This is a genomic window from Legionella cherrii (genome assembly GCF_900635815.1).
GTDB classification, from domain to species: Bacteria; Pseudomonadota; Gammaproteobacteria; order Legionellales; family Legionellaceae; genus Legionella; species Legionella cherrii.
The window spans coordinates 347,501-1,207,500 of the sequence record NZ_LR134173.1; the positions used below are offsets into that span (position 1 = coordinate 347,501).

Consider the following 860,000-nt stretch of genomic DNA (forward strand, 5'->3'; position numbering starts at 1 on the left):
AATGATCCGATGTTCCAGCAACTTCAGCAAGAATTTTCAGCGGAACTGGTCAAAAATTCTATTGTCCCGCTAAAAGATGACTTATAATAGATTGAATTTTTAAACCTAAACATATGAGGCCTTAATAATGGATATGAATCAAAATCTTGGCAACCTGATGAAAGAAGCGCAAAAAATGCAACAACGTATGCAAGAGGCGCAACAACAACTAAGTCAATTAGTTGTCACTGGTGAAGCAGGTGGTGGGATGGTCGTTATTAAAATGAACGGCCGACATGATGCTACTGAAGTTAAAATCAAACCTACAATGATGGAAGAAGATGTAGAAATGTTGGAAGATTTAGTTGCTGCCGCGATTAACGATGCCGTACGAAAAATTGAAAAAGCGTCTAAAGAAAAAATCAGTCAATTGACCGCTGGTCTAAACATTCCAACTGACTTAATGGGCGGCGATAAGGAATAGTCCTAACGATGGATATGTTAAACCGTCTGGTAGAAGCGCTACGCTGTCTGCCAGGCATAGGTCCAAAATCAGCACAGCGTATGGTGTTTCATTTACTCCAGCATCAAAGACAGAGAGGGTTACACCTTGCCTCATGTCTAGAGCAAGCGATGAACAACATTCATCATTGTGAACGCTGTGCTAATTATACAGAGCAAAAATTTTGTACTCTCTGCCAAAATCCAAATCGGGATTCCTCCTTACTTTGTGTCGTAGAAAGCCCAGCTGATGTATCTGCTATAGAACAAAGCAACGCGTTTCAAGGGAAGTACTTCGTTCTCATGGGAAAAATATCTCCACTCGATGGATTAGGACCAGAAGACATTGGACTACCCCGACTTAAAAACCTTATCATCCAAGAACAAGTGAAAGAAGTGATATTGGCGTTAAGCCCCAGTATAGAAGGACAAACGACCATTCATTTTATTCACCAGCTTTTGCATAATCTGCCCATCAATATTACGCAATTGGCGCATGGTATCCCTTCTGGTGGAGAATTAGAGTTTTTAGATGGCAACACCATAGGAAACGCCCTTCGCAACAGAGCAATAATTCATGTTTAAAACAGTATTTCGCAGTAAATATCTTCTTATACTAATGCTTCTCATATCAGGGTTAGCAAATGCGTCTTTTTATAAAAATTTATGGCCAAAATGGGAAGTAAATAACCCTTTATCAAAAGAAGTGATTTCTCATAAACTTTGGCAAGATTTTCTAAATCGCCGTATTGTTACCAATGAAGAAAATATCAATCTGGTTGATTATGCCCACATGACTCAAACAGACTTAAATTTACTTAAAGACTATTTAAAGAGCATGTCTGAAGTAAATATTGATAATTACAATCGCGATGAACAATTGGCGTATTGGATTAATGTATACAATGCTCTTACGGTGCAAATTATAGCTAATTATTATCCCGTGACTTCAATCCAAGAAATTAATATTTCACCAGGATTATTTAGTATAGGCCCATGGGGAGCTAATCTAATCACGGTAAAAGACACTTCTTTAACTTTAGATGACATTAATAACCGCATCATCAGAGCGATTTGGAATGATCCTCGCACTCATTATGCCTTAAGTAATGGCACTATTGGCGCACCTAATCTTAGTAGAAAAATATATCAAGGAAACCTGCTTGAAGAACAATTAAATCAAGCTGCCTCGAATTACATTAACTCACTTAGAGGCGTAAATGTTATTGAAGGAAAACTAATCATCTCTAAATTATACGATTGGTATGAAGAGGATTTTGGTGGAAGCAAAAAAGATGTCATTTTTCATTTATTACAATTTGCTAAAGAACCTTTACTGAGCCAACTCAAACACATAAACACCATTGACAGTTATATTTATAATTGGCATTTAAACAGCCCTTCTCATGATCAGGAATAGAGGGCTGTTCCAATACTTACGCCATCTCAAATATCACAGGACTCTCCCTCCGAACATTGCGTTACTGAGTGAAGATTACTCGTTATAGTTGGGTTAACCTTGATGTTCAATACGCTAAAATCACATTATTTTGGCCAATCGTACCAATTGCAAATAGCTCTAAAAATCGCAATAAAAATTACTTTAAACTATGAAAAACAAGAGTATACTCGCCTATTTATCATGAGGAGGTGAGAAAAATGAATCTTGGTGGATTTTCATGGAAAAGATTGGTTGGCATCTCTGCCCTTAAAGCTAAAATTTCACGAAAAATTGGTATTCCACTGACTCAATCGGGCAGGGAAAGAAAGCTAGGAGCTTTAATCATTAAATATTTGCGTTTGTTTCTTTTAGAAGATAAGAAAAAAAATAATAAGGCGAATTAATATTCTAGACCTGTAAAGCCTTCTCAAGGTTGAGTTAAAATGATGTGGCCTTAGAGCACCCATACGCCGTACATGAAGTATTCGAGTATCGGCGTACATAATTGCCTTATTTTGCTAAAATATTAGCGTCGCCAACAGGTTTCATTCAATCAGAACATTCAATAGATTGAAATAATTCTTCAATTACATTATCTGGAATGACGGGAATTTGTTGATAAACTCTTATTACTCGAAACACTGCATCGCGATTACGCTCACCTGCATCGATGTTTGGATCAGCTAAATCATACCTATAAGGCGCAGCAAGCAAATGTCTATTTTTTAATTCGATTCGTAATGCTTCCAGAACACAGCATAAAGCATCAAACACGTTCAGCACCGTAATTCTTTCTTCTGTGTTTAGAATAGGTAACCAGTCAATAGCACTAGCTTGTACGATTTTATAAAAAGTGTACATTAAACAACGCGTATCCTCATTAGCAAAATAACCGTATAAGTCCAAACATTCTGCAGAAGAACGTTGATGGTACAAAATCACCATTTTTTCTCGAAAAATAACAGAACGTTGTTCTTGTTCTATAACTTCGGATAATAAACTTTGCTGTAGCATCATCACTGCATCGATTAAACGATTTGGATTAAATGAGAATTTATAAGCGCGCTTCAGATCATGTAACCAATCACTATCCTCAGGTTTTTCCTGACTTAAGCTCACATTTACTCTAAGTTTTTTAACTGCAGCCAGTATCAGTTGTCTGTGCTCTTCATTGATCTCGATGAGGATACCTTGAGGGGGTTCTTCGTTATGTAAGAAATAATCAACTGCTGGAATTAAATCATTTTTTAAGGCAACTCGATATAATTGTTGTTGTATTAATTCAATGTAATGATGCAATAGCCCTAAACGCATTTGCACCGAAATGAGCTTTTCCGGATGTATTACCTCAGTAAACAATTTGTCAGGGTGGAATTTGTAGAAGAAAATGGCATTCACTAAAGCAGCAAACTCTGGGTTAGAAAAATAGTCCAATACCGCTTGTAGTTGCTCAACATTCCACTCATCAAGTAAAGCAGCCCATGTAATCTGCACCCCATCATTTTTATTCAAAAAATCAACCAATCCTTCCATCCACAAATTAAATTGTCGCCTCGAGAAAAATTGATGCATTTCTTGCGACTGAGGATGGATTTGTTTCCGGTCCTGTTCAGCAACGAACCAATTTGAAAATGGAGCACTTTTATGATTCATCCTCTCTCCTTGAGCGATGTCTTGAGATAATGTATTTTCTTAGCTGGGGAAAAGGTGATGCTCTATTCCTCTCAGGAAATATTTTATAGTAGAGCCAACTTACAGCCACATAGAAAATCGATAGGCTTTCAGCTTCTTTTTCTAAGATAATATCGAAAATAATTGCAAGTCTATATTAATCTTGACAAAATTATGACGAATAGGGCTTATAAAAATCGGGAATAAATTAATGCCACAACCCAGTTATCTATTATTTATTGATAACGATCCTGTGAGTGAGGATCTCAAAAAATACTTTGCTCAATTTAATATAAATATCGTGCAGCAAAATCAATTAACTCCCATTCAGAACGGGTTAGGGAAAGTTGTTGCTATTTTAATTAGCTGGGCTATTTTAAAAAATAGCCCTCAGGCGATTCATCAATTTTATACAGATTATCCAGTACCTTTATTGATTATCAATGATACCCCAGATGAAGAAGCCTGCATCAAAGTACTCGAAGCGGGGGCAGATGATTTTATTGTAAAGCCTCTATTGCCAAGAGAACTTCATGCGCGCGTTAGTGCAATTAATCGACGGGTGTTACGTGCAAAACAGCAATCGGATCATGAAAAAGAGGTTCTTGTTTTTGCCAATTGGCGGCTTTATCCTGCATCCAGGCAAGTGTTCAGTAATGCTAATGAAGAATTATCATTAAGCGCAGGGGAATATGATTTGCTACTTACTTTTGTGCAACAACCCCAACGCATTTTGGATCGTGAGCTCCTGCTGCAGATCACTAAAAACAGTGATTTAAATCCTTTTGATCGCAGAATTGATGTGCAAATAAGCAGGCTTCGCCAAAAGATAGAAGTTGATGCCAAAAAACCCGCCTTAATCAAAACCATTCGCAATGGAGGGTATATGTTCACAGCACAAGTAGTGACCCTCAAACAAAGTGATGAACTATAGCAGGTTAACACATCCGCTGAATTACTTTTAAATATACTGTATATATTTTATACTTAGTATACACGGATTGTGAGGTGCTACAATGGATAGTACAAAAGATCCCATTGATTATAAATCTATTTTTGAGTCTGCTCCTGGACTTTATCTTGTTCTAGATAAAGAGTTTACGATTATTGCTGCCAGCAATAATTATCTGCACGCCACTATGGTAACTAGAGAACAAATTATTGGGAAAAATATATTTGAAGTGTTTCCAGATAATCCAGAAGACCCTCAGGCAACTGGAGTAAGTAATTTAAACGATTCATTAAATAGAGTGTTAAAAAATAAAACTCATGACACCATGGCAATCCAAAAATACGATATTCGCCGCCCTAGCGAACAAGGCGGAGGATATGAAGAGCGTTATTGGAGTCCGATAAATCTACCCGTTTTCGATAACCATAAAAAAATTAAATATATTATTCATCGAGTCGAAGACGTCACAGAATACATTCAGCTAAAAAAAACTCGCTATGATCAACTAAAAGCAATGGAGGCGTTGCGTACCCGTGCCGGGGAAATGGAGATTGAAATTTATCAACGAGCGCAAGAAATTCAAGTCATTAACAAAAAATTACAAATTGCTAATTACAATTTGGCATCGCTTGATCAACTAAAAACGCAATTTTTTGCGAATATCAGTCATGAGTTGCGTACCCCACTCATGTTAATTTTGGGCCCCATAGATACTTTGTTACGAGATAAAACTTTAGCACCATCGCAAGTCAAAAGAATACAATTAATGAAAGAGAATGCACATCTCTTATTAAAACATGTAAATGATTTATTAGATATTGCAAAATTTGATTCGGGTAGATTACAAATTAATTATTATAACATTGATTTTGTCCACCTTATTAAAAGGATTCTCTCTTTATTTGAGGCAGATATTGAAGCAAAAGGGTTACACCTTTCTTACTCTCTCCCCCCAAAATTATGCATTCAAATTGATTATGAAAAAATTGAGCGTGTGATCATCAACTTGCTCTCCAATGCGATAAAATTTAGTCCTTTTCATGGAACCATTAATCTGAAGCTCGATAAAAAAAATGCGCATGCGGAGTTATCCATTGAAGATAATGGCCCAGGAATTCCTTCTGAGTACAGAGAAGCGATTTTTGAACGTTTCTTTCAAATGGAGGAAAGCATGGGGCATTCAGAAGGTACTGGTTTAGGGTTAGCAATTGTAAAAGATTTTATCGAATTGCATCAGGGCAAAATTACAGTGCAGCAATCAAAATTAGGTGGTGCGCTTTTTATCATGCAAATCCCGTTAAATGCTCCAGCAGATCAATTGGTGCATGGTGAACAACCAGTGCACAAAACCATTGAAATCCCTCGCATTGTAAGCCAACGCAAAATAGTGACGAAGCAGCTTAATAGAGAAAATCATGCCCAACTACCTCTTGCTTTAGTGGTAGAAGATAATTCGACCATGAATGAATTTTTGTGTGAACTGTTAAGCAAAGATTATCGTATCGCCAGTGCACGAGATGGTAAAGAAGGTTTGGATATGGCGATTAAATTACATCCTCAAATAATTATTACCGATATCATGATGCCCAATATGAACGGAATAGAATTGGTCCATGCAATAAGACAGCATTCGTCCCTCCTGTCTACCCCTATTATGATTGTCACTGCGAAAGCAGACGAGGAACTATGTGTGCGTATGCTTCAAGAGGGGGCTCAAGATTATATGATTAAACCCTTCTCTACCGAAGAATTTAAGGCAAGAATTGCCAATTTAATTTTAGTCAAACATGCAGAAGATGAATTGGAGCGTTTTGTTTACTTAGCCGCGCATGATTTAAAATCACCCTTACCGGCAATCGAACATTTAGTTTCTTGGATTGAGGAAGATGTAGGTAATCAATTAACTTCACAATCTCGAAAATATCTAACCTTCTTACGACAGCGTGCTTATCGCATGTCCAATTTATTAGATGGGCTATTAAAATATGCTCAAGCCGGAAGCATGCACTCAAAAGTTGAAAAAATTAATTTTCCCGAATTAGTAAACTCTGTCGCCCACAAAGTAGAAGCAGCAAATGACTTTAATATTTGTTGCGAGCACTGTGATTTTATGGTCGAGGCAGAAAAAAAACTATTACAAGAAGTAATTTATGAACTGATTGATAATGGAGTAAAACACCACCATCTTCAAAAGGGGCACATTCAAGTGGGTGTTGTTGAAAAGAATGATTATTATGAGTTTTTTGTCGCCGATGATGGGCCTGGTATTGAACGCGCATATCAAGATCGAATTTTCCAGCTTTTTCAAACCCTGCAACCACGTGACGTTTTAGAAAGCTGCGGGGTTGGGCTCAGCATTGCCAAGAAAATTGTTGAAGCTCAAGGAGGAAGTATTGGTGTCAAATCAGATAAAAATCAGGGAGCAATATTTTATTTTACTTGGCCGAAACAAATAGGAGGTGCAGCGTGACTCATGGAATGACAATCCCTCATATCTTAGTTGTTGATGATGATGAAATTGATCGCATCTATGTAGAAAGAGAGCTTGGCAAATTAAATATGCCTCTTACACTGCAAATAGCACGAAATGGGATTGAAGCCTTGGATATCTTAACGAAGGATGATACTGAGACCCCGGTACTGCCTACGATCATTGTTTTAGATTTAATGATGCCTAAAATGAATGGTTTAGAATTTTTGCAATCTTTTCGCACCCATGCAAAATTTAATAGTATACGAATTTTTGTTCTTACCACCTCAAATAACAACAAAGATAAGATCGCGACAGAACATTTTAATATTGATGGATATTTTATTAAGGATACACAATTTAAAGATTTTCTTAATCAGTGTAAAAAGGTATTGGAACACCTAGGAAAATAAATGCACCCCAATGAAATTGGGTATTATTTACGCTTTTTACTCATTTTAAATACTTTTACACTTTTAATCGTATTATCGCCTACTTTTAATATTTCCATACGATAGTTTTCTATAGCCAAACATGAATCAGCTGGGGGAATATATCCAAGATGTTCCACGATTAAACCACTTAAGGTTTTAGGTCCTATCAGAGGTAAGTGCCATCCCATTAAACGATTTAAATGACGTAATGTAAGTCCGGCATCGACAATAACTGAGCCATCGCTTTGGGGGGTAATCCCGCGACTTAATGCAGCGACATCCGTGGTAAACTCGCCCACGATTTCTTCAAGTATATCCTCCATAGTGACTAGGCCCTGAATATTTCCATATTCATCGACGACAAAAGAACTACGTCTTTTCATTTTCCTGAAATTTAAAATCTGAATGTTGAGAGGGGTTGCTTCAGGAATATAATATGGTTTATCAGCGGCATCCAATAGGCTATCACGATCCAACTCATTCTCAATAGCCAGATTAAGTACATCACGTACGTGAATCATGCCGACCAAATCATCTATCGAATCTCGGTATAAAGGCAAGCGGGTATGCTTTGCTGTTTCTAATTGATAGAGAATTTCCGACCAAGGCTCCTCTATGTCAATGCCAACGATATCTGATTTAGGAATCATGATATCTTCGACTGTTGCTTGTTCCAGATCCAAAAGGCTAATTAACATACTTTTGTGCTCAACAGGTAGCAAACCTCCCGCTTCAAGCACTACGGAACGTAATTCTTCGCCCGTCAATGATTCTTTTTGTATTTTATCAATTGAGACTCGAAATAAACGTAAGACTCCGTTGGACATAAAGCTGGTTATATATACCAGCGGTGCAAGAATCCATTGTAAAATTTGCAAGGGTAGCGATGTAGCAAATGCAACTTTCTGGGGATAAATTGCGGCAAATGTTTTGGGTATCATTTCTGCAAATACTAAAATCACCAGAGTTAAAAAGGCGGTAGCTATGGCAATTCCCGCATCACCATAAATATGTTGGCCGATCAATGTTGCTATTGTTGAAGCAAGAATATTAGCTAAGGTGTTACCAATTAACACCACACTCAATAATCGATCAGGTCGCGAGAGTATTTGATTCACTCTTATTGCCTGTTTGTTTTCTTTCTTGACCAAATGCTTTAACTTATAGCGGTTTAGCGACATCATACCGATTTCAGTGCCTGAAAAAAAAGCAGCCAAAAATATTAAAAAAAGCAGTATGATGAACAATGTAGAAAGATGGTATGCCACCGAATTTCCTTAAGCTTTTATCACCCGAAATAAAGTACCATATGGTTTCAAAGAAAGCGAGATAGAGAAAACAACAAGAGTTATGCAACCACTTATGTCAGTTGGTCTTTGAACGCGTTAAAAAATTTTCTACTCCAGCACGTACTGCACTTTATGCTCGACACCTTGTGTAAAAAAGTTTTTGCGACCATTCCTCTAAATTGGACTCATTGTCATTAGTTATCTACATAAGATTGTCATCTCTGGGTAGGGGGATCCATCTCTTATCGGACAGCAAAGCCAATTCAGTGATGGATTCCTGCCTACGCCGGAATGACAATATCTAGAGATTTTTCGTAAATAGGATAACAAGTACCTATTTTTTCTCTTTATCGTTAAAACGCGCCACACTAGCCAAAATTTCTTCGTAAGCGGCTTCAGGACCAACCCAACCATTAAGCTTAACCCATTTGCCCTCTTCTAAGTCCTTATAATGGCTGAAAAAGTGCTCTAAGGAGTTTAATAAATGTTGCGGAATGTCTTCATGAGTTTTGATTGCTTCATAAATTTTAGTAAGCTTGTTAGTAGGAACAGCTAAAATTTTAGCGTCTATACCTGACTCATCAGTCATTTTTAACATTCCAACTGGTCGACAGGGAATTACTGAGCCACCGACTAGAGGTACTGGAGTTACAACGAGTACATCAACAGGATCTCCATCTTCCGATAAGGTGTTAGGGACGTAGCCATAATTGACAGGATAGAACATCGGTGTTGATAAAAAGCGGTCAACGAATAACACCCCAGACTCTTTGTTTACTTCATATTTTACAGGTTCACTGTGCATAGGGATTTCAATAATTACATTAATTTCTTTTGGCAAATCACGACCACTGCTAATCTTCATTAAACTCATTTATTCATCTCCCCTCTTGTCGAAGTAAAAATAACTCAGCGTTCATTTAGCTTGAAATAAAAGCATAAAATATGTCTTATTAGCTCACTCACTATAAAAGCAATTCTCGTCATACAAAGCGATTTTCATTTTAGAAATGATCATTGCCCCCATGTAGAATGACGCAATAAAGCGGCTATTATGCGAAAAAACACATTAAAAGGCAAAGAGAAGCTGTCGCATTATAACTAATGCAATGTATAATAGCTCTTTTAATTCAAATGAGATTGCCTATGAATTGCTTGTTTTGCAAAATTGCACAAGGTGCAATCCCTGCATCAGTGGTTTTTGAAGATGATGAGATAATGGCTTTTCACGATCTCAACCCGCAAGCTCCTAAACATCTGCTGATTATTCCAAAGCAACATATTGCTACACTGAATGAAGCCAGCGATGCGAACCAGGCCCTGTTGGGAAAAATGATTTTAGGGGCAAAAAAAATTGCTCAAACTGAAGGAATAAGTGACGCAGGATATCGATTAGTTTTCAATATTAATCCCGACGGTGGCCAAACAGTATATCATATTCATTTACATTTACTGGGCGGACGTCATATGACTTGGCCCCCAGGCTAGGAAATAACTATGGAAAAACTATATAAAGAACTGCTAACACAATTAGGTGAAGATATAACTCGGCAAGGATTGGTTGACACGCCTGCACGTGCAGCCAATGCCATCCGTTATTTGACTAAAGGCTATAACGAAAATTTAGATGACATCATCAATGATGCACTTTTTGATTCGGACATGAACGAAATGGTTATCGTGAAGGATATAGAAATGTATTCAATGTGCGAACACCATTTACTCCCGTTCCTTGGCAAATGCCATGTAGGATATATTCCTAATGGAAAAGTAATCGGATTATCAAAGATGGCACGTATCGTTGATTACTACGCTCGACGCTTGCAAATTCAGGAACGTTTAACCACTGAAATAGCAAAATGCCTAGAATCAATTACTGGTGCACGTGGTGTGGCTGTAGTGATTGAAGCAAAGCATCTGTGCATGATGATGCGGGGTGTTGAAAAGCAAAACTCAGTAATGACCACTTCAGTTATGCTAGGTGAAATGCGTAATAACCCAACAAGTCGTGCTGAATTCTTAACTTTGACCCAACGCAAGTAATCCTGCTTTCATTTCATGTCGAACATTATTCCAGCGGTAAGCATTTACGGAAAGATGCTGTACCCTGAGAATGTCAGCATGATGATAAATATGATGCTAACAGCAGGAGCCCCTTCGTCGAAAACGTCTCAGAATAATGTGAACTGTCCAATTGGTGGATTTAAATAGTGGCCTGCTATTGGATTTGATGCGGAATATCTGTTAACGGCACCGTACTCTCTTCAATGTAATAAGCTCTCCAACATCAACATGTCAGAGAGCTTATCAATCAATGTTTACTCTTCTTCGCCTGCACGATCACTTACACTGGGCGCGTCTTGATGTACTTCCTCAAGATGCTCAGCCGCAGCTGGTGTAACTGGAGCGTCTGTTGCTCCTTCTGCTTGGGGCTTATCTTTCCACTCAAGCTTCACACGACCTTGTTTATCGATACCGGCAACAAAGACCTCAATCTCTTGGCCTTCTTGCAATACCGATTCAACTTTTTGAGATCGATCACTGCAGATTTGAGAAATATGGAGTAAGCCGTCTTTTCCAGGTAAAAGATTAATAAAAGCACCAAAATCAACAATCTTACTGACCTTGCCTTGATAAGTTTGACCTACCTCAATTTCGGCAATTAATGCTTTAATTTGCTTTTGTGCTTCTTCCAAGGCATTCATATCTGGAGAAAACAATTGAACTACGCCTGTATCATCAATATCTATAGAAACACCTGTGCTATCAATCAATCCTTTAATCGTTGCTCCGCCTTTACCAATAATAGTTCGAATCTTGTCTTCAGCAACTTTCATAGTAGTAATTCGAGGTGCATGTTGAGATAATTCTTCTCTATGCTCTGCTAATGCATTATTCATGACACCAAGAATGTGCAGGCGGCCAGCTAAAGCTTGATCCAGAGCTTGCTCCATAATTTCACTGGTTATCCCGTGGATTTTAATGTCCATTTGTAATGCGGTAATTCCCTGTTCTGTTCCAGCAACTTTGAAATCCATATCACCTAAATGGTCTTCATCACCTAATATATCCGTTAATACAGCGTACCGGTCTCCCTCTTTGATCAAACCCATTGCTACCCCAGCAACAGGGGCTTTCAATGGAACGCCTGCATCCATCAATGCAAGGCTGGTACCACACACTGTTGCCATTGAGCTGGAGCCGTTAGATTCAGTGATTTCAGAGACCACTCTTAATACATAAGGAAATTCGTTTGCCTCTGGTAATACCGCCATAATCGCCCGTTTGGCCAAGCGACCATGTCCAATTTCTCTACGTTTGGGGCTGCCAACCATACCCGTCTCACCTACGGAATAGGGAGGGAAATTGTAATGCAGCATAAAGCGATCTTTTGTCTCTCCAATAATATTATCGAGCATTTGTGCATCACGTTCATTACCTAAAGTAGCAACAACAATCGCTTGTGTTTCGCCGCGAGTAAATAAAACAGAGCCATGTGTTCTTTCCAAAAGTTTTGTACGAATCGCAATAGGACGAACTGTCTTATGATCGCGTCCATCAATTCGCGGCTCACCATCAAGGATTCGATTGCGCACTGTCGCACGTTCGATTTCAACAAACATAGAACCAATAACATCTGCCTTTAACTCATCATTTTCAGCTTGCAAGGCTGCGATTGTTTGATCTTTTAATTCACCCAAACGTTGGTAGCGCTCTTGTTTGTCTCTAATCAAGTATGCTGCCTCAACCTCATGCTTAACCATATCAGCAACTCGTTGTTGCAAATGACTATCCACTTCTGGAGGGGTCCATTCCCAACGGGGCTTACCACCTTGCGCTGCCAGTTCTTCGATTGCCTTGATTACACTTTTCATCATTTCATGACCGAACATAATCGCGCCACGCATAATGTCTTCGCTTAATTCTTTTGCTTCTGACTCTACCATCAAAATAGCATCTTTAGTTCCGGCAACAACTAAATCCAGTCTGGATTGCTCTAAGTCTTTGCGACTCGGATTCAATAGGTAAATACCGTCCTTATAACCAACACGTGCAGCGCCAATTGGCCCATTAAAAGGGACGCCAGAAAGTGCTAACGCTGCAGAAGAGGCAACCATTGCCACAATATCTGCGGAAACTTCAGGATTTAAAGAAAGAACTGTCGCGATAACTTGGACTTCGTTACAAAAACCATCTGGGAATAAAGGTCGAATGGGGCGATCGATCAATCGTGAAATTAATGTCTCATTATCAGAAGGCCTACCTTCACGTTTGTTAAATCCGCCGGGGATTTTACCCACTGCATAAAATTTTTCTTGATAGTTTACGGTCAGCGGGAAAAAATCATTTCCTTCCGCACCTTCTTTTTTACCAACTACCGTAGCTAATACTTGGGTGCCATTCATACTGGCTAATACTGCTCCATCAGCTTGTCGTGCTATTTCACCAGTTTCCAATATAAGAGTGTGGTCACCAAATGCTATTTCTTTTGTAAACTTAGCCACGTAATCTTCCTCATTTAGTAATTATAACGAAAAAAAGGCGCAGAAAATTGCGCCTTTATTTAAAGTATTTTTTATAAAGTACATTTCTAAAGAAATGTGTTTGCTCATCAATCAATAAGAATCTCTCAGTTCCAGACTTTGGATTAAGGTTTGATAGCGAGCTTCATCGTTTCGCTTTAAATATTTTAACAACTTGCGACGCTTATTAACGAGTTCTTGTAGTCCACGACGCGAATGGAAATCTTTTTTGTGCTCTTTAAAATGGTCAGTTAAATATTTAATACGGCTTGTAATGATAGAAACCTGAACTTCGGGCGAACCAGTATCTTTATCGGAACGCTTGTATTCTTTAACAATTGCTGCTTTATCCGCGCTGCTTAGCGACATTATACACTCCCGGAACTACTAAGTATTCATTTAAAGGCGAACATTCTACCAAGGCATGTCCTACGAAACAAGTACTGAAAATTATTTTTGTGCAAAAAATTTCATATTTAGCTGCGATTGCTTCTTTTATCACATAATCACGACTAAAAAGAAAGCAATCGTTTCGCTTTAATATCACCTTGTGTATTGCGTTCACCTAACCCAATAAATTGTGCATTCTTGTCATAAAGACGTACACAATCAGCTACTTCAACATCTATTTTATTTAGTACTGTTCTGCCTTGACGGATAGTAACTACCTCGTCATCCAAAAGAGTAACTTGCTCTAAATGATTCACTGCTCTATCCATAGGAATTAAGCAATTCATTCTTTCGGACACAGACATTGCCTCTAATGCATCGAGCGAATACATGGGCATATTATCCAAACCTGATGTATAAACTCTATGCAACCGAGTCACATGAGCTCCTACACCTAAAACATCACCTATATCCTCAACTAAGTTACGAATATATGTTCCTTTGCTACAAGTCACTGTTAAGGAGAAGTGAACTCCATCAAAAGCAGTAAGCTGTAAATTGCTAATCAGGATCTCTCGTGCTTTCCGCTCAATATTAATCCCTTCTCGAGCCAAACGATAAAGAGGGGTCCCATTGTGTTTTAAAGCGGAAAACATCGAAGGAATCTGCTTTATATGACCAGTATGTTGCTCCAATACATCCAATAATTGCGCCTCAGAAATAGTAAATCCATCCACACGCGCAGTTACTTCTCCTGTAGCATCAGCAGTATTCGTTTTAACACCAAGCAGACCCGTAGTTTGGTAACATTTATCTGCATCAAGTAAAAACTGACATACCTTCGTCGCTTCACCGAAACAAAGGGGTAACATACCAGTAGCTAATGGATCTAAACTTCCCGTATGTCCTGCTTTTTGCGCCCCTAGCAGTCTTTTTGCTTTCTGTAAGGCTGTATTAGAGGTCATTCCTTCCGGTTTGTTCAGCAATAAAATTCCATCTATTGCTAAAGATTTATTCGCTTTCATTATCTTCTGAAGTCGGAGGATTTACTTCATCAATGAGTCGACTTAAACGTTGCCCGTACTCTATTGATTCATCATATACAAAATGCAATTGAGGAACTGTACGTAATGTAATACTTCGTGCTAAAGCGCTGCGCAAATAACTTGCAGCAGCATTTAAAATGGCTGTAACCGTTTTTTTATCATCATTAAGCACGGTAAAATATACTTTGGCATGCCCTAAATCAGCAGCCACTTTGACTGCTGATATAGTCACAAATCCGGTTAAGCGCGGATCTTTTACTTCCATAGGTATTATCTGAGCTAGCTTACGCTGAATCATCTCAGCGACACGATCTGTACGTTTAAAATTATGACCCATCTTTATAAATCACGCTTAATTTCTACGGTTTCATATACTTCTATTAGGTCGCCTGGTTTTACATCATTGTAATTTTTGACGCCAATACCACATTCAAACCCTTGACGGACTTCAACCACATCATCTTTAAATCTTCTCAGTGATTCCAAAGTCCCCTCATAGATGACCACATTAGCTCGTAGTACACGAATAGGATTGTTGCGCTTAATAACACCTTCAACAACCATACAACCTGCAATTGCACCAATTTTTGGTGATTTAAACACATCACGAACTTCAGCAACACCAATAATTTCTTCTTTAAATTGTGGCGCAAGCATGCCCGTTAAAGCACCCTTGATCTGATCAACGATATCGTAAATAACGCTATAATAATGTAAGGACACTGATTCATGCTCTGCCAATTTCTTCGCGCTGCTATCGGCTCTGACATTAAAACCAACTAGAATCGCATTAGAGGCTATAGCCAAATGCACATCCGATTCAGTGATACCACCTACGCCACTTGAAATAACTTCAACTTTAACTTCATCAGTAGATAATTTCACTAAAGCATCTGAAATTGCTTCAAGCGAACCTTGAACATCCGCTTTAAGCACTACATTTAGAACCTTAGATTCTCCGGCAGCCATATTTTCCATGATGCCTTCAATTGTTGATTTTTGGCGTCTGGCAAGTTTTACATCACGGAATTTACCTTGACGGAATAAAGCCACTTCTCTTGCTTTTTTCTCGTCGGGAACAACAACCGCTTCATCTCCAGCATGAGGAATTGCTGATAAACCAAGAACTTCAACTGGAATTGATGGACCAGCATCATCAACCATATCCCCATTATCACCAACAAGAGCCCGCACTCGACCATACTGAAAACCAGCAAGCAAAATATCCCCTTTGTGTAAGGTTCCACTTTGTACCAGCACTGTTGCTACGGGTCCTCTACCTTTATCCAGGCGTGATTCAATCACTACGCCTTTAGCGGCACCATCAGTAACCGCAGTCAGTTCTAAAACTTCAGATTGCAATAATATTGCGTCAAGTAACTCATCAATACCCATACCTGATTTGGCTGAGATGTTGATAAACATCGTATCACCACCCCATGCTTCTGGAATTACTTCATGCACTGATAATTCATTCATGACACGGTCAGGATCAGCATCTGGTTTATCCATTTTATTAATGGCAACGATGATCGGTACCTTGGCCGCTTTCGCATGTTGAATCGCTTCTATTGTTTGTGGCTTAACGCCATCATCGGCAGCTACAATCAATATAACGATATCGGTGACTTTTGCTCCCCGAGCTCTCATTGCCGTAAATGCAGCATGGCCTGGGGTATCCAAGAAAGTAATATCCCCTTTAGGTGTGCTCACATGGTAAGCACCAATATGTTGGGTAATACCACCTGCTTCACCAATGGCAACTTTAGTCCGACGAATATAATCCAGTAAAGACGTTTTACCATGATCCACATGGCCCATAATTGTCACTACTGGGGCTCTGGATTCAGTACGACTACCCTTAGTAATCGACTCTCCTAGACCGACTTCAATTGCATCCTCTTTAATTACATGCGCCTTATGTCCATCTCTTCAACAACAATCACTGCTGTTTCTTGATCAATAACCTGGTTTATGGTTGCCATTGCCCCAAGGGACATCATGATCTTAATGACTTCGGCAGCTTTTACAGACATTCTTTTGGCCAGCTCAGCTACAGTAATGGTTTCTGGGATTAATACTTCCCTTACTACAGGTGCTGTAGGCAATGCAAAGCCATGTTTTAATGACTCTTCGGCCTCTCTCAGTTTATCTGATTTCTCGATACCTTTACGCTTTTTAAATTTACTACGTCCGCTGCGTCTATGACCTTCTTGATCTTCATCATCACGTTCATAAGCTGCTTGATATTTTGGTTTTTTCTTAACTTTTCTGAAGTCTGATGCGTCCGACTCGGGGACTTGATCAATATGCTTCTTTTTAGATGGCTTTTCTAATCTATGCTCTTCTTTGACTGATATCGCTTCAATATCTTCAGGAACATTTGTATTTTCCACAGATTCTGTAGCCAAAGTGTCCAAGAGATCTTCTGTATTTTCTTCCTGTGGTTTTTCTTCTGACTCAATTTCTTCCTGCATCTGCACAGGAATCTCCGTAGCATCAACAGCTTGTTCAACTGCCTCAGCAGGAGTTTCAGATAAAACCTCTGGCGCAACTTCAGCTGGATGCTGTTCATCAGCGATTTGATTTTCTTCAGGCAAAACCTCGGGTTCTTCAGCCTCATGCTGCTCTACGATAGGAGCTCGCTTTACAAATACTTTTTTCTTACGAACTTCAACATTTACAGTTTTTCCACTATGAGCATCATGGCCAACCGTGACTTGTGATAAACTTTTTCGTCGTAAAGTAATTCTTTCAGGTGAAGCATTCACGTCACGCAGCGAAGCCCTCTTCAAATGATTGAGTAGGATTCGCTTTTGCTCTTCATTCACAGTCTGTTGGTCATCGGTAAAAGATAACCCTGCTTCCTGTAACTGGTTCAATAAGCGTTCAACCGGAATACCAACGACTTGAGCTAATTGTTTAACCGTCACATCCGCCATATTTTGATCCCCTTTCAGCAGTTCTATTCATCTTCAAGGACAGAGCTGCATAATTGCACTACATTAATTTATAATAAATCCATAGTCTTATAAAAACCATGGTTCTCTGGCCTTCATAATTAAAGCTCCGGCCTTTTCTTCTGTTATCCCATCAATTTCTAACAACTCATCTACAGATTGCTCCGCTAAATCTTCCATAGAGGTAATTCCCTTCGCAGCTAATTTATTAGCTAGCTCTTCAGTCATGCCTTCCATTGAGAGTAGTGATTCGTCAGGTGAACCAGATAGCTCTTTACCCGATGAAAGAGCCATAGTGAGTAATTTATCGTTTGCTCGATTTCTTAGTTCTTCAACAATTTCTTCATCGAATTCATCAATTGCAAGCAACTCTTCCTTGGGAACATAAGCGATTTCCTCAAGCGAAGAAAAGCCATGTGCTACTAATAATGTAGCAATTTCTTCATCAATTTCCAGTGCAGTTGTAAATAACTTCACTATTTTACTCGACTCTTCCAAATTCTTATTTTCAAATTCGTCCGTAGTCATTACATTCAGAGTCCATCCTGTTAATTGGCTTGCCAATCGAACGTTTTGACCATTACGACCAATTGCCTGAGATAACTGATCTTTTTCTACAGCTAAATCCATTGTATGTGTGTCTTCATCAACAACAATTGAAGAAATCTCCGCTGGAGCCATCGCATTAATGACTAATTGAGCAGGATTGTCATCCCACAAAATAATGTCTACACGCTCACCACCGAGTTCACTAGAAACAGCTTGAACGCGTGCCCCTCGCATACCAACACAAGCGCCTACAGGGTCAATCCGACCGTCGTTAGTTTTTACTGCAATCTTAGCTCGGTTTCCTGGATCACGCGCAGCCGCTTTAACCTCAATAACGTTCTCACCAATTTCGGGTACTTCAATTCGGAAGAGCTCAATAAGCATTTCATTACGAGTACGGCTTACAAACAACTGAGGACCACGCGCTTGTGGGGTTATTTCATAGAGATAAGCACGAACTCTATCATTCGGACGGAACATTTCATGAGGAAGCATCTCCGTACGTGGTAAAAAGGCTTCTGCTTTACCACCTAAGTCGATGATAATATTATCTCGTGTTACTTTTTTAACAGTACCATAAATCAACTGACCTAACTTGCTTCTAAATTGGTCAATAACGAGCTCACGTTCAGCTTCTCTAACTTTTTGCATAATCACTTGGCGGGCTGCCTGAGCTTCAATTCTACCAAATTCAATCGAGGGGATCGATTCTTCGATACGGTCCCCAATCTTTGCTGCCGGATTACGTTCTTTTGCTTGTTCGAGAGTTAATTGGCGGTCTGTGTGTTCTAACTCATCATCATTCACTACATCCCAATATCGAAACGTTTCATAGTCACCAGTTCGGGGATCTAGTTTAATTCGTACGCCTATATCTAAACCAAAGATCTTGCGAGTTGCAGACTCCAATGCGGCCTGAATGGCAAGTATAATTACATCTTTACTTACACCTCTTTCGTTTGATAACGCCTCTGCAACTAGTAACAATTCTTTGCTCATTGTTCGCCTCTCTATACTGTCAAACTTGCTTTCACAATATTTGAAAAAAGTAATTCTTGATCTTCGCTATTTACATTAAGTACCAAAGAACTCTCAGATACTGAGACAATAGTACCTGTAAATTTACGCTTACCATCAACTGGTTTAAAAGTTTTTACTTGTATTTCATTCCCTATGTAACGTTGATATTGCCAACTTTTAAATAGAGGTCTTGGAATGCCAGGTGATGATACCTCCAAGCTGTAGTTCCCAGGAATTGGATCTTCAACATCAAGCAAAGCACTAACTTGATGACTCACCGCTTCACAGTCATCAATTCCTATTCCATCCGCCTTATCAATGTATATACGCAATAAAGAATGTCTACCTTGCGAAAGATATTCACATCCCCAAAGTTCATAGCCCATATCATTGATTGCAGGCTCTAATATGTGTTCCAATTCATCTTGTATCATAGTATTAACAAACCAAAAAGGGTACATGCCTAATACAAATACAATATAGTAACCTAAGTTCAGGTAAGGACTTAACTCTAGAAAGTGATTGTTGATAAAACTATGTTTCCGAGTACGGCCTTGACTTTACTGGGCTACTACTATTTTTTTAGTGCAGTTACAAATTATACATAATAAAAAACCCCATAAATGGGGTTCTAAATAAGTGGTAGCGGGGGCAGGATTTGAACCTACGACCTTCGGGTTATGAGCCCGACGAGCTACCAGGCTGCTCCACCCCGCGTCAACTGATGGCAAGTATACTGAGAGTCGCTACTCTTAGCAAGTACTTTCGTACAGATTACAAATAAATATTGTTCTGCATTACAAAAAACGAGGTTTTTCTAATGCAGAAGCGGATTATTTACATTTTAGGAACCAAAAGCATTGATACACGCGACAATTAATGCGCCTGGAAAAAGACCTAAATAAAGAAGTGATAAACAATTTAAAGAAAATACTAAAGTATTTCCCTTATTCATAATAACTGGTTCAACCTGTGTTGGTTTGTCAAAATACATGATTTTAACAATTCGTAAATAATAATAAGCGCCAATTACCGTAAAGAATAAACCCACTACGGCAATCCAGGTCATTTGTGCATCGACCAATGCTTTAAGTACGAGTAATTTAGCAAAAAAACCAACAGTTGGAGGAACTCCTGCTAAAGAAAACATAATGATTAACATCATAAATGCTAACCATGGACTTCTTTTGTTGAGACCTCTCAAATCGTCAACATTATCAATTTCCATTCCTTGACTGGACATTAAAACAATCAAGCCAAAAGATGCTGCGGAAGTTATTGCATAAATCAAAATATAATAAAGCGCGGCAGAATAACCTGAGGCAGTCGCAGCTAAAATACCAAACAAAGCATATCCCATATGTGATATGGCTGAATAGGCTAAAAGCCGTTTAATACTGTTTTGTACAACCGCAAATAAATTGCCTAAGCCAGTCGAAAGCAGCGTCATGACCAATAAGATTTGTTGCCATTGCGCGCTGATATCCACTAAGCCAATAGTTAATAATCTAAAGGTCATACCCACAGCAGCAATTTTGGGAGCAGCACTGATGAATAAGGTAACTGACGTTGGCGCTCCTTGATATACATCTGGAACCCACATATGAAAGGGAACTGCCGCTAATTTAAATGCTATTCCAGATAAGATAAAGACTAGAGCAAAAACAACTAAGGTGCTTTGCTGTTGCCAATTCGCAGCAATTGCATTAGCTACCTCCATTAAATCAAGTTTTCCTGTCGCACCATAAATTAGGGAAATACCGTATAAAAGCATTGCAGATGCAATTGAGCCCATGACAAAGTACTTCATTGCAGCTTCAGAAGCATCACTATCAGTTCTACGAATGGCAGTCATGGCATATAAAGGCAATGACAATAATTCCAAGCCAAGAAAAATAGTCAACAAAGAATGCGCCGAAACAAGAAGCATCATCCCTAAAGTAGAAAACATTCCCAAAATATAGTAATCCCCTGAAGGCATTTGACGCTCATCGATATAATTTTTTGAATAAATAAAGCTCAACAATACCGTCAGATAAATAAAGAATTTCATTAAATTGGCAACGTCATCACTAATAAACAGACCATGAAGAGTAATGACTTTATACATGCCAATATAAAGGAAGCTAACAACAGCAGCTAAAACCAAACCAATACACGATATAATATAGGCAATTGATTTATACCGATGCCGTAAAAATAAATCAGCCAGCAGCGCAATACACGCTGCAACCAACACGATCATTTCCGGAAGGGCTACATGGATATTTTCAAGTAATGCTGTCATATTGATTAACCTTGATTACAATTTTGATTGACTTGCTAATGCTAGAGTATGGCTTACTGTTTGATGTATGTACTCTAACAATGGCTTAGGATAAACCCCCATAGCGATAACCATCAAAGCAAGTAGAACGTAAGCACTTAACTCAAAGCCCGAGAGGTCTTTTAATGCAGCAACTTTTTCATTTGCTACGGGACCGAAAATGACTCGTTTATACATCCAAAGATTATAGCCGGCCGCAGTAATTAGAGTCGTAGCAGCCCAGAATGTTATCCAAAAACCGGCCTTCATTGACCCTAAAATCACCATGAACTCACCAACAAAACCCGAGGTTCCTGGCAACCCTGCATTTGCCATACAAAACAGCATAAAGAAAGAGGCGAATATTGGCATGGTATTCACTATTCCGCCCATGTCTGACAAGCGTCGAGTATGCATGCGGTCATAAATATAACCTACACCGGCAAACAGTGCGCTTGAGACAAAGGCATGGGAGATCATGACTACAATTGCACCTTCTAATATCAGGCCTGCAGCACTCAACCCTGTTTGCTTGGCTATAGCAAAGATAGCAAAAGAACCTAATGTTACAAATCCCATATGCGAAATAGAGGAATATGCAATGAGCCGCTTCATATCCTTTTGAATAATTGCGACTAGCGCAATATAGACAATTGCAATTAAAGACAAGGCAATCATGACCCCTGCGTAGCGATTACATGCGTCTGGAACTATTGGTAATGAAAAACGGATAAATCCGTAAGCACCGAGCTTTAATAAAATTGCTGCCAGTACTACTGAACCGCCTGCAGGAGCTTCGGTATGTGCATCCGGCAACCATGTATGAACTGGGAACATCGGAATTTTAATTGCAAAACCAAGAAAAAAGGCAATGAAAATAAGTGTTTGTGCCGTCATTCCTAATTTAATCGAATATAGTGCTTCGATATTAAACGTGCCTGCAATGTAGCCCATATACAAAAAGCTAGCTAACATAAGCACTGACCCTAAGAAGGTATATAAGAAAAATTTTATAGCAGCATATACACGGTTATCTGACCCCCATATTCCAATGATCAGGTACATAGGGATAAGCGTTGCTTCCCAGAAGACATAGAATAAAATAGCATCTAAAGCTGAGAAAACACCGACTAATAGACCTTGCATAATTAAAAAAGCAGCTAAATATTGTGCCACTCTATTGGTAATACTTTCCCAGGTTGCCAATATCACCACTAAATTTGTGAAAATACTCAGTACGATTAAGAGTAAAGACATCCCATCGATACCTAAGCTATAGCTGATCCCTAAGGTAGGCATCCATTGAAATTCCTCCAAATATTGCATTCCCAATACTTTGGGATCAAAACCTGCAACCAGTGGGATACAAAGCAGCAAACAAAGTATTACAGTAAATAATGCCAAATAACGGGAAATATTCGGGCTCCGATCATCTCCAGCGAGAAGAACAAAAACACCGCCTATTACAGGCAACCAAATTAGTAAATTGAGCAAATAATGCATACCTTCACCCTATATTCAGCCGAGTATTAACCAGCATAAAAATCCAAGCAATCCAAAAACCATTACTGCTGCATAATGATACAGATAACCACTTTGTATAGCACGACCTTTAGCTGAAAACCATCTAACAAGTCGACTGCTGCCGTTAACAAACATTCCATCGATGAGCTTTTGATCACCCACACTGTAAAATACAGTTCCTATACCCTTAGAACCTTTCACAAAGAATAAGTTGTTAAATGCATCAAATCCATATTTATTAACAAGTATCTTATAAATGAGTGAAAATTTGCGTGCCAGATAACCTGGAATTGACGGAACAGCGATATAACAAATCCATGCGACAGCAATCCCCGCTAGAGTTATCCAAAGGGTAAGTGAATAAACCGAATGCAACATACTTTCAAAAGGAGAAGTAACTTCATGTGCAAGCTCCGCCAAAACATTATGTTCAGGAAGAACAAACAAGGATGAACCTAAAATTGTCGGGTTATCATATAGCATAGGCATATACAGTACGTAACCCAAGATTATTGAAGGAATAGCAAGAAGAACGAGCGGTAGCCATACGACCCATGGTGACTCATGAACATGGCTCAAGGTATGCTCATCCATTCGTGGTTTGCCATGGAAGGTCATAAATAAAGACCTAAAGGTATACAATGCCGTTACACCGGCGCCAACAAGTACACAGAAATAGGCATAGCCACTTCCAGGTATATGGGATAACTGTGCCGCTTCGATAATAGTATCTTTTGAATAAAACCCTGCCAATGGGGGTAGAGCACAGAGTGCCAGAGATCCAATAACATAGGTTACATAAGTGATGGGCATTTTATTCCATAAGCCGCCCATTTTTCGCATATCTTGTTCATGATGCATTCCAATAATTACTGAACCGGCACCAAGGAATAAGAGCGCCTTAAAACATGCATGAGTGAGAAGGTGAAACATTCCTGCACTATATGCAGAGGCACCCATTCCAACCATCATATAACCTAATTGAGACAATGTTGAATAAGCCACTACTCGCTTAATATCATTCATTACCAATGCTAAAATGCCTGTAAACAGTGCACCGGTTGCACCAATCACCAATACCACGCTTAAGGCAGTAGTAGAAAATTCAATTAACGGTGAAATACGCGCAATCATAAATACGCCTGCGGTAACCATGGTTGCAGCGTGAATCAGTGCGGAAATAGGTGTTGGGCCTTCCATTGACTCAGGTAACCATACATGCAGAGGGACTTGTGCAGACTTACCCATAGCACCCACATATAAAGCCAAACAAATCACGGTAACTAAAGACCAGGGATGTCCATGAAATAACTCGATGCTTTGGCTTGATAAATAATTTACGCTTTTAAATACTGTTTCATAATCGACGCTACCGGTATATGCGAAAACCAGCGCAATACCTATTAGAAAACCGAAATCACCAACTCGGTTCACAATAAATGCTTTAAGGCTGCCTTCAATTGCTGACTCTTTTTGATACCAGAAGCCGATAAGTAGGTATGAAACAAGGCCTACACCTTCCCAGCCAAAGAACAATTGCAAAAAGTTATTTGCGCTTACCAGCATAAGCATCATAAAGGTAAATAAAGAGATGTAACTGAAAAAGCGTTGATATCCATCATCATCTGCCATATACCCAATACTGTAGATATGCACCAGCAATGAGACAAAATTAACAGTCACCAGCATAACAACACTTAGGGGGTCAATCAAAAAACCTATGTTAAATTCAAAAGGAAGGATTAAGCCACCGCTTGCCCAATGATAAAGAACTGTGCTTTCAGTTGGCATGGCACCAGAAAACACTTGCCAAGCAACATACAGTGATACGACAAAAGAAATGGTGACACCAAGGATGGTAGCACTATGGGCCCCGACTCGTCCTATCTGATTACGGAGGAAGCCAGCAATTATGGAGCCTGCCAAGGGAGCTAAAACAATTATTAAACAAAGTTGTTGGATACTCACAATGTTAACCTTTTAAATGATTCATCTTATCTACGTCAATATTGCCTCTATTTCTATAAAGCAACATCACTATCGCTAATCCTATTGCCGCTTCTGCAGCAGCAACTGTTAAAATAAAAAAGACAAAAACCTGACCACTAATCTCACTGTAATAATGAGAAAATGCAATAAAATTAGTATTCACTGCAAGTAACATTAATTCGATACATACCAGCAATAAGATGATGTTTCTACGATTCATCATTATGCCAATAAGACCAAACCCGAATAAAATCGCACCTAAAATTAGGTAATTATTAACCGGTATCATATAGAATTCCCCAACATTATTTTTCTGCTTTCATATTAATTAATTCAACCCGTTCATTTCGACTTGTCAGAATCTGTTGTTTCACATTCTGTCTCTTCGACTTTCTCGGACCTCTATGCACCAGGGTAATTGCAGAAATAATTGCAATAAGCAACAATGCAGCGGCAATCTCAAAAGCCAGTAAATAATCGGTGTACAGAACCATACCTAAGGCTTCGGTGTTTGATAATGACTGTCCTGCGGGATTGTTTTGTGCCACATCAAGAAATTGGGTACTTATGGTCGCGTTGTTTTGTGTTTCAACATTGGACTTAAATGTACCTGCAGGGATAGATACCATTAACAGTCCTGTTAATAACGCAACCAGAATCAAGCCAAAGGGTAAATAACGTTTGTAATGGTTTTTAATTACTTCAATATCAATATTGAGCATCATGACCACGAAGAGAAACAGTGTCATCACTGCCCCCACATAAACCAGTACCAGAATCAGGGCCAGAAATTCGGCCTCTGCAAGTATCCATAATATGGCACTGGCAAAAAAAGTAAGAACCAGGAATAAAACACTACGCACAGGGTTGTCTTGTATGATCACCATAAAGGCAGCACCGACTGCTATAGCCGCAAAAACATAAAAAATAATTGGAACTAATAATTCATGCATACTGTACCCCGTTATCGGTATTTTTCGTCAGCAGCTCGATCTGCTGCAAGTCTTGGCTCCAGCAAATCACCAAGTGCCAGGAGCTTTTCCTTAGTCATAATGTTCTGACCACGTTCGCTAATATGGTAGTGAAGCACTGGTGTAACCACTATCGAATCTACAGGGCAAGACTCTTCACATAAACCACAATTAATGCATTTAAACACATCGATGTCATATCTCGTGGTTCGTCGAGATCCATCTTCACGAGGCTCTGCTTCGATAGTGATTGCCAACGCAGGACAAACCGCTTCACATAATTTGCAGGCGATACATCGCTCTTCTCCATTAGGATAGCGACGTAAAGCCAGCGCTCCCCTAAAGCGAGGAGATATGGGTGTTTGTTCTTCAGGGAATTGAACTGTGGTCTTTTTCTTAAAAAAATATTTACCAGTTAATTTTAAACCCTGCAGTAATTCGATTAAAAGAAAACTGCGTACGTAGTATTTAATAAATTGATATGCTTTTTTCATCGGCTTCTCTATTAACCATTAAAACCAAGGTTTAACATGTGTAACCACCATTAGCGCAGTTACAATAATCCAAACAATGGTGACCGGAATGAGTACTTTCCAACCTAAGCGCATAAGTTGGTCATAACGATAACGAGGAAAAGTAGCTCTTATCCATAAATACACATACAGGAAAAAGCTCACTTTTACGAGTAACCAAACAAAGCCAGGTACAACAAAAAATATATTTTCTAAGAAAGGAATTCCTTCAAAAGGTGACATCCATCCACCCATAAACATAATGCTGAGCAGTACAGAGACAAGAATCATGCTTGCATATTCTGATAAGAAGAATAGTGCGAACCCTATCCCTGAATACTCCACATGGAAACCAGCAACGATTTCAGATTCGCCTTCTGCTAAATCGAAGGGCGCTCTATTGGTTTCGGCAATCCCAGCAATCCAGAATACAAAAAATAATGGAAGAAGAGGAATAAACCACCAGTGTAAAATCCCACCTCTTTGTGAATTGACAATATCTGTGAAATTCATGCTTCCAGCAGCTAATAGTACGCCCACTAAAGCAAAACCCATGGCAATTTCATAAGATACAGTTTGCGCTGTACTCCTTAAAGCACCAAACATTGCATACTTAGAGTTAGATGCCCAACCTGCGATCAGAACACCGTACACTCCGAGGGAACTCATAGCAAAAACGTAAAGTACCCCTGCATTTATATTGGCGAGCACCATCCCCTCTTGAAAAGGAACCACCGCCCAACCAGCTAAAGCCGGAACCAATGCGAATAACGGTGCGGCAATAAAAAGATATTTATTAGAACGGGTAGGGATAATAATTTCTTTGGTGATTAATTTAATTAAATCCGCAATAGGTTGGAGTAACCCTCTTAACCCAACGCGATTGGGTCCTATACGTGTTTGTATATACCCAATAACCTTACGCTCTGCGTATATTAAATATGCAACACATAGTAGCAAAGGTACTACGATTACTAATATTTTAATGATGACCCAAATTAATATGCTAATATCTTGCAGCATTTTCTTACCTGCCTAGCGCTTAATAGTTATTGCAGCAAATGAATGACCCAAATCTACTGTTTCAGGCATCGCGTTTGCTACCCATACAACATCTGCCACAATGCGTTCATCACGTTTTAGCGGCAATGTTATCTCAATATCTCCCTGAGATACAGTAGCAACATCTTCTAATTTCAATCGATCTGCTGTTAGAGGATTGATACGTATGCATGCTTGCTCAGCAGCTGCACATAATTGCAGTTCTTTACTATTTCTGACAATTGCATCGCAGCGATAGAGTGGCCACTCTCCTACTCGAACTAACGATTGATTCATCATTGGTAGGCTCTCAGGATAATAGGGTTTATATTCTTGCTCCATTGTGATTGCAACACTATTTTTAATTTCAGACAAAATATCTTCGGTTGACAAATAATCAAAGCCATCACAATGCAACAAATTACCTAATACTCTCAATATTTTCCATGCTGGTCTTGACTCTCCGTAAGGAGTCAAAGCCCCCTTGACAGTTTGCCAAGTATTATCAACATTAATGTAGGTTCCTGAGGTTTCAGCATAAGGAGCCATTGGTAAAATAACATCCGCATAATCATGCATTGATTCGTGATTGTAAGCAGACATTAATACTACAAACTCGGAAGCAAGCATCGATTGCCTTGCACCATAAGGATTAGCAAAATCAAACCCTGGCTCTACTCCCATTAGAAAATATCCTTTAAGTTTGGCATTTAACGCAGCCTGTACATCCATGCCTGGAGTAGAATCAGCCTTTCCAGCGGTTGTACGATGCGGAACCATGCCCGCCATCCAAGCACCTGCTGTATTGGCACCATGAGTAAGCCGGAGCACTTTGGCACCGCTTAATTTTTCGATATGGGAAATTAAAGTACGGAGTAATGCGGCTTCAGGGTGATTTTCACAAAGAGCACCCGTAATTAAGCACGCTTTATCGTTTTTCAATGCTTTGGCAACCTTTTGAGTAGCCTTGTCAGGTTCAAGTCCTATTAATAATTTTTGTACTGGCGCGGGTAGCGTCTTGAGATCATCAGTAAGCGCTAAAGCAAGCTTTGCAAGTTGCATTGGCATTTCCAATGGTGACACAATGAAACGCTCGCTCAGCTCAAAACGATATTCAAAATCTACTGGGTTTATGGCATAAATGTCGGCACCATTACGATAAGCCTTACGCACCCTTACCCCTGCAAGCGGAACTTCACGATCAATATTACATCCAACCAACACAATCGTATTTTGTTGTTCTACATCTGCATAAGTTAATGAACTTTTTGGAGTCGTTGCCTGAGTTTCTTGATCTCTAAAATCCACTTGTTGCAAGCGGTGATCTAAATTATGAACACCTATTGCACGCATTAATTTTTGCAGCAAGTACATTTCTTCTAATGTAGAAGAGCTTGATGCAAATGCTGCCACTTGTTCTGGGCCGTTTTGTTTTATAACTCGTGCCAAGCCCTCTGCTGCAAATTTTAAAGCAGTTTCCCAATCTACGGTTTCCCATTGGCCATTACGTTTAATTTGTGGCTGGCTTGCTCTTAATGAACTCGTTAAACCAAGGTAGCTAAATCGGTCTCGATCGGACAACCAGGTTTCATTAATTTCTTCATTCTCTTTAGGAACAACTCGCATTAACTGATTACGGCGTGTATGTATATAGATATTAGAACCAAGACAGTCATGGGGCGCGACGCCGTCATGCTGGGTGAGTTCCCATGCTCTAGCTGTAAAACGATATGGTTTTGACGTTAAAGCACCTACCGGGCACAAATCGATAATATTGCCAGAGACTTCTGATTTCATGCTGTGCTGGACATAAGTACCAATTTGCATGTGTTCGCCACGACCGGTTGCACCCAACTCTCTTAATCCCGCTATTTCTTCGCCAAAACGAACACAACGAGTACAATGGATGCAGCGAGTCATTTCGGTTGAAATCAGCTCACCTAAATTATCATCGTCTACTGAACGCTTTGTTTCAGTATATTCTGATGCATCTGCGCCATATCCCATGGATACATCTTGCAGCTCGCATTCACCGCCTTGATCGCAAATAGGACAATCCAGTGGATGATTAATCAGGAGAAATTCCATAACCACTTTTTGAGAATGTAAGGCTTCTTTGGATTTAGTAAACACCTTCATTCCGTCAGTAATTGGAGTAGCACACGCAGGAACTGGCTTGCGGCCATTTTCTACTTCAACTAGGCACATGCGGCAGTTTGCAGCCACAGATAATTTTTTATGATAACAAAAACGTGGAATATGAATGCCTGCTTCATCGGCAACTTCAATAATCATTTTACCGTTTTCTGCTTCAAATGTTTTACCGTCGATTTCAATAGTAGTAGTCATGGTCAAACCTTTTAATTATGCTGCGACAATTGAGCGTTTATGCTTAACGAAATATTCAAATTCATCGCGGAAATGCTTAACAAAACTTTGTACAGGCCAAGCTGCTGCCTCACCTAATGCACAAATAGTGCGTCCTTCGATATTATTCGCAACATTGATTAATTTCTCTACATCCCCAGGTTCTCCATGACCTTCTTTTATACGATGTAATAATCGGACTAACCAGCCGGTGCCTTCGCGGCAAGGTGTGCATTGACCGCAAGACTCATCCATATAGAATTCAGAAATACGATATAAGGCGTCAACCATACAGGTTGTTTCATCCATAATGATTACAGCACCTGAACCTAATCCCGAACCTGCTTTTTGAATGCTGTCATAATCCATATCGAGTTCCATCATGACATCACCAGGTAAAACACGCATGGAAGTACCGCCAGGAATTACTGCTTTAATTTTTCGGCCTTTTATGACGCCACCAGCCAACTCAAGCAGTGTTTTAAATGGTGTTCCCAAAGGAATTTCATAATTGCCAGGTTTATTCACATGGCCACTAACACTAAAGCACTTAGTGCCGCCATTATTTGGTTTACCTAATTTTAGAAACCATTCGCCGCCTTTTTCCATAATCACCGGTACAGAGGCAAAAGTTTCTGTATTATTTATCGTTGTAGGTTTGCCATATAAACCATAATTCGCTGGAAATGGCGGTTTAAATCTTGGCTGACCTTTTTTTCCTTCCAAAGAGTTGAGCAGCGCAGTTTCTTCCCCGCAAATATACGCACCCGCTCCCAAATGATTATACAAATCAAAATCAACACCCGAACCTAGAATATTCTTACCGAGTAGACCGGCTGCATAAGCTTCTTTTAATGCAGCTTCTGTACGCTCATAAGGCAACCAGAATTCGCCGCGGATGTAGTTATAGCCTACAGTAGAACCCATGGTATATCCGGCAATTGCCATTCCTTCGATGAGTTGGTGTGGATTTAAGGTAAGTATTTCTCGATCCTTACATGTGCCTGGCTCACCTTCGTCGGAATTACAGACTACATATTTTTGCACAGGAGTATTACGATTCATAAAACTCCATTTTAATCCAGTAGGGAATCCGGCACCGCCTCGTCCACGCAAAGCAGAAGTTTTTAATTCATCAATAATCGATTGTGGAGAAGTTTGCTCTTTTAATATTTTTCTCCAAGCGCTGTATCCGCCAACACTTTCATAAGCAGATAGTGTCCAGGGCTCTGGTAGATGAAATGTTCGATAACAAACTTGATTTAGTTCAACCACGGCAACCACCTCTATCTTTTTATTGGTATTGTTCCAATACTTTATCTATAGATTCAGGAGTCAGATTCTCATGATAATCCTTGTCCACTTGCATCATTGGTGCGTTAACACAAGCACCTAAGCATTCAACAGATCTTAAGGTAAAACGCCCATCATCTGTTGTTTGACCTAATTTAATGCCTAATTTTTTTTCTAAATGCTCAACAACTGCAGCTGAGTCACGCAGCATACATGAAATATTTGTACAAACATTAATTGAATGTCTGCCGACCTGTTTGAGTTCATACATAGTGTAGAAACTGGCAACCTCGTAAACAGCAATAGCCGGCATATCAAGATAATCAGCTACAGCGTCCATTAATTCTGTGCTTAGGTGGCCATGTTCTTCTTGGACGATTCTCAATGCGCTCATTACCGCAGATTGCTTTTGATCCTGTGGATATTTTGCTATCCAATGATCTATGTCCTTTATTCTTTGAGCTGACACCAATTGATTTAATATTTTTGCTGAATTATCAGACATTTCTAAAAACCTTTTTAAATTGTAATTTTCTGGAACATCTTTTAACGATTATCAAAAATGATATTCCACAAATTAACGATCGATTTCACCAAATACTATATCCTGGCTCGCCAAAATTGCGACACCATCAGCGATCATATGTCCTCTTGTCATCGCATCGTAGCTGGACAGATGCGCAAATCCAGGAGCACGAATTTTCATTCTATAGGGTTTATTAGCACCATCAGATACCATATAAATACCAAATTCACCTTTAGGTGCCTCAACAGCACTATACACTTCTCCAGCTGGCAAACAAAAACCTTCAGTGAACAGTTTAAAGTGATGGATTAAGGCTTCCATATCTTCTTTCATTTCAACACGGCGCGGCGGGGTAATCTTATGATCATCAATGCGAACCGGACCAGGATTTGCTTTAAGCCATTCAATACATTGTCTCACGATGCGATTAGACTGCCTTAACTCTTCTACGCGAACCAAATAACGATCATAGCAGTCACCAGTTTTACCGACTGGAATATCAAAATCCACACGATCATATGCAGCATAACTCTGTTTCTTGCGCAGATCCCATGCAATTCCAGAACCACGAAGCATTGGGCCAGTAAAACCCCATTGCAAGGCTTCTTCAGGGGAAACAATACCGATATCTACAGTACGTTGTTTCCATATTCTATTGTCAGTTAACAAGGTTTCATATTCATCAACGCAATGAGAGAAACGCTCGGTAAATGCCCATAGAAAATCAAGCAGAGTTCCACTTCGATCTTCATTTAGTTTTTCAATTTCACGTTCATTATGCCATCTTGATGCTTTATATTGAGGCATGGTGTCTGGCAGATCACGAGCAACGCCACCAGGTCGATAATATTTAGCGTGCATACGAGCCCCTGATACGGCTTCATAGCAATCAAAAAGGTCTTCGCGCTCTCTGAAACAATACAAAAATACAGTCATTGCTCCAATATCTAATGCAATAGCACCTAACCATAACAAATGATTCAAAATTCGGGTTATTTCATCGAACATGGTGCGAATGTATTGAGCACGAATTGGAGCCTCAATACCTAGTAGCTTCTCTATAGCTCGTACGTAGGCGTGCTCATTACACATCATAGACACATAATCCAGTCTATCCATGTAACCAATCGATTGGAGATAAGGCTTTGTCTCTGCCAATTTTTCTGTTGCTCTATGCAGTAATCCTATATGCGGATCTGCACGAACAATCGTTTCGCCTTCAAGTTCAAGAACTAAACGCAATACACCATGTGCTGCTGGATGTTGTGGACCAAAATTTAGAGTGTAATTCTTTAATTCAATCATTTTTTGCCCCTTTTATCACCAATATACCGGTTATCTTCGCGGATAACCTTGGGCACCAAAACTCTGGGCTCGATATCTACAGGTTCATAGATAACTTTTTCGAGTTTTGCGTCATAGCGCATTTCAACATGACCACTCAGTGGAAAATCTTTACGGAATGGGTGTCCGATAAATCCATAATCAGTTAATATGCGTCTTAAATCAGGATGTCCTTCAAACAAAATACCAAATAAGTCATAAGCCTCACGCTCAAACCAATTCGCGCCCTTCCACAAATCATGTACAGAAGGAACAATTAAATGAGATTCATCTACAAATACTTTAACGCGTAAACGATGATTTTTTTTGGTTGAAAGTAAATGGTAAACTACGGCAAAACGGGGTCTATCCAAAGTATACGCTTTAGTTTCCTGGCGTTCCACGCCTCGAGAGAAGCCACTTCCTGTTGCTGATTCGGTTTCCCAATCATATTCACCATAGAGCAGGTAATCTACAGCACAAAGATCAATAAGTTGATCAAAACAAAATGCGTCCAGATCACGCAATTCCAACATCATTGCTTTTAAAGTTGATATACCACACTCAATAGTTACTTCGTCATAAGCGACAATAATATCATTAATATGGCTTGATAATTCACTTTTGAGTTGTTCAACCAAAGAATCATTTTTTGTCATCTATTTGCACCTTTGATGATCTTAAGCTTCTAAGACTTTTTTATGCCTGATTTTGTTCTGCAATTGAATAATGCCATACAGCAATGCCTCTGCAGTTGGAGGACAACCTGGCACGTATACATCTACTGGAACAATACGATCACACCCTCGAACTACTGAGTAAGAGTAATGATAGTATCCTCCACCATTCGCACAAGAACCCATAGAAATAACCCATCGAGGGTCGGGCATTTGATCATACACTTTACGTAAAGCAGGAGCCATTTTATTGCATAAGGTACCGGCAACTATCATTACATCGGATTGACGTGGACTGGGACGGAAAATAATACCGAATCGATCCAAGTCATAACGTGCCGCACCAACATGCATCATTTCTACTGCACAACATGCTAATCCAAAAGTCATAGGCCACATAGAACCACTACGTGCCCATCCGAGAAGTTTCTCGACTGAAGTCGTTACAAAGCCACTTTTTTGCAATTCTGCAACCGCCATAGCTAGCCTCTAAGCAGATAAATATTAATAAAAAATCACCTCTGACTGCTTCTTCTCGATTGAAGTTGCGTTCAGAAGTGAATTTGGAACCTGTTTACAACGCTACTGACTTGAGCATCTCGTATCGATTTTTAAATATGCTTATGTTTACTTAAAAATCTGGCGATAGGCTCAATCTAGCGCAGTGTCAACAAGCCCTACTTCGCACTCTCATTATCTATTCCCACTCGAGTGCGCCTCGTTTCCATTCATAAATAAAACCAATAACCAATAATCCTAAAAATAACATCATCCCAGCAAAACCAAACCAGCCAATTTTGCGCAAAACTAAGGCCCATGGAAAGAAAAAAGCTGTTTCCAAATCAAAAATAATAAATAATATGGCTACAAGATAAAAACGAACATCAAATGGAATGTGTGAATTTTCAAAAGCTCCAAATCCACATTCATAGGGAGAATTCTTGGCACTATCAGGCTTATGCTTTGAAAATAAGGCGCCTGCCCCAATCATTGCGATACCTAATGCCAATCCGACAATTATGAAAATAAGAACAGGTAAATATTGAGATAGCATTTTTTCACCTTGCACGGATTAAAATGGTGCCGAAGGCCGGACTCGAACCGGCACGGCTTTCGCCACCGCCCCCTCAAGACGGCGTGTCTACCAATTCCACCACTTCGGCATATTCTTTTTTCGGACTGTTTACAGTTTCACTTCTTGACCTATCTGCTTTAATTTCTGCACTTCAGTTTTCAAAAATCAAGCCATTTTGGCCAAGCCAGCATAACGTGAACAAGCTCCATTAATACTATTTTTAACCCTTGGGGTACGCCCTTCAGCGCAACCCAAGGAATCTTATTTATTCTTTTTACTGTTATCTACTGGCACTGGAATTGAATTCGCAGGTGCACTAGTTTGCTGAGGAATTACTTGTTGCTCTGCTTTTTGATATTGCACAGACACCAAGTAAGACAACAATAAACTGGTGACAAAAAAGGTCAATGCTAAGCCACCTGTTAGTTTAAATAAAAATCCACCTGTTCCTTGGCTTCCAAATAATGTATTAGAAGCCCCAGATCCAAAAGCCGCACCGATATCAGCGCCTTTGCCATGTTGGATAAGAACTAAGCCTATTAAAACCACAGCAACGATTACATGAATCATTAATATCAATTGATACATTTCACAATTTCCACAAACTGTTTCGCGTTCAACGATGCACCGCCTACCAAACCACCATCAACATCTGGCATGGTAAATAATGCCTTGGCATTATTTTCATTTACACTACCTCCATAGAGAAGTGATAAATGTTCGGCATCGCTATGATTAACCTCTGCAACCAGTTTTCTAATAAACTGATGTACTTCCTGCGCTTGTTCCGGTAACGCAGTTTTTCCTGTACCTATCGCCCAAACGGGTTCATAAGCTACAACACAATCACGAAAACAATTTTTATCTTGTTCGCTTATTGCAAGCAATTGCTTGGCAATCACTTGCTCTGTTTGTCCTGCTTCACGTTCTTTTAGCGTTTCACCGACGCAAAGAACCGGTATCATACCATGTTCTTTTACATGGTGGAATTTTTGCGCTACAAAATTTTCATTTTCGTGAAAACAGTGCCTTCTCTCAGAATGTCCAACCAATACATAGCGACAGTTGAAATCCTTTAGCATTGGTGCTGATATCTCCCCAGTATACGCTCCAAAATCTTTTGGATAGATATTCTGGGCACCTATTTCAATTTTACAATCAGCAAGTATATCTCGAACCTTCGGGATATAAACAGCGGGTGGCATTACAATAACTTGGACATCATTAATAGAATTAAGTAATTCTCTAAGCTCTTTACTTAGTTGAATTACCTGCTGCAGCTGACCATTCATCTTCCAGTTGCCAGCAACTATCTTATGCCTCATCTATGCCCCCTCGCTTTCAATTGCGGACTATACCCAAAGTCATTGCTGATGTGTAGCCCTAAAGCGATTTTTTTATTTAAAGGTTTAGTAGATAAAAAGTCTATCCGACTGCTTTTATTACTGAAAACCCAAATTTCTCTCAATTTGACTTATATCCTCACAAAGCTTTTGCGCATGTTGTCTCACTCTAGATTCATCCATGCCTTCTACCATAACACGTAATAAGGGCTCGGTACCTGAGGGCCTGAGTAACACTCTTCCTTCACCATTTAAGCTTGACTCCAAAGCCCTGACTACTTCGATCACTTGCGTATGTTCCGCAAGTAAGGTGGCGTAATTGGTTTTTAAATTAACTAAGCTTTGCGGTAATAAATTAATCCCTTCAATGAGCTGCTCCAGGGATTTACCTTGTTTTACCATAATTGAAAGTACTTGTAAGGCAGCCACGATCCCATCACCTGTCGTGGTTTTATCCAAACAAACGATATGACCCGAGGTTTCACCACCAATTTTCCAATCCTTTTCTCGTAAAGCCTCTAAAACATATCGGTCGCCGACCCGTGTCCTTATGAAAGGAATGCCTAAACTTTTAATCGCGATTTCCAGGCCATAGTTACTCATTTGAGTACCAACTACACCGCCATTTAAAACACCACGCTGATGTCTATCTTTAGCAATAATATAAAGGATCTGATCTCCGTCAATCAAACGACCATTAGCGTCGATTAACACCACACGATCCCCATCGCCATCTAATCCAATGCCAATATCTGCCCCCGTGCTCACAACTTTTTGCCTTAAAAGATCAGGACAGGTTGAGCCGCAATCTTCATTGATATTAAAACCATCAGGACGATTGCCTATGGAAATAACTTGCGCACCCAGCTCAGAAAAAACATTAGGTGCAATGTGATAAGTCGCCCCATTGGCACAATCAACTACAATTTTTAAACCAGATAGTCTTGTTAATGATGGAATAGTGGATTTACAAAACTCGATATAACGTCCGCTTGCGTCGTTTATTCGCGTTGCCTTACCTAAATTTTGTGAAGGCACTGTTTGCATTTTCTTGTCCAGTTCTGCTTCAATTGCCAACTCGACACTATCGGGTAACTTCCCGCCCTCTGAGGAAAAAAACTTAATTCCATTATCTTCAAAAAGGTTATGAGATGCACTGATCACAATCCCTGCATTGGCTCTAAGTGTTTGGGTCAGATAAGCGATAGCAGGCGTTGGCATCGGTCCCAATAAAGCGACGTCGACGCCAGCAGCTGAAAGTCCTGCTTCTAAAGCGGACTCTAACATGTAACCTGATACCCTTGTATCTTTTCCAATAACTACTTTTTTGCGATGACCATTAGCCAGCACACGGCCAACCGCCCAGCCTAATTTCAACACAAATTCAGGGTTAATATTGGATAACCCCACATGCCCACGTATCCCATCAGTACCAAAATATTTACGTTGACTCATCCTTAACCACCTTCTTATTAAGAATTTATAGCTCGCGTGAGCTGCTAAACGTCCGCCTTACCAATCATGGTGATCATATGCAACGCTTGATTTGTTTCATCTACATCATGCGTTCTTATGATACTCGCACCTTTCAATGCTGCATAAACTGCGACCGCTATACTTCCTATCAACCGCTCACCCACCTCTTTAGCAAGTACTGCTCCAATTGTGCTTTTACGTGAAACCCCTAAAAGCAGCGGCATTGCAAATGTTGCAAAGCTATCAAGATTTTTGACTAAGAGCAAATTATCTTGTACTTGTTTTCCAAATCCAAAGCCTGGATCTAGGATTATATTTGTTTTTTTAATCCCCACACGCTCACACTCAGCAATACGTTCTGAAAAAAACTGAGTCACTTCAGTAAGCACGCCATGTGGATAATAGGGCTGGTGTTGCATATTGTGAGGCTCTCCTTGCATGTGCATCAAGCAAACAGGAACGGCAAGTTTCGCAGCCATTTCAAGCGCTCCTTGGCTACGTAAAGCATAAACATCATTGATGACGTTAGCACCTGCGGCCACCGCAGCCTCCATTACTTCGGGTTTATTTGTATCGATTGAGATGCAAACATCTGAATTAGCGCGGATTTGTTCGATAACAGGAATAACACGATTTAATTCTGCATCTATTGGAACAGACTGTGCTCCAGGTCGAGTAGATTGTCCCCCAATATCAATTAAATCAGCGCCTTGGCTAATTAAGTGAAATGCATGTTCACACGCCCTGCCTATAGATAAAAATTTGCCTCCATCAGAAAAAGAATCTGGAGTGACATTTAATATACCCATAATGAGTGGTTTTTCTGGGGAATTTTTTAAGAAAGGTTGGCGTTCAAGCCAACCTGAAAATTGCTTTATGTTCACCTGCTTCTCTCACTAATGGTATCAGTGCTCTTCAGCAGGATTTACAATCACTTCATGCTCTGATGGTTTTTCTGGCGAGTTATTTACCACTTCGGCACCATCTAAAGGTTTTGATGAGCCCCAATCTTCCGGAGGAGAAGGCTCTTTACCGGACATAATCTCTTGTATTTGCTTGAAGTCTATAGTTTCGTATTTAATTAGGCTTTGAGCCATTAAGTGCAATTTATCCATATTGGAAACCAAAATTTCCTTGGCACGCTTGTAATTTCTATCGATAATTGCACGTACTTCATCATCAATTTGTTGCGCCGTTCTATCTGACATTTCCTTATGTTTATTCATTGAACGACCTAAAAATACTTCCTCTTCTTCTTCGCCAAAAGTAAGCGGCCCCAAAGTTGATAAGCCCCAAGTCGTGACCATTTTACGCGCGATTTCAGTGGAACGCATAATGTCATTCGACGCACCGGTGGTCACGCTATCCGCACCAAAAATAAGTTCTTCTGCAATTCGGCCACCAAATAAACTCGATAATTGGCTTTCCAGACGTCGTTTACTGTGGCTGTATCTATCTTGTTCTGGTAAGAACATCGTCACACCAAGAGCACGACCTCGTGGAATTATAGAGACTTTATAAACAGGATCATGCTCTGGGACACTTAAACCTACAATCGCATGACCTGCTTCATGGTAAGCAGTCAGTTTTTTCTCATTATCATCCATCACCATAGAGCGCCGTTCAGCCCCCATCATGATTTTATCTTTTGCTTTATCCAGCTCTATCATGCTGACTTTACGTTTATTAGCACGCGCGGCAAATAAAGCAGCTTCGTTCACAAGATTTGCTAAATCTGCTCCTGAGAATCCTGGAGTACCTCGAGCAATTGCCATAATGTCCACATTGCCATCGACTGGAACCTTTTGCAAATGCACTCTTAATATTTGTTCCCGACCTCGAATATCCGGTAAAGGAACTACAACCTGGCGATCAAATCGGCCTGGACGTAATAATGCAGGGTCCAAAACATCCGGACGGTTTGTTGCTGCAACAACAATGACCCCTTCACTGCCTTCAAAACCATCCATTTCAACCAGCAATTGGTTTAGCGTTTGTTCACGTTCATCATGACCTCCGCCAAGACCTGCACCACGGTGGCGACCTACGGCATCAATCTCATCTATGAAAATAATGCAGGGAGCATGTTTTTTAGCTTGTTCAAACATATCACGAACACGAGATGCACCCACACCAACAAACATTTCAACAAAATCAGAACCTGAAATGGTGAAGAAGGGTACCTTAGCTTCACCTGCAACAGCTCGAGCTAAAAGAGTTTTACCGGTTCCTGGAGAGCCAACTAATAATACACCGCGGGGAATACGTCCACCCAGATTTTGGAATTTGGTAGGGTCGCGTAAAAAATCAACTAATTCTTTAACTTCCTCTTTCGCTTCGTCGACCCCAGCAACATCCGCAAAAGTTACTTTAACTTGATCTTCACCTAGCAAGCGTGCTCGTGAACGGCCAAAAGACATTGCCCCTCGACCACCCCCGCCTTGCATCTGGCGCATGAAAAAAACCCATACCCCAATTAAAAGCAACATGGGGAACCAGTTGATAAATAAATGGAGAAGGAAGCTTTCTTGTTGCTTTTCTTGGCCACTTACATCGACTTTGCTTTTCAATAATTCACCAAGCAAAGCGTTATCTTGCATCGGCATGTAGGTAACAAAACGTTTGTTATTTTTCGTCATCCCTTTGATGATTTTATCATCCTCAATGGTGACTGAATTAACCATACCTTGATCGACTTCTTTCAAAAACTGGCTGTAAGAGAGTTTCTCAGCGACCGAGTTTCGAGGGCCGAAATTACTGAAAACTGAAACAAGCACAATTGCTATAATCAGCCATAAAAATAAATTCTTAACCATGTCGTTCAAAGTATTAACCTCGTTAGTGACGTACAGCTTTATTTTATGATCGAATTCCTTTAGATCATAAAGTTACTATAAATTGTATCCCTTTGCCAGCAAATAGGTTTCTTTTGAGCGAGCTCGCGAAGCTGAAGGCTTCCGAATCACGACTTTCTCAAAAGAAGCTCTCGCCTGTTTTACTAAATCATCAAAGCCAACCCCGTGAAAGATTTTAATCAGCATTGACCCACCAGGTTTTAACATTTTTTCCGCAAAATCAAAAGCCAGTTCCACCAAATACATGGCTCGGGGAATATCAATCGCAGCGGAGCCACTCATATTTGGGGCCATATCTGATAATAACAAGTCAACACTGCGCTCTGGAATTAGATCCATCAGTTTTTGCAACACTTCATCCTCGCGAAAATCACCGAGAATAACATCGACATCAGGTAAGGCATCCATAGGCAATATGTCCAAAGCGACGATGCGGCCGCGCCCTTGTAAGCGTTCAGATACATACTGAGTCCACCCTCCAGGGGCCGCCCCTAGATCAACTACAGTCATCCCGGGTTTAAGCAATGACTCTTTCTCGTCAACCTCTTTTAATTTGTATACGGCACGGCTACGATAGCCCTCTGCTTGTGCTTTTTTTACATAAACATCATCAAAGTGCTCTTGCAACCACCGTTTACTGCTTTTAGTACGCTTCATAAATTTATTTATGAGTATCAATTAGACCTATGATACTGAATTTCACTACCTTTTCCCAGCAAAACGTGCAATAATTTGCCATTTTATCAATCAACCTCCAAAATAATTGCATTATTGGAGGGTATTAAGGAAACGTTACAGTGGATACCGCACTCAAAAAAGCGCTTAAAGCACAAGCACATCACTTAAAACCTGTCGTACTTCTTGGAGCCAAAGGATTAACTGAAGCAGTTATCGCAGAAACTGATGTTGCATTACTTTCGCACGAATTAATAAAGGTAAAAATTAACGGCGCTGAAAAAGAAGACCGACTGATTATGGCAGGTGAGCTATGCGAGCAACTGCATGCAGAACTCGTACAAATGATAGGTAATACCGTGATTATGTACCGTAAAAATGAAGAGAAACATAAGTGACAGAACTACGAGTATTGTATACACTAGATTTATTGTTTAGCAAAACACATATTCCCTTCAAAATCCAATCCCTAAATTAATCGTCAAAGGTGCGGGCAGACAAGGGTTATTAAATTATCGTATGGCCTATGATATTAAAATACATTCCAAATGCTCTGACTTTATTACGTCTCCTATTAATTGGGCCTTTCACATTTTATTTATACCATCATGAGTACACTATTGCTTTTTATTTATTTATATTCGCTGGATTAAGTGATGGTTTGGATGGTTTTTTAGCCCGAAGTTTTAACTGGCAAAGTTTTTTTGGTTCGTTCATTGATCCGCTCGCTGATAAATTATTAATTGCCACCAGCTTCATCTCTTTAGCCTTAATTGGCGTTTTGCCTTGGTGGCTGGTCATTTTAGTTTTTCTCAGAGATTTGACAATTTCCTTAGGGGTCCTGGCTTGGTATCGATTTATACGCCGTAAACTGGACTTTCAACCCACATTACTCAGTAAGATTAATACGGCATTACAATTAACGCTTGTTACCTCGTGTTTATTTGAATTAGCTTATTTTGAATTTCCTCCCTACCTCCTTAATGTCTTGATCCTATTAACGACGTTTACTACAGCAATTACTTATATTGATTATATCTGGACATGGGGCAGAAAAGCTTGGCCCAAAAAAGAACCATCATAATGAATAAGCAATTAGCACTGGCTATAAAATTAAATGATGAATCAACCCTAGCTGATTTCAACTGGGGTTCGAATAAACTCCTGCAACAACAATTGCATAACATGCTCACGCAAAGAGAAGATCGGTTGCTTTATCTGTGGGGCAATACAGGTAGTGGAAAAACTCACTTATTGCAAGCCTGTTGTCAAGCCGTTAATTCCACTCAAACCGCCATCTATCTCCCTTTAACTCTTCTTAAAGAATGGGGACCGCAAACCATAGAAGGTGTGGAAGAACAAGAATTAATCTGTATTGATGATATAGACATGATTGCCAAAGATTCTGAATGGGAAGAGGCCTTATTCCATTTATACAATAAAATCAAAGACATGGAAAAAAGTACTTTAATCATTTCGGGAAATCAATCACCAACCACAATCCCCATCCAGTTAGCTGACTTACGCTCTAGATTAAGTTGGGGTTTGGTCATCCAGTTAATGGAATTAAATGATGAAGATAAAATTAATACCTTAAAACTGCATGCTTTAAAACGAGGATTTGATTTACCCAATAGTGTAGGGCAATTCCTCCTCAATCGATGTTCGCGAAATATGCATGATTTGCACAATTTGCTTAACCGTTTGGATGATGCCTCACTTGCCGCGCAACGAAAAATAACCATTCCTTTCGTAAAAGATATCTTAAATATATAACTTCAAAAAGCAGACCAAATTCTAAAGAATGGATTACTTGTATCCAATGCCAACCAGCTCTAGATGCAAAAACATAGGGTCTTATCTAAATTTTCCTGCTCACTGGAAATAGGCGGTAATAAATCCGGAGGTTTAAGGAAGGAATAATAATTACTGCTTGCTTTTATTTTAATGATGACTGCCCGTTCCGCTGTAGGTTCATCCTCGCTAACGCAAACACGGTCCCCTAACTGAGCCAGTCTATTCGCTAATCTGGATGCATTAATTATTTTACTCTCTAAATTAGCAAGCTTTTTTGTTTCCTTTATTATCAAATCCTTATCACATAATTTATGTACATTTTCTTCATTCAGGCCAAACCAGCTGCTTATTAACTTATTTAGTCCAGGGCGCTCAACATACCAATAAAGACTTAATGCGGCTATTCCAACTAGAGTACTAAAAATAAATACCGGCCAAAAAGTCGAAATTATTGAAGAGACAAAGAGACTGGATATAAAAAGTGCTACTGATTGGCCTGCAAAAAAACCGCCGCCCAAGAAAAGGACTGCAGAAGCTCCTGAAATTAGCGTTTTGGCCATTTGCATGTCGTCACTATGAAGCGCCTGCTCAAATTGCTTACTGGCCTCTGTCAGCGATTGAAAACGTGTTTGCAACATGGAAATTATTTTTTTTAATTGTTGTAAATCACTTGGAGACATCTCTGAATCTGAAAAATCGTATCTCTCGACTTTTTTTCTTATGGATTTAATCATCTGTAATTGCCACAAGTAGGCATCTAATAATTTATAAGCCTCGCTAAGCTTGACTCCCAAAGCATTTGATACTTTGACTAAATCAAACCCGCAAAAAACGATTACAGAAAGAAATGAAAATAAAAATCCAGCAGCAAGAATCACTGACGGGGACAACTCGAAAATGCTCAATATGGTGACGATACCATCAAATCCCTGACAAGCAGCGACCAAAATGCCTGCCGCGGTAAGTAAGGCAAACTTGATTTTGTCTGTCACCGACTCGTCTTTATCTTCTTTGGGCAATTTGATGTCATCCCCTTTCATAGCTGCAAATAAATCGCGCAACAGCTCATTTCGTAGGGATACCATAATAAATTCGATTTTTTGTTGTTCTGCTTTTGACTTATTGAAATGATTCAACTGTCCTTTATTTAACCAATTTATCAACGTGATCAGATCAATAGACGACGTAATAGAAGGAAGTTCATCGACTTCAGCACCTGATGCTAACCAATACTTCCTTATCAATTTTTGAGATCGTAGGCTAATTAAGATGTTCATTTCTTTCTCATTATCGCAGTTGGGTGAAGACAAACTTAGCGCTTTAAAAAATCTTGTCTACGTCCCGTGCCTTGTTCCCGGGAGCCAGTGATGTTGGGTTATTCTTGGATTATGAGGGCTCGCCACAGAACGCAGAAGTGGAATATGCTCAGCGATCCTTCAGTTTAATGGCTGTAAACGATTGCCCCAGGGTCTAATATGGAATCTGGACGTCACAACGCTTCACCTCGATTACAATTTTTCAACTTTATTACCTAGTACTGCACAATAGTACAATAGAATCCATCCATATGAACACAGTTTATCCAATTTATCTTAAAAACTCCTTGATAAATATGAAGTTATCAGCAATAAGGCTGCAAAATTTACAACTTTTTTGATTAACTTATGGCCGTGAAGTATAATTAATGTACGAACATTGACGAAGGAAGCGAACATGAAAAAACTTGTTATCGCAGCACTAGTGTTTGTACCTACACTCCTATTAAGCGGTTGTTATGTCTCCTCTTATCCCGGGGGCTACTATTATTCCGGCTATTATCCAAGTTACTACTCAAGTTACTACTATCCAAGTGGTGGTTACTACTACTCTGGCTGGGGTCATCGTGGAAACTGGGGTTATTGGGGTGGGCGTGGCTGGTCTGGTCGCGGTTGGCACGGTGGTGGCTGGCATGGCGGCTGGCATGGTTGGCGCGGCGGTCACGGCGGCCGCGGCCACTGGAGATAAGATTAAATTCAGTTAACCTCAATTCGCGAGTGAATTGAGGTTAAAATGATTCTTCCAAATTAGAACCATGATTTAATCATGGTTCTATCCTGTTATTTTTTATCCATGAAATGACTCGGCTCATGGTTGTACTATAAAGCACTTAGACACAGAGAATTCTGCTTCTTGTGCTTCTTGGTGCAAGTCTGTCTTTTTCACCGCAATATAGCGACTTAATCGCGGCGATAATAACCACATCAGCAACGCAATAATTAAGGTGACAAGGCCAATACAGGCAAATACATAGGTATAAATCATCAATGAGTCCACCCCGGGTTTAATGTGTTCGGGAAGTGCTGTATATGAGGCGACGGTAGCGCCAATAAATCCTGCTATCGCGGAAGTTAAAAACCACATCCCCATCACAAAACCGACGATTTGCGTGGGTACTAATTCTGCAACCATCGCGACACCCAGTGCAGATACCAACAATTCACCAAGACTTTGAAACAAATAACTTATGATTAGCCACCAAGAAGAAACCATGCCCTGGTCTGTATAAAAATAGCGTGCAAAAAAGAGCATTAAAAAGCTTATCCCACACATGGTCATCCCTAACGAAAATTTATAAGGAATAGAAAACTGGATGCCTTTCTTATTGAGAAGATCATAAAAATAGGCCAAAACAGGACTCATTAATACAATCCAGATGGGATTTAATGCCTGAAAACTTTGTGCATCAATAGTGATGCCAAAGAAAACTGGGATTACATTATGTACTGCAAATAAATTTAAGGAAGTGGGCATCTGTTGATATAAAGTAAAGAAAATGATTGCTTCCAGCATCAAGGCCAAAGCAACCAGCATGCGTCTGCGGACAATTTTACTTTCTTTACGGGTCATAAAAAGATAATAAGCAATGACCGCAAGGGTAATAAACCAAAATAAATTTTTAGCAAGCATTACATGTTGTAATAAATAAGCAGAACACTCGGTAAGAATGAATATCCCAATTAAGATCATCAGCCATTGAGAAAAGGATATTTTCCGTTTGTCAGCATCTGTATTGATGTGCTCAATAAATTTACGTTGCAGCCAATAATTGGCCAACCCAATTAACAAACCGATTGCACTCATCAAATAAGCATATGAATAACCATAGCGACTCGCTATGGCTGGGCCTGCAAATAGCGCAATCATACTGCCTAAGTTGATTGCCATATAATACAAGGTAAAGCCGCCATGCAAGCGGGGATCATTTTCTTCATAACACTTTGCCAGCAAATTCGAAGGATTTGCTTTAAATAAACCATTGCCAACACAAATTAGGCCTAAAGCTAGGAAAACATGGGCTTTATCAGTAACCGCTAAAGAAAAATAACCTGCTGCCAAAACAATAAGACCGAGAACGATGGTACGCTTGGTACCTAATAGCCTATCACCCAAATAGCCGCCGACAACCACCATACCGTAAACTAAAGCGGAATAAGCACCGAACGTATAATAAGAAATCGTATCGCTGTAACCCAAATAACGAATAAAAAATAAAGTCAAAATCCCTTGTACAGTATAAAACCCAAACCGCTCCCATAACTCCAACATAAAAATCATGTGGAATGCACGAGGTTGCTCGCGAAGTATATTCACCATGAGGTTTCTTCCTTTGAGGGGTATTTTTTTAACTTAAAGGAGTTTTTCATTTTTTGCAATGAGCTTTAGTCTAAAAAATTGATAAACAAAAATAGGCCGATATAATCGGTTATCGGTTGAAAAAGTTAAGACAATCCATTCATATAGGGTTGATACCCACTGATGTGTGAAGGGGCAGCAGCGTTCTTTCCGGTTTGAAATAGTGGTGTTGTGCTCGCTGATGAATAATCGATATCTTGGGACGGCGCTTTTTTTAAAATATCATTCGCATTTGCTTTGCTGCCCCAAAAACTCTCTAACATCAAATCCGTTGATAGTTCATGCTCAAGGTCATACGTATCGGCATGCTCACTTTTTGCTGCATTGGCGTTGAATTTACTACGAATCCGTCCACTTATAAATTGCGACAAGGGTATTGCCAAACGAACTGCAACAAAGGCAAGTGACATAGCGGATACTGCAGTTAGTATTCCTAAACCTGCTAGTGGAAAAAATAAAGAGACAATCAAACCACTCAACGCCAGTGCAGATAAACTAAAAGCAACGCCTTTAGTCATTACTTGCATCAAGTTCACATTCTCTAGTTTTTTATTTAAATCCAATTCTTTTAACTTAAGTTCAAGTAAGTGTCTCTTTTGTGCTGCAAAAGCTTCTTGAAGCAATGCAATTTGGGTGCATAGGGAAATCAGCTCAAATTCAGTAGGCATTTTATTTAAAGCAATTGTCAATCCCACTGCCTTCCTCTGAATCGCATCCATTTCAAGTTCCGCATCGGAAAGCAACTTCCTAATACCCCTTCTTTCTTTACTTATTTGATAATATTCATGAAGCGCCTTAGCCAATAAAAATAAACTCAAAGCCAAGGAGATTGCAACTGTGGTAAAGGCAATTGCCACGGCTATGGCAGGGACAGCCATCGACGTGATGGTCAGGGCAAACAATACCCCAGAAATAAACCACTTCGCATTATTCTCGCGGGTTACCGGAATTTTTGTATTGAGCAGATAACAGGCTAAATAAATAAAAGGAATAAGTAGAAAATCTAATACAGCCAAAATAATTGAGCCGGCACTCAAGCCGATGGTCAGTGACTTGGTAGGTGGAATATTCTGAAAGGTTCTAGCAGAAGAACCAATCTGCATCATTGCTTTGCTTGAATCACCCGTAGTTTTGATAATCTGTGAGATCCATACTACTTTTTTTGAGACTTTGTCAGAGTCGAACTTAGAAATTGATAGTTCTGCATCATAATCGATTGAGCGCTGAATATCCTGAAGAATTACAGCTGCTTCATGTATCGTATTCGCAATCTCAGACTCTATCATGCTTAGTAATAGCTCATTTTGATGAAAAGATATAATATCCGATTTCGCTGCACTTGTGTAAATTTTTTTCACACTAAAAATGAGAACTTGCTAATCCGGCGTAAGTTCAACTATATTTCACATAGATACTAAATAAATGCGATAAAAATAATCATTATGTCTAAAAAAGCCCTTTATTTGGCAGGTGGCGGCGCTCGAGGCGCCTATCAAGCAGGTGTTTTGAAAGCTATTGGTCATATTTTACAAGTAAAAACATTACCTTTTGAAATGGTCAGTGGGGTTAGTGTCGGGAGTATGAATGCGGCTGTACTTGCAGAAAACGCCGATGACTTCCCAACAGCACTTGATAAACTGGAGACCATTTGGAGTGAAATTCATTGCCAACAAGTATACCGAGCCAGTAATTTAGCATTAAGCAAATCTGTTATGCGTAATATGAGCACCATGATGATTAAACAACGACAGGCGGCTCATCTATTGGACACGACACCACTGAAAGAAATGATTGCCGATGGACTTGATTTCAACAAGATCGCGCAAAATATACAAAATGGACACCTCGATACCTTAGAAATCATCAGTAACTGTTATGAAACACGTCAAACCGTTTCTTTTTATGAACACAACCGTCCTGAGTTCGTAGACTGGAATTACCCAAGACATGGCAGCAAACGCGTTAGTGTTCAGGCAGAACACATTTTAGCATCCAGTGCCTTGCCTTTATTTTTTCCCACAGTTTTGCTTGATGGCTTTCATTATGGAGATGGGAGTGTGGGCTTGGCTGCTCCACTTCGTGGCGCCATTCGTTTCGAAGTAGATAAGATCCTAATTTTAGGAACTCGGGCACTGCCTACTTTTGTTGAACAAGAAAATTTACGCAATCATGACGACATTCCCTTTTCTCATATTTTTGGAAACATGTTAAATGCGCTTTTTTTGGACAATCTTGACCGCGACATTGAAATGGTCAATCGCATGAACGAAATTGCCATGCTGCTGTCGATATGGAAAAAGCGCCGCTCCCCATGGCGTCCCATTACCACATTGCATTTACGTCCCAGTAAAGACCTAGCTCCTTTAGCACAAGCACACTTTAAAGCCTTACCGACATTGCTTCGATATCTTCTCAATTTCTTAGGAGAAAAAAAACATTCCGGCGATCTGTTAAGTTTTGTACTGTTTGAACGAGACTACACACGGGAATTGCTTGAGCTAGGCTTCCAAGATACGATTAATAATGCCAAGGAAGTTATCGCCTTTTTTGAGTAACTCTCTCTAAAAATTTTTTATTCTTTTGAATCATCCAAGTAAAGTAGGCCGCGGGTTACGGCTTCACCTAACCCAGGCCACACATGTATCACAGCTGCGTAGATGTACGTAAAAACATCAGTACCTCTTGGGTTTCTGGCATAACCTTATGCCAAATAAAAAAAGCCTCTGCAGCCTGTTCAACCAACATTCCTAAACCATCTGCCGCATCACAATTAAGTGCTCTAGCGTATTCAACAAAAGCAGTTGTACCGTGTTGTTTGTAGGACAAATCATAACAAAATGGCTTGGCTGACATGCACTGATCAGGTAAAGCGATAAACTCCCCGGCCAAACTCGCGGAAGTTGCGTTAATCACCAAATCAAAGTGGCCTTTAATCTCATTAAAACCCACACATTTTGTTTGTGGAAAAGCTCGTTGAAATTCTTCCGCCTTAGCTAAGCTACGATTGGCTACAATCAGTTCCTTAGGACTATTTTCCAATAAGGGATGCACTATCCCACGTGCCGCCCCTCCAGCACCTAATATCAAGATACGCTTGCCTTCCACAGAAATATAATGATTCAGATCACGAATAAGCCCAATACCATCGCTATTGTCCGCATGCAATTGGTTGGCTTCCATCCATAAGGTATTCGCTGCTCCAGCTTGTTTACAACGCAGACTACGCTGCAGTGCCATTTCAAAAGCTCGTTGTTTAAAAGGTAAAGTAACATTGAGTCCCTTACCCTCCTGAGCAAAAAAATCAGCCACTAAGCGTTCAAAGGATGGGTCATCAGCCTTAATCTTTTCATAAGTCAATTGTATGTTCACTTGTTTAGCAAAACATTGATGAATAACCGGAGATAAACTATGTGCAATAGGATTACCAATAACTGCAAAACGTTGAGACACCTTATCCTCCTATTATGGTTAAATGGAGATACCGAGCTATGGTAGCCGGGTTCGAAGCCGTATTGATTTTGAGATAGAAAATGAAGCCCATAGCCTGGTTTGCGGCTTCGCATCACGCAGGCTATGGCACCAATCGGTTCACTAGCTTACCAGCAAACTTTTAGAAACGACCTCGGCTAAATCACGTGATAGCTCCAGCTTTGCCAACTGTTGCAGTTGCTCTCGCATCAGCTCTTGTCTGGATTGGTCATAACGTTTCCAGCGCGTAAATGGATTGGCTAAACGGGCGGCAATTTGTGGGTTAATTTTATCCAGCGTCACTAACATTTCAGTTAGAAAACGATAGCCACTTCCATCTAACGCATGAAAGTTTCGGGGATTTCCCATACAAAATGCGCCAATCAATGCGCGGACTTTATTGGGATTCTTAATACAAAAAGCGGAATGTTTGAGTAACACCTTGACATGGGTTAATGTTTCGGGGAGCTCACTCATCGCTTGAATGGCAAACCATTTATCTAATACCAGGTCATTTTTAGACCATTGCTTATAAAAATCTTCAATGACTTGTTCACGCAACCCTTGATTCGTGGAGTTAACCAATAAAGAAAAACTGGCGATTTGATCCGTCATCGTTTGTGCGGCGATAAACTGCTGCTCACACCGTTCTAAAGTAGCCGCTTCTTTAGCTTTCATCATGAGCCATAAGCATACATTACGCAATTTTCTGCGCCCATAAGCAAGGCCATTCATGCGATGGTCTTCAATTTGCCATAACTGTTGGTAGAGTGATTGGGCTGTTTCGTATAAATACCATCCTAATTGCTGATGGAAAAAATCACGAACATGCTCCACGGCACTCACATCCACACGATCTAATTGCGTAGCAACATCCTCAAACCCCGGGGGAGTGAGTAATTCTGCCCGTAAATCAGCATCCAGTGAATCATCCAGTAATACATGCTGCAAGGCTGAAATTAAAGCAGAAGGAACTTTCCATGTGTTAGCGGGTTGATTCAAGCAGTCTTTAATGCAATTTAGAATCAGATTTTGCGCCGCATCCCACTTGGCAAAGCCATCCGTTTCATAACGTAATAAAAAGAGTAACTCGTCCTGACTCAAATCCTGTTTCAATTTAATCGGTGCGGAAAATTCACGTAATAATGAAATGACGGGTTTTTCACTCAAGTCCGTAAAAGTAAAACTTTGTTCTTTTTCCTTTAATTCCAAAATATCTTTATCGACTGGTATCTGATGACCATGAGCATCAAATAGTGCAAAGCGAATGGGGATATGGAATGGTTTTTTATCATGGCATTCAGGGGTTGGCGGGCAATTTTGTTGCATCTTGATGGTAAGCTTTCCTTGTGCATATTCACTGCTCACCAGTACTTCTGGGGTTCCTGCTTGACTATACCATCGTTTAAATTGAGTTAAATCAATATGATTGGCATCTTCCATCGCCGCAACAAAATCATCAATAGTGACTGCCTGACCATCGTGACGTTTAAAATATAAATCCATACCCCGTCGAAAACCGTCTTTTCCAAGTAATGTATGCTGCATACGAATGACTTCGGCACCTTTATTATAAACGGTTGCGGTATAAAAATTATTGATTTCTTGATAAGACTCTGGTCGAACAGGATGTGCCATAGCACTCGCATCTTCAGGAAATTGCGCACTTCGTAACGCCCTAACATCCATAATTCGGTTAACATCTCGGGAATTCATATCTCGAGAAAATTCCTGATCACGAAAAACTGTTAAGCCTTCTTTCAAACTTAACTGAAACCAATCGCGGCAGGTGACCCGATTGCCGGTCCAATTATGAAAATATTCATGGGCAACAACCCCCTCAACATCAGCAAAATCTTGATCCGTTGCGGTATCGGGCCGGGCGAGAATGTATTTGGAATTAAAAATATTTAATCCTTTGTTCTCCATAGCCCCCATATTAAAATCGCTGACTGCGACAATCATAAAAATATCGAGGTCATATTCACGCCCATAGACTTCTTCATCCCAACGCATGGATTTTTTCAATGATTCCATCGCGTGCAGGCACTTATCTTCATTTCCTGGCTCAACATAAATACGCAAATCAATGGTACGCCCGGAGCTGGTTACAAATGTATCGCGGATGCAAGCTAAATCACCAGCAACTAAAGCAAACAAATAGGATGGTTTTTTAAAGGGATCTTGCCAAATCACCCAATGACGCCCATCCGCAGTCGTCCCAGTGTCGATCAAATTTCCATTAGACAATAAAACAGGATACTGTTTTTTATCAGCTGAAATCCGAGTTGTATAAGTCGTAAGTACATCCGGACGGTCAAGAAAATAAGTGATGCGGCGAAAGCCCTCCGCCTCACATTGGGTACAAAACAAATGATTGGAACGATAAAGTCCGGATAATTGGGTGTTATTTTGTGGGTAGATACGCGTAACTATCTTTAAGGCAAACTCATCTGGACAATTTTCAATAATGAGTGCATCAGGTTGCAGGACATAGGCGGATGGCTCCAGTTTTTGACCATTCATATGCACACTAACCAATTCCAGCTCATCACCATATAAGTGCAAAGGCCCTTCATGTTGTCGAATTAATTTAAGTTCATTACTGACTAAGGCATGATCATCATAGAGGTCAAAATTTAAATTGACAGTCTCAATTGCAAAAAAAGGGGGCTGGTAGTTTTTTAAATAAACGGTCGTGTCAGGCATGATTAGTACATCCTTTGCAAAAAGCGATTAAGTTTATTGAGTTATATAACAATTTTCTTAGTTTAGCCTATAATGATTATAAAGGGGTAACTTCTTAGGTCAATCTTTATAAGTATTACGAAGTTAGCTGAAAATTCACTTATTGCTTTTACCAGTAAAATGCAATAAATGTAAAGAAACACAAGATATCCTTCATAAGGATAAAAGGGGATGGCATATGAACACTCAAGACTTTTTAACCAGCTATACCAAACGCTTTGTAGATAACAAAGAAGAAGAGATGAGTTTGGAGGAATACCTGGAGTTGTGTAAAAATGACCCGTCTGCTTATGCCAATCCAGCAGAGCGCTTGCTCATGGCTATTGGCGAGCCTGAAATGATTGATACACGCCATGATCCTGTTTTATCAAGAATTTTTTCCAATAAGATCATCCCACGATACACGGTATTCCAAGATTTTTATGGTATGGAAGAACCGATAGAGCAAATTGTCGGTTTTCTAAAACACGCCGCTCAAGGCCTGGAAGAAACCAAACAAGTACTTTATCTTTTAGGACCTGTAGGAGGCGGTAAATCGTCTATTGCTGAAAAATTAAAAGATTTAATGGAGAAAATTCCTTTTTATGCCATAAAAGGTTCGCCGGTATTTGAATCACCATTGTCCTTATTTAATCCAACAGAAGATGCCGAGTTACTCCAAGAACGTTTTGGAATCCCTTCTCGATACTTGCGTTACTTGATGTCACCTTGGGCAGTTAAAAGATTACATGAATACAATGGGGATATTAGCCAATTTAGAGTAGTTAAAGTCAGACCTTCACGTTTAAAACAAATCGCTGTATCCAAAACAGAGCCTGGTGATGAAAACAATCAGGATATTTCATCTTTGGTCGGTAAAGTTGATATTCGTAAATTGGAAAACTTTTCCCAAGACGATCCTGATGCATACAGCTACTCGGGCGGACTGTGTCGCGCAAACCGTGGTCTTTTAGAATTTGTCGAAATGTTCAAAGCGCCCATCAAAGTATTGCATCCCTTATTAACGGCAACGCAGGAAGGCAATTACAATGCGACTGAAGGTTTATCTTCCATTCCATTCGAGGGAATTATTTTAGCGCATTCGAATGAATCTGAATGGCAATCATTTAGAAACAATAAAAACAATGAAGCATTTATAGATCGTATTAATATCGTGAAAGTGCCTTATTGTCTCCGGGTTTCTGAAGAAATCAAAATTTATCAAAAACTGATTGATAACAGTTCGCTAACTCATGCTCAATGTGCTCCAGGAACTTTGGACATGTTAGCGCAATTTTCAGTCTTAACCCGCTTAAAAGAGCCACAAAACTCCAGTATTTATTCCAAAATGCGTGTGTATAATGGAGAAAGCTTAAAAGATACTGATCCCAAAGCAAAATCATATCAAGAATATCGTGATTTTGCCGGCGTTGATGAGGGGATGAGTGGGGTATCCACTCGCTTTGCTTTCAAAATTCTTTCCAAGGTGTTCAATTTTGATCACAGTGAAGTTGCAGCAAACCCTGTCCATTTAATGTATGTATTAGAGCGCCAAATTGAGCAGGAACAATTTCCCCAGGAAGTTCAGGAGTCTTACTTAGGTTTCATCAAAGAATATTTGGCACCTAAGTATGTCGAATTTATTGGTAAGGAAATTCAAACAGCCTACTTAGAATCCTATTCTGAATACGGACAAAATATCTTTGACCGTTACATCACCTATGCTGATTTCTGGATTCAAGATCAGGATTATCGAGATCCTGATACCGGAGAAATATTTGACCGTGCTTTATTAAATCAAGAACTTGAAAAAATAGAAAAACCCGCAGGAATATCTAATCCGAAAGATTTTCGTAATGAAGTCGTAAACTTTGTTTTACGTGCTCGTGCCAATAATCGTGGTAAGAACCCAGTGTGGAATAGTTATGAAAAATTAAGATCCGTCATTGAGAAAAAGATGTTTACCAATACTGAGGATTTATTACCAGTAATTTCCTTCAATGCCAAAGCATCAGAAGATGATAAGAAAAAACATGAAGAGTTTATTTCTCGAATGATTGATAAAGGGTATACACGCAAACAAGTACGCTTGCTTTGTGAATGGTATTTGCGAGTACGTAAGTCACAATAATAAAACGCTTTCACTTCCATGAGAGAAAGCCAAGGGTACTGCTAATTGTAGTTGGGGATCTACGTGATGACGCTTACTTGAGTAGGCTCTTGCCCTTACCCAACTACAAATAGTGCAAGATAAAAGATTATTTGGGGCTAAATTATGTCGCAATTGATTGATAGACGACAAAATGCAGGGAAAAAAAGTACGGTTAATCGCCAACGCTTTCTTCGTCGTTATAAAAATCAGATCAAACGAGCCGTCTCCGATGCAGTGGGCAAACGAAGTATCACCGAAATTGATCAAGGTGAGCAAATAACGATTCCAGCCAAAGATATTTCTGAGCCTATATTTCACCGCGGCCAAGGTGGACATATAGAACGCGTGCTTCCAGGAAATGATAATTTTATTACTGGCGATAGAATTAGAAGACCCAGTGGCAGCTCGGGTAGTGGTGGAGATGGTTCTAATGCCAGCGACAGTGGCGAAGGCGAAGATAATTTTGTTTTTGAATTGTCCCGAGAGGAATTTCTCGATCTGTACTTTGAAGATCTGGAATTACCCGATTTAATTAAGAAAGAATTAGCCCGCGTTAGCACCTTCAAAACAGTACGAGCAGGAGTAACCACCAGCGGCATTCCGAACAATATTAATGTGCTTCGCTCTATGAAACAAGCAACTGGGCGTCGAGTTGCTTTAGCCTCCCCCTATAAAAGACAATTAAGAGAAGCAATAGAGGAGCTAGAGCAACTGCAAGCGCAGCCGATTCAAGACACTGAAATCCTAAGAGATCTACAAAAGAAAATTGAATCCCTGAAAAAGAAAATACAAACTGTACCGTTTATCGATACCATTGATTTACGCTATAACTTTCGGGTTCGTGTGCCTTCACCATCCACTCAAGCCGTCATGTTTTGTGTTATGGACGTATCCGGCTCCATGGATGAAGCGAAAAAAGACATCGCAAAACGCTTTTTTATTCTGCTTTACATGTTCCTTACCAAAAATTATGAAAAAATAGAATTGGTATTTATCCGCCACCATACATCCGCTAAAGAAGTGAATGAAGAAGAGTTTTTTTATTCTCGCGAAACAGGAGGCACTGTAGTTTCCAGCGCATTGGAGCTTTTGAGTACGATTATTGAGACACGTTATCCTCCAGAGGCTTGGAATATTTATGTAGCCCAAGCATCGGATGGTGATAATTGGAATGCGGATTCGCCCTATTGCCAGGAATTACTGCAAGATAAAATTATGCCTTTATTACAATATTTTGCGTACATAGAAATCATGCCACGCCATCATCAAAGTTTATGGGAAGTCTATCAATTGGTGAAAGAGTGCTACCCTAATTTTGCTATGGAGAACATTGATACGGTCGCAGACATCTATCCCGTATTTCATGAGCTATTTAAAAGGAAAACTGCATGAAAAAGAAGAAGCCATTATCCACTGGTGCAGAATGGACCTTTGAATTAATTCAAGACTACGATCGCGAAATTGCGCGCATTGCTAAAGATTTTAAATTAGATACCTATCCCAATCAAATAGAGGTGATTACCGCCGAACAAATGATGGATGCTTACGCTTCCGTAGGCATGCCTATTGGTTATCATCATTGGTCTTTTGGCAAACATTTTGTGGGCGTTGAAAAAAGTTATAAACGGGGGCAAATGGGTTTGGCCTATGAACTCGTGATTAATTCCAATCCATGTATTTCTTATCTCATGGAAGAAAATACTATGGCCATGCAAGCTCTGGTGATTGCTCATGCTTGTTATGGCCATAACTCTTTTTTTAAAAATAATTATTTGTTTAAGATGTGGACCTCTGCAGATGCCATCATCGATTATTTAGTATTTGCTCGAAAATACATCAGTGATTGCGAGCAACGCTACGGCATCAATGAAGTCGAAGCAATCTTGGATGCCTGTCATGCACTGATGAACTATGGTGTAGATCGCTACAAGCATCCTGCTCCTTTATCCATACAGGAAGAAAAAATTCGCCAACAAAACCGCGAAATTTACATGCAATCCCAAGTCAATGAATTATGGCGAACCATCCCACAAAGTAGACAAGTCGCCGAAGAGAAAAAGAAAAAACGCTTCCCTGAAGAACCACAAGAAAATATTTTGTATTTTATTGAAAAAAATGCGCCCTTGTTAGAACCTTGGCAAAGAGAAATCGTGCGCATTGTACGCAAAATGGCCCAATATTTTTATCCTCAAGGCCAAACCAAAGTGATGAATGAAGGATGGGCATGTTTTTGGCACTACACGATTTTACATGCACTTTATGATGAAGGTTTGGTTACAGATGAGTTTATGTTGGAAATCTTACAAAGCCATACTAACGTCATTATGCAACCGTCTTATAATAGCCCTTATTATAGTGGCATTAATCCTTACACTTTGGGATATCATATGATGCAAGACATCAAACGGATTTGTGAGAGTCCTACAGAAGAGGATAAAGCATGGTTCCCTTACTTAGCCAATACCGATTGGCTAAGCAGTCTCGATAATGCCATGCGCCATTTCAAGGATGAAAGTTTTATTGCCCAGTATTTATCACCTAAGTTAATTCGTGATTTAAAATTATTCCACATCATAGATGATGACCGCAGTCCAGATTTGTATGTGAATGCAATTCATAATGAGTCAGGATATCAAAAAATAAGGGAAGCATTATCACGGCAATATAATTTGGGTTACTTAGAACCCGACATTCAGATTGATTCTGTTGACTTGCAAGGTGATCGCTCAATGACCTTAAGATACACTCAGCAAAATAGAGTGCCTTTGGGTAGTACTACGGTAGATGTTCTGAAACATCTCTATTCTTTATGGAAATTTCCTATTGTCTTGCAAGCAGTCAATTCCGACAACGAAATCACCGAAGAATATCATTGCCCACCATTGGCTAACCCAGCACTTTAATCTTTTTTCGGGAGACACCCTTCACAACGATGATAACCCGGGTTAAGGCTTCGCCTGACCCAGGCTACAAAAATACTTAATTCGTTTTAACTTCTTCAGGAATTTCAGTACTTGCATACACCTTAATAGCACCCTCCAGATAAGGATCCAGATTAAGCACAGCCGCGAAGGCTTTAGCGGCTACTTCATTTGTATACAGATACCAATCACTAAGATCATCAGAATAATATTGCACAATCATCGGCTTAAATAGTGCAAATGCAGCCTCATCGAAGTATCTTGTGCCAACGCCTGCTCTTACAAAATATTTGTTCCCTTTGAGTGCTTGATTAAGCAACTCCGCCGCTTCATCTGGAGAACTGGGCGCATTTGCTTCAACAGGTACAGAATCAGATGAATAAACCTTCACAGTAACTGCTAATTTATCCCCATATTCATGAATACGATTGATGAAAGAGGCCAATGCATGTGCTTTATCCTCATTACAAACAGTAACTTTGATTTCCATTTCAAGCCCATCACCCGTTAAATCGCTCACCTTCACACATGGATCAGCATTTAGGGTGGCACTTAACTGATTGTTTAAGAGATACCAGGGAGGAAGAAGCTTGCCCGCACTTGCGGTGAACGTCATACTGAGGAAAATGATACCCAGAAATAGCCCTACTTTATTTACTGCTCGATTCATCATTACATCTCACATTTATTGAAGGAAACCATTCGCCTCTATGAGTTCGTCTATCTCTTGATCACATCTCGGTCTATCCCGCTTCACTGTAATTAAATTAAGGAAGTGCCCTGCTCCGCATGGGAGAAGGTCCCATTAGGGTGGGTGAGGGTATTGATTGTGGCCAATGAGACCTCACCCCTACCCCTCTCCCAGAAGTGGGCGAGGGGATTCTTAACTTAATGGCTGTGATCCCCCTACGACTTACTTGTAGAGGTAGGGCATCGGAGAACAGCACTACTGTGCGTTCAGATGCACATAAGATGCGAATGAACTCACTCCGAAGCCATTTCAATAGCAAAAGCCAAGGCTAATTTCGAGAAATTAGTCATGTGCTCAAGGCTTAATCGGTCCATAGTATCTTGTGAACTATGAATGTAAGGATTGTGGTCTTCAAAATTAGACTCACATGGGAACGCGGCTGGAATTCCCACCTCATCCCAAGAAGCATGGTCGCTGCAACCATATCCACATTCTGAATAAGCAACTGGAACCTGGACATAGGTGCTAATTAATTCTGCCACAAAATTGCTTAAGCTCTGGTCGGTATAATCGGTAAATACCCACATGGTTGGATCTTTAGGATTTACACGATAGCCGGTCATATCAAACTGGATCGCGGCTTTTACTGGAATGGAGTTATCCATAAAATGTTCCACGACATATTGAGAGCCGACTAAACCACGCTCCTCAGCAGCATACCAAATAATGTAAATAGGGCGTTTAAACGTTGTTTTGGAAGACAAAAGAATTCGCGCCATTTCCATAACAGATGAAGAACCACTGCCATCATCCCCAGCACCTGGCATACGACCATCAAGCGTATCCATATGGGCACCAATCACCACTGCAGGTGCATTGATGTCCTTACCGATGACCGTTACTAATGACGGTTGCTTATAATAACTGCCTGTTTTCACGAAAAATGAGGTTGTATCAGTGCGACCACTGGCCTCGACCATGCCATCAAAGGTTTTTTTCAACCATTTTGCTGCATCCACTCCCGTATCTTTGGTCGCTGAACGGTTATGAAACGAAGTAAGTTGTGTCAACGTATTCCAGATATTGGCTGGCTGCACATTCTCTAATGCCGCATTGACTTCATCTTGATGCTTAATTTCATAAACAGTGCTTGATGGTTGCGCTGCTTTAATGGTTTTTTTCTGAAGGATTCTTTGTGCGGATTGCTTTTTTGCCTGCAGTAAAGAACCGATGATGTGGTGGCTTACATTCACAAAACGACCACAATTCACTTGATCGGCCAAATGACTTAGGGCATTTACATCAGCTGCAGAAATATCAATAATCTTAAATTGTTTATTTTCTGCCAAGACTTCATAAGGAGTAGTAATCTTTGCTGCAAGACATTGAGGGACTTGCAACTGTTCATGAACAGGGGGATTTGCCGCTAAAACCGGGGTACTAGCAAGCACCGAGCCCACCGCAATATAAGTCATCCATTGATTCAAACGCATTTCTACTCCTAGGTTAAATTAAATTCTAAAAGGTGATTTTATCGTAAAAATTCACTTTACCTAAATTCTGCAGTGGGATCTACTGTTTAATTTAAGTTTTCTTCAATAAAAAAATAACCAAATGATTCATTTTTAATCTTATCGCTATTGATAATCATTTTCATTTGAGATACAGTTTTAAGCCCAATCCATAAGTTGAGCAAATAAATGGCAGCAAATAGAAAGAAGTTCAAAAAAATTCCTCGTTACCTTGCTCTGGGTTCCCTTACTGTAGGAGCCAGTTTAATTCTTGGCTTTTTAAGTTTTGGAGGGATGTATGCATTATATCCAGCTTTATTTTTAGCCTGTGCTACTTTTGGTCTTTCCGTAGCCTATGAAGGTGAAATATATTTACAAAATATTAAAGGCGCTTTTAAAAAGTTATTTAAACAAAATTACTTAGAGAATCACCTGGCCAAAGAATATTTGCTAGAGCATTTCCCTCAAGACATTGATTCTAAGGAAACCCCTCAATTTTTCAGAGATTATAATATCCAACTCAAACTGCTCAGTGAGTTTCATCATAAACCACTCAATAAAGAGAGCAGAAAACGCAAAAAGCAAATAGAAAAAACACTCGCGGATATGGAAAAATGGTTCGCCTTGCAATTATTTGCAACCAAAGAAAAGAAAAAACAATCTGCTTACGCCGAAGAATTAAGTCAATGGCTGAAAAACCATGAACAAAATGAATGGCAAGCACGTTTAGAAAAACGCCGGTCCACATTTCAGATTGTTAAAGGTTTCAGTCTTCTCGCGGCAACCTTTATGGGGCTTGGTAGCACCTACCTCATTGTCGAAGCCTTTAGCGTGATTCCTTTGATAGCCGCCATCCCCTTTGCTTTTTGGCCCATTTTCATTGTGCCCATGGCTATAGTTGCTGGGGCTGCTTATGGAATGTTGATTTATAATACGGTCACCGATCTCATCAACAATGATACCCTCAACAGCTGGTATATGCGACTTCGCAATGACTTGAGCCAAGGCCTAACCGTTCGTAATCTCTTTATGGCCGCCATGGCTGTTCTTTTAGTCAGCTTAGCCATTGCGCTTACTGTGTGTACCGCGGGCACCTGGTGGACTGTAGCAACCAGTGCACGTCCTTTATTTGAGTGGATGAAAAGAATGCCCAGTTTTATTATGGGCGTGATTAATCCGATCATTACTGGATTATCCGCTATATTTTTTAATATACAAAACTCATTAGAATCCTTGGAAATGGTCTATGAGGCAACCGCCCCGGATGCAGATACGGATGCCCAAAAGAAGACCAATGTATTCCAGCGCACGTACCAGGAAATCGCTGATGTACTCGCCCATGTATGGAATACTGAGAATTGGTTGCAGCTACTTAACCCATTCCGCCTCCTATTAAAATTAACGATTACACCACTACGCATCTTGCTTTTTTTGGGGCATTTAGTGAGTGTTGCACTCACTTCTGATCGCATGCCCGGTGTGCCTCAAATCCTGTCTGCACTTGTAGCCATTATCTGTGAGGGCTTCGAAGATGCTCATTATTTTGTTGGAGTGAATCACAAAGCAAAAACATTATTGGAAGAGCGTCTCGGTTCTGAAGCAGACCATCAAAACGCAGATATTCCAACGTTCCTGCTCAAAGTTCTGGCTTCACCAGTGTATTTTCTCGCAGCAGGTTGGGATTGTTTGGCAAGTAAAATGAATCGTTCAGTCTCTGGTGATGTTCACCCCTCGCAACCTAAGATACTTACTCTGACAGAGGCATTGAATAAACAATTAGGTATTGAAAAAGAAGTAGAAGTCAAATTAGCCCAAGATGTGGAACGTCCATCAACAGAATGGCAGGCTGAACATACTGTTTCTCTGATTGAAAAATATGAAAGAAAACATTTGGATACGGTTTGGCTTGGCGATGAAATTGCTGGAAAGAAAAAAGTGGCACTTGAGAACTTGAAAACAGAAATTCGCCAAACAAATGGTTCTTCATTAGCTAGCGTACTTGCGAAGGCAAAAATGAATCCTGTTTATAATCAACATCGATTATTTGCGCTGCAAGAAGATGAGCTCACTGCAACACAAGAATTTATTGCAGACTTACCAGAGCGTGTTAATGCAATTTAATGCATTTTCTTTCTTTAAAAATCCCTATCAACTCAACTGGTAGGGATGGGAATTTGAGTCACATTCCTTACTTTCATTTTTTATTATGCCAAAACAACTCGCTGGATTTTCCATAGAGGCGACGCAACTCGAACTGAATTCTCCTATCCAATCGAGGAAAACAAAGGCATCAAAAACTTTGGTATCAGCTAAACCCAAAATTATATTTCGCTATAAAGCAAATGATTTGTGTTCTTAAATAAGCAATAATGCACTAAAATTGAGAGCGTTAAATTGATTGCCTAAATCATTTATACACTATGAATTTAATATGCTGTTGTTAGCTCAAATAAGCTTTTGGAGGAATCTGTTGCGAAAAACTCTACCTCACAGTATCGCTTTATTTTTTCTATTTATTGGCATTTGCTGTGCACAACAACGTGACATTGCAATTACCATTGATGACTTGCCTCTTATTGATGCGCCCCCACAGGCCATTGAGCAGATGGTCCATAGCCTGGTGAAACATCAAGTTCCTGCAATAGCGTTTATCATTGGCAACCGAGTCAACCAAGAAACCGTAGCACAATTTAAACTATTTCAACAAAATGGATTAGAGTTGGGAAATCATACTTATTCCCATTTGAATTTAAAGCATGTTTCTTGTGAACAATACATTGATGATTTGATTAAAGCAGATGTAATTCTTACCCATTATATGTCAAAGCCTAAATACTTCCGCTACCCATACCTTTCTGAAGGTAAATTGTGGCGGAAAAGTGTTATTCGTCACTATCTCAATGAGAATCATTATATTGTTGCCCCAGTCACAATTGACAGCAGAGACTTTGAGTTTAACGAAGAATTAGTGAAACGTCTCAAACAAAATCCATCTGCCTCGATAACTGATTTTAAAAAACGATATCTTAAATATGTTTGGCAACGAACATTAACTGCTGAAAAAAATACTCCTGGAAAACAAGTCCTACTCATACATGCTAATTTACTAAACAGTTATTTTTTAGATGACTTATTGCATATGTTTGAAGTGCATGGCTATCATTTTATTTCACTAGGTGAAGCATTAAAACCGCAATAAAATAGAGCTTAAGTTCTCTACAAAACGCTCTATCCTTACCTTGGAAAAAGCCATGCCATTAAAGCAGGCTTCCAGACGATTTGTGCCGTGTTGCCATTTCATTAGGCCCTATAACAATGGGGTAATGTCATTGTTATAGGCGCATCGGGAATGGATAAAGCACGGAGCACTTTAGCCAAGACGTAATTTTGCATCACCAAGAATATGTAGCATATCTATCGCAACGGTGGCACCTACTAGAGCAGTTGTTTGAGCTACATCATAGGGCGGAGAGACCTCAACAACATCACCGCCAACCATGTTCAATCCCACTAGGCCCCATAAAATTTCTCGCTGCATTGCAGAAGATAATCCACCTGGCATCGGAGTTCCTGTACCAGGGTGAACGCAGGATCCATGCAATCCACATCAAGGCTTATATAACATTTTCGATCGCCAACTATTTTTTTTATTTGTTCTACTACACCTTGGCTCCCCATTTGGAAACATTGATTTGCAGTAATTACATGTAACTTGGGTGTTTCTGGAACACTTGTACGGATGCCAATTTGAACAGAATACTCAGGATCGATAAGTCCTTCTTTAGCCGCGTAATAAAACATGCTTCCATGAGTCAAATGAGGCATTTGAACTGTATCGGTATGTGCATCAAAATGGATTAATGATAGCTTTCCATGTTTACCTGCTAGCGCTTTTATAGCGGGATAAGCAACTAAGTGATCACCACCCAATCCCAAGGTAAAAATACCGTGTGAGCACAGTTCATTGATAGCGCCCTCAACGTTTTCCAACATATGATTAATTTGACCAGGAAAAAAGCCAATATCCCCATAATCAATAATTTTAAATTTTTCATTTAATCGATATGTATGCGGCCAACAAGTCCCAAGTATACTTAGATAGCATGAAAGATCTCGAATGCTTCGAGGTCCAAACCGTGCACCTGAGCGATTGAAAGTACTTAAATCAAAGGGGACTCCATAAACGGCAAGATCTACACCTTGGAGATTTCGTGTGTACTCCGATCTGAAGAACGTAGTAATGCCTTCATAGGGTACTGATTTCGTTAGTATCGGTTTCTGTGACGCAGGATCATTATTTGACATATTCAACTCATTCCATGTTGTTTGATAGCGTAAGTGCTTATAAATAGACTTCGTACTAAATTATAGACCAAATAGAACTGGACATCGGAAGAGGATGAGCTATATCTGCAGTCATTTTTAAGAATATAATTCACTATAAACCCTTGACCTAATCCCATGATTCATCAAGGAATTGTCCGCATTTTATTGCCTGTTTAACATAGCCGTCTGTTCACATCATCGAGACTTTAAGTGAATAAAAGCCCCATCGTCCTGCACGCACGCTTGCCGAAAACTCCATCTGCTTGGATACAAAAAGAGTTGGAATCGAAATCAAATGAAATCAATTTCTGCTCAGTAGCGTTAGTTGTAGTTACAAACTCTTTTATTTATGTCAAGATTCTTTCAGTAAAACCTCCTGAGTAAGTACTTAATATTCAGAAAGGAGCTAGGCGAAAAAACTGAATGGGACCAACTACTTTTTAACTCAACTTATAGTTTATGGATTAACTGATGATGATAAAAAATTTAAGGAATACAGTCGTTGTATTTCTATTGATGGTGTGTCACAACGTTTACTCTGGGGGGAGTACGTTGTTTAATGTTTCTGCAACAGGGATTCCTGCCCAAGTGAATCTTACCCTATGCTTAAACGGAAAAAGAGCTGTTTCTTGTCAAAATTATAATGTTTCAGCCTTAACATTAAGTATTCTTACAACCATACCCAATCATACCTATCCACAAGCTGGGATCAAATTAAATACACCTGGTTATGCGCTCTCAGGGTGTCACTTGCAAGGCAATGGATATTGCCTCTTTTCGGTGAGCAACACGAAAGCTGCAATTATTCCGCTTACACCGCCGACATGCCAAGCGGATGTCATTGCATTTACGCCAACAGTAACTCAAGTTAACAATCCTATTGGAAATACCCCAAACCCTTCGCAGCAATTTACAATCAGTATGACCATGTGTAATTCGCAAGGAAAGCCAATTATTCCCAGCGAGAGCAACCCAATCCATGTGGATGTTTATGGTGCACCAGACGGAGTAATTTCGCCAACATCAACAACGACGAGCACTGGATCAGTAACTTTTACCTACAGTGGCCAACCATTTCCGAACAACATTTCGATCAATGCCTGGATTAGTGATAGTACCAATAATGGTGCCGCGCTTGGGGTAACCCAGGTGCTGCAACAAAATACGCCGCCGTGTAGTTATGGCAGTACAAGTTATCAAGTACCGTTAGTACAAACACTACCTAATGCCTTACAGATAATGGCTGATGTAGGCTACAATGTGACCTCGGCAACAGATACTCTCACTCATTTCACGATTGATACGGGTTCTTTAGGAGTTATTGTTCCGAGCGATGAGCTTCCTAGAACCCCTGGCGTAATCGGCCCAGGGGCACCGGGCGTTAAATATTATGACAGCAGCGGTAATACTTATTCAGGAAATTACTACCTTGCACCGGTAAGAGTAAAAACAGCCAGTGGTACAGTACAAACTTACCCTATTATGGTTCTTGGAATTGACAAAGCCTACTGTAGTGGCCCCACCACCAAGTCGTGCTATTCCAACCCACCCTTGCCCGTTCTGCATTACCTGGGTGTTGGTTTTAACCGAAACAGTACTACCGCCGGAGATTTATTTAACTCACCTACGGCTAATGCTTTTCTTCATTTAACCAATGCACAAAATGGAACCAATCTAAGTCCAGGTTATTACCTCACACCAAATGATGGTATGACCGCTACAGGATTAACGCTGGGAATTACAACCAACAATCAATACAATGTGGTCAAATTAACACCTGACCCAAACGTGCCTGGTGACTTTTATCCTCAGGCAGGGTGTTATAGTTTTCCCAACTCTCCGCTACCCAATCAGTTCTGTGGTACAGCGCTTCTTGATGTCGGCATTGACTCGATGTTCATAGACTTGCCCAAAGCCCAATGGCCCCCAGGAACTTATAACTCAAAAGATGAGGTGCCTGCAGGAATAAATATGGCGATTTTAATGGGGCCATTAAGTACACCAGCAATGCAATACCATTTCAGCGCAGTTGACGGTAATCCCCCGAGCAATAGTGCAACCCCTACTGTTGTACAATGGATTGATAGCACGACGAGCGGCCAAATCTTCGTGAATACAGGTCGACGACCATTGTACCTTTACGACTATTTCTACAACGGCCAGTGTGGGCAGGTGGGCTTTAAACAGTTACCATAAATTTGGGGACGGACGAAAATAAATGTGTGCAAAAAGAAATGAAACCTCCGAAGGCTCCCTCCAATCTGCAGAGAATGCCCCTGATCGCGTATATCTGCAAACGGAACAACATCTTCGGAATATCATTGAAAATGCCCCCACCGGCATTGTGACTATGTCTATTAACGGAGATCTATTGCAAGTTAATCCCGGCTACTGTGAGATTACAGGTTATTTCAAGGAAGAGTTAGAAGGCATGAATTATAGGGCATTGAGCCTGGATGATGATCTCGCAGTAGATAACTATAATGTGCAGCAATTAATTGAAGGAAAAATCAACTCCTATAGGCTTGAAAAGCGTTACCTCCGAAAAGATGGTAAAATTATATGGGTACAAGTCACTCGCTCACTCATTAGAGATGATTCTACGGATAATCCACTGTATTTTATTGCCCAAATAGAAGACATTACCTTACGTAAAGAGGCTGAAAATACCCGTAAAAACAATGAAGCTTATCTGCGAAACATAGTCGATCATGCGCCATCAGGGATTGTTACTATTTCACTTGATGGTCAATTATTAGATATCAATCCTGCTTTTTGCAGAATTACGGGTTACGATAAAGACGAGCTTGAACGGATGAATTATAAAAAGCTCACTTATGCTGAAGACTTTTCAATCGCTGCATTAAAAGTACAAGAATTGCTAGATGGCAAAATTGATTCTTATCAACTTGAAAAACGTTACGTACGTAAAGATGAAACGATTATTTGGGTATTGGCAACTCGCTCACTTGTTCGTGATATCGACACGGAGGACCCGTTATACTTTATTGTGCAGGTTGTAGATATTACTGAGCGCAAAGAAGCGGAGCTCATGTTAAGAGAAAGTGAAGCACGATTCCGCTCCATTATGGACAACGCACCCATAGGCATGGCTATCCAATCGTTAGATGGTCAATTTTTACAAGTAAACCGTGCTCTTTGTGAGATCACCGGCTATAAAAAAGAAGCGTTAGAACAATTAAGCCTTCATGATATTGTTTACCCTGATGACTTAGCAAACGAGAGTAACCAAATCCAGCGCGTGATTGAAGGCAAAGATCGTTATTATCAAATTGAAAAACGCATCCGTAAAAATGGAACCTTTGCCTGGGTAGCAATTACCCGGTCTATTTTGCGCAATACCCACACGGGTGCCCCCTTATATTTTATTGTTCAAGTAGAAGACATCAATGAACAGATACTGAACAGGGAAAAAATTCGCTATCTCGCTTATCATGATATCTTAACGGGGTTACCCAACCGTCAGCTTTTGTATGAAGAATTAATAAAGACACTTGCCCTTGCCAAACGGCATGAGCGCATTTTTGCGATTATGTTTATTGATCTTGATAAGTTTAAAAATGTTAATGATACCTTTGGTCATGATGTAGGCGATAATCTGCTTAAGGAAGTGACTTCAAGATTAAATAAATCCTTTCGAGCCAGTGATCTGCTTGCACGTACAGGAGGCGATGAGTTCATCGTGGTGCTCACAGAAATCAAAGCACCTCAAGACGCAGCGATTGTTGCGGATAAGACCCTGAAAATCATCAGGAAACCCATCATTATTTGCGAGCAATCCATGCAAATTGGAGCCAGTATTGGCATTGTTACCTATCCTGAACATGGGCATGATATTACTGAGTTAATGAAAAAAGCCGATAGTGCAATGTATACCGCTAAATATGCGGGTGGAAATCAATATCATTTTTATTAAAAATGATTCAGTTGACTTATTTTAGCCTGGGTTCTGCGATGCTACACCCAGGATAGAAGGCGGGTCGATTTTTAATGAATTAATTACTCTGTAGTAATAATTCCTTAGCATGAGAACGTGTTTGCTCTGTTATGGTCAAGCCTCCCAACATACGCGCAATTTCATCAACTTTTTCAGCAGACTGTAACAAGGAAATTCTGGTAAATGTTTCTTTATTATCGCTTCGCTTTTCCACCATAAAATGGTTATGCGCTGAGGCGGCAACCTGAGGTTGGTGTGTGACACAAAATACTTGTAACCGTTCACCTAATTTACGAAGCATCTGACCTACCAGGGCGGCTGTAGCACCACCAATACCTACATCCACTTCATCAAACAATAAAGTAGGTGTTGTCCCTTGTTGGGCGGTAATCATTTGTATGGACAAGCTAATTCGAGAAAGTTCACCGCCTGAAGCTACTTTACTGAGCGAATCAAGTTCCATGCCCGGATTTGTGCATACTTTATATTCCACCTTATCCATTCCATGAACCTGCATTTTTTCCAGTGGAGTGATTTCGATTTCGACCCAGCCTTTAGGCATACCCAGCTGCTGAATGCTGCCTGTAATTTCCTTGGCCAATTTTTTAGCTTGTCCTTGCCGCTCTTTTCTTAATTTAAGGGCAGCGGCTTCATAGGCTGCAACCAGCTGACGATGTTCTGTTTTTAATTGTGCCAATCTGCTCTCGCTGTCTTGCAAACTATCTAACTCTTTTTGCAAGTTCGACGCATGTTCATGAAGCTGGCTGCTATCAATATGATATTTACGCGCAAGCTGATGGATTAGACTCATCCGCGTTTCTATTTCATCTAACCGTTCTGGATCCAGATGCACCCGATCAACAAATTGCTGCATTTCATCGATTGCTTCTTCGCATTGAATCAATGCGCCATTAATTAATTCAAAGGTATTTTTAATCGGCGCTTGTTCTGCTGGTAATTGACTGAGGAGCTGCAGAATCTGATTTAAGCCAGTACACAGGTTAGGCTCATCTTCGGAATTCAATAACCCATGTATTTGCTGACTTTTTTGCAAATACTCTTTTGCATGATGCAGCATTTGATGTTCTTGATACAAAGTTTCAATTTCATTTTCATGCAAGTTCAACGCCGATAATTCTTCAATTTGAAATTGTAATAATGCGATCCTGTCCGCTTGCTGCTCCTGCCCTTGTAATACATCAATTTCTTGCTGAATTTTTTGACATTGTTTATACAGCCGAGCCACCTCATCCAGCAAGAGCTGGTTCTTGCCATATTGATCTAACTGTTGACGATGTGTTGTATGATGCATCAATGTTTGATGCTGGTGTTGCCCGTGAATATGGACCAGTTTTTCACTTAATTCTTTTACCTTTTGTAATGGAAAAGGTTGGCCGTTAATATAAGATTTGGAGCGGCCTTCGGCATAAATCACACGCCGCAAATAAATTTCACCATCATCGCATGGAACATCATGTTCTTCTAACCATAGCGCCGGTTCAGAACCTTGTCCCACAAAAAATCCTGCGGTGATATCACATTTTTCTTGGCCAGGCCGAATCACTGAAGCATCTGCTCTATCACCTAATGCCAACATCAACGCATCGATCATAATCGATTTACCCGCACCGGTTTCACCAGTGAAAGCGGTCATTCCTTGAGTAAAATCTAACTCCAGGTGCTGCACAATCGCAAACTGTTCAATGCACAAAGTAGTGAGCATGTTCTATCCTTGATGTTTGGATTCCCAACCAAGCTTTGATCGTAATGTATCATAATAATGATAATCAAGAGGATGCAACAGACGTAATTGGTGACCATTTTTTTGAATGATGACCTTTTGTCCAGGTTTGACCATTCTTGACTCATGACCATCACAACTCACTCGCAAATCAGATTCGTTAAACTGGCTGATATGCAGTTCTATTTTAGCCTCTCCATCAATAACCAATGGACGTGAACTCAAGCTATGAGAAAACATGGGCACCAAAACGATGGCATTCAAATGTGGATGCATGATTGGGCCGCCTGCAGATAAAGCATAGGCCGTAGATCCTGTGGGTGTTGATAAAATCATCCCATCAGAACGATAATGACTCACCAATTGTTGGTTGATGTATACGGAAAATTCTACGAGATGTGTTTCCTTTCCACGACTCAAAACAACATCATTGAGGGCATCACCCTCAAAATAAGTATGGTCTTCATCGTATATCCGCGTATGGAGAAGAAAGCGCTTTTCTTCTTCATAATAACCAGTTAACACTGCACTCAGCTGGGACTCCAACTCATGAGGCAAAATATCGGTGAGGAATCCCAAGCGCCCTCGGTTAATCCCAATGACTGGCGTATCGACCTTAATCGCCATACGGGCTGCTGAAAGCAGACTTCCATCCCCGCCAACAACGATAATCAAATCATTTTTTTCGCCCATATCTTCTCTGGCTAAGACCGGGATTTTTACATCAAATCCCGTAGCCGTATCGATATCTTGATAGACCTGAACATTTTGTTTTTGCAAAAAATCAATCAAACGGTATAAGCTTTCATTCACCCCTTGATTCGCCCTATGCTGGCGTGCGTACAAGATGATCCGTTTGAATTGAACTTTATTCTTCAATGTTTGCTGTTCTTGATGCTTTTTTTCGTTCATGTTCTTTCAATGATTTTTTTCGTAACCGGATAGAATCAGGAGTTACCTCAACTAATTCATCGTCATCTATAAATTCCAAGGCCTGCTCTAAAGTTAACTTGACTGCAGGAGTTAATATAATGTTTTCGTCAGAACCGGAGGCACGGATATTGGTTAATTGTTTTTCTTTCGTAACATTCACCACCAAATCATTATCCCGAGCATGAATTCCAACGATCATCCCTTCGTAACACACGGTTTGCGGTTCAACAAATAATCTACCCCGCTCCTGCAAATTGAATAACGCAAAGGCACGAGCCATTCCTTGACAATTAGCAATCAACACCCCGTTAGCTCGCTTTCCTATGCGTCCTTTTATAGCTGGACCATAATGATCGTAAACATGATACATTAACCCTGTACCGGAGGTAGAGGATAAAAATTCATTATGAAAACCGATAAGACCGCGAGTAGGAATCATATAGTCAAGACGTACACGACCTTTGCCATCGGGAACCATATTTTGTAATTCACCACGACGCTCACCCAATTTTTCCATAATGGAGCCTTGATGATTTTCTTCCACATCGACAGTCAAATGCTCATAGGGTTCTTGTTGTTCCCCATCGACTTCACGAATAATTACTTCCGGCTTACTGATCGCAAGTTCATAACCTTCACGACGCATTGTTTCAATCAGAATAGATAAATGCAATTCGCCACGGCCAGAAACGCGAAACTTGTCTGGATCGTCACAATCTTCAACCCGTAACGCCACATTATGTAACAATTCCGTTTCCAAACGTTCCCGAATTTTGCGTGAAGTAACAAATTTTCCTTCTTGCCCTGCAAAAGGTGAATCATTGACTTGGAAGGTCATGCTAATTGTTGGCTCATCAACCGAAAGAACCGGTAATCCTTCCACAATATTAGGATCACAAATCGTATCGGAAATTTTGATGCCCTCAATACCGGTAATCGCAATAATATTACCTGCGCTGGCTTCTTCTACTTCAACTCGTTCAAGCCCTTTAAAGCCTAATAATTGCAACAAGCGACCTGAGCGAATATTGCCATCTTTATCAATAATCTTCACTGCAGATTTCGCTTTAATTTGTCCGCGAGTGATGCGGCCTATACCAATTGTCCCTACATAAGAGGAATAATCTAAGGAACTGATTTGCATTTGGAAAGGACCATCCGCATCCACTTTAGGCGCTTCGACTTTATCGATAATGGTCTGCAATAAAGCACTCATATCGGTCGCTTCATCTTCCAAATTTAATTTAGCATAACCATTTAAGGCCGAAGTATAAACAACAGGAAAATCCAATTGGGCATCTGTGGCACCCAAATTATCGAACAGATCAAAAACCTGATCCATAACCCAATGAGGCCGTGCTCCGGGACGATCAATTTTATTAATCACAACAATAGGATTTAATCCCCGTGCAAAAGCTTTCTGGGTCACGAAACGTGTTTGAGGCATTGGTCCATCTACGGCATCAACCAATAACAATACACTGTCAACCATTGATAAGATACGCTCTACTTCACCACCAAAGTCAGCATGTCCCGGGGTATCAACAATATTAATTTGATGATTTTTCCAATACACACAAGTATTTTTTGCAAGAATGGTAATGCCCCGCTCCTTTTCTAAAGCATTGGAATCCATCACGCGTTCAACTTTAGGTGCTCTCTCATTAAGCGTACCTGTTTGTTGGAGTAATTTATCTACTAGCGTGGTTTTACCATGGTCAACGTGGGCGATAATGGCGATATTGCGAATCTGATCAATCATAAATAACCTTCGAAGGAAAAAGCTGAGTGTTTGTTCATAGATTTGACATTATACATCAATAAACAGCTAAAACCTATCTGCTTATTGTATTTTAGCAGTAAACTGCACTTATATCCTGGCGTCCATTGATCTTTGCCTGGACCCTGCAGCTTGTCCGTGGGGTGTGGTTTTTATCGCAACTCGCTTGCGCCATGAGATAATCCCGAGGACAAAACTAGAGTAAGAACTGATTTTTGAGATGTACCGAAGATTCAGCGGCTTACCCGTAACCAGGCTATAACCTATAACGCTACAAATTACTGCTCTTTAATCTACCAATTATTTTTTAGCTGCTAAAATAATAATGAGGGGTTAAAAATAGGGAGTAATTATGAAAAAACTAATTTTACATCCCACTGACATTAGCCAATGGCATGCATTGGTGAATGAGGCGCAAGCCGCAACTCAATTGATACTCACTGAGAATACTGAAAGTTATTTGGTATTTTTATTAATGCGTTTCTCTCAAGGGCCTAAATTGATTGAATCGGTAGTTGCCCTTGATTTTCTTGAGTCCATGCATCGACCAAGAAACTTACAAATGGAATTGTTACGGGATGTAGGTGATAAAAGCTTACTTTTTTGTGGGCTATTTCCTGGAATTGCCAAGAGACGCCATGTCAGCCTTGATTATTTCTCTGGAATGGGGCAAGCAGCCTACCTCACTATTAGTGAGCTAGAAGGCAAGCATACAGCAGATTTGTTTATTCAACTGAGTGAACAGTTCCTTACATTACAACACGTATTACAGGCCATGCGTGGAGAATGTGTAGACCTTATTCAATCAGATCAGGGAGTCTTATCTTCTATAAAATTTACTTTACAATAGTTTTTTTTGTAGCCTGGGACGGCGTAGCTCAACCTGAATACAATCATGTCTGCCAAGAGTGGGAGACATGATTAATAAAATAAGAAATCAATATAAGTTAGTTATGTGCGTATCTATTGGCTATATCTTCTTGAATTTCTTTTGCAGAAAGATTTGCACGAATCAACACACCAATCAATATTAGCTGTTGCCTCTCAGCACTTAGAGAGGGGTCACGAGATAAAACGGCACACATCTCACGCACAAACTGAATTCTTATTTCTTTATCCTCAGTAGTTTGTGGTGCTTTTTGAGTAAATAACTTCAGCTGCATTGACATTCCCCAGCAAAAATATCGAGTCATCTTTAAAAGGCTGCTTATCATAATCAAACCTTTTCGATTCTACAATTCAAATACCTATATAAAAGTTGGATATAATGAAAACCCCAATGTGAAAAATGAACTCATCGATAAAAACTCCCTCCCTTTGCATGGCATCACCATAAACATAGCACCCCTCCTGGCTGGCATCATGGCAAGAAGGTGGGCTGGCATGGAAAATCAATGCCTCCAGGCCATGTTAAAAGAAGCTATATAGAAAAAAGATAATCTTTTCAATGCTTTTTTCCAAGGTGTAGCTTAAAATCCTATTTGTAAACTGAGCATTGATTCTAGTGTTTATGCCGATGATGGATGTCTGGAAAATGAGGATGAGTATGATATAACGGCTTATGTTGATGCCAGTGGGTATGAGGTTCACCAGGTGGATCTGTAGGTTGATGCTCATGTTGATGATGCTCATCATGGGTATGTCGATGCTCATGTTCTATTGCTTCATGTTGATGAGCATGTGAATGATGCTCTGAAAGGTGTAACCAAATACCAATCCCCATGAAAAGGGAGGCAAGAAGCAGTTGCACGCTCACGGGCTCATTTAAAAAAATAATTGCAAATCCGGCACCGACAAACGGCGCCAGTGCAAAATAAGCCCCTGTCCTGGCGGTACCAATATGGCGTAATCCCAAAATGAACAATAATAAACTGACCCCATAGCCTAAGAACCCAACTATGCCTGCAGAAATTATAAACACAGAGGAGGGAAGGATAGCTCCGAAAACCATAGCAATTGTGATATTGGTTAATCCAGCAACGAGACTTTTGATCATTGCAATTTGCAAAGGATTAGCAGCAGAGATTTTTCTTGTTAGGTTATTGTCTATTGCCCAACACAAACATGCTCCGGCAATGAGTGAAGGACCAGAAAGGCTTTGATAAGTTAAACTCCCTTTCCATGACAGCATAAAGCTGCCAATCACAATAGACATCATACCTAGGGCTATATTGCGATCGACATGTTCTTTAAATGCAAACCATGCAATTACTGCTGTAAACACTGATTCAAGATTTAACAATAATGAGGCAGATGCTGCAGGAAGCCTCATTAATCCTACCATCAATAAAACAGGACCAATAATACCTCCAAGTAATACTGCGCTGCTAAGCCAGGGTAAATCACTGGATCGCAGAGAGGCCTCTTTCGTTGCTGATTTCGTCAGGTAACGTTGGAAGAAAAATATAATAAATAAACCCACTGCAGACCCAAGATAAAGTAATCCCGCTAACAATAATGGATGAATTTTATCTAATAAAAATTTAGCAGCGGGGGTCGCCGCACCGAACAGGACCGCAGAAAGAATGGCATACCAGTATCCTGGATTGCTGTACGTTTTATTGCTCATAATCTTTATCATAGCTTAGGGTACTTATTTAATGCCAAAATAAAACGAATGTAATTTACATGAACAGAAATGAAGAGAGTAAACCACAAAAAAACGGCAAACAAGCGTCTAATTGTCACAAACAATCCTTTGTAATAAAAAAGTCATCCATTCGCATTAATCATGAGAAATTGCAACAATTTGGCACAGCAAATAAGTACCATTTAAATCAATTTAGGAGCGTACTAAGTAACAACTCATTGCCCAGTTTTACCAATACAGCCTTTTTAATTTCAAACTAAGGCAATGACATGAATACTCATCCAAAATCCATCATCATAGCAAGTCTAATTGCTTGCTGGCCCCTAATACTGATTTCCCAAAATGCTTCTCTAACAACACAATCAATTTAGGGTCTAAAGGTACTAAGGATATTGTCTTCAATAGATCATTGCGGTCTATTTCTGATAAGCGAGTGTTCCCCGTAATTGACCAATCGATCATCCACGTAATCGCAAAGATTGTATGACGAATTGATAGAATGGCTGCATCAATGTAAAGAATATCATCTGTATGCAAATTTAATGACGCTAAATCGATTTGGGGAAAGAAGTACTCACGAGTTTTACCATTCATTTCGAAGTTTAGAGAAATATCATGAAACAATCTAATATTTCTAAGAGGGTTATAATCATCTGAGAGAACACTCACAAAAATAAGCCAACACTTTTGTCCATATTCATTATCTAACACCTCCATTTCCTGTTCAGTATGTTTACCGTTTGCTGCAAGTTGCGCAAGCGCAAGAAGTTGTTGTAATTCCCTTTTAATATTCTGCTGAAGTGCTATCAGTGTCTTCAAAATAGCGCGACTATCTTCCGCGTGCATTATCCTTAAACGACTCATTTCGTTCGAGCTCAACTGCTGCAAAGCCTCTGGATTAGTAAATTTATTTAATTGATCATGTGATGTACTAGAAGGCAATGAATTATCTATTTTCTGGATTAGTACGGCTAACTGAGCAATCGTTTTGTTCGCCTCATCTACAGAGCTGATACTGTGTCGCAGCAAATCAGAAAAATCGATTGCAGGTACATAAAACATTAAATGGTTTCCAAAGCCATCCTCTTTAATTTCAATGGCTATTTCATGACGAAAAAGTGCGGACATCGATATCTTGGATTTAAGTAGCACATCCGATATCTCCTGTTTTTTCGCTTGGAATTTCAAATTAAGATAATCGAAATCTGTTGTAGGAGAATTGGCTTCTGTTATTGATTTCGCAGCCAAGTTTAATAGTTTATAAAGTGGCTTATCCATATGAGTAATTGTTTTATATGCAGCGAAAACAATCGATTTTGCAACCCCATGATTATTAAAGGTAATCACTGCTGCGGGCTCAACTTCGTTATTTTTTCCAGCAAAACTTAATGAAAAAAAAGCGAATAAAAAACTTGCTCCTATCAATTTAAATGTTCTAGTTAACCACACTTTTGCATCCTCCCTGATGAAAAATCTCTGCCTCCATGCTCACGCCAGCAAATTTCGTTCAATTTGCCTCAAGAGTTCATGAGTTTTTTATATTGTTCTTCGTTAAAACCCACCGCGATTGTTTTCCCATTTTGCAACAAAATAGGTCTCTTGATGAGTGATGGATTCGCAATAATAAAATCAATTTTTTCAGCATCGCTCAATGCTTCAAAATCGTCTTTATATTTCCGGTAGGTCGTGCCTTTTTTATTGATGGGAAGCTCCCCTAAATACTCACTCCAGGCCTGAATTTGGGCTTGGGTTGGCGGCTTTTTTTTGAAATCAATAAACTCGTAATCAATTTTATTACGTTCTAAAAACGTACGCGCTTTTTTCACCGTATCACAATTGGGAATTGCAAACATCAAGATCATTTTTGTCCAAAAATCATAGTTATTTCAAATCCTATCTTATAGTGTTGCATTGAAATCTTCTAGTGGATACTGTGCACTAACGAGACTTCCTTAGAACTCGCTGGATAAGCTTTAAACATAAAAGTTAATTCACTGAGCCATAAAAGTGCTTGTTGACCGCAATGGAGCCAGGCCTTAGGTTTTTTTATGGGGGCTGGATTAAAATGAATGAAATTCACCTGGCATCAGATTCTTTTTATTTTAAGTCGGCAATTGAATGGTTCTTTGACCCAGCTGCGTATCTTTAACTTCCTCATCGTGCTCTCTTATATCTTCGAGTGCATCCTTGAACGCGTGAGTTTTTTTCGATAAATCGGATTCAGATTTTTTTGCTGGTATGCCAGTACCCGCACTAGCCGCTTCGAGTGCATCCTTGAACGCGTGGGTTTTTTTCGATAAATCGGATTCAGATCTTTTTGCTGCTATGCCAGTACCTATACTAGCCCCGGTGAACGCTGCTGCTACAGCAAGACCAACAATTAAACCAATGCCAGTGGGCGCAAGGACCGCCGCGACTATTAAAGCGACTCCAGCCAGAGCCGCGCAGGCTGCTGAAACACCGCTTAATCGCTCAGCTTTCTTCCCAACGACTTCGTCAGCAAGCTCTCCAAGTCTGCAAATGGACTGGAAATTCTCGCGATTTTGCAAATCTGAAGCTATGTTCGCATGATGGATTATTTCATCTATATTTTGGTAATCTTCCAGGGTTAAATCAGGGTTTTCCAATGTCTCAGAAATTGTGGCATGAAGTGCTTGTCTTGCATTACTTAGCCCTTCAATTTTTATTTCTTGGTTCAGTTGACTAAGGCCCCCATTAATCCTGATTTTATAAAGTTCCATTAAAGAAGCTTCTAATTCAGTGCGTTTTTTTTCAGATAAATCACCTTGTAGTATAGAACGTTTTTTATTTATTAAGTCGCTAATTATCTGCTCTTTATTCTCAGTATCTTTAAGTAGCTGCACTATTATTTGACCGCTCATATGGCTGTCATTAAGCAATTTAACGATCCCTTGTCTCTGCATCTTGGCAAATTTTTGAGTAATAAACGGTTCCATTCCATTAAAAGACGTTTCTATTTTTTGACGTTCTTCATCCGTTAATTCGCCTTGCAGCTTAGAAAATTTGTTATCTATTACCTGGTTAATTATCTGCTCTTTATTCTCATCATCTTTAAGTAGCTTCACTATCGCTTGGCCGCTCATTGCGCTGTCACTAAGTGCTGTAGCGAGCGCATCTGCACTCATCTTGGTAAACTCTAGGGGAAGATGCTCTTCGATTCCTTTAAGAGAGGATTCGATTTCATAACGTTCTTGAATAGATAATTCAACATCGTTCAATTTAGAAAGTTTTTTAGCTATTACCAGTTCAATTATCTTATTTTGACGCTGCTCGTCCTTAAGTATTTGCTTTATGGAGTGACCATTTATTTTGCTGTCAACCAGTGTATCAGCAATCTCCTGATTGGTCATCTTGATAAATTTTTGATCAACAAACTCTTGCACTCCGTCCCCAGGAGCGGCTTTGGGATTAGCATATCCTTCCGAGATAAACCGTGCTAGGGTGAAATGTTTTGCTACAGACAGCTTCCGACTAGCATCTAAAAGAGGATCTGTTGACGCCTGACGCATTACTTGAAAAACAGGCTTCCAATCCGTTATTGCTGTTGGAATACTACCTTCTCCGCGTATTGGAGAAAAGGGTATTGGTTTACCATAAGGATAATGCTCTATTCCTCTATTCGATGGTCTTCCTGATGGAATAGGTAAAAAATGTAGCTTTTCTAAAGACCTGTGAATCTCTGGATTTTTGAAGGTTTGTAGAAATTGACGCCCTCCATCCTCAGCAGGGAACTTTTTACTGAATTCCGTGGCGTTTAAATCCAGCTCTTTCTCATCAAAATCAGCAAAGTCCCAATTTCCTTCTTTATTATGTCGATAAATTACAAACTTATCGCCTCCTTCTCCATTAATTTTGATTAAGATGGGACAATTATTCTTTTGGGCAAGCTCCATTGCCTCTTTTGTTGCCGGGCTTGGATTGTCAGTATCCAAACTCGCCGTGGTATGCATTATAAATTGATTAAGCTCTGAATTAGCCTGTTCTGGGGTGGGTATAGGGCCTGAATACGCTTTTATGTTTAAAGTTACGTTCTTAGGAATGAGTTCCGGATTATCGTTTAAAAATTTATTAAGGCCCTCCACAATATCTTTTCGGTCATCGTAAAAATTAAATTCAATGTCATCATCAGGATTTTGCATCGCCGCGAGTTTCATTTGAGCAAATAATAAGGAAACTTTGCTCTCATCATCCAGTTGCTGAGGAAAACCATCGACCCTAAATTGGTTTGACGTTACGGTAGGTTTATAACTGCCGTTATCGTTTAAATAGTCTTTGTTATTAAATTCGCTATACGTTTTCCCTATCTCCACAGACTCAAACTCTAAATCAAGAAGAAGAAAAGGATTAAATGTAGTGTTTTCACCCAATTCCTTGGCGATCGCTTCCATTCTGGGAAAAACGGAACCAGTAGGATACAGCATTGTAAAGCTACTATTTCCGTTACCAAAATCTATCTCGGGATTTTGACGATTAGAACCTACCAAAAGAACTGTTTCTTCTCCTGTTTTGAAAGATTCTATAATTTCACGATTTGCCTCTAGATAGGCTCTATCTACTTCGTCTTTAGATTTATAGTTCTTGTTTGCCTGCTCATCAATTTCCTTTTCTGACCATTTTGTACCAAGTCGGTAGGCGGAAGCTTCATTGCTAAAACATCCATCAAAATCAAAAGAATGATAAACAACCTTTTTACCCATCATGAACTCCTAAACTCAAAGGAAATCGATAGATTTCATGTGAAATCATATATTTTTGATTATAGCACTTAAGTAAGCCTTAAACCTTAAAGAATAGAAAATACATAAGGAAATGAGCGCGAGTTAGAATTATGGATAACATCAAGCATTCTGGGAAATAACGAGAATTCTAGACAAGAGTTACTTGATTTGATACAACAATAACAATGAATCCAAATGAAAGAATTCAAATGAGGAAAATAAATATCCCGTTGTTCTACATTATTTTTTTCAATTACAACCCATTTATGGAAAAATAATAATTGTTTTGCCATGACTCCCTTGATGAAATGGTTCACGATCTCGTTTTAAAGAATGTGCTACAAAAACGATTGCATTTAAGCATCCATTCCAATAGTGAAGCTCATGTTATCACAATCAATAAAGCACTTAAAATCAAGGATCATAGGCGCTTTATCGTCGTGCTATAGCCCATTTTTTGTTTGCATCAAAGCATAATTGCAGAATTAAAAAACCTATTGCCAGAGCAAATTATTTTAATTAAAGGGTTAGCTCTAATATATTGAAAATGAGGTATTATCCTGCTCTAATACTTATAATTGCAGCATCCCAGAACTACAACTGAACACTCAAAATCATTTCATTTAATGGACCAATTTATTGCTAAACCAATTAACATTACTATTTCATAAAAGGACAAAAATTATGTCAGCAAGGAGCTTTTTTTTTAGCTTGGCCAGTTGCCTCTCACTGTCTTCTCTTGCCAGCGCCGGCAGCATGGGCTTAACAGCACCAGCCCAAGGTTTCCATCCAGTCGTAACTCTCTTTGGCGGTGTTGCCGGCCTTGATGTGAAAACAAACTCGACACAATCTTTTAGCGGAACGGATGACGAACAATTCATTTATTTCAGCAAAAAACATAATCAAACCACGGGTTTCGTAGGGGGATTTCTTGGCACTGAATATCAGCTGCCCCACCCTGGGCTTTTCCTGCAAGCGGGTATTGAATACGACTACTTCGGCAATGTGCGCATCAAGGGTCTCAATGCGGTAGGTATCGAGCCAGATACCAGTACGTTTTACAACTACTCTTGGCGTATTCAAACACAACAAGTACTGGCGGTGGCGAAACTCTTTACTACCACCGAGCTGACCTTAGGGGCCCCGCATCAGTTTTTTCCTTACCTTTCTGTTGGATTAGGGGCTGCTTTTAATAACGCCAATGAATTTAGCGCCACCACCGAAGAAACTGGCAGCATCAATATCACACCCACTTTTAATGATCATACCCAATCCGCTTTTTCTTACACGTTGGGTATTGGGGTCGATACCCCAATTAATCAACAAATGCGCTTTGGTGTGGGATATCGTTTCTCAGATTTCGGTAAGGCCTCTCTTGATGAAGGACAAGTGGTGTTCCAACAATATAAAGCCCCGGTACCTTTTGCATTAAGTACCGCACACACTTATGCCAATCAATTCATGGTACAGCTGTCTTACGTGGCTTAATTTATCTAATGACTCATGAAACAGAGGACGTTTTTTATGCACAAAAATTACCATCTTAAGCACTTATCGTTGGCGTTAGCCCTATGCAGTGCCCTGCCTGCTTCACACGTTTATGCCGCAGCTAATTTTAGCATCACGCCCATGAACGGTCCTGTATTCCCAAGCTCTATTTATTCTGGCGAGACGGTTTATGCTTATTACACCATTACCAATAAGACCTCATCCACGCGTGCAGGTTATATGATACAAGGACTGCCTGCTTCTGTAACTCAAGTCACCAATTCAGCGAACCCAGCCTATTGCCAAAATCAAATTAGCTTAACAGCCGGCAGTAGTTGTACGCTGCTACTGAGCATTTCCAAACCGGTAAAGTCTTCTTTCGCTTTGTGTAAAGGAAATAGCTGTACCACTGCGGATACCCCCTTGAATGTCAAGCAAGCCACTTTTTTACCCCCTGAAGTGGTCGGCGGGCAATATTCCGATGGTGCCGTCTTTTACCCCCTGTTAGCCAACAGCCAAAATGACGGCTCCACTTGGACTTACGTGATTGAGAAGAGCAAGAACTTGCCTGCAGGGTTTACTAATTTAGGTGCATTTTTCGCTACGAGCTGCTCAGGATTAAATTGTGTCGCGGGGGGGAATTATGTCGACGGCTCTATCTATTATCCCTTACTAGCCTACAGCCAAAATGGTGGAGGGACTTGGACTTATTCAGTGGATAAGAGCACGACTCTGCCTGCAGGATTTTCTGGATTCGCTAATGTTAAAAGTATAAGCTGTTCTGGGTTAAATTGTACCGCGGGGGGCCAATATTCCGACGGTTCTATCGTTTACCCCTTATTAGCTTCCAGCCTAGATGGCGGTACCACCTGGAATTACGTGATTGACAAGAGCAAAAACTTACCTTCCGGATTTTTTAATTTGAGTAATCTTGGCACGGTAAGTTGCTCAGGATTAAATTGTGTCACCGGAGGGTTTTATACCGACAGCCTTAATACCCAATATCCTATATTAGCTCATAGCCAGAATGGCGGAACCAGCTGGACTTACGTGATTGACAAGAGCAAAAGCTTACCCTTAGGCTATGCTGGTTCCGGTATTTTTTCTGGGGTGAGTTGTTCTGGATTATATTGTGTTGCAGGAGGACAATATGCTGACAACACTATTCGATATCCCTTATTAGCCTACAGCCAAAATGGTGGCGCGACCTGGACCTACGCGATTGATCAAAGCAAAACGTTGCCTTCGGGGTTTGCTAATTTGGGTACTTTTTACAGTGTGGGCTGCTCGGGATTGAATTGTGTCGCGGGAGGCCAATACTCCGACGGCCTTACTCAATATCCGTTATTAGCCTACAGCCAAAATGGCGGCGCGACTTGGACTTACACGATTGAGAAAGGTAAAAATTTACCTGCAGGTTTTGCTAATGGCGGTCTTTTTTTCAATGTGAGCTGCTCGGGGTTAAACTGTGTCGCGGGGGGCCAATATTCCGACGGTTCTATCTTTTACCCCTTATTAGCTTCCAGCCTGGATGGCGGTACCACCTGGACGTACACCATTGAAAAGGCGAAGAACCTACCGTCAGGATTTACTAATGAGGGTAGTTTTCTAGGTGTAAACTGCTCTGGATCACGCTGTATCGCAAGTGGGTTTTATTTCGACAACTCGACTCAATATCCCCTCGTAGCCAATAGTCAAAATGGCGGAGCTACCTGGACTTACACTATCGAGGCGAGTAAGCCCTTACCCCTTGATTTTAGGACTGGGGGCTTCATTAATAGTGGTGTCGTTTCCTCATTACTTCCCGAATCAGTTGCATTGACTTATCAAGTACCCGAAAGTTATCACCCAATGGAAATACCCAATTGGGGTTAAATAGACATGCAGCAGGTCATCTTGCTGCATGTAACACAAGATGCATATGGCCTGGCGGCTATCGATAAACAAGGAGTGTCAATCATGCCAGTAACACGTATTGAAAAAGACAGTATGGGTGAAATTGCTGTAGAAGCAGATAAGTTGTGGGGAGCACAAACCCAACGTTCTCTACAACATTTTAGTATTGGTCATGATTTAATCCCCCGAGAAATGATCACAGCCTATGCCATTTTGAAAAAAGCTGCCGCACTAGCGAATCATGCCAGTGCTCGTTTGGATGCCAAACAAAAACAGTTAATTGTACAGGTCTGCGATGAAATTTTGTCAGGCCAACATCACGATATGTTCCCATTACATGTGTGGATGACTGGGAGTGGCACCCAATTTAATATGAATGTTAATGAAGTGATTGCCAATCGTTGCAGTCAGATTGCAGGCACCCCGCTAGGCAGTAAAACGCCGGTGCATCCGAATGATCATGTGAATATGGCCCAATCGTCCAATGATTCTTTTCCTTCGGCAATGTACATTGCTTCCGCAGTACAAATGAAACAACGCTTAATTCCTGCATTAGAGGCATTATCGAAAGCGATGCAGGTTAAGGCTAAAGACTGGAAAGACATTGTCAAAATTGGACGCACCCATATGCAAGATGCAACCCCCTTGACCCTTGGACAGGAGTGGTCTGGCTATGTAGGCATGCTTAACGATAATCTGCACCATCTCGAGTCTGCCCTAACCCATGTGTATCATTTGGCCTTAGGTGGAACAGCAGTGGGTACGGGATTAAACTCTGCTCCAGATTTCGCAGAAAAAGCGGCAGAAGCCATTGCAAAACTCACGGGGTTACCTTTTATAAGTGCCCCCAATAAGTTCACCGTCCAAGGTGCACATGATGCGCTGGTACAATTATCAGGCACCTTACGTACTCTTGCTGTTTCTTTATATAAAATCGCCAATGACATTCGCATTCTGTCTTGTGGCCCACGTGCTGGACTAGCGGAACTTAAGATCCCTGCCAATGAGCCGGGGTCCTCCATCATGCCCGGCAAAGTCAATCCCACCCAATGTGAGGCACTGACCATGATTTGTGTTCAGGTGATGGCAAATGATGTGGCAGTTGGTTTTGGAGGGGCCGGAGGATATCTGGAAATGAACGTCTACAAGCCACTCATCATTTACAATCTCATGCAATCAATTACCTTACTCTCAGATGGGATGACCAATTTTCGCCAATTCTTAATCGAGGGTACCGAACCCAATTTGAATCAAATTCAAACGTTTGTTGATCGTTCTCTGATGCTGGTCACCGCGTTGTCGCCAGTGATTGGCTATGATAAGGCCTCGGCCATCGCCCATTATGCAATGGACCATGATCTTTCTTTGAAAGAAGCTGCATTGCAATTAAAGTATATTAGCGAGGCAGAATTTGATCGTATTGTTGATCCGAAAAAAATGGTAGAACCCTATGTCTCAAAAAAATGATCTTTCAGCAAGCACGGAATCACTCACTCTTGCAAAACAAGCGGAGATCATTTTGGCTTTCGCCAAGGTGCTTTTTGTTAATGGACAAACAACCACGCAAGTGATTCGTGAAGTAAAAAAAATAGCGCATGTGTTGCATCTGAATGCCTTACTTGGAACACGATGGGGCGAATTATGGTTGCATGTGACGGAACCCAGCGGAGCCCGATTTGAGTGTGTTGTCGTCACAGAACCAGCCAGTGTTCATATGGGGAAGGTTATTGCCGCGCGACAAACCTTAGATGCCTTTTATCAGGGAGCGATCCCCTTAGAACACGCTTATGAAGCGCTTTTAGGAATTAATCGTCAACCGCCCTCTAAAACGTGGTTATTTACGTTAGCTGCAGCCATGGGGGCAGTAGCATTGGGTGTGATTTTTGGCTTAGATGAATGGTCAGCTGCTTGTTTGATCTTCTTAAGTGCTGCTTTAGGTGCAGTAACACGACGTTATTTGGTAACGATCACGCCCAATTTGTTTGTTCAACCGCTAGTAGCCGCCGGCATTGCTGGGATAGTCGGAGCGATTGCGGTCGATTATCATTTAAGCTCTTCATTGCGTCTCGTCGCCTTATGCCCTTGCATGGTATTAGTCCCAGGCCCACACTTTCTCAATAGCGCTTTAGATTTTATTCATAGCCGTTTGCACCTGGGAATCGCGCGTTTGACTTTAGCTGGATTAATTTGTGTGAGCATTTCTCTGGGGGTATTACTGGGAACAACGTTGCTGGGAGCAAGTTTACCTGTTGAGCCTATTACGCACCAGATAGTCCCTCTTTGGCAAGATATGATCGCTGCTGGAATTGCTATCATCGCCTACAGCATCTTTTTCTCTACACCGCTAAAATTAATTGTCTGGCCAATGATAGTTGGCGTACTGGCGCATATGTTGCGCTGGCAGGCTTTAGTTAGTTTTGGTGCCAGTATTGCGACAGCCTCTTTCTTGGCTTGTTTTTTAGTAGGTATCGTGCTGACCTTGGTCGCTTATAAACAGCGGATGCCTTTCGCTGCGTTGGCCTTTGCGGCCGTTGTTTCTATGATCCCAGGGGTCTATTTATTCCGCATGGCCAGTGGGATGGTTGCATTAACGAATAGCCAGCACATTACTTTTACCTTACTCAGTCAAACAATTTATGATGGCTTAAATGCAGTAGTGATTACCCTTGCTATCAGCATAGGACTGCTTGGTCCCAAAGTGATATTGGATAAAATGGCAACAAAATACCCCAAGCTCATACCTTCCTCCCCAAGTTAATGACCTATGAAGATAAGTCCCCCCGCTCCAGCGGGCGTTGTTACAAAATACCGTATACAGGGGCTTAACTGAGAAAGGGCCCCCTAGAGTTCAAGCGAATTGCTCATTTGCTCACGATTGATTCCTGTACAATTTTATTTTTGCTAGATGGCTGCAGTAGCAGTGCCCCAAAATCCTTCATGTACTTTAATCGCCTCTTGCTCAAAATAAGGCCCATTTACCCGCACTATTCTTTTTCCGTGCTTCAATAGCTGATTACTAGGAATCACCAATCCGCCATGAGCAAGCGCCTCTAGTGCTTCAGCGGAGCACCCATAAACCACGCGAGATACTCCTGCCCAATAGATGGCTCCAGAACACATGGCACAAGGCTCTGTGCTCGTGTACAGAATTGAGTGCGCGAGAATTTTTTTGGGAAATTTTTTGGAAGCTGCTCTTAATAGCATCATCTCGGCATGTGCTGTCAGGTCATGAGATGATGTAACTAAGTTTTCTGCCGTCAAAATGATTTGCCCTCGATACACTAATAGGGCACCAAATGGGTGATTTCCTTTATGACGAGCCAATCGTGCAAGTTGAAACGTTTTTTCCAAAAATAATTTATGTGACTCAGGCTGCTCGGCTGCAAAACCCGGTAATGATAATCCAACCAATACCAGAGCTGTAAGATAAGTCAACCCAATTATTTTCCTGGTGTGTTTGTATCGACGCATGATCATGGCTCCTATTGTGTGAACAATAAAAGCCATCACCAAAAATCTGCTAAGGACAGGGACGGCCAGGATGACTTAAAAGAGTACCGAACCCTTACGATTTTCTTAATATGAATTAAATCAATTTGAATTCAGTATGTCAAACAAGATCACTAAGGACAGGGAAAAGCCCTCGCAGCCCTTGGCCCGCAAGAAACTAGATACTCAATTAAAACGCTAAAATTCCTGGATAACCAATTTCGACTCCATATTCCGAATTTTTTCATAATCTAATAAAATTAACTCTCGCTCACCAGCCAACCCAATAATTCCAAGACTGGTTAGATAGTCTACTGTTTGGGGAACAAGGTCACCATTTTTAAACCAAACATGCTGATTAAAAAATGTGGGCAATTTAGAAATGGCAGCAAGGGCTTCGACATTGAATATTCGCCCTTGAGCGGGAGATTTCAAAAAAACAGGCATAACCGTTTTTTTGAATATCATTTTTTTGGTTACCACATCACCTTCGGTATAGATCTCAACTAATTTATCTGCTTGACTACTGCCCGTAGCCTCTCGAGCGAAGCCGACCACTGGGCCGCCACACATTCTGGTTCCTGTTTCTATGAGACGAGGTCCGTCCTTAGTGAGCATTATTTCATTATGCGCCGCGCCCCAGCGAATTCCCAGAGCATCTAATGCTTGTTGAGTATAAGCAAATAATTCACCATACATTTCTTCACTGTAAGGTACAAACTCAACATAGTCGTAAACCGTTTTGCGATGATTAAACAAGGTCTTATTGTATTTAATTAAATGGGCTAAATAATGTTTTCCATGGGCACTCACGGTACCTACTGCAAATTCGATCCCTATAGCCTGCTCCTGCACAACAACGGATTCATTCATTGTTCCAGTTAGTTTAGATGGTTCAGATAAAACGCAGTTAAATGCCTTTTTCCAATCACCTCGTGCTGGAATGTGAAAAACCTTATCGCTGCCAGCAGAAGCTGGCGGTTTAATTATCAGCGGCGACTGAATCAATCCGTTTGCTTTAATCCAGGTTTCCGCTTCATACTCCGATGAGGTATTGAGAGTCTTGAGGGCAGGAACCCCCGCTTCCTGCAACGCTTTTTGCATGAGAGCCTTGTGTAATCTGTGCGCTGATTTGTTGGGATCATTGGCGAACTGAGGGGTTAACGCGCTAGCCAAAGCCTCCGCAAGGGGAACTCCCTCCTCAGCACCAGGAATAATGGCCAGTGGGTTGTACTTTCTAAGCACCTCGACCAAATTAGGTTGTTCTGGAATGATTTCGATAAAATCGGTGGTTCGAATTTTTGTACCAAATCCATCCCAATCTACTGGTTTATGCATGATTGCAAGAGCAGGTATCCCACGCGCTTTAAAAGCTGGAGCCAACTCTATTCCTGATGAGAGGGGATCGACAATGACGACAGGCCTATTCATGAACGATGCTCCGTACCCAATCCAATAAGGACTCCATTTCATCGAGCGGCGCGCAAGAATGGATGTAGGAATCAGGTCTTACTAAAATTGCAAGGTTTTTATAGTACATGTTATGTGTCCAAAAATGGTTATGACAAGGTTGCAGATAAATTGGGATGACGTTGACAAACTCAGGCACGTTGAGAGCCAATTCATAGGAACCAAAAATGAGTAAGGTTAATTTCCTATAGTCCAAAAGAGAGTAAAGTCGTGTTTTGACGAGGCCCTGAAACATTTCAAAATCAAAGAGTCGAGAACCACGAAGTTCCAGCCCCCCATAACGAATCCCCATGCCCGTAATATTTCCAGCATGTTTTTGTACAATCGTGACATAGTCTTTGGCGTGGGTCCCATTAGGTGAATACTTAGTCGAACGGACTAGTTCTCCAGAAGTCTTGATCACATCGCAAGCAACGGGTTTGCGCTCGTCTTCATAACTGAGTAACAGTTCTTTGGGGGCACCGAAACGCATGACTAGGTTCAACTTCCACATGAGATTAAAGGCATCTGCAAGACCAGTATTAAGCCCTTGCCCGCCGTTTACTGAATGAATATGACATGCATCACCGGCAAGAAAAATACGATCCTGCACGAAGAAATTTTCGGCGACAGACTCCTTAACGGAAAATTGTGAAAACCAAACAACCTCCTTAAAATATAAGGCATGAGGCTGCATTGCTTGATTAATTTTGTCGATGGCTTCATTTAAGGTAAAGTCTTTCGTATCCATTCTGACGTAAAACCTGTCGATTTTCCCCTCCCTTGGTATCCACGCCACGTCAGAGGTTTCGGCCTGAAATACGATGATTTCAGGAACTTTTGGAAAATCTGTGGCGATAATGCCATCAATTACGGCCCATACCATTTGTGGGCAGATGATCTCAAAAGGTATTGCAAAGTGATTGCGGACAAACGAATGGGCGCCATCTGCACCAATGACGTAGCGTGACTGAATACGCGCTCCATCAGCAAGGGTGGTGAGACATCCCGTCTGATTAAGCTCAATATTGACGAGGGTTGTTGCGCGTTTTACTGCGGCAGCAATCTCTTGAAGTTTCCTATCTAACAGTTGTTCTACATAAGACTGCCCCAGCATCAAGAAGTGTTGATGCAGACACCCTTCCAGTTCCTCCCACCATGACGATTGCCGGGAAATGAACTTTCCGCCTGCCCACACCGAGCTGGTGTTGCAGGTCTTTCCTAAGGGATAGAGTTCATCAAATAAATCGACCACTTCCAGAAGCTGTAACGTGCGTGCATTAAGTGCATCCGCTTGACCGACTTCTAAAGGACCCTCGGATTTATCAATAATTATCGTATGGAGACCACAAAGTTGTCCCAGGTAGGCGCACATAAGCCCTACCGGACCAGCCCCCACAATCACAACATCTGCAACCTGGGCACTCATTCGTAAGACTCCAGACCCGGGTTATCAAAGGGAGGATTGCTCAACACATGGACGCGTTGAATATGGCGAGGGGACTTTGAGACAAATCCTTCTCTACCATGTAATAGCGAAAAATTATCTGCAATGACGATGTCTCCAGTTTGCCACTCGTGGGCATAGAAATTATCGGGTGAATAAAGTACTGTTTTTATACTTCGATGGAAGCTCTCTAACTCTTCCTGGTTAATACCAGTAAATTGGAGATCAGGTGGATTTACAAAATGACCTTTATCTGCAGAGTGAGGTTCATTGTAGCGAATAACGAAGTAATCCTTTTGAGGATGTTTGGTGATAATTGGCGATACCGTCTTACTGTTATAAAACGCCATTGTTCGTTGATAGATGCCCGTCACTTTCCTCCAAAATTTTTTGACTTCAGGAGACGCAAACTTTAAAGCTAAAATGGTGTTTGAAAAGGTTGTCCTTCCCCCTTGTCCAGGCAAAGGCGCTTTGACACAATGAAAAATCTGATATTCCGGGACTTGGGGTCGATACATGCCATCCCAATGGAGCGGCATATAACTGTGATCAAAAATATGATCTTCCGGCTCTTCGTGCTCAATTAACTCAAGTACCTTGCCAAATGGCCAAAGACTCACTTCGCCCCAAAATTCACAATAGCTGGAAAAATCCTCGCCATTTTGAAATGTCTCAAACCCTCTTAAGACAACGAGTTGATTCTCCCTAAATAAATGACGTAAGTTCTCTATATCCAACTCGTTCACTTTCGTCTTTTCACTTACAGATTCCAGGAGCACACCAAAGGGTCTTAGAGGAGTCGCTTTATAATTCATATTACACCTCGGCCATTAATTGATAATGACTGTGCCGTCCATCAGCAGAATAAATCAATTTTGCCCCTAAAGCCTCGGCTTCGGAGCGCTTCAGCAAGACATACCCTTTCTTGCTCTCAACCGCAACACCATGCCACGGGGTCATCCAGTTTTCATTTCCTATTAAGCGAATTCCTAATTTTTTTGAGCCACATGATTGCGGATGAATAGACAATCGAACTGCCTCAGGAAAATGCTCGCAGATTAGGTTACTCCAAGCATTACTTCTTCTGATGACCTCATAGGCTTTAGAGCGAGACTCTTTTTGGATGGCCGAGCGACTTTTTATTCGCCCCTTATGCATGGCGTCTTCAAATAAAAAACGGGTGATCCCACTGTACATACGATTTGCTTCTTGCTCATCTGGGCTTGCTGACGATTTAGCGCCATTGCGAATCTTGAGCTTAAGTGCGTCTAAGGACTGTCCATAGCGTTTGATCAGTTCCTCACGCATTTGCACAAAATGAAGATTCTTATAAAAGTCATCCAGATTTAAAATTGACAGGTCTGAAAGGCACATTTCCTTTATTAGTCTATCCAGTTCAACTTGGTAGGCAGTCACGTTACTTTCTTTCATTCCAATCACATCACTAAAAACCCTTCCATCGGAACACAAAATAATTTTAATCCCTGGGATATAAAAGTTTTTTATTCGCTGACAGAGTGTGCCCAAAAAATTAAGCGAAAGTCGTTCAGCATAATCTGGCAGGGGACCCAGAACTTTTTCAGGATTCGGAGACTTGCCTGGAAAAGCCGGTAATATAAAGGTAACGGGTTTATTTTTTTCAACTGCGGCAATGATTTTGGGCAAATGCGGCGAAGCACACTTTTGACAATCCCTAGGGCATAAGCGAATCATATCTGGGACACGACGATAACTCATGAGTTCGGCTAATATTCTTTGGGCAATTCCTTCAGCGCAAAGACGCTCTGTAATTAAAGTAAATGCTGTATTGTTCATTTTCCTTCTCTCATCAAATGATTTTGTTGACTAAATTGCTTGGAAAATAAAATTTTTGCCAAACTGGATATTTGTCACTCCTGCAAAGGCAGGAATCGACACATGAATGTGGCATGGCGCCTGATTGATCGATGTAATTCCGCTTTCGCGGGAATGACAGACACTTTTTCAACAAAGCCCCTCACATAGAGAGTACTGATCCTCAACAAATAATTAAAATGATTTATTTTAATGGTTGTGATAAATTTTATTTATGGCAGGTGTTCCCTAGATAATTCATGTCTTTATTATTGGATGATATAAAATATTTTATCGCGGCTAGTGATACCCTCAATGTGACCAGAGCTTCCGAAATTATCGGGATATCACAACCCGCACTTAGTTATTCCATAAAGAGACTAGAAAATAAACTGGGTGGATTGCTCTTTATAAGGCTTAAAAATGGGATTCAGCTAACGAAACTTGGGGAGGAGTTTAAGCAACGTGCTCATCGACTCGTCTATGAATGGGAGCAGGTTCAAAACATCGCTAATCCTGAATCCGGGCTTGTCCAAGGGAATTATACCATTGCCCTTCACCCTTCGGTTGCTCTTTACGCGCTCCAGTACTTTATGCCAAAACTTCAAATTGAATTTCCAAGGCTCGGCTTTAATTTTATTCATGGCCATTCAAGAGAGATGACCGAAAAAGTAATCAGTTGGGAAGCCGATTTTGGTATTGTTGTTAACCCCATACAACATCCTGATCTGGTCATCATCAAGCTGTCCACGGATGAAGTCTCAGTCTTTTATGCCAAGAATGCTCAAAATAAACTTATTTATGATAGAAAGCTTGCTCAATCTCAATACATCCTTAAAAAAATTAACAAAGAGATCATTTTTAATGGGGTAATTAATTCGACTAATCTTGAGGTCGTAGCCAAACTCACCGCTTTAGGTCTTGGATATGGTATTCTTCCTTCAAGGGTTACCCATCAATACCAACATCTTAAAAAATTAAATGATGCACCTGTATTTAATGATGAGATTTGTTTGGTCTATAGACCTGAAAAACATAATAATCCTGTAAGTAAAAAAATCATTCGGATTATTAGATCATCGATAAGCGACAATAACCTTCTAATTTAAAATTCATCCAACTTTCTAGCTGTCTCCTATAAAAGGACATAGGTAGAGAATGGTGGTCAACACTCTATTTTTTGAGCTCAAAAGTGGTGACTCGAGTATCGCCTGTTGATAATTTTACTTCAACCTTATAAGTACCTGCCGGCCAGTTACCCGCAGCATCATTAAACTTAAACGCTTTAGCAATATTGCCACCGATACTGGCAACATTTTCACCATTCTCGTGAATGTTTTTTGATGGGTTGATTAAAAATACCTGTACCTTAAGTCCAGCTTTTGCATGCATAATCTGCACCGTAACGTATATCGATTGAGTGGGTGGGATAGTCGCTTTGCTTTGGCTCACATAACCGTCGCTATTCCCTACATCACTAATCAAAATACCTGCAATACGCGGTGCTCCAATCTCCGGTTTAGTGCCCCCCCGATCATCTTCGGCAATCGCCTGATTCATGATCAATAAAAGTACTATAGATAACAACAGGCTTATAACAGAATTTACCGCAATGCGTATGGATTTAGCACGATCCTGAACTGTATCTTTCATCATGACTCTTCCTGAGTAGTACTTTAAACTAGCATAGTCCGTCGTTGCTCATTTAGCCAATATTGGTCATTGCTGCGGGGCACGAATTGACTCACGCATGGGGCATAGTGCCCATCGGGTGGATACCCACATTCGCGCGAATAACCTACAAGGATTCTGTAAAGCCCCTCAAATGGAGAGTAACGACCTGCAACAAATAATTAAAATGCGATCAATTTTATTTATGATTAATGTTCAATTGATGATTCATCTCTGCGCCCATTAAATATGTTTTGGTCACATTTCGAATGATAAATGCTGGAGTTTTTGGCATTACAAAATCCATTTAATTTGCTTTGTAATCCTTATTGATTGAATGCATTATGAATGTGCATTCAACGACCATAAAACAATCTTTGAAAAACTAAGAATGAAGCTTTGCTTAGGTATGCTCATTAAACTTGGTTTAGATCAAAACTGATTTTTAAGCCCTATACTTTATTTAAGTGGTTCAAAAAATAATGCAATTTCAGCAGTACTCATTAGTGGTTTATTGAGTTTATTAAAACTTACTCTATTATAAAAATAACAGCTTATTTAGATTTTCTTTTATGCACTGACGTTCTGGAGCTTGTCTAAAGAATTTAGAGCTTATTCAGAATGCCCCATCAAAATTGGAGAATAAGCATGGATGCACCTAAATTTTGTACGCATTGCGGAAATAACCTCATATCCGATGCTCAGTTCTGTAGTCATTGCGGGGCAAAAATTGAAACAGACTCCTTTGCCCAGATCCAAAAAACATATCCCCCCCAAGGAAATGATCAAAAATCCCCCACTGTTGTTCTTATCTTCGGATTATTTTTAGGGGTTTTAGGGATTCACCGAATTTATGTAGGGAAAATAGGTACCGGTTTATTAATGCTTCTTACCGGAGGGGGATTTGGTATTTGGTATTTAGTCGATTTAATCCTATTAGTGACGAACAAGTTTGAAGATAAAAACGGCAACTTGATTCAACTGACCCAAAATCCATCCCCATTTAAAAAAGTAATGTTGGTGATTGGAGCCGTTTTTGCCTGGTTGTTACTCTATGTGGGAACGATATTTATGATCATATTCTTCCTGATAAGCGGCTTGACTTACCCCATTAATCAACAACTCAGTGCATTAAAATCTGGAGACCTTGAAAAAGCATACTCCTATACTTCAAAAGATTTCCAGAAAGCGACTTCTCTTGCTGATTTTAAAAAATTTATAAATCAGTATCCTTCATTAAAAAATAATGCGAGTGCTTTTTTTAACGAGCGAATCATTAAAAATAATATAGGCATTGTGAAAGGAACCCTGACTGCAAAAGATGGTGCAAAAACACCGATTGAATATCGCTTAATATGGGAAGATGGAACATGGAAGATTTTAAATATTAAGCTAAGTTCTACGGGAGCAGGAATAAATGTAGCTCTTAACTCCTTCGCTTTATTAAACAATCGGACACCGCAGGAATCTGCATGGATTAATTTTGAGAATAAAGGGAATAAATACGCTCTTAAATATCCTAGTACCTGGGAATATATTAAAGCAGGGAAAGGAACAGTCGTCTTTAGAGGTAAAAAGGATACTGATTCTTATCATACAACGATTACTATCCAAACTCTTTTGACCAAAAAAAATAAAGGGAAATACTCAACCGTTCAAGAACTCAAAGATGATTTAAAATCACAAATTTTTGCGAATACCACCGAGCCTAAATTATTAGCTCAAGGAGAGATGGAGCTGCCTCAAAATCCCAAGAGATTTCATGGAGAATATTTAATATTCACTTATAAATATAAAAATAAAGAATACAAGCAAATGTATGTGATCATTTTAAGGGACGATGAATTAGCTTTTTATACTTGGAGCTATGCATCCTTGATAAAACAATATGATGCAGATCTTCCTGTTGCTAAGGGCATGTATGAATCATGGACTATTTACTAAATCACAGTCTATATGTTTTACCATGCATTTGATTGAGTTAACTGAAGAATATATCTCATAATCAATCTATTGAATTTTATGAGGACTAATATCAGGAGATGGCCAATGGAATTTTTGCGGCGCAAAAGAATGTTTCTCTTGATCATCGCAGTCCTGATTTGTCTTTACTTAATTCTAATGCCAAAAAAATTATCAAAAGAGCCTAAAATAAACCCTCAATCAAAACCTCCAATTGGTATAAAATTACCTAAACCCACATACACAAGTCATATCTCAATTGAAGAAGCATTGAAAAAACGTCGTTCGGTAAGACAGTATAAAAATGAAGCGATAACACTACAGCAAGTTGCACAATTGCTCTGGGCTTCGCAAGGGATGACCTCAAATAATGGCTTTCGTACAGCTCCTTCAGCAGGAGCTCTCTATCCATTGGAAGTTTATTTAGTGAGTGGAAATATAGAAAAATTACCACCAGGTATCTACCACTACATACCGACAAAGCATTTATTGCAAAAATTAAAAGAAGATGATGTACGGAATCAACTTGCTAAAGCAGCTTGGGGACAAAAAGCTATCCAATTAGGGGCTGTTGATATTGTTATAACAGCTGAATTTTCTCGAACAATAGATAAATATGGTGATAAAGGAACATCCTTTGTTTTTATGGAAGCAGGCCATGCAGCACAAAATATTTATTTGCAATCTGTATCATTAAATCTTGGCACTGTATCCATAGGAGCATTTGATGGAATTCAAGTTAAAGCAATCTTGGGTATCCAAGAAGAACCTTTGTATATTCTACCTATAGGGAAAATTTAAAAGGCAAGGCTACGTTGACTATACTCTCCTAGGGAGTATAGGAATTCCGTTCTAAATTTAGCTCCTTAATCATCAAGGCAAACTCAGACACACTGTGTGGCTCTGCCCAAAAATGCAAGCGATTTCTTTTCATTGCGCAAACATCACCTATATCACCAACATATTGGTTTATATCAGTATATTGCGGGTCTTCTTTTTTAAGCCTATTTTCAATAGCAACCAATAAGTTGATTTTCCATTCACTGTTCCTGATGGTTTGGCGACCATTTTGTTGGGTTGCTATATTGTTTTTAAGCGTATTGATGATCATTAATAATTTCTCGTTATTATTGACCTTCTCGGGTTTGTTTTGATGCACTTCCACTGGCAACTGGAGTTCTCGAGCGTTTATTTCTTCATTCTCTTGAACTGGAGCAGAAGGCTCACTAGGCATCATTGCTGGATGAAGGTGTTCAAGGCAAACAGCTTCTGAATACATCGCTACAATTTGATCAATTTTATCGATACACACTCTTCCTGGAACATGATTATCGATAGGCATCATTGAGGGCTGGAAACTCCCAGAGCAAATTGTATTGCCAAAGCAATAGTTAATAATCCCTTCGATCAAATCGATTTTGCTGACATTAAAATACTGACCAAAAAAATTTTGGCCATGAGATGCATCTGTGAGGGGAACTAAAATATTCCACTCCAAGTAATACAAAGGTTCTCTTTCAACTACCCATAATTCTTGTTCCATTTGACTGAGACACTCTTCAATTTCACTCACCTCAAAACTAAGTTTAAGGGCGCCTTCTTTTTTGATTTCAAAAGGTTGTCCAGTGTTTTTAATCTGTTGAATAAAAGCATGCACTCGTTCAATAATAATTTTCCTGGCCGTTTCTACCTGGTTTTTGTCAAAATTTAAAAGGCTGCTATGCAACGATTTGGTTGTTTGTGATTCACTAAATTGACTGGCGTTGGGTTCAATGACTAATTTGGTTTCCATAATATAGCAAAGGAAAGAAATGATAGCGGCATCTTATAGGAAATTAGCAAAGTGCTCTATATTTTTATTATGTGTATAAATAACCGAGCAAATAAAATCCACCTATAGAGAACAAAGTATAGGGTCATGAAACAGCATTGAATTTTGGATTTCACCATCAGTAAAAATAGAACGCCCCCCATTAGCTCATCGATTTTTCCTTATTATCCTTAACAAGAACATCATGGCTATTTTTCAATCAGATGAAATTATTAATGAACAGGTGCTATTATTTAAATAATAGTCTGTAACTTAAATACAAAATACCAATGAAAGACACTGTAAGTTTTTTCTTCTTAGGCACCGACTGTCATCGTAGTAAATATGAAGATGTACTGACTGCTTTTCATCAGGCAGCTGCTTCGGGAGCAGAACAGGCTGGATCCAAGGTTGCAACCCACCTGTTTGATGGCGTAGGTTCACAGCCGGATGCAACGTGTACCAATCATCCAACTCCTGGGCGATACATTTATGATCCCGTTAAAAAAACAAAAGTGAAAGCCACAGATGAAAAACTTGCGGGTATAAAAGACATTATGAAGTTGGTCACCGGCCGCTTACTGGGTGATGGAATGGATGATTTATTGTTTGAAGCAACTTTGTTTCTACAACAACTTATCCTTGAAAATGGTGGGGAAATGCCTAAAACCGTCAATTTGCATGGTTATAGCCGCGGCGCTGATGCCTGTGTGAGGTTAGCTAATTTACTGGATAATTTGTACCCTGATGTCAAGGTAAATTTATTTTTGGTTGACCATGTACCGGGTGCTGGGCGGGCAGATGATCCCAATTCCTATATTATTCCTAAAAACGTACAAAGACTCGAGACAGCAGTAATGTTGCATGAATACAAACCTGGTTTTGATCCTCAAGATAGAAGCAGGTATGTTTTTGCAAGCCCCCATACGACAAAAGTTGCTATAAAAGTGTATCCTGGTTGGCATGGTAAGGCGATGCTGTTAACTCCTGAGAAAAAAACGAATCATGTGCCAAAATTATTACATGATGATTTGTATCGCTTTTGTCAGGAAACAGGTAGTTTGGCTGAAAACGCCCCCCGCCCACCTTATAAGAAAGTCATGAATAATCAATGGACAAAATTTAAAGATAAGCCAGCTAAGCCATTACTCCCGCAGAAACGTTTTGAATATTACAATGAGATGCGAGATTGCTGGTGGCTCTACTCAAAAGGCACTGCCCTCCACGTTCGACAAGTTCTAAGTAACCATAAGCATTATAGTCAGGATCATCGTTTATTTGTGAATCAGGAACATGGAGAATTGTTTCAGAGATTGTATCCTAAGCTCTATCAATGGTTCTATGAAGGAAAGAGTATTGATGAAATAGAAGTACGTATGGAATTAAACCGATTGAGTGAGGAACACGATGAGTTTTACCAAAAATTTTGCAAAATTAATCATATTGAAGAGCCTGGCCCTTTACCTCAACCAAGAAAAGTAACCGTCTATTTTCGTCGTCCTTTGGGTGCGACTTTAGTCGATGATGAACGTTCTTTTCTTGAGCAAGCAATAATTTCAGTCACTAATTATGAAAAACATCTCAAGGAAACTAATTCAGCACCCATCAAATTTGCCCTAGACCGTCTACAGAAATGTTTGGATAAAACTGCCAATATGGATGACAAACGTGCAACGCCGATTTTAAAAAATGAACTAAGAAAGGCTGTTCATTTTTTAAAAAAAAACGATCAGCAAGAATCTTATTTATATCGTCAGTTAAGTAAAGTCTGTCACTCATTTCAATATATTGATGAGGTCAGTGATTTGCTTGCAGCTCATTTAGACAATAATCTTACACTTCATCCGGAACAACAAGAGTATATTACAAAGCTCAAATCAGAACTGAATGCAATCAAAGATGATCCTTACTTAAGTTATATGGAAAAAATGAAAGCAGCTAAATCTAAAGTCAGTAGCTTGTCATTACACCTGCAATCTTCTGATGATAAAGAGTTCTTGTATAATTTAGATGCATATACCCTGCCCGAACTTTTAAAATCGTTAAATCAGTTAAATGCTCCAGGCTTTTCTGAAAAAAGTGTAGCGAGCGATATTGCAAAGAAATTTGAAGCGTACTCTTTGCGCATCAAGTTTTGGGATGCTGTTCATAAGCTCTTATCTAATGTAATTACTCTTCCTCCATTTTTTTCAGCCAAAAAATCAGAATTAGCCCACCACATTTATTTGAAATTAAATGAACTCGATGAGGCTGGTCACGGCAATGATTTAGGGCAAATTTCAACAATACTTACCCAAGGACAACAGGAGTTACACGAAAACTACAGGGAAGAAGGAAAACTTTTTTTACGTGAGTTCGACAAAATTATGATTCAAGCACATGGCCAACTTAATCTGGAAATAAATGCTTTTCCTTTTACAGATGTTAACCCTCAAATCCCTCAAAATGCATAGTATATTGCTCTCATTATATTAGAGGACTTAAAAACAAGAGGCCTATTTTGGAAAATTCGGCTTGTTTTAAAGACCGTCTCTAAGCCATGTCAAATAATGATGAAGATTAAATATGTTTTGCTTATCAATTGTGCCTTGCTGAACATTTATAAATGAACAAATTGATTAAAATAAGATTATAAAATATACTGATATTATTCAAATCAAACACATTGGGTACCTTTGGTGCGAGAAAAATATCAATCTGACAGCCCCGCATGTTATTATAATATTGACCGCAAAGAAGCTGAAAAGCGTCTCCTCAATATGCCCTTTGGAACCTTTTTATTGCGTCCCAGTAGTCAACAAGATGCCGTCGCTGCATTGAGTATGGTGATAAGAGGAAAATCTTCAGATATTAAGGTGCTCCATTTGTTAGTCACCCAAAATCCAGCTGATGAGCATACGCTTACCCTGCAAAGTCACCCGGGCAATTTTCAAGATCTTAAAACAATGGTGCTACGACTTACCAGGGAGAGAAATTGGATTCCTTTAAATCAAATTGAAGCAGTGAAAGGAATGGACTGTCTGCGGGGCTCTTCTTTGATGTCGATGACGTGGAAACAATTGGATCTTAATGAACAGCAAATTGAAAAAGCGCTGACATCTAAGCCAATTGGAACATTCATTTTTTCCCTTGGAAAAATGAATAGCTCGCATTCTTGGGTGATGTCTCTCAAAATTAGTCAGTCTACTATTTGGGATATCGGGCTTTATATTAAGAAGAATGGTTTTTGTGAAAAATCTTTATTATTACCTGATAGCAGGCCGGTAATTGAAATTCCAAAATCAGTTAATGAAATTATTCGTTTTAATGGTGGCCGATATTTTGCAGATGAATGTACTTATAAATATTCTAAGGGAGAACTTATAAGCCAGCCAATATTTATCGAACCATTGAAGCTGAAGAAATCAACTATCGAAGGTTATATTAAATCAATCGAAGAAGGTAATGTAGAGGAAATTAAAAGTCTCTTTAAAAACCTATCTAAACTACAAAAGCGGGCATTGCTTAAGCTCCCTTTCTACATTCACCCCTCTAGTCAAGATAGGGATTTTAGCCAAGGCTACACCTCAAAACCAATTGATTTAGCAACTAGCCCGGAAATGAAAGATTTTCTACATAAAGAAGAAGAGAAACTCAATAATTTGACGCAACATGCGCTTGTGGGAATGTTTAAGGGAAATGCGTTGCCTAAAGATGTTGCTCGCATCATTGCGAGCTATTTGGATTTTACCGATGGCTTGCACATTTCTCAAACAAGTAAAGAGTTACATAAAGACGCAAACTCTGATACAGAGGAACATAAACCTAAGTGTTAAGGCAGAACTTCATCTTCAGGTCCAAAAACATTTGCAAATCGAACCGCCCTCCCCCCCTTTTTTTTCCTTTGGGGAAAGTCATTTTATTGCAAAAACCATCATAATAAAAACCTTCACTGTCTTTATAATGTCTTAAGTCCTTTTTCAATGATAGAAAGTCCAATTTCCAAATCGTTTACATCAGTAGAAAGCGGCATGAGGAGACGAATTACATTTCCATATCCTCCACAGCTAAGCACTACCAGCCCATGTTCCAAACAAAATCGTGTTAATCGGTCTGCTGCTGCTTTATTTGGTTCTTTAGTGGTTTTATCTTCCACAAGTTCAATGGCTTGCATAACACCCAAACCACGAAAATCACCGACTAGTTCATAATTTTCCTTAAATCCAGAAAGCTGAGTGTGAAGTACTTTTGAAAGAGTAGCGACATGTTTCAAAAGCGCTCCTTCCTCAAAGATTTTGAATACTTCTAGAGCGGCCGCACAACTCAGTGGATTTCCTCCAAAGGTTCCGCCCAACCCACCGACCATTGCAGCATCCATCATTTCCGCTTTGCCGGTTACCGCAGCAAGCACCGTCCCCCCCCCTAGTCCTTTTGCTGAAACAGTAAGATCAGGATCCACGCCCATAGTCTGCATCGCAAATAGGTTGCCAGTACGTCCGAAACCTGATTGAATTTCATCGGCAATGAACACCATGTTGTTCGCCGTACAAAACTCTCGAAGTTTTTGTAAAAAAAGGGCTGGAAATTGTATGAATCCCCCCTCACCTAACACGGGCTCTAAAATCACTGCCGCAACATTTTCAACACCCACTCGAAAATTAACGAGCTCAGCAAAATCATGAAAACACTCTTCGACACAATTTGTTCCCGGCCAACGATACTCATAAGGAATGGGTGCCCGATGAATTTCTGAAAGAAATGGACCAAATCCATGCTTGTAGGGTTTATTCTTTGCGGTAAGTGCCATCGCCATGTAAGTACGGCCATGATAAGCATGATCAAAACAAATCACTGCTTGCTTTCCGGTATAGGCACGCGCCACTTTAATCGCATTTTCTACCGCTTCAGCACCTGAATTCAACAGGATTGATTTTTTTTCAAAATTCCCCGGAGTGTGATAGTTTAATTTTTCACACACCTTAATATAGCCTTCATAAGGAAGAATATTAAAACTCGTGTGCATGAATTTATCAGCCTGTGCCTTGAGTGCATTGACCACCGTATCGGGACAGTGTCCTGTATTCACCACACCGATTCCCGATGAGAAATCCAGAAATACATTACCATCTACATCTTCTACAAACGAGCCTTTTGCTCGTTCCACAAAGATGGGAGTCGCATGAAATGGACCTCGAGCAACATGTCTATGACGTTGTTCCATCAACACTTGAGATTTTGGTCCTGGTATTTGTGTTTTAATATTAATTTGATTCATTAGTACCACCCAATTGGTGCATCCTCTAGATTAATATTCACCTGCTTGACTTCAAGATAGCTTTCGATTCCATATAGACCTAACTCGCGACCTGCTCCACTTTGTTTGTATCCACCCCAGGGCATTTCATTATGCGTTGGATGGTAGTGATTAACCCAAAGAATGCCAGCACGAATTTGAGAGGTCACGCGATGAGCACGAGTAAGATCCTTAGTCCACACAGCTGCTGCTAAACCATACTCGGTATCGTTTGCAATTTGAATGGCTTCCTCTTCCGTATCAAAAGGGATGACTGCAAGTACTGGACCAAAAATTTCCTCTCGAGCGATGCGCATGGCGGGTGTCACCTCATCAAAAATAGTTGGCTCAAGAAAATTTCCTTTTGCAAAAGCCTCGCCGCTAGGACGTTTGCCGCCACAAATCAATTTTGCGCCTTCATCAATTCCTATCTTGATGTACTGTTCTACCTTTTCGCGGTGAGCACTGGAAACCAGTGGCCCCATTTTCACCCCATCATCTAAACCATGCCCCAGCTTGATATTGGGAATTTTTTTCAACATCCCATCTAAGATTTTTTTGTGAATGGAACGCTCAACAAGCAAGCGGGAACCCGCAGAGCATACCTCACCTTGATTAGCAAAAGCCCCAAAAAGAGCCCCGTCAATTGCCATCTCAAGATCGCAGTCTGCAAAGACGATATTGGGATTTTTTCCTCCAAGCTCTAATGTTATTCGCTTCAGATTTCCCGTGGCAGCTTGCATTATTTTTTTGCCGGTTACAGTTCCCCCGGTGAATGCCACTTTATCCACCATCGAATTCATGGCTAATTCTTCACCTACTTGCGCACCAGGACCAGTAATGAGATTCACAACGCCTGCTGGAAATCCACATTGATCAATCAGCTTAAATAACTCAAGCGCAGTGATTGGTGTCAGTTCTGATGGCTTTAATATTACGGTATTGCCTGCTGCCAGTGCTGGGGCAAGCTTCCAAGCGGCCATCAGTAGAGGGAAATTCCAGGGAATGATTTGCCCACACACCCCGATAGGCTCCCGTACCACATAACTGAATGAATTCGCTGGAACCGACATTGTTTCACCATGAATTTTAGTAGCGAGTCCCGCGTAAAATTCAAAACAATTGGCTGCATCGGTTACATCATACTCAGCTTCGGCCAAAGGTTTTCCGCAGTTTCGTGTTTCCAGCTCGGCTAACCTTTTTGCATTGACACGAATCAAATCGGCAATCTTGAATAGCAGTTTGCTTCGTTCAAGCGCTAAGGTATTTTTCCACCCACCGTTATCGAAGGCCTTACGCGCCGCTTTGATTGCGAGCACAACATCTTCCTTGCCACTTTCTGGAACTGTTGCAAGCAATTGGCCATTACCGGGATCAATAATATCGCGAGTAGCTCCGCTTTTGGCAGAAGTAAATTTTCCATCAATATACATTTCATAATTTTTCATCTGTTAAATCCCTTTGTATGCAGTGCGTTAAGTTCTTTGCTACTCGATTTGGTTCTGTCGTAAAAAGCGCTTCATCAAATATAATATAGATAGGAGAAGACTGTAAATTAACTCATTGTATTTATAAAAAATAAGAAACTGCGAAAAATTACGGTTTCACACAATGGAGTATTTCAGCCGCTAATCGTATTCAATTAAAATTTAGAATGAGATTATCTTTGTGAGCTATACTTAAAATTAAAATGAGGTAGCTCAATGAAATGCTTTGAAATTTGTACCTCTACTAACTAAAAATAGATCACTCTATTTGGGGGAATTATGGATAAATCAGCAACTCAAATAGTATTTAATAATAAAATTCTAATTCTTGGGTTTGGAAGTATTGGCCAAGCCATATTACCGCTTTTATTTCAATGCATTAAATTAGACCCATCTCAAATCCACATCCTATCAAAACATACTTTTGGTGCCGATGTAGCGAACCATTTTCGCGTCACATTCGATGAACGTGCGGTTAAAGAAAATAATTACCGAGAACTTTTATCCTCTATCCTCAAACCTGGTGATTTTTTGTTAAATCTATCCGTCGGAGTTTCCACTATTGATTTAATCAAATATTGCCAGGCAAATAAAATACTCTATTTGGATGCTGCCGCTGAACCTTGGGCAGAAAGGCATAACGAAAATAATCCTCTACTCTCTAATTATGCTTTACGTGATGCGACCTTACAGCATAAAAAGAAAGGACCTACCGCTGTTTTAACCCATGGAGCGAATCCTGGATTGGTATCTCACTTTCTGAAACAAGCCTTATGGAATTTAGCGAAAGACAATAAGTGGAATGGCGATCGACCACAAAAATCTGTGGAATGGGCTCAATTAGCCCATGATCTTGAGATCAAAACGATTCATATTTCGGAACATGATACGCAAATTTCCTCTCAAACAAAAAAAACGGATGAATTTATAAATACCTGGTCAGTCGAGGGTTTAATCTCTGAAGCGCTTCGACCTGCTGAACTAGGCTGGGGCAGCCATGAACGTCATTGGCCTCATGATGCCAATCATCACCACTTTGGCTCGAAGTGTGGCATATATCTTAGTCAGCCAGGAGCAGAGACTCAAGTGCGTACTTGGACCCCTAACTCTGGCCCCATTCATGGTTATTTAATTACTCATGCTGAGTCTTTATCAATCGCCGAATATTTAACCCTAGAAAAAGACAGTAAAGTGTATTACAGGCCAACTGTTCATTATGCTTATCAGCCCTGTCCTGATGCGGTGTTGTCTCTAAAAGAGCTCGTGCAAAGAAAATACAAACCGCAAACAGAAAAACGAATTATGTTAAACGAAATTGTTGATGGTACCGATGAACTCGGGGTTTTATTAATGGGAAATAAAAACGGAGCTTATTGGTATGGCTCTCATCTATCCATACATGAAGCGAGAGAAATAGTCAGCCATAATAGTGCGACAAGCTTACAAGTTGCAGCTGGAGTTTTATCGGGTGTGATTTGGGCTATTAAAAATCCAGAACGTGGAATTATAGAACCCGATGATATGGACCATGAATATATTCTGAGTATAGCCCGCCCTTATCTTGGAAAAGTCGGTGGTTATTATACCGATTGGACGCCTCTAAAAGATAGAGACCATTCAGATAATCAATATATGGATCAAAGTGACCCCTGGCAGTTTATTAATATTCGCATTGATGCGGGATAGAAAAATCTCTTAGGATAGATCATAAATGATGAGAAAATCCGTTTCAAATTCCAGTTTAGCGTTATTGAGCTTTTCAGCCTTGGGAATTGTTTTTGGCGATATTGGCACAAGTCCGCTTTATACCTTCAAAACCGTGTTAGCCCTCATGGGGGGTACGCTCGACACCAATGCAATACTAGGCTCTCTTTCGCTCATTGTATGGACACTAATCATGGTGACCACAATTAAATATGTCTATTTTGCCATGCGTATTGATAACGATGGCGAAGGAGGCATTTTAGCATTAATGTCATTGCTGGGTGTAAAGCTCCATACCAGGCCCATAATTATTGCGGTGGGATTATTTGGGGCGGCGCTTATTTATGGTGATGGTGCCATTACTCCAGCAATCTCGGTCCTTTCCGCATTAGAAGGTTTAAATATAATTACACCTTCCTTTACTCCTTATGTTGTTCCATTATCCATTGCCATTCTCATTGCGCTTTTCGCCATTCAGTTCAAAGGAACAGCGAAGATTGGCAAAATCTTTGGACCAGTGATGGGAACATGGTTCCTCACTCTGGGTATTTTAGGATTATGGGGTATTATTCAGCATCCTTCAGTACTGAAAGCACTTAATCCCTCTTACGGTCTTGACTATCTGCTTTCCCATGGTCTCAAAGGATTTCTAGTATTAGGTGGCGTATTTTTATGTGTTACCGGAGCGGAAGCCCTCTATGCAGACATGGGACACTTTGGAGCGACACCCATTCGTCTTGCATGGTTGGGACTTGTATTTCCAAGTCTTGTGCTTAATTATGCGGGGCAAGCGGCATTGGTGTTAGAAGGGGTACCATTATCCGATAATATTTTCTATCGCCTATGTCCCCCCATCGCGATGATACCCCTTGTGATATTAGCAACGATTGCCACCATTATTGCCAGTCAATCCATCATTAGCGGTACATTTTCTATGACTCGTCAAGCGATCCAGTTGGGATGGCTGCCAAGATTACGCATCACCCAAACCTCCTCTGAAGGATATGGACAGATCTATATTGGCGTTGCAAACTGGTTGCTTATGATCGCAACCGTTGGTCTGATTATAGCGTTTAAAAAGTCAGATAATCTGGCGGCAGCTTATGGCGTAGCGGTATCCGCAACAATGCTTGCGACATCTACGCTGCTGTTCATCGCTTTTCGTGAAGTATGGAATTGGAGTATTCTGAGAACAGGAATAATTATCGGTATCTTTTTAATAATTGATAGCGCATTTTTCGCTGCGAATTTATCAAAGTTTATGGAAGGTGGCTATGTGCCGGTTATTTTCGCTATTTTTGTATATGGGATTATGCTCATTTGGCATTCAGGAACAAAAGCGGTGTCGCAACGGCTGGGTGAAGCAGTAGTTCCTATCAAAACCTTTATGAAGCATATCGCAGAAGAACAAATTGCCCGCGTGCCAGGGACCGCTGTTTTCCTAACCCGGACATCCGAAGATGCGCCTTCGGCATTGATCTGGCATGTCAGACAAAATCGTGCTTTGCAGAAAAAGGTTTTTATTTTAAGGATAGACACCAGGTCAATTCCTTGGGTAAAAAGCACCGAACGAATCACCTTAAAGAAAATTTATCCTAATGTCTGGCGAATTGTTGCCTCCTATGGATTTATGGAGCGTCCTAACGTACCCAGAGTGATGCGACAAGTCATGAGCAAAAATGATCTGGACCTTAATAACATTATCTACTATGTGGGACATGCAAAAATTATCTCCCGTGAGAAAGGAAGAAATAGATTGCCAACATGGGTAGGTAAGCTCTACGCCTTTATGCAGCGTAATGCATTACATGAAAGTGAATATTTTCAGCTTTCTCCTGATGCAGTTGTGGAAATTGGTAGACAAGTGGATGTTTAGACAAAGTGGTGTTGAAATAACCTGTTTAAATTCGCGAGTACGGTAATCAGATATTTTGGTTTTAGGTTTAGATTCGGCGGCAATAGAGGAAGCTCTATGGAGGCAAAGATCCCCTGCCACCTTCCCTGGTGCAGGAAATAGACTATAAATTGAACATTAGGAAGTCCAAAGCAAATAATCCCGGAGATCTTGTGATTGTTCTTTTTTGGGAGCATCATCAAGATAGTGATGTTTCACTTGTTTTGAAAAAAAGCCCAGCTCCGCTCTTGCTGCTTTCTCATCTCTTGATTTTAAAAGAGCAGCGTCTTTCAGTCGTTGCGCATATTTAAGCTCCATCATGTATGCAATTTCGGGATCTGAAAAATGATTTACATCAAGTTGAGCTTGGAATGCTTGTTCTTTTATCGCTTTCAGTTTTTCTTGTCGTGCCTCTTCACACGCACTGATAACCGCTTCAGGATGATGTTGTAAGCCCACGGTATAATATCTCCCGGTCCTCTTTTCAACACTTTCAACTAATCTATCAAATTTACCACGTCCTGATATGAGAAGACTGGTATTGTCCAGACTTTCTTCTACATGTTGATGATGCAGACAAGTGACGTTATATTCTATACTACCTCTATCCTTAGGCTTCAGCTTATAGTGTAATGCATTATACAATTGACTTCCTTCTCCAACGACCACTCTACTATTATAGGTAGCATCTTGGGTTTCATTGTATACTGTTTCAAAATGCTCATAATGGGGTTGGTGCTCCTGAGCATCTTCAGGGATATCTGCTATTTTATAACCATGATGATGTCCAACTGTTTGTTGTCCCCGACATATACCTAAAAGAGGAATGTCCCGTTTTTGGGCTAATTCAGCAAGTTCACCTTCAAGTCTCATACGCGGATCATTGGGATCATGTACTGGAACATTGGGCCCCCCGGGTAAATAGATGCCATTGACCTTACCGCTAAAAACGGGATGATTTAAGCCATCCTCGGGGGTAACCGGAACCACTTCAAGCCCTTTTTTTTGCAAATACTCAATCGTAAGGTCGCAATAGGTAGTACCGCCTGATTTATCATAAAGTGCGATAACTTTTGGCTTTTCGTCCGCTTGCTTTAATTGCTCTTTTTTTTCCTTGTCTAGAGAATATTCAAATTTTGGTTTTTCTTCGCTGATACTTCGTGCATTGTTAAGAGCTCTGATACCCGATAAAAATTCAGAAAGTTTTTGAAACATGATAGTGTACCTCAATTTAAATTTAGACAATGAGCGAAACAGGATCATTGAATATCTAAATTGTATTCTTATTAGCTTAACTAACCATTATTAGTACATATAATTTTTATTATAGGTTTATAAATTTTATTGAGGCTTGTTCTTTGCATGGGCTCAAAACAAGATAGGCACTCTCTAGGCGGTACCCGAAGATGGAACAAGCAAAGGAAATTCCATGGAGACCAAGCTCCCCTGCCACCTTCCTTGGTGCAGGAAATAAACTATAAATTGAACATTAGAAAGCACAAGGAAAATAATGACTGGGTTCTTGTGCTTGTTCTTTTTTCGGAGCATCATCAAGAAAGTGATGTTTCACTTGTTTTGAAAAAAAGCCCAGCTCCGCTCTTGCTGCCTTTTCATCTTTTGATTTTAAATGCACTTCTCTGAGTTTTTGACTATATTGGTGCTCTGCAATAATCGCCGCATCTGGCTCGAAAAAATTCGAAGTAAATCGGGCTTCTTCAGCTTTTTTTTCTACCTCTTTAATTTTTTCTTCTCTTGCGTCTTTACATAGGGTGATTACCGATTCAGGATGATGTTGTAAGCCCAAGGTATAATATTTCCCGGTCCTTTTTTCAAGACTTTCAACTGATCTATCAAATTTACCACGTCCTGATACAAGAAGACTGGGATTATCCTGACTTTCTTCTACATGTTGATGATGCAGACAAGTAACGTTATATTCTATAGTACTTCTATCCTTGGGCCTCAGCTTATAGTGTAACGCATTATATAATTGACTTCCCTCTTCAACGACCACTCTGTTGTTGAGGTTAGGATCTTGAGTTTTTTCATATATTTCATAAGAATGCTCATAATGCCTATCATAGCTTGGGATGTCTGTGACAGTATATCCATGATGGTGTGCGACTGTTTGTTGTCCCCGACATATGCCTAAAAGAGGAATATCCCGTTTTTGGGCTAGTTCTGTAAGTTCCCCTTCAAGCCTTTTACGCGGATCACTGGGATCATGTACTGGAACATTTGGGCCCCCGGGTAAATAGATGCCATTGATTTTACCGCTAAAAACGGGATGACTTAACCCTTCCTGGGGTGTAACCGGAATCACGTCAAGCTCTTTAGTTTTAAAATACTCAATCGTCATGTCACAATAGGTAGTCCCCCCTAATGGATCATAAAGGGTGACAATTTTTGGCTTTTCTTTCGATTGCTTTAGTTGTTCTTTTTCATCCCTATCTAAAGCGAATTCAAATTTTGGCGTCTGTTCGCTGCTGCTTTTTGCTTTGTTAAGAGCCCTGAAATCCGATAAAAATTCAGAAAATTTTTGAAACATGATAGTGTACCTCAATTTAAATTTAGACAATGAGCGAAACAGTGTCATTGAATATCCAAATTGTATTCTCATTAGCTTAACCAACCATTATTAGCACATATAATTTTTATTATAGGCTTATAAATTTTATATAGGCTTGTTCTTCGCATGGGCTCAAAACAAGATAGGCACTCTCTGGGCGGTACCTGAAGATGGAAAAACCAATAGAGGAGGAGTTTTGATTAAGCAACGGAATTTTAATCAAAATTAATGACGAATCGGGCGGTACTATTCTCTATCCGCTCTTTGCCTTCCCTGGCATAAGAGCTAGAAGCTTAGAATGACTTTAGCACCAGAACTCAAATACATTAGAATGCTCAGGGGTATCTACACCACTAGGCTGTGTTTCTTTTTGTTGTGAACTGTGTTCAAGAAAGCGTTTTTTAACTTGTTTTGTAAAAAAACCCATCTCTGCCCTGGCGGCTCGTTCATCTCTTGATTGCGAATGCGCTTCTCTCAGTTTTTGAGAATATCGATGTTCTGCATAAACCGCAGTGTCGGGATCAAAAAAGTTCGCACTAAAGCGGGCTTCTTCAGCTTCTTTTTCTACCTGGATAATTTTTTCCTTTCGCTTATCCTCACAAGAACTGATAAGCACTTCGGGATGATGTTGTACACCAAATGTAAAATATTTACCCGTTTTTATCTCAATGCTCTCAATTGTATTATCAAATTTATTGCGGCCTGTGACCTGTATCTCAGTAGGACTTGGATTATCGGGTATATGTTGATGATGAAGGCATGTCACAGGATACTCCAGGGGCCCATCATTATTTTCCTTAAATTCATTTTGTAATGCGGCAAACAATTGACTTCCTTTTTCTACAACAACGGTATTATTTGAATCCGGATTACTTCCGTTATTCGCGCCGCCATAATGCTGCTCATAGTCGGGCAAATCCTCCACCGCCAAACGGTTATGATACCCAATAGCTTGTTCACCGCGACATATACCAATGAGAGGAATGTCTTTAGTGCGTGCAAGTTGGGTTAGTTGGCCTTCAAACTTTTTACGTGGATCACTGTCATCCTCGACAGGAATATCGGAACCACCTGGCAAATAAATCCCGTCAATAGTAGTGCTTGTAAAAGTAGGGTGACTTAATCCCTCTTCTGGAGAAACTCTGACAACGTCTAATCCATCTTTTTCAAAGTGCTGAATTGCCAAATCGGCGTTCACTGCCCCATCATGTTCATCATAAAGCGCAACAACTTTAGGTTTATCTTCTGAATGTCTTAGCTGTTTCTGTTCCTCATCATTGAGTTCATATTGAAATTGTGATTTTTCTTCCTGCTTGGTTTCTGAAAATAAAGAACTAATTGACGACAACCCTGATGAAATCATTCGTGAAAACATAATACACTCTCTCCATGGAATACAATTATTTTTTGCAGAAAAGATATAAATTAGCCTTTCTGCGCAAAATATTAAATCATATTAAATATAATTTCAAAAAAGAAAACTCATTAGAGAGAAACCGAAACATACAAGAACAAGCCTTGGATTTTGAATTTAATAGTTTTTTATTATGACTAAAGCATCAATATTGCTAATCCAAAATCCAAGGACTTCACCCTAAAGACGGCTGATTCCCGCACTTATCTGTAAATGAACAGGTTTTGCGCGAGGAGTTTCATCTTCTGCCTTATCTGCTGTAATGGGCAAGCCAAAAAACCGATTCTTTGAACTGTTTTTATTTGACCCATAGGAACCACTACCTGCCATAATGCCACCATCAATATTATATTGGGAGCCGGTGATAAACAAAGAATCATCAGATGCTAAAAAAACAGCAAGTTGGGCGACTTCACTTGCTTTCCCCATACGCTTTAATGGAATGGTATTGGTGTATTCCTCAAGACGTCGAGGACGTTCTTCATCCTGGCCAAATTCAGAGTCCCACATTTCAGTCAAAATGGCTGCAGGAACAATGACATTGCAGCGAATCGTGTACTCCATTTTGGCACAATGCATGGCTACCGTTCTTGTAAGATTCAAGATGGCAGCCTTACTCGATGCGTAAGCAAGATGAGAAGGAATTCCTACCAGACCCGACCGAGACCCCATATTGATAATTGACGCATTGGCGCTTTTTTTCAAAAGTGGCATCAGCGTCTTACACCCAAGAAATGTTCCGTCCAAGTTAACCGCATGCACCATTCGCCAATCGTCAAGAGAGCAATTTTCTATATCTTGGGATTTATCCGATTTGGGAGCAGAATCGATACCGGCATTATTCACTAAAACATCAAGCCTGTGATATTTTTTTCCAACATAAGTTGCAACCTCTTGCCAATTTTGTTCAGAACAAACATCCAGGGTTAGATAATCGCTTGCCCCTATTGATTGGGCAAATTTCTCTCCCTCCGTGGTTGCTAGTCTGCCGGTGACAATGACTGTGGCACCTTTCTTACAAAATAGCTCAGCAATTGCAAGACCAATTGATTTGGTGCTGCCTGTAATTAAGACAATTTTATTCTTTAATTTCCCCATCACGCTCATTCCATAATTGGTTTTATTAGATGAACAACTTATCAACGATAGAACATTGACTCTTCAACCACAATAAAAAGTGATCCCTGGCATTTACTGCCCCTCTCAAACTCCAGCGTATTTGGTTGAATTTAAAAAAATGAGGTATATTGTTCCATCATTTCAATTAAAAAATATCCGTTTCAAAGGTGCTTTGATGAACATTACGGAGATTCAGATTGCGCAATTGACTATTCCATTAATACGCCCATTTATCACGGCCGTAAGACGTACCGAATGTGTTGAGGATGTGGTGGTAATCATTAAAACCGATAGTGGCAATCTGGGTTATGGTTCAGCCGCGTCAACTCCTGCCATCACTGGAGACAGTACGGAATCAATTATTAATGCAATTAAAAGCATCCTGGCTCCGCAGTTAATTGGACGAAGTATTTCTGAATTGAATTTATTACTTCAAATGAATCAACAGGCCATCCTAGGGAATACCTCTGCAAAGGCGGCCATTGACATTGCCTTGCATGATTTGTTTGCTCAATCTTGCGGCTTACCCCTTTATAAATTGCTGGGGGGTAATACGAACAGCATTAACTCATGCATTACTATAAGCGTTAAAGAGGTTGACGCGATGGTGCATGATGCGATTGACCTGGTCAATCAAGGGCACCAAACTATAAAAATAAAATTAGGATTAAATCCAATCGAAGACATCCGACGTGTCCATGCTATTCGACAGGCTGTAGGCGACTCGATCACATTACTTGTCGATGCCAATCAGGGATGGTCTTATGAAGATGCCATAAAGGTTATTGACTCATTGAAACAGCAGCGTTTGAATATCCCTTTGATAGAACAACCAATTAATGCCCAGGATCTTGTTCACCTAAAAACCCTTAGCGAACAAGTTGATTGCCTTATCATTGCCGACGAGGCTTGTTTTTCCCCCGAAGATACACTGAATATTGCAAAAATGAATGCCTGTGATGGCATCAATATTAAGTTGATGAAATCGGGAGGTATTGAGAATGCCCAAGCGATTTACACTATTGCAAAAACGGCACAAATGAAAATAATGGTCGGATGTATGCTGGAATCCCCCATTGGCGTTGCCGCGATAACGAGTTTTGCTTTAAGTAAACCGGATATCTCCTATGCGGACCTTGATCCTATTTATCTGATTCGTGACAATTATATTGTAGGCGGGGCACAACGCCGTGGTAATAAAATTATTTTGTCAGATAAACCAGGTTTGGGAATTGAAGGGATTAACCAAGGATTTAATAAGATTGGAGTGATCCGTTAATGTCTTTTTATATTCAGTTGGCCAGTTTATCCATTATTGTCCTTTATGTTGTGATGTTATTTCGCAATGTTAATCCTTTAATCGCAACGGCACTCTGTGTGGGATTGGGCTATTTGTGGAATCTGAGTAGCCCCATTGCTATCGGAAATTCCCTGGCTGGTGCCTTAGGATCATTCATGGCGTTAGTTGGTTTTATTATCATGCTAGGCCATGGCCTGGGCGAGATCTTAACGCATACTCAAGTCAGTCATACTTTGGTGCACCAAATTGTTTATGGGGTTGGAATCAATACTCAGCGACGGGCTAAAATTGGCATAGTGCTTTCCTCTTTTATCATTGTAGGCTTACTTGGCACCTTGGCAGGAGGATTAGCTATTTTAGCTCCCAGTTTACGTCCTATTGCAGGCTCAGTTGGATTATCACGCCCCAGTTTGGCTGTATTAATGCAGGCTTCAGCTGAAGAAGCGTTAATTATTGGGCCTTTTGCCCCTCCAGTAGTGGCTTTACTGGGCATTACAGGGCTCAACTATGAGTCTGTACTTCTTTATGCATCACTTCCCATCGCCATAATTACTTTAATTACTACCTGGGTTATGGCTAATCGATTGCAACGACAGTATGCGAATGAATCTTGCGAAGAAGAGGACACCTCAGAACCATTTACCCCCAATAAACAACAAAAACGCACCACTTTGCTTTTTTTGATCTCCTTTATAGGATGTGTTGTGTATGGCTTATTGACTCAAGCAAAAACTGCCTACGTTATTTTTGTCATGTTATTTCTAGCCCTGATTACTGGATTGACAAGCAAATTGAGCTTAAATCAAATTTTTAAATTGTTAATTACCGGGATGCAAAAAAGCCTGAATCTCTTCTTTTTGTTTATTTTATTTGATCCGTTTATGGTTTTGATTCATCAGGCGGGGGGATTTAGTGCATTAACCGAACTATTAACCCCATTAATTCATTTAGGTGGAAAACCAGTATTAACAATGCTAATTGGTTTCACTGGGGCTTTTGGCATGCCTGGCGCTGCTGAAGCAACCATTAAAATGCTGCATCAGCTTTTTTTTCCGAGTGTGCTTCAGATGCAATTGCCCATGATCACATTCGCTTTAGCGATGATCTTCGCCACCCGTGTTACGAATTATGCCTATCCTGGTGCGAATATGTTTGCCGCAATGGGTTTTGCTGGGAGCGAGAATATCAAAGCAATGATACAAAACGGACTCACCGTGACTGCCGTACAAATCTTATTCCTGATTGGGTATAGTTTATGTCTATAATTCTGTACACAAAATGGCAGAACTGACCTTTTGAATTTAAAACCCTCTGAAAACAGTTTCCCAGGACTCAGCGTGAATGATTTTTAATTTTTCTGTGAGAAACTATTTTCTTTTTCTTCAAGGTGTTCTCCCCCAAAACATCGCTTCAAAAACGAAAAGAAAAATTCCAAGAAAATAAAATGTGCAAAAAAGGATGGTTTTTCTACAATAGTAAAAGATGGCGTGTAATCATGATTCGTCTTTTCGGCAAATACTCGAAGTATGTTATGCAAATCACCATCTTTATAAATAGGACGCCCCTTAAGGATGCCTTGTAAATCCTCAATAACACTACTCATTTGTTGTCTTTTCGGAGTAGAGCGACTGTTTTTAGAATTAATAGTTGGAGTAAAAATACTTCTTGATTCACCAAAATAAAAATTGGCTACCTCCTTGCCATAAGAAGTAAACGATAGTCGTGCATAACGTTGCAACAAATAATCAGCATTCTGATAATCTTTAAGGAATCCTGCATTATCCCAAGCTTGCTGCCAATAAGATAACCCTTTGCCACTCATATTAAACAAATGAAACAAATATTATGCATTACATTGTATTGAAATTATCAATGCAGTGTCAAACCTCACCTTAGAATAAATTCTCCGACCAGGGTAAGAGCGCATTAAGTTTCGAATAGAGGAAAATGGCGAGATAAAAAATTCATCACAAAGTTCTGCCCCATGCTCAATAGGAACATAGCCTTTAATCAATTGGATTTATCGCGGTTATCAGATTGATTAAAGGGTTACTTGCTGATTGATTCTCTCTCCTATTCTTGTGCGGATAACAGTACATTAATTTACACACAAGGATCAATATTGAATCAAATTGACCAATATTAATTGTGTGGTTATAATAATGTCGTTTCACGATATGGTGTCGTTGTGTTTAGTCAATTTGAAAAAGAAACTAATCGTCCTCCTCCTCGTAAGTTATTTATTAGAACAGATAATTTAACCTCTATTTGTCCAAAACATTTTGAAAAATATAGCGTAAATCCAGCTACCCATTTGAATTTATTGCCTAATCATCAAGGTGGATATATAGATTCAGGATATTTGAGCACCTTTGAATACGATAAAGGAATGGGATTAGCAACAGTACTGGCTTATGGTGGTAAATACATTCATTTTATTTTTTTACATTCTGAAATTGCTGAGATTATTCATTTAACCGGAGGAACAAACGGACTAAACCATGATGGGGATCAAACTGATATCAAGGTGAAAGAAGGAACGGTATGGGACGTTCCTTATTTTCAGCACGAGGTTCCGCAAATTTTTTATACTGATAGAGTTGAGGTGGAACTAGGACCGTCAAATTTTCGCACAAATACTGAGGTTCTTCTTGGTGGGAATTGGCGTGATTATGCCGAAATTATCAGCATTCAGCCAAAGCTTGCCGAAATAATATCAAGGAAAAATGTTAAAACAGAGGACGAGCTTTATCACCTGTTACTCGAATTTGCATCCCCTTATACCCTTAAGGTTGGACTTCAGCAACAGTGGAATTCTGCTTTAGAGAAAGCCAGCTTGCTAAACTGGTGGAATCAATTATCCCTTGCAAAGAAAGATGAATTAATAGCTCTCTATGAACTCCTGCATCAAGAACATAAATATCCTAAACCGAACGATTTTGTTTTTATGAAAGAACTTCATCAATTGCATTCGGTTAATAATCAATTAAAACAAAAATACCCTGAAATAACGAACTATTTTAATCTCATAGGGCTTGCTGTCGACAAATTTCATATGCTTTGTCAAATCGATCCGATGAATGATAGCTCTCGACAAAGATTTATCCAAATTGGGCTAAAGGATATTTTTGCCAATAAGTGTGAACTCCCCTTAAAACCAAATGCTTTTCATCAATTATGCATATCTCTGGAAACTTATATAGGATATTTAATAATTGAAGCTGACTTTCGCCAGCTTATCCGAGAAATTAATTTTTTAAAGCTCAGCTCGGAAGAATTAGAGGAGCACTTCCCAAAACTAGCTGGCATTGTAGTGGTACTTGATTCCAATTGTAAAAAACCAATGGGGAATGTGAGTGAGTTTATCGACAATTACATTAAAAATATGGCCGAAATTAAAGAATACCTCCCTGAAATAAAAGACCAGCTCAAAGCATTTAATTATCGGAAACATTATAGTAACAACCTCAATGTTTATCATTTTTGTCATCATATACAACAATCACATTTCCCTACGGCGGTTTTAGCAGAGTGGTTACTTGATCTATATGAAAATCTAAAAGATATTTTTAAAGCAAATGATGATTATAAAAAAATCATTCGAAATGGTTTATTGCTGGACTCATTATTTGATAATCTAAAAAAATTACACGATTCTATAGTTCAAGTTCATAACCAAGTTGAAATAAGCAAATCATTAAAACAACGTATAATGAGCGAAATGCAAAGTAACATCGAGCATTCATTAGTTTGTTCAAGCAAATCACAGGAGTTGGATCGTTACGCTGATGCCCAGTTTATGCTCACCACCATTAAAGATTCATCTAATCAGGTTGCTGTTCTCGCTACGGAACAATCTAAGGTGACCTTTTTCCCACGCTCAGCCCAAGTATTTTTTGAGCCATCTTATGTCCGTAAAGAAAGTGAGTTATATCAAAATGATTCGCAACACCTGGAGGACCAGCCTCCACCGAGACGGCAAAAATTGAATGGCTAAGTCTTATTGAGTTTGTGCTACAAGCCATTGGGCCCGATTATATTGACAAGTCACATGGCTTTCACCACTGGAATCCATGGAGTCCAATCGATTAATTTACCATGATCAGCTTCTAAGCAGTTATCATCACAGGAGAATTCTATTTTCTTTTAATAATCATGGGATCAAACCAATCGCGTCTGACCTCATTGATATTACCGGAAACAGAATTTAGTTCGCAGAACCAATCTTTTGTGGCAATAGCCAGTGTAGGCTAGACTGCGTCCGATTTTGATGCATTACCTAGAAATGAATGAATTAGAAAAAGTCATTAAGCCTTTCAAAAACATCGATTAAGACTTGGTTCTATATTACTCATCTTAAGTGATTCTTGAATGTTTTTGCGCATCGCTTTTAAAAAAGCGATCAAAATAGCTGCTCACCACTCGGGTTATCTGTCTTGCTTTAGGGTGGACTTGAATGACGTCATTGTTAACTAGCACCAGCCCATCTTTGACTAAATGATCTAGCGAGCGAAGCTCATTAGCAAAATAATCCTGCGGATAATGAAACTCAGTACATTTTTTTTTAAGATCCACTTCCAGATAACACATAATATCGTTAATAATCGATTTTCTTAATTGATCTTCTACTGAAATTTCTATTCCGCGCACAATGGGTAAGACCTGATTTAAAATATCGTTTTTATATTGCCTTAGCTCCGAGGTATTTTGCACATACCGATTGCGGAGCTGACTGATGGATGAAGTCCCCAGCCCAATCAAATGCGAGGCACTCTCAACACTGTATCCTTGAAAATTTCTTTTGAGGCTTTTTGCACTTAACGCGAGTGCCATAGAGTCTGTGGGTTTAGCAAAATGATCTAACCCAACAGGTACATACCCTTTTTGTTTTAACAGTTCGGAAGCCAAAGCAAACATCTCTATTCGCTCCGCAGCATTGGGGAGATCCTTTTCCTGAATCAGTTGCATGTGTTTTTTCATCCAATGGACATGGGCGTAGGCAAAAAAAGCGATCCTGTCTGGATCTAATAAGGTAACAGCTTCTATATTATTTTTAATACTTAATCTGGTTTGTTTGGGTAATCCATAAATCAAATCAAGGTTTATATTGTTCATGCCGTACTGCTTAAAAAGATTGACGCATGATTGAACCAATTCGAATGGTTGCACTCGATTGATCGCCAACTGCACCTCGGGATTAAAATCTTGGGCACCAATACTGATTCGGTTCACGAGGGCGGTAGCATAAGCGTTTATTTTTTCTTCATTGACTGTACGAGGGTCGACTTCTATCGCGATTTCTGCATGAGGAGCTACATTAAAGGCTTCACGAAGAGTGTTCATTAAATGCAAAAATAACTGCGGGGGTAAGATCGTTGGTGAGCCGCCACCAAAATGAATATGAGTGACATAGGGGGTCTGGGGGGATAATCGTTTCGCAACCAATGCGATTTCTTGCGTCAATACTTTAATATATTCTTCAATAGAGTTTTTTTTGTTATTAATTTTCGTATAGCATCCGCAATACCAACACAATTGTTGGCAGAATGGAATATGAACATATAAGGACAAAGTGTCCTGCTCCGGGATCTCACCAAGCCACTGCGAATAAGTTGCCGCGTTAATTTCCGTAGAAAAATGAGGGGCAGTTGGGTAGCTCGTATACCGTGGAAACTGCCCTTCGTAATTTAATATTAAGTGCTCAGATACATCATTTAAAAACATGAACCAACCTTCTCAATAAGCGAGGTGATAGGGCTTGCCCTACCGGCCAAATAATCCATAATAATCCCTTTAAAAGGCAATAAATCCTGATTAGCGAGCCTTAAGCTACACTGACTGAGCAGCTGGGCCACAAGCGAATCGTTAGTCAATAAACTGCTATCCAATTAGGTAACTTATCTATTAAGACTATTAGCAAAGAAGTATGGGCAAGGGACGCTGCAAGGCTTAACCCAGTTGGACCTGCACCAATGGTGACAATATCTTTTTTTATATGCATTTTATGACTCCGTCCTTTCCCTTAATACCCGACCTAATTTGGATTCTTACGTTTTTTTATAGTCATCCCGTAGCTCCAGCCACATGGCATTTAATATGGCAAATGAACAAGCGAGTCCAGTTCCAAGAATCCAAGAGAAATACCACATTTTTTTCTCCTTAGTTTTAGTATGAAGATATTTGTTCTTTAATTGTTTTTTCATTAACCTTTCCACGTAGAACCCGATACACCCATCCGGTGTATGCAAGAACAATAGGAAGAAAAATTACAGTCGCAATGAGCATAATAAATAAAGTCGTTTGACTCGATGAACTATCCCATACCATCAAACTGTATTTGGGATGAGTGGATGACGGCAGAATAAATGGAAACATACTTATGCCTACTGTGGCTATTAATGAGCCAACGCTGAGGCTACTTAAAATAAATGCAATCAAGGCCTTATTCGCTAGCAAGATAGCCACCCAGGCACAGAGAATACTTAAAAGCGGAACCAATTGCGAAATCGGCATATCACTATAGTTAATGAACCAAGCACCAATTTGCCGGCCTACCTCTTTGTGTAAAGGATTAGATGGGCCATCATGGAGCATGGGCTGGCTTAAGGTATAGCCATCAATGAAATGAGTCCAAAAGCCCATCAAGATGAATAACAGCGTCATCAAGAAAGCGGCATAACGCGCCCCTCTTCTTGCTTTTTGTTGCAATACACCTTCTGTTTTTATCTGGAGAAAAAAAGCCCCCTGCATCGCAAGCATGAACACTGAAAGTACACCACAGCACAAGGCATAGGGATTAAGTAGCTGAAAAAACGTCCCTGTATACATCACTCTTAGACTGTCATCATAATAAAAAGGAACGCCTTGTAAAACATTGCCTACCGCCACTCCAAAAATGAGCGCAGGCACAAATCCGCCTATAAAAAGCAGCCCGTCCCAGATGGATCTCCAGAGAGAATTTTCCAGTTTAGACCGGTATTTAAATCCTACAGGTCTTAAAATTAATGACAGTAAGACAACCAGCATCGCTAAATAAAACCCGGAAAAGGAGAGTGCATAGAGATCTGGCCACGCTGCAAAAATTGCCCCGCCGCCCAGAATAAACCATACCTGATTACCCTCCCAAGTAGGTCCCACTGTATTAATTAAAATACGACGTTCGGTGTCTGTTTTGGCAAACCAGGGTAACCACATGGCAACCCCCAGATCAAACCCATCCATAATCGCAAAACCAATTAATAAAACGCCTAGTAATAGCCACCAAATTACTCTTAAGGTTTCATAATCTAAAATCATTGTACACTCCATAATGAAGGTGGGTGATTCACTTTAATCTTCTCGAACCCTAATCGATAAAGAAAAAGATACAGATGTCTAATGGGCAAGCATCTCCTCTGGGCCCAATCGAATGTACTTAACCATGAGGTACAGCTCTACGATTGCCAGCACGGTATAAAATAATACAAACCCAGTTAACGAAGTCAGGACTTGAGCGATTGATAAAGAAGAGGCGCCCATAAAGGTCGGCAACACCCCCTGAACAACCCAGGGCTGTCGCCCATACTCAGCAACTACCCAGCCCAATTCGGCCGCGATCCAAGGCAATGGTAAGGAATAAAATGCCATCCGATGGTACCATGGTGTAACATGCAGTTTATTTTTAGCTGAAAGGTAAAAACCTACAGCAAACAAAAAGATGAAATAAAAGCCACAAGCAACCATCACCCGGAATGAAAAAAAGAGGGGGGCTACCTTAGGTTTCAAGTCATTGGCGGCTTGATTAATTTGTTCTTCAGTTGCCTCAGAGGGATTTGCCGTATATTTTTTCAGCAAAAGGGCATAACCTAAGTTTTTAACATGGCTTTGTAAGTGCTCTTTCGCCGCTTTGTTATCAGGATCACGTTGTAAGCTGCCTAATGCATTATAGGCTAACAGGCCATCTTTAATCCGCTCCTTTCCATCCTCAATGAGCTCATTAATCCCTAATAAAGGAGTGTTCAATGAGCGGGTCGCAATAATTCCCAAAGCATATGGAATTTTAATAGCATATTTTGTAGTTTTTGTTTGCTCATCGGGAATACCCAAAAGAGTTAAGCTGGCGGGAGTCTTCTCGGTTTCCCACATCGATTCCATAGCAGCTACTTTCATTTTCTGATCGTCATTGGCAAGATAGCCGCTCTCATCACCAAGGACAACAACCGATAACGCCGAAGCTAAACCAAATGAGGCAGCAACAGTCATTGATCGTTTTGCGAAATCCTTGTTGCGATTTCTTAACAGGAAATAAGCGCTGATGGATAAAACAAAGATCGAACCGGTAACATACCCAGCGCTAATGGTATGTACAAATTTTGCTTGTGCCACCGGATTAAATAAAATATCAAAAAAGCTGCTCACCTCCATGCGCATGGTTTGATAATCAAAATAAGCACCCACAGGATTTTGCATCCAGCCGTTTGCTATTAAAATCCATAACGCTGATAAATTAGTACCTAAAGCGAGTAACCAGGTACACACCAAGTGTTGAAATTTGGATAAGCGCTCCCAACCAAAGAAAAATAATCCTACAAAAGTTGCTTCCAGAAAGAATGCCATTAGTCCTTCTATGGCTAATGGAGCACCAAATACATCCCCTACATAGCGCGAATAATAGGACCAGTTCGTTCCGAACTCAAATTCCATTGTTAAACCGGTAGCGACACCTAAAACAAAATTTATTCCAAATAAAACGCCCCAATATTTAACCATTTGACGCCAAATTTCTTTACCGGTCATGACATACACGGTTTCCATAATTGCCAATAAGACAGAAAATCCCAGGGTCAAAGGGACAAATAAAAAATGGTATAATGCAGTTAAAGCGAACTGTAATCGAGACAAATCAACTACATCAGTTGCAGGAATCATTTAATCACCTCTTAATTACTTGCTGATTTTTTTATTCACTTTGCCGCATTGTATCTACGTTATCCGCTCAAAAGCCTTGATCTAGGTCATGGAAAAGTACAAAAAAGTCTCAAAACAAGATAAACTATGTCATTTAGCAATCCGTACTCTCTGATGCGCGACACAGTTAATAAAACTCACTCCTGTTCCAACTGCGGATTTTTCCCTTTTTGTACTCTCGAAGAAGGCAGCCCTCACTGGATAAATCAAATTAGTTCGGCTGTAAAACAACAACATGTTCTTAAAAAGAGGCAGGCATTGTATTTTCCTCAAAATACATTTCACAGCCTTTATGCAATCAAATCAGGAAATTTAAAAACTTTTGAAGTGGATCGTGAAGGAAATGAATTAATTCGGGGTTTTTATTTTGCGGGAGAAATTCTAGGATTTGAAGCGATTGCCTCTGGTACTTATCTTTTCTCAGCGGTTGCCCTTTCTGAGACTGTTGTGTGCGAAATTCCCTATAATCATTTTATTGGTTTATTGAATTCTAACTCCAGTCTGCAAAAACATATTTTGTATTTAATCAGTCAAAAATTAACGGTGGGTTCTTACTTAAATTTTGTCACTGCAGAGCAACGTTTAGCCGCTTTTCTTATCGACTTGTTTAAACGGCTACATGGATGTGAACAACATATGGAATTGATTTTACCCATGTCTCGTCAGGATATTGGAAACTACCTGGGATTAACAGCAGAAACAGTTAGCCGCTTATTTTCTCAGTTTAAAGAAAATAAAATAATCTCCATCGAACAGAAGAAAGTTCAATTTCTGCAATTAGACCAGCTCAAGTTAATGGCCGGGATAGTGAATTAGTTCGTTTGGGTTTCTGTGCCCTATGCTTTTACCCAATTTGAAAATTTAATAATCATTCCATGATCTAAATCAAGGTTTTCTGCTAAAAAATCATTTACAATATGCTCAAATAAAATCCGATTCGCAAGAAAGTATTGTGTATGTTGTAATCCTTCTTAAGGAGTATTTATGAGCTTGATCCCCAAAAATTCATGGAAGGATGTGAAGTTAATAAAATCATCTGTTGCACGAACATTGATTCCTCCAGCATGTTATAACCGCTCTTATGTTAAAACATTTTTTTTGGTATTTTTTGGACTTATTTCTTTTCTTATTTGGATTGAGTCTTATTTTTTCATCGTTTAATTTGAAACTGCAGCTGGTCGGAAGTTTAATTTCAGGACTCTCTACTGCGATGCTTTTTGTTTGGGCTCATGATGCAGCACATGGCGCACTTTTTAAAAACAGCAAAGTCGCTGAAGTCCTGGGAACCATAGCCATGCTCCCCTCTTTGAACGTGTATCGGATGTGGAGTTTTGGCCATAATAAAGTCCATCATGGGTTTGCTTCTTTTTCTCCTATCGATTGGATATGGCGCCCTTTAACCTCCGAGGAATATCGAGCACTCTCCGTAATGCAACGGGGGATGTATCGAATTGAACGTTGTTTCTTTACAAGCGCTTTTCATTATTTACGCAGGATTTGGTGGGAACAAATGCTGCGTTTCAACCCAGGTAAAAACAAAAAAGAACGAGGGTATTATAAAAAGGGAAAAATAATGGTGCTCTTATACGCACTTATCGTGTCAATTTTATCCTATTTTTTTGCCGGAGGGGTAATGGGGATAGTACTTTCCATTCTCATACCCTTTATTGTTTTTAATTATTTTATTGCCATTATCGTCTATTTACATCATACCCATCCTAATATTCCCTTTTTTGATGTGAAAAACGAGTGGTCTCATTCTATCGGTGCTTTATATTGCAGTACCATTATCCATTGCTCCAAAATATCAAGGCTCTTACTGCACAATATCATGATCCATGTTCCGCATCATTTGGATCCGCGTATTCCATTTTATAATTTACCCCAGGCACATCATGCTTTAAAAGAAAAATATGGAATCTATTTTCATGAGTATCGTTTTAAATTGAGTCACGTGCTGAGTATTTTTAAACAATGTAAACTTTATGATTTCGAGAAAAAGTTATGGATGACGTTTAAGGAGGTGATGCAACCGGATGAAGCTAAAGCCATTTAGATACCTCAGAAAAGTTGAGATCTTAGAACGCGCTATTTGCCCATAGCGGTTCTTCAAAACCCTTTTAGAGTATTCGATGATTCTGGGTCAGGAGACTCAGAATCGATTGATGTCGACACCTGTGCACCAGCGGCAGTTTGAGGTCCTGCGTCATATTTTTTGACTTGTCGCCAATGAGTAGGCTCTCCTTGTTGAAAAGTTCTACTGAAAATACTTCCCTCATATCGATTTGCAGAATTTTTCTCAAAATGTAGTTTTAAAATTGATTTATATTTCACTAGCGACGCATGTTTATCATCACACTGCTCAATTTCTTGCACTATGGCGGTTTTTATTTGTTCCCATAATTCCTTGTTTTCTCCCTCTCGCGCTCTGAGCATCATATCTTTTAATTGGGCCGGATTATTAAATGGAATATCTTCCTGTGCCAATTTAAACGACATATCCTTCACTTGGGAAAAGTCTTTATCGAAATGGATTTTCTCCAGGCGTTGAATGTCCTTTTGTAACTTATCCCATCGTTGCTTATCACCGCGTAAACGCGCCAAATGAAGCAAATAGCTCAGTTGAGATAGATTGGTGGGGGTATCGCTGTAATTGACACAAGCCTCTTTTGAATTTAAGTTCCCTTTAGCAATGAGACCATGGCAATTTATAAATTCGCCATATTTACCATTAAAATTTATCCCGAAACTAAAACCTGACTCGTCTAAATTTCGACCATTCCCTTGACAAAGATGCAGATTAGTCAGTTGGAATCCTAACTCGGTAAGTTGCTGATCAAGGACATCTAAAATTTCCATATCATCATACAAGCCGTTGGGATAGTGTGAACTGCTGAATCCTATTACCGCGTCAATTTCAGCACCCTTAGGCGCATGAGCCACCATTGCCATTATTACCTCTTTCCCCACTTCGGATTCTAAAGTAGCGCTCGAAATACCCCCTGGGAAATGAATCATAGACAGACGCTTAACTTCGTCATTCTCTTTAATAAAAAAAGCAAACGAAACACATTCAGTCATGCCGGAGGCGAAAATTCCATGAGCCTGGCCTGGTTCAATATTTATTACATTTCTCGAATCGCACTCCGCATAGAAAGGTGCGTATTTATAGGAAATAACATCGTCATCGATCGGATCTATGTACATAATTAACCTCACACAGGTAATTATAGCACTTTATAAATAGCCTTCTGCAGCGAGTCGAATAGTGCTTCGTGCACCTTTTGGGTTGATTAGGTCAACCTCACTCGTCAATTGATTGGTGAAACATAAACATCTAAGGCAGCACCCTGTTCAATAAGCCATTTTATTTGCTCTGAATCACCGAACGAGGCAGTAAGATGTAGTAATGATTGACCAGAAATTTATGATCATTATTAATACAATTTTTATAAATTTAATACTAATTTAATATTCAGATGATAATATTAGCCATGGGATTGAGTTATTTTTGTACTAGTCCGTTCTCATTAAAATTCGGATTAGCACAGGAGCTGCTTGAATGGCTAAATTTAAGTCCTGTTTCTCATAAGGATAATATTATGCATCGTTTAGAAAATCATATAGAAAGTTCGTATATTAGAGCAATTATATCTTATCCTGACGGCCAATGCGGCACAGTAGGCCCAAGATTTGTAATTCAAGATAAGAATTGGAATCATAAAGAATTACCTGTTGCTCAATTGGCTGATTTTTTAAATGATGCAACAGGAATTAATGGTGGCAAGCAGCTAATTGATAAAAATGTTGAAAATGAGCTCGTAAGTCATTTTTCAAATGTTATATCTTTTACAAACGGTCAATATGTCTATAATGGACCGGAATGTAACGGACCAAGTGGTTTTTTTTCAGCAAATTACCAAGAGAGCAAGGTAGGATTCGAAAAAGAAATCAGTCTAATAGCACTTGCAAATTCTGCAAATAGCAGGAGACTTTCAAAAGGAAATTTCTCATCGACAGAGGGGTATGCTGTTTTACAACATGAAATTGGAATTACTAATAATACAAGCTTAAAACCCATTTTAGGCTCGTATGGCGCAGGACCTTGCGTCATTATTGCAATTTGGAATGCTACTACTAAAACTGCTTTATTAGCGCATGTTGATAAGTTCACCTCTTTAACCTCAGTAGAGTCATTATTTAAAAGGATATCCAGCGATGATAATGACATTTTAGAGGTTCATTTGCACGGTGGCGACTGGAGCTCTAAAAAACAAGCAGCACAAATTATAGAACTTGTGGAAAACCATAAAAACGCAAAGATTCTTTCAGCCGATGTTTGTAATGATGGTCATTCTAAATCACTTGCTATTGACGGTAGGACTGGGGAAGTTTTTAACGACTTGTCACCTGCACAACTTGAGCATGGCCGAAATTCTGAGGACCAGCTAAAAAAAATTGCATTCAGATTAATCGAAAGTCCCTTGGAATTATGTTTTGACGGAAGACAAAGAGAACATCAAATAGAGCATCAAGTTGATTCGCGCTGTACAAGTATATAACAGTCATTTAATAGTCTGATATTGGAGTTAATCTTCTTTTTTAGTATCAATTTCCAGTAACACTTAAGATCGGTCCCTAGGCTTTGCAGCCAGCCTACGCTTGGTATGCTTGCTAAAATTTCAGAAGAAAATAGCAAACTAATCGAGTTGTTACCCCATTGATTTATAGCCTTTTTTTTAAAATGCATTACAATCGCCCAATCTGTTTCTTTTAAGAGATTAAAATTATGGCTGTTGAAGTAGTTGTTTTTGGTGGTAAGAACTCAGGTCAAACTACACTTTGCCAATTGCTGACGGGTTGGCCTGTTGACGCATCGTCGAAATCAACCTCTAATTATGAAACTTTCCGTTCAAAAGAATGGGATATATGGAAAACTAAAAATCTTTCACAAAGGGGAAGAATCAATTCCCAGCTGATATCCAATGCACAAATAGCACTCTTTTGTGTTGATGTATCCGAAAACTATGTTGTCCAAGAGATAAAAGAAAAAATTGTTCAATTTAGAGCACACAATCCAAATGCTCCCCTCATTTTAGTGGGTACAAAACATGATAAATGTGTTAACGACCAACGTCTCAACTCTATATTTCAACAAATAAACTCCGAACTTCCTGAAAACACAAAAGGTTTTGCAGAATCTATTTTCTTTTCAGCTCAAGATAATGGGGAAAGTTTAGTCAATCTTTCACAACGCATGAAGGCCCTGGGCCCAGGTGCCTCTCATCCGTTACAACGAGCCAGGAATAAATTAGATCCCAGCTCGCTTCTCTATCAAGCCATAGATGATTTTATTACTGCCGCCGAAAAATTTAATTTATCGGATGAGCAATTTATGCAACTTGGAGTGCAAATAGACCTGTTGATTATTTATCTGCGGACTAATCGTACAGATAAAGAGGAGCTTATCAAGATGTGCATAGAGGAATGCAAAAGAATTTTGAATGATCAACCGGTAACCCTTAAAGATGCGTTTGCTGGTATTGTTACAGCCGTTATTACCAGTCTGCTGGTATTTACCATTGGTTTTGCCATAGGCTGCGCCTCCAGTGCCTGGACAGGGCCTTTTGCCTTGCTAGCAGGTATTGCAACAGGATCTACTGCTGAATTGCTTTTTATCAGTGGCGGCTGTGGGGTCACGGTAGGTGCTTTAACTTGCTTTGGCTTCTTTAAAACTTCTTCAGTTGGCTCAGAGGAAATTGAGCGTATCGAATCTGCAGCAAGAGCCGAACAAAACCTACTTGCCGTATAGTTTTTTCATTGGGCACAGCGCGTAGCAACTGTCTTCAAATAAAATTCAAGACAATTGCTGCGCTTGCTAAATTAATTGCGATCTCTTTTCGAGTTATAAATTTAGTCTAAAAATATCAAAACTTGCCCCTTTTTGTATTGTTGTGCCTTAAAAGCTTTACAAAAAAACACAATTGACCAATTTAAACCTAATTGATTATATTTTGATCTTTTAGTATTATGCTTCGATTTTTTGCCTATATAATTTTTGAGGTTACTCATGCGAGATTTAAGTCAATTGCCCATTTTTAAAAACTCTGAGTCTATTTTAGCCGATCTCAAAGAATATCGAGATCAACCCGAAATGCAGGAAGGCTCCAAGAGCTTAGTTAATGCATTGCATAAAAGAGAAATGTCTTCCTCGGTTTTTTTCCATGATGACCTTCCTAAGTATGCATTAATTGCACTTCAAGACGAAGAGATAACTGAAGCACAATTTATTTCCATGTTACTTATTTGGGCTGCGTTTAAAGACTACCCCCAAAAAGAGCAAATTTCGTGTCAGGCTTATCAGTTAACGGAAGAGGATAAAGGTACAAAACAGAAGTTAAACGAATTTCTGAGTATTCAACATGTGGGGAATAATTTTTTTGGGGATGAGGTATTAAACGATGAAATGGATGATAAGTCGAAGGAACGGTTATTTGAATCCTTATTTAAGAAAGATGTTCCAGAATCAGAGCGTTGCTTTTATACCTTTACCGTTAAAAATCCTGGTGAACAATTTGGAATTTTTGAAGCGATTGCTCGAACTGGTTTTGATTTATTTATGCCAAGGAAAAAAAAGGAAGGGGCATACGAATTTATTATTCCTTCAATGACAATGATTCAGTCTACTCTCAATGTATTAGCACAAAAACCAAGGAAACTCCTCGCACGAATTGGTGATGATGATTTTGATGATGTTTATGAGATGCATAAGCAAGATGCACACCCATTTGGTATAAGTTTTCCTGGCAAGTATGAGAAAACAGAGGCTGATAATCTTAAGTCGGGTCGTTTTGGCTTCGCATTGCATGATCTCTACCATGTTGTGCTCTTATCTTTTACCTCCGAAGCACATAAAGCAGTTTTTAATTCAATGATTGACTTAGGAAAGAAACTACACGCGACAGCAAATAATCAACATAAAAGAAGCTATAGCGAAGCTGTTGGTTCTTTAATAGATAATGAATTTCGGCAGTTTGTTAGGGGTTATACCCTAGGGCAAGTGATCACAGAACAGCAAAAAAGGCTTTTAAACAGTAATGAATATGCTGTGATTACTGGAATGGTGGGTGTTTTAACTAAATCAACATACTATTCTAATCAGATAAATAATTTTTATTTAGAGGTTGATAGAAAGGGAGACGAGGAAGACGAGCTAATTAAAAAACTCGAACAAATTAACCCAAAACATTCACTCGCTGAAAAATTACAGTTTTGCCGCGAGTTATTTGCGCAAATTTTTCAATCTAATGGAATGTTAAACCAACAACAGGTTCAGCTAAATCGTTTAGTTGATATCTTATTTTCAGAAGAAGCCGTTGCAACGACTTTTGAGCTGGATAAATTAAATGTATTAGACTTTACTGGTTTTATGGATGCTTATAAAACTACTTTTGGTGTAGTCCAACAACAAATGCTGCTTTGTATGCAGGATCCTGAAAATCAAAAGAAATATTCCTGGCTGAAAAGTTATTTTGGTATTGCTAAACAATTTCAAGAAGCCGTCCAAGGCAATGATGTTGAGCAAATTAAGCAGCTGCTTTCGGATAAAGAATACCTTAAATATTATCTAAGCATTGACCGAATTCATGGTGTAGAACCTTCGCTGGTAGAACAAGCTGTGCAATTAGGCCATATGGATATTGTCAGATTACTCCACTCCAATGGGGCATCACTAAATAGTCTTATGCTTATTAAAGCCTTTAAAAATAAAGATCTTAAAATGTTGCGTTATCTGTTAGAAGAGGGCGCTAATCCCTCCCAACCCGATGAGAAAGGACTAACCGTTATAGATTATTGTCTCGAGTCAGGTGATATCGAAGGATTAAAAGCGGTTTTAGCTTACACCAGCCTAGGACGACATCATTTGGAATACTTGCGCGCCAAGGGATTGAAAATACATCCAGATTGTTTTCCAGTATTGGAACGTTATGAACAATTTAAGACATCTTTATATGACATAAGGCATTGTTATGATGCAGATAAAAGAATGTTGCTTCTTGAAGAGCTGGTAAAATCTAATACCGATGGCTTCTCTTACCTAACTCAAATGGAATTTGATCGTTCGCCTAGTGCAATATCTGCAAGTCATGCCGAATACTACCAAGCTCCTAACTCTCATATGTACCTAAATATTTTGAGTCGTTTAGAAGTAGAAGAGATTCGCTTTTTAAATAAGCATCAAAAGCTGAACTTCAATCAAATTGATGAACAGGGGGATTCAGTGTTCCTTAAGTTGATTACAGAAAATACTGGCGATGATAAAAAAAAGGAAATTGAGAGGTATCGATTTCTTGTTGCGCTAGGAGCTCATGTGAACTATGTTAGTCCAAAAGGAAAGTCAGCCCTCAGCCAAGTATTCAAAGAAAATAAATTTTATCTGGTTGAACATTTAGTTCAAGATGGCGCTAAGTTTCATTTTGAAGCGGCTGGTTCTATGTATCTCAATTCATTACTCAGTTATCTGGCAAAATATTCTGAAGGTAGCTCATCGTTTAAGGATGCATTTAGATTAATGTTAGCTAATGGATTTGAGCTCAACAAGAAAGAAGCGATTGCTATTCCTAAAGGATGGTTCGATTTAAATCCGAAGATTAAAATTGTTAGCCCATGGGCCCTAATGCGAGACAATAACCTCCAAAATGTCAATCTATCTCCTCAACTCCGCATGTTATGCGTCGAAAATGGAGCAGACCCAAATGAATTGAGCTTTAGTGGCAACCTGGAATTGAATGTGGCCATCAACAATGGATGGGATGACTATGTCATGCTTCTATTGAGCAATGGGGCGGACCCAAATAAAACCGATAGTAATGGCTTAACTCCCTTGCATGCGGCGGCAAAAAAAGGAAATGAAAAAATGATGAGCTTGCTCAAGAGTTTTGGTGCTCAATCGACTGTCAATTGGCGAGGCAAAACACCAGAAGCAGTATTAGAAGAAATTCGATCAGAACCACACGTTTCAGCTCTTAGCCTATTCAAACCTGTAGGTGTTGATATCTCTGAACAACGGGTTAACCATACGGCCTCTTTAAATTAAGCACTTCATTGCGTATACGTATATGGGGTCAGGCCTTGAATCTTGAATTGCAACTCAATAAAAAAAGTTATTCAAGGTTCAAGGCCTACCTCCGAATCTTCTATTATGGAAACTGATTACATCATTTCGTAAAAAAATTGTATTCATCAAGAGATTGTCGGGATTTTTCAAGATTATATACAGCAAGTAGGTTGGCTCGCGACCCAACAACAACCCACTCTCCATATAACTCTTCACTAAAATCATCTCGATAAGCCCAATTTTCAGGCAAAACTCATCTAATATTAACTGATTGTATAGGCACAATAATTTATCAAATACAGAGCCTTTATTATTTAAAATAAATTATCAATAAGCTGGCTATGACCATAACGGTTACTCCTGTGCGCATCTTAAAATAAGAGCGGTCCTCATATTGGTGTTTTAGCAACCAATAATCCAAACACCAAAGAAGCAAGTAAATGGGGACTAAAAATGCTGGATAAGTCAATGTATTACTACTGCCCCATAGAACCCATAGGATTAACACGATTAGAACACTTGCAAGAAGAATCAGGCTGTGAGATGAATTAGAGCGCACCACATATCCCCAAATAGTTCCAGCCATAAAACCAGCAATAAGTGTCGCATAAGAGTTAAGCAAAGGTTGAGTGACACCTAAATAAGGAAGCTCGGTGATTCCTAAAAGAGAGCAAAATGCAGCAATAAGAAAAGGGAGGGCTCCTAAATAGGTTAAATAGATAACGAGACTGTTTTTTTGTACCATTGCATTTTCCCTCTTTCAGCTATTGACTCGTAGGAATGTTTTAATCCAATAATTTTGATTAAATCTCAATAAATAGATTGTTCGTCTCAATGTAACAAAAAATCTTTGCTCACGTAAGTTCTATGTTTTTATGAATATCTTTAATTCATTAACAGAGCGAATTTATCTGCTATTAAATTTAGTGGTTTTTCGATGAAAAATATTGAACTTTTAAACTTCATCAAGCATAGTGAATTTAATTTTCTTTTTTGCGAAATTTCACGATGGGTCATTATTTGATTATTGCAGCAAGCAGTGCAATAGGGCAATCGGTTACAACTTTGTTGACCAGGCGTGGCGATAAAGTATTCACCACGGCAAGGGATAACCATAAGATTCATCCAGACTTTATACTCGATGCCAGCAATTTTGATGCAGTTAGCGAAGTTTTTCATCAAGTCGGCAGCATTGACGGTGTTGTAAATTGCGCAGGTTCGTTACTTTTGAAAAGTGCTCATGCGACAACATTTGCAGACTACCAGGCCTGCATTAATGCTTCTTTAACCACCTCATTTGCAACAGTTCGTGCTGCAGGTCTGATGATGAAAAAAGGCGGTTCAGTCGTATTGATTTCATCCGCAGCCGCATTAGTTGGACTTGCAAATCACGAGGCGATTGCCGCTGCAAAAGCGGGAGTTATAGGTCTTGCTCAAGCAGCAGCAGCTACTTATGCCCCCAATAATTTAAGAGTCAATGTGGTAGCGCCAGGAATGGTCTCGAGCCCATTGACGTCTCCTTTGTTAAATAATCAATTAGCTCATAATGCATCCAAAGCAATGCACCCTTTAGGACGTATTGGGACACCAGAAGATATTGCTCAAGCGATTATATTTTTACTAAGTCCAGAAAATAACTGGATAACCGGACAAGTTCTTGCTGTTGATGGAGGCTTAAGCCATGTCCGACCCAAGATGAAAATTTAACTCACTAATAAAAAACAAGTTATGACAAAACTCTGCTTTATTTTAGGCGATCAATTGAGTGAAACTTTGTCTGCACTGAGTGACATCAATAGGCATGATGATATTGTACTGATGTGTGAAGTTAAAGAAGAAGCAACTTATGTCAGTCATCATCCTAAAAAAATTGCCTTTTTGTTTTCTGCAATGCGTCATTTTGCTCAAGCACTTAAAGATAAAGGATATTGTATTCACTACATAAAATTTGATGATCCAGATAATCAGGGAAGTCTGATCAAGGAACTCATACGGGCCGTTGAAAAAATAAAGCCTTCAGTAATTAATCTTACTGAACCAGGGGAATGGCGCATTCTTCAAATGTTTGAGGATTTGCAAAGTAAATTACCTGTTCCATTAAGAATTTTCGAGGACAATCGCTTTCTATGCCCAATCAACGAATTTAAAGATTGGTCCAAAGGAAAAAAACAACTGCGCATGGAGTTTTTTTACCGGATGATGCGTCAAAAATATCGGATTTTAATGGATAACAAGGGCAATCCAATCGGGGGCTCTTGGAATTATGATGTGCAAAATCGTAATCCTGCAAAACACATTCCCTCATTTCCAGAACGCTTGGATTATCCAGAAGATGAGATTACCACCGAAGTTTTGCAAGTGGTGAAAAAACATTTTTCAAAACATTTCGGTCAATTATATCCCTTTGATTTGGCAGTGACTCGTGCCGATGCATTATCGGAAGCACATTATTTTATTGAGCATTGCCTCATCTCTTTTGGCAACTATCAGGATGCAATGCGAACCAATGAAACCACTTTGTATCATTCAAAACTGTCGTTTTATCTTAATGTCGGGCTGTTATTACCCCTAGAACTTTGTCGTATTGCAGAACAAGCCTACCTAGAACAAAAAGCACCTCTTAATTCAGTAGAAGGATTCATACGTCAGATTCTAGGCTGGCGAGAATACATTCGTGGTATTTATTGGCAATTTATGCCCGCTTACAAAGAAATGAATTACTTTCAAGCTACAAGAGATTTACCTGCTTTTTTCTGGGGAGCAAATACTCAAATGTTTTGTATTAAGGAAGTAGTTCGCCAAACTTCGGTAGAGGCTTATTCGCATCATATCCAGCGACTCATGATAACCGGTAATTTTGCATTACTTGCAGGCATCAATCCTAAACAAGTCTGTGAGTGGTATCTTGCAGTTTATGCTGATGCGTATGAGTGGGTAGAACTCCCCAACACCCTAGGCATGGCACTTTATGCCGATGGGGGGTTGATGGCAAGCAAGCCCTATGCTGCCAGTGGAAAATACATTCAACGCATGAGTAATTTTTGTGAATCATGCTCCTATGATCCAAATGTTTTATTAGGAGAAAAAGCCTGTCCCTTTAATGCATTATATTGGAATTTTCTGAAACAAAATGAAGACAAGCTGAAACATAATCCTCGACTTCATTATGCTTATATGAACTGGCACAAAATGGCCCCTGATAAAAGAGAAGCCATATATACTCAGGCACGAGAAATATTAGCTTCCTTAGATTCAGGCCGTCTTTAGGCTTGCGTATTAAGAATCCAAATGATCCCATTGAGATAACTTGCAAAAACAAGCCAGAAAAAATAAGGGGTTAGGAGTAAGGTAATTTCTTTTTGCTTATTTTTGATGGTCATTAAAACAATGGCTGCATTTAAAGCCACCATAACGACTATCCATAAAAAACTAAATCCCAACCAATGCAGTTGAAAAAAAAGTGGTGTCCATATCCAATTCATAATCAGTTGAATAAGATAAAGACGAAGCACTGTTTTATTTTGAGGCTTATGCCGATTTTGCCACAAGGTAAAACCAACAATCGCAAGAAATGCATATAAAATTGACCACACCAGTGAAAACACCCACCCGGGAGGAGTTAGAATTGATTTATGTAAGCCTTCATACCAAGAATAGATATTCTCTTGGGTCAATAAACCTAAGAAAAATCCAATGACCTCAAAAAATAAAATCCAAACAATCAGTTTAATTCCGCTTTCTTTACGCAAAATGCTCTCTCCATAGTTGCATGAGCCCCTCCCGAAATGAAGGATACTGTAAAACAATATTCAGTTCTTTTTTTATTTTTAAATTAGACACACGACGATTGCTCCAATAGAATTCTTGCTCTCTTGGTGATAATGAGGCTTCTTCAAACGGAATTAGAGGCAATGGCGATTGTTTCAATAACGAAGCAGCATAAGCATCAACCTCATGCGATGCAGCTGGCTCATCATCAGCGACATTGTAGGTAGATAAAGGATGTGGGTTCTTTATTGAAGCAAGAAGCACGGACACAATATCATCAACATGAATACGCGAAAAGACCTGGCCTTCTTTAAAAATACTGTACTTTTTCCCCGATATAATTCGCTCAAGTGGATTTCTTTGCGGTCCATAAATTCCTGCCAGCCTGAAAATATGTAAAGGAAGTTGATTGCTTTCTGCATAAGAAAACCATGCTTTTTCTGCTTCCAAACGTAAAATTCCAGAGGCACTCTTTGGTCTACAAATACTTTCTTCATCAACCCAATTTCCTTGATAATCACCGTAGACACCCGTTGAAGAAAGATAGCCTAACCATTGAATATGCGCCCTATTCCCCTGAATCAATTCTGCATAAGAAGACAACACCAGATCACCAATACGTGCATCAGGCGGAATGCTAATCAGTAGATGAGTGGATTGCCTGAGGTAGTATTCTATATCTGCAGCCTGAAAATCAATCAGGGTGATTTTTGCAGGATGAGTCATCGCTTTTTGGGTTTCTTGGCGTGTTGTTCCAACGACGTTAAAACCGAGTTGAATCAATCGCTGAGCGAGTCGATTCGCGGTATAGCCAAAACCAAAGATAAAGAAAGATGGTGTCATTTGAGATCCTTCTTTTTTAACTGATTGTAATAATTTAAAGCCCTCGTCCTGGCCTCATGGTGATTAATAATTGGCATCGGATAGTTTGTAGTTCGATAAATCTTCTCAGAATCTATAGATTCCCAAGGCGCATGGATTGATTGACTTTTTAATTGAGCAAGCTCCGGAACCCATTGACGAATATAGCTACCATCCGCATCAAATTTCTGACTTTGTAACACCGGATTGAAAATCCGGAAATAAGGTGCTGCATCAGCACCAGAGCCGGCCACCCATTGCCAACTCGCACTATTATTTGCTAAATCGGCATCGACAAGAGTATCTAAAAACCAATCGGCGCCCAAACGCCAATCAATGAGTAAACCCTTGGTTAAGAATGATGCAGCAATCATCCGGACACGATTGTGCATATAGCCTGTTGCCCATAACTCCCTCATCCCGGCATCGATTATTGGATAACCGGTCAAACCTTTTTGCCAGCAAGCTAATAATTTTTCATCGTTGTGCCACGGAAATGCATCAAACTCATTCCTGAAATTCTCGGATGGAAGTCTTGGGAAGTGATACAGTAAATACACTGAAAACTCTCGCCATCCCAGTTCTGAGAGAAAATGGTCCGCTGATGATAAATCACATTTCGGAGCGAGTTTTGCCAGTTCAATTGCTCTTACAATGGTCCATGGGCTGATCTCACCAAAATGTAGATGGGGTGATAAACGTGAAGTTGCATTTTTTATGGGAAAATCTCGGTTTTTTTTATAATCATCCAGTTGATGTTCTATGAACTCAAGTAATTTTTGTTGCGCACCCTCTTCTCCTGGAGTCCAATATTCTCTAAATCGCGCAGCCCAATTGATGGTAGGTAATAATTTCCACTCCAAAAGCTTATCGCTGTTCACTTCAATTCCAGCAGGTCGATGTTCTAAATGCATAGCCGCTTGAATATTAAGATTTTGTTTACAGTGGTTCCAATAGGGCGTAAAAACTTTAAAATAATCACCGTTTTTATTTTTAATTGTCCAAGGTTCATGAAGCACACTTCCGTTAAAACTTAGGACTTCGATACCCTGTTCGAGCAAAGTTGCTTTAATCTTTTTATCACGCAAAATAGCAGCGGGCTCATAACAGCGATTCCAATATACTGAGCTCACAGAAATGTTCTTTATCAAGTCTAAAATAATCTCCAGAGGATCGCCCTTGCGCAGAATAAGATTTAATCCAAGTTTTGCAAGGGAGTTACTTAAAGAGGTAAGACTATGATGAAGCCACCAAGCTTGTGCTCCTCCTAAAACACTATTTTGTGCATCATAAATATACAGCGGGATCACAAACTGATGCCGAGAACAAGCCTCGATAAACGCAGGGTTATCGTTTAATCTTAAATCGTAACGAAACCAGACTAATGCAATAGTCATATAAATCTCAAACAGAAACGATAATTTCAAATGTATCAATTTATCTAATAAATTAATAGAAATACGAAGAACCTTAAATCAATATCAAGAATTTATTACTGGAATAACCTAAAAAAAACGGTTTGAGTTTGAAAAAATTTCATAATGAAAATCGCTAGGCTAAAACCCATCACCGCAAAATTACATTGAAATTTTACTAGAGTCCAACCAGCGACATTCAGAAATGGTTCAATGCGACTTCCATAGCCTAAAATTTCCCTCCATAACGCCCTATCAACAACGAAAGCTCATAATGCTGCAACTGGTAATTCATTCGAGGAAATGGGCTCAATATCCCAATTGGCTTGGTGTTGTATTAATCCTTTTTCAAGTGCTGGCGCGAGAAGCTGGGATAAATGGCTTTCCTTATAGTATTTTATGAAACGAGAAGCGTAAGCAAATCGTTCACAATCAGATATTTTTTCATCACTAAGATGCTTAATAGCTTCCGAGCTTTCCGTACTAGAAAAAAACCAATTTAATCTTAATAGGCCCGATAAACCGCAACATCTTGATGATTTGTACTGATAATAATCTTTAATAACCGAAGCGATTTCACCAAGTGACAGTTTAGGATAATTCTCTTTGCTGTTATACATGAAGCACCTATCCTGTTGTGCTTGCTCTCTAAATAGTTCTAATTTTGTTTTTTTGGTACGGTCCGCTCGATGGGAATTTGATTTTTCTGCCAGGTTATTGGAGAGGAATTGAAGCCTGATTGCTCCGTTTTCGTGTTCTTTGTATTTTTTGAGTGAGTTTAAAAATGAGTGAGTCATGATGGATGCTTCTTTTGTGTTGGCATCAAGATAAATAAGGTTAATCTGTAGCCTCCCTTTAAAGTCATCAAACAAGCCATCTTCTTTCATTTTATCAGCCACTTCAGGAACTAATATTGAATTTTTACTTTCATCAGTGACCCTTAGGTGCAAGGACAAATTTTCAAAAAACCTTAAGGTTTCAGTTTTTACATGCTCAAGCCCTTGAAGGAGAGACTTTTTACCAGGCTTACCCGAGAATAGTACAGAAACTTTGCTGTTGTCCGGTAATTGGCTTAATTTTTTCTCACCATAGTAACAAACTATAACCTCATGATTTTGCTTTGCTTCTAATAATAACCATTCTTCGATGATTTTGTTTAGATTTGGCGGAACTTCTTTCTTTTTAAAAGGAACATATAAATAATAACTCATTCTAAAACCACCCCTTAAAATGTATCATTTGTGTAAAATTTTGTAATAATTATACAAAAATTCAAAACAAATGTATAGTATTTGATCTGCATGAGATAAAGATGGGCATGCTGTTCGGGGTGAATCCTACCTTATGCCTTATTTGAAATAGGCTTTTGCACTGTTCGGCCCAATTACTTTTTACAGTATTCACTCAGGATTTGAGACAATTTGGGTGAGTAAATCCTCTATCCTAGGAACATCTGTTCACCTCCTAAAACCAGGTGCCAAATGACCACAGTGTGCTACACGCCTTTGTGGGTCTTTGATGCATTATTTTCTACTCTGGTAAAAATTGACTCGTAATCCGAGCAAAATGATGAATATCGACTGATCCTTAGAGCTCTTTTCCATTAATTGGTGTCGATTAAAATAGTTCCTGTATTGTGGATTTTACTTTTCCAAATTCGTTGAGGAAAAGAAACGTACTAAATCTTTTAACTCTTCCTGTTGCACCTGGGCATTTATCCAATTAAGTTTCACCTGGGTAGTTAATTGCTCTCGTTGATTCACAAGGAACAAAGTACTGTCCCCTTCAGTGAATTTTTTTGTCTCTCCCTGTTGCACCTTTAGTGCCAAAGAATATTCTTTTTTTAAGAAAGCGACTTGTTGACGCATTCTTCTTATCCCAATATAAAGATTGGTGAGTTCATTTCTAAGCTGCTCATACATAAACTTTTTTTCCGCTCGTATTTGCTCCAGCTCACTTTGGGTACGAATTAATTTTCCTTTGGCTTCTCGTCGTAATACAGGAAATTTGAAAGAAACTCCGATAAAAGCTGCCTGAGGAATTAACGCAGGATATCCTCCACTACCGTTTTGCTTAAAAGTAGATGCTGTAGCATCCAAATTGGGAAGCAACTCATTTTTCGCCAAATCACGCTTAAGTCTTATTATTTTTGAGTAGTTTCGCAGTTTCTGTAATGCAGGATGGCCAACTAACTGAGGGAATCCTTGGGCTAATTGACGTGGCTGCATCAAAAGCTGGGAAGGCAGACTTTGTTCCGATGGGATTTTAGGGTTCCCTCGTTCATCTCGATAATACAAAGATAAATTTATTGCAGCTTGTTCGAATATCATTCTCCCTTGATTCAGCAACTGCTCTCTTTGGACTATTTGTTGTGTGTTTTCAGTGATTGCAAGTCGCGCGAGATCGCCCTGATTTGCTTGCTGTTCAATGGCAACTTGTCGCTTTCGCGCTAATTTTAATAACTCTCTAAAAGTTTTTAATTGCCACCCTGCTTCTACCCATTGCCAATAGGCTTTAATCGTTTCCTGATATATCTTAATTTTTATTGCTTCCATGTCGTGTTTTTTCAACTCAATGGACTCAGCGGTAGTTAATAAATCGGTTCGCTCCTTATCAATCAATCGATCTCGAAGTAAAGGTAATGATAAACCGGCTCGGTATTCTCCACCTGAATTCGTTAAGTAATTTTGATAATAAATAGGCCAGTTTCCATTGCCATTTCGATACCCAGCAAATAATTGGACTCCATTATAAAAAGTAGGAACACTAATCTGGGTATCTCCATAATTATTGATATAACCACCCGCTGGCTGGGATCGAGTGGTTGCATCAAGAGAGGGATCGAACTTTCCCAACGCACTCAAATGTGCACCTTGGGCCTTTGTAATTTCCAAACGTGCTATTTTAATTTTGGGATAATACTGAGTAACGCTCTGAAGCACCTTATCCAGGGTTAATTTATGGTCTTCACTTGCCACACTGACAACCGAGGGAAGACAACACATAAAACCTAAAATGAGCTGATATTTAAAACCAGCATGAGTAAAAAATCGAATCATGACGGATTCTTCCCTGGAGTACTTAACGAATTCTTTTCTGGAGTACTTTCGGGCGGAAAGCCATTAAATTGGCGCCACAATTCATACCATAAAGGGACTTCGCCTAACTGAACCCAACCATGAACACGCACGCCTTGCCTTAAAAATCGAGGTTGAGGCCAAGGCTCATCTGGAACAATGACGGCACGAAATAACCCCATTCCATTGTCGGTGGGATCTATAAAGGCTACCGTACCACCAAAAGTACCTACAGCAATTTCTGGCCAACCTCTAAATTGGATTGCAGGCCATCCTTCAAACTGTAATCGAGCTTTTTGATGAAGTTGAACAAACGGAATATCATTGCCATCAATCCATAACTCCACCGCGCGCGATTGGGTGTCGGGAATAATTTGCGCCAAAACATCTCCTGCTTTAATGACTACACTCTCTTGACCTGTCAACCGTTTAAAAATCACCCCCGCCACATGTGCTTTTATAAGTTGTGTTTGTTGACGGGCGATTCGCACATCAACATCGACTAGATCAATATTTGCTTGCGCTAACTCACTTTGGTATTTCGAATATTCAATTTGTGCCAATTCAAACTGACGCTTTGAATTAATTCCTTGCTGATACAATCTTTTTTGACGTTCTAGATTGGCTTTTCCGGCTATTATGGATTGCTGTGCTGCCTGTATCCGCAGTTCGATAGCTTTTTTTTCCAATTCCAATCGCTTCAATAATTGAGGATCAATATCACTGATTTCAACAATAAGATCACCAGGCTGTACCTTCATTCCCTCATCAACATACCATTTTTTAATGCGTCCATTGATTGGTGAGTTCAATGTATGAAGTCGCTCAGTAGGGGAATAAGCAATCACCTTTCCATTGCCAAGAGCAAACTGTTGCCAGGGAGTAAAAATTAAAAATAAAATGAGAATCAAAGCAATAAGAACAATGATTTTGGCGATTTTTTGGGGCTTGGGGAGTTTTGCGATCATCGTATAGGCATGTAATTTCATGGAAGCACCGCGTAATTTGATATTTCTTTAAATTCATGAGCTTGGCTAACTAAAATCAACAGGGTATTTTTTAAGTTCAGCAATGGTGCCATGAGCAAGTCAATTTTATCGCGCTCCAATCCATCAAAAGTGCGGTCAATAATAAGTAACTGAGGCTCAAGCAAGATAATTCGTACGATCATGAGTGCAATAAGCTCAAATTCTGTAAATTCATTTTGCCAATCATAAATAACCGCTTTTAAACCTAAAGGCTGATGTACTATTTTTTCAGAAAGACCGAAATGATTGAGCTGCTCCATAACCTGTTTAGGAGAGATACTCTTATGGTTTAGTACTAAGTTGTCATAAATGCTACCTACAAACCATTCAGGTCTTCGTAACAATAAACTGTATTGTCGAAGTGCTGCTCGATGCTTTTCATTGCATAATTGTTGATTAACTAAAACGTGCATATCATATTTTTTTCCGAATCCTAAAAGTGATTCAGAAAATGTTTTGCAACTCTGTGCATCTTGAGAATAAATAAATAGAGGATTATTGAAAGAGGCAATTGCTTGACTCTTATTTGGGAATTTTATTTCTATGGTTTGGATAGGCACAAATAAAGCATTGAGATCGATTTTAATTTCTTCCAAGGGTAAATTGAGGACTACATCAATCTTGTTCTTGGAGGCAATTAAATCGTAATAATTCTCAAGAAGAACACCAAAGCGTTTAAATGCATAAATCAATGCACCAAGAACAATTTCAGCAGCTACCAGTTGTCCTAAACTCAATTGATTTTTAATTACAAGATATCCTCCTAATCCCAAAAGGAGGCTACTTGAGAACGCAGCCAGCAGATAAAAACCAATTTGATGCTTAATCAGTTGTTTAAAATGAGTCTTTCTCGCATTTAAAAATGAAACCAAATGCTTGTCGGATTGTAACGTGGCGTAGTGATTGTAATTACTAAACCGGAATAAAAATCGATTGATTAGAAGTTCTTCAAGCCAGGCGCCCACTTGATGTTTTTCGGCACATTCTTTTTTTGCACTTTCTAATCCCTTACGAAAGGGGATAAAAATAATCAACAAGATACTGAGAATGATAGCCACGTCAAAAATGATAAATAGGGGATGATAAATGAGGAGAAGTAATAACCCCAAAAAAAGCTGTAATCCTAAATTAACCCCATAAAGCAAAAGACTGGCAAGTGATTTATTGATGGTAGCCACTTCAAAAAAACGATTGACCAGTTCAGGACCATGATGCGTTGAAAAACTATCAAGCGACAGACGGGTAAAATGATTGGTGAGGTTTAGACTTATTTTTACCATCAATTTTTGCTGAATGACTTCAAGAACTATAGTTTGCCAAACATTTAAGGCACCCAGTGCGGCCATTAAGATGAACACAATCAGACTCAAGGTCAGTACAGGCTGCATTAATTTTCCAAAAGCAATTAAATTGATTAATGTCTGTGCTGCAATCGGAATACTTAATGTGAATAAGCTTGCGATTAAGCTAATGAGGGCAATCGATATCAGTGTTGGTCTATCTAAAACATCAGTAATTGAATTCATTTCTTTACTTATAATCCTTTTTTATTCTTAAAAAACTAGTGCTTTAACTTTTTCAATAAAAAAAACTCAAGGGACTCGATTGCTTTATTGTGCTCTTTCTTTTTTAGCAAGGATACATGAATATCGTTTAATTTAGGTAAAAAATCCTCATCAAGTCGGTCAAGATCATTGGGAATCATGCTGCGTTGTATGGCAGTAATGCCTAACCCTGCACGCACCGCAGCCATTTTTCCAGTATAGCTTTGACTACTGAACACGAGACGCCAGTTTAAATGGTGGCTCTCTAGAGAATCAATCACGTTTCCACGATAAACGCAAGGTGTTGGTGAGAGCACTAGCGGAATGGGTGTGGTTTTATTGAGTTGAGTGAGGAGCTCTCTCTTGCCCACCCAATCGACTGACTCATTCCACACATCTACACCCTCAGCAATTTGATTTCTTTGATTGGTTTTAATCAATATCAAATCAAAATCGCCGTGGTTAAAACGTTCGATTAAATTTAGAGTCAGTTCGCACTCAACATTCAGCATCACCCGTGGATGCAGGCGTGAAAACTCCACCAACACATCCGATAAAAACATTGACGCAAAATCCTCAGGCAGACCAAAACGAAGTTCCCCATGAAGTTCTGGGGCTTTAAATCGATCGAGTGATTCACGATGCAGTTCATAAATTTTTTTGGCATAGCCTAAAAAAAGCTCACCATCAGGGGTCAGAGACAACTCGCGTCCGCGAAGAATTAATGGTTTTTCAATCAACTGCTCCAGTTTTGCAATCTGCTGACTCACTGCGGATTGAGTGCGTCCCACCCGAACGGCTGCTTTTGTAAAACTTTTGGTTTCTGCAACCGCCAAAAAGCATTGTAAGGTTACGGTATCAAGGCTCATTAGAAATCCTAATTGAAGATATAAAAATTATTAATTTTACTAATATAAGTTTATCTTATATATTTCCATTGTAGCAAAACATTTTCTAATGAGGAATGCTGTGAATACAATAATACTTCTTTTATCTGGCGCGCTTCTGGCATGCCCAACCCTCGCCCTGTTCATTAACTGTTTTAGTGGCAGGAAAAGAGCCGCCTCTGCCGCTCGCTGGGCAGGTGTATTGATTGGTTTTGGATTTGTAATCGGTGTTATTTTGTTAAGCTGCTTGCGCTTTTCAGAAATGCCGGTGATTTATCTACTCACCAGCCTTAATACCTTAGCCCTGTTATTGTGTACTTTAGTTTTATTGGTAAGCTTTATTGTTCATCGATTTTCACTAAGGTACATGGATGGCGACCGACTCTATTCGCGTTATTTTTGCACCCTCTCAGCAATTACGCTTAGTGCTGTAGTTATGGTTCTTGCCGATAACCTTTTTCTGTTTTGGTGCTCCTGGTCGCTAAGCAACCTCTTATTAATTGCTTTAATGGTTCACAAGAGCGAATGGACTGCGGCAAGAAATTCAGGCCGGCTCACCCTCAATACCTTGTTAGTAGGGAGTATCGGCTTGTTAGCCGCTTTTATCTTAATCACCTTAAGCACTGACACTGCATCCATTCAAGCGATAAATCAGAAAGATATAGCAAGTTCAGCAGTGTTTGTGCCAGCGATGACGTTGATGACACTCACGGCATTAACTCAATCTGCCATTTGGCCGTTTCATCGCTGGTTGATTAGCTCTTTGAATTCACCAACCCCTGTTTCCGCGCTGATGCATGCAGGCCTTGTCAACGGCGGTGGCATCCTCATTGTCAAATTTGCCCCGCTCTTTGCCGCATCGAGTCACTTACTCATGACTGTATTCATGCTTGGAACCCTCTCGGCATTTTTAGGAACCATTTGGAAGCTCATGCAGCATGACATCAAGAAAATGCTGGCTTGCTCAACTCTGGCGCAAATGGGATTTATGATGATGCAATGCGGTCTGGGATTATTTGCCGCCGCTGTAGCTCACTTGTGTTGGCATGGCTTATTTAAAGCTTATTTATTCCTCAATTCGGGCTCTGCGATTGCTCAAAAAAGGAATGAACCTAAAGCCACTGGATACAACCCGCTTCTCTTTTTAATTGCGTGCAGTGGCGGCTTCTTAGGCATGCTTGGTTTTGCGTTCATGACGAATAAGCCAATCCTGTCTCTGCAGGCAACCTCGTTCTTACTGGTATTTGCATTCATCGCAGGAGCACAACTGATGCTCACCGTAATGAACAATCGCTTGTCCATCATTAACACGACACTTGGACTCTTGATGTCTTCCTTAGCTGGTTTGCTATATGGAGCAAGCATTCATCTGATTGAAGCACTTCTTCCCAACTTAACCCAGTTTTACTTACCCAAGCTATCAATACTGCATCTGATTGCTTTAGTTCTACTTGTACTCCCCTGGCTGCTATTTAACCTTGGGTTTACGAAAAAAATTAAAGAATCAAATTTCTGGTGCTGGCTCTACATGAACTTATTCAATCTAAGCCAACCCGCCCCAAAAACGGTAACCACATTACGGTCTGATTATAAATACTAATTATCCTGAGGAGTAACCATGAGCAGAGCAAAAGCAATGGCGAATAAAGAGAAAATAAATGAGCAGCCTTTGAAAACAACGGCTTCAGTCAAAACGCCAAACAAGAGACTCGAAGTCCGTGCATTAGTGGATAACGCTGCCCAACGGATTGCCCCGGTTTGGCCGCTAGAAACGTTTATCGCATGCAACCCCTTACAAGGATTTGAAGCGCAAAGTTTTGAAGAGGCTTTAGCACAAGGCGGATTTCGACGAAAGGAAGTTGCCCGCAATCGTGCTTTAGAAAACGTCAACCTGCAGATGATTAAATGGTGTGGCGGTTTCTTTGATGCCGGACAAGGCGCTATTGAAATGCCCTATCGAGAAAAAGGGTTCTATTTTGGATTTTTGAAACTAGCGTGTTTTGACAAAAAACTTCATGAGAATAAGAAAGAGGCAAAACAATGGTTAATGAGCTTGCCTGAATCTGCTGAAGAGGCAATTATTCTTTGCCTGCAAAAACTTAATGTACCCAAAGAAAAAGCAGAGGAATTCATCACCCAAACCTTTCTTTATCTGCCAGGTTGGGCGGGTTTTGTGAAATGGAAAACTCACTGGCACCATCCAACAACAGAAGAAAAAATACCGGTTACACTCACTGACTTTCTTGCGGTGCGCCTGGTTATTACCTGTTTGCTCTGGCCTGAGGCTGGCCTGGAAAAAAAAAGCGAAGGAGATGGTTCTTTGGTTCAGGACGCTCTTAAAAAAATAAAAAGCAATGAAGAACACTACGAGCAGGCATTGCTAAAAACACTGTTACCTGCAGTCAATCAGCCGGCAACAAAGACTCAAAGAGCAGATGCGCAACTGGTGTTTTGTATTGATGTCCGCTCTGAACCTATTCGCAGAGCTATAGAGAAGCTGGGAAATTATGAAACTTTAGGATTTGCCGGCTTTTTTGGGATACCTATTCGTGTGCAAGAGTTTGAGAGTGGCAAAACAAAAGACTGTTGCCCAGTATTATTAAAACCCCGTTATCGTGTTGATGAAAAACCAAGCGCCGCAAATAAGGCCTTTATTGAACAACACCAACAGGGAAAGACGATTAAGAGCACCCTTGGCAAGGTCTATCAAGAATTAAAATATAATTTTGCAACGCCTTTTGCTTTGGTTGAAACCCTTGGGGCTTGGTGTGGCCTGAAGATGGTGCTGCAATCGTTAGCGCCTAACTATACCAAGAAAACAAGTCAAGCTTTAAATCACTTAATTGTCCCCCAAATCCATACAGAGCCCTCGTTTGAATTAAATGAGGCTAATTTGGAGCAAGGCATCGCGTTAAGCGAACAGATTGACTATGCCGAAACGGTATTACGCCTCATGGGGCTCTCTTCAGGTTTTGCAAAAGTCATTGTTCTTTGCGGTCATGGAAGTTCCACCGAAAATAATCCCTATGCATCGGCTCTAGATTGTGGTGCCTGCGGCGGGAATCATGGCGGCATTAACGCCAAACTATTGGCAGCAATTCTTAATAAAACGGAAGTAAGAAGGGGTTTAGAGGATAAAGGGATTCACATTCCAATCGATACCGTGTTTTATGGTGCTCTTCACAACACCACAACCGACTCTATTGAGCTTTATAACCTGAAATCAAGTAAAGTCATTTATCCCGCTCTGCTCAATCAGTTACTTGCCGATTTGGAGGAAGCAAAATCAAGCAATAATCTGGAACGGGGTCGCAAATTAAATTCAAAACATGCAGAACAAGACATTCTGCGAAGAAGTCAGGATTGGTCTGAAACACGCCCTGAATGGGGTCTTGCCCGCAATGCAGCTTTTATTGTGGCGCCACGTTCGTTAACCAAAAATATCAATCTTGATGGCCGATGCTTTTTACATTCCTATGACTGGGAACAAGACCCCGAAGGAAGCTTCCTGGAAACAATCCTCACTGCACCCATGGTGGTTGCTCAATGGATTAATACCCAATATTTATTTTCAACCCTCGATAATGTTGCTTACGGCAGTGGCAGCAAAATCACTCACAATGTCACCGGTAAAATGGGCATCATGCAAGGCAATGGCAGTGATTTAATGCATGGACTTCCTTTGCAATCAGTGATGAGAAGTGATAAAACCCCTTACCATCAGCCGCAACGCCTGTTGACTGTAGTTCATGCACCCAAAGCACTCGTCTCAAGCATTATTGAACGTCAAGCGGTTTTAAAAACATTGTTTTTCAATGAATGGGTTCATCTCATCATCATTGAACCAAGCGATGGTCAAGCCTACAAACTGAATCAAAATGGCACGTGGATTTTAGCTCGCTAATGAGGAGAAAAAAATGAAGGTGATTAAAGTTCAAGAACGAAAGGATATTGGCATCAACCTCCACCCCATGAAAAAAATAGAAATAATCGTTTCTGGTGAGCATGAACAGCTCATCAGCTCGATGATGGAAGAGGCAAAAGTCACAGGGTTTACCTTGTTTCGCAACATCTCAGGTAAAGGCCATAATGGATTTCATGAAGGAAAAATATTATTCAACGACCGAGCGTCGCTGATTATGTTTCTTGCCGTAGCTCCTGAAGAAGTCATAGCAACCCTTGCCTTAGGAATGAAAACCTTATTTCAGCAGAATTCGGGGGTCATGTTTGTTTCCGATGTTGATGTGGCCCGAATGGATTATTTCCACTCAATCAATGGAGCTTAATCATGCGCTATCGCAATCAGTCGGTTTTGCTTGCCTCAAAACATGAGAAAGAAAAAGCAATTGCCAAAGCTTTTTTTGATAAACTCTCGTGCAAGCTCGATGTACACGATTTCGATACGGACCAATTTGGGACTTTTACTGGTGAGATAGCAAGGACATTAAGTCCCTATGATACCTGTATTTTAAAAGCAAGACGTGCTGCAGAGCACTACGGCTATGAATTAGCGATTGCTAGTGAAGGAAGTTTTGGTCCGCATCCTGCATTTCCCTTTATTCCCAGTGACCATGAAATCATGGTATTTTTAGATCGCAAAAACAATTGGGTGATTGCAGAGCAATATACAACAACCAAAACTAATTATCGCATGATGACCATTACCCGACAAACAGAGCTTGACGATTTTTTAGAAAAAGCCGGTTTTCCCGAGCATGCTCTAACCCTGCAAACCAACAAGGATAAAACGGTTATTGCCAAAGGAATTAGAGACATCGAGGCCCTTGAGACTGCATTATCTCTTGGCTTCCAACAAGAAAATGAACTCTTTCTTGCAACGGATATGAGAGCCATGATGAATCCATTGAGGATGCAGGCGATTTCTGAACTCGCAGAAAAACTAGCTCATCGAATTCAATGTTGTTGCCCCAATTGTGATGCTCCTGGTTTTGGGTTTAAAGAAACCTCAGGCAGTCTTCCCTGCAATGATTGCACATCACCGACCTCCTTCTACCTTCACGAAGTTTGGGGCTGCATTCAATGTGATTATCGGGAGACTCACCCCAGGAAAGACGGCTTAGAAGCAGCTGAGCCGCAATATTGTGATTATTGTAACCCGTAAAAAAGTAACCCGATTAGGAGTATATTGAAATGCAAGAAAAACCTTTAGTTGGCATCATTATGGGCTCGCAAAGTGATTGGCCGATACTCTCTGAGGGTGCAAAAACATTAAAGGGTTTGAAGATTTCTTTTGACGCAGACATTGTATCGGCGCATCGGACACCAGACAAACTCTGTGAGTATGCACGAAACGCTGAAGAACGCGGAATACAGATTATTATCGCGGGTGCTGGAGGTGCGGCACATCTTCCAGGAATGATGGCCGCGATGACCAGACTTCCTGTTTTGGGTGTCCCAATACCTTCTTCTTTACTTGATGGCCTGGACTCACTGCTTTCCATAGTACAAATGCCAGCAGGTATACCGGTTGGTACATTAGCAGTCGGCAAAGCAGGCGCAATTAATGCAGCACTTTTAGCAGCCGCAATCCTTGCCAACAATAACCCGGAGATTTGCGAACGCTTAAATCAATACCGGGGCGCAACAAACCCAAAAGGTTCTTGATAACAGCAAACCCCAATTGGAGTCATTATGAAACTCGGTATTTTAGGTGGTGGGCAACTCGCAAAAATGCTGGTTTTGGCAGCCCACTCGTTAGGAATTAGTACGGTATGCTTATCCCCCGATCCTAATCCCTGTGTGCGCCATTTAACTCGCCTCATTTCAGCATCATTTGATGACGAGAAAGCACTTACTGCGTTTTGTAATGAAGTCGATTGCGTCACTTTTGAAACAGAAAACATACCCTTGGCTTGTGCTGAGTTCATTGCCAAAAAAGTTCCATTTTACCCCTCTACCAAAGCGCTGCAGATAACTCAAGATCGCTTTTTGGAAAAATCATTTTTAAACTCATTAAAAATAAAAACGGCTCGTTTTACTGCGATTGAAACGCAACAAGAACTGCAGGATGTCTTTATAAGTTGGAATAGCTCTGCCATATTGAAAACAAGACGATTAGGCTACGATGGCAAAGGACAATATGTTCTTCATGAACTGTCTGACTTAGCAACAGCCTGGGAATTGATGCAGTCTCGTGATTTGATTTTGGAGCAGTTTGTGCCTTTTGAGGAAGAGCTATCGCTTATTGCGGTGAGAAATCAGCAAGAAGAGATTCAATTTTATCCTCTCATCAGAAATCACCATCATCAGGGCATCCTTCAATGGTCCGAAGCCCCGTTAGAGAATAATTTATTGCAACAAAAAGCCCAAGACATTGCCAGAAAGATTATGGATTCTTTGGGCTATATCGGCGTCATAACCATCGAATTTTTTCACCACAAGGGCGAACTGATAGTCAATGAAATTGCTCCAAGAGTCCATAATTCTGGGCATCTAACCATTGAAGGGGCAATAACCAGTCAGTTTGAAAATCATTTACGTGCGCTTTTTTCTCTACCCTTAGGCCTTACGGAGCTTATGAGCAATTGCTTTTTAGTCAACTGCCTTGGCAAGATGCCCCCCATCCAAGCGTGCCTTGAGATACCCGGTACCCATTATCATGATTATGGTAAAACATCTCATCCTAAGCGCAAGGTTGGACATATTACTTTAGTCGATAAAAATCCTGACCGATACCAGGACAGCAAGCTTAAGCTCATCAAAATGCAAAATGAGTGGGCCATCGCTGATGGGTAGTTTATGACAGGTACTGTCAACGGCTAAAAAATAATTTTCATCTATCAACAAAAGGGTCTCAGAAAAAACTTTGCAATAAGGAGGTGTCATTAAAAACAATTTGATTCGTACTGAGAGTAAATGTTTATTATTTATTAACAAGCTAGGCAGAATTTAAGGACTATTTAAATTGCTTTAATTAGAAAATAGTCTAATCTTCAAATAATGTTAAAAACTCATAAGGATATTAAAAATGAAATTAATCAAACAGTTGTTCTTGGTTGCACTCATTTCCCTCTACAGCATCGCAGCAAGTGCAAGCGATACAATAGTTAACGTTGCTGAAGGCAACAAAGATTTTTCAACTCTTGTTTCTTTACTTAAAAAAGCGGGACTTGTCAGTGCACTTGAGGGAAAAGGACCTTTCACGGTTTTTGCACCGACCAATGAGGCTTTTGCCAGTGTTCCAAAAGCTGATTTAGATGCCCTGCTAGCAAATCCTGAGAAGCTGAAGGCTGTTTTACTTTATCATGTCGTCAATGGAGACATTACTTCTGATAAAATTAAACCAGGAATGGTTAAAACACTCAGCGGACAAGATGTTGATGTTACGGTTAAAGAGGGTAAAGTTTTTGTCAATAATTCCGAGGTTATAAAAGCTGATGTGAAAGCGTCTAATGGCGTGATTCATGTCATCGATCACGTTTTAATTCCTAAAGAGTAGTTGTATCGAGATGGCACTCATTTTCTTTGATTGCCATCTCATCAAAATACGATAATTTTTATGTATACTAAAAATAAATCACTATAAAATTATCGTTTGCATGACCTTACTATCCAAAAACCCAATTAAATGAAAAAAAACATAGGTCAATTAGACTCCAACAATTCCCCTAAAGATTATCGAAAAGTGACTCGGTTATTGATAGGAAGAGAAGATGAACGCACGTAGGGGTCAGGCCTTGAATTGTGAATTTTCAAAACTACAGCCGTAATTATTTGACTATTTTACTCACACTAGAATAATACAAGCAAAAATATTCCCCAATTCTGCACCATTCAAGGCCTGAACCCATAAAGTGCCCCATTACGTATTTATTTAAAATGGGATATTTACATCAAAGAGGAAAATCTTTTTAATTTTGTTCAAATCAGAACTTTGATCTGATTAAAGAAGAAACCCAAAGAATATAGAAATTAAAATTAGAAAACTAATTGCAATAATTAAGTTGGATACCACTACTGGATTTCTCCAGGAATTAACTGTGAATGGAGTAGTTATCTTATAAATTATTTGAATAGTAAGCAATGCAATTATGATTTGCGAATTAGGCCATTAAAATTAATGCGATAGATAAGACAAAAATTGCTAGATAAATTGATAGTAATATTTGTCTTGCCGGGGTTTTGGGTCCATATGCTTGAGTAATCCAATTAGCATCTAAAATAAGACCCGCGATCACAGGTAGAAGAACCACTATGTTTATAACAAGCGCAGTGATTAATATTAAGTTCATTTTCGATTAATCTTGATTTTGTAAACTTATCATATGAAGTGAAAACATTAACAAAGCCCCCCACCAAAATCTAGATATTTTTATTGATTACTCAGATTTCAAACAGGTAAGGGGTCAGGCCTTGAATTGCAGGTAAGGGGTCAGGCCTTGAATTGTGAATTTTCAAAACGTGTTTTCATTTCGTTTCCTGTATAGGTGAGTAGATTGATGTCTTCTAGATGTAACGGTATTCTTTTTCAAATTAATTAGGAATGGAAAAATGTATGGACGAAATCAGTTATCATTATGAGGCGGTTGTAAAAAAAACTGAGTTGGACATAGTCGAAAAAGGTCATATCGCAGCTGAAGCGGAAAATGGTATTGTTTGTAATTATGCATTATTTTACATTGCAGCTAGAGATAAAGAGAATCATTTAGTTGGGTTATTAACCAGGTAAGGGGTCAGGCCTTGAATTGTGAATTTTCAAAACGTGTTTTCATTTCGTTTCCTGTATAGGTGAGTAGATTGATGTCTTTTAGATGTAACGGTATTCTTTTTCAAATTAATTAGGAATGGAAAAATGTATGGACGAAATCAGTTATCATTATGAGGCGGTTGTAAAAAAAGCTGAGTTGGACATAGTCGAAAAAGGTCATATCGCAGCTGAAGCGGAAAATGGTATTGTTTGTAATTATGCATTATTTTACATTGCAGCTAGAGATAAAGAGAATCATTTAGTTGGGTTATTAACCGCATACACTGCCTTTGCAGAAATTTACGTGGAAGATCTGTGGGTTCACTCCAATTATCGAAAGCATAAAATTGGGAGCACGCTTCTAGAAACTCTTGAAAATCAGTTCAAAGGCAAAGGTTATAATAATATCAACTTGGTAACGAGTGCATTTCAAGCCCCAGAGTTTTATAAAAAATGCGGCTATGAGGTAGAGTTTGTTCGGGAAAATAAACATCATCCCAAACTAACTAAAACGTTTTTTATTAAATATTTTGAGGATGACATTCAACATCAAGGTATTATTCCAAATAAGATCGCTTTTGATAAAAAGCTAAGTTAGCGTTCGGGGTCAAGCCTTTAATTGTAAATTTTTTTGAATTTTTAAATAGAGACATTCAATAAATTTACTTTTAATTTCTTTATCCGAGCAAATGAATAGATATTTATACATTTGTGAAAGAATCTATCGTTTTAAGAGCTTTAACTTTATTTTCCCAAGCAAATAAGGGATAGAGCACCAACCGATAATACCCTCTATAATCAATACAATACCCAATGTGATATAAAAAAACTTTCCCATTCCAAAGATCGCAGCAATACACAATGCAGCACCAATTATTGTACGGTTTATCCGATCTGTTTTATCTATATTACATGCAAATTTCATTTAAATTCCTTTATTATTCAATTCTAAATTAACCCCAGATCCAGAATCGTTGGCTCCTTTACCAGTTTATCTTTCTCACTTCTACGCCGTACGGGGTCAGGCCTTGTATTGTGAATTTTCAAAACTGTAGTCGTAATTTTTGACTATGTTACTCACACTAGAATAATGCAAGCAAAAATACTCCCCAATTTATTCACCATTCAAGGCCTGACCCCATGAAGCATTTTAACAAAAAAGCATTAAGTCTTGGTTTATTCATCAAATCATCTGCCGGGCTTGTCAGTCCAGCGCACGTTCGCTCCTAATAGAAATTTTCTACAATAGAATTATTAATTGTAGTAATACTGTGGTTGCGAGACGTAGTATTCCTCATCTTCATAGCTGTTGGATTCGATTTCTTTCTTCTCCTGCTCTCTTTTATAATAAGCTCTTTCCAGCAAACGAAATTGTTCCTGTGCAACCTCTGATTGTGTTTGGTCACTCTGAGACTGTCCATTCTTTTTATCATTTTTTGCAGAGGAATATAAAGACAACTGACCCAACATATTTTGGGTACTATCCGGGCTAGTTCCTCTCTCTTGGATTTGTAATTCAAATTGAGCATCCAGAAACAATTCCTTCCATGACGCTATGGATTCTTTCATAAGAGGTACGCGAACGGCAGTGTCTAATTGTAACAGGTTACTGATAATTTGAGTCGCTTTAAAATGGGACTGAGAACCTAACGTCCAAACTCCAGCTCGCAAAGCGGTATCATGACTTAGGGACAAGAGATATAAGAGATCAACTCCATTATACTTGGTTGCCGTAGTTAATTTATGACGTGCTAAAAAATCTATAAAATCTTGGCCTAAATTGAACTCTTCTGCCGTAACTGGACCAGCTCCCTTATATTCTGAGGAAAAAATAACTGGGGCAACCGCCTTATAATGAGCTATTTTTTCCGGTGATTGTAGATGAGCGGGGAATGAATGATAAATCAACTCGTCAATGGACTCTGTTGAACAGATTCGACCATTTTTTTCATAGTAATAACGCATTTATTTTCCTTTCTAAAAAATCGAACCAAATATAACATATTTAATCCAATTCGACCGAAACAAGGCAGATGACTGATCTTGTCCTTTGACCTTTATACGTAATGTTTTTTTATAATTCCGCTAATTGTCAAGAATTACTCCTTGACTCGCTGTCTTTGATGAATAAAGTCAAAATGAGCTGAACGCTGTATTCTTTAGATTTTTGGTAACTGACGCCCTTTAACGCCATCAGGGGTCAGGCCTTGAATTGTGAATTTTCAAAATTTTAGTCGTAAGTTTTGACTCTTTACTCACACTAGAATAATGCAAGCAAAAACAGCCCCCTATTTCTTCACAATTCAAGGCCTGACCCCATGAAGTCGTGCAACGTGTTAGGGCAACTACTTTTTAGGCTCTTCTCCAAATTTAAATTCTTGTATGGGGTTAGTGCTTATGTGCTCTTTTGAATGATCAAAAAAGCCTTGTTGACTTTGAGATACACTAGGTAAAAAAACAGCTGATGTATCTTTAGACTTTTCTGGTTCCGAAATTTCAGTTTTCTGTTCTTGAAATTTAATGAGCATTTCAGCAATTGATAGAAATCCTTTGGAATTGGCATACTCGAGTGGAGATTTCTTATTATTGTCCAGAACATCTATTTTAGCTCCTCTACGTACCAGCAATTCTGCGACCTCTTTTTTTCCCTGGGATGCAGCTAAATGCAAGGGGGTTCTATTATCTTTACCACGTATATTGGGATCTGCCCCTAAATCTAATAGGGATTCTACCGAAGAAGCAGTACCGAAAAAAACCGCATAATGTAATGGAGATATTCCTTTTCCTGCTCTATTTGGATCTGCCCCGAACTCAACGAATGTTTTGAGTAACTCAGTATGATTTGATTTTATTGCATGATGGAAAATGGTTAAGTTACTTTTATCTTCAAAATTTGTATTTGCACCCTTTTTTAAAAGGGCTTCTATCATGTCACGATTGCCTTTTCTTAATGCGTATACTAAGGGGGGCAACCCATTTTGATCGGGAGTATTAAGTCCTCGACCTTCTTTAATTAGCGCATCGATTATTAGGTTAAAGAGTGGCATATCACCTGAATTTATCGCGTGATGCAAGGCAGTAAGCCCTTGTTTGTCTTGCATATCAGGATTAGCATCTCGCCTCAAAAGAAAACCGACAATTTTATGTTGCTTCAATTGAATAGCGTAATGTAATGGGGGCAACCCATCACCATCAAGCACATTCGGATTAGCACCATTTATTTTAGGTAAGAGTGCTCTGACAAGATCAGGACTGCCGCTTTTGACTGCGAGATGCAGTGGGCTTTTCCCAGCATTATCCAATATGTCCGGATCCGCTTTCTTTTGCAAAAGTGCTTTAATCATTGCGGGCTTTTCAGATAAAACAGCCAAGTGGATTAAAGACATTCCATTCTCATCAATATGATTTAGGTCTCTTTTACTGGATAAATCTTCATGAGCCTTAGCCAAAAGAATATTGTCTAATTGTTTTTTAACATCTGGGGAGATCTTTCGTATATTTTCCCTAAACTGGTCCATAATCATTTGTGGATTTTCATCGGAAAGTTGGGGTTTTTCCTGCAAGCAATTTTTTAATTGATGATATCCTTTGTCCACATGATCACTAATTTTGCTATTGTCCTTGGGTAATTTTTCAAAACACCGGTCTAGTTCTTTTAATGCCTCGAAAACTTGATGTAATTTATCATTTAACATGACCATCTTGCGGTGGTCATCACCATCAGTATTTCTAAGGTTATGGAGCTCTTTTTCTAAGTGAGAAATGAGTTCATTTCGATTTTCTTGATCCTCACGAGCTTGTTTAAGATACTCAGTGATCCTTTTCAATATGATTTCTCTAATTTCAAGATGAGGTTTATGGCTGTTACGGTAGATTTTTATAAGAGGAAAACCATTTACTTTTGCTAAACTTGTATTGGTTTTATCAAATTGAAATCGCCATTTATTCAAATTATTGCTGGGTATTGAATGTAATGCCTTGGTAATGGAATCAATGATTAAGGATGCATTGTTTTGATGAAACTTCGAAATTCTATGAATATCATCCACATTTTCACGAATTATCTGTTGAACAGAATCCCATTTTGATAAATAGCTATCAAGTGCAACTCGAGGTTGATCTAATTTAGTAGGCGATGCATATAACATCCATGATTCGTACTCTTGACCAACAGGTGCTTTAAAATTATCTTCAAGTGGAAAAGTAAAATGAGTGGTATTATCGGCTAAGCGGACGCTTGCATCTAACGCATATCCACCCTCAGTTGCTAGTAAGAATAAGGAGAAAGCATCTTTAAAGGCCACTCGGTCTACAATTCGATTGCGAGGTTCCGCCAAAAGCTCTCTTCTAACCTCCGACATTTTATTTGCTTTTTCACGGATATAAGGATCCTCATTGTTTTGCATCGCTGCTATGAATTGATCTATTGATTTAACTTCTACAGTGCAATCATGCTTTTTGAATAAATCATGATAATGTTGAACATGTTCATCAAGACAATAATAGTAAATCTTATTCGGACATCTTCGTGAGACCTCAATAACATCCTCAACATCAGCCCCCAACTTATTTTCTCCGGAAGTATCAATTTTAGGAGGACCTATCCATAAATAGTTAACATTGGGTAAATTCTTACTGTCCTCTTTCACAAAGGTATCTTCATGTTTTTTTAACAAAATACGCTACCTCTAATTTTAATTACACTTAAGATTAAGAAAAAAACCAGATGATTTATTATAGTTTAAAATGTGCATAATATTGGCAAGTCAATGTGAAAAATAAAGTTCTAAAGGGGTAGTAACTCAATTCACCCGTGAACTAAGAGGCCTGATTATCAGGGTTTAAGGGGGACATGCGATGTGATACTTTTTTCAATACAGACAAAAATTTTATAAGATTAATTTAACTGGAGAATTAACCCTAAAAAACACTAGGCAAGGAATCAAGAAATAAGTGATGAAATCAATTAGTTATATGGTGGAGGCGGCGAAAATGGAACCCGCTATAGGTTTTTGTACTTTTTGTGAAATACAATCAAAGACTATGACCTACCACGTCAGTTCTGGGTTATCCTCTCTTTTCTCAAAAATGCGAAGTTGTCTTTTCCAGCCTTTAGTTGTCTGCAAATAGTGCCGTTTTGGTGCCGCTATGCTGCAAATCCAGATCTTAAAAGTAGCTTTTAAGAATAAAAACGAGAGCAATGTGCGGACGGGGTCAGGCCTTGAATTGCATGCAGACGGGGTCAGGCCTTGAATTGTGAATTTTCAAAACTATAGCATTTTGAGCATCAATAGATTCATCAATCTTCAATTCAAATTCACAATTCAAGGCCTGACCCCATTAAGTAAGTAAGCATTGTTGATATTTCTTTACAGAAAAACTTAAGCTGCTAGAATCCGCAAAAACAGTGATATGTCGCGGAAAATTATGTAAGCCACGGTTATGATGAGGTGAAGAATGCTGGGCATGGAGAAAGTGGCGAAAAAATTTAGAGCCAAAAAGGCCGAAAAAAAGCAGGGCAAAATTAAAGGGTTCTTGAAAAGTTTAATAGAGATACCTGTTAAAGAAAAGGACGCATTACAAGACCCCGCTGGAATAGATCAAGTAGAACAAGTTACTGAAGCTCAGGATTTTGTTGAACAAAAATCAATAGAAGATACTTTTGCAAGCAGTGAGCAAACGCGTTCGAGAGCTCAATCAAATCCGGACAGGGAAAGACTGAGAGAGCTCGGTTATCGTACACGCTCCATCGATAAATTTTTTATGGGCTCAGCGCTACACTTGGAATCAAATAATACGAACGGAAACGAACAAGATCCCCAGTGGCAAGATTTAGAAACAGACTCTGATAGAAAAATATCTAAAACTGGAAATAATAGACACAGTTATCCAGATAGCTCTATTACCTCTTCTGATACCAGCAATGAGGGTAGTCTTAGCTCTAGCCCTATAGCACTTTTTCAAGAAGTATTTGCGCTGGATCTTGAAGAGCATCTTGATCCCCCTATGCATCCAGAAAAACGACCAGAAAAAGAAAAGGTTAAATTTAATCTTAGCCCTCTTCAACTGGATCAATTAGAGCTCAGAGAGCATGATTTTGTTCGCAAAAAAACCCCAAGATACCTTAGCCAACAAGTTGTTCACAATCAGTCTAAAATTTCCTCAGAGTATTCTACTTTACCTCAAGCAGATGAAAAGAAAAAATCAAAATTTGATTCATTACCTTTTAGGCGTTCTAACTCCAAAATTAAAAAATCTCGTGAACGAAAGGATGTATTAACAATTGGCATCAATGATATTGATCCGTTTACAAGTTCCTCTGAATCAATAACTACTAATTCGGATTCATCAGATTATGAGAGCGAATACTGGAGTAAAGAAGATAGAGAAGAAGAAATAAAGCGTAACAAAATTGGCCGATCTGATAAATTCAAATCACAAACTTTATCAGCGTCTCATGAAAGAGAAGCAAACTTATTAGATATTCCTGATGTACCTCGGGTTGATAGTGCCGATATAGAGGGTTCTGATATTACAAATGGCCCTCAACATCAGGATGCGCAAACTGATTTTTCCGGTTTAACTGGAGACGAAAGTGCTGTGACAGATTGTTCTGAAATAACGGAAAGCTTTACAACTCCAAGAGTTGAATTTGATAAGCAATTGGACGAAGGAGCCAATGGACGAAGGCCATCAGGTAAACTTAAATCTGTAGTATCAAGTAGAGTAATGGTTTTAACACCTCGCAAAGACTCGCTTGCATCTCCTGGCTTCCATAAGCCTGATGAAAAACTGGTGAAAAAGTCAAACATAAAAATAAATTATCCGGGACAAGGAATATTTGGAGCAAAGCAGCAGGATGTAATCTCAGACGAGAATGAATTTGCACTCACGGGGTCAGGCCTTGAATTGTGAACACCACACTCACGGGGTCAGGCCTTGAATTGTGAATTTTTCATTAAAAGTAAATTAAATTCACAATTCAAGGCCTGACCCCAAGGACTTTTACAGAATTGGCTGCACCTTTTTGAAGAGGAATATCAAGCCCGAAATCCGATACTAGTATTAAGAATGAGATGCCAATTAACACTCATTGGAGTTTTGCAGGATCAATATCTTTTATCTCTTTCCATACTTTATCCGCTTTTTCAATATTACCTGGTACATCTTTCAACCACCGTGGTCGTGCATCGGCCTTATTCAGATAAAGTTTACCCTTATAAACTAAAAAAGCTTCTGGATTGGTAAGATGTTTTTTGCCAAGAGTCATAGCCATGGCGCAATAACCACCATAAGCAGGGAGGTATTGTTCTGGATTAGCATCAAATAACTTCTTGTTTCCTTCACTAGCAAATAAATAAGTGACTCCATTAATAAAGCTATAAAAATCCCGACTTCCTTGTACCGGTTTATTTTGCGTATGGTACGCCACGACATCGTAACCATTGGCACCAAAACTCTGAGTTGCAAAATCTGCCCAAGCTTGAACATTAAGTAATAATAAAGTGACTCCAGCAAACAAGCTTCCTATTTTTTTTCGGATGTTCATCATAATGCTCCTTTCAGATCATAGAGTTTTCATCAGTGCATGGTCATTTACTCTTCAACGCACTCTCAATGAGAAGAAACCGCTTTTTGACACACTTTATTCAAAGCGGCTTCCATTTGTTTCAAGATTACCATTGCTTGTGGATCATGGAGATCATAAGCATGAGCAAGTACTACAGGATTAGTAAAACTTAACCAGGTTTGGCCATCAGGATCGGTAGTCGCCATAATGCGTAAAGGCAGATCCAATGCCATTGCAGGCTTGGCGTTCATAATACTCGTACCTTTAGCAGGATTTCCTATAATCAGTACTTGTGTCGCTTGTAACTTTTGCCCGGCCTTCGCCGCTTCGCCGCTGTGATCGATACGAGCAAATACTGTACCGCCTTGAGATTTGATGATCGCTTCAACTCTATCTAATGTTTCTTGGACTGAATAAGGACTTTGGATGGTGTCAGACCAGGAGGCTCCCATAGGTGCAGCAAGTTTAGTATCAAAAGCTCCTGCTACTTTACGCCCCAAAATATCCAAATCAGTGATATCGCCTTTGTTGGCTAACAAGGTGACACATACTAATTCTGTGGGTGCAGTAAATCGACTTAAAAATGCAGAGTAACCAGGTACATTTCCTTTAATTTCCATCATACCTGGATGGCCAGGGAAAAACCAACCGCTATTTCCTGGTATCACTTTACCATTTTTTAATGTGACAGGATGATATAAAAATTCTCTGTCCTTAGGATCTTTTACTAAGATATTACCTGCTAAAGCAATATCCCAGGTACTAATATCCTCAGCAGAAGCAATAAGGCCACTATTGGAAAATGTTGCAGTCCAACTAAGTGGTTTAGCTGGAACATTTGTTCCATTTTCGTCTAAATAGCCTGAAGCCGGTTCTGTAGGATTAATCAGCACAGGATCTTTTAAAAATTGGCTATGTTTGAAGGGATTAGTCCCATTATTCACTTCATTTTTCACTGTATTTATATTTGAAATAAAAAAAGTATGATGCAGACCTACCCTTTCAATTTGATTTTTAGTTACATAATCTTGATAGGACATCCCACTTGTTTTTTCAATAATTAATCCCAGTAGAAAAAAATCAGTCGCACTATTAGACGTTTGTGTTCCAGGGGTGAATAACAGTTTTTTATCTTTTATCAAGGCAACAATTTGTGCAGGGGTGTATTCCTTACTAAAATCAAAATCACTGGCCTCAGTATAGTCCGGTAAACCAGAACTATGAGTCAATAAATCCCGAATGGTTATCGTACTCCAGTTTTTGGGGATATAATCATCACTGAGGTAAGTGCCCAAGCCCTGATCTAATTGCAGTTTTCCATCTTCTTTTAGTTGCATAATAGCAACAGCTGTATAAGCATTAGTCAACTGGCCAATATGAAACACCGTGTTAGTAGCTGCCAAACGTTTGGTTTGAGTATCAGCAAGTCCATATCCCACCACACGGGTAATATAAGGTGCTTGTACAATAGCTAATGACATACCAGGGATATTATGCTCTTTCATAAATTGAATGACCAGATCATCTACAGATTGCCCATGATATACCGTATCAAAGTCTCCACGACCACTTCCTGAAAAACCGAGAGTGGGCATCATAGTGCCAATAAGCCCCAAAGTTACTATTACTAATCGATTCAAACTTATAGGAAACATCCTACTCTCCTTTGAAATTATTGTTCTCTAATCAGATGCCATTAATTGATAGATGTAACCGTACTGAATTAATATGATTTTTAAATTAAATCTAGTCGAAGAAATAGGATATGTCCAAATTACCTTTAATTAGCAAATAACACGTATGGGGTCAGGCCTTGAATTGTGAATTTTTCATTAAAAGTTAATTAAATTCACAATTCAAGGCCTGACCCCTTTAGCTCTTAAACGCTGGAATTATAGAGTTTGCCCCATACAAATTGATCGTGAATTTTCCAAAAACGGGAAATTATTTCGCTCACGTCCCTTAGCTTGAAAATATATACTATATTTTATGAGAGAAAGATTGGAAAAAGTCGTTTAATTCATAAGCTCATTTTCACTATAGGTTAAAGCTCTGGGTAGAGGGAGGTAGAAATGACTACTGCAGGGGTATACTATAAAGAGTGCCCTAGAGGTATGACTATTGACGAATGGGCTGCACGTGTCGATTTAGCTGCACTCTATCGTCTTGTTGCCTGGAAAGGTTGGGACGATCTGATCTTCACTCACATATCTATGCGAGTACCTGGAAGCCAACACCATTACCTGCTAAGCCCATTCGGTTTAATGTTTGAAGAAGTGACCGCTTCAAGCCTGATGAAGGTTGATGTAGAAGGTCATGTTATTGAGTCGGAAAGCAAAATGATCAATCCAGCAGCTTTTACCATCCACAGTGCAATCTATAAGGCACGTGACGATGCAAAATGCGTTATCCATCTTCATACCCTAGATGGTGTTGCGCTCTCTGTGTGTGCAGAAGGGCTATTACCACTGACGCAGAATGCCATGATCATTGGTGGCGAGCTTGCCTATCATGACTATGAAGGTATTGTGCTTGATTCTCAGGAAGGGGAAAAGCTGGTTGCTGATTTAGGCTCCAAACATCTCATGCTGCTTCGCAATCACGGAACCTTAGCGGTGGGACCTAACTGTGGGGCTGCCTGGTTACTGATTTACTACTTGGAATCTGCGTGCTCCATGCAGTTGCGCGCCACAACCCATAGCAGAGAACTTAATAAACCGATACAGGGTATCCCTGAAAAAGTTCATAAAATGAGTCGCGCTTGGTACGATGGAACCTTGGGTACGTTTGCCTGGCCTACTTTTCTGCGAAAACTTGACCGCATTGATCCTAGGTACCGAACCTAAAGAAACCTACTTATGAAAACATATACCACTTTAGAACAAGGCATTCATTTTCTTACCAGAAAACATACCTCAATTCCTACACAAGAGCTTAAAGGCGAATGCGCCTGGAAGGCTAAGGAAATTGGAAGTCCTGAAACATTCGCACATCATTTGTCTTTAGCTGAAATCAACGCTATAAATACTTTAGTTGATGAAGTCGAAGCATTAAATATCAGGCTTGATGAAATCGGGCCAGGAGACTGGGGTAATGTCAATTTACAATTACTCGTTGATGAATGTTGCACTGCATTGTTTCAAGGTCGAGGCTTTGTCCTGATCCGCGGTATTCCGATTGAGCGTTGGTCTATAGCACGCGCTAAATTATTCATGGCAATTTTCGGCAGTCAATTTGGCCATTTAGGCATCCAAAACCCACAAAATGACCTCATTGGCGAAGTATGTAATCACCCCGAGGTAAATATCAACTATGCACGGAATTACCTCACTAACCGGGAATTTCGTCCTCATTGCGACGGCGCTGACCTAGTCGGACTCCTTACCATCCGACCTGCGGCACAAGGTGGGGAAAGTCGCTTGACGAGTTCAGTTTCTGTATTCAATGCATTACTCAGCGAGTCACCACATCTGATACACCGATTGTTTGAGCCTGTATTACTCGACTTACGCAACGAACAAGCTCCAGGAACTCCCCCTGTTGTCTGGATAACACCTTGCGCACACCATGAAGGTCAACTTAAAACGGTTTATCTCTCAGATTATTTCCGAAGTGCAGACCGTCATCCGGGAGTTACAATTGATCCTGAAGCGAAAATTTTGTTTGACCTATATGATCGTCTTGCCACTCACCCTGATCTTGAATTACGCTTCACTCTGGAAGCAGGGGATTTACTGATTATCAATAACCACGTTATCCTCCATGCACGTGATGCATTTGTAGATGCTCCCCATGCGAAACGCCTTCTGCTGCGTTTCCTCGTATCCTCTAATCGCTAATTTGATAACTTATTGGACTTTCGAGTATGCCTGACACTCAGCGTAGATACTGAGTTGATTATCGACAGTATAAATTTGTAACTATTTAACTCGTTTGAGAAAGCAAAAAGATATGTAATTAACAAAGCTAAAAAATGGATTGATAATCAAATTAAATCAGGGACACTTAGACCAATCAAATAATACTCAATGGTGCCGCGATATGGTGGATAGTTGGCTTATAAATCAATGGCTTATATGGTCGGCGGGAATCGAACCCGCGACAATTTTTTGTAACTGTTTGATTTTTATAGGCTTAAATTATTACTTTCTAATTTTGGGGCGTAAATGGGGCATTTTTGATGCTCCTTGTCTATCATCTAAATCACAATCTGTGCTCTTAAGTATAATTCTCTTAACTTGAAAAACATTGCTCTCTGAACTTAACAAAAAATGTTAAGTTTATAAAGTGAATCGCATTGAAACCATTATATACGCAATCAATTATTTTAATCATCTGGCCACGAAGGGCAAAACTATTTTATGCAAGACATCTTTCATAAAATAGTTTAATGTATATTATTATTTGCGCTAATAGACTTAATGTTAATTATAGTATACATTAAGTTATAATTGCTTGTTTTTTAACTTAATGTAACTTATTATTTACGTTAAGATACATAATGTAAAATATAAAATACGTTAAGAGTTAAAAGCATGAGTAAAAAAACACATTTACCCATTCCAGTGCAGAAAGTTTTAAGAACGCTGGGCAAGAACATTAGTGATGCGCGACGCCGTCGTCGTATAGCTATGGAGCTTATGTCTGAACGCTGCGGTTTTTCTCGCCTCACTTTATACAAGATTGAAAAAGGCGATCCAAGCGTATCCATGGGTGCGTATGCATCTGCTCTATTTGTTTTAGGGTTGTCTGAGCATTTGACAAACGTTGCTGATGCTTCTCGCGATATTGTCGGGCGTGAACTTGAAGAAGAAATTCTCCCGAAAAGAATTAGAACGCCACACGGCAATAAAGGGGATGCAAATGAGTAGCCAACAAATTTATGTTTCGATTGAGCTTGGCGAGAAAACACACAAGGTCGGCAAGCTCTGGTTTCATCAGCGTAACACCAGGCAAAGTGCATCCTTTGAATATGATCCTGATTGGCTGAAACATTCGGAAAAGTTCGCTCTTGATCCAGCTCTTCAGTTAACATCTGGAGCATTTCATACCACAGCAGACCAGATATTATTCGGTGCTATTGGTGATTCTGCGCCAGATCGCTGGGGTCGCGTGTTGATGCGCCGAGCAGAAAGTGTACGCTCAAAATCGATAGGAGAAGCACCAAGAACACTGTCAGAAGTAGATTATCTGTTAGGCGTTAATGATGAAGTTCGTGAGGGTGCTTTACGTTTCTCGCTAAAAGATGGCGGGCCTTACTTAACCCCCAAAGATAAAGAAAGCATCCCGCCTTTAATCGATCTCCCCAGACTCCTTTCTGCAACTGAACGCTATCTCAATGACGATGAAACAGCTGAAGATTTGAAAATATTATTGGCACCTGGGTCGTCTCTTGGTGGAGCGCGGCCAAAAGCATCAGTAAGAGATCAAGACAGCCACCTTGCGATTGCTAAATTTCCAAAAAAAGATGACGAATTTAACGTGGTTGTCTGGGAAGCTCTTGCGCTGAGCCTTGCAGAAAAAGCTGGTATTAAAACAACGGAATGGCGTTTGGAAACAATCTTGGACAAGCCAGTGCTGCTTTTGCGCCGTTTTGACCGTCAAGCAGGCCAACGTATTCCATTTCTTTCTGCAATGAGTATGTTAGGTGCTAAGGATAATGACCCTCACAGCTATCTTGAAATTGCTTATGCCATTACACAACATGGTGCAAGTCCAAACAGTGATTTAGAAGAACTGTGGCGGCGTATCATCTTCACCGTGCTGATTTCAAACACAGATGATCATTTAAGAAATCATGGTTTCTTATATGAACGTCATAAAGGTTGGAGATTGTCGCCAGCCTATGATCTCAATCCTACCCCCGTTGAAATTAAAGCACGGATGTTATCAACTTCAATAGATTATGATGATCCAACAGCTTCTATTGACTTGGCGCTTTCCGTCATTGATGAGTTTCGGATAAAGAAATCAAGAGCGATTGAAATTATAAAAGAGGTTGCACTAGCTGTCAGTGAATGGCGAGCTGTTGCTACCCAATTTGGTTTGATAAAGAGGGAGATTGACCGCATGTCTTCAGCTTTTGAACATGAAGATTTGAGGAAAATCTAGCACAAAAACAGTCACCTGAATTTTTTCATTCGTGATATGGACCCATTTTCGATGTCTGGTTTAAACTAGGTCATTAATGATGCAGCTCGGCATATAAAGAGGAGTTTCTTTGCTCTTTGACTGGTGGAGTCATGGAAAGGTACTGAATAATGATGCTACTTTGTCACGCCAAACAATGGTGAGACCCAGTCATTTACTGTTGTATATCCTGCTATGGTTGATGTGTCAGGAATCCATCTACCATAATTTTTAATAATCATTTCTGTATCTTTATGTCCCATTTGCTTCGCAACCCATAAAGAATTTTCGCCAGCGGAAAGCATCATAGAAGCATAAGTATGGCGAGTCTGATATGGGTTGCGGTAGCGAACTCCTGCCTTTTTTAAAATATGAGTCCAGCAGGTTTTTCGAATTTGACCGTCTGTTTCCCAAGCCGTGTTAGTCCGAGGATTATAAAAAACACGTGCCCCCTCAAGGAAAGTAAATTTTTTTTGATTTTGCAGTGCTTCTAGTGCTGGAGGAAGTAAAAGCACATCGCGTTGACCTGATTTTGTTTTGGTGCCTTTTTCTTTTTTAAGAACCACGGCCCTTGATACTCTTACAATCCCATTTAACCAATCAATATCGCCCCATTCTAAAGCAATAAGCTCAGAAGTACGTAAACCGCTATAAAAAGCAAATTGGAATAAATTCCTTGCTTGATCTTTAGCCTCCGAAAGAATGGCTTTAATTTCTTCCTGATTAAAGGGATCTACCTCCCAATTACTGCTGCGAGTTTTTTTATCAACTAACTTAGATAAAACCAATCGATCTAAAGGATTTGATGTAATCATTCCATCATTTAATGCTTGATCTAAAGTATTTCTTAATGGGGTTAGAATATTTCGTATGGTTTTTAGCGTCAATTCGAGCTTTGTCACATAATTACGAATAATCATGGATGACAGATCTTTTATAGGAATATTGCCAAATGCTGGGTATAAATGTGCTTCACATGATTTTCTATAGCCATTAAAAGTACTGGGCTCAAGTGTTTTTTCAGCAATTTCCATATATTCTTTGAGCAACTCACCCACAGTAGATTTCACTACTGAATAGCCAAACATTTTTGACCTATGTGAATTTGGGAAATAATCCTGATAATTAAATGTACCCAGACTAATGCCGTTTAGAATTTCACCTCTCAACCTTTCGGCGTATTTAATATTTGCTTTGGTTGGTTCAATTTTTAAAGTTTCACGACATCTAACACCACGATACGTAAAATCAATTCTAATACATTTACTGGAATCTAACTCTCGAACACTTATCCCACGCGCAACCGGAAATTCGTTGCTTTGTTGCCGTTTTCCACCCATTGTTCAACCTCAACTAAATTAATCCATATATTACCATCAGGTCCCACTTTACATTGTACACCATCTAACCACATACCTCGCTTTCGTTTGGCGTGAACTGCATTAGAAGTGTCCCCCGATATTTCGCAATATTTTTTTAATTTTACCCATTTCATAATAGATTACTCCCACTCATGCACTAAGTTGTCTAAAACTTTTAGGAAGAGGTAAATATTTTTTAAGTTGTTTTTCTCGACTGTTTATTTCAAGAATCATTTGATATAACCGTACTAATTGCATTTCAGAGGAAAAATTATGTGGTAGGAAGTTTTCACGATAAATGGTACTAATATTTTTAATTGAGGAATTTGAAAGATCAGCAATATTTTTTAAGGTGTAGTTTGTAGATTCCAAAATATATTGAATAATTCCTTTGTAAATTTGTAATTTGGAATTGTTCTCCATGAGTAATACTCCTTTGACTATCTTGTTTAATAGTTAACTTATTCATTAAAAGTTAAATTATTCCGCAATTTGTTTGGTAGATTAACCAACAACATGATATATTGGCTATAATTATTCTATTTAAGATTATTTTAGCAGATTAATTGAATAAATTTATTCAATTAAAAGTAATATACATATTTATTGATATTTATGTCAATCTGTTTTTGAATAATTTTATTCATTTATTAGGTTATTAATGACTGAGATGACATTAAGCCATAACTTACAACAACTCATGAGAATACATGGTAATATTTCTGTGAGTGAGCTAGCTCGGTTAACTGGTATACCGCAACCAACAATTCATCACATTCTCACTGGTTCAACCAGAAATCCGCGAAAAAAGGCATTAGAAGAACTATCTCGTTTTTTTTCTGTTTCCATCAATGAATTAATAGGCCAAGAACCTCTACCCGCTGTTATTCCTGATGCAGTTAAGGAAAATTTACAGATCAGTACCATACCTGTTATAGAATGGGAGTCATTAAAAAAGTGGCCTTCAGAAACAGTCAAAATCCAAGATACGCAAGAAATATTAATTGATAAGAAAATTGACAAGAATTCTTTCGCATTAGTTATGCCTGATGCATCAATGGAACCTCTTTTTCAACAAAATAGTCTTTTAATCTTTGATTCAGGTAAAACGCCTAAAGATAGGGATTTCGTAATAGTGTTCTTAGCAAAAGATGGACTAGTCGCATTTAATAGATTATTTATCGAAAATAATACCTTTTATCTGCGACAGGGTTTAGAAGATGGAAGCATTAAACTAACAAAATTAGACAAACCTAATGATCAGATTCTCGGTACTCTTATTGAAGCGCGGATTCAGTATTAAGTTTGTAATCATTTGAGCGTTCTTCATTCAATCCCAATATAAATGGATTAAAGTTTGTATGAATATCGTAATGGTCTACTTGCTCAACTTTCTTTAGATATTTCACTACTAACCAAGCAGGAAAAACCATAATGACTGCACAACACATTTTCCATAAATAACCACAAACCATCATCCATCCAAGATGATGATCCGTTAGCTTTCCAAAATAATTAAGCAGATCAACAATTACTGTAAGCAGAGCTTGCCCTAGAGCTGTTGAGAGAAGGCTTCTCAATATAAAAAATTTACCCTTTAGAAAAATCTTCCATTTTGAAAGGAGGTAAACATTAGTGAGCTCACCTATAAGCAAACCAACTAACCCGGAACCTACGTACCTAAGTGTGGGATCAAACACAATCTCATATGCTGAAGCTTGCGTGAAAAATTCGGGTGCAGGTAGATGAGATACGGTAATTACAACTAAAGAAAATATAAATTCAGCTAAAACACCAATCCAAATAAATAATCTAGGATATGCATATCCGTATACCTCACCAACAATATCACAAATACTAAAAGTGAGAGGGAATACAAAAATACCACCTGGCTCAAGCATCGTACCAATTTGAGTTATCCTGCTTGCCAAGCACACTGTTGATAGCAAAAAAGTTAAATATAGTCCGAGCAATAAGTAAGGGTATTTATATTGCTTTTTGCGAGTTAACGCATCAAAAATTTCCTTTCTCAAATGCCTCTCCTTACATCAACTATTTACTTTTATTAACTAATTCAAATTCCTTAACTGTTTCCCTAACGCCCGCCATATATCCAATTCTATTAGCATCCTCGGGTTTAAACTTTGCTATTAGATCTTTATCTTTTGAAAGTTCAGAGGGAGATTTTTTTATAGTAGTTGCTTTAGATTTTGATTTTATTTCAAGCAAATACTCATCTACTTCAGTGGTCATATGCTGAACTACAATAGAGTAATCAGGTTTTAACCGTTCTACCGTAGCCATATAAGTTAAAGTTCGAATTGTTTTAGGATCCAGATTTTCAATTAATTCATTGTCCATAATAATATCGCTGATATTTTTTTCTTTCGTATGTCTTTCAGACAATTTAATTACTGCTTTTGTAAAGCCAGTTTTTTTACATTCAAAAATATCTACAATTTCATATTTAGGTTTCTTTGCTGTTTCTGCAACAAATTCCTTTAACATGACAGCAAACCATTCATACCAGCTGATCCTTTCTTTCATAATCCCTCACTCAAATTACTCCAATTGCACCAATACTCTCTTTACCATACTCTGGTAACAATAAGTCTTCTGGAAATTGACCACTTCTGTTTATGTACTCTGAGTGCTCAATTGAAAAACCAGCCTTTAACAAACTCCGATCTAATACTTCTTTTGTAATCCAATGTACAAATTTAGGTAATGAACTCGCCCGACCGCTGCTTTCAAACTTTGCTGGTTCAGTAATTTCGCCAGGCCAATCTTCCTTATTCTCCACTCGTCTATTGAATTCAGGAATAAAACGTTGCCAATTTCTCAAAAATGGTGTTTCGCAAACTATATATATCTTACCGCTTGGAGCTAAAAGTTTTGATAATAAGGCCAATGATTCCTCTATTTTGGCTCCAGAGAAAAAATGTAAAACACGACAAATCAAAATAGCATCAAACTGTTTCTCAGGAAGACCAATTAATTCATTTGGCAATTCACCCGGTATAAGAATTAATTTACTACTATCTCCCGTTAATGACTCACTAGGGGCATCTGTTGCTTCCATAAAACGCTGACGAACAACAGCTAAATTTTCCGGATCAATATCATTGCAAAAAACAGTCGCTCCTTTTGCAATAGCTTCCAATGTTGCCGCACCAAATGCAGCGCCTATTTCCAATACTTTACCCCCTGTTTTAGCGGATAAAGCTGCATGCTCAATGAATTGCTGAGAAACTGGATCGCACGGTGTTGTTGTAAAACCTCCAAAAGGATTATGTGTTTTTGTAAAGATACCTGTAGTCTCCCTGGTTAGCGGCGCATCTACGTTCAAAACACTTTTCGGGCAAGTAACAACATTATTATCGTGATCTATACTAAATCCCTCAATTTTTGAGATATACCAAGGAAGATAAATAGGTGGCTCTGCTTCGAGAGTTAATTCATCAAATAACTTTGTTGTTTTATCAATCTGCGTTTTAAACGATAGGAGAAATGTAATTGTAGGAGTACCAAAATGATGCTCCCATCGCTTAGCTCTGATAATTTGAAAATCTTTTTTCAGCGATTCTGTGCTTAGATGACGATAAAAACCTTCAAATAAAATAGTTGCCTGAGTTATGCAGAGAGATTTATTGACCTCATCGCTTTTGATTATCTTATCTAACTCAGCTAGTAAAATAAGATTCTTTTCTGAGACACCATTGATTTTGTTATAATTTTCAACGGATTCTTGAATGGCTTTGCAAAAATCTAAAAACTCCATTTAAATGGTTCCTACTTCGTAAAGTAGGATGCAATATATAATTAAGATCAATTAATTTCAATAATTTTATTCAAATACATTAAGCTTCAATTTAAAAATTTCCGACTTTCTCAAATTAAGCCTCCTCTAGCCTGATCTTAATGCCAGATCTGCTGCATCCAGGACCGGAAATTTGGCTCATTCCTCCGTTTTGATGAGTTACTTGGATCTTAGTACTGTCGTCAAGATCCAGGTCATCCCATAGTATACGCCCACAAAACACTTTAGGATTTAAATGCATTGATCTATAGTATTTAGAAATGTATTGAGAGAAATAATCAGTGCACCACTTAACTAGGTCAAGCGATTAAAAAAATTTTAAGCCATTTCTTGTTGTTCAATCTTCAATTTGATGAGCATGAACGAGAAATACGGTATCAGTTTATTTTTCTTAACATGGAGAAAACTTGCTCACGTCGTTATGGTTGAATCCACAAGAGAAGCCTCTGGTTTTAAAACGCAAGATACGCGTTTTTAGATCACGTCCAGCCTTGCAACGCCAGAAAAACTCTTATTCGCTTCACGTAAACATTGGGGCGTAGAAAACTCTCTCCACTGGACACTTGATGTGACCTTCAGAGAAGATGAGTCAAGAATCAGAAAAGATGCTGCGCCTGAAAATTTTGCTATCTTTAGGCATATTGCGCTTAACATTATTCGTAAAAACACATCTATCGATGCCAGTGTTAAACGTAAGCGACAAATGGCTGCCCTTGATGATGATGTACGAACAGCTCTAATCAGAGGGATGCTCAAAATTTAGATGCGGTTGCCCTGGTACATTGCCACTTAATGCGATACGACTCTTGTCAAACACCCCAAGCAACAATTTGATTTCGGCCATTTTTTTTAGCCCTATATAATGCTTCATCAGCACGCGTAAATAAGGAATCTGTATCATCACCCTGAATAATGTTAGTTAGGCCAAAAGAAACCGTGACAGGGACTCTATTGCCTCGAAAAAGAAAATGGAAGTTTTCGATTTCGAGGCGCAAATTTTCAAGTTTTTCTTTAGATTGCTCTAAAGATAACCCTTCAAAAATAACAACAAATTCTTCACCGCCATAACGCGCAAGAAAATCGACAGGGCGTATTGAGTCCTGGAATATAGAAGCGATTTTCATCAAAACTTTATCACCTGTGAGATGGCCATATTTATCATTAATATTTTTAAAATGATCAATATCCGCTAGTGCCAAAACAATATTTACTCCAGTGGTTTGCCAGCGAGAATACGCTTTTTGGATAGAAATATTATAAAAATTTCGGTTTGCAATTTTAGTAAGTGAATCTGTATTGATTTGAATGCTTTGGTCTAAAATAGTTTTTTTCATTTGGGTATTTTTTTCTTCGAAATTTATCATCTTTTTTTGTAATTCATGAATTTGATTTTCATAGGATTGCAAACGTAAATCTTCCGTTTCTTTATATGATTGAATTTGGCTTCTGATGCAATTCAAATTTTTATTTAAGTAATCAGTTAACTCCTCAATTGAGGTTGTATTCGATATGTTTAATTGAATATTATCCAGTGTAGTCTGAATTCCCAATTCCAGTTTACTTCGTTCCTCTTTGGAAATCTTATTATGTTCAAATGTTGTTTTTAAATAATTGTTTACCTGAAAAAGTTGATTCGTAATGCTCTCAAGAAGAAATTTAAGCTGATATTGCTCTTTACCAAATAATTCGATAACGAAATTTTTTATTTCCTCGATTACCTGAATTAACATGCCAACATTCAAATTATTCTCTAATGTTTTCTCTATAGATACTAATCGATTAGTTAACTCAGGGGGAATTTTAAGACAGTGGAGAAGTTCACGTAAATGCTCATTAATCTTTTTAGAGAAAAAAATCAAATCAGAGTCATCAAGTATATTTTCAGAATTCCTTTCTAATAAATTATTAAGTGCTGAAACAACTGAATTTAATTTTTGCGTTATTACTATTGCATCAACATCATCATTGATTACTTCGTTAAAAAAACATACCTTATCGTCCCAATCACTACTAAATCCCATTTGTAATCGAGATAATTCAGATATACCCTTGCGAAGGTGCTTAATCTCTTTTTGCATATTCTCGCAGTTTTCTTCATAGAATTTGATTGTTCTAACAATTTTATTTTTTAAATCATCATCCATCGACTTCATTGTCAACCTACCTTGTAATCATCCCTTTACAATATTTAATGATTCATCGATACCAAATACAAATTCGATTCTAAATATAAATGATTATAGAGCATAAATTTTAAATACATGTCAATTATACTAAAGAAAATGGTATTAAATTTTCTATAAAATTCAGTATAATGCACTCCTTACATTTGGGATGTGCAGATTAGGGAATAGATAAAAAATGTTAATTGTGATTGGTTATATTTTTATATTACTTTGTGTTTTTGGTGGATTTGCCCTAGCAGGAGGACATCTTGCAGCCATATTTCAGCCCGTTGAGTTACTTATTATTGCGGGGGCAGCGCTTGGCTCATTAATTGTTGGCAATAGTATCAATACATTAAAAGCAATATTAAGTAGCTTGCCAAAACTTTTTAGCAATGATAAGTCCTCTAAAAAAGTACACACAGAATTATTGGGTTTGTTATTCAACCTTCTAAATAAAGCGCGTCAAGAAGGGTTAATGTCTCTAGAAAAAGACATTGACCAGCCAGAAGCCAGCCCAGTCTTCAATAATTATCCATCAATAGCTAAAAACCATCATTTAATTGAATTTATTTGTGATTATTTTCGTCTGATTATTACCTCTAACCTACCACCTTCTCAACTTGAGACACTAATGGATATGGAAATTGAGTCGCATCATGAGGAGCAATTGATTCCTGCACACGCCTTAACTAAACTAGCCGATGGAATGCCTGCTTTCGGTATCGTAGCTGCGGTCCTTGGAGTAGTCCATACTATGGAGTCAATTAGCCTTCCACCATCAGAATTAGGGGTATTAATCGCTCATGCGCTTGTAGGAACTTTTCTAGGCATCTTATTGGGGTATGGATTTATTGGACCGCTAGCTAATGTGATAGAGAATCAAGCAAATCAAACACAATTAATGCTTCAGTGTATTAAGGCAACTATTCTGGCAAGCGTTAACAATAATCCACCAATAGTCGCTGTGGAATTTGGTAGAAAAGTTCTGTTTTCTCAGCAAAGACCTACATTCAGTCAGCTAAATGATGAGATAGAAAACAATAAGGCTTCAGCCAATGCCCCGTCTACGAACGCAGAACCATCAGTAGGTTAAAGTAAACCATGAGTGAGAAAAAAGAAACATCTGAGCAAATTATTCGGAAAGTTATAAAAAAGCACAGCGGCCATCACGGTGGCGCTTGGAAAATTGCTTATGCTGATTTTGTTACAGCCATGATGGCATTTTTTTTGCTAATGTGGCTAGTTGCCTCTTTAAATAAAGCCCAGAAAGAGGGAATTTCAGATTACTTCAAACAACCGTTGAAAGTAAGTCTTTTTGGTGGCAAAAGTGTTGGTAATCGTGAGCCCACCTCTAAAGGAGGAGGAAAAGATATTAAAGATACTAATGGCCAAGTTTCAACAACCAGCCAAATAGCAACAAAAACAATCATTAAAAAAACACCTGAACCGGCTGAGCAAGAACAAAAAAAGCTTGAACAGCTTAAATCTCAAATTAACTTAAGCATCGAAAGTGACCCGGCACTTACAGGATTAAAAAATCAATTACTCATGGAAATAGAAAACAATGGTCTCCGTATACAATTAATTGATGATCAAAAACAACCCATGTTTGAAGTGGGTTCTGAAAAATTAAACGCTGCTATTGAACCTATTTTTGTAAAACTTTCGAAATTACTGAATCAAGTTCCCAATAAAATAATCATTGAGGGATATACAGATGCTCATCCCTATCACAATCCTGATGAATTAGAATACACCAACTGGGAGCTTTCCACGCAAAGAGCCAATGCTGCGCGACGAGCTCTGATCAAATTTGGTCTAAACCTAGATAAGGTAATCCAAGTTTCTGGATATGCTTCTACGGTCTTACTAAATAAGAAAGATCCTTTTGATCCCCAAAATCGTCGAATCAGTATTGTTGTTGTCAAAAATATTAGTGATAAAGACATGCATACTATTGATAAGATAAAAGATACAGCGGCAGAGTTTAATCAATCATCAGGAAGTAATCCCATGCCTAAAAATACCCAACAAATGTCTCCTTAAATGCTTGCGAACAAATGCGGAATATATACCGAATGAAGTGATGGGTTTAAAGCATCTTAGGCTAAATTGTTACAATTTAACTATGCGATAAGTTTTGAGCATCCTGCTTCCTCTAAGGGGCCCATGGGGAGTAACGGAACGGCCAACCGACTTAAGACTTTAAGAATTATACTTTAGAATATTTAATAGCAACGAGCCCTCTGGTTGTAGGTTTTATTTTGCTTTCACCCCACCAATTAAATTCATCCAGGTCATATTTGGAATTTGACATTCTGAGTAGTAGGAGCTTTCATTTCCTGCTTTAAATAAGCCCATCGAGTTGTGGCATTATCTGGCGCAAGTGCTGTATCAAATAATGTATCGGGAAAGATTTTTGACTCATCACTAAGCTTAGCGGTAATGCGCTCATACAATTTAGTACTGGTAAGTGCCCTGGCAGCTCTAGCCACTCGTGCTAATGTAGTAAAACCGGGCAACTCGAATCGTTCCTTAATGAGCGTTTCAATCATATCATTAATAATATCAGCCAATCCTTCTTTGAAAGCCGCAGACTTTAATGCACTTTGCTTCATACAATCACGTTGTTTATGCCCATCATTTGAGATGTTAAGAAAATGCAAAATAATTTTTCGATGTCTTTTTTTGGAGCTCGGTGCATAACCAGTAAGAAGAGGATTAGCAGAACCTTCTAATTCTTTGGAAACATAGCTGATGATTGCTTCAGGAACATCTTTCAGATTAATTGCATAACCTATAGCCAACCCATAATAAAATGATTATAATCAGCTATTTATGACGTACTCATTAGATTTCCGTAAAAAAGTATTACAGATAAGGTCTGAAGAAGCTCTAAGTATCAAAGAGGTTGCTAAACGATTTGGAGTTGGCAAAGCAAGTGTGATGCGTTGGCTTGTAGCGCTCGAACCCAAAAGAAAGCGGAATAAACCTGCGACAAAGATTGATATGGATTTGCTACAAGCAGATGTAGTCAATTTTCCCGATAGTTTTCAATACGAAAGAGCTCAACGGTTCGGAGTCAGTAAATCAGGGATTGGTTTGGCTCTGTTGCGCTTAAAAGTAAGCTATAAAAAAAACATGGAATCACCCTAAATCAGACGATGCAAAACGTACTTTATTTCAAGAAAAGATAACTATTTATCGAAAGCAAAATCGCTCAATAGTCTATTTAGATGAGAGTGGTTTTGCTCATTCTATGCCCCGTACTCATGGTTATTCTCTTAAGGGCGCTCGATGTTATGGGCAACGTGCATGGGGAGAGCAAGGACGAATCAATGTTATTGGTGCATTGCTTGATAATAGATTGATTACAGTCAGTCTCTTTGAGGGAACTATTAACACAGCTACTTTCAATAGTTGGATAGAGCAGGAGTTAATACCCCAATCACTGCAGGCCAAGGAAGGTCGAAGACCGAGGCCTGTAGTCCCTGGTAGCCTTAGGGCCGGATGTTTTGCCGCAGGCAAAATATAAGGCCATACGAGAAGGCGTCAGTCATTGGGGAGCGCAGATTTTGAGCCCCGCAGGGGGAACAAAATCAAGGGGGACCAGGACGGCCAGGGCCGCCGGAGGCATACTTGTCGCGTTGGCGAGTGAATTCTGGGGACTGGGATGTCCCAGAATTTATAACGAGGTAGCGACACGCTTGTACCTGCCAATTCTGTTGTAGTTATGGATAATGCCGCTTTTCATAAAGATAAGCTAATGCAAGACCAATTATTCCGGGCCGGAGTTGCTTTAGAATATCTACCTCCCTATTCTCCCGATCTTAATCCGATAGAGCATAAATGGGCACAAGCTAAATCTATTCGAAGAAAAACTAACTGTACTATTGATGAGCTGTTTCAGAAACATTGCCAATAATCATTTTATTATGGGTTGGCTATAACTTTCATTTTTAATTTTATGAATGATTGGTGCAGGATTACAGACTTGTTTGAAATCCAGAATGGGTATCAACGCGCCTAACCCTGGGGCTTGTTTTAGTTTCCCTTACTTGTCATCAGACAAAACACATTAAAAAAAGCGGGTGCTACCTCAAGGGCATGAGCCAGTTGTTTTATTTCATCTGGGCCTGGGGTGCGCTCTCCACGTTCATAATTGTTAATTCGAGAGACTTTTAAGTTCTTGGTAAGCTCTGCAAGCGCTTTTCGAGTTAATTCTTTGGCGAGCATTCATTTTTAATTTGGTTGCCAATTTTTTCTTTAATGCTCATATCCATTCGCAAAGAAGTAATTTTTAAAAAATATGATGACACATATTGACTGATTCATCTGAGCCAAAACAACACTCTTATATTGCTCTGATAAACACTGAAACTATCCCAATAATTTTGTGTTCATAGGATTGAGTTACAAGAATATTAGCCCAATTTTCATTTACTGCCATCAATTCATATTCTTGAGTTGGGTGGGTTGCTGATAATTGTTTATAACGACGCACTATAACTTCGCTATTTCCCTGTTTGCAAGCAACAACTACCCCGCCAGGCCGAATACTTTGATCGGGATCCACAATTAAAATATCACCAATTTTTAACTCCGGTGCCATGCTGTCATCTTGAATACGCAATGCAAAAGCACTTTTCCCGAGTTGTTTTGATAATTCAGGACTAAGTGGAATAAAAGAAACAGAACTACTTTCTCTGTTTTCCTTGAGCGATTGAATATATGTTTTTGGGTCACAAGCCTGTTGGGCATTCAAGAGAGGAATTAATGCACCCAGCCAAGGGAATTCCTGCTTAATTTGTTTATCATCGGTCAAACACATCAAATACCCAGGTGCAACATCTAACGCCTCTGCTAACTGCTTAATTTCCTCAGGACCAGGAGTTCTTATTCCCCTTTCCCAATTATTAATACGAGAGGGTTTTAAATCGTCTGTAAGCTCTGCAAGTGCTTTTCTGGTCAGCCCTTTAGCTTGTCGCTCTTGAAAAATTCGCTCACCAATTTTTTCTTTGATGTTCATCATTGAGTTATACCTTTTATCAAATAGCTAATAAATCCATTGACAAATCACTTAATGTGCAATATTGTCATGTTTAATTGCACCATTTGTGCAATTAAACAGTCGTTATCTTTCAAATAAAGATAACACAGAATAAAAACAATAACGAGATGTACAACTAGGAATGTGTATCAATCATGGATTTTATGGTTAACAGCGAGGAACTTGAGGCAATTTATGGTTTGCCTCATGCGCAACAACTCGCTTATTTAAGAGGGATACGACCGTATATGGACGTTAAAACAGGACTTGTTGGCGTTAAACGGCGAATTAGTTTCCAGTCGATTGCTGAACAAATTTATATTCAGCCGCACCAAGGTGTAAAAAGCGAAAAATATTCTCGTGCCCAAGTTCGACGTGCTTTGTCTGCTTTAGAACGTGTTGGTTTAATCAGTTTGCAATCAGTGGAATTACAGCTGATTTTAAAATGCAATTTAGCAACTTTGGGTTATTTTACCCAAAATAAAGTAGTCACAAACCAGTCACAGAAAGCCGTCACATTTTGTTCCGACCAACACATTGAAAATAAAGGATTTTACGAAGGTTATTCAGAAAAACCCATCACAGTAGAACCTCCAAAAGCCGTCAAACCTCTTATAAAAGAAAATAATTATATTTATTTATTACAACGCTTCGACCATTTCTGGAATATGTACCCCGAGAAAAAGTCACGTGAGCGTACTTTTGAAATTTTTCAACAAATCAATCCCGATGAGCATTTACTGCAAATCATGTTACAAGCACTCGATAGCCAAATTAAAGACCGTCATGCAAGAGAAGCGCATGGCGAATGGGTCCCAGCCTGGAAGTTTCCAGCTAACTGGCTGTCGCAGAAGTGTTGGGAAGATGAAGTCAAAATCGAATTAAAGCAGGAGAAAAGGAATGAGAAGCATCACGCAAGTACTGGAACAGCCCATGATCCCTTCTGGAACGAAGACACAGAAGACTCAGCAAACACCGGAGAGGATGAATACCAGCAAACCAATGTCGTCAGCTTGCAACGTTACCGACAAGCGGATTGATAGCTTGTTTACCCGCTTTGCTGTTTTTTACGGGCATTTGTGGCGCAGTCAGTTTAAGAGTGATGGATTTTTGGAGTTTGCTAAAAAAGAGTGGTCGGAAGGGTTGGGACAATTTAGCGATGAAATTTTGAATCAGGCCATTCTAGCGTGTCGGGATCATTGTGACATGCCGCCGGGTCTACCGCAGATGATGAGTTTTTGTCGTGACATCAAAAAGCGGAATACTTTTTATGTCTCAGGTGAACCACATCAACCAGCAAGCCAAGCTGTGGTTGAAGAGAATATCAGGCAATGCAAGGCCTACTTACTTAAATAAAAAGAGGAGAAGCACTATGTTACTTTTAACAAGAAAAGTCGGGGAATCCGTGGTTATCGGTGAAGATATTTACTGCACGGTGCTTGGATACCAGCATGGAGAAATTTGCCTTGCTTTTGATGCCCCCAAATCCCTCCCAATTCATCGAGAAGAAATTCAACGCAAAATCAACCGAGATCGTCAAAAGGATGAATGGTATCGCGAACCTGTGCCTAATCAAGAAAGCGTTGTAGATCGCTTAATCAATAAATTTAAACACGAGATGAGTCCAGCATAGAACCATCAACAATAACATGAGGTTACTCAATGATAGATCTGGTTGAACAAGGACTAACGGTTAAAGACCGTGCCCGTGAAAAGCTAAAGCGTGATTTAGGTGGTTTGATTGAACACGCATTAAACGATCCGAAAACCGTAGAAATCATGCTCAATGCCGATGGGAAGCTTTGGCAGGAACGGCTTGGTGAAACCATGCGTTGCATAGGGAATATCAATGCAGCACGTGCCGAATCCATCATCAAAACTGTTGCCGGTTTTCATGGAAAAGAAGTGACTCGCATGAAGCCTTTGTTGGAGGGAGAGCTGCCTCTGGATGGCTCACGTTTTGCAGGACAACTGCCGCCAGTTGTTTCAAGTCCAACCTTCGCCATTCGTAAAAAAGCGTTATCGGTTTTTACACTCAATGACTATGTTCAGTCAGGAATTATGACCGAGGCACAGTGTGCGGTCCTTGAAAAAGCAGTCTTCTTACGCCGCAACATTTTAGTCATAGGTGGCACAGGTTCTGGTAAAACGACATTGGTGAACGCCATCATCAATGAAATGGTGATTCATGCGCCTGAAGAACGTATTTTTATCATTGAAGATACAGGAGAAATCCAATGTACGGCTAAAAATTGTGTTCAATACCATACCACGATTGATGTCAGTATGACTCAGCTTTTAAAAACCACCCTCAGAATGCGCCCAGATCGAATCAGTGTTGGTGAAGTTCGCGGCAGTGAAGCACTGGACTTGCTGGATGCCTGGAATACGGGACATGAGGGAGGAACAGCCACGTTGCATGCCAATAACGCGCTTTCCGGACTTCAGCGGTTGAAATCACTCATCACCAGAAATCCGGCCTCCCCTTCTGAAATCGAACCTTTAATTGGCGAAGCGGTCCATTGTGTTGTCCACATCACAAGAACGCCGCAAGGAAGAAAAATTCAAGAAATCATCAATGTTCATGGTTATGAAAACGGACATTACCTCATCGAAAAACTCGTTTAAGGAGAAAAGAATGAATCAAACAAATCTGTTTAGTCAAAAGAATTACTGGATAATGGGATTAATCGTTTTATTTTTGCTGTTAATCACTCATCCAGCCGCTGCTTCCTCTGCAGGTGGAGGACTTCCCTTCGACTCATGGCTGACTAAAATTCAAAAATCCATTACAGGCCCTTTTGCCTTTAGTGCTGCCATTATCGGATTGGTTGCAGCAGGTGCAACACTTATTTTTGGCGGTGAATTAAATGGATTTATGCGATCCCTAGTCTTTTTTGTATTGGTGCTCTCCTTTCTGGTAGCGGCTCAAAATACGATGACGGCCATTACTGGCAAAGGTGCTGAAATTTCTAAGCCCTCTGTTGGGGTCAAAGCAGCGGAGACTCAGCCATGAGTCTTCGTACTATCCCCATACGTCGATGCGGAAACCGCGCAAGTCTCTTTATGGGCGGAGACCGTGAGCTGGTCATGTTCTCAGGGCTGTTATCGGCCATCCTAATCTTTGCCGCTCAAGACTGGCTGGCAGCCTTTGCAGGTTGTGTCATGTGGTTTTTATCCTTGAAAGGGCTTCGTCTCATGGCCAAATCCGACCCTTATATGAGGGCTATCTATTTAAGACAAAGACGTTACCAAGCCTACTATTCCGCCCGTTCGACTCCTTTCAAAATAAATAAAAGAGGGTATCAATGATGGCCTTAATCACCTTTTTAATCAGCACCACCGGGCTTTTACTTTTAAGCTGCCTCTTTTGGGAAATTCGTCTGAAAAGCCGTCGTAAATATCATTTAAAAAAGCATCGCCATAATTCAGCAGGCACTGCTGATTTACTCAATTATGCCTCAGTGGTCGATGATGGGGTGATTGTCGGCAAAAATGGCTCTTTTATGGCGGCATGGCTTTACATGGGGGAAGACAATGCCAATACCACGGATGAGGCTCGTGAGATGGTCTCGTTTCGAATCAATCAGGCATTGGCTGCTATGGGCAATGGCTGGATGGTTCATATAGATGCGATGAGACGTGCGGCTCCAGGTTATAGTGAGCGAGGTCATTCTCATTTCCCAGACTCAATTTCTTTAGCAGTTGATGAGGAACGAAGGAGACTTTTTGAAAGCATGGAAACCCTATATGAAGGGTATTTTGTGATGACCTTGACCTGGTATCCGCCAGTGATTGCCCAAAAGCGTTTTGTGGCATTGATGTTTGATGACGAAGGATTGAATCTCAGCCACAAGGCCAAGACGCATCAACTAATCGAAGAATTCAAACAAGCCTGCAGAAGCTTTGAATCGCGACTGAGCTGCGCACTTCGACTTGAGCGACTCAATGCGAACCAACATGTTGATGAGTACCACAATACAGTAACTCAGGATAACTTCTTAAGACACCTGCACTATTGTGTCACAGGACTTAACCATCCAATCACGCTCCCTAAAAATCCGATTTACCTGGATGCGTTAATTGGTGGTCAGGAATTAATACCAGGTATTACCCCTAAAATTGGCCGGAAATTCATTCAGTGTGTGGCGATTGAAGGGTTTCCAATGGAGTCCTACCCTGGCATTTTAACCGCCCTAACTCAATTGCCGGTTGAGTATCGTTGGAGTTCTCGATTTATTTTTATGGACTCACATGAAGCGGTAGCACATTTCACCAAATACCGTAAAAAGTGGAAACAAAAAGTCAGGGGATTTTTCGACCAGGTTTTTAACACCAATTCAGGTGTGATTGATGAAGACGCGCTCAATATGGTGAATGACGCACAATCAGCCATTGCTGAAACCAATTCAGGCATGGTCGGTCAAGGGTATTACACCTCCGTTGTCATTTTGATGGATGAAGACCGTGACTTAGTTGAAAAAGCAGCACTTTTGATTGAAAAGAACATCAATGCCCTGGGATTTACAGCAAGAACAGAAACCATTAATACCATGGATGCCTTTATAGGAAGCCTTCCAGGCCATGGCGTTGAAAATATAAGACGACCTTTAATCAACACCATGAATTTGGCTGATTTGATACCGACATCAAGCATTTGGACCGGTGAAAACAAATCACCTTGTCCACTGTTTCCGCCATTATCCCCTCCATTAATGCATTGTGTTACCACGGGGAACACACCCTTTCGCTTAAATCTTCATGTAAGAGACTTAGGCCACGGTATTATGTTTGGACCCACTCGTTCTGGTAAATCAACTCACCTTGGCTTAATTGCACTCTCCTGGCGTCGTTACAAGGATGCACGCATTTACTCATTTGATAAAGGGATGTCCATGTATCCTACGTGTAAGGCCAGTGGTGGCGAGCATTACACCATTGCGGATAAAAAATCGCATCTCTCATTTGCGCCCTTACAATTTTTAGCAACTAAAGCGGATAGAGCCTGGGCTATGGAGTGGATTGATACGATTCTTGCCTTAAACGGAGTACATACCACTCCAGCCCAACGCAATGAAATTGGCCATGCCATTATGAGCATGCATCAAAGTGGTTCTAAAACCTTATCTGAATTGGTTATGACCATTCAAGATGAACCCATTCGTGAAACCCTAAAGCAGTACACGATTGATGGGTTGATGGGCCATTTATTGGATGCCGAAACCGATGGTCTAGGACTGTCCTCATTTATGACCTTTGAAATTGAGCATCTTATGGGGCTCGGTCAGAAGTTCGCATTGCCGGTATTGCTGTATCTGTTCCGACGCATTGAAACATCATTAGATGGCAAGCCAACCCTGATTTTACTCGATGAAGCATGGTTGATGTTGGCACACCCTGTGTTTAAAAACAAAATTGCTGAATGGCTTGACTCCATGGCCAAGAAAAACTGTGTGGTATTTATGGCAACCCAACATTTATCGCATGCCGCGAATTCGGGCATTTTAGATATTATTGTTGAATCAACCGCCACAAAAATTTTCTTACCTAATCTGTATGCGAAAGACCCCGAAACCCGCCTAATCTACGAACGCATGGGATTAAATCCTCGCCAGATTGACATCATTGCATCAGCTCAACCCAAGCGTGATTACTACTACGTAAGTAGCATGGGACAGCGTCTTTACCAATTGGCTTTAGGTCCAATGGCGTTGGCCTTTGTGGGTGCTACCGATCCTGACTCCATCGAACGCATGAAACAGCTTGAGGCGCAACATGGTGCTGATTGGGTTTCATATTGGCTTTTGGACAAAGGAATCACGATGAATCAATTTGGAGAAGCAGCATGAACCAATTAAAACAAAAGCTAAGTATTAAAAAGAAAAAAAGGGACTTAATGGACAATCCTTATCTCAATGCCAAAAGAGCCTGGAATTTTCATACTGCAGGTCTTATGAAATCATTACAGATATGGCAACTGGTCAGTCTAGCTAGTCTTTTAATCACGTTGACTGCTCTTGGCGGACTCATCACGATTGGAAGTCAGTCTAAATTTATCCCCCTGGTATTTCAGCAGGATGCCAGCGGCAATACGTTGTCAGTTACTCGTGCAGACCGTGTTGGTGAGGCAGTCATCGATGATTACCGAGCAGCAGCTGCCCATTTCATTGAAAACATCCGGATGGTCAGTAGCGATGTCGCGCTGCAAAAAAAGGCGGTGTTTCAGGTTTATTCCTATTTGAACCAAAACGATGCGGCATTGACCAAAGTTCAAGCATTTTACAGTGACAAACAACACTCCAATCCCTTTGACCGTGCGGCTCATGAAGTCGTCAGCATTGAAATACGCTCAGTCCTGCAAGAGTCTGCCGATACCTGGCAGGTTGATTGGGTCGAGACCGTAAGAAACCGTGACGGAACCCTCAAAGAAAAGCCGACCCGGATGAAAGCCATGGTGACCATGTATCAGGACAATGAACTGAATGATGTATCCAATGAATCGATTTTAAAAAACCCGCATCTGATTTATGTCCGCGATTTCAACTGGTCTTATGATCTTCAGCATGGAGAAAATGCATGAAAAAAATAATTCTTTCCTTTGGATTGATGCTCCCTTTGACAAGCTTTGCTGTGGACAACACAGAGCTTGCTCAGTTCTATTTTTCCAAAACCATACCGCTACTGTCGAATCAGGAAAAGCAGGCTTTAAGCATTGCAGAAGAATGGCAGAAAGGGGATAAAACCAGCAAACCGTTTCATTCCGCAGATGGTTCGGTCAGTTTTGTTTATGGTTCGGGTCAAACCCGAGTGGTATGTGCGCCATTACAGGTTTGCGACATTGCGTTACAGCCAGGGGAACAACTGAACGATATGAATGTTGGCGATCCACGTTTTCTCGTTGAGCCTTCCATTACCGGTTCAGGCATGGAGGAGCAAATCCATCTGTTAATCAAACCCAAAGATGTTGGACTGGATACTTCTTTAGTCGTTACTACAGACCGAAGAACCTATCATTTCAGGTTGAAGTCCGACCCAAACGATTTTATGCCCTATGTCTCCTTTACTTATCCAGAGGATGCAAAAGCAAAATGGCGTTTGATTCAGCACATGCAAGCAGAACGGCGAAAAGCCAATACCTTCACTGAAACCCACGAATATCTTGGCGATCTTCATTTCAATTACAGGATACAAGGCAATTCCCGATTGAAACCGGTTCGAGTGTATAACAATGGCGTAAAAACCATTATTGAAATGCCGACAAGCTTATCTGAACGCGAAGCCCCTGCCCTGCTGGTCTTAAGAAATGGGGGTTTGTTTAAAAAACCAGAATCAGTGATGGTCAATTATCGCCTGCAAGGCTGCCGATATATTGTTGATAGTGTGTTCGACAAGGCCATACTGATTATCGGAAGTGGCTCTTCTCAAGAAAAAATTACCATTACGAGGTGCTAGAGATGAAGAATTTAGGTGTTTTATTGTTGGTAATTGTTTTGTCGAGCTGCGCAAACATGCCATATGGAAATTTTACCGTTGCCTCTCAGAGCAAAGAGATTTATTTGGCTCAAGATGCTGCAACCCAGCTCACGGAAGTGTATCCTCCGGCGCAAAATACATTTTATATCAGTCAAAAAGTCAGTGATGGTTTTGGCATTCATTTGATTCATGAACTGCGCAACAAAGGCTACGGGGTGATTGAAAGCGTCCAACCAAGACAAAAAGCAAATTTGTTTTATGTGGTTGATGAGGTTCGAAAAGGCTCTCTTTATCGAGTCAGTCTGTATGTCGGCTCGCACACATTAAGCAGGGTCTATGTCAAAACTAAGGAACACATCGCTCCAGCAAGCCCATGGTCACACAAGGAGTAACAAAATGAACCCAAACATCGATTTATTATCACCGAATAGTTCACCGCAAAAACTCAAAACAGCAGGAGTCAAGCGTGTGAATAACCTCCCTTTAGTGATAGCCATTGGCGTGTTGACTCTTTTTGTCGTGTTAATCGTCTTTGTTGCCCATAAGAGAGCCAATGCACAAAACCAAACCCCAGAGATTATAAAGGTCACGGGACAGAAGAAAAATAACATGAATCTGGCCAATGAAATCGTTGGAAATCACAAAACCGGTGTGTTGCCTGCGTCCAATGAGACACTCATTATCAATCATGAGCCAGTACTAGAGTTACCTGTGAATCAAAACTTCCCTCAAAAACAAGACATGGATAGTCAAAATGTATCGGACACAGAGCTGGAACGAATTCGTCAGGAAAAAACACAAGCATTTGAAGAAGCAGTCAAAGCAAAAACATCAATTATGGTTGATAATCCTCGCCTGAATACCAGGGAAAATACAACGACACACCGAGCCAATTCTGTTGGCACATTGGATGTTGATGGCGGCAGTTCCTTTAAAGAGCAACTGTTCGACGGGCAACCAAATGCCAGACCGATGCCACAAACCTTGGGCGGTGAGGAAAATGAAATGCGCTGGCATTTAAATTCACGACTTGAAAATCCCAACAGTCGATATGAGTTAAGAACTGGAAGCGTCATTCCTGGAGTAATGATCAGTGGTATTTCTTCTGAACTGCCCGGGCAAATCATCGGTCAAGTCTCCCAGAACGTTTATGATACAGCGACAGGTCAACATCTTTTAATCCCTCAAGGTACAAAGATTTTTGGCCTTTATTCCAGTGAGGTGAGCTTTGGTCAGAATTCGGTACTGGTAGCTTGGCAACGTCTTATTTTTCCAGATGGAAAAGCTTTGGATATTGGTTCCATGCCAGGAGCTGATAGTGCCGGTTTCGCAGGCTTTCGTGATAAAGCTAATAATCATTATTTACGAATTTATGGTTCAGCCCTTTTGATGTCCGGCATCGTTGGGGGAATCAGTTACAGTCAAAATAGTAATCAGTCCAATCAGTATGGGTTTAGCCCCCCTACAGCGGGCAGTGTATTAAGTCAGGCATTAGGTCAACAGCTAGGCGAAGTAACGTCACAACTGGTGGCAAAAAATCTGAATGTAGCACCGACTCTAAACATTCGTCCGGGTTATCGATTCAACATTATTGTCGTAAAAGATTTAACTTTTAGAAAGCCCTACCGGCAGTTCAGATAACAAAAAAGAGGAACTGTGATGAAACTTCGAATCCTGTTTGTTTATTTATGGACATTTAATGCCTTCTCCAATATGCCTGTATTTGATTTACCCAATTACGTACAAAATGGAAAAATGCTACTGAATCAGATTAAAGAGTATAAAACTCAGGTTGATCAATACAACAACCAGATTCAGCAATATCAAAACATGCTGGATAACACCAAATCACTCACATCGTTTCAGTGGGACAATGCCAATGGGGTAATAGATAATCTGCTTGAATCGACCGATACGATTGATTATTACAAACAGGAAGCAGGTAGCCTCCAGAGTTACCTGGATAGGTATCAAAGTCAGGAATATTATCAAAAAACCCCCTGCTTTAATGGCAGTAACCAGTGTAGTCCCGAAGAAATCCAGAAAATAAGGCAAAGTAAACTATCAGCTTCTGTTGCTCAAAAACGAGCTAACGATGCCATGCTCAAGGGAATTGATAAACAACAGCAAAGCTTAAAGGAAGACTCTGTGAAACTGCGCACCTTGCAATCTCAGGCTCAAACTGCCCAGGGGCAAAAACAAGCGCTCCAGGCTGCCTCGCAACTGGCAAGTCAACAATCCCATCAACTGCTTCAAATAAGAGGACTTTTATTAGCACAACAAAGCGCACAAACCACAAAAGATGCTGCAGCCGCGAATAAAGAAGCCATACAAAACGCTGCTGATGAGCGTTTTAGATCGGGCAGCTACCATAAAAGTTCAGGTAAAAAATGGTAACTCATTTATAACAAGAGGAAGACAACAATGAAACGATTAGGATTATCCATAGCACTTTTAGCATTCCTGCTTACAGGCTGTGACAGCGCTGAAACGAAAGCAAGAAAGAAGGCTGAGCATCTCGCATCATTCACCTGCGACAGCTCCAAAGAAGGTAGGACCGCTGATGAGCTGCAGGCCATAGCGGATGCTTGTTTTAAAGGCGGAAGTTACTCCAAAAGCTCAGGTATAAAGTGGTAATCCTATGAAAAAAAAGACACTCGCTTATTTAATCGTATTCTTTTTAATTGGGTTTTCCGTGTCCGCCCATGCACAAGGCATGGACAGCAGGGATTTGCTGGATAATATTCTGTATCGTTTTTCCAGTACAGCCTCTACATGGAGCCAAACCCTATTAAGTTATGCTCGATACCTCTTCTGGTCTCTGGCATTAATCAGCATGGTATGGACCTATGGTCTCATGTCATTACGAAGAGCTGATATTCAGGAGTTTATGGCTGAAACGGTTCGATTTTTAGTGGTTGTCGGTTTTTTCTATTGGATTTTGGATAATGGACCTGCCATTGCCAGCGCAATCATCGATTCCATGCGACAACTTGCAGCCAAAGCTTCAGGAATTGATACGCACATTTCCCCCTCTGACATTATTGACGTAGGTTTTGATATTGTCTCAAAAGCAATTGATAACTCCTCCCTCTGGTCCCCGGCAGCAACCACGGTGGGACTAATCGTTGCCGGGGTGATTCTGGTCGTCTTGGCACTGGTCAGTATTAACATGCTGATTATTCTGATTACCGCCTGGATTTTAACCTACGGCGGCATCATTTTATTAGGCTTTGGTGGCGGACGCTGGACTTGCGATATCGCGATTCAATACTACAAAACGGTGCTTGGTATTGCATTACAGGCATTTGCCATGATTTTGATTATTGGTATCGGTAAGTCTTTTGTCGACCAATATTATGCCGCTATGGCAAAAGACATTCTGTTAAAAGAAATGTTTGTGATGCTCGTTGTGGCCATTCTTTTGTTGATATTGACTAATAAAATCCCTCCTGTCCTTGCCAACATTGTATCTGGTGGTGGCGGAGGCAGCGGGGGTATTGGCCTGGGTGGTTCTTTAGGTGTTGCCGGCATTGCAGGTGCCGCTTTGGCAAGCAGCGCGGGAGCTGTCAGCGCTCAAAGTGCAGGGGGTTTATCCGCTCTTCATGCGGCATTCAAAGCAGCCTCCCAAAGTATGGGGACTGGTGATTTAGGTTCTGCTTCAGATGGCAATGCCAGTTCCAAAACCGGTAGTTTAGCACAAGCCATGGGACAGGCTTCAACATTCGCCGGTTCGTTTGGCTCTCATTTGGCATCAGGGGCATTTGATGTAGCGCGTGAAAAGGCGAACACTATGAAGGAGGCAATTGCTGCAACAGTGGCCGAAACTACCGGTGGGAAAATTGCCGATGCAATTCATCAACAGGTGGAATCACAAAACGATTTATCACTATCTGAACATCAGGACTCAGCATTTCAAAACATTACGTCGATAGGTGTCCCTGAAGGAAATTTCAGTTCTGGAGAAAATGACGATGAAGTCAGCCATTTTGTCAATCGCAAAGCTTCTGGAGACAACCTATGAATCTGAATAAGCCTAATAAATCTATTGGCCCACAGGTAAGGCAAAAACAGGATAACAAGAAAACCATACGACTCATTGGAATGATTATTCTGGGGTTTTTAATCAGCCTGGAAATTGGCACACAATATGTGGCTTATAAGTTTCATTATCACAATAGTTTAGGTTTTTCATTAGCGCATGTTTATCTACCCTGGAAGCTGCTCTGGTGGAACATGAACTATCATCATTACCATCCCGAATATTTTAATGCCGCCTTTGGCATGGTGGTGATGAGCAGCTGCTTTTTTTTGATGATGCTGTTGTTCGCCAGTCGCCATTTTAAAAAAGAAAACATCAGCGAATACCTTCACGGTTCAGCCAGATGGGCGAATATGGATGATTTAAAAGATGCTGGTTTGCTTTCCCAAGAGGAAGGTGTTTATGTTGGGGCTATTGAAGACAAGCATGGAGAGATTCACTATTTGCGCCATAATGGACCGGAGCATGTTTTAACTTATGCGCCCACGCGCTCAGGCAAAGGTGTGGGCCTTGTAATCCCTACCCTTTTATCGTGGAAACACTCCTGTGTCATTACCGATTTAAAAGGTGAACTTTGGGCATGTACTTCCGGCTGGAGACAAAAGCATGCCAACAACAAAGTGATTCGCTTTGAACCGGCAACATTAACTGGTTCAGCCCGTTGGAATCCGCTTGATGAAATCAGAGTGGGTACGGAATCAGAGGTGGGTGACGTACAAAATCTGGCAACACTTGTGGTTGATCCTGATGGTAAAGGATTAGAAACGCACTGGCAGAAAACCTCACAAGCCCTTTTGGTTGGTTTTATCCTGCATGCGATTTACAAACTGAACAACCAGGGGGAACCGGCTACATTTCCCAACATTGACCGGATGCTGGTGGATCCCAATATTAATATTGCGGACCTACTCATTGAAATGACCCAATACCCCCATATCGAGGGCAAAACCCATCCTGTTATTTCTGCCTCCGCCCGTGACATGATAGACCGACCCGAGGAAGAAGCAGGTTCCGTATTATCCACTTTAAAATCTTATCTGGCGTTATACCGCGATCCAGTAGTAGCACATAATGTCTCGGCTTCTGATTTTTGCATCCGCGATTTGATGAACCATGAAAGTCCGGTGAGCCTCTATATAGTGACTCAACCCAATGATAAGGCAAGGCTTCAACCTCTGGTTCGAGTCATGATTAATATGATAGTGAGGCTATTGGCTGACAAAATGGAGTTTGAGCGTGTATCGGATGATAAAGGCTTATCCTATGTCAGAACGAAAAAAACGTATAAACATCGGCTGCTTTGCATGATTGATGAATTTCCAAGCCTTGGAAAACTCGATATTCTGCAAGAGTCATTAGCCTTTGTTGCAGGTTATGGTTTAAAGTTTTACTTAATTTGTCAGGACATCAATCAACTTAAAAGCCGTGAACGGGGTTATGGTCCTGATGAAACCATCACCTCTAATTGCCATATCCAAAATGCTTATCCTCCCAACCGGGTTGAAACAGCAGAACATCTTTCCAAGCTGACCGGCCAGACGACCATTGTTAAAGAACACATCACCACCAGCGGTAAACGATTTTCGACGTTCTTGAATCAAATATCAAAAACGGTTCAAGAAATATCAAGACCCCTTTTAACCGTGGATGAATGCCTGCGAATGCCAGGACCTAAAAAGGATGTCAATGGCTTGATTGTTGAAGCTGGGGATATGGTGGTTTATGCGGCCGGCTTTCCTGCGATTTATGGAAAACAGCCGCTTTATTTTAAAGATCCGGCCTTCATGGCAAGAGCCTCTGTGGAGGCCCCTGTTCACTCAGATATTTTGCGTACCCGTTTAAGTGACGAGGAGCGTATCAAGTTATGAAAAAACTGTCCATCCTCATCGCTATTGTACTAATCAGTCTTATTGCTGCAGGCGCACTGTTCCATGCCATGGGATTTAGGATAAACCTGACCGAATCAATTCCTATAGGTTTATATCGCATCACCAGTGCAGCGCCTATCAAAAATGCCTCGGTGATTTTTTGTCCTGATGACAGGGAATCATTCAGGTTAGCACGAAATAGAGGCTATATAGACCATGGTCTTAATTGTGGCGGATATGGTTATTTAATGAAAAAAGTGGTGGCTGTATCTGGTGATACCCTCTCGGTGACAAATAAAGGGGTTTTTGTGAATCACATGCTAATTCCCTATTCAAAACCAAAGTTACAGGATGGCTTGAACCGGGCATTGCCTCAATTACAGGTTACGAATTACCCACTTCAAAAAGATGAAGTCATGACGATGACCAGTCAAAGCGAATGGTCATTTGATGGTCGCTATTATGGTCTTATCCACACGAGACAAATCAAGGGAATGCTTACACCCATATGGGTAATTAATAAACGGGAGAACACCACATGAATCATGAAACCGGGTTAATGGATGTGATTGCAGAACAATTCGAGGATTTAGAAGTCCCTGGATTTCTTCTTGAAGTCAGTCCGCTAGAAGCGGACATCATGGGAGCATTTGTAGAAGATGCACTCAATGAAGAAGATGCGATGGAGGCTATTTATGACTAAGAAGCCTTACCATGAAGTCGTTGCCAATCAAATTATTGGAAGCCTGAAAGCAGGAACCGCTCCCTGGTTAAAACCATGGGAGCCATGCCTAGGCACTGGTCAAATTCCATATAATCCAGTCACCGGGAAGCGTTATCGAGGAATCAATGCCTTGTATTTGATGCTGAGTCAAAATGATGACAACCGCTGGCTTACCTACAAACAGGCACAAAGCATGGATGCGCAGGTTTGCAAGGGAGAAAAAGGCACCACGATTCAGTATTGGAAATTTCATGAGGAACAAATCAAACATGATGATGCGGGTAAACCCGTGCTTGATGAGCATGGTCATCCATTAAAAGTGAGCGTGAATCTTGAGCGACCTAAGGTGTTTTATGCAACAGTATTTCACGCCTCGCAAATTGATAATATGCCAGAACTCGTTGCAAAAGAGCCAGACTGGTCCTTAATTGAAAGAGCAGAAAAACTGCTACATAAGTCAGGTGCTAACATTATTCACTCCGAAGCAGACAGAGCTTTTTACAGGCTATCGACGGATAGCATCCATCTTCCACCAAAAGAACAATTTAAATCCGCAGCAAACTATTATGCCACTGCTTTGCATGAGTTAGGACATTGGAGCGGCCATCCTTCAAGACTGGATAGAGATTTAGGCCATCCGTTTGGTTCAGATGCCTATGCCAAAGAAGAATTGAGAGCAGAAATTGCAAGCATGCTTTTAGGTGCCGAACTGGGTATAGATCACGACCCATCTCAACACACTGCTTATATCAAATCATGGATTCGGGTTTTGGAAGATGAGCCTTTAGAAATCTTCAGGGCATCTGCAGATGCAGAGAAAATAGTGAATCACCTGTGTGCTTTGGAGCAAACGCAAGACATTCAACTGGCAGAACTGATTGAAATCAAGGATGATAAACTAAAAGAGGAAGTTCTTATGGCATCTGAAAACACCACTTCGGGAAAGGTCTGGTTAAGCATCCCCTTCAAACAAAAAGAACTTGCCAAATCCACAATTGGAAAACTTCCTGATGGAACACCAGGTATTGCCTGGGATAAAGTGCAAAAATGTTGGTATGCAAACCCTGGTGTTCCTGTTGAGAAGATCAAAGCCTGGATTCCTGAATATCAAGCACAATCTCAGGATAAAGCGCTCATTCCTGCAGATGAATTTAAAGCGGCATTGATAAGCCTCGGCGCTATTGTTTCAGGTGAGCATCCCATTATGGATGGCAAACCTCATCGTATCCCTACGGAGGGTGATAAAAAAGGTGAAAAGGCAGGATTTTATGTGGCTCATTTAGATGGTATTCCTGCGGGATATATTAAAAACAACCGAACTGGTGCTGAGCTTAACTGGAAATCCAAGGGTTACATTTTAACTGATGAACAAAAAGCAACGCTTAAGGCCGAAGCGCTGAAACATCAACAGACTCGCCAACGAGAGTTGGAAGCCAAACAAAAAAGCACCGCATTAAAACTCAAGCAAAAATTATCCATGATGGCAGAGGTTGTGGAGCCCACAACTTATATGCAAGCCAAAGGTATTCAGGTTCATTCTGGCGTGTATACCGATGAAGAAAAAAAACTAACCTGTATTCCAGCAACAGATTGCGAAGGAACACTCTGGACGGTTCAGTACATTGCCGAGGATGGAACCAAGCGATTTGCAAAAGGCTCAAAAAAGGAAGGATGCTTTCATGTTCTGGGCGGCATGGACAATCTCTCTGATGCATCGGTTATTGTCATTGCTGAAGGGTATGCAACCGCGGCAACGATAAAAGAAGCATGCGAACTGCCTGCTGTCGTTTCGGCCTTTGATTCAGGGAACCTTAAAGCAGTATCCAAAGCATTGTATGAAAGATATCCGCATATCCCGATTATGATGGCAGCTGACGATGATAAACATCTTGAATTATCTCAGGGCATAAATCCGGGTAAAGAAAAAGCAGGTGAGGCTGCCGATGCTGTCAATGGCTTTATTGTTCTACCAACTTTTGCACCAGGTGAACAATCATCAAACCCTAGGCAATTTAGTGATTTTAATGATTTAGCCAAACACAGCAAGCTAGGTATTGAAGGAGTAAAACGGCAGATAGAACCCAAAGTTGATAGAATCGCCAAAAGATATAACCGCTTACGCCTGTCGCAAAAAAGCAATATAGTCCATATTTCATAGATTCATAAGATTTGTAACGCTTCAAGCTATCAGATTAAGTTTTGAAGCTTTACATCTAACTGTTTACTAAAAACACCAACAACCTTGGCTTGAATCAAAAAAATCTATATCTGTGACTATAGACTTAAGCTTATCCTTTACATGTTTTTTGAATTTTTGCTCATCATCATCTTGGTAAACAGACACAGCTATGCTTTCAATAGTTTTTTTTGCAACCTTATTTTCTAATTTTTTCCTTTCTTTTTGGATATTTTGGATCCTTTCTAATATATGATAATCCTCACTAGAGAGGCTCCACCCATAAAAAACTAACTTTTGTCCAATTTCTTCAAATCCTTTCTCATATACGGTTCTCAAATAATGGCTTTCATAAATCCGATTCTTTTTTTCGTTATAAGCGCCCTCTGATACAAATACAGGTTCAAGATTTTTATTTTTCCAGGTTTTAATTATCGCTTTTAAGTGCATTTCATTATCTGAGACTATTTTTAAATCAATCTCATTTAAGTGCTTTTGCTTTACCCTGGCTAAAGTTAAATTTCCATGAGGATAAAATATTAAAATAGCTTTTTCTTGACCAGCGGTTGGTTTTTTTAAAAAGCTCCAATCGGAGTTAAATAAGTTAAAATTAGTATCAGTCAACTTTTCCCAAAAGCAATCTTTAAAAATAGTTCCTTCCCGGTTACCTATTGCAATTACCCAATAAAGTATAAGGTCATAATTTAGTGAGTATACGATATTAAAACTCTTTAAAAAGTTTGATGCATTTTGTAGTTTTTCTATAAATACCTCATCGTCTCTATCATATTGAATATGGGCAGCTCTGACAGTTTTTATTAAGGCACTTCTACACAGTGAATAATTTTCATCAACTATATTCGTATTTCCTTGAAGTAAATTTAATACTTCTTTTGCTTGCCACAGTTTATATAAGACAATCTCAAAATTTTGCGTGCCAAATTTCCCGAATAAATTACGTAGTTTGGGGTTGATATATTTATTATCATTCGCCACTTCATATAGTTTGGTATATGCGAACATATCACTGAATGCAATGCTCGCTCCATTCCCTAAAATAAGAGAAGCTCCTTCATATTTCTGACTTATATCATTCCATTGCTTTATCATAATCTTACTCTTTTCCATATGAGTGACAATTTAAGCATACAAAATGCACAAATAATATTCAAATATTATGGTTTTCGATTTTTCCCTTTCTGCTTTAATCCATAAATTTTCCGTCGCACATTGTTATCAGGTTGGAGTCTTTGCCGCTCCAGCTGATCATGTGCATTATCCTGCAATAGCACTTGACCTCCTCCGGTGAGCTGAACCAGATCGCATTTGGACAAGTTTCGCAAGCTGTTGTGATCTTTGGCTGGCGAGCCTTGTCTAATGCTAAAAGAGTTGGACTTTGTGCTCCGGTGCTTTCCATTTCCATTGGCTGTTCCAGCAGCCGCATGGCTTCCTGGATCTCTCCTTCGATGGTTTTGTCGGTTTGATCTTGATTGTTCATGAGATTTCTCCTTTTCTAAATTTAATTTTTGGCGTTGGTTTTCCAAATCCAAATCAGCAAAAGTGATTGGTATTTGATATTGAATAACAATTTGCAAGATAATCTTTTTAAATTGTGGAGACCCGCTCACACAAATACTGTCACCATAGCGCCGCCTTGCCATTTCCAAGGCTCTTTTAAGGACAGGGATAGAACCACCTTTAGAAATTACAATTTCTTTTCCATTGTCTCTGATAACAGCGTTATCCTTTTTATAAATCTCAGTACCCTCTTTAGTAAGAGAGTCGATTTGTCCAAAATTAAAAGAAGAAAAAGCTGAGTCTGTGCCTGATATCGTGTAATTACTGTTGTTTTTTCGATTGCGATAACGCATTGCCATTAAAGCCTTCTGGTCACCACTTTGCGCTTTGTTTTGCAGCCAATCAGCCCAGGTCTTATTTTGATAATTTTCCATTAAACTGTGTCGAGCATGCGTATAATTTTTCCTGATGTTCTCAATGTCGTGCAGGAGAGTTTTGCTAATTTGCTGATAAAGAAACTTCTTGCTCATCTTTGAAAGGTTCATTAACTTTAAAGCGGTTCGTTTCATTCGTCCTCGTTTTTTGGCCTTATCAATCAATTTGGCTTTGGCTTCTCGCAAGTATTTTAGTTTTGCTGAACGTACATTTTGGCTTTGTGTTTTTTCATGCTGGTATTGAGCATAGAGTTCACTACTGATAAACGTTTTGTTTAGTGGTTCATACCGATAAACATTGGATGATGATAAATTAGTTATTGAAAACAATGGTTCAAATTTACCAAGCCTTGATTCAAGACGCTGTTTAGAAAAATTTCTGGATACAGAACTTGCTTTGACTGCAAGACCATCTTCATCACAAAAAATAAAGCCATTAGCCCTGATTTGTATTCTCATATGGTGCTTCGCTAAAACCTTATGTAAGTCGCTCCAATTTTGGGCCGTTTCGATTTGTTCTTTACAATTGCGCTTCATCCAGTTAATCAGGCTCTCAATTCCTGAATGTTGCTCCATATCGTCAGCAAGATTTTCTGAACGACTTTTACGAGTTTGATGATTGGTTATTTTAAGACCTAATTCAATTTCGAGACTGGATGCAATATCGGAAAAAGTTTTATATGCCCTGCAGGGTTCAATCATATTAAAGGTTTTGGGATGAATTTTATTAATCGCAACATGAATATGAAGATTATCTGTGTCATGATGAACAACAGAAATTCTTTGGTGTTCTTTAAATCCAATCGACGATGCCACTTTGAGTTCAATTTCTTGTAAAACTTGTAGTGAAGGGTTTTCTCCTGGAGCGAAAGAAATGAGCATATGGTATGTTTTATCACCAGTCGCTCTCTGGTTCTTGGCTTGTGTTGCCAAAACCTCCTGAACAGCCCAAATGGGATCGAGACTATTGCAGTTTGTTAGTCTGACTTTACCTACACGCTCTTCTTTGTTTTGTTTATTACACAGATATTGGACAAGCCCCGAAAAACTGCTAAGTCTTGTTTTCTTCATAGGAATATGGCGAATAATCATAGTTTTTTCACCACTTCAAACATTGCATCCTGCGTGGTTTGAATACGACTTAACAATGTTCTTATTGTTTGGAGGTCAAAGTGCGCAACACGGTTATCTTGAGTCAGCCATAGTTTTAACAGTCCGCCAAGCCGTCCTAAGTCTCCATTGATTTTGGCCAGCTGTAGTATGTAATCCTTATCAACACTACTTTGAATTTGATAACCGAGGCTAATTCGTCTTAAGTATTCGGCAATTGAAAGGCCAGCAGTAGCCGCATTCGATTTAATTTGAATTTCTTCGGAAGGTAAAACAGGTACGCGAAGATGACGACCATTCTTTCTGGTAGGTGTTTTAAGTTTCTCGTCCATAAGGATGCCGACCTCTTAATTAAGTGGTTATGCAATCCTTTGAGTATCGATTTGATCTCAAAACACAGTTCTTTCGTTGAGCACCGAAGGTGCGAATAAGACTCGTGAGGTTGGTAGCCAGCTTGCTGGTTAGCTAACTTCACCTATCTTGCCCTGCTTTTTAAGTTCATTTAATTTCATAGTATCAGGTAATTTTATGTAATTTCAAGGTTATTTTTGAAAAGCCCTATTAATTACGGATAAATTACATATATGTCTGTTTAAGAAGATGTTTAATTACGACAAAAGGAAAGAAAATAGCATAGGCTATTGCCGAGCAGCGCAATAGTTTGTACCATCAGAGAGAACAATAATAATTGACGGTATGACATGGGAAGCTCCCTCAGCGAACGAATCGCAGCAAAGCAGATGGAAAGAAAAGTCTCTGATAAATCTGTAAATAAAGCCGCTTTTCTTGCGCTAAAAAAAGATATCGCTTCAGCGCTAACTGATGGCTGGTCCATAAAGCTTGTCTGGGAAACCTTAGTTGAAGAAGGCAAAATCTCATTTTCATATAAAACATTTTGTGGCTATGTAGCACGTTTGATTGCTGCTGAAAAAAAGCCATCTAGTCAGGAGAACACCAAGGAAGATGAACAGGCTAAAAGTAAAGCAAAAACCGAAATTCGCGGTTTTATTTTTAATCCAAAACCCAACCTGGAGGAACTCTTGTAATGGCAAAAATTCATATCACACTGCAAGGCAAAGGCGGTGTCGGCAAATCATTTATTTCAGCAACAACAGCACAATACAAATATCACAAAGGCCAAACCCCATTGTGCATTGACACCGACCCCATCAATTCAACCTTTCATGGCTTTAACGCTCTCAATGTCGACCATATTCAAGTCATGAGTGGCGATGAAATCAACCCCAGGCTATTCGATATTCTCATCGAAAAAATTGCCTCAACTACTAATGATGTAGTCATTGACAACGGTGCCAGTTCTTTTGTACCGCTATCTCATTACCTCATCAGCAATCAAGTTCCAGCTTTGTTAAAGGAATTAGATCATGAAATGGTTATTCATACTGTTATCACCGGCGGCCAGGCCTTATTCGATACCATTAATGGCTTTGCTCAGCTGATTAACCAGTTTGCAAATGAAGCACAGTTTGTCGTCTGGCTCAATCCCTATTGGGGAGCTATAGAGCATGAAGGTAAGACATTCGAACAACTAAAGGCTTACCGCGATAACAAGGACAACATATCAGCCTTAATTCAAATTCCTGATCTAAAAAAAGAAACCTATGGTCGTGATCTAACCGATATGCTGCAACAAAAACTGACCTTCGGTGAAGTACTAGGTATGCCAGATAAGAGCATTATGACCCGTCAACGGTTAAAAATCGTTCGTGATCAACTGTTTGGGCAGCTAGATAACGCCAGGGTGATCTAATGAATGATAAATTTGATACAGTTATGCAGGAGATCGCTGTCAAACATGGGGTAGTTTTAAGCAAGGATGATCCAATTCTCATCCTGCAGACCATGAACGATAGATTGATTGAAGAAACCCAACAGGCACAAGCGGCCGTGTTGGCTCAGTTCAGAGAGGAAATAGAGAGTATTTCCTCTCAATGGAAAGATGATGCCAGGGAAAAAGCTGAAAAGATACTCAATATGGCTTTAGCCAGCAGTAAAGAAGCCATGACTCGTTTGTTGCAGGAGGCCACAAATGAATCAGTATCGATAATTAAAAAAGTAATTTCTGATTCAGTAGCAGAGGTTCATGATATGGCAAAGCAAACAAAAAATTATAGTCTGCTGGCCTTATTTGGATCAGCGTTGGTTGTATCTTATGTATTTTTAGCTCTATTTTTAATTTAGCACTGGAATTTGATTTAAGGTTTATGGCACAAATGCCATTTATTACATATTCGCAGGGCGATTTCATCAAAGTTTAAAATCCAACCACTTTTTTGGTATATTGAACAGAAAGAGCGGCTCTCATCCTTTTTAAAGCGATTCCATCGGTATTTGTTTTCTCATCAGTTAACAGTTTAAGCACTATTTTTCTCATAATGCTTAAATTTCTATCTGCATAGCCGCGATAAATGGGGCACTGATCTTCGTTCATTCCCACATCCAACTTGTAATGCAAGCCATTTTCAATTTGCCAATGCTGCCGAATAGCCTCTGGAATTTTCCTATAATTCTTGTAATGCATCGAGGTGATGTAATAACGAGTTGCCATCTCAACTTCGCCAGTAGGTAAATGACGCTCTGACTCCACACGAATATAGGCACTTAAATCCTTCCATTGGTGACTATAGGTGGGTAAATACATTGCTGGCAATAGGGTATATTTCCGGTGTTCGATACGGCTATGGTCATAATCGTTGGACTCCTTTTCCTTATACACCATCGCCTTATAATCTAATTCATCTGCTTTATTAAAAAGAGTGTTCACTTTTTTATATAAACGACCATGATTTTTTTTCAGGGCAAGCAGATAGTGGGCTTCTTTCAAACGGATTAATTTTGCAATACCTTTTTGTGTCCCCATAGCATCTATTGTTATTACTTTATCTTTGATATTAAGTGTCTTTAATAAAAGAGGAATTCCCTTTATTTCATTCGATTTATCAGGCGTCACAGTACTTCCCAATACTGTAGCCAAGCGAGAGCTATAGGCATTTATCAGATGCGTTGCTTTCTTATTACTTCGTTTATGACTGGAGCCTCGTGTGGTTTTTCCATCAATAGCAATAACATCATCCGTAAATAAAGCACAGATTCCTCCTACCCACTCGTGTAAACAGCGTTCAAACTCGATGGGGTCAATTAAAGAGAATACTCGGGCAAGAGTTTGATGACTAGGGACTCCTTCGCTTAGATCTATCCATCGGCTTAACCAGCGTTTACGGGTCTTTGCTAATAACTCCATGGCCTTCCACCCATCACAACCGCAAACCAGCCCACAAAGCACTATCACTAGAATGCTTAATAATGAATAAGTACAACGTCCACCAACTCGCGGATCTTTTATTGTGAGAAAGCAATTAAATAAATATTGATTTTTTCCAAATTTACACGTACTTTGCATGATAATCAGGCTCCTTCTTAAGATTTTAATAATCTACGCCTCGAAACGTAGGTGCCTGATTTTAATCACTTTTAATATATAGCTTCTATATCTTTATAAAAAAAATCCTGAACTTCTCCAGATGGTCGTTTAATTTTTATACTTTGATGAAATCGCCCCTGACATATTCGTCTATTTCAGATGGAAGAACATGCAATCTAATATTTGCTCATCTTCCGCAAGATGCCAAAGAATATTCCAAAGATCTAGATATTTTTATTAACCATGTGTAGCGACAATTATTTTTGCGTTTAGAGGACAGCAATAAATTAAGCTAAAATAAGCCTTTCTGCAGGAACAGAAGTGTACATCAATTAAACTAAATTTGTCTCTATTTTTCGTTATTAATTTATTAGTGATGGGGAGTAATAATTGGGGATTTTCAGGATTTAATTTTATAGGACCTAAGGCCAACTCTTTCCTGATCTATAGGGAAGAGTTGGCCTTAGGTTGACAAGCCTTCACAGAAGGCGCGTCAGTCGGCGTTGATGGGCTCTACTTTATTCCTCTTGGCGCACTCACTACGGTAACTCGATGTATTGAGTTCAAGGATCACTGCATGATGCACAAGCCTATCAATGGCGGCATTCGTAGTCATTTCATCTTTAAAGATGGAGTTCCATTTTGAGAATGGCAAATTACTGGTAATCAATAAACTGCGCATCTCATAACGTGCGGCCATCAGCGTGAATAGTACATCGGTTTCATGACGCTCAAAAGGGACATAAGAGATATCATCAATAATGAGCAACTCAAATCGGTCTAACTTTTTGATGAACTGCTCTAACTTCAATACCTGCTTCGCTTGCAGCAGTTGCTGGACAAGACTCGCTGCAGTGTAAAAACAAACTCGTCTTCCGGACAAACACCATTCACGTGCAAGCCCTATACTTAAGTGGGTTTTTCCAGTACCTGGGTTTCCAAAAATTAATACATTGCCGTATCGGTCAATAAACTCCCCTTCGGCCAATTGAATAATTTGGCTTGGCGCAAGCCCAGGAATACGAGTCATATCAAAATCAGACAGTAACTTGTCGCGCGGTAATTGAGCTGATTTGACGAGCTTATCTATCTTTTTTTGCATGCGATAATCGCTTTCTCTTTGCAGAATTTCATAAAAGAATTCAACATGAGACAGTTTTTCTTTCTCACAACGCTGTGCCACCTCCAGATAATCTTTAAGGCAAATAGGTAATTTTAAATTGGACAGCAGTTGATTTAAATTATGAGTTAAATTCAAATTGATGTTCATGCTTAGTGACTCCTGTAGGAGGTCAATAAGTTGTCATAATCAGCCAGGTTTGGCTCCATGACGTGAACAGCTCTTTTCTCTTTTTGGTAGACATCGATTAACTCCTTAACCCGTTCCAGAAGAGGGATTTCGCGTGCCTCAAGCAATAACTCAAGGGCAAGAGCAACTTGCTGTTCTGATTGAATTTTTGCTAACTGCAGAATCTTTAAATAGACTCTATCAGCACTAGCTGGCCGCTTGTTGCAAAGCTCATCATAAGCCTTACGAAAGCAGCTCCTGGGGAAAAAGGCTCCTTGGTAACGATAATTAGCAAAAGCAGATGGCTTTCGAACTAAAGCATCAATAAGGTGTCTGTAGTTAATCCCTTCAAGCCCATCACCATAGTTTCTTGGCATGACCTGCAGTTGTTTGTTGCCATAGAACAAGATGATTTCTTCAGGATAAATATAAGCTTTTAATGTATAGTGAATTAGCCTGCTGGGGACGCTATAAGGCTTATCCAGAAGCTGGATAATGCTGCCTGAGCTCACGCGTGCAGTAACAATTTCAGGTGAATTCCATTTTCTATCAGGAAGCTCTTGCAGTAGCTCCTCTTCTTGCTCAAACTGAGCCATCCGGTATTTGTTGCGCCCATCAACTATTTTCTGCAAAAACTCAATATAATCTTTTTGAGTTAGGAAATCACGAGAGCCACGCACCATCAAGGTCTGGTCAATCGCGTTTTTCAACAAATCATGGCTTTTTTCTATAGAGCCATTTTCATGGCTTACTCCAGGATTATTAGTAGTTGGTTTGATTTGGTAATGAGCCATAACCATTTGCCAACGCTCGGTGAACTCGCGCCTACTCCCCATCGCTTTAGTTGCTGCAGTGAGGTTATCTGTACGATGCTCACCGGCGACATAACCTAGTTCCCATACTGCCTTTTCAAAACCACTGACTAAACTTTCAAAGCTTTCGCTGAAACATACTTTAATCGACTCCCAGCGTGAATACGTCAGGATAAAATGAAAAAGGAGGTGCTTAAATGGTTGGCCATTAATGGTGATGTTAAGTGAGTTCATGCACGTAAAATCAGACTGGCTTTGCTTACCTGGTTGAATATGTTGCCTGAAAATAACCGCTTGTTCGGCTCCAAAGGCAGCCCGCCAATCGCGAACCCGTCGTTGCAATGTACGTAAATGGCTTTGATTATATTGTTCTGGGGCACGTGCCATAAGATAATTAAGCAGTGTCTTGGCTTCTAGCCCTGGTGCACCCTCCAGCATTTTTGCAAGCTCATCCCAAACATCAGAGAACGCATCAACTCGGGTTTTCCAAGTATGTGGCTTGCTCATCTCTGACGGCAGTTGACCACTCTTAATATATTTCCTTGCTGTATTAGCTGACATTCCTGATTTTGCGGCAGATACTTCCTGGTTATGTTTTTTTAGTTTTTTCATGAGTAATTTTACCTGCTGATTGGTTATTGTCATTCGCCAAGAAGTCCCTTTGTCGATTTTTAAAAAAGACAATCTAATCAACTAATAATAGGTGACTAATAGAACTTTTGACTAACCAGCAGAAAAGGGAATTTTAAGGGGGTATTTTTGCTTCCGAAAAAACGCAATTTTAATTGTCGCTACACAAACCACCCAGATTTCAAAAAACGGCTGGAAGTTTTAATTTACTCTCAAAGTGATTGTTGCATTTTGAGAAAAGATCTTACGGATGCTCACAGCAGTACTATTACTCGATGATCGACATTTTTTATATTGACATTCGCTCTAATCCCCACTCAAGCAGATTTTTGGTATTTTAAACTTTCAGAAGGTCCTAATTTTCCCAAGTCTCTACCACTCATATGTTTCGCTGATTGTCGCAAGGGAATAACTTCAGCAACCTTTGCAGAAATAGAATTAATGAGAGGATTCGCTTTATCAGATGATACCAAGGATTGAATGGACTCTTATTACAGCGTTGATTCTTTCTAAGTCTCGCAGACTACCTACAGTTAATGCAGGTAGCTTGTTATCTACCAAGGCTTTCTGTTGTGGATGTAAGAGTAGGCAGTGGTCAGACAACAGGCTCAGTATCAGGCCTTGGCTTGATCCATCTTCACCTTGCTGCTTGGCTAACTGGCACCACCCTTCATACCCCTTCCAGTCTTGAATAAAAACCTCTGCGAGCCAACGAAGAGTATATGCTGAAGCAATATCAGTCAATCTCCAGGTCAAATCCGAAGCAACTAAATAGCGGTAATTTTCTTCACCTTCATATTTGATGGCTACGATATAGCGTTTACAACCGTGAGCTTTAAGAAGTAGCCGAGCTCCATCTAGAGTAACTAACTGGTTTACCGTACCTCGAATAGCCATTTCTCGACAAGTACCATATGAGTAGCGCTTAAAATATTCTGCAATGGTAATCAACTTGCCGCGAGTTTTTATTTTTTGATTGTGTCTTACCTGAGAAATAACTTGTACACCCCATTGAGCACAAGCCTTGCAGAAGAATGTACTTGAGCCATAAAGAGCATCTGCAAGAATACATTGGATTTTTATTTGGGGAAAAGACTTCCTAAATTCGAATAGTAGATTCAGTGCAATTTGGGCCTTAGTTGGATATTTTTCATAGTTAGGGGTAGGCTTTTCCTCTCTTTGGTGTTTAGGTACTCCATTTTTCTTTTGTATGTTGTATGTCTTACGCCAGGAGGACATTTCTGGTTGAGGTTCATAAAATCCAAAACCTACGGGCATGGTCACTTTCTCTGTTATCAAAAGTAAAAGAACCAGTTCTTGGCCATTAAAATAGCCGCCTGTGCTTTTATCTTTAGTTTTATGTGTTTTGCTAATCATCTTGGTATGCTTGCACCGTTTGTTTGCCGTATCATCAATCGCTAAAACACCATAGGTTATCCCATAACGAGACAGTATCATTTGGATACTAGATTGGAGCAAAGTTGACCAGCTTATTTTGGCTCGTCTAAACATCTTTGAAAGAGCACTGGCCTTGTATCCTCCAATTGTCATTCGTTCTATGCGTTGCCAGCAAACCGAGTTTGTAATTAAAATACCCGTCAAACATAAAGCAAGCCAACCCCTTTGGGTAAGCGTAAGCTTTTTTCCATAGTGAGTATTTAGGGATTCATTGAGTTGCTCAATAAATTCTTGGCATAACGATAACGGCTTTAGACAAAACATCCTGTAACTACTGCTTATTTTTTAAAGGGCTTGAAATCTAGCCTAGTTCTAAGTCATGAGCAAGGTCTAGTATGTGTCAACATAAAAAATGTCGATCATCGAGTAATAGAGTCCATTCAATCCGTGGTATCATCTGATAAAGCGAATCCTCTCATTAATTCTATTTCTGCAAAGGTTGCTGAAGTTATTCCCTTGCGACAATCAGCCAAACATATGAGTGGTAGAGACTTGGGAAAATTAGGACCTTCTGAAAGTTTAAAATACCAAAAATCTGCTTGAGTGGGGATTAGAGCGAATGTCAATATAAAAAATGTCGATCATCGAGTATTAAAGAGATAGTTGATTTTTATCGTTAACTCTATTTCAATCGGTTCCCGCATAATGAATTAATTTTTATCCAATTTTTTGGGGCGCCATTGGGGCATTAAATTAAAATTTGGGGCTTTTTTGGGACATTTTGTAGACAATGATAGACCATGAAATACAACATAAAAATCAATGAAAACCCGCGCAATGCATTGATTTTATTGGGTTTATGATGGTCTTTGGTGGTCAGAAATGGTTTGAATAATTGGTGGAGGCGGCGGGAATCGAACCCGCGTCCGCAAATCCTCTGCCTTCAGCTCTACATGCGTAGCCGTGTCTTTTGATTTAACTGTGCATTCTCCGACGGGCAGGATACTACACAGCGATTCCCTGAATTTCGCATCTTAATACGGGATGGATTAAGACACTAGCTTATCTCTTATGACCGTTGATTCGATACCGATAAGCGGGCTCGGTCGAACGGGATACTGGGTTTATTGGCCAGTACACAGTGATGGTTTAACTAAAGTGCTTATTAGGCAGCGATAGCTTCCCCACCAGCAAAGTTTTCATCGTTTGCATTTATATTTAGTTGAGTCTGATTTACGAGAGTTCTCATTCTCGGCATGCACCTCTGGTTTTGCAACCCACGTCGAAGCCAGGTCGCCCCCAATCTGTACATTTTAAGTATAACATAAAATGGTCGCAGATGAGCAGCTTTTCTTGTGAAAATTCATTGTGATTTAGAAAGGTTCCTGGGCTAAAGCCTCGCTTTCGCCCAGTGTCTCATTACCCCTGAATGCCATTGTGGCGTAGCAACGCATCCACTGTTGCAGGACGTCCTCTGAACTCTTTATAAGCCTCAGCGGCTTTCTTCGAACTGCCTGCTTCTAATATGTAATGCAGGAAATCATGCCCTGTTTTGGAGTTTAATACGCCTTCTTCTTCAAAACGGGAAAAAGCATCGCTGGATAAAACTTCGGCCCAACTGTAACTGTAGTAGCCTGCAGCATATCCCCCACCAAAGATATGGCTAAAGCTCTGGGGAAAACGATTGTAAGGAACCACAGGAACCACACAGGTTTTAGAACGTACATCAGCCAGAATGTCATCAACCAATGATTTACGATTCGGAACATATTCCTGATGAATACGAAAATCAAATACTGAAAACTCCATCTGCCGTAACATGGCCATAGCGGATTGGAAATTTTTGGCGGCAATCAGACGTTCAAAAAGTGAATCAGGGAGTGGCTCCCCAGTATCCACATGTGCAGTTAAAGCAGCCAAGCCGCTTTTCTCCCAACACCAGTTTTCAAAAAATTGGCTGGGTAATTCCACTGCATCCCATTCCACGCCATTAATGCCTGAGGCGCCGAGATAATCGACCTGAGTTAAAATGTGATGCAAGCAATGACCAAATTCGTGGAATAAAGTCACCACCTCTTCATGGGAGAGCATCGCAGGCTTATTGGCTGATGCCTTGGCAAAATTACACGTTAATGTCGCAATGGGTAACTGGACGGTACCATCTTCCAACCTTCTGCGGCTTTGTAATGAATCCATCCATGCGCCACTGTGTTTGTTGGGTCTGGCAAATAAATCGGTAAACACATAACCACGAACATTGTTGTGTTCGTCGACCACGCAATAGCATTGTACGTCTTTATGCCATATATCAACGCCCTTTATTTCTTCAATCGACATCCCGTAGAGCTTTTTAACTAAATCAAATAGTCCCTGCATGACTTTGGGTTGAGGGAAATAGGGACGCAAATCTTCCTGTGAGAGAGTAAATAAAGCTTGTCTGCGTTTTTCAGACAAATACCCTATATCCCAAGGCTTGACCGGATTGAGCTGATATTTTTCTGCGGCAAATTGTTCCAACTGTTTAAACTCAGTTGTTGCCTGGGTATGTATTCTGCCCACCAAATCGTCCATAAAATCGCGCACTTGCTGGGTTGATTCGGCCATTTTTGTTGCGATTGATAGTTCTGCATAATTATTAAAACCCAACAACTTGGCCTTTTCATCGCGTAATGCCAAAATTTCCTGAATCAAGGGCGTATTGTCATAAGTACCCGCATGTGGGCCCTGATCTGAGGCTCTGGTAATATAAGCTTGGTACATTTCTTCACGTAATGCGCGATCTTCCGCATAGGTCATCACGGCTTGATAACAGGGGTACTCCAAGGTCAGCACATGTCCTTTGAGGCCTTTTTCTGCGGCAACTTCTTTCGCAGTATGTAACGCATGCTCTGGTAGTCCTGCCAAACGTGCGGGGTCTTTAATATGTAACGTAAAAGCTTGAGTTGCATCCAAAATATTGTGTTCAAATTGATTGGTCAGATCGTCAAGACGTGTCTGAATTGCTTCAAATCGTTTTTTATGTTCTTTATCCAAAGCAACGCCCGATAATTCAAAATCACGCAAACTATCAGCAATTATTTTTTGCTGCACTGGATTCAAAGTATGGAGATCGATTGATTTAATGGCTTCATACAAGTCATGGTTATGACCCATTGCAGACTCATAAGCTGAGAGTAAGGGCAAACAGGCATCATAGCATTGACGCAACTCAGGAGAGTCCATCACACCATGCAAATGAGACAGCGGAGACCAAAAACGTTCCAGCTCATCAGCCATATCATCTAAAGGGTACATTAAATTGTCCCAGGTATAATGAGGATTTTCTTTGAGCAAACGGTCAACCTGCTCCAAATGCTTTTTTAAGATGGCATCAAGATGCGATTGAAAGTGATTCACATCAAGATGGCTAAATTGGGGTAATCCGACTGGCGCTGACATGCTTTACCTTTGAAAATGAATACAAGACCTAAAGCATAACATTCAATTAATAAAGGCTCTATACCCAAAATGAGATCATTGATGGAGCCGCGGGGCGTGCAGCCAAAACCGCGACCTTTCTATAAGGGCTGATTATTGAAGACAACAAGATGATTCATCCAGTTGCATCTCGTCTTCTTCATCAGAAATCTTATCTAACTCTATGATTGCTGGTTCTTTATTGCCGAAAAATCCCAGCTTTGATAATGCGGATTGGCGATCGATTGTATCTTTGGGGCGACTCTCGTTAATCGAGTCGATTAGAGCAAAATTAACAAAACAAATCACCACCAGGGCAATGGCACCAAGGACAGGAATAATGGGATTTGCTGCAAAAATGGGAAGCGCACAACACATAGCCAGGAAAATGAGCGTGGTCGTCGTTAAATGCGAGCCAAGTCGAAATTGCTCAAATGCAATTTGCTTGTCTATTGCTTGAAGGTGTTCTTTTATTGCTCTTTGCTCTTTTAGACTCGATGTCGTGCTTAACATGGTTGTATAGTGCGACCGTAGCTCAAATAAACGACTCAACTCAATATACGCTCGAGTCAACGACATGATGATGTCAAAAGCAAAAGCAGCAAGCGACAAATAAAAAGCAAATGGCGCCAAGGCGCCCACTAAATAATAACAATTAATAAATCCGGCGCTAAACCAAACAATATCATTACCTAATTCAAACCACCGACGTTTTATTTGCGCATTGAAACGAACAGTCCAACCCAAAGCTTCCTCTTCCTCCTCCATCCACCAACCCGGCACCGTATGTTTGAACACCACGAAGAAGTTGACCAATAAACGGGGTAGAAAGAAAATCCACGCTATTTGCGCAAGAATAGGGTCCAGAACATTATCCATTACACTGACAAAATGAAGGTATGACTCTGATTTGGATATCCGGGAGATAAAATCTAAAGCACGTTTCGTACGTGTGAATAACAATCGAAACGGATTTGTCTCGACCGTCATATTGCGTATTTCTTGAGTAAACGAAAACTCGTCGAGTGCTTTAGGTTTTTTAGGGAAATTGGGTATTAACTGTGCGAGTAATTCACAATATAAATTTTGTTGCTGACGTAAGCGCGCCACTTCTCTTGGCACGATCAAATAGTGCGCGTAGATATGCTCCAAAAGTTCAGCCATCATCAATGCGGCAATCAGCTGCTCTTTGAGTTCCTCTCGATCGATTGGCGTCTCAGACTCAAACTTGGCATTTAGTTGTTGCCCCAAAAGACTATATTCCAGGTTGAGTACCAAATGAAGAGGGACTATCTTACGATAAAAATCAGGACCTAACTTTTTAATGCTTTCTGTGAAGGTCCAATTCATAGGATTTTGCGCAGCCTGTGAGAAAGGAAGTTCAGAGAAGGTTTCTGCTAAAAAAGTTTCATGTAAATGTCGAATAAGTGGGGTCATGATGTCCTAAAATGAATTTTGGGATATCAAATGAACAATCTTATACTGCTCACTTGCTTATTGTCTATTAATAAATTCAAAAGTAAAAAAATAGGTCTGATTATATATAAATTTATACAAAAAGAAAATTTATGAACATTAGTCATACGGCTTGTTGTTTCTGTCAATCGATTCAGTACGCCTGGACTGGTTTTTATCACCCCAAAAATATCCATCAGCTATCTTATCGATCTATAATATAGTTACACAAATTTATCGTTTTGGCATGCTCATTAAACACGGAAATAGAACAAAATTAAGTCTTTTTGCAAAATAATGATCAAAAATGCACTTATTTTCTTGCTGATTCATGTCTTCTGAGCGACAATATCACACCGAGTTAAGCACGAAGAGTACCCATGAATCTTTCCAAAGAATTAGCTAATGCCATTCGCATTTTAAGTGTAGACGCCGTAGAACAAGCTCAATCAGGACATCCAGGAATGCCTTTAGGCATGGCAGACATAGCCACTGTTTTATGGAAGAAGTTTTTAAAGCACAATCCCCAAAATCCTCATTGGTTTAATCGCGATCGTTTTGTATTGTCCAATGGGCATGGATCCATGCTGCTTTATTCATTACTTCACCTCACTGGCTATAAGCTTTCTTTAGAAGACTTGAAGCAGTTCCGTCAATTAAATTCGAAAACCCCTGGGCACCCAGAATTCGGCCATACGCCTGGAGTAGAAACAACTACAGGTCCTTTAGGACAAGGCTTGGCAAATGCAGTAGGCATGGCTCTGGCAGAGCAGGTGCTCGCAACACACTTTAATCGCGATGATTTTAATCTCGTGGATCACTATACCTATACTTTTACTGGCGATGGATGTCTTATGGAAGGCATTTCGCACGAAGCGTGTTCGCTCGCAGGCACTTTAGGTTTAGGAAAGCTCATCGTTTTCTATGACGACAATGGAATTTCGATTGATGGTAAAGTTGAATCTTGGTTTACTGATAATACAGCCCAACGTTTTAAAGCCTATCATTGGCAAGTTATCGAAGCGGTAGACGGCCATGATATGGATGCTATTGAGCAAGCCATCCTTAAAGCACAGGCCAATACTACACAACCCACCCTGATTATCTGCAAAACCGTAATTGGACTCGGTTCCTCGGTAGCAGGGAGTGAAAAAGCGCATGGATCTGCGCTAGGTGCAAAAGACGTTGCCAATGTTCGTGAATTTTTTAACTGGGACTACGAGCCTTTTGTCATCCCTGATACCATTTATCAGCAATGGAATCACATAGAACAAGGGGAAAAAGAAGAGCAACAATGGCTCATGCAACTGAATCAATACCAGCAAAAATACCCACAAGACCACTATGAATTTTTACGTCGCATCAATGGCGATCTGCCTGATGATTGGCAAAGTTACAGCGATGCATTTCTTGAGCAGTGCCGCAGCAATGACAAAGCCATCGCCACCCGTAAATCATCACAACAATGCATTGAACATTTTGCCCGCTTACTGCCTGAAATGCTCGGTGGTTCAGCAGACTTAACTGGATCCAATAATACCGATTGGTCCGGCAGCAAAGCCATCACTGCCGAAGACTTTTCAGGTAATTACCTATATTATGGCGTTCGCGAATTCGGTATGGCCGCAATAATGAATGGCCTGGCAGTCCATGGTGGATTTATTCCTTATGGTGGAACATTCCTGGTTTTTGCGGACTATGCACGCAATGCCGTACGTTTAAGTGCCTTAATGCAGCAACGTATCATTTATGTCTTTACTCATGATTCAATTGGGTTAGGTGAAGATGGTCCAACCCATCAACCAGTAGAACATGCATCCATGCTGCGTATGACTCCAGGTATGCGTGTTTGGCGTCCCGCAGATTTAATGGAAACAGCCGTTGCATGGAAACTCGCTTTGGAGCATCATAATGGGCCGACATCCTTGCTGCTTTCAAGGCAAAATCTTCCTGCATTGCCTCATGGAGCAACAGCGGCTGAGTTAATTAAAAAAGGAGGTTATATCATTCTGGATTGTGATGGAACTCCTGATGCCATCTTAATCGGAACAGGCTCGGAGGTTCAGCTCGCACTTGCTGCTGCAGAGCAGGTGAAAACACGAGGACTTAAGGTGAGGGTAGTCTCTATGCCTTGTGCGGAACTATTCTTGGAGCAAGATCAAAGTTATAAAGAACATGTTTTGCCTCAAAATATTCAAACCCGCATCGCAATTGAAGCGGCCAGTTCTGCTTATTGGTATCAATTTGTTGGTTTACAAGGTGCAGTCATCGGCCTGGATCGTTTTGGCGTATCTGCCCCTGCTGCCCAAGCCTATCAATATCTGGGTATTACTGTAGAACGAATAATTAAGACATTAGAAACATTAGTAGTAAAAAACTAAAATAGGATGAAACAATTTGTAGTCTAGATAAAGCAAAGAAGCATTCCCTCCCCCACTTTTGGGAGAGGGGTTGAGTGAGGCCTTTGGGCACCTTCTACCCACGGGGAGAGGGGAAATTCCTGAGCTTAATGGCGTTAGAGCTACGAATTAGATACTTAACTTGAGATAAAGGGTCTGCTTACCATTTGCTAGATTGTAAACAGACTCCACTAAAATTGGAGAGAAGTAATATGACAATACGTGTCGCGATTAACGGCTACGGTCGCATTGGCCGTTGTATCTTAAGAGCAATTTTTGAATCAAAAAAACAAAATGAATTTGAAATTGTTGCAATCAATGATTTATCTGCGATTGATACTACAGCACATCTGACCCGTTATGATACAACACATGGTCGTTTCGCATCCGATGTAAGTGTTGAAGGCGACATGCTGGTAATCGATGGTCATGCGATTAAAATCATTGCCGAACGCAATCCGCTGAATTTGCCGTGGAAAGAGTTAAACATTGATTTAGTTTTAGAGTGCACTGGCTTTTTTACCGAGCGCGAAAAAGCAATGCAGCATATTACAGCTGGTGCGAAAAAAGTATTGATTTCTGCCCCAGGAAAAAATGTGGATGCGACCATAGTTTATGGAGTAAACCACCATACACTCAAAGCCTCTGATCTCATCGTTTCTAATGCTTCATGCACCACAAACTGTTTAGCTCCAGTGGTGAAACCATTAAATGATGCTTTAGGCATTGAAGCAGGTTTATTAAATACCGTGCATGCCTACACCAATGATCAAATGCTTTTAGACGGAAGCCATGAAGATCTTCGTCGCGCTCGTGCAGCAGCCCACTCCATTATTCCAACCAAAACAGGTGCCGCCGCAGCAGTAGGATTGGTATTGCCTGAATTAGCAGGAAAACTGGATGGTTTTGCGATGCGTGTACCAGTTCTTAACGTATCTGTTATTGATTTAACTTTTACAGCAAAACGTGAAACCACTGCAAAAGAAGTCAACGATATTGTACGCCAAGCAAAAAGCCGCATCTTACAAATCAATGATGATCCTTTAGTTTCCTGTGATTTTAATCATAATCCTGCATCAGCTATTTTTGACACTACTCAAACTAAAGTATTTGGTAAACTAGTTAAAATTGTAGCCTGGTATGACAATGAATGGGGCTTTTCTAATCGTATGCTTGATACAGCTCAGCAAATGATGAGTTGCTAGAACCCCAGTTTGGAGATAACTGATGAATCTGATACAAATGCGCGATATAGACCTGTCAGGAAAACGGGTACTAATTCGTGAAGATCTGAATGTTCCAATCAAAGAGGGGATTATTACCAGTGACCAACGATTACAGGCAGCGCTTCCTACGCTTCAAGCTGCTTTAGATGCTGGTGCTGCAGTTATCGTCTTATCTCATTTGGGACGTCCTGAAGAAGGAAAATTCGAACGACGTTTTTCGATGGCGCCCATTGCAGAATATTTGCAGGACCATTTGGATTATCCTGTTCGTTTTGTAAGTGATTACCTCAATGGAGTGGAAGCCAAACCAGGTGAATTAGTCGTTTGCGAAAACGTACGCTTTAATGTTGGCGAAAAAAACAATGAAGAACAGCTGGCAAGGAAACTTGCCAATCTATGTGATGTTTTTGTCATGGATGCCTTTGGAACAGCGCATCGAGCGCAAGCCTCGACTTACGGTGTCGCTCAATATGCACCAATTGCAGTGGCAGGCCCCTTATTAGTGAGGGAACTCGATGCTTTGAACAAGGCACTTGCCGCCCCCAAAAAACCCATAGTGGCAATTGTCGGTGGCGCGAAAGTTTCCACGAAGCTCAGTTTGTTACGCCAATTAGTCACCCTTGTTGATTATTTAATCCCTGGCGGTGGAATTGCCAATACATTCCTTAAAGCCCAAGGATTTGAAATTGGTGTTTCTCTCTATGAACAGAATTTATTGGATGAAGCACGTGAAATTCTCCAGCTTGCTAAAGAGAAAGGGTGTCATATCCCCTTGCCCACTGATGTGGTAGTCGGCAAATCCTTTAGTGAACATTGCCCAGCCTATAATAAATCACTGCAAAATGTCGCTACAGACGACATGATTCTCGATATTGGTCCGATGACCGTGAGTGAGTACGTTGATATTATTAATCAGGCTAAAACCATCATTTGGAATGGTCCTGTTGGAGTTTTTGAATTTGCACAGTTTGCTTATGGAACCCGGGCCTTAGCTATTGCTATTGCTGAAAGCGATGCCTTTTCAATTGCCGGTGGTGGCGATACGCTTGCAGCAATCGATCTCTATGATTTGAACCAGCAAATTTCTTATGTTTCCACAGGGGGTGGGGCGTTTCTTGAGTGTTTGGAAGGAAAGACCTTGCCCGCTGTTGCCATTTTGCAGGAGCGTGCACAAGATGTTAAGACAAACTAAAATTGTTGCCACATTAGGACCATCGAGTAGCGATCCAATCACACTCCGTGCCATGTTAACCGCTGGTGTTGACGTGGTACGAATTAACTTCTCCCATGCCGATTCCTCTGCAATGCAGCTTATTGCCCTGGTTCGAGGAATTGCGGAAGAGTTAAATTGCCCCGTGGCAGTCATGGCCGATTTGCAAGGGCCAAAAATTCGCATTGGCCGTTTCCAAAATAAATCGATCGCTTTGATTGAAGGTCAAGCCTTCACTTTGGATTGCGATGCCCCAGAACTTTTAGGGACTCATGATGAAGTATCCGTAGCTTACCCCAGTCTAGCTCGGGAACTGGCCCCAGGAGATCATTTATTGCTTAATGATGGCTTGATTGAATTAGAAGTCAAAACCATTACAGGCTCTAAAATTCACTGTATCGTCATTGAAGGGGGTACTCTGAGTGATCTTAAAGGACTAAACAGAAAAGGGGGTGGCCTGGCAGCCAGAACCATGACGGATAAAGACAAACGTGATTTACATACAGCCATTGAAGCGGAGGTAGATTACATCAGTTTGTCCTTTGTAAAAGATGCCGAAGACATTCGCCATACCCGTGCCCTCATCACTGAATTTGGTAAAAAAATACCGATTATCGCAAAAATCGAACGGACAGAGGCGCTGGAATTCCTAACTGAAATTATTCAGGAAGCCGATGCAATCATGGTTGCACGAGGTGATCTAGGCGTTGAAGTAGGTGCTGCAGAAGTCCCTGCAATTCAAAAACATATTATTGGTGAAGCCCGTCGATTGGATAAAGTGGTCATCACCGCAACCCAAATGATGGAATCGATGATTAGCCATCCTCAACCCACTCGGGCGGAAGTATCTGATGTTGCCAATGCCATATTGGATGGAACTGATGCGGTGATGTTGTCTGCAGAAACTGCCAGTGGTCAATTCCCCGTGAAAGTTCTCACCATGGTCAATAAGATCTGCCTCAGTGCTGAAAAGCATGCAAATTTTTACTATCATAGTAGCGAGGAAACCTGTCATTACCAACGTGCCGATCAAGCAATTGCGATGGCAACAATGCATGCGGCGAATCATTTCCCTATCCAAGCCATTATTACTTTGACTGAATCAGGTGATACCGCATTATGGATATCAAGACAACAAAGCGCCGTTCCTATTATTGCCGTATCTGCGAATAAGAGAACTATAGGCCGCTTATGCCTTGTTCATAATGTGTTTCCAGTGTTTATGGATTACCATCAATTCGCTTCTGAAACCTTAAATCAACAAGTACTTGCAGAGTTAATCAAGTCAGGTCATCTGGAGAAAGAAGGCTTTGTATTATTAACACGTGGTCGGGTAATTGGTTCAGCAGGCGGTACAAACAGTATGGAGATTATTCGGGTTTAGAGATTATAATAAATAAAGTTTTGCGGGTGTAGTTCAATGGTAGAACCTCAGCTTCCCAAGCTGATGGCGTGGGTTCGATTCCCATCACCCGCTCATTCAGCTGTACTGATGATACTCGGGTGTCATTAGTACTTTTTAACTCAACAATGAACACTTGTGTGTTCAGATAGCCGCGTGCATCATTAATTTATGAATTTTGTAAGCCCTAATCGACGTGACTCATCTGTTGAGGATAATTATAAAAATAAGATCATTATTTTTATTCCTCGCATCATAATTTTTATGTGGTAGTGCTTATTGTGAGGAAGGCTATGGAGAGGTTTTAATATCGAAGTAACGGATCAACAGACGTTAGCAGATTGTCTTATGACTTGTGATTTTGACTAATAGAAGTTATGCCTTGTAGCCTGGGTAAAGCGTAGCCTAACCCAGGTTCTTTTGCCTCATCTCGGAGGCAAGTGTTCTCTGAGTATGGCATTGTGCTACAACGTAGAGATCCCTTGCAAAAGCTCGGGATGATGAGATTGCGCCACGCAGCTCTCAAGCTACGGCGACAATTATTCTATGACTTCCTTTTTCTCTTCAAGGCTTCTCGAGAGCCCTAATTTCTCTTTCAAACGCGCGACAACATCGGGATCATATTGTCTTGTGGTTTTATTTTTTACCATTACTGCCGTAGCTCGAGCAGGTTGTGCTGGTGCATTTAGAGTATTGTAGGTTGAGGAGCGCACTGGATAAGTAGGAAAGTGGTCTTCCGCAGGTAACGATGGTTGGCCTATTTTCGCTTGGAAACTTGTATTTGGCTGCGTTGAATGGACTGGATTTGGTATTTTTTCCGTCAGAACTTTACGTGCATTTCTTACGCTTTTTTCAACACGCTTCTTAATCTTAACTGCAGCGTGCTCGGCCTCTTCTTCACTGACTTCACCAACGACATTACCGTGCAAATCAATGCGCATTTCCCGCAACTTGAGGCATGCCAAATAATCAAGACGGCGGGTGAATAAAACCACGGCCTCTCTTAATTTACTTTTGGAAATGCCTTGCTCTGCAGCATTATCTGCATGCAGCAAGATATCATCCATAATCCCTATTTTTAATGGACGAATTCGTAATGAATTATCGAATGCTTCAGGAAAATGTGCAGCGAGCCATAACAATGCATCTGTTCGTGCTTTTTTAGACTTATTTTTTTGAGTTTTATTTATAACAGCGGTGCGTGGGTGCAGCTCCTGTTTTCTCATTAGAGTACCCTTGTTAGATAGTAAATGTCATTCCAGATTTGCCTTAAGAATGAGCGCACAATGTACAATGTTTAATGATTGTTTGCAAGCATTCTTAATCATGTTCAGTGACGGTGCATAAAAAAGAAAATAAGGCTGGACAGGTGATTAGTTGATCAGCTTGATCAACAGAGTAGAACGGTGAACGGGCTCTAGTAGAAAAATAGGTAATTATCGACCTATAATGAAACAGGTCTTTTTGCAATGGCCATCGTTTTTTGGCCTATGCATTGATGTGATAACATTCATAATCCTTGATAAAACAGTTGAAACCCTGAGGAGCATCCTTCCCTTGCACAACATGTTTCAACTGCTTTTGCCAGGATTACTGACCGATTTAACGTTTCGATTAAAGCTTATGGGAGCACTATATGGTAAGCTTCATACAAAAAATGTTTATATTCTTCCTCGCTGCATTCTTTCCATGGATCATTTTTCTTATGAATGATAATCCTGGAGGTGCCTTTGTTGCCCTAGCTTTACAAGCAACAGTAATTGGATGGCCTTTTGCAACCATTTGGGCTTTGCGAACTCACTATCCTCCCCAAAAAGAAAAATCATAAACCATTTTATGAGGAGAACTATGTTAACGCGTGTTATTGTGAATGGAGCCAATGGTAAAATGGGCTCTTTAGCTTGTGAAACTTTAGAGAATCACAAGGAATTTGAATTAGTTGCACAACTTGGCAAACAAGATAATTTAGCGCAAGCAATTAAAGAGACTAAAGCACAAATTGTGGTTGATCTCACTCGTGCAGATTGTGTGTATCAAAATAGCCTTACTATTATAAACCATGGCGCACATCCAATTATTGGAACCTCAGGACTTCTTCCAGATCAAATTAAAGAATTAACTGCATTATGTGAAAGTCATCGTCTGGGTGGAATTATTGTACCTAATTTTTCTATAAGTGCTGTCTTGATGATGCTTTTTGCGGCCAAGGCCGCTGAGTACTTCCCCGAGGTGGAAATTATTGAGGCGCATCATCAACAAAAACTTGATGCCCCATCGGGAACTGCATTAAAAACTGCTGAAATGATTGCTGCAGCAAGAAAACATCCCAAAAATAAATTAAATCTCAAGGAATTGATCCCTGGTGCTCGTGGTGGAAGCCATTGTGACGTCAGTATCCATTCTTTACGTCTTCCTGGTGTTATTGCCCGTCAACAAGTGATTTTTGGTAGTGTAGGTGAAACATTAACCATTACTGATGACTGTATTGATCGCCGTTGTTTTATGCCCGGGATTATTTTGTCCTGCCAAAAGGTCTCAGGATTATCTACATTAATTTACGGACTGGAGCATTTACTTTAACATCGAGAATCAGCCCGGCCAACGAAATGCACCGGGCTCTAGTTAATGATGAAAAAGTGACTCACTATGATGTGATTGTTTCGACTTATTAAACAAGCTGTTCCACTCCTCTACGGTCCGGTCGACCAATCCAGCAAAACTGATTTGCTCTTCCTGTGCTTTTAGAAGTGAGCGTAAACGTCCATAAACAGAATTTGTAGCCTCTGAACGGGTTTCATCTGCTATAGGCCTATCTAATACGATTTGCAATATTTTTTCGAGTCGTACAAGATTATCTTTTCCAGAGGTAGGACTTAACATGAGTTCAGAAATTTGTTCTATTCCCTCAGGAGTTGTTGGCGACGTATCAGTAAAGAACAAAGTAGACCAACGTGAACTGGGTTCTGGGGTAAATAAACTTTTTTCGTTAATTAAAGGATGAAGCGCGTCGTAAAGTCGATTACAATTTTTTTTGCCTAATTGTCGGGCCACTAAACGACATTTTAGGGTGTTTTTGGGTAATAGATATTCGTTTACTTTTTTATGACCACCCACAAAAATATTTTTTACTTCGTTATCCGTTGCGGCTCGGTCATCATCTCTAAGCGCTCGCTCACTATCGAGACGCTTTTTAATTTCAGTAGCAATATCTTCTGGTAAATACCATTCAGGAGTTTTAATGCCTTCAGAGCCCGGAGCATTATGTCCTGCATGTTCCTGTTGATGGCGGCTCATATACAGATCAGCGACCAGAGAAACAAAACGAATGCGATCTTTAGCTTCAGGTTCATCGAATATGGGCCAGGAGCCATAAAGCTCTTTATAAAGGAGCATTGCATCCGTATGGATGAGTTCAATGGCTTTTCTATCCTTACCGCTCACACAAGAGCCATAAGAATGCCCTCCAATTGTCAAAATAATTAACTGTTCCAAAGAGCTTAAAAACAACTCTCTACCCGCATAATCAAAAACCGTTGCGGAACCTGGTCTCGACTCTAAAACATTTTTATATTGATCCAGTAGAGTCTGGAGTCCAGGAGTTGTGGCAACATATTTTTTTGCGACAGCCAATAAATTCAAACTGTCGGGATCATTTGACGGAGTATAATATATCCTTTTTGCTAAATTATAAGGATGATTATTTTGTTGAATGGGTTGAAGCTTTTCTCCCCGCTCTTGCGCGGACTTCTCTCGCCGCTCTACCGCAGCCCGTGCTAATTTGTACAACGCCAAATCTGGTGGCAATGTTGGTATAAAGTCTGTAATCCAGGTCGGTACATAGTCCACAGCATGAATTGGACTAATCAGCGTTTGTAATAATGCGGGTTGATCAGGCTGCACCTGCTCCATCACTTTAGTCAAATTCGAGTCGGAATGGCGTTGTTGTACTGCTGCAGGCCACTCCAACCCATCTCGTGTGGCAATATGACTGGAACGGTACCGTTTTTTTGAGAGTTCGCGAATTACTTTCCCATCATGACTCATTCCTAATAAACTATGAGCGGCGTAATTTGCAGGCAAAGGCAGCGTACGATGACGGCTGGATAAAAAAGTCACCGCATCTTCGACTTTATCAACTCCTTGCAGTACGTGTTGCAAAAAAAACTGTTGGTGATGAGGCAATACCCAGTACCATTGTGGAAGACTGGAGATTTGTCCCACTGTATCGGCACTCTCTTTATTAAAACTCTCTCCGGTGATCAAATCTTTAAACTGATCCAGGTTTTTGTCTAATTGAGCAGGATTAGCGGCCAAAAGCCGCATCATTTCTCGCAAATGCGGACTCAGCTCATTAAACCACTTAGGGAGCGGCAACAAATTACTAGCAATTTGTTCCAGGTCCCTCTTTAAACTGATTGCTTTCTTTTTTATTGATGACCAATTGATTTTAAAATCTGTGAAATCCTGAACAACTTTCGTAGGACTGCTAATGGCTGGATCCAGATGGTAAAAATAGGCTTGTTGATATTCAGGCAGCTTGGCTAGCCAGGATGGAGTTTTCGGATATTCCTTAGCTTTTATCTCTTTGAGTTCGTTAATTATTTCATCGTAGTAAGGAGGCAGCGACTCGTCCAATTGAATGATATAACTGATATCCTCGCCCACTTTCATAGGTATTAAAGTGACCAAATCATTGCGACCATTGCGCATTAATTGATATTGTTCTGCCTCATTGAGCAGCTCAATCGCTTCTTCGTTAGAAGTACCCCAAGCCAAAGCAATCACTTCGATTAGTTTGGCAGTATATTTTTCTAACTCCTTATGTAACTTATCTGTTGAGCCTTTTGCATCTAAAGCCGAGGTTTTACAGTCCTCTACGTAATCACGTAAGGTTTGCTTGGCCAAAAAATTGCTCTGAGGAGGTAAAGGGTATGCATCAAGAAGAAAATTGAATGCATTGTTAAGGCTATTGACCCGACGTCCAAAACTCCGATTATAATCAGGCTTCTGTTGGTAAGTTTCTAAAACATAGCCAGGAAAGCGTTTCTGTAATGAATTGAGTAATTCTGATGATAATTCGGTACCATGAGGTACACGTAAAATAATTCCTTTTCCCATCGATTAATTTCCTTAACTACTCGCCTCGATTCAAAAATATTCAACAGAGCGATTCAAATAGAGGTCATTTTTAGTCCTAATCTCTTCGTTATTATTGTATAAATAATTCCATGAAACAATTACAATAATCACTTAATTTGATAAAAATAATAAAAAGGAGTTTGCTAATGGGCTACATTGTACAACATTATATTGGTGGTCAATTTATTAACGAAACGAACGCCACAAGTCACTCTATCTACAATCCTGCTTTGGGAGAAGTGATTGGTCAAGTTCATTTCGCGTCTACAGCACTTTGTGATAAAACAGTTGCTACCGCCAAAGAAGCAGGAATCGAATGGGCCCAGACTCCCCCCATCAAAAGAGCGCGCATCCTCTTTAAGTTCAGAGAATTATTAGAAAAAAATCAATTGGACCTGGCACGTATCATTACCCGTGAGCATGGAAAAACTTTAGATGACGCCAAAGGTTCCGTAGCACGTGCTATCGAAGTAGTCGAATTGCATTGTGGCATAGCCAATCATCTGCAAGGCGATTTTTCAGCCGATGTGACTAATGGGATTGATTGTCACACATTGAGACAACCATTAGGTGTTTGTGCCGGTGTTTCCCCTTTTAATTTTCCTGTCATGGTTCCTGTATGGATGATGATCCCTGCTATCGCTTGTGGCAATACATTCATATTGAAACCCTCTGAACAAGACCCTTCTGCCTCGGTCCGCTTGCTTGAATTATTAAGTGAAGCAGGGTTACCAGCCGGAGTAGCCAATTGTTTACATGGTGATAAAACAACAGTAGACCATTTGCTGGCTCACCCCGACATTGCGGCGTTTACTGCCGTGGCCTCTACACCTGTTGCCCAACATATTTATACTGCAGCCACATCGCATGGAAAACGCGCCCATACGTTTGGTGGTGCTAAAAACCATTGCGTCGTCATGCCTGATGCAGACCTCGATCAAGCGGCTGGCGCGATTGTAGGCGCAGCTTATGGTTCAGCAGGTGAACGTTGCATGGCCATATCCGTCGTGGTTACAGTAGGCGAACAGACAGCGGATGCGTTAATTGAAAAAATGACGCCACAAATCAAAGCGACTCGCATCAACGCCGGGGATGCTCCTAACACCGATATGGGACCATTAATTAGCGGCCCACACCGCGAAAAAGTACTGGCCGCCGTAGATAAAGGAATAAGCGAGGGAGCCAAGCTCATTATTGATGGCAGAGCATTTAAGCATCCTGAACACCCACAAGGGTTCTTCATGGGTCCCTGTCTCTTCGATCATGTGAATGAAAACATGTCCATTTATCAAAATGAGATTTTTGGCCCCGTTTTGGTCATTGTGCGCGTCAATCATTTTGAGGAGGCTCTCGCCCTGGTGAATAGAAACCAATACGGTAATGGCACTGCAATCTTCACACGGGATGGATTTAGCGCTCGCGAATACAGCCAACGTGTCCAGGTTGGGATGGTTGGGATTAACATTCCTATCCCTGTTCCTGTTGCCAATCATCCTTTTGGTGGTTGGAAACATTCTTCTTTTGGAGACAGCAATATGCACGGACAGGAAAGCATCCATTTCTATACCCGACGCAAAACCGTCACCAGTAAATGGCCTGTTACTGAAATCAATGAAAGTGCTTTTATTATGCCAACGCATGATTAAACCAGGAGAATAATTTCATGTAGCCTGGATAATACGACACAGAACCAGGAACGCTTTGATAAAGAATCCCCGGGTTACGGCTTCGCTTTCACCCAGGCTACATTTTACAGCACATGGAGAACGCAATGGCAAAAATAGGATTTGTGGGACTTGGTCATATGGGCTTACCTATGGCCATCAATCTGGTTAAAGCAGGACATCAAGTGACCGGTTATGATTTGCAACAAAGCGCCTTGCATCAATTTTCCCAGGCAGGTGGCCTAGTTGCGCAAAACACCCTTGAAGTCGCTAGAGAACAAGATATATTAATTACGATGCTGCAAAACGGCCAGCAAGTATTAAATGTTTGTCATGGCAATAATGGATTGTTCCATGCAGCAAAAAAAGGAGCTTTGTTTATTGATTGCTCCACCATTGATGTCAACAGTTCGCGTGAACTGCATCTCTTAGCCAAACAACACCAACTTCAAGTCGTTGATGCCCCTGTATCTGGCGGAGTAGCCGGGGCCGGAGCAGCCACATTAACCTTCATGGTGGGCGGTGAAGAACATGCATTCCATGCCGCTCAGCCTATTTTGGCAGCCATGGGACAGAAAATCATCCATACCGGTACTGCAGGCAGCGGACAAGCAGCGAAAATATGTAATAACATGATCCTTGGGGTCTCGATGATTGCGATTTCAGAGGCATTTACGCTCGCAGAACACTTGCAATTATCACCGCAAAAACTTTTTGAAGTAGTCACCAATGCTTCAGGACAATGCTGGGCAATGAGCAAATATGCACCAGTTCCGGGAGTTTTAGAAAATGTACCTGCCAATAATGAGTACAAACCCGGATTTGCAGCAGCAATGATGCTTAAAGATTTATTGCTCAGTCAGGATTCAGCGCGATCAGTCAATGTGCGTACTCCTTTGGGTGCAAAAGCAGCCACCATTTATCAACATTTTATCGACCAAGGTCTGGGTGATTCTGATTTTTCTGCAATTATTAAACTGATTTCTCAAGGTGAAGAGGTATAACATGCATGCTCATTTGCACGATCCAAAATTAACGCCAACTGAGGACTCCCTATGCGAGTTTTGGTCCGAAGTGGCGCAACAAACTGTAGATTGGCTCCAACCTTGGGATACAGTCCTCACCGGCGGGTTCAAAGATGGGGATGTAACCTGGTTCAAAGGTGGAAAATTGAATGTCAGCATGAATTGTCTCGATCGCCATTTACCCCATAAAGCAAACCAGCCAGCGATTATTTGGGAAGGCGATGATCCCAGCCAACATAAAATCCTGAGTTTTGCTGAATTACATGCTGAAGTATGTCGCATGAGTAATGTGCTCAAACAGCTACAAGTAAAAAAGGGTGACAAAGTTGCGATTTACTTACCGATGATTCCTGAAGCAGCAATTGCCATGCTTGCTTGTACACGTATTGGCGCTGTGCATACCGTCATATTTGCCGGTTTTTCTGCCCACGCGTTAAGACAACGCGTCCTTGCTTCTGAATGCACGTGTTTGATCACGGCAAATCATTTTAATCGTGGTGGTAAATTAGTGAGTCTCAAGGAGCAGGTTGATGAAGCATGTAATGATCTGCCTTTGCAAAGACTCCTAATCAAAACGAGTGATGATGTCGTTCCTTTTGATAATAATAAAGATCATTGGTGGCATGAGCTCAAAACAAAAGTAAGCGCGCAGTGTGATCCAGAACCTATGGATGCAGAAGATCCTCTATTCATCTTATATACCTCTGGAAGTACCGGCCAACCGAAAGGAGTAGTGCATACAACAGGAGGTTATTTAGTACAAACCGCTTACACCCATCAATTAATCTTTAATTGTCAAGAAGATGAAGTGTTTTGGTGCACTGCTGATATAGGCTGGGTTACAGGGCATAGTTATGTGGTATATGGCCCGCTTTGTAATGGGATTACCACCCTAATTTATGAGGGAATTCCTACTTGGCCCGATTCTTCCAGGAACTGGCAAATCGTGGATAAGCATCAAGTCAACGTATTTTATACGGCACCCACCGCCATACGTGCTTTAATGCGTGCTGGCGATGAATGGTTAAATTCGAGCTCCCGACGCTCCTTACGATTACTTGGATCCGTTGGCGAGCCGATTAATCCGGAAGCATGGCAGTGGTATTATCAAAAAGTAGGCCAAAACAGATGCCCTATAGTAGATACCTGGTGGCAAACCGAAACTGGCGCCGTGATGATTAGCCCCAGAGCGGATGATGCGACCCATAAACCTGGCTCAGCACGCCAACCCATCCCAGGCATCATTCCTGTATTACTCAATGAACATGGTCACGAAATCATCGGCGCCGGCGAAGGATTTTTAGCAATAAAATACCCCTGGCCTTCTATGGCAAGAACCATTGCCGGTGATCACCAACGTTTTTGCATGACCTATCTACATCATGGTTATTACATTACGGGAGATGGTGCAAAACGCGATGAAGATGGTGATTATTGGATTACGGGACGCGTGGATGATGTGATTAATGTTTCAGGACATCGCTTAGGCACTGCAGAAATCGAAAGTGCACTGGTGAGTCATCCCGCTGTTGCTGAAGCAGCTGTAGTCGGAATTCCCCATGAGCTTAAAGGCCAAGGCATTTACGCCTATGTTATTTTAAAACAAGATTATGTGGCTGATGACCGATTACAGGCGGAATTAATCCAGCAGGTCAATAAAGAAATAAGCCCTATAGCCAAGCCTGATGTCATTCATGTGGTGAGTGATTTACCCAAAACCCGCTCAGGCAAAATCATGCGTCGTATCTTACGAAAGATTGCAGGAAAGGAAATAGAGAGTCTTGATGAATTGGGAGATATATCCACTTTGGCAAACCCAAAAATCGTAGAGAAATTGTGGAAGGAGTCAAATCAACATTAATACATTCATTTATCTATTAAAAAATGTAGCCTGGGTGAAGGCCTAGCCGTACCCCGGGATTTCGAGAATGTGAATTACTTAACCCGGGCTTTTTTTGTACTGCATCCAGGCTAAAGTTGCACGCCCCAATATTGTAAATTTTTGACCAATTTGTCAAGTAAATGCAAAATATGTATTGCTTTATATGCGAAATACCAGTAAAATTAGACACGTTTTAGCTACCAGTCAGATCCACTAAAATGCAAGATGCCCCGGATTGTTTTGATTTTTCTCAGCTGTCCTTGGAGGAAATAGCTCATTTACTCCAACGTTTTAGCTTGCGCCTCACTCCCGAAGAAGCCCTCACCATTCAAAATACCTTACTAAAAAGACCACCAACCTACGCTGAATGTGTCTTATGGTCAATTCAGGGTTCGGAACATTGTTCCTATAAGAGCAGTCGCAAACACCTTAACCAATTTAATACGAAAGCACCCCACGTCATCCTAGGCCCCAAAGAGGACGCCGGGATTGTGGCAGTAGCTACAGATAAACTAAATAGACGCTATGGTATTGTAGTCAGTCATGAATCACACAATCATCCCTCACAACTTGTACCCTTCGAAGGGGCGGCAACAGGAGTGGGTGGAAATGTGCGTGACGTTTGCTGCATGGGCGCTGAAGTCATTGCCGTTGCCGACAGTTTGCGCTTTGGAGATATTAACCGTCCCAAAACAAAATGGATCCATCAGGGCGTAGTGCAAGGAATTGCGGGCTATGCCAATCCCCTTGGCATTCCCAATCTCGGTGGTGATACATATTATGACGAAGCGTATAATGAAAATTGTCTCGTTACTGTAGTGACCTTGGGTGTAGTCAGAGAAGATCACATTATCCACTCCTATGCACCCCCTAATGCAGAAGATTACCAATTTATATTAGTCGGTAAACCCACAGATAACAGTGGTTTTGGCGGTGCGGCTTTTGCTTCAGCCACTTTGAGTGAAGAGCAACAAGAACAAAATAAAGGCGCCGTACAAGAGCCCAATGCGTTTTTACAAAGACATATTCTTAAAGCCAATTATGCGATGTTTGAATTCCTGCGCGAAAAAAAATCTCATTGATCGCGTTGGCTTCAAGGATTTAGGTGCCGGAGGAATTGCATGCGCCAGCGTTGAATTGGCAGAAGCCAGTGGCTATGGGGCAGAAATCAATCTTGATCTGGTGCCAACCAGTATGAACAATTTACTACCCGCTGTGGTCTTATGTTCCGAAACTCAGGAACGCTTTATGTGGGTTGTTCCCAAAGAATTGGTGGAGACCTTCTTAAACCATTACAACACGCGTTTTGCACTTCCAGAAATCTGCGATGGAGCACAAGCAACGGTAGTGGGTAAAATAAGAAATGATGGCTTATATGTCGCTAAAGCCCAAGGAAAAGAAATTGTCTCGGCGCGAGCAGAAGACATTACCAAAGGTATTCTTTACGATCGTCCCTACAGCTCAAAACAACACTCGCACAGTGAACCACAGCCCATTATCGTGAGTGATTTCAATGAAGAATTATTGAGTTTGCTGGCTCATGAAAACATTGCTTCACGTGCCCCCATTTATGAAAGTTATGATAAGCAGGTTCAAGGTCGTTCTGTTGTGGAGCCAGGATGGGCTGATGCAGGAGTAATTGCCCCCTTTAATGAGGATAAGTACCCCGAAGAAATTCAGCGCACGGGCGTTGCTTTATCCGTCGATCATAATCCCCGTTATAACAAAATTGATGCCTATTGGGGGGCGGTGAATGCCGTCATCGAATCCGTGCGTAATATCATCGCAGTAGGTGCCTGGCCTCTGGCTTTGACCGACTGTTTGTGCTTCGGCAATCCCGAAAATAGCGAGCAAATGGGTGAGTTTGTTGACTCTGTGCGTGGGATAGTCGATGCGTGTCATGCCGTAAAAATGTTTACTGATCGCAGTGTAAGCCTCCCTATTATTTCAGGGAATGTGTCGCTGTATAACGAATCAGCCCAAGGCGCCATCCCACCAAGCCCTATAATCAGTTGCCTTGGTGCAATGAATGATTTATCGAAAACAGTCACTTATGATTTCAAGCATCCTAATTCAGTGCTGTTGATGGTTGGAGCACGTAAAGATGAATGTGGTGGCAGCGTGTATTATCAGTTACACAATCAACTGGGCAGCCAACTCCCTAAACCGGATCTTGCTGCATTTGCCGATGAGATCAGCGCAGTACATGCAGCCATGCAGGCAGGTCTAGTATGGTCAGCTCATGATATTTCCGAAGGCGGCATCGCGGTTGCGCTCGCAGAAATGAGCTTTAAAAATGAAATTGGAGTGAATGTTTTTATTTCCGGTGATTTGCCCAATGATAAAAAGTTGTTTTCAGAAAGCGGCGGATTCATCCTCGAAGTTTCCCCGGAAAATATAAGCGCGCTGGAACAAATATTCCAACAATATTCTGTAGCGTTTCAAACTATAGGTGAAACCACAGTAACCCCAACCTTGATAATGAATTCGGTTATCAATCTGTCAATCAGTGCAGCCAAAACTGCCTGGAACAATGGTTTAGTTGAGAGGCTCATATAATGTCAATTATTGATTATAAAGCTGCCGGTGTAGACATAGAAGCAGGCAATGAAGCGGTTCGTAGTATTAAAAAATCGGTAGAAAGCACCTTCTCGCCGCATGTACTGACCGGGATCGGCAGCTTCGGTGCCATGTACGATCTCAAAACTCTGCTGCAAGATTACGAGCATCCGGTTCTGGTACAAAGCATTGATGGGGTGGGCACAAAAATGATGGTCGCCAAAATGATGCAAAAATTCGATACCATCGGGATTGATTTAGTCAGTGCCACAACCAATGACATTATCGTTTTAGGCGCCAAACCGCTTACGCTGCTTGATTACATTGCCAACGACAAATTAAAACCGGAAATCGTTGAGCAAATCATTAAGGGCATGGTCCAGGCCTGTAAAGAAAACCACATCTCTTTAGTCGGCGGTGAAACTGCAGAAATGCCCGGTACTTATTTACCTGGCGAACTGGATTTGGTCGGCGTTATTACCGGGGTAGTTGAAAAAAATAAAGCCATTGAGGGCAAAGCCATCTGTGAAGGCGATCTGCTGGTGTGCTTTCCTTCAAGTGGCTTGCATACCAATGGTTATTCATTAGCCAGAAAATTGCTCTTTGATGTTGCGGGCTACAAAGTTGAATCTCAATTCCAAGATTTTTCCCATAGTATTGGTGAAGAGCTTTTAACCCCTCATATTAACTACACCAGGCCGATTTTGAGCATTTTGGAAAAAAACATTCCCATTAAGGGCATGGCGCACATCACCGGTGGTGGTTTACTGGAGAACATCCCCCGTATTTTACCGCAACATTGTGGTGTAGAAATTCATAAAAATCGGATTCCTGAATTAGCTATCTTCAATTTATTACGTAAATTAGGCCATTTGGATGATGAGCATATGTATCGTACGTTTAATATGGGCGCGGGTTTGGTTCTTTTTATAGCACCAGAAACATTATCTGCTGTACGCGAAGTACTCCGTGATTTTCCATCGTTCCCTCTTTATGAAATTGGACAGGTTGTAAGAGGAGATCAAATGGTGAAACTGTTATGATACGCATTGGTTTAATTCAATTTCCAGGTTCCAATTGTGAACGAGAAACGGCGCTTGCGGTCAAACGTGCTGGCATGGAGCCCGTTGAGTTTTTGTGGAATGAACCTTTAGAGAAGCTACGTCACTTAGATGGGTATATCCTTATTGGGGGGTTTTCTTATGAAGATCGTTCCCGCGCAGGCATTATTGCCGCACTAGATCCGGTAATTCAAGAAATCAAAGCCCAGAGTGAGCAAGGCAAACCGGTATTTGGAATCTGCAATGGGGCCCAAATACTTGTCGAATCAGGTTTAGTGCCCGGCTTTGACCAAGATGAGATTAGTATGGCTCTGACTGAAAATAAGCGTATTGCCAATGGCAAAATAGTAGGCACGGGTTTTTATAATGCCTGGGTGCACATGCGATTAGCAGCAAATCATCAACATAATGCATTTACCCGTCATCTGAAAACCACCGATTTAATTCATCTTCCCATTGCCCATGCGCAAGGGCGTTTTTTAATGCCCGATGCTTTGTTAAAGAAAATAGAGCAGCAAGGTTTAAATTTATTCCAATATTGCGATGCCGAAGGCAAGATCATTGATAATTTCCCGACTAATCCTAATGGCTCTGCAGGCAATATTGCTGCCATTACCAATCAGGCTGGAAATGTCATGGCGATGATGCCGCATCCGGAGCGCACGATTAATGGCGATCCAATTTTTGCGTCCATGCGTGATTATATAAAAGAACGTACTGGTCGCTTGGGTGTAGATGCCGTCGTTCCAGAGTCCTCGCTTGAATTGGATCCTGCAACGAAGGCGCGGGAAGGAATGGCAGTCAACCTCAAAAATTTCAATAAAAATCCAGCCAGTTATCTTTGTCTGGTCAAACTCATTATCACGGACAACCAAGCCTTGACGGTACAAAAAACCTTAAGACGCTTAGGTTTTCCCGTAACAGTGAATCGTTTCGAACACTGGGAAATTGATTGTGATTCTGCAGAAGAGTTCGCTCAGCTCAAAAATACTGGACTTTTATATTCGGATCGAAAGGAGCGTGAAGTTTCCCTTAACGAACTTAACTCGAAAAATACTTTCGCGTATCTCGTTCGTGCAAAAGAAGACCTAAAAGGGCAACAAACGCTACAAACCCTGAATACCCACTATGAATTACCAAAAATAAATACAATACATCACGGTGTTTTATGGCAGTTTACTAGCGAGGAAACTGATGTTTCTACGTTAATAGACCCTATTTTGTTAACTCACATTATTGGAAACCCCTATGCTCATGAATGCTACCGATACATCCACGCGTTATGACAAAGAAATTCGAGAAGCTTTAGCTTTTTGCTTGGATCAAACGAATTTACCTGTAGGCAAAAAATATCAAGGAAAAGTAAGAGATGCATACGATTTGGGTCATTTCATCATGCTCGTTACTACCGATAGGCTCACCGCCTTTGATCGGCATCTTGCCCTCATTCCTTACAAAGGTGCGGTACTTAATTTAACCAGTGCGTGGTGGTTTGAACAAACCAAAAATCTTGTTCCTAATCACATCATTGCGGTTCCCGATCCCAATGTGGTTATTGCCAAAAAATGCTCCGTTTTTCCCATTGAGTTTGTAGTGAGAGGTTACATTAGTGGAACAACCGGCACTTCGCTTTGGACTCAATATCAAAAGGGGGTGCGTGAATATTGTGGGATTACTTTTCCTGAAGGATTAAGAAAAAATCAGCAATTGGAACAGCCGGTTTTGACGCCAACCACTAAAGAAAAAATTCATGACCGCCCTATTGCGCCAGCTGAAATTATTTCTGAAGGATGGATGAGCGAAGCGGATTGGTTAGAAGCCAGTGCTTTAGCACTGAAACTGTTTCAACGGGGTGCTAAAATCGCTAAAAATCATGGTTTGATTTTAGTGGATACCAAATATGAGTTTGGTCGTGATGCGGAGGGGAACATTATCGTAGTCGATGAAATCCATACGCCCGACTCCAGTCGTTATTGGCTTGCCGACAGTTATCATGACCGCATTACTGCTGGATTAGAACCCGAAAATATTGATAAGGAATTCTTGCGACTATGGTTTGCAAAAAATTCAGACCCTTATCATGATGAGCAACTTCCACAAGCACCACAAGAATTAATTGAAGAGCTCTCATCACGCTACATTCAGTTGTATGAACGAATCACAGGCAAAAAGTTCAGCTTTGCGGAACATAAAGAACCTGCTGAGCAACGGATCATGCGTCATATTGCAAATTACTTGGGATAACATAATCAATGTGTGGGATAGTAGGTATTTACAGTCACGAACCAGTAGCCTCTGAATTATATGAGAGTCTTATCCATTTACAACATCGAGGTCAGGATGCCGCTGGCATCCTGACTTGCGATCAGCGGTTCTACACAAAACATGGATTGGGTTTGGTACGTGAAATTTTTACGCCAGACAATGTTTCCCCGCTCATGGGGAACATAGGCATTGGTCATGTTCGTTATCCTACCGCAGGCGGCTATACGGAAACCGATGTCCAACCCTTATGGATTGGTAGCCCCCGTGGCATAGCGCTGGCACATAATGGCAATTTGTCGAATTACCAAGAATTGGCCGATGAAATTCGTTTAAAACAACATCGACATCTCAACACATCCCTCGATTCTGAAGCCCTATTACTGATGCTTGCGGATAATCTGGCCAGTAATGCCGCCAGTAATGAGGAAAACAATGACCGCTTTTTCGAACTACTGACCCAAGCAGTCTCACATATTTTTGAGCGCATGGAAGGAGCTTATTCGATTGTTTCTGTGATTATTGGTAAGGGACTGGTTGCCTTTCGTGACCCGCACGGGATTCGCCCTTTAGTTTGGGGAACACGTGAAAATCCTGATGGCACTGTAGATACAATTTTTGCATCAGAAACCACCCCTTTTTATGCCTTAGGCTTTGAGCCCAAAGGAGATATTTTACCTGGTGAAGTTGCCTTTATTGATTTAAAGGGGACGATGCACCGTCGCGTTTTGAAGACGCAAGAATTCAGACCTTGCGTTTTTGAATACGTTTATTTCGCCCGCCCAGATGCAACGCTCAATAACGTCAGCGTTTACCGTTCACGTTTACGGATGGGACAAAATTTGGCGATCCAATGGAAGAAAAAACATCCCGATCTTATCCCAGATATTGTTATCCCTGCCCCGTTCACGGCCAATACCGCCGCGTTGTCTTTTGCCAGCGAACTAGGGGTACGGTATTCTGAGGGACTGTATAAAAATCCTTTTATAGGCCGTACGTTTATTATGCCCAATCAAAAGGCCAGAAGTCGGAATATTCGTTACAAACTAACCCCGCAACCAACGGAAATTAAAAATAAAATAGTCATGATTATCGATGACAGTATTGTTCGAGGCACCACCTCTCGCGAAATTGTCAAAATGGTAAGAGAGTCTGGTGCGAAACAAATTTATTTTGCCTCCACGTCACCCGCACTTAAAAATCCCTGTTTTAGTGGTATTGATATTCCCTCACGCAAAGAGTTAATTGCTGCAAATCAAAGTGATGATGAAATTGCCAACTATCTCGGTGTGGATGCGTTACTCTATCAATCCCACGAGGACTTGGTTGAAGCCGTAACGCGTCGGGGGGAACATCAAATCAAGAAACCCTGCATGGCGTGTATGGATGGTGATTACTTTTGTAAAAAGCTCACTGCAGAAAAAATGAAGCAACTTGAACTACAACGTGAAACAAGTAGAGGTATTTCCCCAAAAAAAGAGGACATTGAATGAACATTCTTGTTATCGGTTCTGGTGCGCGTGAACATGCACTCATCAAAGCACTACACCGTTCACCACAACGACCTTCATTATTTTGTTATGGGACGGCAATCAACCCAGGCATCCATCATCTCACAGAACACTATGCTGCTGGGGATATTACCGATTGTGCTGCAGTTGTCTCCAAGGCAAAACTCTGGGGAATTGAATTAGCGATTATTGGTCCAGAAGCCCCCCTTGAACAAGGCATGGCTGATGCATTATGGCACACAGGAATCCCAACCATCGGACCGAAAAAAGAATTGGCGCAAATTGAAACCTCTAAAGAGTTTGCCCGTGATTTAATGAAAAAACATCAGATTGCCGGTCTGCCACGTTATCAAAAATTTACAACCCTCAATCAAGTTGAAGCATTCCTCTCTGAGCTTGGGGAAGGCAATTACGTCATTAAAGCCAATGGCTTAATGGGGGGCAAAGGGGTTAAAGTCGCAGGAGAACACTTGCACTCAATTGCTGAGGCCTTGCATTTTTGTCAGGAAATTCTTGATAAAAAACAAACGATTCTCATCGAAGAAAAACTGATTGGCCAGGAATTTTCCTTCATGTGTTTTGCAGATGGCAAAAAGCTCATTCCCATGCCTTTGGTGCAAGACCATAAACGTGCTTATAACGGCGATCGAGGTCCTAATACGGGCGGTATGGGTAGTTATTCAGACACCGACCATCGCTTGCCTTTTTTAACGCCTCACGACGTACACGAAGCGCTAGCGATTAACAATGCCGTCTTTCAGGCATTGTCTTCTGAATATGATGAACCTTATATTGGCATTTTATATGGCAGCTTTATTGCGACTAAAAACGGAATTTATGTCATTGAATTTAACGCCCGTTTTGGCGATCCTGAATCATTAAATGTATTATCGATTTTAGAATCTGATTTTGTTGCCCTATGCCAAGCAATGATTCATGGCGACTTAAGCGATGATAAGGTCCAATTTTCCAAACAGGCTACTGTGTGTAAATATGCAGTTCCTGAAGGCTATCCTGATACCCCAAAGAAGAATTTTGTCGTTGATTTTTCAAAAGTAGTTTGCCAGGATCATCTCTACCTTTCTTCAGTCAATCAGGTCGATCAGCACATCATTGCTGAAGGTTCGCGTACTGCCGCTTATGTAGGAATTGCCGATTCCATTGTTGCTGCAGAAATAAAAGCGGAACGTGAAATTTCATTGATTGAAGGTCCTTTGTTTCATCGTGAAGACATCGGTACACAACAATTAATTCAGCAACGTATTGATCATATGCAAAGGATACGCGCCTCATGATTCGCATTGCCGTACTTGGTTCCACTCGCGGAACGAATCTAAACGCAGTTGTTGCTGCAGTAAAGCAACAGCGCTTGCCAGCAACAATAGAAGTGGTTTTAAGCAATAAAGCAGATGCTCTGATTTTAGAAAAAGCCGCACATTTCGGAATCAAATCACTGTTTATTGATCCTCAAGGATTCAGTCGCAGCGAATTCGATAGTTTTTTATCGGAAACACTCAAACAGCACCACATCGATCTTATCGTTTTAATTGGCTATATGCGTATCTTATCTGCTGAATTTGTCACGAATTGGGAAAATAAAATAATCAACATTCATCCTTCTTTATTACCAGCTTACGCAGGGTTAATGAATCTTGATGTTCACCAAGCTGTTTTAGATGCGGGTGAAATTGAAAACCGGCTGCACCGTGCACTATGTTACTGAGCAAGTCGATGCAGGTCCGATTATTATACAAAAGAAATGTCCTGTTTTAGCAGATGATACCCCAGAGCGGTTAAAAACCAGAGTACAGGGATTGGAAGGAGAGGCTTTGATTGAAGCAATTCAGCTTATTGCCTCCAATGAAAGCCGGGGTTCGTATCGCTACACCCAGGCTACGAATACTTAAATCGAACTGAAATGAAATAATTAACGGGGGCAATATGTCAAATGCACTTGTGTCCATTCTGATGGGTTCAAAATCAGATTGGGCCATTATGGAGGAAGCCAGTTTAACCCTGGAAAAATTTAACATTCCTCATGAGGTGCGTGCTTTATCGGCCCACCGCACCCCTGATGCGTTGTTTGAATATCTCAAATCAGCAGAACAGCGTGGCGTTGAACTTTTTATCGCTGCTGCAGGCGGTGCTGCGCACTTGCCTGGCGTTGTTGCTGCGAAAACCACAGTACCTGTTTTAGGTGTACCCCTGCCCTCATCGACGTTCATTAATGGCCTTGATGCGCTTTTATCCATAGTCCAAATGCCCGCTGGAATCCCCGTTGGCACTCTTGCGGTGGGGAAAGCTGGCGCAATCAATGCAGCTATTTTCGCAGTAACTATCCTGGGTAATAAATATCCTGAATATCGCGAGGCGATTAAAAAATATCGTGCCGCTCAAGCAGAAAAAGTATTGGAAAATGCCGAAATCAAGGGGTAACTCGAGAAAATCATCTCACCCATTCAGTGTGTAGCGTGGTTGCACGCAGCGAGGCTACACTATTTCAAACCATTGATTGAGTAAAGCTATCAATTCCTCAACCCCTGCTTTTTTTAAAGAGGAAAAAGATTGCACCGTAATTAAATGCTCTGCCAATTCATAATGTTTGCGCACTTTAAATACCGTATTTTTTACTTCACTGCGACTTAATTTATCCGACTTAGTCAGTAAAATATGTACTGGAAGCTCTCGCTCTAAAGCCCAATCAATCATCATCAGGTCCAAATCTTTTAAAGGATGGCGAATATCCATTAACAAGATCAACCCTTTTAAGCTTTTTCTAACTTCAAGATAATGTGCTAAATTTTTTTGCCAATCCAGTTTCACTTGTAAGGCAACTTTGGCATAGCCGTAGCCGGGTAAATCGACAAGACGCCGCTCTGCATCAATCTCAAATAAATTAATTAACTGGGTGCGTCCCGGTGTTTTACTGGTTCTTGCCAAATTTTTAATGCCGGTTAAACAGTTTAAGGCACTTGACTTGCCTGCATTGGAGCGGCCGGCAAAAGCAACTTCATATCCTGAGTCCTCAGGCAAATGGGATACGCGTGCAGCACTTTTTAAGAATATTGCTTTAGAATAAGGATTTTCTGACATATGAATTATAATATTTCGGATTTCAACCAAGGCAGTGTACCATTACTTCAAGAATTTATTATGAGAAATCGATGAAAAAATTTGTACTCACTTTTCTTCTCGGTGTACCACTCACCCTTTTTGCCCAAGAAAATGCTAACTCCGTAGCAAATAAAGCAGCGGTTTGTACCGCATGCCATGGTCCACAAGGCAATAGTCCCAATCCCGATTGGCCCAATATCGCAGGACAACATCCCAAATACTTTATAAAACAACTTAAAGACATCAAAGAGGGCGCCCTTCGCAATGTGCCTACCATGCAGGCTATTGTTGCGATGCTGAACGAGCAGGACATGGATGACTTGGCAGCATATTATGCTAAAATGCCTGTTGCTCAAGGCAGCACCCCTGAAAAATTTCTTTCCCGTGGTGAACAAATTTACCGTGGCGGAGATTTTACAAAAAGGATTACGGCATGCATTGCCTGTCATGGTCCTAAAGGGACAGGTAATTCCCAAGCGGGCTTTCCGGTGCTTTCAGGGCAGCATGCTGCTTATACCGTTTTGCAGTTAAATGCATTTAAAGACGGTAAGAGAAAAAATGATTTAAACCATATCATGCAAGATATTAGCAGTAGAATGAGCCAAGATGATATGGAAGCAGTTGCACATTATATTGAAGGGTTACATTAGGAAATTAAATTATGTTAAAAAAATTAATCGCTGTATTCTTGCTCTTGCCCGCAATGGCTCTAGCCGCGTCATTTGTTGAAGGTAAGGATTATCAAGTTGTGAGTAATCCCCAAGCAACAAATAATAAAAATAAAACCCCCGTTATTGAAGAATTTTTTAGTTATGGCTGTCCTTGGTGTTATAAAATAGAAGCACCTTTAGATGAATGGGTGAGTAAAATGGGGAATAACATCCAATTCGAACGCGTCCCCGTCGTCTTCAAACCCACTTGGGAGCTATATGCTAAGGCCTACTACACTGCAAAAACACTCGCACTTTCGGATAAAATGGATCCCTTACTCTTTAAAGCCATACAAGTAGAGAAAAAACCCTTAGAATCAAAACAAGCGATGATCAATTTCTTTATTACTCAAGGTGTCGATAAGGAAATTGCAAAAAGCGCCTTTGAAAATTCGCCAACAATCGATATGCGTGTGCAAAATGGAATGAGCCTCATGGGCACTTATCAAATTAATGCTGTTCCCGCTTTTGTTGTGAATAATAAATATAAAACGGATTTACAAATGGCTGGGAGTCCGGAACGTTTATTGGAAATATTGAATTACCTTTCTCGCAAAGGGTAATCTGCTTTAGGTGAACTATGCGGCCCGTAAACGTGCCGATGCGGTAAATACCCCCTCACCCCTAACCCTCTCCCCCAAGGTGGAGAGGGGGTATTTTGAACCACTAAATGAATGTGCCATCAAGTGTTGGATTTAAAGTACATTGGCCATGGTACTTTTCTGAGAAATCAGTTCTTTTGCGGCAGCTAAACCCAACATCTCCCCTAACACATTGGTTAGCACATTTAATGTTTGTTTTACTATTTTTGTAAGCGGGCTTGAAACAAAGCCACTCAAAACAGGATTGTCCCGTTTATAAAACTCACTCCCTCTTTCCATGAGCTCCGATGCTTTTCTACAAAACGCAACTAACTCCTCCACATTTTTGAAATCATATAATTGTTTAAAATGAGTTTTGAATTCTTCTTGTAGCTTCTCATCACCTTTACTTAATAACAAACCTTGTTCTATAAAAAAACCGGCAAGGTTCCTGGGATTAGTTAATTTTAAATATTCATGAAAATACGCTTCTAAGGTAGGCTTTACCTTATTCAGTTGCTTAGAAATATATATTTGCTCAAGGATATGAGTAAACGGTTGCTCAATATTTGCTTTTTTGAGGGCAGAAACTTCTAAATAATCAATGCCCAACTCATCAGCCAATTGCTGTGCCTGTTCGGTGGGTATTTCTCGACGATGGGTGATATCTGCTTTACAACCCACCAGTAGTATAGGCACATTTTTTTTAGTTGCCCGTAAACGCTCAATATATGCTTTGGTATTCTGTAACGATCCCTTTTGCGAGAGATCAAAGCAAACCAAGGCGCCATCGACCGTACGAAAATAGGAGTCTACTACTTTTTGTAATCTCGGAGCTCCCGATGCGTCCCAGATCCGTAATTGTATTTTCTTATTAAAGGCATTTATCGATTGTATTTTTTGATCAACACCTATAGTACTCATATATTCATCAAAAGGATAAAGGGTACCCCCACAATAGGTGTGCATTAAACTGGACTTCCCTACAGCATTATCTCCAAGAAGAATTACTTTGAAGTGCTCATCATATTCTCTTTTGTGCTCCATGCTAAATAACCTTAGATCAGCTTGAACAAAAATAATAACGAATTATTGGTGTTAATTTAAGTGTTCTTTGAACTTATAGTTATTAACTGGCGGACAGTGAAATCCGCTTTGAAGCGACGAAGATTTTTATTAGGCACCTTTACCAGGGTTTTCCAAACTTAAGATCCCCGTATTAAAATCATAGGCAAAAATCTCGGCATAACGCCCCCAATCAATCATAGTGCGTAATACCCGATCAGCTTCTTTTTCACTTAAATAATCCTCAAGCTTACTCAAAAACCGTTCTTCAGAAACTCGATGACCTACTTTTTCATCTAAAATCCGTCGTATATAACGTGCCAGGGGCACTTTTTCCAATAATCTTTGAGCAAATAGTTGCTTACGTTCTTGAAGATCCGCTTCCGCAAATTGCTTTCCTAAGTCGCTTAATTGAATATCCCCCGCAGAAACTTTAGCAAAACCTAATATCTCCAGAGTTTCGAGTATGGGGAACAGATCATCAATATTCATCATTAATTCATCAGCGAGTTCTGGCAAATCAATCCGCTCTTCAAAAGAAGTCATTGTCTCAATCAAACCCGTTAATTCTGAGGGCTCTACGTCAGGCAACCGATAGCCCAAACCGATTTGTCGTTCTCTTTGCGCTCGTTTTGCCTTTTCTTTAGGGCCGGTTGTCATTAACGTATAAATTTTATCAACCAAAGCCCGAAACTCAGGAGACTCAGGATCACGCGGCTGCGGTAAAGTAACAGGGAGTTCTGCACGAATGTAGCCGGGATCATTACCGAAAATTACAATTCTATCGGCTAAGGTAGCGGCTTCTTCAATATTATGTGTTACTAATAAAATTCCATTAGTATTGGTTTTCTTTTCTTTCCATAATTCCAATAAGTCCGATTTTAGGTTTTCTGCGGTGAGTACATCAAGGGCTGAAAAAGGCTCATCCATGAGTAAGACATCCGGATTAATGACGAGAGCTCGCGCAAAACCGACCCGTTGGCGCATCCCTCCAGAAAGCTCTTTAGGGAAAGCGGACTCAAAACCGTCAAGGCCAATAATATCAATTGCTTCAATGGCGCGATGTCGACGCTCTTCACGGTTTACTCCTTGTGCCTCAAGCCCCAGTTCTACATTTTCTAATACAGTAAGCCATGGCATCAAAGCAAAAGACTGAAAAACCATCGCAATACCATCGACTGGGCGGGTAACCGGTTTGCCTCGATAAGTTACCGTTCCACTGGTAGGCGCTATAAGCCCGGCAATAATACGCAGCAAAGTAGATTTTCCTGAACCGGATTTACCTAGTAATGCAACGATTTCACCTTCTTGCAGTTTAAAATTAACATCCTCAAGCACCAGCAAATCTTGTTCTGCGGCTTTTTTAAATGACTTGCGCAAGCTTTCTATAGCAATAATGGTTTCAGACATAGGTATCTTTTTAATTAAAGTTAAAACGTTCTTCCGCCAACCGATAGAGCGGACGCCAAATCAAATGGTTAAAAGTAAGCACATACAAGCACATCATCGCGGTACCTAAAGCAATCTTTGGGAAATCACCAGTTGCCGTACTGGCTTGAATGTATTCACCCAGGCCTGTGGCTCTAAGGGTAGTATTTCCCCAACTCACAAACTCCGCGACGATACTGGCATTCCATGCACCACCTGCGGCTGTAATGGCACCAGTAATATAAAAGGGAAAAATTCCAGGCAACGCCAATCTTTTCCACCAAATCCATCCTTTCAAACCAAAATTATCTGCAGCAAGATAAAGCTCACGCGGAATAGTAGATGCTCCAGCAATCACATTGAATAAAATATACCATTGTGTCCCAAGAATCATGAGTGGCGTCACCCATATTTCTACATTTAAATGGAACGCGACAATAGCAATCACGAATAAAGGATAGAATAAATTCGCAGGAAACGCCGCAACAAATTGAATGACAGGCTGTATTTTTTGTGCAATTCTTGGTCTTAAGCCAATCCACACCCCGATTGGGATCCAAACGAGGGAGCTCAAGAAAATCAAACAAAGAACTCGAGTGCCTGTAGCAGCCCCCAGTAGAAATACATGTAAAATATCACTGACTTTCAATTCTGCAAGGATAAAGCGTAATAGGAACCATGCTCCTGAGCAAACACTGATAAAGACTAAAATACTCCAAACCCGATCCAGACGTTTCTGTCTTTTGAAATCAACTTCTTTAATGGCTTTAGCCTCATTGATCCTAAGCCAGCGCGCATTGACAAAATAATCAGTAAAAATACTGATGACTTCAGCAAATTGCTTCATTAACCGACTACCGCGTATCCAGTCTATCAACCAAGATTGATATTCCACTTCATCATGAGACTGTTCTGTTTTAAATTTTTCGGACCAAGCAATTAAGGGTCGGAAGAATATTTGGTCATATAAAAAAATAACGATCACCATTGCCAAAATGGCATAGCCCACTGCATGGATATCCCGTTGCTGGATTGCTAAAGCAATGTACGAGCCTACCCCGGGTAATCTGATGTCTTGATGAGCTACGGAAATTGCTTCAGATAAAACCACAAAGAACCAACTTGCAGACATGGAAACCATCATATTCCATAATAAGCTCGACATAGAAAAAGGAACTTCCAGCTTCCAAAAACGCTGCCATGCTGAAAGTCGGAACATAGAAGACACCTCTTGTAAATCATGAGGCAATGTTTTTAATGACTGATAAAAACCAAAAGTCATATTCCATACTTGGGCACAAAAAATAGCGAAAATGGAGGCGCATTCAGGTCCCAACAAACTGTTTGGAAATAGACGGATAAATCCAGTCACGGTAATGGATAAGAAACTAAGGACCGGTATGGATTGCAAAATATCAATCGCAGGGATAATGATTTGTTCCGCACGTCGATTTTTGGCCGCCCAAAGTCCTACAGTAAACGTAAAAATGATTGAAAAAAACAATGCAATAAACATACGAAGTACTGTACGTAATGCATAAAAAGGCAGATTGGCAGGATCTAAAGAAATAGGTATCTGCTGTCCTAACTGATAAGGAGTAGCCATTTGCGAACCGGCCCACCCCAAAAAAAACAAGATAGAAAAAATAAGAATAAGGAGCAACAAATCCCAACGATTTATATATCGGCCAAATCTATCAGGATTAGCAAAGTAGAATCGACTTTCTCGCACCATGCCCCCCTTAATAACTTTGTCGACACCCGAAACACACTCTGCAACGTATGAATCACGCAGTAAAGGGTCTGTTTACAATGCGCTAGATTGAGCCCAAATGGCGTGATATGCGCTTGCATACTATCCCTTGTCATCCCTCGCTGTGCTCGGGGTGACGTAGATTGGGCACTGCGTTTTTAATACTCTAAATCACGTCATTTGGGCTCAATCTAGCGAATTTGAAACAGGCCCTATTTTTATAGAAAAAGCAGTGAAGTTCAACATAACATCAAGATAAGCTTATATCTCAAATTGTGATACAGGTTAAATTGTATTGATGCGAGTTCAGCTGCTTGTTTAAGGGGAATAAAATACCATAAAGACAACATAATCGATAGATTTAAGCAGCGGAATATCTACTTTTCTGCTCAATTAAGTTGTTTTAATCCGACTAAACTTTAAAAAACTCAACGTTTCTAGATAGAAATTTGAAAATATAATAACTGCTTTAATTATTAAAATACGATAATATTCAATACCTTATTTATTGCATTTGATTCTTTATTGATTTAAATGATAAAAATTTGATTAATAATTGAACTTTTTGATATTTTTTGTGTCTAATATAGTGAGCATTTCCCCCGAATGCTTAGCTCCGCTTTACCCCCTCTTAAGCGGGGCAATGTTTAGATTTATTGTCTAAACATCCAATTTGCCCCGGCCGCAGCCGGGGATTTTTTTATGTGTATTGAATAATGCTACACTATGATGTAATAAACGAAGTCTAGCCCTCCTTATTGTAAAAGGACCATACATATGAATAAAAAATTTGCCTTAATTTTATTGTCCATTTTTTTCCAATTAAGTTATGCTCAATCAGAACAGGCTGAATTATCGGTTTGGGTCAATGAAGCAATTGTCGCTACATATACCTACAGCTATCAAAATTACCTCGAAGATCAAAAGAAAATAGCCAAATATTTCACTGCTGATGGCTGGATCGCCTTCAGTAATGCTTTAAATGCTTCCAAATTGCCAGAAGCAGTGCAAAAAAATCAATATAGAGTAAGCTCCGTAGCAACGGAACCCCCGGTAATCACTCAAATTGATCCCACACATTGGAAAGCAAACATGAGGCTGTTGGTGGTCTATCAAAATCCTCAGTATCAGCAACGGCAACATTTGAGAGTAGCCATTAATTTTATGGTCGCGCCTTCAGGCCAAGGTGTCCGCGGATACAGCATGACCAACTTACAGTCTGTCGAAACGAAACCCGCTTGTAAATGCATTGTCGAAGAAGACAGTGAAACACCGACGAGCACACCTTCTCCGAGTACTACAAATAAACCATCAACCGGTACCCCACCTGCCAGCGCACCTACCCCCAATAACGCCAAGCCATAAGACCTAGGTGCACCACAATTAATATGCCAATCAAACTCAATATAATATTTAATTTGGTTGGCATGGAAACGTCTAAAGCAGATTGCTCCGGATGATTAGGATTATAATAGATATCAATTGCCTCATTTTCTTGAAAGGCTACGGCAGCTTTATATGCTACTCCGCGGGAATATTTACTGTTCGGATTATTATGAGCAGTATCCAAAAACAAATATTCACCTGTCAAATTCTGATCGTTAATCTGATAAGTGTATTCAATTTTAGGCCAAACGCTATGGCCGACTGTAGTCCATTCACATGCGGTAATATATCCCTTAACTTTTAGCCATGATTGAGCCTGTATCAAAATTTGTCTATCACGCCAAAAATGTCTGAAGAGTATTAAAAGAAAGAGCAACCAACCTAAATCCAGCATCCAACGCCAAACATTTAGCCCAATCATTAAAGTAGTCCTAAGAAATATGCAGTATGCAATATACAGTATATATCGCAATAGGTATAATCACCCACATCAAGGTGATTGAAAAAGGACGTACAATGATTGCTAAAACCCCTCTTCATGCCACTCATCAAGCATGTGGCGCTAAAATGGTTGATTTTCATGGCTGGGAAATGCCATTGCATTATGGATCACAGATCAATGAACATCACTATGTTCGAAAGGATGCCGGCATGTTTGATGTCTCGCATATGACCATTGTTGACATACTTGGCGCCGGTGGCCGCCAGTTTTTACGTAAGCTGTTAACGAATGATGTGGATCAACTCGAACACAATGGGAAAGCGCTTTATAGTTGCATGTGCAACGAACATGGTGGAGTGATTGATGATCTCATCGTTTATCAACGTGCTTCCGATAATTACCGCGTAGTCCTCAATTCGGCAACACGACACAATGATTTAGCCTGGATTCGCAAAAAAAGTGAAGGGTTTGCGGTGGGTCTACAAGAGCGCAGAGAATTGGCGATGATTGCCATCCAAGGACCTCAGGCAATAGAAAAAACCTTGAAAACGCTTAATCCTGCGCAAATTGATGCAGTCTCTACACTGACACATTTTGAATGTGTGGATGTCGAACAATGGTTTTTTGCGCGCACTGGATATACTGGAGAAGATGGATTTGAAATCATCGTTCCTCAAGAGAGCATCGTCGAATTATGGAATAACTTAATGCAGGTGGGCGTACATCCCTGTGGCTTAGGCGCTCGAGATACGCTGCGGCTGGAGGCGGGCATGCTTCTTTACGGCCAGGATATGGACACTTCCACTAGCCCCTTAGAATCCGGTCTTGCTTGGACCATTAAATGGGAGCCTGCAGATCGTGATTTTATCGGAATGGGGGCCTTATTTTCGCAAAAACAAATAGGTATCAAGCGTAAAATGGTAGGACTTACCTTGTTAGATAAAGGGATTATGCGTCATGGGCAAAAGGTAGTAATTCCAGGCTGCGCAGATGGGATTATTACTAGCGGCAGCTATTCACCCACTCTGGAACAATCGATTGCTTTAGCAAGAGTCCCCGTTGAAACAGGTGATGAAGTCATGGTTGATATTCGTGGCAAATTAGTTCCAGCAAAAGTAGGTAAACCCCGTTTTGTTAAATCAGGAAAAGCGCTTTAAAACACAGTATCGATTCATTATGATTTCATAATCTTAGTGAACAGACAGATTTGAGCGCAGGCTGGGCGGAAAGCGCAGCATAGATGGCTATGCGAGCATTTTTCAGCGTGCTTTTCGCCCAAGATGTGCCCAATATGGCATTGCAGCTGAATCGTTACAAAACATTTTGAATTAAGTGGTTATATAATTAAATAAGGATAATACGAATGAATGAATTGAAATTCACAAATACCCATGAATGGCTCAAAGAAGAGCAAAATGAAGTAACCATAGGCATCACGGATCATGCACAACAATTATTGGGTGACATGGTTTTTGTAGAATTGCCTGAAGTAGGTGATGAAGTGAGCGCAGGTGAAGAGTTAGGTGTTGTCGAATCAGTAAAAGCTGCCTCTGACTTCTATGCCCCCGTAAGTGGCGTCGTTACCGCGGTCAATGAAGTAGTCGTCGAAAATCCAGCGCTTGTTAATTCGGACCCTTATACTGCTGGCTGGCTGGTCAAGCTGAAACCGAGTCATCCTGGTGAAATTGACAGTTTATTAACTGCTGAACAATATCAAAATGAGATTGCTGAGGAACACTAATCATGCCTTATATCCCACACACGTCCGAAGACAGCAAAGCGATGCTTGACGCCATTGGCGTGCAAGATACCCAAACTTTGTTTGATGAAATTCCATTGTCTTTGCAATATGCAGGATTTCAAAATATACCTGCCGGCATCAATGAAATGGATATGTTAAAAGAAGCTCAAGAACTGGCGAATAAAAACCGTAACGGAATCTGCTTCCTAGGTGCAGGATGCTACGAGCATCACATACCTGCAGCAGTGTGGGATATTGCTTCGCGTGGTGAATTCTTAACAGCATACACGCCTTACCAGGCTGAAGCCAGTCAAGGCACGTTGCAATTGTTATACGAATACCAAACCATGATCTGTGAACTAACAGGCATGGAGGTATCCAATGCATCGATGTATGATGGTGCTACCGCGCTTGCTGAGGCTATTTTAATGGCAGTGCGTGTCAATAAGCACAGTAAAACAAACCGAGTATTAATCACCGGTACAACTCATCCGCTCTATCGTGAAACCATTGAAACCATTCTGCGGAATCAGCACATTGAAGTGATTACTTTGCCTTTTGATGAGAAACAGGGCATTACCTCTCTTGCGGCATTGGAACAATATGCAGGAGAAGATATTACAGCATTGGTTATTGCTCAACCTAATTTTTTTGGTTGCTTGGAAAAAGTAGATGAGCTGAGTGATTGGGCTCATCAAAACAAAACAATCAGCGTGGCCTGCGTCAATCCTGTATCACTTGCCTTATTAAAACCGCCAGGAGCCTGGGGCCAACATGGCGTAGACATTGCCTGTGGCGAGGGTCAACCTTTAGGGGCACCGATGGCATCAGGCGGTCCTTATTTTGGGTTTTTAAGCACACGTATGGCTCATGTACGCCAAATGCCTGGACGCATTATCGGATGTACTTTGGATAAAGATGGAAAAAGAGGGTTTACCCTAACCTTACAAGCACGGGAGCAACATATACGCCGTGCCAAAGCAACCTCAAATATTTGTACCAATCAGGGCTTATTGGTTACGGCAGCCACCATTCATATGAGTCTTTTGGGCGCCGAAGGATTACGCCAAGTTGCAAGCCAATGCCACCATAATACTCATGAATTAGTCGACGCCTTAACCGAAATTGATGGTGTAGAACTCGTGTTTACTGCACCTTATTTTCATGAAGCCTTGCTGAAACTCAATCAACCTGTAGAACAGGTCTTAAAAAAATTAGCGAATGCGGGTATAACTGGAGGTTATAACCCAGGAGTTCATTACCCTCAATTAGCGAATACCCTTTTAATTTGTGCTACGGAAATGCGAACGCAAGAGGACATCGCGTTTTATGCAAAAACGTTGAAATCCATCATGTCTCAACGAGGTGACTCATGTTTGTAATTCAGTTGACCTATTTAGTTCCTCTTAGTGAAGTGGATAAATACCTGCAAGCACATAGAGAATTCCTTGATTACTATTATAAACAAGGCTTATTGCTGGTCTCAGGTCCTATGAAGCCTCGCACTGGTGGAATCATCATCGCAGCTTCAAATGATCGAGCTTATCTCGAATCCATATTCAAAAAGGATCCCTATTATCTGGCGGAGATCGCCGAGTATCAATTTATTGAATTTACTCCGGTCAACCATCGCGCTGAACTTAAAGAATTTATTCAAAAAATGGAAGGCAAATTATGTTGATTTTTGAATTATCTAAAAAAGACCGTCAGGCAGCTGCCCAAGCGCCCAAAATTTCAACCAGCAAATACGCCATTCCCGCTGAATTGGAGCGGAAAACGCCTCCCAAAATGCCCGCTTGCTCCGAATTACAAGTGGTAAGGCATTTTACCCGTTTATCCCATAAAAATTTCTCAATCGACAGCAATTTTTATCCTCTGGGTTCATGTACCATGAAGTACAATCCGCGAGGAGTCCACAAAGCAGCATCGATGGCTAATTTTCTTAATCGTCATCCTCTAGCAACTGAAGAAAACAGCCAGGGTTTATTGGAAGCATTGTATCGCTTGCAAGAGCATATTGCTGAAATTACAGGCATGGCAGGTGTTTCTTTGACTCCCATGGCAGGATCCCAAGGTGAATTTGCTGGAGTTGCGATGATTAAAGCCTATCATCAATCTCGAGGCGACACCGCACGTGATGAAATGCTAATTCCTGATGCAGCTCATGGTACAAACCCCGCTTCTGCAGTCATGTGTGGCTTTAAAATTGTTGAAATATCGACTGCTGCAGATGGCGATATCGATCTGGAAGAATTAAAAAGCAAACTAGGGCCAAGAACAGCAGGCATCATGCTAACTAATCCCTCTACTTTGGGCTTGTTTATGCGTCAAATAAAAGAAATAGCAGCCCTTGTTCACCAAGCAGGGGGGTTATTGTATTACGATGGAGCCAATCTCAATGCTATTTTAGGAAAAGTTAGACCCGGGGACATGGGTTTTGATGTCATGCACTTAAACTTACATAAAACATTTGCTACTCCTCACGGTGGGGGTGGCCCCGGTGCTGGTCCTGTGGCTGTAGGCAAACGCTTACTCCCTTTCATGCCATTACCGGTGGTGAAAAAAACGAATTCCGAATATCAGTGGGCAACCCATCAAGATTATCCACAAAGTATTGGCCGCTTATCCTGTTTTATGGGAAATGCCGGCATTTTGCTGCGCGCTTATTTTTATATGCGTGTTCTTGGCAGAGAAGGGTTACTCCGTGTTTCAGAATATGCAACATTGAACGCAAATTATCTGCTTAAAGAACTCACTAAAGCAGGTTTTACCGCAGCCTATCCAAACCGGCGAGCTTCTCATGAATTTATTCTTACTTTAAGTCCAGAAAAGAAAATGTATGGTGTTACTGCAATGGATTTTGCCAAACGATTATTGGATTATGGGGTCCATGCACCAACCACCTATTTTCCACTGCTCATCCCAGAATGTCTGCTGATTGAACCTACCGAAACTGAAAGTAAAGAGGAATTGGATCGCTTTGTGGAGATTATGAAAACCATTAGAGAAGAAGCGGCCACAAATCCTAATTTGGTCAAAGATGCGCCTCATACGCTGCCTGTCAAACGGTTGGATGATGTAAAAGCAGCCCGAGAGTTGGATTTAAATTATTTTGCACATGAGGAATCCAAAGAGAAGTAGCACTATTGTTCCCCCAGGCTCCCTTCTCCCCATGGGAGAAGCTGCCCGTCAGGCGGATGAGGTGATTTAGTCTTAGCGAATAAACCCTCACCCCTGCCTCCTCTCCCACTTGTGGGAGAGAGGACTCTTTAGGTTAGTAGGTTTTTGCTACAGAACTTTGGGTTACACTCCTTGCTCAAACAGTTCAGAAAGCCAATACCCGTTTATAAAGCACCTAGAATAGCTCTTGTACATCAATCTTATAAGGTCTATAACTATAAGATAGAATGAACCATTTCGGCTCCATCTGCGACCCCGGATTTGTGTGCTCAATGATGGTTTTAATTTACAGATATTAGAACTCTTAGGAAACTCGCTGCGGGGGATAAAGTGCAAACAGAGGCGTTGCATCGACGAAATCATTCGCTCCCTTCAGTAAATTTCCGAAAGAACTTTTTAAGGAACCATATAAAGTGCCCCAGCAGAACCTTACAGTTCTCCACTTTCTTTTGCAGGACATAAAAGTCTGTATGGATTTACACTATGTAGAACAAGTTCTGCCCTTGCCTATGCTTGAAATTGTACCGTCTAGCCCTATCTATTTTGTAGGGCTGATGAATCTAAAAAATAAATGCATTCCTGTTATTGACCTGGCAATTTGTACTGGCTTGATACGAAATGAAATATACCCTTTAAATATTCCCATCCTACTGTGCTCCGATGGAGTGCATCAAGTGGGTCTGATTGTTGATAAAGTGCTTGGATTGAGTGATATCGACAAACAGCAAATCGAAGTACATGAAGAATTTACAACGAATAACTCACCGTTCCTGGGCGCTGTCACTTTAGAAACCGGGGTTTCTCTATTGCTCGACATCAATTGGGTTTTAGCTCTAAAGTTAACGCAAGAAATCAACCTGGCAGATACCAATCATGAGTAATATAACATGGGTAATAATACATTAAATGACATAAAAAAACTTGAATCTGCATTTATCGAGTTAATCCATAAGCGCTATGGATTGGTCATCCATGTGAATCAAGCACAAGAGTTAACAAAAACCATTGCTGTCGCATGCAATAAATTCAGTTATCAACCCCAAGAATACTTAGAGCAATTAAATAACTGTGCCAGCAATTCCTCTTTATTAGCTGATTTAGTTGCAGCAATTACTGTAGGAGAAAGTTATTTTTTTCGTGATAAAAATCAAATGCAGTTGCTTGAGAATAAACTGTTACCTGATTTAATTAATCAAAAATCACAAGACTTCTCTTTAAAAATTTGGAGTGCTGGTTGTTCTTCGGGTGAAGAAATCTATACCCTGGCCATATTGTTGGCGGAGCTCATACCCAATATTGACCTATGGGACCTCTATTTATTAGGTACCGATATCAATACCAACTCACTTCAAAAAGCATCTGCAGCTATTTTCGGGCAATGGTCCATGCGTTCTATTCCAGAAAAATACTTACAACGCTATTTCGTGAAAAATGACCGGACTTACGTTCTTTCACCCGAGATTCGTGATTTAGTACAATTTAAATTCCTTAACTTATGCGATAACAGCTACCCCTCCATAATCAATGGAATATTTGAGGTGGATTTGATCTTGTGCCGCAATGTGCTTATTTATTTTGATAATGAACTTGCTGCAAAAATTATGAAAAAGCTAAGTGCATGTATGCATAAAAACGCTTATCTTATATTAGGTGCATCCGATCCTATTGTCACCAATGGGACAAATCTTGTTTTTCATCATGATGGTGCAATCTATTTCTCGCTCGATAGCAGCAGTGAATCAAAGAAGGATATTGAATGATGAATAAAGAACAACAGCACGCTTCCGCTTTGATGCCCAAAACTGAATTAGCAATAAAAATCCTGAAATCAAGGGCCTTGCAACTTGCAAAACAGGAAATTGATACCACCAAGAATCATGGTATCTCTTTTGTTCATTTCAAGCTTGGCCAAAATGAAAGTTATGGCGTTTCATATCAATACGTTCAAGAAATTTTACATAATGCCCCTGTAGAGCAACCTCCTTTTGTACCTCATTTTATCTCCGGGGTGATCAATTGGCGTGGTACGCTGATTACTGTGGTTGATCTCAACAAATTTTTTCATCCTCAACATTCGGAACACAATCCGAAACAGGACAATAAATTTATTATCATTATCCGGGCAAACAATACCACTCTTGGCTTGCTGACTTATCGTATTGAAGGCAGTGAGACTTATCAACCGGACCAGTTAGCGGCCCCATTATCCGCCGTCAACATTGCTAATCCAGAATATATCCTGGGATTACATCATGCGGCCACTGCAATCCTTAATGTGGAAACGATGATATCCAGCTTAAACCAAGAAATTAAAATGCGTTTATACAAGACAGGAGAGTCTCATGGAAACTAATAGTAATAAACGAAGTTTTATTATTACTGTACGTGCTCGATTACTTATTGGTTTTATGACCCTGAGCTTGCCCTTATTGATATTAATGATGTTTTTGATACCAAAAGTAGATACGGTGGTCTATCTAAGTCAAAAAATTCGTAGTGAAAACTTACCCCAAATTCTTGATAGTCAAATATTCCAAGCACAAGATCTTGTTGAACATTGGGCAATGACCGGCGACCAGGAGGCCAGGGAACATTTTGCACTGCTGTGGAATGAAATCAATAAGGTTCGCAATCAATGGGATCAAGCAATGCACTCCCTGGGTAACAAAAACTTAAGGGATGCATGGGATAAATTACAAGAGTTATATATCCCTCTTTATGATATTCAAGCATCCATAATAAATGCCCCTAGAGATCCCAATAATCAAAATAATGTAGAAAATAGCAGACATATGACAAGAACTGTTGAAAATGCAATGATTGACATTTTATTGGGCTCCTATTCTCCAGAATTAGGTAAAAGAAATGGTGGGTTATATGTGCTTTTAGGGCAGGAAATAGAAAAAAATACCCATACAATCAATGACAGCTTAAGCTCTTTAAAGATGATCGCTTATTGGCTATTGAGCCTTACTATTATCCTCACGATTTTAGTTCCTTATATAACACAGCGTGCGATTGCCAATCCTGTAGACAAAGCAATTAATATAGCAGAACGAATTGCTGCGGGTGAACGTAATGTAGTTATCCAAATTCATTCAGCAGATAAATTAGGAAAATTGCTTTTATCCCTCAAAACCATGCAAGAAGCAATTAGAAAAAATGAGGAAATCCTCCGCACCAAAGAAGAGGAATCACGGGAATTATTTGAGAAGCTTGTTAATTCATCGAAAAAATTCAGGCTACATAGCAGTAAAGTTGCAGCGGGAGATCTCAGAGAACGTCTTGAAATCGATAAAGAAGATATACTGCAGGATCTCGGTAAAGATTTAAATTTGATGACGGATGGTTTGGCATCAATTACAGCAAAAATTACCAAAGTCAGTAATGACATTGTCACTATGGTGGGAACCGTTCTCACTTCTGCAAATGAACAAGCAGAAGGGATTACGTCTCAAGCCTCGGCTATCAATGAAATCAGTGCTTCATTAGAAGAAATTGATAAGAGCTCAAAACAAACCATGTTGAAAGCACAAACCCTGCGGGAAGTAGCGAAGAACACCTATGAACAAGGGAAACTCGGTACTGAATCCGTCGAACAAAGCATTCATGGCATTAAAGCCTCAGAAGAAAAAATGAAGCTTATAGCACAAACCATTCTTGATTTAAGTAACCACACCCAACAAATTGGCGATATTACCTCGGTCGTCAACACCCTAGCACAACAATCAAAAATGCTGGCATTAAATGCATCGATTGAGGCATCAAAAGCCGGTGAAGCTGGGAAAGGTTTTGCAGCTGTAGCCACAGAAGTAAGAAATCTTGCAGAACAGTCAGAACAGTCTACTGTACAAGTCCAAAAAATTCTTGAGGATATTCGACGGACCACTGAAAAAGCAGTCACCGTGACCGAGGAAGGAACGAAGTCTCTTGATTCAGGAACAAAACTGATTGAGAAAGCAGGCCAAGTAATTAAAACTCTAAGTAAAATGCTTAATGAAGCGTCCATTTCTAGCCAACACATTGAGGTGGCAATCCGTCAAGAAGCTGTTGGAATTGAGCAAATTGTTGAGAGTATGAATGAAATAAATCGCACTACTTCAACTTTTTCAAGCGGAATAAAAGAGATGATGGCGTTTATTCATAATTTGGATAATATTGCCAAACATCTTAAAGACGATGTGAATATTTATAAAGTTTAGGAGGCACCAATGACTCCAGACGATCACCTATTAAATGAGTTGCTTGAAACGTTCGGCACAGAGCTTGAATCATTATTGACTGTCATCACGGATAATTTAGAAAAAATAGAACGTGGTGGATCAATGGATGATGTAAGTCATCTGATGGAAGAAGTTTCGCGAGCAGGGCGTAATATTAAGGTGTCCGCACTTTCTCTGGGGATTAATGACTTAGGAACCATGGCGGAATACGTTGAAAAGCTGTTTGCACCGTCGCAAAAAGTATCACCAGAAGTCATTAATTTAACGTTTCGCACCATTAATGGGATGCGTGAACTCCTTCATCATTTTATAGAAAAAAAACCGCTTTCAACTGCGCTTGACGAATTGTTACATCAATTACAATACGTTCTGATTTATGAAGAAAAAGAAGAATCGCCAGAAGAACAACCTCCATTATCTGAAGAGAACCCGGTCACCGAAGCCATACCCCTTTCTAAACCATTGGATAATGAATTCATCAAAAAAATTGTTGAAACATTTAAAACAGAACTTCAGGAAAATTTAATTACGATTACTGATGGTTTGCTCCAGCTTGAGAAGGGAACAAATTCAGAACAAGAATTCCAGGGCGTGCTGAATGAAATGTTTCGAGTTGCCCATAACATTAAGGGTTCTGCACGTGGTATAGGAGCTCAAGATGTCGGTGAGATTGCCCATCATCTAGAAACATTATTTACAGCAATTCAGAAAAAAAGTATTAAAGTATCCTCTGAACTTATTAATCTTTGCCTGCAATCGATCGATTACATGAATGAAGCAATGCAATGCTACAGCGAGCAAAGACCGATTTCCTTCGATTTAAAAAAACACTTGCTGCAACTGCAACACTACATGGAATTACCTACTCAAGACCTATCATCTACTCGGGAATTGTATGCAAAAGATATGGAAGAATCTGAAAAGGGCCCACATACCCCAACGATACAGGCTAAAACAAGTGAGTTTGAATCAATACGTGTCTCTTTGCAAAATTTAGATAGTGTTTCAGTTTATACGGAAGAAATTCAAACCATAAAAATCGCTATTGAAGAGTATTATTCCAAATTAAGTAAAATGAATTTCAAAATCGATGATCTACTCCTTTCATGGAAAAAAAATAGAGCTTATTTCAAAACAAATACTGATGGTATCAGTGGACCAATAGATTACCTATTCACCACAAATTTCGTTGAATTATCCGACATCAATAATTCGATGCACTTAATGCAAAGAGAGTTGTCACTATCTATTAATGAACTTTCCCTATTGTTAAATGCCCTGCAAGATGAAATCCGTACCTTACGTCTTATTCCAGTATCCACCCAATTACGTTACCTACCACGTATAGTCCGTGACTTAGCTCAAGAACTAAACAAACAAGTTAATCTTGAAATAAGCAGTAATGATGTAAAAATTGATAAAATTATACTGGATGGTTTAAAAGACCCAATTGTACATCTTTTGCGCAACGCAATTGATCATGGGATAGAAAATGCTGAGGTTCGTAAAGCAGCCGGCAAGCCACCGCAAGGAAATATCCACATCAAGGTCAATCAGGAAGATAATCAGATAGTCTTCAAAATTAGTGATGATGGAGCAGGCATTAATACCAATGACGTGATTCGTATTGCCCTGCAAAAGAATTTAATTACCCAAGCTGAGCTTGGAAATATGAAAAAAGAAGATATTCATGAACTCATTTTTCGACCGGGTTTCTCTACCCGTGAAATTGCAACAGATATTTCAGGTCGAGGTATAGGGCTGGATGCGGTGCGCTCCAATTTGCTCCGTTTAAAAGGCCAGGTGAGTATTGAAAGTCAACCCAATAAAGGGACAATCTTTTATCTCAAAGTTCCACTCACATTGGCTACTGAGCGTGGATTAATTATCTCCTGTTGCAACCAAATATTTGTCCTTCTTACCAGCTCGGTAGAAAGTGTGATGTTGTTAAAGAAAAATGAGATTATCAACGTCGAGGGAATCCCTTCTGTTCTTGTCAAAGAACAGCCCGTTTTGTTATGCTCTTTGTCTAAGGCACTGCATCTTAATGAAAAAAAACAAAATTTTAAAGAATATATCTCTGTTGTGACAATCAAAAATAATGGAGACCGAATCGCCTTGCTTGTCGATGAAATTATTGGTGAAAGAGAAATTGTACTTAAACCATTACAGGAACCATTAACCAATATACCTTGTATAATCGGAGCTACCTTAACAGGCAGCAATCAAATTAATTTCGTATTAAACTCTTCAGAGATAATTAAACGAATGTTGCTATAGTGAATTACGGCCTATGATAAAAATTTTAATTGTTGATGACTCGCCAACAGAAGCTGCATTAATTCAACACATCATAGAATCTGAAAAAGATATGCAAGTCATTGGTATTGCAAAAAATGGCCAAGAAGCAATCGATCTCGCTGCAAAATTAAAACCTGATCTCATTACTATGGACATTCAGATGCCCATTATGGATGGCCTTGAGGCAACGCGCATCATTATGGCCAAAAATCCAACACCAATTGTCGTGATAAGCTCTCTGGTTAATGATGAATCAATTCATGCCACCTTTCATATTCTTGAAGCAGGGGCATTGACTGCTTTAGCAAAACCAGTGAATGTATTTTCTCCCTCTTTTGAAGAAAGTAGAAAACATATTGTTGATATCCTACGAAGTTTTTCTGATATTCGGGTTATAAAAATACCATTGAAAAAACATCTTGAGGAAAGCAAAAGACATCAGATAGCACATGCTAAAGCAACCCATTACGAAATTATAGCGATGGGCGCCTCGATTGGCGGACCTATGGCATTGAAAACCATTCTCGGGCAATTAGCTCCTGATTTCCCTTTACCTATTATGGTTGTTCAACATATGGGTACCGGTTTTATCCGAGGGTTTGCGCAATGGCTTGGAGAAAATATAAGTCTTAAAGTGAAAAATGCTGAAGATCATGAACCCCTGCAAAAAGGGACAGTGTACATAGCGGCTGAACCCAAACATATGGAAGTTGAACGTGATCATGAACAACTGATCTGTAGGTTAGTTGATGGCGCCCCAGTTTCTGGTTTTTGTCCTTCAATTACCCGATTAATGCAATCAATTGCGAAGGTTTCTGGAAAAAAGGCTATTGGAATCCTATTAACGGGAATGAGTGATGACGGCGCAGAGGGTTTATTGGAATTAAAACAGGCGCATGGACATACCTTGGTTCAAGACCAAGAAAGTTCTATAGTTTTTGGAATGGGAGCTGTTGCTCAGTCATTGAATGCTGTAGATCAGCTCATTGGGTTAGAGCATATTGCAAGTTATTTAACAAAAATTTGTACCACTGAACAAGAGTAGCTCTTTATGGAAAAAGAAAGTCCGGTGATTTTGGTTGTGGATGACAGCGCCACCATGCGTTTAATTACCTGTAATGCACTACGCCAAACGGGTTTTACTATCATTCAGGCAGAGAATGGTGAAGCAGCATTATCTTTACTAAAAACTTCGAAACCCGATGCGATTTTGCTGGATGTAGAAATGCCTGGCTTGAATGGGTTTGAAGTATGTGCTGAAATTCGCAAACTACCTGATTGGCGTTATCTTCCGATTATGATGGTTACCGGCTTGGAGGATTATGAATCAATTAATAAAGCGTTCCAGGCGGGTGCGACAGATTTTACCACCAAGCCCATTAATCCCACGCTTTTAGGCTATCGGGTGCGCTATATGGTGCGCACTAATTCTTACTTTCAAGAACTGCAAGTTGCCGAACAAAAAGTCCGGGTACTCAATAATGAACTCATCGATAAGCTAGTCGAGATCCAGCAAAATGCAATTGCCGTAGCACGCTTTGTACCCCAGGATTTTCTGAAGGTGCTGAATCGTAAAAATATTGCCGACATAAAACTTGGCGACTGCGTTGAAAAAGACATGACCGTTCTTTTTTTAGATATAAAATCATTTACCTCTATGGCAGAACAATTATCTCCTGTTGAAATTTTCAACCTTTTTAATACGCTAATGAGTTATTTAGATCCAGCCATTCTTAAAAATTCTGGCCTTATTGATAAATATATTGGTGATGCCATTATGGCATTATTCAATAATGCGGATGAAGCTGTTGCTGCCGCATTAGATATGCTAGAAGCCTTGCATACGTTTAATACCACACGAGCGCGCGATAATCTTCCACTCATCCACGTGGGAATTGGAATAAATACAGGCAACTTGATTGTAGGTACCGTTGGTTTTGAGGAGCGTATGGATTGCAGTGTAATTAGTGATGCGGTCAATATTGCTTCTCGGCTTGAGACCTTAACGCGAAGTTTTAATATCGAACTCATAATTGGTGAAGAAACTTATGAGCAGTTAAAACAAAAAGACAAATATAATTTACGTTTCTTAGGCTTATCGACTGTAAAAGGCAAAAGCCTGCCGATTAAAGTTTATGAGGTGTTTAATCATAATCCCCCCACCGAGGTGCAATTGAAAAAAGACTCTGCCCCTATTTTTGCGGCAGCTTTAGATCATTATGCGGCGAAACAATTTGAGCAGGCGGCAAGCCTTTTTGAACAAATCGTGACAAGTAATCCTAATGACTCACCCGCGAAATATTTTTTGCAGCAGTGCAAGGAGCATAGTGCTTAATATCTAATGTTTTAAAGTAGGTTAGGCCAAGGCCCAACCCACTCGCTCTCTATACGAATTTCTTAGCTTTAGCCCTCTTTAATTTTATCAACAACTTTTTGGTTGAGGTGGGTTACGATAAGCCCTACTAATTTAACAGCTTGGTCATAATCACGCTTATCAAACACCCCGGCTTGTTGATGCGCATAACGAATAGGTACACCGATATTAATACTGGGAACGCCGGAACCAGAACCTTGCACTTTTGATCCATCTTGTCCATAACCTACTTCTGATTCCAACTGAACTTGAATGTTATTATTTTTGGCTAAATCTAAAATCCAATTAAGCAGTTCTTGATGAGGAATCATAGAACGATCGTACACAAATAAAGTAGGCCCTTTACCCAATGCAATGCGGCCTTTTCGTTTTGCAACAAGAGCGGGGTAATCATCGGCAATACCGACCTCAACATTAATTGTAATATCGGGATGCGTGCTTTGATATACGGTGCTCGCGCCACGCAAACCAACCTCCTCTTGTACTGTTGCAGCTGCATACAGTTGATTTGGGCGGTCCTTATTTTTTATGGAATCAAGAACATCGCCAATGAGTGCCAATCCGAGTCGATCATCAAGGGCTTTTGCTAAAAAGCGATTTTCACTTAATGGACTAAATTGACTGGCAGGAGTCACTTGCAATCCTGGGCGTACCATAAATTTTGTTTCGGCTTGTTCCTTGCTTTCTGCGCCAATATCAAGAAACACTGCATTAGCCGCAGGCAGATTATTTTTTTTTAGCTTCTTCGAGAAGATGGGTGGAGTCCATTCCAGAATAGGCCAAAATAGGACCGTTAGGAGTCGATACCGTCCAACGTTGTGCAAAGATTACCGAAGCAGGGATACCGCCCAAGGGGATGATCTTTAAAAAACCATCTGGAGTAATTGATTCAACCATGTAGCCTACTTCATCCATATGCGCCATTAATAAAACATGAGGGCCTTTTTGATCCTCCTTATATTGACCAATTAAATTGCCCATACCATCCACAGTAAGATTACTCATGGATTGCTGCCATTGTTGCTTTACTAGATCACGAACAGACTTCTCAAAACCGGATGCACCTGCCAAATCAGTTAACTTCACCAAAGAATATTCATCTACAACCGCGCCGGTAGTCGCACTGATTAGCATCAACCCTATGGTTAACCCATTTAATTTTTTCATAACAACGTCCTTATTTTATATAAAATTCAAAACATCAAACACATCAGCTTAGAAACTATATACCATTCACTCGATGGAGCCAAAATGGCCGAGAGAGAAGAGTTATAAATGGTCTAATACCGATTATTGTAACCTGATTCCACTATAGTAACCGTATAATATTTAGGCTATTATTGGCTCTTTTTTATCATCGGAACAATTTTTGTCATGTATACGGCCATCGTCATCCCTGCTCGTTACGCATCAACCCGCCTACCCGGAAAACCTCTGGCAATGATTCATGGCCAAACCATGCTACAACGCGTGGTGCAATTATCGCGTGCTGCTGTCGAGGGATTAAACAATGTTTCCGTGGTAGTTGCCACCGATGATGCCCGAATTGTCCAACATTGCGATGAATTAGGCGTTGCCTCGATAATGACTTCAGTAGAGGCGCCCAGCGGAACTGATCGAGTCGCCGAGGCCATCAGCACCATGACGAACAAACCGGATTTTATTTTAAACATGCAGGGCGATGCCCCACTAACGCCCCCTGATTTCTTACGTGCACTGATTGATGCTTTTGCTGCCTCTCCGTGTGACGCAGTAACTCCGGTAACTCAGTTAAGCTGGAAACAGTTGGATAATCTGCGCAAAAATAAACAAGCCACCCCCTTTAGTGGCACTATAGCCGTTTTCAATGAAAAAACAGGCAATGCTTATTGGTTTAGTAAAAATATTATTCCCGCCATCCGCAAAGAAGAAGAATTACGCCAAAAAAGTGATTTAAGCCCAGTATTTCGTCATATTGGCTTGTACGGCTATTCATTAGATATGTTGGAACAATATATTACTTTGCCAGAAAGTCCATTTGAACAAATGGAAGGATTAGAACAATTGCGCCTCTTGGAAAATGGTTATACCCTTCGTTGCATTCCAGTTGATTATAAAGGTCGCGCGAACATGTCAGGCATTGATAGCCCAGAAGATGTAGCTCGCGCTGAGGCATTGATTGCCCAATACGGTGAATTATTAGAGAGTAGGTAACGATGACAACACGATTACTCATTGCACGCCATGGTAATACCTTTGGTCCAGGGGACATTGTTCGACGAGTGGGAGTCACTGATTTGCCCTTAGTGGATAGTGGTCTGAATCAGGGACGCCTGTTGGGTAGGTACCTGAAAAATAATCATCTTATTCCTGATGTCATCTTCACTTCCAAACTCAAAAGAGCCATACAAACTGCAGAACAAGCACAGAATACGATGGGAACCAATTTACCGATTAACACATTGGCCATTTTCAATGAGATCGATTACGGACCTGATGAAAATCAACCCGAAGAACACGTTGTTGGCCGTCTTGGCAAAGAAGCAATCCATGCCTGGGAATCAGGCGCGGTGGTACCTGAGGGTTGGAAGGTAGACCCTGCCGCGCTGATTAAGAATTGGATGGACTTTGCCACCCGTATACGTCAAGAATACCCGGGAAAAACATGTCTTGTAGTGACGAGCAATGGGATCGCCCGGTTTTCACCCTATTTAACTGGTGACTTTGCAACATTCAGTGCACAATACGGAATCAAAATCGCTACCGGAGCCTTGTCTGTCTTTGAACATAGCGAACCCACTCCGACATGGTGTTGTCGTGCTTGGAATGTGAGACCACCACCGGATACTTTGTAGCCTGGTGAAATAAAGCGAAGTTCCTCAATCAGGGAGATGATTAATGAAATTATGGATGATGGTATTTTCTCTATTGATGCACTCCTTTTGCTACGGAGCTTCTGCATATTGTTTACCTAATCAAGCATGTTGGCCCAGCCAAAAACAATGGGATGCATTAAATAGACAAGTAAACGGTCATTTGCTACAAGGATATTCGCCCTTATCTCCTTGTATTAAAAACTCGAATAACATCGCATGTAACGATATGCTCAATAAACTTAAAAATCCTTATTTTATTGAATCGCAACCTGGAGCAACTCAATCCAATGGCTGGGTCGATGCATGGCAATCGGCAGTGAGTCCTTATGTCGTTGCTGTTGAAAATGCACAAGAAATTGCTTCGGCAGTTAATTTTGCACGTCAACATCGAATAAAGCTTGTTGTGAAAGGTACCGGCCATGATTATCTGGGGCGCTCCAATGCAGCCAATTCTCTCTTGATCTGGACGCATAACATGCGCAAGGTCACCCTCCACGATCATTTTATCCCCCAGGGGTGTCCTACAACACAGACACCTAAATCTGCAGTCACCATAGCCGCAGGTACACGCTGGATAGAAGCATATAAAGAAGTCACGACCAATAATGGCCGTTACGTTCAGGGAGGAGGATGCACTACCGTCGGTGCTGCCGGTGGATTCATTCAAGGCGGAGGCTTTGGAAGTTTTTCCAAAAAATTTGGTACCGGCGCTGCAGGAGTTCTCGAAGCAGAAATCATTACTGCCGATGGCATGATACGCACTGCGAACGCCTGCCAAAACCAGGATCTTTTCTGGGCCTTGAAAGGAGGCGGAGGAGGTACCTTCGGCATTGTCAGTAAAATCACCCTACTCACTCATGATCTTCCGAACTCATTTGGAAAAGTTAAAGGGACAATTACAGCGAAATCAGATGCAGCCTACCAACAACTGATTCGTTACTTTATCCATTTTTATCGAGACCATCTCAATAATGAACATTGGGGAGAGCAAGTGAGCTTCACTCCTGGTAATAAAATGACTTTCTCTTTAGTTTTTGAAGGTTTAAGCAAACCTGAAGTTGACACACTGTGGCAACCCTTTCTTGATTGGTTAAGCAAAAAGCCGGAGCAATACCAATTTCAATGGGACAGTGCGACACGTCCTGCAAAACACTACTGGGATTTTGATTTTCTGATTGCGAATGCCCCTGATGCCATTGTGGCCAATCAAGATAAAAATGCATCCCCCAGTGAGTTTTGGTGGGCATCAAATCAAGCTGAAGTATCCATGTACATCAATTATTATTTATCCATGTATCTTCCTTCCAAATTATTTGCTCAAGAAAACTCAGATCATTTGACCAAAACCCTTTTTAATGCATCCCGTTTCACTGAAGTGGTCCTTCATTTCAATAAAGGTTTGTCGGGGGCCTCATCGGATGCTACTGCACGGCAGAAAGATACCGCAATGAACCCAGAAGTACTTGATGCGGTCGCTTTAGTCATTATTTCTGGAGGCCAACAAAATACCTATGCCAACATTGCCGGTCATAAACCTGATTTAGTTAAAGCAAAAAAAGAGATCCATCAAGCGAATAAGGCGATGGAATTACTCCATGGGTTAAGTCCCAACTCAGGAACTTATCCCAACGAAGCAGATTATTTTATTCAGAATTGGCAATCTGCTTTATGGGGAAGCAATTATCCTAAACTACTGCAGATAAAACACAAATACGATCCGCAAAATGTATTTAGTTGTCATCATTGTGTGGGAAGTGAGTAAAGTTTGGAGTGTTTAGAGGCAAACTTTTGGGATTACAGTGCCTCCAGTAGCAAAGATCCCTTCTCCAACCCGTGGGAGAGGGGGAAGGTTCACGCCGTAATCAAGCCCTCATCCGCCCTGGGCACCTTCTCCCCTCGGGGAGAGGGGACACTCAGTGTGATGCAGCTACCGACTCATCAATTACACATCATCAAAATAATTTTTTAAAGTGTACTGTACCTCTAAATTGAGCTCACCTGAATTCGGGTCAATCGCACTGACCGTATCCCCAAGATAGCCAATTGCCCAAAAGAAGATGTTCGAGGTCTCCATATTGGCTTGCAAATAAGGCATTAACGAATCTGTAAAAAAGGCTTTTCCTTTTGCAGTCTTCCAAGAAGCCTCACCCAGGACAACAGGATATCCCGCTTGATATAAAAATCCCCATGACCAATCAAAACGTAATTGACTGGGCATCCCAGGCGCTGTTTCCCATCCTGCAACCTCAGCAGGATAAACATGGGGTGAGAAAACCAAATGACCATTCTGAGCCGAATCATCACCCAGCAACCAGGATAATGCAGAATCATTTATACCTTGCTTGATTAACTCATTCTTGAATTTGTTCTTATCAAAAACAGCAATGCCGTTTTTAGCCTGCATTTCATCAAGCAAAGGTTTAAAGTCCTCACCCCAATTTCCTTTAAAAAACACACGCTCCAAATTGCCACATAAAGAAGGATCTGAAGAATGGCTGTATCCATTGTCATTCACTACTTGTGATTTAGGGATACAAATTACAGGGTTGTTCGAATCGTCATTTCCTGAATCAGGGCCTTCGACAAACAACAATAAATCAGGGTTATTTTTCTGTACCGCATTGGCAGCTGTAGCGATGACTTTGGTCCATGGAACTTGAGAGTCATGAGATTTAAACCAATTTAATCGGTAAGGCTCATTAAAAATGTCAATGCCTATGACATTGTCTAAGTTACGGTTTTTAATTTCTGTAGCTAACAGAGCAATGTCTTGCTCATATTGCTTCATCTCATATACAGTTCCATCGCGCATCGCATCGCCATACCCATGGCGATGGTGGATATCAATCATTACTTTGATACTTTTCTTTTTTAATTCGTGCAAAACAATCCAAAAAGCCTGCTTCGGACTCACTGCTTTTTCACACGCCATACCATTACTTTGCCATGTTTTACAAAATATACCGTTGCCTGCATTTGGGGAAGACTTGTCCGAAATCCATTTATTCAAATCAACCTCATGTTGCTCATCATAAAGCACCTCAGGTTGTATCGGTAATCGTAAGGTCTTAAAATTCACTGCTGTATTTTTATCTACGCCCGAACTTGGAAAATTCCCTGGGTTACTGATTAAATCCATCATTCCATAGGCTCTTGGGTTGGAACTAAGGGTTGGTATGGCGTAAAAAGGATTGCTTTGTAAACCCTGTAGAATATTTGAGTCCTGAAATCCTGACCATGATAAGCCATTGATATGGATAAGCTGGCCTTTGTCATTGTATATTTTACTGTCTCGAGTTTGGTAGGAGTGCGCATCCAATGCAAGCATTAATAAAAACCAACATCCTAATACGCTTATTTTTTTCATTCTCTATTCCTCCAAATTAAAACATGGATAATTTTTAAACGAGCATCATTTAACTACTCATCAATCATTTCAGGTGAAACTTTGAATGGAGTTTACAAAATACAACAAATGGGGTTGTCGATTGGTGCAAAAACAAACATCATGACAGCCTGAGTGAAGCACGTGTAACCCATGGTGGACTCAATCCATGATGACACGTGCACAAGAAGAAAAGTAGTCAACCTACATGCGAAAAGCGACGCTCATTTTCATAAATGGATCTTTTAACCAATTCATCCATCTCTGCGCTTGGCTCACACGATTGAAAAACCATTTTTAGCGGAGACACGTCTACCGTTGATTTACTCACATCATTTTGCAAATAACCATCAAGATTTCTATAGGTAAGATATTTATCTGTAGCAAACTCTTGGCATTGAGCCATAGTTTCATCTTGGCATATTGAAAATTTAATCAAATGTTCTGCATGGAATGGTTCTTGGCTTTTTGAAAACACATACTGTATATCGTATAGAACACTATCAGCGCCAGCACAAAAATAGGTACCTGATTGGAATTTATTATTTTCGAATACATCACTACGGATATAACGACCTTCTCCTGGTTGCAAACCAGCAAGGGATACTTTATGAGTTGCTATTTCTTTAGGATTGTCTGCAACAACGTAACCAGTTAAAACCAAACCCAATATTACAGAGGCTATTTTCATCATTCTGTTTTAACTCCTAATATGAAATAAATATTCCTTGAAATGGATTATTTTCCCTAAGCCGTTACAAAGAATTATAAAAATATGAAGTTGTCTAAAAAAAGAGGGAACCTTCATTAATTTCAGCCCAGCATTATACCCTATTTCATACGAATAGTGCAAAAATTTATAAATTAATTCTCATTTTGCTCGAAAATAGGTTAATTGATCAGCTATAGGCGAATAGGAAATAGAGTTAAAGCGGTTCTCTTCAGACTCAAGATGATCTATTTTTTGGTCTCTTTGGTTTTTTTATTTACCAATTTAAATTTTTTTATTACACTCAGTCACACTTAAAATAAAAATACATTTTTTAATGTCTAGCAATTTTAGCAAAAAATTCAGAGCGTCATTAATCAGGTATTTAAAAAATCCTCACGCTTTGCAAAATAAAAAAAATCTAGCTGCCTCTGCTTTTCTACTCTTTGATCATGCCGCAAAAACCTGCAATAGTATCCAACCTGATAAATTTATGCCCTCTATCGATGACCTGGTCGAAGTTGCAGTTCGTGGAATTAAAATACATCCATACCTTGGAATCGTGTTGGATGCGTTTTGCCGTGAATTAAGCAACTCTGATCTTAATAGGGAGACACAAGCATTTCATGCTCTTACTCTGACTTATAATCTTTATTTGAAAAATAATTTAATTAACCCAGAAAAAGTAGCTAGGGATAAATTAAAAATAATCGAAGAAACAGCTCAACAATTAAAAATTGATAATAATCCTTATACCTCAGAACTAGAAAGTGCACTAGTGAAACTAACTGTTTTAACTGATGAGTATTTTGGACTATTACCCATGCAACAATTTCAAAAACATGCTGAATTTGAGCGAAAACTCAAGTTGGTTTGTTCCGAACATCAAGCCGCCATCGAAAGCGATGCGCGAGTTAAATCTGCTTTTTACGGTTTTCTTGCAGTCATTTTTAGTATTTTTAATTTTTTTGGACTTTCCCTTGCTGGTGAATACCAAAGAAAAAATAGATTTTTTCAAGAAATTTCTTTAAAGCCAAGAAATACATTATCGGGTTTCAAGATACCTATCCTTGAAATTGAAGAGATTCAGGAATCCTCCGAAGCCCGATTATAGGTACGGTTATAACTTTAATGAAGATTGCTGATCATCGATATCTGGAAGCTCCTCAACTCCTTCAACTAGCGTCGAACTTGGCGCTGCGTGAAGATGGTGTTGTCCCTCAGGATTTTTAAAAATTTTAGCCTTAGACTCAGTCTTAGGACTACGTTGAATCGCCGCCAGTTCTTCAAAATTGGATTTGTTGACCAAACCATCGTTTTCAGAATAATGGACTTCTATCGGAATGAGCTTATCAACATCCTCTTTTTTGAAAAATCGGGACAAGTTTTTAAACGCATTGGCTACAAAGGTGATAAAATCCCCAAGCGATGAAAGAGCAGAAGCCCCACCCTCGCGTCTTATTCCTCGTTGTCCTACCAGTTGTGCGTGCTCATCTTTATCGCTTGGATTTCGATAAAGCGTAGGTATATTGCCGATAATTTGCAATAGTGGGTTTTTCATGACTGCTGGAGCGACTAACTGAATCTTTTTGATTTTATTTTTAGCGATACCTTCTGGGGGATTTTCATTCAGTTCATGTATCGTATTTAGTGCGTTGGCAATAACCGCACCACCTAAACTGTGGCCTAGTAAAACGATTTCATCAACATTTGGATCGCGATAGGCTTTTTCTAACATGCTATAAAAATCAAATTGCATTTGTTTAATATTTAAGTCCTCTTTCCCGCGAGACTCATCAAACGCAGCACCCGACTGGTCATAACTGATGACTTTATAGCCTTTTCTGACATATTGATTGGCGACTACATTAAAAGTATTGACGCTGTCCTGTAAGCCATGCACAGCGAGCACTAGTTTTCTTGGTTCTTTGTCTAAAGTAGAATCAGACCATGTCTTTGTTTGCAAGGTTCTTATATCATTGCCAGTTTTGTGGTGTCTTACAGCGTATTCTTTGATGGCTTTCTTAATTAAATCTTCAAATCGACTTGAAAAGCCCCTACTAAAGTTTTCTGATAAAAAATAGTTTGCTATCTCTTTAACCACATCATCAGGGGAGGATTGAGTATCCTGATGTTTTTTTATTATACCTCTTATTGCCTTAAGATCGCCTTGCCGTTTCACATTAGGGTTAGGGTTTAAATCTTCATACTGTTTACACGCGCATTCTATTACTTTGGCAATATTATAATCTATTCTTTCTGTTCCATAACGTGCATAAGGCTCTAATGCAGTCAAAGCATTTTGCATGGTTCTATTTATTTCGTTTTCTGCTTTTAACCTTTGCTCCCGCACTTTTTTGGAACCGCCTTGAGCAACAATCAGATCAGCTAAGCCAATATGCCAATCGTTCGTTGTTGCATAATTTTTTGCTCCAATTTCCTTGGCCTTGTCGACTAGAGAGGTAATTACAGCCTCCATTTTCTCTTTATCATTTTTTATAATTTTCTTTGAAATTAAGCTCGTTAATGCAAGCTGAAATGCCTCTCTTAATGCATCATCTCCTCTGGCTTCCACTACCGCAGCATCTAATTTTTCGTGATACAAGAGAAGAGCCGCCTTATAATAATGAGCAAAATGGGGGTTGTTTTCAGCTAATTTTTTATACGCTTTAATATTTTGTGGTTGTTCTGGATTCTGATCTTTTGTTTCTTTAGAGTCGAGATAAACATCAAATGCTTCATTAAGATAGCCTAATTTAAGTTGATTTCGATCATTTAAAGCTTGCTGATGAAGTTGTTGCACTTTTTCGCTGGCGCCTAATTCCGCATAAATACTTTTATAGCTACTACCCATTTTTACACCTCATTCAAAAATACGGCTGTATTTTTTTCTGACATCATCAAAAGAATTATTATTTATCAGATCGTATATTTATTATACTATTCATTTATCAAATGAACAACAGCCTGTACTCGGTGCACTTCCTTCATTTCACGGGTAGCCTCGCATTCTGCAGGGAATTATCCCTGATTTTAAACCGCTACTGGTCAACTAGTTATCATAATGGCAAGTTAAATAATAACTATATGATTTCATGCTAAAAAACTCTTTGCTATTAAAAAAAAATGAGTTATAACTCTCTTACCTGAATCATGGATTGACAGGTATCTGGGATAGGTCAGCATGATGCTGAATATTTTTTTCATGGAGGAGAAAATGAACAGTAAAGTATTTTCGCAACGCTTTAATCGCGAGTTAGCTTCATTGGGCTTTCCTGAAGATTTAGCGGAGAAAATCAAAGCGGTAGCTAAAGTTTTTGGTGTTTCACGGCATTTAGCAAATTCTTTAATTTTCGGCCATATACTTCCAGGGAACGAACAGCTCAACAAGATTGCAGAAATTTTAGAAGTTTGCCCGCAATGGTTAGGTGGCGCGACTGACAGAAAAAAAACTTATCCAAGCCGCGAAGTTGCAGATAGTGTATAATAGTTAAAGTTGAGATAATTATTATATATTGTAAAATGCTGTACCTGATCCTAATATCGGGTATTAGGTACAGCAGTTTGTATCTCTTTTTTTACCTTAAAAAGCTTTATTTCGCGGGTTATTACCATCATGGAATGCTTGAGTTTTTGTATTGCCAAAACAATTGATTTAGCACGAGTGGACAATCATTTTAAAAGTTCTTCCACTGAATTTACTTCATTGAAGACCCGAGATGTTCTTAAATTAAGTGCAAACCACAACAAAGATCATACGATTTTTATTTTTAAAAATGGTACGGTTGTTTCCTGGGGGATCAAACGTTATCAAATTAATGATTATTTGAATACGATCAAACTGCTGGTTGATAAACCCGTAACTCTTTTAGTGCATGATGAATTTCATTATCAGTTCAGTGATAAAACCACCATAGAGCCACATGATTTTTTCGATGTCGATTGTTTAACCATTGAAGATGACAGTGATGAGCTCAAACTCAGCCTCTCTTATGGGTTTTCTCAATCAGTAAAATTACAATATTTTGAAACCATCATTGATGCACTGATTGAAAAATATAATCCGATGATCCAAAGTCTTTCAATCACGGGTGAGATGGAAATTAGCCGCACCCAAATCCAACAGATTATTGGAGAAATACTTGGTGCGAAAAGTGAAATGAATTTAATTAGTAATTTCCTTTATCATCCAAAATATTTTTGGCAACATCCAACTTTGGAAGAGCACTTTTCTATGTTGGAACGGTACTTGCACATCCAAAGACGTGTCAATGCAATTAATCATCGCTTGGACACGCTCAATGAAATCTTTGATATGTTTAATGGTTACTTGGACAATCGACATGGTCATAATTTGGAGATTATCATTATTGTATTGATCATTTTGGAAATTGTAGTTGCCGTTTTAAACTTACATTTTTAATAAATTTTCAATTTTAATGAGAGCAAATTAAGACAAAACAAGCTATTCTTTAGAAAAACAAGTTCTATTTATTAAATTATGCTTAGTAATACAAATCAACTCAATGAAGATCAACTCAATGATCTAGAACAATTAAAGAACGTCTGTAAAAAAAAGGATGGCAGCGTCCCTAATTTATATACGCATTTGCTCACTCAAAAACGTAATTTACCTACGATTTTACTGCATTATGACAAACACCATTTAGTTGGATTCTTAAGTGTTTTTTTCTTTTATGAGGATGCGGTTGAAATCTCACTGCTTGTTCATCCAGACTATCGACGTAAAGGCATTGCTAAAGAAATGCTTCACACCATTTTGCCTTTGGTGAAAGAACATGGCTTTTTTAAATTGGTTTTTTCTAGTCCCTCGCATTTGAATGAGCAATGGATTGCGGATCTCGGATTCGTTTATATGCATAGCGAATATTACATGGAGCGACATGATTTAAATCCCTTACTGGATTATAAGAAAAATCTGACCTATCGCACTGCAACAGAGCAGGATATTCCTTTACTCTGTGTTCTGGATGAGGCATGTTTTTTTAAAACTCAATCCGAATTAATTCCTCGTTTTGAACACATATTAAGTGATAGAACCTATCAAATAATATTGGCCTTTGAAGACAACCATCTTATAGGTAAGGCACATATACGCTGGCAAAAACATGGCGCTACCCTTTCTGATATTGCAGTTTTGCCCGTTCGCCAAGGAAAGGGTTTAGGCACAGCATTGATTTCCCACTGCATTAATTATGCTTTGAGCGAAGGCAAGCCGGAACTCAATCTCGATGTAGAAACGCACAATCAAAAAGCCTTAAATCTCTATACCCGACTCGGTTTTCTCACACAAAACTCCTGTGAATACTGGGAAATCGATCTCTACACCTTGCAAAAATTAGTTAAGCCAAAACAGCGCCATTAATGTACATCATGGTTCCCCAGAAGCTTTATGTATCTGGGCAAACATTTTTCTGTAAAATAAAACCTCATCGTAGAGCTTGACAGAATTTAAACCCCACCTTTAGTATTGTCCGATCAGCTTTTCACATAGAAGTCGCTCTTTCAACGTACATAAAAAGCGTCATCGATTAAAATTAAAAGGATCATTGATGAAAAAAAGGGTTGTCATAACCGGTATGGAAATAACCTCCTCCATAGGAACAGGCTTAAGTAAATTTTGGGAGGCTGCAAAACAGGGACAATGCGGAATAAAACGCATCCAAGGTTATGATCCTTCTTCATATCCCACTCAAATAGCTGGTGAAATTACTGATTTTTCCCTAGAGCATCTACCCGAACTGAATAAAAACAAGCGTTATCCACGAGTTGCCCAATTCGCTCTTTATTGCACACATAATGCCATAGAACAGTCTGGACTTACTGCCCATGAGCTCAGTAAAGCAGGAACTTTCATGGGTACTGGCATGGGGGGCTATCCCGAATCAGAAGCAAGTTATCAATTTTTCTTCGCTGATAATTGGAAAAAAATGCAACCCCTGACGGTGATCCGAGGCATGGCCAACTCTATTGCGAATTTTGTTGCCATTGCCTTTGGTCTTGGAGGTCCTAATTCAACCATTTCCAATGCCTGTATTTCATCAGCTGATGCCATAGGCGCCGCCTACCATCAAATTGCTCATGGGAGGATTTCCACGGCGATTTGTGGCGGTACTGAAGCACCACTTTGGGAATCAATGATGTCTGCCTGGTGCAAATTAAAGGTATTGTCTACTAACAATGAAAATCCAACAAAAGCCTGCCGCCCTTTTGATTTGCATCGAGAAGGGATGGTAATGGCTGAAGGAGCTGGCGTTTTAATTCTTGAAGAATTAAATCAAGCCAGAGCACGTGGAGCTACTATTTTTGCAGAAATAATTGGTTTTGGCTCCAGCTGTGATGCCTTTCATATTACCGCACCCTCTTCGGAAGGGCAACAACGTGCGATTCAAGAGGCATTAGATGATGCAAAATTATCACCTCGCGATATTCAGTATCTGAAAGCTCATGGTACTGGTACTCCATTAAATGATCGAGTTGAAACGCAAACGATTAAATCACTATTCGGTGAACGAGCCTATGAGATTCCAATCACGGCACAAAAGTCAATGATTGGACATGCGATCGGAGCTTCTGGAGTCATGGAAGTCATTTCCACATCACTTAGTCTGCAACATGATTTGTTGCTGCCTACGATTAACTTAGAAACTCCCGACCCTGATTGTGATTTGGATTATGTAGCTAATGAAGCACGTAAAAAGGCTATTGATATCGTCCTATCCAATCATTTCGCCTTTGGAGGGGCTAATATGGCGTTAATTCTCCGGAGATACATCAAATGAAGAACAAATCTGGCTGCTTTCCGACACGGTATTTAAGCTAACTTTTACTCATTGATGGATTGTAGCGATGTAGGTTGGTCCCTGGCCCAACCTACATCTTTGGATAATCTCTGGTGCAAAAGCAATAGGCTGATTAATACATATAGCCTATGCTGAACATTAAGGCAGTAGTATATAAATGAGGCATGCCTGGACCTTGGTTCAAAGTTGCTCCATCGCCCCCCAAATAATTTTTACCCCAATCGGCAAATTCCACTCCCGCACCTACTTGCCAATTTTGAGTTAACATTTTTTGGACACCCGCGCCAAGAGTGTAAGAAAAGGCGACTATACTGGAGGTAGTAAACCAATACGTTGGATAAAGAATAGGGTCGATTGTTGTAGGCTGCCAGTCATGAGCATGATTCCAACCTACACCAAAACTACCACTAAGATAAGGCTGTAGCGTTTGAAAACCGTTACCGATGAGCTTGCCTTTAAACTCTGCTCGGAAATGACTTACTTTATACTGATAGGTATAAACATCGGGAACTCCATTCACTGTAACTGTACCCGAAAGAGAAGCATCACTGGCTGCTGCAACTCCAAGACCAAATTGAGCAATGACATTGCTCGCACCGATAAAATGTTGCAATCCAAAAAAGAGTTCACCAGTGCCTAACCAATCCGATCTCGAATCGGCAAGATAACGGTTGTATTCGGGTGGCGGGAAAGGATAAAGATATTGATCTTTCCCCGGATTAGACCAAGCTGGCCCACCGCTTGCAATAATAATAGACGACCACACCTGGGGTAAAACAGGGGCATAGAGGTCTTCAGTAGCAAAGGCATTGATTGAAAGGAATGCAAAAAACCCTGACACTATTATTTTTTTAAACATTACATATCCTTTTGATTTTTCATCATGAAATCCTGATTATTCAGGGTAATTTTATACAGTATTTGGATCTACTTTTCTATACCTCCTCTGCGAGAATTGTAGCGTGAACACAGGTGCAGTGGCTATTGAATTAGAAGAGTTAGACTATTATTGCCTCTTTAAAACCTTTAGGCAGTCTTTCTCTTTTCATTTGTTAATGACTTGATTATATGTGACATTTTTATCAGTATGATTACATAAATTCCCAGGGAGCTATAAAAATGAAAACAAAATTTGGCTTTTTTGGTACAAACATTGAACTGCAAGAACTCAAGGAGCAGGAGATACTCCCATCGTTTAAGGTGATTTTTGTCGGGGACGTTTGCGGCAAAACCTCGCTATTACAAACACTGACTTCGGGAAAATACCCTACCTGTGTGAGAGCTTCAATGGGCGCAAATTTTTATCATAAATTGTTTGAAGTCAATGGAAACACAGTAAATCTTCACATATGGGATATATCCGGCGCAGCACGTTATGGCAATTTATGCAGGCTTTATTTTAAAGAAGCAGACATTGCGATTATAGGTTTTGATCTAACCCAAAAAGTAACCTTTGATGGTGCTGTAAAATGGCTGGAAGAAATTAATCGTCATTTAGATAGAAATAGCTTGGGAAAAATTATTCTAGTCGGGTTAAGAAGTGATGCAGTAGCTGATCAAGAATTAGACATTAAAATATTGAACAGCTTTGTTAAGGCTAATCATTTATGTTATATGACCGCAAGCGCAAAAACAGGTCAAAATATAGAAGAGTTATTCGTGCAAGCGGTCACATTAAAAATGGAATCATTACGTCTTGAAGAAGAAGCATTAACGCTCTCCAGTTGATGTTTATCATTAGAACAAAGAGAACAAGAGCTAAATTTTTTTCTACAATTATACCTTGTTGAAATCCTGGGCGAATAAATCAAAAACGGTTAACAAGGGGTTTAACTATTTATCAGTTAAATGGCCTGCATTCTTTCTTTTATGCAGATTTTCATCCGCAAAAATGAAGCAGCCTAAAACATAGCAATGGAGGTTTCTTGAGTATATAATCAGCTATTTTATAAAAAAAGGCCAACAGATGAGTTATTCACTACGTGATATAGCAAACAAAGTACAAGGGGTAGTCATTGGTGATGACTCAATAAAAGTTTCTGTCTTATCACCTATTGATGAAATTAGCCCCGGAAGCATTGTGTTTGCTGATAGTAATGAAAATGTGAAATTAGCAGAAGCCTCTCCAGCAGCTGCCATATTAGTCAACGAACAGATTTCTGTTTCAAAAAAACCATTAATACAGGTAAAGCATCCATTTAAAGCCTTCATTTCTTTGATGCATCATTTTAATCCGCCTCAAAAAACGATTCCTGGCATCCATCCTACTGCAGTCATTGGCGAAGGAGTGCAATTGGGAAATGAGGTCTTTATAGGCCCTTATGTAGTGATTGAAGCAGGCAGCATTATCGGTGATCACAGTATTTTAAAAAGTCACATTCATATTGGCCGTGAAGTGACTGTAGGAAATAATACCACCATACACTCCCATGTCACCGTATACGATAAATGTCAAATTGGCTCCGGAGTCATTATTCATGCCTCTACGGTTATAGGCTCTGATGGGTTTGGTTATACCTTTGTTGATGGCAAACATCTCAAAGTTCCACATGTTGGACGGGTCATTATTGAGGATGATGTAGAGATAGGTGCAAATACCGCAATTGATCGCGCCACAATGGGGCAACGGTTATTGGTGAAGGGACTAAAATTGATAATCTGGTCCAAGTAGCACATTCTGTTAAATTAGGTAAACACAATATCCTTTGTGGTTTTACCGGTATCGCCGGAAGCACCACTTCAGGAAATCATGTAATTTTTGCTGCCAATGTTGGTGTGAGTGATCATGTACGCATTGATGATGGGGTAATTTTAGGGGCTCGTACAGGAGTACCTCCGAACAAACACCTGAAAGAAGGGAATATTTATTTAGGAAATCCCGCTCGTCCCAAAGATCTGGCCATTCAACATGAGTTGGGGGTTAATCGCATTCCCTTGATGCGCAAAAATATTAAAGCGCTTTCGGAACAAATTGAATTATTGAAGAAACAACTTGCCAAAGAAGAGGCAGAGTAACCATGACATCACCCTTGATTCTCATTGATGGCTCATCCTATTTTTTTCGTGCATTTCATGCACTACCGCCTTTGACTAACTCAAAAGGGCAACCCACAGGGGCCATCTATGGGGTAGCCAATATGATTAAAAAGCTCATTAAAGATTATCAGCCGGAAGAATTAGCCGTAGTCTTTGATGCCAAGGGGAAAACATTCAGGGATGAATGGTATCCAGAATATAAGGCTCATAGGCCGCCCATGCCTCATGACTTAAGCATCCAATTTGCACCCTTAATCCAGTTATTGGAAGCCATGGGGCTTCCCATACTGATTATCGATGGCGTTGAAGCAGATGATGTGATAGGAACCTTAGCAAAACAAGCCACAGAACAAGGAATCCCAGTTGTCATTTCTACTGGGGATAAAGATATGGCCCAGCTGGTTAATGAACATATTACGCTAATCAATACGATGAGCAACACCACCATGGATATTGAAGGAGTCCAAACCAAATTTGGCATTAAACCAGAACAAGTAATTGATTATCTTACTCTAATTGGCGATACCGTCGATAATATTCCTGGAGTTAGCAAATGTGGGCCCAAAACAGCTGTCAAATGGCTTACTGAATATCAAAATCTGGATAACCTAATTCAAAACGCAGACGCAATTGGCGGTAAAATTGGCGAGAATTTACGAGCAAGTATTCCACAACTCCCCTTATCCAAAAAGTTAGTCACGATCAAAACCGATGTTGAGCTACCTCTAACTTGGGGTGAATTAAAACCTAATCCAGTGAATAAAGAGCAGCTTATTGAATTAACGCGCCTATTTGAATTCAAAAACTGGCTAAAAGAACTCCTTGGTGAAGAGGGCAATTTCTCCTCGAACAAACCAGGTATCTCCAGTATACCCTTTGACATCATCACAACGAACCAGCAACTCGATCATTTGCTCAATCAACTGGAACAATGCCAAGCATTTTGTATCGATACCGAAACAACCAGCATTGACATTATGTTGGCCGAGATCGTTGGCATTTCTTTAGCGATTGAGGAGGGAAAAGCGGTTTATATCCCGTTTACTCATACAGATGGAACAGTTCAATTAATTCGTGAAGAAGTATTAACCGCTTTAAAACCTGTTTTAGAAAATCCGCAAATAAAAAAAATTGGTCAGAACCTCAAATACGATTATGCGGTGTTGAAAAATCATGGCATTACTTTAAAAGGCATACGTTACGACACGATGTTAGAGTCTTACGTACTCAACAGCGGTGCCGGGCGTCATGATATGGATTCATTAGCCTTAAAATATCTAGGGCATAAAGCAATAAGTTATGAAGAAGTTGCTGGTAAAGGAGCAAAACAATTACGTTTTGATCAAATTCCAGTGGAAAAAGCAGCAGCTTACGCAGCAGAAGATGCAGAAATAACCTTGCAGTTGCACAATAAACTCTTTCCGTTGATCCCGGAATCAGTGCAAAGTGTATTCAATGACATCGAAATGCCATTAGTCACGGTACTTGCCGATATGGAACGATTGGGAGTGCTCATAGACTCCGTGACCTTGGAGCAACATGGGAACCGTTTGAAAGAGCGGATCTATGCCTTAGAACAAGAAGCATTACAACTGGCAGGCAAACCTTTTAATTTGAACTCTCCCAAACAATTACAAGAAATTCTCTTTGAGTCCCATAAACTGCCTGTAATCGCAAAAACACCAACTGGACAACCTTCCACAGCAGAGTCTGTATTACAAGAGCTGGCTTATGATTATCGTCTTGCTGCGGTAATCCTTGAATACCGCAGTCTTACTAAGCTGGTTTCTACCTACATTGACACGTTGCCTAAAAAAATTAATCCACAAACTCATAGAGTGCACACATCCTATAACCAGGCGGTTACTGCTACAGGTAGACTTTCCTCAAGTGAACCCAACTTGCAAAATATTCCAATACGAAGTGAAGAGGGGCGTCTGATTCGTACCGCATTTATCGCTCCCGATAATTGCCTTATCCTGGCAGCAGATTATTCTCAAATCGAGTTGCGAATCATGGCTCATTTATCGCAGGATGAAAATTTACTAAAAGCCTTTGCCCAAGGTTGGGATATTCATGCAGCAACAGCCAGCGAAATTTTTCAAACGCCCTTAGAAGAAGTGAGCAGTGAACAACGTCGCAGAGCAAAAGCAGTCAATTTTGGCTTGATTTATGGAATGTCTGCCTTTGGCCTGGCAAAACAAATTGGGGTGGAACGGCAGGATGCGCAATATTACATCGATACTTATTTCCAGCGTTATCCCAAAGTTTTAGAATACATGAACCGAACCCGTCAACAGGCTCATCAGCTCGGTTATGTAGAGACCTTATTCGGCAGACGTTTGTACCTACCTGAAATTAATACACGCAATATGGTACGCCAAAAAGCAGCTGAACGAACTGCAATTAATGCGCCGATGCAAGGTACTGCAGCAGACATTATTAAAAAAGCCATGATATCCATAGCTAAATGGCAAAATGAGCAAAAAAATCCATCTGCCAAAATGATTATGCAAGTCCATGATGAATTGGTTTTTGAAGTCAATAAAGAAGAGGTAGAGCCCTGCCAAAAAAGAGTTCGCGAATTGATGGAACATGCGGTGACACTGTCCGTTCCTCTTGTAGTCTCTATTGGTACAGGGACTAATTGGGATGCCGCCCATTAAAAATTTTGGCGGAATATAAGGTGAATTAGAATTGTATTCCGCGTGCTCTTCTATTATTCTTTTTGAAACACTTAAAAGGACTAAGAAGATGTTTCATAAGATACTACAAGCCACTTTTGCTATTCTTTGTTTTTCTCTTGGATGGAGCGCCCAAGCAGCTCAAGATCTAATGATTATTAATTCGAGTGACCAGATAGCCGAAGCACGCGTTTTTAACTACGATTGCCTGGACACCGATAGTTGTTCTATTGCTCCAGGCACTTCAATCAGTATTTCTCAAGCCACAATGAATTCTCTTTGTATCGAATCCCCGGAAAAATGTGAAATTAAACTGGGTGTTGCACCAATTATTGCAGCAATTGGAGTCGGGGTTTATCATACTGAACAAGGTTTGTTGTATGTAGCAGGATCCCGCTGGACTGGTTACTCTGCCCGTCAATTAGCAAGTAATGTAATTGAAATTTATAAAACAAATAAAATTGATGAAGTGCATTGATATTATCCTGGCGAATAATGCGATTGTATTTGATACCAAAAGAAAAAAATGAAGATTAAGTGACTTTTTTATGTATGGTGCGTTGCCCAATATATATTCAACGCATCACCATATTCCAAAGGTTTAATAATTTGCCCTCTCACATTTAAATCTTTAATTGCTAGCTTATCTTCCTTAGTATACGCATTTGTCAAAATAAAAACTTCTGTAAATGCTAATGAGGGATCCTTTCGAATAATTTTTAGCAAATCGATACCGTTTACTTTGGGTACATTAATATCAAGAAGTATCACCTTGGGATGGATTTTTTCTTGTCCATAAAGTCCCAATAATTTGTTAAGTGCTTCTTCACCATTGGAAGCCACTTCAATCGCACAAGATTCTTTAACTTTTTTAAATATGCGCTTTACACCCTCGACATCTACGACATCATCCTCGATATACAGAATATCAACGGCGTTTTTGTGAGTTTCCATAACAATTCTCCACCCGCGCATTCCTGTACTTTAAATGATATTTAAAAGTTTGCGGAAATCAGGAACTATTTTGGCTAAAAAAATTTAGCGCCAATGCCTCTATAAGGCTTATTTTAATTATAGTACTAAAAATTTATCAATTTTGAAAAAAATTAAATTAATTGCCTATAATTTATATACATGTAAATAAGGATAAAATTATGTATCAATTAGATAAATCAATTCATTTCATGCTCATTGACGATGATGTAATTGATATCAAAGACGTGCAAAGAACCTTTAAAAAAAATAATATTGATAATCCCCTTCATATTGCAACTAACGGATTAGAAGCATTAAACAAATTATTGGGGCTAAATGGCGAGAAAAAGATTATGCCCACCCCCCAAATTATTATCCTGGACATCAATATGCCTAAAATGAATGGCATAGAATTTATGAAAAATATCCGTGCCAATAAACAATTAAAATCACTGCTGATTTTTATTTTTACTACATCAAATAGTGAGAAAGATAAAATGGAGGCATACAACTTAAATGTGGCTGGCTATATTGTAAAACCTTTTCAGGTGTCACAATTTATGGAAATAATTTCATCATTACATCATTATTGGAATCTGCTTGAATTTCCTAAAGATAAGAGCAAGGACTAATCACTATTTTTTTTCCTGATTTGCTTAGGCCAAGTAAATGAGATCGCCGTTCCATGGCCTACTTGAGATTCCACCATCACTTTGCCTCCCTGAGATTCAACAATTTTTTTCACAATACTCAAGCCAACACCGGTGGACTCCAATTCATCTCTTGATTTAAGTGTTTGAAAAACGATAAAAATTTTATCAAAAAATTCAGGCTCAATGCCTGGGCCATCATCTTCGATCGTAAACTGATAAAATGACTCCCATGAATCGACCTCGATTGTAATTGTGCCCTTTTTTCGATGGTGATGTTTGATGCTATTATTTATCAAATTGGACAACACCTGAATCAATGGAATCTTCGCTGTTTGAAAAACGGGTAATTGTTTAGGGTATATAAACTCAAATTGGCCCTCAGGATTAAGGCCTTCGATAATGTCTTTCAAAATTATTTTAGTATCGACAAGTTCAACATTCAAATCGACCCGACCAGCACGCGAATATTGTAATATGCCATCAATTAAATTGGACAAACGCAAAGTACGTTTACGTAATAATGACAAGTTTTCTTTTGATTTCTCATCAATCTTGTCGGCATTATCCTCTTCAATCCAAGTGGCTAATCGTTCGATTGCACGCAAAGGTGCCTTTAAATCATGTGAGGTAATATAAGCAAATTGTTCCAATTCTTCATTGGTCTTAATCAATTGATTTTCAACTCGCTTCGCTTCTGTAACGTCTTTGGAAATTAAAAGAAAACCAATAGGCTTACCTGAATCGTCTCGACGTAAGCTTAAGGTAACCGAAGCAAGAAAATGTGACCCATCTTTGCGAACCCGTTCAAACACTCCTTCAGTTTTCCCTTCCTGCAAAGCTTTTTGTATAAACTCTTGAACTGCTCCCGATTCAATGTCTTCGGGATATGTAAGAAAAGTAGATTTTTTTTATTTACCATTTCCGAAGCATGGTAACCATAATTGCGGTAAGCTCCTTCATTCCATACGATTATTTTTCCATTTAAATCGGTAGCAACAATCGAATAATCTATGGAACTTTCCAGTATATTTTGCAAAATACTTTTTGCATAAAAGGTGTCTTCGTCTGTTTTAATGGTTTGTGCCTCCAAATTGAGAATGCTTTTTTCCGCGCGCATACTCTCTTTGCTCTTGTGTTTTTCAGTCTGATTTAATTTTTGGCCAAAGGCTCCCAAAGTCTTTTTCCCACTCGTTTTTTTATCCTCGAGTATTTTTTGTGCTTTCTTATCATGGGAGTTTTGCATCCATTCATATTCCATTGTAGCTTCCTCAAGAAATGGACCTTATTAATATGTCCTTAGAATAGATAACTCTAATTATAGCGTGTGTTTTATGCACTTGCTGATTGATCATCAGCTTCAATGCTGAGAATGGAGTCAACATCGGAGAAAATTCAGCCCATGGCTGGTGTCGAATGAGATAACCATCCGGCATAAAGATTACACCCATCGTTTTACGCTGCTCTAATACGAGCTGCGTATCGGGTTAGATGCAATCAAGATGATAATTGGATTGTCTTTTTGTACGAGTATGATGAGAGTATGTGGGTTGCTTTTCATTGACTGCGTCATCAAAATAAAAAGACCAGGTTTTTGAATGCACTCTGGGTTGACTGTTTTTGTCCAGGTATTGTATTCGTTAACTAAACGATTCGATTGAATAAAAACCTTGGCGAAAGCACTACGCATAAACTCCGAATCTGACCAAGCAATTATGGGAAGATGAGGATATTTTTGCAAAATAACGGCTGCAAGTTGGGGACCATGAGTCGATAACTCATCAATCAAATTCAACTCACCATCAATGATAACGAGATCGGGCACATGGGTATCTATACAAGACAATGCGTCTTGACTATTACTCACAACATCTATTGATACCGATGCAATTACTGACTCTAAGAGTCGAGACAAACAAAATGCATTAAAGGCATTGTCTTCAATAATTAATACACGCATCGCATCCGGGCTCCCTGTTAGTTCAGGATTAAGTATAAAGATCAAACCTTAAGGAACAATTAAGAAATTATTTTTATAAATAATTATTTTTTAATGTTGGATTATCAGTCGTTGGTTTCGGTAGAAGAGGTGGTAATTTAAAAAACTTATCACCTCTCAGAGGAAAATATTTTGCTTCAAACCATTGGTTGATGATCGTTGAAAAAGTAATGCAGCACGTGCCTGTATTTCCAAATAAAGAGATAAAGAGCTATCGCGCACCACCGCCAACGCCACCGATGCCACCATGTCCACTACCCCCTTCTCCGGAGCCTTCTCCACCATAACCTTTTTCATTATTCGTTGAAAAAGGGGGATGATTGGTATTACAGGAGCAAACAAATAAGGTGGTTCCAAGCAAACACAACGCAAAAATAGCTTTTTTCCATTGCTTCATAGTTAACATGTTTTTTCCTTATGAATTATTTATTCCCTTATAGCGTGTCTTACCCATTTGTTTCATAAACATAATGGAGTAGCAAATCATTATGTTAACTTTCAATATAATATAAGTTGGGTCAAAATTCATTCTGAATAGAAATCGTCCTCACCTTACTGTAAATTATAATCCGCAATTAACTCGTCAATTACTTTCCATGACTTTTCAATGTCCTCTGGATTAGTCCCAGGTAATCTTGCACAGACAATAAGCGCTTTCCATAGCGCCCATCCGCGAGCACGCGCCCATGTTGCTTTATCGAGTTGCAGCGTTTTACGAAAAACTTGACGACTCTCAGCTTTGAAAAAGGTCCAAGCAATCACCAGGTCACATGCAGGATCACCGACTGCTAATTGACCAAAATCAATTACCGCACACAGACGTCCTTCTTTGACTAATAAATTGCCTGGGGCAATATCACCATGAACCCACACAGGAGCAGAGCGCCATGCCTCACTCAGTGCCTCAGACCAGATTGCAGAAAGAGTCCCACTATCTACTTGGTGACGCAAAATTTTAATTGCCTCTTGTGTCTCGGCATCATACGTTGACAGTGCTCCTCCGCGGTAAAAACTGTGTTCGCCTGCTACTGGACCACCACTCGCGTTAATCCCTTGTAATTGCAGCAAAAATTGAGCTAAATCAGCAGCAAATCGATTCATTTCATCAATACGCGCAATGGAGGCGGTTTGTCCCTTGATCCAGCGGTAAATCGACCAAGGCCAGGGATAGTCCACTGCAGGTTCACCCTTTGCTAAAGGGATTGGGATTGGCAAAGACAAATGGGATGCAAGATAGGGTAACCAACGCTGCTCTTTTTCTACTTGGAGCGCATAAAATGCATCACTTGGAAGGCGAACTGTCATGTCGCTGCCAAGATGAAAGGTTCTATTGTCCCAGCCACTGAATTCTACAGGCTGAATGGATAAAGCAGACCATTGTGGGAATTGTGACTGAATCAGTCTGTGTACAAGTGAAACATCGATAGGTACGGTCATTGTTATCCCCACAAATGTGGTTTCTTGGTCAATTTTTCGTAACAATAAGTCAACGCTTTTGCTGAGAGCAAAAGCCTATACCTCAACATCATGCGCCAATAAACGTCGATTCGCACGAAAATAAGTTGCCGGAGAATGCTCCAACAAATCCGATAGTTTTTCCATATAAATACAAGCAAAGCGATCGACTTGGTATGCAAAATAACTTTCCTCTGCTCCCGCGCGAAAAATACGTTCCCATTTTGGATTAAAATAGGTTTGTTGTTCCTTTAACAATTTTGTAAGTTGTGCATCAATTTTACTGATTTGCGCTTGCAGTTCTTGAATTTCATGGCTGTATTGGTTTGAACTTTCATCAATCATTTTGGTGTATAGATTGACATATTGCTTTTCTAGTTCTTTCTTTACATTCATGGCTTCGCTAATTTTTTTCTCTACCGGCATCGCCCTTGCTTGCGCCGCAATTTCCTCTCCAAGCTCTTCAACAACCAAAGCAGTACGCCAATTGCAGTCTTTCTTTAATCGTAAAATATCACCATAGATATGATCCCCAATATAAAGAATTTCATCGCCACGGACACGCAAATCTTCAGTAAATTTTTTGGCATTGCCCCCTTGATAAACCCCTGGAACGATAGACCCGCTCATATTAGTCATGGTCCCATTCACAGGATTAATCGACAAAAAACGGAGATTATCATAAAAAAAACGGGGTTTATTCGCTAATGTAATGACAAATTCAAATAAATTGATCCAACTCTCACCCTTTTTTAAAAAGGGGTTAATCGCATATTCTAGTAAGAGTTTGGTATAGGAATAGTCGGAATTGGTAAGAATAAAAATTTTTTTCCCATGATGGATAAAATGTTTCAAACCCTCGACTAATGCACGCTCTTTAATCACATAAGTAGGCAAATTTTTACTAATGATTGTTTTTAAACTGCCATCCGAATGTACTTTATCCACACAAAATTGTACGTCTTGAGCTATGGTTTGATAACTAGGAATTTGCTCAGGATATAGGCTGTCTTTCAAATCAACTAATTGGCCATACAAAACACAGAAAGCGATCGAAAAAGCGGTGTCGATTGCCATATAATTTGGATCACCTAAATCAACATAGATACTGCGATAAATGTTCTGTTGCTCGACAAAATCAATCTGTTTGGTGCCATGATAACTTTGTCGAATGGCACCATAACGACTCAATTTCAAGATGTTGCCGTTCTTGCTATCAATGACTAAACCACGAATTGCATCATGGTAATTAAAATTTAATTTTTTAATTTGTTCAGGATAATGTTTTACCTCGACCAATTGTTCTTTGACGAGCTGATAAACCAAGGACTCAAAATTCTCCGAGTTATAACGAATCAAGGTATGGTCCATATCCAGACCAATTAACTTGATTTTTTTCATATTTAGAATTCGATTTACATAAACTTTATGTTCATTCATTAGCCTAAAACCTATTTATTATAAGTAGCCTGGGCCGAGCAGCGGGAACTTTCGTCAACCTCGCATGCTCGTGGGGATGAGGCCTCTACTATTTCACGCGCTTTACACCATCCTGAGAAGCCAATAAAACAACATCCGCCGTACGATGTGCAAATATACCATTTTCTACAACGCCAGTGATGCGGTTAATACGATCTTCCATATCCAATGGTTCATTGATTGTTAAATTAAATACATCAAGAATAATATTACCATTATCCGTTATAAATCCTTCTCTATACTCAGGATCGCCGCCTAATTTTACTAATTGCCGAGCAACCATACTCCGTGCTAAAGGAATTACTTCAACAGCGACAGGAAAACGTCCTAAATGCTTAACTAGCTTTGAGTCATCCACAATACAAATAAATTGCTCTGCCAACTGGGCTACAATTTTCTCACGGGTATGAGCGCCGCCCCCCCTTTGATCATTTGACCATGCTCGGTTACTTCATCAGCACCATCGATATAAATGGGTAGCTCCTGTACTGAGTTCAAATCAATAACGGGAATACCTTCCTTTCTTAAAAGCGCTTCTGTCGCTTTAGAGCTTGATACGCAGGCATCAATTTTATGCTTTATGGTCGCCAATTCTTTAATAAAGAAATTCACTGTGGATCCAGTACCTACACCGACCACCATGTCCTCTTCGATAAATTGCAATGCAGCTTTTGCCGCTTTCATTTTTAATTCGCTCATTAAGAACCGCTCCCTTTTCTTTGCCTTACAATTTCATATAAAGAAACACCAGTGGCTACAGAAACATTCAAACTGGATACACTGCCTAACATGGGCAAAGAGAACAAACCGTCACAGTGCTCACGCGTCAACCGACGTAGCCCTTCGCCTTCAGCACCCATAACCATTGCGATATTCCCAGTGCAGTCTGTTTGATAAAGCGAACTGGTTGCCTCACCCGCGGCACCATAAATCCAAACCCCATGTTCCTTTAAAAGGTTCATGCTACGGACCAAATTAGTCACTCTGACTACAGGGATTGACTCGGCTGCACCACAGGCAACCTTACTTACCACAGGAGTAATACTGGCACTTTTGTCTTTGGGTATCACGACAAAATCAACTCCGGTTGCATCTGCGGTACGCAAACATGCTCCCAAATTATGTGGATCAGTGACCCCATCCAAAATAAGAATCAAAACAGGCTGTTTACTGGACTCCAATAAGGCAAGCAAATGAGATTCATTATAATCGGGTAACGCAGAAGCCGTTGCCACAATACCTTGGTGAGTAAAGTCTGCAAAGCGCTGATTCATTTTTTGCATACTCAATTTTTCAATGCAGACACCCATTTGCATGGCTTTATTAATGAGGTCCTGCAAGCGCAGGTCCGCACGGTCTTCACTGATATAGAGTTTTTTAGTCACTCGATGTGGATTGGCTAACAAAGCAGAAACCGCGTGTACCCCATAAACATACTGCTCACTCATGACTCTGTGGTTTCCTCTACTGGCTCAAAATCAATTTTACGCTCATCCAAATCCACACGGGCGACTAATACCGTCATCTTGTCTCCCAAACGATACACCTGTCCACCTCGTGTTCCAATTAGGCGATGCTTTACAGAATCAAATGTATAATAATCATTTTTTAAAGAAGTCACATGGACCAGACCTTCAACATAAATTTCATCAAGTTCTACGAAAATTCCAAAACCTGTTACTGCAGAAATTCGCCCATTGAATACTTGCCCCAATTTATCTTGCATGTACTCACATTTTAACCAAGCAACTACTTCGCGGGTCGCCTCATCAGCGCGTCGTTCGGTCATCGAAGCATGTTTACCTAAGCGATTCATATCCTCATGGGTATAATCAAACTCATAAATTGGCTTCTTATCCAATAAATGACCAATGGCGCGATGAATTAACAAATCCGGATAACGTCTGATGGGTGAAGTAAAATGAGTGTAGGCAGAATAAGCCAGACCAAAATGTCCTTCATTCGCCTCAACATAGTGTGCTTGTTTCAGAGAACGAAGCATTACCGTTTCAATCAGATGTTTGTCCGGTCGACCCTCAATGGCATTCATAGTACGCTGAAAATCTTTAGGCCCAGGTTTTTTTCCACCACTCAGTTGCAATCCCAACTCACCTAAAAACTGTCTTAAGGCGGTAATTTTGTCTTCTTCTGGCGCCGCATGCACTCGATAAAGTGTAGGGATTTCAGCTTTTTCTAAAAATCGTGCGGTGGCAACATTCGCGGCCAACATACATTCTTCAATCAATTTATGGGCATCATTGCGAATCACTGGAACGATACATTGAATTTTTTTATTTTCATCAAATTCGATGCGCGTTTCCGTGGTTTCGAAATCCATAGCGCCGCGAAGTTTGCGGGTAACTAATAAAACATGATACAAATCATGAAGAGACTGCAATGTAGGCCATAAAGAGGCATGTTGTTCATCCGCAGCGTCCTGCTCAAGCCAAGAGCCCACTTGGGTATAAGTTAATCGAGCATGTGAATGAATGACGGCGCGATAAAAACGAGAGCGCGATATTTTACCTTCACTACTGATCGCCATTTCAGCAACCATACACAGCCGGTCGACATGAGGATTTAGCGAACATAAACCATTGGATAAAGCTTCCGGTAACATGGGAATTACTTTGCCAGGGAAATAAACCGAGTTACCACGGCGCGCTGCTTCTTTATCCAATGCCGAATCGTGCATTACATAATTGCTGACATCAGCGATTGCGACATATAATTGGAAACCGCCTTTGGGCTTTTTATAACAATAAACTGCATCATCAAAATCTTTAGCATCTTCACCATCAATCGTCACAAAGGGCAGCCCACGCAAATCAGTACGATCCTTAATTTGTTCTTCGGTGACATGCTGTGGGATTTTCGCTACTTCAGTGCTAACATCCTCCGGCCATTCAAAAGGAATTCCGTGAGCATAAAGTGCGACTTGAATTTCCATACCGGGAGCCATATGCTCGCCCAAGACATGGATTACTTTGCCTATAGCTTGGGTTCGTTTACTTGGAAAGGCAATTAATTCGACCAAAACAATTTGATCATTTTTTGCCCCATTCACCAGTTCTTGCGGAATAGAAATATCCTGAGTTAAATGTTTGCTATCCGGCAAGACGAAACTCACACCATGATCTGTAAAAAACCTACCCACAATAGTCGCATTAGCATGCTCAATCACTTCGTGGATCTTCGCCTCAGGCCTGCCTTTACGATCGACGCCAACCTGATAGGCAAGGACCACGTCTCCATGCATGACCGCCCGCATTTCTTTAGCAGACAAAAACATATCTTCCGATCCGTCATCAGGGATAAAAAAGCCAAAACCATCTGGATGCCCCTGAACGGTGCCGCGCGATAGGTTAATTCGTTGCATTAAACAAAATCGCCCGCGCCGGTCTTGCATAATTTGTCCATCGCGCAACATTGCTTTGAGTCTAAATCCCATGGACTCTTGTTTGCGTTCATCTTTTATTTGTAATCTATCGAATAATTGATTGCGCGACATAGGCTTACCGTATTCATTAAGAACGTCCATAATGAATTCGCGGCTGGGAACAGGATCGGAGTATTTTTCACTTTCCCGTTTATAAAAGGGATCTTTTGTTTTTTTGCTCACTGTATATCCTGTTTGTATTTTGTGTTCATCGTATTAAATTACTCATCATGTGCTCAGTTCTACCACTTATCTCTGAAAGTAGCAAGATAAGTGGCTCTGCGCTTTACTGGGGTTTTGCGACAGGAATTACAAATCCACGTGTACCCACTGCCGCAGTTAAAGCAGATAAGGACATATCTTCTGCTGCCCAAAACGTACTGCCTTTGTCATTGGCAGGAGTCTTTACACCTTTCCCATTTGCAGACAGCAATGAGGCCTTCACAAGGTACTTGTTGCTCATGACCTGGCTTGGATTCAATGCAATTTAATGCAAATGGACCTTTATTTAAGGCTAAGGCAGACCAATTTCCACCTTGTAACCGCGTTGTCCAACCGGCACTGGCACTAGGATTTGCTACTGGATGAGTAATCCATATATCTGTAGAAGCGAGATTATGAATAAAGACCAAACTGCTTTTTTTAGCTTTTAGTGTCACTGTTTCACCTTGAACAGCAACTGCCTGACATCCACTAGGGAAAGTCGATTCAGCGGTGACACAAAATGACCATAGCGAACAACACAAAAAAGCGAAGATTCTCATTACGTTCTCCCAAAATAAAAAACTGAACCTGTTTGTCCAATATTGTGGAACAGTTTAACAAGAATAAAATTATATTTATACAATAAGCCTATGTCGCTAGTCAGCCTTACTTGCTAAAATCATTCCACTTTTCTTTTGCCAATGTAACGAATATGCATATCTGGGTAGATGCCGATGCGTGCCCCAAAGTAATTAAGGAAATTTTATTCCGTGCCGCAGTCCGTACACAAACGTCACTCACTTTAGTGGCGAACTCCTTTCTTACCTATCCTAACTCTCCGTTCATCCGCGCTGTGCAGGTCACTAAGGGGTTTGATAGTGCAGATCAGTATATTACTGAACATTTAAAACCATTTGACCTGGTGATTACCGCCGACATCCCTTTAGCAGCAGAAGTTATTGCCAAAAAAGGATTAGCAATTAATCCACGTGGCGAGGAATATACTGAAAACTCCATCAAACAACGGTTAAATTTAAGAGATATGCACGAACAATTACGTGCAACAGGAAATTATTCCGGTGGCCCTGCTGCATTAAGCATCAAAGAAAAAACTGCTTTTGCTAATGCCTTGGATAGATGTTTGGCAAAGAAAGTACCCAAATAATTAAATGTCCTGCTCCCTGTCCTCGTCATTCCGAGGCTTGGAGGAATCTCCATGCGCTAACTCCAAATCCGAGTGAGGGGGAGTACTTATTGCTGGCAATAAAGCCTCACCCCTACCCCTATCAAGCGGAGAACAATTCCATACTTCCAGCACGTTGACGAAAGAGGGCTTCATTAAAATTTGACAAATAATTTTCAGCAACCTAGATTTTAAATATGCACAAGAAGGATGATAAACTGCATGAAGCTGCTTCGGCATACCCTGTTTTTTATTACATTAATGAGCAATACACTTGCTTACAGTGATACCATTGTCGTTGGTGTTTCTAAAGCAGCGCCTCCTTTTTCTGCAGTGGCTGGCGGCGGTCATTATTTTGGCTTTTGTATCGATCTTATGAATGAACTATGCAAACGTCTTAATGAAACCTGTGAATATAAACCTATAACCATGAGAAACCAGATGGATATGTTGAACTCAGGTGACATAGACATTACCTTTCCCCCCGCTCCCATTCCGCAAACACCATCGCAAGATTACATTTACAGTTTGCCTTATATGACCAGCAACGGTCAATTTTTAACCATGTCCCCGGACATAAAAACCCTTGACGACATTAAAAACAAAAAAATAGGCACGGTACAAGAAAGCCACCTTCGCGACACGCTTTTACTTTATACGAGTCAAGATAACATCAAAGAATATCCCAAAATTTCGCTCATGATTATGGCATTACTCAATCATGATGTGGATGCAATTATCATGAATGTAAATATCTTTAAGTATCTTACCATTAATAAAGTTATTAATTTTCAAACTGTAGGCCCTCCTATTGTTCTAGGAAATGGCTATGGACTCATCACACTCCCCAAAAATGCCGCTCTAATTGACAGAATCAATAAGGTGCTATTACAAATAGAAAATGATGGGACCTACGAAGCCATTTATAATAAATATTTCGGCTCTAATTTGTAGCTCTATTCAGTATGGGTTAAACTGGCAGCCTTATAAAAAATACAGGATAAAACATGCCAGATAGTATTAATGTCGCAGAAATTACTAACCTCCACAAAAATTCCATCATCACCTGGAAAGCCTCAGGAATAGTCCATCAACACCAAGAATTCTATCGGCTGGTTGAAGAAAATCATGCGTTTAACTATCAACTGTGGCATGCGGAAGATAGGGCTCGTCGTGATGATCAGGGCTATGAGTTTGTATATCAAGCCAAGCGTGAGATTGACCGATTCAATCAATTGCGTAATAACCGTATGGAGGCGATGGATGAATGGCTTTTCAACCAACTGCAACCGGAACACTTTAGTCGATGTCCAGTGAACTCTGAATCACCAGGAATGATCATTGATCGCCTTTCTATTTTGTCCTTGAAATCATACCATATGGACCTACAAACTAAACGCGAAGATGCCACAGAAGAACATCGCAAAAATTGCGCGCATAAGTCAACCATCATCAATCAACAACTGGAGCAATTAGCTCAGTGTTTCAACGAGTTGCTTGCGGAAGTAAAAGCAAAAAAACGTACGTTTCGAATCTATCATCAATTTAAAATGTATAATGATCCTAATCTAAACCCACAATTGTACTGCCGGAATTAGGCATCACGTGATGCGTTAAATCTGAATCACTTTTTGAATGGGGCATTGTTCGATCTGGAGGGGGATTTTGAGGGGCTGTATCGTTATGAAAGAAGAAATTCCAAAGAGAAGAAGTTGAACCTTTCCTCGACAGGGAATCAGAGGCGCTCCTTTTGAAAGAGTCACTTGATCCCCTATGGGACTGGGTCTTGCTTTTATCCGTCGACACTTCATCCTGGCCAGCTTCTTTCGCCTTAACCTGACCTAGAGGTGGACGCCCCAATCCACGTGCCAAAGCTCTAAGGCCTAGAACTAATGAAAATAAGACTGCGTTAGCTATCGCTAATAGGCCCATTACCGGTGTCTCTTGGTAATGTCCCTCTGAATCCATTTCCTGAAAAGGGGTCATGATAAAATTTGAGAAATTAAATCCCTTAGAAAGACCGGAAGCGAGAGAACGACCTACCTCACACCGTTCTTGAAAGAAGCTTTGTGGCGAAGAGCTTATACAAAGACCATCTTTTAATGAGGTTTTAAAATGATCTGCTGTTAAAAGTTCAGCATCTTTTTGCCGCTCTAAATCCTTTTTCATCGCTTTTACTTGTTCATAAGGATGTTCTTTTTCAAGCTCCGCTTTTTCTTTCTGCATATGCTGATAATGAGCATGCAACATATAAGCGGTCATTCCGACCATTAACACCAGACCAGAAACAATAAATGCAGCAAGTAGCGCAGGAGGGAAGACACTTGCAGTAATAAAAAATACCGTAGAGACAGTAAATAAAATACTAGTCAATACTCCATAAGCAAACAAACCATACTTCATTCCCAATAAACCCGCAGTAAGATAACTGTGATTTGTTTGATTTTGTAATAATTGACGTTCTTCTTCAAACTGTTGAATTAATTGACAAAGTTGCCGTTTCAACTGCTTCAATTCGAAAGGGTCTATTTCCTTTCGACTGGCATTTTCTTTTAACTCAATAAATTTGGCATAAGTGAGTTCTAATTCTTTGGTTGTTAACGCCAATTTACAGCGGGTTTGCGTAATTTCCAATCGTAACTGGAAATCATATTCCTCATAAATTCGTGTAACAACACAAGCTAGTGTGTAAAAAGCACTAATGACGGCCATGGCGAGAAAAAGGGGCGGAGAGAGAACTGAAAGACTTACCACACCGATATAAAGATATAGACCATCAAGCAATCCACCCGCTCCTACCGCTAAAAAGGCATAAACACGATCATCCACACTCTGATATTCTATGCGATCTAAATAAGATTTACGCTCTAATCGTGCTAATGAAGTCAACTGCTGGATTTCAAGTAAAAGCTCTTTATTCTCATTCATTTGCTTTTTACGCCGCTCGACCATACTGCGTATCCAGAAGCGATTAGCGGCAGCAAACACACCCAATACCAAACCAACGGGAATAACCATATATTTTAGATCCATCCCGCTGATCATGCTTAAGACTTGTACCGTACTTCGCCATCCTTTATAAGCATTTTTCAAGCCCTTCATTACATCACGAAAATAGGGCCACGCGGCCGCGATGAATTTTTTTACGGAATTATTTTCTTCTCCATCAAAAACACTAGCAAGAAAGGAAAAAGACACTAAAAACATTGCCTCTGCAGCAACTGCGGCAATGCCCTCAGGGGAGGTGAGTATTTTACGGATTAAGTCAGCGTCACTCTTAGCAATAAATACTTCTAAAAAGTATTTAAACATACTGTACGAGGAGCTTAGGGAATCCAGAACGGCATAAGCATGATAGATATAACGTTCTTTATCGAGTTTTTGCGCGAGGAGTCTACTTTGCGCGTCAATACGGCCGGCAATTGCCAAGAGGAAAACGAGTTCTTTTGAATTTAAAGATGAACCTTCTTCGCCCTTAATAGACATTCTTACACACAAAAATGACCGGAGGTTAGGATGGCGCGGATTATATGGATATTTGTGCTTGATGTCAATAATCGTTTCATCCTGAATTAAAAACACACAATTCAGATGGCGGTTGATTAGGATATCACACTCAGTTCGTACAAAAAATATTTCTTTAAACCCAATTACGGGTTGTGACTTAAGAGGCAAAACCTGCTACGATATTGCACTAATAATTATAACAACTCAGGAAAGAGGATTAAATGAGATCGATACTAGCTCTCTTTATTTTTGCAGCACTAATGACTGGACCTGTTATGGCATCGAATGAAACACAAATTTACGGCTATGTTGAGAAAGTTACATTTCCAGATAAAAATTTAACACTCTCAGCAAAACTGGATACCGGAGCTAAGTCAGCGTCATTAAATGCGACCAATATTACCGAAATTACTAAAAATGGCGTTCCTTATTTGCGTTTTACGGTTCCAACGAAAACCGGAGATTTTCAATTTGAGGCAGAATACAAAGGCCGAGTCAAAATTAAAGTTCGTGATGGAGAGCATGGTTCAGAAATACTGGCACACGCCCCCATCAAACGTCCTGTTGTACTGCTCTCCATACAACTCGGAGATAAAGTTAGAACGATTAAAGTCAATTTAACCAATCGCAAACGCTTCCTCTACCCTTTGCTTTTAGGAAGAGATGCAATTATTGCTTTTAATGGTGCGGTAAATCCTGCACTGACATTTACGTTAAGAAATCAGAGTCTTAAGAAATAATGAAAAATAATGCGCGTCATGTATATGGACTTATTTTGACTTTATTTATCCTAGGGACAGGGATTTTTTTATACCGACACTTTATACTTGATGTGCCACTGACTGACACTGAAACAATAAATAGTTGGACGGTTGAGTCGAATTTGCGTTTTGTTGCAGATCCGAATACACCAATTAAGGCGAGTTTTAATATACCCTATTTACCGACACATTTTGCGATTTTAGATGAGTATTTTGTATCAAGGAGTTATGGGGTAACAACCAATTTAAATGGTGATAATCGGGAAACAGTATGGTCTATCAGACGCGCACATGGCCCACAATCCTTATATTACAGGGCAATTTTCCGGCAAACTGAGGGAAATGAATCTTCATTAGGAACCCCACCGGCAGTCAAAACACAGCCGCTTGAAGAAAGCCAAAAATCTGCAGTAGAAACCATTACTAACCAAGTAAGACAATCCTCGGCAGACATTAAAACTTTTGCCCAAAGTACAATTAAGGAACTGAATAAAAAAGATGGGAATGCCAAGTTATTGACCGGCAATGATTTTAGCGATGAACGCCTGATTAATGCAGCAATCCTTATTTTGAACCAGTCTAAAATTGCAGCGATTCCGGTAAAAGGAATTTATTTATCCCAAAAAAGCAAGGCTGAGCTCAGTTCATTTTTGGCCGTCTTTAATGGCAAAAATTGGGTTTATATCAATCCTAAAACAGGTAGCGCCGGATTGCCTAAAGATTTTCTTGTCTGGCAATATGGTAATGAACCTGTATTTAATGTAATTGGTGGTAAAAAAGCTCAATTTAGTTTAACGGTGTCTCCTACCCCCATAAATGCTTTAAGTATCGCCAAATCGAGAGGTCTACAATCAGACTCACAATTATTGCGCTTCTCTTTATTGCAACTACCCGTCAACGTACAGGCAACTTATAAAATTTTATTAACAGTACCTATAGGTGCTTTTATTATCTTGATTCTGCGTAACTTTATCGGGATTAAAACATTTGGTACTTTTATGCCCGTTTTAATTGCTTTAGCCTTTAGAGAAACTCATGTAATCTGGGGGATTTCCCTCTTTGTCATTATTGTATCTTTTGGTCTGCTGGCACGCTTTTATCTGGATCAATTAAGGTTGCTATTGGTTCCAAGGCTCGCGGCAATTCTGACTGTTGTCATTTTGCTGATGATCTTTATAAGTGTCATCAGTCAAAATCTAGGATTAGATATAGGACTATCAGTTGCCTTATTCCCTATGGTCATTTTAACCATGACCATAGAACGTATGTGCATTACCTGGGATGAGCGAGGTGCCTCCGAAGCAATAAAATCGGGGGTAGGAAGTCTGGTCGCGGCCGTAATTTCTTATTGGGCAATGAGCTATGAACCATTACAATACCTTGTCTTTGCGTTCCCCGAGCTTCTTTTAGTTCTGCTCGCTTTGATATTGTGGTTCGGACAATATCGAGGATACCGATTATTTGAGCTGAAGCGCTTTAAATCACTTGCGAGACATGTAGAATGATTACGCTGTTTCGTCGCTTAAAAAATCATGGGATACTCAGTATTAACCAGCGTAATACTGATTTTGTATTACGCTACAATCCAAGAAAATTGTTCCCTCTTGTTGATGATAAATTAAAAACAAAAAAATTGGCTCTAAAGGCAGGAATCGCTGTTCCCCCTTTATACGATATTATTGAAACAGAACAACAAATTAAAACCATAGAAGAACGCTTAGAGCCTTATAACGATTTTGTGGTTAAACCCGCGCGGGGCTCAGGTGGCGATGGTATTTTAGTGTTTAAAGATAAAGTCTATGGACGTTATCGACAAATTAATGGAAAGTTAACCACAACTCAGGAGCTGAGCTATCATTTATCATGCCTGCTCTCAGGGGCGTACAGTCTTGGTGGCTCCTCAGATTATGCAATTATAGAGAAACGAGTAGTAGTTGATCCGGTATTTGCTGAGGTAAGCTACGAAGGCATTCCTGATATTCGAATTATCAGCTTACTGGGTTATCCTGCTATGGCCATGGTGAGGCTGCCAACACGTTTGTCTGGTGGGAAAGCCAATCTACATCAAGGCGCAATTGGTGTTGGAGTAGATCTCGCTACGGGAAAAACCCTTGGTGGGGTATTTCATAATGACATCATTGATTATCACCCAGATACGCTCAATCCTATTGTGGATATAGAAGTGCCTTATTGGAACCAAATACTGGAGATTGCTTCCAGTTGCTACGACCTCACTGGCCTGGGTTATCTTGGAGTAGATATAGTCCTTGATAAAGAACAAGGACCTTTAATGCTCGAACTCAATGCCCGGCCTGGCCTAAATATCCAAATTGCGAATAGGGAGGGTGGTTTGAAACGTTACCGAACAATCGAAGCGCACTATCAGGAACACCCTAACGAATCAGTAGCCGAAAAAGTAGCCTTTAGTCGAGAACATTTTGCCCGCTTAAAATAATAGCGCCTGTTGGTCATGTGTTCCGCCTCCCGAGCGATAATGAGGGTATCTCCCATCGAAGAGCATGATGCTACAGTATGCGTACCTTCACTACCTTGGGTATGAGGTCGCTCAAAAAAATATCTAAGAAGCGCATCAAACTCTGAGGAGTTTACGACCAAGGATCTCCTAATTGATGACACATTTTCGATACAGGATAAATGCCACATTCAAGAGATCCCTGCGTTCGGATTGAAAAAAATCGTCTTAAATAACCATTGTCTTACTTTCTTCGTCCTCGCTCAGTTCAGCGAGCTTCCTTTTTTTGCTCGAATTATTTTCCCCAAATTGGAAGGTGGGACTCCAAGAAGTTAAGTTCGCTTTATGGCTGCTGTCATTATCTGCACAAGCTTCGGCCACAAGTGGAGAAAATTCGTGCTCTAACGCATTGTAATCATAGCCAGGGGTTAGAATTCGCTCATTCTCATCGAACTCAAAATTAGATTGCAAAATCCACTCATTCGTTAGCTCATCCTTAAATGGATTGTACGAGGGCTCCTCAGTTTCTTCTATATTATAACCCGGAGTTTTGGGGATCACATGCTCCATAGCCAGTTCGTTTTCACTCCAGGTAGCCTTGTAATAATATTGTGATTCATTAAAATCAGCGACAATTTGAGGTAAAGAGCTAGGTAAAGCGCCATAATCATAATCACTGTAATAGGCAAGAATTTCTTCCCCAGGTTGAATTTGGCGTGTCGTTACGTATGAATCCGATGCAAAATCAAAACGTACATTCATCTGACTTCGATGTTGGGCACCTTCTATGCAATAGGCTTCTGACGCTTGATTTTTAGTATAGAGATATCCCCCTCCGCCTGATTGAACTAGATAATTCATGTCTAGATCACGTTGTTTCGCCCATAATTTCATCCCTTTTTCTGGCACATCATCCATTTTCTGGCCAACGAGTTGGCAGAGCCGTTTTCTCGCAGGAATTGTCTGGCCACTAAATAGAGAGTAACGGATTTCCCCATTCCCTCTTACCGTAGGTGCTATAAGTAAATGATAAGATGAGTTTCTTTTTAGCTCCATTTTTTGATTTGTCTGAAAACGTGCCACATCTTCTACTTTATTCAAATCATAAATCTTAGGATCTAAATTTCGATCTAAATACAATTGCTTTTTATGTTCTCTTTTGCGCTGAACCGCTTTCTGAGTTAATAAATGAAAAAAGTCTCTTATTTCTTCACGTGTATTTATTTCTTCAGGATTCATTTCTTGATCTTGTGTTTTAGCCAAATCCTGCAGGACTTCAATCAAAGTTTGTGGCTGGCGCCAAATTTGCGGACGTTCTTTTGTAAAATATTCATCCCCGTAAGAAATTGTTAACTCATCAGCAAAAGCAATTTTTTTGGCCGCGACATAATAGGCATGATAATCAAATTGAGTGGTACCATACTCGTCTTTCCATCGACGACAAATGACCTTTACTTCTAAATTAGGCTTTCCCGCGTGATTAACCCAACGTGTATGAGAGCCTGCTTTCAGCATATCAATGACTACTGCATATTCATCATTATCATCTAAATTTAATTTCCACACATAAGTAGAATCACCTTGATAGTCCTTGACCACTCGGTCCATTTTAGAGCCAGGCCTTACACCGAATAAATCTATACCTTTGATTTCACCGACAATTTCTCCTTTAGCAAACGATTTAGCTGCATAGACTCCCAGTTGATTGGAACCAAGATTGGGAATAGCCGCTATAATTACCCCTTGATCATAATCGGTGGGTAAATAATTAAAGTCGGGTTGGTCGCATTGATCCTTTACGTAATTACATAGTCTTAATTGAGACTCTGCACTGTCAGGAAAAAATAACAATTGTTCTGCTAACATTTCTTCTTGGGCTTGCAGCTGAACTCCTTTGTTCAAAAATTTAATATTTTTGGGCATATTGATTCTACGTCATTTTATTTGCCACGAATTTTAGTGAAAAAAAATAACCTGTCCAGCTATTTTCTGGATGAGCAATGAATCTTAATTTTCACCTAACCTCCATCAAAGAGGTGCTCATTGACGTGATCTATGCATGCCCATGCGCGTACCGGAAAATCTCAAGCTCTTTCAGTGCAATCATCAGGAAAAATGAATTTGAATAGTTCATCCATCTGCGAGCTAAAGACATGGCCTAAGACACTATTTTTTGCGGGCACGCCTCCATGCAGGTCAAAGTACGTTAATGGCATTTTTTGGAATTTTATTGGTGAGTGCCCTGCGCATGTTGGATAAATAACCGTTTTATAGGGGATAATCCATTACATACATTTAAACCCAGGCCACGCAAAGTAACAAGGGGCATAAAAGAATTACTGAATAAGCGCTTAAAGCCTTCCATTAACAAAATCGTTTGCCATACAGCATTTTTACGCTCGCGTTGATAAGCGCCTAATGCCTTTTTGGATACCAGGGTACCATGAGCAGCATTCAAACAATCCATCCAGGAATTTACGTCAGCCAGCCCTAAATTTAAACCTAATCCGGCCAAAGGATGGATTGTATGGGCTGCATCCCCCAGAAGTAACCAGCGATTTCCCACATAGTGTTTGACATGTCTCATTTGTAAAGAAAATTGATGACGTGTGCTGATGACTTCGACCTGACCCAGCTTTCTCGCAAAAGCTTCAGTTAAGCAGGCATTAAACTCCGGTTCTGAGAGATTCATTAATTGCTCAGCATGCGCGGGTTTGGTAGACCATACGATGGAGCATTGGTGTGCATCCGCTAGGGGTAAAAATGCCAAAGGACCATCCGCGCGAAACACTTGATAGGCAGTCTGCTGATGCGCTTGCTCTACGGACACCGTTGCAACCAGTGCGTGTTGCGCATACGACCAGCTGTTTAAGGGCACCTTGAGTTGGTGACGGACTGGAGAATGGGCCCCATCGGCCACCATTAACAATTGCCCTTCCCAAGTCTGCTGCTTGCTGCAAACTCGAACTCCAGTTTCTTCGCAAAAAACCTCTTCCACGCGGCACTCAGGGAATAAATGAATGGAAGATTGGGTAGCAACTTGCTGCAGTAAAGCGTGTTTTAAGACGGACTCTTCAATGATATTCCCTAGATTCTGTGCACCCACGTGACGTGAATCAAAATCAATATGGGCTTTACTTTCAGCATCCCAAACATACATGCGACGATAAGGAGAAACGCGGGCACTCTCCAAGTATTGCCAGGCATTTAATTGCTGCAAGAGAGCCTGTGAAGCATGATTAATCGCATAAACTCGGGTATCAGATTGTGAATTTTTGACTTTTAATGAACCCGCATCAATCACTGCTACCGTGAAACCACGTTGAGCCATAGCTAAGGCCGCAGTTAGGCCCACGATACCACCACCAATGATTAATACATTAAATTGCAGACTCATTTCATTTCCTTCATAACTATTTTTGCAGCTTTGGCAAAGCAATTTCACAAACTAAATCAGGAATCACTCCCCCAAATCCTCGGGCATATCGTGCTAAAAGATTCTTCAAGGCAGGGATATTATCAAGAGCAATCAATCCTAACCCACGCACAATTCCCAATCCAGGTAAACGGCTAGTAAACACTTGGATTAAACCATCGGTTAAATGAGTGATGGCTTTTTGGTCATGGGATCTTAATTGCACGTAATGCTGGAGCATTTCTGCATTGAGTCCCCTCTCGGCGATGCATTGTGCAAGCATCGCTACATCTCTAAGTCCAAGATTAAATCCTTGTCCTGCTACAGGGTGCAAGGTGTGTGCCGCATTACCAACAAACACTACGGGCCATTTGGTTTGTATTGGCATTAAAACTTGTTGTAAAGGAAAGGAAAAACGTTTCCCCACTTTGGCAAAACGACCCAAGCGATAACCAAATGCGCCTTGTAACTCTTGTAAAAAATTACCCTCAGATAAAGACAATAGGCGTTCTGCTTCCTTGGGAGGCACAGCCCAAACCAAAGACATGCGATTTTCTTGCATCGGTAAAAGCGCCAAAGGACCATAACTGGTAAAACGTTCGTAAGCGCGATGTTGATGTGGCTTTTGCAAGCCCACGTTAGCTACAATTGCATGTTGGCTATAGAGCTTGGTTTTGGAAGGTAAGGAACAAAAACGACGCGCTTCCGAATGAGCACCATCAGCAGCAACAATAAGGCCTGCCTTAATTTTTATTTCACCCGAATCAGTGAGAACGGTCGCCGAATGGTTTTCATAATCCAACGTCTGTAAACTCGCTGGAGCAATCAACTGGTCATGAGGCAGCAGTTGATGCAAAGCCTGATTGATGTGCTGCATTTCAGCAACATAACCCAAAGGAGAATCCACCTCGCCTTGCAAGCGTGATGTTCCAAAGTGATGTTGATCGGAAACATGAATCATCTCTATAGCGGTTACATGCTCTTTAAGAAGATCCCAAACGCCAAGCATCCTTAAAATACGTCGACTCGCGGGCGATAGTGCTAGAGAGCGTGCATCAAAATCAGGACTTATTTTATCACTAAAAGGCTTAGCTTCTACTAATAAAGTACTATACCCTAACCCTTGCAAGGCAAGCATTAAAGTGGCGCCGGTTAAGCCTCCTCCAATAATCAGTATATCAGTCTCTTTATTAATCACGCATTAATGCCTCAATTTCATCTACATCCACAGGTAATGCGGCAGTCAATACTTCATGCCCTGTTTTCGTGACTACCACATCATCCTCAATACGTACACCAATACCCCACCAACGCTTATCCACTCCCGCACTGTTTGAGCTAATGTATAAGCCTGGCTCAACCGTTAAAACCATCCCGGGTTCTAAAGCACGCCATTCACCATTAATTTTATAAAGACCGCTATCATGAACATCCAATCCCAACCAATGTCCAGAATTATGCATGTAAAACGGTTTGTATGCTTCTTGGGCAATCAATTCCTTTACATCTCCTTGTAAAATACCCAAGGCGCATAATCCTTCAGTGAGAATGCGGACCATGATTTGTTGTACCTCATTCCACTGAAGACCCGGCTTAATCGCCGCAATCCCCGCTTTTTGGGCTTTGAGCACCAATTCATAAATACTTTTTTGTTCGGGGCTGAATTTGCCATTGATGGGAAAGGTTCTGGTGATATCAGCAGCATAATTTTCAAACTCCCCTCCTGCATCAATAAGAACCAAGCTGCCTCGATGCAAAGGTTTGTTGTTTTCTGTGTAGTGCAAAATACACGCATTTTCACCACTGCCCACAATAGGATCATAAGCGACACTTCGGCAACCATGACGACTGAATTCATAAACAAGCTCTGCTTCAAGCTGATATTCATGTTCCAAATGCTTGCAACGACGCATTGCGTGTTGATGTGCTTTCACGGAAATGCTCGCTGCTCGACGCATTAAATCCAGCTCCGCATCGCTTTTAAATAAGCGCATTTCACCTAATATAGGCTCCAAGTCACATAACTGGTCTGGCACCTTAACCCCGCGTCGTACTTGACCTTTAAGGGTTTTCAATGACTGCATGATCGTTTTTTCCATCTCTGGATTTCGAGCCAGTGCGTAATAAATGGCTGACTTACCATTTAACAATTTAGGTAGCTCTTCGGCAACACTGTCTATAGGAAAAGCAGCGTGCATGCCCAACTCAGAAAGCGCCCCATCTTGTCCAAGACGTTTTCCTGTCCATTGTTCTTCCGAAGGATTACGTGTACGATTAAATAACACACTCTGAGTATCTGCTCCTGCAATAAGTACCAATAAAGCATCAGGCTCATTAAATCCGGTGAGATAATAAAAATTACTGTCCTGACGAAAGCGATAATGCGCATCACCGTTACGTAATACTTCGTGCGCCGCCGGGATAATGGCAATACTGCCAGCGGGCAATTTTTGCGCTAGTTTATTTCTTCTTATTTGGTATTCTTGTTGGGAAATCATTGTAACTTCCTTTTTAATGAGTTATTCCAGTATGACCACCACGTTCTTTTTCATTCATAATTAAATCACTATGCAAACGAAGTACTGCCATCCGCGCATATTCACTGACTTCCATTAATGCACGTTCATCTTCTTCATCAACATCCAAGGTATCACAATCAAGTTCAGCAAATTCAATAAGATGCTGAAATGCATCCTGAGCCTCTTCTTCATGCAATTGGTTAAGACCTATGCCAGCTAAAGTTAATGCTTGGGTAAACCCTTCGCACCACTCACTAAAAGCTTGTGCCCTTAACAATAAAGATTCCTCTTCATCAGGAAGCATCATTTGAAATTCAAAATCCAAACTGTTAATTTGTTGCTGGCTTATAGAAAAAACAGCAAACATGGCTAAAACAGCATTGCGACTGGCCTCATCTTTTTTATTATTTAATAAAGCACGTAAATAAGCTTCTCCTTGACTGTCCGCGCCAGCACATAGGTAGCCGCACATCATCCCATGCAATAAGCTGGCTGATATATGCAGCATTAAAACAGAAATGGATGCAGAAAATTCATCATAATCAGGTAAATGCAAATGTTCTCTTTCTTCAGACATATTTAACTCATTTATAGAAAAAATACCCCATGATACCCGATTTAATGCAAGCGTTCATCCTACTAATTGCTGCTTGCGAGCAAAATTGTTACTATTCATAACAGCTCTCTATGGAATTGCAAAGGTCTTATTATGACGCAGATGAAATCGTGTACTGTTAAACTACTCAATAAAACATATGAAATTAAATGCCCGGAAGGTGAAGAACCCAATTTATTGCTTGCGGTGCAAAAATTAAATCATCAAATCATGATTAATAAAAAGAAATCGAAACAGTTGGACAATTTCCAAGCCTTATTGCTCGCGGCACTGGATATTAGTCATGAGTTGATCCTCTGTAAAAACAAACAAGCACACCAGCAACATCAGGTCACTCAATTTATTAACTCCCTAGAAAATAAAATCAATAAAATGGTGGGTGGAGAGATGATAGAACGAATTCCAGAAATGGATTAATTGATTTATTCTGGATTTGCAAAAAATTTTCCCGCGTCTTTCGCGGGAAAGATAGCCCACATAATTCTTCTCTTATGATGCGGGCTTTGTTGATTAGATAGTGTGGAAGAATAGGATAAGCACCAAGCTGTTTCTATAATTCCCATAAAGGTGAGAATCCATACATTAGGCACCATGCCAAATTGGGAATAGATTACCGCCTTCGCTGGAAAGAGCTGCGATTTTTTCAACAATTTTTAATAAGAGGGACAATAGATCTTGATTAAAAGGACTTAAAAATGAGACGCCAATGGTATATAGGATTTGGAGTAGCCTTATTATTTACGCTTGCCCTCTTTGCGATGTTCCATAGCATCGAATGGTTTTTCGCTTTTCTCATTCCCGTTATGGTGCTTTGGATCTACGATTTGATTCAAAAAGAACATACCATTCTGCGTAACTTTCCCGTCTTGGGACATGTGCGCTATTTTTTAGAATTTCTACGTCCAGAAATTCAACAATATTTTATTGCTACTGATGAAAGCGAACTTCCATTTAATCGTGAAATACGTTCTCTTATTTATGAGCGCGCCAAAAATACTCGCGACACAGTCCCTTTTGGCACCGAGCGCGATATTTTAAGTGTTGGCTATACTTGGGCCCTACACTCTTTAGCTCCGAAACATCTTTCGGAGGTCGAACCACGAATTATGGTAGGTGGGCCAGATTGTCTCCAACCTTATAGTGCCTCTCGGTTTAATATTTCCAGCATGAGCTTTGGAGCGCTGTCTGGCAAAGCAATTATGGCCATGAACAAAGGAGCGCAGATTGGTGGTTTTTACCAAGCCACCGGTGAAGGAGGGTTAAGCGCCTATCATTTACAAGGTGGCGATCTGGTATTTCAATTTGGAACTGCCTATTTTGGTTGTCGTGATGCACAAGGGAATTTTGACGAAAAAGAGTTCGCCGCTGAAGCCAATCGTAAAGAAGTAAAAATGATCGAAATAAAAATCTCGCAAGGAGCCAAACCCTCTCATGGAGGCATCTTGCCTGCTGCCAAATTAACGGAGGAAATTGCAAGAGTAAGAAAAGTCCCTATGGGTCACGATGTACTCTCTCCTATAGCTCATTCTGCTTTTACCACTCCTGTAGAATTACTTTATTTCATAAAAAAATTACGCGATTTATCTCATGGCAAACCGATTGGCTTTAAATTATGTCTGGGTCGAAGAGATCAATTTCTCGCCATATGTAAAGCGATGTTAAAAACCAATATCCTGCCTGATTTTATTACTGTTGATGGTGCAGAAGGAGGAACTGGGGCTGCGCCTGAAGAATACATTAATTTTATAGGCTCACCATTGGAAGCAGGGTTAGTCTTTGTGCACAATGCCTTAGTAGGGATTAATGTAAGGGATAAAATTCGTGTTATCTGTAGTGGTAAGATTGCGAATGGATTTGATATTCTGACTAATATCGCTTTGGGTGCTGATATGTGTAATTCTGCACGCGCAATGATGATGGCTACCGGTTGCTTACAAACGAAACAATGTAATGCAAATACTTGCCCCACCGGAGTAGCCACGCAAAATAAACGCTTACAATATGGCCTCGTTGTCGATCAGAAAAAACATTATGTCGCCAATTTCCATAAAAACACCGTGAAAAGCTTTTTAGAAATGGTTGGCGCGCTCGGTTTAGACAATCCCAGCGATTTAAAACCCATCCACATCATGAGGCGAGTCAGCGTGCAAGAAGTCAAAACATTTAATGAAATATATGAATATCTTACACCTGGACAACTATTAGGCTCCGATATTCCTCAGAGTTATAAATCTCATTGGGAAATGGCCGATCCGGATAAATTTTAAGTTTAAAAGCCATAACATGGTTTTTCTGGCGCATGCAGCCAGGATACTGTCTACGAGTAGTCCTGGCCGCACCCAACTCCATCTTCTACACCCGTCGGTATAAGAAAACCTGAAGAGAAAGAGATTTTGTGGCTCAAACCAGCCAAGCAATGCTTTACTTCCATTTAATATTGCATCCTAAACTTGGCTTTTGCTCTGGACTCACTGGTTTTCCAGCAAGGAGATTATCCAGGGCATTTTGTAAATGCGAGCCAGTTACCGGTTTGTTATTTCCCGGGGTTGATTCATCCAAACAGCCGCGATAGACACAAAGCATTTCTTTATCAAAAATATAAAAATCAGGGGTACACGCCGCTTTATAGGCTTTGGCTACTTCTTGTGATTCATCATATAAATAAGGGAAAGAATAATGAAAGTTTTCCGCTTCCATTCGCATTTGTTCTGGGCCATCAGCAGGATATTTTTCGGCATCATTGGAGCTGATTGCAACAAATTGAATCCCTTTTTTCTGATAAGTTTCGGCTAATTCAACTATTTTTGTCTGAATATGTTTCACATAAGGACAATGATTACACAAAAACATAATCACTGTTGCAATGGGTGATTTAATCTGTCCAAGGGAAACCAATTGATCATTGCGTGTATCTACTAAAGTAAAATCAGGTGCTTTACTTCCTAATGGAAGCATGTTTGAAGCAGTTGCTACCATAATTACCCCTTATTAACTCAAAATAGCCGCTAGAACACTAGCGTATTCGTCTCGAGTCCTCGTTGCAGGAGAACATCGACAAATGGATTGAGTGAACATCAATTGAAGTGTCGAGTGCTCTTCAATTTGAACAAAATTTCAAAAAAGAATTGCGGGTGCATGGTAAACGAAAAATCCAGGGTAATCAAATGGCTCATTCTGAATTGCTGAGTGGTGGCTTAATCCATAGAAATCAATTTCCTAAGACTGATATTTTACCGTAGTTCATTTTATTTACATAATAAGCAGTTTAAGGGCAAATAAACTCTATTTTATCTATACTTTGGATACAGGTCGCTTTACAAATTAAGGTGTTAAAAATGGCTTATGACGCATTAGATTTACCCCGAGACAAGATGGAAGAACTTCTTCGAGAATTTGATCGATTAATGGAGGAACTGGAACATTCTTTTGATACCCTCTCTGAAGAAGATAAATCTGTTTTGGATGGTCTAGAGGATGATCTGGCTGAATTAAGCGAACTTCAAGAGGGCAAGAAAGACACGCCACCACTTGCAGTGGAAAAGCTCCTTGAGTTAGATCTTCATACCGCCCTACGCACCGTTATTGCTGAATTCCGACCCACAAAAATTGGTGATTTACAGATGCAATGTCAAAAGTTGATCGATCACCACGGTTTTGCGACCTTCCGAGAAACCTTTGATGCGCTGTTGATTCAGGCTGAATCGTTAAAAAGCCAGGAATTGAGAGCCATGAAGCATATTAATCGCTACATGATGAACAAAATGGCAGATACCTTTGCCGCTATCGCTGCAGAAGGCTCAAAAGACTACGCTAAAAGCGTTATCAATGTGCTTAACTTAAATCAGTATTTTCGGGAAGAAGGACTTGAAGCAGCGAAAACAGACAGTAAAAAAGCCCAGGAAATGGCCATCAAAAGGGTTGAGACGGAAGCGGCTCAAGCACGAGAGGATATAAGAGGGGAACTGAAAGAAAAAATAGAGGCAATAAAAAAACAAGGGCAGCCAGAAGAGGCGCAGAAAGACTTGATTGAAAAAGCCAATGAGGAAGCCACACAGAAATTGGCTGCAATTACTCAGGCAACCGCAAAGAAGGTCACCGCAATTAAAGAACAAAAGGACTGCCTTTATCTCGTTAAGGAACTAGCCATCAATCTCTCTAAGGCTAAAGCAGCTCAAGAAATAGAGCAGATAAAGAAACAAGCGCCTGAAGGCGAGCAGGGGCAGTTGATTGAGCAAGTCAATAAGGCAACCGCTAAGGAGATAGCAGCGATTAATGCCCAAGAGGACCGTCTTCAATTGGCCAAGGAGATGGCTATCAAAGTCGCTCAGACTGAAGCATTCACAAAAATAAGGGAGATAAAACAAAAGGCTATCTCTGAGGCAGAACAAAATCAATTAACTGAACAAGTGAACAAGGAAACCGCCGCAGAAATCAATGCAATTCAAGAGATGGAAGAAATACCACCCAATTATTACATCCTAGCCGAACGTCGTATTTTTGAAGAACAGGTATTTCAGGCCGCAGAGAAAGACGGATACCAAAAGGCGAAAAAACTGACCATCAAAGCCATTGAATCAGAGCGAGACAATAAAATAGAGCAACTTAAACAACAAGAGCCTCCTGAAAATGAACCATTGATTGAGCAAGTCAGAAAAGAAGCCGCTGAACAAATCACTGCAATCGAACAGATGAAAACCATGCCACTGGATTATTACATTGAAGCAGCACGGCGAAAGATGCTCGTAGACGATACACGTAAAAAAACTCTTTTTCAGCGCTATGATAAAATAGCGGATTTCGTACTCAAAGACATACTGTCAAGAGAATCAATCGATGAACGAACCCTAGCGATGGAGCGTTATCTGTTAATCACTGAAAAACTGATGGCGCAAAAACATTATGATGCCGCACTCCCCATTTTTGGAGCATTACAACAAACGCCGATCTTTCGTTTGGCAAAAACAAAAGAGGGATTATCAACTCATGCGCAGCAGGTTTTAGAAAAACTCGGTGAATTGCAGAACGATGCAAAGAATTTTGCTGCGATTAGAGGGCGTTGTGAGCGTGAAAATACCTACGTTCCTTTGAATTTCACAGTGACTGATATTACCTTTTCTACAGATGATGTGAATCCATTTATTTTAGATAGCAAAGGAAAAATCGTTAGGGGCTGTGATAAATTACCCGGCATGGAAAGAATAATTTCGAACTGTGTTAAAGCTGCGGCAACCAAAGCCTCCGAACCTGACAGCACCTTATCCCTAGAGATGGAAGCACACCGCGAGGAATTAGCCACAAAAACAAAAAGAGAGATAGAAACAGCTCAAGATAAAGCGTCACAGAAGTGTGAGACTCGAGGTGCACTTCCTGAAGCCAGCGCCTTATTTTCTAAATCCAAGTTAAAAAAATTAATTCACTTAGGGATTGTTGTACCTCCCAAGAGAAGTGAACAAACACGGAAAATAGAGGAAGCCTTGCACGACTTAAAAAATCGGATACAAAGCAAGTTAGATCATCTAAAAAATGTAGTAGCCCGCTATGAAGACAAAGCCGAACGTAAACTTTCTTCTATTGTAGAAAAAATGCAAAATGCAGTTACCCCTCTTTTTGAACGAATACACACCTCATTAAAAGAGTCCATTCAAAACAGCAGTCAGAGATTTCGTGAGTTAATGCAGGCCTCTAAAAATAAAAAGGAAAATGAAGATCAGGAAGGTGAACGCCCCCATAATTTTTAAGTCTGCACCAGGCCATTCTTGACTTTCATCGAGATGGCCATGGTATAATCAGCTTAACCCGATAGCGAGAGATTTTAGAACCAATGCTAACAGCATGGGAAGCATCCTGAAATCGGCGTTGTGCAAGCCCACCTTGTAGTGGGAAGCCTGAACCGATTCATTCGCTACCCACTTGAACCTCAGGGTTCATAATCCATGTCTGTCGGGCTCCTTTCTTTCGAGATGCAACCCTCTGAGGAAATGCAAAATTTTCGTCATCCGAGGTACTAATCTTGGTAAATAGTCGTGTTGGAGTGACTGATAACGTTACTTCATCAATTGCTCTTTCAATAAAAGATACTCATCTCTAATCTTGGCTGCTGCTTCAAACTCCATGTTTTTGGCATGCAAATACATTTGTTTTTCCAACGTATTGATGTGTTTTACTAATTCTTGAGTTGACCAGTGCAAATATTCTGGACTGGGTTCTGCAACAGCGGTGTTGCGTTTTCCTTGATAAGCGCCTTCCATAATGTCTGTTATGGATTTGCTAATCCCTTTGGGGTGATGCCATGCGCTTCATTATATGCCTTTTGCTTTTCGCGTCTTCTGTCGGTTTCATCAAGCGCTCTTTGCATGGAGCCTGTGATTTTATCAGCATAAAGAATGGCACGTCCCTTCACGTTACGCGCAGCCCGCCCTATGGTCTGAATCAAAGAGCGATCAGAACGTAAAAAACCCTCTTTATCTGCATCAAGAATTGCAACCAAGGCAACTTCGGGCATATCCAAACCTTCACGTAATAAATTGATCCCCACCAAAACATCAAATACACCTAAGCGCAAATCACGAATGATCTCCACTCGCTCCACCGTATCGATATCTGAATGCAAATAACGTACTTTAACGCCATGCTCATTCAAATAATCGGTTAAATCTTCCGCCATGCGTTTCGTTAAAGTGGTCACTAAAATGCGTCCATTTTGTTGAATCACTTGACGAATTTCTGACATTAAATCATCAACTTGAGTGCGCACCGGTCGAATTTCGACTTCAGGATCGACAAGACCGGTGGGACGCACTACTTGTTCTGCAACATTATCCGAATGTTCCTGTTCGTAAGGGCCTGGAGTAGCTGAAATATAAATTGTTTGTGGTGAGCGTGCTTCAAACTCTTCAAACCGTAACGGTCGATTATCCAGGGCCGAAGGAAGTCTAAAACCATACTGTACCAACGTCTCCTTACGAGAACGGTCACCTCGGTACATGCCCCCGATTTGGGGTACAGTAACGTGGGACTCATCGATAATCAGCAGGGCGTCTTTAGGCAAATAATCAAATAAAGTGGGCGGTGGTTCACCCGCCTCACGCCCAGATAAATAGCGGGAATAATTTTCAATACCCGAGCAATACCCCAATTCCAGCATCATTTCCAGATCAAAAAAAGTGCGCTGTTCCAAACGTTGGGCTTCAACTAATTTGTTTTGCTCCTTAAATTCAGCGAGACGCTCTTGTAACTCCTCTTTGACCCAATCTACAGTTTGCAAAATACGATCACGAGGGGTCACATAATGGGTTTTAGGGAAAATAGTAATTCGGGGGAAGCGTTGCAAAATTTCACCAGTAAGCGGATCAAACTGAGCAATGTTTTCAACCTCATCATCAAATAATTCAATGCGTACCGCATTGCGTTCTGAATCGGCTGGAAAAATATCAATAATATCACCATGCACGCGAAACTGACCACGTTCTAGGGACAAGTTGCTGCGAGTGTACTGCATTTCAGCAAGTCGTCTTAAAATTTTACGCTGATCGGATTGTTCTCCACGGGAAAGATGTAATACCATACGCAAATAGGAATCAGGATCACCCAAACCATAAATTGCAGATACGGTTGCGACGATAATCGCATCTTTACGTTCAATTAAGGCTTTGGTTGCAGACAAACGCATCTGTTCTATGTGCTCATTGATGGATGAATCTTTTTCAATAAAGGTATCTGACGCGGGTACATAAGCTTCTGGCTGATAATAATCATAATAGGAAACAAAATATTCGACCGCGTTGTCGGGGAAATATGCTTTAAATTCGCCATAAAGCTGAGCCGCAAGCGTTTTGTTGGGAGCCATAATCAGGGCAGGCCGGCGCATGGTTTGAATAACATGTGCTATAGTAAAGGTCTTGCCCGAGCCAGTAACCCCCAAAAGGGTTTGTTTGGATAAACCAGATTCCAAGCCTTCAATTAATGAGGCTATGGCTGTCGGCTGGTCACCAGCGGGCTTATAATCGGCATATAGTTTAAATAAATCTTTCATATCTTATTAGTATATCGCACAGGAGCAACAAATGGATATCGCATTAGCAAAACGCGTGCAAAAAGTTAAGCCTTCACCTACTTTGGCCGTAGCAGCAAAGGCCACCCAAATGCGTGCTCAAGGGCATGATGTTATTAATTTAGGTACCGGTGAACCCGATTTTGACACACCCGATTACATTAAAGAAGCCGCTATTGCTGCGATTAAGCAAGGGTACACCAAGTACACTGCAGTTGACGGGATACCTGAACTCAAAGAAGCAGTTAAAAATAAATTTAAAAAAGATAATGGCCTTGATTATCAGCTCAATCAAATTTTAGTTTCCGTTGGTGGCAAACAAAGCTGTTACAATCTCTGCCAAGCGCTACTTAATCCTGGTGATGAAGTCATTATTCCTGCGCCATACTGGGTCTCTTATCCCGATATGGTGTTATTGGCCGAAGCGACCCCGGTGATTATTTCTACAACCCCGGCGCAACGTTACAAAATCAATGCTCAGCAACTCGAAAAAGCCATCACCCCCAAAACGAGGCTAATCTTTTTAAATAGCCCATCCAATCCATCCGGAGTAGCATACACATTGGATGAATTGAAGGCTTTAGCCGAGGTCTTACAAAAACATCCGCAAATTATTATTGCGACCGACGACATGTACGAACATATTCTTTGGAGCCAACCTTTTGCGAACATTCTTAACGCCTGCCCCGAATTATATGACCGCACTATCGTCTTAAATGGTGTATCCAAAGCGTATGCCATGACGGGATGGCGCATCGGTTATGCAGCAGGTCCGCTGCCATTGATGAATGCGATGAAAACCATCCAGTCCCAATCAACCTCAAATCCTTGCTCTATTGCCCAAAGAGCCGCTGTAGCCGCACTATCAGGCAGCAATGAAAGCGTCGTCGAAATGGTTAAAGCCTTTCGCCAAAGACATGATTTTGTCGCGTCCAGATTGCAAGAAATACCTGGAATAGAAGTGATTCCAGCGGATGGTACTTTTTATATTTTCCCAAGCGTACAAGCCATCATTAAACAACGTGGTTATAAGAATGACCTTGAATTCTCTGAAGAATTACTCGCCAAGGAAGGTGTGGCGTTAGTACCCGGCTCTGCTTTTGGCAATGAAGGCTGCATCCGGTTATCCTTTGCAACCAGCATGGAAATCCTGCAAGACGCCTTAAACCGTTTACAGCGTTTTTGCAGTTAGATAATCCCTTCTCCCCCGGGGAGAGAAGGTGCCCCTTAGGGGGGATGAGGGAATTAAATTGCAAATAATTCCCTCACCCCTACCCCTCTGCCAAAAACGGGAGAGGGATTTCTACTCAATGGAAAATGTAGAATGTATTCCCGCCACCCAAAAAGCTGCAAATAAAACCAATTTTAAAAAATTATTTATTAAATCTACTTGACCCTCAATCAGAATCGTTTTAAGATTCCGACCCTATTCCCCGGTAGCTCAGTCGGTAGAGCGGATGACTGTTAATCATTAGGTCACAGGTTCAAGTCCTGTCCGGGGAGCCAATTCCAGTCTGGATTTTGGCGAAAATCAATCAAACCTTAAATTTTACGTGTCGAATATGTGTCGAAGTTTGAGGTGAAGTCCGAAAAATATTTTTTAAATTTATAAATAAATCATAATCGATCGGTCCTAGGTTCAAGTCCTAGTGGGGCCACCAATAAAATCAAGTTACTGTAGTTTTTAGAGAATTTCAAAAAAGTCATTTAGACGCAATGTAGACAAGATTTTGTATATCGGACAAGGAATTTAGTTTGAATTGGCTAACTCATCTCAACAATCTAATTAACCATTTAATTAACTTAATAAGCCCAACTTGGCCACAAGCAACTATTATTTTATTTCTTATCTTTATTTTTAAGTTTAAAAATAATATTGCTCGACTTTTAGATCGAATCAATAAAGTCAGCAAGGAAGGAATTAGTTTTGATCCCTCCGAAGAGCAAGTTATTCCTCCATCAACAGTTGATGAGGTAAACACTAGAAATCAACGACTTTCACAGAGCTATAGTTTTACTAGTGTTGCCGAAGCTATTCCAGGGATAACAGAGTATATAAATAGATTGACATCAGATGATGCCCAAAAAATTGAGATACTGACAAAAGAATATGCTGAAACATTTTTTTGCTTACGATGCCAAGCTGTTTATAATTCTATATTTGGGAGCCAGATTTATTTATTAAAAATTCTTAACTCTCATAAACCACATGGTTTAAATAAAAATCGAGTAAACGATTATTTCATGGACATCACTCAAAAATACTCTGATTTTTTTGAAACATGGACTTTTGAAATGTATCTTAACTTTCTGAAACAATCTATTTTGATTACTACTAATGAGGATAATTTTTGCATTACTGAATTTGGAGTAGATTTTTTGGTTTGGTTACAACGAACAGGTTTCACGGAAAATAAATTCTTATAACTCTAAATAACGTAGATATAATATTGAGATCATTCTATGAAGCAATTATCTGATGGATTTGCCCTCATCAATCAAGAAAACTGCCTGTTATATAAAAATGCTACTGGATTCATTAAACTCTCTGCATTAGATGCTATCCAAATCTTTAAGAATCCAACTGTAGAAAAATTTAAAAATAAAATGTCCTTAATAATAGCGCATACAGGAGTATTGCTTATTCTTAAGTCTATACTTTTAGCGACAATAAAACAGGAACAAAAAGATTTTGAACTGTTTGCACTAAATGATCCAGAATTAATCATTCAAGAAGGAAAAGTTTCTATACGTCCTAAAAAGAATACAATTGGCCATCAAGATTTAATTAATCGTATAAAAGACTGTGGCTATGATATTGCCCCAATTAAAGATGATTTTCATTATATAAATGAGGTTAGAAACCAAATTGTCCATCACTTTAACGAATCACCTATTGAGGAATTAAAAACAAATATGATTTCTGTATTCTCAATGGTGAATGCCATATGTGGCCAATATAGCGAAACATTTTGGGGCGAATCTTTGTGGGAAAATCTAAAGAAGCTCTCAGGGCAATCCCTTCATCTTTTGCAAAAATGTAGGGACTCATATCAAAAAATCAGCTTTAAACCAATGGAATATTACTTTAGATGTTTAAAATGTAGCTCTCATCTTCTGCTTATCATTCAAAAGAATAAAGAATTTCAATTTCAATGCCAATTCTGTAAAGCTAATATTACCAAAGAATCATTGATCTCTTCGTTGGAAAGCTCTAATAGTTTTTATAACACCCACCAAATAATTCAATATTTATCAGTATATGGAAAAAATTTTAGCAAAGGTGATATACAAAAAATTTTGGCTGCCAGAGAAAATAATTCCCATCAATGGGGTCAGGCCTTGAATTTTGAATTACAACCACGTGCCAATAAAAACCGGTACAATTCACAATTCAAGGCCTGACCCCACAGGTGTGCATAGGCCCTAACCCCACAGGTTTGCAGGTGTGTGTCCTGCTCATTATTTAAAATGATTTTCGCAAAACACCTTCTAACGGTACAACAATAGAGGCATCCCTCATTAGAATTTGCTCTTGCTTTTCAATCTTTTCCGCAGATTTAATCACATTCTTTATACTTTCTTCCAATACTTTGAAGTAAGCACCAATACCGGGATTCGCTTTGAGCACATCGAGAATATTATTTGCCGCCTTCCTCTTTTCCGTTAAAGAAGCATTAACAAGAAGTAAAGCGTCCAGATCCTTTCTTAATGGTTCAATCAGCTTTCTCTCTGCTTCACTAGTCATTCCAGCAAGCCATAACCGTTTACCCTGTAAATTTTTATCCATTTTTTTCTGCTCACTGGCGATAATCTCGTTAGGAGAAGCCATCTTGTGGGTCACACTAAGATTGGTGGCGGCTGCACTAAAGTCCTGGAACATTGCATTGATGGTGTCTAACTCTTGCTTCTGATTAGCTGTAGGATTAGTTTCATATAGGTTTTTAAGTATTTTTATTGTCTTTTCCAAAAATTCGTTTTGCTTGGCAATGTCGACGAGCGGATGCTTTTCTGATTCCTCTATAGCGCTCATTAATTCCTTCATTAATTTTTTTTGTTGTTGCGTATACTCTCTTGAATATAAATCCTGGGAGGGTGCGCCAAAAGAATTAAAGTTATCGCTATTAATTTGATTTTTCATGGAAGAATTAAAAAATCCATAAAGCGGTTCATTGATTTCTTTATCAACAAAGTTTTTTAAGTAGTTTCTAAGGTCATGAAGGCGAGTGGATTGATAGAGTTGTGTATTTTGAGAGTGAATGCACATGACTTGAATATGATAAATACCCTGTGTTTCAATTATCTCGATAGGAATCATGGCCACGTCATCAGGTATTCTTGACATAAACTCAGCTTCGTTGGGAAGAGCGGATACATTGGCCACCGCATAATAATCAGCAAGTTGTTCGGGATTACAGACATGCAAAACAACTCCTCCATTACCAGCAAAACCCTTGGCTATATCTATGTTAGAAGTCATGCTTACATTCTTTTTTGCGATAATATCTACAATATTAATTTCAACCAGTTGCTCAGGGGCTAAGGAAGCAAGTTGTCCCTTTTTTTGCAAATCCTGCACACGTGCAAATTTTTGTTTAAATATAGGGCTCCCAAAGCTTTGACCGCGGTACAACAAATCCGGCGTTTTATGGACTTCAAATTCCCTTTTCATAAGACCTGCCTTATGAATGGCAATATTAAGTAAAAAAGCCATTTTTCTTTCTTCGTCGGAAGTGCTCGATGGATCATTATAGGCACCGACAATAGCGTTCAATTTCTTATAGAAGGGAGACTCCTTGGAATACATCCTAAGTAGTACATCCTCAAAATTTGGCTCTTTTCCATTTTTAGTTAATTCTGTTTTGCATTGATTGTATAAATCAGATAAAGCAATGGTTTCTCCATTGGCTGTCATTTCAAAATCCGAATTTTTTAATATTTTTTCAATGCCAATGAGAAAATTTTCATCCAGTTGTTTCGCGATAACTGTTAGATGGCCTCTTTTGGTCATATTTTCAATTGAGTCCATTGGAATTTCAGCTAAAAGGGATCTTTGATGTGGGGGTTGACTGAGTACAAGAACTAGTTTTTCAATGGCTTGCTTTACAGCAATTTCCTCTTCAGCAAACTGTTGGGGAGACAAAGTATATTGAGCTGCAATTAATCCTTCTATATCTTTACGTAACTTATCTCTTGCTTCTTCTCGACGTAATTTATCTTCTACCTCTGTCTGGATTTTATCTTTTATCGCTTTGAATTTTTTATTTATATCAGGATTTTTATCTTTGGATGAGGGCATCATATAACTCCAACAACACAGGCAAATTAATCACCTACCCAATTGTATAAAATTATAACACAAAGCATTTATTTAGATCAAATAATTGAGCATTAAGCACAAATAACTATCAATCAGACAAAATTTAACGCGATTAATCGTCCGAAAAAAATTGCAAAGTTTATTTATTCAAATTCAATTTTTAATGAAACAGGTTCATCAATGTATTTATTTACAATCTACAAACAATTCGCTCATTATTGTTTCTGCATCGATGAGTGAAGTGAATTGATGGGGTCAGGCCTTGAATTGTGAGTTGCACCGGTTTTTTATTGGTACGTGGTTGTAATTCAAAATTCAAGGCCTGACCCCACAGGTGTTGTAATACAGGCTACGCTTGCTGGGTTGCCCGAATTAATGAAGTTACAAACCAGCCAGGATGTGCGGAGGATAAACCAAGCTTGGCTCTTTCCATATGTTCGTAATATATTTTTTGTTTTATTAGTTAAGCAGCACAAGCCGGGTGAGTTAAAGTGGTATTCTGTTCATAGAAAGGATTCGCATGTTCCTGTTGCTCGCCTTGAATAAAATGGATCATGCTTTCAATATCAGTGCAGCTAAAATTCAAAGAGCCTAGAAGGACATTATCCCTACCACTAACTGCTCTTAATTGTTGGTGTTGCGCTTCGGTCAATGAGACTTTATAGCAAGATAAGACAGTGTGTGGACCCAAGCGTCCTGATTCCATGCGAGCGAGTACCTCGGGAGAAGAATAAAATTTGCGTGTTATATTGGTTTCTTTCGCAAAATTCCAGATATATGTTTTATTGTAATCACTAGATTTTATTTGTTCCACGATTGGAATGAAATAACAATGTACTTTTTCATCTTCGTTAGTTCTTTTGGGTGTTGGGTTAAAAAACATATTATTCTCCCTTTTAAAATAGCAAATTCAGAGCAGACACAACCGAATGAATCGGCAAACTTCCTAATAATTTTAAATTTATCTAGGAATAGTTCTGTAGAGACAACACAAAAAATATCCTTAAATTATAGGAACTTAGGAGATTTTTCATATCAAGTCCTAAGATGAACCTCTTCAATTTAATATACACTTAATTTTTAAATCATAAAATAGGCATAATGATCAATTTTTATGAGAACAATGATATGAGAACAGAGCAAACCGCACTCGCACAGGTTGCAAGTGAATGGTATAACTTAAGAAAGTTGATTAATAGAAGTCAAGAGAAGAGTTTTTTTAAAAGTGGCGGTAGCTTAACAGCTGTTGATCACTTTTTTAATCTGATAGCACTTGATCGCCAGCCAATGACTATTGGCGAATTGGCTGAAGCGTTGCAAGCTTTAGAACATTTAACTATTACTAATGCAGCTTCTAAAAAAGTTTCTTTTGCGCACTGGTTAGATAAAAATCGCTATCGGACTTCTCAAAACATTGGTATTGAACAGAAGAAAGTGGATGAACGCCCCTCGGATAAAAAAGATGTTCAATGTTCAATACCAGAAAACTCTGCTTTATTTCGTTTACTTCTCAAAACCCATGATGTCTTAATCAGTTATCATGAATTGGCCAATTTTCATGCGCAAGGTGAAATTCCCTGCAGCGAAATTACTTATAGCCAAAGTGATCTCAAAGAGTCACAAGCTATTTATGATATAGAAACATCTACTCAAGAAGAGGAAACGAGCGATAAGTATACGGTTATTAAAGATCTTGTCCGAAAAGGAGTAACAATGGATGGTGCTACGATTATTCCGGGGAATGTGGATGATCATAACGACAGAATAATTCTAGAAGCCATACAAAATTTTGCTGGAGATAAAATTGATACACCTCATTCAAGAGCGAATAAACTTTATCATTTTGGTGGTCAATTTTTACATGGCAGTCTCTTGCGAGAATTTACTAATACAACCAAGTTGACTGAGGGTAATATTCAAGGCTTGGAACGTGGACGAACTACTGGACACATTAATTGGTCTAAAGACAGTAACGGTACGCTCTATGCAACCGTTGATTTGAAAATTCTCTCGTGTTCTTATGCGGATCCTAGTGACACAAATAGTCCTCAACGAATTTTTGCGATGGCTAGTGATGGTATTTCTTTGATAGAGCTTAATGACAATGAACTGGCGAAAACCATGGAGCAATGTCGTAGGGAAGTTACAGGCGAAACAGAAAACAATATAGTTCCGATCGCCGAAATAAAAGCAAAAATCGAGATGGTGAAAAATGAGACCGGGACCGGTTATATGTTTAAGGTTAGCGAGTTCACTACCAAGTATAATACACCGCAATTAGTCTCTACCAAGGCACCTGAACCTATGGAAAACCTCCTTTACAAAACAATGTAATCGTATTTTCCCATTTCTATGATGAACATAATTCATGGAACTATAGTGTGTGCATAGCTTAGCTATGAATCTCAGTATCTCAGGGTCAGGCCTTGAATTGTGAATTGTACCCAGTATCTCAGCAGTATCTCAGGGTCAGGCCTTGAATTGTGAATTGTACCCAGTATCTCAGCAGTATCTCAGGGTCAGGCCTTGAATTGTGAATTGTACCGGTTTTTATTGGCAAGTGGTTATAATTCAAAATTCAAGGCCTGACCCCACAGGTGAGTGTTTCCTGTAAACCAAGTTGGCTATCAAGCTCCTTAGCATGAACCGATTGTGAGAAAATATCGGCTAAAAAATTTGAGATTAGTGATTGATGAAATATAAAATAGCACCAGAATGGATCATAATAATACAACGTGATTTGAACATGATTATCCGTTCTGGTATGATGCGCATTATTTTTCAAAAAAGTGAACAATGCGCGTTATTACTGTGCTTGATAGTTATCCCCCTGATTTAAATGGGGGCGCATATTTCACTCATCGTCTCGCCCTGCAGCTACAGCAACGGGGCCATGAAGTCCTGGTGATTTGCCCATCGCGAAGTGTGCGACAAGAGTATACAACCTATCAGGGAGTTCATTTATATCGCGTTCGTTCCTGGCCTGTGTGGATATATCGACAATTTCGCGTGTGTTGGCCCGTGTTCATTCGCAAAGGAATTGAACAGGCGATAAGGACCTTTCAGCCGGATGTTATTCACCTCCAGGGAAGATTTTTTTTAGGTAGCATCTGTTTTCGTCTTGGAAAAAAGCTGCAGATCCCAATGGTTGCGACGAATCACTTTATGCCTGAAAATTTTTTCCACTATACGCATTTGCCTTCATCCCTTAAACCCTGGTTTGCGCGCCGATGCTGGCGCCCCATTTTAGACATGCTGCGGCAGGTTGATGCAGTAACAACGCCAACAAAAACCGCTGCAGCGTTACTGGGAACGTTGGATAACCGATTCCCTGTGCATGCTATTTCATGCGGTGTCAATCTTAATGTATTTCGTCCCCATCAAGAAGCAGGCCCGTTACGTCATCGCTTATGCCTGCCCAGCAAACCTATCTTATTATACTGTGGTCGTTTAGATCAGGAAAAAAATTTACCGATGGTGATAACCGCATTTGCAAAGGCACGAAACCACGTGGATGCTCATTTCGTATTAACAGGAACCGGGGCTTACGAGTCACACCTAAAGCAACACGTCACACAGTTAGGTATGACGCAGCATGTAACGTTTGCAGGTTATCTATCCGATGCAGAGTATCCTTTAATTTATGGGTTAGCGGATTGCTTTGTGATTGCGAGCACGGCAGAATTGCAAAGCATTGTCACACTCGAGGCAATTGCCTCTGGACTCCCTATTCTGGCAGCCAATGCCATGGCGTTACCAGAGCTGGTACAACCAGGTATCAATGGCTATCTTTTTGCAGAAAATGATGTGGAAGGTCTTTCGCAATTGCTGATGAACATGTTATCGAATCGAGCACAATGCCAGACCATGGGTCAGGCTAGCCGTAAACTTGCACTCCAACATGACATAGAGCATAGCCTCGAACAGTATGAAGCCTTGTATCGTCAAGTGAGCCGCTCATGAGAAATGTCTTTCTGCAATATCGCACCTTATGCCAAGACCGTGATTACTTGTATTACTTAATGACCGGTGGGATATTATTGATTACTAGTTTTGTTGTCATCCATTATGCCGGGTTATATGCTACACGGATGGCAGGATCCTCGGTATCTGATTTATTCCTGGATCACTTGCCTCTATGGGATGTGAATGTTTTACACATCCATGCGGCACTTATTTTTTGGTTGGTTTTCGTTATCTATTTACTGATGCAACCACAATGGTTGCCGTTCGTGACTAAAACAGCCGCTGTTTTTATCTTGGTGCGCAGCGTCTTCATTTGCATGACGCATTTAGGACCACCTGAGAATTTATTAAGTATTCCTCCCCATTTGGCTTCTTATATCTTATTTGATGGAGATTTATTTTTTTCCGGGCACGTAGGCGGGCCTTGCTTGATGCTGATGATCTTTTGGCGGCACATGCTACTGCGTATCATTTGTTTATGCGCCACCGTATTCTTTTCATTAACCGTACTGCTTGGACATATCCATTATAGCATTGACGTATTTTCCGCCCCTTTTATTACGTTCGGTTTATATCAGTTTTGCTATCATCAATTCACAACAGAACGATCATATTGTCAACAAGGAATACTTTAACTCTCCGTCCTTGACTGCACTGAAGGCGGTGCAACTGATTTAGATAAAGATTCGAGGTGAAACTTATAGTTTTTTTCCTTCTTTATTTTCCTCATCAGGATTGAGTTTATCTATTTCTTGAATCTTTCCTTGTAGGTTGGACCGCCACATGCTGTTTTTTATCAAGCGGTTGTGTCTTAGCTGGGTTTCTTCTTTTCGTTGCTCCCAATCGTGCTGCCAGTCCTTGCTTTCCCAAAAAGGGGAAACAGGCTTTAATTTGGTTGGATTAGACTGAGTATCAAGGCTTACAAATTTAACTGTATCCCGAGCAACTTGAGAAAATTCAGCGCCAAATTCCGTTGTGAGTTTATAGACCCTACGTAACTCGGTTAGAGTAACCCACTTTTCATAAGGGTCTTCTTCTCTTTTGGCAATTTGCCGTGGTTCACAACTTTCATCACTGTTACCAATAACAAAAATTAAAGGAACTATGGGTTTTCCTTCTTTTTTCCTTTTATAATTGTCAACGACTAAATCATTTAGAATTAGCTTATAAACACGGTACATCGAATAGGGAATATTATTGTGCAGCTCTTTGTGCTTCAAATCGTAATCGTCATAATTAAAGGCTTTGATTTTATTATTTGCATTGATGCCTTTATAGACTTCTTCGTAGTCATATTTGCTAAAGCCAAATACCACTACTTCGCTACTCTCGCCACACAGGGCATTTACGGACTCTTGATCAATTTTCATAATTAATGACACAAGACCAACATAGTACAATTATAGACCACTAATTCATACTTATTTTGCCAAGGCAACACGCATGGGTGGTTCTGTGCTTGCTTGCAGAGACATCGAAGAACATTGACTCCTCGTGATAAGAGAAGTGATGCCAGATTTAGTTTCGTTAAAAAAACGAGAATTGCTATTGCTCTTAGATTTTTTTAATCACAAACTGAATGCATTAATAGGAAGTCGGAAAAAAACTGATTCTTTTTAAGTACTAATACGATAAATTAAGTAATCCCCAAAATATTCTTTGAGTAAATCGCTCATGATCAAAGCCTTAGCGTGGATAAAGGAAGTCTATACGAATTGGCAAGAAGATCGCGTAGCAAGTCTTGCCGCGGCCCTTGCCTATTATACCCTATTTTCCCTCGCCCCAATTTTATTAATTAGTATTACGATTGTAGGCGCATTATTTGGGGAAGAGGTGGCTCGCAGCCAAATAGTGTCCCAAATCACAATTTTAGTAGGGGAAGATGTTGCTTTGGAAGTTCAAGGAATCATTAAAAATATGACCCTACCAACAACTTTCTTAAACGTACAAATCGTGAGTATTCTTATCTTATTATTCAGCGCTTCAGGAATTTTTAGTGAAGTGCAGGCCGGATTAAATATTATTTGGGGAGTTAAATCAAATCCCCATAAAAAGAGATTTGCTTTCATCAAAAGTAGATTTCTATCCTTTACCATGGTGTTGATTTCAGCACTGTTACTGTTGATTTCTTTGGTAATAACTACCTTACTTGCTGCCTTAAGCAGTCGACTTCACTATTTTATAGGTATTAATATTTTTTCTGAATTAATAATCAGTTACTTTATTTCTTTTATAATCGCCACCCTAGTCTTTGCACTGATGTTTAAACACTTACCCGACGTCAAACTTCAATGGAATAATGTGTGGGTAGGTGCCTTAAGTACCTCCTTACTCTTTATTTTAGGAAAAGTATTAATTGGTTTTTATATACATCACGCCCACATTGCTTCAATCTTTGGTGCGGCAGGTTCTTTAATAATCCTGCTCATTTGGGTTTATTATGCAGCGCAAATTTTCTTTATTGGCGCAGAAATAACCAAAATTTATTCTACTAAAAATAAAATTAAAATTACTCCGACGCGCAACGCGTTCCCCATAAAATCAACGGAGGGATAAGCAGATATAATATTTAGTAAATAAGTGTATGATTTAACAAGAACTCTAAAAATTCCTAGTTGCAGAGACGGTGAAATCAAGCTTTTGGCGGCTCCCGCAGCTCATTAAATATACTTCTGCCTAGGGTAAAAAACACAGTTGACTTTTTTTGAACATTCTGGTTTACTCATTTTGACTCAACTTACTCAATGTTGAATCAAGAAGTAAAAAGGAAGGATACAATTGCTTAGAATAATGCTATTGGAGAGCTAAACATCTTGTTGCATGTTCAAAAAAATTATCAATAAAAACAAAAATCAAGAGTGCTATTTGGATTATGGAAATTCAATCGGATACCACTCAAAGCTGTTGTGTGCTTATGGAATTTGACCTTACTTTATTCTAACTAGAAGTGAACTCTTAATAAAAACTGCGCCAGCGTGTTTTAAAAGCAGAACACCAAAAATAGAATATAAGTATTAGAAATTAAGGATAGAAAATGATGGCGAGGTTTGCTCTATTTAGACCCACATCTTCGAAAGCTCCCTCTGCAATTCGAGATGTATATGCCGCTCATAAACCCCATATCCTCACCGGCTCTTATACCGGTAGTAGATGGCGTCATAGAAGCATGGGAAAAACATTGGATAGCATCGAGGATTCCAATAAACTCCAGGAACTCCACAAACAGGCTCAATTCAATTTAGCTCAATGGGCACGAAATAAATTAGCGCCACCCAAATCGGTTGAAGTAATCCATAAAGATTGGGGGCTGGCAACACTTGAAGCCACCAAGAAGCATGGTAACCCGTATTCTGTACTCAATATGGCCAATCCAGTATTCCCAGGGGGAGCTTCCCTGGAAGGCGGAAGTGCCCAAGAAGAAAATATGTGGCATCGAAGCACCTGTGCTCAATCCTTACTGGATAAAATAATATACGTCGATAAAGACACGATGACCTTTCGCTACCATGAGACCGCAAGCAAATTGTTAGAAGCCAAGATTAAAATGACTGCGGAAGAACGTGCAGTCTTAAAAAAACTGGCAGGGGAAACAGATTCCTCAGGACATAAAGTACTCTTTAGCCGAATCCCTAGGATATGTTTCAGGGGGCCAGAAATAACTCTTCCTACTGATTCGAGTGATTTTACATCAGCAACTCGGGTTGCAGACAGCGACCTGAGTTATTCTTTTCTTCAGCCATCAGAGATCTTCCCATTTTTCGAATTAAGATCAGCCGCCCCTGAATTTGCCATCGAACCCCACGCGCTAACGCAAGAAGCCCGGGCACAATATGCAGCGGATTTGCGAAGACGCATCGCAGCCCAATTAGATACATTAATTATTGAAGGACAACCCAATGCAATTTTGGGTGCTTGGGGTTGTGGCGCATTTAAAAATGACCCTTCTATGGTGGCAAAGATTTATGGGGAAGAAATTGAAAAACGTGCCCATTTCTTCAACCATATTGTATTCCCTATAATTAACACGGGGTCGCATAATAATTTTGCCATATTTGAGCAACATCTAAATGGCATGAAACTTGGAGAGACTCATTCTGCTGTATCGACTTTGAAATTAGACTAAATACCAGGTGTATCGTTTCATAATCATCGATTCATGCATTGCTCCAGCTGAGCCCCAAAAAATTTGGGGCTGAACCGGCTCAGCGTTCATGCTGGCTTATGGAGTAAATGCCCAACCCGCGACAGAGACTTATCCTAAACAAAAACGAAACCAAAAATAAAATAATTAGCCAAGATGCGCAGAATAACCCATAAGCGTCAAAATTTAATGATTTTGAAAAAAATAATTGCATTTTAATCAAGATTTATATTAACCTGATAGGGACTCATAGGAAAAGGAGATCACCATGGGTAAAAAAGCCACAAATGTTCCGCATGTAAATGGAAATAATAAAAGAAAACAACCTGATGCTCATCAAAAATCACAACTTTTCTTTAATCAAAAACAAAGAGCACCATCATCAACCTTACAGAAAACTCAAACCCCACAAGAAGTACAACACCCCATTCAAGAGATAAGATTACAGACGACTACTGACTTTTTATTAGTTGCAATTTTACAGGAATTAAAAGTGCAAAATATGATTGAACTTAGCAAATTAAAAGCGCAACAACAACAAGAGGAAGCGGAGAAACAAGCTGCTGAAAAAATGGAAGAACAAGAGAGTACCCGGTTCGAAGAAATCCGAAATTCAATGTATGTTTGATTTAAATCGCTTTGTTAACCCCCTATAAATGTAGGCCAGTTTTAATCCTGGCCTACGTCTATTCATAAAAAATAATTGTTCATTTCTTGAGCAATTTAAAAAAACGACTAAACTCATAAAATATGAGCAAACTAAGATACCGATACTTAGTATTGTAATTTTGTATTTGAAAACGATTTGGCTATTCGGATGAACTCAAAGAAAAAAATCGAAAGTATGGTTGAGCTGTTCACAGACCGCTGTCTTATGAACCCATCAGCTCCATTGTATTACTTCTCTTCGACTGGATTGTTGGAAAACAGTGAGTTACTTACCTACAGCGAACTGCAACAAAAAATCCACTCCTTAGCGGCATTAATTCAACAATACGTCAAACCTGGAGACCGCGCCTTGTTGATTTTTTCACCAGGAATGGATTATATAGTGACTTTTTGGGCGTGCTTTTTTGCGGGAGTACTTGCTGTACCTGCTTATCCCCCTTTCGATAAAAGTACTGTTGAAAAATTACAGGCAATTATTAATAACTCGCAGCCCGCTATTATTTTATCAAATACAGAAATCATACAAAAAATAAAAAAGCTGGGATTCATAAAAAATCTTGCCTCCATCCCCTTAATTCAAAAATTTGTTACTAAATTCTCAACCCAAGTGAATCATTTAATGGAATGGGATTTTCACCATTTTCGCTGGCTGGATATCAATAAAGCATCAGTGGATATGGCAGATTTATATAAACCTGTATTACTTAAAAGCTCAGATATGTGCTATTTGCAATATACATCGGGCTCAACGGCCATGCCTAAGGGCGTCATCGTACGACATGGAAACCTGCTGGATAACTTGAGCTTAGTCTATGAAACTATCGGTAAAACCAGCAATGAACGTATGGTTTCCTGGTTGCCTCCCTATCATGATATGGGACTGATAGGTAATTTGTTATTCCCAGTATATGCAGGCTTCCGCATTTTTATGATGTCTCCCATTACCTTCCTTAGACATCCCTATTTATGGCTCAAGGCAATTTCTGATTTTGAGGCACATATCAGTGGCGGACCCAATTTCGCGTATGAACTTTGTGAAAAAAGAATTGATGAACAAATAATTGGAAACAACTTGCAATTGCATTCATGGCGAGTCGCATACAATGGAGCGGAATACATTCACCATAGAACTTTATCTAATTTCCATAAGAAATTCAGTAAATACGGCTTCCAAAAAAAATCATTTTATCCAATTTACGGTTTGGCAGAATCCACTGTATTTGTTAGTGGACACAAAAATGGGAATGACCATCCGCAACTATTAAATGTGGATGTCGAGTCTTTGCGTCAAAATAAAGTAGTACTGACGGACGATGTTGAAAATAATAGGCATGCTGTTTTAGTGGGTTGTGGTAAACCAATGGTCCCGATAATGATCGCATCTAAAGCCCCTTTTAGAAAGTGTGCAGAAGGCGAAATCGGAGAAATTTGCTTGCGTGGGCCTAGTGTTACCAGCGGCTATTGGGAAAATGATGAGGCGACTAAGGAAACATTTCATGCTGATTTAGAAAATTCGGATGCCATGAAATATCTTAGAACTGGAGATTTGGGATTTTTATATAATGATAACTTATACATCACCGGAAGAATAAAAGAGCTCATTATAATCAACGGAAAAAATCACTATCCTTACGATATTGAACTATTTCTTGCCACATCAGATTCTCGTTTAAGAACAGGCTGTATTGCAGCATTTTCAATAACTATCAGTGATTCTGAACAATTAGCAATTGTTGCCGAAGTGAAGCAACTTTTTTCCGAGCAAGAGCTTGAAGATATTGTAAATAAAATAAAAGTAAATATTAGTTCTAGTTTTGGATTAAACCCTCAGTTCATTGCGTTGTTACCACCCAAGAAAATTCCAAAAACCACGAGTGGCAAGCTAAGAAGAAACATCATTAAAAAATTGGTGGCTGACAACGAACTCCATGCTTTTTATGTTTGGCAATCTGGAAGTGGAAACGATGATGAGTAAAGATCAGTTAAGTATTCGTGAAATCGAGGATTATTTACAAAGAAATATTGCAACCATTCTAAGCCAGCCTAAGGAGAATATTGATATAAGCTCTCCATTAACACGTTTTGGTTTTGATTCTTTGCATATTCAACACTTCATTGCAAATATTGAAGATGACTTTCAGATGCAAATTGATACTGAGTTAATCCTTAATTTCGAGAATATCCAAGAGCTTGCGAGCTATCTATTCGAGTGTATTAATGAACAACAATTAAAGCCTGACCTAAGTAAGCGGCATGGTTTTTCAGAAAAGAAACAAAAGAAAATAGAAAAAACTGAAGCAAATTATACTGAACTTAAAACATATCCTCCTTACCTTCATCTAAAAAACATGCAAGCGCAGTTAGGGGATAATATTTTTTTTGATGCCCAACAAGGCATATCTGAAAATACCTGCATCATTAATGGAAAAGAATATATTAATTTTACCTCCTATAATTACCTAGGCTTGGCCTCTCATCCAGAGATAATCTCCGCAAGTTGTGATGCAATTAGAAAATATGGAACCTCTGTTTCTGCAAGTCGACTCGTATCAGGACAAAAGGTAATTCATCAAGAGCTAGAGAATGAATTAGCACAACTGCTCGGTGTTGAAGATGCACTGGTTTTTACGAGCGGCCATGCTACAAACGTTATGACTATTGCCCATCTCTATGGACCTGATGACTTGATTTTACATGATGAGCTTGCCCATAACAGTCTGGTCCTCGGTGCGGTATATTCTAAAGCCACCCGCATTGCGTTCCCGCACAACGATTGGCAGGCGGTTGATGCTATTTTAACTAAAGATCGAGGTTTTTATAAAAGGGTATTAATTGTTATTGAGGGTATTTATAGTATGGATGGTGATATCGCCCCTCTTCATCATTTTATTGAGGTAAAAAACCGCCATGCTGCCTGGCTTATGATAGACGAGGCTCATTCCATGGGCGTTCTTGGGAAAAACGGTAGGGGTATTTCTGAACACTATGGCATTAATCCCATGGATGTAGAAATATGGATGGGAACTTTAAGTAAATCTTTTGCAAGCTGCGGTGGATATATCGCCGGTACCAAGGAACTGATTGAATACTTAAAATACACATGTCCAGGATTTGTATTTTCAGTAGGGCTCCCCCCCGCAAATACAGCCGCTGCATTATCATCTATAAGAACCATGGCAAAAGAGCCGGAACGAATTAACCGCTTAAACGATTTAAGTCAATTAGCGCGAAAGACCGCCATTAACTATGGATTTAATATAGGATTAAATGAGCATACCCCGATTTTACCCATTATTTTGGGTGACTCACAAAAATGCATCCATACATCAAGGCAATGTTTTAGCCGTGGAGTAAATGTTAAGCCGATTATTTATCCCGCAGTTCCTGAAAATTCCGCTCGCTTACGCTTTTTTATCACTGCGACGCATACACCAGAGCAAATTCTCAAATCGTTTGAAATTTTATCTGAGTCAATTCGTACTTAAAGATGGGTAAACACTGTTGGCAGCAACCCGATGTTTCAATCGCCGTTATCGATCAGTCAAACCAAGTAGAGGAAGTTTTAAAAGACTTGCTCTATTTTGAACGTTTTTCTCAAAGCATGAGAATTGAAGCAATCCGATCACCTTTCTGTATTCTATACTTAAAAAGTAAATCCCATAGTCAAAGCAATCTGAATTTAAGTTTTTAAAAAGAGAACCAACCAAGCAGAAAAATGAGTACCCGAAATTAAGGATTGTGTCATGTTATCAAGAACGCTGTTTAGAAGAGCACCAAAAGTACCGGCTCTAATCAAAGAAGTTCATTCGGCACATACACCCAGCTTTGTCCGAGGCAGCCTAACTGGGGAAAGATGGCGGCATAAAAGTATGGGCAAAACATTAGATTACATCGTTGATGAGAACAAACTCAAAGAACTTCATAGACAAGCACAATTTAACTTAAGTCAATGGGAGCAACAAAAAGTATCCCCTCCCAAAACAGTTGAAGTCGTTCCTAAAGATTGGGGGCTTGCAACACTTGAAGCAACCCAAAGACATGGCGTCACTTATTCTGTGCTGAATATGGCTAATCCTGAATTCCCTGGAGGAGCTGCCTTGGAAGGTGGGAGTGCTCAAGAAGAAAATATGTGGCATCGAAGCACCTGTGCTCAATCGTTACTGGACAAAATAATTTATCTAGATAAAGACACCATGACGTTTCGCTACACTAATATGGCAAAAAAATTATTAGAAGCGAAGATCAAAATGACGGATAAAGAATATGAAGTCTTAAAGCAACACAACAGCCATGCAGATGCGATAGCCTATAAAGTATTATTTAACCCCCATCCCAGAATATGTTTCAGAGGACCAGAAGTAGTACCTGTGACTTCTGGTTTTGATGACGAAGGGTCGAGTAAACGCGCTGCAGACAGTGACCTGAGTTATTCCTTTCTTCATCCCTCGACTATTTTCCCCTTTTATGAATTAAGATCAGCAGCCCCAGAATTTTCCATTGAACCACACGAGTTGGCTCCAAAGGCTTTGAAAAAATACACCACTGACTTGAGGAGACGGATCGCGGCCCAATTGGATACATTAATCATTGAAAACAAAACACATGCGATTTTGGGGGCCTGGGGTTGTGGGGCATTTAAAAATGATCCATCAATAGTGGCCCAGATATACGCTGAGGAAATTGAAAAACGCGCCCATCTTTTCGACCATATAGTGTTTCCTATCATTAACACAGGTCCACATGATAATTATACCGTATTTGATCAATGCCTCACTGGCATGAAACTAGGAGAGATGCATTCGACTCTACCGAAACTTTGATTTTGCAACAATCAGCTTATTTGCTTCTGCTCAAACGATATAGATTAGCCCCTCAAATCTAATGGTTAATAATTTACTCAAATGAACAAAAAAGATTGAAGAAGATTGTTAAAGACATTATATTGGGCAATTCAAGGAACAAGCTGCCGCTATTTTAATCATGCCGTATTCTGAATTAAACGAAATTTGTTTGGAATCAAAAACCATAATTCTTGGTAATCATAAAGCACATATTGGTGGCACCACCATGCCCTGGAGTGCGCTCAATGAACGCGATGCAACAGGAGCGGTCATTCTCCCCCAAAAAATCGCCGATTCGATCCTCTTTGCACATTTTGTATCGGATACTGGACGTAGTGAAGCGTATGAAGAATCCCATTGGAAGATTCATCTAAGCATCCATCCTTATGACCTTGGGAAGGCATGGGATATTATTTGCCCTATATTACTCGCGCAACAAGTTCCCTGTTTTAAAACAACTCGATTAGCACCCGCGCAAATTATGCTGGAAGAAATGAAAAAAGTTAGCGAAGACTTTTTAAGTCAGCGCAACCTTACGCTACACGATAAAAATCAAGCAATTCAGGATATATTACGTGTATTCAATGGGATGCAAATTACCATTTACATCGAAGAAGGCAAGGAAAAAGACTATAACAATCTATTAGAGCAGATAGAACCATTGCTTTATCAGGCGGGAATTCGTCCTGGTGTCATTGATAGGAGTGACCGCGCGATAGGGATATACAGCTCTATTCGTCATGTTGGCCCGGGCTACACCACCCACGAGAAAGCTGCTGGATATAAATCCGTTGAAGTAACAGATCCCTTCAAACCCATCAAAACTAAATGGCATGATGTCCACATAAAGTGGCACGGTTTAGATTACCCAAGACACCTTGCTAAAGTCAAAATTACATTGCAACAGGTTATGGATGGAAAAAGCAAATACGAGCAAGGTATCATTACCAAACGTGAATTTTTGCAAATTTGTGCGGTCGCAACTGAATTTTTCACACGTTGGCATCATTTACTTTCGAAAGTTCCGGAAAAAACCACTTTATCCAGTAAGAATTGGGCTTCCTTCAATAACTTCAAAAAATGGATTGATGACAGTTATAAGTTGATGCCTCTACTTCGCGAGAATAACATCAAAAAAATTAAAGATGCAGAACATATTCTCTTGCAGACATCACAAATTAATGAGGTAAAGGAGGAGCCATTAAGAAAACTTAAAAGACAAAATGCACGAATTGATTTAATGCAACCTAAAGTATCCCGAGCAAATCCCGATCCTGGACGCAGGACTATCCCGCCAGGAGAAACAAAACACCATGAAAGTACGACAGGAATTTTCACCCAGTTGTATGAATATCGAAAAGAAACATTTAGAAAACTGAAAACAAAATCTGAGACAGAGCTCGGAAAATTAAGCAACAAATCGACGGGTCAATCCAAGATGGCCTATCAATCCCCTGCTTTAAAAATCACTGACAAAACAAAATCAGCACGAAGGAATTATCTAGGATTTTTGGAGCCTTTGATGAGGAGATTGAACGATGGACACAGCAGTAGCCTTGCAGGTATTTTAGCCGGGATCATTATCACTATTTTACTTTCAAAACTTACCCTGGGATTCGCTCTTATCATCCCCCCTTTAGTTGGTGCAATCATCGGCGGCATATACGATTGTCACCTCGATAAACCCACAGACTCCACGCCAACGCCACCAGCTGTCAAGAAAACAGATGAGGTTACGTCAAGAAGTGCGGCTTCTATAAAAAAGGAACGTACTCTTGCTAGCTCAATGCCCAATTTAAATACCGTGCACCAAAAATCTTCATCAGGGATAAGAATGTATGGGCCTCAAGAGCCCAAAATCGATCAAGGTGATCCTCATAAAATGCCTACTCCGCTCATGTAATTTGCTTGATAGTTTAGCTATCTAAACCATATCGAGAGCATTTTGTGATCCGATGAAGCGGATGCCCCTTTTATTATATCTTTCTTAATTCAAGCTACACTTGTTATATAAGTCTTATTTAAGGAAGTTAAGGGAATGAGTAACAAAGCACCCGTAATTATTGGTGATGTAAAAATCAAACCTGGAGAAAGGAAAACCGTTTTATTACCCATGCCCAAGTTATATGACTGGACACCCATCAGTTTACCAATACATGTCATTAATGGTGTGGAGGAAGGTCCTTCTTTATGCATTACTGCCGCAATACATGGTGATGAAATCAACGGTGTTGAGATCATCAGGCGCTTCTTGAAAAAAAAGGGACTAAAAAAAATCAAGGGGAACATCATTGCGATTCCTATTGTGAATGTATATGGTTTCTTGTACCAGAAGCGCTACCTGATGGATCGAAGAGACTTAAATCGATCGTTTCCTGGCAATTCCAATGGCTCACTTGCAGCCATTCTTGCAGAAATAATCAGCAAACAAATTTTATCCCAATCTACCCATGCGATTGACCTGCATACTGGCTCGAACCATCGTTTTAATTTGCCTCAGGTTAGAGCAAACCTGGATATGCCAGGAATTGAAGAATTGGCCCTGGCGTTTAATGTCCCTGTAATCCTGCACTCGACTTTTAGAGATGGTTCAATGCGCGAATACGCCAATGAACAGGGTATCCCCATCTTTGTTTATGAGGGGGGAGAGTCTTTGCGGTTTGATGAGCTTTCCATCAGAACGGGCATTAATGGGATTTTAAGTGTTATGGGCGCATTAGGGATGATCCAACCAGGAAAATTCCGGGTAAAAAAATGCACCCCCACGGTATCCAGAAGCAGTTATTGGATTAGAGCCCCAATAAGCGGCATTTTAAGACACATTAAAAAATCAGGAAATCGGGTAGCTAAAGGACAAACGATCGCGGTTATTGCCAATCCAACCAGTACGGAAGAATACCAATTAAAGTCGCCTATTTCCGGCATTATTATTGGTGAAAATATGTTACCTCTGGTGCATTCAGGACAAGCTTTATTCCATATCGCAAGTTTTGAAAAATTAACCATCGTTGAAGAACAATTGGAAAACCTACAAGAAGCATTTGATTTGAACGACTATGAAGATTAACTTCATCAAAAGTAATCAAGCCAAAAACGTAATAAAGTGGTTACCGCTTGGGGGGATTCCATAGGTGACATATGTCCCGAGTCTTCAATAATCGCTAATTTAGCATTGGGAAGGTGATCGCACAGTTCCTCATGTGTCGCCAAAGAAAAATTTTTATCTTGGCGAGCATGAATTACTAAGGTAGGCATGGTCAAAGAGGAGAGGAAGGAGCGACATTCTTGGCGCGCTAAAAGGATCTTTTGTTGTGCAATAAAAGTTGGTTGGCCAACACTTAAAAACATGGAATAGACTTTTTTTTTGACTCGCTCATCAACAACATAATCATCGGCAAGTGCTGCAGCGACCTCTGCAAATTCTCCTTGTTCAGACTTTTTGATCATTGAAATTCTTTTTTGATGTTTTTCCTTGGAATCGGGTTGTGCCGATGTATTTAACAAACACAGTTTTAAAACGCGTTCAGGGACTCTCCTGGCAAGCTCCAATGCCAGCCATCCCCCCATTGAATGTCCCGCCAAGAAAAAATCACCTTCAACTTGATTTAAAATCTCTTGGATTAATTCTTCAGTGGTATTTCTCACTAATGGGATGCTTTGACAGCGCACAAGATCCTGCAAATGATTGGTTTGATATGACCAAACGCGCTGATCCGATAAAACCCCAGGTAAAAAAATTAATGTTTTTTGCGACACAATTCCCCCTCTCAATTAAGAAGAACGTTTTCAGATAATAGCAATAAAAAAAAAGAAAAACAGTGATATCCTTTATCTTCTTCAGGTGATTTCACTCAATGCCCCGGGAAGTCTAAATGATAATTTCTTAATTAATATGGCCTTAATGTAATAGCAAATAAGAAAAAAATCGTTACATTCGAGAATAGGCGAAACCCAATTAAAAGTATAAAATTTATCAACGCACTTTAATTGCCTTGCAAGGTTTTTGTCTATGCCGAATAAATCATTGGATACTTATTTAAGCTTATGCACCCAAGTCTATGATTTGAGCAAGCCACTCCCACCAAAGGATGCTTGGGATTTTTATCTAAGTTATGCACAAGAGGCGGATGGTCCTATTTTGGAGCCTATGTGTGGTACAGGTCGCTTTCTGCTGCCGATGCTGGGCGAAGGATTTGATGTCGAAGGGTTTGATGCAAGCCAATCGATGCTGGATGCGTTACATGCTAAAGCAAGAGCGCAACATTTAAATCCCAATATCTGGCATGGATACCTTGAAAAACTCCAGCAAGCAAAACAATACAGTTTAATCTTTATCCCTAGTGGTTCGTTTGGTCTTATTATTGATTTGGCTGCAGTGAAGCACGCGTTAAACGTTATGTACGATCATTTAAAAGAAAATGGTCGCTTGATCTTTGAAACAGAAACCTTAAATGCCGTTCCTAAAGAATTAGGCATTTGGCGTGGTTCACGTTGGCATCGAGCCGATGGACAAATCATTTTGCTCAGTCAACTGGCTATGCTCCAGGAATCAATTTGCTATTCCATTGGCAAATATGAATTAGTTGAAGCCAATCAACTGATAAAAACTGAAATCGAGGAATATAAAATTCGGCTTTATGATGATCCATCCCTGTTAGTGGATTTATTGCATGAAACGGGTTTTAAAGAAATTCGCCTGCTTAAAGCATTTGATAGATCTGCATCCCCAGATAAAAATGACGAGACGGTTATCTATGAATGTAGAAAGTAATCCGGCGTTTCTTTGGGCACAAAATTACCTGAATCAACATGGCTATTCCATTGAAGGATCGTTTAAACAAATGCACCATGCTTCCTGGGCCAAGGTGCATCAAATTGCTACTAACAAAGGATTTTTTTATTTAAAACAAATACCGGAAGTATTTGCTATTGAGCCTAATTTATTATTATACCTTCGAAGTTTTTTTCCGGCTTCAGTACCTGAAGTACTGAGTACTCATTTCGGTTTAGGTTGCTTTTTGATGAGTGATAGAGGGACGCCACTTAGAGAAAGTATGGCGATCAACTATCCACTTGAATTGGCCAAAGAAGCACTTAAATGTTATGTAACCATCCAAATAGGGCTTATTAGTCAAATGGACTCCTTGCTGGCGCTCGGGGTTCCTGATTGGCGCTTGACTAATTTACCTGGTTTCTATTTAAAATTGTTGGAGGAATCTGCTTTTTTAAAAGAGGATGGTTTGCGTGCAAATGAGTGGCAGCAACTTATCTCTTTGCACCCCAAAGTGGTGGATCTTTGCCAGCAACTAAACCAATATGCAATTCCTGAAACAATAGAACACAGTGATTTTCACGAAAATAATATTCTGCATCAAGTGCAGCATCTCACCGTTATTGATTGGGGTGAAAGCGTTATTTCCCACCCATTTTTTTCTCTCATTTCATTTTTGATGGACATGATGCACCATCATCAGATCAAGGAGCACAGTGAACTCTATGGCATATTACGTGACAGCTATTTGAGTCATTGGCAGGCTTTTGAACCTCAAGAGCGATTATTGAAGGCATTCACATTAGCAAAACGTTTAAGTCCAATTAAATATTGCTTAAGTTTTTATCGCTTAACCCAATGCCCAGGATGGTATCCCATGGCGCGTCATCAAGGACGAATAGCGAAAGTACTGCGCAGGTTCATCCAGTCAGAAATAAAAGATTAGCTCCCTTCTCCCCATGAGGAGAAGGTGCCTTAGGGCGGATGAGGGTTTTGATTGCAGGCAATTAGTCTTTCCCCCCCTCTCATCGCTGGGAGAGGGATTGGCTTCATTTTTCTTTCTGGATTTTACAACGCAATAATTTCCAATAACCAAAAAGATTGGTCTTTCGAGAATCCAACAGGATTAATGGCTTGTAATCAAGAAGAGATTGGACTGAAAAATCGGATCTAAAACCAACAAGCTCATTAACACGCGCAAATATTCTCTCAAAAAAACGAATTACAGAATGTTCAGAAGCAAAATGATTGACAAAGATTATCTCTGCCGTAGGCTTGGCAACACGTGTTAATTCGCGCAAAAAAGCATTCACATCGGGAACCACAGAGGCCACATACATAGCGACTATAAAATCAAAACTGTTATCAGGAAACTCTAAATGGGCCGCATCCATAATTTTTAACTGCACTCGCTCTTCGAGGTTATTTTTTACCACCTGCTCCTCTGCTTTTTCCAACATTTTTTCAGAAATATCAATTCCCGTAATGTGTAAATCAGCACGATACAGCGGTAAAGACAAACCCGTCCCAATACCAATTTCAAGTACTGTAGCGTGTTGCTTTGCTGCTTTGTTGATTACATCGGTACACAAAGAACGACCTGGGTTAAAAATAGAACCAAACAAAAAATCGTAGAATGAAGCGTAAACATTATAAACTTTTCTTATTGAGGCGACAGACATAACAAACTCCATAAAATGCGAATAATTTAATAATTAAATTATGGGTTCCTACCTATCTAATATAGACCTTAAAAGCAAAAAAAAGATACTTTTAACTCCTTGTTTTAGAGTTCTATTTCTAATAATTAAATAATAATCCTTGGACCCTCTATAGCCATTTCGACTCAAAATTATCGCTTAGATACCTCTCCAGGAGAGGTATTGGGCGATAAATTTTTATGGAGGGGTCGGTGCAGCATATTCCACCTGTTCCTCTTCCTTTTTCTGGGAAAAAAAACGCCCCCTTTGTTTTTCTCTTCTCGCTATAATTCCATCGGCATAACCAGTCCATGGTCGTTGCCTTATTAATGCGTCTTGATAATCCAAGCGTTCTTGTCCTTGATAAGAATCGGGATCATCTGAGGTAAGTCGACCGTTTGGAGCAATATAGGCTACTGATAATTGGCGTTTAAGACCTGGAGGGATGAGTCTTTTTTCCTTTTGTTTACCTGAGTTATCTTTTTGCTTCAACATCATAATCTCCTTTATTCTGAAATTAAAAATCCACAGGCTTTTTTCAACTTTATATCAAATATAAAGAAATGAAACAATGCGATTCAATTTGATCAATAATAAAATTACTGACAAAATACATTTCAGCTTGTTTATTTAATTCAGGTTGCTTTATTTAAAATGTCATTAAAAATTGACTTAAACCATCCTATTTTTTTGTTAAAAAATAAAATTCAGGAAGTCAGTAAAAATTTATTGGACGGATTTGGATTTAATTATTTTCAATATTTACGATGTTTTGCGGATGGCTCAATTAATTGTTTAACCAACAATACCGGTCTCTTTGAATACTTCCAACACATTGAAAATGAACCTGTTGTGTTCTCGTCATTTGAAAACGATCATGAAAAATCTCACTCATACTGGTTTCTTTGGGATGAAGAATTGCCGAGTACACCAGTGCAAATTGCCCGCGAAAAATTTAATATGCACAATGGGCTGACCTTAGTCCGCCGCAGTAAAAATTATTACGATATGATTGCGGTTGCCTTACCCTATGAACAAGAAAATGCAGGATCTTTTTATCTCAATAAGCTCAAAGCAATTGAGCAGTTTACTTTTGATTTTGAACTTCAGAACAAAGAGTTAATCCAAGAACTGAATAAAAACCCAGTCGCTTTACCTGAAGCCTATCGTGATGTGAATTACAAAGATATTTGCCTCACTCAAGGCCGAATCCCTGTAATTGGAAGAAGTGGACCGACCTACCTCACGGTACAAGAATTAACCTGTCTCAGAATATTACTACAAGGAGCAACCCACAAACAAATCGCCCAATTTCTTGAGCTTTCACCTCGAACAGTAGATACCTATTTGCTGCGTATCAAACAACGTACAGGATATTCTTCCAAATTAGAAATGGAGCGGATGTTGTATCTAGGTTCGGCACTGTAAGGTTTTATGGTTGTCCGTGTTCGTACCGGACAGACAACTTTTTTTCCGTTTTCTATACTCCGTCAAAAATTGGTTCAGGAGAATAACTTATGAAACGTCCAGAAATAAAACCAGCAGAGCAACTCTTTAAACAATTTTGTGATGGATATGAACAACGTAATTTACCTTTGTTACTCAGCCTCTTTACTCAAAATACGAATGTCTGGGGATCTGCAGTTGATGAATACCGTATCGGCTTAAAGGAAATAGAAGAGCAATTTAGAAGGGATTGGAGCCAATCAGAACAGGGTAAAATAGAAATAATTCGTTTTGTTCCAACCCCTGATGATGCCCTGTGGGCTGCCGCAGTATGTAATGCACGTATTACCATCGAAGGCAGCGAGCATGTATTCGAACATTTGCGTGGTACATTAACCATCGAAAAAGAGCAGGGAGCCTGGAAGATTGCCCACATGCACTGTTCTTTCCCTGATTATCGAAATCCTGAACAGGGATCTTTTCCAGTAGGAAATGAATCATGAAGAATTAACTGATGTTTTAGCTTGGGTGTAAGTCCGAAAAACCGAAAGCGGTTTCTCATCTACGCTCAGGCTAGCCGTTATGGTATCACTTAAATCCTATCCTTTTTTTTACCGAATCAATAATCACTACGCGTTTCATTTTTTTTAGCGTTTTTATTGAGAAAAAACAAAAATCTCTAAATTGTCTATACTTATTCTGTCCTGTTAATAAAAGTGACAGCCTTGGCTTCATATTATTCATACAAGAAAAAAATGAAATTGTGTTTAAACTTCAACCATGAGGACAGAAAAAATGGATCTGAGTAAGCGTATAGAACCAAAAACCTGGGCTTTCGTTGAAAAAATCAAGAAAGCTGGTGGTAAGCCGATTTATGATCTTCCTGTACAAGAAGGAAGGGCGATTTTTGATAAATTGCAAGAAGCTCCTTCTATTAAAGAACCTGAGGTAGATATTGAAGATCGTTTTATTCAACATGCCAAAGGGAAAGTAGGCATTCGTATTATTCGTCCTAAAGGCTCAAAAGAAAAACTACCCGTAGTCATGTTCTATCACGGTGCAGGTTGGGTTTTTGGGGATTGGCAAACTCATGGACGTCTTGTTCGTGAGCTTTCAGTCGGTGCTCATGCTGCCGTCGTATTTGTCAATTATTCTTTAGCTCCGGAAGCACAATACCCAACACAAATTGAAGAAGATTATTCAGCGTTGAAATACATTGCCGAGCATGGCAAAGAACTCAACCTGGATACTTCTCGTTTAGCCGTTGCGGGTGATAGTGTCGGAGGAAACATGGCCGCAGTGATGACCATTCTTGCCAAACAACGTGGCGGTCCTAAAATTGATTATCAAGTGCTCATTTATCCAGTAACTGATGCCAACTTTGAAAATGACTCCTACAAAGAATTTGCGGATGGTCCTTGGTTAACCAAAAAAGCCATGGAGTGGTTTTGGGACAATTATTTACCCGATAAAGCCAAAAGAAAAGAAATCACCGCATGTCCTTTGCAAGCCACTGTGGATCAACTCAGAGGGTTACCTCCAGCACTGGTAATTAATGGTGAATGTGACGTATTGCGGGATGAGGGTGAAGCATATGAGCATAAGCTTAATGCAGCGGGTGTTCCCGTCACCGGAATCCGCCATCACGGCACCATTCATGATTTCGTCATGCTCAATGATCTTTTTGATACTCCAGCATGTCGTAGTGCAATTGAAACCATCAACAGTCATTTGCGTATGGCATTTGCCAAGAAGCACTAATTAAATACGCTTGAGGGATACGGCCAGTATCCCTCTTTATTTTTTATGACAATTCAAAATTCGAAACGGTTTTTTTATTTCCAGATTCTCTGTTTTTAATGCCTGTAAATAAAGGCTCTTGATACCCACCTGGAAGTCCTTCTTTGGAAAAGACAATTTGCCATAACTGGTTTGTACGAGCACGAAAAGAACCGGCACATGCTAATAAATAATAGCGCCACATACGATAAAAACGTTGGTCATATTGTTCCTTTAAACGCTCCCAATTTTGTTCGAAGCGGTCATGCCAGGCCATTAGGGTGTTGTCATAATAAGCCCCAAAGTTCGCCCAGTTTTCCATAACAAATAATCCTTCTGAAGCGTTACTGATTTGCTCCATAGACGGAATCATACCATTAGGAAATATATATTTATTAATCCAGGGATCACTGGATTTGGTCGTTTCATTTCCGCCAATGGTATGTAACAAAAACAAGCCATTATTTTGAAGACAATCACGAACCTTTTGCAGGTAAACACGATAATTTCGATACCCTACATGTTCAAACATCCCTAAAGAAACCACACGATCAAATTGTTCATAAATATCCCGATAATCCTGGAAACGGATTTCAATAGGCAGCCCAGAACAATTTTGTTTGGCATAGTCATACTGTTCTTTGGATATCGTGATCCCCACCACACTGACACCATAATGCTCCACCGCATATTTGGCAAAAGCACCAAAACCACAGCCTATGTCTAATACACGCATCCCCGGTTCGAGTTTTAATTTCTGGCAACTTAATTCCAATTTATTCAATTGTGCCGTATCGAGATCATTGGCATTTTTCCAATAACCGCAGGTGTAATTCATACGGCTATCCAGCATGGATTTAAATAATTCATTGCCTAAATCATAGTGCCTGCGACCGACTTCAAGGGCTCGTTTTTTAGATTGATGATTAATCAATTTGAGCCAAATTAATTTTGGCCATAACCATTTGTCGGCTTTGACTTTTTCATACAGTCGCGCCCGCAGAATACGGGTAAAGAATTGGTCGAGGCTTTCACAATCCCACCATCCATCCATGTAGGTCTCGCCTAGTGCTAAAGAACCCTCATTAAAAATACGTTGGTAAAATTCTTCATTATTAATTTGAATATCCCAAGGTTCCTTCCCATTAGGTGTAATACCCGCTGAATGCAAGAGATCTGTGGCAATTTTTTTAATTTGCTGATTCATGAGTAGACTCATCCCTTCGTACTACACAATTGAAAAACTTTAAGCTGAGTAATTTTTATTGCTTTCGATCACTTAACTTATCCTGTAAAAAAATAAATACCTCAAACAACAAAAGTATTAATACAATATATTTTCCATACATGAGCACTGTCTGTACTATAAATTTGTTACCTACATTTTGTTTGTATAAAGCAAAAGAAAATGAATAATACATCCCTAAAGTAAAAATTCGGGTCCATTGAGAAAGATTATAAACAAAAATGCCATGAATAAAACCTGCAATCATTATTCGATGATACATTTTAATTAAACTCATTCCCTCAACAAGAAATAATAAACTGGTTGCAAGAATCCAAGTATTAAGAATTACCTTATCATCAAGAGCATGAGTCGCGGTAATGGCCAATCCTGAGATGGACAGGGCACCATGAATGATGCTGTTTCCGTTACTCCAACCTAACAGCAAACGTTTCTTTGAGCATGAAAGCAAATACTTCCCAACAATCTTGATCCCAATGACATAGAACAAATAACCCAAAATAATTAATATCTGGCTAATTAAAATCGGCATTACCGACGCAAACAAAGAATGGGTAAGTAACGCTAATGCTTGCGTACTCACAGTAAGAAGTAAAATATTTCCAGTATGTATTTTTATTTTTTTTAAAAAAATACGCTGTAAATTGATTAATGAAATAACGAGATAAATTGGCCAAAAAAATAACGCGCAAAAGGCACACAACCAAATAACCAAATCCCAGGAGGGGAATTCTTGTAAAAATAAGAGTGTTAACACTGAAGAACCGGCTACCCAAGTCCCGATACCAAATTGATTTATTGCGCGGGTAGTAAACAACTTAAATTGTCCTGTCAAAGAACATTTTACAAAAAAGCATATTAAATAAAGCCCTATAACCAACAACTCCAGGATAATCAGTCGTTTAACCAAAGGGGTTACAAATTGAAATCGCGGCAACACATCAAAAGTGGCAATCCCAATAGCCATGACAATGCTGCCGGCAGAGGTCTGGCAACAGATGCCATTCTTATAAAAGTGATGCACCAAAGCTGAGACTAAAAATAAAATCAAGAGATACAGAACTGAATAATATTCCATAAAGTGATGATCTCAGAGAGGACTCAATTAAAGTCGTATTCCATTCATTCTACACATTTGAACTTATAAGAAAACTCCCTGGCGTGCAAATTGCATGTGGCTACAAAGCTACCTTTTAATTTTTGTAGATCGCTTTTTCCTATCGACCTGATTTAAAGATAGCGCGCCTTAAAATTTTTAGTGAGGAAAAATTATGCCCCTAACCAGTGCATTAAATGGATTAAGCAGTATCAGCGCTCTTAGCCTTTCACAACCTGAAGCCATCGCAGGTTTAGTAGCTCTTGGGATCGTAGGTACAGGAGCAGTCATTGCAATTGCTCATAAAAAATGGGAGCACTATGAAGAAAAAAAACATAGAGATGAAATTGAAGACATCAATCGACGCCATAAACATTTCTTGGAAAAAATTGAAGTCCCTGGTTATGGCGTCATTCAAGGCTTCCCTCCCATTTTCAAATTTACCCTTGAAAATGACCTCAAATCAGTAGATTCCCTGCACTATACCGTGGATGATATTAAGGAAATAGGCAGAAAACTCCCACAAGTACCCCCTGAGTTATCGTCATACAGACAATCCATTCTACATGCGATCTTAAAATTAAAAGAGTATTATTTAAGTCGGGATAATCATAATGATACTACCGCAGGAGTTCTTTCTTATTTACTCAATATCTTACAAAACAGATGCTTAAGCTTCGAAGGGTATGATTTTGATTCGGCATATCTTAGCGCGCTGACTGACTTTATTGATGATTATGCATCTAAAGAAGGTAGGGAAAATAGCCAGCATTTTAAACGTTTGCAACCAGTATATACCTACTTATTAGATGCCAAACAACACTTGGACAAACATAAAGAATCACTGTCATTACGTGAACTGGTCAATGAGCTTAGAGAAACCTGTCTTGATGACAGTAATCGATTGTTACGACTCTTAGTAAAAATGGTGGTGCCCGAGAAAGAAAAGGATTTAGCAGATACAGTAGCCCTTGATGAGCTGGAAAATAATATGGTCCGTAGAGAGTATATTAAATCCGAAGTATGGGGGACAGTTTTTAGTAAATTTCATGAAATCAATTTACCGGAATCTGTATTTAAAGATTGGATCATCGGTTTGGCTGCATACTATCTAAAATCCCTCAGGCCATGTTCCATTTTGAAAGAAAAAAAAGTCATATCACCCGCCGATCTTTTTGCGTTCACCGATTGGGCACAAACCATTCAGCAGCAAAGAAGCAAAACATCAAAAGATAAGGCACGTTTAGACAAAGAATTAAAAGCAATATTGCGGGTATTTAGTGACTCACGCAATTTTATTAACACCAAAAGAGTGGGGCCTGAAAAAAATCCTGAGTTTGTGGTGGTTAATGAGGAGCAGGAGTTGCTGGAGCGAACCGTCATTATGGCAAATTTTGCCCACTTAATTCACGCCATTATTTCCTTACAAGCATTTTGCTCTCACTTATTGCACAGCATAGAACAATTGGGAGCAATTTATATTAATGATCCGCAGCATTTTACTGAAATTTTTACTGTGCTCGACAATTTATGTAGGGTTGTTGAAGCCGACCTGCAACACGTCAAAGAATCGTTCGTCGCGATCTCCAAAGCCAACAAAAATACCATGCGCCTTGCAAAAGAAGGATTATTTCCCAAAGAAATTATCATGGTTCTCGAGTCAGTGGAGCACATGCTATTGAAGCTTGGCACCCAAGTTAAAGAGTATAAAAATCGGCACTCTGAACCATCAGAATCAGCAACTAAGACAGCGGTTTATGAGATGCTTGCCGTCGCTCAGTTTTTTGAAAAAATGTATACCCTCCCTCAAACCATTGCACAACCGATAAATCCAGCTCTGGAAGCTAAAAACAAAATTGCCGACACGCCAATCAAAGTCACTGCCCCAACAAAGTCATTATTAAAAGAAACCATCGCTAAAGATGAATCATTGGACATCAACCAAAAAGAAAGGGTTTTACATCATCTGGATCAGCAAATAAGACAGCAGATTGATGCGATTCAAAAAGAGCAGCCATCCGATTTTAACCGAGCCAAATATCAAAAAATCAGTTATTCCTTAAGGGTCTTGAAAATTAAATCCCTGGCGATGTTAGACGAAAAATCGACAGACGAAGAGCGGGGAGATAAAGCCAATAAAACCTACACGTTAGTGCTCTCTTTATATCAAACAACCCTGGAGTTTTTGATGCTTCCTCAACACGTGCGAACAGAACAGTCTGGTACGTTCATCCAAAAAATTCATGATGAATTAAACCATCATGAAAACAGGGCATTCATTGATAAACATCGAGATCCTCTCCCTAAATTCATAGCAGAACACTTTGGTTTTTTTCATACGGATACTCGCAATAAATTATCTGCATTGCAGCAAGCTTACGAAGGGTTGCACATTCAATCTGCTTAGGTGCACTAAAGGATCCGGAAAATTACCAAACCGGATCCTTTCAAATAATAAAGGTTTTATGTCTGAAGGTTTTTCAGGCTTTATTAATCACAACACGCAGTGCTTGCAACTTTAAAGCGGTACTATGAATGTATCCCTCACTTTCGAGAAGCTGCTTTTTATAATAAGCAATTTCATCCTCACGTATTGAAGGGTTGAGACTTTTTAAAGCTTCAAGCCGATTGATTTCATGAGTGACACTTTGTTTCATCTGTATCGTTGCCTGTTCTATGATCTCCTGAAGTTGGGCTTCAGCAACTTTTTTACTTTGTGCCAATATGCTTTCAAGATCCGTTTGGATTTGCTGAATAATTGGATAGCCTAAATGACGTTTTACAGGCTCACACATTTGATTTAATTGTTTGTAATCCAATATTTTCGACAGATTCTTTCCAGATACATCCATAAGCACCCGAATAGGTGTAAGAGGCAGAAAGCGATCCAATTGCAATTTTTTAGGTGCAGCACAATTTGCTGTAAAAAAGGATTCCAAAAACAAGGTTCCAGGTTTAATACTTTTTATAGAAATGGTGGCTAAAGCGGCATTTCCCAATTCGGAATCCAAAGTCATTTCCATACATTCACTGACCATGGGATGCTCCCAGCTTAGAAACTCAACATCTTCTCGCACAAGAGCTTTAGAACGAGAATAAGTGACCGTTACGCCATCTTCTTTTAATCCTGGAAAATGACTTGTTTTCATATGATCCGTAGGACGCAATATTTCCGTATTTTCAGAATGGTACTCATGATCAATACCGTATTCCTGAAATACTTGAGCCATATAATTTTCTAGCTCCAAACAATTTTCTTCTGCCTCAATAGCGGCAATCAATGCCTCTGCTTGGGAGGTATTACAGGAATTTAATTCCAACAACCGATCGCGGCCTTCGTGAAGTGCTTGATTAATTTGTTCGGCACGAGTTTTTGTTTCCGCAATCAACTGCTCCAATTGGTGTGGGGGTGTGTCTACTGTATCGAGAAGGGGTAATAACCGATCTTCAAATTCTTCATAAAGAGTAAAACCCACCGAACAGCTCTTGGTAAATAAGTTAATTCCTTCTTGATACCAACGAAATAATTTCTCTTGCACCGTATTCATGAGATAAGGGACATGGATTTCAATAGTATGTCGCTGACCAATTCGATCGAGCCGTCCAATGCGTTGCTCTAATAAATCTGGATTTAAAGGTAAATCAAACAATACTAAGTGATGCGCAAATTGAAAATTTCGGCCTTCACTGCCTATTTCAGAACAAATCAGCGTCTGAGCCCCGTTTTCCAGTTCAGCAAAATAGGCTGCAGCACGATCCCGTTCAATAATTGATAATCCCTCATGAAACGAAGTGCTGCGAAGACCTACTTTTAATTTTAAATACTGGTCTAAAGCAATTGCTGTATTGGCTTTAGCACAAATAACAAGAACTTTGTGGGGATGTAATTCATTAATTTTATTCGCTAACCACTGCACTCGAGGGTCATTTTCCAGCCATATTCCTTTATCTAAAAGTTGTTCAGGATAAAGCTTACGTTGGCCTTTTTGTTCATCCATTGAGGAATAAATCGTAGGACACTCCAAAGGATACGCATGCACTTGACGCTCAGGAAATCCTTGAATCGCTGCACGCGTATTGCGAAATAGGACTCGTCCTGTCCCATGCCGATCCAACAGGTCTTTAATCACCTGACTTACACTCGAACCCGTTATATCCCCCAAATACGTTTCCAATTGCGACTTAAGTTCCCCAGGCAAGACGTCCGTCGCCTGTTCCCCATAAGTCATCAACTCTTGCACCAGCATGTTGATGTGCTGATACCCTTCTTCTTCTTTTTTGAAGTTAGAAAAATCATAAAATCGTGATGGATCAAGCAATCTCAAGCGGGCGAAATGACTGGCAATTCCCGCTTGTTCTGGTGTCGCAGTCAAAAGCAATAAGCCTTTACTTTGTTGTGCTAATTCCTCAATGCATTCATACTCAGCACTTTTTTCTTCCTCAGACCAATGTAAATGATGTGCCTCATCAACAACGAGCAAATCCCACTGGCTGGTCAGCGCTTGCTGACGAGCTTGTTCATTTTCCATCAGAAAATCCAAGCTGCACAAAACCAATTGTTCGTTTTCAAAAAGATTCTCTTGGGTTGTACCAATATGCATCCCTTCTTCTTCATCTAGCTCATATAAAAGTTCATAGCGCTCCGCATCGATGATCGAAAAATATAAATTAAATCGGCGAATCATTTCGACAAGCCATTGATGAATCAACGTTTGGGGAACCACAATCAATACTCGGCTGGCGCGACCCGTACCTAATTGATAATGAAGAATCATGCCGGCTTCTATAGTCTTACCCAACCCCACTTCATCAGCCAACAACACCCGTGGTGCATGGCGTTGTGCCACCTCATGGGCAATGTAAACCTGGTGTTTTAAATGACTGGTTCGTGAACCCAATAATCCCCTCACAGGAGATTGTTGCAATCTACTAAGATGATGCAGGGTGTCTATTCTTAATTTAAAGGTACTTAACTTATCCAACAAACCACTAAATAATCTTTGTTCTGGAGTGTTTAATTTGATAAAACAATCTAAGGAAAGCTCGCTAATTTGCAGTTCATTACCCGCCTCATCTTCTCCAGTATAAAATAACAATCCCTGACGCTCTTCCACTTGAGTAATCTGTATTTTCTGTTGGTTTGCGGTAGTGACTTCTTCTCCCACTTTATAAATAATGCGACTTAAGGGAGCACTGTCGGTGGAATAAATACGCTCTTCGTCTGCAGCGGGGAAGCTCACGCTCACCTGCCGACCATTCAAATCAATAATAATACCCAAACCAAGTTGGGTTTCGGTGTTGCTTATCCAGCGTTGGCCAATACGATAGGTCATAAAAATCATCTTTTGAGTTAAGTGTGAGTAAAATAATCAAAAAACCAAATAAACTCAACTTGACTTGTATTCTTTTTTTAAATAGCATGACCCGATTTTAATCAAACTCAAGGGGTTTATTTATGGAATCTAAATTTGCTAGAGAACCAAAAAGTAGTTCAAGAGAATCAGAACAGCGCGATTACCAGGAGCCCTATTATGAGGAAGAGGAAAAAGAATTGCGTCAAGAACCGCATTCAGTTTACCGCACCCATACTTACCGTAAACGAGTATCCCTTGGCGGTGAAAAGGGCGTATTGGATTTATTGTTGGGAAATCCTGAAGAAAAACAACTTGCAATCAATGCAGTTAAAGAGAAGCTACAACAAGGATATGGATTTGTACAACAAACTGTACCCGGATTTTTTACTCCGTTTGGAAAGAAAAAAGAATTAGTAGAGCAACTTGGACTGAGTACTAAATCAGAAGTCGCGACTACAGTTACAGCACCAATTACAGCGCCTGTAGTATTTGCTGTTGTTGCTGGAGTTGCAGCCATTGCTGCCGCAGTCGCTGCACTTACTGCACTTGCAAAATTGGTTATTGCTGCAGGTTTTGGATTACATAGTCTGCGTGCAGGCAAAGAAGAGGCCATAGAAACTGCCAAAGATAACCTCACGACTGCTGCAAAAGCTGGAATTATTGCGGCTGCTTGTACTGTAATTGCTGTTGCTGCATCTATAGTAACCGCTGTTATAGCTCCTATAGCATTACTGTATCTTCTTACCCGTACCGGCGCAACTGCTGCTGCCGAAATTGCTAATTGTGCTGCCTCTTCTGAAGAAAGCGCTGAATATAGACCTCTTAAAATGTAACATGTTCTTTATTAAGTTGGGCTTCCAAGCCCAACTTTCCTTAAAGATACATGAATTTTTTTATTTATATAATAATCACTTAATTGCGGCATCAGCTTATCATTAACGCTAGGGAATAAATTTTTCTTGTTTTTTTAAGATATTCTGGTTAAAAATAGTGGTTACAGGAAGATTATTCAACAGAAAGGAATTCACATGGCTACCAACGAAGAAGAAACTCGGCAACTTATTGATCTGGATACAGTAGAAGAAAGGGATCTTGATACCATACAAGAGCCAGAGCAATATAACGAATCAGCAATACTTGCAATCGAAGATCCAGCATCTAAAGAAATAAAAGACAAGTTAAAAAATCTTAACGAAACCGATCAAGACAAACTTGTAAAAATTACGATTACCAAAGAAATATTTGAGCAAATCAAAAAAAGTCTGCAAGATACCATCAAAAGCATGGAAAAAAATCCGAGTATGTTCTCGCGAGCTGCGGAATACTGGGGTGAACTACCGCTTTGGCAAAAAATTATTGGTGGAGTCGCATTAACGGTTCCCACCCTAATCATGGGCATTGTCGCACATATTGGTTTTCTTTTGGCACTTTGCGGGGTCACGGCGGTTACCTATACAGCAGGAGGGATCATCCTTGACGATCATCATAAATGCAGTACCAGTGCTATTGAAAGTTTGCAACAAGGTATTTTAGGCTTAGCCGACCTCCTGCAATTAACCATTAATGCCCTGGATATTATCCGTCAACAATTAGCAGTAGAAATTCAAAAATTTGCCAATGAAAATGTACGGCTCACAGAAAATATTGAAGCGCTAAGCAAGCGCATTGATTTGATTGACAAACAAGTCATGGCCACCGTTAAAATTAATGAGGCATTAGGTGAAACTAAAAACGGATTAGTAGAAACTTCTGAAGCCCTCAAGGAGGGAGTGGAACAACAAACCGACTTAATGAAAAAAAATCAGGAAAGATTAGACCGCATCATAGAAGGGTACAAAGCCAGTCAAGAGGAGTTAAAGCAAAAAGTTCTGGAAGTGCAGAAGGTGAGAGAAGCACTTGGAGCGGATCTTGATAAAGCGCAATTAATGATCAGTACCTTGCATGCGACCATATCAGAATTAACGGAGGCCGCCATCGGCAAGGAAGAACAACGCCAGGCTTTCCAAGCAAGACTCGATCTGTTTCTAAGTAATAAAGAAACGAGCTTTGATACCATAGTGAGACGCATATGTGATGCGGAAAGCAAACTGGTGCTGGTGCAACAAGAGCTGGAGAAATCGAATGCTCGTTATCAAGAACTTCTTATGATACAAGAAAAACATATAGACACGCTTAAAACACTAAGTACTCTTCCTTCAAATCAAGGCACTCCTCCTACTGTTCAACCACCCCAAACCATACCTGTGAGCCAGTTATTGGGCACGAATGGGTTTTATGCACAAAAACAAGAAACTGGCAATGGGTTAGATGTCACAGTGCAAGCAACACAGGTGTTTAACTAATAATAAAATGACCAAGCCCCCCCCCTCTCCCACAAGTGGCCGAGGGGTATGGGTTCTATCTGCCTTATTTCTTTCTACCTTCCAAAGTCAAATTATATGCCTCTAAAGCCGCTTTCACCGCCGTACGCTCACTGATACGTTGATACCATTCGAGTAAATGAGCAAAACGTTGCGCATCGATAGTCTGTTGATAAAAAATTTGAAAGCAGTAAATCCAGGGCCAAATGGCCATATCGGCAATGGTGTATTCCTGGCCACCAATATAAGAAAATTGGGTCAGTTGTTTTTCCATAACCCCTAACAAACGATCACTTTCATCCGCATAACGTTTGAGAGCATAAGGAATTTTTTCATCCATACGATGAAAATGCCCCAATTGACCAAACATGGGACCTATATGAGCTGCTTGAAAAAAGCACCATTCGACAATAGCGTACTTATTTTGCAGTGAATCGGGTAAAAATTGATGATGTTTTTCTGCAAGATATTGCAATATAGCCACGCTTTCAAACAAATAAAAATCGGTTTGCGCGTCATATAAAACCGGAATTTTATTATTCGGGGAAATTTTTAAAAACTCCGGATTAAACTGTTCCCCTTTAGAAATATCAATTGTTTTAATCACATAGGATTGGGACAACTCCTGCAGCATAATCGTCGGTTTAATACCATTAGGTGTTCCAAATGAATACAAGGTATACATGCGAAACCTCCTTGTTATAAGCTCTGAAATAAAATTATAGTGTAATTTTTTCCTTCGCGTAAAACCAGTCTGGTTAATCACCAGGATAAAAAGTCTTCTTTGAAATAAGCAAACTATAACCCTTCTTGAATTAAGTGGCGCTGATGCATCATTTTAGTCTATTCTTAAAAATCATGAGCAGCGAAAAGGAATTACCCATGAGCTTCAAAGATAAAGTGGCTATTCTCAATAGTTCCCGCACTCCCTTTGTCAAATCACAAACGAACTATTTAGGAAAATCCAATCAGGATATGTTAGGGGCAGCATTAGCTGATCTTATTAATAAAACTAAAATTCAAGGTGAGTTATTGGGTGATTTTATTGCAGGAGCAATTATGAATCATCCTTTTGACTGGAATCTGGCACGCGAAACAGTTTTAGGTAGTGACTTGTCTCCAGAAACTCCCGGATTAACCATACAACGTGCTTGTGGTACGGGTTTAGAAGCAGTCAATTTAATTGCGTTAAAAATTGCTAATGGCCAAATCGCTGCAGGAATAGCAGGGGGATCGGACACCAATTCAGATATTCCATTAATTGGCCAAAGAAAACTAACTCATTTTTTAATTAAATTTCAACAGGCTAAAGGGCTAAAGGAAAAGCTTGGACTTCTCAAAGAATTCCGCTTGGGCATGTTAAAACCTTTATTACCGGAAGTCCGCGAACCACGCACAGGCTTGTCTATGGGCGATCATTGTGAACTAATGGTTAAAGAATGGCTAATTACCCGTCAGGCTCAAGATGAATTGGCTTTGCGCTCACATCAAAATGCTACTCGAGCCTACAATGAGGGTTTTTATGAAGATTTAATAGCCCCCTTTGCTTCTCTAAAGCGAGATACCATTACCCGTAAGGATCCTTCTTTGGAAAAATTGGCTTCCTTAAAGCCTGCTTTCGATAAATCAGAAAAAGGCAGTTTAACTGCAGGAAACTCAACACCGCTTACTGACGGTGCCTCTGTTGTATTATTAGGTTCTCCTGAGTGGGCCAAAAGTCATCAACTAGAACCTCTCGCTTATTTTGTGGACTGCGAAGTGGCTGCAATAGATTTCGTGCATGGTGCAGGGTTATTGATGGCACCAACGATTGCTGTCGCTCGTTTATTGGCAAGAAATCGACTGAGTTTGCAGGATTTTGATTATTATGAAATTCATGAAGCCTTTGCTGGTCAAGTATTATGTACGTTAAAAGCATGGGAATCTGCTGAATATTGTCAAAAAGTGTTACATCTCAAGAAGCCTTTAGGAAGTATAGACACACAAAAAATGAACGTAAAAGGAGGGAGTCTTGCCCTTGGCCATCCCTTTGCTGCCACGGGTGGACGTTTGGTTGGTGCCGCCGCCAAAATCCTAGCCAATCAAGGACAAGGACGTATCCTTATCAGTGTTTGCACTGCGGGAGGAATGGGCGTTGCAGCGATTGTTGAACGCTAGTCCCTTCATCATGATGCAATGAGGAGATCTCCACGACGCAGGGGATCTCTCGCAGGGCATCGATGACAGAAGGTCTCGCACTTCTGGATAAGCTTAATTATTAACTAATGTATAAACACTTGCTTCTGCTTTTTGTATTCTCTCAGCATGAAGATGTTTGGCTTTACTGGCAAAAAAATTACGTGCCAGATAAGCGCCCGCCCCAGTGATTGAAGAAACTGCCTCTGTAACCGCCAAAGGAGGGTTGGGGGTATTTTGGTTTGGTTTAAAGAAAAAACCACCGCCATAGGTAGCCTTTGCAGCCACCTCAACCGTTTTGTTAAGCAAAACATTCATCGTCTCAAAATACAGTGGAATGTTGAAACTACTGGTTCCCAAATCGATGTTGATATTAAAAGGCATTGATATGGTTGGACCATTATAATAGGCGCCAGCTACATAACGTTCGCCAGAGGGAGGATAGGTGATTTTAGGAACCGTTCTGCTTGAAAAATAAAGTGCCGTCGTGGCAACGGTAGTACTGAGCATCGCCATAGATAGTGCACCAGCAAAAGCTTCTGCACTGACATAACCATACTCTTTCCAGTGAGGCTTGGCAATTTGTAATCCATGATTGCGAGCATAATAACGCTGTTCTTCCCTATTTTCCTGCCACTGATTAATCGTTGCGCCTAAAGTTTTTAAGGCAATACCTGATGCCATGCAAATAGTACTGGCTGTTTGCACCATTCCAGAACTAATGTAATCGGTTACATTATAAGCGGTACCATTATTTATATGATTACTGTAAGTCAAAGGAAATGATTCACTAAGACTATAATTTATGTTTGTAAGGTTAACTCCTAAAGTAAAATTACCCGTAGCATTCACTGCACCATAATAGGACGCACTGACTTCTTCTAAATTAAGCATATTAGAGACAGCATATGCTGCACCACCCAGAGTACATGCCAAAGTGCCACATACACTCATTGTATCTGCTACTGCATGAACTGTAGTATCAAATGCCCAACTGGTTGCCGACCAAAATCTATCCGCCCAACGCATAACCTACATCCTTTTTTACAATAAAAAAAATGACTTGACCATAATTTTTCATTATGACAAGTCAAAATATCGACACCCTAGCTGTCTTAATTTCTATCAGAACATATCTAAATCAAGCGGTCAATAATTTATTTAGATGCAGAATTTTATCTATTCGAGGTCATCCCTCGCGCTGCTCGGGTCCGCCCCGGGAAACACAATGTCTCATGGGGCTCTCGCTGCTCCCCGGAGATGAGTTAGATATAAACATTCCCCTAAAGACGGCGCAAATTAAAATTCATTTCATTCGCACGATTGGTGAAAAGCCAATTTATTCCTCGATTTAATTCCCGATACATGCTGAACTTGGAATCGATCATGCCCACACCAACAATTTGTTTGGCGGCTTTGAGTCTATTAACAACCTGATTATTCATTAAAAAATAATGTCCTAAAACGCCCCCATAATTCTCCTTTAAACTGATATTGCAAAATTGATGCACATTATTATGCCCTGCTACCAATAACAGTGCATTTTTTGGAAATTGCGATAAGGAGCTAAAAACTGCGGAATTTAAAGTGAGCAAGTGATAATGTTCGCCAGCAGATAATCCATTCAATGCGCGGACTAAAGCTTCCTCATCTTGAAACGGTGCTTTTAATTCGATCAGCAAATGCATGCTGTGTGCATATCTGGCAACAACTTCATTGAGTGTCGGCACTGCTGGGATCAGTGTTCGTAATTCATTAAAACTCAGTTGAGCAATTGCTCGATCATGTCCCCATAGGCGCTTTAAAGTAGGATCATGATTCACCACAAGCACTTTATCTGCAGTGGCGTGTACATCAAGCTCTATCCCCCAGCACCCCAATTCTTTTGCCAAATCAAATGCCGCGAGCGTATTTTCAATGATACCCTGTGCATGATTGTGCGCTCCCCTGTGTGCAATCAAACGTGTGGATTTAACAATCTCCAATGAAGGTTTCTCCCTGGGAAAGAGCGCAAAATAACCATCCACAGTTCTTTCTATTAGATGAAGTAACACACACTATTCCTAATAATTTATATTTTAGGCCAATAGAATCTATTGTATGTGGGGAAAATTGAAAAGGCAAAACAGCTGATTTCTCTTTCAATTTGTGTAAAAATAATAGGCTTTTTAATTTATGGTCTGTATATGCCTTTAATTACACCCCACATCGATGATGCTATTCGCGATTTGCTTGCTGGAAAACCTGTTGCCATACCTACAGAAACAGTCTATGGATTAGCAGCACCTATTAATAATGAACAAGCAATTAGAGCCGTTTTTGCAATGAAGAACAGACCATTAAACCATCCTTTAATCGTTCACGTTGCGCAAGATTGGGATCTCAATCAATGGGTCAAAGACATACCAGTCTATGCCCAGCAACTCATTAAAAAATTCTGGCCAGGTCCTTTAACTCTTGTTTTACGTTGCAAAACTGAGCAAATTACTCCATTAATTACGGGAGGTCAGACTACGGTAGCCATCAGATGCCCAGCCCATCCTATAGCCCAGGAACTATTAATTAAATTAGGGATCCCGCTGGTTGCTCCCTCTGCAAACCCTTTTGGGAAAGTCAGCCCCACAACGGCTCAGCATGTCAGCGAATCATTCCCGAATCAAGAATTAACCATATTGGATGGAGGTCGTTGTACTGTAGGCATTGAATCCACCATTATTGATGCAACTCATGTAGCAAACTATCAAATTTTACGTCATGGGCTTATTGATGAACAAACCATCGCCGAAGTAATTACAATACCCTCACTGGACCATGAAAATACGCTGCGGGTTCCTGGAAAATTAGACAGTCATTACCAACCGCAAAAATTGTTATATTATTTTACCGACTATGAAGCACTTACCCATTTTTGCCAAAAAAATCCAGATAAAATCTACGTTATTGCCAGCAAAAAACCCATAGGAATCCTTGGAGAGCATTTTCATCGATTGAAAGAACATCCTGAGCAAGTAGCCTTTGATCTATATTATCAATTAAGAAAAGCTGACACATCCGATGCCCAAGTCATTGCGATCGAGCTTCCTCCGGCAACAGGAGCCTGGCAAGGCGTAAGAGAGCGTATCTTAAAAGCAGGAGCTCCCTATTCCAGTTAGTTGAAACATTTTACGCAAGATTAATCTGAAAAAGCCATTGACAGATCCAGCAAATATGAGTAACTTAGCGGCACAATGCCGAGGTGGTGGAATTGGTAGACACGCTAGCTTCAGGTGCTAGTGGGGGCAACTCCGTGGAGGTTCGAGTCCTCTTCTCGGTACCATTAAATCGATTACAAATCCATTTCTAATAGATCCCAATCACGGGAACTTCCAGTCAGCCTCGCTGCTGAAAACCCTAAGTTAACCATGATTCCGCATAAAAATTTTTAAAAGAACAACTTCTGAAGTTAAGATAGGTTGGGTCAAGGCCTAACTTAGCTTAAATACAAAGAGGGTTACCTGATTGCAAGCAACCAAACTACACTTCCGTTATGATGTGTGTTGGTAAGTTAATTTGCTTCAGTTATTATAGACCGACGTGAAAAGGAGGCTGTGCATGAAAATTATTATTGGAGGTGGAACAGGATTAGTTGGTCAAACTTTAGTACCTGAACTGATTCAATCAGGGCATAATGTGTATGTCATTGGGCGAGATGAAGAAAAAATTAAAAAAACCTTTGCAAACACAGTACACGCAATTTCCTGGGATGAACTTGATCTATTAAATCCGAATGAATTTGATGTGATTATTAATTTAGCTGGTGAAAATATTGCGGATGATCGATGGAGTGACGAAACAAAAGAGAGATTACTCTCAAGCCGCATTGAAACAACCAGCCAATTCGTGCTATGGGGAATTAAAGCCGAAGCAAAAAAACCTCATTTATATAATGCAAGCGCAGTAGGCATTTATGGATTACAGAAAACACGAGCAGCAAATAATCTTACGTTTACTGAAACGACCCCCCCCATTGACTCGCCTGAAACCAGTTTTTCGACACAGCTCGTTACCCAGTGGGAACAAACCGCCAAAAAAGGTTTTGAATTGGGAATGCCGGTAACCCTGATGCGTTTTGGTGTGGTTTTAAAACGCGGCGCGGGGATGTTAAAAAAATTGGAATTACCTACAAAATATGGTCTCGGCGCTGTACTGGGTTCTGGGAAGCAACCTTTAGCATGGATTGACAGCACTGATCTTGCTGAGGCCATTATGTTTTTAATCGCTCATCCAGAAATTACAGGTCCTGTGAATTTAGTTGCCCCAGAGTGCGTATCACAAAAAACATTTACCAAAACATTCGCACAGGTGCTAAAAAAACCTGCTTTTCTGCGAATGCCTGCCTGGGTTGTAACGCTTTTATTCGGACAAATGGGTGAAGAATTATTATTGTCAGGACAAACCGTGGCCCCACAACGCTTGTCAGAGTATCAATATGATTTCAAATACCCAACTTTATTGTCTGCTTTAACTAAAGAATTTGGAGGTTAAATTATGAGTCTTCGCTTGTTATCCCTGGAAGAAGTAAAACAAAGTATCACCATGAGCCAAGCAATTAAGGCAATGGAAAATGCATTTATTCAACTCGCAAAACAACAGGTTGAATTACCATTAAGGACAGGGATTACGATTAAAGAAGAAGAGGCGCTTACTTTAACCATGCCAGCATATTTGGCCAAAGATAAGGCTTTAGGTTTGAAAGTAGCCTCCATTTTTCCAAAAAATAGCGCACGAAATAAACCCTCAATTACTGGTTTTATCATGTTGCTTGATGCCAGTACTGGTGAGCCTCAAGCATTAATGGATGCAGGGTACCTCACTGCATTAAGAACCGGAGCAGTTTCTGGATTAGCAACCCAATATTTTGCGACAGAGAACGCAAATCATGTAGCAATCATTGGCTCAGGGGTGCAAGCAGAGACCCAGCTTCAGGCTGTAGCAACGGTACGTGATATAAAACAGGTGTCAGTCTGGTCAAGAAATATTAAAAGTGCAGAACAATTCGCAACAAAATTTGCAAACCAATACCCGGTTAATGTCTATGAGCACATATCATCCGCGGTTAAAGACGCAGACATCATCTGCACTGCCACAGCCAGTACTGAACCCTTAATTCACTTGCAGGACATACAACCTCATGTACATATTAATGCCATAGGTTCCCACAGCGCCAAGATGAAAGAAATCAGTGATAATGTGCTAAAACACAGCGTGGTGATCGTCGATCAATTAGGTGCGGTGATGGCTGAGGCAGGAGAAATTATCAGCGCAGTCCAACAAAATCAGTTAAAACAAGAAGAGCTTATTGAGATTGGTAATTGGTTAATGCATAAAAAACCGGATTACAAAAATCAAATCACGGTTTTCAAATCAGTAGGGCTTTCGATTCAGGACGTAAGCGTCGCTTCCGTTGTTTATGAAAATGCGGTCAATAAAAACTTAGGAACTGCATTTGTGTTAAATTAAGAGGAATTTATCTAGCATGTAGCCTGGGTTACGCGGTGCTAACCCAGGCTACGATATACTCAGACATTTTACATAGAGGTTAGTTAATTTCTCCTAACGCCTGACCAAAGCGTATGGCACTTCCTGCTTTTAAGTCTTTATTCCAATTCATTTGAACACCATTTGCAAACAGCAAAACCACCGTGGATCCCAATTTAAAGTACCCCATTTCATCGCCTTTAGCCATTTGCTGCCGCTCTTCTTGAGTGTATTCAAAATCGATACGGTTTTTGCTGCGTTTGATTTCCCCATGCCAGCTGGTTCCTATCGCACCAACTATAGTCGCACCGACCATCACCATCACCATGGGACCTATTTTAGTAGAAAAAAAGACAGCCAATCGTTCATTACGTGCAAATAATCGGGGTACAACTCGAACCGTCGAAGGTTGGACTGAAAATAAAGCACCAGGCATATAAGTCATTGAAATGAGCTCGGCATCAATAGGCATGTGGACACGATGATAATCTTTAGGTGATAAATACAAAGTAGCGAAACGTCCATTAATAAATTGCGCAGCCAGATCTTTAGGACACATTAAAAGATCTTCTACTGAATAATAATGCCCTTTTGCCTGAATGAGTTGACCCTGCTCTATAGAACCTATTTCACTAACACAGCCATCTACCGGCGAAATAATGTCCGCTTGAGCCAATGGCCTGCATTCTGCTTTTAAATAACGAATAAAAAAATCATTAAAACAAGCGTACGCGGTAGGATCTTCGATTAAAGCTTCACTCATATTAACTTGGTATTTATTGATAAAGCGTTGAATGATGTAATTCTTTACCTTGTGATGTTTCACGTCAGCCAAGCATCCAGCTAGAGTCGTGAGTCCATGTTGAGGAATGAGATATTGAGGCAATGTTTTTAGTAAATCAAAGGACATATAAAGCTCTTGCAACGTTTTAGAAAAAGGGATCATAACCTATACTGCTAATGCTCACAAACTTAGTTGCGAACATTAGAAGTACAACACGCTTAATAAGAACAACCTTCCGTGAGTTGCAGTTGGCGCTGGGTCGCAGTAATTGTTTCATAATGATTTTTCACATCACCCAGATAAAATTTTTTATGTTCTTCCAAAGCAAATCGTGCAATTATCTGATATTTTTGATCTTGTAATAGCTCTGGAAACTTAGTTGTTTCTCTTTTAATCGCCTCTATGATTTTGGTAAACAAACAGTCGTTTAGTGCTGAAGAATCTTGCCCGTTCATAAAGATCAAGGCGAGCGCTTTTGAATGAGAATTTCCGTTTAAATAACCCTCTACTTCCGGTCTTCTGGATGCCCCCCAAATGCTTCCCCATGATGACCCTTCATATTTTTTTAACGATGATTCGATTAAGCTTTTAAATGATCGTTCGGTAAGAGTATCTACCCATTCATACATGCCTTTAAACAACATGGAAATACCTCGATCACTGTAGGGATGAGTAAAGCGTTTGTCTTTCTTGGCAAAGAACACGACATCACGTGTAAAATCGGCAATCCCTTTTTCAAAGCTTTTGTCTCTTATTGCTTGATCAATACTTGGTATAGGGTATTTTTCAAGCATGAACGGAGTGAGACCATTGATAAGCAAGGTATTCAATTCCCCATCTTGCTTTGTGCCCGAACTTAAGATGTACGCCAAACGTTGATCCCCACTCTCAGCAGAACTGGTTTTTAAATACTTTTTAACCGATTCTGTTCTTTTGCGAAAGGAAAATGTTTCGATGTAAGGAGCATATTTTTTATCAACAATATCGGTAATATAGCGTTCCAAATCTTCAGGCTTAATGGATTTGGCCCAAACAAACAGCGAATCATTATATTGATTTTTCACATCTTCATGCGTAAAAGGTAAAACGTCTCTCTTCACCGCAAGTAACGCTTTTTCCATCAGTTCGTCGGTCTTTGTTAAATGCAACTGGAAATTGACCTGTTCAGCAATTAATTTAAGACTTTCAGCGATATTATTAAATCCAGCGGCATGGGTTGTTGTATTTGCCAAGGCTTGGCAAATTTTTAAATTATGTGTTTTATACAGTGAGCCCAGCTTATCTGAAAACTCAAGGTTATCTTCTTCTGTGAGCTCCTTACGTTCTTTTTCATAATAGGTTTCAATAACCGTTCGGAACTCATTAACAAATGCAACCATAGATAATACTGCATCGCGTAATTTACTGTCTTTATCAACGCTAATTTTTGCCGCTATTGTTTCAGCATCGAGTTGAGGGAGGTTTCCAAATAACTCCCAGGCACTGGTTATCGTATCATCTGTAGCCTTTTTGCTATCCAGTTTGGAAATTTGTACGTGCGGAGGATTAGTCGTTTCTTTAAGTAATGAGTTGGTTAGTCGGTATGCACTGTGGATCAGCTCTTTTATTGTTGGAGCAAATGCATCCCGCCAAACCTGATGATATCGTTTTTGTAACTCATTAGGATCAAATTTAAGCTCCTCTTCCTTCGCATAGGTTGTTTCATTTTCTTTTTTGATCCACTCCCCAACGTTCCGATAAAAAGAAGGTTTTTGATACAGCGCCAAATAAGTAGGAGGCAGAGGTAGCCCATAACCATTATCTAAGCATCCCATATAAAAGACGACCACTCGGTATAAGTTATCGTAATGCTCCTGATATAACGCCATCATAAAATCAACAAATGATTTTTTGTCCGTTTCTCCATTACAAAATTGAGGAAATAACTCTTCATATTTTGCTCGTAAGCTGGGATCCGTTTCATCTAAAGAGGTGTAATTTAAAGGTAAATCACCAAAAAGCTCTGTTAAGCGTTTGCGTTGCAGCTCCGGTTGAAACGTTAATAATGCTTTTAGAGCTGCAGCCAATTTCTGTTCTTGGGCAAGGGAGTTCTGAGCCAAACGGGCGAATTCGATAGGGTCTGCATACGCTTTAGGCAGCTTTTTAAGGGCTTGTTCTTGTACCCCTGGGACAATTAGCGGAATGGTAACTTGTCCTGGATGTTGGTAGGGCGGCCAATGATAAGGCATGGACTCCTGAACATTAGGAAAAGCCTCATAATCACGAACTGTTAAAGTGACGTGCGTTTTCGGAACGCCAATCACCGCTCGTGGTACTTTCATATAAATGGTGAACCAATAGAAAAACATATCGAAATCGATATCACCGGCTAAACTGAGATTATGAGGATGAGAGTCGTCATCATCAAGAAACCATCGTCCCAGTAAAAGTTCCATGATGTTATGTTCAATCAGTGTCTTAACACTGGGGGCAACTTGTTCCTTTAACGTACTATTAACAGGAATACCCTGGCTGGCAAAGTGAAACGGTTTAAAATCCTCAATACCAATAGAAAGCGTACCGATCAATTTGTCTTGAGTGTGGCCTCTCTTTGAGGTGATTTCTAAAATACTGCTCTTTACTGTGTGCAGCTGTTCACTTAACGGCAGTTCCGGATTAAAATTGGCGATTTCATTAACGGCTATGGTATCTTTTTTTATTAGGCCTTCAGGAGTCTTAACCAGATATTGGAATGAGTCTTTCTCAAATTTAATATAAAGGGTGTTGTCTTTTATCGTTTCATTGCGATCGGGCATTAATTCAAGGTCGTACTCCTCGAATACCAACCGCTCTTCAGCGGATCTTTTTCCTTGAAATGACCTTTTGAATGATGAGGTTGCAACGCTTATTTTAGCTAATAATTCAGGATAGTGATTTTTAGGTTCTAATTTTTTAAAAAACGCTTTTTTGACAACTCCATCTTCTTCAAAGGTAACCTTAAAGGTTTGATGAGAGCTATCGGATATCGCTGTTTTTTCTGAATACGTGAGTTGACTATGCCTCAGTGCCTTTTTTGGAATTCCCATATTTTAATCCATTAAATCACAGTCGTCCTTTTAGAATAGTTCATATTAGGCAGAAATATTCAAGAAGTTCAAGAATAATTTTCAAGCAGATAACAAGGAAACTAAACAGTAAAAAGCAAACACCAACCCTGTCTGCACTCTTGATGTCAGAAAGGTGTGAAAAAGAGAATTTCTCTTTTTTTTCATTGGGTAAGCCCAGGAGGGAGATGAGTTCCTGGGCTAAGGGTTGTAGCGTTCGAGAGCTACATTGGATTTAACACATTTGAAAACTTGGTATGATTGACCAAATACCATTTTCGTCTGTTTTTTCTGGTTCTACAAGCTTAAGCACTTCCTTATCCAGTGCGCGTATTTCCTCTCCTGAGGTCGTTTGATTGAAAAACCAGAGGTTTCCGGTCATTTTATATTTAACTGCATTAGCACTAAAACCGGACAAGACGGTAATCACTATGTTAGCAAGAACAATTAAAGCATCAATTATCGTTTTATAATTCCCCGGCTCCATTTGTGGATCAACGATATCAAGAATCGCTTTTTCAGTACCCAGTAATCGCTCACGCACCTCTATATCATGCTCGATAAGCGCTTCGTAAGCCAAGGTATATAACTTTCTTCGATACCCTTCTTGTGCTTTTTCCCAGTCTTTGCGCATTGGCTGATAAGTGTCAGAACCTGCCAAACGCTCAGAAATTACTTTGCATTGCGCTTCAACGCGCAAAAGAACTTGTCGAAAACGTTTGGCATCTTCATCCTGTTGTGCTGCGAACGCAACCATCATGTTGTCCCGCTTTAATTTCTGCATTAACGTAACGCAAATAAATCGCTCGCGTAAATCTTCCGCTAAAGCCCTTTGCTGGGGATCAGCCAGTTGCAGTATTTGATTCCCTTGCATTTGTATTCCATGAATAACACCGCTATAAAGAACGTTGATCAATGTCTTCCTATGCGCTTCATCCTTGATATTCACCAGCTGCGGCAAAAACAGACGTAAAGCTTGTCCTTGAGCATCTTTTTCTAATACCAACTGATATTCTTGAGGAGTAATACCTCCTGATTTTTTTAATTGCAGCAATGCCATATTTGCAGCGTCTAATTCTGCAGGAGTTAATTTAAATAATTTCGATTCAAGATCCACACATTCTTTTAGCTCGTCATTGAAATGATGCCTAATGGAATCCTGTAGATGAAGGTGGGGATTTGAAGCACGTTGCTCTAGTCGCTCAATATCAATCGTTTTTGTTTGATCTAAAGCAACTAAACTCGAGGCCATTAAAGGAAATTCCTGCGCTGTATTAGCGATTTGCTGATATCCATCCTCAGATAAAGCGCCTTTGACCCAAAAAATCAAACATAGCATCTTACAGTCTTCATCAGGGAAAGAATGGATAAGCGTTAATTCCTTAAGTTTTTTAATATCATTAAAAAATTCTTTGGCCTCTATTGCCAGAGCTGGCTCCAGATCAACGAGTTTGTTTAAAGCCTGGTAATACTCTTCCTTTGCTAAAATACGGCGAATTTCTTCATCAGTATAGTTTTCTGCCAGTAAGAAGGGGAGTAACTTAATTTGCGTTTCATTCCACAAGAATGCGCTGAATTTTTTTATCAGCTCAGAATTAGCAAATAATTTCCGATTTTCTTCCAGTAGTCCTTTTTCATAAAACACGATAAGAGTTTTTAATAAGCTCTTATTACGCTCATCATCAGTTAATTGAAGCGCCTGAATTTCTTTGCATAAGGGACTGGATTCTGATAAAAGATCCTTAAGTACGCCAGCAGACAAAGAAAGCTCGTCTTGTATTTTATAGTGCAGAATCTTGTCCAGGGCTGGATTATCTGCAAATAGTGCGGGTAGATTAAGCTCTGAAAAGGGTATGGGTCCACCGCGCAGTGCTACGGTTTCTTGCTCTACTTGTAATTTTCGCATCAACAGCGCAATGCGTTGAAAACGTAAATTAACGGTATTATCCCCATTGAGTGCTTGTTGTAACAAAAGGCTTGGCAAAGTAGAGCCAATCTGCGCTAACAGGGGGTCTAGAGAAGGCACTAAAGAAACAGTCAATCCAGAATTAGGGACTTTAATCGACGGGGTTAAATCAAAACTTGATAAACAGAAAAGCGCTCTATCTTTTGGAGCTGCATGGCCATTTTTTTCCAGAGCCATTACCCATTGCGTGGGGTCATCCTTCCGATACATTACCAAAAGCCCACAATTCTCCCCTGCATCGTTAATGTAGGCAAAATTCTGACGCACTAAATTCGCATGGCAAAACTCTGAAGCTTCCCCTACCTTTTTTAGCGGATCAGGCCCAAACAAAAATGCCAAATTACCCGCAGTCATATCTCCTTGCAAATAAAATGTTCCTAGAGCCTGTGTGGTCCAGATCTTAAAATGCTTTATTGCTTGTTTTAGACCACCCAAAAAATGAACGGCAGGAACATCCCGCAAAATGGTTTTTGTGTCATTTTTTTGTTCTGCAATTAGCGGGTCCTGTCCAAATGCATGAAAAATTTGCTGTGCAGTTCCCTGTACCCAGTAAGGCATAATTCATTTCTCAATATGACAAATTGAGAGTATTATAACCAATAATTCAACTGATGGTGATGCTTTTTTGCAAAAATTGCATTATTAATACCGAAAATCCAGTTCGCACCATTCCAGAGCAAGAAAAAGTAGTTTATTGCTCATCATAAAAATTTTTAAAGAAATTCTGTGCACCGCACTTTATGTGCATTGCATAGGTAAAAAAAGTGTTTTTAGGCAAGAAAGAATATGAAATGCAATATCATAGGCGCTGGTCGATTAGGTAAAAATTTAGCCTTGGCTTTATTTCAGGATCAACTCATTACCTCATTTTCGATTTGTAATCGCAGTTTAGAAAGTGCACAAAAGGTCTGCCAAGAGCTTGGTTATGGACAAGCAATCGCTAACCTAGAGCATTTACCAGCAGCGGAGGTAACCTGGATCTGCTGTAATGATGATGCGATTAGCCATGTTGTCGACACCCTGGTGCAACATTCTGTTTTAAAACCGCAGTCTATGGTTATTCATTGCAGTGGGGTTCAAAATTCTGCTTTACTGCAGCCCTTAAAGCAACAAGGGTGTTTGGTCGCCAGTTTTCATCCACTCAAAGCGTTTAAAAGCAATTACCTCGATGCCGCGGCGTTTCAGCATGTGGATTGTGTGCTCGAGGGCGATACCGAAGTCTGTGACTGGTTAATACACGCTTTTACGCCGTTGGGCGCGAATCTCATCGCCATCGAACCTGACGCCAAAGTTGCCTATCATGCGGCAGCATGCATGGCCGCCAATTATTTAATTACTTTAGCAGCCTGTAGTGAGGAATTATTTCTGCACGCAGGAATCCCCCCCCAACGAAGCCGGCAGATGATGGTCAATTTAATGCAAGGGAATTTAGATAACTTATTGCAAACTGAAAGGATTGCCGAATCACTCACCGGCCCCCTGGCAAGAGGCGATGTGCAAACCCTTGCCCTGCATTTGCAGGCCATAGAAAGCCCTGAAATTAAACGTTTGTATCAAAGCGCGGCATTGAGTACATTGCCACTCACGCCATTATCCGCGGAACTAAAAGCAAAAATTAGGGAGCTTTGTGGATGGAAGTGATTTTGTAAACGTTCACATCATGGCGTGAGTTTAAGGACATATACCCCGGTTGCTTGCAACCGGGATTCAATTCCTACAATTACTGTAATATTGCACTCTTGGGAGGGTCAGCTGTTACGATTGGACCTTCCTCATTCGGTGGGGGAGGAACCCCAAAACCGTTATCATGATCTGTTCCTTGCTCAACACGTTTAACAGGCGACTCTGAAAGACCTACACCTTCACCTGGAGGCATCCACTCTTTCATGTCAGCATAGCTCTCTTTTATCTCTGGGTTAACTGCTTGCTCTTTCCTAGCAGGTTCACTCTTGTCGTCGAGCATAGCTCTCTCTATCCTTCCATTTATTTCTTTGTTACTTTGATAACTAGAATAGGCATAGAGTGGAAGGCTCACGAGAAATGCCAATCCTAACGTAATCACATGGGCGAAAGCACCCCATCCTCCAAGGAATTTTTTGAATCCCTTAGCCCCCCAAGAATCGGCCATGAACTCGGTTAAGCCTTTATGAGCTTGCATATTACCTGCTTTACCTTGGCTTAAGTATTGAAGTGAAGACTCTTCCGCGATATTTCTACTTATATTCGAAAAAAATGCCTTAATCGCATCGAAAGGATGTTTTTTCCAATTCACTATTTTGGGGGCATTGACTTTGGCAGATGCTCCTTGGTCCACATCGCTGATCAGTGACACCCCGGATTGCAATCTTTTATCATATTTCATATCCAGTTTTTGTTTTAAGCTGTCAGCTTGCTCGAATACTTGATCTACATTAGTAGCCTGAGCAAGCGCATCTATTGTCCTAAAGAAATGATCCTTAGGCTCACCCTTGTTAGCCTTAGCCGCTTCATGGTCCAAGATGGCAACACGGCCATTAATGGCTTGTGCCCGTTCATTTCCACTTTTACATCCAGCAATCGAAGCCTCTTCGATAAAAATAGATAATGATTGTATCAACTTGCTGTATTCATGTTGATGGTGTAAATCGTTGGCCATCATTGTTTTTAATGCTGCTTTTGCTCTTTCAACAGGATTATTATTGACTACTTCTTCTTCTCGAACCTGCCAAGCCTCTTTAATTTTCCCGATCAACGCAATGGCCGCTTTTCCTTCATCCGATTTTGAAAAGAAAAGGTCATCCTCAGGATAAGCATCGGCTTGATCTAAGAATTTATTATACTGTTCAAATACCTCTTGGACTTTTTGTTTGGCAGCATCATTTTCGCCAACCAAATTGTACAACATCGCCATTTCTGCCATCAAAGTGGCTTCTGTTGTTAAATCATTCCCCCCATAGCCTAAGCTATCACCAAATCCATTCACTGATATATTTTGTACCAGACAATAGGGTTTAGGAGCAACATTTTCTGGTTTCGCAGGTATCTCTTCTTCTGATACAACCCTTTGTTCTTCAATTTTCTTGTTTAATTGGGCTTTGTTATACAAGTGGGCGCCACTCAAAATAATGCGTGCCCCTGCTGATTGATTATTACCGCCTGTATCCCCTAACCAGTCATTAATCGCGGTATGCAGGTTATAGGTAAAGGCTTTTCCTATCCCAGGTTTTTCTGTGACTGCTTCATCGATTGCGTATTTTGTAGCCAGTGAAGCCAGCTTGGAACTGACATCATTAATAGCATCCTTCTTTTTAATGCCTTTTTTCACATCTAAAGAAGGGGTCCTGATTTGTAATCGAGAAGGCGTATAACCATTTTCTTCTAAGGCCACAGTCGCAATTTGTCTATCTGCAAGCGTGTCTATGCCTCGTTCATGAGCAGTATTTTGCGAACCAGAAATCCAGGTAGCCAGTTTGGAGGAGCCATCGGTATGTAATAGGTCGTTAGGAGAGGCGGTTGTTGATTCGGCAAGATGCACGACTTCCTTTTTTTCGAGATCTTTCCTGGAAAGGCGTCTTCCAGTAGCTCGGACAACCTCCTCCATGAGAATACTATGTGCTTCTGCAGAAATACTCGCACGAGCTTTGTCTAAAGCTTTAATAAGCTTAGCCTCATTTTTAGACTCGCTGAAAGCCTTTTGAAATGCCGTCTCAATTAAAGGCTGTACCCGTGTCATTGCTCTTTGATGCGCCAGTGCTAGTTGCGCTTCAAGTTTTGCTTTATCTTCAGCAATTTGCTTTTCTAGCGGCTCATTAAACGTCTTGATAAACTCCTTTTTTTTATTCAATTTTTCTAAAATAGCTTGGTATGTCTTATTATCTTGGCTGAGGAATTTTTCTTGAAATTCTTTTTCTTCTTTGGGCTCGAAGGGTTTTCCTGTCCTTTTTTCCTCATTTTGTATTGCTTGTTTATATTCCTCGTTAAGCTGCTGTCTAAGTGCTGTTATATCGAATTCGCCACCCATGTTACCAAGCGCTTTTCGCAGTTGTTCCTTATGTTGTTGACGAAGGGCTGATTCATTACCAAATTTCGCCCACAATACTTTTGCATAAGTGCGTGAAGCAAGCGCTAGATGAAAATGATATTCTTGTTGTAGAGGGATAATACTGCTTCGCACCTTTGATAACTGCTCTAAATCTCCCCCACTCAGCCCATAATTATCCATATACTTAGCTTTGAGTTCTTGGAGATCTGGATCTTTTGTCACATCCAGGCTAACCGTAGTTACCTTAGTAGGTTTAAAGTTTTTATCCCCAGTAAAGCCTTCTTTGAAAGACGCTTGCTCTTCCTCTGATAATTCAACATCAATTAATACGCGTCCTTGGGGATCATAAAGTAAGTTATCAGGACCTGTGCTCAACGCTTTATTTTTCGCCTTTTGAATAAGCAGGTTCACATACTTTTTGCGTGCGTCAATCTGTTCTGCTGAAAGCATAATATGGATCTCTTATTGAACTACCTTATATAAATTTTAGCATATGAAATATTATGGAAACCTTACGTCCAGAGAAATTAAGTAATCCCTTGAAAGTTGGTCATCCCCAGCAGCGCAACGATCTTCGTGCTTTGGCGCCGTATTAGGATGGGAGATCCCTCGCTACACTCAGGATGATGCAGAAGAAAGGTGCAAAGGTAGACGGGTGCAGTGAAGCAGAACCGGGGAGCAAGGATGATGTAGAACCCGGGTTACGGCTTGTACCTAGCCCGGACTACTATTGATGATCGGAGTGGCTTATAGTTTTTAGGATGTCTAAAGCCCCGCTTCGTTCAAATGGGCGGCATTGGCATTCTTCTTCGCTTTTCTTTTTTCTTGCCAACTGACCAACATGACGAAGAATGCCGGTACAAAGACCACCGCCAGACAGGTTGAGGCCAACATCCCGCTGCACACGGCAATACCAATCGAGCGTCGGGCATTGGCACCGGCGCCGGTAGCGAATACTAAGGGCATCACCCCGAGGATAAATGCAAAAGAGGTCATCAAAATAGGACGAAAACGGGTTTTCGCGCCAATTACCGCGGCTTCCATGATGGACTTGTTATGCAGCTCATGTTCTTCTCGTGCCACCTCAACAATTAAAATGGCATTCTTCGCCGCTAATGCAATCAGCAGTAATATCCCGATTTGGGTGTACATATTATTGGAAAGGCCCAAAGCGGATAAGGCAAAGACGGTTCCAATCAAGGCCAGAGGCACGCTTAACAAAATGGCTGCCGGGGCAATCCAGTTTTCATATTGACCCGCCAAAATCATATACACCAAAACAAGCGACAAGATAAAAATATAATAACTCATATTTCCCGCAATCTTTTCCTGATAGGCAGTACTCGTCCATTCGTATGATATACCTGCCGGTAATACCTCTTTAGCGACCCGCTCCATCGCTTGCATGGCTTGACCCGAGCTATACCCTTGGGCGGCCATGCCATAAATATTACTGGAAGGATATAAATTATAAAGAGAAATAATGGGTGGGCCTACAGTAGGAGACATATCGGTCAGTGTACCCAAGGGCACCATTTCACCTGATTTATTTCTAACATAAAAATTGCGCACATCGCCAACGGTCATCCGTGAATCTGCATCTGCTTGGACATAAACCTGAAATACCTGCCCGAATTTTGAAAAAAGGTTTACGTAGGAGGAGCCAAGGTAGGTTTGCAAGGTTTCGGTTGCATCCCCCACAGTAACGCCCAAAGTTTCTGCTTTGACTCGATTGATGGGCGCCGCCAGCTGCGGTGCTGAGGCACGAAACGAAGTCCTCAACCGTTGCAATTCCGGTTGTTGGCTTGCATAGAGAATCAACTGATCCGTCGCGCTTTGTAATTTGCGATAATCAAATGATCCATCTTGTAATTCAAGTTGCATTTGAAAACCGCCCGAAGTCCCTAACCCTTGAATCGGTGGCGGGATCATCACCAGCACTTTAGCGCCCAAAGTTTTCTCTGCAATCGCATTCATTTTTTTGTAAAGGGAAAGCAAATCTTCGTCTTTACCGCGCACACTCCAATCTTTAAACATCACATAAAGAACGCCGCCATTGGCAAGGGGAGCACTATTATCCAAAAGCGAAATGCCATCAATGGTGATAACGTTTTCTATACCACCAATTTTAGAGACTTGATCACTTAAATCATGTAACAGTGCCTCTGTTCGCCCTAAACTGGCCCCATCAGGTAATTGGACGTTCATCATCGCATAACCTTGGTCTTCCATAGGTATAAATCCTGTAGGGACCCGGCTCAGACCGATAATCGCCAAGACGACAAGGGCTATACCAATAAGACATACGGTTTTATTTTTATGAACAAGTCGGTCGATAAAGCTAATGTAGTTATTTTCTATAGGGTAATAATATTTATCGAATAAACGGAAAATAAAGTTTTTCTCTTTCTGCGTGTCAACAGGTTTCAGCCACAAAGCACATTGAGTGGGTTTTAAGGTCATGGCGTTAATCGCACTGATAAATGCGGTAGCCGCAATAACCAATGCAAACTGGGCATACATCGCGCCAGTTAACCCTGGCATAAACCCCGCGGGCACAAATACTGCCATTAATACCAACGTAATTCCAATAATTGGTCCCATTAACTCCGTCATTGCATTAATTGCTGATTGTTTGGGCGAGGTGCCACGCTCGATATGCTGGGTTACGCCTTCGACGATCACAATCGCGTCATCAACCACAATTCCGATAGCTAAAACCAAGGCAAATAAGGTTAATAAGTTGATGGAATAATGGAGTATGAACATGGCAAAAAATGCACCTATAATGGTCACAGGCACGGTGGTAGTAGGTACCAAAGTAGCGCGGGCGTTTTGTAAGAACAGCAGAATCACGACTAAAACCAAAATACCTGCTTCGAATAGGGTTTTGTACACCTCGTCAACAGATGCTTTTACGAAAATGGTGGTGTCAAATGGAATCGAATACTCCATCCCTGCAGGAAATTTTTTTGCCATTTTGGCTACGGCATTGCGCACCTCGTTGGCGACCTGCAGGGCGTTGGCTCCTGGCAATTGATAAATACCAATTGCCGCCGTCGGTTTATTATTCAATTTTGCGAGTTGGCTGTAGCTATTTGAGCCTAACTCGACACGACCCACGTCACGAATGCGTACGATTTGCGCGCTACTGCTTGCATTAGCGGTTTGATTTGGTGTTTGGGCAACTGTTTTCACAATGATGTTTTCAAATTCACTGACATCAGCAAGTTGTCCTGGTACATTCACAGTAAATTGATAAGGTTGTTTCCCTACCGCGGGTGGTGCGGCAATTTGTCCAGAAGAAACCTCTTGGTTTTGATGGCTAATAGCCTGCAACACATCGCTGGGATTAAGGGAGTAGGCCAACATTTTTCTAGGATCCAGCCAAACGCGCATTGCATAAGTACCCGTTCCAAAAATAATCACATTACCCACACCAGGCAAGCGCGACAACTCATCTTGCATGTTAATTGCAGCGTAGTTATCAAGGAACAATCCATCGTACTCACCATTTTTGGAGGTTAGGGTAATAAATTGTAAAATCGCAGTCGATTTCTGCTGAACTACCACCCCTTGTTTTTGCACTGACTCGGGTAATTGTGCCATAGCCGCTTGCACCCGATTTTGTACCAATACTTGTGCAAAATTAAGATCCGTACCGATTGAAAAGGTAACAATAAGCGTATAAGCCCCACTATCGGTGCTGGTAGATTGCATATACAACATGTTTTCCACCCCATTCACTTGCTGTTCAATGGGCAAAGCGACGGTTTTGATGAGTGTTTTCGCATCAGCACCAGGATAGGTGGTGGTCACCTGAATGGTGGGTGGCACAATAGCAGGATATTGAGAGACAGGAAGTGCAATAATGGCTACCAATCCCAGCAGCACTATGAGTAACGCAATAACGTTTGCCAATATAGGCCGCTCAATAAAAAATTTAGAAATCATTCTGCCGTCTTCTCACTTTTTGTAACAATCCCTGAACCATGCACCACGGCCATTAAGCTAAATAATTTCCCTTCTCCCACGAGCGAGAAAGTGGGTTCTTAACTTAGTGGCAGTAGAACGACACATACCACAATTAATGCTTGGCTTCCTTATTCTTTTTGTCTTTATTATCTTTCGTTGGCACAGCCTGTTGCCGCGGCTCCACCTTATTGCCAGGAGTCGCATACTGCAAGCCATCGACAATTACTTGGTCTTGAGCATCAAGTCCCGTGGCGATCCCACGCATTCCATTCTCTACACTGCCTAAAGTGACTCGCTTCAATACGACGACATGGTTCGTATCGACAGTTAAAACATAAGCGCCGATTTGATCGTAAAGAATTGCAGAATCAGGCACTGTTAATTGCTCTTTGGGTTTGGATATCGCCACCCGTACCTGCACAAAGAGCCCTGGCACAAAAATATAATCTTTATTTTGCAAAACGGCGCGCAACTCCATAGTTCCTGTAGATGCATTAAGGCCTGTATTTACAAAATCAAGTGTTGCTTTGTACTTGAACGTTGTATCGCCTTGTAAGCCAATTTCAACCGGAATTTTTTTAATATCTTTTGGTTTAAAGCCACTCGCACGCGCTGCAGCACGCAATTTGATTAAATCAATTTCATTTAGGTTAAAGTAAACATAGATGGGGTCAATCTGCTCTATGGTAGCTAAATTCGTGGCTTCGCCGTGGCCGACAAGATTACCAACATCAACCAAATGTCGACCAATTCGGCCATCAAATGGCGCTGAAATATGGGTATAACCGTAATTAATGGCCGCATTGATTTCTTCGGCTTCTGATTTATCCAATTGGGCGGCAATTTCTAACGTTTTGGCATACCATTTTTCGACTTCATTGAGCGAGGTAGCATGTTCCTTATACATGCGCTGTTGGCGTGCGTATTCTGATTTGTTGTACACCAGCGAGGCCTTTGCTGCGGCAACAGTTGCCTTGGCAGCCCTAAGTTTTTCAAAATAAGGCTCGGGCTGAATGACAAAAAGTTCTTTTCCTTTTTTAACAAATGTTCCATCAACAAACTCTATTGAATCAAGATAGCCTTCAACCCGTGCAACCAGATTAACTGAATTATAAGCTACCGTATTCCCTGTTTGGGTCACATATTCGGCCATTTCTGCAGGTATTGGTTTTTGCACAACTACTGGCGGCGGCGGGATCGTTGGAACATTACTTTTGCCAAAAAAATGCACCATCAAATAGATGAGAAGTAAAATAGCAACAGCTATCCCTGCCATTTTGACCGATTTAGAATCTTTAAAGTTCATACCTGATACCATTTTATTTATTTTTCCCAAGTTTTCTTTCTCAATTTAAGAAAGAAGGTGTCGCACTGCGAGGGATAAAAAACTATTACTTCACCGACCCCTCACTTCGACCTTACTGCCATTAGAAGAAAATATCCCTTCCTCCCTTGGGGGAGAAGGCGCGCCCGTCAGGGCGGATGAGGGTATTGAGCATGGCTAATGCCCCCTCATCCCTACCCCTCTCCCGGAAACGGAAGAGGGGATTATATTTCTTTCTCCACCATCGTATGTGTCTCTACACCACCCTGATCAATCCCATGCAACCCAGATCAATTGTCTACCATTTAGGTAAATAAAGTTCTTTTATTCTTTCTTTCTTAGTTCGAGGTGCTTCATGATTCTGTTGTTTGAGCAAAGTACCCCAGTTTGTTCGTGCTGCCATTTCCGCTTTAATTTGTTGTGGTACCACATCATGAGTACCGCGGATTTCCCAACCACCGCCAAGTGCACGATAAAGAGCGACTAATGCCTGGGGAATATTGGCTTGCGCATTCACCAATGAAGTCTGCACACTTAATTGTTGCTGCTCAGCATTAAGCACCGGTGTAAAATCTGTTTCGCCGTTAATGTAACGAATTATTGCGAGTTTCAACGTTTTGATTGCAGCAGCGTTTGCTTGCTTTAAGGAGCGCTCCGCTTTTTTTGCTTCAATATAGGCGGTAATATTATTTTGCACTTCTTGCTGTGCTTTTAGAACCAGATTGACATAATTTAATACGGATTGCTGGAATACGGCATCTTGCGCCCGTACCGCGTTGGTGATTTGGCCGTAATTGAGTATTGGCCATGTCAGCGTTGGTCCGGCAGTGATGGCGCGATTTGACCAATTAAAGAGATCGGCAAGGGAGTTTGACCCAATATTGTTTGAAGAAAAAACAAACGTCCCATTTAAAGAAAAAGATGGAAAAAGATTGGCTTTAGTTGCACCGATTTTGGCCGATTGTGCTATCGCATCCAAACGTGCTTGATGAATGTCCGGTCGACGCGCTAATGTTTCTTTAGGAATTCCAACCGCTATCGTTGACGGTGCTTTAGGAATCCCTTTACTTTTCCTTAGTTGTCCATCAACTCCGTTAGGCACCGTCCCTAATAAAAGCGCCATTGCATTCCTTTGTTGCTCTAAACTATTTACCAATGGCGGCAGAGACGCTTCGGTCTGTGAAAGCTCTGTCTGCGCTTGCTCCACATCAATCAGGTTAGTTTGTCCTGCATTATACCGAGCTTTGGCTATTTTTAGACCTTCTCGCTGCACCACGATGTTGGCTTTTGTTACCTTGATTTGCGCTTCATAAGTACGGATTTGGATGTAGGTGCTGGCAACGTCGGCAGTAAGAGTGACTAGCGCATTATCATAAGCAGCTAGAGAAGATAAAAATGTCGCATCATTAGCCTGGATAGCTCGGCGATATTTACCCCAAAAATCTATTTCCCAATTCGCAGTAAAACCCAGCGAAGCGGTCTCAAAGGTTGAAGGTAAAATCGTTTGCAGCTCACCGCCACCAATTTCGTAGTAAGTGAAGTTACCGGTTGCAGCCTGTTGTTGCGGATACAACAGTCCAACTGACTGAGCCAATAGTGCCCGAGTTTGCAAAACCCTTACCCCAGCAATCTGTACTGACAGATTATTGTGATAACCTTGATTAATTAATGAAGTAAGTACTGGATCATGAAAAACTTGCCACCATTTTATCGTTTTAAATGGTGCTTCTTTTACTGAGGCATCCCTTATTGGCCAATGTGCAGCAACCGGTTTTTTCGGCTCTTTATAATTAGGGCCCACCATAAAACAGGCGCTAAGTAGCAAACAAGCAACAAAGGTAAAAATTTTTAACATAAGCGCCAAGATTTCCCTATCTAAACTATTTTCCATTATTGGAAATGATTAGCTATTATTACTACTCAGAACTTTATCACTACTATAAATTATTTAATAGATCATTGGTTTAAATATTGGATGAAACGAGGGCATTTTCTCATTGATGCTTTGCTCAATTTGCAGTAGGTTGCGCCTTGGCCCAACCTACCGTTAGATACTTATTAGAAAATCCTGGTTACGCACTGTCTTGAAGAGATTATTCGGCGGTAATGACTTGTAATTGCGTCACATTCTGTAAGCCACGCGGTAATCGATTGCCTCGACGCCCACGTTCCCCTTTATAATGCTCTAAATCAGCCCCTTTCAAAGTAAAATGGCGTTTACCGGCATGGACGGTGAGCGAATCATCTGCAGTGAGTACTTGCAAATCAATCACATATTCTTCGCGCGATGCCGCTTTAGCTGCAGGAATGCTAATTAATTTATTGCCCTTCCCGCGAGATAATTCAGGGACTTCTTTGGCAGAAAAAATGAGTAATCGACCCACACTTGTCGCGCAAGCAACAAATAATTCATCGTGTTTCGGTAGTATTCGCGGTGGTAAAATAAGACTGGCTTCAGGCAATCTGATGCACGCCTTTCCATTGCGATTTTTTACGTACAAATCGGCGATTTTTGCAATAAAACCATATCCCGCGTCACAAGCTAATAACACCAATTGTTCTGGTTCGCCGCCAACTACCGCTTCAAACAATGCACCTTCAGCCGGATTCAGCTTCCCTGTCAGGGGCTCGCCTTGTCCGCGAGCAGAAGGTAAGACATGGCCAGGTAAGGAGTAGACCTTACCTTCACTATCAAAAAAGAGTATTTGCTGATTTGAGCGCGCCATAGCTTGTGCTTTGAACTCATCCCCCGCTTTATAACTTAGCTCACTGCCTATGACATCATATCCTTTAGCTGCCCTTACCCACCCTTTTTTGGAAAGCACGACCGTAATAGGTTCATTGGGTAAAATATCCTCTTCTTTTAACGCTTGTGATTCCTGGCGGACAATAATGGGGGAGCGACGAGCATCACCAAACTCATCTCTATCTCTTATAATTTCTTCTTTAACCAAAGCTTTTAAACGTTGCTCTGATGCAAGGATGTTTTGCAGATTATCCCGTTCAGCACATAGTTCATCCAACTCACCACGTATCTTGATTTCTTCCAGCTTTGCCAAATGACGCAATTTCATTTCTAAAATCGCTTCAGCTTGACGGTCACTCAGATTAAAACGAGCCATTAAGCCTTGTTTCGGTTGTTCATGTTCACGGATAATTGCAATGACTTCATCAATGTTTAAATAGGCAATCAGTAACCCTTCAAGTACATGAATTCGATCCAGTACTTTGACCAAACGATATTCTAAACGCCGCTTCACTACCGTTAATCGATAAGACAACCACTCGGTAAGAATATCCAATAAATTTTTAACTTTGGGTCTGCCATCAAGTCCTATCATGTTGAAATTAACACGATAACTTCGCTCCAAATCGGTTGTGGCAAATAAATGAGACATTAAACCGTCTACATCAACTCGGTTTGAACGAGGAATAATGACTAACCGAGTTGGATGCTCATGATCGGACTCATCGCGCAAATCCTCTACCATAGGTAATTTTTTCTGTTGCATTTGCAACGCAATTTGTTCAACTACCTTGGCACCCGATACCTGATAAGGCAAGGCGGTGATCACTATATTTTGTTTTTCCTGACAGTAAACAGCCCGCATCTTAATTGAACCATTACCTGTTTCATACAGATTAGCAATTGCGTCAGGTGGTGTTATTATTTCAGCTTCTGTCGGAAAATCTGGCCCTTTAATGTGTTGTGTAATCGCCGCTAAATCGGCTTGAGGATTATCCAGCAAATGCACACACGCATTAGCTACTTCTGTTAAGTTATGGGGGAGGATATCCGAAGCCATGCCCACTGCAATCCCGGTGGCGCCATTTAATAATATGTTAGGTAAGCGTGCAGGCAATAGTGCTGGTTCTTGCAGCGTTCCATCAAAATTATCCACCCAATCAACGGTACCTTGTAATAACTCTGATAGGAGTACTTCTGCATAAGGAGATAATCGAGCCTCGGTATATCGCATGGCGGCAAAAGATTTGGGATCATCCGGAGAACCCCAGTTTCCTTGGCCATCAACAAAAGGATAACGGTAAGAAAAGGGTTGCGCCATGAGTACCATGGCTTCGTAACATGCACTGTCACCATGTGGATGGAACTTACCCAGTACATCCCCAACGGTACGTGCTGATTTCTTATACTTGGCAGTTGCCTTTAAACCAAGCTCCGACATAGCATAAATAATCCGTCGCTGAACTGGCTTTAGACCATCTGCAATATGGGGTAAGGCTCTATCTAAAATGACATACATTGAATAATCAAGATAGGCTTTTTCTGTAAACTCAGTTAATGCTTTTCGTTCTGTGACTTCATTCATTGTTTTTTTATTCATGAAAATAATAATTACTATTTAACCATCGCCATGCTTTATTGCAAAGCAATTTTAGCAAAGTTCGCTTATCGCATATATAGAAACTGCATATATATTGTGAATAACTTTGCTCCATCTACAATGTTTGTAACAGGATTGATTTTAACTTATTGAAATTAAAATCTTTTTATAAAATTTTTATTTTTTAAAGCAATTCCCGCCTGTGGATAACTTTGTGCATGATGATGGAATAAAATGCTAAGCTCCTGTAAGTAAACTAAAAATTTATGGGTCCAGTTCCTCTTGCCCTGAATAAGATGAATAATGATATATAATTGAATAAAGGGAAACCTAATTAATGGCTTTTATGAATGACGGCAAAAATAGAAATAAAGACTCGTTACTTATTAATTCGGACTATCAATCCAGCAAATTTTTGATGTATTTTATTTTTATACCTGCACTCACTCTTGTTTTAATTATTAGCATTTTCTCATATCGCCAAGTCAATAAATTGGTCGAGGCGAATAGTTTGGTCACTCATACTTATCAAGTCATTCAATCCACTGATCAAATATTATTTTTCATTGTCAATCTTAATTCGTTACAAAGAGGTTATCTTATCTCCGGTGATGACCGATTCCTAACCAAAATCGATAAAATAAAATCCGACTTTAAACCTAATTTTGATAATTTATTTGATTTAACCAAAGACAACCCATCCCAAACCGAGCGAATAACACGTTTTGTTGATTTAACGAACCAAAGGATTAGGCAATTAAATCAAGGCATTGAATTAAAAATGAAAAACAAAATCAATACACAAGAAGGGATGGATTTCTTTCGTCAAGAGGTCGACCTTTCAAATCAAATTAAAGACTTAGGCCACGAAATAAAATCTGTTGAATTAGTACTATTAAATGAAAGAAATGAAATCGTACTTGATAACGCGAAACTAGCAAACTTTATTATTATATGTGGTAGCATCATTAGCATATGTGGCTTCATCTTAGCCTTCATCCTAACCAATAAGGAGTTAACCCGCAGTTTAAAAGCGGAACGGGACAGAGAAAATGTTGGGACTCAATTAAGAGGTATTTTGGAAAGCGCCTCCGATATGATCGCTGCTGTTGATAACAACCATTGCTATCTTATCTTTAATGAAGCATACCAGCGTGAATTTAAGCGTTTATTTGGTAAACCTATAGCCATCGGCATGCATGTTGATGATGTCTTTGCTGATGTTACAAGTGCAAAAAGTAAACTGGTGGAGGTATGGAAAGAATCGTTGAAAGGTGGAGAATTTGTCAGAAATATTGAATTTGAAGTACAAAAGCAGCATAACGTCTATGAAATTACCTCCAGCTTAATTAAAAATGAAAATAACGAAGTTGGTGGAGCAGTGTATATTATTCGTAATATTACGAAACAAATTGAAGAACAAATAGAACTTAAAAGGTCTTATGAACAACTCCATGTGGGAATGCAAGCACTTCAAGATAAAAACGATCAAATCACTCTTCTTGTTGAATTAAGTGACATTATGCTTGCATGCAGCTCTCAAGATGAATTGAGTCATGTAATGACAAAATACTGCCAACGGATGTTGAGTTTTGCAAGTGGATATTTATATATCATGCATCCCTCAAGAAACTTTCTGGAAATGGCAACTTCCTGGGGTTCACCCAACATTCAAGATAAAAATTTTTCTCCTGATGCATGTTGGGCAATCCGCTTGGGAAGAATTCATCACGTACGGCCATCCCATAACGAATTAATTTGCAATCATGTGCACGTTACCAAAGAATTCAACTTAACCTCTCTATGCGTTCCGCTCATGGCTCAGAATGATATTTATGGTTTATTGTATTTAGAAATCACTCAAGAAAATCCAGTTGCATTTTCTGAAAATCAGCGCCTTATAATCAACGCGTTCTCCGAATTAACTGCCCTCGCATTTGCTAATGTACGCTTAAGAGAAAATCTCCGCTATCAATCGATGCGTGATCCTTTAACTGGTTTATATAATCGTCGCTATCTAGAGGATTTTCTTTTGAAACAAATTCATCAATCAGAGCGAACTCGAACCCCACTATCAATCTTGATGCTGGATTTAGATCACTTCAAAAAAGTAAATGACACTTATGGACATGATGCGGGCGATGCCGTCTTAAAAGAATTAGGAAAGGTGTTGCAAGATGATATCCGTGTCGGAGACATAGCCGCCCGTTATGGTGGCGAAGAGTTTATTATTGTTTTTTATGGCATCGGTGCTGAAATGATCAAAAAACGTGCTGAAAACATCAGACACAATGTTTCCCGACTGCAAATAAAATATGGCGCGCAGCATGTGGGTCCTATAACTATTTCGATTGGTGCTGCCGTATATCCCATGCATGGACGCAATGCTGAAGCATTAATCGAGTCAGCAGACAAGGCATTATATTTTGCCAAAGCCAATGGACGAAACCAGGTCGTTTTATTTTCAGATATTGAAAAGCCAGATAATAATGGCAAAACAGATCAATAGAACAAATCTTCTAGTAATTAATATGACGTGATCCCCACTATATTGTGAGGACAGAGGATTGGTTTGTAACGAAATGAAGGACGACGACTTTGTGTCGCCATCCTTTATACATACACTATGGATTAGGTTGTGCAGTACTTATGCCTTGTGCCGAGGTAACCACTACACTACTACACCAAGGCTGATCTTCTGCAGCACAACTGATATCTGCTGCTGTTGATGTTAATGGCGCAGGAGCTTTCAGCGTGAAATGGTAAAGTCTTTTAAGTGAATCCTCTAGAGTGATGACACAAGGAAAAGACGTGCTTGGAAGTTGGAATTTAAATGAGCTCCCTCTGCCAAGGCTAGATGACGCCGTTTGTGAACATACACCATAATGGGTAAAGACAGGGAAAGGACTGCCTACTGCGGGAGTGCCTGGACTAACGGTTATCACCTGCTGCGGATTGTATTGTTGGGAATTGGGTAACCCTGTCGCGCCACCAACGGTGATCACAAGTCCATTGCCTAAAGTACTGATAAAACCTACCGCGTCATCTACGGAATACGCATAAACGTTCATTTGCAGCGCTTGATGTATTAGCGAAGTATAGGAATTAAAATCCTGTGCATAGCTTGAATGGTTTTTGTAGTTATACTGCAGTGCTGTATAGGCATCGAATCCAGCGCCACTGCTCGGTAAAGGTGTAGCACAAAACGCAATGTACCCATATATATTTTCTACTGGCAGAGCAGTTGGCCCACTTAAATGGGTACCATTACAAGCGAAATAATTGGCATCAAACAAATTAAATACCGCAATACAGTTGGCAAAATCCGGACTGGCTGGATTCGTGCTGCAATTGTTCCAGTATGCAGTAAGTGCAGCAGTTTGTGCGGCAGTACTGGTTAATTGGGAATTGCCAATGACAACATTAAAAGCCCCGGGAATTCTGGGATAAGGAAGCCCTGCATAAACGGGCCATTGTGTTCCAGATAAAAAGGTGTTCAGACTACTTCTAAAACTGGTTAGATCCACAACTGTTCCAGTATAACCGAGCTGGTTTGCCCCGTAGGGCTCCATTGCCACCGGCAAGTAAACTTGATCAACCGCTGAATAATCATAATTAACGATTGTACGATCAATGGAATACGGAAGTGGTTGAGTAGGTACTACTGCTGCAAAAGTATATTCAGTGAGCTGTTGCGGATCATTAGTTGGCATGATGCTTGTCGCACTATATACACTGGTTTGCGAACAACCACTAATACAGGTCGGGCCGGGTGTAAACAAAGTCACCGGACTGACACCGGCTTCACTTTGTGTTTGGATCAGGTAGGATTGCACATCGTAGATATAGACACGCATTGAAGACCACCAATCGACATATTGATCCGCGGTATTGCCTCCAGTCGGATTAGGAACTAAATAGCTATAAAAAGGGACTGAGACTAATGCAGACTGCATTGGAGGGATGCCATGGATTCCATTAACATAAACTCGATGTAAGTGGGTTGCTGTGAAGGTGTAGCTGGGATCTGTTACTGCAAATTGAGCTTGCATCCACGTATCAACGGGCAGGATAGGTGCCTCGATAACCGGGTAGATGGGCTCAGACGTATTATTGTAAAAATAAAGTACTTTAGTTGGTACATTAGACACTTGAACAGTAATGGGGGCTCCAACTACGGGCGTAGCATCATCTGCTACAGCTGTTATTGTGATCACCGTAGTTGCGTCTACTCCAGTTAAGTTGAATGTACCCGTTTGAGTGCCAGTAATGGTTCCAGGTCCACTGATTTTAAATGTATAGCTAACAGGATGACCTGAACTATCGATAGCATTTGCGACAAAGCTACCAACACCATTTCCCGTGATGTCTGCCTGTGCAGAGCCGCTATTAGAGCTGGGCCAGGTAATTATCGCCGTAGAAGGTTGGGCACTTGCAGTTGTCGTCACCTCAGAACGGTGTGTACCCGTGCAGTTAGAGGTAGTTGAATAAGTCTGACCGGCTTGAGATTGGTCAGAACTTCCATTATCAGCAAGAGTACACGTATTGCGATCGACAGCATAGCATGTCATCGATACAAACAATGCGGTGGTGAAGATAAAATGTCGTAGGTATTGTGTCACAGTCTTATCCTTAAATAATCGTTAAAATTTCAATCATACGGAACATTTAATCTGTAATTCATTACAGAAATATGCCCCCTTTACCACTTCTGCATTCGCATGTTTTGCTGTATCAGCTGAAGAATAGTAACCCGGGTTTCACTGTGCTTTACCCAGGTTACCAAATAAAGGGGTATCTCTTGGACAGGGGATTGTTACTTGATGGTCTTTCTTACTTTTTGAATCGCACGAATTTGGGCAACAGCACGTGCTAATTCTGCAGCAGCAACTGAATAATCCATTTCACCGCCTTTGTTGGCCATTGCAGCTTCAGCTTGGGCTTTTGCAGCAAGTGCAGCGGATTCATCAAGATGATCGGCACGCTCAATCACATCAGCAAGAACAGTAACACTGTTAGGCTGAATTTCCAGCATTCCACCTTGAACGTAATAAATTTCTTGGTGGCCACCAGGTAAGGTAACTCGTACTTCACCTGGTTTGAGGACGGTAAGCAAAGGCGCATGACCTGCTGTAATGCCTACTTCACCTAATTCTCCGGTTGCGACAACCATTTCCACCACACCGGAGAATATTTCATGTTCAGCACTAACAATATCTAAGTGCGTTGTTCTAGTCATATTTGCCTACCTCATAAGGTCTTAGCTTTAGCAACTGCTTCCTCAATGCTACCAACCATATAAAATGCTTGCTCAGGTAAATCATCATATTCACCGGCGAGAATACCTTGGAAGCCTTTAATTGTATCTTTTAAGGATACGTATTTTCCTGGGGAACCAGTAAATACTTCAGCAACGAAGAATGGTTGTGACAAGAATCTTTGAATCTTACGAGCACGCGTAACAACACGCTTGTCTTCTTCAGATAATTCATCCATACCAAGAATCGCAATAATATCTTTTAATTCTTTATAGCGTTGCAATGTTTGTTGAACACGTCGAGCTGTATCGTAATGTTCTTGTCCGACAATGAGCGGATCCAATTGTCGAGAAGTTGAATCTAAAGGATCTACTGCAGGATAAATACCCAATTCAGCAATTTGTCGCGACAATACAACAGTAGCATCCAAGTGAGCAAACGTCGTTGCAGGAGATGGGTCAGTTAAGTCGTCAGCAGGTACGTATACCGCTTGAATTGAGGTAATTGAACCTGTTTTAGTTGAAGTAATACGTTCTTGCAACATCCCCATTTCTTCAGCCAATGTTGGTTGATAACCCACCGCTGATGGCATACGGCCTAACAGAGCAGATACTTCAACCCCAGCTAAGGTATAACGATAGATGTTGTCGACAAACAGTAACACATCGCGGCCTTCATCACGGAATTTCTCCGCCATAGTCAAACCAGTTAATGCAACACGTAAACGGTTACCTGGTGGCTCATTCATCTGACCATAAACTAATGATACTTTATCCAATACATTAGAATCTTTCATTTCATGATAGAAGTCGTTTCCTTCACGAGTACGTTCGCCCACACCGGCAAATACTGAGTAACCACTGTGCTCAATCGCGATGTTGCGAATGAGTTCCATCATGTTAACGGTTTTACCTACACCCGCACCACCGAACAGACCTACCTTTCCACCTTTAGCAAAAGGACAAAGTAAGTCAATTACTTTAATACCTGTCTCAAGCAATTCTTGACTGCCTGCTTGCTCTTCGTAGCTTGGTGGCTTGCGGTGAATGGACCAATGCTCTTCGGCACCGATTGGGCCCGCATCATCAACTGGGCGACCAAGAACGTCCATAATTCGACCCAAGGTTTTCTTGCCAACAGGTACTTGAATAGGATTGCCTGTATTTTCAGCGCGCAAACCACGTTTAAGTCCTTCAGTTGTTCCCATAGCAATAGTACGAACTACACCATCACCAAGTTGTTGCTGTACTTCAAAAACCAAATCACCATCAACAAGTTTTAATGCATCATTGATTTTAGGGACATTCTCACGGGGGAACTCCACATCCACAACCGCGCCAATAATTTCTACTACAGTTCCTAAGCTCATTTTATACCCTCTTATAAAGCGGCTGCGCCACCGACAATTTCTGCCAATTCTTGCGTAATTGCAGCTTGTCGTGCTTTGTTATAAGCCAATTGAAATTCTTTAATCAAATCACCGGCATTATCGGTTGCATTTTTCATTGCAATCATTTTAGCCGCTTGTTCACAAGCAATGTTTTCAACAACTGCTTGGTAAATCTGTAATTCGATATAACGTTCTAAAAGATTATCCAGCAATTCCTTAGCATCAGGTTCATAAATATAATCCCAATGATGCCCCATTGTCGTGCTGTCGTCTTCTGATTTTGGCAATGGTAGTAATTGTTTCACCACCGGTTTTTGCGTCATGGTGTTAACAAATTCGTTGTAAACCACATGCAGTGCGTCAATGCTGCCGTTGTTAAATGCATCAAGCATCACTTTCACAATGCCAATAATGTCATTAATGCTTGGCGTATCACCAAGATGGTCCACAGAACCAAGAACATTACTGCCAACACGCTTAAAAAATGCTTGCCCTTTACGGCCAATAACTGCCAGATCAACCTCTTTGCCTTGTTCCTTCCAGTTACGAATAGTACGAACTGTTTCACGTAACAGGTTTACGTTTAAACCACCACATAAACCCCGATCGGTAGTAACAACGATAAGACCAATACGATTAATCTCGCGATGGGTCATAAACGGATGTCTGTATTCTGAGTGCGCGCGCGCAATGTGCTTTACTACGCTGTAGATCTTACTGGCATACGGCTTAGATGCGCGCATTCTCTCTTGAGTTTTACGCATCTTACTTGCTGCCACCATCTCCATCGCACGAGTAATCTTTCGAGTTTTGTTAATACTCGAAATTTTCGAACGGATTTCTTTTGCTCCAGCCATAATATCATTTCGCCTTAAATTGACTTACCAACTTGCTGTACGCTTAAAGTCTTCTACAGCTTTTTTTCAATTTTGCTTCAATGTCATTATCGTAAGCACCTGCTTCATTGATCAGTTGTAACAGATCAGGATGTGAGCTGCGCATATAATCATGTAATGACGCTTCAAATGCTGCAACTTCGTTTACAGGCACATCATCCAAATAACCTTTTTCAACTACAAACAATGCTGTACCCATCTCAGCAACAGATAATGGAGAGTATTGTTTTTGCTTCATCAGCTCAGTAATTCGCTGCCCGCGTTCTAATTGCTTACGGGTCGCATCATCAAGATCGGAAGCAAATTGGGAGAAAGCCTCCAATTCACGAAATTGTGCAAGTGCCAAACGCGTACCGCCACCTAATTTTTTCATGATTTTGGTTTGTGCAGCACCGCCCACACGAGATACAGATAAGCCTGAGTTAATTGCAGGTCGAACACCTGAGTTAAACAAATCCACATCAAGGAATATCTGGCCGTCTGTAATGGAAATAACGTTAGTTGGTACGAATGCAGATACGTCACCAGCCTGGGTTTCAATAATTGGCAATGCGGTTAATGAACCTGTTTTGCCTTTTACTGAGCCCTTAGTCAGCTTCTCTACTTCATCAGCATTTATTCGTGCAGCTCTTTCTAATAAGCGTGAATGCAAATAGAAAATATCCCCAGGATAAGCTTCACGGCCTGGTGGTCTGCGTAATAATAAGGATATTTGTCGATATGCCCAAGCTTGTTTTGTGAGATCATCATAAACAATCAATGCATCCTCGCCATGCTCCATGAAGTATTCACCCATAGTACATCCAGCATAAGGAGCAATAAATTGTAACGCAGCGGAATCAGAAGCACCTGCGACGACAACGATGGTATGCTCTAAAGCACCGTGCTCTTCAAGCTTACGTACTATAGCAGCAACAGAAGAAGCTTTTTGGCCAACGGCAACATAAATACACTTAACGCCGGTACCTTTCTGGTTGATAATCGCATCAATAGCAATCGCAGTTTTTCCTGTTTGGCGGTCGCCAATGATAAGCTCACGCTGACCACGTCCAACAGGAATCATCGCGTCAATCGCTTTTAATCCAGTTTGAACAGGTTGATCTACTGATTTACGTGCAATAACGCCAGGAGCTACTTTTTCAATGGGGGACATGCCTGCAGCATCGATTGGTCCTTTACCATCAATCGGATTACCTAATGCATCAACAACGCGGCCTAAAAGTCCTTTACCTACTGGAACTTCAAGAATACGTCCAGTACATTTACCTTTTTGGCCTTCGGCTAAAGAAGAATATTCACCAAGAACAACCGCGCCCACTGAATCTCTTTCAAGGTTAAGAGCAAGCCCATACACCCCGCCTGGGAATTCAATCATTTCCCCAGCCATTACATCTTCAAGGCCATGTAAGCTCACAACACCGTCTTTTAAACTAACAATAGTACCTTCATTTCGTGCTTCAGATACTACACTAAAGTGTTCTATTTTCTTTCTGATTAATTCACTGATTTCAGAAGGATTTAATGCTACTTGTTCTGACATGGAAACTATCCTCTAAATTATGCAGCCAGTTCAGTGTTTAGCTTATTAAGCTTGCCACGAACTGAACCATCTATAACTAAATCGCCCGCTCGAATTATTGCTCCACCAAGCAAGGAAGGATCAATATTGATTTTTAACGAGACCTTACGCTGCAAGCGCTGACTTAAAGATTCGATTAATCGTTGTTGTTGTGCACTAGATAAATCAGAGAAACTGCTTACATCAACATCCAGAGTTTTTTCTTGCTCTGCGCGATGTGCTTCATAGAGTGCATAAATATCGGGTAGCAACATCAATCTTTTATTGGTAGCCAGTAAGTTAATTAAATTACTTAATGGCTTGTTTTCATTTGATTTTGCACCAATTGCTGCGTGCAACAACTCCATATGCTGTTCTACAGTTGTTGCAGGATTAGCAATAAAGTATTCAGCTTCTGGCGTCAACACAGCTTGCGCAAGATTTCTCAAATGTGCTGACCACTCAGCTAATTTTTTTTCCCCTAAAGCATATTCAAAAATCGCTTTAGCATAGGGTCTGGCTATGGTGGTACTATCAGACATTTTAAATCTCTTCTATCAAGTTATCTAACAATGCAGTATTTGCCTTAGCATCTATTTCGCGCTTTAAAATTTTCTCAGCGCCTGTTATGGCTAAGTGTGCAACTTGTTTGCGCAACTCATCTTTTGCATGATTGATTTGTTGCTGTAATTGCTCTTGTGCCAATTTCACTTGCATTTGCGCTTCATGTTTTGCTGTTTCTTTTGCTTCTTCGATTATTTGCGCAGCACGCTTATTTGCTTTTTCAATAATGTCAGCTGATTGAACTTTAGCTTGCTTTAACTCATCTTTTACGCGATGTTGTGCTAATTCTAATTCTTTGCGACCACGTTCAGCAGCAGCTAAGCCATCAGCAATCTTGTCTTGTCGTTCTTCCATGGCTTTTGCCAATGGAGGCCATACTAATTTCATGGTAAACAAAACAAACGCTGCGAAAACTAGCATTTGTACAATTAGTGTTAAATTAATTTCCACCGTTTAATCTCCTGTAACAATTAGGGCGCTTTGCGCCCTGATTATGTGTTATCAAGAACCCAGGTTGCTTAGGAAAGGGTTTGCGAAAGTAAAGAACAATGCGATACCCACCCCAATCATGGTTACGGCGTCTAACAAACCAGCAACGATGAACATTTTTACTTGTAACATTGGAACCATTTCTGGTTGACGGGCTGAGCCTTCAAGGAATTTGCCACCAAGCAAACCAAATCCTATCGCTGTGCCCAATGCACCCAAACCAATTAACAAGGCAACCGCAACAACGGTCATACTTTGAACTTGTGCTATTAAACTAGCGGCTTGCATATTTATCCCCTTTACAATGGATGAAAATTAAATCGGTTAATGATCTTCGTGTGCCAAACTCAAGTAAACAATCGTTAGCACCATGAAAATAAATGCTTGCAATGTAATTACCAATATATGGAATATTGACCAAGCCAGCGCCAAAATAAATTGTGCTGTGCCCAAGGTCGCAGTACCCAGTGTTGATGATGTTGCAGCATTTAAGGTTAACAGGGCGATTAATATGAATATCAATTCGCCTGCATATAAGTTTCCAAATAACCGCAGTGCCAGTGAAATGGGCTTGGCGACAAGACCAACTACTTCAAGCAACAGGTTAAAAGGTATAAATCCTGGATGATTAAAAGGCTGTAAGGTAAGCTCTTTTATGAACTTCTTAACCCCTTTTATCTTAATACTGTAAAAAATGATAAGAATGAATACCGAAATTGATAAACCAAAGGTTAAGTTCAAATCGTTAGTTGGTACCACTTTAAGGTAATGTATACCACCAGTCTGTGCAATTGCTGGCAAAATGTCTACGGGTAATATATCCATAAAATTCATGAGGAAAACCCATAAAAATATGGTTAGCGCGAGGGGGCCAATTAAATTATTTTTGCCATGGAAGCAATCTTTGACCTGATTATCTGCAAACTGGAGCATAATCTCGGCAAAATTCTGTAACTTGCCGGGGACACCTGTTGTGACTTTACGCGCACCAAAATACATGAGCGCACACACAAAAATCCCTAAAACAATTGAGAAAAACAGTGTGTCAAGATTCAATGTCCAGAAACCACCCGAACCCAATTTCATATCACTAACGTTATAAGTGAGGTACGTTAAATGATGCTTGATGTAGTTTGTGCTAGATACCATTTCAGTCACTTTCAGGCCTATTCTGTTTATTTACAATAATCAACGGGGCAAACCAATGCGTCATCTGTATCATAATGTAGGATACGAAAAACGCTAGCGGCGTAACCTTAACCAGTAAAAACACCGCGGTGAATAGGAATATGGATATAACTATCTTTAAGGCTTCGCCCTTGTAGAAACTATTTACGATCAGCTTGGCTGAACGTGCACCTTGATACTTAAACAGTTTGCTTGCAAAGTATGCATTAGGAACAATACAAACTATGCCGCCAAGCAAAGCTGAGCTTGCTGCATTTGCACCATATACAAGTGCGCATAAAGCTGCAAAAACCAATGTAACACCCGATTGCACACACCATAGTCGCACAATACCACGTTTACTTAGTTGTTTGTTCACATATTCACCTACGTTTCACCGCGCGAATTATAAAGCAATCAATTTGAATAAGCAATGCCATATTTTATACATGGATGATTCTTTATCACCAGTGACCTATGTTTGGTGCCGATGCCCAGGGCTCTTGGATAGGCAAGGGCTCCCCTTTTTGGAGCAATTCGATAGAGATATTATCTGGCGAACGTATAAACGCCATACGCCCATCTCGCGGTGGCCTGTTAATCACTACCCCTGCATTTTTTAATCGCTGACATGTAGCATAGATATCCTCTACTCGATACGCTATATGGCCAAAATTACGTCCTTCGTGATAATCCTCTGGATCCCAATTGAACGTAAGCTCAAGCATTGGCGTATTTGCCTGCTGGGCGTGTTCTAAATCATTCGGTGATGCTAGAAATATTAATGTATATCGGCCTTTCTCATAGTCTGTACGCTTGACTTCAACTAAACCCAGTTTCTTGCAATAGAAGTCGAGTGACTCTTCCAAATTGGAAATCCGAACCATCGTATGTAAATAATTCATGCTGTACTCCCTTAAACGTGTATTTATATCCCGCCGAATGCCGCAAACAACAGATTTTAGCGTCTATAATTAGAGTGTGGAACTTATTATCGCAACTCAGGTAATAAGTAGTGTTATTAACCTCGCAAAAGGAAAGAACATGCCTGATAAGATCCAACATACTGCAGCCGGTCTGCAACAAAAAATGCTCGCTCGTTATAGCGATGGGTTACATCATAAACATAATAAACATCATCTAGAATATCGACAACACTGTAGATCTCACCCTTGTAATCAAAGTAATGGCTTAAATGATGAAGAAGGAATAAATGGTTCTACGGGATTGTTACGGGCAATTTAAATTGAGGAAAATGCGTAAACGACCTGACAAAGGACATTTCCATTAATTCATGCATCCTAAAAAAGCAGATGGATGTATGTCTCTTTTCCATCCACTGCTTTTTTAGGATTAAGCAACCGGATTATTTTGATAAGTATAATATTTAAGAATCTTTACCACACGCGCAACATCACTGGTTTGTCTTGCCATATTAATGACTTTTTCGGCTTGCTCTTGATGTACATCTCCCATTAAATAAACAACCCGATCCGAAGTCACGACCTTAAACGCATTCGGATCAATAGAACCATCAGCGAAAATTTGGCTGCGAATTTTTGCGGTTATCCAACTGTCTTGCATCGAATTTGGTCCCGAAGAACTTACCCTGACTTGATTAAATAAACGTCGATAACCTTTTACTGTAGCCAATCGTCGTTGTAACTCGGCTAACATTTCAGCGGTAGGAACATGGCCAGCCACCAAGACATCTCCATTGAAAATAGCAATATCAATGACACAACTGTTATTTTTAAATGCATTATCTACAGTGATTGCATTATTCACTTTAAGGAATAAATTGTAATCATCCAATTTTTTATACACATCGTGTCTATCGTAAACCATAGTAGCGCCTGTCCATAAGCTGCCTATGCAGCCAGACAAACAGAGAACGAAGATTAGTAATAGAGCAAAACATCCTTGTTTTAACATTTTATTTTAATGAATGTATTGAAAAATTTTAACCACTTTATTCACGCCATTAACTCGTCGTGCCGCATCTACGGCAAGCGCTGCTTGGTGATCGTTAACGATACCCATGAGATACACCACTCGATTTTCAGTTACAACCCGGATGGAGCCCGACTCCAGACCCTTTTTAGCCAGCAATCTGGTGCGAACTTGGCTGGTAATCAAACTGTCATTCGAACGAGCAGTAAGCGGTATAGGATATCCGACCGATAATTCATTATATACGCGATGTACTCCGGGGGTTCCTCGTGCAATTTTTTCAGCCAAATCTCGTAAAGAGGAGGTAGGTGTTTGCCCAACAAGCAATACCACACGATTAAAACTGGTCACCAGAACTCGTGAATCACTAAACTGACGGTTTGTTACAATGGCTTTATGAATGACATGAAATAGTCGTGCGTCAGCTTCCATAGTGATAACCCCACGCCGGTCATAAACCATTCCGGCCACTGCACCAGTTACTACTGCTGCGACACAACCTGTTAACAGGGTAGCCGCTAAAACAAAAGCAAGCGATCTTAATTTAAATCTCATTTTTTTATCCCATGACTTGACCAAATAATGATTGGTCAATTAAATCACAAAAGCAATGTAAGATGAACAGATGCATTTCTCTAATTCGTGCTGAATTATCCGATGCAACACGCAGTTCGATATCCTCAGGGCCTAAATGGTTTGCGAGAACACCTCCATCGCGTCCACTCAAAGCAATTGCATCCATGCCTCGTTCATTAGCAGCATGCAGGGCATACAGCATACTGTCTGAGTTGCCTGATGTAGTTAATAAAAGCAAGACATCATTTTCTTGCCCAAGCGCTTGAATTTGTCGGGCAAAAATTTGACTGTAATGATTGTCATTGGCAGAAGAACTTAAGCTGGTTGCGTCTGTACTTAAATTGATTACGGGCAGAGAAGGCCTCTCAACTTCAAATTGATTCAACATCGCACTGGCAAAATGCATGCAGTTGGCACTTGAGCCCCCGTTGCCACACAATAATATTTTTCCATCTGCAAGCAAACAATTCACTAAACGTTGACCAGCCCTGGCAATCAAATCAGATAAAGAATCAGCAAGCGCTATTTTGGTTTCTATGTTTATACCAAATAAATGCCTTACTCGTTCTTCCATTTGTACCATCATATTAAACCTCTACTTCATTAAAAAATTGTAACCTGTAGGAAGAACAACCAGAAGTGTTATCCCTAATCAGTTTTCACTAAGATACAGGTTGGGCCTTGGGCCCAACATTTCCTTTCATGCAATATGGAGTTTTTGTTGGGGTAAAGCCCAACCTACATCCAATTCAGCAGCAATCCGCAGGTAGCTTAATCAATAATCCGCCCCAAATGCATCCTTTATCCAATTAATGGACGCTGATTTGCCATCAATGCCAATCACATCAAAACGAAGAGCAAATTGATCATATTTTTGATGTTCTAGCATAAAGAGGGTAGCTGTCTTGATTATTTTTTGTCTTTTTGCATAAGTAACACTCGCAATCCCCCCACCAAACTGGGTGGAAATTCGCGAACGGACCTCTATAAACACCAGTGCTTCCTTGTCACGCATAATTAAATCAATTTCGCCCAGCCGGCACCTGTAATTTTGCGTAATTAATTTAAGTCCTTGTGTTTTTAAATAGGCTAAAGCTTTCTCTTCAGCAATGCGTCCTTTCTCTTGCGTTATCAATTACACTGTCTCACCCAATGAATGCACTAGTCCTTGTTTGAATTGTCCCCACTCCAATACACGGGCAACGTGTTGTGATGGCTTGAGATATAAAATACCATCGCCATGACGCGATTGATCCGCGGGGAATAACATCAATTGATTCAATTGGGTGGCCAAAGTATAACTGTCTATTCCTAAAGCATACAAACGATTATAACTATTAAATTGTTCTGGCCAATTGCGTGTACCCGCCTGGTGTGCGAAAACCCAGGGAATATCGCAGAAAATAATCCCATCAAGGTCTTTATCTTTCAACGGGTTAGCCTGACCACCATAGACACTGGCAGTAGCATAAACGGGAACATCTCCCGCAAAATAATAATTGAGCAACGGCATAATTTGACGTGCTTTTGACGGGTAGGCTAATAGAAATATCATATCAAAATCTTGTCTCCTGCTCATAACAGGTTGGATTTTTTGCCCGAGTAACTCCCTTATTTTTTTCTCGCGTTGCTGACTGTTGCTGATTTGCAGAAAATCCTTCATTTTTTTATTCAAATCATCATTTGAACCATATGAAAAAGTATCAACAACACGACCACCACTCTTTTGCCATTGTTGTGAAAAGGCTTTGCTCACCTCTTTACCCCAATCATTTCCAGGTGCAATAATCAATGCACGACTATACCCCTTGTTTTTTGCTCTGATCGCTACCTGGATTGCCTCATTTATTGGCGAAAGTCCAAATGAATAAGAATTTTCCTGGATGCTCGTATCCGCATCATTTAATAACAAGGTAGGAACAGGATGTTCTAATGCAGCTACTACCGCGACTTGTGATTTTGTCAACGGACCCACAACATAATCAGCACCATCACTGATCGCATTTTTGTATAAAGAAGCAACATCTCCTTTACTGGTATCATAGGTTTTCACCTGCATGGAGGTGTTGCTGTTATTTTTTTTATAGGCGGCCATAAATCCATCGCGTACTGCAGTTCCTGGACCCTGTAAAGCACCGCTTAGGGGGAGTAATAGAGCGACATGTTTCGGTGGGGTATGCATTTTACTGGCAATTGAATCCAATGGATTAGGTAAAATATGATTTGCCGGATGAGTGCTAAAATGAGATTGCCACTGTTCTAAAGCAGTCATTAAAGACTTGGGATCATCACGATACTTACGCGAAATTAATGCAAGCTGCAGCCAACCTTGTAAAACCGATTGTTCGGATGCCTTAGCAGTCAAAGAATTTAATTCCGCTGGTGACACATGAGTCAAAGTTAACCACAATGTACGACGATTAGTGGCTTGGCTCTCTTCGTCAGTCAACAACGATTCAAGGTGTATACGTTCATTAATCGATTCCAAGAGGTTGTTTGTGCCACGGTAAGCTTGTGCCAATAGCTCATGAAATTGAATCTTTTGGTATGGTGCAAATGCATCACGTTCGGTAATACGGGTTAATTTACTTAATGCCATTTGCGGGCGATCCCGTATGAGATCAATTTGCGCCAATAAAAGATTTTTTTCATTCATAGCCGCCGGTGTTAAGTCAGAAGTCTGTGCTAAAATAGCAGCGCCTTGTCGCCATTGGCCTTCTGAAATCAAACGTCCTGCTGCACGGATTAATGATTGTTGCTTTTCACTGCCTTCTTGATTTTTGGCCTGTGTGAGGTAACTTGCCGTAGGTTTGGAATAAGGATTCGCTATTTTTTTGTTCTCCACTTTAGGAGTCGTTACTGGGGCCGGTGTTGCCATTTGTGGAGGATTAACTGCGGTGGTGCACTCACAAAGAAAAAAGGTTGATGTCAGTAAAAAAAATGTGCGAATTTTTATTGTTTTAATAAACATATTCTTAGACATTGAATAAGCAATAACGCAAGAGGATAAACTATGACTAACTCACTAGCAACAGGCAGAGGAACTCTCTATATCGTTGCAACTCCGATAGGAAACCGTGAGGACATTACGTTTAGGGCATTAGAGGTGCTTAAATCAGTTGATTTTATTTTAGCGGAGGACACGCGTCACTCCCTACAACTACTCAGCTCTTTAGGAATAAAAAACAGTCTTGAGTCGCTGCATGCGCATAATGAAAATGATAAAAGCAAACACATTATCGAAGAACTTTTACTAGGAAAGTCTGTCGCCTTAATCAGTGATGCCGGTACTCCATTAATTAGTGATCCAGGTTTTTTATTGGTTAAACTGGCAAGACAACATCACATTCAGGTTGTCCCGGTTCCTGGAGCATGTGCATTAATTACCGCACTTTGTGCTGCAGGTATCCCTTGTGATTCTTTTCTTTTTTTAGGATTTCTCCCAGCGAAACAACAGGCACGGAGAACTAAATTAGAATCTTTGAAGACAGAACCCCATACGCTGATTTTTTATGAGTCAACCCATCGGATTCTTGAATGCATCGATGATTTGGGTGACATTTTTGGTGAACCATGCGAGATGGTACTTGCCAAAGAATTAACCAAAACGTTTGAACGCTTTATTTCAGGAACTATCAAGGAAGTCAAAAGCTGGCTTTTGGCCGAACCAGCGCATGTGAAAGGTGAATTTGTTTTGCTCATCCCTCCGCGCCCAGCTGTTTCTGAACCGGATAGTCAGGAAAAACTGCTGGAAGTGTTGCTCAGCGAGTTGCCGCTGAAACAAGCCGTGGCCATTGCGTGTAAGTTGAGTAATGGCAGTAAAAACGAATTGTATGAAAAAGCATTGGCGATAAAAAATAAATCCATGTAGATTGGAACCACATCATCCCAGTTCCACTTGGGATGATGTGGGGCCCTGCTGATAATCAGCCCGCTTGGCGAACTTAATTAAAAGCACAGCAGCCTATATCAACCTCATCCTCATACTCCTCTACCTCATCCGTTTTGATTGTACTTTTGTCACTCGAACTGTCGATAACAGGTCCATCCAAAGCTAATGGCGCTTTCGTACTGTGATGCTGATCATACGCATGGTAAAGTTCATAACCGAGATAGAGCGCCGTTAAAACGATAGCTGCAGGCCAGCATACCGCAAAAGTAGCAATTAAAAGGGTAGGCATTACGGTATTTTTGATCATCGTAAAAATAAAATCATTGCGCGCCGCTTCGTATTCTTTTAGTGCTAATTGAAGCTCTGTTCCATTTTTAGCCGCATCCAAACGTAAACTTTTCTCCTTGAATTTCGAATAAGAATCAGAGGAAAGATACATAGCGACGGCAAGAGTACAAACAAAAAAGCAAGCAACAGCGATTCCTGGTCCTGTAAACATCAGCGAGACTGAAAATCCCGCCATCAATAAAGCAGCTGCAGCCGCATTAAAATAAAAAGTTGCTTGTTTTGTTTGCCAGTTAATTTCCAACTCTGAAAGTTCAAGTTCAAGTATTGCTTTATGCCGCTCTAAATCCATCCCTGAGTACTTTTTTGGATTTAATTTGTACTCATCCAATTGGCTCTTGAGTTCACTCTTCTTGAGTGAATACTCCCTTTGGGCCAAATTGTATTTGTGCAAAGTCATGAGCACGTCAAAGCCTAAAAAGACAGCTGTAATTATCCCGGCCGTAGGATCTGGGATGTTGGTAATATGGTTAAAATTAGTAATGAAGTTTACTGTCGCCCATACCAAGTCATTCGCAAAGTTACAATGACGTTTTTGCAATTCAAACTTAAAACGCTCAAGAGCTGTCGTTTTATCCTTTTTTTCTCCCTCTGTTGGAAACCACGTGTGTTGCACTAAATAACCAAAATCGATTGCAAAGCGGATTAAAAACAAACCCACGCTCAAATAATTCAATACGCCATTAGGTGCTTTAATAAAGTCAATTATTTTATCAGCATCCGTATGCGTCCCCAGAATTGCATCCAGCTTTTCAAGAATTTGCAGCTCTTTTGCGAGAGTAAAGCCCTTTGTGAGAGTTAAACGGCAAAAAACCCAATACACACGGCACAGATTTAAATAAGCCACATAATCACGGATTTGTGATAAATGAGCTGGTGCCTTCCTTAAATTATCAAAACTATCACTAAAGCTCATTCGCAAAGATTCGAGAAACGTCTTTTCCTTTTTAGCGTCTTCCTTAGTCCTTTTTAAGAGGCGGTCTAAGATGTTCTTTTTGATCTCTTTATATTTTTCGACTTTGCTGTGTTGTGAATATGCTTGATGAAAAGCTTCTAAAAGGGTGCAGCAATAGTAACAATATTTCCAAAATGCGATGTTCTTTTCGTCATCTTCATTGCGTTGCTTTTGCAGTACATTGAATAATAGGTTGAATTCAGTTTCAAGAGATTTTAGATTGTCTAATATAAAGGAATAACTGGTCTTGGCAGCCCGGCCTTCAATATCCTGAAGACTGTTTATCTCATTCCTATGAAGTTGCGTGAAAAACTGGATCTTATCGTTAGTAAACGCCTCATTTTGTTTTGAAAAAGCCATCGCAACCTCACAAAAAATATACAGGGAGTTTTATTTCTAGGATACGGTACCACTGGTTTTTTCATTTGACAAGATTTTTTTGTTTCTTTTTTTATCATAATGTTTCAAAACGGTAAAAATGTTTCAAAAAAGTAAAGGAATGATAAGTAGTAATTCATAGAGACTTCTTTTTTGATGAGATAAATTAATCTTTTACAGTTTAAGATAGTGGCTGATGACCACCAGGAGCAACAATTAAGCTCGCTCTCTGATATTACTTCAAATTATTTAATACTGATAACCAAAGTACCTTCCCTGCTGAAGGACCCCATTGATTATAATTTGTGATCAATAAAATTAAATATAATTATTTTTGCAAACGCATCAATCTTATACCTAAAGATGGGACAAGTCCTTACCTTATCGTTTGCTTATTGGGAGTACCATTAAGTATTTTAATTTTAATTTGGCTAGTTTCTCATATTTAGATAATCTAGAGTTATCCCTATGAAGAGTGGCAGCTAGAGAAATCACCCAAGATGAGAAACCAGTTCAATTTATTTTTTAGTTTATTTTTTTTCCCTTATATTGTTTATGCAGAGGCAGATCCTTGCAAGGGTGACAACATGCTTTTATCGATTATAAATAGACCTTCTTTCTCTGATAGTTCCTGTACCGTCCCTAAAAACACCTTGCTCATTGAGGGAGGATTTCAAAATCAAAAACTCATAGGCATAGGAACACAAAGAAATGGTCCTGAGCTCAGTGCGCGAGTCGGCTTATCCAATAACTCTGAATTTGTGATTACCCCCTCTAATTATATTCATCAAACTAGAGTTCCATTTTCTGGGACAACGCCCCTTTGGATGGGGATAAAATATAGGTTTTATTACAACAAAAATTGGATTATTTCCGGAGAGGGATTATTTTCTCCTCCCAGTGGAAATGAAAACTTCGGCAGTCCCCATTCAGAAGCTACTATTAATGGGATGATTTCTAATAAACTTACCAATGAGCTTTCTTGGCAACTTCAAATGGGTATCAGTACTTTCAGTGATCCTTTAATTCAAGGTGGACAGCAATTTCAAAGTATAAATCCAATTTTTTCAGTCAGTTATACTTTAAAAAATATAAGTACCTACATAGAGTTTGTCGGGCAATCAAAAACCAGTGCGCATGAATCATTAGGAATCGCTGGAGGAGGAGGAATTATATTTCTGTTTAACACTAAAACCACACTGGATATGACCTTTTATCAGCGCATAACAGGAAAATTTCAAGGATTTAATAATCTTATAGGCGTAGGAGCAACCCACTTATTTGGCTAGTATTTCTATCTTTCTGTATGATTTTTTATAGCGTGCATTGCCCCTCTTTTATTCGATAATAAATAAATTTCTTTTCATTTATTTTTAACTAAAGAAGATAAACGTATTTTTCACTTTCATTCTATTTAAAAATTTTAGCAAAAAGATAACCAATTCCGGCTGCGATAAGAACAGAGGCTAGCGGTTTTCTTTGGATAGAATGGGCAGTACATGCTATAGAATCTTCAAGGTATTTTTCTGCCCTATTTATTTCTTGCTTCCCAGATTGATACAAATCGACAGCGGTATTACCAATTTGTGCTGCTAATTCATCTGCTTTAGGTTTCGTTTCATAATAAGCATTTCCCGCTTTTTCTTTAGCAGTTTTTAAAAGTTCACTCGCTTTTCTTTTAATTTCTTTTGCATTGTCGTTGAAGTCATTCATCACTAATCTCCCTTTAGCTATCGAAGACGAATTGCAATTTGCCATGCGTCTATAAATAAGCTTAATAACAGGTGACTGTTTGTCAAATTAAAATATTCCAATAAATAAGGAAGCATTTAGGAGGAGTGCCTCTTGCATTAGGTCCTTGAATGTTCTTTTAGATGCACTTATTTTAGAGTCTAATTCAGCTAAACCCTCATCTTTGATTCGAAAAAGTTATGTTATCACTGCTTAAATCGACTTTTTAATTGGGGAAGCAAACTCATTTAAAAAGGCACAAAATTAACAATCATTCCATGCTTAATTAGCCACTCAACAATGGCTTCACTTAATGGACTTAAAATGGCAATTTTACTGATAGATGGCTCCTCTTATTGCCGCACGATTACAAATAATTTTTAATAAAAAAAAACAATCACATAATTAGATAAGAATGCATCAATTGAGCTATCCCATTCCTTTCTTTTTCCAATAAAACTTCATTGTGTCCTATAATTAAACAGTATTTATTATTCCTAAATGTACTTTTGAGAACAAATCAGGGAGTTAAGGATGGTGCGTTCAATTTGGAAAGGTGATATTTCTTTTGGATTGGTTTCAATTCCAATTTCATTGGTCTCTACAGAAGAAAAAAATGAAATACACTTTCATCTCTTAAATTCCAAAACAAAAACCCGCGTACGTTATCAACGAGTAGACGAAGAATCGGGCAAGGAAGTACCATGGAATGACATTGTAAAAGGTTATGAATACGATCAAGGTAATTACATTATCGTCAATGAAGAAGCTTTTGAAAAAGCGAGTCCTGAGCTCTTTAAAACCATTGATATCGAAGAATTTGTCGACATGAAAGATATTGATACTCTCTTTTTTACAAAACCTTATTATTTAATTCCTGAAGGAAAAAATAAAAAAGCCTATGTACTTCTACGTGAAGCTTTAAAGAAAACAAACAAAGTGGGTGTGGCCAAAACCATATTACGCACCAAAGAATATTTGAGCATCATTCTTCCACATGACCATACTCTCCTTTTATATCTTATTCATTTTCAAGACGAAATCCGTTCAGAAGAAGATCTTAATGTTCCTAAAGAAAATATAAAAACGTACAGAATTTCGGATAAAGAAATAAAGATGGCAGTCGATTTAATTAATGATATGAGCACCTCTTGGGAGCCAGAAAAATATCATAATGAATATCGCGAAACGATGCAAAAATGGCTGGATGGACAAATTAAGGACATAACCAAAAAAGGTAAAAAAGTGTCTAAAGCAGTTCGAAGCCATGATTCTGTAGTTGATTTTGTTTCACTTTTGAAAGAAAGCATGAAAAAGAAAAAATCGAACAAACCTTCTCCAACCAAAAGGAGTGCTGCAAAATAAGGAATTGTGTTATGGGACTTAGTCAATATCATAAAAAAAGAGATTTTACTAAAACTCCCGAACCGAAAGGCAAGGTTATCAAAGAGCATTCGCGTCTGTTTGTAATTCAAAAGCATGCTGCAAGCCATCTCCATTATGATTTCCGTCTTGAGCTGAATGGTGTCTTAAAAAGTTGGGCCATCCCAAAAGGACCAAGCCTTGATCCAAAAGTCAAACGTCTCGCCATGCACGTCGAAGACCATCCCATTCAATATGGCTCGTTTGAAGGCATTATTCCTAAAGGGCAGTATGGTGGAGGAACGGTGATGCTATGGGATAAGGGAACTTGGGAGCCACTCGATGATAATCCTGATACAGCCTATGAAAAAGGACATTTGCGCTTTAATCTTCATGCTAAAAAATTAAATGGCCGCTGGGACTTAATTCGATTTAAAGACGAAAAACATTGGTTTTTGATTAAATACGAAGATCAATACAGCAAAGAAGAACAAGACTATGATGTAACCCAGATTCTAACAAAAAGTGTAAAATCAAACTATTCCATAGAGGAAATTGCTAAACATTATACCCATGTCTGGCAAAATTCCGAGGCTAAAGCGGTTAAGCCCCAAAGGACGAAAAAAAAAACAAAAATTAAACCCACTATTTTCTTACCTGAAAATCTAAGAAAAACCAATTTTCCTGATTTTATTGCACCACAACTTGCAACTTTAGTTGACGAGCCCCCTGAAGGTAACCAGTGGGCTCATGAAATTAAACTAGATGGTTATCGGATTTTGTCCTTTAAAAATGGTGCAGACGTCATTCTTAAATCGCGCAATAATAAAGATTGGACCCATGAGTTACAGCCGATTGCCGAAGCAATAAATCAACTTCCTTTTGCTCAACTCATTCTCGACGGAGAGGTAGTCGTCCTTGATGCTGAAGGACGTTCGGATTTTCAATTATTACAAAGCTCCATTAAAAATAAAAAAAAAGCCCCTTTGATTTATTTCCTTTTCGACTTACTGTACTTTGAAGGTTACGACTTACGGCGGCTAACCTTAATTGAGCGTAAATCAATTTTAAAAAATGTTCTTGCTGCTGATGTACCTCTCCTTCATTATAGTGACCATATCATTACAGAAGGCAAAGAGCTTTATGAATACTCTTGTAACCATGGCTTAGAAGGAATTATTTCTAAGCGTGTAGATGGCATCTATCTTTCTAAACGAAGCAAAGATTGGTTAAAAATTAAATGCATTAAACGACAAGAGTTTGTAATTGGTGGTTACACTTCCCCTAAAGGAGGACGTGCTCATTTTGGTTCACTGTTACTTGGGGTATATAATAAAGATGGAACATTGGATTATACAGGAAATGTGGGGACAGGATTTAATACTCAATCACTGAATGATATCAATAAACTTCTACTCCCAAATAGAGCACCAATTAATCCATTTAATAGCAAACCTCCCGGTTCTACTCAGGCCCATTGGCTCAACCCCGTTTTGGTCTGTGAGGTAGAATTTACGGAATGGACAAAAGAAGGTCTTTTACGGCATCCTAGTTTTAAAGGGATGCGATTGGATAAAAAAGCTACTGAAGTCATGCGTGAGCTTGAACTTCCTGTACGAAGGGTAAAAAAAGAAAAAGCGGCAGGAACCACCAAGAACCATTCTCAATTTAAAATGACCAATCCGGATAAAATTCTTTATCCTGAAGATAATATAAGCAAACACGATCTACTGGCTTATTATGAAGCTGTCAGTGATTACATTCTTCCTTATTTGACTCTAAGGCCATTAACCTTAGTACGTTGCCCTTCAGATTACAATAAATGTTTTTATCAACGCCATTATAATAAAGCAACTAAAAAAGCTCTTCATCCCATTGAAGATCCTGCAGACGAGGGTCATGAATACTACATTTATTTAAATGACAAAGAAGGGTTATTAAGTCTCGTGCAAATGGACGTTTTAGAAATTCACCCCTGGGGAAGTACCATTAATCATCTAGAACAGCCAGATATTATTGTTATTGATTTAGATCCTGCTCCAGATGTGGCTTGGGCTGATGTCGTTACTGCAGCATTCGATATTCGCGACCATTTAATCCAATATCAATTAAAATCATTTGTAAAAAGTAGTGGCGGCAAAGGGTTACACATAGTTATTCCAATTTTACCTGAATACGAATGGGAGGAAGTAAAGCTATTTACTCACATCTTTGTTCAATTTTTAGAAAAATTAAACCCTCAACGTTACATCAGTAAAATGACTAAATCAAAACGTTATGGCAAAATTTTTGTAGATTACTTACGTAATCAACGTACAGCAACAGCCATAGCACCTTATTCTACTCGAGCAAAAATTCATGCTCCTGTTGCAACCCCACTGTCATGGGATGAGTTAAGTGATAATAAAGCAGACAATAGTTTCACTATTAAAACCTTACCTTCCCGTTTAAAGCAATTAGAAAAAGATCCCTGGAGCGATTTTTGGATCATAAAACAATCATTAAGGCTTAACGAATTATAATCGATGATTTCTTTTCAAACAGGGAAAAACTTACGAGTTACTTTTCAAATAGTGTCTCATCCAAATTTAATTCCAGTTGAATCCCCTCAAGGATTCTCTCTTGCTTCAATTTGACTCCTATGCCTAACAATCGTACCGGCATACGCTTTCTCAAAAAACCTTCGTGCATCAGTTGGCATAAAATATTTAAATCGAGACCGTCATGCACGCGCTCCACTGTGGTTTGCTGAAAGTCATTGAATTTTAATTTAACAAAAAGAGTATGTATTCCAAGAATTTCTCCCGCTCGCTGGATTCGCGCTTCAAGGCGCACCATTAATTCGGGTAAAGCAGCCAAACAGGCTTCCACATCCGGTAAATCGTGTAAATAAGTTTCTTCGACACTAATCGATTTTCGAATACGCTCAGGATTAACGGGTCGCTCATCCACACCCCGCGCTAAATCATAAAGCCTCTGCCCCATGACGCCAAACTCATTCACTAAATAGTCCATTGAATGATGTTGTAAATCACCACAGGTTTGAATATTTAATGACTTGAGTTTCTCTTCCATTTTAGGGCCTACACCAAATAATTTGCGTACAGGCAAATCAATCATAAATGCAGCCACTTCCTCTGGTTTAATCACTTTTTGCCCATTCGGTTTATGCCAGTCACTGGCAATTTTTGCCAAACTCTTGTTCGGTGCAATTCCTGCACTCGCAGTCAATTGTCGTGTCTGATAAATTCGCTCCCGTAACTCTTGAGCCATCCAAGTAGCACTTCCTTTACAATTAGGTGAGTCCGTCACATCAAGATAGGCTTCATCCAAAGATAAAGGTTCAATAAGGTCAGTGTATTCTGCAAATAAATCTCTAATATGTTGGCTTTCATTTCGATAAACGTCCATGCGCACAGGTCGCAAAATAAGGTGACGGCATAATTTCAGTGCCTGTGCTGTGGACATGGCAGAGCGTACCCCAAATGTACGGGCTGCATAATTGCACGTTGCAATAACCCCTCTGCGGTCAGCAGCCCCTCCTACCGCGATGGGTTTATTGGCCAGCTCAGGAAAATCACGCATCTCAATTGCGGCATAAAAACAATCCATATCAATATGAATGATTTTTCTTATTGAATTTTTATCCTTTAGCTCGTTCATGATGTCCTCTTTTAATACACCCGAACCAGAGGAACCTCAGACCATCGAGTGGTATAAGCAGGTGATTTAAGTTCTGCTCGCATCGCCCAAGGCTTTGAATAGCCTTCAGCTGCGAGTCGAATGGTGCTTCGTCCAAATTTTTGGTTGATTTGCTCCAACACACTCATCCATTGTTCCGCGTCCTGTATTTGCTCTTCACATGGTTGGTGAAACAGATCCAGCTGTTGTGGGTTTTTAGGAATTAAGTCCAGAAGACATACACCCGCTTTTTTATAGTAATATCCACTTTTAAAAATACGTTGCAGACATCGTTTGGCGATTTTAGTAATTAAGCGCAAATCATCGGTGGGATTAATAAAACGAAATTCTATGGATTGAACATGTTGCGCCAAATCTTCGCGAAACCGATTGGTATGTAGAAAAACACCGATGCGTTGTGCCACCAAATGTTGATGACGCATTTTTTCCACCGCTCGGGCACAATGGCTACTGACTGATTCCGCGATTGAAGCCAATTGTGTTTGCATTTGTCCAAAACTTTTAGAGGACATAATATTTTGTTTGGCCTCGACCTCTTCTAAACCACCACAGGCAACTCCTTGCAGTTCCATTGCCGTCCGCATCAGCACCACATTAAAACTCTTCTTCAAAAGATGAGGATTGGTCGTTGCCAAATCATAGGCAGTATGAATGCCGCGCGCGATTAATTTGTTTTCCCATTGCCGTCCTACCCCCCAGACGTCCCCTACTGAAATCTGCTGCAATAAGGATTCACGATTCGAGGTAATATTAAATATGGGAATTTTAAAAACCTTTTTACACAAATGATTGGCTACCTTGGCCAAGGTTTTAGTGGGCCCTATACCAATCGAAGTAGGTATCCCTGTATGTTTTAAGATTTTCTTTTGTAATTGTTCGCAAAAGGAATCATGGATGGCTAAGGGTAAGCTACTTAAATCAAGAAATGCTTCATCAATGGAGTAAATTTCCACATGCGGCCAGCTTTCTTCAATGGTACACATCACGCGATGACTGATGTTGCCATAAAGGGTGTAATTCGAGGAAAAGGCTTTCACCCCATGCTGTTTGCACAACCCTTTAATTTTAAAATAAGGCTCGCCCATGGCTATACCTAATGCTTTGGCCTCATTCGAACGCGCGATGCAACATCCATCATTATTGGATAACACCACGATAGGAACATCCTTTAAATCAGGGCGAAACAAGCGCTCACAACTGGCATAAAAATTATTGCAATCCACTAATGCAAACATGTTAGACAAGCTCATGCAGCACTAAAGTCACCACACCCCAAATCACCATTTCATCCTCTTCCGTAATATCAATGGGTTTAAATTTGGGATTGGCAGGGAGTAATTGTACCTTGCCTGCCTTTTTCGACAGGTGCTTTACGGTCAGTTCACCATTGACCGCAGCAATCACAATACGGCCATCGGACGGTTCTATGCTTCTATCGACTAAAAGCCAATCCCCTGAAAAAATACCGGCATTCACCATGGAATCCCCTGTCGCTTGCAAAACAAAGGTGGAAGCTGGATGCTTTATGAATTTGGTATTTAAATCAAGATACCCCTCAATGTAATCATCGGCAGGTGATGGAAAACCTGCTTGTATTTTGCTTGCAAATACCGGCAATTGGTACGCCGCGCGATTCTTTAGTTGCTCTAACTCAACAAGCTGAGATAGGGGAAGACGAACTGCTTTGGTCGGCTCCCCCTTGGGACGCCCTGCCCCTGGTCTTTTTCCGCCTCGTGGTGACATAAATGGTTCTTCTTTTGATTTACGTACAATTATCATAGACAGAAGAAAGCACGCTGTAAATCCCATTCCCAAGCCACTTGCACTAAAATTCAACCTAAGTCTTCGAGAATATTAAGAAAAAAACTTTTTAAAATTTTTTATTGAGACAATGGTTTCATTGCCAATGGATGATCAAAATCAATTCAATTGCGGCATCACCTGAAGGAATAAATCTCCAATGCAATAACACTCTTGGTATTTCATAAGCGTGCCTTGGAACAACGACCGCTCATGAAACACGATTAAATCGTTTGGTACTATGGAGTTAATCTAATCAGCTTACTTATTTCCCTCTATGAATGACATTCCCATATTCATGCCTTCGTCAGCACCTTCTTCAAGAAGATTTTCTCCTTTATCTGCTAGTGATTGATTTTGCCCGCCACTTACAGATTGCACAATATCATTCAGATTATCAGGTAACATAGTTGAAGCAATCTCCATAAGATCTGAATTAGTTCCTGAAGGGGAGTCCATGCTCATGCTTGAGTCATCATTAGATTGGTTATCGTTTTTATTTTGTAACATCTGTGCGGCATCGTTTACTATGTCTAAAGAATCGTCTGCTATCTGCTTGGCTACTCCTTCGGCTATCTGAGCCATGCTGAATACCTCGTTTATAAAGCTCTACATATAAGAATAGCACAAATAATAAACAGACCTAGCCTTGCTGACGGGCCATGCAGTTCAGTCTGAGTGAGCGCTTGAGTTCCACCGCAAACCGTTACTTACCAATGCAGAAGCTGGAAAAGATATACCCTAATAAATCATCAGAAGTGAATTCGCCAGTGATCTCACACAAACTTTGATGTGCTTGACGTAAATCCTCGGCTAACAATTCCCCAGCTCGATGCTCGAGCAGTTGTTGTTGGCCAATAGACAGTATTTTTTTGGCTTCATCTAATGCGTGCAGATGACGTCTTCTGGCAAGAAAGTGTCCCTCATTCGGTTGATAACCTACAACCTGTTTTATCAATTGTTTCAAACCATCCATTCCTTCTCCAGATTTTGCAGAGATATAGACGGTATGATCGTGTATTTGCGTAGTATGTCCCAAGGTATCAATTTTATTGAATACGGTAATAACGGGAACTTCTGGAGGTAACGCGGTTTTAATTTCTTTTGTTAGATGATGATGCTGCTCTAAATCATTCACATCAACAACAAGTAACACACAATCTGCTTTCTTTAGTTCTTGCCATGCTCGTTTAATTCCCTCTTTCTCAACTACATCATGCGATTCACGTAACCCTGCGGTATCGATGATGTGTAGGGGAATATCATCCAGTAAAATATGTTCACGCATGACATCACGAGTAGTGCCAGCAATTTCGGTAACTATGGCTATATCACGCCCAGCTAAGCAATTAATTAAAGTGGATTTGCCCGCATTAGGCCTTCCAGCAATCACTACGGATAACCCTTCGCGCAGGATCACCCCTTGATTGGCTTGAGCTCGTATCTCTTCTAATTCGGTTAAAATATTTTGTAATAAAAGGGCAACTTTACCGTCATTAAGAAAATCTATTTCCTCTTCTGGGAAGTCAATTGCCGCTTCTACATACAGCCGTAAATGAATAATTTTTTCATTTAATTGATTAATTTTATTTGAAAACTCACCTTGTAGTGACTTTAAAGCCATTCGCGCGGCAGTTTGTGAACTGGCTTGAATTAGATCAGCTATTGCTTCTGCTTGAGTTAAATCAATTTTATCATTTAAAAACGCGCGTTCAGAAAATTCTCCTGGCCGTGCCAATCGAGCTCCTAGTTGAATGCATACTTTGGTCAGCATATCAAGAACAACAGGAGAACCATGGGCTTGGATTTCAACAACGTCCTCACCGGTAAACGAATGAGGTGCTTTAAAATAAATCATAATCCCTTGGTCAATTAAAGAATCTAATGAGAGTGATTTATTGTTTTCTGTAAATGAGTAAAAGGAGCAAAAAGTTGCCAAGCGGGGGTTTAAGGTCTTATTGCCATTAAGTAATACAGCAATGGAATATGCTTGTGGTCCAGATAACCGGATAATTCCTACCCCACCTCTTCCGGGTGGGGTAGCGATAGCTACTATAGTTTCTGTAAACATTTATTTAGCTGGAACAAGTTTTTTTACAGGTTTTTCATCAGAATATTTACGGGTAATGTACCATTGTTGCAATATAGATAAAGTATTATTCACAATCCAATACAATACCAAACCGGCTGGAAAATTCCAAAACAAGCCTGTAAATAATACCGGTAAAAACATCATGACTTTTGCTTGCATTGGATCTGGAGGCGCTGGATTTAATTTTTGTTGAATCAGCATCGTAGCCCCCATAATTAATGGCAATACATGATAGGGATCAGCTGAAGCCAAATCTTTAATCCAGAAAATAAAGGGCGCTTGTCTTAACTCAACACTTTCCAGTAAAACCCAATACAGAGCAATAAAGACTGGAATTTGAATCACGATCGGTAAACAGCCGCCCAAAGGATTTACTTTTTCCTGTTTGTATAACTCCATGGTAGCCTGGCTGATTTTTGCTTTGTCATCACCATATCGCTCGCGCAAGGCTTGTAATTTAGGCTGTAACTTACGCATTCCAGCCATTGATTTATAGCTAGCAGCAGATAAACGATAAAAGGCAAGCTTGATTAATACGGTCACTAAAACGATAGACCAACCCCAGTTGCCTACAACATTATAAATCGCTTTCATCACCGAGAATAATAGCGATGATAAAAACCATAAAATTCCATAATCCACGGTAAGATCAAGCGATGGAGCAATCTTTTCTAAGACACTGGTAATTTCTGGGCCTACGTATAATTTAGCACTGACCGTTTTTTGCTCTGCAGGTTTCAGTGTAATCGGGTTGCTTACAGCACCAATGGTATAATCATTATTTACCGCTCGTGTATAAAATTTATTATTCGTATCCGCAGTTGGAATCCACGCGGTTAAAAAATAGTGTTGCTGCATGGCAATCCAGCCACCTTTACTGTCCACATCCAGGTTTGCTTTATTCATGTCACTAAAGCTTACTTTTTGATAACGATGTTTTCCTGGTTCTGAATAGGAAGCGCCCGTATATGAGCCAACATGAAATACACTTGATTTGTCTTCTTTGGGTGAACTACGTAACAGCTGCGTATTCAAATATCCAGTCCAATTAGTGCTGCTGTTATTAACAAGCTTGTAATTTACCTCAATGAGGTAGCTGCCTTTAGTAAAAATGAGTTCTTTTTTTACATCGAGTCCTTCATCATTTTTTCCACTAAGTGTCACTACTAATTGCTTCTGATCGGGAGCCAATTCGTATTGTTGTTTTGGGGTTGTAAAATTAAAATTAAGTGCCTGAACATTCTGTCCTGCAGGAACGAAAAGACTGCTGTTCGCTACATAACGCTCGGTAGGTTGATTTTGTAACAGCAGAAATGGCTTATTTTTTTCATCCACACTTTGAGGATAATCAAGGAGCTTTCCAGAAACTACATCGCCATGCTGCAGATCAATACTTACATCTAAAACGTCTGTTTTCACACGAACTAATGGGGCATTGCTGTTATTAGCTTGCTCAACAACTGGAGTTGTTGGAGTTGATGTATTGGTATTAGAGGGAGCTACTTGAGGTAACAATGGCTGGCCACTATTCTCCTGGCTCATCGCATTTTCTGTTGGCATAGGCTTAGCAGGATAATCTATTTGCCAGGCATTCCAAAGTGATAAACTAACTAGCGCAAGCGCCATATATAAAACAATACGTCGTATATCCATCAATGATTCTCGTTGTTGGGGAGTACTGGATCGTAACCACCGCGTGACCAAGGGTGGCACCGTAATACTCTTTTTAAAGCCATCCATAAACCTTTGGTTATGCCACATTGTTGGATAGCGCTTTCCGCATATTGTGAACAACTTGGGTAATATCGGCAACTTGGCTTTAACAAGGGGCTAATCAAATATTGATATAGTTTGATGGGAAAACAAACTATTTTTCGTAACATGAGATTAATTTTTTCCATGTTTTGCCCATTCTAGCGTTTATACTTGCACTTGTTTGTTTTGCTACGCCTTGTCTTGCTAAAAAAACCACATCGACTGCAGGTAGTTCTTCTTGTCGAAAGCTTTCTCTTAACAGCCGTTTGATACGATTTCGATCATGAGCTTTTGCTATCACTTTTTTTGATAACGCCAGCCCAAGTCGTGCATAACCTAAATTATTCTCTCTAAAGAGAATGATAAATTCGGATGTTACTATTTTTTTTGCTTGTTCAAACACATGATTATAATCTTTTTTAGTTAATAATCGTTGTGTTTTTTTAAATGCAAACACTTATGCAGTCAAACGCTTACGGCCTTTAGCACGACGACGTTTAATTACTAATCTACCTGCACGAGTAGCCATACGCTCACGAAAACCATGATCACGTTTACGTTTTAAATTACTGGGTTGAAAGGTACGTTTCATGATGAACCTGCTAATAAATTATGAGGCTGGCAATGATAGAGAACTTTTTTTCTACTGTCAATTTTAGCATTTGATTATTTTTTGTATCTTTTCTTTTTTTAATTTGAAATGTGCTCGCTGTTAATAACTTAATTAAATTTATTTTTTAAATTTATTTTTATTATTATGTCTTATATCTCTTGTTGATAACTTTCTTAATTTAATTAAAATCAATAAGTTAATTAATAAATAAGTTTGTTTGTAAGCTCTTTTTAAGCCTGTGATCTATTTGTATGTATTTTTATGTTTTGCTTTATTCATTGTTTTATTAGCATCTTATTCCCGTTATTCGATCCTATTTATTCATAGGTAACTTGAGTCAATGTGCTTTGATTTTTAACATTTATTAAGAGGGTGTTCGGGAATAACTTATCTTTTTTGCAGGATAAAAAATTATTTATTGATTAAAATATACTTTGATAACTTCATTTATAAAGATTAAAAAGTAAAAAGAGGCAATTTATTTTGTCCAATATTTATCTGGAGCAATAATATGATGAGGATCAATCGCCTCTTTAATTTTTTTGATCAAAGACCAATAAGGGCTCTCTAAATTAACAAGAGAGTTGATAACATGGAACGGTACGCGATGGGGGACAAACCCTTGTTCTATCCCTCGTTCTAAAAGATCCCGATAAAAAGCATGCGCTTTGTCTTTGCCAGTAGGATCAGAAAGATTGAATGCGACACGCGCTAATCCTACTAACACATCGGATTTGTAGGGAAGGACGTGAAATCGGTTATCAGTAACTTGGTGCAGCTCCGCTGACGTACTGACAAGCTCATGAAAGGAAAGTAAGTTTTCTGATGTTGCTGCGAAGAGGACAATATACCATATAAAGCCAACACCATCTTCTGCTAATTCTAAATACCTGTCTTGAGGAACATCAATTTGCAGGAGTTGATATTGTTCTTTTAAATTATGTTCATTCGGATATCCTTTAGAGTAACTCAATGACATCTCCAATAAATCAACTAATGAGGCAATTCGACTAAAATGCTTTTGCATAAAAGGATGATGAAACACTTTTTTTAAACGCAAAATGTTTTTATCACCAATGGAGTAACCTTTTAAGCCTGCGTTTCGTATGAGCTTTTTTAACATTTTTTTTCTGGCTTGGTGCAACGAGACGTCCGTACTCGCTATGATGCAGGAATAAGAATATCCACCCGTTTGTGTCGGAGGGAGTAAAGCCTTGCTCCATCTTCCACTAAGTATATTGCTGTGGCCATTTAGGGCATTATATTGATGATAAATATCAATGGTCTTAGCCAAGGCTGTTTTATCAGGAGCACTGATGTAAAAGGTGGTGATGTATTTGGGTTGGTGATATAACGCTATGGTCATCGCGGTGACTATAGCAAAATCGCCTTGAATAAATAAACCTTCTAAGAGAGGACCAACACCAATTCTGATGGATGGGGTGAGTTGTTTTTTACAAAGCACATTTATCCCATCGTTATAAAGGGAGCCATCTGGAAGTACGCATTCAATAGCACGAATGGTATGAATAGCCGATCCTAAAACCCCCACGCCTTTATCCAAGATATTACCTATAATGCTGGTATTTGGGCCGGCTCCGGTAATGGAACTCATGAATTGAGCTTTTTTGCTATCAAGAAAGGTACGTAAGTCGCCTTGCGTTACTCCGGGCTGAATGGTGATTATTCCTGTTTTTTCGTCAAAATGAATCACTTGTTTCATTTTGGATAGGTCTACAACCACTGATTTTTTATGTTTTGGTATGGCACTACCCAATCCCCAATTACGACCAGTGCTAATCGGATATAATGAGATTTGGAATTTATTCGCTAATAAAACCAGTTTTTGCACGTCTTCCTTGCACTCGGGTTGGAATACGGCATCAATCTCCGCTTCAATACCTAAGGTGTTTTTTTTATAAAAGGCAAGATCTGGTTCTTTAATGATTGTTCCCGTACCTTGAAGTTGTTCGAAAAAAGAATCCGGTATGTTCTGATCCATATTTTTTCTTCCAGATAGCTGACTCACTCGCTAGGCCATGCAAGTCCAAACTATTATTGAGTATAGGATATAAAGAGTAATGAATTGGTAACGGTTAAAAATAATCATGCATTGTTTCCGTTTTGAATCGATTAAAACTTCTGGAAATTCTCTTGATATGGTCTACATTTAAACAATATGACTTTTGTAATCCACTTAAAGGTTTAGTGTTTAAAGAGATGTATTAGCAATGCGATGTATGGGATTAACGGTGTTAACTGAATAATAATTTAAAAAAATCTCCAAATTCTCATTTCAAGCATTAGCTACAGAAACAGATTAAGAGCGCAACATGCTATTTTCTAAAAGAGAATGAGTTTTGGGGTCAACGTGAAGAATTTGTATGTAAAAACGATCAAACCCAGACATTTAACTGATTCACAAAAACAAGAACTGGTTGCATTGCATCAACAGCAAATTAATCTCGACGCGCAAACTATTTTGGATTATCTGCTCCCGCGCGATTATCTACTGTTCTATTACCATAAAAAAAGCCATCATTTGGTTGCTACCATAGGCGTACAGATCATTAATTTTAAAAAAACAGCGATTATTTATTTTGGCAATGTAGTGGTCGATCCATCCTGTGCACATGAAGGGTGTATTTCTCATGCTTCAGCCAAATATATTTTTCGTTTATTTTTAAAATATCCATTCAAACGCAAATACTGCTCCGGTTTAGCCTCAAGCTCGGGTTCTTTAGTCTATTCTTTAAAGCACAAACCCTCATGGCCTAATCCTGATGAAGAAACGCCTGAGGACATCACTCAACTGATGATCAAAGCCCTACATGAAATAGGAGTAGACAGTTACCGAGTGGAACAGGGAAATCTAATTGCTACCAATCTAGCGAATAAAATAACAAAAGAGTTCCATGTGAAGCAAAAACCTCCTACTGCAGCAGAGTCTTTTTTTAAACGAATAAACCCAGGGGCAGAACAAGGGGAGCAAGTATTTTTTCTAAATCCTTTTACTTTAACAAATGCCCTCGATTTAGCCATTCATGCGTTGCATGGGCATTTAATTAAAAGCCCAAGGTTTTATCGCCGTATAAAGAAATATAAACAGGAAAAACCATTTTTTTGTCTTATTATCTTGGGGATATGCATTGTTAAAAATAAAATTTGGTGAAGCAGCGGTGATCTCGAGCACCTCAAAAGCAGCGTTCACATACAATCCATCACGTTCAAAGTTTGCCCTATAGTTGTTTAAAATAAAGGTCAAGTGTAAGATGAAAACCAAGTTTTAGATTTGAAAGATAACTCCAAGAAAAGAAGGAGATATGGACTCTCTTTACAAACAACTGATTCGATCTTCAATTTTAGGAACGCTGGTGTTGCTCGCGCTCCTTTTTATCCCTGCCGGTACCCTGAACTATTGGCAAGGTTGGGTTTATATGGCGGTATTGATGAGTGCATCTGCCGCATACAGCGTATATCTAGCAAAACATGATCCAGCGCTTCTCAAGCGCCGTACCGAAGCGGGCATAGCGTATGAGAAGGAACCTGCTCAGAAAATCATTATGTTTTTACTTTTTGTGAGCTGTACCGTGCTTATTGTTCTGCCGCCGCTCGATGTGCGCTTCGGTTGGTCGCTGGTACCGAGGTACGTCTCGTTCATCGGGGACGTGCTGGTTGTTTTCTCATTCTACATTTTTTATCTTGTCTCGAAAGTGAATACTTATGCTGCTGCCAACATTCGTGTTGAAGAGGGGCAAAAAGTGATAACCACTGGTCTATACGGGGTCGTCCGTCACCCGATGTACCTTGGCGCCATCTTTCTTTTCATCGGCACGCCGCTTGCACTTGGTTCTTGGTGGACGCTGCTTTGGGTTCCCGTCCTTTTGTCCATTCTCGTTGCTCGTATCCTAAATGAAGAAAAAATACTTGCACGGGATTTGCCAGGATATACGGAGTATCAAAAAAAAGTGACCACACGGCTTTTACCGTTTATTTGGTAACTAAAATAATACAGTATTCTTCAACTTGTTATCGTCGTTCCACGATTATCGATTCGATTAGGTATCCATAACGGAGCGCAAAATTAAATAAAAAATTAGCTCTAATGAGCTAAGCAGATCCTTTTAACATCCTAATCTGTAGAGCTGGAATTAAAAGTTAAAATATAGCGAGAAGGATGTTCTGGATGATAACTAACACTTTTTAATTCTTTTGAATAATTATTATTGGTGAAATTTGCAATGGTTTTACACCAAAACCGCAAAGCAAGAACATTTTCAGGAATTACGCTTACCTCCCATTGCCCAGGATGAGTTTTCCAAAGTTTCTCGGCAATTTGAGCAGCTACACCTTTGCCTTGAAATTTTGCCAAAATAAAGAATTCCCCCATGTTCCATTGAGTAGTTGCTGAAATGCCGATTTTATTCAGTAATACAAAACCAGCAAGTTCTCTTTCTACGAGGACAAGAAATGCTTTCCGGGTAGGGTCCTCAAAATAAATTTTAAAATCGAAACTCTCATAAAGACCGTCCTTTGGACAAGCCCAATCATCGGAGATAAATCCACAATAACGTGACATATCGTAAACATAAAAACGGGCCATATTTTGAATGGTTGGATAATCCTTGATAGAAGCAGGTAGAAGAAATGGATGAAAGGGCTTGCGGTTATTTTCTTGGATTTTATTATCCAAAATTAAGGACATATAAACCATATTCCATTGATATCCAGCAGGCTTTAAATTAAAAAGTGGTTGGAATCCCTGACGCTCATAGAATCTATAGGTATTTAAATAATTCGCATCACGTTCATCTGGAGATAAGGTTTCAACAGTGATTGTAAGTGCTGATTGAGCTACTGCATATCGAATTGCTTCCCGCATTAATGCATATCCAAGACCCTGTCCATGGTATTGACGAAAAATTCCCATCCAAAAAATAGTACCATTTCTTGGATATGGAAATTCTAAACTAAGGAGTCCTACATACCGCTTATTTACTTTTACTGCAAAATTGATGTGCTCTTTTACTCCATTTACATAGTATTCATTACATTCAGGTAGACCAAACCATTCAGGTAAATCGATAGTAATTTCCCTACATAACTGTTCAGCAACATTTGGTTGTACTTGATCTATTTGATAGTTCATTCTTTATACCCTATGGTCTTACTTTAATAAGCTTTTATACACTAGAGTTAATGGGTACGAATTCTAATTGTTTTAGTTTCGGGGTTAATTCGGTAATTCCTTGATGTTCATTACCATTACCATGCACTAGTATTATAGCTCCTGGAGTAATGGGCTGGTTTTTTGCTATCCAAGCATCAGCACCTAAAGGGATTAAGCCAAATTTCTTTATCTGCATAATTAATTTTTTATTGGCAATAAGACCAGGGAATCTAAAGAAAATGGAAGGCACTTGATTTTGTTCTAAAAGATATTTTTCCGTTAACAGAATTTCACCCTCTTCATTAATCATCTCGGATAAAAGAAAGTTATTGGCGTAGGGTAAATCATCGTAATAAGGATGACTAAAGGAGTGATTGACCCAAGTAATTGTTAATTGTTTTTTTACTTGTAGATCCAATAGGTATTGAAACTCGTTTTGATGCATCAATAACCACAATCCAGACATGGATATAGCCACAGGAATAGGTTTTTTATTCGATAAACTCGCTAATTGATCAAAAAACTCTTTTTCAAAGGGTACAGAAGATTGACACATATCTATAGTTAATATGTTGCCTAAAATAGTACTTTTAGCATGGGTTAAACCATAATTTTCCATTACATAGGGTTTTGAGGTGTATTTTTGCAGTAATTGATAGTAATTGGTACTTGCAATCTGCCACTGGGCATAATCACCAAGGCGGTTACTATTTTTCCCATCAGTAAGGGAAATTTCGGTGATTGGTATAACACGGGTATCCAAGTTATTGGTATTCACGATTAAAAATGAAGGAATGTCATTTCTTTTGAACGTACGAAGAGCAATGGAAAGAGTCCCATCTTTCGTATAAACCGGTATATAGGTTCGTTGATAATCAGTAATCGTGATGTTTTCAGAGTATAAAATTGTTGAACTACAAATTAACGCAATATAAAAGCTAATTTTTAAAAATTTCATTAATAATCAATGATAATTCCAAGTGTTAACTATTTTAAATTGTTGTGAAATGAAACACAAAATTTACTATTCGCAGGTTTAAATAATGATTTTTCTATGGAATTAACATGACAAAACCGGTTTATATTTTAATGCAGCAAGGGATACCCTTAGTTCATTATCATTGGAAATGTACTAGTATTGAACTAAGGGAATAATCAATTGCTCTAAGTGCTTACCATGTTTACCCAATTAATCAATTATTTTATTCCAGAAAGGATTAAAGCATGTCGTGAAGATTATTTTCGCGCCAAAAATATTCTTGGTGGCGTCATAATTGCCGCTACCTCAGCGCCTTTTTTTGCATTTTTTTATTATTTTTTTGGCGCAGCGGCTGCTGCTTTGGTGATTTTACTCGAAGGGACTTGCATTGTAGGTGCCGCATTTATATTAAAGAATTCAGGATCAGTATTTTGGGCACGTGAGCTCATTGTCGGTAGTTTAGCGCTAAGTTTATTTTGGTTGGGTTATACTACTGGGGGAATATTTGCACCGGCAACATTTTGGCTCGCTTTACCGCCCATAACGGCATTCTTTTTTGGTGGTATTAAATCAGGGATCTTTTCGGCTTGTGTATGCAGCATAGCGGTAATTCTGATCTATGTTTTAGGATTCTTTGCTTTATCAACCCCCTCATTAGCGATTGCGCACTCACCACATTTGGACATCATATCCATTTTAGGTTTGTTGTTTATTATTTTATGTCTGGCTTATTTTTATGACAAAAGAGCTTTAGAGTTTATAAAGAGCTTAGAGGATGCATTAAATAAAGAAAAAGTAATTACAAAAAAATTGGAAATGCGGACTCGGTCTTTGCAAGATCAGAAAGCTGTGACTGAAATAGAGCGATCATCTAAAAATTTATTACACAATGTTTTAGAAAGTTCGCGAGAATATTCCATCATAGCCACTACCTCGACTGGCGACATTTTAATTTGGAATAAGGGTGCGTTTTATAATTATGGATATACAGCAGAAGAAGTTGTGGGTAAGGCAAATATCGAAATACTCCATACACGAGAATATGTTGAATCAGGGCAATATAAACGTTTTTTAGAAAAAGTTAACATGGAACGTGAGGCTGAAGAGATTATCGAACAAGTTCGAAAAGACGGTTCTCATTTTATTGCCTCGGTTGTAATGACAATACGCAAGGATGATGAAGGCGTGCCCATTGGTTATCTCAACATTTCACACAATATTACCCAGCAGAAACGCTTAGAAGAGCAATTGATTAAAATTAATAAAGAATTAGAACAATTCGCCTACATTGTTTCACATGATTTAAAGGCACCTCTGCGTGCGATTGAACTGCTTTCTACCTGGATTGAGGAAGATAGTGGTAATAAATTAGATGAGCAAGGTAGGAAGAATTTTGCTTTATTACGCAGTCGGGTGATACGCATGTCCAATTTAATATCGGGCGTTTTAGGGTATTCACGAGTTGGATATACAGAAAAGAAAATACAAACAGTCAATACTAGGGATCTTATCAAAGGGACAATTGAAACCCTAGATCCCGCTAAAAGTTTTACTATACATTATGCTGAACATCTTCCAACAGTATATGCTGATGAAATTCAATTAAGTCAAATTTTTTCTAATTTAATTGATAACAGTATGAAACATCACCATAAAAAAACAGGTAACATTGAAATTGATGCGAAAGAGATTGATGATTTTTATGAGTTTTCTATTAAGGATGATGGCCCTGGTATCGAATCGGAATACCATGAAAAAATTTTTACCATATTTCAAACTTTAAGAGGGCGTGATGAATTTGAAAGTACAGGCGTGGGTTTAACCATTGTAAAAAAAATCATTGAATTAAATGGTGGAAAAATAAGGGTGTATTCAGAATTAGGCAAGGGCACCACTTTTTATTTTACTTGGCCTAAGAAGCCCAAAAACTCGGAGTAACTCCTTGGCCTGGAATTTTATTATGATGCCTTCATTGGGTGTTCGCAGTGTTTTAGAACAAGAAGAAAATTTCTTTTTTGAGTTAAATAGTAAACCGGGTTGCTTGCTACAGTACTATGGTTGTTATTAGATATAATTTCATCTATTCTGGTACGTTTCATCTATAAAAACAGACTAAAAATAAGAGTATGACACTATCTACCAAAGCGATTCTGGGTGCCCTGGGAAAACCCACTGCCTCAACAAAAGAATTTCCCATTGATCCCAATGAACTTACAACGGAATATGCGCTTGCGGAAGTGATTGATGCACACCATGTGTCCTTGCAAGATACGGATATGGTGGTGATTCTTTCCGGGCGAAGTGGATTTTTTGGTAGCTATTTGGAAGTGGCAGCTGATAAGTTTGTTTTATGTGAAAACGAATACGATAAAACCGATACGGTACGTCGAATGGAATATGGAATTAACATCGCAAAACGATGTACACAAAACAATCTTAAAAACGGCATGACTAAACCTGTTTATATTTATTTCAATGGCGTTCAGCGACAAAATGAGGAGTTGAGGACCATATTGAAAGCAAAAGGAGAGTTCAATGGGTATCCTGCTGCGTTATTTATTATTGATGCGATTCCGTTTGACAATACTCTTGGGCAAGTTCTTGGGTTGAGTCGATTTCTTGATACGCACTGGAGCCTTTTTTGTAAAACCCACAATTTATCTCGTCCACCAAATCTAGTGATTTGTACCAGCAGCTATCATGTTCCTCGAGTCACGCTTGCCCATGGCGCAAACTCCCCTTTACTCACCGCTACCTTTTGGCACAACCAACCGGAGTTAGTAAAAAAATTATCTCACACGATGCGGAGCTATATTTTAAATCCCGGTGAGACTCTTAAAAAGTCGAGTTTAGTGGTATTGGGCTGCGACCGACAGATTACGGCAAACCCATGTTGGGAAAAAGATTTAAAAGGGGATATGGAAGCCCGGGTTCGCTATTCCTTTTTACAAAAAGTTCCCTCCATTGCCCAAAAGCGTGCTGATAATGATGTGACCGTTAAAAGCGCCCTGGTTTTAAAAAGTTTTTATAATCTGTTCAAAGAAAGGATATTTTTTGAAACGATGAGCGATCAGAATCCCAACAAGGAACAAGTAAGTCGGGATAAGGACAATTCAAGCAGTATTTCGCTCACAAATCAGTAGGATTTGCCAATAGATTAAAGCTCATTAAAAGCTACCTATTTATTATTGCTTGGGTAAAGAGTAGGGAACTTGATCATGTTCTTTAGAAAGGATGGTATGAATCATTTGCGCTGTTTGGGGTAACCTAATGATTCTCAGTGATTAGGATTTGTTCATGGAATTTTTTAAATCCGTATTAAATGGTATTGGATCAGGAGCCGGGGTCGCATGGCCATTGTTTGGAATCGTTTTTACTTTATTCGGTGGGGCGGTTGCCAGCCTTTTTTCTTTAACTTTGGGGATTATTTCAATTTCTTTGTTTTTTGCTGTTGGCATTCCTATTTTCTATTTTTCATATCAAGAAATGAAAAATGAAGAAGGAAGATTTCAAGAGCAATTAGATAAAAATCAACAAAAATTATTAACAGATATCCAGGATTATCTAAATAGCATTTATCGGTTTGCGCTGCATGAAAAAAGGAAAACGGATGTTCATGAACTATTCGCACGAATCCTCATCATGGATCTCAATAAAATTGCCCATGTGGATGCGCGTTCACCTTTATACCTAATTCTGTCGCTTCTCTATGAGGAATATAAATTAAAGCAAACTATTCCTGATAATAAAGTTATCTTAGATCATCTTGTTCATAACATATCCCTATCCCCTACGCCCTTATCTCAAAAAATGGTTCCTCCTTTTTTTACATTTGTAGGTACTTTTGGTTCTATAACAGGGTGTAGCGCTGGGGTTTCAGGGGTATTGACAGGTATGGGACTGTTTTCAAGTTTTGCCGCCTTTCCTTTGTTAGGATGGGGAATTTTAGCCTTTGCATTAGTTAGTGGCATTTTAATGGCTTCTGAATCCATGGCTAAAACGAATGAGCGTTTTAAAAAGAAAGAGTTAAATCAAACAATAAAAAATATACATAGTCAATTAAGCAAGGCAACCATTGAACGTGATTTAACTGCAAGATTATATAGTACGTTCACCTCATTAAAGGAGCAGGGTGAAGATAAAGGAGTAGCGGATCTCAATCAACCCATCTTAGCCCATTCTTTTTTTAACCGCGCAACCGAAAAGAAGACTAAATTGACTTTTTCCTCTTTTTTTAATCTAAAGCAATCGCATTCTGGCAACTCACAAGATGATGCCCATGCTTTTTATAGTCCTTTTTCTTAATGACTTCTTATTTCAACTCCATTTACATTATTTATCATAATGTTCTTGATGATTATTATGAGACTGCATCGCTTGAGCAGGTATTTATTTTATGAAAGAAAGGTGGTTTAGCCAACTCCCGTTTTTTAAGGAGCTTCAAGTTTTTTATGCTGGAGTCAGGAAAAATATCCACATTTTTTTGTGGATAACTTTTCTTTATTCTAAAGCCTGAGTATAATTTGCTTGCAGCAGCACCTTAGTGAACTGAAGAAGTTTCTACTTCTTCACTTCTGCGAAGTAATTTTCATGCTTAATTATCTTGCTGTCCAGGTACTTTCAGTGGCATATTTAAATGCTGTGGATAATTAGTTTTAATATTCTTTTTACCACCCTTCTTTGATGAGGAGTTAAGTTGTGTCAGCATCTGTTTGGCAAAAATGTTTAGGACTGTTACAAGATGAGTATTCTGCTCAACAATTTAATACCTGGTTGCGTCCTTTACAGGCTCATACAGATGAGCAACGGTTTATTTTATTTGCCCCGAATCGATTTGTTGTGGATTGGGTAAAAAAACATTTTTTTTCTCGAATCGAAGAATTAATTAAACAATTTTGTGGTGATGAGATTAAATCAATATCCATTGAAATTGGGAGCAAGGCTTCCAGTACCGACTCTGATTCGAGCTCTTCGGGTTCATTTTCATCTGAAGTTAAAACATCTGCTCCAACGAATTCTCCAGAAATTAAGGCTGTTCCAAAAAAAGCGGTGGATTATAAGAGCAGCCACTTAAATAAAAAATTTGTTTTTGAAAGCTTTGTTGAAGGTAATTCTAACCAGCTTGCTCGTGCCGCCTCCATGCAGGTGGCAGAGCGACCTGGTGATGCATATAATCCCTTATTCATTTACGGCGGGGTGGGTTTAGGAAAAACCCATCTGATGCATGCTATTGGTAATGCCATACTTAAGAATAATCCTGATGCCAAAATTCTTTATTTGCATTCTGAACGTTTTGTTGCAGATATGGTTAAGGCTATTCAGACTAATTCAATCAATGAATTTAAACGCTTTTATCGCTCTTTGAATGCGTTGCTTATTGATGACATCCAGTTTTTTGCGGGTAAAGACCGATCGCAAGAAGAATTTTTCCATACCTTTAATGCATTATTGGAAGGCCAACAGCAAATCATTTTAACCAGTGATCGATATCCCAAAGAAATTGAGGGGATGGAGGAACGATTAAAATCTCGGTTTGGTTGGGGATTAACTGTAGCAGTTGAGCCGCCTGAGCTTGAAACTCGCGTCGCTATTTTGATTAGCAAAGCCGAGCAATCCAATATCGAATTGCCTTATGAAGTGGCTTTCTTTATTGCAAAACGCATTCGTTCTAATGTCAGAGAGCTAGAAGGTGCTTTACGCAGGGTTATTGCTAATGCTCATTTTACTGGTAAACCAATTACTATTGAATTTGTTCATGAAGCCTTACGTGACCTTTTGGCACTTCAGGATAAATTAGTTACGATTGAAAACATTCAAAAAACAGTTGCTGAATATTATAAGGTCAAGGTGGCTGATATATTATCAAAACGACGTAGCCGCTCTATTGCTCGGCCTAGACAAATGGCTATGGCTTTAAGTAAAGAGTTAACCAACCATAGTTTGCCTGAAATTGGTGATCATTTTGGTGGTCGTGATCACACAACGGTTATTCATGCTTGCAGAAAGGTTAAGGAATTGGTTCAGGATGACAGTGATTTTGCTGAAGATTATAAAAATTTAATGCGTATTTTATCTTCTTAATGCATAAAATGAGAGATCTGCTGATGTAGGGTATGCCTAAATCCTAATTTGTCTATTGGTTTGTATTTATTTAATCCTGCTTCATGCCCTAGTTCTGAATGCGCTACGAGTAAGTTAAGCAAATTGCCTACGTCGCGCGTCGTGTTCGTGGGGCGTAGTGAGTCAGGGCTTATTTTAACAGAATGACAGTGAGTTAGGACTGGGGACGATGAGGTGTTTGTTAGTTAGCTGAATATGGAGTTCTATCTTGTTTGAATTCGCTATAAAAAAAGAAGACTTACTTGCCCCAATACTTACAGTGGCAGGTGCTGTAGATAAAAAACAATCCTTAGCTATTTTGTCGAACTTTTACTTTAAATTGGCAGATGGCTTATTGAACATCACAGCTACCGACTTGGAAATCGAAATTTCCGCACAAGTTGCTTGCCAATCCGGATCACAGGCTGGCAGTATTACGGTGCCTGCTAAAAAATTTATTGATATTTTTCGTTCCTTAGATGATGAAGCGACACCTAATGTGGTCGTTGACAATGGCCTTTTAACCATTAAGCAAGGACGAAGTTCATTTAAGTTAGCGACCTTACCCGCTGATAGTTATCCACTTAGTGAAGATGAGTGTAATGAAGTTGAATTAACTATCCCCCGTTTGGTTTTACTCAAGCTGTTGCAATCGACTCATTTTGCCATGGCACAGCAGGATGTTCGCGTATTCCTTAATGGCTTATTTCTTGATTTTGAAGCTAACCTTATTTCTGCTGTTGCAACGGATGGGCATAGAATGGCAATTTGCCGTCATCAATGTTCTAATTCGAGTGAAAAAAAACTCTTGTTACCCAAAAAGGGAATTCAAGAGTTGTTACGACTTCTTAATAGCATTGATGATGAAGAAGTTTTATTGGCTGCCGGTAAATCACATTTTAAATTAGTCTCACGTCAGTTTGTTTTTTTGTCGAAATTAATCGAAGCACGCTTCCCCCCTTATAATAAGGCAATTCCTAAAAATCAGGACAAACAAATCATTATTGATTGTTCTGTGTTTAAACGTTCGTTGTCTCGGATTGTTATTTTGGCTCATGAAAAATCTAGAGCGGTTATGCTCCACCTACAACCGGGTATGCTCACTTTAATAGCTAACAATAATGAACAGGAAGAGGCTGTGGAATCTTTAATAGCCGAAACTCAGGGAGATGAATTAAAAATTGGTTTGAACGCCACTTACTTACTTGATGTGCTTTCTCATTTTGGCGAAGGACAAATCCGTTTATCCTTATCCAATACAGACAGCAGTATTTTAATTGAGTCCTTAGCTGACGATAATTACCAATACATTATTATGCCCATGAAAATATGATCTTATCTGAATTAAAAATTCATCACCTACGTAATCTTTCATCAGTTCATCTCGATTTAAGTCCCCGATTTAATTTTATATTCGGGGCAAATGGAAGTGGCAAAACATCCATCCTCGAAGCGCTTTATCTCTTAAGTTGTGGTCATTCATTTCGCTCTCGCGAAATTTCTCCAATTATTTCCTATGAGCAACCTTCTTTAACCGTGTTTGCTCGTGCACAACAACAAGAGACGATAAGCATTCAAAAATCCTATTCCCAACCGACTCAAATTAAATTAAACAATCAATTTTGTTCCACCACCAGTCAATTGGCCTATGCTTTACCCTGCCAGGTTTTTTACTCTGATATTTTTCAAATTATCGATGCGGGACCTTCCGTGCGACGTAGCCTATTGGATTGGGGATTGTTTCACGTGAAACATAATTATCTTTCTATTTGGAAAGAGTATAAAAGGGTGCTCAAACAGCGTAATGCACTGTTACGACAGCAAGCCCCTTATGACCATTTTATCCCCTGGGATAATTTGTTAAGTCAATTTGCCAATCAACTCCATTTGCTTCGAGAGGAGTATTTTGCGCAATGGTCGTGCGCATTTACAAACGTTTTACAAGAGTTAAGCCCACTTGACTGCACAATTAGCTACTATAAAGGATGGGATAAAAAAAATACGGGCAAAGAGTTAATAGATCTATTACAAGAAGGGTTTGCCAATGATAAGCAAAAAGCGTATACCCAGTTTGGCGCTCATCAAGCCGATATTCTGATTGAGGTCAATCAAAATAAAGCCAAACAAGTTTTATCACGAGGGCAACAAAAAATAATTTTGTTCGCCATGCGCTTAGCCCAAGCCAATTTATTAACACAGGATTGTTTGTATTTAATTGACGATCTCCCTGCCGAATTAGATGAGCAACATCAAAATCAGTTAATGGCCTGTCTTGCAAAAAGAGCAGGTCAATATGTAATTACCTCTACGAGCTATCCCACGTTATTGGTTCCCTTAATCATGGATCAACAGCATCTAATCGTACCAATTAGTGACGGTACATTAAATCTGTGACAATTGTTTCACGTGAAACAAAATAAAAGGGTAAGCTCAATTGGACGAAAACCACAAGAGATGAAAGTCTTTAATTCCTCGCTAATGTATTTCATGTAAATTAGCCAACCTTCATAAATGTAAAGATACTCGATGAGATATAAACGCAGCTCAAAATATGCTATGATAAAGTATTCAGAATAGAACACCACGAAAGGTTAAGAGGACCTCCTAATGAGCGTTGATGCCAGTTACGATTCAAATAATATTAAAGTCCTAAAGGGGTTAGATGCGGTAAGAAAAAGACCAGGAATGTACATCGGAGATACGGATGATGGTACTGGTCTGCACCACATGGTTTTTGAAGTTGTAGATAACTCTATCGACGAAGCACTGGCGGGCCATTGCAAAGAGATTTTTGTAACCATCCATTCCGATGAGTCAATCACCGTTAAAGATGATGGACGAGGAATACCAGTAGATATTCACAAAGAAGAAGGTCGATCTGCCGCTGAAGTGATAATGACAGTACTTCATGCGGGCGGTAAATTTGATGATAATTCCTATAAAGTATCTGGTGGATTGCATGGTGTAGGGGTGTCCGTAGTTAATGCTTTATCTGAGGAATTACATCTGACGGTGCGTCGGCATGGCAAAATACATGAGCAGCATTACCGTAATGGGGTCCCCGATGCGCCCATGGCAGAAACAGGTGATGCAACTACAACTGGAACCCAAATTTGGTTCAAGCCAAGTGCTGAAACATTCTCAAATATTGAATTTCACTACGATATTTTGGCCAAACGCTTAAGAGAACTATCCTATTTAAACTCTGGGGTTTGCATCCACTTATATGATGAGCGCTCACAAAGACAAGATACTTTTCACTATGAAGGTGGAATAACAGCGTTTGTGGAACATCTTAATAAAAATAAAAACGTCATTATGCCCGCGGTTTTTTCCATGACCGCTGAAAAAGATAATATTGTTGTTGAGCTCTCCATGCAGTGGAATGACTCTTATCAAGAAACACTTTATTGCTTTACAAATAATATTCCGCAGCGCGATGGGGGAACCCATATGGCGGGTTTCAGAGCCGCATTGACCAGAACACTCAACAACTACATTGAAAACGAAGGTTATGCTAAAAAAGCCAAGGTGTCACCAACGGGAGATGATGCGCGTGAAGGCTTGACGGCAGTGCTTTCTGTTAAAGTACCTGATCCAAAATTCTCTTCACAAACAAAAGACAAGCTTGTCTCTTCAGAAGTAAAATCTGTGGTTGAATCGAGTGTTTCTGAAAAATTCAATGATTTCCTCCTGGAAAATCCATCCAGTGCAAAAGCGATTGTCGGGAAAATAATCGACGCGGCACGTGCACGAGAGGCAGCCCGACGCGCTCGGGAAATGACACGTCGCAAGGGAGCGCTTGATATAGCCGGATTACCTGGAAAGCTCGCTGATTGCCAAGAAAAAGATCCTGCTTTATCAGAACTCTATCTAGTAGAGGGAGACTCAGCAGGTGGTTCGGCAAAACAAGGGCGAGATAGGAAATTCCAAGCAATTTTACCGCTCAAAGGAAAGATATTGAACGTTGAGAAAGCACGTTTTGACAAAATGCTTTCATCACAAGAGGTTGCTACACTCATTACTGCTTTGGGTTGTGGCATAGGGCCTGATGAATATGATCCAGATAAAGTACGTTACCATCGCATCATCATCATGACCGATGCTGACGTTGATGGTTCGCACATCAGAACCTTACTCCTTACCTTCTTCTACAGACAAACCCCCGAGTTGTTAGAGCGTGGTTATATTTATATTGCGCAACCCCCACTGTATAAAGTAAAACGTGGAAAACAAGAGCAGTATGTTAAAGATGATGAGGCGTTGTTTGAATATTTAACACAAAGTGCTTTAGATGGAGCAGCGTTCTATCCAGGAAAAGACATTCCGCCGATTACTGCTATGGCTTTGGAAGAGTTGGTGCAGCAGTATCGACGTGTTGAAAAGATTATCAAACGCTATAAAAGACGATATCCCTCTGATATATTGAAACGTGTAGCATATTTACCCACTTTGCATAATGAAGACTTTAGTCAGCAAGAAAAAATAGCCAATTGGTGCAAGCAATTGCATTTGGGGATGCAGCAGCTTGGAAGCAAGACAGAACAATATAAAGTAGAGGTTCATTCAATAGCTGATACCAATCAGTTTATCCCCAGAATAATAGTTACCCAGCATGGAATGGAGAATTATATTCCTATGAATGTGGAATTCTTCAATTCTAAAGACTATAAGGAATTAGTTAGCCTAGGATCTAAATTAGCAAGTCTGGTGGAAGAAGGCGCTTATATTAAACGTGGTGAAAAGGAACTCGCTGTAGAACATTTTGAGCAAGCTCTAAACTGGTTAATGGAAGAGGCGAAAAAGGGTCAGTCTATCCAGCGCTATAAAGGTCTTGGAGAAATGAACCCTGACCAACTTTGGGAGACAACAATGGATCCGGCAGTGCGACGAATGCTGCAAGTAAGCATTGAAGATGCCGTTGCTGCGGATGCTATTTTCACCACCCTTATGGGTGACAATGTTGAGCCCCGAAGGGAGTTCATTGAAAGTAATGCTTTAGAAGCCGAAAATATAGACGTGTAAAAAACGAGCGCAAGCAATAAGGGCTTGTTTCCATGTTTACTCTCTTGGACATATGGCCACGCTATCCCGAGCATAACGCGAGCGGGCTAAGTGTCCAAGCTAAGGAAATGGAAACAGACCCTAATAGGTCATGAGCATACAAAATTCATCGCGTCGAATCTGATCCTAACCTGATAGCTGAAAAAAGTGTTTAAAATCAATCAAATGGATCACCTAAAACATTTCTGGACAAATGATAACACCTATGACAGGATATCTATCACAATCAGTTTACTTTAAAAATCGCATATCATGCTCGCGACAGAGGAAATGGCTAAGGTCTGGTTTGGTACTCATCGCTCCTTCCAACCTATATATTGAACAATGCCCTGAAGGCTCCTTGCAAAAATAGGATTTGTTATAGGCAATGGAGTATTCGAACGCTGTTATTTCTTATTCAAGAAACATATTGAGTTTTATGGCTGTAAGGATTTAACTATACAAGGAGATGCTATGAAATTAAAATTAAATGGGCTGCCATTTAAACTTCTAGTTACACCAGTTGTATTAGGTTTATTGAGTGTTCAGGCTTATGCTTTGCCAAAAGCTCCAGGGATAGCACATCATCCTATTCATTATAAACCAAACACCCCTCACTTTATGCCTACTGGATTAACACCAAGCCAAATTCGAGTTGCCTATGGGTTTAATTCAGTCAATGCTCAAGGGAAAGGACAGGTTATAGCAATTGTAGATGCATACGATGACCCAAAAATCGAAGCAGATTTAGCAGTATTCTCAAAACACTTTGGTTTGCCTGCATGCACGACAGCAAATGGCTGTTTTAAAAAAATATATGCTACGGGTAGAAAACCAAGAACAGACGCAGGTTGGGCTGGAGAAATTGCCTTAGATGTTGAATGGGCACATGCAGTAGCACCGGCTGCAAAAATCATTTTAGTTGAAGCTGCAAATGATCAAATGGATAGTTTATTTAAAGCCGTGCAAGTGGCCGTAAAAAATGGGGCAACCGTGGTTTCCATGAGCTGGGGTGGCAGTGAGTTTGCTGGGCAAACTTCCTATGATGCGGTGTTTAATAATCCAAAAGTAACCTTTACTGCATCCTCTGGTGATAGTGGTACTGGAACCATTTATCCAGCATCATCTCCATATGTCTTGGCTGTAGGTGGAACTACTTTAAATGTTGACTCCTATGGAAACTATCAAGGGGAAGAGGCATGGTCAGGGAGTGGTGGCGGAGTTAGCTCAGTGGAAGCTTGGCCCGATTATCAAAAAAACCTACCAATCCCCCAATCAAACAATATGCGAGGGGTTCCTGATGTAGCATATAACGCTGATCCAGAAACAGGATTTTCAGTGTATAACTCGGTTCCAAGTAGTGATGGTGTGGGTTGGGCCGTAGTTGGTGGCACCAGTGCGGGTGCTCCTCAATGGGCAGGAATCGTTGCGGTCGCCAATTCACTGTATGGTAAAGTATTTGGTGGTCATTTTGTGAATATATTATATGCTGCAGCAAACCCTAATGGCGGAAAATACCATTACAATTATAACGACATTACCTCTGGAACTAACGGAGACTGTGGTTACTATTGTACTGCTCAGGAAGGTTATGACTATGTAACGGGTTTAGGCTCACCAGAGCTTGGCAGTTTGATTCATGATTTACCAAATTATCAATTGATCGATATTCCTCCACTCAATAAGTAAAACCCAAACTCTTGATTGAATCGAAAACTCAATCAAGAGTTTCCTCCTTGAAACGATACCCCAATGAAATAATAGGATCTCAAAAAACTTGGGATCATTACCTTATACGCATTTGCGAAGCAGCAACATCAAAGGTCTTGAAAGAGATGAAGTTTTTTATAAATTTCATATACAAAAAACAACAAAACTTTTGATTGAGTAACCAACTGTACATATGTATAATTCGCACGCTTTATGAACCTAAATTTGACATATCCTTGAGGCAAATATGATTTTTGTAATTATTGGCGGAGCATCTGGTTCCGGAAAAACAGGCTTATCTAGTCATCTATTAAACAAATTAAAAAAAACTGGAACAAGCGCGCAAATATTAAATATGGATGATTATTATAAAGAATGCCCAAAGGATGTTAATCTCGAAGACTATCGAAAAAATACTAATTTTGATACGCCAGACATGCTCCATTTAGATTTATTAATCACGCATATCGGCGAGTTGCATCAAGGAAAATCCATCACTAAGCCCATTTTTGATTTCAAAACTAACAGTCGCATCGATGAAGAGCAGGTGGATCCCTCCGATGTGATTATTCTGGAAGGGATTTTTGCGCAATATTTTTATAAAAAATATTGGTCATCAGATGTGCCGGTGGTCACAGCGAATGTCGCCACGGACAATTATTCAGACATCATTGAGCGCCGTATCAATCGGGATATGAAAGAGCGCGGACGAATTCGTTGCGATAGTATCAAACAGGAAAGAAAATACGTTGGTCCAGGATTCTTAAGATTTACTGCAAGTAGCTCCATGGGGGCCGACGTTTATGTCACCAATGAGCATAGCGATGGAATAGAAGGGCAGGACTTTATCTTAGATACAGCAGCCGAGGAAATTATCGCCGTAATAGGCCAAAAAATTGAAGAAATAAATGTTGCGGAGATACAAACTAAAAAAAGCACACCCAATGCCCAAGAGCTTATAGCGAAGAGCCATCTTATCGCGGGAACCTTGTTTCACACACGTAAATTTGAGGGACATTTTAGTGGCGTGTTTGGTGATTTTAAAGGGAAGTTTGTCAGAGAGTTTTCCGAAGAGGAAGCAGAAAAAATTACTGCGTCGTATAAATCCTAGAAAATAGTTATCTGGTACCGTATCGCGAGTAAAGGTTGAGCCTTGGTCCAACAAAAGCTCTGCATTGAGGTTGTATTTTGTGTCGGGCCAAGACCCAGCCTTGATGATGTTGTGGCGCTCTAAGAGTTTGGAGGAGCAAATCTTAGGCACCACAACACCATACTTACAATGGAGTAATCTCTCTTCGTACCAGCCATGGAGGGAAGAGAGATTTTTTTTCTTATGGAGAAATAAGATATATTAAGCGTTTAGTGTGCTGCATCCTTGCAGCGAAGTACATCCTATGTACTGGTCCCTTAGTTTGACTTCCTGTCAGACGAATCCGTGTCATCCCTTTAAGTTAGAGTATAGCCTTTTGGCTGTTTTTGTCATTGCGCGGATCGAGCAACACAATGTAAGAAATGTCTCAAAGAGTAGGTCGTGTTGTCTTAGACAGACTCTTAGGCTCCTGTTGCGTGATGCAATGGATTCCCCCACCTCCGGCAAATACATCCAGCGCATCAATTTGCGAAATATGATAGCCGGGGTATAACTGCGAGAATAATTGATAGGCTGCCTGGTCGTGTTGTGCGTAACCAAAAGCGGGCATGACGATTCCTTTATTGGCCAAATAAAAATTAATGTAGGATAAAGTTAATCGTTCTCCATCAAGATAGGTGGCTGGTGGTTGCTCGACCGTATAAACCTCCAATTTTCGTCCTTTTGCGTCAGTCGCAGATTTAAGAATTTCCAGGTTCTCATGCAAGGTTGCATAATTAGGATCTTCCTTATCATGAGTAATGAGGCAAAGCACTTTTCCGGGGGCAATAAAACAAGCGATTTCATCAATATGACCATCGGTTTCATCGCCTAATAACCCCTTGTTTAACCATATAATTTTCTGAGCACCCAGAAAATCATACAAATAATTTTCAATTTGTTGTTGGCTGAGTTTGGGGTTACGGTTTTGATTAAGCAGGCATTCACGCGAAGTGAGTACGGTTCCCTCTCCATCGACGTGAAATGAACCACCTTCCATAACCAACGGTGCCGAAAAGGCTAGGGCATGAGTCTGTTTTAAGATTGCTCCTGCAATTTGGTTATCCAGCGTACAATCTTCATAGTTACCACCCCAAGCATTATGTATCCAATCAACTCCCGCTAATTGTTGGTGCTGATTTAATAAAAAAGTAGGTCCGGTATCTCGGGTCCATGAGTCATTAATAGGGAGTGTGAACAACGTAATTCCATCACCACACATGTTTTTGGCTGATTCTTCATCCCCTGGATTGACCAGCATGGTTACAGGTTCATACTGGGCTATAGCTTGAGCAACTCGTGCGTAGGCACTCCGTGCTTTTTGGAGGCCAATTTTAGACCAAGTTTCAAGATGACAAGGCCATGCCATCCAACACCGCTCATGAGGATGCCACTCAGCGGGCATAAAAAATCCACTTTGCTTTGGTGTCATCTTATTTTCTCCGAATATGTTCATCTAAATAGGTTAATTGAGAAAAAATGCTTCTTAATTCATTTAAATACAAAAGCGTCGTTTCCTTAGGTAGTTCTGCATGAATTAATTGTTTCTCATAGGATTGGACTAATTTTTTGGTATCAAAATGAGCGAGGTTCAGCACATTAGTTACTGTATCGCCACTGACCAAATCATTCAGTTCAAATTGCCCATCGTCAAAGAGTTTGACATCCAGGGAATTGGTATCCCCGAATAAATTATGCAAATTACCTAATATTTCTTGGTAAGCACCCACCAAGAAAAAACCTAATGAGTATGGATTGTTATTGTCGTATGGAGGAAGCATTAGGGTTGAGTTCACACAGGAGCTACCGAGGTATTCTTTAATGGTTCCATCTGAATCGCAAGTTAAATCCTGCAAAACACTGTGCATATAAGGTGTTTGGGTAAGCTGTGAAATTGGGGCGATAGGAAAGATTTGCCCTATAGCCCAAGCATCTGGAATCGATTGGAAAAACGAGATATTACAAAAGACCTTAACGGCCATATCTTCATTAATTTTTGCCAATAAAGTTTCTTCAGAAGGGTTTTCTACATTGAGGCGTTCTTTCAGCTCCATGCATATATTGGTATAAAATGCCTCTACTTTAGCTTTTTCCTGCAAGCTAATCACCCCGTGCTTGAACAAAGAATGAGCCTCGTTTAAGGAATGTTCCGCATAGTTATAGATCTCAATAGGTGAACTTGCCGTAATTGAGTGATATGTATCATAGATATCACGAATCACATGGGAGTCTTCATCTGTAATTTCTGGAAGTGAAGGCGATTTATTAGTGATTTCTATATCGCTAATATCCGAAATTAACACGGCATGATGCGCGGTTAATGCGCGCCCTGATTCTGAAATAATATTGGGTTCGGGGACATTTGCCTCCTGACACAGATACTGAATGGCGAGGAGAATGTGTGTGGCATACTCATGGATGCTGTAATTCATCGAGCAGCCCTGATTGGAATGAGTTCCTTCATAATCCACACTCAGTCCACCACCGACGTCAATGGTATCAATTGGTGCATTTAATTGCCGAAGTTCGACATAGTATCGGGACACTTCCTGCATGCAATGGCGAATATCGTGGATGTTGGCAATTTGTGAGCCCAAATGACAATGCATCAGCTGTAGGCAATCGAGCATATTATGCGCTTTTAATTTATTGACCAACTCGAGAACTTGTTTTGCGGTAAGGCCAAACTTGGATTTGACCCCGCCAGTATGTTCCCATTTGCCGGCGCTTTTACTGATTAGGCGGATACGAACACCAAGAGAGGGTTTTATTTTTAAGCGAGCTGATTCCTTTAAAATAATATCCAGTTCCGAGATTTTCTCAATAACAATAAAGACCTTGTGTCCCATTTGCTGAGCAATCAGCGCTGTACGTATGTAATAACTGTCTTTATAACCATTACATACGATCGTGCTGTGTTGTTGATTGCCCAACATGCCAATTACCGCCATGAGCTCAGGTTTCGAACCTGCCTCCAAGCCAATCGAGTGATTGGGTGATTTCAACAGTTCGCGAACAACGCTTTGTTCTTGGTTCACTTTAATGGGGTAAACCAGCTTGTAATGCCCTGTATACTCATTTTCTTCTATGGCTTGCGTGAATGCTTCATAGATACGGTGTACACGGTCATGTAAGATATCAGAACAACGGATGAGCAGGGGAAGATGGAGTCCTGCTCTGCTTGCCTCATTAACAATCGCTTGCAGCTCAACACCTGGTTTCCCCGGTGCCTTGCTAATTTCGATATTCCCTTGAGCATTAATACTGAAGTATCCTTCACCCCAGTTGTTGATGTTATATAAATTTTCTTCAGGTGATGCACTGATGTTCATAGGTCGATTTTCCAAAGGGATTAGCGTGATTTTACAAGATCATGGTAGGTAGAAGGCTCTCGCTGCTGAGCAAAGGGAAATAATCTTCCCCACAATGCGCGCTGCCCAAAGTCGAGTTCGGCTACTAATACCGCGGGTTTATCTCGAGATGCTTGCGCTAAAATTTCACCCATAGGCGTACTGATGAAGCTGCTTCCATAAAATTCTAATCCGTCTTCACACCCGATTCTATTGGCGGCAATGATAAATGTATTACTCATGATCCCTTGGGCAACCATAACCTTTTGCCACATAGGCTGTGTATTGACTTCGGGCGCTGTGGGTTCACCACCAATTGCGGTGGGTATACTAAAACTTCCGTGCCTTTTAAACCATAAATTCGCGACAACTCGGGAAACCATTGATCATAACAGGTAGGTAAACCCCATTTATGCCCAGCAATTTGGTGGACTGGATAATCAGAATCCCCAGGTTTAAAGTAGAAATTTTCATGGTATTTTTCCCCACTGGGGATATGTTGTTTGCGAGTGATCCCAATCAGCTCGCCTTTATTGTTATAAGCCACAGCAGTATTGAAGCCGGCTTTTTCGAATAGTGAGGCGGTGATGCAAATATTATGAGCTTTTGCCATTTGACTGACGAATTGAGCCGTTGGCCCTGTATGGATGTCTTCCATAAATGGGCTAGGATCTACATTCGCGCGCGTACAGAAATAAGGGCTGAGGGTAAGCTCTTGTAAACAAACAATGGCCGCTCCTTGTTGTGCGGCGGCATTGATTCCGGACGCTAGTTTGTCTTGATGTTCTTTAGGGTTTTCATGCCATTTTTCTTGCACTAAGGCAACAGTGAGTTTTTCGTGAGTCATTAATATCTCTCTTGAAATTAAGGATCAAAATAAAGTGCCCTTACTTTGTAAGGGCGGACAAGTTTAAAACGGAGTGAAATTAGATTCTTCAAAATATTCTTCCTCTTTATTTTCAGATGAGCCTTCACTGGAGAGTTCTTTCTCATCTTCAGCTCCACTACTTAAATCAAATTGCTCCATAGACAGTGATTTTTTGGGCGGTGTTGGGGAACGATTAAATAACCCATTTCGATTACTGCCTTGAGACTCATTTTTCTTTTGCTCAGAGCTTTCTTTTTTATTTATGGCATCAGCAATTAATTTGAACGGATTCGTTTCATCAAAGGCTTCGGTATGCAGTAACTCTAGGTGGCGTTTGACCGATGAGCGACTCACAGATTCTAACGCACACAATTTTCCGGCAATTGATTCTTCCTGGCCTTTTAATAAGACACGAAACATATTGACGAACATCCTGCAGCTATCCCCATCATAATCACGGCTGGTAAAAAATTTATCTGGAGTATCACCTAATAACAATTTTTCTATATTGCGACGCAACAAAAATGCATGATTAATTTTTTCTTTAAGAATACTCTTAGGGAAAGCGATTCCCACATTAAAAGCGATTTGATGGCGCTCTTGCTCAGGAACACACAAAGCGAACCGTTCTGCAATTTCTGACTCATTGCACTCTAATAATTGCTTGGCAAGCGCACTAAATTGAGAGAAAGGTGCGGGATTAAATTCCTTAGCTGAAAACAAAACATGGGGTGATTTATTTCGAGGATCGAGTAAGGAATTGATGCGTTGTCTCACTTGGTATGCTTCAGTGATGACGGAGTGGAAACTCCCCTCATCTTTAATTAAGCCACCTAATGCTTTGATGTGATGGCCATATTGTTTGAATTTTGCTTCCGGGCAGGCAGCGATTATTTTAGTTGCTATAGCAATTTTTTCTTTTCCACTTAAGGTCTCAAATGCTTTAGCATTCTCGGCGAGTGCATCACCATCGCTTAAATGTTCATAGGGATTTTCTAGGGCAATTAATTCTTCATAAGTAAATACCATTTAATCCTCCTTAAATTAAGATGAGAACGGGTACTGAACAATAATACAAAGGAGCTACTCCCTGGGGTCTGTTGGCCACTCCACTATACTGTGCAAAAACATGTCATTTTGACTCAAGATAGCGAAATTTAAACAGACTCTATAGTAACGGATTAAAAGCGAACTGTCATGAAATTAATCTAAAGTTTTCTGAAAAAATGTCGAATAAGTGATCAGATGCATGTTTTGCCTTTAAAAAATACAATAACAATAAGGAGTAGGCAATGTCTAAAACTCATTTATTACAAGACCCTTTCTTAAATGAATTGCGTAAAGAAAAGGTGCCTGTATCCATTTTTTTGGTCAATGGAATTAAATTGCACGGTATTGTGGATTCGTTTGATCAGTATGTGGTGATGCTGAAAAATTCGATTACACAAATGGTTTATAAGCATGCGATTTCCACAGTAGTGCCATCACGTGCCATAAAAATGCCCGTTGAAGAAGAAAATTCCGGACATGAAGGTGCTGAGGAAGGCTAAATGAGGTTATCCACCTTTGATGTTTCGTTAGGCAAAAGCGAAAGGTGTCGTTCCTGCGGAAGCAGGAATCCATAGCTGCTTTAGCGCAAATACTAATACAAGGATAGATCCCCGCCTTGCGGGGATGACCCATTTACTTGCAAGCTGACTAAAATATTCTATATTTTCAATTTGCCGGCTATTGGATTACATCGCTTTGGGGAGAATTTGCAGAACGGTAATACCCAGTTAATGTAGCGTTAATAAATTATATTCTATAATAATCATAAATTACCCATGTTTGCTAACTTTTGACCGGGGATATTTCTATGGTTTCTAAGGTATATTTTGTTCAAGGTGTCTTTTCAAAGGTTTATCAAGCTTGGGGCCACGCATCTGTTTTAGAAATTATCCCTAAAGAGGACAATAAGCAACTAGAAATGGATCTGTATGGGCGAGTTAATGTGTTCCGGTGTCCCGGAATAAAAGAGAAACTAGAGCAACGTTATTTGCGGGAACAGCATGGTAAACATCCAGTTAGAGATTATTATTATCAGAGTGATCCAGATGGTGGCGGTTTTAGATTTTTAATGGGGGTTGTTCCTTTTTTCGATCAGAATGACCCAGATAATGATAGCAGTACACCTCTCTATGGAGATGCTCGTGCTGCTTACCTTGATAAAAATGAAGAGCCCGCAGCTCTCTCCATTTTTTATCGCAAAGATAAACCCGAACAATGGTTGATTACGGTCGTTAAAGATACTCATTTGCCAAAAGAACAACGCCAAGTGTTTATCTTTAGTTCGGTAGATCCGAAATCTTTTATGATCGATGATTCAATACCTGTAGAAGAAGGTGATTTGAGCAAAGTGCCCGAATACTTGCAGAAATTGCAAGATGCTGCAGATTTACCTCCTGAGTTATCGGGTATAGGGGAAATACTAAATAATGTTTTGAATGCAGACGGAACAATTAAGGAACACGCCGATTTGCTTACGGAGCTATTCACTGGAAAGCTTTATCAAGAAAAAATCGCACTAATGCCAGAAATTGAAACAAGCATGGTTGCCTACACCCTTTATGTAAAATTAGTAGGCAATTCACTCCACTACATGATTAAGACTCCTCAAGGGCTAATAAAAGATAAAATAGAGCTAAAAGATATTAAGAAATTTGATCCCCAAGAACCAGATTTAGGTAAGCAGCTGCAAACGATAAAAAATGATATTCGGGAAATCACCTCAAATAGAGGCCACTGGCCTATAACATTTGATGAAGCGCCACAATGGATGCAACTTTTGAAAGGGCCGAATGTAGTGGATAAAGAGGGAGCTGTTGCTGAAGAGAGCGCAGCTACTAAAATGATGAACAATCCTTATCTAATTGCGTTACACTCAATGGGTGTCACTTCATTAAAGATAAGTAGGGAAGAAATTGAACATTGCCTGAATAAAGACAGTCAATTAGCCAAAGATCTGCAATCCATTCTGGATAACGAATTATTAAAGAAAAATCCTGTTGAACAAAAGGAACATATCAAATTAGTCCATAATCTATTCCAGCTCCAAAAATATGATTTGTTGTCTGTTTTGAAAGAGGACACCAATGGTTTCATTAATTTTTTTAACGATTTGGCAGATACAGACCCTAGTTTGTTGAAGTTAATTTTACAAAAAAAGGAAGGGATAGATTGTTTACACTTAATGCATAAATGCAAGAACTCCCAATTAATATTTGAGTTACTGCAGAGAGCGGATGAGCAAGAGCAACTTATCGACGAACTCATAGGACTTGATCAATTTGCCAAAGTAGCTGAACACAATGTACCTAAAGACCAAAATGTCTTGTCGTTATCGTTTCAATTTTTATTAAAATATCCAAATCCATTCATAACAGAAAATCCCGCGGGATTTTTAAAAGATATTATTCCAAGTAATTATAATTTTGACCAAGCTCGTTTGCAGCAATTTTGTACTTTCAGAAAGCTGATTGGATTTTTGAATAAAACCCGAGGAATTGAAAAAATAAACTCAAAATTATTGCTCCAATTTTTATCTGAGAATTTAGACAACAAGGATTTAATAACGTCCGTTCAAGAAGCTCTTGCAAAGCTCGATACTCTAAAAGTAAAAAATTCAGAAGCGTATGCCTTGGTACTACACTCAGCAGATTTTAGAAAAATCGTTGCTGGTTTAAAAGCGGATGAAGTCGAGAAAAGTGAACAATGCATTGAGTTGGCAATAAACCTGGACAAGATGGGTCAATTGGCCAATTACTCTGTATTATCAGACGACTTAAAAGTGGTGAAAGCCTTTAATCAATTTGCAGGACATGAAGGATTAAAAGAACTTCTAGTTGAAAAAATATCAAACCAAGGTGCTGAGGCATGTAAGCCCATACTAGAAAATGAAATATTAAGCGCACTAATTTCAGCAGATATAAAAGTTACACAAGACCAAGCAAATAAAATTGTGACTCCAAAGTTGTCCTTACCAGCGCAACTTAACGAAATTTTGAAAAAAAAGGATTATGATCAGCCCAAAAGAAAAATATTATATCAATTGGCTCTTGATCTCGATGTGTTAGGAGCTCCAGAGGCATTTAAAGAGCTTGTCCAGAAAGACAAAAAATTTCTCGATTTACTTCATAAGTGGAGTGTTGTACCTGAATACCGCGAATTATTAAAATCGAATTTATCTGGCTATGCGCCAGGATTATGGATGTTGGAATTAATGGCTTATAGCGATGTTCCCTTGGCCCATTTTAGAGAACATTTAAACCAGCCACCTCACAATTTGCTTGATGCGTTAAACTGGCTCAATAGAAATAAACCTACTCCTGAAGTTACTTCCGTAGCGATAGAATTTTTATTTAAAAAGCCCGATCTAGAGATTGGGAAACTCCAGTCTGCGATTGAGTTTTTGCAAGCCACGCCTAAATGTGCCGTGGCTAGAGGAAGTATGGTCGATTTTCTTGCTGCTCATTATGAAGAGCCGGCTTTACTTTCTAGAGTTAATGCGGTTTATAAAAAATTCGCTGCACTTGGTGAATTAGATAATGAATTTTATAGATTGGCTTTAGAAGAGGAGGGCTTTCGCGCAATAGTCGAAGGTCTCCCACCAATTGGTGCGGATCAGGATTGTGGCTTCATAAGAATGGATGCAACTCCCAAGGATGAAGTACTTCAAACATATAATAGCCCAAAATATATTCTGACTAAGGAAGGCTTTTTTTACTTTAACCCATCTCATAATAAACTTCTGTCTATCAATCTTGAAAAAGCGCAATTGGAAGAATTAAATAAAAACTTTCCTAAGACGATTGATAAATTAGCGGAACAGGATTTTAAACTACTTACAGAAACTGCTTCTATCAAAGAGCATAATAAAAAACTAATTAAGCTAGCAGAAAGCCTGCACTCGCAGAACGCTTTAGATAAATATGATCTCATTGCTTCGAGCACTCGACTTGTGTCCACATATGTTAGCTTTATTGGACATCAGTTCGGAGACATTAAAGACGAGTTGTTCAAAAGACTGGCTTCTATGGATTATGACCTTGAGTTAATGCCTGAAAGCGATGAAGCGACAAAAAACGAGACTCTTTATATTAAAGTAGTCGAAAATTCATTCCACTATACGGTGAAGACTCCTGAAGGACAGCTGATAAAAGGCACAATCGCTACAACGGATATAGAAAACTTTAATCCTGAAGAGTCTTTAGGTGAGCAGCTTCAGGTAATTAAGGGTAATATTCTGGACATCACCTCAAAAAGAGGCGATACCCGCTCCAAGGTTCTCAATTTTTTAGAGAATAAACATTTAATCGCTATAGTTGATGCAGCCGTTACTCCCACTAAACCTCAACTGAGACATTTATTAGATTCCAGCAGCGACAAATTTAAGGCGATGGATATTTTAATCTCTCTAAAGTTAGATGTCGCAAAGAGAGAGGCTTATCAATGGGCGACTATAGATACCTCTGCGGCGAAAAATTTCCGCAAAGTTTTATTCAAAATTAACGAAATGCAAAACATCTCAGCCGAAACTAAAGCCAAAATGATTGATACTCTTTGTTCGCTGCAGCTTGGTTACGATCCACAAAGAATATCCATTCGTCATAGAAAAGATGTTTTTAGCTTGTATTTGCGTGATGACCCCAAAGGTAAGAAATTTAGAAGCTGTATTGCTCAAATTGAAGAAACTTGTACTAAAATAAAAGCGCGCTGGAATACAGAAACAGCACCTGCAGACGCCAAAGCAAAAGCCAAAGCCAAAGCATTTGAAGCAGAAGAGCAAGAGTATCGAAAAGGCTTATATGGAGTAGTCTTTGATAATCTGCATCAACCCACGTCTAAAAAAGAGTTTGAGGGTCGGATTAAACAGGTTTCTCAAAACATGTTGTCTGTTGTTGATGTGCGTCGTCGGTCTTGGATAATCGCTATTATGGAAACTTTGGCTGAAGCTTTAAATATTGCTTTTGGTACAGGAATAAGCCGTTTCGCTAAGAGTAAAACCTTTTTTTCTCGCACCACATCCGGCCAAGCAGTTCGTAATTTAAACCACTTTCTTATAAAAGAAGATCCCGAGCAGGATAAGAAAGATGATAAAGAAGAAATAGAAAAACAGAACTTAGGTTCAGCTGGTAATAACTCTCCCAAAGTTCTTTAATATCTTTAAGTAGAGCCATAACACGACCGTTTGTACATAGGCTAATTTTTTTGGCCTATGATCACATGGTGTTTTTTTTCTTCTTTTGACATAATACTTACCCTTTTAATGGGCTTACTTTTGCAGACTTAAGCTTGTCAGCCCCAGGTAGCTGTATGATAAATTAAGAGAGGGAAAGTGAAAATATATTATGTGCTAACAGCCTTAGGTCGTACGAAGGCTCACTTTCAATTTTTATTCCTCAATTGGAGTAATAAAACCTATTTTTCGGAGAACAATTGAGTGTTTGAACGTCCTCAAGGTGGTGAACGGGCAGTATTGGTGCAATTAGCCCTACCGGGAATTGATGCGGATAAGGCATTGCAGGAGTTTGAAGAATTAGCTCTTTCAGCAAATGCGGACATTTTGGATTGTGTAGTTGGTACGCGGGCAACCCCAGATGCCAAGTATTATATAGGTAAAGGGAAAGCGGAAGAGATTACACAGCTGGTTAAAGCGCTTGATGCAGAATTGGTGCTGGTCAATCATGAATTATCCCCTTCACAAGAACGAAATTTGGAACGTTTATTTGAGTGCCGAGTAGTTGATCGCAGCGGTTTGATTCTCGATATCTTTGCTCAGCGCGCACGAACGTTTGAAGGGAAATTGCAAGTCGAGTTGGCTCAATTACAGCATTTATCAACGCGTTTAATCCGTGGTTGGACTCATTTGGAACGCCAAAAAGGGGGTATCGGATTACGGGGCCCTGGTGAAACGCAATTAGAAACCGACCGTCGATTATTGCGTGAGCGCATCAAATACATTAATAAGCGTTTGGAAAAAGTCCGCAGCAATCGAGATCAAAACCGTCAGGCTAGACGCAAAGCTTCTTTACTCACTGTGTCTCTAGTTGGTTATACCAATGCCGGTAAATCTACTTTGTTCAATGCATTAACAGGGGAAAGCATTTATGTGGCGGATCAGTTGTTTGCGACATTAGATCCTACGATGCGTCAACTCAATTTACCGGGCTCTTCTTCCGTGATTTTAACCGATACTGTCGGATTTATTCGTGATTTACCGCATCAATTAGTCGAGGCATTTCGTGCAACCTTAGAAGAGACTCAACAAGCGGATTTATTGCTGCACGTGATCGATATTTCTGATCCTCATTGGCGAGATAACGTTTTTTCAGTGCAACAGGTTTTGGATGAGTTAGGAGTGCATGATATTCCTATCCTTCTGGTATTTAATAAAATTGATTTAAAAGAAGGGTATCAGCCTAAGGTAGATTATCAGGAAGGGAAATGTAAAGTATGGATCTCCGCGGCATCCAATTTGGGACTGGATTTACTCAAAGAAGCAATTAGCACCCAATTGCATGGAGCCGTTCTTATTGAAAACGTAGTGCTGAAAGCAACCCAGGCAAAACTACGGGCACAACTCTATGAATTAGGTTCCGTTTTAAACGAATCGCATAATGAAGATGGTGATTGGTTATTGAAAATTCGCATTACTCAGGAACAAAAACAACGTTTGTTTGTGGAAAATACCTCATCCCGGACGGAGTGAGGGATCTCCATGATCTGGTGTGAACTGGATACGCTACAAAGAGCCTCTAATTAGAAGATCCTACGCCGTACCCCCGCAGGATGAGCGGTTCGTACAATATTTTATGCTTTTTTTATTGCTGTATCTAAGGTTTTTATATCTTGGCCGCCATAGAGCGTATCAACGAGCTCTCCTTTGGGGTTAATCACAAAGGTCACTGGCACGCCAATAATGTCGCCTAATCCTAAAGCAAGTGCCGGATCGGAAGCGAGTGAGGGATATAGAATATTGAATTTTTGAATGAGCTTTTTTTGTTTATGTATGGGTAGGCCATCATAATTTACGGCGAATAATACAATGGGGTCTTTTTCATGTTTTTGATAAAAGCGGTTTAATTCAGGAATTTCATCAATACAGGTTTTACACCAACCCGCCCAATAATTAATAAGTACCCACTTTCCTTTTAGAGAAGAAAAAGGGATGGTTTTGCCAAGGGTATCTTTAAGAAGAACATCTGCCTGGCTTAGGGATGCGACGCTCATTAAGATAAATGCGACAAATAAGTTCTTTATTTTTGAGTTCATAGTTATCTCATGCAGTATTCGGAAGCTATTCCATTCTATTGTAAGTGTTCATAGGAAAAAATATTTTTTTGGTACTATAACAAAAAAAGTGCTTAAAATCGCTCGGATTAAACGAATTAATTGATGCAAACCAGGCTACAATGATGCTCGCATAGAATTAGAGCATTAGAGTAGATCATGAGTAGATAATTTGGGTATGATGAAGGCCTTTCAAAAAGGCTGAGCTCCTATGGCAAAACTCTATTTTTATTTTGCAGCAATGAATGCAGGAAAAAGCACGGTTCTCTTGCAATCAAGTTACAATTATCGTGAACGTGGAATGAATACCCTATTATTTACGCCATCCATAGATAATCGATATCAACATGGTGCAGTTCATTCTCGTATTGGTTTATCGGAACAAGCTTTTATTTTTAATCCAGATGACGATTTGTACCAACATGTCCTAGCCCAAGAAAAGGAGTATGCGTGCATTTTGGTTGATGAAGCCCAGTTTTTAACACGTGCCCAAGTTTATCAATTAACGGAAATTACTGATCAACTAGGGATCCCCGTTCTTAGCTATGGATTGCGTACTGATTTTCGCGGGGAGCTATTTGAGGGAAGCCAATATCTTTTGGCGTGGGCTGATGAGCTTGTTGAGCTCAAAACCATCTGTCATTGCGGACGTAAAGCAACGATGAATCTACGCTTAAATGCTCATGGTGAGGTAATCTCTGAAGGTGATCAAGTCATAATCGGTGGTAATGATATGTATTCATCGACGTGTAGAATCCATTTTAAGCAGGGAGAACCAGGAATTACGCGAACGATAAATGAAGCATCCATGGAGCGTGTTTGAGCAACGAATTCTCGCTATTCCCTAAGGGTATAGTTACTTATACAGGATTATTGCATTTCATTCCGGTTGCAATAAGATTTATAATTGCATGGTACTATCAAGTCCTTGCGAAAAAACTGCTTTTTTATTCGGATTTGATTCAATTATCGATGCTGCATAGTCAATGAGATCTGGAGAGCCAATGGCAATTTCATTAGGAACACTTTGTAATACCATGGTTTCTTCAGTCGCTTCATAACCTTCAATAAGTTTTTGGTACTTGGCAGAACCCATTAGAGTAGAAGCATCTGTAAGCGTTAAAATTCTACGGTCAGCCGGTATTAGTCCTAATTTGAGTGCGCGTTCATTCATTTTTTCGAATTGCTTGGGGAACATCGCACCTTCAGCGGTGGCCGTTGAAGAGACCTCTATTGACATAATTCTTGGTCGGTAGTCGGGGTTTATCACCGTTGTCGTTTCTATTTCCGAAGCCTTGATAAATCCATTTAGTCCTTTCAACAAACGCCCAGCAGCTCCTTGTACAAGGACTATGCTATGCACATCTGTATCAAATCTTGGACGCCAATCATCTTCTTTTGTTGCTCCCAAAATTGCTGTTGTTTCATTATTTCCCTGAGCTAAATCAAAAATATCTTCAACCCTTCGAAACTCCCCAGGTTCTTGTTGTCCATTAAGCAGTTTTTGATAATATTGAAATGCTTCAATATCGATATGTCTTGCTGTTTGCGGACGAATATAAACACAGGGTAAACACATGGAGGCAATGGCTCCTTTCGCGCTGATAAGTTGAAACCCAATCATATATTCTTTAACGGTGTGTGGATCGGGTGAGGTCGAAAGAAATGCACTACTTTTAGGGTCATGGATGAATTGAGCGATATTTAAAATAAAAGGTCTTGAGGCATAGATCCCAGAACCAAGTCTTCCATCTGTCGCAATACATAGCGGCTCTTTAAATCCAGACATCCCGCGATGAACCTTTTTTTCGGGTAATATATGACACAGCTCAGAGTAATTCATCGTTGCTTTTTTAACGGGCACATGCTCCATAGCTGCTATAGGTTGCGCTTGGGCAGCGTTAAAAAGTTTTCCTACTCCGCCACGATTGGAAACCAGCTTATGAAGCACATGGCGGCATGGACTTGGTCTTATGCTTCTCACAACTCGCTGTGCTTTGCTTAACATAATTGGCTCCTTCATTCCACTGCAAGAGAATGTGGTAATTTTAATTAAACTGCTTATTTTGTAAGCATAGCAGAAAATAATTTGTTTAAAAAATGGACCGATCTGGGTCGGCTTGTATTATGTGATGCCGGGTCTTAGTCCCAACTTACAGAAGTCTTGGAAACAGGAGCTTTGGCCAATAATGATGTTTATAAACGCAGCGAATGAGCAGTTATTGTTGGTGGGGTATCTAGTTTTCCAATAGTTTGTGGTGATTCTTCAGCTGAATAATCTACGACTAGCGATAACATTTTGTTAGATAATGCGCACCCGATGCTTAGCCTGAGTATCTTCAGGCTAAGATTATCGGGCTCTCTTGGCTAAGGTGTACAATTTTGAGCTGGCAAGTCTTCTGCCTCTATCTTGTCTACCGAATAGTTAAAAAATACTTTTGGTGACCAAGGGGGATGGTTTTTTAGCAGATGCTGCTTCTACTGATACTGAAGATTCTATTTCTTTTGTTGCAAGTGGATCCACCGGCACAGAAGCAAGGGTCTGCAGCGCCTGATTTCGCTCCATGACCTTTTTTATCTGCAGTAAATCCGGTAACAATTCAAAAATGAGTTCAATAATTTTTGGCGCCAATACTTTTTGATGTTGAAATGCAGAGGGCGAATTTTTGTTTAAATTTATTTCTTGGGTTTCTGTTAAAGGATCTCCGTGCTCTATATAATTTCTCAAATTTCTTAATGCCTCGTAGCCTACCGTTAACTGTTTTGAACTATGGGCTTCCGCGTACCCTTTAATTGTATCGAGATGCTGTAAAAGTTGTCCGGCATTATATTCTAGAGCATCACTTAATTGATGGTTAGAAACCAATAATTGGACCAGATCAGCGCCTCCCTGTCTGGCATGATATAAATCCCAGCTTTTCAAATTTTTATGAGGCTGACCGATAACAAGGTAACCTGCTTCCACTAAAAATTCTTGCATGTTGTTTAAAGCTTCAATGGCCGCATCGACTCTTTTCAGTGGAGTAAGCATATGTTCCCGAACTGGAGATGCCATAAGTTGCTTGGCAAGTTCACGTATATGGTCTAGTCCAATAAAAATACTTTCCCTGGCCGCTTTTCGTAACGCGGCTTCATTTTGTTCTTGCAATCGTTTTTGTTGCCGCTCAACTGCCGTAGTGCGTGGTTTTGAGGTGGCATTCGTGAGTATTTGCGCCATTCTCTTATATTGTGACTCATACTCGGTTTTTTTGAACTTAGAGAAGGGTTGTAAAAGTTCCCCTATTCTTTTTTTACTCAGTATCTCTGCTGTGCCATCAAAAAGTGTCTGACATTCTGTAATCATTTCTTGTAGATTAGGAATAGTAATCATTTGTTTGAGTAATTCAGATTTGAGTAATTCAAGGAGTATAAAAAACTCATCTTCTTCTTGTTGGGGTATTCGGCGTTCAGGAGCTTCAACAACAACTTCTTGTTTGCTTTTGGCTTTTTCTTGCGCCACTTGAAAACGTTCTTGTTCTGCTTTTAGGACACTCGCCCAAAATTCTTTAGGATTCTCTTTATAGGCGCCATAAACTTTTTGACGTGATGCAATAAACTTTTGCGCTCTTTTAAATAGGCTGTACATTTCAACGGAAGCTATTGTTTCCAGCTTGTCTTTATCTTTTAGTAAGTTATCAATAATAAATTTATTATTCCCTTCATCTTGGTGACAAATGCCATCACGAAGGGTGATTAATGCCCGAAAATCAATTGTTTCATCAAATTCGGTAAAGTCAGATTTTTTTCCGGTTAACAATTCTCCAATGCGCTGAAATCTTCGTAGCAGCGCATGTTGTCCTGCTTTCGTCGACAGGTCGATTCTGCGGCGATATTGTACTTCAGGAGGTAGGGTCGTAAATAAAACTTTTACGCCGGATAATCCGGATAAAGTATTTACTTTGTCCAGATCATAGACTTCTCCTTCGGTGTAATTCACTAGATTCAGTAAGTCAATTAAGTATTTAGTTTCCAAAAAGTAGCGAGTTATTGCTTTTACATTAGGTAAAATCAGTGGTTTATCCACTGTGGGGGTTTCGGGTTTAAGTTCTTTAGTGAGCAGAGATCTAAAAAATTGATTTAAAGCATTTATCTCATGCAATACAGAAGGTATTGCTTCTTCAACGAGCTCTTCTCTGTCCGAATTCTCTAGAAACAGCGAGTTCTCGGCATCATCAAAACGCAAATCAGTTATTTTTTTTTCTAAGGCGAAATGAAAAACCATTTCCGGGGTTGTTTTTGCTGTTGCACCACCAAGTTGTTCCAGCGTTATCCAGCTTAAAGGTTCAAGTTGCGTCTTATATCTGCTGCGCAAAGATCCTGATAAGTTACTAATAATGATAGAAAATCTATTAATGTTCTCTCTTATATAATCAATACGTCGATAATAGAGCACTTCCCTTTCGAAAGGACTCAGTTTGCAATCAACTAAAGAAGAGTCGTTTAAATTATTATGATATTGCTGCAGATGTCTTAAGATGTGTAAAAGGCATATGAGACGTTTAACATCGAATTGTGCATTTTCTTGGTCAGTAAGAAATGAGTTTTTTAAAGGGAGCTCCTTAAATAAAGCATTAATCGATTCACGATCCTTTTTATATTGCGCATTTTCATGACTTGCGATTTTATAAACCGCATTAGCGATTAATTGCATCCAAACTGGTTTTAGAAATTTATTTGCATTGGCATTCGCCTTTTCCAGCAGAAAATGGAGCGTATAATTTTGATTCGTTATTGTATAATCGATAGGGCCCAGGCCATTTTCTTTAATGTCGACATCCAAAAAAAGAGCTTCTCTGTTTCTTATCAATACAGCCAATAGCTCGGTAAGAATGGTATCTTGCGGGTTGCAATTTTTGCACCCGTATAAAAGCGCTTTGCTATATTGTTTTTTATGAATTAAATCCAAAATCAACTGATGTTGTTCGGTTGTTTTTATTTGACTTATTTCAGTAATTAAATTGCTATGTGCATCTTTTGCGGGCATAAGCATCACCTCGAGCTAATGGTTATTTTTTTGCGCCTTTAATTTTATTTAAAGCGATTCAAAAACCAAATATTATTCAATATGATCATTTGGTGAATGTATGATGCAATAAATCTGTTTGCAAGGCTTATTTTGAATTCTATGGGATAGATGTATCGGCTTAATGTGGTTTAAAGGGTCGAATCGAACATTAAATGCACATATAGTGATTCTGGCCTGCAATCGATATTTATATTGTCTGATAGTTTTTGAGCTATGCTATATAGCAGTGAATTGTAAATTAATGAGTGTATGAGCGAACATGGAGTGTACTCATGAGCGAAATTAAAGTAGAGCGATTAATTAAAGGTATCCTCGTGCGTGAAGGTGCTGGGGTGAAATTACATCGCTATATAGGCATCGAGAGAAGCAATGATTTTGAGCCTCTTCTCTTACTCGATTATTTCAATAGCACGGATCCTTTGGATTATATGGCTGGGTTTCCCGCTCATCCTCATCGTGGTTTTGAAACAATTACCTATTTGCTCGATGGAGAGATTACCCATGAAGACAATAAGGGGCATAAAGGAGTTATCACTGCGGGAGATGTGCAATGGATGACTGCTGGGAAAGGAATTATTCATTCTGAAATGCCCTCAGCGAATGGTCGATTACATGGTTTTCAATTGTGGTTAAATTTACCTGCATCTGAGAAAATGCGACTTCCTCGCTATCAAGAAATGCGAAGTGAGCAATTACCTGTGGAAACACATGATTCAGGTGGTCAGATTAAAGTAATTGCAGGCGAGACGGATAAGGGGACCATTTCTCCAATTACCGGTATTGCCACTCGACCTTTATTATTTGATATTATCTTGCCACCGGGTGCGAGCATAGAGCAACATATCCCCAATGATTATCAAGCGATTCTTCTGGTTATTTCAGGAACGATTCGCATTGGTGAACAGTTAGTACAACAGGATACCTTAGCAAAACTTGGTGCTGGGGATACTTTGCTTTTGAAAAGTGACACTGCAAGTCAATGTATTTTGATCGCTGCTGCCAGAATTCATGAGCCTATTACGCGTCATGGGCCTTTTGTAATGAATACCCAGGAAGAAATAATACAAGCGATGGATGACTTTCGTAGTGGTCGCTTTTAATTAGAGCTGATTTTTCTCTGCCTGTTTCCAATTTCTGTCATCCCGAGTGCAACGAGGGATCTCCTATCTTAACTCATTGTTAGAGCATGGATATTCCTCACTGCACATCGGATGAAGTGTACTCCCTTTTATAATACCGCTTGGGCTCAATCTGACGAATTGCAAACAACTGCTGAAATTTGGTCTAAAATTGGATTATTGAATAAAAAAATGGCAAGTTAATGGAGTCAAGCCTGTGCACCCAAGAAAAGAGCAATCTGCTAAAGAAATCTATAGGATTGTAGACCAGTATTGTGAAGCAAACATGCACAGTAAATACCGATCCAGTTCAGCAATTTCTCTGGTCTTAGGTATTTCAGATGTTGATGCTCAGAAATTAATTAATAAAATTTTAATTGCTTTACCAGATTGTTTTTTTTATTTAGCAAAGCCAGAGCGCATTAGTGAGATGGTAAATTTTATTGCTCAGCAATATTTACTTTTTCAAGCGCAGGAAAACGTTAATGATGAGTTATTTTCTAACTTACTTATTAACTTTGTTGACAACTTAGTCGAAGAAATCATGCTTCGATATTTTTCATATGCTTGACTAGGTGATTTATGATTCGAGAAGAAATAATTCAAGAAACAGGGCTTAGCAGCGAAGATTTAGATGCATTGTTTTTGCTGAATCGGTTAATGCACGCGGATAACCCTACTCGCGGTCTCGAGTTAGCAGGCAATGAAAAAGAGCGTGTTGTTGCTTTTTTAGAAAAAGCGATGGGTAATTTGGAGCTAAATAGAAAAATCCTGGAGTTAGGGAAACTGAAAGAGCAAGATACAGGAATTAGTTTTGCTGTGATTAAGACCCTAAGAAATTTAACCTTTAAATCAAGGCATTGGCACAAAACTCACTTTGATGATCATGACAAAATAACCCTATCCAAATTAGGGGCTTTAGCAGATTTAGCCTCACTTACTCATGATTTGGCTGTATTCGAATCCTCGGGCATCATCAATGATAGCGCTCGTTTATCTCAGCTTTATCATGATGCTCAGTGGGCATTGAGATCGGGATTTTCTCATGATCTTGATCTTTCTTCTAATGTGATGGTTTTTGAGATTAAAGCGACGAAGGGTGGTGCGCCTATGTTTTTTCATACAAAGTACCAAAAGGATGCATTTGTCTTATCTGAATTTCTCTACAGTGAGGAGTATCGGATTAGGCTAGACAAGTTAATTGAAGGTGATGAAACAAAAGAATTTTTAAAAAAACATTTAGGCGATGATTGGTTACAGCAATTGGAAAATAAATTTGGAATAATTCAGCGAGAAATGCATGATGCACAGCTAATGGGGCCTCATCAAGGATTGGTGCATCAAGATGACACGGCTCAAGAGCTTTTTCGTGCAGAAGACAAAAGCCCGGTGACGCTTATTTGTTCTCCATTTGTCGGCATATCTACCCTCGCTACGGTTAAAGAATTAAATGTACAGCTGATACAGGAATTAAACGGTAAGGGAGTGACGGATATTCCTCCTTTATTACAATTACCTGTTCATGAAGAGGTAGAGGCTTTATCCCCTTCTTGTTTTCTTGATGCACTGGATAAATGGAACGCTTTGGAGCGAATACCTAGAACACGTTTGAGTGGGGCTAAAGATGAGGGTGAAGAGGAGCATCCACCCCATCAGCCTAAGTAGTAGAACCCTCACCCCTCTCCCGCAAGCGGGCGAAGGGAGGCGCTTTAGATTTTGCTTCTCCGGCAAGCGAGCCAGGGCTTTAGATTCCCTTCTCCCACTTGTGGGAGAAGGGCTAGGGATGAGGGTTATAATCAACAAGCTCAAATTGACTTAAGCCACTCCGTTAACAATGACTCCATCGTTTGGCGAGCTTTTTTTAAAGAATCTGAATCCAGTGAGGAGGGACTATGCAAATCATCGCAATGAGCCGCTCCTTCAATCAAGTGATAAGTCAATTTAGGATTAATCGCATTGCCGTTTTTTTCTGCCAAAGACAGTGTAGACCAGGGATCATTTTCTCCATTCGTGAAATAAATATTAGAAGTTAGAATATCCATTAAAGGAAAATAAAGACTGTTATTCAGTTCTGCCGTATTGACTGGATGGGTTAGACCAAACAATCTTTGGCAGACTTTATGATGATAATCCAGATTAATTAATGAAGAACGAGTAGAACGCGATGGATTTGGATGGGCATTTTGCCAATATCCGTACTCCTTACACGATTGGTAGTACCATTGGCGTATCCCTAAGCCGTCTTTATATTCACTTGGGTTTTCACTCATGGCGCCTTGTGCGGTCATTTCTACCGCACTGACATGCATGTCTTTATATAATTTTTTAGCGAACTCTGCATAACCTTGAAGTGGTGTTGGGCTGCTTGCCAGGCTGGAACAAAATGCATCGCGCATTCCATATTGCACTGCTGCAGCACCGGTATCAGCAATCAAGTATAAAAAGTCCACCGGATCTGCAACCGCAGAGGCATCAAATAGTGATTTCATTTGCGCCCACTGTGCTGCATCATTCATGCTGGCTTCCACTTCACTGACTACCTCACGCATTTGACTGGCGCAATGAGACCCTGCAACTTGGGTCACGTGGGCATCATATTCAACGAAATCTTCTTTTGCCATTACCGGTGCTGACGAGGCCAAAGCACCTACCACCAGATATGGGAATTTTAAACGATAATAAGCGGATAAAGAGCCGGGGTATGAGCCCCCAAAAGCGACCCATTTGCCATTCCAGTTTCTTTCACTTTTTAGATGGCGTTGAAAATAGGCCAAATCATCTAGAGCTGCTTCCGTAGTTAAAAAGCGTAAGCTTTTAGTGGATAGGGAATTGAAAGGCAAACTCTCCCCATAATATCGATGTTCTAGGGCAACCATTTTGGCATGAAATTTTTGTGCGTAATTTCTAATTGCCCCGTTTAATGCACGTTTCGTGCATGCTGCTTCACCGCAAATATATAAGAATACGGGGGAATCATCCGTGAGGCCATAGGATTCATCGATGTAGTAGCGTTGTGAAAAGGTACCCACTGCAGGATCATTGTGATCGATCAACTGCTTAAAGTATCCGACTCGAATAGTTTTGTCGGCAACTAAGGGTTTTCTTTCTTCTTGTTTTTTTTGTACATAGCGCTCTACTATTCCTGCGTGAACTGCAGAAAAGGAAGTACAGAGACTAAGAAAAAGCACTGCATATTGTTTAGCAAACATACTATTTATCCTTAATGTTATCGTCTACTCGTTAAGCTGGGCCAATGACTCGAACACAACGAACTTTGTTTGTGTCCTCCCTAAATTCGGCGCCCTGGGTACTCTGTTGATTACCAAAAAACTCCTGATACCATGCATCGGACGTTGCATTATTGTATTCCGTAGAGCTCCAATATCGGCCTGACAAGTCAGTCAAAAAGCCTAAACTATACAGGTTAGTCACAATATTGGGGAACCCACTAGGACATCCCGCATCACTGCCATTAGGCAAATTGGGCTCATAGATTCCAAGCTCACAAACCGCAGGTAAATACCAGGTTCCTGGCATGACTAAACCGGTATTGTCATTTTGAATGCGATAACATAAAGCAGCAGCATTATTCGTTGCAAACTGGCCATAATGATTCACTATTTGTTGTGTATTACATGAGCCTTCAGTAGCACCGTTGCATGCATCAGGCGGATTATTAGAGACTTTAGACGTTTCAGTGATGCCAGGTATGGGAAACGGGGGCGATGGAGAGTCATCACTCCATAGGGATGCTGAATCAGCATTTTGTATTACATACATATTGGGGCCTTGAACGGAAAATATCAAATAATCAAATATAGAAAAAGCTAAGGCCATTGTCGGAGGAGAGCTTATATTAGCCCCGTTAACCAATATCCCACCCTGAGCAACATAACCAGTAAATGCGTTGGAAGTAATCGTTAAGCTGCATGAGCCATTTCCTGGGATAACACTACATGTGGTACTACTCACCGTTGTCCAGGCAGGGGGTAGATTTACGGTCACATTATAGGCTGGATTGCTGGTTAGATTCATGACCGTAATGCTAACACCTACTGAATCGGCAACAGGAATAATTGCAGTCGCAGGAACCGAGATTAACGTGGCGGGAGCTGAACTGACATTAATGGTTACTGGAGCTGAATTTGAGGCGTTGCTGGCAAGGATTGTTGCGGTGGTAGTACCCGAACTGGAATCCGAAACGAAGGTGAATTGACAAGACGCATTTGGTGCTAGAGAAGAAGGACAATTGTTTGTTACGGAAATACCCAGAGTAGGAGAGGACACGGTAGCCTGTATATTACTCGCATTTGCATTGCCAATATTGGTCAAGGTGACGTTCTGTGAAGCCCCTCCAAAGGCTAAATTGACTGTGGTGGGGGTGGCACTTAGCCGCGCTTGCGGAGTAAGGCATGCCAAAGCGTGCATATTAAAAAAAGTTGACGTGGTATTGGTTCCTTTGACTAATACATTAGGAATTAAGAAGGCTACTGAAGTATTGGTAAAAAAGGAAATGCTGCAGCTTTGCCCAGGTTGTAATGAAGCTGGGCATCCATTGTTTTGTACGACATAATTAATAAAATTACTGTCGGCAGATGATGCGTGTATATTTTTCGCCACAATTCTGGAATTGTTAGTGATCGTAATGGTGCCAGGATTAGAGAGGCACTGAGGTAAGTTTTGACTAATTTGAATCACACAGTTTTGTAATGAATTAGAACAATTTTGTCCGGTAGTTCCAACATTAATGGTTAATGAGGCTTTTTCTTTTATTTTCGGAGATTCCTGCGCCCATAATAGCTGAGTCGGAACAATTAAACAGAGAACAAAGTATAACCTTCGTAGTGTTGAGCGACTCATAAAATCATCCTTAATTAACGGAACGCGTTTTTATGCAACCATATACAGAGACCATCTTTTTTGCAATAGTATGAATCGATGTGATGGAGTCTTACTAATTGAACCTTTAGTGAGTAAAGAACACGTCACACTTTAAGATTCAATAGAAATGTTTTTTTTCAAGATTAACCCATTTAATAGGTGCATTTTGCTTCTTTATTTTCTGGATTCTATGAAAAATAAACGTGATAATAGCTTTTTTTGTCATGCATTATAGAACCCGATTCTTTTAGTAAATAATGCAACTCATTAAGGATAGATGATGACCATTGGTAATAAGCTAAGCGTACTCTGTTTTTTAATTGTTGCCACCCCGGTGTTTGCTTCAATGAGCCCCCCTCAACCAGCGACTAACACAGCGTCATTGAGCATACAGGTCAATGGCAGTAATAAAAATGCTGTGAACAATTGCTCGCCCTCATTACAAAATTGTACGATTCAGATTACTCAAAAAGATTTAGGATGTTTGTCTCAACCTGGGTCTATTACGATTACTAATAATTCACGTATTAATGCGATGAACATTGGTGCCTCATCGACTGATTCTAATTTTAATACTTATGTGGTGCAAAATAATGGTTGCCCTACTACGTTACCTCCAGGAAGAAATTGCACGATTTCTTTTTTTACGAATGCCCCGGTAGCATTTACCGTGCCCAATGTGATTGTCAAAGGAACCAATACCAGCACCACACTTTTTAACATTCAGGCTTTTCAGTGCGCGCCTACATTAGGCGTCACTCCCGCAACTTTTACGACAACTATCGGTGGAAGTCAATTGGTGACTGTAACCAACTTTGGAAATACAACCGCACGCAATGTTACGGCATCACCAACCAGTCCTCTTAGCGTACAAAGCACAACATGCGGTTCCAGTTTACCGCCTGGGGCCTCATGCCAGATAACGTTTAATGCAACAGGAGCAACGACACAAAGTATTCCTATCCAGGGCGCCAACACGAATACAATCAGCTTACCGGCTACGGTGCTTGGTGCAGTTGCCGGAGCACCGATTCATTTAACTTCAGTCACTGGAAATGGACAAGCGACACTGACATGGGGGGCGCCTACAAATACAGGCGATTCTCCCATTACAAGCTATACCATTACCCCATTTCTTGGCAATACGGCACAAACACCGGTAACAGTAGCCAGTTCTGTTTTAACGACTACGATATCGGGTCTTACCAATGGAGCAACTTATACTTTTACAGTGGTCGCTAATAATGCCAGTGGCAAAGGCCTTGCTGCTTACAGTGATTTTGTTACTCCGAACTCGGGACTTGTTGTTAATCCATCCACTCTAGCACTTTCGGGTCTAGGGGGAGGCGCTCCAAGGACCTTTACTGTGACTAATACAAGCACTCAGACGATTACTCTGAGTGGTGTGGCGCCGCCAATACCGCCATTACCTGGTTCAGCAACCGTTTCGATAGATAATTGTTCCAGTGTGGTTAATTTGTTACCAGGCGCCTCGTGCTCCATGACTATTGATCCAGGAGCTGTTGCCACCTCATCGTCAAGTTGTACGTTAGGGAGTTCGCCGACTCCAAGTGCTATAGAATTCCTGCCGGTGTCTGGCCCTCCAGCAACTGCCAATATCGTGATTTTGGGTTATGGATGTATTTATCAAAGCGGCTATCTTTTTTCAATTGACGATACAACACCTACTACAGCCAGTATCGGTGGCATTGTTGCCGCATTAAATGATCAAGTACCACCCGCGACTGGCATTACTTGGAGTCCAGGAGGGGTAGATACTACGATTTGGGGGATAGGAGACGCTTCTAGCCCCACTTCGCCCTCTCCTAACGCTACATCACCGTCTTACCCTGCGGTTATTAGTCTGGGACAGGCGAATTGCGATGGTCCAGATGATGGATTCTGCAACACCAGTAATATGGTTACCTTCTTTTCGACCGGTAATACCTACTCCGCCGGCGTATGCCGAGGCATTAGCGATGGAGGATATTTAGATTGGCATTTACCGGCAATGTGCGAATTAGGGCCATTTAATCCCTTTGGTCCTTCACTATGCACCCCAGGTAGCACGAATATGCTCAATGAATTGTTCTTACAGGGTATTGGTGGGATAGTTGATCCTGGTGAATACTGGAGTAGTACCGAATCATCTGATGTAGGCATTTTTGCCTGGAACAGGCTATTTCAGACGGGCTTCCCACCCAGTGAGCAACTGCTTAATGGGAAGAATTTTGCGTTTGGTATTCGCTGTGCTCGTAATTTGGCAAATTAGCTAAAACAGCAGGGTTCTTAGCCCTGCTGGTTCCTAGTTAATTGATTCTATTGACATGATTAACTGTATTTTTAATTTTGGTATTATTTTAGTTAATTGCAGACTTAGGATATTGAGTTTTTGTAAGCTCTATTAGTTAATCCTTTGAAAAAAAAGACTTTGTTTGCCCCTGAACACATAGAAAAAAATTTGCACAATTGACTTGTGAAGTGTTTATTTTCATGCCATCATGGTGTCATTCTGAGTTTTTTGAGTGATTTTTATGATAAAAAAACTTCTAGGCTTTACTCTTGTTTTGGTCGCATATGATGCCTTTGCCGTAACGGAACTGGATTTATATCAGGCGCCATTAAGTAGTCTGTCTCAATTTTCACTTAAGAAGCCCTCTCCTGTGAGTGCACGCAAGGCAGCAACTCCAAGTGCAGAAAAAAATACCCTACAGCCAGTTAACCAGACTCAGGAGCGGGCAAAAACTATTATGCGATATCAGCAAATGTATCGAGGAATCCCTGTTGTTGGGGCACAAATTATGATTACTAAAGAGGATGGACAGGTAAACGGACATTTACTCAACGACATCCAATTGAATATACAACCTGCGCTGACCCCGAATCAAGCCATTGATTTAGCTAAAAAATCATGGTTCAGTTTTAATTCGCCAATGCCTACTTATGAAGAGATGGGCGAGCTACAAATTAGAGCAGAGCAACAGAATGAATTGAAACTGGTTTATCAGGTTTCATTTAAAACAACTCAGACTGATAATAAGCCGGCATGGCCATTTTTTATTGTTGATGCACAAAGCGGTGAGATCACCAAGCAATGGAATAACATTAAAAATTATAGGGATAGTGGCCCCGGTGGCAATGAAAAAGTTCATGAGTATTGGTATGGAAGAGATGGATTACCTTTTTTGGAGGTAATCCAAAATGGCAGTCAATGCATTATGGATACAGCCAAGGTAAAACTGGTTAATCTAGGATCGGCCTGGGATTGGGACGATCTTTTGAGCACTCCTTTTCAATATTCCTGCAACAAAAATTTGGAAGAAAACGTTAATGGTGCCTTTTCGCCAACCAATGATGCGTATTACTTCGGCCAAACCATTGTCGATATGTACCAGGAATGGTATGGAATCAACGCACTGCAAAATACGAATGGGACCCCAATGCAGCTAGTGATGCGCGTTCATTTTGGCCAAAATTATGATAATGCTTTTTGGGACGGGCAATTCATGTCTTTTGGCGATGGTGAGGATTTTTATCCTTTGGTTTCTTTGGATGTAGCGGGTCATGAGGTCACACATGGTTTTACCGAACAGCATTCAAATCTTGAATACCACGATCAGTCCGGTGCTCTTAATGAATCTTTGTCAGATATGGCCGGTCAAGCAGCACGTGCTTATCTCTTGGAAAAGTTTCCTCAGTTTTATAATAAACTTTATCTGGAGCCCAATACGGTAACATGGGGGATCGGCGAGACGATTGTACGCGACTCTTTTGGTAAGGCCTTGCGCTTTATGGATTTCCCTTCTTCAGATGGCAGTTCTGCTGATTGTTTGGATAAAAACTTAGCTCAAAGCCATGGCGCCTATTGTGCCATTAGTTACCCTGAGTTAGTTGCGTACGCTAAATCACGTATTCCCAACCCTCAAGAGCGACAAAATTTTATAGTGCATACAGCGAGTGGGATATTCAATAAAGCATTTTACTTATTGGCGAAGAATATAGGAATTAAAAAGGCTTATCAGATGATGATCATTGCCAACAGCAAATATTGGACACCAACGACCAATTTTACCAGGGGTGCTTGTGGCGTGCTTTATGCTGCAAAGGATTTGAGTGTGGATCAACCAATGGTTCAATCAGTTTTTGATCAAGTCGGTGTAAGTACCACAAGTTGTGCGGTTCATTAATGCTATTGCAGTAGGTTGCGCCAAGGCCCAACCTGCTGTTTCCTAATTATACAACTGCGTCAAAAACGGCTTATTTGTGTCTCTACTCAGCTCACAAAGAACCTTTTTTGATCTGCGTGTTATTTGCTGAGCAATGGAATTAGTATATAATACGCAGTTCAATATTTATTTAGGTTGTTAGCCGAATGGTCATCTTTTTTATTACTCTAAGCATTTTGGTATTAAGCCTGATTTGCGTAGCTGTGATGGTTTTTAAGCTCATTCGTCAGCCCGCTGAGCCTTTATCTTTAATGCAATATTTGAAATTAACTGTCAGCGGAGTGATTGCTTTTATTGCAGATACTTTGGGCGTCGGTAGTTTCGCTGTTAACGTCGCTTTGGCTAAGTTTTTGGGCACATTCCGTGATGATGAAATGCCGGCTGTCAATAATGGAGCACAAGTAATCCCGGGAACAATCGAATCCTTGTTTTTTATGGGGTTAATTAATGTGGATTTAACCACTCTCCTAACCTTAGTTATGGGTACCTGTGTTGGTGGCTTGCTGGGTGGGTTTGTAGTAAGTCATTTAAGCAAACAAGCAATCCGTTTGTCGATGATATGCTGTTTTGCGTTAATTATTCTGCTTTTGATTTCACACCAATTCCGTTTGTTACCTGTTGGTGGTGAGCTCACGGAGTTGCATTCCTGGAAATTGATCGTAGGCTTTTTAGCAATGGTGGTCTGTGGCGCTTTAACTTCGGTAGGCGTTGGTTTGTTCGTGATGGTGCAAGGTGTCCTCTTTTTAATGAATATTTCGCCTGTGGTAGCATTTCCAATTATGACTACTGCTGGAGCCATGCAACAACCATTAACTACATTGGTATTCTTAAAACATAATAAAATTCCTCTAAAGAAAACCATGATCCTAAGTCTTTCTGGTTGTTTGGGTGTCCTAATTACTATCCCCATTTTTATGGAGTTAACCATAACCTGGTTGCATTACCTTTTATTGTTCATCCTGATTTATAATTTCTTTGCTGTGGGACGTACCTATTTACGTTCCAGACCCAGCAAACAGTACGTACAAACTCCAAGACCTGCTTCCCTTGTTGCAGCAGAATAAGTATCAGTAAAATCATGCCCTCATTTGGTGAGGGTGTGAAGTATATAGTATGATGAGCTAATTTTAAGATTAAAGTGACCGTTCAGAGGGTATGCTTGAATCTTGGGGGACGGTTGGATTTGAGCGCAGGTATCGCGAAAATGATCCTGAGGAATCAAGCATACCTCCGTATGTGAGGCTTTCGAAGCATGATTGACGCGGAAGAAAACCCAAAACAGCCGTTCAGTGAATAGGGCGTGAACACTTAGAGATTAAAAGAACCCGCTATGGATGAACCAGTCAGTAAATCACAGAAAAAAAGAGAAGCCGATTTTTTGCAAAAAATGGGTGTAAAATTTATCGACTTAAGTTTGACCAAACTTGATTTACTTCCCCTGCCAGAAAATTTGTATAAAGCGATTATCGAGGCAAAATCAATTAAAAGTCATGGTGCCAAAAGAAGACAAGCGCAATTAATTGGAAAATTGATGCGTGCCGCCGATTATGAAGAAATTTTGGCCGCTTATGAGCGGGTGCTTGAGGAAGACAGCGCAGTGACAGCATCTTTTCATGAGGTTGAGTATTGGCGTGATCGCTTAATCAACGAGGGTAAAGAAGCATTGACCGAATTTATTGAAGCGCATCAACCTGAAGACGTCCAGCATTTAAGACAACTCATTAAAAAAGCAGTTGATGATCAGCAGAAAGAAAAAAATACAGGCGCTGCCAAAGCACTTTTCCGCTATTTGAGGTCATCCATAGAATGAAGTATTCTCTATTTATCAGTTGCCCGCGTGGGCTTGAGTATTTATTAGAAGAGGAATTAAAAGCATTAGGCCTGTCGGTTACCCGGGTTAACCCGCAAGGCGTTTATGGAGAGGCCAATTTATTGACCTTATACACCTTATGTCTCTGGTCAAGAATAGCCAATCGCATCCAATTAATTCTTTTTAGCGGATACGCCGGCAATGAACAAGCCCTTCACCAACTGTGTACCGAATTTCATTGGCAGACGGTTTTTTCACATGATAAAACCATAGCGATTGAATTTCATGGGTCTTCCGAGCATATTCGTAATACTATGTATGGTGCTCAGGTAGTTAAGGATGGAATCGTCGATCATTTCCGACGATTGAATCATTCTCGTCCTTCTGTGGATAAGGAAAAACCACAAATTCTTATTCATGCCTATTTAAAAAATGACGTGGTCACGGTGAGTTTTGATCTTACTGGCTACAGTTTGCATCAAAGGGGATATCGCCATAAAGCTGGTGCTGCTCCTTTAAAGGAAAATGTCGCTGCTGCGTTACTGATGCGCGCTAAATGGCCAGAATTGGCTTCTAAAGGCTATGCTTTACATGATCCTTTTTGTGGTGCAGGCACCTTAGTTATTGAGGCGGCTATGATGGCGGCACAGATTGCCCCTGGGTTGTTGCGCCAAGATCAATCCTTGCAATATTGGGCACAACATCAATCCTCATTATGGGAAAAGATGCGGGTAGATGCCTTGAAGCAGGTTAAATCGATGCCATTGACTTTATTAGGCACCGATGCGGACCACAAAATAATTGCTATCGCACGTGCAAATGCCGAACGCGCTGGAGTGGCCCCATTGGTCGAGTTTAAAACTCAAGCATTAAAAGAAGTGAAGGCATCAGCAAAAAAAGGATTAGTCGTATGTAACCCTCCTTATGGAGAGCGTCTCAGTGAGGCGACCCATTTAGTCCCTCTCTATCAGCAGCTCGGCAAAATTTTGCATGAACATTATCAAGGTTGGCAGGCAGCAGTTTTGACTTCTAATCCTATGCTAGCTAAGGCTTTAGGATTACGTGCCAACAAACAATACACCCTCTATAATGGTGCGCTTGAGTGCAAGCTTTATTGTTTGGATATTCACCTTGCGAATGAGCTTAAAGGCAGCATGAGTAGTACTTTATCTGAAAGTGCACAAATGCTGTTTAATCGATTGGAAAAAAATTATCGTCATTTACAAAAATGGGCGAAAAAAAATCATATTTCCTGTTACCGAATCTATGATGCCGATTTACCTGAATACGCATACGCTATTGATGTATATAATGATTATGCTGTGCTCCAGGAATACGCTGCGCCTGCAAGCGTTCCTGCCCATAAAGCAGAGAAACGCAGCCTGGAAGTGATGCAAGTGGTCCCCAAAGTATTACAATTAGAGCCTAATCATTTGGTAGTAAAGCAACGCAAACAACAAAAAGGAAGTGAGCAATACCAAAAGCTAGGGCAAAGTCGACAATCTATGATTGTTACCGAAGGCCAAGCTAAATTAAAAGTCAATTTATATGACTATCTGGATACCGGTTTATTTTTAGATCATCGTTTAATGCGCTTAAGTTTCGCCAAATTAAAACCAGGAACGCGGTTTCTCAATTGTTTTTGTTATACCGCCAGTGCCAGTGTTCATGCTGCTTTAGCGGGTGCATTGACAACCAATGTCGATCTTTCTAATACTTATTTACGCTGGGCTGAGGACAACTTCAAGCTCAACCATATTGATTTATCAAAACATCAGTTTGTGCAGTTGGATTGCCGAGAATGGTTGAAAGTCGCTCGCGATCGTTTTGATGTCATTTTTTTAGATCCCCCCAGTTTTTCAAATTCCAAACGCATGACGGATACCTTGGACATCCAACGGGATCATGTTGCTTTAGTGAACTCTGCCATGCGGTTATTAAATCCAGATGGTGTTTTATATTTTTCTACTAACTTACGGCAATTTAAATTGGATCCTCTACTTAAAGAAAAATATTCAGTACAAGACATAAGCGCACAAACGATAGATCAGGACTTTAAACGCAATCAAAAAATTCATTATTGCTTTAAAATAATGATGCCGCAATTTGCTGAGACTTGAATGGATGACTCGTGTACAGGGAGTGCATATGAAAAAGCAAAAGAAAAAAAATATCCTAACCCCTGCGAATGTATACCAGCACATGCTGCGCAATGCTTTTTTTGGAATGCTTATGACCGCAGCCGCCCTTTTTATAGGGATGTTGGGATATCATCATTTGGAGCAAATGTCTTGGGTTGATTCGTTTATGAATGCTTCGATGATTCTTTCAGGCATGGGGCCTGCATCCAATTTGGTAACAATTCCTGGAAAGATTTTTGCCGGATGTTACGCGCTATTCAGTGGTTTGGCTTTTATTGCGATTATGGTGATTATACTTTCCCCTCTGATTCATCAGTTTTTTCGTAAGATTCATTTGGAAAGCAAAACAATCTATTCTGATGACAGTCAAAGCTAAAAACATCTTTAATCTTATCGGGAGCAGGTTGGGGAAAAACCCCAACCTACAGTATTAGAGTGTATCTTTATCAGGACCGTATATTTGTGCTTTTAACGAGGACATGAAGCCGGCCATAAAAAAGAGTTCGGCAACTAAGTACAAAGGAGCAATGAACGCTTGGCATAAATTATCCATGAAAGCGGGTTTCTTGCCCTCCAAATAATGGCCGTAAAATTGTAAACCCCAACCCACTATAAAAAAAATGATAAATGACCAAACGCCTAATGTTGTGGGGCCGTCTTGGCTAAACCAATTGGCGATTAATAACAGGATCAGCATTATAGGCGTAAGCGCCAAAGATAATTGCCAATTTAAACGAAAATAATAAATTAAAGCAATCACCGTACCTATACAGGCAAGGTTTGTAGCAAAAACCCCCGGCATAATTATTTTTATAAAACCCAACAGGATCATTACAGACAAGATGATGATGGGAACTCCTGCCATGTGCGTGTAGCGTGTCTGAATGTTTTGATGATATGCGGCGTAAAATTGCGCTTGTTCAATAAAGGATTTCATTTTATAAATTTTCTGATGGAAGTCCTTAAAACATAGCACATTATCTTAAAAAATACAGTTGGACTTCTTTGTAAGGTGGTAATCTATTGTAGCCGGATTAGCGCAGCGTAACCCGGAGATTTTGTACTGTAAAAAGGATTATGCTGCATCAATACGGGTTACCCAATACTCTGGGTACACGGTACTCTGTTACTTATCAAAAGAGTATGTTCCTACAATATAAAGAACATTGCCGTTGGTTGATGAACCAGGAACATAGGCGGCTTTTAGGGAAAGTTTTTTATAAAATACCCCAGCCCATGGCACTGCTCCTGGAAAAGGAATATTGTGGAGAATATCGGGACGTGCTGTAACTAAAATAGAAAATCCCAAACCTGCTTTAAACTCTTTAGTCAGGTTTGCTACTTTCAAATAAGCATATCCTGCCGTTGGTTCTAAGTTACGGTGCGAGTCTAGGAAAGCAAAGGCGTACAGACCGTGCCAATTGCCTTTCTCGTCAAAAAATCCTTTTCCAAATCCGCCGCCCCATGCAAGCTCGTTGTATTTTTTTTCTCGGAGCCGTTCGGCTGAATAGGTAAAGCGGTTATGCCATGCATAACCAGAAAGATAAAGATCGGTATTTCCCTCAGTCCATACCTGATGAAGGCGATGGCAAAAAGGTTTAAATAATGGAAGCCAATATTTACACCCTTTAGGTTCATCGGTTGTCAAAGCAACTTTATTGCTTTCTTGTTCTTTTTGCGTTACAGATGAAGAAGAAATAATGGAGGAATTACTACTGTACGTATTAAAAGAAAACAGTGTTAATAGACCAATAATGATCATTGGTAAGGTAAAGTTTTTCATTTAATTTAAACCTAAGCGAGATCTATACTACAAATATAAATTTGATCAGGGGTTCCTAGTCTTGATTTGGCAGCGTTCTTGCTTATTTATATAGAAATATGAGCTTCAAAATAGTGAGCATACCATGGACTTGTTTCGTAAAAAAGAGATCAATGCATCATTGGCGGGGGAATCCCAGCTTACTCAATGTCTAACGGCTTTTGATCTCACTCTTTTAGGTATTGGGGCCATTATCGGTGCTGGTATTTTTATTTTGACCGGAATTGTTGCGGCAAGAGATGCTGGACCCGGGGTTATTTTTTCTTATGTACTGGCTGGATTTGCTTGTATCTTTTCAGCTTTATCCTACGCCGAGCTGGCTGCATCTATAGGTGGATGTGGCAGTGCTTATGGATATGCTTATGCCGGTTTTGGTGAGTTAATTGCCTGGATTGTGGGTTGGGACTTGTTGTTGGAATATGCTATTTCTGTTTCTGCAGTTTCTGTCGGTTGGAGCAGTTATGCAAATGATTTCCTGATGGCGATAAAAATAAATCTTCCTAAAGTATTTTTACATGGGCCGGCAGATGGGGGTATCTTTAATTTATTAGCCTGCATGATTATTGCGACTTTAACCGCTTTATTAATTTGGGGGGTTAAATCAAGCTCCCGAGTCAATAATATTATGGTGATGATCAAACTTTTTGTGGTTCTTCTGTTTATTGTGATCGCCTCAGGAGAAGTGCACCCGGCCAATTGGTCACCATTCTTACCTTTTGGTTGGGAGGGCGTAATTAAAGGCGCCTCATTGATATTTTTTGCTTATATTGGATTTGATGCGGTATCCACAGCTGCTGAAGAAGCAATCAACCCCCAACGTGATTTGCCCATAGGAATAATAGGTTCATTATTTATTTGTACCGTTTTATATATTATCGTTTCCGGATTATTAACAGGAATTGCGCACTACAGTACGCTCAATGTTGCATCTCCAATTAGCCATGCTTTATTAGTTTTAGGTTATAAATCCGTAGCCAGCCTGATCAGTGTTGGTGCTATAGCAGGATTGACTACAGTCATGTTGGTATTATTTTATGGTTTAACACGCGTTATGTTAGCAATGACGCGTGATGGTTTATTACCTAAGTTTTTTTCCCAAACAAATCCATCGACTCACACTCCCATACGAATTATTTTATTGTGCGGTGTTTTAATGGCATCACTAGCTGCTTTTATTCCTATGGATATTTTGGCTGAACTGGTGAATGTAGGTACTTTATTTGCATTTTTTATAGTCTGTGCTGGCGTATTGTTTTTACGTTATAAAAAGCCAGAAATGCAACGTCCGTTCAAAACCCTCGGGATGCCCTATGTACCTATTTTAGGGATGGCAACCTGTTTTTATTTAATCATTCATTTGCCTTCAATTACCTTAATCCGTTTTGTGATTTGGATGGTGGTGGGTTTGGTAATTTATTTTTCCTTTAGTTACAGCCATAGCACTTTGAGAAAAAAATAGGCAAGTATTTCAGTTGGTTGCATGAGTTTAGAAATCTCCTCTCCCACAAGTGGGAGAGGGGTGGGAAGGTTCATTAGTCAAAATCCATACCTTCATCCGACCTGAGCTTCTCCCTCCAGGGAGAAGGAATTTTGATGGGGTTGGAGCCAGCTCTTCTTAAATGTGGCTTAAGGTCAATGCGGCAGAAATTATTCCTGCTGCAGGAATTGTAATGAGCCAGGAAAAGAAAATTCTTTTGAGCACAGGCCAATGGGTACCTACAATCCCGTTAGTTAAACCTACTCCAGCAATTGCTCCGGTTACGGTATGGGTGGTTGAGACGGGAATCCCACATTGAGTTGCAATAAAAAGCGAAACGGCGGCGCCAGTTTCAGCAGCACAGCCCTTCATGGTATCCAGTTTGGTTATTTGGGTACCCATAGTCCGGACGATGCGCCATCCACCGGCCAGCGTTCCAAAACTAATGGCAGCCTGACATGAAATAACCACCCAAAAGGGGACATAAAATGGGCCTTGAATCCAGGCGGATGAAAACAGCAAGATAGAAATGATACCCATGGTTTTTTGTCCGTCATTACTGCCATGGGTCAAGCTAAGTAGTGCTGAAGAACACAGCTGAAATCCTTTAAAAAGTTTCAGTTCAGTTTTCTTTTTATGGCGTGAAAATCGATTAAAAAAATAGGCCACAAGCAGCGCAACGCATAATCCAAACGCCGGCGAAATAAAAATTCCTCCAACAACTTTGATAAAACCTGATATTTTTAGGGATGAAAATCCTCCTTTGGCTATTGCAGCACCGGCTAGCCCGCCAACAAGCGCGTGTGTTGAGCTTGATGGAAGTCCATAATACCAAGTGACAAGATTCCAAAAGATAGCACCGACCAATGCCGCTAAAATAAAATGTGCATCAATAAGATCAGTATTAATCAGTCCCTCACCGATGGTTTTTGCTACGGTTAAATTAAAAACTAAAAAAGCGATGAAATTGAAAAAAGCAGCCCATAATACGGCTTGTTTAGGAGTTAAAACTTTAGTAGTAACAATCGTCGCTATAGAATTCGCGGCATCATGGAAGCCATTGATAAAGTCAAAGACATAGGCAATCAAGATAACAAAAAGTGTGAATAAAATGGCCGAGTCCATATCCAATAGTTCCTTGCGCCATAGCTTTATCTAGTTTAATTTCTAGAATTTCAACCACTTAATTGCGGATTTTGCTCCGTTTTCATCTGACTATTATACATAGTAACTGCTTTTAGTCATTAATTTAGAAACAACACGCATTAACTGTTTCACGACATAGGGAAGTTCAATACCCCCAGCCTTCAACGCAGTTGCTGCATGTTGTTCTTCATCTTTTTTCATTTGCATGAGAATCGCTTGCGATTTTTTATCGTGCTCGGGCAATTTATCTAAATGCCGTTGGAGATGAGTCGAGACTTGTCGCTCGGTTTCTGCAACAAAGCCTAAGCTGATTTTATCCCCGGCCAAGCCCGCCACTGCTCCTAAAATCATCGAGCCGCCATACCAAAAAGGATTTAAGATGCTTGGTTTTGAATCCAATTCCGCCAATCGTCTTTCACACCAGGCCAAATGATCCGTTTCTTCAGCCGCGGCATCGCTCATTTGCTGTTTTACATGCGTGAGTTGTGCTGTTAGAGCCTGGCCTTGATAAAGTGCCTGAGCGCAAACTTCCCCCGCATGATTGACCCTCATAAGACCGGCAATGTGTTTCTTTTCTGGTATCGAAAGCTTTGTGTCGTTAATTTGTTCTGCAGGTGAGGGGCGAGCACTCATTCTTTGTGCAGGAGGAAATAAAGTACGGAGTGCATTATCCACTTCAGCTATTAATGTATCAAGTGTATTCATGGGAAGCATGGTTTTTACAAAAATTTTGGACTTTAACCTATGATATCCTGAAGTCTGAGCTTCCTGCCACAATTTTTGGTTGCTCAGTAGGCTTTTCTGAGTTACGTTTTCCAAAACTGCTTTTTAACATGTCGCTCGAATCAGGCACCGCTATCTCAACGAATCCATCATCAAGAGCATTACCCTGGGCATCTGTTGTTCCCATATGGGCACTTACATTACTTGTTTGAGGAATATCACTATCATCAAAGGGCGTTACACCTAGATCCCTCTCAGGATAAATGGTTTTGCGACCGAGTGAATGCAGGACAACTAAAGACAAGGCTCCGGTCGCTAAAGAGAGTGTTGCTCCTGTAGCCGCGGAAAGCGATACGCCTATTAAAGAAAATAACTGGGCAAAGGGGTAGGCGAGAGTAGAGAGCATCGATAATGCTCCAGGCCCCATAGTCGGCATAAGGGCTGCGACGATAGGTGGGGCGAATACGGCGAGAGTCGCTATTACTCCGCCAATAAAACATACTGAGGCCAACGCGCTGAGATATCCTAAAGCAGGATGGATTTTATGTGCTGCTTTAAAACTGGCCATCGGTGAGGTAATGGTTCTAAGCAGATAGTTTGCACCTTTAAACAGCGCTTGTAGTCCGATAGTGGTAAGCAGCAAAACACTGCGTATGCTCTGGGTGAATGCATTGGTTGGTGCCCAAGAGAGGAGCTGGTTTTTTAAAAAGGAGAATGTTTCACTGAGCAAATTAAGCGGGAACTCAAGAGCAAGTGACAGCAAATTAGTTAATGGGCTGGTAATAAACTTGAACGTAATAAAATAAGCAATTTTAGAGCCTTTTGCTTGTGAGGGCCATCCCATAAAATAGTGCCCAAAATGATAGTTATTTCGTTCACCCTCATTCACAAGAGGTAAAAAGGTATCCTGCCAGGCCTTTTTCAAAAAGGAGAAAAAGGAGGTTTGGGGGACTTTTGGGGCATCTTGAGCATGAAGCTCTGTTGCCGAATTGCTTACCGGAGCGACTAATTCATCTAAAAGCGCTTCAGGACTTGGATCGAAATCGGGAGCATCCTCAAGTAAATCGGCTAAAGTTTTGATGAGATGCCCCGTATGATAACCACAAGTAATGCCATCAAAAAATGATTGGGTTCCTAAGCCATAGTATGTGGCTGGTTGGTTAATCCCTAAATGGCCCAAGCTCACTGTTTGCCCACGTTCTGCAAATGGATTTAGAGAATGAAACATAGCCCTAAGGATGCCGCCAATGCTATTCTTTGCCGTAGGTAATGAAAAGAAACGCTCAGGATTGCTGTATTTAGAGTCATAGACTTTAGGTTGTGCTCCATTTGGGGGAAGATGCATGGTGACAATGTGGCGTTCGGTAGCTCCTTCGCCTTCCACTCCAAACAAGATATGTTTTTTAGTTAAATCTTTTCTTGTCTCAAGAAATGCAAGAAATGTACTAAGTGATTCAACGGGTATTGAGTTATGCACAATAATCACATTATTACGGTGTTCTAGTGTCAGGGCTAACGCGGAAACATTGGTTTCAATGTCACCTTTAGCTTTTTTAAATAAAAACGGATAAGTAACATCACTAAGAAGGAAATAGCCAACCATAATAATCTTCGTCTGTGTGAACTACTTAATTATATATTGTTTATTGTTAATGCAACATTAAATGCTTGCATAATAATGCTCAGTAATACATCAGATGACTCAGTTTAAAATTCATTTATAAATTGGTTATTGTTGAATCCAATCTCGGACCGCTGTTATGGTCTCCTGATGAACCTGCAGAAATTGTTGGTACAGTGCTTGCGGATATATTTTCGGATGGTGTTGGAAATGTCGTTCCAAAGCTTCGCATGCCTGGCGCATGCGGATGGTGCCACAATAAAGGGCACTGCTTTTTATCTTATGGGTAATTTTATGAATCTCAATGAGATCTTGCTTTTCCCAAGCCTGTGTTGTTTTTATCAAATCTTTGACATTTTCTTCAATGAATAGAGGCATTATTTTTTTGAGTGCCGTTTCTGAGCCTAGATTATTTATGCCGTGCGTCAAATCAAATAATGGATACTCATCAATTGGCAGCATGGATTCAAATTTTGTGGTGGGTAACTCGTCAGTTTGTATCGTGCTGTAATGCGCCAAAAATTCCTCCAGCATGTTGCTTCGCAAGGGTTTAGTAATTACTCGATTCATCCCTGCCTGCAAACACTCATTTTCTACATCAGCCACCGGATGGGCGGTTAAACCAATGATCGGAGTTGGGGGTTGATTATTGTTTTGTTCATGCGCACGAAATTGTTTTGCCAGGTGTATCCCCGTCGTATCAGGCAGGCCAATATCAGTTAATACCCAATCAAAAGTATGTGATTGAAATAATTCCAGCGCTTTGCTCCCTGTAGATGCAGATAAAAATTGAATACCTAATTGTTGCAAAAGGTTCTCTAACATTTTTAATGCAATCGCATTATCTTCAATCAGCAGTACACGAGGTGAGTGACCCGTATTTGCTAAAGGATTTTTTTGCATGATGATGGCGGATGGGGGCGGATCAGGTTGATTGGCAGGTTTTTCCGCAATGTGTACGGGAATGGTCAGTGTAAACGTAGTTCCTGTATGGATGGTTGAGTCCACCCGTATTTTTCCTTTTAATAATTGAGTATAGCGTTTCACTATATGCAAGCCCACACCATGACCTGAGTAAATCCCTTGATCGTTAGGCGTTGCACGATAAAAGCGTTTGAAAATCTTGTTTTTATCTTTAGGCTTAATGCCAGGCCCGGTATCTTTGACAAAAAACTCCAGGAATGTTTTTCCATGACTGTGCGACTTTGGCTTGACCCCAATCTCAACAAAACCTTTTTCCGTAAATTTAACCGCATTCCCCAATAGATTTAATAAAATCCGATGCAGTTTTACCTCATCAGTAGTGATCCATTCTGGGGTATTGATATCAATCGTGACTATTAAGTTTAAATTTTTCAATGTTATGGTGGGAAACTCGAGATCGGTGATGCTGCGAATCAAATGATGAACATTGCATACCGATTCATGAATTACATTTTCTTGTTGGCTGCCTGCAGCGATAATATCGAGTACTCCGTTAAGCAGTGCTAAGAGATGCTCTCCACTGATATTAATCATGCGTGCATGTTCTTTTTCTCGGGCATTTTGAGCTTCTTGCTCCAGAATGCTCGACATGCCAATAATCCCACTTAATGGGGTACGAATATCATGACTCATATGACGAATGAATTCATCTTTAGCCCGGTTCGCTGCTTCTGCTTTGTCTCTAGCCTTCATGAGCTCCGTTTCGATTTTTTTTAGATAAGTGATGTCGATGGTATTGCCAACTATGCCAACAATCTTTCCTGATTTATCTAATAAAGGCCTTTTAGTGGAAAGCAAAATGACTTCTTCACCAGAAGGTAAAATCGTTTTTTCTTCTCGGGACAATTCAACATTTTTTTCGACTACTTCAAGATCATTCGCTCGAAAAAGATCAGCCGTTTGTTTACTAAAAAGCTCATAATCGGTTTTACCAATCACTTCATTTTCATTGCACTCCTTGATAAATTTCATATGGTGGAGGCTTTCAATACACCGTTGATTTATTCCCGACCATACTCCCTTTAAATCTTTCCAATAAATGTCTCCCGGCAAGGCATCAAGAAGTTTTTTCAATTGAGTACATTGTGCTTCTAAATGATTAACTTTCTTTTGCAACGTATTGATTGTTTTTTCTAAATCGGCTACTAAATTCGTCGAGTTGGAGGTTTCTTTTTTTGCCATCTTTTTCCATTATTAATAATAATTTTTAAATTTAGCGTCTATTGTTCACCCAGTTCTAAAAAACACGAATTATCCTGTATTTTTAAGCTTGGTCAATCAAGTTAATTGAAATAGAAGTAACTTGTATTTTTAAGCATAGCATAGATAAATAATTCCCTTACTTTCTATTTGTTGATACTTTGGTCAGGGTGGGTGCTTTTGCGCAAATTGATGTTTGTGAGGGATAGAATTCTTATTGATTCAGCTGTTCTTAAAGTTGATGCTCTGTTTTATTTGTATTCTGTTATAATGGGCAAAGTTTAATTTTCGGTGACATTATGTTAACTCCTGATGGGCATTGTGCTAATAAAATTGAAAAAGTAATGCTGTTGGCGCTCTGGGCAAATACTTTAAGAGATGAAATTCAAACACAAGGTTTATCCGAAACAAAAAAATTAATCTTTGCCGGTCTTGGAAAACCAACCTATCCCATTAATTCACAGACTATTGCATCGTATCTTTCTTATTGGCAAAGGTTAGATGATTTAACTAAAAAATGGCGATTAGAGCCTCATGAAGTTGATGAAGATATAGCGATTGATTATGGAGATCCTCGGGGAGACTATGCACCACGAAAATTAATGGCTGATATCATGTCGCGTTGGTATGCGACAGAAATTAAAGCAGAAAACGTCTTATTTACGGTGGGTGGTATTGGTGCGCTGCGGGTGTTATTTGAAACCTTTAATACGCATTATGAGGATGTGCCAGGATATCGAATTATTACCCCTTTCCCATATTATAGTGCGTATTCAAACAATCCATCGCATTGTTTGCATCCTATCCATGTAATGGATGAGCCTGGGTATAAACTCACAGCGCAAGCAGTGGCAGAGAGTATTCAAGAGGCGTATACAGCCGCTGAAATGGACCATGGCTGGCCCAAAGCGGTATTGATTTGCAATCCATCCAATCCTTTAGGAAACATCATTGATGAAGACGAGTTAATAAAAATTGCTGATGTTTTGCGCCATTATCCTGATTTGTACATCATTTTTGATGAAGCCTATACGGAGATGAGCTTTTTAGAAATGCCCTCTTTTTTAAAAATTGCCCCGGATCTGAAAGAACGGGTAATCATTTTACGTTCAGCAACTAAAGCCCTCTCCGCAGCGGGGGAACGTATGGCAGTTCTTTTAGTATTTGAGTCCAGTTTGATGAATGAGATGCTCAATAAAAACATAAGCTATTTCATTCATGCGCCACGCTCAGCACAAGCAGCCTATGCCGAAACGATGGTTCATTTCGGGGCTGAGGAAAAAAAGAGCATTGCGACGTTCTATAAGAAAAAGGTCGATTATGTCGTTGACCGGTTAAAAGCTATGGGCGCTGCCATGCCCGATCCCTTATATCAGGTAGAAGCCACTTTTTATGTTCTTGCTGATTTTAGTGATATGTTCGGTTTGCCTTTGCCAAAGGAGGCGGCGCGAGTTCTGCAGAAAACCGGGATGGTCAAAACAGATGAGGAATTGGCTTATTATTTATTGTTCCAAGATAACTTGATGATTACCCCTTTATCTTATTTTGGCTTGTCAAAACATGACGGGTTTATGCGCATTACGTGCAGTGGTCGAGAAAATGAATTGCTCGATTTAATGAATCGATTGGAGGAAAGGTTATTTGAGTCAAGAAAAAATAAAAAAAATATGCTTCTCGAAAAAATAAACCAAAGACTTCCAGAGTTAGAAAAAATCGATACTCATATGTTTGATTTGATTGGTCACAAGTTGCAAGCAGCAACTATGGAAGAAGATACCTGTTTGAATTTAAAAGCAAAGAATCAAGCCCTAAGAAAAATTTATGATACGATAATCGATTTTTTTGAAATCATGAAACAAGAAGTTTACTAATTGAAGCGTTCAAAAGAGGCGGAACTCTGAGTATGGGAGCTCCGCTTATCGCAATCTTGGGATCTGAGTAGACGATTAATTATTAACAAATTGATTGATGGTTAGAGTTAATCGATTCACTAATTCCTCTATTTCTGCTTCGTTAATGATTAATGGGGGTAAAAGTCGTACCACCGTATCTGCCGTAACATTAAATAATATGCCATTGGCCAGTCCCAGTAACCGAGCGTCAATAGCTGGTCGGTCCAGTTCTATGCCAATCATGTAGCCTTTACCGCGAATCCCTTTCACACTTGGATGTTCACCAAGATTTTTGATTAATTTTTCCATTAACAGGGCGCTGTTTTTGGTAACCTTATCACAAATTTTATCGCGCTCTATGACTTCCAATACAGTTAAAGCGGTAGCACAAGCCAGAGGATTGCCACCAAAAGTCGAGCCATGATTCCCTGGTTTAAATAAATCATTTGCTCGTTTACTCATCAGGCATGCACCGATAGGGACACCGTTACCCAGACCTTTAGCAGTAGTAAGGACATCAGGTTGAATGTCATAGTGCATGTAGGTAAAAAGCTTTCCTGTACGGCCATTTCCAGTTTGGATTTCATCCAAAATAAGCATCCAGTCGTGTTGATCACAGAGCTTGGCCAGGGCGCGAAGGTAGCTCTCTTCCGCAGCATAAATTCCACCTTCACCTTGAATCGGTTCAAGCATCACCGCAACCACATCTTCTCTATTTGCGGCAATGGTGTGAATGGCATCCAAATCATTAAAAGGTGCGCGAATAAACCCGGGCACCAAGGGCTCAAAACCTGCTTGCACTTTACGGCTTCCAGAAGCAGTTAAAGTTGCCATGGTACGACCATGAAACGCTCTTTCCATAACAATAATCGAAGGAGTTTCTATTCCCTTTTTATGACCAAAAAGGCGAGTCAATTTAATGGCTGCTTCATTTGCTTCAGCACCGGAGTTAGCAAAAAAAGCTTGCTCCATTCCCGTCATGGTTGTCAGCTTTTCAGCAAGTAATTCTTGTTGTTTGATATGAAACGTATTGGAGGTATGAATGAGTTTAGCTGCTTGTTGCTGTATGGTTTTTGTCACATCAGGATGGGCGTGTCCTAACCCACAAACTGCTATCCCGCTTAAGGCATCAAGATAGGCCTTTCCTTGTTCGTCATACAACCAAACTCCTTCTCCGTGGGTAAAAGTTATTGGCATAGGATTGTAACTTGTAATTAGAGCCATAATATTTTCCTTAAAACTGAAGGATGTCCACTACTCAAAAATTATCTCTCCCATTTAAGAGAGAGATAGTGAGGGTCCCATTATAGCCACAACTTTCTTTGCTTGGGTATAGGTAAAGACCCCCTCAGTAAAAAAGAACGTACTTATTTTAAATTACTGGCTACAAAATCCCAATTGACTAAAGCCCAGAAAGCAGAAACATAGTCAGGACGCGCATTACGATAGTCATATAATAAGCATGCTCCCATACATCGCAAGTCAATAATGCGGTGAAACCTTCAGTCATCGGAGTGCCTGCATTACTGGTGCTGATTATTTTTAAAACGCCCGCATTATCTTGAACAAGCCAGGCCCAGCCCGAGCCAAAAGTTGTGATTGCGGTTTGGGTGAATTGCTCTTTAAATTTACTGAAAGATTCAAAATGCTTATTAATTGCTTCAGCTAACTTACCTTTAGGCTCACCACCACCATTGGGGCTAAGGCAATGCCAATAAAATGTGTGATTCCAAACTTGTGCGGCATTATTAAATATTCCGCCTTTTGATTTTTTGATGATCTCTTCCAGGTCCATCGATTCAAATTCGGTTCCAGGAATTAGTTTATTCAAATTGGTCACGTAGGCTTGATGATGTTTGCCATAATGATACTCTAGGGTTTCACTGGAAATGTGGGGTTCTAACGCATTCTTGGCATATGGTAACTCAGGCAATGTAAATGTCATCCTAATCTCCTATTATTTTATTTTGCCGGTAAGTTTAGCAGGAAGGACATGATATTCAATGAAGATTATTCATAATACTGAAAAAAGCAGTGTAGTGACGGTAACTACTGGCGCGCTGTAATAAAAGAGCCTGAGCGAGGACATTTATAAGGATTTTTTTGGTTATTATTAGATCAAATGGGGCATTAGTTGGCTTTTAGCCTAGGATCTGTTAATCTATTATGCTAAAAATTTATTGGTTGCGGGCTTAACAGGTTTTCGCGATAATGGGTGTAATTAATTTTATTATTTAAGGTGTGTGAGTGGAAACTTTAGAAAAAATTAAAAAGCAAATAGCAGATAATGCCATCCTGCTTTATATGAAAGGATCGCCAAAAATGCCACAATGCGGATTTTCTGCGCGTGCGGTACAATGCATTGAATCATGTGGTGTCGATTTCGCCTATGTAGATGTTCTTGCTAATCCTGACATTCGCCAAACATTACCACAGTATTCTGATTGGCCCACTTTCCCACAACTCTATGTGAAGGGAGAGTTAATCGGTGGTTCTGATATCATTGCCGAGCTATTCCAACAAGGTGAATTAGAAACCATGTTGCGTGATGCCATTGCGGCATAATGAGTTAATACCATAAATAATAACTATAATGATGGAGATCAGAGAATGAGTGTATTAGTGGGACGAAAAGCCCCTGATTTTACCGTAGCGGCTGTTATGCCTAACGGTGAGATTATGGATAAATTTAATTTACACGAGCACTTAAAAGGTAAGTACGGTCTCGTGTTTTTTTATCCTCTTGATTTTACTTTTGTATGTCCTTCTGAATTGATTGCTTTAGATCATCGAATCGATGAGTTCAAAAGCCGTAATGTTGAAGTGGTTGCTGTTTCTATTGACTCACACTTTACTCATAATGCATACAGAAATACTCCTATTAATAAGGGAGGCATAGGTCCTGTTCGTTTTACTATGGCTGCTGACATTACCCATAGTATTTGCCAATCTTATGGAGTTGAACATCCCGCTGCAGGTGTGGCATTCCGAGGCGCATTTATTATCGATACGAATGGCGTAGTTCGCTCACAAATCGTTAATGATTTGCCTATTGGTCGTAACATGGATGAAATTTTAAGAATCATTGATGCGGTACAGCACTTTGAAGAAAATGGTGAAGTTTGTCCTGCAGGCTGGCAAAAAGGTAAAGCAGGTATGAAGGCATCTACTGAAGGTGTTGCTGCTTATTTGGCAGAGCATTCTGAAAACCTATAATTAGAGTATCAAGAACCCCCTCTTCTCATTCAAGGAGAGGGGGTGAAGTGAGAAGGCATTCAGCACAATTAATACCCTCATCTGTCCTTATGGACATCTTCTCTTTACGGGGAGAACAGCCTTTTTTAACTGAATACCAGTTTGAACCACGTTCTCGAGAATTTGAATCGAATCATCCCTTACTGCATTTCGTTGCAGTTTCTTGCATCATTTTCCACATATTGGCCATATGACAAAATAAATCAGCAGTTTTTTCTGCGTCATAAATTGCTGAGTGCGCTTCTTGAGCATTAAATTGAATTTTGGCTGCCTGAGCTGCTTTGGCTAATACCGTTTGTCCATAAATGAATCCGCCCAATGTCGCTGTATCAAAACAAGTAAAGGCGTGGAATGGCGATTTAACACCGGTTCTTTTTATTGCTTCCTTTATAAATAACAAATCAAACCATGCATTATGGCCGACCAACACAGCGCGTTGGCATTGAGTTTTTTTTAAGCGCAGCAAAAATAGGCTGAAATAAATTTTCTAACGCAATTTTCTCATCAATAGCAAAACGCAGGGGTTGATAAGGATCAATTTGATTGAATTCCAGAGATTTTTGATCTAATTCAGCACCTGGAAAAGGCAAAATATGCTCAAAATAACTTTCCCCACGGTGAAAATTACCGTGTTCATCCATATAAATAAACACGATACACATTTCGAGTAATGCATTTTTATAGGGATCGACGCCTGCTGTTTCTACGTCAACGACTACCGGTAAAAAACCACGAAATCGTTCTTTTAGATTAAGGCAAGGCAAACTATCGTACGGGTTCATGAATACTCCATTGAATGGTTTCACCCGCAGCAATTGGGACAACTTGACTTGAGCCGAAAGGCAGATGGTTTGGTATCATCTGTGGCGATTTAACTAATTCAATGGTCTGCTCATTGGGGGGTAATTGATAGAATTCGGCACCGAAACGACTGAGAAAGTTGTTGAGTTGTTTTAACTGGTTCAGCTCCTCAAACACTTGTGCATATAAAGCAACCGCGAATGGAGCAGAATAAATTCCTGCACAGCCGCAGGCAGTCTCCTTAGCACTGACACTATGTGGAGCACTGTCTGTGCCGGCAAAAAACTTGGGATTACCACTGCATGCGGCTTTCAGTAATGCTTTTTGATCCCTTTCATGTTTCAAAATAGGTAAGCAGTAATAATGCGGTCTGACTCCGCCAACGAGCAATTTATTTCGATTGTATAATAAGTGATGTGGTGTAATCGTCGCGGCAACAGTTGCTGGTGCTTCATTCACAAATTCGACTGCAGCTTGGGTCGATATATGCTCAAAAACAATATGTAACTTGGGAAAATTCTTTACAATGGGTTTTAAATACTCATCAATGAATAAAGACTCGCGTTCAAAAATATCGCTGTGAGTTACTTCCCCATGAATTTGCAGTACCAAGTTACTATTTTGTAAGGTTTCAAAAAGGGGATAAAGATCTTTTAGGGATTTTGCACCTGCTTCAGAATTAGTTGTTGCTCCGGCTGGATAAAGTTTTGCTCCGAGAATGTAAGGAATATGCGCTGCTTGCTGTAATTCGTCGGCGCTCACCGAGTCATTGAGATAAAAAGTCATATAAGGTTCAAAATTCGTGCCTTTAGGAATGGCAGTTAGAATTCTGTTTCTATATGCGTTAATGGAAGATAAAGTAGTAAGAGCCGGTTTAAGATTCGGCATAATTAACGCACGAGCAAAGTGTTGTGCACTATCTGCGACAGTATGTTGTAGCATCTCATTATCCCTTAGATGGACATGCCAATCATCAGGACGATTAATTATTAATGTTTGCATAGTAAAGATTCCTGCGTTCTTGCCGATAACTAAGGATAACATGAAATAAGCGGCAGGAATGAATAAAAGATGGCATTTGTGGATCACAAAGGACAATTTCTAACATGTGTTGCGTTGAGCGCCATGCTTAATATAAGTACAGCTTACCCAATGACACAAGTTCATTTTGCAAATCCCCTAGGGGCAAAGGGATGGCGCGTAAGCCGTAATCCACTTCGATGCGGCCTATCTCTTACCATTCCAAATTATGGGATCGCGTATTTTGAACAATATGCAACAAAATCACCCCATTTTATCTTACGTACTTGGGATGAAGTCCAGCGCTATTTACCCGCTAAACTGATTATAAAATCACCTATGTGGAAGCCAGAGGGGCCTATCGCTTTAGCGGGGCAATTAATGGTTAAACCGGGCGAATACGGTATTTATCTGCGACGGGACTCAACTTTAAAGTTACTGACCTTTTTATTAAAGGGTTATGAACCCAATTTCATTTACCGTGCCGAAACAGGATTTAGTACCACAGTTGCCTTATCCCCTATTGGATTTCAGAAACCTTATTCCCGATATCAAGAATGTATTGGAAATCTATTGCCGTTTGATTACCAACAAATAAGAGAAAGTGTGTTCCATTATAATGAAGATGATAGAGAGTTAACGGATGCCTATAAAGATCAATTGCGTCGCATTGCCCGCTATGTGGATGCAGACCCTCAAATACAAGAAATAAGAGTAGTGGGTTATGCTGATGCGAATGGTCGTAAGGGTTATAACAATGCAATATCTGAAGACAGGGCACGGGTCGTTAAAAAGTATTTATTGCAACTGGGTGTTCCTAAAGAAAAGCTCCATGTGACTTGGGTTGGTGAGCTTTATCCTATCGCTAGAAATGATACGGATGCGGGCCGAGCAGCAAACCGAAGAGTCGAGATCACGCTCATCAAGAAATAGATGTGAAAAATTATATTTAAACCATTTATAAGTCATTTAATTAAAATAATGGTTGCAAGTTATAATTTATTCTCTATATTACTATCCTTAGCATTTCATTTTAAGTGCAAATTTTATTGGTCATGGCTACAGAGGATTACTGTCAGCATGACGATCTAAAGAATTGCCATGCTGCTCAAAAAAAATATCCAATGGGCAAAAAAGACATATCTCATTGAAAAATATTAATTTTTTTTAGTAAATCTTCTTGACTTATTTCATTCCACTGCTAATACTCACACTGTTGCATGCATCGACCTGAAGCGACGAAGGCATGCTAATGACAACTCCTAGTAGAGAGTTATCAATAGAAATAGGAAACAATAATAATTTATGCGGAGACATAAGCATGTTAAGTTTAAAGAAAACAACTTTGGCTATATTAGCTTTGGGCAGCAGTTCACTATTTGCTGGTACCATGGGGCCAGTTTGTACCCCAGGTAACGTTACAGTTCCATGCCCAAGTACTGGATGGGACGTTGGTGGGCAAGCTCTTGTTTTACAAGTAATGACTGATAACAACATTTCTTTAGATTTGGATGTTACCCCAACTGGTGCTTCTCTTGATACTGATTTGTCTGCACAATGGGACTGGGGCTTCCAAATTGAAGGTTCTTACCACTTCAACACTGGTAATGACATTACTTTAACTTGGTATCATTTAGATACTGGTTGGAATAACCACGAGTTTAACCCAGCATTTGACCCTGATTTATTAATTGGTTTTGGTCACAAAAACAGATGGGATGCGGTTAACGGTGAAATGGGTCAATTCGTTGACTTCAGCGCTAACAAGAAAATCCGTTTCCATGGTGGTTTCCAATTCGCTAGCATTAAGAGAAGCGTTCATGCATTTGCTTTTGAAGCTCCTGAAGCTGTCGAAGGTGAAGCAGGCGTTGATGTAGGCTTCGAAGGTAGCACTCAATACAACGGTTTTGGTCCACGTACTGGTATCGACATGAACTACGTATTCGGTAACGGTTTTGGTATTTATGCTAAAGCAGCTACTGCAATATTAGTTGGTACAGCGAAGCACGGATTTGATTTTGATACTTTCGATCCTGCTACTGGTGCTGAAGTGTTTGATTTCGATGTTAGCGGAAACAGAACTGCGATTGTTCCAGAATTAGAAGCTAAGTTAGGTGCTAGCTATGACTATGCAATGGCACAAGGCGACCTGATTCTTGACGCTGGTTACATGTGGTTTAACTACTTCCATGCGTTAAATGCGACCGTTCTGCCTGTAACTGCTACTGATTTTGGCGCCGCTGGTCCTTATTTCGGTCTGAAGTATATAGGAAACGTTTAATTCGCTATCATTTTAATAAATTTAATCAATACTGTTGACTTTATGAAAGTCCGGTTAGATAATTGAGCAAGGTACGCTCTCGGTATAGAGCGAATATGCGTACCGTTGCTCAATATTAAAATTGGTAACGAACGGAAATAATAATAAAAAGTGGAGATAAGCATGTTAAATTTGAAAAAAACAGCGTTAGCTGTTCTTGCTTTAGGTAGCAGTGCAGTATTCGCTGGTACCATGGGCCCAGTTTGCACCCCAGGTAATGTTACTGTTCCTTGCCCAAGCAGTGCATGGGATATCGGTGGACAAGCTCTTGTTTTACAAGTAATGACTGATAACAACATTTCTTTAGATTTGGATGTTACCCCAACTGGTGCTTCTCTTGATACTGATTTGTCTGCACAATGGGACTGGGGCTTCCAAATTGAAGGTTCTTACCACTTCAACACTGGTAATGACATTACTTTAACTTGGTATCATTTAGATACTGGTTGGAATAACCACGAGTTTAACCCAGCATTTGACCCTGATTTATTAATTGGTTTTGGTCACAAAAACAGATGGGATGCGGTTAACGGTGAAATGGGTCAATTCGTTGACTTCAGCGCTAACAAGAAAATCCGTTTCCATGGTGGTTTCCAATTCGCTAGCATTAAGAGAAGCGTTCATGCATTTGCTTTTGAAGCTCCTGAAGCTGTCGAAGGTGAAGCAGGCGTTGATGTAGGCTTCGAAGGTAGCACTCAATACAACGGTTTTGGTCCACGTACTGGTATCGACATGAACTACGTATTCGGTAACGGTTTTGGTATTTATGCTAAAGCAGCTACTGCAATATTAGTTGGTACAGCGAAGCACGGATTTGATTTTGATACTTTCGATCCTGCTACTGGTGCTGAAGTGTTTGATTTCGATGTTAGCGGAAACAGAACTGCGATTGTTCCAGAATTAGAAGCTAAATTAGGTGCTAACTACACTTATGCTATGGCACAAGGTGATTTAACTCTGGATGCTGGTTACATGTGGTTCAACTACTTCCATGCATTGAATGCAACCGTATTGCCAGTTACTGCAACTGACTTCGGTGCTGCTGGTCCTTACTTCGGTCTGAAGTATGTTGGAAATGTTTAATTTCTTAATTGATTAAGATCTTATGAAAGCCCGTCATTAATGATGGGCTTTTTTTTTCTAATGGAGTATTCATGTTTAAGAAAGCAACTATATCTGTGTTAGGATTGGTAGCAAGCGTAGCTACTGCAGGCAGCATGGGTCCAGCATGCACCCCAAGTAATGTTACCGTTCCATGTATCACAAATCTCTGGGACTTTGGTGCACAAGCGCTATATTTAAGATCAATTTATGGTCCTGCCAAAGCCGTAGAATTGGGGGCATTGCCTGAAAATAAAGAAATTAATAGTGATTGGAATTGGGGCTATCGTTTAGAAGGTTCTTATCATTTTAACACTGGAAATGATATCACAATTAACTGGATGCATTTTAGTACATCCATTGATCCAACAGAATTTTTAGGTGTTCTTACTATCCCTGCAATAGGCTTACCGGCAATTCCGGCTCCTTTTGATTTAATTAGTCGTAATAGAATAGACCAAGTTAACGTGGTTATGGGGCAGTACACCGATCTCAGCATGAGAGATAAGATGCGGTTCTATGGGGGTTTACAATATGCGAATATTGAATCAACTTCTAAAAACTACTACATAACCGAGGAAATTCCATTTATTGGAAGTAACCCATTTACCAAATTCGACAATACTGATTACAAAGGTATCGGACCAGTTGTCGGAATTGATTACTCCTATTATATTACGAATTCACTCAGTCTAACCGCAAACGGAGCAGGCTCCATCCTCATTGGAACAAATAAGTATCATGCGGGTTTTGTCGTATCACCGACTGAGGCTATTGTAGAACAAGTATTTTTCCGTAAAAAAGGCGTAGTTCCAAGCCTGGAAGCAAAACTTGGGGTGAATTATGCACATAACACACCAATAGGCGTGGCAAATATTCAAGCCGGCTATCAAGTAGTCAATTACTTTAACGTGTTGCAAGAACAATTATTCCCCAACTTAGTTGGTCCTGTTCGTCCAGTTGATTATGGAGTTTTTGGTCCCTATTTTGGTCTGAAGTTAATTGGTAATGCCTAAAATAGCGACAATTCCCTAATTCAAGACAATCATTCAATTGAAACCCATACATACGCTATGGGTTTTTTTTATACAAATCATTAAGTTGCAAAATTTAGGCAAATTTGTGAAAAATAAGCTAGCCACTCCTTGTTTACCAAGATATAATTTTCTGCCCTATCCGATGTGGAAGTAAAAATAATGAACAGGAGTACCGCATGCAGTATAAAAAAATCATATTGGCTCTAGTCTGTTTATCATCGCCACTCTATGCGGAACATGATCAACAGTTGCAGCGTCAAATTGCTCGTTTGCAAAAACAAGCAGAACAACTTCAAACTCAATTAAATACCTTACAAAAGGAACTTGTTTCAAATAAACGGACCCATTCAACTCATACGAATAAAAAGGCAAAGAAACAAGAACCAGCTTCTCCTAAAAAGCATGGAAAAAAACATGAGCATCATAATGCTCATCAAGATAAAATGATTAAATATCATTCATCAACCTTATCAGTACACACTCCTGTAGAACATCCAGAGTCAATAGGATTTTACCCAACTGCTTTAGTTGCGGACAATCGTGTTGTCACCTACATTGCAGGAACGCCCGTAGTCGCGTCGCCGTATTTAGGGGATAGACCTGCGTTTGATGGCTCTGACTATATTGTAAATATTTCGAGTATCAACCGCGACATTCGCTTGATGCAACAACGTCGAAGATTATATAGAGCATATCAAACCATGGGATATCCAATCCCCGAAAGACCAATCATTGCGCTCAGTGGTAAAGCTGAACCTGTAGGCATGATCAACAGTAATTATGTTGGAGGTACTAATGTTGATTTAACTCTAGGGTCAAGTGAGTTAGATGTTGCGGCGGCATTAAACCAAAATGTTGAGGCTTATATTGCGATAGCTTATGATGCTAGTCCACCAGAGGTTGGCCCAAGAATTAATAATTCAGCATTTAACTTAAATATGGGCTTTGTGAATATTGGTAATCTGGATAGAACTCCATTTTATTTTACCGCTGGGCAATTGTATGTCCCCTTTGGGCGTTATTCCAGCTCGATGATCAGCTCGCCATTAACTTTGGATATGGCACGCACGAAAACAAGACCATTTATTCTCGGTTATAAATCACAAGAGGATACAGGGCCATTTGTCGCGACTTACATCTATCGAAGCGACACCACGACAGGAAGGGCAGGTGTAGGTGGGGTGAATGCGGGATATACCTATGCATTTAACGAAATTCATGGTGAGGTGGGCGCAAGCTACATCAGTTCGATTAATGATGCAGCTGGAATGCAAAATACCGCCGCCAACCCAGGAACTTTCGGTGGTTTTGGCTCCTTGCTTAATGGAAATGAAGCAGTACGTAAAACCCAAGCAGTTGATGTGTACGGCAACTTAGCATTTGACCGCTTTAACTTTGCAGCTGAATGGGTTGGTGCAGTCGAGGCATTCAGGGCCCAAGATTTAAGCTTTAATGGTCGAGGTGCGCAACCGCAGGCATTGCAAACTGAAATTGATATGACATTTAGAGCGTTTCACAGACCCTCTTCCATAGGGGTTGGTTATCAATGGACTAAAGACGCACTGGCTTTAAATCTCCCGGAACAACGTTTTATCGGAGTATTTAATATTTCTATTTGGAAAGATACTGTCGAAAGCATCGAATACCGACATGAAATAGATTATGGGAAAAATCAATTTGCTAATGGTGCAGCACCTCCAGGACTTGTAAATGCACCTACACTAGGAACAGGCGGCACGGCAGATACTGTTTCGGCTCAGATTGGAGTTTATTTCTAAAAAATCTATCCACCTAAAAAGGGTAAGCAATACTGTAGGTTGGGCCTTGGCCCAACAAAAAATCCTTAGCGAATTTGTGTTAAAAGATTTTGGACAAAGCCCAACCTACTGATACACGCTACAATATTTCATCACAAGAAATCTTAGGACAGTCGAGTTGCGCGCAAGGTTCGCCGCAATAAAGAATACAAACTGTGCTATCTTTTATCATATACGGGGTATTTCATAAAGGAAAGGAGCATGTGTAAATCGTACAACATGCCAAGGTCCAAACGCTCACCTTCTGGTATCATGGTCTTCATATTTCAGCTCGGTTTGTTAGCTATTTTATTCATCTATTCCTCTGCGTACGCATCAAAAGTTATTGAACTCAATATCAAAGGGCCAATTGGTCCAGCCACCGTAGACTATGTGGTGCGTACTATTGATACAGCACAACAAGCAGATTTAATCCTGATCACTCTTGATACTCCCGGCGGGCTTGATGAAGCAATGCGGTCGATAATTCAAAAATTTTTATCATCCAAGATTCCTATTGTAACTTATGTGAGTCCAAATGGTGCGCGTGCGGCGAGTGCAGGAACCTATTTGCTTTATGCCAGCACTTTGGCCGCTATGGCACCAGGAACACAATTGGGAGCAGCAAGCCCAGTCAATATAGACGCTACTGGTTTTAGCAGTGAGACGTCCAATAAGCAAACAACCATGGATAAAAAAATGACTAATGATGCTGTGGCAACAATACGCTCATTGGCCCAACTTAGAGGGCGAAATCCAGACTTTGCCCAAAACGCGGTTAAGAATGCGGAGACATTAACTGCTACTGAAGCTTTAAAAGAAGGGGTCATTAACTTCATTGCAACGGATGAACAAGACTTACTGACGCAGTTAAATGGTGTATCAGTAATGCAAAACAATCAAACCATCAAGCTCAATACCAGCAATCCACAGATTCAGCGAATTGAGCCTGATTGGCGTACCCGATTTTTATCGATCATTACTGATCCGACTGTGGCATATTTGCTGTTGTTACTCGGGATATATGGTATTTTTTTTGAACTGGTTAATCCAGGACATTTATTACCCGGCGTAATTGGTGTGATATCAATGTGTATTGCACTTTATGCATTCCAACTGTTACCGATTAATTATGCGGGTTTTTTTCTTATTGTATTAGGAATAGGGTTTATCATCGCGGAAGCATTCATTCCGGCGTACGGATCTTTAGGGGGCGGCGGGACAATTGCATTTATTATCGGTTCTATCATGTTACTGGATACCAATAATGCGTGGTACCACATCGCTTGGTCGGCAATAGCGGCTATGGTGTTAGTGAATATCCTGCTTTTTGTGATTTTGCTCGGTATGGCAATAAAAGCAAGACAGCAAAGTGTAAAACATGGTGTAGGTGTATTGATAGGAGCTAAGGGACGCACACTTGGCGACATTAATCTGGAAGGACAAGCAATAATTCATGGAGAAATTTGGAGCGTTCGTTCAAAAAAATTTATTGCTGGCAACCAATCAATAAAAGTCATTGCAACTTCGGGTCTTGTATTGGAAATCGAAGAAGATGCAGCGAATCAAGGAGGGTAAAAATGGGACCTTTTTTAACGGTAGTCTTAGTGCTGATCCTGCTGCTTTTAATATCAGCAGTCAAAGTATTTAGAGAATATGAACGAGGTGTCGTGTTTATGCTAGGTCGCTTTTGGCGCGTTAAAGGACCTGGTTTAGTCCTTATTATTCCGGTAATCCAACAAGTAGTACGAGTTGACTTACGGACCATTGTCATGGATGTTCCGAGCCAAGACGTAATATCCAAAGATAACGTTTCTGTCAGGGTTAACGCCGTCTTATACTTTCGCGTAGTGGCACCAGAAAATGCAATTATCCAGGTAGAAAATTATTATGAAGCAACCAGTCAATTGGCACAAACGACACTCCGGTCCGTACTGGGGCAACATGAACTGGATGAAATGCTTTCCGAGCGCGAACAATTAAATAGTGACGTGCAAAAAATATTGGATGCCCAAACAGACAACTGGGGTATTAAGGTGTCTAATGTTGAAATTAAGCGCGTTGATTTGGATGAAAGTATGATCCGTGCAATTGCCAGACAGGCGGAAGCAGAACGTGAGCGACGTGCTAAAGTGATTCATGCTGAAGGAGAGTTGCAAGCCTCAGCAAAATTATTGGAAGCGTCGCAAGTATTGGCCAAGCAACCGCAAGCGATGCAGTTACGTTATTTGCAGACATTAGCCGCTATAGCCAGCAATAACAACTCAACAATTGTGTTCCCAATGCCGATGGAGCTGGGTGATATTTTGTCCAATATGGCATCAAGAAAACCATAACTTAAATTAGGACTATGGCTTGGGTGATCGCAAAGTCATGCCTGAGTTTAGCGGCGCTTCACCCAGCAACCACCTTACAGGCCTCGAATGCAGTATATTTTTGGGGGAGATTAATAAACTCGTCGCGGTTTTAATTTAAAGGCAATCAGAGTCAGAATACTGATTGTTGGGAGTAGAATTATGTATGAAAGTATTTCAATTATTTTAAATAAAGACTTTTTTTTCCCTTCTGCTAGGGCATAACGGCGACTAAATTTTTCAAATAAAGGCCAATCGCAAATTCTAAAACCATTCGGTGATTTGTACCCCATAAAAAAGTAACCGGTAAAATATCCGTAAAACTGAAAGAATTTTCGAGGGTAAAAAATATAGGTGGCCGCAGCGGAGGCCTCAAGATAGGTCGTGTAATGCCAACAATTTTTAGGCATAAATAGCATATCTCCTCGTTCGAGCGTGATGTTATACCCTTCTGCCTGGTTTAATCGCGGAAATTGTTTCGATAATAAATCCCATGGCTGGCCAAATTCCAACAAACTGTCACCAACGTAAGGAAGTTTATAAATAAAGTGGCTTTGATCTTGAGTGAATAATAACACTTGTTTTTTGCCACTTAAGCATAGATGAAGATTACAACAATGTTCCCTATCAAAGTGTATTTCAGTATGTGCCCCCCTGCCGCCAAAAAAATAAACAACTTTTAGCTTCTTATTGAAGTATCTTGGCCGAAGTGGAATTTTTTGCCAAAGAGGTACATGTCGTTCTATCGCTTTAGAGTGCAGCGGAAATGTCTGGCCAAAAATTCGATACGGCATATTCTTTTTAATTTCCGACATGACCGTAGTATAATCGCCGCTATTATAGGATTTCCAACTATCATTTTCATAAGTATCATAGGTTATTATACCTTCAAGAAGGTTTTCAAAATAATCAATAGAAAACTTGTCGGTAAAATTTTTTATTTTTATTAAAATAGGTTCTTTTGAGCGATAAATGAGATGCTTAATGTATTCTTCATGACCATATTCGTACTCCACTTCTTGTATTTTTTTTATTTTCATCGCTTAACCTTTTGAATAAGATAATAAAAATAATACTTTTTACCCCAGAATTTTTCTTTGCGGGCGTATTTTGCAACGTAATTAAGCGCAGGATTTTTAAATCTGATTTTCCACCATGGAAGAAATATTAATCCACAGACCGCAGCAATAGTTGGAAGTTCGGACATAAATTTACCCATGTCATCCCCAACAATAGACAAGGCTTGCCTATAAAATCCTTCTTCATTGACAATGAGACGTTGATAAAGAGAGGCTTGTACTTGCTTGGTAATATTGGTTTTTTGAATTATTTTTAATTTGCCGCTGTTTTTAATAAATCGTTCTAATTTGTTGGATTGATCTTTAATTTTAAAATAATGATCTGCATAACAAAAAAAACCACCTAAAGACAAGACGCGTTCAACTTCAGAAAAAAAGTCGTCAATTCGAGGATAAAGATGAGAGCTTTCAAGATTGGTAACAATATCAAAGCATTCATTTCCTAAAGGCAGATTTTCCGCATCGGACTGAATATAGTTCACTTTATCTTGCTCATAAAAATGTCGATTGGAATTGATTACCAATCGGTTAACCAAATCGACACCTAATGCATAGTTAGTTTTTAATAATTGAGAACTTGCTTTAAGACCAAGACCATTACCACTCCCTATCTCAAGCAATCTTTTATTAAAAAATTGAGCTTTTATTAATGGCCTAATCAGGGTATAAAGAAGCAGTTGTGAATAAATATCTTGTACTTCAGATATTTTAGAAAAATCAAAATTTAGTTCTTTATATTCGTCATGGATTTGTTTGTCCCATAAACCTAAGTTCAAAAATACTTTATTATGATGTAATTGACCAAAAGTGTTATAACTGTCTTGAATCAGTTTTTTAATTAATTTAATTTCTGAGAGATCGAGGTAATGATGTCTCATTACGAAGCCAATTTGCCTGGCCGCATGGCTATAACTAGGGGTTTCTTCATCCATTTGTATCCAGTAATTATTTAACTTATATATCAAGTATAAACGATTTTATTGAAGAGAAAGTATTCAATAGAAAGTCATGAATCTTTTGGGGCAATATAAATACAATCTTTCGTTTATTCTGCTTTTATGATAGAACACTCATTTTGAAGCATTTAAGAGGTTTTTACTGTGTCGATCAAATCAGATAGATGGATAGAAAAAAATGGCGCTTGAGCATGGAATGATATCTCCATTTCAGCCCGGACAAGTGCGTGAAAATGAAAATGGAAGAATTATTTCCTACGGTGTGTCCAGCTATGGATACGATGTTCGTTGTGCTAATGAATTTAAAATTTTTACCAATATTAATTCTGCTATTGTGGATCCTAAAGCGTTTGATGAAAACAGCTTTGTGGATGTGCAATCGGATGTATGCATCATTCCGCCTAACTCGTTCGCCTTGGCGAGAACGGTAGAGTATTTTCGAATACCACGTAATGTCTTAACCATTTGCCTGGGCAAATCTACGTATGCGCGTTGTGGAATTATCGTTAATGTGACTCCTTTAGAGCCGGAATGGGAGGGGCATGTCACTTTGGAATTTTCGAATACTACTACATTGCCTGCCAAGATTTATGCCCATGAAGGCGTAGCACAAATGTTATTTTTAGAGGCCACAGAAGTGTGTGCTGTTTCATATCGCGATCGTGGCGGCAAATACCAAGGACAAACGGGCGTTACTCTACCACGGACTTAAGGATATGTTATTCTGAGGATAGGCAGTAACTCCAGTATGGAACATGAGTAAGATGAAGATGCTCAAATCAGGAGAGCCTTCATCCTAAACGCCTCAGGATGATGATGACTGGTGTCGCCCCGCAAAACCCGGGTAAGGTCTGCGTCCTTCCCCGGGGCTGCACTTGGAGGCCATAGCGAGCAAGAAACAAATTCACCTATTCTTCATCAGGTAATTTATATTTATCACGTGATGCATCAACGCGCTCGCGTAATTCTTTTCCTGGTTTAAAGTGCGGACTGTATTTCGCTTTAGTCACAACTTTTTCACCTGTTTTCGGATTATGGGCATTGCGTGGAGGTCTATAATGGAGAGAAAAGCTGCCAAAACCCCGAATTTCTATTCTTTGATTTTTAATGAGTGCTTCACTCATTAATTCCAATATCTTATTTATACCATCAGCAACTTGCTTTTCAGTAAGATGCGTCATTCGAGCAGCGATTTGTTCAATGAGTTCCGATTTGATCATACCCACCTCGTGTTGTCGCGTGTTTCAAAGTCTGCTACCAATACAGATTAGGCGCTGACAATGGTCCCTTGTTTTATTAGTATAGACCGGGAAAAAAATTATTCAATATTTTCAACACAGTTAGTCGCAGTAGTTTTTCTAGAGTGAATGTAGGCAAAAACAACCCCCCAACTCATTTCAACTTTAGTACGTTTTATCAACGTAAAATGGGTAGAGGATAATGCCTTGCTGGTGGTAATGATCGTTTTAAGATGCGATAAATGATCGAGCTTAGCGCAGATCTTTTCCCATAGAGGTCCAAAAAAAGCAGTAGAATTTATAAAAACAAGCGTTGCATCGTTTAAATTCATGTCAAGAAAATCACCTAAAATAAATTTAATCTTTTTTGCCTGCATTGCATAATTTGCTATGTGTGCTAATTCTTCGGCTCGTTTGCATGCTACAGAATAGAGTTCGGGAAACAATTCAATCCCTACACTTTTGCATACAGGGAAGACCATGCTACAAGCCAGTACTGCTTTACCTGTTCCTGAGCCTAGATCATAGAATACAGTAGTTTCATCGGGGTTAGTTAAGGATAAAAGAGCGATGAATGATGAAAATTCGATTTCTCCATATGCATATTCCATTGCATCGTTTGCTTGACGGGCATTTTGTGACAGCATGAACCCATTGACATTTGTGTAGAGTTGGTGGAACACTTGAGCGTGTCTTTGTATATTTAATGATTTTTGCCAGCGAATTACATGGAATTGCCTTCTTCGGAGCCGCACATGAATGAGCAGGGTAAAAAGGACAAGAAGTAAGCAAAAAAAATAGGGTATCCAGTGGTTCAAAATAATCCTTTAATTATGTGCCATTCCAAATTAGGAATTGTTAATACACCTGGTTTATTTCGTTTTATAATGCATTTCCTATGGAAGTACGCCGCTTTGATAGAAAAAGATTATAAAGGATGTACGGAACTTTCCTTAATGTAGTTTGCCGAAATTTCATATAAACGCAAAGTATAAAAAATATTAATCACTGTCTTATTACTGTGTAATCGAGTAAAATTACAGCATCTAGTATAGAATTATAATGTTAAGTGTAATTTTATTACTATAATTTTATTTTAGAAAAGTGAGCACCATTGTAAATTTATGATCATGAGGTTCGTAAGTTAATATTTCCTTAATTTTGATTCATTAGAATGAAATTATATTGAGGGGTGGGAGAGTATTATGGCGGGTTTTTTTTAGTACCAAAGCCACGTGCAGAATACAATTTTATCAACGTGGGTACAGAACAATTTCATGCTGTTGCGGTGGCGATGATCGATTCGTTGCAAAGTACTTCCCAACGGGGTAATGATGCTACCTTGAAAAAAATTTTGGAGCGTTTTTATCTACACTTTCCCAAATATATTAGCAACCAGCCTTATTTAACACTTCCGGAACGGATGGGGATGTTACTCAATAGTTCTCGTAAGTCCGAATTAGTAGAGTGTATGGCTTATGTTTTGCGGCAGTTGGCAGTGGACGAGCTTTATACACATCCTTTGATGTATCGTGAGGTGTTTGATGGATTAAGTGCGGAAACTCCCAAAAGTTATTTGCGTGATCCCAAAGTCCAATTACCAGCAAGTGCTTTAAATGCCTTGGCTCAGACATTGGGGATTAGTATTACATTATCTTTTAAAGAACTCGGAAAGGAACTGAGGAAAAAAGAAGTATATGATGGAGAAGCATAATGCATAAAATGAATTTAGTGATTCAAGTTCAAGGGGAAGGAAAGCAGGAACGTTATTTCCCTGCTGTAAAGCAAGGACATGAAAAAGATTTTGCCTATGTTCGTCAATTAGCAATTAATCCGCCTGAGCCTGTTCAGAATACAAAGGAGCAAGGGGAAACTCTGCGTGACATAATTCACCTAATCGAAGAGGACAATAAACAGCTGTTGCACTCTTATGATAACTATCGCACCGCCATTTTTAGCACGGCTAGAGATGAAGAATTAACCCCCGAACTGTTACACAAGCGATTAAGAGAACTTTATATCAAGTATTTACCTCAAACGAAAAATACCGTATCTGTGGCCGCTTTGGAGCAGTCCAAAAGAAAGCCGGTTATTGCTGATGCCCCCGAGGAAGGGGAACAACAAACGATTAAGCTATTGGCAAACGCTTTATCAGACTGGATTACCACAAAGCAAGTTGATCCCGATACTATATTTGATGAACTAGAAAAGCGCTCTACTATTGGATTGACTAGGTAACTTAGCCCGGGTTAGACGCAGTCTTAATCCGGGGTCAAGATTCCATTTCCGTGTTAAATGTTAAAGTTTATAAAAATCCCTGTTCTTTCATCCATTCATCATGGGCAAATTTAGACATGTAATTGCGAATGGAGTCAGGTAAAATAACCAGGCATTTTTGTCCTCTACTTAAAGATTTTGCAGCTTGTAGTGCGGCCCACATTGCCGCCCCGGAAGAACCTCCTACCAATAGCCCCTCTTCACGGATTAAATCCCTTGCAGTTCGAAATGAATTAAGATCGTTTGTTTTAATATATTTATCAATTAAATCATTATCTAAAACCTCTGGAAAGAAGTCATAGCCTATGCCCTCTACTGCATAGGATTTAATTTCGGTTCCACCACCAAGAATAGAGCCCTCGGGATCAACACCAATGATTTTAATCTCCGGATTATATTCCTTAAGGCGTCTAGCAACACCAGTAATTGTGCCTCCAGTTCCTACTCCGGCAACAACCATGTGTAAGTCCTTACCAAAATCATCAATAATTTCCTGGGCGGTACCATGATAGTGCGCATTAGGGTTATTCGGATTGGCGTATTGATCAAGAATATAGGAATTAGGGATTTCCTCATTCAGTCTTTTAGCTAGAGAAATATGACTTTCCGGATCATTATAAGCTGCTTCTGTTGGGGTACGGTAGATCGTGGCTCCGAGGAGCTCAAGAACGGATTGCTTTTCCTGACTCATTTTCTCAGGCATAGTAATAATTACTTTGTAGCCTAATATCGCACCTGCGAGGGCAATCCCTATTCCTGTATTCCCAGAAGTAGGTTCAATCAGTGTATCACCTGGCTTAATATGCCCATCTCGTTCTGCATTAACAATCATTTCATACCCGATACGATCTTTAACAGAACCACCTGGATTAAAAAACTCACACTTTGCATACAACTCACAATCGAGCTCACGGCCAAGACGATTAATTTTTACTATGGGGGTTTGTCCTATGGTGGCAAGAATATTCGGATAGATCATATTAGTCCTTTATTGAAGAGTAATTTGCTTTTGATTATATGGGTTTTTAATCAAAAAAAAAAATTCTTCTATGATTTGGGTGGTGATTTTAAAGTTTTTGATTTATATTTAATTTTCTAAAAATAACAAAGCAGGGAGCTGAATATGTATAATTTAAAATCACTTAAGTGGTGTTTTGGTATTGCTTTGTCTCTAGGCTTGTGTGCATGCATGGATATGCAACGTTCAGAACATGCTAATAATAATGCTCAATACTATGAGCAAATGAATGCCCAGAACAAACAAACAGCAGGGAATAAGGCCAAAGCCCAAAAGACTTATGCTTCAAAAGATCCTACTCAAAAAGCAACCCCAGGGCCTAAGCGAAATGCTGCGCCACAAATTCCTGTAATACAGCAATAATGATTGTCTCCGGGTTACGGCGTGTGCCTAACCCGGGTTATGACGTAACCATCAGGTTTATTCCCATTAAAAACTTGCAATCCTATCAATCTAGATGTTAGCTTACTTATTGTTTGTTTCTTTCAACGGACTGATTTTTACTCTATGAAAAAAGTATATCGAATTATAGGGACTGCTTTAGGCATACCCCTTTTTTTACTCGCTAATAAAATTTTTGCTGTGAATCCGACGGGAATCATTACTCCTTCAGTAATCAACAAAAGCACTACTAATAATCCGAAGGAAATTCCTTTAAAAAAAGCGTTAGCAAAAGCAACATCAACTCAAGTGCAAGAAGACAGCGAAGAGGCTAAAAAATTATATAAAGAACGTCTAAAAAAAAATCCGGGTGATGAAGATGCGCGTCTTCTTTTAGCGAATTATTATATAGCAAAGAGGCGTGATTTAACTGCACTTAGGGTAATTAAACAAGGATTGCGGCTTAATCCAAACAGCGTTTTATTGCTGATGAAATTAAGCGATATCCAGACTTACCTTACAGCCTATGCTCCCGCGATCGCAACCAACAAAAAAATACTCACCCTAGATCCGAACAATGTCTATTCGAAGCAATATTTATCCGATGTAAAGCAAGTTGTTCCTCGTTATGACTACGGGGTGAATGAAGTCGGTTTTACCACAGATAACTCATATGTTACTGGTTTTCATCAAATTTGGGATTATTCTTCGCTCTATTACACCCGAGATACGAGCTACGGTCGATTTGGTGGTCGGATTAATTTTGCAGCACGACAAGGATTCACTGCGCCTCAATATGAGTTGGATTTTTCTCCTGTGCTTAATCGGGATGTATCATTTAACTTGGTTGCCACCTATGCGAATCAACCCAATTTATTTTCTGATTACTCCTATGGAGGACAGGCAAACATTAGTTTGACAAGTTCTCTCCAGTTTACGGGCGGCGCAATTTATTCGAACATCGCACCTACTTTTTTTATGACCTACATTGCAGGATTAAATTATGCTGTAGGTAATTATTTGTTGAGCGTTACTCCCTACTATTTTGTCCCACAAACCAATGTGAAATCAGTGTTAATGACTGGAGTGATCAAACGTTTTTTTGCCACTGAGGATCATTCCATTTCTTTAACTGTGGGTATAGGCCATAGCCCTAACTTGGCCAATTTGACGACGGTTGATTTTATTGTGCTAAAGAATGATTTTGCAAATCTGCTCTATGAATTTCCAATATTAGCACACCGCCTGGTTGTTGATTTACAGATTGGATATCAACGCTGGGAATTTCCTACAGGCGAAATCAATAATTTTTATGATACCTTAGTTGGTTTGAAATATCGATTTTAAGTCGCTTGCATAAGTTGGGCCTGACGGCCCAGCTCTTACATTCTAAACTGACTAAAAGGAACACTGCTGTTTATTTCATCTTCTCTTGCTTGGCGTTCTTCTGCCATTTCTGTCTGAATTTGCATTAATTCCAGACCATCTTTAATCATTTCATCTCGTACCGCTTGCCGGGAAGCTCGATCTCCAAAGAAGCTCACTTTTTTCTTGCACGCCTTGTCGCTTAACTGATGAGTTGTTCGTGCATTCTTGTGATCCGCATTAACTGTTGCAAATTTTTGAGCCACAGGGATTTCTCTTTTATGTTTCATACTTGAACCTTATTTTCCTATAAGTTTTTTATTAGTTTCATCCTTACATTACTTTTGGAAGCAAAGTCCATTTTTACTTCATATAGGTTAATTGAATGACGTAGATTCTCTCTTTTTCAAAGAGATCACACCTTCAAATTAACAGGGGGGCAAACTATGCAACAGATTGGCATCGATTTTCAAGTGATTTTTCTAGGTGCTGCTGACAATTCGAATCTCTTGGCGAAACCGAGATGGAATTTATGTGCTGTCAACAGCCCCTAATGAATTACTGCGGAGCAATCATTTCTTCGGGTCTTACTAGTTCCGCGAAACGCTCAGCGGTTAAAATTCCAAGTTTAACTGCTGCTTCTTGCAAGGAAGAATTGTCTTGGTGTGCCGTTTTAGCGATTTTTGCGGCTTTATCATAGCCTATGTGTTGATTAAGTGCCGTGACGAGCATTAAAGAATGATGCAGATAATAGTCAATCACCTGATGATTGGCCTCGATTCCTTCGGCACAAAATTCTTGAAATGAATGACAGGTATCGGCTAACAAATTGAGTGAATGCAGTACGTTAAAGATGATTACCGGTTTAAATACATTCAGTTCAAAATTACCTTGGCTGTCAGCGATACCCACCGTTGCATCATTTCCCAGCACTTGCGCGCAAACCATAGTCATGGCTTCGCATTGGGTAGGATTGACTTTTCCAGGCATAATTGAAGATCCAGGTTCATTTTCTGGAATGATCAATTCCCCAATACCGCAACGTGGGCCAGAAGCTAACCAACGAATGTCATTTGCAATTTTCATTAAAGCACAGGCCAGTGTTTTCATGGCACTGTGGGCATTAACTAATGCTTCGTGTGAGGCCAGCGCAGCAAATTTATTCTCTGCGGTAACAAAGGGCAATTGGGTTATCTGGGCAATGTGTTGGGCAACTTTTGTGGCAAATTGTGGATGAGTATTTAAACCAGTTCCTACAGCAGTTCCCCCTGCAGCTAATTCGTAAAGTTCAGGCAATGCTCCTTCAAGACGTTGCAGGCACGCATCCAGCTGGGCAACATAACCAGAAAATTCCTGCCCTAAAGTGATTGGCACCGCATCTTGTAAATGAGTTCGGCCTATTTTAACGATATCTTTGAATGCTGCCATTTTAACCGCCAAGGCATCACGCAAACTTTTTACTGCAGGGATTAATTTCTTATTAAAAGCAATAGCTGCGGCAATGTGCATCGCTGTCGGGAATGTATCATTTGAAGATTGAGACATATTCACATGATCATTAGGATGAATAGGCGATTTACTACCCATGGTTCCGCCAGCCAGTTCAATTGCACGATTTGAAATGACCTCATTGGCATTCATATTGGATTGCGTGCCGCTGCCCGTTTGCCATACATGCAAAGGAAAATGCTCATCTAGCATTCCTTTACTCACCTCATCGGCAGCCTGAATAATTAAATCTGCTTTATCTTTAGGTAACTTGCCCAAGTCCAAATTGGTCAATGCGGCGGCTTTTTTTAAGATACCAAAAGCGTGAGTGACTTCACGCGGCATAATGTCCTTGCCTATATTAAAGTGATGTAATGATCGTTCAGTCTGTGCACCCCAATATTTGTCGGCAGGGACAGCGATTTCACCCATGCTATCAGATTCTATGCGTGTTTTGCTCATGGTTTTTAATTTCCTTAGACCCTAGTGAAATAAAAAATTCTAACACATAGGGCAAAAATAAGTAATTTTTGTTATAGTATTGGCATAATTAGTGATCCGTAGCCTGGGAACCGTGGTAAAAAACCAGACTCTTTGCCTATAAACCCGGATTACATAATGCTAATTCGGACTTTCAAAGCCTCCAGGCTACATAAGAGAACCACCAGCACATGAGAGCAGTACGTATTTATCAATCTGGAAACTACCATACAGGCCAACATTTAGAATTATCTCCCGAAGCCAGTCAACACGTTGGGGTTGTTTTGCGTATGCAGGTTGGTGAAAAGCTCACTTTATTTTCTGGTGATGATCGCGAGTTTGACGCAACTATAGTTGCTGTGAAAAAAAAACAAGTCACTGTAGTCATCGGTTCGATAAATGAGGTAAGTCGTGAATCACCATTGGCTATCCATTTGGCTCAAGCGATTTCCAAGGGGGAGCGCATGGAGTTCGTCATGCAAAAAGCAGTCGAACTCGGTGTGACCAGTATTACTCCTCTTATTACGGAGCGGTGTGTCGTCAAATTAGATAAGGAGCGAATGGCAAAAAAACTCCATCAATGGCAGGCCATTGTCATTGCCGCGTGTGAACAATCAGGAAGGAATCAAGTTCCTGCAGTAAATTCACCCATCGCTTTAGAACATTATGTCCGTGAGGTTCAGGTTGGATTGAAATTGATCTTGCACCCAGGGGAGAATAAGAATTGGCGAGATTATATGATTGGATCTGCTGCGATTGCATTGCTTATTGGCCCGGAAGGAGGATTAAGTGATCACGAGGTTCAATTGGCATGTCAGCATGGATTTCAACCTTTATCCCTAGGGCCAAGAATTTTACGCACAGAAACCGCGGCACTTACTGCATTAAGTCTGTTGCAAGCGATAGGCGGTGATCTATAATAGTACTTGTAGTCAGTCTCTCTCAATGCGAAAATCTAAAAGCATAATGCTACTAATATAAATATATTCCTTGATGCAGAGTGAGTTTGGCGATTAACTTATTTTAAACAACAGAGGTTGACTCATGAGTGATCTTATTAAAACAATATCAGATGCAAGTTTTGAACAGGATGTAATCCATGCTAATAAGCCTGTTTTAGTTGATTTTTGGGCTGAATGGTGTGGTCCATGTCGCGCATTGACCCCTATATTGGAAGAAGTGGCTGCTACTCATGGTGAGCAAGTAACTTTTGCCAAGATTAATATCGATGAGCACCCACAAACACCAGCAAAGTTTGGTGTGATGAGTATTCCAACATTGATTTTATTTAAAAACGGTCAGGTTGAAGCTGTAAAAATGGGTTTGCTTTCAAAATCTCAATTAAGTGCTTTTGTTGAGAGCCACGTTTAATTTTTTATTTTTCTATATAAAAAATGTTGTATCTTATAGTAAAGCTGTGATAGCCTGTTGCAATATGTGATATAATACAAATATATCACATAGGCAGCAGAATCCTTAGCTGCTATTCTTGAATAATATTTTTCCCGGATATCCAATTCGAAATTAATCAACCAATCAAGTGAGAAGTATGAATCTTAGTGAACTTAAGCAATTGCCTATTGCCGATCTCTTTAACATCGCACAAGAGATTGGTGTCGAGAATCCTTCCCGTATGCGCAAACAAGAAATTATTTTTGCCATTCTTAAGGCCCACGCCTTAAAGGGTGAAGACATCCACGGTGATGGTGTTTTAGAAGTCCTGACTGATGGTTTTGGTTTCTTGCGTTCTGCCGATGGCTCTTATTTGGCAGGCCCTGATGATATTTATGTATCTCCCAGCCAAATCAGACGTTTTGGTTTACGTTCTGGTGATACGATTTCAGGTAAAATTCGTCCTCCCAAAGATAGTGAGCGTTATTTTGCTTTATTGAAAGTTGATGAAATCAATTACGATTCACCTGATAGTGCTAAACGAAAAATTTTATTTGAAAACCTTACTCCTCTATTTGCTACCGAGCGCTTGGTCATGGAGCAAGGAAACGGCAGTACCGAAGATTTGACGGCGCGAGTTGTTGACTTGTGTGCTCCTTTTGGTCGGGGACAACGTGGTTTGATTGTTTCTCCACCCAAAGCAGGTAAAACACTAATGCTGCAAAACATCGCACGTTCTATAGAAAAGAATTATCCTGAATGTTACCTCATCGTGTTATTGATTGATGAGCGTCCCGAAGAAGTAACTGAAATGCAACGTTCTGTCAAAGGTGAAGTGGTTGCTAGTACTTTTGATGAGCCTGCGAACCGCCACGTTCAGGTTGCCGAAATGGTTATTGAAAAAGCCAAGCGCCTGGTGGAACACAAGCGTGATGTGGTTATTTTGCTTGACTCAATTACTCGTCTGGCGCGAGCTTACAATACGGTGATTCCTTCATCTGGTAAAGTACTTACTGGGGGTGTTGATGCCAACGCGTTGCAAAGACCTAAGCGTTTATATGGTGCCGCGCGTAATATTGAAGAGGGTGGTAGTCTGACTATTATTGCTACAGCTCTGGTAGACACAGGTTCTAAAATGGATGAAGTGATTTACGAAGAATTCAAGGGAACCGGTAATATGGAGATCCACTTGAGTCGTAATATTGCTGAACGTCGTGTTTTCCCTGCGATTAATATTAACCGTTCAGGTACACGCCGTGAAGATCTGTTATTAAGCCCTGAAGATCTACAACGCACTTGGATATTGCGCAAAATTCTGCAGTCTATGGATGAATGTGATGCGATTGAATTCTTGCTTGAGCGGATGAAGAATCATAAAACCAATGCTGAATTCTTTGATGCAATGAAACGGCAAGAGTAGTACATATAAAAAATGCAACCTGGGTGAAGGCCCAAAGAGCCGAAACCCGGGAATTGTTAAGCTCCTTTCAGGACTGTCTGCCATAAGTCAAGAAGAAATCCCCTCTCGCACTCGTGGGAGAGGGGTAGGGGTGAGGGCGATTAAACAATACCCTCATCCGCCCTGACGGGCACCTTCTCCCTACAGGGAGAAGGAAAATTTCTTGAAATGGCAGCGAGGTTACTAGGGGATTATAAATGAAATACTCTGATTTAAGAGATTTTATTGCACAACTTGAATCACGTGATTTATTAAAACGCATCACCTATCCTGTATCACCCTATCTTGAAATGACGGCAGTCAGTGATCGAGTACTTCGCTCTGGTGGCCCTGCTCTTCTCTTTACGAACACGCCAAACCATCACATGCCTGTTTTAACCAATTTATTTGGTACTGTTGAGCGTGTGGCGATGGGAATGGGTGAAGACAGTATCAGTGCGTTGCGGGAGGTTGGCAAATTATTGGCTGCCTTAAAGGAGCCTGATCCACCTAAAGGATTTAAGGACGCGTTTAATAAGCTCCCTTTGTTAAAACAGGCATTAAATATGGCACCAAAATATGTGAGTGGTGCAGAATGTCAAAACCATGTTTGGGAAAAAGATGAAGTCGATCTGACTTTATTACCTATTCAAACCTGTTGGCCTAAAGATGCTGCCCCATTAATCACTTGGGGGCTCGTAACCACCAAAGGACCGCATCAAACGCGTGAAAATATGGGGATATACCGACAACAGCTGTTGAGTAAAAATCAATTGATCATGCGTTGGTTGTCGCATCGAGGCGGTGCATTGGATTACCAGGCATGGCAAAAAGCATATCCTGGAGAACGTTTTCCAATTGCAGTGACGCTTGGTGCTGATCCTGCAACAATACTCGCAGCCGTAACCCCTGTTCCTGATACTTTATCTGAATATGCTTTTGCTGGATTATTACGCGGCCAACGCACCCGTTTGACGCAGTGCATTGGAAATGATCTGCATGTACCTGCAAGTGCGGAAATTATCCTCGAAGGTTATTTAGAACCTGGGATTGAGGCGCCAGAAGGGCCTTATGGGGATCACACCGGTTACTATAATGAAGTCCAATCTTTCCCGGTGTTTACTGTGGAGCGCATAACGCATCGAGACTCCCCCATTTATCACAGTACTTATACTGGCCGGCCACCTGATGAGCCCGCCATTTTAGGTGTTGCATTAAATGAAGTATTTATTCCCTTGTTACAGAAACAGTTTCCAGAGATTGTTGATTTCTATTTGCCGCCTGAAGGATGTTCCTATCGTTTAGCCGTGGTGACCATCAAGAAGCAATATCCTGGGCATGCGAAGCGAATTATGATGGCGGTATGGTCATTCTTAAGACAATTTATGTATACCAAATTTGTAATCGTTTGTGATGATGATATTGATGCGCGTAATTGGCAGGATGTGATTTGGGCGATGACGACCCGCATGGATCCTGCACGAGATACCGTAATGATGGAAAATACCCCCATTGATTATCTCGATTTTGCTTCACCCGTTTCAGGTTTAGGCTCAAAAATTGGCATGGATGCAACAAGTAAATGGCCTGGAGAAACTCAAAGAGAATGGGGGGTGCCCATTGTGATGGATGAAGAGATTATAAAAAAGGTCAATGGCTACTGGTCGTCTTTGGGGTTGGACAAATGAAGGAAAAAACAGTTAAAGCTCTTGTAGACGATATTTCACCGTTGACAGACAGTATTATGCGCTTGGTTTTGACTCCAGAGACTTACGTAGATTATCAAGCGGGACAATATTTACAAATTATTTTTAACGAAGAAGCTTTTAGCTATTCTATTGCTAATGCGCCATTAGGATCGCATAAATATGAACTGCATATTCGACATAGCTTGGATAATCCCTACAATCAGCGGTTATTTGCCCATATCAAAGAATCGGGGGCGGTGACTCTTCGTTTGCCTTTTGGTACCTGTTCCATTGAGCATTTGTATCCAAACCGTCCTATAGTATTTATCGCGGGTGGAACTGGATTTGCGCCAGTAAAAGCGATGATCGAGCAGTTATTATCGACTTCAGATACTCGGCCTTTTGAGTTATTTTGGGGCGCTCGTTTGCAAAATGATTTATATATGGATGAAAAAGTAATGGCTTGGCAAGCTCATGTGAGTCGCTTTAACTATTTTTCTTCGGTATCAGAAGATAACGGCGTGCCGCTAGCCTCCTTGGTACTGGCCAAGCATCCACAAGATCTTGGTGAATGGCAAATAGTGATTAGCGGACCTTTTGATATGGTGTACAGTACACGTGATGCATTGGTCAATAGTGGGGTTGCACCTGCTCATTTATTCTCAGATGCATTTAGTTTTGAAGCAAAATAAGGAAGCATTTTATGGAGACTTTATACCAAATCCTAGGTCTTATTGGTGCCGGATTGATTATTTTTATTCTATACCGCGCGATAAAAGGAAGCCCTGAACAATTTAGCAAAGAAAATTTAAATAAAAGTTTTTTTACTATGGGGGTTTTGGCGCTTGTATTGATTGGTTTTATTGCGCTGTTAGTTTTAATTTTAAGAAATACATAAAAAGTAGCCTGGGTCAGGCGCAAGCCCTGACCCGGGGAATTGAGCCAGATCTTCCCGATTACGCTGCGCTAATCAGGGCTGCAAAGACCATCTAATGTGGGGGATGTGCATTACTGTAATGTCCTCCATTTTCTTTTAAATAAAATCCAATATGCGGATTGTTAATAGGCACTCGGCTGGTATCTGCGATCAACATGCATTCCTCCACATAAGTGATTTGGCTGCTGTCATCAACCAACAAGCGATACCACGGATTGCGCGTAGCAAATTCGCGTTTATGTGCTTGTGGATTATAACGACCCGAAGCCTGAAATAAGGGGTCTACATCGACAACAATCGCTCTGTAGCGGCTGTGTTTATGAATGACTAAATCTCCAATATTGAATTGTGCAATTTTGTCCATCTAAGCCTCTTTGTTGTGCATTTTGAATAATATATCGGACGAAATGAAATAAGCTTGAAGGGTAAAGAAAAGACAAAGAAAAAATAATGACTCAAAATTGATGGCTGATGAATCAAAAAGCAAATTGTTGGGCTTCTGGTTTTATGTCGGCAAATTGTTTGTTTGGGTCTTAATTTGTTCTTATTTGCTTCATTTTCTAATGGTTATCACTCTGGATTCGAGCGAAAATGAGGCAATTCAATAGTCAGTATGCCTTGTTCTGCATACGCGTGCTGAACCGCTGTCCACACTTCATCATATGAGTTGATGCCTGGAATAATCAGATAGTGAACGCAGGGATCCAGGATGCATACTTTTTCTCCAGCCGCTGCCAAGCCTTCAGCAGCTTGTTGTACACAAATATTTCCGCATATGCCAGTAAGCATGAGCTCGCTGTAGGCTTGATTGTGAAAAAACTGCAGAAATGACAGAGCACTCTCATCATAAATGGGGTTCCCTGTATTTAAAAATTGAGGATCACTTAATTCAATTTTTTCCTTAAGTTTCATTCCTGCCTCAGGAGCGGAAAAATTGATTTTAGCAAAGCGATAAATCGGGATATTTTCTTTCAGATTTTTTAGTCGTTCCTCTATGGGCTGAGAAATCGCTGCACCGATGGTGCCATTAAGGCAATGGAGTCCATATTGACCCTTATGCGGATTAAATGGCAGCAATTCATTGTGTTCAATCTTTAGTGTTTTTTGCGTATGCACTATCCCATAACTTTGCAGCATGATTTGAGCATCGATGTTGTCTAGAGTCCGTTGGAACACATGTGCATCTTGAGTGGTAATAATCTCAAGATGATGCCCAAGCCTGGGATAATCGATAATGAGTTCACTAACCGCATCAAGTAATGCCATATTACGAAACAAAGTATGTTCGCCACCCGGGGCATATAAGGCAAAGTCTTCTAGCACGAAGTCATTTTGAATGTCGACTAGTATGAGGGCTAATTTTTTTGTTTCACTGAGTTTTTTAAGGACTATATTTTTTAATTCTTCTTTTAATCTGGGATCAGTTTTATCATATTGTTGATTTATTTTTTGAAAGCGAGAAGCGGCATTTTGACGTAATAATGCCTGGGCGTGTAGGTGTTGTGTCAATCTTAATTCATTAGACATATTCATTTTATCGTAATAACAACATTAGGCTGAATAATACAAATTTAAAAAACTTATTACTATTATAGTAGCCCTAGTTTTCAGGGAATGGATGTCGGTGTACTCTACTTGGGTTTTCATTCTGAGGAGGGGTGCATCCCTTTCTGAAAGGGTTTTTTGTTGCGTAAAAATTGGATCCCCGCCTTGCGCGGGGATGATATTTAAGCTGGCAGATTACTCTAATTATTATTAAATCTCGAATAGCGTTCGGATGTCTTCCAAGGCTTCATCCACCGGAGCTTCAATTTCTTTTTGAGCTGCCGTTTTGTCAAAGAAGGGCGTTGCTCTTCCAGTCAGAGCTTTTGAACAAACCAACTTGCCTAATGTAGCCACGCTTAATAAGAAATTGCCGAGGATTACATACCATGGTGTGTGTCCACTCATCACATCATCTTGGCTGTGTAATCGTGCCTTAACTTTCATTTCAAATTGTTGGTAGGCATCTTTACTGGGAAGCCCCGCTTTATTTTGATAAACGAATTGATCGACATCTTTTGTAAGATCCGCAGCAAGTTTTGTTATTATTCCCTTTTGAGGCTCGGACAAGGTTCTTGCATAACGCTCTATATCTGTAATTTTTCCATATAAATCATGCATTTTTAGGGCATATTGTTCCTCTTTACCTTTTTTCTTTTTCAAAGCGGAAAGCGCTTGGCGTACTTGGGTAGAAAGGTTCTCTACTGCTTCAGGTCTCGCATCTGCATCCATGAGCTTCACTGCAATTCGACTCAGCGTCGCTTGCAATTTGACTCCAGGAAATTCATCAATTTGAGTCATAATTTTCTTCAGCAACGCGTCACTGTTTCCGGAGTCCACGTAGGTTTTGAATAACCCAGTATTTTCGTTAACTAACTCGTCTATGAATTGTTCGCGAAACTCCTTATCAGTTGCGTCAAAATAATCTTTAGCACGATAATACTTATTCTGGTTACGCTCCTGTTTATAGTTTTCAAGCATTTTTTTAAATTCATTGGCAAGAATCACACGTGGTTGTTTTAACTCTTCTTGGCGGACTAACTCTTCTTGCTGCAGTCGTTGTTGTCGTTCTAGTTCCTGTTGTTGCTCTCGGGCTCGTTGTCTGTCCTGCTCTTCCTTTTGCTCTATCTCTTTAATTTTCTGATCAAGTGCTGTTGCTTGCTCTTCGAGTTCCCTAATGGTAACGGCGTCTATTTGTGTGATTCGCAACGACAGCTCATTGACTTCAGCGGCTAATTTATCGCGCTCTTCAAAGTTGGAAGTTAATTTGCTTTTGAGTTGTTCCAATGTTTTTGAAGTATTTGAGAGTGAGCCTAAATAATGTTCATCTTCGTTGCAAGCAAATTCTTGTGTTGCAATTTTTTTGGGAACAATAGTGGATAATTTTTTATAATCGGTACTTTTCCAAGTTAAAAAATAATGCGATGGATCCTCTCCTAAAATTTCCAGCATCAGTTTAAAACCGGTATTTGCAGGGTTTTTACGGCTAGGAAGACCTGATTCATTGGCAAGTCTTGCAAGTTCGTTAGGATCATAAGCGTTAAAACCTAAATTAAGGTGATTTTGCACGGCTTGCAAAAAATTTAATAATTTCTCTGTCTTATCGGGATGTGCTATTTCTTGATAATTCGTTTTGGCCTTCTCGATAATATCAAATTGTCCCTGAAGATGTTTTAAAACATCTTCGTTATTTAGGGTATCGAGATGCTCTGAAGCGCTTGCCTGTAAGTGTATGAGTTCTAAAGTCTCAGGGACCGTTTTTGTTATGATAGTTTTATTATCTGTATTATATTTTTCAATCCGTAGTTCAATTTCTAACTTTCTCTTTTGCAACCGGGCAATTTCTTCTCTTTGTGCAACGATTTGCTTTTGTTTCTCTTCATACTGTCCGACTAATTCATGTTTCTCTATCATTTTACGCTCACATCTAAATGATCAAAATATGGGCACTGATTATAAAACAAAATCATTGAATGGTCATTAAGTGAGCATTATTTTTGTTTAAAATAAATGCAAAACAGCTTAAATGAAATAAATGGCCAGAATAATCCCGGTTTCGTAGAGCAGACAAAGCGGAACCGCGAGCATGATTTGGGAAAACACATCGGGGGGAGTCAGTAACATCCCTACAATAAAAGCGCCAACAATGACATAGGGTCTGATTTTTTTTAGCGTCACAACCTCAATGATGTTTAAACGCACTAAGACAAAACAAATTAACGGCACTTGAAAGCAAAATCCAAAGGTCATGAGCATTCGAGTAATAAAATCCAATGCATAACTCATATCGGGCATGTAACGCACCCCTTTCGGCAGTGCATGGGCAAAAAAATGGAACATAAATGGCAGGACCAGATAAAAACAAAATAAAACTCCAGCAAGAAACAGTAAGAGGCTGAAGCTTAAGGCGATGCGCAGCGTAGTTTGTTCTCTTGGATACAGGCCGGGACTGATAAACCGCCAAAATTGAAATAAAGCAATTGGAGCACTTAGTAATAGTGCCGCATCCGCAGCCAATTTAAGTGGCGTAAATACTGGAGAGGTTACTTGGGTAGCAATTAAGCCTTCCTGAGCAGAAAGTGAGTGCAGTAGCGGGCTAACAAGCGCCTGGAATAAATCATTCGCCCAAAAAAAGAAAATAAAAAATAATCCGCCAAACCAAATCAGGGTCTGTAATCCACGACGGCGCAGTTCTAAAAGATGATTGAGCATGAGTATTGTTTATGCATAGGTTAGAATCATTACCTTATCACTCTCATTAAGGTAAAAGGAATCCCCTCCTCCTAGGGTGGAATAGGGCCAGGGTGCGGGTTCATTGATCACAATCAGTACCCTCATCCATCCTCCGGGCACGTCCTTCCTATGTTCCGTCATCCCGAGTGCAACAAGGGAGCTCAATGCTGTAGCAGCGTATTTCAATGAGGAGATCCCTTGCGCTGCTCGAGATGACGGGAGAAGGGAACATTTCCTCCCATGAAAAAATGGCAGTTTTAAACTTCCGCAAGTTCTTTGCTTTTCATTCCAATTTTTTCAGGTCTTATTTCTCTTAAACGATTAAATTGATCAACAAAAACTACAGTTGGAACCAGGTTTGCACAGTCTTCTTCCAAAACTTGGGTAAAAGAGGCAATAATGATTAAATCCCCAGGAGTGACTAGATGTGCTGCTGCTCCATTAACGCAAATTTCAGTAGAGCCTGGTTTGCCGGTAATCGCATAAGTCTCAAATCGAGTACCTGCAGTGATATTCCATACATTAACTGCTTCATAAGGCAATATATTTGCCGCTTTAAGAAGCTCTGGAGAAATAGTAATGCTTCCTTCATAGTCCAAATCGGCTTCAGTGACACAAGCACGATGAATTTTGGATTTTAACATTTTTCTATAAGCCATAAAGATCCCAGCCTTGTTCATAGTGGGCGAATTTTACACCAAATTGTGAAGTTTATGCTATACCCAAGTACCCCCAAAAGGCTCATTTTGGACGGCTTTTTTGAGTTAACTTGGGAATCTAAATTTCATGCTTGGATTTTAAAGCCGATTGAGTGTTGGTCATGGAAAACCCGCATTCTACTTCGTTTTGTTTAGGCTACTTTTTATTGAGGATGCACGTTATAATTGGTTTTTTATTTATGGGGTGAACTAAGGTGAGGCATAGCCCACGTAAGCGGTTTGGCCAGAATTTTCTACAAAACCGGCACATTATTGATGACATTATACGCGCAATCAATCCGCAAGCGGAAGATAATATGCTGGAAATTGGTCCAGGCTTGGGTGCGTTAACTGAGCCATTGCTGCGCCGTTTAAATTATTTAACCGCTGTCGAAATCGATACCGATTTACAAAAATATCTGGCAGAGCGCCCTATCGCGCAGGGGAAATTACATTTGGTTGCTGCAGATGCGTTAACCCTGGATTACAGCCAATTTGGCTCTCAATTACGTGTGGTAGGTAATTTACCCTATAATATTTCCACTCCATTGCTACTTCATTTGTTACGATTTGCTTCATACATAGAAGATATGCATTTTATGCTGCAAAAGGAAGTTGTAGAGCGTATGGCAGCACAACCGGGCACTAAAGCCTATGGCCGGTTAACGGTGATGTTGCAGTATCATTGTGCTGTGGAGCATTTGTTTGATGTACCCCCAGAAGCATTTGATCCACAACCCAAAGTAGATTCAGCGGTGGTCCGCCTTATACCCCATCGTGTTTCACCCTTTGAAATAGTTTCTGTGGCGCAGCTGGAGCGATTGGTGGCGAGTGCTTTTGCTATGCGCCGAAAAACACTGAATAACAATTTAAAGGGAATAATAACGGTTGAGCAATTGAGTACTTTGGGAATTGATGGAAATAAAAGACCAGAACAGATTTCTATTCCTGAATATGTTCAACTAGCGAAATTTATTTCCAATTAGTGTAAAATTAATCATCATGGACATAATTTTTCAATCTTGGAGTTACTAAATTATTATGGAGATGGCCTTGTTTCATCGTCAACGTCAGCGTAAAGGTTCCTTGTCCTCACAAGGTAAATCTTTAAAAGATTTAACACGCATTGTTAATGCAAACCTTATTTTGTCAGAAGATAAGCGGCAGACACTACTTAAGAGAATGAGAATGTTATCGGGTCTGGAGACCGCGCGATATGACAGTTTATGCGGCATCCTGATTAATAACCTCGTTCACTATTGTCAAAATTTACCAGAAACGACAAATAGTTATTATTCACAGCAAGGTGGGCTTGTGGATCATGCGCTGAATCGTACTGAAGCGGCATTGAGCCTCTTTCAGGAGTTCATGGTACAGGATCAGCCTGATCTACTCTCCGAAGAACAAAAACTTTGGCAATATGCACTGTTTTCAGCAGCAATGCTGCAAGGGATAGGCAAGTTATTCGTTGATTATCGTGTGAGTTTTTATGATGCCAATGGACAATTTTTAAAAGAATGGAACCCGCTGCTTGAAAATATGACCAGTACTGGGGTTTATTACTTTTACGAATTTGAAAAAGAGCCCGAAATTGAATTTCGACGTCGTCTCAATTTATTGTTGGCAAGAACCTTAATGCCTGCGAGTGGATTTGCCTGGTTAGCGTCTAATCCCGAGGTTCTTGCAGTGTGGCTTGCCTTATTAAATGAAGATGAACGTTCTGCCGGTACGTTAGGCGCCATCTTAATTCGAGCCGAAGCGATTGCTATCCAGCGTTATTTACTTGAATTTATGGTGAGAGGTACTGCTGCTCATAGTGGTGGTCGTTACCGTGCAGGTACTTTCTCTGGCGGACAACCCGAAACCTTATTAGAAAAAGAACAGACCGTAGGTATGGAGTTTATCCAATGGATGATAAAAGCCTTAGGTGAAGGCCGAATTATGGTTAACAAAGCCCCGTTATTTATGGTCCCCGGGGGGATGTTGATGTGTGCAGAAATGTTTCAACTATTCGTTCGTGAACATCCTGAATATAAAAATTGGCAAGCGGTTCAAAATGGATTTTTATCTTTAGGCTTACATAATCTTGCTGCTGATGGTGGGGTTCTCAGCCGATTTGAAACAAAAAATCAAATGGAAACTGGAGTTGTATTTTCTAAGTATGCTCTCGCTTTACCGGAATCCGTCAAGGTTGTGCAAATGAGTACAGGAAAAGTTGAATCTATGTCTGCAACAGAATTGATTCATAAAGCACAATTTAGTAGTCAGTTTACTCAGCAACAAAGCACTGGTTTGACTCATTCATTGCAAAAATTAGACGCGGCAGGAAAATGGCAAGCCTTTGAATATGAAGGACATGGCCTTAAGCCGGGAGCAAAAAACGGTGTCTGATTATGCAATTGGGGATGTGCAGGGTTGTTATGAACCATTGCAACGGTTATTGGAGCTCATTGATTTTGATGACAAAACGGATCGGCTGTGGTTTGTTGGTGATTTGGTAAATCGAGGCCCTGAATCTTTGGCGGTTTTACGTTTTGTCAGCTCTTTACCTGTTACGCCCCGCGTGACCCTTGGCAATCATGATTTACATTTGTTAGCCTCCCTCTTTGGGGGTAGGCCATGGAAAGGACACGATGATACCTTACAGGAAGTAATGCATGCTGCTGATGGTGAAAGCCTAGGCCATTGGTTAAGAAAACAATCCATTTTGTATTATTCGCCAGAACTTGAAGTGGTTATGTGTCATGCGGGAATTTGTCCCTTGTGGGACTTGCCACAGGCAATGCAGCTTGCCCGGGAGCTCGAAGAAGTCCTGGCAGGTGAACATTATCGCGAATTTTTATCGAATTTATATGGAAACCAGCCCGATATCTGGTCAGATGAGCTCAAGGGGACCGATAGACTGCGGGTGATTACTAATTATTATACGCGCATGCGGTTTTGCGATGCACAAGGACGGCTCGAGCTGAGTTATAAAGGAACTATTGCTCAAGCACCCGCAAATCTTTATCCTTGGTATGAGGTACCGTGTCGTAAAGAAATTGATGTAGATATTGTTTTTGGACATTGGGCTGCTTTAATGGGGAAATGTCCTAATCCCAAAATTCATGCAATAGATACCGGATGTCTTTGGGGTGGCCAATTAACTGCATTACGTTTGCAGGATATGCAACGATTCGCAGTCTGGAATAATAAATGATGTTACGAAACAAGTTGAGCTTCTTCTCTTCAGCCTTGATTGCCATCAAGTTAAGAATTTTCTCTCTCGCTCGTGGGAGGGGGGTAGGCGAGAGGGTTCACTGGTCAAAATCAATACCCTCATCCGCCTTAATGGGTACCCTCTCCCCGTGGGGCGAAGGAAAATTCGTTAACTTAATGGCAATGGGGGCGGTACCTAAGCGATGGGTGGCCGTTATATCTTTTGTAATCTGCTCCCTGTTCGGATTTAATGCTTGGTCAATTCCGGTAAGTGACGATTTACAAGTAAAACAAGCAGAGCAACGATTGCAAACAGCAATCAAAAATCCTGAATTTATGTTACACAACTGGATAGAGTTACCCACCTCACCGGCAGCCCGTAATAAAAAAGTTCATCAGCTGAGTCTAAGAGAGGCGATTTTATTGGCCTTACGCTACAATCCCAACATTCAAAATGCCGAGCTAGACCGTATCGTACAACGCTATCAATTACGTTTAGCGCACAATCAGTTTGAACTGCAATATGCTTTAGGTGCTTCTGGAGTACTGCAAAAAAGCAGGTTCAATGGTGTGGGTACGGATACGACCCATACGCTATTAGCCAGTCCCGAGTTCAATTTGAAAACGAAACTCGGCACAGAAGCCAATTTATCGATAAATAATAACGTCAATGAAAATAACAATTACAATCCGGTATTGAATTTTTCTTTAACCCAGCCTTTATTGCGTGGTTTTGGGAAGTCTGTAAATGAAGCAGCGCTTTTAGATGCCGAGGACAATGAGTGGTTAAACAAATTAAACTTACAACAGTCAGTTGCCGATCAAGTCACACAAGTCATTATGGCTTATCGAATGCTCATTTTGAGTGGTAATAATTTGCAGAATCAACGATTGCAGTTAAAAGAAGCAAAAAAATCTTATGAGATTAATGAAAAAAAAATCAAGGCGGGTCAATTAGAACCAACAGGCAATATTCAGCAATCCTACCAAATCGAATCCTTAAGTTTAATGGTAGAACAGGCTGAAAATGATTTTCAAACCGCATCACAGGATCTTTTGCAGACTATAGGTCTTGATCCAGAAATGCATATCTCAGTTCCCAGTGATGTTGCATTAGATAAACTCGCAGTTCCCAATTTACAGCAATCCATTGATCAGGCATTGAATCATAATACCGTTTATTTAGCACAAAAAATGACATTGCGAGCCGATGAGCGAGCCTATAAGGTGGCTAAAAAATCAACAATTATGGCAATTGGATGTGTCAGGAAACGTGCAAAGTGGGGTGGTGAATGATGTCACTGGCGTTAATGGTGGATTGAATGGTATTTACAATGGAAACAACATCACGCAAGCAGCGCGTTTGACCCTAACTGTTCCTTTACATGATATCGGTCGTCGCAGCCAACTGATAAACGCTAAAGTACGTTTGGAAAAAGACCGCTTAAATTTACTGGCTACTAAACGAGCATTAATAACGAATATAACCAATACCATTAACAATATAAGAAGTTTGGCAAAACGTTATCAATTAGCACTCAAACAAGTGAAATTGGCAGAGCAGTCTTATGCCCTGGAGAAGAAAAAACAGCAAGCGGGGATATCGAGTGCATTGGATGTGAACAACACACAGAATCAGCTGATTCAAGCACAGTCTGGATTAATCAATGCAAAGATGGCCTATCTCAATCAGATATCAAATCTGCAAAGGACTTTGGGAACAACGTTGGAGCATTGGCACATTAAATTAAGGTATGGTGGATGAATAGGTTATACAAATCAAAATTTATCATTTTATTATTGAGTGGGCTTCTTCTATCCGCATGTGGTCATCACGAAAAGAAAAAAACGGTTGCATTACACCGCTATAAAGTCGAAGAACAAACCCTGCATAAGACCCTACATTTTACGGGAACGGTGCAACCGTTGCATGAAAATACCATTGCCAGTCCAATCGAAGCCGTGGTTGAAACCATGAATTTTCATTATGGGCAATTGGTTAAAAAAGGCGATATGATTTTAACGCTTAACTCAACTGAGTTACAAAGACAATTTAACGAGACCTTAACGGAATATTTAAAAGCCAAAGACAGTTATACCATAGCAAAGGCTAAATTTGTTGGGACTCAGGACTTATGGAATTCAGGTCTATTATCCAAAAATAATTACATGAGTGAAAAATCAAATGTAGATACCGGCCGGGTTACTTTAATGCAATCCACACGAAAGCTGACTGAAATGTTGGAAAAATTAGATGAAAACAGTCCAAAAAATTTATCTGCTTTAAGTTTGGCTGATTTCGATAAGATAAAAACCATTTTGGCGGCGAATCACAATCTGATTCGTTTAAAAGCGTCTGGTGATGGAATACTCCTGTACCCACCGAAAGCCGGTGAGGATAAAAGTGCACGCGTTACTGTAGGCTCTACCGTAAAGTCAGGTCAAGTTATTGGTTTAATTGGTGATTTATCGGGGATCCGTATTGAAATTGATGTCCCTGAAATTGATATCACGCAAATTCAAACAGGCATGGACGCGACAGTAAGTGGGGTTGCATTCGGTAAATATCAATTAAAAGGGCAATTAGTGGTAGTCAATGCGCAGGCATCCACGAACAATGGCTTACCTTTTTTTACTGCAGTAGTTGAAGTGAGAAACCTGACTGCTGAGCAGCAACGTTGGATCAAAGTGGGCATGAGCGCATCCATAGAAATTAGTGTTGATAATGGGAAACAACTTCTAGTACCGATTGCTGCAATAAAGCGGGAGAAAGGCCAAAGTGTGGTGCACGTGCAAACTAAGCCCAATGTTACGGAAAAGCGCGTGATTACGACCGGTGCCGCACAGGCGGATTTAGTGGTTGTTGAGAGCGGTTTAAAGGCCGGCGAAGTGGTGGTTTATGAATGATCTCGTTATAAATTGCGATAAAAGCAATGTCTTTGAAGAGGGGCGCGTTCTGAAGCAATTGACTCCGGCATTAAAACCGCTAGATCCCAGCACGATTAAAAAAAATCAACAACCGTTAATGAAGCTCTCTAATATTGTTAAAACTTATCATCTTGAAGGAATCAGCACCACGATTTTAAAAGAAGTATCGCTGACCGTAAATGAAGGAGATTTATTGGCGATTGTAGGTGCTTCCGGTTCTGGTAAATCGACTTTAATGAATATTATGGGACTTCTGGATAAGGCAGATGCGGGAACCTATTTATTAAAAAATCGTAATGTTGCCGCTTTAACCGATGATGAGTTAGCTGAGTTAAGAAATCAAAACATTGGTTTTGTATTCCAACAATTCAATTTATTACCAAGATTTAGTGCCTTGCAAAATGTGGCATTGCCGTTAATTTATCGAGGTGTTGGTGCTGCTGAAATTAAGGAAAGAGTGCTTGTGGCTCTTGAGCGGGTAGGTATGCAGCAGTATGCACAGCACCGACCTACGCAATTATCCGGTGGACAACAGCAACGCGTTGCCATTGCGCGTGCTTTGGTAACCGAGCCACAAGTGATTTTGGCAGATGAACCGACAGGTGCTCTTGATTCACGTACGGGTAATGAAGTAATGAATTTATTTTTAAGTTTGCATGCTCAGGGACGTAGTATCATTATGATCACCCATGATGAGCAGATTGCCGCTTTATGTCAGCGAAAAATCACACTTGTGGATGGTTTCGTGATGACGGAGACTGCATCATGAATTTTGCAGGACATTGTCAGCAAGCTTTGGTGAATTTGACTGCCGCTAAGTTACGCTCTTTTTTAGCAGTTTTAGGCATTTTAGTGGGTACTGCTGCGGTGGTTGCTTTAATTAGTTGTGGCCAACTTGCTACCGAAAAAGCGTTAGCTCAATTCAAGGCATTAGGTACCGATTTATTGGCAGTAGCTGTTTATCCTAAAACGACTGAAAAATCTGGGAGCATGGAATCTGTCTCTGTAGCTCAATGGGAACAATTGCCGGAGCGAATACCTTACATTGTCGATATGGCACCCTACAGTACGGCATATCAACCCTTGAGTTTTCAAGGTAAACAAATGCAAGGAGCTGTTATTGGCGCGAATGAGCATTTGGCAAAAATCGTGCACATCAAATTAGCTGCCGGTCATTTTGTTTCTTTTGTTGAGTCCTATGAACATTACTGTGTTATTGGTGCAGGTTTAGCGCGACAAATCCAAGAAATTAGTTTTGATGATCCCATTGGCAAACAATTACGCATCGGACAATCTTTATACACAATCATCGGCGTGGCTGAGCCTTGGAAAGAAAATGGATTTTTTAATGAAGACATCAATCAGGCCGCTATCATTCCATTGGCTGGAATTAGTCTGGTGAGTAAAGATGCGAAAGTGAATAATGTGGTTCTGGAGTTGAAACCGGATAGCCCTATCGATGAGGTGATTGAAGAAATAAAACAAATTATTGGTTCCATCGCTCCGAAACTAAGTGTTTTTTCACGTAGTGCCAAACAAATTATTGCCAGTATGGAAAATCAAGGACATATTTTTACTTTATTGCTTGCGGTAATTGGTGGAATTTCACTTTTAGTGGGTGGAATTGGGGTGATGAATGTTATGCTGGTTTCAGTCAGTGAGCGTAAAAAAGAAATTGGTATTCGTAAAGCAGTTGGTGCTAAAAATAGCGAGATTCAGGCATTATTTCTAGTGGAATCAGTGATGCTTTCTTTGCTGGGAGGGATTCTTGGAGTGATTTTAGGTTTAATTTTTACACGTATTTTGGCCTATTTTAGTGATTGGAATTTTTCAATCTATCTTCTCCCTCCTCTAGCGGGTTTTTTGGTCTCGGCAGCCACTGGTATTTTCTTTGGTTTTTATCCCGCACGACGTGCTGCAAAATTAGAGCCCGTAGTTTCTCTCCGGAGTGAGTAATCGGATTGAGTTGTAACCTGGGCTCAGGGCAGCAGAACTTTCGTCATCTCAAGTGCATGAGGAATATCCCAATACATTGTGCTACAACAATAAGCGCCCTGCACTCGGGATGACGGTAAAAGCGCTGCAGGTTCCGCTGCCCTGCACCAGGCAAGATATTAAAGTTCAATTACCTTTCTATTGCATGGAATTTATAAGTACCTTATGATGAAAAATCATTTTTATCGTTAAATGGACTTGCATATGTTAAAAAAATCTTTGGCTGTGATGGTCTTAACATCCAGCTTTTTTTCTTTTTCATTTGCTGATTCTCCACGTTACTTGCATGATGGCGTTTGTTAACTCTGGCCGATACGGTTGAGTCGTTTAACTTAATCTTGCAGTTACAGTTAACTCAAACTGAGAAAGACGATATAACGGCATTTATGGAAGCATTGTAATACTCACGTTATAATCGCTTGTCTTTGCCAGCCAGAGTGCTATGAGGTCTGAGTGAAGCGTACTGGAATTTTGGTGGGTGACAGGCGGTTCCGCAGCGCTTTACTAGGCTGTAAATAAGAAAACAGGCTACGGTTTTAAGAGATATGGTCTATCTTAAATATTAAGATGGCAGTCAGATAATCAAAAAGAATCAGGGGGAAGGGCTATGAAAAAGTGGGGACTTGCGATTATCGCCTGTGTTCTAGTACATCATGTTGCCTTTGCACAACAGAATTGGAAGGATTGGGTTGCTGGTGTCAGAGCGGAAGCATTGCAACAAGGGGTTTCGCCAGAGACGTTTGATGAAGCTTTTGCAGGAATCCACGAGCCAAGCCATCAAATTAAAGGACTTTTGCGTTCGCAGCCAGAACATCGACTTACTTTTATTAAGTATCGCAATACTCGGGTCGATGCGTATCGAATTGCGATAGGACGTAAGGAATATAAAAGAAACCAGTCTGTATTGGAGGCAGTAGCGAAGCAATATGGGGTAAATCCATGCTTTATCGTGTCTTTTTGGGGGATGGAAACCAGCTATGGTACTTATATGGGGAATTTTCCTGTAGTGAAAGCCTTGGCGACCCTTGCCTATGACTCCAACAGAAAAGATTTTTTCCGTAAAGAGTTATTTATTGCTTTACGTATTTTGAATGAGGGCCATGTCAGCTTGGCTGATTTCAAAGGGGAATGGGCTGGAGCCTCAGGACAGCCGCAATTTTTACCCTCGAGTTGGGTTAAATACGCTGTTGATTATGATGGAGATGGTCGAAAAGATATTTGGAGGAGCAAACCCGATGTCTTTGCGTCCATTGCAAATTACATGAAACAAAATGGATGGCAAACGGGGGAGCCATGGGCAGTCCAAGTCAAGTTGCCGCGTAAATTTGATATGGCCCTAGAAGGTAAAACCATTGTGAAACCAGTGAGTGAATGGAATGCGATGGGGGTGCGTACAGAAGATGGAAAACCCTTGCCCTATCAAAATTTGCAAGGCAGTATCGTTCAGCCATTGGGTGGCCCAACCTTCTTAACCTTCCCCAATTATAAGATGATTTTGCATTATAATAATTCTATCTATTATGCAGGGGCCGTGGGTTATTTAGCAGATAAAATTTGCCAAGGGCAACAAAGGTAAAGTCTATGGACACTTATTTAGATAAAACAGCCAGCTTAACTCCTTTAGCAAAAAGGGTAATTTGTGATAAAGCCACAGAATATCCGCATACGGGTTCTTACAATTTTGTAATGACAAGCGGTACCTATTTGTGCAGACGCTGTGGTTTGGCCTTATTTCGTGGGTCAAGCCAATTCAGCTCTGGCTGTGGTTGGCCAAGTTTTGACGATAATATTGTTCATGCGGTACAACAGATTCCTGATCGCGATGGCAGACGTATGGAAATACTCTGCTCACGCTGTGATGCCCATTTAGGACATGTTTTTACTGGAGAATATTTTACCCAGAAGAATTTGCGTCATTGTGTTAATTCAGCTTCCATTGATTTTGTGGCAGACAGCCAGGTATTGGATACTGAAGAAGCCATCATGGCTGGTGGGTGTTTTTGGGGGGTTGATCATTTTTTAAAGCAAATACCCGGGGTTCTTCGTGTTGAGGTGGGCTATACAGGTGGGGTTACTTCAGAACCGAGCTATGAGCAAGTGTGCCAAGGCAATACAGGACATTATGAAGCCGTACGGGTTATCTACGATAAAGATAAAACCGACTACCATCAGGTTTTAAAACGTTTTTTTTGAAATACATGATCCCACGCAAAAAACAGGGCAAGGTCCTGATATAGGTCAGCAATATCAAAGCGCCGTATTCTATTACACTCAAGAACAATTGGAAGAAGCAGAAACTTTAATGCAAATGCTGCAAAAAAGAGGTTTTCAAGTAGCTACTCGTCTTTTTCCAGTACAAACATTTTGGCCGGCAGAAGAATACCATCAGGATTATTATGCCAAACATCATAAAGCACCTTATTGTCATCAACCAGTAAATCGTTTTGGTTAAGATTTTGGGTTGTGGAGGGGTAGGACATGGAATTTACTTTTCGAATTGCTAAGAAAAAAGATCAAGAAGAAATCCTGACTTTAGTAAAAAAATTGGCTGAACATGAGCGAAAAAAACCAGAAGAAGTGCAGTTGACTTTAGAGAAAATTGCGTCGCATGGTTTTGGACGAAATAGGTATTTTTATGTCTTATTGGCTGAATATAAGAAAAAACCTGCGGGGTATGCGTTATATTTTTTCACCTACTCGGCCTCGGCAGGCGCACCTATACTTTATATCGATGATCTGTTTGTGGATGAACTCTATCGGAGCTATGGCTTGGGTACATTGTTGTTGTCGCATCTTGCTCGATTGGCAATTGAGAAAGAATGTTGCCGGTTGGAGGGACATACCGTTACTTGGAATAAAAGAGGCATTGAATTCTTTGAGTTTATAGGAGCAAAACCGCGGACGGATTTACTGCAGTTTCGTTTATCAGGAGAACCTTTAAAAAAATTGGCTGCACAAACATAGGGTGGCTTATTTTTTCAGATTGACCATCACAATCCCTAAAAAAGGAAATGCCAACAATTGGACTGCAATAGAGAAGATAACCAGTGCAGAAATGGACATATCGTAAAGTACGCCCATGATCACGCTGCCTAAAAACCAAAACACACCAAAGCCAGTATTGAATACTCCATAAGCAGAACCCCGTTTTTCTTTAGGTACTATGCCCGCAACTATCGCACGCATCAGCGATTCATGGGCACATACGCCAATACTCCATAAAATAACCCCTGATAAAGCCAGACTGGAGTTGCCAAAAAAAACTAAAGGCGCAAAAAAACAAGATAAAAAGGAAATAAGCACCAGAATAATAAAACCATAACGATCATAAAGAGATCCCAGCAATGGGGCGCTTACTATATTAAAGCCTTTTGCTATAGCATAAGAAATTGGAATCCACAGCGGAGATAAAATCCCGGTTTTCTGAAAGTGAAAAGCGATTAAAGGAAAATCGGCATAACCTGCCGCAATAAGCGCGGCTCCTGATAAGTACAACCAAAAAACGGTGTTCCTATTCATGCCCGTTACTTCAAGTGTATCGTGATGTACCTCCAAATCTTGAGGACGTGGATAGAGCCATCGGGCGAGCCATAAAGTACTTAAGGCACATAATGCGGGAATTAAAAGTAAGGCAAAGCAGTACCGATATTCTAATTTTAAATAAAGAGCTAGGGCAAGAATCAAAGGACCTAACATCGCACCAGTTTGATCCAATGCTTCATGTAAGCCAAAAGCCCACCCCAGTCCTTTTTGTTGTCCAGCATGGGCAAGCATGGCATCACGAGCCGGTGTACGAATCCCTTTACCCATGCGTTCTGTAATAATGAGAACAGCGGCAATCCACCATTGACCGGCGAGTGCTAACAAAGGAACAGCCAATAAATTAAAGGTATAACCTAGAATGGTAATGGTCCAATACTTGTGCGTGCGATCGGCAAGGTAGCCTGAAACCATGCGCAGCGCATAGCCTAATAACTCCCCAAAGCCTGAGACAAATCCAACAACAGCTGCATTCGCCCCTAATAGTGCCAAGTAGGGTCCGGTGATACTGCGTGATCCTTCATAAGTCATATCAGCAAAAAGACTAACAATCCCCGTAAGGATAATGAATTTAAGCGCAGTGTCTTTGGATAAATCTTTATGAAGGCTCATGAGTTCGTCGTTACGAGATAGATTTCATTATTTATAGCCCGGGTGAAAGTTTGGTTCAACCAATCACCCATAGCATCCATCAATCTATTATAAGCATCCTAACGAGTATTTATACAGATGTGCAAATCCTTAAAATCCTAAATATTCATTTTTGCCAGAACTAATGCACTTATCTCAAAGCATTGAGTTAAAGGAGGAAGTAAAAGATAAAAATAGCGTAAAATATGAACTGAGAGTTTGAAAATAACCCACTGGGCACTATACTTTTAACTAGGTAATTTGTTACTTACCAAAAGTGTTTTCATTTGTTGCAGAGGTTCATCATGTTGTATTCAAAATTATCCAAAGCATGTTTAGGAACGACTCTTTCATTCGCACTGGTTATGCCTTGCTATGCGCTTAATGTCACAACAGCAGCGCAAGCAAAAGCAGTCGCTGTTGCCCCGAGCATATCCCGTCCCAATTCTTCAGCAGTGACTAGTGCTGCAATGGCACGCTATAAGATGGCAGGATTTAATACCATTGTTACGGGAAAAGGAGCAGGCAGTACCAATCTGACTACCCTACGTAGGGTTTCCACCGCGAAGACAAGCGCTCCAGCTGCTGCCGCCCCAGCTGCTACCGCCCCAGCTGTAAACAAGACTACGCGAGGGGGCTTTCTAGGCTTTAAAAAACGTTAATTCCAGTTTGATGACAATCGGAATCGCGCATCATATTCCCTCTTATTGGAATCGATAAGGGGGAATGTTTTTTTAGCGGATTAGCGCATCGATGTCTCGTTAACCCAATCCCCAAACACTGTTTTTGACCTCGAAGGAGAACACCCAGGCGGAGTCTGAGTTTAAATACTAAAAATAGCGCAAATCTTAAACAATTACATGGAAATTTAGCTTCTCATGACTATACTTTTTTATAGGTGATTTGTTTCAACAATTACCTGATGTTTTCATTTTTTTGCAGGGGTATTAATCATCATGTTGTATTCTAAATTGTTCAAAGCATGCTTTGGAAGTGTGTTTTCTTTTGCGCTCATTTTGCCAAGTTATTCTGTTCATGCCGCAACTACAGCTGCGGCTTCTGCATTGGCAACAACAACAGCTTCAGCTACTGCTGTAGCGCCAGCAAGAGTTAGCAGTGCCGGATCTGCAACAGCAGCGACTGGGGTGTCCGGTGTGGGTGCTGCAACAAGTACGTCAACTGGACTAGCTAATGTGGGTTCTGCAACCTCTTCATCGACGGGGGTGACCAGCGTAGGTTCTGCAACGTCATCGACCGGACTGACTGGCGTCAGCTCTGCAACCGGATCCTCATCCACTGTAACTCATGTCGGTTCAGGAGGGACGACAGCTACTCCAGTTACTAATATAAATACAGGTCCGACGAAGGCAGCAACTGTGGCTCCGGTAACTAAAGTCGGTACTCCAGCTACAGTAAAAACAACAGGTGTAGCTAATCCTGCAGCAGTTCAGCGCTACGGGTTTGTGGGATTCCGAGGGATTGTTGGCGGTGGAGGTACCGCTGTTGGTGGAAAAGTCACTGTATTGCATAAAGCAGCTGTAGGAAAGACTGCTCCTGCCGCATTGACCGCTCCGGCAAAGGCTGTAGCTCCTACAACCGCAATAGGTAAAACAGGGGCATTTCGAACTGGAATTTTTGGTTTTAAAAAACGTTAATTTCAGACTTACTGTAGGGACATTTATAGCATTCCTTCTTATTTTAACTGATAGGAAGGAATGCTTTCATTCGTGTTGACCAAAGCCCCATTTGACGTATCGACGTGCACTTCAATCAGCGTTTTCAGCACAAATTTTTGGCGGCTAAGAGATACGAAGCCAGTTAGGTTACCTGGCTTGCTTTACTATTTTTCCTAAATTTAGGACGATTGTTCCTTTTTATATTGCTCATCTGCTTCTTTAGCCTTACGTTGATTTTCTTGTAATTGAACTGCATTAAGTTGCTCTTGCCACAACGAGGCCGCTTGGGCTTTAAGCTGATTAAATTTTCTTAGTAATAAGCCTAAATGGGTTGCCAGCATCGGGAGTTTTTTGGGTCCAAAGACAATGAGGGCAACAATCAAAATGACAAGAAGTTCACCACTGCTCATGAGGATTTATTATCCTCTTTTGAGGAGTCCTGTGTTTGTTCTTCATTCAACGCTTTGCGAAAATTGCGAATTGCTTCACCAAGATCTGTGCCTATGGTTTTCAATTTAGAGGTGCCAAAAAGGGCAACAATAATGATTAGAATTAATAATAAAGAAAGAGGGCTGATGCCACTTAATCCCATGTTAGTTCCTCGCGTTGCGGTTAATAAGTACAAACAGACCCGTTAAAATGGCTCCAGTTAAAGCAAGAGGAGCAAGCTGCTTGTGGTGGATAAGATGCAAATAGTCGAGCAGGCTAACTAAAAGGAAAGAAAGTCCTGCACCCATTGCTATGCTATTCCATTGTACTGCTGGCTTTTCATTTTCTGGCTGCGCGTTGGCGCGCTCTTTATTTATTATTAATTCTTCTTTTTTAAGCTCTAGAAAATCAAAGAGCAGTTTTGGCATATTCGGTAATTGTTCTGCGAAAAAGGGAAGATTATGCTTTAATTGGGTGAAGAATGCTTTGGGTCCTATTTGATCTCTTACCCATTTTTCCAGAAAAGGCTTAGCCGTGGTCCACAAATCTAAATCGGGATAGAGTTGACGCCCTAGGCCCTCTACGGCCAATAAAGTCTTTTGCAATAAAACCAGTTGGGGTTGTACTTCCATATGGAAACGCCTTGCAACCTGAAAAAGGCGCAACACGACTTGTGCAAATGAAATGTCTTTTAAAGGTCGTTCAAAAATAGGTTCACAAACAGTACGAATCCCACTTTCGAATTCTTCAACACGCGTAGTACGAGCAACCCAACCTGATTCAACATGCAGTTCGGCCACCCGTCGGTAGTCGCGATTAAAAAAAGCGAGGAGATTTTCAGCTAAATAGCGCTTGTCATTGTCATTTAAGGTGCCCATGATGCCAAAGTCAATGCAAATATATTGGGGGTCTTTGGGATTTTTGTAGGAGACAAAAATATTTCCTGGATGCATGTCTGCATGAAAAAAACAGTCACGGAATACCTGGGTAAAGAAAATTTCTACGCCACGTTCAGCGAGTTTTTTTATATCTATTCCATGTGCCTGTAAACTATTAATATCTGATACGGGGATGCCATGGATTCGCTCCAGCACCATCACATTGGTACGAGAATAATCCCAATATATTTCAGGAATGTATAAAATCGGAGAATTCTCGAAGTTTCTTCTTAATTGAGCTGCATTCGCAGCTTCTCTTAATAAATCAAGTTCATCGAGTAGGGTATGTTCAAACTCTGTTACAATTTCCTTGGGTTTTAAACGTCTCATTTCAGGCCAATAGCGATCCGCCCATTTGGCGATAGTGTGCATAATGCTTAAGTCTTGCTCAATAATGCGTCGCATATTAGGCCGTAGTACTTTAACAATTACGTCTTCACCTGTTTTTAAGGTTGCTGCATGGACTTGTGCCATTGAAGCGGATGCCAAGGGTATGGAATCAAATTCAGCAAAGACTTCGTAGGGGGACAAGCCATAGGCTTTTTCAATAATGGCCATTGCTTGCTCGCTGGGAAAAGGAGGTACTTTATCCTGTAGTTTGCTGAGTTCAAGGGCGATATCTGGAGGTAAAATATCGGGCCGGGTAGAGAGTGCTTGGCCAAATTTAATGAAAATAGGCCCAAGCTCCTCCAAAGACTTACGAAGTGCCGCGCCATGGGTTAAATGCTCCTTGCGAAACCAATTCCAAGGATTTAAATAAACAATGAAGCGCAAGGGTGCAAACAATCTTAATGACACCACTACATTATCCAGCCCGTTTTTAGCCAGAATATAGTTAATGTGAATAAGACGAATGAGCTTTTTAATTGATTTCATAGCGGCTTATTAGTTGATTGACATGAGCCTGAAGGCGCTCAACGCTTAAAGATAACTCATCGACCTCGGAAAAAAAATCTTCCAATTCATATTTAGTGGGAATCACGCGTAACTCTTCTTGAACATATTCGGACACATTTTGCCGCATGGATTCTTCAATTTTCTTTTTTAGGGAGATTCCTTTACGTACAAAAGCACCAATTTGATGTGCCACCACATCTCCGGTAAAGTGAGCCAGATGTCCTTCCCAATCAATATCCATCTCATCAAATAGCTTTTTTACTTGTTGCCCTAATTCAGTATCTCCAGTCATACGAATTTTATCGTTAAACAACGATCGTGCTTTCGATGCGGGTAATAAACTTAGGCGAATTAAACCCAAAGGATTGCTGTGAATGATGGTGTCTGCTTCTTTATCATAACAATCAAGCAAGATGATTTCACCGTCTTTAAAAAGTATAAAAAAATTAACATTTAAAGGGCTTATTATCATCTCAAGAGTTTTGTTATCAAGCGCTTTTAGCTTGACTGGCATCTGTTCATCCAATTTGGCTGCTTTATTAATGGCCATTTGGAGAGCCTTTAAGGAGTATTTTTTTAACATAATGCACTCAATATTTATAGGCAATGTGCAAGGCAACTATGCCACCGCTGAGATTGTCATAGTGGCAGTCTTCAAATCCTGCATGTTCAATCATTTCTTTAAGTTTGATTTGATTGGGGTGCATGCGTATCGATTCAGCAAGGTATTGATAACTGGATTTGTCCTTCGCAATAAATTCTCCTATTTTAGGTAAAATATTAAACGAATACCAGTCATAAATCGGTTTTAGTCCGGGAAAGGTGGGCGTTGAAAACTCAAGAATCATCACTTTCCCGCCGGGTTTGCATACACGATACATCGAGCGCAGTGCTGCTTCTTTATCGGTGACGTTTCTCAAGCCAAAACCCATGGTAATACAATGAAAGCTATTATCAGCAAAAGGCAGGCATTGGGCATTACCTTGTACATAATCAATGTTTTTATATAAGCCTTCGTCTAATAAGCGATTTCTCCCCACATGAAGCATGGCCGAATTGATATCCGCAAGAACAACTCGACCCGAATCACCAACCTTTTTACATAATAATCGCGTTAAATCGCCACTGCCTCCCGCCAAGTCTAAGACAGACTGTCCGGGTTGTACTTGGCTTAAGGCTACAGTATAGCGCTTCCAAAGATGATGGATGCCTAAAGACATTAAGTCATTCATCACATCATAGTTTTTGGCTACGGAATGGAAAACCTCAGCGACCTTCTGTTCTTTTTCATCCCAACCGACAGTCGAGTAACCAAAATGAGTTTTTTTTTCTTGATCAGCCATACGGAGAACACAGATTTGTTATTTAATGCTCCATATTAACCGATTTTGCAGAGGATACCCAGTCTTATATGATCCACGTCTTCATGAGGTAATGTGTATGAGCACGGGAGTTTTTTTATTCAATTGTTTTATTTTTAACATAATCTAGATACTATTTCGCCAAATTTCATTTTTAAATCAAAAACAAGGGGCAGGTAAAATTTATGAAAGCAATTATTGAGCTTACTTCCATGAATGACAAAGAGGGTACTTCAACCATTAGTGCTGTTAAAAGGCGAGTCAATCAGCTTTTGGATTTAAATGACGGTGGTTTTAAGTTAGGCGAATCAACCAGTCGCGATAGCGCGGATGGGGCATTAACTGATTTAAGAACCCTACCTTTACCTACCTTAGATCCTAAGACATCAGAAATAAGAAGACGTTTAACCTTGTTACAAATCAAATACAATTTAATTCACTTTGAAGAAAAAGTTAACGAGGGGAGCCAATCTACATTTATTATTACCAAAGTTGCTTATCCTGAATTTCTTAATGTGACTCAAGGTAATTTTCAATTCCCTAAAGAAGATATGCGTTTTCCTGAAGTCAATGCATTCATCATCAGAAGTGGATTACATGACATCCGTTGTCACTACATTAAAGTGCAAAGGGGTAATCAAATGTTTTATCCCATTCAGGATTTGCAAAAACTCGAAGAGCCCGCTCATCAGGAGGGTAATAATGAGGTAGTGAATTATACGAGAAATAATCCTGGTGATCATTTTTCTATCATGGACTACGTCGCTTCTCAAGATCAAAAAGATTTTAATGAAATTAAGAGTCTGCTCAATAAATTTTGTGACTTGGAGACGAATGATGGATTTTCGCTTTATTTTCAGTCCAGTAGCTCTGAATATCCAATCGACCTTAGAATTTTTCTCGATAAAGAAGATACAAAAGGAAAGAATGCTCAATTAAGACTCTCAGGGTTTGTCCAATTCGGAGGCCAATTAATTTATGAAGTAAAGTCCACTGATGATTCCAATCAAATAGCAATTATTATAAAAGCAGTTAATAAAGCGCATTTAGAAAAATATTTTACTAATAAAGAACAAGTACATTTAGAGGGAGAGCAATTAGAAAAAGCCCTTACTTTAATTAAAGAGCATTTTCCAAATGATAAACACATCCAGGATTTGGTTGTTGTTAGCGGGGAAGGCAGTTATACAAGACCTTTTCCACATATCCGCAGCAAAAAGTTTTGGTCTTTAAGCCAGATTGATCCCAAAATAACGGAGGTGCTGTCGGTCCTTGAAAAGTCTGATTGCGTTGATTTCGATCAGAGACCGGAAAATAGATTTACGGTGCAAAAACGCAATAATGCACAGTACATTAAACCAAACGCCTTTCCCGTTAACTTCCAAAATGATAATTTCCAATTTATTGTCGTACCTAAAAATCTAAATCTTTTGCAAGAAAAGCTTGATAGTTTGGTGCCTAATATATCATCTACGTTGTAAAACCAACTAGAATTCATTGGCTCTCCTCAGTTGTTCGCTGTCATATCACTTTGGGGAGCTGCATGTGAGGGAAAAGAAAATAATATCAATAAATAATACATTATTATTGTAAAACGATAAATATTTATTATAATTAAATAGTCTTGTTAATGGGTATTTATCATGAAAAAAATAAAAAACACCAGTCATATTTTGTATCTGCTATTTCGTAATCTTTGTTGGTTTATCCCACTCACGACCAGCTGCTTAATCTTATTTAAATTCGATTGGATGTGTCATATTGGGGCCTGGTCTTCCTTAATTTCTGCAGAAAAAATCTATGATCCTTCGCATTTTTCTTGGTTGCATCGGAGTGTCTTGTTGGCGATTGAGTGGATGCCGCTGACAATTACGGTCTTAATCTGCCATAAGCTGGCTAAATTGTTCAGGCTTTTTGAAAAAGGCTATTTGTTTGAAGAGGAAAATATCAAATTAATTAAACAGGTAAGTATTTATATGATTTTAGGTGAATTGGTGCAGTTATTTTATCAACCCTTAATGACAGCAGCACTCACCTTTAATAACCCTAAAGGAGAACGTATCGCCAGTATTACCTTAAATTCAGCAAATTTGTCCACCTTAATTACCGCATTTATTATTTTGGTAGCTTCCTGGATTATTCAAGAAGCACATCAGCTAAAATCTGAAACCCAATTAACAATTTAAGGAATATGCACGTGTCTATTATTGTTAATCTGGATGTGATGATGGCAAAACGCAAATGCAGGCTGAAGGAGTTGGCGGAGGCCATAGGAATTACTGAAGCGAATTTGTCTATTTTAAAAAACGGCAAAGCTAAAGCGATTCGCTTTGCGACATTGGAAGCAATTTGTGCTTATCTAAATTGTCAGCCTGGAGATATTCTTGAATATCATGTGGAACAACAAGCTGATTTAGCAGCGCCTAGTGAAGAGTCTCTTCTCCCGTTTGCGGGAGAGCGCTAGGGTGGGGGCCATTTGTTACAATCAAACCTCATCCGCCCCACCTTTGCCCCTTCTTTCATCGCGTTCGTCATTCCGAGGGAACTCCACGCTGGAGCACAATATTACAGTGGGAGCTCCCTCGTCCAACCCGGGATAACGGGAGCAGGAGGAACTAATTCAAAGGTCAGCTAAAGCCTGTAAGTAATGTGTTTCATCAGGAGGGAGTTTATTTTTCTGTGAAAGCCATAAGCATTCGGCTAATTGTTCCATCATTAAATGCTCAACTACCAAAGAGTCATTATATTTTTTGACTAAATTCTTATAGATAAGATGAATACCGCTTGGGCGATCCGTAGCTATTTGCTCCCTAATTGCCAGATGAAGTCCCATGTGCAGAAATGGATTGGGCTCTCCTGATTCAGGGAAATAAGTGTGTTGTTGAAATTTATCTTGATTCTCTAACATCTTGTGATATTCAGGATGGGCTAATATCACTTGGACAATCTCATTTTCTAAAGGGGACAACAATTTTTTATGCTGGTATTTTTCCCAACTGGAAAAAAATAGTTGCCTTGTCTCTTGGATAGTATCGCCGTAAAACATGTATTGCTCATATTTTATGAAAGCTTGAGTTTAACGGAAGTGAGTTAGAACAACAATAGAACTCTTTGCAAACGTTACTCAAGAGTTAATTGCTTGGCGGATGCGCCCTCGAATGCGCCTACACCACCAGACCAGAATCCTCACCCAAAGAGGTGTATGACCAAAAAACTGTTGATTGGAGTACCTATTTGGTGACCTGTGCATTGACTGGTGCTTCAAGCGCTATGTTGACATGAATTAATGGTTATGAGATATTCACGCTGCGAGGTTGGACTTGCTATGTGTCATTCCACTGGGTCAATTGGCGACACACTGATTGGCCCTTTCTACGAAATCGATTTTCCAATCATCTCTGAAATTAAGCCTAAACAATCGGTTCCGATCTTAATCCCTATCAAGGCCATTAATAAACCACTAAGTAACTCAATTCCTTTCCACACATTGGCTTTAGTTAAGACGTCGGAAAAATATCGCGCAGTAAATGTTAATGAGCTGAACCAAAGAAAGCTTGAGGTGAGGACGCCTAATAAAAAAATATGTTCTTGATTGGGATACCCGCTGCTGCCGCCACCGATGATGACCAGAGAATCAATAATGGCATGAGGGTTTAGTATGCTAAATCCTAAAGCCAGGAGAATAATTTGGGTCTTGGTACGTGGTTGATACGTAGTTTCTGTATTTTTTGCTGATTTTGAAAATGCATTCGCTAATGCTTTTGCGGAATAAAAAAGGAGAAATAATGTACCTAACAGCATCATCCAAATTTGTAGAACAGGACGAACGAGTAACAATTCATGTAAGCCTGCAATACTAGAACAAATTAAAATGAGATCACAGATAAAACAGATAACAGCCGAAAGCACCGCATGATTCTTTTGTGCGCCTTGTTTAATCAAAAAGACGTTTTGCGGACCGAGGGCAATAATTAAAGATAAACCTAAAAGCAAACCATCAAGATAAACAAACATAATCACAATAGAAAAATAATCAAAGATAGCAATTATAACATTGCAACTTATGCGTTGTGGAGTATAAAATGCGTCGATTACTCTGTCTCCGTAAGAGAAGCGTACAAAATAAGAACAAATAGGAGGGGGCGTGGGCTCTTTGTTACTAAGAAAGCTAATTGTCACTGCAACTTTGGCCGTACTTGGCATGGCAGGTCAATTATTACATGCAGAAAATGCTGCACCGGCTCAACAGAAATTACAAATTCATGATGGATATTATCCTGTTTATCCACCTACGGCTCCAGCTACTGGCGAGCAACAAAGTTTAATTGAGCGCGGGGAGTATTTATCAAAGATAGGCGATTGTATTTCCTGTCATACCAATGTAAAAGCAGGGACACCTGCCTATGCCGGTGGATTGCCTATAGAAACTCCATTCGGGACTTTTTATAGCCCTAATATCACTCCGGATAAAGAAACTGGGATTGGTAACTGGACAGAGAAAGACTTTATTCGCGCCCTTAAAGAAGGTCGGGATCCTAAAGGGAGAAACTATTTTCCTGTATTCCCTTATATTTATTTTTCTAAAATAACGGATGATGATGCGCGTGCTCTATATGCCTATTTTATGAGCTTGCCTCCAGTTAATTTACCAAATAAATCATTACCTTTCCCATTTAATGTCCCGGGATCTCGGTTTACTCTGTGGGGATGGAACTTATTATTCTTCTTCCCTGAAGGTCATGGATTTCAATATGAAAAAGGCCGCTCTCCTGAATGGAATCGAGGAAAATATATTGTAGATGGTCTAGGACATTGCAGTATGTGCCATACCCCTTTAAATCCATTTGGCGCACCGAAGAACAGATATTATTTGACCGGTGGATTTATCAATGGCTATTGGGCACCAAATATCACCAAGTATGGATTAGAGACTGCAACTCATGAGCAAGTTACCGATGTCTTCAAATACAATAAGTTGATAAATAATGCTGGTCCTGTAGCTGGGCCTATGGCAGAAGTAAATCATAATAGTTTGATGTACTTAACTGATGCAGATAGGATGGCTATTGCTACCTATCTGAAAACAGTAGCCAGTGAAGAGCCTTTAGGTCTACCACCTTCTCATGAACCTCCTTCGCTCGATCGTGGAAAACAGGTTTACTTCACGGCATGTGTTATTTGTCACCAAGATGGCGTAATGGGTGCACCTTTAATTGGTAACGCAGCAGGTTGGTATGAGCGATTAAAAACAAGTGGCTTAACAGGCTTGTATCACCATGCGATTAATGGTTTTAACTCAATGCCGTACAAAGGGGCGTGTGTCACTTGTTCTGATAACGACATCATTTCAGCGGTTGACTACCTACTGAATGAGTCATTAACTCGTACGGAGTTAGAAAATCTAAAGTCAGGTGGTGCAGAAAAATATCCTGCAAGTGGAGAGGCCGTTTATAACGAAAACTGTGCGGCTTGCCATAATGACGGAAAAAATGGTGCGCCTAAAATTGGTGATAAAGAGGCATGGAAATCCCTGATAGCAAAAAACATGGATGTATTGATTGAGAATACTGTCAATGGGAAAGGCCATCCGAAAAAAGGCGGCTGTAAGCAATGCACTACCAATGAAGTAATTGAGGCAATTAAGTTTATGGTCAGTAAATCTAAATCCGAAGGAAACTACTCATTGTGGTAGTGTAGTACTGATTGCACTATCCCCCACGAAAGTAGGGGATAAATTGAAAATATATAAAACTAAATTGAAGCTAGGTCGCCTAGCTTATTGACAAGACGAGGAACGGGGATGTTAAACAGGTTAAAGATCTGTAGATTATTAACAATGCTTGGTGCCTGGGTTGCAAGCCAACCCATATTCGCTGCTGCGGATTTCTGGCAGGTAAATATGCATGAAGGGGTAACGCCTGTCAGTAGGGACGTGTACTACTTACATATGGTCTGTATGGCAGTATGTGCCGTTATCGGGGTTGTGGTATTTGGCGTGATGATCTATTCCATGATTCACCATAGGAAATCTAAAGGTTATAAGGCCGCATCATTTCATGATAACCCCCGATTAGAAATTGTCTGGTCAATTATTCCTTTCTTAATTCTTGTCGGACTTGCGATCCCAGCTACTCGTGTTTTAATCCGTATGGACGATACAAGACAATCAGAAATAATGGTAAAAATAGTGGGTTACCAATGGCGATGGCAGTATGAGTATCTTGATCAAGGAATAAGTTTTTTTAGCACCTTATCGACACCTTTTGCACAAATTCAAAATAAAGAAAAAAAGAATGATTGGTATTTATTAGAAGTAGACAAACCCATGGTTTTGCCAGTGAATAAAAAAATTCGCTTTTTAGTTACCTCAAATGATGTTGTCCATTCATGGTGGGTTCCTGAACTAGGTATTAAACGCGATGCGATACCTGGGTTCATGTACGAAGCTTGGGCGACAATACAAAAACCAGGAACATACAGAGGGCAATGTGCTGAACTCTGCGGTGTCAACCATGGATTTATGCCTATCGTTGTTGAAGCGGTAAGCCAAGATGATTTTGATAAATGGGTTGCTGCGCAAACAAAATCACAAGACCAATATAACAAAGAAGAAGCAACTGCAGCAGCACAAAAAACAATGACCCGAGATGAATTACTCACTCTTGGAAAGCAAAAATATGAACAGTTTTGTTCTCCATGTCATAGACCTGATGGCAAGGGTATTCCACCCATGTATCCTGCACTTAAAGGGAGCTCTGTAGCAACAGGCAATCCTATTTCACGGCATATAGATACAATACTTAACGGTATTCCTGGTTCAGCGATGCAGCCTTATAAAGATCAACTAACCGATGAGGAAATTGCTGCTATTGTGACGTATGAACGTAATGCCTGGGAGAATAACACTAATGATGAAGTTCAAGCTGCAGAAGTTGCGGCACAACGTCAGAAAGCTAATCAACAACCAACCATGGTTAATAAAGTTCAAGCTGGAGGTTTGCAATGAGCAGTTATACATTAGCACACGATGAAAAACATGACGATCATGGTCCTGAACAAGGCAAGGGCGTCTTAGGATTTATAAAACGCTGGTTGTTTACTACAAACCACAAAGACATTGGTACACTTTACTTGTGGCTTGCAATGATCAGCTTCTTTTTAGCTGGCGGCATGGCATTGCTTATTCGCGCAGAATTATTTCAGCCAGGCCATCGCTTTGTTGACCCTAATTTCTTTAACCAAATGACAACGCTTCATGGGTTAATCATGTTATTTGGCGTGGTCATGCCCGCATTTACTGGAATGGCGAACTGGCAAATTCCAATGATGATCGGGGCTCCAGATATGGCTTTGCCCCGTTTAAATAACTGGAGTTTCTGGATTTTACCTTTTGCGTTTACCTTATTGCTTTCCACAACTTTTCACGCTGGAGGCGGTCCTAACTTTGGGTGGACGATGTATGCACCTCTATCTACCAAATACGCCCCACCAAGTACCGATTTCATGATTTTTTCAATCCATATGATGGGTATTTCATCGATTATGGGTTCGATAAATATTATTGCGACCATACTCAATTTACGGGCACCAGGCATGACTTTGATGAAAATGCCGATGTTCGTATGGACTTGGTTAATTACCGCCTTTTTATTGATTGCAATTATGCCTGTCTTGGCTGGCGCAGTAACGATGATGTTGGCTGACCGTCATTTTGGTACCAGCTTCTTTAATGCAGCAGGTGGTGGTGATCCCATACTGTTCCAACACGTATTTTGGTTTTTTGGACATCCCGAAGTATATGTTCTTGTATTACCCGCTTTCGGGGTTATATCCGAAGTAATCCCTACCTTTAGCCGTAAGCCATTGTTCGGCTATTATTTTATGGTTTATGCGACCGTCAGTATTGCTATATTGTCATTTATTGTTTGGGCGCACCATATGTTTACATCCGGGATACCCCTGGGTGCTGAACTATTCTTCATGTACACCACGATGCTTATTGCGGTACCCACAGGGATTAAAGTATTTAACTGGGTCAGTACGATGTTCAGAGGCTCCATGACCTTCGAAACCCCTATGTTGTTTGCCTTAGCGTTCGTCTTTTTATTTACTATAGGCGGATTTACTGGCCTGATGTTGGCATTGGTACCTGCAGACTTCCAGTATCAAGATAGTTATTTCGTGGTAGCACATTTCCATTATGTTCTGGTTCCCGGTGTAATTTTTGCCTTATTTTCTGCTACCTACTATTGGTTACCCAAATGGACAGGCCATATGTATAACGAATGTATAGGTAAATGGCATTTCTGGTTATCTGTTATTTCAGTGAACGTGGCATTTTTCCCCATGCACTTCTTAGGACTGGCCGGTATGCCAAGAAGGATCCCCGATTATGCGTTACAGTTCACCAATTTTAATATGATCTCTTCAATTGGAGCATTTATCTTTGGTTTTACCCAACTGCTCTTTTTATATAATGTGATTGCTACTGTGAGAAAGAAAGGTACTAAAAAAGACATTGCAGCAGGCAGAGCGTGGGAGGGTGCATATGGTTTAGAATGGACCTTGCCTTCTCCACCCCCGTATCACACATTTACAACTCCACCGAAGTTGGATTTATAGGTTTGCTGTATGAAAAAACAAAAAGGCCATCAAAAGTTAATCATAATTTTATCCGGCCTTGTGCTAGGTATGTTTGCCTTTGGCTTTGCATTAGTACCCATTTACAACAGTTTATGTAAGTCACTGGGTATTAATGGTAAAACAAATCCCGAGGCAGTCGCTTATGATATAACTAAGGCTAAAATTGATAAAAAAAGAGAAATAACAGTTGAGTTTGTTGCTACCAACAATAGTGGTGTCCCTTGGGCATTTTATCCCAAAACTCGAAAGATCAAGGTACATCCTGGCGAAATAGCAAAACTTGCCTTTTATGCAGAAAATAAAACGGACCATCAGATGACGGTACAAGCGATACCGAGCGTTACCCCTGGTATTGCTGCTAAATATCTGAAAAAAACAGAATGTTTTTGCTTTACTCGGCAAACGTTAAATGGACATGAGGCTATGGATATGCCTTTACTATTTCATTTGGATGCTGATTTACCCGAAAAAGTAAATACCGTTACATTGTCTTATACTTTATTCGATGTAACCGATAAGGCTTAATGCACTTTTGGTGGTGTGGAGTCTGACAAAGTTCATACGATTTAACAACGCCCAACCATAGAGAGCGTATTTAGAACAGATTATTGATACAGGAGATAAAAATATAATGGGAGCACATGGTACTTATTATGTCCCTAAGCCAAGCCATTGGCCTTTGGTTGCATCATGTGGGCTGACTACTCTGCTTGTAGGTGCGGCGTCTTGGCTTCATCACGATTGGTATGGGCCTTACATATTCAGTATTGGCATGGGAATTATGATTTTTATGCTATTTGGTTGGTTTGGCCAAGTCATCTATGAGAACTCAAAAGGAGTCTATGACCAACAGGTTGATCGCTCATTTCGTTGGGGAATGTGCTGGTTTATTTTTTCTGAAGTTTGTTTTTTCGGAGCATTTTTTGGTGCCTTGTTTTATACCCGATTTTGGGTTGTTCCGCTTTTAGGGGGCGATGTACATCCCATCACACATTTTACCTTATGGCCTGATTTTAATTCCACCTGGCCTCTATTAGATAACCCCAATAATAAAGTTTTTGCTGGTGCCGAGGAGGCAATGGGAGCTTGGGGATTAGCCGCTGTGAACACGCTTATCTTATTAACCTCAGGGGTTACTATCACTTGGGCACATTGGGCCTTAAAATTAGAAAAGCACAAGCAAGTACTTATTGGAATGGTTTTAACCATTGCCCTAGGTATTTTGTTTTTGGTATTGCAAAGCTATGAGTATCATGAAGCATATACCAAGATGAATTTAACACTTTCTGCTGGTATTTATGGAACGACCTTTTTTATGCTCACAGGATTTCACGGTCTGCACGTAACCTTGGGTACTATTATGCTGATAGTAATCGCGGTTCGTTGCAAGTTGGGACATTTTACACCAGAGCGTCATTTTGGATTCGAAGGTGTTGCCTGGTATTGGCACTTTGTAGACGTGGTCTGGTTGTTCTTGTTTGTTTTTGTTTATTGGTTATAAATACGCTAGGTTGGGCCTTGGCGCAACGAAAGTGTCCTATGCATTATCTATTCCTAGAAGAGTTGGGCTAAGGCCCAACTCTGAAGAATCGACACATATCTTTTAAAGTTGGCAGAAATTAGGAAAATTATCGATATTTTTTTATTGTTCATACCTGATAATTGAATGAGTAACTTTGTCGCGCTAAGGATGCAATCCATAATTCCTTGTTATTACTTTAAGCATGCTGCTCAAATGTGGGTCTATAGCGGCCGATTTTCTTTAAAATATTATTAATCCAAATAAATCGAACTGTGCGAGGGACGTTTCATGATGCAATTTTTTTAGGTCATAAACTCTCTCTAATGGGGGATTGTCGGGCTTATTGGTGCAATTTTGCATCATAAGCAAATCTCATTAATTAAATAGTTTGCATCTATATTGATTTTTATGTGATTTAAATAAACAATCGCTGCCTTTCAATATTTTGTAGGGTAATTATGTTAAATAACTCAACACTCAAACTAGAAGCAGAAAAGCAATCCGTTAACTACACAACGGCCTGGTCAACTGGCTCTCCCTCTAAATCAAGCGCCACTGTTTCAGTCTTAAAATATGAAGGAACTGTGTATCTGGTCACTAATGCCCATGCGGTAGCCAATGCTCATTTTTTAAAAGCGAAATTTAATCAGGGCTCTCATGAAATTCCTGTCACTGCAGTCTGGGTAGACCCAGTTATGGATGTTGCTATCCTCAAAGCGAATACTGAGGAAGGAGCGAGTTTAATATTAAAAAAAGTGGAGCCTTTAGAAGTAGACACTAAATTTCAAGCCTCATCTACCGAAGTTAATGCTTATGGTTATCCCGCTGGAGGTAAAGGACTTTCTTTTACCAAAGGCCATATTTCCAGAACTGAAATTTCGCAGATTGCTTATTCCAATCTTCCCGGAATCACCGTTCAGACGAGTGCTCCAATTAATCCAGGGAATAGTGGGGGACCAATTACAGTACAAGTTAAAGATAAAGAAGTCTGTGTAGGTATTGTAACTCAAGGAAACACTTCCTTAAGTAACGTAGGTTATTTTATTCCTGCGACCACGGTGGTACAAGTAATAGAAAATTATAAGAAATTTGGAAAGCTTAAGGATGCAAAATGCATTGATTACGTCACAGTGCCACAAGTTTCCTTCCAATGGCAATCATTAAAAAACTCTGCATTACGACATCAAGTAGGAATGAAGCCTAGTACTTTAGATGAAGAACTGACAGGAATTTACGTAACAAAGGTATCCAAAAATTCTTGTGCATTTAATAAATTGCAAGACGGAGATGTTATTCTCGAAATCGATGGTCATCCAATCCTGGCGAATGGGCATGTGGAAGTAGCAGAATTAGGATATCCCATATCATTTCTTTATTTAATCCAAAGAAAAAAATACATGGATAAGATGGAGTTTCTAATTCAAAGAAAAAATAGCGACAGTGAGCACGAAACACTGAAGATTGAGATTAGATTAAATGAGCAATTGGGGCGTAATATATTAGGGATTAAGGACGGTAAACCACTTAAGTATCACATTCAGCCGTCTGGAAAAAATGGAGGCTTTGTATTTGTAAAATGCACCCAAGCATTAATGGATACTTATAAATCGAATTATGCTACCGGACAAAGGACGATTACCGACTATTCTAATATGCCTCCTATGTTTAATGATTTCACAGCATCTACATTAGATGACGAACAATATGAAATTGTGGTGTTACATCACATTTTTGCCTCTGAAGATACGGATGGGTATGAAAATTTTGCTTTAAGTCGCGGTGCTTTATGTGAAAGTCATCGAGTCGTCGAAGTCAATGATAAAAAAATAAATAACTTACATGACTTAGTTACTTTATTGGCCGAGAACGAGCAAAACCCTTCTTCAATTAAATTTGCCAATGGAAAGAAAGTAGTTATTGCTCCTCAAGTTCCTAACACAAAAAAGGAACTTCAGCAGCGTTATCAAATTGCATTTTTTACTAGCGCTGAAGTAGCTCGAGGTATTGCGGAAGCTCGTGCTGCCAAGGATGAATTTATAAATAAATTGAAGGCAGTTTACGATGAAAACAAAGAAAGTTTTTTACCGTCGGAATTTAAAATGTAGCAGATTAAAACTTAGCAAATTCGGACTTGGCCCTGAGGGGTCGTCACTTTTTTTGCGCAATTTAGCGGCTTTTAAATGAGCACATTCTTTCTATATAGTGTCATTCCCGCGCAGGCGGTAATCCATACTGCAAACGAAGTAAGGAATTAATTTGATGGATGGATTCCTGCCTGTGCGGGAATGACACGAATTGAGAACAACTGGTTAATTACTCTTAATATTGATTATCGAAAACTCTTTGTATAAAAAAAGGGGGTGGAACCTCCGTCACGTTTCGAACATTCATGCAGAAGAGAAATTCAGGCTCATTCGTTCATAAACGAGTATTGATCAACAAACCAGGCTGGAATTGAATTTCTTGAATCGTTAATTGATAGGTAAAAAATGAGTGAGCAAATTTTATTTCCTCAATAATTGCTTGGCCACGAAAGTGCTTTGCAAAAAAAGAAATCTCAATATCTTTTTCAATATACTCATCACATTTGAGCTCTAATTTTTCTTCAGACAAACTCAGCAGCTGGCCTACAAATTCATCTTCGCCAATTTTCATTAGAACATAAACAGGTTGGACTGGCTCTATTAACATTGCAGACTCCTGGCAATATAACCAGCTTATATCTATAAGTGTAGCTTAATATAAAGCTCTTTTTAAAATTTGAACCTATAACAGCGAAACTACCGAGCACGCTTGATTGATTGGTTGCATTTGATAGTCTATGACTGAGTACTTTAGGTGGTTGTAACCATTCCTGTTTATCGGGAGAATCAGGCTGGCTACTACACACCGATTAACGGATTGCAATAACCTAGGAGAGCTAGGTTATTGGATTGATTACAGGAACAAAATCATTGATGCGTACGACCCAATTGATCAATGATCATTTGCAAAAAATGTTCATTGTCATAGTGAATAACTAATGAGCCTTTGCCTGCTTTTCCAGGTTTTAGCTTAATTGAAGTTTGCAAATGTTGTGACAGATTGTTTAACTGCTCGTGGTACGTATGAGAATGGCCTAGATCAGGTTGCTGGTCCTTTATTTTTCCGGATTTAATGCGTTCAACCAACTTTTCGGTTTCACGTACCGATAAATTTTTGGCAACAATCAATTGCGCTACTTGATTTTGCTGCTCTTCATCCAACATCAATAAGGCGCGGGCATGCCCCATATCAAGATCACCATGCTCTAAAAGTTTTTTAACGCCAGTTGATAGGGCCAATAATCGCAGGTAATTACTGACTGCAGTCCTGGATTTACACAAGAGATCTGCAACCTGTTGATGTGTGAGAGAAAACTCGTTCGTCAATCGATGCATCGCACGTGCTTGATCCATGGCATTGAGATCTTCACGCTGCAAATTTTCAACTAAAGCCATAGCCATAGCTGTCTCATCATCAACTTGTTTTAAAATCACTGGAACTTCGGTAAGTCCTGCTAATTGGCTGGCTCGCCAGCGACGCTCACCGGCAATTATTTCATAACGCCCGCTACTCAATTCACGAACTAATAGCGGTTGAAGCAAACCTTGCTTTTTAATGGATTGGGCAAGTTCCATTAGAGGTGCCTCTTCCATTTCGCCACGAGGTTGATATTTTCCTGGTTGCAAACAATCTATAGAAAGCTTTAGGCTTTCAGCTGGGGGCTTCTCATTTAAAAGAATACCATTTGATTGGCTTAATAAAGCGGATAAATTACGCCCTAAACTACTACGTTTTACTGTCATAAATTACCCCATTTATCCTACTACAGTCTGTTTATTAATTAACTCGGAAGCAAGGACCATATAGGCTGCTGCGCCGGGTGATGTTTTATCGTATTGTAAGGCAGGCAACCCATGGCTGGGTGCTTCAGCAAGTCTGACATTACGTGGTACTACGGTTCTGTAGACCTTGGTTGGAAAGTGTTCTATAAGCTGTTTCGACACCTCGGAGCACAATCGATTACGCGCATCGTACATGGTTCGTAACACCCCCTCAAGGTGCAAACGAGGATTTACTGAGGCTCTAACCTGTTCGATAGTCGATAGCAATGCCGCTAAGCCTTCAAGAGCGTAGTATTCGCATTGCATAGGGATAAGAACTGAGTCTGCAGCTACAAATGCATTGATGGTCAAAGTATTCAACGCGGGTGGGCAATCGATCAAGACGAAGTCATAATTATTTTGAATGGGCTGTAATGCTTTATATAAGAAGGTTTCACGATGATTGCGTTCCATCAGGCTGACTTCAGCTACCGTTAAATCATCATTTCCGGGGATTAAATCATAACCACATGTGGTGGCAAGACATGCCTGCTCTGCAAGACAATCATGTAATAAGACATCATTGGTGGTATGTACCAACTGACTTTTATCCACGCCACTACCCATAGTTGCGTTACCTTGTGGATCCAAGTCAATAAGTAAAACGTGTTGTCGATTTGCTGCTAAAGAAGCAGCTAGATTAATCGCTGTAGTGGTTTTGCCTACCCCACCTTTTTGGTTGGCAATGGCTATAACTTTTGCCATGATTTATTCCTTGGTTGAACCTGAAAAGCAGTGAACTAGAGCTTACCCTTCTACTATCTTGGCCAAAATGGCCTAATTTTCTGTGCTCCGATACTCACATACTTCGTGTATGCTGCGTTTCGGTGCTCGAAAATTAGGCCATTTTGGCTCAAGATAGCGAAATCCAAGCCCTAGTTGACCCCACTATTCTTAGGTTGATTTTCAATAATGACGCAACAGCGTTCGCCTTCAACCCCTGCGACAGTATAATGTTTTACCGTGCAGTTTTGCTTTATTTCATTCAATTCTGTATCAGGATAACGCCCTTTCATTGCCAGCCAGATTCCTTCATCAGCAATAAGATGTTGCGTCCACTGAATCATTTGTTCAAGGCTACTAAAAGCTCGACTTACTACTGTATCAAAACCTTGAGTTGGGTGGTAGTTTTCGACTCTAAATTGTACAATTTCAACATTTTTTAAATTGAGCTGTCGTTTTACTTCGTGCAGGAAGCGCGTTTTTTTACCGTTAGAGTCCAACAAAACAAAATTAAAATCGGGTCTAGCCAAAGCGAGTGGGATACCCGGCAAGCCTGCACCGGTTCCTACATCAATAATTTGATTTCCTTTAAGCCAAGGTAAAATAGCCAGGCTATCCAATAGATGCTTACCAACCATAGACTCAAGATCACGAATTGCTGTGAGATTATAAGCTAAATTCCACTTATTAAGTAAGAATAAATAATCAGATAAAGAGGGGAGCAGTGCCTGCAAATTAAATTGCTGCAAACCCTCTGCGAGTTGTGGTTGTATTCTTGCTATTGATTCCTTCATGCCTCAATTCGCTGTTTTTTTAAATGGACTAAAAGAAGCGACAAGGCCGCAGGAGTGACGCCAGAAATACGACCAGCCTGGGCTAAAGTAGCAGGTTTAATGTTTGTAAGTTTTTGGATTACTTCATTGGATAATCCGCTGACCTCACTATAATCCAGCGACTCAGGTAATCTCGTATTCTCGTGTTTACGCATTTTTTCTATATCTTGCTGTTGTCTTTCGATATAACCTGCATATTTGTTTTGAATTTCGATTTGCTCGCTCACCTCTGTGGTTAACTCAGGCAAGTTTAAATCATCGAGCATTAATAAATGCTGATAATTTATTTCAGGTCGTTTAAGAAATTCAGAGGCCCGATTATCGTGTTGCATGGGATTGAGCAGTATATCTTTTAAGCGTTCATTATGTCCTACACGCACCCAAGTGTTATGCAGTAGCGCCTGAGTAGATTCTATTGCTTCAGTTTTAGTAGAGAAATGTTGCCAACGTTTTTCGCCGACTAAACCTAATTCCCTACCTTTAGCCGTTAGGCGTAAATCTGCATTATCTTCCCGTAAAAGCAGACGGTATTCGGCACGAGAAGTAAACATTCGATAAGGTTCTTGAGTTCCACAGGTGATGAGATCATCAATCAACACGCCAATATACGCTTCATCACGTCGTGGGCACCAAAGTTCTTTTTCTTGAACCTGTAGGGCAGCATTCATGCCGGCAATGATTCCTTGTGCTGCAGCCTCTTCGTAGCCGGTTGTTCCATTGATTTGGCCCGCGAAAAACAAATTGGGAATTGGTTTCGTCTGCAAGAACGAAGTTAATCCACGAGGGTCAAAGTAATCATACTCAATCGCATATCCTGGACGAGTAATATGGGCGTTCTCAAAACCTTTAATCGTACGGACAAACTGTACTTGAACTTCAAAGGGCAGGCTTGTAGAAATACCGTTGGGGTAAATTTCTTCAGTGGTCAACCCTTCAGGCTCGACAAAGATTTGATGTGATAATTTATCCGCAAAACGAACAATTTTATCCTCAATAGAGGGACAATAGCGTGGTCCCACTCCTTCAATAACTCCTGCATACATAGGTGACTGATGGAGATTATTGCGAATAATTTCATGTGTGGCTTCTGTTGTATGGGTAATATGACAAGGCACTTGTTGTGGATGATCACTGGCATGTCCCAGATAGGAAAAAACAGGTATGGGTGTATCACCAGGCTGCACCGTCATTTGGCTGTAATCTAAGGAGCGACGATCAATACGTGGCGGTGTTCCAGTTTTTAAACGTCCTACCGGTAAATCAAGATCACGTAAGCTTTTTGCTAAAGCAATCGCTGGGGGATCACCTGCTCGACCACCAGCATATTGGTTCATTCCTACGTGAATTTTTCCCCCCAAAAAAGTACCAACGGTCAAGACCACCGCGCGAGCTCGTAAGGTAAGGCCCATTTGGGTAACTACTGCGGTTACACGGCCTCCTTCAATCAATAAATCATCAACAGCTTGCTGAAAGAGAGTCAGATTTTCTTGCGTTTGGAGTTGTTCTCTAATGGCTTGTCGATAAAGCACGCGATCGGCTTGTGCACGAGTAGCGCGCACGGCAGGTCCCTTAGAGGCATTAAGCGTTCGAAATTGAATTCCGGCTCTATCCGCTGCTTTTGCCATCGCCCCATCCAAAGCATCAATTTCTTTGACTAAATGTCCCTTTCCTATACCACCGATGGCTGGATTACACGACATTTGACCGAGCAAATCCATGTTATGAGTCAGTAATAATGTTTGTGCGCCCATGCGTGCTGCAGCCAGAGCAGCTTCTGTGCCCGCATGCCCACCACCTACTACAATAACATCGTATAATTTTTCAAGATTCATGACTGATCAATATTTGTGAAACAAAAAGAGGAATTATACACTTTTTTATTCATTGTCCCAATATCGCCTGCATTTTTAGCCAAAAAATGCAATAAAGGTGCTGAAAACTATTTAACTGGATTTATCCAGATAAGATTTAAACCATCCTTTTTCTATTCATCTCTACATCATAATTAATTTGTTATACTTGAAATGGGAATTAATTTTATTGAGATAAGCAATGTTCTTTAAGACTGATATTGAAACATTTGAACAGCTAGAAGCTGATTCGGTAGGGTACTTAAGAAAAAAAATAAACACTATGAAAGGAATTAAAGCATCCAAAAAGTCGATTGCTTTGGCGATATTACGAATGCTTCCTTTCGCGAGTAAATTTATTGATTCTTTAGAGGGTGCCGGAAGTGCGATTAATCACTTGGTCATGGTAGAAGGCATTGTAAATCATGCTTCAAGTGCAGCAGCTGAAGGTTTTCATATTATTAAATTGCTGACGAGCATCACTGATTTTGTGGAGGTTCCGATTATTTATTTTGGTGCTTATATAACCAATCAAAAAGTACCTTTCACTTTGTCGCGTAATGCGCGTTTTGTGTATGCTGCAGTAATTTTGGGACTTACAATAACTGCTTTGGCTTTCCCTCCAGCAGCTCCTATTATTGTCTTGGTTACCTCAATCACTGCATTGGGTCTGAGTCTAATTACACTGACTAAACTTTATTACAAACGTTATGAACTGGAAGACAAGACAGTCAATATCAAAGAACAAATCGAGGCTAAAAAAATTCAGCTAAAGACTTTAATTGATAATTTAGAACAATTAGAGGCAGATGCTAAAAAAGCGAAGGAAGATGGAAAAATAGAGGAATATAAGACCCTAGAATCACAAATTGAAAGTGAACGAAGTACCATTAAAGAGCAATTTAATTCATTACAAGAATTACTTAATAATCAAGTACGCTGCGAGCAAAAATTAGAAAAGTTGCGTACCACTGCTGTTTGGGATAAATCAGCCGGCGTCGCCTTTGCTTCATTGGCACTCATTGGAGCAATATTCAGTTTAATCGCTCCTCCCGTAGGACTTGGAATACTTGCGGTAACCGCTTCTTTGGCAATTGCCTATACGGTTGCACGACTGACCTTTCCCTTGTTCAAGTCTCTTGCAAATAAAATAGTTAATTATGTAACAGGAAAATCTGAATCTACTAAAGAAGGGAATGAGGAGCCAGCAGAGAAAGAGGCTCTGACCGAATCAGAATTTGATAGCTCGGCTAAAAGGGTTAAAAAGGATATGGCTGACATAGAAAAAATTGCAGAGCGATTAGAACACACCGTAGCGAGTGAGCCAATCAGTCATTCTGGAGCACAACCCGATCAATCTGCGCATGCCCTTGTTTCCGAAACGCTATTTAAACCGGTGTCTCAAAAGAATGAAGATGATGAAGAAAGTGAGGGTATAAAAGAGCAAAATGATGAGGAGCACAATAATTTAATGCAATGAGAGTGTCCAGGAAGGACACGAATACAAACTATACACTCATTTTAAGGTTCAAAATGACTATGCCCCTAGTCATGTTGAGCAGCATGAGCGAGAGTCACAAAATAGAAGCTAGGTTGTTCTAAAAATCTCAATGCGTACATACTGCACATTCAGTGCAGTATGCCGGAGCTTGCTGGCAATGAATCATTCTAAAAATGAACTGTTCAAGACGGATTAATAGGCGGGAGGTCATTTTTGTTTTCTTGTTTACGTGCATTATTTTTTTTCATTTGTTGTATACTGCGCCACAATTCATCCCCACGCCACAAGACTTTTTCTTTGCTTTTGTACAAAACTTGCGACAGAATTTGCACTTGTTTTTTAAAAGGCGCATCAGCAGTAAGACGTGTTAAGTCAGTTAGATTCAATATGGGGGCATCTGGCCAATGCATTCTAGCCCATTTTAATAAGGCATCACGCGCTCGTTGAGGATTTCCTTGTGCACAGGCTTTATGAAGTTCGTTTAATGCGGTTTTGTATCGACCCTTTCCCGTATTTTTATTACGTCTTTGCCAAGCCCATAGCGCCATAGTAAACAGCCAGGCAAACGCAAAAAGTGCAGCCACTACCCAGGCCCAATTGAATTGTGCTGATGACGTGGACTCCACCGTGTTTTGGATGGGTTGGGTAATCGTTTGATTTTTGCTTACTGCAGGTTGATTGGGATTTGCTGCAGGGACGGGGGCGGTATTCGAGGGGGTCACTTCAAGTGTTTTTGCAGGCAAGGTGGCTACTTCTTCTTTTCCTGTTTCTGTATTGAACCAAGGGAGTTTTAACTCTGGGATTGTTATTTTTCCTGATTTATTGAATAAATAGGTAATCTTAATCTCAGTGCGGCCAATCAGTTCTCCTTGCGTTACCCTATTTTTATCTTTACCTTTCTCCGGGTAAACACTAACCCCATCTGTTTCAGCAAAATTGGGTGTAGGTAAAAGTTGTGCAGGAACACCCACGCCCTCAATAATGACGTTACGAATTAATGTGTTGCCTTGAGGGATGGTTGGAGCGGAATTTTCATACTGTTCGAATAATTTAACCCCTTTGGCGGGCAACCATATTTTACCTGAAAATTCTTTGGGTATGGGTTGTACATCGAGACTAATCGTTTTGTCCGTAGCTTTAACTCGTTCGGGATTAAAGTCATAGATCAAAGCGGTAAAAACTGGGGATTTAATTTTTAGAGGGCCACTTTTTTGAGGAAAAATAGCATAATTTTGTTCTTCAACAATAAAGGTCACCCCATTTTTTTGGATTTGAGAGCGTCTGTTTTCACCTAAAGGAACAATCAAGGCATTTTCTACTTGAGGACCTTGGTAGTCTGCATCTAAAAGATGTTTCGAATTGTATAAAGTAACTTTATAAATAATTTGTTGGTTTACATAAGGATTTTTTTTATCAACTTGAGTCGTTAAATAAAGATCTTGATTTCGCTGGGGGCTAGCCGAAGTAGGTGTGTTTTGAGAGGTTCCTGCAGTGACATCAATTGTTAATGGTTTTGTATATTCATTGCCGATTTTAATCCCTGGGATTGTTAATTTACCTTGTTTTTGGGGTTTTAAGGTGACGGTCCATTCGCTGGATGATTGAGATTGCCCATTGATAATGGAATAGTTCATGCGGCGTTCGGTGCCAAGGATCATAAAATCTTTTTGTAAGGGGGTCAGGTCAGGAATACCCCCATTTTGTAAATTATCTTGAGTCAGAATTAATCTGAATGAATCATCGATACTTATTTGAGAGGGCTCAACCTGTACTTGTACTTCAGCATAAACTAATGTACTGAATAAATAAAAAAAACCAATAATTATTAATTTTCTCATTGATACCATCCGCGTTCCCTTCGTAAATGATCACGTAAGAATTTTTCTCGCATTAAACCACCAGGATCATCTGGAATCAAACGTAACCACTGTTCTTTTGCTTGTTGTTTTTCTCGCTCTGCTTCGGACTGAGCTTCGCTATTGCTTGGGTTATTCTTTTCTTTGTTTTGCTGATCTTTGTTTTGCTGATCTTTATTTTGCTGATCCTTGTTTTGCTGATCTTTGTTTTGTTGATCCTTGTTTTGCTGATCTTTGTTTTGCTGATCTTTGTTTTGCTGATCTTTGTTTTGCTGATCTTTGTTTTGCTGATCTTTGTTTTGTTGATCCTTGTTTTGTTGATCCTTGTTTTGCTGATCTTGGTTTTGTTGATCTTTGTTTTGTTGATCTTTGTTTTGTTGATCTTTCTTTTGTTGATCTTTGTTTTGTTGATCTTTCTTTTGTTGATCTTGGTTTTGTTGATCTTGGTTTTGTTGATCTTGGTTTTGTTGATCCTTGTTTTGTTGATCTTTGTTTTGTTGATCTTGGTTTTGCTGATCTTTGTTTTGTTGATCTTGGTTTTGTTGATCTTTGTTTTGCTGATCTTTGTTTTGTTTCTTTTCTTTATCTTGTTTCAAAAGATCTTCAACTAGCTTACGGTTATAAAGGGCGTCTTGATCTGCTGAATTGAGCGCTAATGCTTTATCATAAGCTTTAATTGCCTCTTCATATTGCCCCATATGCGCTAAGGCATTACCTTGATTATAGTAGCCTTGTTCATTTTTTAATGCTTGATACAACTCAGCAGCTTTTTGGTAATCGCCTGCACGATATGCCGCAGCAGCAGCCCAATCATTGCGTTGAAACGTTTCTTTGGCTTGTTTGAATTGATTTTTTGCCATTAAGTCTCGTCCTTGTTGATCCGCGGTAGACCATAAGTCCTGCCAACTAAAGGCATGGGCCGTTAAAGAAATAAATGAGCAGCATAAAAGAATAAAGTAACGCATCATACAACGATCCTCTGTATCCAGCCACGTCGAAATACAGGCAACAGCAACAACAACGCAGGAATTAAAAACCAGCGTCCTTCATCGCGCCAAAGGGGTATGTCATCGTCTTGGCTTAAAACAAATTCGTTATTATTACTTGAATTGAGCCATTGTTCTAAGTCATGGGAGTCTGGGGTATATTGTACCAATTGTCCTCCACCTGCATCAGCAAAACGGCCAAAAAGGGGATTCAGATTTTTATCTGCTTTGACTGGCATAATCGAAGAATAAATCCCAGATTCCGCTAATTTTTTTGCGAGAGCAATTGCCTCATCGGAGGGGGTATCTGCAGTTAATACCAAAATTTGTCCTTGGTTATAACCTGCTTGTTTGATGAGTTTACTGGCTTCATTCAAGGCACTATCAAGATTCTGTCCGGTTACGGGCATGATATCTGGGGTTAGCGAAGAAAGTAGGGATGAAATAGTTTGCCCATCATCAGTCAGTGGTGAAACAACAAAAGGTTCACTGGTAAAGGCCACAAGACCGAATTGCCCTACCTCTTTGTGAGCAAACAAATCATGCAGCTTAAATTTTGCTCGGCTTAAGCGGTTGGGTGTTAAATCGTTAGCCATCATATTTTCTGACATATCTAAAACGAGAACTCGAGGTTGTATGGGCTTATAGGTTGCTACGGGCAGTTTATACCAAACAGGACCGGCGATGCTCAAAATCATGAATAGAATACTTAAAAACAGACACAGCATAGAACTCATCCGTCGACCTTGGCCTTTTTTCTGCAATAGATGACTCAATAAATGGGAATCACAGACTTCTGACCAAGAATGTAACTTCGGTTTTTGTCGCCATAAAACGAAAATCAATCCTAATAAAGGCAAAATCATTAAAAGCCACCAAGGCCTCAAAAAATGAAAATCTGCAATCATGATTTTAATGCCCCCCGACTTGATATCGCTGAGTTTACGCTCAAGGTCAGGTCTGCTTTGCTAATTAGCCAAGAGAAACAAAGTAATAGTGCCATACCAACACACCATGGATAATATTCTTTTTGTGGCCGCACAGTCGCTTGTTCCTGGCTTACGGTTTCCAACTCGTTAATGGTTTTATAAATAGAATGTAATGTTTCAGTATCTGTAGCACGGAAATAACGACCGCCAGTCATGTCAGACATTTTTTTTAAGGTCTCTTCATCCAAATCTGCGGAAGCATTTTGCATGATAAAATCACCCACTAAGGCTCTTGAATCTGCTTCAGATCCTAAGCCTATGGTGTAGATTTTAATTCCTTCTTCTTTAGCGAGTTCTGCTGCTTTTAGTGGGGCAAGTATGCCGGAATTATTTGCTCCGTCAGTCAATAAAATCAGAATTCTTCCTTTTTTGGGAACATCATCCAGCCGTTTTACAGCCAGACCAACGGCATCGCCAATGGAGGTGGTTTTCCCTGCAAGGCCAGCGGTGGCATCTTCAAGACGTAAAAGAATGGTATGTCGGTCATAAGTAAGTGGTGTCTGTAAGTAAGCGCGCGTTCCGAAGAGGATCAGACCAATTTTGTCTCCTGACCGATCGCGTACAAATTGCTCCGCGGCACTTTTTACTACGCTTAAACGACTTACAGGTCGTCCATAGAGGAGCATATCAGGAATTTCCATACTGCCAGATAAATCTAAAGCCAGCATGATGTTAAAACCTTCACGCGCAATGGGTTTGGGAGCACCAATCCAACGAGGGCCTGCTAAAGCAATAACCAATAATAACCACACCATAGCTGGAATTATGAGTGAGTATTGTGCTGAAACAGAACGTTTCTCTTGATCGGCGATGAGGACCATATCAGCAAAAAAAGGGACTTTCAATGCAGCCGGCAATTGTACTTTGGCTCTTGGTATTAAAAACCAAAAGAGTAAGGGTAAAGGTAACAGGATTAAAACCCAAGGATTGGCTAATTCGAACATGGCACTCTCCTTTGTTTAATCCAGAGTTGTGCCGTGGTAAACAAGGGTTTGAGATCCATGGTTTCCCCTGTTTTAAACGGAGCATCTAGCAACATGTCTTTTACCAAATTAAAATCAAGTCCTTTGCTGGTTTCATTTAAAAATTTAAGCCAGTCTTCCCCATGCAAACTGGCAACACGTTCCCTTGGATAATAGACAAGAGCGACTCGGCGTAACAATTCTGAAACATGAGCACTGGCCAACGAGCTGTTCTGTTCTTTTTCATAGTTTTTTAGATAGTCATTTAACAAAAGCAAAGCGTGTTTCTTGGCCAATGCATGGCGATGTCTTTTATAAGCACCATAAGCGAGTAGGATTGCTATAAATAAAATGAGCCCCATCAGAATGTACCATCCAGGAGCCAATGGCCACCAACCAATCGGGGTAGGAAGATGGATGTCTTTTAACTGTGCCAAGGGATCAGTGTTAGCCACGAGACCTCCTGGGAAACGTTTGACGCACCACCTGTGCTAAATTTACATCTGCTGTAACCTGTACATACTGAATGCACAAGCGTCGTAATTGATTTTGCAAATGCTCTATGCGCTGTTGGCAATATTGCTCATAAGCCGTGTTCACTGAATGTAAGCTGGTATCAAGTATTATTTCTTGCTGTCCATTCGTCATCGCATATTGCTGTGGTTTTGGCGGCGAAAGTTCCACACGATCACAAATATGATAGGCCAGGATGTCATTATGGTAGCGTAATCGATTTAAATGCTTTTCACATTCACTGTCCATAGAGTAAAAATCACTGATCAGAACCAGGATACTCCCTGGTCTCACCACGCGCCGTAAGCGTGCTAATGCATCACTAAGCAACCTGGGTTTGGCTTCTCTTTGTTCTTCGCTCTGATCAGTATATCGACTCAAAGAAGCTAACAAAGGCAGTACCCCCATATCACGACTGCGAGGAGTAAACTCACTGTGATCCGTGGCGGAGAAGAATACACCACCTACTCTATCGCCTTCCTTGATTACTGTCCAAGCAAGAAGCGCTGCTAATCGGGCTGCAATTACTGATTTAAACGCAATGCGGGTACCGAAAATCATGGAAGGATTAAAATCTGTGAGAATGACTACTGGTCTTTCACGCTCTTCTTGATAAATTTTGACATGCGGCCTACCTGTACGTGCAGTAACGCGCCACTCCATATGGCGTATTTCATCACCTGCCTGATAATTCCTAACTTCGGCAAAATCCATGCCACGACCACGTAATTTGGATAAATGATTGCCGGACCGTATTGCTTTACCCTCCGGGTGATAATGAACGGATTGCACGTAACGCCTTAAATCAATTAACTCATTTAATTCTGCAATAACGCCATTAGCCATAAAAACCTCATATACTTCATATGCTGTGAAAATGGGGGTTGAACCCGCCAAATTCAAGGCTATTCATTTGTTGGGCCAGCCCATGCATGAGGGGACTTAATGGTAGTGTCCTAAACCCCAAGCTACGGAACAGCAACTAAACGTAATAAAGAGTCAATAAAATCATCGCTGTGGATTCCTTCTGCCTCAGCTTCAAAACTTAACAAAATTCGATGGCGTAATACATCATGCGCAATGACATGAATGTCATCTGGAGTGACATAATCTCTACCAGAAAGCCAGGCATGCGCTTTGGAACAGCGGTCCAAAGCAATGGTGGCGCGAGGGCTGGCACCAAAACGCAACCAACGGCCCAGTTCTTCACTGTATATACCTGGATTACGTGTTGCTACCACTAATTGCACCAGATAGTTTTCCAATGCTTCGCTTGTATGCACATTAAGTACTTGTTTCCGTGCTTCAAATAATGTTTTTTGTGATAATTTCTCTGACGAGGCTGGTTTGGTGGCCATTGCAGCGCCTAAGGCTTCTTTGCGTGATAAGGCCAATATATCGTGCTCTACTTTGGCATCAGGGTAACTAATTTTTACGTACATCAAAAATCGGTCCAATTGGGCTTCAGGCAAAGGATATGTTCCTTCCTGCTCAATGGGGTTTTGTGTTGCCATCACCAAAAATAATTCAGGCAGAGGATAGGTCTTACCTCCTATAGTCACTTGTCTTTCAGCCATTGCCTCAAGTAAGGCCGATTGTACTTTTGCTGGGGCACGGTTAATTTCATCTGCTAAAAGCAAATGATGGAATATAGGACCTGGTTGAAATACAAAAGAACCATTTTGTGGATGATATACATCCGTACCGGTTAAATCGCCAGGTAATAGATCAGGTGTAAATTGGATGCGATGAAAATTACCTTCAACCCCATCAGATAACTCTTTAACCGCCCTGGTTTTTGCCAATCCGGGGGCGCCTTCTACCAGTAAATGGCCATCAGCAAGTAAGGCAATGAGCAAACGTGAGATTAATTCATTTTGGCCTAAAATTTGCGAATTTAAGCGATGACTTAACTGTAATATTTGGTGTTGCACAGCATTTCCAGTCTTATTGTCTTCTACCTGCTCCATAATTTCTACCTTAATATAAAAAACATCGAAGAATCAAATTAAGAGAACTTATCCTAACGTGAATTGTACGCGCTGCCAAGTGGGGAAGAACAACTGAATTATCGTCAACTCGAGCATCGTGAGGGATGATGAGGCTTTTGTCGAAGTGATGGCCGCTGCACTCAGGATGACATCAGAAGCCTAAGGCTAAGTCTCGTTTCATCCAGGCCACGGTATTGATTATTGCTGATAATCAGGATGAAGTTCTAGTGGCATCATCGTTTGTAGCTTTTGATAAAGGGAAAGAATTTCTTCACAAAAAACATGGAGCTGTTGTTGATTTTCCCATAAATCGTAATCCGTTCCCTTAAGAAAAACCTGTTGCTTTGCTAGAGTCTTTAATAAAACAAGTTCTTGACGAGAAAAACCCAAATGGCTATTTAATTCAACCAGTTCCATAAGTTTCTTGTGTTCTTTAACGGGACGGTGCTCATGCAAGCAATAAGCTTTTAATGTCAGTTGAAACGCTTGGTACATCAGCGAGGTGACGGGGGTCAATACGGCAAGTGGATCGGCTTGTCGAAAGGTCCAATCGGTAATTTGTTGTAACAGATAATCTGCAGCATAGGCATGTTGTGTTGCAATATTGAGCATTTCCAATGGGGATAAGTAACGTTTGTCCATAAAAAGCTGTTCCTGTTTAATTCGGTACCTTTGGTTTGCGCAGCAGATTTTAACTGCTTTTTTTAGGTTCAAGTATGTTAAAATAGGCCCTCATTATATCCATGAAATAAATTGATGCACGCTTTTCTTAATAGTTCTTTGCAATTAGGTTCTTTGACTCTAGCCAATCGATTAATTCAAGGCCCTTTGGCTGGTTATAGTTGTGCACCATTCAGAATCTTATTTAATCGATATGCGTCACCTGCATATTGTGTTACTGAAATGAGTTCTGCAACGGATATCCTGTATAAACACACTACAAACTCACGTTATCTTTACCGAGCGCCTCAGGAACAGATTCTTGCTTATCAAATTGCAGGGACCGAGCCGCACATTCTGGCACAAGCAGCGCAACAGTTGCAGCTCAATGGCGCCGATATCATTGATATAAATTGTGGATGCCCTAAACCTAAAATACGTAAAAAGGGGGCGGGAAGCGCCTTGCTGGAAGTTCCAGAGCAATTGGTTCACATTATAAAAGAAGTTCGCGCAGCAATTACTATTCCTTTAACAATTAAAATTCGGATACAAGGCAATAAACAGGATCTTGTGCTGGCGAAGAGAATTGAAGAAGCGGGAGCGGATGCACTGATTGTGCATGGGCGGCGTTGGATTGATGACTACGATGTGGCCTCAGATTTAGAGCAAATCGCGCAAATCAAACAAGGTATTACTATTCCCGTGATTGCAAATGGCGATATTCACGATGTTAGCAGTTTACAAAGGGCGATCGAGATAAGTGGTTGTGATGCGTATATGATATCGCGCGCAGGAACTGGCAAGCCTTGGCTTTATCAGGAGTTACTGCAACCGTCGCACGGTGTTGTGAACCTTGATGAAAAAATTAATTTATTTATGCACCACTTACAGGGTCTTGCTGCTTTAGAAAATGAATATAAGGCCATTTTGCAAAGTAAATCTTTAGTACGTTACTATTTTCGATCAATGTTTGATGCGTCATTGTTGCAACGTTTTTATCAATTGGACTCACTAGAAAAAATACATCAATTTTTTGCTGAATTTACCACAGATACAGTCTTTATTTGATGGTCATCAGAAAAATGCTTTTTGTTAATTCAATTTTTAGCTGGAGCATTTGAAGAAATCCATTAGATGAGATCACTATAATCTTGTTGATAGACATGCAGATGTTGTAATCGGTCGGCTACTTTTTGGGCTCCTTGCGGATCACCGTTTTCAAAACGAAGTTTAGCCAGATAATTGAGATAGAGCTCTATATAATCTGGAGGAATAGGATAATGAAGGCCGGCCTCCAAAACCTGCTGCGCGGACAGCAGTTCTTTTTCCTCTACTAAAAAGCGGGCAAAAGTAAGTCGAGCCAAACAAAAATGTGGATTATTTTTTAGCGTCTTAAGAAAATATTCTTTTGCTTCTCGGGGCTCATTAAAGACTAAGCTTTGTAGCAAAGCCATTTGAAAATAAGAACGGGCAAAGTAGGGATTCATGGCGATTGCCTGATTAATAGCATGTACCGCTTTTTTTGTCCAAAAATGACGCAGGTGCTCCGAGGTTGCACTCTGGATCAATTGGAGGTAAGCATCTATTTGCAGACTTTGAATTTCTACAAAATGAAATGACTTTAAAGCCTGATTGCTGTAATGAACAGCTTGGCGAAATTGTTTTTCCTGAAGGGCGGTCTGCGTTTTCCCTATATAGTGTTCCAGGATTAAAAAACGAATAAAGTAACTGCTTAAAAGTAAAAGAAATATCATGAGGCTGCTTTGTAAAATCCAAATAATTTTGCCAGCTGACAAAGAATAAATACGGACACAGCCTTCTTTCTTAAAGAAATAATAGAGATATCCTAAACAACATCCCATGAGGAGATTCATGGGAAATACGTAGAAGTTGAAATCAATAATACTATGGCAAATTAAAGCACCTAATGCGGCAAAACAGGCCATAGCTTGGATACAGGTTATGGGATTTTTATTTTGCTTTTTTAAGTAGCGGCTTAAATAAACAACGAAAGTTACCATCACCCCAAGTAAAATAACTACACCAGGAACTCCTGTTTCTATCAATAATTGTAAAAAGTCATTGTGGGCGTATTCGAGATTTGAGCCATCACCGGGTAAACTAAATGCAGGATAGTACTGTTTAAAATTGAAAATACCTAGACCGTACCAAGGGGTTATTTGCCATAAGTGCCATGCTCCTTGCCAAATAACGAGACGTGATTTTTCATGAGCAAGTAAATCCAGCCGATGATGTATGGCAGGTTGAGCCAAGAGATACAAAGTGATCAAGGCCAGAACCAGAACTGCGGATAATTGAAAAATCGTTTTTATTTTTATCGCATGACGAGACAACGCAATTTCTAGTACCGTGAAAAAAATAAAACAAAGGATAACACCGCGGCTTAATGCCGCGAATAAAGCAAAGGCGATGATGTATATACTGATTAAAAGAGAAGCCTTATGAAGTATCTTGTGTACTTTGGATGGGGTTATGTCAATAAGTTCATGATTTAAGCTAAAGAATTTTCCCATTAATAACAGGTTAACCATCATTAAAAAGGCTGCGGCAGTATTTTTACTTGCAAAAAATCCAGTAGGCATTGCATTTCTAACCAAGAGTTGCATCAGCGCATACACCGCACAGATCAAACCCAAAACCCAAAGTACCCTTAGCAAATTTTGCCATAGCCATTCATTAAGCGGATTTTGAGTCACTAAAAAAAATCCAAATACCCAGGCCGTACACTGGAAAATGCCGAAAAAAGCGGTATTAGGAACCCAGCCCAGCAGCGGCGGGATAGTTGTCCACCCAAGCCAGAGAGCCAACCAAAAGGTTAAGGTGGATGATTGAATCGATTTTGCAGGCCAATGAAAACAAATAGAATTCATAAGAACTACGAGCATCAGGCTGTAGCTGATCAGTAAAATAGAATAATCACTTGTTCCTTTGAACAGAAACGATGCGATCAGCAGAAGGAAAAAGAGGGCTCCTAGCATTTGATGAAGACGCGACGTAATAACTCACCCCCTGCCTATGTGCTATGGCCTATCTCTGGAAGGCCATTTGGATGGACCGTCATAGATGCCGCGGATAACCCGCGGCACATGCATGATTGGATAAGGGTAGTGCTAAGTGCAAAGGACTTTAACATCAAGAAAGCCATTTTGCTTTGATAAAAGGACCATCCAGGGAGAAATCATTCTGGGTTACAACAGTTGAAGGATTAGAGTTCCCTCCGGGAGGAAGCAGAAACATATCAAAATAATGTTGCCACATCCAACCGCCCATTAAGGTAAGTTGTCCACTACTGCAGTTACCCCATTGATAGCTTAACCCTAATTGTGCTTCCAATTCGGGAACGATATGGGAGCCTTTGGCTTGTGCGCTAAAGGGAAAAACATTCGGTCCGCTTATATTTGCCCCTGATAATTTTGCTTTTCTTTCGCCAAGGAGTATGGCTGTAGCACTTTGAGCAAATACCGCAAAACCGTGGTTCAGGTTATGAGCCATATCTATCCCCACACGAGGGCCGGCACCTTGGAATTTCGTATGAGCCACTGATTCTTGTGTCAGAGTATTAGGTGGGAAGAAAATGACATTTTCAAAATCATACTCAGCGCGTTTAATCTTGGAGTTGACATATTGTCCTCCGCCATAAAAACGAATGTTTGTGTTTTCACCGAAGGAGCTGCTTTGTGCCAATTCAAGATTGACCGCATCAAAATAAGTGTCAAATCGCAAATTAGTAGTAATATCTGCTACAAATGGGTTTACCGCTGGATTTTCATTGATGTAGGTAAGAACACTACTGGAATGGGTTCCTCTAAAGTGCAACCAATTTAAATTAAGGTCATTTCCTGTATTAAAGTGATAGCCTCCTTCCAACAAAAACCCCCAATCCCAAGAGGATTTAATGGTATTGAACGTTTGGGTAATTGTACCATCCGTTTGGAAATGATTTATAGTCAATGCAGGATTGAGCAGGTCTGAATTAGTGTTTGGTTGTAAATATAAAGCGCTAATGCCTATTTCCCATGCATTGCATGGACAGGGAACGGTAACATCATCAGTCTCGCAAGAGGGTTTGATTACCCCCATAGCCCCAGCATGCAGCAAACTGGTATTTAAGGCAATAAATAGAAAAGCTCCTGTTTTTTTCATAAAGTCACGGTCTCCTTGTGTTTTTTACCTATTATTTAATAAGTTTCTTCATTAAGCAATGAGAGAATCTTTTATTTAGCCTATCAAGCTTCTCCCGCCATCCACCTTAAGTATTTGCCCTGTGATATAGGGGTTTTCAGCCAAAGCTAAAACGGCCTGGGCTACATATTCTGGATCTCCATGTTTTTTTAAGGGTGTTTTCGCAATAATTTCTTCTTTTCTTTCTGGAGTGAGCGCATTGAAATGCTCAGGCCAGGCGGTTGCGCCTGGAGCAATGGCATTGACCCTGATTTCGGGAGCAAATTCGCGGGCCAAGCTTTTCGTTTGCATTTCCAAGGCAGCTTTGCTTTGACAATACGCTGAGTACCCTTTCAATGGTTTTTCTGCATGGGTATCCGTCAGGTTGATAATGGCTCCAGAGTGTTTGGCCAGTAATGGGCGCGCTGCCAGGCTCAGTAAAAAAGGTGCTTTAACATGGACATTAAAAAGAGCATCCCAATCCGTTTCAACAAATGCAGTAAATTCAGTACGGATGAAAACGGAAGCATTATTGACTAATAAATCCAAACGACCGGTCCAATCTTGTATGGAGGTAATGATCTCTTCTGCTGCACACGATTCGGTTATTTCTCTTTGTAAAACAAAGGCGCTATTTGGTCGTTGCTCATTTAAACTCGCTGCAAGAGAATGAGCTTCTTGCAATGAGTGATGGCAATGAATGATTGTTTTATATCCTGCTGCATGCAGGGTTTTGACAGTTGCGGCACCAATACGACGTGCTCCGCCAGTGACTAAAGCAACCTTTGCTTCTTGTTTGTTTGTCGGATTCAATGTATGTTCCCTATTTTTAGATTATCCTGGGTTTTGCCTATTTAAAAGAAGCCCCTCATCCGCCCTCACGGGCACCTTCCCCCCACAAGGGGGGAGGAAATAATTTGCACTTGGCGGGGTTGCCCAGGTTTTTATCTACAATTTTTTAAATGACTAACTATGAGTATATTACAAACTTTACATACCCTACTGGCTCAGCGCCAGTCGATTCCCTTTGTGGAATTCATGCAGTGTGCATTGTACGCCCCTGGTGAGGGATATTATAGTTCTGGGTTACAAAAATTAGGTGAACAGGGTGATTTTATTACCGCCCCTGAGTTAACTCCTTTATTTGGTAAAACCTTAGCAAATCAATGCCAACAGGTGCTCATGAACCTTGAGTCTCCTGTTTTATTCGAATTTGGTGCGGGCTCAGGGGCTCTTTGTGTCGCTGTTTTAGAACAGCTAGAAGAGCAAAATTCTTTGCCAGAAGCATATTACATTTTGGAAGTCAGTGCCAATTTACAGCATCGCCAACGCCAACTTATAGCACAAAAAATTCCTCATTTAGCCCATTTAGTTATCTGGCTTGATCGTTGGCCGAAAGTTCCTTTTAATGGGGTGGTGTTGGCGAATGAAGTCCTCGATGCGATGCCAGTACATCGTTTTATGAAAACCGAAGAAGGGATTATGGAAAGTTATGTTGCTTTGAATGAGCAGCAGCAATTAACTGAGCGGTTCGAGCCCTGCCATAATCAACGCTTGCTGGATTACATAAAGAACAGATTATCGTTGCCTGATGCGCCTTATCTCTCTGAAGTGAATCTTTTTATTGATGATTGGATTCTGAATATTTATCAGATGTTAAAGCAAGGGGTGGTTTTTTTAATTGATTACGGATTCCCTCGCCATGAGTATTACCATCCAGATCGTAATCAAGGAACGTTAATGTGTCATTATCAACATCACAGTCATCCGGATCCTTTATTACATCCGGGAGAGCAAGACATTACTGCACATGTGGATTTTACGCATGTAGCAGAAGCCGGACAACAAGTGGGTTTTCATATTGCGGGTTTTACGAACCAAGCCTCTTTTTTGCTGGCTAACGGTTTGCTAAGCTTATTAAATACATTAGATGACGAGTTAGAGCAAGTACGAGCAAAACAAGCAATAAAACAGCTTACCCATCCTAGTGAAATGGGGGAGTTATTTAAAGTAATCGCCTTGAGTAAGAATGTAGAAGTTTCCTTAAACGGATTTCTATTAAATGATAAACGAGTGAGTTTATGAAGATAAAAAAATACCTAACCACAGTGGAATTACAAAAAGAGTCCATGAAATTTTCTGCTGGCCACACGACCATTTTCTCTGCAACTGAAAGAGAACCATTACACGGTCATATGTATGGCGTTTATTTGGCACTCACCACTTGGGTTGAAGAAAATGGGATGACTTTTGACTATCGTTATTACAAAGAACGTATTCATAAATTATGTCGTTATTTAAATCAAACGTTTCTGATGCCGCAATTTTCTCCTTTTCTGGAATATGCTGAAGATAAAGAATATTATTATTTTACGTTTAACCACAAAAAAATCCCTTTTCTTAAAGAAGATGTGACTTTATTGCCAGTAACGAATATTACCGTTGAAGAGTTATCACGTTGGTTTGTGAATGAGTTGATTAAAGATAAGGCAGAGCTGGATCGACATCGTATTGAACAGGTGGTGGTTAAGGTGTTTTCGGCTCCGGGACAATCAGCTAGCCATCAATGGCAAAGAGTGCATGAATAACAGCGATCACGAACATTCTAGTGGGAAAAATTCGGTGTCAACAACTCATGATATCTCTTTAGAGTGTGTCGATGATGAAAGCTCTGGGAACAAACCGCAGGACAACGTGACTGTTTTTCAAGTCTGCATTCCACACACGCATCGAGATGGTTTTGATTATGTCGCAGAAGGTTTAAACCCATGTATCGGTGCTCGAGTGTGGGTTCCTTTTCGCCAACAAACTCGGCTAGGGGTGGTAATTGGTAAAGTCAACTCTTCGCATGATGTGACTTCCCTAAAAAGCATCGGTACGGTTATTGATGAGCAACCTTTAATCGATGAAGCCATGTTGGCTTTATGCTCCTGGATTGCCAATTATTATCAATCGCCTTTATCTGAAGTATTACCCCTGGCTTTACCTAAAAAATATCGTTTGGGAGAGCCTTGCCAATTACCTATGGGGGATTTTTATCAACTGGTATTACCTTTGGATGAGGCCCGAAAGCGTATCCCTGCCCGTGCGCGTAAGCAACTGGAGCTTATCGAATTCTTGAGTGCCCAAAAGGAACCGGTGGCCAAACATCGTTTGACTGAGAAGGGATTTAATTCCACGCAACTTTGTAACTTACTTGCAGCACAAGTTATTTCTTTGTCCCAGCAAATCATGCTGCCAGAAAACACAGAGGCGTCATTACCATCCCCCTTAACACTTAATGCCGAACAAGCTGTGGCTGTAGCGGCAATCACGGAAGCATTACATCAATACCAATGCTTTCTATTACAAGGGGTTACCGGGAGTGGCAAAACAGAAGTCTATTTGCAGGTCATCGCGCAAATATTAGCGCAAAAAAAAACAAGTCTTGGTTCTAGTTCCCGAAATCGGGTTAACCCCGCAATTAGTCTCACGCTTTACGGCGCGTTTTAAGCAGCCAATTGCTGTAATTCATTCCAGTTTGAATGAAACGGAGCGACAAGTTGCATGGCAATTGGCAAAGGAAAGCAAGGTACAAATGGTGATTGGAACGCGGGCTGCACTGTTTACACCTATGCCCAATTTAGGACTCATTGTCATTGATGAAGAGCATGATGCATCATTGAAGCAAATGGAAGGAGTACGTTACTCTGCCCGAGATGCGGCCCTAATGCGGGCGCATTTGGCCAACATCCCTATTATTTTAGGTTCAGCAACTCCTAGCCTTGAAAGCATGCATAATGTGAAGCAAAAGAAATACGCCTTGTTACGTCTGAATCATAAAGCGCTTTCAATTACCCCTTTGCATTATCAACTGATTGATTTACGTTCGCAAACATTACAGCATGGTTTGGCAGCAACAACGTTACACGCCATTAAAGAGCATTTACGCAAACAAAATCAGGTACTGGTATTCATCAACCGTCGTGGGTTTTCCCCAGTTTTGTTATGCCATCAATGTGGCTGGATGGCTGACTGTCGTGCTTGTGATAGCCATTTAACTTTGCATAAACAGTTAGGACAGATGATCTGTCATCATTGTGGATTGACCCAAAAAACTCCGAGTCATTGCCACAGCTGTCATAGCATGGAATTGATTCCAGTTGGAGCAGGTACCCAACGCATCCATGAGTTTCTAAGTGCTTACTTTCCGGATACGGAGGTGGTGCGCATCGATCGTGATGCCGTGCGTAAAAAAAAACGCTTTAAATGAGCAGCTACACAAAATTCATCAAGGCGAGGCACAGTTAATCGTTGGCACCCAAATGTTAGCAAAAGGCCATCATTTTCCTCGTCTCTCTTTAGTGGTTATTCTTGATGCAGATGCGGGATTTTATAATCAGGATTTTCGAGCTCTAGAGCATTTAGGGCAGCTATTAATGCAAGTTTCAGGGCGTGCAGGGCGAGCAGACCAAGACGGCCAGGTTTTGATTCAAACGCATTTACCCAATCACCCTTTACTTAATTTATTGATTCAGCACGGATATGATGCTTTTGCGGATGCATTATTAACTACCCGGCAACAGGCGCAACTTCCTCCTTTTCACTATTTGGCCATGATCAGGGCACAAGGAAAAGTTGCTGGGAGTGTATTAAAATTTTTACATGCAGCGAAAGAGCAAATTCTGGAACACTCCATCACGGTGATGGGTCCAGCACCTGCTCCTATGCCACGTAAAGCCAATCAATATCGGATGCAACTGTTACTTAAGTCCTCATCGCGAAAAAAATTAAAAAATGTTTTAACCCAATTACGAGAATGGCTTATGGGAAATAAATTAAGTAATGGTGTACGGTGGAATGTGGATGTGGATCCTATGGATTTATCTTGAAGGAGGTTTGAGAAGTGGCTGAGTCGAAAATTGAAGTTCATAAAAAAGTTTTTTCCATCGCTTGGGGAGATATGGATGCACTGGGACATGTAAACAATGCACGCTATTTTGATTATTTCCAAGAAGCCCGTATTGAATGGTTAAGAGAACTCAATATCAGTATGACTGAAAATACGGGGCCCGTAGTAATTCATGTTGCATGCACTTTTTTAAAACCGGTCATTTATCCGGCGACAGTGACTTTGTGTTCGCAAATACACAGTCTGGGAAATTCCAGCATGATGATGAGCCACGATTTATACCAGGATGAACTACTGATGGCCCAAGGCAGTTGTAAAATTGTCTGGGTGGATTATGTTCAAAATAAATCGGTGTCTTTACCGGATGAGATCCGCAGAATTTTTAAGTAGAGTAATTAATGTAGCCTGAGTGCGTCATAGCCGTAGGCGCTTTACAACCCATCACCCTAACCCTCTCCTCTGGCGGGAGAGGGTTAGGGTGATGCATTTAAACTGCAATCGGCGCTTTGATGGCAGGATGAGATTGATAGTTCACGAACTCAAAATCATCATAAACATAGTCAAATAATGACAGTGGTTTACGTTTGATATTTAAGGTAGCTAAGGGTAATGGTTCTCTGCTTAATTGAGTACGTGCTTGTTCTAAATGATTGAGATATAAGTGGCAATCGCCGCCAGTCCATATAAAATCGCCCACATTGAGATTGCATTGCTGGGCAACCATGTGAGTGAGTAGCGAATAAGATGCAATATTAAAAGGTACACCTAAAAACACATCTGCAGAGCGTTGATACAATTGACAAGAAAGCGTCTTGTCTGCCACATAAAATTGGAATAAAGCATGACAAGGCATTAAGGCCATTTGATCCAACTCGCCAACATTCCAGGCACTGACCAGTAAACGGCGTGAGTCAGGATTGGACTTGATTTGTTGCACCACATCACTGAGCTGGTCAATTGTACGGCCATCTGCTGTAGGCCAATTTCGCCATTGTTTTCCATAAATAGGCCCTAAATCTCCATCGCTATTAGCCCATTCATCCCAAATAGTTACCCCATTCTCATTTAAATAGGCAACATTGGTATCTCCTTTTAAAAACCAAAGTAATTCATGCACAATGCTGCGCATATGCAATTTTTTGGTAGTCACTAAAGGAAATCCTTGGCGTAAATCAAATCGCATCTGATACCCAAAAACCGATAAGGTTCCTGTCCCTGTTCGGTCTGTTTTCTGGGTACCGTGTTGTAAAATATGTTCTAATAAATTCAGATAAGTTCTCATCGTTTAAGCCACCATAACCAAAATCCAAGTAATAACATCGGGATAGATAAGATTTGTCCCATAGTCAACCATCCAAACGCTATATAGCCAAGCTGTGGATCAGGCTGTCGGAAAAATTCAGCAATGATACGACACACTGCATACCCCATTAAAAAAACTGCGGACACCCGTCCAGCGGGACGAGGTTTACGCGCATAAATCCAAACAAGGAGAAATAAACCAATTCCTTCCATACCGAACTCATACAACTCAGAAGGATGGCGAGGCTGGTTATCCACATGACTGTATACCATACCCCAAGGCATATCGGTCACTCGCCCCCATAACTCACCGTTAATAAAATTACCGATACGTCCAGCACCTAAACCGATAGGGACCAGGGGGGCAATAAAATCGCCTATTTCCAGGAATGATTTTTTACTTTTGCGAGAAAAGAGCCAGAGGGCGACAGCAACCCCAAGCAAGCCACCATGGAAAGACATTCCTCCTTGCCATATTTTAAATAAAGAGAGGGGATCATGCATCAATTCCGGGAAATTATAAAAAAGCATATAACCAATTCGGCCACCAATAATGACACCTAGGGCCGCATAAAAAATCAAATCACTGATTTGTTCCGATGTCCAATCCAGGTGATAGTGCTTGTTCCGCCAATGAGCGAGTAACCAGCCACTTACAAAGCCAATCAAATACATTAAGCCGTACCAATGAACTTGTATTGGACCTATTGAAAATGCTACAGGATTAATGTACGGAAAGGTTAGCATATTTTTTAAGTTCCTTTTTTTTCTACTTTTGCGCCCAGGCTACATTGTGCGATCAGGTTCTTATTCATAGGGACTTTCCAGCGCGGATTAGGCTACCTAATCCTTCTTCCTCTAATGCCTTTTGTAAATGAAAACGTATTTGCGCTGGGTGTTCGAACTCCAATACTTCGGCAAGAATCTTGCGTGCATTAGCAATGGCTAAATTACGAATAACCCATTTCACACGCGGTAAACTAGAAGAGTTCATACTTAAGGTATCAAAACCCATGGCGACCAATAAGATCACTGCTAAAGGATCACTCGCCATTTCACCGCAAATACTCACTTCGACCCCTGCTGCATGACCTCCTTCCACTACTTTCAGCAAAACACGCAACATCGCTGGATGCATGGAATCATAAAGGCCGGCAACGCGAGCATTATTCCGGTCGACAGCCAGAAAGTATTGGGTCAAATCATTGCTGCCTACAGAGATAAAATCAACTCGCTTGGCGATTTCCCGTGCCAAATAAGCTGCGGCAGGAACTTCAATCATGACACCTAACTTTGGTTTTTCGATGACACAACCTTCTTCTAACAATTCTGTAAATGCTTGATCAATAAGATAAGAAGCTTCTTCGACTTCACTTAAATTGGTGACCATAGGTAACATGATCCGTAAATTATTCAACTCTTCGCTTGCACGCATCATCGCGCGTACTTGCATCAAGAAGACATCAGGATGATCCAGTGTGACGCGAATTCCTCTCCATCCTAAATAGGGATTATCTTCTTCTACAGGAAAATAGGGGAGTACTTTATCGCCACCAATATCCAAAGTTCGCATAGTTACGGGGCGGGGGGCGAAGGCTTTCAATGTTTGCCGATAAATAATGGTTTGCTCATCTTCTGAAGGGAAATGATCCCGACTCATAAAAGGAACTTCTGAACGGTATAAACCCACACCCTCAGCTCCGACGCTCATCGATAAACCAGCGTCCATAGCTAAACCGGTGTTTACTTGCAGAGAAATTTTATAGTTGTCGGTAGTTTCCGCAGGCTTATCCCTTAAACTGATTAGGCTCTGGTTTAGTGCCTGTTCTTCTTGTTCCAGGAGTTTGAATTCTGCAAGTACGGATTTCGATGGGGAAATATAAACTTGTCCATAATATCCATCAACAACAATGGCGCGTCGGGAAATTGAATCTAATTTTAAACCACGAACACCCATAACTGTGGGTACACCTAAGGCGCGCGCTAAAATAGCAACATGCGAGTTATTAGAACCCTTGGCTGATATAACTCCAGCCAGGTATCCTTCAGGAACCTCAGCCAATGCCGCTGCAGTTACTTCCTCGCCAACCAAAACGGTCCTTTTAGGGTATACAATCTCTTCTTGTTGTGACCACTGTAATGCTGCTAAAACACGACGTCCTAAATCGCGGAAATCACTGGCTCGCTCCCTAAGATATGAATCCTCCATATTTTCAAATTGGGCTATGTGTTTTTTTAATTACAGTCGCTAAAGCAGCCTGGGCTCCAATTTTTTCTTGACGAATGATGTGTTCTACTTCAACACCCAGGCTGTCTTTATCCAAAATACGTAAATAAACGTCAAACAGGGCGTGTTCTTCTTCCCCGACAACCGATTTCATGCGCCTACTTAAGCGGTGCATGTCTTCACGTGTGGACTCAAGGGCTTCGTAAAACGCATTAATTTCCTCATCCAATGTCTCAACTGGATTTAGTGGCACCGCATCAATATCTGCTTGCGGATATACAACCACCGCAGTACCTATCCCAATACCTGGGACCGAGCCAATCCCTGCTAGAGCGGTTGTACTGGATTCAACTTTTTTAGTTACGCCCATAGGCTTAGGCTGGGTTAGTTCCGCTAACTCACCTGTTGCTTCTGCATGAGCGATAATTCCGCCAAGTTGAGCGGCTAGGGTAATTAAAAAAGATTCTTCTGTATCATCGAAGTAACGTTGTTCTGTTTGTTGAACAATGAGGACGCCATAGAGTTTTCTATGCTGAATAATAGGAACGCCTAAAAATGCTTTAAGATGCTCTTCGCCCAATAACGGATTATGATAAAAATCAGGATGGGCAGGGGCGTCCTCAAGATTTATAGGTTCTTCCCGCCGACCGACAAGGCCGACAAGGCCACTATCAAATGAGATACGAACTCGAAATTGTGCTTGCTTGTTTAAACCTTCTGTTGCAATAAGGACATATTCAGCGTGTTTGGTATCAATGAGGTAAACGGAAGCGGCCTCTGCATTAATGGCTTTATTTATTTGTTGCACTAAAATGACAAGCGCCTCAGAAAGCTGCTTTGCTGTAGTGACTTCTTGAACTATCCGTTTAAGTACTTTGAGCATCTATGCCTTTGATTACCTCTTTTGTAAATGGTTACCCTATCAAGGAACTGCCGTATTGAGTATATCTTGAATACAATCGGTGCGAGAAATACTCCCGTGCGATTTTCGTTCAATCTATGCTCAAATTCAATCGTTCACTAACATTTTTAAATCGCAGCGGTCCTATGCTCTCTTTTTTCGTTTAATGCCATAGGGAGAACGACGATTTTTTTTCAATAAAGGTTCTAATTCTTTTAACGCCTGCGTGTACACTTGGCGTTTAAAAAAAATAACCTGCCCTTCTGGCTCATGAAAATCAACCCATCGCCAGCTGTCAAATTCTGGTGAGTCACTCAGATCCAGTTTGACTTTCTGCTCACTGGCAACGAGCTTTAACAAATACCATTTTTGTTTTTGTCCTATCACTAAAGGTTCGCTGCCATGACGCAGATATTGTTTAGGAAGTCTGTATTTAAGCCAGCGTTTGGTGGAGCCAATCACTTCAACATCTTCCTTATCCAAACCTACTTCTTCATGCAATTCCCGAAACATTGCTTCTAATGATGTTTCACCAGCAGCCAGACCGCCCTGCGGAAATTGCCATGCATCATGACCAGTCCTTCTACCCCAAAAAACCCTATTCTGTGCGTTGACAAGGATAATACCTACATTCAACCGATAACCGGCACGATCAATCACCATGATGTCACTGTTTAGATTAAACCGCTAATAGCTTGATTTTTCCATAAACTGCGAGAGCTTGGCAATTAAATCTGTAATTATTATTGAAAAAAGGTAACTACTCAACAAAATCTGTCTTATTTCTATTAGCGTAAACGGTGCCTGTCCGTATCCGTACCCGAAAAAGCATTGCTTAGGTATAGGCTTAAGAGCGAAAATTACGAATCATTTCTATACTTGCTAAATGGCGCGCGATTTTCGGTCGACGCATACGGTCATATCAATGTATTAGAATCCCTCAGCATGCATAACCCTACCCTGGATTCAATAAACGTATATAATTGGGACAAATATTTTGAGTTTAAAGCATATGAAAAAGAGAATTTTAATCATCAATACGGGCGGGACTATTAGTAGCATTAAGACAGAAAATGGTTATGAGCCCGCTGCAGGCTATGTAGAAGCTGCTTTGCAACAAATTCCTTTGCTCAAACATGAAGACATGCCCGACTATTCGATAAAAGAATATGATCCACTGCTTGATTCTTCAAATATGACGGTGTACGACTGGAATCGAATAGCACGTGATATAGCGGACAATTATGCAAATTTTGATGGCTTTGTTGTATTTCATGGCACAGATACCATGGCCTATACTGCATCGGCTTTATCTTTTATGTTGGAGAACTTGGGTAAACCCGTACTGATTACCGGTTCGCAGATTCCCTTATCTGAAGTGCGTAATGATGCAATCGATAATGTGATCACGTCCTTATGGCTTTGTGCGAATCAGCCTATCCATGAAGTATGTATTTATTTCAACCAACATCTATTACGCGGTAATCGCTCACAAAAAATTAGTTCACAAGGGTTTAAAGCGTTTGATTCTCCGAATTATCCCCATCTAGCATCTATTGGGATTGAGATAAAAGTTCAGAAAAGCTTGTTGCTGAAACGACCGCAAAAAACGTTTCATTTACAAACCATAGAGCCACAGTTTATTGCCAATTTTAGATTATTCCCGGGGTTTGCTACGGAGGTTTTGACTTATATTTTAAATCAGCCTTTATGTGGTTTGATTCTCGAGACCTACGGCGCCGGGAATGCACAAAATAATGATCCTCGTTTTTTAAAATTGCTGAAGGATACTTGCGCCCGAGGGGTGATCATTGTTAATTGCACTCAATGCCAACAAGGTGGTGTAGAAATGAGCCAATACGCGACGGGACATTCTTTAAAGAAAGCAGGGGTGATCAGCGGCCATGATATGACACCAGAAGCAGCTCATTGTAAGTTATTGTATTTGCTGAGCAAGCGATTAGAAATTTTAGAAATAAAAAAGCTGATGGAAACTGATCTTTGTGGTGAATTGACTTCTTAGCTAAATAATTTTCTATCCAGGCTACCAAACGATTCAAAATTTTCCCATCTCCCAGCGAAGAGATGGGATTTTTAACACCGCAAATTACAGTGATAACGCTACTTTCTCTTCTTCCTTTTCTTTTTTATCGTGGGCTCGGGCTTCAATTTCTTCAAATGCATTGTCCATTGCAACTTTTAAGCGGCCACGACTTGGTTTTATAGTGGGCGCTTTTACACGTGCAACGGCAATCAAAGTGACTTGCACCGGTATCGAGTCAATTGGTTTGGATTCTTCACAAATTTCAGCATTTTCTCTATGAATGGCTTGTATTGCTTCAATAACAAATGTCTTACGTAAACTTTTATAATCCGGTTTGTCTGGATCTAAACCTCCCAGTTTCTTCTTACAGATGAGAATATTTTTCATCAGGCACTCTTCTTTTTTGGCTCTGATTTCTATCGCTGTAGAGTTACTAATGGAATTGGTCACTTTTTCATATATTTTCGCGAGCATCCCTTCTTCTGGCGGACAAATAATATGTTCGCCCAAATAATAGGCTGCATGAGCACAAAGCAGATTAAACGGATCATCATCATCAGCGACATCGATAAAAGTAAATGCTTTCTCACCGTTCTCGCTTTTCTCATTTTTCTCTGATTTCTCCACAAGACAACGGTAGAATCGATCCAGGGTTGAATTGAGCTTGCTTAAAGTGTCATTCAAATCACCGCGCTTCCAGGATTTTTTTGCACGCATACTTTCAACGGCGCTATCAATGTCGCTAATCAGTAATTGCAAGGCTGCCAAATTTTTTTTATCTGTATCTTCGGGTACAAAGTCTGCAACTAATTTTTGCAGAGTACGGGTGATATTTCTTTGTTGCTCAGAATGTTTGGTATCTCGAAACAATCCATATAACATCCCATTATCATCAGCAATCGAATCTTCAATTGATTTATTCAAAACTCGGTCAATAAGTGCTTGGACTGTTCTAACAAATATGGTCATCGCTCTACTCCTTGAACTGTAATTTAGTTATCATACCCGTACTATTGAGACAGACTTTTCATCACATGGCTGTCATTGTGCTTAACCTAGGAATTCATAACTCCATGAACTTACAAATTATTATTTTAGCTGCAGGACAAGGAAAACGAATGTATTCTAGTACCCCTAAGGTACTTCACCAAATTGCTGGGAAGCCTATGCTGACTCGGGTAGTAGAAACTGCACAACAACTAAATCCTGATGTAATTCATGTTATATACGGTCATGGTGGTGAACAACTTAAGAACTCACTCCCTGACTTACCTGTGCATTGGGTATATCAAGCAGAACAATTGGGTACTGGACATGCAGTCATGCAAGCCTTACCTTTTATTCCACCACAAACACAAGTACTTGTTTTATCTGCTGATGTACCACTTATTCAAGCAAATACGTTGCATGCTTTAATCGAATGCAGCAATACAGCAAATTCCTATAAATCCGTTTTGGCACTTTTGGTTGCACATCTCGAAGATCCTAGCGGTCTTGGACGTATTATTAGAGACAACCAAGGTGAAGTTTCCATCATTGTAGAAGAAAAAGATGCAAATGAGCAAGAAAAGAATATAAAAGAAATATATTCTGGGATTTGTTGTGCATTATCTGACGACTTGGCTTCTTGGTTGCCCAAATTGGGTAATGATAACGCTCAGTCTGAGTATTACCTAACAGAAATTATTGCTTTAGCGGTTGCCAGTCAAACCCCAATTAAAACACTGAGTGTAAAAGATAGCGCAGAAATTCAAGGGGTAAATAACCGGTTGCAATTGCAGCAATTAGAACGCATATGGCAGGTACGACATGCAGAACAATTGTTGCAGCAGGGTGTGATGATTGCTGACGCCAATCGCTTTGATGTACGCGGTGAGTTAGTCTGTGGTAAAGACGTATTCATTGACATCAATTGTGTCTTTAAGGGAAAAGTAGTGCTTGGCGATGGCTGTTCTATAGGTCCTAATTGCGTACTCACCGATGTGAGTTTGGGAGCAGGTTGTGAGATTTATGCCAACAGTGTATTGGAAGGATGTGTTATTGCAAATGATTGTACTATTGGCCCTTTTGCTCGCTTAAGAACAGGCACCGAATTGGCTCCACACTGTAAGATAGGTAATTTTGTTGAAACCAAAAAGGCTGTATTTGATGAGGGCTCTAAGGCAAGTCATTTAAGCTATTTGGGTGATGTGACTCTTGGAAAACAAGTTAATGTGGGGGCTGGTACGATTACCTGCAATTACGACGGAGTGAACAAACACAAAACCATTATTGAGGATGGAGTTTTTGTTGGTTCAGATACTCAGCTCGTTGCTCCAGTAACGGTAGGTGCCTATGCAACTATAGGCGCGGGCAGTACGATTCGTAAAAACGTTCCTCCTGGTGAGTTGACACTCACTGAATCAAAACAGAAAACGGTTTATGGCTGGAAGAGACCGGTGAAAAAGTAGTGGTTCTCACTCTGCATGACCGGCAAGCCATATTTGGCTCATCTTGAACGAAAAACGCGCTGTTAAATGCTCGCATACTGATGCATGCTGCGCTTTCTCAGCGCGTTTTTCGTTCAACCTAAGCTCAAATCTGACTTCCCACCGAGATTCAAACACGCTCTCTGAACTATATCATTACGAAAACGGTATAGGGATTAATCATACTGCAAAGCCAATGACTTGTTTTTTTCCATATAAGCACAGAACCACAGAATAAATGGTAGAAAGAGCAAAGCCATTAATAATTTATAATGCCAAACATTCGCTACTAAATTAATAATTTGATCATAAGGATAGATGCCACCGAATAGTAAACTATAGTCAATCAAACATAATAAAGAAGTAGAACAAAAATTAGCGATTAAAATACGTAATGGACGATGAAAGTTCCATTTGGAATGTTTCAAATAATGGAGCAGCATGGCATTACTGATAAACCCGATAAACAAGGTCAGAGAAGCAGTCGGTAGTCTCTTCAACATAATGTAGTTGTAAAAGGGATTCAAATTAAAAAATGTTGGAGAGGGCAAGGCTACAATCCCCATCAGTAAAACATCGAAGGTAAATTGGGTGGCAATGAGTATTAGACATAATTTTAGATTGACTCGATAACCCCACAGTTCACCGAGGATGGTACTAATGACTAGGGTAATGGGAAAAAATAATGAGCTTGCCGAGAGCACCATGTATTTATTTATGATGGTTACTATTCTGTATTCGCATGCTAAACAAATAAGCATGACCACAATCGCAATACAAATAAAGTAATGGTATAGCGGTAACTCTTCTCTGCCGCGGTCAGGAAAAAATAAGTTTTGGTGTTTTAATAATAAAGTCAGATAGAAAACACCGATAAGGAGCAGTATCAGTGAGGCAATCATCAATGAATCAATAAAAATTAGATTGAAACTTTGAAGATGCGTTCCAGAAAATAAGAGAAAATAGTCCAGTCCAAAAAAACTGATGCCACCTAATACTGCAAGAAGCATGCATTGCTTGGGGGTGGGGGAAGATTTACTGGATTTAGGATAAACCAAGAGATGGGGTAGGTAAAAGCTCAAGGCAAAAGCAATCGTAGTTGCAAAGAACTTTTTAGGTATGTCTTCAAAAATAATTTGATAAACTGGATTATCATGCATGTATTCCGCTGCAGGTAAATTGATTAGGACATAAACGCCAATACAATAGAGATACAACGTCATTAAAGACATATTGAGCATGTGTCTTTGCTCTTTAATCTTGCAATTCCTTAATGCTAATAAATATAAGCCTGCTATAAGTGGGCAGATTAAGCCATTTACAGAAAATATTAGCCCTTGAATAAGTACAATTTTAAAAGAGACATTGATCAATAAAATCAGGGAGGTAATTACACCTACAGTCAGAAACAAAAAACAGCGTGAATGCTGTGAAGGCAATGATTGATTCATATTTATCGGATTTCCATAATTTTTCCTTGGCCTGTGCTGATAATTGCCTTTTAATGAACTAGTTCGCGCGTAAATATAACACCATTGCATTTAATATGGCAATAGTTGGCCAGTTTTGCTTGAGGCAGAGATTAAGTGGCGCTAAAAACGGAATTTTTTTATAGAAAATAGGCATAAATTAAAATGTTTACGAGAGTAAGAGGAGCGCCGATTTTTATGAATTCAAAGAAACCAAAGCCTCTAACGCTTCTCTTTTCACAGTTTTGAATGATAATAATATTACTTGCTGCTCCTAAAATTGATAAATTGCCTGCAATGGTACTTCCTGCCGCTAAAGCCAATAGACTTGAATCAGAAACAGAATGGTGCAGGAGTAGTGGTAAATATAAGACGACCAACGGTACATTGGAAATAAATTGACTTAGAATGATGCTGATTATCAAGATAACAGGAACTGCAGTAACGGAAAGTTGAGAATGATTGATCCGCGTTTGAAAGAAACCACTATCCCATACACTTTGCATCAGAATAAAAATACTCGCGAAAAAAATCAAAGTGCCCCAATCCAAACGTTTGAGCAGTTCCCATCGGACTTTACTAAAAAAAATTGGCAAGGAGGAGATAAGTGCCAGGTAACTAAAATTTAAGTGGATAGGTGATTGTATGGATTCAAAAATTATTTTAAGCGTGATTAGAAAAAAGAAAATGATTAAGCTCAATTTAACCAGGGTTATTGTATGCTGATCATGGAAAGGCCTGGGAATAGGCTTTTCTATAGGTTCATTCAAGATTTCTCTATATAAAAAATAAATAAAAAAATAAGTAATAATAAGATTTATTACAGTGGGTATCGCCAAGAGTCTTATGAATTGAAAAAAAGGCGATGGCATGTTTCCTTTTACAGCAATCAATAAGTTTTGTGGATTACCGATGGGAGTGAGAGTACTGCCAATAGTGATTGAAAAGGCCAGTGCAAAAAGTAGAGGTTTAATTAACCTTTTATGTGATTGACACAATTGAATAATAATCGGGGTACCTATGATGGCAATTGTATCATTCATCAGCAAGGAAGCACTTAAGCCAAGAATAAGTAGAATAACGATTAAAGCCTGTTTTCCTGTGTGGGCATGAAAAAATATTTTATCTGTTAGCTGTTCTAAGTAACCACTGTCTTCGGCTGCTTGGGCGATGAAAAAAACCCCAAACAGATAGAGCATCACATCCGGTTCAATTGCTGCAATTGCATGAATTGGAGTGATTTGCCGCAATAATAGCGCGAATGCAGCACCTACCGTAGTTATCAGCCAAATGGGAATGATCACATGACTCATTCTGCGAATAGCAATTCCAATTAAGGTGATGCAAAGAATCAGGATTGCTGCAGGCATTCTTTAATCACCTTAATTCATTAGTTGCATTCGAGTGAGGCATATTCCTGTGTTGATTGCGAGGAAGATAGTTCTTCATTCTTCGGTGGTAGGCTACCTGCGTTACCTACGAGCTTGGGGCGTTGTTTGGTAGAAAATAAACTGTTTGCTGTGATTAAAGTCCCAGGTTTTTGGGAAATTAATCGTTTCGCATCAGTCACCACTGGCGCTCTTACTGTTTTTAAATCATCTGCAGGAGGCAGAACTTTAGTTAGAGACTCAGGAGGAAGCTCAATGATCTTACCTGTTTCATGTAAACCCACTTTCGAATTTCCTTTTGCCAAGATTACCTCGTAAGCTACATTATTTCGTTCTAGCCATAATTTAAGTGCAGTAACAAACGTCCAAAAGTCTTCCTTTTTACTCAAGGATAATAGAAATTCAGATAATTTTATAGGTAAGCCAAACCGGTAGTTTAATAAAACGGGAAGTGTATATTTAACTGTAGCAGCAATAGGCTTATGCGCTGTCGTTAGTGATTTAACTGGCTTTGCCGCTTCCACTATTTCGAGAATGTAGAGTAAATCACTGCGTATGTCAGGCCAAAATTGTTTAATCACAGGATCATTGACTGCATTTTTAGGGCTAAGAAACATCTTGGGTAAAAGTACTCTTGCCGTTTTCTTGAAAAAACCTGGTTGTGCCACTTGGACTTGCTCTAAATCACTTTCTAGTATGTTTGTTAAGAATTTAAAAACGGTTGATAGAGGGATGAATGGTTTTGATCCTGGTGGCTGTTTAAAATCAATAGGTATTCTTTTCATCAATCCTGCAAACACAACATCAACGGCAAATCGTTTCGTACGATCAAAAATAACTAAAGGATCGACGGGTATTGCCCCTTTTGCGGATCGAACTAAGGGTAAAGTCATGTGCGATGCAAGATTAATGTGTGCCAAAAGTAATAAATGGCGTAAGGTTCTGAGGTAAAGATAGGGAGGAGTTCCTACCGTGGACTCAAGCCCATAATCCATCAAAGTTGAAGCGGCGGTGTACGTCAAACCCAAAGACAGTATCGATTCTGACTTCATGGCCTTATGCCGCTCGCAGCGTTCTGGTGTTGCCATGCGCGTAATGTATTCACCATAAAAGTAGATGGCTAATATCCAGGAAATTTGTTCGCCGCCATAAGGAAATTTGCTAATTCCCCAAAGTAAGAGATCATTAAGCATCAATACTAAAGGCTCACGCAGAGAACCTTTAAATTTACGTTTAAAATTACAATCTTCTTCTGTTTCGCCGCAGAGGGTTGGGGGCGGAGGAGTCTGTTTTCCTTTGTGTTCATTAAAAGCTGAAGAACCAAATACATCAAGGGCCAAAGTATGTGCAATTAATTTAGGTGCTTGTCTGTAGGTATATGCCTGAACTCCATAGTTTATTAAAGCCAAAGTCGGTAAAACTAAGGAGTAGGGTGAAAGCCCTGTTGTTGAATCTTCTTGATAGCTTTGGCCAACGTAGCTTTGTATTCCGTTGTTGACAAAATGTACTGTGGCTACGGGTAAAACATCATAGAAAAGTATATTTCCTGCTCCATTGACGATCTTCATCACCGGCGGAGTAACTACAGCAGGAATTGCCTCACGTAAAGCTAAAACTTGCTCAACTACATAAAATGCTGTATTCGCAGCATAGGCTATGGTTTGCTTTATCGGTGCATTATTCCAAACCCATGTTGCTCCATTGCCAAATGATTTTGCTCCATTAACGGTAGATGTCCACCAGCTCATATGTTTGCCCTCCCTGCAACAACGAAATTTTATTGTAGGGGTAAAAATTTAGAAATGCTAGTCTTTTTCTCATGAAGCGCAGGAACATAACATGTTGCCACGATTCTATTAAGATCAATTTGTCTAAAAACAAAGTGGGTTATTCTTTATCGTTCAGTTCAACGATTCCAATGTCATCACTGATTAATTGTTTCTTCCATGGCAAGTCATGATAAGTTTGACCTTTTTGAAGGGGTAAGATGGGATATTTGATTACATCAAAAAAGGGGGAAAGATCAAAGTCACTCGGGGTATAAAGACGGGGATTTCGGTGGATTAAGGCATAGCCTGTTTTATCTTTTTTTATAAGCGGCAAAATAGGGTAGTTTACAGATTGAAACACATAAGCAATCATCGAAGAACATATATCCTCCGTGGGTTGCAACATATTGTGCTGGAATAAAGAGGAGCGCCACTTACGAGGAAAAAAACTCCAAGGAAAAATAAAGCGTGCCAGATCAAAAAGATGTCTTAAACTGTAGTATTTGCCAATTTTATGAATGGCGGCAGCAATCACTTTTCTTTATCCTCGGGGAGAAGTAAGGACGGTCTTAAAATACGGATGTGATCATTTTTATACTCATCAACACAGGAAATGCGAGTTCCTTCGCCAAGGACACTCTCTATGATGAGCTGATCTGAGGTCAGATTCGGAGAATTTTTTTGTACTATTTCACGTAAAGAAGGATCAGTAATTTCCTCAAGACGCCCAATATACAAAGCAGCGTGAGTCCAGGTGCTTTCGGAAATGAGGCGAATAATGTTACCCATACGGGTATGGCTTTCTACCAAGAGCACATCACCAGGTTTTATTTCCTGGGTGAATTGATCGAAATCATACAGATAGGTTCTTTTGGTTACCTTATCTTCCTTTGATAAAAATTGGTAACATTTTAATAAAATGAAATTTATAAAAGTTTTTTTATTGCTTTCTTTCATTGTTGTTGTCCGTAACTTATATTTTTATCCAACCCTCATCCGCTCACAGGCACCTTCCCCTTAGAGGAGAAGAAAATTTTCTCTTATAAATTCTTATCCGGGTACTCACAAAGATCCTGGATGATGCATGTCTTGCAGTGAGGGCTTCGTGCCGTACACACGTATCGTCCATGCAAAACCAGCCAATGATGGGCATCTTTTAAAATTCAGGCTCTATGCTTTTTACGAGTGCTTTTTCCACCGTTAAAGGGTTTTTCCCTTTAGCAAGTCCAGTCCGATTTGCTACTCGAAAAATATGCGTGTCTACTGCAACAGTGGGCTCACCAAAGGCTGTATTTAGAATGACATTGGCAGTTTTGCGCCCCACTCCAGGTAGAGACTCCAATTCCTCACGCCCATTGGGAACATTTCCACCATAATTGTTAACCAACAAAGCACAGGTTTTCATAATATTTTGTGCTTTGCTGTTATAAAGACCTATTGATTTAATATATTCTTTTAATTGGTCCAGCCCAAATCTAGAATATCCTGAGGCGAGTTTGCAACAGGAAATAATTTAGCCGTTGCTTTATTTACGCCAGTATCGGTTGCTTGTGCTGATAAAATGACCGCGATTAATAATTCAAAAGGAGAATGATAAACCAATTCAGTCGTTGGATGAGGATTTTGCTCACGAAAGCGCACAAAAATCTCTCGACGTTTTCGCTTATTCATAATTTTTTCGCTTTTACACGTGCCAATGCTTGTTGAATGTAGTCTTGCTTAGCCTGTATGTCTTGAGTTTTATCTGCTTTCATAGCAAGTTGACGTTTTTCTCTATAAGCTTGTTGCTTTTCATGTTCCTCGCGCAATAATCGGGTTTGTTTCGCATGAAAACGTGTACGGGCCAAATCTTTATCGTAGTGTACATCCGGTAAAGTAACCATCTCAATGCAATCAACTGGACAGGGCGCGACACACAAACCACAACCGGTACATTCATGGTCGATTACTGCATGCATTAATTTGCCACTGCCAATAATTGCATCAACTGGACACGCTTTGATGCATTTGGTACAACCAATACATTCTGCTTCACGAATGACTGCAACCGATGGCGCTCGAGTATTTGCAAGTGCGTCTGCCAAATAAGGAGTTGGGTCAACCTGCAACAAAGCTCCTAGCGCTTTAACGGTGGCAACTCCTCCGGGAGGACATTTATTAATCGTGGTTGTCCCTTGAGCCAAGGCTTCAGCATAGGGTAAGCAACCAGGAAAATCGCATTCACCGCATTGAGTTTGGGGTAAAAGCGCGTCAATTTCTTTAACTGAGGCCATTGGACACCTGTTTGGATTGCTCCAGCATGGCTTGTATTTTTTCCTTTTCAACACGCACCATTAAGGGCTGGAAGGTATTGAGATGGTGATTTAATAAAGGATGATCAATTGCATCCCAAGTAAGCGGTTCGCAATTCATAAACTCTTCCGCGGCTTTTGCCATCAGGGGCAATACCGGCTTTAAATAAGTGATTAGGATGCGAAATAAATTAATTCCCATGGTGCAAATGTCTTGAACTTCAGATAAACGTCCTTCTTCTTTTGCCAAAACCCAGGGTTTATTCATATCAATGTACTGATTTACTTTATCGGCACAATCCATGATGTGGCGAATAGCGCGTGCGTAATCACGAGAAATAAAAGACTCTATGACTTCTGTGCGCATTTCCAGCAGCTCTGCATACAGCTGCGGATCACTTAAGCGGTCACTGAGTCGGTTATCAAAGCGTTTATTAATAAAACCGGCACAACGACTGGCGATGTTGACCACTTTACCGACCAAATCAGCGTTGATGCGATTGATAAAATCATCAAAATTTAAATCCAAATCATCAACACGGCCATTGAGTTTGGCGGCGAAATAATAGCGAAGGTATTCAGGATGTAAATGGTGCAAATAAGTACGCGCTTCAAGGAACGTGCCGCGTGATTTTGACATTTTTTGACCGTCAACAGTCAAAAAGCCATGGGTATAAACTGCTGTGGGCATGCGATGACCACTGGCAGCAAGCATGGCGGGCCAAAATAACGCATGAAAGTAAACAATGTCTTTACCTACGAAGTGGTATAATTCGGTTGTAGAGTCCTTATCCCAAAATTCACTAAAGGAGATATTCTTCTCATCACAGTATTTTTTAAAACTGGCCATATACCCTATAGGGGCATCAAGCCACACATAGAAGTATTTGTCGGTAGTTCCAGGAATAGGAAATCCAAAATAGGGCGCGTCGCGCGAAATATCCCATTGTTTTAATCCGGCGGCAAACCATTCATCCAGTTTGTTCGCTACTTCTGCTTGCAAGTGACCACTACGGGTCCATTCTTTTAAGAGATGCTCATAACGAGGTAAATCAAAGAAGTAATGCTCTGAGTCTTTTTCTATAGGTTTGGCACCAGAAATAGCAGATACCGCATCGATGAGATCGGTGGGCGAGTAGGTTGCACCACATACTTCACAGTTATCGCCATATTGATCTTTAGCACCGCATTTGGGGCATGTTCCTTTGACATAACGATCTGGTAAAAACATTTGTTTTACGGGGTCATAAGCCTGGCGTATGGTTCTTTTAATTATTGAGCCATTTGCCTGCAATGCCTCGTAAATCGCTGAAGCCAATGCTTGGTTTTCTGGCGAGTGGGTGGTGTGATAGCAATCATAATCAATGGCAAAGGCTTTGAAGTCATGTTCATGGCTTAACTTAATTTCAGCAGTTAAGGCTTCAGGTGTAATCCCCATTTGCTCTGCTTTTAACATAATTGGGGTCCCATGCGCATCATCGCCACAAATGCTGATGCACTCAATGCCCGACATTTTATGGGTGCGCACCCAGATATCCGTTTGAATATGTTCGACTAAATGACCAAGATGTAAATGGCCATTTGCATAAGGTAAGGCGCTGGTTACCAGCATTTTACGTTGTTTCGCCATCAATGAGTTACCTGCTAGTATGAAATGAGAGATTATAACGCATATGAGTGATAAATGCTGTAGGTAACTGAGTTATTGCTGGGGTCTTAATGATAGGTATGTTTTACAATCAGGCGCGTCATGCGATCGGTATTTGCGAATTTTAATTGGATTGTCCCCCTTTTGCGTGTACCAATAAAAAAACGCGGCCTAGGCCGCGTTTTAGAGTAATTTTCACTCAACAGATTAATTACTGCTTGTAAGCTGCAGACGTGTAGGTGTGTGTGTATGTTCTTCGTCTTGCTCTGGTTTTATAGTAGTACCAGTTGTTCTAACGGGTGGTTTAAAGTTAATCACTTCCGCTTCTTTTCCTTCTTGAGGTGTAGAAGCACCTAAACCGGTAAATGCGCTAGAAACTTCTGGTACGTACTCGTCACTCTCTTGATTCTCTTGATTCTCTTCATGAATTGAAGTAAGCAATGAAGATTGGCGGCTAGCACGAGCCTTACTGCAGCAGCCTGCAACCCATTTAGCAAAATTGCCAAGAGCAGCACCTACATAAGCTAGAGTAGAAGTAGCTGCAAAAGCTAATGCAGAAGCAACACCGATTTGTGCAAGAGCGTTAGCGCCAGCGATACCTGCAATCGAAATACCGTAGATTGAGAAAGAAGCAACAGCAGTTAAAGCAGCAGGCCACAAGAATAAAGTAAGGGCAGCAGCACCAGCAACAGCTAGAGAAGCCCAAGCAGCAACAGCAATCGCTTTCTTATGCGCAACTAAAAAGTCACCAATAGCACGAGTAGTATCCTTGATGCCATCAGCTATAAAGCCAATTAAACCACGATTAATCACATCCTTACCCTGCTTATCTTTTCCAGTAGAGCCTAATAAAAAGCTAGTAATACCGGTAAAGGCAGTAGCTGGTGCATAGGCAAGCCCACTGAAGAAATTTTCGATACGTTTTTTGGTTTGCTTTGATAATAATGCCATGTTTTACTCCAAGGTTATAAATCACGGCGGATAATAGCAATGATTTTGCAACATGTGAACCAAAAATGCTCAATTTGTTGTAACAAAAGTGTAAAATTATTTGATTTTTTGGAGCCAATAGTATAAATATTGTTCATATTTTTCCTTGAATGTTCTTGTAGGATAATTACTGACCGCCCTTGGGTCTTTAGTTCTTAGTTAGGGATTATGAATACCTGGTTTTAACCGATATGACTTATCGGTGAGATGAATTACGGTATAGCGTAGGGTCAGCAACCCCAGCTCCGATAAATCCACGCCGTCTAAACGTACAACTGTCGCATTCACCGCACGCTTCGCCAGCATCATTTGCCTGATAGCATGAAACCGTTAAGCTGTAGTCAACGCCTAGGCTTGTGCCTAATTGAATGGTTTGTACCTTACTCAAGTGCTGTAAAGGCGCGTGAATGGAAAAATGATCCCCGGTTACTCCAGCCTTGGTTGCCAAATTGGCTAAAGTTTGAAACGCATCGATAAATTCTGGACGACAATCCGGATAATGCGAATAATCCACAGAGCTTGCACCGATAAAGATATCTCGTGCCCCTATGGATTCGGCAAGACCTAAGGCCATTGCCAAGAAGATTGTATTGCGGGCAGGAACATAAGTAACGGGAATCTCAGAGCCCCCCTGAAAAGCAGGTACTTCCACGCTGGAATCAGTCAAAGCGGAATTGCGGAACAGTGCAGTATCTAAGGTAACAATATGATGTTTGGCTACTTTATAATGTTGTGCAATACGCTGTGCGGCGAGCAACTCCGCAGAATGCCTTTGTCCATAAGCAAAACTAATTGCATAACACGAAAAACCTTTTGAGGTTGCTAAAGCCAGACAAGTCGTTGAATCCAGACCACCAGACAGTAAGACTACCGCTTTTTTCATAATGTAAAAGTCTCCATAAAGAATTTAGCCATTTTATAACCTATTCAATAAACCTAAGTAAAAAGAGAGGGTTTCTGTCTTGGCTTATCGAGAAGTTACCTTTTTTTAGGTCAAAAATGCTGTTAGAATGCGCCAAATTATGCCATAACATGGGACATTATGACGACTACTCTTTATCCTGTTATCCTCGCTGGAGGTTCTGGTACTCGTTTATGGCCGTTATCTCGTAAAAATTATCCGAAACAATTTCTGGCCTTAAATGGAGAGTTATCCCTTTTACAGCAAACCGTAAAAAGGGCTCAGAACTTGGTAAGTGCTCAATCTCTTATTGTGAGTAATGATGCGCATTATTTTCTTTGCCAGGATCAATTAAATCACTTCACCCATTCCATGACTTATCTGCTGGAGCCTTGTGCCCGCAATACGGCTCCGGCGATTGCCTGTGCTGCTCATTATTTATCGCAAATAGCAGGTCCGGATGCCGTGATGTTAGTGCTTCCTTCAGACCATTGGATAGCTGATGATCAGGCATGGCAGGAAGCGATGTTGATCGGGGCTCAATTTGCAGCCGCACATCAAGCTTTAGTCACATTTGGTATTGAGCCCGATAGTCCTAAAACAGGATATGGCTACATTGAGGCCGGCATGCCATTAACGGATAAGGTGCAGCAGGTTTTAAGTTTTAGAGAAAAACCAGCCATTGAGGTGGCGAAAGAGTTTATCGCCAGCGGCAATTATTTTTGGAATAGCGGCATGTTTGTATGCCGTGCTGATGTCTATCTCCAGGAGTTAGCTGAATATCAGCCTGATATTTATTATTTTAGCCAGCAAGCGGTTTTAAAAGCCCAGCATCATCATGATTTTTTACGTCTCGATCTAGAATGCTTTTCGCGTTGTGAAGCAGAATCTATTGATTATGCGATTATGGAAAAGACTAATAAAGCAGCAGTTATCCCTGTTTCCATGCAGTGGAGTGATTTAGGATGTTGGTCTGCAGTTGCCGATGCAAACATACCTGATCAAGATGGAAATACGGTGACTGGAAAAGTTATTGCTCAGCAGAGTACGAATTGTTTAATTCATAGTACCGACATTTTGGTCACTGCAATCGGCGTTCAAGATCAAATTATTGTTGCAACCCAAGATGCTGTTTTAGTAGCAGACAAGCAATATTCACAACAGGTTAAGGATTTGGTGAGTTCTTTAAGCAAAGATCATCATCAGGTAACCCAGGATCATCAACGGGTATCTCGCCCATGGGGATATTATGAGATTTTAGCCGAGGGTGCTTCCTTTAAAGTAAAGCGACTGATGGTAAAACCTGGAGCACGTTTATCCTTACAAATGCATCAGCATCGAGCCGAACATTGGGTTGTTGTCTCTGGGAAAGCCGAAGTAATCAATGATACGCAAACAATCCACTTATCTGTCAATCAATCGACTTATATTGCACAAAATACGCTGCATCGATTAAGCAACCCAGGGGATGAACCGTTGTATGTCATTGAGGTTCAAAGTGGTGCCTATTTGGGAGAAGATGACATTAAGCGTTTTGATGATATTTATGCCCGTGATCTCTCCTAAAAATTGAGCCGTCAGGAGCAACTGTCTAAAATTTTTATTCAAGACAGTTGCTACAAGACCACAATGAATTTTACATCATGGGGCATCTTACCCCGAGTTTCACTTTATTTCACCTCAAAATATGATTAAGTGCCTCTTAGAATGCATTATTTTATAAAATTTTGGTTTCAAATGTGTAAATCAATGTATGCACATCTTGTTTTTTTAATTGATTTTATGTTATAAAAAAGAACAGATTAATTTTTTACTTTGATTAAATGAATTAGTCGCCGAATTTCATGATCACCGAGGTGGCACTTATGGCAACAAGTAGCGCAATTCTTCAATCCTTTCTTCGAGATGCATTAAAAGAAAATAAGGAACTTGCTGATTTGAGCTTCGAGGAGTTGCTTAAGTACAACAGAGCAGAGTGCGGCCTTATCAAAATCGATCCAGATCAGGTTAATTTTGAAGAAGAAGGCATTGAATTTGACACCATCAGTCGATTGCTTCATGGCAATAATGCCATCGTTTTGCAGGACGGTGCGCTATATTATGTCGATATTAATGCAGAGCAAAAAACAGTAAGTATTCAGTTCCTGGAAGAGCCAGAAGGACTAGATCCGACCGCACAGACTTTTGAGTACCATCAATCTCTTCGCCTTCAAAAGCAATATAAGCAATTAAAAAAGGCATGTTCTAGAAAATATCAACGTGCCCAAGGTGAAGAGCTAGACGCTATTCACTCTTTAACTGGTCGCGCCTATGCGGACCATCGCAGTGATAATTTTCTGCCTTCCTTAGAGTACTATTTAGGAATATTGGATAATACGGATAGGGTTATGTTTGCCTATATGAATGACCAACAAAAAGAAGAGTTGGCATTCAATTTGAAAATCACCCTGATGCTTTTGGCAGCCCAACAAAAACATGAGATTGACTATCAAAAAACAGAAAATGCCAAAAAATATGGTGAATGCATTAAAAGATGCTCAAAATTCCTTATAGAACTGGATCCTGAGTATGAAAGACGTATCAAAGATTATCCTGAAAATGTTATAAAAGTCGCAAAAGCAGTAAAAGCAGGGCAACATGATGCGCAGCCGCTAAAATATTTAGGTATTCCGCTGGGTCAATTGTTGGCCAGAGATATTGTTGATTTATCTGGTGGTACAGCTAAAGAAATTAGAGATAATATGGGTCGTCTGAATGAAGCACGGCTCTATTGGGTATGGGGATCAAGTTTCTTAAAAACCGTCATTAGCCTGGTTCCAGAAGATCTTTATCATCAAAAACAGGCAACCGATGCGATTAGAATGCCTGATCCTTATACCGGGAATCTGAGCTGGATTTTATATTACGCTCGTTTTGCCCTGAATCTTTTTTTATTACTCAAGCACACCATTAAACATCCATGGATGAGTGACGAAGAGGCAAAAACGCCTTGGCAGGAGCGTTTCCTAACTCAATGGTCACAAAGAAAATTTACCTTATTGAATGATTTAATTTGGGGAACCGCTAATTTAGTGTGTTTTTTCTGGCTTACTGGAAAAGGTTTATTAGGTACAGTGGGGGATGCGGTTACTCTTGCACTACTAGTTTTTGATATTCTCATCGCGTCATGGGATTTTATTGAGCAAAGTACAAAGCATAATAAAGCCATGCTGCAATATGAGGAAGATTTAGAACGATTAGGCAGACAACTTCAAGCGCTTAAGCAGATAGAAGAAGACGGCAGGCTTCGCTATGAAGAACTAATGGCAAAGCGTCAAATCGAGATGCAAATCAAAACATTAGAACGCGAAAAGTCAAAATGTGAAAGGGAATGGCAGCTGCAAAAGGTATCCTTAATTGTTAATATCGCCTACGCTGTGGGTTTGATGGCGGCTTTTCTGATCTTGACCATGCCCTTCATGCCAATATCAGCTCCAGTTTTAGCTTCAATGGCCATTGCTGGTGCGGTATTGTGCCTTGCATTCACGATTATCAGTAATGCAATCAGAGGAGGCATTGAAATCTATAAAACCTATAAGAATAGACAGGAGCAACAAGAGGATGCTGCGCAAAAGATTGGGGAGTTAATTAAGCTATTAAAAGAGAATAAAGAGCTCAATCAGGATGAAAAAAAGCTACTTTACCTAGAAATTAAGAAATGCCAGGCCGAAGACGAATATCAAAAAGAGATGATGGTTTATCAATCAGTCAATTTAGTGCGCAGTATTTTGATACAATGCATGGTTCCTGCTGTTGTTTTTGCCAGTTTAATGTTTGTGCCTCTGGGCATTGGCATACCTATGCTTGTTGCAGCAGCAGCGTTGGCGATTGCATCTCAACTTTTGGTTGATGCTCTATTGAAACCAGAAGAAAAAAATTCGTTGGAATTTGATGACAACGAATATTCGGAGTTTTGTAACAAACTTCTTGAAGAGCCTACGCCTGAACCAAAGCCTGAGCGTTCATTCATGTTCTCCTTGTGGAGTAACAAAGAGTCTTCAAGCGAAAAAATAACCTTATTGGGCAGTGACGATGGACTAACAGAAACTCCAGCTGGTTCTCCTGCGATTGATTTTTGTTAGTATGGTAGATTGAATGTTTGTAGCTCGGATTAGCGCAGCGTAATGCGGGCTACGCGCTCTCTTTGGTATTTAAATCAGACACTTTAGTTAATAAATTTCCATTAAAATTCAATATTTTATAGAGAAAGAAACACTGGCTTTCAAGTTCATCTTATGTATAATGTTCAAAAGAAGCCTGGTTGGAGTGTCTTAATGAAAAAGCTCACTGCCCTGTTGTTGCTTGTTTTTTCTGTCAACGTCGTTGCTTCTGTAGGATTTGGCGATGCATGTGACACGCATGCAGGGATGTCTGACTCTTATGTGCTTGCTCTCAGTTCACAGCCTGGTTTTTGTCAAACTTATGGTTATGAAGCAGGTAAGCCAGAGTGCATGCACTTGTCTAAAAACTCGTATCAAGCAAAACATCTTACCTTACATGGCTTATGGCCTAACCAAAATGCTTGTGGTCAAAGCTATGGATTCTGTGGGGTAGAACAAAAATCCAGACATTGTGCCTATCCTCCACTGAGTCTATCACCCCAAGTATCGGAAAATTTGAAAAAACTTATGCCCAGTTACAATTATGGGAGTTGTTTGGAGCGCCATGAATGGAATAAGCATGGCAGTTGTCAAATTTTGTCTGTAGATGAGTATTTTTCTTTAGCCATGCGTCTGACGGAAGCGGTCGATAATTCAGTTTTAGGACAGTATCTTACCCAACATCAAGGACAAAAAGTGCCATTAACTGTTTTGCGGGAGAGGGTAGCCCAAGCTTTTGGAAAAAAGAACTCTGGCAAGGTTTATTTAGGTTGTAGAAATGGTATTTTGGTTGATATTTATATTCAATTGCCGGCTTTAATCCCTTTTAATGAATCGTTAGAGTCTTTAATCGATGATGCTCCTAATGCACCAGTGAACGATACTTGTCCTGCTCAGGTAATGCTGTCTGATTTTAATAAGGGATCCTGGTTTTAGTTAGTTTCTGGAAAAAGAAACGCCAAGGATCCCCGCATCCTCTATGAATTAGCTAATTAGTAAGCACAATAGCTAATAAAGTTGCTCAAAAAAATTTTGTAGCAAGTCAGAATATCTTTATGAGACCAGCTGGTCCTAAATCTGGTAGAACAGATCTTGAGGATATTCTATCCTGGCTGTGGAGTTATTATCCCTATAAGTAGTCTCATCATTTGAATATCTAGGCCCATAGTGAATTCAAAGAGAGATGCATCATCATTGACCTTGCACATTGCCAGAACTTGCTCTAATGTAGAGGAATTATTGAAACTAGGAATGAAATCTATGCAAAAGCGGTTTTACTTATTGATTCTAAGTGTCTTTTTATTAACCGCATGCGCGCATCATGGGCTCCAAAAAAAAATAACACCGCCTTTACCACAAGCGGTAAAGACGAAACAAGTCAGACCACTTCCCGCCTTTAATCAGGTGGTTATTGAAGGACCGCTCAGTGTTAATTTGCACACAGGCTATAAACAGCCGCAAGTGATTTTATCCGGAGATGCGCGTGATCTCGTCACAGTAAAAGCAGAGGTCAAACAAAACACACTGTATTTGTCTTTAGGTAATGCGCATGGTCCGGTTTATGCGGATGTTCGAGGCCAGTTTCTTAATCGCTTGATGGCTCAAGGTGTTCCTTTAATTAGGGGAAGTCAGATACATACCAGTGTCTTGGATGTCTATTTGGTAAAAACGGGGAGCGTTAGATTAGGCGGTACTATCGGTTTACGCGTCTTGGATGTCAAGGGTAAAGGCCTTGTCCAAATTGGCGGTATCGCAAGCCAAAATTTACAGATACACCTGCAGGGAGACCCAAAAGTTCAGCTTGAAGGAGTTGCCAATTTAGCCAATTTGTCCATGTATGGAAATGCATGGCTCAGTTTGTATTGGGTTAGAACGGATAACTTGATGGTTCGTGCAAAGCAGAAAGCAACGCTTCAATTAGCGGGAGCAGTCAATAGGCTTGATGTTGAACTCTGGGGAAATGCTCGATTTAAAGGACGTTATTTACGTGCACAACGTAGCTTTGTAAGAACGCATGGGCATTCTGTTGCAGAAATTTCGGTGGCGAAACATCAAAGTAATTTAGCTACGGATGCGAGTGATATATATTATTATAACCTGCCAACCACGCGAGCGGACTTTATGGCTTTTGATGGATCGGTATTGGATATGCGTGAGTGGAATCAAGCAGAGTTTAAAGATTTTACGCGTTACAATAAGCAAGTCCCTTAAAAAGGACGAGGTTTTTACCCTCAGCCAAATCCCTCTCCCGATAACGGGAGAGAGAATTTTTTTTATAAACTGCACTACTACAGCGTCACAATAAGGAGTTCCATGACCCTCGCGATGACTGAGGGTGGCGAGAAGGTACTTGTTAGTGCGGATGAGGGTAGAAGTTAAATTTCCTTAATGCCCAGGGCATCGTCCATTAACCGAAGCGAAGTGTTCTCATTCTGCTTCCAAGATGTATGCTGATTGATGCATTGAACAATCTGATCCAAATCATTATCTAATGGTAAAACATGTGCTGAGTTAGTGAGCCAATGTATTTGGGTGTTCGCTAAAGGGGAAAAAATTCGTTCTATCTCTTTTGAATCAACAACCACATCATGGGCACCTAAAAAAAGATCGATTGGACAGCTTGGTGCTACCCAATGATGTGTACGAATCAAGGTAAACAGTTCAATAAGTGCAGGAATTGGGATCTTTCTGTAGGATATTTCAGCATATTTATCCGTTTGCAGATTTCCTGCTTGTCCTCTTAGCTCACAGAATCCAAGTTTTTTGAGCACAGCAAGAAGTTTCAAGTTCTGATCAATGTTCATACGCAGTTTTAATGCAGGAGCTAAAAGGAACATATGATTGAATGTAAATGTTGTACTCAGCTTGCATGCTAAAATACCCCCAAGTGATAATCCCAGGATGTCTACTTTTGGGTATTCCTTAAATAAGGCTTCACATTCTTGCATGGCACAATCAAGCCAATCTTCAGCTTTGGCTTGTGCAAATGCAGCGATGCTTTCAGCATGTCCAGGTAATGCAGGACAAACTAATGCATCGTACTGATTTATTTGAGGAATCAGGTAACGATACACTGCGGGGGTGGAAGTAAACCCATGTAAAAGCAGGAGGGCTCGTTCCTTTTTTGGTCCCCGTTGATTAATTGGCTTAAGCAGTGCTAAATCTTCCTTTTTTAAATCAAGCAATTGTTTGCCATGACTCATATAACGAAAATCATTTTGCTTCATCATCATTAATTATTCCATTTCAGTGCATTTACTTTGCAAAATAAGTGTAAATTATGAGTAAATATGGTTCATATAAAAAGAATCCTGATATGCTTAAGTGTATCTGAAAATACTGATTCTGCGCTATTTATTTAGAGGCAATGTTTCTTTTGATATGCTATCTTTATTATAATAGGGGTAGATATTGTAGAGGTTAAAGACAATGAGTACTGGAAAAACTGAACCTACCGAACCAAAACCAGGAAGTCAGACCCCTGGTCAAAAAGTGAGTGATACACCGCCTCCTCCAAAACCACAGGTTATGGCTCCTGATGTTTCTGATGGGCCAAAGCAAACATCTAAGAAAGACGAAGACAAGCCTAAGCAAGAACCCGAAGCACCTAAAGCTAAAAAAGCGGAAGGTCAGGGAAAAGAAGAGGGTAAGGATAAAAAAGACCCTATGAAGGAGTATCTGGACGATCTCGGGCATATGGTTGAGGAAATTCAGGGCGATATCAATGGTGCTTTGAAAAATGCTGCAAGTAAGGGTTGGGATAAAGCGGCAGAATCTAAGTTGGGGAAAGCTCTAGGTGGCTTAAGTGATGCCATAGGTGCAAAGAAAGACGAACTCATAGATAAAGCAAAACAAGCAGTTTCAGATAAGGTAGACGAGAAGCTTGCAGAGTTCAATAAAACCCCAGTGGGGCAAGCAGTTGGTAAGTTTACCGATGCACTCAGTTCGGCTAAAAGTACGATTACCTCGCTTCCTGACAAAGCCAACGACTCAATGGTTCAGGCCTTAGAAAAAACTTACCCAGAAAGTAAATAACATTGGTAAGAAGGAAGAGCTTGGTAGTGTAGTGGAAGCTGAAAATGTAGAAGCTGATGAAAAGGTTACAGTACAAAATGAACGAGAAGATGAAATAGAGCAAAATGAGGATCTAGAAGACGAACAGCAAGAAGAGCAGCAAGATATTGACGAAGGAAATGAGCAAACGTTTGATGAGATTGAAGAAGAAGCAGAGAAAGACACAGTAATGGAACTTAGTTCACCATCAGATACCACTACGTCTCCCATGTCGTTTGCGGAACAATCATTGCCCGAAGATTTTGGAAGTGTTTCACCTCAATCGAGTACACCAGCTCCCTCTAAAGATTTGACAGAGACAGAAGATCAAACTGTAACTGTAAGTAATACGATGTAGCCTGAGTGAAGCGAAGCGAATCGCGGGGGAAAGCTAGAACCCGGGTTATGGCTTACGCTTTCACCCAGGTTGGATGTTTTTCAGCCTAATAATTTATGCGGTAAGCTTTCAATACGGCCGGCTTGGGTGACCACTACATAATTCAATTTGCGTTGCAGTTCACTGATTGTGTCCGCACCAGCATAGGTCAGCCCCGATCTTAAACCACCTACGATATCCGCAATAATGGCATCGGGATTTTCTTTGAAAGGTACCTCAGTTGCTACACCTTCAGCGGTTTTCCATTCATGCATTTGTCCCAAGAAGTTTTCTTGTGCTTCTTTTGAGGCCATGCCACGATAACGCTTTACCTTGCTGCCATCTGGTTTTTGAATGACTTCACCAGGGGTAGGTGCGGTGCCCGCTAGCATCCCGCCAATCATAACAAAATCAGCGCCAAAAGCTAACGCCTTCACGATATCTCCTGAGGTTCTAATGCCGCCATCAGCAACAATAGAGCGATCAGAGCGTGAACAGTCTTGAATACAGGTCAGCATCGGAACACCAAAGCCTGTTTTAATTCGAGTGCTGCATACCGAACCACCGCCAATACCCGCTTTGATAATATCCGCACCGCATGAGGCAAGATAATCCGCTCCCGCGTAGGTGGCAACATTTCCAGCCATAATACATCGATCAGCAAGTATCTGACGTAGGCTTTTGAGGGTCTTACCCACATATTTGGCATGAGCATGGGCCACATCCACGCAAAAATAGTCAGCGCCTGCATCACGTAATGCCGCGGCTCTTTCTAATTCAGCGGCAGTACAACCTACTGAAACAAAAACTCTATTTTGGCACTTTTTAAACTCGGCAATGTTGTCTTCAATGCTCATAAAGCGATGTAAAGCACCCATAGCGCCTTTAGAACCCATGAAATTAGCCATAGCGCTTTCAGTAATGGTATCCATATTGGAACTGATTACAGGCAGCTCTAAGGTTAATTTTCCCAGTCTGTCAGTACTGGCAGTTTCCACTACTCTTCTTGATTCGTGGTGGTTGTATGAAGGAACGAGTAGAACGTCATCAAAAGTGATGGCATGATCAGTCATGGTAAATCCTTAAAGTACATACTATAAATGCTCCGCTGCATAAAATGCAAGTCTTGAACGTTCGCCACGTGTCAGACTCATATGAGCGCTATGTTCCCAGTGTTTAAAGCGATCAACGGCAAAAGTTAAACCCGAAGTCGTTTCACTCAAATAGGGGGTATCAATTTGTTTAATATCACCCAGACAAATAATCTTAGAACCTGGGCCTGCACGGGTTACTAAAGTTTTTATCTGTTTTGGAGTTAAGTTTTGCGCCTCATCAATGATGATGTATCGATTTAAAAAAGTACGGCCACGCATAAAATTCAAAGAGCGAATTTTAATTTTGTTTTGCAATAAATCTTGAGTTGCGCCGCGCCCAAAAGTACCACCCACTTGGGAACTGTGGAGCACTTCCAAGTTATCCATTAAAGCGCCCATCCACGGAGTCATTTTTTCTTCTTCAGTACCAGGAAGGAAACCAATGTCTTCACCGACAGGAATGGTCACCCGGGTCATTAAAATCTCGGTATAACGGTTTTGATCCAGGACTTGGGTTAAACCTGCTGCAATCGTGAGTAGCGTTTTTCCTGTTCCAGCAGGACCTTGTAAGCTGACAAAATCGATATCAGGATCCATAAGCAGGTTTAAGGTGAAGTTTTGTTCACGGTTTTTCGCATGAATTCCCCATACTGAATGCTTTGTATAATCGCGGGTTAGCTGAATGACCGCATGATCATGTTCCAATTTTTTTACGATGGCTTGAAACTGATCATCTTCCGTACTGATGCAATCATTGGGGTTCCATTGACGGATTAGTGGGCCCGTTACCTTATAAAAGGTTTTTCCGCTTTCTTGCCATGACTCCATATCTTTAGCATGGGAATCCCAGAAATTATTATCAAGAATATGTAAGCCTCTGTGTAACAGATTGACGTCATCAAGCACCTGATCGCTGTAATAATCTTCAGCAAGAATCCCCAGTATCCCGGCTTTAATACGCAAATTAATGTCTTTTGATACAATAATTACTTGCTTTTTCCCTGTGTGTTTTTTTTGCAAGCCCAAAGCAGTAGCAAGAATTGTATTATCTACTTTGTGTCCAGGAAGAGTTGATGGAACAACCTGATCGAATTCATCGGTTTGAAAAAATAACTTTCCACTGCACTTTTTCTTATCTGAATGCAAATAATTAGGTATAGCTAATCCTGAGACGATTTGTTCATGGGTGGAGTTACTCATGAGTTCTACCAACATGCGGTTGGTTTGGCGGACGTTACGTGCCACTTCCGATGTACCCATTTTATGATTGTCTAGTTCTTCCAGTACCACCATTGGCAAATAGATATCATGCTCTTCAAAATGATAGATGGCGGTAGGGTCATGCATTAAAATATTGGTATCAAGTACAAACAACTTCTGACGGGTATTGCTATTATCCATAAATCCACCTTGTGATTAAAACGTGTAGCCTGGTTGAAGGCTGTACCTAACGGCCATCAAGTTCGAGCCCCTCTCCCGTAAGCGGGGGAGGTTAGGGCGATGATGCATTAGCTCCAAATCCCCCTCATCCGCCCTTGTGGGCACCTTCCCCCAAGGGAGATAATGATGGTTAATCAATCCTTCACCAGGCTACACTTATTTGATTGCTTCCTTCATTCTGCTTAGGGGATGTGACCCAGTCAAGAATAAAATGGTTACTTTAACGAACTAAGTACTTCGTCTACATGACCTTTGACGCTTACTTTACGCCATTCTTTGCTTAATTTTCCCTGCGGATCAATGATGAACGTACTGCGCTCAATTCCACGCACTTGTTTTCCATACATTGATTTCATTTTAATCACATCAAACAATTGGCATAATTGTTCGTCTTGATCGCTAATGAGCTCAAAAGGAAAGTTTTGTTTGGCTTTAAAATTCTCATGCGATTTTAAGCTGTCACGCGAAATTCCAAATATCTGTGCATTTAATTTTTGGAATTGGGGGTAGGCATCACGAAAATCCTGTCCTTCTGTAGTACAACCTGGTGTTGCATCCTTAGGATAAAAATAAAGGACAACATACTGTCCTTTATAATCGCTGAGACGTGCATTAATACCGCTCGTTGCCGAAAATGCAAAATCGGGTATGGATTCACCTATATTCATCACTCTCTCCCTGTTTTTTTCATGATGCGAGAACGGTCTCTTTCCCATTCTCGGTCTTTAATGGAGTCTCGCTTATCATGCTCTTTTTTGCCCTTAGCCAAAGCTATTTTTATTTTTATATTATTTTTTTTCCAATACAAAGAAAGTGGAACAATAGTATAGCCTTGACGTTCAACACTCCCGATGAGGTGGTTCAATTCTTTTTTATTTAATAAGAGCTTGCGGGTACGTATTGGGTCAGGGATGGAATGAGTCGAGGCAGTAATAAGCGGTTGAATCTGGGCACCCAGCAAAAAGGCTTCGCCGTTTTTGATAATAATATGTGCATCAGATAAATTAATTTTTCCGGCGCGCAGGCTTTTGACTTCCCAGCCCTCAAGTACAAGCCCCGCTTCGTACTGATCTTCAAGAAAATAATTGAAGCCTGCTTTGCGATTAAACACTATGGTTGAATCGGATTGTTTCTTGTTTGTCATATTTATTCTTTGACGCGATCGTGTTTGTAATCCAAAGGTAATTGAGGATAGACTCGATTGAGTTGATGATCAACTGCCACACGATTATCAAAAACAAAGCAATGTCCTTCCCAGAGTGATTCTTCTTTGGGCATTTTTTCAATATAGTTGAGAATGCCATCCTGCAAATGATAGACATTTTCAAACCCTAAATCTTTTAGGTAAGCAGTGGATTTTTCGCAGCGTATCCCACCGGTGCAAAACATAGCAATTTTTTTATCTTTTTTATCGAGCAACTGTTCTTGCACATATTGTGGAAAATCACGAAAATTTTCCGTGATGGGGTTAATGGCATTTTTGAATGTGCCTAATTCAAATTCATAATCATTACGGGTATCAATCAACACCACTTCTGGATCTTGAATTAATTCGTTCCACTCTTCAGGACTGAGATAGGTTCCCACAGTTTTCAGAGGATCAATATTGGTAAGACCCATAGTTACAATTTCTTTACGAAGTTTAACCTTAGACTTTTCAAAGGGATTTTCTTTATCAAAAGTTTCTTTAAATCTTAAATCAGCCAAACGCTCATCTTGATGGATAAATTGGTAAAATAGATCCATTTGGGCACGCGTTCCGGCAAAACTTCCATTGATTCCTTCGGAGGCTAATATAATCGTCCCCTTGATTTTAATTTCATGCATTTTAGCAAGCAAAGGCTCACGCATCGCTTCGAAATTTTCTAGGGAAACAAATTTATAAAATGAAGCAATCACTATTTCGTTCATCATACTACCTGAAAAATAACCAAAAATAATCGAAGAAAATTAACATTTACACAGAATTTAATCAATAGGCATCAATTAAATGCACCCTAGTTTCGGTCCAATGTGAAGCAAAAGTTAGCTAAATGCGTTGACAAAAACTAACCAGCGATCATACTGTTATATACCTAAGAAACTTTAAAATGCTCAGTTTAAGCGACTTGATTTTTTTGCCTTGGAGGGCTTAAAGATCAGTGATGAGTGGGCTTTGTTGTGAATTTTTAAGGTGTTTGGCATGGAAAAAGCAACAGATTAATCAGGTATTTTGAAGTTCTGGGGTGTATACCAAAGCTATCTGCGTTTTCATTCTGCTGGCTTTATAAGGAGATAATATGGCACATTACATTCGGAAGTTGCGTTGGTTCTTTATCCTTGGTTTTTTTATCCCGTTGATGAGTTTTGCCGCTACACCCATAAAAACTATGGTTGTTTTCGGCGACAGTCTGTCTGATACAGGGAATACCACCCATTTACTTAAAAGTTTACGTCAGGAGGAAGATCCTGCTTTTTTAGTAGCACCTTTCAAAGCATTTGTACTTAATAAGATGGTTGAGTTTGCTGAGGAATATTATGTGCCACAAATGGTTTTGGATTCAGGTATCGCGGTAGTTACCGATTTTTTTGATAACCAATTAGCGCCTTATATTGCCAATTTAGTCAGTAAAATAAAATTGGTGCCTGTATTGCCAGGAAAGCCGTACTGGAATGCACGTTTTTCTAATGGTCAGGTATGGAATGAATATTTAGCAAAAATGCTTTCTATTTCTCCTGACGATGAAGAAGTTTATTTGAACCGTGCTTTTGGTGGAAGCTGGGCAGCAACCTATGATTATCAGCTCACTGTATGGAATTTGATTCGTCATCCATTAGGAACAATCAAAAATCTGATTGTAGGGAAATTGGTTCCGCCCAGTCTTGGTTTAACGGTTCAAGCTTATTTGCTCGAACACCCAACCTTAAGTGATGAAACAGTGTTTTTTATTTTCACAGGGAGTAATGATTACATTAATGTCTTGTTCTTTGAAGATAATTACAACACTGAAGTAATGAGTACCTATGTTGATAATGTTCTATCAGGAGCTGGTTCTGCGGTCATGAAATTAATGCAAGCAGGAGCGCGTCGTTTTGTGATTATGGGGCTGCCTCATATAGGCGATACTCCTCGTATGGTACAAACCACGGATAGAGAGGTTTTGAATAACGCAATTGATATGCACAATGAGCGTCTTCAAAATCGTATGAAAGAATGGGCGAAGATTTACCCCGATTCTAATTTCCTTTACATCGATATGGGAGATTATCTGTCACGCGCATTAAAAAACCCAGAAAACTATGGATTCACTAATACTACAGAAGCGTGTATCGATGTGAAGCTTCCCATGTATGATTCATTCCGTAACTCACCTTTTGCGAACAACTATGTGTTACGTTATGCACAAGTACTTCAATACCGAGATGCGAGCTTTGCTGCTGGGGATAAAAACTATCATGTTTGTGATACGCCTGACAGCTATTTATTCTGGGATGAAATTCATCCAAGTACGCGTGCTCATGGACTCCTTGCTTTTGAAGTATGTAAGGCAATGAAATATCATGGATATGACGTAACCTGTGAAAATCCAATAGAGTAAAAAACGGTGGGGACAGCTTGATCTATTTATTGTAGGTTGAAGGTAGCCCTCATCCGCCCTTACGGGCACCTTCTCCCTAGCAGGGAGAAGGAGTGTTTTTAAAAGTAGCCCTCTCCCAACTTGTGGGAGAGGGGCTGGGGTGAGGGGTTCTTTTTGTAAAAACAAAGAAAATATCTATACTTTATAAGTAGTAGTCGTAGTCTGAATTTTCTTTTTAGAACCTCTATTTATGGTTGTATTCCATATTTGTGTTTAGAAGATAATTTGTGGCATCGTCCTTTCTCAATCTATTGCGAATCATGTTAGTGATTTATAAATGTTTATGGCATAATTGCCCTTTTTTTATTGATATATCGTTCATATGCGGTTGTTGAAACGAGGAGCAGGTTTATGTGTGGGATTATGGGAGCTGTGTCTGAAAGGGATATCAGTAAAATTCTACTGGAAGGTTTACGTCGCTTGGAATATAGAGGTTATGATTCAGCCGGGATTGCGGTAATCGATAATCAAGGGAATTTAAAGCGTGTGCGAATTCAGGGCAAGGTGCAAAATTTAGCCGATGCAATGCAAGAAACCGCCATTGCCGGTAATACAGGGATTGCACACACGAGATGGGCGACACATGGTAAGCCTTCTGAGCAAAATGCTCATCCTCATTTATCCCATGGACAAATTGCATTAGTACATAATGGTATTATTGAAAATCATGAAAAATTACGCCATGAATTAATGATGAAGGGCTATCAGTTCACCTCTGAAACTGATACAGAAGTGGCGGCTCATTTAATTCATTACCACTATCAACAGAATGAAAATTTACTTGCAGCAGTGCAAACTGCTGCTGCAGAAATGGATGGTGCATTTGCTTTGGGTGTTATGCATCAACATAGGCCAATGGAGCTTGTTGCAGTTCGTAAAGGGAGCCCCTTGGTTGTTGGTTTAGGCATTGGTGAAAATTTTATCGCATCTGATGGACTGGCATTAAAGTCTTTTGCACAATCAGTGATCTACTTGGAAGAAGGGGATAGTGCCTTTATTACCTCGAAAAGCGTGACTATTTATAATGCATCCAAATCGGTTGTTGAACGGCCTCTCCACCCTTTAACAAGTGATGCTGAAACGGTAAGCAAAGGGCCTTATCGGCATTTTATGCTCAAGGAAATCTTTGAGCAATCTAAGGTACTGACTGATACTTTAGAAGGTCGCATAAATAGCCTCGAAGTACTTAAAGCCAGTTTTGGTGAACGAGCCTCTCATGTATTTCCGATGGTAAAACAAATTCATATTGTTGCTTGCGGTACCAGTTATCACGCCGGAATGATTGCCAAATATTGGTTAGAATCTTTAGCGGGATTACCGACTCAAGTTGAAATTGCGAGTGAATACCGCTATCGAGATATAGTCGTACCCCAGGATACTTTATTTATTACCGTGTCCCAGTCCGGAGAAACAGCAGACACCCTCGCTGCTTTGCAAAAAGCAAAAAAAATGAATTATTTAGCCACCTTGGCTATTTGTAATGTGGCAACAAGTACCTTGGTCAGGGAGGCAGAGTGTGTTTTCCTAACGCGTGCTGGAATCGAGATTGGGGTGGCATCGACTAAAGCATTTACCACTCAATTAGTTGCTTTCTTGATGTTGGCCGCAGCGCTTTCTCATGATAATCGGGCTAATGAAATCTTAAAACAATTGCAAGAGTTGCCCGCATGTTGTGAGCGTGCATTAAAAATGAATGAGGAAATTGAAGATCTCGCATCTCTATTTGTTAATAAAGCACATGCTTTATTTTTAGGGCGCGGGGTGCAGTATCCAGTAGCTCTTGAAGGGGCTTTAAAATTAAAGGAAATTTCTTATATTCACGCAGAAGCCTATCCTTCTGGAGAGTTAAAACATGGTCCTTTGGCTTTAGTTGATGAAAATATGCCTGTCGTTGCCGTTGCTCCCAATGATGAACTGCTGGATAAATTAAAATCTAATTTGCACGAAGTAAGTGCACGCGGTGGTCAGTTGTTTGTTTTTGTTGATGATACTCAAAACTGGCAAGCAAATGGCACGCGTTTAATTAAGGTACCTTACTGTGGTCTATGGATTGCGCCAATAGTTTATACGATACCTTTGCAATTGTTGGCTTACCATGTCGCCGTTGCTAAAGGTACGGATGTTGATCAACCGCGCAATCTTGCCAAGTCAGTGACTGTTGAGTAATAATGTGGCGGTTTTTTAAACGACTCACCCAGACTATTCCAGCAAGGTTTCGGGTGCGGTAATCAAATTGTTTTATATTTATGTTTTACGGGGATGTAAATGACTCAAGAGATGTCGGGATTAGCTGCGATTATTGCGCAAGAGCTTAAAGTGAAACCAGCGCAGGTAGAAGCGTCCATTCGTCTGCTCAATGAAGGGGCAACAGTTCCTTTTATTGCTCGTTATCGCAAAGAGGCTACTGAAGGATTAGATGATGTGCAATTGCGCTTTATTGATGAACGTGTACTTTATTTACGAGAATTGGATGAACGCCGAGCCGTAGTTTTACAGTCTATCCGAGAACAAGAGAAACTAACTCCTGAGCTAGAAAAAAGCATTTTGGCTGCAGACACTAAAACTCGTCTTGAAGATTTATATCTACCCTATAGACCCAAGCGTCGGACTAAGGCTCAGATTGCCATAGAAGCAGGCTTAGAGCCATTAGCTCAGGCTCTTTGGAAAAATCCAGATCTGGATCCCGAAGAACACGCCGTGCAATTTATCAATCCTGAGGCTGGTGTTGAGGATGCAAAAGCAGCATTAGATGGTGCGCGGCATATATTAATGGAGCATTTTGCAGAAGATGCCGATTTAATTAATGAGCTGCGCGAATATTTGTGGCAGCATGGTATTGTCAAATCAATAGGCAGCTCCAAGAAAAAAGAAACGGTAAACAAGTTTTCAGATTACTTTGATTATTCCGAAGCGATTAAAAAGATCCCTTCGCATCGTGCATTAGCTTTATTCCGTGGCCGTCGGGAAAGTGTTTTACAAGTGAGTCTTACTTTACCTGAGCACGAAGAAACCTACGGTGAAAATAAATTAGCTGCGCATTTCCATATTGCTGACCAGCAAAGAAAAGCAGACAGTTGGCTCCTTGAAACGGTACGCCTGACCTGGAAGGTAAAATTATTTACTAAGTTAGAGCTGGAATTACTCACCCGTTTACGAGAAATGGCCGATGAAGAAGCAATAAAAGTATTTTCCAGAAATTTACGTGATTTGTTACTTGCTGCACCAGCTGGTCCACAAATCACTATCGGTCTTGATCCTGGAATCAGAACAGGTGTTAAAGTCGTTGTCGTTGATGCAACTGGTAAATTACTGGATTACACTGTTATTTTTCCATTTGCGCCCCAAAATGAATGGCATCAGGGAATTACTGATTTGGCTAAATTGGCCGCAAAACACAACGTAAATTTAATCAGTATTGGTAATGGAACTGGCTCTCGCGAAACAGAGCGCTTAGTTTCTGATTTGATAAAAATGTATCCTGATTTAAAACTGACTAAAATTATTGTGAGTGAAGCAGGTGCATCTGTTTATTCGGCTTCTGAAATAGCTTCTCAGGAATTTCCTGATTTAGATGTTACCTTGAGAGGGGCTGTTTCTATTGCACGTCGTCTCCAAGATCCACTTGCGGAATTAGTCAAAATTGAAGCCAAGTCTATTGGCGTAGGCCAATACCAACATGATGTGAATCAAACCCGGTTGGCGCGTTGTTTGGATGGTGTTGTTGAAGATTGCGTGAATGCTGTTGGTGTTGATGTAAATACTGCTTCGGCGGCTCTTTTATCCCATGTTTCCGGTCTTAATGAGGCTTTAGCCAAGAATATAGTGCTTTATCGTGATGAACATGGCGCATTCAAAAACCGGATGGATTTAAAAAAAGTAAATCGTATGGGTGAAAAAGCATTTCAACAAGCAGCAGGTTTTTTACGTATCATGCATGGAGATAATCCTTTGGATGCCTCTTGTGTTCATCCAGAAGCTTATCCTTTAGTAGAAAAAATTATTGCAGATAAAAAAGTTGATATTAAAAAACTAATCGGCAATAAAGAAGTATTACACAGTGTGAATGCGGAACAATTTATCGATGAGCAATTTGGTTTGCCTACCATAAGAGATGTGTTGCGCGAATTGGAAAAACCGGGTCGCGATCCCAGACCGGAGTTTAAAACGGCGCAATTTAAAGAAGGTGTTGAAGACATCGAACATTTACACGAAGGAATGATCCTTGAAGGGGTTGTCAGTAATGTAACTAACTTTGGTGCTTTTGTGGATATTGGCGTTCATCAAGATGGATTAGTCCATATTTCAGCGATGACGAATAAATTTATTTCTGATCCACGTACCGTAGTGAAGGCCGGTGATATCGTAACCGTTAAAGTAATTGAAGTCGATAAAGAAAGAAAACGCATTGGCTTAAGTATGAAATTGGAAGATCAACCTGCGAGCCAACCCGTTAAAAAAGTTGCAAAAACATCTGAAGTGAAAAAACAACCGCCAGTTAAAAAAGCAGAGCATAAGAAAAAACCTGAGGCTAAAAAAGTTGAGCCGGTTAAAAAAACGGTATTTAATACAGCAATGGCAGATGCATTAGCTAAATTAAAGCGTAATTAAACCCTGCTGGCGCTTGGTTTATAATGTCAGAGTTTCCTCTTCCATCCGTGGGGGAGGGGTGCGGTGAGGGGGCATTCGCTGCAGTCAAAACTCTCATCCGCCCTTAGGGTACCTTCTCCCATGGGGAGAAGGGGTTTTTCTCTTAATTTAATGACAGCGTCCCCTGGCTACATCTAACATGAAATGGTGAATCATGACCAATACCCCCAAAGGAGAGTTAACTATTCAGACTTTGGCGATGCCAGCAGATACGAACGCCAATGGTGATATATTTGGTGGGTGGATTGTGTCACAAATGGATTTAGCCGCAGGAATCTTGGCTAAAAAATTGGCATTAGGACGTGTAGCTACAGTGGCTATTCATTCAATGAATTTCTTAAAACCAGTTCATGTGGGGGATCTTGTGAGCTGTTATGTCACGTTGGTAAAACAAGGCAATAGCTCTATGACCTTTAATGTTGAGGTATGGGCTCATCCTGCGACTCAGAATGAAACGTATCAAGTCACCGAAGGTGTTTTTGTTTTTGTTGCCATAAATGAAGAAGGTAGACCAAGAGAGGTGCCTAAAAAAATATGACCCATAATTCGTCAGAACTATACCACCTACTCACGGAAATGGCGACCCACATTGAACAAAATGCGGAACCGGATCCTCAGTTATATACTTTATTTTTTCAAGAACCTGAACTCGCTTTTAAACTAGTGGATATCATCAATAACTTAGAAGAAAAGTTAGATGAAGGCCTTTCGGTTTATTCCGCATGTGTTTTTGCGTTAGATATTTGTGTCGCGCAATTGCAAGGAGCTGCAGAAGGTAATAATAAAGTCACAGCAAAGGCATTGACTCAATTGATGAATCATTTGGCTGAAATGATTGATTCACGCAAACACACCCTCAGTTTTTGGCTTCCTGTATTAAATTCCTTTTATGAATCGCATGTTGAATTGACTGAAGATTTAAAGAATGCCTATTACGATCTTGCCAGCGATGAGGAAGAATCGACTCCTGCAGGTGATCCGATATCACATTTAGATGCTATTCGTGATTTGATTCATGAATTATCTGACCTGAACGTTTTTGAAATCGCCGAAAATTTTTTCGCGCAGAGCTATGCAATGCCCGCGGACTTTTTTATCGATCTTATGGTGGATTTATATAATATCGAGGAGGGAGGAGATATTGCCTTGCTCATTTTATTACATCCTAAGGCTGAGGTGCGTGACATTGCGATTAATACACTGGGCCAAATTATCGAGTTTGTGACTTTTTCCTCTATCTCTCTTTCACGCTTGCAGACAATAATGCATTGGTATCCAGAGCGTTACCATGCACTATTTAATTCGTGGATTAAAACGCAACGTAAAAAAGGGGTTGTATTTGCACCTGAACAGGAAGCGGCTCAGATGACTATTCGAGCTACTGAGGTGGATGGTACAGGCTCACAAGGCATTTTTCTGAATGTACGTAAACGGAGGAAAAATAGGCTGTGTGGTTTATTACTAAAGTATGATTTAGGTATTAAAGATGCATGGATAACGCCGGTTTTATCAGCAAAAGATGTAAAGGATTATTATAAAAAGGCTTTTGATGAGAATGTAACGCTTCGTGAAGTCGATTTATCTTATTTCACCATGATGGTAGAACATTTTTTAGCGATAACAATAGAAAAAGATGAGATTCCTAATATTCAATTTTTAGAAATTCAAGAATTATTGGGCATCCGTATCCGCCCCGTGAAATTGGATTTAGATTATCTCTTTGAACAGATGAGTGTTCAAATCACGCCATTTACCCAAGAAGTGATTTCTGAATCCCTACGACGTTCAAAATCATGGCTTAAAAGTAAATCGTTTACTGAATCCTGGTATTTGGAAAATCCTTTAGTGGATAAGATTGTCAATCACAACAGTACTTTTGTTGATGGAATTAGGGTGTGCAGCATGGAAGACGCCATAGATGCAGTATTTGCTGAAGAAATGGAAATACACCGTGATAAATGGCAATTTCATTTTTTATGGATTGCCTTATGGATGAAAGCAAAAGAAAAACGAAATGAAAAAATATGGCGTGATAGTTTTCTGATTGCTTATACCATTTATCAAGGAAAACCCTTGAAAGAGATTCCTGTTATGCAAGAGATTTGTCGGCAAACGGTGATTAATAGCGTGGAAACCATGCAAGAGAGACGAACGCACCTAAGCCAGGAGTAAGAAGAGCCCACCTCATCCGAAGCGAAGCAAGGGATCTGCTCGTTGTACTCGGGATGAAGCGAAAGGGGTGGAAACCGCCAAAAAAGACGAACAGACGTGAGGCAGGAATGAGAGGAATTCATGTTTACCGGAATTATTGAAAAAAAAGGTACCGTGATTCGCAACATGAATCATGGTGATGCAAACCGATTGGTTATTTCTTGTGGTTTTGAAGAACTACAAATAGGTGAAAGCATCGCGGTAAATGGCGTATGCTTAACCTTATTGCCTTCTGAAGAGGCAACGTTGAATTTTGACCTTTCGCCTGAAACTCTGAATCGAACCACTTTAGGTCATTTAGGAGTTGGGGATGAGGTTAATTTAGAACGCGCCATGCTTGCATCGGATCGCTTTGGTGGGCACTATGTAAGCGGGCATGTTGACACAGTGGCACAAATTCAGGCAATAAAGCATATGAATGAATTTGTTGAAGTCGAGTTAAGCGGATTTGATGCCAATGCCATGCTGTATTTAATTCCTAAAGGGAGTATTACGGTTGAAGGGGTAAGCTTAACGATTAATTCAGTTGCAAATCAAAGCATCAAGTTAATGCTGATTCCCCATACATTACTTAATACAACCCTGTGCTTCTTAAAGCAAGGACAAGAAGTTAATATTGAGTTTGACTACCTGGCTCGGATCGTTGCCCATCAGTTGCAAGTTGCCGGAAAGTTGAGTAATCAAATCCCGTTATGAATTAAGGAGTAGTTCATGACCAAACATTTAACATCCCGATGGCATCGTCTTTTTTTTGCCACGATTATTATAGGGATTGTTTCTGGTTTTGGGGGGATGTTTTTAGCGATATTATTGCATTTTATCCAACACTTAGCCTATGAGCATACCGTATTTCCTATTCTGGGAAATAAGAGTTTTTTATTTGTGGTCAGCGATTCAACTGCTCCAAGAAGAGTCGTTGCACTTCTGCTTTGCGGTTTTATTGCCGGTTTTGGTTGGTGGGCGGTCTTTCGCTATGGCAGCCCCCTAGTGAGTATTGCCAATGCAATTAAATCTCCAAGACCTTATATGCCGATAAAAACAACTTTAGCGCATGTGTTCCTGCAAATTGTTACCGTTGCCTTGGGCTCACCTTTAGGACGTGAGGTTGCTCCCCGTGAATTCGGAGCAACCTTCGCCTGTTGGCTTACTAATAAAATGAAATTACATCCAAAAGAGAGTCAAATTCTTGTGGCTTGTGCTGCTGGTGCAGGATTGGCGGCAGTCTATAATGTTCCCTTTGGTGGCGCATTATTTTCTCTGGAAGTGTTGCTCGGCAGTTTCAGATGGTTTGCTGTAATCCCGGCAATTACTACTTCTGCGATTGCCGTAGTCATCTCCTGGATGGGGCTTGGCAATCAATCCATGTACCATATACCCGTTTTAATTATCGATTATTCAGTCGTGATTTGGGCAATCATCGCTGGACCTATTTTTGGTTACTCAGCCTATTGGTTTAAAGAAGTTACCAACCGAGTGCAAAGTAGAGCACCGCGTAACTGGAAGATTATTGTTTTTTGCCTGTTCAATTTTTTCATGATCGGCTTATTGTCTATTTATTTTCCGGCAATATTGGGGAATGGTCGCTCGGCAGCTCAGTTAGGATTTGATGGCAATCTATTAGGCCTAAGTATTGCTGCAGTCTTATTAATATTGAGAGTGTTGATTGTGTGTACCAGTATTCAAGCCGGCGCGGCAGGCGGTCTATTAACCCCCTCGCTTGCCAATGGCGCTTTATTGGCGGTGGTGCTCGGCAGTCTTTGGAGTTATTTGTGGCCAGGCATCTCCATCGCTGCTTTTGCGGTAATTGGCGGAACCGCCTTTCTTGCTGCAGCGCAGAAAATGCCGCTTACAGCAATTGTGCTCATTATTGAATTTACCGGCATCAACTTTAGCTTTTTTATTCCTATTCTTTTTGCAGTAGCGGGCTCTGCAAGCATGTTCAATTATTGCGCTACCAGACGTGTGGTTGCGGTGGCAAGTTGAAAAGAATTTTTGTTGAGCCTAAGAATAAATGCATTATTGAATGCTCCTGTTGTTGTTATTTGTTTTATGATAAATTTAAGGGTCATGCCGTTTAAAATTATTAAATTAGAATATTTCAAATGCTTAAGGAGATAACCATATTAGGCAGAAGACTAAAATTGATTGAGATGTCTCGTGTCATTGGTAAATTTGATAAACATACGAACCATGTTTTAGCGCATACTGGTCAAGAATTTGATTATAAACTCAATCAAATTTTCTTTGGTGATTGGGAAATCCGAAAGCCTGATTATTTTTTAGATGCGCACATCAATCTCCTGTTATCAGAACATCTACATGTAAATTGAATTTTTTTAAATAATTTCGGGTTTATGCTCTAAGTGTCAGAGATAAGGATGTTCAGATGCGTCAAGTTGTTCTTCTAAGACCACTCAATACTCAAAAATTTATTTTTATTATCACTCTAATTTTATTAGCTATCTTATTTATTTTCAAATCGTGTCAGGTTGCCCAATTCCATAGAGATGCTCAATACTATATCCAGTCAAGCGTCCTATGGCCCAAAGGACTTGTTACTTTTGCCGGAAGCTTAATTGGTGGTCGAGATCTGGTGGTGTTTTTTTACCATTTTTTCATGAAAAGTTTTGGGTATAGTGTTGACACACTCTCTTTAGCATTGGCAATAACCTATTTTTTTTCTGGTTTATTTTTAGTGACTATTATTTTTAGGTTTAATATATCGAATCTAATGAGGTTATGGATAAGCACTTTTGTCCTTTTAATCTCCTATGCTTTACCAATATGGTCTTATCCGGCTAGTGATAATCTGGGAGCACTGGCTCTCGTAGGACTGTGGTTGCTCTACATAATATCAGTTCAAACTCAAAAAAAATGGCTTATCTTTTTTGTGTATCCAATCTGTGTTGGAATTGCCTATCATGTACGCACAGAATTGATATTATTTGGTTTATTGACTTTTATTGGAATTGTATTCCAATTTAAAAGAGCCTCTTACTTACAACGATTAGCGCTATTCTTAATAATACTTTTTTCTACTCAATTGGGTGTTTTTGTGATAGAAAAATCATGGATGCTCTGGGTGCCAGCAAAGAAGCCCTATGTATATAAAGGAATATTTTTATCTTTTCGTGCTTTTCACTTTGCGTCTGGACGTAATGGGCCTAACAGTTCAAAACTATCTCATTTACTTCATTTGAGATCTGATGAAAAAATTCCTTTTTGGGATGCGTTAGGAAGTACCTATTCAAAAATTGGGGCTGCAAAAAGCGATGAATTAATTTCGAAAGCAGGTTTTGAAGCGCTGTATCAAAATCCTTTGTCCTTCTTAAAAGAAATAACCCATATTCAATCAGAAACCTTTAAATTAGAAATATCTATACCATCATGGAGTGAGCAGGAGAAGACGCAAAAGCGCGATCTAAATGATTTGGATTTAGTACGAAAAGAAACTCAGATGAAGTTTGGTGGAGATGCTATCTTTCCCTTGGCTAAATTATTAATCTCTTCCGATTCATTGATTCATGATATGAGAGCTTTTTTGCCGCCAATCAAAGTCGAAATGACTGTTCCATTTTCTTATCAGTTTGTATTTCCTATTTGTTTACTTATTCTCCTGGTAAAAGTTGATAAGTTAATCAGAACGCTACTGTTGCCGCCAGTAATTTATGCATTAGTACTATTTTTTTTAATTAATTTCACAGAAGGTCCTGTTGTCCGCTATTTAAATGGAATAATGCTTCTTGAATGGATAGTACTTTGGATTGCGCTCAACATGATCTTTGTTAAAAATTCCCGAGTAAAAGTGAATTTTTATCTCTCAAATACGATGAAAAGTGTTTTTTATAAGGAGGATAAAATAGCATAATTTTAGTATGTGCGTCTTTTAAAATGGATAATTTATCTCGTGTTTCTATTCTGAAATTCGCACAGCGAAATGTATTGCATTGATCGCGATACATATAAAAGCGGAACACTTTTTGATAGAGCTTTATGGTTTTGTGACAATTGAAATATGCTTATGATTTATTGCTCTATTACGAAAAGTACGTTTTAGTTCCGCAACAAGCATATTATGCTTCATTTGAAAATTGTTCTAAGTAGGAACATTTTTTTGTGTAATTATTTAAAATTACCCTTTATAATCACGCAAAAATGTTCTTAGATTCCAAAAAAGGCAACAGCTTAGTATTTAGGTTCAAATCAATTATGAATAGCTCATATGGATAATGATACTAATTAATACTTGAAAAATGGATTTAAGCATGTGAGATTTTTTCACACAACTGGATTCAGTTGAGTGTAGATAAAAAATAGTTATATGTAGGATATCCGACTAATAATGATGTTAGCTAGAATATTAATCATTTTAGTCGAGTTTTTTAGGAGAATGGGTTGGAAAAAAATACGGGCTCTTTGGCACAAAAAGAACACTACGAAAAGATACATGACTTATATGAACAACATTATTATGATCCGACATCTATTGCGTTCAGAGAGCAATTTATCTATAAGCCCTTATTGAATAACATCGATTTGAATAATAAACGAGTAGCCGATTTGGCTTGTGGAAGTGGTTACAACTCACTGTATCTGAAAAATAAATTTCCAGAAATAATGACTCATGGTTTTGATATTTCTGCAAAGGCCTGTGCAGCCTACCGACAAATTGTGGGAAGCGAGGCATATGAACTCGATCTCACTGCTGCTACTAGCACATTCAATCAACAATATGACCATGCCATAGTTGTTGGTGGTATACATCATTGCATCGCTTCTTTAGAAAATACTTTTTTGAATATATCGCAAATGCTAAAACCAGGCGGTAGTTTGTTAATGTGCGAGGCAAGCAGTAGTTTTATGTTAGAATCAGTACGCAAACTATGGTACAAAAAAAGTAAATATTTTGATGCTGACTCTGAGGAAGCGCTTCAACATGATCAGTTGCATCAAAGTTTTGGATCTGACTTTGAGGTTAAATTTGTAAAATACATGGGTGGTCCTGCATATTTTCTAATATTGAATAGTTTAATTTTAAATTTACCTCTATCGTTTAAAAAATTTATTTCTAAACCCTTATTTTTTCTCGAGGAAATTTATAATCTTTTGCCAGGGGATTTCTTTTTCCCTTATTTTTTAGCTGAGTGGGTGAAAAAATAATTTCGAGGAATATTGTGAATTACACGTATATATTATTAACAATTCTGTGCACAGTGTATGCACAGTTGGTGATTCGATGGCAAATGAAGTCAGCAGGTGTTTTGCCACCGGGTTTTACATCGAAAATAGCATTTGTTTTTTTTCAATTCCTTAACCCCTGGATATTAAGTGTTTGCTTCGCATCCACCTTAGCAATAATTTCTTGGATGGCAGCAATGACTAAATTCGAAATCAGCTATGCTTATCCTTTTTTGAGTTTATCATTTGTTTTTGTATTACTATTTAGCTCATTGATCTTGGGTGAGTCATTAAATATATATAAAATTGTAGGCACTATTTTAGTAACTCTAGGTGTAATGGTTACTTTTAAAGGATAGCGACATTAATATTTGATTTTTATGTAATTTTATAAAGAGTTCTCAGGATAAAGAATGACTGATATTAAGCCAAAGGAAGGATATGAATGGGAAAAACTTTTAACCATAATTATCCCCGCATATAATGAAGAAGAGGGAATCAAAGCAACACTGGAGAGCTTACGAACCAATCTTCCTTATGTAAATATCATTGTTGTAGACGATCATAGTAGTGATGCTACATTACACCAAGCACTTCAAGCTCCTAATGTTCGAGTGGTGACCCATTCTTATAATATTGGTTATGGTGGAGCACTTAAAACAGGTATGGCTTTGGCAGATACAGAATATGTGGCCTGGTTTGATGCAGATGGAGAGCATCGAATAGAGGACTTAATCGGTATGGCTAACAAAATTCACACTGAAGGTTTACTCGCCGTTATCGGTCAAAGGCCCTCGGGTACCTCCAGTCGCATTAGAACACTGGGTAAGTTTCTTATTCGAATGATAGTGAGAACGATGAAAGTCAATGCGGGACACGATTTAAACTGTGGTTTACGTGTCTTTAGACGAGAGGTCATTTGTCGTTATCTTTTTGTTTTACCTGATGGATACAGTGCGAGTTTAACCAGCTTAATGATTTTTTTGGAGCGAGATTATCCAATGGCATTTTATCCCATTAAGGTCAATTCGCGAATTGGAACGAGCAAAGTCAAACTGCGCGATGGTTTTAATACAATGGCTCTTGTTATAAGGATAACCACATTATTTGCTCCACTAAAAATATTCCTGCGGGCTGGCGTAATCATCTTTTTATTGGGTGTTTTCTATAGTTTATATAAAGCATTTCAACTGGGGGTCGGTTTTCCAGTTGCGGGCGCCATATCAATCTTAGGGGGGATCTTGCTCATGGCAGTAGGTTTATTAGCGGATCAGATTAGCCAGCTCAGATTGATTCAACTTTCATCAATAACTAATATGCCTTTTAGGCCTATAAAATCGGATAAACAAACAAATGGATAATGCAATGAAATCATTTAACTCACTCGCTTTACCGCCTGATTGGGTTTATAAAAACCAAAAAACTTTTTTACAATCATTCTATGATTTTATTGGCGCACCATTAAGAATGATTCTTTTGCCCGACGCAGTTTCAGAAAAATTACATCTGACTTCGTTACGCGGCGAGCGTTTTAGAAAAGTGTTGCCTGAATTACAAGGTCGAGTTTTGGATATCGGTGCAGGAGATAACTTACTTATCCACTTATATCGTCAGTATGCAAGTTTGTATAACAATTCTCCAGAAGATGCGCATCATAGTATTGGTGTTGATGTAGTCGATTGGAATAGTGACTGTACCATTATTCAAAACTCAGCTCATCTTCCGTTTGAAGATAATAGTTTTGACACCGTGAGTTATATAGCCTGTTTAAATCACATCCCAGAGCGGTTTGAGTCGCTACAGGAGATCCGCCGTTTATTGCGACCTAACGGCAAAGTTGTAGTGACAATGATAGGAAAAGTTATAGGAAAAATTGGTCATGCCCTATGGTGGTATAGTGAGGACAAACATCGTGAGGTAGATGAGCATGAGGAGATGGGCATGGATGAATCAGCGATTATGGATTTGTTTACTAAAGCGGGTTATAGCTTAAAAAAGCATGAAAAATTTGTATATGGTTTAAATTCCATGTATGTATTTGTACCCAAATAGAGGGATTTACATGTTCTCTTTCCCATTTTTTAATCGCCTTAATAACCATTGGCTTGTGTTGGCATTATTCTTCATTCTTGCCTCTTTATGGTTAATGAAAACTTGGGGACCAGCACCGATTATTTTAACAAATGGAGACGCAGGAAACGTATCCTCAATTGTTGCTAGCAAGATCAGTCCAGAGCGGTTTGCGAATGATCCGTTATACTCGGATGCTCAAAATTTTAAATTTTATTGGACTATTTCTATTCCTCTAACCCAATTTTTAACCTATTTTACTCATGATATTGGCCAGTCCTACTTGTTTCTTATCTGGCCGATTATATTTTTGCAACTAATAGGTTTTTATTTGCTCGGGCTGGATTTATTTTCCAATCGGGGTTGGGCTTTTTTACTGGCGTTACTCTCGCTAAGTCCTATATATGTTTTTCCAGGGGAGCTATGGGGGCAACTTGATGTCCCCTTAACCCGAGGCTATTACGGAGCCTTATTCCCTTTTCTTTTACTTGTTTCACTCAAAAACAATAATAAAGTCTGGTTTCCAATGATTGTGATGGGTTTATGTGGCCTGAGTGTTTATGTGCATCCTGTCAGCGGCCCCTCAGTCTCATTTGCATGTCTTACTGCTTTATTCATGTGCAAGCAGACTGGGCGCGGTTGGGGAAAGCAAGTATTGGTAGTTTTTGCTGCAGGGATGATGTTCTTAATGGTTGCAGCTCCGTTTATTATAACCTTTTTTAGTGGATTTCCCTCTTCAGAGAGTCTACATAATAATAGCAGTTCTGCCATTGCAGCGCACTATATGACTCAAGCAGCTGGACCTCAATACTATAATGCATTAAGTATCCTCCAGTCATTATATTCATTGTTGTTCCAAGGAAAGTGGAATTGGTTTTGGCTCATAGGATTAATTGGATTACTCATAGCCCCAACATTTTCAAAAAAGCCTCAGTATGAGCGAAAGTTTTTTATTTTTTTTATTGTGGGCCTCTTAATTTCCTCTGTGGGTATTGCTTGGCTGGATCAGAGTATTGCAAAAATGTATGGACGATATCCTGCAGAAATCGACTTAATACGTAATTGCAGATATCTGATTCCATTGTTACTGATAGGGGCCGTCAGATTTTTTGCCAATATTGAAATTAAAATTCCTAACACCTATCGCCTCGTTTTTGGATGCCTTATCCTCATTTTTGTTTATCGATGGTTTATTGATTTCCCCACTACATTCTCTAATTTCGTATTCAATCAAATACAGCATAATCAGATTGAAGATCAGATCAATAATCTCTCAAACAAAAAGATGCTGAATTACATTAAATCATTACCTCCAGGCTCCAAAATCATGGCCTTCTCCCTTGATGGTGAAAGTAATGGCTTGATTGAAGATCTGATGCTTGCAATCCGCTATTCGAGTTTTCAACCGATAGCTCATCTTAAAAAAGATCTTAATTTCTTAAGCTATAGTGGACGCGGTTTAAAAATTTTAGAATGGCAAAAAGAAGCGGAGCAGCTTGCATTAATAAAGAAAGAGAGTGATCAAACTAGGCTCAAATTATTAAAAGAATTCATGCAAGCGCATGAAGTGAAATTGCTTTTGGCTTATGAGCCTGATATATCTGCTGAATTAAGAAATCTTTTCAATTCGCAATTTAAGCTCCTTTATAAACAAATAAATTTTTCTTTGTATGCATATAATCCTGATGATTCAATCGTCTCGGTTCATTAGGGTGATAAAAACTGTGAAGAGAGATCATTGATTTAGGTATAAAACAAATGTGTGGTATTGCTGGCATTTTAAATTTTGACCGTTCCCCAATCTCAACGAATATGCTCAAAGCAATGACTGATAGCATTTTTCATCGTGGACCCGACGGTGAAGGATTTTGGTTTACGGACGGAGTTGGTCTAGGTCATCGACGATTGGCAATACGAGATTTAAGTGAAGCAGGTCATCAACCGATGCAAGATACCCTTAATCTGATTTCCGTAACCTATAATGGTGAGATTTACAATTATGATGAGATACGAAACGATTTAGAGAAAGAAACGGATTATTTATTCAAATCAAACTGCGATGCAGAATTATTACCTATAGGTTGGTTAACTTGGGGAGAAAAATTATTTGATCGTATCGAAGGAATGTTTGCGATAGGTATATGGGATTGTCGTACTGAAACATTAGTCCTTGTTCGCGATGGTGTAGGTATTAAACCTCTTTTTTATGCCCAAAATAATTTTTCATTGTTTTTTTGTAGTGAAATTAAAGGGATACTTGCAACAAAACAATTTACTATGGATATTGATGAAGCTGAATTTCACACTTATTTAGCATCGGGGTATACAAATCCAGAGCGGTCTTTATTAAAAAACATAAAACAACTTGAGCCAGGAACAATTTTAAAAGTTTCATTTGATGGCTCGCTCTCTTGCCATAATTATTGGCATCCGGTAAGAAAACCTGATCAATCAATTCAATTAGATGATGCTGTTGATGAGATAGAGTTATTATTGTCACAAGTCATTAACCAGATGCTAGTCGCAGATGTTCCAATTGGCTTACTTCAAAGTAGCGGAATTGATAGCACCCTGATTGCACTTCTCACGAAAAGTGAAGTGATCAGTTATACTGCTCAGTTCAATGAAACCTCACACGATGAGAGCATTTTGGCTCAAAAAATAGCTACTCTTACTAATCATCCGTGGCGACCAGTTTCTGTTGATCAAACGAGTCAAATACTAAATGATTTTCATCGGGTATCGCATCATGTTGATGGTCAATTAGCCGATTCAAGTTGTTTAGCACATTTTGCATTATCAAGAGAAGCAAGTAATCATGTGAAAGTTGCTATTGCAGGTGACGGCGCAGATGAAATATTTGCAGGATACTCAACATATAAGGCAAGTAGAGTTGCCGAGTACACAAGATCTTTGATACCAAAATTTTTAACCCAGCACCTTGGTGACTGGTTGTTTAAAAAATATGGGCATGATGAGCGTCGTTTACCTTGGCATGAAATGCTTATGCGCTTTCTTTGGGGTGTTTCATTATCTGACGTACCCCATTCGCAATGGCGCCGGTTGACATATCCTTTTTTGTTGAGAAAGCTATATAGTTCAGCCATGCATGATTTTTTAAATGAAAATCCTCTAGCCAATTATGAAAATGCGGTAGTGAGTGCTCCTGGATCTATTTTTGATAAATGCCTGCTGGCGGATCAACGAATTTATTTATCGGGTGACATGTTAACAAAAGTTGATCGAATGAGTATGGCTCATGGCCTAGAAATTCGAGTTCCATTTCTAGATCGTAGAATTATTAACTTTGCAAGCAAGTTGCCCGAGCATCTATTAAGCCCATTATTTGGCGAATCAAAACTCACCTTACGGAAAATTTTATCTAAGCATTGCTTACTAGACGAGGTAGTAAAAGCGAAAAAAAAAGGTTTTAACATACCTTTGGCGAGTTTACTTCGCAACCAATTGAAACCGATAGGTGAGGAAATTATTATGAAAAATGCGGATGTTTTTGCGCCATTTATTAATCCCGATAAATTAAGAGAAGTATGGCGTGAACACAATGCTAGGGCGTTTAACCATGCTTATTCACTTTGGGCTTTACTGATTTTTGGTTCTTGGAGAATGAAGCATGGCTAGATAATAAACCCCCAAAGCATGGCTTATAAAAGCAGCTCTCTCAATGAAGGGTTTGTCTACTGCCGCCAGCTGATTATTAATTAATTCAAGAAAATCTTTTTTAGATAAAATTATTCACTTAGCTAAAACAAGTTCCTTATAAAATGAGTCATAGTGGTCCACACAGGCCTCAAGAGAGAATTCTGAATGAGCACGTTGGCTTGAAGCTAATGCAAATTCCTTTCTTAATGAGTCATTTGATGCTAAATAAAGCAAGGCATCAGCCATTTTTGATGGATCATTTGGTGGTACAACAATTCCTGAAACGCCATCGAGCACTGCCTCGCCATTTCCTCCTACGTTAGTCACAACCATTGGTAATCCTGCTGCCATACACTCAATTACTGCATTGGAAAAGCCTTCCTCCAAAGAAGATAAAATACCTATGTCGGATGATTTAAGCAGAGCAGGCACATCGGATCTCGCACCAAGCCACTTAACCGAGTCAGCAATATCACATTCTGCTGCATATTTTTTTAACTCAGAACCTATCCCATCATCACGTCCAATAACTAGAAGGTACCATGGGGTCGGTAAACGAGATGCGATTCGAGAGAACGCCTCAAGCAGAACACGATGTCCCTTGTAAGGAATGAGGTTTGCTACAATGGCAAATACTAATGCTGAATCGGGTATTTCCAGTTTATTCCGTACACTTTGTCGGTCTTCTATGTCTGAAAATCTGGAAAAATTCACACCATTATAGATTAACCTTAATTTGGAATCGGGTACCCCTTCTTCTTCTAGCTGAGAAATAACGGCACGTGAATTTCCAAGAATAGCATTCATATGGCGATGTAATTTTTTTTCTATCTTTGACAGGACTGGGTATTTTGCCTGATAACCGTTTAAACTCCGCCGACTCATCACCTTAAATTTTTTAAAGGTTAAAATAGAGCAAATTCCTCCAATCAGATAGGCTGTAGGGAGGAAAAAATGCACTACTTTAAAACGCCGGTAAGATAAAAAAACAAGAAGTGACCCGAAAGAATAAGACATACGGAACAGTCGATAAATATAAGAAGCCCCCTGCTTATGCTTAAACAAAGGAGAGCTGACTCTAATTCCCATTTTCTGCAGTTCCTGGGCCAGCGCACCCGGGCGACCAAGGCAAAACACTTCGACATCCCAATTTTTTTGTTTTAATTTAGGTAGAAGTTGAAAAAGATGCATTTCTGCACCACCAACATCCAAAGACCCAATCACGTATAATATTTTATTCATTTATCCTCTAACTTGGCTAATCAATAAAATGCCCTTTCAAGAACAACCTATTTTTGAAAAGTTGGAATAAGCAGGGCGAAACATTTTTTCGAGTTCATTTAACGCAAAAACAAAGAAAGTCAATACAAGCCCCATCTTAATCTGACTTATCCAATAAGAAGGTTCGTCACGTAAAATGGAATAGCTGATATAGAGTGATACAAATGTCAGTATGGAGTTTTTGGCAATCCAATTAAAAAACATAGAAAACCACATAAAAATCAATCCTATTCCATAAGTTCCCAAAACAAATAGTTGAAAATTATAGGCAGCACCCTGGCCATTGGGTATCTGTAAAACCTTTCCTAAAGAATTGAGCATTTCTCCGGCATCAGGAGACAACGAGGAGGTGAAAGGAAGTAAATTTGCAAAAGCATGAAGTGAACTAGTTACTTTGCCTAAATCAAGCGACAAAACTAAATTGGTTAAAATAGCCATTTGTTCGGGACTTGGCTGGAATGTGTAAGATCTGGAAATATAATCTAGATATGCACTTAATTCAAAGCCCTCTTTAAATAAAACAGCATGTACATACCATTTCAAATAATTTGAAAATTCTCCAATAAATGTAAGTAGTAGCGCCACTAAAATGGGAGAAGCTATTTTATTTGACCTGGCAAAGACGAGATAAGAAACGATTAAAAAGGCTAAATGCCTGTATCCACTAATCACGGAGATACATACGGTGGCTAAAGCTAAGGCGGCAATAAAAAAATTGAGTACTCTCGACTTAAATGGAGAAAAAAACAGTCCTCCAAGAAGAATAGTATCATAGGGGAAATGGTAAAAAAATAAATCCATAGAGCGGCCTGAACTGGCGATGATAAATTTATCTTTTGGCAAAAAAATCAAATCATAACTTTTTATCAGTGCATAGACTTGAGCCAAACAAGCCATTACGAGTAAAACCTGACATCCAATTCCATCTCTGTTTAAAACAACAATGCGGTCGCCGCTTATGGAAGAATTTTTCTTAACAACAAATACAGACAACAATAAAGCAAGATCAGTAATTATATAAACGCTGAGCACAAGAGCCGATGGAGTGTAGGTTACCGGAATACCAAAGAAATCAAAGCGAAAAGGAATCAAGACGACAACGGAGTAAAAACAATACAGCATCACGCTGATTTTACACCAGTAGGGTTTTCTCATAGAAATAAAACTGTTAATTAGAAGTAATGAACAGTGCGTCATCCATGTAATCACAGTAAGAAGTTCCACTTTGTTCCTCACAAAAAATTAAAAATCCTTTAAAATTAAGAATTAAGGATAGAGTAATAAAAAATCAGGGCTGACGGCTCATAAAGTAACTTCGTAACCCTATTTTTAAATGCCTTTCTTCTGCTAAAAACATCAATGAGAAAAAAATCAAATTGATGCCATAAACAACGGAGTACGAGTACATTACACCGGTCATGCCAAACGCTGGAATGAGTAAGTAATTGGCGGCCACTTTACTTAAGAGCCCCAAAATTCCTGAAATAAAAATAAGGAAGTACTTTCTTGAGCTTGCAAAATAACTCACTAAAACAAGACTGGATGCGTAAAGCGGTAATTGCAAGAGTCCTCTTTGGAATAAATAAGTCACTATGGATGTATTGTTCGCATTAAAAGCACCTCGTTCAAATAAAATAGATACTATTTTATGCGCTGCAATCCAAGAAAAAAACACTATGACGACGCTACCGCCAAAGATAATGAAGACCCAACGAAGTGCTAAAGATCTTACTGAACGATTTGAGCCCGCAAATTCAGACGAAAATACAGGTAAAGTGGCTCGACTAATAGAGAGGGCGGCAAGACTTAAAATCAAAGCCAATACTCTATTTGCATAACCCAGGGAAGCAATAGACCCTGAGCCGAGATTGGCAGCAAAAAATTGATCGATAATTGGACCCAGAGCAATGAGAGCCTGGCCAAGAGTAATAATGCCAATCCCCTTGCCGAGCTCACCCCAAAATGCACATTTAAAAGTGAAGCGTGGAACAGGAAGCTCACCCGAACGGTGTAAAGAAATTGAAAGCGCAAGTAAATGAACTACATAGCCTACCACTGTTCCCCAAACCAGAGGTTCTAACTGTAAGTTCGAAAAACACACAATAGCCAGGCAGAGTATAAAAGCTGGAATGGCTTCATATAAAGTGTTTTGATGACGTCCTACTGCCAATAACCAAACGGAAAATAAGCTTATAACCGCTCCTAATGGCGCCAAATAAATGAGCTTATTGGCCATCTCTTTTGCTATTTCTTTTGTATGCTCTGAAAATCCTAGTTCTTGTGTCTTGAAAATAACCCCAAAAAAGAGATAGCAAGATACCATAAAGAGCAATGCGATAACTAATGTAAACCCCAATAATTCGCTGTAGAAAAATGGAATTTCTTCCGGAGTGTTAGCGCGCATGCGAGCTAAAAGAGGAACTAGTACTACAGTTAAAACACTAAGCCAAATTGATAAGGGCCAACTGAGGAGAGAAAAGACAAATAAATAAGCATCTACAATTTCATCCGTACCATAATGCCAGGCGATGGACATTTCTTTGGCTGCACCGATGATTTTCCCGAGAAGAATAAATAGAATAATCCAAAACATTCCGCTTGCTATACGCCGCCATTCCAAACTAAGGCACGCTAATCTCTCTTTAATATCGAACTCTCTAAAAATAAAAGAAATCAATCTGTTTCCCACCAAAAAAATATTTCCCTATAGCCAAGATACCTGCTTTGAATTATTTCACTATTAAAAATCAAATTATATTCTTGGACGTCTTAAACGGGTTTGAGAGAAAACTTCTTGTTAACAGCCCCTCATCAAGTTATAGCACAATATGGGGTCCACTTTTGTATGTGGCTTGTATATCGATAACATGCTGCAGATTATCATAAATCCTCGTTTGGGGAAACTCCCCTATTTGAACGCAAAATGGCCAGGAGGATTATTTTTTTAAAGCTCGAATATTAAGTTTTTTTTGAATATACTATCGCCAACAACATCAATTGACTATTTGACTCGAGATAGGAATCGCTTTCATAGCAAATTATCAGATGCCAAGTAGCGTTTTAAAAAGGGATAAACAAGTATGGCCGGAATGCAAAATGCGAGCTCTTACGATACTCGTGGTGTCGATATTTTCGTCTTGCTTGGTATGATTTATCGAGAAAGATGGAGCATTCTGTCTTGTACTTTACTGAGCTTAATCTTTGGAATAACCTATATTTATCTGAGCGTTCCTGTTTATGAAGTTAAAGCCTATATCTCGGCTCCTAATCAAGGGGATGTGGCTGCATTTAACAAAGGAGTTCTAGCCAACCAATCTTTAATTGACCCCCTGAACGTTAATTCGGTGTATCAAGCTTTTGGCAATCAATTGCTGTCTATTTCTCTCAAAAAATATTTTTTTGAACATTATTATCTGTCACTTTTACAAGAAAAACCTAAAAATACGATTGACAAAGCGCATCTCTATAATGATTTTTCTAACAAAATGTCAATAAATGTAATTAAGAACACAAACCCGGTACACTATGAAGTAGTAATCAAAGGAACTGAGCCAAAATTGATGTCAGTGTGGCTGCAACAATATATTAGTTTAGTCAACAACCGCACGGTGCATTCTCTTCTTAATAATATTAACAAACAGCGTGCCATCGCCATTTATAAACTAGAGCATGAGATTGATTTGATAAAAGGTATTGCCCAAAAGGAGAAACTAGATCATATGGCTCAGTTACATGAAGCCATCAATATTGCACAAAATGCAAATATAAACATCCCATTGGTAAACCAATATCAAACCGTAAATGAAACCAACATGGCGTATATGCTTGGGACTCCAGTTCTTCGTTCGAAAATTAAAAATTTATCTGAGCGAGATTCTAATGACCCCTATACTCCTGGTCTACGTAAATTACAAGGCCAGCTTGATTTTTATAAATCATTTGTTATAGAGCCACAAGAAGTGAAAGTATCCCATTTGGATGGAAGAATAGAAACCCCGATAATCCCTGTGGCACCAAAAAAGAAATTGATTCTTACAATATCTCTCTTGTTAGGTATACTAGCAGGGGGAGCGTTAGGAGTTACCCGAATTTTTTGGCGAAATGTACATGCGCTAAAAAATTCCTAGTACCAGAAGATCACACCAGGTGAGTCTTTTGCTTATTTAGAAGAATTAAAATGGTTTTTAGTTTAATCTCAGTACTCTGATTGGAGGTGATGTTTAGTGAAAGTTTTAGTTACTGGAGTAGCTGGATTTATTGGCTTTCATGTGGCACAAAAATTGTGCGAACGAGGTGATGAGGTTATTGGTATCGATAATCTCAATGACTATTACGATGTCAATCTTAAAAAGGCACGTTTACAACAATTGGCTGGTTTTACAGATTTCAAGTTCATTCATCTCGAATTGGCTGATCGAGAATCTATAGCGCAATTGTTTGCATCGCATAATTTTCAACGAGTTATTCATCTTGGTGCCCAAGCCGGAGTGCGTTATTCCATTGAAAACCCCTATGTCTATATTGACAGCAACCTGGTCGGTTTTCTCAATATTTTGGAAGGATGCAGACACCATCGTATAGAGCACCTTTGCTATGCTTCTTCCAGCTCCGTTTATGGTGCTAATGAATCCCTGCCTTTTTCGGTTCACGATAATGTAGACCATCCTTTGAGTCTTTATGCAGCAACCAAGAAGGCCAATGAGCTAATGGCTCATAGTTACAGTCATTTATATCGACTTCCAACGACAGGACTACGCTTTTTTACAGTGTACGGGCCTTGGGGAAGGCCTGATATGGCGCTGTTCAAATTTACCAAAAATCTTCTGAACGATGAGCCTATTGATGTATTTAATTTTGGAAACCATCGACGAGATTTTACCTATATTGATGACATCGTAGAGGGCATAATAAGGGTACATGATCATCCGGCTACACCCAATAAAGAGTGGTCAGGCATGACTCCCGATCCTGGTACAAGTGCAGCTCCATGGCGCGTTTACAATATCGGCAATCAAAGCCCAGTCCTCTTGTCTCGTTATATTGAAGTCTTAGAACAGTGTCTCGGAAAAAAGGCAAAAATGAATTTGTTACCCCTGCAAGATGGGGATGTACCAGATACTTTTGCCGATGTAGAAGCGCTTAAGAATGATGTGGGATATGCCCCGAGCACTCCGGTCGAAGTAGGGATAAAACGTTTTGTGGAATGGTATCTGGATTATTATGCAGTACAATCTGACAAGGCGTTAGAGCAGGTCAGTTTATAATGATGATGTTGGATGAGATTACAATAATTTAAAAATAAAATTGGGACTAAAAGGATGAGCGTTGTTGAAGAAAAGAAGCTTGCAGTAGTTGGTTTGGGTTATGTTGGTTTGCCCTTAGCAGTTGAATTTGGCAAAGTACGTTCGGTAATGGGTTTTGATATTAACGAAAATCGCGTTAAAGAACTTAAAAGCGGCCATGATTCGACTCTAGAAATCAGTGATGCAGAGTTGCGGGAAGCAAAACATTTGTATTTAACATCAATCCCTGAAGAAATTGCTTTTTGTGACATCTACATCATTACCGTACCAACGCCGATTGATCAGTACAAACAACCCGATTTTCAGCCTCTGATTAAGGCCAGTGAAATGATAGGGCGTATGTTGGAGCCCGGTAATATCGTAATCTATGAGTCTACTGTTTATCCTGGAGCTATCGAGGAAGTATGCGTGCCCGTACTTGAACGTACTTCTGGAATGAAATTTAATGTTGATTTCTATGCAGGTTACAGCCCTGAGCGTGTTAATCCAGGTGATAAGCTGCATCGAGTCACAACGATTACGAAGATCACTTCAGGATCAACCCCTGAAGTCGCAGATATTGTCGATGCTTTGTATCAAGAAATTATTGTTGCAGGCACTCATAAGGTCGAGAGTATTAGAGTCGCGGAAGCGGCAAAGGTAATTGAAAATACACAACGTGATTTGAATATCGCATTAATCAATGAATTAGCGATCATTTTCAATAAGTTGGATATAGATACAGAAGCGGTGCTGAAAGCTGCTGAAACCAAATGGAATTTTTTACCGTTTCGTCCTGGTTTGGTTGGTGGACATTGTATTGGTGTCGACCCTTATTATTTGACGCATAAAGCACAAGCGATTGGTTATCATCCAGAAATTATTCTCGCAGGGCGTCGTCTTAATGATGCAATGGGATCTTATGTGGTATCTCAGCTAGTGAAATCAATGATTAAACAACGTATCCATGTTGAAGGCGCAAGAGTATTAGTTATGGGATTAACTTTTAAGGAAAATTGTCCAGATATACGCAATACTCGGGTTATTGATGTCGTAACTGGATTAAAAGAATATAATGTATCTGTGGATGTTTATGATCCCTGGGCTGCTGAAGCAGATGTTGAACATGAATATGGACTTTCATTAATTGCACATCCCAATGGAGGCGAATATGACGGCATTATTCTCGCAGTTGCCCATCAACAATTTAAGGATATGGGTATCGAGAGGATTCGCTCTTTTGGCAAAGGACAACATGTTTTATATGATTTAAAGCATGTGTTTTCAGCTGAGGCCAGTGATTTACGATTGTAATCACATGAATTGTTTATTGATGGTTAAATTGATCAAAAACGCTAAACCTGAAATGTATGAACGTGGATGTTCACGAACAATTGTCTGCGAAAGAGCCTGTGATCGCTTTGATTCGCTTTATAAGGAGTTATCTCACTAAATGTGTGGATTTGCTGGTGTTTTATCCCGAGCTGATTGGTCTAGTATATCCGAAAGGCTATTAGCATCCATGTGTGATTCAATTGCACATCGAGGCCCTAATGATCGTGGTACTTGGTATGATGCAGGAGCAGGAATTGGATTCGCTCATACTCGTCTTTCTGTAGTCGATTTATCCCCGGCGGGTCACCAACCTATGAGCTCGGCAAGCGGTCGGTATGTTATTGCCTTTAATGGAGAAATATACAATCATTTAAAACTGAGAGAACAACTAAAAATCGAGACTTGGCGGGGCCATTCGGATACGGAAACATTACTTGCAGGTTTTGAAACCTGGGGCATTGAAGAGACCCTTAAACGCAGTATTGGGATGTTTGCCTTCGCGCTTTGGGATAGGCTGTCACATACATTAACCTTAGCTAGAGATAGAGCAGGAGAGAAGCCACTGTATTATGGTTGGAATGATAATACCTTTCTCTTTGGTTCAGAATTAAAGGCCTTGAAAATTCATCCCCATTTTAGAGAAGAACTTGATGAGGGCGCCTTAGCTCTTTTTCTGCGTCACAATTATATTCCAGCACCCCACTCGATTTATAGAAATGTGAGTAAATTGCTTCCTGGAACGTTCCTGCAACTGTCACTTGAAAATCCTCAACCGATAATAAAAAGTTATTGGACTCTTGCGGGGATTAGCAATGTAGAATCTTTCAAGGGGGACGAACGTGAAGCAGTGGATGAATTGGAACGGCTTACAAACGATGCCATTGCCCAACAAATGATTGCCGATGTGCCTCTTGGCGCTTTTCTTTCTGGAGGAATTGATTCTTCTACAATAGTTGCCTTGATGCAAGCGCAATCGACACGTCCCGTACGAACTTTTTCGATCGGTTTTCATGAAAAGCAATACAATGAGGCTGCTTACGCTAAATCAGTTGCGGAGCATTTGGGAACGCAACATACGGAATTGTATGTTTCCACTGAGGATGCCCTGGCGGTAATTCCCAGACTCCCTTTTTTATATGATGAGCCTTTTTCTGATTCATCACAAATCCCCACTTTTCTGGTTTCGGAATTAGCAAAGCAAGAAGTGACGGTTGCATTGACTGGTGATGCCGGCGATGAACTGTTTTGTGGGTATAATCGTTATAAGATGACCGCTCAATTTTGGGGAAAAATTAATAAAATACCCCTGACTGTAAGAAAAGCGGCTGCCAAATTAATTAAAAACTTTTCCCCAATGACGTGGGATAGGTTTGCTTCGGTCCTTCCTTTATTGGGGCGTTATCCTCAGACGGGATTAAAGCTTCATAAGGGGGCGTATGTGCTAAGTAGTGTCAATGCTCAAGAGGCCTATCGCACGCTTATTTCGCATCATGAAACGCCATACTCCCTGCTCACTGCTGAAGGAGCTGAACCAAATACGTTTATGGATGAAAATCTGGTGCATTTCACCGGTTTAGGTGAGATCAGCAAGATGATGGCAATGGATTTTATTTCCTATCTACCTGATGATATTTTAGTGAAAGTAGATAGAGCGGCTATGGGGGTTTCTCTTGAAACCAGAGTACCATTTCTTGATCATCGATTGATTGAGTTTGCCTGGAGTTTACCTTTATCTATGAAGTTAAAAGACGGGCAAACTAAATGGCCGCTTCGCCAAATATTATATCGTTATGTGCCAAGAGAGTTAATAGAACGGCCAAAAATGGGTTTTGGTATCCCCTTGTCGGATTGGTTGCGAGGACCTTTGCAAAATTGGGCAGAGACTTTGCTTGATGAACAGCGCTTACATCAAGAAGGTATTTTCAATTCGCAACCTATACGCGACATGTGGAAGCAGCATTTAAGTGGTAAGGGAAATTTTTCTGCTTTATTATGGAATATTTTGATGTTTCAGGCATGGTGGGAAGCACAATAAAAAGCATAATAAAACTGTTGGTGAACAGAACGCGGAGTATTTTGCAAAGAAGGTAAAGTACTCTCTAAACGTTGTTGCTACAGTAACGAGTACAATGCTAAAATTGAAGCTTTTATAAGCGGTTGTGGTAATTTAATTTTTAATATAATTTTTTTTCACGATCATACCGAACTTATTAATGGAGAGTGTATTGGTATTTTATGAAGAATAATACTCATAAAATTGCTATGAATCTGGAAGATATCTTAGTAGGGAGTGACTTATAATGCCAAAATTTTCCAACAAAAGTCATCCTCCAAAATTCCTGTTAATCTCCAGTTTTACTGATTCAATTATTAACTTTCGTGGAGCCTTAATTCAGCAATTGAATCTTGATGGAGTTGAGGTTCATGTTTGTTCTCCGAACATTAAAGTCCCATCCAAAACACGAGACACCTTATTGTCGATGGGGGTGAACCTTCATGATGTATCGTTGCAACGCACAGGAAAAAATCCTTTTGTGGACTTAAGATACTTTATTTCTTTAATTAAAGTGATTCGTAAAATTAAACCGGATTATGTTTTAAGCTATACGATAAAACCGGTTATATATGGAACATTAGCTTCCAGACTTTTAAAGGTCCCTAATATAACCAATCTGATTACAGGTTTAGGTTATCTTTTTATAGGCGATAAAACGCATTGGTTTTATCGTCCTGTCATGTCATTGTATCAGGCCGCGCTCAGGTCTTCGCGTTTAGTCATATTCCAAAATAAAGACGATCGAGAGTTATTGATTGAAAAAAAATTGTTATGTCCTACTGTGAAAACGACCGTAGTGAACGGTTCCGGTGTAGAGCTTGAGAGGTATACTAAAGCACCTTTGCCAACTGGTTTTCATTTTTTATTAATTGCACGTCTATTAGTAAGTAAAGGAATTCGAGAGTACGTTGACGCAGCTCGATTAGTCAAGAAAAAATATCCGGATGCAACATTTACGATGGCAGGCTGGATTGATGAAGGACCGGATGCTATTTCGAAAAAAGAGCTGAATGCTTGGATTGACGAAGGAGTAGTAAACTATTTGGGGTTTCTCGAAGATGTACGCGACGCAATTACATGCTGCAATGTTTATGTCCTCCCCTCGTACAGAGAGGGAATGCCTAGAACTATTTTAGAAGCCATGGCTATGGGACGTGCTATTATAACAACGGATGCTCCTGGTTGTTGTGAAACTGTAGAAGAAAATGTGAATGGATTTAAAGTTCCGGTAAAGAGCGTAGATATTTTGGCTGAAGCTATGTTCAAATTCATTGAAAATCCATCTTTAATTCAGCAATTTGGAGAACAATCGAGAGATTTATCCGAAAAAAAATATGATGCTGATGTGATAAGTAAAAAGATGCTTGACGAGATAGGAGTACGATTTTTTTGCAATGGGTAACCATTCCGCTCCAAATATAGATAAACTAACACATCCGGCCATCAATACGCCCCTAAATGGGTATTATAACTTGGAATAAGCTTTGGTTTTTTATATCATACACAAGCTCGTTGTTTTTGAAGTAGCATTGATTGATTTTTTCTTTCATTCTTGGATAATTAATGACTAAGAAATTGCAACATATTCGTGTGGCACGTGTGTCAACAGTGCTTCTTTTTATGACAACTCATTTGCGCTCACAACTCGCATCAATCAGTGATGCGGGTGCAGAAGTTACTGTTATTTCCAGCAAAGATGGGTTATCTGAAGCGATGGATTCAATCCAAGACTGTAAGTTCAAAACCATAGATATCCCGAGAGAAATTAGCTTGATTAAAGATACCATCGCTTTAATCCGCTTAACAAAATTATTTTTTACTGAGCGTTTTGATATCATTCATTCTACGACCCCTAAAGCCGGATTCCTCTGTGCATTAGCTGCCAAATTCGCAGGCATTCCCATTAGACTTCATACTTATACCGGCCAAACCTGGGTTAGCTTAAAAGGGCCCAAAAAGGCAATAGTCAAATTTTGCGATAAATTGATTAATCGATTGAATACTCATTGTTATGCAGACAGTGCGAGCCAACGTGAATTTTTAATTCAACAGAACGTAGTTCGTCCTTACAAACTCTCAGTCTTAGGGAGTGGCTCTGTGGCAGGTGTAGACATTAATCGTTTTTCGCTGGAAAATTTTTCAGAAGTGGCAAAGCAGCAAATTCGTGACTCACTGAATATTGATAAGACAAGCTTTGTACTCCTTTTTGTTGGAAGGATCAATCGGGATAAGGGTTTTTTTGAGCTGATAGAGGCAGTTGGCCGTCTAACCACAAAAACTAAAATTACCTTAATTATTGCCGGGTGCTTTGAACAAAATATTGAAGAAGAAGCGCGTCGTCATGTACAAAAGCATTGTCCAGATAAAGTTATTTTTACCGGATTCTATTCCAAACCAGAAAATCTCATGGCTATTTCTGAAATTTTATGCCTTCCAAGCTATCGAGAGGGTTTTGGAACAGTCGTTATAGAGGCTGCTGCAATGGGTGTTCCAACTGTAGCAACCTCCATTTATGGATTGACGGATGCGATAATAGATGAGGTTACCGGTTTATTGGTAGAACCTAAGAATGTGCCTCAATTAGCAACAGCCGTTGATCGACTGATTGATGATGCTCCCTTAAGAAAAAAACTCGGTGAGAATGCTAAGAGCAGAGCGATTAAGGAGTTCGATAGCCGCCATTGCGATAATTTACTGGTTGATGAGTACCACAAATTATTTACTGAATCAAAATTATAACCCTCATAGATTTCCATTTTGTGCTCTGTTTATTCTGTAGTATATCGACGAAAGGGGTGAGTTAAGGGGCTGCCGAGCGTTCTTTGCCCAGATTCATTTGAAATTTATTAAAGTACAATCGCAAAATAGAAATTTCGATAAACACACGCAGTATGTACCAAAAATAAACAAAAAGCATGCTATGATTTTGAACATGCAGCTTCAAACAGAGGAGTACAAATAAGGCGCTAAACAGATCGACCAATCCAGTGAAGGTAACTAGTCTTGCATTATGAATAGAGCGATTGATCTTAAAATACACAATGCGGTGTAAAGAGGAAAAATAACAAGAGACGATGCTAATTAACAAAAACTGCAGTCCCACAAAATAAAAGTTTAAAGTATCAATAGAACAAATCGAAAGCAAAGCTAAAATAAGAATAAAATTTAAGTGTTTGTTGTCAATCAATTCCAGAAAGCGATCTTTGGCGCTCCCCGGACTCCAAGAACTAATTTTCATCCCAATATATGAATCTACAAATACAAAACGAAATGTGATAAGGCACTTCATAAATAAAGAAGTTAGCGTTAAAAATCCCTGACCGAGTTGGAGAAAAATAAGTCGTCCTACAATTTGAAATAATTGTTCTCCAAGTACCGAAATACAATGGCGTAATAAAAACCATAAGTCTTCAAGGCATAGTGGCATTTTTCCTGGAGCATAGTTTTGAATGCGAATGAAGGTGAGTAAAAACAGTTGGATAGTATGAATCAAAACAAATGTAAGTAAAAAACACAAAACAAAGAAATGTGTGGGTAAAAAGGCAAGAGTAATTACTGCTGGAATCATCAGAAAACTGGGGGTCACGCTAACCAATAGCGAAGACAAATAAGCACCAAAACGCTGTTTGTGAAAAACCAGTAAAGAAACAAATAAATTTAGAAATCCGCCCAAAGCAGCTAAAAACATATAATAAGGATTCAAATTGGGTTTGATTACCATCATGAATCCAACAAAGAACATAATAAAAACAAAGACTACAGAAAGTAATAAGCAGATTAATTGTTTGAAAGGTCGAACTGCAATTAAATTTAAATAGGTAAGCCTTAAGGGATCCGAGAAGAAACAAATGACAAAATACAGTGATAAATAAATCTGTAATATATCATTTAAGGTACTAAATCCAAATATAAAAACAAGTAATACATCTCGTAACATGCCAAGACTAGCACTGCTTAGGGATAAGAGAATCCCTAAGCTATGACGATTTATTTTTGCTATTCGCTTTTTTATATTAATCATTTACGCTCTTTGGAGTTTCAATGCATTTGTTCTCCATGCAATTTTCTTGAATAGCTGAGCAGCGAAATCATATAAGAGAGGAGTACCTAATAAGAGGAGAATCCAATCCGTCATCAGATTGTGTCTCATTGCAGTACCATACGCTATGGTGCCCAGTGAAAAGATGAAACTAACGATAAAATACAATGAGAGTAATATCAGCGGAGATTTGATCGATTTTTTATAGAAAACCATACTCAATTTGATTGCAGAGCAGAAGAATATAAGTCGAGCAATATAAATTAAAGACAAGATCAAATTCAAAAGGGTCCATTTACCCGTCACTAATACAGCTGGTAAAAAAGCATAGTTCAGGTACTCGCGTAGGGACATATAGCCAAATTGAAATAAATTTTTGGGTACAAAATTACCTTTATCATAATTAGTTTTTGCGTTAAACAAACTTGCCATATACTCAGGGCTCAGTACCTCAACATCCCCATAACGAAATTTGGCTACAGTTTTGTAAATACCCAAGGAAGAAATAGTTTGGGATAAATCCTTAGCCACCGCAACAGTCATGTAATTATTGTTATAAATGATATTAGAGGTATTCGTACTTTTTTGTTCCATAAGTCCTTTGTTCATACCTGCAAATACCATTACTAAAAGTAAAACAAAAGGGAGATAGATCAAGGAAATATATTGCTTTAATTTTTTGGGTTGCATTAACTTCGCAGCGTTTTGCTCGCCAGTTTTATCCTTTGCTGGAAGGATGAGTGCGAGAAAGAAAAACACTGGAAGGCAAAAAAATAAACCTTTATGGAGCAAACACATATAAAGTATGAGTAAAAAAGACCCACCTAGATATGATAATCGAGTTGCAATTGCAAAGCCATCCGATTTAAAACAGAGCAAACACTCGATTGCGAGCAGCAAGAAAGTCAGTTCGAAAGGCTCGCGCAAAATGACATTTGTCCAAAGAAGGGATGCAGGGGATAGGGCGTAAAGAAGCAAAATCGGAATTAAATATGTGCCTAGTTGGTAGTATCTAACAATTCTCATCAGAACAAAACAAGAAGCCATAAACATGACTAAAGAGATTTCTTGTCCAAACAACTGGGAGTTATTTATTTTATAAAATAATGCCAGTAAATTTGAAAAAAATGCTGCATCGGTGCCAAAAGAAAAATAATTTCCTTCGGCGATGGTTTTTGCAGTAAGCTGAAAGGTTGTAAAATCAATGTCTTCAACATAACTCGGATATTTTATAAAATAATATAAGGCGATGATTTGATGAATGAATAATATGAATAATAATATGCCTTTTGTTTGAGAATCGAGTTTCATCCTGTCTATAAAATAGAAGCTTCCACCCAGAAGGAACCATCCCATCCAATCATTAGGATAAAAATACATCCCTCCCATTAAGAGTATTAATCCTAAAATAACAGTTATTTTATTTTTAAAAAGGAGCATGATAAACCCTTGTATCGATTAAGCTGATTTCAATTTTTCATGGAAATGTATTTAGAAAAAATATTCCATTACCTTATCAGTTTATGAATTAATCCCAAATGTTTTTAGAAAGAAGAACAACTTTTAATTAGAACGAACATTTCTGAGAAAATGACGCGATCCATGCATGTTTGATTTGAATAGTGCTCATATTATCCCATTTGGCGAAATAATTCTTTGGCTTGATGATGGCACAAATCAATTTAGCCTTCAAGTGCCAAAGCAACAAACAGCAAGAGCTCTTGGCCATATACCTTTAAAAAAAACGATGAAGAGGGGTGGTGCTTAAACCCTACTAGCTTGCAACATGACTTCCTCAAGAACCTGGCATGTTTTATCAATTTCTGATTTCAATAAACTTGGATGCACTAAAAACATCAGGCTGGTTTCCCCAAGCCTGGATGCAACAGGTAGCCGATTATGAGGGCGCCAACCCGTATTATCAAATGCTTTTTCCAAATACACTTCAGAGCAGGTACCGTGATAGCAAGGAACCCCGCGATCACTTATTTCTTTTAAAATGCGGCAACGATTCCAGCCTGTTGCCAGCTGACTTTCCTCTACAAATACATAACATTTGTAAGCGGCATGAGTAATTTCATCGGGAATTTGCGGTACTCTTAATCCTTTCAAAGTCGAGGCCACTTCACAAATTTGTTTTAAGTTTCCAAGCCTTTGTTGATGCCAAACCGGCATTTGTTTAAGTTGCATACGCCCAATCACCGCTTGAATTTCAATCATCCTGCCATTAGTACCAAAATTTCGATGTAGCCAGCGAAAGGTGGATTCATGTTCCTCGTTATACACTGCATCCCAAGATTTTCCATGATCCTTGTATGACCACATAGAGGACCAAAGCGTATCATCATTGGTAGTGACCATGCCCCCTTCGCCACCGGTGGTCATAATTTTATCTTGGCAGAATGACCAGGCACCGATGTGACCGATTGAACCAACAGAACGACCTTTATATTTGGCTCCATGAGCTTGGGCACAATCTTCTATCACATAGAGATTAAATTCTTTAGCTAATTCGAGAATTGGGTCCATATCACAAGGCCAACCAGCAAGATGCACGCAGATTATGGCTTTAGTTTTAGGAGTTACTACGGCCCGAATAGTTTCTGCAGTAATGTTTTGGCTGTCTTCATCAACATCAGCAAATACCGGTATCCCCCCGCATAACACAACGGAGGACGCCGAAGCAATGAATGTGCGCGAGGTCACAATCACTTCGTCTTCTGCTTTAATGCCAATCGCTTTCAATGCGACATCAAGTGCAATTGTGCCATTAGCTAATGCAACAGCATGTTTTGTGCCAACCCAAGCTGCGAATTCTTTTTCAAATTCTCTGCATTCATTCCCAGTCCAATAATTTACTTTATTCGAGAGAAGAACCTGATGGATTAAGTCCGCTTCTTCTTTGGAGTAGTTTGGCCATGGTGAAAATGGGGTATTTAACATGTTTAATCCTTTGAATTTTCTTTATATATTTTTGCTGGTACACCGAACGCAGTGCAATGATTTGGCAAGTCATTCACAACAACTGAACCTGCCCCTACTAGGACTTCTGATCCAATCTTGATGCCTTGACGAACACAAGCGCCAATGCCGATCCAGCTTAAATTTCCGACCTGCACATTTCCGGCTAAATTGACACCAGGAGAGATATGCACTGACAGTCCAATACTGCAATCATGCTCTATGATTGCGCCAGTATTAATAATCGTTCCTGCCCCAATGATGCAATCTGGATTTAATACTGCTCTGGCAAAAATTACAGATCCCTCTGCGATCTGGGCTGAGGAGCTAATTATTGCTGAGGGATGAATAATGGTTGCGATGGGGATATTTTCATTAAAAAATAGGGTCATTTTCTCCATGCGAACGGCATTATCGCCAATGGCAATAATAACCCCATTGAATTCTGAAGCACGCGACAAAAGAGACTGCGTATTTCCACTAATTTTCAGCCGTCCGACTGTTTCAATATGGGGCCATCTATCATCAAAAAATGAAATATTTTGCCAACCAGAGCAAAGCGCTGCATCAGCTACAACTTTAGCATGTCCACCAGCACCCAGAATGGCAAGTGATTTCATGAATTATTTCCTGTAAATTTTTCATTACTTACGCTTCCTTGGCTCGTAATTCCTTCGCGTATCAATACTTTTTTTATGGTTAATAAGAGGATTTTAATATCTAAATAAAAAGATTGATGATCTACATACCATAAATCCAATTTGAATTTATCATCCCAAGTTAAGGCATTACGGCCATTGACTTGAGCTAATCCAGTAATTCCTGGTTTCACATTATGGCGTCTTTTTTGCTCGTTATTATAAAGAGAAAGGTATTCTATTAATAGAGGCCTTGGCCCTACAAAGCTCATTTCTCCTTTAAGCACATTCCATAATTGAGGCAACTCATCTAAACTGGAGGCCCTCACAAAATGGCCGAAGCGTGTTATTCGATCTTTATCCGGCAAAACCTCACCTTGTTTATTGTATAATTCTTTCATTGTTCTAAATTTTATTAACTGGAAAGTCTTACCATGAAGTCCTGGACGGTCTTGACGAAAAAAAATCGGTGAACCCAAGTGATAACGGGTTAACAATGCAACAATAACCAGTATGGGCATAAATAGGACTAATAAGATACTCGCTAACAGTACATCGAAAAAACGCTTAAGCAAAATGACTTCTCCGCATCCAGTTCTTTATTCTGAGGAACAATAGCATAAGATTTTGCACTCTTTCTTACAAGATTTAAACAGTAAAAGATTCTTGGAGCCCGTTGAATTATAAACCAAAAAGAACATGAGAATCCGGCTTCAAATCGTATTACCCCAGTTTCTGTGCCAAATCGCTTAAGACGCGACTCCCGGTACAAAACATCGCTACCTTCAATTCATATTCTATCGTTTGCATGCATAAACTGACTTGCTCTGCTGATTCTAGAGCTGCTTCAAGCATAGGCCTTGCATAGCCGACAGTTGTGGCACCAAGCGCAAACAGCTTGGCGGCATTTAACCCGTTCAGCACTCCGCCTGAACCCCAAATTTCAAAGGAGGGTTTGAGCTCTGCCGCGTGCCTTACCGATGTTGCGGTATCAATTCCCCAATTCTGAAAAGTAATGGCCGCTTGTTGTCGAATGGGATCATGCGTTGCTCTATGCCCTTCAATCCGTCCCCAATGGGTTCCTCCTAGGCCACCTACATCAATTGCGGCAATACCTATCTCATTTAAGCGCCTCATGGTTTCACGTGAAAACCCGCAACCGGTTTCTTTAACGATAACCGGCAAAGGAAGATTTTTAACTGCATCGGCCAAAGCATCCCAGCACCCTTTATAGTCTGTTGTTCCTTCCGGTTGCATGCATTCTTGTAAGGGATTGCAGTGGATAATTAAGGCATTAGCCTGCAAGGCATCGGTTAAGCGTTGAATATCGCTTAAGGAGTAAGTGATTAATTGGGCAATTCCTAAATTACTGTACAAGCTGACTTGGGGAAAATCACGGCGTAAATGCTGCCACTCAAAAGCCGCCTTAGGATCAGTCAGTTCACGTCTTTGAGAGCCTACACCCATTGCCCAACCATTCAACGCACACGCTTCAATTAGATTATGATTGATGTGCTTTGCACGACGATGACCAGCGGTCATGGAACTAATAAGAAAAGGTTTTTCCACGACCTGACCAAATCGAGATCCTTTGATACTCACTTCATCAAAATTTAAATCCGGTAGGGCATCATGGACTAAATGGATGCTATCAAATGTACTCAGCTCTGCAGTTTGGTTTTCAGGCATTAAGGCTAATTTAATGTGATCTTGTTTGCGTTGTTCAAACTGCTCATAGTTATTCGTCATGGATTTTGCCTGTTTTACAATTGACCTAATGTTTGGTGCATGGATATGGCCGCATTGGCTACATCGACTCCTTTGTGTCCGGCTTTTCCACCTAACCTATCCCATGCTTGCTCTTCATTATCTGTCGTCAGTACGCCAAAAAGAACAGGGATATTATACTCTAATGAGACTTGCAAACATCCTTGGCTCACCATATGACACACCAGATCATAGTGACTGGTCTCACCACGAATGACTGCACCTAAGGTAATAATTGCTTGTACCGACTTTTGCATGGCAAGGCGTTTTGCAACTAAAGGAATTTCTACTGCTCCGGGAACTTCAAATAACCTGATGTCTTGTTCATTAAAGCCACGTTTCAGAAGCTGCGATATAGCTCCTTCTTGCAGCGCTTTCGTGACTTGACGATTAAACACACTGGTGATGATCGCAATCGGGAATGAACTTACTATGCTATCGTCTGAGATTGCTGTAATTTGCATAATCTGTCTCTCTTATTTTTTTGCTGTTCGTTGTAATCCGTGCAATTTAACTTTTTATGTCTTTATTTTCCACTTATTTACTTTGTGACGACCGTATTTTGTGAAATAATTATACTGTTTTTTTGCCTGAAAACCTAATTGCTTCAATTGCGAGGAACAACTTATGAGCACAGAGCGACTAATTATTGGAATTACTGGTGCATCAGGCATGATTTATGGAATACGCCTTTTAGAACTCCTCAAACTGACGTCAATTGAAACGCATTTGATAGTCAGTAAATCAGCCCAACTGACGCGTAAATATGAAACTAATTTATCGCTCACTGATTTGAAGGCATTAGCTGATGTCTATCATTCTTGGAATGATGTGGGGGCGAGTATTGCCAGCGGTTCTTTTCAAACATTGGGCATGATCATTGCCCCGTGTTCCATGAAGACCTTGGCAGCAATTGCGCATGGAACTAGTGATAATCTGATCGGTCGAGCAGCAGATGTGACTTTAAAAGAGCGTAGAAAACTAGCGATTATGCCGCGTGAATCTCCTTTGCATTTAGGACATTTGCAAAACATGGTATCACTGACCCAACAAGGTGCTATCATTTGTCCCGCTATGCCTGCATTTTATACTAAGCCAGAAACTATTGACGACATAGTTAATTACAGCGTGGGTAGAATACTTGATCTTTTTAACATCGATGTGGGAATAGTGGAGCGTTGGCAGGGTTAGGGCAGGAAGCCCCTCTCCCACGAATGGGAGGGCGGCTGGGGTGAGGGTTCATTTGCAAAGCAACTAATACCCTCATCCGCCCTAACGGACACCTTCTTCCCTAGGGGAGAGGGGAACTTCTGACGTACTATAGCTTGATTTTGTTGGGATTAGCTCTTAGTATTGAGCTCAACCCAATCCGCATAAGCGTCAATAAATTTTTGTAGGAACTTTCGGGTGTCTTCTTTGGCAATGTTCCCTTGTGCGTCAAATAAATCTCCTGCCCCTCCGATATAACTCTCGGGTTGTTGAAGGGTTGGTATATCTAAGAAGACAAATGATTGTCTTAAGTGGTTGTTCGCTCCAAAACCTCCAATCGCCCCAGGTGATACACTGATTACGGCACCTGGCAGCTTGCTCCAAATACTCTTTCCATAAGGTCGAGAGCCTACGTCGATTGCATTTTTAAGTACACCTGGAACTGAACGATTGTATTCTGGAGTGACAAATAACACGCCTTGATAGGTTTTCATTTGTTCACGAAATTGAACCCAGGCAGCGGGAGGTCGATTTTCGTCATCCAGGTCCTGGTTATATAATGGCAAATCACCAATTTCAACAATGTGTAAACTTAGAGATTTGGGTGCAAGAGAAATAAGCACTTTTGCCATTTTTCTATTGTAGGATTCTTTGCGTAAGCTGCCAACGATGACCGCTATTTTTTTACTCATATACCTCTCCTTGTAGTATTTTGGGGCGACGGTAAATGGTCGCCCTGTATCAAGGAACCGTTCACCGAGAATTTTATATTCATATGCTCCATTATGGGCTATGTGTGTATTTGTATTATTGCTTATTTTAGTAATTAGTCCAGTATTCGGGGGGCGTATATGAAAATACTGGGCATTGAGAGCAACTTGCTAAGACGCATCTCGTTTTAGAGCTTAGTGTATTGAGAATTTTTAAAAAGAAAAACCCCCTATCCACTAAAATATTGTCATATTTTAAGCAAATAGGGGGTTTAGTAAATGATTTAGACTACTTCAACTTCTTCAGCTTGAGGACCTTTTTGTCCGTTGCTTGGCTTGAACATTACTGTTGCACCTTCAGCAAGAGTTTTAAACCCGCTGCCTAAAATTGCACTGAAATGCACAAAATAATCTTTACCGCCACTTTCTAAAAAACCGAAACCTTTGGACTCATTAAACCACTTTACTGTACCGCGAATTTTTTCTGACATGTTAATTTCCTAAATTGTTACCAGCACATTGTAGCATTATTTTATTAATTGTGCTGTTTTTTTATTAAATTTTTTTAACTTTTTTTTCATTTAACGCAAAAACAGAAAATAATGCCCCACCATCATAGTGGATTTTGGTTAAAAATTCTAATACTTTACAATCTTTTAGCCGTTTTCATTGAAAAGCATGCAGGATGGCTTTAAAAATCTTATAAACTTCTCTTTTCTGGAGTTTCAATCAATTCAAGCCCATCTTCTTTTGTTAAAAAAGTAAAAATGATCCCTGAAAAAAAAGTCAGAATGCCAAGCGTGAGAAACGTCTCATGAAATATATGAGTGGATAAAACATGATTTACGGAATATTTGTAAGTAAAAAAACTAAGCAAGATTGCTGAAATTGCCACACCAAAACTTTGAGCCAATTGTTGGGTGGTACTCATAATGCTGGTCGCCGCACTCATATTGTTTTCTGTGATGTTGGCATATGCGAGTGAGTTCATCCCCGTATACTGTAGCGCGATTAAAAATCCATACACAAAAGTCAAAAAGGCAATAACATACACTGAAGTAGATTGGTTAATGGAAAAAAAGGACCAAAGAGACATACTCACTAAGACTGTATTGATAATGAGTAAATTTTTATAGCCAAGCCAGCGAAGTATATGGAATGATAAAGGTTTAACCAAAAAAACACCCACAGCAATTGGAGCAAGCAATAGACCGGATAGACGAGGTGTATAACCTAAAGCAATTTGCAAGAGTAGGGGCAATAAAAAAGGAACACCTCCAAAACTGAGGCGAGCTAATAAATTTCCTGCAACTGAAATAAAAAATGTACGGATATGGAACAGTTCTACTTTAACAATAGGATGCTTTCTTTTATAGGAGTGTTTGGTATATCCCCCCAATAAAAGGAATGCAATAAAGAGTACTGTAATGGTCTCGGTTACCCTTGCAGTCGATTCGCTAACCATCGATAAACCGAAGGTTAAGGTAGCCAGGCCACTGCCAAAAAGAATAAAGCCCAATTTATCCAGTGGAGGAACCGGGCGAGGGGGCATGTAAGGTAATAATTTGCTTGATAAACCTACAGCAATTATTCCAACAGGGATATTGACCCAAAAAATCCACCGCCAGGAAAAGCGATAGGTAATAATTCCTCCCAATAATGGCCCAAGCATCATGCCTAAGGAGGCAACCATGACGACGATACTCATTTTGGCGATTAACTCATGTCGCTCACAGGTTCGTAAAATAATGAGACGGCCAATGGGCATAGTTAATGAGCCACCTAAACCTTGAACGATACGTGCGGTAATTAATTCCCATAAATTATTGGTAAATCCGCACCAAATGGAGCTCAAAGTAAATACAGAGATAGCCGTCATAAAAACGATTTTTATACCAAATTTGTCAGCGATCCAGCCACTAATGGGAATAAAAATGGCCAAACTCAACAGATAGCTAATCAGCGCTAATTTTAGATCCACAGGATTGACATTTAAACTCTCTGCCATCACGGGAATTGCGGTATTAATGATGGTCGTATCCACTGCTTCCATAAACATGGCAAAAGAAACAATGAATAGGATGATATTTTTTCTCATGGGTTCAGTATATCAATAAGAGATAAATTAAAAAAATCCTCTCTCCCACTTATGGGAGAGGGGATGTCTTAGCTACCTTCGATGCCCCAGACTTCAAGCTACGATTCACTCAATAAACTCTTCAGTCCGGCTAAATGCGATTTCGCCAAATTTTTTGATTGTTCCTCGGAGCGTTCGACATTTTTACCAAACCACTCCAAATGCTCAGGGGGTAGTTCATCCAAGAATCGACTGGGCAAACAGTCTTGCAATTCTCCGGCCCGACGTCTTTGTTTGGCTAAGGTAAAGCATAATCCTTTTTGTGCCCGTGTGATCCCAACATAAGCCAAACGTCGTTCTTCTTCAATTTGATCTTCATCAATGCTGACTCGATGGGGTAATAACTCTTCTTCCATACCCACCAGATAAACATAAGGAAATTCTAACCCTTTTGATGCGTGTAAGGTCATCAGTTGTAAGGTCTGATTGTCTTGTTCATCTGCTTGTTCCAAGATGTCGATCAAAATTAATTTGTTGATGACTTCAGCTAAACTTTGCTCTGGATTTTTAGTTAACAAACGTCCTACCCACTCCAATAATTCCCAGACATTGTCCATCTTTTTCTGAGCCTTTGCTGGAGTGTCACATTGTTCGTAAATATAGGCCTCATACCCACTGTCTTCGACCATTTGTTTTAAAAGCTCAATAATCGATCCATTCATTAATCGTTTTTTGATTTCTTCTATCCAAGATTTAAAAACAAGCAGTGCAGCTCGAGGTTTTTCTGCAACATACTCACTGAGGGCAAGATGATCTGCTGCATTATAAAGGCTAATCCCGCGGTTTTGGGCATAATGTCCTAAGGCATCAAGACTGGACTCGCCTATGCCACGCTTGGGCGTGTTAATTACTCTTAAAAAAGCGGCATCATCTGCCTCATTGCACAACAATTTCAGGTAGGCAAACACATCTTTGACTTCTGCTTTGGCAAACCACGATTGACCACCACTGATGTTATAAGGAATACCATAATGGCGAAGTACTTTTTCAAACACGCGTGATTGATGATTACCGCGGTATAAAATGGCGTAATCACCATATTCTGTTCGGGCGCGTAGTTTATGACTAATTAAATCAGCAACGACCTGCTCTGCTTCATCATTCTCATCCTTACAACGAATAACACGTAAAAGTTCGCCGTGGCCAAACTCGCTCCATAATTTTTTTTCAAATAGATGTTGATTGTTGGCAATGAGGTGATTGGCGGTATGTAAAATAATGTTCGTTGAACGGTAGTTTTGCTCTAACTTAATTATCTTTAATTGAGGGTAATCCTGCTGTAATTGTTGCAAATTTTCAGGTTTAGCACCCCGCCATGCATAAATTGACTGGTCATCATCACCTACTACAGTGAAACGGGCTTGGATTCCAGTTAATTTTTTTACTAAAAGATATTGGCTGGTATTGGAGTCTTGGTATTCATCGACCAATAAGTGGCGTATTTTGTTTTGCCAATATTCTGCTACCGATGGATGTTCGGTCAAGAGACTAACGGGAAGACGAATTAAGTCGTCAAAATCAACTGCATTATAGGCTTTTAGTGCCTGCTGATAACGCGGGTACAGGAGGGCGGCTTCCTCATAATAAGGTGCATCAGCAGGGTTTTTAACGACTTGCTCTGGCGTGAGAAAATCATTTTTCCAGCGCGAAATTCGCTGTTGAATTTGAAGAATAAATTCGCGTTCCGTTGCTTTATTTGTAGGTAAAAAACCTCTTAGGATTTGTAAACAGTCTTCACTGTCAAAAATAGAAAAGCCTTTTTTCAGATCACATAAAGCAAGATCATGTTTAATCATGCTTAAGCCTAAAGTATGGAAGGTTGCTACCTTTAAACCTCGGCGATTTGCTGCTGGCAGAACGGCTGCAACGCGAGCACGCATTTCATTGGCTGCTTTGTTCGTAAAAGTTACGGCACATACTGTGTTGGCGGCGTAGCCGCAAGTATTAATTAAATAGCCTATTTTTTGCGTTATGACTCGTGTTTTACCGCTTCCAGCTCCAGCAAGAACTAATAAAGGTCCATCAATATAACGTACCGCTGCCATTTGTTGGCTATTCAACATCTTAAGGGGTTCTCACTCAAAAAAGAGCAATTATTGCCCGCTTAGGCAATTGAATCAACTACTAATTCATGGAGCGTTCGACATCAAACTCTTCTTCACTATCAATTTCAATGAATTCGGGTTTGGTTTCAGGCTCCTTTGATTCTTGAATACCAAAAACAACCTTATCAATGGTTTTAAAGAGGGGGGCAAGTATGTTTTTATCTATCATGATTTAGTCCTTTAAATTTTCAGAGGGAGGTTCTAAAAGCATAGTTCAAGATAATTTTTTCTCCAGGAAAATTATAAAAAAATTATGTTATACTTTGCACGGCCACAGTCCTCTTGTGGTTTGCCGACATTTTATTTGAGTCTGTTATGAAAGAATCTGATACCCTACAACGCTTTATTTTTGAGCATGCCAATATTCGTGGTGAAATTGTCCATATTGAAAATACTTTCCAAACGATTATGAGCCAACGGAACTATCCTCCGATGGTTAAAAATTTGTTGGGGGAGGCTATCGTTTCCTGTCTGCTTTTGGCATCGAGTATTAAATTTCAAGGCAGTTTAAATTTGCAATTTCAGGGCGATAAACGACTTCCTTTATTATTGGTACAATGTGACCATGAGTTTAATGTACGAGCTTTTGCTCAATTTGCTGAAAATCTGGAAACCAAAGAATACGCTACCGCTTTTCTCGAAGGACAGATGGTCATTACCATTAATCAAAACAATCAAACGAACTCTTACCAAAGCATGGTTCCTATCCAATCAACATCCATGGGTGAGAATCTAATGAATTATTTTGCTCAATCCGAACAGGTATCGACGCGTGTTTGGTTGGCTGTTAATGAGAGCGCAGCAGCGGGGATGTTACTGCAATTAATGCCAGGCCAAGATACGATACAAAGAGAACAATTTTGGGAATATGCCGTCCAATTAGGTCAAACAGTCAGTGAAATTGAGCTCCTGACTTTAGATAATGAAACATTGCTGCATCGTCTTTATCATGAAACGGAACTACGGATATTTGATAGCCGTAAAACGCAGTTCAAGTGTCGCTGTAGCCTGGAGAAAATGAAACAGGTATTGAATGTTTTAGGTGAGGAAGAGGCACAAGAATTATTAAAAGAACAAGGTGAAGTAGCGATTCGATGTGATTTTTGCAATAAGAAATATACTTTTGATCCGATTGATGTAACGATGATATTTCATAAAGGATAAATTGTTGTGGGAAGGTCGGGCCTTGACCCCACAAAAGCGCCAATGTTCATTTGAGGAAATGTTGGGCCAAGGCCCAACCTACTCTAGCGGGTTCAGAATGATTCATTACAGGCAATATTTATTCGGGTTTCTCTTCATACACAGGTTGGCGAAATAAAATCTTAAATCCGATACAAAGATATCTCCTTCCTTTTCCATCACAAAGATACGTTCAGGTTGTAATTCAAGATAATTGGATGCTTTTAAAATCGAGTGATAAATGGTGCCTGCAAAAGAGAAAATCCATTTGTCTAAAAAGGGTAGAATCACCTCGGGGTTGTTCGAATAAAATCGTTGATAAATATCGGCAATTAATTCCTTTCTCATTTCAAAATTACTTTTAAAATAAAGATTGTTCCGATCCTGGCGGTAAAGCATCATGGGAACTTGGTTGGGATTGTTTTTTAAACCCGCATTCAGATTCATCGATACAATAACACCTTTGGCGCTCTCAAAGTCTAATGTTGATGCATTAAATAAATTGTATCCATTATATTCTTGCAGATAGGCTTTTAAATAATCAACGGCTTTATCGGTTAATGGATCAAAATAACTCTGGATAGAAAAACTTACCGCTTCTTCATCGGGGCTCTCCTGATCATAACTGCAATTGATGTACGTGTTGTAAGTAAACAAATCAGGGGTGATTTTTTTTGAAAAAACACGTTCAATTTCATTTTCCACTTCTTCGCAACTGAGACCCATTCCCTTGACATTCCCTCGAACACGCACGATTTGAGTTGGAAAATCAACGGTTCTTTGAGTCATTTGCTGCAAATTGGGTCTTACTTGCTCATTACTATAATGTCTGACTACGGTATTTTTATTCTCAGTGACGGGAGAAAAAATAAGACCATCTAAACCGGGATCCGAATGAGCAAAAGCAAGAAGGGGTGATAAACACAAAGTGCCTAATAAACAGCTTATTTTCATAATAAACTCCTTTTTTAATGAATTAGAATTTCATTCCAATGTTGAGCAGATTTGAAAAGCTATTGGGTAATTACTCTAATCTGATGGCAAGGTATATCTTATCGGGTTTTAAGATCTGATCCCATGGTTAATGTAAATGGCAGAACGTAAGGATCTATAGTAAACCTTTAAATAAGATCTTTTAAGAATAGTCGAAATCATCCATCACGTATTTTTGCTTATAATTTGATTTAATAGTTTTAAATTGGCTACCAACAAGGTATTATTGCCGCTATTTTAATCAACGTGGCAATTACAATGACAATACTGGCTGTTTGTGGACCTATAGGCAGTGATTTTAAAGGGCTCAGTGAGCGATGTTATTCTTTATTAAAGCAAGAGACCACCGTGCTCATTGATAGTTCTAGCTTTGATTCTATGGAGTTACTCCTCGCTGCAGTTGAAAATGCTCAGCGCGATGTTATTGTTTTTGGGCCTGATATTTTTTTAGAAGAAAAATTACGAGCAAAATTTGATATCAAGGTTTTTGTGGAAATGGATTCAGATCTGTGTTTGAGCAACTATTTAAAAACATTTAAATCATGTGCAGAGAATCTTGAACAACATTTGAATGATTATTTTAGTCTAATTCAGCCCTTGAATGAAAAAATAAGATTTTCGGCCAAGTTTGCGAATCTACGACGTCCACAAGCAAGTTCAAATGATAAATTAATTGACTTGCTTGTCGATGAAAAAAGTAAGACTTTAAATAAATACCAAATTTCTCTACCTAGAGATATGTTTTGGAAACCAGCATCTCAACAGCAACCAACTGATTCCAACAAGATGGTTGATTCAGTTGAGTGTTCAAAATCAGAATTCAACTGGGATCAGTAACTACACTATTCTTATAATCCACAAGTCTCGGCGCTCAATATTCTGAGGTATATTATAATATAAAGTATGAGAAGGATTTATAGCATCTGCTAAACGATAGGAGATTCTAACTATGGACGTGGATATTTTATATATAGAAGACGATATTTTTGATATTGAAGCGATGCAACATGTATTTGCCAAAATGGAAAAAAAGGTGAATATTGCTATAGCCAAGGATGGGAAACAAGCACTGGATATGTTGTATGGACGTCATGGCAAGCAAAAAATTAACCCGAGGGTGATATTGCTTGATCTCAACTTACCCAAGATGAATGGTATCGATTTTTTGAAGGAAGTAAGAAAAACGTTTGATTTTGATAAAGTTAAAGTTTTTTTACTTACCGGTGAATATACGACTAAAGAAAAGATTGCTAAAAGTGAGTTACATGTATCAGGCTGCATCATCAAGCCCTTGCAATATACCGATGCACTCAACATTGCATGGTGTCTTTCTGCCAGCGAAGAAATATCTAAACTACTGTTTATGCAGTAATTGCAACAATGCCAGTACGATTTAAATTCACTGAACTCGTAATATCCAGCTATTTCTGAAAAATAATGGGATACCCCTAGGCTAAAACAATCAATTTTATTCCTCGAAATCTGAAATAATACTTGGTGTGACACTATATTGTTGTATCGAAAGAATTTTTTTATAGAGACCGCTTTCCTCTTTTGGCCCCTTGCTTTAAAATTCTTTTGTGGATGCAAAGAATAACAATAATTTGCCAACCTGGAAGGTAAAAATTATTTATTATGTTAGACCGCGCCAATGAGGAACTCTATGGGGTATACATTCAAAAGATTTTATCTTGCAATGATGTTAGTCGTTGTAAGTCCTATTCTTTCCGCAAAGGCAATTATCGATGCCGACGTACTTCAAAAGTTTAAATATCCCAAAGGTTCAAAGCAGGCCACATTATCACTTCTGGTTTTCTTGCATAACCAATTGGAAAAAGAATCGTTTATCGAGGAAATCAAAAAAATTCCCGATGTAAATATTCAAGATTTAGGGTTTATGCCTGCAGTCGCACTCCAAGTTCCAAAAGATCGCAACATACTCTATCAAATTGCTCATTTAGACGCAGCGGCACAAATTTCTTCACATACCGCAGCCTCACCGGAGTTGGATGTTAATGCCCAAGTGATAAAATTGGCGCCTTCATCTTTTTATCCGAATGTAAATAATTGGTGGGCGCATGGTTATACTGGTCAAAAAGGGATTGTTGGCATAATCGACACTGGGGTCGATCCTTTGCATCCTTCTTTGTCCAACAAAAAATTAATAGTGCAGCAAGATGTAGGTTCTGGGTACTCAAATCATCTTAATGGCGTAAAAGAACCCCATGCAACAGGGGTAGCCTGTATTTATGCGAGTAACCATGAAAAATACAAAGGCATGGCTTATGGAGTATCTACCATCATTTCTGGGTTAGCTGGAGAGGAAACCGCGGATCCCACAAGTATTATGCGTACTATGGAAACTTTGGATTGGATGGTGAACCGTTCTGAAATTAAGCCCACTATTATTAATTACAGTATGGGAAATGGTCGACTGGATTTAAATTGTCCTGCATGTCCTGAATGGAGCGGGCTCGCAAAAGTCATAGACTATGTGGTGAATACCCAAAAAATCCTCTGGGTAAAATCAGCGGGAAATGCTGGATATATAGAGCCAGCACATCAATTTACTTTTGCCACAACGCTAACCGTTCCTGGTGATAATTACAATGGACTTACAATTGCCAATATGAATACAGTGGTTACTGAAAATGATTCGGTTATCGTCAAAACAGCAGATAGAAGCAAACATCGAATAAGGGAAACCAGCAGCCGAGGGCCTACACCATTTGGAAGACGTAAACCTGATTTAACCGCCCCAGGTCATGATACCTTTACATGCGCGCCTGATCCTAAAGTCTATGGCTTTGTCTATTCGAATGCGATGAAGTATAAAGATGGATACCGCCTCATGGGTGGCACCAGTTCTGCAGCACCGCATGTAGGTGCTTCTGCCTTGTTATTACAGGATGCAGGAATTACTAATCCTATGGCCATCAAAGCCTTACTTATTAACAGTGCAGATACCTGGACTGATGCCGGTACAGCAGACTCTGGACATACTAAAATCATGGGCTCCGCGTGGAATAGAACCTACGGCTGGGGGTATCTCAACATGGAAAAAGCATTTCAACAGAAAGATAATATTATAGAAAGTGAGCTAACAGTAGAAAAACCAATATGGGAATATGAAACCACGCTTAAAAGAGGGCAAAAGGTTACCCTGGTTCACGAACGACGTGTGGGTTACACTGCGGAAGGAAATGAATGGAAGCTGAGTCATTTGGCATTAACTCTTATTGATTTAGAACACCAAAAAGTGATTGATAGCGACAACAGTCCTATCGATACGGTACATCAAGTTGCAAATTGTAAACGTGAACCTCAAGAAACAAAATGTTCTGAGGAAAGTAAAACAATGAGAGTTTTAGTTCGAGTGCAATTATTAAATAATTTCATCGAAGGCAGTTCCAGTGAACCTTTTGCTATTGTGGTTCCTCCGAATGAGAATTCCGTTAAAAACTCTGAACAATAATCGTCTATGAGTTTTAGTAATAAATATGCAACCACTTTTTGAGAAGCTTGGAGATGCAAAATCCGACATCAATGCAACTTACAACCTGATAATAACTCTCTTTATAACGCGTTACCGATGAACCTCTCCGATGAATCGATAACCTGGATCGCTAATATCGAATTAGCATAATTTAATCGCGTCGATAATGTTGCAAGCTATCAATATCATCCAGAACTAACACTGGATTCTCGGGCAAGCATGGGAAACGCCAAAATCATGTAAATCAACATCCGGGGTTAAGGAACAACCGAGCGCATAATTGGATTTTGCAGGGAGATAAGGGTTTCGGTTGATTGCACTTCCTCAATAAGCTGAATTTTATTCACCAATAGTTGCTGTAAGGTATCAATCGACTGGCACATGACTTTAATAAAAATATTAAAATGATGCCCAATAGTGTAATAAGCCTCAAGGACCTCTTCCAGAGCTTCTAACTTTTTAAGGACGGATTGGTAATCTTTCGCATGATTCAGAGTTATCCCGATAAAACAACAGACATCATACCCCAGCCGTTTGGGGTTAATGTGCACATGCACCCCTTCAATAATACCTGCTTGTCGCATTTTTTCAACGCGAACATGAATTGTAGCCGGGCTTACAGCATAAGCTTTAGCTAATTCTGCATAAGCTGTACGTGCATTTTTTATTAATGCATGGAGTATTTTTTTGTCAAGATCATCGATTTGATAATTTTCCAGGTCTTTCATGGGGTATTTTTATATATAATTTAATTTAATTGCTATTTTATTAAATATTATTTTTTATATCCATACATATTTTAATTTGATAATAAAAATAATGGAAAAATACAATATAATGTTAACTTAATTATATTGTGGGGTAGTTGAATGAAACAGGCATTTATTGAAAAACAAAAACAAATAAGTTTTGTGAAATCTTTTTTTTCTCGTGAACTCGAACACCGGTTAGGCCTCGTTGAAGTGCAAGCACCATTATTGGCTTGTGTAGGTGATGGTGTGCAAGATAATTTGTCAGGTACAGAACAAGCAGTTTCAGTCAAGGTTAAAGCCATACCGGATCGTACTTATGAGATCGTTCATTCCTTAGCTAAATGGAAAAGAAAGTTACTCGGAGAATTCGCCTTTCCAACTGGAGAAGGCATTTATACCCATATGATCGCTTTAAGACCTGACGAAGAGGTATTAAGTGCGACTCATTCTGTGTTGGTGGATCAATGGGATTGGGAACGTGTTATTGATACTAAAGACCGTGGCTTGAATTATTTAAAACAAACGGTCATCGAGCTCTATGATGCCATAAAAAAAACGGAAAAAACGGTCAGTGATCTTTATGGTTTAACTCCATTTCTACCCTCATACATTCATTTTATGTATACAGAAGAATTACTTGCTTTATATCCTAATCTATCTCCTAAAGAAAGAGAGCGGGCTATTACCAAAAAATATGGTGCTGTTTTTTTAATTGGAATTGGAGGTTCTTTATCAAATGGAAAACCGCATGATGTTCGTGCTCCAGATTATGACGATTGGAGCTCAGTCAATGAGGTGGGATTTACAGGCTTAAATGGAGATATTCTAGTATGGAACCCAATCATCGATGATGTTTTTGAAATTTCTTCTATGGGTATTCGAGTGAATGAAGCCATATTGAAATATCAATTGGCATTAACAGGCCATCAACATCGTTTGGATTATGATTGGCATCAGCGATTGATTTCTGGCTCTTTGCCGCAAACAATTGGTGGTGGCATAGGGCAATCGCGTTTGGTGATGCTGCTGTTGCAAAAAAAGCATATTGGGCAAGTTCAATGTGGTGTTTGGCCTGATAAATGTATCGAAATTTGAGGCATGCGAACATGTTGATCATAGATGGGGAGAAGCGAAGCGCTTAAGCTAAGATCAACATGTTACTTCTACCTTCTTATCAGAATTTGTGTTTCATGGGTTGCGCCAGGGTATTTTCCGGCATGATTTAGGAAGCTCAGAACCATTTTAGTGGTTTACTAGATATTGATTTCTTCCCATTATATATTAATGGATAAGGGGCAATTGAGAAAATGGTCATCCATGAAACTTATAATTAATAAAAAAAATAGTGCAGAATCAATCACTCTGGATCTGCAGTCATCAACAGCAGTGAATGAATTGATGTTTCTTCTTTATGCTCGCAGGAGTAACCATTACGAACAGTTTTCTTTTAGTGAATATCAAAAATTTATTTCGGTTTATCAGTGTGTTTTGTATGCGGATCGATTTAAAAATCAATTACTTTCAGACACTCATTTAAGTGACTATCAGCTTGAGGATCCCTGTCATTTGATCTGGGAAGAGTTCCCTGAGGAACAGTGCCTATTAGTTCCTAATGACGATAGAGAGAGACGGTTTCTTTTTTGGAATCCCAGCACGAACGCAAGTAGAGCGAAAATTAAAAAAGAGTCTTTCTCGGACGATAACAAGCTGCATATGCCACCCAATGCCCTTTAAAATGGGTATACGATAAATACAGCATGTTTAGGTTTGATCACCACCTGAAATGGTGCTGCGCGATTTAAAAGCCGGCACAAGGATCCATGGCGTCAACAGAGTTGAAATAAGTGCTCTTGTGAACCTGGCTTGGGTGAATGCAGAACCTGCTTGGGTTCTGCAGGTGCAAATACATTTTTAACATAAGGTCCCGTAGCTTGAGGTTTTTCGATATGTACTAAATCTTTTTTAGGTTGAGGGGGAAAACCTAATGCAGACAATGGATTAAGGGTTTTCTCTTTAGGCGTTTCTAAATCGAGTGTGGTACCTTTATTCGTTTCTGCTAATACAACTTCCTGTTGTTTAAACCGGTATAAATTAGTTAAGACAATAGCGGATTCAAGCACCATCATGGCAACACCGAGTATGGGATTCAGCGCAAAACCAATAGCCACAAACAATCCAGCTGCCACTAGAGTAATGACTGAGTTATAAGTTAAGCTCACAAACAAATTTTGGGCAATATTTTGTTTGGTTTTGGCTGCCACATCAAATGCAGTGGCGATAGGAAATAATACGCCTTGCTGAATTACGATACCTGCTTTTTGTTGGATGACCTTATCACCAATACGAGATTTAACTGCAATGGCGAGATCAGCGTATGCAAAGGCTTCCAGATCATTGATGGCATCGCCTACCATCGCCACTTTATATCCTTTGCGTCTTAGCTCTTGGATGTAATTTTTTTTAGGTTTCTCATTAGGCTTAGTGGCCGTACCTACTGTATTTGCACTAATATTTTGGGGGGAAATACCTAGTAATGCAGCATATTTTTCTGCAGTGTCTTGATCTGCGCCGGTACAAATGTGTACTGTTTTTCCAAGCTCTTTTAATTGTTCTACAGTAGCAAAAGCGTCTTCACGTAGAGGGTCAAATAAAGCAATTTGCCCTATGACTTGGGTCCCGCACACAATATATACAGAACCCTTTTTAGGATCATTATAAGGTTCATTTATCGTAGTAATTCCATTCGCCAGCAGCATCTCTTTATTGCCTACCATGAATGTTTCGCCATTAATGACGCCTTTGATGCCCGAATGGTAGCTTTTATCAACGGAGGTTATTTCTAACTGCTCGTCTGCAACAATGCCTTGGTCTGCTATATAAGACTTAATAGTTGTTGCCATCGGATGCTCGGATTGGCTTTCTAATAATGCGAGGTGGCGCAAAAATCTTTTATCGTCAATTTTTAGTGATTGAACCACACTTTTTCCTTGGGTAAGGGTGCCATTTAAATCAAAAACAACGGTATCTATATCAGATGCTGCTTGTAAATCTTTTCCATTGTTAAACTGAATTCCGTTTTCAGAGGCTTTTTTCATGCCGATTTTAACTGCCATGGGTGTAATCAAACTCAAAGCGCAGGGACATGCACTGACAAGAACGGAGATCACGCATTGAATAGCAAGTGCAGGAGTAAACAGAGAACCTATGACAATACCCGAAACAAGAGCGACTAAAAGTAAACCAGGAACAAAATACTTCACTACTTGATTTGCAAATAGCTCGACGGGTGCTTTTTCATCATTGGCTTTATCAATATTTTCTGCGATTAATGACAGGTAAGATTTTTGATAAGTAGTTGTAACGCGCATTTCCAATGAAGGAATATGATCGGCTAAGCGCATACCGGCTTTCACCTCATCCCCAGGCTTGAACTCCTTAAGCTCGGGAGAGCCATCAATGCGAGTCGTATAAAGCAATGCTTTCTGCGTTAATATTCCATCAACCGGAATCACCTCTCCTTTTCTAATGATGATCTTATCGTTAGGAATTAAATTTCGGACAGAAATTTCTTTATTGGGTTTACCCTTTAATAGGACTGATAGAGGCAAACAATCACGTACATCTAATTTTTTTTCAATTGCACCGACTAAGGTATGTTCAATTCCTTCACCTAAATGCCAAAACCCCAAAACTAATGGAGCCGCCTCGAACATCATAGGGAGTCCTGGAACAAACAGGCTTGCAAGCGACACCGCGACGATAGTTAAAGTGCTGATCGTGTATAAAGCAGTAGTATCCCACTTCTTTTCAAGCAATGAATACCATGCTGATTTATATACATTATATCCCAAATATAAGGTCATCAAAGTGGTAAGCCCAGTTATGAGAATATAGGCTGTTAGAGGAATATTAAAACTGGCAATAGAGAGAGCGAGCAGACCTATTCCCCAAATCAAACCTAATGCAGCTTTAAGCCAATGATTTTCATGACCATCCTCATCAGAATGACCGTGACCGTGACCGTGACCGTGACTGTGGCCGTGACCGTGCTCATGACTATGGACATGACCCTGACCATGGTCTGGAGACTGTGTATGAGAATCTGCATGGGCATGCTCATGCGGGTTACGTTTTTTTCGCTTCTTTTTAAGATGTTCAGAATGTACAGGTTTGGATGGAGAAATAGGATGTTCATGCGGTGTTTCCTCATCATACCAAAGGGTTTCATTCTCCATCAATTCGGTGAGTGCGATCCCTTTTTCCATTAAAGGCTCAGCGATTGTTGTTTGTAAAACTTGGGCATTTGGGGATTTACATAATAAGCTGATACTTGGGTTAGGAGCAGTCAAATCGATGGCCACCCGTATTAACTTCAGGTTGTGGGTATCATGTAAAATTTGTTCGATGTTTGCTGCAGTTTGTTCTTGGGCGAAAAGTTGGGCGTCACCTGAAAGGCGGAATCTATAATAATTAAGATACATGGTTTCCTCCATTTATAGGACATATAGATGTTAATGAGGGGTAACTATCCACTTTTTGTAAAAGCCCACTGGTAGAGAGCTTTCCTGACTTTATCAGTTGTACGTCAATATTAATTTCAGACATATCATGACCATTACAGTACTTTTTAAACCTAACGATTCGATTTTTGAGTCTGGTTCAGCAAAGAGTTTTCTGCTAAAAAATCGCCAGATTAGTGACTGCTAAACATTCTAATATCAAAAAAGTGTTATATTGTAACATTCTCTTGCCAAAGAACAAGACACTTTTAATGATTTTTAAACCAAAACAAGTTTTCCAATGAATTTAATTATTTTTTTGTAAAATAAGGTCGGTTTAAACACCAATGCTCACTTCAGCCAAGGGAGCTCTGACCACAAAACGGTACTACAGTGTGGAAACCCCTCACTGTGTTCGATTTTGACCTTGTTTATGACCAACAGAGTGGAATGGTAAACAGACCCTAAGGACTGTGGTATAATAGAATATTCGAGCACTTTAAATAAAAATGATTGATGAAATACACTTTGTTGGACAAGGCCTATAAGCATTGTATAAAACATGGCTACCGATTTACGGAGCCTAGGGAGCGTGTCCTCAAAATATTAGAGGATGCGAGAAAACCTCTTGGTGCTTATGAAATTCTGCAAAGATTATCCCAACAAATTGAGAATCCAAAACCACCTACAGTTTATCGTGCTATTCAATTTTGGCATCAAGAAGGGTTTATCCATTGTATTGATAGCCTTAAATCCTATGTTGCTTGTTTGCATGGACATCATGTGGGGCAGGCGCAATTTCTCATTTGCAATCAATGTGATTTTGTCAAAGAATTAGAATGCATTATTGATTTCGCGGCAGTTACAGAATTTGCAAATTCAATTGAATTTTCAATCATTAATTGTACTGTAGAAATTAAAGGGCTGTGTGAGCAGTGTAAGCGGAACAATCTAAAATCAGAGAAGTTGATCTAAGAAATGACAGAAAACTCGAATCATGAAAGTGATTTAAGAATAGGTTATTTCTGTTTGAGCCGCATGGGCACTTTGAGTTTCTATTGGACTGCCGCATTCTTCTTGTGAGGATTTCATTATAGATTTGTCCTGTGTCTTTGGAAAAAATGAAACCATGCTTCCATGTTTTGATTTTCCGGAATTCCGGCTGCTTACTTCAGCAGAACTGGGTTGAGGAGCCGGTTTAGGGTGATAAGAGCCTATAATCTGCAAAGCCGTTTGATTATCATGTTCCTTAGCGATGTCGTAAGCTGTGTTTTCATGGGTGTTCGTGAGTTCGGCCTTGGCCCCTGCTGCTAAAAGCATTTGAAAGAGTGCGGGCTTCTTTTGTGTGTAGGATGATTTGCAGGCTAACATTAAGGGAGTCATCCCTGAGGCGTTTTTCGGATTCACTTCAATACGGTTATCACGAAGTAGCAGTTTCACAATCGCCTCATTGCCATATTTACAAGCAATTCCAAGTGGAGAATTTCCAGCATGATCGCAAGATTGGTTGATGTTTATTTTAGGAATATTTTTGAGTTGATTCATAAGGTCTGCTCGATTGCATGCTGCTGCATAAAAGAGTGCATGTTCTAATTCGGATTGACTGATTACAGGAGATTTTTTATCTAAGTGCAGTAGTTCGCGTACGGTATTGCGATCATCATTTTGCACGGCCAGAGCAAGAGCTCCGTAACCACGACAATTGGTGATTAGGAGGTTTTTTGAGTGGATAGGGTATAATGAGCCAAGCCCCCGGATATGTTCAGTTAATCTTCGCTGACCTGTTTTCGCAACGAAAGAACAATGAACTATTAAATGCTTGCTGGTTTCAAAAAGTGATTGATACAAAATGGGGACCAGTTCTTCACTCGTTAAAAGTTGATAGGGGTATTCCTCAGTTTGTTCATACAAGTGATTGATATCCAAAAACAACCAAGTATTGTCTTTATGCTTTTTAAAGCCCACCGTATGTTCTTCGCTGCTGCATACCACCACGACTTGATTTTTAGCGTTGAGGAGCACATTAAGTTGATGAAAAAATTCGTTAACCTCTTTGGGGGATGCGAAGCTCATTGTTTTACTAAAAAGATTTTTAACGGTATTTTGATTTCTACTCAGGTTCAATTGAATCATCTTGTAGATGATATCGATGTCGGACTGCTGGATTGATTGGGCATAAATCTCAGCATAATCATCGGGAGATTGAGCCAGGCAGATGGCTTCAAGAAAGGGCTTTATTTCATTGAGTTTTCGCTCTTTTTTGGTTAATGACTGACTTGCTTTTATTTTTTCGGTAATTGAATGTAAGGTATGGAGTAAGGTTGCCTTTTCTTTTTTAATTAAGTTAAGTCGATTATAAAATTGATAATCTAACCCTAGAGCTGCTTCCTGTGCCCAGGTTAATGTAAAACCATGGCATACACCATCGCCATGTTCATAATTAAATTTATCAAAAAGAGTTAATAAATCTTCATGCTCTAAAGCATTACGTTTTGATGTAAAGTAGGATAAGGACGGAATTATTTGATTAAATGATATCAACTTAAGTTTCAATACAATCAGTAGACTGATTAAGAGAAACAAATAAACGAGGTATATCATTATACTTGCCAGTGAATTCCCTTTAGTAAAATCAAATCATAATCACTAAACGAAAGCAACTGAATCCCATCGCGTCGATTGGAACATTCGAAATAATTGGCTATTTTTTATAATAAGTTCCATTGGCATAGACATTATGTCCAAAACCACAATCAAAATCAGCACCTTCTTGTTTTACAGACACCATTCCTGGTTTGATGAAGGTTATTGTAATGGTACATTGGCCAAATTCAGATGAAGAGTAAATTGCAGTATCCCCTTTAATACGGGCTATGCCGGATAATTCTCCAGTATTGGCTTGAAGCGCTCCGTTGGCGATATAAGGGTATATTAACTGGAAAGAAATTTTAATTTTTCCACCACCCAATGCATGGACAGTGAGCGTATTGGTAACATCATTATGAGGGGCAGGAAAATGCATAATGAAGGTACCATTCACTTCTTCTTTAGAGACACTGTCCCTATGCGTTTCAGTAAAACCAAAGGTTGAGTAGGTGAACAGTAGACTGCATAAGATGCTTTTAATAATCCAATGATTCATGATGTTTGAGCTATTATTTGTATTGATTGCTTAAAGCTATCATGAATGTACCCTTAAAACCATCCCATTCAGGAAGACATCATTCAGTTACAATTTGTCTCAGAAAATTAATGGTTTCATCAACGACTATATCTTTGTCGTTATCTGCTGTAACAATATGATAACTGTTCGTTAAAATGACTTTCTTCTTAGTTTTAGATTGAATCTTTTTTTCTAGAAATCGTACATTACGAACACTTGCTGTTTCATCTTCAGCGGCATGGATCATGAGCACAGGACAATTGATATTCGCTAAATGTCGTTTCACGTTTTTGTTTAATCGCTGTGCCTCATAGAGCCGGTAATAGGATATCTTTGAGCCACCTGTAATTGAGTATCGGTTTTCTTGCATTTCATCTTCGATCATTTTTCTTGTTTCTTCATTTTTAATCCCATAGGGTGCTTTTTCTTTATAATAAAAAAAATATTTCAGCGGCGTGTGATAGATAATCGGCGATAAAAAAGAATACCAGGGCACGGCCCAACCATCATAAAAAAAGGAGGGGGAAAGAATGATCAACGATTTAACTTGTGAGGGAAACAATGCGGCAAGTTTCAGACTGAGAATAGAACCAACGCATAACCCCCCAACTGAAACAGTTTTATATTTTTGTTTCATGCGCTGAAAATAGTGAGCTATTGATTCTATCCATTCTTCATGAGGGACATTCGTGTTTTTATCTTTAAGATAGGCATAGCCATCGATATGAGGAATTTCAATGCTATAACCTTGTTGATTGAGATTTCTGGCTAAATACATTAATTCAAGCGGCGTACCACTCAGCCCATATAATAATAAGACGGCGTGTTCTCCTCCCTCAAAATGGATATCCTGATGCAAATTATTAGCGGGGAACGAGTGTGCAATCGGTTTTTTAAATTGCAGTTGCTCTAAAAGATAATGACTCAATGATGCAATGTGATCGTTTTCGAAAAATACCTCATTCGTTAAAGTAATCTTATCTCCTAAAAGCTTTTGCAGCGTGTTTTTAAATTCAATGAACATTATGGAGTCAAGGCCCAGTTCCAAAAAACGACGCTCTGGATCAATCACGGTCTCGTTAGGTAAATGCGCCACCTCTTTAACGAGCTGTTGCAGATAATTTTGCAAAAGTATTGGGCGTTTATCCTCTGACGTTTCTTCAAGAATGGACAGCAGTTGATTTTCCAATTTCTGATAAGGCAGATTATTTTCTTTTAAATCATCTGTTGCACAATAGGAGAATAAGGGGGTAATTTTATTTTCCTCTATGAGTTCTTTGCATTTGATTCGCTGTAATTTACCACTGGTGGTCTTCGGAATTGATTTGGGAGGTACTAACAGGATTTGTTTTGCTGCAAGATGAATTTCCTGGGCGAGCATTTGATTGATCTTAATGGTCAGTTCAGGACAGAACTGCGGATCAGCATTTGCTTTCACCTCAGCGACCACAACCACTCCTTCTTCATCATTAAATTGACTTGCATAGGCTACGACACAGCTTTTGCGAATCAAGGGATCGGCATGAGCAACGGCTAATTCAATATCATGGGGATAATAATTTTGGCCACGAATAATGATCATATTTTTTATTCGCCCACAGACATACAATTCATTCTGATATAAAAAACCAAGATCACCTGTCCGCAAATAATGCCCTTGATCTGGGTTATTTTTGAGACGAGCATGAAATGCTTTCTCTGTTTCATCTGGGTTATTGTAATAACCTTTTGCTACAGACCGACTTTGTACCCAAATTTCACCAATTTCCAAGGAAGCACATTCGTTCTGATCATTGGGATTCACTATTTTTAAAGGCATTCGTGGTGTTCCGGAACTTACAAGAACCGTTTTTTCTGTTTCGATCCCACATGCCTCAATCAGATTATGTTTTAATTTTTTCTTATTGACTGAAAAGGTTATATCGTCAGTCAAAGATGATTTACCAGATACCATCAGTGTCGACTCAGCTAAGCCATAACAGGGTAAGAAGACATTTCGTTTGAGGCCCGCTTTAGCAAAAGTATTATAAAATAGTTCCATTGTTTTATAGTGGATTGGCTCTGCTCCATTGGCAGCGGCAAGCAAACAACTTAAATCCAGCTGATTGAGCAAATCTGCAGGTGTTTTTAAGGCACATAACTCATAAGCAAAATTAGGTCCCCCGGTGAGGTTGCAACGGTATTTGGAGATTCCCTCAACCCAACGAGCAGGGCGCTGAATAAAATCTAAGGTCGGTAATATAATAGAGGTTCCACCAGCATAAGTTGGTTGGATAATTCCCGCAATTAACCCCATGTCATGATAGGGGGGGAGCCAGGAGTAGGTAATCATATCTTCAGAGTTCTTTTCAGAATTTTGACACATTTCTTTAATAATGCTGGAGTTATCCATAAGATTGGCATGGGTGACTAAAACACCTTTGGGATCAGAAGTAGATCCGGAAGTATATTGAATGAAAGCGACATCGTTTTCTGCACAGGGATAGGCAATTTCTGATGGTGGATTGACTTCCTGCGAGGGGTCAATAAATAAGGTATCAAGACGTGTATCCTTCAGTTGATTCAATAAATGTTCATGAAGACTTGATACCCTTAGAAGCGGCTTTAATAAATGCGGCATAAACTGATCGGTGTTTTGATCGATACGCAACATGTGGGACGTTTTTTTATCAAATAGAATTAATTGAGCTTCTACATTGTTAATAATATGCAAAAATCGATTCATCATCATTTTATTGAGAGGGGGGATCAACGGGACTGCTATCGTCCCTGTAGCGAGACACGCATAAAAGCCCACAATAAAATCCAAACCAGGTTGCGCACAAAGTATTACTCGGTCTTGGGGGTTTGTTCTTTGCTGGATTTGGTACCCCAAATAAAATACCTGGCGACATAACTCATCGTAGGTTATGTAACCCGATTCGCGGTCCTTGTTGATAAATCGATAGGCAACTTTTTGAGGATTTTTATTTTTATGCTGAATAATTTGATGGAAAATTGTGGGAAATGAATACAACGAAGAAGACATTTTTAATACAACCTGTGTAAATATAGAGCCCAATTATTAGAGAGTATAGTAGATAAAACACAAAAAACATCGTTTGATGAGTAATTTTTACTGCACTGCAGCAAATATGGCTCGTCCGGTATTTACAGCGCAAATCCCGCATTAAGAGTAACTAATACGGGTTATTCGTAAAAGACTTGAGAAAATAGTTTATAAATTAGTGTGAAACGCTGGGCGTTTGCACATTCTTTAATAAGAGTGATTCGGAAGGATTTTTTAGCGACCCACGATGCAAAGAAGGGGAGTTCTCTTTTAAACCTTGTTCCAGAAAAACAAATGTTTCAGAATTAATCCAAAAAGGACTCCACGCCAGCATGCCTTTAGGAGTAATTCTAATGGTCTTCCCTGAGGCAAGCTCAAGTGTCCAAATGGCCGGCGGAGATTCATCCCAGTTTTTCCTGTGGATGTTTTCATCCATATCTACGTCCATAATCAACGTTTTTCCATCGGGAGAGACGTGAATACGGGAGCCACTGCTCATCATGCCGTGAGGAATTATTGCATTGAGTGGCCATTTTTTTATTAGATTACCTTCAAAATCCATCCAATAAATTGATTCAATATCATGACTGAGAAAAGAATTTCCATCTGCAGCCCATGCAGGGCTGTATTCATCTTCAGTATTCTTGATGATGCGATAACCACTGCCATCGATATTGATTAAGGCCAGATGCCAATGACTGTCTACAAAGGTATTGAACAGTAATTTTTTGCTATCAGGCGACCATACCGGATTGAAATTATTTGCAGAAGGCATATTTTTCAATTGGGCTACCTTACCTGATGCAAGCTCCACTATAGCCAGGTAACGGTTCCCTGATGGGCTATTATCCATTACATTGTAGGCAATATATTTCCCGTCAGGAGAAATTTCTGGGATGTAACCCTGGGTTACTTTTTGGACTTGACTGCCATCAAGGGAGGCAGTCCAAATGGAACCATTACGTTCAAAAGCAATCATCGGTTTTGCTTGAACAACGACACAATAGACTAAGGCAAACAGGAACAACTGAATTCTCATAAGAAGTACATGTCCTTTAAAATAGAAACAAAAGAGAGTGAATTATTTTCACTGACAAGGCTATTGAGGTCAAATTTCACTTTTAACGCCACCCACCATAGTCGTTTGTTCCGTATTCTTCACCCGCGACATTCTGGGGAATGGAGTTTTTATTGCCTGCACAAGAACCAAGGAATACTACAACGCTTCCTAAATAAAAAATGATGATCATTTTTCGAAACAATCGATATGTACTCATTATACATTCCTAGTTGATTGATAACCGACCGTGTCGATTTACATAATCTCATGCGTACCCGAAAATTCTCAGCCATTTGGCTGAGCCTACGGCCCATTATTTTAAAATGTGAATGCTGCCGAACAGAGTTTATAAGAAGAAAGTACCTGAGACAACTTTTGGGCGTACATAAGTTTAGCGAAATAATAGGTGCGGATAATTTCCCTTTTCCCCATTGGGGAGAAGGGGCTGAGGGATTGATGCCCTACTTAGCAAGAGGAATTCCTTTTTTGCCTTTATCACACTTTATCCTGGGAGGGTCTATTAAAAATTTTAACGGTAAACCTCAGTGAGATTTATTCTTACTTACCATCTATTTATTCACCATATACGGTGATAACATCAGCAGCGATTAAGTAAAGCTAAGGAAAGTGATACTATGAATGAAGGAGTTAATTCATTTGTTTTTTTTGTTGCCTTGATTGCCGGATTCGGTGGTTTTTTATTTGGTTTTGATTCCAGTGTGATTGCCGATGTCAAGGATCAGGTCATGGTTCAATTATCTCTCTCAGAATGGCAATGGTCTCAGGTGGTGAGTATCAGTTTACTCGGTTGCGTTTTGGGCATTCCTTTCAGCGGACTCTTTGCGGATAAACTCAGTCGGCGTTATCTGTTAAAAACAGTTGCTTTAGGTTTTATTTTTGGAACACTTCTTTGCGCACTGACGCATGATCTCACCCTTCTATTAATGGGGCGATTCATCATCGGCATTTGTATTGGCATTGCTTCTTATATTGCGCCATTATTTATCGCCGAAATCGCTCCACCTAATCGCAGAGGAACTTTAATATTAATTAATGGCTTAGCGATCACTTTTGGTCAGGCTATCGCCTATTTAATAGGCTATTTTTTTCATGATTACTCTGTAAACAGCTGGCGATTTTTATTTGCCATGGGCACCATTCCTGCCTTGGTTTTATTTATAGGAATGCATTTTGTTCCTCATTCACCGCGTTGGCTCATGAAAAAATATGGCATCGATAAAGCGCTGTATGCCTTAAAACGGATTCGTCCTTCGGGTTATAACGTTCAAAAAGAAATCGATGAAATTCAGCGAAACTTAAATGAAGTTCAGCCCCAATTTAATCTTTTATTTAAGCCGCCCATTATTTTTGTTCTTTCAGTAGGAATCGCTTTGGGAATATTTCAACAATTTTCAGGGATAAATGCGGTAATGTATTACGGGCCGGTGATCTTTGAATCAGCCGGATTTTATCCGATTTCGAATGCTATTTTAGCTACTTTTTGCATGGGGGTTGTTAATTTTTTATTTACATTATTGACACTATTTTATGTCGATAAACTCGGCCGACGTTTCTTATTGTTAGGCGGTACGCTGATTGCGGCACTGAGTCTTTTCGCGGTTTGCTTGTTATTTAATATGGAATTGCCAAGTCAGAAATTTTGGATTTTAGGTGCTTTATCAATCTATGTGATGGGTTATTGCATTAGTGTTGGCTCTTTATTCTGGGTCCTGATCTCTGAAATTTATCCTGTATCGGTCCGTGGTTTAGCGATGAGTATTGCCACGGTAGTGCAATGGGGGGCTAATTTTGTAGTTTCGATATCCTTCTTAGCAATTTACCAAAATTTAGGTGTACTTACTTTTGTTTTATTTGGTGCATTATGTTTTGCGGCGTTCTTCTTTATTTATTATTTTGTACCCGAGACAACGGGAACTTCCTTGGAAAAAATAGAAAAAAATTTGTTGGCAGGTAAGAAAATCAGAGACATAGGTCAAGAATTATCGGGAATAAAAACAAACGAATTTGAATTGGTGAGAGATTAGAAATGGACAGTACAAATCAACAAAGAACGTGTCGTATAGGAATCATTGGTGCGGGGCGAATCGGTAAATTGCACGCAGAAAATATCAAATATCATTTGCCTCAATTTGAGTTACAAGCGATAGCTGATCCTTATCTGAATAAAGCATGGGCGGATAAATTGTCTATTGCTGGTCAATATAATCAATTTGAGGAAGTGCTTGCGCATCCCAATTTAGATGCCATTTTGATTGCTTCCCCATCGAATTTACATGTGGAACAGATTAAAGCAGTAAGCGAAGCGGGAAAGGCTATTTTCTGTGAAAAACCAATTGGTTTGCATGAAGAAGAAATTTTGGGGGTACTAAAAACAATTCAGGCGAACAATACGTTACTACAACTTGGTTTTAACCGTCGATTTGACCCCAGTTTTTCCCATTTACAAAGACAAGTACAAGCAGGTGAAATTGGTGCAGTGCATCTTGTTAAAATTACTTCTCGCGATCCGGTGTGTCCTACTAAAGAATATTGTGCAACCTCAGGTGGCCTGTTTCTGGATATGACCATCCATGATTTTGATATGGCACGTTTTCTTACTCAATCCGAAGTTGTTGAAGTGTATGCGACAGGTGCTGTGCTGATTAATCCTGATTTTGAAGCATTAGACGATATCGATACAGCAATTATCCAAATGCGTTTTGCTAATGGGGCATTAGGAGTAATTGATAACAGTCGTCAAGCCGTTTATGGATATGATCAACGGATTGAGGTATTTGGCAAGGAAGGAATGTTAATAGCAAATAATCATCTGAAGCATTCCGTGATGCATTACGCCAATACAGTCACAGAGCAAGCGAATCCCGAATACTTTTTTCTGGAACGGTATCATCAAGCTTTTAGGGCAGAATTAGATTCTTTCTATAATGCCTGGCTTCATAACAGTCCAAGTCCGGTTTCTGGAAGGGATGGTTTACAGGCTTTGCGTATCGCACAAGCAGCGAAACAATCTTTAGTGACAAAACTGCCTGTTTCTTTGAGTTGAGGACCTATGACTTATCCACCATTTTATTATGATGTGAAAAGACCTGTTGATTTAATTTGTATGGGGCGTGTGGCTGTTGACCTGTATGCAGAGCAAATTGGTGTATCGCTCAGTGAGGCACAGAGTTTTAGCAAATATTTAGGCGGTTGCGCCGGAAATATTGCTGTAGGAGTTGCACGTCTTGGGCTGAAGTGCATGATGTTTTCTTGTGTTGGCCAGGATGAGATGGGTCGATTTTTAAAACATGAATTAGAACTTGAGGGGGTCAATACGGATTTATTATATGAAACCGAAGATCATTTGACTGGACTCGTCTTACTGGGCATCAAGCCCCCCAATGAATTCCCCTTAATGTTTTATCGTACTGATTGCGCCGACATGCAAATTAAATCGGGGCACATTAACAAGGACATATTACACCAGGCCAAAGCCATTTTAATCACCGGCACGGGATTATCGACCGATGCCATGTTGCACACTACAGAGGAAGTGATTCAGCTTGCAAGACACGCTGAAACTGCCGTAGTACTCGATCTGGATTATCGTCCTGTACTTTGGGGATTGACCGCGCGCGGGAATGGAGAAACGCGTTACTGCTCGAGTCAGAAAGTAAGTAAAACCTACCAAGGCATCGTGCCTTTTTGTGATTTAATCGTCGGTACTGAAGAGGAAATTTGTATCGCGGGTGGGAGTGATGAGGTTCATACTGCACTTAAGAACATCCGGGCATTGACTCAGGCTCCGGTCGTACTCAAGCGAGGTGAAAAAGGAGCTGAGGTATATTTTGCGGGCAACAGCCAACCTTTATCCTCTAAACCATTTCCTGTTGAAGTCCTTAATGTATTGGGAGCCGGCGATGGATTCATGGCGGGTCTCTTATCTGCGTTGTTACAAGGAGGATCTTGGGAGCTCGCTACGACTCATGCAAATGCCTGTGGCGCTTTAGTCGTTACCCGTCATGGTTGTGCTCCAGCCATACCCTATAAAGAAGAATTAGACTATTTTATTGAACATTTTGATGTGAAGCCGCAGATTTGGAACAGTGCTTATTTGCGCCAATTACATCAAAAGAAAGTGACGCATAATCCACAGATTTTGATTAAAAACCCACAAGGGTTTGCTCGGGGAGCGAATGCAATTGTAACTATGGATCCCCTGTCCGATATCGGTATGAATTTTAGCTCGCTTAAATTAGATGCTGGACAAAAATATTTATTTAATGAGCGGTATGAATTTGCGGCATTATTAATGATTGGAAAAGTCGTATTTCATTATGCACATCAAAGCCAACATGCCGAGCGCTATGATTATTTTTCTCAAGAACCTATTGTTTTACATTGTCCTTCAGGTCAAAGTGCCTCGGTTGAAGCGTTAAGTGATTGTGAGATTTTGTTGATTGAAACTAAGAATGACGCTTCCTTTGCTCCTTTATTATTTAACCACGGGAATCTTTTGGAATTGGATAATCGCGGAAAAGATATTTTGGAGGACAGCTCTTACCGCATTGTGAGGACAGTATTTGATAAGCGCAATAGGCCCGAGTCTAATTTAGTGGTGGGCGAAATCATTACTTTCCAAGGACGATGGTCAAGTTATCCCTCCCATTATCATGACCAACCTGAGATCTATCATTACCGTTTTTCTGAACCGCAAGGTTATGCATTTGGGGAGAATGGGAAAGAGATTTTGCGAATCGAGAATTATGATACCTATCACATTGCAAAGGGTCAGAGTCATGCTCATTGTGCGGCGCCAGGATATGCGCTTTATACTCTTTGGTTTATACGGCATTTAAAGGACAACCCCTATATGATGCCCACATTTATTAAAGAGCATGAATGGACGAGAACCAGTAAAGCGAATAATAGGGTATGGAAGAGCAGGTACTGTTCGGAAAAATAAATAATACGAAAGGATGTTTATGAAAATTCGATTAACAATGGCTCAGGCTTTATTACGGTTTTTAGCGAATCAATATGTCGTCATGGATAGTAAAGAACATCAATTTGTCGCAGGGGTATTTGGGATTTTTGGTCATGGTAATGTCACGGGTTTAGGTGAGGCACTTGAATACGATAATTATGGTTTGACTTATTACCAAGGCCATAATGAACAAGGAATGGCTCATGCTGCTACTGCTTATGCAAAACAAAAAAACAGATTAAGTATTTTTGCCTGCACCTCATCTATAGGACCGGGGGCGACTAATATGATTACGGCTGCGGCTACAGCAACTACGAACAGAATTCCTTTGCTGTTGCTTCCAGGCGATACATTCAGCTGCCGACAGCCAGATCCCGTATTACAGCAACTTGAAGTAGCCTACGATTACACCCTATCGGTAAATGATTGCTTCAAACCCGTCAGTAAATATTGGGACCGGATTGCTCGGCCGGAGCAATTAATGACGGCATGCCTCAACGCGATGAGGGTTTTAACTGATCCTGCGGAAACGGGTACAGTCACCCTATGTTTGCCACAAGATGTGCAATCCGAGGCATATGATTATGAGGCCTCTTTTTTTAACAAACGGTTTTGGCATATTGATAGGGAACCCATTAGTGAGCGCGCCCTTGAGGAAGCAAGCCAACTGCTTCTAAAAGCAAAAAAACCACTCATTATTGCAGGGGGCGGGGTGCATTATTCATTGGCTACCGAGGCTTTAGCGCAATTTGCAGCAGATCACAAAATTCCAGTCGCGGAAACCCAGGCTGGAAAAAGTGCCTTGCCAGCGAGTCATCCCATGAATGTGGGGGGAATAGGCGTCACTGGCTCGGAAGTAGCGAATATTCTTGCTGCGCAAGCGGACGTTATTTTAGTGATTGGCTCACGGCTACAAGATTTTACTACCGCATCCAAATGGGGTTTTAAAAATGAAGAATGCCGTATCATTCATCTGAATGTTTCTCGTTTTGATGCGATCAAAATGAATGGTTTGATGTTGAAGGGCGATGCGAAAACAGGTTTAGAGCAAATAGGGGAAAAACTGGGGGGGTATCAAACATCTAAAGAATATCAGCAAGGGGTACAACACTATCAGAATGAATGGCAACAGGAATTAAAGCGTATCGGTGTGGTGCCCCATGCTGAGCAAGAGGGGTTATCACAAACCAAAGTGATTAGTATGTTAAACGAGATGGTAACGGAAGAGGATGTCATTATCTGTGCTGCAGGCAGCTTGCCTGGTGACTTGCATCGGCTTTGGAAATCCAAAAAGCCCAAAGATTATCATCTGGAATATGCTTATTCCTGCATGGGTTATGAAGTCGCTGCAGGTTTAGGCGTGCGGTTAGCAAAAGCAAACAATACGGGTGAGGTGTATGTGTTCGTAGGTGATGGCAGTTTTTTGATGATGCATTCTGAGTTGCTTACCAGCATTCAAGAACATCAAAAAATGACGATCATTCTTTTTAATAATCATGGTTTTCAATGCATTAGAAATTTACAGGAAAGTCAGGGCAGTCAAGGTTTTGGTAATGAGTTTCGCTATCGAGTCGATCAAACTAATAAACTGTCCGGGGAATATTTACCGATTGATTTTTGTAAGTACGCCGAAGGGTTAGGGGCGAAAACTTTTTTTGTAGATTCTTACGAGCAATTGGCTGTGGCTATGGATGTGGCACGTAATGAAAAACAGTCGACAGTGATCGTCTTACCCATATTACCTAAAACAATGAGTAATGGTTATCAAACCTGGTGGCGTGTAGGCGTTGCCGAGGTATCTAATTCAGCAGCAGTAACCAATGCGCATCAGGCAATGCGCGAACAGTTGAAACAAGTAAGAGAATATTAAGGAAATTATTTATGCACATCAAACTGGGAATTGCACCAATTAATTGGTGCAATGATGATGATCCTGAATTAGGTAAAGAGATTAGTTTTGCACAATGCATTAAGGAAATGTCAGAAGCGGGTTATGTGGGTACCGAATTAGGGAATAAATACCCACGCGATGTGTCCATTTTAAAAAAAGCATTGACTGAGCGTGGATTACAATTGTCCAGTGCGTGGTTTAGCACTTTTTTTACTGAGCCAGGACAATATGAACCCACCTTATCACGTTTTATGGACCATTTAAGTTTTATGAGAGCGATGGGCGCATCGTTTATCAATGTATGCGAATGTGGGCATGCGATTCAAGGAACAGAACTTCCTATCCTAAGCCCCCATAAACCTGAATTGAGTGCGGAGCAGTGGGAACAGCTGATTCAAGGATTACATGCTATGGGTCGTATTGCCCATGATTTTAATATGCACCTTGTTTATCACTATCATGCAGGAACAGGCGTTTTTTATGAGCATGAAATCGATTATTTAATGGAAAATACCAGCCCGCAATTGATTTCGTTATTACTGGATACCGGACATGCGGCATTTGCTGATATCGATTCCCTCTCGCTAATCAATAAATACCATGAGCGTATTTTATATGTTCATTTGAAGGATATTCGCGCGGACGTGCTGAACAAAGTGAAGCACGAACACATGAACTTTATGGATGCCGTACGTGCAGGCGTATTCACCGTTCCAGGCGATGGAGCTCTTGAATTTGCTCCTATTTTTAAAATGATGCAAAAGTACCAATATTCTGGTTGGATGATTGTGGAGGCAGAGCAAGATCCCGCTAAAGCGCCCCCCCTTCAGTATGCTAAAAAAGCTTTTGATTTTTTGCAGCCGTATATGTAGACGCAGCGCATTGTATTCCGGGGGCTGTATTAGCCCTCTGGGGTTTCGCAGGGCTACTCCTATGCTTGTATCGACACACTTGATGTTCTCTAAGCACACCGAAGCGCCGCAAATAGTAAATCCTTAACTATACTTAATTATAGTGAAGTGATAGAGCTGCCTTTAGTGATTACTGCTCTAAAGAATCTACTCATTCATCTGTTCTAAGTGAGGTTGTTATGGGTCTAGCATTAACACAAGCGTTTACTTTTGGAGACAATGGACAGCATACAGTTGAGGTAACCCTAAAGGATGGAGACAGAACACCAAGTACTTTGGAAGAGTATCTCTATGTATTAGATCATATTACGCAAATTTGCGAAGATGAAGGAGAAGCGTTCTTAGCCAATGCTTATGTAAAGAAGTTAACAAAAATTCTATTAGAAAAATATCAAGAACATCTTAGGGCAACTCAAAGCGATTGGTACGATAAGGATAATCCCAAGTTATTTACGGTAGCAAAACAGCTGGAAGCTTTTGCTTTTCTAACCGGTGAGCAAGAGGGAATTGAGGCAATTATTGGAGAGTTTCCCTTATTAAAATTAATAAAAAGTAACTACGAAGCCTATCAACAGGATAATTTTCTGGATAACCTCGATCCGCTCAAATTTAAAAATTTTAATCGTCCTCTACTCGCCTTACAGATGATGATGCGCGTCCTAGATCCTCGTTACATCAATCAACGCGATGAGCAGGTCTGTGGGGTCAACGCTTTTGTGCACAATATCACCTTGTTTAATCCTATGAAATACGTCCGTATGGTCTCTGAATTGGCCGCAACAGGGGTTTGCGATCTTAAAGAATTTGCTGGTAAAGAAGGCGTGTTACGCGTCGAAGTCACTGAGGGCGTGGCCAATAAGGAAAGCTCGGATGGAAGTGACATTCGTGATGCGGATCATATTATTTTGAATGGCATCCGCTCATCAGAAAACGCCATTGTCCGTTATAGCAGCGAAGGACCTGAGCTTGCCAAACAACTTTTTGGGGTGACGACCCACAATGAAATAAAACGTTGGATGAAACAAGCGGGGTATCATCACGTACAGAATATACCTGTCCATGAAAGAGAAGCCATAAAGCAATTAAATTTGCTGATTAAAGACGGCTATATGGTGGGACTTGCTGGTACTGGAAGTCTGGCTAATTATATTTTAAATCCGGAAGAAGGAGCACCGGATAGTCAAAACGTGGTGCAACGTTTTATGGATGGTCATTTTTTTATTATCCAAGACATTGACTTTGATAAAGAAACAGATATGGTTCATGTGCGTATTATGACTTGGGGAGAGGAGAAGTCGGCGTCTATTCCTTTTGCCGAATGGAAAAAGAACATTGGTCTTGTTGGAACTGCGGTTGTCGGACAAGACCCCTATATGCATTCGGTACTTCGTAAAAAAGTCCAAGAAATCGATCTTAATCCTGCTAATCCAAGTACCTATTGTTCTCCTCAGGCTTATTGTTTATTTGTAAAACAGCAACATGGGTCTCAAGATAAAAAAATTGATGCACTCTTAGATGAGGCTTTTCAACATAAAAATGGAAAAACATGGTGGACAGCCGCAAAAGAAATCCAGGATCTTCTCCAGCAATTACCAGCAGGTGCAATAGAGAGTACACTTTTAGATATTTCAATTATCCCGGAAGTTAATTCAGCGATTAAAGCAGAATTTGAAAGAATTAATCAGATAGTGGATTCAACTGAAAAAATAAACGCTTTAGAAAAAATAGGAATCCAAAATAATATTGAAGTACAACGACAATTAATTCCCTTATATGTGCAGAAAGAACGGTGGGATGATGTTCGTGAGATAGTGCGCAATTCCAAAGGCAGCCTAACTGATCAGCATATTATAAAAGAATGTTTGGAGGTAGCATGTTCCAAACTGAGTTTCGAAAGTAGGAAAGTGATTGTTCCTGACGATATTAAAGAATTGCTGGATAAGAATTCAAAAATTGACGTGACACCTAAGGAATTAATTGATGCAGTCAGTGAGATGACGGGGCTAGCTAAAGGAGGAGGCTTTACTTATGGACTTCGAGGCAGGTTATTAGAGTCGATTAGGCCTCGATATCAGCAAGAAGGGAGAGAAGTGCACCATTTGAATCAAGCGACCTTATTGAAGAAAGATGTTTATAATTTTGTATCACTTCTTGATAGAGAGCTTCACCGTGCAGAGCCCGCCCATAAAATCATGAACAAACAAAAACTAACCCAATTTTGTAACACTCTGATTGATAATATTAACAATCCGCAAGTTTTGAAGGATTTCTGCTATCGAAAAAACCGAGTGTTAATGAAAATATGTGAATTTTTCTTAAAAGTGGCTTCCTATTTTGATAAAAATATAATTACAAAAGGTGTTGAAAAAACCAGGAACTTTAAAGAGGACTTCAGTGAAATTAAAGACAATGATGATTTAAAACCAGAACCAGAAAACTCTAATGGAGTTAAAGAAGGTGCTGATCTGAATCCAGAAGCAGAAAGCTCTAGTGGAATTAATGAGAATGATGAATTAAAGCCAGAACCAGAAAGTCCTAATTTTGCTTGTAATTAAAGGTCGCAAAGGCGAATAGTTCCATAATCCATCCGCCTTTGGTTCAGGTTAGCCATAAGGATTAGTTACAGCTTAGTTCTTTACCCGTTGATTTTTCACTAAACTCCTTACTCAAAAGTTCAATTTTTTGTCCCAATTGATTTTTCCCCATTATTTTTTCCGATGCTTTGTAAAATGATTGGGATAAATAAGCGTACATATACCCTGAACTCGCTTCTTCCGTTTTACGTCGTTGAATGTCTTTTTCTTCAGAACACAGACTATTTAAAAGTACCTTCATGAGCTCTTGGTATTCCGGCTCATTCTCATTTTCAAAGCGAGAAAAAAGATTTCCGGCATTTTGAATGTACTTAAGGATTAAAGTTTTTTTGGCATCAAAAATATCTCTATCGATTTTAGTGGTAGCGAATTCAAATTCTTTATCAAGAATATATTCATATAAAACAAATGAAAAATGATAAAACCACGGGGAGTCTTTTTTACTCGTAAATAATGATTCATCCTTAATATTCACGATGATCTGAGGACTACTTTGAACCAGGTTGCTTAATGCGTTAATAAAACTGATCAAGCTTGCAGTGAAAAAAGTTTCATAAAGATCAGTGGTGAACGAAGTTTTATATTTTTTATTATATTCTAAAACAGCGCTGCTGACTTCTTTCAATTTCGCGTTAATGGTGTTTAAAACCTGATCGAAATATTTAATATAATCATTTTCAAATTCGATCTCTTTAATGGTTGTGACTAAATCTCGAGCAATTTCATTTCTTTGAATTAATAATTCAGCTTCTTTACCCTTATATGTCTTTTCATCTACCTGCGCCTGATAGGCATCCAATATTTTTTGACAATAACGGTGTGTAATATCTTTAAAAATGCACATTGTCCCTCTCTTTTTTGTTCGCTTGAAAGTGCCTAAAAATCATTGACATATTTTCAGGAAAATATCCGTCTTTACTCTTCACAGCTTCGTTTTCAAAAATACTAACAGGGTCTTTTTCTATTGCTCTATCATGTCCTCATAATGAATTTCCCAACCTGCAGCCCATTGGGGGATTCAAAAATAAATTGTTTAAATAATAGGTAAGATAATCACAGTGCCTAATATTAACTCATTGTAAGTGGCACGAAAAGTCACTGAGCTAGTTTATTTTCATCAGGTTTTAAGTTGCAAATGAGCGTAATTCCATCGGCAAGCCACGGGACCTAGTTAGCAGTGTTTGTCGTGTCAGTGTAGCGCTAAGACAGCTGGGATAAAGTGTTTATAAATTTTATTTTTAATGGTATTTCATGGTTTGCAGTTTGAACTAAGGCTTTTGACAATTCACCAAAAGGGTGTGATTTTAGAGCACGGAAATTCAGCATACAGAAGGATGTGAATATGGGATCGCAAAAATTACCGCATTTTGCAGAATAGTAGGATGGTCCACAAACCCAATGAGCTCAAATGGAGATTGGCTATGGTTAAATTTTATAAATTCAAGGAAATTGAGATTTACTCGCCAAAATATCGTCAACAGTTGCGCAAAGCGTTAGAAACTACCATGTCGGTATGTATTGCAAGTACTTCTGCTTTAGTTATTAATCCATTAACCACAAAAATACGCACAGCACGAGCGGCTCAATATAATGAAAATAGTTTATTGGCTGTGCATGGAATAGGTGAAATAAGAACTTTTTTATTAAAAGTTTCAAAATACCGCGAGGATAAGCAGATTAATTTTCTCGATGCGCGGGCGCCAATAAAATACCTCATATCTACATGGAAAACAGGGAATTGTGAACATCAGGCATTTTATTTAGCCGCTTTACTGCGACAACAAAACATCCCTGCATTAATTTATGATATTGAAGACATAAAACATACAGTGGTGATTACAAAGGAATTCCTACTTGATCCATGGATAGGTGATATGTTTGCACTGACCGATATAGATTTTCTTGGTGATTTTTATAATTCAACACTCAATATGAATGCGTCATGGTTAAATCTATTATTAAGCAACCAAAATTTTTTTTTTCCATGAACGATTGAATAAAGAAACGTTAAAACAATATTTTGCGCCGCAAAATGAAGAAAATGTTCTAAAAGCCGGTTGTTGTGTGCTTTTTTGAGAGGGATTGATTTTAAAAAAATTAAGACCATCAGGTGGTCCACGATAAAATGAATGACGCTAGAAGACGAGCCTATGGGGGCGATCAGCTTTCGATTCTATGTCTTTGGTAAATTGTTCAAAATGATCGCGAAGCGGGCTGGGTAAATCGGATGCTTTTAACAGTTCATTGATTTTTTTAATTGTTGTGAGGGCCTTATCGAGGACCTCTGGGTCTATTTCTTTGTCCTTATCAACCAGGTTATCTTTTGAAATAGCAATAAATAGTTGAGCCATTTTAGGCGGTATTTCCATTAAAAAGTCTTTCAAAAGTAGTTCCTGATCCGGAGCTTCATCTCCTGGATTTTTAAATTGAGCAATAATTTTTTCCATTTTCTTAAGTTGGTAAGGAGAAATGCTTTTACATAAATGAATTAAGTCGGTTAAAGAGTAAGACCAGGTGTTAAATTTTTCAAATTTAAGTAGTTTGTCAACGACTTCATCATCGACGTCACTCTCTTCTATCTCAAGTAGATTGATATACTCCTGGCAGCGGGTTAGATTAGAAATATTATAACTACGTGCTAATCCAAGATAATAGAGATCTCGAATCCCTCGACCACCTGGTTCGGCGCTGATATGCCCGGTCCTAAAAAAATAACCGTGTTCTTTGCGGATTACATTTTCACATAAATTACCCTCTTCAATAGTCCAGTATTCTTCAGCCGCAGGACCCAAGCTAAATAAGGAACTCATCGGATATAGTAAACTCATCAATGGATCATCACGGTATTGGGGGCCGTGAAAAAAGGGCGAAAAATTATAGCGTGCTTTGCCGGTAAGATTATGTAATCCGTGAATGAGTTCATGGGCTAATAAAATAAAAGGTGGGCCCGCATCAGTTAATCCATTTCCAGTTGATGCATAGGTATCTAAATTCAAAGAGGAAATTTTATCGTTATAGCGAAAATCGATACCAATAAGTATTTTTTTGACCCCAACTCCAGGCACGGTTTCTCTCTTTAATATCGTTCTAAGCTCTTGCTCTGGAGTAATGGATTTGCTGCTGTAGTTTGGGTTGATCTTTGCAAATCCAGCTGCTGCCATAGAGCACTCAAAATCATTACTGGGTGTTAAGACTAACTTAGCCTCTTTGGTTGTTAACAGGTAATTAAGTTTTACAATTAAGTTTATCCCTCCTGGCCTGGAAACAATTTGCATTAAGAGTGAGTAAACATAATCTGCCTCTGCTGTACTAAGCGAATTATTATTTTTTATATTCTCTAAGAGTTGATAAAAATTTGCACGTACGATTTCTTTAGTTTTTTTTCCTTTTAACTCAGGAAGTATGTATTTTTCATTTAATGAAATATCGTCTTCATTATGTATATATATCGCTGATTTTTGGCACAAACTTTTTGTTAGCTCATTATGAATAACTTGTAATTCTCTTAAGATATTTTTTATCGCGATAATTCTTTTAAAAAATTGAAGCTGCTCCTCTATATTGAAATTGGGGTCAAATTTTGAGTATTGTTCTTCAATTGCTTCATATGCCGCATGATTTAAATGATCAATATAGGCCATATGCTGCATTGTCTCATCATTGTTTTCCAGCGGGGGTGCATTTTGAAGATTAATGCCTAAACCCGATAAACGCTTGGAAATCTCTTCAAATTTTTCTTTCATGATCAAAAGAAAATCAGTTGCTTCTTTTTATAGTATAGGTGATTATTATTTGGACTGGCTTAAGCTCGTTGAAGTGTTTTTCGCGAACGAGATAATATAAAAAAGACATTCTATAATTATGAAATCTGAATAATTTTTGAGAAAATGCAATGCGTGAACATTTTATCTCGATGTGGTTTAGCCCTCTAACGCTATTATTTCTCATAAATGCGTTTTTTTTATTCTTTGTTACTTCATTTGTTTGGAATATTTTTGTTCATCTTAATGCCACAAGTTCGTTATTTAAGATGGAAAAAGCAAACCCTTTATTATTAAAGGCAGCATTATTTTTTCCTCTGATACTCATCGCAATCATCGCAGAGTATAACTGGTCCTTGTTGGCCCACTCCGATTTTTTTCCTTTAATCAGCTCCTCTTTCGTCCGCTTTAATTTTATCGGGATTATTGTTTCACTCATTGCGCTCATTTTTGTTAAAAAGTTAGATAAAGAAGAAGGTGAAGAATTTAAGCTAACAATATTTTTAATCACTTATCCCCTTGTTTTGTATTTATTTTATTTAATCATTCTGATTGCAACGGTCGTCACTCGCTTAAATGCATTTCCTGATGGATTCCCTAGAAATTATTTTTATCTTTCTGCAGAAAATATCAACCAATATATAGTTGGCGTACTATTTTTGATTCACTTAATTTTTGTTTTCTTTGCGGTGTCTATGAAAGTTGCACCGCGATTTTTATGTTTATTTGCTTATACAATGGCCCTCACTTTCATCTATTCACTCGTTTTCAGATAGTCCCTAAAACTATAATTTAATTAAGGTAAAAAATGCTGTAAATCGCTCATTTTATTTTACGAACTGATACCCAAAGGGAGCTCGACCGTTTTCTCTTCATCATCCTGATCTTTTATAGGAAGGCTTTTTTTCCAGGAAGCCAATAAAAGAGCGTAAAGATCGGGTGATGGATCTTTTGAAAACATGCCGATTTGGGGGGCTTTAACCAATTCAATTCCCTGCTCAGCAAGTTTTGCCAAGATATCAATTTTTATTTCAGTTATAAGCTTTGCTGCTTTTCTTAATAATTCGACTTTAAGCAGAGGGGTTTTGGCTGATGTAACGGCGCCAAAATGGTCTATTTCTGCTGTTATAAGCGCAATAAATTCTTTTTTAATAGTCAGTGAGCCATATAAAGTAGAGTAAGTGTAATGATCGGCATACAATAATCCAGAAAGGGTTTTGAGTAAGGTATGCCAACTCCGGTCATGGAGCATCCATAAGATGGGATTGTTAGGAAACTCCTGATAACAATTTTGTAAATGAACGATTCCGGATTCTAATAATTCGACCAATTTGCTTGTAAGCGAATCGATATCCATTTGAAACTGATCTAATCCTTCACGTACTTTCTCAGACCGTAACGCGCCTATAATTTCTTTTTCTATAGCTCTTGCTTGTTGATGTAAGGAAATTAAATTGACACTTCCTTCGATTTGCTGTTGTAACAAAGTGGCTGATTGCATGTAATTGGACACATACTCTGTTTGTATCCCTTCATGACGATAAAGCGCATAATAGGTTTCACAAATTCCTAAACATACCCGATATGCGCTCAAGGCATAAGCAAACTGGCACATAAATGCTTGCGCCGAAGGCGTATAGGGTTTAGCAGATTTAAAGAGATATACTCCATCTGTTTCACGCAATTCAATGGGTAAGCCACAGTTTAGAACATGAGCATCAAGAGCGGCCGCAAGACTTGGGTTTTTTGTATTATCACTAATTATTTGCGCGGTTTTTACTAAAGTTTCTTCTTCAACCAGACATTTTTCCATAGCCTCTTGAACCAAGTTGAAGCTAAAAACCAGTTCCTCGTTTTTGGCGACTTCAGTGAGTTTTTGTGTTCGCCATGCATCAAAAAAATATTCCTTCAACAATTTCCTTATTTCAAACATGGCATTACGGTAGTGCTCAAGACGTGCGAAAACAGGCTGAATCGCTGTATTCATTTCTTTCTGACAGAGCTCTAATTCTCCTCCCATAATCTTCTCCTTCTAAATCCTTTAGTGCTTTAATTTCTACAGTGCGCAGGCATCGGTGTCAAGGTGTTTAATTTTTTTGATTCGATGGGTGGGGGTTTTTCATTTATTGCCTGCATTTCATGATAATTTGGCTTAAAATTATCTGTTATCGATTGTTGCCGGATACAAAGCTCAATATAAAGAGCAGCGCTGGCGCAGCGAACCATGGGATTTTTCGAAGTACCATTCACCCGCTTTTCGCTGTGCTGCATCTGGGTTACATATAAATAAGGAATTACATGGATTTTAAAGAGAAGAAGGTCATTGTTACCGGTGCGAATCGCAGTATAGGTCAAAGAATAGCGATCGCTTTTGCAGAGCAAGGAGCCGATGTGGTCATTAGTTATCGCAGTGATGCACCGGGGGCAGAGGCAACGGTTCAAGCGATTAAGGCACTAGGGCGAAATGCAAAAGCATTTTATGCTGATTTTGCCAAAATGGAGGATGTTGCAACTTTTGCTGCGCAGGCAATGGCGCATTTAGGCGGTATCGATATTTTAGTGAATAATGCCGGCATGTTGTGTCGCGAAACCTTATTTGAATTATCTCCAGAAAAAATGCAGCAAGTCTTTCAGGTGAATACGGTTTCCCCGCTTTATTTAGCCCAATTATGCGCTAAGAATATGGTGGAAAATGTTAATCAGGGGTGTATTTTAAATATTTCTTCAATCAGCGGCATTATGACGATGAACAAAGGGATTGGATATGGCGCTTCGAAGGCCGCGCTGAATAAATGGACAAAACATGCGGCCTTGGATTTGGCGAAACACGGCATACGAGTGAATACGATTGCTCCCGGTGTGATTGAAGCAGGAATGAACGAAGATACGGCAACCGGCAATCCAGAATTATGGCAATATTATGTGAGCAATATTCCTTTACAGCGGCCGGGAACACCAAATGATATTGCCAATATGGTTTTATTTCTTGCTTCACAAAAAGCCAATTGGATTACAGGTAAAGTTTTTGCAGTGGATGGAGGACATGTTCTCTAGATCGATAGAATGGAATAAACAGTTAAAAATAAGTTCAACTTATGCCTTTATTGATCATAAAAAGATCATTATGTTATACTGTGTTAATACCAGTTTCGAGCCAAGAGTAATGAAAATCACCCAATTTTATGAAAATCTCAATGATGTCCTTGCTGTCCTTAAGGACGGATATATGGGGGGCCTTGCAGCTTTTGAAGTAAATACCCTTGGAGATGTCTTAACACATCATGCTGAACTCACCCCAGCTTTAATCAAAGAAATGCTGAAATCACCCATTTCAGAAGATTTTTTTGATCCACCTTTTTATTTCCCATTTAATGAAAACACGCTGGAACAGCTGAAAAGCTATCAGCTCGACAAAGATAAGTTTCTAAATAGCTGGGGATATGTAATTGATAAAAAATTAGCTCAAAAACATAAAATGGGAGAACAGTTAATTGAGCTGGTAACCCGAATAATTCAAAAACAACAAGAACTTGCAGAAGATCCTCAATATATTAATCGAATTTTAGTGAATCGTATGAAGGCCCTGGAGGAAGCTCTGGAGTTAATCGATGATAAAATGGAGTCACTACAAAACAGACAAAAAAGTCCAGGTTTTTTTGATACAGAAGAAAATCTTCGGGCGAAGATAAGTCGGTTGCGATTAATAAAAGATCAATTAGAAACTACATATATCCGATATCATCTAGTGTGTAAGCCATCGCAAATCAGTAAAAAAATGGCAGGCAAGGTAGCTAATTTATTGGCTCAAGTCAGCGGACAGGACTCAGAAATAGAGCAATTGGAAGCATTACAATCACAAGTTCAGGGCATGCTTACAGAGCATCCTCAACTCAGCATGAAGCATAAAACTCATCTTGAGCAAGAAAAAAAAGAAATGTCTAAACTGCAGATGGTTTCTTTATTCCCTTCGGAAGAGTCAGAAGCAGAAGACCTATTCGATCAACAACCCTCTTTAGAAGAACAATTTAGTCACACCAGAACCATGTTGGTTAAAACAGCACACCACTTTCTTCAAGAATCAAAAAACCAATTAAGTAAGGCTTTTACTGAAGCGAAAAAGTACACTCTGGAGGAAACCAGTGAGCAAAGGCACAACAATCCCTTCATGAAATTTTTAGATAAAGTGTTGTATTGTATCACGAGGGGTTTTTGTCATGTTTTAACTGATACGGAGTCGGTTATAGAAAAAGCGGGCGAAACCCTGAGCTATTCTTAGAGGGATTGGCTCAATGCATTGTGTTGTACTTTTAATGGTATTCACTACAAATTTCCGATTATTCTCTCTCCTATTGCCTCAATGAAAGGTGTTGCCGAAGGACAAAAAATATACTGAGTCGTTGCCTCAAAATAGGTGTTGCTTTTGAGAGGTTTTGTTGCAGTTAATAAATAGTTGCTAACGAATAAGGTGCCAATGAAGAAACTCCGAGCCGTTATCACAATCAAACCCTTTGATTTCAAAAGGTAAGTTTTCTTCTATGTTTTCTTAAAAGGCTTCCGGGTTTCGTTCCACTTAAACCTTTTCCATAGCGAGATTTAATGGGTTTTAGCATGCGATCAATTGTTGCAGCACTCATTGTCAGCAATTGAGCAGAGAGCTCATCTAATGAAGTCTCATGATGTTTGTGATAATGCGGTAACCATATGGGCAGAGCGCTCTTTTAAGCGCTTGCCACATATCTGATCCGTAGCAAGCCAAATCTTTTTAAGCGGCTCCAATAATATACTAGGGTCATAAATTTTCTTTTTACCTGGTTTTTTAGGTTTTTTATCAGAGATAGGTAACTGCCTTAATAACCTGGCTGCCGCTTTACGATGATAGCCATGTGTCTCGCAAAACTCATCCAATATGCGTTTCTTCACCTCACGATTACCTCGGTGATAACGCCAACGCTGTGTTTTCAAATATAAATCCATGCGTACTTCCCCCATCTTTGCTTTCCTCCTTTCGGCAACAAGTATTTTGAGGCAATGCGTTGGCTAATACATAATCAAATAAGTTAATGTTTTCTTAAGAATAAAGCCGTACAATAAGCGCACTTTATATGCTGTTCACGCAGATAATAATCAAAAAAGTTAAATGTCTGTATGAGAGGGGGACTGGTACTACTTAGGCAATCTTAAATCAACAAACTGGATTTTATTGAGATAGATTTTCAAGTTATCAGTGGCCGTTAAATAGATAATCTAATTAAATTAAGAATAAAGATTAGACAATGTATCTCGTTTTTATTTTTTTCCCACTTTTCTTAAATCGCCTCTACATAAATCCAAAATACTCACAGTGAATTGACACGATTTCCTGGAGCTGGAGATTTATTAGTCAATTTTTATTATGAACTGCTTAGCTGGTTGCAGCATTTTGGCTCAGCCACATCATTAGATTTTAAATAGGTGTTACATGAAAGACAAATACGATCTGAGCCAACAAGAGCCAATGGATATAATAAGAAAGGAACGAGGGGCGGTATCGCAACCCATAATGACTCAGTTATCCACGCAGCAATTGGATGATGTTGATGAAGCAACTACCGCATCGATTATGGAGCAAACTAATGTAATTGGTGCTGATGTGAATGCTGAAGACATGAATCAATCTAATCCACTTTGGACGCTTCCTGATGAAATGATGATGTACATTCTGAGTCAAGTCCCTCCACACGATTTGCTCAATGCACGACTCATGGCGAAATCCAAAACGGCGGTAGTTAATGCAACACTTGAACTAATAACCAGACCTCATTTTATCATCAATTACTTAAGCCATGCGGATGGAATTAAGGGGCATCAATTTACCGCGTTTTATCAGAGAACAGCGTGCTATCAAGAATTAAAGCGCAAAGTCCTTACTCAGGAATTGCTTACTGCTGAGGAAGCCATTTGTTATACGCTCACCCGCGATTGCAATGTCTTACCTCCTAACGTAAAGCAAGCGATGGATGAGATAACGCTAGATGAAAACACCAGGGAGCATCTGGAGCTTATCCTGACTGCATCAGAGGACATCAATGCAGGTAACGCCAAATTGGAAAAGCTCTCTAATTATCCACTATCGCTCCTAAATCAACACATGATGGATTATAAACAAAAATTAATGACTCACGTGAGACAGCATCACCCGCACCGATTCGTTAATTTGCTCGCTGGAGCCAATCTGAGTGGTTTGCAATTTAGAAATGAGGATTTTTCTTATCTTAATCTATGCGGTGTAAAATTGAGTTATGCTGATCTTTGTCAGACGAAGTTTCGCGGTGCTTATCTGAGAGGTGTTGACTTCAATGGAGCACTTTTGAGGGAAGTGGATTTTACAGAAGCGATATTAAAAGGCATACAATTAAACAGAGCAAACCTTGATGAAGTTGATTTATCGACAATCGATTTAGATGGAGTTGATTTCGAATGGGCTTATATTCGCAATATGAAGCTTTTGCCTAAAGGAGCGCTGAGTAGTCCAGCGGAACTGCAAGCCGTTTTATCTCAATTTGAACAAAAGATTGCAAAACACTCACTTGGAAGCAAGCGCAAACTTGAGGAGCAAATATTAAAAGAAATTGCTGAGCAGATTGAAGCAGAAAGGGAACTAAGTCTAAAGGAAAAAATAGCTTTGTTAGATATGGCAATGAGTCTGGTGAAGCAAGAGCAACTGATTACCGGCATCTTTCCGTTTCAAAATGCATGTCAGAAGTTAAAGGGAAAGCTCATACCATCGCAACCCCAACAAGATATTCCAGAGCATCCACTGAAAAAAGAGGCTCAGAAAATTATCGAGCGCACGTTAAAGATTCTGGATGGAGAAGAGTCAAAATATCCACAGTTAAAAATTCCAAAGTCGATTGATGCTTCGGCTTATAAAAAGGAATATGGATTGCTCATGGACTGTATTGCAAAGTACCCTGAATTAAATGATAGCTCCAAGATTGCCGAAGCCTTGGGAATTAGTCTTGAAATGTGGCAGCTGCTCTATATTACTTGTCCAATCATTATATTTAAGCCGTTAAAATCACCAGTTATAGTATACGACGAGATTCAAGACGATGGTGAAAATAAAGAAAAGCATTATGCGAGCGAAGTATTTAATAGTTATCGGTTTGAAATACAAAATCTTCAAAGAATAAAGTTAAATGATTTAGATCAATATTTATATGAGGAAGAAGATTTCGTAATTTTGGAAGAGGATGGACAAACTGACATACGAGTAAAATTGGGTGATTTATTTATTACGATTTGTCCGAGTGGTAAGGCAGGTATTTCTTCATCGATTGAAGTCATCGATTTTACAAAGCGTGAGCGAAAACCAGCATTCGCAGTTAATTTGGCTCTTTATGAAGGTATACCCTTTGAGGCGTTTATTCCTTTAAATCCTTATGTTAACTATGGATACGCACCCGCTCCAAGTTTAGTACTTTCAGCCGATAATATTAAAAGAATGCAAGAAGCTTATGTATTAAAAAGACAAATTATAGAAAGGGTATTTGCATCCGAACAGATCAATCGCAATCGTAAAAACGATCTTTTTTCCCCAATCTTCGATCAGTATGAACAAGAACAAAGTCATTTGGCCATGTTGCCGGTGGAGTTATTTGATATGGTTTGTACTTACGTCCATGACAACACATTCAAACAGCGCAAGAACACTTCTTCTCTTGCTAAAGTCACGGAATTACATGGACTATTCTTTAGGAGAGCGCAACATGCTTCAGCGGATATTCAAGGAGACATCGCAGAACGCAACATACTCCTATTGTAGTGCGCAAAATAGCTTTGGAAGTGGAAGTTACATGATTTCTAATCGTACCAGTACGCTTATGCGTGCATGGTACGATTGGTAAATGATAAGAAAAGCAAGTATTCCTAAGAAATACTCAACGAGTTTTTTCTTAAAAGGAACGTCATGAATGGAGTTGGTAAATTTCTGCCTATTAAGTTATTATTTATTTTCAAAGAGAAGGCTTAACTAAGGGGCGGCAGTTATTTGATTAGCAACTTTGATGCATTGAGCCATTATTAAATAAATAGGACACTTGCTTACGTAGAAATAATGGATAATGAAAAGGTGACACCCCTCAGGGCTAAGCCTTCAAAATAGAGTAGGAGCTCATTCTTGAAACGTCTGAATTTATCATTGCTGTTGATTCTGGCATATTCTGGTGCAACGTATGCGGCACAAAGCACAGTTGTTTGTCATATGCAAGGAATGGAAGAAGCTATTTCTTTTGCGGTACCGAGTAAAATGGGGGACTTACCTAAAATTGATTTTGATTATCCAGTCGATGTGACCCGATTCAGTATGCGAACAGGCAATTTGTTGCTTGTCGCTATGGATCAGGATGAGAAAGATCGTCCGAGAATTTTTATTTCAGCGCAGTTAAACAAACAAAGTCAAAAGTACATTGGACAATTTATGACGGATTTTGGTGGTAATGAATTGCAACTTGATAATGGTCCGGTTTCTTGTGTGGTGAAATAAGCTAATAATTCTTGGTTACGATTCGATCGTGCTGTTAAGTGCTTCGATTTCATCAAGAATTTTTAAAAATTGTTTTCCAAATGGAGTAACGAAATACTCCACTCTGGGAGGAATTTCGTGAAAAATGTTCTTCCCAAGAATGCCGAATTCCAGGTTTTTTCTAAGGCATTGATTTAAAACTTTGGTGGTGAGGCCTTCGACAAGGCGTACCATTTCTCCGGGGCGATTGATTCCATCACGCAAAAGAGAATAGACGGTAAGTGACCATTTACAACCGTAAATCGTCTCAACCATAGTCATTGTTTTTAGAGGTTTTTTTTGTTCCAATTTTTTTCTTCAAGTCATTCAATAAGACATACCAAAAAGTACCTACCGTACCACTAAGTACCTACTTTTTTTAAAATTATATAGTACCCATAATCGATGGAACAAATATTTTTAAAAATGGTGAGCAACATGTCAAATCAGAAATTAGCGATAATTGTAGGTGGCTCCAGTGGTATGGGATTAGAAACAGCAAAAAGACTGGCAGCAAATGGTTTGGATTTATTGATTACGGGTACAAATGAGCAAAAACTGAAGCATGCTGTTGATGAAATCAAGAGTATAGGAGGAAATGTCGCGAGTTTAGTAGTTAGTCTTTATGATAAAACCCATGTGTCACAATTGGTTATGAATATAAAAAATGAAACGCGCCCGATAAAGTATCTTGTAAATGCGGCTGGCTATTTCAAACCGGTACCCTTTTTAGAACATACAGAAGCAGATTACGATCTGCAGGTGGATCTCAATAAGGCATTCTTCTTTATCACCCAGGCCGTTGCTGAAAAAATGAAACAGGATGGGGGCGGGTCAATAGTTAACATTGGCTCCATGTGGGCCAAACAAGCAGTCAAGGCTACGCCTTCATCAGCGTACTCGATGCAAAAAGCAGCGTTGCACTCGCTAACCCAACATTTAGCAATGGAACTTGCAGAATTTAATATCAGAGTTAATGCGGTAGCACCTGCAGTGGTTGTAACCCCTATCTACAAATCGTTTATTGACGAAGATAAGATTGACGTATCGCTACAGAGTTTTAATGGATTTCATCCTTTAGGCAGAGTGGGGCAGGCCCCAGATGTTGCTCATGCCATTGAATTTCTTCTGTCCGACAAAGCAAGCTGGATCACCGGAGAGATTATGAATGTTGATGGAGGCGTTATGGCAGGAAGAAATTAACAGGTACTTTTAGGATATGATGCGGGTTGGAACCCTCACCGAACTATGGGCACCTTCTCCCCCAAGGGGAGAAGGGAATTTATTTAGGATGGAATCGTTTAAAAAATTGTAGCATTTCATAAAAAACGTAGGGTGCTGCCTCCCGATGGTCGAGTGTATCACTGACCGATTGAATAGAAACAGCGCTGCTGTATTTTGTAAATTGGTCATAAGCAAGTTCAGCTCCATGATAAGGAACATCTTTATCTCCTTTGGTGCCAACGAGCAGTAACGGTGCAGTGGGTGAAAAATCATAATGATTGAAATAGCTCTTCAGGTTCTCTGAATTGGCATCGGTATGATCTAAGATGGCATTGAAGAACTCCTGTTGAAAAATAAATGCTGGATTTTGAGGTAGTGCATTAAGTATTTCTTTAGAGGAATGGAGTCCATCAAATAATTCTGGAACAATGGCATTATACGGGCTAACAAATATCTGATTTAAATCAGTCCAGTAGTTTTTATAGGTTTGTAGTGAATAGAAAAAATACGCTAAATATGCAGTAGCCCTTGGTCCAGGATCAAGCATAATGAATTTCATGGTTTCATTCCAGTCATAAGGTGCGGAACCTAATGCAACTGCAGTAATGGGTATGTTTGGATACTGCTTTGCAAGTAATTCAAATAGGACTAAAGAAGAAAACCCACCTTCGGAGTAACCACCAATAAAAAGCTGGTCATTCACTTTAATATTTATTATTTTAGCAAGTTCTTTGGCTGCTAAAAGCATATTGACGCTGCTGCTGGCAAGCGTTTCATATTGTACATAAGGATGCAGCGTTAACTCATTATCTCCGAAACCAAGGTAATCCGGCATAACAGTCAGGTAACCACCATGACTGGCAAACAAGGCAGGATAAATCGAATCGCCTTCCTTCATTCTGGAAGGAGCATCTTCATGATTGAATCGAGTTCCATGTTGATAGCTGACAATGCCCAAGTCAGCTGCTCCTGATGGTACAGCCATTAGGCCTGAGGCAATCGTCAAATGTCCATCAGGGGCGGGAGTTTTATAGTTGATTTTATAAAGTGTCACATCGTAATGGGCTTCAAGTACTTCAAGTGGGGGCATTTTTTTTAATATTATCTGTGCTGTTTCTTTAGACAATGTGCCAAGATCCGTATAGCTCACTAAGATTGTCTGATGGTTTGTCAGTGATTGGCTGTAAGCGTTAGCACTTAAAAAGAAATAGAAAAAAATGAATATTATTTTTTTAAAATGGATCATTGCGATCTGATTTCCTTTAGCGTATTTGATGAATCAGCTTATTTAAGTTTGATTTAAATATCAAGGAATAAGATGGGACAAAAATATCCTCTAGTAAGACTCCTTTTGTTTTTACTTTGTCGTTTCTCTATTCGATTGAGACCAATGGTTTTTATTGCAAGCAAGTGAGTGTAAACCTGTAGACATACAATAAGTTTCTGTTAACCTATAGCAATCAGAAAATTTCTGATTCAATTCTTTTGTTATCTGTTAATGTTAAATGGAGTGAACGTGATCATATTAAAACAAAAAAGGAAATTTCTTTTCAGCCTGTTTCTTGCTAACAGCACCTTGGCTTTTTCTGGCGCTATGGGTAGTGCTCAGGATCTTACCAACGGCTTTTTCGTTACTGGAGCTCCAATATATGGCTCTTTAAGTGATGAAGGAATTAATAAAACTGTATTTGCCGATACTTTTACTGCTAATGGTGACATTGAAGGACACCAAATAAGTCTTGATTCACGTTGGGGTTTCTTAGTGGGTGTGGGTTATAAATTTAACCCAGACAATGATATCACCTTGACGTATACCAATTTAAAAAGTAAAGGCTTTAACGACATCGATAATACTGGCCCCAATGGCGTATTGTCTAATCGATTAAGTCAAATCGTACAAAATGACCAAAATTTCATTATAAATAATCCTGTAACTAATATATCGTTTAATGGGCAGCAAATGATCGATGCGAGCGCATCTGTCAGTTCTCATTATGATTTTCAAACGGTTGAGTTACTCACCCATCATTATTTCCAAAATTCATTATTAAATCACGTTCGATTCTCACGTTTTTATGGAATAAAGGCTACTGAGTTTAAAAAAGGGTTTTCTGCTGAGTATGCTGGATCATGGGCATTATTCGATTTTAATGGAATTCCACCTACTACAGTTCTAGTTCCATTAGAGGACGAAATTGATTATGCTGCAAAGTATTTCGGAATTGGTCCCCAAATTGGTATGGGTGCAACTTGGAGTCTAAATCGTTATATAAGTATTCTTGGTGATGTATCTGCGGCTGTTTTAGGTGGTTCATATAGTTCCAGCTGGGATGAGGATTTAAATACTTCTAGAGCTATTCCTAATATTCCAGTTATCCCAGCCAATGATCATTATGGTTACAATCAATCTACGCCAACAACTCTTTGGACTTCTATTGTAGTAGGCTCAAATTTAGCAGTTGCTGCACAGATTCCTTTTAGTAATGGCAGCAGTTTTGGTGTTCAAGGAGGTATTAATACCGAACAATATTGGTCGCAGGTTAATGCCGATTCAATACGTAGCAGCATTACTAAAAATAATGTCTATTTCGCGCAACGATTTGCTGTTCGTGATGTGTTCATTAAATTAAGCTACACGTGTTAATCTAAAAATCTGATATCCAAAAGCGTGTTTAGATTGATAAAGACTTTACGGGGTGCATTAGGGTTGGATACTTAATGCGCCTTTGAAAAAGGACTGTCGTTTTGAGATTTAAGTTGTGGAGGTAAAAATGCTAGTGAGTCAATTAGATCATTTAGCAAGTCCTGTTATTCCTACCCTCAATCAAATTCATCCAACTGCATTGATTGCTCCTGGGGCTAAAATCGGTCCTAATGTCACAATTGGTCCTTACTCTATAATTGGTGAAAATGTAAGGATTGCTCAAGGAACGTCAATTGCTTCTCACGTAACCATAGAGGGATGGACAGAAATTGGGGAGCGTAATCAGATAGGCGCAGGGGCAATTATCGGCGGCATTCCTCAGGATCTCAAATTTAATGGGGAGGTAAGCAAAGTACTCATTGGAAATGATAATATTATTCGAGAGTACGTCACTATAAATCGTGGAACGAGAGGAGGGGGCGGCAAGACGTGTATTGGCAATAATAATGTTCTGATGACCTCAGCACATGTGGGTCATGACGTGCTTATTGGGGATCATAATATCATTTCAAATGCTGTTGCCATCGGTGGACATGTCGTCATTGAAGATTGGGTCACTGTGGGTGCGCTTTGTGGTTTGCATCAATTTATCAAGTTGGGCCGTATGTCCATGATAGGAGCCCTTAGTTTAATCACTAAAGATGTTTGCCCTTATGCTTTGGTTTCAGGAAATCCTGCAAAATTATATGGCATTAATGTAGAACGTCTACGCCGAAGAGGGTATTCATCTGAAGCAAAAAGTTGTATTAAGCGTGCATATAAGACTTTATTTAATAAGGGATTGAGTATTGCAGAAGCAATCATACAAGTACAATCCGAGTTTGCGGATAATATTGATATCCATCACATCGTGCAATTTCTTAAAGGTTCAACGCGTGGATTGTATCGTTAAGATTCATTAATTAAAGGTATTTAAATGGTGCCGTTTCGTTTTTCTACTCCCAAAGGTCCTTTTAGTTTGGCTTATTTAGCTGAGTGTTCTGGTGCATCACTTCATCATCATGAGGGAGCGACATATACTGTTTCAGATGTTGCGCCACTTTCGAATGCTCAAGAAAACCATCTTTCCATGTTGCATGAGAAAAAATATATCAGCGCGTTAAAAACCTCTCGGGCCGGGGCATGCATTATTTCACCAAATTATGTCCATCATGCGCCTCAACAGATGCATTTATTGGTTCATGATAATCCCTATAAAGCTTATGCACTGATCGCCCAGGTTTTTTACCCAACTGATTCCATTAAGAGTTTCATTGCTCCCTCCGCTTTTGTTGCGGAAAGCGCTACCCTTGGTCCAGAGTGTTATATTGCTCACGGTGCTTATATAGGTGAACAGGTTCGCATCGGTGCGCGCTGTAAAATCGGAGTCAATACCTTTATTGGTGATGGGGTCATCATCGGCGATGATTGTTGCATTGAAAATAACGTCAGTATTAGTCATACCGTGATGGGAAATAAAGTATTGATTTATCCAGGGGCTTGTATTGGCCAAGATGGGTTTGGTTTTGCTGGTGATAAGCAGGGATATTATAAAATACCTCAGGCGGGCGGAGTGGTTATCGGAAACAATGTCGAAATTGGTGCCAATACCTGCATTGATAGAGGTTCTATGGAAAACACCGAAATTGGCGATTGGTGCCGCTTGGATAACCTGGTGCAAATTGGTCATAATGTAAAAATAGGAAAAGGCTCTATTCTTTGTGGGCAAGTTGGGATTGCGGGTAGCAGTAAGTTAGGTGAGTATGTCACTTTAGCCGGAAAAGTAGGTATAAGTGGTCATCTTACCATAGGGGATGGGGCAACGATTTTAGTGGGCTCTACTGCAACTCAGAACGTCGAGCCAGGTGCCCGTGTGGGTGGATATCCTGCTCTTCATGACCGTGACTGGCACCGACAAACCTATTTTTTAAAAAAATGGATTAAGAACGGGAAGACTCCAGAAGCTGATAAATAGCTAAGGCGGCCTTTTCATTTGCTTTTTGCCTTAAGCAATGATGGATGGAAGTAAACTGCTGTTTTAGTTCCTCAGTCTTTGCCGTATGAAACAACTCTAATACTTTTTGTGCAATCGGTTTGGCCAATGCTTCAGATTGGATAAACTCAGGAATTAATTCCTGGTTTGCTAAAATGTTAGGTAATGCGATAAAGGGTATTTTAACTTGGGGGGCGATAATGGCGTGATTCAAGGCGCTCCATTTAAAGGCGACAACCATAGGACGCTTTAATAACATGGCTTCTAGTGTCGCTGTTCCTGATTTGACCAAAGCAAAATCTGAAGCAAGCATGGCCTCACGAGATTGTCCGTCCAACATCTTAAGTTTTAAATTGTATCCCTTATTCTGCACGTGTTGTAAAAAAAGAGCTTTTAAATTGGCATTGGCTGTTGGCACAATAAACTGAAGTTCAGGCATCTGGGTGGAGAGCTCGTGCATGACATCAAGAAACAAGGGCCCCATATATTTTATTTCACTGGCTCTACTCCCTGGCAAGACACTGATTATTTGATCTTGTGCTGTAAATCCAAATTGTTTTCTAATGGGTTCTGCATCAATGTCCAGGTCGATCTGATCAGCAAGAGGATGACCTATATAGCGTACTGGAACATTGAATTTCTTATATAAAGCTTCTTCAAAAGGAAATAAAGTAAGAATCAAATCAACCGCTTCTTTGATGTAAAAAACTCGTTTTTGTCGCCAGGCCCAAATTTTGGGACTGACCAAGTGAACGGTTTTAATCCCCAATTTTTTTAAACGCAATTCCAGTGATAAATTAAAATAAGGATAATCAATCCCAATAAACACATCAGGTGGATTGCTTTGCCATTCTTTATAAAGCATTTTTCTGATTTTAAATAATTTGGGATAATGAAGCAGGGCATCGCTAATGCCCATCACCGAAAGGCGCTGCATATTGATCATGGAGTTAAAGCCTTCCCGTATCATCTCAGGGCCACCAATACCCATCCATTCAATATGGGACAGATGCTTTTTTAACTCCCGCATTAAACCTGCACCCAGTAAATCTCCGGAAGCTTCTCCGGCAACTAGTGCAATCCGTGTGGGCGTTTTGAGTGTATCCATAATGATTAATATGTAGATTTGTAATTCGCCGATATTACTTAACTGGTATTTAAAAGCCAAATACTATTTTACTTTCTAAACCGCCGCAGGTAGACTTCGTGAGCAAATTTTCTGCTTGTTTCAATCTACAGATTTAGGATGTCATATGCTCGAGTTGAAACGCAATTTTAATAGGCTTCCAGTACATTGGATGGGATGGATTGTTTACTTCCTAATGCCTTCAAAGTACAGCATGGCTCAAAAAAATATCGAACGAGTGTTCCATAGCCTCCTTTCTTCATACGAGAAAAAACGTATTACGGTAGCTTATTATTCCCATATGGTTCTTTGCATCAAAGAGCTTTTTTTAATGAATTTTCTGACAAAAAAATATTTAGCGAAGCGGGTTAACATTGTTGGGGTCGAGCATCTATACAATGCACTCAAAAAAGAAAAAGGAGTGCTTATTTTAACCGGGCATTTTGGTAATTGGGAATTTGCTCCTCTTTTTTCTTTGAATCAAGTTGAAAAAGGAGCCCATCATTTTTATTGTGTTCGGAGGCCATTGCGATTCAATTTTTTAAACTCCATTTTTTGGGGTCGTTTTGAAAAAGCAGGTTTTAAAATAATTAAAAAACATAATGCCCTTGCTGAAACCCGCAACGCTTTAAGAGCTAAAAATGTAGTTTTTTTTCCTTTTGATTTGCGGCCACCTTGTCATAGTAAGTCCAGTTTAAGAGCCAGTTTCCTGGGACAGTCAAGTAAAACTTATGGGAGCTTGGCTCATCTTGCGTATCGTCTGAATTGCCCTGTTTTGTCGGTTAGTTTTTATCGATTAAATAAAAAGCAGCACATCATCGAATTTCACCCTGAGATCCCCAGTAACTCGTCAAAAGACAAAAAGCAAACTTATCTGGAAAATACGGAAAAATATAATAAAAGACTGGAGGAAATGCTGCTCGCATATCCTGAACAATGGCTTTGGTCTTATAAGCGATGGTAATGTAATAGGAGATGTAGCAGTTGAGGACTAAATTTCGGGTTAGTGTTTCTGGATTTTTATTTTATCATTTACTTCCCATACGCCGACAGATTGTGCTCGATAATATCGAGCGAGTTTTTAAAAACCAGTTTTCCATAAAAGAAAAAAAAAGATTGGCCATGGCATTTTATTCTCACGTGGTTTCAATTTTGAAAGAGCTAATCTTTATGAATTGGTATGCGCGCCTCGGTAACCGGGTAGAAATTAGGGGCATTGAATGCCTTTTGGAAGCAAAAAAACAGGAGCGTGGGTGTTTCTTGCTTATGGGGCATTTAGGAAATTGGGAGATGACTATTCCACTGGCGAATTCTCAATTATACCCTTTAATAGGCCCTATACAGGTCATTAGAAAGGCCATCCGTGTACAATGGCTTGAACGATTCATTTTCAATCGTAATATCCGTTATGGGTTACAACGAATTGATAAATCGGGCGCATCCATAAAAATAATCAAAGCTTTAAAAAATAAGGAAACCATCCTGTTTGCTCTGGATCAACATGCGGAACTTAAGAATAAAGAAGGCATTGCAGTCAATTTTTTTGGTACTCAGGCTGGGACTTACCGAAGCTTGGCCTTTTTTGCAAATAAATATCAAGTTCCTGTAGTTCCGATTTCATGTTATCGCCAACCCTCTGGGAAACATGTGCTTGAGTTTCATCCTGCCTTAACATGGGAACCCCAGCCAGATGAAGAGCAAGCGATCTACAATAATACCTTACGTTATAACCAAAAATTGGAACAATTAATCCTCGAGCATCCCGAGCAATGGTGGTGGGTTCATCGCCGGTGGAAACTATGAAAATTGAAGGTTCTTATTTAATTATTAATTTTAGTTTATATGAGAGAAAGAATGAAAATATTGGTGATGCAGCATAAAAAGATTGGTGATATTGTGGTCTGCACTGTTCTTGCTAATAATTTAAAAAGAGTAATGCCACATGCACAAGTTCATTATTTAGTGTATGGACAGGCGCTACCTGTATTAGAGGGAAATCCTAATATTGATCGAGTTGTTACTTTTGATCCAAAACATAGAACAAGTTTACGGGCCTTTATAAAACTTGTTTTGCAAATCAGACGTGAGCAGTATGACGTGGTGATTGATGCGTACACCAAGTTGGAAAGCTGGCTTATTGTTTGGCTTTGTGCAGCAAAGCGGCGTATTTCCTATAAGAAAAAATATCGAAGTTTCCTCTATACAGATAATCTTTCCAAGGAAACAGTAGAAAGCAACCAACCTGGACTGGCGATTGACTTAAAACTTCTTTTAATTCAACCTTTTTTAAACGATGTGGTTCCGGATCGCCATCCGAAGATCTATCTTACTGATAATGAAAAACGCAAAGCAGCTTTTTTATTTAAAAAACATCAAATACCTGCTAAAAAAAGTATCATGTTGAATATTATTGGCAGCTGTCCCTTAAAAACCTATCCCCTTGAATATATGGCGACGCTTGTCAATCTAATCGTAAGCCAGGTCGATGTGAATATTTTATTTAATTTTATGCCTCACCAAAAAGATGAAGCACAAAAAGTGTATGAGCTATGTAATGAGGATGCTAAAGAGAATATATTCTTTGAGTTATCCAATTATGACTTAAGAACGTTTATTGCCATAATGAATGAATGTGATGCAATTATCGGCAATGAAGGCGGTGCAATCCATATCGCTAAAGCGCTCAACAAACCTTCGTTTACGATTTTTTCTCCCTGGATCAAGAAACAGGAGTGGTCTACTTTTGAAGATGACTTAAATCACGTCGCAGTGCATCTTTTTGATTTTAAAACTGAATTAGATGTGAATACTCCCGGCACTGAATTGAAAGAGAAAGCGCATGAACTGTTTAAAGAGCTGAAACCAGAGTTTATTGTGCCTAAGCTTAGAGCTTATTTAGCCCATCATTTTGGATAGCCTATTGATGAAATAGTGTTAGAGATGGACACCAGGAAAAAAATATGCAAGCAGTTAGTGCAAGTAAAGTTTAGCCTATGGCTTTGTATTTTATAAGCAAACGGGTTAATATGTGGCGCACTTGTATTTTATTTGTCCCTGCATGTATTATCAGTTAAAAAATCTAGCCTCGCTTTCAGGAAATCATTTCATAACAACTTTTGATAGTGTCCCTAATGGTTGTCACAGTTTGAGTTTATGCTCAAATAAGCTTTGCAATAAATCTGGAGCAGAATTAGCTGAGGCTTTTTCAAAAATTCCAGCCAGTGTGATCAGGCTTTATTTAGGTGGCAATTACCTTGGTGTCAAATCAGGTGCTGAATTAGCTCAAGCCTTTGCAGCAATCCCGATAAGCATCTTGTTACTCAATTTGGAAAATAATGGTTTGGGGGCAAGATCAGGTACTGAATTAGCTCAGGTTTTGGCAGCAATTCCCAATCATCTGGACTCTCTTGTTTTAGCAGAAAATGGTTTAGGTAGAAAATCGGGTGCTGAACTCGCTCAAGCCTTAAAGGCAATACCAATTAGTGTGAGCTCATTGGATTTATCCATGAATGGTTTCTGTAATACCCCAGGTGCTGAATTAGCCTTGGCGTTAGCCAATCTTTCGAAGGGGGTGAGATCAGTTAACCTAAGTGGAAATTATCTTGGCGCCAAATCTGGAGCTGATCTCGCTCTGGCTTTTGCAGCGATTCCTGAGCACGTGACTGAGCTTGATTTAAGTGGAAATAATTTTGGCAACATGCCTGTTGCTGATCTTGCCGAGGCTTTGGCTGCTATTCCACCCCATGTGAAATCGATTAATCTCGGTTTTAATAAGCTGTTTCTAAATAAAACAGCGCAACAAAAAGATACCCTATTGCAAGCGCTTGGTGAAAACCGGTCTCGATTTATTCTGTCAAGTAACGGGGAGTCTGATTTGGCCAGGACTTTGGCACCTATGGTTGGACTCATTCGCGGAGATAGTCTGACGTATAGACTGCCTTTTGATGTAATTTCCTATATCCTCACTTTTTTGCCTACAGATAATCCCAATAAAGGACGACCTGGTTTCTTTCAAAAGCAGCTGCAGTCTACTTCAGAAAAAATGCTCTCTATTGAAGAAAAGAAGCCGAAATATCAATTCAGTTAAGCAAAAAAATCATTTCGCCCCCCTAGGTTTGATTGACTTATGAGTCTTTCTATTTTTGGTAGAACCCATTAGAGTACGGAATAATTATTTGGGGTTAATCTATAGAGGGAACTTATTTATGAAAACAGCATTGGTATCTGGATTTGCTCGTTCGTTTATATCCGGTCAGCCTATTGCAGGTGCAACTATCACCGTCGTTGAAAACAACCAGCTAAAATTTCAGACCGATTCTTCCGGCAAATTCGGGCCATTTGAATGGCCTGTTGGCGAACCGATTACTTTAGTTTTTGAAAAGCCCGGATCTTTTTGGACTGGCTATAAGACGACCCAAACAGCCACTTTGATTGTCCCCACAGAAGGAATCAATAACGAAAATTTCCTAAAAAATATTTCATTCCAAGTCGCTTCAAATATGGCTTATAAATTTCTTGCCTTCGCTATGGGGGAAACTGAAAATCCTGAAGCATGCCAGATTGCGGCAACCGTTACACCACCTAATACGACCATGGATGACATTCCTCAAGGTATCGAGGGGGTTACGGTCAGCTTATCACCAAAAGTCGATGTAAAAACATTTTATTTCGGTATTTTTCCAATAGTCCACAAAACCAATCCTTTTATCCGCACATTGAAAGAGACTTCGCTCGATGGCGGCGTGGCCTTTCTCAATGTTCCACCCGGTAATTACACTATGGAGGCAAGAAAGGATAACATCCCTTTTTCTAAGGTAAGCATTAAGGCACGTAAAGGGATGATAGTGAACGCGAGCCCGCCACAAGGGCCTACCATGCTTATGGATGCAAGCTTGGCAAAGGATCCTACAATGACTCAACAACCGAAAATGCATGGAGTAGAAAGGAAGCTCAATCAATTTAGTTTTTTTAAGCCTGCTTTAGCCTTGGGATTAACCGCGGCGGCGGTGGTTGTTGCAACTGCGCTAAGCAAGGCCAGTACTACCCCATAAAATAGAGAATAAGTCAGCTATAATTATGAGTATTCCATCGTTATTTTAAGATTTGAAAATGGAAGAAAAAGTTGAAACAACGCTCAGCAAGCATAGTCAATTAATTAGCTTAATGAAAGTATTAGGTTACACCTCTGATGAGGATGGAATCTGTAATGGTTATGCTTACATGGGAATGCAGGCTCTTTTCGCAAATGAATTAGGCGTTTTTAAACAAAGAGTCGATCATTTATTAAATATCCCATTAAATGATTTTGAAAAAGAGGCAGCGATTCAATTCGACAGCCAACCTACTGGTGGAAAAGAAACCAAAGAGACATTATTAAAGAAGATACTGGAAGATTACTTGAAATCGAAAGATCTCCTAGTCGATACACTCGCTTTTTTTGATGGCATCGAATTAACGCAACAACGTAGTCTTTATCCGCATTTATTTGATAGTGAGGAAAATCTCGAGCAAGGTGATTTCATCAAATTTACCATTCCTCAAAAAATCGAAGATAAGGGAGGAATAGTTGCATTGCCGCCAGTTTTGTCCGGAGCTTATCAACAAAAAGAAATGACCACAGAATATTTAACACTTCTGAGAGAAAAGATTAATGCGATGATTCCCAAGCCAACTGAGCCTGTAGGCTTAGCTATATCTGGGCATGGGCTACGTCATGCGATTACTGTTTGCTTTAATCCGAAACAAGATAAATGGATTCTTATTGATGCAAATACGCCGCCGGCTCAGGAATATTCAGACGATGGTGCAATTGCTCAAGCCTTGTTGATAGAGGGGGCTTGTTCTACAAATGGAACGGGAGTAATTAACACGCGCGTTTTTACGATGTCAGGAAATGAACCATTGCAACATGTATTAACTGAATGGATGCAGGAAGTACAAAAATTATCTGAGCAGGATATGGCCACTAAAACCAAATGGGAGGATTCACGAGGAGGAACTTTGCTAAATACGGTTGTTTACAACAATAATTATGAACATATTTCTCGCTTGGCAGAGCAAGGAGCAGATGTTAATAAACAGACTAGCGATAAATACACCCCTCTTCTGATAGCTATTTTCAGGAACAATATAGAGTCAGTGCGAGAGTTACTTAAATGTGGTGCGGCACCGGAAACCGATCCATACAATATTAATACTCCTCTGCGCGTGGCAATAGCAAAAAAGAACATGGATATAGTTGAAATGCTTTTAAAAAATGGTGCTGATCCAAATTTTCAACCCTATTTTTCTCAAACTGCCTTTGAAGATGCAATAAAACAAAATGATTACAATCTAGTAAAATTAATGCTTGACTATGGAGGAAGGCCTTGTGGGTCCAATTTTGGGACGGTCATGGAGGAAACATTATCAAGAGGGGATTTTGAAAGTTTCAAGGCACTATTGGAGCATGGTTTCAAACCTGGTGAACTTGAGCGCGACAATAATCTTTTGCTTTTAGCTGTCCAGAATAATCAGTTTGAACTTGCTAAGTTGTTGCTGGAATATGGTGCTAATCCCCGCGATGAAGATACAAATCGAAAAGAATCTGCACGTGAATATGCAGAAAAAAATAATTTAGTCGATTTTCTAGATCTTTTTGATCATCCTCCGGAGGCCACCCAGAAAAATGCTGCTCCAAAAGATGATGCTCAAGCAACAACTAATTTTATTGACGATCTTAAAAAATATTGCGTGACACGCCGAGCAGAATGGGACTTAATACCCAAATGGTTGCACGTCAATAAGAAAGATATAGAGTCTGCTCGCTTTAGAACAAAAATGAGCGTCTTAAAATTTGGTTTTAGCGTCGAGGATAAAATTAAGGCAGCAGAAAAATTAATTGATGCTTTAGAAAATAAGGAGGGAAGAGAACCTTTAAGCGATTTTGATATTGCGGCACTCCTTAGTTCCAGACTGTATTCTACTGTAGTGGCAAAACATAAAAGTATCTTTAATGCACTAGAGGAAGTTATAGACTACAAGAATAGAACTCAAGAAAATAAAGCGTTCTCAAATCGCGCAGCGTAACAGGTTTGATGCCTTAAAAAATGATCTTCTCAATCAAGGAACCAATGAAGATGACTACAGCTATAGAAAAGACAGTGAGAAGAGTTTTTGATGAAATGTGGAACCAACAAAAGGCTGCAGTAGCCGATGAGCTCTTTTCAGCAAAGACATTAATTCATTTCAGCTATGATCAAGCTGCAAATTTACACGATTTTAAACAAGCTTTGTTGGAATGGTATAAAGCCTTTCCAGACCTGATGCATTCTATTGATGATCTAATAGTGAGTGGCGATAAAGTGGTGACGCGCTGGCATGGTCAGGGAACCCACCGAGGGGAATTTTCAGAAATTCCCGCAACAGGGATGCCTGTATTTTATAGCGGTATTACCATTTTTCGTTTGGATAGTTCTCATCAAATCACTGAGGCTTGGGTATACAGTGATTTAGGTGACATGATTGCCAAAATGCAACAAAATCAAAAATAATGGGCCTAATTATGGAAAAAGACAGAGCAGCGCGTTATGAGAAGTCAAAAAAATTTCTTCCCCAAAATGTGTTCAGTTTAATCAGGAACTTACAACCTGCGATCGCATGGTCACCCAGCGAAAAGCTTATTTGCTATCGTCATGATACTACCAAAGGTTATGAGTATCTTATTTTGAATCTGGAAACTAAAAAGAAAGAGCTTGCATTTGACCATTCAGTATTGGCAAAAAAAATTGCGAATGAATTAAAAAGCGAAGTAAACGCCTTTGCCTTACCCATCAATAAAGTCGATTTTTTTAATGAGCATATTTTGCAGCTCTATATTGAACACTTTATTTTTCAATATGATCGAACAACTCAGACCCTCGAACTTATGGCAGATACATCAAAGCAAACGGCCATGTCACATTGTCCTTCGATTATGGAAATTTGGGGATTTGTTCCTGCTTTAATTGTATCGCGAATACGTTCACCGGATCAGTGTTGGGAACTATACAGCAAGGATCACAATTTATTTCTTTTTTCATTGGATGAGCAGAAAGAATATCAATTGACGGCAGATGGTAGTGCGAGCAATGCCTATGCTGCTTCCCCTGATACGAATTTAACTTCCTTGTCGCTGCGTCGTATGCAGGTAACGCTTCCACCTATGGCGCTTTGGTCGCCTGATTCAAAAAAAATCGTGACGTTCCAATGCAATCAAGAGCAGGTAAAAAAATTACCTTTGCTACAACATGCTCCTGAAGATGGTTCGTTGCGTCCCCAGGTTTTTGAGGCCCATATTCCTTTTGTAGGGGATGAGGTGATTCCAGAAATTAAATTATGTTTGATTGACGTGCAAAAAAAGAAGCTGCGCACGATTGACTTACCTCCCTTGATGCCGGCATTGGTGGGTTCCCCAATTGAAGCAGGCTATGTATGGTGGAGTGAAGACAGTAAAAAAATCTTTTTTTTAAAAGAAGAGCGTGGAAACCATCAACTGTCGTTATGTGAACTGGATGTTGCTACAGAACAGCAGCGGACTATTTTAACCGAAAAATCGACCGGCTATGTCGAACCCAGTCAGCTTATCCTCTGGCAGAATTACACGCGAATATTAGAGGATTCGAAAGAGTTTGTTTGGTTATCCACTCAGAATGGATGGGCGCATCTTTATTTACATGATTTACAGACCGGACAAGTCAAAAATCCGGTTACTCAAGGGGAATGGATGGTGCGCAAAGTATTCCATGTAGACAGCACCAATCGGTGGATTTATTTTTCAGGGAATGGCAAAGAACCGGGTGTTGATCCTTATTTTCGTTATTTATATCGTGCTCGTTTGGATGGGAGTGAAGTGCAATTACTGACCCCTGAAACAGCAGAACACACCATTGTTTTCTCACCATCGCAGGAATATTTTGTCGATTATTATTCGTCTATGGAGTCCCTGCCAGTCACTAAATTACGGAATAAAAATGGCCATGAAATCATTACCCTGGAAGAAGCCGATTTTTCCCAATTATTTGCTTTGGGATATAAGCAACCACAGCCCTTCTGTCTCAAGGGAGCCGATGGGGAAACTGATATTTATGGGCTTATCTATTTCCCTACAGATTTTGATCCAAAGAAAAAATATCCAATCATTGATGAAATTTATCCTGGACCACAGTTGACTCGCGTACCCAAAACATATTGTTCGGATCTTCCCGAATACATACATGGTTGTTGGTGGCCTCAAAGTGTCGCTGAGTTGGGTTTTATCGTCATTAATGTGGACGGACGTGGCACCCCGTTTCGCTCTAAAAAGTTTCATCAATATTCTTATCAGCATTTAGAAACAGCTGGAGGATTAGAGGACCATATCGAGATCATTAGAAACTTAGCGAAGCAATATTCCTATATTGATATCGATCGAGTGGGGATTATGGGACAGTCAGCGGGAGGATATGCGGCAACGCGGGCATTATTGGCGTATCCTGATTTCTATAAGGTGGGTGTCTGTATTTCTGGGTTACAAGATTTACGGAGTTATTTGGCATTCTGGGGGGAGCGATATCACGGGTTGCCAAGCGATGTAGATTATACCGCACAATCAAACTATCTGCTGGCGGATCGATTGAAGGGAAATTTATTTTTAATTCATGGGGATCTCGATGATAACGTTCATCCAGCCAATATGATGCAGCTTGTGGATGCGTTAATTAAGGCCGATAAAAATTTTGATATGTTATTAGTTCCTAATGCAAACCATTCTATTTATTTCATGGATTTGTATGTCTTACGGAGAATAGGGGAGTATTTTATTGACCATTTATAAGATCGATGGGTTCAGACTCGATTGATGAGATTAGTTTTGATGTTTTCAGTTTATAATCAATCGTGTCTGCCCCCTTTGACCGGAAACTCCACTTTTTAGCTCTTCTATGGAATTCAATCAAAATTTCATATCTCAATTTCCTCAACTAAAGCAGAGTGTTTTTCCCAGACAAAAGGATTAAAATTCTAAAGAGATGAAGTCCTAGGCGTTATGCCTAATCTTTGATAATAAATCGATAAATCTTGATGTCTCATGAGGAGCGATTAAAAACCGATTTTAAAAAAAACGCAGTCGATCAGAGAAATAATTATGGAATACATAACCCTTATTCGAATCGATGGGGTAGCATTAATGGAGTCTGACCCTATTGATGCTCTTTAACTGGTTTTGCTGATGGAAAAAGAATATATTTGGCCTAGCGCTTCACTTGCGCTATGATGCATTTTTTTTGATTAAAAATAGATTTATTTTGGTGTATTGTGACATCCTTCGTGATCTATTACTTTTTAAATTAAGTTTTTTATAGAAGTCATCTCGATAACATTTAAAACTTTATATGTAAAATATCTGTTGTGGAAGTAGAAGATAACTTATGAATTATGATGCAATATTATTAACCATTAAACGTCTCATTACAGGCATACTCCCGATGCTGCTGGTTGCTTGTGCTCATCAGCAAGCTAATAGTCCGGATCACTATGTGGTCAGAGGGAAAACATATCATGTGATGAAATCTGCCAAAAATTACAAAGCAAAAGGAATTGCTTCCTGGTATGGCTCACATGCTCGAAATCAAAAAACATCGAGCGGAGCACGCTACAACATGTATGCGATGACAGCAGCTCATCCAACACTCCCATTTGCTACACGAGTACGGGTTAAAAACCTGAATAATGGCCGGTCGATTGTGGTTCGGATTACTGATCGAGGTCCTTTTTTATCGAACAGGATCATTGATTTATCCTTTGCTGCTGCTAAGAAACTCGGTATAAAAGGCACTGCTCCTGTTGAAATCGAAGTCGTTTGAAATTGCTAAGAAGTATGGCTTGCCCAAACTTAATCGAGTGATGAACTATTTCGAAGAATGGATTACAGCCTGCGCCGGGATGACAGCGTCCACGATAAAGCGTTGACATCACTGAAAGGGTATCTTTGAGTGGAGATTGCTCCGCTCAGGGTGATTTAAGGCGTTTCAAAGAATTCCTTGAAGAAAGAACAGGCCACTGCCATAATAAATTTACTTCTTAAGCAGTATTTCCGCAAAAGGATTTTTTATGGCTACTGTAGGCACTTATCTCGCACAACGCCTCCAAGAATTGGGAATAAATGATTATTTTGCAATTCCTGGGGACTACAATCTGGGCTTGCTCGACGAGCTCTTAAAAAACGACGCACTGCACATGATCAATTGTTGTAATGAATTGAATGCAGGTTATGCAGCAGATGGTTATGCGCGTATCAAAGGGGTTTCTGCACTGGTTGTAACGTATAGTGTTGGGGGCTTGAGTGCAGTCAATGCAGTTGCAGGGGCTTATGCTGAGAATTTGCCGATCATTGTGATCTCCGGGGGACCTAATACAAACTCGGTGCAGGATGCGGAAATTTTACACCATACGCTGGCAACGGAAAATTACAGCTATGTCCGTGAAATATTTGCGAAAATTACAGCACATAGCGTATTTATTCATAGACCTAGCGATGCGCCCATGCAAATTGATTCTGCCATTGCCATTGCACTTGAAAAGAAAAAACCTGTTTACATTGAAATTGCATGCAACATTGCTGGAGCAAGTGTTTCCCCGCCAACGCAGCGGGCGCTTAATGTCAAACGTTTGAGTGATACCTCTTCTCTTGCTGCCGCAATTGAAGATGCAGCCAATCAACTTAATTCAGCAGTCAAGCCTGTGTTAATCGCAGGAAGTAAATCGCGTCCCTGTGAGGCTACGGCGATGATTGAAGCCTTAAGCCTCTCCTGCGGTTATGCCCTCGCTGCAATGCCTGATGCGAAGGGCTTTGTCTCAGAACAACATCCTAATTATATTGGCATTTATTGGGGACCAGTCAGCTCTCCAGGATGTGCTGAAATTGTTGAATCAAGCGATCTTTATTTCTTTATAGGGCCTAATTTTAACGATTACACCACGGTTGGTCATATGTGTAATATCCAACCCAAGAAGCTTATTGTCATTGCTGATGGTAGTGTTTCTGTTGCGGGTAATGTATATACCGAAGTGTACATGAGTGAGTTTTTGCGCGGTTTGAAGGATAAATTGAAAGTCAATGATGCTTCAGTGAAAGCATATAAACGCATCGCAGGATCTGCCCCCTTATATCATGAGCCGGATGATTTAAACTCACCGCTCACTACACGATTCCTGTTTGGCCAAATTCAGAAACTATTAAGTAGTGATTATGGAATTTTGGCGGAAACTGGGGATTCATGGTTTAATGGCATGCGTCTCAATTTACCCGAAAACTGCCCGTTTGAAATTCAAATGCAATACGGATCGATTGGTTGGTCTGTAGGAGCACTTTTGGGTATGCAGGCAGCGCTTCATAATCAAAAGCGCGTTATCGCTTTGATTGGGGATGGTTCTTTCCAAATGAGTGCTCAAGAACTGTCAACGCTCATTCGTTATGGTTATAAACCCATTATCTTTTTAATGAATAATGCTTCTTATACAATTGAGGTTCAAATTCATGATGGCCCATATAATGTGATTAATAATTGGCATTATGCTGATTTAGTCGAAGTTTTTAATGGGCAGCAGGCCAAAGCTCGAGCTTTTAAAGCACCAACGCATCAAGCGCTTTTGGACGCAATCGTAGAAGCAAAGAAAACAGATGCCTTATGCTTTATCGAGGTGATTTTAGATAAAGATGATTGCAATAAAAATCTGTTAGAATGGGGCGCTCGGGTTGCTTCATATAATGGACGGTCACCAAGAGCGAATTAAAATGCTTTGCCCCCCAATTCGCTCAATGGCTGTATTTGTGCAAAAATAATTCTTCAAAAGCCTTACAGACTGATGCATGTTCCGCTCGATCGGTATTATTTTTGCGCAATCCCCACTCAAAGCCCACCGTTTTTCAACATCCAGCATCCTCAAACTTTGCCATGGCTAAAAGAGCTATACTTATAGTCATAATGGTTAATAAAAGGACTTTTATGAAAATCTATCTCAATCCTCAACCCCATGCGGTGGAACGTATTAATCAACTTAAGAATAAACCCAGCAGTATGCCAGTGCCTAGACAAAAAATAGTAGCAGAAGAGGGCTCAGAAAAGTCAGACACAGAAATTTTTGCAACGGAGTCTGAGGAACAAGCATGGAGAGATTCTCTTGAAAAGGATAAACATCGGATGCGTTAGGCCAAATAAACCTACCTACAAACTAAAAAATCCATAAACTGAGCCTCTCAAAAAGAGGCGCTTTAAATGAAATCAAAAGAAAACTATTGGGAACGACTAGGTAAAGGTTAGGAACGCAGTGGGTTATCGCCAGAAGATCTTTGCAGAGAACCAGGTATTGCTATGAGAGCATCCAGTAATTACAGAAATGCTGATTGAATAAAATGAGGCAAAGTTGAGCCAATGCTCCAATGCAATCGCCTATATTGGCGCAGGTTTGCCAAAGTAGTAGCCCTGATAATAATCAATCGGATAATGCTTCAGGCATTCGAGTTCTTCCTTGGTTTCAATACCCTCAGCAACGGTTTTTATGCTCATTTGCTGAGCTATTTCAATAATTTTTTCAACCATAATCTGTTTGACTGGTGAGTTATGGATGTCGCGGATCAGGTCCATATCCAGCTTGACCAGATCGGGGTTAAGCTCATGTAGCATATTAAGCGAGCTATATCCTGAGCCTAAATCATCGAGGGCGATACGATAACCTCTCTCCCGGTAAAATTGCGTAATACGCACCAAGTGTTCTCTATCATCCACAAGGCCTGATTCAGTGATTTCAAATACAATTTGCTCGGGCTCATATTGTGCCTTTTTTACTGCTTCATCAGTGGTACGCAGACAGAATTGCGGATCGTAAATGGATGTCGGATTGAAGTTGATGAATAGCCGTTCGAGCTTTTTTTTGTGGTTGCTTGCCGTGTTAATGGCGTTGATCCGGGCATGACGATCGAGTATAAACAGCATATCCGCTTCTTTTGCAGCAGAAAGAATAGCCTGGGCACCGATGGTTTTCCCATGTTGCTCCGCGCGGAGCAGACATTCGTGAGCATAAATCTCATGCGTTACACTGGAAACTATCGGTTGAAACCAGATTGTGAGCAGGTTTTGGTCGAGCATGTGAACTAGCCATTGTGCAGAGGCCATATTTACAAAGGAAGCGAGCGTTCGCGTCGCCTTCAGCGCCTGTGCAGGGCTGATGCTGGTTTGATTATCATAGAGCATGATAACGCTGGAGTCATTGAGTTCCTGTTGACTTAATAAACCCTTGACTAGGGTAGCAAAGTTATCAAATTGTTCAGGGGGCAGATCGAGGTAAAGGTAGCCACGATCGACTGTTCCCAAATTAAATTCAGCCTCCAACCCGGATTTTAATTTGGAAAATGTGTGGCCTGTGGGGGTTATAATATGGAGAAATACTTTCCCCTGCAATACGTATGAATCAATAGACTCACAGCGTGAGCATCCTGACATTGTGAACCCTTTTTTTTACCTCTGTATAAAACATATAGTAGACTGGTCTCATACATGTCAACCTATTTATGCCTTCAGTATCCTCAACTCATTAAGTTTTTAATTAATCCGGTTTGCAAATTTATTTGTTTTAATGTGCTAAATTTATCATAATGGCTGCTTTTTCAGTCTAAGGGTACTATGTCATCATTGCTTACCATCAATTTGTTAGAAGATTTAGTTCATACCGCAGAGGTGAATCAAGAGGGTAAAACGGCGGATTATATTCCAGAGCTTGCCAATGTGAATCAAGATTTGACTGCAATTGCCGTACAACCCATAGGTGGACAACTGCTTTCTTACAGTAACAGCCCGTTGAGTCCCGTAACATTGCAAAGTACAGCCAAGATGATTCCTTTAATTGGACTACTTGAAGAATATGGGGAGCGAGTGTTTGAATGGGTTAAAGTAGAACCTTCTGGAGATGATTTTGCGTCAATTACCCGTTTGGAACAATTTGGTCCCAAGCCATCAAATCCCATGTTGAACGCTGGGGCGATTACCTTATGCTCTCATATTCCGGGAAAGGGCGAGCAGCAATTTGGTTGGTTAGAACATTGGACACAAAAATTGTTTAATCAACGTCTCAGTATTAATCCCCTCGTTTTTGCCTCTGAAAAACGCACAGGGAATCGTAACCGTGCCCTCGCCTATTTACTCAAGAGCAGAAGCAATCTTGGCGCGGATGTTCATGAAACCTTGGATTTGTATTTTGCACTTTGTTCCTATGAAGCCAATTTAGAACAAATGCTTTTCCTGCCTACCTTATTAGCAAATGCGGGAAGAGACCCGAACTCTGGGGAACAAATCATTTCTACTCAAACCACTAAAATTACTCTAGCGATTATGGCAACCTGTGGACTCTATGATGAAACAGGCACCCATATGGTCAAAACCGGGATGCCCGCTAAAAGCGGCGTATCGGGCTACACCATAGCCGTTGTTCCTGGTAAAGCAGGTATTGTGGTACTTAGTCCCAGAGTGAATGCCAAAGGAAATAGCATCCGTGGTGAAATCATGCTGGAAGGCTTGTCCAAAGCCATGAATTGGCATTTTGCATTGCCTTAGTACTTGTAGCCTGGATTAGGGCGTAAGCCGTAACCCGGGTTTTAGAATAAACCCGGGTTACGATTCTGACCGACTACAATGAAGAGCTCGGTTTATTCATGAGCTCTATAAGATCTTCATGCTCTTTTTCAAATTTCGCGAGCATTTCATCATTTTCTTTGTCCTCGTCGGCTTCAGTGGGGGAATCCGCAGTGGTGCTTTTTGAAAAGGAAAATATGATGGAAAATTGATTCAATAAATCGCTCATTCCCTTTAAGGACTGAAGATCTTGGTTAAGGTTTTTAAACGTCTGCTCCAGTGAGCCAAGCGCTTCCAAGGAATTGTCCAGTGCCTCAAAATCTTGCATCAAGGGATTTTCTTTCTCTAATTCCTTTATTTCTTGCAGTAAAACATTTTGTTGGCGCATAAGATCTTTGTAGTTTTTATTGGCCTTTCTATTTCGATAACGCAGTATCTCACTTTGAATATCGAGGAGTTCAGATTTTTTTTGGATTAATTCTAAATGGTTGTTCAAACCTTCAATCGCTTTAGTTTTAAGAAAATCAAAACCAAAACTCATTACATCGATTTTGGCCAATACTTTCTCTAAGCTTTCAATATGATTAGAGACATGAATTTTTGCCTGTCGTAGTTGGTGCTTACTGAGTTTAGAGTTTAGCATGGCGGCAGCTTTTTGAACTTTTTTGTTTAAATCGATTATCTCTGGGTCTTGCCGCAATTGACTTAAGATTGCCCCAACGAATCTTTCTTCTAAGTGGTTCACCCGTTTCATTAAAAAACGCGAACTTGGGTCTTCCATATCCACAGTTTGCAAGTTTTCCAATTGAGACTCAAAGCTTTTTAGATCAGACTCTATAGCGCTTTTGTCTTCAATACTCAGTGTCTCTCGTGTTAAATAAACTCGAAGCAAGGCGTTCAATTTTTTGAAAAATTCAACGGATTCAATGGTTCGGGCACGATTCATAAATAAAGCTTTTCGCAGAGGATGTGTATCTCCGGTGAGAATTGAGTAAACAAGAGGCAGTCCTTTATTGTCGGGTGCAAAAAGAGATGCACCGTGTTGAATTAGAACAGAGAGGCATTCACTCATAGGATGGGAGGCGCTATCCTCTTGAAAACAGGCATATACAGCGGATGCGAATGATTTTTTGAACACGGTGACGCGTTGGTTATTTATGTCAATATCACCATACGTCAAAATAAAATCAAGAAGCTTTGAGTTGCCTGTTTGTAACGCGACAGCGAGGAATTTCTCAGCGCGCAAGAGATGATGGCTTGAGGTTAACAACGCAGCCAGTTCAAATTGATTGCCAAACAATAAACTAGGTAACAAATCCGCTTCAAGTTTCTGCAGTTTTCGACGGATTTTTTGTAACTGATGCAAATCCTTCAACTGGAGATGACGTTCATAGGTTAGGTTAATTTCATAAGTTTTTGCCAATAATTCCTCTATTTTTTTCGCCTGAACCTCAGTGGGTGCCTTACTTAATTCTTCAAATTGAGTATCTAGCGCCTTTAGTTCCTCTGCTAATTTATCAATAATAAAAACCTTAGGTTTGGTACTTTGGGTTGCTTTTTCATGTGAGGCTTTAGCTTCTTTTTGGGCCGCTTGATCGTGTGAAGATGCTTCATCTTGAGGATTAGAAACTTCTTCCGCAATCTCTTCGACATGATTATCCCTATTAGTACTGGGGGTGCTGGTCATCAGTTCAACCGAACTTGTACGGGCTTTCTTAAGGGAACGCGCGGTCGCTTCATGAAAGCGAAGAGCCTCAGTGTAACTGGAAGACCGGATAAGTGGGAGCAGCTCTCTTAGAACGCCACAGGCTTCTTCTGTGATTTCCAAAATTTCGGTTGTATTTTGCGGTTCTGAATCAAAATGTTTTAACAGCCGTTGATCACAATCCTTGTAATGAGTTTCTAAATTTTTAATTTTTTTCTGATGTTGTTGTCTTAAATTATTGATCAGCGGTTCAGTATGCCTGAGTGCTAAAATGATTAATTGATTTCTCATATTGGTACTGTCGATTAACTTATAGCCATCAGCAGTATCTCTCTCAAAGGCAATATTTTGAATTAATTCATCGAATGCATTGAAATACACATGCAGACGATAACGCTCACCCGATTGGCTTATAAATTTAGCAGTGTAATGGTATTGACTTAATTTGGGATTTTGACGATTTTCATTCTCATACACACTAAGGTGATGGTTATCCAATGCATACATGCTTCCTTGGTCTTTTATACTAAATTCTTCAATAGGCAGTTCAATACGGTAATAATAGTGTTGGCTGCTTTTATTGAAGTCCAATATCAATTTATGTCCTTGAGGTAACTGGACAATAGACTCATTTTGAGAAAGAAAGTTAAAAAGAGTATTTTTAGCCATTTTTGATCCTAAGAATAAAATATTGCCCACATTATACTTAAAGATTACTTTTAGTAAAAAAATAATTTTTTCGGGTTATTTACGGTTCTTTCTGTATCAATTTCATCCGGATTGCGCTGCTTAATAATCAAGAGAAACAATGCGTTATGGACGCTGTTGAGGTGTCAATTCGATGATTTATATTATTACTGGAGTCACTGTACGAATCATTTTTCGAATCACTTTTTAGGGGGGGCTAGAAACGGGCTGAGATGTCTTGAAAAAGAAACATTCCATTTTTATAATGCGCTAAAATAATAACCGAAGAAGTTACATTATGATCATTTCCACAATTTACTTTCCACGTTTTTTTCAAACTCCTTCTGAAAAAGCCATCCGGCAGAAACTCATAGCCAAAGAAACTTTAAATTGGGATACAAATAAATATCAAGCATTATTGCAGTTAAAGAAGCATATCTCAAAAATGACTGCAAGCCTCCATGAATTAAAAGCGGTTGTAGAAAATTTAGACACCACATCTTTAGAGACTCTCATTGCAGACGTATTGGATAAGACACTATCGGATGAGCATTATAATCCTGCTTCAGCCCTTAAACCATTAACCAATCTTTTTGCTCGATTAAATTCCGACCTAGAAGAAGATAAAAAAGCAAGTCAGTGTTTTGGCGGCATTAATATGCTGGCCAATTCAATCATTGCTACTGCTGGCGGCCTAGGAGTTGTGCTATTTGGGCTTAGTGTATTTACTGCCCCCTTAGGGACGGCTCTTCTCGGTCTAGGGATGATGCTTGTATCCACTTTAGTTTTTGCAATTACAGCTTACAGTCTCTATGTGGATGGACGATTTATGGCGGATAAACAGCTTCAAGAAATTAAGGCAGGTATCAATTTTTTATGCAGGTATCCCCATGTGGATTCGCTGGATGCTGAGTTCGAGGATCACGATCACAGAATATTTTGCGAATTTAAATGTTAAGCCAAAGAACCGTTTCGGTTCGAGTACCCCATGATGTTATGGGGCTTAAGATCCCATAACATCGTTCAAAGCCTAGATTGTGTAGGTTGATAGGGCAAAATGTTTATCAAACTCCTGTTGTAATACAGGGCTCTCATGGTGGTGTTCGATTAAATGTTCTTTTAATGAATTAAGTTGATCATCACACGCAGCGCCTCTTATTTTTAAGGCATTAAGTATTTCTTCTTTTTGGGGTGGTGACTGATTTTCAACGCGCTCAATTAAATCAAGGAAAATGTTTTTGGCATCAATTATAGCCTCTAGAGCCTCCACTTCTTTTCCTTTTAGTTGGGATGCAACACGGGCAAATCGCAGATCGGCATCAAGACGTTCCATATAATAACAGCCTAATAGCGCGTCCTTATAAAAAATATAAGCTTGTTCAAGATTTCCAAGACGCTCATAAATGGCGCCAGTAAGAGTTGCGTAGCGACTCTTATCCTCATCGAACTCGGCTTTTCTCATGTTGGCTGCGTACAGGGTAACTTTGCTGAAATAGGATACACTTTGCTCATAATTCCCAGCAAATAAATGCAGAAAACCCAGTTGCTTATACGTCTCGTACAAAGTTGGACTTCCTAGATTGATTACTGGATTTTTACTTCCACTCATTACCGCTTCTATTCCCTTAATGATTTTTTCAAGTTCTGTTCTTTTGCCTTGCATCAAGGAGCTCAGTTCATGTGATGGCTTTAAAACAAACTGTTCTATTGTTCCATAGGGGTCAAGTGATTCTAATATAGACTGGGTAATTTTTTGAGCTTCCCCCTGCAAACTATTTAACTGACTTCTCAGCTCCATTTGTGTTTCTTCTGGAAGGATCTCATCAGTATATTGGTGTACATTATTGTCGAAAGCGTTTTTATAAGGTTCGGTATATAAACCATTTGTTGAGATGACCGTTAAAGACTCAGATTTCGGAGCAAATAAAATGCTGTAATAGTAGGCATGATCTAAGGCTTTATTAATAATTACATTAGACTTAACGATTTTTCCTGGAATTCGCGCTTGTAATGTCTCTAAAATTTCTTGTCGGACTTTTTGTAGATTCCAATGCTCAGCATTTACAACCACAATCACTTCTAATTCGGAGTCAGGATGAGTTCCAATCTCTTTGCTACCGTAATAGTATGGATCTAAATCGATGTAGGCTGGTTTTTTACTATTGGTCAGGGATGCATCAAAATCCATGTAAAACATACCAAACATCCCCGTGCTTACCACTTTTCCTGCCAATTTATTTGCTGAATCATAGGGTCTTCGCAGTGCTTGTGGTGATACATGCAGCATAAAAAAATTATTATACGTACGATCTTTTACAATCACCGTATGACAATGGTGTATACTGATGGATTCTAAGTTAACCTCTTCTTTAGGATCGATGATAATAGGTTCATAAGTAGTTGTATCTGTTTGAAATGATTTATCAAATTCTGGGTGCAATTGATAAAAGGTGGATTGGTCAGGAGAATATTGAACCGCATTATCTTCTGATACTTTTATAACAAAAGGCATATTTTATCCTTTTAGATTAACAATAAAACATATAGTGTAACGAGTGAAGCTTAAGAATTTATTAATCGCTTGTTTATGATGCTTAAAATAAATGGATGTTTGTAAGAGAGTCCGGCTCGTGTTCTAAATTCAGTTAAATTTTTAGGAAAATAATCGGCTAATGGCTGAGCCTCGAGTATACTTCACCAAATTAAAATTGGTGTAGCGTGTAAAAATGGAAGAAAAAAAAATCATTCAACGTGAACCCAGGGTCATGTTGATTGCAGGTCAAAATGAAACAGTGCGAAAAACGGCCACCCAAAAAGGATTCCCGGCTACAGTAGGCTTAGAAGGGTGTGTGGCACTCATTATTGCCGATAAAAAAGGCAATGTCAGTATCACTCATGTAGACGCAGATACCGATTTATCCTTTATTAAGGGCGAAGTTGCGTTTATGGATGGCGCTTTTACCATTGATTTAATAAAAAAACCGGCTAAAGGCCAGCTGGATCTAAAAATTCTTAGGGCTTTGGATGAAATGGGTTTATCTCAAATCCCTTCCTCAAGTGAAAAGAGAGTTGTCGAGAGTGGTGAAGGAACCGTGGTTTATAATTATTTACAAGGAGTCCCTCAGACATTTTCATTTAATGATTTTATAGAAATTGCTTCGCCTGAGGTGATACCCAAAGCAACAAATAAGTTATACACCTTAGGTTATAGTGTTGAAACGTGTACTGAGGATGCTCTGAGATTCCAGTTAAGAGTGTACAGTCGTCAATTAAATCAGGCTTTATCACCTAAAGCGACTGTTTTACCCGTATTAGTACACGATGCAACAGGTTGGCTTGAGACAGAAATGAAAATAGATAAAGAAGTAGAATTGATTTTAGCTAAAGGAGAGCCACAACAGGTCTCATTTTTTCAATCTTCGAAAATGCGCTCTTTAAATTATGTTTTACCACGTTACACGAAACTGTTGAAACATCTTGAGTCTCAGCAACAAAGAGCCCCATCTTCTGATTTTTAAAATTGGCGTAGGTCCCCATCCTACGTTGACCCCACTTCGGCAACTGTGCTATATTTATATGTAAATTTGCAATAAATTAAGCGTCATTTTAAAAACTTATTTTTTCAACGTGCATCTCTAAAAATATGGAGAATGTTAGATGAGCACCCAGCAATCTATTCGTATAGGGCAGTCAACTGCAAACGATCCGCAGACAGCGGTCAAGGAATTTTATGCTGCTGTGCATCAACCAAATATGGAACTTGTTCTATTTTTTTGCTCGAGTCAATATGACCTGGATGCCATAGCCAAGGAAATAAATGAGTTGTTTCCAAATATTAAGGTAATTGGATGTACAACGGCTGGTGAAATTGGACCCTGCGGTTATATAGAGCATTCTCTTTCAGGAGTCAGTTTTTCATCTGATGGTTTTACCGCTGTGGCTGGTCATCTAAATGATATAAAAAATATTAATTACGACAAAGGACAGGCATTTGCCAATAATCTCCTTCAACATCTTGAAGCACGGGCACCATCTACTAATTCTGAAAACAGTTTTGCTTTTTTATTAGTGGATGGATTATCCCTTCGCGAAGAGCAAATCACTCATATTTTGCAAGATGCATTAGGAGAAATCGCACTTGTTGGTGGTTCTGCAGGCGATGATCTGCACTTTAAGCAAACTTGGATATTTGCCGATGGGGTTTTTCATACTGATTCTGTCGCGCTTGTCTTAGTCAATACAATCTATCCTTTTAAACTATTCAAATCGCAACATTTCGTTTGTGGGAATGAAAAGCTGGTTGTGACGCAAGCAGATCCTGAGCGTCGGATTGTTAATGAAATTAATGGCTATCCGGCAGTGGAGGAATATGCGCGTATCGTCAATACTCAAGTTGACAAACTGGATCCCAAACAGTTTTCTGCGACACCACTGGTAATACGCATCAATGGAGTTGATTATGTACGCTCGATTCAAAAGGCTAATCCCGATGGAAGCTTAAAGTTTTATTGTGCAATTGATAACGGTTTAGTTTTTATGGCCGCTCATGGTATTGATCTTATTAAAAATATTGAGCAAACCTTTGAAGACATTAAATCATCTATTGGTACGCCGCAATTGGTTCTAGCGTGTGACTGCATCCTTCGCAATTTGGAGATGCAACGGGAAGGATTGAAACAGGACGTAGAGAAAATTTTTCAGAATCATCATGTCGTTGGTTTTAGCACTTATGGAGAGCAATTTAAGGGAATTCATATCAATCAAACCATCACCGGTCTAGCAATAGGTGAATTACGGACAGACAGCGATGCCTGAGAAAAGCAAGCCTAAAAATACACAGGAATTGATCACTGAAATCGAACGCCTCAATAAAATTATCAAGGCATTGATTGATAGAGCAGAACAAGATATGAATACGCCAAGAACAGATTTTGGAGTATTTCAAAATACCATTTTTCTTGAAGATAAGGTAAAGAAACGTACCCAAGAGCTGGAAGAAGCCCTGCAACTCAATGCAAAAATAACACGTGCTTTACAACAAGCGAAAAAACAGGTGGAACTAAGTGAGCAGTATTTACGTGATATTACATCGGCACTTGGCGAGGGGCTAGTCGTTATCAATAAAGAGGCTGCGATAGAGTTTATTAATGCTGCTGCCTGCAGTATGTTAGGGTATCAGGAAGGGGAAGTGCTTGGTAAAAATGCCCATTTACTCTTTCATCACTCGTATCATACTCATGCTCCTTATCCGATTGAGGATTGTAAAAATTTGGAAGTCATAAAAACCGAGAGACCCTATGCGAGTGATGATGATTATTTTTGGCGAAAAGACGGTACATGCTTTCCTGTTTCTTTAATTACAACGCCAATTAAACTCAAAGAAAACACCAAAGGAATTGTGATCGCATTTCATGATATAAGCCAAGCGATACAAGAGCGAAATCGTTTACGTGAAATGCAGTCGGCTATTGAACAAAGCCCAGTATCCGTGCTGATTGTTGATAAAGAGAGAAATATTATTTACGTTAATCCTCAACTCATTAAATTGTCAGGCTATCAGAAAGATGAATTTTATGGTCATACAACTGATTTTTTCCATAATAATCTGACACCAAGAAAGGCGTTTGCTAATTTACGAAAAACTATTCGATCCGGTGCAGCCTGGAATGGTGAACTTCTCTTTCACCGAAAGGATGGAAGTACGTTTTGGCAATCTTGGAGTTTTGCTCCCGTCTTTAATAACTATGGAGAAATCCAGCATTATGTAGGAGTAGGAGAAGACATTACAGAAAAAAAGAAACTGCAAGTTTTGCTTCAAGAAATGTCTTATCTGGATGGATTAACTGGGGTAGCCAATCGTCGTCGATTCGACGACTTCCTGAAACATGAATGGAAGCGTGCTTTGCGCTATGCCAAATCAATCTCCGTGATTATGATCGACATCGATTTCTTTAAACGTTACAACGACAGTCTGGGGCATTTAGCTGGTGATGATGCCCTTAAGTGTGTTGCGCGTGCGTTGGCTGAGACAATGCATCGTAGTACCGATTTACTTGCGCGCTATGGTGGTGAAGAATTTACTTGTATTTTGCCAGACACCCCTATAGCAGGTGCGATCAAATTTGCGGATACATTACGTGAAGCGGTTTATGCATTGAAACTGCCTCATCCTGATTCAGATGTTTCTCGTTTTGTAACGATTAGCTTAGGTGTTGCTGGATGTATTCCACAGAACGATGATCCCACTTATTTAATAAGGCTTGCTGACGACGCTTTGTATCGTGCTAAAACCCTGGGACGAAATCGCGTTGAATTTAGTGATTCCAGCAAATAATTGGTAAAAAAAAAGTCCTTTTTCCTACAAGGGTGGAGGGATGCGTAATCCCCTCTCCAACAAGTGGGAGTGGTTTTAGGGCATCCTTCATTCTCCAAAAGCATTTGCTTATTTAGGTGTCAATTGTTCAGTCGTTGTTGTCGTACCATTGTTATTGCCAGTTGGTTTAAAGAATTTTTGTTCTGAAGGGAGTGATTTGTTACTTAAATCATCTAAAAACTCATTCATCAAAATTAATTGGTTTTTAAAATCTTCCTCCAATTGAGGATTTTTTAAACGCTTTTCTTCAAACATTTTTATTGTGAGTTGAAGTGCTTCTTTGGGGCCAAGAGAACCGTTTTTATCTTGATAAGCGCTCAATTCAGAAGATATTTCGCTTTGAATGACAATAAAGGGTAAGTGATTTTCAATGGCACTATAAAGGTTGAGAATAAATAATTGTTCTAACTTTATTTTGAGCTCGGGATCCTCTTTTGCAAACTGGTTGATGAATGCGTTTTTAAGCGTCATAAAGCCGGTTAATATCTGTCCCATCGAATGTTGTTTGGAGATTAATGGCCTATGGTTAAATTTTTTGAGATTTTCATTCACATAAGGATAATAATCTGCAGCTTGCCCCCCACGAAATTGCATTACTCCATCACTATAAAGCCATGTCGTTATTTTATCCTTTTCTAAGGAAGTGGTCTCGACAACTTTATCTATGAACGCTCGCATTTCTTTTTCATAAACGCTAAAAGTAGAAAAATTGGCCATGAAAGATCCTTATTCATTAAATTTGGGAAAAGCCAGGGTACATAAAATACCCACAAGGGTAAAGAATTTATTTAAAGGCCTAGAACATTCCAGCCATTTTGCTTCAAGCTCGCGAAATGTAAACGGAGCCTGGATAATGGTGACAAATAAAATGACTAAAAGGAATTAATTAGACAAAATGAAGCTCATTTTGGTAGAGTCGGTGAATCATGTAACGTGGTGAGAAAACAGAATGTCAATAAACAACATCATACTAAAATTGATGGTTATGGATATCAATGATCTCATAGCCTTATCAAATGAACTTCGAAATCATCCACATTACCCACGTGTGCAATCGATTATCCAGAGCATGAGTGAGCAAATCCATTTATTAGACAAAATCCCATCCCATCCGGGGAGCTCAAAACAAGTACTGCAAGCGTATCATCAACTGGAGCAGCTACTTACTGAAAATAACCGATGCACTACTTGGTTTACAAAAATTATCGATCGCTATTGTGCCAATGAACCGGAGCTAAAACAGCGATTGAATTATTTTATTCGGCGTATTCTTGGTCCAGTCATCAAATTATCTGAGTATGCTCATGGTGATAAAAAATCATTGGTGATTGAGTTTCCAAATCAAGAAATAAGGGATGTATTTTTGCGTCGATACCGAAGCAGAGAGGTACAAGAAATTGATTCCCTGGTTGTTGATGGAAATAAAGTTTCCTTTCCTGCTTTTCTATCAAAAAATCAGCTGTTAGGGGTTACCTTTCCGACAGTGGAGGCCAAGGATCGCGTGATTCATATGCTGAATCTAGCTAAAGCAAATCTTATCGTTTCTAATTCCAATGACCGCACTTTCTATCTCAATGACCGACGTATACATGATACTGCTTCACGATTTCATATTGCGGTAGTTTGCTCTTACTTTACTGAATATTATAAAATTCAATATGCTTCTCATATGCTTGCTCAAGCCTATCGCGATAATAATAGTTTCTTTAGTCCGAGCAAATTTCCTCTGGAGTTGACGTTAAAAATTGCATCGGATAGTGCTTCCTCCGATGCAATTTCTATGGAGGAGAGAGAGCAAATTGCTTACGGAAATTTTAATCGACCGTAAACTAGCGTTTAATGTAATAGGTGTAGCTTATATCATCATCAGTTTTGGCTGATTTTTTCTGCGTATCGAGACTTTCTTTGCGTGTTGGTATGTCTGAGTCATCCTTGGCAAAGAAGGTGCATTGACTTACATTTTTAAAGCCCAAACAATTGGGTTTAGGACGTTCCGTTAGAGCTCCAGCATCACACGTTTTTGTTTGTACGGTGACTGATTTTTTACCGAATTCACCCAAGCCTGTGTAATAAAGTTCTGCTGAGCCGCTATTATCGAGATTGATTGCATCGGTACAGCCGAGTGCCTTAAATAAATCCGCAAACTCCTCGGCGGTGACTCCATAATTGCGATTAGGATTATGGATGACCATTACAACCAGAGTTTTGCCATTATTTTTGTATCCCACGCCGGTGCGAGGCAATCGATTTGAATGATTATTATTTAAATCAGGGGTTTTTTGTTGCGCTTGATCCTGGAGAATAATAAATCCTGATACGGCATTTTTCTGATTATAAAAATCGGGATTTTTTTCTGAATTATCATCAATTTGACTATGTGCAATGATCTCCGCTTTTTTAGTTGATGCATCAAAAGTAATCGTATCTAGGCCAACATTTTCTTGATCAAGCACTTTGTGGGTAGATACCAACTCACCCTTACTCAGGGATAACCCAATAAGATAGGTACGTGCTTGTTGTCTAGGGTTGATTTTTTCTCCCTCGTTTGGCACACCGGTGGTCCATACATTAAACCAGTTTGCATTGACTAATAAATCGGGTTGCTCCATGTCGGGGTGTCCTTCTTGCCAATGGTCACGCCATTCTTTTAAGGTGAATAAGGGGGCATCAAACTGGCCGCCTTTGTAAGGTTGACCATAGCGATCAGGAAAGAGAGGTCCATTGGGTACAAATGTCTGATATTCAGATAATGGAATTTCAGCAAAATAACCTTGAATATGCTCACGGTGTGGATTTTTACTCAAAAGTTCATCGAAACGTGCCAAAGATCGTATGTCTTGCACCTCAGTCGCTTTCGTAATGCGGCTGATTTTTTCATTGACGGCATCAGTTTTTGTTTTAGATTGCTTGCTGAACACAGATTAACCTCACTGTGGTTTAACTATAATGCATTAAATGATAGTATTTTTTTATTAAGGAATTATTAAAAATAGGCTTAATAGGTCATTTTATTAGCATAATTTGCTGTTTTATTTATCATTTGATACAGATTATGACCAAAAAATTGCGATGTGGCGAAAAATCCATGTTAACAGCATGGATTTTTCAAGGCGCTTCTATTGAGAGGGAGGTAAAATGCTTAAAAAGAAGGGCTATAAAATTTGAAAGGTGAAGGTTTTTTCTCAATCTGTTGAGTTAACTCACTGACTTTTTGTTGCAGTTCAGCAATTAGTTTTTGTTGCGTGTCGAGCATGGCTTTTTGCTTTTCTGCTCGTGCAAGTGTTCTTTTATATTGAAAGCAGAGTAAATAAATAGCCAGCATTTGTTTGGAAGAAACGCTTTCTGATTTTATTTGTTTTTCTTGCTCTTGTGTTGATATTGAATTCAGTTTCTCTTCATATTCTAAATTTGTTTTTTTATAATCAGCAACTTGCGCGAATAATTCAGGCACTAAAAAAGTATGCTGATGTTCGTTGCAAATTTGTTTTGCTATGTTTTTAAGATCTTCATTTGAAGAGTGTGTAGTGATTTTGAATGGTTTTAAAACGCCAACTTTTAAAATCTCTCCTGAATTACATAATCCGTCTTCGAAATATCCTTCGATTTTTAAACCAGAAAGAGGAATGGGAACCGCCGGACCATCTGCAGTTTTGCTGTAGGTGACTTTATAAGTTTTTGATTTTGGGGTATCCAATAGTCGCTTGAGATCTATGAGTAATTGAGCAATGTGATTGGTGTATTCTTGTAATTCTATCGATTCAAGTGATTTTTTTTGGTCCAGCAATGCTTTGAGCGAGGCCACTTCATGCAAGAGATAATATAAGAAAGGACTTCTTCCACTATCGGTACATTGTTTAATCAGATTACTTAAATAGATTTTAAAATTAAGTTCTTGATTTTGAATTATTTCTTTAGCACGAATGAGGTATTTTTCTTGCAATATTTCTTCATCCGTTTCCGTAACTAATTTTTTTACTTTAGGTTGGCTGTCGTGATAACGAAGGATCACGGTGGTTAAGGAGTAGAGTAATTCTTCTAGTCTGGTCATGTAAAATTCCTTTTAAGCTATCCATAGTCTAAATGTGGAACTACATATCAACTTGATATTTCACTATACTGAATGTTTGGCTGGGGCGCAAGGCCTGCTCACGAGCACGTATGCGTTGACGTAATTGAGTGTGTCGTGAGTACTTTTATCTTAATCCTTCATCAATGGCACGTAATAAGGATTGAGGATCTTCAAATGCTAAATCTTGTTGTAAACTCCAGAATGATACGCCACCGAGTAGTATGGGTTTGTTTGCATTACTACCCAGCGAATTGTTACCTTTAATATAAGCCATTTTACTGGCAATCGATTGGGGACTGTCACAACTCATGAAGCGATACATGGTGGTGTTTTCTATGGGGATAAGGCCATAATAATTTTGTGTATCCAAAGTAGAACTGGATTGCTGACGGTAGGCGAATAATGCCTCTCCATAATGGTTCCACGCCTCATTATAACTCACTTGAGAATTAATATTAGGGTCAATAACTGGCCTATGTAAGCCGGGATTTTTTGCCTTAGTATCGATTGATTTCCCATCTACATAATACGAGTGGCAATAAAAAGGTACGCCAAGAAGAATTTTTTCACCGGCTAAACCTTGTTGATAATAATGGGATACCGCTATATCACCAGAGGTTTTGGGATAGGGATAATTGGTGTTTTCAGGACGATCATCCTCGTAAAGGGCAGCACCATGTTCGGTTCTCTGGCCAAACGTTCCATAATGGTCATAGGCCATGACTGTCGTCCAATCTACAGCTTCGAACCATAGTTGAGCATCTGGATATTTTTCCCAATACCAACTTGTTCCGGGAACGGCATTAGTCACACAATATCCTGAGGGGCCGATTTTTGCTTTTAATTCGCGGATTAATGCGGCGATATTTCTTATCTCCTCAGCCGAGGCCAGCAACTCATTTTCCCAATCAATATCAATACCATCCAATTGGTTTTCTTGCAGCAAGGATTTTGTTGCTTCAATAAAGGCCGCTCGTTGTTTGGGGTCGTTAATAAACTGACCGAACCCTTCGCGATCGCCCCAGCCACCCATAGCGATGATCACGGGTAAATCAGGCCGAAGTTGTTTTAGTGTCTGGATATTTTTTATATCACCCACTGTCAGTTTGGGTAGGGTATTACCCTCAGAGTTCGTGCTAAATCGTACAAAAGCATAATTAACGACATCAACTGCATTCAATTGTGCCCTGAGTTTGGTCATATCTTCCTGTTCAATATTCCATTGTGCGTCTGCTCCTAAATAGGCAACAATTTTATTGGCTTTGGCTGTGCTTTTCGAACAAAAGGGTTCCCAGGCATAAGCACTTAAGGTGGTCAATCCAAATAAAGCGAAGAGGGCATATTTTTTCATAGTTTATCTACTTAATTGCAACAATATTTGTTTCGTCTGTGACGATGATTGGTTTTGTACGGTGTTTATCATTGTACTTAATGTAAACAATCATTCGGATCTGTTATTTCTGACAGGGGGGCAAAATTTATAGTGTTAAAATCTTAGGACCAGGTTTGAAAGAGCAGACTGGAGACAAAACCACGCGTTGTTGCAAAGGGGTACTTTGTATCTGCTGAATATGCCGCGTCTATAGTAGCCACAGTATTGATGATGATTGCATCACTAAATAAATTTAGTGATCAATTTGACAACTAAATGATATAATTTTTTATTATTATTTTATTGTTGTGTATGGATTAGTTGTTATTATGGTTTTATTATCGAGAGAAGCATTTGTAGCAATATGTACTCAAGCTATTTTAGACACCAGAGAGAAAATAGCGATCAGTAACCAAAAAGGTGGATACATCAAATATCACCGTGAGATAAAAGAAAATAATTATTTCTCTAAAAATGTCCGCGGCCCGCTTATCGATACTGAAAAAAATGAATATAAATATCGACATGATCTGATAGAGTATGTGGGTATGGGTAATTGCCATGAGTTGGCAGATTATCTTTTAGTGGAGATAGGTAAAGAAATTGATCGTCTTGGCGCCAATGCAAGAATTCGTATTGTCGGCTCGGTCAAATACGATCATGTTTATTTAGAAATTAAAATTCGATTAAAAGATGAAAAAGATTACTCTTTGTGGGAGGTTGATGCCTGGGATCCCCGTATCATAGATATCAGTACCCGGCCTGATGGTTCTATTAAAAATCATGAGTCCCTGGTTTATGGATATTCAGCAGATACCAAAAATTCTGTGTATACCAATGAAATTAACTACAAAAGAAAATATACCTTTTTTAAAACGATGCCTCAACCTATCCCGGGAGCGCCTATGGGAAATGCGACTCCAGAGCGAGAAGTGGTGAGTAAAAATGCCCAAGTGTATGATGATTACACCCTAGAAGAATCAATGGACGCGGAACTGTTTGATTCATCGGGAGGGGTGCATTATTTGCAACAAGTTTCAGGCTGGCAGCTTAAATAATGTTTCTAGGAGAATAAGTAACCTTTCCCCTCATCCGCCCTGACCGGCACCTTCTCCCTAATTAGGGAGAAGGGATACGGACAATTTAGATACAGGACTTATTTTTGTTATCACCCAAGATTTTGCAATCGATATGGAAATAGGGAAAAGCCTCAACGGCCAGCTTGGCAATTTTAATGCGGACTATGGAGGAGGGGTGAGCTTTATGTTTTAAACAGCGAGTAAAAGTAATTTCTCCCTGTTTATCGGGATGGTTTTTTTCTGCCAATTTAGCATAATCAAACTACATGGCAAGAATTTGAATTTTCTCTATCAGTTACAGGAGCAAGGATGTCCTCTGAATTAATCGATAGCAATCGTCGACAGTTTCTTAAAAATGCAGCCGTTGTCGTTGGCGGTACTCTTATTGCGGGTTCCGGACTGGCAAAACCTCTATTCGGATTAGAAAAAAAGGAGGAGGATGTGTCTCCTGATGAGGATTTGATGCGGGAGCATGGTGTTTTGCGGCGGATCATTCTTATTTATCGAGAAGCGATGAACCGAATTGAAAAAGCGCGCGATTTAAATCCAGTACTGATTAATAAGTCGGCAACGATTATTAGACAATTTATTGAAGAGTACCATGAACAACTGGAAGAGAACTTTCTATTCCCTCGTTTTGAAAAAGCCGGTCGTCTGGTTGATTTGGTAACCACCCTGAAAACGCAACATCAAGCGGGGAGAAAATTAACTGATTATATTTTAGAAACGACGCAGACAAAAAGTTTCAAATCGCACGATAAAAAATTGATCGAGGTTTTGTACCAATTTATAAATATGTATGAACCCCATGCTGCCCGCGAAGATACTGTGCTGTTCCCTGCCTTTAAGTCGATTGTCTCTGATAGTGAGTACAAAGAGTTGGGCGAAAAATTTGAAGATGAAGAGCATAAGCGCTTTGGAAAGAAGGGATTTGAAGGAATGGTTTCGCAGGTTGCCGAAATAGAAAAGGAGTTAAATATTTTTGATCTCGCAAATGTTACACCGAAGAGTTAACCTTAACAGATACTTGTGCCAAGACGTTGAAGGAGTCTAAAAATGAAAGTGCTCAACAGCGCTCAAAATTTTGATGAAATCGAATTAATTAACATGCTTTTATTAATCTTTAAAGATGCATCTTCTCTGAGTGAATCTATGTTCTATAAGAAATACGCTTCTTTTGAAATTCCTGAGCAGTTATTTCAGTTTAAATTTAAAAGTCTACATGAAGGAACAGTACTCCATTTAGTAATGCAGCAATTCTCTGAGGCTAGAGATTCTTCTCATCGGCAGAACTTAATCGCATTTTTTGAATTTTTAATCAATAATGGGGCAGATATAAACATTAAGGAAAGTGGCCAAGAGTTTGTCGAAAAAACTCCTTTATTTTATCTTGTTACAAGTGAACTCATCGTTAATCAATGGCATTGGGATCAAATTTTTTCTAAAGTGAATCAAGCTAAAGTTCCAATAAAAAATAACACGCTTAACTTACTGATAACACAAATGCTTGTGAATAAATATTGGCCGGATCTTAAAAAAAGGGATTTAATTGATCGTTTGATTTTGATGGGTGGCGAAATAACGCGAGACCACGAATTGATCTGTAAAAATGATCAATTTTTTCAGGAGAATCAATCCAGATGGAAGTGCGAGGTATTAGCACGAAGTCACGAACAACTGAAAGAAAAGTATGAGCTGACGATTCGACGTTTGGAACAGCAAAATAATTTACTTACAGAACAACTGTCGCAACTGAGTCAGAAGATAGATTCTTTAATAAATTCCTCAGAAAAAATTGAAACAAATCCAGAAGCATCGAAAGCAAGTTTATCTTTTTTTTTATAAATTAGAATAATTGCAGGGAATCCATGAAAATGCAAATGGTCAAAACAGCCCGCTATTATATGGAAAAAGAAACATTTTATTTTGTTTTCTTATGGCTAAAATACCATTTATTTTGAGCGGTTGAATGAGTCAATTTCGAGCGACGAAGTATTTGCTTAAAAATGTACCGTGATGAAGGTAAACCAGAGCATTCTAATTAAAAGGACGCCCTATATCTTTCTAATAAACCGGGGGTTTCCTCAAGCAAATCATTGGTATAGGCTAATAATTGTTCTGTCTTGGAAGACTCTTTGGGATTGGGGAATACGAGTTTGTTTATGTTAAATCCTTTTTTGTCTAAGATTTCAATTAAACTAGCAAAACTTTTTTCAGGAAGCGCCTCGCTAAAAGCAGCCTCTGCGCGTTTTACAAATTCTTGGGCTTGAAAGTTATCTGAGGGAGCAAACTTCCATCTCCCAGCTATAAATCTTATCCTTGCATGGGAATAGTCGGTTTTTTTATGATTATAATAAGTGACGGTCAGAAGTCCAGGGACAGAACTTTCACGTAGGAGCCATACTTTCTTATCTGATTTATGGGGCGCATTTTCCAAGTCTAATCGTTTACCAGCCTGAGCAGCATTCATTTCTGATGAAAAAATGATTGAATTTCTTTCTGATTTTGCTTCCATGATAACTCCATTGCACAATTAGAGATTGGTCGATGAGACTTTTTTTTAGTGTAGACTATTTTAATGCGGTGGTTTAAAAGGTTGAGTTGACTAAAGGCACGATATAACTCGTAGCTGAGCTTTGGGTTATAAATTGTAGTGCTACTAGTCATCCCTTTTCAGCACAATCATTTTTTCTTTGGACATATCCTTCATCGTCCACGGTATTCCGCCCACGCCGTAACCTGATTGCTTTAATCCAGCAAAGGGCATCCAATCGGTGCGGAAAGCGGTATGCTCGTTAATGAGCACCGTCGAGGCCTCAAGACCTTCTGCTGCCTGCAATGCGGGTGTTAACTCTTCAGAAAATACGCTGGCTTGAAAGGCAAAGGGTAATGAGTTTGCGATCTCAATTGCTTGCTCTATCTCTTCATATTCATAAACACAGGTTACAGGACCAAAAATTTCCAATTGGGATACTTTGGCATCAGCGGACGGCTTGAGCAGTACTGCGGGAATTAAAGTGGTTTCAGAAAGACGACCGCCGCCAAACAATTTTGCTCCTTTGGCTACGGCTTCATCAATCCAGGATACGACGCGCTCTGTTTCGCGGGGGAGAATCAATGGCCCGACTTCCGTCTCTTTTAAAAGGGGATCACCCACGCGCAGTGCTTTGACCCGCTCCACGAATTCATCCATGAATGAAGCGATAATCTCTTTATGTACAAAAATCCGTTGTACGGAAACACACACTTGTCCGGCGTGATAATAGCCGCCTTTAATAAGGGCTTGCGTGGTTTTAGTCTGATTCGCACTGCGATCGACAATTACGGGTGCTGCGCCACCATGTTCTAAGGCACAACGAGTCCCTGGTGCCAGTTTGCTGCGTAAATACCAACCTACTTTTGCTGAACCAATAAAACTTAAAAAAGCAACTCGCTTATCCGTGGCGAGTTGTTCGGCTAAAGCATTGTCATCTGTAATGAGCGTCTGACACCATTCTTCAGCAAGACCGGCTTGTCGTAATAACTGAATCAGTTCGATGCACGATAAGGGAGTAGTCGTTGCCGGCTTAATAATTACTGGACAACCCACCGCGATTGCAGGCGCCACTTGGTGAACAATGAGGTTTAGGGGATGATTAAAGGCAGAAATAGCCGCCACTACGCCAATCGGTTCTTTAATCGTAAATGCCCAGCGGTTATCACTGGCAGGGGTAAGTCCCATAGGAATTTCTTTGCCTGCAAAATGTCGTAGTTCTTCGGCCGCATCGTTTAATCCATCGATGGCACGAGTCACTTCAATTGCCGCATCAGTAAACGGCTTGCCTCCTTCTTGTGCAATAAGCCGGGCAAAGCGGTCTTGATCCGCTGCCAATAATTGGGCGGCACCTTTCAGGATGCTCATGCGTTCGTGAGGTTTCAGCCAAGCATCGCGATTTTTTAAGGCAGATGCCGCTGTATTAAGCTTGGTTGCAAGTGCTTGGGCATCATCTGCAGGAATTTCTTTGATTAATGTCCGATCAAATGCATGTACCACGTGCAGGGTTTTTTTCATTATTTCACCTTTTGCTCTGGTGGCAACCGATTTTGTAATTCATCCACAAGTACGCGTTTATTCTCCGAGTAATCGATTGGAAAAATGACCAGATGCACTCCTCCCTCCTTGAATGCGTTCTCCAAAATGGATTGAAAATCTTGAATGTGCTTCACTCGTGTACCCCGCGCCCCATAAGCTTCTGCATATTTGACTAAATCGGGATTCGAGAAGGTCATTCCAAAATCAGGGAAGTGATCTACTGCTTGTTTCCAACGGATCATGCCAAAAGCGTGGTCTTCGATCACGAGGACGACAAGGTTTAATTTAAGGCGAACAGCGGTTTCTAATTCTTGGCTGTTCATCATAAACCCCCCGTCGCCACACACCGCCATCACCCGGCGCTCAGGATACAACAGTGAGGCCATAATGGCTGACGGAAGACCTGCGCCCATGGTCGCGAGGGCATTGTCCAGAAGAATGGTATTAGCCATTTGGGTGCGATAATTTCGCGCAAACCAGATTTTATACATGCCATTGTCCAGCGCGAGAATCCCATCGCGTGGCATCACTTGCCGAACATCATGAACCATGCGTTGCGGTGTAAAGCGATCTTCAGTAGAGCGCGCGGTAATTTTACTTAAAATACCTTCTCGCAATGGCAGGAGGGCATCTGCATGAGGAATCTTGCCTTCTATCTTATCGGCCAGCAGTTTTAAGGAGGGGCCCATATCGCCAATAACCTCTGCCTGGGGGAAATAAATTTTTTCTACAGTAGCGGATTGGTAGCCGACATGAATGACTTTCAGATGAGGTCCCATGATAAACGGTGGTTTTTCAACCGTGCTATGGCCAATGGTAATAATGAGGTCGGCTTGCTCTATCGCCTCATGCACATAATCACGTTCTGAAAGGGCTGCAGTACCCATATAAAGTTCTGTGGTTACAGAAACCGTGCCTTTACCCATCTGCGTGGTGAAATAGGGGATATTCGTTCGAGTAATAAATTGGGCCAGCGCATTGGTTGCTCGGGGACGGGAAGCTGCTGCGCCCAACATAACCAGTGGACGCTTCGCCGCCATGATCATTTCAGCCGCACGATTGAGCGCTTGCTCACTCGCAATAGGGTATTCAAAAGGATGGGGCGGAATGAGGGGCACCGGTTTGCATTTTTCTGCAGCAATGTCTTCGGGCAGTTCTAAATGAACTGGGCCGGGGGTTTCTTCTTCTGCAAGGTGAAATGCTTCTCGTACTATAGTAGGAATCATTGACGGGGATACTATTTGGCGAGACATTTTGGTTAAAGGTTGCATTGCCGCCACGGTATTTACCATCTGAAATCGTGCTTGCCGTGAGGATAAAACACCTTTTTGTCCTGTAATCATGATCATGGGCATGTGCCCAAGAAGAGCATAAGCTGCCCCGGTGGTAAGATTGAGGGCTCCAGGGCCAAGCGTGGTGAGACAAACCCCAGCCTTACCCGTTAAGCGACCATAGGTTGCTGCCATGAATGCAGCGGCTTGTTCATGCCGGGTCAGTACCAGTTCAATGGACGAGTTGCGAAGCGCTTCAACAACGTCAAGATTTTCCTCGCCGGGAATGCCAAAAATGTGTTTCACCCCTTCGTTTTCCAGGGCTGCAACTAGGAGTTCGGCGCCTTTAATCATAGTATCCCTCATCTTTTCAAAAGAATCCTTATCTCCATATTATAGGCTTATATTTTTTATTGCGTTTGTTCTATCAAGGAATGGCATTTCTACCGCAGGCAGAGAATCATTGCTCAAATAGTTCCCTCCTTATAATAATTACTTGATTTAATTTGAAATAAAACGAAAAAAATTATCTTTTTATGGGGGCATAACGTAGACTCTTTTCTTTTTTATAACGTCATGTATAAAATGCTTGCTAAATCTGAAAAACCAATACCAACTGAGACCACAACGCACACTCCTTCTCGGTTACAAGACCTTGTTCTCACCAAGATTGCTCAAGATTATCCGTCGCTTAGTTTGCGCATTATTCACGATGAACGTCTTAAGATACCGAATTTTAAAGAGTTTTTAAAAATTAACTCTGCATTCATTAATCTATTGCCCAAAGAATTGAAGCTTACAATCATTGAGCTGCTTTCGATCAAGGACAGGAAATCAGTAATGAAAGTGAGTAAAGAATGGCGTCAACTTGTAGCCCATGCAGCAAATTCGCACCTGGATGCCGTTGCTGGCAAACTGGAGCCTATTGTGACTTTTGATTTTGTTCCTGTGATGGAACAATTGTTGTTTCGAGTTGAGGATTATTTTCAAAGAAATCGGAAACGAGCGACGCAGGTGGAACAAGTAAGGCAATTAAAAACGGATATGTCCTTATTAACCAAGCCGTTGGCAAAATTTCTTCATTGCCAGAGATCGATAAATAAAATTCTAGCAGCCCTAAAACCAGCACCTCGGTCTGGAGTCAGTTTTTTTTCTAAGCTTGATAAACCTCAAAATAATGAGTTGCTTGAAATTATCCTATCCTACAGCCCAGAATGCTTAAAATTAGCCAAAGAGCCTTGGTTTAAAGAAGTAATGATTTATGGTGAACTTGCTCCTGAACATTCTGTTTCCAAATTGTTTGCTGATGCTTTTGCAGAAATAAAAAATTTGCAAAACGCAGCCGTAAAATTGGATGCGGGATTAAAATTTAAAGGTGGATTAACGCTTTCTCAACATACTCTTGCCACACTCTTTCCCGCTTCGCGCGCAGAGATAGAATCCGAATTGTCGATCCCGACCGTCTCACTTTCCATAGCACCGTTTCGTTTTGCGAAGTAAGCGGAGCAATTTGATGTTGAGTTTATTTTCCAATTCGGCAAGAGTGGTTTGATGAGCGTCTGAATGCAAATCGCCCACCGGTGATTTGCTGGCAAATAAAATATAATTATTGCTTACTGTAGGACACATAAAGAGTTCAGCAAAATAATCCTGCAGGCATTGAATAAAAGGGGAACCCAATTCAGGAAGCTCGTGATAATTGATCACCAGCCACCCCTTATCATCCAAAATTCGATGGGATTGTTCTATAAATTGCTGTTGGATTTGGAATGCTTCCATCCCATAATCGAGGTACATATCAGCAAAAACGATCTGCGTGCTGTGACTCTTTTGAAATTTGATTGCGGTTTGTGCATCCGCAATAAGTATCTCAATATTTTTAGCCGCAGGTAATTGAAAAAAATCCATCGCGACTTCATGAACTTTTTTACGCAGTTCGATACAAAACAGCGAGCATTCGGGGAGAAGAAAATGAAGGCAATGAAGCAAACTTCCTCCGCCTAATCCTAATAACGTGATGTGGGTTGGATGAATAAATGCCAGAGCCAACAACATTACGCGTGTGTACTCATGGACGGGAATATGAGGGTATTGAAGATAAATACCGGTTTGATCATAGACTGGGTCAAAGTTAAGTGCTCGGATACTTCCTCTATCAATAACAAAAATATCACCCCAAGAATCATTGGTGCGATAGATAATGGTGTTGCCAAAAAAATCATGATCACTAAATTTGTTCTTCGAGCTCAATTCAAATCCTTTAATACATAGCGCTTTGATCCGATTAAAGTAGGCGCCTATTTATTCTGACTTATTATAGCGATTGTTCAATACAACTTGATTCGGAATTTTGCGATTGAGTAGCGTGTTAAGACTACAGGCCTTGGTTTTAATTTTCCTTGGCCTATAGTCTAACAGAGGACTTAAAGAAATGTTGGCGTTACTGATGGGGTAGGAACATCTGTCTTGGGCGTATTTTGCACTGCAAACACACCATGTTGAACTGCTGTTTTTGCGATACCAGGTAATAGCACAGAGTCCATTGGTTTCTTCGCTAACGATCGTTGATCATCGAGCAATATTTTACCATTACTGTCCGTGATCGTTAAATGCAGACGCTCATTATTCTTATGGAGCTGGGGCTTTAAAGCAACAAATTGGCCAGACATGTCAAACGAACAAACATACTCTTCTGATTGTGTATCCAAAGTAGAACTTCCTGCCACTTCAAGACGACAAGTGAATAACTCTCTGGCTGCTGCCCATTCCTGTAACTTATCCTGTTGAGATAACGCCTCAATAAAATCAACGGTATTTGTATTTATAATTGGAGAGGCAAATGCATTCGCCACTTTTTGTAATACCTCTGGTTGTTTTACTCCATAACTCAAAATGAAGAATTTATTTTTCACACGAATTAAAGAAGTTTCCTCACCTAAGGACTCTACTGTACGTTCCAGTTGATTTATGAGTAGGGATTCATAATCTGACGAATTTATTCCGTCTGTAAATAATAAAATATTATTGTGTAGTTTCGAGTGAGTCAGCATCGCTAATTGATCGACGACCGTCGCATAAAGCCGTGTTGAACCGTCTGCTGATAATCTGTTCACCTCATACTTGAGTCGGCTCATATCTTGTTTGCGGAAATTACCAACAGTTCGATTTTCCGTATTGAATTCAGAGATATTGATGACTGCATCGGGTTGGTATTGAAATAAGGCATCCGCCAGTTCGATGACACTCTTTTTTAATGTATCTAAATTCTTTCCAAACATACTGCCGCTTGTATCCAAAACAAAATGATAGGCAGGTGGGGTCAGTGCATCAGGAACGAAGAAGTAAGGTGTTACTTCAGTTATATCGGCACTTACTTTTTTCTCGGCATAGAAAACCTTTCTATTTTCAAACAGTTCTGAATAGGCAAAAAGTAAAGGTGATTGTCCATCAATTAAAATAAGTTCTTGTTTGTGCGCTTTTAAATATTCTTTAATATTAAATTTTATCTTTTCACCGTCGATGCTCATGTATTTATAATTTAAAGCACTAAATATTGGTCCATAAACAGCAGAGGGAAGTTGGATATTAAGGTATTCTTGTTGCTCGTCTAATGTGTCTTTGAGTTGTAAAATATCCAATAACGCGAGACAGGATTTTTTGAGTGTTTCACTATTTTTACTGTCAGAGCAGGTTGCATTGGCAATCTCCTCAGCAAGCAACTCAGCGACGGTTCTTCGCTTAATCGGTAGTTTTACAGCATCCTTTTGTAGGAGATTTTGCAAATTTGCAGCCAACTCCTCACCTTCTTTGATACTTTCCGGATTAAAAATGATACGTTCATCTTTGCATGTAACCTGTTCTTTTTTGACGGGAATACCCATAGCGTGCAACAACTCCACCATATTCTTTGTACGCAAGACATTATTAATAAGATGCTTCATAAAAATCCCCTTTTATTAAAATAGATGCAAAGTTGTCGGGAATAATACACAGAAATAAAAGGGAAAAATAGCCAAAGATCTTATATTACCCAATATAGCGGATTGTATGCTCGTTCAAACACTCCGTGACTGAAAAACAAAAGTACGGAATGCTTCATTAGGCTCCAATAATTTTTACTAAAACTCGCTTATCGCGGCATCCATCGAATTCGCCATAAAAAATTTGTTCCCAAGGTCCAAAATCTAGTTCGCCGTTGGTGATTGCGACTACAACCTCACGCCCCATGATTTGTCTCTTGATATGGGCATCCGCATTATCCTCTCCGGTGTCGTTATGTTGATAATGCGATAAGGGTTCATGAGGGGCAATTTGTTCCAACCACTTTTTATAATCTTGATGGAGGCCTTCTTCATCATCGTTGATAAAAACGGAAGCGGTAATATGCATTGCATTTACTAAAACGAATCCTTCCTGAATGCCACTGTCTTTCAAGCATTCTTGTACTTTATCGGTTATGTTGATAAATCCCATACGCTCGGGAATGTGAAACCATAATTCTTTTCTATAAGTTTTCATTGAATATTTCAGGTCCTCAGCAAGGATAAATTAAATAACAAGGTTAATCCTTTTTTTTTTGTGCCACTAGAGCTTATAATTTGCTATAATTGTATTAGTTTTGCACCAGAAAGAGGGTAATTATGTTTGATCGTTCAAAAGATGTTAAAAAAGATCTCGATAATATACGAGCAGTTTCTGAATTTAAACAAGTTTATCAACAAGTAACCGAGGACATGTTGGAAGCCGAGCAGTGGACACCAGATGAGAAGGAGGCGATGCATTTACTCTCTGAGGGACATGATCCAGAAGCCATTCGTAAACAAGTGAGATTAGATGAAGAGTCAAATAAAAAAATAGCAGATATGTATTTTATGATTTTGCTCAACACAATCATACGAAACAAAACGAAAATGCCATTTAATCTACCTGAAAATGAAATTGATTCTTGGCCTGATAATTATTCCAGAAATCAGTTTGCTGCCGATCTATTGAAGCATAAAAAAGAATTGAGTGCTTCGCCTGTCGGCAAAGAAGTAATGAAAACTGCTTCGGAATATGCTGCATTATATGAAAGCACGGTGGGTCCAAAACCTGATCGATCAGTTGAGCAATCGGAACAAGGGAATACATCACAACAAAATGAAAGTTCTGCTGTCGATAAAGCATGCAATACTGTAGGCTTTTTATATGGTCTAGTCGATGGATTATCGTTTAGTGCGGCTCAACCATTCCCCAGCGCGCTCACGATGGGCAGTGAGTCAGCAAGTGCAGGATATGCTGCTGGGATGTTTGCAAAAGGTGTTTTTGAAATGGGCGGGTTGGTTGCATCGTTAATGAAGTAAGCGCTTAATTCAATAAGCGTTAGAAAATTTCTGATGCATTCGTCGCATTACATATCTTTTGCTTACAAACGGTGTAGGGGTTAAAAGACCCTAGCGATTTATAAAAGCACTTGCCTGTTTGGCACAGCCTTTCTGAGTTTCAGCGCTCACAAAATCGATGAAATGACGGAGGGCAGGAGTTAAGCCTTTTTTGGAAGGATAAATTAGGTACAAACTCGCAGTCGATAAAGACCAATCTTCCAGAATACGACTGAATGCACCATTATTAATTTCTTGCTGGCACAACTCTAGAGGAAGCAGTGCGACACCTAAATCCGCTAAAGCGGCCTGTTTCAATATCATCCATTCGTTGCTTTCAAGTCTGGAGGATAATTGCAGGCTCACTTTTTCTCCTGTCTGATGTACGAATTGTATTTGCTGATATCCTTCGCCTCTACTTTTTCCCAACCAAGAGATTTTCGTTAAATCATGTGGCGTCTGAAGGGCTGGATTCTTATTCAGGTAATCAGGGGTGGCGACCAGCACGTGGGTGCTTTCTCCAAGTTTTTTTGCGATGAGATTGGAATCAGTTAAATCATTGATCTGAAAACGTAAGGCCACATCAAATCCTTCTTCAATTAAATCTACCTTTCGGTCATTAGCATAGAGATGGATCTGGATGTCAGGATATTTTTGCATAAAATGGATCAGAATCAGGCCGAAATCCGATTGCGCAAATAAAGTAGGACACGTCACATGAATTCGTCCTTTGGGTTGAAGTTGTGCTTGTTGTGCTGCATCTTGAGCAAAACTTGCTTGATTCACCATGGCGATGCTGTGCTCATAAACCAAGCGCCCAATGTCGGTTAGACTGAGAGTACGTGTAGAGCGGTTCAGTAAACGCACCCCTAAATGATTTTCTAATTCGCTAATTCGTCTGCTTAGCTTGGATTTAGTCAGCATCAAACTTTGACTGGCTTTAGTGAAGCTTCCTTCATCAACCACACGACAAAAATAAAATAAATCATTTAAATCAGGTAAAAAATGGTTCAAGGGTAATCCTATTAAAAAGCACTTATTGGTGACAATTATAGGACAATGTTTCATGAAATAACCAGATTATCTTTTATTGTTTTATATATATGCTTAATTAAAAGAATGAAAGCTGTGGAGGTTTTATGAAATTATTAGCTTTAGATTCAAGTATCCTTGAAGCAGGCTCCGTATCACGCCAATTAATGACTCATTATTTAAATCATTGGCAACGTACATATCCCACAGGAGAAGTGATTTATCGTGATTTGGATAAGCAAGGTCTTAGCCACCTATCCTCTGAGTCATTGATTGCTGCCAAGCAGCCAGAAACTATTCGATCCGAAGCGTTAAAAAATGAGTTGGCGCTTGCTGAAATGGTGTTGCATGAATTTTTAAGTGCCGATGAAATAGTCATTGGAGCACCGATGTATAATTTTAGCATCCCCTCTCAGTTGAAGTCTTGGATTGATCGTATTTTAGTGGCTGGGAAAACATTTAAGTATACCGGGCAGGGAGTCATGGGACTTGCAGGTGATAAGCGAGTGATTATTCTTTCTACTCGGGGTAATTTTTATACGAATAACGCATCCATGCAGGCGATGGATCATCAAGAATATTATCTGCAGGTTGTTTTTAATTTTATAGGAGTAACCCGTTTCACTGTGATACGTGCAGAAGGATTACATCTTAGCCCGGAGATCAAGACGAAAGCCATTGCTTTAGCCGAAGAAAAAATTGAGGCGCTATTTCTTTGAACGCTAAATCTCTAATAATAGCCCTTATTTATAATCAGCCTGGGTCTTCATGGTCTCGTTTGTTTTTGAACAAGTGCTTTGGATTTTTGAAGTTTTTGATTGGGTATTAAGTATGAGCGAGTTCCATAGCAACTTTGACGTCCATTTTCGTAATCAGCGAAAATACATGATCTAGCTCGGGTGGTGAGCTATTATTCTTTAAAAATTTCATACAACGATAAGCCAAAATAAGTGCTTCTAAGGCTAAGCTTGGTTCCCAAGTAATTAATTGATGCTGTTCAATGAGCTCCACAATAAATGCAGTATAGGGTTTTAAAATGGCGTGCTCATCTGCAGCTAGCAATGACTCGCATACAGCCATATAGGCGAGTAATTTCACCTTATCGCTTATTGACTCTTTGCGAAGTAATTCAAGTTGGTGGGGGGAATTTTGTTTTTTCTTATCTTGCTGTGAGATTGCCTCTTTGATTTCTTGAAGTTGCTTTCGTTCGATTGCGGACAAGGCTTTCTCACTGTCCCCGCTCTGTGGAGTCTTCTTTAGCATTAGTTGGTTCATTTGTTCTGCATAGAGTTCGCTAAGAAAAGGAGTATCGTCATTAAATCGCAATTGTTCAATGCCAGGGATTCTGTTGATAAAATGGATTAATTCGAGTTTGACTGCATCATAAATGGGATTAAATTTTTTATCGAGTTTTTTTAATGCATTAAGGCTAATCAAATTTAAGTCCAACCAAAAAGGCTCTTGGGGTATGATTTCCTCTGCTGTTGCTACTATTTCAATTAAATTTCCTGTATTTTGTACTTTTTTGATGCGCTCTCGATTAAAGAACTCAGGCGGCTTTACAAGAGTCAATCCCTCTTCGTGATAAGGTACCGCATTAATCCCCCCCCAAGCCGCAATCCGATTTAAATAATAAGCATAAGGATTGGACGGATCCTTTTCCATTAATTCACGTGCGGATTGAGTGAGCATCAGTAAAGCAGGTTCTAAATGGATATTCGCTTCTTTCTGCTGTTTTGATTCGTGAAACTCGAAAATTGTTGTTTCCTTTGGCTCCATAACTGGCGGAACAAAGGTATTGATCGATTCTATTTTTTCTCGCAAATTAGCAAAAAGATCAATATTTACCGCACGAGCAAGTAATTCACTTTCAATATTTTTTAAGGTGTGGCTAATTGGTTGCTGGAAATCTTCATCTTCAGTAGTGAGCTTGAGCTGAGATAAATGATTCAATGATTGAGTTGCATACCAGTTTAATGACTCAATTTTTGCTTGCAAACGTCCTTTCGGATACGCATCTTCCCAGAAATTGATAATGAAATCCAAAAGAAAATCAAGGCCCGTTGCTAATCCTTCAAGTTGGTATTGGTGAAATAAGCTGCACGCCAAGTATGAGGCGATTTGTACGTCTTTAGTGTGATAGGTCAGTAACTCAATTGCATTATCGCTAATACTCGGCCAATCAATTTCGGATGATTGACCAATCCGTGAAAGTTTTTGAATCTCGTTACGTATCAGTGTGTATTGGGAAAACTCATAACATTGTTGACCTGCCTTACTGAATCCAGGAATAGGGTTGGTTCCTAACTTACTGATGGAATCCATTCTAAACATCGTATTCCCCCTGAGCCCAACAATCCGTGATGGTTCTTGGAAGCTTAGAGACTTGGGCGAGATTTTGTTGGGCTACTTTGAGGTCTCTTTGTGCTGCAAAGTATTTTTCAATCTGCCACATGATGTCACCGCCACCTTTGATGTAATAGCTCATGCGAATTTTATCAATTTTGTGCGCTTGCAAAAATTTAGTATGTTCTGGAAAGTTATGAGGATAAAAATCTTTTACACCGGTATTGAAATCCTGTAAAAATCGCAAAAATCCCTCATCACCATGGTATTGAATTGCTAATTTAATACCACCGAAGTAAATAGAAATTTCGGTAGGGCCACAACTTTCCAATTTCCAATTGGGAATTTGTTGCTGTGACGGGTAATTATAATTTTCTAATGTATATTGTTTTTCCTTACATTCAACGCGTAAAACGGTTTTATAAGGCAGCGTAGTAGCCTTTGCATCTAGGTTTGTGGGTAGCGCATGAATCATCAAATCAACGGCTTGGCCCTCTTCGGGTTTTTGCTTCATATGACTTAGCGCTTCCAGGCCCTCATTAATTCTCATACCAAAGGCTAATAATTGATAATACTGCGGCGTGAAGGGGAACTCATGATTTAAAACATACCTGGGTAAGAATTGAGTTCCTATTTGCTTGACGAAGGGAAGTGAATATTTGTCATGGAATATCCAAACCAAACCGCCCTTTGCAAACAAAGTTTGATTCAATTCCTCACCACTTAAAGCAATCGTGCGGAGGTACACTTCATCAAGCCACTTTTGTTGTATAAAACAAGAAGCAAAACGATTGGTATAGTCAATGTAATAATCTAATGGACCACGCATCAACATCCAAAACGGATTGGATGAGTCAAGTTGATCAAAATGCTCCAGTGATCGTCTCATATCGACTAGAGCTTGATATGCTTGCATGACTGGAGAAGATTGTCTGTCTACTTCAATTTGGCTCAAATACAGTTCTCTAGCGCTCATATAAGCTTTAACTGCTTGTACGTAGGGTTCCTTATAGAGTTGCTTGAGTAAATCACGGTAGCGCATATAAGATTTCACTGCGTTGACCTGGGTATTAAAATTTAATTTATTAGCAACGCTAGGAGGCCTGTTGGACAGGTTATTGGGACCAACAACAGGAGGATTTTGATTGTCAGCACTATTATTGTTCCATTGGGAAGGTTTTTCTTGAAGTTTTTTCATCCACTGGGAAACAAGATCTGAAAGTTGCTTAAACTCAACTCCTTTATCACTACTATGGCTGTACACCATGAGATCGGAGAATTGCAGAACAAGTTGAATCCAATGCGGTGTTGTAAAGGGGAGTTTACCTTGAAACTCTGATGCTAAATCTTGTAAGAAGGCATTATAAGGACTACTGGGTTGCAGCATGTCATTAAAAGTTTGATCCCACTCGTATTGAAAGGCCAGTGTTTTGGTTCCTTTATAAAAATTAAGGGCAAAGTTTTTCCATACATTGAGTCGCGCCGCAGCATACCACAGCGCGAAGCTATTTTTGGGGCCACTGATGTCGATATATAGGGGTAACGCATGATTGATTTGTACCAGCAGAGACTGAATGGCTGTAAATCCTGCTTTGGTGTAGGCTGGTGCGATGAGATAATCTCTCACGATATTTGAGCCTATCCAGAAACTGTTTAAGCCTATTTCGGATACCCCTTCTTGGGTATTTGCCCACTCAAGCAGCCAACGCAAATCCGAAGACAAGATATGTGATTGATCAAGCCATAAAATTAACTTACCTGATTCGCCTCTGAGTTGCTCGGTGTTTGAATCCCAAATGACATAATCTTTGTAGAGTGGACCAAAAGTATTCAGAAAACGGTCAGGTAATCGGTTGTATCCCAAATATCTTATTTGTGGATCGGGCATTTGCATTAAAGTGTTGGGACTGACGCCGCTTATTATCTTGGCTTGGATTAAATTAATCCGGCTTACCATATTTTGGACTAAATAGGCTTTTTGTGTATCCGTTAAACTACCACCATGACTAAGCATTTGCTCCATTCGATTATCAAGAAGCGTCAAGATGTATTGTTTAAAATGATCTACATATTGCTCACTATAATAAGTATATAATCGATTTAAACCCCCACGATAGGGCAATACTTTAATTTGCAATTGATTTCTAAAGAGATCGAGTTGACTCATTAGCGTATGATAATCGCCAAATAGCAGTAAGTTTTGTTCCAATTGATCGGAGAAGGATTCTTTTTTAGGTAAAGGTTTTATCAGTTCGACCAAGCGATTGGATGTCGCATTATAAACATAGATTAGATAGCCTGCAGCGAGTGCACTTGCAAAATACCAGACACCCAAATACTCCCATCTTCGTTTGTTTCTTTGTTTGATTTCCGAGCCTAATAATGACATAGGGCGTATCAGGGAGAGCTGAACCTGATCAATAAAATCATAATAAAAAACACTTTCTTCAGTGCCATTGTTCTGATATTCGCCGAGCAAATAAACCCCATGCAACACTGCAGGTTCAGTATAGGGTGAGGAAGCAAAAAATAAATTGGTAAACCTTGAATAATTTTCTTTGAGTTTTTTTACGGTCAATGGGAAATTAAATGACGCGACGTCTATGGTTTTTTGCGTCTCATATAAAACAATATCAATGACCTCTTCAGCGCGATTACTGATGTAGTTGAGCGGTTCTGTTGAAGTGGATTCTTTAAGGGGGTTCGCAACAATGTAACCCATGGCTTGTGTCCATAGGCTCTCCGGCATAAGCCCCACGAATTCTTGAAAACCATTTAACTCATTACATCGAGTAATGCAAAACAGCACTTGCTGGCGATAACCTGTGAGCAGACTGACTTGATCAATTCGATCTTTCAAGGTTCGAGCAAGATGGGCAATGTCTGATTTATCACCATTTAAAAGTTTTGAGGCAGGGAGCTCAATGACCACTTGATCTATAGGCGTAATCGCTTTCTTTTGACTCTTAATGTATTTAAGAAAATCTAGCCATTGCTTTTCTACTTTTTTTGAGGTGTTTGTTTCAAAAAGCTCTGCATCAACACACCATATGACAAAATTATCGAGCACATAAACTTGATTACGTTGAAGCGCTTCATCTTCCGCATCACCCACCATAAAATGGGTATGCAGCTTCAATCCGTTTGAAATGAGAATCGTTGTTTTACCGAAAAAAAGTATCCAGGGCATTTGCCAGAAACGCTTTGCTCCACCGGCAATATGATTTGTTTCTATGTAATTCAACGCATTTTCTAAAGTTAAACGTAAACCTTCAGTCTCAATTTTTTCGCCGGTCTCTTTGGCCTTCGCTGCTTTTCTTTTTTTATACCACTTCCTTATAGCCCAGGTAATGCTGTCAAGAATCAGGAATGCCAAAAGCATGGCCAAGAAAATAAGTACACCTACCCAGATAGGATAATCGAGATGAAACGTTATAAAAGTGGCATAAGCCCCCAAAATAACGACAAGCAAGATCCAAAAAATGATATGTCCTAATCGTCCCATTCGACTCTCTTGCTAAGGATTTGTTTCCATTTCTACTCCCTTGGCCAAACTATCTTGATTTTCTGTGCTCCGATGGCCGCATTCTCCCGCGTCATCCCGAGTGAAACGAGGATCTCCTATCCAGATATGGTTATATCATGGAGCCCCTTCGCTTCGCTTGGGATGACAAGGGTTGTATGCCGCTTTTCAGTGTTCAAAATCAAGTCATTTTGACTCAAGCTCGCGATGTAAGTAATACAAACCCTATTTAATTAAATGTAAATAATTAGTAACTGTATTATTAATTACAAAATAAAAAAAGAAATATATTATTAAAATCACTGGAATAGGTAACAACCACCACAGAAAACTTCGATATTGATCTAATTTTGGAGGAATAATTTGTAAATTATCATTTTTATATGCTAGAGGGAATGCAACAAACTCACTAGGATAATTTGCCATATTAAACCCGTGGCTCAATTGTTCTAATGCAAAATTTTTATACTTTAGCAAATCAGGTTTATCAAGCGGCTTATGATAAACTCCTTCAAATCCTAGAACCAAACATCGGTAATAAATTCTCACTAAGTCATCTTGTTTGCTGGGAATTTTGCTTAAACGAGTAAAAAACTCTTCGCCCGCACTCGTTGTGTTAAAATATTCAGCTTGTAACAATTTATCTTGCCACTGCCTCACACCTACCCAATTTGATTTTTGTACTAATTCATCGATCCATGCACACACCGCAAATAAAGCTGAATTTAAATTATATTTATCAACTTCATGTTCCCTCATTTTAATTTCAGCAATTAACGCAGTGATTTTGCCTCTGAATTCATCATAACTAACGGTTGCAAACTGACTTGCATTTAAATCCCAAACGTATTTAAATAAATCATAAAAAATGGCTTGTAGACTCACTTTATCCTCCTACAGCGACAATATCGATCACGATGTCTACCGGTGTTTTTCCTAGATAAAATGCAACTTTTCTTTCCATCTCAATTTTGGACCACATCACGGATTTATGGTCAATATGATAATAAAGACAGTTTGTCCCTTTGGGTATTCCTTCAGGAACTGAGAGAAGTCTGGAGATAGGTGCTCCAGGTAATGCAAAATCGATGTAATTTTCAATTTCTGAATAAGCACATAACTTTCCAAAATCCTTAATCATCTCCGCAATTTCTTCTTGATCATCTTGAGCATAAATCACCAAGAAATAATTTCTATCCTTTCGGATAAAACTGTTGCCAAGATCGGCATAATAATGATTTTTCTCTTTAACCATTCGACGAATGCGATCCGGATCGGCAGTAATAATGGTTAACAATTTAGTAACTAATGCCTCGATGAGTTTATAACTTTTACTCAAATCACTATGATCATAAACAGGCATTGCTGAGATAGTTCCACTGCCGCCCTCAAAAAAATTAATTTCAGTTGAATAAAAACTTAATTCACTGATTAGCTGTTGTAAAAGACCATAAACTTCCCAAGGATGAACGGTTTTGGCATTGAGCAAATGATCCATTACGGCAACATTTCTTAATAATGATCGGAGTGAAAACAAACGCGCGAAATTGCTGTTATCAATATGGGTGCTGTACATATCAAGCGGCTGTTTAAATTGTTCTAATTTGCTCGTTGTTTTGACTAAATCATTCTGAATTCGGTTGAGCAGTGCAATTAAATTTTTGTGCGCATTAATGCTGACACAAGAAGGATAAAAATCAGGTGCATAATAAATTTCATCGTTGGTACGGCGTAACTCTGCTACCTGGATAATCGAGTAGTTATGAGTATTTTCAATTTCGAACTCCCAAAATAGTTTGACTACATAAAATAAGGAGCGTAAATGAGCTTGTGCTCCTTGGTGATAGTAATCGGGGAGTTCATCGCCTGCACTGTAACTGATATAACGAGTGCCCACATTATTTAAGTTTTCTAAATTTTCGATAGTGGTTACATTGGCTACATTTTTCGAAAGTTCTTTAACACCGATGTATACTTTCAGCGAATTGGCGTTTGCTGGCCAATCTGATTTAAACGATCGGGGTAAAAACTTTGCATTCACATCAATCTCAACAAACTCCCCACTGGGTAAAAAAAATGACATTTTTTCTATATCGAAAATGCCGCTTTTAAATGATTTGTCATTTATTTCCAACTCGGAAAATCCCCAAAAAAATGGGGTTATGTAGCGTAAAAATTGCGAATGAATATAATGCTGATTGAGTTCAGTATATTGAAAGTGTTGCGGTTGTAAAAAAAGTCCATGTTCCCAATCAATCGGCGTATTCCAAATCATATTTATTTATCCCAATATTTTTTTAAGGACACACGATTCTTTGTTTTCGTGATTACGGTCTTTCTTGAAGAGCTTTCAGTGTAGTTAATCGCTTGAGAGCCAAATTCCAGATAAATTCCAAGTCGGCCCATCTGTTTTGTTTTTTTCCAAAAAGTAAGCGGATTCCATTTATTAAATACGGGAACTTCATAGATACGAACTACCCCAGCAGGGGTTAAATTGTAATATCCTGCGACAACGAGAACTTTTTTTGTCTCAGCCATACGTGCAATTGTAAAGTTTTGGGTCATTCCAGGTGCAATAAAAAAAGTGCGAATGTGTACTTTTTTATTCGTTTGGGTGATGTTGTCCGCTTCAGTATCCGCATCAAGTAATTGACTAATTCCTTCGGCAGTAACTATTTGGTTTTGTACATCTTCTAATTTTTCAACCTGGACTACACTGAATTTTAAAGTATGTTTTTTATGATCATATTCATTTAAGTCTTTGCTGGCTACAGCACGAATAAGAATGGCATTATCTTGATAGCTGCTGGCTAACTGGGGCTCTTTTTCTTTCCCACCTGTTGTGCAGCCACCTATAATGAAAATTAAGAGGCAAAATATTATTCTTAGCATGACTTTAATTTTATTATCCTTAAACCTGAGCGTTAATTAGGGGCTTTGATCATTCATCGTTCCACGCCCTGTGACGTGTTTCTGAGAAATCCCCACAAATTTTTTCACTCTATGTACCGCGCCTGAATGCGGGACATAGTCCTTCTAAGGGAATGAATATTTATTCCATGGTATCAGAACCTTTAAGGAAAACAATAGAAGCCTGGTGTATCACCTTGCTTAAAGGTCAAAATTATAAATTTTAACCAGCAAATTTAACGCAAAATAAATCAATCGTTCCAATCGGATTACTTCTATTATTCTTTATAATTTATTGATAATATAATTTTTTTTTAAGGTTTACAGCAAAAATCCTTGAAAAAAATGAATTAATTGGACACAAAAATTACGTACTGAATTATTAAGGGGATAAAGAAATTGTTAAGAAAAATAAATGGACTTTTGCTAATGGTTTCCTGTGTCACCGGAATGCTGTCTCCAGTGGGTTTTGCTGCGGCCCCCTCAGTAAAAAAGCATGCTGTATGGAAAGACCAAACTGAGAAATCAATCAATTGGCACTCTCTGAATTGGCGGGCTGTTTTGACTCTTTCAGGAGCTGCAGCTTTCGGTGACAGGGTAGGGACTTCAGAATTTATTCCAATTGCCGATCCGCTTGAAGACGAGTTTTTTGATTATGCACCGCATAGTTCAGATCAATCGAAATTTTTATTCGGTGTCTTCTTGGGCGCAGAATATTTATTAAATCCTTCTTGGAATTTGCAATCAGGGTTTAGTTATTATCAACCTGCATCGTTCCATGTTAACGGTACAGTCACCCAAGGTTTGGATGAGCTATCCGTTGATTCATTTCCCTATGAGTACGATATTCAGGTTCGGCAAGTTTTGTTTGAAAACAAACTCTTGTACAACTTGCCGTTTCAACCGGTAGTGCTGCATCCCTATGTTTCCGGAGGGATAGGTGTGGGCATAAATTCATTTCAGGACTTTGAAGTGACGATTACTCCACCATTCACCACCTTTAGTAATCAATTTAGCGATGAGACTCTTACTAACTTTTCGTATCGGGTTGGTGCGGGTATTGACGTTGACGTGAATAACTGGGTCCGAGTGGGTGTGGGTTATCGATTTGCAGACTTTGGTAAAGTAAAGTCGGGAAATGCTTCCATAGATCAGGTACCTACATTTAACACAATATCACAATCCCATTTCTATACGAATGAAGTGATGGGGCAATTAACCTTTATCATGTAAAAGGATGAACATGAAACGTTACTCTCTTAATTCAATTGGTTTAGCTATTTTTTTAAACTCAATGACTAGTTATGCGTTACCCTTTAATATCATTCCACAAGGCAAGTTGCCAACGACGATTTTTAAGGGGGAAACAGCCAATGCTTCGTATACAGTGACAAATAATACGAGAGCGACCCGTGTCAATAATTTTGTTAAATCGCTGCCACCCAATGTGACACAAGTTACAGACCCCACCGATCCAACGGTGTGCGGCAGCACTTTTGACTTGGGACCTAATGGTTCTATTAATCAGAGCTGCACATTAAAACTTAAGGTATCGGGTGAGGTTAATCGCGCCGATCCCAATTCTCAGCATCATTTATTTATTTGTCTTCCTGGCGGTAAAACCTGCGCAGGTCCTACGCCAGAAAATTCATTGAATGTGACGGTGGATAGTAATGGACCGGGTCCCACTACGATTTCGTTAGCAGTTGGTGCTTACGGAACGAATACAACCGGAGCGCCGGTTGTTTATAAAAGTAGTGATAATGGGATGACCTGGCCTACAGCGGTGCTTCCATCAGTTTCTGGAATTTCGAGTTTTCAAACCTTCCTTTTTGGGGTTGGATGTACTGGCAAATTCTGTACCACTATCGGTAATTATTTTACCAATAATGGCGCGGTGCAACCAATAAGTTATTCGACTAAAGATGGGGGTTCGACCTGGTCTGCAGTTAATGTACTGTCAACTAATGGCATTCCGGCAATAAATAATTATAACCAAATTAATGCAGTAAGCTGTTCGGGTTCAAATTGCACTGCGGTAGGTTTTAGCGGTCCTACGAGTGGAGGTACTCCGTTGCCACTGACTTATTCTAGTACAGATTATGGTACTACGTGGTCACCGCCTAATTTGCTTTCTATTGCCGCACTTCCTCCAGCAAACCAAGGAGCAAGGTTAGGCTCTGTTAGTTGTTCTGGAAACAATTGTACTGCTGTTGGTTTTTATTATAATAATTTAGGCTACCGGATACCTTTAAGTTATTACAGTACCAATAATGGTGTGACGTGGTCATCAGCAATCCTTCCATCGACTGCTGGGCTTCCCGCTGGGAATACAGGTGCAAAATTGAATGGTGTGAGTTGTGTTGGCAATAATTGCACTGCTGTTGGTGAAACAGATGGACCGACTGATGTACCTTTTAGCTATACAAGCACTGATGCGGGACATTCTTGGTCTGAAGCAACACTCCTCTCATTGAGTGGCCTGCCCGTCGGCAATGAAGGGGTAGGCTTAAATGGCGTAAGCTGTACTGGCACCCAGTGCGTTGCGGTTGGTCTATATCGAGATTCTAGCTTCGCCGTAGTTGCACCAGTAAGCTATAACAGCTCAGATAATGGCGTAACCTGGTCAAGCATTGTGCTTCCTCCAACGAATAATTTCCCCTCAGGCTTTGGGCGAGGAGAGTTGTTCGGTGTGAGTTGCATAGGAACAAACTGTTCGGCCGTAGGTTCCTATTCGGACACAAACAATATTTCGCTTCCTTTAGCTTACTATAGCGCAGATAACGGGGTGACTTGGACTACTGCTTTACCCAGTATATCCTCGATTTCAGGTGCTCTATTCGCTGTTCTTTTTGGAGTAGGTGGGTCTGAGAGCGGAAATTTACAGACTTAATCCATTTACAACGTTTATAGCCCGGATGAGATGCGTTCTTCATCCGGGATTACCTATCGCTAGAAGTATTCTACATTTTAACCCATGTCTTGAAATTATTTTAACCAGTAACGTACTTTAAACATCTCAATATCTTTCTGTGGGGATAACCAACTGACAACTCCTAAAATACTCGTTGTCTCGTGTGCCAGTCTTATGGGTTTGAAACACCCTTTGTCCAAAATGACTTCAATAAAATAGGAGAAGGGCTCCTTTACATAGAGTTGGAGGAGTAATTTGAGTTGGTTGATGTGTTCCGTATGGATTAAAAATTTAGGAAATACATCAGCACTTAGTGGGCCTATAGAAATTAATAAACTATTGCTAGTCGATTTAAATTGGCTGCCTAGGTACGCTGTTTTACTTAAGTGATGATTCGCTTTACCCAAAAGGCAATATTGTTCCTCAGGTATATCTTGTATTGATCGGAAAAATGAAGAAATATTAATCGGTACCTTGAAATAATCATTTAATAAACTTTTTAGACTCCAAATGGATTTATTATCTGCAACCCAGTGGCTGGAATAGCGCAGCAAATAATTGTAATTCGGTATTTTGTCTCGCAGCTCTTTTCCTGCCATCCCGATAAACCCAAAAAGCGCCTCTCGATAAATGGGGTCGTGATGTTCTGCAAATTGTTCAAATATCCTATTTTTCGACCATGCTTGAAAAAGGATCTTGTAAAGTCGCTTATGAAAGATATCGAGCAAACATTTTACCTCATCCGAATCCTGATCATTATCTTGGATAAGTTGTTCTGTATAAAATGTAGGAAGTGGAGAAGTTGTGCCGTATAAACTAAAAAAAGTGGCAATGAGAGTAAAATGATTGGTGTCAGTATGACGTCGAATCTCATGAATGTCGGTTTCAGGAAAGGCCAGGGTTAATAGGGGTATTATATCTAATTTTCCGTTTAATCCCTCGTGTTTTGCTTCATAGTCGATGAGATGGCCAATCAAACGAATTGCTTGATAAAAATTAAAACTTTTAGGTTGAGTTAATAGCTTCTTTAAGATATTAAGCTCGGATTGTTCAACCTCGGCTGCCATTTCCATACCTCTTTAGTTCGAGCATTTTGTAAATGTAAGAGAGTGAATGTATTGATGGGGGCATTGAGTCCGAAGAAAACATCCATCATGCAACCAAATAAATACATATCTCCAATGCATTTAAAACAATCAGGGTCACAAATGAGCGTAATATGAGACCCTGCGATCATCTCTCCATAATAAAGACGACGTGCTTTATTCACAATGATATTTTCAATCCCTTTTACTCTGCTCATATTCAATTGATAGTTTTCTCCTTTTTCATAGAGATACAAATTAAAAATATGTCTGAGGCGATTTTTATCCAATAGTTGCAGTAAATTCAGGGCTAATAATGACTGAAAATTCCATATTAAAGCCCTATCATAAGTTGGAATTAAAAAAGAAGATGGAGGGATAAGATTCGTATAAGTCAGATTTTCAGGCGAGCTGTCAGTGGGTAATGTAATATCGCCTTTATCTAAAAGTCTGGGTAAAGAGCCATTGCTACACACAAGTTCTATAGATAAGGTTTCATCAACAGGAAATCCTTTATCAAAATCGTAAAAGAAACTAATGTAGGTATTTCGCCCAGGTCCAGTAACCGAAGGCCGGTGATGATAGGTATATTTATAGTTTAAATTCAATTCTTGATTAAAATTTAATAAGTGATCATACTCGATACGTTTTCTTTCTTGTTGGCGATATCCGGTAACCTTCTTTACATCATATACTGCATAGTTTTCGCCAAAATCATTATTGGGGATAATTTGATAATCGGGTTGCTTATGATCAAGAAAAATAGGTTCAGCATGATGATCAAACAAATTAATTATAGGGACGGCATGCAATACCAATTGTAAATTATCTAAACCCTCCATCCATTGAGGCACTTCTTCCAATTCAAAATTGATTTTAAAATCAAAACCATCAGTATTCCTTTGCCATTTTTCTAAACCAACTAAACGAAGAAATAGAAACTTATAGGGTTGATGGAGATACTCATATAAAACGCGATGAGGGTGATGAATGTTAGGGGGAAGCGGGTATAACACCTCCTCATTATCAAAGCCACACGGTTGCAACTGTTCTGGAGTTAAAACCAGTTTTTCTTCTCCTGGTGCTTCAATTGTAATTCTGCTAACAAACCGTTGCAGTAGATAAAAGGTATTACATCCATCATGCAAATTTTGATTAATAAAAAAGCGTAATGAAGAGGCTTGCCAATTTTTTAAGGTGATGCCGCAAAGATGGCAATTGATTTCGAATTGACTCACACCACTAATTGAGTCTTGAAAGTGAATACTCGTAATAGTAACTGGCTCTACTTGTAAAGGTGTCGTCGTACGAAAGATACATTTCATCTCATTAATTGGAATAGAGGCTAATTCAGTCCCTTCAGGGACGAAAAGCGGTTCACCTAAGTTACTTTTAGGAATAAACTGAATGACTGACGTACTAGGCACTGGTTTTGAATAAAGCGTAAAAAATAACTGGGTTAAGTCATCTACCATTCCAGGTAATTTTTCATCAATGACCATCTGTACTTGGCTCGTAAGAAAAGCAACGCCTTCCAACAATCGCTCGATATCGGGATCAGTACTTTGTTCCCTTAACAAAGGAGCGATTGCCGGATAATGCTCTGCATATTCTCGGGCTAGTTTCCGTATTTTATTTAATTCATTCTGGTAATAATCAATTATCATTTCTCTGCCTTAGAGCCTGTTCAAAGTCTCTTATCTTGGCTGTAAAACACTGATGTTCCTGCATCAAGCGGCTTTGTTGAAAATCGTGTGTCATTCCCACGATGGGGGGAATGACAAAAAAGCAGTTGGGTAATATGCGTATCCCTCCAAACTATTTATTCAACAAAGCCCTCACGCTAAAGACTTTGCAGCGGCTCTTACAGTTACAACGTAACAAGCACGCGTCCTTTGTTTGTTAAAATAGTAGTAAAGTAAACGTTGAGGCTATCAAATGACTTATGTAATTGCGCAAAAATATTACATGTAATAATTTGCTTGCTTGGCTCAATTAAAATTTGAGACACCTGAACAGATTCCAAACGTGGTTCATAACGAAGAATCGTTTCTTCCAAATGAGTTCTTAATTCTTCTTGATAAGCAAAAGAGTAATCCTCAACAAGTATGGGTAACTCAGATAATCCATACTCCTTATCAATTGGGACGCTACCTTGTCTTGTGGATAAGATTTTTTCAACGTGATTGCGTATGGATTCAATCAGTATGGATGAATCTAATCTAGCGGATAAAAGAGACCCTTGACGAGCATAGCGACGAACTCGTTCCGTTAAACGCTCTTCTCTCATTAACCAACTCGCATTAATTTAGTTAAATCCCATCCAAACTCTTGATTGTTCTTCTTATCCATTACTTTATACACTGTAGGACGCATATCCACAATAAATAGAGGGCCTGCTGGATGAGAATAAGCATAATCTACCTCCAGGACTTTGGCTTTCTCTAGCGTAATCTCAACTGCGGCTTCAACTTCTCCCGAAGCGCTAGAACGTAGGCAATGGATAATGGCCGAATTGATGTCCTCGCCGGTAAAGATACTTTGAGTATGTGGTACAACGCCTGCCTGATCCCACAGTCCAGTGAGACGAAAATATTTGCAATCGGGAACGCCAATCAATTGATTTTGCGCATCGAATGCTCGCGTGATGCGTTGTTTAAAATCAAGTAGCGTGACCCATCCTTCATATCCTTTTACAGTACTGCTGCCTTTAACGACTCCTGAGGCCTGAGTAGTAATTTTTGCCATGAGTTTATACTGAGTCCTTGCAATCTCAGAGTCTGGTAACATAGGTAATATGGCTATGTCATTTCCCTCACTTTCATTTGAAGCCACTTTTATTCTCCTTGCTTAAGATCGAGACTACCCGTTAATTGTAATGTGATGTAAGCACCCATGAATTTAAAATGAGGTCGAACAATTAAGACACATTTATACCATCCAGGCTCACCAGGAACATCTTCTACATTCACTTTTGCAAGTCTCAATGGTTTTTTTGCTCTGACTTCGGGGACTGGATTATCCATATCAACCACATAGCCATTAATCCAAGTATTTAACTCACGTTCTATATCATCACGTTCTTTCGCTAGACCAATTTTTTCACGTTGTATCACTTTCAAATAATGAGCAAGTCTGCAAATGATAAACATATAAGGAAACTGAGTTCCTAATCTATAATTGGTTTGAGCTGTTTTACCTTCAGGGGTATCTGGAAAATGTTTCGCTTTTTGGATTGAGTTTGCTGAGAAAAACGCAGCATTATCTGCCCCTTTACGCATCGTGAGTGGAATAAATCCTTGCTCCGATAACTCATATTCACGACGTTCGGAAATGAGTAATTCAGTAGGGATTTTAGTTTGAATTTCACCCATTGCCTCAAAAAAATAAGAAGGTAAGTTTTCAACCGCCCCACCGCCTTGAGGACCAATAATGTTGACGCACCAACGATATTTGGCAAAACTTTGAGATAAGCATCCAGCAAAAGCAAAAGCACTATTTCCCCATGAAAAAGCATTTTCGCCAGAACTTACATCCTCCTCATAATTGAATGAACGAACTCCATAAGTGTCTTTACCGTAGGGCATTCGTAACATAAACCGTGGTAATACCAGGCCTATATATCGTGAATCTTCAGATTCCCGTAAACTGTGCCAAGGGATGTACACAGGGCTTTCAAATATTGCTTCGATGTCATTCAAATGAGGTAATTCAGACATTGATTTGATATTGAAAAATTCAGGACTCGCTGCGGCTATGAAAGGCACATGGGCCATCGCACAAACAGCTGCGATATTTCTGAGCAGCGTGACATCTTTATAACTTGGAGTAAATGAGTAATTACCAATGATGGCACCATAAGGTCTACCACCAAATTGTCCGTATTCTTTCGTATAAACCTGTTTATACAAGCCTGATTTAGGAATTTCAGGTGCATCAATAAAGTCATCAAACAGTTCATCTTTTGATACATGAATGAATTCAATCAAACTGTTTTCACGGAAATCGGTACGGTCCACCAAATATTTTAAACTGCGCCATGCGGATTCGAGTTTTTGAAACTCAGAATTATGGAGGATTTCATCCATTTGTACCGAGAGCTGCTTATCCAATATTGCAATCACGTCATCCACTAGAGCAGGGGTTACCGTTTCATCGGTGCGTTTGTTTTCAATAATATTATCTATAAAAGCAAGCAAGCCTTTCTGGGTGAGGGCATATTGCTCTTCATCCTCAGTAATATTGGTTCCTGCAAATAACTCCTTCAGTGCTTTTTCTTCTTTTTTCTTAGCATTATCTTGTGCATCAGCCATGGCTGTCTCCTTGATCCGGCGGCTCTATTTGGGCTTATTTTTTGTCCTTAATTTCCTTGATAAGTTCTTCGCGTGCCGCAGAATCTTTAACAATAGCATCCAGTCTGCGTCGAAACTCCGGAATATTTCCCAGTGGGCCCTTTAGTGCTTTTAATGCTTCTCGTACCTCAAATAGTTTTTGTAACTGTGGGACTTGATGTAAGATTCCATCAGGATCAAAGTCTCTCATTGTTTCAAATTTTAAATCAATGCTTACGGTATCATCTTTATTTTTGCTAAAACGATTTGGTACGCGTAGTGATAATTTAATGTGATGTTCTTTGAGCACATCATTAAAATTGTCTTTGTTAATATTTACGGTTCGACGCTTTTCTAAAGGAGTATTGTCTCCTCCAGGATAGAACTCACCGAGAACGAGTTGTCGTAGAGGAAGTTCAATCTCTTCCTCAACTCCTTCTATCAGCGCTTTATAAACAATATTAATACGTTCCTTTGGAGCGACAGATTGTTCCTTGTTCGTCATTTTTTATCCTTAATAAACCGAATTCATTATAATAAAAAATCCTGTAATAATAAAAAATTAGCATATATTTCAAGATTTACAAAATTATTCCAGAAACAATTTTGTTCCTTTATCTCGAGGGGAGCGGGGGAACCCCATCGGAACGCAGAGCGATGGTATGGAGAGCCTTCGCTGAACTCGGGATCACGGGGTATAAAACCTAATCCTAATTATTGGATTTATTCTTTTGATTCTTCAATATAACCTGGGGTATGAATTGTGGGGCCTAATACGTGCCCTGTATCGGCCAGATCCACTGCCTTTCCCGCTTTTGCCAAAACAGCATTAGTAACTGATTCCTTGGCTTTACTCAGCTGATTGACCAAAGTTGCTCCTGCCTCTGCAGCTGCTTCCAACCCAGGAATCTCTTCTTTAGCTGCAACCCAGGCTGCAGCTGCGGATGCTTTAAGCGTTGCTGTTAAACCGGTAGCCATTACCAATTCCTCTTCAACAATAGCCTCAGCTAGTGCTGCCGCTGCCGCTGCTGCTTCCCCAGCACCAGGACCGAGTTCTGCCGTGGGTCCTCCAGACATCTCGCCTGATATATTGACAATGGCGCTTGCCAAATTGATTGTTGGCGCAGCTAAGGTTATTGTTGATTCTGCTACAAACTCAAGTGCCGGTGCTTGTAAGGTAATTGCACCATCGGTAATGGTAAGGGAACTGGTACCTACCGTCAGGGAAATGCTTGCTTCGGCTTCCAACATCACAACAGGGGCTGTTTTCAAACTCGTCGAGCTGTCTTCTTCGTAGCGCCAACCACTCGTGAGTTTCACTTGAAATCCAGATGTTACGTCAATCGTGGCACCTGTTCGTTCTATAAAATCAAGTCCCAAGACGGATTGGGCTCGTGCACCATAATAAACGTAATAAGCGGCTCCTTTATTCGAATAAGAAGTAACACCCCAGACATCAGTGAAGTTGTTACCTCCAATATTCTGCGCCTGATGTCCGGATATGTCACTTATAGAGTTTTTTTCAATTCGTTGATAGGCATTACTTTTAGTATTAAGAAAAAAACCTGCATCAAGTTGTGATTCAAATACATTATCGGTCCCCAGAGTGAGCGTGGTCTCATTATGAGGTGTTGACAGTTGTATCCCTTTGGTATCGCCATCTTGTTCGTTAATAAAGAACAGATTTTCTTCTTTAGTATAGAGCCCCATATAATTTTGATTTTTTGAGGTAATGACGTTTCGATGCGTGGAATTACTCACTGTACCCAGTAAGATCGGTAGATCAGGATTACCAAATTGAAAACCGATTAATACTTCATCGCCTTTACGAAGTGGCAGGCTGAATGCGTATTGGTCGCCAATATAGGATTCCATTTTGCGCACCCATCCCGATCCTTTCCCTGGCTTGTCATCACTAATGGCAATTCGAAATTTGTAGAATCCTTTTTTGCTGATTTGGACGGTATTATCATCGCCCTCATGATCGACAAAACCGGGCAACATGCCATTGATGCGCGGAGTACGATCTTGGATGGTCTGTCTGTAGGCGATGGATTTATTGATCGCTTTATACTCACATTTAAAATAATCTTCAGGGTGGTGTTCCTCGCCACTGTGAAGTGATGCAAAGGAGCGCTTTTGCGAGCCATGATAAGTACTTTCAACAATCAACATCGGACAATTTAATGAAGCCACTTTGAAATTTTTATGGTGAATTATTGTTCCTGGATTAATGAAAGATCCTGAAGAAATTCCCGTTAAAATTTCTTTTTTCCATTGATAACTTTCGCTAATAAATTTCGCTAATTGCTGATTCTCCTTATTGCTTTTGATGTTCTCTGCCCAATACATTATTTCGCCGTGGCCCATTGCATCAATAATCGCGCTCGAAGAATAGGGTTTTGATGATTGATCTGAATTATAAGCTTTAACTGTGACTTTGTGTGGCTGTGCCTCGGTAGTCAATTGAAAATTGTATAACAAATTTGCGGTAGGGTTATTTTGACTGGCCATAGTATAAGACTGGTAATACATTTCATGGATGTCTTGATTATTCTTTAAAGTAGAATTGGCATCCGTTATGACCAGCTTTTCCTCGTTTTTATCCTGGCTAAAATAATAAAATAATCCTTCAAACTCCATCCAGCGGGTAATAAAATCCCAATTGATTTCATTGTATTGAAAAATAAACTCTCTGGGTTTATGTTCCATTATCAAGTCGAGTTCGACTTGTGTCATTCCATTTTTATTTAATATGTGTTTAATGACTTGAGGTATTGATTTATTAAGAAATACCTCTGTATTACGGATGTGTTGTAGACGATGAACTTTAGGCATGAATTGAATTTTATAGCGGTGATACTTATCGTAATTATCAAGTTGAGTAAAAGATACAACCTCACCATTCAACGGAGTTGTCCCGCCCCCTTTTTTAGCAAAGCTTAATTGCACTTTTTGACTCATGACTTGTTGCGCATGAATGGGGGTTTTGCTCACAAACTCAACGGTAAAGCGATATAATGAGGAAATAGCCAGGGTACCTGCAAATTCGATGACAATGATTTCTGACTGAGCGCCGCCTGGAATTTGTAATTTGGGCATCAATACCTTGGCTTGCATGGAGACTCCTGTTGCCTTGATTGTTACGGTATATGAAAAACATCCTGTTCTAAAAAGAATGAGGTTTTTGCACTATAAGTGGATGCATTGACAATAACGAAGGATTCTCATTCATGTCAAGGCAGATCAGTATGCTTGCCCCGGAAGGACAGGCATTTAGAGCAAAATGTATAACCGCCTGATATAGATTATTAAAATCTCTTGTGTATCTCATTGACAACCATTAGTACATCACGCATATTGTCAGCAACTCTCGAAGTTGATTGTTGCATTAGGACTATTCTTCAAAGATGAAGATATTTAAAGAAAAATCACACACCGTAATCACCTTCAATTACCGACATCAGGGCAAATCAAAATTAGCCATTACGATCATGGCCATGTTTTCTTTCGCAAAGCAAAATCAATTCCTCAGTTATGCTGATTTTTGGCGTGTCGCCAAAAAAACTTTTAATTTTAATCAAGGCGAATTTATTGATTTGCATATGGCAAAGCAAAGAGCGGAATTTTTGGTTAAAGGCTCTTGCTACAGCTATGATAGTGAAACTCGCCAAAGTTTTGTGAAAATCATATTAGATAATCTGGAAAAACAACTTACTGTATGGGGCGACAGACGATGGATAAAAGACGATACACGCTACCATTTATCTCAACCTAATACCTTCGACAAAATACCGATTACTTTAAACAATGCTTATGGTGGTATTGGTCATGCACTCAATCCTGATGGGAGAGGACTCGCGCCTATGGATTTGATTACTGACATCAATTTGCCTAATGTGGAATTACCTGGGCAATCGATAAAACAGCCAACCGATACCCCTGTGCCTGCATTATTATTGCCTCACTCACCAACCTGCACGCAACAACTGAGCAAATTCGGAACGATTGATAACGATTGGCTACGCAATGAAAGTCCTTACTATCCCCAAGATATTGATTGGCTCTATTTTAATCTCGCCCCAGCAGATCAACAAAGAGAACATTTTTTTAAAGGGGATGAGACGTTTTCGTGTATCCATATGCATCCCGAGAAAAAAATCATCAATGGTCAATTGCCTGGGGTGCGCCTACGCTGTTTTTATAAACGGATTGGTAGCATCGACCGCCTGAGCGAACTCAATGTGAATCTGGATACCCTCTGGCTACTGCCTGATCAAGAAAAAGGAATACTTATTTGGCATGGCATCATCGATACACAAGATATTGCTGCTAATGATATTGAGTTTATTTATAGTGCAAATGAAATTTTGGCCGAAGCACCTAAGGATATCGATTTTTATGCGAACCTGCGCAGCAAACCTAAAGAGGCAATTCCAAGAAAAGCACGCAGCGATTCCAGTACTACGAATCAATCCTCTCTGAGGGGGATGGGTTTTAATTTAGAGGCGGAAATAAATGAAATAGCAGAGCATTGGTTTCCAGAAAGGAAAAAATTTTTGGAGCAAAACGAAGCGCTCAAGATATTTCAGGGAAAAACGCCGGCAGAGTCTTTAATGGCAATAGAGCGCTATTATAAAAATCGCAACCAAGCATTTCCAGCACACGCTTCAGTTAAAAATATTCTCAGGACCGAAGCACAGACTGAAAACAGGCCTTATGGAGGGAATCGACACGGGCGTCAGTTTCTGGACTTTCTTAAAAAACAGATTACGAATAGAACCTCCTCAACATCATCACCCTCCGAAGCGTTGGGTCGGATTGAAAAGTTGGAACAACAGATTGAATACCTGGATAAACTCAGTGCGATAACTCAATTTCGATCAGGGGCACCTGGAAAATCAACACATTCACGCGAGGAAGTTGTGGCGGGTTTTAAACAGGGAAAAAATTTTTCTGGAGAAAATTTGGCAGGGATTGATTTATCCGATTTGGATTTATCAGGGATTAATTTATCCGGGTGTAATTTAAGCGAATGTAATTTGACCCGTACCCGATTAACTCAAGCCAATTTATCGATGGCAACATTATTCCATGCTAATTTATCTGAGACACACTTGGCTAATGCCAATTTAATCCACGTGTTAATAAAAAATGCTTCTTTAGATGGAGCAAATTTTTCAGAATGTGCTCTGCAACATGCATTGATTGAAGACTGTTCCGGTAAAAAATGTAACTTCGCAAATGCTATTTTAAATCAAGTACATTTTAAGAAATGCCATTTGAGTAAGGGACACTTTGTTGGCATAAAAGCTAATTTTCTTGATATTGTAGACAGTACATTTGAGGAGAGTGATTTTTCTGAAGCGAGAATGCAATTTGCGAACGTTCATCAAGGGAGTTGGAGCACGATAAATTTCACCAAAGCAGATTTGTCTCGCGCGCTTTTTGCAGGCATTCAATTATCCGAGGTGGTCGGGAATAATTTAAGCGCCCCCCATCTCTCGCTAACTAATTGTTCTATTGAGAAGCTCGTTTTGAATAACAGTCAGTGTGAGCGCCTTAGTTGTAAAGGGTCAACCATTTCTGAGAGTACTTTTTCTTGTAGTGCATTAACCGGATTCAATTTGCTGAACGCCAAAGTGGCACAAAGCCGTTTCATCAATTGCAACCTGACTCAAATTCGTGGCAATGAACTGACCAAAATATCAACGAGTCATTTTGAACAGTGCAATCTGAGCAATTCGGCATTACTCGGCGGTCATTATGAAGAGCTTGCTTTGAGTGATTCCACCCTGGATGCATCTCAGCTGGTGAAAAACTCCTGGAAAAAAGCCAGTTTCCGCAAATGCAGTGCAAAAAAATTCAGGTTTGTGAATTCAAACATTGATTCGTGTTCGTTCCAAGACATCAATTTCTTTCAAGGTATATTCCATAGCTCAACTTTTGAAAATACTGAATTTAATCATTGTAATTTATACAGTATTGCGTTCACCGATTGCCAAAGAAAGGAGGTAACAATTCAGGATTGCCTCGTGAAAAATATTGCTTTGCATGAGGAGGAGCAGTCCTCATGAATGCTGAAGAATTGGCAACAAATCTGGCGCAACGAAAAATCGTCAAAAAAGTTTCGTTTGACTCCATAACCCTTGAAGGTATTGAAGCAAGACGCGCTGTATTTGTGGAGGTCGAATTTAAGAAAGTCGTGTTTAAGAATGTGAAGTTTATCGCTTCTGTTTTTGAAAAATGCCGATTTGAACAGGTTACATTTGAAGCATGCGACATGCAGCTGTGTACGGTTATTTCCTGCACCCTAAACCATTTAACCAGTACTCAAACCAATTGGAGTTCTTCTATGTTTCAATTAAATGAAGGAGCCATTTCCCTGCATGCAACAGAATCCAATTTTTCGAAGAGCAAATTGCTTGGGCATCATTTGCAAAAGAGTCATTTTAAAAATTGCACGTTGAACCAAACAAATCTTTCAAAATGTGATTTATCTGAGTGTGTGTTCATGAATACAACCATGGAAAAAATTACCGCAAAAAACACACGCTTTGTTTCTGTTTTATTTGATACAGTTAATTTAACGGCAGCAAATTTTCAGGCCAGTGAATTCAATAAAATAAAGTTCAATCACTGCAATCTTTTTAGAAGCCTATTTATTGATGCGAAGATTTATGAGTCTGATTTTTCTGTCGCTTCAGGGATAAAACAGATCAATTTATTTAAAGCAACCATTAATCAAACCACGTTTAAGGGAATGGACTTGGCACCAGCAGTTTTACAGAAAACTCAATTAAATGGGGTCGATTTTTCTCATTGTCACCTCAATCAATGCAATTTGAGTCAGTCCCAAATAAATCATTGTCTTTTTGTTGCTGCCGATTTAACTCAGTCCTTGTTTGAAGAGTCCGAAATACAGAATTCCTCATTCACTAAGGCGGTACTCAATTACGCTCGCTTCAATAACAGTTATTTAACGGCTTGCGACTTCTCCGAATCAAAATTAAACCTGGCTTCTTTACACCATGTTACTGAAGAACAGGTCAATTGGGCGCATGCAGAATGCGATAATGTATTGAAAACAAATCCAGAATTATTGGAAGCAGAACAGTGGTCATAGAAACAAAAAGGAGTCCATGATGCTTGAACCTGAATTAACAATTACCGGCACTCAAGGTGAATTAGTGAGAGGAAAAATTAAATTTTTTTCAGACGATGGCTATCATATCTTGATTCAAGGTCATTTAGTGAATGCTCAACCTGCATTTTCATGCGTTATCACACCTATAGTTGATGATGAAGTGTTGTTGTTTAAAGAGGCAAATAACTATTATATTTTGTCAATTATCCATCGTCCCAAACCCGCTCCGGTGACCATGAAACTGGGGGAGAACTTGAGTCTTATTGGCGAGAATCAAGAATTAAAATTGAATGCCCCCCATATTCACCTGGTCGCCCAGGAAACGATTAATTTAAGTTCATCCGTGCAAAATATCGATTGCAATCAAGGTACATTTTCAATAAAAAATGCCTTATTTAAAGGGGATGTACTGAACTTTTCCTATCAGTCATTGAAAATAATCTGTAACTACATCCAAACAATGAGTGACACAATCAATACGCAAGCAATACGTTTTTATCAGCAGATTAATGAGCTAGAGCATCAACTCATAGGCCACTTCCGAAGTATTGTAAAACACACGTATCGGATTGATTGCGATGAAATGGAAATTCATGCTCAGGGTGATGCAAAGATCGCGGCGAAACAAGTTCAGTTAGGATAAAAATATGACAATCGCATGTATGATAGGTGGAGAAGTAATGACTGCGGGCCCAATTGATATATGCAAAATGCCTCCTCGTGGGACCCCTAACCCGTTTATGAATATCGGTACCTGGCTGATGTGCGTTGATTTTGTGCCGATGGTATTAATCAATTCATCACCAAGCTGTAATACAGGAACCATTATTCCTGAATCGAATGGGGATCAAGCTGGGACCATGGGGGGCGTTCTTTCAGGCACATTTATGGCTTTAGTGACCCCATTAACCGGTGCCTTTAATGTACTTATAGATGGCTTACCCGCAAATAATCTAGGGATGACGGTTACTCTTTCAAATGATACAAACACCATAGGCATTTATTCGGTGCCCTCACAAACAGACGTTATTGCGCTTTAAATTGGTAGCCTGGGTTAGGCGTAAGCCGTACTCCGCTAGTTATTCAGTGGATTGAAGTCCAACAATCCCTGGTTACCCTAGGCTAAGCCCGCCTGCGATGACTCTCGTTACGGTCCGATTATTTTATAAATGAGGCTTAATTTGGTCATATACAGAAGCTTCTATCCCAATATGGAAAAAGCCATCGAAAGCATGTAAGGGTAAGTCCATGACCTGCGCAAAAGTATGATAGATAGAGTTACTATTGATGGTCGCAGATAAAGGAATAGTGAATCCAGCGAAAGGATAATCAAGATCCAAGTCGTTAATTGCCTTCACAGCGTTTATTGCGCGTAACCAATGGTGCACGCAATCCTCTTTTTGATACACGGTGAAGTAGGCATGAATAGGCAGTGCAAAAGAATTTAGTGGTAAACCATATTGATGAGCGAACCGGGCATCATAAGTAAGACCATATGCCCTTAAACTATGATCTCTGCGGTAGCCAATAGGTACAATGCATCCAGTACTTCGTGACATAGCAAGCCCATGCAATTGGGCGATTACCGTATTTCGCTCCAGATCTCTTAAAATCCAAAAGTCATGCACAAAACGATTAAAATAAGGGATTGGTAAACGAAACATAGCCGCTTGAATGCAATAGCTCATAAAATCTCCCGTTCAGTCCTGTTCCTGATTGAACTTCCTAATCTCCTTTTTTTCGTTATCCCTAATACATTGAGTATAGGAGCTATTTCATATTTGGAAACAGTCCTGTTTTGTGAGTTATAAGCTTAAGACAGTTTTAAGGATAAATGTGTTAAAATAATACTATATGATTAATATTCGGTATTTGTAATGGCAAAATCTCTATCCAGTTTATCGGGATTTAATAAAGATGTGCGCTCACGTTTGAAGAACTCAATACGTAAGATTCTAAGCCTAGATGAGGAAGATATCAGCTACGATTGTTATAACGCATTTGCTATTTTAAAAAATGCTGTCTGGCAAGCCGAACTTTTTACCCAGCGCACCTATACAAAATATTCTGTTTTAGATGTTCTTACCGACGACGACTTATTAAAAGTGATTGCCGAACTTGAAAAATCACTTCCCGAAGTTTCGGCAAAGATCGAAAGAATGAAGGATGAGGTAAAAGGACTTAAGCTGCTAGAAACGCAAAAGGATGAAATAGAAAAGACGCTGAACGAATGCCGTACAATGATTGCTGGTAAGCGAAGAATATTGGATAAGGCACCCATACCTGAGGAACCCGGAGGCTGGAGCATTTTTATTGCCGATAAAAAACCGGGACTATTGAAGAGTATATTCTTATTTTTTGTACCCCAGACATCAATCGAGGCGGCACAGCACTTGTGTGAGTGTTATGAGGTAGAATCGAGAGTTCGCCAAAGACTAGTTTGTGAAATCAAAACATTAAGCTCGAATAATGAAATGTTACGGACTGATTTAGATTCAAAACAAAAGCAAATTCAGGGACTAAAAACAACGCAAAAATTTCTTAAGCAAGCAGAAAAAAACATAAAAATTTTGAAAGATAATTTTAAAGTACTCGAAGAAAATGCTACTAAGCTAGAACTTTCTGCAAAACAAAAGGAGAGGACTCAAACTGTAGCGCAGAAACAAAATGAGGAGGACGATGATTTGCTATTTTCCTTGGAAATGTAACTCATTGGTCAAAAACCAATGAGAACCATGAGATTAAGCTTGAGACGTTTTCATTGGTCGATTAACTGCAAAAACAGGACGTGCTTTCAGGATAACCGTTTAAACATCCCCATTGATTAACATAAACTATGCCTTCCCACCAAATCTAAGGATGGAGTATCTCTATGGTGTTGTTTTTTCGTTTTGAAAAGCCCATGAGACTTCAATGATGCGCCCCTCTCAGTATTTTGATTTTCCTCAGTGCGACCTTCAATTTCTACTCGATGATCAACGGTTAAGCGGTGATGATTTTCTGCGTTGTTATTATCCTCTTCTGGATTGCTCGTAATTTCTCTATCCGTTTCGGAATCATTATCAAGCTCTGAAAAGTGACTAAACTCTGAATCGCTATGAGTCCCTGAACTATTATCCAGTTCATGGTCTATTTTTTTCTGGGTTTTTGTTTTACTTCGCAATTGTTCACGCAAGTATTCAGCCACAGCAGTTTGATTGCTTGCAGCTGCTTTATTAACAGCCATTTTTAATGATTTATTTTCGGGTGAGTTGATTGAAAGTTCACATAAATAACGAACAATCTCGGGTTTTTTATGTTTTACTGCTAAAATTAATGCCTTCTCAACAGTACGTTGGTTGAGCGCGCTCATTTCATAAGTACAGATACAGCCAACACTATCCAGTTTCCCCATTTTCACTGCGAGAAGAAATGACTCTCTTATAGCCAGGTTACTTGGAGCATGCTGAGGTGAACGACATAATTCAATAAATATCTCTACCTGGTTATTTTTAATTGTCTCCAGCAAAGCTTGATTGACACCGTGCTGGGTCGGCTGATTTGGGGTAGTCATGGAGCAAAAAAATTGAACGGGTTCTCGTTTTCCTGCTTTTGCTGCGGCTACCAGCCCATGATTTATTGAAGATTGGTTTGGAGGGTTAGTGGATAAATTACATAAATGACTAATAATGTCCATATGCCCATAGATACTTGCTTGTGCCAGGGCTTCTCCAACTATTGCCGGGGGTAATTGTTTAGGAAACTTACAAAGGCTTTGCACCACGGGTAAATTGCCATCTTGGCAGGCTTTTACAAATACGCGCTGAATGGTCTGCGCACGTGGGGCATTGGTTGATAAAAGGCAAAGTTTTGTCATTGCTTCCAGCTGCATGGTATTTGCTGTGTGGGTAAATGCTTTTTCAATAGCCACAAGTGAAGGGGGATTGTTCTCTGATTGAGCAATAAATAGGGCAATATCCCAATGCCCTAGTTCAATTGCTGCCTGAAACAGCTTATTAATCCCTGATTGTTTTGGCATATTATCCACAGAATAATAAAACAATTGAATAACACCCAGTTGATCATAGGTAATTGCCGCATTGAGAATGTGCATCAGTTCCGTTGAGGATGGCTCATAATCATAAGTGTTTAAAAGATACTTTATAACCTTTGATTGGCCTTGTTCTGCTGCCAGGAAAATTATTCTTTCGAGCTCAGCTGAGCTCAATTGTGTTTTATTGTTTCGACAAAGATGATCTACAACGCGCCATTGATTTGCTCTTGCCGCAGTTCTTATTGCTTTACTCAATGCGTTGGAGGCAATTTGATCTTCTAAAAGAGCGATTAAACCCAAATTGCCATGTTGTGCCGCTTTTATAAAAATTGTTTTGCCTTCATATTCTTTTTCAGCCCAATTAAGCCGTTGTATTGGCTCATCTTCTAAATGTTTAAGAATTTGGTTTCTGATGAACTCATCATCGATGACGGCAAGAATTTCAATCAAAACGCGTTCGTACTCACTGACTTCATCAGCAACTACTGGCGGTAAAGACAGGGCATCGATAAAGGCATTTAAATCAAAATGTTGCCCATGACAAAGGAAGGCGGCTTGAGCTATTTTTGCTTGCAGAGCATATTTGTTATTGAGTTCGAACTTTGCTTGTGGTTTGATTAAATCCAATACGGTAAGTTTGCGAGTTGCATTAAGCCAGGTATCTTCGATGAGATGATAATTGCGGCTACTAAATGTGGATTCGCGCGTTTGCGCGATAATGCATGTATTCACATGTTGTTTTATTGCTTCACTTTTTTGGTCAATGATTCGGCCGCAATCTGGGTATTTTCTTAACCGGCATAGTAATTTTTCGTCTTCCAGCAACATGGGATGGAGCACAAGGTTATCGAGAATTGCCTCAAATACGCGTTGAGTCACAGGATTTTTTTCCTTAGACAACATCGAGAATAAGGCCATCAATTGAAAAATGATTTCAGGATCCGACGTATTTCCTACCGTGATTTGTTGAATAAAGCGAGTCACATTTTCTTCATTGATATGCTCTAAAAGCTTCGGTTTATAAGGTAATAGATAAAATACCGCACCTTCATTATTGGATAAAAGTTGTTGTGCGGTATCGTCACCGATTAAATGAGCTAAGTGTTCTAAAATTTGAGGGGAATATTCCCGAGCAACAATAGTAATAATGGTCGGTAACTCCTGCGCAATAACTTGAGGTTGATTTAAGGTATGGTTTAATGTGTTTAACCATTTTGAATTTTTTTGTTCTTCTGAAGTGATTGCTGCTATAAGAAATTGTTGGCCAAAGAGTTTGTGTAAAGCTAAAAAATTGGTTGGTTTTAAAGAAAATTGTAAAGGGTATTCTGTTCGAGGAATATCCTGTAATTCATTCTTGCTCAAAGTTCCGTCGAGTGCATAGTGCTGAAATGCTGGCTCATCGCTACGTGTTTGTTTCGCTGCTTCCAGGAGGAGCTTGGTTTCCGGAAAGTCATTAAGTAGAGCAAATAAGTGAAAAATTTCATTGTCTTCCGAGTACAAAGTAAATAAATGGTATTTAAGAAAGTCATGAAATAAGTAGGTTTGCAGAATTTGTTTCGTAGTGACATTACGCTGTAAAAGCCAGAGTATTAATGCAGCAAACAACTCGGGTTCGCTGATCCATTCCCGACATAATCCAATGATTCCTAATGGATTTTTTTGATTGGCTAATTGTCCGGTTAAACGCATTAAATGGTTTTCAACTCGTTTAATTGCTTCCTTATGCTTTTGTTCATGCAACTCAAGCACAACGCGTTTTTGAATTTCAGGATGATTTTTAAATAAATCTTCATTACCTTGATAAAAAGAAAGGAGTTTGTTTTTATCTGTCTTCAATAAGGCAAAAAATAATTCATTCCATCGAGCGCCCAGATACGGTATTCCCGGTTGAGATTTAGATAATACATATTTAAATGTGATTAAAAATAAAGAACTTGCCGAATCTTCAACAAATTTTTGACTGCAAAATTCAAGATAATCCATAAACACTTGGTGTTGTTCTAATTTGTCTATGAGCTCATCTGTTTTTTGTTTATTTAATTTGGCAATGCGGACCTCAGCCAAAAGTCTTCGGTGTGTTGTTTTTGCTTGGATTTGTTCTGATTCGAGAAGATCTCTGGAAAGGTAGTTATCGGAAAGATGAAGTGATTCTTCATGGGCATGAAGCCAGTTAAATAGCTCATTAATGATCATCTTTTGGCTCGAGCGGGTAAAGTTGGTATAAGATGTACTACAAATGAGCTTCAGTCAAGATATTAAATGGACTTTAAGTTGCTAATTTGGCCTTTGTGTTATGTAAATAGATGCTTTATCTAAAATGAATATAAACAGGAATTAACTTGGCCAAAATAAAAGGAGCATTGAGCAAAAATTGTGGTGTTACATATTCTTAAGATGAGTGAAACAACTGAATCAGATCCTATCTCAGTGGGAATCGCGTGCGTCACTCGTCCGACTGACGGAGGACAGAGATGACATGCGGGATGAGGGCATTCTCAATCGAATATGTTAAGTAAATTATGGGCTAGTAAATCTAAGGAAAATAAAAAAAATTAAGTCTGATTAATGGGCATAACCAGACTTATATGCAGACTAATACGAGGAGAGTAACCACATCCATGTGGTATAGCTTCTTCCATGATGCTATAAATTCCCTGTAAGACATCCACTGTCATTCCTCGTTGATTTAAGCATAACAAACTGTTCTAAATTATCATCGCTTTTTTATCTCATATTCGTGTAAGAAATTTCTCAAAGTGAAAGTAGAACAAATCCTTATCAATTTTTAAAATTGGGGGTAAAATATGAGAACCTAACTCCATTGCTCAATTGCAGCAAACGGTACAAATACTTTCAGGCTTCCCCAGGAATTACTCCAGAATACATCACCATCCGTTCCGTCGCCATCTGAGTATCCCCATACCCATAAGTTATACAAACGATCACTCGTTGCTTGAAAATAAAGTGTACTTTGGGCTACGGGAAATAATTCGTCGTCATCTGAGTTTGAGTGATCTTCAGACCAACCGGTTCCATCACTCCATAGTTGAAAGCGGGGATCTTGTTCAATCCGAACATCATTACCATTAAAATCAAAACTAATGATCCGAATTGCAAGATAGCCATCACTATGTGCCGTGGGGCCCAAATTGGACCAATCGTGCCATGCAAAACTGTATTTTATAAAGGGCGAAAAACGGACCCAGGTACTCTCAGCAATCGGTCTAAAAAATATCCCCACACCGGAAGCGCCCAATGCGGTACCACCACTAAAAACACTGTAGTCAGCGATAAAGCGACCATCTGCTTTAGATGCCTCTGCTTGACCTCCTGTATTATCATGAACTAACGAATCAAAGGTCCATTCAAAATCATAAGGAGGAGCGGTCACAATAAGCAATGAGCCACTTTTTATTTTGGGTTTTATTTTAGGATAGGTTGGTAAAACCAATTTAGTCTTTGAATGCTCCGATATTTTCCGCAATTCCTTAAGACTTTTTTGTGCCTCTTTATCTTCATAAATGAGTTTCGCTAAAGGGTTAAAAATGGTGGTATAATGCTTTAATTTTTCCGCATTGATAGTCTCACGTAAGTCCATCTTTTTTTTGAACTCTTGCTCTATGTAATCCATTCCTTTTAAAGCAATATTTTGTGAAAAAGGTTTGCCATTAATAGCAACAATCCGCTGGCGTGTATCATCATGATTTCTATCGTCCATGGCTCTCTCCTTGAACTGGTAACTCCTTCCTAGGAGTTAAATTTCCTCCTCTTTTTTGTCATTAAACAACCCTTATTGATTAATATTTTGACAATAAGTATAGCATATTTTTAGTGCTTACTGAGTTGAAAACCGATATCACGAAACAGGACATATTCGTTTTTCTGTACTACCCATCATGTAAATTTTAGATTTTTTTCCATTTCGGTTTGTTCCAATTTATCAATAGGAAAATTTATGGTCCACGGCTTTATGGGTTGTGGTAAAACGGTTTCTGTACAGTAACTTTCTAAATCTTCAGCTGAAATATGGTCAATATTGAATTCGTCAACAAGGAGTTGATGTGCCTCTTCAAAATCAGTCACTATTTTTTGAATGGAATCATTTCCTTCGCTTTTAGAGAATTTCAATTGTTTCGATTGGGCATCCCAAGCTAATGATTTACGGCCATGTTCGGTAATGATCCCAATTACAGTTTTAGAATCGCGTATTCCAATTGCTAAGGGATAGCGCTCCAGTTTGAGTAAATTCATTGCTGCTTTCTCTTGACTTATAGGGCATAAATTAGTCTGCATTAAGCGAAGCCATCCCTGTCTTGTCTTTTTCTCGAGCACATAAACGTTATCAATCGAGTGAAACTTGAATTCATCTTCATTTTGAGTAATCGGCTCATTTTTTCCTGTAATCTGTATCGGAAATCGAGGCGCGGAAGAACCGAGGCCCGGATCTAAAAGAAATTTTTGTTCATCAATTTGTACCGTTAAAATGAGATGCGTCAGAGGAAGTTGAAGTATTTCGGGTGCATTGACCATCGCCCCCATAAGGACGCGCGCGGCACAAAATGAAACGGCATACCCTAGTTGTGATAATGCATCAAATAATAAGGCAGCTGATTGAAAACAATATCCACCATGTTCCGCGGTAAGTAAATTCTTGTAGCTAAAAAAAGATAATGAATCTCTATAGACAGGGTGCTGTCGGGAAATTTTCCTTAATTCAAAATTTGAATAGGGAAAGGTTTGAACATGTGCAAAATAGATGGCGTTTAAATAATTGATTTTCTCCTCACTTGAGGTTTTATCGGCTAAGGGCACAATTTTTATTGTATTCAGGTACTGTTTTAAGTTTATTTTCATGGTGAATATTCAACCTATTGTCTCATCATAACGGTACTTAATATTTTGGTTTAATTCCAGTAGGGTAAAGAAGTACAGCGAAGAAATTTATAACCATCCTTGCATTCTGCGAACATTTTATCCCCTCTCTGTCATCCCCAGTGCAATGAGTGATCTCCTCATTGTGATAATGTGTTACAACATGGAGAGCCATCGCTCTGCTTGGGACGACGGGGGCGGGGAATAAGGGTCGCGTTTAACTTTAAAAATCCCCTCACCCGCTTGTAGGAGAAGGGCAGGAATTGAAGGCATCGCTTATCTGCGCTGATGATTCACATGAACTTCACGCACTAAAGCGAGCCATGCTTTCGCAGCTTCAGAAAGATAGGCGTTTCTGCGCCAGGTCATGGCCATATTCCATTGAAGTTCTTTTTCTTTAAGTAAAAGAGAATGAATTTGGATGTGTTGCCTTTGCATCGCAATCATTCGTGGCAAAAACGTAACCCCAAGACCTGCAGAAACCAGTTCTAACATAAAATCAATTTGACTGCTTTGTGCCACTATTTTGGGCTCGAAACCTATTTGCTGGCTTGCATCCATTATCATTCGATGTAAAGCAAATCCACTACCGAAAAGAATAAATGGAATCTCTTTCAGCTCAGATAAAGAAACGGAATGTTTTGTTGCTAATGGATGGTTTGATGCTAAGAGCGCAACCAGGGGTTCAGAGCGGATCGGTTGACAATCAAACTCTTCAGGAATTGGTAACAAGGTTCCCGCGAAGTCTATGTCTCCTGCCCGCAAACATTCTGCGAGCTTATCACTTCCATGTTCAATGAGTTCCACCTCAATACCAGGATAAAGCTGGTTATAACGAGCAAAAAGGGGAGCAAAAAGAGTGCTACTCCCTACAGGGGAAATACCTAGGCGCAATCGTCCTTGCTTTAAGCCACGTATCTCATCAAGTTCTTTCAGAAGATCATCGCGCTCTGCAATCAGTTTGAGGCCTCGGTGATAAACAATTTCACCCGCTTTCGTAGGTACATTACGTTTCTTAAATCGCTCAATGAGAGGCAAACCCAATTCATCTTCAAGCTGTTTAATTGCTTTACTCACTGTTGACTGAGTAGTGAAGAGAAGTTCCGCTGCTTTGGAAAAACTCCCTTGGCGTACAACTTCGACAAATGTATGAAGCGGTTTAAATTCCATAACTATTCCAAAATAGAATGAATACAAGTCTATAAATTCATTTTATTCATAATAAATAAAGATGTACACTTATTTGGGAGAATAATGATCATAACGGCTGAATATATGGCATTAAAATGTGTAAAAAAGCCCCTATTTCAAGTTGGACTGGTTTGCCTATTTTGGCTGGCTAGCGATCTGGTTGTTAAGGTTACCAAACTGCCTGTGCCTGCCGGAATCCTGGGCTTAGGTGTGGTTTTGCTTCTTTTGATGACCAAATGCATGAGATTAGACAGTATAAAGCGTGGTACTGAACTCCTCCTTGGGGATATGCTGCTTTTCTTTGTTCCAGCGGTGCTTGCAGTCCTGGAACATCAGGAATTTTTGAGTGTCCTGGGTCTTAAAATTCTGTTAGTTATTGTGTTAAGTACACTTTTGGTGATGTTAGTTACCGCGGTGGTTGTGGATTGCTGTTATCGTTGGAGAACTGCTCATGTTCAGTCATCTGCTGGCTAACTCAGCGACACAAACGGTCTTTTGGTCATTTATAACCATAAGCCTGTACTTTATTGTCAAACAAATGTATCGCCGGTGGTCATTTTGGTGGCTCATGCCGCTTATTCTTACTCCCCTTCTGATTGCAGTGATGATTCATCTATTGCAGGTCAGTTACCAGGATTATTTTCGAGGGACACAATGGCTGGTCTTATTACTTGGACCAGCTACTGTCGCCTTTGCAATTCCTATATATGAACAACGTATGCTCATTCGTAAACACTGGCCCGTGCTGTTCATTGGTGTCATTACTGGAAGTTTAACTGCCATACTCTCAAGTTGGGCATTAGCTGTTCTTTTAGGCCTTGATGAAAATGTACGCCTGAGCCTATTACCGCGCTCGATTAGTACACCATTCGCAATGGAAGTCTCTCGTGCCATTGGTGGCACACCGGATCTGACCGCCATTTTCGTTATTATTACGGGCATATTGGGAGCAGTTATTGGTGAGCTGATCCTCATGTATGTATCGTTCAATTCATCCCTTGCCCGAGGTACTTTTTTAGGTGTTGGCGCCCATGCAGCAGGAACCGCCCAGGCGCGTAAAATAGGGCAAACCGAAGGAACAATTGCTAGCTTGTCGATGATCTTGGTTGGTCTTTTAAATGTCCTTCTTCTTCCTTTTATTAGCCATTTTCTGAAATAACAATTCTAGTTTCTGGCCGCTCCCACATCATCCCGAGCATCACGGGTATCCCGCAGCCGACTCTTGTGCTACAGCGCGGAGATCCCTGGTTGTACTCGAGATGAAGTGTAGCGAATTGTGAACCGACATTAAATTTCGGATGTTAATCAATCCTTAAGCTTATTTGTTTTAAACTGATAAAAAGCGAAAGAGGAGACTACCATGTCAAACAAAAAATTCACTGAACGTTTGAACCAGGAGCTCGATGAGCTTGGTGTTCCTGAGTTAATGACTGAGCGTGTACAAGTATGCTCCAAATTATTTCAATTACCTAAATTTAAAATTGAAGCGCTCTTGCACGGTGTTGTTGCTTTAGATGGCGATTCCATGCAAAAAATTGCCGATGAGCTTGAAGTCAGTGCGGATTGGTTGTTTGGCGACGCTAAAGGGAAAACAAAGCTTCACTAGCTCTTAACAAGCCCAGTTCGCTATGTTCTGGGCTTATGACAAGGAGTTTTGTCGGTTAGCTAAGACTTGGCTCATGTGCAAACGGCTCCGCTTCTTTGTCTATGTCTAGTTCAGCTTGTGCCAATGAAATAATGCCATCTAATGCACGGGCAATCGCACCTTGAGTAAATGGGTTGAATGAATTGGTAGTGTAGGCTGAATATAACATAGCGAATGGAAATAGAACTAAGAATACTACTTGCCTTATCGATTCACAAAAATAAGCTGTCGCTATTACAATCAGGTTAAGGATGATTTCTTAACCTGATTCAATCTGTTTTGTTTGTTATTGTAGGATTCGGTGGAACGTGTTGACTCCGTGATTGATTACATCAACACCGTTAGCAACCCTGGGAATTGTAGAATTGGGTGAGAAAAATCCGAGTCCCGCTTGAATTCCTCGAACGATGTTGGCACCTGCGGCCCAATTATTTAATGTATTAGGGGCAATGGCTTCGAACGCATGAATTGCAACATCGGGGAGATACTCGATTACTGCCGCTTCTGGATTATTGAGGTATTGATACATAACAAGCCCAGCAACCAATGCATTGTAGCCTCGATACACAGTGCTCCAGCTTAACAGGTTATACATAGTCAGCGATTTTTGGGGTGTTGCAGATTGTTTTTCATAAGCCATGTTTCCTACTCCTTGTTATTGTAAATTATAAAAATCCGTTTATCGTGCAACATTATAAAGTAAGTTTTGAATTTATATAAGAAATCATTCTACTGAGACCCCTTAAATTCCTTCTGTAATTAAGGTTGAAGTTGAAAAAAAACAAGTTAAAATAATCACTTGCTTCTGGAAAACCTTAATAAAAAAATGAACAGGCATTTTCAGTAGCTCAATTACGCAGTGGATTAAGCCAGGATTTAATCCCCATTTATATTTTTTTAAAAGGATTTTGAAATGCCAGGATCAACTTCAAACATATTAACTCGTCTTCAGGCACGCGTGCCTACTTCTTCCTCAGCCCATAGGAATACGCAAAGAACGAATGGCGGTTTATTGGTGACGCAAAGTACAATACAAGCAGGAATGCAAATTAATAATACAACAAGTCCTATTGCTTTAATCCCTATCGCTTTTGCCCAGACCCTAAATTCCGGATATGCTGTAGTACGCTCCGATACCCACCTCAATGAAAAATTGATCCAAGGGCTTCAAGCAATTTTTTCTGCTGTGATCCTGGGATTGGCAATCAGTTTGGTATTTCATGATGACCAAATAGTGAGGCAAGTTATGTTCTTATTTCAACTCCTCTATGGAGCCTTATTCCTCGTTACCTGGGGTGGTAGCGAGGTTTCTAAAGATACAACGTCAACACCTGCCAACAATGGAGTCGCACCTCTTCTACTTAAATCGATTATTAAGAGCCCTGCTGAGGACGATTTAGAAAAGGGTGAAAAAAGTGAAAATGAGGAAGAAGTTGAAGCAAGTGATGACGAGAAAATAGAAATAGAGGAACAGAGAAAACTCTCTAACTCGAAGTAATCTTGGTAGCGAGGGGATATTCTCATTCTGCATAGGCTTGCCTTGAGCAGTTCTCTGCCAAAGTCTCGTGAATAAGTCGCGGGAGGGAAGCATTGCAAATTAGAGCGGGATTTTAAATATGGGATGAAGGCTGCGGTGAGCTATCCTCTCCAAGTTTTATACCAGTCAATATTTTTTGAAATATATCAAAATTTTTGCTTTGTGAGCGGGTATCAATAATTGGAAACATGATATGGTGGAAAAAAGAGGCTCTTTTTTCAATTTCCTCAGCATAAATTTCAGCGATGAGTTCTGGCTCATTTTTAAATTCGCCACAACCCCAAGCGCCAAACATCGCATAAGGTTGGTTGGCAATAATTAATGTGTCCAGTTGTGCCGCAATGCGTCGTCTTAAATCATCCCGGTGTTCTTTGACTACTTCCGGCGCTTTTGAATGGGATTCAGCAAAGTGTTCTGGTGCTGCAGATCTTAATTCACGAAAAGGAAAAATATTTGTTGGCACAAGAAATGAAAAGCTCATGTCAGGATCAGAAACCTTATTGTTTGAAAAATCATCCATTGATGCTGTAAGCAACACTTCCGGACCTCTAAAACAAATTCTCGGTTCATCACTATGGAATGTTTTACATGCGTTGGGTGAATAGGCTTCTTTACAGCGTTTCTTTAAAGTTTCGAGTTCTTCAGTAGTCATTCTCCTTCGGCCTTCGACTAATTCCACGCCTTCAGGAGTATAAAGAAATGTATTCTCATAATTCTTATCATGTCGGACTATTTTATCCATTAATGAAAGCGCGCAAGTGGTTCGATGCCACATGTTTTCTTCTTGAGCACTTCCACCTTCCAATGACGCTCCACCGGGATAGAGGGAATTGGCCATATTTAATACGGAATAAATTTTTGCATACTTTTGGGTAGCCTCCATCGCCGTAACACCCCAATCTTGGTATACGACTTCAACCTCAGGAGGAGGCTCAGATCTTTTTTTCTCCCAAGAAATTAAATTTCTGGCTGCTATCTTTTTTAATTCCTGTAATTTTTTCAAATCAGTGATTGTACTTAAAGTTTTGCCCATGCTTTCATGACGCCAACGCTCACCAGAAAGAGTACCTTTGAATAAGCTGGGTTTATGGGCTTCATGAACACTAAAAATGGCAGCATGTTCTACTACTTGACTTGGGCTGGGAGATTTTCCTCTAAAAAATTTTAGCAACATAATTCACAAACCCTTATTTTATTTTGTACTCAATATGCGCTTTTTTTGGAGCGCTCTGAATCAATATTCTGCAATAAATACATCAAACAAACAGCCAACAAAAAGTTTAATATAGGGTTCTGCGGAGGACCTTATATCCATACATTTCTATCAAAATTAGAGTGGAAAAACTCTAATTCTATTCGTAGACGAATTCACCTGACTATATATTGATAATAGTGTATGTAATTTGGAATTCAAGAGCAGCACGCAGGTCTCCAAGTGTTGACCGCTATGAAACACGGAATTGATTCATCGGACTCGCCCTACTGGTTTATTCTTAAGAGAATAACCAGAAACAAGCTTGAATTAGAAAATTGTCAGGATTTAGTTGAACTTATATTCCTTAAGCCTTAAATAAGTTATATTAAGAGAATCATAGAACAAGGAGCGTTTATATGATGAAAAATTTAATAAAAAATTGGATTGGGCTTATTCTATTTTCTTTTACAATTCAAGCCATCGCCAAGGATACAATCACCGTTCAAGTAAAAACAGATGAAAAAACAGCTGCTGCTTTGGGATTTACTGTGGAGGGTAAAAAATCGGGGGCTCGAGGCAAGTCCTACTCAGGCAAAGGACCAGCGAATAAAGTATATATCTTTGGTTATCGAAAAAATTCAGCATTTGGTCCGGATATTTTATGTGGCTCCCAAAAGCTGGCAAAAGACAGTATTGTGACTTTAGTGACCTCAGGAGATCATTGCTCCATTGAAATCGATTAGGGGCTGTTTACCATTGTCCGATACTCGGGTTTTGCAGGATGATTGTAGTGTCTTTATGGATTAGCGAACATGAGTCCCGCATCCTCAATCATTTGCTCATATATCAAAACCAAAACCGAGCCTTGATGAATTTCCAAAACAATGTCAGATAGTCGAGTTCGATTGAAACACGAAGTTTTTCCTGGAAAAGAAAGTTGCGATTGATTGAGCTCCCATTGAAGCCCTTTTGAAGAAATAGTTGCTGTGGGTATTCCGATTAATGAAATTTTTGTATGCATGGGTAATGAGCAACCCATACTTGATTTTTCATTTAAAACAAAGCCGCGTATCGGGGGCGCATACAAAAGACAATTGGTTTCCATAAAAATATTAATATTATTCAGTATATGATCTAAATGCCCGCCATTGATTCCCACTATAATGGCAGGTAATAAATCATTTTCTTTCAAATAATGCATCGCCTTTTGATAATCACTAAAATTTTGATCGGCTGAATGAAGAAAAGGATGGTTTTCTAAGAGAGCTGGTCGGACAGAATCGAAATCCCCAGTGATTAAGTGCGGGCTAATTCCACGCTCTAATAGACTATTTGCTGCCCCATCCGCTGCGATAATGGGCAGGCTCAACGTTTTGAAAAAGGAGGACTCAGGTAATTCTCCATTGAGGCATAGAATCGATTGATAGCCTGTTAAATTAATTACATCGTGCATCATAATGTCTTTTTAAAAAAATAAGCAGCACACTGACAATTAAGCCTACGACGTTAGAACTGATCACAAAAAAGGAATCCGTGCTGCTTCCATAAATAATCCACGCTACAGAACAGACGAGGTAATTAATCAACATGATCATCGAAAGATCCTGTGTTGATCGTGTTTTTAAGGATTTGATAATTTGCGGTAATAAGCCAATAAACGAAGTAATAAAAGCAATAACACCTGAGAACATAACAATAGACACATTTTCCTCCGCTCAGACGAATGAGATCAGGTTCAAAGGGTTGGTTCATCCTCTCAGCCATAACTGGCACCCCTAATGTACGAACAATATTTTACCATGAAGGGTAAAAGCTGAAAAGTAAATCCTCTCAATGCTTCATTACTTGATCATTTTATTTGCTATCACATCATTTTGCCTGCCTTTAACTCAGAAAAATGCATTCAAATACAATCTAATTACTTTTAATTAAAAATGGCATCGCAACAACCCAATGAATCATAAAAAATACTAAATGTTAAGATTTTGTTAAGGTTGGCGTTCTAAAATATAGTTTATAAATTGGTCAGTTAGAGGATTCATTTTATGGGTAAGGTTATTGTTATTCATGCTAATTGTCATAATCCAACCGCAAAAGGTGATTTTGCTTTCGCCGGTAATATTGCTAAGGATGTTGTCCGCGAGCTCGAAAAAAAGGGCGTACAGGATATTGATGTCGTTTTAGTCAGTACGCTTGATGGGATTCCTCGATTTAAAAGTATGTACGGGACTCCAGTCAATGGTCGGGTATCAATAGAGGGGACTGATGTTGGACTGTCTTCCTTGGAAGAGTTTGATGCAGTTGAAAATACTGTGGTAGCCTTTATCGATGCCAATCGGTGTAAGCATTCAGCTGCTCATCTTGTGAAACGAGTTCTCTCTCCTGACAGCAAATTCTTATTTGTAGGAAACGTAAACCAAGCGGCCTTTGCAGACATGTTTATGCAAACATTATACCGTATGCAAGCCAAGCAGGATCAACCTGAGGTCTATGACTCATTTAGTGATAAGGATATGTTGATTGGCAGTGCAGGTATTGGCCAGGATCGATTAGGTTTACCTACCATTACTAAAGCAGAAGATTTACCGGCATTAAGTAATCCTGAGAAAGCGTCACTTCCGACAGGTAAATATGGTTTTATGTATCTTGCCGCAGTAGATTCTTCTAAAGATTATAAATTAATCGCACAATACATTAAGTTAAGTGGTCAAGATAAATATGTTCTAGTCGGGGATTTTGGCAGTAAAAAATCGGATATCCAATATGCATATTATCATGATACGACATTGCCTACTTCCAAGTCACTGCCAGCAATAGAATACCATCAAAGCTTACCCAATGGAGTAATGCGCCAAACAGTTGCTCATTCATCAGGCGATTTGGTTTTGTCAACGGGTGTTACCAGTACTTTGGAAGCGATGAGGGATAAAAAGCTGACCTATTATCAAGATATGTCAAACAATACCGAATTCGTTGCCGCTTATTTAATTGCTGTGAAATCACTGGTTGCGAGTGATACCACTTTATTTGGCGCCATGCCCAATATGATTATCGAATTATCAAATCTGCTTTTTGCTAACAAGCCACTCAGTCGGGTTGATATGGAGCGTACCCATGAGTTGTTAGAAATCTCTTCTATCAGCTCCAGATTGGTGGACACGAACCAGACGATTATGGATCAAGCCAGTGGAAAACTCGCACCAAGACTGCTTACTTTTTTGGGTGAGTCACGTAAGACACACGATTCAGTTCAACTCGCCAATGTCTGTGCTTCATTACGTAAAACAGGTGAATTGGGTAGTCCAGTGCACGATCAGGCCCTCAGAAGAGCTGCAACTTGGGGGCGATTATTTGAACTTAAGGTGCTCATCAAATCAATGCCGAAACCGGATTTGGATAAAACAGACTCTAATTATCAACGCACAGCACTGCATTGGGCCGTTTATAGCAAAAATTTGGATTGCGCGCGCGCATTAGTGAGAGCTGGAGCATCTCTAGATCTTCAGGATAGCGAGGGGCAAACGCCGCTTCATAAGGCCGTGGTACGGGGTGATCGAGAAATGATCAAAATGCTTATAGAGGCAGGTGCTTCCATAGATATTCCTGATAAGTCGCACCATAGTCCTAAAGATTGTGCCCCAGATGGTGGTGTCCTGGCATTTATTAATGATTGTCATTCTCACCTGCAACCTAAAGGCTAAAACATCTAAACAAGCCATAAAATTGGGTTTTCACCTCAAGGTTGGGGAGCTTAATAGTCCCCAATCTTTCTTCGTACTGACGAAGTTTTATCCTTATTTGACAGAATCACCATGTTAAACTTTGTGCAAAAAGTCAACTTTTTTCATCTGTTCAAAAGGCTTTCTTTTTTGCATAATGGACTGCGATGTCAGTTTGGTTAAAATTTTTTCTTTCTAAATTGACATTAGAGTTGATTATTGATCCTTAAAGACATGTTCCTTGAGGATGTTTTTCAGATAAGGAATAAAAATGAAAAAAATTGTTTTGTTAATCATGGGATGGACTTTAATGGGTTTGGCAGTAGCTGCAAACAACCCCAAAGAAGAGGTCCGGCATATTGTGACGCTCAATGGTCTGGCTCAAGGCGAGGGACGGTTTATTCGGACTGATGTTATTGAGAATGGTAAATATAAATTTGGCTATTATTTTTGCGGGACCCGCCATAGCGTAGTCTATGGAGATATCGTTTTTGCTGACGAAGTGGGTGAGTCCTATCGTGTAGAACGATCCATTAAGTTTTCCATTTGCCAGGATGAAACGTTAACGGATTGCCAGGAATTTGCTACGGACCAGTTTACTATTTTTAAGAATAAAGACGGTTATTTGGAAACCGATAGTCGCCCTGTTTTACCTCTAAGTATTGCCTCCGTAAAAGATGCATTTAAAGCCTGTGAGCCTAATCCGGAAGAAGATAATCGGATGAAAAAAATAATTCATGCGGGCAGTCATTATCTGATTCGCCAAGGCTGATTTTTTAGCCTGGGTATAGCGGCGCGTATTTCGTGGCGCCAAGAAGTTTTCTGTTAAAAAAACCTCTCCCGCTTGTGGGAGAGGGGCAGGGGTAAGGGCTATTAATCGACTTTACCTACATCCACCCTGATGTGCAGCGGCTATTGATGGGGAGAAGGGAAATACCTATAAAATCTTGATTCCAGATTTTTTTGCAAATTTAGAGCAAAAGTATAGAGATTTTACTATAATGCCCACTATTTTTTTACAAAATGAATATTATGTCACAACCAAAACCTTCGATTTTATTTATTGGCTTACTATCCGCTTTTTCTTTACTGACATTTGATCTCTATCAACCTTCGCTACCCTATATCACCAATTTTTTTGGTACCACACATAACTTAAGTCAATTAACCTTAAGCATTTACCTGTTTGTTTTTGGAGTGACTCAACTCGTTTGGGGGCCGCTCATTGATCATTTTGGACGGCGTCGTTTATTGCCTGGAAGCTTACTTATTGCCGCTCTTGCCAGTTTAATCTGTGCCTTTGCTCCCAATATCTTTGTGCTCATTCTAGGCCGCGCATTACAGGGATTTGCTCTGTGTTGTGCTAATCTGGTTGCATTTTCAATCTCGCGAGACTTTGAAGATACTGTAGAGCGCGCCAAGGTTTTATCCTATGTTTCTATGATTGTTTCAATATCTCCTATTCTGGCTCCAGTATTGGGTTCGCTCATTTTTACTTATTGCAGTTGGCAAGCGAATTTCATGTTAATGGCTGTAATTGGTTTAATACTCCTACTGAAATCGCGCAATGGATTATTGGAATCGCCATTTTGGACTCAGCCCAAAGAGCCTTTTAATGTGAAACAAGTGATCAAAGCCTATCAAGAGATCATTCCATCGCCTACACTTTGGAGTGGTTCTTTTATTATGATGTTTAGTTTTGCGGCCGTAATGCTTTCAGTGATTAATTCGTCCTATATTATTATCGATCAATTGGGTTATTCACCTTTAGTGTACGGTATTATTTTTATAATCAATGGCTTAAATATTATTGTTGGTAATTACTTAGGTATTTGGCTGCGTAAGTATTTCAGCATGGCTTCGACAATTTATCTTGGTAGCTGGTTTATCATTAGTGGCGGTTTTGCGATGTTATTGTGCGCAAATCTCTCTGAATTTAATTTATACGTACTATCTTTTGCTTTAATTTGTAATTTAGGTATTAGTTTAACTGCGCCGGCTACTATGTCGATGATGCTTGCAGACTATAAGGAAAATGCAGGTCTTGCACTGGCCATAATTCATACGGTACGTATGTTTGGCTCATCCCTATTAACTATTTTAAGTGCCTATTTACTGATGCAATCACTCATTGCCTTGCCTTTAGGATTAATTGTTTGTGGATTAGGTGCTCTTTACAGTTCTTGGTATTTTAACCGTTTGACGACGAGTGATTCTGAATTTGATGGGGCAGAAGCCGCTTAGTATGTCTATTTGTTGCTCATCGTGCTGCTTGTTATAAACAATCAGTCGATATAGAATCAAAAATTTATTGATGAGTTTGGTGATCTTATGATGCTACGATTTAGCTTGCTTCGTACTAATAAAGCGGTTACGAATCAGAAACCTAATTTTTTTCATAGTAATTCTTCTGATACAGTCAAAAAAAATGTTCCTTTAAGAGTCATTGACCTTAATTTTTTCAAGGATACGACGTTTAGAGGAAAACCAATTGGGCAAAATTTTGTAAGCGATGTTTTAAAGGAATCTGGAGTTTCTGTTGGATTTAAAGAAGTATCGGCAGAAGAGTTAGGTAGTAAGCCAGCTCAAACTCTGTTAGGGTTATTATGGGATGAAGATTTGGCATTAGAAAAAAAGAAAAAAATAACCAAACAAAAATTTCTTGAACATTCCTCAGATGATGCTACGAAAAAACCAAAAGCCATGATACCAGGGTTTCATTTTTCAGATTTTGTATCCCCAAAAATGCATGATGTATTAGTGGTTGACTATAACAACATCCCCAATGAGTCACAAATCACACCGATGAATGAAACAAAGGCATTATCCTTGAAACCAACAGGAAGAATAATAAGTGCGGTACCTGCTTGGGCCATTATCATGAAATTAGCCAAAGATGCAATGAGAGTGCGGGCTGATGTGAATCCTTTTTATGTAGATCAAGCAATTTTATCACCCCAGCTCAAAGCTGACCTTGATAATTTAGCCGCACAATTTTATAGAGTATGTCATGTGGTGAAAGAGGATATAGATCATCCCGATGTCCATCAATATCGCAAGAATTTTCATAAGTTTTATGAGAACTATGCGATTGAAGCAAAATCTGGACAAAATCAGCTGGATGCTATCCGAAATGAAATAGAGCAATCAACTGAGAGTCACCGGATCTCTCCAGAGCTATAAAAAGCATACAGCATCTCGCTAATGCTTGGCTTCACTTATATGTTTCTAAGCAGAAGAGAGAGTTATCCCCACATCATAATGCTTCTAATGAAGTAGAGTATGTGTAAAAAGTCTCCTCTATAAATTTTTCTTGGCAATTTATAGGGAAGACTTTTGCCTCGTGCTAAGATTTGGTGGGTGTGGTATCTGGAGTATCCTCTATTCCCATGCCATATTGTTCTAAATTTTCCTTTATAGCCTGTATTTGCTTGCTTCCCAGCTTTGCTTCAATCGCATAGTTCTCATAAAATTTATGCAGGCTCTTGCGATACTCCCGGACGTCTGGATGATCTATATCTTCTCTAACGACACGACATGCTTTATAAAACTCTTCAGTTAAATTATCAAAGTCAGCTTTGAGCTCGGGTGATAAAATTGCTTGGTCTACATATAAAGGATTCAAGTCAACATTGAATGTGAATCCATCTCTGGTTATTTTCATGAGAATAGCCCATGCCGGCACGTTGCTTATGGTTCTTTCATACTCACCCGTATATATAGCTGGCTCACCTTCAGGGGAGCGAGATGGAGTGGTATCAGATTGCTCTGCTAATGGGGAAAATTGTTGATCGGCGGGGATGCTGGTGTAATCAACAACGACAACTGTTTTAGTGGATGGTAATAAAAAGCTGGAGAATTTAAATCCCACGAAGATACTATCGGAAACGGATATCCCATGAACTTTTGCCGTATCTGATGCATGGGCTGCAAGGTTTGCTTTGGTTTGTACAAGGTCTCTGGTTCCATCAGAGTTATAAGCCACAATCTCTTTTTTTCCTACCATTCCTAACATGGCTCTTGATTCATTTTTCTTTAATTCACTTAAGGACATACCTCTAAACCCGAGCTTGAATCCCGATTCATTCCATACGGCAGAAAGAAAATCTTTGCCAATAAGGTTTCCTCTAAACGTAGTATCTGTAAAAAATTTAAGGTTTGAAATTATTAATGGCACTCCTTGGAGGTGGTTATCATAAATGGGAGCAGTAGCAGCATTTTTTGCAGAAAATATACTTCTGGCTTGTTGTTGGGATTGCATAAGGCTTGTTGGCTTAGCTGTTTTGGTGGTTATGCTCTTTGCTTCATATAAAAATCTCATCATTTACCTCCTGAGGAATTTAAAAATTATGCATCTAAGATGCTTTAATTATAGTTTATATGTTCAATATTTGATTAATTAAATGGTAATTAGTTTGTAAATTTACTTAAAATCTGGATTGGGACTATAATCTTGGGTTAGAAAATTTGGCAAAATGGACAAACAGACTGTACACTTAATGTATTTAAGGTTTTATTATTGGTCAGTTGGCTGGCTTTATTACCCAAAGCACCAATCATGGAGGATATAAATGAGAATATGGCGAGCTGTTGCACTAGGAGTTTCATGGCTCCTTTTATTAAATCAGACAAATGCACAAAATACGGTATTCAATAATACAATCAACAATAATATCACTAATTTTGCTCAATTAGTGCAAGCTGTTGAGAGTGGGGAAGATGTACGCGCAATCATCCATTTTGATAATTGCCAGGTCACAGGCCCCGCACTCCCGACTCAATTAAGAAGACGGTTGGATGGAGCGACCACTCGATTTAATTTTACTAACTTTTTCCATGGCCAAGAGACTGTGAATAACGAGTTAACCGATACGGTGACCACGTCCATGAAGTTTTATATCCAGAATGCTTCAGGAGAGTTCTTAACGTTATCAGGACGTTTAAGTGTTTTTGAAGATAATACAGCAACGTTACATGTGAATTTTTTTGATCCCATTTTGCATAAGCAACAATTAGTAGTCGATTGGCTTTGTAATATTAGTAATGGCGAAGACAATAATGGTTTAGTATTGTTTAATTTTTCTTAGGGAAGTGCGCTACAGAAAAAAACAAATCATGGGATCCTGGAACTAAGAGCCCTGGTTTTTCATGGTTCATTTTTAGAATTAACAACCTATCTATGATATCCTTTTATTTTAACAATCAGTTGTCGTATGCGATGAAAATAAAAGTTTTTTTTGGTGCTTTTTTCTTATTAATGAACCTTGGAGCAGTTGCTGCCCCTCATTTTGTGCCAGCTCAACCCTCACCAACTGCTCGCTATGAAATCAACGGGCCTGCCTTATGTGCTACGGCTAAAGAAACCTTGGCTTATTTAAATAAAGGCAATCGTTATGATCCTCGAGTTATTCATGAAGGAAAAGTTTTTAAAGTCCCGCTTACCCGAGTCAAAGCTACCCTGATGTTTATTTGCCAGCATCAAAGCGAATTGAATAATCCAGCTTTTGTTAAAGAACACTTCGATTTTATTCGGTGGTATCCCGATCTTGAGCAAGCCAAGTCACTGAGTGCGCAAAAACCGCTTGTTGCTCGTTTACCCAAAGATAAAATTTTAATGACCAAGTATTACGTTCATCGTGCTCAGGCATCAAGCAAGCGCAGTGCTGCCTTTCCTTTTGCTCTTTATGGTCTTCCTAAGGATGAGGCGTTACTGACTCTAGAAGAAGCAGATGCCAAGCCTGGACTCATACGTTTTCAATATGGAAAGCAAGCTATCCTAAAAGGTGCCTTAACGAATAAGAATGTCCCCGCTCTGGGTTATTTGAGTCGAGAAGACCTTGAAGCGGCATTAATGCAGGGTACTGTGGTTGCTGATTTTGGTAAGAACCAGACAAAGACCTTTAATGTTCATCGTTGTAACAATATTGCCTACGACAAAACCCAAAACCCTTATCAGCAAGAGCGCTATTGGTATTTTAAACAGGTGTCCGGCATCAAAGGTTATGGAAAGGATGCCGATCATAAAATCACGGTGAATACGGAGGTAACTTTTGCAGCAGATCTTGAGCAGTTTGGTTTGGGTAAATTATTGATGGTGCAATATCCTACTCGGACAGGAAATCTGGTGACGCGCGCGGGTATTTTTGCGGACACAGGCGGGGCTTTCGAAAATAATGTGTATCAAGTTGATTTTTTAGCGGGTAGCTATGCAGGAAGAGGAGCTTTCGCTCAGGCAACCCGCCACTTACCCGATTATGTGGCCGCTTATTTTATGGTATTAAAAAAATAATATGAAAATTTTCTTATTTTGCTCATTCTTTATAAGCTCTATGGTTCATGCTTTTTCTTGCAATGATTCGCAAGAAATCCATAAAGCACCCATTCAATTTGATCAACAACGTATTGCCTTAACACGCCAGTATCAATTAACTCATTATGGAATTGACTCAAAATCCATTGAAATTGAACCGAGAATGATTGTTTTGCATTGGACGTGTATTCCGACGTTGGCCGCCACTCTTCGTGTATTTAATCCCCCCACATTCCCTAAAAATTCACCACGAATTAAAGAGCTACCTGGTGACTTGAACGTATCAACCCATTTTGTAGTGGATCGGGATGGAAGTATTTATCAACTCATGCCGGAGCATTGGATGGCACGACATGTTATAGGATTGAATCATTATGCAATTGGCATTGAAAATGTAGGTGGAATTGACAGTAAAGATGATCTAACCGACGCCCAAACCAAAGCAAATGCTTTTTTGGTGTGTTATCTCAAAAAGAAATATCCAAAAATAAAATATGTTATCGGACATAATGAGTATTTAAATTTTAAAAAAACTTCTCTTTGGCTCGAACGGGATCCAAATTATCAGACAGATAAAGATGATCCTGGCCCTGATTTTATCAATCGGGTGATGAAGTTGGTTCACAGTAGCTGAATTTTTAAATATGAAAAATACAAGAAAAATCAATAGGTTTTTTAGCCTATGGCGAAGATTAACTACGCTTAATATACTATAATAAAGCATATGATTAATCCCTTCATATAATAGTTCTTTGCCCTAAATGACCAGATTAAAAACAGGGAGTGAATATGTCTGATAAGTTATTGGATGTACTAATCGTTGGAGCTGGGCCTGTTGGTTTATTTTGCGCAAACGAGCTGACTCGTCAGGGGTTGAGTTGTCGGATCATTGATAAAAAGTCGGCACTCAGTGATAAATCTAAGGCATTGGCCATTCATATTCGAACACTTGATCTGCTTAGGGATTGTAGTTTCCTGGATGAAGTACTCATCCAGGGACAAAAAGTAGATGGAGTTTTGTTTAAATCTAAGGGAAAAGAGTTAATTCACGCCACCTATGCACATGTTGAAGCGGATTATCATTTTGTGATTGACCTTCCTCAAAGCAAAACGGAACACATTTTTCATCAGGGGCTGGTTGATCGAGGTTTGCATGTTGAATGGCAAACTGAATTAACTGAAATCGAAGAAACAGCAAACCATACCGTTTCTACTTTAAAACAGGCTGATGGCAGCATTGAAAAAGTTCAATCACACTGGATTATTGCTTGCGATGGTTCGCACAGTACGCTGAGAAAATTAGTTAATGCTGAATTTATAGGCTCTTCTTTTAAACAAACTTGGTGGCTAGCTGATCTGCTTATTGATTGGGGACTCCCGGAAAATAAATTTATTATCTACGTAAGTGATGAAGGACCTGCTGCGTGTTTCCCAATGGGAGAAAAACGTTATCGTTTGGTCATGACTGCGCCCGAAAAAGTCATGCATCAAGCCCCCACAATGGAAGACATCATTCGCGTCTTTCAAGCACGCTGTACGGATCCGGCAACCCTACATGATCCAGTTTGGATCAGTCAATTTGGCATTGATCACAAGCAAATCCAAAACTATCGTTATGGACGAGTATTTTTTGCTGGGGACTCCGCTCATGTTCATAGTCCTATGGGTGGGCAAGGATTAAATACTGGATTACAAGATATTTATAATCTCGCTTGGAAATTAGCACTGGTGCAAAAAGGACTGGCAAGCGATGCCTTACTTGATAGTTATCATCGCGAACGTCATCCCATTGCTGCAGGGGTATTGAAAGATACCGGAGTAATGACTCGTTTGATTATGATAAGTAATCCGGTGATGATTTTTTTACGTAATTTCCTTTTACAGATGGCCATGTCATTCGACTCAGTTAAAAATTTTATCATGTATAATCTTGCTGAGTTGTCGGTGAGCTATGCGAAAAGTCCTATAGTCAAAGTATTGGGTGAAAAAACCCGATTCAAAATAGGTGGATTTCTCATTAATTCTCCATTTATTGATGCAAAAAGCAAAGAAAAAAAGGAATTGCAGCAAATTACTCAGGGAACGCTGCATCACTTATTTTTATTTATGGGACTGGAAACTGACCATAAGAATCAATTGTTGGTTTTCTCTGAACTTGCAAGGGCTGTTACACAGCAATTTAAAGGTTTAATCAAGACTCATATTATACTGCCTCAATCTGAAATGACTCCAGTTGACGAAGGGATTTCCATCTTGATTGATGAAAGTCAAAAAATGCATCAACGATTTAAAATTGATCGACCTACTGCTGTATTGGTTCGTCCAGATAAATATATAGGTTTAACTCAGATGCCGTTCAATAAAGAGGAATTAATGAGGTATATGGAAAATTCATATCTTCTTACGAACTCAAAAGTATGAGGCAAAAGAGTAAGCATGAAGACTTAAATCAAAATGATTCTTGATGATCTTGGGGTGTTGTATATAATTTGCGGCCATATTTTTGTTAATTTAGGACTTTTAATCACCGCTTCGGGCAAACAAACACGAACTGGAAAAGGGCAAAGTAAACTTCTTAAGTAAATGGCCTCAGCGCTTATAAAACAAATAAAAGAGAACTAAGCGACCGGAGTTTTATTCAGGATAATAGGAATGAATTTGTTTTAAAGGAAAGGAGCTGAACTAAGAAGAGAGTGTGATGGGCATTTTTTGTTCTTTGTGAATCAATAGTGGGTAAAGTGTTTCTCAAAGTGCGCAATAGGTTGTAATCAATTTAAAAATAGAATAAAAATTGCTACATGCATTATAAGTTTTATTGCATTGACAGTGAAAATGGTCACAATGCGATAAAGAAAAATTAAATCCCTTATCTAAGTTACAAACCTTCCTTACACACTATGGACTGTTACATGCGGATAGGGAAATTTCTAACGTACGCTTTATCATACGATTTAAAAGATACAGTAGTGAATATATTACTGGTTATTACGCTAAAAAATTGAATAAAAATAATGAGCAATGGATTAAATATCTTATGAAAAAATTACTGGCGTGTTGGTTTTTGGGTTTTGTCTGTTCAGTGAGCGGTTTTGCTGCTCCAAGTGATGCAGAACTGATTAAAAAATTAAATGCTATTGAAAAAAACTCAAATACAGTCATGGGGATTACTGCCATTTATATAGAAAAAAATAAAGTGATTGCGCATAATAGCAATCAGCGTTTTTTCATGGCCAGTACAATCAAATTACCCATTGCGATGGCTTTTTTACACCGCGTTGATGAGAAAAAAGACTCTTTAAATCGTGTAATTAAAATGGATTCACGTAATTCGGTTCCTGGTTCTGGGGCACTTCATTATTTATTCGAAAAGAAAAAATTGAATATTTCTTTGAAACAAATCTTGATGCATACCCTCAAAAATAGTGATAACAGCGCAAGTGATGCATTATTACAGGCGGCTAATGGTCCTAAATATGTAGCACAGCGTATGAGTGCGCTTGGTTTAAAAAATATTTTTATTAATCGCTCCATTATGGAAATGTTTGTGGATACAAATCATGTGGATCGTTCATTTTTAACAAAACGTCAGCCGGTATATTCTTGGCAAAAAATATCGAATCGTGTTCCTCTGAAAGAAAAGCAGCAAGCTTGGCAGCGTTTTGAAAAGGACATACGCGATACCACAACGCCTTATGATATGGCAAAATTGTTGGTTAAACTATATAAAAAACAAGCACTTTCAGAATCCAGTACTAATCTTCTGATGAACATTATGGAGCAATGCCGAACTGGTCGCAGCAGAATAAAAGGATTATTGCCTTCCAATGTTAAAGTAGCCCATAAAACAGGAACATGGTCTATTTATGAGCGGGACTATTTAAGATACCCTGGGTCGAAAAAACTTTATCGTTTTGTTAGTGACGTTGGCATTATTACTTTGCCCAATAATAAAGGCCATGTTGCCATTGCAGTATATGTTAAATCGAAATCAGCCAGTGATTATCCACGCAGTCGCGCCATCGCTCTTGCAAGTCGAGCTATTTATGATCATTTTATGAAGTCATGATTAGGCACACGCTCAATGGAGCCAGGGTGAAGGCAAAGCTCTAGTCGAGGTTATTTGCTGTTACTCCAAGTGCTGCGAAAATCTTCTCTTGTTGTATTGTGCTACAGCAAGGACGCTCTTGTTATGTTCGGTTTGGTGGGGCTTTTTTTATCTTTGTGTTGCAAATTATCCCTATTTTTCTTAACAAAACTTAATGAATACATCACCTGGAAAACCCTTGTCATTTCGTATACTCTGTCAAAAAAAATAACTTTGAAGACAAGGAGGTTGAGATGTATCGTCGTTTGATTTTGATTTTTAGCGGACTCATCTATTTTTTCATGAGTTTTGGTTTATATGCTCAATTGCCTTGCTACTACCAGGAATTAACTGCTGATGAAAAGCGTGATCTATTATGGGCTGAAATTACCTCAAGCCATGAAGAAGATCCCTTACCCCAGCTTACGGGCAATAGTTTTAATGAAGTGCTCGAAAAATTAAAAGGATTGTTTAACTTAAGCCCTACGTTTGATACTGCCAGTGATGAAATTCCTGAAGGACGAGTAAAAATCATTCACGCCAACGGTTCAGTAGGAAAAATAGCATTAGTTCCTTCACCAGATCATCCCTTCACAGGCATTTATCAGACGGGGGCAATAGGCATAGCACGTCTTTCGCTAGCAACTCCTCCAGCTGATGATAGTTATATTCCTGGCATGGCGATTAAATTTTTAATCACAGGGCATCCCTCTTTAAATTTGCAAGTGATGAATTTGCTTGAGGGACAAAAAGGCAATTGGAATTATTTTGCGAAAGATTTTTCGAACCAAATACCTCATCCTGCCAGTTGGACCTTAAGTGCTATTGAGAAAATATTTGAATGGACTCGCGACCCTGCGAATAACCTTCCTTTATGGCATTTAGCAGCTTGGACGAGTGATGGGAAATTTGATGGAATTCCTGTGTACCCTGAGCGGCTCTATTTCCGACCAACGAGCTTGGTTAAGGATTTAATCCCTGAAAATTCACGCGAAGACTTCAGAATCTCTTTTGCAGAGGTACCCATGGGTCCAATCTATGAAGTCTATGGCGAATATCAAGGTATCGAGTATCGTATAGGGACATTAATCTTGGAAAGTCCTTTATTGGCTTCCAATTACGGTGATAAGAAATTATTTTTCCAGCACCAACGATAATTCAGTATCCATTAGGTCTTGATCTAGATTGATCATAGGTCAAGACTACCTGATCTTCCTCGTTTTCTGGACTAATCATTAACTCTCTTGGGACCGGCTCGGTTTTGGGTGTATTGAATTCCACGGATGAGGTGAAGCTCTGAATTATAGGTTTTCCAAGAAGGCCTAATTTTTTTATGCTCTCATTAAGATCTGCATTGGGTGATTTTTGTTTATTGTGCAATTCAAATCCTAAGCAGCGTTCGTCGGAGTCAAACACTTTATATCTTAAAACTTCTCGAAGATAGGATTCTGATGGTGTTGTATCGATGGTTGTATGGCGATTCTCATTGATACAGCGAACTGCTTTGTTAATCTGTTCCTCTTCATTTTTTCGCGAATCTTTGCCGCAAAGGGTATCCAGGTTATAAATGTGGGGCAGAAGACTTTGAAAACCATCATGACCATGAACATAAGTAATATAATAGCCTTTGTGAGTCGCAGGCCTTGCCATCTCGCTTTCTTTAGCGTCATCCCAGCGATTCCATAAAAGATAAATTAAAGGCCAGGCTGTTCTTTCTTGTTCTGACATATTGGTCCGGTCATGAATTGCATCCGTATGAAACAGTGAATTCATGACATTGTTTTCAATGAAGAATTGAAATTGATGATTAATCTGATCAATGGTTTCCGCTAAAGCATTCGCAGTGGAATCATTATAATTTACCCCAAGACGTGCTGCCAGCAATTGAATGGTATCGAAACGAATGGGAGCATGGCTAAATAAAGTAATACCCTTTTCATTGAGTGTATAATCCAAGATCTTAAGTGAGGGTTTATAGCTTTCGTTGATTAACTCGGTTAATTCCTGATGGTGAATAATATGATGCTCAAGTAACAGGTTAAGACCCCAAAAAGAAGGAATTTGTACATCACCAATATATCCTGGGGGAACAAAGGATTGCCCCGCCGTGAATTGTTCAAAGGCATAAATAAACTCGCTGCTATGGTTTGAAATCAAAATATTTAATCGGCAATGGTGTCGACGAAGCATACTAAGAATTCTAAAGGTGAAATAATCGCAATTTCCGCGATCAGCTACTTCATCTCCGATGAGGCGAATCAGGGTTTGATTATCGTGGATTTCTAATAGGGACATGAACTCATTAAATTGACTAACACAATAAGCCAGCTTCTCTTTGGGTTCAGATAGTTTTTGCTGTAACTGCCTTTGCTCTTCTTCAGCTGCTTGCAGCTTTATTAGGGCTTGTTCTCGCAATTGAGACAGGGAGTTCGGTGTTTGGGTTTCAGCAGTTGCTGCGCTGATTATTTGTTTCTCTAGATGGGCAATTCGTTCTTTAGCATTATCGATTTTGATTTGTGTACATTGTAAGAGCGTACGGTTTTCCAAATATTCCTGAAGAAGCGCGCCGTACAGCTCATAAAGCGTTACAAATTGTTGATAAGCTTCCTCGACATTCTTAATTTTAGGGTTGAATTGAATGATTTGATGGCGAAAAAGAAAATGTATGAGTTTGATCGGATTGCCATGTAAATCGCCAAGAGTGATTGAACCTAAATTCGATTCCAGTTCATCAGGAAATTTATAAATATCAACATTCTTATTGATAAGACGGTAGGTCATTCCTTAACCTAAATGGAGCAATTCTCCTGACAAACATAATGGATTCAATCAGAAATATCAATCAAGACCATGTAAATCACCCCTTAGGACGGGTAAATAGAATGCCTGCTGTAGCGGTTAAAATTTTTCGGGATGTTTCACTTCCTTGTCATTGTATAAAAAGAAGTATTAAATTTAAAAACGAAAGGCAGGCAATAACGCTAAAGGTCAAAATCATCCCGCGGACACGAAATTTAAGGTGATGTTCTTTGGCCAGAAACGCATAAGCATGAAAGATTCGTCCCAAGATAAACAAAAAAATCAAAGCTAAAAGTACCATCCAGTTGGCTTTATTTGCTTCAGCACAAAAGAGTAAGATCAGTGTAAACGGAACATACTCAACAAAATTGCCGTGTGCTCTTATTGCCATTTCCAAATCAACTAACTCGTTGCTTCCGACTCTCACTTTATATTTTCGACGCAAGGTAATAACACGGGCTGAAAGATAGATGTAGGCAAAGGCTAACAGGGAGCCGGTTACGGTTGTCATTGGATACATTTTATTCTCCTAATCAATAGAGCGACTCATTTGTTGTCACAGAATTTAGTTTCATTACAAAATCATCAAAGCAATGCTGAACATCATTCAAAAAAAGTAACCAAGGACAATGACCTGCTTTGCTAATTACTTTATGGATACAATTTTTGCCTTGGAATTTTTCATTGTTCATAAAAATTAAGGGTGGACAAACAAAGTCATTCTCGCTGGCAATTGTCATGGTGGGTATTGTTTCTGGAAACCATTTACATGAATAATCCGGGTAAAAATGTTCAATGGCATAATGATAAGCAGTATTATTAAAGGCAAAAAGAGGCATGATTTTTTCTCCTTCCACCAATTCTTCAGCTGTAAAACAATAATGTTTATAGGTATTCCAAAACATTTTATATGCCTCATCCGAAGGTGCCAAATGATACTGGCTGGCGGGAGGAATTAAATCGGGTAAATGGTGTTGCTGTTGCATGGCACTCACATGCTGAAAAAAACTGTTTTCGGTGGTGGTATTCATTAACACCAGACCCGCCAGATGATGTTTTAGTTCCGGTAAATTTAATGCAAACATCCCGGAAAAGCTGTGGGTGACTAATACCGGTTTAGGAAGGTCTTTTAATAAATCAATTAAACCCTCTTTCCAATATTTGAAATCAAGTTTGCCTTGAGTATTGATGCCATCTTGCGGGAAATCTAATAGAAAAATAGATCCAGGTAACTGCAACCTACTGCATAAGTTATTGAGGTACTCAGAGCCCAAACCAGGACCACCTGGTAAGAATAACCAGTTGCATCCAGGACCTTCAGTGATTTGTTTTATTTTATAACCATATTTTGTGTATTGCATGTGGGAATCACTACTTTTTATTCAGTTGTTAATCATAACACACAGCCTAGTTGAATTAATGCGTCGTTAGCATTTATAGTGGATTAAGTCGTTTCCCATTTAACTGAACTAGGCACAAAAGCCGAACTACTAAACCAGGTGAGGGTATGATGAAAAAAACATATTATATTGTTTTTTTATTCAGTCTTTTTTTAGCTTCGGCTTATGTGCATGCAAATTATTTACGATACAGCGGTAAATGCCAATTTTCTCTGACTCGGGATCGTTATGCTTATTGTTTAGAGAAGGAGATGGTTTTTTATGATAATGAGTTTAGAAGACTGTATGGTAATTTAACACCGGATGCTTCGCTACTTGCTTCTGAAGCATTAGCAACACAAATTGTTGAACCTAATTGTGATGCGATTGCACAAAAAATTGGTGCTGGTTTGGAATATCATATTGCTTTTCGCACCTGCATGATTTACATCACCAAAGAAAAGATTGCTTGTATTAGGCGATTTGTTCCTTGTCAAATATGTTGGGGGAGGAAATGGGCCAATGCGATAAAAAAACCTTTATTATTCCTCGAAGGAGTTTCGATTAATCTATCGGATCCCACTTGAGAAAATGTCCCCGTCTTCCCCCTTTGAGGAGACGGGAAATTGATTAGTTTGTTGGGGTGGGTTTTGAGGCAACAGCATTATCAGCACAATTATCAGCAATGCTATCTATTTCATCGCTATATTGTTTATCCGTCATATCATTTGATCTTTTGAGCAGATCCACTAACTTGGGCTTAGCGCATTCACAATAAGCACTAATTAATTTCTTATCCTCGTCTGTTTGTTTGGGATCAACAAGATTCCATCTGTCTTGGCAAAAATCAGTGACGTCGCTGTCTTTTGCTTTACTCAATCCTACTTCATCCTCCAACGAATCCATTGCATCATGCAGCAGGGTTCTTGACATGCAGAGATGGACTGCTTTTTGAACTGCGGCGTCATTGTCTAAAGGTTGTTTGGCAGCACAACCACAATATTTTTCGCCAAAATTTTTAAAGTCTACTTTATCTTTTGCTTCATCTGCTTTTTTCATCCAGGCATTAGTACAAAGCGTTTGAAAGTCTCCGCCACCCGCCGTATCTGCTGCATAAGTTGGTACAGCAAACATAAGGGAAAGAACAGGAATAGCCATTCTTTTGAGAAAATTCATAATTAATCACTCCTTTGATTTAATAGTACTTCTTCCTCATTGAGGATAGCCAATGTTTTTGGGGTTATCTACACTATTTTAAAAAATTTAGTTTTTGCTTCTTTTTTGGATAGAATGCAACTTTTTAAAGGAACGATCATCATCATGACGGCAGTAGAGAAACATTGGTCTCGGGTAGAGTACCTGCACAAGAATGTCAAGAATCACAACATTCATATTAAAGGCACCCACAGTTACTACAGTGATGCATGGACAGGAAGTTTTGAGGAAACGGTCGTCAGGTATCTCTATGGAGATGAGTTCAGTTTAAAAAATTGGCAGCCACAATGGAACATTGACCAACTCTTTATTGGGGATTATGTCTGTATTGCGGCTGAGGTAATTATTATGTTGGGAGGGAATCATAATCATCGTGCGGATTGGTTTTGCTTGTATCCTTTTGCAGACAATTATGTGCAAGCATACCAAGGCAAGGGGGATACAATCATTCATGATGGCGTTTGGCTTGGCATGCGTTCCATGATTATGCCGGGTATCACCATTGGTGAGGGCGCTATTATCGCCGCCAATAGTGTGGTGACAAAAGATGTTGAACCTTACAGTATTGTTGCCGGTAGCCCTGCACAATTGGTTAAAAAACGTTTTGACGACACGGTTATTCAGCGCCTTCTTCGCTTGGGCATCTATGGGTGGGATGAAGAAAAATTTAATCGCTTGCAGCCGTATATTTGTAGCAGTGATATAGCGGCCCTGGAAGAACAAAGCAGGAAGTATGATGCCTTACATCAGGGTGTCTCTTTAAGTGCGCATGCAGATTATGGCAGCAAGTGAAGGCTGGATTGAGCCAGCCCGGATTAAGTTAGGTCCCTTAGATACATACTGCTTTTATGGGTTGCGTGCCTAAATTCGTGACTTGAGCTTTGGCTCCAGGTTCTGCTGCTATGGGAATTTGTTGTAGGTTGGTTAAAGCAGAAACTAAAGAATCACCTTGTTTCAGGCTGGTTCCATTGAACATGCCTTTTCCACTAATAACCTGAATGGAAATATAATTTTTTACGCTTGCAACCGCATGTATTTCACATAATAAAGAAAGTGTTTGTTTGTTCGTATTGGCCAAAACAGCAGCTTTATTGGGTTCAAGATTGATTTCAATGGGGGCAGAACAAACGGAAGTGCTCATTAAAACCAGAACACTAGAGAGTAATTTAGTAATAAATCGATACATAATTGTCCTTTTTTATTATTTTTATCGAATAAAAATAGAAGATTTGTTTTTGCAGCTTTTATTATCATGCAATCAATAACAGAAATAAAGAATCCAAGATAAGTAAGCGTAACCTCCATGTTATATAAAAGGATGATGCAATAATGAGGAATATGAAAATGAAGGATTTATTGGTGTGCTCCCTGAGCATCAGTGCCACATTGCGGCGGCACTTAACTTGGTTTCGGCCGTAATAAATGGAGCCGAAAATAACCATTTATCCCTTTAGAATTTTGCCAGTACGTCCTTGTTCCACCACATCAGGATCGCAGGCCTCGCCATGAAGCAATTTAGTGATCTCTCTGATTTTCTCTGTTTTGGTACGTCCCTGGCAAAAAAATAAATAATCATGGATACGACGTTCAAACCACCGACCCTCAAGCATTGTTTTGTGTGCTTTTAGCATGTCTATTTGCTGAGGATTCAAGGTATAAGATTTTAGTTTGGTGGTGGGTTGATTGGAAGAAGCCGGTTTATGGGATATTGTTTCATCACTCTCATTAGTTTCCTTCTCTTGGAATGGCACTAAGCTTTTATCGATTAAAGTAAGAGAAGAGCTTAGGGTTTGTCCAAAAACATTTGAGGGTGAGGGAGTAAAAAATGATAAACTAATTTTGTCATAAACATCATTGACGGTAATCAGAGTAATCTTGGTTGTTTCAATTTTCCCCAGATCATATTCCCAACCCCAGTCAGTTCTCCTCTTGCCTATAATGGGTAATGGTGTCCATTGTTTGTTGAATAAATGATAAAACTCAGGAATTCCCTTATCGTTAGTCCCCCATTTATAATAATTCTTTTGATCAGTGTAATAGTAAAACATCTTCATGCCCCCCATATTCCAATTGCTACTTATATTACCAATATATTATTAACGTATCCTTAATCCTATTGAATAGACACGGTTTTTATTACTCGATTTGTTACTCTGGGCCTCAGAGAGGTGATTCATGAGATTCGGGATTGAAAAGTGAAAAATACCATGTAAGAATCTTGTGTGAACATTTTGGACCTAAATTGTTAAAGGATGATCAAATGCTCAAAAAACTTCTTATCAGTGTTTCATTGTTACTATGTTCTCTTTCTGCATACAGTATGCCTGAAGAGGAGAAAGCTTATCTTGCCAATCAATGTCATGAATTATCGCAAAAAATTGACGAATTAAGTACGAATCAAACGAACTCTTGTTCCTCTTTGATGCAAGAGTCTGCCCGATTAGTAGAGCATGGCGGGCAATTTATATTAAAAGAATACTGGTTTAATGCCAGAACGAATTTGCATCGTTCTTACAGGCTGTTAGGGGATGCGAATCAAATGAACTGTAAAACTGCCTCAGCAATTTTAGCTGCTCGAAAAGGCATAGATGAAATTCTAGAACAGCTATATGGTCTAGAATAGGTCTTGCTAAGGACTGATCTCTGACAAAAGGAAATGCAAAATGAAAGTTATCGTAGTCGGTGGAACTGGAACAATAGGTGGTGCAGTTTGTAAAGAATTAGCCCAACGTCACACGGTAATTACAGTGGGGCATACGAATGGTGATTTTCAAGTTGACATTCGAGATAGCCGCTCCATTCAATTACTTTACCAATCAATCGGTTCGTTCGATGCCGTTGTTGCTGTAACCGGAGAAGTATGTTTTGAGGCATTAACCCAATTTTCTGAGGAACAATATACTGTAGGTCTGAATAGTAAATTAATGGGGCAAGTTCGACTGGTGTTAGAGGGGATCAAATACATCAATAAAGGGGGATCATTTACTTTAACGAGTGGTATTTTAAGTCATGATCCCATCCCTATGGGTACCTCTGCAGCCATGGTCAATGGCGCGATTGATTCTTTTGTAAAAAGTGCGGCGATTGAATTACCTCATCATCTTCGTATTAATGCGGTAAGCCCTACTGTTCTCTCAGAATCAATGAATCAATATGCTCCTTTTTTTCGCGGATTTGAACCGGTACCTGCGCGTCGCGTTGCTTTAGCGTTTAGTAAAAGCGTTGAGGGGGCACAAACGGGTATGGTTTATTCTGTCGAATAAAACCTTAGCATCACTATGACATTTAAGGAATGGCTTTTAAAATGAAGATTAGAATATTCGGCTTTATTATTTTTTCCTCTGTATTTGCCGCAAAAATGAGTGCAGCTGTTCCTGCTGATTTGATGTTTCATAATAAACCCATTGATGCTCTATGTTTTTTTAACTCGGAAGGAAAGGAAATTGATCTCGAACACTGTGGATTAGCAAAAGCTAAATATGCTGTGAAAGGACATAATTCCAGTTTAATTGCTAAAGGGTATATAGGCTATAATTGGCAAGATCCGGAATATCCAGGTCCAGCAGAAGGCTATAGTTATTATAAATTTTTTAATGCTGGAAAAAATGAGTATTGGCTTTACACCATTAATAGCGGCGGAGGTACAGGAGACTTTACTACCCTCTATAAGGTAAAGAGAAAAAATACCCGTACTTTGGAAATCGAAATGCTGGTTGGTGGTGATCGTTGTAATGGTGGCGTACAAGATGTATCAGTAGTAAATAATCACTTAAGTTTTAGCCAAAACCTGACTGCCTATGATCTTATTGTATTATCCAAGACATCTGATTTAAAAGTTAAAGCATATGATGATTTGGCGGCTTGTGCCGTTTGTTGTGTTGCAAAAGCATATTATGAGCTCAACTCCAATGCGCAGTTGCAGTTGAATTTTGTTGATTTAGAACATGCTAAAGACATGCAAGAGATGACTGAGCAAGGAACACTGCAGCCATGTTTTAATCAACTATTCGCTTCTTATAATGCTGAGGGTAAAAATAAGTTAACGCAAAACATGCTCGATGAATTCGTGGCGAAATTTAAGCAAACCTGTAAGAAGGCTGATTAAAATAATTGTCGCTTTGGGAACACGTTCAATTTTTTAAGAAGCAAGTGGACTGACGTAAAAAGCGTGGGGCTTTTAGGTCTCTCAACTACTTGAGAATTTTGCCACTAGGATCCTTAATAATTTTCTTTCCATCAGGATTCACTTGAACTGATGAACCGTCTGCGTTCGTGATGATCTTGGTTCCATCGGGTTTATAGATTACAGACGAATGATCCACGTTAGTTACAATCTTGGTCCCATCGGGTTTGGTTTGAACTGATGAGCCATCCGCATTCGTCACAATTTGAGTGCCATCGGATTTGGTTACTACAGATGAGCCATTGGCATTGGTAATAATCTTAGTTCCATCGGGCTTGGTTACCACTGAAGATCCATTCGCGTTGGTAATAATCTTCGTCCCATCGGCCTTGGTTTCTACAGATGAGCCATCCGGATTTTTTATTAGGACAGGTTGGGCTGCAAAAGAGGTTATGCTCAAACAATCTAGTAATAAAAAGATGATGAAACTAAAAAAGTGTTTTTTTATTTGGGACCAATCAAAGTAATGAACATTCATATTAATTCTTCCCTGACACAAAGTTATTTATAAGTATAGTCATTAAAGAGGTTGAGAGTTAATTTTTTATCATTATGTCTCAGTATTTTCTTTCATTTTGAAAGCGACAGAAACGCTTAATTTAGGCTATGCTTATCAAATGCTGCAGTACGAATATTGTGACCTAGAATTGTCTAGGAGAGTAGGAAGTATGAGTTATTTTGATGGAAAAGCCCCAATAGGTGAGACCGAGGATTGTCCCAAGCAAATCAGCGTGGAGTTGATTCCGAGAACAGTGGATCTTGGTGGGTTTCAAGTAAAACGTATATTACCCTCTAAAGAAAAAAGAACGGTGGGGCCTTTTGTTTTCTGGGATCAAGCAGGACCTAGTGAACTGCATACGGGAAAAGGGATTGATGTACGCCCGCACCCCCATATCGGTTTATCAACGATGACTTATTTATTCTCGGGGCGATTGGAGCATCGAGATACGCTTGGAAGCCATCAAATTATTGTTCCAGGTGAGGTTAACTTAATGACTGCTGGACGAGGAATTGCACATTCAGAACGTTCGCCGCAACAGGACCGTTTTTATCCCCAACATTTTTTTGGCATTCAATGTTGGCTTGCATTACCTCTTAATAAAGAAGAAACGAATCCTTCATTTACACATTATGATAAAAACGTAATTCCTGCTCATCATGATACGAGGATGCATTTTCGAGTAATTGCTGGGGAGTGGATGGGACTTAAATCTTCTGTAATGACTCAAACTGATGCACTTTTTGTGGAATGCAAGTTGGAGGCACATTCTGAGTGGATCATCCCATCTACCGTAGAAGAACGCGCAATTCATCTTTTAAGTGGTAAGATAATCATTGACAATATAATCTATAATGCCACGCAGATGTTAGTTCTTAAGCCAGGAGCTGAGCTCAAAGTGGTGGCGGATTCAGAGGTGCATATGATTATTTTGGGAGGTTCTGCCTTAGAGGAAAGACGATACGTGTGGTGGAATTTTGTGTCCAGTTCGAGAGAACGAATTGAGCAAGCGAAACTGGATTGGAAAGAAGGAAAGTTTGGGAAAATACCTGGTGATGAAAAAGAATTTATCCCTTTGCCAGAGTAGGGGCCTTCAAGTCCATTAAGTGAAATACAATTCCCTTCTTTCCAGGGGGAGAGGGTGCCTTTCAGGGCGGATGAGGGTGTTGAGTTGGTTCATGAACCCAGTCCCTCTTCCACTAATGGGAGAGGGGATTCTTGTAACTTAATGGCAGCGAGTCTTGCCCTGAGTCGTGCGATGCTTTGTTAACGTAAACTTTTATACACTTAATCTCATCAAAAAGGACCTTGAAATGAAAAAGTCGGATCAAGAAACTCAATATCTCAAAGATGGCGTCATCAAAACAAAATTAACCGGTTATAATCTGCTCAATAACTCCAGATTAAATAAAGGCACTGCGTTTACTAATGCTGAAAGGGATATTTTCGCACTTCATGGTTTATTACCGCCCCAAGTAAGTACCTTACAGGAACAGCAAAAACGTCGTCATGATGGATTGATGGCATTGCCAACCTCTTTAGAAAAATACAGCTTTTTGCGCGATCTGCAAGATAACAATGAAACCCTTTTTTATTCATTGATCATTAACAATATTGAGGAAATGCTCCCTATCGTTTATACCCCTGTAGTTGGGGAAGGATGTCAAAAGTTCAGTGAAGTATTTCGTAAGCCTCGCGGTCTGTTTCTTAGTTATCCCAATAAGAACCTGATTGATAAAATCTTTTCTCATCCACGTTATGACTTGATTAAATGTATTGTCGTCAGTGACGGTGAACGTATTCTTGGCCTTGGTGATCAAGGTGCCGGTGGAATGGGAATCCCGATTGGTAAAATGGCACTTTACACTGCTTTGGCTGGCATTCCACCTCAATATTGTTTACCCATTTTACTGGATGTAGGAACAGACAATGAAGAACGATTGGCCGATCCGCTCTATGTTGGGTGGCGACATAAGCGAATTCGCGGTGCTGAGTATGATGAATTTGTTGATGCATTTATATCCGCAGTAAAACGTCGTTGGCCACATGTTCTACTGCAATGGGAAGATTTCGCTGGTGCAAATGCGGCACGTTTGTTGAGCCGTTATCGAGATAAACTATGTACTTTTAATGATGATATCCAGGGAACGGCTGCGATGGCGACAGGTACACTGCTTTCCGCTATTAATGTCACTGGAATTCCACTAAAGGAGCAAAAAATTGTGTTCCTTGGTTTTGGGGGAACTGGCCATGGAATTGCGCAATTAATACGCGGTGCTCTTAAGGGGGCAGGATTAAGCGATGAAGAAGCTGGAGATCGCATCTATGCTGTAGACCGGTATGGCCTTCTGGTAGAAGGCGGCAAAGGATTGACCGATGATCAGGCCGCTTTTGCTCGCAAACGATCCGAAGTCGCTGGATGGCAAGTCAGTAACCGTGAGGAAATTGGCTTGCTGGATGTCGTTCGTAATGTAAAACCTACCGCATTAATCGGGGTTTCGGCGCAACAAGGTGCGTTTACTGAAGAAGTGGTGCGTACCATGGCTAAATACACAGACAGACCTGTTATTTTCCCTCTATCTAATCCAACTTCTCATAGTGAGGCAGTACCACAAGACCTTCTTACTTGGACTGATGGACGTGCTCTGATTGGAACAGGAAGTCCATTTGCACCTGTTCAGTATAATGGAAAAGTGTTTCATATAGACCAAACCAATAATTCATACATCTTCCCTGGATTAGCATTAGGGATCATCTCAGCAAAAGCAAAGCGCGTTTCTGATGGCATGATCAAGGCCTCGGCGCTTGCGCTAGCAGAATGTTCTCCTGCGAGAAAAAATAAGTCGGCAAATCTTCTTCCCCCCATTGCCGATCTTCGCGCAATTAGTCTTGAGGTAGCTAAAGCCGTGGGGAAACAGGCCATTTCAGAAGGTCTGGCTGGGGTCAATGAGGCTGAGCTTGAAAATGAACTTGCTGCCAATATATGGAATCCAATTTATATTCCTTATGAATTAGCTGACTGAGCTCAATTTAAACCCTTTCAATAACGACTTGGAAAAAAGAATCCAAGTCGTATTTTTTTTATGCTCAATTAAATGTTTAGATAAAAAAACATTATGGTATATATTAACTCATATTATGTATTAATACTGTGTTATCATTTTCAATAGCGAAAGAATGGTTTCTTATGCGACGAACTGTATGAATCATGGAAAGGATGACTCAATCACAGAGGATACATAATGATAAAATCCAAGATGTCTATTGATTTAAAATGCGTTGAGGATCTATTCGCAGATAAGCTCACTTACGAAATCTCTCGTGATTATTTAATGGAGTTATTAGAGGTCGGTAAATTAAACGTCTGGCAGTGGGATTTGAGCACCAATGAAATCATTGATTTTGGTTATTCTAAATCTTTATCCGTTTTAAACCCAGACAGCGTAGTGGGACATATTGATCATTTTATAACACGACTTCACCCAGAAGATCGTGAAGAGGTTGCTAATAAATTACTCGAATCTTTCGCCTATTTTGAGGATCATAAGGCGGATTTCAGGATTCAATCGATGCAAGGGCATTATGAATGGGTATCGGCCCAGAGTCGTTATATTCGCGATGCAGAGAATAATGCGATTAAAATGATTGGAACGTGGCATTTTGTTACCGAACACAAAAAGAACGAGGAATTAATTAAACTGCAGCAGGCAACGCTCGATCGTATCTCAAGATGTTATTTTTCAGGGGAGTCTGCATCCTCATTAGCTCATGAAATCGCTCAACCCATATCAGCCCTAAACTCTTATCTTCTTGGGAGTATTTTACGTTTGCAGCAGGGGGGTAGGGAGGCTGATGAATTTATCAATGTACTTCAAAAGGCACTGGAACAAGTTGAATTAATCAATACGATTATTAAGCGGATGAAAAGTTTTGTAACTCATGGAGAACTACACTTTGAACGCGTTAATTTGGCTTTATTAGCTAAACAATCTGTTGTTTTGTCCAAGTTGTATTCCAATTTTTCTGGAACCGTTCAATATGAAGTAGATGAACATGTAACAGAAGTCTCTTTAGATCGAAATCAAATGCGGCAGGTATTTTTAAACCTTATTAATAATGCGTTTGAGGCCATGGCTGATGCACAAACAACGAACCCAATCTTGTTGATTCAAATAAAAAATAATGATGCTGAGGTACTGGTTACCATTAGGGATAATGGTCCAGGAGTGGCACAAAATGTGCTCGATAATCTACTTGCTTCATGTTATAGCACTAAGGAATATGGTTTAGGCCTTGGCTTAAGCATTTGTAGAAAAATAATTGAAGCCCATGGTGGGAATTTCAAGATAGAAAAAAATCCCTCAGGTGAGGGGACGATATGTTCTTTTAGGCTGCCTAAGCAAACTTCGGGGCTTTGCAATGAATAAAACCATTTATATTGTCGATGATGATGAGAATGTATTACGTGCTTTAAAATGGCTTTTTGAGTCTATGAACTTTGAGGTGAAAACCTATTCGAATGCAAAAACTTTTCTGGAACAATATAATCCGGATCATACAGGCTGTTTGATTACTGATGTGCGTATGCCGGACATGGATGGGTTAGAGCTATTTGAACGATTAAAACGGCAAAACAGCTTGCTCAAGGTAATTATTATCACAGCCTATGGAGACATACCTATGGCTGTTAAAGCGATAAAAGCAGGGGCGATTGATTTTATAACCAAGCCTATAAATGAAAGTGATTTATTAAAGCTAATTAAAAAATGCCTTGAGCATTACCCAAACCTTACCACAAATGCCATGAGCAAATATGAACTTTTAACCGAGAAAGAGCTGCAAGCTTTAGATCTCATTTGGACTAATAGCTCAATAAAGCTCTGATTCGATGGGTATAATCACTTAGAGAGGTTTGCTTCATAAATTCCTTTAACGGCGTATCGATATCAAAATAAACAATATTGGCTAAAAATCCATAACAACATGCATCCAAAGCATGGATAGTAGTACCGAATATATACTCATTAGCTCCTAAAATATGATGAATTGCCTGCAAATCCTCAATACCTGATTGATATACCTCCTTGCTGGAGTATCTGCCAATCCCTTGATAATGATATTTCTCAATATTGTATTTTCTTACCTTTTCAAGAAAGGTTTCGGATAACTCAGGACGCTGTTTTAAGAATTCCGCTTTGAATAAAGGCCAAAATTGATCATCTTGCCAACGCGAATAGGACATAACCCAATACAAATGATTGTCTAACATCCGATTAACTAAAAAATGAGTATTTTTTTGTTCTGATGTTAAATGGTGATCCAAGTTAACGTATTTTTGTGACAGATAATGCAGGATGTTATTACTTTCTGTAATGATGCGTCCTGCATCATCCAGATAAGGTAATTGTCCTCGCGGTGCATTCTGGGTATTAACAATATGTTCATGCTGATACTCTATTTGGGCTAATCGAAGAAAGGTATCCACTTTCAATCCAAACGGATTATTATCGGGTAAGCCAAAGAGTTCTGGGTAGGAATACAAAATTATCATAGAGAATCTCCTTTTATTCATGAGGTGGAGCAGTAATTGAGGTTAATCCCTTCTCCTAAAAATGGAATAGGAGCGATTTTTTCGAAGCGGCACATCATCCTCATGCCACTGTCCCTTAGCATACAATTTTTCTACTGCTGGAAAAAGAAGCGAGTTATTTTTAGATTATTTTCGCCTGATTTTACTACTATTTAACAAAATAAAAGCATTTTTTTACAAATTACATCCACAACTTAATATTTGTTTAATAAATAACCAGTATCATATACAAGTTATTCCCTAATTTTGCCATAGAAGAGCAAATAAGCCAGTAATATAGGGGAGATTACTGTATGACAATTGAACTGAGTCCAAACAGCCAAGAGCTGATTAAAAAATTAAGTGCAAGCAACCTTGATCGCACTTCGTTGTTGCAAAAAAGCACAACAACCATTGAAATACCGGATTTGTTAGGTTGGTTTGCACTTACCACTAACACCAAAACTACTGATGAAGCATTTTTTTTAATTGCTTCATTGAAAGCCTCTCTTTTAAAAGATCTGCATAATTCACTAAATCCTGCTGGACAAAAGGATGATGAAAATAAAAAATCAGATATGTCTGCAACTGTCAAATATGGGTTATTAGCACTTGCAGGAACAATTTATTTTGGTTGTGAAGGATTTGATGGCGTTACCGCATTTATGGGGATGTTTTCAGCTATTCCTTCGCTTGCTCTTTTTGCTGTGGGAATTTTGTTTTCAATCCTTTCCATGATTGTTTTTTATAGCTTTGACTTAGTGGAAATTTCCAAAAACTTAGGTATAAAATCTTCAGATACCCCTCAATTGCTTGATATGTTACTGGAGCAATTAAAACAAATAAAAGCAATTAGGGCCCGTCTGCAAGGGATTGGAAATAAAACTAAGGAACAATTAAGTGAAGATCTTGAAATCGCAAGGATGTTGCTTCAACAACTTTTGGATATAAAAGAAGCTGGAGATCAGCTTAATGCTGCGTTAGACAATCCTTACTTAAAAGCTGGGAAATACATCACTGCGGGTGTTGCCGGTTTTCTCTTTTTTAGTGGAGGCCTTTTTGCGGGCCAAACTGTGGCTACGGCGATTGCCGGTTTATTTGTTGCTTCGGTAGTTGGAACAGCATGGCCTCTTGCTATTTTTGCTGTGGGTATTCTTGTTGGTTTAGGGGCACTGAGTGTTTATTGGTATGTTGAACGTCCAAAAATCGAGAATCTGATCAGCCGTTGGCTGGGACTAGACAAAGAAAAAATTGATGAGTTACGCAACTCTGACGTTCTTAATGAAGAAACCGCGAATCTAAACCACTTAATCAAAGATCTTGATTTCGGTATTGCTCAATTGGAGAAAAGCGAAGCAGATCAATTGACGATACAAAAATCGGAAAAAGAGGCATCACGAGTGCCGGAGTTGGAAAAAGAAATAGCTCGTTTGAAGGGGGAAGTGAAGCTACAGCAATTTATAAGTTCTAAAAAAGAAGAGCACTCATCATCAGCGCTTCAATCACTTTCTCATTTTAGTAATCTTAGAAGAACACGATCTCTAAATGATCTTCACCACATGGATGATGTATATTCTTCTCAATACAATCAACAGCAGTAGGAAAGAGATCAGGGCAAGGAAAATATGGGTATATTGGCCCTCGCTTGAGCAAGAAATTTGGATTGGGAGTTATATTTAAATGCGGGATAGGGTATGCCTTGAACTATTTTTGTTATCCATCTCGAATATGGCTATAGTTATGTCATAAGAACAATTTATAATGGCAGAGATTTATTCTATTTACATTGGGCGTGTTGACAACACGCCCAATAACCTTCATTCAGAGCGAATAACTTAAAGTTGTCTTTGCATCTAAAATCAGTTCTTGTTCCAACGGATGAGCTTTACCCGAAGCAGTCAATAAGCCATTTTTGGCTAGCCCCTGCATGACCACCTGATCGCTTGCAGGTTGTTGCCAAACTGGAATCGCAACAGGCTTTTGTACGAGTACGGTTGGTGGTTGAGGTATCGGTTTTCTCCCTGGATTGAGTTCACTTTCTTCCGCTTCCAACAACTTAAGTTGCTCGGCAGTAAGTGGTTTGACTTGGCTGCTGTAGAAGGGGAGTACGCGAAGTTTGAACACTAATGAAAATGCCTCCAGTGTACTGCTTAATTCAGTATATCCATGACTCAAGGGATCATTAAAGGTTCTCTTTAATTGAGACGGAGATAAGATATCAATGTGATTGAGATCGGTACGATAATAAATTTTTTGATCTTTACCTAATAGAAGCAGTGGTTGGGGTTGGCGATAGTGATAATCAACATCCGGCATTTGTTCTAGGCCACCGTATTGTGTTTGCCCAGGAAGTTCATGGCCTTTAAATACCTGACGTAGATCTTGCAATGAACACGTCATTCCCGCCAAACAGGCTTGCTTATTAAAATAATTATTTGCAACATCAAAATCATCATCGCCACCAGCTTCGACAGGGGGCTCGCTGCTATCGGGAGTTGGATCATAGGCGCGTTTGGTGTACACGGTTACCCGGTTTAACTCATCGTGTAAATTATTGACTAAAATACTGCCCCAAACTCCGAAACGTTTTGGAAGTAAGTCACGTAAGTCACCCACGAAAGCAATATGGCCTGCAGCAAAGTGATCGGTATAATAGTGGAAACAAAAAAATTCCATTCCCAAAGCCAAAGCCTGATAGCGATAGGCCATATCTTGCAAGGTATCACGATTTAAGCCCTCAGGTGTCTGCTCGATAATCTTGAGTAATGCATTGAAGTCGCTATTATCTGATTGATAATCTGAATCAGCCAGCAATTGAGTTAGCTCATAGTAAATGCGGGCATATCGAAGCGCTAGATGATGGCCTATAGTGTATACACGCACTGACCATGGAGTAAAATGGGATAAATTTCTATTCAAAATTTCACTATAATTTTTTACCCTCAGGGCAAACATCAGTTGTTGTACATAGAAATTGAGCGTACTTGAAAATGGGATGTAGTTGGCATTATTTATTTTATAAATAGTATCTATATCACTTTGATGTACGTTGTCGTTTGCCAGACGTTTATAAGAGCAAATTAATTTTTGCTCCTCGCTTTCGTTAACCGGCTCTTTAATTAAATATTGTCCTAATGTCTCACAAGAGCCTGTACTATCATACCTTTCGGGATTTGCATTATATTCAGCAATACTTGGCAAATTAAGCGATACCTCTCGACCACCAAAATAGTCTCCAGACATGGCCACAATGTTGCCTGGTGAGAGATTTAATCCAATAGATTGGGGAAGGCCAAGCTCGTTAAACCCTTGCACCTGTAGATGTAAGCCCCCTTGCTCATCAATATCGACATAGGGATTTTTTTTTAAGACCTCCCAATCTAGAAAACGTAATGCATCGCCCAGTTCCGTATGTTCTTTTGTATTCATAAGCAAGCTCCATTTTTCTTATTTTGAGTACACTCCGAAAATTATTAATTACTTAATGCTATGCCAGCATGATGTTCAGTAATAAGGGGCAAAAATTTAACTATAGAAGTGAACTATAAAATCTTCAAATAATCTAAGACTCACTGGCAAGAAAATGAATTCGCGATGCTTTAAATATGGATTTTCTTCCTTGAGCGAGGAGGCTTTTTCACTTCTATAATTAAAAAAAGAGCCGCTTGAGATAATGATGTCTAACGAAAAAAAAGAATCTTTAGGATTATTTCGTAACACCCTATTTTCGACTTCGGAACAAAGTACCGCTTCTTCTAAAGATCGCGGCAAAGATTTTGATGCAACGAAACAGACTCAATGGCTTCAACTGAGCAAAAACATTATTGATGAGTTAGGGAAAAAAATATCCTCTTTTCCGCAAATACCACCCGTAGTGCATCAAGATATCCATTGTCCTCCTGAGATGCTCTTGTCTCGTGTAGGTTGTACTTATGCCTGGTTGGCCGATAAACGTCGCGAAGTCGCTAAGATGTTAAAACAAGGCCCGTTTCGGCATCAATTTGGGTTGATTAATAAAGCGGGTTTTGTATCGACAGACCAATTTAATTTGACTCGGGATCTACCCACCCAAAAAAATCTAATTTACAAGCAGCTGATGGATTTAATTCATCATAACCAGGAACACGTTGAGCTGATCGGGCAACAAATGGAAAACGGGACAAAATATGCGATTAGGATCAAATTAACCCCAGAGGAATGTGATCTAGTACATCAAAAAAATGCAGAGTCCCTATTTCCATTTATCGAAGACGATGTGATTCTCACGATTACTTTTGACGACTACGGTCAAGAGGATAGCAGAACATCGCTCGTCGTGGATCATCGTCCTACCCCGTTTAATCAAAATTATCGTGATCGATCCAGTTATTTTCAGGTGCAATATGAATTAATCGAGCCTTATTTTCAGGCTTGCTGTGATTGGGATTCGAGTCAAGAGATTCAGGAGTTTTTAATTAACGCAGGAAAACTTGCCTATCGCCTTGCTCAATTACAACCCGTTGGCCGAGGAAATTCAGCTATTGTTGAATGGATGATCCGAGGGCTTGCCAAAGAAAAGAATATTGAATTGGGACCTTTTAATCATGATGAATTGGGATGGGATTTTAAAGCGTTCTTTACCCCAGATATCAATGTGTACGCCCATTGGTTTTCTGAAAAAGCATTTACTAGGCCTGAATTAGTAGAAAACAAAAGTGTAACACCCAAAATATTTTAAGATTCTGGTTTGAAGTATTCATCAACAATTCAAAGAACTATTTACTTATTTTATTTTCGATAATTTACAAATTTTCGAAAATAATTAATACTGTATCTAGTTTTCAAACGAGTATCAAAAACATGTCTCACATTAAAACCAAAAAATCCAAGACAAGCTCCGTATTGGAAAAGTTACGCCATGACCTCATCAGTGGTTATTTTGACCCTGGTCAAAAATTACAAATGGAACACTTAAAAGAACGGTATGGGGTGGGATATAGTCCCTTACGTGAAGCCTTATCGCGATTGGTCTCTCATGGATTGGTCAACCTTGAGGATTTATGTGGCTTTTCTGTTCCTCCTTTATCTTTAGAAGAGTTATATGATCTTTATGCAGTCAGAATTCAGATTGAAACACGTGCTCTAGAGTTAGCCATCCAATATGGAGATGCATATTGGGAGGCGGATGTTCTCGCCTGTTGGCATCGATACGCCCAATATCTTACCCCATCACCCAATAATCCATTGGATCCGGGGGAGTGGAATGCATTACAAAAGGAATTTACTTTTACGCTCATTAAAGCGTGTCAATCACCCTGGCTGCTCAAAATACAAAATATGTTGTACGACCATTCATCACGTTATCGTTTTCTATGTTTAGGACGCCATCATCAGGATGAAAAGGTACTCGCTGAATTCAGACAAGAAAATGAAGCGCTGGTCGCTGCGGTATTAGCACGAGATAAAGAAAAGGCGATTCAGATTTCGCAGGCTGGATGGGATAACTCAATCAAAATTATGGCAGACAGTTTAAAGGATAAAAAAAGCTAAGGATTCGCGATGGCTAAGTATAAAAAAAATTATTTACTCATTCCTTCCGTACCTACGCCAAATGGGCGATTGCATTTGGGACATATTGGCGGTCCCTTTTTAAGTGTGGATATACTGGCACGCTACCTGCGTCTGCGTGGGCATTCGGCGTGGATAATCTCAGGGACTGACAGTTATGAGTCCTACACAGCAGGAAAGGCAGAGGAAGAAGGCTTAACCCCTGAAGAAACAGGTAATCATTATCATGACTTAATTGCTCATGATTTAAAGTCCATGCATATCCAATGCGATCAATTCGTTAATCCACTCGCCGAACCGTGGAACACATCTTATCACACATGGCATGAACAAATTATGCAACAATTATTGCACAATAAGGCAATGGTCTTATTAAAAGAGAAGATGCCTTGGGATCAAAAGAATCAGCGCTATCTGAACGGATATTGGCTCCAAGGCAATTGCCCGGTGTGTTTTGAAAAAACAGCAAGTTACTTTTGTGAATGTTGTGGGGCGCATTTTCGTCCCGAAGAAATGATTTGCGATACTCATTTAGGGCCAAGGGAAGTTGAAAATATATTTTTAGAGCTGCCAAAACACGTTGAACTGAATTCCAAAGGAATCAATAAAAACCTAGAAACATTGTTTCACCGTTATCAAATGTTGCAAAACAATCGATTTAGGCTCACTACCCAGTGTAATTGGGGTTTAGCCGATAACACCGATAATACGGGTACGCGAACTTTGTTTAGTTACGGTTTTATATTTGCCTATTTTTTAATGTTTGGGGAAATCGCAGGAACACTCATGGGGAGCAACAAAAATGCATTTGCTGTTGATTCTGAGGTGATTACGATTTCCAGTTTTGGTATCGATAACGCGTTGCCCTTTTTAAGCAGTGCCTTAGGGATTAGTACCGCATGCCCGCAATACAAGCCCTTTGATTATTACCTGGTTAATTATTTTTATTATCTTGATGGCAGTAAATTTTCAACAAGTCGCCAGCATATGATTGGTGTAGATGATGCCATTAATCAAAAGGGACTGTCCAGTGACCTTATTCGACTCTACCTTGCCTCGCTTGATGTACGTAATCAAACAGGAAATTTTGTCCTGGATGAGTTTATCCAATATTACAACAGGACCTTAGATTGGCTTGAGTGCTATGTCATGCGGGGAATACCCAATATACCTGCAGTGATTACTTCCCCGTGTGAGGAGCGATTACAACATCAACTCCGTGATTTGTTTGCAATCCAAGAGGATGCCTTGCAACCTCATCATTTTTTGCCACATCTTGGGGTTCGTTCGCTCAGTGATTGGATGATACTGGGGCAAAATTTAGAACCAAATTCAAATGATTATTTTTGGTGGCTCAAAGGATTTACTTTGGTGATTTATCCCTATATGCCGGAACTGGGTGGAAAAATTTGGAGTGCGCTCGGATATAAGCATTCCCCCGTTCAAACAGATTTTTTTGCTCAACCTGCTCGTCCATTGCAGAAGGAAATAAAACTCACTCTAAAACGAATTACTCATGAATTTGAATCGCATACTGAAGGATTAAGTTATGAACCCAACGCATCATGATGAGCTGTTTGATTTATTAGGAGTAGGCGTTGGCCCTTTTAATTTGAGTATCGCTGCTCTTTTATCGTCTGTTGAAGAAATTTCCAGTGTTTTTTTTGAACAAAACGAAGAGATGATTTGGCATCCGGGGATGTTATTTCCTAATGCCGAAATCCAAGTCAGTTACTTAAATGATTTAGTGACACTCGTTGAGCCTACTAATCCCTATTCATTTATTGCCTATCTGGCACAGCACAAACGATTGTATCGTTTTATCAATGCCCAATTCAAAAATGTATTACGCGCTGAATTTAGCCATTATTTACATTGGGTGAGCCGGTCTTTACCCAATTTACTTTTTAAAGAAAAAGTTGAGGATATTTATTTTGATAAAACCCATTTTGTCATGCACACCACAAAGAGGAAAACTAAAGGAACGCATCTTGTTTTAGGCAACGGTTTAAGCGCGAAAATTCCTGCCTGCGCCAGACCTTATTTGAGTAAGAATGTGTTTCATAATCAGGGCTTCTTGCTCAATCCGATAAATTGGCAAGGAAAAAAAGTGGCACTTATTGGTGGAGGGCAAAGTGGCGCCGAAATCGTCCACTATATTTTATCTCATGGTGAGCAATTACCTTCAGAATTAAATTGGATTTCAAAAAGACATCAGTTATTGCCTATGGATACTTCGCCTTTTGTAAGTGAGTTTTTCACACCGAAATATGCTGAGTATTTCTTCCATTTACCCGAGAAAGAAAAAGAGTTTTTATTACAAGAGCAGCACTTGGCGAGTGACGGTATTTCTTTTCATTTGTTACAAACCATCTATCAAAAACTGTATAGTCTGGAATTTTTGGAGCATAAGGATAAATTTTTTAAGTTTTTATCACGGCATGAATTAACTCATATGGACAGCGAATTAGGGAGATATCAACTCCTGCTGACGGAACTTGGCACCGCAAAAAAAAGCATAATTTCTGCGGATATTGTGATTTTGTGCACGGGGTATCAATGGGAGTTTCCTTCTTATCTTTCTTCATTAGCTGAAAAAATACCTTTAAATGAGGAGGGAAGGTTTTGTGTCAATCAGGATTTTTCCATCACTTGGGAGGGACCGAAACAACATCGTATTTATGTCCAAAATGCAGCACGCCATTCCCATGGAATTGCGGATCCCAATTTAAACGTTATGGCATGGCGAAGTGCAACGATTATCAACAGCATAGCGCAAGCGCAAATTTATGATCTCAATCATGAGAACACCTTTTTAGATTGGGAGCGAGAGTTCGTACCTGAGGAGCGAAAATATGCCTTGTTTGCTTGAGTCTGGAGTTGTAACCAATCCAAGATTGTTTTTTTCTGCTTCAGAATATCTTGCTCCCGGGATTGTAGTAAACCCTGTTGATTTTGTAACAAATCAGGCTTGTCCTCCCGTTCAAGTCACTTATTTTCAAGTATTGCCGCATTGTGAAACGCCAATCGATTGTCACCAGGAAGAAGAAATTTGGATAGTATTAAATGGGAGTGGTATTTTGACTTATGAGGGGGATGTTTATGGAGTTAATGCTGAAGATATTTTTTACTTTGCATCTTTTAAATCGCATCAAATACGTAACCACAGCCAACAGCCTCTGCACATCTGCTCTGTTTATTGGTAGGGGATTGTGGTGGGCGCAAGGGGAGTTTGAATGAAGAACTATGAGGTCAGGTGGTTACAGCCTGATGACAAAGAAAATTGGTTAAGGATGTGGCAGGAGTATATGGAATTTTATGACACATCGTTACCTTCCGAGGTAGTGGATAATACACTGCGTACCTTACTTTCTGATAACCAAAACTCAGGTTGTCTTGTTGCTTGCGATTCCCCTGATTTAGCGGTTGGTTTTTTAACTTTTATCGTACATCAGAGTACTTGGGCTATAGAGCCAGAATGTTATTTACATGATTTATACGTGAAACCGGAATATCGAAAAACAGGGGCGGCCAAAAAACTCATGGATGAGTTAAAACAACTGAGCGTCCTAAGGCACTGGAGTCGAGTATATTGGCTCACCAGGCCCGATAATCGGGTGGCTCAATCTCTTTACGATAAAATGGGAAAAGGCGAATCCTGGATGGTTTATACCCTATTTCATCGCACTTCAAATAAGTAAACTTTGTTGAAAAAACAGCCTGTAAAAATCGATTCACAAAGAAAGCATGAGTTCACCTGCTCATTTTCTTTCAGACACGCATATGCCTATTTTGAGGTTAATAAAAAAGCAACTTAGCAACCCATTTAAGGCTTCTTTAATCTTTATTGAGTATAATTATGTTTAATTTACTATCATGATGTTGTTTTTATGGAAACCAACGAACATAAAAATGCTGGCGATCAAATACGCATTCAAACATTAGGCAATCGTTATCTGAAAGGTAGTAAGAATTTATCCCCAGAAAATACCAATAATTTGCGTCTTAAAATGATGCAGGAAGTTGATGGAATCCCTGTGCCGCTTGAAATGAAGTTAAGCGCTGGGGATATCGTTGCTTTAGCTGGTGATTATTATACAAAAGCAGGCTGGTGGGAACAATTACAAATTCCTGCAAAAACCGGAGATGGTACTCAAGAAAATGAGCGATTACTCCACACTCCGGTGATGCAAGCCGAAACCGATGCGTTCAAGCAAGCCTTTGATGATTTAGCCTCACCCGCTGTAACAAAAAGCGCGATCAGCCGAATTTTCGCTATCGATGGATCACGCTTTATTCCCAGCTTATTGAAACAATTAATTTATGCAGTCACTGTAAAAGAGTACGGAGCAAAATTAGCAAGCAACGAGGATCATTTTGCTCCCTGGTCATTGCGTGGGTATATTGTGGGCCATCAATCTGCCTTGGATATGGCGGAGACAGCCTATTATTGTCATCAAATTGCTGAAGGGAAAATGAGTAAAGAGGATAAAAAAATTCCTCAAGAAATTCGGGATCGATTAGCGAAAATACTCCAGCAAATCGCAATAGATCCTGCAAAATATAAACTGGTCCCTGAATCAAAAGAAGGAAAGTTAACCGAGAAAGAACTGTTTACGGAACTGGGCCATCGTTTTCATGCTATGGCAGTGGCTCGTGATTTATTTGCAATGCATTTTTATTCGGATCATTTTGCTGGAGGCCATTTGAGCCGCATGGGCGAAATGAGAAAGCTTCTTCCAAAAGAGTTCGGTGTATTGGGCAGTATCCTCGTTAATACCATGCATAATGAAGACAATAAAGACAGCGTTGCCGTTACCAATTCTTTTCAGCCTTTAAGTAGAGAGCAAGACATGATCAAGGAGGATAGCCAGGCTTATGGTGATGGAACTTATTTTAATCATGAGAATGATGCAAACGCGAACATGCTGATCAATGGGATGGATAATTCCTTGGGAGATATTGCGCGTTTAATGAAAACTGGTGAAAAGCGAGAATCTGTTGAGTACGGAGGTTTGGAATTTTTACCGCAAATCAATTACAAGGTATCTCAACCGCAACCTTTGTTGATTCAGGATCCCAATGATAAAAAAATTTATTTTCGTTCCGATGTGAAGCACATTAAGATGTTATCCCCCAATGAATATACGGAGACAACCAAAAATCCAAGCCTTCATGGATATCAAGAACTGACCCCCACGAAAGCCTTCTGGCTGGTTGTGAAACTTTGGTTGTTTCCGTTTTATTATTCACCTCAAGTTGAATTAAGTAAAAAAGAACAAGCAAAAATTCGTGATGTTGAACAAGAGAATGAGTCTGAGAACCGTCAAACTGACGTGCAGCAATCTAAATTGAGCCCAAACCCTATTCCGCAAAGCGAGAGCCATTTGTCCATGATGGGCAAATGGCGTAAAACGACCACTTCCCATTCAATTGCAAAACTAAGTTTCTTAGCCGGACCTCAAAAAGGAAATCCTGAGGAAACAATTAGCCCTGAAAATGGCGCGGTTTATTCCCAAATCAATCATTGATTGTAAAAAAATTAATAATATATTAACCTTATTGACTATTACTAATCCAGACACTCCCATAAGGCTCGTTAAAAATGAATAAGTTGATGAGTATGGTGTTGGCTGTTTTTGTTGTTACAGCCCAATTGAATTCGGCGAGCGCTAGTGATTCTTTTGCAGCACAGCCCACTTCGTGTATCAACTCCAGTTTTAGTGCAACGGGTAATTCAAATTGGCAAAACATTTCGCTTAAGTTAACGAATAATTGCGGACAAAGCGTTGATTTTCAGAATACCAAAATAACCTTTGTGGATGCCTCTTCTCTTGATACCTCATTTTGGGGCGATTTTTCTTCTTTGTCCTATCCCGATAATGTCTTGCAAATTACCTCTCAAATGCAGACAGACGGAACTTTTTTAGCAACCCTTAATTTACATTTTCCGACGACAACTGGCTCAAACAGTATCTTGCCTAAAGGTGGTTCCATTGTGCTCTATTATGGTGCACCTACAGCGGATTATGTAGCGAATAGTGTTCAAGTTTATTTAGGAGCACCTCCTAATACAGGGAGTATTGCCGTTAGTGTACCAGCGTTACCATCAGAACTAAGGGGTTATACAAATAACCCTAATGTTACCGCGACCAAGATAGACAGCGGGGCTTCAGTCAATGCCAATGCACCGTGGAATGCAGTGACTCCAATTGCACCACTTGAAAATGGCAGCTCGTACACCCTTTCTACGCCGAATATTATTTTTAATGGCACGAATTGCGCTCCTAGTTTTGTTCCTGCTTCTGTGGTGGCCGCTGAAACCCCTCCCACGGTTAATTTAACCTATGTCTGTTCTCCTGTAGCACAAGAAGCAGCAACGATCAATGTCAGCGGGGCCCCTGGATCGCTGACGCAAGTCAGTGTCACTTTGACGCCTAATGATGGTTCTGCTGCTTTGACCCAGATTGTCAATTTGACCAATGGCTCGGGCTCTGCATCCGTCTCATTGACTGCCGGGACAATCTATACTTTGTCTACCAGTGCTATCCCGGGTTATTCCGTACATTTTAGCCCGCAACCCTTGCAAGCGGCTGCCGGTGTGATTGAAACAATTACTTTTTCGCCCAGTTCAAGCAAAGTTCCTGGATGGCCAAATTATCTTGCCATGGGGGCGGTTACTGATGACTCACCTGCGACACAAACTTCATTGCAATCACGCCCAATCGATGCCATTTTCAAATACGGTGGATTAGGTGGGAATGGTGATCCAGGACAAATTGTTTATCCAATTTTTGATTTGGAAACGGCACAACAAGCACAAGCACTATCTGCCTCTTACCAGCAGCAACAATTGCCCAATAAAGTAATCCCGACAATGGTTATCTATACTGCGCAGATGAGTGGTGGCACCAGTTTTACTGACTTTGAATACACCAATATGGTGATGCACTATATCAATCTCATCATGGAGGCGCAAAAACTCCAATCATTCCAATCAGCACAGTTTAATTATCCAGGGGCGATTATCTTAAATCCGGATTTATTCGGAATGCTGCAACAAGAAAACTTATTAAACGATGCCAATACGGCGATCAGTCAAGTGCAATTGCAAAAAGCATTGCAGACTGCAGTGTGTTTTGCTACATCAACCATAGATACAAATTATGGTACGGGCTTAAATTATGAAGCATTGTTTCAGGCAATCCGCAGCAAAACTACCGATAATTGGTCGGCAATGAGCACCTGGGATACCTATAAGATGCAATATTTTAATCATTGCACTGCAAACCCTACTGTTCCTGCCTCGATTACTATTCCTGGCTTTACTAATGATTTTCCTGGCTGGGTACAATCGACTAATTGGATTATTCGGCAATTTGCACCAAATGTAACTTTTGGCTGGCAAGTGAATTTATGGGGGGTTGGTAGTTCCAATTGGGTGCATCAAAACTATGATGCAGCGACATTAAAGGCCAATGTTTCTGATCCAACAGTTGCCTTAATTGACGCGACTACTGCATATCAAGGCAATTACAAACCTGATTTTATTGTGTTTGATAAATATGAAATGGATGCGATTCCTGGGGCAGTTGGCTCAGGATATTTATTTAATGCGCGGGATTGGTTTAATGTATTGAATTACATCAACAACGTTAGCGTTTCTTTGGGTAATATTCCGGTGATGTTATGGCAAATCCCTGGAGGTCATTTACAACAAAATAATGATGTGGACCTGCGAACAAGTCATGCTTCAACCGAACCTGACTTTTTCTTTGGGGATTCATATAATCCTTTAAGCAATTTAAAGTCCTATATCCTAGGCACTTCTTTATCGAGTTCGATTTATGGTACGAGCAATATTATGGATTATTTGATGATGGATGCTCATGGGGGCAATACTTATGTTTGGCAAACAAATAATTTACAACATGCCGCCAGCAGCAATGTATTTGCCATTCTTTGGGGAGGAGGTAATACGACCAGTGTAGGTAGTTTCCCTAGTGACGATGGAGGTTGGCTTGCCAATAAAATTAATAATTACTATAAAAATCCAGTGAGCTTACCATTACGTTAGACTGCTGCATTGAATGAAGCGAACAGGCGAAAGATAGGATGGGTTGAAATGAATGGCTTTGCAATCATTAGTTTCTTTGGACAACCAAACGGTACTCAGCAAACCAAGTAGTTCTCTTGATGGCTTGACTCGTACGGAAGCCCCAAAAAGGCAGACATTGTCAGGGTTTAATGAAGTGACTCCCTTATCGTCAGCTTATTAGGGAGGCAATTCCTCATTCCACAAGCTTCAAACCTACCTCTTGAGTGTACAAAAATACCCTTAGACGATTAGACTAAAGGATTAGGATATTTTTTTAAGTAAATTTTCCCAAATTGATAAGAGGCATAATCAGTAATATGACCTACATCACGATAGATGGGAATACCATTGATGTCTGCTTTACAGATATTTTGCGTACATTGTATTTTTTTAGGGTCGATAATAATTAACTGTGGGTATTTGTTTTTCATTTTATTAAATAACTGATAAAACCATTCTCCTTCCGAAAAGGTAAAATCACACTCGTGCGGATTATAAGAAGTTCTTCGTTTTATATGTTTATAAAAACAATCATGAAAACTATTTTGCATTGTTGCTGTTGAATGAATTAACACCGGCTTTGCTCCTGAGGTGGTGATGATTGAAAGTGCCGTGTCTAAAGCGTTTTCTAGTCTTTTTAGCCCCAAGTGTAAAGAACGTTTATCACCTAACTTATTTATGATGTTATCACTGTAATAACTACCCCATAGTTGGCCAATGATTACATAATCATAATGATTATTTAGAATCATTTGGTAATATTTTTGAGTCAGCTCATAACAGAGCTGATAGTTTTGATTTTTAAAATGCCACCAATCAAAAAGATAAATGCCGGGCAAGGTTAAGCACGAAGATACGGTCTGCATTAAAATAGAGATATTTGCTGCTTGTCCTAGCTCATCCATAAAACCCCAATAATGATTGGCAAAAGAATCTCCGATCATGAGTGCTTGTTTGCTGTTTGGTTTTTTTGAACCAATACTGCATTGCATATTTATTTTACTCTGTGAATCAGTCACACATTCAGCTCTTTGTGAGCTGTTGTATTGGTTTAATTGTTGATGGATAGTTAATAGTTCACCAGTAAAACGCTGAGGAAATCCCTGGTTTTTCTTAATCATATAATCGGTCAAATGTAAGGCAATGATAGGAATTAAAAATAGCAGCATAAAAGTATAACGAAATGGCATTTGTTTCCCGCGTCTTGAGGGTTTTTCAATGAGGCGCCAGGAGAGATAGGCTAAAGCAAATGTAAGTCCGAAAGCACCTAATAAAACAGCAGGGGTTTCTACAATACCTTGATATCTCAGAAATGAAAAAATAATCCAATGCCAAATATAGAGGGAATAAGATAATAATCCTATAAATACCATAGGCTTACTGGAAAGTATTCGGCTCAATATATTCCCGGGAGCACATGCCCCTACGAGAATAAGTAATCCTGTGGCAATACAGACGGCAAAAGCATGTCCATCAGGGTAACCTGCCAAAGAGGGATTAAGCCTGGCAACATACAAAAGGGTGAGCAATGAAAGACTGCCAAATAGGTTGATAACATATTTATTGTTTACCAAAAAAGTCACCGGGATGAGGGCGACACAAGAGCCAATCAAAAACTCAAAAATTCTGCTGGAAAATAGGTAATACGTATGTGCAGGTAAGGTTCTCGCATGATACATCGAGTGGATCAAAGCGATAATAGTCAGTCCAACTATAATTGGGATCAAGTATCCTTTGGGTAAGAAACGATGCAAGCAATAGATGAGACAAGGTAAAAACAGATAACATTGCCATTCTATTGAAAGAGACCAGGTATGAAGCAAAGGAAGCTGGTATGTTTCTGGTGAAAAATATCCAGTGGTTGTTTTATCAAAAAATAAGTTAGATAAAAATAAAGAAGTTTTGCGTGCGCTTCTGCTGTAGAGAATTAAATCATCGGGCAAAAAAAACAATAATGCCAATGCGGTAGTCAAAAGAAGCAAACAAACCAATACAGGTTGTAAACGCCATAACCTTCGATTGTAAAAGTCTAAAAAGAAAAAGAACCTTTATGAACTGACTCATGGATGATGTGGGTGATAAGAAAGCCAGAGATAACAAAAAATACATCAACCCCTATAAATCCAGATGGAAAAAAGGAGATTCCTCCGTGATAAATTAAGACCAGCATAATGGCAACAGCCCGGAGTCCATCAATATCGGGTCGGTATTTCATTCGCTCTCGAACAAAAAAATAATAATGCTATCATCTCAGTTATAGTTTATCTATAACCATCGGCGTTGCAGTAAAATAGCAATGACTTGTTTCAGTGTGCGGCGTGTTTGGGAGTCAAGATAAGATGGAGTCCTCAAGTTAAAATACGCTCACTAAGCAAACGACCCTTTTCGAGAAATTCAATTGTTTTATGTGCCTTTAAGAATCATGGTAATTATCGAATATCTTACGGTACCTATGTTCAGTGCACATGCAATTTTATTGAATCAATTGTGATACTATTATTATATATAGTCTAAGTTGTTTTGATGATGGGTCCTTTAAATAGGATCCTAAGACCCAAACATACTGCTTTAGTGAGGGATAATGCATACGCTAAGGATTTTTTTTGCAATTACCTTTCCAAAGAAAATACAAATTAAATTATCCAATTGCCTAAAGCCGTTGCAAGAGACCATCCTATCGGATTATATGCGTTGGGTCCATGTTGAAAAAATGCATATTACTTTACAATTTTTAGGTAATTTACCACAAGAACAGCTCATATCTGTGACGGAATATGTGCAGGCAGCAATAAAAAACCTACCGCCATTTCAACTTGAATTGGGGCAGTTGGAGTGGTTTCCAACGGTACGACGTCCTAAAGTTCTTTCGTTAACAGTTTCAACCACAAGCTGCTTTAGCTAGGTTGTCAGATACGATCGGAAAGGCTCTGATTGCTTTGAATGTCCCAGTTGAAACTCGCCCCTTTCGGGGACATTTAACCCTGGGACGATTGATTCGGCATAAAGTACCACCCGAACTATTAGAAACAGTAAAAATGCCGAGTATTCCGCCCATGGTGGTAGATAAGATTTATCTCATCGAAAGCAGGCCAGAAAAAGGGAAACAAAATTACTATTCTTTGGCAGAGTTTGGCTTAAATAAAAAGTTGTAAACTTTATGCGTTGCTGCCTGCAAACTACTACCCATAAACACGTAACAAATATTCCATGACGGCACGTAAACCCATGACTTCGCCACCCTCTGGTTTACCCGGTTTGCTTTGTTCACTCCAGGCCATAATGTCAAAATGCAGCCAAGACGTAGTTTTGGTGATGTAACGTTGGAGAAATAATGCGGCTATAATAGCTCCTGCATAAGGATAATCACTGCAGTTAGTCATATCCGCAATCGAAGATCGCAGGAATTTTTCATAGGCAGCAAATAAGGGTAAACGCCATACCGGATCAGCCGCTTTATACGATGCATCAATGATTTCTGCGGCTAATGATTCGTTATTGGTAAAAAAAGCTGACATTTCAGTACCTACAGAAACACGAGCTGAGGAAGATAAGGTTGCGAAGTCGATCAGTAAATCAGGTTGCTCCTCACAGGCTTTGACCAAAGCATCAGCCAAAATCAAACGTCCTTCTGCATCAGTATTATCTAATTCCACGGTTAAGCCGTTGCGCATCACTAAAATATCGCCAGGTCTGTATGCATTGGGTCCAATGGCATTTTCCACAGCGGGAATAAGCAGATGTAAGCGAACAGGCAAGTTACGTGCCATAATCCATTGGGCGAGGCCTATCACATGTGCTGCACCCCCCATGTCTTTTTTCATTATGCGCATACCGTAAGCTGATTTGATATTCAGGCCTCCTGTGTCAAAACAAACCCCTTTTCCCACCAATGCAACACGAGGATATGTTTCATCTCCCCAGGTTAAAGAGAGTAAACGTGGTTCTGACTGGGCAGCACGGCCTACTGCGTGAATGGCTGGAAAATTATCACGTAACAATTCATTACCAATCCATTGCTCAAATTTTGCATTATAGGTATGGGCTAATGTTGCAACTACTTCTGCCATTTCTTGAGGACCCAGATCACTGGCCGGTTCGTTGATGAGATCACGAACGAGGAAATGTGCCTGAGCCATGTGGAGTAAATCATCAATCTTTTGCGACTCAACCACTAAGATACGAGGTGACGAAGAGTTTTTTTTGTATTTTTCAAATCGATATTGTGCCAATGCCCAATATAAGGCGGCCTCTTGCGAATAAGTCCCTTGAACTTGATAGGTGTTCGCTGGTACTAATTGAGCTGCATGGGCCATTGCCAATACCTGATTTTCATCTCCACTCCCTATATATGCTTTTTCTAATAAACCATCAGCGTTATAAAATAAGCAACAATCGCCCATCGCTCCATTAAATTGCATTTGTCCAAAATAGTTACGCTCAACTGAGGTGAATGAAGGACTTTGCTCTTCCCATTGTTTTTGGGACATGAGAAAAAGAGGGATTGGTCTGACACTATCTACTGTATAAAAGAGATCTGCTTGCATGGTTGCTCTCAATTCATTGAGTGAATGGAATTTTACAGTGCTTAAGTATCCCCAATCCAAGCGTAACCAGGGAGCTGCCTCCGCACTGAACCCTGTGCTGGGTGGAGATCTCTCGTTACGCTCATAATAAAGCGGTATCTGTAAGTCCTGTTTAATTCTTTTTTGATAATTAATTATTTATTCTGATTTATTTTTTGTCAAAGAAAAGGGGGTAAATTTTTTTGAGAAATTTTTGTGCTCAGCACATATTTCCCTAAAAATTGATATGCTTAGTAAAGATGACCTAATTTTATAGTTGGAAACTTTGACCCAATGAATATTAAGAATGAAGGAAAGCTTGCTGCGGATTCCCTGGGGATAGGTGAATCCATCATTATGGGAACGGCAGGAGCCGCGCCCGCTTTTAGTATCGCTGCTGCGACAGCAACACTTGTCGCTACGGTGGGTACTTTAGCCCCGGGAAGTATTTTATATTGTGGATTTATCATGTTCGGTATTTCCTTGGCATTCATTCACCTGAATAAAGTCATTGTCAATGCAGGGGCCTCATATGCGTGGATATCCAAAATTTTTGGAATGTATTTAGGTTTTTTTGCTGGATGGGCCGTTTTAGTTTCATCCGCTGTATTTATGGTTTCGGGATCTATTCCTGCAGCTACAGCAACTTTGTTACTTGTCGCGCCTCATTTGGTGGACAGCCCGGGGTGGGTTACTTTTACCAGCATACTCTGGATAACCATGATTTCAGCAATCGCTATTGCTGGAATAAAACCCACGGCATATCTTCAAATCTTAATGACTGGTTTTGAAGTGCTTATCTTATTTACAATTATTACTGTGGGTTTGATCAAATTTGCACATCTTCCAGCGCATCCTTTCTCATTTTCTTGGCTTTCTTTTACCAGCTTTACTCCCGAATTATTTGCAACAGGGGCATTAACCGCCGTATTTTTCTACTGGGGCTGGGATGTTACCCTGAACTTAAATGAGGAAACTAAAAATACCCGGCATGCGCCGGGGATAGGAGCCTTTTGGTCTGTATTGATTATTATATGCATCTATGTCAGTTTTGCTATTGTAACCCTCCTGGCTCTCAATGATGATGAAATAAAGCATGCAGGAACAAATGTAATTTTTGCCGTCGCAGAAAAAATAGTACCCAGTCCATGGAGTTACTTGGCAGTTCTTTGCGTGATGATCAGTACCATCGGTACCTTGCAGACTACCATTGTTCAGTTCACACGAACTTTATTTGCTGAGGCACGGGATGAAATAATTCATCCACGTTATGCGACCTTACATAAATCTCGAAATACCCCGTGGGTAGCTATTCTTTTTATCTGGTTTTTGGGAGTGATTTTATTAGTACTTTCTTCTAATTTTTCAACGGTAAACCTGATTATTAAAGATTCAGTGCATGCACTTGGTCTTTTGGTTGCCTTTTATTATTCGTTAACGGGTTTTGCTTGTGCTTGGTACCATCGGTTTTTGTGGAAAAGTAGTGCTGAATTACTCGGCTACATTATTTGGCCTACTTTTAGTGCGCTATTTTTGGTCTTTATCGCCTGCTTTAGTATCCCTAAATTCGATTTAGTGACCGATATTGTTGCATTGGGAGGTATCCTCTTGGGATTTATAGCGTTATTCATTAAAAGAGTCTCACAAAAAAAATGACTGCGAGTGAGATAGGTGCTACATGAATACAAAAGGAGTTAACTATGTTAAGACAATTTTTAAGAACATTATTTCTTTGTTTTTTTGTGTTTTTATTTTCTTTCTTTACGAGCAGGTTGGCATATTCAAACAATGAAAATCATCCAGCATTGCATACTCTGAAACCAGGAACCCTTATTGTTGCTACTTATTTTACCAATCCGCCGTTTGAATATTTAAAAAATAACCAGGAAATTGGTTTTGAAGTCGATTTAATTCGAGAAATTGCCAAAAGACTGCATTTACATCTAGAGTTTAAAAACACACAATGGGAAAAAATTATAAATGAATTGCGAGAACAGCACTATGATCTCATTATGGGAGCGATAACGATCACGAGTGGGCGCGAGAAAATAATTGCCTTTTCCAAACCCTATATGACAACTACCTTAAGTATCGTGATTAACACAAAAAAAACACCGCAGGCCAAAACGATTGCTGATTTAGGCAATCTTACTATGGGTGTACAAGCCAAAACGACTGATTTTGATATCGCCAAACAGATGCAAAAAATGGGACAAATTCGCGGAATAAAAATATATCCATTTAAAAATTTTAACCTGGCAATAGATGACTTAATCGCGGGTAGGGTTGACGCTGTGATGAAGGTATTTCCTGTAGCTTATTATTATGTTGAGCACCATCCTGAATTGAAAATTCTTGCTGCGGTCCCCAATGCACCTCAGCCATTAGGCTTTGGCATGAATCTAGCAAATCAGGAATTGGTTAACGCGGTTAATAAGGCCCAAGCAGAAATGCAAGCCGATGGGACCTATGAAAAAATATATAAGAAATGGTTTGGGGTAAGCCCAGATAAGATGTAATGGGAATAATGAAATAGGATAGGTTGGGCCAAGGGGCCGCAACCTAATATCTTTAACCCGACAATGCTCGGTTGCAATTACTGAGCAGGAGCATTATTTTTAAATCTCTGATAAATTCCAATCAATTCCGCATTACCAATAACATGTCCAGTCATTGCATTTAAAAGAATATCTCGCGTCGTCCCATCCCCCAAAGTTAATACGGTATCTAGAGCATATAATTTAAAATGATAACTATGAGCTAAACCAAAAGGAGGGCAAGGGCCTCGATATCCTAATCCACCCCAACTGTTTTTTGCATTTGCGGCTCCTGGAGGAGTCGGGCTTCCAGCTCCTAATTCTTTTACAGTGGGCGGTATGTTAAATACTATCCAGTGGGTCCAAGTACCTTCAGCTGCGTCCGGATCGTCAACAACCAGGGCCAGTGACTGTGTATTGCTTGGTACATTTTGCCAAGTTAAAGGGGGAGATTGATCCACGCCACTACATGTATATTGGTCCGGGATCATGGAATTCATTTTAAAGGCTGAGCTTTCGATAGTGAACGTATTTGCAAAACCATGACAGTGAAAAAAAGAGCATGCAAAAAACAAAAGCAGAGAAGATTTTTTCATTTTATTTTTACTCCAACCTTTAAAAAAATGCGTTAATTGAAAGGAAATGCCGCTATAAGTTGATAGATTAGAAAAACAAATGATAGTGCAGTGTTTGCTTCTCTTCAATTAAGTACTTACACATTCTTTTGAATAAAAAAATTCAGGTGCAAAGATTTTAAAGATTGATATAATTCACGCCCCTAAGTTCCGCCTAATATTTTTTCACTGAATTTAATTTATTGGCACATTGGTTTAGATGTTTCTAAATGAAGTCTAGGTTGTGGTCCTTAATAGTTGGAATGAGTTGTTTTAAAGGAAATGGTAATGCAAAAAAAAATTGAAGAACTAAGAAATGAAAAAAAAGCAGGAATGAGTATTAATGCAAGTTCTCAAGAACCACAAAACCAACAAATAATAATCAATGTTACTGATGCTGCTAATCCCTCTGAGGAACAATTAGATCAGGTCTCATTAGAAGATCAAAAAGAAGATGACGATGAAACTTTAATTACCCCAATTAATAATTCTGACAATGAAGATGAAGTTGCCTATGGACTTTGGGATGTTTTTAAATCGCTCAGTTCGCTTTCTGTTCCAATGGCGCTTTCATTTACTTTTAGCTTTGAGATTTTTTTAATTGTTGTATTGCTTAATGCACTCAGTGAAAATGAAGATGAAGCGGCTTCAGCCACATTAATTTCTACTATGATCAACACCCTTTTAGTCGTTGGTATGGCTCCTTTGTTTTCCATGAGTGTGGTTGCCAGCAATAAAATTGGTGAACTTACCGAAGCTGAAAAAGAAGGGGAGACCAACGAGGTAGTCTTACAAGAAAAGCGTGAGTATATTGCTGGCATCAATCGTAATGGTCTTTGGTTATCTGCCGTCCTCACCCCACCGATTATGGCTGGAATGATCTTTTCCAAACCTTTATTAACTACTATTTTTGGACAGAATGACCAGGTCGCAGAGATTACCCAGCATTTTTTACGAGTTTATTCACCTGCAGTAGCCGGGGTATTGACGCGAATATCCACCGAACAAATGATGTTTAGTTTTGGACGTTCTAAACCGGCAATGTTTATGGGGTTTGCAAGTCTTTTAGTGGGGACAGGCATTTCTTCCTGGCTCGGATTTGGTGGTTTAGGAGTGCCTAAGATGAGAGGAGATGGCGTTGCTATCGGTTATGTCATTGAAGCTTATCTAACTTCTTTAGCGTATGCTCTTTACTTAGCAAAACATAAAGATTTTAGTCAGTACGAATTTTTCAAGATTTTTAAAAAATTTTCCGGCCAGTTTGCACAACTTAAAGAGCTGTTGGAGATTGGTGGTTCGATTACTTTTTCTGTTGCAAGTGAAATGGCGATGTCTCTTTCAGTAAGTATCCTCTCAGGTATGTTGGGAACTAAGGAACAATCCGTCATCACTGACTTAAATCAGTATATATTCTTTAATTTCTTACTCTTAGCAGGGTTTGGGCAGGGTAATTCACAAGAACTGAATCGACTGATTGGCGCCAGAAAATACGAAAATGCAAGCAGTATGGGGAAATATGGGTTATTAACTACTCTGATTTACACTGCTCCTGTTCCTTTATTTTTTGCAGTAATGCCCGGTGTACTGGTTATGGGAAATAATCCGGGTGAAGTCAAAGATATGCTTAAATATTTGGCGCCCATTATGTCGGCTGGAGTCATTTTGGATTCGGCACGTTATAATCTATTACAGCAACTAAGGGTTTTGAAGGATCTTAGAGGGTCAACTATGATTTCAGTTTCCGCGTTATCTTTGGGAATAACGGGATCGGCGCTTCTTGGACTTAAAACGAAACTCGGGATTTATGGTGTAGTGGCAGGTTATACTGGAGGAGTTATTATCGCTCTTCCCGGATTAGCCTATAGGTGGCGCAATCGCATCAATGCTGAAAAAATACAAGAACTTGCTGAAGAAACGCCTCATGTAATTAAGTCCTCTGCCAATTGTCTGGATGGTTTTTTTTAGTCGTTTGCTCAAGATGAGATATAAAGATGAAAAAGAGAATTTGTTGGAGCATAAAGGAAAAACATATAATGCGATGGATAAAGCGCTAACTGTTTAAATGATCCATTTGGATGAATAGGGATATAAAAATGACAGTTGAATGTGTTATTGATTTAATTGTGGCAAAAAAAGAAAAATCCTTTATTGTTTTTGAAGACGAGGGGTTCATCGCCTTTTTGGACTCTCGTCCGCTTTTTCCAGGGCATACTTTATTAGCCCCAAAGATGCATATTGAAACCTTATATGATCTGCCAGACTCGATGCTATCCCCTCTCTTTTCATTAACGCAAAGAATTGGCAGAGCGGTTGAAAAAGCGATGGGCGCGGCAGGAAGTTTTATTGCAATGAATAACACCATCAGTCAAAGCATACCGCATCTTCATATCCATATCGTTCCCAGAAACAAACACGATGGGCTGAAGGGCTTTTTTTGGCCACGAACTCATTATAGGGATGAACATCATATGCATGATGTGCAAGAAAAAATTAGAAACCAGCTGCATTCTCATTAGTGGTTTTTCTTGCAATACAGGATCATTACTATATGATAAAGGAGTTAATAGACATCCCAGCGATTCAGCTCCTGAACGAACATTTAAGGGATAACCATGCGTTTTCTAACCATTTTACTAGGATGTTACATTATGACCTCTAATACCGCATCAGCTGATTCACCTAAAATCAATGATAATGCCTATGATTATTCCTTTCATACATTACGTGGGCATGAACCATTACCCCTATCATCATTTAGAGGAAAAGTGTTAATGATTGTCAATACGGCCTCAAAATGTGGTTTTACCCCTCAATATGCGCGGTTAGAGAAGCTTTATGAACAATATAAAGATCGTGGTTTAGTCATCTTGGGAGTTCCTTCAAATGATTTCGGCGGCCAAGAGCCTGGGACTGAGCAAGACATTGCAAGTTTCTGCCAGGTCAATTATGGGGTTACTTTTCCAATGACTGCAAAAGAGGTGGTTTCAGGAAAAAATGCACATCCATTTTATCTTTGGGCTAGAGAGAAATTAGGGTTTGGCACGGCACCAAAATGGAATTTCCATAAATACCTCATTAATCGGAAAGGGGAGCTAATCGATTATTTCTATTCAACTACCTCTCCTGAGGCAGGACGATTGGTCAAAGTTGTTGAAAAGGCTCTTGACGAAAAAGCTTAATGAAAACCCTCATCCGCCCTGGCGGGTCCCTTCTCCCCTAGGTGAGAAGGGAATTGGGGGCACTATAAAAATCCCCTCTCCTGTTTCGGGAAAGGGGTGAGGGAAAGGAATTTTAAAAACAGGTTGCATCAAGTTACCTAATATGAAGCAACATCATACCCACCGGCCACTTCATCATACACCTGGACAATACTATCAAGTAATTGTGCTTTTTCCTGAATTAAACTCAATTTACTACGATCAAGATTAATTTTTGCATTGATTACATTGCGATAGTCTTTGGCTCCTGCTTTATATTGTGCTAAAGCGACAGCATATGCCTTTTTTGCTGCCCAATATCCTTTTTGGATTTGCACATAGGATAAATGGTTTTTCTGTTCATTCGTAAGCGCATCATCTACATCTGCAAATGCAGAATGCAGCGTAGTCAAATACTCATGATAAGTTGCTTTGAATCCTGCTTTAGTTGATTTGATGTCTTCATAGGAGCTGGCATTGAAAATTTTGGTCGATGCAGCAGCTTGGGCAACCCAAATATTCGTACTCACTTTTAAAATATTTCTCAAATCAATAGAGGCGCCTCCAATTAAACTGGTTAATGCGATGGTTGGGAAAAAAGCCGAGTAAGCCATTCCAATTTGTGCTTGAGCTATTTTTAAATTATTTAAAGCAATCATGATGTCTGGGCGATTTTTCAAAACCGATGAAGGTAAAGATTTCGGAATCAAATGATTTAAGTTCAACGAAAGCACGCTTCGATGCGTCGTAATCGGGCCTGGATTTTGGTTCAATAAGAGGCGGATGGTATTCTCATTTTGTGCGATGACACTTTCAATTTGAGGAATTTTAGATTGCTCTTGGGCCAGCTGTTGATCGATGTTGATTGGTACTTCAATATTACTGGCACCTTTCTTGAAACGAATCTGTTCCAGTTGATGCAGTTTGCTTAAATCACGAAGCAGTTCTTTCTCAACAGCCAGTTGTTCTCGTTGACTTAAGAGCATAAAGTAGGCGCCGCTCATTTGGCTGATAATTCCCAACTTTGTTGATTGAGCCTGGGCTTGCTCCATAGCTAAAGAGGCTTTGGCTGATTTGATATTATAAATATTATTTAAGATGTTCACTGTGTATTTGGGAGTAAAGCCAGTGTAGTATCCTCTAAATCTCATGTGAGAAAGATTTGAAAAAAAAGGATTATTCGCCAATTGACCTCTGGGGGTAACATGGGAATTCCAAGTTCCGCCAGAAAAACCTGTAGCGTTCGCATCGAGTGTGGGGATCCATGCATATTGCGCTGCTTTAAGTTGAGCTTGTGCTTGCTCTATCGTTGCATACGACCTTTTAATTGTATCATTACAAGTTAACGCCTGCATAATCAGCTGATTAAGTTCTGGATCATGCAGTTTTTTCCACCATGCGACTCGACTTAGGTCGCTTTTATTATCGATGTATTTTATTCCGCTGCGCGAATTTTTAGGATAATTTACTTTTTCAGGAATAAGGCAGTTTTTGCAACAACCTGCAAGCAAAATGGCGGATAGATTAAATAAGATAATTTTTATTTTCATAATTGTGCCAATTTAAAATAAATTTAATTAGGGTAGGTACACTTCTATTGTCTTGGCTCAAGCGAACGAATTGTAAACAGACCCTAGTCGAGCTTTGTTCTAAATATTTTCCCCGTCAAAAGAATCAAAATGGACGCTATTAATAAAATAGGAAAAATATTTGGAACTATTTGGCTAAACGTATTGCCTTTCAGCAAAATTCCACGTGCAATCCGTATAAAGTACGTCATGGGCACACAGTACCCTATCATTTGTGCCCAAGTAGGCATTCCATAAAAAGAAAAAATGTAACCCGATAAAAACATTGAAGGGAGTTGATAGAAAACGCTCAGTTGCATTGCTTGCATCGGAGTACGTGCCAGGGTGGAGAAAATCATGCCCACCATTAAATTGGCAATAATAAATGGTGCAACTGCAATATAAAGTAATAAGATACTTCCTTCAGTAGGAATATGAATTAATAATTTACCAAAAATTAAAATACTGGTTAGTTGTAAATAACCTAAAACAATATAGGGTATTACCTTACCAAGAATGATTTCTGTGGGTTTTAATGGCGTGCTTAACAACATTTCCATTGTCCCAGACTCTTTTTCTGAAGTGATGGCGGTTGATGTAAGCATCACCATGGTTAGTGTAAGGAGTACGCCGATTAACCCTGGAACAATGTTATAAGAACTGGTATTCGATTCATTATAAAGTCGATGAATGGTGAGATTGACACTTCGCTTTGACTGAGTAGGTGATGGGGAACCTAAACCTTGTCTATTGAATGTCTCCATAGTCTGGTTGAGAATGGGAAGTGCATTGCTCAGTGCGCTAGCACTGCTTCCTGGATCTGAGCCATCGATTTCGACCAGTAACTGTGGGTTTTCGTTACGAATATATTTACGAGTAAAATTAGGGGGAATAGTGAAGGCGAAGCTTATTTTTCCATTGGCGAAATCCTGATTCTTTTTATTTTCGTTCATTTTCTCATCATGAATCACGCTAAAATATCCTGAAGCTTCAAGAGCGCTGACATAACTTCGAGTTAATGGCGAATTATCATAGCTAATAATTGTAGTCGGAAGATGTTTGGGATCAAATTGGATGGCAAAACCAAAGAGTATAAGCAACATAATTGGTAAGATGACTAACATCGCTATGGTGCCACGATCCCGAGTGATGAGAATAAATTCTTTGCGTATTAAGCCGTCGAGACGCGCTATAGATAATCCATGTAATAGGTCCTTATATTTCATCGCATTAATCCGATAAATACTTCCTCAAAAGAAGGTGTAGTTTCTTTAAATGACAGCTCACTGTGTTCGTCAATCATCCGTTTCAGTGATTGATGATCCTTTGATGAAATCCGTAGCTCATTATTTACGATTGAGGCCAACAACTTGGGATAGGAATCATTTATTTTTTCCATGAACTGATTTTGTTCTTTTCTAGCCGCTTTGAGTATATACGTTTTGACTTGGGAGTGAGGAATCAAATCTCTGGTGCTACCTGTATACAATAGCCTCCCTACATTAATATATGCTAGGCTACTGCACTTTTCCGCTTCATCCATATAATGAGTTGTCACAAGGATTGTGGTGCCATCACGGGAGGAAATTTTATGTAAGTAATCCCAAAATTCTTTACGAGCTTTTGGATCAACACCGGCGGTAGGTTCATCTAAGAATAATAGTTGAGGTTTATGCAGCAAGCTACATGCCAGAGCCAAACGTTGTTTCCACCCTCCAGATAAATTACCTGCTTGTACCTTTTGGTACTCTTCAAGCTCAAGATCTTTTATAATTTCTTCTATTGCTTTAGCCGAATTTTTTATCTGAAAAATATCCGCAACAAAACGCAGATTTTCATGGACCGTTAATCCTGTATAATAACTAAATTTTTGCGGCATATAACCGGTACGTTTTTTTATCTCATCACTCTGTGTGCGAATATCGTAACCAAGACAAGTCCCTACTCCATCGGTGGGAGTTAAAAGACCACAAATCATTCGGATCGTTGTCGTCTTACCACTACCATTCGAACCTAAGAATCCAAATATCGATCCTTTTTCCACCTGTAAGTTTATGTGATCAACCGCGACCTTTTCATCAAATTTCTTGGTTAATCCTTTAACATCAATTGTTAGCTCACTCATTGAGTTATTTCCAAAGTGACAGGATGGCCGAGATGAATTTTTTCGAGATCGGGTGAGTCAATTTTGGCTTCTATCCGGAATACGAGACGTTGACGCTCCTCCCGGGAATAAATGATGGGGGGAGTGTATTCAGCAATGTTTGAGATGTAGAAGATATGGCCTGTGGCAAAATGAGCATTATGATCGGTTTTGATTTTAACCTGTTGATTTAGGCGTAATCGATCGAGTTTTTCTTCTGGAACAAAAAATACGGCTTTAATATTTTTTTTGGTCACTAGAGAAAGAACAGGAGCTCCTGCTTGGACAAATTCACCTTGTGTATAATAAGTATCAAATACAATTCCATTATCGGTAGCAAAATTTTCTTTGCGCGTCACCTGCCACTTTTTCTCAGCAGTATCAACCCGATTACTTTTAATTTTCGCGTCAATCTCTGCAAGTTGATCTTTGGAAATATTTAAATCCCTTTGCGCTGCATCAAGATCATTTTGACTTGCTGCATTTTGTTTGCGCATCTCCTGAACACGGCGATAATTGATTTCATTGTATTGAAGCTGAGTCAAAGTTTGTTGCCGTTGAGCAAGCAAATCTTTTTTATTTAATTTGCTCATTTGTAGATTATAAAGCTCGCTTGTTTGTTCAAGTCTGAGTAGAAATTGATTTTTTTTGACTTGTTGTCCTCTTAGTACGGCGAGATCAGTCAGTCGTCCAGCAAAATCGGCAGAAAAATAGACAAGATCTGCATCAATATACCCACTAAAAGACTTATTTTCTTCCCCACAGGCTGTTAATAGTAAGACAGTCAATCCAATCAACAGCAATTTACGCATTTAAATCATCCTGATCTTTTTTGTTTATACTGCAGGAATATCAGCAGATATACTATTACGGTTTTAATTACGTATATTATTCCCAAGAATTCGGTGTGTCAAAAGAGTTCGTGAATTGATGCAAAGCAGTAGGAATGCGGATACTATTTGACCTTATCTGAGTAAAATGTTACACATCAACTCGTTGTTAAACCGCTGAAAATATAAAAATTACCCGGGAGTATCTGAATGAGTTTTAAATCGTTTTTTTGCGCTACATTAGCATTATCCTCTTTATTTACGCACTCTGTTTTTGCTGCGCAAAAAGAGATGACCTATAAAAATGAACGCGGTTCAATTTTAGTGCTTACTCAGTTGGCAGATAATAAAATAGAAGGTTATTTCACCACAGCAGTTGCCTCCAAAACCTGTCCACAAGCTATCAATCAAAAAAGACCTATTACCGGTTATAGGGTAGGGAATGTGCTCTCTTTCAGTGTTGTTTATCCCATGTGTGAGTCAGTATTGAGTGTGAGTGGGCATTTTGATAACAAGGAACAAATTATTGATGCAATTTCCATACTGAGCAAGCAAGCAAGTGACATTACTCATGAGGGGCCCGGAGCTCGATTTATTGGCCATGACTCTTATAAAAAAATAGGATAAAAACCCGAGAAGTATCCTATAGCTCAATCAATATAGGTTGCGCCTTGGCCGAATATTTTCTTTCCTTAAAAGTAAATGCATGATGGAGCTTTTGTTGGGCCAAGGCCCAACCTACATCAAATACAGTTGAGCATAAATCTGAAGGAATCAGAGAGTGATTATGTTGTACAATATCCATTTTCTTCGCTTGTACGCGATAATTTTTTTAGTTATCTATGACCGGCATTATTTTTTTAGTTTATGTTATAAAAAAGGCTCAGGCCTCACTACCGAATTGGTCCCTTTCTATTTTAACCAAGAATGTCTTTATTGGGCACTCCTCATCATATTTGCAACCTATTTGATTTTATTGTTCATGACGGAATTCGCAAGATATGTTTCTTCCCTGATTTTAGGAATAAACAAGATGGGTTTCATTGCCAATATCACTATGGTTATTTTGGTCGCCTATTTGTTACATTTTCTGAGATTGTTTTCCCTTGTTACCTAACCTACTGCGCCAGTTTTGAACCTCGAAATAAGTTATACAATTTAAGGAAGATTATTTCTTTGGTCTGTGTGATGCTGACGACCAATAAAAATTGGGCGGCGTAATATAAAAGCATTACGAGCACAGCTATGGGTTTGTTGTTTGCTAAAACAAATAAGTTTAAGGACAAAACAAAGTCAGACAATAAAAAAAGAATCGCTCCGAGCCGAGTAAAAAGCGATTGCCGTTTTACTTGAAAGGCGCAAAATACCATTAAAGTGAGCAGGCATAAATAAGCTGCTACTGGTTTCTTCATCTCGCCCAAATAGGGGGATAAAAAATAGAAGCTTACTAAGACAAATACCAAGATAGGTGAAAAAGAAAGAACATTTTTGCCTCGAAATTGCCTATTTTTTAAAAACAAACAGATGTAGGTAACGTGCGTTGCCATAAATGCCAAGATCCCCACTTGCAATGCCATTTTTATGGGGAGGGTTAAAAAAATATCGCCAATGAGTGAACATCCTAAGGCAAGGAGTAACAAGACTTTTACTTGTTTGTAGCAATTAATTTGTAGGACAAAGAGCATCAGTAAAGCAATGGGAATGGGTTTAAGTAAGGTAGTTAAAGGAAACTGAATAAAAGAAAGTACTATAAGATAAAATATCATGCTGAGCAAAAATAAAGGCAGAGTGATTTTAAATGGCTGTCCTGTCATGTAGAAATCCCTTTAATTCAATGGCTTAAATATCTCTTAGTATACACATTCTTTATTGTTCCTTTAATTTTTTGTTTATTTAAAACAATTGTGGTTTAATAACGTGCTTTTTGTGTTTTTTAAGGTCTAGTTATGAAAAAAATAATCGTGCTTGTACTTATGGCTTCTTTGTTCTCAGTAGGTCATGCCAGTAAGCTCAGTAAATTTTTGAAACAGATGGACGAAGAAGATAGAGCTCGTCAAGAAAGAGAGTGGCAACAAGATATGAATTTCGGTGATTTTTCATTTCGTTTGGACAGACGATATACCGATGATCACGGGCAACGTTGTCGTGATTATAAGTTTAGAGCGCGTAGCAATCCTTTTCGCCATGGATATTATACGGTCTGTGATGAGCGCTAAGCGTTAATTGATTGCGGTTTGGAACGGGTTCTTCCATGCCGCGATCGCAAAAATTTTAATATACCTGTTTATCAATTTTTCTATTTGAAATGGAGAAATCCATTCTATATCCTAGAATAACATCATATAGACCAAAATTTTCCTGTGGCGATACAAATCTATTAAAGGATGCATTATGCGTAAGTCTATGATGATGTTTTTCCTTTTGGCATTTTCTTTCTGTATTTATGCCAATATTGCCAATGACATCTTATTAAGCAGAACATCAGATCAGAAAACGCAAATATTAAGCGGTATTATCAATGCAGCAGGCGAACCCTGTACTCCTCTTGGATCTTTTTATCAAGGGGTCGATCTCAATGGTGCAGCATATTGGAATGTTGCCTGCTCTGATGGTCATTCATATGTTATCCAGATAGCCAATGATGCTGATGCGACAACCACAATAATTCAATGCAGTGCAATGAAATCATTGGGAGCACAATGTTTTAAACGTTTTGGATTTTAGATCGACCCAACGAACTTGCAATGAAAAATTTTCCCAACATAAGTCAGCGATAAATAGTAATGGAGTTGAATGGAAGCAGGTTGTATACTCATAAAAGGTCATTGACATAAATGGTATCGGTCGAATAAAAAAAGGATTTTTTATGGAGCAGACAGTAGAACGTCGTGTTGTTAATTTAATTGCTAGAACGCAAGAAATTCCACCTGATGAGATTGATTTGGATCAATCAATTGACCAGTTAGTTCCTAGCTCTCTGGACTTAGTTAATTTGTTCTTTGACTTAGAGGATGAGTTTGATTTGGATATTCGTAATGATATTTATAAAGAACAAACCATTCGAGAAATAGCAATTGATATTAACCAATTAATCGCTAAAAAGAACTAAATACATCAATTCTTCTATCCGACTCATAATAATTCAAATTAATGAGCGTCCTCAACTTCACTACGATTTTTTACGGTATTAAATAATTCATAAGAACTATTTTTTGCACATGTATTTATTGTTATTCTGCTAAAGAAAATTTAGAATGCCTTTTTTTATTAAGGGTAAGCCAAAATGCCATCAGTATTCGAATTTCTAGGGATAAAAAAGCAACTTTCTACACCAGTTCCTCAACTTGGTATCAATAATGCTCTGTACAAACGGCAAATAGAATCACAACAGTATTTTACTATTGAAAGTGCTGCCGAGGCGGCTGATGGCAATAAGCTGGCTATAAACCTCAAAAAGGGGCAGGATTTTAGAACATCCAATCAACAACATATCGAATTTTTAAATCAATGCATTACACTTGTTAAAGAAAAATCAAATCTATTAAAAAGTACTGATCAAAAAATTGCGGGAAGTGTTGTTTTTGGTGTCACCGCAACCGCCTTGTCTTTTCTTCCTGTGGTAGGATTTTTAGGTTGGATAGGTTGGGCCGCTACAGCTTATTTTATAAACCAACGCGCCACAGCCTATGCTGAATATCATGAAGCATTAACACTTTTAGTTGGAGCATGTAATTGGAGTCTTGGACAAGGTCCTGAGGATCGTAAAGATAGAATTCCTAATCTCACCAAGAATGAAACAATACGTGCTATGATGGCAGTACTTTATCCGGTTCTTACTGAAGTGCAAGTAAGACATTTGATTGCGGATGATGTTGAGGAAGTATTTGCCAAGGAATTACAAGATTATGAAGAAAGATTCCAATTAGGTTTTAAGACGGATCGATTTTTCTCTAAGCAAGACGATACCATAGCCCTCAGTAAAAAGGGTGCTGAATTTAGCCGTTGCATTTATGGTTTTAATAAAGGTGGATTTACTGATTTTCTCGATGCGATTGTATCCATTCTTCCCGATTTATATAAAGCAGCAATTCATGGTGTCCAACAACTAAAGTCTTGGTGGCAAGAAAAAACAAATGCTCCAGAAAAAGAAGACGAAGTACATAATCATGAAACACCCAAAGTGTTGTAAGTAATACCCGTTGCTTAAACTCGATGACAAGTCGTTTTTGGGGATGGTTTTTTATTTTTAATCAAAAAATTGCAAATAGTCTATTTAGAATCTATAACCAATTTGCTTTAGTCCGGCATCCCGCGAACAGCTCGCGGGATTTTAACAACATGAATTATCAATAATCCCTAATTAAATAAATTGTTTTGTGGCTCCAACTACATCCGTTGCTTTGTTCAAACCATACCATTGATAATGAGGATAAAAAATGCGACTTAAGATAGAAGAAGACACTAAAGAAGCGAATGTTTTTATTTATGGTAAAATGGGCCCGGATGAAACCAATCTCATTCTTTTTTCTAAGGTTTCCTGGTTAAGCAATCAATCGAACTACTCCTCAAATATCGCTCTCTTACAAGAAAACGGCTCAAAGTTATGGTTGATCCGTGACAGCCGAGTTGAAGGATTGCTCACGGTTCAATCCATTAGCTGGAATAAGGAATTGGAACAATGGCAAGCGGAAGGACCCCAACGATTTATGTTGTCAAATGACTATGGGTGGGTTTTGAATAATGCCCATCCAGAGTCTGATGATTTTCTTGTCATTGCCGATTCAGTCGGTGGGATTATTCACATGACCAATGAGAATACACAACCGCATCTTCCTGGATTATTAAAAATTCTATCTGCAAATGGTTATGAAGTAGAAAATAGAGTAAATCCTAAAATTGGGCAAGAAACATTATCTATAGGTTATACTTCCTACCGCACTGACGCCGATGTTTCCCAACAAGACTCCAAGGGATCGAAACTGGTGTTGACGACCGTCAATTTGCCAGAAGGGATGCTTATGGCACTTTCTTGTCCATTGGCAACAATAATTTCTGGCCAAATGAAAGTGATGAAAGATCCGGTTACATGGGTAGCTGATGGTATTAGCTATGAACGTTCTCAGTTATTGATGCTTCATCCGGATTTGGAGGAGGGAAAGGATTTTTATCCCAATATTAAACTTAAGACCATTATTAATTACGTCTCGGCAACTTCTTTAAGTCCCGAAGAGTATTGGGCGAAATTGCAGAAAGTAGAAGAAGATATCAAGGATCCGATACTTTTAAACACCATGCAGGAGCCTGTTTTAAGTCCTAGTGGACATTCATTTGAAAAAAGTTCTATAGAAACATGGATAAACAGTAAATACGTTAATCTCCCTACAGTGAGTAATATCGTTCCTATTCCAGATCCAATAACCAAGCAAGATATTAGGGGAAGAACTCTTGTAGTTAATAAAAATTTAAGCCAATTTATTAAAGCATGGCCTGATTTTTATAGGCAGCAAGAATATAACTTGGCAATATCGCTTTCTGAAAAAGTGCAATACTCTAAATCAAACTAAGGGCTTCATTCCGTTCCTTCGAAGATAATATTATTTTCGAAGGAACTGTTTCAGCAAAAACGCGTTTGATCGCACTTACATTTTTTTATGGTATAGTTTTTTATGGCTATCTATAAGGAAGTTTTGGGGTATGCGCAAGGAATACCAAGGTGTGGTCACCCGATTTCTCCGCCAGGAGGAACGACTTATTCAATCCGAAGAACATGAAATGCCGTTAGTGATCGAAGCAAATGGTTCTGCGGATTTAGGATTTCTGCAACAATTTCTAGCATCCAATTCTCTGCAAATCCTCGATGATATGGCTCGTTATGGGGCTGTGCTTTTAAGAGGCTTTAATATCGAGGCGGATGAACAATTTGAACGGATCATTTTAAGTATTCCCGAGTTTCGCGGTATTAGCGAAGCGTTTATGTCTGAAAATGGTCGGGTTCATGTGAATGATCTTAAATATGTTTTACATACCAATTCAGTATATAAAACTGGAGGAACACTTTATCTTGGCGGATTTCATACTGAAAATTATTATTCCGCTGATGTTCCTAGTTATCTTTGTTTTTGTTGTTTTCAACCTTCGGAATTAGGTGGTGAAACCGGTTTGATCAATACACAAAAAATTTACAATCATTTGCACGATGCATTGAGACAGAAATTGGAAAAAAATTCCTTTTTTGTTTGTAAATGGTCCATTGCAGAAGTAGCTGAGCGATACCAGATTAGCCAGGATGCAGTACAAAAAATATGTAATGACTTTAAACTCCCGGTAATTGGCGAAGGAGAGGAGCAGTTTGTTTTAATGTATAAACCAAGTGTCTTAGAACACCCGATCACTAAAGAAAAAGCATTACAAATCAATATGTTTGAACTTCCTTCCCTGAACCATGAGCTGAGAAAATGCTTTATGAATGACTATAAAGGGAAGAGATGGTTTTGGCATCGATTTTTTTGGAAATTACCCACCTCAGTTTTTAACTCAGTAGAAAAACTTGCAATTATTTTTATTTCTTTTTTTAATTCACCTACCAATTCATATAGAATTTTGCGCACCAAATTAACTCATTTAAAAGCCAGCAGAAAAATAAAACGCTCTTCCTTGAATACAGTGAAAGTAGGAAGTTGTTTTAATAAGGAAGAAGTTAAAGAACTGGCCCAATTAATGCGAAAGTATTATTCATCCTGTTTATGGAAAAAAGGGGATGTACTCCTCATCGATAATAAAAAAGTCATGCATGCAGGTATGCCTGGAATGGGGCCTCGAGTGATTCGTGCCATGATTTGTAATCCTCTGGATATGAACTATTCAGCTTCGGAGTCAGGCTCTATAGTCGCAAAAGAACGCACAACTGACACAATTGGTGCTTATATGGCTGAAGGGACTACTCTTAATTTTGGGGTAGAAGGGGTCTCCCAGGGCGGATGAGGGATTCCCCCACTTCTAACCCTCTCCCAGCAGAGGGAGGGGGATTCTTGGTTTCTAGGGAACTAGATAATAGCACGTGCAAGCTCGGCACCTAGGCGAGCATTATTTTTAATTAAAGCGATATTGGCCAGTAAACTTTTACCTTGGGTCAGTTGAGTCACTTCCGCCAGTAGAAAAGGGGTTAACGCTTTTCCAGAAATATTATTTTGCGCTGCTTTTTCTATGGCATTCTTGATTACCGGCTCGATGATCTCTATTGGGATATTAAATTCTTTAGGGATTGGATTAGTGATTAAGATACCAGAGGACATACCTATCTCCCAATGAGCAGCTAATATTTTAGCAAGAGTTGGTACATCCTCTACCCAGGTTGATAACTGATAATCAGTAGAATCAGTATAAAAAGCAGGTAATACTTGAGTGCGATAACCAATGACGGGTACACTCATCGTTTCTAAAAATTCTAAAGTACGCGGCAGGTCAAGAATTGCTTTTGCACCAGCACAAATGACGGCGATCGGTGTTCTTGAAATTTCAATTAAATCTGCGGAAATATCGTGCGCATCACCCCGATGGACGCCACCAATCCCACCGGTAGCAAATAATTTAATTCCTGCCTTCGCAGCACAAAATAAGGTGGCAGCAACTGTAGTTCCAGCAGAATATCTATTGGCGACGATGAAAGGTAAATCACGTCGACTAGCTTTGAAAACATCTTTATTGCATGCAAATTGTTGCAATTCATTTGCGGTTAAACCAATCTTTATTTTTCCATCAATCACCGCAATGGTTGCGGGAGTTACCTGATGGTCGCGGACAATTTGCTCTACTGCCTGAGCCGTTTCATAATTATCAGGATAGGGCATGCCATGAGAAATGATGGTGGATTCCAATGCTAATAGCGGTTTTTTATGCTCAAGAGCTAATTTTACTTCTGGGGAATACTCAAAAAATTGCGGCATGATCTGTTTCTCTTACTGTTTGGGTTAACTGAAGGTTTTTTAATGTCTCATGATTAATTTGTTCATTTACTGTATGGCAAGATTGTACGGTTAAAGCAGCCATCGCGGCGCCTGTTTTACAGGCGTCAATTAAGGTGGCATTATGTTTTAACTCATACAGAATTCCAGCAACAAATGCATCGCCTGCACCGCTGACATCAACAATCGGGTCAATAAAAAATGCTGGGAAATGTTTCTGTACCGTTTCATTCACCAGTACATAGCCTGATTTACCCAAGCTGATAATGCAATTTCTTAACCCTTTATCCAATAATAAATTACCTGCTTTGATGCAATCCGCTACTGAATGAATGCGGATGTCAGTCAATGCTTCCGCTTCAAAACGATCGGGTTTCAGTAGAAAAACGTGTTCGAGGCTTGAGGGGAGCTTTTGTGCTTTAGTTACAGAGACCGGATCAATGCATAATTTAATATTTTTGGTACGTGCTATTTGAATTGCATGTTCGATAATTGCTTTCGGTAAATTGGTATCCAAAAAAACAAGTGCCTCACTATCCCATTCACTCCAGGATTGGGTAAACGGATTAAACGGAACATGATCAAAAATGTCCATATCCGCTAAAGCAAAGAATAATTCTCCTTCTTGATCAAGCAGGACATCATAATGAGCTGTCGGTTTATTGGGAAGGGTAAGAACATTTTGGGTTTGGATATTAAGACTTTTTAAATGGGCTATTGTTTCTAGTCCATAACTATCTTGGCCGACTACGCTGCAAAGATGGACGTTGTCAGTCAACAAAGCAAGATTTTGGGCTACATTATGAGCCACACCGCCAAAGGTTGAAATAGATGAAACAGGGTTGGATGTTCCCAATTGCAACTTATGAATTGATGTTAATTTTCGATCAATGGTGATACCGCCAATGCATATTATTTTTTTATTCATTAATGGAATTAAAAATGAGTGAGTTATGCATCATAACATGAGAACCAAAAATTAAAATAAGTGCAGCCTGGGCGAGCACAGGCTAGCGGAATTGCTCATCCCCAACATAGTGAAGAGTGCTCCCCGCTGTAACGGATGTTACGCAGGGAGAGCCTGATTGCACTAGGATGACGGGTTTAATCAAGTTTGATACCAATACTATTTAACTTTTCTTTTTCGACTTTAACGAAGCCGTGTTCTTGCACCGCTTGTTTAAAGAAGGTTGGTATCACCGGGTTTTTAAACGAAATATCCGCTTTATTTAAAATCTTTGCTACTGAAGAGGAGCAATTATCTACTGTAAGTTTTAGTTCGGTCGTTGGATGATGCTCATCGCGGTACATGGTACCAATGCTGCCATCAAAACATTCTGGTACAAAACAGCCTGTTTGCGACACATGATTTTTTACTGATAATTTTGCTCCAGTACCACCTATGAGTATTTGAGTAGCTGCTGATATAAATGGATTTTGATATTCGAACACTGAGTAAAAACAATCCTTGTTGTCTACATCTTTTTTCAGTTCTTTTTGTGCTTGTTTCGCCTTTTTGTACTGCTCTTTAGTTACTTTTTTAACTAAAACATCATTTGCTTCTTTGATATCTTCTTTATGATCAGGAGCATATTGTCCAAAAACAGGTATTGAGCCGAATGTTAATCCATTAAGTAGACTACCAAGTGGACCTGGGAAGAAACTAAAATGATCTGTCTTGGGAACGTCATTTATAACCTTATGAACAAATGATGACACATGCCCAGGACCATTTTCCGAATTAGTATCTTTAACACAGACGCCAATATAATACTCTTCTTTGCTATTCATCTTCTCTACCTCATTTCTCAAAGTCTTAATGAGGCATCCTTGCTTCCAAAAAATACATGATGTTTTTCTATTATATCTTTTGATTATTATGGGAACATTAAGTGGCGTCAGTACGCTTGAACTTTTGTTGTCGAGATAGGCCAACTTAGATTAAGGCGATGCATGTGTTATTCGCGTGATAATCGAGTCTTAAAGAAAAAAATCTTAGATCATTGTTCCTGGTCGCTTACTATAAGGCTTTTCTAGATGAAGGTCCGGCCTTGGCCCGACAAAATAGTTGTTTCGAATGACCGATTTTAGTCCATTTGCCGTAAGATATTTTACCTAAGGGAGGCAAGGCTAGGCTTACAGTGGATGAATTTTTCTGGATGCTCGCACCAGGATTGCCATTATTTTCTGATGTAGCCTAAACAAAGAACATAATCTATGATTATGAAAATAGAACTGAGCTGGCAGGCGCTTTTAAATTCATAAGGAAAAATCATGGGGCTTCTCGTTGATGGTCAGTGGCATGATGTCTGGTATGATACTTCTAAAACTGGAGGGGAGTTCAAACGAGAATCATCCCAATTTCACTTTGCAATCAGTAATGAAGCCAATGCTCGATTTCCTGCTGAAAAGGGACGTTACCATTTATACGTCTCCCTGGCTTGTCCCTGGGCACATCGAACTTTGATTTTCAGAAAACTCAAGAAACTGGAGGATTATATTGAGGTTTCGATTGTGCATCCGCATATGCTTGAAAAAGGATGGTCGTTTATGAAAGGGATGGGCGCAACTGGAGATCGGCTTTATGGATTGAATTATTTATACGAACTTTATCTGCAAGCAAATGACCAATATACGGGTAGAGTGACCGTACCGGTTTTATGGGATAAAAAAGAAAAAACGATTATTAATAATGAATCAGCAGAAATTATTCGTCAGTTCAATCAGGCGTTTAATCATTTAACAGGGGATAATCAAGACTTTTACCCGGAATCACTTCGTCCAGAAATCGATGTCTTGAATGACCGAATTTATAATGCAATTAATAATGGAGTTTATCGTTGTGGCTTTGCAACCACACAACAGGCCTATGAAGAGGCCTTTGGCCAATTGTTTCTTTTGCTTGATGAACTGGATGTGCGCTTACGTAACCAAAAATATTTGTTAGGTGAACAGTTAACAGAGGCTGATTGGCGTTTTTTTACCACGTTGATACGTTTTGATGCGGTTTATTACAGTCATTTCAAAACAAACCAGCAACGAATTAGTGATTATGAAGGGCTCCAACCCTATCTGAAACGTCTTTATCACCATCCTGGAGTGCGTGAAACGGTAAACTTTTTACATATTAAGCAACATTATTATTTCAGTCATAAAACCATAAACCCAACGCAAATTGTACCTTTAGGGCCAAAATTGGATTTTGATTAACAGTAGAGCAATTCTCTACTTTATTTGCTTTGATTTTTCTTTTTCAAATCTTTTTTCACCCAATTGATTAAGCCGCCTTCAACCAATAATTCGATTTGGCGTTGAGATAGGGTTTGTTCCACTTCAACGTCTTTATCGTTTATTTTTATCTTGAACGATTGTTTCTCCAGAATGTCCGGAAGGTTTTTGATTTCGACCACATCATTGAGGTGGATAGCATGATAATCCTTAGGATTTTTAAAGGTTAAAGGCAAAATGCCGAAATTGATTAGATTTTGCCAATGGATACGGGCAAAACTTTTGGCAATGACTACTTTTAAACCTAAATAGCGAGGAGCTAACGCAGCATGTTCTCGACTTGAGCCTTGGCCATAATTTTCTCCGCCTACAATCACATGACCTTTTTTATGATTTTGGGTTCGTTCCACATAATCTGGATCGACATGACCGAAAGTAAATTCGCTAATTTTAGGAATATTACTCCGGTAAGGAAGCACTTTCGCGCCGGCTGGAGAAATTTCATCGGTAGAAATATTATCCTCGACTTTAAGTAACACGGGTATTTTCAATGAATGAGGCAAGGGTTCAAATTCGGGTAAGGTGACTAAATTAGGACCTTTAACTAATTTTATTTTTTTTGCCTCTTCTAACGGTAAAGGGTTTTCAAAACACGCAGGGTTTAATATCCTTTTCTTAGGTATTTTGATTTCAGGATAAGGCATTGCTAAAGTTCTAGGGTCGGTAATGACCCCTGTTAATGCCGATGCAGCAGCAGTTTCAGGGCTACAAAGAAAAACTTTATCTTCATCAGTTCCTGAGCGACCAGGAAAGTTTCTTGGCACAGTGCGTAAACTATTTTTTTCTGTTGCGGGCGCCTGCCCCATCCCAATACATCCATTACAACCTGCCTGATGAATGCGAGCGCCAGCGTGAATGAGACTGCCTAAATGCCCATCGCGTACCAACTCCTCTAAGATAGTTCGTGATGTTGGATTGATATCAAATGACACATTAGGATGAATGGTTCGACCTTTTACTATTTCAGCTGCAATAGCAAAATCACGATATCCTGGATTGGCAGAGGACCCAATATAGGTCTGATACACTTCTTCCCCTGCTATTTCAGCAACTGGCACTACATTCCCTGGACTTGTGGGTTTTGCAATGAGTGGTATCAGTTTAGATAAGTTGATTTCTGTGTGTTCATCATAAGAGGTATTCTTGTCTGCTTTTAATTCCAACCAGTCTTTTTCACGACCTTGACTTTGCAGGAATTCTTTAGTGATTTCATCCGAGGGGAATACGGTGGTGGTTGCTCCCAACTCAGCCCCCATATTGGCGATTACATGGCGGTCCATGGCGCTTAGGTGCTTTAATCCCTCACCATAATATTCAAAGATGTAACCCACACCACCTTTTACGTCATAACGACGCAGCATTTCCAGGATCACATCTTTTGCGCTAACCCATTTGGGCAGTGCGCCAGTTAAATGAATCCCCATCACTTTAGGCATTTTAATATAGAGAGGATAACCGGCTATAGCCATGGCAACTTCCAGTCCCCCCGAACCGATGGCAATCATTCCTAGAGAGCCTGCAGCACACGTATGACTGTCAGAGCCAGTTAATGTTTTACCCGGTTTTCCAAAGTTTTGCATATGCACGGCATGGCTGATCCCATTCCCAGGCCGGCTAAAATAAAAACCAAAACGTCGCGCGGCACTGGCAAGAAAGAGGTGATCGTCAGGATTTTTATTATCTTCTTGGATGAGATTATGATCGACGTATTGAACGGAAATTTCTGCTTGAGTACGTTCAAGTCCTATGGCTTCTAATTCAAGCATGACCAAAGTTCCTGTTGCATCTTGACACAGCGTTTGATCAATTTTTAAGGCAATTTCTTTCCCTGGTTCCATTTTGCCTTCAAGAAGATGGGCTTTGATGATCTTTTCGGTTACATTCATCGTTATTTCCTCCCTGAGAACAACTAATTGTTAAAATATAGCACAGAGAGCTATTCTGAGATTACCGCGGCTGGAATTAACTAGTTTAGGTGTGTTTATTTGCTGGCCTCAATCAGTATGGACTAAACTTCAAGTTGATGGATCATTTTGGAGAATAGGGCGTGAATTATGATAATCGAAATCAAGCAGGCCGTGTTCTAGCTGATTTGCTAAGGGACTATACAGCAAGGACTGATGTCGTTGTCTTGGCATTACCTCGAGGTGGGGTCCCTGTTGCTTATGAGGTAGCGACTAAGTTATCGCTCCCACTGGATATTTTTATTGTACGTAAACTGGGGACTCCCGGACATGAAGAATTGGCTATGGGAGCTATCGCTTCTGGAGGAATTGCCGTATTTAACCAAGAAGTAGTCAATATTCTGCATATACAAAAAGATGCCATTGATAAAATTAAACAATCAGAACAAGAGGAGTTATCACGACGCGAGCTTGTTTATCGTGGCAACAGGCCTTTTCCAGAGTTATCTGGAAAAACGATTATTCTGGTGGATGATGGCATTGCGACGGGTTATACAATGCGCGCCGCAATTGCTGCCTTGAAACAGAAAAAACCGGCAAAAATTATTGTCGCAGTTCCTGTTGCTGCGCAATCGACTTGTGACGAAATTGCGCCCTTAGTTGATGAGATTATTTGCCCAAAGCGTCCAACTAATTTTTATGCAGTAGGATTATGGTACAATGATTTTTCGCAAACTACAGACGATGAAGTGATTGAGTTGTTGCAGAAAAGTTAGATATCCCGAGAGCACATGGTTCGATTTAAGTGGTCCTAACAGGACATATTGAAATGTTTTGTAATTCATTTGGTGACAAATAGGTTCACTCATTCCTTCTACTTTTTCTAAATTCAAGTAGGGCGGTTGACAATTCTACTATCTTGGCCAAAATCAATAGAACGTTTTGCAGTTGTAAACAATGAGGGGCAAGAGATGAATGATTTAGAGAATAAAATTATTTTAGTCACTGGGGCGTCGAGCGGAATTGGTCAAGCTTGTGCCCGCTTATGTGCACAGCATGGGGCTCGATTGATACTCTGTGCTCGACGTATTGAGCGTCTTGAGGGGTTAGCCAAAGAGCTGAGCCAACATTTTGGCAAAGAACACTATGTTTTGCCTTTAGATGTGTGTGATCATGAGCAAGTAACACAGCAGTTAGGTTCTTTACCCAGTCAGTGGCAGGCTGTAGATGTTCTTATTAATAATGCAGGCTTAGCTTTGGATACATTACCATTGCAGCAGGGCATTGAAGCGCATTGGGATATAATGATTGATACCAATATTAAAGGCCTGCTTTATGTTAGCCGAGCTTTGATTCCTGGAATGTTAGAGCGAGGGCGTGGCCATGTCGTAAATATCAGTTCCATAGCGGGACATGAGTGTTATCCCAATGGTAATGTTTATTGTGCAACGAAACATGCAGTACATGCTATTTCAAAATCAATGAGACTGGATATGCTTGGTAAGCCTGTGCGTATTACTGAAATTGCACCAGGTGCTGTCGAGACCGAATTTAGTGAAGTTCGATGGAATGATAAACAAAAAGCAAAAGAGTTTTATCAAGATTTTCACCCGTTACGAGCAGAGGATATAGCGGATGCCATAGTTTATTGTATCACCCGTCCACAACATATGGATATCGAAGAAATGACGATTATGCCCACTGTACAAGCATCGGCTAATCATTTATACAGAGAGATGAAATAAGTAAAAATTGCGCAAAAAATAAACGGACCTGAGCTCGGTAGTCTATTCTTTTACATATGGGTGGTGATTTTCCGACTGAACCATTTAATAACTGCAAGTTGGGAGGTTGTTTTGGAGCGTGTTGTGCAAGCCTATGTGATGAATAGGAAGCCTTAAGCGCTACATAGATCTCCACAGTGAATAAAGTAAGGGCTCAGGATCCGGAGAGCCTTCGCCCGTATAACAATACCCCTTTTAAATGATTGAAATTTATACTCTTTGATTAAATATTGTTCTTGGCTTATACTTAACCTAGTCATAATTAGATTTTATGAGTAAGAGTCAGGAGGGTATTATGAAAAAACTAATTATTTCAGCAGTCTTAATTACCCCTCTCTTTTTAATTTCGTTTCCTGCCCCTGCAGCTCTATCCCCTGCTCTTGAAAATCCAGCACTAAGGACAGATGCCTCAGTCGTTAATAATAATTTACCCACCGCAGGAACAAAGTATGCCTATTGGCATCGATGGCATCATTGGCACAGGTGGCATCATTGGCATCGATGGCATCGTTGGCATCATTGGCATTATTACTAATTTTTAAGATAAATCGCTTAAGAATTAACTAAAAGGAAGGGATTATGAACAGATTAATGCTTGCTTTAATGATGTTAGGCACCATGTTCTTGGTAACAAGTTGCGTTACAGAGCGTGTTTACTATACTCCCACTTATACTCCTGCATATGCCTATTCCGTTGGGTATTATCATACCAGTCCTTTCTGGGATATTGATTATTACAATGACAGTGACGCTTATTACTATGGCTATAACGATTTGGGAGATGTAGGTTACTGGGGTATGTATGATTCTTATCAAGTTTATTAGGCTGAAGGCAGATCCTCGTGTGAAGCGAGGATCTATAAACCGCATAGGAATTTTTTAATTATTCTTTAGCACGAGATACGTATTCACCTTTACGGGTATCTACTTTAATTAACTCGCCAGTTTGAACGAATAAGGGGACGCGGACTACGGCTCCTGTTTCTAAAATGGCTGGTTTGCCACCACCTCCAGAGGTATCGCCTTTTAATCCAGGATCGGTTTCAGTAATTTCCAAAATCACAAAGTTTGGAGGCGTAACCTGTATTGGCTCATTATTCCACAGCGTCACGATGCAAATATCTTGTTCTTTTAACCATTGTGCTGCATCAGCAAGTACTTCTTTACCTAAAGCATATTGTTCAAAATTATCAGGAACCATAAAATGCCATTGTTCCCCATCATTATATAAATATTGCATTTCTACATCGGCAACATCAGCTGAAGGTAATGTGTCTCCCGATTTGAAAGTACGCTCTACAACTCGTCCCGTTTTCAAGTTACGAATTTTAATGCGAGTAAAGGCCTGTCCTTTTCCGGGTTTTACAAACTCACAATCGAGAATGGTACATGGGGCGTCATCAACCATTACTTTTAAGCCGTTTTTAAATTCATTGGTGCTATAAATTGCCATTAGTACTCCAGAGTTGAGATTTTGTTTGGTTTTAGTTAAAGTTCGCACAGTTTATCAATTCTGTGTAATTAATGCGAGATACCTCTTTAAGTTGGCAAAAAAAATTGGCGCAAGGTTTTGCTTCAGTTAACGAACTATTAGCATTTCTTGAATTGCCCTTATCGACTGGGAATGTACATGCCGAAAAGCAATTTCCCAGTCGTGTGCCTCTGGGATTTGCTGCGCGCATGCAAAAAGGAAATCCTCATGATCCTCTATTACTCCAGGTCTTAGCTACGGAAAATGAATTAACCGTAAGTGAAGAATACAGTCTGGATCCTTTAGAAGAACTGAACAGTAATCCAATTCGCGGATTAATACATAAGTATTATGGTCGGGTTTTATTAACGGTAACTGGTGTTTGCGCTGTGAATTGTCGTTATTGTTTTCGCAGACATTTTCCTTATCAAGACAACAACCCTGGCCGGAATGGGTTTAAAGCGATTTGTGACTATATTGCCCAAGATCCGAGTATTACTGAGGTGATTTTAAGTGGCGGCGATCCTTTATTGGCGTCTGATTTGGTTTTAACCGAGCTAATAAAACAATTAGAGGAAATTCCCCATCTGCATACGTTACGAATCCATACCCGAATTCCAATTGTGTTTCCTGAGCGAATTGATCAGGGATTGCTTGCATTATTAAAAAATACACGATTTAACAAAGTGATTGTCCTGCATTGTAACCACGCACAAGAGTTAGATGATTCGGTACTCCAGGTGCTTCAGAAATTACAGCATATTGGATGTTATTTGCTAAACCAATCGGTATTACTCGCAGGAATCAATGACGATGCTGGTATTTTAGCTGATTTAAGCCAAAAATTATTTGCTTATGGTGTCTTACCTTATTATTTACACAAATTGGATAAGGTAAGAGGAGCGGCTCATTTTGATTTAACTTTTGATGCAGTACAATCCCTTTATCAGCAATTACAAAATCGCTTACCAGGATATTTATTGCCGCGATTAGTTTGTGAAGAGCCTGGAAAGCTGAGTAAAACACTCCTTATCTAAGAGATGCTTCAGTTTCAGCATATAGGGTTAAGATTGATAAAAGACATTTTTAAGAGATAAAGAATGAAAAACTTACCTGTGTTAACCCCGGGGGATTCGATAGAAATCATTGCCCCTTCATCTCGGAGTACTGATCATCAATTATCCGCGTTGAAAGAATTATTGGAGTCTTGGGGATTAAACTGTATTGTTCAGGAAGATATTTTTGCTCGAGATTTACTCTGTGCCAATACAGATGAAATGCGGTTCAAGCATCTAAAAAATGCCCTTTTAAATCCTAAAACAAAAGCGGTCATTTGTGTGCGGGGTGGTTATGGTTCCACACGTTTAATACCGAAGTTAGCAGCGGTTCATCCTCCAGAAACAGTCAAAATATTTATTGGCATAAGTGACATCACTTGCCTTCATCTCTATTTGCAGCAACATTGGAATTGGCCAACAATACATGGTGCTGCAGCACCTGATAAATTTTCCAAGGAATCGATTGTTTCGGTACGTTCGATTTTGTTTGGTGATGCCCCCATTCCGTTCAATGATTTAACCCCGCTGAACATCCATGCCCAAAAGGAGCGGTTGATCAAATCTCAGGTAACTGGTGGTAATTTGGCAATGATACAATCAGGGATTGGAACCTGCTGGCAAATCGATGGACGAGAAAAAATTATACTACTTGAAGAAATCGGTGAGCGAGGATATCGTGTGGATCGTATGCTGGAACATTTAAAGCAAGCCAATATTTTTACCCATGCTGCTGCGATTCTATTAGGTGATTTTCTCGATGGTCTTGAACCCAACGGGACTTCTTTGATTGAGCCGGTCTTACAGCGTTTTGCTGAAAGCTGTGCGATTCCAGTATTACGAATCGCGGGAATCGGTCATGGGTCCATTAATTATCCCATTCCTTTGGGAACTGAGGTCCATTTGCAATTGGGGGCTCATCCGCAATTAACGTGTTTTCGATGACAGTGACTGCAAGAAAGTCTTTTATTGGTTAAGAATCCCCTCTCCCACAAGTGGGAGAGGGGCAGGGGTGAGGGTTCCTTAGTTAAAACTAATATCCTTATCCGCCCTGGCTCCAGCTAAACACGCAATATTTGTCTGTACACCGGTGCGATACACTCCATTTCTGAACCGAGATTTTTTAATAAGCTTTGTGTTGCAGTCAATTTGGCATCGACAATATCATCTGTTTCATAATGGTCATTATGATGCAAGATAAGTTGCTTTGATTTTGTTAAATGGGCAAATTCACTTATTTGCCTAGGGCATGAATGCCCCCACGATACACGTCCGGCATCGTATTCTTCATCTGTGAACGCGCAATCTACAATTAAAATATCTGAATTCGTCGTAAACTCAATAAGTTTTTGTACAAAATCAGCGTCATATAAGGGATATGATTTATCATATAACTCATTATCAGTGATATAGCTTATGATTTTATTATTATATTGAATTTTATACCCATATGTGACACATGGATGCTGAAGTGCGATGGTTGAAATGGTGATATTACCTATTTCAAAATTTTGTTCTACCACTAAATCATGATAGGAAATTGTCGAGGGTAAATTATCTATCTTAACGGGAAAATAGGTCCCATCCATGAGTCCCGAGAGTAACTTATGAACGCTTTTTACTCCTTGTGGAGGACCATAAAAACGAAACTGATTTCCAGGATGATACAACGGCTTAAAAAAAGTTAATCCATGGATATGATCCCAGTGTTCGTGGGTAATGAAGATATCTGCTTCAATTTGATTTTGCTTTTTAGTGATTAAGTCATTTCCTAAAGGGATTATTCCTGATCCTGCGTCCAGTATAAAAGTTCGTTCATTGACAAAATTTAATGTGATACAGGAAGTGTGCCCACCATATTTAACAAAATCTTTTCCTGGTGCTGGAAATGCACCCGTTACACCCCAAAATTCAATATCTATCTTGTCTTCAATAATACGGTTAAGCTGAGCAGTAAATAATTCAATGAGGTTTGTTTGATAAATACAGCCATGTGCACCCAATTGATAAGGGCTAATGTTTTTTTTGCTGGCATCTAAAGATAAAATGATGGTTTTATAGGATGTTGATTGAGACAGTTTTTTAATCTGTTCCGCTGAGAGATATTGATCGATTAATACATAATCCGGTTTGAGTTGATTCACTTGAATGAACGCATTAGCCATATTATCGGTCGAGAAAGTGATATATCCTGATCGTTTTAATTCTTTGGTAATCAACTCAATTTGATTCGAATCTTGATGCACCAGATAAATAGATATTGGTTTCTGCTGAGTATGAATTTCCATATTCTGACTCGATTCCAGCGGTTAACAGTATCTATAATTATGGCACATAAGTTAAGAATGGCTTGAACACTCTTCGACAGAAGGCTAATGTGATGGTTCATTCCGGCTAAATTGAACTCTCCTCGTCTTGATAGAGTTTAATTAGTTTTTCCTGCGCACTATTATTACCTTGGTGTATGGGTTTATAACTCCCATCACTTTGCATCTCCCAGGTATTACTGTTGTCTTTAAGATAATTCTTAATAATTTCCTGTTTGATGCGCTTTTTACAGCGTTCATCAAGAATAGGAAACATAATTTCAATGCGATGGTATAAATTTCTTTCCATCAAGTCAGCACTAGAGCAAAAATAATATTCTTCTTCTTGGACACGAAAGTAAAATACTCGATGATGTTCCAAGAATCGTCCGATATAAGAAAGTACCCTTATGTTTTCTGAAATGCCTGGTATTCCAGGTTTCAGACAACATACCCCGCGCACCAGCAAATTGACTTTAACCCCTGCTTGAGATGCTTTATATAAAGCTTGAATGATGGTTTTATCGGCTAAGCCATTTACTTTGAGGAGAATTTCCGTGTCTCCTTTTTTTAAAGCCGCTGCAGTGCATTGTTCAATGTATTGCAACAGCGTTTTTTGTAAGGTAAAGGGTGAATGGCTTATCGCCTTAAGTTTAACTGCTTTACCAAGTCCGGTTAATTGTTGAAAAATAATTTGAATATCTGAAGTAATTGTTGGTTCACACGTTAATAAACCGAAGTCGGTATAACGTTTTGCAGTGTACTCATGGTAATTTCCAGTACTTAAATGGACGTAACGCTTTAGTTTCCCGTGCGCCCTACGAACAACAAGAGTCATTTTGGCATGGGTTTTATACCCTACAACCCCATAAAGCACCAGAATTCCTGCAGCATGTAAACGATTTGCTAATTTCAGATTGGATTCTTCATCAAAACGAGCCCGCAATTCAATCACGGCAGTCACTTCTTTACCTGAGTGGGCGGCATCAACCAAAGCATCCACCATCACTGATTCGGAGCGAGTACGATACAAAGTCTGGCTAATTGCCAATACATTGGGATCACTGGCTGCCTGTCTTACAAAATCAATGACTACTTCAAAGCTTTGATAGGGGTGGTGCAGCAGAATATCTTCTTCATCAAGCACATTGAATAAATTCCGTTCAGACTTAGGAAATTGAGGATATTGGGCTGTGAAAGGCGGGTAATTTAAATCAGGTCTATCAATACTGTTAATGGCAGTTAAATGACGTTGTATATTAACGGGGCCATCACAATAATAAGTATCTTCGTGGCGGAGATGATATTTTTGCAATAAAAAATCAACAATTTTGTCTGGACAATTTTTTTCGATTTCAAGGCGAACTACATGGCCATAGTGGCGAGAGAAAATCTCTCGTTGTAGTGCTTTGGCTAAATCATCAATTTCTTCTTCTCGCAAGAACAAATCACTGTTTCGAGTCAGGCGAAAAGAATAGCATCCACTAATTTCCATGCCAGGGAATAAACTGTTGACATGCGTCGTAATAATCGAGGAGAGATGAACAAAATAATGCGCATCTCCGCATAGCTCAGAGGGTAAGTGAATGATCCTGGGAATCGATCTTGGTGCATGAACCACTGCATAATTAATGTTTCGGTCAAAAGCGTCTTTGCCACTTAATGAAATAATAAAGTTTAAACTTTTGTTAATCAGCTGTGGTAAAGGATGTGCCAAATCCAGCGCTATGGGACTGATTACAGGTTGAATCTCGTGCTTAAAGTAGTGTTTTGCCCATAAATGAATGTCATCAGTCCATTGCTCGGTCTCGAGGAAAAAAATTTTTTCTTTGCTTAAAGCCGGAAGGAGTTGTTTATTAAATATTGAGTAGAGTTGGTCGATCAATTTATGTGTTTTTTGGCTGATTTGGCTAAATGCTTCTTCAGGACGAAGCCCATCAATAGTCAATTTTCCTGAGGACATGGCAATTTTTTCTTTAAGACCTGCAACCCGTATTTCAAAAAATTCATCAAGATTGCTACTACAAATGCTAAGAAAACGCATTCTTTCAAGCAACGGAACGCGTTCATCATTGGCCAACATGAGAACTCTCTGATTAAATGCAATAATCGAAAATTCTCGATTAATATAATATTCTGGATTATCCAACCCTATTTCCAAGAGTAACTCCATTTTTTTTACCCCGTCACCACGCTCAACGATAAGTCAAGTAGGGCATCTGCTCGCAACTCTGACTTTTCCCCTAAAGCATTCAAAATGTGGTGCATATTAATTTTCAACATCATAACATAGACATGGTATTTGCTATGCTACTATTCTTGTGATCTTACATCTCACTTTACTCAACGAACCAGAAAAAAACAAACCACGATAAAGCCTATAAACCCATAAAAGGGTGATAAATTCCAAAAAGTTAAAGCGAGAAAAAAAATAAAACAACATAGTGCAATGGGAATAGAAAAATACATACCTACAACTCCCTGAGCAACAGAGTAGCTGGCTGCTGCGAGCAAAGCTAACGCACCATACTGGACGCCAATCATTATCTTACGCATTCCAGGACCATTATGACTGGTCAGCCAATGATATCCAGCGAGAGCCATCAATAATCCTGGCAAATTAAGGCTAAGCACGGCAAGCAATAAACCTGTAATTCCAGCAGCTTTATACCCTATGAGCGCTGATAATTTAACACCGGTTAATCCTGGAAAAATAAAACTTGAACCCACCATAGCAATAAATTCTTCCTGTCCTACCCAGTGCCGATAATCAACGGCCTCATATTCCAACAGTTTTAGCATGGAATTACCGCCTCCTAAGGAAATAAGGCCAATTTTTCCAAAGCTTAGGATAATTTCTAAAAGGGTTCTCAGCATAATTTTAATAAATTTTTCAGGAATGTTACATATTCGCAGGAAACAGGTTCATTCAGCAAGTGCTGGGAAATGGTCTCTACTAAACGACGCGATTTTCCTTCGATGCATAAACTAAAATAAATTTTGTGAAGCACCTCAAGACGTGCGAGTTCGATTTTTATTGTGGGGGTAGTTGGAAATTTGTAGATAAAGGCTTCTTTTTTAACATAAACGCTGACCCCTTTCGTTTCAATATGAGGGATGATCTTTTGTAACTCCAAAGGTAGAGAATGCTCCTGAAGCGGGTTAATAGTTATTTTTGCCCCATAACCGACAGCATGATTTGCATGTTCGAGTAAGGGCTTATAAAGCAACTGCTCATGGCGTTTTTTGATATTATAATTGCAGCCAGGTAGCAAATAATAATAATCTTCTTTATGTTTCTGCTTGTAATTTGCTAAATCAAGTAATGAACTGTCAATCGTATTGAGGATGATTATCTCGCTATCCGGCCAAAAATAACGCATCTCCCATTTCAAATTTTCATCCTCTTTATCGACAAAAGTTGCCAGAGGCGCGCTTGCTTTTGGGGCAAATTCGAAATTCCAAACCAAACGTTGGTTCATAGTCAATTGCTACTCGCAAAATAAAGAGTATATACTACACCTTTATTATGCAAAGCAAGGGAAGGTATTGATATTATGGGCATTCTGTTTTTTTTACTTTATCTGATCTTTACCCTAATTGTTCTCTATAGAGCAATGAATCCATTAGTTTGGGAGTTGGGGAGCGTCTTTTATCTAATCGTAGCGACGTTTGCGATTGGCCTGCCGTGGATAGTCGGCTTTATCCTTTGGCTTGTAATCATTGGGGCATTACTTGTCGTATACCTCGAACCTTTACGTGCGGCGATTGCAGATTTCATCTATAAAAAAGCAGGCAAGTCGATTCCCAAATTGTCCAAAACCGAAGAAGAAGCACTCAATGCGGGAGATACTTGGCTAGAACAAGATATTTTTACAGGAAAACCCGATTGGGAGCGACTGGCGAATGTATCTACGGCACTGTCGGCAGAAGAACAAGCCTTTCTTGATAATGAAACACAAACTTTATGCGGCTTGATCGATGAGTGGGAAATTAGTCAAACCCGTGATTTACCTGAAAAGGTTTGGGATTACATGAAGGAAAAAGGCTTTTTTGGTATGGTCATTCCCAAAGAATACGGGGGTAAAGGCTTTTCTGCGCGTGCCCATTCTGATGTGGTGATGAAAATAGCCACTCGTTCCGGTGTCGCAGCAGTAACGGTAATGGTACCTAATTCCTTAGGCCCAGGTGAATTAATCAATTATTATGGTACGGAAGAGCAAAAGAATCATTATTTACCTCGTCTTGCAAAAGGTATTGATATCCCATGCTTTGCTTTAACTGAACCTGGCGCAGGCAGCGATGCTACTTCCATTCAATCCAGCGCCATCGTGATGAAAAAGAAAGTTGATGGCAAAATGGTGCTTGGCTTAAGCATTACCTTAGATAAACGTTGGATTACTTTAGCTCCCGTAGCAACCTTAATTGGTCTTGCGGTGAATGTAAAAGACCCCGACGGTTTATTACAGGGGGAGGGAGCGGAGGGAATTACCTGTGTATTGATTCCACGCGACACCAAAAATCTCGAAATTGGCAATCGCCATTTACCTTCTGATCAGCCATTTATGAACGGTACTATACGTGGGAAAGATATTTTTGTGCCCATAACCACAGTGATTGGTGGTCAGAAACGTATCGGAAGTGGTTGGCAAATGTTGGTTGAATGTTTATCGATTGGGCGATCTATTTCTTTACCTGCACTGGGTGCTGGTACTTCCTCGGCGTGCTATTTGGCAACCAGTGCTTTTGCTCGCATACGTTGCCAATTTAATGTAGAAATTGGCCAATTTGAAGGGATTGAAGAAAAACTTGCGGAGATTGCGGGCTTAAGTTATTTGATTAATTCCAATCGATTATTGACCGTGGCGGCTGTAAATGAGCATAAAAAACCTTCTGTCGCCTCAGCAATTGCTAAATATTTTAATACTGAATTCGCACGATTGGTAGTGAATGCATCTATGGATGTACATGCTGGACGTGGCGTAGTAGTTGGTCCGCGAAATTATTTAACCAATTTTTATAATGGAGTTCCTATTTCGATTACCGTGGAAGGAGCCAATGTGATGTCACGGAACTTGTTAATTTTTGGACAAGGCTCAATGGCATGTCATCCTTACGTACGCAATGAATTTTATGCTATTTCCAATCAGGATAAAGAGGCTTTCAGAGAGGTTATTTGGAAGCATATTCAATATTTCATGCAAAATTTTGCCAAAACGATTTGTTCCGCCTGGACTGGTGGGATATTTATTAAAGCTCCCAAGCTTAAAATGAAGCGTGAATATAAGCGGTTAGCACGACTCAGTCATGCTTATTCATGGCTTGCAGATTTATCTTTAATTGTGTTAGGTGGCGATTTGAAACGTAAAGAGCGTCTGTCAGCCCGTCTTGCTGATGGAATGTCTTATCTTTACATGGCGATGGCTGTTTTGCGGAATGTGCAATTGAATGGCGAAAGTCCTGATGATCAATTGCATGCTCAATGGGCTGTTTCTTATTGCTTTTATCACGCACAACGAGCAATGATGGCATTGTGCTACAATTTCCCATCAAGATTTTTAGGTGGTTTTGCACGTATCTTGGCATTTCCCTTTGGGCAAACAATGCGTTATCCCACAGATAAGTTGGAACAAAAATTAGCGCGTTTGATGACTAAGAATAATCAGTATCGAGACCGATTGAAGAACATCGTCTACTTAAGCGGCGATCCGAAACAACCCATAGACAGAGTGGAGTATGCCCTACAACAAATCATACAAACGGATGAGCTTGTCAAAAAAATGGGTGATTTAAAACGGGTTAAATTTGGTAAATTAAAAGGCAAACTAAAAGAAAAGGTTGAAAATAAGGAATTAACTCAAGAGGAAATGGATGCATTACTTGCTACTGAAGCGGCTCGCTGGGATGCCATTTTGGTTGATGAGTTTACTTTTGAGTCAATGAAAAACCAATCATTTAACTCAGTCATTGATGCAATTAAGTCGCCCTTTATGCATGATGATGGTCATCATTAATACTGTTGGGGTTGTTTTAAGAGCACTGTATGAGTGTTATCCAGAAAGAGAGCTACAGTAGGTCGGACTTTAGCCCGACCTACTGTAGCGGAAACAACTTGTATAGGCACGCCTAGGTTTACATACGATCATGTCACCCCTAAAAATTTGTGGATTGATTTAAAAAGCGAAGCAAAGCAAGCAGTTAAGAGAGAAGATATTTACAAATTTTTAACAGGATGCAAAAAAACCAGTGCACCTATAGCTTACTTTGCTTTGCTATAATTAAGGCAATATGATAATTAAATTTGCGTAGTGAGATGAATTTATGGAAGCTAAAACAATATCACCAATAACCAAAGCCAGAGATGTAACATTACCCGTTAGGGAAGATCTTTTAAGAGCAATGAAAATTGCGGAAAACTCTCCAGAAGTAGCTCAATATTTAAGTAAACGAGTTCATGAAATAGCAGAGAGATCAAGATTATTAAATAAATCACCAGAGGCAAAAGAAACTGCGCAACAAATACTAAAAGCAGTGGATGAGTTTGCTCAGCTTGTCACCTATAAATATCCTCCGGACTCGCAAATTTGGTCGGGTAAAGAACCAACGAGTTCTACCATCAACCTGCAAGAGGGAATTGCAAAACAGGCTGCCACTTCATTGGCGCAAAAAAATTATCCTGGTATTCGATTCGATTTTGCTATCAGCGAGACTGGACATTTTGTCCGTGGATATGCTTCAACTGAAAAAGGAGCTTCTCAATTAGATGAAGGGACTATTGAAACTTTAGATAATTTGTTTAATGCATGGTTAGCTGACAAACATAATGTTATTACAGAAAATGGTGATTTCTACTACATGGATGAAACCGGACACAAAAAAGATAAATTGACAGGAGATGAAGTGGAAAAACTATTCTCTGATTCAGCACAAGAATATAAGGACTATTTAAAAGGGAAAGGAGTTGAGACGGAACTTGTATCTCGACAACGTGAGTATCCAGGTGAGCATAGACTGGAAGAGACCAAGAAAAAAGCGATAGACAAAATCATTAAAGCGGAACAAGAAGTCGAAGAAAAGGTCGAAGAAAAGGTCGAAACCGAAGTTCAACCTACAAGTATGGGGCGTTCTTAGCGTAGGCTGTTTTCAGGAGTAGTTCACTTCTCGAAAAAAAGCAGGATGTACATCACTATAGAATGAAATCTGATTTTAGGGGATCAAAAAGTTACTGGGTCAGCTGCGGCGTCCAGTAACTTTTAAAATTAGGTAATTTATTATCTTAAATTTGATTCACCGCATGGAGCCTATCTAGAGTGCCTATGTCATACCACAGGCCATTATAAACATTGGCGGTTGCTTTATTTTGTGCGGCATATTGTCGGATTAATGGTGCTACTGAATAGCGCCCTTGTTGGCAGTGACTAAATACTTGAGGGTGATAGCAGCAGATTCCTGCAAGAGTATATTCTGGATTTGAATTACTGAGCTGCTTTTGATTGATTAACCCAAAGTCCCCATGATGATTAAGTGATGGATTTTTAGTGACTAAAATCACATGAATTGAAGGGTTATTTTCAAACTGCAGCTGGGAAAAATCAAAATCGGTATAGATATCTGCATTGACGGTAATAAAGGGCTTAGTTCCTAACAGCGGCAAGGCATTGACGATACCACCGCCCGTTTCTAATCCTCCAGGAGGTTCAGGTGAGTAACAAATTTCGACTCCCCAACGGGACCCATTTCCCAAATGCTGGCGAATTTTTCCTCCAAGATAGGCATGGTTAATCACTAATCGTTCAAAACCCGCTTTTGCCAAATTCACGACATGATGCTCGATTAATGGCTTTTCTTTAACAATACACAGGGCTTTAGGTGTAACATCGGTAAGTGGTTTCAAACGTTCACCCCGGCCCGCAGCCAATATCATCGCAGTTTTCATGGTAAATATACTCTCATTTGCAGAAATCGGAAAAATGGGTGCAATTCTTCATAAGTCTCTGCACATTCAAGCACGTAGTTTAAAGTTAAAGGCAGATCTTTAAGATATCCAGGTTTATGGTCGCGCAAATGCAATCGACAAAAAATGCCCAACACTTTTAAGTGCCTTTGTATACCGCAAAGATCAAATGCACGGATAAATTCAGACAAAGAGTAATCTTTAGTTAATGCGCTGTGAGTGTAAAAAAACTCAACCCATTCCAGTACTTTACTCCTTGGCCAGGAAATATAACAATCTTTGAGTAATGAAACCAAATCATAAGTGAATGGGCCACGCATGGCATCTTGAAAATCAATAACTCCCAGTTTTAGTGGTTCGGCATGATCCTGTAAGAGCATCAGATTGCGAGAATGATAATCACGATGAATAAAAGTGAGTGGTTGCTGAGCTACCTCTTTGGCAATCCACTCCATAGTCTTTTGGACTAAAGTGCGTTCACTTTGATTGAGATCTAAAGCAAGATACGCTTTAAAAAACCATTCGGGACATAAACTCATTTCTTTAAGCATATGCGCTTCATCAAATGGAGCAAGTAGTGGGTCATCAATTGAGCAACTTTGAATTTTAAACAAGGTTTTGATGGCCTGATGATAGTGATCATTCACTGTTTCAGGCTGAAGAACATTTAGAAGAAGTTCATCGCCTAAATCGCTTAATAGTAAGAACCCGTCCTCTGGATTCATCGCAAGCACTTTGGGGGTGTGAACATCAGCTTGTTGCAGCGTCTGCGCAATATGTATGAAAGGTTTTAGATCTTCTTTTTCCGGGGGAGCATCCATAACAATCTGCGTTAGTCCATTATATCGAAGACGAAAATATCTTCTAAAACTGGCGTCCCCAGCCAAAGGAGCTAACTGAAAATCCTGTTGCTTTAGCGTATGAATTAACCATTCTTTCAGTGCGTTTTCTCGTTCATGCATGGTATACTTCCCCATCATTATTTCTGGTTGTAACATAATGACTAAGACCCCCTCCCTCGTTTTTTAGGAGAGGATAAGAACGTCGTAAGAACTCTACTGCACGATTCTCAATGCGAGTATGACGATTCAAAGTAATTAGTTACATATTTTGTGTGCATAATAAGGCATTTTATTACTTGTGAACAAGATTTCATTTAAATGGTTCTTGATGAGCATATGTTCCACACTGCTCATTTTACTCATGGTAATCTATCATGCGTTAGCCTATTCTGCTTCTTTGATTAATGAACCGGTACAGGCATGTGTCATAGCGCGTGATGTCGATTTAACCGATGCGATACGTGCAAAGTTTGCTCAATGTTTGGGATGGCAGGCAGATCAAAGTTCCCCTATTTGTCTTGGATCGTATCAGCCGATCACGGTGGCGCCCCTTGCTTCACCTGATGAAATAAAAATCATGGCAGATCGCGTTTCGTTTTATCAAGATAAACCTTCAACTTTGAGCGGACATGTAGAAATTCAGCAAGACCAAAGAATAGTCAATGCACAGACTGCCTATGTATATCGCGATCCACAAAGTAAACAGATTACAAAAATTGAATTCTTGGGTAATGTCCATTACCTGGAACCCGATAAATTATTGATTGCTCGTAAAGCAACAATTAATCCTCAGGATAAATCGGGTCAAACTGAAGATGTACTTTATCGTTTCAACATGAATAAGCATGCTGCTTTATTACCCGCATGGGGACGAGCGAGTCTCATGCAGCGTTTTCCTAATTCAGACTACTTATTGCGTCAGGCGACCTATACTACGTGTGCGCCACAAGATAAAGCTTGGGATATTGAGGCCAAATCCATTGTTATTGATAATAAGAAAAAAATAGGTGTTGCCAGACATGTTACGTTGCGTGTCCATGATTGGCCACTCCTTTATGTTCCCTATTTAAGTTTCCCCACCACCAAAGAACGTAAATCCGGTTTTTTAATGCCTTTATCGGGCTATTCTAATGTAGGGGGTTTTGATCTAGGAATTCCTTATTATTGGAATATAGCACCAAACTATGATTTGACGTTAACACCCCATGTTTATACAGAGCGTAATGTCATGTTGGGTGGTGAGTTTCGCTATTTAACGGCCCACAGTGTGGGTTTAGTGACGGGTAGTTTTCTACCAGATGATGCAGCGTATCGGAATTTTCTGAATAGTCATGCAGCTGAATTTCCTTCATTTAAAGATAAATCAAACAACCGATGGTTTTATGGGTTTCTTAACACCACGCAATTAAATCCTAATTTGCGGCTCAATGTGAATGTTCAACAGGTTTCTGATGACTATTACTTCCAGGATTTCAGTACTAACCTGGCTCTAATTACCCAGCGGCAGTTATTACGACAAGCCGATTTAACCTATTCAACGGAGCATTGGACGTTTAGAGGTATGGTTCAAAGCTTTCAAACCTTACATCCGATTAATGAGACTCCTATTGCCGATCAATATGAACGCTTGCCGCAATTATCTGCTCGTGGGTATTACTATGATTTGCCGGCACAGGCTAATTTAAATGTATTGGGACAATATGATCAGTTTTTTTGGCCAACATCAAGGCAGCAGATTCGTGGAATAGATCAAGCTTTAGAAACCGGCCAATTTTTTGTAAGACCACCATTCTCTGAAATGGAAATGCCTCAAGGTCCACGGTTTCACCTTAATCCCATGCTTTCCTTACCCCAAAGAACCAGTTGGGGATATATTACTCCTTCAGCCGAGTTCGTAGAAAATTATTATCAGGTGCAAAACAATTGGAATGATACCCATACGGACTATAATCGCTTTATCCCACGGTTGAGCACCCAGGGCGGTCTATTTTTTGATCGGAACTTTACTTGGCTGGGGAATTCCTACACGCAAACTTTAGAGCCCAGTTTATTTTATTTGTACGTTCCATTTTATAATCAAAACCAGCTACCTATATACGACACTGCTAATATGATTTTTAATTTTGATCAACTTTTTAGAACCAATCGCTTCTCAGGGTTTGATCGAATTGGTGATGCGAATCAATTATCTTATGCACTCACATCGAGGTGGTTATCTGAAAGCAATGGAATTGAATTGGCCAGTCTTTCAATTGGGCAAATTAAATATTTTACTGATAGAAAAGTGCAGCTATGTCGTAACCCAACTGGTGATTGTGTTGCTAATCCTCTTGAAATTGGGCAATTGTCTCCATTTTATGGTGTTTCTCCAATCGCTTCGCGAGGAATTTATCATTTCGGTCCATTTTTGAAAATCCTGGGTGATTATGTATGGGATCCGGCTACTTCAGCAACAAACAATGGTGCTTTAAACTTGCATTATCAACCCAAACCAAATGCAATTATTAATGTCGGGTATACCTATTTATATAATGGGGATGTGACCTCTGTTAGGAATAATGCAGGGGTAGATAATGCCTTACACCAAGGGACTGTCTCCGCTGCTTGGCCAATCAGTGATCGATGGAGTGCGCTTGGGGCATACAGTCACAACATTAGTAAGGATTACAGTATGATGTCACTATTGGGGATGCAATATGATAGTTGTTGCTGGGCTGTACGAATTTTGGGTGGAAGAACCTTTAAAAGTTTAAATTCGGAATTTTCGCCCCAATATAACAACAATATCTATTTGCAAATCTTATTAAAAGGCTTAGGATCAGTAGCAAACAGCGATCCCGGAAGTGTATTGAATACGTATATCCCAGGATACAATGATCCATTTCGTCGTTAAATAAAATAGTGGAAAACAAAGTCGCTTGTGTTTTGGATAAAAATAACCTAAATTGCTCGAAAAAAAGTGAGTAAGGATTAAGGCATGTATAAAAAATTAGCCCTTGTATGCATATTGTTAGCTATCGTTGCTGTGGCAGAGGCAAAACAAGTATTAGATAAAGTGGTTGCAGTCGTTAATAATGGAGTGATCACCGAGAGTGAACTGAACAAACAAGTTGAATTAACGAGAAAACAAATTCTTGCTCAAAAAATGCAGGTTCCTGCTGCCCCTGTGTTGCGTAAACAAGTACTTCAACACTTAATTGATGTTAATGTGCAACTGCAAATGGCAAAACAACATGGTCTGACTGTAGATGATACAGAACTTAACCAAGCGATTGAAAAAATTGCTGCGATGAATCATGCCACTCTTACTCAGCTGCGCGAAGAAATTGCGAGACAAGGGATGAGCTGGAATGAATATAGGGAAAATATTCGTAAAGAAATGCTCCTTTCGCACTTACAGCAAAAAGCGGTAGGAAGAGACGCGATGGTGACGAATGAACAAGTGGAACAGTATCTTAAAACGGAAGGTGGTATAGTCGATCGCACAGCACTTACCTATCATCTACAAAATATAGTTATTCCACTCAATGAAGAACCCACGTCAGAACAAGTAAAGAAAGCCAAAAGCAAAGCAGAATTCTTGTTGACGAAAATAAAGAAAGGTGATGACTTTAGTCGACTGGCTATCGAAAATTCAAGTGGCGAATTTGCACTCGAAGGCGGGGATTTAGGTGACCGTCATTTAGCTGAGTTGCCAGAATTATTCGCAAAAGAAGTCGTGAACATGAAAGTGGGGCAAGTAGTTGGCCCATTACGTGCAGGTAATGGCTTTCAGTTAATTAAACTGGTTTCGATTGGCGGTGAAAATCAGCATCATATTATTACAAAGACTCATGTGCGCCATATTCTTTTAAAACCAGATCCAAGCATGCTTCCTCAAGATTCAAAGAAACAAGTAAACAATATTTACCAACAAGTAAAGGCTGGTAAAGATTTTGCGCTCATGGCAAAGCAATATTCCTTGGATTCAGCCAGCGCTGTCAAAGGTGGTGATTTAGGTTGGGTTGCACCTGGAGTATTAGTTCCCGAATTCGAAAAAGTTATGGATAAGCTGGCGGTAAATGAAATTAGTCCCCCTGTTAAATCACAATTTGGTTGGCACATTATTCAAGTACTTGGCCGTAAGCAAGAAGATGATTCAGAAGCTTTTAAGAAGCAGAAAGTACGTCAGTTTCTACAACAACGTAAGTTTGCTGAAGCAGTACAAAATTGGCAGCAACATATCCGTTCAGATGCGTACATTAATATTATCGAAAAGGAACTGGCGTGAAGCCACTACTGATTAGCAGCGGAGAGCCAGCAGGAGTTGGTCCAGATTTATGCTTGGCTCTGGCAGAATATGATTATCCAATAGTTATTCTAGGTGATCTGGCTGTTTTAGAAGCAAGAGCAAAAGAATTAAACCGAACAATTTCTTTTACTGTATATCAAAGCGGACAGTCAGTTGAACCTAAGCGTGGTCATTTATCAGTGATTCCGGTCAACTGTCCAAGCACTGTCCAAAGTGGATGCCTCAATTCTAAAAATGCTGCTTATGTGATTGAGTTACTTCATAAGTCTGCGGTATTGTGTGAACGCGGTGAGTTTTCCGCATTAGTTACAGCACCAGTGCACAAGGCAAACATTAATGAGGCAGGTATTCCATTTAGTGGACACACTGAGTTTTTTGCACAATATTACAAAGCAGATGATGTCGTCATGATGTTGGCATGTCATGAGATGAAGGTCGCTTTGGTTACTACCCATCTTCCCTTATATAAAGTACCTGAAGCAATTACCTCAGATTTAATTGTTAAGGTGATTACTCAGGTACATCAATCATTGATTCGAGATTTCAATATTAAAGCTCCCTGCATTAAAGTAGCCGGTTTAAATCCGCATGCTGGGGAATCTGGATATTTGGGGCGAGAAGAAATTGAAGTGATTACTCCAGCCTTACTGTTGTTAAAGAAGATGGGTATTAATGTTCAGGGACCTTTACCTGCTGATACTATGTTTATTAAGAATCATGTAAGCGATTGTGATGTTTTTGTAGCTATGTATCATGACCAAGGGTTACCCGTAATTAAGTATGCGGACTTTCATAATGCAGTCAATGTAACTTTAGGATTGCCAATAATAAGAACTTCAGTAGATCATGGAACCGCTTTGGAACTAGCAGGCAAAAATTTATTGGATGCCGGTTCAATGCTTGCTGCTGTCGACATGGCTAAGACCATGGCTTTATCAAGGATGAAATCATGATTAGTTTAATAGCTGCAATTGATGAAGCTGGAGGGTTAGGCCTCAACAACCAATTGCTTTGCCATTTACCTGCCGATTTACAACATTTCAAATCTATAACTATGGGTAAACCCATTATTATGGGAAGAAAAACATTTGCTTCTATAGGAAAACCTTTACCAGGAAGATTAAATGTGGTCTTAAGCCGAAGCATCGCTGCAATTGAAGGAGTTCTAGTATGCGATTCCTTAGAAAATGCGATGATGAAAACTCAGGAATTTCCTGAGATTATGATTATTGGTGGAGCAGAATTATTCACCGAGGCAATGAACAAGGCTACTCGTTTATACATCACCCGCATACATCATCAATTTACAGCAGATGTATTTTTTCCTGAAATCGACTCATCAATATGGCATTGCCAGGATA

General features: G+C 39.8%; 718 protein-coding genes, 5 tRNA genes, 2 other RNA genes, 25 pseudogenes and 1 riboswitch (2 of these 751 running past the window's edge). Of the genes and pseudogenes, 397 read left to right on the forward strand and 353 right to left on the reverse strand.

Going from position 1 to position 860,000, the window contains the following annotated elements; all coding sequences use genetic code 11:
• The 5 genes from dnaX to EL022_RS01480 all read left to right on the forward strand — a co-directional run.
• Window positions 1–87 carry the end of a DNA polymerase III subunit gamma/tau gene (dnaX, locus tag EL022_RS01460; RefSeq protein ID WP_028381769.1) on the forward strand. 1,566 nt of this gene lie to the left of the window's left edge, so only the last 87 of its 1,653 coding nucleotides appear in the window; the start codon falls outside the window, past its left edge; the stop codon is at window positions 85–87.
• A 40-nt stretch (window positions 88–127) separates the two neighbouring features.
• Window positions 128–463 (forward strand): YbaB/EbfC family nucleoid-associated protein, encoded by a 336-nt coding sequence (locus EL022_RS01465; protein WP_028381768.1) that lies wholly within the window; start codon window positions 128–130, stop codon window positions 461–463.
• Window positions 464–471: 8 nt separating this feature from the next.
• A complete protein-coding gene (gene recR / locus EL022_RS01470; protein ID WP_028381767.1) occupies window positions 472–1,065 on the forward strand; it encodes a recombination mediator RecR in 594 nt (197 codons plus the stop codon).
• Complete coding sequence (locus EL022_RS01475) at window positions 1,058–1,900, forward strand: DUF547 domain-containing protein (protein WP_028381766.1); 843 nt, start codon at window positions 1,058–1,060, stop codon at window positions 1,898–1,900. The genes recR and EL022_RS01475 overlap by 8 nt, the downstream gene beginning before the upstream one ends.
• A gap of 239 nt (window positions 1,901–2,139) precedes the next feature.
• Complete coding sequence (locus tag EL022_RS01480; protein ID WP_028381765.1) at window positions 2,140–2,325, forward strand: hypothetical protein; 186 nt, start codon at window positions 2,140–2,142, stop codon at window positions 2,323–2,325.
• A 145-nt stretch (window positions 2,326–2,470) separates the two neighbouring features.
• On the opposite strand, the gene EL022_RS01485 is transcribed toward EL022_RS01480, so the two are convergent.
• Window positions 2,471–3,574: a hypothetical protein gene (locus EL022_RS01485; protein ID WP_051544489.1), complete on the reverse strand. Its 1,104-nt coding sequence runs from the start codon at window positions 3,572–3,574 to the stop codon at window positions 2,471–2,473.
• A gap of 229 nt (window positions 3,575–3,803) precedes the next feature.
• Here EL022_RS01485 and EL022_RS01490 point away from each other — a divergent pair, with 229 nt between their 5' ends.
• The 3 genes from EL022_RS01490 to EL022_RS01500 all read left to right on the forward strand — a co-directional run bounded on the left by EL022_RS01490 (window position 3,804) and on the right by EL022_RS01500 (window position 7,427).
• Complete coding sequence (locus tag EL022_RS01490) at window positions 3,804–4,526, forward strand: winged helix-turn-helix domain-containing protein (RefSeq protein ID WP_028381764.1); 723 nt, start codon at window positions 3,804–3,806, stop codon at window positions 4,524–4,526.
• A gap of 82 nt (window positions 4,527–4,608) precedes the next feature.
• Complete coding sequence (locus EL022_RS01495; protein ID WP_028381763.1) at window positions 4,609–7,014, forward strand: hybrid sensor histidine kinase/response regulator; 2,406 nt, start codon at window positions 4,609–4,611, stop codon at window positions 7,012–7,014.
• Window positions 7,011–7,427: a response regulator gene (locus EL022_RS01500; protein WP_028381762.1), complete on the forward strand. Its 417-nt coding sequence runs from the start codon at window positions 7,011–7,013 to the stop codon at window positions 7,425–7,427. The genes EL022_RS01495 and EL022_RS01500 overlap by 4 nt, the downstream gene beginning before the upstream one ends.
• Window positions 7,428–7,450: 23 nt before the next feature.
• Here EL022_RS01500 and EL022_RS01505 read toward each other — a convergent pair whose 3' ends face one another.
• A complete protein-coding gene (locus tag EL022_RS01505) occupies window positions 7,451–8,716 on the reverse strand; it encodes an HlyC/CorC family transporter (protein ID WP_028381761.1) in 1,266 nt (421 codons plus the stop codon).
• Between the two features lie 355 nt (window positions 8,717–9,071).
• Window positions 9,072–9,611, reverse strand: coding sequence for an inorganic diphosphatase (gene ppa, locus EL022_RS01510; RefSeq protein ID WP_028381760.1), 540 nt, complete (start codon window positions 9,609–9,611; stop codon window positions 9,072–9,074).
• A gap of 272 nt (window positions 9,612–9,883) precedes the next feature.
• Between ppa and EL022_RS01515 the strand changes: the two genes are divergently transcribed.
• Window positions 9,884–10,225: a histidine triad nucleotide-binding protein gene (locus EL022_RS01515; RefSeq protein ID WP_028381759.1), complete on the forward strand. Its 342-nt coding sequence runs from the start codon at window positions 9,884–9,886 to the stop codon at window positions 10,223–10,225.
• Window positions 10,226–10,234: 9 nt separating this feature from the next.
• Window positions 10,235–10,780, forward strand: a complete 546-nt coding sequence (gene folE, locus EL022_RS01520; RefSeq protein WP_035901097.1) for a GTP cyclohydrolase I FolE — start codon at window positions 10,235–10,237, stop codon at window positions 10,778–10,780.
• A gap of 275 nt (window positions 10,781–11,055) precedes the next feature.
• Here folE and pnp read toward each other — a convergent pair whose 3' ends face one another.
• From pnp to rlmE, 30 genes and pseudogenes are all read right to left on the reverse strand, one after another.
• A complete protein-coding gene (gene pnp, locus EL022_RS01525; RefSeq protein WP_028381757.1) occupies window positions 11,056–13,242 on the reverse strand; it encodes a polyribonucleotide nucleotidyltransferase in 2,187 nt (728 codons plus the stop codon).
• Window positions 13,243–13,353: 111 nt separating this feature from the next.
• Entirely contained in the window at window positions 13,354–13,629 is a 276-nt protein-coding gene (rpsO, locus tag EL022_RS01530) for a 30S ribosomal protein S15 (RefSeq protein WP_028381756.1), read from the reverse strand.
• Between the two features lie 143 nt (window positions 13,630–13,772).
• Window positions 13,773–14,675: a tRNA pseudouridine(55) synthase TruB gene (truB, locus tag EL022_RS01535; RefSeq protein ID WP_028381755.1), complete on the reverse strand. Its 903-nt coding sequence runs from the start codon at window positions 14,673–14,675 to the stop codon at window positions 13,773–13,775.
• Window positions 14,662–15,033, reverse strand: coding sequence for a 30S ribosome-binding factor RbfA (gene rbfA, locus EL022_RS01540; protein ID WP_028381754.1), 372 nt, complete (start codon window positions 15,031–15,033; stop codon window positions 14,662–14,664). Before rbfA ends, truB begins: the two co-directional genes overlap by 14 nt.
• A gap of 2 nt (window positions 15,034–15,035) precedes the next feature.
• Window positions 15,036–17,053 (reverse strand): annotated as a pseudogene (gene infB, locus EL022_RS01545) (translation initiation factor IF-2); the annotation flags it as partial.
• A gap of 236 nt (window positions 17,054–17,289) precedes the next feature.
• Window positions 17,290–17,638 (reverse strand): annotated as a pseudogene (locus EL022_RS16815) (translation initiation factor IF-2 associated domain-containing protein); the annotation flags it as partial.
• An 87-nt stretch (window positions 17,639–17,725) separates the two neighbouring features.
• A complete protein-coding gene (nusA, locus tag EL022_RS01550) occupies window positions 17,726–19,204 on the reverse strand; it encodes a transcription termination factor NusA (protein ID WP_028381752.1) in 1,479 nt (492 codons plus the stop codon).
• An 11-nt stretch (window positions 19,205–19,215) separates the two neighbouring features.
• Entirely contained in the window at window positions 19,216–19,659 is a 444-nt protein-coding gene (gene rimP / locus EL022_RS01555) for a ribosome maturation factor RimP (protein ID WP_028381751.1), read from the reverse strand.
• A gap of 206 nt (window positions 19,660–19,865) precedes the next feature.
• Window positions 19,866–19,942 (reverse strand) — tRNA-Met (locus tag EL022_RS01560).
• A 127-nt stretch (window positions 19,943–20,069) separates the two neighbouring features.
• Window positions 20,070–21,512, reverse strand: a complete 1,443-nt coding sequence (nuoN, locus tag EL022_RS01565) for an NADH-quinone oxidoreductase subunit NuoN (protein WP_028381750.1) — start codon at window positions 21,510–21,512, stop codon at window positions 20,070–20,072.
• A 15-nt stretch (window positions 21,513–21,527) separates the two neighbouring features.
• Window positions 21,528–23,033, reverse strand: coding sequence for a complex I subunit 4 family protein (locus EL022_RS01570; RefSeq protein ID WP_028381749.1), 1,506 nt, complete (start codon window positions 23,031–23,033; stop codon window positions 21,528–21,530).
• 15 nt (window positions 23,034–23,048) lie between these two features.
• On the reverse strand, window positions 23,049–25,022 hold the full coding sequence (gene nuoL, locus EL022_RS01575; RefSeq protein WP_028381748.1) for an NADH-quinone oxidoreductase subunit L: 1,974 nt from the start codon (window positions 25,020–25,022) through the stop codon (window positions 23,049–23,051).
• A gap of 4 nt (window positions 25,023–25,026) precedes the next feature.
• The gene (nuoK, locus tag EL022_RS01580; protein ID WP_028381747.1) at window positions 25,027–25,332 is read right to left on the reverse strand and encodes an NADH-quinone oxidoreductase subunit NuoK; all 306 of its coding nucleotides are present in this window, start codon (window positions 25,330–25,332) and stop codon (window positions 25,027–25,029) included.
• A gap of 16 nt (window positions 25,333–25,348) precedes the next feature.
• A complete protein-coding gene (locus tag EL022_RS01585) occupies window positions 25,349–25,996 on the reverse strand; it encodes an NADH-quinone oxidoreductase subunit J (RefSeq protein ID WP_028381746.1) in 648 nt (215 codons plus the stop codon).
• Window positions 25,997–26,007: 11 nt separating this feature from the next.
• Entirely contained in the window at window positions 26,008–26,508 is a 501-nt protein-coding gene (gene nuoI, locus EL022_RS01590; RefSeq protein ID WP_028381745.1) for an NADH-quinone oxidoreductase subunit NuoI, read from the reverse strand.
• Between the two features lie 18 nt (window positions 26,509–26,526).
• Window positions 26,527–27,549, reverse strand: coding sequence for an NADH-quinone oxidoreductase subunit NuoH (nuoH, locus tag EL022_RS01595; protein WP_028381744.1), 1,023 nt, complete (start codon window positions 27,547–27,549; stop codon window positions 26,527–26,529).
• A 12-nt stretch (window positions 27,550–27,561) separates the two neighbouring features.
• Entirely contained in the window at window positions 27,562–29,916 is a 2,355-nt protein-coding gene (nuoG, locus tag EL022_RS01600) for an NADH-quinone oxidoreductase subunit NuoG (protein ID WP_028381743.1), read from the reverse strand.
• Window positions 29,917–29,931: 15 nt separating this feature from the next.
• Window positions 29,932–31,209, reverse strand: coding sequence for an NADH-quinone oxidoreductase subunit NuoF (gene nuoF, locus EL022_RS01605; protein ID WP_028381742.1), 1,278 nt, complete (start codon window positions 31,207–31,209; stop codon window positions 29,932–29,934).
• Window positions 31,210–31,228: 19 nt separating this feature from the next.
• Window positions 31,229–31,732 carry an NADH-quinone oxidoreductase subunit NuoE gene (nuoE, locus tag EL022_RS01610; RefSeq protein ID WP_028381741.1) on the reverse strand — a complete coding sequence of 168 codons (504 nt, stop codon included), beginning with the start codon at window positions 31,730–31,732 and terminating at the stop codon, window positions 31,229–31,231.
• Window positions 31,733–31,804: 72 nt separating this feature from the next.
• Window positions 31,805–33,058 (reverse strand): NADH-quinone oxidoreductase subunit D, encoded by a 1,254-nt coding sequence (locus EL022_RS01615; RefSeq protein ID WP_028381740.1) that lies wholly within the window; start codon window positions 33,056–33,058, stop codon window positions 31,805–31,807.
• Window positions 33,055–33,735 carry an NADH-quinone oxidoreductase subunit C gene (locus tag EL022_RS01620; RefSeq protein ID WP_028381739.1) on the reverse strand — a complete coding sequence of 227 codons (681 nt, stop codon included), beginning with the start codon at window positions 33,733–33,735 and terminating at the stop codon, window positions 33,055–33,057. Before EL022_RS01620 ends, EL022_RS01615 begins: the two co-directional genes overlap by 4 nt.
• A 21-nt stretch (window positions 33,736–33,756) precedes the next feature.
• On the reverse strand, window positions 33,757–34,233 hold the full coding sequence (locus tag EL022_RS01625; RefSeq protein WP_028381738.1) for a NuoB/complex I 20 kDa subunit family protein: 477 nt from the start codon (window positions 34,231–34,233) through the stop codon (window positions 33,757–33,759).
• Window positions 34,234–34,450: 217 nt separating this feature from the next.
• The gene (locus EL022_RS01630) at window positions 34,451–34,807 is read right to left on the reverse strand and encodes an NADH-quinone oxidoreductase subunit A (RefSeq protein WP_028381737.1); all 357 of its coding nucleotides are present in this window, start codon (window positions 34,805–34,807) and stop codon (window positions 34,451–34,453) included.
• A gap of 24 nt (window positions 34,808–34,831) precedes the next feature.
• A tRNA-Leu gene (locus EL022_RS01635) sits at window positions 34,832–34,916 on the reverse strand.
• 173 nt (window positions 34,917–35,089) lie between these two features.
• Entirely contained in the window at window positions 35,090–35,416 is a 327-nt protein-coding gene (gene secG, locus EL022_RS01640; protein WP_028381736.1) for a preprotein translocase subunit SecG, read from the reverse strand.
• Window positions 35,404–36,153, reverse strand: coding sequence for a triose-phosphate isomerase (gene tpiA / locus EL022_RS01645; RefSeq protein ID WP_028381735.1), 750 nt, complete (start codon window positions 36,151–36,153; stop codon window positions 35,404–35,406). The genes secG and tpiA overlap by 13 nt, the downstream gene beginning before the upstream one ends.
• A gap of 117 nt (window positions 36,154–36,270) precedes the next feature.
• Window positions 36,271–37,626, reverse strand: a complete 1,356-nt coding sequence (glmM, locus tag EL022_RS01650; RefSeq protein WP_028381734.1) for a phosphoglucosamine mutase — start codon at window positions 37,624–37,626, stop codon at window positions 36,271–36,273.
• A 44-nt stretch (window positions 37,627–37,670) separates the two neighbouring features.
• On the reverse strand, window positions 37,671–38,531 hold the full coding sequence (gene folP, locus EL022_RS01655; protein ID WP_028381733.1) for a dihydropteroate synthase: 861 nt from the start codon (window positions 38,529–38,531) through the stop codon (window positions 37,671–37,673).
• A 21-nt stretch (window positions 38,532–38,552) separates the two neighbouring features.
• Entirely contained in the window at window positions 38,553–40,463 is a 1,911-nt protein-coding gene (gene ftsH / locus EL022_RS01660) for an ATP-dependent zinc metalloprotease FtsH (RefSeq protein WP_035901096.1), read from the reverse strand.
• Between the two features lie 75 nt (window positions 40,464–40,538).
• Window positions 40,539–41,159 (reverse strand): 23S rRNA (uridine(2552)-2'-O)-methyltransferase RlmE, encoded by a 621-nt coding sequence (gene rlmE / locus EL022_RS01665; protein WP_028381731.1) that lies wholly within the window; start codon window positions 41,157–41,159, stop codon window positions 40,539–40,541.
• Between the two features lie 140 nt (window positions 41,160–41,299).
• Here rlmE and yhbY point away from each other — a divergent pair, with 140 nt between their 5' ends.
• The 3 genes from yhbY to hda all read left to right on the forward strand — a co-directional run bounded on the left by yhbY (window position 41,300) and on the right by hda (window position 42,953).
• Window positions 41,300–41,575 (forward strand): ribosome assembly RNA-binding protein YhbY, encoded by a 276-nt coding sequence (gene yhbY / locus EL022_RS01670; RefSeq protein ID WP_028381730.1) that lies wholly within the window; start codon window positions 41,300–41,302, stop codon window positions 41,573–41,575.
• Between the two features lie 128 nt (window positions 41,576–41,703).
• Window positions 41,704–42,261 (forward strand): CDP-alcohol phosphatidyltransferase family protein, encoded by a 558-nt coding sequence (locus tag EL022_RS01675; RefSeq protein WP_028381729.1) that lies wholly within the window; start codon window positions 41,704–41,706, stop codon window positions 42,259–42,261.
• Window positions 42,261–42,953 (forward strand): DnaA regulatory inactivator Hda, encoded by a 693-nt coding sequence (hda, locus tag EL022_RS01680; protein ID WP_028381728.1) that lies wholly within the window; start codon window positions 42,261–42,263, stop codon window positions 42,951–42,953. Before EL022_RS01675 ends, hda begins: the two co-directional genes overlap by 1 nt.
• A gap of 59 nt (window positions 42,954–43,012) precedes the next feature.
• Here the strand turns inward: hda and EL022_RS01685 are convergent, their stop codons facing one another.
• Entirely contained in the window at window positions 43,013–44,251 is a 1,239-nt protein-coding gene (locus EL022_RS01685) for a hypothetical protein (protein ID WP_028381727.1), read from the reverse strand.
• Between the two features lie 497 nt (window positions 44,252–44,748).
• Between EL022_RS01685 and EL022_RS01690 the strand changes: the two genes are divergently transcribed.
• Entirely contained in the window at window positions 44,749–44,994 is a 246-nt protein-coding gene (locus tag EL022_RS01690; RefSeq protein WP_028381726.1) for a hypothetical protein, read from the forward strand.
• A 104-nt stretch (window positions 44,995–45,098) separates the two neighbouring features.
• Here the strand turns inward: EL022_RS01690 and EL022_RS01695 are convergent, their stop codons facing one another.
• Together EL022_RS01695 and EL022_RS01700 are read right to left on the reverse strand one after the other, a co-directional pair.
• Window positions 45,099–46,607: an oligopeptide:H+ symporter gene (locus tag EL022_RS01695; RefSeq protein WP_028381725.1), complete on the reverse strand. Its 1,509-nt coding sequence runs from the start codon at window positions 46,605–46,607 to the stop codon at window positions 45,099–45,101.
• A 125-nt stretch (window positions 46,608–46,732) separates the two neighbouring features.
• On the reverse strand, window positions 46,733–47,932 hold the full coding sequence (locus tag EL022_RS01700; RefSeq protein ID WP_035901094.1) for a hypothetical protein: 1,200 nt from the start codon (window positions 47,930–47,932) through the stop codon (window positions 46,733–46,735).
• 156 nt (window positions 47,933–48,088) lie between these two features.
• Here EL022_RS01700 and EL022_RS01705 point away from each other — a divergent pair, with 156 nt between their 5' ends.
• Entirely contained in the window at window positions 48,089–49,201 is a 1,113-nt protein-coding gene (locus tag EL022_RS01705) for a patatin-like phospholipase family protein (protein WP_035901092.1), read from the forward strand.
• A gap of 88 nt (window positions 49,202–49,289) precedes the next feature.
• Here EL022_RS01705 and aroE read toward each other — a convergent pair whose 3' ends face one another.
• Both aroE and pepN read right to left on the reverse strand, forming a co-directional pair.
• Window positions 49,290–50,096 carry a shikimate dehydrogenase gene (aroE, locus tag EL022_RS01710; RefSeq protein ID WP_028381722.1) on the reverse strand — a complete coding sequence of 269 codons (807 nt, stop codon included), beginning with the start codon at window positions 50,094–50,096 and terminating at the stop codon, window positions 49,290–49,292.
• Window positions 50,097–50,237: 141 nt separating this feature from the next.
• Window positions 50,238–52,823 carry an aminopeptidase N gene (gene pepN, locus EL022_RS01715; RefSeq protein WP_028381721.1) on the reverse strand — a complete coding sequence of 862 codons (2,586 nt, stop codon included), beginning with the start codon at window positions 52,821–52,823 and terminating at the stop codon, window positions 50,238–50,240.
• Window positions 52,824–53,040: 217 nt separating this feature from the next.
• Here pepN and EL022_RS01720 point away from each other — a divergent pair, with 217 nt between their 5' ends.
• The 3 genes from EL022_RS01720 (at window position 53,041) to EL022_RS01730 (ending at window position 57,896) form a co-directional block, all read left to right on the forward strand.
• The gene (locus EL022_RS01720) at window positions 53,041–54,972 is read left to right on the forward strand and encodes a PrkA family serine protein kinase (protein ID WP_028381720.1); all 1,932 of its coding nucleotides are present in this window, start codon (window positions 53,041–53,043) and stop codon (window positions 54,970–54,972) included.
• A 144-nt stretch (window positions 54,973–55,116) separates the two neighbouring features.
• A complete protein-coding gene (locus tag EL022_RS01725) occupies window positions 55,117–56,385 on the forward strand; it encodes a YeaH/YhbH family protein (RefSeq protein ID WP_028381719.1) in 1,269 nt (422 codons plus the stop codon).
• Window positions 56,382–57,896 carry a SpoVR family protein gene (locus EL022_RS01730; RefSeq protein ID WP_028381718.1) on the forward strand — a complete coding sequence of 505 codons (1,515 nt, stop codon included), beginning with the start codon at window positions 56,382–56,384 and terminating at the stop codon, window positions 57,894–57,896. Before EL022_RS01725 ends, EL022_RS01730 begins: the two co-directional genes overlap by 4 nt.
• A gap of 76 nt (window positions 57,897–57,972) precedes the next feature.
• On the opposite strand, the gene EL022_RS01735 is transcribed toward EL022_RS01730, so the two are convergent.
• Both EL022_RS01735 and lapA read right to left on the reverse strand, forming a co-directional pair.
• Complete coding sequence (locus EL022_RS01735; protein WP_028381717.1) at window positions 57,973–58,587, reverse strand: hypothetical protein; 615 nt, start codon at window positions 58,585–58,587, stop codon at window positions 57,973–57,975.
• Between the two features lie 311 nt (window positions 58,588–58,898).
• Window positions 58,899–60,098, reverse strand: coding sequence for an aminopeptidase LapA (gene lapA, locus EL022_RS01740; RefSeq protein ID WP_028381716.1), 1,200 nt, complete (start codon window positions 60,096–60,098; stop codon window positions 58,899–58,901).
• Window positions 60,099–60,305: 207 nt separating this feature from the next.
• On the opposite strand from lapA, the gene EL022_RS01745 reads away from it, so the two are divergent.
• Window positions 60,306–62,237, forward strand: a complete 1,932-nt coding sequence (locus tag EL022_RS01745) for a hypothetical protein (RefSeq protein ID WP_028381715.1) — start codon at window positions 60,306–60,308, stop codon at window positions 62,235–62,237.
• Window positions 62,238–62,586: 349 nt separating this feature from the next.
• A complete protein-coding gene (locus tag EL022_RS01750) occupies window positions 62,587–63,315 on the forward strand; it encodes a polysaccharide deacetylase family protein (protein WP_028381714.1) in 729 nt (242 codons plus the stop codon).
• A 171-nt stretch (window positions 63,316–63,486) separates the two neighbouring features.
• On the opposite strand, the pseudogene speB reads toward EL022_RS01750, so the two are convergent.
• A pseudogene (gene speB / locus EL022_RS01760) lies at window positions 63,487–64,421 on the reverse strand (agmatinase).
• A gap of 492 nt (window positions 64,422–64,913) precedes the next feature.
• On the opposite strand from speB, the gene EL022_RS01765 reads away from it, so the two are divergent.
• The gene (locus EL022_RS01765) at window positions 64,914–66,638 is read left to right on the forward strand and encodes a hypothetical protein (RefSeq protein ID WP_028381712.1); all 1,725 of its coding nucleotides are present in this window, start codon (window positions 64,914–64,916) and stop codon (window positions 66,636–66,638) included.
• Between the two features lie 22 nt (window positions 66,639–66,660).
• A complete protein-coding gene (locus EL022_RS01770) occupies window positions 66,661–68,379 on the forward strand; it encodes a sensor domain-containing protein (protein WP_051544487.1) in 1,719 nt (572 codons plus the stop codon).
• 79 nt (window positions 68,380–68,458) lie between these two features.
• Here the strand turns inward: EL022_RS01770 and recN are convergent, their stop codons facing one another.
• From recN to typA, 3 genes are read right to left on the reverse strand one after another with little or no spacing between them, the layout of a single operon-like run.
• On the reverse strand, window positions 68,459–70,123 hold the full coding sequence (gene recN / locus EL022_RS01775) for a DNA repair protein RecN (protein WP_028381710.1): 1,665 nt from the start codon (window positions 70,121–70,123) through the stop codon (window positions 68,459–68,461).
• A gap of 3 nt (window positions 70,124–70,126) precedes the next feature.
• Window positions 70,127–71,053, reverse strand: a complete 927-nt coding sequence (locus tag EL022_RS01780; protein WP_035901089.1) for an NAD(+) kinase — start codon at window positions 71,051–71,053, stop codon at window positions 70,127–70,129.
• Complete coding sequence (gene typA / locus EL022_RS01785; RefSeq protein WP_028381708.1) at window positions 71,010–72,836, reverse strand: translational GTPase TypA; 1,827 nt, start codon at window positions 72,834–72,836, stop codon at window positions 71,010–71,012. Before typA ends, EL022_RS01780 begins: the two co-directional genes overlap by 44 nt.
• Before the next feature lie 370 nt (window positions 72,837–73,206).
• Here typA and EL022_RS01790 point away from each other — a divergent pair, with 370 nt between their 5' ends.
• Window positions 73,207–73,704, forward strand: a complete 498-nt coding sequence (locus EL022_RS01790) for a hypothetical protein (RefSeq protein WP_028381707.1) — start codon at window positions 73,207–73,209, stop codon at window positions 73,702–73,704.
• A 97-nt stretch (window positions 73,705–73,801) separates the two neighbouring features.
• On the opposite strand, the gene EL022_RS01795 is transcribed toward EL022_RS01790, so the two are convergent.
• The 5 genes from EL022_RS01795 to EL022_RS01815 all read right to left on the reverse strand — a co-directional run bounded on the left by EL022_RS01795 (window position 73,802) and on the right by EL022_RS01815 (window position 80,165).
• Window positions 73,802–74,017, reverse strand: a complete 216-nt coding sequence (locus EL022_RS01795; protein ID WP_028381706.1) for a hypothetical protein — start codon at window positions 74,015–74,017, stop codon at window positions 73,802–73,804.
• Window positions 74,018–74,355: 338 nt separating this feature from the next.
• Window positions 74,356–75,423, reverse strand: a complete 1,068-nt coding sequence (locus tag EL022_RS01800) for a DMT family transporter (RefSeq protein WP_051544486.1) — start codon at window positions 75,421–75,423, stop codon at window positions 74,356–74,358.
• Between the two features lie 315 nt (window positions 75,424–75,738).
• Window positions 75,739–76,893, reverse strand: a complete 1,155-nt coding sequence (locus EL022_RS01805; RefSeq protein WP_028381704.1) for a hypothetical protein — start codon at window positions 76,891–76,893, stop codon at window positions 75,739–75,741.
• A 68-nt stretch (window positions 76,894–76,961) separates the two neighbouring features.
• Window positions 76,962–77,306 (reverse strand): arsenate reductase family protein, encoded by a 345-nt coding sequence (locus tag EL022_RS01810; RefSeq protein ID WP_028381703.1) that lies wholly within the window; start codon window positions 77,304–77,306, stop codon window positions 76,962–76,964.
• Window positions 77,307–77,546: 240 nt separating this feature from the next.
• On the reverse strand, window positions 77,547–80,165 hold the full coding sequence (locus tag EL022_RS01815; protein WP_126325056.1) for a hypothetical protein: 2,619 nt from the start codon (window positions 80,163–80,165) through the stop codon (window positions 77,547–77,549).
• Between the two features lie 702 nt (window positions 80,166–80,867).
• Between EL022_RS01815 and EL022_RS01820 the strand changes: the two genes are divergently transcribed.
• The 4 genes from EL022_RS01820 to EL022_RS01835 all read left to right on the forward strand — a co-directional run bounded on the left by EL022_RS01820 (window position 80,868) and on the right by EL022_RS01835 (window position 86,325).
• Window positions 80,868–81,671: an outer membrane protein gene (locus EL022_RS01820; RefSeq protein WP_081776901.1), complete on the forward strand. Its 804-nt coding sequence runs from the start codon at window positions 80,868–80,870 to the stop codon at window positions 81,669–81,671.
• Between the two features lie 36 nt (window positions 81,672–81,707).
• On the forward strand, window positions 81,708–83,546 hold the full coding sequence (locus EL022_RS01825) for a beta propeller repeat protein (RefSeq protein WP_028381700.1): 1,839 nt from the start codon (window positions 81,708–81,710) through the stop codon (window positions 83,544–83,546).
• An 84-nt stretch (window positions 83,547–83,630) separates the two neighbouring features.
• Entirely contained in the window at window positions 83,631–85,034 is a 1,404-nt protein-coding gene (gene fumC / locus EL022_RS01830) for a class II fumarate hydratase (protein ID WP_028381699.1), read from the forward strand.
• Entirely contained in the window at window positions 85,018–86,325 is a 1,308-nt protein-coding gene (locus EL022_RS01835; RefSeq protein ID WP_028381698.1) for a threonine/serine exporter family protein, read from the forward strand. The genes fumC (EL022_RS01830) and EL022_RS01835 overlap by 17 nt, the downstream gene beginning before the upstream one ends.
• Window positions 86,326–86,468: 143 nt before the next feature.
• Here EL022_RS01835 and EL022_RS01840 read toward each other — a convergent pair whose 3' ends face one another.
• From EL022_RS01840 to EL022_RS01860, 5 genes are all read right to left on the reverse strand, one after another.
• A complete protein-coding gene (locus EL022_RS01840; protein WP_081776900.1) occupies window positions 86,469–87,038 on the reverse strand; it encodes a nucleoside deaminase in 570 nt (189 codons plus the stop codon).
• A 216-nt stretch (window positions 87,039–87,254) separates the two neighbouring features.
• On the reverse strand, window positions 87,255–88,487 hold the full coding sequence (locus tag EL022_RS01845) for an ATP-grasp domain-containing protein (RefSeq protein ID WP_028381696.1): 1,233 nt from the start codon (window positions 88,485–88,487) through the stop codon (window positions 87,255–87,257).
• Window positions 88,480–89,934 (reverse strand): FAD-binding protein, encoded by a 1,455-nt coding sequence (locus EL022_RS01850; protein ID WP_028381695.1) that lies wholly within the window; start codon window positions 89,932–89,934, stop codon window positions 88,480–88,482. The genes EL022_RS01845 and EL022_RS01850 overlap by 8 nt, the downstream gene beginning before the upstream one ends.
• A complete protein-coding gene (locus EL022_RS01855; RefSeq protein WP_028381694.1) occupies window positions 89,931–90,767 on the reverse strand; it encodes a TauD/TfdA dioxygenase family protein in 837 nt (278 codons plus the stop codon). Before EL022_RS01855 ends, EL022_RS01850 begins: the two co-directional genes overlap by 4 nt.
• 1 nt (window position 90,768) lies before the next feature.
• Window positions 90,769–91,767, reverse strand: coding sequence for an L-tyrosine/L-tryptophan isonitrile synthase family protein (locus tag EL022_RS01860; protein WP_028381693.1), 999 nt, complete (start codon window positions 91,765–91,767; stop codon window positions 90,769–90,771).
• Window positions 91,768–92,045: 278 nt separating this feature from the next.
• Between EL022_RS01860 and EL022_RS01865 the strand changes: the two genes are divergently transcribed.
• Entirely contained in the window at window positions 92,046–92,894 is an 849-nt protein-coding gene (locus tag EL022_RS01865; RefSeq protein ID WP_028381692.1) for a LysR family transcriptional regulator, read from the forward strand.
• Between the two features lie 64 nt (window positions 92,895–92,958).
• Here EL022_RS01865 and EL022_RS01870 read toward each other — a convergent pair whose 3' ends face one another.
• Complete coding sequence (locus tag EL022_RS01870; RefSeq protein WP_126325058.1) at window positions 92,959–93,441, reverse strand: ABC transporter permease; 483 nt, start codon at window positions 93,439–93,441, stop codon at window positions 92,959–92,961.
• A gap of 663 nt (window positions 93,442–94,104) precedes the next feature.
• Here EL022_RS01870 and EL022_RS01875 point away from each other — a divergent pair.
• Entirely contained in the window at window positions 94,105–95,400 is a 1,296-nt protein-coding gene (locus EL022_RS01875; protein WP_028381690.1) for a DUF4864 domain-containing protein, read from the forward strand.
• 105 nt (window positions 95,401–95,505) lie between these two features.
• Window positions 95,506–96,219 carry a SagB/ThcOx family dehydrogenase gene (locus EL022_RS01880; protein ID WP_028381689.1) on the forward strand — a complete coding sequence of 238 codons (714 nt, stop codon included), beginning with the start codon at window positions 95,506–95,508 and terminating at the stop codon, window positions 96,217–96,219.
• A 28-nt stretch (window positions 96,220–96,247) separates the two neighbouring features.
• Here the strand turns inward: EL022_RS01880 and EL022_RS01885 are convergent, their stop codons facing one another.
• On the reverse strand, window positions 96,248–97,210 hold the full coding sequence (locus EL022_RS01885; RefSeq protein ID WP_028381688.1) for a thioredoxin domain-containing protein: 963 nt from the start codon (window positions 97,208–97,210) through the stop codon (window positions 96,248–96,250).
• 308 nt (window positions 97,211–97,518) lie between these two features.
• Here EL022_RS01885 and EL022_RS01890 point away from each other — a divergent pair, with 308 nt between their 5' ends.
• Entirely contained in the window at window positions 97,519–99,681 is a 2,163-nt protein-coding gene (locus EL022_RS01890; RefSeq protein WP_028381687.1) for a DUF5621 domain-containing protein, read from the forward strand.
• A gap of 411 nt (window positions 99,682–100,092) precedes the next feature.
• A complete protein-coding gene (locus tag EL022_RS01895; protein WP_337589266.1) occupies window positions 100,093–101,043 on the forward strand; it encodes an F-box protein in 951 nt (316 codons plus the stop codon).
• Window positions 101,044–101,165: 122 nt separating this feature from the next.
• On the opposite strand, the gene gabT is transcribed toward EL022_RS01895, so the two are convergent.
• The gene (gabT, locus tag EL022_RS01900; protein ID WP_028381685.1) at window positions 101,166–102,482 is read right to left on the reverse strand and encodes a 4-aminobutyrate--2-oxoglutarate transaminase; all 1,317 of its coding nucleotides are present in this window, start codon (window positions 102,480–102,482) and stop codon (window positions 101,166–101,168) included.
• Window positions 102,482–103,948, reverse strand: coding sequence for an aldehyde dehydrogenase family protein (locus tag EL022_RS01905; RefSeq protein ID WP_028381684.1), 1,467 nt, complete (start codon window positions 103,946–103,948; stop codon window positions 102,482–102,484). The genes gabT and EL022_RS01905 overlap by 1 nt, the downstream gene beginning before the upstream one ends.
• 318 nt (window positions 103,949–104,266) lie before the next feature.
• Between EL022_RS01905 and EL022_RS01910 the strand changes: the two genes are divergently transcribed.
• Entirely contained in the window at window positions 104,267–105,673 is a 1,407-nt protein-coding gene (locus tag EL022_RS01910) for a saccharopine dehydrogenase C-terminal domain-containing protein (RefSeq protein ID WP_035901085.1), read from the forward strand.
• Window positions 105,674–105,698: 25 nt separating this feature from the next.
• Window positions 105,699–107,567, forward strand: a complete 1,869-nt coding sequence (locus EL022_RS01915) for a potassium transporter Kup (protein ID WP_162151245.1) — start codon at window positions 105,699–105,701, stop codon at window positions 107,565–107,567.
• 156 nt (window positions 107,568–107,723) lie between these two features.
• Here the strand turns inward: EL022_RS01915 and EL022_RS01920 are convergent, their stop codons facing one another.
• From EL022_RS01920 to EL022_RS01935, 4 genes are all read right to left on the reverse strand, one after another.
• Window positions 107,724–108,800 (reverse strand): gamma-glutamyl-gamma-aminobutyrate hydrolase family protein, encoded by a 1,077-nt coding sequence (locus EL022_RS01920; RefSeq protein ID WP_028381681.1) that lies wholly within the window; start codon window positions 108,798–108,800, stop codon window positions 107,724–107,726.
• A gap of 274 nt (window positions 108,801–109,074) precedes the next feature.
• Entirely contained in the window at window positions 109,075–110,133 is a 1,059-nt protein-coding gene (locus EL022_RS01925; RefSeq protein WP_051544484.1) for a gamma-glutamyl-gamma-aminobutyrate hydrolase family protein, read from the reverse strand.
• Window positions 110,134–110,458: 325 nt separating this feature from the next.
• On the reverse strand, window positions 110,459–111,529 hold the full coding sequence (locus tag EL022_RS01930) for a gamma-glutamyl-gamma-aminobutyrate hydrolase family protein (RefSeq protein ID WP_028381680.1): 1,071 nt from the start codon (window positions 111,527–111,529) through the stop codon (window positions 110,459–110,461).
• 219 nt (window positions 111,530–111,748) lie between these two features.
• On the reverse strand, window positions 111,749–112,666 hold the full coding sequence (locus EL022_RS01935) for an SDR family NAD(P)-dependent oxidoreductase (RefSeq protein ID WP_051544483.1): 918 nt from the start codon (window positions 112,664–112,666) through the stop codon (window positions 111,749–111,751).
• A gap of 196 nt (window positions 112,667–112,862) precedes the next feature.
• Between EL022_RS01935 and EL022_RS01940 the strand changes: the two genes are divergently transcribed.
• Together EL022_RS01940 and EL022_RS01945 are read left to right on the forward strand one after the other, a co-directional pair.
• Window positions 112,863–113,966 carry a dipeptide epimerase gene (locus EL022_RS01940; RefSeq protein WP_028381679.1) on the forward strand — a complete coding sequence of 368 codons (1,104 nt, stop codon included), beginning with the start codon at window positions 112,863–112,865 and terminating at the stop codon, window positions 113,964–113,966.
• The gene (locus EL022_RS01945; RefSeq protein WP_028381678.1) at window positions 113,966–115,252 is read left to right on the forward strand and encodes a Na+/H+ antiporter NhaC family protein; all 1,287 of its coding nucleotides are present in this window, start codon (window positions 113,966–113,968) and stop codon (window positions 115,250–115,252) included. The genes EL022_RS01940 and EL022_RS01945 overlap by 1 nt, the downstream gene beginning before the upstream one ends.
• Window positions 115,253–115,335: 83 nt before the next feature.
• On the opposite strand, the gene EL022_RS01950 is transcribed toward EL022_RS01945, so the two are convergent.
• On the reverse strand, window positions 115,336–115,827 hold the full coding sequence (locus EL022_RS01950) for a hypothetical protein (RefSeq protein ID WP_237761368.1): 492 nt from the start codon (window positions 115,825–115,827) through the stop codon (window positions 115,336–115,338).
• A gap of 348 nt (window positions 115,828–116,175) precedes the next feature.
• On the opposite strand from EL022_RS01950, the gene EL022_RS01955 reads away from it, so the two are divergent.
• A complete protein-coding gene (locus EL022_RS01955) occupies window positions 116,176–117,984 on the forward strand; it encodes a hypothetical protein (protein WP_051544482.1) in 1,809 nt (602 codons plus the stop codon).
• A gap of 359 nt (window positions 117,985–118,343) precedes the next feature.
• Here the strand turns inward: EL022_RS01955 and hemN are convergent, their stop codons facing one another.
• From hemN to EL022_RS01975, 4 genes are all read right to left on the reverse strand, one after another.
• Complete coding sequence (gene hemN, locus EL022_RS01960) at window positions 118,344–119,711, reverse strand: oxygen-independent coproporphyrinogen III oxidase (protein ID WP_035901083.1); 1,368 nt, start codon at window positions 119,709–119,711, stop codon at window positions 118,344–118,346.
• A 323-nt stretch (window positions 119,712–120,034) separates the two neighbouring features.
• A complete protein-coding gene (gene cydX / locus EL022_RS01965; protein WP_028381675.1) occupies window positions 120,035–120,136 on the reverse strand; it encodes a cytochrome bd-I oxidase subunit CydX in 102 nt (33 codons plus the stop codon).
• Between the two features lie 16 nt (window positions 120,137–120,152).
• Entirely contained in the window at window positions 120,153–121,283 is a 1,131-nt protein-coding gene (gene cydB, locus EL022_RS01970; protein ID WP_035901080.1) for a cytochrome d ubiquinol oxidase subunit II, read from the reverse strand.
• 78 nt (window positions 121,284–121,361) lie between these two features.
• A complete protein-coding gene (locus EL022_RS01975; protein WP_028381673.1) occupies window positions 121,362–122,894 on the reverse strand; it encodes a cytochrome ubiquinol oxidase subunit I in 1,533 nt (510 codons plus the stop codon).
• A 126-nt stretch (window positions 122,895–123,020) separates the two neighbouring features.
• On the opposite strand from EL022_RS01975, the gene EL022_RS01980 reads away from it, so the two are divergent.
• Together EL022_RS01980 and EL022_RS01985 are read left to right on the forward strand one after the other, a co-directional pair.
• On the forward strand, window positions 123,021–123,749 hold the full coding sequence (locus tag EL022_RS01980) for a Crp/Fnr family transcriptional regulator (protein WP_241972227.1): 729 nt from the start codon (window positions 123,021–123,023) through the stop codon (window positions 123,747–123,749).
• 265 nt (window positions 123,750–124,014) lie between these two features.
• Window positions 124,015–124,989, forward strand: coding sequence for a fatty acid desaturase (locus EL022_RS01985; RefSeq protein ID WP_241972228.1), 975 nt, complete (start codon window positions 124,015–124,017; stop codon window positions 124,987–124,989).
• A gap of 53 nt (window positions 124,990–125,042) precedes the next feature.
• Here EL022_RS01985 and EL022_RS01990 read toward each other — a convergent pair whose 3' ends face one another.
• Window positions 125,043–126,140 (reverse strand): hypothetical protein, encoded by a 1,098-nt coding sequence (locus tag EL022_RS01990; protein WP_028381670.1) that lies wholly within the window; start codon window positions 126,138–126,140, stop codon window positions 125,043–125,045.
• A 395-nt stretch (window positions 126,141–126,535) separates the two neighbouring features.
• Between EL022_RS01990 and EL022_RS01995 the strand changes: the two genes are divergently transcribed.
• The 3 genes from EL022_RS01995 (at window position 126,536) to EL022_RS02005 (ending at window position 132,030) form a co-directional block, all read left to right on the forward strand.
• Window positions 126,536–127,495 (forward strand): hypothetical protein, encoded by a 960-nt coding sequence (locus EL022_RS01995; RefSeq protein ID WP_028381669.1) that lies wholly within the window; start codon window positions 126,536–126,538, stop codon window positions 127,493–127,495.
• A gap of 227 nt (window positions 127,496–127,722) precedes the next feature.
• Window positions 127,723–128,745, forward strand: a complete 1,023-nt coding sequence (locus tag EL022_RS02000) for a GTPase domain-containing protein (protein ID WP_028381668.1) — start codon at window positions 127,723–127,725, stop codon at window positions 128,743–128,745.
• Between the two features lie 258 nt (window positions 128,746–129,003).
• Entirely contained in the window at window positions 129,004–132,030 is a 3,027-nt protein-coding gene (locus EL022_RS02005; RefSeq protein WP_028381667.1) for an ankyrin repeat domain-containing protein, read from the forward strand.
• 331 nt (window positions 132,031–132,361) lie between these two features.
• Here the strand turns inward: EL022_RS02005 and EL022_RS02010 are convergent, their stop codons facing one another.
• Window positions 132,362–132,796, reverse strand: a complete 435-nt coding sequence (locus tag EL022_RS02010) for a DUF3429 domain-containing protein (protein WP_028381666.1) — start codon at window positions 132,794–132,796, stop codon at window positions 132,362–132,364.
• A 263-nt stretch (window positions 132,797–133,059) separates the two neighbouring features.
• On the opposite strand from EL022_RS02010, the gene EL022_RS02015 reads away from it, so the two are divergent.
• Both EL022_RS02015 and EL022_RS02020 read left to right on the forward strand, forming a co-directional pair.
• The gene (locus EL022_RS02015) at window positions 133,060–133,758 is read left to right on the forward strand and encodes an SDR family NAD(P)-dependent oxidoreductase (RefSeq protein WP_028381665.1); all 699 of its coding nucleotides are present in this window, start codon (window positions 133,060–133,062) and stop codon (window positions 133,756–133,758) included.
• 21 nt (window positions 133,759–133,779) lie between these two features.
• Entirely contained in the window at window positions 133,780–135,318 is a 1,539-nt protein-coding gene (locus EL022_RS02020) for a cryptochrome/photolyase family protein (RefSeq protein ID WP_028381664.1), read from the forward strand.
• On the opposite strand, the gene EL022_RS02025 is transcribed toward EL022_RS02020, so the two are convergent.
• The 8 genes from EL022_RS02025 to EL022_RS02060 form a co-directional block, all read right to left on the reverse strand.
• On the reverse strand, window positions 135,315–135,800 hold the full coding sequence (locus EL022_RS02025) for a TspO/MBR family protein (RefSeq protein WP_028381663.1): 486 nt from the start codon (window positions 135,798–135,800) through the stop codon (window positions 135,315–135,317). The two genes, EL022_RS02020 and EL022_RS02025, sit on opposite strands and share 4 nt — an antisense overlap.
• Window positions 135,793–136,662 carry an SDR family oxidoreductase gene (locus EL022_RS02030; protein WP_028381662.1) on the reverse strand — a complete coding sequence of 290 codons (870 nt, stop codon included), beginning with the start codon at window positions 136,660–136,662 and terminating at the stop codon, window positions 135,793–135,795. The genes EL022_RS02025 and EL022_RS02030 overlap by 8 nt, the downstream gene beginning before the upstream one ends.
• The gene (locus tag EL022_RS02035) at window positions 136,659–138,077 is read right to left on the reverse strand and encodes a cryptochrome/photolyase family protein (protein ID WP_028381661.1); all 1,419 of its coding nucleotides are present in this window, start codon (window positions 138,075–138,077) and stop codon (window positions 136,659–136,661) included. The genes EL022_RS02030 and EL022_RS02035 overlap by 4 nt, the downstream gene beginning before the upstream one ends.
• Before the next feature lie 287 nt (window positions 138,078–138,364).
• Entirely contained in the window at window positions 138,365–139,306 is a 942-nt protein-coding gene (locus EL022_RS02040) for a hypothetical protein (protein WP_197718069.1), read from the reverse strand.
• Between the two features lie 432 nt (window positions 139,307–139,738).
• Window positions 139,739–141,100, reverse strand: a complete 1,362-nt coding sequence (locus tag EL022_RS02045; protein WP_237761395.1) for a TolC family protein — start codon at window positions 141,098–141,100, stop codon at window positions 139,739–139,741.
• 50 nt (window positions 141,101–141,150) lie between these two features.
• Window positions 141,151–142,161, reverse strand: coding sequence for an HlyD family secretion protein (locus tag EL022_RS02050; RefSeq protein WP_028381659.1), 1,011 nt, complete (start codon window positions 142,159–142,161; stop codon window positions 141,151–141,153).
• Window positions 142,158–143,726: an ABC transporter transmembrane domain-containing protein gene (locus EL022_RS02055; protein ID WP_035901077.1), complete on the reverse strand. Its 1,569-nt coding sequence runs from the start codon at window positions 143,724–143,726 to the stop codon at window positions 142,158–142,160. The genes EL022_RS02050 and EL022_RS02055 overlap by 4 nt, the downstream gene beginning before the upstream one ends.
• A gap of 35 nt (window positions 143,727–143,761) precedes the next feature.
• On the reverse strand, window positions 143,762–144,613 hold the full coding sequence (locus tag EL022_RS02060) for a LysR substrate-binding domain-containing protein (RefSeq protein WP_028381657.1): 852 nt from the start codon (window positions 144,611–144,613) through the stop codon (window positions 143,762–143,764).
• A gap of 88 nt (window positions 144,614–144,701) precedes the next feature.
• Here EL022_RS02060 and EL022_RS02065 point away from each other — a divergent pair, with 88 nt between their 5' ends.
• The 9 genes and pseudogenes from EL022_RS02065 (at window position 144,702) to EL022_RS02100 (ending at window position 153,936) form a co-directional block, all read left to right on the forward strand.
• On the forward strand, window positions 144,702–146,231 hold the full coding sequence (locus tag EL022_RS02065) for a proton-conducting transporter transmembrane domain-containing protein (RefSeq protein WP_126325063.1): 1,530 nt from the start codon (window positions 144,702–144,704) through the stop codon (window positions 146,229–146,231).
• Between the two features lie 18 nt (window positions 146,232–146,249).
• Complete coding sequence (locus EL022_RS02070; protein ID WP_028381655.1) at window positions 146,250–148,535, forward strand: DUF2309 domain-containing protein; 2,286 nt, start codon at window positions 146,250–146,252, stop codon at window positions 148,533–148,535.
• Window positions 148,536–148,548: 13 nt separating this feature from the next.
• The gene (locus EL022_RS02075) at window positions 148,549–148,917 is read left to right on the forward strand and encodes a P-II family nitrogen regulator (protein ID WP_028381654.1); all 369 of its coding nucleotides are present in this window, start codon (window positions 148,549–148,551) and stop codon (window positions 148,915–148,917) included.
• Window positions 148,918–148,919: 2 nt separating this feature from the next.
• Complete coding sequence (locus tag EL022_RS02080; protein WP_028381653.1) at window positions 148,920–149,753, forward strand: DUF6671 family protein; 834 nt, start codon at window positions 148,920–148,922, stop codon at window positions 149,751–149,753.
• 29 nt (window positions 149,754–149,782) lie between these two features.
• A pseudogene (gene purE, locus EL022_RS02085) lies at window positions 149,783–150,287 on the forward strand (5-(carboxyamino)imidazole ribonucleotide mutase).
• A complete protein-coding gene (locus EL022_RS02090; RefSeq protein WP_028381651.1) occupies window positions 150,284–151,387 on the forward strand; it encodes a 5-(carboxyamino)imidazole ribonucleotide synthase in 1,104 nt (367 codons plus the stop codon). The pseudogene purE (EL022_RS02085) and the gene EL022_RS02090 overlap by 4 nt, the downstream one beginning before the upstream one ends.
• A gap of 232 nt (window positions 151,388–151,619) precedes the next feature.
• A complete protein-coding gene (locus EL022_RS02095) occupies window positions 151,620–152,090 on the forward strand; it encodes a fasciclin domain-containing protein (RefSeq protein WP_035901073.1) in 471 nt (156 codons plus the stop codon).
• Window positions 152,091–153,146: 1,056 nt separating this feature from the next.
• Window positions 153,147–153,320, forward strand: a complete 174-nt coding sequence (locus tag EL022_RS16025) for a hypothetical protein (protein ID WP_164715632.1) — start codon at window positions 153,147–153,149, stop codon at window positions 153,318–153,320.
• Window positions 153,321–153,447: 127 nt separating this feature from the next.
• Window positions 153,448–153,936 (forward strand): GNAT family N-acetyltransferase, encoded by a 489-nt coding sequence (locus EL022_RS02100; protein WP_058388206.1) that lies wholly within the window; start codon window positions 153,448–153,450, stop codon window positions 153,934–153,936.
• A gap of 123 nt (window positions 153,937–154,059) precedes the next feature.
• Here EL022_RS02100 and EL022_RS02105 read toward each other — a convergent pair whose 3' ends face one another.
• The 3 genes from EL022_RS02105 to EL022_RS02115 form a co-directional block, all read right to left on the reverse strand.
• Entirely contained in the window at window positions 154,060–154,263 is a 204-nt protein-coding gene (locus EL022_RS02105; RefSeq protein ID WP_028381648.1) for a YgaP family membrane protein, read from the reverse strand.
• A gap of 329 nt (window positions 154,264–154,592) precedes the next feature.
• On the reverse strand, window positions 154,593–155,303 hold the full coding sequence (locus EL022_RS02110; protein ID WP_028381647.1) for a hypothetical protein: 711 nt from the start codon (window positions 155,301–155,303) through the stop codon (window positions 154,593–154,595).
• A gap of 380 nt (window positions 155,304–155,683) precedes the next feature.
• Window positions 155,684–158,014, reverse strand: a complete 2,331-nt coding sequence (locus tag EL022_RS02115; RefSeq protein WP_028381646.1) for an ankyrin repeat domain-containing protein — start codon at window positions 158,012–158,014, stop codon at window positions 155,684–155,686.
• A 799-nt stretch (window positions 158,015–158,813) separates the two neighbouring features.
• Between EL022_RS02115 and EL022_RS02120 the strand changes: the two genes are divergently transcribed.
• The gene (locus EL022_RS02120) at window positions 158,814–160,253 is read left to right on the forward strand and encodes a hypothetical protein (protein WP_162151244.1); all 1,440 of its coding nucleotides are present in this window, start codon (window positions 158,814–158,816) and stop codon (window positions 160,251–160,253) included.
• Window positions 160,254–160,428: 175 nt separating this feature from the next.
• On the opposite strand, the gene EL022_RS02125 is transcribed toward EL022_RS02120, so the two are convergent.
• Window positions 160,429–160,890 carry a YHS domain-containing (seleno)protein gene (locus tag EL022_RS02125; protein ID WP_081776897.1) on the reverse strand — a complete coding sequence of 154 codons (462 nt, stop codon included), beginning with the start codon at window positions 160,888–160,890 and terminating at the stop codon, window positions 160,429–160,431.
• Window positions 160,891–160,952: 62 nt separating this feature from the next.
• Complete coding sequence (locus tag EL022_RS02130; protein WP_241972229.1) at window positions 160,953–162,563, reverse strand: serine hydrolase; 1,611 nt, start codon at window positions 162,561–162,563, stop codon at window positions 160,953–160,955.
• Between the two features lie 417 nt (window positions 162,564–162,980).
• Between EL022_RS02130 and EL022_RS02135 the strand changes: the two genes are divergently transcribed.
• The 4 genes from EL022_RS02135 (at window position 162,981) to EL022_RS02150 (ending at window position 167,019) form a co-directional block, all read left to right on the forward strand.
• A complete protein-coding gene (locus tag EL022_RS02135; protein WP_028381642.1) occupies window positions 162,981–163,754 on the forward strand; it encodes a class II aldolase/adducin family protein in 774 nt (257 codons plus the stop codon).
• Between the two features lie 12 nt (window positions 163,755–163,766).
• A complete protein-coding gene (locus EL022_RS02140) occupies window positions 163,767–164,747 on the forward strand; it encodes a TauD/TfdA family dioxygenase (RefSeq protein ID WP_028381641.1) in 981 nt (326 codons plus the stop codon).
• 696 nt (window positions 164,748–165,443) lie between these two features.
• Window positions 165,444–165,779, forward strand: coding sequence for a helix-turn-helix domain-containing protein (locus EL022_RS02145; RefSeq protein ID WP_028381640.1), 336 nt, complete (start codon window positions 165,444–165,446; stop codon window positions 165,777–165,779).
• Entirely contained in the window at window positions 165,772–167,019 is a 1,248-nt protein-coding gene (locus EL022_RS02150) for a type II toxin-antitoxin system HipA family toxin (protein ID WP_028381639.1), read from the forward strand. Before EL022_RS02145 ends, EL022_RS02150 begins: the two co-directional genes overlap by 8 nt.
• Window positions 167,020–167,174: 155 nt before the next feature.
• Here EL022_RS02150 and EL022_RS02155 read toward each other — a convergent pair whose 3' ends face one another.
• Window positions 167,175–168,377: a site-specific integrase gene (locus EL022_RS02155; RefSeq protein ID WP_028381638.1), complete on the reverse strand. Its 1,203-nt coding sequence runs from the start codon at window positions 168,375–168,377 to the stop codon at window positions 167,175–167,177.
• A gap of 171 nt (window positions 168,378–168,548) precedes the next feature.
• Window positions 168,549–168,821, reverse strand: a complete 273-nt coding sequence (locus EL022_RS02165; protein ID WP_028381637.1) for a hypothetical protein — start codon at window positions 168,819–168,821, stop codon at window positions 168,549–168,551.
• A gap of 238 nt (window positions 168,822–169,059) precedes the next feature.
• Here EL022_RS02165 and EL022_RS02170 point away from each other — a divergent pair, with 238 nt between their 5' ends.
• Window positions 169,060–169,701, forward strand: a complete 642-nt coding sequence (locus tag EL022_RS02170; RefSeq protein ID WP_028381636.1) for a LexA family protein — start codon at window positions 169,060–169,062, stop codon at window positions 169,699–169,701.
• Here EL022_RS02170 and EL022_RS02175 read toward each other — a convergent pair.
• From EL022_RS02175 to EL022_RS02185, 3 genes are read right to left on the reverse strand one after another with little or no spacing between them, the layout of a single operon-like run.
• The gene (locus EL022_RS02175; protein WP_028381635.1) at window positions 169,676–170,431 is read right to left on the reverse strand and encodes a queuosine precursor transporter; all 756 of its coding nucleotides are present in this window, start codon (window positions 170,429–170,431) and stop codon (window positions 169,676–169,678) included. The genes EL022_RS02170 and EL022_RS02175 overlap by 26 nt on opposite strands.
• Before the next feature lie 19 nt (window positions 170,432–170,450).
• On the reverse strand, window positions 170,451–170,945 hold the full coding sequence (locus EL022_RS02180) for a hypothetical protein (protein ID WP_028381634.1): 495 nt from the start codon (window positions 170,943–170,945) through the stop codon (window positions 170,451–170,453).
• 10 nt (window positions 170,946–170,955) lie between these two features.
• Window positions 170,956–172,179, reverse strand: a complete 1,224-nt coding sequence (locus EL022_RS02185) for a class I SAM-dependent methyltransferase (protein ID WP_028381633.1) — start codon at window positions 172,177–172,179, stop codon at window positions 170,956–170,958.
• Between the two features lie 517 nt (window positions 172,180–172,696).
• Between EL022_RS02185 and EL022_RS02190 the strand changes: the two genes are divergently transcribed.
• On the forward strand, window positions 172,697–172,981 hold the full coding sequence (locus EL022_RS02190) for an ISAs1 family transposase (protein WP_081776895.1): 285 nt from the start codon (window positions 172,697–172,699) through the stop codon (window positions 172,979–172,981).
• A 46-nt stretch (window positions 172,982–173,027) separates the two neighbouring features.
• On the opposite strand, the gene EL022_RS02195 is transcribed toward EL022_RS02190, so the two are convergent.
• Window positions 173,028–174,371 (reverse strand): GGDEF domain-containing protein, encoded by a 1,344-nt coding sequence (locus EL022_RS02195; RefSeq protein WP_081776894.1) that lies wholly within the window; start codon window positions 174,369–174,371, stop codon window positions 173,028–173,030.
• Window positions 174,372–174,579: 208 nt separating this feature from the next.
• Here EL022_RS02195 and motA point away from each other — a divergent pair, with 208 nt between their 5' ends.
• Together motA and motB are read left to right on the forward strand one after the other, a co-directional pair.
• The gene (gene motA, locus EL022_RS02200; protein WP_028381631.1) at window positions 174,580–175,479 is read left to right on the forward strand and encodes a flagellar motor stator protein MotA; all 900 of its coding nucleotides are present in this window, start codon (window positions 174,580–174,582) and stop codon (window positions 175,477–175,479) included.
• Window positions 175,480–175,487: 8 nt separating this feature from the next.
• Window positions 175,488–176,432 carry a flagellar motor protein MotB gene (gene motB, locus EL022_RS02205; protein WP_028381630.1) on the forward strand — a complete coding sequence of 315 codons (945 nt, stop codon included), beginning with the start codon at window positions 175,488–175,490 and terminating at the stop codon, window positions 176,430–176,432.
• A 251-nt stretch (window positions 176,433–176,683) separates the two neighbouring features.
• Here the strand turns inward: motB and EL022_RS02210 are convergent, their stop codons facing one another.
• Complete coding sequence (locus EL022_RS02210) at window positions 176,684–177,193, reverse strand: DUF4158 domain-containing protein (RefSeq protein WP_028381629.1); 510 nt, start codon at window positions 177,191–177,193, stop codon at window positions 176,684–176,686.
• Between the two features lie 31 nt (window positions 177,194–177,224).
• On the opposite strand from EL022_RS02210, the gene EL022_RS02215 reads away from it, so the two are divergent.
• The 3 genes and pseudogenes from EL022_RS02215 to EL022_RS02225 form a co-directional block, all read left to right on the forward strand.
• Window positions 177,225–177,542: an IS630 transposase-related protein gene (locus EL022_RS02215; protein WP_028381628.1), complete on the forward strand. Its 318-nt coding sequence runs from the start codon at window positions 177,225–177,227 to the stop codon at window positions 177,540–177,542.
• Between the two features lie 67 nt (window positions 177,543–177,609).
• Complete coding sequence (locus tag EL022_RS02220; protein ID WP_278043704.1) at window positions 177,610–177,921, forward strand: transposase; 312 nt, start codon at window positions 177,610–177,612, stop codon at window positions 177,919–177,921.
• Between the two features lie 195 nt (window positions 177,922–178,116).
• Window positions 178,117–178,311: pseudogene (locus tag EL022_RS02225) on the forward strand (transposase); the annotation flags it as partial.
• Between the two features lie 119 nt (window positions 178,312–178,430).
• On the opposite strand, the gene EL022_RS16655 reads toward EL022_RS02225, so the two are convergent.
• Window positions 178,431–178,622, reverse strand: coding sequence for a helix-turn-helix domain-containing protein (locus EL022_RS16655; RefSeq protein WP_028381627.1), 192 nt, complete (start codon window positions 178,620–178,622; stop codon window positions 178,431–178,433).
• A 118-nt stretch (window positions 178,623–178,740) separates the two neighbouring features.
• A complete protein-coding gene (locus EL022_RS02235; RefSeq protein WP_035901068.1) occupies window positions 178,741–179,418 on the reverse strand; it encodes a S24 family peptidase in 678 nt (225 codons plus the stop codon).
• Window positions 179,419–179,591: 173 nt separating this feature from the next.
• Here EL022_RS02235 and EL022_RS02240 point away from each other — a divergent pair, with 173 nt between their 5' ends.
• The 18 genes from EL022_RS02240 to EL022_RS02320 are packed head-to-tail and all read left to right on the forward strand — an operon-like array spanning window position 179,592 to window position 195,701.
• Complete coding sequence (locus EL022_RS02240; RefSeq protein ID WP_028381625.1) at window positions 179,592–180,476, forward strand: hypothetical protein; 885 nt, start codon at window positions 179,592–179,594, stop codon at window positions 180,474–180,476.
• A 4-nt stretch (window positions 180,477–180,480) separates the two neighbouring features.
• The gene (locus tag EL022_RS02245) at window positions 180,481–180,792 is read left to right on the forward strand and encodes a hypothetical protein (RefSeq protein WP_028381624.1); all 312 of its coding nucleotides are present in this window, start codon (window positions 180,481–180,483) and stop codon (window positions 180,790–180,792) included.
• Window positions 180,793–180,808: 16 nt separating this feature from the next.
• Window positions 180,809–181,069, forward strand: a complete 261-nt coding sequence (locus EL022_RS02250) for a carbon storage regulator (protein ID WP_028381623.1) — start codon at window positions 180,809–180,811, stop codon at window positions 181,067–181,069.
• 29 nt (window positions 181,070–181,098) lie between these two features.
• The gene (trbB, locus tag EL022_RS02255) at window positions 181,099–182,064 is read left to right on the forward strand and encodes a P-type conjugative transfer ATPase TrbB (RefSeq protein ID WP_028381622.1); all 966 of its coding nucleotides are present in this window, start codon (window positions 181,099–181,101) and stop codon (window positions 182,062–182,064) included.
• Window positions 182,065–182,074: 10 nt separating this feature from the next.
• Window positions 182,075–182,452 (forward strand): TrbC/VirB2 family protein, encoded by a 378-nt coding sequence (locus tag EL022_RS02260; RefSeq protein ID WP_028381621.1) that lies wholly within the window; start codon window positions 182,075–182,077, stop codon window positions 182,450–182,452.
• A complete protein-coding gene (locus EL022_RS02265; protein ID WP_028381620.1) occupies window positions 182,449–182,748 on the forward strand; it encodes a conjugal transfer protein TrbD in 300 nt (99 codons plus the stop codon). The genes EL022_RS02260 and EL022_RS02265 overlap by 4 nt, the downstream gene beginning before the upstream one ends.
• The gene (locus EL022_RS02270; protein WP_028381619.1) at window positions 182,745–185,285 is read left to right on the forward strand and encodes a VirB4 family type IV secretion/conjugal transfer ATPase; all 2,541 of its coding nucleotides are present in this window, start codon (window positions 182,745–182,747) and stop codon (window positions 185,283–185,285) included. The genes EL022_RS02265 and EL022_RS02270 overlap by 4 nt, the downstream gene beginning before the upstream one ends.
• Entirely contained in the window at window positions 185,282–186,016 is a 735-nt protein-coding gene (locus EL022_RS02275) for a conjugal transfer protein TrbF (RefSeq protein ID WP_028381618.1), read from the forward strand. Before EL022_RS02270 ends, EL022_RS02275 begins: the two co-directional genes overlap by 4 nt.
• Window positions 186,013–186,888: a P-type conjugative transfer protein TrbG gene (gene trbG, locus EL022_RS02280; protein WP_028381617.1), complete on the forward strand. Its 876-nt coding sequence runs from the start codon at window positions 186,013–186,015 to the stop codon at window positions 186,886–186,888. Before EL022_RS02275 ends, trbG begins: the two co-directional genes overlap by 4 nt.
• Before the next feature lie 2 nt (window positions 186,889–186,890).
• Complete coding sequence (locus EL022_RS02285) at window positions 186,891–187,301, forward strand: conjugal transfer protein TrbH (protein WP_028381616.1); 411 nt, start codon at window positions 186,891–186,893, stop codon at window positions 187,299–187,301.
• A gap of 4 nt (window positions 187,302–187,305) precedes the next feature.
• Complete coding sequence (locus tag EL022_RS02290) at window positions 187,306–188,550, forward strand: TrbI/VirB10 family protein (RefSeq protein WP_028381615.1); 1,245 nt, start codon at window positions 187,306–187,308, stop codon at window positions 188,548–188,550.
• Window positions 188,551–188,568: 18 nt separating this feature from the next.
• Window positions 188,569–189,306: a P-type conjugative transfer protein TrbJ gene (trbJ, locus tag EL022_RS02295; RefSeq protein WP_028381614.1), complete on the forward strand. Its 738-nt coding sequence runs from the start codon at window positions 188,569–188,571 to the stop codon at window positions 189,304–189,306.
• Between the two features lie 27 nt (window positions 189,307–189,333).
• Window positions 189,334–189,546: a hypothetical protein gene (locus EL022_RS02300; RefSeq protein WP_028381613.1), complete on the forward strand. Its 213-nt coding sequence runs from the start codon at window positions 189,334–189,336 to the stop codon at window positions 189,544–189,546.
• A gap of 4 nt (window positions 189,547–189,550) precedes the next feature.
• Window positions 189,551–190,933 (forward strand): P-type conjugative transfer protein TrbL, encoded by a 1,383-nt coding sequence (gene trbL, locus EL022_RS02305; protein ID WP_028381612.1) that lies wholly within the window; start codon window positions 189,551–189,553, stop codon window positions 190,931–190,933.
• On the forward strand, window positions 190,930–192,819 hold the full coding sequence (locus EL022_RS02310) for a type IV secretory system conjugative DNA transfer family protein (RefSeq protein WP_028381611.1): 1,890 nt from the start codon (window positions 190,930–190,932) through the stop codon (window positions 192,817–192,819). Before trbL ends, EL022_RS02310 begins: the two co-directional genes overlap by 4 nt.
• Window positions 192,816–193,361: a conjugative transfer signal peptidase TraF gene (traF, locus tag EL022_RS02315; RefSeq protein WP_028381610.1), complete on the forward strand. Its 546-nt coding sequence runs from the start codon at window positions 192,816–192,818 to the stop codon at window positions 193,359–193,361. The genes EL022_RS02310 and traF overlap by 4 nt, the downstream gene beginning before the upstream one ends.
• Window positions 193,358–193,522, forward strand: a complete 165-nt coding sequence (locus EL022_RS16030; RefSeq protein WP_028381609.1) for a hypothetical protein — start codon at window positions 193,358–193,360, stop codon at window positions 193,520–193,522. Before traF ends, EL022_RS16030 begins: the two co-directional genes overlap by 4 nt.
• Window positions 193,515–195,701 carry a zincin-like metallopeptidase domain-containing protein gene (locus EL022_RS02320; RefSeq protein WP_028381608.1) on the forward strand — a complete coding sequence of 729 codons (2,187 nt, stop codon included), beginning with the start codon at window positions 193,515–193,517 and terminating at the stop codon, window positions 195,699–195,701. The genes EL022_RS16030 and EL022_RS02320 overlap by 8 nt, the downstream gene beginning before the upstream one ends.
• 66 nt (window positions 195,702–195,767) lie before the next feature.
• Here EL022_RS02320 and EL022_RS02325 read toward each other — a convergent pair whose 3' ends face one another.
• The 3 genes from EL022_RS02325 to traJ form a co-directional block, all read right to left on the reverse strand.
• On the reverse strand, window positions 195,768–196,829 hold the full coding sequence (locus EL022_RS02325) for a DUF4917 family protein (protein WP_028381607.1): 1,062 nt from the start codon (window positions 196,827–196,829) through the stop codon (window positions 195,768–195,770).
• Window positions 196,830–196,894: 65 nt separating this feature from the next.
• Window positions 196,895–198,763, reverse strand: coding sequence for a TraI/MobA(P) family conjugative relaxase (gene traI / locus EL022_RS02330; protein ID WP_028381606.1), 1,869 nt, complete (start codon window positions 198,761–198,763; stop codon window positions 196,895–196,897).
• Entirely contained in the window at window positions 198,760–199,113 is a 354-nt protein-coding gene (gene traJ, locus EL022_RS02335; RefSeq protein WP_028381605.1) for a conjugal transfer transcriptional regulator TraJ, read from the reverse strand. Before traJ ends, traI begins: the two co-directional genes overlap by 4 nt.
• Window positions 199,114–199,482: 369 nt before the next feature.
• Here traJ and EL022_RS02340 point away from each other — a divergent pair, with 369 nt between their 5' ends.
• Genes EL022_RS02340 through EL022_RS02350 form a run of 3 tightly spaced genes read left to right on the forward strand, consistent with a single transcriptional unit; the run spans window position 199,483 to window position 200,983 of the window.
• Complete coding sequence (locus tag EL022_RS02340) at window positions 199,483–199,827, forward strand: TraK family protein (RefSeq protein ID WP_028381604.1); 345 nt, start codon at window positions 199,483–199,485, stop codon at window positions 199,825–199,827.
• On the forward strand, window positions 199,827–200,552 hold the full coding sequence (locus EL022_RS02345) for an ArsA-related P-loop ATPase (RefSeq protein WP_028381603.1): 726 nt from the start codon (window positions 199,827–199,829) through the stop codon (window positions 200,550–200,552). Before EL022_RS02340 ends, EL022_RS02345 begins: the two co-directional genes overlap by 1 nt.
• On the forward strand, window positions 200,552–200,983 hold the full coding sequence (locus EL022_RS02350) for a conjugal transfer protein TraM (RefSeq protein WP_028381602.1): 432 nt from the start codon (window positions 200,552–200,554) through the stop codon (window positions 200,981–200,983). The genes EL022_RS02345 and EL022_RS02350 overlap by 1 nt, the downstream gene beginning before the upstream one ends.
• Window positions 200,984–201,056: 73 nt before the next feature.
• On the opposite strand, the gene EL022_RS02355 is transcribed toward EL022_RS02350, so the two are convergent.
• From EL022_RS02355 to EL022_RS02385, 7 genes are all read right to left on the reverse strand, one after another.
• Window positions 201,057–202,205 carry an ISAs1 family transposase gene (locus EL022_RS02355; RefSeq protein ID WP_028381601.1) on the reverse strand — a complete coding sequence of 383 codons (1,149 nt, stop codon included), beginning with the start codon at window positions 202,203–202,205 and terminating at the stop codon, window positions 201,057–201,059.
• A gap of 511 nt (window positions 202,206–202,716) precedes the next feature.
• Window positions 202,717–203,493, reverse strand: coding sequence for an IS21-like element helper ATPase IstB (gene istB, locus EL022_RS02360; protein ID WP_035901146.1), 777 nt, complete (start codon window positions 203,491–203,493; stop codon window positions 202,717–202,719).
• Between the two features lie 2 nt (window positions 203,494–203,495).
• A complete protein-coding gene (gene istA, locus EL022_RS02365) occupies window positions 203,496–204,968 on the reverse strand; it encodes an IS21 family transposase (RefSeq protein WP_051544491.1) in 1,473 nt (490 codons plus the stop codon).
• Between the two features lie 444 nt (window positions 204,969–205,412).
• A complete protein-coding gene (locus EL022_RS02370; RefSeq protein ID WP_051544477.1) occupies window positions 205,413–206,675 on the reverse strand; it encodes a transposase in 1,263 nt (420 codons plus the stop codon).
• 572 nt (window positions 206,676–207,247) lie between these two features.
• Window positions 207,248–207,652, reverse strand: a transfer-messenger RNA (tmRNA) gene (ssrA, locus tag EL022_RS02375).
• A 118-nt stretch (window positions 207,653–207,770) separates the two neighbouring features.
• Entirely contained in the window at window positions 207,771–209,789 is a 2,019-nt protein-coding gene (locus EL022_RS02380) for a M3 family metallopeptidase (RefSeq protein WP_028381599.1), read from the reverse strand.
• A gap of 132 nt (window positions 209,790–209,921) precedes the next feature.
• Window positions 209,922–211,244 carry a hypothetical protein gene (locus EL022_RS02385; RefSeq protein WP_028381598.1) on the reverse strand — a complete coding sequence of 441 codons (1,323 nt, stop codon included), beginning with the start codon at window positions 211,242–211,244 and terminating at the stop codon, window positions 209,922–209,924.
• Window positions 211,245–211,642: 398 nt separating this feature from the next.
• Here EL022_RS02385 and tkt point away from each other — a divergent pair, with 398 nt between their 5' ends.
• The 5 genes from tkt (at window position 211,643) to EL022_RS02410 (ending at window position 217,574) form a co-directional block, all read left to right on the forward strand.
• On the forward strand, window positions 211,643–213,643 hold the full coding sequence (gene tkt / locus EL022_RS02390) for a transketolase (RefSeq protein WP_028381597.1): 2,001 nt from the start codon (window positions 211,643–211,645) through the stop codon (window positions 213,641–213,643).
• Window positions 213,644–213,873: 230 nt separating this feature from the next.
• Window positions 213,874–214,866, forward strand: coding sequence for a type I glyceraldehyde-3-phosphate dehydrogenase (gene gap / locus EL022_RS02395; protein ID WP_028381596.1), 993 nt, complete (start codon window positions 213,874–213,876; stop codon window positions 214,864–214,866).
• A gap of 22 nt (window positions 214,867–214,888) precedes the next feature.
• On the forward strand, window positions 214,889–216,079 hold the full coding sequence (locus tag EL022_RS02400) for a phosphoglycerate kinase (protein WP_028381595.1): 1,191 nt from the start codon (window positions 214,889–214,891) through the stop codon (window positions 216,077–216,079).
• Window positions 216,063–217,481, forward strand: a complete 1,419-nt coding sequence (gene pyk / locus EL022_RS02405) for a pyruvate kinase (protein ID WP_028381594.1) — start codon at window positions 216,063–216,065, stop codon at window positions 217,479–217,481. The genes EL022_RS02400 and pyk overlap by 17 nt, the downstream gene beginning before the upstream one ends.
• Window positions 217,482–217,503: 22 nt before the next feature.
• Window positions 217,504–217,574 (forward strand) — tRNA-Gly (locus tag EL022_RS02410).
• Window positions 217,575–218,038: 464 nt separating this feature from the next.
• Here the strand turns inward: EL022_RS02410 and EL022_RS02415 are convergent.
• Window positions 218,039–218,725 (reverse strand): ProQ/FinO family protein, encoded by a 687-nt coding sequence (locus EL022_RS02415; protein ID WP_028381593.1) that lies wholly within the window; start codon window positions 218,723–218,725, stop codon window positions 218,039–218,041.
• 410 nt (window positions 218,726–219,135) lie between these two features.
• Here EL022_RS02415 and EL022_RS16745 point away from each other — a divergent pair, with 410 nt between their 5' ends.
• Together EL022_RS16745 and dapB are read left to right on the forward strand one after the other, a co-directional pair.
• Window positions 219,136–219,327, forward strand: coding sequence for a hypothetical protein (locus EL022_RS16745; protein ID WP_028381592.1), 192 nt, complete (start codon window positions 219,136–219,138; stop codon window positions 219,325–219,327).
• 20 nt (window positions 219,328–219,347) lie between these two features.
• Entirely contained in the window at window positions 219,348–220,079 is a 732-nt protein-coding gene (dapB, locus tag EL022_RS02425) for a 4-hydroxy-tetrahydrodipicolinate reductase (protein ID WP_028381591.1), read from the forward strand.
• Between the two features lie 42 nt (window positions 220,080–220,121).
• On the opposite strand, the gene EL022_RS02430 is transcribed toward dapB, so the two are convergent.
• Window positions 220,122–222,617, reverse strand: coding sequence for a hypothetical protein (locus EL022_RS02430; RefSeq protein WP_028381590.1), 2,496 nt, complete (start codon window positions 222,615–222,617; stop codon window positions 220,122–220,124).
• A 167-nt stretch (window positions 222,618–222,784) separates the two neighbouring features.
• Between EL022_RS02430 and EL022_RS02435 the strand changes: the two genes are divergently transcribed.
• The 12 genes and pseudogenes from EL022_RS02435 to purE (EL022_RS02485) all read left to right on the forward strand — a co-directional run bounded on the left by EL022_RS02435 (window position 222,785) and on the right by purE (EL022_RS02485) (window position 237,038).
• Window positions 222,785–224,284 carry a CoA-acylating methylmalonate-semialdehyde dehydrogenase gene (locus tag EL022_RS02435; protein WP_028381589.1) on the forward strand — a complete coding sequence of 500 codons (1,500 nt, stop codon included), beginning with the start codon at window positions 222,785–222,787 and terminating at the stop codon, window positions 224,282–224,284.
• Window positions 224,285–224,409: 125 nt separating this feature from the next.
• Window positions 224,410–225,306 carry a 3-hydroxyisobutyrate dehydrogenase gene (gene mmsB, locus EL022_RS02440; RefSeq protein ID WP_028381588.1) on the forward strand — a complete coding sequence of 299 codons (897 nt, stop codon included), beginning with the start codon at window positions 224,410–224,412 and terminating at the stop codon, window positions 225,304–225,306.
• Between the two features lies 1 nt (window position 225,307).
• Window positions 225,308–227,188: an acetate--CoA ligase gene (acs, locus tag EL022_RS02445; RefSeq protein ID WP_028381587.1), complete on the forward strand. Its 1,881-nt coding sequence runs from the start codon at window positions 225,308–225,310 to the stop codon at window positions 227,186–227,188.
• Window positions 227,189–227,427: 239 nt separating this feature from the next.
• On the forward strand, window positions 227,428–228,291 hold the full coding sequence (locus EL022_RS16230) for an AIR synthase related protein (RefSeq protein WP_241972231.1): 864 nt from the start codon (window positions 227,428–227,430) through the stop codon (window positions 228,289–228,291).
• On the forward strand, window positions 228,215–229,768 hold the full coding sequence (locus tag EL022_RS02450; RefSeq protein ID WP_241972232.1) for an AIR synthase-related protein: 1,554 nt from the start codon (window positions 228,215–228,217) through the stop codon (window positions 229,766–229,768). The genes EL022_RS16230 and EL022_RS02450 overlap by 77 nt, the downstream gene beginning before the upstream one ends.
• The gene (gene purM / locus EL022_RS02455; RefSeq protein WP_028381585.1) at window positions 229,768–230,811 is read left to right on the forward strand and encodes a phosphoribosylformylglycinamidine cyclo-ligase; all 1,044 of its coding nucleotides are present in this window, start codon (window positions 229,768–229,770) and stop codon (window positions 230,809–230,811) included. Before EL022_RS02450 ends, purM begins: the two co-directional genes overlap by 1 nt.
• The gene (purQ, locus tag EL022_RS02460) at window positions 230,808–232,115 is read left to right on the forward strand and encodes a phosphoribosylformylglycinamidine synthase I (protein WP_035901007.1); all 1,308 of its coding nucleotides are present in this window, start codon (window positions 230,808–230,810) and stop codon (window positions 232,113–232,115) included. The genes purM and purQ overlap by 4 nt, the downstream gene beginning before the upstream one ends.
• Window positions 232,078–233,073 (forward strand): phosphoribosylaminoimidazolesuccinocarboxamide synthase, encoded by a 996-nt coding sequence (locus tag EL022_RS02465; protein WP_028381583.1) that lies wholly within the window; start codon window positions 232,078–232,080, stop codon window positions 233,071–233,073. Before purQ ends, EL022_RS02465 begins: the two co-directional genes overlap by 38 nt.
• A gap of 8 nt (window positions 233,074–233,081) precedes the next feature.
• Window positions 233,082–234,584, forward strand: coding sequence for an amidophosphoribosyltransferase (gene purF, locus EL022_RS02470; protein ID WP_028381582.1), 1,503 nt, complete (start codon window positions 233,082–233,084; stop codon window positions 234,582–234,584).
• Complete coding sequence (purD, locus tag EL022_RS02475) at window positions 234,581–235,897, forward strand: phosphoribosylamine--glycine ligase (RefSeq protein ID WP_028381581.1); 1,317 nt, start codon at window positions 234,581–234,583, stop codon at window positions 235,895–235,897. The genes purF and purD overlap by 4 nt, the downstream gene beginning before the upstream one ends.
• Window positions 235,894–236,509, forward strand: a pseudogene (gene purN / locus EL022_RS02480) (phosphoribosylglycinamide formyltransferase). The gene purD and the pseudogene purN overlap by 4 nt, the downstream one beginning before the upstream one ends.
• Window positions 236,510–236,543: 34 nt before the next feature.
• Window positions 236,544–237,038, forward strand: coding sequence for a 5-(carboxyamino)imidazole ribonucleotide mutase (gene purE / locus EL022_RS02485; RefSeq protein WP_028381579.1), 495 nt, complete (start codon window positions 236,544–236,546; stop codon window positions 237,036–237,038).
• 54 nt (window positions 237,039–237,092) lie between these two features.
• Here the strand turns inward: purE (EL022_RS02485) and yihA are convergent, their stop codons facing one another.
• Window positions 237,093–237,695, reverse strand: a complete 603-nt coding sequence (gene yihA / locus EL022_RS02490; protein ID WP_028381578.1) for a ribosome biogenesis GTP-binding protein YihA/YsxC — start codon at window positions 237,693–237,695, stop codon at window positions 237,093–237,095.
• Window positions 237,696–237,766: 71 nt separating this feature from the next.
• Here yihA and EL022_RS02495 point away from each other — a divergent pair, with 71 nt between their 5' ends.
• Both EL022_RS02495 and EL022_RS02500 read left to right on the forward strand, forming a co-directional pair.
• Window positions 237,767–238,366: a c-type cytochrome gene (locus EL022_RS02495; protein WP_028381577.1), complete on the forward strand. Its 600-nt coding sequence runs from the start codon at window positions 237,767–237,769 to the stop codon at window positions 238,364–238,366.
• A gap of 11 nt (window positions 238,367–238,377) precedes the next feature.
• Window positions 238,378–238,989 (forward strand): thiol:disulfide interchange protein DsbA/DsbL, encoded by a 612-nt coding sequence (locus EL022_RS02500; RefSeq protein WP_028381576.1) that lies wholly within the window; start codon window positions 238,378–238,380, stop codon window positions 238,987–238,989.
• Between the two features lie 132 nt (window positions 238,990–239,121).
• Here the strand turns inward: EL022_RS02500 and EL022_RS02505 are convergent, their stop codons facing one another.
• The 3 genes from EL022_RS02505 to EL022_RS02515 all read right to left on the reverse strand — a co-directional run bounded on the left by EL022_RS02505 (window position 239,122) and on the right by EL022_RS02515 (window position 243,232).
• Window positions 239,122–240,054: a Rab family GTPase gene (locus EL022_RS02505; protein ID WP_028381575.1), complete on the reverse strand. Its 933-nt coding sequence runs from the start codon at window positions 240,052–240,054 to the stop codon at window positions 239,122–239,124.
• 129 nt (window positions 240,055–240,183) lie between these two features.
• On the reverse strand, window positions 240,184–241,482 hold the full coding sequence (locus EL022_RS02510; RefSeq protein WP_028381574.1) for an ABC transporter ATP-binding protein: 1,299 nt from the start codon (window positions 241,480–241,482) through the stop codon (window positions 240,184–240,186).
• Window positions 241,483–241,492: 10 nt separating this feature from the next.
• Complete coding sequence (locus EL022_RS02515; RefSeq protein WP_126325249.1) at window positions 241,493–243,232, reverse strand: ABC transporter permease; 1,740 nt, start codon at window positions 243,230–243,232, stop codon at window positions 241,493–241,495.
• 798 nt (window positions 243,233–244,030) lie between these two features.
• On the opposite strand from EL022_RS02515, the gene EL022_RS02520 reads away from it, so the two are divergent.
• A complete protein-coding gene (locus EL022_RS02520; protein WP_028381572.1) occupies window positions 244,031–244,618 on the forward strand; it encodes a DotI/IcmL family type IV secretion protein in 588 nt (195 codons plus the stop codon).
• On the opposite strand, the gene EL022_RS02525 is transcribed toward EL022_RS02520, so the two are convergent.
• Window positions 244,593–245,060, reverse strand: coding sequence for a DUF3592 domain-containing protein (locus EL022_RS02525; RefSeq protein ID WP_028381571.1), 468 nt, complete (start codon window positions 245,058–245,060; stop codon window positions 244,593–244,595). The genes EL022_RS02520 and EL022_RS02525 overlap by 26 nt on opposite strands.
• Before the next feature lie 95 nt (window positions 245,061–245,155).
• Here EL022_RS02525 and gcvT point away from each other — a divergent pair, with 95 nt between their 5' ends.
• The 12 genes from gcvT to EL022_RS02585 all read left to right on the forward strand — a co-directional run bounded on the left by gcvT (window position 245,156) and on the right by EL022_RS02585 (window position 258,861).
• Window positions 245,156–246,238, forward strand: coding sequence for a glycine cleavage system aminomethyltransferase GcvT (gene gcvT, locus EL022_RS02530; protein ID WP_028381570.1), 1,083 nt, complete (start codon window positions 245,156–245,158; stop codon window positions 246,236–246,238).
• Window positions 246,239–246,444: 206 nt separating this feature from the next.
• Window positions 246,445–246,822, forward strand: coding sequence for a glycine cleavage system protein GcvH (gene gcvH, locus EL022_RS02535; protein WP_028381569.1), 378 nt, complete (start codon window positions 246,445–246,447; stop codon window positions 246,820–246,822).
• Between the two features lie 2 nt (window positions 246,823–246,824).
• A complete protein-coding gene (gene gcvPA, locus EL022_RS02540; RefSeq protein ID WP_028381568.1) occupies window positions 246,825–248,204 on the forward strand; it encodes an aminomethyl-transferring glycine dehydrogenase subunit GcvPA in 1,380 nt (459 codons plus the stop codon).
• Window positions 248,195–248,503: a YciI family protein gene (locus EL022_RS02545; RefSeq protein WP_028381567.1), complete on the forward strand. Its 309-nt coding sequence runs from the start codon at window positions 248,195–248,197 to the stop codon at window positions 248,501–248,503. Before gcvPA ends, EL022_RS02545 begins: the two co-directional genes overlap by 10 nt.
• Window positions 248,497–249,963: an aminomethyl-transferring glycine dehydrogenase subunit GcvPB gene (gcvPB, locus tag EL022_RS02550; RefSeq protein ID WP_028381566.1), complete on the forward strand. Its 1,467-nt coding sequence runs from the start codon at window positions 248,497–248,499 to the stop codon at window positions 249,961–249,963. The genes EL022_RS02545 and gcvPB overlap by 7 nt, the downstream gene beginning before the upstream one ends.
• A 452-nt stretch (window positions 249,964–250,415) precedes the next feature.
• Window positions 250,416–250,883, forward strand: coding sequence for a chemotaxis protein CheW (locus tag EL022_RS02555; protein WP_028381565.1), 468 nt, complete (start codon window positions 250,416–250,418; stop codon window positions 250,881–250,883).
• Window positions 250,884–250,889: 6 nt separating this feature from the next.
• The gene (locus tag EL022_RS02560; protein ID WP_028381564.1) at window positions 250,890–251,762 is read left to right on the forward strand and encodes a CheR family methyltransferase; all 873 of its coding nucleotides are present in this window, start codon (window positions 250,890–250,892) and stop codon (window positions 251,760–251,762) included.
• Window positions 251,759–252,355 (forward strand): chemotaxis protein CheW, encoded by a 597-nt coding sequence (locus tag EL022_RS02565; protein ID WP_028381563.1) that lies wholly within the window; start codon window positions 251,759–251,761, stop codon window positions 252,353–252,355. Before EL022_RS02560 ends, EL022_RS02565 begins: the two co-directional genes overlap by 4 nt.
• The gene (locus tag EL022_RS02570) at window positions 252,345–254,204 is read left to right on the forward strand and encodes a methyl-accepting chemotaxis protein (RefSeq protein WP_028381562.1); all 1,860 of its coding nucleotides are present in this window, start codon (window positions 252,345–252,347) and stop codon (window positions 254,202–254,204) included. Before EL022_RS02565 ends, EL022_RS02570 begins: the two co-directional genes overlap by 11 nt.
• A gap of 9 nt (window positions 254,205–254,213) precedes the next feature.
• Window positions 254,214–256,505, forward strand: a complete 2,292-nt coding sequence (locus EL022_RS02575) for a chemotaxis protein CheA (RefSeq protein ID WP_028381561.1) — start codon at window positions 254,214–254,216, stop codon at window positions 256,503–256,505.
• Window positions 256,506–256,518: 13 nt separating this feature from the next.
• On the forward strand, window positions 256,519–257,571 hold the full coding sequence (cheB, locus tag EL022_RS02580; protein WP_028381560.1) for a chemotaxis-specific protein-glutamate methyltransferase CheB: 1,053 nt from the start codon (window positions 256,519–256,521) through the stop codon (window positions 257,569–257,571).
• Between the two features lie 6 nt (window positions 257,572–257,577).
• Window positions 257,578–258,861: a response regulator gene (locus EL022_RS02585; RefSeq protein WP_028381559.1), complete on the forward strand. Its 1,284-nt coding sequence runs from the start codon at window positions 257,578–257,580 to the stop codon at window positions 258,859–258,861.
• A gap of 68 nt (window positions 258,862–258,929) precedes the next feature.
• On the opposite strand, the pseudogene EL022_RS16750 reads toward EL022_RS02585, so the two are convergent.
• A pseudogene (locus tag EL022_RS16750) lies at window positions 258,930–260,034 on the reverse strand (M42 family metallopeptidase).
• A gap of 240 nt (window positions 260,035–260,274) precedes the next feature.
• Between EL022_RS16750 and kdsB the strand changes: the two are divergent.
• Genes kdsB through EL022_RS02605 form a run of 3 tightly spaced genes read left to right on the forward strand, consistent with a single transcriptional unit; the run spans window position 260,275 to window position 263,517 of the window.
• On the forward strand, window positions 260,275–261,093 hold the full coding sequence (gene kdsB, locus EL022_RS02595; RefSeq protein WP_028381557.1) for a 3-deoxy-manno-octulosonate cytidylyltransferase: 819 nt from the start codon (window positions 260,275–260,277) through the stop codon (window positions 261,091–261,093).
• Between the two features lie 2 nt (window positions 261,094–261,095).
• Window positions 261,096–261,734: a histidine phosphatase family protein gene (locus EL022_RS02600; protein ID WP_028381556.1), complete on the forward strand. Its 639-nt coding sequence runs from the start codon at window positions 261,096–261,098 to the stop codon at window positions 261,732–261,734.
• Between the two features lie 43 nt (window positions 261,735–261,777).
• Window positions 261,778–263,517, forward strand: coding sequence for an FAD-dependent oxidoreductase (locus tag EL022_RS02605; protein ID WP_028381555.1), 1,740 nt, complete (start codon window positions 261,778–261,780; stop codon window positions 263,515–263,517).
• A gap of 180 nt (window positions 263,518–263,697) precedes the next feature.
• Here EL022_RS02605 and EL022_RS02610 read toward each other — a convergent pair whose 3' ends face one another.
• Together EL022_RS02610 and EL022_RS02615 are read right to left on the reverse strand one after the other, a co-directional pair.
• On the reverse strand, window positions 263,698–265,122 hold the full coding sequence (locus tag EL022_RS02610; protein WP_028381554.1) for a cellulase family glycosylhydrolase: 1,425 nt from the start codon (window positions 265,120–265,122) through the stop codon (window positions 263,698–263,700).
• A 217-nt stretch (window positions 265,123–265,339) separates the two neighbouring features.
• Window positions 265,340–265,834, reverse strand: coding sequence for a hypothetical protein (locus EL022_RS02615; protein ID WP_028381553.1), 495 nt, complete (start codon window positions 265,832–265,834; stop codon window positions 265,340–265,342).
• Window positions 265,835–266,186: 352 nt separating this feature from the next.
• On the opposite strand from EL022_RS02615, the gene EL022_RS02620 reads away from it, so the two are divergent.
• Window positions 266,187–266,963 carry a hypothetical protein gene (locus EL022_RS02620; RefSeq protein ID WP_028381552.1) on the forward strand — a complete coding sequence of 259 codons (777 nt, stop codon included), beginning with the start codon at window positions 266,187–266,189 and terminating at the stop codon, window positions 266,961–266,963.
• Window positions 266,964–266,969: 6 nt separating this feature from the next.
• On the opposite strand, the gene EL022_RS02625 is transcribed toward EL022_RS02620, so the two are convergent.
• Window positions 266,970–268,703 carry an alpha/beta hydrolase gene (locus EL022_RS02625; RefSeq protein ID WP_028381551.1) on the reverse strand — a complete coding sequence of 578 codons (1,734 nt, stop codon included), beginning with the start codon at window positions 268,701–268,703 and terminating at the stop codon, window positions 266,970–266,972.
• A gap of 363 nt (window positions 268,704–269,066) precedes the next feature.
• Between EL022_RS02625 and EL022_RS02630 the strand changes: the two genes are divergently transcribed.
• The 4 genes from EL022_RS02630 to EL022_RS02645 all read left to right on the forward strand — a co-directional run bounded on the left by EL022_RS02630 (window position 269,067) and on the right by EL022_RS02645 (window position 272,652).
• Window positions 269,067–269,336, forward strand: coding sequence for a hypothetical protein (locus EL022_RS02630; RefSeq protein ID WP_028381550.1), 270 nt, complete (start codon window positions 269,067–269,069; stop codon window positions 269,334–269,336).
• Window positions 269,337–269,465: 129 nt separating this feature from the next.
• Window positions 269,466–270,272: an RMD1 family protein gene (locus tag EL022_RS02635; RefSeq protein WP_028381549.1), complete on the forward strand. Its 807-nt coding sequence runs from the start codon at window positions 269,466–269,468 to the stop codon at window positions 270,270–270,272.
• Between the two features lie 78 nt (window positions 270,273–270,350).
• A complete protein-coding gene (locus EL022_RS02640; RefSeq protein WP_028381548.1) occupies window positions 270,351–271,235 on the forward strand; it encodes a GNAT family N-acetyltransferase in 885 nt (294 codons plus the stop codon).
• A gap of 187 nt (window positions 271,236–271,422) precedes the next feature.
• Window positions 271,423–272,652 carry a beta-ketoacyl-[acyl-carrier-protein] synthase family protein gene (locus tag EL022_RS02645; protein WP_028381547.1) on the forward strand — a complete coding sequence of 410 codons (1,230 nt, stop codon included), beginning with the start codon at window positions 271,423–271,425 and terminating at the stop codon, window positions 272,650–272,652.
• A 133-nt stretch (window positions 272,653–272,785) separates the two neighbouring features.
• Here the strand turns inward: EL022_RS02645 and EL022_RS02650 are convergent, their stop codons facing one another.
• The gene (locus EL022_RS02650; RefSeq protein WP_028381546.1) at window positions 272,786–273,532 is read right to left on the reverse strand and encodes a hypothetical protein; all 747 of its coding nucleotides are present in this window, start codon (window positions 273,530–273,532) and stop codon (window positions 272,786–272,788) included.
• 260 nt (window positions 273,533–273,792) lie between these two features.
• Here EL022_RS02650 and EL022_RS02655 point away from each other — a divergent pair, with 260 nt between their 5' ends.
• The 4 genes and pseudogenes from EL022_RS02655 to EL022_RS02670 all read left to right on the forward strand — a co-directional run bounded on the left by EL022_RS02655 (window position 273,793) and on the right by EL022_RS02670 (window position 278,871).
• Window positions 273,793–274,401 (forward strand): Rab family GTPase, encoded by a 609-nt coding sequence (locus EL022_RS02655; RefSeq protein ID WP_028381545.1) that lies wholly within the window; start codon window positions 273,793–273,795, stop codon window positions 274,399–274,401.
• 238 nt (window positions 274,402–274,639) lie between these two features.
• Window positions 274,640–275,688: pseudogene (gene lpxD, locus EL022_RS02660) on the forward strand (UDP-3-O-(3-hydroxymyristoyl)glucosamine N-acyltransferase).
• 2 nt (window positions 275,689–275,690) lie between these two features.
• A complete protein-coding gene (gene polA, locus EL022_RS02665; protein ID WP_028381543.1) occupies window positions 275,691–278,375 on the forward strand; it encodes a DNA polymerase I in 2,685 nt (894 codons plus the stop codon).
• A gap of 88 nt (window positions 278,376–278,463) precedes the next feature.
• Entirely contained in the window at window positions 278,464–278,871 is a 408-nt protein-coding gene (locus EL022_RS02670; RefSeq protein ID WP_028381542.1) for a hypothetical protein, read from the forward strand.
• A 68-nt stretch (window positions 278,872–278,939) separates the two neighbouring features.
• On the opposite strand, the gene EL022_RS02675 is transcribed toward EL022_RS02670, so the two are convergent.
• Window positions 278,940–279,347, reverse strand: a complete 408-nt coding sequence (locus EL022_RS02675) for a response regulator (protein WP_028381541.1) — start codon at window positions 279,345–279,347, stop codon at window positions 278,940–278,942.
• A gap of 200 nt (window positions 279,348–279,547) precedes the next feature.
• Here EL022_RS02675 and EL022_RS02680 point away from each other — a divergent pair, with 200 nt between their 5' ends.
• Window positions 279,548–280,000, forward strand: a complete 453-nt coding sequence (locus tag EL022_RS02680) for a response regulator (RefSeq protein WP_028381540.1) — start codon at window positions 279,548–279,550, stop codon at window positions 279,998–280,000.
• Here EL022_RS02680 and EL022_RS16755 read toward each other — a convergent pair.
• The 10 genes and pseudogenes from EL022_RS16755 to EL022_RS02725 all read right to left on the reverse strand — a co-directional run bounded on the left by EL022_RS16755 (window position 279,997) and on the right by EL022_RS02725 (window position 289,154).
• Window positions 279,997–280,329 (reverse strand): sensor histidine kinase, encoded by a 333-nt coding sequence (locus tag EL022_RS16755; RefSeq protein ID WP_422386205.1) that lies wholly within the window; start codon window positions 280,327–280,329, stop codon window positions 279,997–279,999. The two genes, EL022_RS02680 and EL022_RS16755, sit on opposite strands and share 4 nt — an antisense overlap.
• A 207-nt stretch (window positions 280,330–280,536) precedes the next feature.
• Window positions 280,537–281,279 (reverse strand): annotated as a pseudogene (locus EL022_RS16245) (PAS domain-containing protein); the annotation flags it as partial.
• 204 nt (window positions 281,280–281,483) lie between these two features.
• Window positions 281,484–281,978, reverse strand: coding sequence for a response regulator (locus tag EL022_RS02690; protein ID WP_277873311.1), 495 nt, complete (start codon window positions 281,976–281,978; stop codon window positions 281,484–281,486).
• Window positions 281,979–282,228: 250 nt separating this feature from the next.
• The gene (locus EL022_RS02695; protein WP_028381537.1) at window positions 282,229–282,423 is read right to left on the reverse strand and encodes a hypothetical protein; all 195 of its coding nucleotides are present in this window, start codon (window positions 282,421–282,423) and stop codon (window positions 282,229–282,231) included.
• A 146-nt stretch (window positions 282,424–282,569) separates the two neighbouring features.
• Window positions 282,570–283,454, reverse strand: a complete 885-nt coding sequence (locus EL022_RS02700; RefSeq protein ID WP_028381536.1) for an aminoglycoside phosphotransferase family protein — start codon at window positions 283,452–283,454, stop codon at window positions 282,570–282,572.
• A gap of 75 nt (window positions 283,455–283,529) precedes the next feature.
• A complete protein-coding gene (locus tag EL022_RS02705; protein WP_028381535.1) occupies window positions 283,530–284,912 on the reverse strand; it encodes an HAD-IG family 5'-nucleotidase in 1,383 nt (460 codons plus the stop codon).
• Between the two features lie 88 nt (window positions 284,913–285,000).
• Window positions 285,001–285,650 (reverse strand): annotated as a pseudogene (gene rpiA / locus EL022_RS02710) (ribose-5-phosphate isomerase RpiA).
• Window positions 285,650–286,399 (reverse strand): 23S rRNA (guanosine(2251)-2'-O)-methyltransferase RlmB, encoded by a 750-nt coding sequence (rlmB, locus tag EL022_RS02715; RefSeq protein ID WP_028381533.1) that lies wholly within the window; start codon window positions 286,397–286,399, stop codon window positions 285,650–285,652. The pseudogene rpiA and the gene rlmB overlap by 1 nt, the downstream one beginning before the upstream one ends.
• The gene (gene rnr, locus EL022_RS02720) at window positions 286,396–288,573 is read right to left on the reverse strand and encodes a ribonuclease R (protein ID WP_028381532.1); all 2,178 of its coding nucleotides are present in this window, start codon (window positions 288,571–288,573) and stop codon (window positions 286,396–286,398) included. The genes rlmB and rnr overlap by 4 nt, the downstream gene beginning before the upstream one ends.
• 103 nt (window positions 288,574–288,676) lie before the next feature.
• A pseudogene (locus tag EL022_RS02725) lies at window positions 288,677–289,154 on the reverse strand (hypothetical protein).
• A gap of 152 nt (window positions 289,155–289,306) precedes the next feature.
• Between EL022_RS02725 and EL022_RS02730 the strand changes: the two are divergent.
• The 3 genes from EL022_RS02730 to EL022_RS02740 all read left to right on the forward strand — a co-directional run bounded on the left by EL022_RS02730 (window position 289,307) and on the right by EL022_RS02740 (window position 291,375).
• The gene (locus EL022_RS02730) at window positions 289,307–289,759 is read left to right on the forward strand and encodes a YaiI/YqxD family protein (protein ID WP_028381530.1); all 453 of its coding nucleotides are present in this window, start codon (window positions 289,307–289,309) and stop codon (window positions 289,757–289,759) included.
• A gap of 240 nt (window positions 289,760–289,999) precedes the next feature.
• Complete coding sequence (locus EL022_RS02735) at window positions 290,000–290,731, forward strand: transporter substrate-binding domain-containing protein (protein ID WP_028381529.1); 732 nt, start codon at window positions 290,000–290,002, stop codon at window positions 290,729–290,731.
• A gap of 53 nt (window positions 290,732–290,784) precedes the next feature.
• Window positions 290,785–291,375, forward strand: a complete 591-nt coding sequence (locus EL022_RS02740; RefSeq protein ID WP_028381528.1) for a DUF4254 domain-containing protein — start codon at window positions 290,785–290,787, stop codon at window positions 291,373–291,375.
• On the opposite strand, the gene EL022_RS02745 is transcribed toward EL022_RS02740, so the two are convergent.
• Entirely contained in the window at window positions 291,341–293,263 is a 1,923-nt protein-coding gene (locus tag EL022_RS02745) for a hypothetical protein (protein WP_028381527.1), read from the reverse strand. The two genes, EL022_RS02740 and EL022_RS02745, sit on opposite strands and share 35 nt — an antisense overlap.
• A 242-nt stretch (window positions 293,264–293,505) precedes the next feature.
• On the opposite strand from EL022_RS02745, the gene EL022_RS02750 reads away from it, so the two are divergent.
• Genes EL022_RS02750 through EL022_RS02760 form a run of 3 tightly spaced genes read left to right on the forward strand, consistent with a single transcriptional unit; the run spans window position 293,506 to window position 296,500 of the window.
• Window positions 293,506–294,024, forward strand: coding sequence for an ATP-dependent zinc protease family protein (locus EL022_RS02750; protein WP_028381526.1), 519 nt, complete (start codon window positions 293,506–293,508; stop codon window positions 294,022–294,024).
• Window positions 294,024–295,550, forward strand: coding sequence for an inactive transglutaminase family protein (locus tag EL022_RS02755; RefSeq protein ID WP_028381525.1), 1,527 nt, complete (start codon window positions 294,024–294,026; stop codon window positions 295,548–295,550). Before EL022_RS02750 ends, EL022_RS02755 begins: the two co-directional genes overlap by 1 nt.
• Entirely contained in the window at window positions 295,547–296,500 is a 954-nt protein-coding gene (locus EL022_RS02760; RefSeq protein ID WP_028381524.1) for an alpha-L-glutamate ligase-like protein, read from the forward strand. Before EL022_RS02755 ends, EL022_RS02760 begins: the two co-directional genes overlap by 4 nt.
• Window positions 296,501–296,746: 246 nt before the next feature.
• Here the strand turns inward: EL022_RS02760 and EL022_RS02765 are convergent, their stop codons facing one another.
• The 5 genes from EL022_RS02765 to EL022_RS02785 form a co-directional block, all read right to left on the reverse strand.
• Complete coding sequence (locus tag EL022_RS02765) at window positions 296,747–298,441, reverse strand: SET domain-containing protein (protein ID WP_028381523.1); 1,695 nt, start codon at window positions 298,439–298,441, stop codon at window positions 296,747–296,749.
• A 304-nt stretch (window positions 298,442–298,745) separates the two neighbouring features.
• Entirely contained in the window at window positions 298,746–299,915 is a 1,170-nt protein-coding gene (locus EL022_RS02770) for an FAD-dependent oxidoreductase (RefSeq protein ID WP_028381522.1), read from the reverse strand.
• Window positions 299,916–299,931: 16 nt separating this feature from the next.
• Complete coding sequence (gene ubiH, locus EL022_RS02775) at window positions 299,932–301,131, reverse strand: 2-octaprenyl-6-methoxyphenyl hydroxylase (RefSeq protein ID WP_028381521.1); 1,200 nt, start codon at window positions 301,129–301,131, stop codon at window positions 299,932–299,934.
• On the reverse strand, window positions 301,124–302,431 hold the full coding sequence (gene pepP, locus EL022_RS02780; RefSeq protein WP_028381520.1) for a Xaa-Pro aminopeptidase: 1,308 nt from the start codon (window positions 302,429–302,431) through the stop codon (window positions 301,124–301,126). The genes ubiH and pepP overlap by 8 nt, the downstream gene beginning before the upstream one ends.
• Window positions 302,432–302,444: 13 nt before the next feature.
• Complete coding sequence (locus EL022_RS02785; protein ID WP_028381519.1) at window positions 302,445–303,029, reverse strand: UPF0149 family protein; 585 nt, start codon at window positions 303,027–303,029, stop codon at window positions 302,445–302,447.
• 132 nt (window positions 303,030–303,161) lie between these two features.
• Between EL022_RS02785 and EL022_RS02790 the strand changes: the two genes are divergently transcribed.
• Together EL022_RS02790 and EL022_RS02795 are read left to right on the forward strand one after the other, a co-directional pair.
• Entirely contained in the window at window positions 303,162–303,485 is a 324-nt protein-coding gene (locus EL022_RS02790) for a cell division protein ZapA (RefSeq protein ID WP_028381518.1), read from the forward strand.
• Window positions 303,486–303,763: 278 nt separating this feature from the next.
• Window positions 303,764–305,335 (forward strand): FMN-binding glutamate synthase family protein, encoded by a 1,572-nt coding sequence (locus tag EL022_RS02795; protein ID WP_028381517.1) that lies wholly within the window; start codon window positions 303,764–303,766, stop codon window positions 305,333–305,335.
• 154 nt (window positions 305,336–305,489) lie between these two features.
• On the opposite strand, the gene EL022_RS02800 is transcribed toward EL022_RS02795, so the two are convergent.
• Window positions 305,490–306,044: a thioredoxin family protein gene (locus EL022_RS02800; RefSeq protein ID WP_028381516.1), complete on the reverse strand. Its 555-nt coding sequence runs from the start codon at window positions 306,042–306,044 to the stop codon at window positions 305,490–305,492.
• 359 nt (window positions 306,045–306,403) lie between these two features.
• Between EL022_RS02800 and EL022_RS02805 the strand changes: the two genes are divergently transcribed.
• Together EL022_RS02805 and ssrS are read left to right on the forward strand one after the other, a co-directional pair.
• Window positions 306,404–308,806 (forward strand): RasGEF domain-containing protein, encoded by a 2,403-nt coding sequence (locus EL022_RS02805; protein ID WP_035900997.1) that lies wholly within the window; start codon window positions 306,404–306,406, stop codon window positions 308,804–308,806.
• Window positions 308,807–308,858: 52 nt separating this feature from the next.
• A non-coding RNA gene (gene ssrS / locus EL022_RS02810) (6S RNA) lies at window positions 308,859–309,019 on the forward strand.
• Window positions 309,020–309,112: 93 nt separating this feature from the next.
• Here the strand turns inward: ssrS and uvrB are convergent.
• Window positions 309,113–311,100, reverse strand: a pseudogene (gene uvrB / locus EL022_RS02815) (excinuclease ABC subunit UvrB).
• A gap of 31 nt (window positions 311,101–311,131) precedes the next feature.
• On the opposite strand from uvrB, the gene EL022_RS02820 reads away from it, so the two are divergent.
• The 4 genes from EL022_RS02820 to EL022_RS02835 all read left to right on the forward strand — a co-directional run bounded on the left by EL022_RS02820 (window position 311,132) and on the right by EL022_RS02835 (window position 314,523).
• Window positions 311,132–312,310: a pyridoxal phosphate-dependent aminotransferase gene (locus tag EL022_RS02820; RefSeq protein ID WP_028381514.1), complete on the forward strand. Its 1,179-nt coding sequence runs from the start codon at window positions 311,132–311,134 to the stop codon at window positions 312,308–312,310.
• A 238-nt stretch (window positions 312,311–312,548) separates the two neighbouring features.
• A tRNA-Asn gene (locus tag EL022_RS02825) sits at window positions 312,549–312,624 on the forward strand.
• Window positions 312,625–312,873: 249 nt separating this feature from the next.
• Complete coding sequence (locus tag EL022_RS02830) at window positions 312,874–313,545, forward strand: hypothetical protein (RefSeq protein WP_028381513.1); 672 nt, start codon at window positions 312,874–312,876, stop codon at window positions 313,543–313,545.
• Between the two features lie 36 nt (window positions 313,546–313,581).
• Window positions 313,582–314,523, forward strand: a complete 942-nt coding sequence (locus EL022_RS02835; RefSeq protein WP_028381512.1) for a hypothetical protein — start codon at window positions 313,582–313,584, stop codon at window positions 314,521–314,523.
• Window positions 314,524–314,584: 61 nt separating this feature from the next.
• Here the strand turns inward: EL022_RS02835 and EL022_RS02840 are convergent, their stop codons facing one another.
• Together EL022_RS02840 and EL022_RS02845 are read right to left on the reverse strand one after the other, a co-directional pair.
• Window positions 314,585–316,420 (reverse strand): hypothetical protein, encoded by a 1,836-nt coding sequence (locus tag EL022_RS02840; protein ID WP_126325073.1) that lies wholly within the window; start codon window positions 316,418–316,420, stop codon window positions 314,585–314,587.
• Between the two features lie 481 nt (window positions 316,421–316,901).
• Window positions 316,902–317,321 (reverse strand): hypothetical protein, encoded by a 420-nt coding sequence (locus EL022_RS02845; protein WP_028381510.1) that lies wholly within the window; start codon window positions 317,319–317,321, stop codon window positions 316,902–316,904.
• A 245-nt stretch (window positions 317,322–317,566) separates the two neighbouring features.
• Between EL022_RS02845 and EL022_RS02850 the strand changes: the two genes are divergently transcribed.
• From EL022_RS02850 to EL022_RS02860, 3 genes are all read left to right on the forward strand, one after another.
• Window positions 317,567–318,772, forward strand: a complete 1,206-nt coding sequence (locus tag EL022_RS02850) for a hypothetical protein (RefSeq protein WP_028381509.1) — start codon at window positions 317,567–317,569, stop codon at window positions 318,770–318,772.
• Between the two features lie 462 nt (window positions 318,773–319,234).
• Window positions 319,235–320,401 carry a glycosyltransferase gene (locus EL022_RS02855; RefSeq protein ID WP_028381508.1) on the forward strand — a complete coding sequence of 389 codons (1,167 nt, stop codon included), beginning with the start codon at window positions 319,235–319,237 and terminating at the stop codon, window positions 320,399–320,401.
• The gene (locus tag EL022_RS02860) at window positions 320,398–321,039 is read left to right on the forward strand and encodes a phosphatase PAP2-related protein (protein ID WP_051544476.1); all 642 of its coding nucleotides are present in this window, start codon (window positions 320,398–320,400) and stop codon (window positions 321,037–321,039) included. Before EL022_RS02855 ends, EL022_RS02860 begins: the two co-directional genes overlap by 4 nt.
• 63 nt (window positions 321,040–321,102) lie before the next feature.
• On the opposite strand, the gene EL022_RS02865 is transcribed toward EL022_RS02860, so the two are convergent.
• A complete protein-coding gene (locus tag EL022_RS02865) occupies window positions 321,103–321,774 on the reverse strand; it encodes a hypothetical protein (protein ID WP_028381507.1) in 672 nt (223 codons plus the stop codon).
• A gap of 304 nt (window positions 321,775–322,078) precedes the next feature.
• Here EL022_RS02865 and EL022_RS02870 point away from each other — a divergent pair, with 304 nt between their 5' ends.
• The 8 genes from EL022_RS02870 to EL022_RS02905 all read left to right on the forward strand — a co-directional run bounded on the left by EL022_RS02870 (window position 322,079) and on the right by EL022_RS02905 (window position 333,122).
• Complete coding sequence (locus tag EL022_RS02870) at window positions 322,079–322,960, forward strand: YihY/virulence factor BrkB family protein (protein ID WP_028381506.1); 882 nt, start codon at window positions 322,079–322,081, stop codon at window positions 322,958–322,960.
• A 478-nt stretch (window positions 322,961–323,438) separates the two neighbouring features.
• Complete coding sequence (locus EL022_RS02875; RefSeq protein ID WP_028381505.1) at window positions 323,439–324,527, forward strand: poly(ADP-ribose) glycohydrolase domain-containing protein; 1,089 nt, start codon at window positions 323,439–323,441, stop codon at window positions 324,525–324,527.
• Window positions 324,528–324,813: 286 nt separating this feature from the next.
• Window positions 324,814–325,173, forward strand: a complete 360-nt coding sequence (locus EL022_RS02880; RefSeq protein WP_028381504.1) for a hypothetical protein — start codon at window positions 324,814–324,816, stop codon at window positions 325,171–325,173.
• 189 nt (window positions 325,174–325,362) lie between these two features.
• Window positions 325,363–327,189, forward strand: coding sequence for a fatty acyl-AMP ligase (locus EL022_RS02885; RefSeq protein ID WP_028381503.1), 1,827 nt, complete (start codon window positions 325,363–325,365; stop codon window positions 327,187–327,189).
• The gene (locus tag EL022_RS02890) at window positions 327,179–328,699 is read left to right on the forward strand and encodes an aminotransferase class I/II-fold pyridoxal phosphate-dependent enzyme (protein ID WP_028381502.1); all 1,521 of its coding nucleotides are present in this window, start codon (window positions 327,179–327,181) and stop codon (window positions 328,697–328,699) included. The genes EL022_RS02885 and EL022_RS02890 overlap by 11 nt, the downstream gene beginning before the upstream one ends.
• 258 nt (window positions 328,700–328,957) lie before the next feature.
• Window positions 328,958–330,034 carry a poly(ADP-ribose) glycohydrolase domain-containing protein gene (locus tag EL022_RS02895; RefSeq protein ID WP_035900990.1) on the forward strand — a complete coding sequence of 359 codons (1,077 nt, stop codon included), beginning with the start codon at window positions 328,958–328,960 and terminating at the stop codon, window positions 330,032–330,034.
• Between the two features lie 190 nt (window positions 330,035–330,224).
• Window positions 330,225–331,958: a hypothetical protein gene (locus EL022_RS02900; protein ID WP_131777555.1), complete on the forward strand. Its 1,734-nt coding sequence runs from the start codon at window positions 330,225–330,227 to the stop codon at window positions 331,956–331,958.
• A gap of 135 nt (window positions 331,959–332,093) precedes the next feature.
• The gene (locus tag EL022_RS02905) at window positions 332,094–333,122 is read left to right on the forward strand and encodes a succinylglutamate desuccinylase/aspartoacylase family protein (RefSeq protein WP_028381499.1); all 1,029 of its coding nucleotides are present in this window, start codon (window positions 332,094–332,096) and stop codon (window positions 333,120–333,122) included.
• Window positions 333,123–333,127: 5 nt separating this feature from the next.
• On the opposite strand, the gene EL022_RS02910 is transcribed toward EL022_RS02905, so the two are convergent.
• A complete protein-coding gene (locus tag EL022_RS02910) occupies window positions 333,128–333,811 on the reverse strand; it encodes an alpha/beta fold hydrolase (protein ID WP_028381498.1) in 684 nt (227 codons plus the stop codon).
• A 253-nt stretch (window positions 333,812–334,064) separates the two neighbouring features.
• Between EL022_RS02910 and EL022_RS02915 the strand changes: the two genes are divergently transcribed.
• Both EL022_RS02915 and EL022_RS02920 read left to right on the forward strand, forming a co-directional pair.
• A complete protein-coding gene (locus EL022_RS02915; protein ID WP_028381497.1) occupies window positions 334,065–334,826 on the forward strand; it encodes a class I SAM-dependent methyltransferase in 762 nt (253 codons plus the stop codon).
• A complete protein-coding gene (locus EL022_RS02920; RefSeq protein ID WP_051544475.1) occupies window positions 334,810–335,772 on the forward strand; it encodes a phosphotransferase in 963 nt (320 codons plus the stop codon). The genes EL022_RS02915 and EL022_RS02920 overlap by 17 nt, the downstream gene beginning before the upstream one ends.
• Before the next feature lie 103 nt (window positions 335,773–335,875).
• On the opposite strand, the gene EL022_RS02925 is transcribed toward EL022_RS02920, so the two are convergent.
• Together EL022_RS02925 and EL022_RS02930 are read right to left on the reverse strand one after the other, a co-directional pair.
• On the reverse strand, window positions 335,876–336,508 hold the full coding sequence (locus tag EL022_RS02925) for a class I SAM-dependent methyltransferase (protein ID WP_028381496.1): 633 nt from the start codon (window positions 336,506–336,508) through the stop codon (window positions 335,876–335,878).
• Between the two features lie 216 nt (window positions 336,509–336,724).
• The gene (locus tag EL022_RS02930) at window positions 336,725–337,024 is read right to left on the reverse strand and encodes a hypothetical protein (RefSeq protein ID WP_237761360.1); all 300 of its coding nucleotides are present in this window, start codon (window positions 337,022–337,024) and stop codon (window positions 336,725–336,727) included.
• Between the two features lie 156 nt (window positions 337,025–337,180).
• Here EL022_RS02930 and EL022_RS02935 point away from each other — a divergent pair, with 156 nt between their 5' ends.
• The 3 genes from EL022_RS02935 to EL022_RS02945 all read left to right on the forward strand — a co-directional run bounded on the left by EL022_RS02935 (window position 337,181) and on the right by EL022_RS02945 (window position 339,733).
• Window positions 337,181–337,954 (forward strand): helix-turn-helix domain-containing protein, encoded by a 774-nt coding sequence (locus tag EL022_RS02935; protein ID WP_028381494.1) that lies wholly within the window; start codon window positions 337,181–337,183, stop codon window positions 337,952–337,954.
• An 89-nt stretch (window positions 337,955–338,043) separates the two neighbouring features.
• Window positions 338,044–338,475 (forward strand): nuclear transport factor 2 family protein, encoded by a 432-nt coding sequence (locus tag EL022_RS02940; RefSeq protein WP_065235810.1) that lies wholly within the window; start codon window positions 338,044–338,046, stop codon window positions 338,473–338,475.
• 292 nt (window positions 338,476–338,767) lie between these two features.
• Window positions 338,768–339,733 carry an alpha/beta hydrolase gene (locus EL022_RS02945; RefSeq protein ID WP_028381493.1) on the forward strand — a complete coding sequence of 322 codons (966 nt, stop codon included), beginning with the start codon at window positions 338,768–338,770 and terminating at the stop codon, window positions 339,731–339,733.
• Between the two features lie 43 nt (window positions 339,734–339,776).
• On the opposite strand, the gene cfa is transcribed toward EL022_RS02945, so the two are convergent.
• Together cfa and EL022_RS02955 are read right to left on the reverse strand one after the other, a co-directional pair.
• Entirely contained in the window at window positions 339,777–340,958 is a 1,182-nt protein-coding gene (gene cfa, locus EL022_RS02950; RefSeq protein ID WP_028381492.1) for a cyclopropane fatty acyl phospholipid synthase, read from the reverse strand.
• Window positions 340,959–341,013: 55 nt separating this feature from the next.
• Window positions 341,014–342,075, reverse strand: a complete 1,062-nt coding sequence (locus EL022_RS02955; protein WP_028381491.1) for a TDT family transporter — start codon at window positions 342,073–342,075, stop codon at window positions 341,014–341,016.
• A gap of 193 nt (window positions 342,076–342,268) precedes the next feature.
• Between EL022_RS02955 and EL022_RS02960 the strand changes: the two genes are divergently transcribed.
• Window positions 342,269–344,500, forward strand: coding sequence for a hypothetical protein (locus EL022_RS02960; protein ID WP_028381490.1), 2,232 nt, complete (start codon window positions 342,269–342,271; stop codon window positions 344,498–344,500).
• A 73-nt stretch (window positions 344,501–344,573) separates the two neighbouring features.
• On the opposite strand, the gene rapA is transcribed toward EL022_RS02960, so the two are convergent.
• A complete protein-coding gene (rapA, locus tag EL022_RS02965) occupies window positions 344,574–347,426 on the reverse strand; it encodes an RNA polymerase-associated protein RapA (protein WP_028381489.1) in 2,853 nt (950 codons plus the stop codon).
• Window positions 347,427–347,548: 122 nt separating this feature from the next.
• On the opposite strand from rapA, the gene EL022_RS02970 reads away from it, so the two are divergent.
• Together EL022_RS02970 and EL022_RS02975 are read left to right on the forward strand one after the other, a co-directional pair.
• The gene (locus EL022_RS02970) at window positions 347,549–348,280 is read left to right on the forward strand and encodes a hypothetical protein (RefSeq protein WP_028381488.1); all 732 of its coding nucleotides are present in this window, start codon (window positions 347,549–347,551) and stop codon (window positions 348,278–348,280) included.
• A gap of 195 nt (window positions 348,281–348,475) precedes the next feature.
• The gene (locus EL022_RS02975; RefSeq protein ID WP_028381487.1) at window positions 348,476–349,789 is read left to right on the forward strand and encodes a LegC2/C7 family Dot/Icm T4SS effector; all 1,314 of its coding nucleotides are present in this window, start codon (window positions 348,476–348,478) and stop codon (window positions 349,787–349,789) included.
• A 64-nt stretch (window positions 349,790–349,853) separates the two neighbouring features.
• Here the strand turns inward: EL022_RS02975 and EL022_RS02980 are convergent, their stop codons facing one another.
• The gene (locus EL022_RS02980; RefSeq protein WP_028381486.1) at window positions 349,854–350,492 is read right to left on the reverse strand and encodes a glutathione S-transferase family protein; all 639 of its coding nucleotides are present in this window, start codon (window positions 350,490–350,492) and stop codon (window positions 349,854–349,856) included.
• A 197-nt stretch (window positions 350,493–350,689) separates the two neighbouring features.
• Between EL022_RS02980 and EL022_RS02985 the strand changes: the two genes are divergently transcribed.
• Entirely contained in the window at window positions 350,690–351,964 is a 1,275-nt protein-coding gene (locus tag EL022_RS02985) for an acetyl-CoA C-acetyltransferase (protein ID WP_028381485.1), read from the forward strand.
• Window positions 351,965–352,057: 93 nt separating this feature from the next.
• Here EL022_RS02985 and EL022_RS02990 read toward each other — a convergent pair whose 3' ends face one another.
• A complete protein-coding gene (locus EL022_RS02990) occupies window positions 352,058–353,011 on the reverse strand; it encodes a hypothetical protein (RefSeq protein WP_028381484.1) in 954 nt (317 codons plus the stop codon).
• Window positions 353,012–353,265: 254 nt separating this feature from the next.
• On the reverse strand, window positions 353,266–354,036 hold the full coding sequence (locus EL022_RS02995; protein ID WP_028381483.1) for a glycerophosphodiester phosphodiesterase: 771 nt from the start codon (window positions 354,034–354,036) through the stop codon (window positions 353,266–353,268).
• A 132-nt stretch (window positions 354,037–354,168) separates the two neighbouring features.
• On the opposite strand from EL022_RS02995, the gene EL022_RS03000 reads away from it, so the two are divergent.
• The 4 genes from EL022_RS03000 to EL022_RS03015 all read left to right on the forward strand — a co-directional run bounded on the left by EL022_RS03000 (window position 354,169) and on the right by EL022_RS03015 (window position 357,481).
• Window positions 354,169–355,134 carry an L-threonylcarbamoyladenylate synthase gene (locus EL022_RS03000; protein WP_028381482.1) on the forward strand — a complete coding sequence of 322 codons (966 nt, stop codon included), beginning with the start codon at window positions 354,169–354,171 and terminating at the stop codon, window positions 355,132–355,134.
• 77 nt (window positions 355,135–355,211) lie between these two features.
• Window positions 355,212–355,298: transfer RNA gene (locus tag EL022_RS03005), tRNA-Leu, on the forward strand.
• A gap of 275 nt (window positions 355,299–355,573) precedes the next feature.
• A complete protein-coding gene (locus EL022_RS03010) occupies window positions 355,574–356,506 on the forward strand; it encodes a TIGR01777 family oxidoreductase (protein WP_028381481.1) in 933 nt (310 codons plus the stop codon).
• A 3-nt stretch (window positions 356,507–356,509) separates the two neighbouring features.
• A complete protein-coding gene (locus EL022_RS03015; protein ID WP_028381480.1) occupies window positions 356,510–357,481 on the forward strand; it encodes an ornithine cyclodeaminase family protein in 972 nt (323 codons plus the stop codon).
• A gap of 79 nt (window positions 357,482–357,560) precedes the next feature.
• Here the strand turns inward: EL022_RS03015 and asd are convergent, their stop codons facing one another.
• From asd to EL022_RS03030, 3 genes are all read right to left on the reverse strand, one after another.
• Entirely contained in the window at window positions 357,561–358,409 is an 849-nt protein-coding gene (gene asd, locus EL022_RS03020; RefSeq protein ID WP_028381479.1) for an archaetidylserine decarboxylase, read from the reverse strand.
• 92 nt (window positions 358,410–358,501) lie between these two features.
• Window positions 358,502–361,348: a hypothetical protein gene (locus tag EL022_RS03025; RefSeq protein ID WP_028381478.1), complete on the reverse strand. Its 2,847-nt coding sequence runs from the start codon at window positions 361,346–361,348 to the stop codon at window positions 358,502–358,504.
• A gap of 253 nt (window positions 361,349–361,601) precedes the next feature.
• Window positions 361,602–363,890 (reverse strand): hypothetical protein, encoded by a 2,289-nt coding sequence (locus tag EL022_RS03030; RefSeq protein ID WP_028381477.1) that lies wholly within the window; start codon window positions 363,888–363,890, stop codon window positions 361,602–361,604.
• Window positions 363,891–364,118: 228 nt separating this feature from the next.
• Between EL022_RS03030 and EL022_RS03035 the strand changes: the two genes are divergently transcribed.
• Window positions 364,119–364,973: a Rossmann-like and DUF2520 domain-containing protein gene (locus EL022_RS03035; RefSeq protein ID WP_028381476.1), complete on the forward strand. Its 855-nt coding sequence runs from the start codon at window positions 364,119–364,121 to the stop codon at window positions 364,971–364,973.
• Window positions 364,974–365,052: 79 nt separating this feature from the next.
• Here the strand turns inward: EL022_RS03035 and EL022_RS03040 are convergent, their stop codons facing one another.
• The 5 genes from EL022_RS03040 to parC form a co-directional block, all read right to left on the reverse strand.
• Complete coding sequence (locus tag EL022_RS03040) at window positions 365,053–367,803, reverse strand: hypothetical protein (RefSeq protein ID WP_051544474.1); 2,751 nt, start codon at window positions 367,801–367,803, stop codon at window positions 365,053–365,055.
• A gap of 315 nt (window positions 367,804–368,118) precedes the next feature.
• Window positions 368,119–371,307, reverse strand: coding sequence for an efflux RND transporter permease subunit (locus EL022_RS03045; protein WP_028381475.1), 3,189 nt, complete (start codon window positions 371,305–371,307; stop codon window positions 368,119–368,121).
• A gap of 133 nt (window positions 371,308–371,440) precedes the next feature.
• On the reverse strand, window positions 371,441–372,634 hold the full coding sequence (locus EL022_RS03050; RefSeq protein WP_193392428.1) for an efflux RND transporter periplasmic adaptor subunit: 1,194 nt from the start codon (window positions 372,632–372,634) through the stop codon (window positions 371,441–371,443).
• 316 nt (window positions 372,635–372,950) lie between these two features.
• Window positions 372,951–374,507: an efflux transporter outer membrane subunit gene (locus EL022_RS03055; protein ID WP_028381473.1), complete on the reverse strand. Its 1,557-nt coding sequence runs from the start codon at window positions 374,505–374,507 to the stop codon at window positions 372,951–372,953.
• A 238-nt stretch (window positions 374,508–374,745) separates the two neighbouring features.
• The gene (parC, locus tag EL022_RS03060; protein ID WP_028381472.1) at window positions 374,746–376,998 is read right to left on the reverse strand and encodes a DNA topoisomerase IV subunit A; all 2,253 of its coding nucleotides are present in this window, start codon (window positions 376,996–376,998) and stop codon (window positions 374,746–374,748) included.
• Window positions 376,999–377,335: 337 nt separating this feature from the next.
• On the opposite strand from parC, the gene EL022_RS03065 reads away from it, so the two are divergent.
• Complete coding sequence (locus EL022_RS03065) at window positions 377,336–379,507, forward strand: GGDEF domain-containing protein (protein WP_422386201.1); 2,172 nt, start codon at window positions 377,336–377,338, stop codon at window positions 379,505–379,507.
• A gap of 115 nt (window positions 379,508–379,622) precedes the next feature.
• Here EL022_RS03065 and EL022_RS03070 read toward each other — a convergent pair whose 3' ends face one another.
• From EL022_RS03070 to EL022_RS03120, 11 genes and pseudogenes are all read right to left on the reverse strand, one after another.
• Window positions 379,623–381,620: a hypothetical protein gene (locus tag EL022_RS03070; protein WP_028381470.1), complete on the reverse strand. Its 1,998-nt coding sequence runs from the start codon at window positions 381,618–381,620 to the stop codon at window positions 379,623–379,625.
• Between the two features lie 194 nt (window positions 381,621–381,814).
• Window positions 381,815–382,237 (reverse strand): F0F1 ATP synthase subunit epsilon, encoded by a 423-nt coding sequence (locus EL022_RS03075; protein ID WP_028381469.1) that lies wholly within the window; start codon window positions 382,235–382,237, stop codon window positions 381,815–381,817.
• Between the two features lie 11 nt (window positions 382,238–382,248).
• Window positions 382,249–383,625, reverse strand: coding sequence for a F0F1 ATP synthase subunit beta (gene atpD, locus EL022_RS03080; protein WP_028381468.1), 1,377 nt, complete (start codon window positions 383,623–383,625; stop codon window positions 382,249–382,251).
• 11 nt (window positions 383,626–383,636) lie between these two features.
• Window positions 383,637–384,503 (reverse strand): F0F1 ATP synthase subunit gamma, encoded by an 867-nt coding sequence (gene atpG / locus EL022_RS03085; RefSeq protein WP_028381467.1) that lies wholly within the window; start codon window positions 384,501–384,503, stop codon window positions 383,637–383,639.
• Between the two features lie 24 nt (window positions 384,504–384,527).
• Window positions 384,528–386,082, reverse strand: a pseudogene (gene atpA, locus EL022_RS03090) (F0F1 ATP synthase subunit alpha).
• Window positions 386,083–386,099: 17 nt separating this feature from the next.
• Entirely contained in the window at window positions 386,100–386,642 is a 543-nt protein-coding gene (locus EL022_RS03095; RefSeq protein ID WP_028381465.1) for a F0F1 ATP synthase subunit delta, read from the reverse strand.
• 1 nt (window position 386,643) lies between these two features.
• Window positions 386,644–387,114 carry a F0F1 ATP synthase subunit B gene (locus EL022_RS03100; protein ID WP_028381464.1) on the reverse strand — a complete coding sequence of 157 codons (471 nt, stop codon included), beginning with the start codon at window positions 387,112–387,114 and terminating at the stop codon, window positions 386,644–386,646.
• Between the two features lie 51 nt (window positions 387,115–387,165).
• Window positions 387,166–387,441, reverse strand: a complete 276-nt coding sequence (gene atpE, locus EL022_RS03105) for a F0F1 ATP synthase subunit C (RefSeq protein ID WP_006869493.1) — start codon at window positions 387,439–387,441, stop codon at window positions 387,166–387,168.
• Between the two features lie 36 nt (window positions 387,442–387,477).
• Complete coding sequence (atpB, locus tag EL022_RS03110; protein WP_028381463.1) at window positions 387,478–388,302, reverse strand: F0F1 ATP synthase subunit A; 825 nt, start codon at window positions 388,300–388,302, stop codon at window positions 387,478–387,480.
• Window position 388,303: 1 nt separating this feature from the next.
• Window positions 388,304–388,699 carry a F0F1 ATP synthase subunit I gene (locus tag EL022_RS03115; protein WP_028381462.1) on the reverse strand — a complete coding sequence of 132 codons (396 nt, stop codon included), beginning with the start codon at window positions 388,697–388,699 and terminating at the stop codon, window positions 388,304–388,306.
• Between the two features lie 85 nt (window positions 388,700–388,784).
• Window positions 388,785–389,225: a VOC family protein gene (locus EL022_RS03120; protein WP_028381461.1), complete on the reverse strand. Its 441-nt coding sequence runs from the start codon at window positions 389,223–389,225 to the stop codon at window positions 388,785–388,787.
• A gap of 139 nt (window positions 389,226–389,364) precedes the next feature.
• On the opposite strand from EL022_RS03120, the pseudogene EL022_RS03125 reads away from it, so the two are divergent.
• Window positions 389,365–389,611 (forward strand): annotated as a pseudogene (locus EL022_RS03125) (hypothetical protein).
• Between the two features lie 62 nt (window positions 389,612–389,673).
• Here the strand turns inward: EL022_RS03125 and EL022_RS03130 are convergent.
• The 5 genes from EL022_RS03130 to EL022_RS03150 form a co-directional block, all read right to left on the reverse strand.
• Window positions 389,674–390,255: a BON domain-containing protein gene (locus EL022_RS03130; protein ID WP_028381459.1), complete on the reverse strand. Its 582-nt coding sequence runs from the start codon at window positions 390,253–390,255 to the stop codon at window positions 389,674–389,676.
• A gap of 6 nt (window positions 390,256–390,261) precedes the next feature.
• The gene (locus tag EL022_RS03135; protein WP_028381458.1) at window positions 390,262–390,828 is read right to left on the reverse strand and encodes a BON domain-containing protein; all 567 of its coding nucleotides are present in this window, start codon (window positions 390,826–390,828) and stop codon (window positions 390,262–390,264) included.
• Between the two features lie 4 nt (window positions 390,829–390,832).
• On the reverse strand, window positions 390,833–391,432 hold the full coding sequence (locus tag EL022_RS03140; RefSeq protein WP_028381457.1) for a D-sedoheptulose-7-phosphate isomerase: 600 nt from the start codon (window positions 391,430–391,432) through the stop codon (window positions 390,833–390,835).
• Window positions 391,433–391,624: 192 nt separating this feature from the next.
• A complete protein-coding gene (locus EL022_RS03145) occupies window positions 391,625–391,981 on the reverse strand; it encodes a YraN family protein (RefSeq protein WP_028381456.1) in 357 nt (118 codons plus the stop codon).
• A gap of 3 nt (window positions 391,982–391,984) precedes the next feature.
• Window positions 391,985–393,832, reverse strand: coding sequence for a penicillin-binding protein activator (locus EL022_RS03150; RefSeq protein ID WP_237761359.1), 1,848 nt, complete (start codon window positions 393,830–393,832; stop codon window positions 391,985–391,987).
• Between the two features lie 30 nt (window positions 393,833–393,862).
• Here EL022_RS03150 and rsmI point away from each other — a divergent pair, with 30 nt between their 5' ends.
• On the forward strand, window positions 393,863–394,720 hold the full coding sequence (rsmI, locus tag EL022_RS03155) for a 16S rRNA (cytidine(1402)-2'-O)-methyltransferase (protein WP_028381454.1): 858 nt from the start codon (window positions 393,863–393,865) through the stop codon (window positions 394,718–394,720).
• A 73-nt stretch (window positions 394,721–394,793) separates the two neighbouring features.
• Here the strand turns inward: rsmI and EL022_RS03160 are convergent, their stop codons facing one another.
• Entirely contained in the window at window positions 394,794–396,401 is a 1,608-nt protein-coding gene (locus EL022_RS03160) for a hypothetical protein (protein WP_028381453.1), read from the reverse strand.
• 605 nt (window positions 396,402–397,006) lie between these two features.
• On the opposite strand from EL022_RS03160, the gene EL022_RS03165 reads away from it, so the two are divergent.
• Complete coding sequence (locus EL022_RS03165; protein ID WP_162151243.1) at window positions 397,007–397,708, forward strand: transporter; 702 nt, start codon at window positions 397,007–397,009, stop codon at window positions 397,706–397,708.
• Window positions 397,709–397,829: 121 nt separating this feature from the next.
• Here the strand turns inward: EL022_RS03165 and EL022_RS03170 are convergent, their stop codons facing one another.
• Complete coding sequence (locus EL022_RS03170) at window positions 397,830–398,132, reverse strand: hypothetical protein (protein WP_035900984.1); 303 nt, start codon at window positions 398,130–398,132, stop codon at window positions 397,830–397,832.
• 552 nt (window positions 398,133–398,684) lie between these two features.
• Here EL022_RS03170 and ku point away from each other — a divergent pair.
• Together ku and ligD are read left to right on the forward strand one after the other, a co-directional pair.
• Window positions 398,685–399,515, forward strand: coding sequence for a non-homologous end joining protein Ku (gene ku, locus EL022_RS03175; RefSeq protein ID WP_028381451.1), 831 nt, complete (start codon window positions 398,685–398,687; stop codon window positions 399,513–399,515).
• An 11-nt stretch (window positions 399,516–399,526) separates the two neighbouring features.
• Window positions 399,527–402,034 (forward strand): DNA ligase D, encoded by a 2,508-nt coding sequence (ligD, locus tag EL022_RS03180; RefSeq protein WP_028381450.1) that lies wholly within the window; start codon window positions 399,527–399,529, stop codon window positions 402,032–402,034.
• Window positions 402,035–402,071: 37 nt separating this feature from the next.
• Here ligD and dinB read toward each other — a convergent pair whose 3' ends face one another.
• The 10 genes from dinB to EL022_RS03230 form a co-directional block, all read right to left on the reverse strand.
• Window positions 402,072–403,175, reverse strand: coding sequence for a DNA polymerase IV (dinB, locus tag EL022_RS03185; protein ID WP_081776888.1), 1,104 nt, complete (start codon window positions 403,173–403,175; stop codon window positions 402,072–402,074).
• 11 nt (window positions 403,176–403,186) lie between these two features.
• Entirely contained in the window at window positions 403,187–404,464 is a 1,278-nt protein-coding gene (locus EL022_RS03190; protein ID WP_028381448.1) for a Y-family DNA polymerase, read from the reverse strand.
• Window positions 404,451–404,957 (reverse strand): LexA family protein, encoded by a 507-nt coding sequence (locus tag EL022_RS03195; protein ID WP_028381447.1) that lies wholly within the window; start codon window positions 404,955–404,957, stop codon window positions 404,451–404,453. The genes EL022_RS03190 and EL022_RS03195 overlap by 14 nt, the downstream gene beginning before the upstream one ends.
• A gap of 318 nt (window positions 404,958–405,275) precedes the next feature.
• Entirely contained in the window at window positions 405,276–405,599 is a 324-nt protein-coding gene (locus tag EL022_RS03200; protein WP_028381446.1) for a hypothetical protein, read from the reverse strand.
• A 121-nt stretch (window positions 405,600–405,720) separates the two neighbouring features.
• Window positions 405,721–407,085, reverse strand: a complete 1,365-nt coding sequence (gene mnmE / locus EL022_RS03205) for a tRNA uridine-5-carboxymethylaminomethyl(34) synthesis GTPase MnmE (RefSeq protein WP_028381445.1) — start codon at window positions 407,083–407,085, stop codon at window positions 405,721–405,723.
• Window positions 407,086–408,759 (reverse strand): membrane protein insertase YidC, encoded by a 1,674-nt coding sequence (yidC, locus tag EL022_RS03210; protein ID WP_028381444.1) that lies wholly within the window; start codon window positions 408,757–408,759, stop codon window positions 407,086–407,088.
• The gene (yidD, locus tag EL022_RS03215; RefSeq protein ID WP_081776887.1) at window positions 408,759–409,007 is read right to left on the reverse strand and encodes a membrane protein insertion efficiency factor YidD; all 249 of its coding nucleotides are present in this window, start codon (window positions 409,005–409,007) and stop codon (window positions 408,759–408,761) included. The genes yidC and yidD overlap by 1 nt, the downstream gene beginning before the upstream one ends.
• The gene (gene rnpA / locus EL022_RS03220; RefSeq protein ID WP_028381443.1) at window positions 408,974–409,318 is read right to left on the reverse strand and encodes a ribonuclease P protein component; all 345 of its coding nucleotides are present in this window, start codon (window positions 409,316–409,318) and stop codon (window positions 408,974–408,976) included. Before rnpA ends, yidD begins: the two co-directional genes overlap by 34 nt.
• Window positions 409,319–409,453, reverse strand: coding sequence for a 50S ribosomal protein L34 (rpmH, locus tag EL022_RS03225; RefSeq protein ID WP_019232681.1), 135 nt, complete (start codon window positions 409,451–409,453; stop codon window positions 409,319–409,321). It lies immediately after the preceding gene.
• Window positions 409,454–409,952: 499 nt separating this feature from the next.
• The gene (locus tag EL022_RS03230; RefSeq protein ID WP_028381442.1) at window positions 409,953–411,476 is read right to left on the reverse strand and encodes an FAD-binding oxidoreductase; all 1,524 of its coding nucleotides are present in this window, start codon (window positions 411,474–411,476) and stop codon (window positions 409,953–409,955) included.
• 369 nt (window positions 411,477–411,845) lie between these two features.
• On the opposite strand from EL022_RS03230, the gene EL022_RS03235 reads away from it, so the two are divergent.
• Together EL022_RS03235 and EL022_RS03240 are read left to right on the forward strand one after the other, a co-directional pair.
• The gene (locus EL022_RS03235; RefSeq protein ID WP_126325075.1) at window positions 411,846–412,646 is read left to right on the forward strand and encodes a hypothetical protein; all 801 of its coding nucleotides are present in this window, start codon (window positions 411,846–411,848) and stop codon (window positions 412,644–412,646) included.
• Window positions 412,647–412,797: 151 nt separating this feature from the next.
• Window positions 412,798–413,475, forward strand: a complete 678-nt coding sequence (locus EL022_RS03240; RefSeq protein ID WP_028381440.1) for a methyltransferase family protein — start codon at window positions 412,798–412,800, stop codon at window positions 413,473–413,475.
• Between the two features lie 131 nt (window positions 413,476–413,606).
• Here EL022_RS03240 and EL022_RS03245 read toward each other — a convergent pair whose 3' ends face one another.
• Together EL022_RS03245 and EL022_RS03250 are read right to left on the reverse strand one after the other, a co-directional pair.
• The gene (locus EL022_RS03245) at window positions 413,607–414,623 is read right to left on the reverse strand and encodes a GNAT family N-acetyltransferase (RefSeq protein WP_051544472.1); all 1,017 of its coding nucleotides are present in this window, start codon (window positions 414,621–414,623) and stop codon (window positions 413,607–413,609) included.
• A 34-nt stretch (window positions 414,624–414,657) separates the two neighbouring features.
• Window positions 414,658–415,602 (reverse strand): polysaccharide deacetylase family protein, encoded by a 945-nt coding sequence (locus tag EL022_RS03250; protein ID WP_051544471.1) that lies wholly within the window; start codon window positions 415,600–415,602, stop codon window positions 414,658–414,660.
• A gap of 219 nt (window positions 415,603–415,821) precedes the next feature.
• Here EL022_RS03250 and EL022_RS03255 point away from each other — a divergent pair, with 219 nt between their 5' ends.
• The 9 genes from EL022_RS03255 to EL022_RS03295 all read left to right on the forward strand — a co-directional run bounded on the left by EL022_RS03255 (window position 415,822) and on the right by EL022_RS03295 (window position 429,586).
• The gene (locus EL022_RS03255) at window positions 415,822–417,561 is read left to right on the forward strand and encodes an ATP-binding protein (protein ID WP_126325078.1); all 1,740 of its coding nucleotides are present in this window, start codon (window positions 415,822–415,824) and stop codon (window positions 417,559–417,561) included.
• Window positions 417,562–417,749: 188 nt separating this feature from the next.
• Window positions 417,750–418,766, forward strand: a complete 1,017-nt coding sequence (locus tag EL022_RS03260; RefSeq protein WP_028381437.1) for a hypothetical protein — start codon at window positions 417,750–417,752, stop codon at window positions 418,764–418,766.
• Between the two features lie 154 nt (window positions 418,767–418,920).
• A complete protein-coding gene (locus EL022_RS03265) occupies window positions 418,921–419,928 on the forward strand; it encodes a hypothetical protein (RefSeq protein ID WP_051544470.1) in 1,008 nt (335 codons plus the stop codon).
• Window positions 419,929–420,321: 393 nt separating this feature from the next.
• Complete coding sequence (gene dnaA / locus EL022_RS03270; RefSeq protein WP_028381436.1) at window positions 420,322–421,704, forward strand: chromosomal replication initiator protein DnaA; 1,383 nt, start codon at window positions 420,322–420,324, stop codon at window positions 421,702–421,704.
• A 247-nt stretch (window positions 421,705–421,951) separates the two neighbouring features.
• On the forward strand, window positions 421,952–423,055 hold the full coding sequence (gene dnaN, locus EL022_RS03275) for a DNA polymerase III subunit beta (RefSeq protein ID WP_028381435.1): 1,104 nt from the start codon (window positions 421,952–421,954) through the stop codon (window positions 423,053–423,055).
• Window positions 423,052–424,116 (forward strand): DNA replication/repair protein RecF, encoded by a 1,065-nt coding sequence (recF, locus tag EL022_RS03280; RefSeq protein WP_028381434.1) that lies wholly within the window; start codon window positions 423,052–423,054, stop codon window positions 424,114–424,116. Before dnaN ends, recF begins: the two co-directional genes overlap by 4 nt.
• Window positions 424,117–424,329: 213 nt before the next feature.
• Window positions 424,330–426,747: a DNA topoisomerase (ATP-hydrolyzing) subunit B gene (gene gyrB, locus EL022_RS03285; protein WP_028381433.1), complete on the forward strand. Its 2,418-nt coding sequence runs from the start codon at window positions 424,330–424,332 to the stop codon at window positions 426,745–426,747.
• A gap of 492 nt (window positions 426,748–427,239) precedes the next feature.
• On the forward strand, window positions 427,240–428,454 hold the full coding sequence (locus tag EL022_RS03290) for a S53 family peptidase (RefSeq protein WP_051544469.1): 1,215 nt from the start codon (window positions 427,240–427,242) through the stop codon (window positions 428,452–428,454).
• A gap of 268 nt (window positions 428,455–428,722) precedes the next feature.
• Window positions 428,723–429,586 (forward strand): uridine kinase family protein, encoded by an 864-nt coding sequence (locus EL022_RS03295; protein WP_028381432.1) that lies wholly within the window; start codon window positions 428,723–428,725, stop codon window positions 429,584–429,586.
• A gap of 406 nt (window positions 429,587–429,992) precedes the next feature.
• Here the strand turns inward: EL022_RS03295 and EL022_RS03300 are convergent, their stop codons facing one another.
• The 4 genes and pseudogenes from EL022_RS03300 to EL022_RS03315 all read right to left on the reverse strand — a co-directional run bounded on the left by EL022_RS03300 (window position 429,993) and on the right by EL022_RS03315 (window position 434,851).
• Entirely contained in the window at window positions 429,993–431,036 is a 1,044-nt protein-coding gene (locus tag EL022_RS03300) for an agmatine deiminase family protein (RefSeq protein ID WP_028381431.1), read from the reverse strand.
• 1 nt (window position 431,037) lies between these two features.
• Window positions 431,038–432,936, reverse strand: a complete 1,899-nt coding sequence (gene speA / locus EL022_RS03305; RefSeq protein WP_028381430.1) for a biosynthetic arginine decarboxylase — start codon at window positions 432,934–432,936, stop codon at window positions 431,038–431,040.
• A gap of 20 nt (window positions 432,937–432,956) precedes the next feature.
• Window positions 432,957–433,801: pseudogene (locus tag EL022_RS03310) on the reverse strand (carbon-nitrogen hydrolase).
• Between the two features lie 63 nt (window positions 433,802–433,864).
• Window positions 433,865–434,851 carry a lpg0008 family Dot/Icm T4SS effector gene (locus EL022_RS03315; protein ID WP_028381428.1) on the reverse strand — a complete coding sequence of 329 codons (987 nt, stop codon included), beginning with the start codon at window positions 434,849–434,851 and terminating at the stop codon, window positions 433,865–433,867.
• Window positions 434,852–435,114: 263 nt separating this feature from the next.
• On the opposite strand from EL022_RS03315, the gene hfq reads away from it, so the two are divergent.
• From hfq to hflX, 3 genes are all read left to right on the forward strand, one after another.
• The gene (hfq, locus tag EL022_RS03320; protein WP_028381427.1) at window positions 435,115–435,372 is read left to right on the forward strand and encodes an RNA chaperone Hfq; all 258 of its coding nucleotides are present in this window, start codon (window positions 435,115–435,117) and stop codon (window positions 435,370–435,372) included.
• 308 nt (window positions 435,373–435,680) lie between these two features.
• Window positions 435,681–440,021, forward strand: a complete 4,341-nt coding sequence (locus tag EL022_RS03325; RefSeq protein WP_028381426.1) for a hypothetical protein — start codon at window positions 435,681–435,683, stop codon at window positions 440,019–440,021.
• Between the two features lie 282 nt (window positions 440,022–440,303).
• A complete protein-coding gene (gene hflX, locus EL022_RS03330; RefSeq protein WP_028381425.1) occupies window positions 440,304–441,572 on the forward strand; it encodes a ribosome rescue GTPase HflX in 1,269 nt (422 codons plus the stop codon).
• 101 nt (window positions 441,573–441,673) lie between these two features.
• Here hflX and EL022_RS03335 read toward each other — a convergent pair whose 3' ends face one another.
• The gene (locus tag EL022_RS03335) at window positions 441,674–442,135 is read right to left on the reverse strand and encodes a TlpA disulfide reductase family protein (protein ID WP_035900976.1); all 462 of its coding nucleotides are present in this window, start codon (window positions 442,133–442,135) and stop codon (window positions 441,674–441,676) included.
• A gap of 229 nt (window positions 442,136–442,364) precedes the next feature.
• Here EL022_RS03335 and EL022_RS03340 point away from each other — a divergent pair, with 229 nt between their 5' ends.
• Window positions 442,365–442,976, forward strand: a complete 612-nt coding sequence (locus tag EL022_RS03340; RefSeq protein WP_028381423.1) for a thymidine kinase — start codon at window positions 442,365–442,367, stop codon at window positions 442,974–442,976.
• 78 nt (window positions 442,977–443,054) lie between these two features.
• Here EL022_RS03340 and EL022_RS03345 read toward each other — a convergent pair whose 3' ends face one another.
• The gene (locus tag EL022_RS03345) at window positions 443,055–444,161 is read right to left on the reverse strand and encodes a hypothetical protein (protein ID WP_035900973.1); all 1,107 of its coding nucleotides are present in this window, start codon (window positions 444,159–444,161) and stop codon (window positions 443,055–443,057) included.
• Between the two features lie 417 nt (window positions 444,162–444,578).
• On the reverse strand, window positions 444,579–447,176 hold the full coding sequence (locus EL022_RS03350; protein ID WP_126325080.1) for a hypothetical protein: 2,598 nt from the start codon (window positions 447,174–447,176) through the stop codon (window positions 444,579–444,581).
• A gap of 314 nt (window positions 447,177–447,490) precedes the next feature.
• Here EL022_RS03350 and EL022_RS03355 point away from each other — a divergent pair, with 314 nt between their 5' ends.
• The 3 genes from EL022_RS03355 to EL022_RS03365 all read left to right on the forward strand — a co-directional run bounded on the left by EL022_RS03355 (window position 447,491) and on the right by EL022_RS03365 (window position 450,001).
• Window positions 447,491–448,318, forward strand: a complete 828-nt coding sequence (locus EL022_RS03355) for a pirin family protein (protein ID WP_028381420.1) — start codon at window positions 447,491–447,493, stop codon at window positions 448,316–448,318.
• A gap of 235 nt (window positions 448,319–448,553) precedes the next feature.
• Window positions 448,554–448,907, forward strand: coding sequence for a hypothetical protein (locus tag EL022_RS03360; RefSeq protein WP_028381419.1), 354 nt, complete (start codon window positions 448,554–448,556; stop codon window positions 448,905–448,907).
• 11 nt (window positions 448,908–448,918) lie between these two features.
• On the forward strand, window positions 448,919–450,001 hold the full coding sequence (locus EL022_RS03365) for a hypothetical protein (RefSeq protein ID WP_197718070.1): 1,083 nt from the start codon (window positions 448,919–448,921) through the stop codon (window positions 449,999–450,001).
• Window positions 450,002–450,141: 140 nt separating this feature from the next.
• On the opposite strand, the gene EL022_RS03370 is transcribed toward EL022_RS03365, so the two are convergent.
• Both EL022_RS03370 and EL022_RS03375 read right to left on the reverse strand, forming a co-directional pair.
• Window positions 450,142–451,545, reverse strand: a complete 1,404-nt coding sequence (locus EL022_RS03370) for a S28 family serine protease (RefSeq protein ID WP_028381418.1) — start codon at window positions 451,543–451,545, stop codon at window positions 450,142–450,144.
• Window positions 451,546–451,576: 31 nt separating this feature from the next.
• Complete coding sequence (locus tag EL022_RS03375; protein ID WP_051544468.1) at window positions 451,577–453,196, reverse strand: DUF1566 domain-containing protein; 1,620 nt, start codon at window positions 453,194–453,196, stop codon at window positions 451,577–451,579.
• A 298-nt stretch (window positions 453,197–453,494) separates the two neighbouring features.
• Here EL022_RS03375 and EL022_RS03380 point away from each other — a divergent pair, with 298 nt between their 5' ends.
• The 6 genes from EL022_RS03380 (at window position 453,495) to EL022_RS03405 (ending at window position 461,770) form a co-directional block, all read left to right on the forward strand.
• Window positions 453,495–455,489, forward strand: coding sequence for a fibronectin type III domain-containing protein (locus EL022_RS03380; protein WP_081776886.1), 1,995 nt, complete (start codon window positions 453,495–453,497; stop codon window positions 455,487–455,489).
• A gap of 262 nt (window positions 455,490–455,751) precedes the next feature.
• The gene (locus EL022_RS03385; RefSeq protein ID WP_028381416.1) at window positions 455,752–457,404 is read left to right on the forward strand and encodes a M4 family metallopeptidase; all 1,653 of its coding nucleotides are present in this window, start codon (window positions 455,752–455,754) and stop codon (window positions 457,402–457,404) included.
• 185 nt (window positions 457,405–457,589) lie between these two features.
• Window positions 457,590–458,507, forward strand: coding sequence for a membrane protein (locus EL022_RS03390; protein ID WP_028381415.1), 918 nt, complete (start codon window positions 457,590–457,592; stop codon window positions 458,505–458,507).
• Window positions 458,508–458,773: 266 nt separating this feature from the next.
• Window positions 458,774–459,253: a ribosome biogenesis factor YjgA gene (gene yjgA, locus EL022_RS03395; RefSeq protein WP_028381414.1), complete on the forward strand. Its 480-nt coding sequence runs from the start codon at window positions 458,774–458,776 to the stop codon at window positions 459,251–459,253.
• On the forward strand, window positions 459,250–461,373 hold the full coding sequence (gene rlmKL / locus EL022_RS03400) for a bifunctional 23S rRNA (guanine(2069)-N(7))-methyltransferase RlmK/23S rRNA (guanine(2445)-N(2))-methyltransferase RlmL (RefSeq protein WP_028381413.1): 2,124 nt from the start codon (window positions 459,250–459,252) through the stop codon (window positions 461,371–461,373). The genes yjgA and rlmKL overlap by 4 nt, the downstream gene beginning before the upstream one ends.
• 28 nt (window positions 461,374–461,401) lie before the next feature.
• On the forward strand, window positions 461,402–461,770 hold the full coding sequence (locus EL022_RS03405; protein WP_028381412.1) for a hypothetical protein: 369 nt from the start codon (window positions 461,402–461,404) through the stop codon (window positions 461,768–461,770).
• Between the two features lie 54 nt (window positions 461,771–461,824).
• On the opposite strand, the gene EL022_RS03410 is transcribed toward EL022_RS03405, so the two are convergent.
• Together EL022_RS03410 and pagP are read right to left on the reverse strand one after the other, a co-directional pair.
• On the reverse strand, window positions 461,825–462,331 hold the full coding sequence (locus EL022_RS03410; RefSeq protein ID WP_028381411.1) for an Mpo1 family 2-hydroxy fatty acid dioxygenase: 507 nt from the start codon (window positions 462,329–462,331) through the stop codon (window positions 461,825–461,827).
• Between the two features lie 189 nt (window positions 462,332–462,520).
• Window positions 462,521–463,177, reverse strand: coding sequence for a lipid IV(A) palmitoyltransferase PagP (gene pagP, locus EL022_RS03415; protein ID WP_028381410.1), 657 nt, complete (start codon window positions 463,175–463,177; stop codon window positions 462,521–462,523).
• A gap of 124 nt (window positions 463,178–463,301) precedes the next feature.
• Here pagP and EL022_RS03420 point away from each other — a divergent pair, with 124 nt between their 5' ends.
• A complete protein-coding gene (locus EL022_RS03420) occupies window positions 463,302–464,675 on the forward strand; it encodes an amino acid permease (protein ID WP_028381409.1) in 1,374 nt (457 codons plus the stop codon).
• Between the two features lie 156 nt (window positions 464,676–464,831).
• On the opposite strand, the gene EL022_RS03425 is transcribed toward EL022_RS03420, so the two are convergent.
• The 4 genes from EL022_RS03425 to EL022_RS03440 all read right to left on the reverse strand — a co-directional run bounded on the left by EL022_RS03425 (window position 464,832) and on the right by EL022_RS03440 (window position 470,349).
• Window positions 464,832–465,818, reverse strand: coding sequence for an inorganic phosphate transporter (locus tag EL022_RS03425; RefSeq protein ID WP_028381408.1), 987 nt, complete (start codon window positions 465,816–465,818; stop codon window positions 464,832–464,834).
• A 93-nt stretch (window positions 465,819–465,911) separates the two neighbouring features.
• Window positions 465,912–466,544, reverse strand: a complete 633-nt coding sequence (gene coq7, locus EL022_RS03430; protein ID WP_081776890.1) for a 2-polyprenyl-3-methyl-6-methoxy-1,4-benzoquinone monooxygenase — start codon at window positions 466,542–466,544, stop codon at window positions 465,912–465,914.
• 37 nt (window positions 466,545–466,581) lie between these two features.
• Entirely contained in the window at window positions 466,582–468,165 is a 1,584-nt protein-coding gene (locus EL022_RS03435; RefSeq protein ID WP_028381406.1) for a hypothetical protein, read from the reverse strand.
• Window positions 468,166–468,291: 126 nt separating this feature from the next.
• Entirely contained in the window at window positions 468,292–470,349 is a 2,058-nt protein-coding gene (locus EL022_RS03440) for a PAS domain-containing hybrid sensor histidine kinase/response regulator (RefSeq protein WP_028381405.1), read from the reverse strand.
• Between the two features lie 317 nt (window positions 470,350–470,666).
• Between EL022_RS03440 and EL022_RS03445 the strand changes: the two genes are divergently transcribed.
• The gene (locus tag EL022_RS03445) at window positions 470,667–472,238 is read left to right on the forward strand and encodes a pyridoxal phosphate-dependent aminotransferase (protein ID WP_028381404.1); all 1,572 of its coding nucleotides are present in this window, start codon (window positions 470,667–470,669) and stop codon (window positions 472,236–472,238) included.
• 75 nt (window positions 472,239–472,313) lie between these two features.
• Here EL022_RS03445 and EL022_RS03450 read toward each other — a convergent pair whose 3' ends face one another.
• Both EL022_RS03450 and sodB read right to left on the reverse strand, forming a co-directional pair.
• Window positions 472,314–473,483 carry an aspartate aminotransferase family protein gene (locus EL022_RS03450; RefSeq protein WP_028381403.1) on the reverse strand — a complete coding sequence of 390 codons (1,170 nt, stop codon included), beginning with the start codon at window positions 473,481–473,483 and terminating at the stop codon, window positions 472,314–472,316.
• Window positions 473,484–473,626: 143 nt separating this feature from the next.
• Window positions 473,627–474,204, reverse strand: a pseudogene (sodB, locus tag EL022_RS03455) (superoxide dismutase [Fe]).
• A gap of 302 nt (window positions 474,205–474,506) precedes the next feature.
• Between sodB and grxD the strand changes: the two are divergent.
• Together grxD and EL022_RS03465 are read left to right on the forward strand one after the other, a co-directional pair.
• On the forward strand, window positions 474,507–474,824 hold the full coding sequence (grxD, locus tag EL022_RS03460; protein WP_028381401.1) for a Grx4 family monothiol glutaredoxin: 318 nt from the start codon (window positions 474,507–474,509) through the stop codon (window positions 474,822–474,824).
• Window positions 474,825–474,869: 45 nt separating this feature from the next.
• A complete protein-coding gene (locus EL022_RS03465) occupies window positions 474,870–475,475 on the forward strand; it encodes a peroxiredoxin (protein ID WP_028381400.1) in 606 nt (201 codons plus the stop codon).
• A 172-nt stretch (window positions 475,476–475,647) separates the two neighbouring features.
• Here EL022_RS03465 and rnt read toward each other — a convergent pair.
• Both rnt and pyrC read right to left on the reverse strand, forming a co-directional pair.
• A pseudogene (rnt, locus tag EL022_RS03470) lies at window positions 475,648–476,296 on the reverse strand (ribonuclease T).
• On the reverse strand, window positions 476,280–477,317 hold the full coding sequence (gene pyrC, locus EL022_RS03475; RefSeq protein ID WP_028381398.1) for a dihydroorotase: 1,038 nt from the start codon (window positions 477,315–477,317) through the stop codon (window positions 476,280–476,282). Before pyrC ends, rnt begins: the two are co-directional and overlap by 17 nt.
• A 69-nt stretch (window positions 477,318–477,386) precedes the next feature.
• Here pyrC and EL022_RS03480 point away from each other — a divergent pair, with 69 nt between their 5' ends.
• From EL022_RS03480 to EL022_RS03510, 7 genes are all read left to right on the forward strand, one after another.
• A complete protein-coding gene (locus tag EL022_RS03480) occupies window positions 477,387–478,268 on the forward strand; it encodes a flagellar protein MotY (RefSeq protein ID WP_035900968.1) in 882 nt (293 codons plus the stop codon).
• A 388-nt stretch (window positions 478,269–478,656) separates the two neighbouring features.
• On the forward strand, window positions 478,657–479,616 hold the full coding sequence (locus EL022_RS03485; RefSeq protein WP_126325255.1) for an Lpg1974 family pore-forming outer membrane protein: 960 nt from the start codon (window positions 478,657–478,659) through the stop codon (window positions 479,614–479,616).
• 162 nt (window positions 479,617–479,778) lie between these two features.
• Window positions 479,779–480,738, forward strand: a complete 960-nt coding sequence (locus tag EL022_RS03490) for an Lpg1974 family pore-forming outer membrane protein (RefSeq protein WP_126325083.1) — start codon at window positions 479,779–479,781, stop codon at window positions 480,736–480,738.
• 71 nt (window positions 480,739–480,809) lie between these two features.
• Entirely contained in the window at window positions 480,810–481,772 is a 963-nt protein-coding gene (locus EL022_RS03495; RefSeq protein WP_028382376.1) for an Lpg1974 family pore-forming outer membrane protein, read from the forward strand.
• A gap of 197 nt (window positions 481,773–481,969) precedes the next feature.
• Window positions 481,970–483,571 carry an LbtU family siderophore porin gene (locus tag EL022_RS03500; RefSeq protein ID WP_028382377.1) on the forward strand — a complete coding sequence of 534 codons (1,602 nt, stop codon included), beginning with the start codon at window positions 481,970–481,972 and terminating at the stop codon, window positions 483,569–483,571.
• A gap of 291 nt (window positions 483,572–483,862) precedes the next feature.
• Complete coding sequence (locus EL022_RS03505; protein WP_241972271.1) at window positions 483,863–485,167, forward strand: NfeD family protein; 1,305 nt, start codon at window positions 483,863–483,865, stop codon at window positions 485,165–485,167.
• Between the two features lie 2 nt (window positions 485,168–485,169).
• Window positions 485,170–485,925 (forward strand): slipin family protein, encoded by a 756-nt coding sequence (locus EL022_RS03510; RefSeq protein WP_028382379.1) that lies wholly within the window; start codon window positions 485,170–485,172, stop codon window positions 485,923–485,925.
• Window positions 485,926–486,035: 110 nt separating this feature from the next.
• Here the strand turns inward: EL022_RS03510 and EL022_RS03515 are convergent, their stop codons facing one another.
• Window positions 486,036–486,983 (reverse strand): cupin-like domain-containing protein, encoded by a 948-nt coding sequence (locus EL022_RS03515; RefSeq protein ID WP_028382380.1) that lies wholly within the window; start codon window positions 486,981–486,983, stop codon window positions 486,036–486,038.
• Window positions 486,980–487,954 carry a class I SAM-dependent methyltransferase gene (locus EL022_RS03520; protein WP_028382381.1) on the reverse strand — a complete coding sequence of 325 codons (975 nt, stop codon included), beginning with the start codon at window positions 487,952–487,954 and terminating at the stop codon, window positions 486,980–486,982. Before EL022_RS03520 ends, EL022_RS03515 begins: the two co-directional genes overlap by 4 nt.
• A 168-nt stretch (window positions 487,955–488,122) precedes the next feature.
• Here EL022_RS03520 and dcd point away from each other — a divergent pair.
• Window positions 488,123–488,690: pseudogene (gene dcd / locus EL022_RS03525) on the forward strand (dCTP deaminase).
• A gap of 196 nt (window positions 488,691–488,886) precedes the next feature.
• On the opposite strand, the gene EL022_RS03530 reads toward dcd, so the two are convergent.
• Together EL022_RS03530 and EL022_RS03535 are read right to left on the reverse strand one after the other, a co-directional pair.
• The gene (locus EL022_RS03530; RefSeq protein WP_028382383.1) at window positions 488,887–489,198 is read right to left on the reverse strand and encodes an integration host factor subunit beta; all 312 of its coding nucleotides are present in this window, start codon (window positions 489,196–489,198) and stop codon (window positions 488,887–488,889) included.
• A gap of 98 nt (window positions 489,199–489,296) precedes the next feature.
• Window positions 489,297–490,034 carry a methyltransferase gene (locus tag EL022_RS03535; RefSeq protein ID WP_028382384.1) on the reverse strand — a complete coding sequence of 246 codons (738 nt, stop codon included), beginning with the start codon at window positions 490,032–490,034 and terminating at the stop codon, window positions 489,297–489,299.
• A gap of 374 nt (window positions 490,035–490,408) precedes the next feature.
• Here EL022_RS03535 and EL022_RS03540 point away from each other — a divergent pair, with 374 nt between their 5' ends.
• Both EL022_RS03540 and EL022_RS03545 read left to right on the forward strand, forming a co-directional pair.
• Complete coding sequence (locus EL022_RS03540) at window positions 490,409–490,930, forward strand: transposase (protein ID WP_126325087.1); 522 nt, start codon at window positions 490,409–490,411, stop codon at window positions 490,928–490,930.
• Complete coding sequence (locus EL022_RS03545; RefSeq protein WP_035901331.1) at window positions 490,930–491,454, forward strand: hypothetical protein; 525 nt, start codon at window positions 490,930–490,932, stop codon at window positions 491,452–491,454. The genes EL022_RS03540 and EL022_RS03545 overlap by 1 nt, the downstream gene beginning before the upstream one ends.
• A gap of 67 nt (window positions 491,455–491,521) precedes the next feature.
• Here the strand turns inward: EL022_RS03545 and EL022_RS03550 are convergent, their stop codons facing one another.
• The gene (locus tag EL022_RS03550) at window positions 491,522–492,472 is read right to left on the reverse strand and encodes a pyridoxal-phosphate dependent enzyme (protein ID WP_028382386.1); all 951 of its coding nucleotides are present in this window, start codon (window positions 492,470–492,472) and stop codon (window positions 491,522–491,524) included.
• Between the two features lie 144 nt (window positions 492,473–492,616).
• On the opposite strand from EL022_RS03550, the gene EL022_RS03555 reads away from it, so the two are divergent.
• Both EL022_RS03555 and EL022_RS03560 read left to right on the forward strand, forming a co-directional pair.
• Entirely contained in the window at window positions 492,617–492,874 is a 258-nt protein-coding gene (locus tag EL022_RS03555; RefSeq protein WP_028382387.1) for a hypothetical protein, read from the forward strand.
• A 144-nt stretch (window positions 492,875–493,018) separates the two neighbouring features.
• Complete coding sequence (locus EL022_RS03560; protein WP_028382388.1) at window positions 493,019–494,239, forward strand: YaiO family outer membrane beta-barrel protein; 1,221 nt, start codon at window positions 493,019–493,021, stop codon at window positions 494,237–494,239.
• Between the two features lie 35 nt (window positions 494,240–494,274).
• On the opposite strand, the gene EL022_RS03565 is transcribed toward EL022_RS03560, so the two are convergent.
• Both EL022_RS03565 and fumC (EL022_RS03570) read right to left on the reverse strand, forming a co-directional pair.
• Window positions 494,275–494,547, reverse strand: a complete 273-nt coding sequence (locus EL022_RS03565; RefSeq protein ID WP_051544514.1) for a hypothetical protein — start codon at window positions 494,545–494,547, stop codon at window positions 494,275–494,277.
• Window positions 494,548–494,815: 268 nt separating this feature from the next.
• Window positions 494,816–496,207: a class II fumarate hydratase gene (fumC, locus tag EL022_RS03570; RefSeq protein WP_028382389.1), complete on the reverse strand. Its 1,392-nt coding sequence runs from the start codon at window positions 496,205–496,207 to the stop codon at window positions 494,816–494,818.
• A gap of 209 nt (window positions 496,208–496,416) precedes the next feature.
• Here fumC (EL022_RS03570) and EL022_RS03575 point away from each other — a divergent pair, with 209 nt between their 5' ends.
• The 6 genes from EL022_RS03575 (at window position 496,417) to EL022_RS03600 (ending at window position 501,641) form a co-directional block, all read left to right on the forward strand.
• Complete coding sequence (locus tag EL022_RS03575; protein ID WP_028382390.1) at window positions 496,417–497,145, forward strand: 16S rRNA (uracil(1498)-N(3))-methyltransferase; 729 nt, start codon at window positions 496,417–496,419, stop codon at window positions 497,143–497,145.
• Between the two features lie 124 nt (window positions 497,146–497,269).
• Window positions 497,270–497,596, forward strand: coding sequence for a thioredoxin (gene trxA / locus EL022_RS03580; RefSeq protein ID WP_028382391.1), 327 nt, complete (start codon window positions 497,270–497,272; stop codon window positions 497,594–497,596).
• 178 nt (window positions 497,597–497,774) lie between these two features.
• Window positions 497,775–499,037 (forward strand): transcription termination factor Rho, encoded by a 1,263-nt coding sequence (gene rho, locus EL022_RS03585; protein WP_010652211.1) that lies wholly within the window; start codon window positions 497,775–497,777, stop codon window positions 499,035–499,037.
• Window positions 499,038–499,273: 236 nt separating this feature from the next.
• On the forward strand, window positions 499,274–500,743 hold the full coding sequence (gene ubiD, locus EL022_RS03590) for a 4-hydroxy-3-polyprenylbenzoate decarboxylase (protein ID WP_028382392.1): 1,470 nt from the start codon (window positions 499,274–499,276) through the stop codon (window positions 500,741–500,743).
• Window positions 500,740–501,435 (forward strand): NAD(P)H-flavin reductase, encoded by a 696-nt coding sequence (locus EL022_RS03595; RefSeq protein WP_028382393.1) that lies wholly within the window; start codon window positions 500,740–500,742, stop codon window positions 501,433–501,435. The genes ubiD and EL022_RS03595 overlap by 4 nt, the downstream gene beginning before the upstream one ends.
• 11 nt (window positions 501,436–501,446) lie before the next feature.
• The gene (locus tag EL022_RS03600; RefSeq protein WP_028382394.1) at window positions 501,447–501,641 is read left to right on the forward strand and encodes a hypothetical protein; all 195 of its coding nucleotides are present in this window, start codon (window positions 501,447–501,449) and stop codon (window positions 501,639–501,641) included.
• A gap of 91 nt (window positions 501,642–501,732) precedes the next feature.
• Here the strand turns inward: EL022_RS03600 and hspQ are convergent, their stop codons facing one another.
• The 5 genes from hspQ to panD all read right to left on the reverse strand — a co-directional run bounded on the left by hspQ (window position 501,733) and on the right by panD (window position 506,614).
• Window positions 501,733–502,044 (reverse strand): heat shock protein HspQ, encoded by a 312-nt coding sequence (gene hspQ / locus EL022_RS03605; RefSeq protein ID WP_028382395.1) that lies wholly within the window; start codon window positions 502,042–502,044, stop codon window positions 501,733–501,735.
• A 206-nt stretch (window positions 502,045–502,250) separates the two neighbouring features.
• On the reverse strand, window positions 502,251–503,207 hold the full coding sequence (locus EL022_RS03610; RefSeq protein ID WP_241972237.1) for an isochorismatase: 957 nt from the start codon (window positions 503,205–503,207) through the stop codon (window positions 502,251–502,253).
• A gap of 228 nt (window positions 503,208–503,435) precedes the next feature.
• Complete coding sequence (locus tag EL022_RS03615; RefSeq protein ID WP_028382397.1) at window positions 503,436–505,136, reverse strand: hypothetical protein; 1,701 nt, start codon at window positions 505,134–505,136, stop codon at window positions 503,436–503,438.
• Between the two features lie 108 nt (window positions 505,137–505,244).
• Window positions 505,245–505,934 (reverse strand): twin-arginine translocase subunit TatC, encoded by a 690-nt coding sequence (tatC, locus tag EL022_RS03620; protein ID WP_028382398.1) that lies wholly within the window; start codon window positions 505,932–505,934, stop codon window positions 505,245–505,247.
• Window positions 505,935–506,212: 278 nt separating this feature from the next.
• On the reverse strand, window positions 506,213–506,614 hold the full coding sequence (panD, locus tag EL022_RS03625) for an aspartate 1-decarboxylase (protein WP_028382400.1): 402 nt from the start codon (window positions 506,612–506,614) through the stop codon (window positions 506,213–506,215).
• A 254-nt stretch (window positions 506,615–506,868) separates the two neighbouring features.
• On the opposite strand from panD, the gene rsmA reads away from it, so the two are divergent.
• The 10 genes and pseudogenes from rsmA (at window position 506,869) to EL022_RS03680 (ending at window position 517,738) form a co-directional block, all read left to right on the forward strand.
• Entirely contained in the window at window positions 506,869–507,639 is a 771-nt protein-coding gene (gene rsmA, locus EL022_RS03630; protein WP_028382401.1) for a 16S rRNA (adenine(1518)-N(6)/adenine(1519)-N(6))-dimethyltransferase RsmA, read from the forward strand.
• Window positions 507,640–507,694: 55 nt separating this feature from the next.
• Window positions 507,695–509,044, forward strand: coding sequence for a conjugal transfer nickase/helicase domain-containing protein (locus EL022_RS03635; protein ID WP_035901335.1), 1,350 nt, complete (start codon window positions 507,695–507,697; stop codon window positions 509,042–509,044).
• Window positions 509,037–509,852: a symmetrical bis(5'-nucleosyl)-tetraphosphatase gene (locus EL022_RS03640; RefSeq protein WP_028382403.1), complete on the forward strand. Its 816-nt coding sequence runs from the start codon at window positions 509,037–509,039 to the stop codon at window positions 509,850–509,852. The genes EL022_RS03635 and EL022_RS03640 overlap by 8 nt, the downstream gene beginning before the upstream one ends.
• A gap of 176 nt (window positions 509,853–510,028) precedes the next feature.
• Window positions 510,029–511,616: pseudogene (locus EL022_RS03645) on the forward strand (TolC family protein).
• Window positions 511,613–512,758 (forward strand): efflux RND transporter periplasmic adaptor subunit, encoded by a 1,146-nt coding sequence (locus tag EL022_RS03650; protein ID WP_028382405.1) that lies wholly within the window; start codon window positions 511,613–511,615, stop codon window positions 512,756–512,758. Before EL022_RS03645 ends, EL022_RS03650 begins: the two are co-directional and overlap by 4 nt.
• A gap of 118 nt (window positions 512,759–512,876) precedes the next feature.
• The gene (locus EL022_RS03655) at window positions 512,877–513,548 is read left to right on the forward strand and encodes an ABC transporter ATP-binding protein (RefSeq protein ID WP_028382406.1); all 672 of its coding nucleotides are present in this window, start codon (window positions 512,877–512,879) and stop codon (window positions 513,546–513,548) included.
• A complete protein-coding gene (locus tag EL022_RS03660) occupies window positions 513,545–514,735 on the forward strand; it encodes an ABC transporter permease (RefSeq protein WP_028382407.1) in 1,191 nt (396 codons plus the stop codon). Before EL022_RS03655 ends, EL022_RS03660 begins: the two co-directional genes overlap by 4 nt.
• 646 nt (window positions 514,736–515,381) lie before the next feature.
• Window positions 515,382–516,350: a lytic murein transglycosylase gene (locus tag EL022_RS03670; protein ID WP_028382408.1), complete on the forward strand. Its 969-nt coding sequence runs from the start codon at window positions 515,382–515,384 to the stop codon at window positions 516,348–516,350.
• 5 nt (window positions 516,351–516,355) lie between these two features.
• Window positions 516,356–517,226, forward strand: a pseudogene (locus EL022_RS03675) (bifunctional methionine sulfoxide reductase B/A protein).
• A gap of 26 nt (window positions 517,227–517,252) precedes the next feature.
• Window positions 517,253–517,738: a GNAT family N-acetyltransferase gene (locus EL022_RS03680; RefSeq protein WP_028382410.1), complete on the forward strand. Its 486-nt coding sequence runs from the start codon at window positions 517,253–517,255 to the stop codon at window positions 517,736–517,738.
• A gap of 6 nt (window positions 517,739–517,744) precedes the next feature.
• On the opposite strand, the gene EL022_RS03685 is transcribed toward EL022_RS03680, so the two are convergent.
• Window positions 517,745–518,926, reverse strand: a complete 1,182-nt coding sequence (locus EL022_RS03685; protein WP_028382411.1) for an MFS transporter — start codon at window positions 518,924–518,926, stop codon at window positions 517,745–517,747.
• A gap of 323 nt (window positions 518,927–519,249) precedes the next feature.
• On the opposite strand from EL022_RS03685, the gene EL022_RS03690 reads away from it, so the two are divergent.
• Together EL022_RS03690 and EL022_RS03695 are read left to right on the forward strand one after the other, a co-directional pair.
• Window positions 519,250–519,606, forward strand: coding sequence for a hypothetical protein (locus EL022_RS03690; RefSeq protein ID WP_028382412.1), 357 nt, complete (start codon window positions 519,250–519,252; stop codon window positions 519,604–519,606).
• Between the two features lie 294 nt (window positions 519,607–519,900).
• Window positions 519,901–520,599, forward strand: a complete 699-nt coding sequence (locus tag EL022_RS03695) for a hypothetical protein (RefSeq protein WP_126325089.1) — start codon at window positions 519,901–519,903, stop codon at window positions 520,597–520,599.
• Window positions 520,600–520,799: 200 nt separating this feature from the next.
• On the opposite strand, the gene EL022_RS03700 is transcribed toward EL022_RS03695, so the two are convergent.
• Genes EL022_RS03700 through ubiE form a run of 5 tightly spaced genes read right to left on the reverse strand, consistent with a single transcriptional unit; the run spans window position 520,800 to window position 524,227 of the window.
• The gene (locus EL022_RS03700; protein WP_028382415.1) at window positions 520,800–521,030 is read right to left on the reverse strand and encodes a Sec-independent protein translocase subunit TatA/TatB; all 231 of its coding nucleotides are present in this window, start codon (window positions 521,028–521,030) and stop codon (window positions 520,800–520,802) included.
• A complete protein-coding gene (tatA, locus tag EL022_RS03705; RefSeq protein WP_028382416.1) occupies window positions 521,027–521,212 on the reverse strand; it encodes a twin-arginine translocase TatA/TatE family subunit in 186 nt (61 codons plus the stop codon). The genes EL022_RS03700 and tatA overlap by 4 nt, the downstream gene beginning before the upstream one ends.
• Window position 521,213: 1 nt before the next feature.
• Window positions 521,214–522,863: a ubiquinone biosynthesis regulatory protein kinase UbiB gene (gene ubiB / locus EL022_RS03710; RefSeq protein ID WP_028382417.1), complete on the reverse strand. Its 1,650-nt coding sequence runs from the start codon at window positions 522,861–522,863 to the stop codon at window positions 521,214–521,216.
• Window positions 522,850–523,467: a ubiquinone biosynthesis accessory factor UbiJ gene (locus EL022_RS03715; RefSeq protein ID WP_028382418.1), complete on the reverse strand. Its 618-nt coding sequence runs from the start codon at window positions 523,465–523,467 to the stop codon at window positions 522,850–522,852. Before EL022_RS03715 ends, ubiB begins: the two co-directional genes overlap by 14 nt.
• Window positions 523,468–523,474: 7 nt before the next feature.
• The gene (gene ubiE, locus EL022_RS03720) at window positions 523,475–524,227 is read right to left on the reverse strand and encodes a bifunctional demethylmenaquinone methyltransferase/2-methoxy-6-polyprenyl-1,4-benzoquinol methylase UbiE (protein ID WP_028382419.1); all 753 of its coding nucleotides are present in this window, start codon (window positions 524,225–524,227) and stop codon (window positions 523,475–523,477) included.
• 203 nt (window positions 524,228–524,430) lie between these two features.
• On the opposite strand from ubiE, the gene EL022_RS03725 reads away from it, so the two are divergent.
• From EL022_RS03725 to EL022_RS03735, 3 genes are all read left to right on the forward strand, one after another.
• Complete coding sequence (locus tag EL022_RS03725; protein WP_028382420.1) at window positions 524,431–525,726, forward strand: hypothetical protein; 1,296 nt, start codon at window positions 524,431–524,433, stop codon at window positions 525,724–525,726.
• Between the two features lie 162 nt (window positions 525,727–525,888).
• The gene (locus EL022_RS03730) at window positions 525,889–526,431 is read left to right on the forward strand and encodes a DUF2975 domain-containing protein (RefSeq protein WP_028382421.1); all 543 of its coding nucleotides are present in this window, start codon (window positions 525,889–525,891) and stop codon (window positions 526,429–526,431) included.
• Between the two features lie 11 nt (window positions 526,432–526,442).
• A complete protein-coding gene (locus EL022_RS03735) occupies window positions 526,443–526,709 on the forward strand; it encodes a helix-turn-helix domain-containing protein (RefSeq protein ID WP_051544516.1) in 267 nt (88 codons plus the stop codon).
• Between the two features lie 156 nt (window positions 526,710–526,865).
• On the opposite strand, the gene EL022_RS03740 is transcribed toward EL022_RS03735, so the two are convergent.
• Together EL022_RS03740 and EL022_RS03745 are read right to left on the reverse strand one after the other, a co-directional pair.
• A complete protein-coding gene (locus EL022_RS03740) occupies window positions 526,866–527,291 on the reverse strand; it encodes a DUF1841 family protein (RefSeq protein ID WP_028382422.1) in 426 nt (141 codons plus the stop codon).
• A 326-nt stretch (window positions 527,292–527,617) separates the two neighbouring features.
• Window positions 527,618–528,259: a LysE/ArgO family amino acid transporter gene (locus EL022_RS03745; RefSeq protein ID WP_035901336.1), complete on the reverse strand. Its 642-nt coding sequence runs from the start codon at window positions 528,257–528,259 to the stop codon at window positions 527,618–527,620.
• A 130-nt stretch (window positions 528,260–528,389) separates the two neighbouring features.
• Between EL022_RS03745 and EL022_RS03750 the strand changes: the two genes are divergently transcribed.
• The 6 genes from EL022_RS03750 (at window position 528,390) to EL022_RS03775 (ending at window position 536,515) form a co-directional block, all read left to right on the forward strand.
• Window positions 528,390–529,937: a c-type cytochrome gene (locus tag EL022_RS03750; protein WP_028382423.1), complete on the forward strand. Its 1,548-nt coding sequence runs from the start codon at window positions 528,390–528,392 to the stop codon at window positions 529,935–529,937.
• A gap of 108 nt (window positions 529,938–530,045) precedes the next feature.
• The gene (gene coxB, locus EL022_RS03755; protein WP_028382424.1) at window positions 530,046–531,251 is read left to right on the forward strand and encodes a cytochrome c oxidase subunit II; all 1,206 of its coding nucleotides are present in this window, start codon (window positions 530,046–530,048) and stop codon (window positions 531,249–531,251) included.
• Complete coding sequence (gene ctaD / locus EL022_RS03760; protein ID WP_028382425.1) at window positions 531,248–532,867, forward strand: cytochrome c oxidase subunit I; 1,620 nt, start codon at window positions 531,248–531,250, stop codon at window positions 532,865–532,867. Before coxB ends, ctaD begins: the two co-directional genes overlap by 4 nt.
• Window positions 532,868–532,876: 9 nt before the next feature.
• Window positions 532,877–533,413, forward strand: a complete 537-nt coding sequence (locus EL022_RS03765) for a cytochrome c oxidase assembly protein (protein WP_028382426.1) — start codon at window positions 532,877–532,879, stop codon at window positions 533,411–533,413.
• A gap of 106 nt (window positions 533,414–533,519) precedes the next feature.
• Entirely contained in the window at window positions 533,520–534,389 is an 870-nt protein-coding gene (locus EL022_RS03770; protein ID WP_028382427.1) for a cytochrome c oxidase subunit 3, read from the forward strand.
• A 479-nt stretch (window positions 534,390–534,868) separates the two neighbouring features.
• Window positions 534,869–536,515 carry a S1C family serine protease gene (locus tag EL022_RS03775; protein ID WP_028382428.1) on the forward strand — a complete coding sequence of 549 codons (1,647 nt, stop codon included), beginning with the start codon at window positions 534,869–534,871 and terminating at the stop codon, window positions 536,513–536,515.
• A gap of 313 nt (window positions 536,516–536,828) precedes the next feature.
• Here EL022_RS03775 and EL022_RS03780 read toward each other — a convergent pair whose 3' ends face one another.
• The 5 genes from EL022_RS03780 to mnmG all read right to left on the reverse strand — a co-directional run bounded on the left by EL022_RS03780 (window position 536,829) and on the right by mnmG (window position 541,703).
• A complete protein-coding gene (locus tag EL022_RS03780) occupies window positions 536,829–537,101 on the reverse strand; it encodes a hypothetical protein (protein WP_028382429.1) in 273 nt (90 codons plus the stop codon).
• Between the two features lie 260 nt (window positions 537,102–537,361).
• Window positions 537,362–538,237 carry a ParB/RepB/Spo0J family partition protein gene (locus tag EL022_RS03785; RefSeq protein WP_028382430.1) on the reverse strand — a complete coding sequence of 292 codons (876 nt, stop codon included), beginning with the start codon at window positions 538,235–538,237 and terminating at the stop codon, window positions 537,362–537,364.
• A gap of 12 nt (window positions 538,238–538,249) precedes the next feature.
• The gene (locus EL022_RS03790) at window positions 538,250–539,020 is read right to left on the reverse strand and encodes a ParA family protein (RefSeq protein ID WP_028382431.1); all 771 of its coding nucleotides are present in this window, start codon (window positions 539,018–539,020) and stop codon (window positions 538,250–538,252) included.
• Between the two features lie 170 nt (window positions 539,021–539,190).
• Window positions 539,191–539,832: a 16S rRNA (guanine(527)-N(7))-methyltransferase RsmG gene (gene rsmG, locus EL022_RS03795; protein ID WP_028382432.1), complete on the reverse strand. Its 642-nt coding sequence runs from the start codon at window positions 539,830–539,832 to the stop codon at window positions 539,191–539,193.
• Window positions 539,829–541,703: a tRNA uridine-5-carboxymethylaminomethyl(34) synthesis enzyme MnmG gene (gene mnmG, locus EL022_RS03800; RefSeq protein ID WP_028382433.1), complete on the reverse strand. Its 1,875-nt coding sequence runs from the start codon at window positions 541,701–541,703 to the stop codon at window positions 539,829–539,831. Before mnmG ends, rsmG begins: the two co-directional genes overlap by 4 nt.
• A gap of 220 nt (window positions 541,704–541,923) precedes the next feature.
• Here mnmG and EL022_RS03805 point away from each other — a divergent pair, with 220 nt between their 5' ends.
• A complete protein-coding gene (locus tag EL022_RS03805; protein WP_028382434.1) occupies window positions 541,924–543,201 on the forward strand; it encodes a hypothetical protein in 1,278 nt (425 codons plus the stop codon).
• Between the two features lie 203 nt (window positions 543,202–543,404).
• Here the strand turns inward: EL022_RS03805 and EL022_RS03810 are convergent, their stop codons facing one another.
• A complete protein-coding gene (locus EL022_RS03810; protein WP_028382435.1) occupies window positions 543,405–545,060 on the reverse strand; it encodes a BatD family protein in 1,656 nt (551 codons plus the stop codon).
• A gap of 145 nt (window positions 545,061–545,205) precedes the next feature.
• Between EL022_RS03810 and EL022_RS16760 the strand changes: the two genes are divergently transcribed.
• Window positions 545,206–545,727 carry a pentapeptide repeat-containing protein gene (locus tag EL022_RS16760; protein WP_422386206.1) on the forward strand — a complete coding sequence of 174 codons (522 nt, stop codon included), beginning with the start codon at window positions 545,206–545,208 and terminating at the stop codon, window positions 545,725–545,727.
• 13 nt (window positions 545,728–545,740) lie between these two features.
• Here the strand turns inward: EL022_RS16760 and EL022_RS16765 are convergent.
• The 7 genes and pseudogenes from EL022_RS16765 to EL022_RS03845 form a co-directional block, all read right to left on the reverse strand.
• Window positions 545,741–546,046, reverse strand: a pseudogene (locus tag EL022_RS16765) (tetratricopeptide repeat protein); the annotation flags it as partial.
• Window positions 546,043–546,972 (reverse strand): vWA domain-containing protein, encoded by a 930-nt coding sequence (locus tag EL022_RS03820; RefSeq protein WP_028382436.1) that lies wholly within the window; start codon window positions 546,970–546,972, stop codon window positions 546,043–546,045. The gene EL022_RS03820 and the pseudogene EL022_RS16765, both read right to left, overlap by 4 nt.
• Window positions 546,969–547,997 carry a VWA domain-containing protein gene (locus EL022_RS03825; protein WP_028382437.1) on the reverse strand — a complete coding sequence of 343 codons (1,029 nt, stop codon included), beginning with the start codon at window positions 547,995–547,997 and terminating at the stop codon, window positions 546,969–546,971. The genes EL022_RS03820 and EL022_RS03825 overlap by 4 nt, the downstream gene beginning before the upstream one ends.
• Entirely contained in the window at window positions 547,985–548,470 is a 486-nt protein-coding gene (locus EL022_RS03830; RefSeq protein WP_028382438.1) for a DUF4381 domain-containing protein, read from the reverse strand. The genes EL022_RS03825 and EL022_RS03830 overlap by 13 nt, the downstream gene beginning before the upstream one ends.
• Window positions 548,463–549,374 carry a DUF58 domain-containing protein gene (locus EL022_RS03835; RefSeq protein WP_028382439.1) on the reverse strand — a complete coding sequence of 304 codons (912 nt, stop codon included), beginning with the start codon at window positions 549,372–549,374 and terminating at the stop codon, window positions 548,463–548,465. Before EL022_RS03835 ends, EL022_RS03830 begins: the two co-directional genes overlap by 8 nt.
• A 122-nt stretch (window positions 549,375–549,496) precedes the next feature.
• Window positions 549,497–550,498, reverse strand: a complete 1,002-nt coding sequence (locus EL022_RS03840) for an AAA family ATPase (RefSeq protein WP_028382440.1) — start codon at window positions 550,496–550,498, stop codon at window positions 549,497–549,499.
• Window positions 550,499–550,717: 219 nt separating this feature from the next.
• On the reverse strand, window positions 550,718–551,161 hold the full coding sequence (locus EL022_RS03845) for a hypothetical protein (RefSeq protein ID WP_028382441.1): 444 nt from the start codon (window positions 551,159–551,161) through the stop codon (window positions 550,718–550,720).
• Between the two features lie 114 nt (window positions 551,162–551,275).
• Between EL022_RS03845 and EL022_RS03850 the strand changes: the two genes are divergently transcribed.
• Window positions 551,276–552,247: a tRNA dihydrouridine synthase gene (locus tag EL022_RS03850; RefSeq protein ID WP_028382442.1), complete on the forward strand. Its 972-nt coding sequence runs from the start codon at window positions 551,276–551,278 to the stop codon at window positions 552,245–552,247.
• Window positions 552,248–552,309: 62 nt separating this feature from the next.
• Here the strand turns inward: EL022_RS03850 and EL022_RS03855 are convergent, their stop codons facing one another.
• From EL022_RS03855 to EL022_RS03865, 3 genes are all read right to left on the reverse strand, one after another.
• Window positions 552,310–554,070, reverse strand: a complete 1,761-nt coding sequence (locus tag EL022_RS03855) for an O-antigen ligase family protein (RefSeq protein ID WP_241972238.1) — start codon at window positions 554,068–554,070, stop codon at window positions 552,310–552,312.
• A gap of 262 nt (window positions 554,071–554,332) precedes the next feature.
• Window positions 554,333–555,343, reverse strand: a complete 1,011-nt coding sequence (locus tag EL022_RS03860; protein WP_028382444.1) for an Lpg1974 family pore-forming outer membrane protein — start codon at window positions 555,341–555,343, stop codon at window positions 554,333–554,335.
• A 75-nt stretch (window positions 555,344–555,418) separates the two neighbouring features.
• Window positions 555,419–556,174: a pteridine reductase gene (locus tag EL022_RS03865; RefSeq protein WP_028382445.1), complete on the reverse strand. Its 756-nt coding sequence runs from the start codon at window positions 556,172–556,174 to the stop codon at window positions 555,419–555,421.
• Window positions 556,175–556,333: 159 nt separating this feature from the next.
• On the opposite strand from EL022_RS03865, the gene EL022_RS03870 reads away from it, so the two are divergent.
• The 4 genes and pseudogenes from EL022_RS03870 to EL022_RS03885 all read left to right on the forward strand — a co-directional run bounded on the left by EL022_RS03870 (window position 556,334) and on the right by EL022_RS03885 (window position 560,642).
• Window positions 556,334–557,446: a class I SAM-dependent methyltransferase gene (locus EL022_RS03870; RefSeq protein ID WP_028382446.1), complete on the forward strand. Its 1,113-nt coding sequence runs from the start codon at window positions 556,334–556,336 to the stop codon at window positions 557,444–557,446.
• A complete protein-coding gene (locus EL022_RS03875; RefSeq protein ID WP_035901344.1) occupies window positions 557,443–557,949 on the forward strand; it encodes a 6-pyruvoyl trahydropterin synthase family protein in 507 nt (168 codons plus the stop codon). Before EL022_RS03870 ends, EL022_RS03875 begins: the two co-directional genes overlap by 4 nt.
• Before the next feature lie 106 nt (window positions 557,950–558,055).
• Window positions 558,056–560,232: pseudogene (locus EL022_RS16660) on the forward strand (primosomal protein N').
• 14 nt (window positions 560,233–560,246) lie between these two features.
• Window positions 560,247–560,642 carry an acyl-CoA thioesterase gene (locus EL022_RS03885; RefSeq protein ID WP_028382449.1) on the forward strand — a complete coding sequence of 132 codons (396 nt, stop codon included), beginning with the start codon at window positions 560,247–560,249 and terminating at the stop codon, window positions 560,640–560,642.
• A 97-nt stretch (window positions 560,643–560,739) separates the two neighbouring features.
• Here EL022_RS03885 and thyA read toward each other — a convergent pair whose 3' ends face one another.
• From thyA to EL022_RS03905, 4 genes and pseudogenes are all read right to left on the reverse strand, one after another.
• Window positions 560,740–561,534, reverse strand: coding sequence for a thymidylate synthase (gene thyA, locus EL022_RS03890; protein ID WP_028382450.1), 795 nt, complete (start codon window positions 561,532–561,534; stop codon window positions 560,740–560,742).
• Window positions 561,531–562,301: a prolipoprotein diacylglyceryl transferase gene (gene lgt / locus EL022_RS03895; RefSeq protein ID WP_028382451.1), complete on the reverse strand. Its 771-nt coding sequence runs from the start codon at window positions 562,299–562,301 to the stop codon at window positions 561,531–561,533. The genes thyA and lgt overlap by 4 nt, the downstream gene beginning before the upstream one ends.
• A 64-nt stretch (window positions 562,302–562,365) precedes the next feature.
• A pseudogene (gene ptsP / locus EL022_RS03900) lies at window positions 562,366–564,664 on the reverse strand (phosphoenolpyruvate--protein phosphotransferase).
• A gap of 162 nt (window positions 564,665–564,826) precedes the next feature.
• Window positions 564,827–565,345 carry an RNA pyrophosphohydrolase gene (locus tag EL022_RS03905; protein WP_028382453.1) on the reverse strand — a complete coding sequence of 173 codons (519 nt, stop codon included), beginning with the start codon at window positions 565,343–565,345 and terminating at the stop codon, window positions 564,827–564,829.
• Window positions 565,346–565,694: 349 nt separating this feature from the next.
• On the opposite strand from EL022_RS03905, the gene ansA reads away from it, so the two are divergent.
• Window positions 565,695–566,705, forward strand: coding sequence for an asparaginase (gene ansA / locus EL022_RS03910; RefSeq protein ID WP_028382454.1), 1,011 nt, complete (start codon window positions 565,695–565,697; stop codon window positions 566,703–566,705).
• Between the two features lie 84 nt (window positions 566,706–566,789).
• On the opposite strand, the gene EL022_RS03915 is transcribed toward ansA, so the two are convergent.
• Window positions 566,790–567,695 carry a hypothetical protein gene (locus EL022_RS03915; protein ID WP_028382455.1) on the reverse strand — a complete coding sequence of 302 codons (906 nt, stop codon included), beginning with the start codon at window positions 567,693–567,695 and terminating at the stop codon, window positions 566,790–566,792.
• A gap of 104 nt (window positions 567,696–567,799) precedes the next feature.
• On the opposite strand from EL022_RS03915, the gene glmU reads away from it, so the two are divergent.
• Window positions 567,800–569,176 (forward strand): bifunctional UDP-N-acetylglucosamine diphosphorylase/glucosamine-1-phosphate N-acetyltransferase GlmU, encoded by a 1,377-nt coding sequence (gene glmU / locus EL022_RS03920; RefSeq protein ID WP_028382456.1) that lies wholly within the window; start codon window positions 567,800–567,802, stop codon window positions 569,174–569,176.
• 194 nt (window positions 569,177–569,370) lie between these two features.
• Here glmU and EL022_RS03925 read toward each other — a convergent pair whose 3' ends face one another.
• From EL022_RS03925 to queC, 10 genes and pseudogenes are all read right to left on the reverse strand, one after another.
• Entirely contained in the window at window positions 569,371–570,645 is a 1,275-nt protein-coding gene (locus EL022_RS03925) for a VUT family protein (protein WP_028382457.1), read from the reverse strand.
• 158 nt (window positions 570,646–570,803) lie between these two features.
• Window positions 570,804–572,033: an SLC13 family permease gene (locus EL022_RS03930; RefSeq protein ID WP_028382458.1), complete on the reverse strand. Its 1,230-nt coding sequence runs from the start codon at window positions 572,031–572,033 to the stop codon at window positions 570,804–570,806.
• 20 nt (window positions 572,034–572,053) lie between these two features.
• Window positions 572,054–573,799, reverse strand: a complete 1,746-nt coding sequence (locus tag EL022_RS03935) for a hypothetical protein (RefSeq protein WP_028382459.1) — start codon at window positions 573,797–573,799, stop codon at window positions 572,054–572,056.
• A gap of 139 nt (window positions 573,800–573,938) precedes the next feature.
• Window positions 573,939–574,355: a hypothetical protein gene (locus EL022_RS16265; RefSeq protein WP_241972241.1), complete on the reverse strand. Its 417-nt coding sequence runs from the start codon at window positions 574,353–574,355 to the stop codon at window positions 573,939–573,941.
• Window positions 574,352–574,777, reverse strand: a complete 426-nt coding sequence (locus tag EL022_RS16270) for a YiiX/YebB-like N1pC/P60 family cysteine hydrolase (RefSeq protein ID WP_241972242.1) — start codon at window positions 574,775–574,777, stop codon at window positions 574,352–574,354. The genes EL022_RS16265 and EL022_RS16270 overlap by 4 nt, the downstream gene beginning before the upstream one ends.
• A gap of 83 nt (window positions 574,778–574,860) precedes the next feature.
• Window positions 574,861–575,491 (reverse strand): annotated as a pseudogene (gene nth, locus EL022_RS03945) (endonuclease III).
• Window positions 575,488–576,093, reverse strand: a complete 606-nt coding sequence (locus EL022_RS03950; RefSeq protein WP_028382462.1) for an RnfABCDGE type electron transport complex subunit B — start codon at window positions 576,091–576,093, stop codon at window positions 575,488–575,490. The pseudogene nth and the gene EL022_RS03950 overlap by 4 nt, the downstream one beginning before the upstream one ends.
• Window positions 576,080–577,741, reverse strand: coding sequence for a methionine--tRNA ligase (gene metG, locus EL022_RS03955; RefSeq protein WP_028382463.1), 1,662 nt, complete (start codon window positions 577,739–577,741; stop codon window positions 576,080–576,082). Before metG ends, EL022_RS03950 begins: the two co-directional genes overlap by 14 nt.
• A 225-nt stretch (window positions 577,742–577,966) precedes the next feature.
• The gene (locus EL022_RS03960; protein ID WP_051544517.1) at window positions 577,967–578,710 is read right to left on the reverse strand and encodes a hypothetical protein; all 744 of its coding nucleotides are present in this window, start codon (window positions 578,708–578,710) and stop codon (window positions 577,967–577,969) included.
• A 235-nt stretch (window positions 578,711–578,945) separates the two neighbouring features.
• Window positions 578,946–579,632, reverse strand: coding sequence for a 7-cyano-7-deazaguanine synthase QueC (gene queC / locus EL022_RS03965; protein WP_028382464.1), 687 nt, complete (start codon window positions 579,630–579,632; stop codon window positions 578,946–578,948).
• A 159-nt stretch (window positions 579,633–579,791) separates the two neighbouring features.
• Between queC and EL022_RS03970 the strand changes: the two genes are divergently transcribed.
• From EL022_RS03970 to EL022_RS03985, 4 genes are all read left to right on the forward strand, one after another.
• A complete protein-coding gene (locus tag EL022_RS03970) occupies window positions 579,792–581,216 on the forward strand; it encodes a mannose-1-phosphate guanylyltransferase/mannose-6-phosphate isomerase (RefSeq protein ID WP_028382465.1) in 1,425 nt (474 codons plus the stop codon).
• A gap of 299 nt (window positions 581,217–581,515) precedes the next feature.
• A complete protein-coding gene (locus EL022_RS03975; protein ID WP_028382466.1) occupies window positions 581,516–583,771 on the forward strand; it encodes a hypothetical protein in 2,256 nt (751 codons plus the stop codon).
• A gap of 192 nt (window positions 583,772–583,963) precedes the next feature.
• Window positions 583,964–584,725 (forward strand): ribonuclease T2 family protein, encoded by a 762-nt coding sequence (locus EL022_RS03980; protein WP_028382467.1) that lies wholly within the window; start codon window positions 583,964–583,966, stop codon window positions 584,723–584,725.
• A gap of 324 nt (window positions 584,726–585,049) precedes the next feature.
• Window positions 585,050–586,000: a GIN domain-containing protein gene (locus EL022_RS03985; RefSeq protein ID WP_028382468.1), complete on the forward strand. Its 951-nt coding sequence runs from the start codon at window positions 585,050–585,052 to the stop codon at window positions 585,998–586,000.
• A 164-nt stretch (window positions 586,001–586,164) separates the two neighbouring features.
• On the opposite strand, the gene EL022_RS03990 is transcribed toward EL022_RS03985, so the two are convergent.
• Window positions 586,165–587,016: an alpha/beta hydrolase gene (locus EL022_RS03990; RefSeq protein WP_193392442.1), complete on the reverse strand. Its 852-nt coding sequence runs from the start codon at window positions 587,014–587,016 to the stop codon at window positions 586,165–586,167.
• Between the two features lie 202 nt (window positions 587,017–587,218).
• Here EL022_RS03990 and EL022_RS16275 point away from each other — a divergent pair, with 202 nt between their 5' ends.
• Window positions 587,219–587,824: a hypothetical protein gene (locus EL022_RS16275; RefSeq protein WP_241972243.1), complete on the forward strand. Its 606-nt coding sequence runs from the start codon at window positions 587,219–587,221 to the stop codon at window positions 587,822–587,824.
• 31 nt (window positions 587,825–587,855) lie between these two features.
• Window positions 587,856–588,200, forward strand: a complete 345-nt coding sequence (locus tag EL022_RS16280; RefSeq protein ID WP_241972244.1) for a hypothetical protein — start codon at window positions 587,856–587,858, stop codon at window positions 588,198–588,200.
• Between the two features lie 80 nt (window positions 588,201–588,280).
• Here EL022_RS16280 and EL022_RS04000 read toward each other — a convergent pair whose 3' ends face one another.
• The 5 genes from EL022_RS04000 to trhO form a co-directional block, all read right to left on the reverse strand.
• Window positions 588,281–589,291: a guanosine monophosphate reductase gene (locus EL022_RS04000; RefSeq protein ID WP_028382470.1), complete on the reverse strand. Its 1,011-nt coding sequence runs from the start codon at window positions 589,289–589,291 to the stop codon at window positions 588,281–588,283.
• A 21-nt stretch (window positions 589,292–589,312) separates the two neighbouring features.
• Window positions 589,313–590,713, reverse strand: a complete 1,401-nt coding sequence (locus EL022_RS04005) for a PhoH family protein (RefSeq protein WP_028382471.1) — start codon at window positions 590,711–590,713, stop codon at window positions 589,313–589,315.
• A 254-nt stretch (window positions 590,714–590,967) separates the two neighbouring features.
• A complete protein-coding gene (locus tag EL022_RS04010) occupies window positions 590,968–591,420 on the reverse strand; it encodes a peroxiredoxin (protein WP_028382472.1) in 453 nt (150 codons plus the stop codon).
• Window positions 591,420–591,896, reverse strand: a complete 477-nt coding sequence (gene smpB / locus EL022_RS04015) for an SsrA-binding protein SmpB (protein WP_028382473.1) — start codon at window positions 591,894–591,896, stop codon at window positions 591,420–591,422. Before smpB ends, EL022_RS04010 begins: the two co-directional genes overlap by 1 nt.
• A 2-nt stretch (window positions 591,897–591,898) precedes the next feature.
• Window positions 591,899–592,663, reverse strand: a complete 765-nt coding sequence (trhO, locus tag EL022_RS04020; protein WP_028382474.1) for an oxygen-dependent tRNA uridine(34) hydroxylase TrhO — start codon at window positions 592,661–592,663, stop codon at window positions 591,899–591,901.
• Window positions 592,664–593,031: 368 nt separating this feature from the next.
• Between trhO and plaC the strand changes: the two genes are divergently transcribed.
• From plaC to asnB (EL022_RS04095), 15 genes are all read left to right on the forward strand, one after another.
• Window positions 593,032–594,330 (forward strand): lysophospholipase/glycerophospholipid:cholesterol acyltransferase PlaC, encoded by a 1,299-nt coding sequence (gene plaC / locus EL022_RS04025; RefSeq protein ID WP_028382475.1) that lies wholly within the window; start codon window positions 593,032–593,034, stop codon window positions 594,328–594,330.
• A 390-nt stretch (window positions 594,331–594,720) separates the two neighbouring features.
• Complete coding sequence (gene glmS, locus EL022_RS04030) at window positions 594,721–596,535, forward strand: glutamine--fructose-6-phosphate transaminase (isomerizing) (RefSeq protein WP_028382476.1); 1,815 nt, start codon at window positions 594,721–594,723, stop codon at window positions 596,533–596,535.
• A 99-nt stretch (window positions 596,536–596,634) separates the two neighbouring features.
• A complete protein-coding gene (locus EL022_RS04035; protein ID WP_028382477.1) occupies window positions 596,635–598,977 on the forward strand; it encodes a Tex family protein in 2,343 nt (780 codons plus the stop codon).
• 193 nt (window positions 598,978–599,170) lie between these two features.
• On the forward strand, window positions 599,171–599,554 hold the full coding sequence (gene yciA, locus EL022_RS04040) for an acyl-CoA thioester hydrolase YciA (protein WP_028382478.1): 384 nt from the start codon (window positions 599,171–599,173) through the stop codon (window positions 599,552–599,554).
• Entirely contained in the window at window positions 599,551–601,188 is a 1,638-nt protein-coding gene (locus EL022_RS04045) for a hypothetical protein (protein WP_028382479.1), read from the forward strand. The genes yciA and EL022_RS04045 overlap by 4 nt, the downstream gene beginning before the upstream one ends.
• A 120-nt stretch (window positions 601,189–601,308) precedes the next feature.
• Window positions 601,309–601,923, forward strand: a complete 615-nt coding sequence (locus EL022_RS04050; RefSeq protein ID WP_028382480.1) for a riboflavin synthase — start codon at window positions 601,309–601,311, stop codon at window positions 601,921–601,923.
• A gap of 15 nt (window positions 601,924–601,938) precedes the next feature.
• The gene (locus tag EL022_RS04055; protein ID WP_028382481.1) at window positions 601,939–603,210 is read left to right on the forward strand and encodes a chloride channel protein; all 1,272 of its coding nucleotides are present in this window, start codon (window positions 601,939–601,941) and stop codon (window positions 603,208–603,210) included.
• A gap of 119 nt (window positions 603,211–603,329) precedes the next feature.
• A complete protein-coding gene (locus EL022_RS04060) occupies window positions 603,330–603,557 on the forward strand; it encodes a hypothetical protein (RefSeq protein WP_237761351.1) in 228 nt (75 codons plus the stop codon).
• A 56-nt stretch (window positions 603,558–603,613) separates the two neighbouring features.
• Entirely contained in the window at window positions 603,614–605,095 is a 1,482-nt protein-coding gene (locus tag EL022_RS04065) for a hypothetical protein (RefSeq protein WP_028382483.1), read from the forward strand.
• Window positions 605,096–605,622: 527 nt separating this feature from the next.
• The gene (locus EL022_RS04070) at window positions 605,623–606,387 is read left to right on the forward strand and encodes a class I SAM-dependent methyltransferase (RefSeq protein WP_028382484.1); all 765 of its coding nucleotides are present in this window, start codon (window positions 605,623–605,625) and stop codon (window positions 606,385–606,387) included.
• Between the two features lie 14 nt (window positions 606,388–606,401).
• On the forward strand, window positions 606,402–606,764 hold the full coding sequence (locus tag EL022_RS04075; RefSeq protein WP_028382485.1) for an EamA family transporter: 363 nt from the start codon (window positions 606,402–606,404) through the stop codon (window positions 606,762–606,764).
• A gap of 54 nt (window positions 606,765–606,818) precedes the next feature.
• A complete protein-coding gene (locus tag EL022_RS04080) occupies window positions 606,819–607,766 on the forward strand; it encodes a glycosyltransferase family 2 protein (protein WP_028382486.1) in 948 nt (315 codons plus the stop codon).
• A gap of 4 nt (window positions 607,767–607,770) precedes the next feature.
• Entirely contained in the window at window positions 607,771–608,457 is a 687-nt protein-coding gene (locus EL022_RS04085) for a class I SAM-dependent methyltransferase (protein WP_162151249.1), read from the forward strand.
• Between the two features lie 10 nt (window positions 608,458–608,467).
• Entirely contained in the window at window positions 608,468–610,186 is a 1,719-nt protein-coding gene (locus EL022_RS04090) for a hypothetical protein (RefSeq protein ID WP_028382488.1), read from the forward strand.
• A gap of 47 nt (window positions 610,187–610,233) precedes the next feature.
• Entirely contained in the window at window positions 610,234–612,114 is a 1,881-nt protein-coding gene (asnB, locus tag EL022_RS04095; RefSeq protein WP_028382489.1) for an asparagine synthase (glutamine-hydrolyzing), read from the forward strand.
• Between the two features lie 114 nt (window positions 612,115–612,228).
• Here asnB (EL022_RS04095) and EL022_RS04100 read toward each other — a convergent pair whose 3' ends face one another.
• The 3 genes from EL022_RS04100 to EL022_RS04110 all read right to left on the reverse strand — a co-directional run bounded on the left by EL022_RS04100 (window position 612,229) and on the right by EL022_RS04110 (window position 616,093).
• Window positions 612,229–613,377 carry a glycosyltransferase gene (locus tag EL022_RS04100; RefSeq protein WP_051544518.1) on the reverse strand — a complete coding sequence of 383 codons (1,149 nt, stop codon included), beginning with the start codon at window positions 613,375–613,377 and terminating at the stop codon, window positions 612,229–612,231.
• Between the two features lie 36 nt (window positions 613,378–613,413).
• Window positions 613,414–614,640, reverse strand: coding sequence for a hypothetical protein (locus tag EL022_RS04105; protein ID WP_126325092.1), 1,227 nt, complete (start codon window positions 614,638–614,640; stop codon window positions 613,414–613,416).
• 64 nt (window positions 614,641–614,704) lie between these two features.
• A complete protein-coding gene (locus tag EL022_RS04110; protein ID WP_126325094.1) occupies window positions 614,705–616,093 on the reverse strand; it encodes a lipid II flippase MurJ in 1,389 nt (462 codons plus the stop codon).
• 412 nt (window positions 616,094–616,505) lie between these two features.
• Between EL022_RS04110 and EL022_RS04115 the strand changes: the two genes are divergently transcribed.
• From EL022_RS04115 to EL022_RS04140, 6 genes are all read left to right on the forward strand, one after another.
• On the forward strand, window positions 616,506–617,543 hold the full coding sequence (locus EL022_RS04115; RefSeq protein WP_272947081.1) for a Wzz/FepE/Etk N-terminal domain-containing protein: 1,038 nt from the start codon (window positions 616,506–616,508) through the stop codon (window positions 617,541–617,543).
• A 96-nt stretch (window positions 617,544–617,639) separates the two neighbouring features.
• Window positions 617,640–618,680: an NAD-dependent epimerase gene (locus EL022_RS04120; protein ID WP_028382493.1), complete on the forward strand. Its 1,041-nt coding sequence runs from the start codon at window positions 617,640–617,642 to the stop codon at window positions 618,678–618,680.
• 54 nt (window positions 618,681–618,734) lie between these two features.
• Window positions 618,735–620,012 (forward strand): Vi polysaccharide biosynthesis UDP-N-acetylglucosamine C-6 dehydrogenase TviB, encoded by a 1,278-nt coding sequence (tviB, locus tag EL022_RS04125; protein ID WP_028382494.1) that lies wholly within the window; start codon window positions 618,735–618,737, stop codon window positions 620,010–620,012.
• A gap of 139 nt (window positions 620,013–620,151) precedes the next feature.
• Window positions 620,152–622,068, forward strand: a complete 1,917-nt coding sequence (gene asnB / locus EL022_RS04130) for an asparagine synthase (glutamine-hydrolyzing) (RefSeq protein ID WP_028382495.1) — start codon at window positions 620,152–620,154, stop codon at window positions 622,066–622,068.
• Between the two features lie 265 nt (window positions 622,069–622,333).
• On the forward strand, window positions 622,334–623,491 hold the full coding sequence (locus tag EL022_RS04135; RefSeq protein ID WP_028382496.1) for a glycosyltransferase family 4 protein: 1,158 nt from the start codon (window positions 622,334–622,336) through the stop codon (window positions 623,489–623,491).
• A gap of 161 nt (window positions 623,492–623,652) precedes the next feature.
• On the forward strand, window positions 623,653–624,828 hold the full coding sequence (locus EL022_RS04140; RefSeq protein ID WP_028382497.1) for a glycosyltransferase: 1,176 nt from the start codon (window positions 623,653–623,655) through the stop codon (window positions 624,826–624,828).
• Window positions 624,829–624,889: 61 nt separating this feature from the next.
• Here EL022_RS04140 and EL022_RS04145 read toward each other — a convergent pair whose 3' ends face one another.
• Both EL022_RS04145 and EL022_RS04150 read right to left on the reverse strand, forming a co-directional pair.
• Window positions 624,890–626,110 (reverse strand): hypothetical protein, encoded by a 1,221-nt coding sequence (locus EL022_RS04145; RefSeq protein WP_028382498.1) that lies wholly within the window; start codon window positions 626,108–626,110, stop codon window positions 624,890–624,892.
• Window positions 626,111–627,568 (reverse strand): hypothetical protein, encoded by a 1,458-nt coding sequence (locus tag EL022_RS04150; protein WP_028382499.1) that lies wholly within the window; start codon window positions 627,566–627,568, stop codon window positions 626,111–626,113. It lies immediately after the preceding gene.
• A gap of 166 nt (window positions 627,569–627,734) precedes the next feature.
• Here EL022_RS04150 and EL022_RS16035 point away from each other — a divergent pair, with 166 nt between their 5' ends.
• Window positions 627,735–627,896, forward strand: a complete 162-nt coding sequence (locus EL022_RS16035; protein ID WP_155832676.1) for a hypothetical protein — start codon at window positions 627,735–627,737, stop codon at window positions 627,894–627,896.
• On the opposite strand, the gene EL022_RS04155 is transcribed toward EL022_RS16035, so the two are convergent.
• The 5 genes from EL022_RS04155 to ribH form a co-directional block, all read right to left on the reverse strand.
• On the reverse strand, window positions 627,893–629,071 hold the full coding sequence (locus EL022_RS04155; protein WP_028382500.1) for a DegT/DnrJ/EryC1/StrS family aminotransferase: 1,179 nt from the start codon (window positions 629,069–629,071) through the stop codon (window positions 627,893–627,895). The two genes, EL022_RS16035 and EL022_RS04155, sit on opposite strands and share 4 nt — an antisense overlap.
• A 2-nt stretch (window positions 629,072–629,073) precedes the next feature.
• Window positions 629,074–629,709 (reverse strand): acetyltransferase, encoded by a 636-nt coding sequence (locus tag EL022_RS04160; protein ID WP_028382501.1) that lies wholly within the window; start codon window positions 629,707–629,709, stop codon window positions 629,074–629,076.
• Window positions 629,706–630,302, reverse strand: a complete 597-nt coding sequence (locus tag EL022_RS04165) for a sugar transferase (protein ID WP_028382502.1) — start codon at window positions 630,300–630,302, stop codon at window positions 629,706–629,708. The genes EL022_RS04160 and EL022_RS04165 overlap by 4 nt, the downstream gene beginning before the upstream one ends.
• Before the next feature lie 148 nt (window positions 630,303–630,450).
• Window positions 630,451–631,476: a type 2 isopentenyl-diphosphate Delta-isomerase gene (gene fni / locus EL022_RS04170; protein ID WP_028382503.1), complete on the reverse strand. Its 1,026-nt coding sequence runs from the start codon at window positions 631,474–631,476 to the stop codon at window positions 630,451–630,453.
• A 14-nt stretch (window positions 631,477–631,490) separates the two neighbouring features.
• Window positions 631,491–631,958 (reverse strand): 6,7-dimethyl-8-ribityllumazine synthase, encoded by a 468-nt coding sequence (ribH, locus tag EL022_RS04175; protein ID WP_035901351.1) that lies wholly within the window; start codon window positions 631,956–631,958, stop codon window positions 631,491–631,493.
• A gap of 163 nt (window positions 631,959–632,121) precedes the next feature.
• Between ribH and EL022_RS04180 the strand changes: the two genes are divergently transcribed.
• Entirely contained in the window at window positions 632,122–632,685 is a 564-nt protein-coding gene (locus EL022_RS04180) for a UbiX family flavin prenyltransferase (protein ID WP_028382505.1), read from the forward strand.
• 149 nt (window positions 632,686–632,834) lie between these two features.
• On the opposite strand, the gene EL022_RS04185 is transcribed toward EL022_RS04180, so the two are convergent.
• The 5 genes from EL022_RS04185 to EL022_RS16040 all read right to left on the reverse strand — a co-directional run bounded on the left by EL022_RS04185 (window position 632,835) and on the right by EL022_RS16040 (window position 637,824).
• A complete protein-coding gene (locus EL022_RS04185; RefSeq protein WP_028382506.1) occupies window positions 632,835–633,395 on the reverse strand; it encodes an NADPH-dependent FMN reductase in 561 nt (186 codons plus the stop codon).
• Window positions 633,396–633,697: 302 nt separating this feature from the next.
• Window positions 633,698–633,904, reverse strand: coding sequence for a cold-shock protein (locus EL022_RS04190; protein ID WP_028382507.1), 207 nt, complete (start codon window positions 633,902–633,904; stop codon window positions 633,698–633,700).
• A gap of 209 nt (window positions 633,905–634,113) precedes the next feature.
• A complete protein-coding gene (locus EL022_RS04195) occupies window positions 634,114–635,511 on the reverse strand; it encodes a DHA2 family efflux MFS transporter permease subunit (protein ID WP_028382508.1) in 1,398 nt (465 codons plus the stop codon).
• Window positions 635,512–635,609: 98 nt separating this feature from the next.
• Window positions 635,610–637,613 (reverse strand): UvrD-helicase domain-containing protein, encoded by a 2,004-nt coding sequence (locus tag EL022_RS04200; protein ID WP_028382509.1) that lies wholly within the window; start codon window positions 637,611–637,613, stop codon window positions 635,610–635,612.
• Window positions 637,614–637,674: 61 nt separating this feature from the next.
• Window positions 637,675–637,824: a hypothetical protein gene (locus tag EL022_RS16040; protein WP_164715635.1), complete on the reverse strand. Its 150-nt coding sequence runs from the start codon at window positions 637,822–637,824 to the stop codon at window positions 637,675–637,677.
• Between the two features lie 146 nt (window positions 637,825–637,970).
• Between EL022_RS16040 and hslO the strand changes: the two genes are divergently transcribed.
• A complete protein-coding gene (gene hslO / locus EL022_RS04205) occupies window positions 637,971–638,819 on the forward strand; it encodes an Hsp33 family molecular chaperone HslO (RefSeq protein WP_028382510.1) in 849 nt (282 codons plus the stop codon).
• Between the two features lie 105 nt (window positions 638,820–638,924).
• Here the strand turns inward: hslO and EL022_RS04210 are convergent, their stop codons facing one another.
• Window positions 638,925–639,791: an Lpg0189 family type II secretion system effector gene (locus EL022_RS04210; RefSeq protein ID WP_028382511.1), complete on the reverse strand. Its 867-nt coding sequence runs from the start codon at window positions 639,789–639,791 to the stop codon at window positions 638,925–638,927.
• Between the two features lie 297 nt (window positions 639,792–640,088).
• Here EL022_RS04210 and EL022_RS04215 point away from each other — a divergent pair, with 297 nt between their 5' ends.
• From EL022_RS04215 to EL022_RS04225, 3 genes are all read left to right on the forward strand, one after another.
• Window positions 640,089–640,667 (forward strand): nucleoside/nucleotide kinase family protein, encoded by a 579-nt coding sequence (locus EL022_RS04215; RefSeq protein WP_035901353.1) that lies wholly within the window; start codon window positions 640,089–640,091, stop codon window positions 640,665–640,667.
• 112 nt (window positions 640,668–640,779) lie between these two features.
• On the forward strand, window positions 640,780–641,202 hold the full coding sequence (locus EL022_RS04220) for a response regulator (protein WP_028382513.1): 423 nt from the start codon (window positions 640,780–640,782) through the stop codon (window positions 641,200–641,202).
• Window positions 641,203–641,493: 291 nt separating this feature from the next.
• Window positions 641,494–643,305 (forward strand): S8 family serine peptidase, encoded by a 1,812-nt coding sequence (locus EL022_RS04225; RefSeq protein WP_028382514.1) that lies wholly within the window; start codon window positions 641,494–641,496, stop codon window positions 643,303–643,305.
• Between the two features lie 278 nt (window positions 643,306–643,583).
• On the opposite strand, the gene asnC is transcribed toward EL022_RS04225, so the two are convergent.
• Window positions 643,584–644,054, reverse strand: coding sequence for a transcriptional regulator AsnC (gene asnC / locus EL022_RS04230; protein WP_028382515.1), 471 nt, complete (start codon window positions 644,052–644,054; stop codon window positions 643,584–643,586).
• 141 nt (window positions 644,055–644,195) lie between these two features.
• Here asnC and asnA point away from each other — a divergent pair, with 141 nt between their 5' ends.
• Window positions 644,196–645,173, forward strand: coding sequence for an aspartate--ammonia ligase (gene asnA, locus EL022_RS04235; RefSeq protein ID WP_028382516.1), 978 nt, complete (start codon window positions 644,196–644,198; stop codon window positions 645,171–645,173).
• A gap of 222 nt (window positions 645,174–645,395) precedes the next feature.
• On the forward strand, window positions 645,396–645,812 hold the full coding sequence (locus EL022_RS04240) for a hypothetical protein (RefSeq protein ID WP_051544519.1): 417 nt from the start codon (window positions 645,396–645,398) through the stop codon (window positions 645,810–645,812).
• A 92-nt stretch (window positions 645,813–645,904) separates the two neighbouring features.
• On the opposite strand, the gene EL022_RS04245 is transcribed toward EL022_RS04240, so the two are convergent.
• The gene (locus EL022_RS04245; protein ID WP_028382517.1) at window positions 645,905–648,559 is read right to left on the reverse strand and encodes a heavy metal translocating P-type ATPase; all 2,655 of its coding nucleotides are present in this window, start codon (window positions 648,557–648,559) and stop codon (window positions 645,905–645,907) included.
• A gap of 534 nt (window positions 648,560–649,093) precedes the next feature.
• On the opposite strand from EL022_RS04245, the gene EL022_RS04250 reads away from it, so the two are divergent.
• On the forward strand, window positions 649,094–649,552 hold the full coding sequence (locus EL022_RS04250) for a Fur family transcriptional regulator (protein WP_028382518.1): 459 nt from the start codon (window positions 649,094–649,096) through the stop codon (window positions 649,550–649,552).
• A 33-nt stretch (window positions 649,553–649,585) separates the two neighbouring features.
• Here the strand turns inward: EL022_RS04250 and ankG are convergent, their stop codons facing one another.
• The 5 genes from ankG to EL022_RS16045 form a co-directional block, all read right to left on the reverse strand.
• A complete protein-coding gene (gene ankG / locus EL022_RS04255) occupies window positions 649,586–651,178 on the reverse strand; it encodes a Dot/Icm T4SS effector AnkG/AnkZ/LegA7 (protein ID WP_028382519.1) in 1,593 nt (530 codons plus the stop codon).
• A 100-nt stretch (window positions 651,179–651,278) separates the two neighbouring features.
• The gene (locus EL022_RS04260) at window positions 651,279–651,719 is read right to left on the reverse strand and encodes a hypothetical protein (RefSeq protein WP_237761349.1); all 441 of its coding nucleotides are present in this window, start codon (window positions 651,717–651,719) and stop codon (window positions 651,279–651,281) included.
• Between the two features lie 79 nt (window positions 651,720–651,798).
• Window positions 651,799–654,768 carry an alpha/beta fold hydrolase gene (locus EL022_RS04265; protein ID WP_051544520.1) on the reverse strand — a complete coding sequence of 990 codons (2,970 nt, stop codon included), beginning with the start codon at window positions 654,766–654,768 and terminating at the stop codon, window positions 651,799–651,801.
• 196 nt (window positions 654,769–654,964) lie between these two features.
• On the reverse strand, window positions 654,965–655,828 hold the full coding sequence (locus EL022_RS04270) for a TolB-like translocation protein (protein WP_028382521.1): 864 nt from the start codon (window positions 655,826–655,828) through the stop codon (window positions 654,965–654,967).
• Window positions 655,829–655,910: 82 nt separating this feature from the next.
• Complete coding sequence (locus tag EL022_RS16045; RefSeq protein ID WP_155832679.1) at window positions 655,911–656,066, reverse strand: hypothetical protein; 156 nt, start codon at window positions 656,064–656,066, stop codon at window positions 655,911–655,913.
• Between the two features lie 418 nt (window positions 656,067–656,484).
• Here EL022_RS16045 and EL022_RS04275 point away from each other — a divergent pair, with 418 nt between their 5' ends.
• The 6 genes from EL022_RS04275 to EL022_RS04300 all read left to right on the forward strand — a co-directional run bounded on the left by EL022_RS04275 (window position 656,485) and on the right by EL022_RS04300 (window position 666,193).
• The gene (locus EL022_RS04275; RefSeq protein ID WP_028382522.1) at window positions 656,485–657,894 is read left to right on the forward strand and encodes a sugar porter family MFS transporter; all 1,410 of its coding nucleotides are present in this window, start codon (window positions 656,485–656,487) and stop codon (window positions 657,892–657,894) included.
• Between the two features lie 2 nt (window positions 657,895–657,896).
• Window positions 657,897–658,913, forward strand: a complete 1,017-nt coding sequence (gene iolG / locus EL022_RS04280; RefSeq protein ID WP_028382523.1) for an inositol 2-dehydrogenase — start codon at window positions 657,897–657,899, stop codon at window positions 658,911–658,913.
• A gap of 6 nt (window positions 658,914–658,919) precedes the next feature.
• The gene (gene iolC / locus EL022_RS04285; protein WP_028382524.1) at window positions 658,920–660,815 is read left to right on the forward strand and encodes a 5-dehydro-2-deoxygluconokinase; all 1,896 of its coding nucleotides are present in this window, start codon (window positions 658,920–658,922) and stop codon (window positions 660,813–660,815) included.
• A 19-nt stretch (window positions 660,816–660,834) separates the two neighbouring features.
• Window positions 660,835–662,706 (forward strand): 3D-(3,5/4)-trihydroxycyclohexane-1,2-dione acylhydrolase (decyclizing), encoded by a 1,872-nt coding sequence (gene iolD, locus EL022_RS04290; RefSeq protein WP_028382525.1) that lies wholly within the window; start codon window positions 660,835–660,837, stop codon window positions 662,704–662,706.
• An 11-nt stretch (window positions 662,707–662,717) separates the two neighbouring features.
• The gene (gene iolE / locus EL022_RS04295) at window positions 662,718–663,599 is read left to right on the forward strand and encodes a myo-inosose-2 dehydratase (RefSeq protein ID WP_028382526.1); all 882 of its coding nucleotides are present in this window, start codon (window positions 662,718–662,720) and stop codon (window positions 663,597–663,599) included.
• Window positions 663,600–663,817: 218 nt separating this feature from the next.
• Window positions 663,818–666,193, forward strand: coding sequence for a hypothetical protein (locus tag EL022_RS04300; protein ID WP_065235807.1), 2,376 nt, complete (start codon window positions 663,818–663,820; stop codon window positions 666,191–666,193).
• Between the two features lie 61 nt (window positions 666,194–666,254).
• Here the strand turns inward: EL022_RS04300 and EL022_RS04305 are convergent, their stop codons facing one another.
• A complete protein-coding gene (locus EL022_RS04305; protein WP_028382527.1) occupies window positions 666,255–667,076 on the reverse strand; it encodes a hypothetical protein in 822 nt (273 codons plus the stop codon).
• Between the two features lie 577 nt (window positions 667,077–667,653).
• On the opposite strand from EL022_RS04305, the gene EL022_RS04310 reads away from it, so the two are divergent.
• Window positions 667,654–668,220, forward strand: a complete 567-nt coding sequence (locus EL022_RS04310; RefSeq protein WP_277873321.1) for a hypothetical protein — start codon at window positions 667,654–667,656, stop codon at window positions 668,218–668,220.
• A gap of 147 nt (window positions 668,221–668,367) precedes the next feature.
• Here the strand turns inward: EL022_RS04310 and EL022_RS04315 are convergent, their stop codons facing one another.
• A complete protein-coding gene (locus EL022_RS04315; RefSeq protein ID WP_051544521.1) occupies window positions 668,368–669,975 on the reverse strand; it encodes a hypothetical protein in 1,608 nt (535 codons plus the stop codon).
• 149 nt (window positions 669,976–670,124) lie between these two features.
• On the opposite strand from EL022_RS04315, the gene EL022_RS04320 reads away from it, so the two are divergent.
• Window positions 670,125–670,769 (forward strand): hypothetical protein, encoded by a 645-nt coding sequence (locus EL022_RS04320; RefSeq protein ID WP_028382528.1) that lies wholly within the window; start codon window positions 670,125–670,127, stop codon window positions 670,767–670,769.
• A gap of 56 nt (window positions 670,770–670,825) precedes the next feature.
• Here the strand turns inward: EL022_RS04320 and EL022_RS04325 are convergent, their stop codons facing one another.
• The gene (locus EL022_RS04325; RefSeq protein WP_028382529.1) at window positions 670,826–672,013 is read right to left on the reverse strand and encodes a hypothetical protein; all 1,188 of its coding nucleotides are present in this window, start codon (window positions 672,011–672,013) and stop codon (window positions 670,826–670,828) included.
• Window positions 672,014–672,291: 278 nt separating this feature from the next.
• On the opposite strand from EL022_RS04325, the gene EL022_RS04330 reads away from it, so the two are divergent.
• The gene (locus tag EL022_RS04330; protein ID WP_028382531.1) at window positions 672,292–673,047 is read left to right on the forward strand and encodes an SDR family NAD(P)-dependent oxidoreductase; all 756 of its coding nucleotides are present in this window, start codon (window positions 672,292–672,294) and stop codon (window positions 673,045–673,047) included.
• A complete protein-coding gene (locus tag EL022_RS04335; protein WP_028382532.1) occupies window positions 673,037–674,269 on the forward strand; it encodes a hypothetical protein in 1,233 nt (410 codons plus the stop codon). Before EL022_RS04330 ends, EL022_RS04335 begins: the two co-directional genes overlap by 11 nt.
• Before the next feature lie 395 nt (window positions 674,270–674,664).
• Here EL022_RS04335 and EL022_RS04340 read toward each other — a convergent pair whose 3' ends face one another.
• Complete coding sequence (locus EL022_RS04340; protein ID WP_241972245.1) at window positions 674,665–674,967, reverse strand: hypothetical protein; 303 nt, start codon at window positions 674,965–674,967, stop codon at window positions 674,665–674,667.
• 484 nt (window positions 674,968–675,451) lie between these two features.
• Here EL022_RS04340 and EL022_RS04345 point away from each other — a divergent pair, with 484 nt between their 5' ends.
• Together EL022_RS04345 and EL022_RS04350 are read left to right on the forward strand one after the other, a co-directional pair.
• The gene (locus tag EL022_RS04345; protein WP_028382533.1) at window positions 675,452–677,797 is read left to right on the forward strand and encodes a pentapeptide repeat-containing protein; all 2,346 of its coding nucleotides are present in this window, start codon (window positions 675,452–675,454) and stop codon (window positions 677,795–677,797) included.
• A gap of 354 nt (window positions 677,798–678,151) precedes the next feature.
• Window positions 678,152–678,517 (forward strand): hypothetical protein, encoded by a 366-nt coding sequence (locus EL022_RS04350; protein ID WP_028382534.1) that lies wholly within the window; start codon window positions 678,152–678,154, stop codon window positions 678,515–678,517.
• 15 nt (window positions 678,518–678,532) lie between these two features.
• On the opposite strand, the gene EL022_RS04355 is transcribed toward EL022_RS04350, so the two are convergent.
• Window positions 678,533–678,817: a winged helix-turn-helix transcriptional regulator gene (locus EL022_RS04355; RefSeq protein WP_081776927.1), complete on the reverse strand. Its 285-nt coding sequence runs from the start codon at window positions 678,815–678,817 to the stop codon at window positions 678,533–678,535.
• Window positions 678,818–678,973: 156 nt separating this feature from the next.
• Here EL022_RS04355 and EL022_RS04360 point away from each other — a divergent pair, with 156 nt between their 5' ends.
• A complete protein-coding gene (locus EL022_RS04360) occupies window positions 678,974–679,738 on the forward strand; it encodes an SDR family NAD(P)-dependent oxidoreductase (protein ID WP_028382536.1) in 765 nt (254 codons plus the stop codon).
• Window positions 679,739–679,817: 79 nt separating this feature from the next.
• On the opposite strand, the gene EL022_RS04365 is transcribed toward EL022_RS04360, so the two are convergent.
• Entirely contained in the window at window positions 679,818–681,005 is a 1,188-nt protein-coding gene (locus EL022_RS04365; protein WP_028382537.1) for an alpha/beta hydrolase family protein, read from the reverse strand.
• A 270-nt stretch (window positions 681,006–681,275) separates the two neighbouring features.
• Between EL022_RS04365 and EL022_RS04370 the strand changes: the two genes are divergently transcribed.
• The 3 genes from EL022_RS04370 to lpxD (EL022_RS04380) all read left to right on the forward strand — a co-directional run bounded on the left by EL022_RS04370 (window position 681,276) and on the right by lpxD (EL022_RS04380) (window position 684,417).
• Window positions 681,276–682,403, forward strand: a complete 1,128-nt coding sequence (locus EL022_RS04370; protein WP_028382538.1) for an Lpg1974 family pore-forming outer membrane protein — start codon at window positions 681,276–681,278, stop codon at window positions 682,401–682,403.
• 127 nt (window positions 682,404–682,530) lie between these two features.
• A complete protein-coding gene (gene lpxA / locus EL022_RS04375) occupies window positions 682,531–683,355 on the forward strand; it encodes an acyl-ACP--UDP-N-acetylglucosamine O-acyltransferase (RefSeq protein ID WP_028382539.1) in 825 nt (274 codons plus the stop codon).
• A gap of 24 nt (window positions 683,356–683,379) precedes the next feature.
• Window positions 683,380–684,417, forward strand: a complete 1,038-nt coding sequence (lpxD, locus tag EL022_RS04380) for a UDP-3-O-(3-hydroxymyristoyl)glucosamine N-acyltransferase (RefSeq protein ID WP_028382540.1) — start codon at window positions 683,380–683,382, stop codon at window positions 684,415–684,417.
• Here lpxD (EL022_RS04380) and lpxB read toward each other — a convergent pair.
• Window positions 684,383–685,543, reverse strand: coding sequence for a lipid-A-disaccharide synthase (gene lpxB / locus EL022_RS04385; RefSeq protein WP_028382541.1), 1,161 nt, complete (start codon window positions 685,541–685,543; stop codon window positions 684,383–684,385). The two genes, lpxD (EL022_RS04380) and lpxB, sit on opposite strands and share 35 nt — an antisense overlap.
• Before the next feature lie 145 nt (window positions 685,544–685,688).
• Here lpxB and EL022_RS04390 point away from each other — a divergent pair, with 145 nt between their 5' ends.
• The 11 genes from EL022_RS04390 (at window position 685,689) to EL022_RS04440 (ending at window position 698,766) form a co-directional block, all read left to right on the forward strand.
• A complete protein-coding gene (locus EL022_RS04390; RefSeq protein ID WP_028382542.1) occupies window positions 685,689–686,525 on the forward strand; it encodes a lysophospholipid acyltransferase family protein in 837 nt (278 codons plus the stop codon).
• A gap of 20 nt (window positions 686,526–686,545) precedes the next feature.
• Window positions 686,546–687,364 (forward strand): lysophospholipid acyltransferase family protein, encoded by an 819-nt coding sequence (locus tag EL022_RS04395; protein ID WP_028382543.1) that lies wholly within the window; start codon window positions 686,546–686,548, stop codon window positions 687,362–687,364.
• A gap of 51 nt (window positions 687,365–687,415) precedes the next feature.
• Window positions 687,416–688,477 (forward strand): glycosyltransferase family 9 protein, encoded by a 1,062-nt coding sequence (locus EL022_RS04400; RefSeq protein WP_028382544.1) that lies wholly within the window; start codon window positions 687,416–687,418, stop codon window positions 688,475–688,477.
• Between the two features lie 112 nt (window positions 688,478–688,589).
• A complete protein-coding gene (locus EL022_RS04405) occupies window positions 688,590–689,648 on the forward strand; it encodes a leucine-rich repeat domain-containing protein (RefSeq protein ID WP_126325100.1) in 1,059 nt (352 codons plus the stop codon).
• Between the two features lie 118 nt (window positions 689,649–689,766).
• Window positions 689,767–690,612 (forward strand): carboxypeptidase-like regulatory domain-containing protein, encoded by an 846-nt coding sequence (locus EL022_RS04410; protein WP_028382545.1) that lies wholly within the window; start codon window positions 689,767–689,769, stop codon window positions 690,610–690,612.
• A gap of 58 nt (window positions 690,613–690,670) precedes the next feature.
• The gene (locus tag EL022_RS04415; RefSeq protein ID WP_028382546.1) at window positions 690,671–692,629 is read left to right on the forward strand and encodes an ankyrin repeat domain-containing protein; all 1,959 of its coding nucleotides are present in this window, start codon (window positions 690,671–690,673) and stop codon (window positions 692,627–692,629) included.
• A gap of 50 nt (window positions 692,630–692,679) precedes the next feature.
• Window positions 692,680–693,093: an ester cyclase gene (locus EL022_RS04420; RefSeq protein ID WP_028382547.1), complete on the forward strand. Its 414-nt coding sequence runs from the start codon at window positions 692,680–692,682 to the stop codon at window positions 693,091–693,093.
• Window positions 693,094–693,104: 11 nt separating this feature from the next.
• A complete protein-coding gene (locus EL022_RS04425; RefSeq protein ID WP_028382548.1) occupies window positions 693,105–695,393 on the forward strand; it encodes a S9 family peptidase in 2,289 nt (762 codons plus the stop codon).
• A 592-nt stretch (window positions 695,394–695,985) separates the two neighbouring features.
• Window positions 695,986–696,420, forward strand: a complete 435-nt coding sequence (locus EL022_RS04430; protein WP_028382549.1) for a septal ring lytic transglycosylase RlpA family protein — start codon at window positions 695,986–695,988, stop codon at window positions 696,418–696,420.
• Between the two features lie 247 nt (window positions 696,421–696,667).
• The gene (locus tag EL022_RS04435; RefSeq protein WP_028382550.1) at window positions 696,668–698,350 is read left to right on the forward strand and encodes a thiamine pyrophosphate-binding protein; all 1,683 of its coding nucleotides are present in this window, start codon (window positions 696,668–696,670) and stop codon (window positions 698,348–698,350) included.
• Window positions 698,351–698,562: 212 nt separating this feature from the next.
• Complete coding sequence (locus EL022_RS04440; protein WP_028382551.1) at window positions 698,563–698,766, forward strand: hypothetical protein; 204 nt, start codon at window positions 698,563–698,565, stop codon at window positions 698,764–698,766.
• A gap of 240 nt (window positions 698,767–699,006) precedes the next feature.
• Here EL022_RS04440 and EL022_RS04445 read toward each other — a convergent pair whose 3' ends face one another.
• On the reverse strand, window positions 699,007–700,056 hold the full coding sequence (locus tag EL022_RS04445) for an EAL domain-containing protein (protein ID WP_028382552.1): 1,050 nt from the start codon (window positions 700,054–700,056) through the stop codon (window positions 699,007–699,009).
• Window positions 700,057–700,236: 180 nt separating this feature from the next.
• On the opposite strand from EL022_RS04445, the gene glsA reads away from it, so the two are divergent.
• A complete protein-coding gene (glsA, locus tag EL022_RS04450) occupies window positions 700,237–701,163 on the forward strand; it encodes a glutaminase A (RefSeq protein ID WP_028382553.1) in 927 nt (308 codons plus the stop codon).
• A 73-nt stretch (window positions 701,164–701,236) separates the two neighbouring features.
• On the opposite strand, the gene EL022_RS04455 is transcribed toward glsA, so the two are convergent.
• Window positions 701,237–703,555, reverse strand: a complete 2,319-nt coding sequence (locus EL022_RS04455) for a GumC domain-containing protein (RefSeq protein WP_081776921.1) — start codon at window positions 703,553–703,555, stop codon at window positions 701,237–701,239.
• A 316-nt stretch (window positions 703,556–703,871) separates the two neighbouring features.
• On the opposite strand from EL022_RS04455, the gene EL022_RS04460 reads away from it, so the two are divergent.
• On the forward strand, window positions 703,872–704,531 hold the full coding sequence (locus tag EL022_RS04460; RefSeq protein ID WP_051544523.1) for a hypothetical protein: 660 nt from the start codon (window positions 703,872–703,874) through the stop codon (window positions 704,529–704,531).
• Window positions 704,532–704,603: 72 nt separating this feature from the next.
• On the opposite strand, the gene EL022_RS04465 is transcribed toward EL022_RS04460, so the two are convergent.
• Window positions 704,604–706,085: a tetratricopeptide repeat protein gene (locus EL022_RS04465; RefSeq protein ID WP_028382554.1), complete on the reverse strand. Its 1,482-nt coding sequence runs from the start codon at window positions 706,083–706,085 to the stop codon at window positions 704,604–704,606.
• A 214-nt stretch (window positions 706,086–706,299) separates the two neighbouring features.
• Between EL022_RS04465 and EL022_RS04470 the strand changes: the two genes are divergently transcribed.
• The 3 genes from EL022_RS04470 to EL022_RS04480 all read left to right on the forward strand — a co-directional run bounded on the left by EL022_RS04470 (window position 706,300) and on the right by EL022_RS04480 (window position 709,907).
• Window positions 706,300–707,091, forward strand: coding sequence for a hypothetical protein (locus tag EL022_RS04470; RefSeq protein WP_028382555.1), 792 nt, complete (start codon window positions 706,300–706,302; stop codon window positions 707,089–707,091).
• Window positions 707,092–707,230: 139 nt separating this feature from the next.
• Window positions 707,231–708,388: a nitric oxide-sensing protein NosP gene (nosP, locus tag EL022_RS04475; RefSeq protein WP_028382556.1), complete on the forward strand. Its 1,158-nt coding sequence runs from the start codon at window positions 707,231–707,233 to the stop codon at window positions 708,386–708,388.
• Window positions 708,381–709,907, forward strand: a complete 1,527-nt coding sequence (locus EL022_RS04480) for a sensor domain-containing diguanylate cyclase (RefSeq protein WP_051544524.1) — start codon at window positions 708,381–708,383, stop codon at window positions 709,905–709,907. The genes nosP and EL022_RS04480 overlap by 8 nt, the downstream gene beginning before the upstream one ends.
• Window positions 709,908–710,015: 108 nt before the next feature.
• On the opposite strand, the gene EL022_RS04485 is transcribed toward EL022_RS04480, so the two are convergent.
• Window positions 710,016–710,663 (reverse strand): hypothetical protein, encoded by a 648-nt coding sequence (locus tag EL022_RS04485; protein ID WP_028382557.1) that lies wholly within the window; start codon window positions 710,661–710,663, stop codon window positions 710,016–710,018.
• A gap of 232 nt (window positions 710,664–710,895) precedes the next feature.
• Here EL022_RS04485 and EL022_RS04490 point away from each other — a divergent pair, with 232 nt between their 5' ends.
• On the forward strand, window positions 710,896–711,774 hold the full coding sequence (locus tag EL022_RS04490) for a hypothetical protein (protein ID WP_028382558.1): 879 nt from the start codon (window positions 710,896–710,898) through the stop codon (window positions 711,772–711,774).
• 1 nt (window position 711,775) lies between these two features.
• Here EL022_RS04490 and EL022_RS04495 read toward each other — a convergent pair whose 3' ends face one another.
• The 3 genes from EL022_RS04495 to EL022_RS04505 form a co-directional block, all read right to left on the reverse strand.
• On the reverse strand, window positions 711,776–712,864 hold the full coding sequence (locus EL022_RS04495) for a phosphodiester glycosidase family protein (RefSeq protein WP_028382559.1): 1,089 nt from the start codon (window positions 712,862–712,864) through the stop codon (window positions 711,776–711,778).
• A gap of 221 nt (window positions 712,865–713,085) precedes the next feature.
• The gene (locus tag EL022_RS04500) at window positions 713,086–713,994 is read right to left on the reverse strand and encodes a hypothetical protein (protein ID WP_028382560.1); all 909 of its coding nucleotides are present in this window, start codon (window positions 713,992–713,994) and stop codon (window positions 713,086–713,088) included.
• Window positions 713,995–714,139: 145 nt separating this feature from the next.
• Window positions 714,140–715,366, reverse strand: a complete 1,227-nt coding sequence (locus tag EL022_RS04505; RefSeq protein WP_028382561.1) for a glycoside hydrolase family 18 protein — start codon at window positions 715,364–715,366, stop codon at window positions 714,140–714,142.
• A 350-nt stretch (window positions 715,367–715,716) separates the two neighbouring features.
• Between EL022_RS04505 and EL022_RS04510 the strand changes: the two genes are divergently transcribed.
• The 3 genes from EL022_RS04510 to EL022_RS04520 all read left to right on the forward strand — a co-directional run bounded on the left by EL022_RS04510 (window position 715,717) and on the right by EL022_RS04520 (window position 718,311).
• The gene (locus EL022_RS04510) at window positions 715,717–716,445 is read left to right on the forward strand and encodes a hypothetical protein (RefSeq protein WP_028382562.1); all 729 of its coding nucleotides are present in this window, start codon (window positions 715,717–715,719) and stop codon (window positions 716,443–716,445) included.
• 330 nt (window positions 716,446–716,775) lie between these two features.
• Entirely contained in the window at window positions 716,776–717,480 is a 705-nt protein-coding gene (locus EL022_RS04515; protein WP_028382564.1) for a hemerythrin domain-containing protein, read from the forward strand.
• A gap of 42 nt (window positions 717,481–717,522) precedes the next feature.
• Window positions 717,523–718,311, forward strand: coding sequence for a hypothetical protein (locus EL022_RS04520; RefSeq protein WP_028382565.1), 789 nt, complete (start codon window positions 717,523–717,525; stop codon window positions 718,309–718,311).
• A 196-nt stretch (window positions 718,312–718,507) separates the two neighbouring features.
• On the opposite strand, the gene EL022_RS04525 is transcribed toward EL022_RS04520, so the two are convergent.
• From EL022_RS04525 to EL022_RS04535, 3 genes are all read right to left on the reverse strand, one after another.
• Window positions 718,508–718,981, reverse strand: coding sequence for a hypothetical protein (locus EL022_RS04525; RefSeq protein WP_028382566.1), 474 nt, complete (start codon window positions 718,979–718,981; stop codon window positions 718,508–718,510).
• Window positions 718,982–719,125: 144 nt separating this feature from the next.
• Window positions 719,126–720,517: an aldehyde dehydrogenase family protein gene (locus EL022_RS04530; RefSeq protein WP_028382567.1), complete on the reverse strand. Its 1,392-nt coding sequence runs from the start codon at window positions 720,515–720,517 to the stop codon at window positions 719,126–719,128.
• The gene (locus EL022_RS04535; protein WP_028382568.1) at window positions 720,517–722,163 is read right to left on the reverse strand and encodes an acetolactate synthase large subunit; all 1,647 of its coding nucleotides are present in this window, start codon (window positions 722,161–722,163) and stop codon (window positions 720,517–720,519) included. Before EL022_RS04535 ends, EL022_RS04530 begins: the two co-directional genes overlap by 1 nt.
• 231 nt (window positions 722,164–722,394) lie before the next feature.
• Here EL022_RS04535 and EL022_RS04540 point away from each other — a divergent pair, with 231 nt between their 5' ends.
• Window positions 722,395–723,309 (forward strand): F-box protein, encoded by a 915-nt coding sequence (locus tag EL022_RS04540; RefSeq protein ID WP_162151251.1) that lies wholly within the window; start codon window positions 722,395–722,397, stop codon window positions 723,307–723,309.
• Here EL022_RS04540 and EL022_RS04545 read toward each other — a convergent pair.
• From EL022_RS04545 to EL022_RS04555, 3 genes are all read right to left on the reverse strand, one after another.
• Window positions 723,274–724,059 carry a class I SAM-dependent methyltransferase gene (locus tag EL022_RS04545; protein ID WP_028382570.1) on the reverse strand — a complete coding sequence of 262 codons (786 nt, stop codon included), beginning with the start codon at window positions 724,057–724,059 and terminating at the stop codon, window positions 723,274–723,276. The two genes, EL022_RS04540 and EL022_RS04545, sit on opposite strands and share 36 nt — an antisense overlap.
• Window positions 724,060–724,232: 173 nt before the next feature.
• On the reverse strand, window positions 724,233–725,750 hold the full coding sequence (locus tag EL022_RS04550; protein ID WP_028382571.1) for a VWA domain-containing protein: 1,518 nt from the start codon (window positions 725,748–725,750) through the stop codon (window positions 724,233–724,235).
• A gap of 157 nt (window positions 725,751–725,907) precedes the next feature.
• On the reverse strand, window positions 725,908–726,327 hold the full coding sequence (locus EL022_RS04555; RefSeq protein ID WP_028382572.1) for a secondary thiamine-phosphate synthase enzyme YjbQ: 420 nt from the start codon (window positions 726,325–726,327) through the stop codon (window positions 725,908–725,910).
• A gap of 122 nt (window positions 726,328–726,449) precedes the next feature.
• On the opposite strand from EL022_RS04555, the gene EL022_RS04560 reads away from it, so the two are divergent.
• Window positions 726,450–727,151, forward strand: coding sequence for a hypothetical protein (locus tag EL022_RS04560; protein WP_028382573.1), 702 nt, complete (start codon window positions 726,450–726,452; stop codon window positions 727,149–727,151).
• Window positions 727,152–727,241: 90 nt separating this feature from the next.
• On the opposite strand, the gene EL022_RS04565 is transcribed toward EL022_RS04560, so the two are convergent.
• Window positions 727,242–728,183: a LysR substrate-binding domain-containing protein gene (locus EL022_RS04565; protein ID WP_028382574.1), complete on the reverse strand. Its 942-nt coding sequence runs from the start codon at window positions 728,181–728,183 to the stop codon at window positions 727,242–727,244.
• A 125-nt stretch (window positions 728,184–728,308) separates the two neighbouring features.
• On the opposite strand from EL022_RS04565, the gene EL022_RS04570 reads away from it, so the two are divergent.
• The gene (locus tag EL022_RS04570) at window positions 728,309–728,920 is read left to right on the forward strand and encodes an FMN-dependent NADH-azoreductase (RefSeq protein WP_028382575.1); all 612 of its coding nucleotides are present in this window, start codon (window positions 728,309–728,311) and stop codon (window positions 728,918–728,920) included.
• Between the two features lie 106 nt (window positions 728,921–729,026).
• Here the strand turns inward: EL022_RS04570 and EL022_RS04575 are convergent, their stop codons facing one another.
• The 5 genes from EL022_RS04575 to EL022_RS04595 all read right to left on the reverse strand — a co-directional run bounded on the left by EL022_RS04575 (window position 729,027) and on the right by EL022_RS04595 (window position 736,962).
• Window positions 729,027–730,535 carry a TssA family type VI secretion system protein gene (locus tag EL022_RS04575; protein WP_028382576.1) on the reverse strand — a complete coding sequence of 503 codons (1,509 nt, stop codon included), beginning with the start codon at window positions 730,533–730,535 and terminating at the stop codon, window positions 729,027–729,029.
• The gene (locus tag EL022_RS04580; RefSeq protein ID WP_028382577.1) at window positions 730,528–734,052 is read right to left on the reverse strand and encodes a type VI secretion protein IcmF/TssM N-terminal domain-containing protein; all 3,525 of its coding nucleotides are present in this window, start codon (window positions 734,050–734,052) and stop codon (window positions 730,528–730,530) included. Before EL022_RS04580 ends, EL022_RS04575 begins: the two co-directional genes overlap by 8 nt.
• Window positions 734,053–734,295: 243 nt before the next feature.
• Window positions 734,296–734,955: a DotU family type IV/VI secretion system protein gene (locus tag EL022_RS04585; RefSeq protein WP_051544525.1), complete on the reverse strand. Its 660-nt coding sequence runs from the start codon at window positions 734,953–734,955 to the stop codon at window positions 734,296–734,298.
• A gap of 1 nt (window position 734,956) precedes the next feature.
• Window positions 734,957–736,345: a type VI secretion system baseplate subunit TssK gene (gene tssK, locus EL022_RS04590; protein ID WP_028382578.1), complete on the reverse strand. Its 1,389-nt coding sequence runs from the start codon at window positions 736,343–736,345 to the stop codon at window positions 734,957–734,959.
• Window positions 736,346–736,347: 2 nt separating this feature from the next.
• Entirely contained in the window at window positions 736,348–736,962 is a 615-nt protein-coding gene (locus EL022_RS04595; RefSeq protein ID WP_028382579.1) for a type VI secretion lipoprotein TssJ, read from the reverse strand.
• 417 nt (window positions 736,963–737,379) lie between these two features.
• Here EL022_RS04595 and EL022_RS04600 point away from each other — a divergent pair, with 417 nt between their 5' ends.
• On the forward strand, window positions 737,380–738,213 hold the full coding sequence (locus EL022_RS04600) for an outer membrane beta-barrel protein (RefSeq protein WP_028382580.1): 834 nt from the start codon (window positions 737,380–737,382) through the stop codon (window positions 738,211–738,213).
• A gap of 10 nt (window positions 738,214–738,223) precedes the next feature.
• Window positions 738,224–739,873 (forward strand): sialidase family protein, encoded by a 1,650-nt coding sequence (locus tag EL022_RS04605; RefSeq protein WP_028382581.1) that lies wholly within the window; start codon window positions 738,224–738,226, stop codon window positions 739,871–739,873.
• A 95-nt stretch (window positions 739,874–739,968) separates the two neighbouring features.
• Here EL022_RS04605 and tssG read toward each other — a convergent pair whose 3' ends face one another.
• From tssG to EL022_RS04640, 7 genes are all read right to left on the reverse strand, one after another.
• Window positions 739,969–740,961 carry a type VI secretion system baseplate subunit TssG gene (tssG, locus tag EL022_RS04610; RefSeq protein ID WP_028382582.1) on the reverse strand — a complete coding sequence of 331 codons (993 nt, stop codon included), beginning with the start codon at window positions 740,959–740,961 and terminating at the stop codon, window positions 739,969–739,971.
• The gene (gene tssF, locus EL022_RS04615; protein ID WP_028382583.1) at window positions 740,922–742,646 is read right to left on the reverse strand and encodes a type VI secretion system baseplate subunit TssF; all 1,725 of its coding nucleotides are present in this window, start codon (window positions 742,644–742,646) and stop codon (window positions 740,922–740,924) included. Before tssF ends, tssG begins: the two co-directional genes overlap by 40 nt.
• Before the next feature lie 203 nt (window positions 742,647–742,849).
• Window positions 742,850–743,269 (reverse strand): type VI secretion system baseplate subunit TssE, encoded by a 420-nt coding sequence (tssE, locus tag EL022_RS04620; protein WP_051544526.1) that lies wholly within the window; start codon window positions 743,267–743,269, stop codon window positions 742,850–742,852.
• Window positions 743,269–743,814, reverse strand: coding sequence for a type VI secretion system tube protein Hcp (locus tag EL022_RS04625; RefSeq protein WP_028382584.1), 546 nt, complete (start codon window positions 743,812–743,814; stop codon window positions 743,269–743,271). The genes tssE and EL022_RS04625 overlap by 1 nt, the downstream gene beginning before the upstream one ends.
• A 2-nt stretch (window positions 743,815–743,816) precedes the next feature.
• Window positions 743,817–745,292, reverse strand: a complete 1,476-nt coding sequence (gene tssC, locus EL022_RS04630; RefSeq protein ID WP_028382585.1) for a type VI secretion system contractile sheath large subunit — start codon at window positions 745,290–745,292, stop codon at window positions 743,817–743,819.
• Between the two features lie 34 nt (window positions 745,293–745,326).
• Window positions 745,327–745,815, reverse strand: coding sequence for a type VI secretion system contractile sheath small subunit (gene tssB, locus EL022_RS04635; RefSeq protein ID WP_028382586.1), 489 nt, complete (start codon window positions 745,813–745,815; stop codon window positions 745,327–745,329).
• Between the two features lie 218 nt (window positions 745,816–746,033).
• A complete protein-coding gene (locus tag EL022_RS04640) occupies window positions 746,034–748,430 on the reverse strand; it encodes a type VI secretion system Vgr family protein (RefSeq protein ID WP_028382587.1) in 2,397 nt (798 codons plus the stop codon).
• Between the two features lie 290 nt (window positions 748,431–748,720).
• Between EL022_RS04640 and EL022_RS04645 the strand changes: the two genes are divergently transcribed.
• From EL022_RS04645 to EL022_RS04660, 4 genes are read left to right on the forward strand one after another with little or no spacing between them, the layout of a single operon-like run.
• Window positions 748,721–751,387: a DUF2169 family type VI secretion system accessory protein gene (locus EL022_RS04645; RefSeq protein WP_028382588.1), complete on the forward strand. Its 2,667-nt coding sequence runs from the start codon at window positions 748,721–748,723 to the stop codon at window positions 751,385–751,387.
• Window positions 751,384–752,436: a pentapeptide repeat-containing protein gene (locus EL022_RS04650; RefSeq protein WP_028382589.1), complete on the forward strand. Its 1,053-nt coding sequence runs from the start codon at window positions 751,384–751,386 to the stop codon at window positions 752,434–752,436. Before EL022_RS04645 ends, EL022_RS04650 begins: the two co-directional genes overlap by 4 nt.
• A 16-nt stretch (window positions 752,437–752,452) precedes the next feature.
• Window positions 752,453–753,100, forward strand: coding sequence for a DUF3540 domain-containing protein (locus EL022_RS04655; protein ID WP_081776924.1), 648 nt, complete (start codon window positions 752,453–752,455; stop codon window positions 753,098–753,100).
• A 4-nt stretch (window positions 753,101–753,104) separates the two neighbouring features.
• Window positions 753,105–753,497 carry a PAAR-like domain-containing protein gene (locus EL022_RS04660; RefSeq protein WP_028382591.1) on the forward strand — a complete coding sequence of 131 codons (393 nt, stop codon included), beginning with the start codon at window positions 753,105–753,107 and terminating at the stop codon, window positions 753,495–753,497.
• 123 nt (window positions 753,498–753,620) lie between these two features.
• Here the strand turns inward: EL022_RS04660 and EL022_RS04665 are convergent, their stop codons facing one another.
• Entirely contained in the window at window positions 753,621–754,145 is a 525-nt protein-coding gene (locus EL022_RS04665; RefSeq protein ID WP_028382592.1) for a hypothetical protein, read from the reverse strand.
• A 189-nt stretch (window positions 754,146–754,334) separates the two neighbouring features.
• Here EL022_RS04665 and EL022_RS04670 point away from each other — a divergent pair, with 189 nt between their 5' ends.
• Window positions 754,335–755,165, forward strand: coding sequence for a hypothetical protein (locus EL022_RS04670; RefSeq protein WP_028382593.1), 831 nt, complete (start codon window positions 754,335–754,337; stop codon window positions 755,163–755,165).
• A gap of 116 nt (window positions 755,166–755,281) precedes the next feature.
• On the opposite strand, the gene EL022_RS04675 is transcribed toward EL022_RS04670, so the two are convergent.
• From EL022_RS04675 to EL022_RS04690, 4 genes are all read right to left on the reverse strand, one after another.
• Window positions 755,282–758,683: a hypothetical protein gene (locus EL022_RS04675; RefSeq protein ID WP_028382594.1), complete on the reverse strand. Its 3,402-nt coding sequence runs from the start codon at window positions 758,681–758,683 to the stop codon at window positions 755,282–755,284.
• Between the two features lie 619 nt (window positions 758,684–759,302).
• On the reverse strand, window positions 759,303–760,208 hold the full coding sequence (locus EL022_RS04680; protein ID WP_028382595.1) for a hypothetical protein: 906 nt from the start codon (window positions 760,206–760,208) through the stop codon (window positions 759,303–759,305).
• A 176-nt stretch (window positions 760,209–760,384) separates the two neighbouring features.
• A complete protein-coding gene (locus EL022_RS04685) occupies window positions 760,385–761,344 on the reverse strand; it encodes an arylamine N-acetyltransferase (RefSeq protein ID WP_028382596.1) in 960 nt (319 codons plus the stop codon).
• A 294-nt stretch (window positions 761,345–761,638) separates the two neighbouring features.
• Window positions 761,639–762,532 (reverse strand): LysR family transcriptional regulator, encoded by an 894-nt coding sequence (locus tag EL022_RS04690; RefSeq protein WP_028382597.1) that lies wholly within the window; start codon window positions 762,530–762,532, stop codon window positions 761,639–761,641.
• A gap of 84 nt (window positions 762,533–762,616) precedes the next feature.
• Here EL022_RS04690 and EL022_RS04695 point away from each other — a divergent pair, with 84 nt between their 5' ends.
• The 3 genes from EL022_RS04695 to EL022_RS04705 all read left to right on the forward strand — a co-directional run bounded on the left by EL022_RS04695 (window position 762,617) and on the right by EL022_RS04705 (window position 764,159).
• Window positions 762,617–763,027 carry a CidA/LrgA family protein gene (locus EL022_RS04695; RefSeq protein WP_237761345.1) on the forward strand — a complete coding sequence of 137 codons (411 nt, stop codon included), beginning with the start codon at window positions 762,617–762,619 and terminating at the stop codon, window positions 763,025–763,027.
• Window positions 763,005–763,712, forward strand: a complete 708-nt coding sequence (locus EL022_RS04700; protein ID WP_028382599.1) for an LrgB family protein — start codon at window positions 763,005–763,007, stop codon at window positions 763,710–763,712. The genes EL022_RS04695 and EL022_RS04700 overlap by 23 nt, the downstream gene beginning before the upstream one ends.
• 201 nt (window positions 763,713–763,913) lie before the next feature.
• Window positions 763,914–764,159: a hypothetical protein gene (locus tag EL022_RS04705; protein ID WP_028382600.1), complete on the forward strand. Its 246-nt coding sequence runs from the start codon at window positions 763,914–763,916 to the stop codon at window positions 764,157–764,159.
• Between the two features lie 55 nt (window positions 764,160–764,214).
• On the opposite strand, the gene EL022_RS16050 is transcribed toward EL022_RS04705, so the two are convergent.
• Together EL022_RS16050 and EL022_RS04710 are read right to left on the reverse strand one after the other, a co-directional pair.
• Window positions 764,215–764,367, reverse strand: coding sequence for a hypothetical protein (locus EL022_RS16050; RefSeq protein ID WP_155832682.1), 153 nt, complete (start codon window positions 764,365–764,367; stop codon window positions 764,215–764,217).
• A gap of 117 nt (window positions 764,368–764,484) precedes the next feature.
• Entirely contained in the window at window positions 764,485–764,838 is a 354-nt protein-coding gene (locus EL022_RS04710; protein WP_051544527.1) for a hypothetical protein, read from the reverse strand.
• A 273-nt stretch (window positions 764,839–765,111) separates the two neighbouring features.
• Here EL022_RS04710 and EL022_RS04715 point away from each other — a divergent pair, with 273 nt between their 5' ends.
• Window positions 765,112–765,696 carry a hypothetical protein gene (locus EL022_RS04715; protein ID WP_028382602.1) on the forward strand — a complete coding sequence of 195 codons (585 nt, stop codon included), beginning with the start codon at window positions 765,112–765,114 and terminating at the stop codon, window positions 765,694–765,696.
• A 112-nt stretch (window positions 765,697–765,808) separates the two neighbouring features.
• On the opposite strand, the gene EL022_RS04720 is transcribed toward EL022_RS04715, so the two are convergent.
• Window positions 765,809–766,909 carry a poly(ADP-ribose) glycohydrolase domain-containing protein gene (locus tag EL022_RS04720; protein WP_028382603.1) on the reverse strand — a complete coding sequence of 367 codons (1,101 nt, stop codon included), beginning with the start codon at window positions 766,907–766,909 and terminating at the stop codon, window positions 765,809–765,811.
• 437 nt (window positions 766,910–767,346) lie between these two features.
• Between EL022_RS04720 and EL022_RS04725 the strand changes: the two genes are divergently transcribed.
• Window positions 767,347–767,673 (forward strand): hypothetical protein, encoded by a 327-nt coding sequence (locus EL022_RS04725; RefSeq protein WP_028382604.1) that lies wholly within the window; start codon window positions 767,347–767,349, stop codon window positions 767,671–767,673.
• Between the two features lie 53 nt (window positions 767,674–767,726).
• Here the strand turns inward: EL022_RS04725 and EL022_RS04730 are convergent, their stop codons facing one another.
• Together EL022_RS04730 and EL022_RS04735 are read right to left on the reverse strand one after the other, a co-directional pair.
• Window positions 767,727–768,383 carry a thiamine diphosphokinase gene (locus EL022_RS04730; RefSeq protein ID WP_028382605.1) on the reverse strand — a complete coding sequence of 219 codons (657 nt, stop codon included), beginning with the start codon at window positions 768,381–768,383 and terminating at the stop codon, window positions 767,727–767,729.
• Window positions 768,367–768,633 carry a SemiSWEET family sugar transporter gene (locus EL022_RS04735; RefSeq protein ID WP_028382606.1) on the reverse strand — a complete coding sequence of 89 codons (267 nt, stop codon included), beginning with the start codon at window positions 768,631–768,633 and terminating at the stop codon, window positions 768,367–768,369. The genes EL022_RS04730 and EL022_RS04735 overlap by 17 nt, the downstream gene beginning before the upstream one ends.
• Window positions 768,620–768,717: riboswitch (TPP riboswitch) on the reverse strand. Its footprint overlaps the gene before it by 14 nt.
• A 258-nt stretch (window positions 768,718–768,975) precedes the next feature.
• Between EL022_RS04735 and ankY the strand changes: the two genes are divergently transcribed.
• The 4 genes from ankY to EL022_RS04755 all read left to right on the forward strand — a co-directional run bounded on the left by ankY (window position 768,976) and on the right by EL022_RS04755 (window position 773,832).
• Window positions 768,976–770,631 carry a Dot/Icm T4SS effector AnkY/LegA9 gene (gene ankY, locus EL022_RS04740; protein ID WP_028382607.1) on the forward strand — a complete coding sequence of 552 codons (1,656 nt, stop codon included), beginning with the start codon at window positions 768,976–768,978 and terminating at the stop codon, window positions 770,629–770,631.
• Between the two features lie 289 nt (window positions 770,632–770,920).
• Window positions 770,921–771,421 carry a hypothetical protein gene (locus EL022_RS04745; protein WP_028382608.1) on the forward strand — a complete coding sequence of 167 codons (501 nt, stop codon included), beginning with the start codon at window positions 770,921–770,923 and terminating at the stop codon, window positions 771,419–771,421.
• Window positions 771,422–771,681: 260 nt separating this feature from the next.
• Window positions 771,682–772,893, forward strand: a complete 1,212-nt coding sequence (locus tag EL022_RS04750) for a multidrug effflux MFS transporter (protein WP_028382609.1) — start codon at window positions 771,682–771,684, stop codon at window positions 772,891–772,893.
• An 87-nt stretch (window positions 772,894–772,980) separates the two neighbouring features.
• The gene (locus tag EL022_RS04755; protein ID WP_028382610.1) at window positions 772,981–773,832 is read left to right on the forward strand and encodes a hypothetical protein; all 852 of its coding nucleotides are present in this window, start codon (window positions 772,981–772,983) and stop codon (window positions 773,830–773,832) included.
• Window positions 773,833–773,995: 163 nt separating this feature from the next.
• On the opposite strand, the gene EL022_RS04760 is transcribed toward EL022_RS04755, so the two are convergent.
• Entirely contained in the window at window positions 773,996–774,973 is a 978-nt protein-coding gene (locus tag EL022_RS04760) for a hypothetical protein (protein WP_126325102.1), read from the reverse strand.
• A 247-nt stretch (window positions 774,974–775,220) separates the two neighbouring features.
• On the opposite strand from EL022_RS04760, the gene EL022_RS04765 reads away from it, so the two are divergent.
• The 6 genes from EL022_RS04765 to EL022_RS04790 all read left to right on the forward strand — a co-directional run bounded on the left by EL022_RS04765 (window position 775,221) and on the right by EL022_RS04790 (window position 782,200).
• Window positions 775,221–775,736, forward strand: coding sequence for a hypothetical protein (locus EL022_RS04765; RefSeq protein ID WP_028382611.1), 516 nt, complete (start codon window positions 775,221–775,223; stop codon window positions 775,734–775,736).
• Between the two features lie 131 nt (window positions 775,737–775,867).
• Window positions 775,868–776,938: a hypothetical protein gene (locus EL022_RS04770; RefSeq protein ID WP_028382612.1), complete on the forward strand. Its 1,071-nt coding sequence runs from the start codon at window positions 775,868–775,870 to the stop codon at window positions 776,936–776,938.
• Window position 776,939: 1 nt separating this feature from the next.
• Window positions 776,940–777,593 (forward strand): N-acetylmuramoyl-L-alanine amidase, encoded by a 654-nt coding sequence (locus tag EL022_RS04775; RefSeq protein ID WP_028382613.1) that lies wholly within the window; start codon window positions 776,940–776,942, stop codon window positions 777,591–777,593.
• 155 nt (window positions 777,594–777,748) lie between these two features.
• Entirely contained in the window at window positions 777,749–779,380 is a 1,632-nt protein-coding gene (locus tag EL022_RS04780) for an FAD-dependent oxidoreductase (protein ID WP_028382614.1), read from the forward strand.
• A gap of 613 nt (window positions 779,381–779,993) precedes the next feature.
• A complete protein-coding gene (gene bla / locus EL022_RS04785; protein ID WP_028382615.1) occupies window positions 779,994–781,025 on the forward strand; it encodes a class A beta-lactamase in 1,032 nt (343 codons plus the stop codon).
• 272 nt (window positions 781,026–781,297) lie between these two features.
• A complete protein-coding gene (locus EL022_RS04790; RefSeq protein WP_028382616.1) occupies window positions 781,298–782,200 on the forward strand; it encodes a hypothetical protein in 903 nt (300 codons plus the stop codon).
• 1 nt (window position 782,201) lies between these two features.
• On the opposite strand, the gene wip is transcribed toward EL022_RS04790, so the two are convergent.
• From wip to EL022_RS04805, 3 genes are all read right to left on the reverse strand, one after another.
• Window positions 782,202–783,824, reverse strand: coding sequence for a Dot/Icm T4SS effector Wip (gene wip, locus EL022_RS04795; RefSeq protein ID WP_051544529.1), 1,623 nt, complete (start codon window positions 783,822–783,824; stop codon window positions 782,202–782,204).
• A 148-nt stretch (window positions 783,825–783,972) separates the two neighbouring features.
• Window positions 783,973–784,362, reverse strand: coding sequence for an MAPEG family protein (locus EL022_RS04800; protein ID WP_028382617.1), 390 nt, complete (start codon window positions 784,360–784,362; stop codon window positions 783,973–783,975).
• Between the two features lie 13 nt (window positions 784,363–784,375).
• Window positions 784,376–785,203 (reverse strand): alpha/beta fold hydrolase, encoded by an 828-nt coding sequence (locus tag EL022_RS04805; RefSeq protein ID WP_028382618.1) that lies wholly within the window; start codon window positions 785,201–785,203, stop codon window positions 784,376–784,378.
• A 146-nt stretch (window positions 785,204–785,349) separates the two neighbouring features.
• Between EL022_RS04805 and EL022_RS04810 the strand changes: the two genes are divergently transcribed.
• Entirely contained in the window at window positions 785,350–785,808 is a 459-nt protein-coding gene (locus tag EL022_RS04810; RefSeq protein ID WP_028382619.1) for a hypothetical protein, read from the forward strand.
• Between the two features lie 43 nt (window positions 785,809–785,851).
• Here EL022_RS04810 and EL022_RS04815 read toward each other — a convergent pair whose 3' ends face one another.
• On the reverse strand, window positions 785,852–786,397 hold the full coding sequence (locus EL022_RS04815; RefSeq protein ID WP_028382620.1) for a hypothetical protein: 546 nt from the start codon (window positions 786,395–786,397) through the stop codon (window positions 785,852–785,854).
• Window positions 786,398–786,511: 114 nt separating this feature from the next.
• Here EL022_RS04815 and EL022_RS04820 point away from each other — a divergent pair, with 114 nt between their 5' ends.
• Window positions 786,512–787,228 carry a CatB-related O-acetyltransferase gene (locus EL022_RS04820; RefSeq protein WP_126325104.1) on the forward strand — a complete coding sequence of 239 codons (717 nt, stop codon included), beginning with the start codon at window positions 786,512–786,514 and terminating at the stop codon, window positions 787,226–787,228.
• A gap of 37 nt (window positions 787,229–787,265) precedes the next feature.
• On the opposite strand, the gene EL022_RS04825 is transcribed toward EL022_RS04820, so the two are convergent.
• Together EL022_RS04825 and EL022_RS04830 are read right to left on the reverse strand one after the other, a co-directional pair.
• Window positions 787,266–787,622, reverse strand: a complete 357-nt coding sequence (locus EL022_RS04825; protein ID WP_028382622.1) for a hypothetical protein — start codon at window positions 787,620–787,622, stop codon at window positions 787,266–787,268.
• A gap of 256 nt (window positions 787,623–787,878) precedes the next feature.
• The gene (locus EL022_RS04830; RefSeq protein WP_028382623.1) at window positions 787,879–788,484 is read right to left on the reverse strand and encodes a hypothetical protein; all 606 of its coding nucleotides are present in this window, start codon (window positions 788,482–788,484) and stop codon (window positions 787,879–787,881) included.
• Between the two features lie 212 nt (window positions 788,485–788,696).
• Here EL022_RS04830 and EL022_RS04835 point away from each other — a divergent pair, with 212 nt between their 5' ends.
• The 3 genes from EL022_RS04835 to EL022_RS04845 are packed head-to-tail and all read left to right on the forward strand — an operon-like array spanning window position 788,697 to window position 790,541.
• The gene (locus EL022_RS04835) at window positions 788,697–789,059 is read left to right on the forward strand and encodes a hypothetical protein (protein ID WP_028382624.1); all 363 of its coding nucleotides are present in this window, start codon (window positions 788,697–788,699) and stop codon (window positions 789,057–789,059) included.
• A gap of 40 nt (window positions 789,060–789,099) precedes the next feature.
• A complete protein-coding gene (locus EL022_RS04840) occupies window positions 789,100–789,699 on the forward strand; it encodes a short chain dehydrogenase (RefSeq protein ID WP_028382625.1) in 600 nt (199 codons plus the stop codon).
• Window positions 789,700–789,740: 41 nt separating this feature from the next.
• On the forward strand, window positions 789,741–790,541 hold the full coding sequence (locus EL022_RS04845; RefSeq protein WP_028382626.1) for a hypothetical protein: 801 nt from the start codon (window positions 789,741–789,743) through the stop codon (window positions 790,539–790,541).
• Window positions 790,542–790,626: 85 nt separating this feature from the next.
• On the opposite strand, the gene EL022_RS04850 is transcribed toward EL022_RS04845, so the two are convergent.
• Window positions 790,627–791,097, reverse strand: a complete 471-nt coding sequence (locus EL022_RS04850) for a hypothetical protein (protein WP_051544530.1) — start codon at window positions 791,095–791,097, stop codon at window positions 790,627–790,629.
• Window positions 791,098–791,287: 190 nt separating this feature from the next.
• Here EL022_RS04850 and EL022_RS04855 point away from each other — a divergent pair, with 190 nt between their 5' ends.
• The 4 genes from EL022_RS04855 (at window position 791,288) to EL022_RS04870 (ending at window position 796,002) form a co-directional block, all read left to right on the forward strand.
• On the forward strand, window positions 791,288–792,205 hold the full coding sequence (locus EL022_RS04855) for a pirin family protein (RefSeq protein WP_028382628.1): 918 nt from the start codon (window positions 791,288–791,290) through the stop codon (window positions 792,203–792,205).
• Window positions 792,206–792,431: 226 nt separating this feature from the next.
• The gene (locus tag EL022_RS04860) at window positions 792,432–794,141 is read left to right on the forward strand and encodes an NAD-dependent malic enzyme (protein WP_028382629.1); all 1,710 of its coding nucleotides are present in this window, start codon (window positions 792,432–792,434) and stop codon (window positions 794,139–794,141) included.
• Window positions 794,142–794,360: 219 nt separating this feature from the next.
• A complete protein-coding gene (locus EL022_RS04865) occupies window positions 794,361–795,545 on the forward strand; it encodes a sensor histidine kinase (protein ID WP_028382630.1) in 1,185 nt (394 codons plus the stop codon).
• On the forward strand, window positions 795,538–796,002 hold the full coding sequence (locus EL022_RS04870; protein ID WP_028382631.1) for a response regulator transcription factor: 465 nt from the start codon (window positions 795,538–795,540) through the stop codon (window positions 796,000–796,002). Before EL022_RS04865 ends, EL022_RS04870 begins: the two co-directional genes overlap by 8 nt.
• Here EL022_RS04870 and EL022_RS04875 read toward each other — a convergent pair.
• Window positions 795,980–796,669 (reverse strand): glutathione S-transferase family protein, encoded by a 690-nt coding sequence (locus EL022_RS04875; protein WP_028382632.1) that lies wholly within the window; start codon window positions 796,667–796,669, stop codon window positions 795,980–795,982. The genes EL022_RS04870 and EL022_RS04875 overlap by 23 nt on opposite strands.
• 332 nt (window positions 796,670–797,001) lie before the next feature.
• Between EL022_RS04875 and EL022_RS04880 the strand changes: the two genes are divergently transcribed.
• On the forward strand, window positions 797,002–798,288 hold the full coding sequence (locus EL022_RS04880) for a hypothetical protein (RefSeq protein ID WP_051544531.1): 1,287 nt from the start codon (window positions 797,002–797,004) through the stop codon (window positions 798,286–798,288).
• A 220-nt stretch (window positions 798,289–798,508) separates the two neighbouring features.
• Here EL022_RS04880 and EL022_RS04885 read toward each other — a convergent pair whose 3' ends face one another.
• Complete coding sequence (locus EL022_RS04885) at window positions 798,509–800,116, reverse strand: hypothetical protein (RefSeq protein ID WP_028382633.1); 1,608 nt, start codon at window positions 800,114–800,116, stop codon at window positions 798,509–798,511.
• Window positions 800,117–800,360: 244 nt separating this feature from the next.
• Here EL022_RS04885 and EL022_RS04890 point away from each other — a divergent pair, with 244 nt between their 5' ends.
• The 9 genes from EL022_RS04890 (at window position 800,361) to EL022_RS16055 (ending at window position 810,513) form a co-directional block, all read left to right on the forward strand.
• Window positions 800,361–801,404, forward strand: a complete 1,044-nt coding sequence (locus EL022_RS04890; protein ID WP_051544532.1) for a hypothetical protein — start codon at window positions 800,361–800,363, stop codon at window positions 801,402–801,404.
• A gap of 122 nt (window positions 801,405–801,526) precedes the next feature.
• Window positions 801,527–802,216: an FCD domain-containing protein gene (locus EL022_RS04895; RefSeq protein ID WP_028382634.1), complete on the forward strand. Its 690-nt coding sequence runs from the start codon at window positions 801,527–801,529 to the stop codon at window positions 802,214–802,216.
• A gap of 9 nt (window positions 802,217–802,225) precedes the next feature.
• Window positions 802,226–803,803: a methionine--tRNA ligase gene (locus tag EL022_RS04900; RefSeq protein WP_028382635.1), complete on the forward strand. Its 1,578-nt coding sequence runs from the start codon at window positions 802,226–802,228 to the stop codon at window positions 803,801–803,803.
• The gene (locus tag EL022_RS04905) at window positions 803,784–805,106 is read left to right on the forward strand and encodes a lysine N(6)-hydroxylase/L-ornithine N(5)-oxygenase family protein (RefSeq protein WP_028382636.1); all 1,323 of its coding nucleotides are present in this window, start codon (window positions 803,784–803,786) and stop codon (window positions 805,104–805,106) included. Before EL022_RS04900 ends, EL022_RS04905 begins: the two co-directional genes overlap by 20 nt.
• Complete coding sequence (locus EL022_RS04910; RefSeq protein WP_051544533.1) at window positions 805,090–805,440, forward strand: cupin domain-containing protein; 351 nt, start codon at window positions 805,090–805,092, stop codon at window positions 805,438–805,440. Before EL022_RS04905 ends, EL022_RS04910 begins: the two co-directional genes overlap by 17 nt.
• Before the next feature lie 30 nt (window positions 805,441–805,470).
• Entirely contained in the window at window positions 805,471–805,935 is a 465-nt protein-coding gene (locus tag EL022_RS04915) for a GNAT family N-acetyltransferase (protein ID WP_028382638.1), read from the forward strand.
• 189 nt (window positions 805,936–806,124) lie between these two features.
• Window positions 806,125–807,765 (forward strand): hypothetical protein, encoded by a 1,641-nt coding sequence (locus EL022_RS04920; RefSeq protein ID WP_051544534.1) that lies wholly within the window; start codon window positions 806,125–806,127, stop codon window positions 807,763–807,765.
• Window positions 807,766–807,839: 74 nt separating this feature from the next.
• A complete protein-coding gene (locus tag EL022_RS04925; protein ID WP_126325106.1) occupies window positions 807,840–810,311 on the forward strand; it encodes a hypothetical protein in 2,472 nt (823 codons plus the stop codon).
• A gap of 52 nt (window positions 810,312–810,363) precedes the next feature.
• On the forward strand, window positions 810,364–810,513 hold the full coding sequence (locus EL022_RS16055) for a hypothetical protein (protein ID WP_156413219.1): 150 nt from the start codon (window positions 810,364–810,366) through the stop codon (window positions 810,511–810,513).
• 67 nt (window positions 810,514–810,580) lie between these two features.
• Here EL022_RS16055 and EL022_RS04930 read toward each other — a convergent pair.
• Window positions 810,581–812,547: pseudogene (locus EL022_RS04930) on the reverse strand (acyltransferase family protein).
• A gap of 366 nt (window positions 812,548–812,913) precedes the next feature.
• Between EL022_RS04930 and thpR the strand changes: the two are divergent.
• Together thpR and EL022_RS16290 are read left to right on the forward strand one after the other, a co-directional pair.
• Complete coding sequence (thpR, locus tag EL022_RS16285) at window positions 812,914–813,234, forward strand: RNA 2',3'-cyclic phosphodiesterase (protein ID WP_241972246.1); 321 nt, start codon at window positions 812,914–812,916, stop codon at window positions 813,232–813,234.
• Between the two features lie 34 nt (window positions 813,235–813,268).
• Complete coding sequence (locus EL022_RS16290) at window positions 813,269–813,484, forward strand: 2'-5' RNA ligase family protein (protein ID WP_241972247.1); 216 nt, start codon at window positions 813,269–813,271, stop codon at window positions 813,482–813,484.
• Window positions 813,485–813,511: 27 nt separating this feature from the next.
• Here EL022_RS16290 and EL022_RS04940 read toward each other — a convergent pair whose 3' ends face one another.
• The gene (locus EL022_RS04940; protein WP_028382642.1) at window positions 813,512–814,876 is read right to left on the reverse strand and encodes a leucyl aminopeptidase family protein; all 1,365 of its coding nucleotides are present in this window, start codon (window positions 814,874–814,876) and stop codon (window positions 813,512–813,514) included.
• A gap of 312 nt (window positions 814,877–815,188) precedes the next feature.
• Between EL022_RS04940 and EL022_RS04945 the strand changes: the two genes are divergently transcribed.
• Both EL022_RS04945 and EL022_RS04950 read left to right on the forward strand, forming a co-directional pair.
• Window positions 815,189–816,550 (forward strand): APC family permease, encoded by a 1,362-nt coding sequence (locus EL022_RS04945; protein ID WP_028382643.1) that lies wholly within the window; start codon window positions 815,189–815,191, stop codon window positions 816,548–816,550.
• Between the two features lie 44 nt (window positions 816,551–816,594).
• Window positions 816,595–817,413, forward strand: a complete 819-nt coding sequence (locus EL022_RS04950) for an ABC transporter substrate-binding protein (protein WP_028382644.1) — start codon at window positions 816,595–816,597, stop codon at window positions 817,411–817,413.
• A 77-nt stretch (window positions 817,414–817,490) separates the two neighbouring features.
• On the opposite strand, the gene EL022_RS04955 is transcribed toward EL022_RS04950, so the two are convergent.
• Window positions 817,491–818,027: a YbhB/YbcL family Raf kinase inhibitor-like protein gene (locus tag EL022_RS04955; RefSeq protein ID WP_028382645.1), complete on the reverse strand. Its 537-nt coding sequence runs from the start codon at window positions 818,025–818,027 to the stop codon at window positions 817,491–817,493.
• 306 nt (window positions 818,028–818,333) lie between these two features.
• Here EL022_RS04955 and EL022_RS04960 point away from each other — a divergent pair, with 306 nt between their 5' ends.
• The 3 genes from EL022_RS04960 (at window position 818,334) to EL022_RS04970 (ending at window position 821,224) form a co-directional block, all read left to right on the forward strand.
• Entirely contained in the window at window positions 818,334–820,010 is a 1,677-nt protein-coding gene (locus EL022_RS04960; protein WP_164715636.1) for an MATE family efflux transporter, read from the forward strand.
• A gap of 128 nt (window positions 820,011–820,138) precedes the next feature.
• The gene (locus EL022_RS04965; protein WP_028382647.1) at window positions 820,139–820,561 is read left to right on the forward strand and encodes an HIT family protein; all 423 of its coding nucleotides are present in this window, start codon (window positions 820,139–820,141) and stop codon (window positions 820,559–820,561) included.
• 132 nt (window positions 820,562–820,693) lie between these two features.
• Window positions 820,694–821,224, forward strand: a complete 531-nt coding sequence (locus tag EL022_RS04970) for a glutathione peroxidase (RefSeq protein ID WP_028382648.1) — start codon at window positions 820,694–820,696, stop codon at window positions 821,222–821,224.
• A gap of 137 nt (window positions 821,225–821,361) precedes the next feature.
• Here the strand turns inward: EL022_RS04970 and EL022_RS04975 are convergent, their stop codons facing one another.
• The 4 genes from EL022_RS04975 to EL022_RS04990 all read right to left on the reverse strand — a co-directional run bounded on the left by EL022_RS04975 (window position 821,362) and on the right by EL022_RS04990 (window position 825,765).
• The gene (locus EL022_RS04975; RefSeq protein ID WP_028382649.1) at window positions 821,362–822,792 is read right to left on the reverse strand and encodes a TolC family protein; all 1,431 of its coding nucleotides are present in this window, start codon (window positions 822,790–822,792) and stop codon (window positions 821,362–821,364) included.
• Window positions 822,793–822,875: 83 nt separating this feature from the next.
• A complete protein-coding gene (locus EL022_RS04980; RefSeq protein ID WP_028382650.1) occupies window positions 822,876–824,036 on the reverse strand; it encodes an ABC transporter permease in 1,161 nt (386 codons plus the stop codon).
• Entirely contained in the window at window positions 824,033–824,935 is a 903-nt protein-coding gene (locus tag EL022_RS04985) for an ABC transporter ATP-binding protein (protein WP_028382651.1), read from the reverse strand. Before EL022_RS04985 ends, EL022_RS04980 begins: the two co-directional genes overlap by 4 nt.
• The gene (locus tag EL022_RS04990; RefSeq protein ID WP_028382652.1) at window positions 824,932–825,765 is read right to left on the reverse strand and encodes an HlyD family secretion protein; all 834 of its coding nucleotides are present in this window, start codon (window positions 825,763–825,765) and stop codon (window positions 824,932–824,934) included. Before EL022_RS04990 ends, EL022_RS04985 begins: the two co-directional genes overlap by 4 nt.
• Window positions 825,766–825,993: 228 nt before the next feature.
• Here EL022_RS04990 and EL022_RS04995 point away from each other — a divergent pair, with 228 nt between their 5' ends.
• Window positions 825,994–826,410 carry an avidin/streptavidin family protein gene (locus tag EL022_RS04995; protein WP_035901363.1) on the forward strand — a complete coding sequence of 139 codons (417 nt, stop codon included), beginning with the start codon at window positions 825,994–825,996 and terminating at the stop codon, window positions 826,408–826,410.
• Between the two features lie 491 nt (window positions 826,411–826,901).
• Here the strand turns inward: EL022_RS04995 and EL022_RS05000 are convergent, their stop codons facing one another.
• A complete protein-coding gene (locus tag EL022_RS05000; RefSeq protein ID WP_028382654.1) occupies window positions 826,902–827,597 on the reverse strand; it encodes a lysoplasmalogenase in 696 nt (231 codons plus the stop codon).
• Window positions 827,598–827,729: 132 nt separating this feature from the next.
• On the opposite strand from EL022_RS05000, the gene EL022_RS05005 reads away from it, so the two are divergent.
• The 6 genes from EL022_RS05005 to EL022_RS05030 all read left to right on the forward strand — a co-directional run bounded on the left by EL022_RS05005 (window position 827,730) and on the right by EL022_RS05030 (window position 832,764).
• On the forward strand, window positions 827,730–827,999 hold the full coding sequence (locus EL022_RS05005; RefSeq protein ID WP_028382655.1) for a hypothetical protein: 270 nt from the start codon (window positions 827,730–827,732) through the stop codon (window positions 827,997–827,999).
• A 175-nt stretch (window positions 828,000–828,174) separates the two neighbouring features.
• Window positions 828,175–828,507: a hypothetical protein gene (locus tag EL022_RS05010; RefSeq protein ID WP_028382656.1), complete on the forward strand. Its 333-nt coding sequence runs from the start codon at window positions 828,175–828,177 to the stop codon at window positions 828,505–828,507.
• 142 nt (window positions 828,508–828,649) lie between these two features.
• On the forward strand, window positions 828,650–828,892 hold the full coding sequence (locus EL022_RS05015) for an acyl carrier protein (protein ID WP_028382657.1): 243 nt from the start codon (window positions 828,650–828,652) through the stop codon (window positions 828,890–828,892).
• Between the two features lie 174 nt (window positions 828,893–829,066).
• Entirely contained in the window at window positions 829,067–829,972 is a 906-nt protein-coding gene (locus tag EL022_RS05020) for a hypothetical protein (RefSeq protein WP_028382658.1), read from the forward strand.
• Window positions 829,973–830,219: 247 nt separating this feature from the next.
• Entirely contained in the window at window positions 830,220–831,347 is a 1,128-nt protein-coding gene (locus EL022_RS05025) for a U-box domain-containing protein (protein ID WP_028382659.1), read from the forward strand.
• A gap of 130 nt (window positions 831,348–831,477) precedes the next feature.
• The gene (locus EL022_RS05030; protein ID WP_051544535.1) at window positions 831,478–832,764 is read left to right on the forward strand and encodes a TauD/TfdA family dioxygenase; all 1,287 of its coding nucleotides are present in this window, start codon (window positions 831,478–831,480) and stop codon (window positions 832,762–832,764) included.
• A gap of 62 nt (window positions 832,765–832,826) precedes the next feature.
• On the opposite strand, the gene EL022_RS05035 is transcribed toward EL022_RS05030, so the two are convergent.
• From EL022_RS05035 to EL022_RS05045, 3 genes are all read right to left on the reverse strand, one after another.
• Complete coding sequence (locus EL022_RS05035; RefSeq protein WP_028382660.1) at window positions 832,827–833,726, reverse strand: pseudouridine-5'-phosphate glycosidase; 900 nt, start codon at window positions 833,724–833,726, stop codon at window positions 832,827–832,829.
• Window positions 833,710–834,672, reverse strand: a complete 963-nt coding sequence (locus tag EL022_RS05040; RefSeq protein WP_028382661.1) for a carbohydrate kinase family protein — start codon at window positions 834,670–834,672, stop codon at window positions 833,710–833,712. The genes EL022_RS05035 and EL022_RS05040 overlap by 17 nt, the downstream gene beginning before the upstream one ends.
• 176 nt (window positions 834,673–834,848) lie before the next feature.
• A complete protein-coding gene (locus EL022_RS05045) occupies window positions 834,849–835,535 on the reverse strand; it encodes a hypothetical protein (protein WP_035901366.1) in 687 nt (228 codons plus the stop codon).
• Window positions 835,536–836,018: 483 nt separating this feature from the next.
• On the opposite strand from EL022_RS05045, the gene EL022_RS05050 reads away from it, so the two are divergent.
• Window positions 836,019–836,954 (forward strand): glutathione S-transferase family protein, encoded by a 936-nt coding sequence (locus EL022_RS05050; protein ID WP_028382663.1) that lies wholly within the window; start codon window positions 836,019–836,021, stop codon window positions 836,952–836,954.
• A gap of 20 nt (window positions 836,955–836,974) precedes the next feature.
• Here EL022_RS05050 and EL022_RS05055 read toward each other — a convergent pair whose 3' ends face one another.
• A complete protein-coding gene (locus EL022_RS05055) occupies window positions 836,975–838,918 on the reverse strand; it encodes an aconitate hydratase (protein WP_028382664.1) in 1,944 nt (647 codons plus the stop codon).
• A 161-nt stretch (window positions 838,919–839,079) separates the two neighbouring features.
• On the opposite strand from EL022_RS05055, the gene EL022_RS05060 reads away from it, so the two are divergent.
• From EL022_RS05060 to EL022_RS05075, 4 genes are all read left to right on the forward strand, one after another.
• Window positions 839,080–839,712, forward strand: a complete 633-nt coding sequence (locus EL022_RS05060) for a phosphoribosyltransferase (protein WP_028382665.1) — start codon at window positions 839,080–839,082, stop codon at window positions 839,710–839,712.
• 195 nt (window positions 839,713–839,907) lie between these two features.
• Entirely contained in the window at window positions 839,908–840,681 is a 774-nt protein-coding gene (locus EL022_RS05065; RefSeq protein WP_028382666.1) for an SDR family NAD(P)-dependent oxidoreductase, read from the forward strand.
• Window positions 840,682–841,015: 334 nt separating this feature from the next.
• Window positions 841,016–841,255, forward strand: a complete 240-nt coding sequence (locus EL022_RS05070) for a hypothetical protein (protein ID WP_035901368.1) — start codon at window positions 841,016–841,018, stop codon at window positions 841,253–841,255.
• A gap of 44 nt (window positions 841,256–841,299) precedes the next feature.
• Window positions 841,300–841,545, forward strand: coding sequence for a hypothetical protein (locus tag EL022_RS05075; protein WP_028382667.1), 246 nt, complete (start codon window positions 841,300–841,302; stop codon window positions 841,543–841,545).
• Between the two features lie 58 nt (window positions 841,546–841,603).
• Here the strand turns inward: EL022_RS05075 and efp are convergent, their stop codons facing one another.
• Window positions 841,604–842,173: an elongation factor P gene (gene efp, locus EL022_RS05080; protein ID WP_028382668.1), complete on the reverse strand. Its 570-nt coding sequence runs from the start codon at window positions 842,171–842,173 to the stop codon at window positions 841,604–841,606.
• Between the two features lie 71 nt (window positions 842,174–842,244).
• Between efp and epmB the strand changes: the two genes are divergently transcribed.
• On the forward strand, window positions 842,245–843,228 hold the full coding sequence (gene epmB / locus EL022_RS05085) for an EF-P beta-lysylation protein EpmB (RefSeq protein WP_028382669.1): 984 nt from the start codon (window positions 842,245–842,247) through the stop codon (window positions 843,226–843,228).
• 63 nt (window positions 843,229–843,291) lie between these two features.
• A complete protein-coding gene (locus EL022_RS05090) occupies window positions 843,292–844,191 on the forward strand; it encodes a S66 peptidase family protein (protein ID WP_028382670.1) in 900 nt (299 codons plus the stop codon).
• Between the two features lie 116 nt (window positions 844,192–844,307).
• On the opposite strand, the gene EL022_RS05095 is transcribed toward EL022_RS05090, so the two are convergent.
• The 4 genes from EL022_RS05095 to EL022_RS05110 all read right to left on the reverse strand — a co-directional run bounded on the left by EL022_RS05095 (window position 844,308) and on the right by EL022_RS05110 (window position 849,034).
• On the reverse strand, window positions 844,308–845,534 hold the full coding sequence (locus EL022_RS05095; RefSeq protein ID WP_051544536.1) for an MBL fold metallo-hydrolase: 1,227 nt from the start codon (window positions 845,532–845,534) through the stop codon (window positions 844,308–844,310).
• 106 nt (window positions 845,535–845,640) lie between these two features.
• On the reverse strand, window positions 845,641–847,725 hold the full coding sequence (ppk1, locus tag EL022_RS05100; RefSeq protein ID WP_035901369.1) for a polyphosphate kinase 1: 2,085 nt from the start codon (window positions 847,723–847,725) through the stop codon (window positions 845,641–845,643).
• Between the two features lie 170 nt (window positions 847,726–847,895).
• Window positions 847,896–848,429, reverse strand: coding sequence for a chromate transporter (locus tag EL022_RS05105; RefSeq protein WP_028382672.1), 534 nt, complete (start codon window positions 848,427–848,429; stop codon window positions 847,896–847,898).
• Entirely contained in the window at window positions 848,423–849,034 is a 612-nt protein-coding gene (locus tag EL022_RS05110; RefSeq protein WP_028382673.1) for a hypothetical protein, read from the reverse strand. Before EL022_RS05110 ends, EL022_RS05105 begins: the two co-directional genes overlap by 7 nt.
• 75 nt (window positions 849,035–849,109) lie before the next feature.
• On the opposite strand from EL022_RS05110, the gene EL022_RS05115 reads away from it, so the two are divergent.
• Both EL022_RS05115 and EL022_RS05120 read left to right on the forward strand, forming a co-directional pair.
• Entirely contained in the window at window positions 849,110–851,566 is a 2,457-nt protein-coding gene (locus tag EL022_RS05115; RefSeq protein WP_028382674.1) for an acyl-CoA dehydrogenase, read from the forward strand.
• Window positions 851,567–851,873: 307 nt separating this feature from the next.
• A complete protein-coding gene (locus EL022_RS05120; protein WP_028382676.1) occupies window positions 851,874–852,683 on the forward strand; it encodes a hypothetical protein in 810 nt (269 codons plus the stop codon).
• Between the two features lie 145 nt (window positions 852,684–852,828).
• Here EL022_RS05120 and murU read toward each other — a convergent pair whose 3' ends face one another.
• Window positions 852,829–853,488 carry an N-acetylmuramate alpha-1-phosphate uridylyltransferase MurU gene (gene murU / locus EL022_RS05125; protein ID WP_028382677.1) on the reverse strand — a complete coding sequence of 220 codons (660 nt, stop codon included), beginning with the start codon at window positions 853,486–853,488 and terminating at the stop codon, window positions 852,829–852,831.
• Window positions 853,485–854,468 carry an aminoglycoside phosphotransferase family protein gene (locus tag EL022_RS05130; RefSeq protein ID WP_028382678.1) on the reverse strand — a complete coding sequence of 328 codons (984 nt, stop codon included), beginning with the start codon at window positions 854,466–854,468 and terminating at the stop codon, window positions 853,485–853,487. Before EL022_RS05130 ends, murU begins: the two co-directional genes overlap by 4 nt.
• A 208-nt stretch (window positions 854,469–854,676) precedes the next feature.
• Here EL022_RS05130 and EL022_RS05135 point away from each other — a divergent pair, with 208 nt between their 5' ends.
• From EL022_RS05135 to EL022_RS05150, 4 genes are all read left to right on the forward strand, one after another.
• Complete coding sequence (locus EL022_RS05135; protein ID WP_028382679.1) at window positions 854,677–857,241, forward strand: LPS-assembly protein LptD; 2,565 nt, start codon at window positions 854,677–854,679, stop codon at window positions 857,239–857,241.
• A gap of 84 nt (window positions 857,242–857,325) precedes the next feature.
• On the forward strand, window positions 857,326–858,618 hold the full coding sequence (locus EL022_RS05140; protein WP_028382680.1) for a peptidylprolyl isomerase: 1,293 nt from the start codon (window positions 857,326–857,328) through the stop codon (window positions 858,616–858,618).
• Complete coding sequence (gene pdxA, locus EL022_RS05145) at window positions 858,615–859,592, forward strand: 4-hydroxythreonine-4-phosphate dehydrogenase PdxA (RefSeq protein WP_028382681.1); 978 nt, start codon at window positions 858,615–858,617, stop codon at window positions 859,590–859,592. The genes EL022_RS05140 and pdxA overlap by 4 nt, the downstream gene beginning before the upstream one ends.
• Window positions 859,589–860,000, forward strand: the 5' portion of a protein-coding gene (locus EL022_RS05150; RefSeq protein ID WP_028382682.1) for a dihydrofolate reductase. 71 nt of this gene lie beyond the right edge of the window; only the first 412 of its 483 coding nucleotides appear in the window; the start codon lies at window positions 859,589–859,591; its stop codon lies beyond the right edge, outside the window. The genes pdxA and EL022_RS05150 overlap by 4 nt, the downstream gene beginning before the upstream one ends.

Excerpts from the sequence above, each read along its gene's own strand:
- EL022_RS02905 (WP_028381499.1), top strand. The coding sequence starts at position 332,094 with ATGAGTAACAAAGCACCCGTAATTATTGGTGATGTAAAAATCAAACCT.
- EL022_RS03190 (WP_028381448.1), bottom strand. The coding sequence starts at position 404,464 with ATGAGCTTGTCTAACATGTTTGCATTAGTGGATTGCAATAATTTTTAT.
- EL022_RS02740 (WP_028381528.1), top strand. The coding sequence starts at position 290,785 with ATGCCAGATAGTATTAATGTCGCAGAAATTACTAACCTCCACAAAAAT.
- ribH (WP_035901351.1), bottom strand. The coding sequence starts at position 631,958 with ATGCAAATTACAGCAATCTCAGACGATAGCATAGTAAGTTCATTCCCG.
- nuoI (WP_028381745.1), bottom strand. The coding sequence starts at position 26,508 with ATGAAAAAAGCATATCAATTTATTAAATACTACGTACGCAGTTTTCTT.
- EL022_RS04670 (WP_028382593.1), top strand. The coding sequence starts at position 754,335 with ATGGCAAAATCTCTATCCAGTTTATCGGGATTTAATAAAGATGTGCGC.
- EL022_RS01465 (WP_028381768.1), top strand. The coding sequence starts at position 128 with ATGGATATGAATCAAAATCTTGGCAACCTGATGAAAGAAGCGCAAAAA.
- glmM (WP_028381734.1), bottom strand. The coding sequence starts at position 37,626 with ATGAGTCAACGTAAATATTTTGGTACTGATGGGATACGTGGGCATGTG.
- EL022_RS05070 (WP_035901368.1), top strand. The coding sequence starts at position 841,016 with ATGAAAAAACTAATTATTTCAGCAGTCTTAATTACCCCTCTCTTTTTA.
- EL022_RS01725 (WP_028381719.1), top strand. The coding sequence starts at position 55,117 with ATGTCGCAATTGATTGATAGACGACAAAATGCAGGGAAAAAAAGTACG.
- EL022_RS04155 (WP_028382500.1), bottom strand. The coding sequence starts at position 629,071 with ATGTTAAATACCCCATTTTCACCATGGCCAAACTACTCCAAAGAAGAA.
- EL022_RS04090 (WP_028382488.1), top strand. The coding sequence starts at position 608,468 with ATGTTCTCTTTCCCATTTTTTAATCGCCTTAATAACCATTGGCTTGTG.
- EL022_RS02610 (WP_028381554.1), bottom strand. The coding sequence starts at position 265,122 with ATGAAAAAAATAAGCGTATTAGGATGTTGGTTTTTATTAATGCTTGCA.
- EL022_RS04775 (WP_028382613.1), top strand. The coding sequence starts at position 776,940 with ATGAAAATTTTCTTATTTTGCTCATTCTTTATAAGCTCTATGGTTCAT.
- EL022_RS02250 (WP_028381623.1), top strand. The coding sequence starts at position 180,809 with ATGTTACTTTTAACAAGAAAAGTCGGGGAATCCGTGGTTATCGGTGAA.
- tssG (WP_028382582.1), bottom strand. The coding sequence starts at position 740,961 with ATGGCAGCCGAGGTTGAACAATCCGAGCTTAATATCTTAAAGAAGCTA.
- EL022_RS05020 (WP_028382658.1), top strand. The coding sequence starts at position 829,067 with ATGCCATCAGTATTCGAATTTCTAGGGATAAAAAAGCAACTTTCTACA.
- EL022_RS04010 (WP_028382472.1), bottom strand. The coding sequence starts at position 591,420 with ATGAATATAGGTGAATCCATACCCGATTTTGCATTTTCGGCAACGAGC.
- EL022_RS04810 (WP_028382619.1), top strand. The coding sequence starts at position 785,350 with ATGATGAAAAAAACATATTATATTGTTTTTTTATTCAGTCTTTTTTTA.
- EL022_RS02110 (WP_028381647.1), bottom strand. The coding sequence starts at position 155,303 with ATGCGTTATTACTATGAAAAAAATGGTCGAATCTGTTCAACAGAGTCC.
- EL022_RS03150 (WP_237761359.1), bottom strand. The coding sequence starts at position 393,832 with ATGTCTAAGAATATGTTTATTAAAACAATAAAAATTCGCACATTTTTT.
- lgt (WP_028382451.1), bottom strand. The coding sequence starts at position 562,301 with ATGCTAACCTTTCCGTACATTAATCCTGTAGCATTTTCAATAGGTCCA.
- EL022_RS04950 (WP_028382644.1), top strand. The coding sequence starts at position 816,595 with ATGTTAAGACAATTTTTAAGAACATTATTTCTTTGTTTTTTTGTGTTT.
- EL022_RS01820 (WP_081776901.1), top strand. The coding sequence starts at position 80,868 with ATGTCAGCAAGGAGCTTTTTTTTTAGCTTGGCCAGTTGCCTCTCACTG.
- EL022_RS03715 (WP_028382418.1), bottom strand. The coding sequence starts at position 523,467 with ATGTTAAAAAAATACTCCTTAAAGGCTCTCCAAATGGCCATTAATAAA.
- EL022_RS03245 (WP_051544472.1), bottom strand. The coding sequence starts at position 414,623 with ATGAACTATCAAATAGATCAAGTACAACCAAATGTTGCTGAACAGTTA.
- EL022_RS04895 (WP_028382634.1), top strand. The coding sequence starts at position 801,527 with ATGTCTCACATTAAAACCAAAAAATCCAAGACAAGCTCCGTATTGGAA.
- EL022_RS04540 (WP_162151251.1), top strand. The coding sequence starts at position 722,395 with ATGCTTGCTAAATCTGAAAAACCAATACCAACTGAGACCACAACGCAC.
- EL022_RS02435 (WP_028381589.1), top strand. The coding sequence starts at position 222,785 with ATGGGCTACATTGTACAACATTATATTGGTGGTCAATTTATTAACGAA.
- iolC (WP_028382524.1), top strand. The coding sequence starts at position 658,920 with ATGACTTATCCACCATTTTATTATGATGTGAAAAGACCTGTTGATTTA.
- EL022_RS01735 (WP_028381717.1), bottom strand. The coding sequence starts at position 58,587 with ATGATGAATCGAGCAGTAAATAAAGTAGGGCTATTTCTGGGTATCATT.
- EL022_RS04390 (WP_028382542.1), top strand. The coding sequence starts at position 685,689 with ATGCTCGAGTTGAAACGCAATTTTAATAGGCTTCCAGTACATTGGATG.
- EL022_RS04570 (WP_028382575.1), top strand. The coding sequence starts at position 728,309 with ATGAAATTATTAGCTTTAGATTCAAGTATCCTTGAAGCAGGCTCCGTA.
- EL022_RS04330 (WP_028382531.1), top strand. The coding sequence starts at position 672,292 with ATGGATTTTAAAGAGAAGAAGGTCATTGTTACCGGTGCGAATCGCAGT.
- EL022_RS02385 (WP_028381598.1), bottom strand. The coding sequence starts at position 211,244 with ATGACCCCACTTATTCGACATTTACATGAAACTTTTTTAGCAGAAACC.
- EL022_RS01625 (WP_028381738.1), bottom strand. The coding sequence starts at position 34,233 with ATGGCGGTTGCAGAATTGCAAAAAAGTGGCTTTGTAACGACTTCAGTC.
- cfa (WP_028381492.1), bottom strand. The coding sequence starts at position 340,958 with ATGAATCAGCAAATTAAAAAAATTGCCACAGATCTCTTGCATTCAGCG.
- asnA (WP_028382516.1), top strand. The coding sequence starts at position 644,196 with ATGAAACAGGCATTTATTGAAAAACAAAAACAAATAAGTTTTGTGAAA.
- EL022_RS03725 (WP_028382420.1), top strand. The coding sequence starts at position 524,431 with ATGAAAGCAATTATTGAGCTTACTTCCATGAATGACAAAGAGGGTACT.
- EL022_RS04490 (WP_028382558.1), top strand. The coding sequence starts at position 710,896 with ATGTCAATAAACAACATCATACTAAAATTGATGGTTATGGATATCAAT.
- EL022_RS03690 (WP_028382412.1), top strand. The coding sequence starts at position 519,250 with ATGTTGTATTCAAAATTATCCAAAGCATGTTTAGGAACGACTCTTTCA.
- EL022_RS04440 (WP_028382551.1), top strand. The coding sequence starts at position 698,563 with ATGAAAATCTATCTCAATCCTCAACCCCATGCGGTGGAACGTATTAAT.
- asnC (WP_028382515.1), bottom strand. The coding sequence starts at position 644,054 with ATGAAAGACCTGGAAAATTATCAAATCGATGATCTTGACAAAAAAATA.
- EL022_RS01980 (WP_241972227.1), top strand. The coding sequence starts at position 123,021 with ATGTCATTTAGCAATCCGTACTCTCTGATGCGCGACACAGTTAATAAA.
- folE (WP_035901097.1), top strand. The coding sequence starts at position 10,235 with ATGGAAAAACTATATAAAGAACTGCTAACACAATTAGGTGAAGATATA.
- EL022_RS02755 (WP_028381525.1), top strand. The coding sequence starts at position 294,024 with ATGAAAAATAATGCGCGTCATGTATATGGACTTATTTTGACTTTATTT.
- EL022_RS03545 (WP_035901331.1), top strand. The coding sequence starts at position 490,930 with ATGCATAAAATGAATTTAGTGATTCAAGTTCAAGGGGAAGGAAAGCAG.
- tssK (WP_028382578.1), bottom strand. The coding sequence starts at position 736,345 with ATGATTTGGAATACGCCGATTGATTGGGAACATGGACTTTTTTTACAA.
- EL022_RS04730 (WP_028382605.1), bottom strand. The coding sequence starts at position 768,383 with ATGCACGATGTAATTAATTTAACAGGCTATCAATCGATTCTATGCCTC.
- EL022_RS01910 (WP_035901085.1), top strand. The coding sequence starts at position 104,267 with ATGGATAAATCAGCAACTCAAATAGTATTTAATAATAAAATTCTAATT.
- EL022_RS01730 (WP_028381718.1), top strand. The coding sequence starts at position 56,382 with ATGAAAAAGAAGAAGCCATTATCCACTGGTGCAGAATGGACCTTTGAA.
- EL022_RS04640 (WP_028382587.1), bottom strand. The coding sequence starts at position 748,430 with ATGCAAGCCAAGGTATTGATGCCCAAATTACAAATTCCAGGCGGCGCT.
- EL022_RS04400 (WP_028382544.1), top strand. The coding sequence starts at position 687,416 with ATGAAAATATTGGTGATGCAGCATAAAAAGATTGGTGATATTGTGGTC.
- EL022_RS03810 (WP_028382435.1), bottom strand. The coding sequence starts at position 545,060 with ATGAGAAAATTAATAATTATTGGTTTTTTTTATTTATTCAGTACATTA.
- EL022_RS03975 (WP_028382466.1), top strand. The coding sequence starts at position 581,516 with ATGGCAACAAGTAGCGCAATTCTTCAATCCTTTCTTCGAGATGCATTA.
- EL022_RS05035 (WP_028382660.1), bottom strand. The coding sequence starts at position 833,726 with ATGCCGCAATTTTTTGAGTATTCCCCAGAAGTAAAATTAGCTCTTGAG.
- EL022_RS02855 (WP_028381508.1), top strand. The coding sequence starts at position 319,235 with ATGCGCGTTATTACTGTGCTTGATAGTTATCCCCCTGATTTAAATGGG.
- EL022_RS04745 (WP_028382608.1), top strand. The coding sequence starts at position 770,921 with ATGAAAAAAATTGTTTTGTTAATCATGGGATGGACTTTAATGGGTTTG.
- purD (WP_028381581.1), top strand. The coding sequence starts at position 234,581 with ATGAACATTCTTGTTATCGGTTCTGGTGCGCGTGAACATGCACTCATC.
- EL022_RS04445 (WP_028382552.1), bottom strand. The coding sequence starts at position 700,056 with ATGTCAGGATGCTCACGCTGTGAGTCTATTGATTCATACGTATTGCAG.
- EL022_RS04470 (WP_028382555.1), top strand. The coding sequence starts at position 706,300 with ATGGAAGAAAAAAAAATCATTCAACGTGAACCCAGGGTCATGTTGATT.
- rlmB (WP_028381533.1), bottom strand. The coding sequence starts at position 286,399 with ATGAGTGAGCAGTATGTTTATGGGGTACACGCGGTTTCTGCTTTGTTA.
- EL022_RS05010 (WP_028382656.1), top strand. The coding sequence starts at position 828,175 with ATGCGTAAGTCTATGATGATGTTTTTCCTTTTGGCATTTTCTTTCTGT.
- EL022_RS04335 (WP_028382532.1), top strand. The coding sequence starts at position 673,037 with ATGTTCTCTAGATCGATAGAATGGAATAAACAGTTAAAAATAAGTTCA.
- EL022_RS04725 (WP_028382604.1), top strand. The coding sequence starts at position 767,347 with ATGATGAAAAATTTAATAAAAAATTGGATTGGGCTTATTCTATTTTCT.
- EL022_RS05105 (WP_028382672.1), bottom strand. The coding sequence starts at position 848,429 with ATGCTGAGAACCCTTTTAGAAATTATCCTAAGCTTTGGAAAAATTGGC.
- EL022_RS02000 (WP_028381668.1), top strand. The coding sequence starts at position 127,723 with ATGGCTGTTGAAGTAGTTGTTTTTGGTGGTAAGAACTCAGGTCAAACT.
- EL022_RS04940 (WP_028382642.1), bottom strand. The coding sequence starts at position 814,876 with ATGCAAGCAGATCTCTTTTATACAGTAGATAGTGTCAGACCAATCCCT.
- EL022_RS03820 (WP_028382436.1), bottom strand. The coding sequence starts at position 546,972 with ATGATTGCAGATTTTCATTTTTTGAGGCCTTGGTGGCTTTTAATGATT.
- EL022_RS02030 (WP_028381662.1), bottom strand. The coding sequence starts at position 136,662 with ATGACACCATCTTTCTTTATCTTTGGTTTTGGCTATACCGCGAATCGA.
- EL022_RS02165 (WP_028381637.1), bottom strand. The coding sequence starts at position 168,821 with ATGGAGAACAATTCCAAATTACAAATTTACAAAGGAATTATTCAATAT.
- EL022_RS02705 (WP_028381535.1), bottom strand. The coding sequence starts at position 284,912 with ATGAATGAACATAAAGTTTATGTAAATCGAATTCTAAATATGAAAAAA.
- EL022_RS04925 (WP_126325106.1), top strand. The coding sequence starts at position 807,840 with ATGAATAAGTTGATGAGTATGGTGTTGGCTGTTTTTGTTGTTACAGCC.
- EL022_RS04750 (WP_028382609.1), top strand. The coding sequence starts at position 771,682 with ATGTCACAACCAAAACCTTCGATTTTATTTATTGGCTTACTATCCGCT.
- EL022_RS04805 (WP_028382618.1), bottom strand. The coding sequence starts at position 785,203 with ATGCAATACACAAAATATGGTTATAAAATAAAACAAATCACTGAAGGT.
- EL022_RS02770 (WP_028381522.1), bottom strand. The coding sequence starts at position 299,915 with ATGAGTCTGCAATTTAATGTATTAATCATTGGTGGTGGTATCGTGGGC.
- EL022_RS04275 (WP_028382522.1), top strand. The coding sequence starts at position 656,485 with ATGAATGAAGGAGTTAATTCATTTGTTTTTTTTGTTGCCTTGATTGCC.
- yidD (WP_081776887.1), bottom strand. The coding sequence starts at position 409,007 with ATGGAAAAAATTAATCTCATGTTACGAAAAATAGTTTGTTTTCCCATC.
- EL022_RS04965 (WP_028382647.1), top strand. The coding sequence starts at position 820,139 with ATGACAGTTGAATGTGTTATTGATTTAATTGTGGCAAAAAAAGAAAAA.
- EL022_RS01845 (WP_028381696.1), bottom strand. The coding sequence starts at position 88,487 with ATGAATAGGCCTGTCGTCATTGTCGATCCCCTCTCATCAGGAATAGAG.
- EL022_RS03680 (WP_028382410.1), top strand. The coding sequence starts at position 517,253 with ATGGAATTTACTTTTCGAATTGCTAAGAAAAAAGATCAAGAAGAAATC.
- glsA (WP_028382553.1), top strand. The coding sequence starts at position 700,237 with ATGTCATCATTGCTTACCATCAATTTGTTAGAAGATTTAGTTCATACC.
- EL022_RS03985 (WP_028382468.1), top strand. The coding sequence starts at position 585,050 with ATGCAAAAGCGGTTTTACTTATTGATTCTAAGTGTCTTTTTATTAACC.
- EL022_RS04675 (WP_028382594.1), bottom strand. The coding sequence starts at position 758,683 with ATGATCATTAATGAGCTATTTAACTGGCTTCATGCCCATGAAGAATCA.
- EL022_RS03230 (WP_028381442.1), bottom strand. The coding sequence starts at position 411,476 with ATGGATCAGAACATACCGGATTCTTTTTTCGAACAACTTCAAGGTACG.
- ankY (WP_028382607.1), top strand. The coding sequence starts at position 768,976 with ATGGGTAAGGTTATTGTTATTCATGCTAATTGTCATAATCCAACCGCA.
- EL022_RS02840 (WP_126325073.1), bottom strand. The coding sequence starts at position 316,420 with ATGATGCCCTCATCCAAAGATAAAAATCCTGATATAAATAAAAAATTC.
- EL022_RS04320 (WP_028382528.1), top strand. The coding sequence starts at position 670,125 with ATGCGTGAACATTTTATCTCGATGTGGTTTAGCCCTCTAACGCTATTA.
- istB (WP_035901146.1), bottom strand. The coding sequence starts at position 203,493 with ATGAACATCAATTTGAATTTAACTCATAATTTAAATCAACTGCTGTCC.
- EL022_RS01995 (WP_028381669.1), top strand. The coding sequence starts at position 126,536 with ATGCATCGTTTAGAAAATCATATAGAAAGTTCGTATATTAGAGCAATT.
- thpR (WP_241972246.1), top strand. The coding sequence starts at position 812,914 with ATGCATACGCTAAGGATTTTTTTTGCAATTACCTTTCCAAAGAAAATA.
- EL022_RS03385 (WP_028381416.1), top strand. The coding sequence starts at position 455,752 with ATGATAAAAAAACTTCTAGGCTTTACTCTTGTTTTGGTCGCATATGAT.
- EL022_RS03200 (WP_028381446.1), bottom strand. The coding sequence starts at position 405,599 with ATGGCTCAGATAGCCGAAGGAGTAGCCAAGCAGATAGCAGACGATTCT.
- EL022_RS02915 (WP_028381497.1), top strand. The coding sequence starts at position 334,065 with ATGCCGAATAAATCATTGGATACTTATTTAAGCTTATGCACCCAAGTC.
- glmU (WP_028382456.1), top strand. The coding sequence starts at position 567,800 with ATGAACTTACAAATTATTATTTTAGCTGCAGGACAAGGAAAACGAATG.
- EL022_RS03315 (WP_028381428.1), bottom strand. The coding sequence starts at position 434,851 with ATGGTATTTACTTATGAAGAATTAATTGCCCTAGAAAATCCCTATGAA.
- EL022_RS02350 (WP_028381602.1), top strand. The coding sequence starts at position 200,552 with ATGAATGATAAATTTGATACAGTTATGCAGGAGATCGCTGTCAAACAT.
- EL022_RS02985 (WP_028381485.1), top strand. The coding sequence starts at position 350,690 with ATGAGCTTCAAAGATAAAGTGGCTATTCTCAATAGTTCCCGCACTCCC.
- EL022_RS02105 (WP_028381648.1), bottom strand. The coding sequence starts at position 154,263 with ATGAAATTTGCATGTAATATAGATAAAACAGATCGGATAAACCGTACA.
- EL022_RS02345 (WP_028381603.1), top strand. The coding sequence starts at position 199,827 with ATGGCAAAAATTCATATCACACTGCAAGGCAAAGGCGGTGTCGGCAAA.
- EL022_RS03730 (WP_028382421.1), top strand. The coding sequence starts at position 525,889 with ATGAAAAAAATAAAAAACACCAGTCATATTTTGTATCTGCTATTTCGT.
- nuoH (WP_028381744.1), bottom strand. The coding sequence starts at position 27,549 with ATGCTGCAAGATATTAGCATATTAATTTGGGTCATCATTAAAATATTA.
- EL022_RS02495 (WP_028381577.1), top strand. The coding sequence starts at position 237,767 with ATGAAAAAATTTGTACTCACTTTTCTTCTCGGTGTACCACTCACCCTT.
- EL022_RS03650 (WP_028382405.1), top strand. The coding sequence starts at position 511,613 with ATGAATAGGTTATACAAATCAAAATTTATCATTTTATTATTGAGTGGG.
- EL022_RS02290 (WP_028381615.1), top strand. The coding sequence starts at position 187,306 with ATGAACCCAAACATCGATTTATTATCACCGAATAGTTCACCGCAAAAA.
- gcvH (WP_028381569.1), top strand. The coding sequence starts at position 246,445 with ATGAATGAATTGAAATTCACAAATACCCATGAATGGCTCAAAGAAGAG.
- EL022_RS04430 (WP_028382549.1), top strand. The coding sequence starts at position 695,986 with ATGAATTATGATGCAATATTATTAACCATTAAACGTCTCATTACAGGC.
- EL022_RS04240 (WP_051544519.1), top strand. The coding sequence starts at position 645,396 with ATGAAACTTATAATTAATAAAAAAAATAGTGCAGAATCAATCACTCTG.
- panD (WP_028382400.1), bottom strand. The coding sequence starts at position 506,614 with ATGGCTTATAGAAAAATGTTAAAATCCAAAATTCATCGTGCTTGTGTC.
- EL022_RS04945 (WP_028382643.1), top strand. The coding sequence starts at position 815,189 with ATGAATATTAAGAATGAAGGAAAGCTTGCTGCGGATTCCCTGGGGATA.
- EL022_RS02400 (WP_028381595.1), top strand. The coding sequence starts at position 214,889 with ATGAATCTGATACAAATGCGCGATATAGACCTGTCAGGAAAACGGGTA.
- tkt (WP_028381597.1), top strand. The coding sequence starts at position 211,643 with ATGAATCTTTCCAAAGAATTAGCTAATGCCATTCGCATTTTAAGTGTA.
- ppk1 (WP_035901369.1), bottom strand. The coding sequence starts at position 847,725 with ATGGAGTTACTCTTGGAAATAGGGTTGGATAATCCAGAATATTATATT.
- EL022_RS04005 (WP_028382471.1), bottom strand. The coding sequence starts at position 590,713 with ATGGATAATAGCAATACCCGTCAGAAGTTGTTTGTACTTGATACCAAT.
- EL022_RS04835 (WP_028382624.1), top strand. The coding sequence starts at position 788,697 with ATGCTCAAAAAACTTCTTATCAGTGTTTCATTGTTACTATGTTCTCTT.
- EL022_RS02970 (WP_028381488.1), top strand. The coding sequence starts at position 347,549 with ATGGAATCTAAATTTGCTAGAGAACCAAAAAGTAGTTCAAGAGAATCA.
- EL022_RS02130 (WP_241972229.1), bottom strand. The coding sequence starts at position 162,563 with ATGTTTCCTATAAGTTTGAATCGATTAGTAATAGTAACTTTGGGGCTT.
- EL022_RS01475 (WP_028381766.1), top strand. The coding sequence starts at position 1,058 with ATGTTTAAAACAGTATTTCGCAGTAAATATCTTCTTATACTAATGCTT.
- EL022_RS02065 (WP_126325063.1), top strand. The coding sequence starts at position 144,702 with ATGAGGAATGCTGTGAATACAATAATACTTCTTTTATCTGGCGCGCTT.
- EL022_RS04760 (WP_126325102.1), bottom strand. The coding sequence starts at position 774,973 with ATGATGAGATTTTTATATGAAGCAAAGAGCATAACCACCAAAACAGCT.
- EL022_RS03805 (WP_028382434.1), top strand. The coding sequence starts at position 541,924 with ATGTTCTTTAAGACTGATATTGAAACATTTGAACAGCTAGAAGCTGAT.
- EL022_RS04815 (WP_028382620.1), bottom strand. The coding sequence starts at position 786,397 with ATGAATTTTCTCAAAAGAATGGCTATTCCTGTTCTTTCCCTTATGTTT.
- bla (WP_028382615.1), top strand. The coding sequence starts at position 779,994 with ATGAAAAAATTACTGGCGTGTTGGTTTTTGGGTTTTGTCTGTTCAGTG.
- recF (WP_028381434.1), top strand. The coding sequence starts at position 423,052 with ATGATCTTATCTGAATTAAAAATTCATCACCTACGTAATCTTTCATCA.
- EL022_RS04315 (WP_051544521.1), bottom strand. The coding sequence starts at position 669,975 with ATGAAAGAAAAATTTGAAGAGATTTCCAAGCGTTTATCGGGTTTAGGC.
- EL022_RS02585 (WP_028381559.1), top strand. The coding sequence starts at position 257,578 with ATGGAAAAAGAAAGTCCGGTGATTTTGGTTGTGGATGACAGCGCCACC.
- EL022_RS04435 (WP_028382550.1), top strand. The coding sequence starts at position 696,668 with ATGGCTACTGTAGGCACTTATCTCGCACAACGCCTCCAAGAATTGGGA.
- EL022_RS03075 (WP_028381469.1), bottom strand. The coding sequence starts at position 382,237 with ATGACTAGAACAACGCACTTAGATATTGTTAGTGCTGAACATGAAATA.
- EL022_RS04535 (WP_028382568.1), bottom strand. The coding sequence starts at position 722,163 with ATGATTAAAGGCGCCGAACTCCTAGTTGCAGCCCTGGAAAACGAAGGG.
- pyk (WP_028381594.1), top strand. The coding sequence starts at position 216,063 with ATGTTAAGACAAACTAAAATTGTTGCCACATTAGGACCATCGAGTAGC.
- fumC (WP_028381699.1), top strand. The coding sequence starts at position 83,631 with ATGCCAGTAACACGTATTGAAAAAGACAGTATGGGTGAAATTGCTGTA.
- typA (WP_028381708.1), bottom strand. The coding sequence starts at position 72,836 with ATGATTGATCAGATTCGCAATATCGCCATTATCGCCCACGTTGACCAT.
- EL022_RS04770 (WP_028382612.1), top strand. The coding sequence starts at position 775,868 with ATGAAAATAAAAGTTTTTTTTGGTGCTTTTTTCTTATTAATGAACCTT.
- EL022_RS04115 (WP_272947081.1), top strand. The coding sequence starts at position 616,506 with ATGCAAAATGCGAGCTCTTACGATACTCGTGGTGTCGATATTTTCGTC.
- EL022_RS02620 (WP_028381552.1), top strand. The coding sequence starts at position 266,187 with ATGTCTAGCAATTTTAGCAAAAAATTCAGAGCGTCATTAATCAGGTAT.
- EL022_RS03780 (WP_028382429.1), bottom strand. The coding sequence starts at position 537,101 with ATGTTAATAGAGCCAGTCCAACCTGTTTATGTTCTAATGAAAATTGGC.
- gabT (WP_028381685.1), bottom strand. The coding sequence starts at position 102,482 with ATGAATCAAATTAATATTAAAACACAAATACCAGGACCAAAATCTCAA.
- EL022_RS04560 (WP_028382573.1), top strand. The coding sequence starts at position 726,450 with ATGTTTGATCGTTCAAAAGATGTTAAAAAAGATCTCGATAATATACGA.
- EL022_RS01990 (WP_028381670.1), bottom strand. The coding sequence starts at position 126,140 with ATGTACATAGATCCGATCGATGACGATGTTATTTCCTATAAATACGCA.
- EL022_RS03575 (WP_028382390.1), top strand. The coding sequence starts at position 496,417 with ATGAGAGCAGTACGTATTTATCAATCTGGAAACTACCATACAGGCCAA.
- EL022_RS02095 (WP_035901073.1), top strand. The coding sequence starts at position 151,620 with ATGAAATTAATCAAACAGTTGTTCTTGGTTGCACTCATTTCCCTCTAC.
- EL022_RS01675 (WP_028381729.1), top strand. The coding sequence starts at position 41,704 with ATGATATTAAAATACATTCCAAATGCTCTGACTTTATTACGTCTCCTA.
- EL022_RS03560 (WP_028382388.1), top strand. The coding sequence starts at position 493,019 with ATGAAAAAAGTATATCGAATTATAGGGACTGCTTTAGGCATACCCCTT.
- EL022_RS01495 (WP_028381763.1), top strand. The coding sequence starts at position 4,609 with ATGGATAGTACAAAAGATCCCATTGATTATAAATCTATTTTTGAGTCT.
- epmB (WP_028382669.1), top strand. The coding sequence starts at position 842,245 with ATGCGAGATACCTCTTTAAGTTGGCAAAAAAAATTGGCGCAAGGTTTT.
- EL022_RS02215 (WP_028381628.1), top strand. The coding sequence starts at position 177,225 with ATGACGTACTCATTAGATTTCCGTAAAAAAGTATTACAGATAAGGTCT.
- EL022_RS02070 (WP_028381655.1), top strand. The coding sequence starts at position 146,250 with ATGAGCAGAGCAAAAGCAATGGCGAATAAAGAGAAAATAAATGAGCAG.
- EL022_RS04995 (WP_035901363.1), top strand. The coding sequence starts at position 825,994 with ATGAGTTTTAAATCGTTTTTTTGCGCTACATTAGCATTATCCTCTTTA.
- EL022_RS04065 (WP_028382483.1), top strand. The coding sequence starts at position 603,614 with ATGCGTCAAGTTGTTCTTCTAAGACCACTCAATACTCAAAAATTTATT.
- EL022_RS02605 (WP_028381555.1), top strand. The coding sequence starts at position 261,778 with ATGAAATTATGGATGATGGTATTTTCTCTATTGATGCACTCCTTTTGC.
- EL022_RS02525 (WP_028381571.1), bottom strand. The coding sequence starts at position 245,060 with ATGATTGGGCTAAATGTTTGGCGTTGGATGCTGGATTTAGGTTGGTTG.
- EL022_RS03860 (WP_028382444.1), bottom strand. The coding sequence starts at position 555,343 with ATGAAAAAAACAGGAGCTTTTCTATTTATTGCCTTAAATACCAGTTTG.
- ku (WP_028381451.1), top strand. The coding sequence starts at position 398,685 with ATGGTGCGTTCAATTTGGAAAGGTGATATTTCTTTTGGATTGGTTTCA.
- EL022_RS04200 (WP_028382509.1), bottom strand. The coding sequence starts at position 637,613 with ATGTTGAATAGCCAACAAATGGCAGCGGTACGTTATATTGATGGACCT.
- EL022_RS03520 (WP_028382381.1), bottom strand. The coding sequence starts at position 487,954 with ATGGATGAAGAAACCCCTAGTTATAGCCATGCGGCCAGGCAAATTGGC.
- EL022_RS03485 (WP_126325255.1), top strand. The coding sequence starts at position 478,657 with ATGTTAAGTTTAAAGAAAACAACTTTGGCTATATTAGCTTTGGGCAGC.
- EL022_RS05040 (WP_028382661.1), bottom strand. The coding sequence starts at position 834,672 with ATGAATAAAAAAATAATATGCATTGGCGGTATCACCATTGATCGAAAA.
- EL022_RS03015 (WP_028381480.1), top strand. The coding sequence starts at position 356,510 with ATGAGTCTTCGCTTGTTATCCCTGGAAGAAGTAAAACAAAGTATCACC.
- EL022_RS03130 (WP_028381459.1), bottom strand. The coding sequence starts at position 390,255 with ATGTTAAAACAAGGATGTTTTGCTCTATTACTAATCTTCGTTCTCTGT.
- EL022_RS02015 (WP_028381665.1), top strand. The coding sequence starts at position 133,060 with ATGGGTCATTATTTGATTATTGCAGCAAGCAGTGCAATAGGGCAATCG.
- EL022_RS04985 (WP_028382651.1), bottom strand. The coding sequence starts at position 824,935 with ATGAGTGAGCTAACAATTGATGTTAAAGGATTAACCAAGAAATTTGAT.
- rlmKL (WP_028381413.1), top strand. The coding sequence starts at position 459,250 with ATGAAGTATTCTCTATTTATCAGTTGCCCGCGTGGGCTTGAGTATTTA.
- nuoK (WP_028381747.1), bottom strand. The coding sequence starts at position 25,332 with ATGATACCGGTTAATAATTACCTAATTTTAGGTGCGATTTTATTCGGG.
- EL022_RS05000 (WP_028382654.1), bottom strand. The coding sequence starts at position 827,597 with ATGACAGGACAGCCATTTAAAATCACTCTGCCTTTATTTTTGCTCAGC.
- hda (WP_028381728.1), top strand. The coding sequence starts at position 42,261 with ATGAATAAGCAATTAGCACTGGCTATAAAATTAAATGATGAATCAACC.
- EL022_RS04060 (WP_237761351.1), top strand. The coding sequence starts at position 603,330 with ATGCTTAAGGAGATAACCATATTAGGCAGAAGACTAAAATTGATTGAG.
- EL022_RS03980 (WP_028382467.1), top strand. The coding sequence starts at position 583,964 with ATGAAAAAGCTCACTGCCCTGTTGTTGCTTGTTTTTTCTGTCAACGTC.
- EL022_RS02195 (WP_081776894.1), bottom strand. The coding sequence starts at position 174,371 with ATGAAGTCGATGGATGATGATTTAAAAAATAAAATTGTTAGAACAATC.
- EL022_RS02975 (WP_028381487.1), top strand. The coding sequence starts at position 348,476 with ATGGCTACCAACGAAGAAGAAACTCGGCAACTTATTGATCTGGATACA.
- pepP (WP_028381520.1), bottom strand. The coding sequence starts at position 302,431 with ATGATTTCCCAACAAGAATACCAAATAAGAAGAAATAAACTAGCGCAA.
- EL022_RS03365 (WP_197718070.1), top strand. The coding sequence starts at position 448,919 with ATGATTCGAGAAGAAATAATTCAAGAAACAGGGCTTAGCAGCGAAGAT.
- EL022_RS02270 (WP_028381619.1), top strand. The coding sequence starts at position 182,745 with ATGATGGCCTTAATCACCTTTTTAATCAGCACCACCGGGCTTTTACTT.
- EL022_RS01915 (WP_162151245.1), top strand. The coding sequence starts at position 105,699 with ATGATGAGAAAATCCGTTTCAAATTCCAGTTTAGCGTTATTGAGCTTT.
- EL022_RS03355 (WP_028381420.1), top strand. The coding sequence starts at position 447,491 with ATGAGCGAAATTAAAGTAGAGCGATTAATTAAAGGTATCCTCGTGCGT.
- EL022_RS03740 (WP_028382422.1), bottom strand. The coding sequence starts at position 527,291 with ATGTTTTACGGCGATACTATCCAAGAGACAAGGCAACTATTTTTTTCC.
- EL022_RS03390 (WP_028381415.1), top strand. The coding sequence starts at position 457,590 with ATGGTCATCTTTTTTATTACTCTAAGCATTTTGGTATTAAGCCTGATT.
- EL022_RS04140 (WP_028382497.1), top strand. The coding sequence starts at position 623,653 with ATGACTAAGAAATTGCAACATATTCGTGTGGCACGTGTGTCAACAGTG.
- EL022_RS04800 (WP_028382617.1), bottom strand. The coding sequence starts at position 784,362 with ATGTATCCAATGACAACCGTAACCGGCTCCCTGTTAGCCTTTGCCTAC.
- ubiE (WP_028382419.1), bottom strand. The coding sequence starts at position 524,227 with ATGGCTGATCAAGAAAAAAAAACTCATTTTGGTTACTCGACTGTCGGT.
- EL022_RS02960 (WP_028381490.1), top strand. The coding sequence starts at position 342,269 with ATGCCCCTAACCAGTGCATTAAATGGATTAAGCAGTATCAGCGCTCTT.
- EL022_RS02790 (WP_028381518.1), top strand. The coding sequence starts at position 303,162 with ATGACGCAGATGAAATCGTGTACTGTTAAACTACTCAATAAAACATAT.
- EL022_RS02690 (WP_277873311.1), bottom strand. The coding sequence starts at position 281,978 with ATGCGTGTATTAATTATTGAAGACAATGCCTTTAATGCATTTTGTTTG.
- EL022_RS02300 (WP_028381613.1), top strand. The coding sequence starts at position 189,334 with ATGAAACGATTAGGATTATCCATAGCACTTTTAGCATTCCTGCTTACA.
- EL022_RS03435 (WP_028381406.1), bottom strand. The coding sequence starts at position 468,165 with ATGGTTGGCTATTTCCTTCTTAGTGATGTTACTTATCCGTTTTTATTT.
- EL022_RS02010 (WP_028381666.1), bottom strand. The coding sequence starts at position 132,796 with ATGGTACAAAAAAACAGTCTCGTTATCTATTTAACCTATTTAGGAGCC.
- rpsO (WP_028381756.1), bottom strand. The coding sequence starts at position 13,629 with ATGTCGCTAAGCAGCGCGGATAAAGCAGCAATTGTTAAAGAATACAAG.
- EL022_RS04920 (WP_051544534.1), top strand. The coding sequence starts at position 806,125 with ATGGAAACCAACGAACATAAAAATGCTGGCGATCAAATACGCATTCAA.
- dinB (WP_081776888.1), bottom strand. The coding sequence starts at position 403,175 with ATGAACGAGCTAAAGGATAAAAATTCAATAAGAAAAATCATTCATATT.
- EL022_RS02060 (WP_028381657.1), bottom strand. The coding sequence starts at position 144,613 with ATGAGCCTTGATACCGTAACCTTACAATGCTTTTTGGCGGTTGCAGAA.
- EL022_RS02055 (WP_035901077.1), bottom strand. The coding sequence starts at position 143,726 with ATGAATTCAATTACTGATGTTTTAGATAGACCAACACTGATATCGATT.
- EL022_RS02465 (WP_028381583.1), top strand. The coding sequence starts at position 232,078 with ATGCTCATGAATGCTACCGATACATCCACGCGTTATGACAAAGAAATT.
- EL022_RS03000 (WP_028381482.1), top strand. The coding sequence starts at position 354,169 with ATGCCTTTAATTACACCCCACATCGATGATGCTATTCGCGATTTGCTT.
- EL022_RS02820 (WP_028381514.1), top strand. The coding sequence starts at position 311,132 with ATGGATATCGCATTAGCAAAACGCGTGCAAAAAGTTAAGCCTTCACCT.
- trxA (WP_028382391.1), top strand. The coding sequence starts at position 497,270 with ATGAGTGATCTTATTAAAACAATATCAGATGCAAGTTTTGAACAGGAT.
- EL022_RS02500 (WP_028381576.1), top strand. The coding sequence starts at position 238,378 with ATGTTAAAAAAATTAATCGCTGTATTCTTGCTCTTGCCCGCAATGGCT.
- rimP (WP_028381751.1), bottom strand. The coding sequence starts at position 19,659 with ATGATACAAGATGAATTGGAACACATATTAGAGCCTGCAATCAATGAT.
- EL022_RS04190 (WP_028382507.1), bottom strand. The coding sequence starts at position 633,904 with ATGTCAGAAAAAATTCGCGGTACAGTAAAGTGGTTTAATGAGTCCAAA.
- EL022_RS03410 (WP_028381411.1), bottom strand. The coding sequence starts at position 462,331 with ATGAAATCCTTTATTGAACAAGCGCAATTTTACGCCGCATATCATCAA.
- EL022_RS02260 (WP_028381621.1), top strand. The coding sequence starts at position 182,075 with ATGAATCAAACAAATCTGTTTAGTCAAAAGAATTACTGGATAATGGGA.
- EL022_RS04145 (WP_028382498.1), bottom strand. The coding sequence starts at position 626,110 with ATGATTAATATAAAAAAGCGAATAGCAAAAATAAATCGTCATAGCTTA.
- EL022_RS02945 (WP_028381493.1), top strand. The coding sequence starts at position 338,768 with ATGGATCTGAGTAAGCGTATAGAACCAAAAACCTGGGCTTTCGTTGAA.
- EL022_RS03505 (WP_241972271.1), top strand. The coding sequence starts at position 483,863 with ATGGTCTTCATATTTCAGCTCGGTTTGTTAGCTATTTTATTCATCTAT.
- EL022_RS04360 (WP_028382536.1), top strand. The coding sequence starts at position 678,974 with ATGTCAAATCAGAAATTAGCGATAATTGTAGGTGGCTCCAGTGGTATG.
- EL022_RS02185 (WP_028381633.1), bottom strand. The coding sequence starts at position 172,179 with ATGGAGTTTTTAGATTTTTGCAAAGCCATTCAAGAATCCGTTGAAAAT.
- EL022_RS04340 (WP_241972245.1), bottom strand. The coding sequence starts at position 674,967 with ATGGATTTATATTTGAAAACACAGCGTTGGCGTTATCACCGAGGTAAT.
- EL022_RS01630 (WP_028381737.1), bottom strand. The coding sequence starts at position 34,807 with ATGCTATCTCAATATTTACCTGTTCTTATTTTCATAATTGTCGGATTG.
- EL022_RS03925 (WP_028382457.1), bottom strand. The coding sequence starts at position 570,645 with ATGAATCAATCATTGCCTTCACAGCATTCACGCTGTTTTTTGTTTCTG.
- EL022_RS02860 (WP_051544476.1), top strand. The coding sequence starts at position 320,398 with ATGAGAAATGTCTTTCTGCAATATCGCACCTTATGCCAAGACCGTGAT.
- EL022_RS05140 (WP_028382680.1), top strand. The coding sequence starts at position 857,326 with ATGTATAAAAAATTAGCCCTTGTATGCATATTGTTAGCTATCGTTGCT.
- EL022_RS01865 (WP_028381692.1), top strand. The coding sequence starts at position 92,046 with ATGTCTTTATTATTGGATGATATAAAATATTTTATCGCGGCTAGTGAT.
- EL022_RS02640 (WP_028381548.1), top strand. The coding sequence starts at position 270,351 with ATGCTTAGTAATACAAATCAACTCAATGAAGATCAACTCAATGATCTA.
- EL022_RS01850 (WP_028381695.1), bottom strand. The coding sequence starts at position 89,934 with ATGAGTGCCCAGGTTGCAGATGTTGTGATTGTGGGGGCTGGTCCGGTA.
- wip (WP_051544529.1), bottom strand. The coding sequence starts at position 783,824 with ATGACCTACCGTCTTATCAATAAGAATGTTGATATTTATAAATTTCCT.
- gap (WP_028381596.1), top strand. The coding sequence starts at position 213,874 with ATGACAATACGTGTCGCGATTAACGGCTACGGTCGCATTGGCCGTTGT.
- EL022_RS04695 (WP_237761345.1), top strand. The coding sequence starts at position 762,617 with ATGATCATAACGGCTGAATATATGGCATTAAAATGTGTAAAAAAGCCC.
- EL022_RS03440 (WP_028381405.1), bottom strand. The coding sequence starts at position 470,349 with ATGGCAAAAAAAGAAACCTCCAACTCGACGAATTTAGTAGCCGATTTA.
- plaC (WP_028382475.1), top strand. The coding sequence starts at position 593,032 with ATGGCACATTACATTCGGAAGTTGCGTTGGTTCTTTATCCTTGGTTTT.
- metG (WP_028382463.1), bottom strand. The coding sequence starts at position 577,741 with ATGGCGAAACAACGTAAAATGCTGGTAACCAGCGCCTTACCTTATGCA.
- EL022_RS01860 (WP_028381693.1), bottom strand. The coding sequence starts at position 91,767 with ATGAACAATACAGCATTTACTTTAATTACAGAGCGTCTTTGCGCTGAA.
- iolG (WP_028382523.1), top strand. The coding sequence starts at position 657,897 with ATGGACAGTACAAATCAACAAAGAACGTGTCGTATAGGAATCATTGGT.
- EL022_RS04865 (WP_028382630.1), top strand. The coding sequence starts at position 794,361 with ATGATAAAATCCAAGATGTCTATTGATTTAAAATGCGTTGAGGATCTA.
- trbJ (WP_028381614.1), top strand. The coding sequence starts at position 188,569 with ATGAAACTTCGAATCCTGTTTGTTTATTTATGGACATTTAATGCCTTC.
- rho (WP_010652211.1), top strand. The coding sequence starts at position 497,775 with ATGAATCTTAGTGAACTTAAGCAATTGCCTATTGCCGATCTCTTTAAC.
- EL022_RS02990 (WP_028381484.1), bottom strand. The coding sequence starts at position 353,011 with ATGCGTTGGGCGGATAGATTTTGGTCGGCAACCAGTTGGGCATTTGAT.
- EL022_RS01780 (WP_035901089.1), bottom strand. The coding sequence starts at position 71,053 with ATGAACGAAAAAAAGCATCAAGAACAGCAAACATTGAAGAATAAAGTT.
- EL022_RS04595 (WP_028382579.1), bottom strand. The coding sequence starts at position 736,962 with ATGCTAAGAATAATATTTTGCCTCTTAATTTTCATTATAGGTGGCTGC.
- EL022_RS02930 (WP_237761360.1), bottom strand. The coding sequence starts at position 337,024 with ATGATGTTGAAGCAAAAAGATAACTCAGGTAAACAAAAGGAAAAAAGA.
- EL022_RS01920 (WP_028381681.1), bottom strand. The coding sequence starts at position 108,800 with ATGTTTCAAAAACTTTCTGAATTTTTATCGGGTATCAGAGCTCTTAAC.
- EL022_RS02150 (WP_028381639.1), top strand. The coding sequence starts at position 165,772 with ATGAGTAGCCAACAAATTTATGTTTCGATTGAGCTTGGCGAGAAAACA.
- purF (WP_028381582.1), top strand. The coding sequence starts at position 233,082 with ATGTGTGGGATAGTAGGTATTTACAGTCACGAACCAGTAGCCTCTGAA.
- EL022_RS04260 (WP_237761349.1), bottom strand. The coding sequence starts at position 651,719 with ATGAATCATTGGATTATTAAAAGCATCTTATGCAGTCTACTGTTCACC.
- EL022_RS03370 (WP_028381418.1), bottom strand. The coding sequence starts at position 451,545 with ATGTTTGCTAAACAATATGCAGTGCTTTTTCTTAGTCTCTGTACTTCC.
- EL022_RS03045 (WP_028381475.1), bottom strand. The coding sequence starts at position 371,307 with ATGATTTCTAAATTTTTTATTGAGCGGCCTATATTGGCAAACGTTATT.
- EL022_RS03425 (WP_028381408.1), bottom strand. The coding sequence starts at position 465,818 with ATGGACTCGGCCATTTTATTCACACTTTTTGTTATCTTGATTGCCTAT.
- ligD (WP_028381450.1), top strand. The coding sequence starts at position 399,527 with ATGGGACTTAGTCAATATCATAAAAAAAGAGATTTTACTAAAACTCCC.
- EL022_RS02265 (WP_028381620.1), top strand. The coding sequence starts at position 182,449 with ATGAGTCTTCGTACTATCCCCATACGTCGATGCGGAAACCGCGCAAGT.
- EL022_RS01615 (WP_028381740.1), bottom strand. The coding sequence starts at position 33,058 with ATGATTGAATTAAAGAATTACACTCTAAATTTTGGTCCACAACATCCA.
- EL022_RS02795 (WP_028381517.1), top strand. The coding sequence starts at position 303,764 with ATGAGACGCCAATGGTATATAGGATTTGGAGTAGCCTTATTATTTACG.
- EL022_RS02760 (WP_028381524.1), top strand. The coding sequence starts at position 295,547 with ATGATTACGCTGTTTCGTCGCTTAAAAAATCATGGGATACTCAGTATT.
- mnmG (WP_028382433.1), bottom strand. The coding sequence starts at position 541,703 with ATGAATCTTGAAAAATTATACGATGTTATTGTAGTAGGTGGTGGGCAT.
- EL022_RS04425 (WP_028382548.1), top strand. The coding sequence starts at position 693,105 with ATGGAAAAAGACAGAGCAGCGCGTTATGAGAAGTCAAAAAAATTTCTT.
- EL022_RS02750 (WP_028381526.1), top strand. The coding sequence starts at position 293,506 with ATGAGATCGATACTAGCTCTCTTTATTTTTGCAGCACTAATGACTGGA.
- EL022_RS01905 (WP_028381684.1), bottom strand. The coding sequence starts at position 103,948 with ATGAAAAATTATGAAATGTATATTGATGGAAAATTTACTTCTGCCAAA.
- motB (WP_028381630.1), top strand. The coding sequence starts at position 175,488 with ATGAGTGAGAAAAAAGAAACATCTGAGCAAATTATTCGGAAAGTTATA.
- gcvT (WP_028381570.1), top strand. The coding sequence starts at position 245,156 with ATGATTGCTAAAACCCCTCTTCATGCCACTCATCAAGCATGTGGCGCT.
- EL022_RS16025 (WP_164715632.1), top strand. The coding sequence starts at position 153,147 with ATGGACGAAATCAGTTATCATTATGAGGCGGTTGTAAAAAAAACTGAG.
- EL022_RS03295 (WP_028381432.1), top strand. The coding sequence starts at position 428,723 with ATGATTTTTGTAATTATTGGCGGAGCATCTGGTTCCGGAAAAACAGGC.
- tviB (WP_028382494.1), top strand. The coding sequence starts at position 618,735 with ATGAGCGTTGTTGAAGAAAAGAAGCTTGCAGTAGTTGGTTTGGGTTAT.
- EL022_RS02875 (WP_028381505.1), top strand. The coding sequence starts at position 323,439 with ATGATGGCGAGGTTTGCTCTATTTAGACCCACATCTTCGAAAGCTCCC.
- EL022_RS04215 (WP_035901353.1), top strand. The coding sequence starts at position 640,089 with ATGACAATACTGGCTGTTTGTGGACCTATAGGCAGTGATTTTAAAGGG.
- EL022_RS01885 (WP_028381688.1), bottom strand. The coding sequence starts at position 97,210 with ATGGAAACCAAATTAGTCATTGAACCCAACGCCAGTCAATTTAGTGAA.
- smpB (WP_028382473.1), bottom strand. The coding sequence starts at position 591,896 with ATGACAAACAAGAAACAATCCGATTCAACCATAGTGTTTAATCGCAAA.
- EL022_RS04840 (WP_028382625.1), top strand. The coding sequence starts at position 789,100 with ATGAAAGTTATCGTAGTCGGTGGAACTGGAACAATAGGTGGTGCAGTT.
- pepN (WP_028381721.1), bottom strand. The coding sequence starts at position 52,823 with ATGCCTGACACGACCGTTTATTTAAAAAACTACCAGCCCCCTTTTTTT.
- iolD (WP_028382525.1), top strand. The coding sequence starts at position 660,835 with ATGAAAATTCGATTAACAATGGCTCAGGCTTTATTACGGTTTTTAGCG.
- EL022_RS03825 (WP_028382437.1), bottom strand. The coding sequence starts at position 547,997 with ATGTTCGAATTAGCCAATCCTTGGGTTTTAATCCTGTTACCTTTACCC.
- EL022_RS03465 (WP_028381400.1), top strand. The coding sequence starts at position 474,870 with ATGAGTGTATTAGTGGGACGAAAAGCCCCTGATTTTACCGTAGCGGCT.
- EL022_RS03745 (WP_035901336.1), bottom strand. The coding sequence starts at position 528,259 with ATGTTTGTTTATCTTGATGGTTTGCTTTTAGGTTTATCTTTAATTATT.
- nuoN (WP_028381750.1), bottom strand. The coding sequence starts at position 21,512 with ATGACAGCATTACTTGAAAATATCCATGTAGCCCTTCCGGAAATGATC.
- EL022_RS16230 (WP_241972231.1), top strand. The coding sequence starts at position 227,428 with ATGCAAGATGCCCCGGATTGTTTTGATTTTTCTCAGCTGTCCTTGGAG.
- speA (WP_028381430.1), bottom strand. The coding sequence starts at position 432,936 with ATGAACATCAGTGCATCACCTGAAGAAAATTTATATAACATCAACAAC.
- recN (WP_028381710.1), bottom strand. The coding sequence starts at position 70,123 with ATGCTCACTACTTTGTGCATTGAACAGTTTGCGATTGTGCAGCACCTG.
- EL022_RS01870 (WP_126325058.1), bottom strand. The coding sequence starts at position 93,441 with ATGATGAAAGATACAGTTCAGGATCGTGCTAAATCCATACGCATTGCG.
- EL022_RS04855 (WP_028382628.1), top strand. The coding sequence starts at position 791,288 with ATGAGTTATTTTGATGGAAAAGCCCCAATAGGTGAGACCGAGGATTGT.
- EL022_RS04830 (WP_028382623.1), bottom strand. The coding sequence starts at position 788,484 with ATGTTTTACTATTACACTGATCAAAAGAATTATTATAAATGGGGGACT.
- EL022_RS03120 (WP_028381461.1), bottom strand. The coding sequence starts at position 389,225 with ATGAATTATTTACATACGATGGTTCGGATTTCCAATTTGGAAGAGTCA.
- EL022_RS04180 (WP_028382505.1), top strand. The coding sequence starts at position 632,122 with ATGAGCACAGAGCGACTAATTATTGGAATTACTGGTGCATCAGGCATG.
- EL022_RS03850 (WP_028382442.1), top strand. The coding sequence starts at position 551,276 with ATGCACGCTTTTCTTAATAGTTCTTTGCAATTAGGTTCTTTGACTCTA.
- rlmE (WP_028381731.1), bottom strand. The coding sequence starts at position 41,159 with ATGAAGCGTACTAAAAGCAGTAAACGGTGGTTGCAAGAGCACTTTGAT.
- EL022_RS02700 (WP_028381536.1), bottom strand. The coding sequence starts at position 283,454 with ATGACCGTACCTATCGATGTTTCACTTGTACACAGACTGATTCAGTCA.
- EL022_RS01790 (WP_028381707.1), top strand. The coding sequence starts at position 73,207 with ATGAAAAAACTAATTTTACATCCCACTGACATTAGCCAATGGCATGCA.
- EL022_RS02035 (WP_028381661.1), bottom strand. The coding sequence starts at position 138,077 with ATGACTATTGCATTAGTCTGGTTTCGTTACGATTTAAGATTAAACGAT.
- rsmI (WP_028381454.1), top strand. The coding sequence starts at position 393,863 with ATGACTAACTCACTAGCAACAGGCAGAGGAACTCTCTATATCGTTGCA.
- EL022_RS03775 (WP_028382428.1), top strand. The coding sequence starts at position 534,869 with ATGTTAAATAACTCAACACTCAAACTAGAAGCAGAAAAGCAATCCGTT.
- mnmE (WP_028381445.1), bottom strand. The coding sequence starts at position 407,085 with ATGTTTACAGAAACTATAGTAGCTATCGCTACCCCACCCGGAAGAGGT.
- EL022_RS01880 (WP_028381689.1), top strand. The coding sequence starts at position 95,506 with ATGGAATTTTTGCGGCGCAAAAGAATGTTTCTCTTGATCATCGCAGTC.
- EL022_RS04870 (WP_028382631.1), top strand. The coding sequence starts at position 795,538 with ATGAATAAAACCATTTATATTGTCGATGATGATGAGAATGTATTACGT.
- tatA (WP_028382416.1), bottom strand. The coding sequence starts at position 521,212 with ATGGGATTAAGTGGCATCAGCCCTCTTTCTTTATTATTAATTCTAATC.
- cydB (WP_035901080.1), bottom strand. The coding sequence starts at position 121,283 with ATGATTTTAGATTATGAAACCTTAAGAGTAATTTGGTGGCTATTACTA.
- EL022_RS03655 (WP_028382406.1), top strand. The coding sequence starts at position 512,877 with ATGAAGCTCTCTAATATTGTTAAAACTTATCATCTTGAAGGAATCAGC.
- tpiA (WP_028381735.1), bottom strand. The coding sequence starts at position 36,153 with ATGAGGCATAAGATAGTTGCTGGCAACTGGAAGATGAATGGTCAGCTG.
- EL022_RS05045 (WP_035901366.1), bottom strand. The coding sequence starts at position 835,535 with ATGAATAGCAAAGAAGAGTATTATATTGGCGTCTGTGTTAAAGATACT.
- EL022_RS02370 (WP_051544477.1), bottom strand. The coding sequence starts at position 206,675 with ATGTTTTGTCTAAAGCCGTTATCGTTATGCCAAGAATTTATTGAGCAA.
- EL022_RS02340 (WP_028381604.1), top strand. The coding sequence starts at position 199,483 with ATGGGAAGCTCCCTCAGCGAACGAATCGCAGCAAAGCAGATGGAAAGA.
- EL022_RS03405 (WP_028381412.1), top strand. The coding sequence starts at position 461,402 with ATGAAAAAGCAAAAGAAAAAAAATATCCTAACCCCTGCGAATGTATAC.
- EL022_RS02090 (WP_028381651.1), top strand. The coding sequence starts at position 150,284 with ATGAAACTCGGTATTTTAGGTGGTGGGCAACTCGCAAAAATGCTGGTT.
- EL022_RS04185 (WP_028382506.1), bottom strand. The coding sequence starts at position 633,395 with ATGAGTAAAAAAATAGCGGTCATCGTTGGCAGCTTACGCAAAGAATCC.
- secG (WP_028381736.1), bottom strand. The coding sequence starts at position 35,416 with ATGTATCAATTGATATTAATGATTCATGTAATCGTTGCTGTGGTTTTA.
- EL022_RS05065 (WP_028382666.1), top strand. The coding sequence starts at position 839,908 with ATGAATGATTTAGAGAATAAAATTATTTTAGTCACTGGGGCGTCGAGC.
- EL022_RS01515 (WP_028381759.1), top strand. The coding sequence starts at position 9,884 with ATGAATTGCTTGTTTTGCAAAATTGCACAAGGTGCAATCCCTGCATCA.
- EL022_RS03195 (WP_028381447.1), bottom strand. The coding sequence starts at position 404,957 with ATGTCACCACGAGGCGGAAAAAGACCAGGGGCAGGGCGTCCCAAGGGG.
- EL022_RS02785 (WP_028381519.1), bottom strand. The coding sequence starts at position 303,029 with ATGTCTGAAGAAAGAGAACATTTGCATTTACCTGATTATGATGAATTT.
- EL022_RS02600 (WP_028381556.1), top strand. The coding sequence starts at position 261,096 with ATGACAACACGATTACTCATTGCACGCCATGGTAATACCTTTGGTCCA.
- purE (WP_028381579.1), top strand. The coding sequence starts at position 236,544 with ATGTCAAATGCACTTGTGTCCATTCTGATGGGTTCAAAATCAGATTGG.
- traF (WP_028381610.1), top strand. The coding sequence starts at position 192,816 with ATGAAAAAACTGTCCATCCTCATCGCTATTGTACTAATCAGTCTTATT.
- EL022_RS04860 (WP_028382629.1), top strand. The coding sequence starts at position 792,432 with ATGAAAAAGTCGGATCAAGAAACTCAATATCTCAAAGATGGCGTCATC.
- EL022_RS02805 (WP_035900997.1), top strand. The coding sequence starts at position 306,404 with ATGGCTTATGACGCATTAGATTTACCCCGAGACAAGATGGAAGAACTT.
- EL022_RS03335 (WP_035900976.1), bottom strand. The coding sequence starts at position 442,135 with ATGAACTCAAAAATAAAGAACTTATTTGTCGCATTTATCTTAATGAGC.
- kdsB (WP_028381557.1), top strand. The coding sequence starts at position 260,275 with ATGTATACGGCCATCGTCATCCCTGCTCGTTACGCATCAACCCGCCTA.
- EL022_RS03550 (WP_028382386.1), bottom strand. The coding sequence starts at position 492,472 with ATGATCTATCCGAATATTCTTGCCACCATAGGACAAACCCCCATAGTA.
- EL022_RS05030 (WP_051544535.1), top strand. The coding sequence starts at position 831,478 with ATGCGCAAGGAATACCAAGGTGTGGTCACCCGATTTCTCCGCCAGGAG.
- EL022_RS02100 (WP_058388206.1), top strand. The coding sequence starts at position 153,448 with ATGGACGAAATCAGTTATCATTATGAGGCGGTTGTAAAAAAAGCTGAG.
- atpG (WP_028381467.1), bottom strand. The coding sequence starts at position 384,503 with ATGGCTGGAGCAAAAGAAATCCGTTCGAAAATTTCGAGTATTAACAAA.
- atpE (WP_006869493.1), bottom strand. The coding sequence starts at position 387,441 with ATGCAAGCCGCTAGTTTAATAGCACAAGTTCAAAGTATGACCGTTGTT.
- EL022_RS03515 (WP_028382380.1), bottom strand. The coding sequence starts at position 486,983 with ATGAAAATAAAAAAAATACAAGAAGTGGAGTACGAATATGGTCATGAA.
- EL022_RS01875 (WP_028381690.1), top strand. The coding sequence starts at position 94,105 with ATGGATGCACCTAAATTTTGTACGCATTGCGGAAATAACCTCATATCC.
- EL022_RS03010 (WP_028381481.1), top strand. The coding sequence starts at position 355,574 with ATGAAAATTATTATTGGAGGTGGAACAGGATTAGTTGGTCAAACTTTA.
- EL022_RS04715 (WP_028382602.1), top strand. The coding sequence starts at position 765,112 with ATGCCAGGATCAACTTCAAACATATTAACTCGTCTTCAGGCACGCGTG.
- EL022_RS05135 (WP_028382679.1), top strand. The coding sequence starts at position 854,677 with ATGAGCATATGTTCCACACTGCTCATTTTACTCATGGTAATCTATCAT.
- EL022_RS02155 (WP_028381638.1), bottom strand. The coding sequence starts at position 168,377 with ATGGGTGGAAAACGGCAACAAAGCAACGAATTTCCGGTTGCGCGTGGG.
- EL022_RS04505 (WP_028382561.1), bottom strand. The coding sequence starts at position 715,366 with ATGAAAAAATATGCCCTCTTCGCTTTATTTGGATTGACCACCTTAAGT.
- EL022_RS04550 (WP_028382571.1), bottom strand. The coding sequence starts at position 725,750 with ATGAAGCATCTTATTAATAATGTCTTGCGTACAAAGAATATGGTGGAG.
- EL022_RS03490 (WP_126325083.1), top strand. The coding sequence starts at position 479,779 with ATGTTAAATTTGAAAAAAACAGCGTTAGCTGTTCTTGCTTTAGGTAGC.
- polA (WP_028381543.1), top strand. The coding sequence starts at position 275,691 with ATGACATCACCCTTGATTCTCATTGATGGCTCATCCTATTTTTTTCGT.
- EL022_RS03835 (WP_028382439.1), bottom strand. The coding sequence starts at position 549,374 with ATGGCTAATGGCGTTATTGCAGAATTAAATGAGTTAATTGATTTAAGG.
- EL022_RS04345 (WP_028382533.1), top strand. The coding sequence starts at position 675,452 with ATGAAAGACAAATACGATCTGAGCCAACAAGAGCCAATGGATATAATA.
- yidC (WP_028381444.1), bottom strand. The coding sequence starts at position 408,759 with ATGGATATACGACGTATTGTTTTATATATGGCGCTTGCGCTAGTTAGT.
- EL022_RS02635 (WP_028381549.1), top strand. The coding sequence starts at position 269,466 with ATGGAATGCTTGAGTTTTTGTATTGCCAAAACAATTGATTTAGCACGA.
- EL022_RS05055 (WP_028382664.1), bottom strand. The coding sequence starts at position 838,918 with ATGAATGTAACCGAAAAGATCATCAAAGCCCATCTTCTTGAAGGCAAA.
- EL022_RS01930 (WP_028381680.1), bottom strand. The coding sequence starts at position 111,529 with ATGTTTTCACGAATGATTTCATCAGGGTTGTCGTCAATTAGTTCTTTA.
- EL022_RS04575 (WP_028382576.1), bottom strand. The coding sequence starts at position 730,535 with ATGTTTAGAATGGATTCCATCAGTAAGTTAGGAACCAACCCTATTCCT.
- EL022_RS03170 (WP_035900984.1), bottom strand. The coding sequence starts at position 398,132 with ATGAATGACTTCAACGACAATGCAAAAGAAATTAAAAGAAAAGCGAGT.
- EL022_RS04225 (WP_028382514.1), top strand. The coding sequence starts at position 641,494 with ATGGGGTATACATTCAAAAGATTTTATCTTGCAATGATGTTAGTCGTT.
- EL022_RS01810 (WP_028381703.1), bottom strand. The coding sequence starts at position 77,306 with ATGATCTTGATGTTTGCAATTCCCAATTGTGATACGGTGAAAAAAGCG.
- yjgA (WP_028381414.1), top strand. The coding sequence starts at position 458,774 with ATGGATGAACCAGTCAGTAAATCACAGAAAAAAAGAGAAGCCGATTTT.
- asnB (WP_028382495.1), top strand. The coding sequence starts at position 620,152 with ATGTGTGGATTTGCTGGTGTTTTATCCCGAGCTGATTGGTCTAGTATA.
- lapA (WP_028381716.1), bottom strand. The coding sequence starts at position 60,098 with ATGCGTTTGAATCAATGGATGACTTATATTGCGGTGGGCTCGGTGCTT.
- EL022_RS02040 (WP_197718069.1), bottom strand. The coding sequence starts at position 139,306 with ATGAGTTATTATTTATATGTTCCTTTTAAAAAGAAAGAAGTTCCGCCA.
- EL022_RS04680 (WP_028382595.1), bottom strand. The coding sequence starts at position 760,208 with ATGGACGATAGAAATCATGATGATACACGCCAGCGGATTGTTGCTATT.
- EL022_RS03375 (WP_051544468.1), bottom strand. The coding sequence starts at position 453,196 with ATGAGTCGCTCAACACTACGAAGGTTATACTTTGTTCTCTGTTTAATT.
- EL022_RS01985 (WP_241972228.1), top strand. The coding sequence starts at position 124,015 with ATGTTAAAACATTTTTTTTGGTATTTTTTGGACTTATTTCTTTTCTTA.
- fni (WP_028382503.1), bottom strand. The coding sequence starts at position 631,476 with ATGACGAATAACTATGAGCAGTTTGAACAACGCAAACAAGATCACATT.
- EL022_RS03695 (WP_126325089.1), top strand. The coding sequence starts at position 519,901 with ATGTTGTATTCTAAATTGTTCAAAGCATGCTTTGGAAGTGTGTTTTCT.
- murU (WP_028382677.1), bottom strand. The coding sequence starts at position 853,488 with ATGAAAACTGCGATGATATTGGCTGCGGGCCGGGGTGAACGTTTGAAA.
- EL022_RS02735 (WP_028381529.1), top strand. The coding sequence starts at position 290,000 with ATGAAGCTGCTTCGGCATACCCTGTTTTTTATTACATTAATGAGCAAT.
- EL022_RS01620 (WP_028381739.1), bottom strand. The coding sequence starts at position 33,735 with ATGACAAAAAATGATTCTTTGGTTGAACAACTCAAAAGTGAATTATCA.
- yciA (WP_028382478.1), top strand. The coding sequence starts at position 599,171 with ATGACCAATACCCCCAAAGGAGAGTTAACTATTCAGACTTTGGCGATG.
- EL022_RS02880 (WP_028381504.1), top strand. The coding sequence starts at position 324,814 with ATGGGTAAAAAAGCCACAAATGTTCCGCATGTAAATGGAAATAATAAA.
- EL022_RS02800 (WP_028381516.1), bottom strand. The coding sequence starts at position 306,044 with ATGGTAGCAACTGCTTCAAACATGCTTCCATTAGGAAGTAAAGCACCT.
- EL022_RS02520 (WP_028381572.1), top strand. The coding sequence starts at position 244,031 with ATGAATAAAAAATTTGCCTTAATTTTATTGTCCATTTTTTTCCAATTA.
- EL022_RS02325 (WP_028381607.1), bottom strand. The coding sequence starts at position 196,829 with ATGATAAAGCAATGGAATGATATAAGTCAGAAATATGAAGGAGCTTCT.
- EL022_RS04245 (WP_028382517.1), bottom strand. The coding sequence starts at position 648,559 with ATGTATCTTAATTATTATAGATTCCGCCTTTCAGGTGACGCCCAACTT.
- EL022_RS03250 (WP_051544471.1), bottom strand. The coding sequence starts at position 415,602 with ATGAAATTTTTAAAAATTAGCTTTTATATTGCGTTAATTTGTAGTTCA.
- EL022_RS03290 (WP_051544469.1), top strand. The coding sequence starts at position 427,240 with ATGAAATTAAAATTAAATGGGCTGCCATTTAAACTTCTAGTTACACCA.
- EL022_RS02380 (WP_028381599.1), bottom strand. The coding sequence starts at position 209,789 with ATGTCAGCGCCAGTCGGATTACCCCAATTTAGCCATCTTGATGTGAAT.
- EL022_RS02005 (WP_028381667.1), top strand. The coding sequence starts at position 129,004 with ATGCGAGATTTAAGTCAATTGCCCATTTTTAAAAACTCTGAGTCTATT.
- EL022_RS03265 (WP_051544470.1), top strand. The coding sequence starts at position 418,921 with ATGGAATTTTTTAAATCCGTATTAAATGGTATTGGATCAGGAGCCGGG.
- EL022_RS03990 (WP_193392442.1), bottom strand. The coding sequence starts at position 587,016 with ATGAAGCAAAATGATTTTCGTTATATGAGTCATGGCAAACAATTGCTT.
- EL022_RS01705 (WP_035901092.1), top strand. The coding sequence starts at position 48,089 with ATGTCTAAAAAAGCCCTTTATTTGGCAGGTGGCGGCGCTCGAGGCGCC.
- EL022_RS04265 (WP_051544520.1), bottom strand. The coding sequence starts at position 654,768 with ATGTCTTCTTCGTTGTATTCATTTCCCACAATTTTCCATCAAATTATT.
- EL022_RS01840 (WP_081776900.1), bottom strand. The coding sequence starts at position 87,038 with ATGCGTCGATACAAACACACCAGGAAAATAATTGGGTTGACTTATCTT.
- EL022_RS01690 (WP_028381726.1), top strand. The coding sequence starts at position 44,749 with ATGTCTCCTCTTATCCCGGGGGCTACTATTATTCCGGCTATTATCCAA.
- EL022_RS04365 (WP_028382537.1), bottom strand. The coding sequence starts at position 681,005 with ATGATCCATTTTAAAAAAATAATATTCATTTTTTTCTATTTCTTTTTA.
- EL022_RS03905 (WP_028382453.1), bottom strand. The coding sequence starts at position 565,345 with ATGGTGATTGATCGTGCCGGTTATCGGTTGAATGTAGGTATTATCCTT.
- EL022_RS04980 (WP_028382650.1), bottom strand. The coding sequence starts at position 824,036 with ATGAAATATAAGGACCTATTACATGGATTATCTATAGCGCGTCTCGAC.
- EL022_RS04305 (WP_028382527.1), bottom strand. The coding sequence starts at position 667,076 with ATGTGCATTTTTAAAGATATTACACACCGTTATTGTCAAAAAATATTG.
- coq7 (WP_081776890.1), bottom strand. The coding sequence starts at position 466,544 with ATGAATACACTTGATACATTAATAGCTGAAGTGGATAATGCACTCCGT.
- EL022_RS16270 (WP_241972242.1), bottom strand. The coding sequence starts at position 574,777 with ATGAAAGAAAGCAATAAAAAAACTTTTATAAATTTCATTTTATTAAAA.
- EL022_RS03915 (WP_028382455.1), bottom strand. The coding sequence starts at position 567,695 with ATGACCATATTTGTTAGAACAGTCCAAGCACTTATTGACCGAGTTTTG.
- hemN (WP_035901083.1), bottom strand. The coding sequence starts at position 119,711 with ATGTTTTTAAATGATGTATCTGAGCACTTAATATTAAATTACGAAGGG.
- EL022_RS04685 (WP_028382596.1), bottom strand. The coding sequence starts at position 761,344 with ATGAAAATAAACTTAAAACAGTACCTGAATACAATAAAAATTGTGCCC.
- EL022_RS05005 (WP_028382655.1), top strand. The coding sequence starts at position 827,730 with ATGAAAAAAATAATCGTGCTTGTACTTATGGCTTCTTTGTTCTCAGTA.
- EL022_RS03495 (WP_028382376.1), top strand. The coding sequence starts at position 480,810 with ATGTTTAAGAAAGCAACTATATCTGTGTTAGGATTGGTAGCAAGCGTA.
- EL022_RS02140 (WP_028381641.1), top strand. The coding sequence starts at position 163,767 with ATGAAAACATATACCACTTTAGAACAAGGCATTCATTTTCTTACCAGA.
- EL022_RS01480 (WP_028381765.1), top strand. The coding sequence starts at position 2,140 with ATGAATCTTGGTGGATTTTCATGGAAAAGATTGGTTGGCATCTCTGCC.
- EL022_RS03660 (WP_028382407.1), top strand. The coding sequence starts at position 513,545 with ATGAATTTTGCAGGACATTGTCAGCAAGCTTTGGTGAATTTGACTGCC.
- EL022_RS03845 (WP_028382441.1), bottom strand. The coding sequence starts at position 551,161 with ATGGACAAACGTTACTTATCCCCATTGGAAATGCTCAATATTGCAACA.
- nuoG (WP_028381743.1), bottom strand. The coding sequence starts at position 29,916 with ATGACTACTACTATTGAAATCGACGGTAAAACATTTGAAGCAGAAAAC.
- EL022_RS02310 (WP_028381611.1), top strand. The coding sequence starts at position 190,930 with ATGAATCTGAATAAGCCTAATAAATCTATTGGCCCACAGGTAAGGCAA.
- EL022_RS05025 (WP_028382659.1), top strand. The coding sequence starts at position 830,220 with ATGCGACTTAAGATAGAAGAAGACACTAAAGAAGCGAATGTTTTTATT.
- EL022_RS02885 (WP_028381503.1), top strand. The coding sequence starts at position 325,363 with ATGAACTCAAAGAAAAAAATCGAAAGTATGGTTGAGCTGTTCACAGAC.
- asnB (WP_028382489.1), top strand. The coding sequence starts at position 610,234 with ATGTGTGGTATTGCTGGCATTTTAAATTTTGACCGTTCCCCAATCTCA.
- EL022_RS04665 (WP_028382592.1), bottom strand. The coding sequence starts at position 754,145 with ATGAGCTATTGCATTCAAGCGGCTATGTTTCGTTTACCAATCCCTTAT.
- EL022_RS04780 (WP_028382614.1), top strand. The coding sequence starts at position 777,749 with ATGTCTGATAAGTTATTGGATGTACTAATCGTTGGAGCTGGGCCTGTT.
- EL022_RS02935 (WP_028381494.1), top strand. The coding sequence starts at position 337,181 with ATGTCATTAAAAATTGACTTAAACCATCCTATTTTTTTGTTAAAAAAT.
- EL022_RS02625 (WP_028381551.1), bottom strand. The coding sequence starts at position 268,703 with ATGGGTAGTAGCTATAAAAGTATTTATGCGGAATTAGGCGCCAGCGAA.
- EL022_RS05130 (WP_028382678.1), bottom strand. The coding sequence starts at position 854,468 with ATGCATGAACGAGAAAACGCACTGAAAGAATGGTTAATTCATACGCTA.
- EL022_RS03240 (WP_028381440.1), top strand. The coding sequence starts at position 412,798 with ATGGACTCTCTTTACAAACAACTGATTCGATCTTCAATTTTAGGAACG.
- EL022_RS04270 (WP_028382521.1), bottom strand. The coding sequence starts at position 655,828 with ATGAGAATTCAGTTGTTCCTGTTTGCCTTAGTCTATTGTGTCGTTGTT.
- EL022_RS04825 (WP_028382622.1), bottom strand. The coding sequence starts at position 787,622 with ATGTATCGATTTATTACTAAATTACTCTCTAGTGTTCTGGTTTTAATG.
- EL022_RS04845 (WP_028382626.1), top strand. The coding sequence starts at position 789,741 with ATGAAGATTAGAATATTCGGCTTTATTATTTTTTCCTCTGTATTTGCC.
- EL022_RS02570 (WP_028381562.1), top strand. The coding sequence starts at position 252,345 with ATGGAAACTAATAGTAATAAACGAAGTTTTATTATTACTGTACGTGCT.
- EL022_RS03670 (WP_028382408.1), top strand. The coding sequence starts at position 515,382 with ATGAAAAAGTGGGGACTTGCGATTATCGCCTGTGTTCTAGTACATCAT.
- EL022_RS04990 (WP_028382652.1), bottom strand. The coding sequence starts at position 825,765 with ATGCGTAAATTGCTGTTGATTGGATTGACTGTCTTACTATTAACAGCC.
- EL022_RS05095 (WP_051544536.1), bottom strand. The coding sequence starts at position 845,534 with ATGGAAATTCATACTCAGCAGAAACCAATATCTATTTATCTGGTGCAT.
- EL022_RS03040 (WP_051544474.1), bottom strand. The coding sequence starts at position 367,803 with ATGCTTTCAGCAGAACAGATTGACGCACGCAAAAAGTATGTGAACCTG.
- EL022_RS04045 (WP_028382479.1), top strand. The coding sequence starts at position 599,551 with ATGACCCATAATTCGTCAGAACTATACCACCTACTCACGGAAATGGCG.
- EL022_RS02925 (WP_028381496.1), bottom strand. The coding sequence starts at position 336,508 with ATGTCTGTCGCCTCAATAAGAAAAGTTTATAATGTTTACGCTTCATTC.
- EL022_RS02765 (WP_028381523.1), bottom strand. The coding sequence starts at position 298,441 with ATGCCCAAAAATATTAAATTTTTGAACAAAGGAGTTCAGCTGCAAGCC.
- tatC (WP_028382398.1), bottom strand. The coding sequence starts at position 505,934 with ATGCTCAATCATCTTTTAGAACTGCGCCGTCGTGGATTACAGACCCTG.
- EL022_RS03380 (WP_081776886.1), top strand. The coding sequence starts at position 453,495 with ATGATGACCATTGGTAATAAGCTAAGCGTACTCTGTTTTTTAATTGTT.
- EL022_RS03160 (WP_028381453.1), bottom strand. The coding sequence starts at position 396,401 with ATGGCTTTTTCAAAACAAAATGAGGCGTTTACTAACGATAAGATCCAG.
- EL022_RS01815 (WP_126325056.1), bottom strand. The coding sequence starts at position 80,165 with ATGATGGGTAAAAAGGTTGTTTATCATTCTTTTGATTTTGATGGATGT.
- EL022_RS04690 (WP_028382597.1), bottom strand. The coding sequence starts at position 762,532 with ATGGAATTTAAACCGCTTCATACATTTGTCGAAGTTGTACGCCAAGGG.
- EL022_RS04790 (WP_028382616.1), top strand. The coding sequence starts at position 781,298 with ATGTATCGTCGTTTGATTTTGATTTTTAGCGGACTCATCTATTTTTTC.
- EL022_RS04755 (WP_028382610.1), top strand. The coding sequence starts at position 772,981 with ATGATGCTACGATTTAGCTTGCTTCGTACTAATAAAGCGGTTACGAAT.
- EL022_RS03165 (WP_162151243.1), top strand. The coding sequence starts at position 397,007 with ATGCTTTTATCGATTATAAATAGACCTTCTTTCTCTGATAGTTCCTGT.
- EL022_RS04210 (WP_028382511.1), bottom strand. The coding sequence starts at position 639,791 with ATGAAAATAAGCTGTTTATTAGGCACTTTGTGTTTATCACCCCTTCTT.
- EL022_RS04460 (WP_051544523.1), top strand. The coding sequence starts at position 703,872 with ATGATCATTTCCACAATTTACTTTCCACGTTTTTTTCAAACTCCTTCT.
- EL022_RS02845 (WP_028381510.1), bottom strand. The coding sequence starts at position 317,321 with ATGTTTTTTAACCCAACACCCAAAAGAACTAACGAAGATGAAAAAGTA.
- EL022_RS03790 (WP_028382431.1), bottom strand. The coding sequence starts at position 539,020 with ATGGCAAAAGTTATAGCCATTGCCAACCAAAAAGGTGGGGTAGGCAAA.
- rapA (WP_028381489.1), bottom strand. The coding sequence starts at position 347,426 with ATGACCTATCGTATTGGCCAACGCTGGATAAGCAACACCGAAACCCAA.
- EL022_RS04325 (WP_028382529.1), bottom strand. The coding sequence starts at position 672,013 with ATGGGAGGAGAATTAGAGCTCTGTCAGAAAGAAATGAATACAGCGATT.
- EL022_RS03140 (WP_028381457.1), bottom strand. The coding sequence starts at position 391,432 with ATGGTACAAATGGAAGAACGAGTAAGGCATTTATTTGGTATAAACATA.
- fumC (WP_028382389.1), bottom strand. The coding sequence starts at position 496,207 with ATGAGCAAAACACGCATAGAATCTGATAGCATGGGTGAAATCGCTGTC.
- EL022_RS02170 (WP_028381636.1), top strand. The coding sequence starts at position 169,060 with ATGACTGAGATGACATTAAGCCATAACTTACAACAACTCATGAGAATA.
- EL022_RS04000 (WP_028382470.1), bottom strand. The coding sequence starts at position 589,291 with ATGACTGATCATGCCATCACTTTTGATGACGTTCTACTCGTTCCTTCA.
- EL022_RS02565 (WP_028381563.1), top strand. The coding sequence starts at position 251,759 with ATGATGAATAAAGAACAACAGCACGCTTCCGCTTTGATGCCCAAAACT.
- EL022_RS01485 (WP_051544489.1), bottom strand. The coding sequence starts at position 3,574 with ATGAATCATAAAAGTGCTCCATTTTCAAATTGGTTCGTTGCTGAACAG.
- rbfA (WP_028381754.1), bottom strand. The coding sequence starts at position 15,033 with ATGGGTCATAATTTTAAACGTACAGATCGTGTCGCTGAGATGATTCAG.
- EL022_RS03615 (WP_028382397.1), bottom strand. The coding sequence starts at position 505,136 with ATGATAGAGAAACATGAATTAGTCGGACAGTATGAAGAGAAACAAAAG.
- EL022_RS16030 (WP_028381609.1), top strand. The coding sequence starts at position 193,358 with ATGAATCATGAAACCGGGTTAATGGATGTGATTGCAGAACAATTCGAG.
- EL022_RS05015 (WP_028382657.1), top strand. The coding sequence starts at position 828,650 with ATGGAGCAGACAGTAGAACGTCGTGTTGTTAATTTAATTGCTAGAACG.
- EL022_RS04765 (WP_028382611.1), top strand. The coding sequence starts at position 775,221 with ATGAGAATATGGCGAGCTGTTGCACTAGGAGTTTCATGGCTCCTTTTA.
- pyrC (WP_028381398.1), bottom strand. The coding sequence starts at position 477,317 with ATGCAAACATTAATAATTAATCGTCCTGATGATTGGCATGTCCATCTA.
- hslO (WP_028382510.1), top strand. The coding sequence starts at position 637,971 with ATGAAAGAATCTGATACCCTACAACGCTTTATTTTTGAGCATGCCAAT.
- EL022_RS04485 (WP_028382557.1), bottom strand. The coding sequence starts at position 710,663 with ATGGCCAATTTTTCTACTTTTAGCGTTTATGAAAAAGAAATGCGAGCG.
- EL022_RS02695 (WP_028381537.1), bottom strand. The coding sequence starts at position 282,423 with ATGTTAACTATGAAGCAATGGAAAAAAGCTATTTTTGCGTTGTGTTTG.
- EL022_RS04055 (WP_028382481.1), top strand. The coding sequence starts at position 601,939 with ATGACCAAACATTTAACATCCCGATGGCATCGTCTTTTTTTTGCCACG.
- EL022_RS02545 (WP_028381567.1), top strand. The coding sequence starts at position 248,195 with ATGTTTGTAATTCAGTTGACCTATTTAGTTCCTCTTAGTGAAGTGGAT.
- EL022_RS04915 (WP_028382638.1), top strand. The coding sequence starts at position 805,471 with ATGAAGAACTATGAGGTCAGGTGGTTACAGCCTGATGACAAAGAAAAT.
- tssE (WP_051544526.1), bottom strand. The coding sequence starts at position 743,269 with ATGAGAGAAGAGCGTTTAACGGAACGAGTTCGTCGCTATGCTCGTCAA.
- EL022_RS03260 (WP_028381437.1), top strand. The coding sequence starts at position 417,750 with ATGACACTATCTACCAAAGCGATTCTGGGTGCCCTGGGAAAACCCACT.
- EL022_RS03685 (WP_028382411.1), bottom strand. The coding sequence starts at position 518,926 with ATGAGCCTTCATAAAGATTTATCCAAAGACACTGCGCTTAAATTCATT.
- EL022_RS04705 (WP_028382600.1), top strand. The coding sequence starts at position 763,914 with ATGTCAAACAAAAAATTCACTGAACGTTTGAACCAGGAGCTCGATGAG.
- EL022_RS03610 (WP_241972237.1), bottom strand. The coding sequence starts at position 503,207 with ATGTCTAATGAATTAAGATTGACACAACACCTACACGCCCAGGCATTA.
- EL022_RS03480 (WP_035900968.1), top strand. The coding sequence starts at position 477,387 with ATGGCATTTGTGGATCACAAAGGACAATTTCTAACATGTGTTGCGTTG.
- EL022_RS03870 (WP_028382446.1), top strand. The coding sequence starts at position 556,334 with ATGAGTATATTACAAACTTTACATACCCTACTGGCTCAGCGCCAGTCG.
- EL022_RS03595 (WP_028382393.1), top strand. The coding sequence starts at position 500,740 with ATGAAGGAAAAAACAGTTAAAGCTCTTGTAGACGATATTTCACCGTTG.
- EL022_RS04520 (WP_028382565.1), top strand. The coding sequence starts at position 717,523 with ATGAAAGTGCTCAACAGCGCTCAAAATTTTGATGAAATCGAATTAATT.
- EL022_RS02680 (WP_028381540.1), top strand. The coding sequence starts at position 279,548 with ATGTATCAATTAGATAAATCAATTCATTTCATGCTCATTGACGATGAT.
- efp (WP_028382668.1), bottom strand. The coding sequence starts at position 842,173 with ATGGCAATTTATAGCACCAATGAATTTAAAAACGGCTTAAAAGTAATG.
- EL022_RS04480 (WP_051544524.1), top strand. The coding sequence starts at position 708,381 with ATGCCTGAGAAAAGCAAGCCTAAAAATACACAGGAATTGATCACTGAA.
- EL022_RS04645 (WP_028382588.1), top strand. The coding sequence starts at position 748,721 with ATGAAGATATTTAAAGAAAAATCACACACCGTAATCACCTTCAATTAC.
- EL022_RS02575 (WP_028381561.1), top strand. The coding sequence starts at position 254,214 with ATGACTCCAGACGATCACCTATTAAATGAGTTGCTTGAAACGTTCGGC.
- EL022_RS04100 (WP_051544518.1), bottom strand. The coding sequence starts at position 613,377 with ATGAATAAAATATTATACGTGATTGGGTCTTTGGATGTTGGTGGTGCA.
- EL022_RS03030 (WP_028381477.1), bottom strand. The coding sequence starts at position 363,890 with ATGCCTTACTGGGTACAGGGAACTGCACAGCAAATTTTTCATGCATTT.
- EL022_RS02045 (WP_237761395.1), bottom strand. The coding sequence starts at position 141,100 with ATGTGTTGTCTTCCCTCGGTTGTCAGTGTGGCAAGTGAAGACCATAAA.
- EL022_RS02890 (WP_028381502.1), top strand. The coding sequence starts at position 327,179 with ATGATGAGTAAAGATCAGTTAAGTATTCGTGAAATCGAGGATTATTTA.
- EL022_RS02050 (WP_028381659.1), bottom strand. The coding sequence starts at position 142,161 with ATGAAATTACATGCCTATACGATGATCGCAAAACTCCCCAAGCCCCAA.
- EL022_RS03840 (WP_028382440.1), bottom strand. The coding sequence starts at position 550,498 with ATGGAGCAGGTAGAAGACAATAAGACTGGAAATGCTGTGCAACACCAA.
- EL022_RS05075 (WP_028382667.1), top strand. The coding sequence starts at position 841,300 with ATGAACAGATTAATGCTTGCTTTAATGATGTTAGGCACCATGTTCTTG.
- EL022_RS03950 (WP_028382462.1), bottom strand. The coding sequence starts at position 576,093 with ATGGCCTCAGTTAAAGAAATTGACGCGCTTTTACCCCAAACTCAATGC.
- EL022_RS16045 (WP_155832679.1), bottom strand. The coding sequence starts at position 656,066 with ATGAGTACATATCGATTGTTTCGAAAAATGATCATCATTTTTTATTTA.
- EL022_RS03325 (WP_028381426.1), top strand. The coding sequence starts at position 435,681 with ATGGTTTCTAAGGTATATTTTGTTCAAGGTGTCTTTTCAAAGGTTTAT.
- EL022_RS01490 (WP_028381764.1), top strand. The coding sequence starts at position 3,804 with ATGCCACAACCCAGTTATCTATTATTTATTGATAACGATCCTGTGAGT.
- rsmG (WP_028382432.1), bottom strand. The coding sequence starts at position 539,832 with ATGAAGGAATCAATAGCAAGAATACAACCACAACTCGCAGAGGGTTTG.
- EL022_RS01890 (WP_028381687.1), top strand. The coding sequence starts at position 97,519 with ATGAAAGACACTGTAAGTTTTTTCTTCTTAGGCACCGACTGTCATCGT.
- hspQ (WP_028382395.1), bottom strand. The coding sequence starts at position 502,044 with ATGGACAAAATTGCACAATTCAATATTGGAGATTTAGTCATTCATAAA.
- nuoE (WP_028381741.1), bottom strand. The coding sequence starts at position 31,732 with ATGTCTGATAATTCAGCAAAAATATTAAATCAATTGGTGTCAGCTCAA.
- EL022_RS02650 (WP_028381546.1), bottom strand. The coding sequence starts at position 273,532 with ATGTTTAAAAAAATAATAGTGTCAGGGTTTTTTGCATTCCTTTCAATC.
- motA (WP_028381631.1), top strand. The coding sequence starts at position 174,580 with ATGTTAATTGTGATTGGTTATATTTTTATATTACTTTGTGTTTTTGGT.
- EL022_RS03135 (WP_028381458.1), bottom strand. The coding sequence starts at position 390,828 with ATGAGATTTAAATTAAGATCGCTTGCTTTTGTTTTAGCGGCTACCCTG.
- trbB (WP_028381622.1), top strand. The coding sequence starts at position 181,099 with ATGATAGATCTGGTTGAACAAGGACTAACGGTTAAAGACCGTGCCCGT.
- coxB (WP_028382424.1), top strand. The coding sequence starts at position 530,046 with ATGTTAAACAGGTTAAAGATCTGTAGATTATTAACAATGCTTGGTGCC.
- EL022_RS04660 (WP_028382591.1), top strand. The coding sequence starts at position 753,105 with ATGACAATCGCATGTATGATAGGTGGAGAAGTAATGACTGCGGGCCCA.
- EL022_RS04160 (WP_028382501.1), bottom strand. The coding sequence starts at position 629,709 with ATGAAATCACTTGCCATTCTGGGTGCTGGTGGACATGCTAAAGTTGTA.
- EL022_RS03960 (WP_051544517.1), bottom strand. The coding sequence starts at position 578,710 with ATGGCATTATTATCAAAGCAAACCAAAAAACGTATCGAAAATTTCTTC.
- EL022_RS03445 (WP_028381404.1), top strand. The coding sequence starts at position 470,667 with ATGTTAACTCCTGATGGGCATTGTGCTAATAAAATTGAAAAAGTAATG.
- EL022_RS01855 (WP_028381694.1), bottom strand. The coding sequence starts at position 90,767 with ATGAATTATAAAGCGACTCCTCTAAGACCCTTTGGTGTGCTCCTGGAA.
- EL022_RS03700 (WP_028382415.1), bottom strand. The coding sequence starts at position 521,030 with ATGAGCAGTGGTGAACTTCTTGTCATTTTGATTGTTGCCCTCATTGTC.
- EL022_RS02075 (WP_028381654.1), top strand. The coding sequence starts at position 148,549 with ATGAAGGTGATTAAAGTTCAAGAACGAAAGGATATTGGCATCAACCTC.
- EL022_RS02895 (WP_035900990.1), top strand. The coding sequence starts at position 328,958 with ATGTTATCAAGAACGCTGTTTAGAAGAGCACCAAAAGTACCGGCTCTA.
- EL022_RS03300 (WP_028381431.1), bottom strand. The coding sequence starts at position 431,036 with ATGACACCAAAGCAAAGTGGATTTTTTATGCCCGCTGAGTGGCATCCT.
- EL022_RS02645 (WP_028381547.1), top strand. The coding sequence starts at position 271,423 with ATGAAAAAAAGGGTTGTCATAACCGGTATGGAAATAACCTCCTCCATA.
- EL022_RS01720 (WP_028381720.1), top strand. The coding sequence starts at position 53,041 with ATGAACACTCAAGACTTTTTAACCAGCTATACCAAACGCTTTGTAGAT.
- EL022_RS04310 (WP_277873321.1), top strand. The coding sequence starts at position 667,654 with ATGGTTAAATTTTATAAATTCAAGGAAATTGAGATTTACTCGCCAAAA.
- EL022_RS04220 (WP_028382513.1), top strand. The coding sequence starts at position 640,780 with ATGGACGTGGATATTTTATATATAGAAGACGATATTTTTGATATTGAA.
- EL022_RS02145 (WP_028381640.1), top strand. The coding sequence starts at position 165,444 with ATGAGTAAAAAAACACATTTACCCATTCCAGTGCAGAAAGTTTTAAGA.
- EL022_RS04080 (WP_028382486.1), top strand. The coding sequence starts at position 606,819 with ATGACTGATATTAAGCCAAAGGAAGGATATGAATGGGAAAAACTTTTA.
- EL022_RS02080 (WP_028381653.1), top strand. The coding sequence starts at position 148,920 with ATGCGCTATCGCAATCAGTCGGTTTTGCTTGCCTCAAAACATGAGAAA.
- EL022_RS04720 (WP_028382603.1), bottom strand. The coding sequence starts at position 766,909 with ATGTTGCTAAAATTTTTTAGAGGAAAATCTCCCAGCCCAAGTCAAGTA.
- EL022_RS04555 (WP_028382572.1), bottom strand. The coding sequence starts at position 726,327 with ATGAAAACTTATAGAAAAGAATTATGGTTTCACATTCCCGAGCGTATG.
- EL022_RS02285 (WP_028381616.1), top strand. The coding sequence starts at position 186,891 with ATGAAGAATTTAGGTGTTTTATTGTTGGTAATTGTTTTGTCGAGCTGC.
- ctaD (WP_028382425.1), top strand. The coding sequence starts at position 531,248 with ATGAGCAGTTATACATTAGCACACGATGAAAAACATGACGATCATGGT.
- EL022_RS04500 (WP_028382560.1), bottom strand. The coding sequence starts at position 713,994 with ATGACCAGACTAGAAGAATTACTCTACTCCTTAACCACCGTGATCCTT.
- EL022_RS01765 (WP_028381712.1), top strand. The coding sequence starts at position 64,914 with ATGATGATAAAAAATTTAAGGAATACAGTCGTTGTATTTCTATTGATG.
- EL022_RS01700 (WP_035901094.1), bottom strand. The coding sequence starts at position 47,932 with ATGATAGAGTCTGAGATTGCGAATACGATACATGAAGCAGCTGTAATT.
- EL022_RS03855 (WP_241972238.1), bottom strand. The coding sequence starts at position 554,070 with ATGAATTCTATTTGTTTTCATTGGCCTGCAAAATCGATTCAATCATCC.
- EL022_RS01975 (WP_028381673.1), bottom strand. The coding sequence starts at position 122,894 with ATGATTCCTGCAACTGATGTAGTTGATTTGTCTCGATTACAGTTCGCT.
- EL022_RS02320 (WP_028381608.1), top strand. The coding sequence starts at position 193,515 with ATGACTAAGAAGCCTTACCATGAAGTCGTTGCCAATCAAATTATTGGA.
- EL022_RS02240 (WP_028381625.1), top strand. The coding sequence starts at position 179,592 with ATGGATTTTATGGTTAACAGCGAGGAACTTGAGGCAATTTATGGTTTG.
- EL022_RS02835 (WP_028381512.1), top strand. The coding sequence starts at position 313,582 with ATGAAGCAATTATCTGATGGATTTGCCCTCATCAATCAAGAAAACTGC.
- gcvPA (WP_028381568.1), top strand. The coding sequence starts at position 246,825 with ATGCCTTATATCCCACACACGTCCGAAGACAGCAAAGCGATGCTTGAC.
- EL022_RS04515 (WP_028382564.1), top strand. The coding sequence starts at position 716,776 with ATGTCCTCTGAATTAATCGATAGCAATCGTCGACAGTTTCTTAAAAAT.
- EL022_RS05090 (WP_028382670.1), top strand. The coding sequence starts at position 843,292 with ATGAAAAACTTACCTGTGTTAACCCCGGGGGATTCGATAGAAATCATT.
- EL022_RS04970 (WP_028382648.1), top strand. The coding sequence starts at position 820,694 with ATGACCTCTAATACCGCATCAGCTGATTCACCTAAAATCAATGATAAT.
- EL022_RS04085 (WP_162151249.1), top strand. The coding sequence starts at position 607,771 with ATGAAATCATTTAACTCACTCGCTTTACCGCCTGATTGGGTTTATAAA.
- gyrB (WP_028381433.1), top strand. The coding sequence starts at position 424,330 with ATGAGCGTTGATGCCAGTTACGATTCAAATAATATTAAAGTCCTAAAG.
- mmsB (WP_028381588.1), top strand. The coding sequence starts at position 224,410 with ATGGCAAAAATAGGATTTGTGGGACTTGGTCATATGGGCTTACCTATG.
- lpxB (WP_028382541.1), bottom strand. The coding sequence starts at position 685,543 with ATGGATACACTCAAAACGCCCACACGGATTGCACTAGTTGCCGGAGAA.
- atpB (WP_028381463.1), bottom strand. The coding sequence starts at position 388,302 with ATGGTATCTAGCACAAACTACATCAAGCATCATTTAACGTACCTCACT.
- ubiB (WP_028382417.1), bottom strand. The coding sequence starts at position 522,863 with ATGAAATCAATTAAAAAGCTCATTCGTCTTATTCACATTAACTATATT.
- EL022_RS02615 (WP_028381553.1), bottom strand. The coding sequence starts at position 265,834 with ATGATGAAAATAGCCTCTGTAATATTGGGTTTGGTTTTAACTGGTTAC.
- EL022_RS16655 (WP_028381627.1), bottom strand. The coding sequence starts at position 178,622 with ATGCTCGCCAAAGAATTAACTCGAAAAGCGCTTGCAGAGCTTACCAAG.
- EL022_RS03930 (WP_028382458.1), bottom strand. The coding sequence starts at position 572,033 with ATGCCTGCAGCAATCCTGATTCTTTGCATCACCTTAATTGGAATTGCT.
- parC (WP_028381472.1), bottom strand. The coding sequence starts at position 376,998 with ATGAATAAAAAAACAATGAATGAAGTCACAGAACGAAAAGCATTAACT.
- EL022_RS04580 (WP_028382577.1), bottom strand. The coding sequence starts at position 734,052 with ATGGGACGATTAGGACATATCATTTTTTGGATCTTGCTTGTCGTTATT.
- EL022_RS02125 (WP_081776897.1), bottom strand. The coding sequence starts at position 160,890 with ATGATGAACATCCGAAAAAAAATAGGAAGCTTGTTTGCTGGAGTCACT.
- EL022_RS02510 (WP_028381574.1), bottom strand. The coding sequence starts at position 241,482 with ATGTCTGAAACCATTATTGCTATAGAAAGCTTGCGCAAGTCATTTAAA.
- EL022_RS04605 (WP_028382581.1), top strand. The coding sequence starts at position 738,224 with ATGAAACGTTACTCTCTTAATTCAATTGGTTTAGCTATTTTTTTAAAC.
- thyA (WP_028382450.1), bottom strand. The coding sequence starts at position 561,534 with ATGAGAACTTATCTGAATTTATTAGAACATATTTTACAACACGGTACC.
- EL022_RS04300 (WP_065235807.1), top strand. The coding sequence starts at position 663,818 with ATGGGTCTAGCATTAACACAAGCGTTTACTTTTGGAGACAATGGACAG.
- EL022_RS04880 (WP_051544531.1), top strand. The coding sequence starts at position 797,002 with ATGACAATTGAACTGAGTCCAAACAGCCAAGAGCTGATTAAAAAATTA.
- EL022_RS03765 (WP_028382426.1), top strand. The coding sequence starts at position 532,877 with ATGAAAAAACAAAAAGGCCATCAAAAGTTAATCATAATTTTATCCGGC.
- EL022_RS02850 (WP_028381509.1), top strand. The coding sequence starts at position 317,567 with ATGAGAACAGAGCAAACCGCACTCGCACAGGTTGCAAGTGAATGGTAT.
- trbG (WP_028381617.1), top strand. The coding sequence starts at position 186,013 with ATGAAAAAAATAATTCTTTCCTTTGGATTGATGCTCCCTTTGACAAGC.
- iolE (WP_028382526.1), top strand. The coding sequence starts at position 662,718 with ATGCACATCAAACTGGGAATTGCACCAATTAATTGGTGCAATGATGAT.
- EL022_RS16745 (WP_028381592.1), top strand. The coding sequence starts at position 219,136 with ATGGTAAGCTTCATACAAAAAATGTTTATATTCTTCCTCGCTGCATTC.
- EL022_RS04885 (WP_028382633.1), bottom strand. The coding sequence starts at position 800,116 with ATGAATACAAAAGAACATACGGAACTGGGCGATGCATTACGTTTTCTA.
- EL022_RS03420 (WP_028381409.1), top strand. The coding sequence starts at position 463,302 with ATGGACTTGTTTCGTAAAAAAGAGATCAATGCATCATTGGCGGGGGAA.
- EL022_RS01925 (WP_051544484.1), bottom strand. The coding sequence starts at position 110,133 with ATGTTTCAAAAATTTTCTGAATTTTTATCGGATTTCAGGGCTCTTAAC.
- EL022_RS04960 (WP_164715636.1), top strand. The coding sequence starts at position 818,334 with ATGCAAAAAAAAATTGAAGAACTAAGAAATGAAAAAAAAGCAGGAATG.
- ankG (WP_028382519.1), bottom strand. The coding sequence starts at position 651,178 with ATGATATACCTCGTTTATTTGTTTCTCTTAATCAGTCTACTGATTGTA.
- EL022_RS04905 (WP_028382636.1), top strand. The coding sequence starts at position 803,784 with ATGAACCCAACGCATCATGATGAGCTGTTTGATTTATTAGGAGTAGGC.
- EL022_RS04410 (WP_028382545.1), top strand. The coding sequence starts at position 689,767 with ATGAAAACAGCATTGGTATCTGGATTTGCTCGTTCGTTTATATCCGGT.
- EL022_RS04700 (WP_028382599.1), top strand. The coding sequence starts at position 763,005 with ATGTTCAGTCATCTGCTGGCTAACTCAGCGACACAAACGGTCTTTTGG.
- lpxA (WP_028382539.1), top strand. The coding sequence starts at position 682,531 with ATGCTAGTGAGTCAATTAGATCATTTAGCAAGTCCTGTTATTCCTACC.
- EL022_RS02670 (WP_028381542.1), top strand. The coding sequence starts at position 278,464 with ATGTTTCATAAGATACTACAAGCCACTTTTGCTATTCTTTGTTTTTCT.
- yihA (WP_028381578.1), bottom strand. The coding sequence starts at position 237,695 with ATGTCAGAAAATCCTTATTCTAAAGCAATATTCTTAAAAAGTGCTGCA.
- EL022_RS03600 (WP_028382394.1), top strand. The coding sequence starts at position 501,447 with ATGGAGACTTTATACCAAATCCTAGGTCTTATTGGTGCCGGATTGATT.
- EL022_RS04135 (WP_028382496.1), top strand. The coding sequence starts at position 622,334 with ATGCCAAAATTTTCCAACAAAAGTCATCCTCCAAAATTCCTGTTAATC.
- EL022_RS02180 (WP_028381634.1), bottom strand. The coding sequence starts at position 170,945 with ATGAAAGAAAGGATCAGCTGGTATGAATGGTTTGCTGTCATGTTAAAG.
- EL022_RS01825 (WP_028381700.1), top strand. The coding sequence starts at position 81,708 with ATGCACAAAAATTACCATCTTAAGCACTTATCGTTGGCGTTAGCCCTA.
- atpD (WP_028381468.1), bottom strand. The coding sequence starts at position 383,625 with ATGAGCTTAGGAACTGTAGTAGAAATTATTGGCGCGGTTGTGGATGTG.
- traJ (WP_028381605.1), bottom strand. The coding sequence starts at position 199,113 with ATGGACGAGAAACTTAAAACACCTACCAGAAAGAATGGTCGTCATCTT.
- EL022_RS04850 (WP_051544530.1), bottom strand. The coding sequence starts at position 791,097 with ATGAATGTTCATTACTTTGATTGGTCCCAAATAAAAAAACACTTTTTT.
- EL022_RS04955 (WP_028382645.1), bottom strand. The coding sequence starts at position 818,027 with ATGAAAAAATCTTCTCTGCTTTTGTTTTTTGCATGCTCTTTTTTTCAC.
- EL022_RS04910 (WP_051544533.1), top strand. The coding sequence starts at position 805,090 with ATGCCTTGTTTGCTTGAGTCTGGAGTTGTAACCAATCCAAGATTGTTT.
- EL022_RS03935 (WP_028382459.1), bottom strand. The coding sequence starts at position 573,799 with ATGAGCTGGTGGACATCTACCGTTAATGGAGCAAAATCATTTGGCAAT.
- EL022_RS04890 (WP_051544532.1), top strand. The coding sequence starts at position 800,361 with ATGATGTCTAACGAAAAAAAAGAATCTTTAGGATTATTTCGTAACACC.
- acs (WP_028381587.1), top strand. The coding sequence starts at position 225,308 with ATGCATGCTCATTTGCACGATCCAAAATTAACGCCAACTGAGGACTCC.
- EL022_RS16055 (WP_156413219.1), top strand. The coding sequence starts at position 810,364 with ATGGCTTTGCAATCATTAGTTTCTTTGGACAACCAAACGGTACTCAGC.
- EL022_RS03530 (WP_028382383.1), bottom strand. The coding sequence starts at position 489,198 with ATGATCAAATCGGAACTCATTGAACAAATCGCTGCTCGAATGACGCAT.
- EL022_RS03050 (WP_193392428.1), bottom strand. The coding sequence starts at position 372,634 with ATGAACTTTAAAGATTCTAAATCGGTCAAAATGGCAGGGATAGCTGTT.
- EL022_RS03340 (WP_028381423.1), top strand. The coding sequence starts at position 442,365 with ATGGCAAAACTCTATTTTTATTTTGCAGCAATGAATGCAGGAAAAAGC.
- EL022_RS02655 (WP_028381545.1), top strand. The coding sequence starts at position 273,793 with ATGAAAACAAAATTTGGCTTTTTTGGTACAAACATTGAACTGCAAGAA.
- EL022_RS16035 (WP_155832676.1), top strand. The coding sequence starts at position 627,735 with ATGTTTGATTTGAATAGTGCTCATATTATCCCATTTGGCGAAATAATT.
- asd (WP_028381479.1), bottom strand. The coding sequence starts at position 358,409 with ATGTCCTTTGATTTACTAAAAACATTGCCTCAATATCTCATTCCTCAA.
- traI (WP_028381606.1), bottom strand. The coding sequence starts at position 198,763 with ATGATTATTCGCCATATTCCTATGAAGAAAACAAGACTTAGCAGTTTT.
- EL022_RS04650 (WP_028382589.1), top strand. The coding sequence starts at position 751,384 with ATGAATGCTGAAGAATTGGCAACAAATCTGGCGCAACGAAAAATCGTC.
- EL022_RS01685 (WP_028381727.1), bottom strand. The coding sequence starts at position 44,251 with ATGAACATCTTAATTAGCCTACGATCTCAAAAATTGATAAGGAAGTAT.
- EL022_RS16040 (WP_164715635.1), bottom strand. The coding sequence starts at position 637,824 with ATGATAGATAAAAACATACTTGCCCCCCTCTTTAAAACCATTGATAAG.
- EL022_RS04875 (WP_028382632.1), bottom strand. The coding sequence starts at position 796,669 with ATGATAATTTTGTATTCCTACCCAGAACTCTTTGGCTTACCCGATAAT.
- EL022_RS05120 (WP_028382676.1), top strand. The coding sequence starts at position 851,874 with ATGGAAGCTAAAACAATATCACCAATAACCAAAGCCAGAGATGTAACA.
- EL022_RS16050 (WP_155832682.1), bottom strand. The coding sequence starts at position 764,367 with ATGTTATATTCAGCCTACACTACCAATTCATTCAACCCATTTACTCAA.
- EL022_RS01800 (WP_051544486.1), bottom strand. The coding sequence starts at position 75,423 with ATGAGCAATAAAACGTACAGCAATCCAGGATACTGGTATGCCATTCTT.
- EL022_RS05115 (WP_028382674.1), top strand. The coding sequence starts at position 849,110 with ATGGGCATTCTGTTTTTTTTACTTTATCTGATCTTTACCCTAATTGTT.
- lpxD (WP_028382540.1), top strand. The coding sequence starts at position 683,380 with ATGGTGCCGTTTCGTTTTTCTACTCCCAAAGGTCCTTTTAGTTTGGCT.
- EL022_RS03635 (WP_035901335.1), top strand. The coding sequence starts at position 507,695 with ATGGAGATGGCCTTGTTTCATCGTCAACGTCAGCGTAAAGGTTCCTTG.
- EL022_RS16275 (WP_241972243.1), top strand. The coding sequence starts at position 587,219 with ATGAGTACTGGAAAAACTGAACCTACCGAACCAAAACCAGGAAGTCAG.
- EL022_RS04150 (WP_028382499.1), bottom strand. The coding sequence starts at position 627,568 with ATGCTCCTTTTTAAAAATAAAATAACTGTTATTTTAGGATTAATACTC.
- EL022_RS03350 (WP_126325080.1), bottom strand. The coding sequence starts at position 447,176 with ATGCCCGCAAAAGATGCACATAGCAATTTAATTACTGAAATAAGTCAA.
- EL022_RS03255 (WP_126325078.1), top strand. The coding sequence starts at position 415,822 with ATGTTTACCCAATTAATCAATTATTTTATTCCAGAAAGGATTAAAGCA.
- EL022_RS03450 (WP_028381403.1), bottom strand. The coding sequence starts at position 473,483 with ATGGCTCTAATTACAAGTTACAATCCTATGCCAATAACTTTTACCCAC.
- purQ (WP_035901007.1), top strand. The coding sequence starts at position 230,808 with ATGATACGCATTGGTTTAATTCAATTTCCAGGTTCCAATTGTGAACGA.
- EL022_RS04820 (WP_126325104.1), top strand. The coding sequence starts at position 786,512 with ATGCAACTTTTTAAAGGAACGATCATCATCATGACGGCAGTAGAGAAA.
- EL022_RS04455 (WP_081776921.1), bottom strand. The coding sequence starts at position 703,555 with ATGGCTAAAAATACTCTTTTTAACTTTCTTTCTCAAAATGAGTCTATT.
- EL022_RS02955 (WP_028381491.1), bottom strand. The coding sequence starts at position 342,075 with ATGGAATATTATTCAGTTCTGTATCTCTTGATTTTATTTTTAGTCTCA.
- EL022_RS02135 (WP_028381642.1), top strand. The coding sequence starts at position 162,981 with ATGACTACTGCAGGGGTATACTATAAAGAGTGCCCTAGAGGTATGACT.
- EL022_RS03345 (WP_035900973.1), bottom strand. The coding sequence starts at position 444,161 with ATGTTAAGCAAAGCACAGCGAGTTGTGAGAAGCATAAGACCAAGTCCA.
- EL022_RS04250 (WP_028382518.1), top strand. The coding sequence starts at position 649,094 with ATGAAATACACTTTGTTGGACAAGGCCTATAAGCATTGTATAAAACAT.
- EL022_RS03970 (WP_028382465.1), top strand. The coding sequence starts at position 579,792 with ATGACGACTACTCTTTATCCTGTTATCCTCGCTGGAGGTTCTGGTACT.
- trbL (WP_028381612.1), top strand. The coding sequence starts at position 189,551 with ATGAAAAAAAAGACACTCGCTTATTTAATCGTATTCTTTTTAATTGGG.
- EL022_RS04415 (WP_028382546.1), top strand. The coding sequence starts at position 690,671 with ATGGAAGAAAAAGTTGAAACAACGCTCAGCAAGCATAGTCAATTAATT.
- pagP (WP_028381410.1), bottom strand. The coding sequence starts at position 463,177 with ATGAAAAACTTTACCTTACCAATGATCATTATTGGTCTATTAACACTG.
- EL022_RS02730 (WP_028381530.1), top strand. The coding sequence starts at position 289,307 with ATGCATATCTGGGTAGATGCCGATGCGTGCCCCAAAGTAATTAAGGAA.
- EL022_RS02430 (WP_028381590.1), bottom strand. The coding sequence starts at position 222,617 with ATGGGAAAAGGAATTATTTTACGTGTACCTCATGGTACCGAATTATCA.
- ubiD (WP_028382392.1), top strand. The coding sequence starts at position 499,274 with ATGAAATACTCTGATTTAAGAGATTTTATTGCACAACTTGAATCACGT.
- EL022_RS02560 (WP_028381564.1), top strand. The coding sequence starts at position 250,890 with ATGGGTAATAATACATTAAATGACATAAAAAAACTTGAATCTGCATTT.
- queC (WP_028382464.1), bottom strand. The coding sequence starts at position 579,632 with ATGAAAAAAGCGGTAGTCTTACTGTCTGGTGGTCTGGATTCAACGACT.
- EL022_RS03055 (WP_028381473.1), bottom strand. The coding sequence starts at position 374,507 with ATGTTAAAAATTTTTACCTTTGTTGCTTGTTTGCTACTTAGCGCCTGT.
- EL022_RS04465 (WP_028382554.1), bottom strand. The coding sequence starts at position 706,085 with ATGCCTTTTGTTATAAAAGTATCAGAAGATAATGCGGTTCAATATTCT.
- EL022_RS03065 (WP_422386201.1), top strand. The coding sequence starts at position 377,336 with ATGGCTTTTATGAATGACGGCAAAAATAGAAATAAAGACTCGTTACTT.
- EL022_RS02940 (WP_065235810.1), top strand. The coding sequence starts at position 338,044 with ATGAAACGTCCAGAAATAAAACCAGCAGAGCAACTCTTTAAACAATTT.
- EL022_RS02505 (WP_028381575.1), bottom strand. The coding sequence starts at position 240,054 with ATGGAGCACAAAAGAGAATATGATGAGCACTTCAAAGTAATTCTTCTT.
- recR (WP_028381767.1), top strand. The coding sequence starts at position 472 with ATGGATATGTTAAACCGTCTGGTAGAAGCGCTACGCTGTCTGCCAGGC.
- purM (WP_028381585.1), top strand. The coding sequence starts at position 229,768 with ATGTCAATTATTGATTATAAAGCTGCCGGTGTAGACATAGAAGCAGGC.
- glmS (WP_028382476.1), top strand. The coding sequence starts at position 594,721 with ATGTGTGGGATTATGGGAGCTGTGTCTGAAAGGGATATCAGTAAAATT.
- EL022_RS04050 (WP_028382480.1), top strand. The coding sequence starts at position 601,309 with ATGTTTACCGGAATTATTGAAAAAAAAGGTACCGTGATTCGCAACATG.
- EL022_RS04900 (WP_028382635.1), top strand. The coding sequence starts at position 802,226 with ATGGCTAAGTATAAAAAAAATTATTTACTCATTCCTTCCGTACCTACG.
- EL022_RS03025 (WP_028381478.1), bottom strand. The coding sequence starts at position 361,348 with ATGGGAATTCCAAAAAAGGCACTGAGGCATAGTCAACTCACGTATTCA.
- rpmH (WP_019232681.1), bottom strand. The coding sequence starts at position 409,453 with ATGAAACGTACCTTTCAACCCAGTAATTTAAAACGTAAACGTGATCAT.
- EL022_RS02920 (WP_051544475.1), top strand. The coding sequence starts at position 334,810 with ATGAATGTAGAAAGTAATCCGGCGTTTCTTTGGGCACAAAATTACCTG.
- EL022_RS01935 (WP_051544483.1), bottom strand. The coding sequence starts at position 112,666 with ATGGGGAAATTAAAGAATAAAATTGTCTTAATTACAGGCAGCACCAAA.
- EL022_RS03500 (WP_028382377.1), top strand. The coding sequence starts at position 481,970 with ATGCAGTATAAAAAAATCATATTGGCTCTAGTCTGTTTATCATCGCCA.
- EL022_RS04355 (WP_081776927.1), bottom strand. The coding sequence starts at position 678,817 with ATGACTATGGTTGAGACGATTTACGGTTGTAAATGGTCACTTACCGTC.
- EL022_RS02450 (WP_241972232.1), top strand. The coding sequence starts at position 228,215 with ATGCGTTTTTACAAAGACATATTCTTAAAGCCAATTATGCGATGTTTG.
- EL022_RS01570 (WP_028381749.1), bottom strand. The coding sequence starts at position 23,033 with ATGCATTATTTGCTCAATTTACTAATTTGGTTGCCTGTAATAGGCGGT.
- EL022_RS02980 (WP_028381486.1), bottom strand. The coding sequence starts at position 350,492 with ATGTATACCTTGTATTCATTTGGAACACCTAATGGTATTAAACCGACG.
- EL022_RS04530 (WP_028382567.1), bottom strand. The coding sequence starts at position 720,517 with ATGAAAAAAACCCTGCACGTGGTACATGCATTTGATCGGACATTAATC.
- ansA (WP_028382454.1), top strand. The coding sequence starts at position 565,695 with ATGAAAAAGAGAATTTTAATCATCAATACGGGCGGGACTATTAGTAGC.
- EL022_RS04710 (WP_051544527.1), bottom strand. The coding sequence starts at position 764,838 with ATGGCTTATGAAAAACAATCTGCAACACCCCAAAAATCGCTGACTATG.
- cydX (WP_028381675.1), bottom strand. The coding sequence starts at position 120,136 with ATGTGGTATTTCTCTTGGATTCTTGGAACTGGACTCGCTTGTTCATTT.
- gcvPB (WP_028381566.1), top strand. The coding sequence starts at position 248,497 with ATGTTGATTTTTGAATTATCTAAAAAAGACCGTCAGGCAGCTGCCCAA.
- EL022_RS02415 (WP_028381593.1), bottom strand. The coding sequence starts at position 218,725 with ATGAGAAAACAGGAGCTGCACCCACGCACCGCTGTTATAAATAAAACT.
- EL022_RS04975 (WP_028382649.1), bottom strand. The coding sequence starts at position 822,792 with ATGAAAATAAAAATTATCTTATTTAATCTATCCGCCATTTTGCTTGCA.
- EL022_RS03770 (WP_028382427.1), top strand. The coding sequence starts at position 533,520 with ATGGGAGCACATGGTACTTATTATGTCCCTAAGCCAAGCCATTGGCCT.
- EL022_RS01945 (WP_028381678.1), top strand. The coding sequence starts at position 113,966 with ATGTCTTTTTATATTCAGTTGGCCAGTTTATCCATTATTGTCCTTTAT.
- EL022_RS04035 (WP_028382477.1), top strand. The coding sequence starts at position 596,635 with ATGACTCAAGAGATGTCGGGATTAGCTGCGATTATTGCGCAAGAGCTT.
- hfq (WP_028381427.1), top strand. The coding sequence starts at position 435,115 with ATGTCTAAAACTCATTTATTACAAGACCCTTTCTTAAATGAATTGCGT.
- EL022_RS02020 (WP_028381664.1), top strand. The coding sequence starts at position 133,780 with ATGACAAAACTCTGCTTTATTTTAGGCGATCAATTGAGTGAAACTTTG.
- EL022_RS02745 (WP_028381527.1), bottom strand. The coding sequence starts at position 293,263 with ATGTCTATTAAGGGCGAAGAAGGTTCATCTTTAAATTCAAAAGAACTC.
- EL022_RS02275 (WP_028381618.1), top strand. The coding sequence starts at position 185,282 with ATGAACCAATTAAAACAAAAGCTAAGTATTAAAAAGAAAAAAAGGGAC.
- truB (WP_028381755.1), bottom strand. The coding sequence starts at position 14,675 with ATGAAAGCGAATAAATCTTTAGCAATAGATGGAATTTTATTGCTGAAC.
- ppa (WP_028381760.1), bottom strand. The coding sequence starts at position 9,611 with ATGAGTTTAATGAAGATTAGCAGTGGTCGTGATTTGCCAAAAGAAATT.
- EL022_RS03875 (WP_035901344.1), top strand. The coding sequence starts at position 557,443 with ATGAAGATAAAAAAATACCTAACCACAGTGGAATTACAAAAAGAGTCC.
- dapB (WP_028381591.1), top strand. The coding sequence starts at position 219,348 with ATGTTAACGCGTGTTATTGTGAATGGAGCCAATGGTAAAATGGGCTCT.
- tssF (WP_028382583.1), bottom strand. The coding sequence starts at position 742,646 with ATGATAATTGATTATTACCAGAATGAATTAAATAAAATACGGAAACTA.
- EL022_RS01745 (WP_028381715.1), top strand. The coding sequence starts at position 60,306 with ATGGCAGCAAATAGAAAGAAGTTCAAAAAAATTCCTCGTTACCTTGCT.
- EL022_RS02630 (WP_028381550.1), top strand. The coding sequence starts at position 269,067 with ATGAACAGTAAAGTATTTTCGCAACGCTTTAATCGCGAGTTAGCTTCA.
- EL022_RS02865 (WP_028381507.1), bottom strand. The coding sequence starts at position 321,774 with ATGAAAATTGATCAAGAGTCCGTAAATGCCCTGTGTGGCGAGAGTAGC.
- EL022_RS01795 (WP_028381706.1), bottom strand. The coding sequence starts at position 74,017 with ATGCAGCTGAAGTTATTTACTCAAAAAGCACCACAAACTACTGAGGAT.
- EL022_RS01835 (WP_028381698.1), top strand. The coding sequence starts at position 85,018 with ATGTCTCAAAAAAATGATCTTTCAGCAAGCACGGAATCACTCACTCTT.
- EL022_RS04420 (WP_028382547.1), top strand. The coding sequence starts at position 692,680 with ATGACTACAGCTATAGAAAAGACAGTGAGAAGAGTTTTTGATGAAATG.
- EL022_RS01770 (WP_051544487.1), top strand. The coding sequence starts at position 66,661 with ATGTGTGCAAAAAGAAATGAAACCTCCGAAGGCTCCCTCCAATCTGCA.
- tssB (WP_028382586.1), bottom strand. The coding sequence starts at position 745,815 with ATGACGAACAAGGAACAATCTGTCGCTCCAAAGGAACGTATTAATATT.
- ftsH (WP_035901096.1), bottom strand. The coding sequence starts at position 40,463 with ATGGTTAAGAATTTATTTTTATGGCTGATTATAGCAATTGTGCTTGTT.
- istA (WP_051544491.1), bottom strand. The coding sequence starts at position 204,968 with ATGACAATAACCAATCAGCAGGTAAAATTACTCATGAAAAAACTAAAA.
- EL022_RS04525 (WP_028382566.1), bottom strand. The coding sequence starts at position 718,981 with ATGGAAGCAAAATCAGAAAGAAATTCAATCATTTTTTCATCAGAAATG.
- EL022_RS02235 (WP_035901068.1), bottom strand. The coding sequence starts at position 179,418 with ATGATGAACATCAAAGAAAAAATTGGTGAGCGAATTTTTCAAGAGCGA.
- trhO (WP_028382474.1), bottom strand. The coding sequence starts at position 592,663 with ATGAACGAAATAGTGATTGCTTCATTTTATAAATTTGTTTCCCTAGAA.
- nosP (WP_028382556.1), top strand. The coding sequence starts at position 707,231 with ATGAGCACCCAGCAATCTATTCGTATAGGGCAGTCAACTGCAAACGAT.
- EL022_RS01695 (WP_028381725.1), bottom strand. The coding sequence starts at position 46,607 with ATGGTGAATATACTTCGCGAGCAACCTCGTGCATTCCACATGATTTTT.
- EL022_RS03555 (WP_028382387.1), top strand. The coding sequence starts at position 492,617 with ATGTATAATTTAAAATCACTTAAGTGGTGTTTTGGTATTGCTTTGTCT.
- EL022_RS03095 (WP_028381465.1), bottom strand. The coding sequence starts at position 386,642 with ATGTCTGATAGTACCACCATAGCCAGACCCTATGCTAAAGCGATTTTT.
- EL022_RS01585 (WP_028381746.1), bottom strand. The coding sequence starts at position 25,996 with ATGCATGAATTATTAGTTCCAATTATTTTTTATGTTTTTGCGGCTATA.
- EL022_RS03510 (WP_028382379.1), top strand. The coding sequence starts at position 485,170 with ATGGGACCTTTTTTAACGGTAGTCTTAGTGCTGATCCTGCTGCTTTTA.
- EL022_RS02675 (WP_028381541.1), bottom strand. The coding sequence starts at position 279,347 with ATGGAAACTCACAAAAACGCCGTTGATATTCTGTATATCGAGGATGAT.
- EL022_RS03785 (WP_028382430.1), bottom strand. The coding sequence starts at position 538,237 with ATGACAGTAAAACGTAGTAGTTTAGGGCGTAATTTATCCGCTTTATTA.
- nusA (WP_028381752.1), bottom strand. The coding sequence starts at position 19,204 with ATGAGCAAAGAATTGTTACTAGTTGCAGAGGCGTTATCAAACGAAAGA.
- tssC (WP_028382585.1), bottom strand. The coding sequence starts at position 745,292 with ATGGCTGATGCACAAGATAATGCTAAGAAAAAAGAAGAAAAAGCACTG.
- EL022_RS03565 (WP_051544514.1), bottom strand. The coding sequence starts at position 494,547 with ATGAAACATAAAAGAGAAATCCCTGTGGCTCAAAAATTTGCAACAGTT.
- EL022_RS02870 (WP_028381506.1), top strand. The coding sequence starts at position 322,079 with ATGATCAAAGCCTTAGCGTGGATAAAGGAAGTCTATACGAATTGGCAA.
- EL022_RS03035 (WP_028381476.1), top strand. The coding sequence starts at position 364,119 with ATGAAATGCAATATCATAGGCGCTGGTCGATTAGGTAAAAATTTAGCC.
- EL022_RS01940 (WP_028381679.1), top strand. The coding sequence starts at position 112,863 with ATGAACATTACGGAGATTCAGATTGCGCAATTGACTATTCCATTAATA.
- EL022_RS05050 (WP_028382663.1), top strand. The coding sequence starts at position 836,019 with ATGGGGCTTCTCGTTGATGGTCAGTGGCATGATGTCTGGTATGATACT.
- EL022_RS04195 (WP_028382508.1), bottom strand. The coding sequence starts at position 635,511 with ATGAGAAAAAATATCATCCTATTCATTGTTTCTTTTGCCATGTTTATG.
- cheB (WP_028381560.1), top strand. The coding sequence starts at position 256,519 with ATGATAAAAATTTTAATTGTTGATGACTCGCCAACAGAAGCTGCATTA.
- EL022_RS04655 (WP_081776924.1), top strand. The coding sequence starts at position 752,453 with ATGATGCTTGAACCTGAATTAACAATTACCGGCACTCAAGGTGAATTA.
- EL022_RS05110 (WP_028382673.1), bottom strand. The coding sequence starts at position 849,034 with ATGAACCAACGTTTGGTTTGGAATTTCGAATTTGCCCCAAAAGCAAGC.
- EL022_RS04510 (WP_028382562.1), top strand. The coding sequence starts at position 715,717 with ATGGTTTTATTATCGAGAGAAGCATTTGTAGCAATATGTACTCAAGCT.